At 66.5% G+C, this 901857-nt stretch carries 811 protein-coding genes, 5 tRNA genes, 2 pseudogenes and 3 riboswitches (2 of these 821 running past the window's edge); of the genes and pseudogenes, 415 read left to right on the top strand and 403 right to left on the bottom strand.

The window, feature by feature from the left end; translation table 11 throughout:
• The 5 genes in view from AAID08_RS28390 to AAID08_RS28370 are tightly spaced (at most 55 nt apart) and all read right to left on the bottom strand, a layout consistent with a single transcriptional unit that may run on beyond the window.
• Nucleotides 1-973: the 5' portion of a capsular biosynthesis protein gene (locus AAID08_RS28390; protein ID WP_144656178.1), read on the bottom strand. 44 nt of this gene lie to the left of the window's left edge; 973 of the gene's 1017 nt are visible here — the first part of the coding sequence; its start codon is at nucleotides 971-973; its stop codon lies off the left edge, out of view.
• A 26-nt stretch (nucleotides 974-999) separates the two neighbouring features.
• Nucleotides 1000-1932, bottom strand: coding sequence for an NAD-dependent epimerase/dehydratase family protein (locus AAID08_RS28385; protein WP_395757204.1), 933 nt, complete (start codon nucleotides 1930-1932; stop codon nucleotides 1000-1002).
• Entirely contained in the window at nucleotides 1929-3614 is a 1686-nt protein-coding gene (locus AAID08_RS28380; RefSeq protein ID WP_240317234.1) for an FAD-dependent oxidoreductase, read from the bottom strand. The genes AAID08_RS28385 and AAID08_RS28380 overlap by 4 nt, the downstream gene beginning before the upstream one ends.
• A 55-nt stretch (nucleotides 3615-3669) precedes the next feature.
• Nucleotides 3670-4431, bottom strand: a complete 762-nt coding sequence (locus AAID08_RS28375; RefSeq protein ID WP_395757203.1) for an SGNH/GDSL hydrolase family protein — start codon at nucleotides 4429-4431, stop codon at nucleotides 3670-3672.
• Complete coding sequence (locus AAID08_RS28370) at nucleotides 4431-5540, bottom strand: SLBB domain-containing protein (protein WP_395757202.1); 1110 nt, start codon at nucleotides 5538-5540, stop codon at nucleotides 4431-4433. The genes AAID08_RS28375 and AAID08_RS28370 overlap by 1 nt, the downstream gene beginning before the upstream one ends.
• Before the next feature lie 272 nt (nucleotides 5541-5812).
• Between AAID08_RS28370 and AAID08_RS28365 the strand changes: the two genes are divergently transcribed.
• Nucleotides 5813-6577 carry a WecB/TagA/CpsF family glycosyltransferase gene (locus AAID08_RS28365; RefSeq protein WP_054500222.1) on the top strand — a complete coding sequence of 255 codons (765 nt, stop codon included), beginning with the start codon at nucleotides 5813-5815 and terminating at the stop codon, nucleotides 6575-6577.
• Nucleotides 6574-7917: a hypothetical protein gene (locus AAID08_RS28360; RefSeq protein ID WP_144656166.1), complete on the top strand. Its 1344-nt coding sequence runs from the start codon at nucleotides 6574-6576 to the stop codon at nucleotides 7915-7917. Before AAID08_RS28365 ends, AAID08_RS28360 begins: the two co-directional genes overlap by 4 nt.
• A gap of 4 nt (nucleotides 7918-7921) precedes the next feature.
• Here AAID08_RS28360 and AAID08_RS28355 read toward each other — a convergent pair whose 3' ends face one another.
• A complete protein-coding gene (locus tag AAID08_RS28355; RefSeq protein WP_231132892.1) occupies nucleotides 7922-9376 on the bottom strand; it encodes an undecaprenyl-phosphate glucose phosphotransferase in 1455 nt (484 codons plus the stop codon).
• Nucleotides 9360-10778 carry a mannose-1-phosphate guanylyltransferase/mannose-6-phosphate isomerase gene (locus AAID08_RS28350; protein ID WP_054500224.1) on the bottom strand — a complete coding sequence of 473 codons (1419 nt, stop codon included), beginning with the start codon at nucleotides 10776-10778 and terminating at the stop codon, nucleotides 9360-9362. The genes AAID08_RS28355 and AAID08_RS28350 overlap by 17 nt, the downstream gene beginning before the upstream one ends.
• A gap of 672 nt (nucleotides 10779-11450) precedes the next feature.
• Between AAID08_RS28350 and bcsD the strand changes: the two genes are divergently transcribed.
• From bcsD to AAID08_RS28275, 15 genes are all read left to right on the top strand, one after another.
• Nucleotides 11451-11906 carry a cellulose biosynthesis protein BcsD gene (bcsD, locus tag AAID08_RS28345; protein WP_064523939.1) on the top strand — a complete coding sequence of 152 codons (456 nt, stop codon included), beginning with the start codon at nucleotides 11451-11453 and terminating at the stop codon, nucleotides 11904-11906.
• A 15-nt stretch (nucleotides 11907-11921) separates the two neighbouring features.
• Nucleotides 11922-12584: a cellulose biosynthesis protein BcsP gene (bcsP, locus tag AAID08_RS28340; protein WP_395757201.1), complete on the top strand. Its 663-nt coding sequence runs from the start codon at nucleotides 11922-11924 to the stop codon at nucleotides 12582-12584.
• On the top strand, nucleotides 12581-13360 hold the full coding sequence (gene bcsQ / locus AAID08_RS28335; RefSeq protein ID WP_064523943.1) for a cellulose biosynthesis protein BcsQ: 780 nt from the start codon (nucleotides 12581-12583) through the stop codon (nucleotides 13358-13360). Before bcsP ends, bcsQ begins: the two co-directional genes overlap by 4 nt.
• A complete protein-coding gene (gene bcsA / locus AAID08_RS28330) occupies nucleotides 13357-15555 on the top strand; it encodes a UDP-forming cellulose synthase catalytic subunit (RefSeq protein WP_175143576.1) in 2199 nt (732 codons plus the stop codon). The genes bcsQ and bcsA overlap by 4 nt, the downstream gene beginning before the upstream one ends.
• Nucleotides 15556-15674: 119 nt before the next feature.
• Complete coding sequence (bcsB, locus tag AAID08_RS28325; RefSeq protein ID WP_254607696.1) at nucleotides 15675-17885, top strand: cellulose biosynthesis cyclic di-GMP-binding regulatory protein BcsB; 2211 nt, start codon at nucleotides 15675-15677, stop codon at nucleotides 17883-17885.
• 2 nt (nucleotides 17886-17887) lie between these two features.
• Nucleotides 17888-20218, top strand: coding sequence for a cellulose biosynthesis cyclic di-GMP-binding regulatory protein BcsB (gene bcsB, locus AAID08_RS28320; RefSeq protein WP_395757200.1), 2331 nt, complete (start codon nucleotides 17888-17890; stop codon nucleotides 20216-20218).
• Nucleotides 20218-21441, top strand: coding sequence for a cellulose synthase complex periplasmic endoglucanase BcsZ (gene bcsZ / locus AAID08_RS28315; RefSeq protein WP_395757199.1), 1224 nt, complete (start codon nucleotides 20218-20220; stop codon nucleotides 21439-21441). The genes bcsB (AAID08_RS28320) and bcsZ overlap by 1 nt, the downstream gene beginning before the upstream one ends.
• Nucleotides 21432-25394, top strand: coding sequence for a cellulose synthase subunit BcsC-related outer membrane protein (locus AAID08_RS28310; protein WP_395757198.1), 3963 nt, complete (start codon nucleotides 21432-21434; stop codon nucleotides 25392-25394). Before bcsZ ends, AAID08_RS28310 begins: the two co-directional genes overlap by 10 nt.
• 25 nt (nucleotides 25395-25419) lie before the next feature.
• The gene (locus tag AAID08_RS28305; RefSeq protein WP_081273406.1) at nucleotides 25420-26082 is read left to right on the top strand and encodes an SGNH/GDSL hydrolase family protein; all 663 of its coding nucleotides are present in this window, start codon (nucleotides 25420-25422) and stop codon (nucleotides 26080-26082) included.
• Nucleotides 26083-26114: 32 nt separating this feature from the next.
• Nucleotides 26115-26789 carry a cell division protein FtsQ gene (locus AAID08_RS28300; protein ID WP_395757197.1) on the top strand — a complete coding sequence of 225 codons (675 nt, stop codon included), beginning with the start codon at nucleotides 26115-26117 and terminating at the stop codon, nucleotides 26787-26789.
• Nucleotides 26790-26854: 65 nt separating this feature from the next.
• Entirely contained in the window at nucleotides 26855-28264 is a 1410-nt protein-coding gene (locus AAID08_RS28295; RefSeq protein WP_116791308.1) for an MBOAT family protein, read from the top strand.
• 11 nt (nucleotides 28265-28275) lie between these two features.
• Nucleotides 28276-29418 (top strand): cell division protein FtsQ, encoded by a 1143-nt coding sequence (locus AAID08_RS28290; protein ID WP_054500234.1) that lies wholly within the window; start codon nucleotides 28276-28278, stop codon nucleotides 29416-29418.
• A 21-nt stretch (nucleotides 29419-29439) separates the two neighbouring features.
• Nucleotides 29440-29991 (top strand): hypothetical protein, encoded by a 552-nt coding sequence (locus AAID08_RS28285; protein WP_395757196.1) that lies wholly within the window; start codon nucleotides 29440-29442, stop codon nucleotides 29989-29991.
• A gap of 250 nt (nucleotides 29992-30241) precedes the next feature.
• Nucleotides 30242-30643: a hypothetical protein gene (locus AAID08_RS28280; protein WP_231132895.1), complete on the top strand. Its 402-nt coding sequence runs from the start codon at nucleotides 30242-30244 to the stop codon at nucleotides 30641-30643.
• A gap of 155 nt (nucleotides 30644-30798) precedes the next feature.
• Nucleotides 30799-31329, top strand: a complete 531-nt coding sequence (locus tag AAID08_RS28275; protein WP_395757195.1) for a hypothetical protein — start codon at nucleotides 30799-30801, stop codon at nucleotides 31327-31329.
• Nucleotides 31330-31380: 51 nt separating this feature from the next.
• Here AAID08_RS28275 and AAID08_RS28270 read toward each other — a convergent pair whose 3' ends face one another.
• From AAID08_RS28270 to AAID08_RS28245, 6 genes are read right to left on the bottom strand one after another with little or no spacing between them, the layout of a single operon-like run.
• Nucleotides 31381-32448: a branched-chain amino acid ABC transporter permease gene (locus AAID08_RS28270; RefSeq protein WP_054500237.1), complete on the bottom strand. Its 1068-nt coding sequence runs from the start codon at nucleotides 32446-32448 to the stop codon at nucleotides 31381-31383.
• Between the two features lie 11 nt (nucleotides 32449-32459).
• Nucleotides 32460-33470 (bottom strand): branched-chain amino acid ABC transporter permease, encoded by a 1011-nt coding sequence (locus AAID08_RS28265; RefSeq protein ID WP_144656146.1) that lies wholly within the window; start codon nucleotides 33468-33470, stop codon nucleotides 32460-32462.
• Nucleotides 33467-34219 (bottom strand): ABC transporter ATP-binding protein, encoded by a 753-nt coding sequence (locus AAID08_RS28260; RefSeq protein WP_175167908.1) that lies wholly within the window; start codon nucleotides 34217-34219, stop codon nucleotides 33467-33469. Before AAID08_RS28260 ends, AAID08_RS28265 begins: the two co-directional genes overlap by 4 nt.
• A complete protein-coding gene (locus AAID08_RS28255; protein WP_144656143.1) occupies nucleotides 34216-34986 on the bottom strand; it encodes an ABC transporter ATP-binding protein in 771 nt (256 codons plus the stop codon). Before AAID08_RS28255 ends, AAID08_RS28260 begins: the two co-directional genes overlap by 4 nt.
• A gap of 12 nt (nucleotides 34987-34998) precedes the next feature.
• On the bottom strand, nucleotides 34999-36171 hold the full coding sequence (locus AAID08_RS28250; protein WP_054500241.1) for a substrate-binding domain-containing protein: 1173 nt from the start codon (nucleotides 36169-36171) through the stop codon (nucleotides 34999-35001).
• A gap of 16 nt (nucleotides 36172-36187) precedes the next feature.
• Nucleotides 36188-37084, bottom strand: coding sequence for an alpha/beta fold hydrolase (locus AAID08_RS28245; protein WP_395757194.1), 897 nt, complete (start codon nucleotides 37082-37084; stop codon nucleotides 36188-36190).
• A gap of 164 nt (nucleotides 37085-37248) precedes the next feature.
• On the opposite strand from AAID08_RS28245, the gene AAID08_RS28240 reads away from it, so the two are divergent.
• Entirely contained in the window at nucleotides 37249-38211 is a 963-nt protein-coding gene (locus AAID08_RS28240) for a helix-turn-helix domain-containing protein (protein ID WP_054500243.1), read from the top strand.
• A 41-nt stretch (nucleotides 38212-38252) separates the two neighbouring features.
• Here the strand turns inward: AAID08_RS28240 and AAID08_RS28235 are convergent, their stop codons facing one another.
• Nucleotides 38253-39680: an NAD-dependent succinate-semialdehyde dehydrogenase gene (locus tag AAID08_RS28235; RefSeq protein ID WP_006389621.1), complete on the bottom strand. Its 1428-nt coding sequence runs from the start codon at nucleotides 39678-39680 to the stop codon at nucleotides 38253-38255.
• Between the two features lie 186 nt (nucleotides 39681-39866).
• Between AAID08_RS28235 and AAID08_RS28230 the strand changes: the two genes are divergently transcribed.
• The 19 genes from AAID08_RS28230 (at nucleotide 39867) to rplQ (ending at nucleotide 50026) form a co-directional block, all read left to right on the top strand.
• Nucleotides 39867-40631 carry an aspartyl/asparaginyl beta-hydroxylase domain-containing protein gene (locus AAID08_RS28230; RefSeq protein WP_395757193.1) on the top strand — a complete coding sequence of 255 codons (765 nt, stop codon included), beginning with the start codon at nucleotides 39867-39869 and terminating at the stop codon, nucleotides 40629-40631.
• Nucleotides 40632-40984: 353 nt separating this feature from the next.
• Nucleotides 40985-41353, top strand: a complete 369-nt coding sequence (gene rplN, locus AAID08_RS28225) for a 50S ribosomal protein L14 (protein ID WP_006216531.1) — start codon at nucleotides 40985-40987, stop codon at nucleotides 41351-41353.
• A gap of 11 nt (nucleotides 41354-41364) precedes the next feature.
• Nucleotides 41365-41685, top strand: coding sequence for a 50S ribosomal protein L24 (gene rplX, locus AAID08_RS28220; RefSeq protein ID WP_006389623.1), 321 nt, complete (start codon nucleotides 41365-41367; stop codon nucleotides 41683-41685).
• Nucleotides 41686-41697: 12 nt separating this feature from the next.
• Nucleotides 41698-42237: a 50S ribosomal protein L5 gene (rplE, locus tag AAID08_RS28215; RefSeq protein ID WP_006389624.1), complete on the top strand. Its 540-nt coding sequence runs from the start codon at nucleotides 41698-41700 to the stop codon at nucleotides 42235-42237.
• 12 nt (nucleotides 42238-42249) lie between these two features.
• A complete protein-coding gene (gene rpsN / locus AAID08_RS28210; protein ID WP_006227037.1) occupies nucleotides 42250-42555 on the top strand; it encodes a 30S ribosomal protein S14 in 306 nt (101 codons plus the stop codon).
• A 10-nt stretch (nucleotides 42556-42565) separates the two neighbouring features.
• Nucleotides 42566-42961, top strand: a complete 396-nt coding sequence (gene rpsH / locus AAID08_RS28205; protein ID WP_006216525.1) for a 30S ribosomal protein S8 — start codon at nucleotides 42566-42568, stop codon at nucleotides 42959-42961.
• Nucleotides 42962-42973: 12 nt separating this feature from the next.
• Nucleotides 42974-43507: a 50S ribosomal protein L6 gene (gene rplF, locus AAID08_RS28200; protein ID WP_049077235.1), complete on the top strand. Its 534-nt coding sequence runs from the start codon at nucleotides 42974-42976 to the stop codon at nucleotides 43505-43507.
• 21 nt (nucleotides 43508-43528) lie between these two features.
• A complete protein-coding gene (gene rplR, locus AAID08_RS28195) occupies nucleotides 43529-43894 on the top strand; it encodes a 50S ribosomal protein L18 (RefSeq protein ID WP_006389627.1) in 366 nt (121 codons plus the stop codon).
• 15 nt (nucleotides 43895-43909) lie between these two features.
• Nucleotides 43910-44431, top strand: a complete 522-nt coding sequence (gene rpsE / locus AAID08_RS28190) for a 30S ribosomal protein S5 (RefSeq protein WP_006389628.1) — start codon at nucleotides 43910-43912, stop codon at nucleotides 44429-44431.
• A 3-nt stretch (nucleotides 44432-44434) separates the two neighbouring features.
• On the top strand, nucleotides 44435-44620 hold the full coding sequence (gene rpmD / locus AAID08_RS28185) for a 50S ribosomal protein L30 (protein ID WP_006216520.1): 186 nt from the start codon (nucleotides 44435-44437) through the stop codon (nucleotides 44618-44620).
• A 9-nt stretch (nucleotides 44621-44629) separates the two neighbouring features.
• Nucleotides 44630-45070, top strand: coding sequence for a 50S ribosomal protein L15 (gene rplO / locus AAID08_RS28180; RefSeq protein WP_020925824.1), 441 nt, complete (start codon nucleotides 44630-44632; stop codon nucleotides 45068-45070).
• Between the two features lie 14 nt (nucleotides 45071-45084).
• Nucleotides 45085-46410, top strand: coding sequence for a preprotein translocase subunit SecY (gene secY / locus AAID08_RS28175; RefSeq protein WP_006389630.1), 1326 nt, complete (start codon nucleotides 45085-45087; stop codon nucleotides 46408-46410).
• Between the two features lie 7 nt (nucleotides 46411-46417).
• On the top strand, nucleotides 46418-46636 hold the full coding sequence (gene infA / locus AAID08_RS28170; protein ID WP_003806927.1) for a translation initiation factor IF-1: 219 nt from the start codon (nucleotides 46418-46420) through the stop codon (nucleotides 46634-46636).
• A 34-nt stretch (nucleotides 46637-46670) separates the two neighbouring features.
• On the top strand, nucleotides 46671-46784 hold the full coding sequence (gene rpmJ / locus AAID08_RS28165) for a 50S ribosomal protein L36 (RefSeq protein ID WP_003806928.1): 114 nt from the start codon (nucleotides 46671-46673) through the stop codon (nucleotides 46782-46784).
• Between the two features lie 43 nt (nucleotides 46785-46827).
• Nucleotides 46828-47193, top strand: coding sequence for a 30S ribosomal protein S13 (gene rpsM, locus AAID08_RS28160; RefSeq protein WP_006389632.1), 366 nt, complete (start codon nucleotides 46828-46830; stop codon nucleotides 47191-47193).
• Between the two features lie 15 nt (nucleotides 47194-47208).
• On the top strand, nucleotides 47209-47610 hold the full coding sequence (gene rpsK, locus AAID08_RS28155; protein WP_006216516.1) for a 30S ribosomal protein S11: 402 nt from the start codon (nucleotides 47209-47211) through the stop codon (nucleotides 47608-47610).
• An 11-nt stretch (nucleotides 47611-47621) separates the two neighbouring features.
• Nucleotides 47622-48245 (top strand): 30S ribosomal protein S4, encoded by a 624-nt coding sequence (gene rpsD / locus AAID08_RS28150; protein ID WP_006389633.1) that lies wholly within the window; start codon nucleotides 47622-47624, stop codon nucleotides 48243-48245.
• Nucleotides 48246-48458: 213 nt separating this feature from the next.
• Nucleotides 48459-49445, top strand: coding sequence for a DNA-directed RNA polymerase subunit alpha (locus AAID08_RS28145; RefSeq protein WP_006216514.1), 987 nt, complete (start codon nucleotides 48459-48461; stop codon nucleotides 49443-49445).
• A 188-nt stretch (nucleotides 49446-49633) separates the two neighbouring features.
• Nucleotides 49634-50026: a 50S ribosomal protein L17 gene (gene rplQ, locus AAID08_RS28140; protein ID WP_006389635.1), complete on the top strand. Its 393-nt coding sequence runs from the start codon at nucleotides 49634-49636 to the stop codon at nucleotides 50024-50026.
• A gap of 101 nt (nucleotides 50027-50127) precedes the next feature.
• Here rplQ and AAID08_RS28135 read toward each other — a convergent pair whose 3' ends face one another.
• Nucleotides 50128-50565: an HIT family protein gene (locus AAID08_RS28135; RefSeq protein ID WP_395757192.1), complete on the bottom strand. Its 438-nt coding sequence runs from the start codon at nucleotides 50563-50565 to the stop codon at nucleotides 50128-50130.
• A gap of 119 nt (nucleotides 50566-50684) precedes the next feature.
• Between AAID08_RS28135 and cutA the strand changes: the two genes are divergently transcribed.
• The 3 genes from cutA (at nucleotide 50685) to AAID08_RS28120 (ending at nucleotide 53901) form a co-directional block, all read left to right on the top strand.
• Complete coding sequence (cutA, locus tag AAID08_RS28130; RefSeq protein ID WP_054500245.1) at nucleotides 50685-51032, top strand: divalent-cation tolerance protein CutA; 348 nt, start codon at nucleotides 50685-50687, stop codon at nucleotides 51030-51032.
• Between the two features lie 32 nt (nucleotides 51033-51064).
• Nucleotides 51065-52906, top strand: a complete 1842-nt coding sequence (gene dsbD / locus AAID08_RS28125) for a protein-disulfide reductase DsbD (RefSeq protein ID WP_254607698.1) — start codon at nucleotides 51065-51067, stop codon at nucleotides 52904-52906.
• Between the two features lie 131 nt (nucleotides 52907-53037).
• The gene (locus tag AAID08_RS28120) at nucleotides 53038-53901 is read left to right on the top strand and encodes a DMT family transporter (protein WP_395757849.1); all 864 of its coding nucleotides are present in this window, start codon (nucleotides 53038-53040) and stop codon (nucleotides 53899-53901) included.
• A 126-nt stretch (nucleotides 53902-54027) separates the two neighbouring features.
• Here the strand turns inward: AAID08_RS28120 and hemB are convergent, their stop codons facing one another.
• Nucleotides 54028-55044 carry a porphobilinogen synthase gene (gene hemB, locus AAID08_RS28115; RefSeq protein WP_395757191.1) on the bottom strand — a complete coding sequence of 339 codons (1017 nt, stop codon included), beginning with the start codon at nucleotides 55042-55044 and terminating at the stop codon, nucleotides 54028-54030.
• Entirely contained in the window at nucleotides 55041-55664 is a 624-nt protein-coding gene (yihA, locus tag AAID08_RS28110; RefSeq protein ID WP_049077223.1) for a ribosome biogenesis GTP-binding protein YihA/YsxC, read from the bottom strand. Before yihA ends, hemB begins: the two co-directional genes overlap by 4 nt.
• A 255-nt stretch (nucleotides 55665-55919) precedes the next feature.
• On the opposite strand from yihA, the gene AAID08_RS28105 reads away from it, so the two are divergent.
• The 3 genes from AAID08_RS28105 (at nucleotide 55920) to ccsB (ending at nucleotide 60172) form a co-directional block, all read left to right on the top strand.
• On the top strand, nucleotides 55920-56621 hold the full coding sequence (locus tag AAID08_RS28105) for a cytochrome c (RefSeq protein ID WP_100503279.1): 702 nt from the start codon (nucleotides 55920-55922) through the stop codon (nucleotides 56619-56621).
• A gap of 117 nt (nucleotides 56622-56738) precedes the next feature.
• Nucleotides 56739-58817, top strand: a complete 2079-nt coding sequence (locus tag AAID08_RS28100; RefSeq protein ID WP_054500248.1) for a cytochrome c biogenesis protein ResB — start codon at nucleotides 56739-56741, stop codon at nucleotides 58815-58817.
• 8 nt (nucleotides 58818-58825) lie between these two features.
• Nucleotides 58826-60172, top strand: coding sequence for a c-type cytochrome biogenesis protein CcsB (ccsB, locus tag AAID08_RS28095; RefSeq protein ID WP_006392019.1), 1347 nt, complete (start codon nucleotides 58826-58828; stop codon nucleotides 60170-60172).
• Between the two features lie 63 nt (nucleotides 60173-60235).
• On the opposite strand, the gene lysA is transcribed toward ccsB, so the two are convergent.
• Together lysA and AAID08_RS28085 are read right to left on the bottom strand one after the other, a co-directional pair.
• Nucleotides 60236-61528, bottom strand: coding sequence for a diaminopimelate decarboxylase (gene lysA / locus AAID08_RS28090; protein ID WP_054500249.1), 1293 nt, complete (start codon nucleotides 61526-61528; stop codon nucleotides 60236-60238).
• Nucleotides 61525-61653: a lipoprotein gene (locus AAID08_RS28085; protein WP_240806493.1), complete on the bottom strand. Its 129-nt coding sequence runs from the start codon at nucleotides 61651-61653 to the stop codon at nucleotides 61525-61527. Before AAID08_RS28085 ends, lysA begins: the two co-directional genes overlap by 4 nt.
• Before the next feature lie 94 nt (nucleotides 61654-61747).
• On the opposite strand from AAID08_RS28085, the gene cyaY reads away from it, so the two are divergent.
• Nucleotides 61748-62077 carry an iron donor protein CyaY gene (gene cyaY, locus AAID08_RS28080; RefSeq protein WP_049077214.1) on the top strand — a complete coding sequence of 110 codons (330 nt, stop codon included), beginning with the start codon at nucleotides 61748-61750 and terminating at the stop codon, nucleotides 62075-62077.
• Between the two features lie 47 nt (nucleotides 62078-62124).
• On the opposite strand, the gene AAID08_RS28075 is transcribed toward cyaY, so the two are convergent.
• The gene (locus tag AAID08_RS28075) at nucleotides 62125-64572 is read right to left on the bottom strand and encodes a penicillin-binding protein 1A (protein WP_049077212.1); all 2448 of its coding nucleotides are present in this window, start codon (nucleotides 64570-64572) and stop codon (nucleotides 62125-62127) included.
• Between the two features lie 115 nt (nucleotides 64573-64687).
• On the opposite strand from AAID08_RS28075, the gene AAID08_RS28070 reads away from it, so the two are divergent.
• From AAID08_RS28070 to AAID08_RS28060, 3 genes are read left to right on the top strand one after another with little or no spacing between them, the layout of a single operon-like run.
• Complete coding sequence (locus tag AAID08_RS28070) at nucleotides 64688-65329, top strand: shikimate kinase (RefSeq protein WP_054500250.1); 642 nt, start codon at nucleotides 64688-64690, stop codon at nucleotides 65327-65329.
• Entirely contained in the window at nucleotides 65326-66402 is a 1077-nt protein-coding gene (gene aroB / locus AAID08_RS28065; protein WP_054500251.1) for a 3-dehydroquinate synthase, read from the top strand. The genes AAID08_RS28070 and aroB overlap by 4 nt, the downstream gene beginning before the upstream one ends.
• A 26-nt stretch (nucleotides 66403-66428) precedes the next feature.
• Entirely contained in the window at nucleotides 66429-67556 is a 1128-nt protein-coding gene (locus AAID08_RS28060) for a deoxyguanosinetriphosphate triphosphohydrolase (RefSeq protein ID WP_395757848.1), read from the top strand.
• An 85-nt stretch (nucleotides 67557-67641) separates the two neighbouring features.
• Here AAID08_RS28060 and AAID08_RS28055 read toward each other — a convergent pair whose 3' ends face one another.
• Nucleotides 67642-68304, bottom strand: a complete 663-nt coding sequence (locus AAID08_RS28055) for a glutathione S-transferase family protein (protein WP_049077207.1) — start codon at nucleotides 68302-68304, stop codon at nucleotides 67642-67644.
• Nucleotides 68305-68346: 42 nt separating this feature from the next.
• The gene (gene uvrA / locus AAID08_RS28050) at nucleotides 68347-71202 is read right to left on the bottom strand and encodes an excinuclease ABC subunit UvrA (protein ID WP_395757190.1); all 2856 of its coding nucleotides are present in this window, start codon (nucleotides 71200-71202) and stop codon (nucleotides 68347-68349) included.
• 134 nt (nucleotides 71203-71336) lie between these two features.
• Here uvrA and AAID08_RS28045 point away from each other — a divergent pair, with 134 nt between their 5' ends.
• The 5 genes from AAID08_RS28045 to AAID08_RS28025 all read left to right on the top strand — a co-directional run bounded on the left by AAID08_RS28045 (nucleotide 71337) and on the right by AAID08_RS28025 (nucleotide 75508).
• Nucleotides 71337-72521, top strand: a complete 1185-nt coding sequence (locus tag AAID08_RS28045) for an MFS transporter (RefSeq protein ID WP_054500255.1) — start codon at nucleotides 71337-71339, stop codon at nucleotides 72519-72521.
• A gap of 282 nt (nucleotides 72522-72803) precedes the next feature.
• Nucleotides 72804-73325, top strand: coding sequence for a single-stranded DNA-binding protein (ssb, locus tag AAID08_RS28040; RefSeq protein ID WP_026382027.1), 522 nt, complete (start codon nucleotides 72804-72806; stop codon nucleotides 73323-73325).
• Nucleotides 73326-74095: 770 nt separating this feature from the next.
• The gene (locus AAID08_RS28035; protein WP_395757189.1) at nucleotides 74096-74401 is read left to right on the top strand and encodes a DUF4148 domain-containing protein; all 306 of its coding nucleotides are present in this window, start codon (nucleotides 74096-74098) and stop codon (nucleotides 74399-74401) included.
• 80 nt (nucleotides 74402-74481) lie between these two features.
• A complete protein-coding gene (locus AAID08_RS28030) occupies nucleotides 74482-74787 on the top strand; it encodes a DUF4148 domain-containing protein (RefSeq protein WP_054500257.1) in 306 nt (101 codons plus the stop codon).
• 130 nt (nucleotides 74788-74917) lie between these two features.
• Nucleotides 74918-75508, top strand: coding sequence for a TetR/AcrR family transcriptional regulator (locus AAID08_RS28025; protein WP_064523974.1), 591 nt, complete (start codon nucleotides 74918-74920; stop codon nucleotides 75506-75508).
• Between the two features lie 89 nt (nucleotides 75509-75597).
• Here AAID08_RS28025 and AAID08_RS28020 read toward each other — a convergent pair whose 3' ends face one another.
• The 3 genes from AAID08_RS28020 to AAID08_RS28010 form a co-directional block, all read right to left on the bottom strand.
• A complete protein-coding gene (locus AAID08_RS28020) occupies nucleotides 75598-76452 on the bottom strand; it encodes an isochorismatase family protein (protein WP_054500259.1) in 855 nt (284 codons plus the stop codon).
• 311 nt (nucleotides 76453-76763) lie between these two features.
• On the bottom strand, nucleotides 76764-77381 hold the full coding sequence (locus AAID08_RS28015; protein ID WP_064523978.1) for a TetR/AcrR family transcriptional regulator: 618 nt from the start codon (nucleotides 77379-77381) through the stop codon (nucleotides 76764-76766).
• 126 nt (nucleotides 77382-77507) lie between these two features.
• On the bottom strand, nucleotides 77508-79682 hold the full coding sequence (locus tag AAID08_RS28010; protein ID WP_054500261.1) for a malate synthase G: 2175 nt from the start codon (nucleotides 79680-79682) through the stop codon (nucleotides 77508-77510).
• Nucleotides 79683-79919: 237 nt separating this feature from the next.
• Between AAID08_RS28010 and glcC the strand changes: the two genes are divergently transcribed.
• On the top strand, nucleotides 79920-80678 hold the full coding sequence (gene glcC / locus AAID08_RS28005) for a transcriptional regulator GlcC (protein ID WP_054430861.1): 759 nt from the start codon (nucleotides 79920-79922) through the stop codon (nucleotides 80676-80678).
• A gap of 81 nt (nucleotides 80679-80759) precedes the next feature.
• Here the strand turns inward: glcC and AAID08_RS28000 are convergent, their stop codons facing one another.
• The 5 genes from AAID08_RS28000 to AAID08_RS27980 all read right to left on the bottom strand — a co-directional run bounded on the left by AAID08_RS28000 (nucleotide 80760) and on the right by AAID08_RS27980 (nucleotide 85586).
• Nucleotides 80760-81878 (bottom strand): saccharopine dehydrogenase family protein, encoded by a 1119-nt coding sequence (locus tag AAID08_RS28000; RefSeq protein WP_054500262.1) that lies wholly within the window; start codon nucleotides 81876-81878, stop codon nucleotides 80760-80762.
• 206 nt (nucleotides 81879-82084) lie between these two features.
• On the bottom strand, nucleotides 82085-82480 hold the full coding sequence (locus AAID08_RS27995; protein ID WP_080977534.1) for a DUF4148 domain-containing protein: 396 nt from the start codon (nucleotides 82478-82480) through the stop codon (nucleotides 82085-82087).
• A gap of 394 nt (nucleotides 82481-82874) precedes the next feature.
• Nucleotides 82875-83285: a DUF1090 domain-containing protein gene (locus tag AAID08_RS27990; RefSeq protein WP_054500263.1), complete on the bottom strand. Its 411-nt coding sequence runs from the start codon at nucleotides 83283-83285 to the stop codon at nucleotides 82875-82877.
• Nucleotides 83286-83356: 71 nt separating this feature from the next.
• Nucleotides 83357-84283: a 4-hydroxybenzoate octaprenyltransferase gene (gene ubiA / locus AAID08_RS27985; RefSeq protein WP_054500264.1), complete on the bottom strand. Its 927-nt coding sequence runs from the start codon at nucleotides 84281-84283 to the stop codon at nucleotides 83357-83359.
• Nucleotides 84284-84383: 100 nt separating this feature from the next.
• Complete coding sequence (locus AAID08_RS27980; RefSeq protein ID WP_064523985.1) at nucleotides 84384-85586, bottom strand: PLP-dependent aminotransferase family protein; 1203 nt, start codon at nucleotides 85584-85586, stop codon at nucleotides 84384-84386.
• Between the two features lie 168 nt (nucleotides 85587-85754).
• Here AAID08_RS27980 and AAID08_RS27975 point away from each other — a divergent pair, with 168 nt between their 5' ends.
• From AAID08_RS27975 to AAID08_RS27905, 15 genes are all read left to right on the top strand, one after another.
• Complete coding sequence (locus tag AAID08_RS27975) at nucleotides 85755-86240, top strand: GAF domain-containing protein (RefSeq protein WP_049077169.1); 486 nt, start codon at nucleotides 85755-85757, stop codon at nucleotides 86238-86240.
• A 308-nt stretch (nucleotides 86241-86548) separates the two neighbouring features.
• Nucleotides 86549-87442, top strand: coding sequence for a 4-hydroxy-tetrahydrodipicolinate synthase (gene dapA / locus AAID08_RS27970; protein ID WP_100508936.1), 894 nt, complete (start codon nucleotides 86549-86551; stop codon nucleotides 87440-87442).
• 124 nt (nucleotides 87443-87566) lie between these two features.
• Complete coding sequence (locus AAID08_RS27965; RefSeq protein ID WP_054500268.1) at nucleotides 87567-88343, top strand: sterol desaturase family protein; 777 nt, start codon at nucleotides 87567-87569, stop codon at nucleotides 88341-88343.
• Nucleotides 88327-89235: a fatty acid desaturase gene (locus AAID08_RS27960; RefSeq protein WP_054419900.1), complete on the top strand. Its 909-nt coding sequence runs from the start codon at nucleotides 88327-88329 to the stop codon at nucleotides 89233-89235. The genes AAID08_RS27965 and AAID08_RS27960 overlap by 17 nt, the downstream gene beginning before the upstream one ends.
• Nucleotides 89236-89270: 35 nt before the next feature.
• Nucleotides 89271-91202: a StlD/DarB family beta-ketosynthase gene (locus tag AAID08_RS27955; RefSeq protein WP_054500269.1), complete on the top strand. Its 1932-nt coding sequence runs from the start codon at nucleotides 89271-89273 to the stop codon at nucleotides 91200-91202.
• Complete coding sequence (locus AAID08_RS27950) at nucleotides 91199-92095, top strand: DUF6999 family protein (protein ID WP_395757188.1); 897 nt, start codon at nucleotides 91199-91201, stop codon at nucleotides 92093-92095. Before AAID08_RS27955 ends, AAID08_RS27950 begins: the two co-directional genes overlap by 4 nt.
• Nucleotides 92096-92222: 127 nt before the next feature.
• Nucleotides 92223-93506 carry a putative Na+/H+ antiporter gene (locus AAID08_RS27945; protein ID WP_054500271.1) on the top strand — a complete coding sequence of 428 codons (1284 nt, stop codon included), beginning with the start codon at nucleotides 92223-92225 and terminating at the stop codon, nucleotides 93504-93506.
• 244 nt (nucleotides 93507-93750) lie between these two features.
• On the top strand, nucleotides 93751-94068 hold the full coding sequence (locus AAID08_RS27940; protein ID WP_054500272.1) for an FmdB family zinc ribbon protein: 318 nt from the start codon (nucleotides 93751-93753) through the stop codon (nucleotides 94066-94068).
• A gap of 17 nt (nucleotides 94069-94085) precedes the next feature.
• Nucleotides 94086-94748 carry a DUF502 domain-containing protein gene (locus AAID08_RS27935; RefSeq protein WP_054500273.1) on the top strand — a complete coding sequence of 221 codons (663 nt, stop codon included), beginning with the start codon at nucleotides 94086-94088 and terminating at the stop codon, nucleotides 94746-94748.
• Between the two features lie 40 nt (nucleotides 94749-94788).
• The gene (gene aspS, locus AAID08_RS27930; protein WP_049077151.1) at nucleotides 94789-96576 is read left to right on the top strand and encodes an aspartate--tRNA ligase; all 1788 of its coding nucleotides are present in this window, start codon (nucleotides 94789-94791) and stop codon (nucleotides 96574-96576) included.
• A gap of 358 nt (nucleotides 96577-96934) precedes the next feature.
• Nucleotides 96935-97801, top strand: a complete 867-nt coding sequence (locus tag AAID08_RS27925) for an endonuclease/exonuclease/phosphatase family protein (RefSeq protein WP_054500274.1) — start codon at nucleotides 96935-96937, stop codon at nucleotides 97799-97801.
• Nucleotides 97798-99009 (top strand): cardiolipin synthase ClsB, encoded by a 1212-nt coding sequence (gene clsB / locus AAID08_RS27920; protein WP_054500275.1) that lies wholly within the window; start codon nucleotides 97798-97800, stop codon nucleotides 99007-99009. Before AAID08_RS27925 ends, clsB begins: the two co-directional genes overlap by 4 nt.
• A 165-nt stretch (nucleotides 99010-99174) precedes the next feature.
• The gene (locus tag AAID08_RS27915) at nucleotides 99175-99825 is read left to right on the top strand and encodes a WbqC family protein (RefSeq protein ID WP_395757187.1); all 651 of its coding nucleotides are present in this window, start codon (nucleotides 99175-99177) and stop codon (nucleotides 99823-99825) included.
• 50 nt (nucleotides 99826-99875) lie between these two features.
• Nucleotides 99876-100496, top strand: coding sequence for a class I SAM-dependent methyltransferase (locus AAID08_RS27910; protein WP_395757186.1), 621 nt, complete (start codon nucleotides 99876-99878; stop codon nucleotides 100494-100496).
• A gap of 1 nt (nucleotide 100497) precedes the next feature.
• Entirely contained in the window at nucleotides 100498-101160 is a 663-nt protein-coding gene (locus tag AAID08_RS27905; RefSeq protein ID WP_395757185.1) for an acetyltransferase, read from the top strand.
• Nucleotides 101161-101169: 9 nt separating this feature from the next.
• On the opposite strand, the gene AAID08_RS27900 is transcribed toward AAID08_RS27905, so the two are convergent.
• From AAID08_RS27900 to rfbA, 8 genes are all read right to left on the bottom strand, one after another.
• Nucleotides 101170-101952, bottom strand: coding sequence for a class I SAM-dependent methyltransferase (locus AAID08_RS27900; protein ID WP_395757184.1), 783 nt, complete (start codon nucleotides 101950-101952; stop codon nucleotides 101170-101172).
• 136 nt (nucleotides 101953-102088) lie between these two features.
• Nucleotides 102089-103033 carry a hypothetical protein gene (locus AAID08_RS27895; RefSeq protein WP_395757183.1) on the bottom strand — a complete coding sequence of 315 codons (945 nt, stop codon included), beginning with the start codon at nucleotides 103031-103033 and terminating at the stop codon, nucleotides 102089-102091.
• Nucleotides 103034-103059: 26 nt separating this feature from the next.
• The gene (locus tag AAID08_RS27890) at nucleotides 103060-104043 is read right to left on the bottom strand and encodes a class I SAM-dependent methyltransferase (RefSeq protein ID WP_395757182.1); all 984 of its coding nucleotides are present in this window, start codon (nucleotides 104041-104043) and stop codon (nucleotides 103060-103062) included.
• Nucleotides 104040-104861, bottom strand: coding sequence for a phytanoyl-CoA dioxygenase family protein (locus tag AAID08_RS27885; RefSeq protein ID WP_395757181.1), 822 nt, complete (start codon nucleotides 104859-104861; stop codon nucleotides 104040-104042). Before AAID08_RS27885 ends, AAID08_RS27890 begins: the two co-directional genes overlap by 4 nt.
• A 37-nt stretch (nucleotides 104862-104898) precedes the next feature.
• Complete coding sequence (locus tag AAID08_RS27880) at nucleotides 104899-105885, bottom strand: glycosyltransferase family 2 protein (protein ID WP_395757180.1); 987 nt, start codon at nucleotides 105883-105885, stop codon at nucleotides 104899-104901.
• 74 nt (nucleotides 105886-105959) lie between these two features.
• On the bottom strand, nucleotides 105960-107090 hold the full coding sequence (rffA, locus tag AAID08_RS27875; RefSeq protein ID WP_395757179.1) for a dTDP-4-amino-4,6-dideoxygalactose transaminase: 1131 nt from the start codon (nucleotides 107088-107090) through the stop codon (nucleotides 105960-105962).
• A gap of 1 nt (nucleotide 107091) precedes the next feature.
• A complete protein-coding gene (locus tag AAID08_RS27870; RefSeq protein ID WP_395757178.1) occupies nucleotides 107092-107469 on the bottom strand; it encodes a hypothetical protein in 378 nt (125 codons plus the stop codon).
• Nucleotides 107466-108290 (bottom strand): glucose-1-phosphate thymidylyltransferase RfbA, encoded by an 825-nt coding sequence (gene rfbA, locus AAID08_RS27865; RefSeq protein ID WP_395757177.1) that lies wholly within the window; start codon nucleotides 108288-108290, stop codon nucleotides 107466-107468. The genes AAID08_RS27870 and rfbA overlap by 4 nt, the downstream gene beginning before the upstream one ends.
• 291 nt (nucleotides 108291-108581) lie before the next feature.
• On the opposite strand from rfbA, the gene rfbB reads away from it, so the two are divergent.
• From rfbB to AAID08_RS27850, 3 genes are all read left to right on the top strand, one after another.
• Complete coding sequence (gene rfbB / locus AAID08_RS27860; protein ID WP_395757176.1) at nucleotides 108582-109646, top strand: dTDP-glucose 4,6-dehydratase; 1065 nt, start codon at nucleotides 108582-108584, stop codon at nucleotides 109644-109646.
• A 48-nt stretch (nucleotides 109647-109694) separates the two neighbouring features.
• On the top strand, nucleotides 109695-110240 hold the full coding sequence (gene rfbC, locus AAID08_RS27855; protein ID WP_395757175.1) for a dTDP-4-dehydrorhamnose 3,5-epimerase: 546 nt from the start codon (nucleotides 109695-109697) through the stop codon (nucleotides 110238-110240).
• Nucleotides 110241-110366: 126 nt separating this feature from the next.
• A complete protein-coding gene (locus tag AAID08_RS27850) occupies nucleotides 110367-112085 on the top strand; it encodes a hypothetical protein (protein WP_395757174.1) in 1719 nt (572 codons plus the stop codon).
• On the opposite strand, the gene AAID08_RS27845 is transcribed toward AAID08_RS27850, so the two are convergent.
• The 3 genes from AAID08_RS27845 to AAID08_RS27835 all read right to left on the bottom strand — a co-directional run bounded on the left by AAID08_RS27845 (nucleotide 112068) and on the right by AAID08_RS27835 (nucleotide 115026).
• Nucleotides 112068-112988: a DMT family transporter gene (locus AAID08_RS27845; protein ID WP_395757173.1), complete on the bottom strand. Its 921-nt coding sequence runs from the start codon at nucleotides 112986-112988 to the stop codon at nucleotides 112068-112070. The genes AAID08_RS27850 and AAID08_RS27845 overlap by 18 nt on opposite strands.
• Nucleotides 112989-113001: 13 nt before the next feature.
• Nucleotides 113002-114360, bottom strand: coding sequence for an MFS transporter (locus AAID08_RS27840; RefSeq protein ID WP_054500280.1), 1359 nt, complete (start codon nucleotides 114358-114360; stop codon nucleotides 113002-113004).
• Nucleotides 114361-114456: 96 nt separating this feature from the next.
• Nucleotides 114457-115026: a carbon monoxide dehydrogenase subunit G gene (locus tag AAID08_RS27835; protein WP_054500281.1), complete on the bottom strand. Its 570-nt coding sequence runs from the start codon at nucleotides 115024-115026 to the stop codon at nucleotides 114457-114459.
• 772 nt (nucleotides 115027-115798) lie between these two features.
• On the opposite strand from AAID08_RS27835, the gene AAID08_RS27830 reads away from it, so the two are divergent.
• From AAID08_RS27830 to asnB (AAID08_RS27800), 7 genes are read left to right on the top strand one after another with little or no spacing between them, the layout of a single operon-like run.
• Nucleotides 115799-116449, top strand: coding sequence for an ABC transporter permease (locus AAID08_RS27830; RefSeq protein WP_254603901.1), 651 nt, complete (start codon nucleotides 115799-115801; stop codon nucleotides 116447-116449).
• A 1-nt stretch (nucleotide 116450) separates the two neighbouring features.
• Nucleotides 116451-117203, top strand: a complete 753-nt coding sequence (locus tag AAID08_RS27825) for an ABC transporter ATP-binding protein (RefSeq protein ID WP_175189324.1) — start codon at nucleotides 116451-116453, stop codon at nucleotides 117201-117203.
• 5 nt (nucleotides 117204-117208) lie between these two features.
• Entirely contained in the window at nucleotides 117209-118279 is a 1071-nt protein-coding gene (gene wecB, locus AAID08_RS27820; RefSeq protein ID WP_302477800.1) for a non-hydrolyzing UDP-N-acetylglucosamine 2-epimerase, read from the top strand.
• A 20-nt stretch (nucleotides 118280-118299) separates the two neighbouring features.
• Nucleotides 118300-119091: a hypothetical protein gene (locus AAID08_RS27815; RefSeq protein WP_175189322.1), complete on the top strand. Its 792-nt coding sequence runs from the start codon at nucleotides 118300-118302 to the stop codon at nucleotides 119089-119091.
• Nucleotides 119092-119100: 9 nt separating this feature from the next.
• The gene (locus AAID08_RS27810; RefSeq protein WP_175189321.1) at nucleotides 119101-120684 is read left to right on the top strand and encodes a glycosyltransferase family 4 protein; all 1584 of its coding nucleotides are present in this window, start codon (nucleotides 119101-119103) and stop codon (nucleotides 120682-120684) included.
• On the top strand, nucleotides 120684-121463 hold the full coding sequence (locus AAID08_RS27805) for a hypothetical protein (RefSeq protein ID WP_175189320.1): 780 nt from the start codon (nucleotides 120684-120686) through the stop codon (nucleotides 121461-121463). Before AAID08_RS27810 ends, AAID08_RS27805 begins: the two co-directional genes overlap by 1 nt.
• 1 nt (nucleotide 121464) lies before the next feature.
• Nucleotides 121465-123378 (top strand): asparagine synthase (glutamine-hydrolyzing), encoded by a 1914-nt coding sequence (gene asnB / locus AAID08_RS27800; protein ID WP_395757172.1) that lies wholly within the window; start codon nucleotides 121465-121467, stop codon nucleotides 123376-123378.
• A 97-nt stretch (nucleotides 123379-123475) separates the two neighbouring features.
• On the opposite strand, the gene AAID08_RS27795 is transcribed toward asnB (AAID08_RS27800), so the two are convergent.
• From AAID08_RS27795 to AAID08_RS27730, 14 genes are all read right to left on the bottom strand, one after another.
• On the bottom strand, nucleotides 123476-124621 hold the full coding sequence (locus tag AAID08_RS27795; RefSeq protein ID WP_395757171.1) for a glycosyltransferase family 4 protein: 1146 nt from the start codon (nucleotides 124619-124621) through the stop codon (nucleotides 123476-123478).
• Between the two features lie 12 nt (nucleotides 124622-124633).
• Entirely contained in the window at nucleotides 124634-126529 is a 1896-nt protein-coding gene (gene asnB / locus AAID08_RS27790) for an asparagine synthase (glutamine-hydrolyzing) (protein WP_395757170.1), read from the bottom strand.
• A 5-nt stretch (nucleotides 126530-126534) separates the two neighbouring features.
• The gene (gene wecB / locus AAID08_RS27785) at nucleotides 126535-127620 is read right to left on the bottom strand and encodes a non-hydrolyzing UDP-N-acetylglucosamine 2-epimerase (protein ID WP_395757169.1); all 1086 of its coding nucleotides are present in this window, start codon (nucleotides 127618-127620) and stop codon (nucleotides 126535-126537) included.
• 170 nt (nucleotides 127621-127790) lie between these two features.
• A complete protein-coding gene (locus tag AAID08_RS27780; protein WP_254603900.1) occupies nucleotides 127791-128918 on the bottom strand; it encodes a glycosyltransferase in 1128 nt (375 codons plus the stop codon).
• Nucleotides 128918-130822: a nucleoside-diphosphate sugar epimerase/dehydratase gene (locus tag AAID08_RS27775; RefSeq protein WP_175189315.1), complete on the bottom strand. Its 1905-nt coding sequence runs from the start codon at nucleotides 130820-130822 to the stop codon at nucleotides 128918-128920. The genes AAID08_RS27780 and AAID08_RS27775 overlap by 1 nt, the downstream gene beginning before the upstream one ends.
• A 92-nt stretch (nucleotides 130823-130914) precedes the next feature.
• The gene (locus AAID08_RS27770; protein ID WP_395757168.1) at nucleotides 130915-132330 is read right to left on the bottom strand and encodes a hypothetical protein; all 1416 of its coding nucleotides are present in this window, start codon (nucleotides 132328-132330) and stop codon (nucleotides 130915-130917) included.
• A complete protein-coding gene (locus tag AAID08_RS27765; RefSeq protein ID WP_175189313.1) occupies nucleotides 132317-133018 on the bottom strand; it encodes a lipid II flippase family protein in 702 nt (233 codons plus the stop codon). The genes AAID08_RS27770 and AAID08_RS27765 overlap by 14 nt, the downstream gene beginning before the upstream one ends.
• On the bottom strand, nucleotides 133015-134124 hold the full coding sequence (locus tag AAID08_RS27760; RefSeq protein ID WP_395757167.1) for a glycosyltransferase family 4 protein: 1110 nt from the start codon (nucleotides 134122-134124) through the stop codon (nucleotides 133015-133017). Before AAID08_RS27760 ends, AAID08_RS27765 begins: the two co-directional genes overlap by 4 nt.
• Nucleotides 134125-134337: 213 nt before the next feature.
• Nucleotides 134338-134931, bottom strand: coding sequence for a sugar transferase (locus AAID08_RS27755; protein WP_175189311.1), 594 nt, complete (start codon nucleotides 134929-134931; stop codon nucleotides 134338-134340).
• On the bottom strand, nucleotides 134928-136106 hold the full coding sequence (locus AAID08_RS27750; protein ID WP_395757166.1) for a DegT/DnrJ/EryC1/StrS family aminotransferase: 1179 nt from the start codon (nucleotides 136104-136106) through the stop codon (nucleotides 134928-134930). Before AAID08_RS27750 ends, AAID08_RS27755 begins: the two co-directional genes overlap by 4 nt.
• A 16-nt stretch (nucleotides 136107-136122) precedes the next feature.
• Nucleotides 136123-137382: a glycosyltransferase family 4 protein gene (locus AAID08_RS27745; protein ID WP_395757165.1), complete on the bottom strand. Its 1260-nt coding sequence runs from the start codon at nucleotides 137380-137382 to the stop codon at nucleotides 136123-136125.
• Between the two features lie 80 nt (nucleotides 137383-137462).
• Nucleotides 137463-138563, bottom strand: a complete 1101-nt coding sequence (locus AAID08_RS27740) for a DegT/DnrJ/EryC1/StrS family aminotransferase (RefSeq protein ID WP_336236133.1) — start codon at nucleotides 138561-138563, stop codon at nucleotides 137463-137465.
• 6 nt (nucleotides 138564-138569) lie between these two features.
• A complete protein-coding gene (locus AAID08_RS27735; protein WP_054500299.1) occupies nucleotides 138570-139139 on the bottom strand; it encodes an acyltransferase in 570 nt (189 codons plus the stop codon).
• A gap of 5 nt (nucleotides 139140-139144) precedes the next feature.
• On the bottom strand, nucleotides 139145-140197 hold the full coding sequence (locus AAID08_RS27730; RefSeq protein WP_175133694.1) for a Gfo/Idh/MocA family protein: 1053 nt from the start codon (nucleotides 140195-140197) through the stop codon (nucleotides 139145-139147).
• 123 nt (nucleotides 140198-140320) lie between these two features.
• Here AAID08_RS27730 and waaC point away from each other — a divergent pair, with 123 nt between their 5' ends.
• Both waaC and AAID08_RS27720 read left to right on the top strand, forming a co-directional pair.
• Nucleotides 140321-141370, top strand: coding sequence for a lipopolysaccharide heptosyltransferase I (gene waaC / locus AAID08_RS27725; protein WP_054500301.1), 1050 nt, complete (start codon nucleotides 140321-140323; stop codon nucleotides 141368-141370).
• The gene (locus AAID08_RS27720; RefSeq protein ID WP_054500302.1) at nucleotides 141370-142671 is read left to right on the top strand and encodes a 3-deoxy-D-manno-octulosonic acid transferase; all 1302 of its coding nucleotides are present in this window, start codon (nucleotides 141370-141372) and stop codon (nucleotides 142669-142671) included. The genes waaC and AAID08_RS27720 overlap by 1 nt, the downstream gene beginning before the upstream one ends.
• Nucleotides 142672-142692: 21 nt before the next feature.
• On the opposite strand, the gene AAID08_RS27715 is transcribed toward AAID08_RS27720, so the two are convergent.
• The 3 genes from AAID08_RS27715 to AAID08_RS27705 are packed head-to-tail and all read right to left on the bottom strand — an operon-like array spanning nucleotide 142693 to nucleotide 144527.
• The gene (locus tag AAID08_RS27715) at nucleotides 142693-142857 is read right to left on the bottom strand and encodes a hypothetical protein (RefSeq protein ID WP_175189307.1); all 165 of its coding nucleotides are present in this window, start codon (nucleotides 142855-142857) and stop codon (nucleotides 142693-142695) included.
• A 12-nt stretch (nucleotides 142858-142869) separates the two neighbouring features.
• A complete protein-coding gene (locus AAID08_RS27710; protein WP_054500303.1) occupies nucleotides 142870-143676 on the bottom strand; it encodes a type III pantothenate kinase in 807 nt (268 codons plus the stop codon).
• Nucleotides 143673-144527 (bottom strand): biotin--[acetyl-CoA-carboxylase] ligase, encoded by an 855-nt coding sequence (locus AAID08_RS27705; protein WP_054500304.1) that lies wholly within the window; start codon nucleotides 144525-144527, stop codon nucleotides 143673-143675. The genes AAID08_RS27710 and AAID08_RS27705 overlap by 4 nt, the downstream gene beginning before the upstream one ends.
• A 95-nt stretch (nucleotides 144528-144622) precedes the next feature.
• Between AAID08_RS27705 and AAID08_RS27700 the strand changes: the two genes are divergently transcribed.
• The 10 genes from AAID08_RS27700 to AAID08_RS27655 all read left to right on the top strand — a co-directional run bounded on the left by AAID08_RS27700 (nucleotide 144623) and on the right by AAID08_RS27655 (nucleotide 152955).
• Nucleotides 144623-145756: an ABC transporter permease gene (locus AAID08_RS27700; protein WP_054500305.1), complete on the top strand. Its 1134-nt coding sequence runs from the start codon at nucleotides 144623-144625 to the stop codon at nucleotides 145754-145756.
• Complete coding sequence (locus AAID08_RS27695; protein ID WP_175189305.1) at nucleotides 145756-146595, top strand: ABC transporter ATP-binding protein; 840 nt, start codon at nucleotides 145756-145758, stop codon at nucleotides 146593-146595. Before AAID08_RS27700 ends, AAID08_RS27695 begins: the two co-directional genes overlap by 1 nt.
• On the top strand, nucleotides 146582-147538 hold the full coding sequence (locus AAID08_RS27690; protein ID WP_064526750.1) for an MlaD family protein: 957 nt from the start codon (nucleotides 146582-146584) through the stop codon (nucleotides 147536-147538). Before AAID08_RS27695 ends, AAID08_RS27690 begins: the two co-directional genes overlap by 14 nt.
• Nucleotides 147535-148134: an ABC-type transport auxiliary lipoprotein family protein gene (locus AAID08_RS27685; RefSeq protein ID WP_116791342.1), complete on the top strand. Its 600-nt coding sequence runs from the start codon at nucleotides 147535-147537 to the stop codon at nucleotides 148132-148134. Before AAID08_RS27690 ends, AAID08_RS27685 begins: the two co-directional genes overlap by 4 nt.
• A 34-nt stretch (nucleotides 148135-148168) precedes the next feature.
• Complete coding sequence (locus AAID08_RS27680; RefSeq protein ID WP_054500309.1) at nucleotides 148169-148822, top strand: alpha/beta hydrolase; 654 nt, start codon at nucleotides 148169-148171, stop codon at nucleotides 148820-148822.
• Nucleotides 148823-148975: 153 nt separating this feature from the next.
• A complete protein-coding gene (locus AAID08_RS27675; protein WP_144656013.1) occupies nucleotides 148976-150238 on the top strand; it encodes a D-alanyl-D-alanine carboxypeptidase family protein in 1263 nt (420 codons plus the stop codon).
• A 97-nt stretch (nucleotides 150239-150335) separates the two neighbouring features.
• Nucleotides 150336-151202, top strand: a complete 867-nt coding sequence (locus AAID08_RS27670; RefSeq protein ID WP_064526746.1) for a D-amino acid aminotransferase — start codon at nucleotides 150336-150338, stop codon at nucleotides 151200-151202.
• A 105-nt stretch (nucleotides 151203-151307) separates the two neighbouring features.
• Nucleotides 151308-151580 (top strand): YbeD family protein, encoded by a 273-nt coding sequence (locus AAID08_RS27665; protein ID WP_047993153.1) that lies wholly within the window; start codon nucleotides 151308-151310, stop codon nucleotides 151578-151580.
• 11 nt (nucleotides 151581-151591) lie between these two features.
• Nucleotides 151592-152230 (top strand): lipoyl(octanoyl) transferase LipB, encoded by a 639-nt coding sequence (gene lipB / locus AAID08_RS27660; protein ID WP_054488218.1) that lies wholly within the window; start codon nucleotides 151592-151594, stop codon nucleotides 152228-152230.
• A complete protein-coding gene (locus AAID08_RS27655) occupies nucleotides 152227-152955 on the top strand; it encodes a tetratricopeptide repeat protein (protein ID WP_395757164.1) in 729 nt (242 codons plus the stop codon). Before lipB ends, AAID08_RS27655 begins: the two co-directional genes overlap by 4 nt.
• A 94-nt stretch (nucleotides 152956-153049) precedes the next feature.
• Here AAID08_RS27655 and AAID08_RS27650 read toward each other — a convergent pair whose 3' ends face one another.
• On the bottom strand, nucleotides 153050-153862 hold the full coding sequence (locus AAID08_RS27650; RefSeq protein WP_395757163.1) for a substrate-binding domain-containing protein: 813 nt from the start codon (nucleotides 153860-153862) through the stop codon (nucleotides 153050-153052).
• A gap of 150 nt (nucleotides 153863-154012) precedes the next feature.
• Between AAID08_RS27650 and lipA the strand changes: the two genes are divergently transcribed.
• Nucleotides 154013-155020: a lipoyl synthase gene (gene lipA, locus AAID08_RS27645; protein WP_054418514.1), complete on the top strand. Its 1008-nt coding sequence runs from the start codon at nucleotides 154013-154015 to the stop codon at nucleotides 155018-155020.
• Between the two features lie 134 nt (nucleotides 155021-155154).
• Here the strand turns inward: lipA and AAID08_RS27640 are convergent, their stop codons facing one another.
• Entirely contained in the window at nucleotides 155155-155718 is a 564-nt protein-coding gene (locus tag AAID08_RS27640) for a cob(I)yrinic acid a,c-diamide adenosyltransferase (protein WP_064522641.1), read from the bottom strand.
• Between the two features lie 143 nt (nucleotides 155719-155861).
• Here AAID08_RS27640 and AAID08_RS27635 point away from each other — a divergent pair, with 143 nt between their 5' ends.
• On the top strand, nucleotides 155862-156167 hold the full coding sequence (locus tag AAID08_RS27635; protein WP_054500316.1) for a copper-binding protein: 306 nt from the start codon (nucleotides 155862-155864) through the stop codon (nucleotides 156165-156167).
• A gap of 154 nt (nucleotides 156168-156321) precedes the next feature.
• Here the strand turns inward: AAID08_RS27635 and hslU are convergent, their stop codons facing one another.
• The 5 genes from hslU to AAID08_RS27610 all read right to left on the bottom strand — a co-directional run bounded on the left by hslU (nucleotide 156322) and on the right by AAID08_RS27610 (nucleotide 161061).
• Nucleotides 156322-157656 carry an ATP-dependent protease ATPase subunit HslU gene (gene hslU, locus AAID08_RS27630; RefSeq protein WP_395757162.1) on the bottom strand — a complete coding sequence of 445 codons (1335 nt, stop codon included), beginning with the start codon at nucleotides 157654-157656 and terminating at the stop codon, nucleotides 156322-156324.
• 72 nt (nucleotides 157657-157728) lie between these two features.
• Nucleotides 157729-158268, bottom strand: a complete 540-nt coding sequence (gene hslV / locus AAID08_RS27625) for an ATP-dependent protease subunit HslV (protein WP_006391917.1) — start codon at nucleotides 158266-158268, stop codon at nucleotides 157729-157731.
• Between the two features lie 208 nt (nucleotides 158269-158476).
• Nucleotides 158477-158941, bottom strand: a complete 465-nt coding sequence (dksA, locus tag AAID08_RS27620; protein WP_006389752.1) for an RNA polymerase-binding protein DksA — start codon at nucleotides 158939-158941, stop codon at nucleotides 158477-158479.
• 128 nt (nucleotides 158942-159069) lie between these two features.
• On the bottom strand, nucleotides 159070-160206 hold the full coding sequence (locus AAID08_RS27615) for a GTP-binding protein (RefSeq protein WP_353630866.1): 1137 nt from the start codon (nucleotides 160204-160206) through the stop codon (nucleotides 159070-159072).
• Nucleotides 160207-160557: 351 nt separating this feature from the next.
• Nucleotides 160558-161061, bottom strand: a complete 504-nt coding sequence (locus AAID08_RS27610) for a Fur family transcriptional regulator (protein ID WP_054501175.1) — start codon at nucleotides 161059-161061, stop codon at nucleotides 160558-160560.
• A gap of 148 nt (nucleotides 161062-161209) precedes the next feature.
• Between AAID08_RS27610 and AAID08_RS27605 the strand changes: the two genes are divergently transcribed.
• Genes AAID08_RS27605 through AAID08_RS27580 form a run of 6 tightly spaced genes read left to right on the top strand, consistent with a single transcriptional unit; the run spans nucleotide 161210 to nucleotide 165706 of the window.
• Nucleotides 161210-161380 (top strand): hypothetical protein, encoded by a 171-nt coding sequence (locus tag AAID08_RS27605; protein ID WP_167517671.1) that lies wholly within the window; start codon nucleotides 161210-161212, stop codon nucleotides 161378-161380.
• On the top strand, nucleotides 161377-162099 hold the full coding sequence (locus AAID08_RS27600) for a metal ABC transporter ATP-binding protein (protein ID WP_081273351.1): 723 nt from the start codon (nucleotides 161377-161379) through the stop codon (nucleotides 162097-162099). Before AAID08_RS27605 ends, AAID08_RS27600 begins: the two co-directional genes overlap by 4 nt.
• Complete coding sequence (locus AAID08_RS27595; RefSeq protein ID WP_175168259.1) at nucleotides 162096-162962, top strand: metal ABC transporter permease; 867 nt, start codon at nucleotides 162096-162098, stop codon at nucleotides 162960-162962. The genes AAID08_RS27600 and AAID08_RS27595 overlap by 4 nt, the downstream gene beginning before the upstream one ends.
• 58 nt (nucleotides 162963-163020) lie before the next feature.
• Nucleotides 163021-163968: a metal ABC transporter substrate-binding protein gene (locus AAID08_RS27590; RefSeq protein WP_175168279.1), complete on the top strand. Its 948-nt coding sequence runs from the start codon at nucleotides 163021-163023 to the stop codon at nucleotides 163966-163968.
• A gap of 50 nt (nucleotides 163969-164018) precedes the next feature.
• The gene (locus AAID08_RS27585) at nucleotides 164019-164612 is read left to right on the top strand and encodes a DUF1007 family protein (protein WP_395757847.1); all 594 of its coding nucleotides are present in this window, start codon (nucleotides 164019-164021) and stop codon (nucleotides 164610-164612) included.
• Complete coding sequence (locus AAID08_RS27580) at nucleotides 164603-165706, top strand: nickel/cobalt transporter (RefSeq protein ID WP_064522648.1); 1104 nt, start codon at nucleotides 164603-164605, stop codon at nucleotides 165704-165706. Before AAID08_RS27585 ends, AAID08_RS27580 begins: the two co-directional genes overlap by 10 nt.
• A gap of 13 nt (nucleotides 165707-165719) precedes the next feature.
• Here the strand turns inward: AAID08_RS27580 and xerC are convergent, their stop codons facing one another.
• The 5 genes from xerC to AAID08_RS27555 are packed head-to-tail and all read right to left on the bottom strand — an operon-like array spanning nucleotide 165720 to nucleotide 170183.
• Entirely contained in the window at nucleotides 165720-166694 is a 975-nt protein-coding gene (gene xerC, locus AAID08_RS27575) for a tyrosine recombinase XerC (protein WP_175168261.1), read from the bottom strand.
• Between the two features lie 34 nt (nucleotides 166695-166728).
• On the bottom strand, nucleotides 166729-167406 hold the full coding sequence (locus tag AAID08_RS27570) for a DUF484 family protein (RefSeq protein WP_116793399.1): 678 nt from the start codon (nucleotides 167404-167406) through the stop codon (nucleotides 166729-166731).
• Between the two features lie 4 nt (nucleotides 167407-167410).
• Complete coding sequence (gene dapF, locus AAID08_RS27565) at nucleotides 167411-168322, bottom strand: diaminopimelate epimerase (protein WP_116793400.1); 912 nt, start codon at nucleotides 168320-168322, stop codon at nucleotides 167411-167413.
• 54 nt (nucleotides 168323-168376) lie between these two features.
• On the bottom strand, nucleotides 168377-169267 hold the full coding sequence (locus AAID08_RS27560; protein ID WP_116793401.1) for a lysophospholipid acyltransferase family protein: 891 nt from the start codon (nucleotides 169265-169267) through the stop codon (nucleotides 168377-168379).
• Nucleotides 169268-169316: 49 nt separating this feature from the next.
• On the bottom strand, nucleotides 169317-170183 hold the full coding sequence (locus AAID08_RS27555; RefSeq protein ID WP_054500328.1) for a lysophospholipid acyltransferase family protein: 867 nt from the start codon (nucleotides 170181-170183) through the stop codon (nucleotides 169317-169319).
• 276 nt (nucleotides 170184-170459) lie between these two features.
• On the opposite strand from AAID08_RS27555, the gene metK reads away from it, so the two are divergent.
• Complete coding sequence (gene metK, locus AAID08_RS27550; RefSeq protein WP_049077057.1) at nucleotides 170460-171623, top strand: methionine adenosyltransferase; 1164 nt, start codon at nucleotides 170460-170462, stop codon at nucleotides 171621-171623.
• A 65-nt stretch (nucleotides 171624-171688) separates the two neighbouring features.
• Here the strand turns inward: metK and AAID08_RS27545 are convergent, their stop codons facing one another.
• Together AAID08_RS27545 and AAID08_RS27540 are read right to left on the bottom strand one after the other, a co-directional pair.
• The gene (locus AAID08_RS27545; RefSeq protein WP_054500329.1) at nucleotides 171689-173116 is read right to left on the bottom strand and encodes an amidase; all 1428 of its coding nucleotides are present in this window, start codon (nucleotides 173114-173116) and stop codon (nucleotides 171689-171691) included.
• 97 nt (nucleotides 173117-173213) lie between these two features.
• Nucleotides 173214-174518, bottom strand: a complete 1305-nt coding sequence (locus tag AAID08_RS27540) for an MFS transporter (protein WP_054501176.1) — start codon at nucleotides 174516-174518, stop codon at nucleotides 173214-173216.
• A gap of 111 nt (nucleotides 174519-174629) precedes the next feature.
• Here AAID08_RS27540 and AAID08_RS27535 point away from each other — a divergent pair, with 111 nt between their 5' ends.
• Nucleotides 174630-175604 carry an Lrp/AsnC family transcriptional regulator gene (locus AAID08_RS27535; protein WP_395757161.1) on the top strand — a complete coding sequence of 325 codons (975 nt, stop codon included), beginning with the start codon at nucleotides 174630-174632 and terminating at the stop codon, nucleotides 175602-175604.
• Between the two features lie 54 nt (nucleotides 175605-175658).
• On the opposite strand, the gene AAID08_RS27530 is transcribed toward AAID08_RS27535, so the two are convergent.
• Genes AAID08_RS27530 through AAID08_RS27520 form a run of 3 tightly spaced genes read right to left on the bottom strand, consistent with a single transcriptional unit; the run spans nucleotide 175659 to nucleotide 180235 of the window.
• Nucleotides 175659-178148, bottom strand: coding sequence for an ATP-binding cassette domain-containing protein (locus tag AAID08_RS27530; RefSeq protein WP_395757160.1), 2490 nt, complete (start codon nucleotides 178146-178148; stop codon nucleotides 175659-175661).
• Nucleotides 178148-179026, bottom strand: coding sequence for a branched-chain amino acid ABC transporter permease (locus tag AAID08_RS27525; RefSeq protein WP_054500332.1), 879 nt, complete (start codon nucleotides 179024-179026; stop codon nucleotides 178148-178150). Before AAID08_RS27525 ends, AAID08_RS27530 begins: the two co-directional genes overlap by 1 nt.
• An 18-nt stretch (nucleotides 179027-179044) precedes the next feature.
• On the bottom strand, nucleotides 179045-180235 hold the full coding sequence (locus AAID08_RS27520) for an ABC transporter substrate-binding protein (RefSeq protein WP_047993169.1): 1191 nt from the start codon (nucleotides 180233-180235) through the stop codon (nucleotides 179045-179047).
• A gap of 197 nt (nucleotides 180236-180432) precedes the next feature.
• Here AAID08_RS27520 and AAID08_RS27515 point away from each other — a divergent pair, with 197 nt between their 5' ends.
• From AAID08_RS27515 to AAID08_RS27505, 3 genes are read left to right on the top strand one after another with little or no spacing between them, the layout of a single operon-like run.
• Complete coding sequence (locus AAID08_RS27515; RefSeq protein ID WP_054500333.1) at nucleotides 180433-181392, top strand: polysaccharide deacetylase family protein; 960 nt, start codon at nucleotides 180433-180435, stop codon at nucleotides 181390-181392.
• A 34-nt stretch (nucleotides 181393-181426) separates the two neighbouring features.
• A complete protein-coding gene (locus AAID08_RS27510) occupies nucleotides 181427-182191 on the top strand; it encodes a GntR family transcriptional regulator (RefSeq protein WP_006389774.1) in 765 nt (254 codons plus the stop codon).
• Nucleotide 182192: 1 nt separating this feature from the next.
• Nucleotides 182193-182816: a flavin reductase family protein gene (locus tag AAID08_RS27505; protein WP_020925921.1), complete on the top strand. Its 624-nt coding sequence runs from the start codon at nucleotides 182193-182195 to the stop codon at nucleotides 182814-182816.
• A gap of 18 nt (nucleotides 182817-182834) precedes the next feature.
• Here the strand turns inward: AAID08_RS27505 and AAID08_RS27500 are convergent, their stop codons facing one another.
• Nucleotides 182835-183758, bottom strand: a complete 924-nt coding sequence (locus tag AAID08_RS27500) for a LysR family transcriptional regulator (RefSeq protein WP_020925922.1) — start codon at nucleotides 183756-183758, stop codon at nucleotides 182835-182837.
• Nucleotides 183759-183888: 130 nt separating this feature from the next.
• On the opposite strand from AAID08_RS27500, the gene AAID08_RS27495 reads away from it, so the two are divergent.
• The 9 genes from AAID08_RS27495 (at nucleotide 183889) to metF (ending at nucleotide 192541) form a co-directional block, all read left to right on the top strand.
• Complete coding sequence (locus tag AAID08_RS27495) at nucleotides 183889-184875, top strand: tripartite tricarboxylate transporter substrate binding protein (protein WP_175189298.1); 987 nt, start codon at nucleotides 183889-183891, stop codon at nucleotides 184873-184875.
• Nucleotides 184876-184938: 63 nt separating this feature from the next.
• Nucleotides 184939-186360 carry a 3-isopropylmalate dehydratase large subunit gene (leuC, locus tag AAID08_RS27490; RefSeq protein WP_395757159.1) on the top strand — a complete coding sequence of 474 codons (1422 nt, stop codon included), beginning with the start codon at nucleotides 184939-184941 and terminating at the stop codon, nucleotides 186358-186360.
• A complete protein-coding gene (gene leuD / locus AAID08_RS27485; RefSeq protein ID WP_395757158.1) occupies nucleotides 186357-186995 on the top strand; it encodes a 3-isopropylmalate dehydratase small subunit in 639 nt (212 codons plus the stop codon). Before leuC ends, leuD begins: the two co-directional genes overlap by 4 nt.
• Nucleotides 186996-187024: 29 nt before the next feature.
• Entirely contained in the window at nucleotides 187025-187918 is an 894-nt protein-coding gene (locus AAID08_RS27480) for an alpha/beta fold hydrolase (protein ID WP_395757157.1), read from the top strand.
• A 76-nt stretch (nucleotides 187919-187994) separates the two neighbouring features.
• A complete protein-coding gene (locus AAID08_RS27475; protein WP_054500339.1) occupies nucleotides 187995-188231 on the top strand; it encodes a DUF1289 domain-containing protein in 237 nt (78 codons plus the stop codon).
• An 80-nt stretch (nucleotides 188232-188311) separates the two neighbouring features.
• Nucleotides 188312-189352 (top strand): glycosyltransferase family 1 protein, encoded by a 1041-nt coding sequence (locus AAID08_RS27470; RefSeq protein WP_116792333.1) that lies wholly within the window; start codon nucleotides 188312-188314, stop codon nucleotides 189350-189352.
• Between the two features lie 85 nt (nucleotides 189353-189437).
• Nucleotides 189438-189585: riboswitch (S-adenosyl-L-homocysteine riboswitch) on the top strand.
• A gap of 101 nt (nucleotides 189586-189686) precedes the next feature.
• Nucleotides 189687-191105 carry an adenosylhomocysteinase gene (ahcY, locus tag AAID08_RS27465; protein WP_395757156.1) on the top strand — a complete coding sequence of 473 codons (1419 nt, stop codon included), beginning with the start codon at nucleotides 189687-189689 and terminating at the stop codon, nucleotides 191103-191105.
• Between the two features lie 120 nt (nucleotides 191106-191225).
• A complete protein-coding gene (locus tag AAID08_RS27460; protein WP_006389784.1) occupies nucleotides 191226-191561 on the top strand; it encodes a phage holin family protein in 336 nt (111 codons plus the stop codon).
• A gap of 137 nt (nucleotides 191562-191698) precedes the next feature.
• A complete protein-coding gene (metF, locus tag AAID08_RS27455; RefSeq protein ID WP_020925929.1) occupies nucleotides 191699-192541 on the top strand; it encodes a methylenetetrahydrofolate reductase [NAD(P)H] in 843 nt (280 codons plus the stop codon).
• Nucleotides 192542-192708: 167 nt separating this feature from the next.
• Here metF and AAID08_RS27450 read toward each other — a convergent pair whose 3' ends face one another.
• The 7 genes from AAID08_RS27450 to AAID08_RS27420 form a co-directional block, all read right to left on the bottom strand.
• Nucleotides 192709-193707 carry a tripartite tricarboxylate transporter substrate-binding protein gene (locus AAID08_RS27450; RefSeq protein ID WP_064528034.1) on the bottom strand — a complete coding sequence of 333 codons (999 nt, stop codon included), beginning with the start codon at nucleotides 193705-193707 and terminating at the stop codon, nucleotides 192709-192711.
• A gap of 148 nt (nucleotides 193708-193855) precedes the next feature.
• On the bottom strand, nucleotides 193856-194632 hold the full coding sequence (locus AAID08_RS27445; protein ID WP_082401787.1) for a DUF3800 domain-containing protein: 777 nt from the start codon (nucleotides 194630-194632) through the stop codon (nucleotides 193856-193858).
• 240 nt (nucleotides 194633-194872) lie between these two features.
• Entirely contained in the window at nucleotides 194873-195736 is an 864-nt protein-coding gene (locus AAID08_RS27440) for a proteasome-type protease (RefSeq protein WP_064528036.1), read from the bottom strand.
• Between the two features lie 55 nt (nucleotides 195737-195791).
• A complete protein-coding gene (locus tag AAID08_RS27435) occupies nucleotides 195792-196595 on the bottom strand; it encodes a transglutaminase family protein (RefSeq protein ID WP_144655974.1) in 804 nt (267 codons plus the stop codon).
• A 13-nt stretch (nucleotides 196596-196608) separates the two neighbouring features.
• On the bottom strand, nucleotides 196609-197595 hold the full coding sequence (locus AAID08_RS27430) for an alpha-E domain-containing protein (RefSeq protein ID WP_395757155.1): 987 nt from the start codon (nucleotides 197593-197595) through the stop codon (nucleotides 196609-196611).
• Nucleotides 197596-197597: 2 nt separating this feature from the next.
• Nucleotides 197598-199028: a circularly permuted type 2 ATP-grasp protein gene (locus AAID08_RS27425; RefSeq protein WP_054500344.1), complete on the bottom strand. Its 1431-nt coding sequence runs from the start codon at nucleotides 199026-199028 to the stop codon at nucleotides 197598-197600.
• Between the two features lie 427 nt (nucleotides 199029-199455).
• Entirely contained in the window at nucleotides 199456-200130 is a 675-nt protein-coding gene (locus AAID08_RS27420) for a 5-formyltetrahydrofolate cyclo-ligase (RefSeq protein WP_064528699.1), read from the bottom strand.
• A 26-nt stretch (nucleotides 200131-200156) separates the two neighbouring features.
• Between AAID08_RS27420 and AAID08_RS27415 the strand changes: the two genes are divergently transcribed.
• From AAID08_RS27415 to AAID08_RS27405, 3 genes are read left to right on the top strand one after another with little or no spacing between them, the layout of a single operon-like run.
• Nucleotides 200157-200318 carry a hypothetical protein gene (locus AAID08_RS27415; RefSeq protein WP_155755634.1) on the top strand — a complete coding sequence of 54 codons (162 nt, stop codon included), beginning with the start codon at nucleotides 200157-200159 and terminating at the stop codon, nucleotides 200316-200318.
• Nucleotides 200315-202462: a transglycosylase SLT domain-containing protein gene (locus AAID08_RS27410; protein ID WP_395757154.1), complete on the top strand. Its 2148-nt coding sequence runs from the start codon at nucleotides 200315-200317 to the stop codon at nucleotides 202460-202462. The genes AAID08_RS27415 and AAID08_RS27410 overlap by 4 nt, the downstream gene beginning before the upstream one ends.
• Entirely contained in the window at nucleotides 202459-203562 is a 1104-nt protein-coding gene (locus AAID08_RS27405; protein WP_064528697.1) for a tRNA CCA-pyrophosphorylase, read from the top strand. The genes AAID08_RS27410 and AAID08_RS27405 overlap by 4 nt, the downstream gene beginning before the upstream one ends.
• Before the next feature lie 9 nt (nucleotides 203563-203571).
• On the opposite strand, the gene AAID08_RS27400 is transcribed toward AAID08_RS27405, so the two are convergent.
• The 3 genes from AAID08_RS27400 to AAID08_RS27390 all read right to left on the bottom strand — a co-directional run bounded on the left by AAID08_RS27400 (nucleotide 203572) and on the right by AAID08_RS27390 (nucleotide 207663).
• Nucleotides 203572-204753 carry a class I SAM-dependent methyltransferase gene (locus AAID08_RS27400; protein ID WP_064528695.1) on the bottom strand — a complete coding sequence of 394 codons (1182 nt, stop codon included), beginning with the start codon at nucleotides 204751-204753 and terminating at the stop codon, nucleotides 203572-203574.
• 88 nt (nucleotides 204754-204841) lie between these two features.
• Nucleotides 204842-206623, bottom strand: a complete 1782-nt coding sequence (locus tag AAID08_RS27395) for a DEAD/DEAH box helicase (RefSeq protein ID WP_054500348.1) — start codon at nucleotides 206621-206623, stop codon at nucleotides 204842-204844.
• A 278-nt stretch (nucleotides 206624-206901) separates the two neighbouring features.
• On the bottom strand, nucleotides 206902-207663 hold the full coding sequence (locus AAID08_RS27390) for a uracil-DNA glycosylase (RefSeq protein ID WP_372415180.1): 762 nt from the start codon (nucleotides 207661-207663) through the stop codon (nucleotides 206902-206904).
• Nucleotides 207664-207937: 274 nt separating this feature from the next.
• On the opposite strand from AAID08_RS27390, the gene AAID08_RS27385 reads away from it, so the two are divergent.
• The 8 genes from AAID08_RS27385 (at nucleotide 207938) to AAID08_RS27350 (ending at nucleotide 222508) form a co-directional block, all read left to right on the top strand.
• Entirely contained in the window at nucleotides 207938-209686 is a 1749-nt protein-coding gene (locus tag AAID08_RS27385; RefSeq protein ID WP_269872896.1) for a ShlB/FhaC/HecB family hemolysin secretion/activation protein, read from the top strand.
• A gap of 71 nt (nucleotides 209687-209757) precedes the next feature.
• On the top strand, nucleotides 209758-217557 hold the full coding sequence (locus tag AAID08_RS27380; protein WP_395757153.1) for a hemagglutinin repeat-containing protein: 7800 nt from the start codon (nucleotides 209758-209760) through the stop codon (nucleotides 217555-217557).
• A gap of 21 nt (nucleotides 217558-217578) precedes the next feature.
• Nucleotides 217579-217959 carry a hypothetical protein gene (locus tag AAID08_RS27375; RefSeq protein WP_395757152.1) on the top strand — a complete coding sequence of 127 codons (381 nt, stop codon included), beginning with the start codon at nucleotides 217579-217581 and terminating at the stop codon, nucleotides 217957-217959.
• Nucleotides 217960-218530: 571 nt separating this feature from the next.
• Complete coding sequence (locus AAID08_RS27370; protein WP_395757151.1) at nucleotides 218531-219052, top strand: hypothetical protein; 522 nt, start codon at nucleotides 218531-218533, stop codon at nucleotides 219050-219052.
• Between the two features lie 510 nt (nucleotides 219053-219562).
• Nucleotides 219563-220222 carry a hypothetical protein gene (locus AAID08_RS27365; RefSeq protein ID WP_175144053.1) on the top strand — a complete coding sequence of 220 codons (660 nt, stop codon included), beginning with the start codon at nucleotides 219563-219565 and terminating at the stop codon, nucleotides 220220-220222.
• Complete coding sequence (locus AAID08_RS27360) at nucleotides 220219-220977, top strand: tetratricopeptide repeat protein (protein WP_395757150.1); 759 nt, start codon at nucleotides 220219-220221, stop codon at nucleotides 220975-220977. The genes AAID08_RS27365 and AAID08_RS27360 overlap by 4 nt, the downstream gene beginning before the upstream one ends.
• Nucleotides 220978-221188: 211 nt before the next feature.
• Nucleotides 221189-221869: a hypothetical protein gene (locus AAID08_RS27355; protein WP_144655963.1), complete on the top strand. Its 681-nt coding sequence runs from the start codon at nucleotides 221189-221191 to the stop codon at nucleotides 221867-221869.
• 48 nt (nucleotides 221870-221917) lie between these two features.
• Nucleotides 221918-222508 (top strand): hypothetical protein, encoded by a 591-nt coding sequence (locus AAID08_RS27350; protein ID WP_395757149.1) that lies wholly within the window; start codon nucleotides 221918-221920, stop codon nucleotides 222506-222508.
• 34 nt (nucleotides 222509-222542) lie between these two features.
• Here the strand turns inward: AAID08_RS27350 and tenA are convergent, their stop codons facing one another.
• Nucleotides 222543-223205, bottom strand: a complete 663-nt coding sequence (gene tenA, locus AAID08_RS27345; RefSeq protein WP_064527764.1) for a thiaminase II — start codon at nucleotides 223203-223205, stop codon at nucleotides 222543-222545.
• 77 nt (nucleotides 223206-223282) lie between these two features.
• Nucleotides 223283-224068, bottom strand: a complete 786-nt coding sequence (locus AAID08_RS27340; protein ID WP_049076994.1) for a 3-hydroxybutyrate dehydrogenase — start codon at nucleotides 224066-224068, stop codon at nucleotides 223283-223285.
• Nucleotides 224069-224436: 368 nt separating this feature from the next.
• Here AAID08_RS27340 and AAID08_RS27335 point away from each other — a divergent pair, with 368 nt between their 5' ends.
• The 3 genes from AAID08_RS27335 (at nucleotide 224437) to AAID08_RS27325 (ending at nucleotide 227379) form a co-directional block, all read left to right on the top strand.
• Complete coding sequence (locus tag AAID08_RS27335; protein WP_081273628.1) at nucleotides 224437-225147, top strand: N-acetylmuramoyl-L-alanine amidase; 711 nt, start codon at nucleotides 224437-224439, stop codon at nucleotides 225145-225147.
• A 159-nt stretch (nucleotides 225148-225306) separates the two neighbouring features.
• Nucleotides 225307-226500 carry a hypothetical protein gene (locus AAID08_RS27330; RefSeq protein WP_240317338.1) on the top strand — a complete coding sequence of 398 codons (1194 nt, stop codon included), beginning with the start codon at nucleotides 225307-225309 and terminating at the stop codon, nucleotides 226498-226500.
• A 30-nt stretch (nucleotides 226501-226530) separates the two neighbouring features.
• Nucleotides 226531-227379, top strand: coding sequence for a lysozyme inhibitor LprI family protein (locus AAID08_RS27325; RefSeq protein WP_054500357.1), 849 nt, complete (start codon nucleotides 226531-226533; stop codon nucleotides 227377-227379).
• Between the two features lie 70 nt (nucleotides 227380-227449).
• On the opposite strand, the gene nhaA is transcribed toward AAID08_RS27325, so the two are convergent.
• From nhaA to AAID08_RS27300, 5 genes are all read right to left on the bottom strand, one after another.
• Nucleotides 227450-228670 carry a Na+/H+ antiporter NhaA gene (gene nhaA / locus AAID08_RS27320; RefSeq protein ID WP_395757148.1) on the bottom strand — a complete coding sequence of 407 codons (1221 nt, stop codon included), beginning with the start codon at nucleotides 228668-228670 and terminating at the stop codon, nucleotides 227450-227452.
• 118 nt (nucleotides 228671-228788) lie between these two features.
• Nucleotides 228789-229253 (bottom strand): HIT family protein, encoded by a 465-nt coding sequence (locus AAID08_RS27315; RefSeq protein WP_395757147.1) that lies wholly within the window; start codon nucleotides 229251-229253, stop codon nucleotides 228789-228791.
• The gene (locus AAID08_RS27310) at nucleotides 229250-229699 is read right to left on the bottom strand and encodes a GNAT family N-acetyltransferase (RefSeq protein ID WP_054500360.1); all 450 of its coding nucleotides are present in this window, start codon (nucleotides 229697-229699) and stop codon (nucleotides 229250-229252) included. Before AAID08_RS27310 ends, AAID08_RS27315 begins: the two co-directional genes overlap by 4 nt.
• A gap of 19 nt (nucleotides 229700-229718) precedes the next feature.
• A complete protein-coding gene (gene pap, locus AAID08_RS27305) occupies nucleotides 229719-231185 on the bottom strand; it encodes a polyphosphate:AMP phosphotransferase (protein WP_054500361.1) in 1467 nt (488 codons plus the stop codon).
• A 98-nt stretch (nucleotides 231186-231283) separates the two neighbouring features.
• Nucleotides 231284-232147 carry an MBL fold metallo-hydrolase gene (locus tag AAID08_RS27300; RefSeq protein ID WP_064527758.1) on the bottom strand — a complete coding sequence of 288 codons (864 nt, stop codon included), beginning with the start codon at nucleotides 232145-232147 and terminating at the stop codon, nucleotides 231284-231286.
• A gap of 123 nt (nucleotides 232148-232270) precedes the next feature.
• On the opposite strand from AAID08_RS27300, the gene AAID08_RS27295 reads away from it, so the two are divergent.
• Genes AAID08_RS27295 through AAID08_RS27280 form a run of 4 tightly spaced genes read left to right on the top strand, consistent with a single transcriptional unit; the run spans nucleotide 232271 to nucleotide 234725 of the window.
• Nucleotides 232271-232609 carry a helix-turn-helix transcriptional regulator gene (locus tag AAID08_RS27295; RefSeq protein ID WP_006389825.1) on the top strand — a complete coding sequence of 113 codons (339 nt, stop codon included), beginning with the start codon at nucleotides 232271-232273 and terminating at the stop codon, nucleotides 232607-232609.
• Nucleotides 232606-233034 carry a YeeE/YedE family protein gene (locus AAID08_RS27290; protein WP_054500363.1) on the top strand — a complete coding sequence of 143 codons (429 nt, stop codon included), beginning with the start codon at nucleotides 232606-232608 and terminating at the stop codon, nucleotides 233032-233034. The genes AAID08_RS27295 and AAID08_RS27290 overlap by 4 nt, the downstream gene beginning before the upstream one ends.
• Before the next feature lies 1 nt (nucleotide 233035).
• On the top strand, nucleotides 233036-233473 hold the full coding sequence (locus AAID08_RS27285) for a YeeE/YedE family protein (protein WP_054500364.1): 438 nt from the start codon (nucleotides 233036-233038) through the stop codon (nucleotides 233471-233473).
• 13 nt (nucleotides 233474-233486) lie between these two features.
• Nucleotides 233487-234725, top strand: coding sequence for an FAD/NAD(P)-binding oxidoreductase (locus AAID08_RS27280; protein ID WP_395757146.1), 1239 nt, complete (start codon nucleotides 233487-233489; stop codon nucleotides 234723-234725).
• 72 nt (nucleotides 234726-234797) lie between these two features.
• Here the strand turns inward: AAID08_RS27280 and AAID08_RS27275 are convergent, their stop codons facing one another.
• From AAID08_RS27275 to AAID08_RS27245, 7 genes are all read right to left on the bottom strand, one after another.
• The gene (locus AAID08_RS27275) at nucleotides 234798-236066 is read right to left on the bottom strand and encodes a phenylacetate--CoA ligase family protein (RefSeq protein ID WP_049076969.1); all 1269 of its coding nucleotides are present in this window, start codon (nucleotides 236064-236066) and stop codon (nucleotides 234798-234800) included.
• An 82-nt stretch (nucleotides 236067-236148) separates the two neighbouring features.
• A complete protein-coding gene (locus AAID08_RS27270) occupies nucleotides 236149-236991 on the bottom strand; it encodes an ABC transporter ATP-binding protein (RefSeq protein WP_049076966.1) in 843 nt (280 codons plus the stop codon).
• Nucleotides 236992-237049: 58 nt separating this feature from the next.
• The gene (locus tag AAID08_RS27265; RefSeq protein ID WP_081089634.1) at nucleotides 237050-238390 is read right to left on the bottom strand and encodes an ABC transporter substrate-binding protein; all 1341 of its coding nucleotides are present in this window, start codon (nucleotides 238388-238390) and stop codon (nucleotides 237050-237052) included.
• A 227-nt stretch (nucleotides 238391-238617) separates the two neighbouring features.
• Nucleotides 238618-239682, bottom strand: a complete 1065-nt coding sequence (locus tag AAID08_RS27260) for a branched-chain amino acid ABC transporter permease (RefSeq protein ID WP_049076964.1) — start codon at nucleotides 239680-239682, stop codon at nucleotides 238618-238620.
• A 23-nt stretch (nucleotides 239683-239705) separates the two neighbouring features.
• On the bottom strand, nucleotides 239706-240635 hold the full coding sequence (locus tag AAID08_RS27255; RefSeq protein WP_049078187.1) for a branched-chain amino acid ABC transporter permease: 930 nt from the start codon (nucleotides 240633-240635) through the stop codon (nucleotides 239706-239708).
• Between the two features lie 10 nt (nucleotides 240636-240645).
• The gene (locus AAID08_RS27250; RefSeq protein WP_006389834.1) at nucleotides 240646-241542 is read right to left on the bottom strand and encodes an ABC transporter ATP-binding protein; all 897 of its coding nucleotides are present in this window, start codon (nucleotides 241540-241542) and stop codon (nucleotides 240646-240648) included.
• Nucleotides 241543-241547: 5 nt separating this feature from the next.
• Complete coding sequence (locus AAID08_RS27245; RefSeq protein ID WP_049076961.1) at nucleotides 241548-243524, bottom strand: long-chain fatty acid--CoA ligase; 1977 nt, start codon at nucleotides 243522-243524, stop codon at nucleotides 241548-241550.
• Nucleotides 243525-243693: 169 nt separating this feature from the next.
• On the opposite strand from AAID08_RS27245, the gene AAID08_RS27240 reads away from it, so the two are divergent.
• From AAID08_RS27240 to AAID08_RS27230, 3 genes are all read left to right on the top strand, one after another.
• Entirely contained in the window at nucleotides 243694-244401 is a 708-nt protein-coding gene (locus AAID08_RS27240) for a Crp/Fnr family transcriptional regulator (protein WP_054419840.1), read from the top strand.
• A 202-nt stretch (nucleotides 244402-244603) separates the two neighbouring features.
• Nucleotides 244604-245065, top strand: a complete 462-nt coding sequence (locus tag AAID08_RS27235) for a MarR family winged helix-turn-helix transcriptional regulator (RefSeq protein ID WP_020925958.1) — start codon at nucleotides 244604-244606, stop codon at nucleotides 245063-245065.
• Nucleotides 245066-245220: 155 nt separating this feature from the next.
• Nucleotides 245221-245649, top strand: coding sequence for an organic hydroperoxide resistance protein (locus AAID08_RS27230; RefSeq protein WP_024070675.1), 429 nt, complete (start codon nucleotides 245221-245223; stop codon nucleotides 245647-245649).
• A 486-nt stretch (nucleotides 245650-246135) separates the two neighbouring features.
• Here AAID08_RS27230 and AAID08_RS27225 read toward each other — a convergent pair whose 3' ends face one another.
• The 7 genes from AAID08_RS27225 to AAID08_RS27195 form a co-directional block, all read right to left on the bottom strand.
• A complete protein-coding gene (locus AAID08_RS27225; RefSeq protein WP_064528418.1) occupies nucleotides 246136-246858 on the bottom strand; it encodes an ABC transporter ATP-binding protein in 723 nt (240 codons plus the stop codon).
• A gap of 16 nt (nucleotides 246859-246874) precedes the next feature.
• On the bottom strand, nucleotides 246875-248800 hold the full coding sequence (locus tag AAID08_RS27220; RefSeq protein ID WP_064528420.1) for a branched-chain amino acid ABC transporter ATP-binding protein/permease: 1926 nt from the start codon (nucleotides 248798-248800) through the stop codon (nucleotides 246875-246877).
• A 3-nt stretch (nucleotides 248801-248803) separates the two neighbouring features.
• The gene (locus AAID08_RS27215) at nucleotides 248804-249676 is read right to left on the bottom strand and encodes a branched-chain amino acid ABC transporter permease (protein WP_049076953.1); all 873 of its coding nucleotides are present in this window, start codon (nucleotides 249674-249676) and stop codon (nucleotides 248804-248806) included.
• Nucleotides 249677-249818: 142 nt separating this feature from the next.
• Nucleotides 249819-250982 (bottom strand): ABC transporter substrate-binding protein, encoded by a 1164-nt coding sequence (locus AAID08_RS27210; RefSeq protein WP_049076952.1) that lies wholly within the window; start codon nucleotides 250980-250982, stop codon nucleotides 249819-249821.
• Nucleotides 250983-251315: 333 nt separating this feature from the next.
• Nucleotides 251316-252257, bottom strand: a complete 942-nt coding sequence (locus AAID08_RS27205; RefSeq protein ID WP_063569609.1) for a LysR substrate-binding domain-containing protein — start codon at nucleotides 252255-252257, stop codon at nucleotides 251316-251318.
• A 52-nt stretch (nucleotides 252258-252309) separates the two neighbouring features.
• Entirely contained in the window at nucleotides 252310-252675 is a 366-nt protein-coding gene (locus tag AAID08_RS27200) for an antibiotic biosynthesis monooxygenase family protein (protein WP_395757145.1), read from the bottom strand.
• Nucleotides 252676-252680: 5 nt separating this feature from the next.
• A complete protein-coding gene (locus tag AAID08_RS27195; protein WP_054500373.1) occupies nucleotides 252681-253313 on the bottom strand; it encodes a LysE/ArgO family amino acid transporter in 633 nt (210 codons plus the stop codon).
• A 149-nt stretch (nucleotides 253314-253462) separates the two neighbouring features.
• Here AAID08_RS27195 and AAID08_RS27190 point away from each other — a divergent pair, with 149 nt between their 5' ends.
• Both AAID08_RS27190 and AAID08_RS27185 read left to right on the top strand, forming a co-directional pair.
• Nucleotides 253463-254362 carry a LysR family transcriptional regulator ArgP gene (locus tag AAID08_RS27190; RefSeq protein ID WP_064528424.1) on the top strand — a complete coding sequence of 300 codons (900 nt, stop codon included), beginning with the start codon at nucleotides 253463-253465 and terminating at the stop codon, nucleotides 254360-254362.
• Nucleotides 254363-254381: 19 nt separating this feature from the next.
• Nucleotides 254382-254873, top strand: a complete 492-nt coding sequence (locus AAID08_RS27185; protein WP_054500374.1) for a copper chaperone PCu(A)C — start codon at nucleotides 254382-254384, stop codon at nucleotides 254871-254873.
• A gap of 98 nt (nucleotides 254874-254971) precedes the next feature.
• Here AAID08_RS27185 and gdhA read toward each other — a convergent pair whose 3' ends face one another.
• Entirely contained in the window at nucleotides 254972-256318 is a 1347-nt protein-coding gene (gdhA, locus tag AAID08_RS27180; protein ID WP_054500375.1) for an NADP-specific glutamate dehydrogenase, read from the bottom strand.
• A 451-nt stretch (nucleotides 256319-256769) separates the two neighbouring features.
• A complete protein-coding gene (locus AAID08_RS27175) occupies nucleotides 256770-257558 on the bottom strand; it encodes an exodeoxyribonuclease III (RefSeq protein ID WP_049076940.1) in 789 nt (262 codons plus the stop codon).
• A gap of 134 nt (nucleotides 257559-257692) precedes the next feature.
• Here AAID08_RS27175 and pyrE point away from each other — a divergent pair, with 134 nt between their 5' ends.
• Nucleotides 257693-258382 carry an orotate phosphoribosyltransferase gene (gene pyrE / locus AAID08_RS27170; RefSeq protein WP_064528428.1) on the top strand — a complete coding sequence of 230 codons (690 nt, stop codon included), beginning with the start codon at nucleotides 257693-257695 and terminating at the stop codon, nucleotides 258380-258382.
• On the opposite strand, the gene AAID08_RS27165 is transcribed toward pyrE, so the two are convergent.
• The 5 genes from AAID08_RS27165 to gatC all read right to left on the bottom strand — a co-directional run bounded on the left by AAID08_RS27165 (nucleotide 258297) and on the right by gatC (nucleotide 262556).
• Complete coding sequence (locus tag AAID08_RS27165; protein ID WP_081273661.1) at nucleotides 258297-258869, bottom strand: type II toxin-antitoxin system VapC family toxin; 573 nt, start codon at nucleotides 258867-258869, stop codon at nucleotides 258297-258299. The genes pyrE and AAID08_RS27165 overlap by 86 nt on opposite strands.
• A complete protein-coding gene (locus AAID08_RS27160; RefSeq protein ID WP_054500378.1) occupies nucleotides 258866-259117 on the bottom strand; it encodes a hypothetical protein in 252 nt (83 codons plus the stop codon). The genes AAID08_RS27165 and AAID08_RS27160 overlap by 4 nt, the downstream gene beginning before the upstream one ends.
• Before the next feature lie 127 nt (nucleotides 259118-259244).
• Complete coding sequence (gene gatB / locus AAID08_RS27155) at nucleotides 259245-260702, bottom strand: Asp-tRNA(Asn)/Glu-tRNA(Gln) amidotransferase subunit GatB (protein WP_144655739.1); 1458 nt, start codon at nucleotides 260700-260702, stop codon at nucleotides 259245-259247.
• A 3-nt stretch (nucleotides 260703-260705) separates the two neighbouring features.
• Nucleotides 260706-262244, bottom strand: coding sequence for an Asp-tRNA(Asn)/Glu-tRNA(Gln) amidotransferase subunit GatA (gene gatA / locus AAID08_RS27150; protein ID WP_395757144.1), 1539 nt, complete (start codon nucleotides 262242-262244; stop codon nucleotides 260706-260708).
• A gap of 3 nt (nucleotides 262245-262247) precedes the next feature.
• The gene (gatC, locus tag AAID08_RS27145; protein ID WP_054500381.1) at nucleotides 262248-262556 is read right to left on the bottom strand and encodes an Asp-tRNA(Asn)/Glu-tRNA(Gln) amidotransferase subunit GatC; all 309 of its coding nucleotides are present in this window, start codon (nucleotides 262554-262556) and stop codon (nucleotides 262248-262250) included.
• Nucleotides 262557-262782: 226 nt separating this feature from the next.
• Between gatC and AAID08_RS27140 the strand changes: the two genes are divergently transcribed.
• The 5 genes from AAID08_RS27140 (at nucleotide 262783) to rodA (ending at nucleotide 268430) form a co-directional block, all read left to right on the top strand.
• On the top strand, nucleotides 262783-263826 hold the full coding sequence (locus AAID08_RS27140; protein ID WP_006391829.1) for a rod shape-determining protein: 1044 nt from the start codon (nucleotides 262783-262785) through the stop codon (nucleotides 263824-263826).
• 84 nt (nucleotides 263827-263910) lie between these two features.
• Nucleotides 263911-264795 carry a rod shape-determining protein MreC gene (mreC, locus tag AAID08_RS27135; RefSeq protein ID WP_049076925.1) on the top strand — a complete coding sequence of 295 codons (885 nt, stop codon included), beginning with the start codon at nucleotides 263911-263913 and terminating at the stop codon, nucleotides 264793-264795.
• The gene (gene mreD / locus AAID08_RS27130; protein WP_054500382.1) at nucleotides 264782-265351 is read left to right on the top strand and encodes a rod shape-determining protein MreD; all 570 of its coding nucleotides are present in this window, start codon (nucleotides 264782-264784) and stop codon (nucleotides 265349-265351) included. The genes mreC and mreD overlap by 14 nt, the downstream gene beginning before the upstream one ends.
• Before the next feature lie 17 nt (nucleotides 265352-265368).
• The gene (gene mrdA, locus AAID08_RS27125; protein ID WP_054500383.1) at nucleotides 265369-267297 is read left to right on the top strand and encodes a penicillin-binding protein 2; all 1929 of its coding nucleotides are present in this window, start codon (nucleotides 265369-265371) and stop codon (nucleotides 267295-267297) included.
• Nucleotides 267294-268430: a rod shape-determining protein RodA gene (gene rodA / locus AAID08_RS27120; protein ID WP_049076918.1), complete on the top strand. Its 1137-nt coding sequence runs from the start codon at nucleotides 267294-267296 to the stop codon at nucleotides 268428-268430. The genes mrdA and rodA overlap by 4 nt, the downstream gene beginning before the upstream one ends.
• An 828-nt stretch (nucleotides 268431-269258) precedes the next feature.
• Here the strand turns inward: rodA and AAID08_RS27115 are convergent.
• The 5 genes from AAID08_RS27115 to argB form a co-directional block, all read right to left on the bottom strand.
• Nucleotides 269259-270308: an Ldh family oxidoreductase gene (locus tag AAID08_RS27115; RefSeq protein WP_395757143.1), complete on the bottom strand. Its 1050-nt coding sequence runs from the start codon at nucleotides 270306-270308 to the stop codon at nucleotides 269259-269261.
• A 12-nt stretch (nucleotides 270309-270320) separates the two neighbouring features.
• Entirely contained in the window at nucleotides 270321-271814 is a 1494-nt protein-coding gene (locus AAID08_RS27110; protein ID WP_395757142.1) for a DASS family sodium-coupled anion symporter, read from the bottom strand.
• 285 nt (nucleotides 271815-272099) lie between these two features.
• Nucleotides 272100-272675, bottom strand: coding sequence for a nucleoid occlusion factor SlmA (gene slmA / locus AAID08_RS27105; protein ID WP_054500386.1), 576 nt, complete (start codon nucleotides 272673-272675; stop codon nucleotides 272100-272102).
• A gap of 45 nt (nucleotides 272676-272720) precedes the next feature.
• Complete coding sequence (locus AAID08_RS27100; RefSeq protein WP_269872924.1) at nucleotides 272721-273467, bottom strand: pyrimidine 5'-nucleotidase; 747 nt, start codon at nucleotides 273465-273467, stop codon at nucleotides 272721-272723.
• Nucleotides 273467-274369, bottom strand: coding sequence for an acetylglutamate kinase (argB, locus tag AAID08_RS27095; RefSeq protein ID WP_026382124.1), 903 nt, complete (start codon nucleotides 274367-274369; stop codon nucleotides 273467-273469). Before argB ends, AAID08_RS27100 begins: the two co-directional genes overlap by 1 nt.
• Nucleotides 274370-274703: 334 nt before the next feature.
• Here argB and AAID08_RS27090 point away from each other — a divergent pair, with 334 nt between their 5' ends.
• Nucleotides 274704-275492: a MetQ/NlpA family ABC transporter substrate-binding protein gene (locus AAID08_RS27090; RefSeq protein ID WP_054500388.1), complete on the top strand. Its 789-nt coding sequence runs from the start codon at nucleotides 274704-274706 to the stop codon at nucleotides 275490-275492.
• Between the two features lie 133 nt (nucleotides 275493-275625).
• On the opposite strand, the gene AAID08_RS27085 is transcribed toward AAID08_RS27090, so the two are convergent.
• Genes AAID08_RS27085 through AAID08_RS27070 form a run of 4 tightly spaced genes read right to left on the bottom strand, consistent with a single transcriptional unit; the run spans nucleotide 275626 to nucleotide 277966 of the window.
• Nucleotides 275626-276120: a peroxiredoxin gene (locus AAID08_RS27085; RefSeq protein WP_054500389.1), complete on the bottom strand. Its 495-nt coding sequence runs from the start codon at nucleotides 276118-276120 to the stop codon at nucleotides 275626-275628.
• Nucleotides 276117-276860: a BON domain-containing protein gene (locus AAID08_RS27080; protein WP_064524009.1), complete on the bottom strand. Its 744-nt coding sequence runs from the start codon at nucleotides 276858-276860 to the stop codon at nucleotides 276117-276119. Before AAID08_RS27080 ends, AAID08_RS27085 begins: the two co-directional genes overlap by 4 nt.
• Nucleotides 276857-277450: a phosphoheptose isomerase gene (locus AAID08_RS27075; RefSeq protein ID WP_006389868.1), complete on the bottom strand. Its 594-nt coding sequence runs from the start codon at nucleotides 277448-277450 to the stop codon at nucleotides 276857-276859. The genes AAID08_RS27080 and AAID08_RS27075 overlap by 4 nt, the downstream gene beginning before the upstream one ends.
• Before the next feature lie 30 nt (nucleotides 277451-277480).
• A complete protein-coding gene (locus AAID08_RS27070; RefSeq protein WP_054500391.1) occupies nucleotides 277481-277966 on the bottom strand; it encodes a YraN family protein in 486 nt (161 codons plus the stop codon).
• A gap of 65 nt (nucleotides 277967-278031) precedes the next feature.
• Between AAID08_RS27070 and rsmI the strand changes: the two genes are divergently transcribed.
• Both rsmI and AAID08_RS27060 read left to right on the top strand, forming a co-directional pair.
• Nucleotides 278032-278961 carry a 16S rRNA (cytidine(1402)-2'-O)-methyltransferase gene (rsmI, locus tag AAID08_RS27065; protein ID WP_064524011.1) on the top strand — a complete coding sequence of 310 codons (930 nt, stop codon included), beginning with the start codon at nucleotides 278032-278034 and terminating at the stop codon, nucleotides 278959-278961.
• Between the two features lie 3 nt (nucleotides 278962-278964).
• On the top strand, nucleotides 278965-279582 hold the full coding sequence (locus AAID08_RS27060; protein ID WP_372414513.1) for a methylated-DNA--[protein]-cysteine S-methyltransferase: 618 nt from the start codon (nucleotides 278965-278967) through the stop codon (nucleotides 279580-279582).
• Nucleotides 279583-279595: 13 nt separating this feature from the next.
• On the opposite strand, the gene AAID08_RS27055 is transcribed toward AAID08_RS27060, so the two are convergent.
• Together AAID08_RS27055 and rapZ are read right to left on the bottom strand one after the other, a co-directional pair.
• Entirely contained in the window at nucleotides 279596-280555 is a 960-nt protein-coding gene (locus tag AAID08_RS27055; RefSeq protein ID WP_054429285.1) for a septal ring lytic transglycosylase RlpA family protein, read from the bottom strand.
• On the bottom strand, nucleotides 280552-281424 hold the full coding sequence (rapZ, locus tag AAID08_RS27050) for an RNase adapter RapZ (protein WP_054501178.1): 873 nt from the start codon (nucleotides 281422-281424) through the stop codon (nucleotides 280552-280554). Before rapZ ends, AAID08_RS27055 begins: the two co-directional genes overlap by 4 nt.
• A 199-nt stretch (nucleotides 281425-281623) precedes the next feature.
• Between rapZ and AAID08_RS27045 the strand changes: the two genes are divergently transcribed.
• Both AAID08_RS27045 and AAID08_RS27040 read left to right on the top strand, forming a co-directional pair.
• Nucleotides 281624-282379, top strand: a complete 756-nt coding sequence (locus AAID08_RS27045; protein WP_395757141.1) for a c-type cytochrome — start codon at nucleotides 281624-281626, stop codon at nucleotides 282377-282379.
• 11 nt (nucleotides 282380-282390) lie between these two features.
• Nucleotides 282391-283674 (top strand): c-type cytochrome, encoded by a 1284-nt coding sequence (locus AAID08_RS27040; RefSeq protein WP_395757140.1) that lies wholly within the window; start codon nucleotides 282391-282393, stop codon nucleotides 283672-283674.
• On the opposite strand, the gene AAID08_RS27035 is transcribed toward AAID08_RS27040, so the two are convergent.
• From AAID08_RS27035 to AAID08_RS26995, 9 genes are all read right to left on the bottom strand, one after another.
• On the bottom strand, nucleotides 283675-285108 hold the full coding sequence (locus tag AAID08_RS27035; RefSeq protein ID WP_054500396.1) for a PLP-dependent aminotransferase family protein: 1434 nt from the start codon (nucleotides 285106-285108) through the stop codon (nucleotides 283675-283677).
• 22 nt (nucleotides 285109-285130) lie between these two features.
• Nucleotides 285131-286057 carry an HPr(Ser) kinase/phosphatase gene (hprK, locus tag AAID08_RS27030; protein WP_006216298.1) on the bottom strand — a complete coding sequence of 309 codons (927 nt, stop codon included), beginning with the start codon at nucleotides 286055-286057 and terminating at the stop codon, nucleotides 285131-285133.
• 20 nt (nucleotides 286058-286077) lie between these two features.
• Nucleotides 286078-286533: a PTS sugar transporter subunit IIA gene (locus tag AAID08_RS27025; protein WP_006391807.1), complete on the bottom strand. Its 456-nt coding sequence runs from the start codon at nucleotides 286531-286533 to the stop codon at nucleotides 286078-286080.
• A gap of 378 nt (nucleotides 286534-286911) precedes the next feature.
• Nucleotides 286912-287247 carry a ribosome hibernation-promoting factor, HPF/YfiA family gene (gene hpf / locus AAID08_RS27020; protein WP_006391806.1) on the bottom strand — a complete coding sequence of 112 codons (336 nt, stop codon included), beginning with the start codon at nucleotides 287245-287247 and terminating at the stop codon, nucleotides 286912-286914.
• A 220-nt stretch (nucleotides 287248-287467) separates the two neighbouring features.
• A complete protein-coding gene (gene lptB, locus AAID08_RS27015; protein WP_049076872.1) occupies nucleotides 287468-288262 on the bottom strand; it encodes an LPS export ABC transporter ATP-binding protein in 795 nt (264 codons plus the stop codon).
• A 33-nt stretch (nucleotides 288263-288295) separates the two neighbouring features.
• A complete protein-coding gene (lptA, locus tag AAID08_RS27010) occupies nucleotides 288296-288940 on the bottom strand; it encodes a lipopolysaccharide transport periplasmic protein LptA (RefSeq protein WP_064524017.1) in 645 nt (214 codons plus the stop codon).
• A complete protein-coding gene (gene lptC / locus AAID08_RS27005) occupies nucleotides 288937-289569 on the bottom strand; it encodes an LPS export ABC transporter periplasmic protein LptC (protein WP_054500398.1) in 633 nt (210 codons plus the stop codon). The genes lptA and lptC overlap by 4 nt, the downstream gene beginning before the upstream one ends.
• A gap of 27 nt (nucleotides 289570-289596) precedes the next feature.
• Nucleotides 289597-290205 (bottom strand): HAD family hydrolase, encoded by a 609-nt coding sequence (locus tag AAID08_RS27000; RefSeq protein ID WP_081273411.1) that lies wholly within the window; start codon nucleotides 290203-290205, stop codon nucleotides 289597-289599.
• Nucleotides 290202-291191 (bottom strand): SIS domain-containing protein, encoded by a 990-nt coding sequence (locus tag AAID08_RS26995; protein WP_175166971.1) that lies wholly within the window; start codon nucleotides 291189-291191, stop codon nucleotides 290202-290204. The genes AAID08_RS27000 and AAID08_RS26995 overlap by 4 nt, the downstream gene beginning before the upstream one ends.
• A 104-nt stretch (nucleotides 291192-291295) precedes the next feature.
• Between AAID08_RS26995 and purT the strand changes: the two genes are divergently transcribed.
• The 8 genes from purT to AAID08_RS26955 all read left to right on the top strand — a co-directional run bounded on the left by purT (nucleotide 291296) and on the right by AAID08_RS26955 (nucleotide 300390).
• Nucleotides 291296-292513 carry a formate-dependent phosphoribosylglycinamide formyltransferase gene (purT, locus tag AAID08_RS26990; RefSeq protein ID WP_054500401.1) on the top strand — a complete coding sequence of 406 codons (1218 nt, stop codon included), beginning with the start codon at nucleotides 291296-291298 and terminating at the stop codon, nucleotides 292511-292513.
• Between the two features lie 279 nt (nucleotides 292514-292792).
• A complete protein-coding gene (locus AAID08_RS26985) occupies nucleotides 292793-293338 on the top strand; it encodes a GbsR/MarR family transcriptional regulator (protein WP_049076860.1) in 546 nt (181 codons plus the stop codon).
• A gap of 129 nt (nucleotides 293339-293467) precedes the next feature.
• Entirely contained in the window at nucleotides 293468-295042 is a 1575-nt protein-coding gene (locus AAID08_RS26980) for a cytochrome ubiquinol oxidase subunit I (protein ID WP_054500402.1), read from the top strand.
• A 13-nt stretch (nucleotides 295043-295055) separates the two neighbouring features.
• The gene (cydB, locus tag AAID08_RS26975; RefSeq protein WP_054500403.1) at nucleotides 295056-296207 is read left to right on the top strand and encodes a cytochrome d ubiquinol oxidase subunit II; all 1152 of its coding nucleotides are present in this window, start codon (nucleotides 295056-295058) and stop codon (nucleotides 296205-296207) included.
• 15 nt (nucleotides 296208-296222) lie between these two features.
• On the top strand, nucleotides 296223-296348 hold the full coding sequence (cydX, locus tag AAID08_RS26970) for a cytochrome bd-I oxidase subunit CydX (protein WP_054474887.1): 126 nt from the start codon (nucleotides 296223-296225) through the stop codon (nucleotides 296346-296348).
• The gene (gene cydD / locus AAID08_RS26965; protein ID WP_175143344.1) at nucleotides 296345-298090 is read left to right on the top strand and encodes a thiol reductant ABC exporter subunit CydD; all 1746 of its coding nucleotides are present in this window, start codon (nucleotides 296345-296347) and stop codon (nucleotides 298088-298090) included. The genes cydX and cydD overlap by 4 nt, the downstream gene beginning before the upstream one ends.
• Nucleotides 298087-299784, top strand: coding sequence for a thiol reductant ABC exporter subunit CydC (cydC, locus tag AAID08_RS26960; protein WP_395757139.1), 1698 nt, complete (start codon nucleotides 298087-298089; stop codon nucleotides 299782-299784). Before cydD ends, cydC begins: the two co-directional genes overlap by 4 nt.
• A 54-nt stretch (nucleotides 299785-299838) precedes the next feature.
• On the top strand, nucleotides 299839-300390 hold the full coding sequence (locus tag AAID08_RS26955) for an adenine phosphoribosyltransferase (protein WP_006391794.1): 552 nt from the start codon (nucleotides 299839-299841) through the stop codon (nucleotides 300388-300390).
• Nucleotides 300391-300444: 54 nt separating this feature from the next.
• Here AAID08_RS26955 and AAID08_RS26950 read toward each other — a convergent pair whose 3' ends face one another.
• Nucleotides 300445-301335, bottom strand: coding sequence for a LysR family transcriptional regulator (locus tag AAID08_RS26950; protein WP_054500406.1), 891 nt, complete (start codon nucleotides 301333-301335; stop codon nucleotides 300445-300447).
• A gap of 382 nt (nucleotides 301336-301717) precedes the next feature.
• Between AAID08_RS26950 and AAID08_RS26945 the strand changes: the two genes are divergently transcribed.
• Nucleotides 301718-302101, top strand: coding sequence for a DUF4148 domain-containing protein (locus AAID08_RS26945; protein ID WP_054500407.1), 384 nt, complete (start codon nucleotides 301718-301720; stop codon nucleotides 302099-302101).
• Between the two features lie 439 nt (nucleotides 302102-302540).
• Complete coding sequence (locus AAID08_RS26940; RefSeq protein WP_054500408.1) at nucleotides 302541-303665, top strand: porin; 1125 nt, start codon at nucleotides 302541-302543, stop codon at nucleotides 303663-303665.
• 154 nt (nucleotides 303666-303819) lie between these two features.
• On the opposite strand, the gene ilvA is transcribed toward AAID08_RS26940, so the two are convergent.
• Nucleotides 303820-305328, bottom strand: coding sequence for a threonine ammonia-lyase, biosynthetic (ilvA, locus tag AAID08_RS26935; protein ID WP_054500409.1), 1509 nt, complete (start codon nucleotides 305326-305328; stop codon nucleotides 303820-303822).
• 182 nt (nucleotides 305329-305510) lie between these two features.
• Here ilvA and AAID08_RS26930 point away from each other — a divergent pair, with 182 nt between their 5' ends.
• From AAID08_RS26930 to AAID08_RS26920, 3 genes are all read left to right on the top strand, one after another.
• The gene (locus AAID08_RS26930; RefSeq protein ID WP_054500410.1) at nucleotides 305511-306035 is read left to right on the top strand and encodes a YqaA family protein; all 525 of its coding nucleotides are present in this window, start codon (nucleotides 305511-305513) and stop codon (nucleotides 306033-306035) included.
• Between the two features lie 133 nt (nucleotides 306036-306168).
• Nucleotides 306169-310128 carry an FAD/FMN-binding oxidoreductase gene (locus AAID08_RS26925; RefSeq protein ID WP_064524025.1) on the top strand — a complete coding sequence of 1320 codons (3960 nt, stop codon included), beginning with the start codon at nucleotides 306169-306171 and terminating at the stop codon, nucleotides 310126-310128.
• Between the two features lie 174 nt (nucleotides 310129-310302).
• On the top strand, nucleotides 310303-312174 hold the full coding sequence (locus tag AAID08_RS26920) for a DUF3857 domain-containing protein (RefSeq protein ID WP_395757138.1): 1872 nt from the start codon (nucleotides 310303-310305) through the stop codon (nucleotides 312172-312174).
• A gap of 75 nt (nucleotides 312175-312249) precedes the next feature.
• Here the strand turns inward: AAID08_RS26920 and AAID08_RS26915 are convergent, their stop codons facing one another.
• Nucleotides 312250-313218, bottom strand: a complete 969-nt coding sequence (locus AAID08_RS26915; protein WP_395757137.1) for a Bug family tripartite tricarboxylate transporter substrate binding protein — start codon at nucleotides 313216-313218, stop codon at nucleotides 312250-312252.
• Nucleotides 313219-313303: 85 nt separating this feature from the next.
• Nucleotides 313304-314023, bottom strand: coding sequence for a YggS family pyridoxal phosphate-dependent enzyme (locus AAID08_RS26910; protein ID WP_054500414.1), 720 nt, complete (start codon nucleotides 314021-314023; stop codon nucleotides 313304-313306).
• Nucleotides 314024-314237: 214 nt separating this feature from the next.
• Between AAID08_RS26910 and AAID08_RS26905 the strand changes: the two genes are divergently transcribed.
• Entirely contained in the window at nucleotides 314238-315479 is a 1242-nt protein-coding gene (locus AAID08_RS26905) for a PLP-dependent aminotransferase family protein (protein WP_064524045.1), read from the top strand.
• 127 nt (nucleotides 315480-315606) lie between these two features.
• Nucleotides 315607-316623 carry an amino acid ABC transporter substrate-binding protein gene (locus AAID08_RS26900; RefSeq protein WP_064524026.1) on the top strand — a complete coding sequence of 339 codons (1017 nt, stop codon included), beginning with the start codon at nucleotides 315607-315609 and terminating at the stop codon, nucleotides 316621-316623.
• A 94-nt stretch (nucleotides 316624-316717) separates the two neighbouring features.
• Here the strand turns inward: AAID08_RS26900 and AAID08_RS26895 are convergent, their stop codons facing one another.
• The 3 genes from AAID08_RS26895 to dprA form a co-directional block, all read right to left on the bottom strand.
• Nucleotides 316718-317191, bottom strand: coding sequence for a hypothetical protein (locus AAID08_RS26895; protein WP_054500417.1), 474 nt, complete (start codon nucleotides 317189-317191; stop codon nucleotides 316718-316720).
• A 97-nt stretch (nucleotides 317192-317288) separates the two neighbouring features.
• A complete protein-coding gene (locus AAID08_RS26890; protein ID WP_054500418.1) occupies nucleotides 317289-318197 on the bottom strand; it encodes a hydroxymethylglutaryl-CoA lyase in 909 nt (302 codons plus the stop codon).
• A 138-nt stretch (nucleotides 318198-318335) separates the two neighbouring features.
• Nucleotides 318336-319445, bottom strand: coding sequence for a DNA-processing protein DprA (dprA, locus tag AAID08_RS26885; RefSeq protein ID WP_064524028.1), 1110 nt, complete (start codon nucleotides 319443-319445; stop codon nucleotides 318336-318338).
• A 252-nt stretch (nucleotides 319446-319697) separates the two neighbouring features.
• Here dprA and def point away from each other — a divergent pair, with 252 nt between their 5' ends.
• Together def and fmt are read left to right on the top strand one after the other, a co-directional pair.
• A complete protein-coding gene (gene def, locus AAID08_RS26880; RefSeq protein ID WP_006389914.1) occupies nucleotides 319698-320210 on the top strand; it encodes a peptide deformylase in 513 nt (170 codons plus the stop codon).
• A gap of 31 nt (nucleotides 320211-320241) precedes the next feature.
• Nucleotides 320242-321183 carry a methionyl-tRNA formyltransferase gene (gene fmt / locus AAID08_RS26875; RefSeq protein ID WP_054500420.1) on the top strand — a complete coding sequence of 314 codons (942 nt, stop codon included), beginning with the start codon at nucleotides 320242-320244 and terminating at the stop codon, nucleotides 321181-321183.
• A 50-nt stretch (nucleotides 321184-321233) separates the two neighbouring features.
• Here fmt and AAID08_RS26870 read toward each other — a convergent pair whose 3' ends face one another.
• From AAID08_RS26870 to AAID08_RS26855, 4 genes are read right to left on the bottom strand one after another with little or no spacing between them, the layout of a single operon-like run.
• Entirely contained in the window at nucleotides 321234-321749 is a 516-nt protein-coding gene (locus tag AAID08_RS26870) for a class IV adenylate cyclase (protein ID WP_054500421.1), read from the bottom strand.
• A 26-nt stretch (nucleotides 321750-321775) separates the two neighbouring features.
• The gene (locus AAID08_RS26865) at nucleotides 321776-322402 is read right to left on the bottom strand and encodes an HAD hydrolase-like protein (RefSeq protein ID WP_054500422.1); all 627 of its coding nucleotides are present in this window, start codon (nucleotides 322400-322402) and stop codon (nucleotides 321776-321778) included.
• 19 nt (nucleotides 322403-322421) lie between these two features.
• A complete protein-coding gene (locus tag AAID08_RS26860; RefSeq protein WP_064524030.1) occupies nucleotides 322422-322982 on the bottom strand; it encodes a hypothetical protein in 561 nt (186 codons plus the stop codon).
• Nucleotides 322983-323005: 23 nt separating this feature from the next.
• The gene (locus AAID08_RS26855; protein WP_054500424.1) at nucleotides 323006-323608 is read right to left on the bottom strand and encodes a TIGR00730 family Rossman fold protein; all 603 of its coding nucleotides are present in this window, start codon (nucleotides 323606-323608) and stop codon (nucleotides 323006-323008) included.
• 228 nt (nucleotides 323609-323836) lie between these two features.
• Between AAID08_RS26855 and AAID08_RS26850 the strand changes: the two genes are divergently transcribed.
• Nucleotides 323837-324397, top strand: coding sequence for a bacterioferritin (locus tag AAID08_RS26850; RefSeq protein WP_054500425.1), 561 nt, complete (start codon nucleotides 323837-323839; stop codon nucleotides 324395-324397).
• A 72-nt stretch (nucleotides 324398-324469) separates the two neighbouring features.
• Here the strand turns inward: AAID08_RS26850 and AAID08_RS26845 are convergent, their stop codons facing one another.
• On the bottom strand, nucleotides 324470-324856 hold the full coding sequence (locus AAID08_RS26845) for a helix-turn-helix domain-containing protein (RefSeq protein WP_116792219.1): 387 nt from the start codon (nucleotides 324854-324856) through the stop codon (nucleotides 324470-324472).
• 95 nt (nucleotides 324857-324951) lie between these two features.
• On the opposite strand from AAID08_RS26845, the gene AAID08_RS26840 reads away from it, so the two are divergent.
• Nucleotides 324952-325269, top strand: coding sequence for a multidrug efflux SMR transporter (locus tag AAID08_RS26840; protein ID WP_054500427.1), 318 nt, complete (start codon nucleotides 324952-324954; stop codon nucleotides 325267-325269).
• A 53-nt stretch (nucleotides 325270-325322) separates the two neighbouring features.
• On the opposite strand, the gene rimO is transcribed toward AAID08_RS26840, so the two are convergent.
• Together rimO and AAID08_RS26830 are read right to left on the bottom strand one after the other, a co-directional pair.
• Nucleotides 325323-326639 (bottom strand): 30S ribosomal protein S12 methylthiotransferase RimO, encoded by a 1317-nt coding sequence (gene rimO, locus AAID08_RS26835; protein WP_175188834.1) that lies wholly within the window; start codon nucleotides 326637-326639, stop codon nucleotides 325323-325325.
• 151 nt (nucleotides 326640-326790) lie between these two features.
• Complete coding sequence (locus AAID08_RS26830) at nucleotides 326791-327423, bottom strand: LysE family translocator (RefSeq protein ID WP_395757136.1); 633 nt, start codon at nucleotides 327421-327423, stop codon at nucleotides 326791-326793.
• 130 nt (nucleotides 327424-327553) lie between these two features.
• Between AAID08_RS26830 and rsmB the strand changes: the two genes are divergently transcribed.
• The 7 genes from rsmB (at nucleotide 327554) to AAID08_RS26795 (ending at nucleotide 337070) form a co-directional block, all read left to right on the top strand.
• The gene (rsmB, locus tag AAID08_RS26825) at nucleotides 327554-328891 is read left to right on the top strand and encodes a 16S rRNA (cytosine(967)-C(5))-methyltransferase RsmB (protein ID WP_054500430.1); all 1338 of its coding nucleotides are present in this window, start codon (nucleotides 327554-327556) and stop codon (nucleotides 328889-328891) included.
• 40 nt (nucleotides 328892-328931) lie between these two features.
• Complete coding sequence (locus AAID08_RS26820) at nucleotides 328932-329522, top strand: DUF4390 domain-containing protein (protein WP_116792223.1); 591 nt, start codon at nucleotides 328932-328934, stop codon at nucleotides 329520-329522.
• Nucleotides 329519-331840: an ATP-binding protein gene (locus tag AAID08_RS26815; protein ID WP_054500432.1), complete on the top strand. Its 2322-nt coding sequence runs from the start codon at nucleotides 329519-329521 to the stop codon at nucleotides 331838-331840. The genes AAID08_RS26820 and AAID08_RS26815 overlap by 4 nt, the downstream gene beginning before the upstream one ends.
• 11 nt (nucleotides 331841-331851) lie before the next feature.
• Nucleotides 331852-332541, top strand: a complete 690-nt coding sequence (locus tag AAID08_RS26810; RefSeq protein WP_144655685.1) for a response regulator — start codon at nucleotides 331852-331854, stop codon at nucleotides 332539-332541.
• The gene (gene trkA / locus AAID08_RS26805; protein WP_054500434.1) at nucleotides 332538-333917 is read left to right on the top strand and encodes a Trk system potassium transporter TrkA; all 1380 of its coding nucleotides are present in this window, start codon (nucleotides 332538-332540) and stop codon (nucleotides 333915-333917) included. The genes AAID08_RS26810 and trkA overlap by 4 nt, the downstream gene beginning before the upstream one ends.
• 52 nt (nucleotides 333918-333969) lie before the next feature.
• On the top strand, nucleotides 333970-335439 hold the full coding sequence (locus AAID08_RS26800; protein ID WP_054500435.1) for a TrkH family potassium uptake protein: 1470 nt from the start codon (nucleotides 333970-333972) through the stop codon (nucleotides 335437-335439).
• Between the two features lie 389 nt (nucleotides 335440-335828).
• Nucleotides 335829-337070, top strand: coding sequence for a YbdK family carboxylate-amine ligase (locus AAID08_RS26795; protein ID WP_054500436.1), 1242 nt, complete (start codon nucleotides 335829-335831; stop codon nucleotides 337068-337070).
• 20 nt (nucleotides 337071-337090) lie between these two features.
• On the opposite strand, the gene AAID08_RS26790 is transcribed toward AAID08_RS26795, so the two are convergent.
• Complete coding sequence (locus AAID08_RS26790; protein WP_175166980.1) at nucleotides 337091-338023, bottom strand: methyltransferase domain-containing protein; 933 nt, start codon at nucleotides 338021-338023, stop codon at nucleotides 337091-337093.
• 51 nt (nucleotides 338024-338074) lie between these two features.
• On the opposite strand from AAID08_RS26790, the gene AAID08_RS26785 reads away from it, so the two are divergent.
• Together AAID08_RS26785 and AAID08_RS26780 are read left to right on the top strand one after the other, a co-directional pair.
• Nucleotides 338075-338824 carry a ComF family protein gene (locus AAID08_RS26785; RefSeq protein ID WP_367648729.1) on the top strand — a complete coding sequence of 250 codons (750 nt, stop codon included), beginning with the start codon at nucleotides 338075-338077 and terminating at the stop codon, nucleotides 338822-338824.
• A gap of 139 nt (nucleotides 338825-338963) precedes the next feature.
• Nucleotides 338964-339434 (top strand): tRNA (cytidine(34)-2'-O)-methyltransferase, encoded by a 471-nt coding sequence (locus AAID08_RS26780; RefSeq protein WP_054500438.1) that lies wholly within the window; start codon nucleotides 338964-338966, stop codon nucleotides 339432-339434.
• Between the two features lie 75 nt (nucleotides 339435-339509).
• Here the strand turns inward: AAID08_RS26780 and AAID08_RS26775 are convergent, their stop codons facing one another.
• The 5 genes from AAID08_RS26775 to AAID08_RS26755 all read right to left on the bottom strand — a co-directional run bounded on the left by AAID08_RS26775 (nucleotide 339510) and on the right by AAID08_RS26755 (nucleotide 342943).
• The gene (locus AAID08_RS26775; protein WP_064524037.1) at nucleotides 339510-340505 is read right to left on the bottom strand and encodes a tripartite tricarboxylate transporter substrate binding protein; all 996 of its coding nucleotides are present in this window, start codon (nucleotides 340503-340505) and stop codon (nucleotides 339510-339512) included.
• 75 nt (nucleotides 340506-340580) lie between these two features.
• Nucleotides 340581-341630: an NAD(P)H-dependent glycerol-3-phosphate dehydrogenase gene (locus tag AAID08_RS26770; RefSeq protein ID WP_064524038.1), complete on the bottom strand. Its 1050-nt coding sequence runs from the start codon at nucleotides 341628-341630 to the stop codon at nucleotides 340581-340583.
• An 18-nt stretch (nucleotides 341631-341648) separates the two neighbouring features.
• Nucleotides 341649-342176 (bottom strand): protein-export chaperone SecB, encoded by a 528-nt coding sequence (gene secB / locus AAID08_RS26765; RefSeq protein WP_175143356.1) that lies wholly within the window; start codon nucleotides 342174-342176, stop codon nucleotides 341649-341651.
• 36 nt (nucleotides 342177-342212) lie between these two features.
• Nucleotides 342213-342470 (bottom strand): glutaredoxin 3, encoded by a 258-nt coding sequence (gene grxC, locus AAID08_RS26760; protein ID WP_006391755.1) that lies wholly within the window; start codon nucleotides 342468-342470, stop codon nucleotides 342213-342215.
• A gap of 50 nt (nucleotides 342471-342520) precedes the next feature.
• Nucleotides 342521-342943: a rhodanese-like domain-containing protein gene (locus AAID08_RS26755; protein ID WP_049076757.1), complete on the bottom strand. Its 423-nt coding sequence runs from the start codon at nucleotides 342941-342943 to the stop codon at nucleotides 342521-342523.
• Between the two features lie 161 nt (nucleotides 342944-343104).
• Between AAID08_RS26755 and gpmA the strand changes: the two genes are divergently transcribed.
• From gpmA to AAID08_RS26720, 7 genes are all read left to right on the top strand, one after another.
• Nucleotides 343105-343857, top strand: coding sequence for a 2,3-diphosphoglycerate-dependent phosphoglycerate mutase (gpmA, locus tag AAID08_RS26750; RefSeq protein ID WP_049076754.1), 753 nt, complete (start codon nucleotides 343105-343107; stop codon nucleotides 343855-343857).
• 3 nt (nucleotides 343858-343860) lie between these two features.
• Nucleotides 343861-345462 (top strand): murein hydrolase activator EnvC, encoded by a 1602-nt coding sequence (locus AAID08_RS26745; protein ID WP_175166981.1) that lies wholly within the window; start codon nucleotides 343861-343863, stop codon nucleotides 345460-345462.
• Nucleotides 345463-345503: 41 nt separating this feature from the next.
• Nucleotides 345504-346949 (top strand): S41 family peptidase, encoded by a 1446-nt coding sequence (locus AAID08_RS26740; RefSeq protein WP_054500441.1) that lies wholly within the window; start codon nucleotides 345504-345506, stop codon nucleotides 346947-346949.
• The gene (locus AAID08_RS26735; protein WP_054500442.1) at nucleotides 346946-347701 is read left to right on the top strand and encodes a molybdopterin-synthase adenylyltransferase MoeB; all 756 of its coding nucleotides are present in this window, start codon (nucleotides 346946-346948) and stop codon (nucleotides 347699-347701) included. Before AAID08_RS26740 ends, AAID08_RS26735 begins: the two co-directional genes overlap by 4 nt.
• Nucleotides 347702-347838: 137 nt before the next feature.
• The gene (locus AAID08_RS26730) at nucleotides 347839-349026 is read left to right on the top strand and encodes a GGDEF domain-containing protein (RefSeq protein WP_054501182.1); all 1188 of its coding nucleotides are present in this window, start codon (nucleotides 347839-347841) and stop codon (nucleotides 349024-349026) included.
• Nucleotides 349027-349131: 105 nt separating this feature from the next.
• Nucleotides 349132-349851: a FadR/GntR family transcriptional regulator gene (locus tag AAID08_RS26725; RefSeq protein WP_054500443.1), complete on the top strand. Its 720-nt coding sequence runs from the start codon at nucleotides 349132-349134 to the stop codon at nucleotides 349849-349851.
• The gene (locus tag AAID08_RS26720; protein ID WP_395757135.1) at nucleotides 349848-351260 is read left to right on the top strand and encodes an FAD-binding oxidoreductase; all 1413 of its coding nucleotides are present in this window, start codon (nucleotides 349848-349850) and stop codon (nucleotides 351258-351260) included. Before AAID08_RS26725 ends, AAID08_RS26720 begins: the two co-directional genes overlap by 4 nt.
• Before the next feature lie 323 nt (nucleotides 351261-351583).
• Here AAID08_RS26720 and thiC read toward each other — a convergent pair whose 3' ends face one another.
• Nucleotides 351584-353497, bottom strand: a complete 1914-nt coding sequence (gene thiC / locus AAID08_RS26715) for a phosphomethylpyrimidine synthase ThiC (protein WP_054500445.1) — start codon at nucleotides 353495-353497, stop codon at nucleotides 351584-351586.
• Nucleotides 353498-353868: 371 nt separating this feature from the next.
• On the opposite strand from thiC, the gene AAID08_RS26710 reads away from it, so the two are divergent.
• The gene (locus tag AAID08_RS26710) at nucleotides 353869-354426 is read left to right on the top strand and encodes a hypothetical protein (protein ID WP_054500446.1); all 558 of its coding nucleotides are present in this window, start codon (nucleotides 353869-353871) and stop codon (nucleotides 354424-354426) included.
• 63 nt (nucleotides 354427-354489) lie between these two features.
• On the opposite strand, the gene AAID08_RS26705 is transcribed toward AAID08_RS26710, so the two are convergent.
• Entirely contained in the window at nucleotides 354490-354939 is a 450-nt protein-coding gene (locus AAID08_RS26705) for a helix-turn-helix domain-containing protein (RefSeq protein WP_162876648.1), read from the bottom strand.
• A gap of 79 nt (nucleotides 354940-355018) precedes the next feature.
• Here AAID08_RS26705 and AAID08_RS26700 point away from each other — a divergent pair, with 79 nt between their 5' ends.
• Nucleotides 355019-355708: a winged helix-turn-helix domain-containing protein gene (locus AAID08_RS26700; RefSeq protein WP_240317331.1), complete on the top strand. Its 690-nt coding sequence runs from the start codon at nucleotides 355019-355021 to the stop codon at nucleotides 355706-355708.
• A 142-nt stretch (nucleotides 355709-355850) separates the two neighbouring features.
• Here AAID08_RS26700 and proB read toward each other — a convergent pair whose 3' ends face one another.
• From proB to rplU, 4 genes are all read right to left on the bottom strand, one after another.
• A complete protein-coding gene (proB, locus tag AAID08_RS26695; protein WP_064524041.1) occupies nucleotides 355851-356987 on the bottom strand; it encodes a glutamate 5-kinase in 1137 nt (378 codons plus the stop codon).
• A 58-nt stretch (nucleotides 356988-357045) separates the two neighbouring features.
• Nucleotides 357046-358182 carry a GTPase ObgE gene (obgE, locus tag AAID08_RS26690; protein ID WP_054500449.1) on the bottom strand — a complete coding sequence of 379 codons (1137 nt, stop codon included), beginning with the start codon at nucleotides 358180-358182 and terminating at the stop codon, nucleotides 357046-357048.
• A gap of 175 nt (nucleotides 358183-358357) precedes the next feature.
• Nucleotides 358358-358618 (bottom strand): 50S ribosomal protein L27, encoded by a 261-nt coding sequence (rpmA, locus tag AAID08_RS26685; RefSeq protein WP_006216229.1) that lies wholly within the window; start codon nucleotides 358616-358618, stop codon nucleotides 358358-358360.
• 35 nt (nucleotides 358619-358653) lie between these two features.
• Entirely contained in the window at nucleotides 358654-358965 is a 312-nt protein-coding gene (gene rplU, locus AAID08_RS26680) for a 50S ribosomal protein L21 (protein ID WP_006389960.1), read from the bottom strand.
• Between the two features lie 446 nt (nucleotides 358966-359411).
• On the opposite strand from rplU, the gene ispB reads away from it, so the two are divergent.
• From ispB to AAID08_RS26660, 4 genes are all read left to right on the top strand, one after another.
• Nucleotides 359412-360377, top strand: a complete 966-nt coding sequence (gene ispB / locus AAID08_RS26675; protein ID WP_395757134.1) for an octaprenyl diphosphate synthase — start codon at nucleotides 359412-359414, stop codon at nucleotides 360375-360377.
• Between the two features lie 161 nt (nucleotides 360378-360538).
• A tRNA-Pro gene (locus AAID08_RS26670) sits at nucleotides 360539-360615 on the top strand.
• 115 nt (nucleotides 360616-360730) lie between these two features.
• Nucleotides 360731-361861: a DUF3182 family protein gene (locus AAID08_RS26665; protein WP_395757133.1), complete on the top strand. Its 1131-nt coding sequence runs from the start codon at nucleotides 360731-360733 to the stop codon at nucleotides 361859-361861.
• Entirely contained in the window at nucleotides 361848-362606 is a 759-nt protein-coding gene (locus AAID08_RS26660) for an alpha/beta hydrolase family protein (RefSeq protein WP_395757132.1), read from the top strand. Before AAID08_RS26665 ends, AAID08_RS26660 begins: the two co-directional genes overlap by 14 nt.
• A gap of 73 nt (nucleotides 362607-362679) precedes the next feature.
• On the opposite strand, the gene AAID08_RS26655 is transcribed toward AAID08_RS26660, so the two are convergent.
• The 4 genes from AAID08_RS26655 to AAID08_RS26640 all read right to left on the bottom strand — a co-directional run bounded on the left by AAID08_RS26655 (nucleotide 362680) and on the right by AAID08_RS26640 (nucleotide 366658).
• Nucleotides 362680-363495: a carbon-nitrogen hydrolase family protein gene (locus AAID08_RS26655; protein ID WP_395757131.1), complete on the bottom strand. Its 816-nt coding sequence runs from the start codon at nucleotides 363493-363495 to the stop codon at nucleotides 362680-362682.
• 14 nt (nucleotides 363496-363509) lie between these two features.
• Complete coding sequence (locus AAID08_RS26650) at nucleotides 363510-364373, bottom strand: serine hydrolase (protein WP_395757130.1); 864 nt, start codon at nucleotides 364371-364373, stop codon at nucleotides 363510-363512.
• 11 nt (nucleotides 364374-364384) lie between these two features.
• Nucleotides 364385-365830, bottom strand: coding sequence for a gluconate:proton symporter (locus tag AAID08_RS26645; RefSeq protein ID WP_064526981.1), 1446 nt, complete (start codon nucleotides 365828-365830; stop codon nucleotides 364385-364387).
• 390 nt (nucleotides 365831-366220) lie between these two features.
• Nucleotides 366221-366658, bottom strand: a complete 438-nt coding sequence (locus tag AAID08_RS26640) for a hypothetical protein (protein WP_054500454.1) — start codon at nucleotides 366656-366658, stop codon at nucleotides 366221-366223.
• A 193-nt stretch (nucleotides 366659-366851) separates the two neighbouring features.
• Here AAID08_RS26640 and AAID08_RS26635 point away from each other — a divergent pair, with 193 nt between their 5' ends.
• The 6 genes from AAID08_RS26635 (at nucleotide 366852) to otnK (ending at nucleotide 372063) form a co-directional block, all read left to right on the top strand.
• Nucleotides 366852-367289, top strand: coding sequence for a hypothetical protein (locus AAID08_RS26635; RefSeq protein ID WP_054429354.1), 438 nt, complete (start codon nucleotides 366852-366854; stop codon nucleotides 367287-367289).
• Nucleotides 367290-367428: 139 nt separating this feature from the next.
• Nucleotides 367429-368067, top strand: coding sequence for an aldolase (locus AAID08_RS26630; RefSeq protein WP_116793419.1), 639 nt, complete (start codon nucleotides 367429-367431; stop codon nucleotides 368065-368067).
• A 66-nt stretch (nucleotides 368068-368133) separates the two neighbouring features.
• Entirely contained in the window at nucleotides 368134-368925 is a 792-nt protein-coding gene (gene otnI / locus AAID08_RS26625; RefSeq protein WP_054500456.1) for a 2-oxo-tetronate isomerase, read from the top strand.
• Nucleotides 368922-369899, top strand: coding sequence for a D-erythronate dehydrogenase (gene denD / locus AAID08_RS26620; RefSeq protein ID WP_054500457.1), 978 nt, complete (start codon nucleotides 368922-368924; stop codon nucleotides 369897-369899). The genes otnI (AAID08_RS26625) and denD overlap by 4 nt, the downstream gene beginning before the upstream one ends.
• Nucleotides 369896-370804: an L-threonate dehydrogenase gene (gene ltnD, locus AAID08_RS26615; protein ID WP_269874881.1), complete on the top strand. Its 909-nt coding sequence runs from the start codon at nucleotides 369896-369898 to the stop codon at nucleotides 370802-370804. Before denD ends, ltnD begins: the two co-directional genes overlap by 4 nt.
• Nucleotides 370801-372063, top strand: coding sequence for a 3-oxo-tetronate kinase (otnK, locus tag AAID08_RS26610; RefSeq protein ID WP_116793417.1), 1263 nt, complete (start codon nucleotides 370801-370803; stop codon nucleotides 372061-372063). Before ltnD ends, otnK begins: the two co-directional genes overlap by 4 nt.
• A 48-nt stretch (nucleotides 372064-372111) precedes the next feature.
• On the opposite strand, the gene AAID08_RS26605 is transcribed toward otnK, so the two are convergent.
• On the bottom strand, nucleotides 372112-372819 hold the full coding sequence (locus AAID08_RS26605) for a FadR/GntR family transcriptional regulator (protein WP_175188839.1): 708 nt from the start codon (nucleotides 372817-372819) through the stop codon (nucleotides 372112-372114).
• 67 nt (nucleotides 372820-372886) lie between these two features.
• Complete coding sequence (locus AAID08_RS26600; protein ID WP_054500461.1) at nucleotides 372887-373777, bottom strand: LysR substrate-binding domain-containing protein; 891 nt, start codon at nucleotides 373775-373777, stop codon at nucleotides 372887-372889.
• A 144-nt stretch (nucleotides 373778-373921) separates the two neighbouring features.
• Here AAID08_RS26600 and AAID08_RS26595 point away from each other — a divergent pair, with 144 nt between their 5' ends.
• The 5 genes from AAID08_RS26595 to AAID08_RS26575 all read left to right on the top strand — a co-directional run bounded on the left by AAID08_RS26595 (nucleotide 373922) and on the right by AAID08_RS26575 (nucleotide 380528).
• On the top strand, nucleotides 373922-375253 hold the full coding sequence (locus AAID08_RS26595; RefSeq protein ID WP_395757129.1) for an MFS transporter: 1332 nt from the start codon (nucleotides 373922-373924) through the stop codon (nucleotides 375251-375253).
• Nucleotides 375253-376350 (top strand): M14 family metallopeptidase, encoded by a 1098-nt coding sequence (locus AAID08_RS26590; protein ID WP_064527344.1) that lies wholly within the window; start codon nucleotides 375253-375255, stop codon nucleotides 376348-376350. The genes AAID08_RS26595 and AAID08_RS26590 overlap by 1 nt, the downstream gene beginning before the upstream one ends.
• 99 nt (nucleotides 376351-376449) lie before the next feature.
• Nucleotides 376450-378573: a TonB-dependent receptor domain-containing protein gene (locus AAID08_RS26585; RefSeq protein WP_156330687.1), complete on the top strand. Its 2124-nt coding sequence runs from the start codon at nucleotides 376450-376452 to the stop codon at nucleotides 378571-378573.
• Nucleotides 378574-378646: 73 nt separating this feature from the next.
• On the top strand, nucleotides 378647-379432 hold the full coding sequence (gene otnI / locus AAID08_RS26580) for a 2-oxo-tetronate isomerase (protein ID WP_054500464.1): 786 nt from the start codon (nucleotides 378647-378649) through the stop codon (nucleotides 379430-379432).
• A gap of 112 nt (nucleotides 379433-379544) precedes the next feature.
• On the top strand, nucleotides 379545-380528 hold the full coding sequence (locus tag AAID08_RS26575; RefSeq protein ID WP_064527340.1) for a tripartite tricarboxylate transporter substrate binding protein: 984 nt from the start codon (nucleotides 379545-379547) through the stop codon (nucleotides 380526-380528).
• A gap of 6 nt (nucleotides 380529-380534) precedes the next feature.
• Here AAID08_RS26575 and AAID08_RS26570 read toward each other — a convergent pair whose 3' ends face one another.
• Nucleotides 380535-381434, bottom strand: a complete 900-nt coding sequence (locus tag AAID08_RS26570) for an EamA family transporter (RefSeq protein ID WP_054500466.1) — start codon at nucleotides 381432-381434, stop codon at nucleotides 380535-380537.
• A gap of 22 nt (nucleotides 381435-381456) precedes the next feature.
• Nucleotides 381457-382101, bottom strand: coding sequence for a LysE family translocator (locus AAID08_RS26565; protein ID WP_395757128.1), 645 nt, complete (start codon nucleotides 382099-382101; stop codon nucleotides 381457-381459).
• 195 nt (nucleotides 382102-382296) lie between these two features.
• Here AAID08_RS26565 and AAID08_RS26560 point away from each other — a divergent pair, with 195 nt between their 5' ends.
• Together AAID08_RS26560 and AAID08_RS26555 are read left to right on the top strand one after the other, a co-directional pair.
• Nucleotides 382297-382773, top strand: a complete 477-nt coding sequence (locus AAID08_RS26560) for an Lrp/AsnC family transcriptional regulator (RefSeq protein ID WP_054500467.1) — start codon at nucleotides 382297-382299, stop codon at nucleotides 382771-382773.
• A 79-nt stretch (nucleotides 382774-382852) separates the two neighbouring features.
• Nucleotides 382853-383461 carry a LysE family translocator gene (locus tag AAID08_RS26555; RefSeq protein ID WP_395757127.1) on the top strand — a complete coding sequence of 203 codons (609 nt, stop codon included), beginning with the start codon at nucleotides 382853-382855 and terminating at the stop codon, nucleotides 383459-383461.
• A gap of 113 nt (nucleotides 383462-383574) precedes the next feature.
• On the opposite strand, the gene AAID08_RS26550 is transcribed toward AAID08_RS26555, so the two are convergent.
• Nucleotides 383575-383650: transfer RNA gene (locus tag AAID08_RS26550), tRNA-Phe, on the bottom strand.
• 327 nt (nucleotides 383651-383977) lie between these two features.
• Here AAID08_RS26550 and hemA point away from each other — a divergent pair.
• From hemA to AAID08_RS26525, 5 genes are all read left to right on the top strand, one after another.
• Nucleotides 383978-385252 carry a glutamyl-tRNA reductase gene (hemA, locus tag AAID08_RS26545; RefSeq protein WP_006391699.1) on the top strand — a complete coding sequence of 425 codons (1275 nt, stop codon included), beginning with the start codon at nucleotides 383978-383980 and terminating at the stop codon, nucleotides 385250-385252.
• 82 nt (nucleotides 385253-385334) lie between these two features.
• Nucleotides 385335-386417 carry a peptide chain release factor 1 gene (gene prfA, locus AAID08_RS26540; protein WP_063584757.1) on the top strand — a complete coding sequence of 361 codons (1083 nt, stop codon included), beginning with the start codon at nucleotides 385335-385337 and terminating at the stop codon, nucleotides 386415-386417.
• Nucleotides 386418-386454: 37 nt separating this feature from the next.
• The gene (prmC, locus tag AAID08_RS26535; RefSeq protein ID WP_395757126.1) at nucleotides 386455-387282 is read left to right on the top strand and encodes a peptide chain release factor N(5)-glutamine methyltransferase; all 828 of its coding nucleotides are present in this window, start codon (nucleotides 386455-386457) and stop codon (nucleotides 387280-387282) included.
• A gap of 139 nt (nucleotides 387283-387421) precedes the next feature.
• Complete coding sequence (gene grxD / locus AAID08_RS26530; RefSeq protein ID WP_020926055.1) at nucleotides 387422-387748, top strand: Grx4 family monothiol glutaredoxin; 327 nt, start codon at nucleotides 387422-387424, stop codon at nucleotides 387746-387748.
• A 4-nt stretch (nucleotides 387749-387752) separates the two neighbouring features.
• The gene (locus AAID08_RS26525; protein WP_020926056.1) at nucleotides 387753-388316 is read left to right on the top strand and encodes a UbiX family flavin prenyltransferase; all 564 of its coding nucleotides are present in this window, start codon (nucleotides 387753-387755) and stop codon (nucleotides 388314-388316) included.
• Nucleotides 388317-388427: 111 nt separating this feature from the next.
• On the opposite strand, the gene AAID08_RS26520 is transcribed toward AAID08_RS26525, so the two are convergent.
• Nucleotides 388428-389501, bottom strand: a complete 1074-nt coding sequence (locus AAID08_RS26520; RefSeq protein WP_395757125.1) for a DUF6817 domain-containing protein — start codon at nucleotides 389499-389501, stop codon at nucleotides 388428-388430.
• Nucleotides 389502-389682: 181 nt separating this feature from the next.
• Here AAID08_RS26520 and AAID08_RS26515 point away from each other — a divergent pair, with 181 nt between their 5' ends.
• The gene (locus AAID08_RS26515; protein WP_054471226.1) at nucleotides 389683-390480 is read left to right on the top strand and encodes a MetQ/NlpA family ABC transporter substrate-binding protein; all 798 of its coding nucleotides are present in this window, start codon (nucleotides 389683-389685) and stop codon (nucleotides 390478-390480) included.
• Nucleotides 390481-390483: 3 nt separating this feature from the next.
• Nucleotides 390484-391023: a 1,2-dihydroxy-3-keto-5-methylthiopentene dioxygenase gene (locus tag AAID08_RS26510; protein ID WP_395757124.1), complete on the top strand. Its 540-nt coding sequence runs from the start codon at nucleotides 390484-390486 to the stop codon at nucleotides 391021-391023.
• Between the two features lie 111 nt (nucleotides 391024-391134).
• Here the strand turns inward: AAID08_RS26510 and AAID08_RS26505 are convergent, their stop codons facing one another.
• Genes AAID08_RS26505 through AAID08_RS26490 form a run of 4 tightly spaced genes read right to left on the bottom strand, consistent with a single transcriptional unit; the run spans nucleotide 391135 to nucleotide 395238 of the window.
• Nucleotides 391135-391950, bottom strand: a complete 816-nt coding sequence (locus tag AAID08_RS26505; protein ID WP_064527334.1) for an SDR family NAD(P)-dependent oxidoreductase — start codon at nucleotides 391948-391950, stop codon at nucleotides 391135-391137.
• A complete protein-coding gene (locus AAID08_RS26500; RefSeq protein ID WP_063588746.1) occupies nucleotides 391947-392735 on the bottom strand; it encodes a citryl-CoA lyase in 789 nt (262 codons plus the stop codon). Before AAID08_RS26500 ends, AAID08_RS26505 begins: the two co-directional genes overlap by 4 nt.
• Nucleotides 392732-394237, bottom strand: a complete 1506-nt coding sequence (locus AAID08_RS26495) for a class I adenylate-forming enzyme family protein (RefSeq protein WP_395757123.1) — start codon at nucleotides 394235-394237, stop codon at nucleotides 392732-392734. The genes AAID08_RS26500 and AAID08_RS26495 overlap by 4 nt, the downstream gene beginning before the upstream one ends.
• Nucleotides 394238-394248: 11 nt before the next feature.
• Nucleotides 394249-395238 carry a Bug family tripartite tricarboxylate transporter substrate binding protein gene (locus AAID08_RS26490; RefSeq protein WP_395757122.1) on the bottom strand — a complete coding sequence of 330 codons (990 nt, stop codon included), beginning with the start codon at nucleotides 395236-395238 and terminating at the stop codon, nucleotides 394249-394251.
• 102 nt (nucleotides 395239-395340) lie between these two features.
• Here AAID08_RS26490 and AAID08_RS26485 point away from each other — a divergent pair, with 102 nt between their 5' ends.
• Nucleotides 395341-396144: an IclR family transcriptional regulator gene (locus AAID08_RS26485; RefSeq protein ID WP_054500475.1), complete on the top strand. Its 804-nt coding sequence runs from the start codon at nucleotides 395341-395343 to the stop codon at nucleotides 396142-396144.
• 50 nt (nucleotides 396145-396194) lie between these two features.
• Here the strand turns inward: AAID08_RS26485 and AAID08_RS26480 are convergent, their stop codons facing one another.
• From AAID08_RS26480 to AAID08_RS26470, 3 genes are all read right to left on the bottom strand, one after another.
• Complete coding sequence (locus tag AAID08_RS26480) at nucleotides 396195-396740, bottom strand: DUF934 domain-containing protein (protein ID WP_395757121.1); 546 nt, start codon at nucleotides 396738-396740, stop codon at nucleotides 396195-396197.
• The gene (locus tag AAID08_RS26475) at nucleotides 396733-398469 is read right to left on the bottom strand and encodes a nitrite/sulfite reductase (protein WP_054500477.1); all 1737 of its coding nucleotides are present in this window, start codon (nucleotides 398467-398469) and stop codon (nucleotides 396733-396735) included. The genes AAID08_RS26480 and AAID08_RS26475 overlap by 8 nt, the downstream gene beginning before the upstream one ends.
• 159 nt (nucleotides 398470-398628) lie before the next feature.
• On the bottom strand, nucleotides 398629-400158 hold the full coding sequence (locus AAID08_RS26470; protein ID WP_395757120.1) for an MFS transporter: 1530 nt from the start codon (nucleotides 400156-400158) through the stop codon (nucleotides 398629-398631).
• Between the two features lie 124 nt (nucleotides 400159-400282).
• Here AAID08_RS26470 and AAID08_RS26465 point away from each other — a divergent pair, with 124 nt between their 5' ends.
• Nucleotides 400283-401146, top strand: a complete 864-nt coding sequence (locus AAID08_RS26465) for a LysR substrate-binding domain-containing protein (RefSeq protein ID WP_116792963.1) — start codon at nucleotides 400283-400285, stop codon at nucleotides 401144-401146.
• Nucleotides 401147-401221: 75 nt separating this feature from the next.
• Here the strand turns inward: AAID08_RS26465 and AAID08_RS26460 are convergent, their stop codons facing one another.
• Both AAID08_RS26460 and AAID08_RS26455 read right to left on the bottom strand, forming a co-directional pair.
• Nucleotides 401222-401413, bottom strand: coding sequence for a DUF2970 domain-containing protein (locus tag AAID08_RS26460; RefSeq protein ID WP_006390012.1), 192 nt, complete (start codon nucleotides 401411-401413; stop codon nucleotides 401222-401224).
• 84 nt (nucleotides 401414-401497) lie between these two features.
• Complete coding sequence (locus tag AAID08_RS26455; protein ID WP_054500479.1) at nucleotides 401498-402418, bottom strand: LysR family transcriptional regulator; 921 nt, start codon at nucleotides 402416-402418, stop codon at nucleotides 401498-401500.
• Nucleotides 402419-402714: 296 nt separating this feature from the next.
• On the opposite strand from AAID08_RS26455, the gene AAID08_RS26450 reads away from it, so the two are divergent.
• Nucleotides 402715-404049, top strand: coding sequence for a DUF3100 domain-containing protein (locus tag AAID08_RS26450; RefSeq protein WP_054500480.1), 1335 nt, complete (start codon nucleotides 402715-402717; stop codon nucleotides 404047-404049).
• Between the two features lie 162 nt (nucleotides 404050-404211).
• On the opposite strand, the gene AAID08_RS26445 is transcribed toward AAID08_RS26450, so the two are convergent.
• From AAID08_RS26445 to AAID08_RS26395, 11 genes are all read right to left on the bottom strand, one after another.
• Complete coding sequence (locus AAID08_RS26445; protein WP_054500481.1) at nucleotides 404212-404793, bottom strand: hypothetical protein; 582 nt, start codon at nucleotides 404791-404793, stop codon at nucleotides 404212-404214.
• Between the two features lie 228 nt (nucleotides 404794-405021).
• Complete coding sequence (locus AAID08_RS26440; protein WP_395757119.1) at nucleotides 405022-405627, bottom strand: glutathione S-transferase; 606 nt, start codon at nucleotides 405625-405627, stop codon at nucleotides 405022-405024.
• A 25-nt stretch (nucleotides 405628-405652) separates the two neighbouring features.
• Nucleotides 405653-407359, bottom strand: a complete 1707-nt coding sequence (locus AAID08_RS26435) for an FAD-dependent oxidoreductase (RefSeq protein ID WP_395757118.1) — start codon at nucleotides 407357-407359, stop codon at nucleotides 405653-405655.
• Between the two features lie 5 nt (nucleotides 407360-407364).
• Nucleotides 407365-408105 (bottom strand): SDR family NAD(P)-dependent oxidoreductase, encoded by a 741-nt coding sequence (locus tag AAID08_RS26430; protein ID WP_100505097.1) that lies wholly within the window; start codon nucleotides 408103-408105, stop codon nucleotides 407365-407367.
• An 8-nt stretch (nucleotides 408106-408113) separates the two neighbouring features.
• Entirely contained in the window at nucleotides 408114-408869 is a 756-nt protein-coding gene (locus AAID08_RS26425) for an SDR family NAD(P)-dependent oxidoreductase (protein WP_175166991.1), read from the bottom strand.
• A gap of 13 nt (nucleotides 408870-408882) precedes the next feature.
• Complete coding sequence (locus tag AAID08_RS26420) at nucleotides 408883-409590, bottom strand: ABC transporter ATP-binding protein (protein WP_276323525.1); 708 nt, start codon at nucleotides 409588-409590, stop codon at nucleotides 408883-408885.
• 4 nt (nucleotides 409591-409594) lie between these two features.
• Nucleotides 409595-410359, bottom strand: coding sequence for an ABC transporter ATP-binding protein (locus AAID08_RS26415; RefSeq protein WP_047992028.1), 765 nt, complete (start codon nucleotides 410357-410359; stop codon nucleotides 409595-409597).
• Nucleotides 410356-411360: a branched-chain amino acid ABC transporter permease gene (locus AAID08_RS26410; protein ID WP_395757117.1), complete on the bottom strand. Its 1005-nt coding sequence runs from the start codon at nucleotides 411358-411360 to the stop codon at nucleotides 410356-410358. The genes AAID08_RS26415 and AAID08_RS26410 overlap by 4 nt, the downstream gene beginning before the upstream one ends.
• Nucleotides 411357-412259, bottom strand: a complete 903-nt coding sequence (locus tag AAID08_RS26405; protein ID WP_054417916.1) for a branched-chain amino acid ABC transporter permease — start codon at nucleotides 412257-412259, stop codon at nucleotides 411357-411359. The genes AAID08_RS26410 and AAID08_RS26405 overlap by 4 nt, the downstream gene beginning before the upstream one ends.
• A gap of 122 nt (nucleotides 412260-412381) precedes the next feature.
• Complete coding sequence (locus AAID08_RS26400; protein WP_064527310.1) at nucleotides 412382-413593, bottom strand: ABC transporter substrate-binding protein; 1212 nt, start codon at nucleotides 413591-413593, stop codon at nucleotides 412382-412384.
• Nucleotides 413594-413685: 92 nt separating this feature from the next.
• Entirely contained in the window at nucleotides 413686-414477 is a 792-nt protein-coding gene (locus AAID08_RS26395; RefSeq protein WP_395757116.1) for an SDR family NAD(P)-dependent oxidoreductase, read from the bottom strand.
• 226 nt (nucleotides 414478-414703) lie between these two features.
• Here AAID08_RS26395 and AAID08_RS26390 point away from each other — a divergent pair, with 226 nt between their 5' ends.
• The gene (locus tag AAID08_RS26390) at nucleotides 414704-415360 is read left to right on the top strand and encodes a GntR family transcriptional regulator (RefSeq protein ID WP_231133035.1); all 657 of its coding nucleotides are present in this window, start codon (nucleotides 414704-414706) and stop codon (nucleotides 415358-415360) included.
• A 511-nt stretch (nucleotides 415361-415871) separates the two neighbouring features.
• On the opposite strand, the gene AAID08_RS26385 is transcribed toward AAID08_RS26390, so the two are convergent.
• Nucleotides 415872-416522 carry a carbonic anhydrase gene (locus AAID08_RS26385; RefSeq protein ID WP_049076615.1) on the bottom strand — a complete coding sequence of 217 codons (651 nt, stop codon included), beginning with the start codon at nucleotides 416520-416522 and terminating at the stop codon, nucleotides 415872-415874.
• A 313-nt stretch (nucleotides 416523-416835) separates the two neighbouring features.
• Nucleotides 416836-417171, bottom strand: coding sequence for an FxLYD domain-containing protein (locus AAID08_RS26380; protein ID WP_068952235.1), 336 nt, complete (start codon nucleotides 417169-417171; stop codon nucleotides 416836-416838).
• 468 nt (nucleotides 417172-417639) lie between these two features.
• On the opposite strand from AAID08_RS26380, the gene AAID08_RS26375 reads away from it, so the two are divergent.
• Nucleotides 417640-418011, top strand: coding sequence for a PsiF family protein (locus tag AAID08_RS26375; protein ID WP_054500489.1), 372 nt, complete (start codon nucleotides 417640-417642; stop codon nucleotides 418009-418011).
• A 182-nt stretch (nucleotides 418012-418193) separates the two neighbouring features.
• Here AAID08_RS26375 and AAID08_RS26370 read toward each other — a convergent pair whose 3' ends face one another.
• Genes AAID08_RS26370 through AAID08_RS26345 form a run of 6 tightly spaced genes read right to left on the bottom strand, consistent with a single transcriptional unit; the run spans nucleotide 418194 to nucleotide 422042 of the window.
• The gene (locus AAID08_RS26370; RefSeq protein WP_064527348.1) at nucleotides 418194-419234 is read right to left on the bottom strand and encodes a cyclase family protein; all 1041 of its coding nucleotides are present in this window, start codon (nucleotides 419232-419234) and stop codon (nucleotides 418194-418196) included.
• A 3-nt stretch (nucleotides 419235-419237) separates the two neighbouring features.
• Nucleotides 419238-420017: a 3-oxoadipate enol-lactonase gene (gene pcaD / locus AAID08_RS26365; protein ID WP_049076601.1), complete on the bottom strand. Its 780-nt coding sequence runs from the start codon at nucleotides 420015-420017 to the stop codon at nucleotides 419238-419240.
• Between the two features lie 55 nt (nucleotides 420018-420072).
• On the bottom strand, nucleotides 420073-420369 hold the full coding sequence (locus AAID08_RS26360; protein WP_006390035.1) for a YciI family protein: 297 nt from the start codon (nucleotides 420367-420369) through the stop codon (nucleotides 420073-420075).
• Between the two features lie 12 nt (nucleotides 420370-420381).
• Complete coding sequence (gene catC, locus AAID08_RS26355) at nucleotides 420382-420657, bottom strand: muconolactone Delta-isomerase (RefSeq protein WP_020926098.1); 276 nt, start codon at nucleotides 420655-420657, stop codon at nucleotides 420382-420384.
• A 54-nt stretch (nucleotides 420658-420711) separates the two neighbouring features.
• Nucleotides 420712-421356, bottom strand: a complete 645-nt coding sequence (locus AAID08_RS26350) for a 3-oxoacid CoA-transferase subunit B (RefSeq protein WP_020926099.1) — start codon at nucleotides 421354-421356, stop codon at nucleotides 420712-420714.
• A complete protein-coding gene (locus AAID08_RS26345) occupies nucleotides 421353-422042 on the bottom strand; it encodes a 3-oxoacid CoA-transferase subunit A (protein WP_024070578.1) in 690 nt (229 codons plus the stop codon). The genes AAID08_RS26350 and AAID08_RS26345 overlap by 4 nt, the downstream gene beginning before the upstream one ends.
• A 169-nt stretch (nucleotides 422043-422211) precedes the next feature.
• Between AAID08_RS26345 and AAID08_RS26340 the strand changes: the two genes are divergently transcribed.
• Nucleotides 422212-422994, top strand: a complete 783-nt coding sequence (locus AAID08_RS26340) for an IclR family transcriptional regulator (protein WP_144655653.1) — start codon at nucleotides 422212-422214, stop codon at nucleotides 422992-422994.
• A 50-nt stretch (nucleotides 422995-423044) separates the two neighbouring features.
• On the opposite strand, the gene AAID08_RS26335 is transcribed toward AAID08_RS26340, so the two are convergent.
• From AAID08_RS26335 to ppc, 4 genes are all read right to left on the bottom strand, one after another.
• Nucleotides 423045-423773, bottom strand: coding sequence for an SDR family NAD(P)-dependent oxidoreductase (locus AAID08_RS26335; protein ID WP_024070575.1), 729 nt, complete (start codon nucleotides 423771-423773; stop codon nucleotides 423045-423047).
• A 217-nt stretch (nucleotides 423774-423990) separates the two neighbouring features.
• The gene (locus AAID08_RS26330; RefSeq protein WP_049076597.1) at nucleotides 423991-425331 is read right to left on the bottom strand and encodes a short-chain fatty acid transporter; all 1341 of its coding nucleotides are present in this window, start codon (nucleotides 425329-425331) and stop codon (nucleotides 423991-423993) included.
• A gap of 185 nt (nucleotides 425332-425516) precedes the next feature.
• Complete coding sequence (locus AAID08_RS26325) at nucleotides 425517-426452, bottom strand: 3-hydroxyacyl-CoA dehydrogenase family protein (RefSeq protein WP_049076596.1); 936 nt, start codon at nucleotides 426450-426452, stop codon at nucleotides 425517-425519.
• 348 nt (nucleotides 426453-426800) lie between these two features.
• Nucleotides 426801-429647, bottom strand: a complete 2847-nt coding sequence (gene ppc, locus AAID08_RS26320; RefSeq protein WP_395757115.1) for a phosphoenolpyruvate carboxylase — start codon at nucleotides 429645-429647, stop codon at nucleotides 426801-426803.
• A gap of 173 nt (nucleotides 429648-429820) precedes the next feature.
• On the opposite strand from ppc, the gene queC reads away from it, so the two are divergent.
• A complete protein-coding gene (gene queC, locus AAID08_RS26315) occupies nucleotides 429821-430534 on the top strand; it encodes a 7-cyano-7-deazaguanine synthase QueC (protein ID WP_054500494.1) in 714 nt (237 codons plus the stop codon).
• A 195-nt stretch (nucleotides 430535-430729) separates the two neighbouring features.
• On the top strand, nucleotides 430730-432493 hold the full coding sequence (locus AAID08_RS26310; protein WP_395757114.1) for an EAL domain-containing protein: 1764 nt from the start codon (nucleotides 430730-430732) through the stop codon (nucleotides 432491-432493).
• On the opposite strand, the gene AAID08_RS26305 is transcribed toward AAID08_RS26310, so the two are convergent.
• Nucleotides 432471-433652, bottom strand: coding sequence for an MFS transporter (locus AAID08_RS26305; protein WP_064527355.1), 1182 nt, complete (start codon nucleotides 433650-433652; stop codon nucleotides 432471-432473). The two genes, AAID08_RS26310 and AAID08_RS26305, sit on opposite strands and share 23 nt — an antisense overlap.
• Complete coding sequence (locus AAID08_RS26300) at nucleotides 433649-434197, bottom strand: GNAT family N-acetyltransferase (protein ID WP_054419410.1); 549 nt, start codon at nucleotides 434195-434197, stop codon at nucleotides 433649-433651. The genes AAID08_RS26305 and AAID08_RS26300 overlap by 4 nt, the downstream gene beginning before the upstream one ends.
• Nucleotides 434198-434332: 135 nt before the next feature.
• Between AAID08_RS26300 and AAID08_RS26295 the strand changes: the two genes are divergently transcribed.
• Nucleotides 434333-435223 (top strand): LysR family transcriptional regulator, encoded by an 891-nt coding sequence (locus AAID08_RS26295; RefSeq protein ID WP_054419409.1) that lies wholly within the window; start codon nucleotides 434333-434335, stop codon nucleotides 435221-435223.
• Here the strand turns inward: AAID08_RS26295 and AAID08_RS26290 are convergent.
• The gene (locus AAID08_RS26290) at nucleotides 435171-436208 is read right to left on the bottom strand and encodes a 2-isopropylmalate synthase (RefSeq protein WP_049076587.1); all 1038 of its coding nucleotides are present in this window, start codon (nucleotides 436206-436208) and stop codon (nucleotides 435171-435173) included. The two genes, AAID08_RS26295 and AAID08_RS26290, sit on opposite strands and share 53 nt — an antisense overlap.
• A 469-nt stretch (nucleotides 436209-436677) precedes the next feature.
• On the opposite strand from AAID08_RS26290, the gene AAID08_RS26285 reads away from it, so the two are divergent.
• The 3 genes from AAID08_RS26285 (at nucleotide 436678) to AAID08_RS26275 (ending at nucleotide 440600) form a co-directional block, all read left to right on the top strand.
• Nucleotides 436678-437517 (top strand): helix-turn-helix domain-containing protein, encoded by an 840-nt coding sequence (locus AAID08_RS26285; RefSeq protein ID WP_049076586.1) that lies wholly within the window; start codon nucleotides 436678-436680, stop codon nucleotides 437515-437517.
• A 101-nt stretch (nucleotides 437518-437618) separates the two neighbouring features.
• Entirely contained in the window at nucleotides 437619-439484 is a 1866-nt protein-coding gene (gene ilvD, locus AAID08_RS26280) for a dihydroxy-acid dehydratase (protein ID WP_049076584.1), read from the top strand.
• A 234-nt stretch (nucleotides 439485-439718) separates the two neighbouring features.
• A complete protein-coding gene (locus AAID08_RS26275) occupies nucleotides 439719-440600 on the top strand; it encodes a LysR family transcriptional regulator (RefSeq protein WP_054500498.1) in 882 nt (293 codons plus the stop codon).
• 63 nt (nucleotides 440601-440663) lie between these two features.
• Here AAID08_RS26275 and lpdA read toward each other — a convergent pair whose 3' ends face one another.
• The 11 genes from lpdA to AAID08_RS26220 form a co-directional block, all read right to left on the bottom strand.
• Complete coding sequence (gene lpdA, locus AAID08_RS26270; RefSeq protein ID WP_395757113.1) at nucleotides 440664-442061, bottom strand: dihydrolipoyl dehydrogenase; 1398 nt, start codon at nucleotides 442059-442061, stop codon at nucleotides 440664-440666.
• 8 nt (nucleotides 442062-442069) lie between these two features.
• The gene (locus AAID08_RS26265) at nucleotides 442070-443344 is read right to left on the bottom strand and encodes a pyruvate dehydrogenase complex dihydrolipoamide acetyltransferase (protein WP_175166999.1); all 1275 of its coding nucleotides are present in this window, start codon (nucleotides 443342-443344) and stop codon (nucleotides 442070-442072) included.
• A gap of 12 nt (nucleotides 443345-443356) precedes the next feature.
• On the bottom strand, nucleotides 443357-443848 hold the full coding sequence (locus tag AAID08_RS26260) for a VOC family protein (protein WP_343718907.1): 492 nt from the start codon (nucleotides 443846-443848) through the stop codon (nucleotides 443357-443359).
• Complete coding sequence (locus tag AAID08_RS26255) at nucleotides 443845-446028, bottom strand: thiamine pyrophosphate-dependent enzyme (protein ID WP_395757112.1); 2184 nt, start codon at nucleotides 446026-446028, stop codon at nucleotides 443845-443847. Before AAID08_RS26255 ends, AAID08_RS26260 begins: the two co-directional genes overlap by 4 nt.
• A 29-nt stretch (nucleotides 446029-446057) precedes the next feature.
• Complete coding sequence (locus tag AAID08_RS26250; protein WP_054500503.1) at nucleotides 446058-446846, bottom strand: SDR family NAD(P)-dependent oxidoreductase; 789 nt, start codon at nucleotides 446844-446846, stop codon at nucleotides 446058-446060.
• A 28-nt stretch (nucleotides 446847-446874) separates the two neighbouring features.
• Nucleotides 446875-447594 (bottom strand): ABC transporter ATP-binding protein, encoded by a 720-nt coding sequence (locus AAID08_RS26245; protein WP_006386225.1) that lies wholly within the window; start codon nucleotides 447592-447594, stop codon nucleotides 446875-446877.
• A complete protein-coding gene (locus AAID08_RS26240; RefSeq protein WP_054419393.1) occupies nucleotides 447591-448343 on the bottom strand; it encodes an ABC transporter ATP-binding protein in 753 nt (250 codons plus the stop codon). The genes AAID08_RS26245 and AAID08_RS26240 overlap by 4 nt, the downstream gene beginning before the upstream one ends.
• On the bottom strand, nucleotides 448340-449614 hold the full coding sequence (locus AAID08_RS26235; protein ID WP_054500505.1) for a branched-chain amino acid ABC transporter permease: 1275 nt from the start codon (nucleotides 449612-449614) through the stop codon (nucleotides 448340-448342). The genes AAID08_RS26240 and AAID08_RS26235 overlap by 4 nt, the downstream gene beginning before the upstream one ends.
• Nucleotides 449611-450552: a branched-chain amino acid ABC transporter permease gene (locus tag AAID08_RS26230; RefSeq protein WP_006386228.1), complete on the bottom strand. Its 942-nt coding sequence runs from the start codon at nucleotides 450550-450552 to the stop codon at nucleotides 449611-449613. Before AAID08_RS26230 ends, AAID08_RS26235 begins: the two co-directional genes overlap by 4 nt.
• A 136-nt stretch (nucleotides 450553-450688) precedes the next feature.
• Entirely contained in the window at nucleotides 450689-451924 is a 1236-nt protein-coding gene (locus AAID08_RS26225; protein WP_006386229.1) for a branched-chain amino acid ABC transporter substrate-binding protein, read from the bottom strand.
• 54 nt (nucleotides 451925-451978) lie between these two features.
• On the bottom strand, nucleotides 451979-452779 hold the full coding sequence (locus tag AAID08_RS26220; RefSeq protein ID WP_054500506.1) for a shikimate dehydrogenase: 801 nt from the start codon (nucleotides 452777-452779) through the stop codon (nucleotides 451979-451981).
• A gap of 238 nt (nucleotides 452780-453017) precedes the next feature.
• Here AAID08_RS26220 and AAID08_RS26215 point away from each other — a divergent pair, with 238 nt between their 5' ends.
• The gene (locus AAID08_RS26215) at nucleotides 453018-453755 is read left to right on the top strand and encodes an SDR family NAD(P)-dependent oxidoreductase (RefSeq protein ID WP_049076567.1); all 738 of its coding nucleotides are present in this window, start codon (nucleotides 453018-453020) and stop codon (nucleotides 453753-453755) included.
• Nucleotides 453756-453907: 152 nt separating this feature from the next.
• Nucleotides 453908-454660: a FadR/GntR family transcriptional regulator gene (locus tag AAID08_RS26210; protein WP_049076565.1), complete on the top strand. Its 753-nt coding sequence runs from the start codon at nucleotides 453908-453910 to the stop codon at nucleotides 454658-454660.
• Between the two features lie 69 nt (nucleotides 454661-454729).
• On the opposite strand, the gene AAID08_RS26205 is transcribed toward AAID08_RS26210, so the two are convergent.
• The 3 genes from AAID08_RS26205 to thpR form a co-directional block, all read right to left on the bottom strand.
• Complete coding sequence (locus tag AAID08_RS26205; protein WP_064527369.1) at nucleotides 454730-456067, bottom strand: NAD(P)H-dependent oxidoreductase; 1338 nt, start codon at nucleotides 456065-456067, stop codon at nucleotides 454730-454732.
• Between the two features lie 103 nt (nucleotides 456068-456170).
• A complete protein-coding gene (locus AAID08_RS26200; RefSeq protein ID WP_064527370.1) occupies nucleotides 456171-456731 on the bottom strand; it encodes a 5'-3'-deoxyribonucleotidase in 561 nt (186 codons plus the stop codon).
• A gap of 56 nt (nucleotides 456732-456787) precedes the next feature.
• On the bottom strand, nucleotides 456788-457318 hold the full coding sequence (thpR, locus tag AAID08_RS26195; protein ID WP_175143389.1) for an RNA 2',3'-cyclic phosphodiesterase: 531 nt from the start codon (nucleotides 457316-457318) through the stop codon (nucleotides 456788-456790).
• A gap of 374 nt (nucleotides 457319-457692) precedes the next feature.
• On the opposite strand from thpR, the gene AAID08_RS26190 reads away from it, so the two are divergent.
• Nucleotides 457693-458679, top strand: a complete 987-nt coding sequence (locus AAID08_RS26190; RefSeq protein WP_116793657.1) for an IS110 family transposase — start codon at nucleotides 457693-457695, stop codon at nucleotides 458677-458679.
• An 803-nt stretch (nucleotides 458680-459482) separates the two neighbouring features.
• Here AAID08_RS26190 and AAID08_RS26185 read toward each other — a convergent pair.
• The 3 genes from AAID08_RS26185 to AAID08_RS26175 form a co-directional block, all read right to left on the bottom strand.
• Nucleotides 459483-460970: an efflux transporter outer membrane subunit gene (locus AAID08_RS26185; protein ID WP_175167004.1), complete on the bottom strand. Its 1488-nt coding sequence runs from the start codon at nucleotides 460968-460970 to the stop codon at nucleotides 459483-459485.
• A gap of 67 nt (nucleotides 460971-461037) precedes the next feature.
• Nucleotides 461038-464253 carry an efflux RND transporter permease subunit gene (locus AAID08_RS26180; RefSeq protein ID WP_054500511.1) on the bottom strand — a complete coding sequence of 1072 codons (3216 nt, stop codon included), beginning with the start codon at nucleotides 464251-464253 and terminating at the stop codon, nucleotides 461038-461040.
• A 36-nt stretch (nucleotides 464254-464289) separates the two neighbouring features.
• Nucleotides 464290-465480, bottom strand: a complete 1191-nt coding sequence (locus AAID08_RS26175; protein WP_081273391.1) for an efflux RND transporter periplasmic adaptor subunit — start codon at nucleotides 465478-465480, stop codon at nucleotides 464290-464292.
• Nucleotides 465481-465874: 394 nt separating this feature from the next.
• On the opposite strand from AAID08_RS26175, the gene AAID08_RS26170 reads away from it, so the two are divergent.
• The 4 genes from AAID08_RS26170 to AAID08_RS26155 all read left to right on the top strand — a co-directional run bounded on the left by AAID08_RS26170 (nucleotide 465875) and on the right by AAID08_RS26155 (nucleotide 470148).
• The gene (locus tag AAID08_RS26170) at nucleotides 465875-466939 is read left to right on the top strand and encodes a LysR family transcriptional regulator (RefSeq protein WP_144655639.1); all 1065 of its coding nucleotides are present in this window, start codon (nucleotides 465875-465877) and stop codon (nucleotides 466937-466939) included.
• 182 nt (nucleotides 466940-467121) lie between these two features.
• The gene (locus AAID08_RS26165; RefSeq protein WP_054500512.1) at nucleotides 467122-468240 is read left to right on the top strand and encodes an AI-2E family transporter; all 1119 of its coding nucleotides are present in this window, start codon (nucleotides 467122-467124) and stop codon (nucleotides 468238-468240) included.
• A gap of 171 nt (nucleotides 468241-468411) precedes the next feature.
• Entirely contained in the window at nucleotides 468412-469191 is a 780-nt protein-coding gene (locus AAID08_RS26160; protein WP_116791666.1) for a phytanoyl-CoA dioxygenase family protein, read from the top strand.
• A gap of 129 nt (nucleotides 469192-469320) precedes the next feature.
• Nucleotides 469321-470148: an IclR family transcriptional regulator gene (locus tag AAID08_RS26155; RefSeq protein WP_054500514.1), complete on the top strand. Its 828-nt coding sequence runs from the start codon at nucleotides 469321-469323 to the stop codon at nucleotides 470146-470148.
• Between the two features lie 51 nt (nucleotides 470149-470199).
• On the opposite strand, the gene dapA (AAID08_RS26150) is transcribed toward AAID08_RS26155, so the two are convergent.
• From dapA (AAID08_RS26150) to AAID08_RS26130, 5 genes are read right to left on the bottom strand one after another with little or no spacing between them, the layout of a single operon-like run.
• Complete coding sequence (gene dapA, locus AAID08_RS26150) at nucleotides 470200-471102, bottom strand: 4-hydroxy-tetrahydrodipicolinate synthase (RefSeq protein WP_049076539.1); 903 nt, start codon at nucleotides 471100-471102, stop codon at nucleotides 470200-470202.
• 36 nt (nucleotides 471103-471138) lie between these two features.
• Complete coding sequence (locus AAID08_RS26145) at nucleotides 471139-472914, bottom strand: ABC transporter permease subunit (RefSeq protein ID WP_175167006.1); 1776 nt, start codon at nucleotides 472912-472914, stop codon at nucleotides 471139-471141.
• Nucleotides 472915-472918: 4 nt separating this feature from the next.
• Nucleotides 472919-474007, bottom strand: coding sequence for an ABC transporter ATP-binding protein (locus tag AAID08_RS26140; RefSeq protein ID WP_312477306.1), 1089 nt, complete (start codon nucleotides 474005-474007; stop codon nucleotides 472919-472921).
• Between the two features lie 22 nt (nucleotides 474008-474029).
• On the bottom strand, nucleotides 474030-475112 hold the full coding sequence (locus AAID08_RS26135; protein WP_054500516.1) for an ABC transporter substrate-binding protein: 1083 nt from the start codon (nucleotides 475110-475112) through the stop codon (nucleotides 474030-474032).
• A gap of 39 nt (nucleotides 475113-475151) precedes the next feature.
• A complete protein-coding gene (locus AAID08_RS26130; RefSeq protein WP_054500517.1) occupies nucleotides 475152-476579 on the bottom strand; it encodes an FAD-binding oxidoreductase in 1428 nt (475 codons plus the stop codon).
• 219 nt (nucleotides 476580-476798) lie between these two features.
• Here AAID08_RS26130 and AAID08_RS26125 point away from each other — a divergent pair, with 219 nt between their 5' ends.
• Both AAID08_RS26125 and proC read left to right on the top strand, forming a co-directional pair.
• Entirely contained in the window at nucleotides 476799-477947 is a 1149-nt protein-coding gene (locus AAID08_RS26125; RefSeq protein WP_064525070.1) for an alpha-hydroxy acid oxidase, read from the top strand.
• A 17-nt stretch (nucleotides 477948-477964) separates the two neighbouring features.
• Nucleotides 477965-478771, top strand: a complete 807-nt coding sequence (proC, locus tag AAID08_RS26120; protein ID WP_175189609.1) for a pyrroline-5-carboxylate reductase — start codon at nucleotides 477965-477967, stop codon at nucleotides 478769-478771.
• Between the two features lies 1 nt (nucleotide 478772).
• On the opposite strand, the gene AAID08_RS26115 is transcribed toward proC, so the two are convergent.
• Nucleotides 478773-480218 carry an MFS transporter gene (locus AAID08_RS26115; RefSeq protein WP_395757111.1) on the bottom strand — a complete coding sequence of 482 codons (1446 nt, stop codon included), beginning with the start codon at nucleotides 480216-480218 and terminating at the stop codon, nucleotides 478773-478775.
• A 95-nt stretch (nucleotides 480219-480313) separates the two neighbouring features.
• Here AAID08_RS26115 and AAID08_RS26110 point away from each other — a divergent pair, with 95 nt between their 5' ends.
• Both AAID08_RS26110 and AAID08_RS26105 read left to right on the top strand, forming a co-directional pair.
• Entirely contained in the window at nucleotides 480314-481240 is a 927-nt protein-coding gene (locus tag AAID08_RS26110; protein WP_244976852.1) for a helix-turn-helix transcriptional regulator, read from the top strand.
• A 73-nt stretch (nucleotides 481241-481313) separates the two neighbouring features.
• Nucleotides 481314-482210 (top strand): DMT family transporter, encoded by an 897-nt coding sequence (locus AAID08_RS26105; RefSeq protein ID WP_395757110.1) that lies wholly within the window; start codon nucleotides 481314-481316, stop codon nucleotides 482208-482210.
• Nucleotides 482211-482297: 87 nt separating this feature from the next.
• Here the strand turns inward: AAID08_RS26105 and AAID08_RS26100 are convergent, their stop codons facing one another.
• Nucleotides 482298-482519 (bottom strand): hypothetical protein, encoded by a 222-nt coding sequence (locus AAID08_RS26100; RefSeq protein ID WP_155755518.1) that lies wholly within the window; start codon nucleotides 482517-482519, stop codon nucleotides 482298-482300.
• On the opposite strand from AAID08_RS26100, the gene AAID08_RS26095 reads away from it, so the two are divergent.
• On the top strand, nucleotides 482514-483158 hold the full coding sequence (locus tag AAID08_RS26095) for a PadR family transcriptional regulator (protein WP_240317270.1): 645 nt from the start codon (nucleotides 482514-482516) through the stop codon (nucleotides 483156-483158). The two genes, AAID08_RS26100 and AAID08_RS26095, sit on opposite strands and share 6 nt — an antisense overlap.
• Nucleotides 483159-483183: 25 nt before the next feature.
• Nucleotides 483184-483999 carry a siderophore-interacting protein gene (locus AAID08_RS26090; protein ID WP_336235211.1) on the top strand — a complete coding sequence of 272 codons (816 nt, stop codon included), beginning with the start codon at nucleotides 483184-483186 and terminating at the stop codon, nucleotides 483997-483999.
• 14 nt (nucleotides 484000-484013) lie between these two features.
• Here AAID08_RS26090 and AAID08_RS26085 read toward each other — a convergent pair whose 3' ends face one another.
• Nucleotides 484014-484892 carry a LysR family transcriptional regulator gene (locus tag AAID08_RS26085; RefSeq protein ID WP_336235212.1) on the bottom strand — a complete coding sequence of 293 codons (879 nt, stop codon included), beginning with the start codon at nucleotides 484890-484892 and terminating at the stop codon, nucleotides 484014-484016.
• Nucleotides 484893-484999: 107 nt separating this feature from the next.
• Between AAID08_RS26085 and AAID08_RS26080 the strand changes: the two genes are divergently transcribed.
• The gene (locus AAID08_RS26080; protein ID WP_054500525.1) at nucleotides 485000-485860 is read left to right on the top strand and encodes an oxaloacetate decarboxylase; all 861 of its coding nucleotides are present in this window, start codon (nucleotides 485000-485002) and stop codon (nucleotides 485858-485860) included.
• Between the two features lie 36 nt (nucleotides 485861-485896).
• Here the strand turns inward: AAID08_RS26080 and AAID08_RS26075 are convergent, their stop codons facing one another.
• The 4 genes from AAID08_RS26075 to AAID08_RS26060 all read right to left on the bottom strand — a co-directional run bounded on the left by AAID08_RS26075 (nucleotide 485897) and on the right by AAID08_RS26060 (nucleotide 493547).
• Nucleotides 485897-488785, bottom strand: coding sequence for a WG repeat-containing protein (locus tag AAID08_RS26075; protein ID WP_395757109.1), 2889 nt, complete (start codon nucleotides 488783-488785; stop codon nucleotides 485897-485899).
• Nucleotides 488782-491886 carry a WG repeat-containing protein gene (locus tag AAID08_RS26070; protein ID WP_395757108.1) on the bottom strand — a complete coding sequence of 1035 codons (3105 nt, stop codon included), beginning with the start codon at nucleotides 491884-491886 and terminating at the stop codon, nucleotides 488782-488784. Before AAID08_RS26070 ends, AAID08_RS26075 begins: the two co-directional genes overlap by 4 nt.
• A 184-nt stretch (nucleotides 491887-492070) precedes the next feature.
• The gene (locus AAID08_RS26065) at nucleotides 492071-492634 is read right to left on the bottom strand and encodes an RNA polymerase sigma factor (RefSeq protein WP_054500527.1); all 564 of its coding nucleotides are present in this window, start codon (nucleotides 492632-492634) and stop codon (nucleotides 492071-492073) included.
• A 274-nt stretch (nucleotides 492635-492908) separates the two neighbouring features.
• A complete protein-coding gene (locus tag AAID08_RS26060; protein ID WP_054501193.1) occupies nucleotides 492909-493547 on the bottom strand; it encodes a response regulator transcription factor in 639 nt (212 codons plus the stop codon).
• Nucleotides 493548-493613: 66 nt separating this feature from the next.
• Here AAID08_RS26060 and AAID08_RS26055 point away from each other — a divergent pair, with 66 nt between their 5' ends.
• Entirely contained in the window at nucleotides 493614-495020 is a 1407-nt protein-coding gene (locus AAID08_RS26055; RefSeq protein WP_116791658.1) for a sensor histidine kinase KdpD, read from the top strand.
• Between the two features lie 154 nt (nucleotides 495021-495174).
• The gene (locus AAID08_RS26050) at nucleotides 495175-496365 is read left to right on the top strand and encodes an MFS transporter (protein WP_395757846.1); all 1191 of its coding nucleotides are present in this window, start codon (nucleotides 495175-495177) and stop codon (nucleotides 496363-496365) included.
• A gap of 46 nt (nucleotides 496366-496411) precedes the next feature.
• Here AAID08_RS26050 and AAID08_RS26045 read toward each other — a convergent pair whose 3' ends face one another.
• The gene (locus tag AAID08_RS26045; protein ID WP_116791656.1) at nucleotides 496412-496792 is read right to left on the bottom strand and encodes a cupin domain-containing protein; all 381 of its coding nucleotides are present in this window, start codon (nucleotides 496790-496792) and stop codon (nucleotides 496412-496414) included.
• Between the two features lie 303 nt (nucleotides 496793-497095).
• Here AAID08_RS26045 and AAID08_RS26040 point away from each other — a divergent pair, with 303 nt between their 5' ends.
• The 3 genes from AAID08_RS26040 (at nucleotide 497096) to AAID08_RS26030 (ending at nucleotide 499486) form a co-directional block, all read left to right on the top strand.
• Nucleotides 497096-497335, top strand: a complete 240-nt coding sequence (locus tag AAID08_RS26040) for an Arm DNA-binding domain-containing protein (RefSeq protein WP_064525030.1) — start codon at nucleotides 497096-497098, stop codon at nucleotides 497333-497335.
• Nucleotides 497332-497880, top strand: coding sequence for an ureidoglycolate lyase (locus AAID08_RS26035; protein ID WP_054500532.1), 549 nt, complete (start codon nucleotides 497332-497334; stop codon nucleotides 497878-497880). The genes AAID08_RS26040 and AAID08_RS26035 overlap by 4 nt, the downstream gene beginning before the upstream one ends.
• Before the next feature lie 241 nt (nucleotides 497881-498121).
• Nucleotides 498122-499486: a DUF1254 domain-containing protein gene (locus tag AAID08_RS26030; RefSeq protein WP_336235216.1), complete on the top strand. Its 1365-nt coding sequence runs from the start codon at nucleotides 498122-498124 to the stop codon at nucleotides 499484-499486.
• 84 nt (nucleotides 499487-499570) lie between these two features.
• Here AAID08_RS26030 and AAID08_RS26025 read toward each other — a convergent pair whose 3' ends face one another.
• Nucleotides 499571-500272 (bottom strand): S24 family peptidase, encoded by a 702-nt coding sequence (locus AAID08_RS26025; RefSeq protein WP_064525095.1) that lies wholly within the window; start codon nucleotides 500270-500272, stop codon nucleotides 499571-499573.
• A gap of 273 nt (nucleotides 500273-500545) precedes the next feature.
• On the opposite strand from AAID08_RS26025, the gene AAID08_RS26020 reads away from it, so the two are divergent.
• From AAID08_RS26020 to AAID08_RS25950, 15 genes are all read left to right on the top strand, one after another.
• Nucleotides 500546-501136 (top strand): hypothetical protein, encoded by a 591-nt coding sequence (locus AAID08_RS26020; RefSeq protein WP_231132937.1) that lies wholly within the window; start codon nucleotides 500546-500548, stop codon nucleotides 501134-501136.
• Between the two features lie 152 nt (nucleotides 501137-501288).
• On the top strand, nucleotides 501289-501756 hold the full coding sequence (locus tag AAID08_RS26015; protein ID WP_049076510.1) for a phage tail tube protein: 468 nt from the start codon (nucleotides 501289-501291) through the stop codon (nucleotides 501754-501756).
• 5 nt (nucleotides 501757-501761) lie between these two features.
• On the top strand, nucleotides 501762-502235 hold the full coding sequence (locus tag AAID08_RS26010) for a phage tail assembly chaperone (protein WP_054500535.1): 474 nt from the start codon (nucleotides 501762-501764) through the stop codon (nucleotides 502233-502235).
• Nucleotides 502235-502525 carry a DUF4035 domain-containing protein gene (locus AAID08_RS26005; protein ID WP_064525023.1) on the top strand — a complete coding sequence of 97 codons (291 nt, stop codon included), beginning with the start codon at nucleotides 502235-502237 and terminating at the stop codon, nucleotides 502523-502525. Before AAID08_RS26010 ends, AAID08_RS26005 begins: the two co-directional genes overlap by 1 nt.
• 57 nt (nucleotides 502526-502582) lie before the next feature.
• A complete protein-coding gene (locus AAID08_RS26000) occupies nucleotides 502583-503869 on the top strand; it encodes a phage tail tape measure protein (protein WP_064525019.1) in 1287 nt (428 codons plus the stop codon).
• A gap of 2 nt (nucleotides 503870-503871) precedes the next feature.
• Nucleotides 503872-504210, top strand: a complete 339-nt coding sequence (locus tag AAID08_RS25995; protein WP_064525089.1) for a phage tail protein — start codon at nucleotides 503872-503874, stop codon at nucleotides 504208-504210.
• 4 nt (nucleotides 504211-504214) lie between these two features.
• On the top strand, nucleotides 504215-506857 hold the full coding sequence (locus AAID08_RS25990) for a pyocin knob domain-containing S74 family peptidase (RefSeq protein ID WP_395757107.1): 2643 nt from the start codon (nucleotides 504215-504217) through the stop codon (nucleotides 506855-506857).
• Nucleotides 506858-506859: 2 nt separating this feature from the next.
• Nucleotides 506860-507588 carry a phage minor tail protein L gene (locus AAID08_RS25985; RefSeq protein WP_054500539.1) on the top strand — a complete coding sequence of 243 codons (729 nt, stop codon included), beginning with the start codon at nucleotides 506860-506862 and terminating at the stop codon, nucleotides 507586-507588.
• Nucleotides 507589-507590: 2 nt separating this feature from the next.
• Complete coding sequence (locus tag AAID08_RS25980) at nucleotides 507591-508370, top strand: C40 family peptidase (protein WP_054500540.1); 780 nt, start codon at nucleotides 507591-507593, stop codon at nucleotides 508368-508370.
• Nucleotides 508367-508972: a tail assembly protein gene (locus AAID08_RS25975; protein ID WP_395757106.1), complete on the top strand. Its 606-nt coding sequence runs from the start codon at nucleotides 508367-508369 to the stop codon at nucleotides 508970-508972. The genes AAID08_RS25980 and AAID08_RS25975 overlap by 4 nt, the downstream gene beginning before the upstream one ends.
• Nucleotides 508969-512580, top strand: coding sequence for a host specificity protein J (locus tag AAID08_RS25970; RefSeq protein WP_395757105.1), 3612 nt, complete (start codon nucleotides 508969-508971; stop codon nucleotides 512578-512580). The genes AAID08_RS25975 and AAID08_RS25970 overlap by 4 nt, the downstream gene beginning before the upstream one ends.
• On the top strand, nucleotides 512577-512948 hold the full coding sequence (locus tag AAID08_RS25965; RefSeq protein ID WP_395757104.1) for a hypothetical protein: 372 nt from the start codon (nucleotides 512577-512579) through the stop codon (nucleotides 512946-512948). The genes AAID08_RS25970 and AAID08_RS25965 overlap by 4 nt, the downstream gene beginning before the upstream one ends.
• The gene (locus tag AAID08_RS25960) at nucleotides 512929-513162 is read left to right on the top strand and encodes a hypothetical protein (protein WP_395757103.1); all 234 of its coding nucleotides are present in this window, start codon (nucleotides 512929-512931) and stop codon (nucleotides 513160-513162) included. Before AAID08_RS25965 ends, AAID08_RS25960 begins: the two co-directional genes overlap by 20 nt.
• Nucleotides 513159-513755, top strand: a complete 597-nt coding sequence (locus tag AAID08_RS25955; protein WP_054500543.1) for a tail assembly protein — start codon at nucleotides 513159-513161, stop codon at nucleotides 513753-513755. Before AAID08_RS25960 ends, AAID08_RS25955 begins: the two co-directional genes overlap by 4 nt.
• Before the next feature lie 123 nt (nucleotides 513756-513878).
• Nucleotides 513879-514808, top strand: a complete 930-nt coding sequence (locus AAID08_RS25950) for a LysR family transcriptional regulator (RefSeq protein WP_054500544.1) — start codon at nucleotides 513879-513881, stop codon at nucleotides 514806-514808.
• 55 nt (nucleotides 514809-514863) lie between these two features.
• On the opposite strand, the gene AAID08_RS25945 is transcribed toward AAID08_RS25950, so the two are convergent.
• From AAID08_RS25945 to AAID08_RS25930, 4 genes are all read right to left on the bottom strand, one after another.
• Entirely contained in the window at nucleotides 514864-515682 is an 819-nt protein-coding gene (locus tag AAID08_RS25945; protein ID WP_395757102.1) for an SDR family oxidoreductase, read from the bottom strand.
• A gap of 31 nt (nucleotides 515683-515713) precedes the next feature.
• Entirely contained in the window at nucleotides 515714-516913 is a 1200-nt protein-coding gene (locus AAID08_RS25940; protein ID WP_395757101.1) for an ABC transporter substrate-binding protein, read from the bottom strand.
• Nucleotides 516914-516969: 56 nt separating this feature from the next.
• Entirely contained in the window at nucleotides 516970-517905 is a 936-nt protein-coding gene (locus AAID08_RS25935) for a 3-keto-5-aminohexanoate cleavage protein (protein WP_395757100.1), read from the bottom strand.
• 98 nt (nucleotides 517906-518003) lie between these two features.
• On the bottom strand, nucleotides 518004-518174 hold the full coding sequence (locus tag AAID08_RS25930) for a hypothetical protein (protein WP_269873555.1): 171 nt from the start codon (nucleotides 518172-518174) through the stop codon (nucleotides 518004-518006).
• On the opposite strand from AAID08_RS25930, the gene AAID08_RS25925 reads away from it, so the two are divergent.
• From AAID08_RS25925 to AAID08_RS25900, 6 genes are all read left to right on the top strand, one after another.
• Nucleotides 518173-519744, top strand: a complete 1572-nt coding sequence (locus AAID08_RS25925) for an FGGY-family carbohydrate kinase (RefSeq protein ID WP_395757099.1) — start codon at nucleotides 518173-518175, stop codon at nucleotides 519742-519744. The genes AAID08_RS25930 and AAID08_RS25925 overlap by 2 nt on opposite strands.
• 147 nt (nucleotides 519745-519891) lie before the next feature.
• Nucleotides 519892-520836, top strand: coding sequence for an ABC transporter permease (locus tag AAID08_RS25920; RefSeq protein ID WP_175189613.1), 945 nt, complete (start codon nucleotides 519892-519894; stop codon nucleotides 520834-520836).
• A 14-nt stretch (nucleotides 520837-520850) separates the two neighbouring features.
• Nucleotides 520851-521810: a substrate-binding domain-containing protein gene (locus tag AAID08_RS25915; RefSeq protein ID WP_054414631.1), complete on the top strand. Its 960-nt coding sequence runs from the start codon at nucleotides 520851-520853 to the stop codon at nucleotides 521808-521810.
• 46 nt (nucleotides 521811-521856) lie between these two features.
• Nucleotides 521857-522627 carry an ATP-binding cassette domain-containing protein gene (locus tag AAID08_RS25910; RefSeq protein ID WP_049076483.1) on the top strand — a complete coding sequence of 257 codons (771 nt, stop codon included), beginning with the start codon at nucleotides 521857-521859 and terminating at the stop codon, nucleotides 522625-522627.
• Between the two features lie 167 nt (nucleotides 522628-522794).
• On the top strand, nucleotides 522795-523901 hold the full coding sequence (locus tag AAID08_RS25905; protein WP_395757098.1) for a hypothetical protein: 1107 nt from the start codon (nucleotides 522795-522797) through the stop codon (nucleotides 523899-523901).
• A gap of 237 nt (nucleotides 523902-524138) precedes the next feature.
• A complete protein-coding gene (locus AAID08_RS25900) occupies nucleotides 524139-524990 on the top strand; it encodes a hypothetical protein (protein ID WP_395757097.1) in 852 nt (283 codons plus the stop codon).
• A gap of 45 nt (nucleotides 524991-525035) precedes the next feature.
• Here the strand turns inward: AAID08_RS25900 and AAID08_RS25895 are convergent.
• The 4 genes and pseudogenes from AAID08_RS25895 to AAID08_RS25880 form a co-directional block, all read right to left on the bottom strand.
• A pseudogene (locus tag AAID08_RS25895) lies at nucleotides 525036-525260 on the bottom strand (Arm DNA-binding domain-containing protein); the annotation flags it as partial.
• A 294-nt stretch (nucleotides 525261-525554) separates the two neighbouring features.
• Nucleotides 525555-525836, bottom strand: coding sequence for a peptidylprolyl isomerase (locus AAID08_RS25890; protein ID WP_395757096.1), 282 nt, complete (start codon nucleotides 525834-525836; stop codon nucleotides 525555-525557).
• Between the two features lie 214 nt (nucleotides 525837-526050).
• Nucleotides 526051-526722: an HNH endonuclease gene (locus AAID08_RS25885; RefSeq protein WP_395757095.1), complete on the bottom strand. Its 672-nt coding sequence runs from the start codon at nucleotides 526720-526722 to the stop codon at nucleotides 526051-526053.
• 346 nt (nucleotides 526723-527068) lie between these two features.
• A complete protein-coding gene (locus tag AAID08_RS25880) occupies nucleotides 527069-528085 on the bottom strand; it encodes an amino acid ABC transporter substrate-binding protein (protein WP_063584512.1) in 1017 nt (338 codons plus the stop codon).
• A gap of 293 nt (nucleotides 528086-528378) precedes the next feature.
• On the opposite strand from AAID08_RS25880, the gene AAID08_RS25875 reads away from it, so the two are divergent.
• Nucleotides 528379-528702: a YXWGXW repeat-containing protein gene (locus AAID08_RS25875; protein WP_162876609.1), complete on the top strand. Its 324-nt coding sequence runs from the start codon at nucleotides 528379-528381 to the stop codon at nucleotides 528700-528702.
• 186 nt (nucleotides 528703-528888) lie between these two features.
• Here the strand turns inward: AAID08_RS25875 and AAID08_RS25870 are convergent, their stop codons facing one another.
• From AAID08_RS25870 to AAID08_RS25830, 9 genes are all read right to left on the bottom strand, one after another.
• Nucleotides 528889-529533, bottom strand: a complete 645-nt coding sequence (locus tag AAID08_RS25870) for a PDZ domain-containing protein (protein WP_263898831.1) — start codon at nucleotides 529531-529533, stop codon at nucleotides 528889-528891.
• A gap of 792 nt (nucleotides 529534-530325) precedes the next feature.
• A complete protein-coding gene (locus AAID08_RS25865; RefSeq protein ID WP_395757094.1) occupies nucleotides 530326-531648 on the bottom strand; it encodes a hypothetical protein in 1323 nt (440 codons plus the stop codon).
• Nucleotides 531649-532434: 786 nt separating this feature from the next.
• A complete protein-coding gene (locus AAID08_RS25860) occupies nucleotides 532435-533115 on the bottom strand; it encodes a hypothetical protein (protein ID WP_395757093.1) in 681 nt (226 codons plus the stop codon).
• Nucleotides 533112-534284 (bottom strand): hypothetical protein, encoded by a 1173-nt coding sequence (locus AAID08_RS25855; RefSeq protein WP_395757092.1) that lies wholly within the window; start codon nucleotides 534282-534284, stop codon nucleotides 533112-533114. The genes AAID08_RS25860 and AAID08_RS25855 overlap by 4 nt, the downstream gene beginning before the upstream one ends.
• Nucleotides 534235-535218: a hypothetical protein gene (locus AAID08_RS25850; RefSeq protein ID WP_395757091.1), complete on the bottom strand. Its 984-nt coding sequence runs from the start codon at nucleotides 535216-535218 to the stop codon at nucleotides 534235-534237. The genes AAID08_RS25855 and AAID08_RS25850 overlap by 50 nt, the downstream gene beginning before the upstream one ends.
• Nucleotides 535219-535372: 154 nt before the next feature.
• Entirely contained in the window at nucleotides 535373-535606 is a 234-nt protein-coding gene (locus AAID08_RS25845; protein WP_051644215.1) for an antitoxin VbhA family protein, read from the bottom strand.
• Between the two features lie 650 nt (nucleotides 535607-536256).
• On the bottom strand, nucleotides 536257-536667 hold the full coding sequence (locus tag AAID08_RS25840; protein ID WP_395757845.1) for a hypothetical protein: 411 nt from the start codon (nucleotides 536665-536667) through the stop codon (nucleotides 536257-536259).
• Nucleotides 536668-536910: 243 nt separating this feature from the next.
• Nucleotides 536911-536995 (bottom strand) — tRNA-Leu (locus tag AAID08_RS25835).
• A 118-nt stretch (nucleotides 536996-537113) separates the two neighbouring features.
• Nucleotides 537114-538505: a nucleobase:cation symporter-2 family protein gene (locus AAID08_RS25830; RefSeq protein WP_269873569.1), complete on the bottom strand. Its 1392-nt coding sequence runs from the start codon at nucleotides 538503-538505 to the stop codon at nucleotides 537114-537116.
• A gap of 174 nt (nucleotides 538506-538679) precedes the next feature.
• Here AAID08_RS25830 and AAID08_RS25825 point away from each other — a divergent pair, with 174 nt between their 5' ends.
• The 3 genes from AAID08_RS25825 to AAID08_RS25815 all read left to right on the top strand — a co-directional run bounded on the left by AAID08_RS25825 (nucleotide 538680) and on the right by AAID08_RS25815 (nucleotide 543886).
• Nucleotides 538680-540065 carry a DKNYY domain-containing protein gene (locus AAID08_RS25825; protein ID WP_395757090.1) on the top strand — a complete coding sequence of 462 codons (1386 nt, stop codon included), beginning with the start codon at nucleotides 538680-538682 and terminating at the stop codon, nucleotides 540063-540065.
• Nucleotides 540066-540360: 295 nt separating this feature from the next.
• Entirely contained in the window at nucleotides 540361-542250 is a 1890-nt protein-coding gene (htpG, locus tag AAID08_RS25820) for a molecular chaperone HtpG (protein ID WP_063587946.1), read from the top strand.
• Between the two features lie 436 nt (nucleotides 542251-542686).
• Entirely contained in the window at nucleotides 542687-543886 is a 1200-nt protein-coding gene (locus AAID08_RS25815; protein ID WP_054414716.1) for an MFS transporter, read from the top strand.
• A 33-nt stretch (nucleotides 543887-543919) separates the two neighbouring features.
• Here the strand turns inward: AAID08_RS25815 and AAID08_RS25810 are convergent, their stop codons facing one another.
• From AAID08_RS25810 to AAID08_RS25775, 8 genes are all read right to left on the bottom strand, one after another.
• Nucleotides 543920-546103 (bottom strand): TonB-dependent siderophore receptor, encoded by a 2184-nt coding sequence (locus tag AAID08_RS25810; protein ID WP_175189481.1) that lies wholly within the window; start codon nucleotides 546101-546103, stop codon nucleotides 543920-543922.
• A 41-nt stretch (nucleotides 546104-546144) separates the two neighbouring features.
• Nucleotides 546145-547605 carry an ABC transporter permease subunit gene (locus tag AAID08_RS25805; RefSeq protein ID WP_395757089.1) on the bottom strand — a complete coding sequence of 487 codons (1461 nt, stop codon included), beginning with the start codon at nucleotides 547603-547605 and terminating at the stop codon, nucleotides 546145-546147.
• Nucleotides 547606-547615: 10 nt separating this feature from the next.
• Nucleotides 547616-549004, bottom strand: coding sequence for an ABC transporter permease subunit (locus AAID08_RS25800; RefSeq protein ID WP_269873575.1), 1389 nt, complete (start codon nucleotides 549002-549004; stop codon nucleotides 547616-547618).
• On the bottom strand, nucleotides 549001-549711 hold the full coding sequence (locus AAID08_RS25795; RefSeq protein WP_054500557.1) for an ABC transporter ATP-binding protein: 711 nt from the start codon (nucleotides 549709-549711) through the stop codon (nucleotides 549001-549003). The genes AAID08_RS25800 and AAID08_RS25795 overlap by 4 nt, the downstream gene beginning before the upstream one ends.
• 235 nt (nucleotides 549712-549946) lie before the next feature.
• Nucleotides 549947-551257 (bottom strand): MFS transporter, encoded by a 1311-nt coding sequence (locus AAID08_RS25790; protein WP_395757088.1) that lies wholly within the window; start codon nucleotides 551255-551257, stop codon nucleotides 549947-549949.
• A gap of 32 nt (nucleotides 551258-551289) precedes the next feature.
• A complete protein-coding gene (gene dgoD / locus AAID08_RS25785; RefSeq protein WP_006391563.1) occupies nucleotides 551290-552438 on the bottom strand; it encodes a galactonate dehydratase in 1149 nt (382 codons plus the stop codon).
• The gene (locus tag AAID08_RS25780; RefSeq protein WP_336235233.1) at nucleotides 552435-553088 is read right to left on the bottom strand and encodes a 2-dehydro-3-deoxy-6-phosphogalactonate aldolase; all 654 of its coding nucleotides are present in this window, start codon (nucleotides 553086-553088) and stop codon (nucleotides 552435-552437) included. The genes dgoD and AAID08_RS25780 overlap by 4 nt, the downstream gene beginning before the upstream one ends.
• A complete protein-coding gene (locus AAID08_RS25775; protein WP_395757087.1) occupies nucleotides 553085-554101 on the bottom strand; it encodes a 2-dehydro-3-deoxygalactonokinase in 1017 nt (338 codons plus the stop codon). Before AAID08_RS25775 ends, AAID08_RS25780 begins: the two co-directional genes overlap by 4 nt.
• Before the next feature lie 249 nt (nucleotides 554102-554350).
• Here AAID08_RS25775 and AAID08_RS25770 point away from each other — a divergent pair, with 249 nt between their 5' ends.
• The 10 genes from AAID08_RS25770 (at nucleotide 554351) to AAID08_RS25725 (ending at nucleotide 567516) form a co-directional block, all read left to right on the top strand.
• Nucleotides 554351-555181 carry an IclR family transcriptional regulator gene (locus AAID08_RS25770; RefSeq protein WP_064527577.1) on the top strand — a complete coding sequence of 277 codons (831 nt, stop codon included), beginning with the start codon at nucleotides 554351-554353 and terminating at the stop codon, nucleotides 555179-555181.
• 190 nt (nucleotides 555182-555371) lie between these two features.
• Nucleotides 555372-555881 carry an RNA polymerase sigma factor gene (locus AAID08_RS25765; RefSeq protein WP_054500563.1) on the top strand — a complete coding sequence of 170 codons (510 nt, stop codon included), beginning with the start codon at nucleotides 555372-555374 and terminating at the stop codon, nucleotides 555879-555881.
• Between the two features lie 70 nt (nucleotides 555882-555951).
• Nucleotides 555952-556971 (top strand): FecR family protein, encoded by a 1020-nt coding sequence (locus AAID08_RS25760; protein WP_395757086.1) that lies wholly within the window; start codon nucleotides 555952-555954, stop codon nucleotides 556969-556971.
• 134 nt (nucleotides 556972-557105) lie between these two features.
• On the top strand, nucleotides 557106-557366 hold the full coding sequence (locus AAID08_RS25755) for a helix-turn-helix domain-containing protein (protein ID WP_049076396.1): 261 nt from the start codon (nucleotides 557106-557108) through the stop codon (nucleotides 557364-557366).
• 3 nt (nucleotides 557367-557369) lie between these two features.
• The gene (locus tag AAID08_RS25750; protein WP_395757085.1) at nucleotides 557370-558725 is read left to right on the top strand and encodes a type II toxin-antitoxin system HipA family toxin; all 1356 of its coding nucleotides are present in this window, start codon (nucleotides 557370-557372) and stop codon (nucleotides 558723-558725) included.
• 197 nt (nucleotides 558726-558922) lie between these two features.
• Nucleotides 558923-562012 carry a TonB-dependent hemoglobin/transferrin/lactoferrin family receptor gene (locus tag AAID08_RS25745; protein ID WP_395757084.1) on the top strand — a complete coding sequence of 1030 codons (3090 nt, stop codon included), beginning with the start codon at nucleotides 558923-558925 and terminating at the stop codon, nucleotides 562010-562012.
• A 140-nt stretch (nucleotides 562013-562152) separates the two neighbouring features.
• Complete coding sequence (locus AAID08_RS25740; protein WP_054500566.1) at nucleotides 562153-562758, top strand: heme acquisition protein HasA; 606 nt, start codon at nucleotides 562153-562155, stop codon at nucleotides 562756-562758.
• A gap of 131 nt (nucleotides 562759-562889) precedes the next feature.
• A complete protein-coding gene (locus tag AAID08_RS25735) occupies nucleotides 562890-564812 on the top strand; it encodes a type I secretion system permease/ATPase (RefSeq protein WP_395757083.1) in 1923 nt (640 codons plus the stop codon).
• On the top strand, nucleotides 564809-566161 hold the full coding sequence (locus AAID08_RS25730; RefSeq protein ID WP_054500568.1) for an HlyD family type I secretion periplasmic adaptor subunit: 1353 nt from the start codon (nucleotides 564809-564811) through the stop codon (nucleotides 566159-566161). The genes AAID08_RS25735 and AAID08_RS25730 overlap by 4 nt, the downstream gene beginning before the upstream one ends.
• Nucleotides 566158-567516 carry a TolC family outer membrane protein gene (locus AAID08_RS25725; RefSeq protein WP_395757082.1) on the top strand — a complete coding sequence of 453 codons (1359 nt, stop codon included), beginning with the start codon at nucleotides 566158-566160 and terminating at the stop codon, nucleotides 567514-567516. Before AAID08_RS25730 ends, AAID08_RS25725 begins: the two co-directional genes overlap by 4 nt.
• Nucleotides 567517-567670: 154 nt before the next feature.
• On the opposite strand, the gene AAID08_RS25720 is transcribed toward AAID08_RS25725, so the two are convergent.
• A complete protein-coding gene (locus AAID08_RS25720) occupies nucleotides 567671-568606 on the bottom strand; it encodes a LysR family transcriptional regulator (RefSeq protein ID WP_082401801.1) in 936 nt (311 codons plus the stop codon).
• A 97-nt stretch (nucleotides 568607-568703) separates the two neighbouring features.
• Here AAID08_RS25720 and AAID08_RS25715 point away from each other — a divergent pair, with 97 nt between their 5' ends.
• From AAID08_RS25715 to AAID08_RS25700, 4 genes are all read left to right on the top strand, one after another.
• Entirely contained in the window at nucleotides 568704-570179 is a 1476-nt protein-coding gene (locus AAID08_RS25715; RefSeq protein WP_395757081.1) for an aldehyde dehydrogenase, read from the top strand.
• A gap of 5 nt (nucleotides 570180-570184) precedes the next feature.
• Nucleotides 570185-571216: an NAD(P)-dependent oxidoreductase gene (locus tag AAID08_RS25710; RefSeq protein ID WP_144655600.1), complete on the top strand. Its 1032-nt coding sequence runs from the start codon at nucleotides 570185-570187 to the stop codon at nucleotides 571214-571216.
• Nucleotides 571217-571323: 107 nt separating this feature from the next.
• Nucleotides 571324-572283 (top strand): tripartite tricarboxylate transporter substrate binding protein, encoded by a 960-nt coding sequence (locus AAID08_RS25705; RefSeq protein ID WP_395757080.1) that lies wholly within the window; start codon nucleotides 571324-571326, stop codon nucleotides 572281-572283.
• Nucleotides 572284-572471: 188 nt separating this feature from the next.
• Nucleotides 572472-574496 (top strand): hypothetical protein, encoded by a 2025-nt coding sequence (locus AAID08_RS25700; protein ID WP_175189472.1) that lies wholly within the window; start codon nucleotides 572472-572474, stop codon nucleotides 574494-574496.
• A 69-nt stretch (nucleotides 574497-574565) separates the two neighbouring features.
• Here AAID08_RS25700 and AAID08_RS25695 read toward each other — a convergent pair whose 3' ends face one another.
• From AAID08_RS25695 to AAID08_RS25680, 4 genes are all read right to left on the bottom strand, one after another.
• Complete coding sequence (locus tag AAID08_RS25695; protein ID WP_395757079.1) at nucleotides 574566-575186, bottom strand: glutathione S-transferase family protein; 621 nt, start codon at nucleotides 575184-575186, stop codon at nucleotides 574566-574568.
• An 18-nt stretch (nucleotides 575187-575204) separates the two neighbouring features.
• Nucleotides 575205-575783 carry a 1,6-anhydro-N-acetylmuramyl-L-alanine amidase AmpD gene (ampD, locus tag AAID08_RS25690; protein WP_054500574.1) on the bottom strand — a complete coding sequence of 193 codons (579 nt, stop codon included), beginning with the start codon at nucleotides 575781-575783 and terminating at the stop codon, nucleotides 575205-575207.
• A gap of 224 nt (nucleotides 575784-576007) precedes the next feature.
• Nucleotides 576008-576274: a PP0621 family protein gene (locus tag AAID08_RS25685; protein ID WP_395757078.1), complete on the bottom strand. Its 267-nt coding sequence runs from the start codon at nucleotides 576272-576274 to the stop codon at nucleotides 576008-576010.
• A gap of 1 nt (nucleotide 576275) precedes the next feature.
• Nucleotides 576276-577118 carry an inner membrane protein YpjD gene (locus AAID08_RS25680; protein WP_049076371.1) on the bottom strand — a complete coding sequence of 281 codons (843 nt, stop codon included), beginning with the start codon at nucleotides 577116-577118 and terminating at the stop codon, nucleotides 576276-576278.
• Between the two features lie 106 nt (nucleotides 577119-577224).
• On the opposite strand from AAID08_RS25680, the gene ffh reads away from it, so the two are divergent.
• On the top strand, nucleotides 577225-578631 hold the full coding sequence (gene ffh, locus AAID08_RS25675) for a signal recognition particle protein (protein WP_049076369.1): 1407 nt from the start codon (nucleotides 577225-577227) through the stop codon (nucleotides 578629-578631).
• A gap of 178 nt (nucleotides 578632-578809) precedes the next feature.
• On the opposite strand, the gene lysM is transcribed toward ffh, so the two are convergent.
• From lysM to trmB, 4 genes are all read right to left on the bottom strand, one after another.
• Nucleotides 578810-579256: a peptidoglycan-binding protein LysM gene (gene lysM, locus AAID08_RS25670; protein WP_006385755.1), complete on the bottom strand. Its 447-nt coding sequence runs from the start codon at nucleotides 579254-579256 to the stop codon at nucleotides 578810-578812.
• 306 nt (nucleotides 579257-579562) lie between these two features.
• Nucleotides 579563-579763, bottom strand: coding sequence for a sulfur carrier protein ThiS (thiS, locus tag AAID08_RS25665; RefSeq protein ID WP_042795329.1), 201 nt, complete (start codon nucleotides 579761-579763; stop codon nucleotides 579563-579565).
• 12 nt (nucleotides 579764-579775) lie between these two features.
• Nucleotides 579776-580717: a prolyl aminopeptidase gene (gene pip / locus AAID08_RS25660; protein WP_049076367.1), complete on the bottom strand. Its 942-nt coding sequence runs from the start codon at nucleotides 580715-580717 to the stop codon at nucleotides 579776-579778.
• A complete protein-coding gene (trmB, locus tag AAID08_RS25655; RefSeq protein ID WP_244976858.1) occupies nucleotides 580717-581517 on the bottom strand; it encodes a tRNA (guanosine(46)-N7)-methyltransferase TrmB in 801 nt (266 codons plus the stop codon). The genes pip and trmB overlap by 1 nt, the downstream gene beginning before the upstream one ends.
• A 151-nt stretch (nucleotides 581518-581668) precedes the next feature.
• On the opposite strand from trmB, the gene AAID08_RS25650 reads away from it, so the two are divergent.
• From AAID08_RS25650 to AAID08_RS25630, 5 genes are all read left to right on the top strand, one after another.
• Nucleotides 581669-582580, top strand: a complete 912-nt coding sequence (locus AAID08_RS25650) for a LysR substrate-binding domain-containing protein (protein WP_054500578.1) — start codon at nucleotides 581669-581671, stop codon at nucleotides 582578-582580.
• 203 nt (nucleotides 582581-582783) lie between these two features.
• Nucleotides 582784-583977, top strand: coding sequence for a CaiB/BaiF CoA transferase family protein (locus AAID08_RS25645; protein WP_395757077.1), 1194 nt, complete (start codon nucleotides 582784-582786; stop codon nucleotides 583975-583977).
• 40 nt (nucleotides 583978-584017) lie between these two features.
• Nucleotides 584018-584980 (top strand): hydroxymethylglutaryl-CoA lyase, encoded by a 963-nt coding sequence (locus AAID08_RS25640; protein WP_175143427.1) that lies wholly within the window; start codon nucleotides 584018-584020, stop codon nucleotides 584978-584980.
• A 66-nt stretch (nucleotides 584981-585046) separates the two neighbouring features.
• The gene (locus AAID08_RS25635; protein ID WP_395757076.1) at nucleotides 585047-586033 is read left to right on the top strand and encodes a Bug family tripartite tricarboxylate transporter substrate binding protein; all 987 of its coding nucleotides are present in this window, start codon (nucleotides 585047-585049) and stop codon (nucleotides 586031-586033) included.
• Nucleotides 586034-586112: 79 nt separating this feature from the next.
• Nucleotides 586113-586186 (top strand) — tRNA-Gly (locus AAID08_RS25630).
• A gap of 103 nt (nucleotides 586187-586289) precedes the next feature.
• Here AAID08_RS25630 and AAID08_RS25625 read toward each other — a convergent pair.
• On the bottom strand, nucleotides 586290-587558 hold the full coding sequence (locus AAID08_RS25625; RefSeq protein ID WP_336235247.1) for a HipA domain-containing protein: 1269 nt from the start codon (nucleotides 587556-587558) through the stop codon (nucleotides 586290-586292).
• A complete protein-coding gene (locus AAID08_RS25620; protein ID WP_081273463.1) occupies nucleotides 587555-588094 on the bottom strand; it encodes a helix-turn-helix domain-containing protein in 540 nt (179 codons plus the stop codon). The genes AAID08_RS25625 and AAID08_RS25620 overlap by 4 nt, the downstream gene beginning before the upstream one ends.
• 217 nt (nucleotides 588095-588311) lie before the next feature.
• On the opposite strand from AAID08_RS25620, the gene AAID08_RS25615 reads away from it, so the two are divergent.
• A complete protein-coding gene (locus AAID08_RS25615) occupies nucleotides 588312-589367 on the top strand; it encodes a DUF72 domain-containing protein (RefSeq protein WP_395757075.1) in 1056 nt (351 codons plus the stop codon).
• A 78-nt stretch (nucleotides 589368-589445) separates the two neighbouring features.
• Nucleotides 589446-590501: an RNA methyltransferase gene (locus AAID08_RS25610; RefSeq protein ID WP_116791620.1), complete on the top strand. Its 1056-nt coding sequence runs from the start codon at nucleotides 589446-589448 to the stop codon at nucleotides 590499-590501.
• A 43-nt stretch (nucleotides 590502-590544) separates the two neighbouring features.
• Here the strand turns inward: AAID08_RS25610 and AAID08_RS25605 are convergent, their stop codons facing one another.
• Together AAID08_RS25605 and AAID08_RS25600 are read right to left on the bottom strand one after the other, a co-directional pair.
• On the bottom strand, nucleotides 590545-591138 hold the full coding sequence (locus AAID08_RS25605) for a GNAT family N-acetyltransferase (protein WP_372415999.1): 594 nt from the start codon (nucleotides 591136-591138) through the stop codon (nucleotides 590545-590547).
• Between the two features lie 75 nt (nucleotides 591139-591213).
• Entirely contained in the window at nucleotides 591214-591990 is a 777-nt protein-coding gene (locus tag AAID08_RS25600; protein WP_231891503.1) for a Crp/Fnr family transcriptional regulator, read from the bottom strand.
• Between the two features lie 138 nt (nucleotides 591991-592128).
• On the opposite strand from AAID08_RS25600, the gene AAID08_RS25595 reads away from it, so the two are divergent.
• The 5 genes from AAID08_RS25595 (at nucleotide 592129) to AAID08_RS25575 (ending at nucleotide 598370) form a co-directional block, all read left to right on the top strand.
• Nucleotides 592129-593352: an ABC transporter substrate-binding protein gene (locus AAID08_RS25595; protein ID WP_100507583.1), complete on the top strand. Its 1224-nt coding sequence runs from the start codon at nucleotides 592129-592131 to the stop codon at nucleotides 593350-593352.
• 10 nt (nucleotides 593353-593362) lie between these two features.
• Entirely contained in the window at nucleotides 593363-594277 is a 915-nt protein-coding gene (locus tag AAID08_RS25590) for a 3-keto-5-aminohexanoate cleavage protein (RefSeq protein WP_049076344.1), read from the top strand.
• Between the two features lie 34 nt (nucleotides 594278-594311).
• Nucleotides 594312-595088: an SDR family oxidoreductase gene (locus AAID08_RS25585; protein ID WP_395757074.1), complete on the top strand. Its 777-nt coding sequence runs from the start codon at nucleotides 594312-594314 to the stop codon at nucleotides 595086-595088.
• Between the two features lie 290 nt (nucleotides 595089-595378).
• On the top strand, nucleotides 595379-596683 hold the full coding sequence (locus AAID08_RS25580; RefSeq protein ID WP_395757073.1) for an ATP-binding protein: 1305 nt from the start codon (nucleotides 595379-595381) through the stop codon (nucleotides 596681-596683).
• 151 nt (nucleotides 596684-596834) lie between these two features.
• Nucleotides 596835-598370: an argininosuccinate lyase gene (locus tag AAID08_RS25575; protein ID WP_395757072.1), complete on the top strand. Its 1536-nt coding sequence runs from the start codon at nucleotides 596835-596837 to the stop codon at nucleotides 598368-598370.
• 211 nt (nucleotides 598371-598581) lie between these two features.
• On the opposite strand, the gene prpF is transcribed toward AAID08_RS25575, so the two are convergent.
• The 7 genes from prpF to AAID08_RS25540 all read right to left on the bottom strand — a co-directional run bounded on the left by prpF (nucleotide 598582) and on the right by AAID08_RS25540 (nucleotide 607515).
• On the bottom strand, nucleotides 598582-599766 hold the full coding sequence (gene prpF, locus AAID08_RS25570; protein ID WP_054500591.1) for a 2-methylaconitate cis-trans isomerase PrpF: 1185 nt from the start codon (nucleotides 599764-599766) through the stop codon (nucleotides 598582-598584).
• Nucleotides 599767-599830: 64 nt separating this feature from the next.
• Nucleotides 599831-602449 carry a Fe/S-dependent 2-methylisocitrate dehydratase AcnD gene (gene acnD / locus AAID08_RS25565; protein WP_395757071.1) on the bottom strand — a complete coding sequence of 873 codons (2619 nt, stop codon included), beginning with the start codon at nucleotides 602447-602449 and terminating at the stop codon, nucleotides 599831-599833.
• On the bottom strand, nucleotides 602446-603156 hold the full coding sequence (locus AAID08_RS25560; RefSeq protein ID WP_049076328.1) for a GntR family transcriptional regulator: 711 nt from the start codon (nucleotides 603154-603156) through the stop codon (nucleotides 602446-602448). The genes acnD and AAID08_RS25560 overlap by 4 nt, the downstream gene beginning before the upstream one ends.
• Before the next feature lie 234 nt (nucleotides 603157-603390).
• The gene (locus tag AAID08_RS25555; RefSeq protein WP_116791614.1) at nucleotides 603391-603558 is read right to left on the bottom strand and encodes a hypothetical protein; all 168 of its coding nucleotides are present in this window, start codon (nucleotides 603556-603558) and stop codon (nucleotides 603391-603393) included.
• A 96-nt stretch (nucleotides 603559-603654) separates the two neighbouring features.
• The gene (locus AAID08_RS25550; RefSeq protein WP_144655585.1) at nucleotides 603655-604707 is read right to left on the bottom strand and encodes an alginate lyase family protein; all 1053 of its coding nucleotides are present in this window, start codon (nucleotides 604705-604707) and stop codon (nucleotides 603655-603657) included.
• A 149-nt stretch (nucleotides 604708-604856) separates the two neighbouring features.
• The gene (locus AAID08_RS25545; protein ID WP_395757070.1) at nucleotides 604857-606668 is read right to left on the bottom strand and encodes a M48 family metalloprotease; all 1812 of its coding nucleotides are present in this window, start codon (nucleotides 606666-606668) and stop codon (nucleotides 604857-604859) included.
• A complete protein-coding gene (locus AAID08_RS25540; protein WP_395757069.1) occupies nucleotides 606658-607515 on the bottom strand; it encodes an alpha/beta hydrolase in 858 nt (285 codons plus the stop codon). The genes AAID08_RS25545 and AAID08_RS25540 overlap by 11 nt, the downstream gene beginning before the upstream one ends.
• A gap of 118 nt (nucleotides 607516-607633) precedes the next feature.
• Here AAID08_RS25540 and AAID08_RS25535 point away from each other — a divergent pair, with 118 nt between their 5' ends.
• Complete coding sequence (locus AAID08_RS25535) at nucleotides 607634-608074, top strand: hypothetical protein (RefSeq protein WP_054500595.1); 441 nt, start codon at nucleotides 607634-607636, stop codon at nucleotides 608072-608074.
• Here AAID08_RS25535 and AAID08_RS25530 read toward each other — a convergent pair.
• Together AAID08_RS25530 and AAID08_RS25525 are read right to left on the bottom strand one after the other, a co-directional pair.
• A complete protein-coding gene (locus tag AAID08_RS25530) occupies nucleotides 608071-609333 on the bottom strand; it encodes a Zn-dependent hydrolase (RefSeq protein ID WP_395757068.1) in 1263 nt (420 codons plus the stop codon). The two genes, AAID08_RS25535 and AAID08_RS25530, sit on opposite strands and share 4 nt — an antisense overlap.
• A 5-nt stretch (nucleotides 609334-609338) precedes the next feature.
• Nucleotides 609339-610694, bottom strand: coding sequence for a dihydroorotase family protein (locus AAID08_RS25525; protein ID WP_054500597.1), 1356 nt, complete (start codon nucleotides 610692-610694; stop codon nucleotides 609339-609341).
• Between the two features lie 101 nt (nucleotides 610695-610795).
• Here AAID08_RS25525 and AAID08_RS25520 point away from each other — a divergent pair, with 101 nt between their 5' ends.
• From AAID08_RS25520 to AAID08_RS25475, 10 genes are all read left to right on the top strand, one after another.
• On the top strand, nucleotides 610796-611692 hold the full coding sequence (locus tag AAID08_RS25520; RefSeq protein WP_049076313.1) for a LysR family transcriptional regulator: 897 nt from the start codon (nucleotides 610796-610798) through the stop codon (nucleotides 611690-611692).
• A gap of 215 nt (nucleotides 611693-611907) precedes the next feature.
• Complete coding sequence (locus AAID08_RS25515) at nucleotides 611908-613047, top strand: DUF917 domain-containing protein (RefSeq protein ID WP_395757067.1); 1140 nt, start codon at nucleotides 611908-611910, stop codon at nucleotides 613045-613047.
• A gap of 50 nt (nucleotides 613048-613097) precedes the next feature.
• Nucleotides 613098-614438: an MFS transporter gene (locus AAID08_RS25510; protein WP_081273461.1), complete on the top strand. Its 1341-nt coding sequence runs from the start codon at nucleotides 613098-613100 to the stop codon at nucleotides 614436-614438.
• A 275-nt stretch (nucleotides 614439-614713) separates the two neighbouring features.
• Nucleotides 614714-615412: a glutathione S-transferase N-terminal domain-containing protein gene (locus AAID08_RS25505; protein ID WP_169536007.1), complete on the top strand. Its 699-nt coding sequence runs from the start codon at nucleotides 614714-614716 to the stop codon at nucleotides 615410-615412.
• Nucleotides 615413-615667: 255 nt separating this feature from the next.
• Complete coding sequence (locus AAID08_RS25500) at nucleotides 615668-617020, top strand: c-type cytochrome (protein ID WP_395757066.1); 1353 nt, start codon at nucleotides 615668-615670, stop codon at nucleotides 617018-617020.
• On the top strand, nucleotides 617013-617912 hold the full coding sequence (locus AAID08_RS25495) for a c-type cytochrome (protein ID WP_395757065.1): 900 nt from the start codon (nucleotides 617013-617015) through the stop codon (nucleotides 617910-617912). Before AAID08_RS25500 ends, AAID08_RS25495 begins: the two co-directional genes overlap by 8 nt.
• Before the next feature lie 120 nt (nucleotides 617913-618032).
• Complete coding sequence (locus tag AAID08_RS25490) at nucleotides 618033-618959, top strand: LysR family transcriptional regulator (protein ID WP_049076303.1); 927 nt, start codon at nucleotides 618033-618035, stop codon at nucleotides 618957-618959.
• A 146-nt stretch (nucleotides 618960-619105) separates the two neighbouring features.
• Nucleotides 619106-620521, top strand: coding sequence for an FAD-dependent tricarballylate dehydrogenase TcuA (gene tcuA, locus AAID08_RS25485; RefSeq protein WP_336234768.1), 1416 nt, complete (start codon nucleotides 619106-619108; stop codon nucleotides 620519-620521).
• Nucleotides 620508-621710: a tricarballylate utilization 4Fe-4S protein TcuB gene (gene tcuB, locus AAID08_RS25480; protein ID WP_054501201.1), complete on the top strand. Its 1203-nt coding sequence runs from the start codon at nucleotides 620508-620510 to the stop codon at nucleotides 621708-621710. The genes tcuA and tcuB overlap by 14 nt, the downstream gene beginning before the upstream one ends.
• A gap of 86 nt (nucleotides 621711-621796) precedes the next feature.
• A complete protein-coding gene (locus tag AAID08_RS25475) occupies nucleotides 621797-622774 on the top strand; it encodes a tripartite tricarboxylate transporter substrate binding protein (protein WP_175189003.1) in 978 nt (325 codons plus the stop codon).
• A gap of 39 nt (nucleotides 622775-622813) precedes the next feature.
• Here AAID08_RS25475 and AAID08_RS25470 read toward each other — a convergent pair whose 3' ends face one another.
• The 4 genes from AAID08_RS25470 to AAID08_RS25455 all read right to left on the bottom strand — a co-directional run bounded on the left by AAID08_RS25470 (nucleotide 622814) and on the right by AAID08_RS25455 (nucleotide 628480).
• The gene (locus tag AAID08_RS25470) at nucleotides 622814-623290 is read right to left on the bottom strand and encodes a hypothetical protein (RefSeq protein ID WP_395757064.1); all 477 of its coding nucleotides are present in this window, start codon (nucleotides 623288-623290) and stop codon (nucleotides 622814-622816) included.
• A 53-nt stretch (nucleotides 623291-623343) separates the two neighbouring features.
• The gene (locus AAID08_RS25465) at nucleotides 623344-624063 is read right to left on the bottom strand and encodes a hypothetical protein (RefSeq protein ID WP_395757063.1); all 720 of its coding nucleotides are present in this window, start codon (nucleotides 624061-624063) and stop codon (nucleotides 623344-623346) included.
• A 147-nt stretch (nucleotides 624064-624210) separates the two neighbouring features.
• Nucleotides 624211-625104 carry a response regulator transcription factor gene (locus AAID08_RS25460; RefSeq protein ID WP_236749484.1) on the bottom strand — a complete coding sequence of 298 codons (894 nt, stop codon included), beginning with the start codon at nucleotides 625102-625104 and terminating at the stop codon, nucleotides 624211-624213.
• Nucleotides 625088-628480 carry an ATP-binding protein gene (locus AAID08_RS25455; RefSeq protein ID WP_395757062.1) on the bottom strand — a complete coding sequence of 1131 codons (3393 nt, stop codon included), beginning with the start codon at nucleotides 628478-628480 and terminating at the stop codon, nucleotides 625088-625090. Before AAID08_RS25455 ends, AAID08_RS25460 begins: the two co-directional genes overlap by 17 nt.
• A gap of 197 nt (nucleotides 628481-628677) precedes the next feature.
• Between AAID08_RS25455 and urtA the strand changes: the two genes are divergently transcribed.
• The 7 genes from urtA to AAID08_RS25420 are packed head-to-tail and all read left to right on the top strand — an operon-like array spanning nucleotide 628678 to nucleotide 635091.
• The gene (gene urtA, locus AAID08_RS25450; RefSeq protein WP_054500609.1) at nucleotides 628678-629940 is read left to right on the top strand and encodes an urea ABC transporter substrate-binding protein; all 1263 of its coding nucleotides are present in this window, start codon (nucleotides 628678-628680) and stop codon (nucleotides 629938-629940) included.
• Nucleotides 629941-629994: 54 nt separating this feature from the next.
• Nucleotides 629995-630912, top strand: coding sequence for an urea ABC transporter permease subunit UrtB (urtB, locus tag AAID08_RS25445; RefSeq protein ID WP_054500610.1), 918 nt, complete (start codon nucleotides 629995-629997; stop codon nucleotides 630910-630912).
• Between the two features lie 9 nt (nucleotides 630913-630921).
• Nucleotides 630922-632043, top strand: a complete 1122-nt coding sequence (urtC, locus tag AAID08_RS25440; RefSeq protein WP_054500611.1) for an urea ABC transporter permease subunit UrtC — start codon at nucleotides 630922-630924, stop codon at nucleotides 632041-632043.
• The gene (urtD, locus tag AAID08_RS25435) at nucleotides 632040-632783 is read left to right on the top strand and encodes an urea ABC transporter ATP-binding protein UrtD (RefSeq protein ID WP_064524741.1); all 744 of its coding nucleotides are present in this window, start codon (nucleotides 632040-632042) and stop codon (nucleotides 632781-632783) included. The genes urtC and urtD overlap by 4 nt, the downstream gene beginning before the upstream one ends.
• Before the next feature lie 14 nt (nucleotides 632784-632797).
• A complete protein-coding gene (urtE, locus tag AAID08_RS25430; protein WP_064524738.1) occupies nucleotides 632798-633490 on the top strand; it encodes an urea ABC transporter ATP-binding subunit UrtE in 693 nt (230 codons plus the stop codon).
• 29 nt (nucleotides 633491-633519) lie between these two features.
• Entirely contained in the window at nucleotides 633520-634749 is a 1230-nt protein-coding gene (gene fmdA, locus AAID08_RS25425; protein WP_064524736.1) for a formamidase, read from the top strand.
• 9 nt (nucleotides 634750-634758) lie between these two features.
• Nucleotides 634759-635091, top strand: a complete 333-nt coding sequence (locus tag AAID08_RS25420) for a zinc ribbon domain-containing protein (protein ID WP_395757061.1) — start codon at nucleotides 634759-634761, stop codon at nucleotides 635089-635091.
• 82 nt (nucleotides 635092-635173) lie between these two features.
• Here the strand turns inward: AAID08_RS25420 and AAID08_RS25415 are convergent, their stop codons facing one another.
• The 6 genes from AAID08_RS25415 to AAID08_RS25390 form a co-directional block, all read right to left on the bottom strand.
• Nucleotides 635174-636583 carry a PLP-dependent aminotransferase family protein gene (locus AAID08_RS25415; protein ID WP_064524733.1) on the bottom strand — a complete coding sequence of 470 codons (1410 nt, stop codon included), beginning with the start codon at nucleotides 636581-636583 and terminating at the stop codon, nucleotides 635174-635176.
• 25 nt (nucleotides 636584-636608) lie between these two features.
• Nucleotides 636609-636749 carry a DUF2474 family protein gene (locus AAID08_RS25410; protein WP_080977493.1) on the bottom strand — a complete coding sequence of 47 codons (141 nt, stop codon included), beginning with the start codon at nucleotides 636747-636749 and terminating at the stop codon, nucleotides 636609-636611.
• The gene (gene cydB, locus AAID08_RS25405) at nucleotides 636749-637756 is read right to left on the bottom strand and encodes a cytochrome d ubiquinol oxidase subunit II (RefSeq protein ID WP_064524731.1); all 1008 of its coding nucleotides are present in this window, start codon (nucleotides 637754-637756) and stop codon (nucleotides 636749-636751) included. The genes AAID08_RS25410 and cydB (AAID08_RS25405) overlap by 1 nt, the downstream gene beginning before the upstream one ends.
• 4 nt (nucleotides 637757-637760) lie before the next feature.
• Entirely contained in the window at nucleotides 637761-639197 is a 1437-nt protein-coding gene (locus AAID08_RS25400) for a cytochrome ubiquinol oxidase subunit I (RefSeq protein WP_054414937.1), read from the bottom strand.
• A 333-nt stretch (nucleotides 639198-639530) separates the two neighbouring features.
• On the bottom strand, nucleotides 639531-639749 hold the full coding sequence (locus tag AAID08_RS25395) for a 4-oxalocrotonate tautomerase family protein (protein ID WP_047991913.1): 219 nt from the start codon (nucleotides 639747-639749) through the stop codon (nucleotides 639531-639533).
• A 63-nt stretch (nucleotides 639750-639812) separates the two neighbouring features.
• Nucleotides 639813-640550, bottom strand: coding sequence for an SDR family NAD(P)-dependent oxidoreductase (locus AAID08_RS25390; protein ID WP_064524729.1), 738 nt, complete (start codon nucleotides 640548-640550; stop codon nucleotides 639813-639815).
• A gap of 137 nt (nucleotides 640551-640687) precedes the next feature.
• Between AAID08_RS25390 and AAID08_RS25385 the strand changes: the two genes are divergently transcribed.
• Nucleotides 640688-641599: a LysR family transcriptional regulator gene (locus AAID08_RS25385; RefSeq protein WP_054500619.1), complete on the top strand. Its 912-nt coding sequence runs from the start codon at nucleotides 640688-640690 to the stop codon at nucleotides 641597-641599.
• Nucleotides 641600-641715: 116 nt separating this feature from the next.
• Here the strand turns inward: AAID08_RS25385 and phbB are convergent, their stop codons facing one another.
• Genes phbB through AAID08_RS25350 form a run of 7 tightly spaced genes read right to left on the bottom strand, consistent with a single transcriptional unit; the run spans nucleotide 641716 to nucleotide 650934 of the window.
• Nucleotides 641716-642462: an acetoacetyl-CoA reductase gene (gene phbB / locus AAID08_RS25380; protein ID WP_395757060.1), complete on the bottom strand. Its 747-nt coding sequence runs from the start codon at nucleotides 642460-642462 to the stop codon at nucleotides 641716-641718.
• Complete coding sequence (locus AAID08_RS25375; RefSeq protein ID WP_054500621.1) at nucleotides 642452-642925, bottom strand: hypothetical protein; 474 nt, start codon at nucleotides 642923-642925, stop codon at nucleotides 642452-642454. The genes phbB and AAID08_RS25375 overlap by 11 nt, the downstream gene beginning before the upstream one ends.
• Before the next feature lie 44 nt (nucleotides 642926-642969).
• Nucleotides 642970-644097 carry an ABC transporter permease gene (locus AAID08_RS25370; RefSeq protein ID WP_054500622.1) on the bottom strand — a complete coding sequence of 376 codons (1128 nt, stop codon included), beginning with the start codon at nucleotides 644095-644097 and terminating at the stop codon, nucleotides 642970-642972.
• A 3-nt stretch (nucleotides 644098-644100) separates the two neighbouring features.
• Complete coding sequence (gene rbbA / locus AAID08_RS25365) at nucleotides 644101-646854, bottom strand: ribosome-associated ATPase/putative transporter RbbA (protein WP_175143457.1); 2754 nt, start codon at nucleotides 646852-646854, stop codon at nucleotides 644101-644103.
• On the bottom strand, nucleotides 646854-647921 hold the full coding sequence (locus AAID08_RS25360; protein WP_054414947.1) for an HlyD family secretion protein: 1068 nt from the start codon (nucleotides 647919-647921) through the stop codon (nucleotides 646854-646856). Before AAID08_RS25360 ends, rbbA begins: the two co-directional genes overlap by 1 nt.
• On the bottom strand, nucleotides 647918-649411 hold the full coding sequence (locus tag AAID08_RS25355; RefSeq protein ID WP_395757059.1) for an efflux transporter outer membrane subunit: 1494 nt from the start codon (nucleotides 649409-649411) through the stop codon (nucleotides 647918-647920). The genes AAID08_RS25360 and AAID08_RS25355 overlap by 4 nt, the downstream gene beginning before the upstream one ends.
• Nucleotides 649412-649413: 2 nt before the next feature.
• Entirely contained in the window at nucleotides 649414-650934 is a 1521-nt protein-coding gene (locus tag AAID08_RS25350; RefSeq protein ID WP_395757058.1) for a PHA/PHB synthase family protein, read from the bottom strand.
• A gap of 227 nt (nucleotides 650935-651161) precedes the next feature.
• Here AAID08_RS25350 and AAID08_RS25345 point away from each other — a divergent pair, with 227 nt between their 5' ends.
• Nucleotides 651162-651764: a TetR/AcrR family transcriptional regulator gene (locus AAID08_RS25345; protein WP_049076280.1), complete on the top strand. Its 603-nt coding sequence runs from the start codon at nucleotides 651162-651164 to the stop codon at nucleotides 651762-651764.
• 7 nt (nucleotides 651765-651771) lie between these two features.
• Here AAID08_RS25345 and AAID08_RS25340 read toward each other — a convergent pair whose 3' ends face one another.
• The 3 genes from AAID08_RS25340 to AAID08_RS25330 all read right to left on the bottom strand — a co-directional run bounded on the left by AAID08_RS25340 (nucleotide 651772) and on the right by AAID08_RS25330 (nucleotide 655721).
• Nucleotides 651772-654150 (bottom strand): TonB-dependent siderophore receptor, encoded by a 2379-nt coding sequence (locus AAID08_RS25340; protein WP_269872097.1) that lies wholly within the window; start codon nucleotides 654148-654150, stop codon nucleotides 651772-651774.
• Nucleotides 654151-654264: 114 nt separating this feature from the next.
• Complete coding sequence (locus AAID08_RS25335; RefSeq protein ID WP_372416675.1) at nucleotides 654265-655212, bottom strand: FecR domain-containing protein; 948 nt, start codon at nucleotides 655210-655212, stop codon at nucleotides 654265-654267.
• On the bottom strand, nucleotides 655209-655721 hold the full coding sequence (locus tag AAID08_RS25330; RefSeq protein ID WP_054500629.1) for a sigma-70 family RNA polymerase sigma factor: 513 nt from the start codon (nucleotides 655719-655721) through the stop codon (nucleotides 655209-655211). Before AAID08_RS25330 ends, AAID08_RS25335 begins: the two co-directional genes overlap by 4 nt.
• Before the next feature lie 140 nt (nucleotides 655722-655861).
• Between AAID08_RS25330 and AAID08_RS25325 the strand changes: the two genes are divergently transcribed.
• On the top strand, nucleotides 655862-657445 hold the full coding sequence (locus tag AAID08_RS25325) for an EAL domain-containing protein (RefSeq protein ID WP_336234780.1): 1584 nt from the start codon (nucleotides 655862-655864) through the stop codon (nucleotides 657443-657445).
• Nucleotides 657446-657508: 63 nt separating this feature from the next.
• On the opposite strand, the gene kch is transcribed toward AAID08_RS25325, so the two are convergent.
• Together kch and AAID08_RS25315 are read right to left on the bottom strand one after the other, a co-directional pair.
• Entirely contained in the window at nucleotides 657509-658708 is a 1200-nt protein-coding gene (gene kch, locus AAID08_RS25320) for a voltage-gated potassium channel protein (protein WP_395757844.1), read from the bottom strand.
• 441 nt (nucleotides 658709-659149) lie between these two features.
• Nucleotides 659150-659965 carry a response regulator transcription factor gene (locus tag AAID08_RS25315; RefSeq protein ID WP_064528617.1) on the bottom strand — a complete coding sequence of 272 codons (816 nt, stop codon included), beginning with the start codon at nucleotides 659963-659965 and terminating at the stop codon, nucleotides 659150-659152.
• A 732-nt stretch (nucleotides 659966-660697) separates the two neighbouring features.
• Here AAID08_RS25315 and AAID08_RS25310 point away from each other — a divergent pair.
• Nucleotides 660698-661039 (top strand): helix-turn-helix domain-containing protein, encoded by a 342-nt coding sequence (locus AAID08_RS25310; protein ID WP_054500632.1) that lies wholly within the window; start codon nucleotides 660698-660700, stop codon nucleotides 661037-661039.
• Here AAID08_RS25310 and AAID08_RS25305 read toward each other — a convergent pair.
• Nucleotides 661020-662183 (bottom strand): acyltransferase, encoded by a 1164-nt coding sequence (locus AAID08_RS25305; protein ID WP_332909708.1) that lies wholly within the window; start codon nucleotides 662181-662183, stop codon nucleotides 661020-661022. The two genes, AAID08_RS25310 and AAID08_RS25305, sit on opposite strands and share 20 nt — an antisense overlap.
• Before the next feature lie 253 nt (nucleotides 662184-662436).
• Between AAID08_RS25305 and AAID08_RS25300 the strand changes: the two genes are divergently transcribed.
• From AAID08_RS25300 to AAID08_RS25290, 3 genes are all read left to right on the top strand, one after another.
• Complete coding sequence (locus AAID08_RS25300; protein ID WP_054500634.1) at nucleotides 662437-662967, top strand: META domain-containing protein; 531 nt, start codon at nucleotides 662437-662439, stop codon at nucleotides 662965-662967.
• A 219-nt stretch (nucleotides 662968-663186) separates the two neighbouring features.
• The gene (locus AAID08_RS25295; protein ID WP_064528616.1) at nucleotides 663187-663981 is read left to right on the top strand and encodes an META and DUF4377 domain-containing protein; all 795 of its coding nucleotides are present in this window, start codon (nucleotides 663187-663189) and stop codon (nucleotides 663979-663981) included.
• Nucleotides 663982-664078: 97 nt separating this feature from the next.
• A complete protein-coding gene (locus AAID08_RS25290) occupies nucleotides 664079-664816 on the top strand; it encodes a sulfurtransferase (RefSeq protein ID WP_395757057.1) in 738 nt (245 codons plus the stop codon).
• An 87-nt stretch (nucleotides 664817-664903) separates the two neighbouring features.
• Here AAID08_RS25290 and metG read toward each other — a convergent pair whose 3' ends face one another.
• Together metG and AAID08_RS25280 are read right to left on the bottom strand one after the other, a co-directional pair.
• Nucleotides 664904-666970 (bottom strand): methionine--tRNA ligase, encoded by a 2067-nt coding sequence (metG, locus tag AAID08_RS25285; protein WP_395757056.1) that lies wholly within the window; start codon nucleotides 666968-666970, stop codon nucleotides 664904-664906.
• 221 nt (nucleotides 666971-667191) lie between these two features.
• Nucleotides 667192-667467: a hypothetical protein gene (locus tag AAID08_RS25280; protein ID WP_395757055.1), complete on the bottom strand. Its 276-nt coding sequence runs from the start codon at nucleotides 667465-667467 to the stop codon at nucleotides 667192-667194.
• Between the two features lie 101 nt (nucleotides 667468-667568).
• Between AAID08_RS25280 and apbC the strand changes: the two genes are divergently transcribed.
• From apbC to dcd, 4 genes are all read left to right on the top strand, one after another.
• Nucleotides 667569-668657 carry an iron-sulfur cluster carrier protein ApbC gene (gene apbC, locus AAID08_RS25275; protein WP_395757054.1) on the top strand — a complete coding sequence of 363 codons (1089 nt, stop codon included), beginning with the start codon at nucleotides 667569-667571 and terminating at the stop codon, nucleotides 668655-668657.
• A gap of 3 nt (nucleotides 668658-668660) precedes the next feature.
• Complete coding sequence (locus AAID08_RS25270) at nucleotides 668661-670553, top strand: autotransporter assembly complex family protein (RefSeq protein WP_144655559.1); 1893 nt, start codon at nucleotides 668661-668663, stop codon at nucleotides 670551-670553.
• 56 nt (nucleotides 670554-670609) lie between these two features.
• Nucleotides 670610-674389: a translocation/assembly module TamB domain-containing protein gene (locus tag AAID08_RS25265; RefSeq protein ID WP_395757843.1), complete on the top strand. Its 3780-nt coding sequence runs from the start codon at nucleotides 670610-670612 to the stop codon at nucleotides 674387-674389.
• A 92-nt stretch (nucleotides 674390-674481) separates the two neighbouring features.
• Complete coding sequence (dcd, locus tag AAID08_RS25260; RefSeq protein ID WP_006385856.1) at nucleotides 674482-675045, top strand: dCTP deaminase; 564 nt, start codon at nucleotides 674482-674484, stop codon at nucleotides 675043-675045.
• A 54-nt stretch (nucleotides 675046-675099) separates the two neighbouring features.
• Here dcd and AAID08_RS25255 read toward each other — a convergent pair whose 3' ends face one another.
• Nucleotides 675100-675948, bottom strand: coding sequence for a GNAT family N-acetyltransferase (locus AAID08_RS25255; RefSeq protein ID WP_395757053.1), 849 nt, complete (start codon nucleotides 675946-675948; stop codon nucleotides 675100-675102).
• 170 nt (nucleotides 675949-676118) lie between these two features.
• Between AAID08_RS25255 and AAID08_RS25250 the strand changes: the two genes are divergently transcribed.
• A complete protein-coding gene (locus tag AAID08_RS25250) occupies nucleotides 676119-677357 on the top strand; it encodes a diguanylate cyclase (RefSeq protein WP_064528605.1) in 1239 nt (412 codons plus the stop codon).
• On the opposite strand, the gene AAID08_RS25245 is transcribed toward AAID08_RS25250, so the two are convergent.
• Complete coding sequence (locus AAID08_RS25245; RefSeq protein ID WP_269201924.1) at nucleotides 677354-677881, bottom strand: GNAT family N-acetyltransferase; 528 nt, start codon at nucleotides 677879-677881, stop codon at nucleotides 677354-677356. The genes AAID08_RS25250 and AAID08_RS25245 overlap by 4 nt on opposite strands.
• Before the next feature lie 103 nt (nucleotides 677882-677984).
• On the opposite strand from AAID08_RS25245, the gene AAID08_RS25240 reads away from it, so the two are divergent.
• From AAID08_RS25240 to gcvP, 8 genes are all read left to right on the top strand, one after another.
• Entirely contained in the window at nucleotides 677985-678437 is a 453-nt protein-coding gene (locus AAID08_RS25240) for a hypothetical protein (protein ID WP_064528602.1), read from the top strand.
• 246 nt (nucleotides 678438-678683) lie between these two features.
• A complete protein-coding gene (locus AAID08_RS25235; protein WP_054500645.1) occupies nucleotides 678684-680945 on the top strand; it encodes an arginine/lysine/ornithine decarboxylase in 2262 nt (753 codons plus the stop codon).
• Nucleotides 680946-680962: 17 nt separating this feature from the next.
• Nucleotides 680963-682165 carry an NAD(P)/FAD-dependent oxidoreductase gene (locus AAID08_RS25230; RefSeq protein WP_395757052.1) on the top strand — a complete coding sequence of 401 codons (1203 nt, stop codon included), beginning with the start codon at nucleotides 680963-680965 and terminating at the stop codon, nucleotides 682163-682165.
• Between the two features lie 260 nt (nucleotides 682166-682425).
• Nucleotides 682426-683040 carry a superoxide dismutase gene (locus AAID08_RS25225; RefSeq protein WP_395757051.1) on the top strand — a complete coding sequence of 205 codons (615 nt, stop codon included), beginning with the start codon at nucleotides 682426-682428 and terminating at the stop codon, nucleotides 683038-683040.
• Nucleotides 683041-683067: 27 nt separating this feature from the next.
• The gene (locus tag AAID08_RS25220; protein ID WP_049076242.1) at nucleotides 683068-683961 is read left to right on the top strand and encodes a ZIP family metal transporter; all 894 of its coding nucleotides are present in this window, start codon (nucleotides 683068-683070) and stop codon (nucleotides 683959-683961) included.
• A 78-nt stretch (nucleotides 683962-684039) separates the two neighbouring features.
• Nucleotides 684040-684132: riboswitch (glycine riboswitch) on the top strand.
• Between the two features lie 33 nt (nucleotides 684133-684165).
• Nucleotides 684166-684288: riboswitch (glycine riboswitch) on the top strand.
• Nucleotides 684289-684371: 83 nt separating this feature from the next.
• Entirely contained in the window at nucleotides 684372-685472 is a 1101-nt protein-coding gene (gcvT, locus tag AAID08_RS25215) for a glycine cleavage system aminomethyltransferase GcvT (RefSeq protein ID WP_175189021.1), read from the top strand.
• 101 nt (nucleotides 685473-685573) lie between these two features.
• Nucleotides 685574-685951 (top strand): glycine cleavage system protein GcvH, encoded by a 378-nt coding sequence (gcvH, locus tag AAID08_RS25210; RefSeq protein ID WP_006385867.1) that lies wholly within the window; start codon nucleotides 685574-685576, stop codon nucleotides 685949-685951.
• A 91-nt stretch (nucleotides 685952-686042) separates the two neighbouring features.
• Complete coding sequence (gene gcvP / locus AAID08_RS25205; protein WP_175189022.1) at nucleotides 686043-688916, top strand: aminomethyl-transferring glycine dehydrogenase; 2874 nt, start codon at nucleotides 686043-686045, stop codon at nucleotides 688914-688916.
• Nucleotides 688917-689022: 106 nt separating this feature from the next.
• On the opposite strand, the gene AAID08_RS25200 is transcribed toward gcvP, so the two are convergent.
• The 10 genes from AAID08_RS25200 to AAID08_RS25155 all read right to left on the bottom strand — a co-directional run bounded on the left by AAID08_RS25200 (nucleotide 689023) and on the right by AAID08_RS25155 (nucleotide 703897).
• Nucleotides 689023-690993, bottom strand: coding sequence for a DUF945 family protein (locus AAID08_RS25200; protein ID WP_064528598.1), 1971 nt, complete (start codon nucleotides 690991-690993; stop codon nucleotides 689023-689025).
• A gap of 209 nt (nucleotides 690994-691202) precedes the next feature.
• Nucleotides 691203-692678 carry a M81 family metallopeptidase gene (locus AAID08_RS25195; protein WP_395757050.1) on the bottom strand — a complete coding sequence of 492 codons (1476 nt, stop codon included), beginning with the start codon at nucleotides 692676-692678 and terminating at the stop codon, nucleotides 691203-691205.
• Between the two features lie 45 nt (nucleotides 692679-692723).
• A complete protein-coding gene (locus AAID08_RS25190) occupies nucleotides 692724-694130 on the bottom strand; it encodes an amidase (RefSeq protein WP_049076232.1) in 1407 nt (468 codons plus the stop codon).
• 44 nt (nucleotides 694131-694174) lie between these two features.
• Complete coding sequence (locus tag AAID08_RS25185; protein ID WP_064528592.1) at nucleotides 694175-695860, bottom strand: ABC transporter ATP-binding protein; 1686 nt, start codon at nucleotides 695858-695860, stop codon at nucleotides 694175-694177.
• A gap of 5 nt (nucleotides 695861-695865) precedes the next feature.
• The gene (locus AAID08_RS25180; protein ID WP_049076228.1) at nucleotides 695866-696771 is read right to left on the bottom strand and encodes an ABC transporter permease; all 906 of its coding nucleotides are present in this window, start codon (nucleotides 696769-696771) and stop codon (nucleotides 695866-695868) included.
• A 9-nt stretch (nucleotides 696772-696780) separates the two neighbouring features.
• Nucleotides 696781-697722, bottom strand: a complete 942-nt coding sequence (locus AAID08_RS25175; RefSeq protein ID WP_054500655.1) for an ABC transporter permease — start codon at nucleotides 697720-697722, stop codon at nucleotides 696781-696783.
• Nucleotides 697723-697748: 26 nt separating this feature from the next.
• Entirely contained in the window at nucleotides 697749-699314 is a 1566-nt protein-coding gene (locus tag AAID08_RS25170) for an ABC transporter substrate-binding protein (protein ID WP_395757049.1), read from the bottom strand.
• Nucleotides 699315-699399: 85 nt separating this feature from the next.
• Complete coding sequence (locus AAID08_RS25165) at nucleotides 699400-700905, bottom strand: M81 family metallopeptidase (protein ID WP_064528589.1); 1506 nt, start codon at nucleotides 700903-700905, stop codon at nucleotides 699400-699402.
• A 72-nt stretch (nucleotides 700906-700977) separates the two neighbouring features.
• Nucleotides 700978-702474 (bottom strand): CoA-acylating methylmalonate-semialdehyde dehydrogenase, encoded by a 1497-nt coding sequence (locus AAID08_RS25160; protein ID WP_049076221.1) that lies wholly within the window; start codon nucleotides 702472-702474, stop codon nucleotides 700978-700980.
• Between the two features lie 97 nt (nucleotides 702475-702571).
• Nucleotides 702572-703897 (bottom strand): aspartate aminotransferase family protein, encoded by a 1326-nt coding sequence (locus AAID08_RS25155; RefSeq protein WP_049076219.1) that lies wholly within the window; start codon nucleotides 703895-703897, stop codon nucleotides 702572-702574.
• Between the two features lie 171 nt (nucleotides 703898-704068).
• Between AAID08_RS25155 and AAID08_RS25150 the strand changes: the two genes are divergently transcribed.
• A complete protein-coding gene (locus AAID08_RS25150) occupies nucleotides 704069-705487 on the top strand; it encodes a PLP-dependent aminotransferase family protein (RefSeq protein WP_049076217.1) in 1419 nt (472 codons plus the stop codon).
• Between the two features lie 73 nt (nucleotides 705488-705560).
• Here the strand turns inward: AAID08_RS25150 and AAID08_RS25145 are convergent, their stop codons facing one another.
• The 4 genes from AAID08_RS25145 to AAID08_RS25130 all read right to left on the bottom strand — a co-directional run bounded on the left by AAID08_RS25145 (nucleotide 705561) and on the right by AAID08_RS25130 (nucleotide 710097).
• A complete protein-coding gene (locus AAID08_RS25145; RefSeq protein ID WP_395757048.1) occupies nucleotides 705561-706046 on the bottom strand; it encodes a dihydrofolate reductase in 486 nt (161 codons plus the stop codon).
• A 126-nt stretch (nucleotides 706047-706172) separates the two neighbouring features.
• Nucleotides 706173-708236: a bifunctional diguanylate cyclase/phosphodiesterase gene (locus AAID08_RS25140; RefSeq protein WP_054500660.1), complete on the bottom strand. Its 2064-nt coding sequence runs from the start codon at nucleotides 708234-708236 to the stop codon at nucleotides 706173-706175.
• 398 nt (nucleotides 708237-708634) lie between these two features.
• A complete protein-coding gene (locus AAID08_RS25135) occupies nucleotides 708635-709606 on the bottom strand; it encodes a thymidylate synthase (RefSeq protein ID WP_395757047.1) in 972 nt (323 codons plus the stop codon).
• 47 nt (nucleotides 709607-709653) lie between these two features.
• Nucleotides 709654-710097 carry an OsmC family protein gene (locus AAID08_RS25130; protein WP_395757046.1) on the bottom strand — a complete coding sequence of 148 codons (444 nt, stop codon included), beginning with the start codon at nucleotides 710095-710097 and terminating at the stop codon, nucleotides 709654-709656.
• 114 nt (nucleotides 710098-710211) lie between these two features.
• Here AAID08_RS25130 and coq7 point away from each other — a divergent pair, with 114 nt between their 5' ends.
• From coq7 to AAID08_RS25080, 10 genes are all read left to right on the top strand, one after another.
• Nucleotides 710212-710889, top strand: coding sequence for a 2-polyprenyl-3-methyl-6-methoxy-1,4-benzoquinone monooxygenase (gene coq7 / locus AAID08_RS25125; RefSeq protein WP_395757045.1), 678 nt, complete (start codon nucleotides 710212-710214; stop codon nucleotides 710887-710889).
• Nucleotides 710890-711748: 859 nt separating this feature from the next.
• A complete protein-coding gene (locus tag AAID08_RS25120; RefSeq protein ID WP_054500664.1) occupies nucleotides 711749-712852 on the top strand; it encodes a glycosyltransferase in 1104 nt (367 codons plus the stop codon).
• Between the two features lie 99 nt (nucleotides 712853-712951).
• On the top strand, nucleotides 712952-714229 hold the full coding sequence (gene tviB / locus AAID08_RS25115; protein WP_116793789.1) for a Vi polysaccharide biosynthesis UDP-N-acetylglucosamine C-6 dehydrogenase TviB: 1278 nt from the start codon (nucleotides 712952-712954) through the stop codon (nucleotides 714227-714229).
• 12 nt (nucleotides 714230-714241) lie between these two features.
• Nucleotides 714242-715267 carry an SDR family oxidoreductase gene (locus AAID08_RS25110; protein WP_054500665.1) on the top strand — a complete coding sequence of 342 codons (1026 nt, stop codon included), beginning with the start codon at nucleotides 714242-714244 and terminating at the stop codon, nucleotides 715265-715267.
• Nucleotide 715268: 1 nt separating this feature from the next.
• A complete protein-coding gene (gene murJ / locus AAID08_RS25105; RefSeq protein ID WP_054500666.1) occupies nucleotides 715269-716618 on the top strand; it encodes a murein biosynthesis integral membrane protein MurJ in 1350 nt (449 codons plus the stop codon).
• Nucleotides 716619-717764, top strand: a complete 1146-nt coding sequence (locus AAID08_RS25100) for a glycosyltransferase family 4 protein (protein ID WP_054500667.1) — start codon at nucleotides 716619-716621, stop codon at nucleotides 717762-717764.
• Between the two features lie 46 nt (nucleotides 717765-717810).
• On the top strand, nucleotides 717811-719742 hold the full coding sequence (gene asnB / locus AAID08_RS25095; protein WP_116793785.1) for an asparagine synthase (glutamine-hydrolyzing): 1932 nt from the start codon (nucleotides 717811-717813) through the stop codon (nucleotides 719740-719742).
• Between the two features lie 3 nt (nucleotides 719743-719745).
• Nucleotides 719746-720861, top strand: coding sequence for a glycosyltransferase family 4 protein (locus AAID08_RS25090; RefSeq protein ID WP_054500669.1), 1116 nt, complete (start codon nucleotides 719746-719748; stop codon nucleotides 720859-720861).
• Nucleotides 720858-722015 (top strand): glycosyltransferase family 4 protein, encoded by a 1158-nt coding sequence (locus AAID08_RS25085; RefSeq protein WP_395757044.1) that lies wholly within the window; start codon nucleotides 720858-720860, stop codon nucleotides 722013-722015. The genes AAID08_RS25090 and AAID08_RS25085 overlap by 4 nt, the downstream gene beginning before the upstream one ends.
• Nucleotides 722012-723145 carry a glycosyltransferase family 4 protein gene (locus tag AAID08_RS25080; protein WP_144655549.1) on the top strand — a complete coding sequence of 378 codons (1134 nt, stop codon included), beginning with the start codon at nucleotides 722012-722014 and terminating at the stop codon, nucleotides 723143-723145. Before AAID08_RS25085 ends, AAID08_RS25080 begins: the two co-directional genes overlap by 4 nt.
• Before the next feature lie 7 nt (nucleotides 723146-723152).
• On the opposite strand, the gene AAID08_RS25075 is transcribed toward AAID08_RS25080, so the two are convergent.
• From AAID08_RS25075 to AAID08_RS25065, 3 genes are all read right to left on the bottom strand, one after another.
• Nucleotides 723153-724844, bottom strand: a complete 1692-nt coding sequence (locus AAID08_RS25075) for a gamma-glutamyltransferase family protein (protein WP_240806445.1) — start codon at nucleotides 724842-724844, stop codon at nucleotides 723153-723155.
• A gap of 118 nt (nucleotides 724845-724962) precedes the next feature.
• Complete coding sequence (pgi, locus tag AAID08_RS25070) at nucleotides 724963-726528, bottom strand: glucose-6-phosphate isomerase (RefSeq protein WP_054500672.1); 1566 nt, start codon at nucleotides 726526-726528, stop codon at nucleotides 724963-724965.
• A 5-nt stretch (nucleotides 726529-726533) separates the two neighbouring features.
• Nucleotides 726534-727925: a phosphomannomutase/phosphoglucomutase gene (locus AAID08_RS25065; RefSeq protein ID WP_054500673.1), complete on the bottom strand. Its 1392-nt coding sequence runs from the start codon at nucleotides 727923-727925 to the stop codon at nucleotides 726534-726536.
• Nucleotides 727926-728233: 308 nt separating this feature from the next.
• On the opposite strand from AAID08_RS25065, the gene AAID08_RS25060 reads away from it, so the two are divergent.
• The 5 genes from AAID08_RS25060 to AAID08_RS25040 all read left to right on the top strand — a co-directional run bounded on the left by AAID08_RS25060 (nucleotide 728234) and on the right by AAID08_RS25040 (nucleotide 733357).
• Nucleotides 728234-728863 (top strand): BPTD_3102 family carboxylase-like protein, encoded by a 630-nt coding sequence (locus AAID08_RS25060; protein WP_054500674.1) that lies wholly within the window; start codon nucleotides 728234-728236, stop codon nucleotides 728861-728863.
• Nucleotides 728864-728959: 96 nt separating this feature from the next.
• Nucleotides 728960-730375, top strand: coding sequence for an FAD-binding oxidoreductase (locus AAID08_RS25055; RefSeq protein WP_054500675.1), 1416 nt, complete (start codon nucleotides 728960-728962; stop codon nucleotides 730373-730375).
• A 39-nt stretch (nucleotides 730376-730414) separates the two neighbouring features.
• Complete coding sequence (locus tag AAID08_RS25050; protein WP_343719343.1) at nucleotides 730415-731128, top strand: response regulator transcription factor; 714 nt, start codon at nucleotides 730415-730417, stop codon at nucleotides 731126-731128.
• Nucleotides 731125-732453 carry an ATP-binding protein gene (locus AAID08_RS25045; RefSeq protein ID WP_395757043.1) on the top strand — a complete coding sequence of 443 codons (1329 nt, stop codon included), beginning with the start codon at nucleotides 731125-731127 and terminating at the stop codon, nucleotides 732451-732453. Before AAID08_RS25050 ends, AAID08_RS25045 begins: the two co-directional genes overlap by 4 nt.
• Before the next feature lie 112 nt (nucleotides 732454-732565).
• Nucleotides 732566-733357: a phosphatase PAP2 family protein gene (locus tag AAID08_RS25040; RefSeq protein ID WP_054500678.1), complete on the top strand. Its 792-nt coding sequence runs from the start codon at nucleotides 732566-732568 to the stop codon at nucleotides 733355-733357.
• Here the strand turns inward: AAID08_RS25040 and AAID08_RS25035 are convergent.
• The 5 genes from AAID08_RS25035 to AAID08_RS25015 form a co-directional block, all read right to left on the bottom strand.
• Nucleotides 733309-734592, bottom strand: a complete 1284-nt coding sequence (locus tag AAID08_RS25035) for a TRAP transporter large permease (protein WP_395757042.1) — start codon at nucleotides 734590-734592, stop codon at nucleotides 733309-733311. The two genes, AAID08_RS25040 and AAID08_RS25035, sit on opposite strands and share 49 nt — an antisense overlap.
• Nucleotides 734583-735146 carry a TRAP transporter small permease gene (locus AAID08_RS25030; RefSeq protein WP_116793781.1) on the bottom strand — a complete coding sequence of 188 codons (564 nt, stop codon included), beginning with the start codon at nucleotides 735144-735146 and terminating at the stop codon, nucleotides 734583-734585. Before AAID08_RS25030 ends, AAID08_RS25035 begins: the two co-directional genes overlap by 10 nt.
• 9 nt (nucleotides 735147-735155) lie before the next feature.
• A complete protein-coding gene (locus AAID08_RS25025) occupies nucleotides 735156-736133 on the bottom strand; it encodes a TRAP transporter substrate-binding protein (protein ID WP_343719586.1) in 978 nt (325 codons plus the stop codon).
• 120 nt (nucleotides 736134-736253) lie between these two features.
• Nucleotides 736254-737135, bottom strand: a complete 882-nt coding sequence (locus AAID08_RS25020; RefSeq protein ID WP_144655545.1) for an SMP-30/gluconolactonase/LRE family protein — start codon at nucleotides 737133-737135, stop codon at nucleotides 736254-736256.
• An 18-nt stretch (nucleotides 737136-737153) separates the two neighbouring features.
• Nucleotides 737154-737972: an NAD(P)-dependent oxidoreductase gene (locus AAID08_RS25015; RefSeq protein WP_064528566.1), complete on the bottom strand. Its 819-nt coding sequence runs from the start codon at nucleotides 737970-737972 to the stop codon at nucleotides 737154-737156.
• A gap of 138 nt (nucleotides 737973-738110) precedes the next feature.
• On the opposite strand from AAID08_RS25015, the gene AAID08_RS25010 reads away from it, so the two are divergent.
• The 3 genes from AAID08_RS25010 (at nucleotide 738111) to AAID08_RS25000 (ending at nucleotide 742109) form a co-directional block, all read left to right on the top strand.
• Nucleotides 738111-738839, top strand: a complete 729-nt coding sequence (locus AAID08_RS25010; protein WP_343719589.1) for a FadR/GntR family transcriptional regulator — start codon at nucleotides 738111-738113, stop codon at nucleotides 738837-738839.
• 280 nt (nucleotides 738840-739119) lie between these two features.
• Complete coding sequence (locus tag AAID08_RS25005) at nucleotides 739120-741015, top strand: LTA synthase family protein (protein ID WP_064528565.1); 1896 nt, start codon at nucleotides 739120-739122, stop codon at nucleotides 741013-741015.
• A 179-nt stretch (nucleotides 741016-741194) separates the two neighbouring features.
• Nucleotides 741195-742109 carry an acyltransferase gene (locus AAID08_RS25000; RefSeq protein ID WP_336234792.1) on the top strand — a complete coding sequence of 305 codons (915 nt, stop codon included), beginning with the start codon at nucleotides 741195-741197 and terminating at the stop codon, nucleotides 742107-742109.
• Between the two features lie 10 nt (nucleotides 742110-742119).
• Here the strand turns inward: AAID08_RS25000 and fahA are convergent, their stop codons facing one another.
• Entirely contained in the window at nucleotides 742120-743439 is a 1320-nt protein-coding gene (gene fahA, locus AAID08_RS24995) for a fumarylacetoacetase (RefSeq protein WP_175189029.1), read from the bottom strand.
• A gap of 118 nt (nucleotides 743440-743557) precedes the next feature.
• A complete protein-coding gene (gene hmgA / locus AAID08_RS24990) occupies nucleotides 743558-744856 on the bottom strand; it encodes a homogentisate 1,2-dioxygenase (protein ID WP_049076179.1) in 1299 nt (432 codons plus the stop codon).
• 165 nt (nucleotides 744857-745021) lie between these two features.
• Here hmgA and AAID08_RS24985 point away from each other — a divergent pair, with 165 nt between their 5' ends.
• Complete coding sequence (locus tag AAID08_RS24985) at nucleotides 745022-745939, top strand: LysR family transcriptional regulator (protein ID WP_175189030.1); 918 nt, start codon at nucleotides 745022-745024, stop codon at nucleotides 745937-745939.
• On the opposite strand, the gene AAID08_RS24980 is transcribed toward AAID08_RS24985, so the two are convergent.
• The 4 genes from AAID08_RS24980 to mutM all read right to left on the bottom strand — a co-directional run bounded on the left by AAID08_RS24980 (nucleotide 745905) and on the right by mutM (nucleotide 749956).
• Entirely contained in the window at nucleotides 745905-746123 is a 219-nt protein-coding gene (locus AAID08_RS24980; RefSeq protein WP_395757041.1) for a DUF2783 domain-containing protein, read from the bottom strand. The genes AAID08_RS24985 and AAID08_RS24980 overlap by 35 nt on opposite strands.
• 17 nt (nucleotides 746124-746140) lie before the next feature.
• Entirely contained in the window at nucleotides 746141-747820 is a 1680-nt protein-coding gene (locus AAID08_RS24975) for an FAD-dependent oxidoreductase (RefSeq protein ID WP_395757040.1), read from the bottom strand.
• A gap of 129 nt (nucleotides 747821-747949) precedes the next feature.
• A complete protein-coding gene (locus AAID08_RS24970) occupies nucleotides 747950-748903 on the bottom strand; it encodes an MBL fold metallo-hydrolase (RefSeq protein WP_049076171.1) in 954 nt (317 codons plus the stop codon).
• A 225-nt stretch (nucleotides 748904-749128) separates the two neighbouring features.
• Nucleotides 749129-749956 carry a bifunctional DNA-formamidopyrimidine glycosylase/DNA-(apurinic or apyrimidinic site) lyase gene (gene mutM / locus AAID08_RS24965; protein ID WP_175189032.1) on the bottom strand — a complete coding sequence of 276 codons (828 nt, stop codon included), beginning with the start codon at nucleotides 749954-749956 and terminating at the stop codon, nucleotides 749129-749131.
• On the opposite strand from mutM, the gene AAID08_RS24960 reads away from it, so the two are divergent.
• The 17 genes from AAID08_RS24960 (at nucleotide 749955) to AAID08_RS24880 (ending at nucleotide 777939) form a co-directional block, all read left to right on the top strand.
• Nucleotides 749955-751841 carry a tetratricopeptide repeat protein gene (locus AAID08_RS24960; protein ID WP_054500689.1) on the top strand — a complete coding sequence of 629 codons (1887 nt, stop codon included), beginning with the start codon at nucleotides 749955-749957 and terminating at the stop codon, nucleotides 751839-751841. The genes mutM and AAID08_RS24960 overlap by 2 nt on opposite strands.
• A 29-nt stretch (nucleotides 751842-751870) precedes the next feature.
• The gene (lolB, locus tag AAID08_RS24955; RefSeq protein ID WP_395757842.1) at nucleotides 751871-752431 is read left to right on the top strand and encodes a lipoprotein insertase outer membrane protein LolB; all 561 of its coding nucleotides are present in this window, start codon (nucleotides 751871-751873) and stop codon (nucleotides 752429-752431) included.
• 236 nt (nucleotides 752432-752667) lie between these two features.
• Nucleotides 752668-754266 (top strand): methyl-accepting chemotaxis protein, encoded by a 1599-nt coding sequence (locus AAID08_RS24950; RefSeq protein WP_395757039.1) that lies wholly within the window; start codon nucleotides 752668-752670, stop codon nucleotides 754264-754266.
• Between the two features lie 76 nt (nucleotides 754267-754342).
• Nucleotides 754343-755284: a 4-(cytidine 5'-diphospho)-2-C-methyl-D-erythritol kinase gene (ispE, locus tag AAID08_RS24945; protein WP_049076162.1), complete on the top strand. Its 942-nt coding sequence runs from the start codon at nucleotides 754343-754345 to the stop codon at nucleotides 755282-755284.
• 1 nt (nucleotide 755285) lies between these two features.
• Nucleotides 755286-755362: transfer RNA gene (locus AAID08_RS24940), tRNA-Gln, on the top strand.
• A 135-nt stretch (nucleotides 755363-755497) separates the two neighbouring features.
• Nucleotides 755498-756448: a ribose-phosphate pyrophosphokinase gene (locus tag AAID08_RS24935; protein ID WP_006227587.1), complete on the top strand. Its 951-nt coding sequence runs from the start codon at nucleotides 755498-755500 to the stop codon at nucleotides 756446-756448.
• A 128-nt stretch (nucleotides 756449-756576) separates the two neighbouring features.
• Entirely contained in the window at nucleotides 756577-757191 is a 615-nt protein-coding gene (locus AAID08_RS24930; protein WP_006385925.1) for a 50S ribosomal protein L25/general stress protein Ctc, read from the top strand.
• Between the two features lie 97 nt (nucleotides 757192-757288).
• On the top strand, nucleotides 757289-757885 hold the full coding sequence (pth, locus tag AAID08_RS24925; protein WP_026384832.1) for an aminoacyl-tRNA hydrolase: 597 nt from the start codon (nucleotides 757289-757291) through the stop codon (nucleotides 757883-757885).
• A complete protein-coding gene (locus AAID08_RS24920) occupies nucleotides 757885-758664 on the top strand; it encodes a type II CAAX prenyl endopeptidase Rce1 family protein (RefSeq protein ID WP_395757038.1) in 780 nt (259 codons plus the stop codon). The genes pth and AAID08_RS24920 overlap by 1 nt, the downstream gene beginning before the upstream one ends.
• 95 nt (nucleotides 758665-758759) lie before the next feature.
• Nucleotides 758760-759851 (top strand): redox-regulated ATPase YchF, encoded by a 1092-nt coding sequence (ychF, locus tag AAID08_RS24915; protein WP_395757037.1) that lies wholly within the window; start codon nucleotides 758760-758762, stop codon nucleotides 759849-759851.
• 194 nt (nucleotides 759852-760045) lie between these two features.
• Nucleotides 760046-761257 (top strand): tyrosine-type recombinase/integrase, encoded by a 1212-nt coding sequence (locus tag AAID08_RS24910; RefSeq protein ID WP_395757036.1) that lies wholly within the window; start codon nucleotides 760046-760048, stop codon nucleotides 761255-761257.
• A gap of 261 nt (nucleotides 761258-761518) precedes the next feature.
• Nucleotides 761519-762619, top strand: coding sequence for a Fic family protein (locus AAID08_RS24905; RefSeq protein ID WP_003161388.1), 1101 nt, complete (start codon nucleotides 761519-761521; stop codon nucleotides 762617-762619).
• A 9-nt stretch (nucleotides 762620-762628) separates the two neighbouring features.
• Nucleotides 762629-767902, top strand: a complete 5274-nt coding sequence (locus tag AAID08_RS24900; RefSeq protein ID WP_395757035.1) for a DEAD/DEAH box helicase — start codon at nucleotides 762629-762631, stop codon at nucleotides 767900-767902.
• 6 nt (nucleotides 767903-767908) lie between these two features.
• Complete coding sequence (locus tag AAID08_RS24895) at nucleotides 767909-770692, top strand: helicase-related protein (RefSeq protein ID WP_395757034.1); 2784 nt, start codon at nucleotides 767909-767911, stop codon at nucleotides 770690-770692.
• Nucleotides 770693-770716: 24 nt separating this feature from the next.
• Nucleotides 770717-775189: an Eco57I restriction-modification methylase domain-containing protein gene (locus AAID08_RS24890; RefSeq protein WP_395757033.1), complete on the top strand. Its 4473-nt coding sequence runs from the start codon at nucleotides 770717-770719 to the stop codon at nucleotides 775187-775189.
• Nucleotide 775190: 1 nt separating this feature from the next.
• Nucleotides 775191-777122 (top strand): hypothetical protein, encoded by a 1932-nt coding sequence (locus tag AAID08_RS24885; protein ID WP_003161384.1) that lies wholly within the window; start codon nucleotides 775191-775193, stop codon nucleotides 777120-777122.
• 49 nt (nucleotides 777123-777171) lie between these two features.
• Complete coding sequence (locus AAID08_RS24880; RefSeq protein WP_395757032.1) at nucleotides 777172-777939, top strand: HNH endonuclease; 768 nt, start codon at nucleotides 777172-777174, stop codon at nucleotides 777937-777939.
• Between the two features lie 167 nt (nucleotides 777940-778106).
• Here AAID08_RS24880 and AAID08_RS24875 read toward each other — a convergent pair whose 3' ends face one another.
• From AAID08_RS24875 to AAID08_RS24850, 6 genes are all read right to left on the bottom strand, one after another.
• Nucleotides 778107-778970, bottom strand: a complete 864-nt coding sequence (locus AAID08_RS24875; protein ID WP_395757031.1) for an integrase domain-containing protein — start codon at nucleotides 778968-778970, stop codon at nucleotides 778107-778109.
• A gap of 1281 nt (nucleotides 778971-780251) precedes the next feature.
• On the bottom strand, nucleotides 780252-782540 hold the full coding sequence (locus tag AAID08_RS24870; protein ID WP_395757030.1) for a TonB-dependent siderophore receptor: 2289 nt from the start codon (nucleotides 782538-782540) through the stop codon (nucleotides 780252-780254).
• A gap of 227 nt (nucleotides 782541-782767) precedes the next feature.
• Nucleotides 782768-784381 (bottom strand): ABC-F family ATP-binding cassette domain-containing protein, encoded by a 1614-nt coding sequence (locus AAID08_RS24865; RefSeq protein ID WP_395757029.1) that lies wholly within the window; start codon nucleotides 784379-784381, stop codon nucleotides 782768-782770.
• Nucleotides 784382-784628: 247 nt separating this feature from the next.
• Entirely contained in the window at nucleotides 784629-785126 is a 498-nt protein-coding gene (locus AAID08_RS24860) for a DUF2938 domain-containing protein (RefSeq protein ID WP_395757028.1), read from the bottom strand.
• A gap of 176 nt (nucleotides 785127-785302) precedes the next feature.
• Entirely contained in the window at nucleotides 785303-785749 is a 447-nt protein-coding gene (locus tag AAID08_RS24855) for a MarR family winged helix-turn-helix transcriptional regulator (protein ID WP_395757027.1), read from the bottom strand.
• A 3-nt stretch (nucleotides 785750-785752) separates the two neighbouring features.
• The gene (locus AAID08_RS24850) at nucleotides 785753-787351 is read right to left on the bottom strand and encodes an MDR family MFS transporter (RefSeq protein ID WP_054500706.1); all 1599 of its coding nucleotides are present in this window, start codon (nucleotides 787349-787351) and stop codon (nucleotides 785753-785755) included.
• A gap of 336 nt (nucleotides 787352-787687) precedes the next feature.
• Between AAID08_RS24850 and AAID08_RS24845 the strand changes: the two genes are divergently transcribed.
• Together AAID08_RS24845 and AAID08_RS24840 are read left to right on the top strand one after the other, a co-directional pair.
• On the top strand, nucleotides 787688-790186 hold the full coding sequence (locus AAID08_RS24845) for an AsmA family protein (protein ID WP_395757026.1): 2499 nt from the start codon (nucleotides 787688-787690) through the stop codon (nucleotides 790184-790186).
• Nucleotides 790183-790569 (top strand): MOSC N-terminal beta barrel domain-containing protein, encoded by a 387-nt coding sequence (locus AAID08_RS24840; RefSeq protein WP_054500708.1) that lies wholly within the window; start codon nucleotides 790183-790185, stop codon nucleotides 790567-790569. Before AAID08_RS24845 ends, AAID08_RS24840 begins: the two co-directional genes overlap by 4 nt.
• A 73-nt stretch (nucleotides 790570-790642) precedes the next feature.
• Here AAID08_RS24840 and AAID08_RS24835 read toward each other — a convergent pair whose 3' ends face one another.
• The 4 genes from AAID08_RS24835 to rsmD all read right to left on the bottom strand — a co-directional run bounded on the left by AAID08_RS24835 (nucleotide 790643) and on the right by rsmD (nucleotide 793416).
• Complete coding sequence (locus AAID08_RS24835; RefSeq protein ID WP_395757025.1) at nucleotides 790643-791863, bottom strand: benzoate/H(+) symporter BenE family transporter; 1221 nt, start codon at nucleotides 791861-791863, stop codon at nucleotides 790643-790645.
• Nucleotides 791860-792111, bottom strand: coding sequence for a YfhL family 4Fe-4S dicluster ferredoxin (locus tag AAID08_RS24830; protein WP_006391351.1), 252 nt, complete (start codon nucleotides 792109-792111; stop codon nucleotides 791860-791862). Before AAID08_RS24830 ends, AAID08_RS24835 begins: the two co-directional genes overlap by 4 nt.
• A 176-nt stretch (nucleotides 792112-792287) precedes the next feature.
• Nucleotides 792288-792791 carry a pantetheine-phosphate adenylyltransferase gene (gene coaD, locus AAID08_RS24825; RefSeq protein WP_006385942.1) on the bottom strand — a complete coding sequence of 168 codons (504 nt, stop codon included), beginning with the start codon at nucleotides 792789-792791 and terminating at the stop codon, nucleotides 792288-792290.
• Between the two features lie 58 nt (nucleotides 792792-792849).
• Nucleotides 792850-793416 carry a 16S rRNA (guanine(966)-N(2))-methyltransferase RsmD gene (gene rsmD / locus AAID08_RS24820; protein ID WP_395757024.1) on the bottom strand — a complete coding sequence of 189 codons (567 nt, stop codon included), beginning with the start codon at nucleotides 793414-793416 and terminating at the stop codon, nucleotides 792850-792852.
• A 358-nt stretch (nucleotides 793417-793774) separates the two neighbouring features.
• On the opposite strand from rsmD, the gene ftsY reads away from it, so the two are divergent.
• Nucleotides 793775-794848: a signal recognition particle-docking protein FtsY gene (gene ftsY / locus AAID08_RS24815; protein WP_144655718.1), complete on the top strand. Its 1074-nt coding sequence runs from the start codon at nucleotides 793775-793777 to the stop codon at nucleotides 794846-794848.
• A gap of 133 nt (nucleotides 794849-794981) precedes the next feature.
• Here the strand turns inward: ftsY and AAID08_RS24810 are convergent, their stop codons facing one another.
• The 7 genes from AAID08_RS24810 to AAID08_RS24780 all read right to left on the bottom strand — a co-directional run bounded on the left by AAID08_RS24810 (nucleotide 794982) and on the right by AAID08_RS24780 (nucleotide 802339).
• Nucleotides 794982-796640: a CHAD domain-containing protein gene (locus AAID08_RS24810; RefSeq protein WP_395757023.1), complete on the bottom strand. Its 1659-nt coding sequence runs from the start codon at nucleotides 796638-796640 to the stop codon at nucleotides 794982-794984.
• A gap of 349 nt (nucleotides 796641-796989) precedes the next feature.
• Nucleotides 796990-797814 carry a phosphonate ABC transporter, permease protein PhnE gene (gene phnE / locus AAID08_RS24805; RefSeq protein WP_054415075.1) on the bottom strand — a complete coding sequence of 275 codons (825 nt, stop codon included), beginning with the start codon at nucleotides 797812-797814 and terminating at the stop codon, nucleotides 796990-796992.
• On the bottom strand, nucleotides 797811-798710 hold the full coding sequence (gene phnE / locus AAID08_RS24800; protein ID WP_175146857.1) for a phosphonate ABC transporter, permease protein PhnE: 900 nt from the start codon (nucleotides 798708-798710) through the stop codon (nucleotides 797811-797813). Before phnE (AAID08_RS24800) ends, phnE (AAID08_RS24805) begins: the two co-directional genes overlap by 4 nt.
• On the bottom strand, nucleotides 798710-799480 hold the full coding sequence (gene phnC, locus AAID08_RS24795) for a phosphonate ABC transporter ATP-binding protein (RefSeq protein ID WP_049076126.1): 771 nt from the start codon (nucleotides 799478-799480) through the stop codon (nucleotides 798710-798712). The genes phnE (AAID08_RS24800) and phnC overlap by 1 nt, the downstream gene beginning before the upstream one ends.
• A 5-nt stretch (nucleotides 799481-799485) precedes the next feature.
• Nucleotides 799486-800493 carry a phosphate/phosphite/phosphonate ABC transporter substrate-binding protein gene (gene phnD, locus AAID08_RS24790; RefSeq protein ID WP_049076124.1) on the bottom strand — a complete coding sequence of 336 codons (1008 nt, stop codon included), beginning with the start codon at nucleotides 800491-800493 and terminating at the stop codon, nucleotides 799486-799488.
• Nucleotides 800494-800706: 213 nt separating this feature from the next.
• Nucleotides 800707-801522: an IclR family transcriptional regulator gene (locus tag AAID08_RS24785; RefSeq protein ID WP_049076122.1), complete on the bottom strand. Its 816-nt coding sequence runs from the start codon at nucleotides 801520-801522 to the stop codon at nucleotides 800707-800709.
• Between the two features lie 10 nt (nucleotides 801523-801532).
• Nucleotides 801533-802339, bottom strand: a complete 807-nt coding sequence (locus AAID08_RS24780; protein ID WP_395757022.1) for an HAD-IIB family hydrolase — start codon at nucleotides 802337-802339, stop codon at nucleotides 801533-801535.
• A 147-nt stretch (nucleotides 802340-802486) separates the two neighbouring features.
• Here AAID08_RS24780 and ribBA point away from each other — a divergent pair, with 147 nt between their 5' ends.
• The 6 genes from ribBA to AAID08_RS24750 all read left to right on the top strand — a co-directional run bounded on the left by ribBA (nucleotide 802487) and on the right by AAID08_RS24750 (nucleotide 807098).
• Nucleotides 802487-803662, top strand: coding sequence for a bifunctional 3,4-dihydroxy-2-butanone-4-phosphate synthase/GTP cyclohydrolase II (gene ribBA / locus AAID08_RS24775; RefSeq protein WP_049076118.1), 1176 nt, complete (start codon nucleotides 802487-802489; stop codon nucleotides 803660-803662).
• A gap of 10 nt (nucleotides 803663-803672) precedes the next feature.
• The gene (gene ribH / locus AAID08_RS24770) at nucleotides 803673-804203 is read left to right on the top strand and encodes a 6,7-dimethyl-8-ribityllumazine synthase (RefSeq protein ID WP_006391339.1); all 531 of its coding nucleotides are present in this window, start codon (nucleotides 803673-803675) and stop codon (nucleotides 804201-804203) included.
• On the top strand, nucleotides 804172-804663 hold the full coding sequence (nusB, locus tag AAID08_RS24765; RefSeq protein ID WP_049076116.1) for a transcription antitermination factor NusB: 492 nt from the start codon (nucleotides 804172-804174) through the stop codon (nucleotides 804661-804663). The genes ribH and nusB overlap by 32 nt, the downstream gene beginning before the upstream one ends.
• Nucleotides 804664-804917: 254 nt before the next feature.
• Nucleotides 804918-805883, top strand: coding sequence for a thiamine-phosphate kinase (gene thiL, locus AAID08_RS24760; RefSeq protein ID WP_395757021.1), 966 nt, complete (start codon nucleotides 804918-804920; stop codon nucleotides 805881-805883).
• A 145-nt stretch (nucleotides 805884-806028) separates the two neighbouring features.
• Nucleotides 806029-806535, top strand: a complete 507-nt coding sequence (locus AAID08_RS24755; protein WP_049076110.1) for a phosphatidylglycerophosphatase A — start codon at nucleotides 806029-806031, stop codon at nucleotides 806533-806535.
• On the top strand, nucleotides 806532-807098 hold the full coding sequence (locus AAID08_RS24750; protein ID WP_054415090.1) for a CinA family protein: 567 nt from the start codon (nucleotides 806532-806534) through the stop codon (nucleotides 807096-807098). The genes AAID08_RS24755 and AAID08_RS24750 overlap by 4 nt, the downstream gene beginning before the upstream one ends.
• Nucleotides 807099-807167: 69 nt before the next feature.
• Here the strand turns inward: AAID08_RS24750 and pyrF are convergent, their stop codons facing one another.
• Genes pyrF through AAID08_RS24735 form a run of 3 tightly spaced genes read right to left on the bottom strand, consistent with a single transcriptional unit; the run spans nucleotide 807168 to nucleotide 809766 of the window.
• A complete protein-coding gene (gene pyrF / locus AAID08_RS24745) occupies nucleotides 807168-807986 on the bottom strand; it encodes an orotidine-5'-phosphate decarboxylase (RefSeq protein ID WP_144655530.1) in 819 nt (272 codons plus the stop codon).
• An 8-nt stretch (nucleotides 807987-807994) separates the two neighbouring features.
• The gene (locus tag AAID08_RS24740; RefSeq protein WP_395757020.1) at nucleotides 807995-809314 is read right to left on the bottom strand and encodes an NAD(P)/FAD-dependent oxidoreductase; all 1320 of its coding nucleotides are present in this window, start codon (nucleotides 809312-809314) and stop codon (nucleotides 807995-807997) included.
• A 53-nt stretch (nucleotides 809315-809367) separates the two neighbouring features.
• The gene (locus AAID08_RS24735; RefSeq protein WP_054415096.1) at nucleotides 809368-809766 is read right to left on the bottom strand and encodes a diacylglycerol kinase; all 399 of its coding nucleotides are present in this window, start codon (nucleotides 809764-809766) and stop codon (nucleotides 809368-809370) included.
• 268 nt (nucleotides 809767-810034) lie between these two features.
• On the opposite strand from AAID08_RS24735, the gene AAID08_RS24730 reads away from it, so the two are divergent.
• Complete coding sequence (locus AAID08_RS24730) at nucleotides 810035-811663, top strand: mannitol dehydrogenase family protein (RefSeq protein ID WP_175189166.1); 1629 nt, start codon at nucleotides 810035-810037, stop codon at nucleotides 811661-811663.
• Between the two features lie 25 nt (nucleotides 811664-811688).
• On the opposite strand, the gene AAID08_RS24725 is transcribed toward AAID08_RS24730, so the two are convergent.
• The 10 genes from AAID08_RS24725 to AAID08_RS24680 all read right to left on the bottom strand — a co-directional run bounded on the left by AAID08_RS24725 (nucleotide 811689) and on the right by AAID08_RS24680 (nucleotide 821059).
• The gene (locus AAID08_RS24725; RefSeq protein WP_395757019.1) at nucleotides 811689-812399 is read right to left on the bottom strand and encodes an ABC transporter ATP-binding protein; all 711 of its coding nucleotides are present in this window, start codon (nucleotides 812397-812399) and stop codon (nucleotides 811689-811691) included.
• On the bottom strand, nucleotides 812396-813175 hold the full coding sequence (locus AAID08_RS24720) for an ABC transporter ATP-binding protein (RefSeq protein ID WP_395757018.1): 780 nt from the start codon (nucleotides 813173-813175) through the stop codon (nucleotides 812396-812398). Before AAID08_RS24720 ends, AAID08_RS24725 begins: the two co-directional genes overlap by 4 nt.
• Nucleotides 813172-814158, bottom strand: coding sequence for a branched-chain amino acid ABC transporter permease (locus AAID08_RS24715; RefSeq protein WP_395757017.1), 987 nt, complete (start codon nucleotides 814156-814158; stop codon nucleotides 813172-813174). Before AAID08_RS24715 ends, AAID08_RS24720 begins: the two co-directional genes overlap by 4 nt.
• A 19-nt stretch (nucleotides 814159-814177) precedes the next feature.
• The gene (locus AAID08_RS24710; RefSeq protein WP_049076096.1) at nucleotides 814178-815098 is read right to left on the bottom strand and encodes a branched-chain amino acid ABC transporter permease; all 921 of its coding nucleotides are present in this window, start codon (nucleotides 815096-815098) and stop codon (nucleotides 814178-814180) included.
• A 35-nt stretch (nucleotides 815099-815133) separates the two neighbouring features.
• Complete coding sequence (locus tag AAID08_RS24705) at nucleotides 815134-816309, bottom strand: ABC transporter substrate-binding protein (protein ID WP_395757016.1); 1176 nt, start codon at nucleotides 816307-816309, stop codon at nucleotides 815134-815136.
• Nucleotides 816310-816359: 50 nt separating this feature from the next.
• Nucleotides 816360-817361 carry an amidohydrolase family protein gene (locus AAID08_RS24700; RefSeq protein ID WP_395757015.1) on the bottom strand — a complete coding sequence of 334 codons (1002 nt, stop codon included), beginning with the start codon at nucleotides 817359-817361 and terminating at the stop codon, nucleotides 816360-816362.
• 28 nt (nucleotides 817362-817389) lie between these two features.
• On the bottom strand, nucleotides 817390-817941 hold the full coding sequence (locus AAID08_RS24695) for a 3-hydroxyanthranilate 3,4-dioxygenase (protein ID WP_049076093.1): 552 nt from the start codon (nucleotides 817939-817941) through the stop codon (nucleotides 817390-817392).
• A gap of 152 nt (nucleotides 817942-818093) precedes the next feature.
• Nucleotides 818094-819059, bottom strand: coding sequence for a LysR substrate-binding domain-containing protein (locus AAID08_RS24690; protein ID WP_063569904.1), 966 nt, complete (start codon nucleotides 819057-819059; stop codon nucleotides 818094-818096).
• Between the two features lie 84 nt (nucleotides 819060-819143).
• Nucleotides 819144-819575 carry a RidA family protein gene (locus AAID08_RS24685; protein ID WP_059273102.1) on the bottom strand — a complete coding sequence of 144 codons (432 nt, stop codon included), beginning with the start codon at nucleotides 819573-819575 and terminating at the stop codon, nucleotides 819144-819146.
• 26 nt (nucleotides 819576-819601) lie between these two features.
• On the bottom strand, nucleotides 819602-821059 hold the full coding sequence (locus tag AAID08_RS24680) for a 2-hydroxymuconic semialdehyde dehydrogenase (RefSeq protein WP_395757014.1): 1458 nt from the start codon (nucleotides 821057-821059) through the stop codon (nucleotides 819602-819604).
• Between the two features lie 232 nt (nucleotides 821060-821291).
• On the opposite strand from AAID08_RS24680, the gene AAID08_RS24675 reads away from it, so the two are divergent.
• Nucleotides 821292-821777, top strand: coding sequence for a MarR family winged helix-turn-helix transcriptional regulator (locus AAID08_RS24675; protein ID WP_254607736.1), 486 nt, complete (start codon nucleotides 821292-821294; stop codon nucleotides 821775-821777).
• Nucleotides 821778-821837: 60 nt separating this feature from the next.
• Here the strand turns inward: AAID08_RS24675 and AAID08_RS24670 are convergent, their stop codons facing one another.
• The 3 genes from AAID08_RS24670 to groES form a co-directional block, all read right to left on the bottom strand.
• Nucleotides 821838-822836 (bottom strand): YihY/virulence factor BrkB family protein, encoded by a 999-nt coding sequence (locus tag AAID08_RS24670; protein WP_395757013.1) that lies wholly within the window; start codon nucleotides 822834-822836, stop codon nucleotides 821838-821840.
• Nucleotides 822837-823094: 258 nt separating this feature from the next.
• Nucleotides 823095-824735 (bottom strand): chaperonin GroEL, encoded by a 1641-nt coding sequence (gene groL / locus AAID08_RS24665; RefSeq protein WP_006385976.1) that lies wholly within the window; start codon nucleotides 824733-824735, stop codon nucleotides 823095-823097.
• Nucleotides 824736-824773: 38 nt separating this feature from the next.
• A complete protein-coding gene (gene groES / locus AAID08_RS24660) occupies nucleotides 824774-825061 on the bottom strand; it encodes a co-chaperone GroES (protein ID WP_395757012.1) in 288 nt (95 codons plus the stop codon).
• 251 nt (nucleotides 825062-825312) lie between these two features.
• Between groES and AAID08_RS24655 the strand changes: the two genes are divergently transcribed.
• The 3 genes and pseudogenes from AAID08_RS24655 to AAID08_RS24645 all read left to right on the top strand — a co-directional run.
• Nucleotides 825313-825471: a hypothetical protein gene (locus tag AAID08_RS24655; RefSeq protein ID WP_372414154.1), complete on the top strand. Its 159-nt coding sequence runs from the start codon at nucleotides 825313-825315 to the stop codon at nucleotides 825469-825471.
• Nucleotides 825472-825617: 146 nt separating this feature from the next.
• The gene (locus AAID08_RS24650; RefSeq protein ID WP_240317449.1) at nucleotides 825618-826364 is read left to right on the top strand and encodes a lysozyme inhibitor LprI family protein; all 747 of its coding nucleotides are present in this window, start codon (nucleotides 825618-825620) and stop codon (nucleotides 826362-826364) included.
• Nucleotides 826365-826482: 118 nt separating this feature from the next.
• Nucleotides 826483-826719: pseudogene (locus AAID08_RS24645) on the top strand (DUF2000 family protein); the annotation flags it as partial.
• Here AAID08_RS24645 and AAID08_RS24640 read toward each other — a convergent pair.
• The 7 genes from AAID08_RS24640 to AAID08_RS24610 all read right to left on the bottom strand — a co-directional run bounded on the left by AAID08_RS24640 (nucleotide 826694) and on the right by AAID08_RS24610 (nucleotide 831888).
• Nucleotides 826694-827509, bottom strand: a complete 816-nt coding sequence (locus AAID08_RS24640) for a hypothetical protein (RefSeq protein WP_175144114.1) — start codon at nucleotides 827507-827509, stop codon at nucleotides 826694-826696. The pseudogene AAID08_RS24645 and the gene AAID08_RS24640 sit on opposite strands and share 26 nt — an antisense overlap.
• Nucleotides 827510-827747: 238 nt before the next feature.
• Nucleotides 827748-828215 (bottom strand): ATP-binding cassette domain-containing protein, encoded by a 468-nt coding sequence (locus AAID08_RS24635; protein ID WP_302477728.1) that lies wholly within the window; start codon nucleotides 828213-828215, stop codon nucleotides 827748-827750.
• The gene (locus tag AAID08_RS24630; protein ID WP_269872137.1) at nucleotides 828184-828330 is read right to left on the bottom strand and encodes a hypothetical protein; all 147 of its coding nucleotides are present in this window, start codon (nucleotides 828328-828330) and stop codon (nucleotides 828184-828186) included. The genes AAID08_RS24635 and AAID08_RS24630 overlap by 32 nt, the downstream gene beginning before the upstream one ends.
• A 447-nt stretch (nucleotides 828331-828777) precedes the next feature.
• Complete coding sequence (locus tag AAID08_RS24625; protein WP_175144113.1) at nucleotides 828778-829263, bottom strand: hypothetical protein; 486 nt, start codon at nucleotides 829261-829263, stop codon at nucleotides 828778-828780.
• Nucleotides 829260-829754, bottom strand: coding sequence for a hypothetical protein (locus AAID08_RS24620; RefSeq protein WP_175144112.1), 495 nt, complete (start codon nucleotides 829752-829754; stop codon nucleotides 829260-829262). The genes AAID08_RS24625 and AAID08_RS24620 overlap by 4 nt, the downstream gene beginning before the upstream one ends.
• Before the next feature lie 307 nt (nucleotides 829755-830061).
• Nucleotides 830062-830814, bottom strand: coding sequence for a YdcF family protein (locus AAID08_RS24615; RefSeq protein ID WP_144655523.1), 753 nt, complete (start codon nucleotides 830812-830814; stop codon nucleotides 830062-830064).
• Between the two features lie 300 nt (nucleotides 830815-831114).
• On the bottom strand, nucleotides 831115-831888 hold the full coding sequence (locus AAID08_RS24610) for an SDR family NAD(P)-dependent oxidoreductase (protein ID WP_144655522.1): 774 nt from the start codon (nucleotides 831886-831888) through the stop codon (nucleotides 831115-831117).
• 143 nt (nucleotides 831889-832031) lie between these two features.
• On the opposite strand from AAID08_RS24610, the gene gcvA reads away from it, so the two are divergent.
• Entirely contained in the window at nucleotides 832032-832943 is a 912-nt protein-coding gene (gene gcvA / locus AAID08_RS24605; RefSeq protein ID WP_144655521.1) for a transcriptional regulator GcvA, read from the top strand.
• A gap of 74 nt (nucleotides 832944-833017) precedes the next feature.
• Here gcvA and AAID08_RS24600 read toward each other — a convergent pair whose 3' ends face one another.
• Nucleotides 833018-833356, bottom strand: a complete 339-nt coding sequence (locus AAID08_RS24600) for a hypothetical protein (RefSeq protein WP_144655520.1) — start codon at nucleotides 833354-833356, stop codon at nucleotides 833018-833020.
• 530 nt (nucleotides 833357-833886) lie between these two features.
• On the opposite strand from AAID08_RS24600, the gene AAID08_RS24595 reads away from it, so the two are divergent.
• On the top strand, nucleotides 833887-834291 hold the full coding sequence (locus tag AAID08_RS24595; protein ID WP_144655519.1) for a hypothetical protein: 405 nt from the start codon (nucleotides 833887-833889) through the stop codon (nucleotides 834289-834291).
• Between the two features lie 132 nt (nucleotides 834292-834423).
• On the opposite strand, the gene AAID08_RS24590 is transcribed toward AAID08_RS24595, so the two are convergent.
• Complete coding sequence (locus AAID08_RS24590; RefSeq protein ID WP_395757011.1) at nucleotides 834424-834816, bottom strand: hypothetical protein; 393 nt, start codon at nucleotides 834814-834816, stop codon at nucleotides 834424-834426.
• Between the two features lie 1069 nt (nucleotides 834817-835885).
• On the opposite strand from AAID08_RS24590, the gene AAID08_RS24585 reads away from it, so the two are divergent.
• Entirely contained in the window at nucleotides 835886-836197 is a 312-nt protein-coding gene (locus AAID08_RS24585; RefSeq protein ID WP_395757010.1) for a hypothetical protein, read from the top strand.
• Between the two features lie 50 nt (nucleotides 836198-836247).
• Here the strand turns inward: AAID08_RS24585 and AAID08_RS24580 are convergent, their stop codons facing one another.
• Both AAID08_RS24580 and AAID08_RS24575 read right to left on the bottom strand, forming a co-directional pair.
• Nucleotides 836248-836685 carry a hypothetical protein gene (locus tag AAID08_RS24580; RefSeq protein ID WP_144655516.1) on the bottom strand — a complete coding sequence of 146 codons (438 nt, stop codon included), beginning with the start codon at nucleotides 836683-836685 and terminating at the stop codon, nucleotides 836248-836250.
• Between the two features lie 121 nt (nucleotides 836686-836806).
• The gene (locus AAID08_RS24575) at nucleotides 836807-840103 is read right to left on the bottom strand and encodes an ATP-binding protein (RefSeq protein WP_395757009.1); all 3297 of its coding nucleotides are present in this window, start codon (nucleotides 840101-840103) and stop codon (nucleotides 836807-836809) included.
• Between AAID08_RS24575 and AAID08_RS24570 the strand changes: the two genes are divergently transcribed.
• Nucleotides 840102-840737, top strand: a complete 636-nt coding sequence (locus AAID08_RS24570; RefSeq protein ID WP_144655514.1) for a response regulator transcription factor — start codon at nucleotides 840102-840104, stop codon at nucleotides 840735-840737. The genes AAID08_RS24575 and AAID08_RS24570 overlap by 2 nt on opposite strands.
• 570 nt (nucleotides 840738-841307) lie before the next feature.
• Nucleotides 841308-841766 (top strand): transposase, encoded by a 459-nt coding sequence (locus AAID08_RS24565; RefSeq protein WP_175189184.1) that lies wholly within the window; start codon nucleotides 841308-841310, stop codon nucleotides 841764-841766.
• Nucleotides 841767-841775: 9 nt separating this feature from the next.
• Here AAID08_RS24565 and AAID08_RS24560 read toward each other — a convergent pair whose 3' ends face one another.
• From AAID08_RS24560 to AAID08_RS24545, 4 genes are all read right to left on the bottom strand, one after another.
• On the bottom strand, nucleotides 841776-842747 hold the full coding sequence (locus AAID08_RS24560) for an AraC family transcriptional regulator (RefSeq protein ID WP_175189185.1): 972 nt from the start codon (nucleotides 842745-842747) through the stop codon (nucleotides 841776-841778).
• Complete coding sequence (locus AAID08_RS24555) at nucleotides 842714-843286, bottom strand: hypothetical protein (RefSeq protein WP_175189186.1); 573 nt, start codon at nucleotides 843284-843286, stop codon at nucleotides 842714-842716. The genes AAID08_RS24560 and AAID08_RS24555 overlap by 34 nt, the downstream gene beginning before the upstream one ends.
• Before the next feature lie 426 nt (nucleotides 843287-843712).
• Nucleotides 843713-845233, bottom strand: a complete 1521-nt coding sequence (locus tag AAID08_RS24550) for an alpha/beta fold hydrolase (protein ID WP_175189187.1) — start codon at nucleotides 845231-845233, stop codon at nucleotides 843713-843715.
• Entirely contained in the window at nucleotides 845223-846488 is a 1266-nt protein-coding gene (locus AAID08_RS24545) for an MASE1 domain-containing protein (protein WP_175189188.1), read from the bottom strand. Before AAID08_RS24545 ends, AAID08_RS24550 begins: the two co-directional genes overlap by 11 nt.
• Before the next feature lie 360 nt (nucleotides 846489-846848).
• Here AAID08_RS24545 and AAID08_RS24540 point away from each other — a divergent pair, with 360 nt between their 5' ends.
• Nucleotides 846849-847706 carry an EAL domain-containing protein gene (locus AAID08_RS24540; protein ID WP_395757008.1) on the top strand — a complete coding sequence of 286 codons (858 nt, stop codon included), beginning with the start codon at nucleotides 846849-846851 and terminating at the stop codon, nucleotides 847704-847706.
• A gap of 71 nt (nucleotides 847707-847777) precedes the next feature.
• The gene (locus tag AAID08_RS24535; RefSeq protein ID WP_175189190.1) at nucleotides 847778-848293 is read left to right on the top strand and encodes a hypothetical protein; all 516 of its coding nucleotides are present in this window, start codon (nucleotides 847778-847780) and stop codon (nucleotides 848291-848293) included.
• A 70-nt stretch (nucleotides 848294-848363) separates the two neighbouring features.
• Here the strand turns inward: AAID08_RS24535 and AAID08_RS24530 are convergent, their stop codons facing one another.
• The 4 genes from AAID08_RS24530 to AAID08_RS24515 form a co-directional block, all read right to left on the bottom strand.
• Nucleotides 848364-849008 carry a thiol:disulfide interchange protein DsbA/DsbL gene (locus tag AAID08_RS24530; RefSeq protein ID WP_175189191.1) on the bottom strand — a complete coding sequence of 215 codons (645 nt, stop codon included), beginning with the start codon at nucleotides 849006-849008 and terminating at the stop codon, nucleotides 848364-848366.
• 40 nt (nucleotides 849009-849048) lie between these two features.
• Nucleotides 849049-849285, bottom strand: coding sequence for a hypothetical protein (locus tag AAID08_RS24525; protein ID WP_144655505.1), 237 nt, complete (start codon nucleotides 849283-849285; stop codon nucleotides 849049-849051).
• 464 nt (nucleotides 849286-849749) lie between these two features.
• Complete coding sequence (locus AAID08_RS24520) at nucleotides 849750-850892, bottom strand: glycosyltransferase family 4 protein (RefSeq protein WP_395757007.1); 1143 nt, start codon at nucleotides 850890-850892, stop codon at nucleotides 849750-849752.
• Nucleotides 850893-851087: 195 nt separating this feature from the next.
• A complete protein-coding gene (locus AAID08_RS24515; protein WP_395757006.1) occupies nucleotides 851088-851939 on the bottom strand; it encodes a helix-turn-helix domain-containing protein in 852 nt (283 codons plus the stop codon).
• Between the two features lie 260 nt (nucleotides 851940-852199).
• Between AAID08_RS24515 and AAID08_RS24510 the strand changes: the two genes are divergently transcribed.
• The 3 genes from AAID08_RS24510 (at nucleotide 852200) to AAID08_RS24500 (ending at nucleotide 854618) form a co-directional block, all read left to right on the top strand.
• Complete coding sequence (locus AAID08_RS24510; protein WP_395757005.1) at nucleotides 852200-852718, top strand: helix-turn-helix domain-containing protein; 519 nt, start codon at nucleotides 852200-852202, stop codon at nucleotides 852716-852718.
• A 408-nt stretch (nucleotides 852719-853126) separates the two neighbouring features.
• On the top strand, nucleotides 853127-853537 hold the full coding sequence (locus tag AAID08_RS24505; RefSeq protein ID WP_254603882.1) for a hypothetical protein: 411 nt from the start codon (nucleotides 853127-853129) through the stop codon (nucleotides 853535-853537).
• Nucleotides 853538-854087: 550 nt separating this feature from the next.
• Nucleotides 854088-854618 (top strand): DUF2514 family protein, encoded by a 531-nt coding sequence (locus AAID08_RS24500; protein WP_395757004.1) that lies wholly within the window; start codon nucleotides 854088-854090, stop codon nucleotides 854616-854618.
• Nucleotides 854619-855036: 418 nt separating this feature from the next.
• Here the strand turns inward: AAID08_RS24500 and AAID08_RS24495 are convergent, their stop codons facing one another.
• A complete protein-coding gene (locus AAID08_RS24495) occupies nucleotides 855037-855381 on the bottom strand; it encodes a hypothetical protein (RefSeq protein ID WP_144655498.1) in 345 nt (114 codons plus the stop codon).
• 245 nt (nucleotides 855382-855626) lie between these two features.
• Here AAID08_RS24495 and AAID08_RS24490 point away from each other — a divergent pair, with 245 nt between their 5' ends.
• From AAID08_RS24490 to AAID08_RS24480, 3 genes are all read left to right on the top strand, one after another.
• The gene (locus tag AAID08_RS24490) at nucleotides 855627-855896 is read left to right on the top strand and encodes a hypothetical protein (protein WP_175189195.1); all 270 of its coding nucleotides are present in this window, start codon (nucleotides 855627-855629) and stop codon (nucleotides 855894-855896) included.
• Between the two features lie 206 nt (nucleotides 855897-856102).
• On the top strand, nucleotides 856103-856234 hold the full coding sequence (locus tag AAID08_RS24485) for a hypothetical protein (RefSeq protein WP_269872144.1): 132 nt from the start codon (nucleotides 856103-856105) through the stop codon (nucleotides 856232-856234).
• A 253-nt stretch (nucleotides 856235-856487) separates the two neighbouring features.
• The gene (locus AAID08_RS24480; protein WP_175189221.1) at nucleotides 856488-856604 is read left to right on the top strand and encodes a hypothetical protein; all 117 of its coding nucleotides are present in this window, start codon (nucleotides 856488-856490) and stop codon (nucleotides 856602-856604) included.
• A 107-nt stretch (nucleotides 856605-856711) separates the two neighbouring features.
• Here the strand turns inward: AAID08_RS24480 and AAID08_RS24475 are convergent, their stop codons facing one another.
• Nucleotides 856712-856867, bottom strand: a complete 156-nt coding sequence (locus tag AAID08_RS24475; protein ID WP_175189196.1) for a hypothetical protein — start codon at nucleotides 856865-856867, stop codon at nucleotides 856712-856714.
• A gap of 47 nt (nucleotides 856868-856914) precedes the next feature.
• Between AAID08_RS24475 and AAID08_RS24470 the strand changes: the two genes are divergently transcribed.
• Nucleotides 856915-860067, top strand: coding sequence for a hypothetical protein (locus AAID08_RS24470; protein ID WP_343718535.1), 3153 nt, complete (start codon nucleotides 856915-856917; stop codon nucleotides 860065-860067).
• A gap of 107 nt (nucleotides 860068-860174) precedes the next feature.
• On the top strand, nucleotides 860175-861281 hold the full coding sequence (locus AAID08_RS24465; RefSeq protein ID WP_395757003.1) for a hypothetical protein: 1107 nt from the start codon (nucleotides 860175-860177) through the stop codon (nucleotides 861279-861281).
• A gap of 690 nt (nucleotides 861282-861971) precedes the next feature.
• Here the strand turns inward: AAID08_RS24465 and AAID08_RS24460 are convergent.
• On the bottom strand, nucleotides 861972-865172 hold the full coding sequence (locus AAID08_RS24460; protein ID WP_395757002.1) for an Ig-like domain-containing protein: 3201 nt from the start codon (nucleotides 865170-865172) through the stop codon (nucleotides 861972-861974).
• Between the two features lie 697 nt (nucleotides 865173-865869).
• Here AAID08_RS24460 and AAID08_RS24455 point away from each other — a divergent pair.
• Nucleotides 865870-868461, top strand: a complete 2592-nt coding sequence (locus AAID08_RS24455; protein ID WP_395757001.1) for an autotransporter outer membrane beta-barrel domain-containing protein — start codon at nucleotides 865870-865872, stop codon at nucleotides 868459-868461.
• A gap of 78 nt (nucleotides 868462-868539) precedes the next feature.
• Here AAID08_RS24455 and AAID08_RS24450 read toward each other — a convergent pair whose 3' ends face one another.
• From AAID08_RS24450 to AAID08_RS24440, 3 genes are all read right to left on the bottom strand, one after another.
• Complete coding sequence (locus tag AAID08_RS24450; protein WP_175189201.1) at nucleotides 868540-870801, bottom strand: hypothetical protein; 2262 nt, start codon at nucleotides 870799-870801, stop codon at nucleotides 868540-868542.
• Between the two features lie 107 nt (nucleotides 870802-870908).
• Nucleotides 870909-871991 carry a hypothetical protein gene (locus tag AAID08_RS24445; RefSeq protein WP_175142678.1) on the bottom strand — a complete coding sequence of 361 codons (1083 nt, stop codon included), beginning with the start codon at nucleotides 871989-871991 and terminating at the stop codon, nucleotides 870909-870911.
• A gap of 458 nt (nucleotides 871992-872449) precedes the next feature.
• Nucleotides 872450-872647: a hypothetical protein gene (locus AAID08_RS24440; protein WP_254603883.1), complete on the bottom strand. Its 198-nt coding sequence runs from the start codon at nucleotides 872645-872647 to the stop codon at nucleotides 872450-872452.
• Nucleotides 872648-872680: 33 nt separating this feature from the next.
• On the opposite strand from AAID08_RS24440, the gene AAID08_RS24435 reads away from it, so the two are divergent.
• From AAID08_RS24435 to AAID08_RS24420, 4 genes are all read left to right on the top strand, one after another.
• The gene (locus AAID08_RS24435; protein ID WP_254603884.1) at nucleotides 872681-872977 is read left to right on the top strand and encodes a hypothetical protein; all 297 of its coding nucleotides are present in this window, start codon (nucleotides 872681-872683) and stop codon (nucleotides 872975-872977) included.
• 164 nt (nucleotides 872978-873141) lie between these two features.
• On the top strand, nucleotides 873142-873663 hold the full coding sequence (locus AAID08_RS24430; RefSeq protein WP_175142677.1) for a cytochrome C5: 522 nt from the start codon (nucleotides 873142-873144) through the stop codon (nucleotides 873661-873663).
• A 237-nt stretch (nucleotides 873664-873900) separates the two neighbouring features.
• Complete coding sequence (locus tag AAID08_RS24425; protein WP_175142676.1) at nucleotides 873901-874566, top strand: imm11 family protein; 666 nt, start codon at nucleotides 873901-873903, stop codon at nucleotides 874564-874566.
• 168 nt (nucleotides 874567-874734) lie between these two features.
• Nucleotides 874735-875316, top strand: a complete 582-nt coding sequence (locus AAID08_RS24420) for an SMI1/KNR4 family protein (protein ID WP_395757000.1) — start codon at nucleotides 874735-874737, stop codon at nucleotides 875314-875316.
• A 58-nt stretch (nucleotides 875317-875374) separates the two neighbouring features.
• On the opposite strand, the gene AAID08_RS24415 is transcribed toward AAID08_RS24420, so the two are convergent.
• On the bottom strand, nucleotides 875375-878647 hold the full coding sequence (locus AAID08_RS24415) for a hypothetical protein (RefSeq protein WP_156330691.1): 3273 nt from the start codon (nucleotides 878645-878647) through the stop codon (nucleotides 875375-875377).
• A 220-nt stretch (nucleotides 878648-878867) separates the two neighbouring features.
• Between AAID08_RS24415 and AAID08_RS24410 the strand changes: the two genes are divergently transcribed.
• Nucleotides 878868-879218 carry a hypothetical protein gene (locus AAID08_RS24410; RefSeq protein ID WP_269872159.1) on the top strand — a complete coding sequence of 117 codons (351 nt, stop codon included), beginning with the start codon at nucleotides 878868-878870 and terminating at the stop codon, nucleotides 879216-879218.
• Nucleotides 879219-879264: 46 nt separating this feature from the next.
• On the opposite strand, the gene AAID08_RS24405 is transcribed toward AAID08_RS24410, so the two are convergent.
• Nucleotides 879265-880014: an SDR family NAD(P)-dependent oxidoreductase gene (locus AAID08_RS24405; protein WP_054500731.1), complete on the bottom strand. Its 750-nt coding sequence runs from the start codon at nucleotides 880012-880014 to the stop codon at nucleotides 879265-879267.
• Between the two features lie 188 nt (nucleotides 880015-880202).
• Between AAID08_RS24405 and AAID08_RS24400 the strand changes: the two genes are divergently transcribed.
• From AAID08_RS24400 to AAID08_RS24370, 7 genes are all read left to right on the top strand, one after another.
• Complete coding sequence (locus AAID08_RS24400) at nucleotides 880203-881108, top strand: LysR family transcriptional regulator (RefSeq protein WP_372414170.1); 906 nt, start codon at nucleotides 880203-880205, stop codon at nucleotides 881106-881108.
• A gap of 165 nt (nucleotides 881109-881273) precedes the next feature.
• Entirely contained in the window at nucleotides 881274-882650 is a 1377-nt protein-coding gene (locus AAID08_RS24395) for an ATP-binding protein (RefSeq protein WP_231132961.1), read from the top strand.
• Nucleotides 882635-883972, top strand: coding sequence for a sigma-54 dependent transcriptional regulator (locus tag AAID08_RS24390; protein ID WP_054500733.1), 1338 nt, complete (start codon nucleotides 882635-882637; stop codon nucleotides 883970-883972). Before AAID08_RS24395 ends, AAID08_RS24390 begins: the two co-directional genes overlap by 16 nt.
• Nucleotides 883973-884121: 149 nt before the next feature.
• Nucleotides 884122-884826, top strand: a complete 705-nt coding sequence (locus tag AAID08_RS24385; protein ID WP_240806438.1) for a hypothetical protein — start codon at nucleotides 884122-884124, stop codon at nucleotides 884824-884826.
• Nucleotides 884827-884905: 79 nt separating this feature from the next.
• A complete protein-coding gene (locus AAID08_RS24380) occupies nucleotides 884906-885253 on the top strand; it encodes a DMT family protein (RefSeq protein ID WP_054500735.1) in 348 nt (115 codons plus the stop codon).
• Between the two features lie 9 nt (nucleotides 885254-885262).
• Entirely contained in the window at nucleotides 885263-886525 is a 1263-nt protein-coding gene (locus AAID08_RS24375; RefSeq protein ID WP_336234837.1) for an MFS transporter, read from the top strand.
• Nucleotides 886526-886557: 32 nt separating this feature from the next.
• Nucleotides 886558-887784, top strand: a complete 1227-nt coding sequence (locus AAID08_RS24370) for a diguanylate phosphodiesterase (protein WP_336234838.1) — start codon at nucleotides 886558-886560, stop codon at nucleotides 887782-887784.
• Nucleotides 887785-887812: 28 nt separating this feature from the next.
• Here the strand turns inward: AAID08_RS24370 and AAID08_RS24365 are convergent, their stop codons facing one another.
• Nucleotides 887813-888667: an oxidoreductase gene (locus AAID08_RS24365; RefSeq protein ID WP_395756999.1), complete on the bottom strand. Its 855-nt coding sequence runs from the start codon at nucleotides 888665-888667 to the stop codon at nucleotides 887813-887815.
• A gap of 134 nt (nucleotides 888668-888801) precedes the next feature.
• Between AAID08_RS24365 and AAID08_RS24360 the strand changes: the two genes are divergently transcribed.
• Nucleotides 888802-889728, top strand: coding sequence for a LysR family transcriptional regulator (locus AAID08_RS24360; RefSeq protein WP_054500738.1), 927 nt, complete (start codon nucleotides 888802-888804; stop codon nucleotides 889726-889728).
• Between the two features lie 16 nt (nucleotides 889729-889744).
• Here the strand turns inward: AAID08_RS24360 and AAID08_RS24355 are convergent, their stop codons facing one another.
• Entirely contained in the window at nucleotides 889745-890365 is a 621-nt protein-coding gene (locus AAID08_RS24355) for a TetR/AcrR family transcriptional regulator (RefSeq protein WP_175142670.1), read from the bottom strand.
• Between the two features lie 138 nt (nucleotides 890366-890503).
• On the opposite strand from AAID08_RS24355, the gene AAID08_RS24350 reads away from it, so the two are divergent.
• The 7 genes from AAID08_RS24350 (at nucleotide 890504) to AAID08_RS24320 (ending at nucleotide 900125) form a co-directional block, all read left to right on the top strand.
• Nucleotides 890504-892303: an ABC transporter ATP-binding protein gene (locus tag AAID08_RS24350; RefSeq protein WP_395756998.1), complete on the top strand. Its 1800-nt coding sequence runs from the start codon at nucleotides 890504-890506 to the stop codon at nucleotides 892301-892303.
• A complete protein-coding gene (locus AAID08_RS24345; protein ID WP_395756997.1) occupies nucleotides 892297-894066 on the top strand; it encodes an ABC transporter ATP-binding protein in 1770 nt (589 codons plus the stop codon). Before AAID08_RS24350 ends, AAID08_RS24345 begins: the two co-directional genes overlap by 7 nt.
• A complete protein-coding gene (locus AAID08_RS24340; RefSeq protein WP_395756996.1) occupies nucleotides 894066-895007 on the top strand; it encodes an ABC transporter permease in 942 nt (313 codons plus the stop codon). Before AAID08_RS24345 ends, AAID08_RS24340 begins: the two co-directional genes overlap by 1 nt.
• Nucleotides 895004-895954 (top strand): iron chelate uptake ABC transporter family permease subunit, encoded by a 951-nt coding sequence (locus AAID08_RS24335; RefSeq protein WP_395756995.1) that lies wholly within the window; start codon nucleotides 895004-895006, stop codon nucleotides 895952-895954. The genes AAID08_RS24340 and AAID08_RS24335 overlap by 4 nt, the downstream gene beginning before the upstream one ends.
• Entirely contained in the window at nucleotides 895951-896727 is a 777-nt protein-coding gene (locus AAID08_RS24330) for an ABC transporter ATP-binding protein (protein ID WP_395756994.1), read from the top strand. The genes AAID08_RS24335 and AAID08_RS24330 overlap by 4 nt, the downstream gene beginning before the upstream one ends.
• The gene (locus tag AAID08_RS24325; RefSeq protein ID WP_395756993.1) at nucleotides 896724-897725 is read left to right on the top strand and encodes a siderophore ABC transporter substrate-binding protein; all 1002 of its coding nucleotides are present in this window, start codon (nucleotides 896724-896726) and stop codon (nucleotides 897723-897725) included. The genes AAID08_RS24330 and AAID08_RS24325 overlap by 4 nt, the downstream gene beginning before the upstream one ends.
• 126 nt (nucleotides 897726-897851) lie before the next feature.
• Nucleotides 897852-900125 (top strand): TonB-dependent siderophore receptor, encoded by a 2274-nt coding sequence (locus AAID08_RS24320; RefSeq protein WP_144655479.1) that lies wholly within the window; start codon nucleotides 897852-897854, stop codon nucleotides 900123-900125.
• A gap of 46 nt (nucleotides 900126-900171) precedes the next feature.
• Here AAID08_RS24320 and AAID08_RS24315 read toward each other — a convergent pair whose 3' ends face one another.
• The 3 genes in view from AAID08_RS24315 to AAID08_RS24305 are tightly spaced (at most 11 nt apart) and all read right to left on the bottom strand, a layout consistent with a single transcriptional unit that may run on beyond the window.
• Nucleotides 900172-900687 (bottom strand): lipocalin family protein, encoded by a 516-nt coding sequence (locus AAID08_RS24315; RefSeq protein ID WP_054500747.1) that lies wholly within the window; start codon nucleotides 900685-900687, stop codon nucleotides 900172-900174.
• A gap of 10 nt (nucleotides 900688-900697) precedes the next feature.
• Nucleotides 900698-901780, bottom strand: a complete 1083-nt coding sequence (locus AAID08_RS24310) for an SAM-dependent methyltransferase (RefSeq protein ID WP_395756992.1) — start codon at nucleotides 901778-901780, stop codon at nucleotides 900698-900700.
• Nucleotides 901781-901791: 11 nt separating this feature from the next.
• Nucleotides 901792-901857, bottom strand: the 3' end of a protein-coding gene (locus AAID08_RS24305) for a DUF1295 domain-containing protein (protein WP_047991839.1). It continues 702 nt past the right edge of the window; only the last 66 of its 768 coding nucleotides appear in the window; the start codon falls outside the window, past its right edge — the gene reads right to left on this strand; its stop codon occupies nucleotides 901792-901794.

The following is a 901857-nucleotide window of genomic DNA, read 5'->3' as shown; positions in this document are numbered from 1 at the left end:
GCTTGTGGCGGCGCGCCGCGGCGCGCTGGGGCGTCCAGTCGATCATGCTGTCGTGAATGTCGTAATGACCGCGCTGGGCGTCCGGCACCTGGCCCGATTCGACCGCGGCGATCAGTTCCGGCAGCCTGCGGTAGAACTCCGCGCCGCGATAGGGCGGGTGCAGTGACCACAGCCCGGGCGCCGAACCCAGCAGATCGACGCGGTGCAGGCCGTTGGCGCGCAGCACCTCGCTCAGGATGACTTCGGCCTCGCGCACGTCCGGCGGGTTGCCCAGCAGATGCGATTTGGTCCGCTGTACGGCGCTTGGCCGCAGCAGCGGCAGGTGGCCGAGCGTGGCGCGCAGCCGTTCCATATCGAGCATGAAGATACGCGTGCTGGCGTTCTGGAAGCGATAGGCGGGGGCGCCGGCGATATCGACGCGTTCGGGTTCCGGCAGGCCGTGGCCATGGACCGCCGCGTCGGCGCGCGGCGGGCCGGGGAACGGGCCGGTCAGCAACACGGTGGGATCCTGCTCGGTGTAGGCGATGGCCTCTTCTACCCAGGTGCGGCTGCCGCCGCCGAACAGCATGTCGCCATCGAAGTGCACGATGTGGCGCGCCTGGCTGTGGTGCATGCCGTAGAAGTAGGCGTAGAACGGGCCGCCGTCCCATGCCTTGACCGGGATGTCGTCGACGCCGAAGAACGATTGCGCCACCTCGCGCCGGGCAGCCGGGGCGTAATCGACCTCGATGACGTCGAGCTGGGGCGTGTCGCGGCGCAGGTCTTGCGCCAGGGCCAGCAGCTTGGCGCGGTATTCGTCGAAGTGCGTGCCGCGATAGCGGCCCGATCGGCTGCGGTGCGTGTCGATGGTGACGAGGATGCGGTCGACCATGGGCGCCCAGACACGGATCTGGTGCGGCAGCAGCAGCGCCGCATGGGGATAGTCCATGGGGTACATGCTGATCTGGGCGGCGACGCGATAGGGGTAGGCCACGGCCGGTTCTCCTGGTTCTGGCGGCATCATGTCCGGGCGGCGGCGACGGTCGCCGCCAGACCCTGCTGCAGGGAGGTCCAGCGCAGACCGAGCTGCTGCTCGGCGCGCGTCGAGACCAGCCGGATGGGCTGGCGCCAGAGGCGCGCCAGCGACGGTGGAATCGGCGGCGGCAGGCGCAGGCCCACGCGTCGCAGGCCGATCTCGGCGATCTTCAGCACCGGCGCCAGCAGATGCGTTTCGATCTTCAGGCGGCGCGGGCCGATGCGCTTGACCGGCACGGCGTCGAGCGCGCGCGCATAGGCCAGGAAGTAGCCGTTCCAGTCGGGCGCTTCGGCCATGGCGAGGTTGTAGGCCGCAGCCGCGGTCGGCGTGCGCAGGCCGGCCAGCACTGCCGCTACGACGTCGTCGATGTAGACGAGGTTGCTGCAGCCGTCGCCGGCCGCGCCCAGGTCGCCGATGCGGTGCGCGCGCAGCAGGTCGGCGATGCGCAGGCTCCATTGTGGACTGTCGGGTCCGTAGATGCAGCCCGGCCGCAAGGTGACGACGGTCTCGCGCGCGGCCAGCAGCCGTTCGGCTTCGACCTTGGCGCCGGCATAGCCTTGCAGGTTCGCGGCCATGGGGTGGTCTTCGCCAATGTCGCCGCGCGCCGCGCCATAGACCGCCATGGAACTGAAATGCACCAGGCGCGCTTCGCGCGCGTCGAGCGCGGTCGCCAGGGCGCGGGCGCCGGCCGTCATGGCGTCGGGAGAGCCGGCCACGCAATTGACCACGGCGTCGACTTCGCCCAGGGCGCGCGTGACCGCGGCGGGGGCGGTGGCGTCGAGAACGATCTCGCGGCCTTGCTGCCGGGCGCGGCGCACGCCCGCCACCGGGTCGGCCCAGTCGCTGGCGGCCAGCGCCGACACCACGCGCCGGCCGACATAGCCATTGGCGCCCAGGACCAGAATGCGTTGTTTCATGTGCGGGTCTCCGTGGCTGCGCCGCTGGACGCGTGAACGCGGCGCAGGTGATCGGCCAGGCGCAGGGCCAGCGCGACGATGGTCAGGGTCGGGTTGGCCTGGCCGGAGGTCGGGAAGACCGCCGAGCCGGCGACGTACAGGTTGGGGGTTTCGTGCACGCGGCAGTCAGCGTTGACGACGCTGTCGCGCGGATCGTTCCCCATGCGCGCCGTGCCGATATGGTGGCCGCCGTAGGCGCCATAGCGCGTCATCTCGGCCTCGACCTGTCCAGGGTCGTAGTCGAAGCGGCCCACGCCGCTGGCGGCCAGGGCCTCGGCCAGCGCCGCCAGCGCGGTCTGCACGGTGGCAACATCGCGGGGCGTGTAGCGCCAGTCGATGTGCAGGCGGCGCATTCCGAGCGCGTCGACGTCATTGCCCAGCGTGACGCGGCTGTCGGGGTTGGGCTCTTGTTCGGCGTGGAAATCGAGGCTGTAGCGGCGGTTGCGCGGGTGGACGATGATGGACGGAAACTTGCGCGCGGCCAGCTTGCGTTCAGTCAGCATGTGCCACATGAAGCGCGCGGTGGCCGGGGCGCCCAGCAACACGTTGCGCAGGTGGCTGAGCCACAGGCCGAGCGAACCTGGCGTGTCGCCATACAGGCGCTTGGCGTATTCGTAGGGAACGACGGGCCGGGCCAGGTACAGCGCCGACAGGACGCCGCTGCCGTGTCCGGGGTCCGGAATGCGCGGATGGTGCAGGCGCGCGATGAAGTTGCCCGCGTGCAGGCGGCGCTGCGCCTCGGGTTGCAGCGCCAGGCGCCGGCGGCAATAGATGCCTTCGTCGGAAACCTCGTAGCCGTGCCAGACGGAACGGGCGCCGGCCAGGTCGACGTTGCCGATGGTGCCGGCGATGTGGCACATGTAGTAGCGGCCCACCACGTCGTGCGCGTTGCCCAGTCCGCGGCCGCTGGCGCCGGGGTTGGCGAGCAGCAGCCGCGCGGTTTCCAGTCCGCCGGTGGCGAGCACGTAGGCGCGCGCCTGGACCGTGAAGACATTGTTGCCGGCCAGCGTGCGGACGCGGGCCGGGCCAACGGGCGCGCCGGCCGCGCCGTTGTCGAGCTTGCACAGGTTGGCATGCTGCAGCACGCGCACCGGTCCCTGGCGCAGCCGCTCGGCATAGCGCCAGCCGAAATCGGTGGGCACGCTGAAGCGTTCCAGGGTATCGGTGGAGAACTCGGGGCTGTCGAAGCCTTCGATCATCGGCCGCACGGGCCGATGGAAGGCGGTCTCGACGGTGTAGGCGAAATCGCCGGCTTCGCACAGTTGGTTGGCGCGCGGGTAGTAGGGCCGCAGGTCGTCCAGGCCGATGGGCCAGCCGCTGTGCGCGATGTAGTCGCGCGGCTCGAAGTCGATGGGATCGAACGGCATGCAGCGGCCACCCCAGATGGTGGTGGAGCCGCCCATGCGGCGCTGGCGGTAGCGCTCGGGCTCGGGGTGCATGCGGGCGTCGGCGACACTGCCCGCGTAGAGCGCCTGGGTGGTCTTGTCCTCGGCCGGGCCGCCGCTTTCGAGCAGCACCACGTCCAGGCCGCTGTCCAGCAGGGCCAGGGCCAGCGTGATGCCGGCGGCGCCACCGCCGACGATGCACAGGTCGGCGGTGAGGGTCGAGCCGTTCGGAATGGTGTTGGCGTCCAGGATCATCATGTCGCTCCGGGCAGGCGCCGCAAGCCTGGTGCCGCGCGTGCGCGGACCAAGGGCATCAGTATCGCACGGCGGCGCCCGCCGGCAGCTTCAGCGTTTCGTGGATGTAGCCGGCGAAGGCGGTATAGCCGGCGATGTTCGGATGCACGCCGTCGGCGAACATGCCCGGCGCCAGCTTGAGGAAATCGTTGGTGCCGCCGCTGGACCAGTACAGGTAGTCCACGACCCGCACATGCGGGTACTGGCGCGGCAGGTCTTGTAGCAGCCAGTCGTTGAAGGCGCGGGTCAGCTCGATCATGGGCGGCGTCATGCCGAGGTAGGCGCCGACGTTGTCCACGACCAGCGGGATGCCCAGTTTCGCCGTGGTCCGCGCGAAGTAGGTGAAGTTGTCCTGCAGGGTCTGCAGCGGCACCATGCCGACGGCGACATCGTTGATGCCGACATGCAGATACGCCAGGCTCGGTCGCGAGCCGGCGGGCAGGGTGCGCGCGCCGCGGCCATCGCCGGGATCGTATTCCTCGGCCAGCACGTCGCGGCGCCAGCGGGCGCGGACCTGCGCCGACATCTGGCCGCCGATGCCATGGTTGAAATGGAACACGCCGGAATAGCGCGCCAGGTCGTAGGAGAGCTGGCCCGGATTGGACGGATAGTCCGGCACGAACTGGCCCTGCACGTTCAGGCGGCCCTTGCGCTGGATCTCGCCTTCGGCGATGGAGTCGCCGACCACCACGGCGTAGATGCGCTGGTCGCGCGCCCATGCGGGCAGCGCGGCGCATCCCGGGGCCAGCAGCAGGGCCGAGAGCAGGCTGCGGCGGTTCATCAGAAGAAGCGCTCGTTGACGTGGATGACGTCGCCGGGCTGGACCGCGTCGGTCAGCTTGGCGCGCCGGTCGGTGATCTCGCCGGTCAGCGCGTCCGTGCGGTTGAGGTCGATGCGGCTGTCGGACGCGCGCGGCGTCAGGCCGCCGGCGACCGCCAGGGCGCGCATGACGTTCAGGCCCTGTTCCAACGGATAGGCGCCGGGCTTGCCGACTTCGCCGTAGACGTAGAAGCGCGGCGCTTCCGGCACGAACACCACGTCGCCCGGTTGCAGTTCGGTGTCCTGCAGGCTTTGCGAGGGCGATTGGCGATTGCCCACGTAGAGATTGATGCGGTCGTTGCCGCCGCCGGCGCGGCGCACCAGGGTGGCAACGTCGCCAGCGCCGCCCGTGGCGCCGCCGGCCATGGCCAATAGTTCCAGCACCGACAGCTTGCCTTCGATGGGGTAGCGGCCCGGCCTCGCGACCTGTCCCAGCACCGACACGATGCGGCTGCGCAGTGTGACGACCTCGACGGCGACCTGCGGATCGGTCATGTAGCCCTTGCTGCGCAGGTCCTGTTCGATGCGTTTGCCGATGGCCGCGGGCGTCAGGCCCGAGGCGCGGACGTTGCCCAGCATCGGCACCACGATCTGGCCGTCGGCATCGACCGTGGCGCGGGCCTGGGTGCCGCCGGTGCCAAGGATGTTGATGTTGAGCGTGTCGCCCGGCCCGACCGCGCCGATGGCGCTGCCGATGGCCTGCTCCAGGGCCGGGTCGGCCGGCGCCGCGGCGGCCTGGCGCGGGGTGGGCACGACGCCGTTTTCCGGCAACCGGTTGCCGGCCATGTGGCGGTCGGTGCCGCGATCACCGCTGCCGCTCTTGACCGCGGGCGGCACGGCCGGCGGCGTGTAGGCGGCGGGCGGAGCGGCGACCGGCGTGGTCGGCTGCGGGCGCACGGGTGCGCCAATGGGGGCGGGCGGGGTGTAGGCGGGGGACTCGTAGGGCGCGTTGTAGCGCTTGAAGTCGTTGTCGGGCGAGGGCGCCGCCGGACGGGACGGGGACACGGGGTCGGGGATCGGCAGGTCCTGCGCGCCCGCCGCATGCGCACAGGCCAGCAGCGCCGCCAACATCGCTTTCCGCCATATCGTCGTCAGACACGCCACGTTATTCTCCGATCCTTTGGTTAAAGGTTGCGCGCGTCCAATAGTAGCCGAAGCAAAACGCCACACTATGGGTATTTTAAATACAATACGCGCGTGCCGGCTCGATGGATGTGGTTTTCTCAAACGCAAACGTGAGACCATTGTTCCCGAGCTTACCGCCCTTCGTAGCGAGATCCTCCTTGCACAGTTCAGAGCACGTATCCGACCCCCGCGGAACTGCGAACGACGATATCCCCGTCATGCCCGTCGTGCGGCTGTTCGACCTCGATATCGCGGCAGTTTCCTTCGATGAGGCCGTCGAGGGCCTGGCGCAGGCGGCCGTGCGCCGCGACGGTCGCGCCCGCATCGTGGTCACGCCCAATGTCGATCATGTGGTGCGCCTGGATGCCTCGCCGGAATTCCGCGAGCGCTACGCCAAGGCCGATTTCATCTTCGCCGACGGCATGCCCGTGGTGTGGGCCAGCCGTTTCCTGGGCCAGCCGCTGCCCGAGCGCATCACCGGTTCCGACCTGTTCGTCGCGCTGTGCCAGCGCGCCCAGCGCGAGGGCTGGCAAGTGATGCTGCTGGGCGGCATGCCTGGCTCCGAGCCCGACCTGCTCGCGCGTTTCGCGCAGTATTACCCGGGTTTGAACATCGATATCGTCAGCCCCTCGATGCGCTTCGATCCGCTCGGACCCGAGGGGCAGGCCTATGCCGACCGTGTGCGCGAACGCCGGCCCGACGTGGTCTTCCTGTGCGTGGGCATGCCCAAGCAGGAACACTGGGTGCTGCATCACGCCGGCGAGTTGCCCGGGGGGATCCTGCTTTGCGTGGGCGCGGCCATGGAATTCGCCATCGGCCTGCAACGCCGTGCGCCCATGTGGATGCAGCGCATCGGCCTGGAATGGCTGTGGCGCCTGGCCAGCAACCCGCGCCGCCTGTGGCGCCGTTATCTGGTCGACGATCCACGCTTCCTGGGACTTTGCTGGCGGCAATGGCGCAAGCGGCGCGGCTCGGCGCCGTGATCTTGCGCCCCGGCGCCAGCCTTGCCTTGGATGGCGGGGCCAAGCGAGGCACGGTCACGATCGGACGCAAGCTGGCCGCGGCCAGCCTGATGATGTGCGGCGTCCAGGCCATGGGCGCGCCGGGGCCGGCCGACTACGCCGTGCAACTGGGCAGTTCCTACCAATACCAGAGCAATCCCGCGCGCCTGCCGCAGTCGTCTTCCGACATCCGGGGCGCGGGCGTCTGGGTCAATTCGGTCGGGCTGGGGCTGCGCATGCCGCTGCTGTCCGACGACACCCGGCTGGACGTGGGCGGCACGCTGGCCGATGCCCGCTACAGCAATAACCGGCAGCTCGACCACCAGCCCGGCAACATGCTGTCGACGCTGCATTGGCGCGCCGGCCGGCTGTTCGCCGGGCGCTTCGATTACGGCTACCAGAGCCAGCTCAATCCCAACATGGCGCGCACCTGGCCCGACCGCGACCTGCAGACGCGCGACAACAAGTCGGCCGAGCTGGGCCTGCGCATCTCGGAGCGGCTGACGCTGCCGGTGTTCGGCGTCTTCACCAACGGCACGCGCTACGACCAGGACATCAACCGCACCCTGTATGACCGCAAGGACCAGGGCTGGCAACTGTCGGCGCGCTATGCCGGGTTCGGCCGCTCCTTCGCGCAGACGGGCCTGCGCCATACCCAGGTCGATTACTACGGCCGCACGCCGGACCTGGTCGCGACCATCGACGACCGCTACACGGACAACGAGGCTTTCGTCGCGGCGCGCTGGGACTACAGCCCCAAGACGCTGCTGCAGGCGCGCGTCGGCCTTCTCAAGCGCAGCTACGTGCACCTGGGCGATCGCGACACCAATCTGTTCACCTTCGCCGGTCGCGCGACCTGGGACTATTCGCCCAAGACGCGCCTGGACCTGCAGCTTTGGCGCCGTCCCTACGCCTATGACGATGACCCCACGGTGCTGTATTCGATCCAGACCGGCGGCCTGGCTTCGGTGACGTGGCGACCCACGGTCAAGACCGCGTTCCAGTTGGGCGCCGAGCTGACCCGCCAGCGCAACACCGCCTTCACCGGCGGCAACGACCAGACCCTGCAGATCCGCCGCTTCGGCGCGCGCGTGCAATGGCAGCAGGAAGACAACCTGCGCTGGATCGTGGACGTGTACCGCGACCGGCAGATGGGCGAATCCGCCGGCGACAGCTACAACCAGAATTTCGTGCGCGTCGGGCTGGAATACACCTTCGGCAGCCGCGGCAAGGAGAACCTGCGGCTGATGATGCAGCCGACCGACTGTCAATGGCGTCGGCCGGAGCTGGCGATGTGCGATCCGATGGGCGAGGAGCCCTGAGCGCTCAGTAGGCGTTGCGGTCCCAGAAGATCACGAGTACGGTCCGGAACAGGATCTTCAGATCCAGCATCAGCGACCAGTTGGCGATGTAGTAGCGGTCGTAGCGCACGCGCTGCAGCATCTTGTCGGTGGTGTCGGTCTCGCCGCGCAGGCCGTGGATCTGGGCCCATCCGGTGATGCCGGGCTTGACGCTGTGTCGCAGCATGTAGCCCTGGATCATGCGACGGTAGATCTCGTTGTGCTCGGCCGCGTGCGGGCGCGGGCCGACCAGGCTCATGGTGCCGGCCATCACGTTGAACAACTGCGGCAGCTCATCCAGCGAACTCTTGCGCAGGAAGCGGCCGATGCGTGTCACGCGCGAATCGCCCTGCTGCGCCTGGCGCAGGCTGCCGTCGGCTTCCGTGCCGGCGTTGGCGCGCATGGAACGGAACTTGAACACCGTGATCGGCATGCCGCGTTCGCCATAGCGCATCTGGCGGAAGATGACGGGCCCCGGCGAGTCGAGCTTGATGGCCAGCGCGATCACCAGCATGGCCGGCGAAGCCAGCAGCAGCATCAGCCCGCCCAGCGCCAAATCCATGGCGCGCTTGAGGCTGCGCGACAGGCCCTGCATGTGCGTTTCGTGCAACGCCAGCAACGGCACGCCCGCGATTTCGGCGCTGCTGGCCGTCAGTTCGCCCAGGAACGGCGACTCTGGCATCAGATAGATGGCGGCCGTCGAGTCATACAGCCGGTTCATGAGGTTGAGCACGACCGGGTTGTCCTTCGTGTCGTCCAGCGTGACGAAGGCCATGCCGTACTCGCCCGCCTCGATGCGGCTGAGGGCGTCCGGGTAGCGGCCGAGGTAGGGCGGCGGCGTCGGTTCGCCCTTGCGCGTGCGCACCTGTTCCTCGGCGTAGTAGCCGGCGGTGTGGATGCCCAGGATGGGCGAGCGCTGCAGGCGCATGGCGAGCTTGCGCGCTTCGGGGCCCATGCCGAAGAACACCGCCGAACGGCGGCTGGCGGACGCATTGTTCAGGCGATAGGCGGTGCGGCGCAGGCCGTACAGGGCGAGAACCTGCAGCGGCAGGGCGATAGCCGTCCATTGCAGCAGCAGCACGCGCAGCGATTCGGTGTCGGTGGCGCTGCCGGGCAGGAAGAACAGCGTGACCAGCGCCAGGAACAGCACGCTGAACCAGCGCATCACGCCGCGGCTCAGCATCCACCAGACGCTGCGGGCGCTGATCAGCAGCGTGAAGCGGGCGAAGGCGACAAAGGCGCCCGTGGCGAGAATGACCGGAATCCAGCCGCGGAAGATGGGCGACGCCATCTCCTCGGCCAGTGTCAGGCCAAGAAAGGTGCCGGCGTTGATCAGCGCGCAGATCAGGCCCGTTAGGGCCATGAAGGAGCGCTGAGGGTGGCTGGGCGTCGCGTAGGTGAGCATGGAAAAGGTGGTGGGGGGATCAGCGACCGTAGACATCATCAAACCGCACAATATCGTCCTCGCCCAGATACGGGCCGGACTGCACTTCTATCAGCTCCAGGTCAATGGAACCCGGATTCTCCAGGCGGTGTTTTACACCCAGAGGAATGTAAGTGGACTGGTTTTCCGTCAGCAGGAATACCTCGTCGCCGCGCGTGACGCGCGCCGTGCCGGTGACGACGATCCAGTGTTCGGCCCGGTGGTGGTGCATCTGCAGCGAGAGCCGACCGCCGGGCGCCACGCGGATGCGCTTGACCTGGAACCGGTCGCCGTTGTCGATGGCGTCGTAGCTGCCCCACGGCCGATAGGTCAGGCGATGGGCCGTGGCCTGCGGACGGTTGGCCTGGTTCAGGCGGGCGACGATGCGGCGCACGTCCTGCACCTTGTCGCGCGCGGCGACCAGGACGGCGTCGGCGGTCTCGACCACCACGGTGTCCTCCAGCCCCAGCAGCGTCACGAGGCGGTGGCTGGAATAGGCGTAGACGCCATGGCAGTCCTCGGCCACCACGTCGCCGCGCAGGGCGTTGCCATCGGCGTCCTGCGGCGCCAGTTGCCACAGCGAGGCGAACGAGCCGATATCGCTCCAGCCGGCGTCCAGCGGCACCATGGCCACGTCCGGATCGCGCTCCATGACGGCGTAGTCGATCGAGTCGGACGGGCAGGCGGCGAAGGCGGCCTCGTCGATCCGCAGGAAATCGCCATCCTGGCGCGGCGCGGCCATGGCCTGGCGGCAGGCCGCCAGGATGTCGGGACGATGCGCCTGCAGGGCCTGCAGGTAGCGTGAGGCGCGGAACAGGAACATGCCGCTGTTCCAGAAATACTGTCCGCTGGCCAGATATTGCGCTGCCGTGGCCGCGTCGGGTTTCTCGACAAAAGCCTCGACGTCGGCTGCGCCGTCGCGGGCAGCGCCGGCGCGAATGTAGCCGTAGCCGGTCTCGGCGTAGGTGGGCTTGATGCCGAAGGTGACCAGGCGGCCGGCGTGGGCGGCCGGCAGCGCCTGGCGCACGGCGTCGTGGAAACGCTCGACGTCAGGCACCGCGTGGTCGGAAGGCAGCACCAGCAGCACGGGGTCGGCGCCGTCGGCCTGCGCCAGCAGGGCGGCCAGGGCGATGGCCGGCGCTGTGTTGCGGCCGACGGGTTCGAGCAGGACGGTGGGTTGTTGCTGGCCGATCTGGCGCAGTTGTTCGGCGACGATGAAGCGGTGTTCCTCGTTGGCCACGAAGATCGGCGCCTGGCTGCCAAGGCCGGCCACGCGCTCACAGGTGGCTTGCAGCGGGGAAAGGTCGCCGAGCAGGGGGAGGAACTGTTTGGGGTAGCTGCCGCGGGACAGCGGCCACAGGCGGCTGCCGGTGCCGCCTACCAGCAGAACGGAACGCAGTTGCGGCGTGGTACTCGACATCGGAAGTCCCTTGCATTCTGTCGCTGACGGCGCATGGCGCCGCGGGGGCGGGGGTACTTATCGGGCGCGGCACACGGTCTACGTCCTGCCAACGGCCTCAACTATAAAGGTTGCGCAATCGGCTGTGGCAAAGTGTTTGCAAATCTTTAAGATCTTTAAGATGTGTATGTCTTTAATTTGATTGTTGTCTTCACTATACTAAAAGACTGTGCCGCAGCGCAGGTTGGATGCATATATATCGATGCATTTTGCTATTATCGGCAATATAAGTCAGCACGCGTTAATACTGCCCGAAACAAAACGTTTACGAGCATTCGTGAAAAGACTTCAAACCGATGACACCGCGCGCTGCCGTCTAAGACGCAAGGTCATGCTCCAAGAATGCGGCCTAAAGTACCGCAGCTCCGCCTTGCCAACTCGCGGATGCAGGCTATGCAAAGCCTGAAAACCAGGATGTTCCTCGTGTCGTCCTCGCGTCGAATGTCGCGCGGGTTTCCGCGCGCGACCTCGTTTTTCGTCGGCGCCTGTACGAAACAACCCGGCATGGCGGCCTCTGCCTGGCTCGTCGCTTGCCCGCCGGCCTTGCCTTTCAACACTTGTCCTGGTCCCGTGGCGCGTCGCGCTGACGCTTGCGGGCCAAGTCCTGTCGCCTGTCCATGACGAAGGAACGACGTGCAAAGCGCCATCCTCTCCCACCTCGATGATCGACTCTGTGCCAGCCAGTGGCGCGATGTGCTGGCGGCCTTCGCCCAGGAGTTGTCGCAGGATCTGACGGTGCAGCGCTTGCGCGCGCTGATGCGGCGCGCCGGCGAGACATTCGCCGACAGGCATGCGCTGTCGGGCGCCGTGTCGATCGCCGAGATGCAGTCCGCCATCAATCAGGTCTGGCGTCCGCTGGACTGGGGCTGGGTGGAGATCGAAGAGGCCGAGGATCACCTGGCCCTGGCGCACTACTGCGCGCCGCTGCGCGCGGCGTTCGGCGCCGCGCACCTGGACTGGAGCGCGGGGTTCCTGGAAGGCGCCTACGAATCGTGGATGCGCCTGCTGGGCGCCGATGCGCAGTTGAAGGTCTCGCAGCAGCGCGCGTCCGATGAATCCGGTGTCATTCTCTACCGGTTCGGCCGCTAGGATGCGGGACCACGGATGAGAGACGACAACGACATCACCAGCCTGTATCGCGAGTTCGGGGGCGATCCCCGCAACTATCGCGAGATCGGCCGCGAGGACCGGGCCCGCGCCGCGCGCGGCCGCTGGCCGCTGCTGAACCGCATCCGGCCGGGGCAGTCGGGCGTGCCGCCCGCCGCCGGCGATTCGCCCGCCGACCGCCCCGCGCGGGCCGCGGCCTGGCCGCTGGCGCCGGGCGCGGCCGTGGCGGCGCTGCCGTTGTCCCGATTCTCGCCCGTGCGTCGTGGCGCAGCGGTGGATGCGGCCAAGGTGGCCGCGTTGATCCATGGCGCGCGCGTGCAGCGTCCGCCGCTGGATGCGCTGGAGATTCCGCGGCAGTCCTTGCGGGAAGCCCCGCCGGCGCCTGCGGCCGCGCCGGTTGTCGCCGCGCCCGTCGCCGTCGAGCCTGCTGCCGTCGAGCCGCCCGCCACGGAGCCGCTCGCCGCCGAGCCGCCCGCGCGTCCCGCGCCGAAAGTCCTCATCGAACCCACCCTCGCGCCCGAGCGGCCGGCGGCGACGGCCCCCGAGTCCGAGCCGGCCAGCGCCGCGACGCCGTTGCAAGGCGTCTTCGCGCGCCTGGCGCGGACGCCGCGTGTGGACGCGGCCCAGGATCCGCCATCTTCGAAAGCGGCGAAAAAATGAAAACCATCGCGATTGTTTCCGCCAAGGGCGGGGTAGGAAAGACCACGATAGCCGCCACGCTGGGCTTGGCCCTGAGCCGGGCGGGCCATCCCGCCCTGCTGGTTGACCTGGATCCGCAGAACGCGTTGCGCTTTCACCTGGGCGCCGAATCGCAGGCCGCCGAGGCCGGACTGGCGCGCGCCAGCCTGGCCAGCATTCCCTGGCGTGAAACGGTGGTGCGGGGCGACGCCGGCCCCTACCTGTTGCCATTCGGCCAGATCAACGAGGCGGACCGCATGGCGCTGGAACAGCAGATGCGGCAGGACGACGCCTGGCTGGCGAACCACCTGCGGGCGCTCGATCTCGAGCCCGATACCGTGGTGCTGGTGGACACGCCGCCGGGACCGTCGATCTATCTCAGCCAGGCGCTGCGCTGCGCCGACCTGGTGCTGGTCGTGACGCTGCCGGACGCCGCCTCGTACGCGACGCTGCCGCAGGTTGAAAACCTGATCGCGCAGTACTGCGAAGGACGCCCGGAATTCATGGGCCATGCCTTCGTGGTCAACCAGGCGGACAGCGCCTCCCCGCTGGCCAAGGACACGCTGCAGGTGATGCGCGGCATCCTGGCCGACCGCCTGGCCGGCGTGATCCACCGCGACGCCACCGTCAGCGAGGCGCTGGCCTTCGGCACCACCGTGATCGACCACGCCCCGCACAGCCAGGCCAGCAATGACATCGGCATCAGCGCGCAATGGCTGCTGCGGCAATTGCGCGAGCCCCGGGAGGACCAGCCATGAAGTCGGTGACCAACGAGACCGCGGCGCAGAATCCGCGTCTCTCGCGCATGGGCAACAGTCTGTTGTCCTGGCGCATCTGGAAGATGGGCTGGGTTCGGGCGCTGTCGTTGATGTTGGCCGGCGTGCTGTCGGTGCTGGCGGTGGCCGTCGAGATGGGCCTGCCGCAACAGATGATGTTCGCGGCGTTCTGTGTGATCGTGGCGCTGTTGCTGCACCGCGTGGGCGGACGGCTGGCGACGCTGACGCTGGTGATGCTGTCGGTCATCACGTCGTTGCGCTACATGTATTGGCGCATCACCGACACCATCGGCTTTCACAATGTCTTGGACGCGTTCTTCGGCTACGGGCTGCTGCTGGCCGAGATCTACGCCCTGACGGTCATGCTGCTGAGCTACTTCCAGACGGCTTGGCCGCTGCGGCGCAAGCCCACGCCGTTGCCGGTTGACCGATCCCTCTGGCCGACCGTGGATGTCTACATTCCCACCTACAACGAACCGCTGGACGTGGTGCGCCAGTCGGTGCTGGCTGCGCAGTCGCTGGACTGGCCGGCGGAAAAGCTGCGTGTCTACGTGCTCGATGACGGCCGTCGGCAGGAGTTCCGCGAGTTCAGCGAGCTGGCTGGCGTGGGTTACCTGACGCGCCCGGACAACAAGCACGCCAAGGCAGGCAACATCAACGCTGCGCTGACCAAGACCGACGGCGAATTCATCGCGGTGTTCGATTGCGACCACGTCACGGTGCGCTCGTTCCTGCAGATCTGCATGGGCTGGTTCCTGAAGGACAAACGGCTGGCGCTGCTGCAGACGCCGCACGTCTTCTTCTCGCCCGACCCCTTCGAGCGCAACCTGGGCACCTTTCGCAACGTGCCCAACGAGGGCGAACTGTTCTACGGCGTGATCCAGGACGGCAACGACCTGTGGAACGCCACGTTCTTCTGCGGCTCGTGCGCGGTGATGCGCCGCTCGGCGCTGGACGCGGTCGGCGGCGTGGCGGTCGAGAGCGTGACCGAGGACGCGCTGACCGCCCTGAAGATGAACCGCCTGGGCTTCAATACCGCCTACTTGGCGGTGCCGCAGGCCGCGGGGCTGGCCACCGAGAACCTGTCGCGCCACATCGGCCAGCGCACGCGCTGGGCGCGCGGCATGGCGCAGATCATCCGCACCAATAATCCGCTGCTGGGCAAGGGCCTGAAGATCGGGCAGCGGCTTTGCTACCTGAGCGCGATGCTGCACTTCTTCTTCGGCCTGCCGCGGGTGGTGTTCCTGACGGCGCCGCTGGCCTATCTGTTCTTCCATGCCAACGTGTTCCAGGCGTCGGCCATCATGGTGGCGGCCTACGCCTTGCCGCACATCGTTCTGTCCAACCTGACCGGGTCACGCATCCAGGGGCGCTTTCGCCATTCGTTCTGGAACGAGGTCTACGAGTCGGTGCTGGCCTGGTACATCATGCGCCCGGCGCTGGTGACGCTGATCAGCCCGAAGACGGCGCTGTTCAACGTGACGGCCAAGGGCGGCATCATCCGGGAATCGTATTTCGACTGGACGCTGGCGCGGCCCTACGTGGTGCTGCTGGGGCTGAACCTGGCCGGCTTCATCGTTGGCGTGGTCAGCCTGGTCACCGGGTACGGGGGCGTGGACGCACGCCTGACCATCGTGCTGAACCTGATCTGGACCGTCTACAACATCGTGATGACCAGCGCCAGCGTGGCCGTGGCCGGCGAAGTGCGGCAACTGCGCAACACGCCGCGGGTGGCCATCTCGCTGGCCGCCATGCTGCTGCTGCCGGACGGGCGCACGGTCGCCTGCCGCACCAGCGACTACTCGCAGGGCGGCCTCGGCCTGGTGCTGCCGCCCGGGGTGCTGGTGCCCAACGGCATGCCGCTGAGCGTGTCGCTGTTCCGCAATGACGAGGAAGCCATGTTCCCGGCGCTGGTCACGTTCAGCCGCGGCGACCGCCTGGGGATCAGCTTCCAGTCCCTGACGCTGGAGCAGGAACGCGAGCTGGCGCAGATGACCTTCGGCCGCGCCGACACCTGGGCCAGCACCTGGGGCAATAACGCGCCCGATTCGCCGTGGGCCGCATTGCGACAGATCTCGAGCATCGGCGTACGCGGTTTTTCGTTGCTGCTGCGCCAGTTGCGCGATCGCAGCCTTGCGGCCGTGCGCCGTCCCACGTCCGTGTCCACCAAAAACTAGAGGACGACAGAGCGATGATTCCCAGGCTTGATGCTTGGCCGCCCCGGCCTTGCCTGTCCCCCGCGCAGTCGGTCCCGCGTCGGGCGCTGCTATCGGCGTTGTTGGCCCTCGGGGCGGTCATGCCGGCCCTGGCCGAGCCCGTCGCTGCCGATCCGGTCGCCGCGACCGCGTCCGCGGCGACCCTGCCGCCGGGCGCGCGTATCTACTCGGTACCCCTGTCGCGCCTGAGCGGCCAGAGCGCGCTGCCGTTGCGCGGCGTGGACGGCATCAACGGACTGGGCTTCAGCGCGCGCCGCGACCAGCAGGTCATCGGGGCGCGCGTGAATCTGGATTACAGTTATTCGCCCGCGCTGCTGCCCGACCTGTCGCACCTGAAGGTGCTGCTCAACGGCGAAGTGGCGGGCAGCGTGGCGCTGCCGAAGGAAGCCGCGGCCACGCCGACCCGCCAGACGGTCGAGCTGCCGGTGCCGGCGCTGGCCGACTACAACCGGCTCGACGTGCAACTGATCGGCCATTACACGCTGGGTTGCGAAGACCCGGTGCATTCCAGCCTGTGGGCCGACGTCGCTGGCCGCAGCACGCTGGAACTGACCGTGATGCCGGTCGACCTGCCCAATGACCTGGCGCTGCTGCCTGTGCCGTTCTTCGACAGTCGAGACATTCGCCAACTGGCGCTGCCGATCGTGCTGGGAGCTAGTCCGGATGCGGCGCGGCTGGAGAGCGCCGGCATCCTGACCTCGTGGTTCGGCGCCCTGGCGGGATATCGCGGCGCCAGGTTCGACGCCCATTTGCAGGACCTGCCGGCGACCGGCAACGCAGTCGTGCTGCTGCTGCCGGGCGACACGGTCGCCGGATTGCAGACGCCCGCGATCGATGGCCCGTCGGTGGCAATGCAGACCAACCCGCGCGATCCGCATGGCAAGTTGCTGCTGGTGATGGGGCGCGACGCCAAGGAGCTGAGGCAGGCCGCCGCCGCGCTGGCGCTCGGCAGCGAAGCGCTGTCCGGCCCGCAGGCGCGCATCACGCGCCTGGAGACGCCGCGGCCGCGCAAGCCGTTCGACGCGCCCAACTGGCTGCGCAGCGACCGGCCGGTGGCGTTTGGCGAGCTGGTGCCGACCCGCGACCTGAACGTCTCGGGCCATCGACCGCCGCCCGTGCAGGTCAACCTGCGCGTGCCGCCGGGCCTGTTCGGCTGGCATAGCGATGGCGTGCCGGTGAACCTGATCTACCGCTATTCGCCGCGTCCCGGCGCCAGGCAGTCGGTGATGGAGATGATGGCCGGCAACCAGTTGGTCCGCAGTTTCGCGCTGCACGAAGGACCGGGCGTCTACAACCGCCTGACCGGCATGCCGGCCTCGGAAGGCAAGGCGCGGGTGATGGTGCCGACCTATCTGCTGCCGCCGCAGACGGCGCTGCAGTTCAATTACGTCTACGAGTACGCCAAGCTGGGCGAGTGCCAGAACAGCATCCTGGACAACGTGCGCAGCGCGATCGATCCGGGTTCCACCATCGATATTTCCGGCCTGCCCAAGTATGCCGCCATGCCGGACCTGTCGCTGTTTGCCGACGCCGGCTTCCCGTTCACACGCATGGCCGACCTGTCGGAAACCGCGGTGGTCATGCCCGAGGGCGCCGGCGTGTCGGACTTCTCGGCCTATCTGACCTTGATGGGCGTGATGGGGCAGGCGACGGGCTATCCCGCCACTGGCGTCACCGTCACCCAGGGCGCGCAGGTCGCGGCGCAACGCGACAAGGACCTGCTGGTGCTGGCTTCCGGCGACAACCAGTCGCTGCTGGCGCAATGGGGCGACGCGCTGCCGAGCGGCTTCAATGGCAAGGAGCGCCGCTTCAGCCTGTCGAGCTGGGTCGATGGCGTCGCGTCCTGGTTTGGCAACGATCCGCGCGACCGCAAGCGCCAGGCCGACATCCAACTGGCCTTCTCCAGCGGCGGCGTCACGGCCACGCTGGCTGGCCTGCAATCGCCGCTGCAGTCAGGCCGCAGCGCCGTGGTGGTGTCGGGCACCAGCGCCGATGGCCTGGCCAGCGCCGTTCAGGCGCTGCTGGCCAGCCGCGACGCCGAGAGCAAGGCCGACAATCCTCAGGACCGGATCGGCGGAAGCCTGTCGGTGATCAGCGGCGGGCAGGCTTATACCCTGCAGGATGAGCAGAGCTATTACGTGGGTTCATTGCCGACCTGGCTGGGCCTGCAGTGGTTCTTCGCACGCCATCCGCTCACGCTCGTGGGGGCGTTGCTCCTGAGCGCGCTAGTCATTGCCGTGTTGCTCTACCTGTCGCTGCGCGCCCGCGCTCAGCGCCGCCTGGGATCGTGATCATGCATAAGAAAATCCGTTCGACCCAACCGCCGATCGCGCAAGCGGCGCCGTTCCGTTCGCCGCGCCGCCCCGGGCATGCGCTGGGCCGCCTTTCGCTGGCGTTGCTGGCCGGCTGCTCGTTGCTGGCCAGCGCGGCCGAGGCGCCGGGCACCGTGCCTGCCGCCACGCCGGCCCCGGCGCCGTTCGTGGCCGACCAGACCTACACCTTCAAGCAGCTCGGCGCGCAGTATCCCCTCAACCTGCGCGGCGTGGACGGCAGCAACACGCTGAACTTCAGCGTGCGCAACGATCGCGTGGTGACCGGCGCGCGGGTCGACCTGCGCTATGCCTATTCGCCCGCGCTGCTGCCCGACCTGTCGCACATCAACGTGCTGGTCAACGACGAGGTGGCCGCCACCATTGCCGTGCCGCGCGAGACGGCCGGCAGCAATCTGCGGCAGACCATCGAGATCCCGCCCTACCTGATCACGCCCTACAACGATCTGCGCCTGCAACTGATCGGCCACTACACGCTGAATTGCGAGGATCCGCTGCATTCCAGCCTGTGGGCCAACATCAGCAACCTGAGCACGCTGGACCTGGCCACCGCCGCGTTGCCGTTGCCCAACGAGCTGGCCAACCTGCCGCTGCCGTTCTTCGACCGCCGCGACATGCGCAAGCTGGTGCTGCCGTTCGTGTTCCAGGCCGAGCCGGACAACGCCACGCTGGAAGCCGCGGGGGCGCTGTCTTCATGGTTTGGCGGGCTGGCGGGTTATCGCGGCTCGGATTTCCCGGCCTCGGTGGCGCAGTTGCCCAACCGCGGCAATGCGGTGGTGTTCGCGATGGGCGCGGCCAGCGCCGGGCTGACCCAGGCCACCGTGAACGGTCCGACGCTGGCCATCGTCGCCAACCCCAACGATCCCGAAGGCAAGCTGCTGCTGGTGCTGGGCCGCGACGGCAAGGACCTCAAGCAGGCAGCCGCCGCGCTGGCGCTGGGCAGCCAGACGCTGGCCGGCCAATCGGCCGCCATCACCCGCCTGGCCGACGTCAAGCCGCGCCAGCCCTACGACGCGCCGCGCTGGCTGCGAACGGACCGTCCGGTGCGTTTCGGCGACCTGATCGACCCCAAGCGCCTGAACGTGTCGGGCTTCAGCCCGGATACCATCCGCATCGACGTGCGCGTGCCGCCCGACCTGTTCGGCTGGCAGGAAAAGAAGGTGCCGATCGACCTGCGCTATCGCTATACGCCGCAGCCGACGTCGCTCAATTCCTCGCTGCTGTTCGGCGTCAACGGCGAGTTCGTCAAGTCGATGCCGCTGTTCGCGCTGGAGCGCATCGAGGGCGGCGACAAGCTGCGCGCCGAGGTGCTGCCCGACGAGAGCCTGCCGATGCGCGCCCAGTTGGACGTGCCGCTGGACCTGTTGAAGTCGGACGGCCAGTTGCAGTTCCGCTATATGTACGACTACGTCAAGCAGGGCGAGTGCCGCGACATCATCATCGACAACGTGCGCGGCATGATCGAACCCGAGTCGACCATCGACCTGTCGGGCTATCCGCATTTCATCGAAATGCCGGACCTGCGCGCATTCGCGCAGGCGGGCTTCCCCTTCACGCGCCTGGCCGACCTGTCGGAAACTGCCGTGGTGCTGGATGACCGCGCCAGCGCGGCGGCCTATTCGGCCTACCTGAACGTGCTGGGCCGCCTGGGAGACGCCACGGGCTATCCGGCCATCGGCGTGACCGTGACGCGGGCGCAGCAGGCCGGCGCGCAGGCCGGCAAGGACCTGCTGGTGATCGCGGGCGACACCGCCAATCCGCTGCTCAAGACCTGGGCCCCCCACATCCCGGGCAGCTACGAGTCGGGCGCGCACTTCGGCCTGTCGGACCTGATCTACCGTGTGACCGACTGGTTCCATACCGATCCGCGTCTCGATCGCCGCGAGCCGCGCGTGGCCATGAGCTACACCAGCGAAGGCGTCAGCGCGATCGTGGCCGGCTTCGAGTCGCCGCTGGCCGCCAAGCGCAGTGTGGTGCTGCTGGCCAGCAGCAAGCCCGACGGGCTGGACGCGGCCGTGGCCGCGCTGCGCGGCGGCGAAGGCTTCGACAAGAGCGTACAGGGCAGCCTGGCAGTGATCCGCGGCAAGCAGATCGACGCGCTGGTCGGCGACCAGACCTATACGCTGGGCCAGTTGCCCTTGCTCAAGCGCATCGACTGGTGGGTGTCGTCACAGTTGCCGGGCTACACCCTGCTGCGCCTGGTGGTGATGGGGCTGCTCTGGCTGGTCGGCATCGCCGTGGCGCTGGCTGTGCTGCGCTCGCTGTTACGCCGCCTGCGCAAGAAGGACGCCTGATGCATCCGGCCCGACCTGCTCGCCGCCGATCCGCCTGGCGCCAGCGTGCCCGGCGGGCGCTGCTTGCGCTCGGCCTGGCCCTGGCGGCATCGGGCGTGGCGCGGGCCGCGCCGGTATGCACGGCGGTGGCCTGGCCGGAGTGGTCGGCCTTCGTCAAACATTTCGTGCAGCCCGACGGGCGTGTCGTGGATGCAAGCACGCCGCGCAAGATGAGCACCTCTGAAGGACAGTCGTACGCCATGTTCTTCGCCCTGGTCGCCAATGACCGCGAGACCTTCGAGCGGTTGTGGCGCTGGAGCGTGGCCAACCTGGCCGGCGGCGACACCGCGCAGCGTCTGCCGGCCTGGTCCTGGGGCCGGCGCGACGACGGCGCCTGGGGCGTGCTCGACAGCAACGCGGCATCGGACGCCGACCTGTGGTTCGCTTATGCTTTGCTCGAGGCCGGCAGGCTCTGGCGCCAGCCGGCCTACACCCGTGACGCGCAGGCGTTGCTGGCCTTGATCGAGGGGCGCGAAGTGGCGCAATTACCGGGCCTGGGCAGCATGCTGTTGCCGGCGCCCGAGGGCTTTTCGCAGCCCGGCCTATGGCGCCTGAATCCGAGCTACCTGCCGGTTCCCGTGCTGCGGCGGCTGGCGCAGGCCTCGGCGAAGGGGCCGTGGACCCAGGTGGCCAACAATACGGTGCGGGTGATCCAGGCGACCACGCCCAAGGGCTACGCGGCCGACTGGGTGGCCTACCGCGATGTGTCTCGCGAGGGGGGGGCGCTGGGACGTTACGAAAATGATCCGGCGCATGGCGCCAAGGGCAGCTACGATGCGATCCGCACGTATCTGTGGGCTGGCATGACGCCGGCCGAAGATCCCGCCGCCCGGCCGCTACTGGCTGCGCTGTCAGGCATGGCCACCGCCGTCGGCGCCACGGGCGTGCCGCCCGAGTCAGTGGACGTGGACAGCGGCCAAGTCCAGGGCCAGGGGCCGTTCGGTTTCTCGGCCGCCCTGTTGCCGTATTTCCAGGCGCGCGGGCAGAATGACCTGCTGCAGGGACAGTTGCGGCGCGTGCGCGAGGCCTGGGCTGCCAGCCAGGCCCCTGCGCGGCTGGCGGTTCAGCAGCCGCCTTATTACGATTACGTACTCAGCCTGTTCGGGATGGGCTGGTTCGAGCAGCGGTACCGGTTCGGTGCCACCGGCCGTGTGTCATTGGAGTGGGAGAAGAAATGTCCTTGAACCGCCACAAGCTGGCCATCGGCGTTCTGGCCGCCCTGATGCACCAGAGTGGCTGGGCCCAACCGGCCGCCACCGCTTCGCTGCTGGAGCAGGGACGCTACTGGCAGAACCAGGGCGACTCCAAGCGCGCCGCGCAGGCCTGGGAAAAGCTGCTCCTGTCCGATCCCTCGCAGCAGGAGGCGATGTACGGCCTTGGGCTGGCGGCGGTGCGCGAAAAGCGCCTGGACGATGCCCAGGGCTACCTGACCCGGCTCAAGCAGCTCAACGCCAACGGCACCTTCACCAAGCGCCTGCAGCAGGATATTGGCCTGGCCGGCGGCGCCGCCGCGGCCGACCTCGACCGCGCGCGCATGCTGGCGGCCTCGGGCGAGATCGACAAGGCGATGCAGGCCTACGACCAGGCCCTGCAGGGCCGCGAGCCGCAGGGCGAGATCGCGCTCGAGTACTACAGTTTCCTCGGCTATTCGGACAAGGGCCTGTCGCGCGCCATCACCGGCCTGCAGCGGCTCTCGCGCGAGACGCCCGGCAATCCGAACGTCCAGTTGGCCCTGGCCAAGCACCTGATCCGCGACGAAGACCGGCGCGCCGACGGCGTGCGCATGCTGGCGCAGTTGGCGCAACGCAAGGACGTCGGCGCCGACGCCACCGAAAGCTGGCGCGCCGGCCTGATCTGGCTGGGCGCGCCGAACGCCAGCGAGAAGCCGCTGTTCGAGGCCTATCTGGCGGCGCATCCGGACGACAAGGAAGTGCGCGCGGTGCTCGACAATCCGTCGGCCAAACGCGGCGCGCCGGCGCCGGTCTGGCGCCAGGATGCGCGCCTGGCGCGCGGCTTCGCGGCGTTGAAGAACGGCGACCTGGCCGCGGCCGAAGCCGCGTTCCAGGAAAAGCTGCGCGCCACCCCCAATGATCCGGACGCACTGGGCGGCCTGGGGCTGGTGCGCATGCAGCAGGACCGCAACGCCGAGGCCCAGGAACTGCTGTCGCGCGCGGCGGCCCGTCCCGGTGCCGGGCGCAACTGGACCCGCGCCCTCGCGGGGGTGCGCTACTGGAACCTGCTGGACCAGGCCGAGGCGGCACGCCAGCGGGGCGACGGCGACGGCGCGCGCAAGCTGCTGGAACAGGCCATCCGGCTGGACGGCAATGCCACCGGCGCCTACAACGCCATCGGCCGGGCCTATGCCAGCGCCGGCGACATGGCCAACGCCGAGAAGACCTATCGCTACGTGCTTGCCCGGCACAAGAATGATCCCGAGGCGGTGCGCGGCCTGGCCGACGTGCTGGCCCAGACCGGCCGCGCCGAAGAAGCCCTGCGGCTGGTCGATGCGCTGCCGGCGGGCCAGGCGGGCGACGTCAGTCGCCTGCGCGCGGCCGTCATGGCGGGCCAGGCGCGCGAGGCGGAAAAGCGCGGCGACACGGCCGGCGCGCGTCGCATGCTGGAAGACGCGCGCAGGACGGACCCGCGCAATCCCTGGACCACCTACGAGTTGGCGCGGCTGCTGTTGCGCAGCGGTGAATCGGTCCGCGCGCAACAGATCATGGACGAGACGTTGCGCGTGCAACCGGACTCGGCCGACGCGCTGCACGCCAACGCGCTGTTCGCGTCCGAGCGCGGTGAATGGGGCCATGCCTACGACATCCTGGCGCGCATCCCGGAGAACCGCCGCACCCCGGAAATCACGCGCTTTCAGCGCAACGTGTGGGTGCACGAGCAGGCGGCCCAGGCCTCCCGCCTGGCGCTGTCGGGCGACGCGGCGCAGGCGCGCCAGCGCCTGGCCGGCTTGCAGGCCGCGGCGGGCAACGATCCCGAGTTGCTTGGCGCCATCGCCCAGGCCTATATCGACGCGGGCGACACGCCGCAGGCGCTCGCCGTGATGCGGCCGCTGGTGGATGGAAGCCGGCCGGCCGGCCCGGATGTGTTGATCCCGTACGCCAGCGTGCTGCTCAAGAGCGGCGATGACGCCGGCACCGCGGCCGTGCTGCGCCAGGTGCAGAAGCTGCCGATGGACGCCGACCAGCATCGCAGTTTCCAGGACCTGGTCAGCCTGTATACCGTGCGCCAGGCCGAGGCGATGCGCCAGCGCGGCGACCTGGTGGCTGCCTACGACATCCTGCAGCCGGTGCTCAAGCGCCGGCCTGACGATCCCCTGGCCCAGGGCGCGCTGGCGCGCATGTATGTCGCCGCCGGCGACCGCGACAAGGCCCTGGCCATCTATCGTGGCCTGCAGGCGCGCGATCCCGACAACGCGCAGTTGCAGATCGCCGTCGCCGGCATCGCCGCCGAGGCCGATGACTGGCGCTCGGCCGAAGCCTCGATGGACAAGGCGCTGGCGCTGGCGCCGAACGATCCCGACGTGCTGGCCGGCGCGGCGCGCATCTACCGTTCGCGCGGCAAGACCGGGCGCGCCGCCGAGCTCTACCAGCAGGCCATCGCCGCCCAGCAGGCGCGCGGCGGCGGCACCATGGTGGCCAGCGGCGCGGCGCCCGCCAACTATGCCGACGGCAACCCCTTCGTCGGCCTGCCGGGGCAGCGTTCGCGGTCCACCCGCGTGACGCAGGTCATGGGAGAGGCCCTCAACGACCCGCAGGTCCCCAACTATGGCGCCGGCTACGGCACGGGCTATGCCGCAGGGTACGGCGCCAGCTATGACGGCGCGTCCATGGTGTCGCGCCAGGAGCCCTATGTCATTGCCGGCGCGCAGGATTCGCGCGCGGCCGCCAACCCGCCCGCGGCCTATGGCGGCGGCGCGGCGTCGCCCACCCTGCAACGGGAACTCGACGAGGTCATGCAGGAGCGCAGCGCCGAGGTCCGCGTGGGCGGCTTCGTCCGGTCAAACAACGGTGAAGCCGGCATGAGCAAGATGACCGAGATCGACGCGCCCATCGAGGCCCTGATCCCGGCGGGCGATGGCAAGATCTCGCTGCGCGCGACGCCAGTGACCCTGGACGCTGGCCGCCTTGGCGACGAATATTCCAGCAACAGCCGCTTTGGCGGCGGCCCGGTGGCGGCCACGGCGCAGCAGGCGGGATTGGTGGGCGGAGCCGGCAAGCAGCGCGACTCGGGCGTGGGCCTGTCGGTCGGCTACACCATGCAGGGCCTGAGCGCCGACATCGGCACCACGCCGCTGGGCTTCGAGTATTCGAACGTGGTCGGTGGCGTGCGCCTGAACGGCCCCATCGACCGCGGCGCGGGCACCTGGTACAGCGTGGACCTGTCGCGCCGCGCGGTGACCGACAGCCTGGTGTCCTTCGCCGGCGCGCGCGACGACCGCACCGGCCAGCGCTGGGGCGCGGTCACGGCCACCGGCGTGGGCGGCCAGATCGGCATGGACAACAAGGACTACGGCGTCTACGCCTACGGTTCGTGGCGCAGCCTGGATGGCCACAATGTCGAGTCCAACAGCCGCACCGAGGTCGGCACCGGCATCTATTGGAACCTGACGCGCGAAACCAACCGCATGCTGACGGCCGGCCTGAACCTGGGCGCCATCTTCTACGACAACAACCAGCGCTTCTTCACCTACGGCCACGGCGGCTATTTCAGCCCGCAGCAGTTCTACGCGCTGAGCGTCCCCGTGACCTGGGCGCAGCGCGATGGCCGCTTCACCTACAAGCTGCAAGGTTCGGTCGGCCTGCGCCATTTCAAGGAAGACGGCGCCGACTATTTCCCGACCAGCGGCGGCATGCAGGCGGCGGCCAACGCGGCGAACCGCGCCGTCTATGGCGCCCCCGCGACCTACGAAGGGCAGTCGCGCACCGGCGTGGGCTACAACCTGGCGGCGGCGGGCGAGTACCAGTTGTCGCCCAATCTGTTCCTGGGCGGCACCATGGCCATGGACAACGCCACCGATTACCGCCAATACGTGGGCGGGCTCTATCTGCGCTACGCGTTCTATCCGCAGACGCGTCCGCTGGACCTGCCGGTCAATCCCTATCAGTCGCCGTACGCCCGCTAGGGACGTCTCATCAAGGAGTATTGCCATGCTGACCTCTCTTTTTGCCGGAATGAGCATCCTGTTGATCGGCGACAGCCATCTGGCCGCGCCCGGTTACCTGATCACGACCCTGCAGGACGACCTGGTCAAGCAGGGCGCGGTGGTGCAGACCATCGGCGTGTGCGGCAGCAATGCCGGTGACTGGCTCAAGACCACGCCCAGCACCTGCGGCGGCGCCGAGCGCCTCAACGACGGCCAGATCGTGCTCAAGGGCAAGGATGCCCGCACCACCCCGGTCACCGACCTGATCGCGGCCAAAAAGCCCAACCTGGTGGTGATCGTGCTCGGCGACACCATGGCCGGCTACACCAATCCATCCTTTCCCAAGACCTGGGCCTGGCAGCAGACGACCGCACTGACCAAGGCCATCTCGGGCACCGGCACGGCCTGCGTCTGGATCGGTCCCAGCTGGGGCACCGAGGGCGGCAAATACAACAAGAATTTCGCGCGGGTCAAGCAGGTGTCGGCCTTCCTGGGCAGCAACGTGGCGCCCTGCGCGTACATCGATTCGACCCAGTTCTCGACGCCCGGCCAGTGGCCCACCACCGACGGCCAGCACTACACCAACACCGGCTACAAGGCCTGGGGCGACGCCATTGCCAAGCAATTGGGCGAGCTGCCGCAGGTCAAGGCGCTGCAGAAGAAATGACGCGCGCGATCCCCGCTTCCAAAGGACAACGGATGAGCATCCTCCTGTCGCGCGGCCTGGCCGCCCTGTCGTTCGCCCTGGCCGCCGGCGTTGCCGGCGCGGCGCAGATCCAGCTCTATGACACCGGCCCGGCCGAGGACGCGTCGTTCGTGCGCTTCGTCAACGGCGGCGCCGAGCCGATGGCGGTGAGCGCCAAGGGATCGCAGGCGCGCATCCAGCTCGACGCCGCCCATCCCGCGTCGGATTTCATGCCGGTCAAGGCGGGCGCGAAGATGCAGGGCCTGCTCGAAAGCGGCGGCCGCAAGCAGGAGGTGGCCATCTCGGTGCAGCCCGGCGAATTCGCCTCGGTGGTCGGCCTGCCCGGCAAGGACGGCCTGCAGGCGCGCATCGTGCGCGAGCAGCCCGAGGACTTCAACGCGCTCAAGGTCTCGGTGGGGTTCTACAACCTCGATCCGTCATGCGCCGACGCCGGCCTGCTGGCCGTGCCGCGCAACCTGGCGATGTTCGAGCACGTGGCCGATGGCGGCGCCGCGCGGAGACTGGTCAATCCCGTGTCCCTGAAGGTGCGAGCCAGTTGCGGGGGCCAGCCCGCGGGGCAGGAGCTGGATCTGGGCGCGCTGCAGGCCGGCGAACGCCACACCGTGTTCCTGCTGCCGTCGGCGCAGGGTCCCCGCCTGTTGCACGCGCCGGACCAGACGGCCCGCTGATCCGGCCCCTAACGGCGGGGGCGCGGCCCCCGCTTCGATAACAATATCTCCGGCCACCCTCCGCCATGGTCTTCGCGTCCCTCGAATTCCTGACGCTGTTCCTGCCGCTGTTCCTCGTCGTCTACGCGCTGACGCCGCAGCCCGCGCGCAATTTCGTGCTGCTGGTCGGTAGCTGGATTTTCTATAGCTGGCTCAAGCCAATCTACCTGTTGCTGCTGGTCGCGGTCACCGTCGTGGCATGGGCCGGCGGCCTGATGCTGGAGCAGTTGCGCGCCGGCCATCGCCGCAAGGTGCTCCTGACCCTGCTGTTGACGGCCAATGTGGCGGCGCTGTGCTGGTACAAGTACGCCAACATCCTGGTGTCGACGTTCAACGACGTTGCAGCCATGGCGGGCGCCGTGCCGCTGGCCTGGGAGCGGGTGGCGCTGCCGGCGGGCCTGTCCTTCTTCGTGCTGCAGGCCATCTCCTACCTGGTGGACGTCTATCGCCAGGACGTGCGCGCCGAACGCAACTTCATCGACTTCGCCGCCTACAAGGCCATGTTCGGCCAGTTGATCGCCGGCCCCATCATCCGCTGGGCCTGGGTCGAGAAGGAGATCGCCCATCGGACCATGGATTGGCGCAATTTCTGCCTGGGGGCGCGCCGCTTCATGATCGGCATGAGCATGAAGGTGCTGGTGGCCGATACGCTGGCGCCCGTGGTCGATGCCGCCTTCGCCCTGCGTACGCCCTCGTTGGCCGACGCCTGGATCGGCTGCGGCGCCTACACCCTGCAACTGTTCTTCGACTTCGCCGGCTATAGCGCGATGGCCATCGGCCTGGGCCTGATGATGGGCTTTCACCTGCCGGAGAACTTCAACAACCCCTACCTGGCGCGCAGCATCCAGGACTTCTGGCGGCGCTGGCACCTGTCGCTGTCGAGCTGGATCCGCGACTACCTGTACATTCCCATGGGCGGCAATCGCCTGGGCGTGTGGAAGACCTATCGCAACCTGCTGCTGACCATGGGCATCGCCGGTCTCTGGCATGGCGGCGAGAGCTGGAACTTCCTGCTGTGGGGCCTGGCGCATGGCGCCGCGCTGGCCGTGGCGCGCGCCTGGAGCGGCAATAGCCTGCCGGCGCTGCCGGGCTGGCTGTCGCGCGTCGCCACGCTGTTGTTCGTGATGCTGGCCTGGACCATCTTCCGCGCGGTCGACTTTCATGCCGCGCTGGCCATGTATCGGGGCCAGTTCGGCCTGAATGGCATCGGCCTGGGCGATTCGATGTTGTATGTGCTGCGGCCGACCCACTGGCTGGCCGCCGCGCTGGGCATCATGTGCGTCATCCTGCCCGCCTGGCAGCCGTGGTGGTCGGCGCGGCCGGCCGGCATGTTGCGCACGGCCTGGAGCGCGGTGTGGCCGGTGGCCGGCTTCCTGCTGGCCTACGCGCTGATCGCGGCGCGCGGCGCCGTGCCTTTCCTCTACTTCCAATTCTGAGGCCGGAGACGATGAGCGCCCATCACGATACCCCGGCCCCGCCGCCCATAGCCCATGCCTCCGTGGCCAACCGCCGCGCCAGCCAGCTCGCCGGCGTGGCGCTGGTGCTCTTCATGGCCGGCGCCATGCTCAGCAACATCTGGTGGAGCCTGGACCACGACGTGCTGCCGGACGACACCTCGCTGCCGCGCGTGCTGGATGGCGGCGTCACGCACGACCTGTCGTTGCGCCTGGCCGACATGACATTCAGCAGCGAGGCCGCGCGCCTGCAACGTGGCCTGGGCTGGCTGACGCTGGGCGACCTGGGCCCGCGCGTGCGGCGGGGCTGTGACGGTTGGCTGTTCCTGGGCGATGAACTGCAGCCCCATCCCGCCGCGCGCGAGAACCAGGCCGAGCGGGCCCGCATCGTCGTGTCGCTGCGCGACGCGCTGGCTGCCCGCGGCATCCGGCTGCTGGTGGCCGTGGTGCCGGACAAGAGCCGCATCGAGTCCGCGCGCCTGTGCGGCCTGCACCGTTCGGCGGGCTTCGAGGACCGGCTGTCGAGCTGGGTCGGCGTGCTGCGCGCGCAGGGCGTGGCGACGGTCGATCTGAGCGCCGCGCTGCGCGGCGTGCCGCAGGACGCCTATTACCGCAACGACTCGCACTGGACCGAGGCCGGCGCCGGCGCCGCCGCGCGCGCCGTCGCCGAGCAGGTGCGCGCCAGCGGCGTCGCGCTGCAGGCGCCGCAGCGCTGGCGCGTCACTGCCCAGCCTCCCGCGCCACGGCCTGGCGACCTGGTGCGGCTGGCCGGGGTCGATTGGCTGCCGCTGGCCTGGCAGCCGCGCGCCGAAGTGGTCGCGCTGCATACCTACACGCCGGAGGCCGCCGCGTCGGCCGGCGATGCCGACGACCTGTTCGGCGACAGCGCCTTGCCGTCGCTGGCGCTGGTCGGCACCTCGTTCTCGCGCACCTCGGAGTTCCTGCCGCAATTGTCACGGGACCTCGGCGTGGCGGTCGGCAACTTCGCCCGCGACGGCGGCAAGTTCGGCGGCGCGGCGCAGGCGTACTTCAAGAGTCCCGCCTGGAAGCAGAGTCCGCCGCGTCTCCTGATCTGGGAGATGGACGAACGCGACTTGGGCGCGCCCCTGGCCGCCGAGGACCGCGTGGGGTTCTGAATGTCGCCGCGGCCAGTGCCAATGAAACCGGTTGCAGCAAATATCGCCGTGCGGGAAATGGACTGTATCCGGATGCTTGATATACCTGTGCCTGTCTACACGCAGCGTCGAGGCGGCCATGGCGATAGAGAGCGTCCAACAGCATGCGTATGCGCGAGGCTGGCTGCGGCCCGTGGCGCTGGGGATCTCGGTATCGGCGCACGCAGCCGCGGTATTCTGGCTGTTTCAGCCGCCGGCCGCGACGGCACGGATGCATTGCGGAACTGGTGCACCACCCCGGCGACGACTCCCGTGGGGTCGACGGCGCAGCCCGCTCCCGCGAAGCCGCCGCGCGATCCGGATGCCGACATCGTCGTGGTCGATTGCGAATGCCTGATCGCGATGGTGCGCCCATACCAACTGACCGGCGAACAGATGGCCATGTACCTCGCCTGCGTCGACCCGCGGAGCACCACGGAGCGGTTCCTGGGCCTGGCCGCCACCTACCGCGCCAAGCATGGCTTGGCGAAGACCAGACGGTTGATGGACACGTTCGACGAAATGGCCAACAAGCTCGATACATGCGCCGCCTGAGGCCGCGCGTGGTCCGCGGCCGGCCGGAAAGTTAAACTACCCGCGGCACGGATGAACGGGCGGGCGCTGAACGCCGCGCCGCGTGCCCTCGGGGAACGAAGACATCATGCGAGGTTTCAGGAAGGGGCTTGCGCTCGGGTGGCTGGCTGTGAGCGGCCTGGCCGCCGCATCCGCGCTGGCGCAAGGCCAACCGCCGGCCGGCGCCATGGACGCTGGGGGCGTCGCGCCGGCAGGGCCGGCCGGCGTTGTGATGCCCACGTCTGACCCCGCCGCGCTCGGCCGCAGCCTCCTGAACGCCGGCCCCGACCCGCGCGTGCGCCTGGATGGCCTGTCGCTCGATCACGCCGCCATTTTCGGCACTGACGATGAAGGCGAGCAGGCCGTGCTGGATAACGAACGCGCGTTGCAGGCGCAGCGCGACCAACTGCAGGTGCTGGAGCGCCTCTTGACGCAGAAGCCGGCCACGGTCGACCCCTATCCGCCGGCGATGATCCCCCTGAACAACGGCGCGCCGATGAACATGGCGCCGCTCGCGCCGACGCCGTCGGGCTCGCAACTGGGCGGCGCCGCGCAGCGCAGCGTTGACACGATGCAGCGTCGGGTCAATGATCTGCGGCGCGATGCCGACACGATGCGGCAGGGCGGGCGCTAGGCGTTCTGTCCGCCTGGCGCCGCGCGGCGCCGTCCTTTGAAACCCGCCGAAGCAACTGTCGAATGCGCGCCGCGATCGGACCGCGATCGGCCTGATATAACTGGGCACCTGGCGCGAACCGCGCCTGGACAGCGTCCCCATCAGGAGTCAGGCATATGCGTGTCACGGTCTCGAAAGTCGCGTTGTTGCGGTTGGCGCTACTGGTCGCCACAGGCTCGGCAGCCTTTGCCGCCTCGGCCCAGGCGGTGTTGAAGGACCAGGTCATTTCCCGTCCCTGGGACGACAGCCTGGTGGTCGTCGGCAACGACAGCCGGGTGCGCGCCGGCATGACCGTGCGCGATCTGGAGAATCTGGTGCAGCGTGTCGCCGATCAGGGCAAGGCGTTGGAGCAGTTGCGCGCCAGCAATGATGCGCTCAATCGCAAGATCGAGGAGCAGGCGCAGAAGATCGCCAACCTGGAACGCCGACAGGGCGACGGCGGCCGCAGCAGCGACAGCCAGAAGGGCGAACTGGACAAGCTGTCACGGCAGGTGGACAGCCAGAAAAACGAGTTGGACAAGCTGTCGCGCAGCGTGTCGCAACTGGGCAGCGCCAACGATTCCGGCGGCCGCAAGGTCGATGACCTGCAACGCCGCATCGACGAGGTCAAGCGCAGCGTGGATGACCTGCGCAGCCGCGTGAAGTGACGCGCGCGGGATGCGGTGTGCCTGGCGGCACACCGCATCCCTGTCCGGCAGTCAGCGCCGCCGCGCCAGCTCACGCAAGCGCCCGGCTATCCCGGTCGGGAAGTAGTACACCGACAGCACGAACAGGATGCCCAGCCACAGCAGCCAGCGGTCCGGCTCGAACAGCAGCGCCAGCGGCGCCACGCCGGCGACGGCGTCATGGATCACGTGCAGTCCGTCCTGCAGATAGCTCTGCGCGAACACGAACAGGCTGGCGCCGATTACCGCGCCGTACATCGTGCCCATGCCGCCGATCACCACCATCAGCAGGATGTTGAGCATGATCTCGAACGACAGCGAGGTGTCTGGGCCGTTGTAGCGCAGCCATAGCGCATATAGCGCGCCGGCCAGCGTGGCGAAGGCCGCCGCCAGCAGGTTCGACAGGCTGCGGTACAGCACCGTGCGGTAGCCGATGGCCTCGGCGCGGAACGGATTCTCGCGGATCGCCTGCAGCACCCGGCCGAACGGCGAATTGACGATGCGCAGCAGCATCAGGAACAGCGCCACGCAGACGGCGGCGATCAGGTAGTAGGTGATGATGCGGCCGTCGATGGTCACGCCGAACAGCGGCTCGGCGAATGGCCGGTAGGCCGGGCGCAGCATCTGCGGCACCTTGAAGTTCAGGCCGTCCTCGCCGCCGGTCAGGTCGGATAGCTGTGACACCAGCGTCTGGAACGCCGCCGCGACCGCCAGCGTGATCATGGCGTAGAAGATGGCGCGCACGCGCAGGCTGGCCAGCCCGATCACCAGCGCGAACACCAGCGACACGGCCAGTCCCGCGGCCGTCCCCGCCAGCACCGACAGCCAGTTGGCGTCCAGGCGCAGGCTGGCGATCGCCACGCCATAGGCGCCGATGCCGAAGAACATGGTGTGGGCGAAGCTGACGATGCCGGTGTAGCCCAGCAGCAGGTCATAGCTGGCCACCAGGATCACGAACACCAGGATCTTGGCCGCCACGGCCAGCGACTTGGGGCCGGGAAACAGAAACGGCGCGGCGGCCAGCGCGATGACGATGGCGACCAGCATGACCGCCAGCAGCGCGCTGCGCGGCGGATCGCCGGAAAGCAGGCGGAAGGACATGAGTGCGATTCCTAGCGATTCGTGACCGGGTACACGCCCTGCGGTCGCCACAGGAGGATGGCGACCATCAGCGCGATGTTCGAGAACAGCGCGGCCTTGGGTATCAGGAAGCCCGTGTAATTGGCCATCAGCCCCACCAGCAGCGCGCCGATCAGGCAGCCCACCGTCGACCCCAGGCCGCCAATCATGATGACGATGAAGATCAGCACGTTCACCTGCGCGCCCAGTTGCGGCACGATGGACTGCTGGTACAGCCCCCACAGCACGCCGCCCAGGCCGGCCAGCATCGAGCCGGCCACGAACACGCCGACGAACAGATGGCGGATGCGGTAGCCCAGGCTTTCGACCATCTCGCGGTCTTCGACGCCGGCGCGGATCAGCAGGCCGAGCTTGGTGCGATTCAGCAGCCACAGCATGCCGCCCAGCACCGCCAGGCCCACCACCAGCGCGACGATGCGGAATTTCTCGATGGCCGCATCGCCGACCAGCAGCGCGCCGCGCAACGCCTCGGGCAGAGGCAGCGACAGCGTCTGCGGGCCCCACAGCATCTTGATGATCTCTTCGCCGATGATCATGCCGCCCATGGTGATGAGGATCTGCTTGAGGTGCTGGCCATAGACCGGCCGCACGATCACGCGCTCGAATGCCACGCCCACCGCGCCGGCCACCAGCATGCCGACGATCAGGGCGGGCAGCACCGCGGCCAGGTTCAGCCACAGGCTGCCGGACTGGGTCCAGTCGGACATCGCGCCGAGGACCGTGGCAGCCATGTAGGCGCCGATGGCGATGAACAGGCCGTGGCCGAAGTTCAGCACGTCCATCAGGCCGAACACCAATGTCATGCCCGAGGCGACGATGAAGATGATCATGCCCATCGCCAGCCCGGCGAAGGTCAGCGTCACCCAGGTCGAGAATGAACCCACCAGCGGCAGCGCGATGGCGGCCAGCGCCAGCACCAGCAGCACCGGGCGCAGGTCGGCGCGGGTCTGCGGCAGGGGTGTATCGATATCGGCGGCGCTCACTGATGCGCTCCCAGCGACAGGCCCAGTAGCCGGGTCTGCAACGCGTCGTCCTGCGCCAGTTCGGCCATGCCGCCGGCGTGCACCACCCGGCCGTTGTCCATGACCGCGACGTGGTCGCCCACCTGGCGCGCGAAGTTGAAGTTCTGCTCCACCAGCAGGATGGTGGTGGAGGCCTGCTTGAGTTCCATGAAGGCGTCGATCATGTTCTGGATGATGGCGGGCGCCAGGCCCTTGCTGGGCTCGTCGACCAGCAGCAGGCGGCGCGGTTCGATGATGGCGCGCGCCACGGCCAGCATCTGCTTCTGGCCGCCCGACAGCTTGCCGGCGGGGTACAGCCAGAATTTCCTGAGCGCGGGAAAGAAGCCGAAGATCCATTCCAGCCGCGCGGTGTCCAACTGCGCGGCGCTGCGCGCCTGGCGCGCGGCCAGCAGGATGTTCTCTTTGACCGATAGGTCGGCGAAGATGCCCATGTTCTCCGGCACGTAGGCGATGCCCTGGCGCGCCATGTCGGGCGGCGAGGTGCGCACGCCCGGGCCGCCGACCGCGGCGCCATCAAAGCCGATGTGGCCCTGCGTCGCCTTCCACAGGCCCATGACGGTGCGCAGCGTGGTGGTCTTGCCGGCGCCGTTGCGGCCCAGCAGCATGGTGACGCCGGCGGCCGGCACCGACAGATCCACGCCGTGCAGGATGTGATACGCGCCGATGTGCGTGTGCACGTCCTTCAGTTCCAGCAAGGTGGCGCCGCTCATGTCGTCTTCTCCGGCAGGGCGGCGCCCAGGTAGGCCTGCTGCACGATCGGCGAGGCGATCACCTCGGCGGGCTCGCCGTCGGCCATCAATTCGCCGTTGTGCAGCACCACGATGCGGTCCGCCAGTTCGCGCACCACGTCCATCTTGTGTTCCACCAGCAGGATCGTCTTGGAGGCGTCGGCCTTGATCTCGCGAATCAGGTCCAGCACCACGGGCACATCGTCCACGCTCATGCCGGCGGTGGGCTCGTCGAACATGAACACCTGCGGCTCCAGCGCGATCAGCATGGCGATCTCGAGTTTGCGCTGGTCGCCGTGCGGCAGGTCGGCCGCGGCCTGGTCGCGGCGGGCCGTCAGGCGGGTGCGTTCGAGCAGCGCGTCGGCGCGCGTCAGCAGTGTCCGATCATCGTCCCACGTGCGCCAGAAGCGGATCTGCCGCCAGCCCAGGCCCTGCTGGCGCGACTGCAACGCCAGCCGCACGTTCTCGCGCACCGACAGGCGCGGGAAAAGCTGTGTCAACTGGAAGGCGCGCCCCAGGCCGGCATGCATGCGCGCCGGCGCCGACAGCCCGGTCAGGTCGCGGCCATTCAGGCGCACCGAGCCGGCGCTGGCGCGTAGTTGTCCCGAGATCAGGTTGAAATAGGTGGTCTTGCCCGCGCCGTTGGGCCCGACGATGGCCGTCAGGCTGCCCGGCGCGAAGCGGCAGCTCACCGCGTTGACGGCCACATGGCCGCCGAAGCGGATCGTGAGCGATTGGGTTTCCAGCATGAAGGGCAGGGCTCAGCGTTTGTTCTGGATCGGCACCGCCATCTGGTCGGGCGTGATTTCCTTGACCAGATCCTGCACCGCCCACGGCACCGAGGCATCGTTCTTGATGCGGAAGTGGTACATCGACTGCATGGCCTGGTGGTCTTCCGGGCGGAAGGTCATCTTGCCCTTGGGCGTGTCGAAGCTCATGCCTTCCATCGTCTTGATGAGCGTGTCGGTGTCGCTCTTGCCGGCGCTCTTGTTCAGCGCCGTCACGATGGCGATGGCGGCCGACATGCCCCCGGCGGTGAAGAAGTCCGGCGGCTGGCCGTAGCGCTTCTGGTGCTCGGCCACCAGCCAGTCGTTGATCGGGTTCCTGGGGATGCCGTAGTAGTAATAGGTTGCGCCTTCCATGCCGGCCAGCGACTTGAGCGGCGTCATCGCGGCCAGCGTGTTGCCGCCGGTGGCGATCTCGATGCCGAAGCGCTTGGGGTCGAGATCGGCGATCTTGAACGGATTGCCGGCGCCGGCCCACAGGATGAAGATGATCTTGCGGCCCGGCTTGTCCTTGAGCGCATCGAACAGGCGTTGCGCGCCCGCCGTGAAGTCGGTGGCGTTGGCCGGCAGGTATTCCTCATGCACGATCCTGGCCTGCTTGAGCGCGCCCTTGAAGGCCTTGACGCCGTCGCGGCCGAACGCGTAGTCCTGTGCCAGCATGGCAATGGACGTGTCCGGCTGGTCGAAGGCGACGGCGTTGGCGATGGCGTCCTGCGATGAATTGCGGCCGGTGCGGAAGATGTACTTGTTCCACTTGTCGCCGGTGATCGAATCGGCCACCGCCGGTTCCACCAGCAGGATCTTCTCGTACTCCTCGGCGATCGGCAGCATAGCCAGCGCCACGCCCGACGAGGTCGGGCCCACCGCGATGTCGGCATTGTCGTCAGCGTAGGCCGAGGCGAGCTGGGCGCGGGCGACGTCGGGCTTGCCCTGGTTGTCCTTCTCGATCACGCGGATCTTGCGCCCGGCCACCGTCATGGTGCCTTGCGTGGCGTATTCCAGGCCCAGCATCAGGCCGTTGTGGGTCTGCTTGGCGTAGGCCTCCAGCGGCCCGGTCTTGTCGTAGACGTGCGCCACGACGAAGTCCTTTGCCATGGCGGCCGAACTCAGGCACAGGCCGGCCAGCGCGGCGAGCAGGATGCGTTTCATGGGAGTCTCCTTGGTCCTAGTGGGCGCCGGCGGTTGCGTCGGCGGCCGGCGTGGCGAGAAATTGGCGGACGGCCTCGATCTGCGGCGCGACGTTCAGCGCTGGCGCGTGGCCGCAATCCGGAAAATCGATGCGCCGCGCGCGCGGGCCGCGGCGGGTCATGGCCTCGGCCACCTCGGGCAGCAGCAGGTCGGAATCGGCGCCGCGCAGCAGCAGCAGCGGCATGCGCAGCGTGTCGTATTCGGTCCAGCGCTCGTAGTCCGCCGGATGATGCTGGAACTGCCCGACGATGGCCGGATCGTAGTGCGCCGTGACGCGGCCGTCGGGCAGGCGGCGCACCGAGGTCTCGGCCATGCGGCGCCATTGCTCGTCGCTCTGCCAGCCATACGGCTTGTAGGCGGCGCGCAGCCAGGATTCCAGTTCGGTGACGGTGTCGAAGGCCGGCGGGCTGCCGGCATAGGCCATGATGCGGTCGATGGCCGGCTGCGGCAGCGACGGCCCGATGTCGTTGACCACCAGGTGTGTGATGCGGTCCTTGAGCGTGGTGGCGGCGGCGTACATGCCGGTGGCGCCGCCCATCGAGGTGCCGACCCAGCGCACCCGGCCCAGCCCCAGGCCGTCGAGCAGGGCGCGCGCCAGCCGGGCGTAGAAATCCAGCCGGTACTCGGCCACCGGATCGGGGCTCCATTGCGACAGCCCACGGCCGATCGTGTCAGGGCAGAGGATGCGGTAGTCGCCGGCCAGCGCCTGCGCCAGTTCGTCGAAGTCGCGGCCGGTCCGGGCCAGGCCGTGCCACATGATGAGCGCGGGGGCGTCCGGACGGCCCCATTCGGTGTAATGCAGCTCGCGGCCTTCGCAGCGCAGATAGCGCGAAGCCGGCGTGTGGCGAGCGGCCTGTGCGGGCGCGTTGGCCATGCGTCTCCTCCCGGGTTGTCCAGGTTGTATGCTTGTGGCGCTGACTATAGACTTGCGCCAGGCGCGGCCACAATGCGCCGGACCGCCCGCGGCAGGGTGAGTCAAGAATATGTAGACGCAGGGTCACGAGCCCCCGGCGACCCCGCGAACCAGGAGACCGCGCCATGCCCGACACGGAATTCGCCACTTCGGCCGTTGCTGGCGCCGAGCGGTACGAGCAATGGCGCGCGGCCCTGTCGGATGCCTTCGGGCCGTTCGAGGTGCACCATGGCCAGGCCGGCCAATTCGCCGGCCACGTGCGCTATGTGCGGCGCGCCAGCCTGCAGTTCAACGACCTGCACTATCAGGGACAGAGGATCGAGCGCACGCCCGGCAATGCCTCGCGGCTGGACCAGGAGTTCTACACCTTCGGTCTGCCTCTGGCCGGGCCGCTGGCCGTGGTGCAGCAGGGCCGCGAATTCCAGGTCGAGCCCGGCTGCGTCTACCTGATGAACCAGAGCCTGCCGTACCAGGCCACCGCGCTTGGCGCCGACGGCTACCGCAGCCTGAGCGTGTCGTTCCCGCGCAGCGCGCTGTCTCAGCGCGATTCGCGCATCGGTCCCTTCTACAAGCTGCGCGTCGACGACGGGTCGCCACGCGGCGCGATGCTGGCCAGCTACATGGACCACCTTTTCAAGGGGCTGGACGGTTGGTCGCCGGCGGAAGCGGCCGAACTGGGCGAACGGCTGATCGACCTGATCGTGCTGTTCCTGGTGCAGCCGGGGCAGGGGCATGCGTCGCAAGCCGACAGCAGCGTGACCATGGCGCATCGCCAGCGCGCCATGGCCTACATTCGCCAGCACCTGGCCGACCCGGCGCTGTCGCCGCAGCGGGTGGCGCAGGGCTGCGGCCTGTCGGTGGCCTACCTGCACCGCATCTTCCAGGCGGGCGACCTCTCGGTGGAAAGTTTCGTCTTCGATCAGCGCCTGGAGCGCTGCCGCGAACTGCTGCTGAACCCGGCCCAGCGTCACCGCGGCATCGCCGAACTGGCGTACCAGGCCGGCTTTGCCCACCCCTCGCATTTCAGCCGCCTGTTCAGGCGCCGCTTCGGCGTGTCGCCGCGCGAGTGGCGTGCGGCGCAGCAATGAAAAAGGCCCGCTTGCGCGGGCCTTGTCGCGAACAATAGCGATCAGATGTGCGTGATGAACTTGGTGACCAGGTAGCCGTCGAACGTTTCCAGTCCGCCTTCGCTGCCGATGCCGCTGTCCTTGATGCCGCCGAACGGCGTCTCGGCCAGCGCGCTGCCGAAATGGTTGATGTTGACCATGCCGGCTTCCAGGCCGTTGGAGACCTTGGTGGCGGTCTGCAGCGAATTGGTGAAGACGTAGGAAGACAGGCCGAACGGCAGGCTGTTGGCGCGCGCCAGCACTTCATCGGTGTCGGTGAAGCGGACCACCGGCGCCACCGGGCCGAAGGGTTCCTCGGTCATCAGCATGGAGTTGTCGGGCAGGTCGGTCACCACGGTGGGGGCGAAGAAGAAGCCCTTGCGGTCCAGCGGGCCGCCGCCGACGACCACCTTGCCGCCATGCTTCTTGGCGTCGTCGATGAAGGCGCTCATGGCGGGCACGCGGCGCTCGTGCGCCAGCGGGCCCATGTCGGTCCCGGCTTCCAGGCCGTCGCCGACCTTGATGTTCTTGAGCACGTCGGAGAAACGCGCCAGGAATTGCTCGTAGGCGCCGTTCTGGACGTAGAAACGGGTCGGCGAGACGCACACCTGGCCGGCGTTGCGCACCTTGAACTTGGCCAGCATGGTGGCGGCGCGGTCGATGTCGGCGTCGTCGAACACCAGCACCGGCGAGTGGCCGCCCAGTTCCATGGTGACGCGCTTCATGTGCGCGCCGGCCAGCGCCGCCAACTGCTTGCCCACCGGCACGGAACCGGTGAACGACACCTTGCGCACGATCGGCGAACGAATCAGGTAGTCGGAAATCTTGGCCGGTTCGCCCCAGACGATGTTCAGGCAGCCCTTGGGCAGGCCGGCGTCGTGGAACATGCGGGCGATCGCCATGACGGCGCTGGGCGAGTCTTCCGGACCCTTCAGCACCACCGTGCAGCCGGCGCCGAGAGCGGCGGCGATCTTGCGGATGGCCTGGTTGTAGGGGAAGTTCCAGGGCGTGAAGGCGGCGCAGACGCCGATCGGCTCGCGCACCACGATCTGGCGCACGTCCGGGTTGCGCGGCGGGATCACGCGGCCGTAGATGCGGCGGCATTCCTCGGCGTGCCAGTCGGCGTGTTCGGCGCAGGAGGTGACTTCGCCGATGGCCTCGGCCAGCGGCTTGCCCTGGTCCAGCGTCATGTTGCGGCCGATTTCCTTGGCGCGCTCGCGCGACAGGGTGGCGACCTTGCGCAGGATGGCCGAACGATCCATGGGAGAAGACTTCTTCCAGGATTCGAACGCGCGCTGGGCGGCGGCTAGCGCACGGTCCAGATCCGCTTCGGTGGCGTGAGGCAGCTGGCCGAGCACTTCCAGCGTGGCCGGGTTGATGACGTCCTGGGTGCGCCTGCCCTCGCCGGCGACGAATTCGCCGTCGATATACAGCGCCAACTGTTCATACATGCCTGTCTTTCCTTGCGAAATAGGAGTGGGTAGCGATCGCAATCGCCCATGCCAGTCTAAACCAGCTTGTCCGCCGCGGGGAGGGCCAATCTCCGTCGCCGGCTAGGAGCCAATGGCCGGCACTTGCGCCCCAGGTGCGCCATGGACAAAATGATGCATCTTTGGAAGTCTATATAGATACCTATTGTGCAACCTGCCGATACGCGTCCGCCCAGCCAGCCCAGTGTCTATTCCCGCGCCTTCTTCCGTTTCATCGACTGGTTGCGCCACCGCATCGCGCGAGCCTCCCTGGTGGGGGACCACCCGATCTTCCAGAACCGCCAGTTCCCCTGGATCGCCCGCCTCGAGGCGCAGGCGCCCGCGATCCGCGCCGAGCTGATGGCCCTGCTGGCCGAGCGCGAGCAGTTGCCGTCCTTCCATGAACTGTCCCCGGATGTCGGCATGATTACCTCCGACGACCAGTGGAAGACCTTCGTCTTCATGGGCTACGGCCTGCGCTCGGACCGCAACCTGGCGCGCTGTCCGGCCACCGCCCAGGCGCTGCGCGAGATTCCCGGCCTGCGCACCGCGTTCTATTCCATCCTCGAGCCGGGCAAGCGCATTCCGCTGCACACCGGCCCCTACAACGGCGTCCTGCGCCTGCACCTGGGGCTGCTGGTGCCGCAGCCGGCCGAACGCTGTTGGATCGAGGTGGGCGGCGAGCGCTACCACTGGAAGGAAGGCGAGGCCGTGGTGTTCGACGACCTCTATCCGCACCAGGTGCACAATGACACGGACGGCACCCGCGCGGTGTTGTTCGTCGACTTCGAACGTCCCTGCCGGGCGCCGATCCGCTGGCTGAACCGGCTGGTGTTGATGGCGGCGCCGTTCACCGACGAGATCCGGCGCGGCAAGGCGAACCACGACGCCTGGGAACGCAATTACTACCGGGATAAAACGGGGGCGGATTAATTCGGCCCCTGACCGGGGGGAAACGCGACGGTTGTCCACAGGCGCTGTCGCGTATTTGCTCACTATCTCAACAAAGGCCTTGCGCTCAAAATCTAACCAGGCTAGAATGGTCAGCTTTCCCAGATTGTCGATTGGCCTGGAACTAGCCGGGCCAACGTGTTGGGGGAATACCCGCAGGATTTCAACCCAGGGTCGTTGCGTTGCCACCAGCTGATGGTTTCAGGGCGAAAGCTCAAGACCAGCCAGCAACAAAGCAGGGCGGCTGACCTGACGGGACCAAAACTGGCAGGAATTGCAGTGTTCCCTTTTTTGGGGAAAACCGTATTTCCAGTTAAGTTGGAACAGGAAAAATCATGATCCAAATGCAGACCACGCTGGACGTGGCCGATAACACTGGTGCGCGTCATGTCATGTGCATTAAGGTGCTCGGTGGCTCCAAGCGCCGTTATGCCGGTATCGGCGACATCATCAAGGTGAGCGTCAAAGATGCGGCTCCGCGCGGACGCGTCAAGAAAGGCGAAATTTACAATGCCGTGGTGGTTCGTACCGCCAAGGGCGTGCGCCGTAAGGACGGTTCGCTGATTCGTTTCGGTGGCAATGCCGCCGTGTTGCTCAATGCCAAGCTGGAGCCCATCGGCACCCGCATCTTCGGACCCGTTACGCGTGAACTGCGTACCGAGAAGTTCATGAAGATCGTGTCGCTGGCCCCGGAAGTGCTGTAAGGAGCCCTACGATGAACAACATTCGTAAAGGCGACGAAGTCATCGTCCTGACCGGCCGCGACAAGAAGCGTCGCGGTACCGTGCTGGCGCGCGTCGATGCCGACCACGTCCTGGTCGAAGGCGTCAACGTCGTCAAGAAGCACGTGAAAGCCAACCCGATGGCCAACAACCCGGGTGGCATCGTCGAAAAGACCATGCCGATCCACATCTCGAATGTGGCGCTCTTCAACCCCGCCACCGGTCGTGGCGACCGCGTCGGCGTGCAAGAAGTCGAAGGCCGCAAGGTTCGCGTGTTCCGTTCCAATGGTGCCGTTGTCGGCGCCAAGGCGTAAGGGGCGATAGACATGTCTCGTTTGCAAGATTTCTACAAGAGCAAGGTCGCTGGCGACCTGCAGGCCAAGTTCGGCTACAAGAGCGCCATGGAAGTGCCGCGCATCACCAAGATCACCCTGAACATGGGTGTCTCGGAAGCCGTCGCCGACAAGAAGGTCATCGAGCACGCTGTCTCGGACCTGACCAAGATCGCTGGCCAAAAGCCTGTCGTGACCAAGACCAAGAAGGCTATCGCCGGTTTCAAGATCCGCGAAAACTACCCGATCGGTTGCATGGTCACGCTGCGTGGTCAACGCATGTACGAATTCCTGGATCGCCTGGTGGCGGTTGCGCTGCCTCGCGTGCGCGACTTCCGCGGCATCTCGGGTCGTGCTTTCGACGGCCGTGGCAACTACAACATCGGGGTGAAAGAGCAGATCATTTTCCCCGAAATCGAGTACGACAAGATCGACGCGCTGCGTGGGCTGAACATCAGCATCACCACCACCGCGAAGACCGACGAAGAAGCCAAGGCGCTGTTGACGGCCTTCAGCTTCCCGTTCCGTAACTAAGGGGCTGATGACGTGGCTAAACTTTCCCTCATCAATCGCGACATCAAGCGCGCCAAGCTGGCTGACAAGTTCGCCGCCAAGCGCGCTGAGTTGAAGTCGATCATCGACGACCAGTCGAAGACCGACGAAGAACGTTACCAAGCTCGGCTCAAGCTGCAACAGCTGCCGCGCAATGCCAACCCGACGCGTCAACGTAACCGTTGCGTGGTCACCGGTCGTCCGCGCGGTGTGTTCCGCAAGTTCGGCCTGACGCGCCACAAACTGCGTGAAATGGCGATGAAGGGTGAAATCCCCGGCATCACCAAGGCCAGCTGGTAGGAGAAAGAATATGAGCATGAGCGATCCCATCGCCGATATGCTGACCCGCATTCGCAATGCGCAGCAAGTGGACAAAGTTACGGTGAGCATGCCCTCCTCGAAGCTGAAGGCGGCCATTGCCGCCGTGCTGAAGGACGAAGGCTACATCGACAGCTTTGAAATCAAGGGCACCCAGGCCAAGCCTGAGCTCGAGATCACCCTGAAGTACTACGCTGGCCGTCCGGTCATCGAGCGCATCGAACGCGTTTCGCGCCCCGGTCTGCGTATCTACAAGGGCCGTACCAGCATTCCTCAGGTCATGAACGGCCTGGGCGTGGCTATCGTGTCGACCTCGCGCGGCGTCATGACCGACCGTAAGGCTCGCGCCAACGGCGTCGGCGGCGAAGTGCTGTGCTACGTGGCCTAAGGAGAAATTCGAATGTCACGTATCGCTAAGTATCCGGTCGACCTGCCCAAGGGTGTCGAAGCCGACATCAAGCAGGATCAGATCACCGTCAAGGGCCCGCTGGGTTCCCTGACCCAAGCCCTGACTGGCGACGTTACGGTTCAGTTGGACAACGGCAAGCTGACGTTTGTCGCCGCCAACGAAACCCGTCACGCCAACGCCATGTCGGGTACCGTGCGCGCGCTGGTGGCCAACATGGTCAACGGCGTGAGCAAGGGATTCGAGCGCAAGCTGAATCTGGTTGGCGTGGGTTACCGCGCCTCGATTCAAGGCGACGCCGTTAAGCTGCAGCTCGGTTTCTCGCACGACGTTTTGCACAAGTTGCCGGCCGGTATCAAGGCCGAATGCCCCACCCAGACGGAAATCGTCATCAAGGGCTCCAACAAGCAAGTCGTCGGTCAGGTGGCCGCTGAAATCCGCGCGTACCGCGAACCCGAACCCTACAAGGGCAAGGGCGTGCGTTACTCGGACGAACGCGTCGTCATCAAAGAAACCAAGAAGAAATAACGGCGCACGCAAGGACGAATCATGGACAAAAAAGTTTCCCGTTTGCGTCGTGCGGTTCCGACCCGCCGGAAGATCAACGAGCTGCGCGTTCATCGCCTCTCGGTTTTCCGCTCGAACCAGCACATCTACGCCAATATCATTTCGCCGGAAGGCGATCGCGTTCTGGTCAGCGCCTCGACGGTGGAAGCCGAAGTGCGCGCCCAGTTGGCTGGCCAGACCGGCCAAGGTGGCAACAAGGCCGCCGCTTCGCTGGTTGGCAAGCGCGTGGCTGAAAAGGCCAAGGCTGCCGGTATCGAACTGGTCGCTTTCGATCGCTCGGGCTTTCGTTACCATGGCCGCGTGAAAGCGCTGGCCGATGCCGCGCGTGAAGCCGGCCTGAAGTTCTAAGCGAGGATCTGTCAAATGGCTAAAGTACAAGGCAAGAACGCCGCGGAAAAAGAGAACGATGACGGCCTCCGCGAAAAGATGATCGCGGTCAACCGCGTGAGCAAAGTGGTCAAGGGTGGTCGCACCATGAGCTTTGCCGCGCTGACCGTGGTTGGCGATGGCGATGGCCGCGTCGGCATGGGCAAGGGCAAGGCGCGTGAAGTGCCGGTGTCGGTTCAGAAGGCTATGGAACAGGCCCGTCGCGGCATGTTCAAGGTGGCCCTGAAGAACGGCACGCTGCACCACACCGTGGTCGGCAAGCATGGCGCCGCCACCGTGCTGATTTCGCCCGCTGCTGAAGGTACCGGCGTCATCGCCGGCGGCCCGATGCGCGCTATTTTCGAAGTGATGGGTGTGCGTAACGTGGTTGCCAAGAGCCTGGGCTCGAGCAACCCCTACAACATGGTTCGCGCCACGTTGAATGGCCTGCGCGCCTCCCTGACCCCGGCGGATGTTGCTGCCAAGCGCGGCAAGACCGTCGAAGAGATCCTGGGGTAAATCATGGCTCAGAAGCAGATCAAAGTGACCCTCGTGCGCTCCGTGATCGGTACCAAGCAATCGCACCGTGACACGGTTCGCGGTCTGGGCTTGGGCCGTATCAACAGCAGCCGCGTGCTGGTCGATACGCCCGAGGTGCGTGGGATGATCCGTAAGGTGGATTATCTCGTTTCCGTCTCGGAAGCCTAAGGAATCACCATGTCGGATATGCAACTTAATACGCTGAAGCCCGCCGAGGGCAGCAAGCACGCCAAGCGCCGCGTCGGCCGTGGCATCGGTTCGGGTCTGGGTAAGACCGCCGGCCGTGGTCACAAGGGTCAGAAGTCGCGCTCGGGCGGTTTCCATAAGGTTGGCTTCGAAGGCGGTCAAATGCCGCTGCAGCGTCGCCTGCCCAAGCGTGGTTTCACCCCGCTCGGTCAGCACCTGTACGCCGAAGTCCGTCTGTCGGACCTGCAAGCCGTGCCCGTCGACGAAATCGACGTGCAAGTGCTGAAGGCGGCTGGCGTGATTGGCCAGGCGGTTCGTTACGCCAAGGTCATCAAGTCGGGTGAACTCTCGCGCAAGGTCGTGCTCAAGGGCATTACCGCGACGGCTGGCGCTCGCGCCGCCATCGAAGCCGCGGGCGGCTCGCTTGCTTGATCACGAGGTGACGAGTGGCTAACGCGCAGGCATTGGGTAAAACCGGAACGCGGTACGGCGACCTCAAGCGCCGCCTCGTGTTCCTGGTGCTCGCCCTGGTGGTTTACCGTTTGGGTACACACATCCCCGTTCCGGGTATCAACCCGGACGCGCTGGCGGACTTGTTCCGCCAGAACCAGGGCGGGATCCTGGGCCTGTTCAACATGTTCTCGGGCGGGGCGCTCTCGCGCTTCTCGATTTTTGCCCTGGGGATCATGCCGTACATTTCGGCATCCATCATCATGCAGTTGATGTCGGTGGTGGTGCCGTCGCTGGAAGCGCTCAAGAAAGAGGGCGAGGCCGGCCGTCGGAAGATTACCCAATACACCCGCTACGGCACGGTCGTGCTGGCGCTGGTGCAGGCAGTGGGCATTTCGGTTGCGCTTGAGTCCCAGCAGGGACTTGTGATCGATCCGGGCATGCTGTTTCGCTTCACGACCGTCGTGACCCTGGTCACCGGCACCATGTTCGTCATGTGGCTGGGTGAGCAGATCACGGAGCGCGGTCTCGGCAACGGGATTTCCATCCTGATCTTCGCAGGTATCGTTGCGGGCCTGCCCGCGGCGCTGGCTGCACTGTTGGACCTGGTCCGCACCAACGCGATGTCCGTGCTGTCGGCACTGTTCATCGTGGCCCTGGTGGTGCTGGTTACCGCTTTTGTGGTGTTCGTGGAACGCGGACAGCGCAAGATCACGGTGAACTACGCCAAGCGTCAGGTCGGCAACAAGGTCTACGGTGGTCAAAGCTCGCACCTGCCGCTGAAGCTGAACATGGCCGGGGTGATTCCGCCGATCTTCGCGTCGTCGATCATCCTGTTCCCGGCCACGATCACGAGCTGGTTCTCCAGCAGTGAGAACATGCGCTGGCTTAGCGACCTGGCTGCGGCCCTGTCGCCTCGTCAACCGCTCTACATCACGCTGTATTCGGTCGCGATTATTTTCTTCTGCTTTTTCTACACGGCTCTGGTGTTCAACAGCCGCGAAACGGCGGACAACCTGAAGAAGAGTGGTGCGTTTGTTCCGGGCATCCGTCCGGGCGAACAGACGGCCCGCTACATCGACAAGATCCTGATGCGTCTGACGCTCGCAGGTGCCATCTACATCACGTTGGTGTGCCTGTTGCCGGAATTCCTGGTGATGCGGTGGAACGTCCCCTTCTACTTCGGTGGTACGTCTCTGTTGATTATTGTGGTGGTGACGATGGATTTCATGGCGCAGGTCCAGGCCTACATGATGTCTCACCAGTACGACTCGTTGCTCAAGAAGGCTAACTTCAAGGGCGCGGGTTTGCCGATGCGGTAAGCAAAAGATGTCCAAGGACGACGTCATTCAGATGCAAGGCGAGGTTCTTGAGAACCTCCCGAACGCGACATTTCGCGTCAAGCTCGAAAACGGCCACGTGGTGTTGGGCCATATTTCCGGCAAGATGCGTATGCATTACATCCGGATCCTGCCGGGTGACAAGGTCACAGTGGAGCTCACGCCCTATGACCTGACGCGAGCCAGGATTGTTTTCCGCTCCAAGTGAGCGAAACCGGATTACGGAAAATTAGGAGTCAACCATGAAAGTAATGGCATCGGTTAAGCGGATCTGCCGCAACTGCAAAGTTATCAAACGTCACGGCGTGGTGCGCGTTATCTGCACCGACCCGCGTCACAAGCAGCGTCAAGGCTAACTCGGGTTAGCGACTACGCAACGGATTTATTCAAGGAACAGTCATGGCCCGTATTGCTGGCATTAACATTCCGCCGCATCAGCACGCCGAGATCGGCCTGACCGCCATTTTTGGCATCGGTCGTACGCGCGCTCGCAAGATCTGCGAAGCGGCTAACGTCCCGTTTGACAAAAAGGTCAAGGATCTGAGCGACGCTGAACTGGAACGCGTCCGCGAACACGTTGGTGTGTTCACGGTCGAAGGTGACCTGCGTCGTGAAGTGCAGCTCTCGATCAAGCGTTTGATCGACCTGGGAACCTACCGCGGCATGCGCCACAAGCGCGGCCTGCCCGTGCGCGGCCAGCGCACTCGCACCAACGCCCGCACCCGCAAGGGCCCGCGTCGTGCTGCTGCGTCCCTGAAGAAATAATCGAGGAACTGGATTATGGCGAAAGCTTCCACCAGCGGCGCTTCGCGCGTGCGCAAAAAGGTCAAGAAGAACGTCTCGGACGGCATCGCGCACGTTCACGCTTCGTTCAACAACACCATCATCACCATCACCGACCGTCAGGGCAACGCTTTGTCGTGGGCCACGTCGGGCGGTGCTGGCTTCAAGGGTTCGCGTAAGTCGACCCCGTTCGCCGCGCAGGTCGCCGCTGAAACGGCCGGCCGTGTCGCGCTGGAATACGGCATCAAGACGCTGGAAGTGCGTATCAAGGGCCCCGGCCCCGGCCGTGAATCGTCGGTCCGCGCCCTGAACGCGCTGGGCATCAAGATCTCGTCCATCGCCGACATCACGCCCGTTCCGCACAACGGCTGCCGTCCGCCGAAGCGTCGTCGTATCTAAAGGGAATCCACATGGCACGTTATATTGGACCCAAATGCAAGCTCTCGCGCCGCGAGGGTACTGACCTGTTCCTGAAGAGCGCCCGCCGCTCGCTGGATTCCAAGTGCAAGCTGGATTCCAAGCCTGGCCAACACGGCCGCACTTCGGGTGCCCGCACTTCCGACTACGGCCTGCAGCTGCGCGAAAAGCAAAAGCTCAAGCGCATGTACGGCGTGCTGGAAAAGCAATTCCGCAAGTACTTCGCTGAAGCCGAGCGTCGCCGTGGCAACACCGGCGAAACGCTGATCCAGCTGCTGGAATCGCGCCTGGACAACGTCGTCTACCGCATGGGCTTCGGCTCGACCCGCGCCGAAGCTCGCCAGCTGGTGAGCCACCGCGCCATCGAACTGAACGGCCACACCGCCGACATCGCTTCGATGCTGGTCAAGGCTGGCGACGTCATCTCGATCCGCGAAAAGGCCAAGAAGCAAGGCCGTATCAAGGAATCGCTCGACCTGGCCACCAGCATCGGCATCCCCCAGTGGGTGGAAGTCGACACGACCAAGCTGACCGGCACGTTCAAGTCGGCTCCCGATCGCGCTGACGTCGCTCGCGACATCAACGAATCGATGGTCGTCGAACTGTACTCGCGTTAATCCCGCCTGCCGGCGCCTCCTTCGCAAGGTGCTGGCACGCTGGTTTCGCGACCGGTTTGCAAGTCTCGCAGCAGCCCGCTTTCCGCCTTTTGGCGGGGCGGGCTTTGCGGTAAGTATCGGGCGGCTTTTTGCGCTGCCCGCGTTTCACGTTTCAACCTGTCCATCAGCCTTATCGGTGTAACGAGCCGAGGGTATTGAAAAGGAACACAGTACATGTCCACTCAAGGTTTCCTGAAGCCGCGCTCCATTGAAGTCGAACCGGTCGGCACCCACCATGCCAAGATCGTGATGGAGCCGTTCGAGCGCGGCTACGGCCATACGCTGGGCAACGCCCTGCGCCGCATCCTGCTGTCTTCGATGACCGGCTACGCGCCGACCGAAGTCCAGATGACGGGCGTGGTGCACGAATACTCGACCATCCCGGGCGTTCGCGAAGATGTCGTCGACATCCTGCTGAACCTGAAGGGCGTGGTCTTCAAGCTGCACAACCGTGACGAAGTCACCCTGGTCCTGCGCAAGACCGGCGCCGGCACCGTGCTGGCCAGCGACATCGAGCTGCCGCACGACGTCGAGATCATCAACCCCGGCCACGCCATCTGCAACCTGACGGACGCGGGCAAGCTGGAAATGCAGATCAAGGTCGAGAAGGGCCGCGGCTACGTGCCGGGCAACGTGCGCGCGCTGTCGGAAGACCGCACCCACACCATCGGCCGCATCGTCCTGGACGCCTCGTTCAGCCCGGTCCGCCGCGTCAGCTACGCGGTTGAAAGCGCCCGCGTGGAACAGCGCACCGACCTGGACAAGCTGGTCCTGGACATCGAAACCAACGGCGTCATCTCGCCCGAGGAAGCGGTGCGCCAGTCGGCTCGCATCCTGATGGACCAGATCTCGGTCTTCGCCGCCCTGGAAGGCGCCGGCGATTCGTACGAAGCCCCGGTCCGCGGCACGCCGCAGATCGACCCGGTGCTGCTGCGTCCGGTCGACGACCTGGAACTGACCGTGCGTTCGGCCAACTGCCTGAAGGCCGAAAACATCTACTACATCGGCGACCTGATCCAGCGCACCGAGAACGAACTGCTCAAGACCCCGAACCTGGGTCGCAAGTCGCTCAACGAGATCAAGGAAGTCCTGGCCGCACGCGGCCTGACGCTGGGCATGAAGCTCGAAAACTGGCCCCCGCTGGGCCTGGAGCGTCCGTAAGTCTTGCAAGGGTGGCGCCCCTCTCGCAGGGGCGTTTCCCGCGGCGCCCGGCTTCACTGCCGGGCGGTTTGCGAAACCGTCGTAAAATGCACCGTTTTCCACCGGACCGCGGCCTGGTTGCAGGTCGATAGAAGAGCCGGATAACCCGATGGCGGAAACGCCTTCATTAGATTCAAAGGATACTTATCATGCGTCACGGTAATGGCTTGCGTAAGCTCAACCGCACCAGCAGTCACCGTCTTGCCATGTTCCGCAACATGGCCGTTTCGTTGATCACCCACGAAGCCATCAAGACCACGCTGCCCAAGGCGAAAGAACTGCGCCGCGTCATCGAACCCCTGATCACGCTGGGTAAAGAACCCACCCTCGCGAACAAGCGTCTGGCTTTTGCCCGTCTGCGCGATCGCGATGCCGTGGTGAAGCTGTTCGCCGAAATCGGCCCGCGCTACGCGGCCCGCAACGGCGGCTACACCCGCGTGCTGAAGATGGGTTTCCGTCAAGGCGACAACGCGCCCATGGCTTTCATGGAGCTGGTCGACCGTCCGGAAGTCGATGAGGCCGCTGAGGACAGCGCCGAATAAGTTTCGGTGTCTAGATAAGCGACAAGGGCGGGTCTTCGGACCCGCCCTTGTTTTTTGCGCGGCGCTTGCGGGCCGTCCAGGCAGCGCAGGCGCGCCGATCGTTATGAGGCGTACAGCTCCCCCCGCAATTGCGCGGCGGTGGCCGCCAGGGCCTCCTGGGGCGCCTGCGGCGGCATGCGGAACGTCAGGTCCTGCTGCTCGATGTACTGGGTCGAGGTGATGTCCTGTGGATGATGCATCGGGATCACGTGCGCATGGGTATGCGCGACGTGGATGCCGGTGAAGGCGAAGCCGACGCGGTCCACCCCGTATAGCCGCTTCATGTGGCGGCCGAGCTTCTGCCCCAGGTTGACGATGTGGCCGGCCAGGTCGGCGGGCATGTCCTCGTAGTAGGGATAGTGCTGCTTGGGAATGAGGAGCGTGTGGCCGGGGCGCACCGGCTGGATGTCCAGGAACGCCATCAGGCGGTCGTCTTCGTGGATGATGTGGGCCGGGATCTCGTGGCGGGCGATGCGGCAGAACAGGCAGTTATCGGACATGCTTGCCTCGGAGGGGATGGGTGCGCGATGGCCGCGGGTCTGATTGTCGGCGGACGCGGGCGGCGATACCGATAAAATACCCCGAGTTACATCCCACACGGGTATTCCCAGGAGGCTCCATGTTGCGCGATGACGACGTCGTGCTGGTCATCAGCAATGCGCCGGACCTGTTGCTGGCCAAGCGCATCGCTCACGTGCTGGTCGAGGATGGCCTGGCCGCCTGCGTGAACCTTGGGGCGCCGGGCCTGTCCATCTACCAGTGGCAAGGCGAGGTGGAGGGGGCCGAGGAAATCCCCATCCACATCAAGACCACCTACGCGCGCCACAAGGCCGTGGTCCAGGCCCTGGCGCAGATGCATCCCTACGACGTGCCCGAAATCATCGTGCTGCCGGTCATCGGCGGCGCCGCGCCCTATCTCGACTGGGTGCGCCAGCAGACGGCCATCGTGCAGAACAAGAGAGACTGATGTTGCAACCCGCGGTCCGAACCGGCGCACCGATGCGTGCCTTTTTCCCCAAGTTGCTGGCGCTGCTGGCCATGGCCATGCTGTGGCTGGCCTGGAACGCGCCGGCGCGCGCCGAGGCCGAATTCCTCGAACCCGAAAAGGCCTTCGTCTTCAGCGCGGCGATGGCCACGCCGGATACCGTCGAGCTGCGTTTCCGCGTGGCGCCAGGCTACTACATGTACCGCGAGCGCTTCGGCATCAGCATCAGTCCGCTGGGCGCGGCCACGCTGGGCGAGCCGGTCTACCCCAAGGGCGACGTCAAATACGACCCGACCTTCGAGAAGGACATGGAGGTCTATCACCAGGACGTGCTGATCCGCGTGCCGGTGACGCCCGGCGGCCAACCGTTCACGCTGACGCTGACCGGCCAGGGCTGCGCCGATGCCGGCCTGTGCTATCCGCCAATGGACAGCAGTGTGAAGCTGACGCCGGTGGCGGGCGGCTACGCGCTGGCGGGCGGCGGGGGCGCCTCGGCCGCGCCGGCCGCTGCGGGCGGCGGCCTGAGCGCGCTGGTGAACGCGGGCGATACCGGCCTGGCCGATGCGCTGGGCGGATTGGGCTGGATCAAGACGGCCGGCGTGTTCCTGGTGCTGGGCCTGCTGCTGGCGTTCACGCCCTGCGTGCTGCCGATGATTCCCATCCTGTCGTCGATCGTGCTGGGCGGCGCCAGTCAGGAACGCCCGACGCGCGGCCGCGGCCTGGCGCTGGCGGCAACCTACGTGCTGGGCATGTCGGTGGTCTACACCGCGCTGGGCGTGGCCGCCGGCCTGAGCGGCGCGGGCCTGGCCGCGTGGCTGCAGACGCCGTGGATCCTGACCCTGTTCGCGATCCTGCTGGCGGTGCTGGCGCTGGCGATGTTCGATGCCTTCACCTTCCAGATGCCGTCCGGCATCCAGGCGCGGCTGGCCGAGCGCTCGTCGCGCATTCCAGGCGGCCGTTACACCGGCGCGTTGCTGATGGGCGCATTGTCGGCGCTGATCGTCGGGCCGTGCGTGGCCGCGCCGTTGGCCGGCGCGTTGCTGTACATCTCGCAGACCGGCGACGTGGTGCTGGGCGGCGCGGCCCTGTTCGCGATGGCGTGGGGCATGGGCGTGCCGCTGCTGATTGTCGGCGCCTCGTCGGGCGCGCTGCTGCCCAAGGCCGGGCCGTGGATGGATGGCGTCAAGCGGCTGTTCGGCATGCTGCTGCTGGCGACGGCTTGGTGGATGCTGATTCCGGTGGTGCCGACCTGGGTGCAGATGACGGGCTGGGCCTTCCTGGCGATCGTCGGCGCGGTGATGCTGCGCGCGTTCGACGCGTTGCCGGCGGGCGCCGGCTCGGCGCGCATGTTCGGCAAGGGCATCGGCCTGCTGCTGGCCCTGGCCGCCGCCGCGTGGCTGATTGGCGCGGCCAGCGGCGGCCGCGACGTGCTGCAGCCGCTGTCGCATTTTGCCTCCGGCGGCCCGGCGGCCTCGGGCGCCGCCGCGCATGCTGGCGAGGTGCAGTTCAAGCGCGTGCGCAATAACGCCGAGCTGGACGCGCTGCTGGCCGCGAGCACGCAGCCGGTGATGCTGGACTTCTACGCCGACTGGTGCGTATCGTGCCGCGAGATGGAGCGCTTCACCTTCACCGATCCGGGCGTGGCGCAACGCATGGCCGGCATGCTGCTGGTGCAGGCCGACGTGACCGCCAACAATGCCGACGATCGGGCGTTGCTCAAGCGTTTCCGCCTGTTCGGCCCGCCGGGCATCATGTTCTTCGAACCCGGCGGCAAGGAATTGCCGGACGCGCGCGTGGTGGGCTTCCAGGACGCCAAGCGCTTCACCGAGTCACTGGACCGCGTGCTATTGCGTTGAGCGGTGGCCGGCCGCTACCATGAGGGTTCGCGCCGCGTGGGCGGCGCCTCCAACCCCTCAGGCCGGCGCCCGTGACGTCTCCGACAGTCGATGCAAGCCAGGACCGCACCGGTCTGATCTATCTGCAATTGATGTTCGTGATGGCCACCTGGGGCCTGAACATCGTCTCCATCAAGTATCTGACGCAGCACATGGATATCCGCGCCCTGGCGGCCTTGCGGATCGCCGTGGCGTTCGTCGCCGTCACCCTCATCGTCAAGGCGCGGCGCGGCCGCATTCCGAAGCTGGGACGCGTGGAACTGGCCTGGGTGGCGCTGGCGGGCTTCCTGGTGGTGTATGCGCACCAGAGCGCGCTGGTGTACGGGCTGCAGTTCTCGTCGGCCGCCAATGGCACGCTGCTGATGGCCACCAGCCCCTTGCTGTCGGCGTTGCTGGCGGCCCTGTTCTATCGCGAGCGGCTGACGTGGCTGCGGATCGCCGGCGCCTTGCTGGGCCTGGCCGGCGTGGCGATGGTGGTGGTGGGCAGCGGCGCGCAGTTGGGGCTGACCGGCTGGGGCGACGCCATCGTGTTCCTGGCGGTGGCGGTGTTCGTGTTCGGCGGGCTGGTGATCCAGCGCATCTCGCGCACGCTCGATCCGCTGGCGATGCTCTGGTACATGTACCTGGCCGGCGGCCTGATGCTGATGGCGCATGCGGCCATGACGCCCTCGTCGTATGACGCGGACAACTGGAGCATGACGTGGTGGCCGTGGCTGGTGCTGCTGTTCTCGGCGGTGATCGCCTCGGGCGTCAGCAACATCCTGTGGAACGCGGGCATTGCCAGGCTGGGGATCAGCCGCGCGGCGCTGTTCGTGAACTGGCTGCCGATCTTCGGCCTGCTGTTCGCCGCGCTGTTCCTGGACGAGCACGTCACGCTGGTGCACGTGGCGGGGCTGGCCTGCATTCTCAGTGGCACCTGGCTGGGCCTGCGCCGCGGCGCGCCGGCGTCGCGTTGAAACCGCGGCGGGCCGCAAGGGCCCGCCGGTAGTTGGCGTTGCATGGGCGCGTTTCGTGTGCGCGCTTCATGCCGAGGCTCGCGGATGACGAGCGGGGCAGGGCCGAGCAGGCCCCGCCAGCCGGGATCAGCGCTGCTGCTTGAGCAGCCGCGCCGCTTCGATCGCGAAGTACGTCAGGATGCCGTCGGCGCCAGCGCGCTTGAACGCCAGCAGCGCTTCCATCATGACCTTGTCGTGGTCCAGCCAGCCGTTGGCCGAGGCCGCCTTGATCATCGCGTATTCACCGCTCACCTGGTAGGCGAAGGTCGGCACGCGGAAGGTGTCCTTGACGCGGCGCAGCACGTCGAGGTACGGCATGCCGGGCTTGACCATGACCATGTCGGCGCCTTCCTGCAGGTCGGCCGCGACTTCGCGCAGTGCTTCGTCCAGGTTGCCCGGGTCCATCTGGTAGGCCATCTTGTTGGACTTGCCCAGGTTGGTGGCCGAGCCCACGGCGTCGCGGAACGGGCCGTAGAAGGCGCTGGCGTACTTGGCCGAGTAGGCCATGATCTGGGTGTGGATGTAGCCGTTGGCCTCCAGCGCGCGGCGCACGGCGCCGATGCGGCCGTCCATCATGTCGCTGGGGGCGACCATGTCGACGCCGGCCGCGGCCTGCGTCAGGGCCTGCTTGACGAGGATCTCGACGGTGGGCTCGTTCACGACGTAGCCGTTTTCATCGATGACGCCGTCCTGGCCGTGGCTGGTGTACGGGTCCAGCGCCACGTCGCACAGCACGCCCAGGTCGGGGAATTGTTTTTTCAGTTCGCGCACCACGCGCGGGATCAGGCCGTCGGGGTTGGTGGCTTCGATGCCGTCGGGCGTCTTGAGCGCCGGGTCGATGGCGGGAAACAGCGATAGCACCGGGATGCCCAGCGCCACGCATTCCTCGGCCACCGGCAGCAACGTATCCAGCGAATAGCGCACCACGCCCGGCAGCGACGGCACGGCCTGTTTCAGCCCTCTGCCCTCGGCCACGAAGACCGGATAGATCAGGTCGTTGACGGTGAGGGCGTTCTCGCGCACCAGGCGGCGGGTGTAGTCGTCGCGGCGCAGGCGGCGGGGGCGGGAAACCGGGAAGTCGGGGGTGATGATCTGCGGGTTCATGGTACGACCTTGGGAGAAATCCAGTTTTCTATGTGCGCGCCAGCTTCTTCCAGGCCGATGCGCTCCGGCGCCGAGAAGGGGATGGTGTGCAGGGCGCCGATGTCCGCCAGGTCTTTGCGCACCGAGAACACGGTGCGCACGCGCTGGCCGTAGGGCAGCTTGTCGGCTTTGGTGAGCAGCGCCAGCACCGGGCGTCCGGTGGGGGCGATGAAATTGGCCAGGCGGCGGTCCAGTTCGGTGACGCCGCGGCGGATGTCGATGAGCAGCACGATGCCGGCCAGCGATTCGCGGTCGCGCAGGTAGCCGCCCAGGATGTCGGCCCATTTTTCCTTTTCGTCGCGGGCCACGGAGGCATAGCCGTAGCCGGGCAGGTCGACGAGGTAGCCGATGTGGCCTTCGGGGTTCAACGGGTCGGGCAGGCCGAACATGTTGATCAGGCGCGTGCGGCCCGGCGTCTTGCTGGAGAAGGCAAGGCGGCGCTGGTTGCACAGCACGTTGATGGCCGTGGACTTGCCGGCGTTGGAGCGGCCGACGAAGCAAACCTCGGGCGCGTCAGGAGGCGGCAACTGGTCGAGGCGAGCGGCCGACGTAAGGAAAGAGGCGCGATGTAGGAGGGACACGGATGGCTTTGGCTACAGTTGGTTTCGAGCCCTATTGTATAATCCGGCGTTTGCAACAGTGGTCCCCGTGCGCGGAGCCGTCTCTTTTGCTTACCGTTGAGGGCATTTCGTACCCGCCGGTCATCCGGCTTCGAAGGTACTGCCGCCTTTGACGCGCAGGCAAACGGGCAAATCAGGTTCGATACGGTTTTCCAGATGTGCGGGCAGGCGTGGGCGCCTTTTTGCGCCTTGATCGATGTGATCGTCGAGGTCTTCATGAAGCGTGTGCTGTCCCGGATGTTGGTTGCGAGCGGGCTGTTGCTCGGCGCCTCCGCCTTTTCTACTACGAGCTTCGCCGCTGACGGCGCCGCGGGCCCGGCCAAGCCGGATGCCGCCAAGGGCGGGCAGTTGTTTGACCAGGGCGATGCCTCGCGCGGCATCATCGCCTGTGCGTCCTGTCATGGCGCGGCGGGTAACAGCACCATCCCGGTGAATCCCAACCTGGCCGCGCAACCCCACGAATACCTGGTCAAGCAGTTGACCGACTTCCAGGTCAAGCAGGGCGCCAAGCTGCCGGTGCGCAATGGCCCCGGCGGCAATCCGACCCCCATGACCGCCATGGCGCAGAACCTGACGCCGGCAGACATGCAGAACATTGCGCTGTACCTGGCGCAGCAGCCGCTGAAAGAACCCGCCACGGCCGGCCAGGAGAAGTTGGTTGACCTGGGTCAAAAGATCTGGCGCGGCGGTTTGCCCGAGCGCAATGTTCCGGCTTGTGCCGCATGCCATTCTGCCAATGGCGCGGGCATTCCGGGCCAGTACCCCCGCCTGTCGGGCCAGTTCCCCTTGTACATCGAAGAGCAGCTCAAGCTGTTCCGCAGCGGCGATCGCGCCAACGACGTGATGCACGCCGTGGCCGACCGGATGTCGGATGCCGACATCAAGGCCGTGGCGGACTACGCGGCTGGCCTGCGGTAGCCGTACGCCGGCACGCGCGCGGCTGGTCCGCGTTCACGCAACCTGGCATGGCGGAACCTGATTCCGTCATGCGCTGTCTACGAGGGGGGTAGCCGATCGCGCGGCCCCCCTTTTTTCATGAATTCGACTCAGACACACTCCCGTCCCTCCCTGCGCAGCCTGCCCCGCGATCTGTTTGAATTGCTGGGCTCGATGCGTTTCGCCGTCAGCCTGCTGATGTTCATCTGCGTGGCGAGCCTGGTGGGGACGGTCCTGCAGCAAAACCGCTCGTCCAACAACTACATCGACCAGTTCGGGCCGTTCTGGTTCGAGGTGTTCGACAAGTTCTCGATCTGGCACGTCTACAACAGCTGGTGGTTCCTGCTGATCATGGCGTTCCTGGTCATTTCGACGTCCGTCTGCCTGATCCGCAACGCGCCCAAGATGCTGCGCGACGCGCGTTCGTTCCGCGAGCACGTGCGCGGCGGCAGCCTGCGGGCCTTTCCGCACCGGGTCGAGACCGAGGCGCCCACCGACGTGCCGCGGACCGCGGCCGGCCTGACGGCGCTGCTCAAGCGCATGGGCTATGCGGTGCGCGAGCGCCAGGACAGCACGGGCGTGCTGCTGGCGGCCAAGAAGGGCAGCGCCAACCGGCTGGGTTACGTGTTCGCCCACGCCGCCATGGTCATCATCTGTATCGGCGGCCTGCTCGACAGCGAGCTGCCGGTGCGCCTGCAGGTCATGTTTGGCGGCAAGAAACCCATTGTCGAGAACATGCTGATTTCCGAGGTGCCGGAGAGCGGCCGCCTGTCGGTCAACAACCCCAGTTTCCGCGCCAGCGTGCTGGTGCCGGAGAACGGCCAGGCCAGCACCGCGGTCGTGATGGTGGGCGACGGCGCGCTGGTGCAGCCGATGCCGTTCACGCTGAAGCTCAAGAAATTCATCGTCGATTACTACTCGACCGGCATGCCCAGCCGCTTCGCCAGCGAAGTCGAAGTGACCGATCCGGATACCGGCAAGCGTTTCGATTCGACCATCGAGGTGAACGAGCCGCTGCGCTTCAAGGGCATGACGGTGTACCAGTCCAGCTTCGATGATGGCGGCAGCACGGTGGTGCTCAAAGGCTACCCGCTGGTGGGCGCCGACAGCGCCACGTTCAATGTTGACGGCACCGTGGGCAAGACTTCCGAAGTAAGCGCTAACACTGCGCGTGGCCCGCGCAGCATGGGCGTGGAAATCACGGCCCTGCGTCCGATCAACGTCGAGGACCTGACCCGCGGCGATCCCAAGGGCGGCAACCAGAGCTTCGCCGAGCATGTGGCCTCCGTGTCCGGCAGCGCCGCCGGCAAGAAGAACGAAAACCTGCGCAACGTGGGTCCCAGCGTCGAATACAAGCTGATCGACGACGCGGGCCAGGCCCACGAGTTCCAGAACTACATGCTGCCGGTGCAACTGGATGGCGCCAGCGTGTTCCTGGCCGGCGTGCGCAACAATGCCTCCGAACCGTTCCGCTATCTGCGCATCCCGGCCGATGACGACAGTTCCGTGGCCGAGTTCATGCGGCTGCGCGCGACGCTGGCCGATCCCGCCGCGCGACAGGAGGCGGCCCGTCGCTTCGCCGAGCGCAACAGCCCCAGCGGCGCCGACCGCCAGCCGCTGCAGACGGCCGCCGAGCGCGCCCTGGAAACCTATGCCTCCGGCGGCCTGCAGGCCGTGGCCGCGTTCCTGCAGGCCAACACGCCGGCCGCCGACCTGGAGCGCGCCGCGGACGTGGTGATCCGCCTGATCGGCGCCAGCATGAACGAACTGCGGGCGGTCGAGCGCGAACGCGCCGGCTTGCCGCCCGTGCCCACAGAAGGCCCCGAGGCCGAGCGTGCCGCGCTCTGGTCGCGCCTGGCGGTGGCGGCCCTGTCCGACCTGACGGTTTATCCGGCGCCGGTCTTCTTCTCCCTGGCCGATTTCAACCACGTGCAGGCCAGCGTGTTCCAGGTCAGCCGCACGCCGGGCAAGAATACGGTCTACCTGGGCAGCCTGTTGCTGGTCCTGGGGGTGTTTTCGATGTTCTATATTCGGGATCGTCGCGTCTGGATCTGGATCAAGCCGCAGGAAGGCGGCAGCGGCATCCTGGCGGCGATGACGTCGCAGAAGCGTACACTCGACTTCAACCAGGAGTTCGATCGCTTCAAGCAGGCGCTGCTGCGCCAGAAAGGGTCTTAAGGTTTCCTATGTCCACGACGACCACCACGCATTCCCCCACGCCCGACAACCTATGGCAGGACAGCCTGTCCGAGACCGGTGACAGCCGCGCGCAGCGCGGCCGGCCGGACTGGACGGACATCGTGTTCTTCCTGCTGCTGGCGGCGGGCGCCGGTTTCGCGCTGACGCGTTTCAGCGGCGCCATGGACTACTACGAGAAGATCATCCTGTGCGGCACCGTGCCGGTGCTGGCCTGGATGGGCTGGCTGTGGCGGCCCCTGCGCCGCCTGATGGTGGCCTGTGCGATCGCGGCCGGCCTGGCGCTGATGCTCTACGGCAACGATCTGGCGCGGGCCGAACAGGTGTTCTTCCTGAAATACCTGTTCTCGTCGCAGTCGGCCATCCTGTGGATGAGCGCGTTGTTCGCGCTGGCCATGGTCTGCTACTGGATCGGTTTCTTCAGCCCTACCGCGGCCTGGCTGGGCACGGCCCTGACCTGGGGCGCGGTGTTCGCGGGCGTCACCGGCCTGCTGGTGCGCTGGCGCGAGGGCCACCTGATGGGCCCGGATCTGGGCCACATCCCGGTCAGCAACCTGTACGAAGTGTTCGTGCTGTTCGCGCTGATCACGGCGTTGTTCTATCTGTACTACGAACGCAAGTACGCCACGCGCGCGCTGGGCGGCTTCGTGCTGCTGGTGGTGACCTCGGCGGTGGTGTTCCTGCTGTGGTATTCGTTCACGCGCGATGCCGGGCAGATCCAGCCGCTGGTGCCGGCGCTCAAGAGCTGGTGGATGAAGCTGCACGTGCCGGCCAACTTCATCGGCTACGGCACCTTCTCGCTGGCGGCGATGGTCGGCTTCGCCTACCTGGTCAAGCAGCACGGCCAGACCTCGTCGTGGCTCAAGCTGGCGCCGCTGTTCGTGCTGGGCGTGCTGCTGTGCGCCGAGCCGATGGTGTTCCGCACCGACGGCCTGTCGGCCACCTGGATGCTGTATTTCGGCATCGGCGCCGTGATCGTCGGCGCCATCCTGCTGGGCCGGCGCCGCATCGCCGCCGCGCTGCCGCCGCTGGAGGTGCTGGACGACATCATGTACCGCGCCATCGCCATCGGCTTCGCCTTCTTCACCGTGGCGACCATCCTGGGCGCGCTGTGGGCCGCGGACGCCTGGGGCGCCTACTGGCAGTGGGACCCCAAGGAAACCTGGGCGCTGATCGTCTGGCTGAACTACGCGGCCTGGCTGCACATGCGGTTGATCAAGGGCCTGCGCGGCACGATGGCGGCCTATTGGGCGCTGACGGGCCTGCTGATCACCGGCTTCGCCTTCCTGGGCGTGAACATGTTCCTGTCGGGCCTGCATTCCTACGGCCAGCTCTGATCTGGCGCACGGCAAAAGGCCCCGCTTCGACGGGGCCTTTTTCATTGGAAAGCCAGGGCGCGTTCAGGGCAGCGTCGACTCGCCGCGCAGCAGGTCGTCCAGCGTTTCGCGCTGGCGCACCACGTGATAGCGGTCGCCGTCGACCATGACCTCGGCCGCGCGTGGGCGGGTGTTGTAGTTGCCGGCCATGGTCATGCCGTAGGCGCCCGCCGATTCCAGCGCCAGCACGTCGCCTTGTTCCAGCGCCAGCGCGCGCTGCCGGGCCAGCCAGTCGGCGCTTTCGCAGACCGGGCCGACGATGTCGTATTCGAGCGTGTCGCCCGCGCGTGGTCGCAGCGGCCGCAGGCCGTGCCAGGCGTCGTACAGCGCCGGACGCATCAGGTCGTTCATGGCGGCGTCGACGATGGCGAAGTTGCGCGCCTCGCCGTGCTTCAGATACTGGACGGCGGTCAGCAGCACGCCGGCGTTGCCGACCAGCGACCGGCCGGGTTCGAGCACCAGCCGCAAATGGCCGTGGCCACGCGCCTGCAGGCGCTGAAACACATGATCCAGCAGGGCCTTGGGCGAGGGCGGCACTTCGTCGCGGTAGCGGATGCCCAGGCCGCCGCCCAGGTCCAGGTGTGACAGGCGGATGCCGATGCCGTCCAGGTCGGCGACCAGGTCGAGCAGCTTTTCCAGCGCGTCGAAGTAGGGACTGATGTCGGTCAGTTGCGAGCCGATGTGGCAGTCCAGGCCGGTGATCTCGAGACCAGGCAGCAGGCGGGCGCTGCGGTAGGCGTCCAGCGCCGCCCCGATGGGGATGCCGAACTTGTTTTCCTTGAGGCCGGTGGAAATATAGGGATGGGTCTGCGCGTCGACATCCGGGTTGACGCGCAGCGCCACCCGAGCGCGTTGCCCGGTTTCCTGGGCAACGTCGGACAGCCGCTGCAATTCGGCTTCGGATTCGACGTTGAAGCACATGACGCCGGCGGCCAGCGCCGCGCGCATTTCCCAGGCCTGCTTGCCAACGCCGGAAAAGACGATGCGGGCGGGATCGGCGCCCACGGCCAGGGCCCGTTTCAATTCACCGCCGGAGACGATGTCGAAGCCCGCGCCGAGACGGGCGAATTCCTTGAGGACGGCCAGGTTGGAATTGGCCTTCATGCCGTAGCAGACCTGCACGGGGCGCTGCCCAACGGCGCTGCGGTAGGTTTCCCAGGCGGCCTTGAGCGCCGCGCGGGAGTAGACATAGAGCGGCGTTCCCAGTCTTTCGGCCAGATGGTCCAGCGGCACGTCTTCGGCGTACAGCACGTTATTGCGGTACTGGAAGTACGGATGCCCGGCCAGTTCGGGCGGAACCGGGAACGCGGCGGTCATGGCAGGGAGGGCGCGGATGGTATCTGCGGCACCTGGGGCGTGGTTTGTCGCTGTCCGGGGGGCGGCGGCTTGCCGTCAGGCGTGGGCATGTACAACGGACCCTTGTAGCCACAGGCCGCAACCATGCCGGTCGCCAACAGCGTGGCTACAATGCGAAGAGACATGCGGCTGAATGCCAATTGGAACACTGGGAACTCCGTAATTCTTGCAGGCTCGATTATGACCGAATCCGAATTTCTTGCGTTGATCGACCAGGTGCTGAACAGCATCGAAAGCCAGGCCGATGACTGGGCGGCTTCGCTCGACGTCGACGTCGAAACCAGCCGCAGCGGCAATGTGCTGACGATGGTGTTCGAAGACAATACCCACGTGGTGGTGAACAGCCAGGCCGCCATGCAGGAACTGTGGGTGGCCGCACGCAGCGGCGGCTTCCACTACCGCTACGACGGCCAGCACTGGAACGATACCCGAGGCGGCCCGAATCTGCCCGACGCGCTATCGCAGATCTGTTCCGCCGCGGCGGGCGTGCCCGTCACGATCCGCCTGTAGCGTCCCGCAAAAAAAGGCCGGCGATTCGCCGGCCTTTTTCATTCCATTCAGAACGGGATCTTCTGCGACCACGGCTGGGCGCTTTGCGTGCCCACGCCAGGCGCCACCTTGATGCGGTTGTCCTCGCCGCTGTCGCTGTTCAGGCCGTTCAGGAACTCGCCCAGCGTATCGGCCTGCGGCAGGCCCAGGCGGGCCACCGCCTGTCCGGGCGGGAATTCCGAGAAGTAGTACTCGCCGTTCTCGACGATGATGCCGTCGGGACGGGGGCGCGGCTTTTCTTCCGGCACGCCCTTGAGCACGTCCTGCATGTAGTCGACCCAGATCGGCATGGCCACGCCGCCGCCGGTTTCGCGCGAACCCAGCGACTTGGGCTGGTCGAAGCCGAGCCAGGCGGTGGCCACCAGCGACGGCGTGTAGCCCGAGAACCAGGCGTCCACGGATTCGTTGGTGGTGCCGGTCTTGCCAGCGATGTCGTTGCGCTTGAGCAGCACGCGGGCGCGGGCAGCGGTGCCGTAGGTGGCCACGCCGCGCAGCACGTCGTCCATGATCCAGGCGGTGCGCGGGTCGATGGCGCGGGCCGCGGCGTCGCCGGCCACGGTGGGCTTGGCCTGCATCACGATCTTGCCGCTGCTGTCGGTGACGCGGTCGATCAGGTAGGGCGTGACGCGATAGCCGCCGTTGGCGAACACCGAGAACGCGCCGGCCAGTTGCAGCGGGGTCACCGAACCGGCGCCCAGCGCCAGCGGCAGCACCGCGGGCTGGCGCGCCTTGTCGAAACCGAAGCGGGTCAGGTAGTCCTGCGCGTACTGCGGACCGATGGCCTGCAGGATGCGGATCGAGACCATGTTCTTGGACTTGTACAGGCCCTGGCGCAGCGTCAGCATGGGCTCGTACTGGTTGCCGTAGTTCTTCGGGTTCCAGGCCTTGGAGCCGGTCTGCGCCGCGGTCAGCTCGAACGGCTGGTCGGAGATCTGCGTGGCCGGCGTCAGGCCGCGCTCGAGCGAGGCGGCGTAGATGAACGGCTTGATGTTCGAGCCGGGCTGGCGCCAGGCCTGCGTCACGCGGTTGAAGTTGCCGCGGTAGAAGTCGAAGCCGCCGACCATGGCGCGGATCGCGCCGTCCTGCGGCGACAGCGCCACGAACGCCGCCTGCACCGACGGCAGGTTGATGATTTCCCAGTTGTCGCCCAGCTTGCGGATGTAGACCACCGAGCCGCGCTTGATGCGCTGCTCGGGCTTGGCCTTGTCGTTGAGCGCGCGCGCCACCACGCCCAGCACCTTCTTGTCGGTGACGGTGATGATCTCGCGCGAGCTGCGCGCCAGCTTCACTTCGGTGGGGCTGGCCGACAGCACCAGCGCGGTCAGCAGGTCGCCGCTGTCGCTGAACTTGTCGAACACGCCGTCCAGGAATTCGTCCAGGGCCTGCGGGTTGTTTTCGGTGCCCGGGGGCAGGTCGAGCTGTTCCTCGGGGCCGGGGTAGGGCGCGCGGCGGGTGTATTCCAGCACGCCTTCGCGCACGGCGCGGTAGGCCGCTTCCTGGTCCTTGGACTGGACCGTGGTGTAGATGTTGATGCCGCGCGAATAGACGTTGTCCTGGTACACGTTGAACAGCAGTTGGCGCGCCAGTTCGGCCACGTATTCGCCATGGATGCTGTAGCCGCCGGCCGGCGTGCCTTCGGCCGACTTCATGACGATCTGCTGCGCCATCGCCGTCTTGTATTCAGGCTCGGTCAGGTAGCCGAGCGACAGCATGCGGCCCAGCACGTAGCGCTGGCGCAGCTCGGCGCGGGGGCGGTTGGAGATCGGGTTGAAGCGCGACGGGGCCTTGGGGATGCCCGCCAGCATGGCGGCTTCGGCCGGGGTCACTTCCGACAGCGGCTTGCCGAAGTAGGTGCGCGAGGCGGCCGCAAAGCCGTAGGCGCGGTGACCCAGGTAGATCTGGTTCATGTAGAGCTCGAGGATCTGGTCCTTGGTGAGCTCCGATTCGATCTTGAACGTCAGCAGCAGTTCGTAGAACTTGCGCGAGTACGTCTTTTCCGACGACAGGTAGAAGTTGCGCGCCACCTGCATGGTGATGGTGCTGGCCCCCTGCGTCTTGGACATGTTGATCAGGTTGGTCAGGCCGGCGCGCACCACGCCGGTCCAGTCGATCCCGCCGTGCTGGTAGAAGCGGTCGTCTTCGGCCGCCAGCACCGCGGACTTCATCACGTCCGGGATTTCATTGAAGCGCAGCACGTTGCGGCGTTCTTCGCCGAATTCGCCGATGAGCACCTTGTCCGCCGTGTAGACGCGCAGCGGCACCCGCGGGCGGTAGTCCGTCATGGCGTTCAGGTCCGGCAGGTTGGGCCAGGCCAGCGCCAGCGCCATGCCCGCCAGCAGCACGCCGCACAGGAACAGGCCGGCAAAGAAAATGCCGGTCTTGACGAAAAAACGCAATATCGGGGAACCGTTATTGGCGGGCTTGTCTTTTTTGGAGGAATTCTGCGGCTTGCTCATCGCGGCGATTTTACGGGTATCTCCGGTCCCGCCTCAGTGTGGCGGATCGGTTTCTGTAACAAGATAGTTCAGTGTGGCGCGCGGGCAACTTGGCGGCAGATGTGATAATGCCGTCATGAACTTTTCCGCTCACTCATGTCCGGAGGCTGCCCCGGACCTGGCGCCCTCCGGCGAGGCGCCCGAAAACCAGCCCTGCGCCTCGGAGTGCCTGGGCAAGGCCGTGTCGTTGCCGCACGACCTGCCCATCTTCCTGGTGGGGATGATGGGAGCGGGCAAGACGACCATCGGCCGTGGCCTGGCGCGTGCCCTGGGGCGCGATTTTATCGATCTGGACCATGAGCTCGAGGCGCGTTGCGGCGTACGGGTGCCGGTAATCTTCGAAATCGAGGGTGAGGCCGGTTTCCGTCGCCGGGAATCCGCCGCCCTGGAAGAGTGTACCCAACGGCGCAACATAATTCTCGCCACCGGTGGCGGCGCCATCCTGGCCGCCGAAAACCGGGCGCGCCTGCGCGAGCGGGGTATCGTGGTCTATTTGAGGGCCAGTGTGGACGAATTGTTCCGCCGCACCTGCCGCGATCGCAACCGGCCGCTGCTGGCCACCGCCGATCCGCGCGGCACGCTGCGCGACCTGATGACCCTGCGCGAGCCCCTCTACAAGGAAGTCGCCGACCTGGTGGTGGAAACCGGCTCCATGCCCATCCACACCCTGGTCAAGGCGCTCCTGCCGCAATTACAAGCCTTCGAGAAGCAGATATGAACGTTGTTGAGGTCGACACCCCGGGCGGACAGTACCCCATCCGCATCGCGCCGGGGCGCCTGGATGCCCTGGACGAAAGCATCCCCGCCGACGCCACCGCCATCGCGGTGGTGACCAACCCGACCGTGGCGGCGCTGTATGGCGAACGCGCCGAAGCCGCCCTGGCGCGCACCGGCAAGCGGGTGCTGCGCATCGAGCTGCCCGACGGCGAGTCGTACAAGGACTGGCAGTCCCTGAACCTGATCTTCGACGCGCTGCTGGGCAATCGCCTGGACCGCCGCTGCGTGCTGGTGGCGCTGGGCGGCGGCGTGATCGGCGACATGACCGGCTTCGCCGCCGCGGTGTACATGCGCGGTGTGCGTTTCGTGCAGGTGCCCACGACCCTGCTGGCCCAGGTCGATTCGTCGGTCGGCGGCAAGACGGCCGTGAACCATCCGCTCGGCAAGAACATGATCGGCGCGTTCTACCAGCCGCTGGCGGTCGAGATCGACACCGCCGTGCTGGCCACGCTGCCGGCGCGCGAAGTGTCGGCCGGCCTGGCCGAAGTCATCAAGTACGGCCTGATCCTGGATCCGGAATTCTGGACCTGGTGCGAACAGAATGCGCAGAAATTGCGCAGCCTGGACCCGCAGGCCATCGCCTACGCCATCCGCCGCTCGTGCGAACTGAAGGCGCAGGTGGTGGGCAAGGACGAACGCGAATCCGGCCTGCGCGCCATCCTGAACCTGGGCCACACCTTCGGCCACGCCATCGAGGCGGGCCTGGGCTATGGCGCCTGGTTGCACGGCGAGGCGGTCGGCTGCGGCATGGTGCAGGCGGCGGAACTGTCCGCGGACGTGGCAGGCTTTCCCCGCGCCGACGTGGCCCGCGTGCGCGCCTTGGTCGAGGCCATCGGCTGTCCCGCGGTTGCGCCCGACCTGGGAGCCGATCGCTGGCTCGACCTGATGCAGGTCGACAAGAAGACCGAGGGCGGCGAGATCCGCTACGTGCTCATGACCCGCATCGGCGAAGCGATGATGCGGGCGGCGCCGGCCGATGCCGTGCGCGCCGTACTGGCCCGAACCACTCAATAAAGAATGCTGGAGAGACGGTGTCGCAGATGAAAGAACTGGCTTCCTATGCATCCGACCCGTCCCGATCGCGCGGCCGGGCCTATGCCGAACCCGCACCGGAAAACCGTACGGAATTCCAGCGCGATCGCGACCGCATCATCCATTCCGGCGCGTTCCGGCGGCTGGAGTACAAGACCCAGGTCTTCGTGAACCACGAAGGCGATCTGTTCCGCACGCGCCTGACGCACAGCCTGGAAGTGGCGCAGATCGCGCGAACCCTGGCGCGCAGCCTCGGGCTGTCGGAAGACCTGACCGAAGCCATTTCGCTCGCGCACGATCTGGGCCACACGCCGTTCGGTCATGCCGGCCAGGACGAACTCAACGCCTGCATGCGCGAGCTGGCGCCCGAGGCCGGCGGCTTCGAGCACAACCTGCAGAGCCTGCGGGTGGTCGACGAGCTCGAAGAGCGCTATGCCGATTTCAACGGCCTGAACCTGTGCTTCGAGACCCGCGAGGGCATCCTCAAGCATTGCTCGGCGGCCCATGCGCGGCAACTGGGCGCCGTGGGCGAACGTTTCCTGGCGCGCACCCAGCCGTCGCTGGAGGCGCAGATCGCCAACCTGGCCGACGAAGTGGCCTACAACAACCACGACATCGACGACGGCCTGCGCTCGGGACTGGTAACACTGGAGCAATTGCAGGGCGTGTCCATCTTCCAGCGTCATCATGCCGAGGTGCTGGCGCGTTATCCCGAACTGGCGTCGCGCCGCGCGGTGGCCGAGACCATCCGCCGCATGATAAATACGCTGATCGGCGACCTGACGCGCACGTCGCTGGCGCGCATCCGCGAGGTGGCGCCAGCCTGCGCCGACGACGTGCGCCGCGCGCCGCCGCTGGCTGGATTTTCGGACGACATTCGGCGCGAAGCCGACGAACTCAAGAAGTTCCTGTTCGACAATCTGTACCGACACTACCGCGTGTTGCGCATGACCACGAAGGCGCGGCGCATCGTGCGCGAACTGTTCGCGGCGTTCCTGGACGATCCGCGCCTGTTGCCGCCGGACTATCGGCGCGCCGCCTTCAACGACCAGGCCCGCGCCATCGCCGACTACATCGCCGGCATGACCGACCGCTACGCCATCCGCGAGCACCGGCGCCTGTTCGACATGAGCTAGGCGCCGACGCCAGGCGGCGTTCAGGCTGATGTGTCCTGGGCGGTACCCGCGCCGGGTTCAGGTGGCGAGACGCGGCCCAGCGGCGTCAACGATGCTTGCGGTAGGGCTCGTCGGCCTCGACGAAGGTGGCTTCGGCGCGCGCGTCGCGCATCCATTCCTGCATCGCCGGCAGCGCCAGCACCGCGTCCATGTAGTCGCGCACCGGGCCGGCCGCGGCGATGCCGTAGGTGACGAAGCGCGACACCACGGGGGCAAAGAACGCATCGGCGATCGAGAAGGCGCCGAACAGGAACGGGCCGCCCTGGCCGAATTCCGCGCGCGTGTCCTGCCAGATGGCGTGCATGCGCGAAATCTCCTGGCGCGCGGCCTCGGGGATGTCGATGCCAGGCAGGTGCGCCTCGATGTTCATCGGCAGCGCCTGGCGCAGCGCGCCGAAGCCGCTGTGCATCTGCGCCGCCAGCGAACGGGCGCGGGCCCGGGCGCGGGCGTCCTGCGGCCACAGGCGGGCCTCGGGATGCTGTTCAGCCACGTATTCGCAGATCGCCAGCGAGTCCCAGACCGCCAGGTCGCCATCCAGCAGCACCGGCACCAGTCCGGCGGGCGTGAGCGTTTCCAGGTGGCGGGCGAACGCCTCGGTGAACAGGCCAAGCTTCTGTTCGGTGAAAGCGACGCCGGTGGCGCGCAGCGCGAGCCATGGCCGCAGCGACCACGACGAGTAGTTCTTGTTGCCGATGATCAAGGTGTACATGCCGATTCCCCTTAGTGACAGGCCCTGATTGTGCCGCGCCGTTCAGCCGCCGGGCGTGCGGCGCAGCAGTTTGCCGAGATAGTGTCCGGTGTGGCTTTCCGGCGCCGCCGCCACGTCTTCCGGCGTGCCTTGCGCCACGACCCGGCCGCCGCCGTCGCCGCCTTCGGGGCCCATGTCGACGAGCCAGTCCGCGGTCTTGATGACGTCCAGGTTGTGCTCGATGATGAGCACGGTGTTGCCGCTGTCCACCAACTGGTTGAGCACCTGCAGCAGCAGTTCGATGTCGCGGAAATGCAGGCCGGTGGTGGGCTCGTCCAGAATGTACAGCGTGCGGCCGGTGCTGCGGCGCGACAGTTCCTGCGACAGCTTCACGCGCTGCGCTTCGCCGCCCGACAGCGTGGTGGCGCTCTGGCCCAGCCGGATGTACGACAGGCCGACGTCGATCAGCGTGTGCAGCTTGCGTGCGATCGCCGGCACCGATTCGAAATACTCCAGCGCCTGCTCGACGGTCAGGTCCAGCACTTCGCTGATGTTGCGGCCGCGGTAGCGGATCTCGAGCGTTTCGCGGTTGTAGCGCTTGCCGTGGCAGACGTCGCAGGGCACGTACATGTCGGGCAGGAAGTGCATCTCGACCTTGACCACGCCGTCGCCCTGGCAGGCCTCGCAGCGCCCGCCCTTGACGTTGAAGCTGAAGCGGCCGGGATCGTAGCCGCGGGTGCGGGCCTCGGGCACGCCCGCGAACAGTTCGCGGATCGGGGTGAACAGGCCGGTGTAGGTGGCCGGGTTGCTGCGCGGCGTACGGCCGATCGGGCTCTGGTCGACGCTGATGATCTTGTCGAAGTTCTCCAGGCCCTGCATTGCGACGTAGGGGGCCGGCTCGCTCTGCGCATGATGCAGTTGGCGCGACACCGCCACCGCCAGCGTGTCGTTGACCAGGGTCGATTTGCCCGAGCCGGATACGCCCGTGACGCAGATCAGCCGGCCGGCAGGCAGGCGCAGGTCGACGTTCTTGAGGTTGTTGCCGGTGGCGCCGGTGAGGGTCAGCCAGGGCAGATCGTCCGTGACGGGGCGGCGCTGCGGGATGGCGATGGCGCGTTGGCCGCTCAGGTACTGGCCGGTGAGCGAATTCGGGTCGCGCTGCACGGTCTCGGGATCGCCCTGCGCCACCACTTCGCCGCCGTGCTCGCCCGCGCCCGGGCCCATGTCCACGACCCAGTCGGCCATGCGGATCATGTCCTCGTCGTGCTCGACCACGATGACGCTGTTGCCCAGGTCGCGCAGGTGCTGCAGCGTGCCGATGAGGCGATCGTTGTCGCGCTGGTGCAGGCCGATGGAGGGCTCGTCCAGCACGTACATCACGCCGGTCAGGCCCGAGCCGATCTGGCTGGCCAGGCGGATGCGCTGGGCCTCGCCGCCGGAGATGGTGTCGGCGCTGCGGTCCAGCGACAGGTAGTTCAGGCCGACGTTGTTCAGGAAGCTCAGGCGCGCCTCGATCTCGCGCACGATGCGCTGCGCGATCTCCTGCTTGGATCCGGTCAGGGTGAGGTCGCGGAACCACGCCAGGCAGGTCGAAAGCGGCATCGCTTCGACTTCATAGATGGCCTGGCCGTGGCGCTCGCCGCCGCGCGGATCCTGGCCGATCAGCACATTGCGCGCTTCCGGCCGCAGGCGCGATCCGCAGCAGTCGGGGCAGGTCTTGATGTTGCGGTACTTGCCCAATTCCTCGCGCACGGTGGCCGAATCGGTCTCGCGCCAGCGGCGTTCCAGGTTCGGAATCACGCCTTCGAAGGTGTGGCGCTTGACGGTGCTGCGGCCTTTTTCATTCAGGTACAGGAACGAGATTTCCTCGTCGCCCGAGCCGTAAAGCACTTTGTCGCGCAGCGCCTCGGGCAGGTCCTCGAAGGGCGCCTCGATGTCGAATTCGTAGTGCGCCGCCAGGCTGGTCAGCAGCGAATGGGTGAAGGCGTTGCGGCGGTCCCAGCCGCGGATGGCGCCGGCCGCCAGGCTCAGCTCGGGGAAGGCGACCACGCGCTTGGGATCGAAAAACCCCACCTGGCCGATGCCATCGCAACTGGGGCAGGCGCCCATCGGGTTGTTGAAGCTGAACAGGCGCGGTTCCAGTTCCGGCAGGCTGTGGCTGCACACCGGGCAGGCGTAGCGGCTGGAGAAGACCTGTTCACGGGCGCCGTCCATGTCCAGCGCCAGCGCGCGGCCGTCGGCCAGTTGCAGCGCGGTCTCGAAGCTCTCGGCCAGGCGCTGCTTGCTTTCGGGCTTGATGCGCAGGCGGTCGATGACCACGTCGATGTCGTGCTTCTCGGTTTTCTTCAGCGGCGCCATGCCGTCGATTTCGACCATCTGGCCGTCCACGCGCAGGCGCACGTAGCCCTGTGCCTGCAGGCTTGCGCATTCGTCCTCGAAGCTGCCTTTCTTGCCGCGCGCGATGGGGGCCAGCACCGCCAGCCGGGTGTCGGCCGGCCAGGACAGCACCGCGTCCACCATCTGGCTGACGCTCTGCGCCTGCAGCGGCAGGCCGTGGTCCGGGCAATAGGGCGTGCCGACCCGCGCGTACAAGAGGCGCAGGTAGTCGTGGATCTCGGTGATGGTGCCGACCGTGGAGCGGGGGTTGTGGCCCGCCGCCTTCTGCTCGATCGAGATGGCCGGCGACAGGCCCTCGATCAGGTCGACGTCGGGCTTGTCCATCAACTGCAGGAACTGGCGCGCGTAGGCGGACAGGCTTTCGACGTAGCGCCGCTGCCCCTCCGCGTAGAGCGTATCGAATGCCAGCGAGGACTTGCCCGAGCCGGACAGGCCGGTAACCACCACCAGTTTGTGGCGCGGCAGATCCAGCGAGACGTTCTTGAGATTGTGGGTGCGGGCACCCCGAATGCGTATGGTCACGTCTATCGGGCTCTTTTAAGCGGTTGCAAAGGCCAACTTGGTACTATAGCGCGCCGAGTCCCCAGGCCATAGATCAGACCGCCAGCGCATGACATTCACGCGCGAACGGCCCTCGTCATCGTTGAAAATTCCGCATGCCGGCAGACACGAAACTGAAATTGACCCCTTCCGAGCGCCGTGCCAGCGTGGCGCTGGCCGGTTTGTTCGCCGCGCGGATGCTGGGGTTGTTCCTGTTGCTGCCGGTGTTCGCCGTGGCCGCCCGCGGCCTGCCCGGGGGGGATGACCCCGCCCGCGTCGGCCTGGCGCTGGGTATGTACGGCCTGACCCAGGCGTTCATGCAAATTCCCTTCGGGCTGGCGTCGGACCGCTGGGGCCGCCGGCCGGTGGTGCTGTTCGGCCTGCTGCTGTTCGTGGCGGGCAGCGTGGTCTGCGCGCAGGCCGACGACGTGTTCTGGATCACCATCGGTCGCGCCATCCAGGGGGCCGGGGCCATTTCGGCCGCCGTGACCGCCTGGCTGGCCGACGCCACCCGTGACGAGGTGCGCACCCGCGCAATGGCCATGGTGGGCGGCTCGATCGGCCTGTCGTTTGCCGCGTCGCTGGTGCTGTCGCCGCTGCTGGTGGGCTGGTGGGGGTTGTCGGGCCTGTTCTGGACCATCGCCTGTCTGGGCGTGGTGTGCCTGGCGGTGGCGCGCTGGGTGGTGCCGGTGGTGCCGCGCACGCAGGCCCGCAGCATGCAGGCCGCCAGTCCGCGCCAGGTGCTGACCCATGCCGACCTGCTGCGGCTGAATTTCGGCGTGTTCGTGCTGCACCTGATCCAGGTGTCGCTGTTCGTCGTGGTGCCGGCGTTGCTGGCCAAAGTTGGCGGCCTGGATGCGCGTGAGCTCTGGAAGGTGTATCTGCCTGTGATCCTGGTGTCGTTCGTGCTGATGGTGCCGGTGGTGTTCGTGGCGGAAAAGCGCCGCGCCCACCGGGGCGCCTTGCGCGCCGCCGTGGCCGGCCTGGTGCTGGTGTGCGCGCTGCTGCCGGCGGCCAGCCACGGCTTTTACACCCTGGCGGCGGCGCTGACCGGCTTCTTCGTGGCCTTCAACGTACTGGAGGCGCTGCAGCCTTCGCTGGTGTCTCGGGTGGCGCCGCAGGCCTACAAGGGCCTGGCGCTGGGCTTCTACAACACTGCCCAGGCCGCAGGCCTGTTCACCGGCGGCGCATTGGGCGGCTGGATCGCCTCGCATTCCGGCCCCGGTGCGGTGTTCGTCGGCGCCGCGGTGCTGGCCGCCGTCTGGCTGGCCGTGACGTGGGCGCTCAAGCCGCTGGCCTAGAAGACCGCGGTTGGCGAAAGTCGCGGATCGCGCCGCCAACGGTGTCCAACAGCGGTGAAATCGTTTCCCTGGACGGATGGCTTTGTCACCAATCGGGTTTGGCGCGCCAGACGCTTTTCGTCGATAATAGAAGGCAAATTAGGGCTTCACCGGCGTCGCCGGTCATCGCTGCGATGACCGGCGAGTTTCATGAAGCCGGTCTTCAACATCGCTATTTATGTTGTTGCCGGCGCGCTCGCGGCAACGCGTGGCACAGGCTGTCAACAACAGAGGGACAACGGCATGGCATCGGTTAACAAAGTCATTCTCGTGGGCAACCTGGGTCGCGACCCGGAAGTCCGCTACAGCCCCGACGGGGCCGCAATCTGCAACATGTCCATCGCCACCACCTCCACCTGGAAGGACAAGGCATCGGGCGAGCGCCGCGAAGAAACCGAATGGCACCGCGTGGTCATGTACAACCGCCTGGCCGAAATCGCCGGCGAATACCTGAAGAAGGGCCGCTCGGTCTACATCGAGGGCCGCCTGAAGACTCGCAAGTGGCAGGACAAGGACACTGGCGCTGACCGCTACAGCACCGAAATCGTGGCCGACCAGATGCAGATGCTGGGCGGCCGCGAAGACGGCGGCGGCGGTGGCGGCAGCTACGGCGGTGGCGGCGGCTACGACGACGCGCCCGCGCGCCAGCCGCAGCAGCGCGCCCCGGCACAGCGCCCGGCGCCGCAGCAGCGTCCCGCGCCCCAGGCAGCGCCCGCCGGCGGCGGCGCCAACCTGGCCGACATGGACGACGATATTCCGTTCTGATCGCGTCTTCCGCGACGGTTCACGAACAAAGCCCGGCAAGCCTTGCGCTTGCCGGGCTTTGTGCCGTTTGGGCGCCGCCACGGCCGCGCTGCTGCGGGAGCCGCTGTCTTTCCAGGGAAATCTCGCTATCTATCCACAGGCTGTGCACAGCATTTCAACAGCTTGCCCACTGGTTTTCGGGCCTTGTCCACCGTTTGTTCACAGGGTCTGCCAGACAGGTCCCTTGCCTGCCCGGGCCGGCGTGACGGCAGATCAACCCGCAGGATTTCGGATCCGGACTTCGCCACCGGCACGCAAGCCGCGCGTAGACTCGATCTGCAGGCAACAGAGGGGGCTTGCCGGCTCCAGGCTGCACACAGCATATACACAGCTTGTGCACCGTGATTCGGGGCTTTTCCACAGCTTTTCAACAAGGGGGCGAAAGGGCGCATTCCGACCTCGCTGCAGCGGCTTGATGTTCCCCATCTGGGGCTGGGGCACCCGCGAGGCATGCCACGGTGACGGAGCGGCCGAAGGGGAAGAGAGGGCCTAGGAGGGCATGAGGAGGAAAAGCGCAGCTAGGCAGAATGAAATATTTAGTTTCATAAAAGCCTCTTGCGCTATCTATCTAGTAGTAGGTAAGATTCATCCATCGACGCAGCACCCAGCAACACCGCCGCGCCGCCCCAAACCAGAAATACAGTAGCACCCCTTTTTTATTTGCCGTGTTGTCTACCTATAAGTAGATAGTTTAAACGAAACATCCTCATCATCGTTATCTGGAGATCATCATGAAGACCCTCGTATCCGCCCTGATCCTGTCCGCTTCCTTCATCGGCGCCGCCCAAGCCGGCGAACTGGACTACCCGCCCGCCCTGAACACCCAAAGCACGGTGACCCGCGCCCAGGTGCAGCAAGAACTGGCTGCCGCCCGCGCCAACGGTGAACTGGCGACGACCGAAGAAGGCTATGCCGCGACTACGTTCGCCAGCGCCGGTGACAAGAGCCGTGCCCAGGTGAAGCAGGAACTGGCCGCCGCCCGTGCTCAAGGCCTGACCGACAGCGGCGAACTGAATTACCCGCCCGTTCAAGGCTGATCTTTTTCGACCACATGCCTATCTATACATAGATAGCTTTTCCGAACTGTAGTACCCAATCCTTTTTCCGGAGATCCACCATGAAGACCCTCGTATCCGCCCTGATTCTCACCGCCTCGTTCCTGGGCGCCGCCCACGCCGGTGAGCTGGACTATCCGCCCGCCGCGGACACCCAAAGCACGGTGACCCGAGTCCAGGTGCAGCAAGAACTGGCCGCCGCCCGTGCCAACGGCGAACTGGCCAGCGGTGAAGAAGGCTACGCCGCCACCGCCTTCGCCAGCGCGGGCGACAAGAGCCGCGCCCAGGTGAAGCAGGAGCTGGCCGCCGCCCGCGCCCAAGGCCTGACCGAAAGCGGCGAGCTGGACTACCCGCCCGTGCAAGGCTGAGTTCGATGACGGCCACTGCGAACCTCGGGGGGCGGGATCATTCCCGGCCGGGGTTCGCACGGTTGCATCGGATCTGCGCCTAGGGATACCGCCGATGACGAACCGACCTATTAGTAGGTAATATTCAGCCATGGACACTCCGACCCCCAACACCACCCGCGACCAGCTCCTGGCCCACGCCGAGAAGCTGATCCGTACCCGCGGTTGCAACGGCTTCAGTTATCGCGATCTGGCCGAGCATGTGGGCGTGAAGACGTCCAGCATCCACTACTACTTTCCTGGCAAGGACGACCTGCTCTACGAGGCCGTTGAAGCCTACAGCGCCCGCGCCCTGGCGTCGGTGCGCAGCATCGACACCGCGCAGCCGGCCCACGCCCAACTCGACGCCTATCTGTCGATGATGGAGTCGAAGGCCTGCGGCCACGGCGAACTGTGCCTGGGCGGCATGCTGGCCGCCGAAATGATGAGCCTGCCCGACCGCGTACGCGGCGCGCTGCAGGGATTCTTCCGTGCGCACGAAGCCTGGTTGACCCGGGTATTGGCGCAAGGCGCCCAAGAAGGCACCCTGAAATTCTCGGGCACCGCTGAAGCGGCCGGCCGGGCGGTCTTCGCCACGGTGCAGGGCTGCATGCTGGTTGCACGCCTGTTCCAGGCGCCGCCGGCCCTGTGCGAGGCGATCAGCGCCCTGTACGTCGAGTGCCAGGACAAGCCCGCCGCCTGATTCACCGGCTTTGCCATCGCCACACGGCCGCAACGCGCACGCGTGCGGCCGTTGTCATTTGATCGCCGCGGATTGCGGCGTCGCCGGCCTCAAGCCAGAGCGCGCGCCATGTCCACGCTGCTGCGCGCCTGCATGCCGAGGTCGCGCATGCGCTGCAGGAACCCGGATTGCGCATCCGCGAAGCCCGTGACCGGGCTGATGCAGTCGGTCAGCAGCACCACGCGCGACAGGTTGCCGCCGGGCAGGTGCTCGGCGATGTGTTCGACCGTGGCCTTGACGCAATGGCTGCCGGCCACGCCCGCGACGATGATGAGGTCGGAACGGTCCAGCGAATCGAGCAGCTTGCGGTTGAGCTGGCTGCGCGGGTCGTCGGCATCCGGCACCTCGGCCATCAGTGCGCTGTAGTGCTCGGTCCACGGATTGGCGCCCTTGGGAACCTTGCGCACGATGTATTGGCGTTCGTCCTCCCAGCGGCCATAGGCGGCGCGCACGTCCGGATGGACGTTGTGGCCCCACGTGCCGATCTCGCAGTGCACCGGCCAGACCATCAGCGTGTAGCGGCCGCGCGCCTCCAGTTCATCCAGATACGACAGTGTCCGCGGCAGGTCGTCGACGTGGCGGGGCTCGAAGGCGCCCGAGCGCACCTGGCCGGCGGTGATGGGGGTGAAGGGCGCCACCGGCCGGCCATCGCCGCTACGCCAGAAGGTCGGATGGGCGATGTCGAGCCGATGGTGCGAATCCAGCGTGACGGTGATGGCCGACAGCGCGGGCGCGGTGGCATCGATGAAGCGCGCCAGCCGTTGCATGTCGGCATGTGCGCCTGGCACAGGCAGGGCGGGCGCGACTGCCTGGCTCGTCAGCGGATCGACGGGCAGGTATTGCGCGGGGAGGTCGCAGAAATCGTTCTGCGGATCGATGATCAGTAGGTGAACGGAGCGCGACATGGGGCAGTGACGGGGAGTGAAGGTGAAATATAGACCGGGATGCGCGCCGCGGGCGAGCGCCACGCGCCGGTCCGCCCCGCAAGCCGGCCAGCCCGCCGATGGGCGCGCCTAGAACAGCACCAGATGCTGCGGCTGGTCCGGTAACTGGCGCAGGAGGGCGCGCCACATCAGCCAGAGACGCGCCAGCGCCGCAATGAAGACGGCCCCACCGATGTATAAGACCATGACTTCGTTCCCTTTTTCAAAAATCGCACGATCGTGCGAAATTAGCCGAAAAAAATACCGACCCATGCCGGCGTCCGTTGCAACGGCTACGCGATGTACTTGAAGCTGCGATATGTGGAAATCAGCCGCTCATAGGCGTCCCGCACCCGTTCACGGGCGCGTGGATCGCGCAGGAAACGGGCGTCATGCATCAGCCCGATCATCAGGCTGTATACCTCGAACACCAGTTGTTCCGGATCGGTGTCCGGCCGCAAGTGGCCTTCTTCCAACGCCTGGCCGACCGTGCGCACCATGGTGGCGCGCCAGCGCTTGAGGCGCTCTTCCAGCACCGCCCGCAAGGGCGACTCGACGTCGTCGAACTCGAAAGCGCCCGCCACGTAGATGCAGCCGGTCAGCAACTCGACATTGCAGGCGCGATCGATCCATAGCGTGACGAGCGCGTTCAGCCGCGGCAGGCCGCGGGGTTGGGCCATGGCGGGCGTGAAGACGGCCGCCACGAAACGGCGGTCGTATTCCTCGAGCACGGCCTGCTGCAGGGCCTCGCGCGATCCCACCCGCGAGAAAACGCCGCTCTTGCTGATGCCCAGGCGCTTGGCCAACTGACCGAGCGACAGGCTCTCCAGCCCCTGGGCGGCGGCCATGTCGAGGGCCGCGTCCACGATGGCCGCGAAGGTCAGCTCGCTTTTTTCGGTCTTGGCAGTCATGGCGCGAATTTAGCACGACCGTGCGAAAAATGCGCGTTTATCGCGCCGGGTCGGGGCGGCGCCAAAAAAAAGCGGGCAGCCTGGGCTGCCCGCCGTTCGGGTGTTGCGCCCGGTGGGGCGCTCGACTCAGGCCTGCGCGGCCTTGAATTCCAGGCGGAACTTGTGCAGCAACGGCTCGGTGTAGCCGTTGGGCTGGGTCAGGCCTTCGAAGACCAGCGCGCACGCCGCCTTGAACGCCAGCGAGCCATCGAAATTGCCGGCCATCGGCAGGTAATGGGGATCGCCGGCGTTCTGGCCGTCCACCACCTTGGCCATGCGCTGGAAAGTCTCCATGACCTGCTCCCGGTTGGTCACCCCGTGGCGCAGCCAGTTGGCGATGTGCTGGCTCGAAATACGCAGCGTGGCGCGGTCTTCCATCAGGCCGACGTTGTGGATGTCTGGCACCTTGGAGCAGCCCACGCCCTGGTCGATCCAGCGGACCACGTAGCCCAGGATGCCCTGCACGTTGTTGTCCAGTTCCTGCTGGATGTCGGCAGCGGACCATTTGGCGCGGTCGCCCACCGGCACCGTCAGCAGGCCGGCCAGCAGTTCGTCGCGCACGCTGTCGAGCCTGGTTCGTTCCAGTTCCTGCTGGACCGCCTGCACGTCCACCTGGTGGTAGTGCAGCGCGTGCAGCGTGGCGGCCGTGGGCGACGGCACCCAGGCGGTATTGGCGCCGGCCTTGGGATGGGCGATCTTCTGTTCGAGCATGGCGGCCATCAGGTCGGGCATGGCCCACATGCCCTTGCCGATCTGCGCGCGGCCGCGCAGGCCGGCGTCCAGGCCGACCAGCACGTTGTTGCGCTCGTAGGCGGTGATCCAGGCGGTGGACTTCATGTCGCCCTTGCGCAGCATGGGGCCGGCTTCCATGCTGGAATGCATCTCGTCGCCGGTGCGGTCGAGGAAGCCGGTGTTGATGAACGCCACGCGCGACGCCGCAGCCTGGATGCAGGCCTTCAGATTGATGCTGGTGCGGCGCTCTTCATCCATGATGCCCATTTTCAGGGTGTTGCGCGGCAGGCCCAGCAGGTCCTCGACGCGATCGAACAGCTCGCTGGCGAACGCAGCCTCGACCGGGCCGTGCATCTTGGGCTTGACGATGTAGACGGAGCCGGTGCGCGAGTTGAGCTTGCGCTCGCGATCCTGCAGCGCCGCCAGGCTGGTGACCACGGCGTCGAGGATGCCCTCGGGGATCTCCTGGCCGTCGCGGTCCAGCACCGCTGGGTTGGTCATGAGGTGGCCGACGTTGCGCACGAACATCAGCGAGCGGCCATGCAGCGTCAGCGCCGAGCCGTCCGGACGCGTGTATTGGCGATCGGCGTTGAGCTTGCGGGTGAAGGTCTTGCCGCCTTTGGTGACCTCCTCGGTCAGGTCGCCCTTCATCAGGCCCAGCCAGTTGCGATAGATGTGGACCTTGTCTTCGGCGTCGACCGCGGCGACCGAGTCCTCGCAGTCCATGATGGTGGTCAGCGCGGCCTCAACCAACACATCCTTGACGCCGGCGGCGTCGGTGGCGCCGATGCTGTGGGCACGATCGATCTGGATTTCGAAATGCAGGCCGTGGTTCTTGAGCAGGATGGCCGTGGGCGCGCCGGCGTCGCCCTGGTAGCCCGTGAACTGGCTCGGCGTCTTGAGCGTGGTGGCGCCGTTCGACAGCGCAATCTTCAACTGGCCGTTCTCGACCGAGTAGCCGCGGGCCTCCGCGTGCGAGCCTTGTGCCAATGGCGCGGCGGTGTCGAGGAACTGGCGAGCGCGGGCGATGACCGCGCGGCCGCGCTCGGGGTTGTAGCCGGCGCCGTTGTCGCCCGGCGTGGCGGGAATCGCGTCGGTGCCGTAGAGCGCGTCGTACAGGCTGCCCCAGCGCGCGTTGGCCGCGTTCAGCGCGTAGCGCGAATTGGACATCGGCACGACCAATTGCGGGCCGGCCTGCTGCGAGATTTCGGTATCGACATTGTCGGTGGTGGCGCGCACGGAAGCCGGCTGCGGCAGCAGGTAGCCGATGCCTTCCAGGAACTGGCGGTAGGCGGCCGGATCGACGATCGGGCCAGGATGGGCGCGATGCCAGGCGTCGAGTTCGGCCTGCAGACGGTCGCGTTCGGCCAGCAGGGCGCGGTTCTTGGGCGCCAGGTCATGCACCAGGGCCGAGAATCCCTTCCAGAACGCGTCGACGTCCAGCCCGGAGCCGGGCAACGCTTCCTTTTCGATGAACTGGCTGAGATTGGCCGCCACTTGCAGGCCGTGGTGCTGGGTGCGTTGAGTCATGCGGATCTCTGACGGTAGTAGGTCTGGGCGGCGCGGGCGCCGGGCGAATCGGTCCTGACATCATCGTTCGCACCTGACCCAAAGTCCATATCAAAAACCGCTGGTCATACCAGTTTATTTGGCGGCGGTTCGGCAAACATCGTTTTTTTATGGTTCTATATCAGTAACTTACAAAAGCCGGGAGCGATGGATCAATGATGGCTGTGGCATGGTCATACCACTGGTCCGGAAAACGCAATGCATGCGGAAACTGAAGCGAAACCCCGCCAGGTGGCGGACGAGGTGGCCGAGCGCATCGAGCGCCTGATCCTGGACGGCGTCCTGAAAGCGGGCCAGGCCTTGCCATCGGAACGGCGCCTGACGGAAAAACTGGGCGTGTCTCGCACCGCGCTGCGCGAAGGGCTCAAGCTGCTGCGCGCGCGCGAGATCATCCATACCTCGCAGGGCAAAGGCTCGTTCGTGGCCCGCATTTCCAAGGTGGACGCGGGGCCGCTGATGCATCTGTTCAATTCGCAGCCGCGCACCCTGTATGACCTGCTGGAAGTGCGCTCGCTGCTGGAGGCGGATTCGGCGCGGCTGGCGGCGTTGCGCGGCACCGAGGCCGACTTCATCATGATCCGCCGTCGCTACGACGACATGGTCAACACGCAGGCCGCGGATACCGCCACGCACGCGCACCTGGACCACGCCTTTCACCTGGCGATCTGCGAGGCCTCGCACAACCCGGTACTGGTGCACACGCTGCAGTCGCTCAACGACCTGATGCTCGGTTCGGTGTTCGCCTGTGTGAACAACCTTTACCACCGCGAGCCCGAAAAGCGCCAGATCGACAAGCAGCACGCGCGGCTCTTCAACGCCGTGATCGGCCGCCAGCCGGAGCAGGCGCGCCGCGCCGCGGCCGATCACGTCGACAGCGTGCGGCAGAACCTGGCCGAGATCGAACAGGAAGAGCAACGCCTGGTGCGGGCGACGCTGCGCCTGGAAGGGTGGACCTGAACGCCGCGGCGCGGACCCGCGCGGGCCTATGACCGGCCCGCTGCGCGATGAAGCCGCGCGCGCCGCGGCGTGCCGCCAGGCTCAGCGGTCTTCGGTCACGGCGCCGGCCAGGGCCAGCGGCTTGCCGGCATAAACGCGGCCAAAGCGGTTGGCCAGCAGAGCCTCGAGCGAGATCTGTTCCTGGCCCACGAAGCCGCGCTGCGGCAGCACCCCCTGGGCGACGAGATCCAGCGCCGCGCAGATGCCTGCCGCCGTCGATAACTGGATGGCGCTGAGCCGGTGGCCGTCGACGTCGGCGCCGAACACGCGTATGGGGTAGGACTCTTCTTCCAGCCGGCCGTGGCGGTGACCCGAGGCCTGCGCCTGGATGACGATGACGTCCTGTTCGGTGGTGGGAATCGCGGTCTCGAAGATATCCTTGAGCAGGTCGCGGCGATCGCGCAGGCGCAGATCGTTCAGCAGCAGCTTCATCAGGTTGCAGTGCCCGGGGTAGCGCACCGACTTGTAGTCCACGTTGCGGGCGCGTCCCAGCAGGGTCGCGGGCAACGTGCCCAGGCCGCCCGAAGTGTTGAAGGCCTCGTACTCGACCCCGTCGAGCGCGAAGGTCTCGTAGCCTTCAAGCGCAGGCACGCTGGTGAGTTGGCCGTCGACGATGGCCTCGCACGGATTGCAGTATTCATTGATCAACCCTTCCGTGCTCCAGGTCAGGTTGTAGCGCAGACTGTTGGACGGGTAGCGCGGCAACGCGCCCACGCGCATGCGCAGGTCCAGCAAGGTGTCGAAGCGCCGCGCCAGCGCATGGCCGACGATGCCGATGAAGCCCGGCGCCAGGCCGCATTGCGGCATCAGCACCGCGCGGGCGTCGCCGGCCAGCGCCTGGATGGCATGGGTGCTGGCGACATCTTCGGTCAGGTCGAAATAGTGCACGCCGGCCTGACTGCACAGTTGCGCGACCGCGATGGCGCGATGGAACGGCAGGGCGTTGACCACCGCATAGCGGCCCTCGATGCAGCGGGCCAGCGAGGCGTCGTCGCTGATCTGGCGCGTCTCGCAACCCAATTCCGCGACAGCGCGCAGCCGCGCCGGATCCTGGTCGGCCACCAGGACCGAATAGTCGCCGCTGCGCTCGAGCATCAGGGCGATGGCGAAACCGATTTTGCCGGCGCCCAGGAGGAGGATGGGCTTGGGGGAGGGGGACATGGTGCGGCTCCTGCATAGAGGGGGATGGGTTGGCCTCATCCTATGCGAGGGTGCTGTCGATTTGTAGATGCCAAAGCGTCGAAACGGCTATCAGTAACGTCGTTATGACTTAATAGCCGATCGAAACGTCAAAAGAAAAGCCCCCCGGGTGAGGCCGGAGGGCTTTTGGGGGGCGATTGCCAGGGCCTGGAAGCCAGGCCGTGCAATCAGCTGCCCATGGGGGGGTAGTCCATGTTGCCGAAGGTGACCAGGCCTTCCGCCTTGGCTTGGGCCAGTTCGGTCTGGACCTGGCTGCGGCTCAGCGACGTGGTGCTGGCGGCGTGGGCGACGGGCGGGTAGTCCATGTTGCCGAAGGTGACTTCACCAGCGTTCTTGGCCTGGGCCAGTTGCTCCTGCACTTGCTGCGAGGTCAGGCTGGACTTCTGGGCGATGGCGGCGGGGTAGCCTTCTTCGCCGAAGGTGTACTGGCCGGAAACCTTGGCTTGTTGCAGTTCGGCCTGGACCTGGGCACGCGTCGGGCCTTGGTCGGCTTCAGCGGCTTGGGCGCCAGCGGCGGCCAGAACGGACATGGACAGCATCAAAGCGGTAGCAAGGGTTTTCATAGCAGACCTCCATATGTCTTGAGCTTGGGATCCGATCCTCTGGCCTGATTGCCGGGGGTCGCTTGCTGTGTCCCGATGAGATGCATTCTCGGCTCAAATTACCTTGGGATAAACCCTTATTACCTGAAAACATCTTTCCAAAATGAATACTAATCAGGCTGGAACTTACCAAATGGCACCATAGGTGGCGATATTTCCATTTGATGACGCAATAGGTAGTGGTCGACGGGGGAGATCGGCGTGGAGCCGCGCGCCTGGACCGCCCAATGGGGCGTTCGCGGGCGCGTCAGGCGTGCCTGGAACAGGCAATAACGAGAGCCCCCGCGTGGCGCAAGCCGGGGGAAAGAGGGCGCGCCCCCGGGACTAGGCCCAGGGGGGCCAGAGGGGCGAGGGATCAGCGGTTCAAATCGGCCAGCGCGGCGTCGTATTCGGCGCGCGCCTCATCCAGCTTGCGCTGGGCCTTGAGGATCTTTTCCTCCTTGCCCTTGGCGCGTGCGGCCTTCAGCTCGTCCTCACGCTCGGCCACCTTGGCCTGCTTGTCGCGTACGTCGGCCTCGCGCTCGGCCTCCAGGCGACTGTCGGTGCAATGCGCTTTGGTTTCTGCCAGCGCTCTCTGCAGGCCCGCGACGCGATGCGAGTTGTTGTGAGCGCGTGCGTAGCTGAGCTCGCGTTCGAGGTGGCAGATCTTGGCGGCGCAGCCGCGTTGCGCCGAGCATTCGGCGTGGTCGTAGGCGTATGCCGGCAGCAGGCCGGACAACGCGCTGGCCGCGGTGGCGGCCAGCAAGGTTTTGGTCAAAGCGGACATGCGGGTCTCCGTAAAACACGTCTCGGAGCGGGCATCATCCCTTAAGCGTGGGGCATCCGCAATGCGCCGGATCAGCCGATCAGGGTGCCCGCGAGCGCCGCCGCGACCAGCATCGCGCCCAGCCAGAGGTTGGCGCGGAACAGCATGAAATTGCGGTCGGGGCGCTGGATGTCGAACACTTTCAACTGCCACGCCAGGTGCACGGCGATCGCCGCCATGCCGACGTAATAGGCCCACGACATGCCGATGGCATAGCCGCCCCAGGCCCACAAAATCACGGTGCCAAGATAGAAGCCGCCGATCCATAACTTGCCCTGGTCGCCGAAGCGCATGGCCGTGGAATGCAGGCCCAGGCTGCGGTCATCGCGCACATCGACGTAGGCATAGATGCTGTCGTAACCCACCTGCCACAGCACCGCGCCGAACCACATCGCGATGGCCGCCAGGGGCACATGGTTCTGCGTATCCGACCACGCCATCAGCATGCCCCAGTTGAAGCAGATGCCCAGCACTACCTGCGGCCAGTAGGTCACGCGCTTGCACAGGGGATAGATGAAAACGAACGGCAGGACGGCCACGGCGAGCCAGCGGCTCATGCCATTCAGGAAGAACAAAAGCGATCCGCAGACCACCAATTGGCCCAATAAAAACCAGACTGCATTACGCATGCTGAGCTGCCCGCTGGTCAGCGGACGGAAGCGGGTGCGTTCGACGTGCTTGTCGAAGTTGCGATCGCACATGTCATTGACGGTGCAGCCGATGCCGCGCATCAGCAGCGCGCCCAGCGAGAACACCACCAGGCGTTGCAGGTCGGGCAGGCCGCCAGCGGCCTGGACCAGCGCGGCGATACAGGGCAGCAGTGTCAGCCAGGTGCCGATGGGGCGATCGAGCCGGCACAGCCGGGCGTAGGGCCGCCACGATTTGGGCAGCCAACGTTCGACCCAGTCGGTGAAAACGATGTCGCTGAGGTCGACGGGAGAGGATTGCGGAGCGCTCACTGTCACGGCGAAAGAAAAGGGAGGAAAGCCGACAGCATAAAACAACGGCCGGGCATCGCGCCCGGCCGTGGGACCGTCAAGCGTGGTCAGGACCCGGTTTTCAGGCCGTGTATTCCTTGAGCAGCTTGCCCAGGATGGCGATGCCGGTGCGGATCTTGTCTTCCGGCACCGTGGCGAAGCTCAGGCGCAGCGTGTTGGCGCGGCCGGCGCCGCTGTAGAACGGCGCGCCCGGCACGAACGCGACGTTCTGGGCGATCGCCTTTTCCAGCAGCTTGGTGCTGTCGATGTGCTCGGGCAGCGTCACCCAGATGAACATGCCGCCTTCGGGCTTGGTCCAACTGACGGTGGCGGGGAATTCGCGGGCGATGGCGTCCAGCATGCAACTGCCCTGGGCGCGGTAGATCTCGCGCACGTTGGGCAGGTGCTCTTCGAGGAAGCCGTCCTTGACGATCTCGTACACGGCCATCTGGGTCAGCGTGGGCGTGTGCAGGTCGGTGGCCTGCTTGGCCTGCACCAGCTTGTGGATCAGCGGACGGGCGGCGGCGATGTAGCCCAGGCGCAGGCCGGGAGCCAGCACCTTGGAGAACGTGCCCAGGCGCACGACGTTGGCGCCGTACTCGGCGGCCAGCGCGATCAGGCCCGGTTGGGGTTCGCCGGCGTAGCGCAGTTCACCGTAGGGATCGTCCTCGATGATGGTCAAGCCGAGCTCGGCGGCGCGCTTGACCAGCGCGATGCGGCGTTCCAGGCTGAGGGTGCGGCCGGTGGGGTTCTGGAAGTTGGGCAGCGCGTACAGGAAGCGGGCGCCGGCGGCCAGCTCGGGGGTGATGGCCTCGGGAATCAGGCCGCCGTCATCGGTGGGCACCGGCACGTACTTGGGCTGGTACAGGCTGAACGATTGCAGGGCGCCCAGGTAGCTGGGGTCTTCGACCAGCACCTTGCTGTCCTTGTCGACCAGCACCTTGCCCAGCAGGTCGAGCGCCTGCTGCGAGCCCGAGACGATCAGGACCTGGTCGGCGGCGACGTTGGCGCCGGCGCGGTTCAGGTCGTCGGCGACCCATTGGCGCAGCGGCGCGTAGCCTTCGGTGGGGCCGTATTGCAAGGCCGCGCGGCCGTTGGTGGACAGTACCTTGTCGAATGCCGCACGCACCACTTCTACCGGGAAGCCGCCGGGCGCCGGCAGGCCGCCTGCGAACGAAATGACTTCGGGCCGCTCGGTGACCTTGAGGATCTCGCGGATGGCGGAGCTGGTGAGTTGCTGGGCGCGTTCGGAAAAGGCGAACGTCGGTTCGAGAGGCTTGTCCATGGTTTGCTTCTTAATCAAGAAGGGGAGTGACGGGGTGATGACAACGGGGCGGTAAAGACGTTACTGCGTAAACTATTGTCCCACAGCGTGGCAAGGCGGCCCCTTTATCGTGGGCAGCCCCTAAAATCACTTGCATCGATAATCGCCTGTACAGTTACATTTAGATATATGTTTGAAGCCGCCCCGATCACCGCCGACTCCAAGGCCGCGCTGTACGCCGAACTGGCCAAGCAGGCCCGCGCCCTGCTTGACGGCGAGCACGACCGCATCGCCAATGCCGCCAACCTGAGCGCGCTGGCCTACCAGGCGCTGCCCGACCTGAACTGGGTCGGGTTCTATCTGTTCGACGGCACCGAGCTGGTGCTGGGCCCGTTCCAGGGCAAGCCGGCCTGCGTGCGCATTCCGCTCAATCGCGGCGTGTGCGGCGCGGCCGCCAGCCAGCGCCAGACGCAGTTGGTGCCCGATGTGCACGCGTTCCCCGGCCACATCGCCTGCGACGCGGCCTCGCGTTCCGAGATCGTGGTGCCGCTGGTGCACCAAGGCGAGTTGATCGGCGTGTGGGACGTGGACAGCCCGGTGCCGGACCGTTTCGACGAAGACGATCGCCAGGGCATGGAAGCGCTGTGCGCGATCTTCCTGGCCAGCCTGCGTTGACAGGGGGGCGGCGGCCCGGTAGATTTGCGCATCGGTCGTTCGCGGCCGGTTTCAACCCTTTATTCCATTCATGATTCCTCAGGCCATCCTGTCCGCTTTCCTGTTCCGCGCCCTCGGCGTGGATACGGTTTGCGCCGGCCTGAAATCCAAAAAACAGCCGCTCATCTGACCGGAGCATGCTGTTCCGTCAGATGGGCGACGGAACAGCGGCCTCACGGCGGCGCCACGGCGCCTTCGCGCGCACCCCCTGGTATCCCGAGCACTTCTGTACGGTCCAACCACGGTCCGCTTACACCGAAGGAGTGTTCATGCAAACTCATCAATCCCCGTTCCAAGGCGTCTGGATCCCCCTGGTGACGCCGTTTTCCGGCGGCGCCGTCGATGGCGGGGCCTTGCGCCGCCTGGTGCGCCATTTCAAGGCCGCGGGCGTCGACGGCCTGGTCGTCTGCGGCAGCACGGGCGAAGCCGCGGCGCTCGACGACGCCGAGCAACTGGCGGTGCTGGACGCCGTGCTGAACGAGGCCGGCGCCATGCCGGTGGTGATGGGCCTGGCGGGCAATCACCAGGGGCACGTGCTGCAGCGCCTGGCCGCGTTCGGCACCCGGCCGCTGGCCGGCATCCTGGCGCCGGCGCCCTACTACGTGCGCCCGGGGCAGGACGGCGCGGCCGCCTACTTCCGCAACCTGGCCGATGCCTCGCGCTTTCCCCTGGTGCTGTACGACATTCCCTATCGCACAGGCACAACGCTGGAGACCGCGACATTGCTGTCGCTGGCCGCGCATCCGAACATCGCCGCGATCAAGGATTGCGGCGGTTCGCTCGACAAGACCCTGGCCCTGATCGCCGACGGCAACATGAACGTGCTGGCGGGCGAGGACCTGCAATCGCTGTCGCTGCTGTGCCTGGGCGGCAGCGGCCTGATCGCGGCGGCGGCGCACATCCGGCCCGATCTGTTCGTGGCCATGTACCAGGCGGTGCGGGCGCAGCAACTGGATCTGGCCCGCAAGCTGTTCCAGGCGCTGGCGCCGGTGATCCAACTGGCGTTCGCCGAACCCAATCCGGGGCCGGTCAAGGCGCAACTGGGGCGCCAGGGGCTGTTGAGCGCGGAGCTGCGCGAGCCGATGCCGGCCGCGAGCGCGGCACTGGCACGGCGCATGGACGCGGCGGTAGCGGGCTTGAACCGGCAGTTTCCCTGCCAATAGGCGCAACTTCGGCCCGGGAGCGGCAGCTTTGTGGCGTCCAGATTCATTTGGTAATAAATGTCTCACCGCGCCGCTGACGGATTGCTTATGATGCGGCCATTCTCCGGGGTGAAACAAAACGTTCATGGCCCAAGCTTTTGTCGCGTTGTCCGCCTGGCAGGTCATGCTGGCGGGCCTGCTGTTCTTCGGCGGCATCTACCTGCTGTTCGGCGCGGCCACCTGGCTGCTGACCCAGCACATCCTGCCGGCGCTGGGCATCGGCCGGCCGCTCGATCCGCGGCCGCTGGCGCCGGGCCAGTTGCGCCGTGAATTCACGCAGTCGGGCGTGTCGATCCTGCTGTTCGGCACCGGCATGATCTTCCCGTGGGGCCTGCTGCAATTGGGTTGGGCGCACCTGGACCCCGACGCCAGTTGGCAGAAGATCACGCTGGAGATCCTGGCGCTGGTGGCCTGGAACGATGTGCATTTCTGGATCAACCACCGGCTGCTGCACACCAAGCTGCTGCGCCGTTTCCACCTGCCGCACCACCGCTCGGTGGTGACCACCCCGTTCTCGACCTACAGCTTCCATCCGATCGAAGCGCTGATGCTGGGCAACGTCATCATGCTGCCGATGGTGCTGCATGATTTCAGCTTCTGGTCGCTGGCGTCGGTGCCGCTGTTCAGCCTGTTCTTCAACTGCATCGGCCACGCCAACTACGACTTCTTTCCCAACGTGTCGTATGCGCACTGGTTTGCGGCGAGCCGCCGGCATCACCTGCACCACGCCTGCTACAACGGCAATTTTGGTTTCCAGTTCACGTTCATGGACCGCCTGTTCCGCACCCGGCTGAAGGCCGAGGCGGCCGCGCCCCAGCTGGAAGCTTTCCGGCAGCGAGAATCGCTTGGCGGACGGGCTTAGCAAGACGCGCCGGCTGCCCGCGCTGCGCAACAGGCGCGATTGGCAGAGCCTGGCCTACCTGGCCGCGCTGCCCGCCCTGGCGGCGTGGCAGTGGCTGCATGGCTTCTGGTGGCCGCTGTACGCGCTGATGCTGTTCCTGACGCTGGGCATCGGCGTGATCCACCACAACCACACGCACATCCGCATGTGGCATGGCCGCTGGGCCAACCGCGCCACCGATTTCTGGATCACGCTGCTGCAGGGGCATCCCACCTTCGTGTTCTACCCGGCGCACGTGGCCAACCATCACCGCTACAAGCATGGCGCGCGCGACGTGGCGCGCACCTATCGCTTTGGCGGCGATACGAATCACCTGTGGGGCTATCTGATCCATCCGGTGCAGGCGGTGTGGGTGCTGTATCCGCTGTTCTTCGCCTGGCTGGGACGGCTGCGCCGGCACTGGCCGGGCGCGTGGCGCTACTGCATGTGCCAGTACGGCGCCTGGCTGGGGCTGTGGGGCGGCCTGCTGGCGATCAATCCGGTCAAGGCGCTGGTGTTCGTCATCATCCCGCAACTGCACGGCCTGCACTGGCTGCTGGCCACCAACTACCTGCAACACGCGCACGCCGATGGCGGACCGCGCGCGGTGGCAGGGTTGAACTACGCCCGCAACTTCGAAGGGCTGGTCAATCCGCTGCTGTTCAACATCGGCCTGCACACCGCGCACCACGAGAATCCGCGCGCGCACTGGGCCGAGCTGACCCGCTTGCATCGCGACCATTACCGGGCCCGCGTGACGCCCGCGTTGAACGAGGGCGGCCTGACGCCGTACATGTTCCGCGTGTTCGTGCTGGGCACCTTCCTGCCGCGCTTTCGCAGCCGCTCGTGCATGGCGCCCGAGCACGTGCGCTAGCGCCGCCACTCCATACCTGCCAAAAGAGACCCGCCATGCCTATCGCGTTCAATCGTGTCTACCTGGAAAGCGCCGGCTATTTCATGCCGGGCGAACCCGTGTCCAACGAGGCCATGGACAGCTACATCGCGCCGCTGAACCGCATGTCCAGCCGCATCAAGAGCCGCATCCTGGCCGAGAACGGCATCAAGCAGCGCTACTACGCGATCGATGCCGAGGGCGCCACCGTCTTCACCAATGCGCAACTGGCCGCCAACGCCATCCGCGATTGCCTGCGGCGCAATGACGGCGACCTGGCGGACGTGTCGCTGCTGACCAGCGGCTCGTCCGGGGGCGACGCGCTGATGCCGGGCTTTGCCAACATGATCCAGGGCGAGCTGGCCGCGCATCCGATGGAGACGCTGTCGGTGCACGGCATCTGCGCCGCGGGCGTGTCGGCGATCCAGGTGGCGGCGCAGGGCGTCGAGATGGGCGGCCATGCCAGCGCGCTGGCGGTCGCGGCCGAGTTGCCGTCGCGCCTGTTCAAGCGCTCGCGCTTTGCCGCGCGTGGTTATGACGCCGACTTCGACGCGCATTTCCTGCGCTGGATGCTGTCCGATGGCGCCGGCGCCTTGCTGCTGGGACGCGGCGGCCGGCCGTTGCCGGGCGCGTCCAAGGGCGTGCGGCTGCGCCTGAAGTGGGTGCACCAGCGCTCGTTCTCGGGCGACTATCCGGTGTGCATGCAACTGGGCCTGTCGGCCGACCGGCAGAAGGGCCACCTGGACTATCCGTCGTGGAACGAGGCCGAGGCCGATGGCGCGCTGTCGCTGCGCCAGGACATCCGCCTGCTGCCGCACCTGTTCGATATCGGCATCCACGAGTACGCCAAGCTGGTGCGCGACGGCTGGCTGGATCCCGACCAGGTCGACCACTTCCTGTGCCATTACTCGTCCGAGAAATTCATTCCGGTGGTCGAGGACCTGATGGAGAAGGCCGGCCTGGTGATCCCGCGCGAGCGCTGGTTCAGCAACCTGGCCTGGCGCGGCAACACCGGCGCGGCGTCGATCCTGATCATGCTGGCCGAGTTCCTGGAAACGCGCGAGATCAAGCCGGGCGAGCAGATCTTCTGCTACATCCCCGAGTCGGGCCGGTTCATGGCGGCCTACATGCTGCTGGAGGCCGAGGCCGCGCATGACGCCGCGCCGTCGGTGGCCGTGGGCGCCACGCCGGCCGCGGCCGGGCGCGAGGACGCCCACAGCGCCGATGCCGACGCCATCGCGCCGCCGCACGATCCGGACATGGCGCCGCAGGGCCTGGGCCAGTTGCTGACCGAACTGGCGGCGATCTGGCACGACTACCGCTCGCGCGTCTGGCGCACGCCGGTGGTGCGGCGCCTGCGCAACCGCCGCTTCGAGACCGCCGACTACCTGAACTGGATGGAGAACTGGATCCCGCAGGTGCGCGAGGGCAGCAAGTGGATGCGCGAAGGCGCGGCCTCGCTGACCGAGCAGTACCAGCCGCTGGCCGCGCTGATCGACATGCACGCCGGCGAGGAGCAGAACGACTTCCAGATCCTGTTCCAGGACTACCGCACGGCCGGCGGCAGCATCGACAACATCGATGCGCTGCGCCGCAACCCCGGCGGCGAGGCGCTCAACGCCTATCTGCACAGCCTGGCCGCCACGCGCGACCCGATCGGCCTCCTGGGCGCCATCTACATCATCGAGGGCACCGGCCAGCGCATCGTGCCGGCCCTGCTGCCGCTGCTCAAGGCCAGCCTGAAGCTGCCGCCGGACGCCTTCCGCTTCCTGGAATACCATGGCCACAACGACGAGAACCACCTGGCGCGCTGGCTGTCGGCCGTGGAGCTGGCGCTGGACTGCGACGAGGACGGCCGCGCCGAGCAGCGTATCGTCGACACCGCGCGACGCACCGCCGCGCTGTACCTGATGCAGTTTCATCACGTGATGGAGGATGACGCCGCATGAACAAGGAACCGGAATTCCTGGCCAAGGGCCACGATCCCGCCGATCCGAGTCCTTGGCTGGCCCTGTACCTGGACCGCAGCACGCCGCTGCCGGACAAGGTCAAGAAGGCCTGGCTGACCGATTCGAGCTGCGGCTCGCGCCAGTACCTGCTGCCGTTCCTGCGGCCGCTGGCGCGCGCCTGCATCATCCTGATCCAGATCATCAAGACCTTCCTGCCGCGCCGCTGGTCGCATTCGCGGCTGCTGCATCGCATCCTGGCGTGGGGCCTGAAGCGCTTCGTCTCGCCCGAGGCCAACTGGCTGATCCTGCGGCACTTCCACCTGGGCGCGCAGATCCTGTCGTTCATCGCGGCCAACTCACCGGTGCGCATCACCACCACGCCGCTCGAACCGATGGAGATCGACGATCTCAAGGACGAACTGTTCGTCAAGCACGACCTGAACCTGTTCAACTTCGTGATCCGGCTGAACCAGGCGTTGCGCGACGCGGGCGTGGAAATGCATGCGCCCGAGCGCGTCGACTTTTCGATGATCCGCGATCCTGATCTGAAGCTTGAGGACATGCCGCAGGGCAAACTGAATTTCCTAGACCTGCAAAGCGCCATCGAGCTGTTCACGCCGCTGTATCAACTGATGCTGACCGACAACGACTTCTGGCGCGCGGCCAATTCGCTGCAACTGGACGAGACCATCGGCATCTACGCGGCCAAATTGCTGGGCGCGCCGCAGCACCTGATCCTGGTCAACAACAGCCATCCGCTGGTGCCCATGTCGACGCTGCGCGCCGGCTACCGGCTGGTGCTGCATGGTCTGTCGACCGAAATGCTGCACAGCCTGCTGATGGAGATGCGCGACGCGCAGCCGGGCGGCGAACCGCCCGCGCCGATCGCCTGAAAAGTAGGCAAATCCTAGCGTTGTCCCTGTAGGGCGGGCCGCCTCCGCTACGCTATAGTGCGACCCTTGTCCGCCGATTCGGGGTCGCGTGCGCGCGGCCCGGGTCTTCATTCCGGAAGCGCTTTCGATGCCCCAGTCCATAGAAATCATCGCCACCGCCCTGTTCGTCGTGGCGGTGCTGCACACGTTTTCCGTTCCCATGTTTGCGCGCCTGGCCCATCGCGGCGGGCCGCATGCCGGTTTCTGGCACCTGCTGGCGGAAGTCGAGGCGGTGTTCGGCGTGTGGGCGTTCGCCCTGATCGTGGCGATGGCGGCGCTGTCGGGGCCGTCCGCGGCCATCGGCTACATGGACACCCGCAACTTCACCGAGCCGCTGTTCGTCTTCACCATCATGGTGGTGGCGGCCAGCCGGCCGATTCTGGAACTGGTGGGTCTGCTGGTGCGCGCCACGGCGCGCGTGCTGCCGCTGCAGCGCGAGCTGGCGACGTTCTTCGTGGTGATGTCGCTGGTGCCGCTGGGCGGCTCGTTCATCACCGAGCCGGCGGCCATGACGCTGGCGGCGATCCTGCTGCGCGATGCCTATTTCCGCACCAGCGGCCGCGCCGGCTTCAAGTACCTGACGCTGGGCGTGCTGTTCGTCAACGTGTCGATCGGCGGCGTGTTGACCTCCTACGCGGCGCCGCCGGTGCTGATGGTGGCCTCCACCTTCGGTTGGGATTCGACTTTCATGGCGCAGCATTTCGGCTGGCGCGCGGCGGTGGCGGTGTGCCTGAACGCGGGCCTCTTGACCTTCATCTGCCGCAAGGCGTTGCGGGAGCGTTCGGTGGGCACGGGCGGCGGGGTCGACGCCCCGGAGGGCAAGGACAACCGTCCGCCGGTGCCGGCGCTGGTGATGCTGATCCACCTGGTGTTCCTGGTGGCGGTGGTGCTGAGCGCGCACCACCCGGCAATCTTCCTCGGCTTGCTGATGATGTTCATCGGCTTTGCCGAGGCCTACAAGCGCCACCAGAACCGTCTGCTGATCAAGGAAGGGTTGATGGTGGGCTTTTTCCTGGCCGGCCTGGTGGTGCTGGGCGGCCTGCAGAAATGGTGGTTGCAGGACCTGTTGGGCGGGCTGGAGCCGTTCGTGCTGTTCTGGGGCGCGACCGCGCTGACGGCCATTACCGACAACGCCGCGCTGACCTACCTGGGGTCGCTGGTGGAAGGCACCAGCGAGGCCTGGCGCTATATGCTGGTGGCGGGCGCGGTGACGGGGGGCGGCCTGACGGTGATCGCCAATGCCCCGAATCCGGCCGGTTTCGCCATCCTGAAGAATCATTTCCCGGATGGCAGCATCTCGTCCGGACGGCTGTTTTTGTCGGCGCTGGGGCCGACGGGGGTGGCCGCCCTGATGTTCCTGTTGCCTGTCTGAGGGAGTGAGGCGAGCCCCACGGCGGCGCCCCCGGGCGCCCCGCCGTGGGGGCGCCGCCGGCCTTTCACGAAAAACCGCTAAAATTCAAGACTTTCCCGTATTTTTCCGGCCGTGCCCGGCCGTTGTCCGGTCCAAGCCAGTTCCGGCCCCGGGGCCTTCCGTTGGAAGACCCCTCGCGCCCCTGGTTTTGCACAGGTCCGGTCGACGATCATAGATATACCGGACCCGCGCCTGGGAGCCCTCGATGCCCATCTACGCCTACAAGTGCAGCGCCTGCGGCCATGCCAAAGACGTCCTGCAGAAGATTTCCGACGCGCCGCTTTCGGTTTGCCCCGAATGTGGCCAGAGCACGTTTTCCAAGCAAGTGACCGCGGCTGGCTTCCAGCTCAAGGGCTCGGGCTGGTACGTCACCGATTTCCGCGGCAACGGCAGCGGCGGCCAGCAGGCCACCGGCGCCAGCGCCCCGTCGGCGCCCGCTGAAAGCGCCGCGCCGGCCGCCAGCGCACCGGCGGCGCCGGCCGCTGCCCCCGCGCCCGCCGCGGGGCCGTCCACCGCCTCCTGAGTAACCGCGCGATGCGTATGCGCGTCATCAAAAAGTACTTCATCACCGGCCTGCTGATCTGGGTTCCCCTGGTCATCACGGTGTGGGTGCTGGGTCTGCTGGTCGCCACCCTCGAAGGGTTCGTGCCTGGCTTTCTGTCGTCCGAATCGCTGTTCGGCGTCGACATTCCCGGCTTCCGCTTCGTCCTGGTCATCGTGGTGGTGCTGCTGACGGGCATTTTCGCGGCCAACCTGATCGGCCGCACCATGGTGGACCAGTGGGAAAGCCTGCTGGGCCGCATCCCCCTGGTGCGCTCGATCTACAACTCGGTCAAGCAGGTCAGCGACACCGTGCTCGCCCCGAACGGCCAGGCGTTTCGCCGTGCGGTGCTGGTGCAGTATCCGCGCGCCGGTAGCTGGACCATCGCATTCGTCACCGGCACGCCCAGCGGCGAAGTGGCCGAGCGCCTGCCCGGCGACCACATCAGCGTGTACGTGCCGACCACGCCGAATCCCACGTCCGGCTTCTTCCTGATGGTGCCCCGTGCCGACACGGTGGACCTGCAGATGAGCGTGGACGCGGCCTTGAAGTACATCGTTTCCATGGGCGTCGTCGCCCCGGGTCCGGCCGTGCCGGGCGCCCGGCCGGCGCCGCTCTCTCCGACGCCGGACGCGCAGCGCGCGCCGGGCGTCGACCTGTAACCCTTTACGCTACTACCAAGCACACAACGGAGTTATCCCGATGCGTACCTGCTACACCGGCCAGGTTTGCCGCGACCATCTCGGCCAGACCGTCACCCTGTATGGCTGGGTGAACCGCCGCCGCGACCACGGCGGGGTCATCTTCATCGACTTGCGCGACCGCGCGGGCCTGGCGCAGATCGTGTTCGATCCGGATAACGCCGCCTTCGCCACCGCCGAGCGCCTGCGCAACGAGTTCTGCATCCGCGTCACCGGCCTGGTGCGCGAGCGTCCGGCGGGCACCGCCAACGCCGAGCTGGCCTCGGGCGAAATCGAAGTGCTGTGCAAGGAAGTCGAGATCCTGAACGCGTCGGTCACGCCGCCGTTCCAGTTGGACGACGACAACCTGTCGGAAACCACCCGACTGACGCACCGCGTGCTGGACCTGCGCCGCCCGCAGATGCAGCGCAACCTGATGCTGCGCTATCGCGTCTCGATCGAAACCCGCAAGTTCCTGGACCAGTTGGGCTTCATCGACATCGAAACCCCGATGCTGGCCAAGAGCACGCCCGAAGGCGCGCGCGACTACCTGGTGCCCTCGCGCGTCAACGCCGGCCACTTCTTCGCGCTGCCGCAGTCGCCGCAGTTGTTCAAGCAGATGCTGATGGTGTCGGGCTTTGACCGCTACTACCAGATCACCAAGTGCTTCCGCGACGAAGACCTGCGCGCCGACCGCCAGCCTGAATTCACCCAGATCGACTGCGAAACCTCGTTCCTGAACGAGCTCGAGATCCGCGAGATCTTCGAGAACATGATCCGCCACGTGTTCAAGGTGGTGCAGGGCGTCGACCTGGCCAACCCGTTCCCCATCATGACCTGGACCGAAGCGATGCGTCGCTACGGTTCGGACAAGCCCGACCTGCGCGTGCAGCTCGAATTCACCGACATGACCGACGTCATGCGCGACGTGGACTTCAAGGTGTTCGCCGCCGCCGCCACGGCGCCCGGCAGCCGTGTGGTCGCCTTGCGCGTGCCCGGCGGCGCCGAGATGTCGCGCAGCGAGATCGACGCCTACACCCAGTTCGTCGGCATCTACGGCGCCAAGGGCCTGGCCTACATCAAGGTCAACGAAGTGGCCAAGGGCCGCGACGGCCTGCAATCGCCCATCGTCAAGAACCTGCATGACGCTGCCCTGGCCGAACTGGTCAAGCGCACCGGCGCGCAGGACGGCGACATCATTTTCTTCGGCGCCGACCGCGAGAAGGTCGTCAACGACGCCATCGGCGCGCTGCGCGTGAAGATCGGCCACAGCGAATTCGGCAAGAAGACCGGCCTGTTCACCGCGGGCTGGATGCCGCTGTGGGTGGTCGACTTCCCGATGTTCGAATACGACGAGGAAGACGGCCGCTACACCGCCGCGCATCACCCCTTCACCAGCCCCAAGGACGGCCACGAGGACTTCCTCGAGACCGATCCCAGCAAGGCGTTCGCCAAGGCCTACGACATGGTCCTGAACGGCTGGGAAATCGGCGGCGGCTCGGTCCGTATCCACCGCGAGGAAGTGCAGAGCAAGGTGTTCCGCGCGCTCAAGATCGGCGCCGAGGAAGCCCGCGAGAAGTTCGGCTACCTGCTGGACGCGCTGCAGTACGGCGCGCCTCCGCACGGCGGCATCGCCTTCGGCCTGGACCGCATCGTCACGATGATGACCGGCGCCGAATCGATCCGCGACGTGATCGCTTTCCCGAAGACCCAGCGCGCCCAGGATCTGCTGACCCAGGCGCCGTCGGAAGTCGACGAGAAGCAACTGCGCGAGCTGCATATCCGCCTGCGCAACGCAGAGCCGAAGTAGGCCCACCCCCGAGCGCCTGCGGCGCTCCCTCTCAAGGGGGGCGCCGCGCGGGACCGGCGGAGCCGGATCCCGGCGGCCTGGCTAGGGATGGTGTCTCGGGTTTGTGGCGTTTTTCTGCTTGCCTTGTGTGTGCCCGGCTTGGGGGCGTCCCGGGTGCGGGGCTTCGCCTGAGCGGATGCGCCTCTGAGCCGCGCCGGGCCCGTTCGCTGCGTTTCAGGGTGTCTCCGAGGTGGGAAGGGTTCATGGAATTGGAGTAATCTGGCAAACGCCGCCTGGGTTGGCGGGTGCTTGCCGGGACTCTTTTTTTTGTGGGCCTCGGTTGGCGGTTTCACTGTCTTGAGAAGGCGCCATCTCCTCCATGTCGCTCATTCGTGTCGTCAGCTACAACATCCATAAAGGTCGCTCGGCGCTGGGTCGTCGCGACTCGTTGAACGAACTGCGCCTGGGCCTTTACGGCCTGCGCCCCGACCTGGTCTTCCTGCAGGAAGTGCAGGGCCGCAACGAGCAGAAATCGCTGCTCGACGCCCAGCACGAGTCGCTGGCCGCCGCGCTCAAGCTGGACGTGGCCTATGGCCGCAACGCGATCCGCAGCGCCACCGACCACGGCAACGCCCTGTTGTCGCGCTTTCCCATCCTCGATCACGAAAACCAGGACATCTCGGATCATCGCCTGGAACAACGCGGACTACTGCACGCGACCATCGAACTCGACGGCCGGGCGGTGCATTGCTTCGTGGTGCACCTGGGCCTGTTCGCCGGCAGCCGCAGCCGCCAGATCCTGGCGCTGACCGAGCGCATCCGACGAATGGTGCCCGATGGCGAGCCGATCCTGATCGCGGGCGATTTCAACGACTGGGGCGACCGGCTGGCGCCTCTGTTCGTGCAGCAGTTGGGCCTGTACGAGGTGTTTTCGCACGCCCCGCGCAGCCATGGCGGCGAATTGCCGCGCCTGCGCGATTCGGTCAGGCGCCTGGGCAATGCCCTGCGCGGCCTGCCCAACAGCGGCGTGTCCGTGCTGGAACGCACCAACCAACTGGGCATGGACGGCAGTTCCCCCCTGTTGCTGCCGCCGCCGCGCACCTTTCCCGCCGTGTTTCCCTGGTTCCGCCTGGACCGCATCTACCAGCGCGGCTTCGCCGTGCGCAGCGCGCGCGTGCTGCGTGGCCGCGAATGGGCGCGGCTGTCCGATCATTCCCCCTTGCTGGCCGAGCTGGAACTCCCGTGAAGGCCCAGGGGGTCAGGCTGGAGTGGACCGACGGCAACGACATCCGGCTGCTGCAGAACGGCGCCGACTTTTTCCCGGCGCTGTGCCAGGCTATCGACGCGGCGCAATCCAGCGTGCATCTGGAAACCTACATCTTCATGCTGGATCGCACCGGCCTGAAGGTGCTGGACTGTCTGATGGCGGCGGCCGCGCGCGGCGTCAAGGTGCGCGTGGTGCTCGACGGCTTCGGCGCGGCCGAGACCGCGGATACCCTGCGTGAGCGCTTGACCGGCGCGGGGGCGCAATGCCGCATCTTTCGTCCCGAGCCGCGCTGGTTCGCGAAGTTCATTCCCTCGCGCAGTCGCCTGCGGCGCCTGCACCGCAAGGTCACCATCGTCGATGGCAGCATTGCCTTCATCGGCGGCATCAACATCATCGACGACTACGACGATCTCGATCCCACCGATGGCATCTCGGCGCCGCGCTTCGATTTCGCGGTCCAGGTGCGCGGCCCGCTGGTAACCGAGGCGGCCTACGCGCAGGACCTGCTGTGGGTGCGCCTGAACTGGGCCCGCTTGCGGCGCCATCCGCGCGACTGGAGCCGCATGCGGCTGACCAAGCCCAGCCACGCGCCGGTGGCGCCCTGTGGCACCCTGCGCGCCGCGCTGGTGCTGCGGGACAACCTGCGCTTTCGCCAGACCTTCGAACGCGCCTATCTCTACGGCATTACCCAGGCGCGGCGCGACATCCTCATCGCCAACGCCTATTTCTTTCCCGGCCGCCAGTTCCGCCGCGCCCTGGCCAAGGCCGCCGCGCGCGGCGTGCGCGTGCGGCTGCTGCTGCAGGGCAAGGTCGAATACCGCATGCAGTACCACGCCACGCGCTCGCTGTATGACCAGTTGCTGCGCGATGGCATCGAGATCTATGAGTACATGCCGAGCTATCTGCATGCCAAGGTGGCGGTGATCGACAACGTCGCCACGGTCGGCTCGTCCAACCTGGATCCGTTCAGCCTGCTACTGGCGCGCGAGGCGAATGTGGTGGTCGATGACCAGCCGTTTGCCTGGGACCTGCAGGAGCGGCTGGAAGCGGCGATCCAGGAAGGCGGGCGCTTCATCCGTCCGCTGGAGTATCAACGGCGGGGATGGGTGCGGCGGTGGGTGGATGCGGCGTCTTATACGTTGCTGCGGATCGGGGTGGCGTTGACGGGGACGTCGGATAAGTATTGAGCCGGGTGGGACGTGGCAGCTTCAAACGCGGTGGTACAGTCTTGCCTCCATGCAATCGCGCGGTAAGCTGCGTTCATTCTGACGGTAGGTTTTTCCATGGCAAAAAGAGGAAAGAGAGTCGCCATAGTGCAGTCGAGCTATATTCCTTGGAAAGGATATTTCGAGATGATGCATTCTGTGGATGCATTCGTTTTCCTCGACGATGTGCAGTCCACACGCCGTGATTGGCGCACCCGCAATCGCATCAAGACCGCCAATGGCGATGCGTGGCTGACAATACCGGTGCATCACAGCCGCGATTTACGCATATGTGAAGTGGATGTCGCCGAGCAGGACTGGGCCGATAAGCATTGGAAGACACTACAGCTTGCCTACGCGCGGGCGCCATTCATGGGCGAGTTGAAGTCCTGGCTGGCGTGTCTATATAAGCGGGCCGGCCAGGAAACCAAATTATCTGCAATAAACCGGATATTCATTGAGGGAGTCAATGAGTACCTCGGTATCAACACTCCACTGCAGGCTTCCTATGATTTGTTGTCTTTCGAGCAATTGGATGCTTTAAGCCCCACGGACCGGTTGCTCGAACTGTGTTCCCGGCTGGAGGCGGACATTTATCTCTCCGGTCCAGCTGCCAAGTCTTATCTGGACACTACCTTGTTTAATAATAGGGGAATTGACGTCGAGTGGATGACGTATTTGAATTATCCTGAGTATCCGCAATTGCATGGTAATTTCAGGCATGATGTCACAATATTGGATCTTTTGCTGATGAAAGGGCCTGAGGCACGTGATTATTTCATGCAATGCATGCCTTAAAGAAATTGAATGCGACACGGTAGTTGGCGGACTAGGCAAGGAGAGGATTTATGAATGAAAATAATGAAATCCTGTTGAATGAGGTCGCTGATTACTACGCGACAAAATTGAAAGAGCATGGCGCAACTCCGCGTGGAGTAGATTGGAATGGGGAAGAGGGGCAGACTCTCAGGTTTGCTCAATTGGCGAGGCTTCTGCCTCGAGATTCGTTTTCTATTGCGGATATCGGTTGCGGATATGGCGCGTTGCTGCATTATCTGCGTAAGAGTTTTGAGAATTTTAAATATTTGGGTTGCGATATAAGCGCTGAAATGATAGCAGCAGCTAACGCGGAGGCACCCGCCAATGCTCGATTCACACTAGGAGCGCAACCGGATCAGATTTCAGATTATTGCGTTGCAAGCGGAATATTTAATGTAAAGCTCAATCGCTCCGATGCTGATTGGCGGGAGTACGTAGAGTCATGCGTCGACAGTCTGGCTGCGTCAAGTCGGCGAGGCTTCGCATTCAACTGTCTTACGTCATATGCAGACGAAGATAAGAAGCGCGGAAACTTATACTATGCGGACCCTTGCTATTGGTTCGATCGATGCAAGCGACTTTATTCGAAGGATGTCGCGTTATTGCACGATTATGGTCTGTACGAATTCACCATCATCGTGAGGAAATGACATGAAGCCAATCGTGATTTTCGGCACTGGAGATATCGCCGAGTTGGCTCATTTCTATTTTTCGGAAGATGCCCAGAGACAGGTCGTCGCGTTCACCGTGGATCGCGAGTACCTCGGAGATGGAAGGTTCTGTGGCCGGCCTGTCATCGCATTCGATGAGATCACGCGAGCCTACCCGCCTGATTCGTACGAGATGTTCATTGCTTTGAGCTATTCTGGTCTCAATCAACTGCGCAAGGCCAAGTTCCTGGCCGCACAAGGCCTTGGCTACACTCTGGCGAGCTACGTGAGCTCCCGTTGCACGTATCTTTCAAAGCAGCCACCCGGGCAGAACTGCTTCATCCTGGAGGACAATACGATCCAGCCGTTTGTAGTCATCGGCGACAACGTTACGCTATGGAGCGGCAACCACATTGGTCACCACTCCTCAGTTGGTTCGCATTGTTTTCTTGCGTCGCACGTGGTGGTCTCGGGAGGGGTCAATATCGGTGAACGCTGTTTCATTGGTGTGAATGCAACGCTACGCGATCACATTACCATTGGGGAAAACTGCGTGATCGGGGCCGCAGTGACATTGTTGGCCGACGCTGCTCCCGAAGGTGTTTATGCAGCCGCTACCGTTGAGCGGTCACGTGTGCCAAGTTCGCGCTTGAAGCGCATCTGACGTCGAGCCCTAATGACTTGTTTTTCGCGCGACCAGCAACCGTGAGCCACCCACGGGCAGCGAAAGTTTCGCCCTGACCAACGCAAGCTCTACCCGCAGCGTAGTTTCAAAAACCTTGTCTAACCACTTGGGCAGCCGTAGTTCCTTCTGGGGATCGAATTCGGCGGGGCTGCGTGCCTTGCGCCGCGCCGCCAGCATGGCAGGCAGCAGGAGCGAGACGAATGAGGTGCTACGGACAATCTCGAAGCCCGCCTGGGTGACTTTCTTGTGAAGCTCGTCGGCGGTGTAGCGCCGAACGTGGCATGCATACGCATCCGCCTCACTCCATAGCCAAGGGTGCTGCGGTACCGTGAGTATCAGCCCACCGCCGGGTACGAGTGCCCGGCGCATTTCAGTAAGTACTTGCTCGTCTTCGGGGATGTGCTCGAGGACGTCGTATGCGCCGATGACGTCAAATTCATCGGTGAACGGCATGTTGCGGGCGTCCATCTGCATGAAACGAGCGCCAGGTACGCGACGCTGAGCGAATTCAAGGCCAGCACAGAATATCTCGCTGCCGCAAAGTCTTGCCGCGGGAAATGCTTGGGCGACACCCGATAAGACGAAACCGGTGCCGCACCCAATTTCCATGTAACGAGTCATGTTCGGAAAATATGCGTTCAATGCATGCACGATGAACGCATTGCGGCCTCGGAACCAAAAATTATTCGCTTCGAGCTGAGCCAGTGTTTCGAAATATTCGGCCTTGAATCCACTGCCTTCATTCATGAAGTCAGGAGACCAGGCATCCATGCCGGACACCTGCAAGGGTGCGAAGCCACAATTAGGGCACGTTCGTAGCTCTGAATCGTATGGCTGTTTACAGCTTCGGCAGTCGATCATCGGGTTTCCATCAAATTCAGCTTATTGGACACGCATGGCGTTGGTGTCACGAATCATCGCGAATTGCGAGACCGAAACCAGATTTTCCATAGCCATTGCCACAGTAGAGCATGTAGGTCTGGCCTTTGTGCTGGAACACATAAGGATATTCAATCATTTCGTGATCCCAGCCGGTTGGAGACACTGTGATGCCAGCCGCATCCAGAGCCAGTTGCCACTTTTCTCCAGACTGGCTGGTGGCATAGCCGATGCGGTACTTCATGCCGATATCGTCCCGATAGGAGAACCACATCTCGTATCCATCACGGCGGTTGCCCAACACCGTCGGACGCGAGAATGCCTGTGCAACGCCGATTTCATAGGGCACGGAGACTCCGTTGCGAGTCCAGTGGCTACCATCATGCGAAGTGGCATAGTTCAACGTATGCAGCATGCCGCCAGTAGGAGTTTGCCAGGTCAGCGTAGAGCCATACCACATGTGGTACAGCCCGGATTCCCGCTGTACCCAGGGATAGGACAAGCTGATGGAGTCTTGCGAATCAAGCGGCATGAGCGGCGTTGCGCGATCCAGCTCCAGCGAATAGTCGGGGGCTACGCGCAAACGGCCGATTTCACCATACCAATGGCCTTCGGCAGGCATCCGCCAACCCATAAATAGCATGTACCGTTGACCGGCTACCTCATAACAGTTGCCGATGCTGACGCCGTGAGAATAGAAACTCCCATCCGGGCCGTGTGTGAATACGGGCTCATCTGAGGTTTGCAGTACCGACTGCTTGCAAATGTCGATATCGACGAAACCGACCGATGAACGATTTTCCGTATCGCGTCCGCTGAAATAAATCCGGAAGACGTCGTCTTCGAGGTGAACGGGGAGGGGGTTGGCGGCGTGGCTGACCAGTTTGGGATGCAAGGCTGGCGCGTCATAGATGCGGCCGAGCTTCTTCCATGGCATAGGGGCCCTGGCGGATGAGTCGTTGGTGTTGGGCATTTCTGATTGCACGATCCTGACCATTACTACCGAGTCGGAACTTCGGCGAGCTTGCGCTCCAGCCACTCATGTACGCTGATGCCTTCCCGGGCCGCGGCGTCAACTACCTTGCTACGTGTTGCCGGAGAAACCCCCTCCAACTGCCCGTAATAACGTGTGCGCGCGGTGCCGCCTCGACGTCCCTTGTGCGGTACGTCGATATTCATGGTGGGGCCTTGAGCCGAGACGGCGAAATCAATCATGTAAAAGCAATTGCCCAGTACCCAAGAGCAGTGCACATCCTGAATGTGGTGCGGGAGATGCTCCAACGGTAGCGGGCTGGCCCACAAGGGTATGTTGTTGATCGCAACCTTGGCGTACTCGGAGTTACGCAACCAAGGAGCGACGCCTTCATCGCCGAACGCGACCCTGCCTCCCACCCGAGTGACGCGTGCCATCTCCGCAATAGCCCCTGCCATGTCGCCAAATAGGTTGATGCCGCCGAAATGGAAAACTGCGTCAAATGTATCGGCGGAAAATGGCAGGGACAATGCATCGCCCACGGAGAATTCCGGGATCAGGATGTCGCACTGTTTCGCGAAATTTGCACTGGCGTGCAACACCATGGTCTTGGACAAGTCCTGCGCGTACAGACGGCCGGATGGACCAATGGCCCGGGCGATTGGAAGCAGGTCTTCACCTAGTCCACAGCCGGTAACCAGTACGGTGTCGCCGCGTTTGAGTTGCAGGCGGGAGATCAGTTGTTTGCGGAATTCTTCTTCATCCTGTTCGAAACTCGCAAACAGCCAGTCCAGGAAATTGCGATAGATTTCCCCCGCATGGGCAGAGTGGTACATCGCATGCACGCTTTCATTGACGGTGGCCTGGGGAGCTCCGGCTATGAAGTCGACTATGCTGCCCTCGATCAGGGGGTACGTGGCGCCTGACGCAGTGCGTAGGCCTTCGGGACTCTTGATGAGCGGTTCATGCGTGATGGGGCAGACATAGGTCATAGCAATATTCGCGATCAATAGGTTTCCTTGCTGCGGGTATCAAGGTACGCAGCCACGGTCTTTGGTGTTATGTATTGCATTCCAAGAAAGTCCCGGTCTTCAGGTGCAAGGGGAGCATCGCGTAGAGCCTCGACAGGATCGATTTGCTGACGGATCAAAGGAATGGTGTACAGGTGATTCACCGCTCGCCGCTTATCCATGCTCTGGTTGAATCCTCCGCGATGGAAGCACATGCAATCAAGCACGATGAATGAGCCTGCAGGCGCCTGCACCTGAACCGCGTTGCTATTCACGAAAGCTTCTGACGGGAACGCCTCGCGCTTGTGACTGGCCGGCAAGACATGCGTGGCACCGTTTTCCAGAGTGAAATCATCCACGCAGTAGAGGGCGTTAATGGCAATAGGGCGAGAGGATACGAAATGCTGATATGGCAGGTCGCGATGCCATGCCGCCTGATTGTATTGTTCCCCTGACGGATTGATGATGCCGTTCTGCTGGTTCAAGATGAATTTTCCCCGAATTAATCGGTGAACCGCATCCAGGATGATGGGGGTCTGAGCTAGCTTCAGGAACTCCGCTTCAATAGCCAGGGGCAGTCGAATGCCGTGGAATTCATCCAGCTGACGCAAGCGACCTTCACCGTGAATCGCTACATACCGGCTGTGAGTGGCGTCAAAGACACCACGGAACTTATCGATCTGCTCTTTGGAAAAACCAGGATTCAGCACGGCATAGCCAAGATGATCAATCTGCTCGACCGCAGACTGCACGGCATCAGCCGAAATGGCGCGCTCCAGAATGCCGTAGGACGGGGAGGGGTCTTGGGATGTATGCATAGCCGTCGGAAATGTGAGATCGACTGGAAGTGTGGCCTCAAGACGCGTGGTCCGGGACTCTGCGTTGGCTATCTTGAAGGATCGTTTCGTGCGCCGGGACATCACCAGCTCGATAGACCTGTCGTACGATTGTATAGGGCCTGCGCTTGGTCTCGGAGTAGATCTTCGCCAGGTAGATTCCGATGACACCGATGAACGAGATGATCAGACCACCCAATAGCCAAATGGAGGCCATGATTGACGTATATCCGCTAACGGGCTTGGACAGCAGCCAATAGTTCAGAACGAGGTATGCGGTATACGCACTTGCGGCGGTGGAAATGGATGCACCGATGTAGAAAATCCACACCAGCGGCGCATTGCTGAAAGATGTGATTGCGTTGACGAAGTGCGAAATCTTACGCCGCAGCGTATATGTTGTCTGGCTGGTTGAGTGCTTCGTGATAGGGTGTGCGCATTGCTTGAATCCGGTGATATGCCACAGGCCTCCTATGTTCACCTCTCGCTCGCGATGTCGAAGTAGCGCTCGTGTGTACCTTTTGGTCATCAGCCGTGCCGTCACGATGTTGTCTGGCTGACGAACGCCAGTCAGCACGCGGAACAGATGATAGAAAACCAGGCCGCTGTATTTTTCTACCCAGCCCCCGCGTCTGCGTTGTTGAACACCGAATACGACATCGGCATTTTCCGCGTGCATTTGCGCCGCGAACTCAAGCAAGCATTCAGGTTCCTCTTCAAGATCGCTGTCGATCAGGAATATGCGCTCACCGCGGGCATGGGCAAGGCCAGTCATCATTGCCTTGTGGTGGCCAAAATTCCTCGATAGGTCAACCACCGTCGTATGGGAGTCATCTTGAGTCAACGCAATCGCCAACTCCAGACTATGGTCAGGAGACCCGTCGTTGACAAGAATGATTTCGTAGTCATCGCCGACCAGCGATCGTGCTGCGGCTGAGGCACGACGATGGAACTCTTGAAGGTGCGGCGCAGATCGATAAAGAGTGGCGACAATGGATAATTTCATGACGGTGCCTGGCACGGGCCGAAAGCGATTCAAATCAGGCTGACACTATGCAGCCAGACGATGGTTGCGCGGTTCTAGCAGCTATCTGCAATACCCTTGATCACTCGTTCCTGCTGCGCCCAGGTCAGGTCTGCGTACATTGGCAGGCGCAGGAGGGTTTTGACGGTCTGGCTGGTGACAGCCATGTCACCAGCCACGCGCCCATGGCGCTTGCCGGCGGGTGATTCGTGCAGCGAGACATAGTGGCTGCTCGATTGAATGCCGTGGTCGGCCAAGGCTTGATGGACACGTTGCCTGGCTGCTTCGTCGGGCAACAGCACATAGTAGATGTGCCCATTGTGGACAGCATGCTCAGGCACGATAGGCCGACGAAGGCGACCGGCGGATTCGAGCGATTGCAGGCCCTCGTGATACCGGGTCCAGGCGGCGACGCGTCGTTCAGTGATCTTGCGGGAGTCTTCCAGTTGGGCGTATAGGAACGCGGCGATCAGTTCGCTGGGGAGATAAGACGACCCAAGTTCCTGCCACGTGTATTTGTCGACCTCGCCTCGGATGAATCTCGACCGATCGGTACCCTTTTCACGAATGATCTCGGCGCGTTCGCCGCGTTCAGGCTCCCGTACGAGCAAGGCTCCACCTTCACCTGAAACGATGTTCTTGGTGCCGTGGAAGCTCAGTGCGCCATAGTCGCCCAGTGTGCCCAGCGCTTTGCCGCGCCATGTGGAGCCCAATCCTTGCGCGGCATCTTCCACTATTTTCAAGTTATGGCGTCGGGCGATCGCGCCGATCGCATCCATGTCGCAGGAGATGCCCGCGTAATGAACCGGAACGATCGCTTTTGTCCGGTTTGTCAGTGCAGGCTCGATGAGCGATGCATCCAGATTCTGCGTGTCGGGATCGATATCGACAAAGACTGCCGTGGCACCGCGCAAGGCAAATGCATTGGCCGTGCTCACGAAGGTAAACGAGGGCATGATCACTTCATCGCCGGGTTCGATCTCGCAAAGCAGGGCTGCCATTTCCAGCGACGCCGTGCAGGAATGGGTCAGGAGGGCCTTTGGCGACTGCAGATTAGATTCAAGCCACGCATGACAGCGTTTGGTAAATGTGCCGTCACCGGTGAGATGGCGGCTTTCGATGACGTGTTTGAGATATTCGATTTCAACGCCGGTAATGGGCGAACGATTGAACGGTATTGGATTCATGTCAGGCTCCCAAATTGCTCACTGCGAGGCCGATCATGATTATCAGGGTTCCTGCTATGCGGTAGGGGCCTAGCGGTTCACCGAATAGGAAATGGGAGCCGATCAGCACCAGAGGATATATCAAGCTGGTCAAGGGGTAGGCTACCGAAAGAGGCAGTTTGGTGCTGGCCAATGTCCAGAAGACGAAGGCAACGCCAAAACTCGTCATCGCGGCAATCGCCAATGGTGTCAGTAGCGCCTGTACGACGAAAAGCAACTTGCCGATCAATTCGGCTGGGGGGGACCCCATTCGAGTGATCTGCAGCCTGAAGACCAAGACAGACAGGGCCGACAACACAATCATGCCCGCCAGCATGGCGTAGGCGGAGAATTTGGTCATTTCACTTCCTGAGAAAGGCGGTGCAGATACTCGGCATAGCTATTTTTTCCATAGCGATCAGCCAGATTCAGGAGGTCAGCCGTACTAATCCACCGCTGCCGCCAAGCGACTTCCTCCAGGCAGGCGATTTTCATGCCTTGACGCCGCTCGACAGTGGCGACCAAGTTGGCGGCGTCCAGTAAGCCGTCGGCTGTACCGGTATCGAGCCAAGCGAAGCCGCGCCCCAGGCGTTCAACGTGAAGTTGTTGTTGCTGCAGGTACACACGGTTCAGATCGGTGACCTCGATTTCTCCGCGTGCCGAGGGCTTAAGCTTGCGTGCATATTCGACGACGCTGTTGTCGTAAAAGTACAGGCCGGTCACTGCATGGTTGGAGCGTGGGGTCTGGGGTTTTTCCTCGATGTTGATTGCCTTGCCGTTCTGATCGAATTCAACAACACCAAAGGCGCGTGGATCCAGAACTTCGTAGCTGAAAATGGTGGCGCCCTGTTCGCGCTTGGTGGCACGTTCCAGCGAGGTGGATAGGCCCACGCCATAAAAAATATTGTCGCCGAGTATGAGTGAGACTGGATCGTCGTCGATGAACTTTTCGCCTATCAGGAACGCATCAGCCAAGCCTCGCGGTTGATCCTGTTCCGCATAAGACAGCCGGATTCCCAGTGGCGAGCCATCGCCCAGCAAGTCTTGGAAACGGGAGAGGTCTTCGGGTGTAGAGATGATCAGGATGTCCCGAATACCCGCCAGCATGAGGACCGAGAGGGGATAGTAGATCATCGGCTTGTCGAAGACAGGCAGCAGCTGTTTGCTGATGCTGCGAGTCATCGGATACAGTCGCGTGCCTCTGCCACCCGCGAGAATGATGCCTTTCCACACAACAAATGCTCCTAAACGGGAAACGTGTACCCGGCGGAGAACGATTGAGCGCCGGAAAAACTGCGGACTAGGCCGCTGCGCGATTCTACCTTTTTGACTTGCTCCCTAACAGTTGTTTCGACGTCACCTTGAGCCCCGCGTGACTCGCCCGATGCTGGCTAAGCGGTTCTTCATAGAGGGGGTAAAATCAATGGCTACCTTGCCGCTCTCCCCGGGTGGCGTTCAATAGGCAAATTTGGCATGACCATTCTCGTAACTGGAGGGGCGGGGTTCATTGGGTCGAACTTCGTTCTGGATTGGCTTGAGCATCATGACGAGGCGGTCGTGACGCTGGATAAGCTCACCTATGCTGGCAATCCGCGCAATCTGGCCAAGCTTGAAAACGATGACCGCCATGAATTGATAGTGGGTGACATCGGCGACAGCAATCTGGCTGCGGACTTACTGGCTCGCTTCAACCCACGCGCGGTGCTTCATTTGGCAGCGGAGTCTCACGTGGATCGTTCAATTCACGGCCCGGGCGAGTTCATCCAGACGAATATCGTAGGCACGTTCCATCTCTTGCAGGCTGTCCTTAGCTACTGGAACAGCCTCACCGGCACGTCCCGTGAGGAGTTCCGGTTCCTGCATGTGTCGACGGATGAAGTGTATGGCTCGCTGGATGCTGGCGATGCGGCTTTCTCCGAGCTTAACCAGTACCAGCCGAACAGTCCTTATGCGGCAAGCAAAGCAGCCAGCGATCATCTGGTTCGGGCCTATCATCACACTTACGGGCTGCCGGTATTGACTACCAATTGCTCAAATAACTATGGCCCTTTCCAATTTCCCGAGAAGCTCATTCCGTTGATCATTCACAACGCGTTGGCTGGGCGTCCGTTACCTCTGTATGGCGACGGGCAACAGATCCGTGATTGGCTTTACGTGGGAGATCACTGCAGCGGGCTGCGTCAGGTCTTGGAGCACGGGAGGGTCGGCGAAACGTACAACATCGGTGGTTGCAACGAACAGACCAACATTGATGTCGTACGTCAGACCTGCATCCTTCTGGATGAGTTGTGCCCAAAGAAAAATGGCGCGTCCTACCAGGCTCAAATGACGTTTGTTCCGGACCGCCCGGGGCATGACCGTCGCTATGCGATCGACGCAGGCAAGCTTGCTCGTGAATTAGGCTGGCGCCCTGTAGAGACCTTTGAAACAGGGCTGCGCAAGACTGTGAATTGGTATATCGCCAACTCGGCATGGGTGTCGGAGATTGTTGACGGGTCCTATCACAAGTCTTGGATGAAAAAGCAGTACGGGCGTTAGCCTGCTCGTTGCCCCACCTGATGATGTATTGCGATTGAGTCCACAGCCATGAAGATTACGCCGCTGTCCATTCCCGATGTACTGCTGATCGAGCCGGATGTGTTCGTCGATGCCAGGGGCGAGTTCATGGAAAGCTATCAGCAACAGCGGTACGAGGACGCCATTGGTCGGCCGCTTCGATTTGTGCAGGACAACGTGTCAAGATCTCGGTGTAATGTGCTCAGAGGTCTTCACTATCAACTGTTGAAACCCCAGGGCAAGCTGGTCAGTGTTATCGACGGCGTGGTGTTCGATGTGGCAGTGGATCTGAGGCGCAGCTCATCCACGTTTGGCAAATGGGTCGGCGCGACTCTCTCTGCGGATAATCATCGGCAATTATGGGTGCCTGAAGGTTTTGCGCACGGGTTTCTGGTGCTCTCGGAATCCGCGTGCTCGCTGTACAAATCCACGGAGTACTATGCGCCTTCGTGCGAGCGTTGCATGCGTTGGGACGACTCCACGCTGAACATAGCTTGGCCGCTGGACTCCGTGCCCATCCTGTCGGATAAAGATCGCGCGGGTTTGTCGATGGATCAGGCGGAAACCTTCGCGTAGGCCCCCTCTTGCTGGCTCGTGCCCAATTCGGACCAAATGCCTCTTATCTCGCGAATTTCCATTGGCGCCGGTGTATGCGGCTCGCTAATTCTGTTGGCCTTTGCCGTCTGCTATGCAGGTTTCGGCTTGGATATCACCGACGAGAGCTTTTATCTAATATGGACCGGCGCCCCTTATGAGTACGTTGCGTCTGTGTCGCAATTCGGATTTGCCTATCATCCGCTGGATGTGTTGCTTGGTGGGGACATTGCCGAGTTGCGTATTGCGAACATTGTCCTGACTTTCGGTTTGGCGTGGGTGGCTGGCAGCATCTATCTGCGGGAGGCGTATGAGGAACCCCCGACGCTTGGGCAAGCATGGGCGCTGGGCGGTGTATTCGCCAGTAGTAGCCTAGCTATATTTCAGGTATGGCTGCCCACGCCCAACTACAACACGCTCGCCTTTCAGTCGTGTCTGCTTGCCGTCATCGGGCTGTGCCTGATACCGCGAAAACCCGCATCGGGCGTGGTGGGTTGGTTGATCCTTGCGTTTGGTGGTTGGCTGGCATTCCTGGCGAAGCCAACCACTGCGTTTGCGTTGGGGGTCCTCTCGGTGCCATACCTCCTGCTTGCTGGAAAGTTGCGTATGCGCGGTATTCTGGTGGGTCTCGCTTTTCTTGTCGGAGTCGCGCTCGCTACTGCGTTCAGCATCGATGGATCGGTGTTGGGGTTCTTGCAACGCATCCGGCTTGGCCTGGATGCAACTGCCCTCATGGGTGCCGGGCACGGTTTGGCGCAGATGTTCCGGTTGGACCCGTGGGCACCCTCGCCGTTGCTCGAAAATGCCTTTGCTGTCCTGGCTCTCTTGATCGCATTCACGGCCGCACTACTGGCCGGCGGAAGCTTCGTTGTGCGCGCGGCTGGGGCTCTGCTGATTGTTGTCAGTACGGTCGTGGTCGTGCTGATCGCCTTGCGCATCGTGGAAGTGCCGTCATTTGGTGACTTGGGAGGCATGTTGTTGTTGGCCACCGTGCCAGGCACTATCTCGGCATGCCTTTGGATGAGGGCGCGCTTGGCATCGGAGCGGGTTCCTGCGCGCAGCGGTGTAGTTGTCAATGTGCTGCTCTGCCTGCTTGTGCCGGTAGCCTATGTATTTGGCACCAATAACAATTATTGGAGCACCATGCCGGGCGCGGCTTATTTTTGGGTGCTCGCGGCAGCAGGTTTGGGGATGTGGTCCAGGACCTGCCGGCCAACCTGGATATACGTGATGCCTGCGGGCGTCGCGGCTCAAATAGTGACCGCGATGTTGCTTCACAACGCTATGGCCACTCCTTACCGTCAGTCGCCACCCCTGTGGTCCTACTCGCACAGCATTACTGTCGGTGCCGCAGGATCGCGCTTGCTGATGTCGGAACAGGCCGCGACCTACATCAAGGAGCTGCAGGGTGCCGCGAGGCTTGCGGGATTTACCTCGGGGCAGCCGATGATTGACCTGTCCGGACGTTCGCCAGGTTCGCTGTATATCCTGGGCGCCAATGCGGTTGGACTTCCCTGGTTGATTGGGGGGTATCCTGGCAGCAACGCATTTGTTCAACGAGCGTTGAATGCCGTATCTTGCGATGTACTGGCGCGAGCCTGGTTATTGATCGAGCCTGGCACTCCTTATTCGATGCCAGAATCAATGGTGGGACATTTCGGCGCTGTCCAGACATCGGATTATGCTGCTACGAGCGAGATCACTGTGCCGGCGGGTTTCGGTGCGCGCGGCAGCGCAAGCCGCCAGTGGCTGCTTAAGCCTTTGAGAGCGCCAGCGAACGCCGCTGCCGCTTGCCAGGCGCAGCGGCAGCTACGGCTGGCGGATTGACCGCGGACGATTTGGTCTGTCAGCCGGCCGTGCGCGGCGCTTGCCGCCAACCAGGCCCAGCGCCAGCGCCGTCCCCACCAGGATGATGCCGGCGCCAATCAGGATGGACGCGGTGATCGCCTCGTCCAGAAACCAGGCGCCCCAGACCACGCCGAAGACCGGCACCAGGAAGGTGACGCTGACCGCGCCGGTCGGCCCCACATTGGCGATCAGCCGGAAGAAGATGATGTATGCCGCGCCGGTGCAGACAACGGCCAGCAGGATGGTGGCGCCCCACGCCCCGGCTGAAACCGGCGCCTGCGGCCAGGTGGCCAATGCCAGCGGCAGCAGCACCAGGCTGGCGGCGAGCATGCTGCCGGTGGCGTTGGACAGCGCGTCCACCCCGGTCAGGAAACGCTTGGTCCAGTTGGCCGCGATGCCGTAGAAGATCGGCGCCGATACCGCCGCCACCACGGCGGGGCCGGTGCCGCCGGCTTGGAAGTCGAGCTTGTCCCACACCAGCACCACGATGCCAAGCAGACCGATCGCCAGGCCCAGCGAGCGCGACCATGGCAGTCGATCCTTCAGCCACAGCCAGCCGACCACCGCGCCCCATACCGGGGTGACCGCATTGGCCACGGACAGGAACCCCGCGCCGAGCGATTGGGCGGCATAGGCGTAGAGCAGGAACGGCAGCGCGGCATTGAAGATGCCCACCACCAGAATGGCTTTCCAGTGCCTGGCGATGATCGGCAGCTTGCCGCGCCACAGCGCGGCCGGCAGCAGGAACAGGGCCGCCAGGCCGACGCGCAATTCGATCAGCGCGACCGGTCCGAATTCGCCCACGGCCAGGCGCATGAACAGAAAGGAGCCGCCCCAGACGGCAGCGAGGAGCAGAAGGTCCAGCAGGTCGCGACGACGCATGATCGGCAGTGAATCAGGATTGAGCCCGGGTGGTGACCAGGTTTTTCATCTTGACCCGATGCGCGAGCACCGCACAGGTCAGGCACAGGACGATACACAGCGCCAGCCCCGTGCGCACTCCGTTTAGTATCGTGCCGTGCGAAATCAGGATGCCCACCACCGCGGTGCCCAGCGCGCTGCCGATGGCGCGGGTGGTCTGCACCAGGGCGGAGGCCACGCCCACGTCGCGGCGTTCGCTCAGCATCTGCATGAACAGCGTGAGGTTGGGCAGCAGGAAGCCCAGCGCGCAGCCGTTGACGAAGAACGCGGCCAGGATCCACCAGGCCGACGTCCCCGGCGAAATCAGCAGCACCATCAGCGTGCCCACCGCCAGCAGGCCGGCGCCGAACACCATCAGGCGCTGCGGTTCCGTCTGCCGGGGAAACAGGCGGCCATTGATGATGCTGCCCACCGAGATCGCGGCCACCAGCGGGGTCAGCAGCAGGCCAGCCTCGCTCGGGGTATAGCCCAGCACCTGCTGCAACAGCAGGGGGCTGTAGAAGATCAGCACGAACATCACGGCGCCGACGGTCATGGCGGCCAGGTTCAGCAGCTGCGGTTCGCGACCGGCCAGCACGCGCAGGGGAAAAATCGGCGAGGCGACGCGTCGCTCGATCGGGATCAGCAGGGCGATGGCGCCGACGCCGATTACTGCCAGCGCCAAGCCCATGATCGGATGCGCATGCTCGCCCCGGGCGAAGCCCAGCTCCAGCGCCGCGAGCGGCGCGCCCACAGCCAGCACCAACAGGATGGCACCAATCCAGTCGATGCGCCGTTCCCCCGTGTGCACCGGCTTAATGCGCGGGAAATACTTGGCCAGCAGGAACAGGGCTACCGCGGCCGCGATGGGCGAAATGAAAAATGCGGCGCGCCAGCCAAGCGCCTGGGTAGCGGCGCCGCCGAGCACCGGGCCGATGCCGCTCGCCATGGCAAAAGCGGCCGAGACCAGCGCCATCCACTTCACCCGTTGTTTGGCATCCGGGAACAGGTCGGCCGGGGCCGCGAAGGCAGTGGCGATCATCATGCCGCCGCCGATGCCTTGTAATGTACGAAAGAGGATCAGTTGCCCCATGGTCTGGGACAAGCCGCAGGCGATCGAACCCAGCGCGATGATCAGCACGGAAACCAGCATCAGCGGCTTGCGGCCGAACATGTCGCCCAGGCGGCCGAAGATCATGATGGATGCGGCGGTGGCAAGCAGGTAGCCCGTGCCGACCCAGGCATACAGGGCCATGCCGTTCAGGGCCTCGGCCACGCGTGGCAGGGTGGTGCTGATGATGGTTGAGTCGAAGGCCGCCAGCACGACGGTGGCGGCCACCCCGGCCATGCCCATCAGCAGGTCGCGGCGGGAGTGGGCGGGCTCCGAAGCGGGCGTTGGGGGGAGCGGGGCGGTCATGCCGCCTAGGATATCACCGGCGCCCCGGGGTCTTTACTTATAAAACGCGTGGTAGCTCCAGAACACGGCGATCACCAGCACGACCAGCGCCCAGGACCAGCGTGAGTTGGACAGGCCGCGCGGTTCGGGCTCGGGCGGCGGCGGGGGCGGCGCCAGCCGCGGCTGGGCTGCCATGTGATCAATGAAGGCGGTAAAGAACTTCTCGATGATTTTTTCGCCAGCCTTCAGCACCAGCCCTTCGCCGCATTCGGCGAGCTTGCCGCCAGTCATCCCGGCCACCGTGTACGCGATCCGAGTGCCCTGGTCCTTGGTCGACAGATTGACCTGGGCGGTGCCGATAGCGAGGCAGGCGGCGCGGCCCTTGCCTTCGAACACCAGGGTGCAACTGTTGGGGGGATCGACGTCCGAAAGCAGGATCTCGCCCTCGTAGTCAGTGTCCAGCCCGGCGATCTTGGCTCGCAGCGTGACGGCGTACTCGGTGGGGCTACGCTGCGTGACGTTGACGCAACCGGGGATGCAACGTTGCAGCACCGCCGGATCGGTCAATGCATCCCAAGTCTGGTGCTGGGTTGAAGGAATCCACTGGGCATCGGCTATGCGCATGGTTGTCTCCTTGTCAGGCGTCGTTATGGATTCATTGTGGACTCAAATCAAGTAAACGCCAAGGTGTCAACGCAGGCAGCGCTGCCTCCATCGTAAGGTTGGTGATTTTTCCCTGGATTTCTTCCGTTCGTGAAAAACAGCTTAATCTAATAACCCCCGCGACCTTTTCAAGAAAAAAGCGTCAAAAATGGCAATGCCGGCTAAGGGGAAATATTTGGAGATAATGGAAATGATTATTTTCGTGCCCCCGATTTTTGTAGTCCACATTTTCTCATGCCTAAGTACCGTGCATGAGAAAGCGTCGCATTTGCGTGGTTGTGCTGTGTTCGCGTCTGTCTGCCGGGAAAGGGGCAACGCGGCGGATGGCAGGCTGGACTTGGACGCCGTAGGGGGGCAATCACAGCCGGATATCGCCGCAATTCCTTGATGTTGCCTGTAGATGTTGATGTGCTAGCGGGGTACACTATGCCCCGCTCGCCGACCGCCGCATTTCCATTCGCAGGCAAGGCCATTAGCAGGTAAGGGCAAGTGGCGTTAATTATAGGCGCTGCTTGCTCCAATCCGAAGAACGCCGAATGGAAGCACACGTGGGGCTCTCTATCGGGTCGTCACGCCTCTTTATTAGTAATCAGGGCACAGATTAATGAATGGTTTGTATAATGATATAGCGAGTAGTTTATCGAGAACCGAGGTGTGGATACGCCTTGGATTTTCGGATACTGCCTCCAAGTACCGTCGAAGTATCCTTGGTCCGCTTTGGATAACGCTCGGAATGGCTATAACCATTACCGGCCTCGGTGTGTTTTGGTCGTTGATTTGGAAAGTAGATCTTTCGGTATTCTTTCCTTATCTGACTGCCGGTATCTTGATATGGAACTTCCTCGTTTCGACTATGGTTGAGGGGGCGGTCTGTTTTGTGCAACAGGCGCCGGTTATCCGCGCAGCTCCGTTGCCTATGTTTATTCACCCATTGCGCTTGGCGGTGAAGCTGGTTATTACGCTAGCTCATAATAGTTTGGTGTATGTCGGTGTTGCGCTTATATTCAAGACGCCGGTGGATCTTGCTACGTTTCTAGTGTTGCCCGGGCTCGCGCTGCTGTTTCTGTTTGCAGTTGCTACTGCTCTACTCCTGGGGATTATCGGGGCACGCTTCCGGGATTTCACCCCGATTGTTGAGGCAGTCATGCCTTTGATCTTTTTCCTGACGCCGGTGCTATGGTTCCAATCGACCCTCGGGCCTCGTGCGTTCATTGCCGAGCTAAACCCGTTTACACACTTTATCGCCGTGGTGCGCGAGCCTTTGCTTGGGCACATGCCGACCGTCGTGAATTATTCGGTCGTTATCGGGTTGACCTCGCTTGTATGGGTGGTGGCATTGGTTATCTTTTCCCGCTGCCGTAAGAAAATATCTCTGTGGATATGAAATGGCGTCTATTTCTCTTCAGAACGTATCGTTGGAGTTTCCTATATTCTCAGCCCGAGCCACGTCACTGAGGCATCAAATTTTGCGGCTGGGAACCGGCGGTTTGATTGGTGCGAATACCAGTGGTCATCGAGTTGTTTCTGCGCTGACGGACATTAGCCTTTCGATTACCGATGGGGCAAGAATAGGCCTTATTGGGCACAATGGGTCAGGTAAAAGCACTCTTATGCGCCTTATTTCGGGGATTTATCATCCGACGCGAGGAACATCGAGTATCGAGGGCCGAGTGTCCACCATCTTTGAGCTTGGCGTGGGTGCTGACCCCGATCTGTCCGGAATGGAAAATATCTACCGGATCGGCGCGATGATGGGAATGTCGCAGGAACATATTCGCGACTTGGTGCCTCAGGTAACCGAATTTACGGAATTGGGCGATTTTATCGATTTGCCGGTAAGAACTTATTCTGCTGGTATGTCCATGCGTTTGTACTTCGCAATGGCTTTGTTTTCTGATCCTGAAGTTCTACTGATCGATGAGGTATTTGGCGCGGGGGATGCCGCTTTTCAATCTCGGGCAGAAGCGAGGCTAGAAAAGCAGATATTCGATTCGCATATTTTCATGTTTGCATCCCATTCCCCGGATTTGGTTAAGCGGTTTTGTGATAAATGTATTCTGATGTCACACGGGAAAATGGTTTTCTTTGGCGATACGGCAGATGCTTTGATTGAATATCAACGTCTTCAGGTGGCGTAAGAATTATGAAAATACTTAGAGTCGTTGGTGCCCGGCCTCAGTTCATGCAGGTTCCCGTTTTGAGGCAGGCGTTGCTTACCCGTGGTCATCAGCATGTACTCTTACATACCGGCCAACATTACGATGAAGGTATGAGTACGGTATTTTTCCGTGAATTAGGTATTCCCGAGCCCGACATAAATCTGGCAGTAGCTGGTCTATCGCATGCAGCGATGACTGGCCGCATGATGGAAGGCATCGAGCGTGCGATATTGACGGAACGACCAGACGTTGTGCTAGTGGATGGCGATACCAACTCCACGATGGCTGCCGCTTTAGCCGCGTCGAAGGTACACGTGCCCGTGGTACACGTTGAGGCAGGCTTGCGGGATTTTGATCGTCGACGCCCGGAAGAGATCAATCGCATAGTGACCGACCATATTGCGGCACTGAATTGCGCCCCTATTCCCCGAGCTCTGGAGAATCTGGAGCGCGAGGGTCTGGGGGGGCGGTCGCGGTTGGTAGGCGATGTCCTGCTTGATTGTTACGTCCGCAATTGGCCTCAGCGTAGCAAGCGGATCCGGGATAAGCTGGGTCTGCGACCTGGGCAGTACCATGTGTCGACTCTTCATCGTCCAGAGAACACCGATCCGGAGAACGCCGACCGTTTTGCCGACATCATCTCTTGCATGGCCGCGCTGGACAAACCCGTGGTTCTCCCTGTCCATCCGCGTACGCGAGCCGTTTTGCGCGCCTATCAGGACGGCGGCGGCACGCTGGGTAACATACAGTGCATCGACCCGATCACTTATTTCGAGATGCTGGGATTGCTCGAGCAGGCGGATATGGTTATTACCGACTCGGGTGGTTTGCCACGTGAAGCTGTATGGAGCGGATGTCGCTGCGTGATGCTCTTCCGGCAAGATACTTGGCATGATTTGCTGGAACGCGAATGGGCCACCATCGGTAAAACCGATAAAGCTTCGATAGAAGCGGCTTTTCACAACGCGACGCGACCGCCGGTCGACGCTGTAAGAGAGTTCTTTGGAGGTGGTATGGCGGCAGTGCGAATCGTAGAGGCCATTGATAAACTTTAAGATAAAGGACCGCTATTGTGATGATTTCCGAGAAGGCGAAAATTGGCAAAAATGTCGCGTTTGGCGCAAATGTCCGTGTTTACGATAATGTTGTGATCGGTGATAACGCGGTAATTGGTGATTTTTGCATTTTGGGGCACCCGGCCGGAGGAGATTACAAAGGTAAAGCACTGACCCTCGGCGAAGGGGCGATTATTCGTTCCCATTCGATTCTGTACGAAGGTAGTGAGTTCGGACCCGATTTACGGGTGGGGCACTCCACCTTGATCCGCGAAGGCCTAGTGGCTGGTTGCAATCTGCAGGTCGGCAGCTTTAATGACTTAGAGGGTGAAGCAAAAATCGGTGATTGGGTTCGATTCCACAGTAACGTACATATTGGTCGCGGCGCGGACATCGGCGATTTGGTCTGGATTTTTCCATATGTCGTGTTGACAAACGATCCGATCCCTCCCTCGGGCCTCAAGGAAGGCGTCACGCTTGGTGCTGGGTCGGTGGTATGTACCAGCGCAGTGGTCTTGCCAGGGGCGAACGTGGGGGCAGGCGCGTTTGTCGCCGCAATGGCAAGAGCTCGTGGCGCCATACCGGCAGGAGCGCTCGTCGTTGGTGGAGAAGGGAAGGTAATCGGCAGCATTAAGAAGCTAAAACACCGTCCCTCCGGCAAACAGCATCCTTGGATGAATCACTTCGCTGCGGCTTATCCGGAAGAGGCGCAGGCGCGCATCAAAGCGCTGCATCAGGAGGTAGAGGCAGCAATTTTGGTGCTGGAAGATAGCTTGGCCCAAGCCGAGTCGACTAAACTTCGGCCCGCATGAGTATGTGAGATGAATTCCAAAGAAAAGAAAATCATGATGATCGACCGAAATTTTATGGTCGATCGACGTATTGTGCTCGAAGCCAAGCTTTTGCGTAAGACGGGACAGAAAGTTGCTTTATTGGCGACATATAATACGCACGGCTCCAACGAACGAAATATTGATGGCTTGCCCATACTGCGGTTTCCCGAACTAGACGTAGATCTGACCGCGGGGATCCCCGATGTCCGTGTCTTCGACGATATTGAGACATGGAAGCCACCGTTGCCTCAAGGGGTGACGGAAACAGAAGCTACGACTCGTGATCGCCTTGCCCGCGAAAAAGCTGCATCCAGCGAGGCGAGATTCAGAAGGGTATTTCCCGTTCTACGCCGATATTTTGGTCGAGCTGTCGGTGGGGGGTTGGCAGCGCTATCGGCACCGAATTTCTCCATGGGCGTTGTAGCGCGCTCCAAGTTGCCAGCGCTGGTCAGACGCCCCGCAGTTGCCCTGCTCGCATTATTAGCGGGGAAACTCTCGACTGCCTCACAGGTAGTGGCTCCTGTCCGAGAACTTCCTGATCAGACAGCTCTCATTACCCCACTGAATTCGACATTGAAGGAGTACTTTTCCGCTGAGCCATTGGATATGTGGGAGCACTTCGTCATTCAATTTGCGTTAGCGATTGATGTTATCGACGTGGTTCATGTGCATGATCTGCCAGCACTCAGAGTGGGAGTGGTTGTGGCGCAGACCAGGAAGATACCTCTTATATATGATGCTCACGAGCTCTACAGTTATCAACCTGGGGTTGAAGGCGAAAGAAAAGACCGACTGTTTAATACAGAGCACCGCCTGATAGGGTATTGCGATGAGGTGGTGGTCATCAATTCGGACCAGGCAGCAGTCATGGCGAAGGATCATGACTACCACCGTTTCACTCCGCTAACCAATGCGACCGAACAGCCGGAAGGATTTGATATCACTCGGCGGTATTCTAAGGTACGAGATAAAATAGCATTGCCGGATGATGCCAAGGTCATGCTGTTTATGGGCGGTATAAACCGAGGGCGAAAAATTCACTTTTTGCTCGAGGGCATTGCCAAAGCAAAGAACCCGGTGCATATCGTTTTTCTCACGTGGGGTATGGAAATTCCCGAGTTTGAGGAAATGGCAAAAGAACTGGGGATAGGCGATCGAGTCCATTTTCTCCCTCCGATTCCTTGGAATGAAATCGTCTATTGGGCAGCATCGGTCGATATCGGTGTGATGCCCTACCAAGCGGAAGATCTCAATACGACAATTTCGTCGCCCAATAAAATGTACGAATTCATTGCCGCCGGTACTGCAATGATTGGTTCGAGCGAATTGACAAACGTGGAGCGAGTGGTGGGCAAAGAGGGGTTCGGGGTGTTAGTGCCGTTCCATGTTGCAGAGGATTATGCGCGTGCGATCGATATTGCACTTGACCCCCAGCTTGGGGGAGTAGAACGATTCCGCCCCGCATTGATAAAAAACGCCCACAAATACCTGTGGGATGCAGAGGCTCAGGCTTTCTCGGCCATGTATAACCGTGTGCTCAATGAGCGACGGGATATTGCCACGGTGAAATAATGGAAAATTTGAACGAATATTTTAAAAATGATCCCTTTTCGCCGTACTACAATCTGAATGGACTGGAGACGGTAATTCTAACCACGGACATTGATTGGGCTCCAGATTATGCAACTGCGGCGGTGCTTGAGTTGGTCGCAGAGGCGGGCTTCAACATCACGGCGTTTGCCACGCACGACAGTCCGCTTCTTAAGGCATCGAGCGAGTTTGTCGAAATCGGTCTGCATCCGGATAATACCCGTCCTCATCCAGAATTCCGTTTCTCTCGAAAAATACTTGAGCTGAAAGAAATTTTTCCTGATTCGGTCGGTTTGCGCTGCCACCGGAATTTTTTTGGGCAAAATATAAGTGACCTTGCGAAAACGGCCGGTCTTTCTTACGATATCAGTACATTTCTTTGGGGGCAGCCATTTGCGCAATGCTATTACGACTACAATGGCCTGGTTCGTATGGCATACGTCTGGGAGGATGGTATCCACGTTGACCTAAACAAACCGCTGGAGCTCGAGCATGTCAAGTTGGATCAGCCAGGTTTAAAAATCCTGAATGTCCATCCCATGCTCATATATTTGAATGCGCCCAATGATAAATTGCGTCGCGATTTGACTCGCGGCGTCACGGACCTCACTTCTGTACCTGCAAGTCACTTCTCCCAGGCAATTTACAGCGGTTACGGCCTCAAGAGCTTTTATCGGGATCTTCTGGTCGAGTTGAAACGTCGAGGCGTGCGAACCTTAATGGCGAAGGATGTCGCGGCCTTGAAGAAAACGGGGGCATGATATGTGCGGAGTATTCGGATTCATTTCGCACGCGCCGGTAGGCGATGCCGAGAGCATACTGAATCGTGGAATCGCGATGCAGCGGCATCGTGGCCCTGACGGTGAGGGCGCCTGGATCTCTCGGGATCGGCGAGTTGGGCTGGCGCATGTCCGGTTGTCCATTATCGATCTGTCTACTGAGGCGGCGCAGCCGATGACAGACCCCGATTCCGGTATGGTAATCACCTACAACGGTGAAATATATAACTACATCGAACTCAGGAAAGAGTTGGGCGGAGACTTCCGCACGACTTCGGATACTGAAGTGGTGTTGCGTGCTTATTTGCGCTGGGGGGCGGACTGCGTTAAGAAATTGCGTGGCATGTTTGCTTTCGTGATATGGGATCCGAAATGCAACGCGGCTTTTTTTGCGCGAGATCGTTTCGGTATAAAGCCGCTGTATTGGACGAAGCAAGGTGAGCGAGTGTATTTTGCTTCGGAAATGAAAGCCCTCGCACCGTTTATGGCTACTCGAACAGTATGTGCGTCGGCGCTGTCAGAATATTTCTCATTTCAATTTACCCTAAGTGGCGCGACGCTGCTTGAAGGCGTGCATGAGGTCCCTGCTGCTCATTGTGGTTGGATGCCGCAAGACGGTAGCCTGCAGATTGAACGCTATTGGGAGGTGCATTACGAGCTTGATGCCTATCACACTGAAGCATATTTTGTTGAGCGGCTGAGAGAATTGATGGCAGAATCTATCGATTTACATATGCGCGCCGACGTGGAAGTCGGGGCTTATGTGAGCGGTGGAATTGATTCTAGCCTGTTAGCGATCCTCGGACGCGAGGCGCGCCCTACAGGGCCATTCAAAATATTCAACGGACGCTTCTCCGAAAATCAGGCCTTTGACGAGTCTAGGTATGCACAGATTGTGGCTGATGAAAATAGCATGAACTGCTATTTTCAAGATATGACGCAAGATGATTTTGTGGATAATATCCAGGATGTTATTTATCACCTGGATGGACCTGTCGCCGGACCAGGGTCTTTTCCACAATACATGGTATCGCGTTTGGCTGCATCTAAGGTAAAGGTGGTTTTGGGGGGACAGGGTGGGGATGAGATTTTTGGGGGCTATGCACGCTACCTGGTAGCGTACTTTGAACAGTGTATCAAAGGGGCGATTGACGGGACACTTAATAACGGAAAGTATGTGGTTACTTATGAGTCTATCATTCCTAATTTGGTTACACTTAAAGAGTACAAGCCAATGCTTCAGGAATTTTGGTCCGGCGGTCTATTCAGCCCTCGTGATGAGCGCTATTTCAGATTAATCAATCGCGCGAACACATTGAATGGAGTGGTGGCCCCTGAAGCAATTGCAGCGGAACCGGTAATGCGCGCCTTCAAAGAAATTTTTTGGGGCGACAATGTCGGTGCGGAAGCTTATTTCGACCGTATGACTCACTTCGATTTCAAAACGTTATTGCCGGCCCTGCTCAGAGTCGAAGATCGAATGAGTATGGCGCATGGAGTGGAGTCGCGGGTTCCTTTCCTGGATCATCCGCTAGTGGAATTCGCTGCAACGATCCCGGCAAATATCAAGTTTGCAAGTGGCGAGCTTAAGCGCTTATTGCGCGTGGCCTTTTCACAGCGCCTTCCCAGTGCTGTGAGGGAACGTAAGGATAAGATGGGCTTTCCAGTGCCGTTGAATCACTGGATGAAGGCGGGTGGACGCACTACTGAATTCGTGTGCGATATGCTCGGATCTGCCAAAGCGCGTAGCCGAGACTACCTTGCTCCGGGAGTGAACCTGATAGATCAAACTTCCAAGCAAGGCGCCTATAACCGAAATATGTGGGCGTTCCTATCTTTAGAGTTGTGGCACCAGCAATTTATTGACGCGTCCCCAACTGATAGATTGGCCGCTTAATAAGCGCCGCTCGCATATTCGCGGAGATGCGGGCGGTGTTGGCAAATTTTCGTACAGTTATTGCAACGCGTGGTAGGAGCTCAACGGACTAGAGAGTTCAGAATAATTTGGCATTTAATTTTTCATATACTTGCAATAGTTTTTTTTCTTGCGCGCCCCAGTGATATTGTTCGCGGCAACGGCGCATCGCTTGTTCGCAGGACGCTAGAGCCTGCCGATCAATATGCTGGATCGCATTGGTGATGGCGGTTTCTTGGCCGTCGGGGACTATCCAGCCTATGGCATGATCGGTGACCATTCGTCGCAGTTCAGGTAGATCGGAAACTACTACAGGCAGACTGGCCATTATGTATTCGAACAGCTTATTGGGCAGGCAATAGAAGTACGAGAGGCACAGATTTTCGATCAGGCACAGTCCGACATCTGCCGAGGCGGTATAGGAGGGCAGGTCATCCGGCGATACCGCAGGGTGATAATAAATGTTTGCGGACGCCGCCGCAGCCTGGGCGATAGAGCCCGCCAGGGGGCCGTAACCCATGAATACCACGACTCGCTTGTCGTCAGGCATCCTCTTGAATGCGTCGATGATAGGTTCGATACCGCGTCCTGGAGCCAGTCCCCCCTGATAGAGGAAAATAATGGCATCTTTGGCAATGCCTAGGGTCGAACGGAAAATATCTGCTTTGGGCGGGGGCGCGAGGGGCGGACAGTTCAGTACCAGCGCGGGTTTTGCAATCCCGTACATGCGAACGTATTCTTCGGCAATGGATTCGCTGACCGTCATGGTGGCGTCGGCATGCCGGATCCAGAAGCGCTCCATCATGCTCTTGACGCGTATCTTCCAGCGCGGTTCATTGGCGACGTCATTGATCTCGAATTCGTGCGCATCGTAAACGACACGTGTGCGCTTGCGGCCGAGCATGCGAGCGACGGCGCCGGCTGGCAACGTGGGTAGGTCATTGCAGTGGACGATGGCCGCCTTGCGGGCCAGCAGAAAGGCCCGCCACAGCCATTCGACATACTTGAAGAGCTGCACCGGCAGCACTTTAGGCCAGCCGCGGCTCAACAGGCGCACGCGTCGGACGTCGATGCCATGCACGGTTTCACGCTCCGGCAGACCGGATTCATGCAGGGCAACCACAAATGGCTCGTAGCCGGCACGCTTGAGCGATTGTGCTTCCTTGAGCACGCGGCTATCGTTGGTGAAGGGGTTGAGCACCAACAGGGCGACGGTCTTGTTCATCAAATACGGCGCTCACGCCCGAACATTCATGACGTGCATCCAGCGCTGGAAGTTGATCCAGCGCCACGTCTGCCAGCCGAAGGGTTTGCGGCCGGCAATGACCGCATCGAATTCAGCGACCAACTGTGTCCTGTCCAGAAAGGTCGCGCCTGTATTCTCGGAGAGCCAGCCGCGGATCTGGGGAGCGAGCGCCCGCAGCCATTCGAGCTCGGGGGTCTCGAAGCCGATCTTGTCCTTGCGATCCAGAATGGCGTCCGGGACAATACCCCGCATGGCCGCGCGGAAAATGTGCTTGGTCTCTCCACCGGAGGAAATAAGATGATTTTCTGGCAGTCCCAGCAGAAAATCCGCCATGTCGGTGGTCAGGAAAGGCACTCGGCTTTCGATCGAAAACCGCATCGAGTTCCGATCGCCGTGGCGTAGCAGCCAGCCTAGTCCGCGCCGCGTCAGGGACTGTGCCAGTTCACCCATGAGGCGGCGTCCGCGCGCTGGTGACGGCCAACCGTCACGGGGAAACTGGGTGACGACACCGGCTTCGATGCACTGATCGACGTCCAGCCAGGCAGGGGCCGATTTGCGGCCGCTGGCATTGCGCGCGCGATGATAGAGCGCATCGGGCAGCATGAGCGCGACGGTTTCCTGCAGGATGGCCCGGCTGGACGGCCGGCCGGGCCATTGCCGCTGACGGCCAAGGAATGCCCAGGCTTCGGTCAGCCGGCCCTCCTGCAACAGGCTCACGATACGGTGTGCGGGATAACCGTGGTAGCCTGCCAGGAGTTCATCCGCACCCTGGCCCTCCAGCGCCACGGTGATGCCGTTTTCCTTGGCGAGTTTGAAGACGCGGTATTGTGCGTAGATGCTGGTGCTGCCGAAGGGCTCGCCCTGGGCGCGGATCATATCGTCCAGATCCGCCGCCAGTTCGTTCGGTTCGACTACGACCTTGTGGCCGTGGGCGCCCACCTGGGCGTTGACCAGATCTACCCATTTCTCTTCAGATTTCTGCGATCCCCTGGCAATGAAACTGAAGGTGTGGATGGGCAGGTCCGGCTCGATGTGCCGCATGGCGCAGACGATGGCGGAGGAATCCACACCGCCCGACAGCGCCGCTCCCAATGGAACATCGCTGCGCAGGTGCAGCCGTACGTTCTGCAGGAAGCGTTCGCGTAGATGGACGGCGGCGTCGGCTACGCTGATCTTCTCGCGGGTGTGGATGGACGGGATCCACCAGACGGCGGGTGCCGACAGCGCCCCAGTCTGGGGAGACAAGGTCAGGATGCTGCCGGCCGGAACATGCCTGATGCCGTCGACGAAGGTGCGCGCGCCATGGTCGTAGCGGCCGTGCACGAGATAGTCATAGGCGGACTGCCAATCAAGCCGCGGTTCCTCGGGCGTCAACGCCAGAATGGCGGGAAGCTCCGATCCGAAGACCAGTTGGCCATTCGTATAGCGATAGAAAAGCGGCTTGATGCCAAATGCATCACGGACGAGGCTGAGCGACCCATCCTTCGTGTCCACGATCGCGAATGCGAACATGCCTTTGAAGCGGGTCAGGCAGGACGGGCCCCAGTGTATCCAGGAGGTCAGCAGGACTTCGGTATCGCTGTCCGATTGGAAGTGATGGCCCGCCTGGCGCAACTCCTGGCGCAGTTCCTTGTAGTTGTAGATCTCGCCGTTGTAGACCAATATATAGCGGCCATCGGACGAGCGCATGGGCTGATGTCCGCCCGCGCTGAGGTCGATGATGGAAAGCCGCGTCTGGCCCAATGCGGTTTCCCCCCAAGGCGCATGCGCGGATTCCACGCCATGGTCATTCGGCCCACGGTGCTTGAGAGCAAGGATGCCCCGCTCGATCCGCGAAGGCAGATCGGGCAATGGCGTTCGCCACCAGCCGCCGAGAATGCCGCACATGGTGCCTAGCCCGCGAGATGGGTGGCAATAATGCTGGCGGCGTCACCGGCGCCGTAGGGTTGAATCTCGGCGGGCCGAATGGTCAGCGCGTGCTGGCAGGCCGCAGCGATGGCGTCGGCGGATTGAGGCGGCGTCAGCAGATTCCAGCCGGCGTCCACGAGCTCGACCCATTCGGTCTCGTCGCGCAGAGTGACGCAAGGTACGCGGTGGAAGAAGGCTTCTTTTTGTACACCGCCGGAATCCGTGGCGATCAGCGCAGCGTATTTCTCCAGTTGCACCATGTCCAGGTAGCCCACGGGATCCGTGATGACGAAACGGTTGCGCAGGTTTTCCAGTAAGTCCAGGCGAGCCAACGTGGCGCGTGTGCGGGGATGGATTGGCCAGACGACGGTTTTCGTCGCCGCGACTTGTTCCAGGCCCTGCATGATGGCGCGAAGGCGTTGGGGGTCGTCCGTATTTTCTGCACGATGCACAGTGATTAGGACATATTCGTGCGGCGTCAGGCCGAGGCGTTCGAGGGCGCCGCCTTGCTCGGTGACGCGGGCGCCATGCCGTAGGGCCACGTCGAACATCACGTCGCCAACCTGCGTGATCGCCCCCTCGGCTACGCCTTCTTTGATGAGGTTGTCGCTTGCGCTGCGCGTGGGCGTGAACAACCAGCGGGATACGCGATCGGTCAGGACGCGGTTGATTTCCTCGGGCATGCGCATGTTGAACGAGCGCAAGCCCGCTTCGATGTGTGCGACCGGAATATGCAGCTTGGCCGCCGCCAGGGCGCCCGCCAGCGTGGAATTGGTGTCGCCATAGACCATGACGATGTCGGGACGCTCGGCCAGTAGTACCTGTTCGACCGCTCCGAGCATACGCCCTGTCATCTCGCCGTGGCCGCCACCGTGGATGTCCAACTGATGCTTCGGCTTGTCCATGCCAAGCTCGTCGAAGAATACATCCGACATATTGCTGTCGAAATGTTGGCCCGTATGAACCACGATTTCCTGCAGACGCGCATCCGCGGCGATTGCGGCGGATACGACGCTGGCCTTGATGAACTGCGGTCGAGCGCCGAGGACGGTGAGAATTTTGGTGGTCATATTGGACAATCAGTCTGGCTGGCGCCGTACGCGGTGCGGCGGTGATTTGTCTGATGGATCGCGGGGCGCCTTTGCCGCGCGCGCCTAGCATGTGGCAACCCCGATTTAGGCAGAGCGTAATGATACTTGAATCCCCTGCGGGCGCTCTTGGGATTCGGGTTGCGGAAGAGCTACTGTTGGGCGATTGCCGCGTACGCGGCGACTAATTTGGCCTCTTCGTTTTTCCAGTTGTAAGTGTCCCGAATGGCGGCGCGGCTTGCGCGACGCATCAGCCGCTTTTGGTCGTCCGGCAGATTCAGCATCATCTCGATGGCCTGCGCGACACTGTCCGTGTCGAGGGGATCGACACAGATGCCCGCTCCGGAGGAATCGAGTATGCCTCGCCATAGCGGGAAGTCCGAGGCCAATACGGGCAAGCCCGCAGCCATATATTCGAACATCTTGACCGGTAAGGCGTCGAGATAATTGGGGATGGGATGCAGCAGGACAAGGCCCAACTGCGATTCGTGGAGCACGTCGCGGACGGCGCTCCGGTCCAGGACCCCGCGATAGTCCACGTTTTTCCACGCCGGCATGGTAGCCAGCTCGGCATGCAGCGCCTCGCTTTCCATTGGCCCGGCCAGAATCATCCGCGCATCGGTTTTTTCTAGCGCTTTAAGCATCTCAACTGCGCCGCGCATACGCGTGATACCACCTATGTAGCAAACGTTGCGAGTAGCGTCAGGAGAAGATACGGCGAGATCGGATTTTTCCGACGTTTCGCCGAGTTCTCCCGGAATAGGATAATTGTTAACGGCGATACTATGTATGCCTTGGGATGTGTAGCGTTTGGCAATATACGGCGTGGCGCCAACCACGACCGCACAGCGCCGGGCAATGAAATTCTCCAGGCGCTCGAATGGCCACGCGATGGCGTACCGAACCAACGGATTGATCCAAGGTTTGCTCAGGAGTTGGCGAGGTACATCTTCATGGGCGTCGTAAATGACCTTGCGGCCCATGTAACGGAATGCGAGCGCAATGGGGAGCAGTTCGGGGTCATGGATGTGGATGATGCTCGCATCCGTCTTGCGCACGGCGTTCCAGACGATCCAGGTTTTGCCCAGCATGCGATGGATGCGTCCGTTCGGACGGCCAACATCAATGATGGATACGCCTTTGCACTGCGCATTGCCCTGTCCGTCAGCGACATATAAATCAACTTGGTAGCCCGCGTCTACGAGGCTGCAGCATTCCTTGTGGAAAATTCTGACGTCGAAGCGCGGATGCGCCGTGGTGAGATGCGCTACCCGAACCATTATTGCGAGGCGTTTGCAATACAGCGGGACGCCACGTCTTCCGCTTGTGGGCTGAATTCGGCGACCAATGTCTTCAGGGTTGCCACGATTTCGTCACGATTCCAGGAGGCCAGCGATTGCTCCATGTGATCCAGTCCGGCTTTCAATTGTTCATAGGGCAGATCGTTCTCTCGCGCCTGCATGATGCGAGGATGCAGAGTGGGTTTGACGTCGCCGCCGATAAGGAGTTCTTCATAGAGTTTTTCACCCGGACGCAGGCCCACCACACGCAGTTCAATATCGCCGTCCGGGTCCGACGCGTCACGTACGGTTAAGCCGCAAAGTCTTACCATGCGTTCCGCCAGATCGCGGATGCGGACCGGTTCGCCCATGTCCAGCACAAAGACCGACCCCGATTCTCCCATGGCTCCGGCCTGGAGCACGAGCTGTGCGGCTTCAGGAATAGTCATGAAATACCGGGTAATGTCAGCGTGTGTCAGTGTGACCGGCCCACCAGCCAGGATCTGCCGATGGAATAGCGGCACGACGCTACCGGAACTGCCGAGAACATTACCGAATCGCACCATGGAAAACCGGGTTACGTTCTGGCGTTGGGACAGCGACTGCAGGATCAGCTCGGCCAACCGTTTGGATGCGCCCATGACATTGGTGGGCCGGACGGCCTTGTCCGTCGAAATTAGCACGAAATCGCTGACATTCGCGGTGATTGCCGCCTTGGCCAGCGATAGCGTTCCCAGCGCATTGGTGGCGACGCCCTCCGAGACATTTTGCTCGACCATCGGCACGTGCTTGTATGCGGCGGCATGGTAGATCGTCTGGATTTGATATTGTCTAATGCGATGCAGGCTGTGATCGTAATCGCGAACCGAACCGAGCACGGCCACCAGTTCGATAGGGCGGTGTCCTATCAGTTGCACCAGTTCCTGCTCGATCGCATAAAGTGCGGGTTCCGACATTTCGTACAGGACGAGCCGTGTCGGATTCAGTGCGACGATCTGGCGGCAAAGTTCCGATCCGATGGAGCCTCCCGCGCCGGTCACCATGACACTGCGACCAGTGACGCAGCGACCTAGCAGATCCGGTATGGGAGCCACGGGATCGCGGCCAAGCAGGTCTTCGACCTGAACATCACGCAAACGCAAGCCGTTGGAATCCACAAGCTCGCGCAGGCTGGGAACCAGCCGGATGCGCAAACGGTACTGCTCAGCGGAATCAACGATTTCGCGCAGGCGAGCGCGGCCAGCGGTCGGCATCGCGATCAGGAGTTGCCGCACCCCATGCCGCTCCACCAGGGAGGGCAGATGCTCGGGGGGGTGTATCCGAAGTCCCGCGACCATCAGACCGTGCTTGCGACGGTCATCATCCAGCATGGCGACAGGGTGATAGTGAGGGCCGGCTCGCAGGGCCGTGGCGAGTTGGGAGCCGGCACCGCCTGCGCCGTAAATGACGACGGGAATACGAAGATCGCCGACATCCTTGGTATCTGTGAACAGCGCGCGGCGGGCGACCCAGCGCGTGGCGACCAGGCCCGCGATGGCGAGTGAGCCATAGATAACAAGAACGGCCCGCGACAAACCCACCAGATGCAGAAAGGTATTGGCGGCTGTGACGACCATGACCGAGACGGCGATTCCCCCGGTAATGCCCAGAATCACCCGCTCATTCATGTAGCGCAGGATGTAGTTGTAGACCCCGAATCCAGCCATTGCGAGCACGCCGCCGGCACAGGCAAGCAAGGAAAGGGCGAAATAAGAATTGTTCAGGAAAAATAACTCGAAACGCAGCCACAGCGCCAGATAGAACGAAATCAGCAGGATGATCGCGTCGAGCAGAACCGCAAGGGCCTGCTTGGCTGGCCGGGGTAAATCCACAAAAAGACGCCGGATGGCTAGAGGAAGAATCATGGGGGCGTCAATACCGTATGTGCCTTGTTATCTGTGCGCGAAATTTTACAGTTGTTCGCGCTGACCGCAGATCATTCTGCTAAATCTCACAGTCAGGACTGAAGTTGGGGCGATCGATTACGCGCAGAGTCTCCGCGCGGAATGGTTCCAGCCAGTACACCGAGGAATATCCAGAAGGGCTGGAAATAGACCATGGAACTGGGGGCGAGACCGGCAATGCCGGCGACCAGCAGGCTGATCCGGCCTCGCCAGTCCAGCCGCCACATCAGCCAGCCCAGCAGCAGGAACCAGCCCAGCCCGACATGAAAGAACATTTCGAGCCAGAAGAAATGGGGCGACGCCCATGGGGCCTTGTTGCCAGGCCAGGTCAGGTTCAATTGTCCCGCGCCCAGCCCTGTGAACCATTGCCACCACGGCATTGCCCGCCATTCCGCCAGCATATCCATGGTGAGCCTGGCGCGGAAGGCGGAAGATTCATCTCCATCCTGTGCTTTGATGCGTACGTTTGCGGTCGGCGCCGGCGGCGGCTCGGGCGGCGGCATCGGCACGGTATTGGCGCGGGTGTCAAGCGGGGCGGCTAGTGCGGGGCCTGCGCCCATGCCCAGGCCATTGCCGGGACCAGACGCCGGCGGCGTTCCGGGCACGTCGCGTTGCGCGGCCAGGGGCGCGGGAACCCCTAGGGTTGGCGGGAGACCGACGGGGGGCGAGACGACAGGGGGCGAGGCGACAGGGGGCGCAGTGGCTTGGATGGTTGGCAGGGAGACCAGATGCAGGGGTTCGCTCTGCAAGGGGACTGCGAGCAGTGTCGCCAGCGCGCAGGTAGCCAGGAATTTCAGGCGCTCCCGCATCCGGTTGCCGTCTACGAGCCACACAAGGTGCGTGATGCCCAGTACCAGGCAGGCAGCCATGTCCGCCCTTCGATTGAGCAATAGTGCGTAGAACCAGCACGCGCCGAACAACGGTAGCGAAAGGCGCCGGCGGCAAAGCAACCAGATGAGGTTGGCTAACACCAGCGTAGTGGCCATGTCGTTGATGTTGTTCCACACCCCGCCGGTCAGCAGATAGCGGGGCCGGAACCGCTGTGCTTCGGTCCAGGCGTCGAATGCAGGAAAGTAGGCGGTGATGAACCAGTAGGCCACTAGGCCGGGGAACAGGAACAGGAAGGGCTTATGGCGGCGTGCGATCGTGTCACCCAGTATGGCGGAGGCGGCGCCAATCAGGAGGTAGACTGTATATCGCGTGTAGCGATCGCTCGCTATGATCCAAAGAGGTTGAAGCGCGAGCAGAACAACAAGGATGAGCAACGGTACCTTCAGGCGGGTATTCCACGCCGCACTGCGCCAGGCTGGATCAACGGCCAGCGCTACGAAGAAGAATGCCAATCCCCAATGGAACGGTCGCAGGGGATACGGCACATAGATAGATGACCCGGCCAGGCACAGCGCAAACGCGGCGAGCGCCAGCCCATCGGCCAGCCGCGAGGCTCTAGGGCGGTCAACCAAGCGCATTGCCCAAGCTCCAGAACAGCGTTGGCGCCAGGATGCCGACTGCCAACAGGCGGCCCGTCAGCATGGCCTGCACCGCATGGTAGACGTCGTGGGTGGGATGGTCGTCCACGATCGTGGCGATGCGCGGCTCGAGCACGAACGTGAGCAGCACGGTGGCGAATCCGTTCACGATGCCGGAGAGTTGCGAAATGGTGCTGCGGTAGTCGTGGAACACCAGCGCAAAGTAATACGACACGAGCACGCCAACCGCATAACAGAGGAATACTGCCGCCGCCAGTACGATGATGCGCTTGCGAGGGAACCTGGAGGGTGTTTCCAGTTGCTTGCGTACGTCTATGCTGCGCAGCTTAGGTTTTCGGCTGCGCCGCTGGATGAAGTTCGCCAGCAAGGTGATCCAGTGGAAACGGATGAAGAATGCGAGCAGCGAGAGTGCCGTGGCGCCGGCCAGCGCGCCCAGTCCCATCATCTGGTAGGTGACAACCGGGATCTGCTTGTCTATCAGGAATCCCAGCAGGGGCATCAGCGCCAGATAGAAGAATCGCGTGATCGTGGTCGTGGCGTTCTGAACGGCGTACCCCGTGACCGGCTTGCCCGCAAGCCGGCCGGCGATGCGGGCGTAATAGCTGAGGTACTCGAGCAGGTGGATGGTCGAGAAGCTCAGGATGACGAGGACGATGAGCAGCGTCATGACGCGCCGTGCGCCGTGGAGCCGTGATGGATGCGCAAGGTTTCCCGGTAGGCCTGCTGCATCAGGTCGAGGCTATGATCCCAACTGTAGCGGCCGCGCACGCGCTCGCGGCCGGCCGCCCCCATCCGTGCCCGCAATGGCGCATCCAGTACGAGGGTTTCGAGTTTGTAGGCGGCGGCTTCGGCATCTTCGATCGGCACGACGAAACCCGTCACGCCATCGAGCACGACCTCGGCGGGGCCATCCGCGTCGGACACGACGACAGGCAGTCCGCTCGAGCAGGCTTCCAGAATTGCTACCCCGAAACTATCGCGGCGGCTCAACGCGACATAAATGTCCAGTTGGTCCAGCGCGGACGGTACGTCGGCATGCGGAATCTGCCCCTTGAGTTCGACGCAGTCCGTGAGCCCGAGGCTTTCAGCCATCTTTGCAAGCATGTGGAACTGGCTACCACCGCCATAGATCCTCAGCATCAGCCGATCAGCCAGATCGGGGTGCGCCATGGCAAGCCTGCCCTTGAGCTTTGCGAACGCCTGGATCAAGGTGTCGATCCCATAAATCGCCTCCAGTGTCTTCACCGTGCCGATGACAATATGGTCTGACGGATTTCTTACAAGCTTGGGTGTGAATTGGTGCTCGTCGATGCCGAAGGGCGTGACAAAAATGGGGGTGCTGGACAGCTCACGCATTTTAATCGCCATGGCGTGGCTGGTCGCACCGAGCGCCGTTGCGCGGTCCAGGGTCTTGCCCAGTACGGCATGGTGCCAGCGGCTCTTGTTCGGGAAGTCGTAGATATCGCTGCCCCAGGCCGACAGCAGGTTAGGCAGGAAGCCCGACAGTCGAGCCAGCAGGCCGTAGCCGGTCGCATAGTGGGTGTTGAGCAGGTCGGGCTTGATCCGGCAGAGCAGTTGTCGCAGCTTGAAAACAGCCAGGAAGTATCCCCAGGGGGCACCGCAGGGTAATTTGTGCTGATGGACTGCCGGCGCGATGTCCGAGGAAGGGGCGTCAAGCGACAGCAGGTGCACCTCGTGGCCGCGTGCGCTCAGGCCATTGGCCCATCGTACGGTATGTATGCTTCGCGTCGCACCCAAAAGCGCGACTCTCATAGGTGAAGCGATGCCGGTCTGGACTGCAGTAGTTACCGCGGACGGGGGTTCGGAATGGATAGTCAATCTGATGCCGGTTTTTATATATATTGAGTCAGACGGCAGTCTAGCAACAGCCTAACACAGCCATTATTTCGACCGCGTTTCTCGGACTGAATCAATGTGTATCAATGCGTCCGATTTCGTGATGGGCACACGTGTTCGGACACATATTCACCGCCTGAGAATGGCGGCGAAAGTCGCGACCAGGATTTTCATGTCGCCGATGAAGGAGCGCGTGCGCACATATTCGCTCTGGAGCCGCAGCTTTTCGGGCAGGATCTGTTCGCGGTAAGCCTGTTCCGGATCGCTGGCTTGCGCCAGCAGCTCGTTCTCATGCCGGAACTGGATGGATGCCAAGTCGGTAATGCCTGGTTTCACTGACAGCACGATGCGCCGTTGCTCCTCGGGATAGAGCTCGACATACCGGGGCACTTCAGGACGTGGGCCCACCACGCTCATGCTGCCGGCCAGTACGTCGATGAGCTGGGGCAGTTCATCCAGCTTCCAGTGGCGGATCCAGGCTCCCGTGCGCGTGATGCGCGCGTCACCGCCAACGGTGATCTCTTTCGAATTGCCGGCGGTGTTGACCGCCATGCTGCGAAACTTGTGTATCCGGAAGGTCCGGCCGTCCTTGCCCACACGCACCTGGCGGAAAAACACCGGGCCGGGCGAGTCGCGCTTGATGGCCGCCGCGATGATCAGGAACAGGGGCGACAGGACGATCAGGCCCAGCAGTGAAACGACGAAGTCGAACAACCGTTTCATCGGCGGCGAAGCAGCGTCTCGACGGCACTGACGACACGCTCGACTTCATCATCGGTCATGCGTGAATAGATCGGCAGGCTCACCATGCATTCGTAGGCCTGTTGCGAATGCGGAAACATGCCGGGCTGAAGGCCGTAGCGGTCACGCCAATAGGGCTGCAGATGCAACGGTACGTAGTGCACGCTGCAACCGACGCCGGCTTCCGTCATGCGCACGATGAAATCATCCCGGCCGATCGGCGCGTCCGCGGACAGGCGCAATACATACAGGTGCCATGCGTGTGTGTCGTTGACGTCGTAGCCGCGGGCGGCCAGCCGTTCGGGACTTGGCGGCAAGGTGAGCGGCAGATCGGCGAATGCGTTGTCGTATCGTGCAGCGATGTCGGCGCGGCGGTCGCGCATTTCTCGCACCCGCGCCAGCTGCACGCGGCCCATCGCGGCGGCGGTGTCCGGCAGGTTGTACTTGAACCCAGGAGCCACGATCTCGTAGTACCACGCCGGCTTCTTCGAAGTGAAGCGGTCGAAGGCATCGCGGTCGATGCCATGCAGCCGCATGACACGGCAGCGCTTGGCCAGCGCGGGATCGCGCGTGACCACCATGCCGCCCTCGCCGGTGGCGAGGGTCTTGGTGGCGTAGAAACTGTAGACAGTGATGTCGCTGGCCAGGCTACCGATCAGTTCGCCTTTCCACGTGCAGGGCAGGGCGTGTGCCGCGTCTTCGATGACGCGCAGTCCGTGCCGGCGGGCGATGTCGAGGATGGCGGTCATGTCACAGGACAGGCCGCCGTAGTGCACCGGGATGATCGCCTTGGTGCGCGGCGTGATGGCACGCTCCACGGCCTCGGGGCTGACACAAAAGGTATCAGGATCGATGTCCACCAGCACGGGTTCAGCCCCAAGGTAGCGGGCAACTTCGGCGCTGGCGGTGAAGGTGTGAGTGGTGGTGATGACTTCGTCGCCCTCGCCCACGCCGATGGCTTCCAGGGCCAGGTGCAGGCCGGCGGTTGCCGAGTTCACCGCCACGGCTTCCACGCCACTGCCGATGAAGGCCGCGAATTCCTGCTCGAACGCTCGGGCGTTGGGCCCCGTAGTGAGCCACCCCGACTTCATGGCTTCAGTGACGGCCGTGATTTCGGCGTCGCCAATGTCAGGTAGTGCGAAGGGAATGAAAGACATGTTCGTGGCCTGGCGGCTAAGGACGTTGCGAAACCGGGATTGTAGTGGAGCCATGCACGGCATCGCCAAGCGACTCGAGGAATTGGCGGGCCAGGAAGGGGTAGCTGTGGCGTTGCTGCACAAAGGCCTTTCCACGTGCCCCCAATGCTTGACGTTCAGTTTTTGGTAAGTTGGCCAGGTCGCTGATTGCGCCGGCGATGGCCGGCACGTCATCCGCGGGGACGCTGATACCGCAATCCGCGTCGCTCACCAGGTCGTAAGGGGAACTCGTGGCGTGCACGACGGGCAGTCCTGCCAGCATGTAGTCAAACAATTTGTTGGGGCTGGTCCCGAACTGGTATAGCGGGCTGTCGTGCCAACCGATGTAGGCAATGTCCGCGAGGGACAGCAGGGTCGGGATCGTCGGTTTTTCCACGGGATCCAGGAACAGGATGTTCTTCAGGCCCAATGATTGAGCCCGCTGCATCAAGCGTGCCTTTTCGACGCCTTTGCCGACCAGCAGGTATCCCACGTCCGTGGATTCCGGTCTTGCCGCGGCCTCGATCATCGGACCCAGCGCATTCGATACCGCGTGGCCGCCGGCATAGACGCAGGTGGCCTTGAACTGGCGCGTGAATTCGGTGATGCGCGCTTCTACGGGGGGAGGCAGCGCACGGGCGGTTTCAGCGGGGTCGAAACCGTTGGGGATGTAGCAGAACTTGTCCGGGGCCATGCCGCGACCTTGCAGGTGCGGCGCGGTGCCAGGCAACAGGGAGATGACCTTGTCGGCATGCCGGCAGGCGTAGTCCTCCGCCAACTGCATGGAGAAGATCATGGGATGCCGCTCGGAAAAACCGCCCAGCAGCCGGGGCGTCAGTGGCCACAGATCATGCACTTCGTAGACAAGTTTGGCCCTGGCGATACGGGCGATTTTCGCGGCGGGCCAGATGTCGTAGGGATAGGTCGACGAGGCGATGACGACATCGGGACGGTCGGCAGCCAGTTCGCGCGCCATGCCGCGGACCTTTGCGGTGAACTGCAGCATATTGAGCAGGCGCTTGGCGCCATTGCCGGCGTATGGGCGGGTGCGCAGCCAGAGATAATCGACGCCGTCGATTTGTTCACGAGCGATGGCGGATGAAACGGCGGGATTCTGCTGGCGCAGGTGCGAGACGCTGCTGGCGACGATGGTGACGCGATGGCCTTGTCGCACCCATTCGCGCGCCAGGTAGTACGGCCGGAATTCCATTCCGTGCCGAGGCGAACCGGCGTAATGGTTGATGAGCAGGATATTCATGCCGACATCGTAGCGCGTCGCCGCGAGGGATGTGGCGGTAAGCCGGCACGGCGCCATGGGGGCGCCATGCCGGCAGGAAATCAGCTCAGTGCTGCGCGCAGCGCGGCCACGATCTGGTCCTGGGTCGCCTCATCCAGGTCGGGGTGCATCGGCAGGCTCATGACGGTGGCGGCCAGCGTGTCGGACACTGGCGTGGCGCCTTCGGCCGCAGCGAATGCGGCATAGGCCGGTTGAGCGTGGATGGGCCGCGGATAGTGGATTGCCGTCGGGATGCCGGCTTCCTTCAGGTGCGCGATCACGGCTTCACGATTGGGCACCATGACCGTGAACTGCGCCCAGACACTGTCGCGATCCGGACGCACCGTCACCGTGCGGGCACCACCCGGCAGGTCGGCCAGCAACTGCTGGTAGCGCGCGCCGATCTTGATGCGCTGTTCCACTTCCCATTCGAAGCGCTCCAGCTTGCCCAGCACCACGGCACATTGCAGCGTGTCCATGCGGCCACCCACCCCGATGCGGGTGTGGTAATAGCGGGCCGACTGGCCATGCACGCGGATTTCGCGCATGGCCTGGGCCAGCGCGTCGTCGTTGGTGAACAGCGCACCCCCGTCGCCGTAGCAGCCCAGGGGCTTGCTCGGGAAGAAACTGGTGCAGCCGATCTTGGACAAATTACAGCTTTTCTTGCCTTTGTAGGTGGCGCCGAAGCTTTGCGCGGCGTCTTCGATGACGGTGATGCCGTGCTTGTCGGCGATGGCATTGACCTCGTCCATGTCGCCGCACTGGCCGTACAGCGATACCGGGATGATGGCCTTGGTGCGGGGTGTGATCTTGGCCTCGATTTCCGAAACCTTGATGTTGCACGTGTCGGGTTCGACGTCCACGAACACCGGCACGGCGCCCAGCAGCACAATGACTTCCGCCGTCGCCACGAACGTGAACGAGGTGGTGATGACTTCGTCGCCGGCCTTCACGCCCAGGGCCATCAGCGCGATCAGCAGCGCTTCGGTGCCGGAGGCGACCGTGATGCAATGCTTGGCGCCCGTATAGGCGCACAGCGCGGTTTCCAGCTCCTTGACCTCGGGACCCATGATGTACTGGCCATGATCCAGCACGGCCTGGATACGTGCATTGATCGGGTCGCGCAGGACTTGGTATTGCTTCTTCAGGTCAATGAATTGCATGTTGTCTCACACCAGTTGGCAGACGCCGTCTTTGAGTACGTATTGGTCGCCGGTCGCCGGGCAGGTGGTCTGCCCGTCGCCTGTCAGCGGCAAGTCCAGTTGTTCGCCGTGGCGGCTCATCCAGCCGATCTGGCGGGCGGGCACGCCCACGACCAGGGCAAAGTCGGGTACGTCGCGGTTGACCACGGCGCCGGCGCCGACGAAGGCGTAGCGACCGACTGTCGAGCCGCACACGATGGTGCAGTTTGCGCCCAGCGTGGCGCCTTGGCGCACGACCGTATCGCGGTATTCGTTCTTGCGTTCGATGGCTGCGCGCGGGTTGTACACGTTCGTGAACACCATGCTGGGGCCGCAGAACACGTCATCTTCGAGCGTCACGTTGTCGTAGACCGAGACGTTGTTCTGGATCTTGACGCGGTTGCCGATCTTGACGCGGTTGCCGACGTAGACGTTCTGGCCCAGCGAACAGGCGTCGCCGATGACGGCGCCGCCCGATACGTGGACCCAGTGCCAGACGCGGGTGCCGGCGCCGATCTGTGCGCCGTCGTCAACGATGGCGGTGGAATGGATGCTCATGATGCTCAATCCAGCGGTAGCGGCACGCGCAGGCCATCGCGCGCGGAACGGTAGATGGCGGTCAGCAGCGCGAGCGATTGCAGGCCTTCGCGTCCGTCGGTTTCGGGTTCGCATTCACCGCGCAGCACGCGGATGACGTTATCGTAGTACAGCGGGTGACCAAAACCGTAGACCGAGGTGGTCTCGTAATTGGCTTCGCGGATCTTGGCGTCGTCGGGATGCTCGTCGGCGAACTTCCACTCGTCGATGCGGTTGACGGCCACGCCGCCGACCCGCACGGTGCCCTTTTCGCCCAGGATCGTGATAGAGCCTTCCAGGTTCTGCGGGTAGGTCAGCATGGTGACGTTGATCGAGCCCATGGCGCCATGGCGCCAGCGGATCGCGGCCACGCCGGTGTCTTCGGCTTCGATGCGGCGAGCCAGCGTGGCGGTGTAGGCGTACACGCTTTCAACGGGACCCACCAGCCAATCGAGCAGGTCGACGTAATGGCTTGCCTGGTTCATGAAGGCGCCGCCATCCCACTCCCACTTGCCGCGCCAGCGGGCGGCATCGTAATAGTCTTGGGGGCGGGTCCAGAAAACGTTGACCGTCACCATATAGATACGGCCGAAGCGGCCATTCTCGATGGCCTTCTTGAGCAGTTGCAGCGTGGCATTGCGGCGGTTCTGCTTGACGACAAAGAGGCGCACGCCAGCTTCATCGCATGCCTTGACCATGCGCTTGCCATCTTCCCAGCGGGTTGCCATGGGTTTTTCACTGACGACGTGACGGCCGGACTGCGCCACTTCGATCGCCTGCCACGGGTGCAGGCCTGACGGGGTGGCCAGGATGACCGCATCGGCGGTGGTATGCGCCAGCATTTCTGTCAAGGACGAAAATGGACGGGCGCCGGTAGCTTCCGCGGCGGCTTTGAGGGCCGCGGGATTGGTGTCACAGACATCCACGAGCTCGGCGCGGTCGCTGTGCTGCGCAATCGCACCGATATGGTTCTTGGAAATGCGCCCACACCCTACCAGGGCGAAACGGACCTTGCGGTCGGTAACTGGATTAGCGGTCATCGGGAGAAGAGGTTGTTTTGTTGTAAATTGCCGGGATAATTCGACAGCCCCTCCCGGAATAGAGCGTAATAATACTTGAAGACCGGACGGGGGCACGAGCGCATAATCCGCCATTTCCAATCGATGCCAACTCGCATTCTCATTGTCCGTACGTCCTCATTAGGCGATCTGGTGCACATGCTGCCCGCCATTTCCGACATCGCCCGCCACGTGCCGGACGCCGAGATCGACTGGATCGCCGAAGAAGCTTTCGCCGAAATCCCCGCCTGGCATCCCGCGGTCAAGGAGGTCATCAAGGTGGCCCACCGGCGCTGGCGCAAGGCCTGGTGGTCGGGCCAGGTGCGCGCCGAGCGCAAGGCGCTGCGGGAGCGGTTGCGGTCCAAGCAATACGACATCGTGCTGGACATGCAGGCGCTGCTGAAGTCCGCGTGGCTGGTGCGCCAGGCGCGGGGGGTGCGGCATGGGCTGGATTGGCGATCGGCCCGCGAGCCCCTGGCATCGCTGTTCTATAACGTGCGCCACCGCGTCGAATTCTGGCAGCCGGCGGTGATTCGCCAGCGCAAACTGGCGTCATTGACATTTGGTTACCAGTACGGCGGCCAGCCGGATTTCGGCCTGCAGGCGTTTTCGCGGCAGGCGGCCCAGGGCCGCGACGGCGCCGCCGATTCAGTGCACGAGGTGTCCGCCGGCGGGTTGGATGCCACCGAATTGCCTCGCCTGCATCACCTGGACAACGACCGCGGCTACGCCGTGATCATGCCGTCGGCCAGCCGTGACGACAAGCTCTGGCCCGAGGACGATTGGCGCGCCGTGTTCCGGCGCCTGCGCGACGCCGGCTGTGCGCTCAAGCTGCTGGCGGGCAACGACCAGGAAGCCGAGCGTGCCCGGCTACTGGTCGCGGGCATGGAAGACGTCGAAGTCATGCCGCGCATGGACCTGACGTCGGTGGCGCGGCTGCTGGCAGGCGCGCGCCTGATGGTCGGGCTGGACAGCGGCCTGACCCATCTGTCGGCGGCGCTCGGCCGTCCCACCATCGGCATCTATCGCGCGTCCACCCCCGTGCGCACGCCCCTGGTCGGCTCGAATTACACGGCCAGTCTCGGCGATCGCGGCGCCTCGCCCTCGCGCGAGGCGGTCATGGCGTCGGTGGAGCAGGCGCTGGCCGCGCGCTGATGAACCGCACCGTCTACACGCTGGGGCTGCGGGCGCTGGCCCCCCTGGTCTGGCTATGGATGGCCCGCCGCGCCAAGCGCGCCGGCGGTGAATGGCAGATCTTCTCGCCGGAGCGGTTTGGTCGGGCCGCGTCGGGCCGGGCCGAGGCTGGTGGCGCGACCGCGGCCGCCGGAACGACGCAAGCGCCGGTCTGGGTCCACGCCGTCAGCCTGGGAGAGACGCGCGCCGCGCAGCCGCTGTTGCAGGCCCTGCTGGATCGCGGCCTGCCTGTGCTGCTGACCCATATCACCGCCACGGGTCGGGCCGAGGGCGCGCGCCTGTTCGCGGACGCCATCGCCCGCGGGCAATTGCGCCAGGCCTGGCTGCCCTACGATTTTCCGGGCGCCACGCGGCGTTTCCTGGCCGCCGCCGCGCCCCGCTGCGGCATTTTGATCGAGCGCGAGATCTGGCCCAACCTGCTGGCCGCGGCGCGGCGCGCGGAGCTGCCGATGGCGCTGGTGAGCGCGCGATTCTCGGAATCGTCGCTGCGGCAGGCAGGCCGCCTGGGCGGGGTCATGCGCGAGGCGCTGGCGGGGCTGGATCGGGTGCTGGCGCAGACGGCGCCGGATGCCCGGCGGCTGGCCGAGGCCGGCGCGCCGCACCCTACCGTGACCGGCAATCTGAAGTTCGATCTGTCCTTGCCTGCGGCGCAGGTCGAGGCGGGACAGGCCTGGCGCGCCCGTTTGGGCCGGCCGGTGATCGCCCTGGCGAGCACACGCGAAGGTGAGGATGCGCCGTTCATCGAGGCGGTCAAGCGCCATGCCGCCATGCCCGGCGGGCCGCTGTTCCTGTTGATTCCGCGCCATCCGCAGCGTTTCGACGAGGCCGCCGCGCTGCTGGCGCAGGCCGGCCTAGCCCACGTGCGGCGGTCGTCGGGGCAGGCGCCCGGTCCGGAGACGGCGGTGCTGTTGGGCGACACGCTGGGGGAAATGGCTTTCTACTACGCCGCCGCGGACGTGGCGGTGGTGGCGGGCAGCTTTGCCCCGCTGGGCGGCCAGAACCTGATCGAGGCCTGCGCCGCGGGCGTGCCGGTGATCGTCGGGCCGCACACATTCAATTTCCAGCAGGCGGCCAGCGATGCCATCGAGGCCGGCGCCGCGCAGCGCCAGCCGGACCCGGAGCAGGCCGTGCGGGCCGCGCTGGCGCTGGTGGCCGACCCTGCGGCCAGGCGGGCGGCCGGGGACGCGGCGCGCGCCTGGTTCGCCAGCCACGCCGGCGCCACGGCGCGGACGATGGACGCGCTGGCGCCCTGGTTGCGCTGAGCGGGACGGTCTTTCAGGCCGTCAGGCGGGCTTGCGCGGCTCCAGCGTGACCGCGCCCGGATTCAGTTCCTGGCTGAAGCGGCGCGGATCGCGCCCCTCGTCTTCCGGGCGTACGCCCAGCCAGCCCTGGCCGAGCGCGTAGACGCCCAGGTTGGCCAACAGGATCAGGATGAAGAGCACTCGCATGCCGCGGCCTCGTCAGGCGTTCGCTGCCGGATTGGCGCGCGCGATGGCGGCCAGTCCGTCCAGAACGGGGTGGTTCAGGTAGATCGGCACCGGCGCGGCGCCGAACGCGCCGCCGGCATCGGCCAGCAGGCGTTCGATTTCCGAGTGCACCTCGGGCCAGCCGCCGCCGGCGGCGAAGATCTGCGGTGTCTGCCCGTAGCGCTGGCGGCCGGCGAGCCACTGGCGCACCACCGCGCCGGCCTGCGCCGCGGCGATGCCGGAGGCGATGGCTTCATGCGTGTCGGTGGGGTAGGGCACTACCTGGCCTTCCGCGATCGGCAGGTTGGCGGTGCCGTGCGCCAGCGCGTTGCGCATCATGGCCGGGCCGGGCAGGATCAGGCCGCCAGCGAAGACGTTGTCCGGCCCCACGGTATCGATGGTGGTGGCGGTGCCGAAGCTGGCCAGCAGGAAGGGCGGATGGGCGCCGGGCAGGCGCGACAGCACGCCCAGCAGCGAGGCCCAGCGGTCCGCGCCCAGTTGCGAGGGCGTCTTGTAGCGGTTGACCAGCCCCAGGGTGGTGGCCTGCGAGGAGGCCCAGGTCACCGCGCAGCCATGGCGCTGCAGGATGGCCGCGATGGCGGCGCCGCGCTCGGCGCCGGCCACGTTCACGCCCAGCGCACGCGACGGCCGTTGCGGCAGGGCGGCGAGCCAGCGGTCCAGGGCGTCCAGGTCCAGGCCATCGAAGGCGACGGCGGCCGGCTCGCGCGGCATGTCCGGGCTGCTGGGGTCCAGCCAGCCGACTTTGAGACGGCTGTTGCCGGAGTCGATGAGGATGATCATGCTTGGCGTCGAATCGAGATTTCACCGACCGAGATCGGCATGGCGCCCTGGGGCGTTTGCACCAGCAGGCGGCCCTGGCCGTCGACGCCGCAAGCGGTGCCGCTGAGGACCACCTCGCCCTTGTCCAGCACGTTGACCGGACGGCCGCCCAGCGCGTCGACCTGGTCGAAGCGCTGGGAAAAGGCGGCGAAACCTTCGCGTTCCAGCGTCCGCACGGCCTCGTGCCAGGCGGCCGCCGCCGCACAGACCAGGTCCGCGGCGGTGGCGGCATGGCCTGGCGTGTGCTCGGTGACACAGGTCCAGTCGGCGACCTGCCGGCCCAGCGCCTGCGACAGCGCGCCGGCGTCGACCAGGTTGACACCCATGCCGATGACGACGGTGTAGCCGGTCTCGCGTCCGCCCGGATTGCGGGTGGTCTCGACCAGCACCCCGGCCAGTTTGGCGTCGTGCCATTGCACGTCGTTGGGCCATTTCATGCAGAGGCCCTCGGCGGCAGGGCCTGCCACGGCGCGCAGCGCCTCGCACGCGGCCAGGCCGGCCAGTGGCGATAGCGCCGGCAATTGCGCGGCCGGCAGGTGCACGTCGAAGGCGCACGAGAACATCAGCGCCGCGCCCACGCGGTTCTGCCAGGGGCGGCCGGCGCGGCCGCGGCCTGTTTCCTGCAGATGGGTGCCCAGCAGCCAGGGCTTGCCAGCGCCACTGCCGGTGCGGGCGCGCGCCAGCAGGTCGGCGTTGGTGGAGCCGGTGCTGGCGGTCCAGGCGACATCTTGGAAAGCGGGCAGGCGTGAACCCAGCAGCCGGGCCAGATCGTCGGGCGCGGGCAGGTCGGTGGGGCGGACTTGAGCGGACATGGCGCCGATTGTAGGGCACGCGCGGGCCCGGTTCGCGCCCTGCCGTCCGCAGCGTATATGATGAGCGATACATTTTGCATTGCGATCCAGCGTTCATGCCGCATTCCGCCCCGTCCGCGTCCGCCGCCGCCGCGCCCTTCCGCCAGGAAGCGGGTGTGTGCCACGTCGGCGGCGACTGGAGCGTGCTGGCGCTGGCCGAGCCTGGCGAGGTTGAACGCCGCCGCGCCGCCATGGCCAAGGCAGCCGACGCGGGTGCGCGCTGGGACCTGCATGGCATCAGCCGGCTCGACACCATTGGCGCGCTGCTGATCTGGCAGGCCTGGGGCGAAAAGCTGCCCGAGCGGGTGCGCTGGTCGGCTGGCCAGCAGGATGTGTTCACCGCCCTGGCGACGAACAAGGGCGGCAAGCAGGCGCCGCCGCGTCCGGAGCCCTCGTGGGGCTGGCTGCGCGCCGTGGGCGATGCCGTGCTGCAGGCGGCCGAGAACGGCCGCGCGCTGCTGATCATGCTGGGGCAGCTCATCCTGGACCTGTTCGGCATGCTGCGGCGCCCGTCGCGCGGCCCATGGCGCGAGATCTCGGCCCAGGTCTACCGCACGGGGGCGCAGGCGCTGGGGATCACCGCGCTGGTGGGCTTTCTGATCGGCGTGGTGCTGTCATACCTGTCGGCCCAGCAATTGCAGATGATCGGCGCCGACCGCTTCATCGTGCGGCTGCTGGGCGTGTCGATCGTGCGCGAGCTGGGGCCGGTGCTGGCGGCCATCCTGGTGGCGGGCCGTTCCGGTTCGGCCATCACCGCGCAGATCGGGGTCATGCGGGTCACGCAGGAGCTGGACGCGATGCTGGTGATGGGCATTTCGCACGGCCAGCGGCTGATCCTGCCGCGGGTGGTGGCGCTGGCCATCACCATGCCGCTGCTGGTGCTGTGGACCGACGCCATGGCGATCCTGGGCGGGATGCTGGCGGCGCAGGTGCAGTTGGGGGTCTCGGCGCAATGGTTCCTGCAGTCGCTGCCCGATGCCATTTCCCTGACCAATTACTGGATCGGCATCCTGAAGGGCGTGACCTTCGGCATCCTGATCGCGCTGATCGCCTGCCATTTCGGCCTGCGCATTCAGCCCAATACGGAAAGCCTGGGGCGCGGCACCACCACCTCGGTGGTCACCTCGATCACCGGGGTGATCCTGCTGGATGCGCTGTACGCGGTCATTTTCAGTTCGGTGGGCATCTGATGGCCGGCGCCGAGCAACAACGCCTGTTCACCGAAGAGCACGTCACGGTCGCCCCGGTCATTACCGTGCGCGGGTTGCGCACCGCTTTCGGCGACCATGTGGTGCACGACAATCTGGACCTCACCGTCTTCCCCGGCGAGATCCTGGTGCTGGTGGGCGGGTCGGGAACGGGAAAGACCGTGCTGCTGCGGCAGATCATCGGGCTTGACCGGCCGGCGGCCGGCACCATCCAGGTGCTGGGCAATACCCTGTCGGAGCTGACGCCGAGCGAGCGCCGGCGCCTGTCGTACCGGTGGGGCATGCTGTTCCAGGCAGGCGCGCTGTTCTCGGCGCTGTCGGTGTTCGACAATGTCGCGCTGCCGCTGCGCGAGCTGCGCACGGTGCCGGAGGACCTGGTGCACGATGTGGTGATGTGCCGCCTGGCGATGGTCGGCCTGTCGGCGCAGGATGCCGGCAAGCGGCCGTCCGACCTGTCCGGAGGCATGGTCAAGCGCGTGGCCCTGGCGCGCGCGCTGTCGCTGGACCCGGAACTGGTGTTCCTGGACGAACCCACGGCGGGCCTGGATCCGCTGCGTTCGGACGAATTCGTGGACCTGGTGCGCAGCCTGCACCGGCAGTTGGGCTTTACCGTCGTCATGGTGACGCACGACCTGGACACGCTGCTCGCGCTGGCCACCCGTGTCGCCGTGCTGGCGGACAAGCGGGTGATCGTATGCGACACGGTGCCGGAAGTGCTGAAGGTCGACCACCCGTTCATACACACATTCTTCCTGGGCGAGCGTGGCTTGCGCGCGCTCGGGGACATGGCGCCGAAGGGAACGCATCATGGAAAACCGTAGTCACGCGCTCATGGCCGGCATCTTCACGCTGGTCCTGCTGGCCGCCGCTGCGCTGGTGGCCGTCTGGATCGGCCGCGACCGGACCAAACTGCAAACCTATGAAATCATCTCTGCCACGGCCGTCAGCGGGCTCAATCCGCAGTCGACCGTGCGCTATCAAGGGGTGCCGGTGGGCAAGGTGCAGTCGCTCGCGCTCAACCCCGACAAGCCCGGCCAGGTGCGCATCCGCATCGGCGTGGCGCCGAACACGCCGATCACCGAATCGACCTGGGCCGAACTGGGCGTGCAGGGCGTGACCGGCATGGCCAACGTCGAGCTGCGCGACGACGGCAGCTCGTTCAAGCGCCTGGCGTCGACCGAAGCCAACCCGGCGGCGATTCCACTGCGCCCGGGCTTCCTGGATCGCATCGAGCAGCGCGGCGGACGGCTCATTTCCAATGTCGAAGACGCCACCGAACAACTGCGCCGCCTGTTGAGCGAACAGAATGTGCAGGCGCTGACGGCCAGTCTGCAGAACGCCACCGACATCACCCAGTCGCTGAAAGAGGCCAGCCGCGACCTCGCGCCGGCCCTGGCCAAGCTGGGCCCGCTGGTCGATTCGCTGGGCAGCACCTCGCGCCAGGCCGACCGCGCCGCGCGCGAAGTGGCGGACCTGGCGCAACAGGCGCGGCAGTCGCTGGCGCGCCTGAACGCGCCCGACGGCGCGCTGGCCATGGCGACGCGCAGTCTCAGCGACATCGCTTATGCCGCCTCGCGCCTGGACAACGAGACGCTGCCGGCCATCACCGGCATGGCGGCCAGTGTCACCGAGGCCGCGCGCGGCGCCACCTTCACCTTGCGCCGCGTGGACAACACGCCGCAATCGTTATTGTTCGGACCGGCGCCGGCGGCGCCCGGGCCGGGCGAGGCCGGCTTCGCCGGTTTTGGGAGACAGCCGAAATGAAGATGCGTAGCGCGATTCTGATCCTGACCCTGGCGCTGGCCGGTTGCGGCGTGGGCCGCGTCGGCGCGCCGCCAGCCCTATTCGATCTGGGCCTGGACGCCCGCCCGGCGCCCCAACTGCCGGCGCGCGATCCCATCGCGTTGGTGTTCTCGGCCGTGCCGGCGCTGTCCAGCACCGGCGTGATCTGGCGAGTCGGCGACAGCGCCGCGCCGCAGGCCTACGCCACCTATCGCTGGGCGTCGTCGCCGTCGGACCTGGTGCGCCAGCGCCTGATCGAGCGCCTGTCGCGCCAGGGACCGGTGCTGGCCGAGCGCGCCAACGGCCAGACGCCGCAGGTACAGGTCTATCTGTCGCAGTTCGAACAGGTCTTCACGCCCGATGGATCGGCCAGCGAGGGCCGTGTGCTGCTGCAGGCGGTGCTGTTGAACGGCCGCGCCGTGGTCGGCCAGTTGCGTATCGCGACGCAGGCGCCCGCGCCCACGCAGGATGCCGCGGGCGGCGTGGCCGCCTTGCGCCAGGCCACCGACGACGCCGCCGATCAACTGGCGCAATGGCTGGCCGCGCAACCGAAGGCCGCAGCCCGACCCGCCGGTTAACATCCTTCTTTTCCACGCAGCACGAGTTTCTCCTATGCCCGCAAGCACTCAAACCCACGCCTTCGCCGGCGCCGCCGGCCGCATCGACTGCGCGGTGGACTGGCCCGACGGCCCGCCGCGGGGCTGGGCCCTGGTGCTGCATCCGCATCCGCTGCAGGGCGGGGCGCGCGAGAACAAGGTGGTGACCACGCTGTCGCGCGCCTGCGTCCAGCACGGCCTGGTGGCGGTGCGCCCCAATTTCCGCGGCGTCGGCCTGTCGGAAGGCGCGTTCGACAAGTCCGTCGGCGAAACGCAGGACATGCTGGCCGTCGTGGCGCAGATGCGCGAGCTGCACCCGGAGCTGGCGCAGGCGCCCTGGGTGCTGGCCGGCTTTTCGTTCGGCACGGCCGTGGCCGCGCAGACCTACGCCGCGCTGGTCGAGCAGGGCGATGCCGTGCTGCCGAGCGCGCTGATGCTGATGGGCCCCGCCGTCAACCGCTTCCAGTCGCACGAGGTCCAGGTGCCTGGCGACACGCTGATGGTGCATGGCGAAGAGGACGAGGTCGTGCCCCTGTCGGAAGCCATGGACTGGGCCCGCCCGCGTTCGATCCCCGTGGTGGTGATTCCTGGCGCCTCGCACTTTTTCCACGGCAAGCTGCTCGTGTTGCGCCAACTCGTGCAGGCCCACTTGAAGGTCAAACTCGATTGAACGGCGCGCCGCGCAAGGCGGCGCGTTGCATCAAGTTGCATGTTTTAAATGGCTAAGGAACCCATCCCGGGCCGGACGGGTCTCATCGACTGCCTATAATTGTCAGCCACTTGCCCCGCGCCGGCGGGCGTCTTTCCTGGACCCACGTTGCCGATGAAGAATTTGTCTCACTCCACCCCTTCCCCCGTTGTCTTTGCGCGTCGTGCCCTGGCCGGCGCGGTGTTGTCGGCGATGCTCGCGACGTCGCTGCCGGCGTGGGCCCAGCAGGCGCCCGCCGCGACGCCGGCGGCCGCGGGCGCCACGGCCCCCGCGCCGACGGCGACGGGCGTGGTGCCGGTGGGCGACGTGTCGGCGGTGCCCGCGCCCACCATCGCGGCCAAGGCCTGGATCGTGATCGACGTGAACAGCGGCCAGACCCTGGCGGCGTCGAACCCCGACATGAAGGTCGAGCCGGCCTCGCTCACCAAGATCATGACGGCCTACGTCGTGTTCAACGCGCTCGAGGAAAAGCGCCTGACGCTGGAGCAGACCGTGCCCGTGTCCGAGCACGCCTGGCGCACCGGCGGTTCGCGCATGTTCATCGAGCCGCGCAAGCCGGTCACTGTCGATGAGCTGAACCAGGGCATGATCGTGCAGTCCGGCAACGACGCCTCGGTGGCGCTGGCCGAAGCGGTCGGCGGCAGCGAGGCCGCGTTCGCCACGCTCATGAACCAGGAGGCCGAGCGCCTGGGCATGCGCAACACCCACTTCATGAATGCCACCGGGCTGCCCGATCCGCAGCACATGACGTCCACGCGCGACCTGGCCACGCTGTCGGCGCACCTGATCACCGATCACCCGCAGTTCTTCCACTACTACAAGCAGAAGAGCTTCACCTACAACAAGATCACCCAGCCCAACCGCAACCGCCTGCTGTGGGCCGACCCGTCGGTCGACGGCATGAAGACCGGCCACACCGATTCGGCCGGCTACTGCCTGGTGTCGACCGCGGTGCGCGGCGACCGCCGCATCCTGGTGGTGGTGGTGGGCACCGACAGCGAAGCCACGCGCGCCGAGGAAAGCCTGAAGCTGCTGAACTGGAGCTTCCAGAACTTCGACACGGTCAAGCTGTTCGACAAGAGCCAGCCCGGCATTGACGCCCGCGTCTGGGAAGGCACGGCCGAGAACGTCAAGCTCGGCCCGCCCAACCCGGTCTCGATCGCGGTCCCGCGCGGCAAGGCCGGCGACCTCAAGCCCGTGGCGCAGCGTACCGATCCCCTGATCGCGCCGCTGACCAAGGGCCAGCAGGTCGGCACGCTGCAGTTCACGCTGGACGGCAAGGTGCTGCGCACCGAGCCGCTGGTGGTGCAGGACGCCGTCGAACGCGCAGGCTTCTTCGGTCGCATGGTCGACACCGTCAAGCGCTGGTTCCAGTAAGCGGACGCGCCGCGGGCGCGGTCGCGGGTGTAAGCTTTACCTAGAAGGGGCGGGCCGGGTGGCCCGTCCCTATCCATTTGATTCTCAGGAGCGGCTCATGATTCCGGGCGTGCCGGGCGAAAGCCAGGTGTTTCTCAATGGCGAGTTTGTGCGTATCGACGAGGCCAAGGTCTCCGTGCTCGATCGCGGCTTCATTTTCGGCGACGGCATCTACGAAGTGGTGCCCGTCTACCGCGGCAATGCCTTCCGCATGGCCGAGCACCTGGACCGCCTGGACCGCAGCCTGGCGGCCCTGCGCATCGCCCAGCCGTTCGACCGCGCGGGCTGGATCGACCTGATCGAGCAGTTGCTGGCGCGCTCGAACCTGGAGACCTGCATCGTCTACCTGCAGGTCACGCGCGGCGTGGCCAAGCGCGACCACCAGTTCCCGGCCGAGCCGGTCAAGCCGACGGTGTTCGGCATGGTCTCGGCCTGGGCGCCGCCGTCGGCCGCGGCCCGCGCTCAGGGGCTGTCCGCCATCACCATCCCCGACGAGCGCTGGCTGCACTGCGAGATCAAGTCGGTGTCGCTGCTGGGCAACGTGCTGGCCAAGCAGCAGGCGGTCGATGCCCACGTCGACGAGGTGCTGCAGTTCCGCGACGGTTTCCTCACGGAGGGTTCGTCCACCAACATCTGGGTGGTCTCCGGCGGCAAGCTGTTGGCCCCGCCCAAGAACAACCTGATCCTGGAAGGCATCCGCTACGGCCTGATGGGCGAGCTGGCCGCCGAAGCCGGTATCCCGTTCGAGGCGCGCCGCATTACCCAGGACGAGGTCGCCCAGGCCGATGAACTGATGCTGTCTTCGGCCACCAAGGAAGTGCTGGCTATCGTGTCGCTGGACGGCCGGCCGGTGGGTTCGGGCAAGCCTGGCCCCGTTTTTGCGCAATTGCGCGCGGGTTATGATGCCCGCATCGCCGCGCTCTAGAACGGCCACGCGGGGCGGCCCCGGCGGCCCCCCGCGCCGGCGGCGGGCCTTGCCTGCACGATGCCTGCCCCCATATAGACAGATTGACGCCCCAGGCCATCCATCATGCATATTCCGCCCGAAGAATCCCTCATCGAGTACCCCAGTGACTTTCCCATCAAGGTCATGGGCAAGCACCATCCCGACTTCGCGCAGACGCTGACCGAGGTCGTGCTGCGCTTCGACCCGGGCTTCGATGCCGCCACGGTCGAGATGCGGCCCAGCAAGGGCGGCAACTACATGGGCCTGACCTTCACGGTGCGCGCCACCTCGCGCGAGCAACTCGACAGCCTGTACCAGGCCTTGCACGGCCACCCGATGGTGTCGATCGTCCTGTAAGGCCGGCGGTTGTGATCAAGTGGCTCGCGCGGCCCGCGGACTATCTGTCCGTGTGGCGGGACATGCAGGCGTACACCGACCAGCGGTCGGCCGAAACGCCCGATGAGATCTGGCTGTGCGAGCACGCCCCGGTCTACACGCTGGGCCAGGCGGGCCTGCCCGAGCACGTGCTCAACCCCGGCGCCATCCCCATCGTCCATTGCGACCGCGGCGGCCAGGTCACGTACCATGGCCCCGGCCAGGTGATGGCCTACGCCTTGTTCGACCTGCGCCGCGTCGACATGTACGTGAAGGAGTACGTGGCGCTGCTGGAATCGGCGGTGATCGACACCCTCGATGAAATGGGCCTGCCCGGCGCGTGCCGCAAGCCCGGCGCGCCGGGCGTGTACGTGGCGCATCCCGAGGGCGGCGATCTGGCCAAGATCGCCGCGCTGGGCATCAAGATCCGCAACGGCCGCGCCTATCACGGCGTGTCGCTGAACGTGGCGATGGACCTGGCGCCGTTCCTGGGCATCAACCCTTGCGGTTACGCCGGCCTGCGCACGGTCGACATGGCCTCCTGTAGCGTGCGGCGCGAGCCCACGGAAGTGGGCGACGCGCTGGCGCGCAATCTGGCCCGCTTGTGGCGCCAGGCAAGGACGCCCGCATGAAGACTAGCTTTACCCCTGCCGAGGTGGCCGCGACCACCCCTGAAGCGCTTGCCGGCCTGCGCGCCGGGCCGGCGCCGCAGTACGCCGCCTGGATCCGCGCGGCGGCCGAAATGGGCCTGGTCGAGGCCCAGACCATTTTCGGCCAGATGCTGCTCGATGGCGTGGGGGTGCCCCAGGACCAGGCCGAAGGATTGGCCTGGTTCAAGCGCGCCGCCAACGCCGATCACGTGATGGCCATCAACATGATCGGCCGCTGCTACGAAAACGGCTGGGGCGTGGCGCCGGACGATACCGTGGCGGCGTACTGGTTCCGGCTGGCCGCGGATCGCGGACTGGACTGGGGCATGTACAACTACGCCCACATGCTCAAGAGCGGCCGCGGGGGCGTGGCGCGGAACCGCGCCGCGGCGCTGGCGCTGTACCAGCAGGCCGCGCAGGCCGGACACGTCAAATCCATCGGCGTGGTGGGCCGCTTCTACGAAGCGGGCGACGTGGTCGAGCAGGACCTGGAACGCGCGTTCGACTGCTACCAGCGCTGCGCCGAGGGCGGCGACTTCCGCGGCATGTTCCACCTGGGCCGCATGCTGCTGTTGCGCGGCCGCAAGGAAGAGGCGGTGCAGTGGCTGGCGCGCGTGCCCGAGACCTCCACGCCGGCCTTCCTGCGTGAAGCCGACGCGATGTTGCGCGACTGCGGCTTTCCCGCACTGTACGAAACCGGCGCCTGAAAGGCGGGCGATGCCCCGCCCTCGGCGCCAGGGCCTGCGCGAGGCGCTCCCGCTGGCGTCAGCGCGTCTTCGCCCGTCACCCGGTCTGCTCGCGCTATGTGCTCAGGCGCGCATCGAAAACGATGTCCAGCGTCAGGCGCGTGCCGGCCGGCTGTTCGCCATCGAGCCGGTCCAGCAGCAACTGGCCCGCGCGGCGGCCCAGCTCGGCCGCGTCCAGTCCCAGCGTCGTCAGGCCCTGTACCCATTGCGGCGCGCTGCCGTCCTCGGTGAATCCCAGCACCGCCAGGTCCTGTGGCACCTGCAAGTCGCGGTTGTGGGCCTCCGACACCGTGGCGGCGGCCAGCACGTCCGACGTGCAGAACACCGCATCGAAGATCGTATTGGTGGCCAGCAGGCGCAGAAACGCCATGCGGCCATCGTTCAGTTGCTGCGCCTCGGGTTGCACGATGTCGGCGACCAGATCCAGCCCGAGCGCGGCCGCGCTGCCGATGAAGCCTTCGCGGCGGGCGCGCTCCCACGGGGTGTCGGCGCTGACGCAGGCGATGCGCGCGTGGCCCTTTTCGGCGAAATGGCGGGCCGCCTGCCGGCCGGCTTCGGCATTGTCGACCGTGATCAGGCTGTCCAGCGGGGCGGCCGGCGGACTCCAGGTTTCCACCACCGGGATTTCCAGCGCCGCGACGGCGGCGCGTAGCAGCGGATCGTCCAGCGGGCCTATCACCAGCGCGGCGTCCGGCGCCAACGGGGTCAGCAGCGGTAGCAGGGCCGCGTCACGCCACGGAGCGGCGGCCAGGTAGTAGCCGGCAGGCGCCAGCCGTTCGGCGCAGGCTTGCACGGCGCGGGCGGCCGGCCCGGCGTCCAGCCGGGGGGCGATCAGGGCGATGGGGCGGGGGAGCGGCTGGGTCGACATGGGGGGCAGGCGGCACGGATTCATCAGGCGTGACGATAACCCGGCGCGGCCCGGCGCCGGGCCATTCGGGGCGGATTTGGGCGCAGGGGGTAAAATGCCCTCTTTTGTCTCAGACCGCAACGCCGCGCGCGCCGGTCGTGAAGGTGTTCCATGTCCACGCTTGCCGAGTCGTCTGTGCCCTCGAACGAAGCCGCCGCCGCGCCCGCGGAAACGGCGTACGATCCGACGCAGAAACAGAAATCCCAGGCCAAGACGGCGCGCATCCCGATCAAGATCATCCCGGCCGAACGCCTGAAGAAGCCGGAATGGATCCGCGTCAAGGCGGCCCAGCCGGGTTCGCGCTTCTACGACATCAAGCGCATCCTGCGCGAGCACAACCTGCACACGGTGTGCGAGGAAGCGTCCTGCCCGAACATCGGCGAGTGCTTCGGCAAGGGCACGGCCACGTTCATGATCATGGGCGACAAGTGCACCCGCCGCTGCCCGTTCTGTGATGTGGGCCATGGCCGCCCCGACCCCCTCGACACCAAGGAACCGGAAAACCTCGCGCGCACCATCGCCGCGATGAAGCTGTCGTATGTGGTGATCACTTCGGTCGACCGCGACGACCTGCGCGACGGCGGCGCCGGCCACTTCGTCGACTGCATCACCCACATCCGCGAACTGTCGCCCACCACCCGCATCGAGGTGCTGGTGCCGGACTTCCGCGGCCGCCTGGACCGCGCCCTGACCATCCTGAACGCCGGTCCCCCGGACGTCATGAACCACAACCTGGAAACCGTGCCGCGCCTGTACAAGCAGGCCCGCCCGGGTTCGGACTACATGCACTCGCTCAAGCTGCTGGCCGAGTTCAAGAAGCTGCATCCGAACGTGCCGACCAAGTCGGGCCTGATGCTCGGCCTGGGCGAGACCGACGAGGAAATCCTGCAGGTGATGCGCGACATGCGCGAGCACAACGTCGACATGCTCACCATCGGCCAGTACCTGCAGCCGTCGGAACACCACCTGCCGGTGCTGCGCTACGTGCATCCCGACACCTTCGCGATGTTCGAGCGCGAAGCCTATGCGATGGGCTTCTCGCATGCCGCGGTCGGCGCGATGGTGCGTTCGTCGTACCACGCCGATGAGCAGGCGCATGCGGCGGGCGTGCCCAACTAAGGCTCCTGCCGTCTCAACGCCAACAAGGAAAATGCCCCGCGAAGGGGCATTTTTCATTTCAGCGCCGAGGCATCCTCAAGATGAAAGCGTCCCCTTGGAGGCAGCAAGCCGCAGGCGCGGCTGGGGGGCATCTCTCATTCCGTGGCCTGTCGCGACACGCGGCTGGTCCAGAACACGTCGGGCCGGCCCGCTTCGCGGTTCAGGTAGCGCGCCAGCACGAACATCAGGTCCGACAGCCGGTTCAGGTATTGCCGCACCGGCGCATTCACCGCCTCCTCGCGCGCCAGCGCCACCACCGCGCGTTCGGCGCGGCGACACGCGGTGCGCGCCAGATGGGCCTGCGCGGCCGCGCGCGAGCCGCCCGGGAGGATGAACTCGCGCAAGGGCGGCAGGGTCGCGTTGTAATGCGCCAGCCGCGCGTCCAGGTGCGCCACCTGGGCATCTTCCAACGCGACATGGCCGGGAATGCACAATTCGGCGCCCATATCGAACAAATCGTGTTGGATCGTCAGCAGATCGGCGGCCACGTCGGCCGGCAGGGGCTCGGTCAGCAGCAGGCCGATGACGCTGTTCAATTCGTCCACATCGCCCAGCGCGGCGATGCGGGCCGCGTCCTTGGGCACGCGCGACCCGTCCCCCAGTCCGGTGCTGCCGTCGTCGCCGGTGCGGGTAGCGATGACTGAAAGGCGGTTGGCCATGAGATGTCCTTTGCAAACAACCGTCAGGATTGTTGCGTTATTACGGGGAAACTATTGCACAAGGGCGGTATCCTAGCATTGTGGAAAGCGGGCGCGCGCGGCAAGACCGGCGCGGCGCTTTCATGGCAATCGGAGGATAGAGCATGGCTTTCAACCGCAAATACACCACGCCCCTGGCCGTCGCCACCGCGATGGCCGTCGTGTCGCTGGCCACGCCACTGGCGTTCGCGCAGCAGGCCGACGCCAGCGGCGAAGTGCGGCGCGTGGACCCGGGCGCGGGCAAGGTCACCATCAAGCACGACGCCATCAAGGCGCTTGACCTGCCGGCCATGACGCTGGTGTACGACGCCGATCCGGCGCTGCTGGCCAAGATCAAGGCCGGCGACAAGGTGCGTTTCACCGCCGAGCGCAAGGATGGCAAGTATGTGGTGACCGCGATCACCAACTGAACGCGCGCCGCGGGCGTCGATACGGCGCCCGCATGGCGACCGGCACCGGCGCGGCAGGTCCGGCGCGGACGCCGCCGTCCCGGAAAAAGGCCCGCCGCGATCGCTCGCGGCGGGCCTTCGTGTTCATGCCGCCGGCAGGAGCCGGGGCACGGCCTTACAGCACGTAGCGGGCCAGGTCCTGGCTGCTGGCGGCTTCGGCCAACTGCGCGTTGACGTAGGCGGCGTCGATCTTCACCGTCTTGTTGCTGGAGGCGGTGGCGTCGAACGACAGTTCGTCCAGCAGCTTTTCCATCACGGTATAGAGGCGGCGGGCGCCGATGTTCTCGGTGGTCTCGTTGACCTCGTAGGCCAGCTCGGCCAGGCGGCGCACGCCTTCGTTGGTGAATTCCAGTTGCACGTCCTCGGTGGCCAGCAGCGCCGTGTATTGCTTGGTCAGCGAGGCGTCGGTGTCACCCAGGATGCGCACGAAGTCCTCGGCCGTCAGCGATTCCAGTTCGACGCGGATCGGGAAGCGGCCCTGCAGCTCGGGGATCAGGTCGGACGGGCGCGCCAGGTGGAAGGCGCCCGAGGCGATGAACAGGATGTGGTCGGTGCGGACCATGCCGTAGCGCGTGTTGACGGTGGTGCCCTCGACCAGCGGCAGCAGGTCGCGCTGCACGCCCTGGCGCGAGACGTCGGCGCCGCCGCTTTCCTGGCGCGCCGCGATCTTGTCGATCTCGTCCAGGAACACGATGCCGTTCTGCTCGACGTTGTTGATGGCGACGGTGCGCAGGTCTTCCTCGTTGATGCGCTTGGCGGCTTCCTCGTCGACGATCAGCTTGAAGGCTTCGCGCACCTTCATCTTCTTGGACTTCTTCTTGTCGCGCGCCAGGCCGGCGAACATGCCGCGCAGTTGCTCGGCCATTTCCTCCATGCCGGGAGGCGTCATGACGTCCATCTGCGGCGCGGCCTGGGCCACTTCGATTTCGATCTCCAGATCGTCGATCTTGCCTTCGCGCAGGCGCTTGCGGAAGGTCTGGCGGGCGCTGTTGTCCTCGCCGCGCTCGGGCTCGCCCGAGGCGCCGCGGGGCGGCGGCACCAGGGCGTCGAGGATGCGGTCCTCGGCGGCGTCCTCGGCCTGGGTGCGCACGCGGCGCATCTCCAGCTCGCGGGTCTGCTTGATGGAGTATTCGGTCAGGTCGCGGATGATGGTGTCGACGTCGCGGCCGACGTAGCCCACCTCCGTGAACTTGGTGGCCTCGATCTTGATGAACGGCGCGTTGGCCAGCTTGGCCAGGCGGCGCGCGATCTCGGTCTTGCCCACGCCGGTGGGGCCGATCATCAGGATGTTCTTGGGGTGGATCTCGTGGCGCAGCGGCTCGGCCACCTGCTGGCGGCGCCAGCGGTTGCGCAGGGCCACCGCCACCGCGCGCTTGGCGCGGTTCTGGCCGACGATGTACTTGTCGAGTTCGGAGACGATCTCTCCGGGCGTCATGTTGGAGGCGGACATGAGGGCGGATCCTTGAAGCGGGGCGATGCTGGGGGACGGGCCGCGGCGCCGGACTGGCGCCGCGAGGGCGCGTCAGTCGCCCAGCGTCTCGATGACGTGGTTCTGGTTGGTGTAGATGCAGAGGTCGCCGGCGATCTCGAGCGATTGCTTGACGATGGTCTCGGGCGCCAGGTCGGTGTTGCGCAGCAGCGCCAGGGCGGCGGACTGGGCATAGGCCCCGCCCGAGCCGATGGCGGCCAGGCCGTGCTCGGGCTCGAGCACGTCGCCGTTGCCGGTCAGCACCAGCGTGTGCTCGGCGTCAGCCACGATCAGCATGGCCTCGAGCCGGCGCAGGACGCGGTCGGTGCGCCAGTCGCGGGTCAGTTCGACCGCCGCGCGCATCAGGTTGCCCTGGTGCTTTTCGAGCTTGGCTTCGAAACGCTCCTGCAGCGTGAACGCGTCGGCGGTGGCGCCGGCGAAGCCGGCCAGGATCTTGTCGTGGTACAGGCGGCGGATCTTGCGCGCCGTGCCCTTGATGACGATGTTGCCCAGGGTGACCTGGCCATCGCCGCCCAGTGCGACGCGGTTGCCGCGGCGCACGCACACGATGGTGGTGGCGTGAAATTGTTCCATGCGTTCCTTCCTTTGAAAGGACTAGCTGGGGGCGATGCGGACGAAATCAAGGCTTGCCGGCCAACGAAGAAACCGCGGCCTCCCCCCGGCATCTTCGGCCATCAGCCTCCTCGGAGGCGTCGTCAGGTTGGGACGGCCCGGCAATGAAAAAAGGCCATGCCGGAAACCAGCATAGCCTTTCGATGTGGCGTTTGAATAACGGGACGGATCAGTCGCCGTACAGCTTCTGCCGCATTTCGCGCCGTTCCTGCGCTTCCAGCGACAGGGTGGCGGTGGGGCGGGCCAGCAGGCGCGGGATGCCGATGGGTTCGCCGGTTTCCTCGCACCAGCCGTACTCGCCGCTGTCGATGCGGGCGATGGACTGTTGCACCTTCTTGAGCAGCTTGCGTTCGCGATCGCGGGTGCGCAGCTCGAGAGCGTGTTCTTCCTCGATGGTGGCGCGGTCGGCGGGGTCGGGCACGAACTGCGTTTCACGCAGGTGCTCGGTGGTCTCGCCGGCGTTGGCCAGGATGTCCTGTTCGAGTTGTTTGAGCCGTTCCTTGAAGAACGCCAGTTGGCGTTCGTTCATGTAGTCGGACTCGGGCATGGCCAGCAATTCCTTCTCGCTGGGCAGATCAATCGCCGTATCGCTCGTCGACTTGCTTGATTTTTTGGTTGCTGCCTTGGTAGCCATGAAAACACTCCACTATGAATCGATCCTGGCGCGGGCTTGTCTTCCCGGTCCGTGTGCTTGCTGCCTACGCTATTCGTACCTCACAGTACTGCCTTCGTCGCACCGCGTCACGTATCCAAAAAAGGGGATCACCCCGCCAGGCACTGCTCCAAGCCCCGGGTGAAAATCTCCTGGGGCAGCTTGCGGCCGATGAAGACCATCTTGGTGGACGGCTTTTCGGCCGCGGTCCACGGTTTGCCGGGTTCGGCGCCCATCATCATGTGCACACCCTGGAACAACATGCGGCGATTGATGCCCTTCATGTACAGGATGCCCTTGTAGCGCAGCAGATCGGGACCATAGACCTGCACCACGCCCCCCAGGAATTCCTCCAGCCGGGCGGGATCGAACGGCTTGTTCGAGCGGAACACGAAGGCGCCGATCTCGTCGTCGTGCTTGGGGTGGTGATGATGCGCGTGATTGCAGTGCGCCCCGCATTCGCCGTCGTGGTCATGGTCGTGGTCGTGGTCGTGACCGTGATGGTCATGGCCGTGGTCATGATCGTGGCCGTGCCCGTGGGCATGGCTGTGGGCGGCGTCGGGATGCTCATCGGCCAGGAAGTCCGGGTCGATGTCCAGGATGGAATTCAGGTTGAAGCCGCTGATGTCGATGATCGACTTCAGGTCGGCGTCGCCGAAGTTGACCGGCGTGATGGGCGCGCGCGGATTCATCCGCAGCAGGCGGTTGCGCAGCGCTTCGTAGTCGACGTCGTTGACCAGGTCCTTCTTGGAGATCAGGATGCGGTCCGCGAAGCCGACCTGCTTCTGGGCTTCGGGTTGTTCGTCCAGCGTCGCCATGCCGTGCTTGGCGTCGACCACCGTGACCACCGCGTCCAGGCGGTAGTACTCGGCGATGTCGTCGTCCATGAAGAACGTCTGGCACACCGGGCCGGGGTTGGCCATGCCGGTGGTTTCCAGGATGACGCGTTCGAAATTCAAGGTGCCGGCCTCGCGCTTGGCGCGCAGGTCGGACAGCGTGCGCATCAGGTCGCCACGCACCGTGCAGCAGACGCAACCGTTGGACAGCTCGATGATTTCCTCGTCGCTGTCCTGCACCAGCAGGTCGTTGTCGATGCTTTCGGGTCCGAATTCGTTTTCGATCACGGCGACGCGGCGGCCGTGGAATTCGGTCAGGATGCGTTTGAGCAGGGTGGTCTTGCCCGCACCGAGAAAGCCGGTGAGGATGGTGACGGGAACCATTTTGTCCAAACTGCGCGGGGTGTTCATGGCGAAGCTGCTTGCGTGAAGTAAAGGCGGTTAGACACGGCGGTCAAGCGCGGGATGCTGGCGGACGGCAGCGGGTGCCGATTGCCTGCCTGACATCGCTCGACCGATGTTACTGCCACAGGCTGCGAGGGCCGCCGATTGCGGCCGGACGCAGGATTACAGCACAGTCGGGGGCAGGGGGCAAACCCCGGGCCAACCCGGGGGCCGTAGCCGCCCAGATCGCGGCTGTACGCCGTCAAGTATCGGGCGATATCGCTATTTTGGGGCGATTTTCCGGATTTCAAGGGTCCGGATGAGGGCGGGTGGAGGGCGGCCGGGCAGGGCCCGATCCGACGGGCCGAGCCGCGCGTCTCAATGATGATGGTGGTGATGCCCGGCGTCGGCCGGTTGCTGCTTCTGGCACTGCGGGCAGAGGGCCCGGATCTCGGTCTCGTGGGTGGCCAGCACGTAGCCCGTCTGGGCGACGCGCTCGGCCAGTTGGCGGCTCATGGCGGGGTCGGACACTTCGGCCACCGCGCCGCAGCCAGTACAGACCACCAGCAGGTCATGGGGCGCGCCGCCGACGTCGTGGCAGGCGCTCCAGGCGTTGACCGCGTCCAGGCGGTGGATCAGGCCTTCGTCCATCAGGAAGTCCAGCGCACGGTACACCGTGGGAGGCGCGGCGCCCGGATGCACTTCGCGCATCGCCTCGAGCAGCTCGTAGGCCTTGAGGCTGCGGCCATGGCGCAGCAGCAGTTCCAGCACCTTGCGGCGGATGGGGGTCAGGCGGCTGCCGCGTTGTTCGCACAGCGCCTCGGCGACGCTGAGTTGGGCGCCTACGGTGTCACTGCGGGGGGAACGGGGCGGAGCGGGCATGGCGGGCTTCATCTGAATAGGGAACGCGCGCGACGCGCGCGAGATGCCTGGAAGGTAGCAGAAAACATCCAGGTGCGGGCAAAAGCCGTCGATTCAAGCCGATTTAGATATGATATAACATAATGATGTTTTACCGTTTGCCGCCGTCATGTCCCATTTTTCGCTCCTGCCTCCGCGGCCCGGCGCCGCGCCGCGGCTCCGCGCGTCGTTCCGTTCCGCCTTCCTCGTATCCGCCTGGCGCCGGATGGCCTTCGCCCTGGTGGCGGTCGCCGCGCTGTGGGCGCTGACCGGCTGGGCGCTGGACTGGTGGCCGCGGTGAGCGCCGCCCCGGTCGCCATCGAGCTGCACAACGCCTCCTTCGGGTGGCACGGGCACGCGGCGCTGCGCGGCGTCTCGGGCCGCTTCGAGCCGGGCGCCATGACCGCCGTGATCGGACCCAATGGCGCGGGCAAATCGACCCTGGTCAAGGGCATCATGGGCGTACTGCGGCCGATGTCGGGCCGCGTCAGCATCGGCGGCGCCGGCCGCGCCGAGCTGGCCTGGCTGCCGCAGGCCGCCGAACTGGACCGCGCCTTTCCCGTGACGGTGCTCGACCTGGTGGCCCTGGGCGCCTGGCGCCGGGTTGGCGGGTGGCGGCGCTACGGTGGTGACGAACTCGACCGTTGCATGCAGGCGCTGGAAACCGTGGGCCTGGCGGACATGGCCGGCCGCGGCGTGGATACGCTGTCGGGCGGCCAGATGCAGCGTACCCTGTTCGCCCGCATGCTGGTGCAGGACGCGCCGGTGCTGCTGCTGGACGAACCGTTCACCGCCGTCGACAGCCATACCGCGGACGACCTGATGGCGTTGCTGTGCGGCCTGCACGGCCAGGGCCGCTCGGTGATCGCGGTGCTGCACGACATGGACATGGTGCGCGAGCACTTCCCGCAGTGCCTGCTGCTGTCGGGATCCGTGGTGGCCTGGGGCGACACGCAGTCGGTCCTGACCGACGCCCACCTGAAGACGGCGCGTCAATGGCACGCGAGGGCCTACGCATGAGCGCGTCGCAGTGGGTCGTGTCGCCCTTCATCGATTACGGCTTCATGCGGCGCGCGCTGGCCGGCGCGTGCTCGCTGTCGCTCGGCGCGGCGCCGCTGGGCGTGTTCCTGGTGCTGCGGCGTATGAGCCTGATGGGCGATGCCATGTCGCACGCCATCCTGCCGGGCGTGGCGGCCGGCTTTCTGCTGTCGGGCCTGTCGCTGTGGGCCATGATGCTGGGCGGCATCGCCACCGGCCTGGTGGTGGCCCTGCTGGCCGGACTGGTGGCGCGCCTGACGCCGCTGCGCGAGGACGCCAGCTTCGCCGCCTTCTACCTGATCTCGCTGGGGCTGGGGGTGTTGCTGGTATCGCTGCGCGGCTCGAACATGGACCTGCTGCACGTGCTGTTCGGCACGGTGCTCGGGCTGGACGACGCGTCGTTGCTGCTGGTCTCCATCACGGCCAGCGTTTCGCTGCTGGCACTGGCCGCGCTCTACCGCCTGCTGGTGGCGGAGTGCCTGGATCCGGCTTTCCTGCGCGCCAGCGGCGGCCGCGGCGGCTGGGTCCACATGATCTTCCTGGTGCTGGTGGTGGTGAACCTGGTGGCCGGCTTCCAGGTGCTGGGCACCTTGATGGTGGTCGGCATCATGATGCTGCCGGCCGCCGCGGCCCGCTTCTGGTTGCGGTCCGCCGCCGGCCAATTGCCGCTGGCCGCCGGCATCGGCGTGGCCGCCTCGGTCGCCGGCCTGCTGGTGTCCTACCACTTCAATGTGCCGGCCTCGCCCGCCATCATCCTGGTCGCCGGCGTCTGTTACCTGTTTTCCATCGTCTGCGGTCCGCATGGCGGGCTGCTGCGGGCGCCGCGCGTTTCGCGCCGGGCCTGAACCCTCAAGGAGATTCACCATGCCTTCCCTCTTCCCGGCGCTGGCGCGCCGCCGTGTCATGCTGGCCGCGGCCGGCCTGTGGCTGTCCGCCGCTTTCGGCTCGGCGCAGGCGGCCGAGCCGTTGCCGGTCGTGGCCAGCTTTTCGATCCTGGGCGACATCGTGCAGGAAGTCGGCGGCGCCGACGTTCAGGTGAGCACGCTGGTGGGCCCGGACGGCGATGCCCACGAATACGAACCCACGCCCGCCGACGCCAAGAAGCTGGCGGCCGCCAAGGTGCTGTTCGTCAACGGCCTGGACTTCGAGGCCTGGCTGCCGCGCCTGGTCAAGGCCTCCGGCTTCGCCGGGCCGACCGTGGTCGCGTCCAAGGGCGTGACGCCGCGCAAGTTCGCCGGCCATGGCGACGGGCACGGTGACCAGCATGGCGACAAGGACCACGATCATGGCCATGCCCACGACGGGGGCGGCCATCACCACCACGACGCCGATCCGCATGCCTGGCAGAACCTGGCCAACGGCGTCATCTACGCGCGCAACGTGGCCGACGGCCTGGCGGCCGCCGACCCGGCCCGTGCCGACGCCTATCGCAAGCGCGCCGACGCCTATATCGCCCGAGTGAAGGCGGCGGACGCGGCCGTGCGCAAGACCTTCGCGGCGATTCCGCAGGAGCGCCGCAAGGTGGTCACTTCGCATGACGCCTTCGGTTATTTCGGCGATGCCTATGGCGTGAGCTTCATCGCGGCGATGGGCGTCTCGACCGAAGCCGAGCCCTCCGCGGGCGACGTGGCCCGCATCATCGAGCAGGTCAAGCGCGAGAAGGTCCCGGCGGTGTTCATCGAGAACATCACCAGCCCGCGCCTGGTGCAGCAGATCGCGCGCGAAACGGGCGCGAAGGTGGGTGGTACGCTGTACTCCGACGCCCTGTCCAAGCCCGGGCAGCCCGGCGCCACCTACCTGGAAATGTTTGAATGGAACGTTCGTCAACTCGCCGCGGCCCTGCAGCCCTGATCGCAGTGGCGGGAGCGCTGGCGGCCAACGCCGCCGCCGCGCACCCGCATATGTGGATCGACGCCCGCGCCGTCATCGACCTGGACGAGCAGCATCGCGTGACGGCGGTGCGGCAGGTCTGGCTGTTCGACGAGATGTTTGGCGCCTATGCCACGCAAGGTCTCAAGAAGGGCAAGGGCGGGGCCTTGCCCGAGGACACCCTGAAAGGCATGGCGCAGGATTGGATGAAGGCGCTGGGCGAACCGGTGTCGCATTACTTCACGCGGGTCACCGTGGCGGGCAAGAGCGCGGTGTTCGCCGCGCCGCGCGACGCGCGCGTGACCTGGAACGCCAAGACCGGCCGGCTGTCACTGGCGTTTACGCTGCCGCTGGCCGAGCCCGCCGCGCTGGACGCCGCGGGCGCGCAGGTGGACATCTACGACCCGACCTACTTCGTGGCCTACGCCTTCGACGACAAGGGGGCGGTCGCACTGGACGGACCCGGCGCGGCGGCGTGCAAGCAGGCTTACCGCAAGCCCAAGGAACTGGATTGGAACACCATGCAGCAACTGGCCGCGATCCCGGCCGATCCGGACGCGCTGCCGGAAGAGCTTTTCGCCATCACCAAGGGCCTGACGCATCGCATCGAGGTGCAATGCTCGTAGGGCGGCGTCCCGCGGCCGCGCTGGCGTGGCTGGTGGCGCTGGCCGCGATGGCATGGGCCGGCCTGGCCGACGCGCAGGGCGCGCATCCTTTCGGCGTGCCGGAGAGCGGCGCCGGCCTCGCCGGTCCGGGCTGGCTGGCGGGTTTCTTCGGCCAGGTCTCGGTGTGGCAGACCCATTTCTACCGGCAGTTGACGGCGGCCGTGCGCGCCTGGCAGGCCGATGGCGGCGGGTGGCTGCTGATCGGGCTGTCGTTCGCCTACGGCGTGTTCCATGCGCTCGGCCCGGGCCATGGCAAGGCGGTGATTTCCTCCTATGTGCTGGCCAACCGCCAGACCGCGCGCAACGGCGCGCTGCTGGCGTTGGTGTCGTCGCTGGTGCAGGCGCTGGTGGCGATCGCCATGGTGGCGGTGCTGGCGCTGGCGTTCAACGCCACGGCCGCGGCGATGAACCAGGCAACGCGCTGGCTGGAGCTGGCCTCGTATGGGCTGGTGACCCTGCTGGGCGCGTGGCTGGTCTGGGTCAAGGCGATCCGGCCGTTGTTGCGGCGGTGTCCGGCCCGCGTGGCCGCGGTGGCCGCGTCGCCCGCCGCGGCGGCGCCGGCCCTGAAGGGGGCCGCGGCCTTGCGCGCCATTGCGATCCAGGCGCCGGCGCCGATTTCTCAGGGCGGGGTCCATGGCCACGCGCACGTTCATCCGCATGACCATCACGACGATTGCGGCTGCGGCCATGCCCATGTGCCGCCGCCTGAGCAGGTGACGGGACCGTTGAACTGGCGCCGCGCCTGGTCGGCGATCTTCGCGGTGGGCCTGCGGCCCTGCAGCGGCGCGCTGATCGTGCTGGTGTTCGCGCTGTCTCAGGGATTCTTTCTCGCCGGGGTGGCCTCGGCCCTGGCGATGGGCCTGGGCACGGGCCTGACGGTGGCGGCGCTGGCCTGCCTGGCGGTCGCGGCCGGCGGCGCGGCCAATGCGCTGGGCGCGCGCCTGTCGGGCGTCGCGGCGGCGCGCTTGCGTTACGGGGTGGAAGCCTTGGCGGCGCTGGCGGTGCTGGCGCTGGGCGTGCTGCTGTTGGGCGGCATGCTGGCCGGCGGCGGCTGAAGCGCCGCCGCGTTCAGGATTTGCGGCCCGCGCGCGGATGGGCCTGGTCGTAGGCTCGCGCCAGGTGTTGGAAGTCCAGCCGGGTATAGATCTGGGTGGTCGAGATGTTGGCGTGGCCCAGCATTTCCTGCACGGCGCGCAGGTCCTGCGCCGATTGCAGCACGTGGCTGGCGAAGCTGTGGCGCAGCACGTGCGGGTGCACGTGGGTCGGCAGACCGGCGGCCTGCGCGATCCGGGCAAGTTGCAGTTGCACCACGCGCGGCGAAATACGCCGGCCACGGGCGCCAAGGAACAGCGCGGCGGCATCGTCGGCGGATGCGGCCGGCGGCGCCAACTGCCCGCGTACGTCGATCCAGCGCCGCAGCGCCGCCAGGGCGGCCTGGCCCACCGGCACCGAGCGGCGCTTGCCGCCCTTGCCCAGCACGATCACCTCGGCCTCTTCCAGGCTGAGCCAGCCGCGCGATTCATGGTCGGCCGAGCGCGTGTAGCGCAGGTCCAGTCCGACCAGCTCCGACAGGCGCAGGCCGCTGGAATACAGCAGCTCGAACATGGCCTGGTCGCGCAGGTCGGCCGGCTCGGTGGCCACCTTGGCCGGAGCGCGGTCGAGCAAGGCCTGGGTCTGTTCCACCGACAGGGCCTTGGGCAGGCCGCGCGGCGCCTTGGGCGCGCGCACGCCAGCCACCGGGTTGCCGGCCAGGCCGATCGCTGGGGCCCACCATTGATAGAAGCCGCGCCAGGCCGCCAGCGTGCGCGCCAGGCTGCGCGGGCCGCGGCCCTGCGCATGCAGCCGGGCAACGAACTGGCGGATATGGCCATTGCCGAGCTTGTCGAGCGGCAGCTTGGCGCGTTCGGCCAGTTCGATCAGGAAACGCAGCTCGCGCCGGTAGCCGTCCAGCGTGTGGGGCGAATAGCGGCGATTGCTTTCCAGATGGCGCAGCCAGGCGGCCATCGGATCGGGCAGGGGGGCGTCCGGCGCTTGCGTTGGCATGGCGAGTTCCGGGGCCCCTGCCGTCATGGTCGGCTCAGGCCTTGGGCGCGGCCGGGTTCAACCGGTGCAGCGCGGCCGAGGCCAACTGGCCGATGGATTCGAGGAACGCGGTGCCCATCTCGGGAGTGAAGCGTTCGGGGTCGTCGGAACCCAGCACCAGCAGGCCGACGCTGGCGCCGTCGGCTTCCAGGCGTAGCGGCACCAGCGCCAGCGACTTGGGCTTGGCGTCCAGCCAGGCGACCGCCTCGAAGGCCGTGTCGGTGCCGCAATAAGGCGTCTTCAGACTGTCGGTGAAGGTGCGCACGTCCTGGCTGACGGGTTCGCCGTAGCCGGTGTCGGGCAGTTCCGGCAGGTTCCACAGGCGCAACGCCACGTGGTTCAGGTCGAATTGTTCGGCCAGGCCGAGGGCGATCTCGCCAGGCACCAATTGCGGATCCGGTTCGGACAGCAGGCGGCAGCACCACTTGGAGATGTGGCCGCCGATGGTTTCGTTGGCGGTGGCGTTGCGCACCAGCTCGTTCAGGCGCCATTCGAGTTCGCGATTGCGTTCGCGCAGCGTGAGGATCTGGCGCTCGCCCAGCGAGATGGCGCGCGAGCCGTGCGGATGCGGCACCTGCAGCGTGGCGAAGACGTCGGCGTGCTGGTCGAAGAAGCCGGGGTGTTCCTGCAGGAAGGCAGCGATGTCCTGGGCGGTGAAAGCGGTATCGGTCATGGGGTTATCGGTTCAGCGCCATGGAGAAGACGAGCTTGTCGATATCGACCTGGCCCGTGAAGACGGATTCGGCCGGGCCGGTCATGCGCAACTGATCGCCATTCCAGGCGATGGTCAGCACGCCGCCGCGCGTCTGCACGCGCACCGGGGAATCGAGCAGGCCGCGGCGGATGCCGGCCGCCACGGCGGCGCAGGCGCCGGTGCCGCAGGCCAGCGTCTCGCCGGCGCCGCGTTCGTGCACGCGCAGGCGAATGTTGTGGCGATCGACGATCTGCATGAAGCCGGCGTTGACGCGGCGGGCGAAGCGCGGGTGGTTTTCGATCAGCGGACCGACGAGGGCGACGGGCGCGGTGTCGACGTCGTCCACCACCTGCACGGCGTGCGGGTTGGAGATGGCCACGGCCGACAGGGCCACGCTGCGCGGCAGGCCGGCGGGCACGTCGAGTTCCAGCTCCCACAGGGTATCCTGGCCTTCGGTGCGGGAGGCGAGCCCGGAGGTGTCGAACGGCAAGGCGGCCGGGTCGAAGCGGGTGCTGCCCATGTCGACCGTGACCTGCTCGTCGTCGCCCTCGTCCAGCACCAGGATGCCGGTGGCGATCTCTGCGCGCAGCGGGTTGCGGTCGGACAGGCCCTGTTCGTGCACGAAGCGCACGAAGCAGCGGGCGCCGTTGCCGCAGTGTTCGACTTCGCTGCCGTCGGAGTTGAAGATGCGGTAGCGGAAGTCGGCGTCGGGCCGGGTGGCGCGTTCGACCAGCAGGATCTGGTCGGCGCCGATGCCGAAGTGGCGATCGCCCAGCGCGCGGGCGCGCTCGGGCGTCATCTCGATGGCCTGGCGGACCCCGTCCAGGACGACGAAATCGTTGCCCGCGCCATGCATTTTGGTGAAGTTCCAGTTCATGGGGGGATTATCGCCCATTCTGGCCGGGGAAACCGCCTTGGCGCGGCCCCGGGGGGAGATCCTGGATGCGCGTCAGTAGATCTTGGGTTCGCCCGGCGGCCGGGTCTTGAAGCGGCGGTGCACCCAGTAGTATTGGCTGGGGCAGCGGCGCACCCAGGCTTCCAGTTCGCGGTTCAGGCGCGCGGTGGCCTCTTCCAGCGAGTCGTCGCCGGGGAAATTCTCCAGCGGCGGCAGGACTTCCGCGTGATAGCGCCCGTTTTCCGGGTTCCAGAAGTCCAGGATCGGCAATACCGCCGCGTCCCATTTCTTGGCCAGTTGCGCGGTGGCCAGCAGCGTCGCCGCCTGCACGCCGAAAAACGGCGCGAACACCGCGCCCTGGCGGCCGAAGTCCATGTCGGGCAGGTAGTACACCGGCCGCGGCGCGCGCAGGTGGCGGATCAGTTCACGCACGCCATCCTTGCGGCTGACCAGGAACACCTCGTTGAAGCGGGCGCGGCCGGCGGCCACCACCGCGTCGATGTGCGGGTCGCTCTGCGGCGTGTACATGGTGGCCGCGCTCGGCACTTCCATGGTGAGGCGGGTGGCGGCCGCGTCCAGGCCGATGAAGTGCGGCGCCAGCAGGATCACCGCTCGGCCCTGCGCGGTCAGTTCATTGATGCGCTCGGCGCCGCTCTGCGTGACCATGTCCTTGATGGCTTCGGGCGTGCCGTACCACAGCACGCCCCGGTCGACGATGGATTGCGCCAGCGCCCGGAAGTGTTCGCGCACCCAGCGCTCGCGCACTTGCTCGGGTTGCTCGGGAAAGCACAGTTCGAGATTGCGGCGCACGATGCGGGTGCGCGATTTGGCCAGGCGCATGGCCAGCCAGCCGAGCGCGGCGCCGATGCGTAGCCGCGTGGATGGCCGCATGCGGCCGAACCATTTCAGCAGATTGACCAGCGTGCGCGTTTTGGATTCTTTCATGGACAGGTAGGAGCTTTGGACCAGGGCGGCGCAGGGGCGGGCGTCGGCTTCATTGGGGCGCGGGGGCCGCGTCGTCAACGGGGGCGGGCGGGGCGCCGCGCGGGGTCTTGTAGCGGTTGTAGCTCCAGAGATACTGCTGCGGGCAGCGGCGGATCAGGGTTTCCATGGCGGCGTTGAGCAGCGCGGCCTGGGCCTGGGGGTCGGTCGGCAGCGGCTCGGGCACCCGCACATAATGGATGCGCCAGCCGCGGCCGCCCGGCAGTCGTTCGCCGGCGGTGAGGATGATGGGGACGCCGGTCTGGGTGGCCAGCTTGCCGGGCAGGGTCATGGTGTAGGCCATGCGTCCGAAAAATGGCGCCCACACGCCATCGCCGACGCCCGGGGCCTGGTCGGGGAGCATGCCGACCGACTCGCCGCGCCGCAGGGCCCGCACGAATTCCCGCACGCCCTGCATGGTGGCCGGCACGGCGTTGACCGCGGACCCGTTGCGCGCGGTTTCCAGCAGCGGCGCCAGGATGTCCTTGCGCGGCGGACGGAACATCACCGTCATGGGCATCAGGCGCGCCAGGTAGCGGGCGGTGATCTCGAAACAGCCCAGGTGGGGGGTCAGGAACAGGATGCCGCGGTTTTCGGCGCGGGCCGCGTCCACCACGGCGTTGTCGTCGGACACGACCTTGGCCAGGCTTTGTTCATTGCGGAACCAGACCCGCGGCATTTCCAGGATCATGGCGCCGGCCTCGCCGGCCGCGCGCCGGGCGAAGGCCGCGTCGGGGTAGCCGGCCTGCGTCGCGTTGGCCCGCAGGCGGCGCCGGTACTTGCCGGGAAACGCATACGCGATGCGCCCGAGCAGGCGCCCCAGCGCGTGCGCGGCGGGCAAGGGCAGGGAAGCGAACAGGCGAAACAGGACGAGCAGCATGCGGCAAATGAGTGATTACGGGCATGGTGGTGCCGGTACTCGGGTGAAAGACCCCACCCGCGGCACAAGCATAAGAACCGCATTTTCGCTTAAAATCGGTCAGTCGCCGAGTTAACCGACAACTTGCGGGGCGACGGCAGGATCCCGGCGCGTCATGCGTCGCTTGCCAAATCCGCTAAAGCGTCGCGCCCAGATCAGCGTATTCCATGCAGTCCGGGGTGCAACGCGCCTCGTGAACCTATGCTCCGGCTGTACCGGACATCAAAGGACGCATCTGTGGCCAACAACGACTTTCTCTTCACCTCCGAATCCGTTTCCGAAGGCCATCCCGACAAGGTAGCCGACCAGGTTTCCGACGCGATTCTGGACGCCATCTTCACCCAGGACCCCAACGCCCGCGTGGCGGCGGAAACCCTGTGCAACACCGGCCTGGTCGTGCTGGCAGGTGAAATCACCACCACCGCCAACGTCGATTACATCCAGGTCGCGCGCGACACGATCCGCCGCATCGGCTACGACAACACCGAGTACGGCATCGACTACAAGGGTTGCGCGGTGCTGGTCGCCTACGACAAGCAGTCGCCCGACATCGCCCAGGGCGTGGACCGCAGCTCGGAAGACTATCTGAACCAGGGCGCGGGCGACCAGGGCCTGATGTTCGGCTATGCCTGCGACGAAACGCCCGATCTGATGCCGGCCCCGATCTGGTACGCGCACCGCCTGGTGCAGCGCCAGAGCGAACTGCGCAAGGACGGCCGCCTGCCATGGCTGCGCCCCGACGCCAAGTCGCAAGTCACCTTCCGCTATATCGACGGCCGCCCGGCGGAAGTCGACACGGTGGTGCTGTCGACCCAGCACGCGCCGGACGTCACGCAAGAGACGATCCGCGAAGCGGTCATCGAAGACATCATCAAGCCCAGCTTCCCCGAAGGCCTGATCACGCCCAAGACCAAGTTCCTGGTCAACCCGACCGGCCGCTTCGTCATCGGCGGTCCGCAAGGTGACTGCGGCCTGACCGGCCGCAAGATCATCGTCGACACCTACGGCGGCGCTTGCCCGCACGGTGGCGGCGCGTTCTCGGGCAAGGATCCGTCCAAGGTCGACCGTTCGGCCGCCTACGCTGCCCGCTACGTGGCCAAGAACATCGTGGCCGCCGGCCTGGCGCGCCAGTGCCAGGTGCAGGTCAGCTACGCCATCGGTGTGGCCGAGCCCATCAACATCACCGTCTACACCGAAGGCACCGGCGTCATTCCCGACGACCAGATCGCCAAGCTGGTGCGCGAGCACTTCGACCTGCGTCCGAAGGGCATCGTCAACATGCTGGACCTGCTGCGCCCGATCTACACCAAGACCGCCGCGTATGGCCACTTCGGCCGTTCCGAGCCGGAGTTCTCGTGGGAGGCCACGGACAAGGTCCAGGCCCTGAAGAAGTCGGCCTGATCCTCCCCGCCTGGCAAGACGCCCCTGCATGCAGAGGCGTTTTCTTTTGGACGGCGCTGGCCGGGTCAGAGGTCCCAGGCCGAGAGGTCGGGGGTGCGCATGACTGGCGCCAGGATGCGTTCCAGCGCCGCGGCGCAGTCCAATAGCGCGGCATCGGCGCCGGCGGGCGCCAGCAATTGCACCGCCATCGGCATGCCGTCGGCGTCGAACCCGGCCGGCAGCGCGATGGCCGCCGCGCCCAGGAAGTTGGCGGGACGCAACAGTCTGCCCAGGCCTGCGTGGCGCACGTCGGCAGCGTCCAAGGCCTGTGCGGCCTGGTCGCAGGCCGGCATCAGCAAGGCGTCGATCCCCTGCATGGCGGCGGCGAACGTGGCCATGTCGGCCTGCCGCCGTTGCAGCGCGGCAGCGTAGTCGGCCGGCGCGATGCGGCCGCCGGCGGCGATGCGCGCGCGCACGACTTCCCAGAGCGGCTGCGCCGGGTCCTCGGCCAGGTGGCCGAAATGGCGGTAGGCCTCGTAGGCCAGCACCAGCGAGTTGTCGTCCGCCATGCGCGCGAACGACAGCGACGCCGGCGGATGCCAGGTCGAGGGCGTGACGCCGGCCTGGTCCAGCCGTTCCTGCGCCTCGTGCCAGATCCGCAGGCCCTCGTCGGCCAATGCCGCGGGCCAGGCCTGAGGCGCCAGCACCGCGATGGCGCCGCCGCGGCGCGGAGCCGGGCGTCGCAGCGCGGCGATGCTCGCGGCGGAGACGTCCAGCGTGGCGACATCGTCGATATCCGGACCGGCCAGCACCTGCGTCAACAGGCGTGCATCGGCCACGCTGCGGGCGATGGGGCCCAGCACATCCAGAGTCTCGGACAGCGGCAGGCAGCCGGCGCGGCTGATGAGGCCCGAGGACGGCTTGTAGCCAACCACCCCGTTGAGCGCCGCGGGGGCGCGCACCGAGCCGCCCGTGTCGCCGCCCAGCGCCAGCGGGGCCAGGCCGGCCGCCACCGCGACGCCGGCGCCGCTGGACGAGCCGCCCGGCGCGCGCGGAGTGGCCGCGTCCCAGGGATTGCGGGCGGTGCCCTGGGTCGGGTTCTGGCCCGACAGGCCGAACGCGAATTCAGTCATGCGGGTCTTGCCCAGGACCACCATGCCGTGCGCCGCCAGGCCGCGCACGGCGGTGGCGGTTTCATCGCTGACCACGCCGCGGCGGGTCTGCGAGCCGCCGCTGGCGGTGGTGCCGGCCCATTGCACGCTGTCCTTCACCGCCACCGGCACGCCGTGCAGCGGGCCCATCGAAATGCCGGCCGCCAGCAGGCGATCGGCGGCGTCGGCCTGGGCCAATGCGCGTTCAGCCGTCACCTCGCTGTACGCGGCCAAGTCGGCCGCGCGGGCAATGCGATCCAGGAAATGGGTGGTGACCTGGCGCGAACTCAGTTCTCCCGCGCGGATGGCGCGGGCGAGTTCGCGGGCTTCTCGGAAATGCAGGGCGGTGTCTTGGGTTGGCATGGCTCTCACGAAAAAGGAAAAGCTTTCCGGTCCTGGCGGAGCCGGAAAGCGTTGAGATCGGGCGTCAGCGCCTGGGACGGTCTTATTTCAGCCGGTCTTACTTGAGCGATTGGCCCCGGGTCTCGGGCATGCGGATGAAGGTGATCAGCGTGATGACGGCGCCGGCCAGCACGTAATAGAAGAACCAGCGCTCCATGCCCTTGCTTTGCAGCCAGGTCAGCAGGTAGGGCGTGGTGCCGCCCAGCAGCGCCACGACCAGGTTGTACGGCGTGCCGATACCGACGGCGCGCACGCTGGTGGGAAACTGCTCGGACATGATGGCCGGCGCGATCGACGTGTACATGGCATACAGCACCAGGCCGAACAGCTCCACGGCAAGAATCGAGCCGAATGACGGACCCAGCGTGGTCATGAGCGGGTAGAAGAACACCAGGTAGCCGGCGGCGAAGAAGATCAGCTGCGGCTTGCGGCCGATGCGGTCCGAGAGCATGCCGAACACGGGCTGCACCAGCATGAAGACGATCAGCGCGACGGTGTTGGCGGCGAACGCCACCTGCGGATCGGCCTTGACCTGGCGGATGGCGTAGGTCGGCACATACGCCACGAAGATATAGAAGGCAAACGTCGTCAGGATCGAGAAGCCGACGATGCGCAGCACCTCACGCGGGTGCTCGCGCAGCAGGGTGCGCAGCGGCTGTTTTTCGACGCCGGCTTTCTTGGCGTGCGAGAACGCCTCGGTTTCGGGGACCGCGCGGCGGATCCACATGCCGGCCAGGCCGCCCAGCGCGCCCAGGAAGAACGGAATGCGCCAGCCCCAGTCGGCCATCTCGGCCTTGGTCAGGGTCGAAGTCAGCAGCCAGCCCACCGCCGACGCGGCCAGGATGCCCACGGCTGCGCTGAAGAACACGAAGCTGGAGTAAAAGCCGCGCTTGTTGGGCGGCGCCATTTCCGCCAGGAAGGTCGTGGCCGAGGCATACTCTCCGCCCAGCGACAGGCCTTGCAGCAGGCGCGCGGCGGTCAGCAGCAGCGGGGCGGCCAGGCCGATGGTGGCATAGGTCGGGGTGATGGCGATGATCAGCGAACCGCCGGCCATCATCAGGATGGTCAGGCCCAGGGCGGCCTTGCGGCCGTAGCGGTCGGAGAAGATGCCAAGCACCCAGCCGCCGACCGGGCGCATGAAGAAGCCGACGGCGAAAATGCCGAAGGTCGCCAGCAGCGCGGCGGTCTCGTTGCCCTCGGGGAAGAACTGCTTGGAGAAGAAGATGGCGAATGACGCATAGATGGTCCAGTCGAACCATTCCACCGCATTGCCTACACTACCGGCCAGAATCGTGCGGGCGCGCGACACGGGCGCGGCGTTTGCCCCCTGCGAGGCGCGCAGGGTGGCGGAAGGGGTGCTCATAACGTCCTCGATTTTATTTTTGGTCAAATAGACCGTTTAATTTTGTGTTTTTATCAATGCGCGAACGTTAGATTAATGAATATAGTCACGTCAAGTAAGGGTAAGCCCCTAATGCCGGCGCTCGATGACACCGATCTGGCCTGCCTGATCGCCCTGCAGGCCGATCCGCGCGCCTCCTGGCGCGAGCTGGGCGCGGCCACCGGCATCGCCGAGCGCACGGTGGCGCGTCGCATCAAACGGCTGATGGATGCCGACGCCCTGCGCGTCATTGCGGAGGCCGACCCGCTGGCCACGGGCCGCGGCGTGGTGTTGCACGCCTGGGTGCGCTGCCGTTCTGGGCGCGTGGCCGAAGCGGCCGAGGCCCTGGCGAGTCTCGGCATTACCCAGTTGGTCGTGACGCTGGCCGGCACGGCCGACCTGATGGCGGAACTGACGCTGCCGGACGCGGCCGACATGCCCGACGTGGTGACGCGCGTGCTGCCGTCCATCGACGGGGTCAAGCACGTGGAGGCACGGTTGGTGCTGCGGCCATTTCGCCGCGCCGGCCAGTGGCGCATCCGGGCTGGCGATGCCGCCGCCGAGGGGCCGGAGTCCGCGATGGCGCAGCCGCCGGCGGCGTTGACCGAATCTGAACAGCGCATCGTCGCCCACCTGATGCGCGACGGCCGCGCCAGCCTGGCTGAGTTGTCGGCCCATGCCGACGTCAGCGAGCCCACCGCCCAGCGCCTGTTGCAGCACTTGGTCGAGCGGCGTGCGCTGAGCTTCCGCGTGGAGGTCGAACCGGCCCTGGTGGGCTTTCCGGTGGAGGCGGTGATCTCCGTGCAGGTGCGGCCGCAGGCGGTCGATGCCCTGGCCGCGCACCTGGCGTTGGACCCGAACACGCGCTGCCTGTTCGGCACCAGCGGCGCTTCGCAACTGTTCTGGCATGTGCTGTGCCGCGACAGCCTGAACTTGTGGGACGTGGTCACGCGCAGGCTTGGCGAACTCGATGGCGTGCTGGCCAGCGAAGTGGGCGTGGTGATGCGCGCCTACAAGCGCTGCGGCATCGTGCGCGAGGGCGCGCGGCTGGGCGGCGAGTCCGCCTGAGCGTTCTGGCGCGGAGCCTGGCGCGCCCGCGCCGCGCCAGGCTCCGGTCGATTCTCACGCGCCGAGGTAGGCGCGCGCCAGCGCTCCATCGGCGGCGATTTCCCGCGCCGTGCCGTGCGCCGCCACGCGGCCGGACTCCAGCACGTAGGCGCGGTCGGCCAGCGACAGCGCCAGCGCGGCCATCTGGTCCACCAGCAGGATCGTCATCGATTCCGCCCGCAGCCTGTCCAGCGCCTCGAACAATTCGTCGATGATCTTCGGCGCCAGGCCCAGGGACGGCTCGTCCAGCAACAGGATCACCGGCTTGGACATCAGCCCGCGCGCGATCGCCAGCATCTGCTGTTCGCCGCCGGATAGCAGGCCGGCCCGCTGGTGCAGCCGCTCGCGCAGGCGTGGAAAGCGCGTCAGCATCTCTTCTACGCGCGCTTCGCGATCGGCTGGATGCAGGAAGGCGCCCAGCCGGATGTTGTCGAGCACGCTCAGGTCCGGGAACACCTGCCGCCCCTCGGGCACCAGGACCAGACCTCGCGCCACGATGCGGTCCGCGCTCAGCCCCTGCAATTCCTGCCCTTGCAGGTGCATGCCGCCCTGGACGGGCCGGTGCAGCCCGGCCAGCGTGCGCATCAGCGTCGACTTGCCGGCGCCGTTGGCGCCCAGCAGCGCGACCATTTCGCCCTCGCGGACCTGCAGGTCGATGCCATGCAGCACCGGGTTGGCGCCGTAGCCGGTGGTCAGGCTGCCTACGCCCAGCACTTCCGGCGCGACGCCGCCAGTCGCCGGACGCGCACGCGCCGTGGGCGCCTGGCGCGCCGCATCGTCGCCCAGGTAGGCTTGCCGCACGGCTTCGGACTGCTGGATCTCGCCGGTGGATCCCTGCGCCAACTCGCGCCCCGCGTCGATGGCGACAACGTGATCCGAGACGCCCATCACCAATGCCATGTCGTGCTCGACCAGCAGTACGCCGGCGCCGGCCTCGGCAATGCGCCGCAGCAGGGCGGCCAGTCGTGTCTTGTCCTCGCGGGACAGGCCCGCCGCGGGCTCGTCCATCAACAGGACGTCGGCGTCGGTGGCCAGCGCGCGGGCAATCTCCACCAGCCTGCGATCCACGTGCGCAAGATCGGCGGCCGGCGTGTCCAGGTCGCCTTCATATCCGCAAAAGGCCAGGAGGGCGCGGGCCCGCTCGCGCGCATCGGACGACAGATAACGGCGTGCGGCCAGCAGGCCGCCCAGCCGGCCGCGCAACAAGCCCAGTGCGACGTTGTCCTCGACACTCAAAGTGTCGAACAACTGCGAGGTCTGATAGGTGCGCGCGATGCCCTCGCGCGCCACGCGGTGGGCCGGCAGGCCGGCCAGTGGCGCGGTGCCCAGCGCGACGTTGCCGCTGGTGGGCTGGTAATAGCCGCTGAGCATGTTGATGACGGTGGACTTGCCCGCGCCGTTGGGGCCGATCAACGCAGTGATGGCGGCGGGCGCGACGTGAAACGATACGCCCTGCACCGCGCGCACCCCGCCGAACGTCATGGTCAGCGTGTCGGCGCGCAGGGCGCGGCGGGCCCGGCCATTGGCGGCCAGGCCGCCCTGGCGTGGGGCCAGACGCGGTGTCAGGCCGCGTCGCCGCCAGCGGGCCAGCAGTCCCGCCGCGCCTTCGGGCGCCGCCCACAGCACCACGAGCAGGAAGGCGCCGAAGAACAACAGGCGATATTCCTCCAGGCTCGACAGCAGTTCGGGCAGCAGTCCGACCACCACCGCGCCCAGCAGGGGCCCCGCCAGCGAACCGGCGCCGCCGATGGTGACGGCCAGCACGAACAGGATCGACTGCATGAAGTTGAAGTTGTGCGGCGTGATCATGCCGGCCTGCGGCGCATACAGGCCTCCCGCCAGGCCGACCACGGCCGCCGACACCATGAAGGCCACGGCCTTCACCACCAGCGGGTTGATGCCGATGGATTCACTGGCCGTTTCACTGTCCTTGACCGCGCGCATGGCCGCGCCCCAACTGCCGCGCGCCAGCAGCGCATAACCGGCCAGCGCGGCGAACACCGTCACGATCGCGAGCATTGCCACCCCGCGGTCTCCGCCCAGCGCGCCGAGCGCGGGCTGGGCAATGCCCATCAACCCGTTCTGGCCGCCGGTGAGATCGCCGCCCTCCACCAGGGTGTGTTCCACGATGAAGCCGAAGGCGATCGTGATCATCGCCAGGTAGGGCCCTTGGACTCGCAGCGCCGGGAGCGCCAGCAGCAGCCCGAACACCCCCGCCACCGCCGCGGCAACGGGCCATGCCAGCCAGAAATTCCAGCCCGCCTGGCTGGTGAGGATTGCCACCGTGTACGCCCCGATGGCGTAGAACGCGGCATGGCCGAACGACATCTGGCCGGTCAGGCCCAGCAGCACGTTCAGGCCGATGCCGGCAAGCGCCAGCAAGGCCACGTTGCCGATCACGAAAACGTAATAGCCGTTGACGCTGGCCGCCAGGGCCAGGCTGACGACCGCCAGCAGGGCGTAGGCGGCCAGCGCCGGCCAAGAGAATGCAGATTGCCGGGCCATCAGACTTTCCTCACGGCCGCGCGGCCGAACAATCCGTTGGGCCGCATGGCCAGGATGGCGATGACCAGCGCAAAGCTGATGATCTGGGTATAGCCGGAACCCAGGGCGACGGTGATCAACCCTTCGGCCACGCCGAACAGCAGGCCGGCGAGCATGACGCCCCAGGCGCTGGTGATGCCGCCCAGGATGGCGACCACGAAGGCCTTCAGTCCGAACAGGGTGCCCATGTCGGCCTGCACGTTGAACAGCGGCGCGACCAGCGCGCCGGCCACGCCCGCGAACAGCGTCGAGACGGCAAAGGCGGCCATGATGGCGCGCCGCACCGGGATGCCCATCAGCCGCGCGGCGTTGGGATTCTGTACCACGGCCAACAGTGCCACGCCCCAGCGCGTGCGTCGCGACAAGGCGTGCAGGGCGGCGGCCAATGCCAGTCCGACCAGCGGGATCAGCAGTTGCAGCGGATACACGCCCAACCCCAGGCCGCCGATTTCCAGCGGCGCTTGCGCCAGCGGAGACGGCAGGCTGCGCGGCTCCTTGCCGAAGGTGAACATCACCAGGTTGTCCAGCACGATGCCCAAGGCCACCGTCGACATGAGCCAGGCGTTCGAGCCGCGGCTGGCAAACGGTCGGACCGCCAGCCGCTCGACCACCAGGCCATACAACGCACACAAGGCCAGCGCCAGCGGCAAGGCGGCAAGCAGCGGCCAGCCCAGCGTCTGCGCAAAGGTAAAGGTCAGCACCGCGCCCAGCATCATGGAGCTGCCCTGGGCGAAGTTGACCGTGCCGGATACGGCGTAGGTCAGGTAGAAGCCCAGGGCCATCAGCCCATACATGCTACCCAGGCCCAGGCCGCTGACGATGGCGGACATCCACAGCATGCGTCTCTCCCCTCGCGCTTACTGCGCGCCCTTGACGGGCAGGATGCGGTTGTCGACGAAGTGCGTCCACACGTAGTCGTCTTCGCGCAGGGCGTCGTGCGAGGCCGGCGTGAAGGGCTGCTCGTAGGTCTTGATCAGGCCTTCATACTTGCCGATCTTGTAGAAGCCCTGGCGCACCGCATCGCCGTCGGTGGAACCGGCCTGCGCGATCGCCAGCGCCGCCAGTTGCATGCCGTCGTAGGCATTGGCCACGCCCACGGCCGGGGTGATGTCCTGCGGGCCCTTGATGTCGGAATACTTGGCCTTGAGCGCCTGCATCACTTTCTCGCCCACCGGGCCCTGTTTGCCGAAGAAGCTGTAGGTCTGCACGAAGTGCACGTTCTTGGCGTTGGGGCCGGCCAATTCGGTGAAGCGGCCGCCGGCCGGGCCCCAGTGCGACACCACCGGCACCTTCCAGCCCATGCGGTCCAGCGACTTCACCACCTGCGCCGAGGGCCCGACGTTGCCCACCAGGAACAGCGTGTCGGCGCCGGCCGCCTTCAGGCGGCTCAGTTGCGGCGTGACGTCGAGGTCGGCGGGCTGGAATTTCTCGACGCCGGCCGGCGTGATCTTGGCGGCGGCGAGCGCGGCGTCCAGCCCCTTTTCATTCGATTCGCCCCAGGGGTTGTTCACCAGGATCATGCCCGGCTTGGCGCTCTGGAACGTCTTGCGGGCGTACTGCACCATGGCGCTGTCGACGATCTCGTCCATTGCCGAGACGCGGAACACGAAGTTGGGGTTGCCCTTGTTGTGCGTGATCGCGGTGCCGGCGGCCCAAGGGCCCATGAATGGCACCTTCTCCTGGTTGACGATGGGCACGATCGCCATCGACACCGGGGTATCCAGGCCGCCGAACAGCACGGCAACCTTTTCCTTGTAGATCAGCTCGCGCGCGGCGGCCATGCCCTTGGCGGGGTTGCCTTCGTCGTCGCGCCGCACCAGCACCACCTGGCGCCCGCCCAGCAGGCCGCCCTTGGCGTTGATCTCGTCGATGGCGATGGTCATGCCGCGCGTCAAGGCTTCGCCGGCACGCGCCGATTCACCCGACAGGGCGGTGATTAGGCCGATCTTGATGGGGTCGGCGGCCAGCGCGGGTTGCGCGGCCAGGCCGGCCGCGAACAGGGCGGCGGCAGTGGCGCGGAGCATGAAGGAACGGCGGGTCGGGCGCATCGGGGCACTCCTGGAAAAGTGGAATGGATCTTGCATGGGAGAGGTGCTGCTGCCGTTCCCGATGCAAGATCCATGCCACCCGCGCTTCGGTGGCGTGCCCCAGGGGGAAAACGGTGGTTTGTCGACGTTGGATCCTGTTTTTGTTTTCAAAAGAACAGGGTTTTTGTTCACAATCATGCATCAGGATTTGCACCAAAATGAATCCATCCCTGCTTCAAGGCACTAATACGGGGCCTGCCGCGCCCTGGTCCCCCGCGCCGCTGGCCGGCCACGACCGTTTCGCCTACCAGCCCATCACCGGCCGCGCGGACTACGCCTGGCCCAACGGCGCGCGGCTGGCCGTTTACCTGGGGTTCAACATCGAGCATTTCGCCTTCGGCGAGGGGCTGGGCGCCGAGCTGGGGCCGGCCTCGCCGCATCCGGATGTGCTCAATTACGCCTGGCGCGAGTACGGCAACCGGGTGGGCGCCTGGCGCTGCCTGGAACTGTTCGACGCGTTGGGACTGCCAGCAGGGGCGCTGATCAACACCGCGCTGTATGACCATTGTCCTGAGCTGGTGGATGCCTGCCTGGCGCGCGGCGACGAGCTGATCGGCCACGGCTACAGCAACGCGCATCGCCAGGGGGGGCTGGGCGAAACCGAGGAACGGGCGTTGCTGGAACACTGCCGCGATCGCATCGGCCGCCACGCCGGCAGCGCCCCGGCCGGCTGGCTGTCGCCGTGGATTTCGGAAAGCCGCGCCACCCCGGACCTGCTGGCCGAGACCGGCTACCGCTACACCTTGAACTGGTGCCACGACGACCAGCCCACGCGCATGCGCACGCGCGCCGGCGATCTGTGGGCGATTCCCTACCCGCAGGAGCTGAACGACATCCCCATGATCATGGGCCGCAAGATGGACGCGCGCGATTTTGCCGATATGATTCTCGACCAGTTCGAGGAAATGCGGCTCCAGGCGCAGCGCCAGCCCCTGGTGATGGGCATCGCGCTGCATCCGTATATCGTGGGGCAGCCCTACCGCCTGCGGCACCTGCGCCGGGCGCTGGCCCCGCTGGCGGCCGCGCGCGACCGGGGCGAGATCTGGTTCGCCACGCCGGGCCAGATCTGCGCGCACGTCGATGGGCTGCCACCGGCGCCCGGACTATCTTCCCGTTGATCGACCCTTTGCCTTCGTTGCCACCGAGTCCGCCATGCCTACCCGCGATCCCGCCAAATCCCGTCCCAGGGCGACGCCTTCTCGTCGGGCCGCCGCCGCCGTGTCCGAACACCTGGAGGACACGGCCCCCGATGCCGACATGGAGCGCCGCATCTGCGAGGCGGTCTATGAAAGTGTCATGAGCCAGCGGCTGACGCCCGGCACCAAGCTGCCCGAGGCGGCGCTGTGCGACATCTTCGGCGTTTCGCGCTCGGTCGCGCGCAAGGCGCTGCAACGCCTGGCCCACGAGCATGTGGTCGACCTGCACCACAATCGCGGCGCGGTGGTGGCCGAGCCCACCCCCGAGGACACGCGCCAGATCTTCGAGGCGCGGCGCGCGCTGGAAGCGGCCCTGTTGCCGCTGGCGGCCGCGCGCGCGACCAAGGCCGATTACGCCTCGCTGCGCAAGCAGTTGCGCGACGAGCATGCCTTGCTGCACCGCGCCGGCCAGCCAGCCTGGGCGCGCCAGGCCAGCGCCTTCCATGTGCGCCTGGGCGAGCTGTCGGGCAACGCCATCCTGCACGGCTACCTGGCCGAACTGGTGTCGCGCTGCTCGCTGATCGTGGCGCTGTATGAACCGCCCGGCAACGCCGCCTGCGAGCATGGCGAACACGTGCAGATCGTCGACCTGATGGAGCAGGGGCAGGTGGCCGAGGCGGTCAAGATCAACGACAACCATCTCGCGGACCTGGAGCGGCGCATCAGCCTGGAGCGCCCGCAGCCCGCACAAACCCTGGCCCAGATGCTGGGAATGGCCTGACATGGACATCGACTTCGATTCAATCACCGAATACCAGCGCTACAAGCTGATGGCCAGCCTGATCGTGCCAAGGCCGATCGCGCTGATCACCACCCTGTCCGAAACCGGCGTGGTCAATGCCGCGCCCTTCAGCATGTTCAACATGCTGGGCGAGGATCCGCCCATCGTCATGGTCAGCATCAACCGGCTCGAGGACGGCAACCTGAAGGACACCGCGCGCAACATCGCGCGCGATCGCGAATTCGTGGTGCACCTGACCGACGAGGCCATGGCCGAGAAAATGCACCGCTGCGGCGACCGCCTGCCGGCCGACGTCAGCGAGCTGGCGCACGCTGGCCTGGACGCCGCGCCGAGCCAGCGGGTGGCGCCGCCGCGCATCGTGCAGGCGCCGGTGGCGTTCGAATGCACCCTGTTCGAGACCCTGGAAACCGCCAGCCGCCAGATCTTCATCGGCCAGGTGCGCTGGCTGCATGCGCGCGATGGGCTGATCGACACGGACACCTGGCGCGTGCGGCTGCAGGATTATTTTCCGGTGGGCCGCTTTGGCGCCAGCTTCTACGTCACCACGCGCGACCGCTATGCCATCGGCGACATGCCGGCCAGCACCGCCATCGACGAGATCTGACAGCGCGCGGGACGTTCGTCACCAAACGGCGGCCTGCGAACCCGGCGCGCGCAGATGGCGGGCGAAGCGCTGCGCCAGGAAATCGACGAACGCCAGGGTCTTGGCGGGTAGGTTCAGGCGCTCCGGATACAGCACGTGGATGTCGGCCGGCGGCGTCGACCATTCCGGCAGGATCTGCCGCAAGCGGCCGGCCCGCAGGTGCTCGGCGGTCTCCCATTCCGATCTCATCACGATGCCGTGGCCGTCCAGGGCCCATTCCAGCGCGCTCTGGCCGTCGTTGGAGCTGACCGGGCCGCGCACCTTCACGGTCTCGGCGCGCTGGCCGGATTCGAGCCGCCAGGTGCCGTAGGCCACGTCATTCTCGCGCACCACGATGCAGCGGTGGCGCTGCAGCTCGCCCGGCGCGCGCGGCTCGCCGAAGGTCTCCAGGTAGCGCGGCGAGGCGCACAGCAGGCGCCGGTTGGAGGCGATCTTGCGGGCCGTCAGGCGCGCGTCGGGCAGGTCGCCGAAACGCACCGCCACGTCGAAGCCTTCCTCGATCAGGTTCAAGGGCCGGTCGGTCAGGCGCAACTGCACCTCCACTTCCGGATACTGACGGGCGAAATCCGACACGGCCGGCGCCACGTAGGCGCGGCCGAAGCCGAAGGTGGCGTTCAGGCGCAGCAGCCCCTGGGGCTGCGCCCGGCTGCTGGAGACCGAGCGCTCCAGCGCCTGCAGGTCGGCCAGGATGCGGCTGCCTTCCGCCAGATACAGCTCGCCCTCTTGCGTGACGCTGACGCGGCGGGTGCTGCGATTGAGCAGGCGCACGCCCAGGCGCTGTTCCAGCTTGGCCAGCCGCGTGCTGACCGCTGGCGGCGTCAGCCCCAGCTCGCGCGCGGCCGCGGACAGGTTGCCGTGCTTGACCAGCAGCGAGAAGAAGGCCAGGTCGGAGAGCGCATCCATGGGCAGAGTTATAAATTGGATTTAATAAAGATTTAGGTATTTAACTAATTATAAGAATGGAGTGGGCTTATACACTGGGTTGACCGATACAGAGCCGCCTCAGGCGGCCGACCAAGAGGAGACCCGACCCATGAAGACCCTTCATCATCTATTGCGCAGCCTGCTCGCGCTTGCCGCCGCCGCTTCCTGTTGGATGGCGCCGGCCCTCGCGGCCGACGCCTTTCCCCAGCGGCCCGTCACCCTGATGGTGCCGTTCGCGCCCGGCGGCAGCGTGGACATCGCCGCCCGCCTGATCTCCGAGGCCTGGGGCAAGACCCTGGGCCAGAGCGTGATCGTCGAGAACCGCGCCGGCGCATCCGGCAATATCGGCATGGCCGCGGTGGCCCGCGCCGAGCCGAACGGCTACACGCTGGCCATCAACACCATGTCGCTGGCGATCAACCCGGCGTTGTTCCGTTCCATGCCGTTCGACACCGCGCGCGACCTGCGCTCGGTCGGCACGGTGGGCACCTCGCAGCACGTGCTGACGGTATCGCCGTCGCTGCCGGTGAACAATGTCAAGGAACTGCTCGACTACATCCGCGCGCGTCCCGCCAATGAGCTGAGCTTCGGCTCGGCCGGCACCGGCAGCACCTTCCACATGGCTGCCGAGCTGTTCAAGTCGGTGTCGGGCACGCAGATGCTGCACGTGCCCTATAAGGGCGGCGGTCCGGCCATGGTGGACACCATCAGCGGCCAGGTGCAGATGAGCTTCCCCGTGCTGTCCGCGGCCAAGCCGCAGGTCGACGGCAAGAAGCTCAAGGCGCTGGGCGTCACCGGCACCACGCGTTCGCCGCTGCTGCCGGACGTGCCCACCATCGCCGAGTCCGGCCTGCCCGGCTACGCCTTCACCACCTGGTTCGTGATCAGCGCGCCCGCCGGCACGCCGCAGGCGGTGGTGGACACACTCAACGCCAGGCTGGCGCAGGCGCTGCAATCGCCCGAGCTGTCCGAACGCATGCGCCGCGAGGGCTTCGATCCGCTGGTCTCCACGCCCGCCGAGACCGATGCCATGGTCAAGGGCGAGATCACGCGCTGGGCCGGCATCGTCAAGGACGCCGGCATCGAGGCCAACTGAGCGGCTGCACCGGTTTCATCGCGCCCCGCGCGGGCGCGTCTCTTTTTGCAAGGAAGCACCGACATGCCCGGCATGACGCTATACGACAAACTGGTGGCCAGCCATGAGGTGGCCCGCATCGACGACGAGCACATCCTGCTGTACGTCGATCTGCACATCATGAACGAGTACACCAGTCCGCAGGCCTTCAGCGGCCTGGCCGCTCGTGGCCGCCGCGTCCTGCGGCCCGCGCAGCAGATGGCGGTGGTGGACCACATCATTCCCACCCATCCGGTGCCGGCCGCGCTGCGCGTGATTGCGGACGACGCTTCATCGCGCCAGGCCCGCAATCTCAAGCGCAATTGCGACGAGCAGGACATCGCGCTGTTCGACACCACCGATCCGCTGCAGGGCATCGAACACGTGATCGCGCCCGAGCACGGCATGATCCTGCCGGGCATGGTGGTGCTGTGCGGCGACAGCCACACCACCACCTACGGCGCGCTGGGGGCGCTGGGTTTCGGCATCGGCACCTCGGAAGTCGAGCACATCCTGGCGACGCAGACGCTGGTCTACCGGGTCGCGCGCAACATGCGCATCCGCATCGACGGCCGCCTGCCCGCTGGCGTGTCGGCCAAGGACCTGGTGATCTACGTGGTGCACCGCATCGGCGCGCAGGGCGCGCGCGGCCATGCCGTGGAATTCTGCGGCAGCGCCATCGAAGGCCTGTCGGCCGAAGCCCGCATGACCCTGTGCAACATGACGGTGGAAGCCGGCGCCCGCGCCGCGCTGATCGCGCCGGACGCCACGACCGACGCCTATGTCGCTGCCCGCGCGCGACACCTGGACGCCAGCGAACTGGCGCAGGCGCGCGCCTATTGGGCTACCCTGCGCACGGATGCTGACGCGGCGTTCGACGCCGAGCATGTCTTCGACGCGGCGCGGATCGCGCCGTTCGTGACCTGGGGCACCAGTCCCGACCAGGCCATGCCGATCACCGGCACGGTCCCCGATCCCCAGGCCGAGCCGGATGCGCTGGCGCGCCTGGCGCTGGAAAAGGCCGTGGAATACATCGGCCTGCAACCCGGTGCGCCGATCGCCGGGGTGCCGATCGAGCGGGTCTTCATCGGTTCGTGCACCAATGGGCGCATCGAGGACCTGCGCGTGGTCGCCGACGTCGTGCGCGGCCGCAGGGTGGCCGATGGGGTCCGCGCCATGGTGGTGCCGGGCTCGGGCGCGGTGCGCGCCCAGGCCGAGGCCGAAGGCATCGCGGCCACGCTGGTCGATGCCGGCTTCGAATGGCGCCAGCCGGGCTGTTCCATGTGCCTGGCCATGAACGACGACGTGCTGCGGCCGGGCGAGCGCTGCGCATCCACCACCAACCGCAACTTCGAAGGCCGCCAGGGGCGAGCCGGCCGTACCCACTTGATGAGTCCCGCCATGGCCGCCGCAGCGGCGCTGGCCGGCCGCATCGTCGACGTGCGCGACCTGGAGAACCTGTCATGAACCAGATCATCAGCGGCGTCGCCGCGCCCCTGCCGTACTCCAATCTGGACACCGACCAGGTCATGCCCAAGCAGTTTCTGCGCATCATCGACAAGGCCGGGCTGGACCGCGGCCTGCTCTATGACCTGCGCTTTGACGCCAACGGCGCGCCACGTCCGGACTGCGTGCTGAACCAGCCCGCCTACGCCGGCGCCTCGGTGCTGGTGGCCGGGCCCAATTTCGGCTGTGGCTCCAGCCGCGAACATGCCGTCTGGGGACTGATGCAGTACGGTATCCGCGCGGTCGTGGCCGCCAGCTTCGGCGAGATCTTCTACTTCAACGCGCTCAATAATGGCCTGCTGCTGGTGAGCCTGCCGCCGGCCGATGTCGACGCGCTCTTGGCGCGGGTGTCCGATCCCGGCGCCAACCGCGTCGAGATCGACGCGCTGGCGGGCACGGTGCGGGCCGCGGACGGCTGGACCGGGCATTTCGAATTGCCGGCGCGGCACCGCCGCATGTTCTCGCAGGGGCAGGACATGGTGGGCGCCTCGTTACAGCAGTTGGCGGATGTGGAACACTTCGAGGCCGGCCACTGGGCGCGGCATCCCTGGATGAAAGACGTGGCGCGCCGCGTGCGCGACCGGCTCGGCCAATGAACGCCACAGACTGAGAGGCACCGACCGCAATGACCGCTTTCTTCGATCTTCCCGTGCGCCGTCACGAGGTCAACGGTATTCACATCGCCGCCCGCATCGACGGCCAGGGGCCGCCACTGCTGTTGCTGCACGGCCATCCGCAGACCCACGCCATCTGGCACCGGGTGTGGCCCGAGCTGACGCGCCGCCACACGTGCGTGGCGGCCGACCTGCGCGGCTACGGCGACAGCGACAAGCCGGCCGCCACGCCGGACCATGCCGCGCATTCCAAGCGCACCATGGCCGCTGACATGGTGGCGCTGATGCGCGCCCTGGGCCATCAACGTTTCGATGTGCTGGCCCACGACCGCGGCGCCCGTGTTGCGCACCGCCTGGCCCTGGACCATGCCGACGCCGTCGGACGCATGATGCTGCTGGACATCGCGCCGACGCTGGACATGTACGAGAACACCACCCGCGCCTTCGCCCAGGCCTACTACCACTGGTTCTGGCTGATCCAGCCGGCGCCGATGCCCGAAACCATGATCGAACGTGATCCGGTGTTCTACCTGCGGTCGGTCATGGGCGGGCGCCCCGGCGGCCTGGCGCATTTTTCCGAGGAAGCGATGGCCGAGTACGACCGCACCGCGCGCCTGCCCGGCTGGGCCACCGGCATCTGCGAGGACTACCGCGCCTCCGCCACGCTGGACCTGGAGCATGACCGCCAGGGCCGCGCGGCCGGCGAGCGCCTGCGCATGCCGCTGCGCGTGCTGTGGGGCGAGCGCGGCGCGGTCGGGCGCAATTTCGACGTGCTGGGGTTGTGGCGGGCGGTGGCGGACGACGTCTCCGGCGGATCGCTGCCCGGCGCCCACTACCTGGCCGAGGAGACGCCAGACGCGTTGTTGCGCGAGGTGTCCGATTTTTTTGGCTGGGACGCGCGCTAGCCAGGCTGTCAATCAAGCCACGGCGGGGGGTAGGGAAATCCAAAAGGGGACGCAACCCTGGTGGTACTCTTCGGCCATGAATGCTTCCTTTGCCGATCTGACCGAATTGCCTGAACCGGAGGACGCCCAGCGCGCCTTCCGGGCCTCGGATTCCCCCTGCGTTGCCGTTTGTTCCACGCTGTTCGACGATATCTGCCGGGGCTGCGGCCGCACGGCCATGGAAGTGGCCAACTGGGTCTTCATGACGGAAGAGGAAAAGCGCGAAGTCTGGATCCGCATCAAGGCGCAGGGGTATCCCCGCCGCAACAACTAGGCCGGTCGCGCCGGAGGGCGGTCTTGAGGGTGTCACATGGCGCGGGCTAAATCGCGCTGTCGCCCACTTCCGGCCTCATCATGCGCATCGTCCTGGTTACGGATGCCTGGCATCCGCAAGTCAATGGCGTCGTCCGCACCTGGACGACCATGCAGCAGATCCTCACCGAATGGGGCCACGAACTGATCGTGGTGAATCCCCAGGGCAGCCGCACCGTGCCGGCCCCCTCCGAGCCTGATTTGCGGCTCTGCCTGCAGCCCGGGCGGCAACTGCGCCGCATCCTGGGCGATACCGTGCCCGACGCGCTCCATATCGCCACCGAAGGCCCGCTGGGCCTGGCGGCGCGGCGCATGGCGCTGTCGCGTGGCTGGCGCTTCACCACCTCGTTTCACACCATGTTCCCCGACTACCTGCAGGCGCGCATGGGCATTCCGGCCGCGTTGCCGTGGCGCTTCCTGCGCTGGTTCCACCGGCCGTCGCAATGCGTGCTGGTGCCCACGCCGACGGTGCGCGACATCCTGGCGCGGCGCGAATTCGCCAACCTGCGCGTGTGGTCGCGCGGCGTCGATCCGCGCAAGTTCCAGCCTGTCCCCGAGAGGGCGTTCCAGGACCTGCCACGGCCCGTCTTCCTGTCGGTTGGCCGCGTGGCGCGCGAGAAGAACCTGGACGCCTTCCTGTCGCTGGACCTGCCCGGCACCAAGGTGGTGGTCGGCGCAGGCCCCGACGAGGCGCGGCTGAAAAAGCGCTTTCCCGAAGCCCTGTTCCTCGGCATGCAGAGCGATGGCGCGCTACCGGCCTTTTATAGCGGCGCCGACGTGTTCGTCTTTCCCAGCCGGACGGATACCTTTGGTCTGGTAATGCTGGAGGCGATGGCCTGCGGCACGCCGGTGGCCGCGTTCCGCAGCGAGGCGCCGCTCGCGGTGGTGGCGCAGGGTGTCACCGGCATCCTCGACGAGGACCTGGCGCACGCCTGCCGCAGCGCGGCGACGCTGGACCGGCACGCGGTGCGCGAGCACGCCCTGACGCGCAGTTGGGACGCGGTGGCCTCGGACCTGCTGGCCTCGCTGGTGCCGCTGACGCCCGGCGCGGAACTGGCCAAAGCGCTGATCCAGACTGGCTGAGGCGTGTCCAGGGACGGCGCGGCCCGCCGCCGCTCCCGCCCGCCGGGCATTTCCCCTGGCAGGCCAAACCGGTACAATGCTGGGCAATCCTGAGGAGCGTTGCGACGACCCTGCTGTTCCCGTCACGGACCATGCCCTGGCCCATGACCCGCGGAACCCGGTTCGCCAGGCTCAGGAATCCTTGTTCAAACGTCGCGTCATGCGTGGCGTTACAGCAACGGCGCTCACCTTTGTCGCGTATGGCGGAAAAGGCGAGCACTCGATTGTCGTGGTGGTTTCGCGTTGTCCGGCCGTATCGTGCGCCGTTCGTTTTTCACGTGGAGCCTACAACACCATGAACGCTGTAACCGATAAATCCTTCTCCGACTACATCGTCGCCGACCTGTCGCTGGCAGGCTGGGGCCGCCGCGAGCTGGCCATCGCCGAAACCGAAATGCCCGGCCTGATGGCCATCCGCGAAGAGTTCGCCGCCAAGCAGCCGCTCAAGGGCGCCCGCATCGCCGGCAGCCTGCACATGACCATCCAGACCGGCGTGCTGATCGAGACGCTGGTGGCCCTGGGCGCCGAAGTGCGCTGGGCCTCGTGCAACATCTTCTCCACGCAGGACCACGCCGCCGCCGCCATCGCCGCGTCGGGCACGCCGGTCTTCGCCGTCAAGGGCGAAACGCTGGAAGAATACTGGCAGTACACCCACAAGATCTTCGAATGGCCCAATGGCCAGAACGCCAACATGATCCTCGACGATGGCGGCGACGCCACGTTGATGCTGCACCTGGGCACCAAGGCCGAGAAGGACATCTCGGTGCTGGCCAACCCCGGCAGCGAGGAAGAGCGCGTGCTGTACGCCGCCATCAAGAAAACGCTCGAGCGTGATCCGAAGTGGTACTCGACGCGCCTTGCCCTGATCAAGGGCGTGACCGAGGAAACCACCACCGGCGTGCACCGCCTGTACCAGATGTCGCAGAAGGGCGAGCTGGCCTTCGCCGCCATCAACGTCAACGACTCGGTCACCAAGTCCAAGTTCGACAACCTGTACGGCTGCCGCGAATCGCTCGTCGACGGCATCAAGCGCGCCACCGACGTGATGGTCGCCGGCAAGATCGCCGTTGTCGCTGGCTATGGCGACGTGGGCAAGGGCTGCGCCCAGGCGCTGGTCGCCCTGCGCGCCCAGGTGTGGGTCACCGAAATCGACCCGATCTGCGCCCTGCAGGCCGCCATGGAAGGCTTCAAGGTCGTGACCATGGAAGAAGCCGCCGCCCACGGCGACATCTTCGTCACCGCCACCGGCAACTTCCACGTCATCACGCGTGAGCACATGAACGCCATGAAGGACCAGGCGATCGTCTGCAACATCGGCCACTTCGACAACGAAATCGACGTCGCCAGCCTGGCCGACTGCAAGTGGGAAGAGATCAAGCCGCAAGTCGACCACGTCATCTTCCCGGACGGCAAGCGCATCATCCTGCTGGCCCAGGGCCGCCTGGTGAACCTGGGTTGCGCCACCGGCCACCCCTCGTTCGTGATGTCGTCGTCGTTCGCCAACCAGACCATCGCCCAGATCGAACTGTTCACGCGCAACGAAGCCTACGAGTCGGGCGAAGTCTACGTGCTGCCCAAGCACCTGGACGAGAAGGTCGCGCGCCTGCACCTGAAGAAGCTGGGCGTGAACCTGACCACGCTGCGCAAGGACCAGGCCGACTACATCAGCGTTCCGGTCGAAGGTCCTTACAAGCCGAATCACTACCGCTACTGATGCTTGTAGCAAAATAGGAAAGTGCCGCGCCATGTCGGCGCGGGCTTTCCGGTCCGCGGGGCTTGCCCGTCTCGCCTGGCGATGGCGGGACCGCGGAGCGTCAATACAGGAGGTCGAACAATGGCATTGATACTCGTCTGGATCCTGAACGCGGTGGCCCTGTTGGCCGTTGCCTACTTGCTGCCCGGCATCACCGTGGCCAGCTTCGGTTCGGCGCTCATCGCCGCGCTGGTGCTGGGCCTGGTCAACATGCTGGTCAAGCCGGTGCTGGTGCTGCTGACACTGCCCATCACGATCGTCACGCTCGGTCTCTTCCTCATCGTCATCAACGCCTTGTTGTTCTGGTTCGTCGGCTCCGTGCTGAAGGGCTTCCAGGTCAACGGGTTCTGGTGGGCCGTGGGCGGTGCGATCCTGTACAGCATCATCTCGGGCCTGCTTACCAAACTGATCCCCTGAATTCCCACCCCCGAGCGCTACGCGCTCCCCCTCAAGGGGGCGTGCCAGCGGACCGGCCAAGCCGGCTCCGCGGCACCCCGAGGGGGGCGGCACCTGTTTCATGCAATGCGCATGGCGCTATGGATAACTGATCCGATATGTCCGACTCGACTTCTCCGGCGTTCAGCCTGGAATTCTTTCCGCCTCGCGACCTGGCTGGCCAGGAGCGGCTGGTCCGCGCGGCCAAGCAGATGCTGGCGATCCAGCCCAAGTACGTCAGCGTGACGTTCGGCGCCGGCGGCTCCACCCGCGCCGGCACCGCCGACGCGGTGCGCACGCTGCGTAACCTGGGCTGCGACGCGGCGCCGCACCTGTCGTGCGTCGGCGCCTCGCGCCAGGACCTGCGGGACATCCTGCAGGCCTACAAGAACGAAGGCGTGCGGCGCGTGGTGGCCTTGCGCGGCGACCTGCCCTCGGGCATGGGCGGCGACGCCGGCGAACTGCGCTATGCCAACGAGCTGGTGTCGTTCATCCGCGAGGAAACGGGCGACTGGTTCCACATCGAAGTGGCGGCCTATCCCGAAATGCACCCGCAGGCCGCCAATCCGTCGGCGGACCTGGATCACTTCGTGGCCAAGGTCAAGGCGGGCGCCAATGCCGCCATCACCCAGTACTTCTTCAACGCCGACGCCTACTTCGACTTTGTCGACCGCGCCCAGGCCAAGGGTGTGCGGGTGCCGATCGTGCCGGGCATCATGCCCATCACCAACCACACCCAACTGCTGCGCTTTTCGGAAATGTGCGGCGCCGAAGTGCCGCGCTGGATCCGCCTGCGCCTGGCCGAACTCGGCGACGACAAGGCCTCGATCCGCGCCTTTGGCGTGGATGTGGTCACAGAGCTGTGCCAGAACCTGCTGGACAATGGCGCGCCGGGCCTGCACTTCTACACCCTCAACCACGCCGAAGCGCCGTTGGCGGTGTGGAAGGAATTGAGCGTGTGATCCCCGCGGCGCGCAGCGCGCAGTAACGCAAAGGCCGGCAGCTATTGCCGGCCTTTTTCTCGGGCGCGTCAGGGTCTCATCGCGCCTGACCGGCACGCGCGCCTCGTTGCAGCGACGGGCCGGCTTGGGGGCGACGGCAAGCACGCCTCAACGGCCCGCATGACGCTTCAGTCCGCGTACACACCCGCCTTGCGGATGATCGGCCCCCACTTGTCCACTTCCGACTGCAGCCAGCTTTGCAGGCCGGCCGGCGTCTGCTTGGCCTCGGGCACGATTTCCGCGCCCAGCTCGGCCATCTTCTGCGTGAAGGCGGGGTCCTTGAGCGCCGCGCGCAGGGATGCATTGAACTTCGCCACCACTTCCGGCGGGGTGCCCTTGGGCGCGTACACGCCGTGCCAGACCTTGACCTCGAAGCCCTTCAGCCCGCTTTCCTGCAGCGTCGAAGCATCGGGCAGCGTCTTGATGCGATCCAGCGTGGTCACGCCGTATAGCTTGACCCGCTGCGCCTTGATGTGCGGAATGGTCTGCGTGGTCTGGTCGCACAGCACATCCACCTGGCCGCCCAGCAGCGCCGTCAGCGCGGGGGCGGTGCCGGCATACGGGATGGTGGTGAACTGCGTGCCCAGCGCTTCCTGCAACAGCATGCCGCATAGCTGCGACACCGCGCCCAGGCCGGCGTTGGCCAGGTTGATCTTGTTGCCGTTGGCGCGCGCGTACTTGATGAATTCCACCATGTCGGCGGGCGGCAGATCCTTGCGGCCCAGCAGCGTCATGGGCACGTCGGCCACCTGGCCGACATAGGCGAAGTCGGTCAGCGGATTGAATGGCAGCTTGCGGTACAGTGCCGGGGCAGTCGCCATGCCGTTGTGGTGGATCAGGAAGGTGTAGCCGTCGGGCGCGGCGCGCGCCACATGCGTGGCCGCCAGCGTGCCGCCCGCCCCGGGCCGGTTCTCGACGATGATGCTCTGGCCGAGAGTCTTGGACATGGCGGCCCCCAGGCTGCGGGCCACGACATCGGTGGGGCCGCCCGCCGCGAACGGCACGACCAGCGAAATGGCGTGGTTGGGATAGTTGTCCTGGGCCGTGGCCGGGCCGCCTGCCAGGCAGCCCAGCGCCAGCAGTGGCGCGGCCAGGCGCCGCAGGGCGCGCGGGAAATTCGGGGTCATGTCTCGTCCTTATGGTGTTATGGCAACCCGCAAGACGAAGCATGGCGGGCTGGCGCCAGTGTGGCGCGCCAGCCGCGAGATGAGAATTTGTGGTTTTACAAGCCGGGTTTAGGGAAGCGGAAAGCCGGGTTTGTACGGTAAGCCGGTGTCAGTCGCGCCCTGTCGCAGCGCCAGGGTAGCTGAGGCCGCAGGCGGGAAACGTGGAATTGCGTATCCGGCCGTCAAAATATCGGTGAAAAATCGCCCAGTCTTCGTATTGATCCGGGGTGGTCTGGTAGGCGCACAATCGGCCGATCAAGCCGCAGATCCAGTCCGCGCATTGCAGAGTCTGGAACAAATAGCTCTCACCTTGAATGGGGGGCTCGATCAACGCTCTGCATTTCTCGTACGGGTCCTCGAACATTGCCTGGGTGCACGCTTCCATGTTGCGCTCACGCCAGTCATTGCCGGCTTGTTGTTCGTCTAGCATCACCAGGAAGGTGGCGTTTCGAGCACTGCAGAATTGGTCTGCGATTCGGATCAAGCGCAGCAGTTGGCGCTTGAAAAGATCCGCGGCCCGATCCGCGTGCGCATCGGCCGATTTACATTCCCCTGCATAAATGACGTAGCCTCCCACCTTGCGAATCTGGTTCAGTAATCGCCCCGTCGATACCCGCAGCGCCTTGTATGTGAGCACGTTCTTGACGGTGTAGAGCTGTGCGCCCTTTTTTTCCCAGCGATGGGCGGGTTGATCCTGCCGATCCAGTTCAAATCTCAGCAGATGGCATTTGAGTCTGTAGAAGTAGATGGCGAATTCGCGCACGGCATCGACCGGTAACAGAAAGCCGCCGAACCCGAAAACCGGGCTTGTCTTGTAGTGCGCGTGGTCGCGGGCAAGGAAAGGGCCAACATGGCCGAATTCATCGAGATAGACAACGTAATGCACGTTCCGAGCCCTCGGGGGATGGTGTCCAAGACCCTCGTCCGCAGAAACACGAAAGCCCGCAGCAATGGTTTGCGTGCGGGCCTCGGAAGGTGGGCATATGAGAATTCACATGCGTTGGAATCAGTGTAAGTCGGCTCGAGAGCGCCCGCAAGCATCATGGCGGAAAACTGCGATTGCAGGCGTGGCTCCTCGAAAAAGCAGGACTCATCCTCCAGGGTCTGATAAAGCGTTGTCAGGCGCCTAGTTCGGTTGGTCCTTCCCCGGATCCTCCGCCAGCACCTGCGGCGCCGGATAGGCCGGCGGTGTCACGTCCACCGGTTCGGCACGCAACGGCTGGTGCTCCCGGCTGGCGGGCACCAGCGAACCCGGGTCTTCCGGACGGGTCCAGAGCGGATCCGGGATCTCGGCGAACACCTGGCGCAAGCGTTCGCCCCAGGTGCCGCGGATCATGCGGAAATATTCGTTGTGCTCGTCGATGCTGGCGAAGTGCGTGACGCGCAGCGCGTCGGCGTCATAGACCAGCAGGTCCAGCGGCAGGCCGACCGAGATGTTCGAGCGCAGCGTCGAATCCATGGAGATCAGCGCGCACTTGGCGGCTTCGTCCAGCGAGGTATCAGGGCGCAGCACGCGGTCCAGGATGGGCTTGCCGTACTTGGCTTCACCGATCTGGAAGTACGGGCATTCGGAGCCGGCCTCGATGAAGTTGCCAGCCGAATACACCTGGAACAGCCGGCAGCGCTCGGCGCCGATCTGGCCGCCGAAGATGAGGCTGACATTGAAGTCCACGCCCTGTTCATGCAGGGCCGCCGCTTCACGGTGGTAGACCGCGCGCACCGCCGCGCCGACGCGGCGGGTGGCCTCGAACATGTCGGGCGCGTTCCAGACGGTTTCGCCGCCCTCGTCCTGCTGGCGCGCCAGCGCGTTCAGCACGGCCTGGCTGACGGCCAGATTGCCCGAGGTCATCAGCACCATCATGCGCTCGCCGGGACGTTCGAAGACGGTCATCTTGCGGAAGACGCTGATCTGATCGACCCCGGCATTGGTGCGGGAGTCGGACAGGAAAACCAGGCCGGCGTCGAGGCGGGCGGCTACGCAGTAGGTCATGATCTAAAAAAGGAAAAAACCACACCGCATTGTATTGCGGCGTGGCCGGGCGGGGCTATTGCTGCAATGCCGTCTGCACCTGCACCGAGACCTCCATGGATTCCTCGCCGCCGCCGGTGCGCACGCCGCGCACGGGCGAGGCGGAATCATAATCGCGCCCCACCGCCAGGCGGCAGTGGCAATCGGACGCGAATTGGCGGTTGGTGACGTCCACGCTGGTCCAGCCGGTGCCCGCCAGCCAGACATCGGCCCAGGCGTGGCTGGCCGCGTGTTCGTTGGTGGTGTACAGATAGCCGCTGACGTAGCGGGCCGGCACGCCCAGGCCGCGCACGCAGGCCAGGAACAGGTGGGCATGGTCCTGGCAAACGCCATGGCCCAGCGCCAGCACCTGGCCGGCGGCGGTGGTGACGTCGGTGGTGCCGGGCTCGTAGGCGACCCGGTCGTGGATCGCGGTGGCCAGTGTCAGCACGTCGGCGGGCGTGTTCAGGCCGTCAGGCAGCACGGCGTGGGCGAAGGCGAGGATGGTGTCGTCAGCCTGCGTCAGCGGCGTCTGCACGCAATAGGCGTGCACCGGCAGGCGGCTGTCCTCACCGCCCAGCGCGCCTTGCGCCAACGGGTCGACCAGCACCTGCCCGACCACGCGCAGTTCGATTTCCGTGTGCGGCCGGTTCAGCGTCAGCGTGTGGGTGATGTTGCCGTAGGCGTCCACCTGCTGTTCGAGCGCGCCGGGCGCCTCGATGTGCCAGCGCAGCACGCGCTGGTGTTCGTCGTCGCGCGGCGTCAGCCGCAGCGTCTGGATGCTGTAGGTGACGGGCGCGGTATAGCGGTAGTGCGTGACGTGCGTGATGATCTGTTTCATGCCTGTCTCCTTGTCATGCCGACAACGGCACCAGGAAGTCCTGGCTGATCCGGTTGCCCAGGTCGTTGATGCGGTCCAGGAAGTGCTCCAGGTACTGGTGCAGGCCGCTGCGCAGGATGTCCTCGACGCGGCCGAATTGCAGTTCGGCGCACAGCATGCCGGCGCGTCGCTGGGTTTCGGTCGAGCGCTGGTTGGACACACGGGCCAGATCCTCGGATACCGCCCGCATGGCCGCCAGCAGCGAGCGCGGCATGTCGGGATGCAGGATCAGCAGCTCGGCCACGCGGTCCGGCGTGATGACGTCGCGGTACACCTTGCGATAGATCTCCAGCCCGGACACCGAGCTGAGCAGCGCAGACCAGCGGTAGAACTCGCTTTGCAGCGCGCCCGAAGGGCCGCCTTCGCTGCGGCCTTCCTGTTGCTGTTGCTGCGCGCCGTCGCCGTCGCGCTCGTGGAACTTCACATCCAGCATCCGCGCGGTGTTGTCCGCCCGCTCCAGGTGCATGCCGATGCGCAGGAAGTACAGCGCCTCGTCCTCCAGCATGGTGCCGATGGTGACGCCGCGCGCCAGGTGCGAGCGGAACTTGACCCACTCGAAGAACTCGCCCGGGTTGCGTTCCAGCAGGCCGGTGTGCAGGTGCTTGAGCAGTTCCAGCCAGGTGGTGTTGTAGGTCTCCCAGACTTCGGTGGTGAGGCTGCCGCGCACCGCGCGGGCGTTCTCGCGCGCGGCGCGCATGCAACTGTAGATGGACGAGGGGTTCTCGGCATCGCGCACCATGTACTGCAGTACGTCCTGCGGTGATATCGCGGCGTGCTTGGCGTGATAGAGGCGGTGCAATTCGGAGATGCGCAGCACGGCATTCCACGAGCCTTCGCGGGTCTGCGCGTCCTGCGGCAGCAGCGACATCTGCAGGTTCACGTCCAGCATGCGGGCGGTGTTCTCGGCGCGCTCGGTGTAGCGGCACATCCAGAACAGGTTGTCGGCGGTTCGGCTCAGCATCGTTATTCCTCCAGAACCCAGGTGTCCTTGGTGCCGCCGCCCTGGCTGCTGTTGACCACCAGCGAGCCTTCGGTCAGCGCCACGCGGCACAGCCCGCCGGGCACGGTACGGATGTCCTTGCCGCACAGCACGTAGGGGCGCAGGTCGACGTGGCGCGGCGCGACGCCGGATTCAACGTAGGTCGGCACCGTGGACAGGGCCAGCGTGGGCTGCGCGATGTAGTTGGCGGGATTGGCGCGCACCCGATCCTTGAACGACTCGACCTCGGCGTGGGTCGCGGATGGTCCCACCAGCATGCCGTAGCCGCCGGCGCCATGCACCTCCTTGACCACCAGCTCGTGCATGTTGGCCAGCACGTGCGACAGCTCGTCGGGACGGCCGCAGCGCCAGGTCGGCACGTTCGACAGGATCGGCTCCTCGCTCAGATAAAAGCGGATCATGTCGGGCACGTAGAGGTAGGTGGACTTGTCGTCGGCGATGCCGGTGCCGATGGCATTGGCCAGCGTCACGCGGCCGGCGCGATACACCGACAACAGGCCGGGCACGCCGAGCGCCGAGTCTGCGCGGAACGACAGCGGGTCGAGGAAGTCGTCGTCCAGCCGGCGGTAGATCACGTCCACCTTGCGCGGCCCCTGCGTGGTGCGCATGTAGACCGTGTTCTGCTCGACAAAAAGATCCTGGCCCTCCACCAGCTCCACGCCCATCTGCTGCGCCAGGAAGGCGTGCTCGAAATAGGCCGAGTTGTACATGCCGGGCGTCAGCACCACCACCGTGGGATCATCGCCGCCGTGCGGCGCCACTTCGCGCAGGTTGTCCAGCAGCAGGTCGGGGTAGTGCGCCACCGGTTCGACCTTGATGCGGCTGAACGCGTCGGGCATCAGCCGCATCGACATCTTGCGGTTCTCCAGCATGTAGGACACGCCGGACGGCACCCGCAGGTTGTCCTCCAGCACGTAGAACTCGCCGGCGCCGGCGCGCACAATGTCGACCCCGGCGATGTGGCAGTAGATGTCCTCGGCCACGTCCACGTCCTGCATCTCGGGGCGGTACTGGGCGTTCAGGAACACCTGCTCGGCCGGCACCACGCCGGCGCGCACGATGTCATGGCCATGGTAGATGTCGTGGATGAACATGTTCAGCGCCCGCACGCGCTGCTTCAGGCCGGCCTCCAGGCGGCGCCATTCGTCGGCGGGGATGACGCGCGGAATCATGTCGAACGGGATCAGGCGTTCGGTGCCGGCCGCGTCGCCGGCCACTGAAAAAGTGATGCCGACCCGCCGGAAACTCAGGTCGGCCTCCAGGCGGCGCGCCGCCATGGCTTCCGCCGATTGCTCCTGGTGCCAGCGCTCGAAGGCCTGGTAGTGGGAGCGTATGCCGCCGGCGCTGTCGCGCATTTCGTCGTAGGCGGCGGGACGGGATGATCTGTCCTTCATGGCTCCTCCGTTGCAGATGCTGACGGCCCGCTAGCGCGCGGCCGTTGGCCGGCCCTTGCGCGGCCGGTCTGAATGAATAAGCAACCCGTGTGCCAGCTTGCGCTGGCGCTGTCGGGATACCGCCTGGAGGTAAATATCCTCTCGTCGGCGGCGGATGGCTACCCTCCGAATGAGCGGCGGGCTCGAGGGCGCAAGCGGGACGGCAAGCCCCGCTTGGACGGGAATGGCGGTAACGCGGGGTGAAACGGGTCGGAATGCAGGCGTTGCGGGCCGACGATGACAAGGTGGACGGGCCGCGTCGGGGGGGCAGGCGATGAAGGGGGGGCCGCCTGCCGGGGGCGCCGCGCACGGCGGCAATCGACGATATCAGGGGCAGATCATAGGGCTTGCACTATTTTGGTGCAAGCCCTTGGGCGAGACTGGTGCGTCAGCGCAGGGTGTAGTGGTGCAGCGTGGTGCCGCCCGGGCCCGGTTGCTCATTGGGCACATGTGGCACCCAGCCATCCGGCGTAATGACGGCGTCCAGGCGGAAGTCATGCGCGGCCGGCGCGTAGTCGGCGTCCAGCTCGCCACAGCTCCAGGCGACGCCGATGGCCGTGAAGGCATGGCCGCGGTCGCGCAGCGCCGCCAGGGTGCGGTCGTAGTAGCCGCCACCGTACCCCAGGCGGTCGGCGGATTCGGTGTAACCCAGGGTGGGCACCAGCAGCACGTCGGGCAGCACCTCGGCGCCGTGCACCGGTTCCTGGATGCCGTAGGGGCCGGCGCGCAGTTCCGCGTCCGGCGTCCAGGGCAGGAAGGCCAGGGGCGCGTTGCGTTCACGCACCACCGGCAGCGCCACCGTGACGCCGTTTTCGGTCCATTGCTCCAGCAGCGGACGCAGATCGGGCTCGTCTTCCATGGGCCAGAAGGCGGCCACGGTGCGCGGCGCGGCGCGGCCGGCGCGGACGGCTTCGTCGCGGGCCACGTTGAGCCAGGTGAACAGGCGCGCGCGCATCAGCAGGCCGCCGCGGCTGCGCTGGTCTTCGGGCAGTTCGGCACGCAGTTTCCGCAATCGCGTGCGTAGCTGGCTTGCGGTATCCTCTGGAGTATTTTGCGTAGTCATGCGGTAGCTGTAACAGGGGTGAAAAAATGAAGGCGACAATGCGGGTCAGCGATAACACGTATAACGGCGCGAACCTGCGCGCGGGCAACCGCGTCGGCGGCCTCGCCGACAACCGCGCGTATTGCCACGCCTGTCGTTGCGCCTATCACTGCGCCGATCCGCAAGCCGTCGCCAAGGTCCGCGCATGAAGGCCGCGCGCAATCCCATGACGGCGGTCCGGGCCCCGCAATCTGGACGGTATCAGAAAACCGGTGGGAAATCCCTGCGCGCGGTCGACACCCGTGCAGGCTTGCGCCGCTGGCTGCCGTTGCTGGCGCTGTTCACGGCCGCCTGCGCGCCTGTCGACGCCCAGCAACGCACCGCGTCCGTCAGTCCCCAGCCGCAACCCGCCGCGCAGGCGCCGCAGCCGGCCATCGCCGTGCCGCCGGCCGCGCTGGCCGGCCTGCCGCCCACCGCCGATACGCCGGCGCTCGCCGCCGTGGTGGCCGCGCGCGAAGCCATGAACCGCAAGCAGTGGTCGGTGCTGGGAGCCCTGGTGCCGCAGGCCAAGTCCGATCCGCTCGGCATGTACCCGGAATACTGGCTGTTGCGCTACCAATTGTGGAGCCCGCCCGCGGGCGGGCGTCCCAACACCGATCTGCAGAAATTCATCAACGGCAACGGCGACGCCTACCTGGCCGACCGCTTGCGCGCTGACTGGCTGCTGGCTGCCGCGCGCAGCGGCGATTTCGACCTGGTGCGCAAGCTCGCGCCGGTCAAGAACAGCAACGCCCAGATCGAATGCGCCATCCTCAACGCCAAGCACATGACCGGCCAGCGCGCCACGGCCGGGCAGGCCGTGGCGGTGTTCGCGCCAGGCGGCGCCTGCTGGTCGCTGTACGACCAGTTGGTCGCGGACAACGTCCTGGGCTGGGATCAGCTCGAACCGCAGTTGCGCGACGCCATCGAGGCCAACAAGACCGCCGACGCGCGCAAGTTCGTGCAGTACATGTTCGAGCCGCGCGACCAGAAGACCTACGACGTCCTCATCAAGGACCCGATGCGCTGGCTGACGCGGCAGGACCGCCTGCCGGTGGGCCGCAACGAAAAAGAACTGGTCACCATCGCCCTGGCGCGCCTGGCCCGTTCCGACATCAACGTGGCGGATTCCTACCTGCGGCGCGAGTGGGCCAAGTCCATGGCCAAGTCGAACCTGGCCTGGATCCGCGGCCAGTACGCGCTGGTGGCCGCGCTCAACCTGGACAGCCGCGCCGACGACTGGTACCACGAGGCCGGCCATATCCGCATGACGGAATACAACGCCGGTTGGAAGGTGCGGGCGGCGCTGCGTCAACCCAAGATCGATTGGAAATGGGTCATCGAGTCCATCGACCAGATGCCTGCCGCGCAACAGCAGGATCCATCCTGGATCTACTGGAAGGCGCGCGGCATGGCCGCCACCGGACGCCGCGACCAGGCCAATGCGGCCTACGCCTCCATCGCCGATCGCTTCGACTTCTACGGCCAGTTGGCCGCCGAGGAACTGGGCCGCCGCATCACCGTGCCGCCGCGTCCGGCCCCCATCACGGACAGCGAGATCGCCGAGGCCCGTGCCAACCCGGGCCTGCGCCGCGCGGTACAGTTGTTCCGCCTGGGCTGGCGCCAGGAGGCCGTGCCCGAATGGAACTTCGCGTTGCGCGGCATGACCGACCGCCAACTGCTCGCCGCCGCCGAACTGGCGCGCGCCGAGAACATCTACGATCGCGTGGTCAACACATCCGACCGCACCGAGAAGGAATTCGACTTCAGCCAGCGCTTCATCGCGCCGTTCGAAGGCCGCGTCACGGCCAAGGCCAACGCCATCGCGCTCGACCCCGCCTGGGTCTACGGCCTGATCCGCCAGGAGTCGCGCTTCATCATGGACGCGCGCTCGCACGTCGGCGCCTCCGGCCTGATGCAGTTGATGCCGGCCACCGCCAAGTGGGTGGCGGGCAAGATCGGCATGAGCAACTTCACGCCCGACAGCGTCAACGACTTCGACACCAACACCGAGCTGGGCACCAACTACCTGAACATGGTGCTGCGCGACCTGAACGGCTCGCAGATGCTGGCCAGCGCCGGCTACAACGCCGGACCGCGCCGTCCGCACAACTGGCGCTCCACCTTCAGCCATCCCGTCGAAGGCGCGATCTTCGCCGAGACCATTCCGTTCAACGAGACGCGCACCTACGTCAAGAACGTGATGTCCAACTCGGTCTACTACGCCGCCATGTTCAGCGGCCAGCCGCAGTCGCTGAAAGAGCGGCTGGGCAACGTCGTGCCGCTGGGCGCGGAAAGCACCACCCTGCCATGACGGGGGATGTGGCGACGCAGGGCCTGCAGGTCTACATCGTGGGCGGGGCGGTGCGCGACGCCCTGCTCGGCCTGACGCCCGGCGATCACGACTGGGTGGTGGTCGGCGCCACGCCCGAGGACATGGCGCGGCGCGGCTTCATTCCGGTGGGTGGCGATTTCCCGGTGTTCCTGCACCCGGTCACCAAAGAGGAATACGCGCTGGCGCGCACCGAGCGCAAGTCGGGCCGCGGCTACAAGGGCTTCACCTTCTACACCGGCGCCGACGTCACGCTCGAAGAGGACCTGCGCCGCCGCGATCTGACCGTCAACGCCATCGCGCAGAAGCAGGATGGCGAGCTGGTTGACCCGCTCGGCGGCGCGGCCGACGTGCGCGCGCGCGTGTTCCGCCACGTGGGCGAGGCCTTCGAGGAAGATCCGGTGCGCATCCTGCGCTTGGCGCGCTTCGCCGCGCGCTTTGCCGACTTCAGCGTCGCGCCCGAAACCCTGGCGCTGTGCCGCCGCATGGTCGAGGCCGGCGAAGCCGACGCCCTGGTGGCCGAGCGCGTCTGGAAAGAGGTGTCGCGTGGCCTGATGGCCGCCGCGCCGTCGCGCATGTTCGACGTGCTGCGGCAGTCCGGCGCGCTGGAACGCGTCATGCCCGAGTTGCAGGGCTCCGAGGAGACCGGCGATGACGTCGATCGCGCGGCCGCGCGCAACCTGTCGCTGCCGGGCCGCTATGCCTTGCTGTGCCGCCTGTCGCCCGAGCGGGAAGCGCTGGGCCGGCGGCTGCGCGTGCCCACCGAATGCAACGACTACGCGCGTCTCCTGCCCGAGATGTTGACGGGGTTGGACGCTACGCAGGCGCCCGGCGGCGACGAAGCCGACGCGCAGCTCGCGCTGATGGAGCGCGTCGACGCGCTGCGTAAACCCGAGCGCTTTTTCGATCTGTTGGAAACAGTGGCGGTGCTGCGCCCGGTGGCTATCGACGCCTGGCGCGAACGCGCCGAAGCGGTGCGGGGCGTGGATGCCGGCGCCATCGCCCGCGCCTGCGCCGGCGATCCGGCGCGCATCAAGCAGAGCGTGCGCGAGGCGCGCCTGCAGCGGCTGCGCGCCGCCTGATGCCGAGACCTACAGTTTGCCGAGCCGGTCGCCGCGCGCAAAGCCGATCAGCGGCTGCGTGATGCCGCGGCCCACCGCCAGCACCTTGAAGAGTTCGCCCATCTCGGCTTCCGACAGCAGCTTCTGCACCGGCGCCACCGCCTGCGCGTAAGCGCGCGCATCGCTCGGGTCCAGTTGCGCCAGCAGTTCCATCAAGCCAGCGTTCATCAGGAAGCGCGCCTGCGACGTATAGCCCAGCACCTGCAGGCCGGCCGCCTGCGCCGCATCCGCCATGGCGGTGAAGTCGACGTGCGCCGTGATGTCCTGCAGCCCCGGCGCGGTAAACGGGTCGCCATGCGCGTGGTGGCGCAGATGGCACATCAGCGTGCCGCCGGCGCGCTGCGGGTGGTAGTACTCGCCCTGCGGAAAGCCGTAGTCGATCAGCAGCGCCGCGCCCTGTTCCAGCCAGCGGCCCATGGCGTCGATCCACGCTTCGGCCTGCGGGTTGATCTCGGACACATAGCCGGCCAGCGCCGGCATGCGCGCCGTGACCGCCTCGGCCAGGCGCGGCGGGGCTGGCCTGTCTTCCCAGACGAAACCCTGCGTGGCGTCCCACGCCACGCCGCGTTCCAGCACCGTGCCGTCGTCGCTCCAGCGGAACAGCGACACCGGCATGGCGTCCAGCACCTCGTTGGCGAGCACGCAGCCGCGGAAACGGTCGGGCAGGGCATCCAGCCAGCGCACCCGCTCGCCGAACGGCGCCAGCCGCTCGGCCTGGCGCGCGCGCAGGTCGGCCGACACTTCGAGAATCAGGTACTGCGTATCCTGCAGCCCCAGCGCGTCCAGTTCGCGCAGCACGCCTTCGGCCAGCGCGCCGGTGCCGGCGCCGAACTCCAGCACCGCCTGGGTATCGGTCTGCCGCAGCACCTGGGCTGCCTGGCGTGCCAGGGTGCGGGCGAACAGCGGAGTCAGTTGCGGCGCGGTGACGAAGTCGCCGGCAGGCGCCTGGGCATCGGGATCGGCCAGCTTGACGTTGCCCGCTGCGTAATAACCCAGCCCCGGCGCATACAGCGCCTCGGCCATCCAGTGATCGAACGGCAGCCAGCCCGAAGCGGCGGCGATGGCGGCGCGCAGGTGCGCGGTGGCGGCTTCGCTATGGGCCTGGGCGGCGGGAGACAGCGGGGGCAGGTTGGCGGGAGCGGGGCGTTGCATGGCGGAAGGAAAGGCGTCTTGAATAGGGCATTTTCCCAAAAAACAAACCCCGCGACAGGCGCGGGGTTTGTTGGGTGCCGATCAGGGCTTAGCCGCGGCGGGCGCCGGCCGGCTTGTTGAAGCGCTTGGCGGGGCCGCCGGGGCGCTTGTCGAAGCTGGGACGGTCACGGAAACCGCCTTCCGAGCGGTCGCCGCCGCGGAAGCCGCCTTCGCGCTGCGGACGGTCGCCGAAGCTGGGGCGATCGCTGAAGCTCGGGCGCGAGTCGCGGTCGCCGCCACGGAAGCCGCCTTCACGCGGGCCGCGCTCGTTGAACGGACGCGGATCGCGCTGCGGGCGATCGCCGAAGCTGGGGCGGTCGCTGAAGCTCGGGCGAGAATCACGGTCGCCGCCACGGAAACCGCCTTCACGCGGGGGGCGGTCGCCGAAGGGACGATTGCCCTGGTAGCCGCCTTCGCGCTGGGGACGATCACCGAAGCTGGGACGATCACCGAACGAACGGGCCGGGCGGTCGCCGAACGGGCGGTTGCCTTGATAACCACCGGCGCCGCCTTCACGGGCGCCCTGGTAACCGCCTTCGCGCGGCTTGAATTCACCACGCGGGCCGCCGAACGAACGGCCTTCACGCGAACCGCCGTCACGATGACCCTGGTAGCCGCCGCCGAAGCCGCCCGGACGCTTGCCGAAAGGCTTGCCGCCGCGCGGCGCGCCGCCGGTCGAGGGACGCGGGGTGCGCTTGGGTTCCAGGCCGGCGATCACTTCGGGCGTGATGGACTGGCCGATGTAGTGCTCGATGCGTCGCACCTTGTGGCGCTCGGAATGCGTGGCCAGCGTGAACGCCAGGCCGTTGCGGCCGGCGCGGCCGGTGCGGCCGATACGGTGCACGTAGTCCTCGGCCTGCATCGGCAGGTCGAAGTTGACGGCGTGGCTGATGCCTTGGACGTCGATGCCGCGGGCGGCCACGTCGGTGGCGACCAGGATGCGCAGTTGGCCGCGTTGCAGTTGCGACAGCGTGCGGGTGCGTTGGCGCTGGTTCATGTCGCCGTGCAGGGCGGCGGCGGCAAAGCCCTGGTCGGCCAGGTGGTCGGCCAGATCGTCGGCGCCGCGCTTGGTCGACGTGAAGACGATGGCCTGGTCCAGCGAAGCGTCGCGCAGGACGTGGTCCAGCAACTGCATCTTGTGGCTGGCGTCGTCCGCATACAGCAGGCTCTGCGTGATGTTGGTGTGCTTTTCCTTGGCGCCGGCGACTTCGATACGCTGCGGGTCGCGCATCATGCGCGCGGCCAGCTTGGCAACGGTGCCGTCCAGCGTGGCCGAGAACAGCAGCGTCTGGCGGTCGGCGGGCAGGCGGCCAACGATGGTTTCGATGTCCTCGATGAAGCCCATGTCCAGCATGCGATCGGCTTCGTCCAGCACCAGGGTGTGCACGGTGTTCAGTTTGACGCGACCCGAATTCAGGTGGTCGATCAGGCGGCCGGGGGTGGCCACCAGCACATCGACGCGGCGCGACAGCGCCTTCAGTTGGGCGCCATAGGGCATGCCGCCGACGACGGTGGCAGTGCGCAGATCGGCCAGCTTGCGGCCATAGGTGGCGGTGGCCTCGGTGACCTGCAGGGCCAGTTCGCGCGTCGGGGCCAGCACCAGCACCTGCACGCCGACGCCCTTGTTGGCGGGCGTCTGGGCGATGCGGTGCAGCGCCGGCAGCATGAACGCGGCGGTCTTGCCGCTACCGGTCTGCGACGAGACCATCAGGTCGTGGCCGGCCAGCGCCTGCGGAATGGCCGAGGCTTGGACGGTGGTGGGGGTGGTGAAGCCAGCGTCTTGCAGGGCCGACAACAGGGCGGGCGCCAGGCCCAGGGTTTCGAAAGACATTACTTTCCCTTGCCGCGATCAAATGCGGCGCAGTGCTTGGTCGGGCCAGGGGATTAGGCGGCCGGATCCAGGCGACGGTTGATGGAGCATCGTGCCGACCGAATCAACCGTGCGCGTGGCGCGTTCCCGTAATGCTGCTTGGAACGCAGGGCGAAAGGAAAGGAGGTCAGGAATCGATGATGTTCGGCATGGGGCTGGGCTTGGTTGCCCGGCAGACTGCTGAAATTTCCGCTAAATCAAGGCGGTAAATGCCGAACTCGTTTGGTGCAGTGCGGCGATCATAACCCGAATTCGCCTTGTGCGGGAATTATTTTTTTGTCCAGTCTCCAATCAATAGGGTTTTTCCCTTGGTCGGCCAGCCAGCGGTTGGTCGCCAGGAAGTGGCCGCAGCCCAGGAATGGCACGGGCGGACGCCGGGCCGACAGCGGAGAGGGGTGATTGGACATCAGGACCAGGTGACCGCTGTTGTCCGGTAGCAACGCCTGCTTGGCCTGCGCATGCGCGCCCCACAGCATGAAAACCTTGGGCGAGGGGTCCTGCGCGACCCGCGCGATCAGGGCGTCCGTCACCGTCTCCCAGCCCCGTTTGGCATGCGACGCCGGTTGGCCGTCTTCCACCGTCAGCGCGGTGTTCAGCAGCAGTACGCCCTGGTCGGCCCACGGGCTGAGATCGTTGCCCGCCGGCAGCGGCGTGCCTGGATATTCCAGGGCGATCTCATTGAAGATGTTGCGCAGGCTGGGTGGACGCTTGCAGTCGTCCGGCACGGAAAACGCCAGGCCCTGCGCCTGGCCGGGGCCGTGATAGGGATCCTGTCCCAGGATCACCACCCGCACATCCGACGGCGCCAGCCCGTGCAGCGCACGAAACGGCTCGGCCGGATACACCACCGCGCCTTCGGCCAGGCGCTTTTCCACATGGTCGGTCACGGCCTGCAGTGCGGCGGCGACGCGCGGGGCCTGCAAGGCGGCCTGCCAGGCGGCGGGCAATTGCGCCGTCTGGGCGGCGAGGGCGGAGGGAGTCAGGCGGTTATCGATCGGCATGGGCGCGATTTTGGCACAGCGGGGGCAGCATCAGCCCGGCCGGCAAGGCATGGCTTCCGTGCGATTTCAGACCGTTCCCATCGCCAGTGGCGGCAGGACCCGCTAAGTTGTGAGCGTAATGGCATGTAACCGTCTGGCCGCCATTTCCGCTGGTGCATATTTTCGATTGTCGCCAGAAAATCCGTGAAAAAGCTGGCATAAATTGAAATGTGCGCTTAATTAATTCGATTTCCCTCCGTTATGGAAGGAAACCGGCAATTTCAATAAGAAACAAGTGCATACCATCGTATCGCGAAGCCGCCTCCGGCAGAGGCTGCTTCCCTGCCTGGCGCTGTGCGTTTCATCCATCGCCTCCCTGACCTTCCTGCCTCGCCTGGCGGCCCAGTCCTTGCCCGCGGAGGCGGCGTCTCGCGCCAACGACATCCAACGCCGCCAGGAGCAGGAGCTGGATGCCCAGCGGGCCCGCGCCGCCGAACGGCCGGACGTGCTGTCGGCGCCGCCCGCCGTCCCCGGCGAGGGGCCGCTCGTCTTCCCCGAGGAATCACCCTGCTTCACGATCGCCCAGGTGGTCTGGGATGGCGCCGGTCCGCCGACCGCTTTGCGCCGCGCCGCCGACACCACGCTTGGGCAATGCATCGGCGGGCAGGGCCTGCGCGTCCTCCAGGAACACCTGATGGCGCGCCTGATCGACCGCGGCCTGATCACCGCCCGCGTGCTGGTGCCGGAGCAATCGCTGGCCAGCGGCACCCTGACCCTGCGCTACGTGCCCGGCCGCATCTCCGGGGTCAAGAGCGAGGGCGCGCCCGGCTGGTGGCGCACCGCGCTGCCCACCTGGCCGGGCGGCGAGGTCAACCAGCGCGACCTCGACCAGGCGCTGGAAAACATCCGCCGGCTGGCCGGCCAGGCCGACGCTTCCATCGACGTCGCGCCCGGCCCTGAACTGGGCGACTCCGACATCATCATCAAGCCCGGCACGGGCAAGCGCTGGCACGCCTATGTGGGCGGGGACAACGCCGGCATGGAGTCCACCGGCAAGAACCAGGTCAACGCCGGTCTCACGCTGGATTCGCCGCTGTTCCTGTATGACCAGTTGTCGGTCTCCTGGAACAGCAACGCCGACCTGCGCAACAGCGACGCCGGCTCGCGCGCCGCGTCCATCAACTACAGCATCCCGTTCGGCTACTGGACTTTATTCGCCGGCGCCAGCAAGTCGCGCTACCGCCAGACCGTGGCCGGCTTCGATGAGCCCATCGTCTACGGCGGCACCAGCAAGCAGGTGGAAGCGGGCGTGTCGGTGGTGCCCTACCGCGGCGCCAGCTACAAGGGCACCGCCATGCTGAAGTTCCTGCGCAAGCGTGCCAACAGCACCCTCAACGACATCGACATCGAGGTGCAGCGGCGCGACGTGGTCGGCTACGAGTTCAGCTACGGCCACCGCCAATACATCGACCAGATGGTGCTGGACCTCGGCGGGGGCGTGCGCGGCACGCTGCCGCAGTTCTCCGACCAGCCCGGCTACGTCTACGGCGATCCCGACTGGAACGGCCGCAGCACCATCCTGACGGCCAACGCCGGCCTCTACCTGCCCTTCAAGGTGGCCGGCCAGCAACTGGCCTACCAGGCCAATTGGCAGATCCAGCACGCCAAGACGCCCATCGTGCCCGCGGATTACTTCACCATCGGCAACCGCTATGCGGTGCGCGGCTTCGATGGCCAGATGACGCTCGCCGCGGAAGACGGCTGGACGCTGCGCAATGACCTGTCGCTGAACCTGGGCAACCTGGGCCAGCAACTTTACGCGGGCCTGGATGCCGGCCGCGTTGGCGGCCCGGCGGCGCAGTACCTGACCAGCCGCACCCTCGTCGGCGCGGTCGCGGGCCTGCGCGGCCGCATCGCCGTGCCCGGGGTCGCCAATGCGGTCAACGCCAGCTACGACCTGTCGGCCGGCTGGCCGCTGAAAAAGCCCGACAACCTGAAGACCCAAAGCACGGTCTTCGCCGCCACGCTGATGTTCGAGTTCTAGACCGGGCGGGGCCCGTGCGCCCCGGCCGCCGTCCGACAAGTTGCTTCACGCTTACCGAGAGTTGCCTCGCCATGTCCAAGCTTCGCTCCGCAGTTGTCTGGTTGGTCCTGTACACGCAGATCTGGACGCCTGTCCTGGCGCAGACCCTGCCCATCTCCGTCGACAAGAGCGTGCCGGGCCAGAAGCCCGTCGTGGGCGTGGCCAACGGCGTACCGGTGGTCAATATCGCGCCGCCGTCGGCCGGCGGCGTCTCGAACAACCGCTTCACCCAGTTCAACGTCGGCCCCTCGGGGGTGGTGCTGAACAACAGCGGCGCGGCCAGCCAGACGCAACTGGCCGGGCAGGTCGCGGGCAACCCGATGCTGGGCAACCAGCGCGCCGCCACCATCCTGAACCAGGTGACGGCGCCCAATCCGTCGCAACTGATGGGCATGCTGGAAGTCGCGGGCAACCGCGCCAACGTGATCGTCGCCAACCCCGCCGGCATCACCTGCAACGGCTGCGGCTTCCTGAACGCCAACCGCGCCACGCTGACCACCGGCAAGCCGGTCATCGGTCCGGATGGCGCACTGGGCTTCGACATCACGGGCGGCCGCCTGGGCATCGAAGGCGCGGGCCTGTACGGCGCCAACCTCAGCCAGCTCGACCTGATGGCGCGCACGCTGGAACTGAATGCCCAAGTCTGGGCCAACAATCTGAACGTGGTCGCGGGCGCGGCGCGCGTCGGCTATGACGGCATCGACGTGTCGGCCCTCACCGGCGCCGGCGCGGGCACCGGCGTGGCGCTGGACGTCGCGGCGCTGGGCGGCATGTATGCCAACAGCATTCGCCTGATCGGCACGGAAGCCGGGGTCGGCGTGAACATCGGCGGCAACCTGGCGGCGCTGACGGGCACACTGACGGTCAGCGCCAACGGCGACGTCCGGATCCAGCCCTCGGGCCGACTGCAGGCCGCCACGAACCTCGCGGTGCAAAGCGCCGGCGACATCGTCAACGACGGCACGGTCGCCGCGGGCGGCGCGCTGGGCTTGAACGCCGCCAAGGTCATCAACAACCAGGCAATGTCCTCGGCTGGCAACGCCAGCATCGTGGCGCGCCGGCTGGAGAACCGCGGCGCGCTCACGGCGGGCTTGCAGGCGGACGGCTCCATCAGTCCGCTCGGCGCCTTGAGCGCGCAGGTGGACCAACTGCTCAACCCCGGCACCCTGGTGGCCGGTGGGGACGCCACCATCACCGCGAACGCGCTGGGGCTGTCGGGCGGCAAGTTCGTCGCCGGGGGCGCATTGCGCGTGGACGCCACGGGCGCGGTCACCAATCGCGGCGGCTCGGTCTATGGCGGCTCCGTGGCCTTGCGCGCGGCCGGCCTGGACAACACGGGCGGCAAACTCACCAGCGGCGCCGCGCTCGACGGCCAGGTGACGGGCGCCATCGACAACACCGGCGGCACGCTGGCCGGCGCCGGCGCGGTGGACCTGCGCGGCAAGTCCGTGGTCAACGCGGCCGGTGGCGTGATCTCGGGCCAGAGCGTGGCGCTGCGCGGCGCCGACGGCATCGACAACCAGGGGGGATCGGTGCAGGCCAACGACGCTTTGCGCGTCGAGACGGCCGGCGCGCTCGACAACCGTGGCGGCAAACTGCTCGGCGGCGCCACCGACATCCAGGCGGCCAGCCTCGACAATCGCAATGGCATCGCCCAGGCCGACGCCAAGCTCGCGGTCAGCAGCGGCGGCGCGATTCAGAACCAGTCAGGCGGCCTGTATGGCGGCACGGTCGGCATCGACGCGGCAAGTCTCGCCAACAGCGGCGGCAAGGTCGCCAGCGGTGGCGAATTGGACCTGAAGACCGTCGGCGCGATCGACAATGCCGGCGGCACCATCGCCGCGCAAGGGCAGGCCGCGCTGAGCGCACAAAGCCTGTCCAACACTCGCGGCATCGTCGCGGCCAGCGGCCTCACGCTCAAGACGCAAGGCACGCTGGACAACAGCGCCGGCCTGATCCAGGCCGACAACGCGCTGGCGCTGACCGCCGGCAGCTTGAAGAACCGCGACACCCTCGCCAACGGCATCGCCGGCGCCGGCAGCACGGCCGCGGGCGCCCTGGGCCTGATGGGCAAGCAGGTCATGCTGGACACCGGATCCATCGACAACCAGTCCGGCCGCATCGGCGCTGGCCAGGACCTGGCCCTGTCCACCGGCGCGCTCGACAATGCGCGCGGCAACGTCTCGTCCGACGCCAATGCGAAGCTCGCCTTCAGCAGCATCACCAACACCGGCGGCGCCCTGACCGCCGGCACCTCGCTGGAGCTGGTCACCGGCAACCTCGACAACGACGGCAAGATCCACTCTGGCCAGGACCTGAAGATCACCGCCAATACGCTGACCAACCGCGCCGGCGGCGAATTGATCGCGGTGCGCAACAACGAACTGATCATCGGCGGCCTGCTGAGCAACGCCGGCCTGATCGACGGCGGCTACACACTCATCAACGCCGGCAATCTTCTCAACACCGGCCGCATCTACGGCGATCGCATCGGCATCAAGACGCCGTTGCTGCAGAACGAACCCAATGCCGTCATCGCCTCGCGCGGCGACATGGACCTGGGCTTGGGCACGCTGACCAATCGCGAGCACGCGTTGATCTACGCCGCGGGCGACCTGCGGCTGGGCGGCACGCTGGACGCCACCGGCAAGGCCGCCGGCCAGGCTGCGCTGTTGTCCAACGAGTCCGCCACCATCGAAGTCGAGCGCAACGCCGACATCGCCGCGGCCAGCATCCAGAACCGCAACCTGCACTTCGCCAGCGAAACCGTCGAGGTCAGCCGCGAAGCCAAGTGGTTCTATCGCCTGGACGGCACCACCGACATCGTCGACGGCGAAGGCATGTGGTTCTGCAACACCGTCAAGTCCATCTGCGGCCGAGACCCGAGCTGGATGGGACAGTATGACGAACGGCGCCTGCTGATGCCGTCGGCACGCTATCCCGAGAGCCAGTATGGGCCGCCGTTCGACTACAGCAACATCCAGGAGGACCAGCAGGGACGAGCGGGTGTCAGCGCGCCGATCGGCCCGGCATACTTTCCCGAGAGCTATGACTGCGGCGGCGGTGACGCTGGCAATTGCTATACCACCCCCGCTCAGTTCCTCTACAAGCCGGACGCCAAGATCTGGTCCGTATTCGAAGTGGAACGCCCCAGCGGCATCCGGCGGCCGCCGTCGCCCGACAGTTGCGGTTGGCGCTGCCCCGACGACCTGGCCCAGCAACAGGCCCAGTACGATCACGACCTGGAGCTGTACGACACGCTGAACGAGAAGATCAAGGCCTTCAACGCCGACTTCCGCGGCAGCCGCATGATCAAGGACTTCACCTTCTATCAGGTGACCCAGATCACGCGCGAGACCCGCATCACCGAGAGCGATCCAGGCAAGATCATCGTAGGCGGCAATGCCCGCCTGTCTGGCAACATCGTCAACGACAAGAGCCGAATCCTCGCTGGCGGCACCCTGAAAACCGAGGGCGGCACGCTGAGCAACGTCGGCGCCGAGGGGCTGCGCACGGTCGACCGTGTCGGCACCATGGCCTACACCTACGAGAAGAACGACTCCCGCAAGTACAACCGTTCCGATTACAACGCCACCGTCCTGGCCGAACGCATCGAGACCGGCCTGGGCGATGCCCAAGGCGGCGTCGCGGTCACGCCGTCCGTCCCGGCGCCTGGGGCCAGCACCGTGGTCCAGGCGCTGCCGCCGGCGACGCTGACGCGCATCACGCTGCCCGGCAACCAGACCATTGCCGTCGTGGTGCTGCCGCCGACCATCCCGACCAGCAAGCTGTACCAGGTCATCACGGCGCCCAACGCGCCTTATCTGATCGCCACCGACAGCCAGTTCATCGGTTCGCGCGCCGTGGTGTCCAGCGACTTCCTGCTGGAGAAACTGAACCAGGACCCGGGCCACATCCTCAAGCGCCTGGGCGACGGCTTCTACGAGCAGAAGCTGGTGGCCGAGCAGGTGATGCTGGCCACCGGCCAGCGCTTTGTCGGCGACTACACCGACAACGAAACCCAGTACAAGGCGCTGCTGTCGGCAGGCGCCGACTTCGCCAACAAGTTCGGCCTGGCCGTGGGCACCGCGCTCACTGAAGAGCAGATGCGCCACCTGACCAGCGACATCGTCTGGATGGTGGAGCAGACCGTGACGCTGCCCGACGGCACGCAGCAGAAGGTGCTGGCGCCGCAGGTCTACCTGGCTGTCAAGCCGGGCGACCTGCGCGGTGATGGCACGCTGATCGCCGGCCGCGATACGCAGATCAGCGCGACGGGCGACGTAACCAACAGCGGCACCCTCGGCGCGCGCAACGCGTTGGTGGTGGATGCGCAGAACGTGCGCAACACCGTGGGCACGATCCAGGGCAAGACCGTCAACCTGAATGCGCGCAACGACATCGATAACCTGGCCGGACTGCTCAAGGGTGATGCGGTCGCGCTGACGGCGGGTCGCGACGTCAACCTGACTTCCAGCACGCAATCGAATGTTCGCGGGGGCATCAGCAACACCATCATTGATGGGGTGGCGCGCGTGGATGCCGGCACGTTGAACGTGCAGGCGGGCCGCGACGTCAACGCGCAGGCCGCGGCCATCGCCGCCACCGGCGACGCCAGCATCCGCGCCGGCAACGATATCAACCTGACCGCCGCGGGAACGAGCTATGGCGAGTCGTTCAACTTCGGCAAGAAGAACCGGTCGGAGATGCGTACGACGGAAGACGTGGGAACCCGCATTGCCGCTGCCGGGAACCTGACGTTGATGGCTGCACAGGATATCAATGCCATTGCAGCCCAAGTGTCGTCCGACAAGCAGTTGGCGGTGGGCGCGGGGCGCGATATCAACGTGCTGGCGGGGGATTCCAGCGGGTATACGTATAACGAGATCTATTACAAGACGAAGGGGTTCCTCTCCAGCAAGACGACGCACCGTATCAAGGAAGCGTCTTGGACCCAGGCGGTGTCTTCCACCTTCACCGGCGATAGCGCCGTGCTGATGGCGGGGCGGGATTTGAACGTGGTCGGTTCCAACGTGGCCGCACAGAGGGACTTGGTCATGTCCGCGGACCGCAACGTCAACATCGTTGCGGAACAGAATACGGCCAACGAGTACCAATACGAAAAAATCAAGAAATCCGGTTTTGGCGCATTGGGCGGTATCAGTTATGGATCGCGCCAGACGACGGACTGGGTGGATACCAAGCGAGGGCTCAATACCGGCAGCACGATCGGCAGCGTAACTGGGGATGTGCTGATCAATGCCGGAGGCTCGCTGAATGTCGTGGGCAGCGATGTGCTGGCGCGTCAAGGTGACATCACCATGATCGGCCGAGACGTCAACATCGTGGGTGGCTTCGACACCATGCGCCAGCGTGAAGTGCACGAGGTCAAGCAGTCGGGATTCACCATTACCGCAAGTACGCCGGTTGTCAGCGCCATGCAGACCGGCGCACGCATGGCCGAGGCGGCGGGCAAGTCAGGCAATGCCGTTATGGCTGGTCTGGCCGGCGCGACCACGGCGCTTGCGGCCAGCAATGCCTACGATGCGGTGAAGGCGGCCGGCGCTATTGAAAACGCCACCGCTATCGACAAGGCGGGCGGCGGCAGTATCAAAATCAGTTTTGGCAGCAGCAAGAGCAGCAGCACTACTGATCGAAGTTCCTCCACATCTGTCGGTTCCAACGTCGCCGCGGGCAATGATCTGACGATTGTTGCCAAGGGCGCCGGAAGCGCGTCGGACATCACGGTTTCCGGTTCCAACCTGTCCGCAGGCAACAACGCTGTGCTGAAGGCCGAGGGCGATATCCTGCTGCAGGCAGCCAAGAACGTCTTCGAGCAGAAGACGGACAGCAAGAGCAGCGGGTTCAGTATCGGTATCGGATACAGCACCGGTACCTCCAATGGGTTGACGTTGGAGTTGGGCGCATCCGTCTCTCGCGGCAACGAGAATGGTCGGGACCAGAGCTGGGCCAACAGCTTCGTCACCGCGGGCAACGTGCTTGCCCTGCAATCAGGTGGCGATACAACCCTCAGAGGGGCGTCGGGCAAGGCCGAGCAGATTTTGGCTTCGGTTGGCGGCAACTTGTTGCTGGAGAGCTTGCAGGACACCAGCACCTATACCTCCAAACAAACCAGCGGCGGGGTGAACCTCACGGTATGCGTTCCGCCCTACTGCTACGGCCAGAGTTCGGTATCCGGCAATTTCGGTACCGGCAAGATGAACAGCAACTACAAGTCCGTCACTGAACAGACGGGCTTGTGGGCGGGCGATGGCGGGTTCCTGATCGACGTCAAGAACAACACGACCTTGATCGGCAGCGTCATCGCCAGCAGTGACAAGGCTGTAGCGGAGGGCCTGAACAAGCTCAGCACGGGCACCCTGGTCACGCAGGACATCAAGAACTCCGCCAGCTACAGCGCCAATCAGATTGCGGTAGGCGGAGGCTTCGGATTTGGCGGCGGGGCCTCGAAAGAAGGTTCGGCGGGTCTGGGCACCACCAAGGGCAACCAGGTGGCCGGCGGTGCGACCAAGGACGCAGGTACTTCCTTGGCGTCGAGTGGGGGCTTTTCCGCCAATCTACCGACGGTGGTTGCGGCCAGCGGCAATAGCAGTTCCACGACCCAAAGCGCCATCAGTGGCGGCACCATCATCATCCGGGATGAGGAAGGACAACGGGCGCTGACAGGCAAGACTGCGGCGGAGACGATTGCGGCGCTGAATCGGGATACGTCGGATACGTTGAACGCGCTGAAGCCGATCTTTGACAAGGAGAAGATCGAGGCGGGGTTCGAGATTGCGTCGGAGGCCAGCCGGCAGTTGGGGCAGTTCCTGACGAATCGAGCCCAGGAAGCGAAAGCCATGAGGGATGCGCTAGATACCGCTCCTGAAGGACCAGGCAAGGACCAATTGCGAGCTCAGTACGAGCAGGTCAAGAAGTGGGCGCCTGGCGGCGTGTATCGTGAAGCGCTGACGGCAGTGACGTTGGCTGTAAGTGGAAACGTGATGGGCAGCGCGGGTGAACTAGTGCAAGCCGCGGCCGTGAACTACTTGCAAAGCTTGGGGGCCGCCAAGATCAAGGAAATTGCACCGCTACTCGGTGGGGAGGGTTCCCCCGGGCAGGTGGCGCTCCATGCGCTGTTGGCATGTGCGGGCGCTGCGGCGAGGAATACCAGTTGCGGCGCTGGCGCTGCAGGTGCGTCGACTGGCATCGTTGTCAGCCAGCTCATGGATCAGGCTTTTGGTAAACCTGCGGGCAAGCTCGATCCGGTGGAACGCGAAGCGCGTATTAATCTCGTGACCAGCCTACTGGCAGGAATGACCACGGTATTGGATTCCAACGCCGTGGCAGCCGTGAACAATGCTGCACGGGTGGAGTTGGAGAACAATCAATTTGCGCTGCCGTTGCCAGGAATGGCTGGACTCGGAGGTGGTGGTCTGACGGCTCCTATCGGGTCTTCAGGGGCCAGCTTTGGTAACTCGGTGGATCGCTTGTTGGGACGCCAACCATCGCCCAGAGACATAAACGATGATATAGCTCGTGGACTGCAAGAACAATGGAATAGACTGTTTGGTCCGGCTTTGAGCGAAAGCAATTCAGGGCAACGTGATTCAAAAACACCCAATACAGGAACACCCGGTAGTTGGGTCACCAACCCGGGGAGTGGTCAAGAGCGTCAATATGGCGCCGACGGCAAGCCCAGTGTTGATATCGATTCAGACCATGATCACGGGCAGGGGAATCCGCATGCTCACAATTGGGATCGAGGTCCAAATGGGGAATTGATTCGTGGTGAAGGGAATCCTGTCTCCAAATGGCCAGGAAGCCGATAGATCCATTTTTGAGGGTGTGCTATGAGTAAAATAATATTTCACGATTCTGTTCTTGTTGGAATTGAACATATACGTTCAGATAAAAAATTAATTCTCACATTTGAATTTAATGGTGAAAAAAAACAGCGGCTGATTTTAAGCTCGGTTCAGTCGTTTCGCGTGGCTGACTTTATCGGGCAAAATGTTGTTTCCCGAGTGTTGGATTCGAAAGCTGACAAAATATCCGAAAGTACTATTATTGATAGATTGAATTGGTTATATATGCTGTCAGATGGAAGCGTTCGAGTCGATGATATGGTAATAAAAAAGTCCAGAGAGGGCGTGATCGCGGGATCGTTGCGCCTGTTTTGCATCGAGCCTTCTTGGGGGGCTGAGTTAGTTTGCCTGTCCGATGAGGATTGAGATGGCTCTGAACAAATCGCTTTGAACTGAGAGAGTATGGCCTCGGGCTAGGCTTGAAGGAAGACGCAGCTGCGATCGGTGTGCTGTACATGATTGCATCGGACGATGCTTAATAGCTTCCGTAGGTCACCAGCAGTACGGGCCACACGATATAGGCATTGAATCTTTCATTTGAGTCTGAATGCGATTCAATGGTGGTTTTTCGTGTTCAGACGATGGTACACCTCGTCGACGTCGATCTCGCTGTCATCAATGTGCTATTGATTTTAGTGCGTTATAAAAAACATCAGAAACGGGATGGCTGCGGCAGGCAATTAACATGCTCGATAAGCACACATATATAGAACAAGGCAGCTTCAAGCGCTGGGTGCGCTTCCTCCTTTCATCGGTGGGTATCGTGCTGCTTTACTCGGGACTCAGATACGACTCAAGCGGTGAAAGGCTTCTATGGAAAGGTTAATGGAGTGGATGTAATTATCTTTGTCGCAAAAGAGGGCGTCGGAAAGGTTGGGGTTGGAGATATTGTGACAGCGATAAAACCGTCCGTGCAACAAATGAGGAACTTTGGGCTATGAGAACTAGTGAGAGTCTTGGAATTTATTGGGCCTTTGTAGATGACGATAGTGGTGAGTTGTATCAAGACGAAGTGGCCGGATTGATTTTATTCGGATTCTGGAAGGCGGCGTATTCGCCTAGCATTATGGAGAAGGATTCGTTCCTAAATGATATATGGAAAGAGTTTGCCGATATAAAGCTCAGGGAGTGGGAGGGGGGCGCTTTGAGTAATTTATCTGTCGAGATAAAAATAAATTCTTGGCCAACTGAAAAGTTGTGGAAAAAAAATATCGAGGCTTCGTTGCGTTGGTTTGTGGACAATGGGGCACTCATATCGTGGTGCGGTGGTGAATTATCCAGCCCTTCACTAAGCGTATTTCATCCGGAGAGTGGTGCGGGATCAGTATATGCGGCCTATTGTGAAAGCATCGGCTTTGCTTGCGGCTCTGAACTGAATTCTGAGTATTGCGATCTTGATGCGGTTGATCTCGAAAAATTTGCAGGCGTGGTGAAGGCTTCCGGGGATGTGAATTTTTAGAAGAATGCGAGAGTTTTGTGGTTAAAAAAGGGAAATGGGTGTTTCAGGAAAATAGGATGTCAGACTACGTTTTCGTCCTAAGTCTTTGCATTGTGCATGGCAACCTATGCTCCCGGATAGCATCAGCGACTAATCATGTTTAGCCAAGATGTTCGTTTTAGGACGATTTGGGACGTACGCCGTATTGGTCAATTAGATTGGTTCAGTAAAAATAATAAATATCGGATTTGTCTGATTGGAAAATTCATCCCAACGGCGTAAATTCCCCTCGAGAGTTTCGTAATTCTCATGTTGGAGGATTTAATATCCAGCGCCCTTCGCTGTTGGTGCATGGACTCCTGTTCTTATCCAGTGAATCGGCCATGCTGAAAAAAAGAAACATCAGACGACGTTTTCGATCGCTGTTCGATAGCGAAGGTTGGTTTATCAGCCACTCGAAGCAATACGACCGTCGAGTGCCGCAACACATCAGGCATGTTCCATTCATTCAACGCCCTAACGGAAGATTCAATGTCCAGATTTGCCCCTACGCTGCTTGCCTCGCTTTTCTTGCTTGCAGCATCCTCGGCGTCGGCGACGGGCAGTTCGCCCGCGTCGGCAAGCGAGGCGCTCCGCCTGTTCGCGAGATGCGATGCATCGCTGTTCAATGCGCTCAAGGAAAATCCGAATCTGCTTGGAACAGCGGTAGAGGTAAAAAAACGAGGCAAAGCGGCGGCTATCGTGGTTGAAAACCAGCTTGCCGAGAAGGGGCAGGATCAGGTTTTTGCGAGGCCGCTGGATGTTGACGGGGTGCGCCTGCTCGCTTGGCATGATGAAGTTTCCTACGATGTCGAATTTGGCGCCTTCCTATATTGGGGGTTCAAGGCGGAGGGCAGCATCAACGCTGTGGCCCAGAAGATCAATGCTCTCCTGCCCACCTCGCGAAAACTTGTCGACGAGGGCAATGCCTGGGCTCGTAGCGAGATTCGCAAAGTCGGCGATCCAGTGGACTCCTGGCAACCGAGCGGCACCGGCGCGCTGACTCCGAAGGGAAGCGTGGAGCGCGCACTCATGCTCGAAGTTGACGCGGCCGGCCAGATCTACATCTATTGCACGCTCCAGGGATCAATAACACCGCCGCTGCTGCAAATCCTACGTCCCGATCTGACCAACGACGAGTATCCACAATGAAGTCATTTATCTCAGCAACGCTCGTTGCCCCCTTGATCCTGCTCTCAGGTTGTGCTGTCACGCCGAGGGCGGGTTTTGCTGATCGTGCGACGACGAGTCACGCCAGCCCGTGTGAGCAGGTCAGCAGCATAAAGTCCACTGTGAATGGCAGAGCGCAAGATCCGGACCAGGCCATTCAGCTGCTGTCTGCTTGCCTTTCAAGCCCGCTCGGCGCGCAGACGGAGGTGCAGGTGCTCACGCTACGAATGCGTGCTCTTATCTATGCGCAAAAGGGGGATTATGCGCATGCAATCGCCGATCGCGAGGAATCGCTTCGCTTGAAGCCTGCCCGCACAGGCTGGGACATCATCAATCTTGCGGGTAACTATCGAGATAACGGGCAGCCGGAACGGGCGGCTGAACTTCTCCGAAAGATGTTTCAAGACAACATGGGGCTTAGGGGCAAGGGCACCGGCCATGGCATGCCGAGTTACTACCATCTCGGCCGGGCACTGATCGATGTACAGCAGTGGTCTAGTGCCGCAGAAGCCTTTTCCGAAGGTATGGTGTACCAACCGGATTATGTCTGGGCATACGCCTATCGCGGTCTGGCCTACGACCGGATGGAGCAGCCGGAGCTGGCGCAGGCCGACATCGACAAGGTGCGTTCCTTAGTCAGCAACTCCAAACCGGATGTCCGCGAGGAACACCGCCGGACTCTCCAGGAACCGCCATTCGTAGAGTTATTGAAGAAATATCCTGAGCAAGGAAACTAGGTGATAGGGCGTAGTGTTGCGCCGCCAAAGCCTGGCTCGGCTTCAAGCGGGCAAGCAGGTCGAGGTTTTCTATCACGCGGCTGAGTTCGCGGTGGTGGATCTGGGTGGCTCCACGGTCTACACCGAGATCTTCCAATTCGCTGAGCCGGCTACGGCCGAGTAGACGGCTACCGCCCGTCCGCAGTTTGCTTCATTGAATACCACGAATATCATGCGTTCACTTAAATTGGCAGCTACTGCCGCTGTGTTGCTGCTCACGTCGGGCTGCGCCTTCATCATGGGTTCCCCGGCCAAGCCCTTGGCGACGAACCCCGAGCCGGATGAAGTGATCAGTCCGGTCCTGGTCTATACGTCCGACTGCAATTACCAGAAGAAAATCGACGACACGGGCTGGATCGGCGCACGTACTGCGCTGCCAGCGCTGTATGCAGCCGAGACGGTCTGCAAGGCCCTGAACAACGAACTGCCCGGCGCGATGGATGCGGCAGGCATCAAGGCGACATTCAAGCTGCGCAAGGTGAATCCGGATTCCGCGCGGCCGTTGACCTTGAAGGAAGACGCAGCGGCCATCGGGGCAAAGTATGTGGTGGCATTGGGCGAACCCAATGGCTTTGGCGGCTATCAGCAATACGGCCCATCGGTAAGCATCAAGGTGCGCCTGTATGACGCCGTATCGGGTGAATACCGCGGCTACGCCGAAGACACCTATCCGATTTCCTTACGCGACTACTCCAATCGGGGGCCGGCCGCAGACGGCCTGCGGATCGCGGCGGATATGGCGCAAATGCTGGCGCGCACGATGCGCAAGCGCTGCACCGAGGCCTATCCTTATCAATGCGGCAAGACGGGCTTGTTCCGCTTGGCTGAGCCTCGCGATGCCTATGGCAAGTGAGTACCGCGTTTGCCCTGGCTAATTTCTTTTCTTTTGAGTGAGTGGTAGATGATTGCTGTATTGCGTTGCGTGGCGTCCGCTTTGTTGCTGGGCGGTGCCTTGGCGGGTTGCTCCGCCACCAATCCCAATATCCTCAGCCATTACGACGCTGGCAGCAGTGCGCGGGTTCGCGTGTATGTCTATACGGCGGATCGCATCCGCCTGGATTTTGACAGGACGTGCTTCCTGCCCGCATCGGGCCTGTTCGGCCATGGCGACGGCCTGGAAACGATCCAGCGTTCGCACATGCGCGGTAGCGGCAGCGTTGGAATGCCGCCTTCGCCGAACATTTCGGGCCTGGTGTTCGACGAATTCATCATCAAGGCGGGTATTCCGGTAACCATTTACGGTCAGGTCGGCGGGACCTACAGAAACGCCGGGCCTTATGGGTCCGTGATCACCACGAGCGGGCCCGAGACGAAGAATGCCGGGTATTTCACGCCAGCCGCTGGCAAGGACTACGAGGTCTATGTGGAGCGGCGCGCGGTAGTGGTGCAGGACATCACGGTGCCCGGCGTCAGCGCAGCGGAACGGCAGGTGCCGTTGATGCCGGCTTCGCCCTGCCCGGAACCCCCTGCGACCGTGATGCCGAAGGTCTGACTGCGGTCGTAGAGCCTATCTGGTACGCGTCGTCTCAAACCGGCCATTCCCCCAACCGATACGCCGAATCCCAGAACATCCATTCCAACTGCGCCGCATGCGTATAAGCCCGGTGCATGTCCTCGCGCGTCTGTGCCGACGCCTTGTCCGCCGCCTGGTCCACGGAGGCGATCACTTCGCGCACCAGGGTGTGGAATTCTTCCCCGGCGTAGGTATCGATCCACGCGCTATAGGGGTTGGGACGCGTCGCGCGGGCGTGGATGTCGCGGCCGATTTCCGCGTAGATCCAGAAGCACGGCAGCAACGCCGCCAGCGCCACCGGATACGGCGCGCTCCACGCCGTGGCGATGAGGAAGCTGGTGTAGTGATGGCTGGCGGGCGACAGCGGCGTGCCGGCGAACGTCTCGGCGTCGATGCCGAACTGCTTCATGAACCCCTCATGCAGACTACGCTCGACCACCACGGCGTTCTTGGCCGCATCGGCGAACTGCACCACGCCGTCGGCATGATCGGCCTTGGCGGCGGCGACCGCCAGGGCGCGGCCGAATGCCAGCAGGTAGTGCGCATCCTGGATCATGTAGTGGCGGAACGCCTGTTCGCTGAGCTGGCCGCTGGCCAGCTCCTGGTTGAACGGCATGGTGCGCGTTTTTTCGTACAGCGCGGCGTTGCGCGCCCAGGCGTCGGTGCTGAAAGACATGGCAATCCTCGAGTCGAAATCGGACGGCGCCTAAAGGAAGCAAGCGCGCCGTGACCGCGACCCAAGGATATCAAGACTTACTGCATGTACCACCCATGGCTGACGACGAACGACTGCCCCGTGAACGCCGCGCTGGGGAAGGTCGACAGGAACAGCGCCGTCTGCGCCACGTCCTCGACGGTGGTGAAGATGCCGTCGACGGTATCGCCCAGCATCACCTTCTTGACCACGTCTTCTTCGCTGATGCCCAGTTCCTTGGCCTGCTCGGGAATCTGCTTCTCGACCAGGGGCGTGCGCACGAAGCCGGGGCAGATGACGTGCGAACGCACGTTGTGCTTGGCGCCTTCCTTGGCCAGCACGCGCGCCAGGCCCAGCAGCGCGTGCTTGGCGGCGACGTAGGCGGACTTGAGCGGCGAGGCTTCGTGCGAGTGCACCGAGCCCATGTAGATCACGACGCCGCCGCGATCGTCCTTGTACATGTGCTTGAGCGCGGCCTTGGTGGTGAGGAAGGCGCCATCGACGTGGATGGCCTGCATCTTCTTCCAGTCGGCGAAGGCGAAGTTCTCGATGGGGTTGACGATCTGGATGCCGGCGTTCGAGATCAGGATGTCGATGCTGCCGTAGGCGGCGGCGACGCGGTCGATGCCCTGGTTGACGGCGTCTTCGTTGGTGACGTCCATGGCCACGCCCATGGCCTTGCCGCCGGCCTGCTCGATTTCGCGGGCGACGGCGTCGGCGCCGGCCTGGTTCAGGTCGGCGATGGCGACCGCGGCGCCCGCGCGCGACAGGGTCAGCGCGATTTCCTTGCCGATGCCGCTGGCCGCGCCGGTGACGACGGCCACTTTTCCGTTCAGATTGCTCATGCTGGGAACCTCCGGGTAAGAATGCCGCGGGCCGGGGTGCGCCCGCGGATGCGAGGGGCATGGGTTGATGGTAGCGCTCCAGGATGAGCGCAGCCTGAACGCGACAACGCGGGTAACTTTCTATGTCATTTGCTTCCGCCGCGTGTCCGCCCGGCGCGGGCGCGCTGTCGCGGTGAGGGCGCAAGGTGCATGTCTTCGGCGCCATGCCGACGGCCATGCCAGGCGGAGTTTGTTACCAACGCGCGCCACGCGGCGCATTCCGCCATTGCCGGTGGCGCCGGGCTGCGCGAGAATCCGCCGCATTCGGTCCTGTCTCGGTGGGTGGGGGCCTGGTTTCTTACAAAGCGAATTCAAGCGTGGCAACAGTCATGAACGGTCGAGCGGGCAAGCAAGGGGCGGCAGGATGGGCGCGCGGCGTCGCGGCGGCCTTGCTGGGGTTGGCGGCGCTGTCGGCGCAGGCGGCCTACGTGGTGGTGGACACCGGCCACACGCCCAAGCAGCCGGGCGCCACGGGCGCCAGCGGCCGGGTGGAGTACCAGTACAACCTGGACCTGAGCGGCGCGGTGGCCACGGATCTGCTGGCGCTGGGCGACCGCGTGACGCGCGTGTCGGCCGATGGCGCCGAGATTGCGCTGGGCCGGCGCGCGTTGACCGCGCCGGACGCGGACTTCTTCATCTCTATCCACCACGATTCGATGCAGCAGAAGTACATCGATGCCGGCCGTCAGCGGGAATTCGCGGGCTTCGCCATCTTTGTCTCGCAGCTCAATCCCCGCTACGAGGACAGCCTGCGATGCGCCAAGGCCATCGGCGAGGCGCTGGTGGCAGCGGGCGAAAAGCCGTCGCTGTACCACGCCGAGCCCATCGCGGGCGAGAACCGGCCTTTGCTCGATCGTCGCCTGGGCGTGCATCGCTACGATGGGCTGGCGGTGCTCAAGACGGCGGCGATGCCAGCGGTGCTGGTGGAGGCTGGCGTGATCGTGAATCCCGACGAAGAGGCGCGCCTGGCGCGGCCCGAGACAATCCAGCGCCTGGCGCGAGCGATCGCGGACGGCACGCACGCCTGCCAGCGGCGTTAGCGCGGCGCGGGGCGGCTGGCGGACGAATGCGGGATGAAATGGCTGGGGATGGATAAAATCCGGCATTCGACCGGCGGGCCGCCGCGCCCGGGGCGACGCGGTTGCGCAGGGCGGGGTCGATGCCGTCCATGGCATGCGTTCCGAGAACAAGGACTGATGATGCTGAAAAGAAAACTGACGATGTTGGCCGCGGGCCTGGCGCTGTCCATGGCCGGAGTGTCCGCCGCGGTGGCGCAGACGCAGGCGCCGGCGGCGCAGCAGGAGGAACCCGAGCGCTACGGCCCGTTCTTCTTCCTGCCCAGCCAGCCCAATCTGCTGGTCTACGTGGGCGCGGTGGGCGCCAACGACATGCTCAATCTGAAGAAAGCGCTGCGCGAGCATCCGACCATCTCCACCCTGATCCTGCAGAACAATGGCGGCGGCCTGGTGCATATCGGCTTGGTGGTGGCCGAAGAGGTTTACGAGCGCGGGCTGAACACCTATATCCCGAAGGACAGCTATTGCGCGTCGGCGTGTTCGTTTGTGTTCTTCGCCGGCCGCCAGCGCCTGGCCGAAGGCCGCCTGGGCGTGCACCAGATTTCCGCGCCCGAGATGACGGGCGAACAGGCGCAGTTCGGCGTGTCGGACATCGTCGCGACCCTGCCGAAGTACGGCGTGTCGGCCGACGTGCTGGGGATCATGTTCAGCACGCCGTCCAAGGAGATGTATTTCTTCTCGCCGCAGGAGATCATCAAGTACGGCATCAACCGCACCGGCAACGTCAGGACGGCCAGCAATGATGTGCAGCCGGGCACGGGCCAGCGCGCGGCCCCGGCGACTGCGCCTGCCGCGGCGCCCGCGCCGCAGGCGCAGTCGCCCGGGGATGCCAAGTTGCCGCCGCGCAAGCCGGCTTCGCCGGATGCCGCGCCGGCGCCGGCCGGCCCCGTGGCCAATCCGTACATGCCCAAGGAAACCGCGCCGGCCGCGATCACGGATGAGCAGAAGGCGATCAACGCCGCGGCCCTGATGATCCAGGCGGGCAGCGGCACCAACGAGGAAGCGCTGAAGTTCACGCGCGAGTTCTACGCCGATTCGGTCGACTACTTCAAGAAGCAGCGGCCGAAATCCGAGATTCTGGCGGACAAGGAGGCGTACTTCGCGCGCTGGCCGGTGCGGCGTTTCGTGGTCGACCAGAGTTCGCTGCGGGCCAAGTGCCAGGACCAGATGTGCATGGTCAAGGGCCTCTACGATTACAAGGTATCGAGCCCGGAGCGCGGCAAGACCGCGACCGGCACGTCGAATTTCACTTACGTCCTTGACCTGCGCAACCGTTACCGCATCGTCATGGAAGACAGCGAGGTCATCAGCCGCTGACGCAGCGGCCCGATGCCAGGGAGAACTGCAATGAGTTTCAGGAATCGCGCGGCGCAGTTGCTGTGCCTGGCGGGATTGGGCGTGGTGGCGGCGCCGGCCCTGGCGATCAACTGCCAGAAGGCCAGCACTTCCTCCGAGAAGCTGATCTGTTCGGATCGCAAGGCGGTGGCTGCCGATGGCGAGCTGAACCGCGCCTATGCGGCGGTGCTGAAGCAGGCGCCGGACGAGGAGATCCGCAAGATGCTGGTGGATAGCCAGCGGCGCTGGATCGAGGCCCGCGACCAGGCGCTGAACGGGCTGACCGATGATTCCGATGCGCTGCAGGACGACCAGACGCCGGGCGGCCTCGCGGCCGACATGATCCTCAACCGCGTCGCCGCGCTCAAGGAGATCAGGAAGGGCGACAAGCTGCCCGCCATGATCGCCGCGGCGCTGCGCCAGCGGGAGTTCAACAAGCAGTTCACGGGCGGCCCCTACGCCGGTTTCGACGTGTCCTGCGACATCCTGCCGCCGGACTACAAGTACTACGCCTGTTTCGCGACCCGCCATTACCAGAACAACGACCGCATCTGCAGCGTGGAGGAATACTGGGCCACGGGCTCGGTCTACGTGCAACGCTATGTGGCCAAGGTGGTCGACAACAAACCGGTGCCGGTGGCGTCCTGCTCGTTCAATGGCAACGACGCCAACTGCCCGGGCAGCATTGCCGATGACGCGCACTGGAACACCGGCCCCGAGGTGCACAAGGTGGACTACTCCTCCAAGCCGCTGCCCAAGGTGGACGGCGAAGTGCACGACGACGATGAGTATGGCTGGCTCAAGTCCTGCCTGAGCGACGCGTCGTTCCCGCTGTCCAATCCGAAGGACGCCGGCCGCTAGCCGGGCCGGGCCGCGTCAGGCAGCGTCGTCGGCGGCGGCCCGGGCCAGGCGCTTGCGGTGGTGCCTGGCGTCAGGCCTTGGCGGCGGCTGGCACCGACGAGCCGCTAGTGCGCAAGAGCAGGAAGCCCGCCACCGCCGAGGCCAGCGAGCCGGTCAGGACGCCGATCTTGGTGGCATCGACCGCCGCTGGATCGCTGAAGGCCAGCGCGCCGATGAACAGGCTCATGGTGAAGCCGATGCCGCACAGCAGGGCCACGCCGTACAGTTGCGTGAAGCTGGCGTGGCGCGGCAGGCTGGCCAAGCCGGTGCGGATGGCGAGCCACGCAAAGCCGAACACGCCCAGTTGCTTGCCCAGGAACAGGCCCAGCGCCACGCCCAGCGGCACGGGCTGCGCCAGGCTCGACAGCCCCATGCCGGCGAACGACACGCCGGCGTTGGCGAAGCCGAACAGGGGAACGATCAGCAAGGCCACGGGTTTGTGCAGCGCGTGTTCCAGCGAATGCAGCGGCGAATGCTCGCCCGCGCGGCCCTGGTTCCGCGGACGCAGCGGAATGGTCAGCGCCAGCGCCACGCCCGCGAGCGTGGCATGGACGCCGGACTTCAGCACGAAGTACCAGAGCACCGCGCCGATCAGCAGATAGGGCGCCAGGCGCAGCACGCCGGCCCGGTTCAGGCAGAACAGGCACGCCAGCAGGGCCCCTGCCATGCCCAGCGCGAACAGGTTCAGCTCGGAGGTATAGAACAGCGCGATGATGACGATGGCGCCCAGGTCGTCCAGGATCGCCAGCGCCGTCAGGAAGACCTTCAGCGAGGTCGGCACGCGGCTGCCCAGCAGGGCCAGGATGCCCAGTGCGAAAGCGATGTCGGTGGCGGCGGGGATGGCCCAGCCGCGCAGAGTGTCGGGGCTGCCCAGGTTCAGCAGCACGTAGATCAGCGCCGGCATGGCCATGCCCCCCAGGGCGGCGATGCCAGGCAGCACGATGCGAGCCGCGCCGCGCAACTGGCCGTCCAGCACCTCGCGCTTGATCTCCAGGCCGACCAGCAGGAAGAACACCGCCATCAGGCCATCGTTGATCCAGTGCAGCACCGATTCTTTGAGTAGCACGGGGCCGGCCTGGAAGCCGAGCTTGGCGCCGAGGATCTCGAAGTAGCCGGGCGCCAGGGGGCTGTTGGCGACGATCAGGGCGACCACCGCCGCCAGCATCAGCACGTAGCCGCCGAGGGCTTCGGAACGCAGGAACGCCTGCAGGAAAGAGACGGGCCGGGACGAGGGCGAGGCCTGCAGGGTCACTATTCACTCCTTGCGTGCTGCGATACAGCGTAAAACCTGAATTTTACCTGAATTGAATGCGTCGCGAGGAGCGGAAGGTCTTGATTTCTATAGGATTTGGCGTGATCGTCTCGACAATTCAATGCCACAGCAACGCGTTCATGGCCTCGACCAGCCGGTTGCGATAGCGCGGCAGCAGCGCCCGCACGCGCGCCTGGCGTTCGGACCATTCGGCCGGCTCGGCGCCGGCGACGATGCGCGGCGACGCCCAGATCGGGTCGGGGAAATGGCGGTCGCCGCGCCAGCGCGGAATCACGTGCCAGTGCAGGTGCGGCACCATGTTGCCGAGCGAGGCCAGGTTGATCTTGTCGGGCGCCAGGATCGATTGCTGCGCTTCCTCGACCACGTACACCGCGCGCATCAGCAGGTCGCGGCCGTGGGTCGACAGGCTGGTCATCTCGGCCAGGTGGGCGTTCCAGATGACGCGGGTGAAGCCGGGGTAGTCGGGGTCGTCCACCTCGATCAGGCGCAGGTGCGGGCCGCGCCACAGCAAGGTGCCGCCGTCGGTCTGGCACAGCGGACAGTCGGGGTCGCGCGCGCTCAAGGCAGCACCTTGCGGTATTGGATGAAGCCGGAACGGTCGGCGATGCGGTCGTATAGCTGCATCGCGGTGGCGTTGGTCTCGTGGGTCAGCCAGTAGACACGGGCGCAGTTGGCGGCGGCCGCTTGCGCATAGACGTGTTCGATCAGCTTGCGGCCGGCGCCGGTGCCGCGGGTTTCCGGATCGACGTAAAGGTCCTGCAGATAGCAGTAGTCGCCCGCCGTCCAGGTCGAGCGGTGGAAGATCCAATGGACCATTCCGACCGCGCGGCCGCCGTCGTAGGCCAGCGCGGCATTCACCGGCTCGGCCGGATCAAGGAAACGGGCCCAGGTGTTGCGCGTGACGGCGTCGGCGATGTCGACGCGGTAGAAGTCCTGATACCCCTTCCAGAGGGGCAGCCAGACATCAAAATCGGCGGCGACGACGGGACGGATTTCAGCCGAGCTCATGGGCAAGGTCTCCTGCGGGTCAGAGTTGGTTTTCCAGGGCTTCGACGATATGTCGCAGCACTTGAAGGCGAGCGTAGCGCTTGTCATTGGCCGACACCAGGTGCCACGGCGCATGCTTGACATCGGTGCGCGCCAGCATTTCGTTGGTGGCCGCCGCGTATTCCTTCCATTTGTCGCGGTTGCGCCAGTCGTCGGGCGTGATCTTGAAGTTCTTGAAGGGCGATTTCTCGCGGTCCTTGAAGCGTTCGAGCTGGACGTCGGCGGTGATCGCCAGCCAGAATTTCAGCACCAGCGCGCCGCTGCCGGCCAGTTGCGCCTCGAAGTCGTTGATCTCGGCGTAGGCGCGGCGCCAGTGGGCGGGCGGGGTGATTTTCTCGACTCGCTCGACCAGCACCCGGCCGTACCAGGAGCGGTCGAAGATGGCGATGCGCCCCTGGCGCGGCACGTGGCGCCAGAAGCGCCACAGGTAAGGGCGGGACAACTCGTAGCTGTTGGGCGCGGCCACCGGGGTGATGTCGAACTGGCGCGCATCGAGCGCGTGGGTGATGCGGCGGATGGCGCCGCCCTTGCCGGCGGCGTCCTGGCCTTCAAACACCAACACCAGCGAACGTTCCTGGAATTTCCTGGAGCGGGCCGCGCGCGCCAGCCGGCCCTGCAGCAGTCCCAGTTCGGACTCGTAGTCGTCACGGTCGAGCTTGGCGTCGTAGTCCAGTTGGCCGAGCCGGTCGAGGATGCGGGCCGGACCGGTGTGGGCCACGAACGACGCCGGGATGCGCGGCACGCGGTTCTGGCGCATGGCGGCCAGCACGGCCTCGGCGGTGCGCGCGGCGCGCATGTTCTCGTCGGCGCTGGGGATCACCACCCACGGCGCATGGCCGCTGTCGGTGTGGTTGATGACGACCTGGCCGCTGTTGCGGATGCGGTCATATTTCTTGTGCACCTTGAGGTCGATCGGGCTGACCTGCCAGGAGGTCTCGGGGCTGGCCAGCAGACGCTTGGCCCGCGCCTGCTGGGCCTCCGATGACAGGTGGAACCAGAGCTTGAGGATCTGCACCCCCTCGGCGGCCAGCATTGCCTCGAAGCGGCGGATGGCGACCGACTGCGCCTCGATGCTGTCCTGATTGGGGTGTTTGCGCGCGGCTTCGCGGATCAGCGGCGTGTACCAGGAGCCAAAGACGATGCCCGTGCTGCCCTTGGGTGGCAGATCTTTCCAGTAGCGCCACATGGGCGGACGCTCGAGCTCGTCGCCTTCCGGAGGACCATAGGCCAGCGTCCTGATGTGGCGCGGGTCCATCCATTCGTTGAGGAGGTTGATCGTGGCGCCCTTGCCGGCGCCGTCGATGCCGGCCACCACCACCAGCAGGGATTTCTCGGCCTTCTGCAGGCGCTGGTACTGCGCGTTCAGCAGCGCGACGCGCAGCCGGGCTTCCAGCGGCTTGAAGGCTTCCTTGGACAGAACGGGGTCGGCTTCGGCTTCGGCGAACATGGGGGTTCCGTGGGATCGGCGATCTTGTGACCGGCCGATCTTGCGGGATATCCCGGCGGTGCGCAAGTGCGCCGCCGCGAGAACCTTGCGGGCGCTGGCTAGAGGGCGTCGACGGGGATCTTCAGGTAGCGCACGCCGTTGTCTTCCGGCGGCGGGAAATGGCCGGCGCGGATATTGACCTGGATGGCCGGCAGGATCAGCGTGGGCATCGACAGGGTGGCGTCGCGCCGCGTGCGCATGGCGACGAATTCGTCTTCGGTGACGCCGTCGCGCACATGGATGTTGGCGCGGCGCTGTTCGGCCACGGTGGTCTGCCACGCGGCCTCGCGGCCGGCGGGCGGATAGTCGTGGCACATGTAGAGGCGGGTGTCGTCCGGCAGGCTCAGCAGGTGCCGGATGGAGCGGTACAACTGGCGGGCGTCGCCGCCGGGAAAGTCGCAGCGCGCGGTGCCGACGTCCGGCATGAACAGGGTGTCGCCGACGAAGACGGCGTCGCCGATGCGGTAGGCCATGTCGGCCGGCGTATGGCCGGGTACGTGCATGGCGCTCGCCGTGAGGGCGCCGATCTGGAAGGTTTCGCCATCGGCGAACAGGCGGCCGAACTGCGAGCCGTCGAGCTGAAACTGCGGCTCGAGGTTGAAGATCTTCTTGAACACGCCCTGCACGGTGCGGATGCTCTGGCCGATGGCGATGACGCCGCCCAACTGGCGCTGCAGGTAGGGCGCGGCCGACAGGTGATCGGCGTGCGCGTGGGTCTCGAGCAGCCAGTCGGTGCGCAGGCCGTGTTCGCGGACGTAGGCGGCTACCCGGTCGGCGCTGACGGTGCTGGTGCGGCCGGACTTGGGGTCGTAATCGAGCACCGAATCGATGATGGCACAGGCGCCGCCGGACGCGGGCTCGTGCACCACATAGGTAACGGTGGCGGTGGCCGGGTCGAAGAAGGCCTGGATATGCGGGTTCATGGGGAGGCGCCTGGAGCAGAGGAGGATGTGCGCAGAACAATATATATTTTTCAATAATATTGTTGGATAGTTTATCGGTCAATATAATGATCAAACTCTTTTACGCCGATTGACCCCCATCAAATGTTGACTGCCCTGAACGATTGCGAGGTCGCCGCGCTGCGCGAATCCGCCTCCCAGGCCTGCGCGCTGCTCAAGGCGCTGGCCAACGAAGACCGGCTGCTGCTGCTGTGCCAACTGGTGCAGGGCGAGCGCAACGTCGGCGAACTGGAATCCCTGACCGGCATCCGCCAGCCGACGCTGTCGCAGCAACTGGGCGTGCTGCGCGATGAGGGCCTGGTGAGCACCCGGCGCCAGGGCAAGTACGTGTACTACCAACTGGCCAGTTTCGAGGTCAACCAGGTCATGAAGACGCTGTCCAGCCTGTATTGCGGCCGTGCCATGGCGGCGCTCGCGTCATGATCGACCTGTCCGCCTTCACGCCCGCAAGCGCGCTCGGCGGCGGCGCGGTCATTGGCGTGGCCGCCGTCCTCATGATGCTGGGCGCGGGCCGCATCGCCGGCATCAGCGGCATCCTCGGCGGGCTGTTGCCGCCTGATCGAAATGCCGGCTGGCGCCTGGCGTTCCTACTGGGGTTGTGCCTGTCTCCCTGGTTGTATCGGTTGGGCAGCGCGCTGCCGCCGATCGTGGTGGAAGCGGGCAATGCAAGGCTGATCGCGGCCGGCCTGCTGGTCGGCATCGGCACGCGTTTCGCGTCGGGGTGCACCAGCGGCCACGGCGTCTGCGGGCTGGCGCGCGGCTCGCGCCGTTCCCTGGCGGCGACGGCGCTCTTCATGGCGGCGGGGTTTGCCACCGTGTATGTCGCGCGGCACCTGATCGGAGGCTGACATGGTGGCCTTGTTCGCGTTTCTCTCGGGATTGGTGTTCGGGCTGGGACTGCTCGTTTCCGGCATGGCCAACCCCGCCAAGGTGTTGGGCTTCCTGGACCTGGCGGGAAGCTGGGATCCTTCGCTGGCGTTGGTGATGGGCGGTGCGCTGGCCGTGACGGCAGCGGGCTTTGCCTGGTTGCGCCGTCGCCGTGCCAGCCTGTCCGGCGAGCCGCTGCATTGGCCCACGGCCACGCGTATCGATCCGCGGCTGGCGTTGGGCAGCCTGGCGTTCGGCGCGGGCTGGGGGCTGGCGGGTTTCTGCCCCGGCCCGGCGCTGGTGGCGGCGGCGGCCGGCGTGCGGGAGGCACTGATCTTCGTGGCGGCCATGGTGGCCGGCATGGCGCTGTACTCGGCAATTCAATATATGACGAACCGGCCGTCCCGGACCGGTCGATAGCAGGGAGACGAGCATGCAGACGGCAGCACAGGCGCGGCGCGATTTCGACGTGGTGGTGGTCGGAGGCGGTTCGGCGGGCATCGGCGTGACCGCCAGCCTGCTGCGCCGCCGTCCGGACCTGCGCATCGCGGTCATCGAACCCAGCGACAAGCACTACTACCAGCCGGCCTGGACGCTGGTCGGCGGTGGCGCGTTCGATGTGGCCAAGACCGTGCGGCCGACAAGGGCGGTGATGCCGGGCCGCGCCACCTGGCTGCAGGCCGCGGCGGCCGGTTTCGAACCCGAGGCCAACCAGGTCCGGCTGGCCGATGGCAGCGCGGTCAGCTACCAGCAATTGATCGTGTGCCCCGGCCTGCGCCTGGCCTGGGACAAGGTCGAGGGCCTGTCGGAAACGCTGGGCCGCAATGGCGTCAGTTCCAACTACCGCTTCGACCTGGCGCCCTACACCTGGGAGCTGGTGCGCGGCCTGAAGGGCGGCAAGGCGCTGTTCACGCAGCCGGCCATGCCGATCAAGTGCGCCGGCGCGCCGCAGAAGGCCATGTACCTGGCGTGCGACCACTGGCGCCGCAGCGGCGTGCTGGATCGCATCGATGTCGAATTCGACCTGGCCGGCGCGGTGCTGTTCGGCGTGCCGACCTTCGTGCCGCCGCTGATGCGCTATGTGGAAAGCTACGGCATTTCGCTGGCGTTCAATTCGGCGCTGGTGGCGGTGGACGGCCCGGCGCGCAAGGCGTGGTTCGACGTCAAGGACGCCGAGGGGGCGGTGACCCGTGTCGAGAAGTCATTCGACATGCTGCACGCGGTGCCGCCGCAGGTGCCGCACGAATTTCTGCGCCAGAGCGCGCTGGCCGATGCGGCCGGCTGGTGCGAGGTCGATCCGGCCACGCTGCGCCATGTGCGCTACGACAACATCTTCGGGCTGGGCGATGGCATCAGCACCACCAACGCCAAGACCGCGGCGGCGGCGCGCAAGCAGATCGTCACGGTGGCCGAGAACCTGCTGGCGGTGCGCGAAGGGCATGCGCTGCCGGTCACGTACGATGGCTATGGCTCGTGCCCGCTGACGGTCGAGCGCGGCCGCATCGTGCTGGCCGAGTTCGGCTATGGCGGCAAGCTGCTGCCCACCTTCCCGCTGGACCCGACCGTGCCGCGCAAGAGCGCCTGGTTCCTGAAGGCGACGATGCTGCCGTGGATCTACTGGAACGGCATGCTCAAGGGCCGCGAATGGCTGGCCCGTCCGTTGGGCAATTGAGCCTGCCGTTGCCGGCGGCGATGCCGCGCCCGGGCTTTGCCGGTCCCGGGCGCGCCTTTCTTCTTATCCTTGTTATTCGTAGGTGCGGATGTCGTCGATGACCTTGCCGTCGTTCGGCAGGGAGCCGGCCTCGGCCCATTCGACGTCGCTGCGCAGCTTGGTCACGTCGCGCACCGATTCGGCGATGCGGGCGCCGAGGTCTTCGCCGCGCACGCGTGATTCCACCCGCAGCACCATTTTGTCCGAACCGGTGGTGCCGCTGATCACCAGGCGTGCCCGCAGGATTTCCGGATGGCGGCGCACCACGTCGGCCACCTGCGAGGGATGCACGAACATGCCGCGCACCTTGGTGGTCTGGTCGGCGCGGCCCATCCAGCCCTTGATGCGGGTGTTGGTGCGACCGCAGGGCGAGATGCCGGGCATCACCGCCGACAGGTCGCCGGTGCCGAAGCGCACCAGGGGGTAGTCGGGGTTCAGCGTGGTGACCACGACTTCGCCCACTTCGCCATCGGGCACCGGTTCGCCGGTGCCGGGGCGCACGATTTCGACGATGATGTCCTCGCCCAGCACCAGGCCCTGGCGCGCCGGCGTCTCGAATGCGATCATGCCGAGGTCGGCGCTGCCGTAGGCCTGGTAGCCCTCGATGCCGCGCGCGGCCAGCCAGTCGCGCAGCGACGGCGGGAAGGCCTCGCCGGACACTAGGGCGCGGCGCAGCGAATCCAGCTTCACGCCGAGCTCGTCGGCCTTTTCCAGGATGATCTTCAGGAAGCTGGGCGTGCCGGTGTAGCCGCTGGGCGCCAGGTCCTGGATGGCGCGCACCTGCTGTTCGGTCTGGCCGGTGCCGCCGGGGAACACGGTGCAGCCGACGGCGTGCGCGGCGGTCTCCATCATCGAGCCGGCTGGCGTGAAGTGATAGGAGAAGCAGTTGTAGGCCAGCTCGCCGGCGCGAAAGCCCGCGGCGTACAGCGCGCGGGCAAAGCGCCAGTAGTCGGCGCGCGCGCTTTCGGGTTCGTAGATCGGGCCGGGCGAGGCGAACACGCGCATGGCTTCGCCCCAGCCGATGGCCGAGAAGCCGCCGAAGGCCTTTTGCGGTCCGGCCGGTTGCGCCGCCTGTTCGCGGCTGTGCTGCTGGCGTTCCAGCAGCTCGTGCTTGCGCAGCACCGGCAGGCGCGCCAGCGCGGCGCGCGAGGTGACCGTGGCGGGGTCGATGCCGCGCAACTGCTCGGCAATGGCCGGCGCGCGGGCGATGGCGCGGGCGATGGCGTCGGGCAGGGCCGCCATCAGGTCGCGCTCGCGTTGCTCGGGCGCTCGGGTTTCCAGGACATCGAAAAACTCGGACATGGGATCGCACCCTCTCGTGTGCCGTACTGCGGTGTCGTTGCCGGCGGCAAGCCGGACCGCGCCGGCGTCGCCGCTCCAGGGATCAGGCCAGCCAGCGTTTGCGGCGGCGGTAGAACTTGTTGTCGCGGAAACTCTTGCGCTCGCCGCTGGAAATGCCCAGGTAGAACTCTTTCACGTCCTCGTTCTGGGCCAGGTCCTGCGCGGCGCCGTCCATCATCACGCGGCCGTTCTCCAGGATGTAGCCGTAGTCGGCATAGCGCAGCGCGATGTTGGTGTTCTGCTCGGCCAGCAGGAAGCTGACGCGCTCGCGCTGGTTCAGGTCGCGCACGATCTCGAAGATCTCCTCGACGATCTGCGGCGCCAGTCCCATGGACGGCTCGTCCAGCAGGATCATGTTGGGGTTGGCCATCAGCGCGCGGCCGATGGCGGTCATCTGTTGTTCGCCGCCCGAGGTGTAGCCGGCCTGGCTGGCGCGGCGCTGCTTCAGGCGCGGAAAATACTGATAGACACGCTCCAGCGCCGCGCTGGTGTCGCCGCGGCTGAGGTCGCGCGTGTAGGCGCCCGTCAGCAGGTTCTCTTCGATGGTGAGGTGGGCGAAGCAATGGCGGCCCTCCATCACCTGCACCACGCCGCGCTTGACCAGTTCGGCCGGCGACAGCTTTTCGATGCGCTGGTCGCGGTATTGGATGTGGCCCTTGGTGACGTCGCCGCGCTCGCCCTTGAGCAGGTTCGAGATGGCGCGCAACGTGGTGGTCTTGCCGGCGCCGTTGGCGCCCAGCAGGGCCACGATCCGGCCTTCCGGCACCTGCAGGGACACGCCCTTGAGCACCAGGATGACGTGGTTGTAGATCACCTCGATGCCGTTCACATCGAGCAGCACCTTGGGGGTGTCGGCGGTAGTAGCGGTAGTCGTTGCTGCGGTCATGGCGGTTCCTGCGGCTTGGTGGCGGCCGACGCCGTGGGGCGCCGGCCGCCGGTTCACATCAGTTCTCGCAAGTGCGGGGCGTGATGTTCTTTTCCTTGGCGTACTTCGCCGCGGCTTCCTTCACCATCGGGTCCAGCAGGGTCTTGTCGGCCTGGTACCAATCCGAGACGACCTTGAACTTGGCGCCGTCCCACTGCACGATACGGGCCCAGTCGTCGCCCTTGTGGTTGCTGCACGAGGTCTTGACCGGGCGCATGATCTGGCCGAAGCCGAGCTGGTTCAGGCGTTCCTGCGTCAGGTTCAGGTTCTCGAAGCCCCAGCGCACCTGGTCGGGCGTGAGCGCCTTGCCCTTGCCGAACTTTTCCTGCGCGGTGCGGATCGCCTCGACCTGCAGCATCGAGATCATCATGCCGCGGGTGTGGGCGATGGTGCCGAGCGTGGTCTTGCCCGTCTTGTCCGAACCCTGGCCCTTGTCGTAGACGTACTTCTTCAGATCGTCATAGACCTTGTCGTGGTCGGCGCCGCTGTTGTGGATGGTGATGGCGTTGTAGCCCTTCGCGACATCGCCCAGATCCTTGACGTCGCCTTCGGAGCCGGCCCACCAGATCGCGTACATCTTGTCGCGCGGGTAGCCGCTGGCCTGCGCTTCGCGGATGGCGGTGGGCGTCATGATGCCCGCGCTCCACAGCAGCACATAGGCCGGGCGCGCCTGGCGGATCTGCAGCCAGGTGGACTTCTGTTCCACGCCGGGGGCGGTCACTGGATACAGCAGCAGCTCGAAGCCTTCCTTGGCGGCGCGCTTCTGCAGCAGCGGGATCGGTTCCTTGCCGTAGGGCGAGTCGTGGTAGACCAGGGCGATCTTCTTGCCCTTGAGCTTGTCCATGCCGCCTTCTTTCTTGGCGATGTCCTGGATCATCACGTCGGCGGCGGTCCAGTAGGTGCCCAGCAGCGGGAAGTTCCACTCGAACACGCTGCCGTCGACCGATTGCGACAGGCCGTAGCCCATCGTCTCGACCGGCACCTTGTCCACCATGGCCTTGTCGCTGACCGCGAAGGTGATGCCGGTCGATTGCGTGTCGAAGCCCGAGGCGCCGGTGCCCTTGCCCTTCAGGCGTTCGTAGCACTCGACGCCGCGGTCGGTGGCGTAGGCGGTTTCGCATTCCTCGTAGGTGATCTTGACGCCGTTGACGCCGCCGTCGCGTTCGTTGACCAGCTTCAGGTAATCCAGCTTGCCATCGGCCCAGGGAATGCCCAGCGGCGCGAACGACCCGGTCCGGTACACCAGCAACGGAACGAACTGCTCTTCCGCCGCCATTGCCGGCGTGGCCACGGCGCCGATGGCGCCGGCTGCGGCCACCAAGGCTGCCGCCAACTTCAGGTTAAGACGCTTCATCTCCATTTACCTCCTGCGTGGTGTTTGGGTCATAAACCCTCGGGCACCGGGGTTGGCCCGGTCTTGAGCCGGGTATTCAGGATGTCGGTCGTGGCGCGGATACCGCTACTACCGACGATGATCACAACGGGAGCCGCACCATCCGGGCCGCGGCGGATCCGGCTTTGCCGGTCCCCAGCGGCGCCCCCTTGAGGGGGGAAGCGCCGCAGGCGCTTTCGGGGGTGGGCCCATCATTAGTGGGGGAAGGGCCAGATGCGGAGCTTTTCCTTGCCGATGCTCCACAACCGCGCCAGCCCGTGCGGCTCGGCGATCAGGAAGAACACGATCAGCGCGCCGAACACCATGTGCTCGACGTGCGCGGCGGTGTCCACCGACAGCGACAGGCCCAGCATGTGCGGCACGTTGGTCAGCGCCACCGGCACCAGCACGATGAAGGCCGCGCCAAAGAAGCTGCCGATGATGGAGCCCAGGCCGCCAATGATGACCATGAACAGCAACTGGAACGAACGCGTCAGGTCGAAGGCCAGCGGCTCCCACGAGCCCAGGTGGATGTAGCCCCACAGCGCGCCGGCCACGCCGACGATGAACGAGCTGACCGCGAACGCGGTGAGCTTGGCGTACATCGGGCGGATGCCGATGACCGAGGCGGCCACGTCCATGTCGCGGATCGCCATCCACTGGCGGCCGATGGCGCCGCGCACCAGGTTCTTGGCCAGCAGGCTGAAGATCACCACCAGGATCAGCACGAACAGGTACTTTTCCAGCGCGCTCTGCACCGGCAGGCCGAAGGCGGTCAGCGGCGGCACCGAGACGTTGCCCGACGACGAGTAGTTGGTGAAGAACGGGATGCGCAGGAACGCCCAGTCGACGAAGAACTGCGCGGCCAGCGTGGCCACGGCCAGGTACAGGCCGCGGATGCGCAGGCTGGGAATGCCGAAGATCACGCCGACGATGGTGGCGAAGCACCCGCCCAGCAGGATCTGGACGATCAGCGGCATGCCGGGAAAGCGCACGCCGAAGTTCCAGGCGGCATACGCGCCCACCGCCATGAAGGCGCCCGTGCCCAGCGAGATCTGGCCGCAATAGCCCACCAGGATGTTCAGGCCGACGGCGGCCAGCGACAGGATCAGGAACGGGATCAGGATGGCGCGCAGCAGATAGTCGCTGGACAGCGCCGGGATGGCGATGAACGCCACCGCCAGCAACAGCCAGATGAAGACGCGGTCCTGGCGGATCGGGAAGATCTGCTGGTCGGCGCGATAGCTGGTCTTGAATTGGCCGTTTTCGCGATAGAACATGTTTTTATCCTAGAAGGCCGTGGTCAGACGCGGTCGATGATCTTCTCGCCGAACAGCCCTTGCGGACGGAACAGCAGGAACACCAGCGCCAGCACATAGGCGAACCAGATTTCGATGCCGCCGCCCACCAGCGACCCCAGGTAGACTTCGGACAGCTTTTCGCCCACGCCGATGATCAGGCCGCCGAGAATGGCGCCCGGCACCGAGGTCAGGCCGCCCAGGATCACCACCGGCAGCGCCCGCAGCGCCGCGGTCGAGAGCGTGAACTGCACGCCGAACTTGGAACCCCAGATGATGCCGGCCACCAGCGCCACCAGGCCGGCCACGCTCCAGACGATGACCCAGATGCGGTTCAGCGGAATGCCGATGGACTGCGCCGCCTGGTGGTCGTCCGCCACGGCGCGCAGCGCACGGCCGGTGGAGGTGAACTGGAAGAACAGCGCCAGCGCCGCCACCAGCAATGCGGCGATGACCGCGGCGGTCAGGTCTTCGAGGTTGATGAGCAGGCCGCCTTCGAACACCGAGTCCAGGATCATCAACGGATCCTTCGGCATGCCGACGTTGATGGAATAGACCGAGCTGCCGAACGAGATCTGGCCCAGGCCGTCGAGGAAATAGCTGATGCCCAGGGTGGCCATGAGCAGGGTGGTGGCCTCCTGGTTGACCAGGTGGCGCAGCACGAAGCGCTCGATCGCCACGGCCAGCAGGAACATGAGGATGGCGCTGACGATGAACGCCAGCACGTTGGCCAGGATCATGTTTTCGAAGCCGAACCAGCGCGGTATCCACTCCGAGAAGCGCGCCATCGACAGCGCCGCCACCAGCACCATGGCGCCCTGGGCGAAGTTGAACACGCCCGACGCCTTGAAGATCAGCACGAAGCCCAGGCCGATCAGGGCGTACAGCATGCCGCTCATCAGGCCGCCGAACAAGGTTTCCAGAAAAAATCCCATCATTCGCCCCTTAAGTCCGTGCAGCCAGTGAGTTTTCTCCCTCCCCCTCGGGGGGAGGGTTAGGGGCGGGGGCTGTTGCCTGCGCTTCGGCGTCCTGGGTGACGGCGGCTTCGCCGCCGACGCCAAGGTACGCTCGGATGACGTCTTCGTTGGCGCGCACCTCATCGGGCTTGCCGTCGCCGATCTTCTTGCCGTAGTCCAGCACCACCACGCGGTCGGAGATGTCCATGACCACGCCCATGTCGTGCTCGATCAGCACGATGGTGGTGCCGAATTCGTCGTTCACGTCGAGGATGAAGCGGCTCATGTCCTGCTTCTCCTCGATGTTCATGCCGGCCATCGGCTCGTCCAGCAGCAGCAGGCGTGGTTCCATGGCGAGCGCGCGGCCCAGGTCGACGCGCTTTTGCAGGCCGTAGGGCAGGCGCCCCACCGGCGTCTTGCGATACGCCTGGATCTCGAGGAAGTCGATGATGTTCTCGACGAACTGGCGGTGCTCGATCTCTTCGCGTTCGGCGGCGCCCAGGCGGAAGGCCTGCGCCAGCAGCCCGCACTTCATGCGCAGATTGCGTCCGGTCATGATGTTGTCCAGCACGCTCATGCCCTTGAACAGGGCCAGGTTCTGGAAGGTGCGCGCGATACCCATTTCGGCGGCGCGGCGCGGATTCATGCGCGAAAAGCGCTCGCCGCGGAAGGCGATGCCGCCCTGCTGCGGCGTGTAGACGCCGTTGATGACGTTCAGCATCGAGCTCTTGCCCGCGCCGTTGGGGCCGATGATGGCGCGGATCTCGTGCTCGCGCACATTGAAGGAAATGTCCGTCAGCGCCTTGACGCCGCCGAAGGACAGCGAGATGTTCTGCATGTCCAGCATCACGTCGCCGATGCGCTGGTCGCGGTCGTTGTTGCTCATGGTCTCTACGCGGCTCGGGCGGTGATGGCGGGGAACGTCTTGACCGGGCGGATCTTCAGGTCGGCGGCGATCTTGCCGGTGCGGCCGTCCTCGAACTTCACTTCGGTTTCGATGTACTGGGACGGCTTGCCTTCGAACAGGGCGTCGATCAGCACGCCGTACTTCTGCGCGATGAAGGCGCGCCGCACCTTGCGGGTGCGCGTCAGTTCGTCGTCATCCGGATCCAGTTCCTTGTGCAGGATCAGGAAGCGGCCGATCTGCGAGGCCGACAGCTTGGGATCGGTGGCCAGGTCGGCATTGACCTGCTCGACGCAATCGGCGATGAGCTGGTAGACCTCGTCCTTGCCCGCCAGGTCGGTGTAGCCGGCGTAGGGCAGGCCGCGGCGCTCGGCCCAGTTGCCCACGGCTTCCAGGTCGATGTTGATGAAGGCGCACACGTCCTGGCGGCCGGCGCCGAACGCCACCGCTTCCTTGATGTGCGGGAAGAACTTGAGCTTGTTCTCGAGATACTTGGGCGCGAACAGGCTGCCGTCGGCCAGCTTGCCGACGTCCTTGGCGCGGTCGATGATCTTGAGCTGGCCGTCGGTGTCCAGGTAACCCGCGTCGCCCGTGTGGAACCAGCCGTCGGCGCTGCGCGCTTCCTGCGTGGCGCCCGGGTTGCGGTAGTACTCCTTGAACAGGCCAGGGCTCTTGACCAGGATTTCGCCGTTGTCGGCCACGCGGATCTCCACGCCGGCCACGGGCGGGCCGACGGTGTCGTCGCGCACCTGGCCGTCCGGCTGCACGCAGACGAACACCGAGGTTTCGGTGGAGCCGTAGAGCTGCTTGAGGTTGATGCCGATGGAGCGATAGAACACGAAAAGGTCGGGGCCAATCGCCTCGCCGGCGGTGTAGGCCACTCGCACGCGGCTCATGCCCAGCGCATTGCGCAGCGGACCGTAGATCAGCACATTGCCCAGCGCGTAGCGCAGGCGGTCCCAGGCGTTGACCGGTTCGCCGTCCAGGATGCGGGTGCCGACGCGGCGCGCCAGCTTCATGCAGGCATGGAACAGCTTGCGCTTGAGGTAGCCGGCGTCCTCCATGCGGATCATCACATGGGTCAGCAGGCCTTCCAGCACGCGCGGCGGCGCGAAGTAGTAGGTGGGGCCGATGTCGCGCATGTCGATCGAGACCGTGTCGGGCGACTCCGGATGATTCACCGTGAAGCCCGTGACCAGCAATTGCGTGTACGAGAACATGTTCTGCCCGATCCAGGCCGGCGGCAGGTAGGCCAGCACGTCCTCGCGGTCGGTCAGGTTCTCCATCTCGGACACGGCCCGGGCGCGGTCGATCAGCGCATGGTGCGTCAGCACCACCCCCTTGGGCTTGCCGGTGGTGCCGGAGGTATAGAACATCGCGGCCGCGTCGTGCGGCTGCACCGCGGCCACGGCGCGGGCGAAGAAGTCGGGATGCTGCGCGGCGTACTCGCGGCCAATCTCCTCGAGCCGGTCGTACGACAGCAGCATCGCATCGGTGTAGTGGCGCAGGCCGCGCGGATCGTCATAGACCACGTGCTTGAGCGCGGGGCATTGCTCGCGCACTTCCAGCATCTTGTCGACCTGCTCCTGGTCCTCGACCACCGCGACGCTGATCTCGGCGTCCTGCAGGACGTAGACCATTTCCTGGGCCACGGCGTCCTGGTAGAGCGGCACGGGGATGGCGCCGAGCGATTGCGTGGCCATCATGGCCATGTACAGGCGCGGCCGGTTCTCGCCGATCACGGCCACGTGCATGCCGGGCTGGATGCCCAGCGATGCGAGCCCGTGGGCGACCTGGCGCACGTGCTCCGCCACTTGCGACCAGGTAAGGGTTTGCCAGATACCCAGGTCTTTCTCACGTATCGCGGGCCGCGACCCGCGTACGTCGGCATGCGCGAACAGCAGCGCCGGAAAAGTATCCAGCGCCGCCGGCATCGTTGCGGATGCGGGCGATGAATGTGCCACGTTGTCTCCTCCGGTTTGGGCACATCGCGCCCGTTGCCGCGAGACGCGGCGCGCGAGCGGTTGCGCTTGACCAGTTGGTTTTAGATTTACGGCAGGAGTTAAGGTATAAGGTTGGGTTGCTACCAACTGTCACCATCGCGACATTCAAGGAACTTTTAGGGTATTCCCGATGCAGCTATCCGACTCCCTGCAACTGGCCGCGGCCTGGTTTCGCGTACTCGACGCCGAGCAGCAAGCGCGCGTCGAGCGAGACCTGTCCGTGCAGCAGGTTGCCGCCGGGTCGATCATAGAGCGCAAAGGCGAACTCGCCCAGGCTTGGATCGGCGTGCTGGCCGGCCTGGTGAAGGTGTCGGTGGGAAATGCCGAAGGCAAGGTCGCATCGCTGACCGGCGTGCCCGCCGGCGGCTGGATCGGCGAGGGCTCGCTGCTCAAGCGCGAAGTCCGCAAGTACGACATCGTGGCGCTGCGCGATTCCGTCGTCGCGCGCCTGCCGGCAGCCACTTTCGATTGGCTGCTGGACACCAGCATTCCCTTCAACCGCTACCTGCTGCACCAGTTGAACGAACGCGTCGCCCAGTTCATCGGCAAGGCCGAATACGACCGCCTGCTCGATCCGGATGCGCGCGTGGCGCGCTGCCTGGCCGAGCTGTTCAACCCGCTGCTGTACCCCGGCATGGGCATGCGCCTGACGATCACGCAGGAAGAGGTCGGTTACCTGGCGCGGGTCTCGCGCCAGCGCGCCAACCAGGCGCTGCGCAAGCTGGAAGAGGCCGGCCTGCTGAATGTCGAGTACGGCGCCGTGCGGGTGCTGGACCTGGACGGCTTGAAGCGCTACGGTTCCGACCGCGGGGCGCTGGAAGGCGAGCACGCCGCCTGAACGGGGCCGAGACGCCAGCCTTGGTCGACACGGCGCGGGGCTCAGGCCCTTGGGGGTTTCGCCTGATACCCCCCTGCTCACCATCTTCGACGGGGCCTTCCTGCCGCAGCGCAGCACGCGAGGGGACGCCAATCGCCATGGCGGATACAAAAGCCCGGAAAAAGTGCTTGACGATAAATAGCGCGCTATTTAATATTGCACAATGAAATCCAGATCCCAGCCCAAAAGCGCGTTCAACCCGCTGCTGCTAGACAGCCAGCTGTGTTTCGCCCTGTACTCGACCTCCCTGGCGATGAACAAGGTGTACCGCAAGCTGCTGCGCGGCCTGGATCTGACGTATCCACAGTACCTGGTCATGCTGGTGCTGTGGGAACGCGACGAAATCACGGTCACCGACATCGGCGAACGCCTGTTCCTGGACTCGGCCACCCTGACGCCCCTGCTCAAGCGGCTGGAGGCGGCGGGCCTGGTTACCCGGACCCGCGCGCAGGATGACGAACGCCAGGTCATCGTCACCCTGACCCGGCAGGGCCGCGACCTGCGCAACCAGGCCGAAGCCGTGCCCCACGCCATCGCCGCAGCGGCCCAGTGTTCGCTGGAAGAGGCGCAGGGCACCATGAAGTCGTTGCACGAATTGCGGGAAAAGTTGGTCAGCAGTCTTTGATTCGCAGTCTTTGCGGAGGATGATGGCAATCGCTGTCATTCCCGGTTATAAATAGTGCGCGATGTAATCGTGCGCTATCAATTCAGTAAGGGTCGAAGCGGGAACGGTCCCGCCAGCCCGGCAGTCCCCCCACCTTCATCCAAAAGGAAAGCACCATGTCCATCGAAAAAGTCCTCTACCGCGCCCACGCCCACGTCACCGGCGGCCGTGAAGGCACTGGCGTCTCCAGCGACGGCAACCTGAACGTCAAGCTGACCACCCCGAAGGAACTGGGCGGCGCCGGCGCGGCCGGCACCAACCCCGAGCAACTGTTCGCCGTCGGCTACTCCGCCTGCTTCATGGGCGCCATGAAGTTCGTCGCCGGCCGCGACAAGATCGCCATGCCCGCCAACGCCACCATCGACGGCTCGGTCGGCATCGGCCCCATCCCCACCGGTTTCGGCATCGAAGCCGAACTGAAGATCTCGCTGCCCGGCATGGACCGCGCCGAAGCCGAAAAACTGGTCGCCGCCGCCCACATCGTCTGCCCCTACTCGAACGCCACCCGCGGCAACATCGACGTCACCCTGACCATCACCGTCTAAGCAAAGCGCGCGTCCCGCGCGCCAAAAGCAAAGGCAGGATTGCGCCAAGCGCAATCCTGCCTTTTTTCATCCGCTCCACTCCCAAGAACAGGCGGCCCACCAAGCCGTCCGTCACCCGCGCGCAGCGTCATCCGCCAACGCAAAACCAGCGCGTAAGCCCAAAAAGGCCGCCCGCGCGGCCGCCTTTGGGCGGGCCCTGCAAGATCTTCAGCGAGAGCACCCACGGCAAAAGAACGCCAAGCACACGGCTAACCCCAGCAGCGCAGGAACCAAAGCAATCGCGAGCACGGCGGGGCGGCGGGCGGTGGCGGGCGGGGCGTGTAGATGCGCCCGAGGGAATCTGAAGGAGCAGCCGAAGGCTGTGACGAAGATGACAACGGGGAAGTCCGGAGCGAACGCTCCGGACCGCAATCGTAGCCCCGCCCGCCACCGCCCGCCGCCCCGCCGTGCGTCTCAAGAACTCAATCCCACGCAACAACAAAAAAACTAATGCCCCCCCCCAAGATAAGCCGCCACCACAGCCGGATCATGCTTCAACTTCTCCGCACTCCCATGCACAGAAATCCGCCCATTCTCCAACACATACCCATAATCCGCGACATTCAACGCCGCCGCCGCAAACTGCTCGACCAGCAACATCGTCACCCCTTCATCCTTGAGCCGCGCGATGATCCGGAAAACCTCCTCCACCAGGATCGGCGCCAACCCCATCGACGGCTCATCCAGCAACACCAGCTCCGGATTCAGCATCACCGCCCGCGCCATCGCCAGCATCTGCTGCTCGCCGCCAGACAGCGTTCCCGCCAACTGATCGCGCCGTTCCTTCAGCCGAGGAAACAGATCCATCGCCCGCCCCAGGTCCGCCTGCACGTCGCCCTTGGGCCGGCTCCCCGTCAACCGGGGAAATGCGCCCAGCAGCAGATTGTCGGTGACGGAAAGCGTGGGAAACACCCGCCGCCCTTCCGGCGAATGCGCCAACCCCAGCCGCGCGATCCGATGCGACTCCAGCCCGTCGATGCGCTTGCCGCCCAGCGTCACTTCGCCCGCGGTCGGCCGGATCATCCCCGACAGCGCCCGCATCGTCGTCGTCTTGCCGGCCCCGTTCGAGCCGATCAGCGTCACCACCTTGGCCTTCGGGACCTCCATGCTGATGCCGTGCAGCACCTTCACCTTCCCGTAGCCCGCTTCCAGATTCTTGATCGATAGCATGTTGTCGTCCTTGGCGTCAGGCGGGCGCGCCGCCCAGATACGCCTCGATAACCTTGGCGTTGCTCTGCACTTCGTTGGGCAGCCCCTCGGCGATCTTCTGGCCGAAGTCCAGCACCGACACGGTGTCGCATACTCCCATCACGACGTCCATGTGGTGCTCGATCAGGATCAGCGTGATGCCGTGGTCGCGCACCTTGCGGATGATGGCCAGCAGCTCGACGATGTCGGGCGCCGTCAGGCCGGCCGCCGGCTCATCCAGCAGCAGCAATTGCGGATCCAGCGCCAGCGCGCGGGCGATCTCCAGCAACCGCTGCTTGCCGTAGGGCAGGTTGCGCGCCTCCTCGTTGGCCATGCTGTCCAGCCCGACGAACTCCAGCAGCGCCAGCGCGCGGGCGCGGGCGCCTTGCTCCTCGCCCTTCCACTTGGACGTGCGCAGCGCGATGCCCGCCAGCCCGGTGGTGAACGTATGGTGCAGGCCCACCAGCACGTTCTCCAGCGCCGTCATTTCGCCGAACAGTTGCACGTTCTGGAACGTGCGGGCGATGCCCGATGCGGCGATGTCGGCCGGCGCCAGCCCCACCAGCGACTTGCCCGAGAACTCCACCGAGCCGGCCGTCGGCACGTAGATGCCGGTCAGCACGTTCATCATGGTGCTCTTGCCCGAGCCGTTCGGGCCGATCAGCCCGTGGATGGTGCCGCGCTTGATGGTCAGGTCGACCTGGTTGAGCGCCTTCAGGCCGCCGAACTGCATCAGCACCTGCTTGGCCGCCAACAGGGTCTCGCCCTGGCCGCGCGCGCTTTCGGGCGCGACCGCCTCCTGCTCCTTGACCAGGTCCTTCTTGACCGACAGCGCCGCGCGGCGGGTCGAGAAGAACAGGTTGCGCACGAAGCCGACGATGCCGTCGGGCAGGTAGTACACGACGAACAGGATCATGGCGCCGAAGATCGTCAGGCGCCAGTCGGTCACCGCGTCCAGCCAGTAGGAGAACACCGCCAGCAGGATGGTGCCGACCACCGGCACCGCCACGCGGCGGGCCTCGGTGCGGCCCTTGGAGATGGCGATGGCGCTGCCCACCGTCACCAGGATCGCCACGCCCAGCGCGATCAGGCGGAAGGTGCCGATGTCGTCCAGCATCTTGGGCAGCAGCACGATGATCGACGCGCCCAGCAGCGCGCCGGTGCGGCTCTTGCGTCCGCCCATGATGATGGCCAGCAGGAACAGGATGGTCAGCTCGAAGTTGTAGGTGTTGGGCGAGATGTACTGCTCGGAATACGAGTACAACGCGCCCGCCAGGCCGGCGAAGCCGGCGCTGATGACGAAGGCGAACACCTTGTGCCGGTAGACCGACACGCCCATGCAGTCCGATGCGATCGGGCTGTCGCGCAGGGCCTCGAACGAGCGGCCCAGGTGCGACTTGAGGATGCGGTGCACCACGATCAGCGACAGCACCAGCAACGCCGCCACCAGCCAGAAGTACTCGCTCTTGGTCAGGATGTGCCCGCCGATCGACGGCTTGGGGATCTTGATGCCGAGGGGGCCTTCGGTCATGAAGGTCATCTCGTTGATCAGGATCTGGATGATGGTGCCGAACGCCAGCGTCACCATCGCCAGATACGGGCCGGTGACCCGCAGCGCCGGCAGCGCCAGCACCGCGCCGAACGCCGCCGCGATCAGGATGGCCGCCGGCAGCGTCACCCAGATCGGCATCTGCAGGTGGAAGAACAGCACGCCGGCCACATACGAGCCGATGCCGAACAGGCCGGCGTGGCCCAGCGACACCTGGCCGGTATAGCCCACCACGATATCGAGCCCGAACAGCAGGATCGAATAGATCATGATGGTTTCGATAAGGTGCAGGTAGTACGTGTTGGTCACGCCCAGCGGCACGGCGGCCAGGCAGGCCACGGCCACGATGGATAGCACAAGGTGCAGGGGTTTCATCGATTACACCTTCTTGATCGCGGTCTTGCCGAACAGGCCGGCGGGCTTGAAGGTCAGTACGAGCAGCAGCAGGACCAGTCCCGGCACGTCTTTGTACCCCGTCGAAAGATAGAAACCGGTGGTGGTTTCGGCGATCCCCAGGATCAGGCCGCCCACCACCACGCCCATGCCGCTGGACAGGCCGCCGATGATGGCGACCGCGAAGGCCTTCAGGCCCAGCACCGCGCCCATGGTGGCGCCGGTCAGCGTCAGCGGCGCCACCAGCACGCCCGCGAAGGCGGCGGTCAGCGACGACAGGGCATACGAAAACGTGATCACCATGCCGGTGTTGATGCCCATCAGGCCGGCGGCGTCGCGGTCATTGGAGGTGGCGACGAAGGCCTTGCCATAGATGGATTTGCGGTTGAACACTTCCACCAGCAGCATCATCGCCAGCGCGCCGAACACCACCAGCAGTTCCATCGGCAGCACGTTGGCGCCCAGCACCTGGATCGGCGCCTCGGGCAGCGGCGAGGGAAAGCGCAGGTCGTCGCGGCCCCAGACATTCTCGGCCACGTTCTTGAAGATGATGCCCAGTGCGATGGTGGCCATGATCCAGCCGAACTCCGAACGCGTCTTGATGGCGGGCCGCACGCCGACGCGTTCAACCAGCACGCCTTGCGCGAAGCCGAAGATGCAGACGATGGGGATCATGACCCAGTAGTTCACGCCCAGTCCGACCAGCGTGAGCCCGACCAGCGCGCCCAGCATCAGGGCTTCGCCCTGGCCGAAGTTCAGGGTGCCGGATGTGGCGAAGGTGAGCTGGTATCCGAACGCGATGACGGCATAGATCATGCCTAGCGCGATACCGCTATAGATAAGCTGTAGAAGAATCATGGTATGTGTCGTGAGGCGCTGTGTTCCGTCCCAACCCCCTTGGGCAGAACGCTGTTGTCAGGCGACTGCATGCCGGCGCCCCGCGCACGGGGACGCCGGCGGCGGCGGCCGGGCAGCCGCCGCCGCATTGCTGCGGACGAACTTAGTTGGCCTTGACCACGCGGCCGCCCTTGACCTCGCCGATGACCACTTCCTTGGCGGTAATCGCGTCGTGGTTGTCGTGGGTGAAGGGCTTGTTGTAGGTCATCACCACGCCTTCGACGGGCGTCTGCAGGTTCTCGAGCGCCTCGCGGATCTTCGGGCCATCCGTGGAGTTGGCCTGCTTGATGGCCGCGGCCAGCAGGAAGATCGAGTCATAGCCCTGGGCTGCCGACACCGGCGAGTCGATGCGGTTGTTCTTGGGCTTGAACTTGGCCAGGTAGGCGTCGATGAACGCCTTGCGCTTGGGCGTGTCCGGGTCCTGGATGAAGGTCTGCGGCATGCGCGCGCCTTCGCCATTGGCGCCGGAGTTGTCGATGTAGTTGGCCATCGACAGCGTCCAGCTACCGATGATCGGCACCTTCCAGCCCAGCTTGGCCATGCCGTTGGCGATCTGCGCCAGCTCGGGGCCGATGCCGTAGGTCAGCACGGCTTCTGCGCCCGCGGCCTTGGCCTTGAGCAACTGGGCCGTCATGTCGACGTCCTTGATGTTGAACTTCTCGACGGCCACCGGCTTGATGCCCTTGGCGTCCAGGGCCTTTTCCAGGTCCTCGCGGCCGAGCTGGCCGTAGTTGGTGGAGTCGGCCAGGATCGCGACCTTCTTGAAGCCGCGGCGCGTGATGGCTTCTTCGACAATCATCGGCGCCTGGATGCTGTCGTGCGCCGCGTTGCGGAACACGTAGTTGTCCGGGTATTCCGGCGCCTTGAACTGGTGCGTGATGACGCTGCCGGTGGCGACGTTGTTGAACACCGGAATCTTGGCGTCCTGATAGAAGCGCTGCGAGGCCAGCGCCACGCCGGTATTGATGTAGCCGACCGTGGCCGTGACCTGTTCCTTGTTGATCAGCTCCTGGGCGATCTGCACGCCGCGTTCGTTCTTGGCTTCGTCGTCGCGCTCCACCGCGACCAGTTGCCGGCCGAGCACGCCGCCGCTCTTGTTGATTTCCTCGATGGCCAGGCGCACGCCGTCGCGCATGCTGACGCCCATGGAGGACGAGCCTCCAGTGTAGGGACCGGCCACGCCGATCTTGATGGGGTCGGCGGCGTAGCCCGCGGCCGATACGGCAAAAGCAAGGGTTCCTGCAAGCAGCTTCAAACGAAAATCCATGGATGTCTCCGTTGTAATTAGTAGAACTGCGTGGAAAACCGTGTGCCGGCGCCAGGCGGCGAGGAAAGAGGTTGGTGGCGCGCTCCTGTGTTGCGTGTTGTGACTGTCTGCTTAATCGCTTACGCGAATCTGACCGCGCGGGGTTTTTCCGCGTAAATACCTAGTACGGGCGCACGGGCGCCGGATTCGGGCGCTGCGATGCAGCATGCGATGGAAAAAGATCCGACAACGCCGAGACGCGACGCCTGCCTGTCGCGCGCGGTCATGTTCGGCGCATCCTAGCCAGCGATGCGCCAGGGTGCGCGGAATTTCCTTCCGCCCTGGGCTGGAAATTTATTCCGGCTTGGCCGGCAGGCCGCGCGGCCATTGGGATGCGCGTTCGCAGACCTCGGCCAGCCATAGGGAAAACGCTTGGGCCGCGCCGCCGGGCGGGCGCGAGATTTCGGTGCACAGGTGGTACTGGGATTCACCCGGTGTTTCGATGTCGAGCACGCGCAGCAACTTGCCTTCATCGAGCCATTCGGCGGCGAGGGTGCGGCGGGTCAAGGCGATGCCCTGGCCGGCGCGGGCCGCCGCCAGCATCATGCCCAGGTCGACGAGCCAGACGCCGCGGGCGGGCTCGGGCCAGTCCAATCCCGCCGCGGCCAGCCATGGACGCCAGGGTTCCATCGGGCAGCGCAGCAGCGCGGCGCGCGCCAGGTCCTGGGGACGGTCGAACGGGCCGTGGGCGTCGCGATAGGCCGGCGAGCACACGGCGAACACCGGGTCGGTGGTCAGCGGCCGGGCATGCAGGCCGGGGTATTTGCCGCTGCCGAAGCGGATCCAGACATCGGCGTTTGGCGGCGTGATGTCCAGGTAGGGAATGGACAGCATGATCTCCAGCTCGACGTCCGGATGGGCGGCGGTGAAACCGGGCAGCGCGGGGATCAGCACCTGGCGGGCGAAGGTGGGCGTGGAAACGACCCGCAGGGGCTCGAGCTTGGGTTCGCCGCGCTTGTGCAGCGAGGCGTCCGACAGCAGGTCGAGCGCGGTGCGCACCTGCTCCAGGTATTCGCGCCCGGCGGCGCTCAGGGTGGCGCCTCGGCTGCTGCGGATGAACAGGGTGACGTCGAGCTGCGCTTCCAGCGCGGCGATGCGCTTGCCGATGGCGCTGGCGGTGACGAAGAGTTCTTCGCTGGCGCGCTCGAACGAACCGAGCCGGGCGGCCGCCTCGAAGGCCTGGATGGCGGCCAGCGGCGGCAGGCGCACGTCTTTGGAAGGGGAGGGTCCGCGCATGATCGTCTGGCGGGCCGGCCATGCGCCCGACGAAAGAGTGGCAACCCGGCGATTATAAAAGTGCTGGACCGGGCAGTCCGTCCCCGTATTCCCTAAGCACCTGGGCGATGATCACCCGGTAGCCGTCCAGCCAGCGCGACTGCGCGGCCTTGGCCTGCTGGTGGGCGGGGTGGCGGATCAGGGCTTCCAGGGCTTCAAGCGATTCCCAGTAGTAGACATTGGCGTACAGGCCGCGCGCGGGATCTTCCCAGGCTTCCTCGCCCAGGTAGCCCGGAGTGGTCCGCGCCGCCGTGGCGATGGCCTGGTCGAGCCGGTGGAAGTCGTCGTCGAACTGCTTCTTGGCGAAGATGAAGGTGGCGGTGTAGCGCGCTGGCCTCGGGTGGGCGGGGCCAGCAGGACAGGCGGCGGTATCGGGCATGGCCGTCAGACGCCCTTGACCGCCAGGCTGATCGCCAGGCCGGCCATGACCACGGCGATGACGCCGTCCAGCACGCGCCAGGCCGAGGCGCTGGCGAAAAAGCGCGCGAACAGGCGCGAGCCGATGCCCAGCACGGCCAGCCACAGCAGGCTGGCGGTGAAGGCGCCGGCGGCGAACGCCATGCGGGCGTCCTCGAAGCCGTGGGCCAGCGAGCCCACCACCACCATGTCGAGCCAGAAATGCGGGTTCAGCAGCGAAAAGCCCAGCGCGCCCAGCATCGCGGCGCGGCGCGAGGGCACCACGTCGCGCGCGGCGGCCAGGCCGCCGGTGGCGGTCCAGGCGCGGCGCGCCGATTGCAACGCGTACCAGGACAGGAACGCCACGCCGAACCACAGCACCGCGGTGGTCAGCCACGGGAACCAGGCGGTCAGGGCCTGCAGGCCCGAGACGCTGGCGAAGATGAAGATGGCGTCGATCAGGGCGCAGATGGCGACCACCGACAGCAGGTGCGCGCGCATCAATCCCTGGCGCAGGATGAATGCGCTCTGCGCGCCGACGACGGCGAACAGGCCCAGCCCGGTGGCCGTGCCGCTGGCCCAGGCGGTGAGGAAGAGGGGGGAGGACAACGTGGCGAACATGACTGCGAACCTTTTGACTGCAACGCCTTGTGGCGGCGCTTGAATACCGGGCCGGCAGCGTCGCGCATGCCGGCAATGCAACATTTTCGCTTGCCGCCAATATGAAATACAGCTAATTTTCCTTCACTATATTAAGCAAAACTAATCCAATGAAAATCGATCATGGCAACCTGCGCGCCCTGGCCGCGGTGGTGCGCGAAGGCAGTTTCGAACGGGCCGCGCTGGCGTTGAGCGTGACGCCGTCGGCGGTGTCGCAGCGGATCAAGGCGCTCGAAGACCGCATGGGCCGGCTGCTGGTCCAGCGCACCGTGCCGGCCGCCGCCACCGCCGACGGTCAGGTACTGGTGCAATTGGCCGAGCAGACCGCGCTGCTGGAGCACGACGCGCTGAACCGGCTGGGCGTGGCGGACGACGATGTGCCGCACGCCAGCATCCCCATCGCCGTCAACCACGACAGCCTGGAGACCTGGTTCGTCGACGCGGCGCTGCAGTTTTCCAACCGCACCCGCGCCACGCTCGACATGCAGTCCGAAGACCAGGACCACACCGCCGCGCTGCTGCGCAACGGCTCGGTGCTGGGCGCGGTGACGACGCTGGCCGATCCGGTGCAGGGCTGCCGCATCCATGCGCTGGGCAGCATGCGCTACGTAGCGACGTGCACGCCGGCTTTCCACAAACGCTACTTCGCGCAAGGCGTGAACGCGCAGACGCTGGCGCAGGCGCCAGTGCTGGTGTTCAACCGCAAGGACGCCTTGCAGGCCCGCTTCGCCCACAAGATCTCCGACCCGGCGCCGTGGCAGCCGCCGGTCTGGTGGGTGCCGTCCACGCGCGCCTTCGTGCAGGCTACGCTGGGCGGGCTGGGCTGGACGATGAATCCGCTGCCGCTGGTGCAGGAACATCTTGACGCAGGTCATCTGGTGCTGCTGCGGGGCCGCGCCTGGGAGGATGTGCCCCTGTATTGGCAGCATTGGCGGGTAAACTCCGAGGCCATGGAAGCTTTGACCGACTCGGTTCTGTCAGCCGCCCGCAGCCTGGTCCGGCGGCGTTAACCCTTTAGGAGAACACCTCATGAACATCCGCAAGTTCGCCGCTGTCGCCATCCTGGGCCTGTGCGCGGCCGGGTCCGCCTGGGCCAAGGACTACAAGGTTGGCGAGGTCGAGGTCGATGATCTCTGGGTGCGCGCGTCCGCGCCGGGCCAGTCCAACGGCGCCGGCTACATGGATATCGACAACGATGCCAAGACGCCCGACCGCCTGCTATCGATCTCTTCCGACGCCGCCGAGCGCGTCGAGCTGCATACGGTCGAAACCGCCAACGGCGTGGCCAAGATGCGCCAGGTCGAGGGCGGCATTCCGCTGCCGGCCAATGGCGAGGTCAAACTTTCGCCGGGCGGCTATCACGTCATGTTCATCAAGCTGAAGGCGCCGTTCGCCGAGGGCGCCACCGTGCCGGCCACGCTCAAGTTTGAAAAGGCGGGCGAGGTGGCGGTGCAGTTCAAGGTCAAGCCGGCTTCGCACAATCCCGGCATGAGCCATGACCACGGGGCGATGAAGCACTGATCCCGCCAGGCGGTCCGGAATAAAGAAAGGCGGCAGGCTGATCGAGCCTGCCGCCTTTCTTTTGCCGCCAGCCGGCGCACGGGGTGCCGGCATGTCGATCAATACAGCCCTTGCTGGCGCATCGCGTCCGCGACCTTGACGAAGCCGGCGATGTTGGCGCCGTCCAGGTAGTTCACGTATTCGCGCTCGCTGTGGCCGTGGCGCACGCAATTCTCGTGGATGTCGCGCATGATGGCGTGCAGGCGCGTGTCCACTTCTTCGCGGGTCCACGCCAGGCGGGCCGAGTTCTGGGCCATCTCCAGGCCCGACACGGCCACGCCGCCAGCGTTGCTGGCCTTGCCCGGGGCGTACAGCACGCGGGCAGCGATGAAGGCCTTGGCGGCGTCCAGGGTGGCGGGCATGTTGGCGCCTTCGGCCACGCATTGCACGCCGTTCTTGATCAGCGTTTCGGCGTCGGCCAGCTCCAGCTCATTCTGGGTGGCGCAGGGGAGGGCCACGTCCACGGGCACGTGCCACGGGCGCTTGCCGGGTTCGTAGACCAGGCCGAATTGGCGTGCGTAGGCGTCCAGGCGGCCGCGCAGGTCATTCTTGACGTGCATCAGCGCCACCAGCTTCTCGTGGTTGAAGCCGGCTTCGTCGACCACCGTGCCGTTCGAGTCGGACACCGTCACGACCTTGGCGCCCAGCGCCATGGCCTTCTCGATGGCGTACTGGGCCACGTTGCCCGAGCCCGAGACCGACACGCGCAGGCCGTCGAACGACTTGCCGACGCGCTTGAGCATTTCCTCGGCGAAGTAGACGGTGCCGTAGCCGGTGGCTTCGGGGCGGATCAGGCTGCCGCCGAAGGTCAGGCCCTTGCCGGTGAAGACGCTGGCGGTGGAGTTCGACAGCTTCTTCATCATGCCGGCCATGAAGCCGACTTCACGCGCGCCCACGCCGATGTCGCCGGCCGGCACGTCGGTGTCCGGGCCCAGGTGGCGGTACAGCTCGATCATCAGGGCCTGGCAGAAGCGCATGACTTCGGCGTCGGACTTGCCCTTGGGGTCGAAGTCGGAGCCGCCCTTGCCGCCGCCCATGGGCAGCGTGGTCAGCGAGTTCTTCAGGGTCTGCTCGAACGCCAGGAACTTCAGGATCGACAGGTTCACCGAGGGGTGGAAACGCATGCCGCCCTTGAACGGGCCGATGGCCGAGCTGTGCTGGATGCGGAAAGCGCGGTTGACCTGCGCCTGGCCCTTGTCGTCGGTCCAGCACACGCGGAACTGGATCACGCGTTCCGGTTCCACCAGGCGCTCGAGCAGGGCGTGCTCGGCGTAGTGGGGGTGCTTTTCGATGAAAGGCCACAGACTCAGCATCACCTCCTGGACGGCTTGCATGAATTCCGGTTGCTGCGGATCGCGCACGGCGACGCTACGCAGGAAGTCGTCCAGACGCTGCACTTTCAACATGATCTCCTTGGGGGCGCTTCGAATGAGTGCGGAGATGCGCTTTTTTGGGGCGTCGAATCTCCGGATTGGTGCAATACGCACCGGCTTGGTGCGAGATTGTAGGGCTAATTTGTTGCCCTGCGCAAAGCCGGGAGGCGCGCCATCATCTTGATATCAAAGCACTTTTTTCTTATTTTATTGGGGTCGCATTAGACTTTGGCGAGTGGGCGGAGAACCCGAGATTTCATAGGTGAAGCCATGGGGCATTGAATTCACAGGGAAAATTTATATGTCCCCAATATAATTGAGATCTCGGGCGCGGTGTGGGATCGCCGCCTCATAGGGGAATCCGGCCTTTTGGCGGGATATGGTCCTCATCTTGCGAGGTCAGTTCTGCTTTATATGTCCCTAATTTTATTTTGAACAGAATCATGCTCGGGCGGCGGACTTCGGCTCCCCGCCGCCCGCGTCTTCAGAGCGTGGCGTCGTAGTCGATGGTCAGCGGCGCGTGGTCGGAAAAGCGTTCGTCCTTGTAGATGGCGACGCTGCGCGCGCGGGCGGCGATGCCCGGCGTGGCGATCTGGTAGTCGATGCGCCACCCGACGTTCTTGGCCCAGGCCTGGCCTCGGTTGCTCCACCAGGTGTATTGGTCGGGGCGGTCGTCGATGGTGCGGAACACGTCCACAAAGCCGCGCTTGTCGAAGACGTCGGTCAGCCAGGCGCGTTCCTCGGGCAGGAAGCCGGAGTTCTTCAGGTTGCCCTTCCAGTTCTTGAGATCGATTTCCTTGTGGGCGATGTTCCAATCGCCACAGATGATGAATTCGCGGCCGGTCTTCTTGTGTTCGTGCATCAACTCGTCGATCCATGGGCCGAAGCGGTCCAGGAAGCGGTACTTGGCCTGCTGGCGTTCGTCGCCGCTGGAGCCGGAGGGCAGGTAGGCGCTGATCACGGACAGGTTTTTCCAGTCGGCGCGGATGACGCGGCCTTCCGGGTCGAACTCCTCGCAGCCCAGGCCGATGTTGACGCGCTCGGCCGCGTCGCGCAGGTAGATGCCGACGCCGCTGTAGCCTTTCTTGACGGCATGGTGGAAGTGGCCGGTGTAGCCCGGCGGGTGGCGCAGGTCATCGGTCAGATCCTCGTCGGACACCTTGATTTCCTGCAGGCACAGCACGTCGGCGGCGTGCTTTTCCATCCAGGGTTGCAGGCCCTTGCGGAAGGCGGACCGGATGCCATTGAGGTTGATCGACGTGATGCGCAGCAAAGCGGGACTCCTGTAGAGCGGCCGGAAACGGCCGGAACAATGCCAGGAATTTAACCGACTGGGCGACGTTGTCCGGGAAAGGCCCCGACAGCGGATAAAATGCCGGGGTTTGCCACCTCCCGGATCCTCCTCGCATGTCTGCCGCCCACACCGCCTCCGCCACCTCGCTCGACTTTGTCCGCTTCGCCCTGAACGAAGGCGTGCTGCGCTTTGGCAGCTTCAAGGTGAAGTCCGGTCGTATCAGTCCCTATTTCTTTAATGCGGGCCTGTTCAACAGCGGCGCATCGGTCGGCAAGCTGGCGGGTTTCTACGCCCAGGCGCTCCTGGATTCGGGCGTGGCCTTCGACATGCTGTTCGGCCCGGCCTACAAGGGCATCCCGCTGGCCACGGCAACCGCTGTCGCGCTGGCCAGCCATCCCGAGATGCAGGGCCGCAGCGACGTGCCGTTTGCCTACAACCGCAAGGAAGCCAAGGACCACGGCGAAGGCGGCACCCTGGTGGGCGCGCCGCTCAAGGGCAAGGTCGTCATCATCGACGATGTGATCACCGCGGGCACCTCGGTGCGCGAGTCGGTGGAGATCATCCGCAGCGCCGGCGCCGAGCCGGCCGCGGTGCTGATCGCCATGGACCGCATGGAACGCGCGGGCGCCGACGACGCGCTGTCGGCGCACTCGGCGGTGCAGGACGTGGCCAAGACCTATGGCATTCCGGTGGTGGCGATTGCATCGCTGGCGGACATCATGGCGTTGCTGCAGGACGACGCCGCGTTCGCCGAGCACCGCGAGGCGGTGCAGGCGTACCGGACGAAGTACGGGGTGAAGTAAGCGCGAGTCGGCCAAGGCATTGCCGGCCACCGTATCGCGCGACAGGCTCGTCAAGCCTGTGGGTCGGCTCATGCCCAACGACCAACACGCCGCTCGCATGTGCCGCTTGCGCCAGACGTTTGTCGAACGTGGCTAGCGCCGCACCGCGCCATAACGCGAGTTCCAGGTACGATGCGTCGTAAACGGTAAGCCCGTGTTCGCGGGCGAGCCGCTCGCATTGAGGCAACCAGGCGGTAGAGGGGCGCGATTCGTTGACGACGGGTACGCTGTTCAGCACGGCAGAGAATTTGGCCAATATGGCTGCCGTGGCCTGTTGCTGCCGCTCGACGCGCAAGGTGCCTTGAGCCACTTCCATTGGCCAGATCTGCGGGACAAGGATGGCTTCGCCGTTCAGGTCGTCCAGGATGGCAAACGCCTGTTCGCTGCAGGTTTGACTGGGCAATCGCAGCCAGCTCAACGCAACCGAGGCATCGAGCACGAGCTTCATTCGCGGACCCCTTTGACGGCGTACCACCAGGTGGCTTCGTCGGTGTACGGGATGGCCGGGAACCGTTTCAGTTCTTCTATCGCATTGTGACCCGCTTCGGTCATCAGGGGATTGACCCGCCTGAGCTGCGCTTGCGCCAGACCGTCATGGGTGATGACAACGAACACACCATCGTTTGCGGCTTGGATCATTTCGTCGAGTCGATCCGCAACTTGTTCGCGTGGGATGGATAGGTAGGGGGCGTTCATGGCCGAAATCTCCAGTCGGAATTGACCGGATCATTCTTGGCCAAGCAAAAGGCCGCGACAAGATGCCGCGGCCATAGGAGTGGTCTGATCTTGCGCGCCGCCTCGAGGTCGGGGTGGCGCAGAGGGATCAGCTATCCAGCTTCTGCTTGAGCAGGTCGTTGACCTGCTGCGGGTTGGCCTTGCCGCGCGCGGCCTTCATGATCTGGCCGACCAGCGAGTTGAACGCCTTCTGCTTGCCGGCGCGGTACTCCTCGACGATGGCCGGATTGGCCGCCAGCACCTCGTCGATCATGGCGCCGATGGCGCCGGTGTCGCTGATCTGCTTCAGGCCGCGGGCCTCGATGATGGCGTCGGCCTGACCGCCGTTTTCGCCTGCCCACATGGCGCCGAACACTTCGCGCGCGATCTTGTTGGAGATCGTGCCGTCGATGATGCGGTTGATCAGCGCGGCCAGGGCCGGCGCCTGCACCGGCGCCTCGGCGATGGCCTTTTCTTCCTTGTTCAGGGTGGCGGCCACTTCGCCCATGATCCAGTTGGCGGCCAGCTTGGCCTGGCCGGCCGGCAGCGCGTGCGCCACGGCCTCGAAATAGGCGGCCAGATCGCGGCTGACGGTCAGTTGGGCGGCGTCGTAGGCCGGCAGGCCATACTCGGACTCGAAGCGGGCGCGCTGGGCGGCCGGCAGTTCGGGCATGGCGGCGCGGACCTGGTCGACCCATTCGCGCGAGATCACGAGCGTGGGCAGGTCGGGATCGGGGAAGTAACGGTAGTCGTGCGCGTCTTCCTTGCTGCGCATGCTGCGGGTTTCGTCGCGGTCGGCGTCGTACAGGCGGGTTTCCTGGACCACGGTGCCGCCGTCCTCGATCAGCTCGATCTGGCGCCGCGCTTCATACGTGATGGCGCGTTCCAGGAAGCGGAACGAGTTGACGTTCTTGATCTCGGTGCGGGTGCCGAATTCCTTTTGGCCGACCGGACGCACGGAGACGTTGGCGTCGCAGCGGAACGAGCCTTCCTGCATGTTGCCGTCGCAGATGCCGAGCCACACCACCAGGCTGTGCAGGGCGCGGGCGTAGGCCACGGCCTCGGCGGCCGAGCGCATTTCCGGTTCGGTGACGATTTCCAGCAGCGGCGTGCCGGCGCGGTTCAGGTCGATGCCGCTGGCCGGCGAGCCGTTGGCCAGGGTGAAATTGTCGTGCGAGGACTTGCCCGCGTCTTCTTCCAGGTGCGCGCGCGTCAGGTTGACGGTCTTTTCTTCCTCGCCGACGAAGAACGACAGCGAACCGCCCACCACCACCGGCAGTTCGTACTGGCTGATCTGGTAGCCCTTGGGCAGGTCGGGGTAGAAGTAGTTCTTGCGGGCGAACACCGAACGCGGCGCGATCTCGGCGCCGACCGCCAGGCCGAAGCGGATGGCGCGTTCGGCGGCGCCGCGGTTCATGACCGGCAGGCTGCCGGGCAGGGCCAGGTCGACTTCGTTGGCGTGGGTGTTGGGCGCGGCGCCGAACTCGGTGCTGCTGCCCGAAAAGATCTTGGAGTCGGTGGAAAGCTGCGTATGCGTTTCCAGGCCGATGACGATTTCCCAGTTCATTGTTTAGGCGTCCTGCTGGGCCGGCGAGGCTTTGTGCCAGTCGGTGACTTGTTGGTAGCGGTCGGCGATGGCCAGAAGGCGGCCTTCGTCGAAGTAATTGCCGATGATCTGCAGGCCGACGGGGCGGCGATTCTCGCTTCCTCCGAAACCGCACGGAACCGACATGGCCGGCAGGCCCGCCAGGCTGACGCCCAGCGTGTAGACGTCGGCCAGCCAGTCGGCGGTGGGGTCGTCGCGGTTGTCGCCGATGTTCTTGGCCACCGTCGGGGTCACCGGGCCCATGATGACGTCGCACTGGCCGGCGAAGGCGCGCTGGAAGTCCTGGGCGATCATGCGGCGCACGCGCTGGGCCTGCAGGTAATAGGCGTCGTAATAGCCGTGCGACAGCACGTAGGTGCCGATCAGGATGCGGCGCTTGACCTCGTCGCCGAAACCTTCGGCGCGCGAGCGGCTGATCATCTCGTTCAGGTCGCCGTACTGCTTGGCGCGGTGGCCGTAGCGCACGCCGTCGTAGCGCGCCAGGTTGCTCGACGCTTCGGCGGGGGCGATGACGTAGTAGGCGGGGATGGCCAGCTCGGTGCGCGGCAGCGACACCGGCACGCGCACCGCGCCCAGGGCTTCGAACTGGGCCAGAGCGGCCTGCACCGCGGCGGCCACGTCCGGGGCCAGGCCGGCGCCGAAGTATTCCTCGGGCACGCCGATGCGCAGGCCCTTCAGGGGCTGGCTGCCGGCGGCGTCGAACCTGCCTTGCGCGGCGTCGAAATCGCGCCGCACGCGGCCCGGTTCGTTGATGGCGGCGTCGCATTTCTCGAGGCTGGTGGCGTCGCGCGGGTCGAAGCCGCTGATGACGTCCAGCAGTTCGAGCAGATCGCGGCTGCTGGGGGCCAGCGGGCCGGCCTGGTCCAGGCTCGAGCCGAAGGCGACCATGCCGTAGCGCGACACGGTGCCATAGGTCGGCTTGATGCCGCTGACGCCGCACAGCGCGGCGGGCTGGCGGACCGAGCCACCGGTGTCGGTGCCCGTGGTGGCGGCCACCAGGCGGGCGGCGACGGCCGCGGCCGAACCGCCCGACGAGCCGCCGGGCACGGCGGCCGGATCCCAGGGGTTGCGGACCGCGCCGTAGGCCGAGTTTTCGTTGCCCGAGCCCATGGCGAACTCGTCGCAGTTGAGCTTGCCCAGCGACACGGCGCCGGCGGCCTGCAGGCGCTCGACCACGGTGGCGTCGAACGGGCTGACGTAGCCGTCCAGCATCTTGCTGCCGGCGGTGGTGCGCCAGCCGCGGGTGACGAAGGCGTCCTTGTGGGCGATGGGCACGCCGGCCAGCGGGCCGGCATTGCCGGCGGCCAGCGCGGCGTCGGCGGCGCGGGCCTGGGCCAGCGTCAATTCGGCGTCAATATGTAAGAAGGCGTTCAGGCCGCTGGCCGCTTCGGCGGCCGCGAGCGAGCTTTGCGCCAGCTCGACGGCGCTGACCTGGCGTTGGTCGAGGGCCGCGCGCAGGGCGGCGATCCCCTCGAATTGGGTGTGCAGGGCGGGTTGGGTCATGGCTTAATCGAGAACCTTGGGGACCAGGAAAAGACCGTCCTGGGCATCGGGGGCGTTGGCCAGCAGTTCGGCGCGGCGGGCCTCCGAGGCGGATTCGGTCACGGCGTCCTGGCGCAGGCGCAGCACGATGTCCTCGTGGGCCGACAGCGGGTGGGCGAGGGGTTCGACGCCCTGGGTGTCGACGGCCTGCAGCCGTTCGATCAGGTGGAGGATGCCATTGAGCTCGGCCTGCGCGTGGCCGCGCTGGTCCGGGGTCAGTTCGATTCTGGCCAGCCTGGCAATGCGGGCCACATCTGTGTCATTGAGCGCCATGGGGATTGCAAATATAGAGAAGCGGAGGCCGAGGGGGGACTGGGCAGTATGCACATGCCAAACCCGTTACAAAGCTTGAATAGCCTGCATTTATGCGCTATTTCCGGGGAAATTATAAGTTATGATTCACGGTTTAATCGCCGTGATGACAGGCGCACCCAGGCTTTCCTGGGCCGTACGCCCCGCGGCATGACCCCAATTCCCCCCAGAATTTAGCTGAGCTCCCATGTTCGGATTCCTGCGCAGTTATTTTTCCAGCGATATGGCGATCGACCTCGGTACCGCCAATACGCTGATCTACGTCCGCGGCAAGGGCATCGTGCTCGATGAGCCCTCCGTGGTCGCTATCCGTCATGAAGGCGGGCCGCACGGCAAGAAAATCATCCAGGCCGTCGGCCAGGAGGCCAAGCAGATGCTGGGTCGCGTGCCCGGCAACATCGAGGCCATCCGGCCCATGAAGGACGGCGTCATCGCCGACTTCACGGTCACCGAGCAGATGCTCAAGCAGTTCATCCGCATGGTGCACCCGCGCAACATGCTGGCGCCCAGCCCGCGCATCATCGTCTGCGTGCCCTGCGGTTCCACCCAGGTTGAACGCCGCGCCATCCGCGAATCGGCCCTCGGCGCCGGCGCCTCGCACGTGTTCCTGATCGAAGAACCCATGGCCGCGGCCATCGGCGCCGGCCTGGCCGTCTCCGACGCCAGCGGCTCCATGGTCGTGGACATCGGCGGGGGCACCACCGAAGTGGCGGTCATCTCGCTGGGCGGCATGGTCTACAAGGGTTCGGTGCGCGTCGGCGGCGACAAGTTCGACGAGGCCATCGTCAACTACATCCGCCGCAACTACGGCATGCTGATCGGCGAACCCACCGCCGAACTCATCAAGAAGGAAATCGGCTCGGCCTTCCCGGGTTCCGAGGTCCGCGAAATCGAAGTCAAGGGCCGCAACCTGGCCGAAGGCGTGCCGCGCAGTTTCACGGTGTCGTCCAACGAAATCCTGGAATCGCTGACCGACCCGCTCAACCAGATCGTCTCGGCCGTCAAGATCGCCCTGGAGCAGACCCCGCCCGAACTCGGCGCCGACATCACCGACAAGGGCATTGCCCTGACCGGCGGTGGCGCGCTGCTGCGCGACCTCGACCGCCTGCTGCAGGAAGAGACCGGCCTGCCGGTGGTGGTCGCCGATGATCCCCTGACCTGCGTCGTGCGCGGCTGCGGCGAGGCGCTGGAACATCTTGAGAAACTGGGCGCGATCTTCATCAACGACTAATTCCGCCCGCCAGCCCGGAGCCCCGCTTTTTCCAGGCTCCGGCCGCTGCGGGGGCTGCGGGCGCGGGCGCCCGGGCTGAGATTCATGCAACGACAAGGGACTCCCCCCCTATTCAGGCGCGGCCCTCCCGCGGAGGTGCGGCTGGTCATCCTGGTCGTCCTGGCACTGGCTCTGATCATCATGGATTCGCAGTGGCGCATGCTGGAACCGGCGCGCCGCGCGATGTCCGTGGCGCTGTATCCCTTCCAGCGCGCCGTCATGGCGCCGCGCGACCTGGTCCAACAGGTCAACGAGTGGGTCAATGCCGCCAACCTCATCCGCACTGAAAACGAAGCCCTGCAGCGCCAGCGCATCGAGTTGGCCCAGGTTGCCACGCACGCGGCCCAGTTGGCCGCCGAAAACGCGCAATTGCGCCGCCTGCTTGGCGTGACCGATACCGTGGCGCAGTCGGCCGTGGTGGTGGAAGTGCTGTACGAGCCTACCAACGCCTTCAACCAGCGGCTGGTGTTCAACAAGGGCAGCAAGGCCGGCCTGGCGCCGGGCATGCCCGTGATCGATGAAGGCGGCGTGGTCGGCCAGATCGTGCGCGTGACCCCCATGACGGCCGAAGCCGCCCTGGTCACCGACGAGCAGGTGTCCATTCCGGTGCAACTGCTGCGCAATGGCCTGCGGCTGATCGCCTTTGGCGGGAACTCTCCCGGCAAGATGGAGGTCCGTTACCTCGCGGCCAATGCCGACATCAAGGAAGGCGATACGATCGTCACCAGCGGTGTCGGCGGGCTGTTTCCCGCCGGCCTGCCGGTGGCCAAAGTAACCTCGGTCGAGCGCGATACCGCTTCCGGCTTCGCGCGCGCCGTCTGCGAACCGCTGGCCCACCCTGAACGCTATCGCCACTTCCTGGTCCTGCAGGTGGACGTGGAACGTGCCGAGTCCAACCGTCAGGAGGTCGATTCCGGTGGATCGGACTAACCAACAATCATCCGGGCAACCGCGGCGCCGGCTGGGCACGCCCAGCAACGTCCACCCGGAACGCCTGTCGGGCCCCGCGCACGGGGTGTTCGTCTGGGGCACCATCCTGCTGGTCTGGCTGGTGTCGCTGCTGCCCTGGCGCCTGTGGCAGGGCGCGCCGGACGTCCTGATCCTGATCATCGCCTTCTGGTGCGTGCACGAGCCGCGCCGTGTCGGCCTGTTCACCGCCTTCTTTTTCGGCCTGCTGATGGACGTGCATGACGCCGGCCTGCTCGGCGAGCACGCGCTGTCCTACACCTTGGTCGCCTACGGCGCCGTGGTGCTGCACCGCCGCCTGCAACGGTTCGACCTCTGGAGCCAGGCCATGCACATGCTGCCTGTGTTCCTGATCGCCCGTTTCCTCACCCAGATCATCCACGCCTGGCTGGCCGGCAAGTGGCCGGGTTGGGATTGGGGCGTCAGCGTGGCCATCACGGCCGCCCTGTGGCCGCTGGCGGGCTGGGTGCTGCACTTGCCGCAGCGCGGCGCCGACGACGCCGAATCTTCCTCCGCCTGACGGCGGCGCCGCGTCTCATGTTCGAATTCAAGAAAACCGGCCAGCAGCAGAAGCAGCGCTTTCGCCTGCGCGCCTGGGTGGGCGGCGTGTTCGCGCTGGCCTGCTTCGGCGTGCTGGTGGGCCGGTTCTGGTACCTGCAGGTCGACCGCTACGAAGGCCTGTCCGAGCGCGCCGACCGCAACCGCATCGCGGTGGTGCCGATCCCGCCGCGCCGCGGCGAGATCCTCGACCGCAACGGCGAGGTGCTGGCGCGCAACTACCGCACCTACACGCTTGAAGTGGTGCCGGCGCAGGCCGGCAACATGAATGCGCTGTTCGAGCGGTTGACGCAGGTGGTCTACATCAGCCCGGCCGACCAACGCCGCTTCAAGCGCCGCGCGGCCGAGTCCAGCCGTTACGCCAGCCTGCAACTGCGCAACAACCTCAATGAAACCGAGGCCGCCTGGTTCGCCGCCCACGCCTTCCAGTTTCCGGGTGTCGAGCTGCGCGCGCGCTGGGTGCGCGAGTATCCGCAAGGCCAGTCCGCCGCCCACGTGGTCGGCTACATCGGCCGCATTGCCGAGGGCGACATCGAGGAACTCGAGCGCGCCGGCCAATTGGGCAATTACCGGGGCACTGACGTCATCGGCAAGAAGGGCATCGAGAAAACCTGGGAAGAAGCCCTGCACGGCCGCACCGGCCTCGAAGAAGTGGAAGTGACCGCGGGCGGACGCCCCATGCGCACGCTGCGCAGGATCGATCCCGTGCCTGGTTCGGACATCATGCTGTCGATCGACCTGGGCCTGCAGAAGGTGGCCGAGGAAGCCTTCGTCGGCCAGCGTGGCGCGCTGGTGGCGATCGATCCCGACACCGGCGAGGTGCTGGCCTTCGTATCGCAGCCTTCGTTCGACCCCAACCTGTTCGTCGATGGCATCGACGTGGACAACTGGCGCATGCTGAACGAATCGCCGGACCACCCGCTGATCAATCGGCCTCTGTACGGCACCTATCCGATCGGCTCGACCTACAAGCCCTTCGTTGGCCTGGCGGCGCTGGAGCTGGGCAAGCGCCGCGCCACCGACCGCATCTCCGATCCCGGCTACTTCGAGTTCGGCGGCCAGAAATTCCGCAACGCCGGCGGCGCCGCCTATGGCATGACCGACATGCACAAGGCCATCGTGGTGTCGTCGGATACGTATTTCTATTCGCTGGGCCCCGAGATCGGCGTGAACGCGCTGCACGATTTCACCAAGCAATTCGGCTTCGGCCAGATCACCGGCATCGACCTAGAAGGCGAAAAGCGCGGCGTGCTGCCGTCCACCGACTGGAAGCGTTCGGCCTACAAGGACAAGGAACGCCAGCGCTGGTACGCCGGCGAGACCATCTCCGTCGCCGTGGGCCAGGGCTACAACGCCTTCACATTGCTGCAGTTGGCGCAGGGCACCTCAACGCTGGCCAACGACGGGTTGTACCGCCGTCCGCACCTGGTGCACGCGGTGCGGGATCCGCGCTCGGGCGTGGCCAAGCCCACCGAGTCCGCGCCCGACTACCGCATCCCGCTCAAGCAGGCCAACGTCGACGTCATCAAGAACGCCATGGCCGACGTGGTCCGCGCCGGCACGGCGCGCCGCGCGTTTGCCAATGCACCCTACCAGGCCGCCGGCAAGACCGGCACGGCCCAGGTTTTCAGCCTGCGTGGCGGCCACTACCGCGCCAGCGCCATCGACGAACGCCTGCGCGACCACGCGCTGTTCATGGGTTTCGCGCCGCTGGAACACCCGCGCATCGCGGTCGCCCTGATCGTCGAGAACGCCGGCTGGGGCGCCAGCGTGGCCGCGCCGGTGGCGCGCAAGGTATTCGACTACTGGTTGTCCAAGGACCGCCAGGACAAGATCCAGCGCCCCGAGCGCAACGCGTCGACGGCCTCGGTCGAAACCATCACCTCCGACCTGGTGCGCCAACAATGAAGCGTCTCGGCCTGATCCTGCTGCGCGTCTTCACTGCCTTCGACTGGCCGCTGCTGGCGATCCTGATGATGTTCGCCGCGCTCGGCCTGACCGTCATGCATTCGGCGGTGGGCGGCACCGACTGGCGCTTCGCCGAGCAGTCGCGCAACTTCATCATCGCCTTCTTCGCCATGTGGACCATGGCGCTGATCCCGCCCAAGTGGCTGATGAAGCTGGCCTTGCCGTTCTACGTGGTCGGCGTGGTGCTGCTGCTGGGCGTGGAATTCTTCGGCGAGACCAGCAAGGGCGCGACGCGCTGGCTCAACCTGGGCGTGACCCGCATCCAGCCGTCCGAGATGATGAAGATCGCCGTGCCCATGATGCTGGCCTGGTACTTCCAGCGCCACGAGGGCGCGGTCCGCATCCGCGACTTCCTGGCCGCCGCCGCGATGCTGGCGGCCCCTTTCGGCCTGATCGTGTTGCAACCCGACCTGGGCACCGCGCTGCTGGTGTTCGGCGCCGGTTTCTTCGTCATCTACTTTGCCGGCCTCTCATTCAAGCTGCTGGTCCCGGTCATGCTGGCCGGCATCATCGGCATCGGCACGCTGGTGTACTACGAAGACCAGTTATGCGAACCGGACGTCAACTGGGTGGTGCTGCACGACTACCAGAAGCACCGCGTCTGCACGCTGCTCAACCCCAGTTCCGACCCGCTCGGCAAGGGCTTCCACACGATCCAGTCGATGATCGCGGTGGGCTCGGGCGGCGTCTACGGCAAGGGTTACATGAAGGGCACGCAGACCCATCTGGACTTCATTCCCGAACGCACCACCGACTTCATCTTCGCCGTCTACGCCGAGGAATTCGGCCTGTACGGCGGCATCGCCATCCTGGTGCTGTACGGCCTGATGATGGCCCGCGGCCTGACCATCGCTTCGCGCGCGTCATCGCAGTTCGGGCGGTTGCTGTCCGGGGCGTTGACGATGATGCTGTTCATCTATGTATTTGTGAACGTGGGCATGGTGACGGGGATTCTGCCTGTGGTCGGGGTGCCATTGCCGTTCATGAGCTATGGGGGGACGGCCCTGTTCACCATGGGGATCGCGTTTGGGATCATGATGAGCATTAGTCGGCATCGGTCGGTCAAGAGCTGATTTTTTCTTCGTAGGCCGCCCGGGGCGGTGGGCGCACGGGTGGGCGCGCCTACGATTGCGGTCCGGAGCGTTCGCTCCGGACTTCCCCGTCCTCAACCTCGTCCGCCTTCGGCTCCCTACGGTTTCCGTCGGGCGCATCTGAACGGCGCGCCCACCCGTGCGCCCACCGCCCCGGGCTACCGGTGTCGAGGAATGTGACGCTGCTGCAGCGTGGGGTAAGGAGAGAGTCTTGCGTCGCCCGCCGATGATGGCCGCGCGGGCGGCCATCAACGGCATACATGGTGTCTGGCGTCGGGGCGGGGTTCGCTGCGCGTGGGTGACGAGTGGGGTTCTGATAACTCCGCATGGTCAGGGGAGGGGCGGTGGTGGTCGGCGCGGCGTAGAACGTAGTGCGCGTGACGGGCCTGTCGCGCCGACCACGCCGATGAACATCACACGTCCCTCACCAGCGGCTACGCCGCCACCCCCTCGACGTTTCCACATCGCGTAAGCCCAAAAAGGCCGCCCGCGCGGCCGGCTTTGGGCGGGCCCCGCAAGATCCTCCCCTCCATTCCAGTCGTTGGCAAAAACGCCAAGCACACTGCTCGTCCCTGCAATGGCGAAACCAAGACGACGTGAGCCCGTTGCGTTGGCGGGCGGGGGAGGCGGGGCGTGTAGATGCGCCCGAGGGAAACCGTAGGGAGCCGAAGGCGTACGAGGTTGACAACGGGGCAGTCCGGAGCGAACGCTCCGGACCGCAATCGTAGCCCCGCCGCCCCCGCCCGCCAACGCAACGGGCGGCTCAAGAACCCCTGAGCCGCCCGCAAAAACAACCGTAAACACAAACCCTCAAGGCAACGCTTCAGGCACCCCTAAGTCCGCGGCCAGCTTCTTCAATCCATCCCAGATTGGGGGCGCGAATTCCAGCGACTCCGCGTTCAGCTCGCGGTTGCGGGCTTCGTACTCGCCCGGATACTGGACGCCGTCCACGCCCGGTTGCGGCGGGCAGGCATGCAGGTAGTCGATGAACGCGCCCACTTCCATCGAGCGCCAGTCGGTATTGAAGTCCACCTGCGGATCCAGCAGCAGCGCGAACATGTTGTTCGTCGCCACCCCGTTGCGCGGATGCTCCGGCTGGATCGTGCCGCCGCCGGACAGCACGCCCGCCAGCAGCTCGGCCACCAGGCCCATCGCGTAACCCTTGTGGCCGCCGAACGGCAGCAGGGCGCCCGGCGGATCGGTGAACAGCGCGCCCGGATCCGTGGTCGGATTGCCCTGCGCATCGATCAGCGACCCCGGAGGCGCCTGCTCGCCCTTGGCCGCCAGCACGCGCGCCTTGTTCACCGCGATCGAGCTGGTCGCCATGTCGACGATGAACGGCGGGCGGCCGCCCGGCAACGGGCCGGCAAAGCACAGCGGATTGGTCGTCAGGCAGGCGCGCGCGCCGCCGAAAGGCGCCACCGTGGGGGCACGGTTGATCACGTTGGTGAAGGCCAGCAGGATCAGGCCCTTGGCCGCCACCATCTCGCCGTAGTGGCCCATGCGGCCCAGGTGATGGCTGCGGCGCAGCGTCAGGATGCACTGGCCGTGCGCCTGCGTGCGCTCGATGGCCTGCTCGATCACGACCTTGCCCACGTACTGGCCCAGGCCGTTGTGGCCGTCGTAGGCCAGCATGGCGCCACGGTCGTTGAGCAGTTCGGGGCGGCCGTCGGCCTGCGCCAGGCCTTCGGCCAGCACACGCCGATAGTTGGTCAGGATGGACAGGCCGTGGCTGGTGTAGCCCACGCGGTCGGACTCCACCAGGTGCTCGGCCACGTCGCGCGCGATATCTTCCGGCACGCCTTGCGCCATCAGCACGCGACGGCCGTATTCATTGGCTTGGGCAATGGAGATCTTCATGATGCGGTCTCCTTACAGCCAGCCCAGCCAGCGCCAGTAGGTCATGCCCATCAGCATCATCAGCGCGTAGCCGATGATGGTGACCAGGATGCCGACCTTGGCGAACTGCTTGGCGTTGAAGGTTTCCGTGCCCAGGCACACCATGTTCTGCGGCGCGTTGATCGGCAGGATGAAGCCATAGCTCACCACGAAGCCCAGCAGCATGGTCATGCCCAGGCGGCTGAAGTCGCCCGGCAGCGTGGCCAGCACCGAGATCAGGATCGGCAGCATCGCCGAGGTCAGCGCGGTGGCGCTGGCGAACCCCAGGTGGATGATGATCAGGAAGGCCGACAGGATCGCGAAGATGGCCAGCGGGCCGAGATGGTCCAGGCCGGTGTGCGCCACCACCTGGTTGCCCAGCCATTGGCCGGCCTGCGTGGTCAGCAGCGCGGTGCCCAGGCTGATGCCGACGCCGAAGACGATCACGGTGCCCCATGGAATGCGCGATTGCACGTCTTTCCACGTCATCACGCCAAAGCGCGGCAACAGCAGCAGCACCAGGCCGAAGTAGGTGGTGGAGGTGGTGTCGAACTTGTGCAGCTTGCCTTCGGTCGACCAGAACAGCAGCAGCATGACCGACACGGCCATCAGGCGCTTTTGCGCGCCCGTCATCGGGCCAAGCTCGAGCAGCGATTTCTCGACGGCTTCCTTGCCCCCCGCGATGCTGTCGCTCTCCGGCGGCAGCAGCTTGAGCACGATGATGATCAGCACGGCCGACATGATCAGCGACCACGGTGCGCCCGCGATCAGCCAGTCCGACCAGGCCACGCGCTGGCCCAGCATCTTTTCCATGAAGCCGACGGTCAGCAGGTTCTGCGCGGCGGCGGTTTGGATGCCGACGTTCCAGATGCTGGTGGCCTGCGCCACGATGATCATGATGCCGGCGGCGATGTTCGAGCGCTTGTCCACGCCGAAGGCCGCGATCACGCCCATCATGATGGGCACCACGGCGGCGCTGCGGGCGGTCGCGCTGGGCACCACCAGGCTCAGCACGATGGTCACCGCGATACATCCGATCAGGATGCGGCGCGTGCTGGTGCCGACCTTGGACAGCGTCACCAGCGCGATGCGCCTGTCCAGCCCGGTGAAGGTCATGGCCGCGGCGATGAACAGGGCGCCGGTGACCAGCGCGAGCGCCGAGTTGGCAAAGCCGGTCAAGGCCATGCTGATGGCAGCCGAGGTGCCGTACAGCACCTGGGGATCCTTGATTGTGGGCGCGGTGCCCAGCAGGAAGGCCATCAGCGTCGTGATCATGATCGCGCTGGCTTCGTAGGACACGGCTTCCGTGATCCACACCACCACCGCGAAGGCCAGGATGGCCAGCATGCGATGCCCTGCGACCGGCAGGTCGGCGGGCAGCGGCAGCATCAGCACGCCGATCATGACGATGAAGCCGGCGACCAGGCCGATCGGGATTTTTGTTTTCTTGGGGGCTTGCGAGGCAGGGACAGCGGTTTCCGCAGTCATATCCATCTCCGGTTGAGGTCAAACTGACGGCGCCTCGTTGCCAAGCCTTGGCTGGTGCAGAACGAAGTGCCGACGCTACAGAATGATCGTGACGGCATTAAGGAAAACCCGTATTGATAGATGTCAATTTGGGGGACAATCGTGCTTGTCGGAAAACCGATCCGGAGATTATGCTCGTCGGCTGCCGAAAATCGCAACCCTGCGAATGTTGCATAAAAACAAACAAATGCAGGGATCGCAGTCGCACAAGACCGCTAATTCGTTCGTGTTATGACGCGAATAAGGTCAACCCAGCGCCAGGCGCAACTGTTCGTCCAGGTGCTGTGTGGGTAACACGCGCCAGCCGCTCTGGGCGTAGCGCAGCCATCGGCCCAGCACCAGGTGCGTCAGCAGGCTTGCGTGCGCGGCCACGTTGGCCTCGGGCGGCAGGCCGCCATCGCTGACGGCGATGCGCAGCGATTGCTTCAACGACGCCTCGATGCGGTCGTTGATGTGGTTGATCCGTTCCTGCAGGCGATTGTCCTCGGTGACCAGGGCGTCCCCGGTCAGCACCCGCGTCATGCCCTTGTTGCGTTCCGAGAACGTCAGCAGCATCGATACCGTCTGGTGGGCCTGCGACAGGCCGTAGGGCTCGGCGGTCGCGATCTGGTTCACCAGCGTGAAGATGCTGGTCTCGATGAACTCGATCAATCCCTCGAACATCTGCGCCTTGCTGGCGAAGTGCCGGTACAACGCGGCTTCCGAGACCGCCAGGCGCGCGGCCAGCGCCGCCGTGGTGATGCGCGAAGCGTGCGGCTGCTCCAGCATTTCGGCCAGGGTCTGCAGAATCTGGGTCTTGCGCTCGCCGGGTTTGCTCGCCATGGACGGGTCTGGTGTTACGCAGGCAGGGGGTGGGAGAGGAGGGCGCTAGCCCCGCAAGGGACGCCGGCGCAGCAGCAGATCACTGACGCAGTTTACCCGCAAGTCGACGTACGACGGTCGCTGCGCGCGGCCCCGTCCGAACGGCGTGCCGGGATGGAATACGTGCACCGTGCGCAGTCCGGCGCGACGGGCGCCGCGCAGGTTTGCAAGCGTGTCTTCGACCAGCACCGCCTGGCGTGCCGGCACGCCTTCGCGCGCCAGCACGTGGCGCAGCAGGGCGGGTGAAGGCTTGGGACGGAATTCGCCGTGCAGCCGCATGTGCTCGATGGCCCACAGGCTGTCGAACTGTCGCAGGATGCCCAGCCGCCGCAGCACGGCGCGCGCGTAATGCAGCGGCGCGTTGGTCAGCAGCACCTTGCGGCCCGGCAACTGCCGCAGCTTGTAGGCCAGCGCCTTCTCGGCGCGCACCAGCGGGTTGACATCGAAGTCGTGGCTGCGGTGCAGGAAGGCGTGCGGATCGATGCCATGGTTGCGCACCATGCCGATCATCGTCGCGCCGTAGCGCTGCCAGTATTGCTTGCGCACGGCGTTGGCGGTATCGACGTCCACGTCCAGCGCCTCGGCCACGGCCATGGTCATGCCGTGATCGATCCGCGGAAAGATGGCGTGCGAGGTGTCGTGGAGCGTGTTGTCCAGGTCAAACAACCACAGGCGCCCGGGGGCGCCTGTGGCGGTGCGGCGCGAGCGGCGCTGGCGCACCGCCGGCCGCAGCAGGGTGCGCAGCGCTCGCATCAGTGCGAGCTGATCATCGTGCCAACGCCCTGGTCGGTCAGGATTTCCAGCAGCAGGCAGTGCGGCACGCGGCCGTCGACGATGTGCACCGAGTTGACGCCGTTCTTGGCGGCATCCAGCGCCGACGAGATCTTGGGCAGCATGCCGCCCGAGATGGTGCCGTCGGCGAACAGCTCGTCGATGGTCTGGGCCGACAGGCTGCGCAGCAGCTTGCCGCCCTTGTCCAGCACGCCCGGGGTGTTGGTCAGCATCAGCAGCTTTTCGGCGCCCAGGACTTCGGCCATCTTGCCGGCGACGACGTCGGCGTTGATGTTGTAGGCAGTGCCGTCTTCACCGTAGCCGATGGGCGAGATGACCGGAATGAACTGGTCGTCCTGCAAGGCCTTGACCACCGCCGGTTCGACCAGGGTGATGTCGCCCACGAAGCCGATGTCGATCGGTTCGGCGGGGTTCTCCTTGTTGGCCATCAGCTTTTTCTGGGCCTGGATCAGTCCGCCGTCCTTGCCGGTCAGGCCCACGGCCTTGCCGCCGACCTCGTTGATCATCATGACGATGTCCTGCTGGACCTGGCCGCCCAGCACCCATTCGACCACTTCCATGGTCTCGGCGTCGGTCACGCGCATGCCCTGGATGAAGGTGCCTTGCTTGCCGATGCGGCGCAACGCGTCGTCGATCTGCGGACCGCCGCCGTGCACCACCACCGGATTCAGACCCACCAGCTTGAGCAACACCACGTCATGCGCGAAGCTGCGTTGCAATCGCTCTTCCGTCATGGCGTTGCCGCCGTACTTGACCACGATGGTTTTGCCGTGGAATCGTCGGATATAGGGCAGCGCTTCGGAGAGCACCGCGGCTTTGACAGCGGGAGACGAGACGGCAGCAGGGTCGGGGGTGTCGGTCATGGCGGCTAAGTCGGCAATAAGTAGGGTATGAAAGTTAGAGGTTGAAAGCCTGCGCCGCTGATGGCGTGAAGGCATTGCCCCCCGTGGGGGCGTGGGGTCCGGCAGTAAAAAATGCCTGCACAGGAACGCGTTGGCAACGCGGTAGCGCAAGCATACGACGGATTGTAGTCCCCCCAGGTTTCTTATGCTTTAAACCCATGTTGATATGCCCGACAAATAACCGGCATTGGGGTAAATTGGGGGCGTTTTCGCAACGGAGCGCCCCTCACAAGGGGGAATCTCCACACCGGCCGGGCATATGCCCCCAAATTTCTACCTATAAAAGAGGCAACTCATGCGTTTGAATTTCGTCCGTTCCGCCCTGGTGGCGTCGGCCCTGCTGGTGGCGGCCACCGCCGCCCACGCCGAAAAGATCGTCGTCGGCGCCACCCAGGTGCCGCACGCCGAGATCCTGGAAGTGGTCAAGCCGCAACTGGCCAAGGAAGGCGTGGAACTCGACATCAAGGTCTTCAACGACTACGTCCAGCCCAACCTGCAACTGGCCGACAAGCAGCTCGACGCCAACTTCTTCCAGCACAAGCCGTACCTGGACACCTTCAACAAGGACCGCAAGGCCACGCTGGTGCCGGTCGCCCTGGTGCACGTCGAACCCTTCGGCGGCTACTCCAAGAAGATCAAGACCCTGGCCGAACTGAAGGACGGCGCCACCGTCGCCATCCCGAACGACCCCTCCAACGGCGGCCGCGCGCTGGTGCTGCTGCAGAAGCAGGGCGTCATCAAGCTGAAGGATCCGTCCAACATCCTGGCGACCGCCGCCGATGTGGTCGAGAACCCCAAGAAGCTGAAGTTCCGCGAACTCGAGGCCGCGATGCTGCCGCGCTCGCTGGACGACGTCGACCTGGCCCTGATCAACACCAACTACGCGCTCGAAGCCGGCCTGGTGCCGACCAAGGACGCGCTGTTCATCGAAGGCGCCGATTCGCCCTACGCCAACATCCTGGTGACCCGCGCCGACAACAAGGACGCGCCGGGCATCAAGAAGCTGGTCAACGCGCTGCACTCGCCCGAGGTGAAGAAGTTCATCCTCGACAAGTACAAAGGCGCCGTGGTCCCGGCGTTCTGATCGCGACGCGGGCCTGATTCCCCGCCAAGGCCGCCCGCTCATGCGGGCGGTTTCTTTTTGCAGGCCAGGCCGCGGCCAAATGAAAACCGCCCGACAGGCGGGCGGTTCATGGTGGCGGCAAAGGGGACCGGGATCAGCCCGCGGCCAGCGCCTTCTCGACGGTGGCGTGGAATTCAGCCACGTCGTATTCACCCAGGTAACGCTTGATAATGCGTCCCTGCTTGTCGATCAGGAACGCGGTGGGCGTCAGGCGGATGTCGCCGAAGGCGCGGGCGATCTCGCCCTTGGTGTCCAGGGCCACCGGGAACGGCAGCTTGCGGCTTTCCTTGAAGTTGAGCACGAAGTTGGGCGGATCGTAGTCCATGGCGACAGCGATGGCCTCGTAGCCCTTGCCCGCGTATTCGTTGTAGGCGGAGATCGTCTCGGGCATCTGCTTGACGCAGGTCACGCAACTGGTGGCCCAGAACTTGACCAGCACCACCTTGCCGCGCAGGTCCTGCATGGAGAAAGTCTTGCCTTCCAGCGTGGTGAAGGTGACATCCGGCGCGGCTTGCGTGGGGCGCAGGGTGAACCAGGCGCCGATACCGACCGCCACCAGGACGGCCAGGGCTACGATGGCTTTTTTCATTTGATGGGCATGGCCTCTACGGCACTGCCACCGCTGGGCGCGCTGCTGCCGCCGCCGGCAGCACTCGTGTCGCTCTCGATGGGGGCCTTGGTTTCGGTGGTGGTCGATTTGCCGCCGCTGTTCGACAGGCGAATCGCTTCCTCGCGGCTGATGGTCTCGAACAGTTTAACCACCTTTGCGACGCCGCTGAGATCCGCGACGGCGTTGGCGGCGTAGTCGCCCTCGGCCTGCGTCACCTTGCCCATCAGGTAGACCACGCTGTGGTCGGTGGTGACGGCGATGGTGCCGGAGGGCACGTACTTGGTGTTGAGCAGGGCGGTCTTGGCTTTGGAGGTGAGCCAGGTGTCGTTCGAACGCACGCCGAAGGACGCGATCGGGCCCACGGTGAGCTGGTTTATCACCTGCTTGACGTTCTCGACGCTCTGGGCGATGGCGGTGGCCTGCGACTTGGCTTCCTCGGTGGGCACGTCTCCGGTCAGCAGCAGGTGCCCGCCATAGGCCATGGCGTTGACGCGCGCGGTTTCACCCAGCTTTTGGGAGATCTGGCTCTGGGCCTTGAAGGCCATGTTCTGGTCTTCGAGCTGGATACCCGAGGTGCGCCGGTCGGTCACGACCACGGCCGTGGTGGCGGCCGCGCCACCCACGATCAGGGGCGCGCATGCGGACAGCGACAGGGCCGCGCCGGACAGGGCCGCGGCGAGCAGCAGGGGGCGGGCGGCGGTTCTGACGTCTGAAATCATTCGGTGTCTCCAAGCAGAAGAGCGTCAATGCCGTCGCAAAGCGCATGCAACAGCAGTATATGGACTTCCTGGATCCGCATGGTGCGATCGCTGGGAACACATAGATGGACGTCCATCGGCGTAATGAGTTCCCCCATGACGCCGCCGCCCTTGCCCGTCAAGGCCAGGACGTGCATTTCGCGGCTGGCGGCGGCTTCCATGGCGCGCACCACATTGGGCGAGTTGCCGCTGGTGGAGATGGCCACCAGCACGTCGCCAGCCTGGCCGAAGGCGTTGACCTGGCGTTCGAAGACTTCGTCGAAGCCGTAGTCGTTGCCAACCGCGGTGAGGATCGAGGTGTCGGTGTTCAGGGCGATGCCGGCCAGGGGCAGGCGTTCGCGTTCGAAGCGGCCCACCAGCTCGGCGATGAAATGTTGCGCGTCGGCGGCCGAGCCACCGTTGCCGCAAGCCAGAATCTTGCCGTTGTTGGCCAGGGCGCCAAACAGCACGTCCACCGCGATCGCCAGCGGCTCGGCCAGCACGTTCATGCTTTGTTCGTACGTGGCCATGGCGTCGCGAAAGTGCGACGTCATTCGAGAGGTCATATCCATGGCCGCGATTATCTCACGGGCGGACCCGAATCAAGCCAGCTCGAACGCCGCGCGCAGCCACCGGACCTGGTCGCCGTCGAACAGCACGGCGTCGAAGCGGGCCGGCGGCACGGCGCCCTGCCAATGGCGCTGGGCCAGGGTGGGCAGCCAGTGCGCCGCGGCGCGCGCCAGGCGCGCCTGCTTGTCGCGGCCGATGCTGGCCGCCGCGCCGCCGTAGGCGTCGCTCTGGCGTGAGCGCACCTCGACGAACACCAGCACATCGCCGTCGCGCATGACCAGGTCGATCTCCCCGGCGCGGCAGCCCAGGTTGCGGGCCAGCAGCACCAGGCCGGCGGCCCGCAACAGGCGCAGGGCGGCGTCTTCGTGGCCGTCGCCGATACGCTGGCGCGGCGAGCGCCGGGGCGCCGGGCGGTGGTGGTGGTCGGCCGTGGCGCGCGTTCCAGCGCGCCGGCGCCGCTTTTGCGCGCGGCGGCGCGCCGCCAGGGCCAGCTCGAAAGCGAATGTGTCATCCGGCATGCCGGTTCCGAAATGGGGGGCGATGGCGGCTACACTGACATGGTTTTCCGCGTGAGTAGGCAGCAATGAATCAAAATGTCTCATCCCCGGTGGCCGGCGACGCCTGGGCCCGCGTCGCTGAACGCGTGGCCGGACAGCATTGGCCCGCCTCGACGCTGTATGTGGTGGCCACACCGATCGGCAATCTGGGCGACCTGGGGCTGCGCGCCTGGCATGCGTTGCAACGCGCCGACGTGATCGCGGCCGAAGACACCCGCGCCAGCCGCACGCTGCTGGACGCCTGGGGCGTCAGCACGCCGCTGATGGCGGCCCACCGGCACAACGAGGCCGCGGCGGCGCAGGCCATCTGTGAACGCCTGGCCCAGGGTCAGCGCGTGGCGCTGGTGTCGGATGCCGGCGCGCCGGCGGTCAGCGATCCCGGCGCGCGCGTGGTGCGCGCCGTGCGCGAGGCCGGTTTCGCGGTGGTGCCGGTGCCCGGCCCCAGCGCCGTGATCGCCGCGCTGATGGGCAGCGGCGTCACCACCGACGAGAATCCCGCCTACGCCTTCGCCGGCTTTCCGCCGTCCAAGGCCACCGCGCGCCAGCGCTGGCTGCGAACCTGGTGCGCGCTGCCGGCGCCGGTGGTGATGTTCGAATCGCCGCATCGGCTGGCCGCGACGCTGGCCGACCTGCTGGAGGTCTGCGGTCCCGCCCGCCTGCTGACCGTGGCGCGCGAACTGACCAAGCGCTTCGAGGAGATCGCCACGTTTCCGCTGGGCGAGGCCGCCGCCTGGCTGGCGGCCGATGCGCACCGCGAGCAGGGCGAGTTCGTGCTGATCGCGCATGCCCAGGCCGGCCAGCAGGCCGATGAAGACGCCGACCCGCGCGCCGATGCCTTGCTGGATGCGCTGCTCGAAACCCTGTCGGTGCGCGACGCCTCGAAAATCGCCGCGAAGGTCACCGGCCTGTCGCGCGACGTCCTGTACAACCGGGCCCTGGCCCGCAAGAATCCGTAAGCCATGATCTACACCGCAGAGACCCGCAAGCGTCCCGGCGAAGCGGCGGAGCCGATCGTCTACCGTGACATCCCCACGCCGCTGGGCGAAATGCGACTGGTCGCCAGCGCCAAGGGGCTGCGGGGCGCCTGGTTCACTGACCAGACCCTGCTGCCGTCCGCCGAAGGCTGGACCCGCGACGAAGCCGATCCCATTCTGGAACAGGCGCGGTGCGAGCTGGACGAATGGTTCGCCGGCCGGCGCCGCGAGTTCGAGGTGGCGCTGGATCCGGTCGGCACGCCGTTCCAGCATGAAGTCTGGCGCGCCTTGTGCAAACTGGATTTTGGCCAGCTCGCCAGCTACGGCGAACTGGCGCGCATCGTCGGCCGGCCCAAGGGCGCCCAGGCCATCGGCGGGGCGGTGGGCCGCAATCCCGTCATCATCATCATTCCGTGTCATCGCATCATCGGCGCGGATACCTCGCTGACCGGTTTCGGCGGCGGCCTGCCACGCAAGCAGGCGCTGCTCAAGCACGAAGGCAGCGAGTACCTGAGCCGCAATGCGCGCGCGCGACGGGTCTGTGACGGTCAGGCGCAACTGCCGTTCGAGCAGCCCTCGTTCGACTGGCCGCCGGGGCCGTAGGCGACGGGCCGCGTTATTGCGCGGCGATGCTGGGCGTGATGCCGATGCGGTCCGACACCAGTTGCACCGCGTTCAGGGCGCTCTGGCGATCCGGATAGGGGCCGATCTTGACCCGGTACAGGTTGTTCGATTGCTCCACGGCCGCCGGCGGCGCGCCTGCCGCGCCCAGTTGGGTGTTGATGCGGCTGACCAGCGACTGCGCGTTGGCCGGCTGGCTGAACGCGCCCACCTGCAGATAGACATTGCCGATGCCGCCAGCCGCCGGTTGCCGCACCGGCGCGCTGCCTGGCGCGGGCGCCGGTTGCTGCGCCAGCGGTTGCGGCTCGAGCGCCACGGGGGCGGCCGCCACGGGCGTGGCCACCGGCGTCGAGCCGGTCGCCGAGGCGGGCTCGGGGGCGGGCCCTTGCGAGGCCCAGCGGCGGATCTCGTCCTGCTGGATGCTTTCCACCACCACCTGGCCGCTGCCCGGCCCGATGATGCCCAGCTTGTAGGCCGCCACGTACGACAGGTCCATGATGCGGTCGCTGTGGAACGGCCCGCGGTCGTTGACCCGCACGATGATGGTCTTGCCGTTGACCAGGCTGGTGACCCGCGCGTAGCTGGGAATCGGCAGCGTGGTGTGGGCCGCGGTCATGGCGTACATGTCATAGGGCTCGCCGATCGAGGTCGAGTTGCCGTGGAATTTCTTGCCGTACCACGAGGCGATGCCCTGGCGCTTGTAGGGCTGGCCGGTGGTATCCGGCACATAGCGCTGGCCGAACACCACGTACGGACGATTGGCGCCGCTGGCGTAAGGCTCGATGCGCGGCACCGCGTCCGGGACCTGGTCCAGGTTGGACGGCGGATTGGCGTCCGGGCCGTCGTCCTTGTAGTACCCGCCGCCCTTTTTACGTCCCCCGGTGGAAGAGCAGCCGGCCACGGCAATGGCCAGCAACAGCATCATCAGGATATGGAGCGGTCGGGACAGGATCATGCGGATTCGTCGGGCAGTTGGGTGCGATGGCGCACCAGCAGCGGGTCGTGGTCGGCAAAGCGCTTGGCCAGTTGTTCGACCACGTAGACCGAACGGTGCTGGCCACCGGTGCAGCCGATGGCGACGGTGAGGTAATTGCGGGTGTCTTGCGTGTACTGGGGCAGCCAGCGGTTCAGGAAGCCGGCGATGTCGTCGATCATCAGCCCCACTTGTTCATAACCTGCCAACCAGGCGGCGACGGGTTCGTCGCGGCCGGTCAGCGGACGCAGGTTACGGTCGTAATAGGGGTTGGGCAGGCAGCGCACGTCGAACACCAGGTCGGCGTCGCGCGGCACGCCGCGCTTGTACGCGAACGATTCGAAGGTCAGCACCAGCGGCGCGCGGTCGGCCTGGATCAGGTCGCGGATCCAGGCGCGCAGTTGGCCCGGCGTGAGCTCCGAGGTGTCGATGACATGTTCCTGCTCGCGCAGCGGCGCCAGCAGTTCGCGCTCGAGCGCGATGCAGTCGGTCAGCGACGGCGCGGTGCCGCCGCGTTGCAGGCGGTCGGTCAGCGGATGGCGGCGGCGGGATTCGGAATAGCGCTGCACCAGGGTGTCAGTGCTGGCGTCCAGGAACACCACGCGCAGGCTGGTGCCCATGGCGCGCAGCGCGGTGACCACGTCGGGCAGTTCGGCCAGCTCGCCGGGCGAGCGCACGTCGATGGCGACCGCGACGCGCTCCAGGCCATCGTCGCGGGCATTGGCCACGAACTCGGTCAGGAACCGCACGGGCAGGTTGTCGACGCAGGTGTAGCTGGCGTCCTCGAGCATGCGCAGGGCAACGGACTTGCCTGAGCCTGAGATGCCGGTAACGAGGACGACTTTCAACATGGACATGATTGTGGCACGCTTTTCCAGGAGGATGCCGGCGGGTTGGCATCTGATATGGCCGTAAACTGCGAATCTGCGCCTGTACTGCCGCGCGGGCCCTGGCGTAAGCTTGGGCACCCGCACACGACCGATTCATCTACGCGCCCCGCCGCCATGCGCCTTCGGGGTTGGAATTCGACTTAGTGTTAACTGGCCCTAGATGTTAGCCCTCATTTCCTTTCGTAGTGTTTCACTGCCGCGGTTTTGGGCAAAATCCCGCCTTCTGGTCGCCGTCGTTGTTGCCTTTTCGGCAGCGCCCGCGCTGGCCCAGGACACCCCCCAGGTGCTGCAGCCGGGCACCATGGCGGCGCGGGTGGCGGCCTGTACGGCCTGTCATGGCGAACAGGGCCGCGCCGGCGCCGACGGTTACTACCCGCGCCTGGCCGGCAAGCCGCAGGAATACCTCTACCACCAGTTGCTGAACTTCCGCGACGACCGGCGCCAGTACCGCCCCATGGCGCACCTGCTGGCGGGCCTGCCCGACGCCTACCTGCACGAAATGGCCGCCTATTTCTCGGCACAGCATGTGCCGTATCCGCCGCCGGTGCGCGCGGAAGTGTCGGCCGCCACGCTCGAGGCCGGCCGCAAGCTGGCGCTGTCGGGCGACGCCGCCCGCGGCCTGCCGGCCTGTGCCGCCTGTCATGGCGCCTCACTGGGCGGGGCGCTGCCGGCCATCCCCGGCCTGCTGGGCCTGCCGCGCGATTACGTCGGCTCGCAGATCGGCAGTTGGAAGAACGGCCTGCGCCGCGCCGACGCGCCGGACTGCATGGCGGATATCGCCGGCAAGCTCACGCCTGAAGACATCGGCGCGCTGGCGGCATGGCTGTCGTCGCAGCCGGTGGCCGACACCTATGCGCCCGAGCCCGCCGGGGCTCTGCGGTTGCCTGCCGAGTGTGGCAGCCAGGCGCAACGTTGAAGGATTGCCGGATGAAACTGATGAAGCGAATCCTTGGCACCCTGCTGGCGCTGGCCGTGATCGCGGTGGGCGCCCTCTACTGGCTCGGCACGCGCGACGACGCCAGCACCGGCGCTGCCGCGGCGCCCGCCGATCCGCAGCAGCGCCTCGAACGCGGACGTTATCTGGCGCTGGCCGGCAATTGCATGGCCTGCCACACCGCGCGTGGCGGCCAGGCCTATGCGGGCGGCACGCCCATTCCGACCCCGTTCGGCACGATCTACGGTCCCAACATCACGCCGGACGAGAAGACCGGCATCGGCGCCTGGAGCGCGGACGATTTCTGGCAGGCGCTGCATAACGGCAAGTCGCGAGACGGCACGCTGCTGTATCCAGCCTTTCCGTACACCGAGTACACCCGCGTGACGCGGGCCGACGCCGATGCGCTGTTCGCCTATCTGCGCACGATCACGCCGGTGAGCCAACCCAGCCGCGCGCCGGATCTCGATTTCCCGTATGACCAACGCCTGCTGCTGGCCGCCTGGCGCGCCCTGTATTTCCGGCCGGGCGTGCAGGAAGCCGATCCGGGCCAGTCGACGCAGTGGAACCGCGGCCGCTACCTGGTCGAAGGCCTGGGCCATTGCGCCGCTTGCCACGCGCCGCGCAACAGCCTGGGCGCGACGCGCGCGGCCGACGGCCTGGCCGGCGGCCTTATCCCGATGCTGGACTGGTACGCGCCGCCGCTGACCAATGATCCGCAGGTGGGCCTGGGGCGCTGGTCGGCCGAAGACATCGCGGCGTTGCTGCGCACCGGCATGGCGGCGCACTCCAGCGCCAGCGGTCCGATGGCCGAGGTGGTGCTGGGCAGCACCCAGCACCTGACCGAGGAAGATGCGCTCGCAATGGGCGTGTATCTCAAGTCGTTGCCGGCCACGCCCGTGGCGTCATCGCGGCCCGCCGTGCCGGTTTCCCCGGCGGCCATGGAACTGGGCGGCAAGATCTACCGCCAGCAATGCGCGCAATGCCACCAGCCGCAAGGCGAAGGCAGCGCGGGCGCCTGGCCCGCGCTGGCCGGCAATCCGACGGTGACCGCGCCGTCGCCCGTCAATGCGATCCGCATCGTGCTGGACGGCGGCTTCGCGCCCGCCACCGCGGCCAATCCGCGGCCGCATGGCATGCCGCCCTTCGGCCAACTGCTCAACGACAACGACGTCGCGATGCTGGTGTCCTACATCCGCAATAGCTGGGGCAACGAGGCCGGCGGCGTGACGCCCCTCGAGGTCAAGCGCGCCCGCGCCGCCTCGACCCGCAACTGATCAGGACGGCCGCGCGGCCAGTTGGCAGGCCGCGCGCGCCATCTCTCCCAGGGCGCGGATGGCATCGGCCTTGGCGTCGTCCCACGGGTGGCCGTAGTTCAGCCGCAGCGCATTGCCGAACTGGCCGCTCGCCGAGAAGATCGGGCCGGGTGCCACGCTGATGCCGCGCGCCAACGCCTGCCGGTGCAGCGCCAGCGCATCGACCGCCGCCGGCATTTCCAGCCAAAGGAAAAAGCCGCCTTGCGGCCGGGTCACGCGAGTGCCCGCGGGAAACTCGCGCGCGATCGCATTGGCCATCAGGTCCTGCTGCGCCTGCAGCGTTTCGCGCAGGCGGCGCAGGTGGCGGTCGTAGCCGCCTTGTTCCAGGTATTCGGCGATGGCGCCCTGCGCCGGACTCGACGCCGACAGCGTGGACGACAGCTTCAGGCGCTGCACGCGTTGCGCGTAGCGTCCAGCGCTGGCCCAGCCGATGCGGTAGCCCGGCGCCAGGCATTTTGAGAACGACGAGCAGTGCAGCACCAGCCCCTGCTTGTCGAAGGCCTTGGCGGGCACCGGCCGCGTCGCGCCGAAATACAGCTCGCCGTAGACGTCGTCCTCGATCAGCGGGATCTGGTGGCGCGCAAGCAGTTCCACCAGTTGCCGTTTCTTTTCTTCGGGCATCAGGCTGCCCAGCGGATTCTGGAACTGCGTCATCAGCCAGCAGGCCGTGGGCGCGTGGCGCTGGATCGCGGTTTCAATCGCGCCCAGATCGACGCCGGTGCGCGGATGCGTGGGCACTTCCAGCGCCTTCAGGCCGTGGCGTTCCAGCGCCTGCAGCGCCCCGTAGAAGGTGGGGGCCTCGACAATGACCGTGTCGCCCGGCCGCGTCACCGCCTGCAGGCAAAGGTTGAGCGCTTCCAGCGCGCCGTTGGTGACGACGATATCGCTGGCCGGCACGTTGATGCCGGCGATCAGGTAACGCAGCGCGATCTGTCGGCGCAGGCCGGGATTGCCGGGCGACAGGTCTTCCATCGTGTCCAGCGGGTCCTGGCGCTTGAGATGTGCCGACATGGCCTGGGCCAGCCGCGGCAGCGGGAACAGCAGAGGGGAAGGGAAGGCCGAACCCAGCGGGGTGACATCGCGGTTGCGCACCGAGTCCAGGATGTCGAAGATGCGCTCGCTGATCGCGAGTTCGGTCGATTCGCCGTCGGGACAGGAAGTGTCGGGTTCTGGGGGCAGGCTGTCGCCGCGCGCGTTGACGTAGTAGCCGGAACGGGGACGGGCGCGGATCAGACCGCGCGCTTCCAGCAGGTAGTAGGCCTGGAATACCGTCGACGGACTGACGCCGCGGCTGGCGCAGGCCTCGCGCACCGACGGCAGTTTGTCGCCCACGCGCAGCACGCCGTCGCGGATCGACCTGGCGATCTCGTTGGCGAGTTTCTCGTACAGGCTCACGGTTCCGCGCGGTAACGCGCGTTTACTTGCTGCTTTGCAGGATCGCCATGGCCTGGCGTTCCATGAATTCGCCCAGGGTGTCGATGCCGCGAAGCTTGAGGATGGTGTTGCGCACCGCGGCTTCGACCAGCACCGCCAGGTTGCGGCCGGCGGCCACCTGCAGCATGACCTTGCGCACCGGCAGGCCCAGCATGTCCTGGGTGATGTCCTGCAGCGGCAGGCGTTCGAACTTGTCCTGCGCGGTTGCGCGCACCAGGTGCACGATCAGCTTCAGGCGCATCTTGCGACGCACCGAGGTCTCGCCGAAGATGGTGCGGATGTCGAGCAGGCCCAGGCCGCGCACTTCCAGCAGGTTCTGCAGCAGTTGCGGGCAGTGGCCTTCGATCATGTTGGGCGCGGTGCGCGAGAATTCGACCGCGTCGTCGGCCACCAGCCCGTGGCCGCGCGAGATCAGTTCCAGCGCCAGTTCGCTCTTGCCCAGGCCGGATTCGCCGGTGATCAGCACGCCCAGGCCCAGCACGTCCAGGAACACGCCGTGCACGGTGGTGGTGGGCGCGAGTTTCTTGCCCAGGTAGATGCGCAGCAGGTCGATCAACTGCGCGGCCGCCACCGGAGTGGACAGCAAAGGCACCTGGTGCTGGTCGCACTGGTCCACCAGGTCCTGCGGCGGCGTCAGGCCGTCAGCCAGCAGGATGGCGGGCACGCCGCCGATCAGCAGCTCGTCCATGTGATGCATGCGGCGGCGCAGGTCGAAGCGGGTGTAGTACGCCAGCTCTTCCTGGCCGAACACCTGGATGCGCGACGGGTGGATCAGGTTCAGGTGGCCCACCAGGTCGGCGGCCGCCATGCCGTCATCGGGAATCGCGCGGTCCGCGGCCCCTTGGCCGGAAATCCAGTTGAAGGGGATTTTGTCGGCGTTGTCGTCGACGAGTTCCTGCACCGTGAGCATGGCAGCGTTTCCGCGAGGGGTCAGAGTTGGCCGGTGGTGAGCATCTTGTGGACGACGGCCGGATCGGTCTCGGTGGCCAGCGCTTCGCGCAGCGCCTTGTTGGACATGAGCTGCGCCAGTTCCGCCAGGATATCCAGGTGCTGCTGCGTGGCGGTTTCGGGCACCAGCAGACAGAGCAGCATCGATACGGGCTGTCCGTCGGGGGCGTCGAACGTGATGGGCTGCGCCAGGCGGATGAAGGCGGCAAGCGCCTGCTCCAGTCCCTTCACGCGGCCGTGCGGCACGGCGACGCCCTGGCCGAGCGCGGTCGAGCCCAGACGCTCCCGCGCAAACAGGCTGTCGAACACGAGCGCGCGTGCCAAGCCGTGGTTGTTTTCAAAGAGAAGGCCAGCCTGTTCGAACGCGCGCTTCTTGCTCGTGGCGAGCATATCGAGGACGACGTTGCCGGCGGGAAGGATGCGCGACAAATGATTCATCAGGTCATTATAGGGTTATATGACGCACTGCAAAAAACTCCGGTGGGAGGCGCTCGCGCCGCGGTCCGCACCCTCCTGGATCAGGCCGCCGGTCTCGGCACGAGAGCGACAGCATAGACCGATAGCGCCGGGTTGTGGGCATTCTTCGTGCGCAGGTGGGTATACCAGCACGGTATGGCGTGGATGCCTTGATCGGGTTTTCCTGGGAGGGAATGACGTTCGCCGGCCTGTGCCGGAGAATGGGGGACAAAGAAGGCGGGGGGAGTTTGCCGATGCCCCGGCTGGACGGGACGTCTAGCGGGACACCGGGACTTAGGCAGGATTCAGGAATCGCTGTTTAGCTTGGCTCGCACGGCGAGCGAATCATGAAGCGCGGTATTACTGGGTTGGCGAAAGGTTCGCCGCTTGCCGCTTCACGGACTCTGCCGTGTGACTTCGCACCTTGTCCTTGTGCTTGATGACCTGACGGTCGACTTTGTCAGCAAGAAGGTCGATCGCGGCGTAGAGGTTTTCATCGGTTGCTTCACAATGAATGTCCTTGCCACTAAGACGCATGGTGATTTCGGCTCTGTGCCGCAGGGGCTCTACTGAGAGCATGACCTGGGTATCGATGACGTGATCGAAATGCCGCAGCACTCGCGCCAGTTTGTTCATGACATATTCCCGGATGGCCGGGGTGACGTCGAGGTGACGACCGCAGATGCTCAGGTTCATAGTGTGCTCTCCTTCTAAAAGAGGAAAAAATGGTGCGCGGAAGGCGCGGTGGGGTCGTTAGGCGTTCTCCTTGTTTGAGGGGTTCGTTTGATACTAGTGTATAGACTCGGGCCGATAAAACAAGCTGACCTAACGCAAGTCCATGGCATTTTCATTGCGCCCGCCCAGGGGCGTGCCCCAGGGGCCGTCACGGACCCTGGGATTTTCCCCAATGGAGGTGTTACATGCGGAAGTGTTCGCCCAGGTAGACGCGGCGAACGGCCGGATCGCCGACGATTTCGTCGGGGTGACCGTCGGTCAGCACCTTGCCTTCGCTGATGATGTAGGCGCGGTCGCAGATGCCCAGCGTTTCGCGCACGTTGTGGTCGGTGATCAGCACGCCGATGCCGCGACCCTTCAGGAAGCGCACGATGCGCTGGATCTCGATCACGGCGATCGGGTCCACGCCCGCGAACGGCTCGTCCAGCAGGATGAAGCGCGGACTGGTGGCCAGCGCGCGCGCGATTTCGACGCGGCGGCGCTCGCCGCCCGACAGCGAAATGGCGGCGTTGCTGCGGATGTGGCCGATCTGCAGCTCTTCGAGCAGCAGCTCCATCTGTTCATTGATCTTGGGCGTGGACAGCGTGCGGCCGTCCGGCCCGATCTGCAGTTCGAGCACCGCGCGGATGTTCTGCTCGACCGTCAGGCGGCGGAACACCGAGGCGTCCTGGGGCAGGTACGACAGTCCCATGCGCGCGCGCTTGTGGATCGGCATCGCGGTGATGACCGAGCCGTCGATCTCGATACGGCCGGCGTCGGCCGGCACCAGGCCCACGATCATGTAGAAGCTGGTGGTCTTGCCGGCGCCGTTGGGGCCAAGCAGGCCCACCACTTCGCCGCTGGAGACGGACAGGGACACGTCCTGCACCACGGTGCGGCCGTTGTAGGTCTTGCGCAAGCCGGTTGCGCGCAGGCTGCCCTGCTTGACGCCCGAAGGGGCGGAGGTCACGGGAGTCTGCACTGAAGGTTGGTTCATCGTGGCTGCGTATGGGTGACATGGGAGGCGCTGTCAGCGCCCCTTCTTCGATTCCTGCTGCTTGCGGCACTCGGCCACCGCGGCGTCCGACTTGGCGCGCGGCTCGGCCACGGAACGGACCCGGCCGCCAGCCGCCGAGGAGTTCGGGCCGCCCTGGGCTTCGTAGGTGCCGCTTTTCTCGTTGTAGCGCACCCGGTCGCCGCGAATCGTGTCAAACGGTTTGCCGCAGACATAGCGCACCACCACCGCCTGGCCGATCAGGTCGAAGGTGCTCTTGGTGCCGTCGTATTCGGCGCGCAGGCCCTTGCCCTCGATCAGTTCGAAGGTCTCGGGACGTTCCTGGCGGATGGTGACGACCTTGCCCTTGTTCGCGGTGGCGGTGCCGTACTGGTTGCCAGCGGCGTCCTCGCGCATTTCCAGGTTGTCGGAGGTGAGCGTCATCAGGCCACGCGTCATGTTGACGTTGCCGGTGAACACGCTTTGTTTCTTCACGTCGTCGTAGTGCAGCGTGTCCGACAGGATCGTGGTGGTGGGTTCCTCGGCGGGCGCGGTCTTGCTCGCGCCGGCGGCGGCCGGCTTGGGGTCGGCCGCGAGCGCCGGCGCTACCGCCGATGCCATCAGCAGCATCGCGCCCAGCAGGCGCGTGGTGGGGGCAATGCGAATCCGGAAGTCGGTCATGGTTTCTTCGGGTCAGTGGTGTTGGCAGGCGTCTCGGCCGGGCGGCGCGATTTGTTTTCCGTGCCGGCGATTTCCACGTCGGTGGACGCCGATACCTGCAATTGGCGTGTCTTGTTGTTGTAGTGCATGCCCTTGCCGTTCATGCGCGAGCGGCCCTTGATGACTTCCGCGGGCAGGTCGGTGTAGACCACGTCGTCGTCCGGCAGCAGGATCAGTTGCTGGCTGCGCACGTCCAGGACGTCGTTGTTGGCGTCCGGCTGGCGGTGCACGTGCGCGTCGCCGTTCATGACGATGCGCTTGCCGCCCTGTTCCATGACGGCCGTTTTGGAAACGCCCACGGTGATCGGGCTGGCTTCGCGCTGGCCGATGGCGCGCGGCTGGGTGATGTGATACGAATCGTCGTCCGGGAAATGTTCGGCGTAATCGCCCTCGAGCCGATTGATGGGACGCCCGGTGGGGTCGGTGCGCAGCATCACGAAATTACGCGACCAGGCGTCCATTTCGTGCGTGACGCGGCGCGGCGGGTCCGTCTGGATGGCCCGCTGCGCGTAGTCGGCGGCCCAGTACGTGCTGGCGACGAGCACCAGCAGCAGGAACAGCGCGATCAGGGAAGGGAAACGATCTTTCATCAGGTCTGCGGGGCGTGATAGGGGCGCTTACTGGATGGCGCCAGGACCGAGCAGTCCCGGCGCCGCCAGGAATCCGCCCAGCCGGCCCTGGGAGGCCAGCAGCAGGTCGCAACATTCGCGCACCGCGCCGTTGCCGCCCGCTTGCGTTGCGATCCAGTGGGCCGCCTGGCTGACGTAGCCCGGCGCATTCGGCACGCTGGCGGCGAAGCCGGCGCGTTGCATGGCCGGCAGGTCGATGATGTCATCGCCCATGTAGCCGGTCTGGTTCAGTTGGACCGCGCTGCGCTGCGCAAGTTCGGCCAGCGCGGCGCCTTTGTCGCGCACGCCCTGCATGATCTCGGAAATTCCCAGCTCGGCGGCGCGGCGCGCCACGATCGGGCCGGAGCGGCCAGTCATCAGCGCCACCTTCAGGCCGCCTTCCATCAGCAGGCGCAGGCCATGGCCATCCAGGGCGTTGAAGCGCTTCTGGACTTCGCCGGTCTCGCCGTAATACAGGCCGCCGTCGGTCAGCACGCCGTCCACGTCGAAGACCATCAGGCGCACGGCGGCGGCGCGTTCGCGCACCGCTGGCGCGATACGGGCCAGGACCAGGGCTTCGGCGGGGTGGGTGATCGAAGGGGGGAGAGTCATAGTCATACCACTTTGGCGGCCATCAGGTCGTGCATGTGCAAGGCGCCGAGCAGGGCGCCATCGGCGTCCAGCACCAGCATGTGATTGAGCCGCAGTTCGTCCATCTGGCGCGCGGCCTCGACGGCCAGCGCGTCCGGGTTGATGCTGCGCGGCGAGCGCGTCATGCCGGCTTCGACGTTCAGGCTGCGGATGTCGCCGTAGCGTGCGATCAGGCGGCGCAGGTCGCCGTCGGTGAAGATGCCGACCGGGCGGTGCTGCGCATCGCTCACCACGGTCATGCCCATGCCCTTGGCCGACATGACTTCGAGCGCCTGCGAGACCGGCGTGCCCTGCGCCACGACGGGCAGGGCGTCGCCCTGGCGCATGACGTTGCGCACGTGGGTCAGCAGGCGCCGGCCGAGCGCGCCGCCCGGATGCGAGCGGGCGAAATCCCGGGGCCCGAACCCGCGCGCCTCCAGACAGGCCACGGCCAGCGCATCGCCCAGGGCCAGGGCCGTGGTGGTGCTGGCGGTCGGCGCCAGGTTCAGCGGGCAGGCTTCCTGGGACACGCTGGCGTCCAGGTGGACGTCGGCGAGCCGCGCCAGCTCGGACTGCGGATTGCCGGTAATGGCCACCAGGCTGGCGCCCATGCGGCGCACCACCGGCAGGATGGTGAGCAGCTCCTGGCCCGACCCGGAATACGAAATGGCGATCAGGACGTCGTCGCGGGTGATCATGCCCAGGTCGCCGTGCACCGCTTCGGCGGCGTGCACGAAGAAGGCGGGCGTGCCGGTGGAGGCGAAGGTGGCGGCGATCTTGCGGGCGATGTGGCCGGTCTTGCCGATGCCGCTGACGACCACGCGCCCACGGCAGGCCAGCAGCATGGCGACGACCCGCGCGAAGCTGTCGTCCAGCCGCGCGGACAGGTCCAGGATGCCCTGGCTTTCGATTTGCAGCGTCCTGCGCGCAGATGCCAGCGCGGTCTCGGACGTTGTGGTGGGATGATCGGTCATCAGGGGATTTTAATATCAGGTTGCGGGTTTGCCCCTGGGAGGGGGGTATGGCATCCTGGCGACTCTTTTATCCGGCTATCAATCTTTCCTTTCCAGGCCCGCTCATGTCCAGCATTCCCAGCCCCGTCCTTGGCACGCCCCTGTCCCCCCTGGCCACCCGAGTCATGCTGCTCGGCTCGGGCGAGTTGGGCAAAGAGGTCATCATCGCTCTGCAGCGGCTGGGCGTGGAAGTCATCGCGGTGGACCGGTATGCCGACGCGCCGGGCCACCAGGTGGCGCATCGCGCCCATGTGGTGTCGATGACGGACCCCGAAGCCCTGGAAAAAATCATCCGGCAAGAGCAACCGCACGTTATTGTCCCCGAAATCGAGGCCATTGCCACCAATTTGCTGGTGGATCTGGAAGCGGCCGGCGTGGCGCGGGTCACCCCGACCGCCCGGGCGGCGCAACTGACCATGAACCGCGAGGGCATCCGCCGCCTGGCGGCCGAGACCCTGGGCCTGCCCACCTCGCCCTACGCCTTCGTCGATACGGAAGACGAATTGCGCCGGGCCATCGACGGTGGCATCGGCTATCCCTGCGTCATCAAGCCGGTCATGTCCTCGTCGGGCAAGGGCCAGTCCGTGATCAAGGGCGCCGAGGACCTGGGCGCCGCCTGGCGCTACGCCCAGGAGGGCGGCCGGGTGGGCGGCGGCCGCGCCATCGTCGAGGGCTTCATCCGCTTCGATTACGAAATCACGCTGCTGACCGTGCGCGCCCGGGGCGCCGACGGCCAGGTCGAGACCCGCTACTGCGAGCCGATCGGCCACAAGCAGGTCGACGGCGACTACGTCGAGAGCTGGCAACCCCATCCCATGTCGCCCGCGGCGCTGGAGCGTGCCCGCGAGATCGCCCTTGCCGTGACGGCCGAGCTGGGCGGCCTTGGAATTTTCGGCGTCGAACTGTTCGTGGCCGGCGACCAGGTGTGGTTCTCGGAAGTGAGCCCGCGCCCGCATGACACCGGCATGGTCACCATGATTACCCAGGCGCAGAACGAATTCGAACTGCACGCCCGCGCCCTGCTCGGCCTGCCGGTGGACACCTCGCTGCGCCAGCCTGGCGCGAGCAGCGTCATCTATGGCGGCGTCGAGGCCAAGGCCGTGTCGTTCCACAACGTGGCGCAGGCGCTGGCAGAGCCGGGCACCGACATCCGCCTGTTTGGCAAGCCCGAGTCCTTCGTCAAGCGCCGCATGGGCGTGGGCCTGGCGATCGCCGAGGATGTGGCCGCCGCGCGCGCCAAGGCCAAGCGCGTGTCGGCCGCCGTCACCGTCAAGGTCGGCTGACCCGCCCATCCGCCCCGCGCGCCGGGGGCGGCGCCCTGGATTTCCCCTTGATTCGCAGCCACCCGCCAACCGGCGGGTGGCTTTTTTTCGTGGCGCGTCCACCACAGATTGCGACTGATTTCGGGGGCGGAACGACAGAATTGTCATCCCTTGCGGCTATACCCCTGTCATCGGTGTGGTTTGTGTTTTCGCACAGTTTGTTCGATAATTTCAGGAATTTCTGAAAACGGCGTAACTATTTATGTATGCCGTCATCGCATTTGCTGGCCTGGATGGATCATGGTGCTCACCCCTCAAAACGAACGTTTCGTCCTGCACTTCGGCGAAATGGGCAGCCGTTGGGGCGTGAACCGCACCGTCGGCCAGATCTACGCCCTGCTGTTCCTGGCGCCCCAGCCCCTGCATGCCGACGACATCGCCGAAACGCTGGGCTTTTCCCGTTCGAACGTCAGCCTGGGCCTGAAGGAGCTGCAGTCCTGGCGCCTGGTGAAGCTGGTGCACCAGGTCGGCGACCGCCGCGACTACTTCGAGACGCCCAAGGATGTCTGGGAGATCTTCCGCATCCTGATGGAAGAGAAGCGCAAGCGCGAAATCGATCCCACCCTCACCCTGCTGCGAGACACCCTGCTGGAGCCCCCCACGGGACCGGACGGTGCCTACGCGCAGCAACGCATGACCGAAATGCTGGAGCTCATCGAACTGTCCACCGGGTGGTTCGATGAGGTTCAACGTCTGCCGCCGGAGACTCTGCAGAACCTGATGAAGCTGGGTTCGAAAGTGCAGAAAGTGCTGGGCTTCGCCGGCAAGTTGCGGGGCAAAGGCTGATCGCTGATCCGCCCCGATTTTTTCAGGAAACCTCTATGAAGCTGTATACAACGCCCTTATCATGGCGCCAGAGACGGCCTGGGAACCATGCCGGTTGCTGTGGCTACTCACCTGCATGGGAGCGCCCCAATGATTGATCTCGACGTCGTCAACCTGTCGCGATTCCAGTTTGCCGCGACCGCGCTGTACCACTTCCTCTTCGTCCCCCTCACGCTCGGCCTGTCGTTCATCCTGGCCATCATGGAAAGCGTGTACGTCATGACTGGCCGCCCCATCTGGAAGCGGATGACCATGTTCTGGGGCACCCTGTTCGGCATCAACTTCGCGCTGGGCGTGGCCACGGGCGTGGTCATGGAGTTCCAGTTCGGCATGAACTGGTCGTACTACAGCCATTACGTGGGCGACATCTTCGGCGCGCCGCTGGCGCTCGAAGGGCTGATGGCCTTCTTCCTGGAAGCCACCTTCGTCGGCCTGTTCTTCTTCGGCTGGAACCGCATGTCCAAGGTCAGCCACCTGGTGGTGACCTGGCTGGTGGCATTCGGCACCAACTTCTCGGCGCTCTGGATCCTGATCGCCAACGGCTGGATGCAGAACCCGGTGGGCGCGGTGTTCAACCCCGACACCATGCGCATGGAAATGACCGACTTCGCCGCGGTGATCTTCAACCCGGTGGCCCAGGCCAAGTTCGTGCACACGGTCAGCGCGGGCTACGTGGCGGGCGCCATGTTCGTCATGTCGATCAGCGCCTGGTACCTGCTTAAGGGCCGCCACACCGACCTGGCCAAGCGCTCGATGGCGGTCGCCGCCAGCTTCGGCCTGGCCTCGGCGCTGTCGGTCGTCGTGCTGGGTGACGAGAGCGGTTATCTCACCACCGAACACCAGAAGATGAAGATCGCGGCCATGGAATCCATGTGGCACACCGAGCCGGCGCCCGCGTCCTTCAACCTGATCGCGCTGCCCAACCAGGCCGAACGCAAGAACGACTTCGCCATCGAGATTCCCTACGTCATGGGCCTCATCGGCACGCGCTCGCTGACGACCCCGCTGCTCGGCATCAACGACCTGATCCTGCGCGCCGAGAATCGCATCCGCGACGGCATGGTGGCGTACGACGCCCTGCAGAAGATCCGCGCCAATCCCAAGGACGTCGACGCCCGCATGGTGTTCGACCGCACCTGGCCCGATCTCGGCTACGCGTTGCTGGTCAAACGCTACCAGACCGACATGAGCAAGGTCACCGAAGAGGACATCAAGAAGGCCGCGGTGGATACCGTGCCGAACGTGGCGCCGCTGTTCTGGGCGTTCCGCATCATGGTGGCCGTGGGCATGTACCTGATCCTGTTCTTCGGCGTGGCATTCTGGCTGGCCTCGCGCGGTCGCCTGGACAGCCGCCGCGGCCTGCTGAAGGTGGCGCTGTGGAGCCTGCCCATGCCCTGGATCGCCATCGAGAGCGGCTGGTTCGTGGCCGAGTACGGCCGCCAGCCATGGGTGATCGAAGGCGTGCTGCCCACGTATTACGCGGCGTCCGGCCTCACGATCGCCGACCTGGCCATCAGCCTGACGATCTTCCTGGTGCTGTACACCGTGCTGCTGATCATCGGCGTGAAGGTCATGCTGCACGCCGTGCGCAAGGGCCCGAAATCCGACGCGCCGGTCCCGGCCAGCGCCGCCGCCGATCCCGTCCACGCCGCCGTGCGCGCCTAAGGGGAGAGAAACAATGGATACCCTTATTCCTTTCGACTACGCCACCTTGCGGGTGGTCTGGTGGGTGCTGCTGGGCGCGCTGCTGATCGGCTTCGCCGTGATGGACGGCTTCGACCTGGGCGTGGCGGCGCTGCTGCCGGTGGTCGCCAAGACCGATGCCGAACGCCGCGTGGTGATCAACGTGGTCGGCCCCGTGTGGGAAGGCAACCAGGTGTGGCTGATCACCGCGGGCGGCGCGATCTTTGCCGCCTGGCCGCTGTTGTACGCAGCCTCGTTCTCGGGCTTCTACCTGGCGATGATGCTGGCGCTGATCGCGCTGATCCTGCGTCCCGTCGGCTTCAAGTACCGCAGCAAGATGGAAGGCACCCGCTGGCGCAATAGCTGGGACGGCGTGCTGTGCTTCTCGGGCGTGGTGGCCTCGCTGGTGTTCGGCGTGGCCGTGGGCAACATCATCCTCGGCGTGCCGTTCACCTTCGACGAAAACGCGCTGCGCATGGTGTACCAGGGTCACTTCTACCAACTGTTCACGCCGTTCGCGCTGCTGTGCGGCGTGCTGAGCGTGGTGATGCTGGCGATGCACGGCGCGGTGCTGCTGGCCTGGCGCACCGAGGACCCCGTGTCGTCGCGAGCCCGCAACTGGGGCCGCCTGTGCGCGTTGCTGACGCTGGTGTTGTTCGTCGCCGGGGGCTTCTGGGTGAAGTCGCTCAGCGGCCATGCCATCACCAGCGCGGTGGACATGCAAGGTCCTTCGGATCCGATGCTCAAGACGGTCACGGTGCAGGCCGGCGCCTGGATGGCCAACTACGCCAAGTGGCCGCTGATGTGGATCGCGCCCGCGCTGGGCGTGGCGGGCGCCGTGCTGGTGCTGCTGTTGCTGACGTTGCGCGCCAACGTGTTGTCGTTCCTGGCCTCGGCCGTTTCGATCAGCGGCGTCATCCTGACGGTCGGCTTCTCGCTGTTCCCGTTCCTGATGCCGTCGTCGACCAACCCGAAAGCCGGCCTGACGGTCTGGGACGCCTCGTCCAGCCACATGACGCTGTGGATCATGGTGATCGCGGTGGTGGTGTTCCTTCCGATCGTGACGCTCTACACCGCCTGGGTGTATCGCGTCATGCGCGGCAAGGTGACGCATGCATCCGTGGGCGACACGCCCAATTCGTACTGACAAGGAGCCTTCACCATGTGGTATTTCTCATGGGTACTCGGCCTGGGATTGGCGTGTGCGTTCGCCATCCTCAACGCAATGTGGTTCGAGCTGCGCGAAGGTCACTCGCATGACCCGCGCGCCAGCCGTAACGACGAGTGAGCGGCCGCGCCAGCAGCCTCGAGCATGACCCCTCGGCCACCCTGCGCAAGCCGCCGCGCGAGCAATCGCGCTGGCTGATGGCGCTGGCCGGGGCGGCCCGGCTGCCGCTCATCCTGGCGGGCGCGGCGCCGCTGGCGTCCGGCGCGTTGCTGGTGGTTCAGGCCTGGCTGCTGGCCAGCGTGCTGGATGCCGCCATCGTGCGGCAGGCGCCGCGCCTGGAACTGCTCGGCCAGATCCTGGCCATCGCCGCGCTGATGCTGGCGCGCGCCTGCATCACCTGGGCGGGCGAGCGCGCCGGGGCCGATGCCGCCGAGCGCATCAAGCGTCACGTGCGCCAGGCGCTGTTCGCGCGTTTGCTGCGCAAAGGACCTGACTGGAGCCGCCGGCAGGCCTCGGGCGAGATTGCCAGCGCGCTGGTGGATCAGGTCGAGGCGCTCGACGGCTTCTTTTCCAAGTATCTGCCGGCCATGGCCGCGGCGGCGCTGCTGCCGGTGGCGTTTGCCGTGCTGCTGCTGCCGGTGGACGTGATCGCGGGGCTGGTGCTGTTGATCACCGCGCCGCTGATTCCGCTGTTCATGGCGCTGGTCGGCTGGGGCGCGCAAGGCGCCAGCCGGCGTCATCTGCGGGCTTTCGCGCGGCTGTCGGGATTCTTCGCCGACCGCCTGCGCGGCCTGTCCACCCTGAAGCTGTATGGCCGCGCCGAAGCCGAGGCGGCTTCCGTCGCCGCCGCCAGCGATGCGCTGCGCCAGCGCACCATGTCCGTGCTGCGGATCGCCTTCCTGTCGTCGGCGGTGCTGGAATTCTTCGCCGCGCTGGGCGTGGCGGGCGTGGCCGTCTACATCGGCCTGAGCTACCTGGGGTTCCTCGACCTGCGCTGGTCGCCGTTCACGCTGCAGGCCGGCCTGTTCTGTCTGCTGATGGCGCCCGAGGTCTACGCGCCCTTGCGCCAGTTCGCCGCGCACTACCACGACCGCGCCACGGCGCTGGCTGCGGTGTCGCAGATTGCCACGCTGTTCGATGGGCTGCCGCAGGGGGAAGCCGTCGAATCGCGCCAGGATGGGCCGATGGCGCCGGTGTCGGGCGCCGCCGGCCTGACGGTGGCGGGGCTGACCATGACGGCGCCCGGGCGGCCCTTGCCGGTGCTGTCCGCGGCGGCGTTGGCGCTGACCCCGGGCGAGCACGCGGCCTTGATGGGGCCGAGCGGTATCGGCAAGTCCACGCTGATCGAGGCCATCGCGCGCCTGCGCCGGGGCGACGGCGACATTCGCCTCGATGGCGTGCCGCTGGACCAGTGGAGCGAGGCCGATCTGCGCGCGCGCGTGGCGCTGATCGGGCAGAGGCCGCAACTGCTGGCGGGGTCGATCGCGGACAACATCCGGTTGGGACGCCCCGATGCCACCGACGCGATGGTGCATGATGCGGCTCGCCGCGCCTGTGTGCTCGAATTCGCCGCCGGGCTGCCGCAAGGGCTGGATACGCCGCTGGGCAGCCGCGGTCATGGCCTGTCGGGCGGTCAGGCGCAGCGCGTTGCGCTGGCGCGCCTGTTCCTGCGCGATCCCGGGTTGATCCTGCTGGACGAGCCCACGGCACACCTGGACGAGGCCACGCAGGCGCGAGTGCTGGACGAGATCCTGGCATTCGCCGCTGGCCGCACGCTGCTGCTCGCCACCCATTCGCCCGCGGTCGCGGCGCGTTTCGCGCGGGTGCTGCGCCTCGCCGATGCAAAAGTGAAAGACGTATGAAGAACCTGTTGTTGCTCCTGCCGCTATATGCGCGCCGCAAGGCGGGTTTGTTGCTCGCGCTGTTCTGCGCGCTGGCGACGGTGGCCGCGGGCGTCGGCCTGCTGGGCGTGTCCGGCTGGTTCCTGACCGGCGCCGCGCTGGCCGGCGCGGGCGGCGCCTTCAATCTGTTCGCGCCGTCCGCGCTGGTGCGCGGCCTGTCGTTCCTGCGCATCGTGTCGCGTTATGCCGACCGGGTGGTCGGGCATGCCGCCACGCTGCGCCTGCTGGCCGACCTGCGCGCGGCAGTCTTCACGGCGCTGATCCGCCTGACGCCGCGCCAGTTGGCGCGTTACCGCAGTGGCGACCTGGTGGCGCGCATGACAGGCGACGTCGATGCGCTCGACACCGTGTTCCTGTTCGTGTTGGCGCCGCTGGCGACGGCCATCCTGGCCGGCGCGGCGTTGACCGCCGTGCTGGGTTATTGGGTGCCGGCGGCGGCCCTGGTGTTCGCTCTGGCGCTGCTGGCGGTCTGTGTCCTGGTGCCGCTGTGGCTGCTGCGCGCCGCGCGCAAGCCTGGCGTAGCCGCGCAGGAGAGCGCGGCCGGACTGCGTGCTGCCGTGCTCGACGCGGTCGATGGTCACGCCGACATGGTCGCGCTGCATGCGCAGTCGCAGACCCAGGCGCATTTCGACCAATTGTGCGAGGCCAGCGCGCGTGCCCGCGGCAGCCAGGCCCGGGTCGCGGCGCGGGGGCAATGGTTCCTGCAGGCGGCGGCCGGGCTATCGGTGCTGGCGCTGCTGTGGTTCGCCCTGGCGCGTTACGAAGCCGGCGTATTGCACGGGCCGTTGCTGGTGGGACTGCTGCTGGCCGTAATCGGTATCTTCGAAGTGGCCGGCCCGATCATGCGCGGCGCCTCGCGCATGGGGTCGGCGCTGTCGGCCGCCGCGCGCATCCGCGACGTGGCGCAGCGCGAGCCGGACATGTGCGATCCCGCCGTGCCCAGCCCGCTGCCGAGGCGCGGCGCGCTGGAACTGGTTGATGTGTCCTTCGCCTATCCGGCGCGGGCCGGCGAGACGCCCCTGCCTGTGCTGCATCACCTGCAACTGCGGGTCGAGCCGGGAGAACGGGTCGCCATCCTGGGCGAGAGCGGCGCGGGCAAGTCCACGCTGCTGCATCTGCTGCTGCGGCTGGAGGATCCGCTGGACGGCCAGGTGCGCTACGCGGGCATCGATGCCCGCGCCTGTGCGCAGGCGGACTGGCATCGGCGCATCGCGTTGCTGTCGCAGGACGCCCCGGTATTCCTGGGCACCTTGCGCACCAATCTGCTGATCGGCAACCCGCAGGCCGGCGACGCCGAGTTGTGGTGCGCGCTGGACGCCGCCCGCCTCGGGGAATTCGTGCGCGGGTTGCCTGATGGGCTGGATACCTGGGCCGGCGAAACCGGTTCCCTGCTGTCCGCCGGGCAGGCGCGGCGCCTGTGCCTGGCGCGGGCGTTGTTGTCGCCGGCCGATGTCATCGTGCTGGATGAACCGACCGCGGGTCTGGATGCGGCCGCCGAGGCGGCGTTCTTCGCCGACCTGGAACACGCGGTGGGGGGACGCACCGTCATCCTGGCCACGCATGCCGTGCTGCCGCCCGGCGCCGTCGACCGCTGTTGCACTTTGCGCGGCGGACAGTTGCATGAGGTGTCATCAGCCGTGGCGGTCCTGGCTTAAGCGCGGTTGCGCGGTTATAGTTCGCCTTGCTTCAATTCTCCAGGGCCAGCTTCCATGCAGACCGACAACGCCGAGTACATCCGGCGCACCATCCGCAGCGTGCCTGACTGGCCCCAACCTGGTGTCATTTTTCGAGACATCACGCCGGTGTTGCAGGACCCGCGTGCGTTCCGGGTGCTGATCGACCTTTTCGTCTACCGCTACATGCGCCAGCGCCTGGATCTGGTGGCCGGCGTGGACGCGCGCGGCTTCATCATTGGCAGCGTGCTGGCCTATGAGCTCAACCTGGGTTTCGTGCCGGTGCGCAAGAAGGGCAAGCTGCCGTACCGCACCGTCGCCGAGGAATACTCGCTCGAATACGGCAACGCGGCCGTCGAGATGCACACCGATTCCGTGCGTACCGGACAGCGCGTTCTGCTGGTGGATGACCTGATCGCCACGGGCGGCACGATGCTGGCGGCGATCAAGCTGCTGCAGCGCCTGGGCGCGAACGTGGTCGAGGCGGCAGCCATCATCGACCTGCCCGAACTCGGCGGCTCCGCCAAGATCGCGGCCACCGGCACGCCGCTCTACACGGTCTGTCAATACGATAGCGCGTCGGTCTGAGGCCGGCGCGGGCGGACGATTCAGGCGTCCATTCGCCTCAGGCGTCCATTCGCCTTAGGCGTCCGAGAGCCGTGGCTGGATGAAGTCCAGGAAGGCCTTGGTCTTGGCCGGCAGCATGCGCGATGGCAGCAGGGCGAACAGGGGCAGGGGCGTCAGGCTCCAGTCGGGCAGCACGCGCACCAGACCGGTCTGCTTGATGGCTCGCTCCATCGCATCGAACACCAGCAGCGGCGTGATGCCCAGGCCCTGTCCGGCCAGGCGTCCCAGCATGCCGACATTGTTGGCCGACAGCCGGCCCGACACCTGCACGCGCTCCACCTTGTCACCCGAATGCAGCATCCAGAAGGATGACTCGTCGCGCATGGTGGGGCGCAGGCATTCGTGGTGGCTCAGGTCGGCCGGCACCCGCGGCTCGCCATGGCGCGCCAGGTAGTCGGGCGAGGCATACAACTGGTGCGCCATCAGCACGATCTTGCGCGAAATGAGGCTGGAATCGGGCTGCTGCCCGAAACGCAGAATCAGGTCGAAGGGATTGCTGATCGGGTCGATCGGCCGCATGCTCAGATCGAAATCACATTCGATGTCGGGGTGCTGTTCGCGGAACTCGCGGATCACGGCGGGCAGGAACAGTTGCGCCAGGCTGGTGGGCAGCGAGATGCGCAGGCGGCCCTTGGGTTGCACCGCCATGTCGAGCAACTGGTCGTGGGCGATGCGGGCTTCTTCCACTATGTGCCGGCAACGCTCGAAATAGATGGCGCCCGCCTCGGTCAGGTCGATTTTGCGGGTGCTGCGATTCAGCAGGCGCATGCCGACGCTGCGCTCCAGCTCACTGACGCGCCGCGAGAGCGTGGACGTTGGAATATTCAAGGCTTCGGCGGCGTGGCTGAAGTTCTTGCGCTTGGCGACCTCGACGAAGAGCGCGATGTCGTTAAGCTGGATATCCATGGTGCCCTCAAACTCAAAATTCCATTTCTGGCAGGTTCATATGATAAGTGGAAATATTGTCCCGCCAGTGGAAATGTCTATTTAGCCACTATGAGCGACTATTCCGCCGGACGGGACGCACACATTCCGTTACCGGGCTGGCGCGCCGCTGAATGTCTGGCTGGCCCTGCGGCAGAGGGCGCGAGCGGTTGTTGCACGGTGCCCGAGTCGTGCGGACGGGATACGCTTTGCAATTGTCCCGTCCATGCAAATATGTTCACCAAAATAAGGGTTTTTACTAGGGTCTGATCGCCAGATACTGCATCCCAGCAATCGAATTGTCACATTGCCGCCGCCGCCCTGGCGGCGGACGGTGTGCCAGGTTTAGGATGGAGTCATCACAATGAAAGCCCTAGCTACCGCACTCATGGTTACCGCAACGCTGGTGGGTATGTCCGCCGCCCACGCCGATGGCAAGACGCGTGAACAGGTTCAACAGGAACTGCAGGCCGCCAAGGCCGCCGGGCAGGTCACGTTCGGCGAATTGGACTATCCGCCCGCCATCGCCCAACAGACGGGCATGACGCGTGAGCAGGTCCAACAGGAACTGCAAAGCGCCAAGGCCGCCGGCCAGGTCACCAGCGGCGAATTGGATTACCCGCCGCGCGCGGCGGCCACCCAGACGGCCGGCAAGACCCGCGAGCAGGTTCGCGAGGAACTGGCGCAGGCCAAGGCCCGCGGCGAATACACCTTCGGTGAACTGGACTACCCGCCCAAGGGCCGTTGACCCGCGGCCTTCACCGTTCGGCGCGAAACCAAAGCCCCTTGCACGCCAAGGGGTTTTTTATCTCTCCGTCCGGAGTCCGTCCTCGTCTCGTTGTCGTGTTTATGCCGCATGGACTGTGCCGCCCACACAACATGTGATGTCAATCCCGCTTGAGTGCGACGACCGGCGACCGCGCGGCGAAACCGAATTATGAGCAAGAATTCGCATTTGATATCAAGGCCTTAATACGCAGCTTCCAAGCCCGAGGCGGGTTGGGCGGCGGGCATTATCCCGCCCATGGAAAGTTGTTCTTCGAAATCCGCGTTACTTCAAATTGTTCCAAGGCAGACACTAGATTCAGTGCAGACGCCGCTCGCTTTGTCGTCGCGGCACGCAGGCAGCGGCGATGCCGCCGCGTGGTTGCGGGATGCCTTTATCTTTCGCCATTTTGGGGACTTTTATGAAGAAGACGCTATTGGCTGTCGCGTTGCTGACCGGTTTTGCCGGCGCCGCGCATGCCGCTGATTCCGTGACGCTGTACGGGTTGATCGACGCCGGTATCGGCTACGAGCAAGTGAAGTTCAAGGGCCAGTCGCAGAGCCGCATCGCCGGCGTGCAGGGCGTGAGCAGCGGCTCGCGCTTCGGGCTGCGCGGCACGGAAGACCTGGGTGACGGCCTGCGCGCCGTGTTCAACCTGGAAGGCGGTTTCGGCCCGATGAACGGCCAATCACTGCAGAATGGCCGCCTGTGGGGCCGCCAGGCCACCGTGGGCCTGGACAGTGATTCGTGGGGACGCCTGGAATTCGGTCGCCAGACCAACCTGGCCTCGAAGTACTTCGGCTCGATCGACCCGTTCTCCATCAGCTACAACACCGCCAACCTGGGCACCACGTTCAGCAGCGCCAACACGATGCGCCTGGACAACATGGTCCTGTACCAGACCCCCAGCATGGGCGGTTTCAAGGTGGGCGTGGGCTACTCGTTCAGCGCCGATGACACCGTCGAGGACGGCGTCAAGGAAAAGCACCAGACCGGCTTCGCCACGGGCAACAACAACCGCGTCCTGACCGTGGGCGCGCAATACCTGAACGGTCCGCTGAATCTGGCCGCGGCCTACGACCGCTTCAATCCGTCCAATGACAACATCGGCGGCAAGTCCAGTTCGCGCATCCAGGAATACATCGTTGGCGGCACCTACGATTTCGAGGTCGTGAAGCTGGCGGCGGCGTTCAGCCAGACCCGCGACGGCTGGTTCATCGGCCAGAACATGGGCACCACGCCGGACGGCATGCAGAAGCTGGGCACGTTCAAGCTGGCCGACGGCTTCCGCGCCAATTCCTACATGATCGGCGCCACCGTGCCGCTGGGCCGCCATGCCATCTTCGGCTCCTGGCAGCGCGCCACGCCGAACAACGCCAAGCTGACCGGCGACGACGCGACGTTCAACGTCTACAGCCTGGGTTACACGTACGACTTCACCAAGCGCACCAATCTGTACGCGTATGCCTCCTACGGCGACAACTACGCGTTCCAGCACGATGCGCGCGACACCGCGTTCGCGGTGGGTCTGCGTCACCGTTTCTAAGCGAGGGCATCGGTCCGGTCGCACCTTGCTGAATGCGCGGCACATCTCCGTGAGCCGCCGAGTGACAGCGAACCCCCCCTTCAGGTTGCGGTCGGGCGAGTCCTGAGCAGAGAAGGGAAGGGCCTCCATGCGGAGGCCCTCTCGGTTTTTTGGCCTACAGAAACAGCTTGTAGGCTGGATTGTCGGTCTCGTTCCAGTGGGGATAGCCCAGCTCGGCGACGAAGCCGCGGAATTGCTTCTTGTCCGCCGCCGGCACCTGGATGCCGATCAGGATGCGGCCATAGTCGGCGCCCTGGTTGCGGTAATGGAACAGGCTGATGTTCCAGTCCGGGTTCATGGCGTTCAGGAAACGCATCAGCGCGCCCGGGCGTTCCGGGAACTCGAAGCGATAGAGCAGTTCGTCGCGCGCCTGCGCCGACCGGCCACCGACCATGTGGCGCAAGTGGGTCTTGGCCATTTCGTCGTGCGTCAAATCGAGCGTGTCGAAGCCATGGCGGCGGAAGTGGCTGGCGATCTTGTCGGGTTCGGCCGGCGACGATACCTGCAGGCCGACGAACACGTGGGCGCGGTCCGAATCGGAAATGCGGTAGTTGAACTCGGTCACACTGCGTTCTCCGACCAGTTCGCAGAAGCGGCGGAAGCTGCCGCGCTGCTCCGGCATGGTGACGGCGAAGACCGCCTCGCGCATTTCGCCGACCTCGGCGCGCTCGGCCACGAAGCGCAGGCGGTCGAAGTTCATGTTCGCGCCGCAGGCGATGGCGACCAGCGTCTTGTCCTTGAGCTTGTGTTCGGCGGCGTATTGCTTGGCGCCGGCCACGGCCATGGCGCCGGCTGGTTCCAGCACGCTGCGGGTGTCCTGGAACACGTCTTTGATGGCGGCGCAGATCGAGTCTGTGTCGACCACCACGAAATCATCGACGTACTTGCGGGTGAGCTTGAAGGTCTCGGCGCCGACCAGCTTGACCGCGGTGCCATCGGAGAACAGCCCCACGTCGTTCAACTGCACGCGCCGGCCGGCGCGCACGCTGCGCAGCATGGCGTCGGAGTCCTCGGTCTGCACGCCGATGATCTTGATCTCGGGGCGCAACTGCTTGATGTAGGCGGCCACGCCGGCGATCAGGCCGCCGCCGCCGATGGCCACGAAGATGGCGTCGATCGGGCCAGGGTGCTGGCGCAGGATCTCCATGCCCACCGTGCCCTGGCCGGCGATCACGTCGGGATCGTCGAAAGGGTGCACGAAGGTCAGTTTTTCCTTTTTCTCCAGCGTCTGCGCGTGGGCATAGGCGTCGGAGAAGCTTTCGCCGGCCAGCACCACTTCGCCGCCCAGACGGCGCACCGCGTCGATCTTGACCTGCGGGCTGGTGGTGGGCATGACGATGACCGCGCGGCAGCCGAGCCGGGAGGCGGCCAGCGCCACGCCCTGGGCGTGGTTGCCTGCCGAGGCCGCGATCACGCCGCGGTTGCGCGCCGCCGGCGTCAGGTTGGCCATCTTGTTGTACGCCCCGCGCAGCTTGAAGCTGAATACGGCCTGCGTGTCCTCGCGCTTGAGCAGGATCGTGTTCGCCATGCGCTGCGACAACAGCGGCGCGGATTCGAGCGGCGATTCGACCGCGACGTCGTAGACCTTGGAGGTCAGGATGCGTTTCAGATAATCGGTGGACATGGACTGCGCTTGGGGTAGGGGCGGAAAATTGGGCGGCGCAAAGAGTGGACCCATGCGCGCCATGGCGTGAGCGCGATTATTGCAGGGAAAGCCTCGGTCCCAGGCGGTTTTCGCGGGCTTTCGCCACGGACCGGACGGCGGCGGCCGGGTGCGGGAGGCGCGCGGCTACACTCGACGGCATCATGGAAGAAAGCCTCCTCTCCGCCATCCACTGGCTGCTCGGCCTGCTGGCCCTGCCCTCGGTGGGCCTGTCCGCCATCTTCGCCGTCTCGCTGATCTCGGCCACGTTGCTGCCGCTTGGCTCGGAGCCGGCGGTGTTCGGCTATATCAAGCTGTCGCCCGACATGTTCTGGCCCGCCATCCTGGTGGCGACCGCCGGCAACACCATCGGCGGCGCCATCAGCTACGCCATGGGCCTGGGCGCGGAAAAGGCCGTCGAGCGCTGGAAGGAGCGTCACCCCCACGCGCCGGCCCAATCCCGCATGCGCGGGCGCTGGCACGAGCGTGCCCATGACTGGATACACCGCATGGGGCCGCCGGCGCTGCTGCTGTCCTGGCTGCCGGCCGTGGGCGATCCGCTGTGCGCCGTGGCCGGCTGGCTGCGGCTGCCGTTCTGGCCGTGCGTGGCCTATATGGCCATCGGCAAGTTCCTGCGCTATCTGGCCATGACGGCGAGCCTGCTGTGGCTGTTTCCAGGGCAGGTCTAGGTGCTGACGCCTCACTTAATTGGGGACATATAATCATGCCATTGTCCCGTCGCTGGACGCTTCCCAGGGGGTATTCGGGGGCGGTTCCGGCCAATGGCATAAAATAATTTTTTAAGGGCCCCCTCTTGCCGCCATGAACGCCCCACTCGCCAGCCACATCTTGAACGGGGCGACGCCGCCCACAGCACCCGCGCGACTGCGCGAAATTCCCTACAACTACACGTCGTTCTCCGATCGCGAGATCGTCGGCCGGCTGCTGGGCGATGACGCCTGGAGCCTGTTGACCGACCTGCGCGGCGAACGCCGCACCGGGCGCTCCGCCCGCATGCTGTACGAGGTGCTGGGCGACATCTGGGTAGTGCGCCGCAATCCGTACCTGCAGGACGACCTGCTGGACAATCCCAAGCGCCGCAAGCAACTGATCGACGCACTGCACCATCGGCTCGGCGAGATCGACCGCCGCCGCGAACCCGGCGCGCCGGCCGAGGCCGGCCACGATCCGCACCGCGACGAAAAGGTGCTGGGCCTGCTGGGCCGGGCGCGTTCGGCGATCGCCGCCTTCGAGGGCGAGTTCGACCAGACCGCCATGCTGCGCAAGCAGGCGCAGAAGGTGCTGGGCCGCATCACCGCGCGCGACAACATCAAGTTCGACGGCCTGTCGCGCGTATCGCACGTGACCGACGCCACCGACTGGCGCGTGGAGTACCCGTTCGTGGTGCTGACGCCGGACTCGGAAGACGAGATCGCCGCGCTGGTCACCGCCTGTATCGAGCTGGGCCTGACCATCGTGCCGCGCGGCGGCGGCACCGGCTACACCGGCGGCGCGATTCCGCTGACCTGGAAGTCGGCCGTCATCAACACCGAGAAATTCGACAAGCTGGGCAAGGTCGAGTCCTGTATCCTGCCCGGGCTCACCGAGCCCGTGGCCGTCATCCATGCCGGCGCCGGCGTGGTGACCAAGCGGGTGTCGGAGGCGGCCGAGGCGGCCGGTTTCGTGTTCGCCGTGGATCCGACCTCGGCCGAGGCCTCGTGCGTAGGCGGCAACATCGCCATGAACGCCGGCGGCAAGAAGGCCGTATTGTGGGGCACCGCGCTCGACAATCTGGCCTGGTGGCGCATGGTCGATCCGGACGGCAACTGGCTCGAAGTGACGCGCCTGGACCACAACATGGGCAAGATCCATGACGTGGAGGTGGCCCGCTTCGAACTCAAGTGGTTCGACGGCCGTGGCAAGCCGGGCGAACGCCTGCTCAAGACCGAGACCCTGGAAATCGCCGGCCGCGTGTTCCGCAAGGAAGGCCTGGGCAAGGACGTCACGGACAAATTCCTGGCCGGCCTGCCCGGCATCCAGAAGGAAGGCTGCGACGGCCTGATCACGTCGGCGCGCTGGGTGCTGCACCGCATGCCCAAGCACACCCGCACGGTCTGCATGGAATTCTTCGGCCAGGCGCGCGACGCGATCCCGTCGATCGTCGAGGTCAAGGGCTACCTGGACGGCGAAGGCCGCGCCCGCGGCGCCATCCTGGCCGGCCTGGAGCACCTGGACGAGCGCTACCTGCGCGCGGTCGGCTACGCCACCAAGAGCAAGCGCGGCTCGCTGCCCAAGATGGTGCTGATCGGCGATATCGTCGGCGACGACGAGGACGCCGTGGCCGCGGCCGCCAGCGAAGTGGTGCGCCTGGCCAACACCCGCCATGGCGAAGGCTTCGTGGCGGTGAGCGCCGAGGCCCGCAAGAAGTTCTGGCTCGACCGTTCGCGCACCGCCGCGATCGCGCGCCACACCAACGCCTTCAAGATCAACGAAGACGTGGTGATCCCGCTGCCGCGCATGGGCGAGTACACCGACCATATCGAGCGCATCAACATCGAGCTGTCGACCCGCAATAAGCTGCGCCTGCTGGACGCGCTGGACGACTATCTCTGTACGCCGCTGCCGGTCGGCAAGGCCGAAGACGCCGCCGACGACGAGACCCGCGCCGAGGTGCTGGCCGAGCGCACGCGCCAGGCCATCGAGCTGCTGGCCGCCGCGCGCCAGCGTTGGCAGTGGCTGCTGGACAACCTGGACCTGCCGCTGGCCGACGCCATGCCGCAACTGGAAACGCTGGGCATGGGCCACCTGCGTGGGGCGCTGGCCGAGCGTCTGGCGGCGCAGCCGCAGGCGCGCGTGTTCGATGTGGTGCAGGATCGCACCATCCGCGTGTCGTGGAAGACCGAGGTGCTGGCCGGCCTGCAGGCGGCGTTCTCAGGCGCGGCGCGCAAGCCGATCCTGGACGAGCTGGTGGCGATCCACGGCCGCGTGCTCAAGAGCCGCGTGTTCGTGGCGCTGCACATGCACGCTGGCGACGGCAACGTCCACACCAACATCCCGGTCAACTCGGACGACTACGGCATGCTGCAGGAGGCCCACCAGGCCGTCGAGCGCATCATGCAGATCGCGCGCGACCTGGACGGCGTGATCTCGGGCGAGCACGGCATCGGCCTGACCAAGTACGAGTTCCTGACGGAGGCCGAACTGGCGCCGTTCCAGGACTACAAGCGCCGCGTCGATCCCAATGGCCACTTCAACGCCGGCAAGCTGATGCCCGGCGCCGACCTGCGCCACGCCTGGACGCCCAGCTTCAACCTGATGGGCCACGAGTCGCTCATCATGCAGCAGAGCGACATCGGCGCCATCTCGGATTCGATCAAGGACTGCCTGCGCTGCGGCAAGTGCAAGCCGGTGTGCGCCACCCATGTGCCGCGCGCCAACCTGCTGTATTCGCCGCGCAACAAGATCCTGGCGACCTCGCTGCTGGTCGAGGCCTTCCTGTACGAAGAGCAGACCCGCCGTGGCGTCAGCCTGAAGCACTGGGAAGAATTCGAGGACGTGGCCGACCACTGCACCGTCTGCCACAAGTGCTACAACCCCTGTCCGGTCGACATCGACTTCGGCGACGTTTCGATGAACATGCGCGCCGTGCTGCGGCGCATGGGCCGCAAGTCGTTCAATCCGGGCACGGCCAGCGCCATGTTCTTCCTGAACGCCAAGGATCCGGCCACCATCAATGCCACCCGCAAGGCGATGGTGGGCGTGGGCTACAAGGTGCAGCGCGCCGCGCACGATCTGCTGTCGGGCCTGGTGAAGAAGCAGACCTCGGCGCCGCCGGCGACCGTGGGCAAGCCGCCGCTGCGCGAGCAGGTGGTGCACTTCGTCAACAAGAAGATGCCGGGCGGGCTGCCCAAGCAGGCCGCGCGCAAGCTGCTCGATATCGAGGACGCGAACTACGTGCCGATCATCCGCGATCCCAAGGCCACCACGGCCGACACGGAAGCGGTGTTCTACTTCCCGGGCTGCGGGTCGGAGCGCCTGTTCTCGCAGGTCGGCCTGGCCACGCAGGCGATGCTGTGGCATGCCGGCGTGCAGACCGTGCTGCCGCCGGGCTACCTGTGCTGCGGTTATCCGCAGCGCGGCAACGGCATGACCGACAAGGCCGAGCAGATCATCACCGACAACCGGGTACTGTTCCATCGCGTCGCCAACACGCTCAACTACCTGGACATCAAGACCGTGGTGGTCAGCTGCGGCACCTGCTACGACCAGTTGGCCGGCTACGAGTTCGAGAAGATCTTCCCGGGCTGCCGCCTGATCGACATCCACGAATACCTGCTGGAAAAGGGCATCAAGCTGGAAGGCGCCAAGGGCGTGCGCTACATGTATCACGATCCTTGCCACACGCCGATGAAGCTGCAGGACCCGATGAAGACCGTGCGTTCTCTGGTGGGCGACGGCGCGGTCAAGAGCGACCGCTGCTGCGGCGAGTCGGGCACGCTGGCGGTCAGCCGGCCGGACATCTCGACCCAGGTGCGCTTTCGCAAGCAGGAAGAGCTGCTCAAGGGCGATGCCGCGCTGCGCGGCGATGGCTTCACGGGTGACGTCAAGGTGCTGACCTCGTGCCCGTCGTGCCTGCAGGGCCTGTCGCGCTACCAGGGCGACACCGGCATGGACGCCGACTACATCGTGGTCGAGATGGCGCGCCACATCCTCGGCGAAGGCTGGATGGAAGACTACGTGCGCCGCGCCAACGCGGGCGGCATCGAACGCGTGCTGGTGTAGCGCGTCGCCGGCCGATGGCCGGATGGCCGCGTCTCGCAACGCCCGGCGGATTCGCCGGGCGTTTTGTTTGCTCGCGTGGCGGCACAGGCGCGTCGTAGCCGCGCCGACTTGTGCGGCTACTTCATTGCAAATAATATTGCGTCTCAATTGTAATGTGAGGTGTCAGCAGTTTCCATGCCCGTTTCCCCCCGCACCCCAATCCTGGCCGCCGTCCTGGCGGCCACGGCCAGCCTGCCCGTCCAGGGCGCCATGCAACCCGCCGCCGAAGCGCCGCTGTCCGGCGACACTGAATTCCACTGCCGCTTCGGCCAGGACAACAGCACCGAGTGCGTGAGCACATACCGCTATACCATCCTGACGCTGGCCGGGCGCGAGCTGGTCTCGCGCATTGACCGTACTTATGCCGAGAACGACAGCGTCGAGGTCGAGCGCGCCGAGCTGATCCAGCCAGGCGAAAAGCCGGTGCCGCTGAGCGCGGACCAGATCGACACCCGCATGGCGCCAAATCCGGACCAGGGTTTTCTGCGTCACAAGCAGACCTCGCTGGCCTTTCCCAACCTGCGGGTGGGCAGCACCATCGTCTACACGCTGCGCGAGCGTTACGCCGGCATTCCGTCGGCGACGCAATTCCACTACGTGCTCGGCTTGCAGCCGCGGGCAGTGCGCCAGGAGCGCTTCCACGCCGAGTTCAGCGCCGAGCGCCCGATGGTCTGGCGCACCGAGGCGATGGATGCCTATCGCGTCCAGGCCTCGCCCGATGCGCGCCGCATCACGGTGGAACTGAAAGCCACGCCGTACTACTACGCCTATGTCAACGAGGCGGACCAGGGCTATCTGCGCCAGTCGCCGCGCCTGGAGATCGGTAGTTCGGCCGCGTTGCAGGACCACTTCGGGCCGTTCGCGGCGCGCTACAACGCCATCCTGGCGGCGGCCTTGCCGCAGGCCGCGGCCGCGGCCGTCTCGGCCCAGCGGGGCAAGGCACCGGCGCAGACCGTGGCCGCGCTGATGCGCCACATCCATGAACGCTATCGCTACCTGGGCGATTGGCGCAGCAGCGAGCGGGGCCAGGTTCCCTTCGCGCTCGACGAGATCGAGCGGCGCGGCTACGGCGACTGCAAGGACCTGGCGGTGCTGCTGACGGCCATGCTGCGCGCGGCCGGGGTCGCCGCCGAACCCGCCCTGGTGACGCGCGGCACCGTGGCGCCAGCGGTGCTGTTGCCGGGTCTGTCGGCGCCCAACCACGCCATCGTGCGCGCCCAGGTGCAGGGCGAGACCTGGTGGCTGGATCCCACCAATCCAGTGTTCGTGCCGGGCTTCACCATGCCGGACATCCAGCAACGCTGGGCCTTCGTCATGGATGACCGGGGCAATGTGCGGCGCGAGGACATTCCGCTGGAACGCCCCGCGCCCAGCATCCTGGTGACGCGCCATGAACAGTTCGACAAGGATGGGCAGGCCAAGGTGCGCGCTTCGGTCGAGGTAAGCCGCATGGTGGCCGCGGAAATCAGCGCGGGCGACCAGCAGAACGGCGCGACGGCGATGGACCAGGCGTTGTGCCGCAGCTTCGCCGCCGAGAACCGCGACTGCCAGTTGCGCCGTGCCGCCAGCGATTTCGTGGTGCCGCAGGCCTACCGCATCGATGCCACGCTGGTGGACCTGCGCGCGCTGGAACGGGTCGGCCGCCAGCATGTGTACACCCACACCGAACTGAACGATGACTGGGAGCTCTTCGCGCGCTATCGCCAGGCGGGCCAGTTGGCCGACATCTACCTCGGCACGCCGGAAACCGCGTCTTATGACGTGACGCTGGCCGGTGGCAAGGTCCAGGCGCCGCCGCTGCATTGCCAGGTCCGTTCGCCGTGGATCGACGTGGACCTGGACGGCAAGCCGGCCAAGTCGGGCTACCAGTACCGCTACCGCAGCGCCAGGAAGGTTAGCTGGTTCAGCCATGACGAGATCGGCTCTGACGCGTTCGGGCGGGCGATCGAGCAGGGCCGGCAATGCGTCGAGGCGTTGCGCATGGTCGTGACGCTGCCGCGCAAGTGAACGCCGGGCCCGGCGTCGCCGCCATGAAAAACGCGGCCGGATGGCCGCGTTTTTTTCATGCAAGGCCAGGCGCGCTCACTCGAGCTTGATGTTGGCCTTCCTGATTACCTCGGCCCAGGCGGCGCGTTCCTTGTCGGCATAGGCCTTGAAGTCCTGCGCCGACATCGGCATCGGGATGACGCCCATGTCCAGCATCTTCTGCGACACGGCCGGCGACTTCAGCGCGGCGTCCAGTTCGGCGGACAGCTTCTTGACCACCGGCTCCGGCAGGCCGCCGGGGGCGACCAGGCCTTGCCAGGCGTAGGCGGTGAAGTCGGGCACGCCCTGTTCAGCCATGGTGGGCGCGTCCGGCAGCACGGCAACGCGCTCGGGCGTGGCCGCGGCCAGCACGCGCAGCTTGCCGGCCTTGACGTTGGGCAGGCCGGCGGCCAGGTCGATGAACATCAGGTCCACCTGTCCGCCCAGCAGGTCCTGGATGGCGGGCGCCGCGCCCTTGTAGGGCACGTGCAGCAGGTTGGCGCCGGTGCGCTGCTTGAACAATTCCAGCGCCAGGTGATGCGGAGAACCGGCGCCAGCGGAGGCGGCGGTCAGCTTGCCCGGCTCCTTCCTGGCGGCCTGGATCACGTCGTTGACCGTCTTGTAGGGCGAATTGACGTTCACCGCCAGCAGCAGCGGGAACTTGGCGATGCCGCCGACGTAGGTGAACTTGGACGGATCGTAGGCCAGCTTGGCGTACAGCGTGGGGTTGTAAGCCAGGGTGCCGGAATCGGCCGTGCCGATGACGTAGCCGGAGGGGTCGGCCTGCGAGATCGCGGTGGCGCCGATGATGGTGGCGGCGCCGGGGCGGTTCTCGACCACGATGGTCTGGCCCAGCGGCTTTTCGATGCCGCTGGCGACGGTGCGCGCGACCACGTCGGCGCCGCCGCCGGCCGGGTAGGGCACGATCCAGCGAATGGGTTGGGTGGGCCAGGATTGGGCCGAGGCCGCGGTGGCGGCCAGCGACAGTGCGGCAAGCGCCAACAGGCGCCGGGCGTGCTTGTGCATGGGGAGTCTCCTCGTTTTTTTGCGAGGGTATTATGCCCCGGCCGTCCGGCAATATGCGCTCGTTTGCGGCCCCGGAATCAGCGGCTTATTGCGGATCGGGGTAGCTGCGGGCGCCGAAGATGGCGGTGCCGATGCGTACTTCGGTCGAGCCTTCCTCGATCGCCAGCTCGAAATCGCCGCTCATGCCCATGGACAGGCGTTCCAGCGACACGCCGGCGATGCCTTCCTGGCGCAATTGGTCGCGCAGCTCGCGCAGGGCGCGGAAGCAGGCGCGCACTTCCAGCGGGTCGGGGGAGTTGGCCGCCATCGTCATCAGGCCCTGTACCCGCAGGGTGGGGAAATCCGCCACGATGCGGCGCAGGAACGCCGCCACCTCGGCGGGGGGCATGCCGTACTTGCTGGGTTCGCTGGAGGTCTTGACCTGGACTAGTACGTCCAGGGTCCGGCCCTCATTGACCAGGCGGCGATGCAGGGCTTCGGCCAGGTCGACCCGGTCGAGTGATTGCAATTCGGTGGCGTCGCGCGCCGCGTCCTTGGCCTTGTTGGTCTGCAAATGGCCGATCAGGACCCATTGCAGGCCCTGGCCGGCCAGCGCGGCCGCCTTCTGGCGCAGCTCCTGGGTCTTGTTCTCGCCAAAACGGGTCAGGCCCAGCGCCATGGCTTCGCGGATGGCGTCGACCTCGAAGGTCTTGCTGACGGGCAGCAGCGTCACGCTGTCCGGCGCGCGGCCTGCGCGCTCGCAGGCCTGCGCAATGCGTTGTCGGATCCCGGCCAGGCGGGTGGCCATGGTGTCTACATCGGTCATGCGGTTCTCTTGGGAACGGAATGTCCCATAGTGTAGGACGCGCGCGCACCGTTTCGCCACACCGGGCCGCGCGCCACGCTATCTTCGTTGACCCTGTCCGAATCGCAGGCTTAGAATTTCAGGATATTTGTTTAGATTTCAATGTTCTAAACCCGCCGGCGCGGTCCTCGTGGATCGCGCGGTTCCCTCCTCCTTCTCGCCGTTTCCCTCCGCCATGTCCAGCGCCGCGCCCGAGTACGCATTTGCCACGCCCTTCCTGAATCCCCCCGCTTCGCCGATCCGATCACTCATGCCCTACGCGCTGCGTCCCGGCACGATCTCGCTGGCGGGCGGCTACCCCGCGCAGGAACTGTTCGACGTGGACGGCCTGTCGATCGCCTCGACGCAGGTGCTGGCGCGCCTGGGCGCCTGCCTGCAGTACTCGAACATCGATGGCCAGGCCAGCCTGCGCCATGAGCTGGCGCGGCTTTCGGCGGCGCGCGGGCTGCAATGCAACGCGGATACGGAACTGGCCGTCACGGGCGGCTCGCAACAGGCGCTGGCGCTGTTGAGCCGGGTGATGTTGCAACCGGGCGACCACGCCATCATCGAATCGCCCGCCTTCCCCAATTCCGTGCAGGCGCTGCGCTACACCGGCGCCACCGTGCACACCGTGCCGTCGGGCCCGGATGGCGTCGACATCGACGCGCTCGACGAACTGGCCGCGCGCATCAAGCCCAAGGTCGTGTGCGTGGTGGCGTCGTTCTCCAATCCCTGTGGCGCCACCATCTCTCGCCAGCGCCGCCTGCGGCTGCTGGATCTGGCGGTCAAGCACCGCTTCCTGATCGTCGAAGACGATCCCTATAGCGAACTGCGCTTTGCCGGCGAAGCGGTGCCGCCCATCATGGCGCTGGCCGAGGGCGAAGCCCGCAACTGGGCTGTGTACCTGGCCAGCATGTCCAAGACCATGGCGCCCGCGCTGCGCATCGGCTGGCTGGTGGCCCCGCCCGAAATCCGCCGCCGCTGCGTCGGCGCCAAGGCCGCCGACGACATGGCCTCGTCCGCGTGGATCCAGGAAGTGGTGGCGCAGTACCTGGCCAATGGTCGCTACGAGGAACACGTGCCGCGCATCCGCGCCGCCTACGGCCTGCGTTGCGACGCCATGGCCGCCAGCCTGGAGCGCGAACTGGCCGGCCGCATTACCTTCAGCAAGCCCGAAGGCGGCATGTTCTTCTGGGCGCGCCTGACCGGCGAGGTCGACGCCACCCGCCTGCTGCCCTACGCCATCGAGCACGAAGTGGTCTACGTGCCGGGCAAGGCGTTCTACGCCGACGCGGCCCAGGCCGACATGCACGCCATGCGCATGTCGTTCGCCACCATGAACGAAAGCCAGATCGCGCAGGGCATGCAGCGCCTGAGCCGCGCGCTGGAGGCCTGCGAGGCCAACCAGCCGGTGTCTATTTCGCTGGCGGCGTGATATACCCAAATAAGCGCTTGTTATTTGGCGCGGGCGCTTCATGCCGATAAGCTTCTCGCCTCGGCGCGCTTGCGCGCCCCGCTACAACAGGACGCTTGCGCGTTCCGGTACAACAGGAAAACGAGTCATGAACATTGCAAAAGGGTTGGCGGGCGCGGCGTTGTTGTTCGCCGCGGCACAAGGGGCACAAGCGGCGACGCTGGACATCGTGCGCCAGCGCGGGGCGGTCACCTGCGGCACCACCACGGGCTTTGCGGGGTTTTCCGCGCCCGACGCGCAGGGCAAGTGGCAGGGGCTGGACGTGGACCTGTGCCGTGCCATCGCCGCGGCCGTGTTCGGTGACGCCGACAAGATCAAGGTGGTGCCGCTGAATTCGCAGCAGCGCTTTACCGCGCTGCAGTCGGGCGAAGTCGATGTGCTGACCCGCAACACCACGGTGACGCAGCAGCGCGACACCGCGCTGGGCATCATCCACGCCGGCATCAACTTCTACGACGGCCAGGGTTTCCTGGTGCCCAAGTCGCTGGGCGTCAAGAGCGCCAAGGAAATCAACGGCGCGACCATCTGCCTGCAGACCGGCACCTCCAACGAGAACACGCTGGCCGACTGGGCGCGTGCCAACAAGGTTACCTACAAGCCGGTGGTGATCGAGACCTTCAATGAAGTGGTCAACGCCTTCGCCGCGGGCCGTTGCGACGTGTTCTCGACCGACGCCTCGGGCCTGGCCTCGATCCGCATCTCCAAGCTGCAGAAGCCCGACGACTACGTGGTGCTGCCCGAGATCATTTCGAAGGAGCCGCTGGGGCCGTTCGTGCGCCAGGGCGACGACGCCTGGCTGAACATCGTGCGCTGGTCGCTGTCGGCCATGATCGAGGCCGAAGAGTACGGGGTGACCTCCAAGAACGTCGACGAGCAGGTCAAGAGCGACAACCCCAACATCAAGCGCATCCTGGGCGTGACGCCCGGCGGCGGCGCGAACCTGGGGCTGGACGAGAAGTGGGCCTACAACATCGTCAAGCAGGTCGGCAACTACGGCGAGAGCTTCGAGCGCAACGTCGGACAGGGTAGCCCGCTGAAGATCAAGCGCGGCTTGAACGCGCAATGGACGCAAGGCGGCCTGATGTACGCGCTGCCGATCCGCTGACGAGGCGTACCGTCCGGCGCACTGGCCGGATCCCCAATGAAAAACCGATGCCGCGGCATCGGTTTTTTATTGGGCGCGCGTTGCGACAGGACCGTCAGCGGCGCCGGTACACCTGTGCGATCTGGGTGAAGGCGGCGCGCAGTTCGCGCGTACCGCCCTGGAAGATCACCGGCCGGCCGCGGTGTGTGAACACCACCAGGCGCTTGGAAAATATCATCGGCACGAACCGCGCTTCGCGTACGTCTTCCCAGGCGACCTCGCGGCGCGAGAACCAGGTCTGGCGCAAGCCGCGCTCATCGATGGTGGTGATGGAGGTCTGCATGTGCCAGGACACGAACAGCAGGCCGATGAAGCACAGCCCCACCACCAGTGCCATCGAGCTTTCGAGCGGCTGGCCCGGCGCGCGAATGGCGGTCGTGACCACCTGCACGCCCAGCACCGCCAGGATCACCCAGGTCAGGATGCGCACCCAGTCGGGCCACGCCTGCCCTGACAGGGGCAGCGGGCCGAGGGCGCGGAGCAGGGCGGCGTGTTCCTCGGGCGAGGGGGACGGTACGAGGGGCGTCATGCGGCTGCGGAGTTCCGGTAGCGTTGCGGAAAGACTTGCGCCGGTTGACCCGGACGCTCACGCGAAACGCGCGCAGCCATTCTACGGCGTTTCGCGGTCAGGCTGCCCGCTTGGCGGCAATGGCGTTGCCAGCCCGGCTGGAGCCCTTGCGGTTGAGGTTGGCCGACATCCATTGGCCGATGTCCACCACCGCATCGAAGTCGACGCCAGTGTCGATGTCCAGCCCGCGCAGCATGTACAGCACGTCTTCGGTCGCGACATTGCCCGTCGCGCCCTTGGCGTAGGGGCAGCCACCCAGGCCGGCCACCGAGGCATGGAATATCGAGATGCCGGTCTCCAGTGAGGCCAGGATGTTGGCCAGCGCCTGGCCGTAGGTGTCGTGGAAGTGGCCCGAGACGCGCGCCGGGTCCACCACGCGGGTGACCGCGGCCATGACGTCGCGCACGCGTTGCGGCGTGCCCACGCCGATGGTGTCGGCCACGTCGATCTCGTCGACCTGCATGGCCAGGTAGCGCTGGGCCACATCGACCACGGACTCGATCGGCACTTCGCCCTGGTAGGGACAGCCCAGCGCGCAGCTGATGCTGCCGCGCACGCGGATGCCGGCCTCGCGGGCGGCATGCACCACCGGTTCGAAGCGCGCGATGGATTCGGCGATCGAGCAATTGATGTTCTTTTGCGAGAAGGCCTCGCTGGCCGCCCCGAAGATGACGATTTCGTCCGCGCCGGCGGCCAGCGCGCCCTCGAAGCCCTTCATGTTGGGCGTGAGCACCGAATAGATGGTGCCCGGGCGGCGCTGGATCCGCGCCATGACGTCGGCGCCGTCGGCCATCTGCGGCACCCACTTGGGCGACACGAACGAGGCCGCCTCGACATTGGGAAAGCCGGCGGCCGCGAGGCGGTCGATCAGTTCCACCTTGATGTCGGTGGGCACGAATTCCTTTTCATTCTGCAGGCCGTCGCGGGGCGAAACCTCGACGATCTTGACGCGTGTGGGCAATGCCATGTCTCTTCCTGTATCGGTATCGGGGGCGGCCGCGGCGGCGGCTCGGCGCCAACGCCAATATTAGCGCCATCGCATCCGGCCCCGCTCGCGCTCGGGCCGAGGGCGGTCCAGGCGCCGGCCGGCCCCTGGCGCGATCCCTTATTTCAGGCGCTGGAAGCGGCCGTCGTCCAGGCGCGCCACGCGCAGGGCCAGTTCCAGTTCCAGCAATTGCGCCTGCAGGTCGGCGGTATCCAGGCCACAGCGGGCCTGGATCGCATCCAGGTGCAACGGGTCGAAGCCCAGGGCGTCGAGAACCGGATGGGGGGCGGCTGCCTCAACCGCCGCGGCCGGGCGGGCGCCGGGTTGTGGGCCGCCGCCCAGTTCGTCGGTGATGTCGGCCGCGGTCTCCACCAGCTTGGCGCCCTGGCGGATCAGCGCATGGCACCCGCGCGACAGCGGCGAGTGGATCGAGCCGGGAATGGCGAACACCTCGCGCCCGCTTTCGCCCGCCAGCCGCGCGGTGATGAGAGAGCCGCTCTGTTTTGCGGCCTCGACCACCAGCACGCCGCGCGCCAGTCCGGCCACGATGCGGTTGCGCTTGGGAAAGTGCTGGGGCAGGGCGCCCGTCCCCATCGGCAATTCGGAGACCAGCGCGCCGTGCGCGGCGATGCGATGCGCCAGGTCGCGGTGCCGCGCGGGGTAGATGCGGTCGATGCCGGTGCCCATCACCGCGACCGTGCCGGCGCCTGCGGGGCCGGCGTCCAGGGCGCCTTCATGGGCCGCCGCGTCGATGCCCAGCGCCAGCCCGCTGACCACGCGCCAGCCGTTGCCGGCCAGGTGGCGGGCGAAGGCGCGGGCGTTTTCCTGGCCGCCGGGGGTTGCATTGCGGGCGCCCACGACGGCCAGCGATGGTCCCTGCAGATAGGCCGGGTCCCCATTCACGTAGAGCAGGATGGGCGGGTCGGCGATGGTGAGCAGGCTTTGCGGATAGGTGGGATCGGCCAGCGTCAGGATGTGGTGACCTTGCCCCTCGACCCACTGCAGCGCGTTGTCGACCTGTGCGGCCATGTCGACCGGCATGGGCGCGGCCAACTGGCGGGCCAGCGCGTCCGGCAGTTGGCGCGCCAGGGCCGAGGCGCGCTGTGCGTAGATCTGTTCCGGCAGGCCCAGCGCGCCAAGCAGCGTGCAGGCGGTGGCCGGGCCGATGCCGGGCTCCAGGGACAGGCGCAACCAGGCGGACAATTCAGCGGCGGTATGGGTGAGCGGCATGGCAAGGGCGCCGGCGGACGGGCGCGAAGGAAACGGGGGGGGGGCCGGCGCCCGGGCGCCGATCGTTCGAGAGTGTCGCATGGCGGCCACGGCAGCCCCGGCAGGCGGGACCGAATGATCCCGGCCGGACGGGGCTGTAAATCGGGGCCAGGCCGGTCCGGATAATCCTCGTGTTAGCCGAAAACTATTAGAAATCAAGAATCTAATGAATTAAACTGTTGGTCAGGCACTCTTACCGACGATTCCTTTTCAATGGCATTACTTCCTATTCTTCGCTACCCGGATCCGCGCTTGCACAAGAAGGCCAAGCCGGTCGCCGAGGTCGATGACCGCATCCGCCAACTGGTGCGCGACATGGCCGAAACCATGTACGACGCGCCGGGCGTCGGCCTGGCCGCGACGCAGGTCGACGTGCACGAACGCGTGGTCGTCATCGACGTCTCCGAAGAAAGCAACCAACTGCTGGTGCTGATCAATCCCGAGATCACCTGGCGCAGCGACGATTACAAAATCTACGAGGAAGGCTGCCTGTCGGTCCCTGGCATCTACGACGAAGTCGAGCGCGCTTCGCGCATCCGCTGCAAGGCGCTGGACATCGACGGCAAGCCGTTCGAGTTCGATGCCGACGGCCTGCTGGCCGTGTGCGTGCAGCACGAGCTCGACCACCTGGAGGGCAAGGTGTTCGTCGAATACCTGTCCAACCTGAAGCAGAACCGCATCAAGACCAAGTTGAAAAAGGCCGAGCGCGAAGCGCTGCGCGCCTGACGCCCGTTTCCTTCCTCCCGGTCCGCTCCCCATGCGCCTAGTTTTCGCCGGCACGCCGGAATTCGCCCGTATCGCCTTCGACGCCCTGCGGGCCGCCGGCCACGACATTCCGCTGGTCATGACCCAGCCCGACCGCCCGGCCGGGCGCGGGCTCAAATTGACACCGAGTCCCGTAAAGCAGGCCGCGCTCGACGCCGGAATCGAGGTCGCCCAGCCGCGCAGCCTGCGGCTCGATGGCCGCTATCCCGAGGAGGCTGCCGAGGCCCGCGCCCTGCTCGAGCGCATCGCGCCCGACGTGATGGTGGTCGCGGCCTATGGCCTGATCCTGCCGCAGTGGGTGCTGGACCTGCCGCGCCTGGGCTGCCTGAACATCCACGCCAGCCTGCTGCCGCGCTGGCGCGGCGCGGCGCCGATCCAGCGCGCCATCGAGGCGGGCGACGCCCGCACCGGCGTGACCATCATGCAGATGGACGCGGGCCTGGACACCGGCGACATGCTGCTGGAGCGGGTCGTGCCGATCGGGGCCGAGACCAATGCCGCGCAATTGCACGACGCGTTGGCGCTGGCCGGCGGCGAGGCGATCGTGGCGGCCTTGGCCGCGCTGTCCCAGGGCGGTTTGACGCCGACCCCGCAACCCGAGGACGGCGTGACCTACGCCGCCAAGTTGGACAAGGCCGAGGCCGCGCTCGATTGCAGCCAGCCCGCGGAACTGCTGGCGCGTCGCGTGCGCGCCTTCAACCCGGTGCCCGGCGCCAGCATCCGCCTGCCCGGCCTGGCCGATCCCGTGAAGGTGTGGCGCGCGCAGGCCCTGCCACAGTCCGCGGCGGCCGCGCCCGGCAGCGTGCTGCGCGCGCAGGCTGATGGCATCGACATTGCGACCGGCGAGGGCGTGTTGCGCCTGCTTGAGTTGCAGAAGGCCGGCGGCAAGCGCCAGCCGGTGGACGTGTTCGTGCGGGGCTGGCAGCCGGCCTGAGGCCGTTCGCCGTTGCCAGGGGCTGGCCGCCGTGGCGCAGGCGGCCTTTCTCAGGCGCGCTCGGCCAGCAGGTCGAGGTAGGCGCCCGACAACAACTGGTCCGGCGCGATCTGCAGGCTGGCGAGCAGCTCATGGGCCTCGGCCATGCCTGCCTCGACGCTTTCGCCGTCGCGCAGCACGACTTCCAGTTCCAGGAATTCCCCCAGTCCCTCGACCCGATCCAGGTGGATGCGGGTGCGGCCGGCCATGAATAGCAGGCGCTGCTTGCGCACGCGGCCGATCACGCCATAAGCCAGCCCCAGCGCGTCGCGCAGGGTATCGGGCGAGGCGGTCGGTGAAATGACGTAGAAGCTTTCCTTGGGGCCGGCCTCGTCGGCGCGGCGGTAGAAGATCAGTTCGCCCTTGCCATCGGCGAACACGCGCAGCTTGAGCCGGCCGTCAGGGCAGGCGAAGAAGGTGTCGTCCTGCGCGATGGCGACCGGAGCCTTGCCCGACAGCGCGGCGGCCAGCGATTCGAGGGCCGCCAGGCTGGCGACCCTTGCCTTGATTTCGACGTTGCGGGCCATGGGGGTGTCCTTGTCGGGACGCAGTGTCAGGCCAGCGCGGCGGGCAGTTCGGCGACCTGCATGAACAGCTCGTCGGGGCCGCGGTCGCGCAGCGCGTCAACGTGGTTGTAGCCCCAGGCCACCGATCCCACGCGCACGCCGGCCTTGCGGGCCGCGTCGATGTCGCGCATCTCGTCGCCCACCAGCAAGAAGCGTTCCGGCGGGGTGTCGTGGCGCTGCAGCAGGCGCTCGATCTTGGCGGCCTTGCCGAACAGGTCGGTGCCGCATTCGTAGTCGTCGAACAGCGCCGCGGTCTCCGGCCCGAGCACGCGCTGCACGTTTTCCAGCGAGTTCGAGCTGACCACCGCCAGCCGCAGCCCGCCCGCCTTCAGTCGGGCCAGCGCGTCCGGAACGCCATCGAACAGGCGCACGCTGGGATCGATCTCCTGCATCAGCGTGCGCACGTGCGCCATGATGGCGGGCAGTTTCCACAGCGGGATGCCCAGAAACTTCAGGATCTCGCCGGCGTCGCGGTGCCGCAACTGGTCGCGCTCGGCGGCGTCGATCTTGCGAAAGCCGTACTTGTCGGCCACCGTGTTGAGGATGGAATTGAACCAGGGCATGGTGTCTGCCAGGGTTCCGTCGAAATCAAAAGCTGCGATGTCGTATTTCAAGAAAAAATCCGATGCCGATCTACATGGGGTGAAGCAGATACTGCACCACCGGCGCCAGGTCTTCAAGCGGCGGGGCGCCAGCGACGACGCGCTGGGCGTTGGTCCAGGGATAGTCCAGCGCGAGCAGCCAGCCGAACACCGCGTCGGTGGCGGCCGGGGGCAGCGTCACCATGGTCTCGATGGTAATGGTCAGGTGAGTCGCGCGGTATGGCTCCGGCTGGAAGGTCCAGGCGTAGCGGCCACAGCCCACGCGCACGTTGCCGGTGGCCTTCTCTGTCATGCCGACGATCCAGTCACAGGAATAGTCGGACAGGCGCGCATCGGCCTCGGGCCGCGCCAGGTAGAAGGTGTAGACGTTGTCGTAGGTCTGGCCGAACTTGCGCACCAAGGTGTCGGTGATCGCGGCCAGGCCGTGGGATTCGGGCGGAAACGCGATGGCCTGCGTGCGCAGCGCCATCTTCAGCACCGCCTGCGGCGCGAAGGCGCGCGCCATGTAGTGTGGGCGGTTTTCGTCCTTGGCGTGGAAGTAATCGCGCAATACGGACTCGGTGCTGGCGGGGAACGACGAACCGTTGGACATTGCGGGGCTTTCCTTGGAGCGGGTTAGGGGGCGCGATGCTCGGGCTTGACGGGCTCGAACCACTTGGAGACGTTGGGCGGCTCGTAAATGGCGTAGCGGTCCAGCAGCGTCGCCGGATCGCTTTCCACCACCAGCATGTCGCGGTGCTGCGGGCGCATGAAGGCTTCGTCGACGGCATGGTCGACGAACTGCATCAGCGCGTCGTAATAGCCGGCGATATTGAGCAGGCCGCAGGGCTTGCTGTGCATGCTGAGCTGGGCCCAGGTCCAGACCTCGAAGAACTCTTCCAGCGTGCCGGCGCCGCCGGGCAGCGCGATGAAGCCGTCGGCCTTCTCCATCATCATGGCCTTGCGCTCGTGCATGCTCTGCACCAGGTGCAGCTCGGTCAGGCCGCGATGGGCCTGTTCCTTTTTCTGCAGCAGTTCCGGGATCACGCCGATCACGCGGCCGCCGCCGGCCAGCACCTCGTTGGCGATGACGCCCATGATGCCGACGACCGAGCCGCCGTAGACCAGGCCGAGGTCGCGCTTGACCAGTTCACGGGCCAGCACGCGGGCCTGCTCCAGGTATTCGGGGCGCGCGCCGGGATTGGAGCCGCAATACACGCAGATGTTCTTCAGGGTCATATGAAGCTACTTGTTGTCGGGCCCGTTACAGATTGCGTCACGGGCCGTCCGGGAAGCCGATAGTTTACGAGAAGCGCCGGGCGGGTTTTTAGCCGGCGCACGAAAGCCGGATCCGGCGCCATGGGCAATGTTTGGACACAGCATCTTTTCGTACGCCCGGTAGACTGGGTTGTTCGGAACGACTGGAAGTCCAGCGTCGTATTGCCAACCCCACAAGGAGCTAACGATATGGAAAACACGACCCGTAACCAAGACAAGGCGAGCCGCCCCTTCGACATGGATGTGAAGGCGATCCGCGCCAAGGCGCGCCAGGATATCGAGTCCGGCGCCGTCACCGACACTTACCGTGCCGACCGCCAGACCGTGCTCAAGCTGCTGAACGAGGCGCTGGCCACCGAGATCGTCTGTGTGCTGCGCTACAAGCGCCACTTCTTCATGGCCCGCGGCCTGAACGCCGAGCCGGTGGCCGCGGAATTCGCGGAGCACGCCGCTCAGGAACAGGATCACGCCGACAAACTGGCCGAGCGTATCGTGCAACTGGGCGGCGAGCCCAATCTGTCGCCCAAGGGCCTGCTCGAGCGTAGCCATTCCGAGTACGTCGAGGGCTCCTCGCTCGAGGAGATGATCAAGGAAAACCTGATCGCCGAGCGTATTGCTATCGACAGCTACCGGCAGATGATCGAGTACATCGGCGAGCAGGATTCGACCACCCGTCGCCTGCTGGAGGAAATCCTGGCGGTCGAGGAAGAGCACGCCGACGATCTGTCTGATTTCCTGGCCAAGCATTAAGGCCCGTCAGCGGTCGATGGCGCACCGTGGGCCGGCGGTGCGCCATGGGGCTGCGCGTCCCGCCCGGGTTGTTCAACCCTGGCGCGCGGCAGCCGCGTCGTGGCGGCGCGCCGCCTCATCCAATTGGGCATGGTGGCTTTCGGCCCATCGATCCAGCGCCACCAGCGCCACATTCAGCGACTTCCCCAGTTCGGTCAGGTGATAGCGCACATGCGGCGGCACCGTGCGCATGTCCTCGCGCAGGACCAGTCCGTGGCGTTCCAGTTCGCGCAGTGTCTGCGTCATCATCTTCTGCGAGATTCCGTCGAGCTTGCGCAGCAGCTCATTGTTGCGCAGCGGGCCATGCGCGAGCGCGGGCAGCACCAGCGGTACCCATTTGCCGGAGATCAGTTCGAGCGCGCGGCGCGATGGACAGGCGGCGTCGAAGACGTCGCCCGCGGAAGCGGGAGAGACTGCCATGGGGTGCCCTTCATGGTTACCAATAGGTGCGTACTTGTGCCTGGGTAACTATAGGCCCTAAGCTGGCCGCATTCCAATAACGAAGGGAGGCCGGGATGGCCTGGTGGATCCTGTTGGCCGCGAGCGCGGTGGAAATCGTGATGGCGCTGGCGTTGAAGTACGCGGACGGCTGGACGCGGTTCTGGCCCAGCGCCATCGGCATCGCCGCGGCGCTGGGCAGTATCTTCCTGCTGACGCTGGCGATGCGGCACCTGCCCGCGGGCACCGCTTACGCCGTGTGGACCGGCATCGGGTCCGTGGGCATCACGCTGCTGGGGATCCTGCTGTTCGGCGATTCGCCGTCCGTCGCGCGCCTGGCGTGCATTGCGTTGATCGTGGGCGGCGTGGCGGGCCTGAAACTGCTGGAGGCCTGAACCGGGCCGCGGGCCTTTCGCGCCGGCGGCCGATGCCGCCGGCCTCATGACGCTCAGACCGTGTCGGCCCAGAGGTCGTACTCGTCGGAGTCGGTGACGCGGGCGCGCACCAGGTCGCCGGCCTTGAGCTTGCGGTCCGAGCTGACGTAGACGCAACCGTCGATTTCCGGCGCGTCGCCAGCGCTACGGCCCACGGCGCCGTCTTCGTCCACTTCGTCGATCAGTACGTCGATCTCGCGGCCGACCTTGCGCGCCAGGCGCGCGGTGGAAATCGATTGCTGCAGTTCCATGAAGCGTTCCCAGCGTTCCTGCTTGACCTCGTCCGGCACCGGATTGTCGAGCAGGTTGGCGGGCGCGCCTTCCACCGGCGAATACTGGAAACAGCCGACGCGGTCGAGCTGGGCTTCCTGCATCCAGTCCAGAAGGTACTGGAAGTCTTCCTCGGTCTCGCCGGGGAAGCCGACGATGAAGGTCGAGCGGATGGTCAGGTCGGGGCAGATCTCGCGCCACTGCTTGATGCGCGCCAGCGTCTTGTCCTCGAACGCCGGACGCTTCATGGCCTTGAGGATGCGCGGGCTGGCATGCTGGAACGGAATGTCCAGGTAGGGCAGGATCTTGCCCTCGGCCATCAGCGGAATCACCTCGTCGACGTGCGGATACGGATACACGTAATGCAGGCGCGTCCAGACGCCCATCTCGGACAAGGCCGTACAGAGCTCGGTCATGCGGGTGCGCACGGGCCGGCCGTTCCAGAAGCCGCTGCGGTACTTGACGTCGACGCCGTAGGCGCTGGTGTCCTGCGAAATCACCAGCAGCTCCTTGACGCCGGCCTTGACTAGGCGCTCGGCCTCGCTGAGCACGTCTCCCACCGGACGGCTGACCAGGTCGCCGCGCATCGACGGGATGATGCAGAAGCTGCAGCGGTGATTGCAGCCTTCCGAGATCTTCAGGTAGGCGTAGTGGCGCGGGGTCAGCTTGACGCCCTGCGGCGGCACCAGGTCGAGGTAGGGATTGTGGTCCTTCTTGGGCGGCGCGGCGTCATGCACGGCGCGCACCACTTCCTCGTATTGCTGCGGGCCGGTCACGGCCAGCACGCTGGGGTGCACGTTTCGGATCACCGATTCCTCGACGCCCATGCAGCCGGTGACGATGACCTTGCCGTTCTCGGCGAGCGCTTCGCCGATGGCTTCCAGCGACTCCGCCTTGGCGCTGTCGATGAAGCCACAGGTGTTGACCACCACGACGTCGGCGTCGTTGTACTCGGGCGTGACTTGGTACCCTTCGGTGCGCAGTTGGGTCAGGATGCGTTCGGAGTCGACCAGGGCTTTGGGACAGCCCAGGCTGACGAAGCCGACTTTGGGGGAAGACATGGAATACCTCGGTGGGCGCGAGCCGGCGCCAGTGATCAAATACTGCGCAATTTTAGCGCGGCAGGGCGGGGGGCCGTTATTTTAGCGGGTTGCCGGGGGCGATTCCCGGCTGGTGTGCGTCCCTAATATCCGGGCAGGGCGACGTCGGGCGTCAGGCGCCGCTGCGGCGGTACAGCGCCAGGGTGCCGGCCAGCGCGATCATGAGCCAGCCACAGACCCGGTTCAGCCAGCGCAGGCCCGAGCCGCGAAAGGCCCGCACCAGTTGCGCGCCCAGGGTGGCGTAGGCCAGCATGGTCAGGATGTTCATCAGCGCCAGCACCGCAGCCACGGTGGCGTATTGCGGCAGCAGGGGCGCCTGGGTATTGATGAACTGCGGCAGGAAGGCGGACATGAACAGCAATGCCTTCGGGTTGGTCAGCGCCACCACGAAGCTGCGCAGGCCCAGCTTGAGGCCCACCGGCCGGGCGGCGCCGGGTTCGGCGGCCGGCAGCACCAGCGCGGCGTCCGAGCGCAGCATCTTCCAGCCGAGATAGGCCAGGTAGGCGGCGCCCGCCCACTTGATGACATGGAAGGCGACCTCGGAAGCGGCCAGCACCACGCCCAGGCCGGAAGCCACCGCGCCCACCAGGATGAAATCCGCCATTACCGCGCCGCCCATGCCCCAGCAGGCGGTGCGCACGCCGTGGCGCGAGCCGTTGCTCATGGCGAGCAGGACGGTCGGGCCGGGCGTCACGATGGCGACGGCCGAGGCCAGGATGAACAGCAGCAGCGTGGCGGTGGACATGGCGGGCTCCGAGGCAGGCGGCCAGTGTGACGCGCCCGGCGCGGTTCGTCCAGCGCTCCCCGCGAGGCCGTCGACGGGGCGGCAGCCCGCGCCGGGCTACCATAGCGGTCTTGTCCTTTGATTTGCTGCCATGTCCACGCGTTCCGATACCCCCCATCTGGCTCCCCCGCTTTCCGCCGTTTTGCTTGCCAGCGCGCGCGTGGTGGAGGACGTCCTGGAAGGCCGCTCGATGACCGATGCCCTGGCCGACGTCGATGGCGCCCTGCGCCCCGCGGCGCAGGCGGTGTCGTTCCACGCGATGCGCTACCTGGGCTGGGCCGATGCGGTCGGCCGCGAACTGGTGCAGCGCTATCCCAATGTGCTGTTCGAATCGCTGCTGCTGGTCTCGCTGACGCTGCTCAAGGCCGAGGGCGAGGCCGCTGCCGGCCTGCCGGGCATGCCGGTCTACGCGCCCCACACCGTGGTGGACCAGGCCGTCACGGCCGCGTCCTCGACCCGTTCCCTCGGGGCGTTCAAGGGCCTGCTCAATGCCTGCCTGCGCCGTTTCCTGCGTGAGCGGGCGGCGCTGGAGGCCGCCGTGGCCGACAGCCCCGAGGCCGAATGGAACCATCCGGGCTGGTGGGTCAAGCAATTGCGCGTGGCCTATCCGCAGCAGTGGCAGGAGATCCTGCGGGCGGCCAACGTGCCGGCGCCGCTGACCCTGCGCGTCAATCGCCGCCGCGCCAGCCGCGAGCAGGTCCTGGCCGCGTTCCAGGACGCGGGCCTGGCCGCCGACACGGTGGGCCAGGCCGGCCTGGTGCTGGCCACGCCGCGGCCGGTGGCTCAACTGCCCGGTTTCGCCGAAGGGTGGTGGTCGGTGCAGGACGCCGGCGCCCAGTTGGCCGCCGAGCTGCTGGCGCCGCAGGACGGCATGCGGGTGCTGGATGCCTGCGCCGCGCCGGGCGGCAAGACCGCCCACCTGCTGGAGCTGGCCGACATCGACCTGCTGGCCCTGGACGCCGACGCCGACCGCCTGACGCGGGTCGGCCAGAACCTGGACCGCCTCGGCCTGGCGGGCGAGCATGTGCGGCTGCAGGCCGCCGACGCTGCCGACCTGGACGCCTGGTGGGATGGCAAGCCCTTCGACGCGGTGCTGGCGGACGTGCCGTGCACCGCCTCGGGCATCGTGCGGCGTCATCCCGACATCCGCTGGCTGCGCCGCGAGAACGATGTGCGCCGCACCGCCACGCTGCAGGCGCGCATCCTGGACGCGCTCTGGCGCACGGTCGCGCCCGGCGGCCGCCTGCTGTACGTGACCTGCTCGATCTTCCCGATCGAGGGCACGCGCCAGGCGCTCGAGTTCCTGCAGCGCCACCCCGAGGCCCGGCGCCTGGACGCGCCCGGCCAATTGCTGCCAGTTGCGGTCGATGCAACACCCGCGGCGCAACGCGATGGATTTTTCTACGCCTTGTTTGCCAAGCAGTCCTGAATCGCCAAGAATAGGGGGCATGACGGGGTTTCGGTGTCGTATGTCCATCATTTCACGGTTATTTCTGGGGTTATTGTTCGCAACTGCCGCGCTGTCGTTGGCGCCGGCCGGTCAGGCACACGGGTCCGAACCGAAGGTGGTGCGCGTCGAACCGGTCGTGCGTGGCGACAAGCTTGAAATCGACGCCGACATCGAGTTCGAACTGAACCAGCAACTGCGTGACGCCGCCCAGCGTGGCGTACCCCTGTACTTCACTGCCGACCTGACCATCACGCGCGAGCGTTGGTGGTGGTTCAACAAGTCCCTGGTCGACACCTCCCGCACCTGGCGCGTGATCTACAACGCGCTGACGCGCCAGTGGCGTGCCGGGGTCGGCGAGCTGTCCTTCCCGGTGGCGTCGCTGGACGACGCAATGAGCGTCATCCGCCATGTGCGCAACTGGCAGGTGGCCGATGCCGACGATTTCGACGAGGGCGTGGTCTATGGCGGCCAGTTGCGGCTGCGGCTGGACACGTCGCTGCTGCCCCGGCCGTTCCAGGTCAATGCCCTGAACAGCAGCTCCTGGGTCCAGGGCACGCCGTGGACCGATTTCTCGTTCTCGCTGGGTGACAAGGAGAAAGACCCCTCATGAGGCTGTTGCTTCGGCTGGCCCTGATGGTCGGCGCGGTGAGCGGCCTGGCGTTGCTGGGCCTGCTGGCATGGTCCACGGGCAATGCCTCGCGTTTTGCCCGCTATTACGACACGCTGCTGGTTCTCAACGGCATCTTCGCGCTGGCGCTGTTCGTCTGGGTGGTGGCCCTGACGGTGCGGCTGGCGCGGCAGATCCGGCGCCGGCAGTTCGGCGCCAGGCTGACCGCCCGCTTCTCTTTGGCCTTCGCCCTGATCGGCGTGGTCCCCGGCGCCCTGATCTACACAGTCTCGGTGCAGTTCATGTCGCGCTCGATCGAGTCCTGGTTCAACGTACGGGTCGACACCGCGCTGGAGGCCGGCCTGAACCTGGGCCGCGCCGCGCTCGACTCGCTGCTGGCCGACCTGGACGCGCGGGCCCGCTCGATGGCGGCCGAGCTGAACCGCAATTCCGATACCGGCGTGACGCTGGCCCTGACCCGGCTGCGCGAAGCCAACGGCGTGCAGGAAGCCATGGTCTTCACCGGCAGCGGCCGCATGGTGGCGTTCTCCACCAGCCAGTACGGCCAGTTGCTGCCGGCCATGCCGCCGTCGACGGTCATGAACCAACTTCGGCTGTCGCGCGGCTATTCGGCCGCCGAGGCCGATGACCCGGTCAAGCCCGGCACCGACGGCGGGCTGCACCTGCGCGTGGTGATCCCGCTGACCGGGCCCGACCGCTACGACAACCTGCTGGGCGCCGCCTCCGAGCCGCGCTGGCTGCAACTGCTGCAGCCGGTGCCCGAGCAGATCGCGCACAACGCCAACCTGGTGCAGCAGGGTTTTCGCGACTACCAGGAACTCGCCCTGTCGCGGCTCGGCCTGCGCAAACTGTATGGCATCACGCTGACCCTGGCGCTGCTGCTGGCCGCGTTCGGCGCCATCGCCGTGGCGTTGTCGCTGTCCAAGCGGCTGGTGCGGCCATTGCTCAGCCTGGCGGGCGGCACCCAGGCGGTGGGCGTGGGCGACTACCGGCCGCTGCCCGAGCCGCCCGAGCGCGACGAGGTCGGCCAGTTGACCCGCTCGTTCAATGCCATGACGCGCCAGCTCGACGAGGCCCGCCGCATGGTCGAGAGCAACCGCCAGCAGCTCGAGCGGTCCAACGTCTATCTGGAAAGCGTGCTGTCGAACCTGTCCTCGGGCGTGCTGGTGTTCGACGAGTCCTTCCGCGTCACCACCGTCAACCAGGGCGCCCAGACCATCCTGCAGGCCGACCTGCGCTCGGTGATCGGGCGGCCGCTGGAAACCGTCGATGGCATGCTCGAATTCGCGAACGTCGTGCGGCAGGCTTTTTCCACCCACGCCGCCGTGGGCTCCGAACGGCAGCACTGGCAGCAGCAGTTCGAAATCGCGCCCAAGCAGGGCGACACGCCCAACGGGCCCCAGGCCCTGACGCTGCTGGCGCGCGGCACCCACCTGCGGGTGGACGGCCGCGGCAACGGCTACCTGGTCGTGTTCGACGATATTACCGAGGTGATATCGGCCAACCGCACCGTCGCCTGGGGCGAAGTGGCGCGCCGCCTGGCCCACGAGATCAAGAACCCTCTGACGCCGATCCAACTCTCCGCCGAGCGCCTGGCGATGAAGCTGGAAGGCAAGCTGCCGCCGGCCGAGGCCCAGATCGTCGAGCGCTCCACCAACACCATCGTCAACCAGGTGGCCTCGCTCAAGCAGATGGTGGATGATTTCCGCGAATACGCCCGCACGCCGCCGGCGGTGATGCAGCGTATCGACTTCAACGCGCTGGTGGCGGATGTGCTGTCCCTGTATGGCTGGGAGCCGGACGGCGCCGCTTCGGTGCGTTCGGCCTCCGGCAAGGCGCTGAACCTGGACGTCAGCCTGGGCGCGGACCTGCCCGCCATCGAGGGCGATCCGACCCAGTTGCGCCAGGTGATCCATAACCTGCTGTCCAATGCCCGCGACGCCATCGCCGAGAAGGGAGGGGAAGGCCGGGTCAGCGTCACGACCCAACTGATGCGCAGCGAGCAGCCCGACCGCGCCGACCAGCAGGCCCTGCGTTTCACGGTCGCCGACACCGGCCCGGGTTTCCCGCCGCAGGTCATGCAGCGCGCTTTCGAGCCCTACGTAACCACCAAGTCCCACGGGACTGGGTTAGGATTGGCAATCGTACGCAAGATCGTGGAAGAGCATGGCGGGCGGATCGACCTTGCGAATCGCAAGGAAGGAGGCGCGCGGATTTCCATCTTGTTGACCCGGCTCGCTCCCGGGGCCGATACTATGGACGCGACCGCGCAAGAAAAGGATAATGCGGCTACGCAATAGGTGGATGCTTTATGGCCAGAATTCTGGTGGTTGACGACGAAGTCGGTATTCGCGAGCTTTTGTCGGAAATCCTTTACGACGAAGGGCACACGGTCGAGTTGGCCGAAAACGCGGCGCAAGCGCGCGCCGCGCGCCTTCGCACGCGTCCCGATCTGGTGCTGCTGGACATCTGGATGCCGGACACCGATGGCGTCAGCCTGCTCAAGGAATGGGGCTCGCAGGGCCTGCTGGACATGCCGGTCATCATGATGAGTGGTCACGCCACCATCGACACGGCGGTCGAGGCCACCCGCATCGGCGCCATGGATTTCCTCGAAAAGCCGATTACGCTGCAACGCCTGCTCAAGACCGTGGCCGCCGGCCTGGCCCGCGGTCGCGTGCCGCATCCGGCGCCCGTGACGGCGCCTACGACCGCCAGCGCCGCCGTGGCGCTCGAGGACGAACTCGATCCGCCGACGCTGTCGTTGGCCCCCGCGAACGAAGTTCCGGTCACCGCCAACGGCCAGTTGGGCAGCATCTCGCTGGACCAGCCGCTGCGCGAGGCGCGCGACGAGTTCGAGCGCATCTATTTTGAATACCATCTGGTCCGCGAAAGCCACAGCATGACCCGCGTGTCCGAACGCACCGGCCTCGAGCGCACCCACCTCTACCGCAAGCTCAAGCAGTTGGGCATCGAGTCGGCGCGCAAACGGGGCGCATGAAGATCCTGATCATCGGCGCTGGTCGCGTAGGCACCAGCGTGGCGGAAAACCTGGTGTCCGAGCAGAACGACATCACGGTGATCGATTCGGACTCTTCCCAGTTGCAATACCTGCAGGAACACTTCGACCTGCGCGTCGTCCATGGCGACGGCTCGCAGGTGTCGGTGCTGGAAGGCGCCGGCGCCGCGGACACCGACCTGCTGATCGCCTGCGCCGCGTCCGACGCGGCCAACATGGTGGCCTGCAAGATCGCCCGTCAGCTTTTCAACATCCCTCGCCGCATCGCCCGTATCCGTTCTGGCGAATTTTCCGAACATCCCGAACTGATGAGCGAAGACGGCTTCTGCATCGACGCCATCATCAGTCCCGAGCGCAGCGTCACCACCTACCTGCACAGCCTGATCGAGTTCCCCGAGGCGCTGCAGGTAGTGGAATTCGCCGAAGGGCGGGTCAGCGTCGTGACGGTCCGCGTCGGTCACGGCAGCCCCATGGCGCACCATCCCGTCGACAAGCTGCGCGAGGTCTGGCCCGACGTCACGGCGCGGGTGATCGACGTGCTGCGCGGCGGCCGCCCGTTGCGGGCGGGGTCGGGCACCGTGATCGCCCCGGGCGACGAAGTGGTGCTGGTGGTGGACACGCGCCACGCCCGCCGCGCCGTGCGGCAACTGCGCGAAGCCGAAAAGGCCGTGCGCCGCGTGATGATCGCCGGCGGCGGCAACATCGGCCTGCGGCTGGCGCGCGCGCTGGCCGAGGAAAACTACAGCGTGCGCATCATCGAGCGCGACCTCAAGCGCTGCGAATACCTGGCCACGCAGTTGCCCGACAGCGTGCTGGTGCTGCACGGCAGCGGCACCGACGAGGCCCTGCTGGAACGCGAGAACATCGAGGACATGGACACCTGGCTGGCGCTGACCAGCGACGACGAGGACAACATCATGTCGTCGCTGCTGGCCAAGCGGCTGGGCGCGCGCAAGGTGATCGCGCTGATCAACCGCCAGGCCTATGGCGAACTGATGCAGGGCAGCCATATCGACATCGCGGTGTCGCCGTCGCAGGCCACCATGAGCGAGCTGCTGCGCCATGTGCGGCGCGGCGACGTGGCGGCGGTGCACCGGTTGCGCCAGGGCGTGGCCGAGGCGCTGGAGGCCATCGCCCACGGCGACCGCTCCAATTCCAAGGTGGTGGGCCGCAAGGTGGGCGAGATCAGCCTGCCCAAGGGCGCCAGCATCGGCGCGCTGGTGCGCGAGGACGAGATCATCCTGCCTGACGCGGATACCGTGATCGAGACCGACGATCACGTCATCGTCTTCGTGCCCTCGCGCAAGCAGATGCCACGCGTGGAAAAACTGTTCCAAGTCTCGGCGTCGTTCTTCTGATGAGCCTGCGCGTCCCGCTTTCCGACGGACCGGCGACGGCCGGGGAGGCCGCATGAAGCGGGTCCTGGCGACGCTGCACATCCTGGGCCTGACGATGGTGATGTTCGCCCTCACCATGCTGATCCCGCTGGGAGTGGCCTACATCGGCGGCGACGCCGCGCGCGATGCCTTCCTGCACGGTTTCCTGATTTCGGTCGGTATCGGCGTGGCGCTGGCGGCGCTGACGCGGCGGGCCCGCAGCGAGCTGCGCGCCCGTGACGGCTTTGTGCTGGTGTCGGCGGTATGGGCCGGCCTGCCGCTGCTGGCGGCGATCCCGCTGTTGATCTACTTCCACCGTGCCGGCCTGCCGCTATCGTTCACCGGGGCTTATTTCGAGGCCATGTCCGGGCTGACGACCACCGGCGCCACCGTGCTGACCAATCTGGACGCGCTGCCCGCCTCGATCAACCTGTGGCGCGCCACCCTTATCTGGATCGGCGGCATGGGAATCCTGGTTCTGGCAGTGGCGATCCTGCCGCTGCTGGGCGTCGGCGGCCACCAGGTGGTGCGGGCCGAGACCCCGGGGCCGATGAAGGACGAGCGCCTGACCCCCCGCATCGCCAGCACCGCCAAGGCGCTGTACGCGGTGTATTTCGCGTTCTCGATCCTGTGCTTCCTGGCTTACCGCGCGGTCGGCCTGTCGTGGTTCGAGGCCTGGTGCCACATGGCCACCACCATGGGCCTGGGCGGCTTTTCCACCTGGGACGACGGCTTTGCCCATTTCGATTCGGTAGCGGTGGAAATGGTGGCCATGGTGTTCATGTTGATCGCCGGCATCAACTTCGCCACCCATTTCAACGCTTTCCGCCAGCGGAGTCCGCGCGCTTATCTGCGTTGTCCGGAAGCCATTCCGTACCTGGTGGTGGTGCTGGGGGTGGGCCTGGTGATCTCGGTGTTCCTGTACGTCAAGGGCGTCTACCAGGAGCCGCTGCAGGCTCTGCGCTACGGGATGTTCAACACGATCTCGATGGCCACCACCACGGGCTACGCCAATACCGATTTCGCCCAGTGGCCGCTGTTCGCGCCCTTGACCATGCTGCTGCTGTCGGGCTTCGCCACCTCGGCTGGTTCGACGGGGGGCGGGATCAAGATGATCCGGGCCATCCTGCTGATCAAGCAGGCGCGCAATGAACTTGTCACAATGTTGCATCCGCATGCGGTCAGCCCGGTACGGATCAACGGCCGCGCCGTCGAGGCCCGCACCATGTCGTCGGTGCTGGCGTTCATGCTTTTCTACGGTCTGTCCATCGCTGTCTTCACCAGCCTGCTGCTGCTGTCGGGGCTGGACCCGATCACGGCGTTCTCGGCCGTCTTCGCCAGCGTCAACAACACCGGCCCCGGCCTGGGACCGGTCGGACCCATGGGAAATTTCGCGGTGCTGTCGGATTTCCAGATCTGGGTCTGCACCTTCGCCATGCTGATCGGCCGCCTGGAGCTGCTGACCGTGCTGGTGCTGTTCACGCCGATTTTCTGGCGCAAGTAGGCGGCCTCGCCCGTGCGCGGCACAGCCCGAATTTCCGGCCTCCCGTCGCCGCGGCGCGTCCCCGTCGGGATAGGTCTGTTTTTATAAGGGATAACCCTTTATGGGGTTATCCCATCCCCTCTGGGAACCCGCACCCAGCCTGCGCTTGCAGGCTTCCCGGGCCGGCGAGCCGCGCCACCATTACGTTGTGAGCGCTCGCTCACTTTGTTCTAGAGAGCAAAACCGAATGCATCGTGATGTTGCACACAAATGTCACGATTTTCAATCGTTTTGCCACAAACATGCGGCTATTATGCGTTCACAAGCCGCCGTCTAGCGCCCCCCGGGAAGTTGCCGGGCTTCAAGGTCGAACGGCGCATCCCCTCATCAAACATCCGAAGGAGTCCGAGATGGAACAGATCCCGTTCATTTCGTCGGCCCCCAACACCCTGGGCATCGAACTCGAGCTGCAACTGATCGACCCCCGCAGTTTTGACCTGACCGCAGCCTCCGACGAACTGCTGGCCCAAATGGCCAACCATCCCATTGCCGATCGCGTGAAACCCGAAATCACGCGGTCCATGATCGAACTGAATTCCTCGGTGCACGAGCACCCCATGGGCCTGCTGGCGGAAATGCGCGAAATGCGCGATGCCCTGGTCGAAGCGGCTGACGCCGTGGGCGTCTCGGTAGCCGGTGGCGGCGCCCACCCGTTCATGCGCTGGCAGGAACGCTCCATCTCGGATACGCCCCGCTTCCAGTACCTGGCGGAAATGTATGGTTACCTGGCGCGTCAGTTTACGGTGTTTGGCCAGCACATCCACCTGGGCGTGAAAAACGGCGACGAAGCCATCAAGCTGCTGCGTCGCCTGTCGCCCTATGTCCCGCACTTTATCGCGCTGTCGGCCTCCTCGCCGTATTGCGAGGGCGTCGATACACTGTTTTCGTGCTCGCGCCTGAACGCGGTCAACAGCTTCCCGCTGGCCGGTCACATGCCGGCCGAGGTCAAGGACTGGTACCAGTTCGAGGCCCATCTGGCGCAACTTCGCGCCTATGGCCTGGCCGAGAGCATCAAGGACCTGTACTGGGACATCCGTCCCAAGCCCGAATTCGGCACGGTCGAAATCCGCGTCTGCGATACGCCGTTGACCGTGGAGCGCGCCTGCCAGATAGCGGCCTTCGCCCAGGCGCTGTCGGTGCTGTTGATGCGCGAAGAAGATCCCAGCGACAAGGCCTGGCTGTCCTACCGCAGCAACCACTTCCAGGCCTGCCGTTTCGGCCTGCAGGGCAGCTATGTGACGCCGGATGGCGAGCGCCTGCGCTTGATGGACCACCTGCGGGCGCTGTTCCAGCGGCTGATGCCGGTGGCCGAAGAACTGGGGACCGGCGACATGATCGCATCGCTGCGCGACGAAGCCATGCGCAGCGGCAACGATTCGCGCTGGCTGCGCAGCCAGTTCCATCGTTTGCGCGATCTGCCGCTGGTGGTGGAATCGATGTCGCAAGCCTGGCGCGGTGAGGTCGCCCAGGCGGCGCCGGCCGAGCCGACCGCGGTGTTGCGGCGGCGAATCCGCGCCACGTCCGAGCCGATGCAGCCCCTCTCGACGGCGGAGCCGGGAGTGACCGCGCCACTGCCCGAACGCCTGCACTAGGCCTGTCCGGGCGTCTTGTTTCAGGGCGTGCCGCGCTGGCGGCCGCCGATGGCGCTGACCGAAAGCCGGGTCTCGCCTGCAGTGCCGCGGTGGGCGGCGGCGCGCCAGGCGTGGCCGTAGGCGACTTCGATGCTCAGCGCGATGACGCCGTCCGGGCGGCGCTGGGCTTCCAACGCATCGCACAGGCGCGCCCGCCAGTCTCGCCCGACCAGGCCGCCGCGCCGACCGGCGGCGGGGTTGCCGCCCAGGGCGCGCACGTCCTGCAGCAGCTTTTCCGGCGTGCGGTACGTCAACGTCAGGATTTCCTGGTCCATGACCGGATCGGCGAAGCCGTTTTCCACCAGCAGATCGCCAAAATCATGCATGTCGACGAAGGCCGGGGTGGCGGTGCGCAGTCCGGCGTCGTCCAGCGCCTGGCGCAATTCGCGCAGCGTCGCCGGCCCCAGACAGGAGAACATCGCCAGCCCGCCGACCTTGAGAATGCGGCGCCACTCGGCCAGCACGGCATGCGGCTCGCGGTGCCAGTGCAGGGCCAGGTTGGACCACACCAGTTCCTGCGATTCAGGCGCCAGACCGGTGGCGGCCAGATCGGCATTGATGAAGGCATTGGTCGGCCCGCGTCGCGCCAGTTTGCCTATCCAGGCCGACAGGCCGGCCGGGGCGTGGCGCTTGCGGGCGATCTCCAGCAGCGGGTCGCAGTTATCCAGGCCGGTGTAGGCGGCTTCGGCATAGCGTTCGCGCAGCAGCGCCAGGTTGTCGCCGGCGCCGCAGCCGGCGTCGAGCATGGCCTGCGGCTGCACGCGGATGTACTGCAGCCGGCCCAGCATGCGGCGGGCGACTTCGCCGTACAGGAACTGGGCGTCCGAAAGATCGCCGCGGCGGGCGAATTGGCGCGGCACGTCGGCGGCGACGAGCGGGAGCGAGGGCGGGGTGGCAGGTGCGGGCAGGGACATTTCGGTCGCGCCCGGGCGCGGCGCCGCGGGCGGATCATGATTTCATGGGGGATGGCTCACATTATTGCCCATCCCGGCCGCGGCGGCCGATTGTCCCTACAGGCCATGGGGCGGGGGTTGCTGGCCCGGGTGCCCTGCGACTGTCCGCTGTGCGGGGGGCGGGTCGGCGGCGCCCGCCTGTGTGAGGGCTGCGAAACCGATCTGGCCGAAGCGTCGTTGGCGCCGCGCTGCCCGCGTTGCGCCCAGAGGCTGGCGGCGGATGCGCTGCATTGCGCCGACTGCCTGGCGCGGCCGCCAGCCTTCATCGGCACGGTCGCCGCCTTCGACTACGAGCCGCCCGCCGAGGTGCTGATCCGGCAGCTCAAGACCCAACTGCGGCTCAGCGCGGCGCCGGTCCTGGCGCGGCTGCTGGCGCATGCGGTGTGGTCCGAACCCCCGCCGCGGGCCTTGCTGCTGGTGCCGGTGCCGTCCAGTCGCGCATCGCTGCGCCGGCGCGGCATGAATCCGGCGGCCGAGATCGCCCGCAGCCTGGCGGCGCAACTGGGCTGGCCGCTGCTGCGCGGGGCGTTGCGGCGGCGGCGCGAAACGCCCAGGCAGACGGCCCTGGGGCGCCAGGCCAGGCTGAGCGGCGCCCGGGGCGTGTTCGATTGCGCGCGCGATCTGGCCGGCCGCCATGTCGGCTTGGTGGATGACGTCATGACCACGGGCAGCACCGCCGATGCGGCCGCGCGCGCCTTGCTGGCCGCGGGCGCGGCCAGCGTGACGGTGCTGGTGGTGGCGCGCACGCCGCGCCGGCCCTGATGTCCGGGCGGGGAGGGGGCGGCGGGGGCGGCCCCTCATGCGGCCTCGCGCGCCGGGGCGGCCGTCCAAATCGGCGACAATCGCTCCTGCGCGGCCCTGGCCGGCCGCCCGTCATTCAACGTCTTTCCGTCCGTTCATCATGTTCCACGTCATCCTCGTATGCCCCGAGATTCCGCCCAACACCGGCAATGCCATCCGTCTGTGCGCCAATACAGGCGCGCAATTGCACCTGGTGCGTCCGCTCGGTTTCGAGCTGGACGATGCCCGCATGCGGCGGGCGGGGCTGGACTATCACGAGTGGCAGCCGGTGCGCGTGCATGACACGCTGCAGGAGGCGCTGGCGGATACAGGGGCGACGGCTTCCCACCTCTATGCATTGACCACGCATGCCCAGCGCAGCGTGGGGGATGTGCGATTCGAGGCGGGGGACGTGTTCGTATTCGGACGGGAGAGCGCCGGTTTGTCGGAGGAGCATCACGCGATGTTCGCGCCGCAGCAGCGGTTGCGGCTGCCGATGCGGGCGGGGCAGCGGAGTTTGAATTTGTCCAACGCGGTGGCGGTGACGGTTTTCGAGGCTTGGCGGCAGTTGGGATATGAAGGGGGCGTCTGATCGCCCCTGGCGGATGCCTGCGCGCGGGGCGCCAAAGGCCGCCCGCGCGGCCGCCTTCGGCGCTGGGGGGCGGCGTCAGTCGAGCGACAGGTTCAGCTTCTGGATGACCTGATCCCAACGAGCCTTTTCGTTCTGGATGCGGACGGTCAGGGCCTCGGGGGTGGAGGCGGCGGGGGTGAAGTATTGCAGGGCCATCTGCTTGCGGACCGTGTCGCTGTTGATGATGCGGTTAAGTTCGCTGTTCAGGCGCTCGATGACGGGCGTCGGCGTTTCCGCGGGGGCCAGGATGGCGTTCCACGAGATGGCTTCGAAGTCGGGGTAGCCCTGCGAGGCCATGGTGGGCACGCCGGGCAGGGTATCGCTGGGCTGCAGGCTGGTGACGGCGAGGATCTTGACCTTGCCGTCGCGGGTCTGCGGCACCGCGATGGCGGGGACCATGAAGCCGGCCTGGATGTCGCCGCCGATGATGGCGCTGATGACCTGCGGGAAGCCGGCGTACGGGATATGCGCCATGTCGATGCCGGCGCGTTCCTTGAACATTTCCATGGCCAGGTGGGCCGAGCTGCCGGGGCCGACGGAGCCATAGTTCAGCGAGCTGCCGTGCTCCTTCACCATGCGCACGAAGTCCTGCACGGAATTGACGTTCTTCAGGTTGCCAGGCACGGTCAGCACATTGGGGCTGGTGCCCACCAGCGTCACGGGCGCCAGATCTTGCAGCGGGTCGTAGCCCAGCGTCTTCTTGTAGAGCGTGGGGGCGGTGACCAGCGGGCCGTTGATCGTGTAGAGCAGGGTGTAGCCGTCGGGTTTGGCCTGCGCGACGATGCGGGTGCCGATGTTGCCGCCGGCGCCGGTCTTGTTGTCGATGACGATGGGCTGTCCCAGCGCTTGTCCCAGCGGCTCGGCGATGGTCCGCGCCAGGATGTCAGGCGACGAGCCGGGCGGGAACGGCACCACCATGTGGATGGGGCGGTCCGGCCAGTCGGCGTGGGCGGCGGCGGGCAGGATGGCCGCCAGGCTCAGGCAGAGGCCGCGCAGCAGGGGGCCGACCCGGAACTTGCGGGTTTGCGTCATGAAGGATGTCTCCTGGGAGTCGTGCGTCGTGTTGTTATGAGGACGAGGGGGTGGGGGCCGGCTGCATCGGCGATGTCAGCCCGCGTTGCCGTGTTCGTCGCGGGCGTCGCGCGCCAGCAGGGTGGACACGGCCGTCATGGGCGAGACGCCGTCGAACAGTACGGCGCACACGGCTTCGGTGATGGGCAGTTCGACGCCGACGGCGCGGGCGCGTTCCAGCGCGGCGCGCGCGCAGCGCACGCCTTCGGCGGTGATGCCGCTGGCCAGGACGTCGGCCAGCTTGCGGCCCGCGCCGATTTCCAGGCCGACGCGGCGGTTGCGCGACAGTTCGCCGGTGGCGGTCAGGACCAGGTCGCCCAGGCCGGTCAGGCCGGCGAAGGTCTCGGCTTGCGCGCCCAGCGCGACGCCGAAGCGCGTCATCTCGGCCAGGCCGCGGGTAATCAGCGCGGCGCGGGCATTGGTGCCCAGCGCCAGGCCGTCGCCGATGCCGCAGGCCACGGCGATGACGTTCTTGAGGGCGCCGCCCACTTCCACCCCGACCAGGTCGCCGCTGGCGTAGACGCGCAGCGCGGCGCCGTGCAGGGCCCGGGTGGTGGCGGCGCGCAGGGAGGCGTTGTCGCTGGCGACGGTCAGCGCCACGGGCAGGCCCTGGGCGACTTCGCGGGCGAAGGACGGGCCCGACAGGACGCCGCCGACGGCTCCGGGCAGGGCCTGGCGCACGATTTCGTGGGGCAGTCTGGCCGTGTCGGCTTCAAAGCCTTTGCAGGTCCAGACGATGGGGGTGTCTTGCAGGCCCAGGGCGGGCAGGCGACGCGAGAGTTCGGCGCAGGTGGCGGCGAGGCCGGCCACGGGAACGCCTAGAATGATCAGCCCCGTCGCGCCGTCCTGTTGCAGGCTGCGCAGCGTGGCGTCGAGATCGGAGGTAATCGTCAGCGCCTGGGGCAGGGCGATGCCAGGCAGGTAGCGCGCATTTTCGTGGCGGGCGGCCATGTCGGCGGCCTGCGCCGGATCGCGCGCCCAGAGTACGGTGGGGTGGCGGCGGCTCGCGGCCGCCGCCAGCGCGGTGCCCCAACTGCCCGCGCCCAGGACGGCGACGCGCAGGCTGGGCGGAGTGGGCTGGTTCATGGGGCGCCGCGGTCTGCCTTATTGGCGGGTGGCGCTGGCGGGCAGGATGATGCCCGAGTCGCTGCCGTTGGCGTTGCTTTGCTGCTGTTGCAGTTCGGCCAGGCGTTGTTCGTACAGGGCCTGGAAGTTGACTTCGGTCAGGTGCAGCGGCGGCATCGAGGTGCGGGTGATCGCGTCGGCGATGTTGGCGCGCAGGTACGGGTACAACATCGTCGGGCAGACGATGCCCAGCAGCGGGTCGAGTTGCTCTTCGGGGATGTTGGCGGCTTCGAAGATGCCGGCCTGGGTGCCTTCGACCAGGTACACGACCTTGTCATTGACACGGGTGGTGACGGTGACCGTGACCGTGGTTTCGAACACGGTTTCGGCCAGGCGCTGGCCGCCCACGGTGATGCTCACTTCGACCTGGGGGGCTTCTTGCTCCAGGAAGACGTGGGGCGCGTTCGGCATTTCCAGCGAAAGGTCTTTCAGGTAGACGCGCTGCAGATTGAACGAGGGCGCGTCGTTGCCGCCTTCTTGCTGGGTGTTTTGGTCTTGATCAGCCATGAGTGTTTCCGTTGGTGGGAGGGGCAAAAAGGGGCGTCAGCCGTTGAGCAATGGGGTCAGGCCGCCCGAGCGGTCCAGCGCCATCAGGTCGTCGCAACCGCCGACATGGGTATCGCCGATGAAGATCTGCGGTACCGTGCGCCGGCCGGTGCGTTCGATCATGCGATCGCGTTGGCCGGGTTCGCGGTCGATCTGGATGATTTCCAGGTCGGTCACGCCGCGCTGCTCCAGCAGCGCCTTGGCGCGGGCGCAATAAGGACAATAGTCCTTGCTGTACATGACAACTTTATTCATAGGCGCTCCAGGCGGATTCTGTCGATAAGATGGGGGCGCGTCGCCCGGGTTCAACCCTTCTGGGTGACCGGCAGGCTGGCGGCCAGCCAGGCGCGCATGCCGCCTTCGAGCGGCACGACGTCGGCGAAACCCTGCGCGCGCAGCTTGGCGGCGGCGCGGGCGGAATCACGGCCATTGTCGCAAACCACGACCAGCGGCTTGTTCTTGGGCAGCGAGGCGGCCTTTTGTTCCAGGTCGGCGGCCGGCACGCTGCGTGCCTGGGCGATGTGGCCGGCCTGGAACTGTTCGGCGGGGCGCACGTCGACCCACACGGCCTGGCGCTGGTTGACCATCTGGATGGCTTCCGTGGTGCTCACGGCCGAGCCGGTGCGGCCCTTGCGCAGGGCGGGAATGGCCAGCATGACGCCGGAAACGAGGGTTACGGCGACAATGAAGATGTTGTTTTTATCGAGCAAGAATTGCAGAAGGTCCACGGGGCATCCTGAAGTGCGGCGTCTAGCCTGGTAAGGGCGAACCCTGACGCGCCGCGCGGCGAAATTGACGGGTGCGCCGGGGCAAAATCAAGGGCAAAATCGCTCAATTATAAAATGAGCGCATTCCGCAACTTTAACCCGCGTTACACGCCTGCCAAACCATGCACAAACTCGTTCTGATGCGCCACGGCGAAAGCCAGTGGAATCTGGAAAACCGCTTCACCGGCTGGACCGACGTCGACCTGACCGAAACCGGCCGTGAGCAGGCCCGCAAGGCGGGCGAACTGCTCAAGAAGGAAGGCTACACCTTCGACCTGGCCTACTCGTCGGTGCTCAAGCGCGCCATCCGCACCCTGTGGATCGCCCTGGACGCCATGGACGCCATGTATACCCCGGTGGGCGTGAACTGGCGCCTGAACGAGCGCCACTACGGCGCCCTGCAGGGGCTGAACAAGGCGGAAACCGCCGCCAAGTACGGCGACGAGCAGGTGCTGATCTGGCGCCGCGCCTACGCCATCGCGCCGGAACCCCTGTCGCTGGACGACGAGCGCCACCCGCGCTTTGACAGCCGCTACGCGAAGATCCCGGCCGACCAGTTGCCGGCCACCGAGTGCCTGAAGGACACCGTGGCGCGCGTGCTGCCGTTCTGGAACGAATCCATCGCCCCGGCCATCCGCGCCGGCCGCAAGGTGCTCATCGCGGCCCACGGCAACAGCCTGCGCGCGCTCATCAAGCACCTGGACAACGTGTCCGACGACGACATCGTCAACCTGAACATCCCCACCGGCCAGCCGCTGGTGTACGAATTGGATGATGACCTGCGCCCCATCCGCCACTATTATCTCGGCGATGCCGCCGAGATCGAGGCGGCCATGGCCGCCGTCGCGGCCCAGGGCAAGGCGAAGAAGGACTGATACATGGTGCGCAAGGCGGGGTGGTTGTTGGCGGTCATGCTGGCCGGCGGAGCGCTGCCGGCGGGCGCCGCGCCCAACGATCTCGCCGGCCGCCAGTCCGAAGCCGAAAGGCAGCAGGCGCAACTGCGCGATCGCATCGAGAACCTGCAAAAGGATATCGATGCGCGCGAAGCGGCCCGCAAGGAAGCCGCCGATGCCCTGAAGCAGTCGGAATCGGCGATTTCCAGGATCAACCTGCGGCTGAAGGAACTGGCCGAGTCCAGCCGCCAGGCGACCACCGACCTGTCCGGCCTGGAAAAGCAGATCACCGCCCAGCAGGCCGTGCTGGCCAAGCGCCGGGTCGAATTGGCCGACCAGTTGCGCACGCAATACACCAGCGGCCTGTCGCCCTGGACCGCGCTGCTGTCCGGCGACGATCCCCAGGTGCTGGGCCGCAACCTGGGCTACCTCGATTATGTCTCCCAGGCCCGCGCCCGCGCCGTCGAGGCGCTGCGCGCTGACATCGACCGGCTGGCCGCCCTGCAGGGCCGCGCCGACGCCCGGCGCGCCGAGATCGAAAAGCTGGTGGCCGAAACCTCCGAACAGAAGAGCGCCCTGGTCGCCCAGCAGAAAGAGCGCGGCACCCTGCTGGCGCAACTGGAAGGCCAGATCGCCGCCCAGCGCGCCGAAGCCAACAAATTGGGTCGTGACGACCAGCGACTCTCGCGCCTGATCACCGACCTGGACGCGGCCATCGTCAAGCAGGCCGAAGAGGCGCGCAAGGCCGAAGAGGCGCGCCGCCGCGCAGAGGAAGCCCGCAAGGCCGAGGAGGCCCGCCGCGCCGAAGAAGCCCGCAAGAAGGCCGAAGCCGAGCGCCGCGCCGAGGAGGCCCGCAGGAAGGCCGAGGCCGACCGCAAGGCGGCCGCCGACAAGGCCGCGGCCGACAATGCCCGTCGCGACCGTAACGCGCGCGAGGCCCGCGAGGCCGCCGAAGCGCGCGAACAGGTCGAGGCCGCGTCGCGCCAGGCGCGGGGGCCCGTGGCCGTGGCCGATCCCGACGCCGCTGGCCTGCGCCCCGCCGATTCGCGCCATACCCGCCTGACCGGGCAGGCCGAGGCGCCGCCCCCGGTAAAACCCGCAGATCCTCCCAAAAAGGCGGAACCCGCGGAGGCGGAATCCACTCCAACCCGAACTGCATCGGTCCAGCAGACCCCGCGTGCCGCGCCGGTAGGCGGCGGCAACGGGCTGCGCCACGGGTTGGCGGCGCCGGTGCGTGGCCAGGTGCAGGGCCGTTTCGGGGTCGATCGCCCGGACGGCGGCGTCTGGCGCGGCATCGTGCTGCGCGCGCCCGAGGGAACCCCCGTGAAGGTGGTGGCCCCCGGCACGGTGGTCTATGCCGATTGGCTGAGGGGCTTCGGCAACCTCATCATTGTGGATCATGGCCAGCAATATCTGACCGTCTATGCTTACAACCAAAGTCTGCTCAAACGGGTGGGCGATTCCGTCGCGGCGGGGGATACTATTGCTTCGGTAGGCGCAACCGGCGGCCAAGTGGAATCCGGCCTATACTTTGAAATTCGCCATCGCGGCGCTCCTGTGGATCCAGCCCAGTGGCTGGCCCAGTAAGCCAAAAACCCTCAAGGGCGAAAACCATTCGGGAAGTGTGCATGAGCACTCGCAAGTTTCGCGGTTTCGGTCTGATTGCCATCGGTGCGGTGGCTGGTGTCCTGCTCAGCGTGGGCGTCACCGCTGTCGCCCAGCGCGGCAGTCCCTTGCCGCTGGATGAACTCAGGCAACTGAGCAACGTCTTCGCCGCCATCAAGAACAACTACGTCGAGTCGGTGGACGACAAGACGCTGATCGACAATGCCATTTCCGGCATGGTGTCGAACCTGGACCCGCATTCCGCTTACCTGGATGCCGACGCCTTCCGCGAAATGCAGACGGCCACGCAGGGTGAGTTCGGCGGCCTGGGCATCGAGGTCGGCGCCGAAGACGGCTTCGTCAAGGTCATCTCGCCCATCGAGGACACCCCCGCCGCGCGCGCGGGCGTCATGGCCGGCGACCTCATCATCAAGATCGACGACACGCCCACCAAGGGCATGTCGCTGAACGACGCCGTCAAGCTCATGCGCGGCGCGCCCAAGTCGCCCATCACGCTGACCATCATGCGCGCCGACCGGCCGCAGCCGATCGTGCTCAAGATCGTGCGCGACATCATCAAGGTGCGCAGCGTGCGCAGCAAGATGCTGGACAACGGCGTGGCCTACGTGCGCATCGCCCAGTTCCAGGAAAAGACCGGCGTCGACCTGGCCAAGCAGCTCAAGGACCTCGGCGCCAAGGAAGCGCCCAAGGGCCTGGTGCTCGACCTGCGCAATGACCCGGGCGGCCTGCTGACCAGCGCCATCGGCGTGTCCGGCGCGTTCCTGCCGGCCGACGCCCTGGTGGTATCGACCGACGGCCGCACCCCCGACGCCCGCCACAAGTACCTGGCGACCCCGTCGGAATATGCCCGCGGCGAAAGCAACTACCTGTCGGGCCTGCCGGCCTGGACCAAGACCGTGCCGATGGTGGTGCTGGTCAACGTCGGTTCGGCCTCGGCTTCCGAGATCGTGGCCGGCGCGCTGCAGGACCACAAGCGCGCCAAGGTGCTGGGCAACCGCACCTTCGGCAAGGGCTCGGTGCAGGTGATCCTGCCGCTGTCGGAAACCACCGCGGTCAAGCTCACCACGTCGCGCTACTTCACGCCCAGCGGCCGTTCGATCCAGGCCACCGGCATCGAGCCCGACTACGTCGTGGCCGACACCGCCGACGGCGACCTGTTCCGCCTGCCGCGCGAAGCCGACCTGCAACGCCACCTGTCGAACCCGGGCACGGCCAACGAAGTGAAGTCCAACTCGGACCAGGACAACGTCGACGTGCCGACCAAGGTGTTCGAATTCGGCGGCAAGGACGACTTCCAGTTGCAGCAGGCGATCAACCTGCTGGCCGGCAAGCCGGTGCAGAAGGGGTCGGCCCGCGCCCAGGCCAAGGCCGACGCCAAGCCCGGGACCGGCACCGCCCAGCGCATGAAGATCACGCCGACCGGAGTCGAGCCCAGCAAGGACAAATGAACGACGAGCAACTGCTGCGCTACGCCCGCCATATCCTGCTCGACGAGCTGGGTATCGAAGGGCAGGAAAGACTGCTGGCGGCGCGAGTGCTTATCGTAGGGGCGGGTGGACTGGGTTCGCCCGCCGCGCTCTACCTGGCCACCGCCGGCGTCGGTGACATCACGCTGGCCGATGACGACGTCGTCGAACTCAGCAACCTGCAGCGCCAGATCCTGCACACCACCGCGAGCGTCGGCCGGCCCAAGGCCGAGTCCGGGCGCGACATGCTGGCGGCTTTCAATCCGCAGACCCGCGTGCATGCCCGCGTCGAGCGGCTACAGGGCCAGGCCCTGTCCGACGCGGTGGCGCAGGCCGACCTGGTGCTGGATTGCACCGACAACTTCACCACCCGCCACGCCATCAACCGCGCCTGCGTGCAGCATCGCAAGCCGCTGGTGTCGGGCGCCGCCATCCGCTTCGACGGCCAGGTCAGTGTCTACGACCTGCGAGACCCGGACGCGCCGTGCTACCACTGCCTGTTTCCCGAGGCGGACGACGTCGAGGAGGCCAACTGCGCCACTATGGGCGTGTTCGCGCCGGTGGTCGGCATCATCGGCAGCATGCAGGCGGCCGAGGCCCTCAAGCTGTTGTCCGGGGTGGGTGAGAGCCTGTCTGGGCGGCTGCTGTGGCTGGACGTGCGCACCATGCAATGGCGCAGCGTCAACGTCCAGCGGGATCCGGAATGCGCTGTCTGTGGCGCGCACGCGCACTGATGCGCCGGACAGGCGATTATTCCGTCCCCGTAAAATCTGCCTGTCATTCTCCGCGTAAATAATATTAAAGGTTTGAAATACCTGCTATAACGCCAGCCAGCCTTCCTTTCATGGCAGGCAGCATTGGACGTATCGGAGTGGACACAGGATTGAGCTTCAGCCTGCCGAAATGGCGGCTGACCCGATGGTTGACGGATTCCGGGCAGGACACGCCTGCGGACATCCGCGCCGCGCTGATTGCCAGCCTGTTCGGCACCCTGCCCATCTTCGCGGGCGGTGTCATCAACACCTTGATGATCTCGGGCGTGGTCGCGTGGCGCCGTCCCGAGCCGCTCTATATCTCGTGGCTGGTCCTGGAGATCGTGCTGGCCGTGGTGCGGGTCACCATCCTGCGCTCGGCCTTGCGCAACGCCGCCCGGGGCGGCAACACCCATACCGACATCTACATCGTGCTGGCGTTGCTATGGGCGTTCAGCGTCGGCTACGGCGTTTTCGTCACCTTCCTCAACCATGACTGGCTGGCCGCCACGCTTGCCGGCGTGTCCTGCGGCGCCATGGCCGGCGGCATCTGCTTTCGCAACTACGGCGCGCCGCGGCTGGTGGCCGCGATGATCTTCCTGAGCCTGGGGCCGATGTGCCTGGGCGCGCTGTTCGCCGGCGAATACGTCACCGTCATCGTCTTCATCCAGATCCCGTTCTATCTGGTCAGCATGAGCATCGCCTCGCAGCGGCTGCGCCGCATCCTGGTGTCCACCATGCTGGCCGAGCGCGAGAACGAACGCCGCGCCAGCCAGGACGCGCTGACCGGCCTGGCCAACCGCGCCGGGCTGGAAGCGGCGCTCGAGCGCATCTGCGCCAGCGCGCGCGGGCAGGACAGCGCCGCCGCGCTGTTCTACATGGACATGGATGACTTCAAGATCATCAACGACACCCATGGCCACGCCGCCGGCGATCATGTGCTCAAGACCATCGCCCAGCGCATGCGCGCCATGCTGCGGGTGGACGATGTCGCGGCCCGCATCGGCGGCGACGAATTCATCGTGCTGGTCACCGGCATCGACGCCACCGCCGCGCTGCGCCTGGGCAACCACCTGCTGCGCGACGCCATCCAGCCGATCACGCTGGCCGACGGCACGCGGGTCAGCGTGGGGTTGTCGATCGGCATCTCGATCATTTCCGGCGTCGACCGCAAGGCCCAGGCGGTGCTGGATTCGGCCGACGCGGCGCTGTACCGCGCCAAGGCGCAGGGTGGCCGCCGCTGCGCGGTCGCTGGCGCGCCGGACCTGCAGGAAGCCCGGGAAACCGGCGACGCCGCGACGGCCTGAGGCCACACGCTTCAAGCCTACGTCGAGGGTACGACACGACAAATTCCCTCAGATTCACCCAAAGTTATCAGATAACCTGAAAAGTCTGCGCTATACTCGGCCGCTATGCTGACCAAGAGCCTCACCTTGACCGAACAGGTCGCCCGCCAGATCGCGGGCGACATCGCCCATGGCGTCTATCCCGTGGGCGCCAAGCTGCCTTCCGGCCGCGTGTTGGCCGAGCAGTACGGCGTCAGCGCCGCGGTCATCCGCGAAGTCACCGAGCGCCTGCGCGCGCAGGGCCTGGTGCAGAGCCGCCAGGGATCGGGCAGCGTGGTGCTGGCACGCACCGGCGCGCAGGGCTTCCAGGTGCCCGCCGATATCGCCGTCAGTCGCGAGCAACTGGCCAGCGTCTACGAGCTGCGCATGGAACTGGAAGGCGGCGCCGCCGCGCTGGCGGCCGAGCGCCGCAACGCCGCCGACCTGGAGGCCATGGCCCGCGCCCTGGCCGACCTGGAACATCACCAGCACCATCCCGAACACGGGGTCGAGCACGACATTGCCTTCCATCTGGCGATCGCGGCCGCGACCCACAATCCGTTCTACCAGGACCTCCTGCAATACCTGAACCTGCAATTGCGCCTGGCTGTCAGCACCGCGCGCGCCAATAGCCGCCAGTTGGCCGGCATGACGGACGCCGTGCACCACGAACACGTCGCCGTGTTCGAGGCCATCCGCGACCACGATGCGCCGCGCGCGCGGCGCATGGCCGAACGCCACTTGCGGCAGGCGGCCAGCCGCCTGCGCCTCGATTCCCTCTTTCCCGCCTCCAGGCAGACATCATGAGCACAACCGACATCGCCCAGCGCCTGGTCCAGGCCCTCGGTCCCGACACCGTCTTCACCGCCAGCGAGGACATCGCGCCCTGGCTGTCCGACTGGCGCGGTCTGTACAACGGCCACGCCCAGGCGGTGGTCCGTCCGCGCACCACCGCCGAGGTCGCGACCTGCCTGGCGCTCTGCAACGAGGCCGGCGTGCCGGTGGTGCCGCGCGGCGGCAATACCGGCCTGTGCGGCGGCGCCACGCCCGACCCCGCGCCCATCAACGTCGTGCTGAGCCTGGACCGCATGAACGCGGTGCGCGCCATCGACACCATTGCAAACACCATGGTCGCCGAGGCCGGCTGCATCCTGGGCAACCTGCGCCGCGCAGCGCAGGACGCCGGCCGGCTGCTGCCCCTGAGCCTGGCCGCCGAGGACTCCAGCCAGATCGGCGGCAACGTCGCCACCAATGCCGGCGGCGTCAACGTGGTGCGCTATGGCATGGCGCGCGAACTGGTGCTGGGCCTGGAGGCGGTGCTGCCCAACGGCGAAATCTTCAACGGTCTGCGCACCCTGCGCAAGGACAACACCGGCTACGACCTCAAGCAACTGCTGATCGGCTCCGAAGGCACGCTCGGCGTCATCACGGCAGTGGCGCTGCGCCTGTATCCGCGCACCGACGTGCGCTCGGTGGTGCTGGCCGCGGTCGAATCGCCCGCCCAGGCGCTGCAACTGTTCGAGATCCTGTTCGAGCAATGCGGCGCGCGCTTGCAGGCCTTCGAGTATTTCTCCGGCGACTGCCTCGACCTGGTCCTGACCCACGCCGCGGGCGTGCAGGAGCCGTTCGACCAACGCTACCCGGCCTATGTGCTGGTTGAACTGGCCGACACCGCCGACGAAGCGGCGCTGACCGCGCTGCTGGAAAACGTGATCGGCACGGCGCTCGAGCGCGGCCTGTGCCTGGACGCCGCCGTTTCCGCCTCGCTGGCTCAGTTGCAGGCGCTATGGAAGCTGCGAGAGGAAATCTCCGAAGCCCAGCGCGCCGACGGCCCGCACTTGAAGCACGACGTGTCGCTGCCGATCGAGAGCATTCCGGATTTCATGGCGTCCGCCGAAGCGCGCGTGCGCGCGCTGTATCCGGATATCCGCCCCTTCATCTTCGGCCATTTCGGCGACGGCAACCTGCACTACAACCTGTCGCGTCCCGCCGGCGCGGACCGCGGCTGGGTCGCCGAACACGGCGCCGCGATCACCGACGCCGTCCTGGACGAGGTCAACCGGTACGGGGGCAGCATCAGCGCGGAGCATGGGATCGGGCAGCTCAAGCGGGAGCATTTCCTGCATAGCAAGGATGCGGTTGAGTTGCGGTTGATGCGGGAGATCAAGCGGGTTTTGGATCCTAAGGGGATTATGAATCCTGGGAAGCTGCTTTAAGAAGGGCTTGTTGGCGGGGGAAGGCGCTTCGTAGGTCGCCCCTCGGTCGGGCGGACCCGATGGCGGGCGCCCACGATTGCGGTCCGGAGCGAAGGCTCCGGACCGCAATCGTAGCCCCGCCTCCCCCCGAGGGCTGCCGCGCCGGGCGCCTTAAGAACTCAACCCCACCTTCGCAACCCAAGATCAGACCAACTCCGCAAAAAAAACACCACGGATAACAAAAAGGCCTGGAGCAACGCATCCAGGCCTTTCATATCGCCTCAAGTCCACCAAGCCACCGCCATCAGCGCCCAGCCCGGCAAAAGCGAAATCCGCTCAAAAGATCACTGCCGGTGATAAACCTCGGCTCCCTTCTTCACGAACTCGATCGACTTCTCCTGCATGCCTTTCTGCAGCGCTTCCTTCTCGGTCACGCCCTGCGACGCCGCATAATCGCGCACATCCTGCGTGATCTTCATGCTGCAGAAATGCGGCCCGCACATCGAGCAGAAGTGCGCCACCTTCATCGAATCCTTCGGCAGCGTCTCGTCGTGGAACTCCTTGGCCGTATCCGGATCCAGGCCCAGGTTGAACTGGTCGTCCCACCGGAACTCGAAGCGCGCCTTTGACAGGGCGTTGTCGCGGATCGCCGCGCCCGGATGGCCCTTGGCCAGGTCCGCCGCATGCGCCGCGATCTTGTACGTGATGATGCCGTCCTTCACGTCCTTCTTGTTCGGCAGCCCCAGGTGCTCCTTGGGCGTCACGTAACAGAGCATCGCCGTGCCGTACCAGCCGATCAGCGCCGCGCCGATGCCCGAGGTGATGTGGTCGTAGCCCGGCGCGATGTCGGTCGTCAGGGGGCCCAGCGTGTAGAACGGCGCCTCGTGGCAGTGTTCCAACTGCAGCTCCATGTTTTCCTTGATCATCTGCATCGGCACGTGGCCCGGGCCTTCGATCATCACCTGCACATCGTGCTTCCAGGCCACCTGCGTCAGCTCGCCCAGCGTCTTCAGTTCCGCGAACTGGGCTTCGTCATTGGCGTCATAGCCCGAGCCCGGGCGCAGGCCGTCGCCCAGCGAGAAGCTGACGTCGTAGGCCTTCATGATTTCGCAGATTTCCTCGAAGCGCTCGTACAGGAAGCTCTCCTTGTGGTGCGCCAGACACCACTTGGCCATGATCGAGCCGCCGCGCGAGACGATGCCCGTCATGCGGTCCGCCGTCATCGGAATGAACGGCAGGCGCACGCCGGCGTGGATCGTGAAGTAGTCCACGCCCTGTTCGGCCTGCTCGATCAGCGTGTCGCGGAAGATCTCCCAGGTCAGTTCCTCGGCCTTGCCGTCGACCTTCTCCAGCGCCTGGTAGATAGGCACCGTGCCGATCGGCACCGGCGAATTGCGGATGATCCATTCACGCGTTTCGTGGATGTGCTTGCCCGTCGACAGATCCATGACCGTGTCGCCGCCCCAGCGGATCGCCCAGGTCATCTTCTCGACTTCCTCGCCGATGCCCGAACTGACGGCCGAGTTGCCGATGTTGGCGTTGATCTTGACCAGGAAATTGCGGCCGATCGCCATCGGCTCGACTTCCGGGTGGTTGATGTTGGCGGGGATGATGGCGCGGCCGCGCGCGATCTCGTCGCGCACGAATTCCGGCGTGATGGCGGCCGGGATGGCGGCGCCGAACGATTGGCCCGGGTGCTGGCGCAGCAGGCGCTTGACCATCTTCTCGCCATCCGGACCGCTGTCGCGCAGCGTCTGCAGGTAGTGCTCGCGGCGCAGGCTTTCGCGGATCGCCACGTATTCCATTTCGGGCGTGATGATGCCGCGGCGCGCATAGTGCATCTGCGAGACGTTGGCGCCGGCCACGGCGCGGCGCGGCGGGCGCTGCAGGTCAAAGCGCATGGCCGTCAGCTTGGGATCGGTCAGGCGCTGCTTGCCGTACTCGCTGGTCGGGCCGGACAGCACTTCGGTGTCGCCGCGCTCGTCGATCCAGGCGCGGCGCACTTCCGGCAGGCCGCGGCGGATGTCGATCTTGACGTCGGGGTCGGTGTAGGGGCCGCTGCAATCGTAGACGGTCAGCGGCGGGTTCTTTTCGCCACCGAACATGGTGGGCGTGTCGTCCTGCTCGATCTCGCGAAACGGGACGCGGATGTCGGGACGGGAACCGACCTCGTAGACCCGGCGGGATTTGGGCAACGGGGCGACCGCGGCCGCGTCGACTTCGGCGGTGGCGGCCAGGAATTTGGGATTGGCGTTCATGGAAAGCTCCAAGCGAATGGTTTGGAGCCGATCGGGAATGGACTCCCGCCATGCGGGCATGGCGGAAATACGGCTCCCAGCATCGGCATTATCCGTACTGGTACGAAGGGACTCTCTCAACACGTCGTGCCGTTCTGGCGCGACGAGTACCCCTGCGCGAAAGCGAAGTATAGAGCCTGCATGGCCGCCGCGCGAACGGCGGCCGATGCTGCGTTGCGGCAGCCATGGTCCGTCGTGCCCGCCCATGGTGGTAGTACCGCTTTACATTTGGAATCAGTCTGCGGAGACAGTGCCATACAGGTTCTGTACACTTTTTTGGTCAGTCGGCGGTCAGCCTGCCGGCTTCAGTCCACTCCAAGAAGGAAACGAGCATGCAACTTACCCTACGCAAACTGGCGCCCGCCCTGGTGGTCATGACCCTTGCGCTTGCGGGTTGCAAGACCGCCCCGACCAAATCCGGCGCCGCCGCCACGCCCGATGCGGCCGGCCAGCAGCAATCCTCCGGGCAGCAGCAGCCCGCCACCGCCTCGGTGGTCGAGTTCTACGTGGCCCAGACCCAATCCGCGCCTGGGCTGGTCGAAGTCAGCCTGCCCGACGGCAAGCTGTACATGCAGCAGCAGCCCGTGCTGACGCGCGCCGACCTGACCGAAGCCGCCGCCCTCGTGGATCGCCAGGGCGCCAATTTTGTCGGTCTGCGTTTCTCGGAAGCCGGCACGCGCAAACTGACCGACATCAGCACCAAGAACGTCGGCAATATGCTGGCGCTGGTGATCGATCGTGAACTGATCGCCGCGCCCCGCATCGGCGAACCGCTGAACCGCGGCGTGCTGGCCTTCGGCGTGCCGTCGGCGCAAGCCGCTTCCGACATCGCCGCCAAGATCCGTGGCGAAAGCGCGCCCGCGCCGGCCCCGGCGCCCGCCAAGCCCTGAGCTGTCCTGGCACAAAAAAACCCGGCCATGCCGGGTTTTTTTTGTCCTGCTTCAGCCGTTTCCTCAGTTCTTGCGGCCGCGCGGCTTGACGCCGCGACGCGCCGTCATGGCTTCAATGAAGGCCAGCGTCACCGCCTCCAGGGCCACCCGATCCTCGGCCGTGAGCGTGTCGAGCATCGCGGGCGAGATCGTCGCGTAGGGCCAGGGCGCCAACGGCCGCCCGCGCCGCGCGATGGCACGGGGCAGCGGTTCCGAGACGCCGGTGGGGGGCAGTGTGTCGCTCAGGTCGTAGCTCTCCATGGGCAGTTCCATGGGACCCTTGCCGGTCTCCAGCCACTCGAGTTCCACCTTCAATACCTGCGCCAGTTTGCGCAGGGAACGGCTCGAATGCCGCAGCCCGCTCTCGTAGCTGCCGATCGCGCTTTGCGACAGGCGGGTCAGGCGCGCCAAGGTTTTCTGCGTGTGGCCACGCAAAAGACGGGCGTGCTTCAGTCGGTCTGAAAAAGTCTTCACGCGTCGATTGAAGCTTGCGCCGTAGGCACTTTGGTGGATATAAATATTACTTAAGTGATAAGTTCGAAGAGGCGCTCACATGCAGGAAAGAGGTTACGTCCTCGTCGTGCAACTTGGTGGAATGGCATGCAACAAGTTCGTGCATACCTTACGTCAATTTCAGTGGGAGGTCGGCCTGTGCCGATCCCCCGAGGGGCTGCTGGCGCGCCTGCGCAATGAACCCGCCGATGTCGTCGTGTTGCGGGGCACCGCTGACGACCTGCCGCAGTTGATTGCCGCGCTGCGTCGCGCCGCGCCGAGTTGCGCCGTGGTCTGGCAGTCGCCGGAAGATTCCGCGCCGGCCCGCATCGCCGCGCTCGATGCGGGCGCCCATGTGTGCGTGCCGCCACAGGCGAACATTCCCGAATGGGACGCCGTCCTGCGCAACCTGATTCGTTGCCAGCATCCCGCGGCCGACAGCATGCCGCGGTGGCGCGTCGATGGCCGTAGCCGCATGCTGGCAGGGCCCGCCGGTGAACGACTGCCCCTGACCAACACCGAGCGCGCCTTTTTCGTCAGCCTGTTGAACGCGCCGCACCAGTGCCTGCCGCGTGAAGGCTTCTTTCCCGATGCCACGCGTGATCCCATGGATGGCGCGCGGCGCGTCGACGTGCTGGTGTCGCGTCTGCGCTCCAAGGCGCGCCGTCTCAATATCGACCTGCCCGTCCTGGCGGTGCGAGGGTGGGGCTACATGCTGCTGCCACAAGGCGTGCCGGCCGAACATCAATAGTCCGGTCCATCCGGGGATTGTGGGCGATGACCATGCACGGCCGTTGCCGCCGCGCGGGCTTCGCGACAAAAACGGCCATGCAGCCGTATTGAAAAAGGCGCCCATGTGGGCGCCTTGCTTCATGGCCAAGCGGCGGTATCCGTCAGAGCACGACCAAGTTGTCGCGATGCATCAGTTCGGGATCGGTCATGCTGCCAAGGATGCGGGCGATCTGCGATGACGGCTGGCGCAGGATGCGGCGGGTATCGGCCGACGAATAATTGATCAGGCCACGGGCGCATTCGCGGCCCTGGCCATCGACGCAGGCCACCACGTCGCCGCGGCCGAATTCGCCTTCCACATCGACCACGCCGATCGGCAGCAGGCTCTTGCCTTCGCGCAGCAATGCCTGCACGGCGCCGTCGTCCAGCACCACACGGCCGCGCAGGCGCAGATGGTCGGCCAGCCATTGCTTGCGCGCCGACCAGACCGGCAACACGGCGCGCAATTCGCTGCCGATGCATTCGCCCTGCGCCAGGCGCGTCAGCACGTTGCGTTCGCGACCCGAGGCGATCACGGTGTGCGCGCCGCTGTGCGCCGCGCGCTTGGCCGCCAGTACCTTGGTCAGCATGCCGCCGGTGCCGATGCCGCTGCCGGCGCCGCCGGCCATCGCTTCCAGCGCCGGGTCGCCTGCCTGGGCGTGCGCCATGAACTTGGCGTCCGGATTCTTGCGCGGGTCGGAATCGTACAGGCCGCGCTGGTCGGTCAGGATGATCAGCGTGTCGGCTTCGATCAGGTTGGTGACCAGCGCGCCGAGCGTGTCGTTGTCGCCGAGCCGGATTTCGTCCGTGACCACCGTGTCGTTTTCGTTGACGATCGGCACCACGCCCAGGCGCAGCAGCGCGAACAGCGTGCTGCGCGCGTTCAGGTAGCGGTGGCGGTCGGCCAGGTCTTCGTGGGTCAGCAGGATCTGCGCGGTGCGCAGGCCGTATTCGGCGAACGCCGCTTCGTAGGCCTGGCACAAGCCCATCTGGCCCACGGCGGCCGCGGCCTGCAGTTCGTGCATCACCGACGGCCGCTTGCGCCAGCCCAGGCGGGCCATGCCTTCGGCAATGGCGCCGCTGGAGACCAGCACGACCTGTTTGCCCTGCTTGTGCAGCGCGGCGATCTGGGCTGCCCAGTGCGCCACGGCGGCGCGATCCAGGCCTCGGCCTTCATTGGTGACCAGCGATGAGCCGACCTTGGCGACGAGGCGCTGGGCGTGGGTGACGACGGAAACGGCGGGTGATTCGGCAGACATGATGGCGGCGGGCTGCGGCGCGAGAAAAGGCGTAATCGAACGAGATTGCGATTATGGCTTATTCGTCGCCGCGCGGCGCGGCCGGTCTCTTGTCGGCGTCGGTGCGGGTGTCGTCGAAGCGCGGATCTTCGGCGACGTAGGTGCCGTCGGCCTGATCCTGCGCCAACTGTTCCTTTTCGCGCTCGGCGTCCAGGTAGTCCTGCAGCGCGTAGATCAGGTCCTGGGTGCCGTCGCCGGACAGGCCGGAGATGCCGAACACCGGGCCTTTCCAGTCGTACAGCTCGATGAAGCGGCGCTTGGTGTCCTCGGGATCGGCCACCATGTCCAGCTTGTTCAGCACCAGCCAGCGCGGCTTGGCGGCCAGCTCGGGATCGTAGCGGCGCAGTTCCTCGACGATGGCGCGGGCATCGACCACGGCCTGCTCCACCGGATCGGCGTCGGGATCGGGCGTGGATACGTCCACCAGGTGCAGCAGCACGCGGGTGCGCGCCAGGTGGCGCAGGAACAGGTGGCCCAGGCCGGCGCCTTCGGAGGCGCCTTCGATCAGGCCGGGGATGTCGGCCACGACGAAGCTGCGCGACGGCGAGGTGCGCACCACGCCCAGGTTCGGGTGCAGCGTCGTGAACGGGTAGTCGGCGATCTTCGGCTTGGCGTTCGAGATGCGGGTGATCAGCGTGGACTTGCCGGCGTTGGGCAGGCCCAGCAGGCCGACGTCGGCCAGCACCTTCAGTTCCATGCGCAGGTAGCGGTGTTCGCCTTCCTTGCCGGGGGTCCATTGGCGCGGGGCGCGGTTGACGCTGGACTTGAAGTGCATGTTGCCCATGCCGCCCTGGCCGCCGGCCGCCAGCACGACCTTCTGGTCGTGGCGGTTCAGGTCGAACAGGACTTCGCCGGTCTCGGCGTCATGGATGATGGTGCCGACGGGCACGCGCAGCGTGATGTCGGGAGCGGCGGCGCCGTACTGGTCCGAGCCGCGGCCGTTTTCGCCGTTCTTGGCGCGGTGCAGGCGCGCGTAACGGAAGTCGATCAGCGTGTTGATGTTGCGATCGGCCACGGCAAAGATGCTGCCGCCGCGTCCGCCGTCGCCGCCGTCAGGGCCGCCCTTGGGAATGAATTTTTCGCGGCGAAAGCTCGCCACGCCATTGCCGCCTTTGCCGGCGACGACCTCGATGGTGGCTTCGTCTACGAATTTCATGATGTCTGCGCGTGTATGAGATAGGGAGTCGCCGCAACGCGGCGAGGGCCGCCACGCATTTGCGGTGGCCCGAAGGAAAAAAAGCCCTGCCGCGTGCGACAGGGCTTTGCCGTTCTGGCTGGCGGCGGGTCGCTGAGGCAACCGCGCCGCTGGCCGGACCGTGCTGCGTCGAGGATTACTCGGCGGCGACGATCGAAACGGTTTGCTTGTTCAACGCGCCCTTGAAGCCGAATTGAACCTTGCCGTCGATCAGCGCGAACAGGGTGTGGTCCTTGCCCATGCCGACGTTCACGCCAGCGTGGAAACGGGTACCGCGCTGACGCACGATGATCGAACCAGCGGGAATCAGTTCACCGCCGAAAGCCTTGACGCCCAGACGCTTCGATTCTGAGTCGCGTCCGTTTCGCGTAGAGCCGCCGCCCTTTTTCTGTGCCATGTTTAGCTCCTGCTAATGTGGTGCCGAGTCGCGTCTTAGGCCGTGATGGCTTCGATGCGGATTTCGGTGTAGTTCTGACGGTGGCCCTGACGCTTCTGATAGTGCTTGCGACGGCGCATCTTGAAGATCTTGACCTTGTCGTGGCGGCCTTGCGCAAGAACCGTTGCCTTGATCACGGCGCCGGCGACGAGGGGCGTACCAACTTTCAGTTGGTCGCCTTCGCCCACGGACAGCACTTGATCCAGGGTGATTTCTTGCCCAATGTCAGCCGGTATCTGTTCTACCTTGAGTTTTTCGCCAATGGCAACACGGTACTGCTTGCCACCGGTTTTTACGACCGCGTACATGGGGTATTCCTTAAATAGGTAAATGGGCTCATTCGCTTGCCGGCCCTGCTGGGCCGGCAGTGCTTGCCTGGGGTTGCCAAGATTGGGGTTGCCAAGATGGGGTTGCCAAGATCAAGCGCGCGTAATTCACCGACGTAATTCGGGCATCTCTGACCGAATCCGGGATATTAGCCCGCGGCTGGGGAAAAGTCAAAAAGCGCTTGCAGGCTAAGGGCTTAGGTGTGGCCGGGGCGCCGCGTCGGGGTGGCGCGCAGCCGAAAAAACGGGGGCGGGGCGGTTCGGAGTGGGGTGGCGCAGGGGGAGTCCGCGCCCCGGGCAGGGGCGTCGCTACGTCCGGCTCCTGTTCCTGGCAGCCCGTATAATCGCTGGTCGAATCCCCCCCGCCATCCCGGCGGCCCAGCGGTAAGAGCTGTTACATATGGCTCGTTTCACTCTCCGGATACGTCTTGAATCTCCCCGCGCTCATTGCTCCCATAGTTGACGATATGAAAGCCGTCGATGCGGTTATCCGCGAGCGGCTGAATTCCGATGTGGTGCTGATCCGTACGATCGGCGACTACATCATCGGGGCCGGCGGCAAGCGCATGCGTCCGGCGATGGTGCTGATGGTGGCGCGCGCGCTGGGCTACGAAGGGACGCATCATCAGTTGCTGGCCGCCGTCGTGGAATTCATTCACACGGCGACGCTGTTGCATGACGACGTGGTCGACGAGTCCGACCTGCGTCGTGGCCGCGAGACCGCCAACGCGGTGTTCGGCAACGCCGCCAGCGTGCTGGTGGGCGACTATCTCTATTCGCGCTCGTTCGAGATGATGGTCGAGGCCGACTCGATGCGCATCATGAGCATCCTGTCGGAGGCCACCACGGTGATCGCCGAGGGCGAGGTGCTGCAGTTGCTGAACGTGCATGATCCGGATGTCTCGCAGGAGCGCTACCTGCAGGTCGTGCGCTACAAGACCGCCAAGCTGTTCGAGGCCGCCGCCCAGGTGGGGGCGGTGCTGGCCGGCGCCACGCCGGAGCAGGAAGCCGCCGCGGCCGCCTATGGCCGCCATGTGGGCACCGCCTTCCAGTTGGTCGACGACGTGCTCGACTACAACGGCGATGCCGCCGCGCTGGGCAAGAACGTGGGCGACGATCTGCGCGAGGGCAAGCCCACGCTGCCGCTGATCCGCGTGATGGAAGTGGGCACGCCGGCGCAGCAGCAGTTGATCCGCGACGCCATCAAGACGGGCGACGCCGACTTCGCCGCCGTGGCGGCCGCCATCCAGGCGACGGACGCGCTGGAGCATGCCCGCCAGGCCGCCGTGGCCGAGGCGAATCGGGCTCGCGAAGCACTTTCTTCGTATCCCGTTTCCCCTTTTCTAAATTCTCTGTTAGAATTCTGCGCTTTCGCGGTGAATCGAGATCGCTAGCTGAAAACGGCACTGCAAGCGCTGCTTTGAGCAAGGTTGGAATTCACGAGGCGGGAAGGGCAAAACCTTCAAGCCGAAGCGGGAAGTTGATTTGGTTGCACTGAGCGCAACGAAGTCAGTAGCTGTAGGGTGTGGGAAATGTATAAGCCCATGCCCAGACTCGGGGCGTAGCTCAGCCTGGTAGAGTACTGCGTTCGGGACGCAGGAGTCGGAGGTTCGAATCCTCTCGCCCCGACCACTTATCTGTGGTCGAATTCTTGAAGGTGTTTTCCGACACCTTTGGCTGAAAGCCGGTACCGCGCAAGCGTTGCCGGCTTTTTTGCGTGGGCACGCCGTTTGCTGGCGTGGGGCCCATGAACTCGTTTTCTCTCGCAGACGGCCCGCTCGTGGTCGCTTATCCTCGCCGTGCCCGGGCGTCCGAGCACGAAGTGGCGTCGCATGACGCCCTGGCGGCGCGCCTGGCCGCGCTCTTGGGCGGGCGCCATGTTCCCGATTACCGGCCCAGTCGCCATCGCGGCGGCCCGGTTCCGTATTACGTGCCTGACCGCAGTATCGCCGGGGCGGCGCGCGCAACCATCCTGGGTATCTCCGGCATCGCCGACCTCTATGGGGGCGTCGTGCCGCATGCCTTCGTCGCCACCAAATCCATCAGCCATGGCCTGGCGCGGCCGGATGCGCCGGCGCCAGCGGGTTGGGTTGCCTCGCTGGCGGATGCTTTGGGTGACGCGGTGCTTGCCGGCTACACGGCGTTCCGCCCGGAAGACGCGCTGGCTGGTGGCCTGCGGCTGCTGCAACGCGGGTCGGTGCGGTTGAAACCTGCCGATGCGACCGCCGGGCGCGGGCAGGAGGTCGCATCGGATGCGGATGCGCTGCGGCAGGCCCTGGAGCGCCAATGCGCGCGGACGATGGGACGGCTCGGCCTGGTGATCGAGGAGGACCTGAACGAAGTCGAAACCTGCAGCGTGGGCTGGTCCAAGGTGGGAGAAATGGAGATCGCCTACGTCGGCACGCAATCGCTGACGCCCGACAATGCGGGCTGCCTCGTGTACGGCGGCTCGGAACTGCGCGTGGCGCGGGGCGGCCTCGATGCCTTGCGCCGGCTGGATCTCGCCGACCGTGAACGCCGGGCGATCGACCTGGCGTGCCAGTATGACGCGGCGGTATCGGCCGCCTATCCCGCGCTGATTGCTTCGCGGCGCAATTACGATGTGGCGTTTGGTCTCAGCGCCGATGGCCGGCCGCGCGCGGGCGTGCTGGAGCAATCGTGGCGCGCGGGCGGCGCCAGCATCGCGGAACTGGCCGCCATGCAGGCCTTTGCGCTCTCGCCCGTGCTGCGCGAAGTGCGCGCCGCAACCCGCGAGCGCTATGGCGCCGACGAACTGCCGCCAATCGCGCAACGCCTGGTGTTCCACGGCCACGACGCGGCGGTCGGACCCATCAGCAAGTCGGGCGGCATCCTGGAGGCGGCCGATGGCGGCGCATAGCAGTCCGCTCGCGCTCGACGTGGACGGCGTGTTGCTGGACGCCACGTTCCTCACCCCGGAAGACAAGGTGCCGGGGGTGCTGTTCATCCACGGCTGGGGCGGCAGCCAGCAGTTCGACCTGTCGCGCGCCAAGGGCATTGCCGCGCTGGGTTGCGTCTGCCTGACCTTCGATCTGCGCGGACACGCCGCCACGCAGGCGCGGCAACGCGAGGTGACGCGCGAGGACAATCTGCGCGACGTGGTGGCGGCCTATGACCGGCTGGCGCAGCATCCGTCGCTGGACTCCGGTTCGATCGCCGTGGTGGGCAGCAGCTACGGCGGTTACCTGGCGGCCCTGTTGAGTACGCTGCGTCCGGTGCGCTGGCTGGCGCTGCATGTGCCTGCCCTGTATCGTGACGACGAATGGCTGGTGCCCAAGAACCAGCTCGATCGCGAGACCCTGCGCGCCTATCGCAGCGTCTACGTCCCGCCGGAAGAGAACCGCGCGTTGAAGGCGTGCACGGCGTTCGCCGGCGACGTGCTGCTGGTGGAAGCGGAACACGACAGCTATATCCCGCATTCGACCATCATGAGCTATCGCTCCGCGTTTCGCCGATCGCACTCGTTGACGCACCGGATCATCGACGGCGCCGACCACGCGCTGACGGAAAAACCGGCGCAACGCGCCTATACCTCGATACTGGTGAACTGGGTGACCGAAATGGTCATGGGCGCCCGCATGGGCGAGGGGCGGGCGCGCTATTGAGCGGCGGCGTCAGGGTGGGTGCGCAGCAGGGAAGGCCGGCAACGACGCCGGCCGTTTTCTCTCGCGGCGCGGGTCAACCCGGGTAGAGATCGGTGCGGCGATGGTCCCAGGCCGGCAGGCCGGCGCGCAGCGTGGCGACGCGCTCCGGGTCGAGGTCGGCCATGACGTAGCCGGTGCGGTCTGGCATGCAGGCCAGTACCGTGCCCCAGGGATCGACGATCATGCTGCGGCCCAGGCAGGGCAGGCCCGGCCCGTCGCCGCCGATCTGGGCGGCGGCGATCACGTAGCACTGGTTCTCGATGGCGCGGGCGCGCAGCAGGATTTCCCAGTGATCGCGGCCGGTGTGCAGGTTGAAGGCCGCGGGCGCCACCAGCGCGTTGGCGCCGCGTGCGCGCAGCGCGCGATACAGCTCGGCAAAGCGCAGGTCGTAGCAGATGCTCAGGCCCAGCGTCAGGCCCGCCGCTTCGACCGTGCGCAGGCGCGTGCCCGGGGCGAAGTCGGCGGATTCGCGGTAGGGGGTGCCGTCGACCACCGCGTCATACAGGTGGACCTTGCGGTAGGAGGCGGCGATGCTGCCGTCCGGGGCGAAGGTGACGCCGGTGTTGCCGAGCCGGTCCTGGTCCGCCAGGCGTTCATGCATCGAGCCCAGGTGGATCCAGCAAGCGTGGCGCTGCGCCAGCGCGGCGATGCGCGCCGTGACCGCGCCGGGGATCGGACTGGCGGCGGCGCGCAGCGTTGGTGTGTCGCCGCGCACATCGCTGTATTCGGGCGTGACGATCAGTTGCGCGCCGTCGTTGGCCGCGGCCGTTATCCAATGTTCGAGCGCGGCCAGGTTGGCGTCGCGGTCACGGCGGCTGTCGAGCTGTATGGCTGCCACTCTGATGGACATGCGGGTCCCCCTTGTCAGTGTGCTTGCGCCTGGGACTTCAGGCCCAGCGCCACCTCGCGCGCGATCTGCCCCAGCAGCGCGGCGCCCTCGCCGCCCTGCAGGGTCTGCGCGGTCTGCCAGTCGGTAAAGCCGTCGGCCAGCACCGCCAGCACCACGCTGCGGTCGGCCACGGTGAGAATGCCGGCGTCATGGCGCAGGCCCGGCAACTGTCCGGCCTTGCTGGCCAGATGGGCGGGGGCGGGCAGCGCGGCGCCGAAGTGGGCGCGTTCGCGCTGGTCGGCCAGCAGGTCGAGCGCGAATGTCCGCAAGGCCGCGGGCAGCGCGCCGTCGCGCAGCATCCAGCACAGCGAGGCGGTGGCGTCTTCGGCGCTGGTGAAGTTGTCACGCCCGGCCTCGCGCGCCGCGGCGTCCATCATGCGCCGTTGCAGCCGGCTCGCCGGCAGGCCGGCGCGTTGGTTCCATTGATTGATCTCGTCGAATCCGAGCAGCTCGATCAGTGCGTTGGTGGCGACGTTGTCGCTGAGCACGATCATCAGCCGCGCCAGTTCGGCGAGCGACAGGGTGGTGACACTGGGCAACTGGGCGAGGATGCCGGTGCCGCCGGCGCGCTCGGCGCTTGCGGGCATGGCCAGCGGCTGTTCGAGCGCGTAGCGGCCCTTGGCCACCGCTTCGAGCAGCGCCAGCAGGATGGGCACCTTGATGATGCTGGCCGATGGCTGCACGCGGTCGGCGTGGTGCGCCAGCACGATGCCGCCGTCCAGGTCGCGCAGGCTCAGCGAGACCCGCGCGGGCGTGGCCGCCAGCAAGGGCGCCAGCGCCGCGTCGACGTGCTGGCGCAAGGCGTTGCGGTCCAGCGGTTGCGATCCCAAGGGGAACATGGTCGATCTCCTCAGACCAGGAAGAAGAACAGGGACGAGAACAGGCAGAGGTTCACCAGGATCACCGCCCAGCCGTTGTAGAGCATGTATTTGAGCTCGCCCGAGCGCGCCAGGCCCATCTGGCCGAACATGTCCGAGGTGGGGAAGGGGCCGAACCAGTCGATCTGCGAACTGCCCAGGATAACCGCCGTGGTGGCCGCGGGGCCGACGCCGGCGGCCGCCAGCAGCGGGCCGAAGATCTTGGCGGTGAAGGTCATCTGCGCGACCGCCGCGCCCGGGATGTGGCCGATGACGTTGAACCACAGCACGATGACGCACAGCATGGCGCCGCTGATGCCGGCCAGGTGCGGCTTGGCCAGCTCCAGCACGGCGTGGTAGGCGTTGAGCTGGTCCACCAGCACCAGCACCGGATTGAACAGCCAGAACAGGAAGAAGATCCAGATCAGCTTGCCGGCGCCCGCGTACATCGCCTGCAGGATTGCGCGCGGACCCATGCCGCCGGCCAGTCCGGTGGTGGTGGCCAGCGCCACCATGACGATGATGGCGAAGGCATAACCCGCCTTGGCGAGCACGCCGACGATCGCCAGGAGAACGATGGTCAGGCAGAACGCCCACGCCGCCCGCATGGCGCTGCGCGCGGGCGCGGCATCGAGGTCGAAGGCGGCCGTGCCGGCTCCGGCTTCCTCGTATTGGTGGCCAGCCTCGGTCATTTTCTGGATGCGCCCCGACATGAACCAGCCGGCCAGCAGCGTCGCCACGGCCATCGGGATGCCCGCCACCAGCAGGTATTGCGGATAGCTCAGCCCGGTCAGGCCGGTCACCGTGACCACGTTGGGCGTGAAGGGGCCCAGCACCAGTCCGGCGGAGCCGGCGGTCTGAAACAGCGCGGCCACCGTGGGCGGTGACAGGCGCACGGCGGCGGCGATCGGGATGACCACCGCGGCAATGATGGCGTTGCCGCCGGCCAGGGTGCCCAGCGCGCCGCAGATCAGGGTCGAGGCCACCATGATGCCCAGGCGCACGCGCACCTGGTTCGACAGGCCGATGCGGCGCACGATGGCGCGTACCATCTGTTCCGCGGCGCCGGTGCGCGAGGCGACCTCGCCCACGCCGGCGCCCAGTACGATGATCAGGCCGACCACCGCGATGAACGAGCCGAGCGAGTCGGCCAGCAGCTTGCCCATGGCGATGGGCGTGGTGCCGGTCATGATGGCGCCCAGCACGATGGCGGCAATGGTGGACAGCACGATGTCCACGCCCAGCAGCGCGATGATGGCGAACACCAGCACGGGCGTCAGGCCCCACAGGCTGGTCTGGCCGGGCAGCGTGAAATGGGTGTACAGCGCGATGGCCAGGCCCACCAGGAATACCGCGATGGCGGCATTGCGCCGGCGAGGATGCAACGAGCCGCCGGCGGGCGGGCGTGGCGCCGCCGCCGTCTGTGTCAATGTGGTCATGTCTTCTCCGTCCCTATCGATCTGTGGCCGGGCCGTGACGCGCTGCGCATCCGGCGGTGTTGGCCTATTGTTGTGATCCCGTCCTGCCGTGCGGCAGGCGTGGATGCCCAGCGGTCCCATGTCCAGGGCGCCTGGCCGCATCGGGCAGCCTGGCGCTGGACGGTGAGAGTGTGGGCGCGACGGGCGACAGGTTCAAATGAGTGGTGCGGGTGCGACCATAACCAAAGGTTATGCGTGCGGCCCGCCGACCAGTGGCGTTTTATCGCGAATGACGAAAGCGGCAATACGCTGCCGCAGCAGGCCTGGTTGCACCCGATCCGCCGGCACCAACGGGCGCTGAGGCCTGCCGCGCGTGGATGCGATCGGCGGCCTGCGGCGAGGCCGGGGGGGTCAGAGGCCGGCGCCCGAGGCGGGCGCGCGCCGGGTGGGGCGGGTGCCGGCATCGTTTGGCGCGCCGCCTTCGTCGTCCACGGTGAGGCCCCCGCCGGACATGATGCCCTTGGCGATGTCGTCGGCGGACTTGCCGCCAAAACCGTGCTCGCCGGCGACGATGCGGAAGCTGTCGCCCTCGAGCGGGCTTTGCAGCGTGGCCGAGGACAGCAGCACGCCGTTCGAACGCAGTTGTACGCGTTTGCCGACGCGGTTGCGGGTGAAGTCGGCCAGGACCTGGCGGCTCTCGGGTTGCAGCACCACGTCGACGAAGCGCATTTTGGTCTGCGGTTCGATGCCGGGTGTGGCGCTCTGCGCGCGCAGGGCCACGGTCTCGGCGTGGGAGGCGGTGGCCGCCAGCAGCAGGGCGGCGCAGGCGAGGGATCGGAAGGCGCTCATGGGGGCTCCGGGAAACGGACGGATCGATGCCGGCATCCTAGCCCGTTCGGCGGCGCCGCATATTACGACTTGTATGCGAACGCTGGCATTGCCTGCCGCCGGCCTTTGAGCGCGGATTGTTGGCCGCTAATATGTCGGCTCGAAGATCGTCCAAGGCCGCGGATCCGCCGGCCGCTCCGAGGAAGCCCGTCCCATGAAGCTGCATGCCCCCTGGTTCCTGTCCTGTCTGCTGCTGGCGGGCGTTGCCCACGCGGGCTCGGCGCCCGCCGAATTGTCGTGTGTGTCGGAGAGTGGCAAGGTCGCGCTGCGCGGCGTCATCCCGTCGCCGTCTTCGGAAGAGCTCAAGCTGACGCTGACGTATGTCGGCGCCACATTGGGATTCGACGCGGACCGGGATCCCGCCTATGTCGTGTCGGATTTTCCGTTGGGCGTCTTCACCCTGGTGGCGCCGGACGAGGTCTGGCCGCTGACGCTGTATGCGCTGCCGGCCAGCGTGGCGGTCAAGAAAGATGGCACCGGCGCCGTGGTGGGCACCTTCCAGGCCAAGCTCACCGGGCCGCGTCCGGGCGGACCGGGCGCGAATCAGCCGCTCAAGGCCACGGTCAACTGCAACTACCACTACTCGGTCTGAATCCGACGGGGCATTCCGGGTAATCCCGCTACCGGGATTTTCTGCAAAATTTGTATGATGACCATATGAATATGTACAGGGAGTGCCCCATGCCGTACCCGCTTTCCGCCGCCCGCGGCCGCCTCGTGGCGGGCGCGTGATGACCCCGGAAACCCGCATCCGCGAGGAAATCTGCACGGTCGGCGCCAGCCTCTACCAGCGCGGCTACACCGTCGGCGCGGCCGGCAACATCAGCGCCCGGCTGGACGACGGCTGGCTGATCACGCCCACCGATGTCTGCCTGGGCCGCCTGGACCCGGCCGAGCTGGCCAAGGTCGACCTGGCCGGCAACTGGGTCTCGGGCGCCAAGCCCTCCAAGACCCTGGCGCTGCACCAGGGCATCTACCAGGCCGACCCCGCCGCGCGCGGCGTCGTGCACACTCATTCGACCCATCTGGTCGCGCTGACGCTGGCGGGTGTGTGGCGCGAGGACGAGGTGTTGCCGCCGATCACGCCGTACCAGGTGATGAAGGTCGGGCGCATTCCGCTGATTCCCTATCGCCGCCCCGGCGATCCGGTGGCGGCGGCGCAGGTGGCCGCGCTGGCCGCTCAGGTGCGCGGGGCGCTGTTCGAGCGTCTCGGGCCGGTGGTGTGGGAACGCTCGGTGTCGCATGCGTCCTATGCGCTCGAGGAACTGGAAGAGACCGCGCGGCTGTGGCTGATGGCCGATCCGCGCCCCGCGCCGCTGTCCGAGGCCGCCATCGAGGAACTGCGCGCCACCTTCGGCGCGCGCTACTGACACGGGGGCGCCGTGCGCGCCGGCGGGCTGCGGCGATGCAGCCCGCTCACACAAGGAGACAACGAGATGCCGCGCCTGGCCGCGAACCTGAGCATGATGTATGCGGAGCACGCTTTCCTGGACCGGTTCGGCGCCGCGGCGCGCGATGGTTTCCAGGGGGTGGAGTTCCTGTTCCCCTACGATTTTCCAGCCGCCGAGATCCGCGCGCGGCTGCAGGATCACGGCCTGTCGCAGGCCCTGTTCAACGCGCCGCCCGGCGACTGGGCGGCGGGCGAGCGCGGCATCGCCGCGTTGCCCGGGCGTGAGGACGAGTTCCGCCGCGGGTTGGATCTGGCGCTGGAATATGCGGCGGCACTGGGCAACCGCAGGCTGCACGTGATGGCGGGCCTGGTGGCGCCGGGAAGCGACCGCGCCGTCCACCGCGAGGCGTATCTGCGCAATCTGGAGAGCGCGGCGCACGCCGCGGCCTCGGCTGGCGTGACCATTGTGATCGAACCGATCAACCCGCGCGACATGCCCGGCTTCTTCCTGACCCGCCAGGATGAAGCGCAGGCCATCCGCGCCGAGGTCGGCGCCGACAACCTGCTCGTGCAATTCGATTGCTACCACTGCCAGATCGTCGAGGGCGACCTGGCGGTGAAACTGCGCCGCGACATGGCGGGCATCGGCCACATCCAGATCGCGGGGGTGCCGGACCGGCACGAACCGGACCTGGGCGAACTGAATTACCCCTACCTGCTGGCGCTGATCGACACGCTGGGCTACACGGGCTGGGTCGGCTGCGAATACCGGCCCAAGGGCGCGACGTCGGCGGGCCTGGCGTGGGCCCGACCCCATCTCGCGGGAGGCGAGCGATGAAGATATTGATCACCGGCGGCGCGGGCTTTCTCGGCCAGCGCCTGGCGCGCGGACTGTTGGAGCACGGGCGGCTGGCGCTGGGCGGCGCGCCCGAGCCCATCACGCAGATCGACCTGCTCGACGTCACCCGCAGCGACGCCATCAACGACACCCGCGTGCGCTCGGTCCAGGGAGATATCGCGGACCCGGCGGTGCTGGACGCGTCGATCGACGCCGATACGGCGGCGGTCTTCCACCTGGCCGCGATCGTCAGCGGCCAGGCCGAGGCCGATTTCGACCTTGGCATGCGGATCAACCTGGATGCGTCGCGGGCGTTGCTGGAAGCCTGCCGCCAGCGCGGCCACCGGCCGCGCGTGGTGTTCACCAGTTCGGTGGCAGTCTACGGCGGCGCCTTGCCCGAAACCGTGCGCGACGACACCGCGCTCAATCCGCAGTCTTCCTACGGCACGCAGAAAGCGATCGCCGAACTGCTGCTGGCCGACTACACGCGGCGCGGCTTCGTCGACGGCCGCGCGCTGCGGCTGCCGACCATCAGCGTGCGCCCGGGCCGGCCCAACGCGGCAGCCTCGTCGTTCGCCAGCGGCATCATCCGCGAGCCGCTCAATGGCGAGCCGGCAGCCTGCCCGGTGGCGCCGGATACGCGCCTGTGGCTGTTGTCGCCACGGCGCGCGGTGCAGGCGCTGATCGCGGGCTGCGAACTGGATGCGGCGGCGTTGGCGGATCGCCGGCCGATCAATCTGCCGGGCGTTTCGGTGACGGCGGCCGAGATGGCGCGGGCGTTGCGCGAGATCGCGGGCGATGCGGTCGCCGACCGCATCAACTGGCAGGTCGACCCGCGGGTGCAAGCCATCGTCGGCAGTTGGCCGGGGCGCTGGGACACGGGGCGGGCCGCGCGACTGGGCCTGGAAGGCGACAGCGATTTCGCCGAGATCATTCGCGCCTACATCGGCGACGACTTGCGGGGAACGGTATGAACCATCATGAGAATGCCGCGCGCGACGTCGGCGTGATTGGCCTGGGCGCCATGGGGGCTGGCATCGCGCAAAGCCTGCGGCGTGCCGGCCATCGGGTGCATGCCTACGATATCCGGCCAGGCGTGGCGGCGGCGTTCGCCGAACAGGGCGGCGTGGCCTGCGATACGTTGGCGGCGGTGGGCGCGGCCTGCGATGTGGTGGTGAGCGTGGTGGTGAACGCGCAGCAGACCGAGAACGTGCTGTTCGGCGACGGCGACCTGGCGGCGGCGCTGCGGCTAGGCAGCGTGTTCGTGATGTGTTCGACCGTGGATCCATCCTGGTCGAGCGCACTGGAAGCGCGCCTGGCTGCCCTGGGCGTGCTGTACCTGGATGCGCCGATCTCGGGCGGTGCGGCCAAGGCCGCGGCGGGCGAGATGACCATGATGACCGCCGGCTCGCCGGCCGCCTACGCGGCATGCGGTCCGGTGCTGGAGGCGATGGCGGGCAAGGTCTATCGCCTGGGCGACCGCGCGGGCGCGGGCAGCAAGGTCAAGATCATCAACCAGTTGCTGGCCGGCGTGCACATCGCCGCCGCCGCCGAAGCCATGGCGCTGGGGCTGCGCGAAGGGGTCGATGCCGACGCGCTATACGAGGTCATCACCCACAGCGCGGGCAACAGTTGGATGTTCGAGAACCGCATGGCGCATGTGCTGGCGGGCGACTACACGCCGTTGTCGGCGGTGGACATCTTCGTCAAGGATCTGGGGCTGGTGCTGGACACCGCGCGCCACAGCAAGTTTCCGCTGCCGCTGGCTTCCACCGCGCACCAGATGTTCATGCAGGCGTCGGCCGCGGGGCACGGGCGCGAGGACGACAGCGCGGTCATCAAGATCTTTCCAGGAATCACTCTGCCGGAGTCCGCATGACGATCAAGCTGGGCTGCATCGCCGACGACTTTACGGGCGCCACCGATCTGGCCAACAACCTGGTGCGCGCCGGCATGCGCGCGGTGCAGACCATCGGCGTGCCGGTCGGCGCGCTCGAGACGCCCGCCGACGCGGTCGTGGTGGCGCTCAAGACCCGCACCTTGCCGGCCGCCGAAGCCGTGGCGCAGTCGCTGGCCGCGCTCGATTGGCTGCGGGCGCAGGGCGCCGAGCAGATCTATTTCAAATATTGCTCTACCTTCGACAGCACGCCCGAGGGCAATATCGGCCCGGTCGCCGACGCCCTGCTGACGGCGCTGGGCAGCGATTTCACCATCGCCACGCCGGCGTTTCCCGACAACCGGCGCACGGTGTTCAAGGGTTACCTGTTTGCCGGCGACGTGCTGCTGAACGAATCGGGAATGCAGCATCATCCGTTGACGCCGATGAGCGATGCCAACCTGGTGCGCGTGCTGTCGGCGCAGACCCGGCGCAAAGTCGGGCTGATCGACTACGCCGTGGTGGCGCGCGGCAGCGACGCGATTCGGACCCGCATCGAGGCGCTGCGGCGAGAGGGCGTGGAGATCGCCATCGTCGATGCCATCTCCAACGACGACCTGTTGGCGCTGGGGCCGGCGCTCAAGGGCATGCCGCTGGTGACGGCGGGCTCGGGCGTGGCAATCGGCCTGCCGGTCAACTGGGGCCTGGCGCCGGGCGCGGCGATCGGTTTGCCGCGCGAGTCGGGGGCGCAGGCGGTGGTGGCGGGTAGTTGCTCGATCGCGACCCAGGGCCAGGTCGCCGCGTTCATCGCGGCGGGCGGACCGGCACTGGCGCTCGACCCGCTGCGCATCGCCGCGGGTGACGACGTGGTGGCGGATGCGCTGGCCTGGGCCGCGCCGCGCCTGCGCGACGGCCCCGTACTGATCTATTCGACGGCGCGGCCCGACGCCGTGCAGGCGGCGCAGGCCAGCCTGGGCGCGGCGCGCGTCGGCGCGCTGGTCGAGGACGCGATCGCGCGGATCGCGGCGGGATTGGCGCGGCTCGGCGTGCGGCAGCTTATCGTGGCCGGCGGCGAGACCTCGGGCGCGGTGGTGCAGGCGCTGGGCCTGACGCAGCTCGCCATCGGCGAGCAGATCGATCCCGGCGTGCCGTGGTGCGCCGGCCAGGCGTCGGCGGTAGGGGCGCGCCTGAGCATCGCCTTGAAGTCGGGCAATTTCGGCGGCGTGGATTTCTTCACGCGGGCCTTCGGCCAGGATGCATGACGGAGCGCATTGCCGCCGCGGTCCAACCCGGCGGACGGAAGAGCCGCCTCAGCGATGCGCCTGGCGCAGGCGTGCGGCGGCGTTGACCATGTGGATGCGGGCAGCTTCGCGCGCCGCTTCCACGTCCTGGCGGCGGATGGCGTCGGCGATGGCGCCGTGTTCCTGCAACACCGCGCGCATCAGGTCGGCATGGCGCGCTTCGTTGCCTCGCGTGACGCGGGTGGCGGCTTCCAGGTATTGGCTGACGAATGCCAGGGTGGCGAGAAAGTAGGGGTTGCCGGTGGCCTGGGCGATGCAGCGGTGAAACGCCACGTCTTCCTTGACGCCGTCGCCGCCGCGTTCCACCGAGGTGGCAATGGCCGCCAGCGCGTTGTCGATGGCCGCCATGTCGCGCTTGCTGCGCCGGGCCGCGGCCTGCGCCGCGATTTCGGTTTCCAGCGCGCGTCGCAGGTCGACGATGTGCAGCACCGCGTCCAGCGACGATAGTTCGGCCGCGTCGATGCGCAGCGCGCGCTGGCCGCCATGGGCGGTGACGAACACGCCGCTGCCCTGGCGCGCCTCGACGATGCCGTCCTGACGCAGCCGCGACACCGCTTCGCGAATGACGGTGCGGCTGACGCCGAACTGTTCGGCCAGGCGGGTTTCGGGGGGCAGTTTTTCGCCGGGCGGCACGCGTCCCGCGTCGATCTCAGCGAGCAACTGCTTGGCCACCGTATCGGTCAGCGTGGGGGGCGAGTGGACTCTGGGAAAAACCATGGCATGGGACCGCGCAAGGGGGGGCGGGGCGCGGCTCGGGGACGGGGCCCCATGATAACCCGCCCGCTCACGCCGTCGCACGGGCGCGATTCAGGCAGTCGATGAAAAATTGCGCAGCCGGCGTTGGCGGCGAATCGGCCCGCGTCAGGATCGACACGCGCGCCGCGGGTAGCGGGTGCGCCAGCGGCAGCATGCACAGGGACGACGGCGCCAGCATGCGGTGAAATCCGTTGCGCACGAAGAACCCGACCGCGTCGCTCTCGGCCAGGATTGCCAGGGCGATGGCGATGGATTGGCACGGAATCACGTCGACGGGGGGTGGCAGGCCGCGTTCGGTATAGGCCAGGCGCAGCAGGTTGGTTGGCGTCTGCGTGTTGCCTGGCATCAGCCACAGCAGGTCGCGCAGCTCGGCCAGGTCGGTGGCGTGGCGCAAAGGATGATCGGCGCGCGCGCCGACCGCCAGCGGCAGGGTGAACAGCGTGGTGCGCGCGAAGCCGTCGTAGATGTCGCCGTCGTATTCGGTCTGCACCACCAGGTCGTAGCGGCCGGTCTCGAGCTGTTCGAGGCTGTAGGGCGGCGCGACTTCATGGAAGGCCACCGCCACGCGCGGCATGCGGGCGCGGAAGGCCGCCAGCGCGGCCGGCAGCACCGGCAGCGCCGACGAGCTGATGGCCAGGTTGAGCGTGCCGCCTTCGCCATCGCGCATCTGGTCGATGTCTTCCTGCGCCCGCCGCGCTTCCTGCAGGATCAGCACGGCGCGCTTGTGCAGCGCCTGGCCGTAGGGGGTCAGTTCGACGCCCTTGGCGCTGCGCCGCACCAACTCCGCGCCCAGGCTCTGTTCCAGTTCGCGCAGGCTGCGCGTGGCCGCCGGCTGGGTCACGCACAGGGCGCGGGCGGCCGCGCGGATGCTGCCGTGTTCGGCGATCAACACGAAGGCGCGCAGTTGGCGCAGGTTCATCGGAGCGGGCACGGCTGGCTATAAGAAAAAGTCATCACTGCGCCAAAAATACTGTCTTTTGCGTTTCGGCGGCCATCCGTATATTCACTAGCCACGGCTTCCGGAAACAGGGCCGGCACAGAGATCGGACATCAAGGGGAAAACATGTCTATCGCCATCGCGGCCGGCGCCGGCGCGCGCAGCCTGCATACACCTTCCATGCGCCGGCGGGTCATCGCCGGCACCACCATCGGCAACGCGCTCGAATTCTTCGACTTCACCGTATTCACCTTCCTGATGCTGGTCATCGGGCCGCTGTTCTTTCCGGCGGCCTCCAGCTACGGGCAACTGCTGCTGACCACGGCCACCTTCGGCGTGGGCTTCCTCATGCGGCCTGTGGGTGGGATGCTGATCGGCTCCTACGCCGACCGCCACGGCCGCCGCGCAGCCATGACGCTGACACTGTGGCTGATGGGCCTGGGCTGTGCGCTGATCGCCGCCGCGCCCACCCATGCGCAGATGGGGCTGTTGGGGCCGGTGATGATGGTGCTGGCCCGGCTGATCCAAGGCTTTGCCGCCGGCGGCGAAGTGGGCGCGTCGACCACGCTGCTGGTCGAGCACGCGCCTGCGTCGCGACGCGGCTTCTATTCCAGTTGGCAATTCGGCAGCCAGTCGCTCGGGGTGGCGCTGGGCGCCGTGGTGGTGGGCACGCTGACCGCCGCGCTCAGCGTCGAGCAGATGCAGGCCTGGGGCTGGCGCGTGCCGTTCGTGATCGGCATCCTGACGGTGCCGGTGGGCGCCTACATCCGCCGCAATCTCGAAGAGACGCTGCATGTCGACGAGCCCGCCGGCGGGCGGCCGCGCGTGGCCGGCCACCAACCGCTGCGCCGCGTGTTCGCCGAACACAAGAGCGAGGTCGCCAAGGGCATCCTGCTGATGATCGGCGGCATGGTCTGCGCGCAGATCATCGGCTTCTACATGCCGTCGTATGCGCATCGCGAACTCGGCCTGCCGGCGACCTCGACGCTGTCGGCCAGCGTGGTGGTGGGCGCGGTCGGCTTCCTGTTCGCACCGCTGGTCGGCATGCTGGCCGACCGGGCGGGACGCAAGCGCGTTATCTTCTGGTCGCGGGTGACGACGGTGGCGGTGCTGTTGCCGTGCTTTCAGTGGCTGGTGGCCGCGCCGAGCAGCATGCGGCTGATGCTGGTGGTGGGGCTGCTGTCGATACTGCTGGCGCTGCAATCGGCGCCCGGCATCACCATGCTGCCCGAACTGTTTCCGAAAGCCGTGCGCACCACCGGGATGTCGGTGGTTTACGGCCTGGGGATCTCGGTCTTCGGCGGCTTCGCCCAGTTCTTCGTGACCTGGCTGCTGCACGTGACCGGCAATCCCATGGCGCCCGCCTGGTACCTGATGGCGGCGGTGACGCTTTCCACGGTGGTGCTGTTCTGGATACGCGACCGCACCGGCGACGATATCGACAACCAGGAGGCCTGATGCAATCCGCTAGCCCTTACTTTTCCCGCAGCTATGCCCTGGCGCGCGAGCGCTTCACCGCCGCCGCCCGGCCGCTGGCGACGCGTTTCGCCTCCTATGCCATCGAGCCCAAGGGGCGCGAGGGCGAGGACCTGGCCACCGATGTCGCCCTGATCGGCGATGCCGGCGCCACGCGGCTGCTGATCATGACGTCCGCGACCCACGGCGTGGAGGGTTTCTGTGGCTCGGGCTGCCAACTGGCGTTGCTTGACGATGCCGAGATGCTGGAGCGCGCGCGCCAGGCCGGCGTGGCGCTGCTGCTGGTGCACGCGGTGAACCCGCATGGCTTTTCATGGATCGCCCGCACCGACGAGGGCAACGTCGACCTGAACCGCAACGCGCAGCCATTCGATGGGCAGCCTCTGCCGGCCAACCCCGGCTACGGGCAGATCCATGAATTGCTGCTGCCGGCGCAATGGCCGCCGTCGGACGCCAACCGCCAGCAGATTGCCGCCTATATCGGCGAGCACGGCCTGGCGGCCTTCAAGCAGGCCGTGACCCGCGGGCAGTACACGCACCCGGACGGCCTGTTCTATGGCGGCGACCGCCCGGCCGCGTCCCTGCTCAACCTGCGCCGCATTCTCGAAGATCATGCCGCCGGCTATGCGCGGATCGGCTGGATCGACGTGCATACCGGGCTGGGGCCGCGCGGGCACGGCGAGAAGATCTATGCCGGTCGCCGCGACGAGGCTGAAGTGGCGCGCGCGCGCCGCTGGTGGGGCACCGATGTCGCCGTGCCCTACCAGGGCACGTCGGCCTCGGTGGACATCACCGGCCATCTGGCCGGGCTGGCCTATCAGGCCTGCCCGGACTCGCAGCCGACGCTGATGGCGCTGGAATACGGCACGCAGCCGTCGGAACAGGTGGTGGACGCGCTGCGCGCGCGCAACTGGCTGCGCGCGCATCCCGATGCGCCGGCGGCCGTGCGCGACCAGATCCTGCAGGCGACGCTGGACGCGTTCTATTGCGACCAGCCGGACTGGCACGGCGCGGTGCTGGGGCAAAGTCGGGTGGCCGTATTGCAGGCCTTGCTGGGGCTGCAGGCCGCAGCGGACTGAGGGAATCAGGGCCGATCCAGGGAATCGGCTTGCTTTGTTATCGAAATGTTATATCATCCTTCAGCTATTTGTAATGATATAACATCCATGAGGGCAAAGATGACAGGCAAGACGCAGGGATCGCACGGAACCCGAGGCAAGCGCGGCGGCGCGGTGGCGGCGCGGCGCAGGAACGGCGCACGGGCGCTCAAGCCGCTGGTCTGCTCGCTGATGCTGGCTGCGCCGCTGGCGCAGGCCGAGACCGAGGCCGACAGGTCGCGGCCGCGCGCCTTGGCGCCGATCACCGTGTCCGCCAATCCGCTGGGCCTGGACCTGAACAGCACCATGCTGCCCGCCTCCGTGCTTGAAGGCGATGAACTGGTCGAGCGCCGCGCCGGCACGCTGGGCGAGACCCTGAAGAGCCTGCCTGGCGTGAACAGCGATACCTTTGGCGGCGGCGCCAGCCGGCCGGTGATCCGTGGCCAGACCGCGCCCCGCGTCAAGGTGCTGTCCGACGGCTCCGAGGTGATGGACGCCTCCGGCATTTCGCCGGACCACGCGGTGACGGTCGAGCCCCTGCTGGCCGAACGCATTGAAGTGCTGCGCGGCCCTGCCGCCCTGCTGTATGGCGGCGGCGCGATCGGTGGCGTGGTGAACGTGGTGGACAAGAAGATTCCCACCGCGGTGCCCGGGCAAGGCGTGGAGCTGGAAGCCGAACTGCGCGGGGCCACCGGCACCAAGGAACGCGCCGGCGCGATCGGCATCACCGCCGGTGAAGGCCAGTTCGCGGTACGGGTCGAGGGCATGAAGCGGCGTACCAGCGACTACGACGTGCCGGACTGGCCCGGCGGCAAGCTGGCAGGCTCCTACAGCGAATCGACGCAGGGCTCGGTCGGCCTGTCGTGGATCACCCCGCGTGGTTACGTGGGCCTGGCATTCACGCACCTGGAAAGCAAGTACGGCCTGCCCGGCCACAATCACGAATACGAGGGTTGCCATCCGCATGGCACCCATCTGCATTGCGGCGGCCACGACCACGATCATGACGAGGAGGGACACGATCACGACCATGACCACGAGCATGGCGGCGTGCCCTACGTGAAACTGCGCAGCGATCGCCTGGACCTGCGAGCCGAGTACCAGGATCCGTTCGCCGGTTTCGAGAAGATTCGCGTGCGCGGCGGCCTGACCGACTATCAGCACGAGGAGATCGAGGGTGGCGAGGTCGGCACCCGCTTCAAGAACAAGGGCTACGACCTGCGCGTCGAGCTGCAGCACAAGCCGCTGGCTGGCTGGCGCGGCGTGATCGGCCTGCAGAATGCCTACAGCGACTTCCGCGCCGACGGCGAGGAAGCGTTCCTGCCGCGCAGCCGCACCCGTTCCAACGGCCTGTTCGTGCTGGAGGAATACCAGTTGAACGACTGGCGTTTCGAGCTGGGCGCGCGCCAGGATTGGCAGCGCATCGCGCCCGCCGGCGGCGCGCCGCGCAGCAGCCTGTCGGGCACCTCGCTGTCGGCCGCGGCCATCTGGGACTTCGCGCCACAGTATTCGGTGGCCCTGTCGCTGTCGCGCTCGCAACGGCTGCCGACCGCGCAGGAGCTGTACGCCGACGGCGTGCACCTGGCCACCAACACCTATGAACTGGGCAATACCGGCCTGGGCCGCGAGACCTCGCGCAACATCGACCTGACGCTGCGCAAGCATGCGGGCGACACGACGTTCTCGGCCAGCGTGTTCCACAACAAGGTCAAGAACTACATCTACGCCGACACGCTCGACCGCTACGAGGATTTCCGCCTGATCGAGTACACCCAGCGCGACGCCGAATTCACCGGCGTGGAAGGCGAGCTGCGGCACCAGTTCACGCCGGTGTTCTCGGCGGCGGTGTTCGGCGATTACGTGCGCGGCAAGCTGACCGGCGGCGACGGCAACCTGCCGCGCATCCCGGCGGCGCGCGCGGGCCTGCGCGGCAACGTGAAATGGCAGCAATGGTCGGGCGGCGTCGAGTACGCGCGCGTGTTTTCGCAGAAGGACATCGCCGCGTATGAGAACAGCACGCCGGGCTACAACCTGGTCAACGCCGTGGTGGCGTATCGCGGCCGGTACGGCGCGACGGGCTACGAGGTCTTCCTGCGCGGCACCAACCTGCTGAACAAGCTGGCCTACAACCATGCCTCGTTCATTTCGTCGGTGGCGCCGCTGCCGGGCCGCAGCGTGATGCTTGGAGTGCGCATGACGTATTGAGGGATCGCGGCGCGGCGGGCGTGACGGGTGGATATGCTAATTTCCAGGCATGCCGCCCGCCCCGGAGTCCGCCATGCTGAAATTCGCCGCCAATCTTTCGATGATGTACCCGGAACATGCGTTCCTGGACCGCTACGCGGCCGCCGCGGCCGACGGCTTCGCGGGCGTGGAATGCATGTTTCCCTACGAAGCGCCGGCCGCGTTCGTGCGTGAGCGCATGGATGCCGCCGGCGTGTCGCAAGTCCTGTTCAACGCGCCGCCGGGCGTGGCCTCGCGCGGCGAGCGCGGGCTGGCCGCGCTGCCGGGGCGCCAGGACGAATTCCGCGCCGGCATCGAGCAGGCGCTGGGCTACGCCACGGTGCTGGCCTGCGCCCAGGTCCATGTGATGGCGGGGCTGATGCCCGAAGGCGTCACGCGCGCTGAAATGCTGGACTGCTATCGCGAGAACCTCGACTGGGCCGCGCGCCAGGCGCGCTCGGCCGGCGTGACGCTGCTGATCGAGCCCATCAACACGCGCGACATTCCCGGTTATTTCCTCAATCGGCAGGACGAGGCCCACCAGGTGGTGCAGGCTGTCAACGCGCCCAACCTGAAGGTGCAGATGGACCTGTACCACTGCCAGATCGTCGAAGGCGACGTCAGCGCCAAGCTGCGCCAGTACCTGCCCACCGGACGCGTCGGGCACCTGCAGATCGCCGGCGTGCCGTTGCGCCAGGAACCCGACCGGGGCGAGCTGGATTACGGCTGGGTCTTCTCGGTGCTGCGAGAGCTGGACTACAGCGGCTGGATCGGCTGCGAGTACCGTCCGGCCGCCGGCACCTCGGCCGGCCTGCGCTGGCTGGCCGCGGCCCGCGCTTGATGCGGCGCCGCGCCGATGCCGCGTCCATGATCGTCCTACGCAGTGCTGCTCGCCGGGCGCCGGGAATATAGTTAATATGTTAATTAAATTAAAAATACCAGGAGACAACCCCATGTCCAGAAGAGGCTTCATCCGCCGCGCGCTGGCAACCGTGGCCGTGGCGGCGTTCGCCGCGCAAGCCGCGCCCGCGCTGGCCGGGGAATTCCCCGAGCATCCCATCCGCTGGCTGGTGCCGTTCAGCGCCGGTGGCGGCAGCGACCTGGCCACCCGCATCGTGGCCAGGCACGTGAGCCAGACGCTGGGCCAGCCGGTGGTGGTGGAGAACCGCCCGGGCGCCGCCACCATCGTCGCCGCCCAGGAAACCGCGCGCGCCGCGCCAGATGGCTACACGCTGATGACCGCCGGCATGAGCACGCTGGCGCTCAATCCGTGGCTCTACAAGCAATTGCCGTACGACCCGTGGAAGGACCTGAAACCGGTCTCGACGCTGGTGGCGCTGCCGATCGTGCTGGTGGCCTCGCCGGCCTCCGATCTGAAGAACATGCCCGAAGTGATGGCGTACCTGGCCGACGACAAGAAGGCCAGCTATGCGTCGCTGGGCGTGGGCAGCCCGCACCATCTGGCGATGGAGTTGTTCCTGTCGATGTTCGGCGCCAAGGCCACGGCGATTCCCTACAAGGGCACGCCGCCGGCCTTGCAGGACGTGGCGGCGGGCGTGGTGCCGCTGATGATGGCCGACATGGCGGCCGCGCGGCCGTTGATCCAGGCGGGCAAGCTGCGCGCCATCGCGGTGCCGGCCAACGAGCGCTCGGAACAACTGCCCGACGTGCCCACCTTCGGCGAGGCCGGCGGCCCGCCGCTGGAAGCGACCGCCTGGCAGGGCGTGGTGGCGCCGGCGCGCACGCCCAAGGCGGTGGTCGACAAGCTCAGCGGCGCGATCCAGGCGGCGTTGAAGTCGCCCGAGGTGATCAAGCAGCTCAAGCTGCAGGGCATGGAGCCGATGGGCAGCTCGTCGAACGATTTCTTCGACTACGCGCATCGTGAATACGAGAACTGGGGCGCGGTGATCCGCCAGAAGAATATCTCGGTGGATTGACGGGTCTTAGCCCTCGGCCGCCGCGCGTTTTTGCCGCCGCGCGGTGGCGGCGCAGCCGGCCGAGGCGATGATGATGCCGCAGATCGCCAGCCACTGCGTGCCGGACAGGTGTTCGTTCAGCACGATGACGCCGGCCAGCGCGCCCATGGCGGGCTCCATGCTCAGCAGCACGCCGAAGGTCTTTTGCGGCAGGCGCCGCAACGCCACCATCTCCAGCGAATAGGGCAGGGCGCTCGACAGGATGCCGACCGCCACGCCGGCAAGGATCAGCTTGGGATCCAGCAGCGCCATGCCGGCGTGGGCCGCGCCCACCGGCAGCGCCACCATGGTGGCCGCCAGCAGGCCCAGCGACGTGGCCTGTCCGCCGTGCACGTTGCCGGCCATCTTGCCGAAGATGATGTACAGCGCCCAGCACACCGCCGCGCCCAGCGCATAAGCGATCCCGACGGGATCGAGGTCGTGCATCGACTGGCCGGTCGGGATCAGCAGCACCAGCCCGGCCAGCGCGCAGGCGATCCAGACGAAGTCGATGGCGCGCCGCGACAGCACCACCGCCAGGGTCAGCGGCCCGGTGAACTCGATGGCGATCGCCACGCCCAGCGGCAGGGTGCGCAGCGCCATGTAGAACAGCAGGTTCATGCAGGCCAGCGTCACGCCGTACAGCGCGATCTTGGCGGCGTTGCGCGCGGTCAGCGGAAAGCGCCATGGGCGCCAGAACGCGATGAGGATGATGGCGCCGATGACGATGCGATAGGCCGTCGTGCCTTGCGCGCCCACCTCGGGAAACAGCGACTTGGCGAACGACGTGCCGATGCACAGCGAGGCCATGGCGCCGATCAGCGACAGGGTCGGCATCAGGGTGGAGGCGGAGGCATCGCGTCCGGAGGGAAGGGTGGCGGCGGTCATGGTGCTGCGTCTGCGGAAAGAATCAGGGGTTCAAGGTCAGGGCGGTGGAGTAGAGCACGTACAGGGCCAGTGCCAGCATGATCGCGCCCAGCAGTCCTTGCTGCATGCGCAGGAACCGCGGGTTGCGGCCGACCCAGCCGCGGATGCGCGACGCGCCGTAGGCAAAGCAACTGCCATAGGGCAGGCTCAACGCCTTCATGGTCACGCCCAGCACCAGCATCTGGATCCAGACCGGGCCGTTGTCCGGCGTGGTGAACTGCGGCAGGAAGGCGATCATGAACAGCAGCACCTTCGGGTTCAGCAGATTGGTCATGAAGCCCTGCCAGAACGCGTCGCGCGCGTCGCCGGGCCGCGCGGCCAGGGAAACGTCGGCGTCACGGGCGCAGCGCAGCATGGCCTTGATGCCCAGATAACCCAGGTACAGGCCGCCCGCCGCCTTGATCGCCAGGAACAGCGTCGGAAACGCCTGCAGCACCGAGGCCAGTCCCAGCACCACGGCCGGCACCTGGATGAAACCCGCCGCCACATTGCCCAGCACGCTATGGAACGCCGGCCGGAATCCCTGCGTCATGCCTCGCGACAGCGTCAGCGCCATGTCCGGGCCGGGAGTGAGTTTCAACGCCGCATCGGCGGCCAGGAAGAGCAGGAAAAGCTGGAGTGACGGCATGGGAATCGGGCTGCGCCTGGTCGCGAGGGCGGCCAGAGGGTTCCCAGTGTAAGCAAGGCGGGTGATTAATTCCTGCAGCGGGCGGTGCGCAAATGAAGTTTCCCGTCGAATTTGGGGGCGGGTCGCGCGGCGCGCCCGTTTAGAATCAGGCTACAGGCCCGCGCGGCCTGGACCGCCGGCGGCGCCGAGACCCCCATGGAACTAGACGATTTCGACCTTCAGATCCTGCAAAGCCTGCAGGAAGACAACCAGCGCACCAGCCAGGAGGTGGCCGAGCGCGTGAACCTGTCGCCGGTCTCGTGCCTGCGGCGCATGAAGCGGCTGCGCGAGTCCGGGGCGGTGCTGGGCGATGTGTCGGTGGTGGACCCGGCGGCGGTGGGGCGCGACATCATGATGGTGGTGCTGGTGTCGCTGGAGAGCGAGCGCGCCGACAAGCTGGACACCTTCAAGCGCGCGATGCGCAACGCGCCGGAGATCATGCAGTGCCTGGCGGTCACGGGCGAAGTGGATTTCGTCGTCACCATGACCGTGCGCGACATGGCGGAGTACGACGCCTTCGCGCAGCGCCACTTCTGGGGCGACCCCAATGTGAAGCGCTTTTCGACGCTGGTGGTGATGAACCGCGCCAAGTACGGACTGGCGGTGCCAACCACGCATCCGGGCCAGGCATAGCGGACTCGCCGGCAATTGCGCGGCCCGCGCCGGCGGCGCTAGACTGGCCACCGCCCCCATTTTCCCGTGTCTCATTGCCATGGCATTGCATAGCTGGCTCATCTACCTGGTTGCCGTGACCGGCCTGTCGATCACCCCCGGCCCCAACACCTTGCTGGCGCTGACCCACGGTGCGCTGCACGGGCATCGCAAGGCGCTGTGCACCATCGCTGGCGGCGCGGTCGGCTTCATTGCGCTGATCGCCTTGTCGATGCTGGGCATCAGCGCATTGCTCAAGGCCTGGGGGCCGGCGCTGACGGTGCTGAAGTGGGCCGGCGGCGCCTATCTGGTCTGGCTCGGCATCCAGCTATGGCGTTCGCCCGGCGTGCAACTGCGCCCGGCGCCCGACATGTCGCGGCTGCGCGGCACGCGCATGTTCAGCCAGGGTTTCTTGTCGGCGATCGCCAATCCCAAGGCGCTGCTGTTCTACGGCGCGTTCCTGCCGCAATTCATCGATCCGGCGCGCAGCCTGTTGACGCAATTCGTGATCATGGCCGCGACCTTTGTGGCCATCGAGTTCGTGGTGGAGTACGTGTTGGCGCGTCTGGCGCACCGCGTGCGGCCGTGGCTGGAGCGCGCGGGGCGGCGCTTCAACAAGGTGTGCGGGGGATTGTTCGCGGCGATGGGGGCGGCGTTGCCGGGGTCTTGATCATCGTGGGTCTTGATCATCGAGTATTGCCGATGCGTTGGCCGCCGGCCGGCGCTGCGTTGGCCGCCCCGCAATGCAAAAGCCCGACTCCAAGGAGCCGGGCTTTTTAATTCTGGTGGCCTGGGGCGGAATCGAACCACCGACACGCGGATTTTCAATCCGCTGCTCTACCAACTGAGCTACCAGGCCAACGAAGTCCGCAACTATACACAATTTTTTGGACTTGTGCCAGTCGCCTCGAAAAAAGTTTGAAGAATTTCCGCGGCGCCTTCCAACGTGGAAAGGGGCAAGGGGCGCATACTACCGCAAACGGCCATTGCATGGGAGCGATGCAAGGTCACGTGGCGGGGCGACACGGGTCGCGAGGGGTGCGACGCAGGGTCGCGGTCGGGACGCCAAATGGCGTGGGGATAACCCGCGGGAGTATAATCATGGCCGGTCCGCTGTTACATGCACGCTGCACCGCATGGGCTTTGCGGGGACCACAGCTCTAATACTCACGGCCTTGTCCTTTACATGTCGGTAGCTGTCCTAGCCTTCGGTCTGAATCACACGTCCGCGCCGGTTTCGGTTCGCGAACGCGTGTCCATGCCCGTCGATCTGGTCAAGCCGGCGCTGGAAGGCCTGCGTTCCGCGTTCGGCGGGTCGGTGCGCGAAGCCGCCATCCTGTCGACCTGCAACCGCACCGAAATCTATTGCGCTGCCGATGGCCACGTGGCCGACCAGTTGCCCGCGTGGCTTGCCGAGCACAACCGCCTCGATGCCGGCACGCTGCGCCCGCATCTGTACCGTCACCAGCAGGACGACGCCGTGCGCCACGCCTTCCGCGTGGCCAGCGGGCTCGATTCCATGGTGCTGGGCGAAACCCAGATCGTCGGCCAGATGAAGGACGCGGTGCGCGCCGCCGGCGAGGCCGGTTCGCTCGGCACCTTGCTGCACCAGATGTTCCAGCGCACCTTCTCGGTGGCCAAGGAAGTCCGCTCGCAGACCGCCATCGGCGCGCAGTCGGTGTCCATGGCCGCCGCCGCGGTGCGCCTGGCCGAACGCGTGTTCGGCAACCTCGATCAGGCCCGCACGCTGTTCATCGGCGCGGGCGAAATGATCGAACTGTGCGCCACCCACTTCGCCGCGCAGCGTCCGCGCAGCATGGTGGTGGCCAACCGCACGGCCGAACGCGCCGAGCTGCTGGCCAACCGGTTCTCGGCCAGCACCATGAAGCTGTCGGACCTGACCGACCGCCTGTCCGAATTCGACGTGGTGGTCTCCTGTACGGCCAGCTCCCTGCCCATCCTCGGTTTGGGGATGGTGGAACGGGCCACGCGCCTGCGCCGCCACCGCCCCATGGTGATGATCGACCTGGCCGTGCCGCGCGACATCGAACCCGAGGTCGGCCGCCTGGACGACGTCTACCTGTATTCCGTCGATGACCTGGGCCGCCTGGTCCAGACCGGCACCGACGCGCGCCGCGCCGCGGTGGTGCAGGCCGAGGCCATCATCGAAACCCGCGTCCAGGGCTTCATGCACTGGATGCAATCGCGCGAAGTGGTGCCCGTCATCCGCGACCTGCACCAGGCCGCCGAAGATGTCAGCGCCGCCGAACTCGAACGCGCCCGCCGCCTGCTGGCGCGCGGCGAATCGCCGGAGGCCGTGCTCGAGCAACTGGCCCACGGCCTGACCCAGAAATACCTGCATGGCCCGCTGGCGGCGTTGAACCGCAGCGAAGGCGAGGACCGCAAGCAATTGCTTGCCTGGATGCCGCGCCTGTTCCCCGGCCGCGACTCGCGCCGTTAGCGGCGCTGCCTCCGCCCCGCCTTGCGGCGGGCGCTCGTCACGGGCGCCCGCCATTTCCGTTTTCCCTTGCTGAATTCCCATCATGAAATCTTCCATGCGCAGCCGGCTGGAGCATCTGTGTCACCGCCTGATCGAGGTGGACGCGTTGCTGGCCGAACCGGAAACCGCGGCCGACATGGACCGCTTCCGCAAGCTGTCGCGCGAGCGCGCCGAGCTGGAGCCGGTGGTCGAGGCGTTCACCGCCTTCGTGCGCGGCGAGGAAGACCTGGCGGCCGCGCAGGAGATGTTGTCCGATCCCGAGCTGAAGGCGATGGCCGAGGACGAGATCAAGAGCGGCCGCGTCAAGCTCGAATCGCTGGAGGCGGCGCTGCAGTTGCTGCTGCTGCCGCGCGACCCCAATGACGGCCGCAGCGTGTTCCTGGAAATCCGCGCCGGCACCGGCGGCGACGAAAGCGCGCTGTTCTCGGGCGACCTGCTGCGCATGTACACGCGCTACGCCGAACAGCGCGGCTGGCGCGTCGAGCTGATGTCGGAAAGCCCGTCGGAGCTGGGCGGCTACAAGGAAGTGATCGCGCGCATCGAGGGCGACGGCGCCTACGGCCGCCTGAAATTCGAGTCCGGCGCGCACCGCGTGCAGCGCGTGCCCGCCACCGAGGCGCAGGGCCGCATCCACACCTCGGCCTGCACGGTGGCCATCATGGCCGAAGCCGACGAGATGTCGGAGATCGTCATCAACCCGAGCGACCTGCGCATCGACACCTTCCGCGCCAGCGGCGCCGGCGGCCAGCACATCAACAAGACCGATTCGGCCGTGCGCATCACGCACTTGCCGACCGGGCTGGTGGTGGAATGCCAGGACGACCGCTCGCAGCACCGCAACAAGGACAAGGCCATGCAGGTGCTGGCCGCGCGCCTGAAGGACAAGGAAACGCGCGAGCGCCAGAGCAAGGAAGCGGCCGAGCGCAAGAGCCTGATCGGTTCCGGCGACCGTTCCGAGCGTATCCGCACCTACAACTTCCCGCAGGGCCGCGTCACCGACCACCGCATCAACCTGACGCTGTACAAGCTGCAGCAGATCATGGAAGGCGATCTGGAGGAGCTGACCGGCGCCCTGATCGCCGAGCACCAGGCCGAGCAGTTGGCGGCGCTGGGCGACGATATCTGAGCGGCTGGGCGGCCCCTTCGGCGAGAACGTTTCGACCATGACGACCCAGATCAAGAGCCTGTTGCTGGACACGCGCCTGCCCCGGCTCGAGGTGCGCATGCTGCTCGAGCACGTGCTGGCCAAGCCGCGCGCCTGGCTGCTGGCGCACGACACCGATCCGCTGGCGCCCGAAGCGGCTGCGGCCTACGAGGCGCTGGCGCAGCGCCGCCTGGCCGGCGAGCCGATGGCCTATCTGCTGGGCCAGCGCGAGTTCATGGGGCACATGTTCCGCGTCACGCCGGACGTGCTGATCCCGCGCCCGGACACCGAGGTGCTGGTGGAAACCGCGCTGGAATGCGTGGCCGGACAGTCCGCGCCCGCCGTGCTGGACCTGGGCACGGGCAGCGGCGCCATCGCCATCTCGATCGCCCTGGCGCGCCGTGATGCCCGCGTGATGGCCAGCGACGTCAGCGCCGCCGCGCTGGCCGTGGCCGCGGGCAATGCCTGGGAGCTGACGGCCTCGGTGCGCTTCGTCGAGGGCAATTGGTACGACGCGGTGCCGGCAGGCGAGGGCTTCGATCTGATCGTGTCCAACCCGCCCTATGTCGCCAGCGACGATCCGCACCTGGGGCAGGGCGACGTGCGCTTCGAGCCGCGTGGCGCGTTGACCGACGGCGCCGATGGCCTGGAAGACCTGCGCCGCATCGTGGCGGGCGCCCATCGCCACCTGAAGGCGGGAGGCGCGCTGTGGATGGAGCACGGTTGGGATCAGGCCGAGGCCGTGCGCGGCCTGCTCGCTGCCGCGGGCTTCACGGACGTCCACAGCCGGCGCGACCTGGCCGGCATCGAGCGCATTTCCGGCGGGCGCTGGCCGGGGCGCGGCTGACGCCGGGCCGGCGATTTGTAACCGGCAGCCGCGCGGCGACCGGCCGATTCCCCGGGGCGGTTCCGGGGTATCCGGGACGAAATCCCGCCTGTACCTATAATTGGCGTATTCCGTTATGCCTCCTGTCCAAGAGACCACCATGAGCGACGTTCAAGAATTCATCCGCGAAACCGTGACCCAGCACCCCGTCGTGCTGTTCATGAAGGGCACCGCCCAATTCCCGCAATGCGGCTTTTCCGGCAAGGCCATCCAGATCCTCAAGAGCTGTGGCGTCAAGAAGCTGGTCACCGTGAATGTGCTGGAGGACGACGAAGTCCGCCAGGGCATCAAGGAATTCTCGAATTGGCCCACCATTCCGCAGTTGTACGTGGCCGGCGAATTCATCGGCGGTTCGGACATCATGAATGAGATGAACGAGTCGGGCGAGCTCAAGACCCTGCTGGAGCAATCCGGCGCCACGGCCTGATTCCATGCGGCGACTGGTCGTCGGCATCACGGGGGCCACCGGCTCCCTGTACGCGGTGCGCATGCTGCAGGCGCTGCGCGGCGTGGACGACGTCGAGACGCACCTGGTGGTGTCGGCCTCGGGCGTGCTGAACATCAAGCACGAACTCGATGTCAGCCGCCATGATGTCTACGCGCTGGCCGACCACGTGCACAGCGTGCGCGATGTGGGCGCCACGCTGGCCAGCGGCGCGTTCCAGACGGCCGGCATGGTCATCGTGCCGTGCTCGATGCGCACGCTGGCGGCCGTGGCCCATGGCCTTTCCGACAACCTCATCACGCGCGCGGCCGACGTTACGCTCAAGGAGCGCCGCCGCCTGGTGATGATGGTGCGCGAGACGCCCTTCAACCTGGCGCACCTGCGCAACATGACCGCCGTCACCGAGATGGGCGGCATCGTGTTCCCGCCGCTGCCGGCGTTCTATCACCGGCCGGCCAGCATCGAAGAGATGGTGGACCACACCGTGGCCCGGGTGCTGGAGCTGTTCGACATCCATGTGCCCGGTCCGCACTGGGAAGGCATGAAATAAGCGCCGTCGCGGCCTATGGGCCGTGAAGGTCAAACGCCCCGGGGATCTACCGATTCCTGGGGCGTGTTCGTTTTGTCTTGCGTGTGGTTGCCGTGGTTCAGCGCGCCGCGATCACTCCACCAGCCCCAGGCCGTTCAGGGCCGCCAGGTTCTCCGGCCAGCGGCGCGCGCGGGCGTTCTGCAGTTCGATGCGGGCCCAGGCCATCCAGCCGGCCCACTCGATGCGCTTGTCCCAGGCGGTGCCCCAGGCCTGCAAGGCAGCCAGGCCGGCGGCGGCGTGGCCTTCGGCGGCCTCGAAGTCGCCGGCGGTCAGCGCCAGTTGCGCCAGCAGCAGGCGCGGCTCGGCGACCCACGGGTTGTGCGCCACCGCGGCTTCCAGCATGTGGCGCGCGGTGTCCATTTCGGTCTGCGGATGCATGCGCGTGACGACCTGCCAGTACAGCGCGCTGGCGGCGGCCTCGTCGCGCAGGCTGAGCGTGGCGCGGCAATGGTCGAACGCGGGTGGCACGGGGATGCCGGTATCGGCCGGCAGCGCCGACAGCGGCGCCAGCAGGTGCGACAGCATCGACAGGATGTTCGACGGCGGCTTCAGCGGGCCGGGCCACAGCGAGGCGGCCCAGTGTGATTTGAGGTCGCGGCGCTGCTGCTGCGGATAGCCGGCGAAGATCTCGTCCTGCCAGCTATGCCACTGTTCGCCGATGTCGGCGGCCGACACCACGATGAAGGCGGCGACCTGGCGCGGCGTGAAGGTGAAGACCTGGCCGTCGGCCCCTTCCAGCGTCAGGCCCTCGGACCCCTGGCCCTGGCCTTGCAGGATGGCCTGCACGAAGCGGGTGCGCGGCATGGCGCAGAACAGGCTGACCCATTCCTCGGCTTCGGCGCCCAGCACTTCGCGCAGCGTGCTGCGTTCGCGCTCGCGGTCGAACAGGGTGAGATCGACGTACTCGTTGCCATATACGCTGTGGAACAGGCCCAGCAGCCGCACTTCGCGCGGCTGGTTCCACAGCGCCAGGGTGCGGTAGACGCCCAGCAGGTGGTGCTTGAAGGTGCCGGCCTTGTGCCAGTCTTCGCCGGCGCTGCGGGCAAACAGCAGGTCGAGCAGGACGGGCAGGTCGGCATCGACGGCGGCATAGTGGTCGGCCAGCAGGGCGCGCGCGTGCGGATGCAGTTCGTTGGGGGTGGGCATGGCAATGACGGCAAGGGGTTGGGAATCCAGCCGCTATTGTGTCGTGCGCAAGCGTGCTTGTCATGGCGCGGCGCTTATATGGAAATACGCATATCAATATGAAAATTCATCGCTTCCGGTTTTGAAGGGCGCTCACTAGAATCCGGGGCTTCCCTTCCCTTGTTCGATTGCCGAGATTCCCATGCGTCTACGCCACACCCTGGCCGCCCTTGCCACCCTGATCGGATTCGCCGCCGCCGCGCCGGCCATGGCGCAGGACGCCGAACTGAAAGTCGGCGTGACCGTCGGCCCGCACGCCCAGATCGGCGAAGTGGTGCAGCAGGTCGCGGCCAGGCAGGGCCTGAAGGTCAAGCTGGTCGAGTTCAGCGATTTCATCCAGCCCAACGCCGCGCTCGATGCCAAGGAATTGGACCTGAACATCTACCAGCACAAGCCCTTCCTGGAATCGCAGAACAAGGCGCGCGGCTACAAGCTGGTGCCGGTGGCCACGGCCGTGGTGCAGCAGATGGGCATCTATTCCAAGCGCGTGAAGTCGCTGGACGACCTGCAGCCGGGCGCCAAGGTGGCGATCCCCAACGACCCGACCAACGGCGCCCGCGCGCTGCTGGTGCTGCAGGCGGCCAAGCTCATCAAGCTCAAGGACGGCGTGACCGTGACGGCCTCGCTGTTCGACGTGGTCGACAACCCCAAGAAGCTCAAGTTCGTCGAGATCGAGGCCGCGCAACTGCCCCACTCGCTGGCCGACGTGGACGCCGCCGCGGTGAATTCGGCCTACGCTATCCCGGCCGGCCTGTCGCCCGCCAAGGATGCGCTGGTGCTGGAAAGCAAGGATGCGCCGTTCGCCGCCGTGGTCATCGCCGCGCGCGAGGACAACAAGAACGATCCGCGCATCGCGCGCTTCATCAAGGCCTACCAGTCCGACGAGGTGAAGGCCTTCGTGGCGCAGAAGTTCCCTGGCGCGTATTCCACCTCCTGGTAAGCGATGTCGACGCTGACGATCTATCCGCAGGACGATCCCGCTGCCGGCCGGCGCATCGATGAGGTCGGCGAGATCCGGCGCGAACTGGCCGCCATCGGGGTGACCTTCGAGCGCTGGCAGGCACAGGCGCCGCTGACGCCCGGCGCGCCGCAGGCCGAAGTGCTGGCGGCGTATCGGCCCGAGATCGAACGGCTGGTGGCCGAGCGCGGCTATCGCAGCGTCGACGTGGTCAGCCTGGACCCGGCGCATCCCGAGCGCGAGACCTTGCGCCGCAAGTTCCTGGCCGAGCACACGCACGCCGATGACGAGGTGCGCTTCTTCGTTGCCGGCAGCGGCCTGTTCACGTTGCATGCCGCCGGCCGCGTCTACGCGGTACTGTGCGAGCAGGACGACCTGATCTCGGTGCCGGCCGGCCTTCCGCACTGGTTCGACATGGGCTCGGCGCCCGCGTTCACCTGTATCCGGCTGTTCAATGATCCGGCGGGCTGGGTCGCGCGGTTCACGGGCGACGAGATCGCCGCGCGTTTTCCGGTGCTGCCCTGACGGCGCGAGGGCGCGGCGTGCAGTGACGACACGGCCTGATCGTGTCCTCCGCCTCAAGCGGTCCGGATACGCGCCCGGGCCGCGCCGCCGCGTTCTTCCTTGCGGTTCGCTCTAAGCGTATTTGCCCGTCAGGCCCCCATCCACCAGCAGTTCCGTGCCGGTGATGTACGACGCTTCATCCGACGCCAGGAACGCCACCGCGTTCGCCACTTCCCACGGCGTGCCCATGCGGCCCATCGGCACCTGCCGGTCGCGCGCCTTGCGCGCCGCCTCCAGGTCGTCCTTGGCGAACATGCCGGCCACGTTCTTGGCGACGCGCGGCGTATCGATCAGGCCCGGGATCACCGTGTTCACGCGAATGCCGTCGGCCGCATACTGCTGCGCCGCCATGCGGGCGAAGTGGATCACCGCGGCCTTGCTGACGCTGTAGGCCAGGTGGGGGTAACCGGTGTAGCGGATGCCGGCGATCGACGACACGGTGACGATGGCGCCGCCGCCCTGCGCGCGCATCACGGGCGCCAGCAGGCGCGTGGCGATCAGCAGGCTGGTGACGTTGACGCGCTGGATGCGATCCCAATCCGCCAGGTCGATGTCTTCCGGGCCGCCGACCTTGCCGATGCCGGCGTTGGCCTGCAGCACGTCGATGCGGCCGTAGTGGGCCAGCGCCGCGTCCACCGCGGCCCGCATGGCGTCGGCGTCGGCCACGTCGGCCTGCACCGGCAGGGCCTGGCCGCCAGCGCGCTCGACTTCATGGGCCGCGTCCTCGGCCGCCGCCAGGTCGGCGTCCAGCGCGATGATGGCCGCGCCCTGGCGCGCCAGCGTCACGCAACTGGCCTTGCCGATGCTCCAGCCGGCGGCCGAGGAACCGGCGCCGGCCACCAGCGCGATCTTGCCCGCCAGCCGTGCGCCGGGCGCGGGCGGGATCACGACGGTTCTCCGTCGCGCTGGTGCGACTTGCCCTTGCCGACGTAGGGAATGGCGTGGTCGATGGTTTCCCAGATAAATCGGCCGCTCGGGCTCTGCTGCTCCTCGGCCACGTGCGACACCAGGCCGGCGGCGCGCGAGATGACCGCAAAGCCGCGCATCAGCGCGGTGGGCACGCCGATCTCGCTGAGTAGCGCGGCGACCGCGCCGGTGGCGTTGATGGTGATGTGCTTGCCGTAGGTCTCGTCGATCGCCGCCGCCAGCAGCCGCAGCGCCTTGAGCGAATCGCCGGGCAGGTCCGGCTCGGCCTCGGCCAGCGCCAGCAGCTTGATCGAACGCGGGTCGTCGGGCTTGTGCAGGTGGTGGCCGAAGCCCGGCAGCGCCTGGCGGCTGGCGCGGAATTCCTGCGCGATCGCCAGCGCCTCGGCGCGGCCGTCGGCGGCCTGGCGGATGCGGTCCAGCAGGCGCGAGCAGTTCTCCATGGTGCCGACGAACTGGCTGCCGACCGCCATCAGGCCGGACGCCACCGCGCCCTGCAGGTTTTCGGGCGCGCTCATGTAGATCAGGCGGGTGGCGATGGCGCTGGGCGTGAGGCCATGCTCCATCAGGGTCACCAGCACCGCGTCGACGATGCGCATGTCCACCGGCCGCGCCTCGCGGCCCAGGATCTGCATGATCATGACTTCGGTGAAGGTCTTCTTGCCGATCAGGTCTTCCACCAGGTCGACGTCGCGGTACGACATGCCGGTGAGGTGATGGGCGCAGAGGCGGGTTTCGGGCGTGGTCATGGGGATTCCTTGAGGGCCGCGTCGCGCACGGCGTTCTTGAGCACCTTGCCGACGGGCGAGCGCGGCAGGCTGGCGTGGAGGTGGATCTGCTTGGGCGTGGCGACCGGGCCGAGCAGGGCGCGCACGTGGGCCTTGAGCGCATCGGCGTCGGCCGCGACACCGGGATGCAGTTGCACCGCGGCGTGCACGGCCTCGCCCCATTTGTCGTCGGGCAGGCCGAACACCGAGCATTCGTAGACGGCCGGATGCGACGACAGCGCGTTCTCGACATCCACGGGATACACATTGAAGCCGCCGGTGATGATGACGTCGCGCAGGCGGTCCTTCAGGAACAGGTAGCCGCGTTCATCGATCAGGCCGGTGTCGCCCGTGTGCAGCCAGCCGTCGACGATGGTCTCGGCGGTCTTCTCGGGCAGGCGCCAGTAGCCCGACATCACCAGGTCGCCGCGCACCACCACTTCGCCGATGGCGCCGCGCGGCAGCAGCGCGCCGGCCGGGTCCATGATGGCGACGTCCGACAGCCAGGTGACGCGGCCGACCGAGGCGCGGTTGTCGGGCGATTCCAGGTCGGCGGGACGCAGCACCGTGACGATCTGCGGCGCCTCGGTCTGGCCGTAGGTGGTGCCCAGCACCGGGCCGAAGAAGGCGCGGGCGCGTTCGATTTTTTCGGGCGGCATGGGCGCGCCGCCATAGATCAGGTTGCGCAGTTTGGGGAAATCGGCGCGCGACACGCCCGGCTGCGCCATGATCATGTAGATCAGCGTCGGCGGCATGAAGCTGAGCGTGCCGCCGCGTTCGCGGAAGGCGGCAGTGATCGAGGCCGGCGTGGCGCTGTCCAGCAGCACGTGCGCGCCGCCGCGCGCCAGCACGGGCAGCAGGTAGGTGCCCGTGCCGTGGGTCACCGGCGCGGCGACCACGTAGCGGTCCTCGTGCGTCAGGCCCCAACTGTGGATCTGGTTGATGATGGCGGCGTTCCAGGCGTGATAGGGCTGCATCACGCCCTTGGGCAGGCCGGTGGTGCCGCCGGTGAACTTGATTGCCTGGGTGGCCTCGCGCGGCAGCGCGTGGCGCAGCGGCTCGCGACCGGCGCCGCGTTGCAGCAGGGCCTCGAAGGCAACGCCCGCGGCGTCCGCCGACAGGCTGACGCGGTGCGGCGCGCCCGCCGCCACCAGCGCGTCGCCGGCACCGTCGACCATGACGATGGACGGCTCGGTGGCATCCAGGATGCGCCCGATCTCGCGCGCGGTGCTGCGGATGTTCAGCGGCACCCAGATCTTGCCGCTGGCCAGCACCGCCAGCAGCGCCAGGATATGACGGCTGGTGTTGCCCGCGCACAGGGCGACGCGGGTCTGTGGCGCCGGGTCCAGGTCCTGCAGCGCGGCGGCCAGCGCGCGCACGTCCGTGGCCAGCCGCGCATACGTCACCTGGCCCTCGGGCGCGTCCAGCGCCACGCGCTCCGGATACTGCTCGGCGGCGCGGAAAAAGAAATCTATCGGGTACACCCTGGTGCTCCTCAGTTGGCTTTGATGTCGGCGCGCTTGACCACTTCGCCCCATTTGTCGATTTCGCTGGCGATCTTCTTGCCGAAGGTCTGCGGCGTGTTGGGTTGCTGCGGCGCGTAGAAGCCCGATTGTTTGTAGGACGCCACCAGCGCGGGATCGGCCAGCGCCTTGTTCAAGGCCTGGTTCAGGCGCTCGATGACGGGTTGCGGCGTGCCGGCCGGCGCCATCAGGCCGAACCAGGATTCGACGTCGAAGCCGGGCAGGCCGGACTCGGCCAGCGTCGGCACCTCGGGCACGGCCGGAAGCCGCTGCGGCGAGGTGACGCCGATGGCGCGCAGCTTGCCAGCCTGCACATGGGGCAATGACGAGGGCAGGTTGTCGAACATGGAATCGACCTGGCCGCCCAGCAGGTCGGCCACCGCCGGACCACTGCCGCGATAGGGCACGTGCAGGATGTCGGTGCCGGTCTGCATCTTGAACAGTTCGCAGGACAGGTGGATGGACGAGCCGCTGCCCGACGAGGCGCAGGTCAGCTTGCCGGGGTGGGCCTTGGCGTAGGCCAGGTATTCCGGCACTGTCTTGACCGGCAGCTTGGGGTTGACCACCAGGATGTTGGGGATGGTCGCCAGCAGGCCGATCGGCTCGAAGTCCTTGACGAAGTCGTAGTTGAGCTTGCTGTACAGCGTGCGGTTGATGGTGTTGGCGATCGACCCTACGTAGAGCGTATAGCCGTCGGGCGCGGCGCGCGCGACGATTTCGGCGCCGATGTTGCTGTTGGCGCCGGTCTTGTTCTCCACCACGATGGTCTGGCCGAGTTCCTCGTTCAGGGCCTTGGCGACCAGGCGCGCCACGATGTCGGTGGCGCCGCCCGCGGCGTAACCGACCACCAGGGTCACCGGGCGTTCGGGATAGGGTTTGGCAGCCTGGCTTGGCGCGCTGAATGCAATGGCGCCCGCCAGGGCCGCGACGCTGGCGGCCAGCCGCCTGCTGAATGTCTGCATGGTTGTCTCCGTCCTGTTTGTCTAATATCTGGACAGATCTTTGCCTGCCCGACTTCATATTGGGCTTTGATAGGCGCCTCATCAACGCAAGGTGTCCAGAAAATGAACAAACCGGAAAGCGACGACGGCGGCCCTCGGGTGTTGCGGCGGGGGCTGCGGGTGTTGGGCGTGCTGCGCCAGGCGGGCGCGGCCGGCATGCACGTGACCGACATCGCGCGCGCCGCCGGCATGCAACGCTCGACCGTCTACCGGTACCTGGATGTGCTGGCGCAGGAGGGCTACGCGCTGCGCGAGCCGGACGCGCCGCACTGGCGCATGGCGGAGCTGGGCGTGATGATGGCCGGCGATCCGCACGCCGAAGCGGTGCGCGGCCTGCGGCCGGTGCTGCGGCAGATCAGCGACGTCAGCGGCGATTCGGCATTCCTGATCTGCCGCGCCGGCGGCGATTCGCTATGCCTGCATCGCGAGGTCGGCAACTACCCGGTGCAGGTGCTGGCGGTGACCATCGGCCATCGCCAGCCGCTGGGGGTGGGCGCGGCCGGCCTGGCGCTGCTGGGCGCTTTGCCGCCGGCCGAGGCCGACGAGGTGATCGCACAGAACGAGCAGGCCTTGCGCGCCTATGGCGGCATGACGGTGGCGCAGATGCGGCGGCTGGCCGAGAACACACGCGACCGGGGCTGGGCGGTGGTGGGCAATGCGGCGGTGCCGGGCGTGCTGGGCGTCGGGGTGGCGTTGTGCGACGCGGGCGGCTATCCGCGGCTGGCGGTCAGCGTCTCGAGCTTGATCGACCGCATGCAGGCGCCGCGCCAGCGCGCCATTGCCGAGTTGATCCGCACGCAGTTGGGGCAGGACGAGGTCAGGCGCCAGCGCTGGAGCTTGCCCGGCTTGGTCGACGAGGCGGATTGAACGATAAGGGTTCGGTCCGGCCTCGATGGCATCGAGGCCGGCTGCGCGCGTCAGGCCTGCGCCGGCGCGGGCGCGCGGTAGGTCTTCTGGTAGTGCACCGTGAAGGTCTTGAACGATTCCAGCGCCTTGTGCGGGTCGTGGCCCGGCTTGACCAGGAAGCTGTCGAAGCCGACGCGCGCCTGGTAGTGGATGGTGTCGATCATCACGTCGCCGACCGCGCGCAGCTCGCCCGTCCAGTGATAGCGGGTGCGCAGCAGTTGCGCCAGCGAATAGCCGCGGCCATCGGTGTAGACGGGGAAGTCCACCGCGATGAAGGCAATGCCGGCCGGATCGAGCGTGCCATCGGCTTCCAGCAGGTCGCGCAGGTCGGCGTCCGGTTCCAGCAGGACCGCGACCGGATGGCGATGGCGCCGCAGCGTGGCGTGCGAGGCCTTCCAGGTGGCCAGCGGCACGATCCAGCCGGGTTCGTCGGTCGGCACCTGGCCGTCGGCCGCCACTTCGGGGTCGGGCACGAAGGGACGGGCGCTGTCGGCTTCCAGCCGGCCGTTGCGGATCAGGTGCGGGCCGGGCGCGTCGTGGGCGTAGGGCTCAGACATGGGCGGCCTCCTGGGCGGGCTTGGCAAAGGCGGGGTCGGAATACACGTCCTGCTTGAAGGGATCGATGCCGACGCGGTCCACCACGTCGATGAAGCGTTCTTCCTCGCTGTCGCGCAGGCCCAGGTAGGTGCGGATCAGGCGGTCGACCACGCCCGGCACCTGGTCGCGGGCGAACGAGGGGCCGATGATGCGGCCGATGGCGGCGCCGCCGCCCTTTGTGGATTCGATGTCGGGCAGGGGCTTGGCGGCGCCGTTCTGGCGGCCGCCGATGGTGACCTGGTACCACTCCTCGCCGGCCTTATCGACCCCCAGGATGCCGATGTGGCCGACGTGGTGGTGGCCGCAGGAGTTGATGCAGCCGGAGATGTTCAGGTCCAGCTCGCCGATCTCGAACAGGTAGTCGAGGTTGTCGAACTGGCGCTGGATGGCCTCGGCCACGGGGATCGACACGGCATTGGCGAGCGCGCAGAAATCCCCGCCCGGACAGGCGATGATGTTGGTCAGCAGGCCGACGTTGGGCGTGGCCAGGTTCAGCGCTTCGAGCTTGCCCCACAGCTCGTGCAGGCGGGCGCGGCGCACGTCGGCCAGGATCAGGTTCTGCTCGTGCGACACGCGCAGTTCGCCGAAGCCGTATTCATCGGCCAGCGCGGCCACCGCGTCCATCTGGTCGGCGGTGATGTCGCCCGGCGGCACGCCGGTGGCCTTGAGCGAGACGGTGACGGCGGCGTAGCCCGGCGTCTTGTGCGCATGCACGTTGGTGCGGAGCCAGCGGGCGAAGCGCTTGTCGGCGGCGGCCAGCGCCTCCGTGTTGTCGGTGTCGTTGGCCGCGGCCGGATCGTATTGCGGCCAGATGAAGCGCGCGGCGATGGTGTCGACGAATTCCTGCGTGATGGTGTCGGGGCCGCCCTTGATAAGCTGCCACTGTTCGTCCACCTGCTGCGCGTAGACTTCCGGCGTCAGGTCCTTCACCAGGATCTTGATGCGCGCCTTGTACTTGTTGTCGCGGCGGCCATGCAGGTTGTAGACCCGCAGCGCGGCCTGCAGGTAGGTCAGCAGGTCCTGCCATTCGACGAACGGGTTGATCAGCTTGCCGACGATGGGCGTGCGGCCCATGCCGCCGCCGACCCAGACGCGGAAACCGAGCTTGCCGTCGCGCTCGACCGCCTGCAGGCCGATGTCGTGCACGCCGACCGCCGCGCGGTCCTGCACCGCGCCGCTGACCGCGATCTTGAACTTGCGCGGCAGGAATGCGAATTCGGGGTGCAGCGTGGACCACTGGCGGATGATCTCGCACCACACCAGCGGGTCGATCAGCTCGTCCGGCGCGACGCCGGCGAAGTGGTCGGTGGTGGTGTTGCGGATACAGTTGCCGCTGGTCTGGATGGCGTGCATCTGCACCGTGGCCAGTTCGGCCAGGATGTCCGGCACGTCTTCCAGCTTGGGCCAGTTGAACTGGATGTTCTGGCGCGTGCTGAAGTGGCCGTAGCCGCGGTCCCATTTGCGCGCGATGTGCGCCAGGGTGCGCAGCTGGCGCGAGGCCAGGATGCCATAGGGGATGGCCACCCGCAGCATCGGCGCGTGGCGCTGGATATACAGGCCGTTCTGCAGGCGCAGGACGCGGAATTCATCTTCGGTGAGCTGGCCATCGAGGAAGCGTCGCGTCTGGTCGGCGAACTGCGCCACGCGCTGCTCGACGAGCTGCTGGTCGACGGGGTCATACACGTACATGTCTACTGCCCTTGAGGTCTTCTCGGTCTGGTCCCCGCAAGCGTGGCCCGCCGTAGGCGGGGACTGGGGGATTCATAACCGTAACAGGCAGCCGCTTCGACCGTCTAAGTCATTCTGGTAATAAGCGTATGCCTGCGGCAGACACCCGCGTGGCGGCGTTCAGCCGCCGGACCCGGCGACGGCCCGGTGACGCGGCCGGGCGCCCCGGAAGGCCGCCAGGCTGGCCAGCGCCAGCAGGCCGACGGCCGCCGCGCCGTACAGCATGACATCGCCAAACCCGTGCGTCAGCGCGATCCGGGCCACGTCCGCGGGGATGGCCGGCGCGGCGCCATCGCCCAGGTTGCCCGCCGACAGGGCCTCGGCCATGGCGCGCAGCGTGGCATCGGCGGGCGCCTGGGGCCAATGGCGGCGCACCGACGCCAGGACGCTTTCGACCAGCAGCAATCCCATCAGCGCGATATTGATGGACAGGCTGATCATGCGCACGCTGATGTCGATGCCCGAGGCCATGCCGGCGCGGTCGCCGGGCACCGCGCCCGTGGTGGTGTTGGTGACGGGGGTGTTGATCAGGCCCAGGCCGGTGCCGGCCAGCAGGCAGCCGGGCAGCATCGTCAGCCAACTGGCCTGCGCGACGCCGCTGCCCCATTTCATCAGCGCGAAGCCCAGGCAGATGGCGAACAGGCCGGCGGGGATCACCGTGTCGGGGCGGTAGCGCAGCGCCAGCTTCTCGCCCAGCGGCGGCGCCACCAGGGTCGGCAGGGTGTAGGCCAGCAGCGACAGGCCGGTGCCCAGGCCGCCGTAGCCCAGGCCGTTCTGGAAATACAGCGGCAGGTAGATCATGAAGGGCCAGAAGCTGAAGTTCATGGCGGCCGACGCCAGCAGCGCGCCCGAGAAGCGGCGGATGCGGAACACCGCGAAGTCGAACATCGGGTCGGCGCAGCGGCGTTCGGCGATCACGAAGACGATCAGCGCCACGATGGCCGCGCCCAGGCTGGCGAGGGTCGCCAAGCTGGCGAAGCCCGCCGATGGCCCCTGGGTGATGAACCAGGCCAGCCCGAACACCGCCACTGACAGCGAGACGATGCCGGCCACGTCCAGCTTGCGCTGGCGCGGATCGCGCGATTCGTCCACGCCCTTCCACGCCAGGCCCAGGGCGATCAACGCCAGCGGGCCGTGCGCCAGGAACACCCATTGCCAGCTCGCTATCGCCACGATGGCCGAGCCGATGACGGGGCCGAATCCCAGGCCGACGCCGAAGGCGATGCCCCAGGCGCCAAAGGCCCGGCCGCGCGCGGCGCCGTCCTGGAAGCGGTGCGACAGCACCGCCACCTGGCAGATCAGCATGGCGCCGCCGGACAGGCCCTGCAACGCGCGGCCGGCGATCAGCACGCCGGTGTCCTGCGCCCAGCCGCAGACCAGGGAGGTCAGGCCGAACACCGCCAGGCTGGCCAGCAGCAGGCGCTTGCGGCCGTAGCGGTCGGCCAGCGTGCCCGCAGCCATCAACACCGTGGTGCAGGCGATGGTGTAGGCGTTCATGATCCATTGCAGTTCCTGGAAGCCGCTGTGCAGGGCCTGTTCCAGCGTGGGCAGGATCACCGGCACGCTGGAGATCTCCAGGCCGAACATCAGGGCGGCCAGGCAGACGGCGGCCAGCGTAAAGCTATTTTTCTGCGCTATCGAAAGCGGCATCGGGGTTCTCACGAGAGGTCGGCGGCGGGAATCCGCCGCGGGACCTCATTCTGGGAGCCTGTTAAAAATGATGGAAATGATTTAATTTCGTCGAATTAATTAATTTTCATCATGAGTTGACGCCATGGACTTCGATACCGCGTTGCTGCGCACCTACGTCGCGGTCAAGGAGGCGGGCGGATTCACCCGCGCCGCCGAACGGCTGCACCTGAGCCAGTCGGCCGTCAGCCACCAGATCCGGCGCCTGGAGGAGCAGGCCGGCACCGCGCTGCTGGTCCGCACCACCCGCAGCCTGGCGCTGACCGAGGACGGCGAGGACTTCCTGCGCTACGCCGAACAGGTGCTGCGCGCCCAGGACGCGCTGGCGCGGCGCTTCCAGCGGTCATCGGTGGCGGGGGCGGTGCGCCTGGGCGTGCCCGAAAACTTCATGGGCGAACGCCTGCCGTTGCTGCTGGCGCGGTTCGCGCGCGCCTTTCCGGCGGTGCGCCTGGACGTGGTGGTCGGCAGCTACCTGGATCTGCGCACCCAGGTCGAGGCGGATGCGCTGGACCTGGCCGTGGTGATGGCGTTGCCCAGCGAACCCGAGCGCGGCGCGATGCTGCGGCGCACGCGCTTCGTGTGGGCCGCCGCGCACGCATTTGATTTTCCCGTTGACGAGCCGATCCCGCTGGCCTTCGCGCCATCCCCCTGTGTGCACCGGCTGGTGGGCGTGGACGCGCTACAGGCGGCCGGCCTGGAATGGCGGGTGGCATTCACCTCGCCCAGCCAGGAGGGCCTGCGCGCGGCGGTGCTGGCGGGTCTGGCGGTGACGGCGCTGCCGCAGGAGGACGTGCGGCCAGGCATGGACGTGATCGACGGCCGCTACGGCCTGCCGCCGTTGACGCATGCGGACTTCAGGTTGATTTCCCGCCAGACGGAACAGCAGGCGCCGGCGGTGCGGGCGTTCGGGCAGTTGCTGACGGAAATGTCGGCGCTGGCGCTGCCCTAGCGTGCTGTCTCGCGGCTACGCGGGCACGCTGTCCGCCCATTGACGCCATGGCGTCATTGCAGATCGCGTGGCGATCTACAGCGCGGCGTTGACCGCCCAGCGTGCCACCAGCACCAGGATCACGACCAGGCAGGCGGCCATCAGCAGGCCGGTGAGAATCAGCGGCGCGGGTTTGTTGTGGGCGATGTCGGCGTCGTAACCGCGGCCGCGGCGTACGCCGAAAAAGCCCCACAGGACGGATTTGACCGTGCGCAGGAAGCTGAGCATGGCGGGTCTCCAGACAGGGGATGGACCCACTGTAGCCGCCCCGGCGCGGGCGCGGCAGGTGCAGATTGGCCCCTGGCGACCATATCAGATGGCGTCGGCGGGCGTGCCGATGCCGCGCACGATGTGATCCAGCAGTTCGCGCGCCGCCGGCGAGATGTGGCGGCCGGCGCGGCTGAGCACGTGCAGGCTGCCCTGGTTGAGGATGGGGTTGGCCAGCGGCAGGCTGGCCAGGCGCATCGCGGCCATGTCGGCGGTGACGGCGATCGGCGGCGTCAGGGCATAACCGATGCCGGTGGCGGCGAACTGCCACAGCGCCTTGAACGACGAGGTGGTCAGCACGTTGCGCAGCCGCACCTGTTCGCTGATCTCGGCGGCCTGGATGTGCTGGCGCACGCCGAAGCCTTCCTGCATCGCGGCGCCAGGGTAGTCGACCAGGTCGGTCAGCAGCAGCGGACGCTGCAGGCGCGTCAGCGGATGCTCCTGGCGCACGATGGCGCGGATCGGCTCGGGGCGCGAATAGTGCGTGCGCAGCCGCGCATCGTTGGGCGGCTGGAACACCAGGCCGATGTAGGCCTGGTCGTCGACGATGCGCTGCACGATTTCCGAGGTGCGGGCCACGTCGATGTCCAGCGTGACTTCCGGGTGACTGCGCCAGTAGCCCGGCAGGACGCGGTCGAACATCAGCTCGACGAAGCCTTCGCCCAGCACCAGGTCGATGTGGCCGCGCTCCGCCTTGCGCAGGCTGTCGATTTCCGAGAAGAAGCTCTCCTGGATGTTCTGCTGGCGCTTCACGTAGCGCGCCAGGATGTGGCCGGCGTCGGTCGGCACCACGCCGCGGCCGCGCCGTTCGAACAGCGCCATGCCGCAGTCGCGCTCCAGCGCGGCGATGGCGCGGCTGACGGCGGATGGGTCCATGTTCAGGACTTCGGCGGCGCCGCGCACCGAGCCGCGGCTCATGACCTGCATGAAGTAATGGGTGCGGCGGGCGTCGAGTTTTTCGTCCATGGGGAAGCTCCGTGGCGCAAAGGCATCGGTTCGGTCCGCAACATATTGAGGGTTTTCCCTTATATATTGCTGGTTCTTGCAAAAAATTCCCTGTCCAGGGGCGTCCGTTGCATTTTACGCAACACATTAGCCCTGGCGCTGTCATGGTTGGCGCGCCGGCCCCCGGGCGAAAATCTCGGCTGCCGCCTGCTCGCGCCGCGAGCCATCCCCCGTACCGGTCGCCGCGCCCGGGGAGTGCGCCACGCACGCGCCGATCAGGACGCTCCAATACCTACTCACGTACTCAGGGGAATCCGATGTCTCATGCCAGCGCCAGCCTGGCCATGCCCGCCATGTCGCTTTCGAGCCGCATCCGCATGCTTGTCGCCATCTTGCTGGTGGTGCTCGTGTCCGAAGCGATCGGCAGCGTCACCTTCGCGGTGGGCCCGGGCAAGATCGTTCTGCAGCCCATGCTCTGGGCCATCTTCATCGGCGCGGTCGTGGCCGCCTTCGGCCAGCGCCTGCCGGCCAACGCGGGTATCGACACCGCCATGCAGACCCGCATCAGCGGCTACCTGCAATACGCGCTGCTGCCGTTCCTGGCCAAGCTGGGCCTGATGGTGGGCGGCTCGCTGCCGCAGGTGCGCGAAGCCGGCTGGGCCCTGGTGTTCCAGGAGTTCGGCCATTTCTTCGGCACCATGGCCATCGGCCTGCCGCTGGCGCTGCTGCTGGGCATCAAGCGCGAAGCGATCGGCGCGACGTTCTCGGTGGGCCGCGAGCCCAGCCTGGCGATCATCGGCGAGCGCTATGGCATGAATTCGCCCGAAGGCCGCGGCGTGATGGCCGAGTACATCACCGGCACCGTGATCGGCGCGCTGTTCGTGGCGTTGATGGCCGGCTTCATCACCAGCCTGAACATCTTCGATCCGCGTTCGCTCGCCATGGGCGCCGGCGTGGGCTCGGGCAGCATGATGGCCGCGGGCGTGGGCGCCATCGCTTCGCAGCAGACGCCGGAAGTGGCGCACCAGGTTGCCGCGCTGGCCGCCGCCGCCAACCTGCTGACCACGGTGGTGGGCGTGTACTTCACGCTGTTCATCTCGCTGCCGACGACCGTATTCCTGTACGGCAAGCTGGAGCCGGTGCTGGGCCGTTTCTCGCGCGGCAAGGCCGACACGGCCGCCGATGCCGCGGCCGCCACCGAGGCGCCGTCGCACGCCGTGAAGATGGGCTTCGGCGACCGCCTGACGGCCTACGCCGTGTGCGGCCTGTTCGCCCTGGTCGGCAATCAGTTCGGCTACAAGGTGCCGATCCTGGACGCGCTGCCCGGCATGCTGATCATCATCCTGCTGGTCGTGATCGCCGACCTGCTGCTGCGCGTGGTGCCCAAGCTGCCCGCCGTGGCGGTGCTGTCGCTGATCGCCATGACCGTGGGTTGCCCCGGCGCGGTGCCGTACTCGGACCAGATCATCGCCGCGGTCAACAAGGTCAACTTCCTGCCGTTCACCACGGTGATCCTGGCGATGGCCGGCCTGTCGATCCTGAAGGACCTGCCGGCCTTCCGCAAGCTGGGCTGGAAGATCGTGGTGGTGTCGCTGGCGGCCAACGCCGGCACCTTCCTGGGCGCGACGATGATCGCCGAGTTCTTCCACTGATCGGACGTCGCCGTCCGGCAAGCGACAAGCCGCCCGTGTGGGCGGCTTTTTTCTTGCCTGGATCGGCGCAGCGGCGCACGTGAGCGTTATCCGAGGCGTTTCTACCCGAGCCTTCGTGTCGCGTGCGGGGGGCCAGGCGCGGATTGCGCCTGCGCGGTTCAATCAAGTGCGCGCGTTGGGCCGGTAGCGGGCTTGGTCGGTCACGTTCTCGGTGGGGCCGATGTTCTCGACCTTGGGGATGCCCAGGCCCGCGGCCTTCAGGGCCACGGCGGTCTGCAGTTCCTGCACCTGCGGATTGCCCATGGCCACGCGGTAGGGTTGCAGCGGCGTCAGGCCCTCGATGGTGCCGAGGTCGTTGGCGCTGTCGGCGCGCAGCGCCACCGGATCGGGGCGCGCCGAGAATTCGTCGATGGCGCGGCGCAGGCGGGCGTCCGCGTACAGGTCGCGCAACTGGTCGACGTTGATGGCGGCAGGCGCGGCGGCCGCGAGGGCGACCGCTTTGGACGGGGCGTTGGCGACGACGCGGCTGGTATCGGCGTCGTCGGCCTGCGGCGGGGCAGCGCGGGCGATGCGCTGGGCCTGCCAGGCGGCCTGCGCCTGCGCGCTGCGTTGCGCCTGGCGCGTGGCGGCGTTGCGGGCGGCCCATTCGGCTTCCCAGACGGGGCGTGTATCGTCCAGCAACGGGATGCGCGCGGCATACGGCGGGGCGACGCGGGCGATGGGGGAGACGGCGGTCACGTTCATGCGTGGGCTCCCTGGTCTGTGGGTTCTACCCGTTGGTCCGGCGGGGACCTCGGAAGTTCAATATAGACGGCCGTCGGCGCAGCGGTATGTCGATCTGTAAGAAAAAAAAGCCCCTGGCAAGCGCCAGGGGCGAGCGGCGGGCCCAAGGGGGCGCGCCGTACCGGGCGGCCGTTGCGCCTGGAGCCCGGCGGGTTCTCCAGGCCTGGCGGCCGTCCAAACCGGAGCGGATCAGGCGTGTGGCAGCGTGGCCTGCATCGAGGGGCGCTGGTTGAACGCCTTGAACCAGGCGGCGACGGCGGGATGAGCGGCGCGCCAGTCGAAATCGGGATAGCGGAAGTCCAGATAGCCCAGGGCGCAGCCGACGGTGATGGTGCCGATGTCCAGGCGGCCTTCCAGGCGGGCGGCGGTCTTCTCGAGCAGCGCCAGGCCATCGCGCACCTTGCCCATCTGGCCTTCGTACCAGCCGTCCCAGCGCAGCGGCTCGGGACGCAGCACGGTTTCGTAGCGCGCCAGCAGCGCGGCGCCCAGCATGCCGTCGCCCAGCGATTGCTCGGCCAGCGCGGCCCAGCGGGCGGCGCCGGTGGGGAACAGCGCGCCCTTGCCCAGGTCGTTCAGGTATTCGCAGATGACGCGGCTGTCGAACAGGCGCTGGCCGTCGTCGGTGATCAGCGTCGGTACCTGGCCCAGCGGATTGTCCGGGATGATGTTCTGGTCGCGGGCCACGGGGCCGGCGGCGCTGGGCAGTTTCTCGATGCGGTCGGCCAGGCCCAGTTCGTGGGCGATGACCATGCATTTGCGCACGAAGGGCGAGGCGGGCGAGAAGTAGATCTTCATGAGGGTCCTTGTCAGGGGTGGTGCGTCAGTGTTGGGCACGGGCCAGGTGTTGTCCAGCGACCCAGCCGAAAGTCAGGGCGGGTCCGAGCGTGATGCCGGGGGCGGGGTAGGCGCCGCCCATGACGGAATGCATGTCGTTGCCGGCCAAGTAAAGGCCGGGAATCGGCTGGCCGGCGGCGTCCAGCGCCTGCGCGTTGCCATTGGCGGCGATGCCGCAGGCGGTGCCGATGTCGCCGGCATAGACCTTGACCGCGTAGTACGGGCCGGCGCCGAGCGGGGCCAGGCAGGGGTTGGGCTGGTGCTCGGGATCGCCCAGGTAGCGGTTGTAGGCGGTGCTCCCCTTGCCGAAGTCGGGGTCCAGGCCTTGCGCCGCGTATTCGTTGTAGCGCGCGACAGTCGCGTGCAGCGCATCGGGCGGCACGCCCAGTTTCTGCGCCAGCGCCTCCAGCGTTGCGCCTTGCAGCAGGTAGCCGGCATCGATGAGATGCTGGCGCGGCCGTCCGCCGGGCAGCGCCAGGCCCAATCCCCAGGTATCGATGAAGCGCTGGTCGCACAGCAGGAAGGCCGGCATGGTCGGCACCTGCTCGTGGCTGCGGTACATGGCCTGCACGAAGGCGTGGTACGAAGTCGATTCGTTGACGAAGCGGCGGCCGGCGCCGTTGACGGCGATCAGCCCCGGCTTGGCGCGGTCCCACACCAGGTGCGGATAGTGCAGCCGCTTGCCGCCGGGTTGTTCCAGGATCGACACCGGCGCCCAGAAGGCGGGGCTGGAATGCCCCTGGCCCAGCGCCGCGCCGGCCTCCTCGGCCAGGCGGATGCCGTCGCCGGTATTGTCGCGCGGCGACATCGACCAGTCGTCGGTGGGGTGGGGATAGGTCTGGCGGCGGCGCGTCGAATCCCACGGAAAACCGCCCGTGGCCATGACCACGCCACGGCGGGCGCGGATGTTGATGCGCCGGCCTTGATGCTCCACGGTGGCGCCCAGTACCGCGCCATCGGCATCGCGCAGCAGCGCCAGCGCCGGCGTGTTCAGCCAGTACGGCACCTTGCGCGCCAGCATGGCGTGGAACAGTTGCGCGGCCAGCGCGTTGCCCAGCAGCAGGCGGGTGCCGCGATGGTAGCCGCGCAGGCGGTCCGCGCCATAGCGCAGCACCAGCTTCATGGCGTGGCGCCATGACGCGAAGGCGCGGGTGGCGCGCAGCAGGTGGCGCACGTCGGTGATGTTGACCATCATGCCGCCCAGCACCGTGAATTCCTTGAGCGGATCGCGCAGCGTCTTGAAATGGCGGCCCAGCTTGCGGCCGTCGAACTCCACCGGATCGAGCGAGCGGCCGCCCATGGCGGCGCCGGGCAGATCGGGGTAGTAGTCGGGCGAGGCGGTGCGCGCGGCCACTTGCAGGAAGCCGCGCGCGACCAGGTCATCCATCATGCGCGGGCCGGCGTCCAGATAGGCGCGCTTCATCTCGTCGGAGGCCGCGGCGCCGACGGTTTCCTGCAGATAGGTCCAGACCTTGTCGAAGCTGTCCGGATGGCCGGCGGCCTCGGTCTGCGCGTTCAGCGGTATCCACAGCGCGCCGCCGGAAATGGCGGTCGAGCCGCCGATGCGGTCGGTCTTCTCGATGAGCAATACCTCCAGGCCCGCGACGCTGGCGGTCAGCGCGGCGCTCATGCCGCCCGCGCCCGAGCCGACCACGAGCGCGTCGACTTCCTTGTCCCACTTGATGCTGTCCATGCTGCCTATGCTCCCGACCCGCCCAGCGACTTGCCGCCGTCCACGAAAATCACCTGGCCGGTGATGAAGTCCATTTGCGGCGAGGCCAGGAACGACACCGCGTTGGCCACGTCTCGCGGCTGGCCGGCGCGGCCCGTGGGCTGTAGCGCCAACTGGGCCGCCAGGCGCTCGGCGCTCAGGTTGCGCAAGAGCGGCGTGTCGATCAGCCCGGGGGCGATGGCGTTGACCAGGATGCCGCGTGCCGCCAGCTCCATGGCCGAGGCGCGGGTGTAGCCGACCAGCGCGGCCTTCGAGGCCACGTAGTGCGGATGGTTGCGTGCGCCCAGGTAGGCGCGCGAGGCGATGTTGACGATCTTGCCGCCGGCGGCCATGTCGCGCGCGGCTTCCTGCGTCAGCGTGGCCACCGCCAGCAGGTTGACGTCGAACATGCGGCGGTAGTCGTCGCTGGAGACGTCGAAGAACTTGCGTTCGTCGAACAGGCCGGCGTTGTTGACCAGCGCCGCCAGCGGCGCCAGTTCGCGCACCAGGGCGCGGGTGGCGTGTTCGTCGGCCAGGTCGACCACGCGGTAGTCCACGTCCAGGCCCTGCGCGCGCAGCGCCTGGGTTTCCTGGTCGGCCAGGGCCGCGTTGCGGTCGGCCATGACGACCCGAAAGCCGTCGCGCGCCAGCCGCTCGACGATCGCCAGGCCCATGCCGCTGGCGCCGCCGGTGACCAGCGCGGTGCCGAGGGAGTTGAGGGGTTCCATATCGATTCCTATACGGCCAGGTAGCCGCCGTCCACCGGCAGCACCACGCCATTGACGTAGCTGGCCATGGCCGAGGCCAGGAACAGCACGGGGCCGACGATCTCGTCGGCGCGTCCGGCCCGCGCCATCGGCGCGCGCCGCATGTACCAGTCGGTGCCATGGGCCTGGGCGCGCTGGCCGGCGGTCATCTCGGTTTCCATCAGGCCGGGGGCCACGGCGTTGACTCGCACGCCGTGCGGCGCCAGGTCGCGCGCCAGCACTTCGGTGAAGGAGCGCACGCCGCCCTTGGAGACCACGTAGCCGGCGGTCGAGATGCCGCAGCCGTAGGCCACGATTGAGCACAGGTTGACGATGGCGCCGCGGCGGGCCTTGAGCTGTTCGACGAAGGCATGGGTGACGTTGAAGGTGCCCTGCAGGTTCACGTTCATCACGCGTTCCCAGATCTGCGGCGTCTGCGGATCGTCGAACGGCGCCCGCGCCGAGATGCCGGCGTTGTTGACGAGCACGTCGATGGGGCCGTGGCGCGCTTCGCATTCGGCGGCGAAGGCACGCACCGCGGCGGCGTCGGTCACGTCCAGCGCGGCGTCGATGGCGCGGCCGCCCGCGGCCGCGAGGGCCTGGGCGCTGGCGCGCGCCAGGGCGGGGTCGAGGTCGGCCACGATCACGCTGGCGCCTTCGCGGGCGAAGCCCTGCGCGATGGTGGCGCCCAGGCCGCGCCCGGCGCCGGTGACCAGGACTCGCTTGTCTTGCATCATCAGGGTCATGGTGTGTTGGCTCCTAGCCGCCCAGGTAGGCGCGCTGCACGCCTTCGTCGCTGGCCAGCGCGGCCGATGCGCCTTCCAGCGCGATCTCGCCGTTTTCCAGGATGTAGGCGTAGCTGGACACCGACAGCGCCAGCTTCACGTTCTGTTCCACCAGCAGGATGGTGATGCCCTGCTCGCGGTTCAGGCGCAGCACGATGTCGAAGATCTGTTCCACCACCAGCGGCGACAGGCCCATGGAGGGTTCGTCCAGCAGGATCATGCGCGGTCGCGCCATCATGGCGCGACCGGTGGCCAGCATCTGCTGTTCGCCGCCCGACAGCGTGGCGGCCTTCTGCTCGAAGCGCTCGCGCAGCCGCGGGAAGGTGTCGCAGACCATGTCCAGGTCGGCCTTGACCGCCTGGCGGTCCTGGCGCAGGTAGGCGCCCATCTCCAGGTTCTCACGCACGCTCATCTCGCGGAAGATCTCGCGGCCTTCCGGCACCTGCACGATGCCGCGGCCGACGATGGCGTCAGCCGGCTGGCGGTGTATCGCTTCGCCGGCAAAGCGCACGCTGCCCGCGGTGGGCGTCACCAGCCGCGAGATCACGTTGAGCGTGGTGGACTTGCCGGCGCCGTTGGCGCCCAGCAGCGCGACGATGGCGCCTTGCGGCACCTTCAGCGACACATCCTGCAGGGCGCGGATATTGCCGTAGGCGGCGCTGACCGATTCGACTTCAAGCAGGTTCTCAGCCACCGGCGGCTCCCTTGCCCAGATAGGCTTCGATGACGCGGGGGTTGCTGCGCACCTCCGCGGGCGTGCCTTCGGCGATCTTCTCGCCGAATGACATGACGGTGATGCGATCCGAGATCGACATCACCAGTTGCATCACGTGCTCGACCAGCAGCACCGTGATGCCGTCGCGTTCGCACAGCTCGGTGAGGATGCGGTCGAGCGTCTCGATCTCGCGGTTGCGCAGGCCGGCGGCGGGTTCGTCCAGCAACAGCAGCTTGGGCGAGATGGCCAGCGCGCGCGCCAGTTCCAGCATCTTCTGGCGGCCGAAGTCCAGGCTGCACGCGGGCGTGTCGAGGAAGTCGGCCAGGCCGACGCGTTCGAGCAGGTGCTCGACGCGTTCGCGCGCCTCGGCATTGGCCGGGCGCAGCAGGCGCGCGGCCGTGCTGGCGCCGTGCGCATAGGTGCCCAGCAGCGCGTTCTCGCGCACCGTCAGCGCGCTGAACAGTTCCAGGTTCTGGAAGGTGCGGGCCACGCCCAGCGCGGCCATTTCGTGCGGCTTCTTCTTCGTGATGTCGACGCCGTCGAACACAATGCGGCCCTGCGTCGGCCGGTAGTAGCGCGAGACGCAGTTGAAGGTGGTGGACTTGCCGGCGCCGTTGGGGCCGATCAGCGCGTGGATGCGGCCGCGCTCGACCTGCATCGACAGGCCGTTGATGGCGGTCAGACCGCCGAACTTCACCGTCAGGCCCTGGACGTCGAGGTAGGGGTGGGCGCTCATGCCGCGCTCCTTTGCGTGGGTTTGGCGGTGGCGCCCTGGGCGCCCCGGCGCGCGGGCAACGGGGCGGCCGGCGGCGGCGCGCGGCGGCGCGCCTCGCGGCTGGCGAACAGACCCTTGGGCGCGAACATCATGAAGCCCATCAGGATCACGCCGTAGATGATTTCCTGGAACGACAGCGCCTGGCGCAGCAGTTCCGAGATCAGGCCGAAGCCGATCGCGCCGGCGATGGCGCCGCGCACCGAGCCGATGCCGCCCACCACCACCATGGTCAGGATCAGGATGGTGGTCTGGAAGCCCAGGCTTTCCGGGTGGATGAACGAGGCGAAGGTGGTGTACATGCCGCCGGCGATGCCGGCGTAGGCGGCCGACAGCGTGAAGGCGGTGCGCTTGATGGCGTTGACGTTCACCCCCATGGCCTGCGCCGCCACGTCGCTCTCGCGCACGGCGCGAAAAGCCGAGCCTAGCTGCGAGCGCGACAGCGCCACGGTGATCCACAGCAGCAGCGCGGCGATCGCGACCACGAACGGATAGGCCTTGATGTCGGTCACCAGTTCATAGCCGAACAGCGTGGCCGGCGAAATGCGGAAGCCGTTCGAGCCATTGGTCACCGACTGCCAGTTCAGGAACACCCACTGCATCGCTTCGCCGAAGGCGAAGGTCGACAGCGCCAGGTAGATGTCGCGCATGCGCAGCGCCAGGGCGCCGATGACGTAGCCCAGCAGCGCGGCCAGCAGCCCGCCGGCCACGATCGACACGAAGAAGGGCGGATGCCAGAGATTGTTGATCAGTCCCGCCGTATAGATGCCGACGCCATAGAACGCGGCATGCGACAGGGCGAACTGTCCGGTCTCGCCGATGACGATGTGCAGGCCCAGGGCCAGCACCACGAACACCATCAGCAGGTTGACGACGTAGATCACATAGCCGCTGGCCATGAACGGCAGGGCCGCCAGCGCCACGGCCATCAGCGCCAGCAGGGCGCGGTCGGTATTGGATTTCATACTTTCTTCACCTGCAGTTTGCCGCCCAGCAGGCCTTGCGGACGCAGCAGCAGCACCACCATGATGGCGACGAAGGGCGCCACCACGATGGCGTTGGTCGAAATGAACAGGCCCACCAGGTTCTCGGCCACGCCGATCACGAAGCCGCCGACCACCGCGCCGGGCAGGCTGGTGATGCCGCCGACGATGGCGGCCGCGTAGGCCAGGATGGCGATGTGGCCGATGTCCGGCGTGATCAGGATCTTGGGCGTGATGAGCAGCGCGGCCACGGCCGAGATCAACCCGGACAGCGCCCACACCATCATGCGGATGCGCGTCAGGTTCACGCCCACCAGGCGCGCGGCCTTGGGATTCATGCCGACGGCGCGCATGGCCTTGCCGACACGCGTATAGGTGAACATCCCGTACAGCAGCAGCATCACGCCCACGGCCACGGCGAAGATCACCAGGTCCAGTTGCGTCAGCACGGCGTCGCCGATGAGGATGGCGTCGGTCGGAGCCAGCGGCGGCAGCGAGCGCGGCGTGTCGCCCAGCCCGCTCTGGCGCACCAGCCCTTTAAGGGCGTAGGCCAGGCCCAGCGTGGCGATCACCATCTGCACGCCAACGCCCCTGGAGGCGATGACGCGCTCCATGACGACGCGCTGGAACAGGCCGGAGACCACGGCCACCACGGCCAGCGTCACCGGAATGACCGCCAGGTAGGGCCAGCCCATCACCAGGGTCAGGAACAGGGCGATGTAGCCCCCGACCATGAAGATCTCGCCCTGGGCGAAGTTGGGCACGTCGGTGGTCTTGAAGATAATGACGACGGCGACCGCCAGCAGCGCGTACACGCTGCCCGTCACCAGTCCCGACAGCACCCCCTGCTGCAGGAACAACCAGATATCGGCAAAGCTCATGATGGTCTCCAGCGGTCCGCGCGGCGCTGCGCCGCGGCGCGGACTGGGTGCGCTGTCCCGCAGATGCGCCCGCACGTCGTGCGCACGTATCTACGGGACAGCACACCGGCCTGTGGCGGCGGTTACGGTTGGTACTGCCAGACGCTCTTGAAGGCGCCCGGCACGAGCGACATGTTGGTGCCGTCGAACTTGATGTAGATGGCCGCTTCCTGCGCGGCGCGGTCGTTCGGGCCGAACTCGATCGGGCCGGCCATGACGCCGGAATCGAACTTCATGGTCTCCAGCGCGGCCAGCACCTTCTCGCGGGTGGGCTGCGGGCCGGCGGCCTTGAGCGCATTGACCACCGCCATCGCCGGCGGCAGGCCGTAGGGCATGTAGGTCTGCGGGTGGCCGGGCTTGGCGGCCAGGTCCGGATAGGCCTGCTTGTACATGTCGTAGACCCAGGTCAGCTTGGGACCGCCGGGCATGTCGCTCAGCACTTCCTGGATGTAGACATTCTTGAAGGCGTCCTTGTTGCCGACGTTCTCCACCAGTTGCTTCAGGTCGGCGGTGCCGTTGACGGCCAGCACGATGGGCTTGTTCCAGCCCAGTTCCTGCGCCTTCTTGATGATCAGCGCGGCGGGGCGGGCATAGGTCGTCAGCAGCAGCACGTCCGGGTTGGCGGCGCGGATCTTGAGCATCGGCGCGGTGACGTCGGTGATGTTGGGATTGACCGATTGCACCTGCAGGTTCACGTTGCCCAACTGCTTGGCCTGGGCCTGCGCGGCTTCCAGGTTCCAGCCGCCGTAGGCGTCGTCATGGTTGATGTAGCCGATCTTGGCGGCCTTCAGGTGCTCATTGGCGAACTGCACCATCGAGCCGCCCACGGCGTGCTGCGAGATCGAGAACGCGCCGTAGATGTATTTGGACGGCGGATACAGCGCGCCGTCGCCCGAGGCGTTGAGCATGACCAGCGGCACCTTCTCGCGCTCGACGTATTCGCGCGCGGCCACCACGGCGGCCGAGCATGAGCCGCCGTTCAGCAGGAACACCTTGTCCTGCTCGGTCAGCTTCTTGACCGCAGCCACCAGGTCGTTGGCGTTGCAGCGGTCGTCCTCGATCACCAGTTCGATCTGGCGGCCGTGGACGCCGCCTTCCTTGTTGACCTTGGCGTACCACATCTTGGCGGCGTTCAGCACGTCAAAGCCATAGGCCATGCCGCTGCCCGAGAGGGGCGCGAACAGGCCGATGCGGATGGTCTTGTCGGTGATGCCGGGTTCCTGCTGGGCCTGGGCGGAGGCGCCCAGGGCAAGGGCGCATAGCGCGGCGGCCGCGTGGCGGCGAAGAGGCTTCATGGTTTGTCTCCCGTTTTTTGAGTGCGCGCCTTTATCCATGGCGCGTTGCTGCGTGGCGGCTAGGCCGCCGGATTGGGTTCACTGCACAGTGTTCATTGCATGCGGTAGCCGCCGTTCACGTCGATGACGCTGCCGGTGATGTAGCCCGCTTCTTCCGAGGCCAGGAAACGCACGGCGGCGGCGACGTCGTCCACCGTGCCGATGCGGCCCAGCGGAATCGCCTGCGCCGCGGCGGCCAGCGCACCGCTGCTGGTGACGGTGCTGCGCAGCATGTCGGTGTCGATCAGCCCCGGCGCGATGCCGTTGACGGTGATGCCCAGGTGCGCGGACTCGCGCGCCATGGCCTTGGTCAGGCCCAGCACGGCGGATTTGGCGGCGATGTACGAGGCGCTGGAGCGATAGCCGCCCAACTGCGCGGCGACCGAGGTGAAGGTGACGATGCGGCCATGCTGGAGCGGCGCGGCTTCGCGCCGGCGCAGGTAGGCGCGGCCGCACAGGAACACGCCGCGCGCGTTGACGGCGAAGCTGCGTTCCCAGATGTCGAGCGTGGTGTCCTTGATCAGCGGGCGTTCGCCGTTGGCCTGGAACAGCAGCAGGCCGGCGGCGCTGACCAGCACGGCGATGGGGCCGTGAGCCTGCTCGATCTGGTCGAACGCCGTTTCGACGGCGCTTTCGTCGCTGACGTCGAAGGCATGGGCGCTGTGCGGCGCGCCGAGTTCGTCGGCCACGCGACGGGCGCGCTGGGCGTCCACGTCCGACGCCACCACGCGGTAGCCGGCGCGGGCCAGCTCCTGGCAGATGGTGGCGCCGATGCCGCCGCCGCCGCCGGTGACGAGCGCGAGCCGCGGGGCCGGGCCCGCGGCCGGCGTGGATACATTGGACATGCTGTCTCCTGTGAGGCGGATTCGCCTGCCTTGGGAGGGGCGCCCGCTGATCTGAATTTTTGGCGATTATGTATACATGATGGGATGGCAGGTATAGGGGGTTTCCCGCATCTACCGATGGGATTTGATTGTTCTCATTGGGGAAAGCCCTAGCGCGGTGGTAAGGGGCGGTGTCGCATGTATTCTTCATGTATACAATGCAGGCATGGATACGCTATCTCAACACGTGACCGATACGCTGCGGGACTGGGTGCTGCATGGCAAGTTCAGCCCCGGGGCCCGCCTGGAGGAAATCCCGCTGGCCGAGAAACTGGGGGTGTCGCGCACGCCGGTGCGGGCGGCCCTGGCGACGCTGGGCAACGAGGGGCTGCTGGAGCATCTGCCCAAGCGCGGCTACACCGTGCGGGCCTATGACCTGGCCGAGATCGTGGCGGCCTATGAGGTGCGCGCGGCGCTCGAGGGCCTGGCCTGTCGGCAGGCGGCGCTGCGCGGTTTATCGAATGACGCCGTGGCGGTGCTGAAGAACTGCCTGGACGAAGGCGATCGCATTCTCGGCAAGGGCGTGCTGCTGGCGGAGGATCATCTGCCGTACCAGCAGGTCAACATCACGTTGCACAACGGGATCCTGGAGGCGGCGGGCAATCCGTGGGTGAAGCGGTTCGCGACGCAGGCGCAGGCGATTCCGTATGCGTCGGATCGGATCATCCTGTGGGAGGACCATGGGATCATTCTGCGGTCGCATGATGATCATCATCGGATCGTCAATGCCATTATTGCGCGGGATGGGGCGCGGGCTGAGGATCTGATGCGGGAGCATGTCTACTATGCGGGGATCATTCTCAAGAGTAATTATGAGAGGTTGGCGCAGGCCTATCGGGTTTGAGGGGATTGCTGGCGTTGTTGTTGGGTTCTTTAGGCGCGGGTGCCGGGGCAGGCGGGGGATGGCGGGGCTACGATTGCGGTCCGGAGCGTTCGCTCCGGACTACCCCTTCCTCATCTTCGTCCAGGCCTTCGGCCTTCCCTTCAGATTCCGTCGGGCGCATCTACACGCCCCGCCATCCCCCGCCTGCCCCGTCACCCGCTCGCGATGAGACTTAACGGCGGCCGTGGGGGCTAGTTGTTTGCTTGGCGTTTTTGCCAGCGATCGGGGGTAGGGGAAGGTCTTGCGGGGTCGCCAAAGGCGGCCGCGCGGGCGGCCTTCTTTGGCGTTTGGGTGTCTGGCGTCGGGGGGATGACGCTGCGCGCTGGTGATGGCGCTGCGCTGGCCGGGTGATGTTGCGGCTGCGTAGTGACGGTTTGGCGTGCTAGCCGCGTTTGCTTGGCGCGAATGCGCCTGCGCTATTTGCCTGTGGCGGTATGCACGCGGCGGCCGAGCCGCCGCGTTCGCGGAGCGATCAGCCGGGCAGGCCGGTTTCCAGGCAGGGACTGAATTCGCCGGTGGCGGGGTCGCGCAGGAACAGGACGCCGGTGGCGACGCCGAAGTAGGTGCCGTGCAGCTCCAGGTCGCCGCTTTCGACGCGGCGGCGGATGGAGGGGAAGGTCATCAGGTTGTTCAGGCTGTGGCCGATGACGGCGAGTTCGAGGCGCTTGAGGTTGGCGGCGCGGTCGTCGCCGCCGGGGCCGAGTTCTTCGGCGACGGGCGCGATCTGGGACATCCACTTGCCGATGAAGTCGCCCTTGGTGAGCGGCTTGGCGTCGTCGAAGAAGGCGCGGATGCCGCCGCAGGAGGCGTGGCCGAGGACGACGATGTGTTTGACGTTCAGGCCGTTGACGGCGAACTCGATCGCGGCGCTGGTGCCGTGGTACGAGGATTCGGAATCGGGATCACAGGGCGGAACCAGGTTGGCGACGTTGCGCACGACGAACATTTCGCCGGGGCCGGCGTCGAAGATCGCTTCGGGCGAGACGCGCGAGTCGCAACAGCCGATGATCAGGATTTCCGGGCTTTGCCCAGTTTCGGCCAGCTTTTCGTAGCGGCTGCGTTCGGAATGGAAACGGCCGGCGAGAAAGGACTGATAGCCTTCGGTGAGTCTTTTGGGAAACATGATCTTTTCACTTCCTTGGTAACGAGGCCGGGCATGCCGGCGTGCCGGCAGACGCAACAAGGGGCTTCGTGTGGAAGCCCCTTTTGTCGAGTCGGCTGCGGAATTTTCCCACAATTGGCCTGACGCCGGCTTGACTAAACCCTATCCAGATAAGGGTTTTTTTGCCGGAGCAATCCGTTGGGCAAGTAAGCGCAGCGTGGAAAGCGCACGTCCGTCGCGCAAGAAAAGCCGTCCGGCCGCCCGGCCGCCCGAAGGCCGGACAGCCCCCTCGGGGGGCAGCAAGCGCGCAGCGCGCAGCGTGGGGGCCAACCATTCATCGGGCGCGGATGTCCAGGGCGGTGACCTTGGCGAATCGGAGCGGCGTGATGGCGCGGATGGTCTTGATCTGGCCCGGCGCCAGGGGGCCGATGTCGTCATCGCGCACCCGGCCGATCTCGCGGCCCTGGTCGTCGTAGAGGACGAAAGTCAGCATCACGTAGTTGACGGCGCGGCTGGACTGGTTGGCGAGCAAACCGGTGATGGTGGACTGGTTTTCGTTGGTGTCGCGGACGGCCTGGATATTGCCGAGCGTGACGCCGTACAGGCTTTGCGCGTGGGCGGCGCCGGTCAGGCCGGCCAGCAATGCGAGGATGGCGAGGGCGGATTTCATGGCGGTCTCCTGTTGCCCGGCTGCCGGGGCGTCCCGGTCGCGGTCTTTGGCGTCGCGTGTCGGGGCATGCGTCTATCTCACACCTTTCCCGACCCGGGCACAACGGCCCAAAGGGATGAATGGGTAACAGGTTGCTGGGGATAGCCGCAGATTCCGCCCTGGATGCCACAAGTGCATCGGAATGTCTCCAACTTGCGGGCGTTTCAGGCGATTTGGGTGGAATCTCGGCGCGGTGGCGTGGGTGGGCGGTGCACGGTTTTCGGAGGAAAAATGGCCGTCGCCGGAACGGTCTGGCACCACCTTTCCGCAAGCTGAATGATCGCGGCGGCGTTAGCATTTGTTGTCCTTTCGGCGCTTGCGGAGCATGCGGCTTTGTCCGATGATGACCACGCCGGCAACTTGGCCGGCGGATCTTGCGGCCCGGGCGCGCGCCAGGATGGCGCCGGCGGGCGATCAAGGGAGGAACTCATGCTTTCTCGTACTAGCCAATTGGCTTCGGCCATCGTGTTGTCCGCCTGCTTCCTGGGCGCCGTCCACGCCCAGACGCCGGCCGCCACGCCCGCGCCCGCCAAGACCCCCGCGCCCGCCGCCACGCCGGCAGCCAAGACGCCGACCCCGCAGCAGCAGCGCATGGCCGATTGCAACAAGTCGGCCGAAGGCAAGAAGGGCGACGAGCGCAAGACGTACATGAGCGCCTGCCTGAAGGGCGAGGCGCCGCCGCCCGCCAAGCAGTTGACGCCGCAGCAGCAGAAGATGAAGGACTGCAACGCCAAGGCCGGCGAACAGAAGCTGACCGGCGACAAGCGCAAGACCTTCATGAGCACCTGCCTGAAGGGCTGAACGCGGCGTTGATTCCGCGCAGGTGAAAAGCGCCGGCCGTTGAACGGACCGGCGCTTTTTTCTGCGCGTCGCAAGCAGGACGTGATCGGTTGCCGTGGGCCAGGATCGCGGCACGGTCGTGGACGGCCCTGCCTGCCAGGCGGGCCTCCCGGCCGCGCCCGGCGCGACCCGAGGCGCGTCGCCTACACCGTCGCGATCGGCGTGACCGGCGAGCCGATCGCGTGCGGCAGGCGCAGCGGCGGGGCGGTCAGCATGAAGCGGTGGCGGCCGTTGGCATGCAGCCAGTCGGCCAGATCCTTCAGGTACCACAGCTCGGCCAGCGGCAGGCCCAGCTTGAACAGGCAGTGATGGTGCAGCGGCAGCATGGCGCGCGGGCCGGTTTTCTCGCGCGCGGGATAGGCTTCCACGGCGTAGTTGTCGGCGCAGATGGCGGCGATGCCGCTGTCGGTGATCCACTGCAGCAGCGCGGCGTCGGTGCCGTCGAGCGCGGCGCCGTAGGTGTGCAGCACTTCGGCGTCGGGCTTGCCGGCCATGGCGACCACGGCTTCGGCGTAGCCGGTGCGCAGCACCAGCATGTCGCCGGGCTCGATCTCGATGCCGTCCGTCTTCAGCACGTGCTGGATCTCGGCGTGGCCGACCAGGGTGCGGCCGGGGCCGTAGTGGCGCGCCAGGTCCAGCAGCACGCCGCGGCCCTGCATGCCTTTCTGCGCCAGGTTTTCGACGCCCAGCTTCAGCGCGGCCGAGGGGCCGCCGCTGTTGCAGCCGCAGCCGGTGTGGTCGCCGTCGGCCGGGCCGACGACGTCGACGCCGGCCTGGTAGCCGTTGTAGTAGCGCAGCTCGGGCTGGCCGTCGCCGTCGGCGTCGAACAGCGCGCCGACGTGCGCCAGCGCGTCCCATTGCGTCGAGTACTGCATCGACAGCAGCACCTGGTCGTCGCTCAGCACGTCGACCGCGTCCGGGTTGACGTTGCGCAGCGGGAAGTTCAGGTAGGGCGTGTCGGCCAGCCGGGTCGGGCTCAACTGCGGCGGATGGCGCCGCGGGTTGAGCACGTTGCCGCCGGGCAGGTCCAGCGGCAGCGACAGGCAGAAGGTCTTGCCGGCGCGGATTTCACGCGCGCCTTTCAGGACCTGTTCTTCGGTGATGAGATTGAGGCGGCCGAGTTGGTCGTCGGGTCCGAAGTCGCCCCAGTTGGAGCCTTCGGGCCGATGGGTCCAGCGCTGCATGGCTTACTCCGCGAGGAAGTCGACCACCGCGCGGGTGAAGGCTTCCGGTTGTTCCCAGTTGGAGATGTGGGAGGTGTTCAGTTCGAGGTAGCGCGCGCCGCTGATGGCGGCGGCCAGTTCCTGGCCCTGCGCGGGCGTGGCGGCCAGGTCGTGGGTGCTGCTGATGACCAGCGTCGGCGCCTTGATGGCCGACACCTGTTCGCGGAAGTCGGCGTCGCGCAGCGCGGCGCAGTTGCCCGAGTAGCCGGCGTCGGGGGTGCGGCGCAGCATATCGACCAGCACTTGCGACAGGCCCGGCTCGGCGGCGCGGTAGCCGTCGGTGAGCCAGCGCTCGACCAGGGTCGGGGCCATCTTTTCCAGCGTCTGTTCGGCCACGGCGGCGATGCGGGCGCTCCAGCCTTCGGCCGAGCCGATGCGCGCGGCGGTGTTGCACAGGATCAGCTTGCCGATCAGCTCGGGCCGGTTCAGCGCCAGCCACAGGCCGGTGGGGCCGCCCATCGACAGGCCGCAGAAGTGGGCGCGTTCGATGTTCAGGTGCGCCAGCAGTTCGGCGACGTCGTTGCCCAGTTGCGCGAACGTGTATTCGCCGTCGGGGACCGAGGACTTGCCGTGGCCGCGGGTGTCGTAGCGCAGCACGCGAAAGTGCTTGCTCAGCGCGGGAACCTGGCGCGCCCACATGTCGGCGTTGGTGCCCAGCGAATTGGAGAGCACCAGCACCGGCGCGTCGGCGGGGCCATCGATGACGTAGAACAGCCGTGCCTGGCTGAGATCGGCGTAAGACATGCGGAAAATCCTCGGGGAATGAAAGCGCGGCCCCCCGGAGGCGGCCGCGTGGCGATTACAGATAGCAGGTGCCGTCGACGTAGGCCTTGCGCCAGCGCGTGATGGTCACGCGCTGGAACAGCTGCGCCTGGGCGAAGGGATCGGCGTCGATGAACTGCTGCGCGGCCTCGCGCGTGTCCAAGTCGACGATGTACAGGCCGCCGCCCAGGTCCTTGCCGTCATCCTGCAGCTTGGCGCCGCAGGCCAGCAGCAGATGCTTGTTGGCGTCCAGGTATTCCAGGTGCGCGGCGCGATGCTGCTGGCGCACGGCCTGGTGGTCGGGCTTGTCGAAGGTTTCGATGATGTAGGGCATGGGCGGCTCCGTTCAGATGGCCGAGGGATGGCGCGCCAGCGCCGTCACCTGGATGTCCATGTAGGGGAACAGCGGCAGCGACGACAGCAGCGCGTGCAGCTCGTCGTTGTCCTGCACGTCGAAGATGCTGACGTTGGCGTAGCGGCCGACGACGCGCCACAGGCTCTTCCACTTGCCGTCGCGTTGCAGCTGCTGCGCCAGGGCCTTTTCGTCGGCCTTGAGCTTGTCGGCTTGGGCCGCCGGCATGTCGACGGGCAGATTGACCTGCATTTGAACCATGAACAACATGATGGGTGTCTCCAGGAAATCGGCCCCGGCGTTGCCGGGGCGCGGGGGGAATGATCAGTTGGAAAACTTCAGCGGCAGGCCGGTCAGGCGCAGCAGTTCGTCGGCGGTGGTTTCGCCGAACATGTCGATCACCGTGACGCCGTCGGCGCGGATGTCGAACACGGCCACGTCGGTGTACACGCGCGACACGCAGCGCACGCCGGTCAGCGGATAGGTGCAGGCGTCGACCAGTTTGCTCTGGCCTTCGCGGGTCTGCAGTTCCATCATGACGAAGACGTCCTTGGCGCCGATGGCCAGGTCCATCGCGCCGCCCACGGCGGGGATGGCGTCGGGCGCGCCGGTGTGCCAGTTGGCCAGGTCGCCGTGCTGCGACACCTGGAAGGCGCCCAGCACGCAGATGTCCAGGTGGCCGCCGCGCATCATCGCGAACGAGTCGGCGTGATGGAAGAACGAGCAGCCGGGCAGTTCGGTGACGGGCTGCTTGCCGGCGTTGATGAGGTCGTAGTCTTCCTCGCCCTTGGCCGGCGCGGGACCCATGCCCAGCATGCCGTTCTCGGTGTGCAGGATGACTTCGCGGTCGGCCGGCAGGTGGTTGGCCACCAGCGTCGGCAGGCCGATGCCGAGGTTGACGTAGGCGCCTTCAGGGATGTCCTGGGCGACGCGGGCGGCGATCTGGTCGCGGGTCAGTTTGGTGCTCATTGCTGCTCCTTGGCGGCCTGGGCGGCGTCGATCTGCACGACGCGCTGCACGAAGATGCCGGGGGTGACGACGGTTTCCGGATCGAGGGCGCCCAGTTCGACGACTTCGCGCACCTGCGCCACGGCCACGCGCGCGGCGCTGGCCATGATGGGGCCGAAGTTGCGCGCGGTCTTGCGGTACACCAGGTTGCCCCAGCGGTCGCCGCGCTCGGCCTTGATGAGCGCGTAGTCGGCGTGCAGCGGATATTCCAGCACGTACTGGCGGCCGTTGATCTCGCGGGTTTCCTTGCCGTCGGCCAGCGGGGTGCCGTAGCCGGTGGGCGAGAAGAACGCGCCGATGCCGGCGCCGGCGGCGCGGATGCGCTCGGCCAGGTTGCCCTGGGGCACCAGTTCGAGCTCGATCTTGCCGCTGCGGTACAGGCCGTCGAAGATCTGCGAGTCCACCTGGCGCGGGAACGAGCAGATGATCTTGCGCACGCGGTTGGCGCCCAGCAGGGCGGCCAGGCCGGTGGTGCCGTTGCCGGCGTTGTTGTTGATGATGACCAGATCCTTGGCGCCTTGCTCGAGCAGGGCGTCGATCAGTTCCATGGGCTGGCCGGCGGTGCCGAAGCCGCCGATCATGACGGTGGCGCCGTCGGGGACGTCGGCGAGGGCGGCCGCCGCGCTTGCAACAAGCTTAGAAATCATGGTGTTCGCTCATAGGTGGCGTGTCATAATTTGTTCTTAATTAGAACTTTCGTTCTTCTGAAGAACATCGTTTCATGGGGATGGTCGACCGTCAAGGCAAGCCGGCGCGGCCCGATCCTCCCCGTCCAGGGTTGCCGGCAGCGGCAACGTTTTTTCTCGCGGTAGACGGATGGCCGAGCAAGCAACCCAGCAACCCAGCGACAGCTACGTTCAATCTTTTGCGCGCGGCCTGTCCGTGATCCGGGCGTTCGGCCCGGATCGTTCCCAGATGACGCTGTCCGAGGTCGCGGCCGTGACCGGCCTGACCCGCGCCGGCGCGCGTCGCATCCTGCTGACGCTGGAGCACCTGGGCTACGTCACGGTCGAGGACCGCAAGTTCGCGCTGACCCCGCGCATCCTCGAACTGGGCTACGCCTACCTGTCGGGCACGCCGCTGTGGAACTTGGCGCTGCCCTACATGGAAGAAGTGGCCGAGCTGACGCGCGAGTCGTGCTCGGTGTCGGTGCTGGAGGGCGCCGACATCGTCTACATCCTGCGTCTGTCGACGCACAAGGTCATGACCATCAACCTGGCCGTGGGCAGCCGCCTGCCGGCCTGGGTGACGTCGATGGGCCGCGTGCTGCTGGCGGGCCTGCCCGCGGCCGAACTGGACCGGGTGCTGGCCATGAGCCAGATCCAGGCCTACACCAAGGACACCGTGACCGACATCGGCGCGCTCAAGGCCATCCTGGCCGGTGTGCGCGCCGACGGCTACGCCTGCGTGGCGCAGGAACTGGAACCGGGCCTGCAATCCGTGGCGGTGCCGATCGTCGACCGCAGCGGCCGCGTGATCGCCGCGATGAACGTCAGCGGCCATGCCAACCGCTTCTCGCGCGAGGAAATGCTGGCGACCTTCCTGCCGCCGCTGCGCCACGCCGCCGACCAGATCAACCACGCGCTGCTGCGCCGCTAGGCGGCGCGGGCGGGCGGAGTCGGGCAGGCTGGCGGACATGGCGGCCGGTCTCAGATCGGGGCGACGCCCAGCGTCGTGCCGCCGCACACATACAGCATCTGGCCGGTGACGAAGCCGTTGTCGGGCGACAGGAAGAACATGGCGGCGCGCGCCACGTCCTCGGGCGTGCCCAGGCGCTTGACCACGATGCTGTTGATGATGCGTTCGGTCTGCGGCGCGCCGGCCGGATTGCTCTTGGTGAACAGGTCGGTGGCGATGGGGCCGGGGCCGATGGCGTTGACGGTGATGCCGTCGCCGCCCAGTTCCATCGCAAGCGTGCGCGTCAGGCCGACCAGGCCGGCCTTGGTGGCCGAATAGACCACGCGGTCCGGCTTGCCCAGCGCGGCGCGCGACGACATGTTGACGATGCGGCCGAAGCCGGCCGCGCGCATCGCCGGCAGCGCGGCCTGCACCAGGATCAGCGCGGTGCGCAGATGCAGGTTGACCACGTAGTCCAGGTCGGCCAGGGTGGCCGTGTCGGCGGTGCCCGGGCGCGTGGCGCCGGCGTTGTTGACCAGGCCGACGATGTCGTAGGCCGCGGTCACTTCGGCGGCCACTTCCTTGGTGCGCGCCTCGTCGGTCAGGTCGGCCTGGTACGACACCAGCCCGGCCGGCGGATGCTCGGGCAGGCGGTAGTCGATGTTGACCACCTTGTGCCCGGCATCCAGCAGCATGCGGACGATGGCGGCGCCGATCCCGGCGCTGCCGCCGGTCACCAGATACGCGGTAGGTTTGCTCATCTCAGCTCCCAATTCAGTTCTCAATCGCGGCGTTCCCAGGAACTCCGCCCCTCAACGTTCCGTCTCCCCCAGCGAGGACACCGCCAGATCCGGCTCTGCCGGTCTGCAGGTGTCGCCCCCTTGAGGGGGCGCGCGCGAGCGCGTACGGGGTGGATCTCGTTCTCCGGTCTGCAGGTGTCGCCCCCTGGGGGGCGCGCGCAAGCGCGTACGGGGGGGCTTAATGCGTCAGATAGCCCCATGCCAGGACGGCGGTGATGTGGATCACGCCGACCCACAGCATCATGATGACCGTATAGCCCATCACGTCGCGCAGCTTGAGCTTGGACAGCGCCAGCGCCGGCAGGATCCAGAAGGGCTGCACCAGGTCGTTCCAGGCATTGCCCAGCATCACGGCCATGGTGGTCTGGTTGAGCGCGCTGCCGATCTCGCGGGCGGCGTCGATCATGAACGGGCCCTGGATGACCCAGTGGCCGCCGGCCGAGGGCGCGAAGAAGTTGATGACGAACGAGCTGATCAGGCCCCAGAACGGCAGCGAGGCCGGCGTGGCGACGTCCACGAACACCTTGGAGATGGTGGTCACCAGGCCCGAGGCGGCCATGATGGCCATGATGCCGGCGTAGAACGGGTATTGCAGGATGATGCCCGAGATCGTCTTGATGCCTTCGGTCAGCTTGGCCACGTAGGCGGCCGGCGTGCCCAGCAGGATGATGCCCAGGAACAGGATGATGAAGTTGATCAGGTTCAGGTCGAGCGAGCCGCCGTCGATGAAGTGGAAGGCGACGTAGGCCACGCCGAGCGCGCCGATCAGCAGGCTGAGGATGCGGCTGTTGTTCAGCTTGGAGGCGAGGGTGCCTTTCTCCAGCATGTCTTCGGCCGCATTGGACGCGTTGGCGTCGCGGTCGATGGCCGGATCCACTTCGACGATCTTCTCGCCTTTCTTCGGGTGCAGCCAGGCGTTCAGCAGCGGCAGCGTCACGATGATCACCAGGCTGGTGATCAGCATCGGCACCGAGAAGATGGTTTCCGTCAGCGGGATGATGCCCATCTGCTTGGCGGTCGGGTGGCCGGGGGTGGCCACCAGCACGGGGATGCTGGCCGACAGGCCCAGGCCGTACATGGTGAAACCGCTGTAGGCCGCGGCGATGATCAGCGGGTAGTGCACGCCCTTGACCTTCAGCGCCAGCTTCTTGGCGACGATGCCGCCGATGACCAGGCCGAAGCCCCAGTTCAGGTAGCTGCCGATGCCGCCCACCAGCGTGGCGACGATGATGGCGGTGTGCGGCTTGTGCACGTGGCTGACGATGCGGTTGAGCAGGCGGTCGGTCAGCGGCGCGGTGGCCAGCACGTAGCCCATGGCCAGGATCACGGCCATCTGGGTGGTGAACGCCAGCAGGCTCCAGAAGCCCTTGCCCCAGGCGCGGGTCACGTCGCCGATGCCCTGGCCTTCGATGCCCATGGCCAGCAGCACGGTGAGCAGGGTCAGCGCGATCGCGAAGACAAAGGGATCGGGCAGATACTTGCGCATCAGCTCAGTGAAAAAAGATGCCAATTTATTCATGGTGCCTCCTACGAACTCCGGTAAGGCGTATTGCTCTTGTGTCTTGCGCCGCCGTGCGCCGGATGTTGGCGCTTGGCGGATGGGACGGTCGGTTTCTTTGTGTGGTTGGGCTCGTGGCCCGCTGGCGCGTCGGAGGGATCGCCGCGCGCCTTATGGTGTAGGTATTCGGTCTTGCGCTTGCCGCGTCAGGAATCGCCGGCCTTGGCGTTGAGCCACGCGGCCAGCTCGCCCAGCGCCGCGCTTTTCTCGCGCAGCACCCGTTCGCGGCGCTCGGGGCTCCAGGCGTAGAAACCCTGGCCGCTCTTGGCGCCGAGCTGGCCGTTTTCCACCTTGCTCTTGAGCAGGTCGGACGGCTCGGTGCGGTTTTCCAGGTCTTTGTAGAGATAGCTGGCAATGGCGTAGTGGACGTCGATGCCGTTCATGTCGCGCTGTTCCAGCGGACCGGACAGCGCCAGGCGGATGCCCAGGCTCCACTTGACCACTTCGTCGATGTCCTCGGCGCTGGCCACGCCCTTTTCCAGCAGCGAGATGGCCTCGCGCGCCAGGGCGTGCTGGATGCGGTTGGCGATGAAGCCGGGAATGTCCTGGCGCACCAGCACCGGGCGCTTGCCGCCCAGGCGCAGCGTCGCCATGACGCGCGCCACGGTGTCTTCCGAGGTGGCGTCGTTGCGCACCACTTCGACCAGCGGGATGACGTCGGCGGGGGTGAAGAAGTGCGTGCCGACGAAGCGGTCGCGGCGCGTGACAGCACTGGCGATGGCATTGATCGACAGGCCCGAGGTGTTGGTGGCGAAGATCGCTTCGGGCTTGCACAGCGTGTCGAGCTGGGCGAACAGGCCGCGCTTGAGTTCCAGGTTCTCGGGCACCGCCTCGATGACGAGGTCACAGGCGGCGGCCGCGTCCAGGCCGGGCGCCATGCGGATGCGTTGCATCACGGCGGCGACCTGGCCGGGGGCGTAGACGTTCAACTGGCGTTCGATGACGGCGCGGGCGCGATCCAGGGCGCCTTCCATCGGATCGACCAGGACCACGTCCAATCCCTTCGAGGCGAAGAGCGCGGCGATGCCGCTGCCCATGGCGCCGGCGCCGATGACGGCCAGGTTCTGCAGGGGAGTATCCATGAGGGTTCGCTTGCCTTACGGGGCGCGCGCGGCGGGCGGCACAGGCGGAACCAGGGAACTGCGATCTGTCTCTTCCGTCGGTGTCTTCCTGTGCGCGGGCCAGAAAAATCGTTGTGTTCTATATGCGAACATTTGTGCGTATATAGAATTTCTGACGAAGATAGTACTAAAAGTTGCCGGGGGTGGACAAATGGCCGTTTTGGGGCGTTCGTCAGATGGACAGTGAGGAGCGTGCGCGAGGCCGCCTGCGAAGGCCGCGTCGCGTGCTGCATGGAAGGTCGAATCGATGGAATGGGGGCAAAGCGCGCGCCGGAGCGCGAGGCCCCGGCGCGGCTTTGCCCTCTTGTCTCACCCCGAGTTGCGCAACCCGGCGGCGATGCCGTTGATGGTCAGGTGGATCGCGCGTTGCACGCGTTCGTCGGCCTCGGCGGCGGGCGCCTTCTGCGCGGCGCGGTGGCGGCGGATCAGGTCGACCTGCAGGTAGTTGAGCGGGTCGATGTAGGCGAAGCGCTCGCGCAGCGAGGCCTGCAGCGCGGGGTTGTCGGCCAGCAGCTCGCGCCGGGTCAGCAGCTTGAGCATGGCCAGGGTGCGGGCGTGTTCGGCGCTGATCATGCCGAAGATCTTCTCGCGCAGCGCGCGCTGCGGCACCAACTGCGCATAGCGCGCGGCGATGGCCAGATCGGACTTGGCCAGCACCATCTCCATGTTGGACAGCAGGGTGCGGAAGGCCGGCCAGTCCCGCGCCATCTCGCGCAACTGGGCCAGGCGGCCGCGCTGCGAGCGCGGCGCCCCCGGCGCGCCGGTCTCCAGGTAGGCCTCGATGGCCGAGCCCATGCCGTACCAGCCGGTCAGCATCAGGCGGCATTGGGCCCAGGAAAAGCCCCAGGGAATGGCGCGCAGGTCTTCGATGCGCTGGCCCTTCTTGCGCGAGGCGGGGCGCGAGCCGATGTTCAGGCCGGCGATCTCGGCGATGGGGGTGGCGGCGAAGAAGTATTCGGCAAAGCGCGGCGTGTCATACACCAGGCCGCGGTAGCTGCGCTGCGCGGTCTCGGACATGAACGACATGGCCGGGCCGTGCTGCGCCATGTGCGCGTCTTCCGCGCTGGTGGCCTCGGCGCGCGGCGCCAGGCTGGATTCGAGCGTGGCGGCGACCAGCAGCTCCAGGTGCCAGCGGCCGACCTCGGCGTCCTTGTACTTGCTCTGGATGACTTCGCCCTGTTCGGTCAGGCGGATCTGGCCGGCCACCGTGCCCGGCGGCTGCGCCAGGATGGCGTCGAAGCTGGAGCCGCCGCCCCGGCCCACCGAGCCGCCGCGTCCATGGAACAGGCGCAGGCGCACGTGGCGGCTGGAGAAGACGTCCACCAGCGCGCGCTCGGCCTGGTACAGCGACCAGTTGGAGGTGAGAAAGCCGCCGTCCTTGTTGCTGTCCGAGTAGCCCAGCATGACTTCCTGGGCGCCGTTCTGGGCGCGCTTCACGCGCTCGCGGATCTCGGGCAGGTCGAGCCAGGCGGCCATGATGTCGGCGCCGCGCTGCAGGTCGGGGATGGTCTCGAACAGCGGCACCACCATCAGACCGTCTTCTGCCGGGATGTCCTGGCCGGCGGGCGCGATCAGGCCCGCTTCCTTTTGCAGCACCATCACTTCCAGCAGGTCGCTGAGCGTTTCGGTGTGCGAGACGATGGTCTGGCGCACGGCCTGCTTGCCATAGCGCTGGCGGCCGGCGGCGGCCGCGCGCAACACCGCCAGTTCGCGCGTGGTGTCTTCGCTGTAGGCGATCCAGGGCGAGGCCAGCGGCCGCGCCTGCGCCAGTTCGGCGCGCAGCAGGGCCACGCGCGCGTCTTCGTCCAGCGCCAGGTAGTCCAGCGGCTGGCCGTCACGGGTGGCGCCGGCGCGGCTGAACAGCTCGGCCAGTGCGCGCTCGTGCACGTCGGAGCTCTGGCGCAGGTCGACCGTGGCGAGATGGAAGCCGAACACCTCGACCGCTTGCTGCAGCCCTCCCAGGCGCAGTTTGCCGATGGGCGCGCCATGATGCGCGGACAGCGAGGCCGCGATGACGGCCAGGTCGGCGGAAAGCTCCTGCGGCGTGTCGTAGGGTTGCGCCGCGACCGTGCTGCGGCGCGCCAGGTTCTGGCCGGTCAGGCGCAGCGCGGTGGCGGCCAGGCGCGCGTAGACGCCGACCAGCGCGCGCCGGTAGGGCTCGTCGCTGCGATGCGGCGAGTCGTCGCCGCTGTGCTCGGCCAGTGCCAGCAGCGCCGGGTCGACCGCGATCAGCAGCGTGGTGATGGACAGCTCGGCGCCCAGCGCATGCACTTCCTGCAGGTAGTGCTCGAACAGTACGGTGGCCTGGCGCAGCAGCGCGCGTTCCAGCGTGCCGGCATCGACGTTCGGGTTGCCGTCGCGGTCGCCGCCGATCCAACTGCCCATGCGCAGGAAGGGTTCCAGCGGTGGCGGCGGCGCGCCGAACGGCTTGGCATCGCGGTTGAGCAGCTTGGACAGGTCGCCGTAGACGCGCGGGATGACCTGCAGGAAGGTGCTGCGGTAGTACGACAGCGCGTTCTCGATCTCGTCGGCCACCGTCAGGCGCGTGTAGCGCAGCATGCGGGTCTGCCACAGCGTGGCCACGCGGCCGAGCAGCGCGGCGTCGAGTTCGGCCAGTTCTTCCGGCGTCAGCGGGTTGTCGCGCTGGGACAGCGCGGCGGCGATCTCGCGATGCACGTCGAGCGTGCTCTTGCGCTGCACTTCGGTGGGGTGGGCGGTCAGCACCGGCATGACGCAGGCGTCGGCCAGCAGGCGGCGGATGCGCGCGGGCGTCACGCCGTGGCGGCCCAGGGTCTGCACCGCGTCGCGCAGGCTGCCGCGCGCGGGCGCGTCGCCGGCCAGGGCGCGGGCCCGCTGGCTGCGGTTCTGGTCGCGGTCCTCGGCGATGTTGGACAGGTGCAGGAAATAGCTGAAGGCGCGCGCCACCGAGTTGGGATCGCTGCCTTGCAACTGTTTGACGCGCTGCTCCAGCAGCTTGCCGTCGGCGGCATTGCCTTCGCGGCGGAACTTGACGGCGGTGCGGCGCAGGGTCTCGATGGTGTCGAAGACGCGTTTGCCTTCACATTCGGCGATGACCTCGCCAAGCAATCGGCCTAACAGCCGGATATCGTGACGCAAGGGTTCTGCGGGGTCGGACTGCGGGCGGGCGGCGTTCATCGGGCGGGAGATCCGTCGGGCTGCTGGAGAAAGGGAGGGGTCAGGTGATGCGCACTGCGGGGGAAGCCATGAATGAGAACGGCACCGATTTTACGCAGGCTTCCTTACGGGGAAGACGGCCGGCTGCGGTAAAGTCTGGCTCTATCCCTTAGTCTTTGCAGAAACCCCCTTTTATGCTGAACCACCAACGTCGCGCGCTCGTGCTGTTTTCGGGCGGACAGGATTCCACCACCTGCCTGGCCTGGGCGCTGGACCGCTATGCCCATGTGGAAACCGTGGCGTTCGACTATGGCCAGCGCCACCGCATCGAGCTGGATGCGCGCCTGAACGTGCTGCGCGAGATCCGCGCGCGCTTTCCGCAATGGGCGCCGCGCCTGGGCGAAGACCATCTGCTGGACCTGAAGGTGCTGGGCCAGGTGGGCGACACCGCCATGACCAGCGACCGCGCCATCGAGATGCAGGAAAATGGCTTGCCCAACACCTTCGTGCCGGGACGCAACCTGCTGTTCCTGACGCTGGCGGCGGCGCTGGGCTACCGGCGCCAACTGGACGTGCTGGTGGGCGGCATGTGCGAAACCGATTTTTCGGGCTATCCCGATTGCCGCGACGACACCATCAAGGCGCAGCAGGTGGCGCTGGGGTTGGGGTTGGGAAGCCGCGTCACCATCGAGACGCCGCTGATGTGGATCGACAAGTCGGAAACCTGGGCGCTGGCAAAGCAGTTGGGCGGCGACGCCTTGGTCGAGACCATCGTCGAGGAAAGCCACACCTGTTACCTGGGCGAGCGCGGCGCGCGCCATGCCTGGGGCTATGGCTGCGGCGAATGCCCGGCCTGCAAGCTGCGCCGCGCCGGCTGGGACAAATGGCAGGCTCAGGGCGCTGTTTGAGCCGTCCGCCCGCAACACCCCTTCATCAACGATCCCGCGCTTCTGACAGCGCCCGGCGGCCCGCCGCGGCGCGTTGCCGGCTCGCGCCGCAATGGCGTCGGATTGCGCCGGCACAGTAGCCGCGCGCATGTCGCTACGTTTCACTCATCGGTGAGTTTTATTTCGATATATTGAATTCCATTCATTTTTAGATGAATGGAATTCAATGATTTTCGACTTTACGCGGCAACAGGAAGGATTGAGCGCCCTTTTTTTGCGACCCTGTTCCAGGTATGGAGATGCAAAAAAACATTTCAATACCGTTCGATGGAAAGCGTTTTTATCCAGGGCTCAATCATCATGAATCGGTCGCGCATTATCCTTATTTTCGATAACGAATTCGCCAAGCAAGGCATCACCGATTCGCTCCAGCAGATCGGTTTCGTCCTGAACCCCGTATCGCTCCAGGAACCGGCGCCGGCGCGCCATGCCGGGGAAATCCAGGTGCATCTGTGCCTGCCGCGGGACCTGGACATCACGATCGGCCAACTGCGCGCGCGCTTCGCCCACTCGACCATCATCGCCATCCGCCACATCGAAAGCCCCGCGGTGCGGATCAACGCGCTGCTGGCCGGCGCGGATAGCTGCTATGGCGCGAACATCAGCTACAGCGAGGTGGCGGCGGCGATCCAGTCGGCGCAGCGCAAGCTGACCTTATGCCAGCCGCCCGCGGCCTCCGCGCCGCGCCGGCCGGACGTGGCGGCCGAGCCCCCCGCGGCGGAACAAAGCTGGCGCCTGTGCGACAACGAATGGACGCTTGTCTCGCCCGGCGGGGCGGCCGTCAATCTCACGCCCATGGAACGCGCGGTGCTCAAGGGCATGCACGGCCATCCCGAGCGCGTCATCCGCCGCGCGGGCTTCGCCGCCGCCAGCCTCGACATTGCCGGCAATGGCCGCGCGTTGGACCTGGTCATCAGCCGCCTCAAGCGTAAGGGCGCCGCCGCCGGCATGGCCATTCCGATCCGCAGCCTGCGCGGCAAGGGCTATGCATTCTCGGCCGCGCTGGTCCAGGATGGCGGCGGCGCGAGCCACGAACCCATGGTGATCCGCAAGGAAGGCGCCGTGTCGCCGCTGCTGGCAGCGATCCAGGGCGACCGCCTGCAGTTGCATTACCGGCCCATCGTCACCGCCGCGGATCTGGAAATCGTCGGCGCCGAAGCCCTGTTGCGATGGCGCGCGACGGGCGGCGAGACCATGGGCATCGATGGTCTGTTGCGCGAAGCTGGCGCCCCCGAGGCGGCGCAGGCCCTGATCAACTGGAGCCTTCAAGCCATCGCCCATGACCAGGCGCGCTGGCGGCAGGCGGCGCAAGGGCCGGCGCTGGCGGTGAACCTCAATATCTCGCCGCAGTGCTTTGCCCGCTGCGATGTCGTCGGCACAGTCCTGCGCGGTATCGCCGCGTGCGGCCTGGCGCCGGACGACATCCGCATCGAGCTCACTGAGGAAGCGGCGCTGCATGCGGGATCCGCCGATATCCGCTCCATGCTGGAGGCCTTCACCAGCCGCGGCATCCAGGTCTGGCTCGATGATTTTGGCAAGGGCTACAACAACCTCGAATGGCTGTCGACGCTGCCCCTGACCGGCTTGAAGCTGGACAAGTCCATCGTCTGGAATGCCGCGCGCCAGGCGGAGGCGCAGAAGGTGCTGGCCTCGATCTGTCAGCTTGCGCGGGACCTGGACATCGTCACCGTGGCCCAGGGCATCGAGACCGAGGCGCATTGCCGCGCCGCGCGCGAAGCCGGTTGCGACCTGCTGCAGGGTTTTCTGTTTTTCCGGCCCGGCACGGGCGATGAACTGGCCGCCGCGCTCGCCGAGCAGCGCTGGCGCCGCGCCGACATGGCGCGGGGCCGCGAGCGCGTGGCGCCGGCCGTGGCATTGCGAGATGGCGGCGCGCCGCTCAGCTCCGCGTCCGGGCAATGAAGCGCCATCGCAACGCCAGCGCCGCGGCCAGGATGGCCGTGGCCAAGCCCGCCGATATGCCCATCGCGGCGTGCGCGCCGTGCCGCTCGATCACGTAGGCATAGGCCACCGGCGCGGCGGCGGTCAGCAGGAAGCTGGGGATCAGCAGGGCGCCGACCAGCGCGCCGTAGCTGCGGAAGTCGAACAGCGCCAGCGGCAGCGTGCCGCGCGCGATGGTCAGCAGGCCGTTGCAGGCGCCGTAGAGCAAGGCATAGGCGGCCAAGGTGACAAGTTGGCCACCCGACAGCAGCGCCAGCACGAATCCCAGCGGCATCAGGGCGGCCACCGCCAGGGTCAGGGTCAAGGGGTGCAGGCGCGATCCCAGCGCGACGTCGGCCAGCCGCGAGGCGAATTGGCCCACGCCCCACAACGCGGCGACATTGACCGCCAGCGCCTTGGCCAGCCCCAGGCCCGACAGCAGCGGGATCAGGTGGGCGGCATTGCCGGCCGCCAGGAAGTTGGTGAGCATGGCGATCGCCGCGTACAGCAGGCCGGCCAGGCGCCGCTCCGACGCGTTGCGCGTCAGGCCCGCGCCACCCTGGCCGGCGGCTTGCACCGGCGCGGCGTAGCGTGCGCGCGGCAGCGCCAGGTAGAGGGGCACGGTCGCCAACGCCAGCGCCCCGTAGGCCAGCACGGCGCCGCGCCAGCCCAGCCAGCCCGACAGCGCATGGCCCACCGGCCACATGACGGTCGATGCGAGCCCGCCGAACAGCGTGATCTGCGACATCGGCCGCCGCGCCGTGGGGCCGGCGGCGCGCGCCAGCGAGGCGAATGCGGCGTCGTACAGACACAGCCGCATGCCCACGCCCAGCAGCGTCCAGGCGGCGAAATAGGCGGGCAGGCCGTGCGCGGCGGCCAGCGCGGCGCAGCCCGCCGCCGCCAGCGTGGCGCCGGCGGGCATGACCCGATGTCCGCCCCATTGGTCGATCGCGCGGCCGGCCAGCGGCGACACCAACGCCATGACCACGATGGCGCAGGAGAAGCCGCCGTAGAGGGTGGCCGGGTCCCACCCCAGGTCGGCGGCCATGTCCGGCCCCAGCGCGCCGATCAGGTAGAAGGTCACGCCCCAGCCGACCAGTTGCGTCAGCCCCAGGCAGACCACCGCGCGCGGCGGGATCATGGGCGTTGCGGCGGCGTGCTGTCGCCCTCGCCCAAGGCGCGCTGCATCAGCACGGTGTCACGCCATTCGCCATGCTTGTGGCCCACCGAGCGCAGCGTGCCCACCGGGTGAAAGCCCTGGCGCGCATGCACCGCCAGCGAGGCGGCATTGCGGCTGTCGCCCACCACCGCCAGCATCTGGCGCCAGCCGGCCGCGGTGCAGCGCTCGACCAGCCTGGCCAGCAGCCTGCCGCCGATGCCCAGGCCGGCGCGGCCGGCCTTGACGTAGACCGAATCCTCGACCGTGTGGCGGTAGGCCGGGCGCGGGCGGTAGGGGGTGACGTAGGCGTAGCCCACCACTTCGCCGTTGATCTCGGCCACCAGGTAGGGCATGTCTTTCTCCAGCACCCCGGCGCGTCGCTGGCGCATTTCCTGGATCGATGGCGGTTCCAGTTCGAATGACGCGGTGCCGTGCTCCACATGGTGCGCGTAGATGGCCTTGATGGCGGGCAGATCGGCATCCACGCTGTCGCGGATCAGGATGGTGGGGGCGGCGGGTTGCGGCATGGCGGGTTCGCGGTGGGAAGGAACGGACGGGTGAAAAACCAGTCGCCAGTGTGGCGCAAGCCCATGCATAAATAAAGCTTTGGTCTATTATGCTTTTTATAAGTAAAACTTTTGATTAGGCGGGGACGGAATGCCATGCGCGGACTCAATCTGGATGCCCTGCGCACCTTTGCGCAGGTGATCGAACTGGGCAGTTTCTCGGCCGCCGCCGAACGCGGCGGCATCACCCAGCCCGCCGTCAGCCTGCAGGTGCGCCAGCTCGAGCGCCGCTTCGGCCTGAAGCTGGTCGAGCGGGTCGGCCGCCGCGCCGGGCCCACCGCCGCCGGGCTGGAACTGCTGACCCACATCCGCGCCATCGACACCGCGCTGGCGCGGGCCGAGCAGGCCATGACGGCGCATGCTTCGCAAGTGACCGGGCGGGTGCGCCTGGGCACCGGCGCCACCGCCTGCACCTATCTGCTGCCGCCGCTGCTGGCCGGCCTGCGGCGGCGCTTTCCGGCGCTGGACGTGGTGGCCAGCACCGGCAATACCGCCGACATGCTGCGCGGCCTGGAGAACAACACGCTCGACATCGGCCTGGTGACGCTGCCCGCGCCCGGCCGCATGATCGAGGCCACGCCCGTGCTGGAAGACGAGTTCGTGGCGATCTTCCCGGCGCGCGGCCCGCTGGGAATGCCGGACGCCGTGACGCCGCAGGCGCTGGCGGCGCTGCCGCTGGTGCTGTTCGAGCCGGGCGCGCGCACCCGTGGCCTGGTGGATGACTGGTTCGACGCGGCAGGGGTGGCGGCCAAGCCGGTGATGGAGCTGGGCAGCACCGAGGCCATGAAGGAAATCGTGGCTGCCGGTCTGGCGTGCGCGGTGCTGCCGCGGCTGGCGGTCAGCGGCGCGGGCCAGCGCGCCAGCCTGGCGGTGCGTTCCCTGACGCCGCGCCTGGCGCGCACGCTGGCCGTGGTGGTGCGGCGCGACAAGCCGCTCAGCCGGGGGCTGCGGCACCTGCAGGAAGCGCTGCTGGCGTTGCGGACGTGAACGCGTAGGGGTGGAACACGTCCACCGGCAATTGGTTGCAGGCCTGGACGCAGTCGCGCACGGCCGCCATGTCGGTGAAATCCAGGCCGCTGGCGATGCCCTGCCGGTCCAGGTTCAGCGCCAGCGTCACCAGGTCGACGTTGCCGGTGCGCTCGCCGTTGCCGAACAGGCAGCCTTCGACGCGGTCGGCGCCGGCCAGCACCGCCAGTTCCGCCGAGGCCACCGCGGTGCCGCGGTCGTTGTGCGGATGCACGCTCAGCACGATGCTGTCGCGCCGCGCCAGGCGGCGGTGCATCCATTCGATCTGGTCGGCATAGACGTTGGCGGTGGTGCATTCCACCGTCGACGGCAGGTTGATGATCATCCTGTTTGCCGGCGTCGGGCGCCAGATCGCGCTGACGGCATCGCAGACCTCCAGCGCGAAGTCCAGCTCGGCCAGGCTGAAGGTCTCGGGGGAGTACTCGTAGATCCACTCCGTTTCCGGATGCGCGTCGGCCAGGGCGCGGATCTGGCGCGTGCCGGCCAGCGCGATCTCCTTGATCTCGGCGCGGCTCATGCCGAACACGATGCGGCGCCATTGCGGGGCGATCGGGTTGTACAGGTGCACGATGGCGCGGCGCGCGCCGCGCAGTGATTCGAACGTGCGTTCGATCAGGTCGGGCCGCGACTGGGTCAGGACCTCGATGGTGACGTCGTCGGGAATGCGGTTTTCCTCGATCAGTTTGCGCACGAAGTTGAAGTCGGTGTCGGAGGCCGATGGGAACGCGACTTCGATCTCTTTCAGGCCCACGGCCACCAATTGCTCGAAAAAGCGCAGCTTGCGCGCCGCGTCCATGGGCTCGATCAGCGCCTGGTTGCCGTCGCGCATGTCGGTGCTCATCCAGATCGGCGGCGCGCTCGGGCGGCGCGCGGGCCATTGGCGTTCGGCGTAGTCGCGGGAAAAGGGCTGGACGGGGCGGTACTTGTGTTGGGGATGGTCGAGCATGAAAACCTCCGGCCGCGCGGCGCGCGGCGTCTGGGGCCGCCGGTCTGCGGCGGCGGTCGGGCAAGGGAGGTGGCGGACGGGCCCGTCAGAGGGCCCGGGGCTGCCGGGCGGCCACGGGGCGCAAGGCCCGGCAACCGCGCGCTAGTCGTAGCGTCGGCAGGACGGCGGCCGCGGCGTGGGCGCGAAGGGCGCGGCAGCTCGGGACGAGGCGGGTATGGGCGTAAAGGCGCGGGCGCGGCGCGGCGGGGCGCGCGTTGGTGCAAAGGCGCCGGGTGTCCGGGACCGCGCGCGCGGCTGTGAGGGCGTCCGATTTCCCGGCCATGCGCGCGCGCCGGCCGCGCAAGGCGGCGCAGCGGGCGGCGGGGCAATGGCAGGCAAGAGGCATGATCGGAACGCGGACGACAGGGAAATCGACGGGATGGCGGGCAGGATAGGTACACTGGAAAAGACCGTCTACCGCCGGTTGGACATGAATCATCGAGAAATGGACAAGCCGAAATCGCCCGCCGCCTCCCGATCGCGCAAGCCCGCCGATCTGGACCTGTTTCCGTACGAGTCCTCGCTGCGCCCGGTGGCGGCCCTGGCGGTGGACTACGAGGACGGACATCGCGTGCGTCGCCACCGCCATCGCCGCTCGCAACTGGTGTACGCCATCTCGGGCGTGATGGTGGTGGATACCGACGCCGGTATCTGGGTGGTGCCGCCAACGCGCGGCGTTTGGGTGCCGGCCTGGGTCTCGCACGCCATCCGCATGAGCGGCGAACCGCGCATGCGCACGGTGTTCGTCGAGCCGGGCGCGGCCGCGCACCTGCCCACCGAATGCTGCGTGCTGTCGATCTCGCCGCTGTTGCGCGAGCTGATGGTGGCGGCCGCCGAGGTGCCGCTGGACTGGCAGCCCGGCACCCGCGACGGCCGCCTGATGATGCTGCTGCTGGACGAGCTGAAACAGGAGCCGGTGCTGCCGCTGCACCTGCCGCAGCCGTCCGAGCCGCGCCTGGCGCGCATCTGCCGCGCCATCGTGCGCCACCCCGAGCGCCAGGCGGGCGCGGCCGACTGGGCGCGGGAATTGGGGGTGGATCCCAAGACGGTGCACCGCCTGTTTCTGCGCCACACCGGCATGACCTTCGGCCGCTGGCGCCAGCAGGCGCGGCTGCTGGCGGCGATGGAGCGGCTGGCGCGCGGCGAGCGGGTGCTGGATGTGGCCCTGGATCTGGGCTACGACAGTCCCAGCGCGTTCGCGGCCATGTTCCGCAAGGCCTTGGGCGAGCCGCCCAGCGCCTTCGCCGCGCGCGGCACGGCGTCCGCCTGATGGCCGCGGCGCGGCCTCTGGGCGGCCTGCGGCCGCTGGCGGCCGGAACCAGCGTATTATTTACCGTTTTGCCGCCCACGCTAATCGCCTGAGACAAGATCATGCCGCACTACCGTTCCCGCACCTCGACCCACGGCCGCAACATGGCCGGCGCCCGCGCCCTGTGGCGCGCCACCGGCATGAAGGACGGAGACTTCGGCAAGCCGATCATCGCGGTGGTCAACTCGTTCACGCAGTTCGTGCCGGGCCACGTGCACCTGCGCGACCTGGGCGCGCTGGTCGCCAAGGAAATCGAGGCCGCCGGCGGCGTCGCCAAGGAATTCAACACCATCGCGGTCGATGACGGCATCGCGATGGGCCACGGCGGCATGCTGTACTCGCTGCCGTCGCGCGAACTGATCGCCGACTCGGTCGAATACATGGTCAACGCGCACTGCGCCGACGCCATGGTCTGCATCTCGAACTGCGACAAGATCACCCCGGGGATGCTGATGGCCGCGATGCGCCTGAACATTCCGGTGGTGTTCGTGTCCGGCGGTCCGATGGAAGCCGGCAAGGTCAAGTCGCCGACCGACGGCAAGGTGATCGCCAAGATCGACCTGATCGACGCCATGATCAAGGCCGCCGATCCCAACGTGTCTGATGCCGACGTGGCCGAAGTCGAGCGCAGCGCGTGTCCGACCTGCGGCTCCTGTTCCGGCATGTTCACCGCCAACTCGATGAACTGCCTGACCGAGGCCATCGGCCTGGCGCTGCCGGGCAACGGCACCATCGTCGCCACGCACGCCTGGCGCAAGGGCCTGTTCGAGCAGGCCGGCCGCCTGGTGGTGGACCTGTGCCGCCGCTACTACGTCGAGGAAGACGAATCGGTCCTGCCGCGCAACATCGCCACCAAGAGCGCGTTCCAGAACGCCATGGCGCTGGACGTGGCCATGGGCGGTTCCACCAACACCGTGCTGCACCTGCTGGCCGCCGCGCAGGAAGCCGGCGTCGACTTCACCATGGCCGACATCGACCGCATCTCGCGCAAGGTGCCGTGCCTGTGCAAGGCCGCGCCGGCCACCGATAAGTACCACATCGAAGACGTGCACCGCGCCGGCGGCATCCTCGGCATCCTGGGCGAACTGGCGCGCGCCGACCTGCTCGACCTGTCCTGCGGCAACGTGCACAGCGGCACGCTGGGCAACGCCATCGCACAATGGGACGTGGCCGGCGGCGCCGGCGAAGCGGCGCAGAAGTTCTATCGCGCCGCGCCCGGCGGCATCCCCACCACCGTGGCCTTCAGCCAGGACGCGACCTTCCTGACGCTGGACACCGATCGCAAGACCGGCTGCATCCGCAGCAAGGAAAATGCCTACTCCAAGGACGGCGGCCTGGCCGTGCTGTACGGCAACCTGGCCGAGAAGGGCTGCATCGTCAAGACTGCCGGCGTGGATGAATCGCAGTGGGTCTTCACCGGCCGCGCGCGCGTGTTCGAAAGCCAGGACGACGCTGTCGAAGGCATCCTGGGCGACAAGGTCGTGCCGGGCGACGTGGTGGTGATCCGCTACGAAGGCCCCAAGGGCGGCCCCGGCATGCAGGAAATGCTGTACCCCACGTCCTACCTGAAGTCCAAGGGCCTGGGCAAGACCTGCGCGCTGTTCACCGATGGCCGCTTCTCGGGCGGCTCGTCGGGCCTGGTGATCGGCCACGCCTCGCCCGAAGCGGCCGAGGGCGGCACCATCGGCCTGGTCGAAGACGGCGACACCATCGAGATCGACATCCCCAACCGCAAGATGCACCTGGCCGTGTCCGACGAGGAGCTGGCCCGCCGCCGCGCCGCGATGAACGCGCGCGCCGATGGCGGCTGGCTGCCGGTGGACCGCGAGCGCGTGGTGTCGCAGGCCTTGCAGGCCTACGCGGCGCTGGCCACCTCGGCCGACCGCGGCGCGGTGCGCGATCTGTCGCAGCTCAAGCAGAAGCGTTGATCGGCCGGCGGTCGATGCAGTGAAAAAGCGGCGCCGCGTGCGCCGCTTTTTTTTGGCGTGCGCTGCGCTGGCGGCAGCGCGCAGCAACATCCCGCCACTGCCGCTTTCGCCACCTCCCGCCTGACCGGGATCGCTGCCCGCGGTGGCCAGATAACCCTGTCATCGGCCGGGCCACCGCGACATTGCGTCAGCGGCGCGCTATAAAATTCCGCTACTTGTGATCCGGAGTCAAAAATGGCGCTCAATTCCGAAGCCCTGCGGTTGTTCCTGGGCGTGGTCGACGCCGGTTCGATGAGCGCCGCCGCCGAGATGCTGGGCCAGACCGCCTCCGGCGTCAGCCGAGGCCTGTCGCGCCTGGAGGAAGACCTGGGCGTGACGCTGCTGAACCGCACCACGCGGCGCATGGAGCTGACCGCCGAAGGCGCGCATTTCCTGCACAAGGCGCGCCAGATCGTGCAGTCGCTGGAAGAAGCCGAGGAATGCATGCGCATCGTCAACCAGCAGCCGGCCGGCCGCCTGCGCGTCGACGCCTCGGTGCCGGTGATGCTGCATTGCGTGGTGCCGCATGTGGCCGACTTTCGCCGCGAGTATCCGGCGATCTCGCTGGAGCTGACCAGCAACGACCGCATCGTCGACCTGATCGAGCACCGCACCGACGTGGCTCTGCGCATGGGGCCGTTGAACGATTCCACGCTGCATGCGCGGCCAATGCGACCGCGTCCGCGCTGGCTGATGGCCAGCCCCGAATACCTGGCGCGGCGCGGCGTGCCGCGCACCGTCGAGGATCTTGCCGGGCACGAACTGCTGGGCTTCACCCAGCCGGAAAGCCTGAACGTCTGGCCGCTGCGCCACGCGGGCGGCTCGACCTACCTGGCCACGCCCACGCTGGCCACGTCCAGCGGCGAAACCCAGCGCCACCTGGCGCTGCGCGGCGTGGGCATCGCCTGCCTGTCGGACTTCGTGTCGCGCGACGATCTGATCGAAGGGCGGCTGGTGCGCATCATGGAAGACCTGCACACCGACTACCTGCAGCCGATGCACGCGGTGTACTACCGCAATACGCAGCTATCGCGGCGCATCGCCTGCTTCCTGGATTTCTTCGCCAGTCGGTTGTGAAGCGGGGCGCCCCGCGCGGCCGAGGACGGTCCGCGCGAGACGCCTGGCGCGTTGCCACGGGCTTTAGCCGTGCAGCGCCCGGCCGAAGGCCGCCAGCACCGATTCGTGCAGCGTCTCCGACAGCGTCGGATGCGCGAACACGCTGTGCATCAGGTCTTCCTCGGTGGCCTCCAGCGCCGCCGCCACGCCGTAGCCGGCGATCAGCTCTGACGCCTCCGGGTGGATGATGTGCGCGCCCAGCAGCTCGCCGGTCTTGGCGTCGAACACGGTCTTCACCAGCCCCTGGTCCTCGCCCATCGCGATGGCCTTGCCGTTGCCGACGAAGGTGAACCTGCCGACGCGGATCTCGCCGCCCGTCGCCTTGGCGTGCTCGCGGGCGCGGGCCTCGGTCATGCCGATGCTGGCGACCTGCGGATGCGAATAGGTGCACGCCGGAATGCGCAGCGGGTCGAGCGCGTGCGCTGGCAGGCCGGCAATGGCCTCCACGCACAGCACCGCCTCGTGGCTGGCCTTGTGCGCCAGCCACGGCGCGCCGGCCACGTCGCCAATGGCGTAGACGCCCGGTTCCGCCGTGCGGCTCAGGCCATCCGTGACGATGTGGGTCTTCTCCACCTTCACGCGGGTCTGCTCCAGGCCCAGGTTCTCGACGTTGCCGACGATGCCGGCCGCGACGATGACGCGCTCGACCTCCAGCTCGATCTGCTTGCCCTGTTGCTCCAGCACGGCCTTGACGCCGGTGGCCGTCAGGCTGGACGACTTGACCGCGCACTGGGTCAGCACGCGGATGCCTTGCTTTTCGAACGCCTTGCGCGCCAGCGCGGAGATCTCGGCGTCTTCCTGCGGCAGGATCTCGGCGGTCATGTCGATCAGCGTCACCTGCGCGCCGACCGCGCGGTAGAAGCTGGCGAACTCGGCGCCGATCGCGCCCGCGCCCACCACCAGCAGCGACTTGGGCAGCGCCGGCGGCGTCAGCGCCTGGCGATAGGTCCAGACGCGTTCGCCCACCGGCAGCGCCGGCAGCTCGCGCGCCCGCGCGCCGGTGGCCAGGATGATGTGGCGCGCCGACAGCGTGGCGCCGTTGTCGAGCGCGACGCGGCCGCCGCCGGCCAGCCGGGCGCTGGCGGCGAACACCGTCACGCCGTTTTTCTTCATCAGGTGCGTGACGCCCTGGCCCAGGCGGCCGGCGACCTTGCGCGAGCGCGCCACCATCGCGGCCAGGTCGGGCTGGGCCGCGCCGGCGCCGGTCACGCCGTACTGCTCGGCCTCGCGGCAGGCGCGCAGCACGGTGGCGCTGTGCAGCAGCGCCTTGGTCGGGATGCAGCCCCAGTTCAGGCAGATGCCGCCGAGTTCGGCGCGTTCCACCAGCGCGGTCGACAGGCCCAGTTGCGCCGCGCGGATGGCGGCCACGTAGCCGCCGGGGCCGCCGCCCACCACCACCAGGTCAAACGAAGTCTTGGTCATGGCGGGGCTCACAGCAGGATGCGCACGGGGGCTTCGATCAGCGCGCGGAAGGCGGCCAGCCAGCGCGCGCCGACGGCGCCGTCCACCACGCGGTGGTCGGCCGACAGCGTCACGGTCATGACGGTGGCTGCCTTCAGGTCGCCATTGTCGTCCACCACCGGGCGGCGTTCGGCCGCGCCCACCGCCAGGATCGCGGCCTGCGGCGGGTTGATGATGGCGGCGAACTGCTTGATGCCGTACATGCCCAGGTTGCTCACCGTCAGCGAGCCGCCGGTGAATTCCTCGGGCTTCAGGCGATTGACCTTGGCGCGGCCGGCCAGCTCGACGATCTCGGCGGCGATGGCGGACAGCGGCTTGACGTCGGCGTCGCGCACGATGGGCGTGACCAGGCCGCCGTCGGTGGCCACGGCCACGCTGATGTCGGCGCCGGCATGGAATTCGATGGCGTCCTCGTGCCAGCTGGCGTTGACCTCGGGCACCTCGCGCAGCGCCAGCGCGGCGGCGCGCACGATGAAGTCATTGACCGACAGCTTGACCGCGCCGCCCTGGTTGGCCTGGGCGCGCAGGGCCAGCAGCGCGTCCATGCGGCAGTCCACCGTCAGGTAGAAGTGCGGCACCTGCTGCTTGCTTTCGGTCAGGCGGCGGGCGATGGCGCGGCGCATGCCGGAATGCGGCACGCGGCGGCCGGCGGCGCGGCTGGCCTGCGGCGCGGCGGCAACGGGGGCGCGGTCGCGCGCGGCCTCGACGTCGCGGCGCACGATGCGGCCGCGCGGGCCGGTGCCCTGCACGTCGAGCAGGTTGACGTGCCATTGCGCGGCCAGGCGGCGCGCCAGCGGGCTGGCGAAGCGGCGCGTGCCGGGCGTGGGGGCGTCGGCAGTGGCGTCGCGCGCGGCGGGCGCGGCCGTCGAAGACGCGGTCGTCGGCGTAGCCGCGGCATATGTCGCCGCGGCCGGCGCTGCGGCAGGCTGTGCCACGGCCGGCTGGGCCGCTGCCTGCGCGCCGTGTTCCGCCAGCGCCTTGTCGATCGCGCTGGCGTCCTCGCCCGGCGCCAGCAGCACGCCGATCACGGTGTTGATCGGCACCGACGCCGGACCGGCCTGCACCACGATGCGGCCCAAGACGCCCGCCTGTTCGGCGTTGATCTCGACGATTGCCTTCTCGGTTTCGATTTCCGCCAGCGCCTCGCCCACGGCGACCGTGTCGCCTTCCTGCTTGAGCCATTGGTGCAGCGTGCCGGCGTCGGCATCGGCCGCGACGGAGGGGAGCTTGATAAGGTGTGCCACGTGTAGTTCGTCCTATTCTGTGCGCACGGCCAGGTCGGGCCGGTAGGCCGCCGGGTCGTCGTATTCGACCAGTTCCAGCACATTGCCTTCGGGGTCGCGGAAGAAGGCCAGCCAGGTGCCGGGCCGCACTTCCATCGGCGCCGGATCGCTGTCGAAGACCACGCCGCGCGCCCGCAGGCGCTCGACGGTGCCGGCCAGGTCATGCACGATGAAGGTCAGGTAGGCGCTGCCCTGGCGGTCCAGGATGGCGGCGCCTCGCACCGCCGGCTCCGGCGCCCTGGCCGGCTGCAGCAGCTTGATGCGCTCGCCATACGAGGTCTGCAGGCGCGCCACGTCGTAGCCATGCGGTGTCAGGCCGGTGGCGCTGGCCTTGTCGGCCGGCACGCTGACCCGGTTCACCAGCGTCAGGCCGACCACCTCGGTGTAGAACGCCAGCAGCGCGTCCAGGTCGGCGCAGCAGATGCCGACCTCCATTGGGACGCTCATGCGCAGGGCGGCGCTCATGCGCGTTCTCCCAGGTCGGCCAGCACGTCGTTCAGGCCGGCGATGACTTCCTCGGTGTCGGCGAAGGCCGCGCGTTCCAGCACCTTGGAGATGCTGGGCGAGGCTTCGCCGCCGGTGACGCGCTTGACTGGCTGGTCGAGCCAGTCGAAGTAGCGGCGCTGGATCTCGTCGGCCAGCATGGCGCCGTACGAGGTGCCGCGCGCGCCCTGTTCGACGATCAGCACGTTGTTGGTCTTCTGGATGCTGGCGCCGATGGTGTCCCAGTCGAGGTTGGCGCGGTCCAGCGTGCGCAGGTCGATCACCTCCGCATCCACGCCGGTTGCTTCCGCCGCCTTGAGCGCGCGGCTGACCATCGACAGGTAGGTCAGCACCGTGACCTTGGAGCCGGCGCGGCGCACGCGCGCCTTGCCGAACGGAATGGCGTAGTCCAGGTCGCCGTCGGGAACCTCGCCCGACGAGGCGTAGAGATCGACGTGCTCGATCACCAGCACCGGGTCCTTGGAGGCCAGGGCGGTGTTCATCAGGCCGATGTACTCATACGGCGTGGACGGCGCGACGATACGCCAGCCCGGCGCGGTGGCGAACACGCCGGCCGGGTCCATCGAGTGCTGCGAGCCGTAGCCCGTGCCCATCGCGACCTTGGTGCGCAGCACGAACGGCACGTCGATGTCGCCGCCGAACATGTGGCGGGCCTTGCCGATCTGGTTGAAGATCTGGTCGGCCGCGACCCACATGAAGTCGGGGTACATGAATTCCACCACCGGCTTGTAGCGGCCGTCCATGGCCAGGCCGCCGCCCAGGCCGGCGAAGGCGTTCTCGGAGATCGGCGTGCCCAGCACGCGATCGGGGTACTTGTCCTTCAGGCCGCGCGTGGCGCCGTTGGTGCCGCCCTTCAGGCGGTGCACGTCCTCGCCCAGCACCACCACGCCGGGGTCGGTCTCCATGCGGCGGTCGAGCACGTCGGCCACCGCGTCCACGAACTTGCGCTCGGCGCGGGCGCCGGCGTAGTCGGCGGCGTCCTGGTAGCGCAGGCCGGCCAGTTCCGAGCCGTCGCTGCGCAGGCCCACGTCGCGGAAGTCGGGGCGCGGCCACAGGTCGGCGCGCACGCGGCGCTTGCCGCCGTCGGCGGCCTCGGTCAGCCGGCCCGACACGTCCTTCATCACGTCCTTGCAGCGCTGGCGCAGGGCGTCGACCTCGGCCTGGGTGATCAACTGGCGGCCGATCATCTCGGCGGCGATCTTGTCGAGCGGGTCGCGGCGGCGCCATTGCGCTTCCTCTTCCTTGCTGCGGTAGCCGAAGGCGCTGCCGGGGAAGGGGCCGTTCTGGTGGAAGAAGCGGTAGACGTCCACCTCGATGATGGTGGGGCCGTTGCCGGCGCGCATGTGCGCCACGGCTTCCGACATGGCCAGGTGCACGGCCAGCGGATCCATGCCATCGACCTGCCAGGCCGGGATGTTGAAGGCCTGGCCACGGGCCGACAGGCGCGGCTCGGCGGTCGATTCCTCCACCGTAGTGGACACGGCGTAGCGGTTGTTTTCGATGAAGAAGCACAGCGGCGTCTTCCACGCGGCGGTCAGGTTCATCGTCTCGAGCACCGAGCCGATGTTGACGGCGCCGTCGCCGAAGTACGTCACGGCCACGCGGTCGGTGCCGGCGTGCCGGTGGGCCCAGGCCGCGCCGGCCGCCAGCGGCACGCCGCCGCCGACGATGGCGTTGGTGCCGAGCGCGCCGGCTTCCAGCCAGCGCAGGTGCATGCTGCCGCCACGGCCGCGGCAGTAGCCTTGCGCCAGGCCCATGATCTCGGCCAGCGTCTTGTGCAGCACTTCGTCGATGGCAGGCGTCAGCGGGTTGCGCGGATCCAGGCCCAGCGGCGCGACGTGTTGTAGCGCTTTGGCCAGGAACTGGTGATGGCCGCGGTGCGAGCCGTTGATCTGGTCGCCGGCGCCGAGCGCCAGCACCGAGCCGACGGCGCCGCCTTCCTGGCCCACCGACGAGTGGGCGGGGCCGTGCACCAGGCCTTCGGCGGCCAGGTCCAGCACCGCTTCCTCGAAGGCGCGGATCCAGTGCAGTTGCGTCAGCATGGTGGCCAGCAGCGCCGGGTCGGCCTGTTGCCAGTCCGAGGCCTCGACCGTCAGTTGCCGCCAGGGCGCCTGGGAACCAAGCGGTTGGTAGGTGGCCATGAGTGAATCTCCAGAATGTAGGTAAGCGGTCAGAGGTAGCTGTAGCGGCTCCAGCCGCCATCGGCCACCAGGGTGTGTCCGGTGATGTAGGCGGCCTGGCTGGACGCCAGGAACACCGCCAGGTCGGCCATTTCGGCCGGTTGCGCCAGGCGCCGCAGCGGCGTGCGCTGCTTGAGGCGTTCGGGGTCGAGGCGGCCGCGCGCGGCCAGGTCGCGCACCAGGTCGGTCTCGACGTAGCCGGGCGCCAGCGCGTTCACGCGCACGCCCGCCGGGCCCCATTCCACCGCCAGGGTCTCGGTCAGCAGCACCACCGCGCCCTTGGTGGCGCAATAGGCGGCGCGGTCGGGCGCGGCCACCACGCCGTACATCGAGGCCAGGTTGATGATGCAGCCGTCGCCCTTGGGCACCATGCGGCGGCCGGCGGCCTGGGCGCACAGGAAAACGCCGGTCAGGTTGATGTCGACGGCGCGGCGCCATTCCTCGGGGGTGACTTCCAGCGACGGCTTGTTGGCCGAGATGCCGGCGTTGTTGACCAGCACGTCGATGCCGCCCCAGGCCTGCTCGACCTGGGCGAAGGCGCGTTCGACCGCCTCGGCGTCGGTGACCGAGGCCTGCGCGGCCAGCGCTTGGCCGCCGGCCGCGCGCAGCCCGGCCACGGCCGCGTCCAGCGCTACCGGGTCCATGTCCAGCAGCGCCACCCGCGCGCCCTGGCGCACGAACGCCTCGGCCGTGGCGTAGCCGATGCCTTTGGCGCCGCCGGTGATCACCACGTTCTTGCCGCGCAGATCGGCGTGGCGTACTTCAGGGGTATTGTCCAAGTGCTTGCCTCTACAGATAGGGCCGCGGTCAGACCGCCAGCCATTCCTGGACCACGTCCTGGCGCTCATGCAACTGCGCGGGCGGTCCTTCGAAAACGATGCGGCCATGGCCCATCACGCTCACCCGCGTGGAGACCTTCAGCGCGATGGTCAGCTTCTGCTCGACCAGCACCACCGACACGCCGCGCTGGTGGATGTCGCGGATCACGTCGGCGATCACTTCCACGATCTTGGGCGCCAGGCCCTCGGTGGGTTCGTCGATCAGCATGACCTTGGGGTTGCCCAGGAGCGAACGGCACATGGTCAGCATCTGCTGTTCGCCGCCGGACAGGTTGCCGGCGCGGGTATTGCGGCGTTCCTTCAGGCGCGGGAAATAGCCGAACATCTGCTCGATGGTCCAGGCCGGCGCGTCGGGCCGGACGGGCTGTTCGCCCATGCGCAGGTTCTCGTCCACCGTCAGGTTGGCGAACACCTCGCGCTCCTCCGGCACGAAACCCAGTCCGGCGCGGGCGATCTCGAAAGGCCGCTTGTTGGTGATGTCGCGGCCTTCGATGGCGATGCGGCCGCCCGTCACGTCCACCAGCCCCATGATGCTTTTCATGGTGGTGGAGCGGCCGGCGCCGTTGCGGCCCAGCAGGCTGACCACTTCGCCGCGGCCCACCGTCAGGTCGATGCCGTGCAGGATGTGGCTCTTGCCGTAGTGCGCGTGCACGCCTTGCAGGGCCAGCAGGGGGGATTGCATGCTCATACCGTTTCCTCTCCCAGGTAGGCTTCGCGCACGCGGGCGTCGCCGCGGATCTCGGCGGGCGTGCCGGTGGCCAGGATCTCGCCGTACACCAGCACACTGATGCGGTCGGCCAGCGAGAACACCACCTGCATGTCGTGCTCCACGATCAGCAGGGTGCAGTCGCGCGTCACGTCCTTGATGAGTTCGACGGTGTAGTCGACCTCGTGCTGCGACATGCCGGCCATCGGCTCGTCCAGCAGGATCACCTTGGGCCGCGAGGCCAGCGTCATGCCGATTTCCAGCGAGCGCTGCTCGGAGTAGTTCAGGTCGCCCGCGGCGGTGTGCTGCTTGGGCGCCAGACGCACTTTTTCCAGCAACTGGTCGACGTTCTCGTTGACGGCGCGGTGGCGCGCGATGGGGCGCCAGAAGTTGTAGACCAGGCCGTGCATGCGCAGCACCGCCAGCCGCAGGTTCTCGCGCACCGACAGGCGCGGGAACACGTTGGTGATCTGGAACGAACGCGCCAGGCCGAGACGGTTGATGCGTTCGGGCGGCAGGCCGCCGATCGGGCGCGCGCGCAGGCTGATGTCGCCCGAGGTCGGCGCGAACGAGCCGGACATCAGGTGGAACAGCGTGGACTTGCCGGCGCCGTTGGGGCCGATGACGGCGTGGCGTTCGCCGGCCTCGACCTTCAGGTTGACGCCGCGGATGATCTGCGCGTCGCCGAAGGACTTGCGCACGTCGGTCAGGGTCAGGATCTCGTGGCTCATTTCGCGGTCTCCAGCACGGGCGCGGCCTCAGCCTCGCCGCGCCACAGGGCCAGCGCCCAGCGGCAGGCCAGGAGGCCCGCCGCGAACAGCGCCAGCGGCAGCAGCCAGGTCGACAGCGCCAGCGGCGCCCAGTCGTGGCCGAACAGGGAAATGGCGGGCCAGCCGGCATCGGGGTTCATCGCCAGCAGCGAGCGGTAGTCGCGCGCGAACATGCGTTGCAGCAGTTCCACCGAGAACACCGTGGCGCCGGTCAGCAGCAGGCCGCCGGCGACGGACACCGCGGCGCGCGGCAGCCAGTCGGCCAGCCCGCGCTGGCGCAGCGACCTGGCGGCGCGCTGCACCAGCCCGACCAGGCCGTCCGGCACGAACAGCATCACCAGCACGAACAGGATGCCCTGGTACAGCAGCCACGAACGGGTGATGTCGGCCAGCGTCTGCGACAGGAAGGTCAGGATCGAGGCGCCCAGCACCGGGCCGAGGAAGGCGTTGACGCCGCCGATGTAGGCGAACAGCACCGCGTCGGTCGACAGCTTGACCTCGAACAGCACGTAGTTGCCGGCCTCGATGTTCAATGCCTGCAGGCCGCCTGCGATGCCGGCGAACATGGCCGACAGCGCGAACACCATGGTCTTGAGCGTGTGCGGCCGGTAGCCCAGGTAGCGCAGGCGGTTGGCGTTTTCGCGCAGGCCCAGCGTCAGCCGGCCCAGCGGCGTGCGGGTCAGGCCATACAGCGCGGCCAGCGACACCAGCACCCAGGCCAGCACCAGGAAGTACACCTCGACGTCCGAGCCGAAGGTGAAGCCCCATGCTGGCATGCGCATGGCCGACAGGCCGGCCTCGCCGCCGAACACGCCCTTCAGGTGCGGCGCCAGCGCGTGCAGCAGCTCGGCCAGCGCCAGCGTGATCATCGAGAAGTAAACGCCGGCGCGCATGGTGGCGAACCAGCCCGCGACCAGGCCGAACAGCAGGCCGGCCACGCCGCCGGCCAGCGGCATCAGCGGCGTCGGCAACAGGCCCGCGCCGCCCAGCGCATTCATGGCGTGGATGGTGGCGAAGGTGCCGACGCCGAAGTAGGCCGCGTGGCCGAAGGACAGCATGCCGCCCTGGCCGGCCAGCAGGTTGAAGGCGCAGGCGAACAGCGCCGCGATCAGCATCTGCACCGCCGCGACCAGTTGGCCGGCGGGCAGCAGCCACGGCAGCGCGCACAACGCGGCCACGCAGGCGAGCAACAGCAGGCCGGCGGTGGCGCGGCGCGAGGAATTCTGGCTCATGCCTGTTCTCCCTTCAGGCCCGAGGGCTTGACCAGCAGCACCACCAGCATCAGCAGGAAGGGCAGGGTCGCCGCCAGGCTGGAGATCTTCACCGTCATCAGGCCGCCCACGCTCTCGGCCCACTCGCCGGCGCCGAACAGGCCGAACAGGGTCGCCAGGCTGGCGTCGATGCCGACCGAGAACGAGCTGATCAGGCCGATCAGCAGCGAGGCGATCATGGCGCCTTCAAGCGAGCCCAGGCCGCCCACGACCACCACCACGAACACCAGCACGCCCAGTTCCAGCGCCATGTTCGGATTGGTGGTGTAGAAGGCGCCCGCGACCGCGCCCGCCAGGCCGGCCATCGCCGCGCCCACGCCGAACACGCTCATGAACACCAGCGGCACGTTGTGGCCCAGCGCCTCGGCCATGCGCGGCCGATAGATGGCCGAGCGCACCACGATGCCGACGCGGGTGCGCGACAGCAGCAGGTAGATCACCGCGAACATCGCCAGCGACACGCCGCCCATCAGCAGGCGGTAGAACGGGTAGTCGGCGTCGAACACGCGGAAGGCCGCGAAGTTCAGGAACTGCGGCACGCGGTAGTCGACCGGGAAATCCCCGTAGAACAGCTTGATGAGTTCGGCGACGATGAACGCCAGGCCGAAGGTCACCAGCAGTTCCTGCGCGTGGCCGAACTTGTGCACGCGGCGCAGGAAGAAGCGCTCCACGCCCATGCCGAGCACGCCGGCGATGACGGTGGCCAGCACCAGCGCGGTCCAGAACCCGGTGACGGGCGTCAGGGTATAGGCGGCGTACGCGCCTATCATGTAGAACGAGGCGTGCGCGAAGTTGAGCACGCCCATCATTCCGAAGATCAGTGTCAGGCCCGCCGACACCATGAATAGCAGCAGGCCGTAAATCACGCCGTTCAACAGCGAGACGGTAAAGTATTCCATGTCCGCTCCAAAATCCTTGCGCGCAGGCGCCGGGCGCCTGGCGATCGATCACGCCCTGTTTTTTCCGGCCCCGCGCCGGTGAGCGTTTTATTGGCGAGTGGCCGCGGACGGCATGCCGTCCGCGGCCGTCGCGTCATCAGTCCGGGCGAACCATCTTGCAGGTGGCCTGCACCGGCGCGGACACGTCCGCGGCGGACAGCACCTTGACCGGCTCGAAGCCCATGTCGGTGCCGTCGGCCTTGTACTTGGCGTTCTTGCCGACCTTGGACACCACCATTGGCAGTTGCACCTGGTGGTCTTCGGCGCGCATGGTGTAGGTGCCCAGCGGCGAGGTGTAGGTGACCTTCTCCAGCGCGCGCGCCAGGTCCGGCACCGACAGCTTGCCGTCCTTGGGCTTGACCTGCTTGAGCGCTTCGCCCAGGAAGGTGATGCCGATCACGGTCTGCGGCTCGGTGTAGCTGGGGTAGTGGCCGGTCTTGGCCTTGTAGTCCTCGGCGAACTTGGCGCCTTCCTCGCCCGCGGCCTCGATGTTGTAGGGGTGGGCGATGTAGTGGCCCAGCGCGACCTCGCCGGCGTTGGCGAGGTTGCCGACCTGGTCCAGGAACACGGTGGCGAAACGCACCTTCAGGCCGGCCGATTGCGTGGCCTTCATCAGCAACAGCAGGTCGTTGGACCAGTTGCCAGTGATGACGGTGTCGGGATTGGCCGAGCGGATGCGGGCCACGTAGGGCGCGAAGTCCTGGATCTTGTTGACTTCGTGCAGCGTCTTGCCGACCACTTCATAGCCGTACTGCTTGGCGAAGCGCTCGGTGGCGCCTTCCATGTCCTGGCCCCAGGAGTAGTTCTGGTTGATGGCGTAGACGCGCTTGCCCAGCGTGCCGTCGGCCGACATGACCGACGCCAGCGCCTTGACGCGCAGGTCGGCGTTGGTGGTGAAGCGGAAGTGGTAGAAGTGGCACTTCTGGCCGGTCAGTTCCAGGGCCTCGCCGCCCACGTTCAGGAACACCACTTCCTTGCCGGGATTGCGCAGGTTGTGCTTGCGCACGTCCTCGGTGAGCTGGCCGGAGATGGCCGACGACGAGCCCTGTACCAGGATCTGCACGCCTTCGGCGGCCGCGGCGCGGAAGCGGTCGGAGGCGCCCACCGGGCCGCCCTGGTTGTCGAACTCGACCAGTTCGAGCGGCTGGCCGTTCCAGCCGCCGGCGGCGTTGATGCGGTCCAACTGGTACTTGACCGCGGCGCGGAACATCAGGCCGGTCGAGGCCTGCGGGCCGGACAGCGTCTCGATCAGGCCGATCTTGACGGGCGCGGCCTGGGCCGATGCGGCAATGCCGGCCAGGCACAACAGGCCGGTGGTGAAAGCCAATTTCATGCGTGTCTCCTCCGTGGAACGGGAGTGGTAGGTCCGTGAATCAAGCAAGCGCGCTTAGGAATGCGGCTCTTCTATGCCCAGGAAGCGGGCAATTTCGGTGAGTTGTCCTTCCAGCATGTAGAGGCCGGGATGGGTGCGGCAGCCGCGTGCGGCCGCGGCGCGCAGCAGCGGCGTGTCGACGCGGCTCATGACGGCGTCGGCCACCACGGCGCCGGGCGCCAGGGCATCCAGCGGGAAGGGCAGGGGATCGTTGTCGTCCAGGCCCAGGGTGGTCGCGTTGATGGCGATGTCACAGGGCTCGGGACGCGGGCCGGCCACACTGATGGCCAGGCCGGGATAGTGGCGCGCCAGGCGCTCGGCAAACGCCTCGGCCTTGCCGCGCGAACGGTTGTACAGGCGCAGGCTGGCCGGGCCGGCCTCGGCGATGGCGCAGGCGATGGCCTTGCCGGCGCCGCCCAGGCCCGCCAGGTAGACGTGGCGGCCGGCGGGCTCATGGCCCTGGCCGCGCAGGCCGGCGACGAAGCCCAGGCCGTCGAAGTTGCCGCCGGTCAGGCAGCCGTCGCGCAGCCGCACGGCGTTGACGGCGCCGATCAGTTCGGCGGCGGGGGTGAGGGCGTCGCACAGCGCGGCGGCGCTTTCCTTGTGGGGCACGGTGACCACCAGTCCGCCCAGGTTGGCCAGGCCGCGCAGGCCCGCGAACAGGCCGGGCAGGCCGGCGGCGGCCACGTGGAACGGCACCATGACGGCGTCGATGCCGCGCTCGCGCAGCAGGGCGTTGAGCCGCTGGGGCGTCTTGACGTGCGCGATCGGGTCGGCCGCGATCGCGAATACGGTTGTGCTGCCGGTGATTTCCACCTGGTTGTCCCCTGCCTGTCATGCGGCCGTTGGCCGTGTTTTTCCGACCCGCTTGCCTGAAATCGCCAGTTGCTTTACGCTTTCAACACAAGTTGTCAGGCAACTTTATTAAATTGTCCGATAAATCATAGGGCAAGCGTTTTTCCCGTGTCAAGCGATGCATTTGGCGGTTCAATCGAACCGTCGGCGGCGCCCCGGGAGCGGGCGCGTGCCCCCGAAAAAGCGCTTTGGAGACAGCATGATTTCGTTCGAAGGACAGGTAGTGGCCATCACCGGCGCCGGCAATGGCATCGGTCTGGCGACCGCGCGGCTGATGGCCGCCCATGGCGCCCGGCTGGTGCTCACCGACATCGACAAGGCGCGCCTGGACGAGGTGGCCGCCGAGCTGGACGCCAGCGGCCAGCGGGTGTTCGTGCACGCGCTGGACGTGGCCGCCTCGCATGATTGCGACAGGGTGCTGGAACGCGCCGCGCAGCATTTCGGCGGCATCGACCACCTGGTGCATTGCGCCGGCATCTACCCCGAGCAACTGGTCAAGGACACCAGCGACGAGGCCTGGAAGAAGCTCATGGGCGTCAACCTGGACGGCACCTTCTACGTGTGCCGCGCCGCCCAGCGCCACCTGCGCCAGAACGGCTCGATCGTGCTGTTGACGTCACTGGCGGCGCAGCGCGGCAGCTACGCGCACGCGGCCTATTCGGCCTCCAAGGGCGCGGTGCAGAGCTTCACCCGCAGCCTGGCGCTGGAGCTGGCGCCGCAGATCCGCGTGAACGCGGTGGCGCCCGGGATCATCGCCACCTCCATGACGCACGACCTGATCGGCCAGAAGGGCGCGCAGTTGCTGGAGAGCACGCCGTTGCGGCGCTTCGGCACGGCCGAGGAAATCGCCGGCGCGATCGCCTTCCTGTGCTCGCCGCTGGCCGGTTTCGTGACGGGCGAGGTGATGCAGGTGAACGGCGGCATCTATATCGCGTAAAGTCTGAAACGGCCGTGCCCTTGATTCCGGCAAAATCCTATAATTTTCAAGGGCGCCGCCGCAGTGAAACGTCGAGAATTCCTATAACCACGGGCCGGCGCGTCCCAGGGGCTTCCCCGCCGCGAGCCGCCTTCACGTTTTAACGATTCCCCATGCAGCCCACTCAAGCACAGGACTCCGACCCGCAGCGCGCCGCGCCCAGGCATTCGCTTTCGGCGGGCGTGGCCGACGCGCTGGCCGAGCAGATCCGCCAGGGCACGCTGGCGCCCGGCGACCGCCTGCCCACCGAAAAGCAGTTGACCGAGATCTATTCGGTCAGCCGCGCCGTGGTGCGCGAGGCGCTGGCGCGCCTGAAATCCGAAGGCCTGATCACCTCGCAGCAAGGCAGCGGCGTGTTCGTCGACCCGAACTTCCAGCGCAACGCCTTCCGCATCGCCGCGCCCACGCCGGGCGACAACCAGGACCTGGAGCACATCCTGGAGCTGATGCTGTCGATCGAAGTCACCGCCGCGCGCTACGCGGCGCAGCGCCGCACCGAACCCGACCTGAAGAAGATGCGCCAGGCGCTGGTGGGCATGGAGTACGCGCTCATCAACGACAAGCTGGGCGACGAAGAGGACTACCAGTTTCACCAGGCCATCGTGCAGGCCACGCACAACCCGCACCTGGTGGCCCTGAACGACTACCTGGAAGCGAATGTGCGGCGCGTCATCCGCAGCGCGCGCAACAACACGGCGCGCATGTATGCCGAGCGCATGGCGGCCGTGCAGAGCGAACACCAGGCGATCTTCGCCGCCATCGAGGGCGGGGATCCCGATGCCGCCGGCAAGGCCGCCGAGCAGCACCTGCGCAACGCCGCCGACCGCCTGCGGTTGTTCCAGGCGGAACGTTCGCCGCCGGTCTGACGCGGCCATCGGGCGCCTCGGCGCCCCGGCCACGCCGCCGGCGTCCGGGCCCGCCGGCGTCCGCCGCGTTCAGGCGAAGGTCTGTTCCATCTCGCGACGGAACTGCACCGCGGCCGAACGATCGTCGTATTCCACGTCGCTCCAGCGGATCGCCTGCGACTGCCGCACCGCGTGCTTGAGCTTGACCTGGTGCGACAGGCCCAGCGGCAGGTAGCCTTCGTCGACCGAGTCGCGCGCCGGCATCAGCCGGCCGTACACGGTGTAGCCGCCTTCGCCGTCCAGCAACTGCCCGGCCTGCAGATCGCGCTTGGCCGTGGCCACCACGTCGCCATGCCAGCCGGCCGGCGCCCCCGTGGGCTCGCGCCGCAGGCCGACGCTGGCCACGCTGATGCCCAGTTCCAGGCCGATCAGGTGATACGGTTTGTACATGGCGGTGTAATTGCCGCTGGGATCGGTGACCAGGCCATATTCCTTGAAGCAGCGCCGCACGTAGTCGCTGTCGGCCGCCAGCGTCACGTACACGCCCCAGCGCAGGTCGCGGAACACGGGCCGGCCGTCGCGTTCGAGCGAGGAAATCACTTCCACCTGGCCGCGGTGGTGCAGGATGCCGCCATCCTCGCGCGGCCGCAGCACGCGGGCCAGGTCGTCCACGCCGCAGGGCGGGAAATGCAGGCCGGACGGCGAGGGCAGCAGGCCCGTGGCGTTGGACACCGCCGCCATCTCGATGGCGCTCTTGGTGCCGTCCAGGAAACTGTTGAACATCTGCGCGTTGAAGTCGCCGGCCGCCACCATCTCGGCGGTGAAGCCGTAGTACGGCCAGACGGTGTCGGGCGTGGAAGTGTGGAACTCGGGCAGGTACTTGGTGCCCTTGCCGGCCGCCATCACCTCGAAGCCTGCCGCGCGCGCCCAGTCCACCATCTCGCAGATCAGCGCCGGCTGGTCGCCGTAGGCCAGCGAATAGACGATGCCGGCTTCGCGCGCGCGTCGCGCCAGCAAGGGGCCCGCCAGCGCGTCGGCCTCGACGTTGACCATGATGATGTGCTTGCCGTGCTCGCAGCAGGCCAGCACGTGGCCGATGCCGGCGGCCGCCTGGCCGGTGGCGTCGATGACGATGTCGACCTCGGGGCTGGCGATCACGGCGAGCGGATCGTCAGTGAAGTAGACCTTGCCGTTCTTGAGCGCGTCTCCCGGGCTGGCGGCATTGAGCGCCGTCGCCGGCCAGCCGACGCGGGTGAGCGCGGCGCGGGCGCGGTCGGGCGTCAGGTCGGCCACCGCCACCAGCCGCATGCCGGGCGTGCGGGGGGCCTGGCTCATGAACATCGCGCCGAACTTTCCGGCGCCCAGCAGCGCTACGCGCAAGGGCTTGTGGTCGGCTTCTCGCTGCTTGAGCAGTCGGTGCAGATTCATGGTGCAGGCTCCTCCAGAGGTGGGGATACAGCACCACAGGATAGTCCCAACCCCGGCCGCTGAACAGGGCCGGCCACCCCGCCGTCAGGATGTCATCCGGCCGTCATTCGTCGGCCGTATACAGCTCGCCCGCCAGCACGTTGCGCCAGTTGCCCCAGGTGATGCGCGGACGGTCGGTGACCTGGCGGTTGTAGGGCGCGTCGAACAGGATGTGCTTCCAGCGCGGCTTGACGGCGCCTTGTATCAACGGCTTGTCGTCGATCAGCAGATTGCCGTGCACCAGGGTCTTGTCCTTGGTCAGGATCAGCCGGCTGGTGGCCTCCCGTCCCAGGTGCTTCTCGACCCACAGGTATTTCTCGGCGACGCAGTTCTCGAACTGCGACAGCGGCGAGGTGCAGATGCGCACGTCCAAGCCCAGCGCCAGCAGTTCCTTCACGGCTTCCAGCGCCCCCGGCACCGGCGGCAGGTTGCGGATGAAGCCGGGCGCGGTGTAGATGGCCTCGGCCATGCCGCGCAGCTCGGGCGCGTAGTCCTCGCGGATGTAGAAGGACTTGCGGTCCTCGAACGCCACCGGCGCGATGCCGGGGTGGCGCGCGCGCCAGGCGTCGATGAAGGCATGTTCGAAGTCGGCCAGCACGCCGTCTTGGTCGAGCAGGATGATCATGGAGATCCTAAGTCGTTGCGACGCGCTCGATTGTGCCAGAGCACCGGGTCGTGGCCTCAGTCCGGCTGCGGTTTCGAACGGGCGACGACGCGGTAGCGGCTGCCGCCCTCGGTGGATTCGGACGCCACCAGCACCATGCGGTCATAGCGCCAGGTCACGGGCGGCGGGGCGTCGGCCGGCGGGTCGTTGCGCTCGATGTTGCGCAGCAGCGTGACGTGGGGGCGGAAGGGCTGCGTCGGCGGCGCGAAGCCGAACGCCGACAGCCAGAGCCACAGGCCGTCGTGGCTGGCCTGCAGCGAATCCGGAGTCTGCGCGGGCCCGGCCCAGAGAATGCGGGGGCGGGCGAAGACGCCGTAACGGTCCAGGATGACGGTGCCGGGCTGCAGGCGATGGTAGGGGGTGGCGTCGATGAGTTCGTCGGCGATCTCCTTTTCCACGGAGCCCAGGAAGGCCAGCGTCATGTGCAGGGTTTCCGTGCGCATGGCGCGGCCATGGCTGTGCGGCTGGGCCTGGGCGGCCCAGGTGGATAGCGTGTCAGCCAGGTCAGGCTCGGGCCAGAGGGCGTAGAAGAGGCGGAGGGTCGACATGGCGGAGATTGTAGGGTGTTGTTGGTTGTCGCGAATGGAGTAGGTTCTTGAGGCGCGCGTGTCGGGGTCGGTGGGGGATGGCGGGGCTACGATTGCGGTCCGGAGCGTTCGCTCCGGACTGCCCCTTCGTCATCCTCGTCCGCCTTCGGCTCCCTTGTATCTTGATCCCTGGGATGGTTAGCTACCATTCCATGAGAGGCAGGTGAGTTTCTTTGGCTCCCGAGGGACTTAACCCTGTTCCGTAGACCAAACCCCTGTCTCTCACCTCTGACGCCATCGCGGACACTGGACGGTAGCCTAGGGCTGATTGACCCTGCATGCACAAGGTAAGTGGGCGCAGTTGGCATACTTTCTTGTATGAGGGGGTATGAACGATGATCTATCTGGGTATTGATGTCTCCAAGCTGAAGCTGGACTGCACGTTGTTGCTGGATCCAGAGAACGACAAGCGCAAGAGCAAGGTTGTGCCTAATAGTCGGGACGGAGTGCACGAACTGGTTCGATGGTGCGCCAAGCACGGGGTGGGAGCCGACCAGGCCCATGCCGTGCTGGAAGCCACGGGCCCGTATCACGAGCAGGCCGCCACGACGCTGCATGACGGCGGCATCGCGGTGTCGATCGCCAACCCGGCCAGCGTGCACGACTTCAGTCGGGCAATGGCGATGCGCTCCAAGACAGATGCACTCGATAGCCTGGTGTTGGCTCGTTATGGCGTGGCGATGAGGCCTGGTGCTTGGCAGCCCCCGCCGGCACATGTGCGCGAGCTACGCGCCTTGATTACCCAGCTGGACGCGCTGTCCAAGGATCGGCTGCGCACGATGAACCGCCAAGAGAAGATCGAGGCCAGTTCGGCCTCGGAGCTGGTGGAGCGTTCGATCAGTGACACCCTGAGCTTCTATGACAAGGAGATCGCTCGCCTGGAGAAGGCCATCGATGACCACATCGACCGGCACCCTGACCTGAAGGACGACACCAAGCTGTTGTCCTCCATCCCCGGGGTCGGCCCGAAGGTGGCCAGAACCATGCTGCGAGTGATGCGCATGCACCAGTTCAAGTGCGCCGAGGATCTGGCGGCATATCTAGGCCTGGTGCCGGTGCGGAGACAGTCGGGCACGTCGCTACGCGGGCGCAGCCGCATGTCCAAGGCAGGTCCCGCTGATGTACGGGCCAAGGTGTATATGGCCGGCGTTGTTGCTTCCAAACACAACCCCCATGTGCGGGCGTTATATCAACGGCTGCTGGCGGCGGGCAAGACCAAGATGTCGGCGCTGGGTGCTTGCATGCGCAAGGTGGTACATCTGTGCTTCGGTGTGCTCAAGACGCGGCAGCCTTACAGACCTGACTACGCTTTTTCTACTTGACGGCCAAGACGGTATCTACGGTTTCCGCCGGGCGCATCTACACGCCCCGCCATCCCCACCGACCCCGCCACGCGCTCGCGATGAGACGTAATGACGGTCTCTGGGGCGAGCTGTGTGCTTGGCGTTTTGGCGCACATCGGAGCTGGAGGGAGGGTCTTGCGGGGCCCGCCGCAAGCCGGCCGCGCGGGCGGCCTTTTGCGGCTTACGTGGTGTCTTGCGTCGGGATGATGACGCTCTCGCGTGTGGAAAGGCCCCCCATCCGATGCTATTGCACGGCTATCGGCACCACGAAAAGGGCGCTATCCGGTGCGATTGCGCGGCTGCCAGCACCACGACTGTTGTCGGCGGCGCACGCGCTCGTCACGCGCAAGCCAGCCCTCAACGCGCCGCCATTACCGCCTCCCCCTTCGGAGCGGAACCACCAGAAAACCGCTCGCCACCCGCGCGCAGCGCACCCGCTTCACTTTCAGATGCACAGACGCCTATCGTGGCCGCCCGCGCGGCCGCGATGGGCAGCCCCGCAAATTCCCTTCCCCGCACCCGGCTCTAGCAGCGCGACAAGCCCAGACGCTCGTAGCCCCTCGGGCGGACGGCCCCGATGGCGGGCAACCTCGATGCGCCCGACGGAATCCGAAGGAGTCGCCGAAGGCGAGGACGAGGATGAGGCAGGGGAAGTCCGGAGCGAACGCTCCGGACCGCAATCGTGGGCGCCCGCCATCGGGTCCGCCCGCCCGAGGGGCGACCTACGAAGACCGACTCATCATCGCTAACAGCACCTAACGCAATGCTCGAGCAATGAACAACTAACGATTGGCCGCCACAGCCTCCGCCCCAGGCACCGGATTCCCCCACCCGCCCCCGATCGCCCGAATCAGATCCACCGCCGACCGCGCCTGCTCGCCGCTCAACTGCACCGCCACCCGCTGCTGCAGCAGCACGCTGCGGTCCGCCTCGATCACGTCGAGATAGCTGATCGAGCCTTCGCGGTATTGCGTGTGCGAGAGCTTGGCGGCGCGGGCCGAGGCCTCCACCGCGGCGTCCTGCGCGCGGGTCTGGTCGGCCAGGATGCGCAGGTTGGACAGGTTGTCCTCGACTTCGCGGAAGGCGTTCAGGACCGTCTGGCGGTACACCGCCACGTCTTCCTCGTACACCGCGCGGGCGCGGTCCAGGCCGGCCTGGCGGCGGCCGCCGTCGAAGATCGGCATCGACAGCGCGGCGCCGACCAGCGGGCCCAGCAGGAACGTGCGGCTCGACCATTGGAACAGGTTGCCCAGCTCCGACGACTCGTAGCCGAACGCGCCCGTGATGTCCAGGCGCGGGAAGAACGCCGACTTGGCCGCGCCCACACGGGCATTGGCGGCAGCCATGGCGCGCTCGGCCGCGGCGATGTCGGGGCGGCGTTCCAGCAGCGTCGACGGCAGGCCGGCCGGGATCGACAGCGCCACCTTCTCGATCGGCTTGGGCGGCATCGCGAACTCCGACGGCGCGCGGCCCAGCAACACGGCCAGCGCGTGTTCGCCGGCGGCGCGGCGGCGGTCGATCCCCAGCGCTTCCGATTGGGCCGAGGCCAGCTCGGCCTTGGCGCGCGCCAGGTCCAGCTCGCTGATGTCGCCCGCGTCATAGCGGCGCTGGATCAGTTGCAGCGTCTCGGTGCGCAGTTGCACCGTCTGGCGGTACAGCGCGGCTTCGGCGTCCTGCTCGCGCACCAGGAAATAGGTGGTGGCGACATCGGCCTGCAGCGCCAGCAGCACCGAGCGGTACAGCGCCTCGCTCTGCTGCGCATCGGCGGTGGCGGCGTCGGCGGTGGAGGCGACGCGGCCGAACAGGTCGGCCTCGTACGACACCGTGCCTTGCGCGCGCCAGGTGGTCACCGGCCGCGTCGGCGTGCCGTCAGGCAGGCCTTGCGACACCGCCGAGGGGCGCTGGCGGTTCGGGCCGAAGCCCGCGTCCAGGCTGGGGAAGAAGCCGGCGCGGGCCTCGCGTTGCAGCGCGCGGGCCTGCGTCAGGCGGGCGGCGGCGGCCTGCAGGTTCTGGTTGGCCTTCAGGGCCTCCTCCTGCAACTGGTTCAGGCCTTCGTCGCCGAACACCTTCCACCATTCGCCGCGCAACTGCTCTTCCGAGGGTTGGGCGGTCTTCCAGGTGCCCGCTTCCGAGGCGGGCAGGGCGGCTTCCTTGTAGGCCGCCGGCGTGGCGGCCGCGGGCCGTTCGTAGGTCGGACCCACCGCGCAGCCGGCCAGCACGAGCAGGACGGCAAGCAGGGCGGAACCGCGGATCAGTCTTTTGGTCTTCATGACGATTCTCTTGGGCGCGCGCCCCGCCGTTCGGGACGGGACGCGCTGGCTATTTTTGCGGGCCGGATCAGGCGTTGTGCTGCGGCGCGGGCGGCGCGTGCGGGTCGATGTGCGGCACGCACACGGGCGCTTCGTGCGGCGCGGCCGAGTGCAATTTCTTGCCGCCCATCGAACGCAGCAGCACGTAGAACACCGGCGTCAGGAACAGGCCGAACAGCGTCACGCCGAGCATGCCGAAGAACACCGCGACCCCCATGGCGTGGCGCATTTCCGAACCGGCGCCGGACGACAGCACCAGCGGCACCACCCCCATGATGAAGGCGATCGACGTCATCAGGATCGGACGCAGGCGCAGGCGGCTGGCCTCGATTGCGGCTTCCAGCGGCGAGCGGCCGTTCATTTCCAGCTCGCGGGCGAATTCCACGATCAGGATCGCGTTCTTCGCCGACAGCCCCACCAGCACCATCAAGCCGATCTGGGTGAAGATGTTGTTGTCGTTGCCCGTCAGGTAGACGCCCGTCAGTGCCGCCAGAATGCTCATCGGCACGATCAGGATCACGGCCAGCGGCAGGGTCAGGCTTTCATACAGCGCGGCCAGCACCAGGAACACCAGCAGCACGCTGATCGGGAACACCCACAGGCCGGCGTTGCCCGCCAGGATCTGCTGGTACGTCAGGTCGGTCCACTCGAACTTCACGCCGCGCGGCAGGGTTTCCGCCGCCACGCGCTCGGCCGCGGCCTGCGCCTGGTTGGTCGAGTAGCCCGGGGCCGGACCGCCGTTGATGTCGGCGGCGGTGTAGCCGTTGTAGCGCACCACCATTTCCGGACCGAAGGTCTGCTTGACCGTCACCAGCGACGACAGCGGCACCATGTCACCCGCCGCATTGCGGGTCTTGAGCTGCAGGATGTCGTCGGCGTGGGCGCGGAACGGCGCATCCGCCTGGGCCCGCACCTGGAACACGCGACCGAACCGGTTGAAGTCGTTGACGTACATCGAACCGAGGTAGATCTGCATGGTGTCGAACACTTCCGTCACCGGCACGCCCAACTGCTTGGCCTTGACCCGGTCCAGGTCGACGTCCAACTGCGGCACGTTGATCTCGTAGCTCGAGAACGCCGGGCCCAGTTCGGGCGTCTGGCGCGCCTTGGCCAGGAACGCCTGCTTGGCCTTGTCCAGCTCGGCATAGCCCAGCGCCGAGCGGTCTTCCAGTTGCAGCTTGAAGCCGCCCAGCGTACCCAGGCCGAGCACCGGCGGGGGCGGGAACACGGCGATGAACGCCTGCTGGATGGCGCCGAACTTCTGGTTCAGCGACGCGGCGATGGCGTTGCCCGACAGCGCCGCGCCCTTGCGCTCTTCGAACGGCTTGAGCGTCACGAACACGATGCCGGCGCTCGAGCTGTTGGTGAAGCCGTTGATCGACAGGCCCGGGAAGGCGATGGCGCTCTGCACGCCAGGCTCCTTCAGGGCGATGTCGCTCATCTGGCGGATCACCTCTTCGGTGCGGTCCAGCGAGGCGCCGTTGGGCAACTGCGTGAAGCCGATCAGGTACTGCTTGTCCTGCGCCGGCACGAAGCCGCCGGGAACCAGGTACGACACGCCGATGGTGGCGGCCACCAGCACCGCATAGACGCCCATGGCGCCGGCCTTGCGGCGGATCACGCCGGACACGCCCACGCCGTAGTTCTCCGAGGCGCGGCCGAACATGTTGTTGAACCAGTTGAAGAAGCGGCCGAACACGCGGTTCATGCCCCGCGTCAGCCAGTCCGGCTTGTCGTGGTGGCTCTTGAGTAGCAGGGCCGACAGGGCCGGCGACAGCGTCAGCGAGTTGAAGGCCGAGATCACCGTCGAGATGGCGATGGTCATGGCGAACTGCTTGTAGAACTGGCCGGTCAGGCCCGTCATGAACGCCAGCGGCACGAACACCGCGCACAGCGTCAGCGCGATGGCGATGATGGGGCCGCTCACCTCGCGCATGGCGCGATAGGTTGCATCCCGCGGGCTCAGGCCCGCCGCGATGTTGCGCTCGACGTTTTCCACCACCACGATCGCGTCGTCGACCACGATCCCGATGGCCAGCACCATCCCGAACAACGACAGGGCGTTGATGGAATAGCCGAACATCAACAGCAGGCCGAACGTACCCACGATCGACACCGGCACCGCCAGCAGCGGGATGATGGACGCGCGCCAGGTCTGCAGGAACAGGATAACTACCAGCACCACCAGGGCGATGGCTTCCAGCAGCGTGTGCACCACGGCCTCGATACTGGAACGCACGAACTGGGTCGGGTCGTATTCGATGCGGTATTCCACGCCCGGCGGGAAGTCCTGGGCCAGCTCGACCATGGCGGCGCGCACTTGCGACGACACGTCCAGCGCGTTGGCGCCCGGCGATTGCATGATGCCCATGCCCACCGCCTGCTTGTTGTCCAGCAGCGAACGCAGGCCGTATTCCTGGGCATCCAGTTCCACGCGGGCCACGTCGGACAGGTGCGTCACGGCGCCGTCGGGCGAGGTCTTGAGGATGATGTCGCGGAATTCCTCTTCGGTCTGCAGGCGGCCGCGCGCATTCACGTTCAGTTGCAGCGGCACGTCGCCCTGGGTGGGGGAAGCGCCGATCACGCCGGCGGCGACCTGCACGTTCTGCTCGCGGATGGCCGCGACCACTTCGGCGGCGGTCATGCCGCGCTGCGCGACCTTCTGCGGGTCGAGCCACACGCGCATCGAGTAGTTGCCCGCGCCCCACACCGTCACTTCACCCACGCCGGTAATGCGCGCCAGGCGGTCCTTGATGTTCAGGATCGCGTAGTTGCGCAGGTAGGTGATGTCGTAGCGGTCGTTGGGCGAGATCAGGTGCACCACCAGCGTCAGGGTGGGCGAGCTCTTGGTGGTCGTGACGCCCAGCCGCTGCACGTCCGGCGGCAGGCGCGGCAGCGCCTGCGACACGCGGTTCTGCACCAGTTGCTGCGCCTTGTCCGGATCCACGCCCAGCTTGAAGTTGACGGTCAGCGTCAGGTTGCCGTCGCTGTTGGCCTGCGACTGCATGTACAGCATGTTTTCCACGCCGTTGATGGATTCCTCCAGCGGCGAGGCGACGGTTTCGGCGATGACCTTGGGGTTGGCGCCCGGATACTGCGCGCGCACCACCACCGAGGGCGGAACCACTTCCGGGTATTCCGAGATCGGCAACTGGAACATGGCCAGCAGGCCGCCCAGCAACACCAGCACGGACAACACCCCGGCGAAGATCGGCCGGTCGATGAAGAATTTCGAGATATTCATGAACGTTCTCGTTCTGCTTTGCGGTTCACCGGCGGCTTAGTTGGCGGCCGCCGTCTTGACCGGGTTGCGTTGCGCCGCGACCATCGGCACCACGGTCGGGCTCACGGCGTCGCCGGGGCGCACGCGCTGCAAGCCATTGACCACGATGCGTTCGCCTGGGGCCAGGCCGGAGTCCACGACCCGCAGGCCTTCCTGGTTGGCGCCCAGCTTGACCTGGCGGTAGTTGGCGTGGTTCTTGTCGTCCAGCACCAGCACGTAGCGTTTGTCCTGGTCGGTGCCGATGGCCTTCTCGTCGATCAGCACGGCGCTGCGCGGCTCGCTGCCGCCCAGGCGGATGCGGGCGTACAGGCCGGGCAGCAGGGTGCCGTCGGCGTTGTCGAACTCGGCGCGCACGCGGATGGTGCCGGACGTGGCGTCCAGGCGGTTGTCCACCGATTGCACGAAGCCGGTGCGCGAATAGCCTTCCTCGTTGGCCAGGCCCAGCTCGACCGGCACCGAGCCGGCCTTGCCGTTGCGGGCCGGGTTCACGTACTTCAGGAAGGTCTGTTCGTCGACGTCGAACGAGGCGTACATCTTCGAGACCGACACCAGTGTGGTCAGCGGCACCGAGGTGGCGCCGGCGGCGACCACGTTGCCCACGGTGACTTCCGCGCGCGACACGCGGCCGGCGACCGGCGCCTCGATGCGGGTGTAGCCCAGGTTGAGCTTGGCGTAGTCGAGCGCGGCCTGCGCGCCCTGCAGGTTGGCCGCGGCTTCACGCGCGGCGTTCTGCTTTTCCTCAAAGTCGCGGCGGGCGATGGCGTTGTCGGCCAAGAGGCGCTGGCCGCGCGCCAGTTCGGTGGCCGTATACGAGGCGCGGGCCTTGGCGGCGGTCAGGGCGGCGGCGGCGCGGTCCACTTCGGCCGCGTAGGGGCGCGGATCGATGGTGAACAGCACGTCGCCCTTCTTGACGATGCTGCCGTCCTGGAAGTGCACGGCGGTCAGGGTGCCGGAGACCAGCGGACGGATGTCCACGCGGTCGATGGCTTCCAGGCGGCCGGAATAGCGCTGCCAGTCGACGATGGTCTTGTTGACCACTTCCGCCACTTCGACAGGGGGCGCGGCGGGCGCGCCCTGCGCCTGGGCCGCATTGGCGCCCGCCGGGGCGCGAAACAGGGCGTAGCCACCGCCGGCCGCGATGACGGCCGCGAAAACGACGAGCATAGCAATACGATTACGCGAAACCATGATGTTCCTTGTGGGTGATGTCGGGGTGAAGCGCGCTTGCCGGGGACCGCGGGGGGGCGGGGAGGCGGCGGGGGCGGGCATCGCGGCGGGTCTGGCAGTCCTGAAACACCGATGTCATATTGCAGTGCAACATGCAACGCGGTTACGCTTCCCTGGTGAAATCCGTCTATTTGGGGACGGGTTTTACCGGGATCGGAATCTGAGGATTGACAGGCCCTGGGATGGCGCCGGGCGGCACGGGCACTTCAAGATGGTTTGCATTCTGAGTGTTTTACGGGCGCGGATAAACACTGCTATCTCGGCAACACTGTTCGGTGGATTTGTCTAATCCCGGGCGGTTTCGGGTTATGCTCCGTACACCCCGACCAAATTGCCCTTAAAGGACACCGTCGCCATGGACCGTTTTCAGGCTATGCAGGTGTTTGTGCGCGTCGTGGACGCCAATAGCTTCACCCGGGCGGCCGACAGCCTCTCGCTTCCGCGCACCACCGTCACCACCATCATCCAGAACCTCGAACGCCTGCTGGGCGTGCGCCTGCTCAACCGCACCACCCGCCGCATCGGCCTTACGCCTGATGGCGCCGGCTATTACCAGCACTGCGTGCGCATCCTGGCCGACGTCGAGGAAACCGAGGCCTGCTTCCAGGAAGCGGCGCTGCGCCTGAAGGGGCGGCTGCGCATCGACGTACCGACCTGTATCGGCCGGCTGATCCTGATTCCCTCATTGTGTGATTTCCACGACAAGTACCCCGACGTCGAGCTGGTGCTCGGCCTGGGCGACCGGCCGGTGGACATGGTGCAGGAGGCCGTCGACTGCGTCATCCGCGCCGGCGACCTGGAGGATTCCAGCCTGGTGGCGCGCCGCATCGGCACGCTGCAGACCGTGACCTGCGCCTCGCCGACCTACGTCGCCCGCCACGGCATGCCGCAGACCATCGAGGAACTGCGCAACCACCACGCGGTGCATTATTTCTCCAGCCGCACCGGCCGCAACTGCGCCTGGGACTTCAAGATCGACGGCAAGCACCAGGAAGTGGACATGCGTGGCACCGTGGCGGTGAACGAAGCTGGCGCGTACCTGGACTGCGGCCTGAAGGGCTTCGGCCTGATCCAGACGCCGCGCTACATGGCGCTGCCGTACCTGCAGTCGGGCGAGCTGATCGAGGTGCTGCCGCAATGGAAGCCCAGCGCCACCGCGATCTCGGTGCTGTATCCGCAAAGCCGCCAGCTTTCGCCCAAGGTGCGCGCGTTCGCCGACTGGGCGGCCGAACTGTTCGCCAGTTGCCCGCTGCTCAGCGGCCGCGACGAGACCGATCCGGCCGCCGCCAGTTGCGGCGTGTTCCAGCAGCGCCAGATCAGCCCCGCCAGGCAGATGGCCGTGGCCGGCGTGGCCGCCGCCAACGAGCCCATGCCGCGCCGCCGCTCCGCGCGCGAAGAGGCCGCCGAATACGCCCTGTAGACGGGGCTCGGCGGTCCGCGTGGCGGGCGCTAAAGCGTCCGCCACGCTGGCAAGTCGCCGGCAAAATCCAGCAACACCGGGAAACCCCGTAGTAAATACGGGGCTTGTGTCCCTCGTATTTCGCGAAACGTCTGTATAGTCCGACAGTCAAAGCCTCAACGCATTCACTGTCGATCCGCTCTATGCAGCCTGTACTCCCCGCCTACCTGATCGCCCGTTGGCTTTTGCTGCTCGTCCTGTTGGCGGGGGTATATTTCCTCAGCGGCTTCCTGGTCCCCGCGCTGGCCGCGCTGATCATCGGCCTGGCCAGTTGGCCGCTTTACCAGCGCCTGGTCGAGCGCTGCGGCGGCCGCACCGCGCTGGCCGCGTCGCTGGCGCTGCTGGTGGTGATCGTGGTGCTGATCGTGCCGCTGTCGCTGGCGCTGTCGTACGCCATTAAGGAAGCCAGCACCTTCTTCGCCTGGGCCATCGCCGCCAACCGGCATGGGGTCGACGTTCCCAATTGGATCACCTCGATGCCGGTGGTCGGCGACCGCCTCGGCGAATACTGGCAGGCCTACATCGGCCAGCCGCATGCGCTGGGCGCGCTGGTCGAGGCCGTCAGCGGCGAACACCTGGGCAACATCTACCGCATGGTGCTGGCCGCCACCGGCAACGTGTTCCAACTGCTGCTCACCGTGCTGTTCATGCTGATCACGCTGTTCTTCGTCTACAAGGACGGCGTGCGCATGGTGGCCCAATTGGATGTGCTGGGCGAACGCATCCTGCCGGCGCGCTGGCAGCGCTTTTCGCGCGTGGTCCCGGCCACCATCAACTCCACCGTCACCGGCATGGGCCTGATCGCGCTGGGCGAGGGCGTGGTGCTGGGCATCGCCTACTGGGTCGCGGGCGTGCCGTCGCCGGTGCTGCTGGGCGTGGTCACCGGCTTCATGGCGCTGATCCCCGGCGGCGCGCCGCTGTCGTTCACGCTGGTGTCGCTGTATCTGGTCGGTTCCGGCCACATGGTGGCGGGCATCGCGCTGATGGTGTGGGGCAGCGTCGAATTGTTCATCGTCGACAAGACGCTGCGCCCGCGCCTGGTGGGCGGCCCGGTCAAGCTGCCGTTCCTGCCGACCTTCTTCGGCCTGGTGGGCGGCGTGAAGACCATGGGCATCGTCGGGCTGTTCGTCGGCCCGGTGCTGATGGCGCTGTTGGTGGCCGTGTGGCGCGAGTGGGTGCACCACGAGGAAGTCGAACGCGATACCGCACGGATCCAGGCGGGCGCGCTGCCCGACAAGACACCGACAGGCGGGCAGGCCTGAAGGGCCAGGGGCCCGGCCGCCGGTTCTGTTGCGAATACGCCCGAGCAGCCGCGCGTTTGGGTGTAATCTAGCTCTCCCGCGATCGCCGGCGCCTCGTCCGGCACGCGCCTGCCCTGTGCGCAGACGCTTTGCAGCTTACGCCGCGGGGTCTGAGGGGTTGGCAGGTTCATCATGTCCGGGTCGTTGCAAGAAGATGAGTTAGCGGTCCTGCGCGAGCAGGGTTTCGTGGTCGCGCGGCAGTTCGCCGACCCCGCCGAGGTGGCGGCGCTACGCGCGCTGGCCGAGCGGCATCTGCGCGAGCACATCGCGCCCATCGAATACGAGGCGGACCTGCGCTATCCCGGCGCGCCCGAGTCGCGCAATGCCGAAGGCGGCCTCACCGTGCGGCGCCTGCTCAGCGCCTACGGGCGCGATCCGTTGTTCGCGCACTGGGCCACCCATGCGCGCATCGGGCAATCGCTGGCCCGTTATTTCGGCGAGACGCCGGTGCTGTCCACCGTGCACCACAACTGTGTGATGACCAAGCATCCGGCCTATGGCAGCCTGACCGGCTGGCACCAGGACATCCGCTACTGGTCGTTCTCCGACACCGACCTGGTGTCCTGTTGGCTGGCGCTGGGCGACGAGACCTGGGACAACGGCGGCCTGTCGTTCATTCCCGGTTCGCACGCGGCCGCATTCCAGCCGGCGCAGTTCGACGAGAAGAAATTCTTCCGCGACGATGCGCCCGAAAACGCCGAATGGATCGCGCGCGCCGTCTGCCCCGAGCTGCGCGCTGGCGACCTGGTGTTCTTCCATTGCCGCACTTTGCATGCGGCCCAGGGCAACCGCAGCGATCGCGTCAAGCTGTCGCTGGTGCACACCTATCATCCGCAGTCCTGCCATCCGCTGGCGGGCACCCGCTCGGCAAGCCAGCCGGGCGTGCCGCTGGCCGCGGCAGGTTGCGTTTGATAATCGGGATTAGCTATTAATAATTGAACTACAATTAATTGGTGTGCGATACGCGCGATTGCCGCCGGCAAGCCGGCAACCGCGCGCTCCAACCTGCGCGCACGTTACTTCCTCAATAGGCTGTTTCCCGTGCCCAAAAGCAAGCCCGACAATACGGACAAGACGCAGGCGGCGACCGAGACCCGGTCTTCGCTGTTTGTAGGCTCGACCGAAAAAGCCTTCCAGGTGCTGCATGCTTTCGACGGCCCCAAGCGCCACATGACGCTGGCCGACATCGCGCGCGCGTCGGGCCTGGACCGCAGCGCGACGCAACGCCTGGTCTACACGCTGGAAATGCTGGGCTATCTGCGCCGCATTCCGGACACGCGCAATTACGGACTGACGCCGAAGGTGCTGCAGTTCTCGTACAACTACGTGCGCGCCAATGAGTTGATCGACAAGGCGTCGCCCTATCTGCTGGACATCAGCCGCACCCTGGGCGAAACCACCAACCTGCAAGAGCTGGACGGGCACGAGATCGTGTTCGTGGCCCGCTTTCCCGGCCATCACCTGGTCAACGTGGACATCGCCGTAGGCAGCCGCCTGCCGGCCTTTTTCACCGCGTCGGGCACGGCGATCCTGTCACGCCTGTCGGATGAGCAGCGCCGCGAAATCCTGGCGCAGACCCGCCTGGAGCCGATCACGCCCTACACGGAAGTCAATCCCGACAAGCTGCTCGAACGCGCGCAGCGCGTGGCCGAGAAGGGCTACGCGATCATCGTGAACGAAACTGTGCTGGGAGATATTTCGGTGGCGGCGCCGGTGATCGATCATCGCGGATTGGCGGTGGCGGCGATCAACATTTCCGTGCCGACGACGCGATGGACCGTTGCCAGGGTCGAGGCGGAGTTGGCGCAGCACGTGCAGGTGGCGGCCACGTCCATCTCCAAGTCCAAGTTCTCGGCGTATTCGAGGTAAGGACCGGGCGCCGTCGATCGATCGCGCCCAGTCCTTCCCGAATCGCCTGGCTCAAACGCCTTCGAACTCCGCCAGCAACGGCTTGACCACCGCCCGCAAGGACGCCTGCAGGTCGGCCCCGGGTTGCACCAGGGGATCCAGGACTTCCGGCGCATCGACGCCGATCAGGTCCATCACGGACTTCATCGGTCCGGGATTGGTCTCGGCGAACGCGAGGTTCATCAGCGGGATCAGGCGGCGGTGCAGCAGCATGGCGTCGCGCGTGCGGCCCGCGGCGGCCAGGTCATAGACCTTGCGCCAGGCCTTGGGCAGCAGGCTCGCCGTCACCACGATGCCGCCTTGGGCGCCGGCGGCCAGGTGAACCGGCAGCAGCGTGTCCTCGCCGCTGAACACGGCGAACGATTCGTCCACGCCGGCCACCGTGCGCAGGAAGTGGTACATGTCCGTGTTGCAGGCCTTCATGCCGATGATGTTCGGGTGGCGCGACAGTTCGTGCAGCACTTCCGGCGCGATCGCGATGCGCGTGCGATACGGGATCTCGTAGATCATCACCGGCAGCGGCGATGCGTCGGCGTAGCGCAGGAAATAGTCGCGGATGCCGGCCTGGGTGGGGGTCGTGTAGTAGGGCGTCAGCACCATCAGCGCGTCGGCGCCCGCGTCGGCGAACTCGCGGCCGGCCTGCAGGGCGTCGTGAAAGCCCGGGTCCAGCACGCCGGGGATCACCGGCACGCGCTTGGCCACGGCATCCACCGTCAACTGGCACATGCGGATGCGTTCGGCCCGCGCCAAAGCACCGTATTCACCCGTGCCGCCCAGCGGCACGATGCCGTCGATGCCCTGCTTGAGCAGGTAGGCGATCAGCGCCTGGGCCGCCGGGGCGTTGATGGTGTCGTCGGCGTTGACCGGGGTGGGAATCGCGGGAAACACGCCGCGCAGGTGGCTTGCATTCAACATGGAAAAATCCTGATGGAAGGGAAACGGCGCCGCGCCTCAGCCCGCCAGGCTGCGGCGGCGCAGCCGGTCGGCGAGCCAGATCAGCGCGGCGATGAAGATAAAGAGGCAGGTGGACACGGCGGCGATCACCGGGGAGATCTGCAGCGTCACCTCATCCCAGAACTGCTTGGGCAGGGTGGCGTTCAGGCCGCCCGAGGCGAACAGCGCGATCGTCAGCTCGTCGAACGAGGTCGCGAAAGCGAACAGGAACGATGACATCAGCCCCGCGCCGAGGATCGGGAAGGTCACGAAGCGCAGCGTCGACCAGGGCCCCGCGCCCAGGCTCTGCGCCGCCAGGTCCAGGCGCGTGTCGTAGTTGCGCAGCACCGCCATCATGGTGATCACCACGTACGGCACCGCCACCACCGTGTGCGCCAGGATCAGGCCGACGGTCGAACCGACCAGGCCGACGCGGGCGAAGAAATAGAACATGCCCACCGCGATGATCATGCGCGGCACCACGATGGGCGACAGCACGAAGGCCAGCATGGCGGACTTGCCGCGCATGTCGGCGCGCACCAGCAGGAAGGCGGCCGGCGTGCCGATCAGCATGGCCAGCAGGCCGGTGCCCACGCCCACGACCAGCGAGCGCGTGATGGCCTGCATCCATACCGGCGACGTGAACATCTGCTCGTACCACTGCAGCGAAAAGCCCTTGGGCGGCCAGGTCAGGCCGGAACCGGAATCGAACGACAGCGGGATCATCAGGAAGGCGGGCGCGGACAGGAAGGCCAGCACCGCCAGCACGATCCACCACAGGGTGCGCGATTGGCCGGTGCCCGACACCGAACGGCGCAGGCGCGTGGGCAGCAGCGAGAACAGGCGGTCGGACAGCGCGGCCAGCAGGTCCAGCAGGGCCTCGCCCGCGCGGCGCGCCAGGCCGGGCTTGGCCGAGGCGCGGGGGCGCGACGCGCCGGCGCCGGTCATGGTCGACAGGCCCAATATGCGGTCGTACAGCGCGAACACGGCCAGCACCACCACCAGCAGCAGCACCGACACCGCGCCGGCGAATTCCCAGTTCATGGTCTGCTGCACCTGGTCGATGATGATCTGGGTGATCATCGTCTCCTTGCGGCCGCCCAGCAGCGCCGGGGTGATGAAAAAGCCGATGGCGGTGACGAACACCATGATGGCCGCGGCGGCCACGCCGGGCATGGACAGCGGGAAGTAGATCTTCCAGAACGCGGTGCCCGGGCGCGCGCCCAGGGTGGACGCGGCGCGCGGCAGGTTGCGGTCGATGTTCTCCATGACCGACAGCATCGTCAGCACCGCCAGCGGCATCAGCGCATGCACCATGCCGACCAGCACGCTGCCGAAGTTGTAGAGCAGGTTGGCCGGCGCATCCAGAATGCCCAGCGCCTGCAGCATCTGGTTGACCACGCCGTTGCGGCCCAGCAGCACGACCCACGCGAAGGTGCGCACCAGGAAGCTGGTCCAGAACGACAGCAACACCCAGAACAGCAGCGACGTCTTGCGCCGGGCCGACAGGCTCGAGATCAGGTAGGCGACCGGATAGCCGGCCACCACGGCAAAGAAAGTCGTCCAGAGCGAGATCTTCAGCGTGATGAGCAGCACGTTGACGTACACCGACGACTCGAACAGCCGGTGGTATTGCGCCAGCGAGAAGCCCTGGTCGCCGTAGAAGCTCAGCAGCAGCAACTGGCCCACCGGATAGATCAGCAGCACCAGCAACAGGATCGCCAGCGGCGCGGCCATGAGGAAATGGCGGCGGCCCTGGCTCATGCGCTTGCGGGGAGGGGCGAGGGGGCTCATGCGGTCACTCCGCGATGGCGACCGCGTCGGCGGCCTGCCAGGTCACCGACAGCGGCTGGCCGATGGCGTACTGCTCGGCCTGGCGGCGCGTCGGGTAGGCGACCACGAGCGGGGCGCTGTCGGGCGCGCCCGAATCCAGATAGAGCTTGGTCAGGCTGCCGGTCACCATCACGTCGAGCAGCCTGCCGGTCAGGGCCTGGCCGTGCTCCCGGGCGGGGCCGGCCTGCAGGTTCTGTGGCCGCACCATCAACGTGACCTTCTGGCCGACCTTGATCGCGGCGCCGTTGGACAGGGCCTGTCCGGTGACGCCCTGCTGCGCCAATTTGACCGTCAAGGTGGGGCCGTCGATGGCCGTGACCTCGCCCCGCAGCAGGTTGGATTCGCCCAGGAAGTCCGCCACGAACAGGGTGCGCGGGCGGAAGTACAGGTCGGCTGGCGTGCCCAGTTGCTCGATCGCGCCGCCATTCATCAGGCAGATGCGGTCGGACATGGTCATGGCTTCTTCCTGGTCATGCGTCACGTAGACGATGGTGGTGCCCAGTTCGCGGTGGATGCGCTTGATCTCCAGTTGCATCTGGTCGCGCAGCTTCTTGTCCAGCGCGCCCAGCGGTTCGTCCATCAGGATGATCGCGGGGCGGTAGACCATGCAGCGCGCCAGCGCGATGCGCTGCTGCTGGCCGCCCGACAGTTCGCGCGGCAGGCGCGCGCCGACCTGCGGCAGCCGCACCATGTCCAGCGCTTCCTGCGCGCGCCGCTTCGCCTCGGCCGCCGGCACCTTGCGCATCTTCAGCGGAAAGGCGATGTTCTCCAGGATGGTCATGTGCGGGAACAGCGCATAGTTCTGGAACACCATGCCGATGTCCCGCTCGTACGGCGCGCCGTGGGTGACGTCGTTGCCGTCGATCAGCACGCGGCCTTCGTCGGGCCTGGCCAGGCCCGCGATCAGGCTCAGCAGCGTGGTCTTGCCGGACCCGGACGGGCCCAGCAGGGTCAGGAATTCGCCGCGGGCGACATCCAGGTGCGTGGGCGCCAGGGCGACGAAATCGCCGTAGCGCTTGCCCAGGCCCGAGATCTGCAGATTGGAAGAAGACATGGTGTTCGGCGTATGCAAGGTGTTACTTCAAGACCCAACCGTTGAAGCGCTCGAGCACGTCGCGCTGCTTGTCCAGCCAGTAGGCGGCGTTGATGTGCAGGCCGGTCTTGATGTTGTCGGGGTGGGTGGGGCAATTGCGCGCCACGTCGGGCTTGATGTGGTCGAACGCGGCGGGTTGGGTCACGCCGGCGGCGAAGAACTCGACCAGCGCGGCCTGGCGCTTGGGGTCCGAGGCGAACTTGATGAATTCGCGGCAGGCGTCGGCGTTGGGCGTGCCCTTCAGGATCGACCAGTTGTCGCAGCCCCAGATGTTCTGGTCCCACACGATCTGCACGGGCGCGCCGTTGGCGATGGCCGATTGGGCGCGCGAGACCCAGGTGGCGATCATGTCGACTTCGCCGGAGCCCAGCATCTGCTCGACCTGCGCGCCGGTGTTCCACCACACATCGACCGACGGCTTGATCTTGTCCAGGCTGGCCAGGGCGCGGTCGATGTCGCAGGGGTAGACCTTGTCGGTCGGCACGCCGTCGGCCATCAACGCTTCCTCGATGGTGTCGAACGGATGCTTGCGCAGGCCGCGCCGGCCGGGGATGTTCTTGACGTCCCAGAAGTCCGCCCACGACGCCGGGGCGCGGCGGCCCTTGAAGGCGTCGGTGCGATAGGCCAGCACCGTGGTGTAGACGTTGTTGCCCACGCCATAGGGAGACATGTATTGCTTGGGGATGGTGGCCACGACCGGGTCGGATTCCAGGCCATGTTTTTCCAGGTAGACCTTGCCGCCTTCGGTGAGCATCAGGATGGCGGGCTGGCTGATCTTGGCCATGTCCCAGGTGTAGTTGCCGGTGTCCACCATGCTGCGGATCTGCGCGGTGGGCTCGGCGTTGGCCTGCACGCCCACCACCTGGATGCCGGTGGCGTCCGTGAACGGCTTGTAGAACACCGCGCCATAGGCCTTGCTGTAGATGCCGCCGTCATCGCGCACGACGATGCGCTTGGAGGCCGCGCGCGACGGCGTCCAGATCATGGGCATGGCCAGGGTGGCGACGCCGGCGGCGGCGGTCTTGAGCGCGCGGCGGCGCGAGGCGTTGTAGGAGGTGGATTTCATGGAAGGGCTCCAGCGGGACGGCGGACGGAAAGGGCGGCTTCAGGGCAGCAAGCGACCGGGATTGAAGAGGGCGGCGGGATCGAAGCTGGCTTTCAGCGTGCGCATCATGGCCAGTTCGACCGGGGACTTGTAGTGCGCCATTTCGGCCAGCGACGTGCGGCCCACGCCATGCTCGGCGCTGAAGGTGCCGCCCAGCGCATCGGCCACGTCGTTGACGGCGCGGCGGATGGCGGCCGCCATGGCGTCGCGCTCGGGCAGCGCGTTCCACGCGTCGAACGTGAAAAACGGAATGAAGTGGACGTTGCCGTCGCCCAGGTGGGCGACGATCAGGATGGGCAGGTCGGGCACCAGGCGGCGCACGGCGTCGGTGGCGGCGGCGATGAATCGCGGCACGCTCGAGACGGGCACCGCGCTGTCGGTGGTCAGGCCCACGCCCGCTTTCTTGTTGCCTTCCGAGACGCTGTGGCGGACTTCCCAGAGCGCGGCGCGCTGGCTGTCGTTGCTGGCCACCACGGCATCGTGCAGCAGGCCCTGTTCGGACGCCTGCTCCAGGATCTGCTGCAGCACGTCCTGCAGTTCCGTCCCGCCGCCGGTGTCCGACAGCTCCACCAGCACATGCCACGGATGCGCGCCACTGAGCGGATTCTTGCGGCCGGGCACGTGCGCCATGACGATGTCCAACTGATTGCTGTCGATCATCTCGAAGGCGGACAGGCGCGAGCCGCACTGCTGCTGGAACAGGCCCAGGATATCGAGCGCGGCCTGCGGATCGGTGGGCGCCAGCCAGGCGATGGCGTGGCGGGTGGGCAGCGGGTGCAGCTTCAGCACGGCCGCGGTCACGATGCCCAAGGTGCCTTCGGCGCCGATGAACAGGTGCTTCAGGTCGAAACCCGTATTGTTCTTGCGCAGGGCGGTCAGGCCGTTCCAGATGGAGCCGTCGGGCAGCACGACCTCCAGGCCCAGGATGTTGTCGCGCGTATTGCCGTAGCGCAGCACGCCGGTGCCGCCGGCGTTGGTGGCGATGGTGCCGCCGATCTGGCATGAACCTTCCGCGCCCAGGCTGATGGGATACAGGCGGCCTTGTTCCGCGGCGGCCTGCTGCACGGCGGCCAGCACGCAGCCGGCTTCGACTTCCATCGAGTTGTTGGCCGGGTCCACGCGGCGGATCTGGCGCAGGCGGGAGAGATTGACGATGACGGGGGGCGGGCCCGCTTCGTCCGGCACCGCGCCGCCGCACAGGCTGGTGTTGCCGCCTTGCGGCAGCACGGGGGTGGCGTGGGCGTTGCACAGGCGCACGATGTCGGCGACCTGCTGCGTGGAATTCGGCAGGGCCACGCAGAGCGCCGCGCCCTTGTAGCGGCCGCGCCAGTCTTCGGTGTAGCCGGCCATGTCGGTGTCGGTGCGCAGGATCGCGCTGTCGCCCAAGGCCTGGATGAGCGCATCGAGCAGGGAGGTGCCTGTGGTCATGTCTGTCGTCCCATGGAGATCGGGGGTAGAAAAGCCGATCACGTTGAGACACAGCATACGATTACTTAAATCGCTTTTCGATTTAAGTAATCGTATAACGATTGAATTGAGGGTATGTCCTAGGGCGGAACATCCGGGCAATCGTCTAAAAAACAATCGAAATACAATCGATACGTTCGATATGTAATTTAATCGGATTCCCGGCAACAAGGAAGAGAAATGCTGCCCAGCGTGATGGATTACCGGGCGCAGGCGCGCAAGCGACTGCCGCGGCTGGCCTTCGATTATCTGGACGGGGGCGCGGAGGACGGCGCCTCGTTGCGGCGCAACGTGGCCGCCTTCGGCGCGCTGGAATTCGTGCCCGAGGTGCTGGCGGACGTCACCGACTGCCATCTGCAAACCACCGTCCTGGGCGCGGCCGCGGCCATGCCCGCGATCGTCGGGCCGACGGGCCTGAACGGGCTGTTCTGGCCCGACGCGGACGTGCACCTGGCGCGCGCCGCGCATCGAGCGGGGCTGCCGTTCGTGCTGTCCACCGCATCGACCTCGCTGCTGGAAGAAGTGCGCGCGGCGGGCGCGGGCGAGCTGTGGTTGCAGTTGTACGTGCAGCGCGACCGCCGCATCGCCGAACACCTGATGGACCGGGCCTGGGGCAGCGGCTACACGGCGCTGTTCCTGACGGTCGACGTGCCGGTGCATGGCAATCGCGACCATGACAAGCGCAACGGCTTCCAACTGCCGCTGCGTCCTTCCGGCCGCTTGCTGCTGGACCTGGCGGCGCATCCGGGCTGGTGCTGGCGCATGCTGCGCGGTGGCGGGCCGCAACTGAAGAACCTGGCCGTCAGTTCCAACGCGCGGGAGAACATCTCCGAACAGGCGTCCGCCCTGAGCCGGCAGATGGACCTGGCCTTGACCTGGGATGACATCGACTGGCTGCGCCGGCGGTGGCGCGGCCGCATCGTCATCAAGGGCATCCAGACGCTGGCCGATGCGCGCCGGGCCAAGGCGCGCGGCGTGGACGGCATCGTGCTGTCCAACCATGGCGGCAGGCAGTTGGAATGCGCTCCCTGCCCGCTCGAAGTCCTGCCGGAGGTCGCGGCCGAACTGGGGCAGTCGCTCGAAGTGCTGGTGGATGGCGGGGTGCGGCGCGGCAGCGATATCGCCAAGGCGGCGGCGCTGGGCGCGCGCGCGGTGCTGCTGGGCCGCGCGCCGCTGTATGGGCTGGCGGGCCGCGGGCCGCGCGGCGCGGGCGAGGTGCTGGCGATCCTGCGCGCCGAGCTGGAAAACACATTGCGGTTGCTGGGACGCACGCGCATTGGCGCGCTGGACGCCACGGCGGTGCGCAGGCGCCGGGCCATTTTCGATTGAGGAAAGGAAGCAGGATCATGCAAGAAAAAATCGTCTTCATCGGCGGCGGCAACATGGCCAGCGCCATCATCGAAGGATTGCTCGAACAGGGCCGCCAGTTGGCGGATTTCCTGGTGATCGAACCCTTCGAGCCCACCCGCGCCGGCCTGCTCGCGCGCGGCGTGAACTGCCGCGAGAGCGTCGGCGCCGAGATCGCCGACGCGGCGCTGTGCGTGCTGGCGACCAAGCCGCAGGTGTTGCGCGAGGCGTGCGGGCAAGTCCAGGCGCATCTACGCGCGCAGACGACGGTGGTCAGCATCGCGGCGGGGGTCAATCTCAGCGCGCTGTCGCAATGGCTGGACGGCCATGCCCGTATCGTGCGCGCCATGCCCAACACGCCGGCCAAGGTCGGGCTGGGCATGACGGGCCTGTACGCCAGCCAGGCCTGCGGCGCGGCGCAGCGCGAGCAGGTGGACGCGTTGTTCGCCGCCGTGGGCGAGCGCATCTGGGTCGATCGCGAAACCCTGATCGACGCGGTCACCGCCGTGACCGGCAGCGGTCCGGGCTATGTGTTCCATTTCATGGCGGCGCTGGAAAAGGCGGCGCTGGCGCTGGGCTTTGGCGCGGTCGATGCGCGTCGCCTGTCGGTGGCGGCGTTTCGCGGCGCGGCCGAGCTGGCCGCGCGCGACGAAGCGCCCCTGGTCGAACTGCAGGAACGCGTGACCTCAAAGGGCGGCACCACCTACGCCGCGCTGGCGCATCTGCGCGAGGCGGGCGTGGCGCCCGCCATTACCGAGGCGGCGCTCAAGGCCGAGCAACGCGCGCGCGAATTGTCGGCGGGCTAGGTCAGCGCCGCCGTCCCAGCCACCACAGCAGCAATACCGACGCGGCGATCGCCGCCACGTTGAACTGCATGGCGCTGGCGAACGCGCGCGCATAGCGATCGCCGAGCGCCGCGTCGGCGTGCGCGTCCAGCGCGCCGCTGAACAGCATGCCGGCGGCGGACACGCCCAGCGCCGCGCCGACCTGTTGCAGCGTCGAGACCACGCCGGCGGCCATGCCCGCGTGATGGTCCTGCACCAACCCCAGCGCGAGGTTGACCAGCGGTGTATTGACCGCACCCTGCGCGGCGCCCAGCCAGATCAGCGCCGGCACCAGCGACCAGGGCGCGAGCAGGGCGCCGGCCGCGTCCACCTGCCACATCAACGCGGCCGTGGCGCCGCCGTACAGCATCGCGGCCACCATGATGGCGCGCGTGCCGAAGCGCGCCACGAGTCGCGGCGCGGCCATCGAGCCCGCCACGAAGCCGACGCTGGCGGGCGCGAACACCGCGCCCGCCGTCAGCGCGTCCACGCCCAGCCCGGTCTGCAACAGCAGGGCGTAGCACAGGAACATCGCGCTGGCGGTGGAGAACACCAGCGTCACCAGCAGGCAGCCTGCCGCGAATCGGGGCTGCGCCAGCAGCGCCATATCGACCAGCGGCACGCGCCCGGCGGCGCCGGCGCGGCGCTGCGTCCACACGAACAGCGCCAGCAACGCGACCGCCGCCGCGCCGCAGGCCAGCGTCCACACGGGCCAATGGCGCGCCGGGCCTTCGACCAGCGCCAGCAGCAACAGGCCCAGTCCCGCGCCGACCAGCGCCGAGCCGCCCCAGTCCATCGGCGCGCCGGCGGCGTCGCGCGATTCGGGGATGTGGCGCGCCAGCCGCCAGGCCAGCACGCCAAGCGGCACGTTCACCAGGAAGATCGTGCGCCACGCCAGGCCGAACAGGTCGGCGTGCACGATCCAGCCGCCCAGCACCTGGCCGGCGATGGCCGCCAGCCCCAGCGTCATGCCGAGCAGGCCGAAGGCGCGGCGGCGCGCGTGGCCGTCGTAGCTGACGCGGATCAGCGCGTAGACCTGCGGGAACAGCATGGCCGCCGCCACGCCCTGCAGCACGCGCGCGCCGATCAGCGTGCTGGCATCGGGCGCCAGCCCGCACAGCGCCGAGGCCAGCGCGAAGCCGGCCATGCCCAGCATGAACAGGCGCCGGCGGCCATGGCGGTCGCCGAGCCGGCTGCCGGCGATCAGCAGCACGCCATAGGCCAGCTCGTAGGCGACGATGATGAAATTGATCTGTGCGAAGCTGGCCGACAGCGTGTGCTGCATGCTGGGGATGGCGACGTTGACCACGAACAGGTCGAAGATCGTGATGAAGCCGCCGGACAGCAGCACGGCCAGGCCGAGCGGGCCCGGCGTGGCGGGGCGGGCGGAGGTGTCGGGGCAGGGCGAGGGCAGGGTGGCGCAGGGCATGGACAGGCCGCGGGAGTGGGGATTGGCGCTATTCTGTGGGCTGTTCCAGACTTATACAATTTAGCTGTTTATGCTATTACTGAAGGCAATAGCCTATGCCCCGTTCCCCTTCGCATGACGCCGCGCCCGCGCCGCGCACCGGCGCGCTCGGCACGGGCGCGCAGCGGCTGGACCGTACGCGCGGCGACCTCGCCGAATTCCTGCGGCTGCGCCGCGAGCGCCTGAGTCCGGCCGCGCTGGGCCTGCCCGCCGGCGGCCGCCGGCGCACCCCTGGCCTGCGGCGCGAGGAAGTGGCGGCGCTGGCCGGCGTCGGCCTGGCCTGGTACACCTGGTTCGAGCAGGGCCGCAACATCAGCGTGTCGGCCACCTTCCTGGAAAACCTGGCGCGCGTGCTGCGGCTGGACGCGGCGGAACGGCGCCACCTGTACCTGCTGGCGCACCAGCGTCCGCCGGCGGAACCGGGGCGCACCTGGTGCACCGTGCCGCCGCAGGTGCGGCGCCTGATGGACGACCTGCCCGCGCGTCCCGCCTATATCCTCAACCTGCGCTGGGACGTGGTGGTGTGGAATGCCGCCGCCGAACGCGTGTTCGGTTTCGGCGCGCAGCCGACGGGGCGGCGCAACCTGCTGTGGATGCTGTTCGTGGATCCGGCGATGCGCGAACTGTTCGTCGATTGGCCGGCTCAGGCGCCGGCCATGCTGTCCACCTTCCGGCGGGATTTCGCCTCGGCCTCGGGCGCGCCGGACATCACCGAACTGGTCGACGAACTGGAGCGCGTCGCGCCCGAGTTCAAGGCCTGGTGGCGCGAGCACGACGTGCACGGCGCCTGCATGGGCGTGCGCAGCCTGCGCCTGCCGACGCTGGGAGAGGTGGCGTTCGAGCATTCCACCCTGTCGGTCGATGAAAGCCGCCACCTGCGCCTGGTGGTGTACGCGCCCGCGCCGGACGAGCCGCAGGCCATGGCCTTCGCGCGCTGGCTGGCGCGCAAGCCGCGCGCGGCCGTGCGTGGCTCCAGAGATTAGGCGCCGCGTGGTTCTACGGCGGGGGCGCGGCGCGCTTCTATAGTCGGGGCGATCCGCCACTTCCGCCCACGCCATGTCCACTGAAATCCTGCCGCGCCGCCAGGCCTTGTCGCTGCTCATCGTGGTGGTGCTGGCCTGGGGGCTCACCTGGGTCGTCAGCAAACTGCTGCTGCAATACATGACCCCGATCTGGGCGGTGGCCGCGCGCAGCGTCGTCGGCACCGCCGCGTTGCTGGCGCTGGGCCTGGCGCTGCGGCGCGTGGCGTGGCCGGTCAAGGCCGACATTCCGGTGATCCTGAGCGTGGGCCTGCTGCACATGGGCGCGTTCGCCGCGCTCGTCAGCCTCGGACTGCAATACGTGCCGGCCGGCCGCTCGGTGGTGCTGGCCTACACCACGCCGCTGTGGGTCATTCCCGCCGCCCGCGTGTTGCTGGGCGAGCCGATCGGACGCGGACGGCAACTGGGGCTGGCGCTGGGCGTGCTCGGGCTGGCCGTCATTTTCAATCCGTTGGCGTTCGACTGGGGCAATCACGAGGCGGTGTTTGGCAACGGCCTGGTGCTGCTCGCGGCGCTGTGCTGGGCCGCCAATATCGTCTACGTGCGCGCGCATCGCTGGGTCACGCCGCCGTTCGAGTTGGCGTTCTGGCAGGCGCTGCTGGCCTCCGGCGTGCTGGCCGCGGTGGCCTGGGCGGCGGAGGGCGCGCCGCGCGTGCTGTGGCATGCGGACCTGGCCTGGCTGCTGGGCTACGGCGGGGTGTTTGGCATCGCCGTGGCCTATTGGGCGGCGGTGAACGTGAACCGGTCCCTGCCCGCGGGCGTCACCGCGATCGGCCTGCTGGGCGTGCCGGTGGTGGGCCTGCTGTGCTCGGCGGCGCTGCTGCATGAGCCGCTGAGTGCGCCGCTGTTGCTGGGCATGGCGCTGATCGTGGCCGGCATCGCCGCCGGCGTGCTGGACAACGAGCGCCGATAGCGGCGGGAATCAAGAAGGCGCTTGACGGCCGGAATCGTGTCTGTGTATCGTAAGACCTATATCTTAAGATACATCGTAAGTAATACGTCAGACACCAGCGAGGCCCCCATGCGCCACTTTCATTTCCTGACCGCTTTCGCCCGTGGCTCGCGCCATGCGTTGCACGAGCGCCGCCATGGCCACCATGGCCATCACGAATCCCACGATCACCACGGCCATCATGGCCGCCACGAGTTCCACGATCATCACGATCACCACGGCCGTCACGAACGCCATGGCCACGCCGGCCATGACGCGGACGGCTTGCACGGCGGCCGCGGCCGCCATGGCCGCCACGCCGGCGGCGGTCGCGGCTGGTTCGGCGGTCCCTGGGGCGGCAATGGCCGCGGCGGCGATGCCGACGACAGCTTCGGCGGCGATGGCCGTCACTGGGCGCGCGGCCGCAAGGTCACCGCCGACGACCTGCAACTGATGTTGCTCGGCCTGCTGGAACAGAACCCCAGCCACGGCTACGAGCTGATCAAGGCGCTGGGCGCGATGTCCAACGGCTTCTACACGCCCAGCCCGGGCATGGTGTATCCGGCGCTGACCTATCTCGAAGAACTGGGCTACGCCACCGTCGAGCAGGAGGGCAGCAAGAAGCGCTACCACCTGGCGGACCCGGGCCGCGAACACCTGGAAGCCAACCGCGAGCGCCTGTCGGTGATGTTCAACAAGCTCAAGCACGTGGCCCGCAAGATGGACTGGATGCGCCAGGCCTGGAGCGGCGAGCCGCGCGCTGCCGCCGAGGAAGACGCCAGCGGCTGGATCGACGAGTTCGTGCACGCCCGCCAGGAGATCCGCCACGCGCTGCTGCAACGCACCGAGGCCTCGCCCGCCGAGCAACGTCGCATCGCCGCCATCCTGCGTCGCGCGACCGCGGAAATCACCGGCAAGAGCTGTGACTGATTCCGCCTATCCCATTGGAGACCCCATGACCCGTAGCGACCTGACTGTCGAACGCGTGCGCCATCCCCTGAAGATGCGCATCCTGACCGTGGCGCGCGTCGAGCGCATCGCCGGCCTGCTGGCCCGCGTCACCTTCACCGGCGAAGACCTGCGCGACTTCGTGTCCGCGTCCTTCGACGACCACGTGAAGCTGTTTTTTCCCGCCGATCCGTCGCAACCGCTGCTGTTGCCCGAGGTCGGTCCCGACGGCATCAAATTCCCCGACGGCGCGCCGCGCCCGGCCGCGCGCGACTACACGCCGCGCCGCTACGATGCCGCGCGCGAGGAGCTGGATATCGACTTCGTGCTGCATGGCGACGGCCCGGCCTCGACCTGGGCCGAGCAGGCCGAGGCTGGCCAGCGCCTGGGCATCGGCGGACCGCGCGGTTCGTTCGTGGTGCCCAAGGGCTTCGATTGGCACGTGTTGATCGGCGACGAGACCGCGCTGCCCGCCATCGCCCGCCGCCTGGAGGAACTGCCCGCGACCGCGCAGGCCCTGGTGCTGGTCGAAGTGCCGGCCGCCGCCAACGAGATCCCGCTGCCGACCCAAGCGCAGGCCACCGTGCGCTGGCTGCACCGCGACGGCACCGCGGCCGGCTACAGCACGCTGCTGCTGGAAGCCGCGCGTGAGCTGGCGCTGCCGCCCGGCGAGGGCTACACCTGGATCGCGGCCGAGTCGGCCGTGGCCAAGGCGGTGCGTGAAATCATGGTCGCGCAGCACGGCGTCGACAAGCGCCGCATCCGCGCCGCCAGCTACTGGAAGCGCGGCGCCATCGCCGTGCACGAATCGCACGACGATTGACGTCGCGCGCGCGACTACCCCTGCGCCAGCGCCAGCAGGTTGGCCACCCGTCCGCCGGGCGCGTCGTCGCGCACCGCCAGCCCCAGCACCGCGCGCGGCCAGTCCAGCGCGAAGGGACGGTAGACCACGCCGTCCGGACGCAGGTGGCGCAGCGACGCCGGCACGATCGCCACGCCCATGCCCGCCGCCACCAGGTTCACCGCCGATGACAACTGCGGCGCGCGCTGGCCCGGCAGCGGGTTCAGCCCATGCTGGCGGCACGCCGCCATGATGTCCGCGCTCAGGCCGTATCCCGACTTGCGTGAATACTGAATGAAGCGCTCCTGCGCCAGGTCGGCCGGCGCCAACCGCTTGCGCCGCGCCAGCGCGTGGCCCAGCGGCAGCGCCACCACCAGCGGCTCTTCCGTCAACTGCATGAAGCGCAGGCCGCCCTTCATCGCGAACGGCGGCCGCACGAAGGCGGCGTCGATCAGCCCGTCGCGCAGCCGCGCCACCAGCGTTTCGCTGTCATCCTGCGACAGCGTCATTTCCACATCGGGGTATTGCTGCCGGTAGAGCCGGATCAATTCGGTCACCACCGGATGGAACGACGCCGATTCGGTGAAGCCCAACGACAGTTCACCGACCTCGCCGCGCGCCGCGCGTTGCGCCGTCCGCGCCGCGTCCTGCGCGCGCTGCAGGATGTCCTGTGCGCAGGCAAGGAAGGCGCGGCCGGCATCGTTCAGGCTGACGCCGCGGCCGCGCCGCTCGAACAGCGGCGTGCCGATCTCCGCTTCCAGTTGTCGGATCTGCTGCGACAGCGGCGGCTGCGCCATGCCCAACTGCTCGGCCGCGCGGGTGAAGTGCTGGGCCTCGGCGGTGGCCACGAAATAGCGCAGGTGGCGCAGTTCCATATTGGTATCCAAAAAGTACCAGTTATCAATTTTCCATATATTGGACATTCTAGTGTGGCGCCACGATGATGCGGATATCCCCCTCTTCGTCTTCCAAAGGAATGCGCATGGCTTCGACTCCCACTCCCGGCGCGCTGCTGCGCCGCCATCTGGCCCAGGACATCGTGGTGGCGCCCGGCGCCTACGATGGCATGTCGGCCCGCCTGGTGGCGGCGGCCGGCTTCAATGCCGTCTACGCCAGCGGCGGCGCCATCGCGCGCGCCGCGGGTTACCCCGACATCGGCCTGTTGAGCTTCACCGAGGTCATGGACCGGGTCGAGAAGATCGTCGACGCCAGCGGCCTGCCGGTGGTGGCCGACGCCGACACCGGCTTCGGCGGCTCGGCCAACGTCGAGCGCACCGTGCGCATCATGGAACGGGCCGGGGTCGCGGCCTTCCACATCGAGGACCAGTCGTTTCCCAAGCGCTGCGGCCACCTGGACGACAAGAGCCTGGTGGACGCGGAGGAAATGTGCCGCAAGGTCCACATCGCCCGCCAGACGCTTGCCGACGCCGACACGATGGTGATCGCGCGCACCGACGCCATCGCGGTGGAAGGCTTCGATGCGGCCATCGCGCGCGCCGAGCGCTATGTGAAGGCCGGCGCCGACATGGTGTTCGTCGAGGCCCCGGAAACGCTGGAGCAGATCCGCGCCATTGCCGACCGGCTGCCGGGCCTGAAGCTGATCAACATGTTCTATGGCGGCAAGACCCCGCTGGTGCCGCTGCCCGACCTGGCCGCGATGGGCTATCGCCTGGCGATCATTCCATCGGACCTGCAGCGCGCCGCCATCCACGCGATGCAGGCCACGCTGGCGGCGATCCGCGAGACTGGCGACAGCAGCGCGCTGGCCGAGCGCCTGACCAGTTTCAAGGAACGCGAGGAGATCGTGCAGACCCGTCGTTACCTGGCGCTGGACGCGCAGTAGCGGGGCGCGGATGCGGCGCGCCGGCGCGAGCTGGCCTCACTGGCGGCAGCGCTGCGGCATCGACAGCGGCCACAGCCGCTGGTTGTAGCTGCCGCGGAGCGTGCGGATGCCGCATTCCATGGTGACGCGCGCCACCATCGTGCCGCGCTCGTCCACGATCATCGAGATGTCCCGCGTCGACACCACGGCGCGCTGGTTGGCAAACGCCGAGGCCCACAGATACACCGGGGTGATCGCCAGCCGGCCCTGGCCGTCGGCGTAGCCGTAGCGGTCGCCAACCAGGACCGGCGCCAGGCCATCGCGGCGCGGGCCGATGTGGTCGAACGTCGGTCCGGTCGCCACGCCCTTGTCGTTGACCGCGCGCATGTTGCCGTTGGGCAGCACCATGGCTGCCTGGCCTTCGGAGAACGAGGTCGCGGTGCCCGGCAGGGTCATGCGGGTCTTGCCCGTGGTGTCGGTGTAAACGGTGACCGGGTTGCCCTCGGCGTCGGTGTCCGAACGCAGCAACCAGGCCGAGCCTGCCGGCCAGTACCAGTCGCCGGCAGGCAGGCTGGCCACGGTCTTGCCGTGTTCGTCGATCAGGCGGGCGCCGTCTTCGCCGCTGACCAGCGCGCGCGGCGGCGTGCCCTGGAATGGCGTGCCGGCCACCGCGCCCGGCGCGATCTGCCAGCGGCCCTGGCCATCCACGTAGCCGTGGCGGTCGGCGCGGCGGATGGCGAGCCAGGTGCCCATGGGTGTGTAGTTCGCGTCCTGCAGGTCGAGCGCGTCGGAGGCGTCGGGTGCGATGATCCAGCGGTTCTTCTGGCTGTAGGCCAGATAGGCGCCGCTGCCGTCGCGCGACACTTCCAGCGCCGGCTGAAAGCGGGTCAGGGCGCGTCCCTCGCGATTGAACAGCGCGGCCGGGCGGCGGTAGTCCTCTTCCTTCGAGCCCGCCTGGTACATCAGCCACAGCTTGTCGTTGACGCGGCGGGCGTCGTTGTGGCGCGGCGGCACGACCCACTTGCCCTGCGGATCGATCACGCCCACCTTGTCCTTGCCGAGCGCGGCGATGGCGCGGCCGTCGTGGAACGCGCCGATGTACTGGAAGGCCGGGGCCGACACTTCCTTGCCGGCGATGAAGTCGTACAGGCCCCACGGATCGCCTTCGGCCGCGGTCTTCAGGTAGCGTACCAGCCCCGGCGCGACCACTTCGGCCTCGAAGTAGTCGGGCAGGTCGTAGGTCTTGCCGGCGCGGTCGACCAGGCGCGTCTCGCCCTTGGCGTAGATCAGCGCGTAACCATGGCGGAAGGCGCCGATGTGCTGTTGCAGCGGCAGGTCCATCGGCTTGCCGCGGCCGTCGAGCAGTTGCATGCCCGCGTCGCTCTGCGCGGCGAAGCGCAACTGGTCGGCGGTCAGCGGTTCGGCCTCGGCGTCGTCCTGCGCCGTGTCGTCGTCGCGCGGGCCGTCCAGCGGCACGATCTCGCTCCAGTCCTTGTGGGTGGCGACGCTGCCGTCGGCCAACAGCAGCCCGGCGCCGCCTTCCGTGCAGTGGCAATAGCCCTGTCCCAGCACGCCGAGCGGGCCATCCGGCACGTCCAGCGGCAAGTCGCGCAGTTGCGAGCCTTGCGCCGCTTCGACCGCCTCGGGCTGCAGCACCGCGCGGCCATCGGCGTCGATCGCGTTGAGCAACTGGCCGTCCTGGCTGGAGACCCACAGCTTGCCCTGGCGCACCGCCAGCCGGCCGGCCTGCGCCAGCCAGGGCGGCGCGCTCTCGCCCTGCAGCCAGACGCCTTTGGGCGTCAGCAGGCCGGCCACGTTGCCGGCCTTGTCGCGCAACAGCAGATAGCCGCCTTCGTTCTCCTCGGGCTTGAGGTCGGGGCTGCCCAGCGTCAGGGCCTCGGGGCGTCCGGGCACGTAGGCCTTGAGCCTGTCGCCCGAGACGTAGACCAGCGTGTTGTCGTAGATGTTCGAGGCGTTCGCTTCCTCGTTGGTAAGCGTGGCAATGGAGTGGCCGCGCGCGTCCAGCAGCGCGTAGCCCTTGGTGGGCAGTTGCGCGCTCCAGAAGGCCTTGCCGACGCGGCCCAGGCGCTGGTAGCGCTTGCCTTCGCCAATCAGTGCGCCCTGCTCGTCGATCAGCACCACCTCTTCGTCGCCGATGCCGAGCGCCAGCGGAGCGTCCTTCTGCCGCGTGATGTCGCTGAACTTCGGTTCCACGCGCCAGTTCCAGTCGGCGTCGAGCAGGCCGTACATGCCATGGTTGTCGATGCCGATGAACAGGTCCTTGCCGAAGCTCGACACCACCCGCAGGCCATCCTTGGCGTAGCGGCGTTCGCCGTCGGGGGAGCGGTATTCCTCGCGATAGGTGACGGACAGTTGCGCGGGCCGGCCCTCGCCCAGGATCACGTTTTCGACGCTGGCATCGAGCGCATCGCCCACGGCCTTGCCGCTGCGGTCGATCAACTGGCGCTGGCCGTCCAGCGTCACTACCGCCAGCCCGGCCTCGACGAAGTCGCCGACGCTGTCATAGCGCGGCGGCACCGCCATCCTGCCCCTAGCGTCGATATAGCCCCACTTGCCCTTCCAGCGCACCGCGGCCAGGCCATGGTGGAAGCTGCCGACGCGCTCGAACTGCGGCGGGACCACCAGCTTGCCGTTGCCATCGATGAAGCCCCAGGCATGCCGGCGCAGCGACTGGTCGGTCGGCACGCGGTCGATTTCCTCGAGCGAGGACGGCAGCAGCACGGCGGCGCGGTTGTCCGACAGCGGCCCGATGCAGCCAGTGGGGCCCTGGTAGGCCTGGATGTCACGGCTGGTCGCGGCCGGATCCATCAGGCCGTCGACGCAGGGGATGCCGTTCTGGCGGTACTGGGCGTGGGCGGACAGCGACAGGCCTAGCGCGGCGACGGCGCAGGCGATACGGGTAGCGTGAAACGCGCGCGTGGTCATGATTGTTCTGCTTTGGTGGATTCGGGGACGGGCACGCCTTCGGTCCCGACGGCGTCGGGGCAGGTCAGCTCCTCGCGCGGCCAGGTCACGCGTTCCTGCCCGTCCATCACGATGATCTGGCCGCACAGCAGGCCGAAGATGGCGGTGGTCTTGCCGCGGGTGTCGATGAATTCCAGCAGGCGATCGCGGCGCACCAGTGCGCGCCCCTCCTTGAAGTCGCCGGCCCAGCCGAACTCGGGCGGGATCACGTAGCGCCCGCTCAGGTCGATGTAGCCGAGCAGCTTGCCGCTGCGTTGGTCGCGCCGCGCCAGCGCCAGCCCGTCGCGCAGCGGGCCGAGCTTGTTGAAGTAGGGGCCGACGATGCGCTTGCCGGATGCATTGACGAAACCGTAGCGGTCGCCGTGGCCGCGATAGGCCACCACGCCCTCGCTGGCGGTGTCCTCTTCAACCGCGAACTCGCCCTTGAATCGCGTGATTTCGCGACCCTGGAGATCGGTCATGACGCTTTCCGCCGTGTCGCGGTCGCGGAAGATCACCCGCTGCATGGAGGCCAGCGGCGTGCCGTCGCCGAGTTTTTCGAGCAGGGCCTTGCCGTTTTCGTCCATCAGGCGGTAGCGCTGGCCGTCGTAGACGCGCGCCAGGCCCTCGGGCTGGACGAAGAAGGGGTTGAACTCGCCGTTGCTGGCGGAGACCTTGAGGTTGCCGCGCGCGTCGATCGCGCCGTTGCGCGAACGGTATTGCACGTAGATCCAGTCGCCGAACTGATCCTGGCGCTCGGGCACGCCGTCGAACAGGCGGGTCATGCCGCCGCCTGCGTCGAACAGCAGCGTGCCGCCGTCCTTGCCCTGTCCCAGGTAGCGGCCGTGTTTCAGGTCCTGCGGTTTCTCGTGCAGCACCGCGCTGCGCTTGCCGCTGGGCAAGTGGATCAGGCGGTAGTCGTCGCGGTAGTCCGAGTCATTCTTGCCTTTGGGCTCGCGCACCAGCAGGTAGCCGTTGCCGAGGTAGTCCAGGTCGTAGCTGCCGGTGTAGGTGGCAGGCACGACCCACTTGCCATGGCGGTCGATGATGCCCCAGCGGTCGCGGTCCTGCGCCTTGGCCCAGTTGTCCTGGAAATCCTCGATCCGGCCCAGCGTCGGCGCCACGGCGACGCTGGCGCTGCGGATGTTCCACAGTCCCCAGCGGCGGTTGCGGCGCTCGTCCTGCTTGTAGAAGTAGAGCAGGTCGCCGTCGATCTTCTCGCCGTTGACTTCTACGTAGGCCGGCAGCTTCTGCGCGTTGCCCCGTGTGTCGATCAGCACGGCCTCGTCGCGGCTCATGCCCGGCGTGCGCGCCCAACTGTAGGCGCCCTTGAAGCCGCCGATGCCGGCGTAGGTGGGCGGCAGGATCCAGTTGCCCTCGGCGTCGATCGCGCCGACGGTGCGCTTGCGCGTCTTCACCAGCAACGGCGCGGCGGCGTCGTAGGTGCTCATGTCGTCCCAGTCGGGATTGGTGACGATCTTGCCCGAGCGCGTCAGGATGCCGGTGGGCTGCTGGTAGTCGTTCGGCCGCAGCAGGGCCAGCGGCAATTGGTCGGCGTCGGGCCCGGCCTCGCGCGATCTGTCGTTGGCGCGCCGGGGGGAGAAGGGCAGCACGCGATATTGGCCCAGGCGTTCGGCGGTATCGCTGTCGAGCAGCGCCGTGCCGTCGGCGCGGTAGATCTGGCGCAGCGTGGCTTCGCTGTCGGTGCCGGCCACCGCGACGCTGGTGGCGGCATCGGCCGCGGCTTCGACGGCGGCGGGGACCGCGTTGTCGACCGCGGCATCGACCGTCGGGCCCGCGATGTCGACTGCCGCGGCATCGGTCGCCGGACCGCTGGCGTCGGCAGTCGTTGGCGTCGGCGCGGATTCGATGATGGCCGGCGCCGCCGGTGGCGGGGGATCGGCGGGGCCGGCGCCCGCTTCGGCCGGCGCCGCGGCGGCGTCGGCGTGGTCCGTCTCCGAGACAGGCTTGGCCGCGTCGCTCGCGAACGCGTCGCCGGGGCCCTGGGCGTACAACCAGGCCAGGCCATCGTCGCTGACCGTGACACGGCCGAAGGCGGCCGGCGTCACCACGATATTGCCGCCCGGGGCGATCATCACGACCGCGTCGACGTCGGTCAGCACCTTCCAGCCGCCGCTTTCCTCCACGCCCACATAGGGGTTCGTGAAGGTGCGCATCGGCCGCAGGTTGGCATCCAGCAGCACGTACTGCGCCGTGTCGCGGGGTTTGACCAGCCACAGGCCCGCGCCGGGCCGGACTACGCTTTCATAGCGGCCCGCCGTCAGCGGCGAGCCGTCGGGCCGCACGAATGCCCAGGCCTCGTCGCGGTGCACGGCGAGCGTGTCGCCGTCGCGCAGCGGCGGCTGATCCGAGCCCAGCACCTCGGGCGCGATGGCCCATTTGCCGTCGGCATCCAGCAGGCCCCACAGGCCGCCGTAGCGGGTGCTGCGGCGCTGCGCCGGCAGCGTGTCGGCGACCGGCCGCTCCAGCCGCATCACGTCGGCCGGCAGCGTCAGGGCGCGGCCGGTCGCGGTGTTGAACAGGCGCGGCGCCTGCGGCACTTCCATCGCCGCCAGTTTCTGGCCCGGCTCGAACCCCCAGGATCGCGTGCCCAGTTCGAAGGTCTTGACGACCTGGCCCTGGCGATTGATGAGCACGTCGCGCTCATTGTCCTCGACCAGCGCGGTGCCCGCGGCGTTGAAGCCCGAGGCGCGCGCGAAGCGCGGCTTGATCACCCAGGCGCCGCGCGTATCGATGTAGCCCCACAGGCCATCCTGCCGCACCGCGGCCAGCCCGTTCTGGAACGACTCGGCGTCCTGGTAGGCCGGCGTGATGACCATCCGGCCCTGCTTGTCGATATAGCCCCAGGTGCCGGCCGCATCGCTCGCCTTGCCCGTCAACACCGCCGCCAGGCCTTCGGCATAGTCGCGGTTGCAGGAGACGTCCGGGGTGATGGCATAGGTGCGGCCGACGCAATCGTATTGCCAGTCGGCGAACGCCTCTTCCGCCCGGCCGCTGCCGGCATGCAGGCCGGCCAGCGCCGCGGCCAGGGCCAGCGGCCGCCACATGACGGCGCGCCTCATGACGCGGTCCGCGCGGCGGCGCACGGGAGGGCTGTGAGGGGAATCAAGCGAAGCCGGACGTGCCGCATGGTGGTGATGCCTGCCAAAGAGGAACGAAGGCAGCACTGTAACCAGCAGTAGCAGGTAAAGAAGCGGCAAATGTAACTATAGAAAACGAACCGTTAACAACGCGTCCGCAAACGCTTCAGTTGTCGAGCCAGGCGCCTTGCTGGCGCATGCGCGAGCGCAGCAGCGACCGCGCGCGCGACAGGCGGCTGCGCACCGTACCGATCGGCAGATCCAGTTGCGTCGCCGCTTCCTCGTACGACATGCCGTCGGCGCAGATCAGCATCACCACGTCGCCCAGGTCGGGCGGCAGGGCGGCCAAGGACCGGTCCATGATGCGCAGCGTCTGCAGCAGTTCGGTGCGGGCGGCGGGGTCCGAGCGGCGATCGTGTTCCTCGGCCAGGGCGTCCTCGCTCACGAACGCATAGCGCCGTTCGGGGGCGCGCGACAGGTGGTTGCGGATGAGGTTGCGAGCAATGCCGAACAGCCAGGTCGACGGCTTGCTCTCGCCTCGGAAGCGGTCGTAGCACGATGTCATTTCGACGAAGGCCTGCTGCGTGATTTCCTCCGCGTCGGAACTGTTGCCCACCTGGCGCAGCACGAAGCGGCGCAGGCGTTCGGACTCGTCCCGCACCAACTGGCTGACCGGATCGGCGTGCGGCGAGGACGGGATGACGGCGGACGGACAGGAAGCAGGGGGCATGGTGGCGGCGCAGCGGGTCGTGGACGGGAGCGCCCGCAGCGCCGCGGCGGGCGCCTGGCGCGGGCGCGCACCTGTCCTGCGCGGCCCGGGCGGGTCCGCGCGGAAAGTGGCGTGGAGGAGTGCGGTGCAGCCCCGCGATCTCCCATGGCCCTGTCGGAAAGAGAAAGCGGATGCTGCGAAACCAGTCTACGTTTGGAAGATTCGGTAGCAAATACGGCGCGTGCCGTATTTTGGCGAGCGCGGCGAGGCCGCGCTCAGGCAGGCGTCGCGCGGATCAGGCGCAGGGCAGGCCCAGGCGCACCGCGTAGGCGACCAGCTCGGCAGTGCTGTGCAGCGCGAGCTTGCGCATCAGGTTCTCGCGATGCTTGCGCGCGGTCAGCGGGCTGATGTGCAGGGCCTCGCCGATCTGCGCGGCGGTGGCGCCCTGCGCAGCCAGCGCCAGCACCTGCTGCTCGCGCCGCGTCAGGGTTTCGGCCGGCGCCGGCGCGTGCGTGGACCGCGGCTGGGCCGGGCGTCCGGCCCGGCCGTCATGCAGGCGCTGGATCGCCGCCATCAGTTCGCGCGAGTTGCCGGTCTTGGCCAGGTATTCGTCGGCGCCGGCCTCCAGGATCGCCTGGCGGCTGCGGGCGTCGGTATTGGCGGTCAGCACCATGATGTGCAGGGCGGGATGGCGCACGCGCAGCGCGCGCACCCAGCCCGACCCAGCCACACCGGGCATGCCCAGGTCCAGCACCAGCACGTCGGCGCCGTGCGCGGCCAGCAGCGCCAGCACCTGCTCGCCGGTGGCCGCTTCGTCGATCGAACCGATCATCGCGCCCGCCTGGCTCAGCACCATTTTCAGGCCCTCGCGCACGATGCCATGGTCATCGGCCAGCAGGACGCGCAGCAGGGGAGGCGGGGAGGTCGGAGTCATGAAGGCGGTGAGGGGGCCGCGGCTTGTGTCAGAATGATGCACCATTATAGGGACCGATCCAGGCGCATGACCGCCCCTGCCGCGCTATCCCCGCCCCAACCGCCGGACGCCTCCGCGACGCACGCGGCCCCCGTCGCCGACGCCGTCGCGACCGAGTTGGCCACGCTGCTCTACAAGCAATCCTATGGCGTCCTGTTCGCCAATTTCGCCGTCGCGCTGCCGGTGCTGTACGTCATGCGCGACGCCGCGCCCGCCGGGGTGCTGGCGGCTTGGCTCGGCGCCGTGTATCTGCTGACGCTGGCGCGCGTGGTCGTCTGCCGCCGGTTCGTGCGGCGCGCGGCCGGGCCCGTGCGGCCCTGGGTGCGCGGCTTCTGCCTGCTGTCGTGGACCTCGGGCCTGCTGTGGGGACTGGCGGGGCTGCTGGCGGTGATGTCGGGACAGGACCTGCTGCTGGCCTTCGGCTGCGTGATGCTGGCCGGCATGTGCAGTGGCGCGGTGCCGTCGCTGTCGGCCTGTCCGCCCGCCTATGTTGGGTCGGCGCTGGGCATGGTGGCGCCGTTCATCGCCGCCTGCCTGGTCTCGGCTGACGGGCTGCACCTGGTGTACGCGGCCTTCGGCGTCTGCCTGCTGGCGGTGAACCTGTATTTCAGCGCGGTCACTTATCGCAGCCTCAGGACCACCGTGGCGCTGCGCTTCGAGAACAGCGCCTTGATCCGCAGCCTGGAACACGAACGCGACCGCGTGGCCGCGGCCGACCGCGCCAAGACGCGCTTCCTGGCCGCCGCCGGGCACGACCTGCGCCAGCCGGTGCACGCGCTCGGCATGTTCACCGACATCCTGGCCAGCCGTGCGGAGCAGGGTAGCGTCACGCCGCAGGATGCGTTGCATGTGGCGCGGCGCCAGCAGGGCGTGCTGGACGGGCTGAACCGCCTGCTGGACGGCCTGCTGGATGTGTCGCGCCTGGATGCGCACCTGGTTCGCACCGAGCGCCGCGTCGTCGCGCTCGACGCCCTGTTCGACGACGTCCGGCTGGACTATGAGCCGCAGGCGCGGGCCCGGGGCCTGCGCCTGGTGGTGGCGCCGACCTCGCTGACGCTGGAGACCGATCCGGCATTGCTGCGCCGCATCCTCGACAATCTGCTGGGCAACGCCTTGTCGTACACGCCTGCGGGCTGGGTGCTGTTGTCGGCGCGCAGGCGGCGGGGCGGGGTGTTGCTCCAGGTCTGGGATACCGGCATGGGCATCGCGCCTGAACTGCGGGAAGCCGTTTTCACTGAGTTCACGCGCGGCGCCGGCGCGCCGGCGGCGTCTCGGGGGGACGAGGGGCTGGGCCTGGGGCTGGCCATTGTGCGCCGCTTGGCGGACCTGCTGCATGGCGACATCTCGCTGCGCTCGGTGACCGGCAAGGGGTCGGTGTTTTCGCTGTGGCTGCCGCTTGGCATTCCCGGCGCGCATGCAGCCGGCGAAAAATAATCAGTTGAAGCGCGGCCCCGGCGCCCCTGTAATAGCGTCATCCATCCATCCGCACGGGATCGACGTCCCACGCCCGAGGTTCGCCATGTCCGTCGCCGCATCGTCCGTCGCCTCCCCGCCTGCTCGCGCCGCCGCGCCCCGCAACCTCTGGCTCATGGTGCTGGCGGGCGGCATCATCATGGGCCTGGCGCTGGGCGTGCGCCACGTGCAGGGCCTGTTCCTGCTGCCGGTCACCATGGACAGGGGCTGGTCACGCGAAACCTTCGCCATGGCGCTGGCGGTGCAGAACCTGACCTGGGGCGTGGTGCAGCCGTTCACCGGCATGATCGCCGACCGTTTCGGTTCGGCCAAGGTGATCCTGGGTGGACTCGTGTTCTACGCGGTGGGGCTGGCCGGCATGGCGCACGCCGCTACGCCCGCCGCCTTCATGTGGACCGCCGGCATCTGCATCGGCGTCGCGCTTTCCGGCACGGCGTTCGCCGTCATCTATGGCGCGCTCAGCCGCCTGGTGCCGCCCGAGCGGCGCGGCTGGGCCCTGGGCGTGGCCGGCGCGGTCGGCGGGCTGGGGCAGTTCACCATGGTGCCGGCGGCGCAGTGGCTGATCGGCGGCACGGGCTGGGTCGGCGCGCTGATGATCTTCGCGGCGGTGCTGGCGGTGGTGATGCCGCTGGCCTGGCCATTGAAAGAGACGTCGCGGCGGGTTGCTGGCGCCGCGGCGGCGCCGGAGCAGCCATTGGGCGCGGCGATCCGCGAGGCCTTCACGCAGCCCGGCTTCTGGCTGCTGAACCTGGGCTTCCTGGCCTGCGGCTTCCAGCTCGCCTTCATCGGCACGCACCTGCCGGCCTACCTGATGGACAAGGGCCTGCGGGCGGCGGACGCGGTCGCGGCGCTGGCCATCATCGCACTCGCCAATGTCGCCGGCACCTATGTCTGCGGCATCCTGGGCGCGCACCATCGCCGCAAGTATCTGCTGGCCGGCATCTACCTGTTGCGCACCGCCGCGATGGCGCTGTTCTTCCTTCTGCCGCTGTCGCCCGCGTCGGTGTACGTGTTCGCCGCGGTCATGGGCTTCGTCTGGCTGGGCACGGTGCCGCTGACCAACGGCCTGATCTCGCAGGTGTTCGGCGTGCGCTACATCACCACGCTGTTCGGCTTCGTCTTCTTCGGCCACCAGGTGGGTTCGTTCCTCGGCGTCTGGCTGGGCGGGGTGGTGTACGAGGCGACGCATTCGTACGACCTGATCTGGATCGGCGCAATGGCGCTGGGCGTGCTGTCGGCGGTGCTGCACTGGCCGATCGACGACCGCGAGCTACCGCGCATCCGCGCCGCCGTTGCGGCGGGCTGATCCGCGCCGGGACGCCGCCCGGGGGCGCTACGCGGCCGCGCGGGCTTCAGACCGGCCGGTGCTGCGTGCCCGCGCCCATGGTGATGTGCAGGATGCGACAGGACTCCACCACCTTGAGCGTATGCCAGGCGCCGCGCGGCACCACATAGGCATCGCCTGCCCGCAGCCGGACGACCTGCGCGCCGGCGGGGCCCTCCAGGTGCAGATCGGCCGCGCCGGCCATCAGGCGCACGATCTCGTCGGCTTGCGGATGCATCTCCCATTGCGGCCAGTCGCGGGCGCAGGCGTATTCGGACACCAGCCAGCCGCGGCCGTAGCGCGCCAGGTCCTCCTTCGGTTGCGACCAGAAGGCGTCGCCGCCCGCCAGCGCGGTGGCATGGCCGGCGGCGTCCAGGAAGACGTACTGCGACGACAGGTCGGTGGGCATGGCGGTCTCCAGAGTGAGGGCAATAGGCGTTATAACAGCGCCGAAGGTCGCCTCCACGGAAGGCGCGGCGGATGTGGCCCATATGCGCCAGCCCACCACCGATCGCGGCACTATCGACCCGCGCATCCTGATCCGGCAGCCCGACGAGCGCCCGCGCTACCCGATGCCGCGCAGCGCGGTCTGGTGCGCCGACCGGCCAGGCCATGCACGACAAGGGCGGCGACGCGGCTGGAATACTCGAAAAACTGCGATAATCCGGGTCTTTCCAGGGGGCGCCGGCTCGCATCCGGCGTAGGTGTCGGCATGAGCAAGGGATTCGACGGCGTCCGGCCGGCATCCGAATCGTCCATCGAGATCGGTTTCTTCTACCAGGGCCGCCATTGCGTGGAGCGCATCCGCGTCAAGCCGACCGCTGCCAACCTCAAGCGCGCCGCCGAACGGCGCACCGCCATCCTGGCGGCGATCGCGCGCGGCGATTTCGACTACGCCGCCGAATTTCCCAAGCGCACCACCACTGCCCCTTCCGCCAAGGACGAGCCATGACCCGCGTTGCCGCATTGCCCATATACGATCTGACCGCCGAAGCCTTCGCATCCTATGGCTGGATGCTTGGCAAGCCGATCCCGCAGGGCAATGGCGTGCCGCTGTTCAGCAACGACGCCACCGACTTCTGGCAGGAGCACGTCTTCAATACCGGGGCCGGTGGCGACGCGGAGGTGCTGTGGGTGAACTACCGCAGCGCTTCGCCCGATGTCGCCAGCCTGGAAAAGCACCTGCTGACGCAGCAGGCGATCGTGCCGTTGACCGGCGCCATCGTCCAGGTGGTGGCCCGCAGCGCGGCCGACGGCAGCCCCGACCTGGACACGCTGGCGGCATTCCGCGTCGATCCCGGGCAGGGCGTCTGCATGCGTCCCGGCTGTTGGCACGCCACGCGCGTGGCCGACGCGGAAGTCACCTGCCTGATGCTGACCCGCCGCTCGACCACGCTCGACCTGATCCAGCACCTGACCACCGACGCCTCCGCCACCGAAAGCGCGATCACGCCGATTCCGCCGCGGCAGTTGGAAGCCCTGCGTTTGCCGGACTGATTCACCGAATTCGCGTTGCGCGCCAAGCAACCTGCGCCTGCGCGGGGTGCGCAAAGTCGTGCCGTCATCGGCGCGCGCTATCCCGAGCGTGGCGAAATGTGCCAGAATTTGCGCGACTGTTTTTTCGGTCGCGACGCTGCCGCCATCCGGGCGTTGCCAACCACTTCCCGTGTTGGAGCATGGAATGCGCATACGCCCCGCAGGCGTTGGATCGAGCCGCTCTGTTCGCGGCCTGTTTGTCATGATGTTGTGCACCGCCGCGGCCGGCTGCAGTTTCACCTCGCCCGACGCGGCGACGGGGGCGCAGTACGTTGGCATCGACGGGGTGTCGGCGCCCGAGGCGCGCCGCATCGCCAAGGAAGCCTATGTCTACGGCTATCCCATGGTGGCCAGCTATCAGGCCATGCATGCCGCCAGCATCGATCGGGGCAATCCCCACTACCGGGGGCCGTTCAACACACTTGTGCGCGCCGAGCCGTCGCCGGATGACACGCCGCAGTTTTCGGCCGTGCTGGATCTGCGCGCCGAGCCCGTCGTCATCAGCGTGCCGCCGATGGAAGCCAGGCGCTACCACGCGTTGCGGTTGACCGACCTGTATGGCTTCAACTTCGCCTACATCGGCAGCCGCGCGACGGGCAATGGCGGCGGCAGGTATCTGGTGGCGGGGCCACGCTGGAGCGGCGCCGCGCCCAAGGGGATGGCCGCGGTGCTCCGCGCCGAGACCGAGCTGGTGAGCCTTTCGGGGCGCATCCAGCGTTTTTCGTCCGCGGACCAGGCCAGCGTCAGGCGCATCGAGGCCGGCTACCGCATCCAGCCGCTCTCGGCCTATCTGAAGAAGGCGCCGCCCACGGCGGCCGCGGTCGACTGGCTGGCGCCTGAAGCGCCAGCGCAGATGCGTACCTCGCTCGAGTTCTACAACGAGCTGGGATTCCTGCTGCAGTTCGCGCCGGTGGCGCACAGCGAGAAGTCGCTGCGCAAGCGGCTCGACAGCATGCGCATCCGGCCGGGCGCGCCGGCGGTCACGGACGGCAGCAATCCGCGCCTGCGCCAGGTCATGCAGGAAGGCATGCACGATGGCCAGAACGAGATCGACAAGCGCCGCCTGGCGCTGGACGGCAAGGCTGATACGCTGTTCGGCGACCGCCGCACGCTGGGCAACGACTATCTGGCGCGCGCCACCGGCGCGCAGGTCGGCCTGGGCACGGACAGCCGCGAAGAATCGATCACGGCGGTGCTGGCCACCGACGCCACGGGCCAGCCGCTGGATGGCGCCCAGCCGTATGTGCTGCGGTTCGCGCCGCGCGCCTTGCCGCCGGTCAACGCGTTCTGGTCGGTGACGCTGCAGCGCACGGCCGGGGCCGCGCAGGCGCCTCACACCGCCCGGCGCACGCGGGTCGATTCGGCGATGCTGCCCGCGCTCAAGCGCGATCGCGACGGCGGGCTGACGCTGCACATCCAGCCTCAGTCGCCCGGCAAGGGCAGCGAGGCCAACTGGCTGTCTGCGCCGGCGGGGCCTTTCACGATCACGCTGCGTTACTACTGGCCCAAACCGGCCTTGCTGGACGGAAGCTGGCAATCGCCGCAACCGCGGCGCGCCGGACTGTAGCGCACACGCCCGGGCGGTGGCGTGCGAGGCCGCTTCCATCTTGCCGCCGCGCGCCGCCCGCCCGCTTGACGCCGCCGGGCGGCGTCAGAGATCCTCGCTGCGCCACACCTTCAACACGCGTCCGAAAATCTGCAGGTCCATGTCTTCGGTGATGTCCCAGGCGTCGTACTTGGTGTTCTCGGACTTGGCGCGGATCAGCAGGCCGTTGGCGCTGGGAATGCGCTGCAGGCGCTTGATGAAGCCCTCGTTGCCGACGCGAAAGAAGAACACGCCGTCGACGTCCGCCTTGACCACGCCCAGGTCCACCAGCAGCGGATCGCCCGGGTTGTACATGGGCCGCATGCTGTCGCCGAAACCCGTCACCACGCACAGGTTGGCGGCCGCGGTGTAGTGGCGCAGGTTCTTGTGCAGCCATTCCTGGCTGACGCGCAGGCTCTGGATCACGCCGGGCTGGTCGCGCAGCTCCACGCCCGCGCCCATGGCGCCGCCGGTATCGAAGCGCGGGATGCGCAGATCGTCGCCCGCGCCGACATCCACGGGCGGCGCATCGCCGCCGCCGGCATCGGCCAGCACGATGTCTGGCGGATACTGCGCCGACTCGTCCAGCAGTTGCTCGAGTGACAGCCCCAAGCCCGCCGCCAGGCGGGCCGCGTACTTCGAGCGTTCGCTGTCGCGCCCCTCGAGCGCGGCGATGGTGCCCACGCCCACGCCGGTGCGCGCTTCCAGTTGTTCCAGGGTGAGACCGAGAGCGGCGCGATAGCGCCTGATTTGTTTTCCGAGAGCCATGGTGTCGACGCTAAACAGTTGTGGAAAATTGTGCAACAACAAGTGTTGAAATCGAGATTATACACTTGTAGAATTCCAGTCATGGATCACCCAAAATGTGTGCTGTTATCAGACGGAAGCGTGGGTAGCGTATCGCTACCGAAGGGCTTCTCTTCCTCATCCATACGGACCCCCGCAGCGGCGGTCCGCAACCCCGGCGCCCGGGTGGCGCCAACCCGGCAGGGTCCGCCAGCGACGGACGCCGGCATCGAACTCAACGGCAAGGAGCGGCGAATGAATCAGGCAGGAAACATGGCATTGCAGGCCCCGCAGGGCTGGGTCGCGGCGGCATCGCAGGCGGGCGCCGCCATCGCGCGCTCCTTTGCGCCGCGGCCGGCGGAGCGGGCCGGCCGGTCGCAAGCGGCGCAGGGCCAGAATCTGAAGGGGCAGAACATGACGCGGGAAGAATCGGATCAGGTCGAAGCGCTGATCATGGAGTGGTACCAATGGAGCCGCGGCTACCGGCCCAAGCTGGGCGTGGGCCGGGTATCGGCATTCGCGCGCGGCATGACGGCCGACGAGGCCTATGACGACGAGGACGTCGACGCCCGCCTGGCCGCCGCGCGCGGCGAGCAGACGGAGTTGTGTATCGACGAGCTGCCGTGGCAGCAGCGCTCGGCCATCGGCGTACACGCCGGCAACCGCGCGGCCGGCGCCCGCGTCTTCAGCAATCCGCGCCTGACGCCCGAGCAGCAGCACGCCGCCTATCAGGAAGCCAAGGTCGCGCTGCTGCCGGCGTTGCGCCGGCGCGGGCTAGTGACGGCGCCGCAGGTGCGACACGCCGATCGCGCAAAGGCTTGCGGTGCGCGGACCACGTCCGCATAATTGAGTCGTCGGGCCAAGTTGCGCCCGAAGAAAATCTGAACGTATCGACCAAGCCCCTCGGCAATCGCCGCGGGGCTTTTTCATGGCCGCTCCGGATTCCCGGAAACGCCACTATTGCCCGCCTCTGGCGGGCTTTTTTTTTGGAGTCTGCAATGGCAGGTACTACCGTTTCGCAATTCGTTCAAACGCAGGGCACCCAACTGGAAGTGTCGACCACGGCCACCGAAGACCTGGGCGCCGCCGGCCTGACCTACGCCGATCTGGCCATCACCATCAAGGACCCGAACTTCCAGGGCGGCCAGACCACCGAGATCGACGTCACTGTGCTCAAGTCCACCGCCAAGGAGTACGCCCTGGGCCTGGACGACAGCGGCACCTTCAGCATGGCCGGCAACTGGAAGGCCGGCGACCCCGCCCAGAAGGCGCTGGTGGCCGCGCGCAGCGACAAGAAGACCCGCGCCTTCCGCGTGACCTTCGCCGACGGCGCCAAGTTCGAGTTCCTCGGCCTGGTGACGCAATACCAGTGGCAAGGCCAGTTGGACAACGTCGTGTCCGCCACGTTCAACGTGCGTGTCACCGGCGCCGTCAAGCTGACCGACGCGCCCGCCAACGGGGGCTGAACGCCATGACGGACACGTCGATCAAATCCTCCGCGCGCGCGGCTGGCCTGCGCGGCCTGGCGGTCGATCCGCTGGCCGGCTTCGCCCACGAAACCCTGACCGTGCCGCAATGGCAGGACGCCCGCGTCATCGTGCGCGCGCCCAGCGCCGGCGATCACCTGTTCCATATCCGCGCGATCTGGGCGGCCGCGGGCGTGGTGCCGGGCGAGGACAACGAGGTGGTGCGCGCCAAGCTGGACGCGCCGGGCGTGGACTACACCCGCGCCTCGGCCAGCCTGCTGGTGCGCACGCTGTTCGAGCAGACCGAGCAGGGGCCGCGCCGCGTCTTCGACGACGAAGACGTTGACGTCGTGGCCGCGGCCTACGGGCTGGCGCACGCCACGCTGGTGGCCAAGGCGATCGAGCTGGGCAACCTCGGGGAGGGGGCGCAGGAGCGCGCAAAAAAGCCCTCCAGGAAACGCCAGACCTCCGTTTCCTGATGGTCCTGGCGCTTCGACTGGGACGCACGCTGGGCGAGTTGATGGACACCATCGACACCCATGAAGTGTCGCTGTGGCGCGAGTGGGACCGCACGTCTCCGTTGGGCGACGACCGGGCCGACGTGCTCACGGCCAGCCTGGCCGCCACGGTGGCGCGCGCGGCGGGGGGCAAGGTGCGCGCCGCCGACATGCTGGTGCGCTGGGGCGCGCAAGACGAGGAACCTCCCGCCGAAGCGGGGGCGGACGCGTTGAAGGCGTTCCTGATGTCGAAGGTCAAGAAGGGGTCTTGACGACGTGTCCGGCCCGCGCGAGCGGGCCGGAGGCGGATCTATGTGAGGTATAGGACCATGGCAAACAACAATAACGCCGCGAATATCGAGGCGGAAAACAGGGCGCTCAGACAGAACACCCTCGAGCTCAATCGCAATGCGGCGGCCCGGCGGGCATGGGAGAGCGCCGTTGCGCGGGCCGCGACCGTGTGCCAGAAAAGCAACGACACCACCGACAAGGGCACCGACGGCAAGAAAAAGTCGACGGACGCGCTGAACAAGCATGCCCAGGCGATCCGGTCCGAGGCGGTCGAGCAGGCGCTGGCGGAAATGAAGAAGGCCGGCGCGATGCTGGGCCGTTCATCCGAAACCGCGAAGATGGAGTACGAAACCGAGGCCGGCCGATTCGCGGGTGAGAGTCCCAGCGACAAGTACAGCCTGACGACCGCCGCGTGGGATCTCGACAGGCTGCGCGACCAGACGAAGATGCGCGCCTATATCGAGAATCTCGCGGATCCCGATGCGGAATCCAGACGCGAGAGGACTCAGAAGCAATGGGCGCTCGACGACGCGCTGCGAGATGGCACGCTCAGCCAGGACAAGTACGACAAGGAACGGCGCAATCTCGGGCTCGTCGAGAAAGACGGCGACTTCATGGCGAAGGTGAACGACAAGCTGCTCGAATCGGCGCGCAACGGTGCGGGCAAGATCCAGGACATCCTGGGCACCAAGATGTACGACTTCGTCTCCGAGAAATTCGACAAGATGGGGCTGTCGTTCCTGGACAACGTGGCGAAGATGGTGACATCGGCCGCCTCCGCCCAGCTCATGGAGACGTTGCTGGGCAAGGAATTCATGTCGGGTTCGGGCGGCCTGGGGGGCTGGATTGGCCAGGCGGGCGGCTTCATTGCCGGGTTGTTCGGTTCGGGTGGCGCAAGTAGCGCCAGCGCCATCGTGCCATCGGTGGCCCAGGCGTTTCCCGTTTCCCTGAACGCCAAGGGCAACGCCTTCACAAACGGGATGGTCTCCAGCCCCGTCGCCTTCCCCATGGGCGTCATGGGCGAAGCCGGCCCCGAGGCCATCATGCCGCTGCATCGCGGCGCCGACGGCTCGCTCGGCATCCGCGCCGCCTTCCCGAATGTGGGCGGTGACACGGGCCAGACCGCCGGCGGGGTATCCGTCAATGTCTACGTGCAGGACGGCAACGTCAGTTCCTCGAGCGAATCGGGCGAGGGCGGGTGGCAGCAGTTCGGCCAGCAGATCGGCGAATACGTCACCCAGCTTGTGGACCGCCGCATGACGCAATCGTATCGCCAGGGCGGCCTGGCCTGGCAAGCCAACAACAACCGTTTAGCGGGGGCATGATCATGGCAATCGAAACCTTCACCTGGTCGCCGCGCGTCAATCCGCAAGGGCGGACCAAGTTTCGCGTGCTGAGCGCGCAGTTCGGCGATGGCTACCGCCAGACCGCGGCCGACGGCATCAACAACAAAGTGGCCTCGTGGCCGCTGCAGTTCTCCGGCTCGGGAGCGCAGGTCGGGCCGATCGTGGCATTCCTGGACCGGCACCAGGGGTATCGGGCCTTCCAGTGGCAACCGCCGCTGGGCGAGCCGGGCTACTACGCCGCGACGGATTACGACCTGACCGCGATGGGCGGCGAGATGTACTCGCTGGCCGTGACCTTCCAACAAGTCTTCAGGCCCTGACACCATGGCAACCCTACAAGCGATCAATGTCGGCAAGACCGACAACGACCAGGCGGGCGATCCGCTGCGCGTGGCCATGCAGAAGGTGAACGCGAACTTCGCCGACGTGCAGTCCGGACTGGCTGGCCTGTGGAATGCGTCGACGCTTGGCGCGACAGTGGACCTGAACACGCTGACCAACCCCGGACGCTATCATCAGGGTGCCAACGCCAACGCGTTGACGGGCAGCAACTATCCGATCGCGAACGCCGGCCTGCTGGAAGTGGCGGCTTCCGCGGACGGCCTGTTCGTATACCAGGAATACACCCAGTACCGGTCGGGCGCCTATTCGCGTCGTTTCTGGCGTTCGTTCTATGGTGGCATCTGGGCCGCCTGGCAGGAGTTGCCGGCGCTGTCGCAGAAAGGGGCCGCCAATGGTCTGGCCACGCTGGATGCGAATGGCAAGGTGCCCGTGGCGCAGATCCCGAGCGCGTTTGCGGCCGTCCTGCCGACGACCGCGCACGATCTGAATGACTACGCCACGCCGGGTTCGTTCTATCAGTCCGCCATCGCCGGGGCCACGGCGGGCGCCAATTATCCGGTGGCCAACGTCGGCTTTCTTGAAGTCACGGCCACCGGCACGCCGGTGGCGCAGGTCTACACCACTCGCACCAATGTTGCGGCCGCCATGCAGCGCTTCTGGCGCGTGCGGGTGTCGGCGACCGCCTGGTCCGCCTGGAAGGAACTGACCGACGTCTCGACCGTGGTGTCCTATGCCGGATCGATGGCGGCCGCGCAGGATCTGAACAGCTATACGCAACGGGGCCTGTGGGCCGTCGCCTCGTCGGCGATCGCGGCCGGGGGCAGCAATTTTCCGGTCGGACAGTCGGGCTACCTGCTGGTCATGTCTGCCTCGCCCCAGGGCGGCGCCAGCGTTACCTCCGGGGTGTGCCAGGTGTATTACGCCGGCAATGGCAACAAGGTATATAACCGTTCGCTGATCACCGGAACCTGGTCGCCCTGGGTGGCCAGCGTCGATTCAGGGCAACTGGCAGCGCCGGGCGGCATTGCCACACTGGACGCTGCCGGCAAGGTGCCGCAGGCGCAGATCCCGGGCGTCAACGCGCGGCCGTTGGGCGCTGCGGATGACTTGGATACCTATGCTACGCCGGGCGACTACAGCCAGAACACCAATGCGGCCGCGGCGGCCGGGGCGAACTATCCCGCGCCGCTGGCCGGCCTGCTGTCGGTGAAATTCGGTACCGGCAGCAACAACGCGGTGTACCAGGAGTACACCACCTATACGCTGGCCAATCCGCGCAAGTTCATCCGCAACCGTTTCCAGAGCGCGGGCGTCGCCACCTGGGGGCCGTGGTTCGAACAGGCCCGCGCCGATCAGGCGATGACGCATGTCTACCTGACCGCCGCGACGGACGCCAACACGCTGGTCTCGGACAACACGTTCTACACCTGGGGAGCGGCGACGCCCATGTCGGCCGGATCGAACTGGCCGCCCAGCGCCGCCGTCAATGCCGGCTACATGAATGTCTATTGGTTGTCGGCGGGGATCGTTTGCCAGGAAGTGTCGGTGCTCTTCACCGGCCAGAAGCCGCGCCGCTATGTGCGCCACGGCAACACCACCAACGGCGGCTGGCAACCGTGGCGCGCCGTGGGTAGCTGGAGCAATGCGCTGCAGATGCCGACCGCGGATTGTGGCGACATCTACGTCGACGGCGCGGGCTGGCACCGCTGGAATGGAACGGCCTACGCGAAATACGATCCGAGCGTGGCGCAGGACCTGGTGTTTGATTCCGCCGCCTGGAAAGTCCGCGGCGCGATGGGCTTTGGTCCCAATGCGGGCGGGGTTTTCCAGAGCCTGTCGGGCACGGGCAACCTGAATGTCGCACCCGGCACCGCCGCCGCGGGCAGCCGCGTGAACGTGTGGCAGGACAGCGGCGCCAACGCCAGCGTGCTGTCCTTGCAATGCTTTCCGTCGGGCTCGTACATCACCAGCGGCAGAACCGGGACGGGCGCCTACCAGCCGCTGATATTCGAAGTCATCGGCTATGACTGCGGACGCATCAACACCGCCGCCACCTGGGTCCTGGGCGCGGAATACAGCCGCAATTACCTGGTGCGGCAGGCCATCAACTTCGAAGGCGGCGGCAGCCGCTTCGGCACGCTGTATAGCCCGCAGGCGGACAACACGTCGCCCATCGTGTTCACCAACGCCGCAGGCGGGCTGGTGGGCACCATCCAGACCTCGCCGTCGGCAACCTCGTACAACACCACGTCGGACTACCGCGTGAAGTACGACATCGAGGATATGGACGGCGCATGGGCCTTGCGGTCCGTGCTGCGCATGCGGCCACGCACGTTCCGGATGGTGATGGACGACAGCGCGCAGGATGGCTTCATCGCGCATGAACTGCAGGAAGTGGCGCCGCTGGCCGTGTCGGGCGAAAAGGACGCGGTCATGACCGATGTCCACGGCGCCGCGCCACGCATGAAGCTGCAAGGCGTCGACAGCTCCAAGCTGGTCGCGCGCATGGTCTGCGCCATGCAGGAAATGCACCGGCGTATCGAGGAACTGACCAGGCAGGTCGAGCGCCTGCGTGGCGGGGACGGCGAGTCCGGACAACCGCCACGGCAGGCTGAAGAGGAATAGCAATGGGTATTTATTCAGACGTTCAAAAGCTGGAAGTCGGCGCATTGGTCGAGCTGTTCGAGCTGGATGCGACGGCCATCGGCGGCCAGGTCCTGCGTTTCCATGGCTACACGCAAGTGGGACCCATCTGGTGGCAGGGGCAGCAGTACGATCCGTGGGCCATCCGCGCCGAAGGGTTCGAACTGGTGGGAGAGGGCCAGCAGCCCTCGCCGACGCTGTCCGTGGGCAACATTGGGCAGGACGACAAGGGTAAGCCGGTGGTGGGCGTGATCTCGGCGCTTTGCGTCCACCTGGACGACCTGGTGGGCGCGCGCGTGGTGGTGCGTCGCACGCTCGGGAAGTACCTGGATGCGGTCAATTTCCCGCAGGGCAATCCCACCGCCGACCCGCAGGAAGAGTTGCCGCAGGAAGTCTGGCTGGTGCAGCAAAAGACCGCCGAAACCGCCGAGGTGGTCGAATTCTCGCTGTCCAGCGCGCTGGATTTCAACGGCCAGAAGCTTCCCGACCGGCCGATCATCGCCGGCGTGTGCTCGTGGCTGCGCAAGGGCGGTTATCGCGGTCCCTACTGTGGTTACACCGGCAGCCGCATGTTCGACCTGGATGGCAAGCCGGTCAGCGATCCGACGCTGGACCGCTGTTCGGGCCTGATGTCCGACTGCAAGAAGCGCTTCGGCGAATACGAAGTCATTAACTTCGGCGGCTTTCCGTCCGCCGACCTGGTCAGGGGATAGCCATGCTCAAACGCACGATGCAGGCCATCCGCGACCATGGCGTGGCGACGTATCCGCAGGAATGCTGCGGGCTGGTGGTCAAGGCGGGCCGACGCGAATGGTATGTGCCGTGCCGCAATACCGCCGCCAGCGAAGAGCACTTCGTCATGTCGGCGCAGGACTACGCGGCGGCCGAGGAAAGCGGCCGGATCACGGCCGTGGTGCACTCGCACCCGGATGCGGCGGCGCTGCCCAGCGAAGCCGACCGGGTGGCCTGCGAGGCCTCCGGCCTGCCCTGGTACATCGTTGCCGTGGCCAAGGATCTGGACGGCAAGGTCAAGGCCGGCGAGATCCGCGGCTTCACGCCGGAGGGCTTCCAGGCGCCGCTGCTGGGGCGCCAGTTCGCCCACGGCGTGCTCGATTGCTATTCGCTGGTGCGCGACTGGTATGCGCGCGAACGCGGCATCACCCTGCCGGACTTCCCGCGCGAGGATGGCTGGTGGGAACCTGGCCGCGCCGGCGATCTGTACATGGATCACTACGCCGAGGCGGGCTTTCGCCCGCTGCAGCCGCATGAAGCGCTGGCGCCGGGCGACGTGGTGGTGATGCAGGTGCGTTCGGACCGCGCCAACCATGCCGGCGTCTTCCTCGGCGCGCAGCCGTTGAGCGAAGCGCCGGACCTGTTTCCGCTGCCCGACGCGATGCTGCATCACCTGTATGGGCGCGACTCCGAGCGAGTCGTGTACGGTGGATTCTGGCGTGAAGCCACCCGGGTGGTGCTGCGCCATGGAGAAAAGACATGAACGACAGGGCACGAGTGGTGCGACTCTACGGCTGGCTGGGCGCGCGCTTCGGCCGCGAGCACCGTCTGGCCGTGGCCAGTCCGGCCGAGGCGGTGCGGGCGCTGTGCGCGCTGTTGCCGGGCTTCGAACGTGCGCTCGCGAACAGCGAGCAACGGGGCGTGCGCTTCGCCTGCTTTGCCGGCCGCCGCAATCTGTCGGAAGACGAATTGGGGCATCCAGTGGGCGCGGATGCCATCCGCATCGCGCCGGTGCTGGCGGGCGCCAAGAACGGCGGCCTGTTCCAGACGGTGCTGGGGGCGGCGTTGATCGCCGCGGCGGCGTTCTACAGCGGCGGCCTGACGGCGGCGTTCACGGCGGGGGGCATGATTCAGGCCACGGCCACGCTGGGCCTGTCGATGATGCTGGGCGGCGTCGCGCAACTGCTGTCGCCGCAGCAGAGGCTGCTCAGCGCCAGGGATCGGCCGGAGAACGGCGCCTCCTACAACTTCAACGGGCCCGTCAACACGACGGCACAGGGCAATCCCGTGCCGCTGTTGTACGGGGAAATGTTCGTCGGCAGCGCCACGATCTCCGCAGGCATCTATTCGGAAGACCAGGTATGAAACAACGACATCGCATCAGGAACAGGGCGCCCGCGGGCGCCTTTTCTTTTGGCGGCAAGCCGCTGGCCGAGGGCCGGGGCCTTGTCGGCCACAAGGGCAAGGGCGGCGGCGGCGGCCGCACGCCGGTGGAATCGCCCGACAGCCTGCACAGCACCGCCTACGCGCGCGTCATCGACCTGCTGGGCGAAGGCGAGATCTACGGCCCCGTGCATGGCATGGACAACGCGCTGCGCGATGTCTACCTGAACGGCACGCCCGTGGCCAACGAGGACGGCTCGCTGAACTTCACCGGCGCGTCGATCGACTTTCGCACCGGCACGCAGTTGCAGGAGCCGCTGCCCGGCTTTCCCGCGTCGGAAAACACCATCGGCATCAACGCCGAGCTCAAGTCGAGCCAGCCGTGGACGCGTCTGTTCACCAACCTGCAGGCCTCGGCCGTGCGCGTCACGCTGGCGGTCGAAGGCCTGAGCCGCGCGGATACCAAGAACGGCGACATCAACGGCTACCGCGTCGAATACGTGATCGAGCTGAACACCGACGGCGCCGGCTACCAGACGGTGCTGTCGACCGCGTTCGACGGCAAGACCACCCAGCGCTATACGCGCTCGCACCGCATCGAGCTGCCGCGCGCGCGCCAGGGCTGGACCGTGCGCGTGCGCCGCGTGACGCCCAACGCCAACAGCAACACCATCTCGGACCGCACCGTGGTGGACACGGTCACCGAGATCGTCGACGCCAAGCTGCGCTATCCGATGTCGGCGCTGGTGGGCATCAAGATCGACGCGTCGCAGTTCCAGAGCATTCCCACCCGCGCGTATCACGTGCGCGGCCGCATCATCCGGGTGCCGTCCAACTATCACCCGGACCTGCGCCGCTATGACGGCGTGTGGGACGGCACCTTCAAGCTGGCCTGGACCAACAACCCGGCGTGGGTGTTCTACGACCTCATCAGCAACGACCGCTACGGCCTGGGCACGCGCGTGCCGGCGGGCTGGCTCGACAAGTGGGGCCTGTACCAGATAGGCCGCTACTGCGACGAGATGGTCGATGACGGCTTCGGCGGCAAGGAGCCGCGCTTTACCTGCAACGTCTACCTGCAACAAGCGGCCGATGCCTACCGGGTAGTGCAGGACTTCGCCTCGATCTTTCGCGGCATGGCCTATTGGGCCAACGCCGCCGTGTTCGCCTCGGCCGACATGCCGGGCGATCCGGTCTACACCTTCTCGTCGGCCAACGTGGTCGATGGGCGCTTCAACTACGTCGGCTCGGCGCTGACCACGCGCTATACGGTGGCGCTGGTGTCTTGGAACGACATGTCCGAGATGGGCCGCCAGAAGGTCGAGTATGTCGAGAACCGCGAGGGCATAGCGCGTTACGGCATTCAGCAGGTGGAAGTGACCGGGTTCGGCTGCACCTCGCGCGGCCAGGCGCACCGGATCGGCAAGTGGATGCTGCTGACCTCCAACCTGGAGACGCGCTCGGTCACGTTCTCGGTGGGCCTGGACGCCTGCCGTGTGCGGCCGGGCAGCGTCATTCGCGTGGCCGACCAGCATCTGGCGGGCCGCCGCATCGGCGGCCGCATCCGCGAAGGCTCGGCGACGCAGGTCACGGTTGACGCCGAACTCGGCGTGCGGCCGGGCGACCGCCTGACCGTCAACCTGCCCAACGGCCTGTCGGAGACCCGCGTGGTGGCGACCGCGGTGGGCACCGGCCTGACCGTGGACAACACCGTCTTCACGGTGGACTCGACCGAGCTGACCGCCGACCTGGTCGGCCTGCCCGGCACGGTGCTGCACATCACGGTCACCACGCCGTTCTCGCAGGCGCCGCAGGCCGAGTGCGTGTGGACGCTGGAGTCCGAGGCCCTGTCGGCGCAGACGTTCCGCGTGTTGAGCGTCAAGCGCAAGGAAGGCCTGGTGGCTGAGATCGCCGCCGTGCAGCACGAACCTGGCAAGTTCGACAACGTCGATTTCGGCACGCGACTCGATCCCAAGCCGATCACCGTCGTGCCGCCGTCGGTGCAACCGGCCCCTGTGAACATCCGCCTGGCCTCGCGCTCGGTGATCGACCAGGGCCTGGCGCGGCACGTCGGCGTCATTAGCTGGGACGCGGCGCCGTCGGCCGTGGCGTACCAGGTGCAGTGGCGGCGCGACAATTCCGACTGGGTCGAAGCGGGCCGCACCGGCGCGCTGACGCTGGAATTGCCGGATATCCGCGCCGGCGCCTACGTGGCGCGGGTGCGGGCGATCAACGTGTCGGACATCTCGTCGGTGTGGGTCAACTCCACCGAGACAATGCTGGAAGGCGACATCGCGCCGCCGCCGGCGTTGGCGCTGCTGGCCGCCAAACCGCTGGTGTTCGGCATCGACCTGCGCTGGGCCTTTCCGGAAGGGCGTTTCACCGCCCAGCGCACCGAGATCTGGTACAGCGCGTCCGACGACCGCGCCAGCGCCGTCAAGCTGGGCGACTTCGCCTTCCCGCAAAGCGCGCATACCCTGATGGGGCTGGCGGCCGGCAAGCGCTTCTACTTCTGGGGCCGAATCGTTGCCCTGAACGGCGAGATCGGCGCCTGGTATCCGGGCGGCCAGGGCGTGATGGGCGAGTCCAGTTGGGAAGCCAGCGAGATCCTGGAATACCTGAACGGCAAGATCAGCCGCGACGAACTGGCCCAGGAGCTGACCGGCACCATCGATGGCCTGACCACCGGCCTGGACGAGACCCGCGCAGCGATCACGGCGGAGGAGACCAAGCGGGCCGATGCCGATGGGGCGCTGTCCGCGCGCGTCGACACGGTGATGGCGACCGCCAACGGCGCGGCCGCCGGCGTGCAGGAAACGCGCAATGCGCTGGTGGACGTCGACGGCCAGCTCAAGGCCACCTGGAGCATCAAGGCCCAGGTCACGAAGGACAACAAGATCTACGCAGCGGGCATGTCGCTGGGCGCCTACTCCCAGCCGGATGGCCAGATGCAGACCTCGGTGTACTTCCAGGCCGACCGGCTGGCGCTGCTGAACGTGGCCAACGGCGCGACGACCACGCCGTTCGTGATCGAGAACGGGCAGACGTTCATCAACGACGCCTTGATCGGTTCGGCGAAGATCACGAATGCGATGATCCGGAGCCTGGACGCGGGGAAGATCAATACTGGCTCCATCAATGCCGACCGCCTGGATGCCGATGTCCTGGCAGCCAAGCTGGCAACCTTCGGATCGGCATACATCAAGACCGCGCATATCGGCGTGGCGCAGGTGGATACGTTGCGGATCGCCAGCGGCGCAGTGGTGGTCAATAACTCGACCACATACAGCCTGCAGTGGGGACGATATTCGGGTTCGACGACGGCAAGCTTGTCCATCTATTTGAACGTGCCTGCTCGGTTGATGATGATGCAGAACTATGAGTTCGGCATTGGCGACGGAAACTGGCTGGGAGATCCGGACCCGAGGCCGACAATGACCTCCAACTTTGGCTTCAGTGGCAACAGCCAATCCTGGCTGAGCGGTCTCCTGGATCCGGGGACTTATACGCTGACGATTACCTTTCCACGACCGATCAACGGTAGCGCTCATGCGAACGGGAACATGGCTCTGATGGGACTCTTGCGATGAATATCTACTCTTTGTACGACGCCGATGGCCGGGTCTTGTACGTGCTGTCCTTGCAGCAAGCCGATCAACTGGAAGCGATAGTTTCCTTGAATGGCGCCGCCGGATATGTCAACGGACCGGTCGATGGGGAGACCCAGTACGTCGAGGCAGGAAAAATCAAGCCCCGGCCGGCATGCTCCGCGGTACTGACGGGAAACGTGTTGTCCGGCTTGCTGATTCCCAGTCTGATCGGCATCAATCGAGAGGAATACCTTTGCACTGAAGAAAGCGTGCATCTGGAATTCAACCAGCCTGGCAGGTACCGCGTCACCGTCCGAGCCTGGCCACAAATGGACAAGGAGTTTGAAATTGAAAATCCGCCACTATGAACCCTACGCGCCGCTGCGCGCCCGTGCCTATCCCGCCATCGGCGACCAGCTCGACGCGATCATGAAGTTCGCCGCGCACCTGCAGGCGTCGGGCCAGGCGCTGCCCGACGAGGTGACGAGCTGGGTGGCGCAATGTCATAACGTCAAGCAGCGCTACCCGAAGCCGGCCGACGCCGCGGCCGCGCCGCAAGGACTGCCGGAGAGCCAGGCATGACCCAACCCCTCACAACCGTCCGCCTCTACGGCCGGCTGGGCGCGGAGTTCGGCCGGCTGCACCGGCTGGCCGTCTCCAGCACCGCCGAAGCGGTACGCGCACTGTGCGTATTGCTGCCCGGCTTCGAGGCCCGCCTGCTCGACAGCGAATCCCGGGGCGTGCGCTACGCCTGCTTCCTCGGCCGCCGCAACCTGGAGGAAAGCGAACTGGCGCGGCCTGCGGGCCGTGAAGACATCCGCATCGCGCCCATGCCCACCGGCGCCAAGCGTGGCGGCCTGATGCAGGTGGTGGTGGGCGTGGCGATGATCGTCGCGTCCTTCATCCCCGGTATCAACGTCGCGTTGTGGGCGGGCGCCAGCACTTCGCTGATGACCATGGGCCTGGCCATGACGCTGGGCGGCGTGGTGCAGTTGCTCACGCCGCAGCAGCGCGCCCTGAGCGTCAAGGACGGGCCCAATAACGGCGCGTCGTACAACTTCAACGGCCCGGTCAACACCACGGCGCAGGGCAATCCCGTGCCGGTGCTGTATGGCGAGATGTTCGTGGGCAGCGCCACCATCTCGGCGGGCATCTACTCCGAAGACCAGGTGTGACGGCGATTCGCGGATACCGGACGGTTGCCCGTCCGGCCCGCCAGCCCTTGGCGGTCTTCTCGACCTAGAATCAGGCATCGGGCGGAGCGAGCCTCCGCGCCAACAGTGGAGCCGCGACGCCGCATGAAACGCAATTTCAACATCCACGACCTGCGCATCTTCTACACCGTGGTCATGACCGGATCCACCCGGCAGGCCGCGCAGGCCATGCACCTCACGCAGCCGGCGGTCAGCCACGCCATCTCGCGGCTCGAACAGTCGACCGGCGTGCAGTTGTTCGACCGCTCCCACAAGACGCTGCGGCCCACCGAGGCCGGCCAGTACCTGTACGGCGAGGCCAAGTTCGTGCTGGATGAATTGGTGCGCATCGACGAGGCGCTGCACAGCATCGAGCAGTTCGGCGGCCGCGGGCTGCGCATTGCCTGTTCGCCCGCGCTGGCGCTTTCCTACGCGCCCGACGCGGTGCGCCGCTACCTTAAAGCCAATGGCACGAGGCCGTTCTCGCTCGATCTGGAGTCATCGGTGCAGGCGATCAGCGCCGTCGACACCATGCGCGCCGATTTCGGGCTGGGGGCGGTGTCGCAGCAGAGCGCGCGGCTGGCGTTCCGGCCCTTCCTGCGCACCGAGGTCATGGCCATCGTGCATCGCGAGCATTGCCTTGCGCGTGGCGATGTCGTGAGGGTCGGCGACATCCGCCCCGATAGCTACGTGCAGCCCTTGTGGTCCGACTACGTCATGCCCCAGGGCGACATCGCCGAGTCGATGCAGTTGCGCTCCGGCATGCGGGCCCATATGTCGCTGCTGGCCGGCACCGTATGCGCGGTGCGCGGTGTCAGCATGGTCAACGCGCTGTCGGCGGCAGACATCGCGACAGCCTATCCGGAACTGGTGGCGCTGCCGTTGGCTTCGCGCCAGTGGTTCGATTTCGTGTTGATCGCGCGCAACGAGGCGGCCAGCCAGGAGCCGAGCGAGCGCCTGGTCGAGGCGCTGCACGCGGCCGCCCGCGAACGGCAACGGGGGGTGTACGAGCAAACGATCCAGTTGCTCGCTTAGGCGCCGGGCGCCGAGCGCCGGTGGCCGCGCGCCCCGGTGCGGCAGGGGAAGATCCTCAGTCCGCGGGCGGTTGCCACGGCAGCGATTGCAGGTCGCCGTCGATGCTGATGGCCTGTCCGCTGACCATCGCGCCGAAGGGACTCGCCAGGAACAGCGCCATGTTGGCGATGTCCGCCGCGCGCACGAACTGCCCCAGGCTGACACCGGCCAGTTCGAGCCGTGTTTCCTCGGCCACCGTCACGCCCATGTTGCGGGCGCGGGCCTCGATCACGCGGTCGATGCGCGGCCCCGCCACCAGGCCCGGCAGCAGCGCGTTGACGCGGATGCCGTAGCCGCCCAGCTCCACCGCCAGCGAGCGGGTCAGGCCGACCACGCCCCACTTGCTGGCGGCGTAGGGCGTGCGCATCGGCACGCCCATGCGGCCGGCGACCGAGCTGATATTGATGATGCTGCCGCCGCCCGCCTCGCGCAGCGCCGGCAGCGCGTGCCGCACGGTATGGAACTGCGCCGCCAGGTTGATGTCCAGCGTCGCGTCCAGGTCCCGCGGGGCGATGTCGCCGATGCCGGCGGTCGGCCCGGCGATGCCGGCGTTGTTCACCAGCACGTCGAGTCCGCCCAGGTGCGACAGCGCCTCGCCCATGTAGCGCTCGATTTCATCGCGCCGGCTCACGTCGGCGCGCGAATGGGGATGCGGGCAGGCCGCGAGCGCCTGTTCGTCCACATCGCACACATGCACCCGCGCGCCGCGCGCCGCGAATGCGCTGGCGATGGCCGCGCCGATGCCGGCCGCGCCCGCCGTGACGATGACGCGTTTTCCCGACAGGTCCACGGGCAGGGCGCCGATGTCCGCCGGGACGGGGTTCTTCACAGTCATGCTCGTTCCTCCAGGGATGACCCGCGCGGGATCAGGGTTTCATCAGGCGGCAGGTCGATTCGGCCGGCGAGGTATAGATCTGGTCGCCCGGCGCGCGCGCCACCAGCTTGTAGTAGTCCCAAGGCCCCTTCGATTCTGTTGGCGTCTTCACCTGCATCAGGAACATGTCGTGCACCATCAGGCCGTCGGCGCGGATCCTGCCGTCTTTCACGAAGAAGTCGTTCACCGGATTGGCCTTCAGCCACTTCATGACCGTGTCGCCATCGGTGCTGCCGGTGGCGGCCACGGCCTTCAGGTAGGTGGTGGTGGCCGAGTAGTCGCCGGCCTGCAGCATCGACGGCTTCTTCTTCATCTTCTCCTCGAAGCGCGCCGCCCACTGGCGCGACGCGTCGTCCTGGTCCCAATACCACGCCGTGGTCAGGTACATGCCCTGCGCCGCCGGCAGGCCGAGCGCGTGGATGTCGGTGATCAGCACCAGCAGGCCGGCGATCTTCATCTTCGGCGTCAACCCGAATTCGGCCGCCGCCTTGACCGCGTTGCTGGTGTCGCTGGCGGAGTTGGCCAGCCCCAGCACCGAGGCGCCCGACGCCTGCGCCTGCAGGATGAAGGACGAGAAGTCCGCCGTGCTCAGCGGATGGCGCACGCGCCCCTTGACTGTTCCGCCCTCGGCCTGCACCACGGTCGAGGCATCGCGTTCGAGCGCCTGGCCGAAAGCGTGGTCCACCGTCAGGAAGAACCAGTCCTTGTTGCCTTCCTTGAGCATCGCCCGCGCCGTGCCGCGCGCCAGCGACACGGTGTCGTAGACGTAATGGACGGTGTAGGGCGTGCATTGCGAATTGGTCAGTTCCGAGGCGCCCGCGCTCACCACGAAGAACGGCGTCTTCTTCTCTTCGGCCACCTTGGCCATGGCCAGCGCGGCCGCCGAGTTGGCGCCGGCGATCAGCATGTTCACGCCTTTCTGGTCGAGCCATTCGCGGGCCCGCGACGAGGCGATGTCGGCGCGGTTCTGGTGGTCGGCCACCAGCACCTCGACCTTCTTGCCCGCCACCACGCCGCCCAGGTCGGCCACCGCCATCTTGATGGCCTCGGCGCCGCCGGGACCATCGGCGTCCGCCGACAGGCCCGACATGTCGGTGATGAAGCCGATGCGGATCACGCCCTCATCGGCCCGGGCCGCGCCCGTCCATCCCAGCACGGCGGCCAGCGCGGCCGCGCACAGTGTCTTTTTCATGTGTGTCTCCTCGATCCCGCGGATCTCGTTGTGGTGGATGGCCTCGCCGCCTTGGTTCAGAAGGCAACGTCCTGGCCACCTTTCAGTTGCAGGGTCGCGCGCGCTTCGTCGGGCGTGGCGATCTGCAGCGACAGGTCTTCCAGGATGCGGCGGATGCGCCGCACCTGGTCGGCGTTGGACCGCGCCAGTTCTCCCGGCCCGTCCCACAGCGAATCTTCCAGTCCCACGCGCACGTTGCCGCCCATCGTCGCGGCCATGGTGGCCAGCGGTGTCTGCTTGCGTCCGGCCGCCAGCACCGACCAGGTGTAGTCGGCGCCAAACAGGCGGTCGGCGGTGCGCTTCATCATCATCACGTCCTCGGGGTGCGTGCCGATGCCGCCCCGGATGCCGAACACGGACTGGATCAGGAAAGGCGGCTTGAGCAGCTTGCGGTCGACGAAATGGGCCGCGGTGTACAGGTGGCCGATGTCGTAGCACTCGATCTCGAAGCGCGTGCCGTTGTCGCCGCAGGATGTCAGGATGTGCTCGATGTCCTTGAAGGTGTTCTTGAAGATCAGGTCGTTGCTGCCTTCCAGGTAGGGGCGTTCCCAGGTGTGCGAGAACGTCTTGAAGCGCTCCAGCAGTTCGTACATGCCGAAGTTCATGGAGCCCATGTTCAGTGACGCGACTTCGGGCTTGAAGCGCAGCGCCGGCGCCATGCGGTCGGCCAGCGGCAGCACCGGCGAACCGCCCGTGGTGATGTTGATCACCACATCGGACGCGGCTTTGATGCGCGGCAGGAGCTGCGCATACAGCGCCGGGTCCTGCGTCGGCTGGCCCGTGTCCGGCCGGCGCGCGTGCAAGTGCACGATGGCCGCGCCCGCCTCGGCCGCCTCGATGGCGGAGCGGGCGATCTCGTCGGGCGTCACGGGCAGGTGCGGCGACATCGACGGCGTGTGGACCGAGCCGGTGATGGCGCAGGTGATGATGACCTTGTTCCTGGATGGCTTCATGGGCCTGGACCTCTTGGATGTGAAGGCCCGGCTGTCTCCCGCCAGGCGCAGGCCATTCTGTCGCACGCCGCCGGCCGCTGTCACCTGAACAGAAATTATCAATTGATAGGGAATCCGGTGCTGCGGCGCAGCGTAGGGAGGGCCTTCGACGGGGAGGCGCGGGATTCGGGGGGCCGTGCCATCGCTTCCATTGATGCGCCGGAAGGGGCGTTTTCGTAATATGCCGGTTCCGGCGCGCCCGTCCCCTTGCCCTTTTCGATCGATGTCATGAATGCTCCTGTGAACTACGTCCTCGCGGTGGACCTGGGCGGCACGCGCTTTCGCGCGGCGCTGGTCGACGGGGAGGGCGGCATCGCCCATTCCTGCTTCATCGACAGCCCGGCGGGAGTCGCGCTTCAGCCCGGTTGCGACGAGATCGACGCCGACGCCTGGTGGCGCGGCCTGCAGGCGCTGGCGGACACCCTGGCGGCGCAGGCCGGCGCGGCGGCTTTCGATGCGGTCCGGGCCATTGCCATCTGCGGCGTCACGCGCACGCAGGTGTTCGTGGACGCGCACGGCGTGGCCATCCGGCCCGCCATCACCTGGCGCGATACGCGGGCGGCGGCGGACCTGCCCGAATGGTTGTCGTCGCTGCCGGCCGGCCATCCGGAAATCGGACAGATCAACGCCTTTCATCCCTGGGCGCGCATCGCCTGGTTGCTGCGCAGGGAACCGGCGCACGCGGCCCGCGTGCGGGCGGTGCTGGATCCCAAGGATTACCTCAATCTGCGCCTGACCGGCCGGGTGGCCAGCGACACGGTTTCGCTGGCTCGCCTGGCGGCTGCGGCGTCCCCTGTTCCGATATACGCCGGGCCGGCGTCCCCGGCTGTTGCGGAGGTGCCGGCTTCGGCGGCGCCCGCCAGCGACCTGCTCACCGCCATCGGCGCCGACCCCGCGTGGGTGCCCGACCTGCTCGATCCCCTGGACACCGTCGGCCCGGTGCGGTCCGGGCTGCCGGGCGCGCTGGCCCGCCTGGCCGGCCGTCCCGTGATTGCCTGCGCCAACGACACCTGGGCCGCCGTCGCCGGCCTGGGCGCGTTGCGCCCGGGGTATGCCTACAACATCTCGGGCACCACCGAAGTGTTCGGCGCGGTGGGCGCCGAGCCGGTGCATGCCGAAGGCCTGATGACCGTGGATTGGGGCGGCGGCCATCACCAGGTCGGCGGGCCGGGCCAGAATGGCGCCGACACCATTGCCTGGCTGTTGCCTTTGCTGGGCCGCCTGGGCGCTGAAGGCATGGCCGGCGTCGGCCCGGCGATGGATGCCCTGCTGGGCGCGCCGCGCGATCCGCAGCCGGCGCTGTTCCTGCCGTACCTGCAGGGCGAGCGCGTGCCGTACTGGGATCCGCACCTGCGCGGCGCCTTTGTCGGCCTGAACCGGCGCCATGGCCCGGGCGACCTGGCCTGGGCCGTGCTGGAAGGCGTGGCGTTCCTGAACCGCATCGTGCTGGAGCGCGCCGAGGCGGCGCTGGGTCAGCCCGTGGCCGAAATCCGTTTCGGCGGCGGCGCCGCGTCCAATCCGCAGTGGTGCCAGGCCAAGGCCGACATCTGCGAGCGTCCCGTCATCGTCGGCCAGGCCGACCAGCCCGGCATTCTTGGCGCGGCGGCCACGGCCTGGACCGCGGTGGGGCGTTACGCCAGCTTCGCGGCGGCGCAGGATGCGCTGGCGCGCGTCGCCCGGCGCTACGCGCCTCGTGCCGACCGGCTCGCCGATTATCGGGCCCTGTATGCCCAGTTCCGCGCCGCCGAAGCCGCGCTGGCGCCCGTGTCGCATGCATTGACGGCGCTGCGGCTGGGGTAAAACCCTAGGCGCGATCCGGCGCGCCGCGCTGCCGGCGCGCGTGTGCCGGGTATACACTACGACGCCACAGGTCCGGACCACGATCCGGCCGGCGGGCGCGGCATGGTGGACGCCCCGCCATCAATCACATGCAGCAAGGGCGAGTCGATGCGCGGCATCCTGGAAAAGTACGGTACGGCAATCGCGGGATTGGTCCTGGTGGGCTTTTTCGCGATAGCCGCCCCGAATTTCGCCGCGCCCGGCAACCTGCTGAACATCGCCAAGGAAACCAGCTTCCTGGCCATCATCGCCATCGGCTTCACGCTGGCGCTGGTGACCGCGGAACTGGACCTGTCCGTGGCCGACGTGGCCAGCCTGGCCGCCGTGGTCACCGGCGCCCTGGTGCATACCGGCCAACCCGTGCTGCTGGCGATTGCCGCCGGCCTGGGCGTCGGCCTCTTCTGCGGCCTCTTCAATGGCTTTGCCGTCACCCGGCTGCGGGTGCCCTCCCTGATCGCCACGCTCGGCATGGCCGCCATGGCGCGCGGCTTCGCCTTCATGCTGACGGACGGCGTCTCGTACGTGGGCCGCTGGCCCGCCGCCTTCACCGACCTGGCACGCGGCAAGCCTTTCGGCATTCCCGCGCTGGTGCTGTGGATGGCGGGCGCGGTGCTGCTCGCCTTCTTCCTGGTCAAGTGGACCCGCACCGGCGCCCGCATGACCGCCACCGGCGAGGCCGGCGAGTCCGCCCGCCTGGCGGGCATCAACATCCGCGCCATGAAAAGCATCGGCCTGGCGCTGTCGGGCCTGTGCGCCGGCCTGGCCGCCGTGCTGCTGACCTCCAGCCTGTCGTCCGCCGCGCCCAACATGGCCGGCGACTATTTCCTGTACGCCATCGCCGCCGTGCTGCTGGGCATGACCATGTTCAATCCCGGCCATGCCAACATTCCCGGCACGCTGGTCGCCGCGCTGATCCTCAAGGTCCTGGGCAACGGCCTGGTGCTGATGGGCGCAGCCTATTACGTGCAGGACATCGTCCTGGGCTTCATCATCGTCGCGTCCGTCGCGGTGTCATCGGCCGTGCTCAAGAAAGCGGCCTTCAAATTCGGATAGGAAGGGGAAACAGCATGAACCGATTCATCAAGCGCACGTTGCTGCTGGGCGCGTTTGCCGCGCAGGCGCTGGCGGCCAGCGCCGCGCACGCCTTCGACGTCGGCGTGGTGGCCTTCCAGATGTCCTCGGAGACCCATGCGCGCGCCGCCAACGCCGCCGCCGAGGCCGCCCGCGCCAAGGGCTGGACCGTGACGCAGTTGAACGCCGAAGGCTCGCTGCCCAAGCTGGCCGAGCAGCTCGACACGCTGGTCAACAAGAAGGTCGACGCCATCGTCATCGCCATGGGCAAGCCGGTCGAGACCGACGCCCAGTTGCAGGCCGCCAAGGAAAAAGGCATCGCCGTCGTCGGCGTCATGTCCGGCGCCAGCCCGCACATGCTGTTCGACGTCGAGGTCAATGAATACGCCACCGGCGCGCAATCGGTGCTGTACCTGTTGGGCAAGATGGGCTACCAGGGCAACATCCTGTCGGCCCGCTTCGACGGCAATTCCGGCACCCGCATCCGCGGCAAGATGCTCGACGCGGTGCTGTCGGAAAACACCGCCGTCAAGGACCTGGCCAAGTTCAGCATGGCGCGCACGCAAAGCTGGCGCGACGACGTGCGCAACGGCATGCAGGCGCTGTTCCTGCGCAACCAGGGGCAGTTCAAGGGCGTCTGGGCCTCGTTCGACGGCCAGGCCTACGTGATTGACGACCTGCTGCAGGCGCAAGGCATGAAGAAGGGCGACATCACGCTGGTGTCGGTCGACGGCGGCCCGGAGACCTATCGCCGCATCGCCGATCCCAACAGCCTCATCACCGCCACCATGATGATTCCGTTCGAGCAGTTGGGCGTCACCGCCGTCGACGCGATTGACCGCATCGTCGTCAAGAAGGAACCCAAGGACAAGATCGCGTCCGGCCCCTACCTGTTCATGGACTCGGTGCTGGTCGATGCCAGCAACGTGCAGAAATTCCTGACTCCCGCCAAATAGGCCCCACGGCGGGCGGCGTGCCGCGCCGCCCGCCGCCGCATCATTCATGTCCGCTTCCGCCACCATGACCGCCGCTCCGCCCGCCGCGCTATCGCTCCGCCAAGTCCGCAAGTCCTACGGCGCCGTCGAGGCCCTGAAGGGCGTCGACCTGGAGGTGCCGGCGGGCCGCGTCATGGCCATCTGCGGCGACAACGGCGCCGGCAAGTCGACGCTGATCCGCATCATCTCGGGCGCCCAGGCGCCCACGGGCGGCGAGTTGAGCCTGGATGGCAAGCCGGTGGTGTTCGGCTCGCCGCATGACGCGCTGGCGCAGGGCATCGCCACCATCTACCAGGACCTGGCGCTGGCGCCGCGCCTCTCCATCTGGGAAAACGTCTTCATGGGCGCCGAACTGGTGCGCCGCATCGGCCCGCTGCGCGTGCTCGACAAGCGCCGCATGGCGCAGGAGGCGCGCGGCTACCTGCAACGCCTGTCGGTGCCGATCGACGACATGGACCGCCCCGTCGAACGCATGTCGGGCGGCCAGCGTCAGGCCGTGGCCATCGCGCGGGCGCTGCGCTGGGATGCGCGCGTCGTCATCATGGACGAGCCCACCGCCGCGCTCGGCGTCAAGGAAACCGCGCTGGTCCTGAACCTGGTGCGCAAGCTGCGCGAGGAAGGGCGCACCGTCATCCTGATCAGCCACAACATGGCGGACGTGGTCGCGCTGGCCGACCGCGTCGCGATTCTCAAGAGCGGCGTCAAGGTCGTGGAGCGCGACGTGGCAGGCCTGGACGCCGACGCGCTGGCGCACATGGTGATGACGGGCAAGGCCTGACCGTCCGGGCGCGGACAAAGTCAGGTGCAAACTTCACAGACCTTCACACGGATCCTGCGTAGCATTGGCGTATCTCGTTCCCGAATGCCGCATCAATGACTCCCTACGCCGTCTTTCGTGTCGGCCGTCCGCCTCGACGCCCGCTGCGCTCACGTGCCGCGGGCGTCTTGCTGCTGACCTGCGCCCTGGCGCTGCCGGGCGCCGCCGCCGCGATGACGGCGGGCACCCCTGACGTCACCGTCACCGCTGTTTCGCCGGCCCGTTGCATGCGTATCCTGCTGCAACAGCAGGACGACCGCCTGACGCTGCAATCGGACTATGACGCGACCACGCAGACCGTCATCCCCGAGCGGTCGGCCGGGATCCTGTCCAAGGAATTCCGCCGCATTTACGACATGCTGGAAGAGAACCGGCGGCTCGACGGCCGCTTCGATGCCCGCATGGCGGTCCTGTCGCACGAACTGCTGGGACCGCTGCTGCCGTCGCTGCGCAAGGCGCCGTGCGTCATCTTCGAGATCCAGCCGACCTCCATGCACTTCGCGCTCGATCTGCTGCCGGTCGACGGCACGCCGTTGTTCGTGCAGAAGCCGGTCGCATTTCGCTTCGCGGCGGCGGTCGGGACGCCCGAGGGCAATGCCGCGCCCGAATCCCGCCTGTCACCCGCCGCACCCGCGGCGGCTGCGGCTGCCGGCGCACGTCCCCGCGCCGCCGTCTTCGGCCCCGAAGCCCGCGGCCTGATCCTGCGGGATCCCGAGACCGATCCCGACGACGGCACCGGCGACGTGCGCCGCCTCTACCCCGGCTCGACCTTCCAGCTCACCACCACCGCCACGCCCGACATGCTCGCGCGCAGCCGCTACGATTTCGTGCTGATCAGCGGCGAGGGCGTCGTCAGCCCCACCTGGGGGCGGCCGGAAAAAGACGAGAACGACGCCATCGGCCTGGGCGAGGACGACATGTACCCCAAGGACCTGCAGGGCGCCGCCTTCGACCTGGTCTATTTCGACGCCAGCCAGCTCGGCATGAGCAAGGCCTTCGTCGACGCCGCGCGCCGTTGCGGCGCCCATCACTACCTGGCCCCCATTATCAGCAACGAGGCCGGCCATTCCTCGACCCTGATGCTGCGCTACTTCTTCGGCGGCGCGCGCCAGGGCGAGGCGCCCATGGAAGCGCTGTATCGCGCCCGCAAGCGGATCTACCGGGAGTTCGAGGGCAAGGTGAATCGCACCGAGCAGATCTACTACGCGTATCCGTTCCGGTTGTATCTGCTGTAAGAGGGAGGGGGCGGGTTCCCGCCTGCGCCGCCGGCCGTCTGGCGGCTTTCAAAAAATGCCGGTGTCAAGTTTTTCGCGCGGATCAAGAAGGACTTGAAACCGTATATGGGGCATGCCATGTTTCTTGGCTGGGGACGCCCAGTGGTGTTGGCAGTGAAGGGCCTGTCAGGTCACATGCCGGCGAGCATAGACCTTATAAACTGTTAGGCATTGAAATAGACGCTCCAAGGAGACCGCATGAGCATGTTTATTCATCACACATTGATGATGCTGGAAGACGCCGGCATGTCCATCAAATACCCACAAATCTGCCACATCACGCTGGACGAAGATGGCAGGGGCAGGATGCACGCGTACCACTCTCTCATTCAAGGTAGGCGGGTGAGTGTGGAACAGAATCAGCAGATGAAATTCCTTATGCTGTTCACGCTGCTGGACTTTCATGTGGATGCCTCTTATCCCAAACTGGAAGGTAAAGGCTATCGCGAGAAGTACGAGAGTCTGCCAGCTCAAGGCGACTACAACCTGATCCTGCGTCAGTTGTTCAGGGTGGCGAAGGTTATCAGGAATGCCCTCGTCCACAACCAGTCGTCATTCGACATTTCCGAAGGCAAGTTCAGCGTGGACTACCGTCGCGGCAAGCACCACTTCTGCCTGAGTATGTCGTGGGAGGAGTTTCAAGATTTTCAAACTGCGATCATCATGTACGTCAAGGGCGACATGGGCAAAGGAAGCTATTTCATGGGCATCATGCGGTCAATGTACGCGAGCATCCTAGCGGGCATTACACAATTCAACGACGAGTTTGGTAGCGCATTCGAACAGCCTACGACTGGCATCAAGATGAAGCGACACGTGCGACAAATTGTCATGCATCCGCCTTATGAGACCCGCGATGACAGGCTTCACTTTCCGAGCGCGGCGCGCGAGACTCCTGAGTGGGAAGGCTTGGATTTATACATCGTCCGCAACGACAAGGAATTTCTGGTGCCACGTGAAGCGCTGGACGAAGATCTGTCGCTCACGGAGCATGACCTGATCGCAGACTGGAAGCGCGAAGGTCACTATCCGCAGGTCATGGCGCCGTAGGCACATCGCGCGGAATTTCCAAACGCCTGAAAGTTCTGATGCCTAGCGGGTGGCGTTCTTGGCCGCGCTCGGGGCGCCGCCCTTGCGCACCTCGGCCAGCCACTCCTACACCATCGTGCGTGCCTGATCGACCGTCAGTTCCCCGTACTGGCCCAGGGCGGGCTTCCGGCGCTCGCCGGCGTTCGTGCGGTACTGGAGCATGAACACCTTGCAGCCCGCTGGGGTAATTTTGCACAGGAAGCCGGGCACCACGGTATCCCGCAGTTCGATGGCCTTGTCTTGAGGTTGTGCCGCATCGACTTAGGACTTGGTGCGCTTGATCTTCGCCATGTGACTTCTTGGAAAGCCCGGTTCCCAAGAGCCGCATAGGAGCCACGCGAGGGGGCGCCGGGTCAAGTTTCGGAAAGCGCAGGCATATGTTGAACTCGCCTGGGTGATTGATAAACGTGTTGTATCGAGCCTTGGCGTAGTCCAGCGAATTGCGGTACTGGAGTCATCGTGAAACAAAAAAAACACCGCCGGCATTGCGCCGGCGGCGGTCTCTGGACCTGCTGGGGCGAGGACTCAGTTCTTGCGGCTGGTCACTTCGACAAGGTGATAACCGAACTGGGTCTTCACCGGGCCCTGGACTTCACCGACCGGGGCGCTGAACACCACGGTGTCGAATTCCTTGACCATCTGGCCCGGGCCGAACGTACCCAGGTTGCCGCCGTCGCGGCTCGACGGGCAGCTCGAGTTTTCCTTGGCCAGTTGGGCGAAGTCGGCGCCGTTTTCGATGGCGGTCTTCAGTTCGTTGGCCTTGGCTTCGGTCGAAACCAGGATGTGGCGGGCGGAGGCTTGTGCCATGTTGGGCTCCTTGCGGGGGAATGATTGGGGTGGGGAGAGTAACGCATTTGGGCGGACTCGCTACGACGCCATCATAAACGGGCGGGGGCATGCGGTGCCTAAAGGCGCTTTGTTTAGCCCACTTCCTTTACGTCAAACGGTAACTGCCGTGTTGTTGAAGTTGACGGGCGGAACTTATGACGTTGCGAGAAGCGCGGGCTTCTTGTCTGTGTCTTCAGGGTGAGGGATTTGACCGTAATAGCGCTCGAACCTCCGGTACGCTGAGCCATTGGCGGGTTGCGTGAACGATCCTATGACAATTTGCACAAAGAAGAGCCAGGTCGGAGACACTAGTCTTGTGATCCTCAGCCACCGTATGCAGCGGCTTTGTATGGTGTACCTCGATAAAGCCTTCGCCTCGAACGCCATAGGTTTCCTTGAAGTCGAAACCACAAGCTTCACAGGCAAGGCGTCCGTGCTTCTTTTGTGCAGCTTGTTTCGCTTTTTTTACCAATTCGCTATCGCGCTCGCGATAGCGGTGCATGCGAGTCAATATGCGCCCCTCAGGAGCTTCGTAAGTCTCGTCGTCTTCTAGCCGCGCCAAGTCTTTATAGCTGCTGGCTTTTCGTATCGCGTTACTGACCAAGGCCAACTGACTCGTATTAGACGAAAAGATATCCCAGACAACCTGTTCGTCTTTATTCCCTCGGGCTAGCCCTTTCTTTCCGCTCTCCAGATATAACGGGTCGAGACGACGAAAGTTCATCAGTTTCATGTAGACGCCGTTGGTGTTGCGGTATGTGGTGGCCGCTGGCTTTCCCAGAGATTCTGCCATCTTGTTCAGCAGCGTCGAGAGGTCGGAGACTTCAACGCTGCCATGACTTGGAAGATTGGATCGGCGCTTCATGTACAAATCCAACGCGAGGATCAGTTCGTCGCGCGTCCAGGGGGGATTACGCATTTTTTTGAAACGTCAGGGAAAGTGGCGGTCTTTTTCGAATTGGCCTCGAGTAAAGATCAGGCGCAATAGCTGTATTCGGAAAGCCTAGATTTCGATGGGCACTACCAATTGCAGATTTCCTGCAGTCCGATGTTGTGCTGTTGGGTGCATGTTACTCGGTCCTAGTTAGAAATCTGTCATGAATAGGTGTAGTGGCGATTCCGCTTCGGTTGGGCCTTTTTAGGCATGAAATGTGAATCCCCATGTAAAACGGGCGCCTCCTGCGCCCGTCGTTCCATTCAGCTATGCCGCGTCACCGCACCGGCCACCCATACATCAACCCGCCATTCCGATACGACGCGTTCAACCCCCGCGACAGCTTCAGCGGGCTGCTGGCGCCCAGATTCTTCTCGAAGCTCTCGCCGTAATTGCCGATCTGCTTGATGACGTTGTAGGCCCACTTGTCATCAACGCCCAGGTTCTTGCCCATCCCCGGCGTCACGCCCAGCAGACGCTGAACGTTGGGGTTGGTGCTCTTGAGCATCTCGTCCACGTTCTTCGAGGTGACGCCGTACTCCTCGGCCTCCAGCATCGCGAACAGGGTCCAGCGGACCACGTTGAACCATTGCTCGTCGCCCTGGCGCACCATGGGGCCCAGCGGTTCCTTGGAGAAGTTCTCCGGCAGGATGTCGTATTTCTCGGGGTTTTCGAGATTGGTGCGGGCCGCGGCCAGTTGCGACTTGTCGCCGGTGAAGGCGTCGCAGCGGCCCACCGCGAAGGCGCGGACGATTTCATCCATGCGCTCGACCACCACCGGCTTGAAGGCGATGTTCTGCGAGCGGAACCAGTCGGACAGATTCAGCTCGGTGGTGGTGCCAGGCTGCACGCAGACGGTGGCGCCGTCCAGCTCCTTGGCGCTCTTCACGTTCAGCGACTTGTTCACCATGATGCCCTGGCTGTCGTAGTAGTTCACGCCCACGCCGATCAGGCCCAACGTAGTGTCGCGCGTCATGACCAGGGTGGTGTTGCGCGGCAGGACGTCGACTTCGCCGGACTGCAGCGCGGTGAAGCGCTGCACCGCGCTGACGGCCATGATCTTCGACTTGGAGGCATCGCCGAACATGGTCACGGCCAGCGCGCGGCACAGGTCCACGTCCAGGCCCGTCCAGCCGCCCTTGCTGTCGTTGACCGAGAAGCCGGCCACGCCGGTGGATACGCCGCACTGCACGAAGCCTTTGTTCTTGACGTTCTCGAACGTCGCGCCCGCGCTGGCGCCCCACGACGAGAGAAGGAGCGCGGCGCCTGCCGCGACGGTAGTCAGTGCTTTCATGGTGTCTCCGCGCGGGCGCGCAACTTATGGGTCTATGTCCGCCGACAGGCGGAAATGCGGCGAATGGTATCGGCCGGGCCTGGGGCGGAGAATCAGGGAATTCCCGTTAAATCCACTGGGCGGAATTTACGGGGCCGGATGGCGCCAGCGAGGACCGCTGGCATGAGGAGCGCCACTGCGGAAATCCACTGAAACCGCCTGCCCCCGGTGCGTAACCATTTCGATAATTCCTTCCGCGCACACTGCCCTCACCGCGTCCGCATCGGCTGACGCGATTGCGAGGGAGATGCATCATGAAGAGTCTAGTCAAAGCCGCCATGACCGCGGGTGCCGCGGCGGTCCTGTCCCTGGGGGCGCTCGCCGTGCCCGGCGTCGCGCAGGCCGGCGTGGCCATCAGCATCGACGTGGCGCCGCCGCCGCCCCGCGTGGAAGTGGTGCCGCCGCCGCGCGTGGGCTATGTGTGGGCGCCGGGCCATTGGGAATGGGTCGGCGGCCGCCATGCCTGGATCGAGGGTGCCTGGCTGCCAGCGCGGCCGGGCTATGTGTATCACGGGCCTGAGTGGCGCCAGCGGCATGGGCATTGGGTGTATTACGAGGGGCGCTGGGGGCGGTATTGAGGTCGCGCCTGGCGTGAAGTGGGAATCTCGCTGCCTCTGAACCTCACCCGGAACTGACCCTGCACTTGGCAGTGGTGTTGCCCGTTGAGGGGGCGCCGGCATGTCTTTATCCGCGCACGCAGCTTGGGAGCTACCCAAGCTGGTTCTAGGCACGTCAAGTCATAAGCCGTACTCGATGTGGCAGCATTACCGGTGAGTCAATGTAAAGGTCTTTGCCACTTTCACGCCGGCTTTATCCAATACTTCCACCTTCACTACGTCTCCTGGCTTCTTGGTGCCAACTTCGGTTTCAAAGACGAAGGGATTCGAGGAAAATGAAACCCCATTTATTGCCAATAGCGTATCGCCTTCCACGATGCCGGCCTTGGCTGCAGGTGAATCGGCGGTAACGTATTGGATGACGCCCGTCTTGCTGTTTGCCTGCAAACCCAATCCTACCTGAGCATACTTGCACGCAACTCCATAAAGATGCGGCCGCTGGATTTGGTTGCTAGTAAAAACGCCGCCACCATAGCTCCCAATGGTCTCGTCTTTGCTGATCTCTCCCCCAACGATAATCAGGCAGTCGGCGCCTAAGCTTAATGCCTCTTGCTCCATCTTGCCTCGCAGTGTTTTGTTGTCTGCATAGGCATTCCCGTGAGCTCCAATCGAAGCAATGCGTACGATGGGGCGTTGGGGAATCATGCCATTGCTGAATACGTCAATTTTCCCGGTGGTGTTGACTTGACCTCGCATGGAGGCGGCCGGGGGTAGGTCTTCGTGTACCGCTTGAGCGGCGGCGCAGCCTCCCAAAATGGTTACCAGCGATACTGCAATCAGCGTTTTTTTCATGCTGCTCTCAGAGGTTGGCACGCGACGGGCGCCGGGATGGTCTATGTTTCTTGCCTAAAGCCATATTGTGACTTCGCCGTCGCTCCGGTGGCAACTGTATCTTCCGGTGAGAACTGTCGAAATTGCTGTGGACTAGGACTTCATTTTTTGTAATAACCAGGCTTCGCCGAGAAGGCCTATCCACTTTCAGCACACCTAGCTCTGTGTGCGATGCCTTTTCAGCACATTATCGTTTTTGAGTGCGCAGCCTAGTTGGGATGATCGATGATCCGGCGCCATCTGCGATAAAAACTGAGCTGTTTTGCGAAGATGAGTGTGTTCTTGCCGGCTTGACTCAAACATTGACGCTTCGCGCGCGAACACGATAGAGCGTAGTCGCCGGTGGCATTACGCCGGATATTCTTGAGTGCGGGATATCTTCCGTGAGCTTGGCGCTGTAGAAGAAAGAGATGGTGCCCGGGGCCGGAATCGAACCGGCACGCCTTGCGGCGGGGGATTTTGAGTTGGTGATTTACAGTGTTTCTACAGGGAAATGGGGCGAATTCTAGCGTAGGTTGAAATAGGTAAAACCAATTTAAAATCAGTAAGTTAGCGTATTTTACCTGAATTGGTGAAAACTGGTCACTGTACCTGTATTGTACCTAGATTTCGGTACAGTTTTGATGAGTGAGTACAGCGCAACCACATATGACCCTGTGCAGGCTTTCGCTAACGCCTACATCTATGGCTGACTTGTATGCCGACGCAAGTCAAGTCCGGCAACATGCGCTAGTTAAATTTTATTTAACATAACTAGAAGAATTTGACTTCGTCCTGATCCAGCCTGTCGTCTAGCTCTACATTCTTTGCCTTTGGGTGAGTTTGAAGATTCTTTCTAATGCTACCTATAGACAAATAGCAGTTTTCCATGATTTCTTTTTGACGATCAACAAGGGAAGGATCGTAGCTGTTATCAATAACTTTGTGTGCTGGATTTTGCCTCTCTTTCCTCACCATTTTTAGAGGCTTCATTATTTCCTGCGGGATTGATTCGTCTGCGTAACTAAAGACCTTGCTAATCCACTCCTCCAGCAACCTCAAAGTACCCTTATTAATACGCTCAAAAGTATTCTCATCTATTTGTTTTTTTTCCGCTAAATCAAGCTTTCCTTCAAAGAAGGATTTATTGATATTTTCAGACAGGTACTTATCGAGTAGGTTAATAAAATCGAAGTAGTTTTTGGTTGTTGGAGAGAAGAAGAAAGTGAAATTCTTTGGCCTGTTCTCCCCATCAAATTCTCTACGAAACAGTGGAACGCCAAAAATTGATGAGGTCAACTTGTGAATGGCATTTATTTCGTCGATTAAAGCACGAAACACCGATTTCACAGTTATCCAGTTGCCGAGAATGACGTTGTCATAATAGTCATCTAATACCTTGCAATCTGCAGCCACAAGCTCTTTGGTACTCCAGTAGACCTGATGTTCGGGAGATAACCTCCCTAAGTCACGGAGCAAGACCGCTATAACCCTGTTGGAACTTGAATCAAAACCCAGCCCAAAAGACTTCAAAAATATTTGATCTTCTTCCCTGAGGATAGAGTTGCCAGACTCGTCATATTTGCAAGAAATGCTGCCGCTAAAATCATGAAACTCGAATTCAAATCTGGGATCACTAGAGTAACGTTCCAAAACGTCAGTTTCAAAAAATCTGAAGCTCAATTGGGGTTCAGCTAATGCTAACGCAGCCTTGTACTTTGCATAGCCAAATTCGCTGAGATCGCGATTTTTTTTTAAATATTCCCTGGTGGGGTATACGCATATCGGGTACTCAGTATTTTCTGAAATAAACTCAATACACCCAATGATGTTTTGGGTAACCTCGATTCCTTTGGCGTGCTCGAGAATCTTCAACTGAGGTTCTATAGCATAATGAGTGAAGCCTATAATATGTGGATTGGTGCTGGATTGAATGTCAACAACTCCAGCCTTTACAAGCTCCTTAACCTTATTAATGGAGTCTTCGTAATCTAGCCCAAGCTTTTGCGAGATGCTACGCAGCCCAATTCCATTGAAGTCAGAAGACTCGCAGAAAAAAGAGAAAACTAATTCTTCGATCTTTTTGACTTCGTTCAAATCTGGCTCCATGGATTAACCTTGAGTCGGTGATTTACAGTGTTTCCACAGGGAAATGGGGTGAATTCTAGCGTAGGTTGAAATGTAAAAAAAATTTAAATCAGTGGCTTAGCGTGTTTTAGCTGAATGGCTGAAAACTGGTAAGTATACCTGTACTGTATCGAAATTTCGGTACAGTAGTTGGAGCGTGACGCGAGAGAACACACACAAAAAGTGCGCCTTATTGCCTTCAAAGCTACGCGGCCGCGAGGCAGGACTCTTCTAAAACTGGTACTAGCAACCGTAAAATAATTAGGCTCTCGGCAACAAGAATTCTGTCTCGTTCAACCTGAGGATCTTTGGAGCCGTGTATTAGGTTACATCGAATTTGATAGAGAACTGCGGCCACTGCGGCCAATCTGCTAACGGGCGTCTCGTTTTTGTTTTGATACATCGCGGCATATCTTTGCGATGCTGTACGAAAGGCTGGGTTCCACGCCTCGATCATCATGTTTCCCGGCGGAACACTTAGCAGTCGATCAACAGACTTTGGGATGCTGCGCAGAACTTTGAGTGCTTGACTGTTATTTAAATTTCTCCGAATAGAAGCGATAACGCGCGCTCGCTCTTTCCTGTCAGGCTCTCCTCCATATATCGCATTGAATGCCATCCAGAGATTGGAGAACTCCTGCCACTCTGGCGGAGAAATAGTGCGTATACGGCGAGCCAACTCTGCTCTTAGAAAATTTGACTCTGCGTTCATTTATTACACTCCGCTTTGGATATATGAGGATGTAAACTACTCGTCTATTGCAATGCCAATTTCAACGCTTCTCTTAGCGCTGGCCTTAGAGTGCTAGCGTGTTCATTACCAAACTTGGCCGAACCTTTACTGGACAGTTGTATGGTTGTCGGTCGGGAGTCAATTGATATCTTTGCTTGAATTCTGTCCAACGAGTATCTTTTTTTCTGAGTTAGGTGGTCCAGTGCTACCCGCACGTCCTTAGTTCCTCTTAATAGGGCCTTCGCCGTGACTCCAGGCATTACGTCCAAATCAGAAATCTGTAACGATTCAATTATGGCCGGTTCGTCAAGAGAAAAGTTCAAGCATTCAATCCACTTTATTGGATTAATGTCAGGGACAACTAAGCTGAGTTTAAAATTGCAAATTTCCAGAAGCTTGTTAATCAAATCTCTATTGCTTCTATCTACTGATTTGATCTCAAGATTTGGGAAATCGGAGTAAAGAGAAAAAGGGCTTCGTTTGTAGCTGATCCGCTCGATTAGCTCTTCCCCTCCAAATGGGTCCGTAACTAAGTCTTGAGTCGTGATTTTCTCGATATACGTAGCATCGAGAAAATCGTCGCGCACGCGATCGACTGAAAATCCGTCAAGTGATGCGGTGGTGAAAGGTAGACTCTTGAGGCGTGCACCTAGAGTACGTATAGAAACTGGCAATTCAGCAGCGGCCCACCGTGCTCCATTCATTTTGACCCTCCTTCCGTCTCCTCTGAGTCTTCGGTCAAACCAGCCCTAATTGATTCGACTGTGTCACGGGCTGTCTTTTCGAGGATGGCGATATATTTTTCCTTGTCCTCTGCCGGTAAAGGCCGAAGGGTCTTTGTGTACTCTCCGCCTGTAATATTTAGCGCACCACGAACATGATATTTGAAGCCCTTTCCAAGCTCCGGGTCTTCAAATGCTGCCTCGAACTCTATTATTGGCGCAGCGTCATTGAGAAGCAAGGATCGCCATATTATTGAGGTAATAAAGAATCCTTTCTTGAGGAGGCTTTGGTACTCCTCCGATGCTAAAAGTGTTTCGCCCTTGAGTGCAACATTCCGTACTAAGGCCAGAGCCTGCTCTTTTGCTTCTTCTTTGCTCTGATCATCCTCAAGATCAAGATCATCTTCTGAGGCAAGGTTGCTAATTGGTTCCACTTTAACGCTTGTCACGTTATCAAGTCGGAATCCCTCAAGATTGGTGATGAGCCTAGTGAAAAACTCTGTTCTTGCTTCTGATGAATTGAAGTCACTGATTTCGATGCGCTCGAGGGGAATTTCAGCTTTGCGCTTGTGCTCTAGCTTTTCTCGAAGTTTGCTTAGGACTTCTTTGGCTTTAGCATTAGCGGGCATTCTGACGACAGTTTTGCCCGCTTCAACATGAAATTCGATTCCTGCTTCTTTAGGCGTGCGCTGTACGAGCCTCGTCTTTCCATAGTCAACGTCAGAATATCTGACGTTAACGAATACTTTGTCCCCACCTTTGGTGAATGTCGTTACTTTCTCGTCCTCAGGAGAGTCTTTTACATACTCTTTTGCGATCTCCTTCAGCTCATCTACAGTTAAGTCAGCATTCAAGGTGACAGAGGTGATTTTCTCAGCTCTCCCGGCGTGCTCTCTCTGCTCTAAAATTACATTCAGCTCGTGGTAACCGTGCGGAAGTAGAGATAGGTGGTGGATCAGGTCTTCGCGGCTATCCGATGGAGAATAAAAAATTTTTCGATCTTTCGCTAGTTCTAAGACAACGCCAGAATTTATTCGCTGTTTCGCAGACATAAGAACATCATAAATTTCTTTGTCAGTTGCGCAGTAGAGTAAGTTATTTTTAGCCATTGTCACGAGAAAGCTCCAGCTCAGAGAATTTTGTTCGGACATTGTTTATTTGTCCGAACTCAATGGAATCCAAAATCTCCTTGATTTCCTGCCCGCCATGGTATTCCTCGGCGTACTGTTGTTTGGCTTTGTCAAAGAAAGCTGATGCACTAGGGTGTGAGTCGAGAGTTTTGATATGTACAGTATTTGTTCCGTTAAGTACCTGATAGTGCATTAGGTAGTCGATCAGGTATAGAAACTCGTCAACGGACTCGCCTCGCTTGCGGTAAAAAATAACAAAACCTTGCTCGGAATTCTTTTTTGGGTGTGTGTATTTGAGTATGATCCACGGCGCCGTCAGCATCTCTAACGTTGCCGCTTTAGCATTCTCCGGCTGGATGTTTTTCCGACGCACTAAATTGGGATAGAAATATTTGCAATTCTCCCGCGCAGGGATTGTCCCCGAACTGCCTCGCATGTAGGCAATTTCGTGGTGAACATTGTTTAACCAAAAAATGTCGGAGGGGCCTAAAACTACAATTTTTGAATTAGGAGGTATTTCTAAATCTTCGTTCTTTATCTGATCAATGAGAGTGTCAAAATCTTTGTCGTACTCTCCGTCATGGTTATAAACGAACAATAGACCACAAATTTCGGGAGATACGTGGTCGTGAATAAACTTTTCTCTGAAATCGTCACTTACCTCGGCGCATGAAAGAGCTCTGGCAAGGCTTTCTATCGCAGTGCGTATAGAGGTGGAGGTAATGGATCCTCTTGCATAGCTCTTCAGATCGCAGTTTATGTAGGTTCGCGCTTGGGTGTACGGCTCATCGTAGTAGAAGACTACGTCAGACGGGTGCGTTTTACCATTGTGCTTGTCTTGCTTTTCACATGGCCAATTAATATTTGTATGCTCCATCCGCTGCCAGAGAAATTCACCGAACATTTCTCTGGACAATTTCTCGGCCATTTTTGAAATATTTATAGTCTCAGCCATGCTTCTCCTCTACAGATGTAGATACTGTGTGAACGATAGGGGTGCTATTGCACTAAGCGAACTTCACTGCAGTAAAACGCGTTTTTGATTTGCTGTAATGCAAATACCGGCGAGAGCCTATCCTGCACTAGTCCCCAAATCCTAAATTTCTTCGTCATGACGAAGACTTTGGGAGTGCTAATGCGTCAGCGCGCGGCTGCACAAACTCTTGCAGGCTTATCTGACCATCGACGAAACGCTGAGCGTGGGCCTCATCTGCTTCACTGAGCGAGAAACCTTCTAGACCGACGGAGGCCCGCGCATAGTTAACTGCCGATTGCCGGCGGCTGCGTTCGGTATCCGATATGGTTTTGTGGGGCTGTTGCCTGCATTTACCCGTGCCTGCCATGGTGCCTCCTTGCCGTAGGTAACTCGATCTTACAAGAAGTATGGGTAATTTGGTTTAGGTACACGTAGCCACAGAGGTGGCGCGCTGAGTGTCTTGTTTTACCTGCTATGGACCCCAATATCGGCTGCGTACTAGCCGTAGTTTCCAAAGAGGCTTTGCCTCTCTGGACTCTCCACCCTCGCCGGCGGGAGCCTCGGGAGCAGGGGTTGCGGGCCTTTGGCCCGGAACTCCTGCTCCCGGGCATAGCGTGGGGCGCTCCTGCCGCGTCAAGGGGCCGTGTCCTCGCCCTGTGGGCTGCGGGCCGCACCAACCCCTTGACCCGTCATCCGCTTGATAGCACCGCTACTAACGCCGTTTGGCCGGAAGAGGCGTCAAGGGCGGGACCAGAAGCCGCAGCCCGAAGCGCAGCGCAGGGAACGGGTGAGGATCCCGGGCGAAGCCTTTACCCTTGATGCCTCTTGAAGCTATGCAGCCTGTCGGCCGGGGGGAGGAACAAGGCGAAGCCGCTGGGCCTGCCCCCGCGGCCAGTCCGGCAAGAACGGACGCGGGATGCAACCGAAGGGGTTGCCCAAGCGTAGCGCGGAGATATGTGCGGTCATAAATGAAAAGGCCTCGCTGATGGCGAGGCCGATGCGGACGCAACATGCGCATCACTTACCGTTGATGGAGCCGCCCGTTGCCGGCCCCCTCTTGCCCATGTTCTGCAAGACGTGTTGCCGATAGGCTGGGTTCCACATGGTGTTGCCTGCAATCATGTGGTTGGTTCGGCCAGCAGTAACCATCATGCCCGACTGCATATCGCGGCGAGTCGTCTTAGGATTCACCACGTTGCCAATGCCCTGCGCCATGCTCCTGAATGTCACAACGTCAAAGGCGATGCCGCCAGCCAGTCTCGCCCCTAAGCCACTCGTTTTTTTCTGCGCGAAGAAGATGATCAAGGCAAGAACGATGATCTGCACAAACGAGCTGATGGGATTGTCGGTGGTCGTACTTATTACCCTGTCGAACAGCGCCTTGAATAGCGCCACACCGACAGACACGACAACCATTGTGATGGCAATTTCAAGGATGTAGGCCAGCGCCTGCTCAAACCATTTGTCGAACCAATTTGCAGTGACCGGAGCCGCATGGATTGTTGTACGCGTATCCGCCGAGGTGCGCGTATAGAAGAGCGAGGCTGATCTGGAGATACAGATGTAGACGGGCTTGGTGTGTAAGGGGATGCCGTTGCACTGCTATTGCAGAACCATGCACTGAACCAAAACAAAAAGCCGCTCTGCGTTGCAGGAGCGGCTTTTTCAATCTGGTGCCCGGGGCCGGAATCGAACCGGCACGCCTTGCGGCGGGGGATTTTGAGTCCCCTGCGTCTACCAATTTCACCACCCGGGCAGGCTGGTCGCGGAGCCGTCCAGGCGACGGTCGCGGGTAAAGCGAAGACCGCGATTATATGCGGTCTGGGAAAAATTGTCAGGCCAGCGGCCAGCGCGGGGCGCGCCGGCCCGCTTGCTTACTTCTTTTCCGGCAGGAACCAGTTCATGACCAGCGCGCAGATGCCGCCGGTGGCAACACCCGATTCCAGCACGTTTTTCACGGCGTGCGGCAGGTGTGACAGGATCTCGGGCACCTGCGACACGCCCAGGCCCAGGGCCAGCGACACGGCGATGATCAGCAGGGCGCGGCGGTCCAGGTGGATGCCGGCCAGGATGTTGATGCCCGAGGCGGCCACGGCGCCAAACATGACCATGGCGGCGCCGCCCAGCACGGGTTCGGGCACGGCCTGCAGCACGCCGGCGACGGCGGGGAACAGGCCCAGCAGGATCAGCATGCCGGCGATCCACACGCCGACGTGGCGGCTGGCGATGCCGGTCAGTTGGATGACGCCGTTGTTCTGGGCGAAGACCGAACTGGGGAAGGTGTTGAAAATGCCCGCCAGCAGCGAGTTGGCGCCGTTGACCAGCACGCCGCCCTTGATGCGCTGCATCCACAGCGGGCCTTCGACCGGCTGCTTGGAGACCTTGCTGGTGGCGGTGACGTCGCCGATGGCTTCGAGCGAGGTGACCAGGTAGATGATCAGCATCGGCACGAACAGCGCCCACGAGAAGCCGAGGCCGAAGTGCAGCGGCATCGGCACCTGGAACAGTGCGGCTTCGCGCGCGCCGGTGAAGTCCAGGCGGCCCATGTAGGCGGCGGCGATGTAGCCCACCGCCAGCGCCAGCACCAGCGCGGTGCTGCGGATCCACACCACCGGCACGCGGTTCAGCAGGATGATGGTGCCCAGCACCAGGCCCGACAGCGTCAGGTTCTCGGCGCTGGCGAAAGTGCCGTTGGCCATGGCGCCGTAGCCGCCGCCCATGCTGATGAGGCCGACCTTGATCAGCGTCAGGCCGATCAGCAGCACGACGATGCCGGTGACCAGCGGGGTGATGAGGCGCTTGACGAAGGGCAGGATGCGGCTGATGCCCATTTCGACGAAGGAGCCGGCGATGACGACGCCGAAGATCGCGGCCATGACGGCCTCGACCGGCGTGCCCTGCTTGACCATGACCGAGCCGCCGGCGATCAGCGGGCCGACGAAGTTGAAGCTGGTGCCTTGCACGATCAAGAGGCCCGCGCCCAGCGGACCGAAGCGCTTGCACTGCACGTAGGTGGCGATGCCGGAGATGACCAGCGACATGGACACGATCAGGGTGGTGTCGCGGCTGCTCACGCCCAGGGCCTGGCAGATCAGCAGGCCGGGGGTGACGATGGGGACCAGGATGGCCAGCAGGTGCTGCAGGGCGGCGACGAAGGCGACGGGGGCGGCGGGACGGTCGTCGGGGCCGTAGACCAGGTCGTGGCGGGGTTCGGCGTCGTTGGACGCGCCGTGGGAGGCAGGTTGGGTCAGGGAGGCGGGTTGCATGGCAGGGAGCCGGCCGGGGAGGGGGTAGGGGAGGAAAGTGCGGCATTTTAGCGGGGAAGGCCCTCGGGCGCAGCGCGTCTGCCTGGGGTGGCGGCAGGGGGCTTGATAGAATTCTGATCCGCCAACCAGGGGCCGCCGGCCCGGGAATCGATGCACAAGCGCACCCGAGGGATCGTGATCGTCCTGGTCTTGTTGACGGCCATCCTGCCGATGATGCTGCTGGTCTGGCTGATCGATGACAGTGGCGACGATTTCGCCGCGATCGACCATGGCGAGGCCTACGGCAGCAGCATCTACAAGCGCTACCAGGGCGAGGTCTACGCGGCCGTGCCCAGCAACGGCTATTACCGGATGCGCGAGGCGGATCCGGCGGGTTTCGAGACCTTCGACACGGGCCGCTACGACGGCCGTCAGGCGGCGCGTGACGGCCGCCACGTGTATTGCGGCAACCTGGTGCTGCCGGGCATGCGGCCCGCATCGACGCGCTACCTGGGCAACAGCTATTTCAGCGACGGCTCGGCCACCTACTTTTGCGACTTCGCCTCCGAGCGCAATCACGAACTGGGCCGGCTGGACGAACTCTGGCAGACGCTCCTGTACCGCGCCGGCAAGGGCGACAAGCCGCAGACCTACCTGTATCCGTTCCTGGCCCTGCCGGCCAGCGCGCAAGCCTACCGGCCGCTGCTCGATCGCCAGTTGGCCACCGACGGCGCCCGCGTGTTTTACGAAGGCCGCGCAATGCCGCAGGCGGATCCGGCGCGGTTGCGTCGCATCGCCGCGATCCAGCGCGGCGAGACGCGGCCAGGCAATGACTTCTTTGCCGATGGCCGCCGGGTCTATTACCGCGAGACGCTGCTGCCGCTGTCGGACGATCCGGCGCTCTACACCTTCATGGTCGGCAATCTCCACAACCAGCCCTATCTGTTCGATCGGCGCGACGGCATGGTGTACCTGGGCGCGCGGGCCTTCGACCCGGCGCATGCGCCATACCGGTTGCTGGACGAGGCCGGCGGCCATGTGCTCCATGCGCTGTTCGCCAGCAAGGACGGCGTCTATTTCTACAACAGCGAAAAGCGCGCGGTGGAGCGGGCCGGCGACGATCCGTTCGCGGCGGGCGGCTTCACGGCGCTGTCGCCCTACGTGTTCCGGGACGGCCGCCAGGTGCTGTTCTTCCAGAGCAAGGAAGTCTGGAACCGCTCGCGCGGCGGCGGCGGCCTGCTGTCCAGGTCCACCCTGATCCTGCGGCTCAAGGATGCGCCCACGGGGCCATGGGCCAAGCTGGGCGACGTCTATCACGGCTACGGTTCGGTCTGGCGCAATGGTGACGCGCTCTATTACCTGGACGAACTGGGGGCGACCCAACTGATCCACAGCCCGATCTATCGCATCCTGGATCCGGCCGCGGCGGATTTCCTGCTGCGCTCCCAGGAGACCCGGCAGATCAAGGCGGATGACATCCGCAAGCTGGTGCGCAGCGGCAAGCTGGCGGCGCCCGAATCCGACGCGGTGCTGGAGGCCAAAACGCGATATCGCAGCGGCATCTGGTCCCTTTTTGATTGAGGCCGGGGCGGCGGTCTGGGCTTGTTTGCGCGCGCGCGGTGGGTCGGGAGCCGTTGCTTTGTTGCCGGGCTGAGCGCGCTTTGGCCGCTTTCGCCCGTTTTCCCGCCGGGCGACTCCGCGCCGGTCGGCCGTCACCGCGCGCCGGGCAGGCGCCGGGATGGCCGCCGTATCCCTCCGGGCCTTGAAATATTTCAGATGGCCCCCATCACAACAGGGTTTCCCGGAAAACGCCTGGGCCATGTGCCCCGCGATCCGGCTTCCTTTTGTCCCTAATTTTCCGACTTTTCATACAACGATGAGCCAGAACGCCACGTCCGAAACCCTGGGATTCCAGGCCGAGGTGAAGCAACTGCTGCACCTGATGATCCATTCGCTGTACAGCAACAAGGAAATCTTCCTACGCGAGCTGGTGTCGAACGCATCCGACGCCTGCGACAAGCTGCGCTTCGAGGCCATCGACAACCCGGCGCTGCTGGAAGGCGATGGCGAGTTGGCCATCACCGTCAGCTATGACAAGGATGCGCGCACGATCACCATCTCCGACAACGGCATCGGCCTGTCGCGCGAAGAGGCCGTGGCCAACCTGGGCACCATCGCCCGTTCCGGCACGCGCGAGTTCTTCTCGCAGCTGACCGGCGACAAGCAGAAGGATGCGCAACTGATCGGCCAGTTCGGCGTGGGCTTCTATTCCTCGTTCATCGTGGCCGACAAGGTCACGGTGGTCAGCCGCCGCGCCGGCGCCACCGACGCCATCCGCTGGGAATCCGACGGCCAGGGCGAATTCACCATCGCCGCCGCCGACAAGGCCACGCGCGGCACCGACGTCACGCTGCACCTGCGCGCCGACGAAGACGAGTTGCTCAACGGCTGGAAGCTGCGCGAGATCCTGCGCCGCTACTCCGACCACATCTCGCTGCCGATCCGCATGGCCAAGGAAGAGTGGGATTCGGAAAAGGGCGAGCAGGTCAAGAAAGACGAACTCGAAACGGTCAACCAGGCCAACGCGCTGTGGGCCCGCAACAAGGCGGATGTGACCGAGGAACAGTACCGCGAGTTCTACAAGACGGTGTCGCACGACTACGACGATCCGCTCGCCTGGACCCACAACCGCGTCGAAGGCCGCAGCGAATACACCCAGCTGCTGTATGTGCCCAAGCACGCGCCGATGGACCTGTGGGACCGCGACGGCCGCCGCGGCGTCAAGCTGTACGTCAAGCGTGTCTTCATCATGGACGACGCCGACCAGCTGCTGCCGTCGTACCTGCGCTTCGTGCGCGGCGTGATCGACTCGGCCGACCTGCCGCTGAACGTGTCGCGCGAGATCCTGCAGGAAAGCCGCGACGTGCGCGCCATCCGCGAAGGTTCGGCCAAGCGCATCCTGTCGCTGCTGGAAGACCTGGCCGAGAACAAGCCGGAAGACTACGCCACGTTCTGGTCGGAATTCGGCCAGGTGCTCAAGGAAGGCGCGGGCGAAGACCACGCCAACCTGGAGCGCATCGCCAAGCTGATGCGTTTCGCCTCGACGCACACCGGCGACCAGGCCCAGACCGTGTCGTTCGCCGACTACGTGGGCCGCATGAAGGAAGGCCAGGACAAGATCTACTACGTCACGGCCGACACCTTCGCCGCCGCCAGCAACAGCCCGCACCTGGAGATCTTCCGCAAGAAGGGCATCGAGGTGCTGCTGCTGTCCGACCGCGTCGACGAATGGATGCTGTCGTACCTGCGTGAGTTCGACGGCAAGTCGCTGGTCTCGGTGGCCAAGGGCGGCCTCGATCTGGCCGAGCTGGCCGACGAGGAAGAAAAGAAGCACCAGGCCGAAGTGGCCGAGGACTTCAAGCCGCTGGTCGAGCGCCTGCAGAAGACCCTGGAAGACCAGGTCAAGGAAGTGCGCGTCACGCTGCGCCTGGTGGATTCGCCGGCGTGCGTGGTGGTGGGCCAGAACGAACTCAGCCCGCACCTCCTGCGCATGCTGAAGGCCGCCGGCCAGGAAGCGCCCAACGTCAAGCCGGTGCTGGAGATCAACCCGGAACACCCGCTGCTGGCCCGCATCCGCGCCGCCGACGACGGCGAGTTCGACCAGTGGGCCCGCCTGCTGCTCGATCAGGCCCTGCTGGCCGAAGGCGCGCAGATCGCCGATCCGGCGGCGTTTGTGAAGCGGCTGAATGCGTTGCTGCTGAAGTAAGCGGCGGTACGAAGGCAGGAAAAGGGCGCCCGCGAGGGCGCCCTTTTTCATTGGCGAGCGGCGGTTGGGGCCGGACGACCTCGTTGGGGATGGAATCGTGCAACCGGTCCCTGTTGTCCTCGACGCATATTCCCGCTCGGTAATTTCTTGATGAACAACGCGATTTCCGTGGAAAAAATTACCGAGCAGGAATTTTTCTTGTGCAATCCGCGCGCGTAAAACGCTTGGCGTTGACGGGCCGAGGGCGTTCCTCTCTCGAACCCCCCACGTCATTCATGACTCCAAGTCAAAAGTCTTTCCCCGTTTAGTCGCTTTTTCCGTAAGGGTATACCCGTCATACTGGCCGCCTGTCTTCCGATCAGACCCGCCCCATGCGCCGGCCGTTGCCGCGACGCCGCTGGATTCCCTGGTCGGCGCATCCAACCAAGGAACCCGTATGTCCACCCATGAAACCCCGCCGGTGAAAGCCGGCCTGCCCTTGCTGGCATTGGCCGTCGGCGCCTTCGGCATCGGCGTCACTGAATTCTCGCCCATGGGCCTGCTGCCCGTGATCGCCGACGGCGTGGGGGTATCCATCCCCAGCGCCGGCATGCTGATCAGCGCGTATGCGATCGGCGTGATGGTCGGCGCGCCGCTGATGACGCTGGCGCTGTCGCGCTGGTCGCGCCGCAAGGCGTTGATCGTGCTGATGGCGATCTTCACGCTCGGCAACCTGCTGTCGGCGCTGTCGCCCAACTACACCACGCTGCTGCTGGCGCGCCTGGTGACCAGCTTGAACCATGGCGCCTTCTTCGGCCTGGGCTCGCTGGTGGCCGCCAGCGTGGTGCCGCGCCACAAGCAGGCCAGCGCGGTGGCAACGATGTTCCTGGGGCTGACCATCGCCAACGTCGGCGGCGTGCCGGCGGCGACCTGGCTGGGCCAGGTGATCGGCTGGCGCATGTCGTTCGCCGCGACCTCGGTGCTCGGCCTGGTGGCGATGCTGTCACTGTGGTTCGCGCTGCCGGCGGGCGAAGCCGGGCGGCGCCCGGACATCCGTCACGAACTGGCGGTGCTCAAGACTCCGGTGGTGCTGGTGGCGCTGTTGACCACGGTGCTGGGCGCGGGCGCGATGTTCACGCTGTACACCTATGTGGCGCCGACGCTGGCCGAACTGACCGGCGCGTCGCCCCACTTCGTGACCGCGATGCTGGTCCTGATCGGCATCGGCTTCACCGTCGGCAACACCGCCGGCGGCCGCTTCGCTGACCGCTCGCTGGATGGCAGCCTGATCGCCTTCCTGGTGCTGGTGATCGCCGATCTGCTGGCGTTCCCGTGGCTGGCGCAGACCCCGGTGGGCGCCGCGATCGGCCTGCTGATCTTCGGCTTCGGCACCTTTGCCGTGGTGCCGCCCCTGCAGATGCGGGTGATGCGCGCCGCCACCGACGCGCCCGGCCTGGCTTCGTCGGTGAACGTGGGTGCGTTCAACCTGGGCAATGCGGTGGGCGCCGCGGCCGGCGGCGGCGTGATCTCGGCCGGGATGGGGTATGCCGCGGTGCCGATTGCCGGCGCAATCATCGCGGCGGCGGGCCTTGTGCTGGTGCTGTGGCAGCGCGCCGCCAACCAGCGCCAGCGCAAGCTGGCGGTGCAGGGCTGCTGAGCGTGAAGCGGGGCGACATCGCGATTCGTCCCGTCAGAACTCGAACGTCGCGCCCAGCTCGTACGTGCGGCCTGGCGCCAGCAACACCTGGCTGGTGGCCCGGCCGCCGTAGTAGGCGTACAGCTTGTCGGTCAGGTTGCGCACGCGGAAGGTGATCAGCGCCGGCCGCAGGCGGTAGCTGACCGCCGCATCCACGGTGGTGTGGCCGTTGATGCGGATCTGGTTGGCGTTGTCGGTGTAGATCTTGCCGGTGTGGTTCAGGCCGACGAAGAAGTTCATCGGCAGTTCCTTGAGCCGGTAGTTGGCGTACAGGTTGGCGACGCGCTCGGGCACATTGGGCGGGGTATTGCCCACGCGCGAGGTGCCGTCGGCCTCGGTCAGCGAATCGAAGCGCGCGTTCAGCGCCGCGATGTTGCCGGAGAGGGTCAGTTGCGGCGTGACGCGCCAGTCCGCCGACAGCTCCACGCCGCGCGACGATTGGCGGCCGTTGTTGACCGTCACGCGCGGGTCGTTGGCGTCGCGCGTCAACACGTTCTCCAGCTTGATGTGATAGACCGCCGCGGTCCATTCCACGTCGCCCAGGCTTTGCTTGAAACCGGCCTCCCATTGCTCGCCCTTGGCCAGCGGGAACGAAGCATTGGACTGCGACAGCAGGAACAGGGAGCCGACCGGGATGGTGGCATTGGTGTACTGCGCGTAGACCGAGGACGATGGCGTTACGTCGTATACCGTGCCCAGGCGCATGGAGTTGGCGCTGTAGCGGGTGCCGAAGGCGGTGTGCGTGCCGGCGTTCAGGTCGGTGATGCTGCGCTCGACGCGGATGCGGTCGTAGCGGTAGCCGCCGACCACGGTCCAGCGGTCGGTCAGCTTGAGGGAGTCCTCCAGGAACAGCGCGGCGCCACGCACGTCGGTGGTGAAATCGGTGCGGTTGCCTGGGCCGCTCATCAGCGCGGGGTCGTCGTTGAAATAGCCCACGTCCGGATTCCACAGCGAGACGCGCAAGGCATCGCCGGTGCTGGCAGATCGGTTCGAGAAGCGCCGTTCGCTGTCCAGGCTGGTCTTGCTGAGTTCCCCACCGATCACGAATTTGTTCGACAGGCCGCCGAGGGTGCCGTTGTGGGTCGCGTCGAAGCGGTCGATCAGGTAGCGCTGGTGGTGCGTGATGATGGTCTGGTCGCGGTCGATCGAGCCAGGGGCGCTGAAGGTGGCCGATTCCGAGTTCTTCCACAGGCGGTCGACCTTGTTCATCGCCAGCTCATTGCGCAGCGTCCACGACGGCGTCAGTTGGTGCGTGACCCGCGCCCGCACCCAGTAGGCCTCGGCCTCGTTGCGATCGTCGAGCACGTTGTAGTTCTTGCCAGCCAGCGCGCGGTCCAGGACGCGGCCGTCGGGCGTGCTGACCACGCCGGTGGGGTCCTTGGCCAGGCTGCGCGGGATCAGCGGCGTGCCCCAATAGGCGTGGCCGGTGTCGCGCGAGTAGTCGAATGACAGGTCCAGGCGGGTGGCGGGCGCGACGTCAAAGGCCACGCCGGTGGTCAGGTGGTCCAGCTTGTTGCTGTTGCGCGCGATGGTGCCAACGCGGCTGTCGTTGTGGCTGTAGTCGATGCGATAGGCGCCGGTCTCGCCGAAATTGTCGCCCAGGCCGATGCCGGTGCGCGTGCTGCCATAGCTGCCGTACGAGAACATCGCTTCGCGCGAGGGGTTGTCGCGGTCCGGTCGCTTGGTCTGGAAATTGACGATGCCGCCAATGGCGCTGTCGCCTTGCAGCACCGAGGCCGGGCCCTTCAGGACCTCGATGCGCTCGTAGTTCCAGGTGTCCTCGACCCGGTTGGTCGAACCGGCGCCCGACATGCGCAGGCCGTCGTACAGATACAGGATGTCGGTGAAACCGCGCGAGGACAGCGTGGTGGGCGAGGACGGCGGGCCGCCGCCGGCCAGGCCGGTGGCGCCGCGCAGGGCTTCGCTGAGGGTGGCGGCGCCGCGTTCGCGCATGGCTTGCTGCGACACGATCTCGACCGATGCCGGCGTTTCGCGCACGGTCAGGCCCAGCCGCGAGGCGCTGCTGCTGCGGCTGTCCAGGTGCAGGCTGTCCGCGTCGCTGGCGGCCTCGACGCGGATGCTGGGCAGTTCGGCCTCGCGCGCCTGGGCCTCCTGGGCCTGGACGTTGGGCACGGCGGTGCAAGCCGCGAGCGCGGCGGTGGATACGACTCTTCTCATGACGCTTTCCCGAAACTCGATGGGGGTGAAAAACCTGTCTGTCAGACCACGCGATAGCGGCGCAGGCGCCAGCCAGCCAGCGCCAGCAGCAGCGCGGCGGGCGCCAGCAGTTGCAGCAGCGCGCGCAGGGCACGGCCGCGGACGGCGGCGGGGTCCTCTTCCTGCCACTGGAAGACCGGCATGCCGGGGAAGTCCTCGGGCGTGATGGCGCGGCTGGCCTCGATGCGGGGCAGGAAGAAATCCTTCCAGGCCCGGTGATAGGCATCGATCTGGCGCATGAAGTGCGCGTGGCGGCGCTGCCCGGTGCCGGCCAGCGCAGTGATGCCTTCATAGGCCACCGCCGCTGGCGACAGCACGCTGTACCGGGCGACCAGCGCCTGCTGGCGCGCCATCTGCGCGTCGAAGCGATCCAGCTCGGGCTGCATCGCCGCGTCCACCTGGCGTTCGACCCGCGCATGGCCCAGCGGGCGGCCAGTGATTTCCAGGTGGCCGTCGCGCGGGATCAGGGCGTCGGGTCTGTCCATGTGCCCATAGTCGGTCGACAGCAGGGCGGCGTTGTCGCGCATGGCCAGCGCCGTCGCCACGCGGGTGCGCGTGGCCAGCTCGGCGCGCGACGGCGCCGGACTGGCATAGGCCGCCACCAGGTTCAGGATCACCGGCACCACCAGCACCAGCAGGACCCAGCCGACCATCAGGATCATGGCGTTGGCGGCCGAGGACTTGCCGAAGGCATTGACCGCCACCACGGCCGCGAACCAGAACAGCGCGTAGGCGCCCACCAGCAGCGCCCACCACAGCGTGGCGCTGGCGGCCTGCAAGGCCTGCGGGCGGGCGATCAGCAGCGCCACCACCGGCAGCAGGACGGCCGCGCCCAGCAGTACCGCCGCGCGCAGGACAATCTTGCCGCTGACCAGCGTCAGCAGCGACAGCGGCTGCGACAGCAGCAGGCGCAGCGTGCCGTCCTCTTTCTCGCCGGACAGCAGGTTGTGGCCGAGCGCGAAGATCAGCAGCGGCAGCAGGTAGACCACCACGAACGCCAGGTCGAAGTGCCCGCTGAGCAGGTGCCAGGGGTTCTCGATGTCGTTGTTGTGGATGAAGTTGACCTTGCTGTCGTAGGTCACCTTGAACTGCGAAGGGAACAGGTCGGTCTGGCCCAGCGCCACGGGCGCGAGCGGCACGCTGGGCATGATGGCGTAGTGCGAGCCCAGGCCCCCGCCCATGTTGGCGGGACTGGCCGGGTTGCCGAACGGCGTGGGGGTTTCGCTGCCGTCCATGATGCGCTGTAGCTGCGCAAGCTGGCCGGCGCGGTTCTGCGCATCGGCGCGCGCCAGCGCGGCCTGGGCCTCGTCGCGCAGCGAGGTCTGCAGCAGGCCGTTGAAGACGGCATAGCCCACCAGCAGCAGGAACAGCAGGCCGCACAGCCACAACGCGCGCTCGCGCGTCAGCAGGCGGAGTTCGTGCCGCAGGACCATCCCGAAGCGGCGAAATTGCGTATCGTGCACCAGGGGTCTCCTACAGGGCGGTCTGGCGGGCCACGGCGCGCCAGGCAAAAAGCAGGCTCAGCAGCAGCGCGGCGCCCAGCATCAGCAGGCTCAGGCGCGCGTGGTGCAACGCCCAGCCGGCGGCGGGCGGCTGGTACTTGAAGGGCGGCACCCGCGCCCACAGCGAGGGGCTGGCCTGATACGAGAAATGCAGGTGTTCCTGCGTGTCGGCGTGCGCCACCAGATCGGCGCTGACAATGTCCTGGATCACGCGGCGCTGCCGTTCGGCGGCGGTGGTGAAATCGCGATGGTGGGCGAAGTCGGTGCCGGCCATGGCGGCCGACAGCGCGCGCACGGCCAGCAGCGGCATCAGCCAGCCGGCCGATTCCTGCACGGTCTGCTGCCGTTCCCAGGTGTCCCACAGGCGGCCGAAGTGGCGGTCGTAGACGGCGTAGCTGGACTGGTCGTCGAGCTTGAGCGCCAGGCCCCACTTGTTCAGCGGCACGTCGCGGCTCCAGCGCTCGGTGGTGCCGAAGGCCTGCATCCAGACGCGGTCCGAGGTGGCCTTGAGGTCGTCCTGCAAGGCCTGGTTGAATTCGAGACGGGTCGGGCTGGGATAGAGGCCGCGCGACAGTTCGGCCATGACGCGCGGCGCGATCACCGTATTGGCGATCCAAAGCGCCAGCAGCACCGTGATCGCCACGCGTGACGAGCGCGCCGCCGCCGACACGCCCAGCGTGACAAAGATGAAGATGGCCAGGTACACCGTGTAGCCGCCCGCCAGCACGGCGAAGCGCCACAGCGCGTCGGCGCGCCCGCCGGCCAGCCACACCGCCACGACGGCCGCCAGCGCGGCCGGCACCAGCAGCAGGCCGAGGCTCATGGCCAGGGCGGTGGCCTTGCCCCACAGCAGGCGCCACGGGGCGATGCCCAGGCTCAGCGTCTGGCGCAGGATGCCTTGCTCGCGCTCGCCGGAAAACGCGTTGAAGCCCAGCACGATCACCAGCAGCGGTCCCAGCGCCTGCAGGATCCAGGCGGCCGACAGGTCGCCAAACCGCTGCAGCCCGGTGGCGTCCTGCGCCGGGCGGAACTTGACCTCGCTCTGGCGGTGCGCCTGCAGCCACACGGTGCTGCCGATGTACGGATTGATGCCGGGATCCAGCAGCGCCAGCGTGGTGTCGGGCTTGAAGACGTGCATGCCCTGGTGGGCGGCATCGTGCGGATGGCGCGCGCCCTGGCGCAGCCAATCGCCGTAGTCGGTGTTCTGGGCCGCGGCCTGCTCGGCGCGCGCTTCCTGCTGGTGCAGGTAGCCCACCGACAGCGCGGTCAGCAGCAGCACCGCGACGATGCCGCCAGCCCAGTACAGGCGCCCGTCGCGCAGGCGTTCGCGCAGGTCCTTGAGGGCAATCAGCAGAATCATGCGCCGGTCCTCATGTGCGCCAGGTACAGCGCCTGCAGGTCGGTGTCGTCGATCTGCCGGCTGTCCAGGCTTTCGACCAGCCGGCCGCGCTTCATGATGCCGACGCGGGTGGCGGTCTGGCGGGCGTGGAACAGGTCGTGGGTGGTGGCGAGGATCGCCACGCCACGTTCGCTCGCGCGTTGCAGCAGGCGGGTGAATTCCGCGGCGGCGGACGGGTCCAGGCCGGAGGTGGGCTCGTCCAGCAGCAGCGCGCGCGCGTCCTTGGCCAGCGCCACGGCGATCCAGACCTTCTGACGCATGCCCTTGGAATAGGCGGCGACGCGCTTGTCGGCCGCGGCCGGGTCGAGGCCGACCTCGGCCAGCAGTTCCAGCAGGCGCGTGCGCGGCGGCGCCTCGCCCAGCGCCAGCGCGGCGAAGTAGCGCAGGTTCTCCAGCCCGCTGAGCGTGCCGTACAGGTTCACCTGCTCGGGGATGTAGGCCACGTGGCGCTTGCTGGCCAGCGGTTCGCGCGCCACGTCCAGGCCGTGGATCAGGGCCTGGCCGCCGTCGGGCGCGATGAAGTTCAGGAACAGGTTGATGGTGGTGGTCTTGCCGGCGCCGTTGGCGCCCAGCAGGCAATAGATTTCGCCCGGCTCGATGCGCAGATCCAGCGGGTGGAGCGCGATCTGGTCGCCGTAGCGTTTGGTCAGGCCGATGGCTTCGAGCACTGCGAGTCCTTCTTCGTCGGAAGATGCGGGGGGAACAAGGGGAGGGGTGGGGCGGACCGGTCGGGTGACTTGGCGGTCGAGTTGGGAACGGCTATCAATAGATATGATATAACATAACGTGATTATACTGCCATACCTCGCGCGGAACTTCGCTCGAATCGACGACACAAAGCAGAAGGGCGCCCACGTGGGCGCCCTTCGTTGCGGTTGCGGTGCGGCGGCGACGCCGCGCGGATCAGGCCTCGATCCGCTCCACCTTGCCCACCAGCAGGATGTACGACAGCGCGCCCAGCAGCGCCAGCGACGACACATACGCGATGGCCGGCGCGAAGCTGTCCTTCGACACCAGAAAGCCAATCACGATCGGCGTGCAGATCGACGACAGGTTGCCCACGAAGTTGAACACCCCGCCGGTCAGCCCCAGCAGCCGCACCGGCGCCAGCGCCGACACCAGCGACCACGTGATCGACGCCAGGCCGTTGCCGAAGAATGCCAGCGCCAGGAAGAAGATCACCCATGGCGTCGAGTCGGTGAAGTTGGCGCCGATCATCGACGTCGAGATCAGCAGCCCCAGGATGATCGGCAGCTTGCGCGCCAGGCCCACGGTGGCGCCGCGGCGGATCAGGAAGTCCGACAGCACCCCCGAGCACAGCACGCCGATGAACGCCGCCAGGAACGGCACCGACGCCAGGAAGCCCGACTTGATGAAGTCCATGCCGCGGTACTTCACCAGATAGGTGGGGAACCACGTCAGGAAGAACCACAGCGTCGAGGTCAGGCAGAACTGGCCCAGGTACACGCCCCACAGCTTGCGCTGGCTCATCACCAGGCCCAGGTCGTTCCAGTTGAACGGCGCCTTCTTCTCGGTCACACGCTTGTCCAGATCCACGACGCCGCCGCCTTTCTGGATCAGCTCGATTTCGGCCGCGTTGGCGCCCTTGAACTGACGCGGTTCACGGTAGATCAGGTACCACAGCACGCCCCAGACGATGCCCAGCAGGCCGGTGCTGACGAACACCATGTGCCAGCCGTAGTGGTGCTGCAGCCAGGCCAGCACCGGCGTCAGGAACGCCAGGCCGACGAACTGGCCCGAGGTGTAGAAGCCGATGGCGGTGGCGCGTTCCTTTTCCGGGAACCAGGTCGTGACGACGCGGTTGTTGATCGGATAGGCCGGGGCCTCCAGCGCGCCCACGGCCAGGCGCAGCACGAACAGGATCACGAAACTGCCGGCAAAGCCCATGAAGAACGTCGCCGCCGACCACAGGATCAGCGCGGCCGCGTACAGCACGCGCGGCGACACGCGGTCCACCAGCCAGCCGCCGGGGATCTGCATGGCGGCGTAGGTCCAGCCGAAGGCCGACAGGATCAGGCCTTCGTGCACCGTGTCCAGGCCGAACTCGTCCTTGAGCGCGGGCGCGGCGATGGACAGGTTGCTGCGGTCCAGGTAGTTGATGACGACGGTGATGAACAGCATCACCATGATGAGATAGCGGCTGCGCGTCGGCCGCTGGGCACTTTGCAGGCCCGGGTGGGTGGCGGTGGTCAAGGGGGTCTCCTCTTTCGCTTTTTTCTACCGGCTTACCACTCGGCGAAGCTGCCGTCGGCGTGGCGCCAGATCGGGTTGCGCCAGCGATGGCCTACCGCCGCGCGTTCTTTCACGTATTCCTCGTTGACCTCGATGCCCAGGCCGGGGCCCTGCGGAATCGCGACCATGCCGTTCTCGTAGGCGAACACCTCGCGGTTGCTGACGTAGTCCAGCAGATCGTTGGCGGCGTTGTAGTGGATGCCCAGGCTCTGTTCCTGGATGAAGGCGTTGTAGCAACCGGCGTCGATCTGCAGGCAGGTGGCCAGCGCGATCGGGCCCAGCGGGCAGTGCAGCGCCAGCGCCACGTCGTAGGCCTCGGCCATGGCGGCGATCTTGCGCGTTTCGGTGATGCCGCCGGCATGCGACGGGTCCGGCTGGATAATGTCGACGTAGCCGTCGGCCAGCACGCGCTTGAAGTCCCAGCGCGAGAACAGGCGCTCGCCCAGCGCGATCGGCGTGGACGTCAGCGGCGCCAGTTCCTTCAGCGCCTCGTAGTGTTCGCTCAGCACCGGCTCTTCGATGAACATCAGCTTGAACGGGTCCAGTTCCTTCATCAGCACCTTGGCCATCGGCTTGTGCACGCGGCCGTGGAAGTCGACGCCGATGCCGACGTTGGGGCCGACCGCATCGCGCACGGCGGCCACGTTCTCCAGGCACTTCTCGACCTTGTCGAACGAATCGATGTACTGCAGTTCCTCGGTGCCGTTCATCTTGACGGCCGTGAAGCCACGCTCGACCGCGCCCTTGGCGGCCGCGGCGGTGTCGGCGGGTCGGTCGCCGCCGATCCACGAATACACGCGGATGCGGTCGCGCACGTTGCCGCCCAGCAGTTGCGACACGGGCACGCCCAAGTCCTTGCCCTTGATGTCCCACAGCGCCTGGTCGATGCCGGCCAGCGCGCTCATGTGGATGGCGCCGCCGCGGTAGAAGCCGCCGCGGTACAGCACGGTCCAGTGGTCCTCGATGTTGCGCGGGTCCTTGCCGATCAGGTAGTCCGACAGTTCCTCGACGGCGGCGGCCACCGAGTGGGCGCGGCCTTCCACCACGGGTTCACCCCAGCCGACGATGCCGGCGTCGGTCTCGATCTTCAGGAAGCACCACCGCGGCGGCACGATGTAGGTAGTGAGCTTGGTGATCTTCATGCTTGGGTCTCCTGGGCGGGATAGGCGCGTTGCCAGGCGGCGATGAAAGCGCGCGCGTTCTGGCCGACTTCGGTGGCCGACAGGCCGGGTTTGTACAAGGCGGAGCCCAGGCCGAAGCCGCTGGCGCCCGCCTGGGCGTAAGTGGAAAGGTTGTCGGGGGTGATGCCGCCCACCGGCACCAGCGCGATCGGCGGGCGCATCACCGCGCGCCAGGCCTTGAGCACGGCCGGGCCGAGCTGTTCGGCGGGGAACATCTTGAGCACGTCGGCGCCGACGGCCAGCGCGGCGAAGGCTTCGGTCGGCGTGGCCACGCCGGGGCACGAGGCCAGGCCGGCGGCCTTGGCCGCGCGCACCACGGCCAGGTCGCTGTGCGGCATGACGATCAGTTCGCCGCCTGCGTCCTTGATGCGCGCCACGTCATCGGGGTTCAGCACCGTGCCGGCGCCCACCAGGCAGTCGGCCGGCAGCGCGTCGCGCATGGCGCGGATGCTGGCCAGCGGTTCCGGCGAATTCAGCGGCACCTCGATCAGGCGAAAGCCCGCCTCGTACAGCGCTTGGGCGACGGGCACGGCCTCGGCGGGCGTGATGCCGCGCAGGATGGCGATCAGGCCGCAATGGGCCATGGCGGTTTGCAGTCCGGTATGGGTCATGATGTGGTCTCGGAAGAAGAGGGGGCGGGCACCAGCCCGGCGGAAACCGCCAGGTGCCACAGGCCGCGTTCGGTGGCGTGTTGCGCCAGTCGCGGCGTGCCCAGGCCGTAGTGCCGCAACGCCAGGATGTAGCGCTGGCACAGCGCGTCGTCGCCGCACAGCACGATGCGCGGCAGCTCGCCCTGCAACCGCAGCATGTCGGCCAGCGCGGAAATCTCATGGCCGATCAGCAGGCCCGACAGGTAATCGGCCTGCGCCACGCCGGCCAGTTCGCCGGTCAGCCCCAGCGCGCGGGTGCTGAAGATCGTCGACAGCACGCCGGCGCGGCCGGCCGGCACGCCAGCCACCTTCAGGCCGCGCTCGAAGGCCGCCATGTCGGAGGTCGGCGCCTCGACCATGGTGCGGCCCAGGATGGTGTGGCCGCGCAGCGCGGCGTAAACCTCGCCGGTCATGAAGGTGTCGAAATGCGTGACCTGGCCGCGACGCGCGTTGACCCATTTCGAATGGGTGCCGGGCAAGCCGATCAGCACGCTGTCGGCGGGGTCGTCGGCCTGGTCGAACAGCACGCCGAAGACCTGCGTTTCTTCGCCGCGCATCACATTGGGCAGGCCATGCCGCTGGATCAGGCCCGGCACGATGTGCACGGGCGTGGCGCCATTGCGCTCGACGCGGGTCAGCAGGGTGCCGATGCGTTCCAGGGCTACCGGCACGTCCAGGTAGGCGGCTTCCCGCCAGCCTTGCGCGCTGCCGACCATGCCGCAAGCGATCACGGGAAGATGGGGCTCTGCCCGCAGCCAGTCGCCGCAGGCCTGCTCGAACGCCAGTTCGAAGCCCGATTGGCCGCTGGGCGTGGCGGCGCCGTCCTGCAAGGGTTGCGGCAGGCGCATGATGCCCCACGGCAGATGGCGGGTATCCAGCGTGCGGCCGGCGCCATCGAGGCGGTAGGCGCGCAACGAAGAGGTGCCCCAGTCCAGCGCTATGAGAGCCGCGCGGGCAGGCGATCCGGTTGTCATCAGAATCTGTCTCGTCTCGGGCCGGCGGCGCGCTGCGGACGCGGGCGCGCGCATTCGCGGCGTACGCGGCAGGCAGGGGCTGGCCAGCCTTGTTGTCGTCAGGCCCGCGACGGCGCCGGGGCGGCGGCGGACGGGCTGGGAAAAATTCTAGATCAGCGCTTGAAAAATCTCAAAATATAGAATTAAATCCCATATATAGGGAACTAATTTCCCGTTCGCCAATCCCGATTTCCAGCCCCTGTTCCCTCCATGTCCGATTCTTCCCCCGCCTACGATCCCGACGCCGCGGCCCCCGCCGGCACGCAGACCCTGATGCGCGGATTGGGCGTGATCCAGGCCGTGGCCGCGGGCGCGCGCGACCTCAAGGACATCTGCGCCCACATCGGCGTGGCGCGCAGCACCACGCACCGGCTCGCCAGTTGCCTGGTGCAGGAGCGTTACCTGCGCTCGCTGCCTGGCGTCGGCTACGTGCTGGGCCCCAAGCTGATTGAACTCGGCTTCCAGGCGCGCGAAGCCTTTCCCATGGCGACGCTGGCGCGTCCGTACCTGGACGGCCTGGCCGCCGAGACCGGCGACACCATCCATCTGGCGGTGCGCGACAACGACGAAGTGCTGTACCTGGAAAAGATCCCCGGCAAAAAGGGCCTGGAGATGCGCTCGCGGGTCGGCCACCGCATGCCGCTGGCCGCCACCGGCGTCGGCAAGGCGCTTCTGCTGGATGCCGACGAACCGCAATGGAAGGCGTTGCATCGCGTCGGCGCGCCGGTGTCCTCGCGCGCGCCGGGCGGCCGCCAGACCTGGGAAGCCTTCCGCGACCGCATGCGCGACTACGCCGCCAACGGCTACGCCTTCGACCTGGAAGACAACGAACCTTCGATCCGCTGCGTGGCGGCGCCGGTGCGAGATGCCTCCAGCGGCATCGTCGCCGCCATCAGCGTGTCCAGCACGGTGCCGTACATGTCGTTGGAACGCATGAACGAGATGGTCGACGTGGTCAAGGACGCGGCGGCGCGCATCTCCGCCGAGCTGGGCTGGAAGGTGCAGGGCGGACCCACCAAGACGCGCGACGCCGGCACATAACGCGTCGCGCTGGCAAAAAAAAGCGACCTCGGCGCATGGCGCGGGCCATCCGCCGGCGCCGCCGGTGTCGGTCAAATCTCCGACCAATCCATATGCCGCCGCGACCGGCGGGACGCCCTATCGGTGCTAGTCTCTTGCTCAATCATCAATGACGCTCATCACGATTGAGTAGATTCCCGGCGACGAGCAAGTGGCGCCCCAACCTGATGTCGAGCGCCTGTATGCCGCCCATGCCGAGCGGCTGCGCCGTTACCTGTTCCTGAAAACCGGCGAAGCCGAACTCAGCGCCGATCTGGTGCAGGACTGCTTCGCGCGGCTCCTGGCCCACCACGAAGACCTCCCGCCGGACGACAGCGCGCTGGCCTACCTCTACGCCATCGTCAATCGCCTGCTCATCGACCATCGCCGCAATCACCATCAATCCCGCACCGACATGGCGGCGGATGACCTGCTTGAGGACGTGCGCGATCCGCGCACCGCGCCCGACGTGCATGCGCACGTGCGCCGGCAACTGGCGCGTCTGGCCGCGACGCTGGCCGAGCTGCCGCCGCGCACGCGGCAGATTTTCAGACTCTGCCGCGTCGAGGGCCTGAGCCATGCGGAGGCCGCGCGCTATCTGGATATCTCGCCCAGTTCGGTGCAGAAGCACCTGGCCATGGCCCTTGAACTGATGCGTGAACGCCTGGGGCGGGATCCGTGAGCCTGCGCAATGAACGCGCGCTCTGGCCACTTTTTTTACTGTCTTTCGCGCCTGGCCCGTTATCCCTTTCATGAAGATCCCATCATGTATCCATCGCGAACGACGCCTGCGTCGCCAGGCCAGCCTGTGGGCCGTGCGCCTGGAGGCCGGCGCGCTCACCCGAGCTGAACGACGCCGCCTCGATCATTGGCTGGCGCGCGACGCGCGCCACGGCCCGGCCCTGGCCGATGCCGAAATGACCTGGGCCCTGGCCGGCGCCTGCCGCGATGCGCCCTCGCTCGCGCAGCCGGCGCCGACGGCGCGGCGCTTCTCCTGGCGTGCCTGTGCCGAGGCATGGTGCCGAGCGCATCTCATGGCGCCCCGACGGCGCGCGTTTGCGCTGGCATGCGCGGCTTTGGTCGTCGCCGGCACGATCAATGGGCCGGACCTCATCGAACCCTGGTTGGTCGACTATCGCACCGACGTCGGCGAAATCCGTTCCGTGGCGTTGCCCGATGGCAGCCGCGTATTGCTGGGCAGCAACAGCGCGCTCGATGTGGCATACGACGCTTCGATCCGTCGGGTGCGCCTGCTGCGCGGCGAAGCGGTGTTCTCGCCGGCGCCTACGGGGGCGGCCGAGCCGCGCAGGTTCGTGGTGGAGAGCGCAGGCGCCAGCATGACCGCGCTGGGCACGCGCTACGCCGTGCGGCGCCAGGATGCCGGTCACGGCTGGATGGGCGTGTTGCAGCATCGTGTCGCGCTCCTGATGGATCGCCCGCCCACCGCGGGCGTTGCCCACGCGGCGCTGACAGCCGGCGACAGCGCCACTTTCAGCCACGCCGCCGGCATCGCGCGCAGCCCCGTCGCACCCGCGCGCGGGGCCGCCTGGGCCGACGGCTATCTCATTTTCGACGGCGAACCCCTGGAGCAGGTCCTGCAACGCATCGGCGATTTCCGGCGGGGCCAGTTGATCCTGGCGAACCGCGCCGCGGCGCGCAGGCCGGTCAATGCGCTGTTCCACCTGGATAACCTTGAGGGCGCGCTGGCCACGCTCTGTAGCGAGCTGCGGCTTGCGCGGTTGCGGCTGCCGGGGGTGACACTGCTGTACTGAATTCTCGAATACAAATCATGTGCTGTAAATTCAAAAAACAAATCATGATTTGTATGTGTGAAATACAGCCTATATTGCGTATACGCCATTTACAGCCTATGCTTTGTAAACCTGAAAAACAGCGTGAGACGTGTATGGCCGACTACACCGTACGCACCGCGGAGCAATTGCCGGCATTGCTTCAGGCATTCCGAAAAAAGGCCGGGCTGACCCAGGCCGCCGCTGCTTTGCGGCTGGGTATCACGCAACAGACGCTTTCCGCCTTGGAGCGCAATGCGGAAAAGGTCGGTGCGGATCGGCTCCTGCAATTGCTGAGCATCCTGGGCGTGGAACTGGTGTTGCGCGAACCCGATGAACCGCCGGCAAGCCGGCAGGTGTCCGATCAGGACTGGTGAGCCATGGGACGTCGCTCGCACACACAGTCCCTGCACCTCTGGATGAATGGCGCCATGGTCGGCACCTGGAGCGTGCAGCCCCGCGCCGGCGACATCCTGCAATACGCCGACGCCTGGGTCAGCGCCGATCAAGGCAGGCCGCTCTCGCTGTCGCTTCCCTTCACGCCCGGCAACCCGCCGCATCGCGGGGAAGCGGTTCGCACCTACTTTGAGAACCTGCTGCCCGACAGCCGGCAAATCCGCGAGCGTGTCGCGCGGCGATTCCATGCGACCGCAACCGATGCGTTCACGCTGCTTGCCGAAGTGGGCCGTGATTGCGCGGGCGCATTGCAGGTGCTGCCTGATGCCACGCCGCCCCAGGACGCGCGCGTGCTTAACGCGACGCCGCTGAGCGAGGCCGAAGTGGCGCAGGTACTGCGCAACACCCTTGCGCCGACGCCCTTCGGCGGCGCCGGCGCCACCGATACCGACGACTTCCGCATTTCCATCGCGGGCGCCCAGGAGAAGACGGCTTTGCTGTGGTTCGATGGTCGATGGTATCTGCCACATGGCGCGACCCCGACCTCGCACATCCTCAAAATGCCCTTGGGTCGGGTCGGCAATCTTCAGTACGACATGAGCGACTCGGTCGAGAACGAATGGTTATGCTCGGAGATCCTGCGCGCCTACGGCCTGCCGGTGGCGCGCACGCAACCGCTGTTGTTCGAGGACATGAAAGTGCTGGCCGTCGAGCGCTTCGACCGGCGCTGGGCCCGTCGGTCGACGGGGCAACCTTGGCTGCTGCGGCTGCCGCAGGAAGACATGTGCCAGGCGACGGGCACACCGCCGCATCTTAAATACGAGGCGGATGGCGGGCCGGGCATGGGGCCCATCATGAGGCTGCTGTCCACGTCCCTGGACCCTGACCGTGATCGGCGGATCTTCTTTCAGGCACAGGTTATCTTCTGGATGCTGCGCGCCACGGATGGGCACGCCAAGAATTTCAGCATCTTCCTGCGCCCGGGCGGCGCTTACGAGCTTGCGCCGCTCTACGATGTGCTGTCCGCCTACCCCGTCATGGGAGCGCGCGCGAATCAGCTGTCGCCGTTCAAGGCAAGAATGGCCATGGCCGTGCGCACCAGGAATCCGCACTGGAAGATGCAGGACATTCAACGCAGGCACTGGCTGGCGCTGGGCGCCGAGCATGGCGTCGTCACGCCGGACGGGCGCGACGCGCGTTTCGTGATCGACGACCTGGTCGCCCGGACCGGGCAGGTGATACGCACCGTCAGCGAACTGATTCCAACCGGATTTCCCGAAGCGCTCGCGGACAGCATTCTCGGCGGGCTGCAAGCCGCGGCGGAAAAACTGGCTGGGTAATCACCGGCCGCCGCGAGATACGCTTGGCCCGGATGCACGGCCCTGAGTAAGACGAAGTCAGGACGCCTTCGCACCGCTCTCCCTCTGGGAACTGCCTTTTTCGAACTTTTTTTACTGAACTTCGATTCTCAAACGTTAATGGTAATGATGCGCGTTTGCATCGACTGAAGCCAGAGACGAAAGTGAAGAGAAGATTGATGAAGGCGAGGTTGGCCCGGCGAATGATGTGCGCGGGGATGCTCGCGATGCCATGCGCTGCCTCGGTGTGGGCTCAACCGCAACCGGTGGCATCGGGACAGCCCGACCGTCAGCAGGAAGCCATCCGCCAGACGCGCGCCTTCGACATCTCGGCCCAGCCAATGATGCAAGCGGTGCTGGCGTTCGCCCGGCAAGCCGGCGTCGATCTCTACGTGGGCGATGTCGATCTTTCCTCGTACACCAGCGTCGCCACCCAGGGTACCTACAGCCTCATCGCCGGGCTCAAGCATCTCCTCGGCAACAGCCCCATCGGCTATCGGATTTCAGAAGGCAACGGACGCCTGAGCTTTCAATTGGTCGATACCGGCCCGGGCGGTCGTTCCCAGGTGTACTCGCTCAAACCAGTCGTGGTTCAAGGCAACACCGTCAACGAGCGCGTCTATCAAGCCCCCCGCGCCGTCAGCATCGTCACGCGTGAAGAAATGGACCGCGTGCCGGTGCGCCACGCCGCCGAACTCATCCAGGACACCCCCGGCGTTGCCAGCGCCGTCAACCGCCAGAACCCCGGTCTGTCGATCAACATCCGCGGCATGCAGGACTTCGGCCGCGTCAACATGATGATCGACGGCATGCGCCAGGATTTCGTGCAGAACGGGCACATGCAACGCAATGGAGAAATGTATGTCGATTCGGAACTCCTGTCCGAGGCCGTGGTAGAGCGAGGCGTGGTGCGTGGGGTGCATGCCACCGGCGCGATGGCGGGAAGCGTGGATTTCCGCACGCTGGATTTTGGGGATGTGCTGCGCGAAGGCAGGGATATCGGGCTGAAGCTGCGCGGCACGTCCGGGATGGGATACCAGGGGAACGGGGTCAATTTCATCGGCAGCGCGGCGGGCGCGGCGCGCGCGGGTGAGAACCTGGAAGTGATGGCGGCGGTGTCGCGGCGGTCGATCGGGGATTATCGGATTGGCGCGCGCGGAGGTATCGAGGGCCAGAATTCAGTGTGGTTCAACGGCGGAAAGATCGAATTCAACGATGTGAAGTTCGCCGCTCAAGAACAGGACTCCGGTCTGTTCAAGGCACGCTGGAAACTGAGTGATGATCAGTCGCTGTTGTTCAGCTACGTCGGCACGCGAGTCGGATACTCCTACACCACTGATGCCGACACGTCAGCACAGGAGAGCGGCACTCCTTGGCGCAAGATGGGAACTTCGAAGGCCCAGTCAAACAGCTTCGCCCTCGATTACAAAATCAAGCCGGCCGACAACCCTCTACTTGATCTGAAAGTGAAGGCATATGGCGTCGAAACAAATGTTGAGAATTACACGACGCCAACCTATCCCTTCTCCAGGTTTGATGGCGAGTTCACAGACGCAGCAAAGATCCGAGAGAATATTGACAATGAGTATTGGGATAGCGGCGCTTGCGAGAAGCCCGATAAAACTCCCTACGCGCTTGACGTTTGCAGACAGTACGGTGTGGGCCGAAATAATCGACTGTCTACCAAGACCCAAGGATTTCAGCTCGACAACACATCGCGTTTCGTGTTCGGGGCGACAACGCTCAGTGCCAACTACGGCGTAGAGTATTTCACTGACCATACAACTTCGAACCAGCGCTGGAATCACGACGGTCGCGAGGTGCGCCCCATTGGCACTACGGGCAAGGATGCCCTCAATCCCCAAGGCCGTCGCAGCATGGGCAGCATCTTCACAGAGCTGAAGCTGGAGGACGATTTCTTCACCATATCCGCCAGCCTTCGTTACGAGCGCTACCGCCTCAAGGGTAAGACGCAAGTTCCCGGAAAGCAGACCGTCCACCTTTCCAGGCTCGACAAATTTGCAAAAGAAATGTGCGCTTATGGCGCCTTTCCAGGCCTGGCACCCAACGAAAACCCGCGCAGCCAAGTTCAATCTGTTTACGGGCCAGGCTGCCGTTTGGCGTTGGCTGGCGACGAATCGGCCATCGCTGCTTGGTGGGCCGATGTGCCGACGTACGTCGACCAACGTGGAAGAACGAAGAACTTCTACATACCTGGCGGGCGTAGATCCTCTGACTACGAAAAGGAGTTTCAGCCTGAAGACCTCGACGACCAGAACGCCTTGTATGACTACGACGTGAGTCGCAGTGCCGGGATGCTGTTGCCCGCGTTGTCCGGAGCGATTCGGCCAACCAATTGGCTGGAAGTGTACGGTAGCTGGGGCAAGTCCTGGAGGCCTCCCGCCATCAACGAAATGCTGATGGTGGGCAATCATCCTAGAGATGGATTTGCCTCCATCTACCCCAATCCGAATGCAGAGCCGGAAACCTCCCGGACCTGGGAGGTAGGCGCCAACACCATATTCCAGGACGTCGCGTTGGATGGCGACAGTCTATCGCTAAAGGCGGGCTACTTCGACACGAGGGCGGATAACTACCTTTTTTCGTCCATGGACGTCATTTTGCCCGGCTCCAACCTGGAAAGATTGCCATTGCCCGGCACAACGGCCTTCGTCAACAACCGCAACCGCACAAAGTTCCGCGGATTGGAATTTGAAGGGCGTTATGAGGCTGGCTGGATCTATGGGGGGGCGAGCTATACCCATTATCTAGGCGGCCCCAACAAGTTCTGCGAAGACCTTTACTTCCTGGGGGCTGGCGAAAACAAATTCGACCGCCCGAATGCAGATGGAAGCTATCCGGTCGAGCATCAGAAAGCCCTCGCGCGCGGGTATGAATCGTGGCGAGCTTGGGCTGATGATCAGGTCGTTTGCGACAACTTCGTCTTCAACAGCGCGATCGCCAAGCCGGTGGATAAAGGCACGCTGCTGGTCGGCGTGCGCTTGCTGGAGCGCAAGCTGGATACCGGCGTGAGATTCAACTACAGCGGTGAAGGTTGGTACAACCGCGATTCTGGTGGCTCCCAGGTTTGGTTCAAGTACACGACTTGGGACTGGTATGCCAGTTATCAAGCCAATGACAACGTCAAGCTTATGGCGTCAGTCGAGAACATCACCAATCGAATGTATGTCGACGGATATTCCGATGCGATGGCACGCACATTCGCGCCGGGGCGCTCCGTTGCGTTGGGCATGGAGGTTCGCTTTTAGGCAAGTAATCGCTCGGGTGGGCGAATGCCTTTCCCGAGAAAGGGACATGCGGATTTTTCGCATGTGCGACGTACACACAGTGCGGCGCTTTTTTGGGTCGGGGATTCACCCCGGCAATTGGTAATAAACGGAGCATGACAATGTCTGCACAAGTAAGCTTTATCGATATCAGCCACCTTCCCACGGGTATCACAACGGAGAGTTCGTTGGAGCTCATGCTGGACGCGTTCCAGAATGGAGGGGTTGCCGGTGAGCACACCAGCGTCCCCAATAAGGGCGGATTCTTCGGTGGCAACGCCTTCAACGGCACCGACTATGGCTATGTCAGCAAAACGGTCGCCAACTACGCCTTCGTGGCTTCGGGTGATCTGCACTACTTCTTCCCTCCTTACAGCGGCCACGCAGGTGACGGCCCGACCGCGCACACAGTGTGGGGTTCATTGGATTCCATCACCCTGGGCGGTGGCCTGGACGGAGCCGGACATGTGGTCGATCCGCTCATTACGTTTACTTTCGATCAGCCTATCGAGGGCGACGTTGCCGATGGACGAGGCAACGAAGTGCATGACATCGTTTGGGGCCTGATGAACGGTTCGGTTGTTGGCACACCAGACAAGATCAGCCACATCACGAACGGAGGTTTGGTCGACGCCTTGGAACAGAACGGGATGGATATGCACACCTCCATCGCCGACCTGGTCGCCCACAACTTCGCCACCGAAACCGACCTCGCCCTGGCGGCGTAACCCACCCGTGAGTTTCCCCGCGCTTTCTCGGGCGCGTGGGTCACGGTCGCGGCGGGCCTATCCCCCGTCGCGACCGTCTTTTTGTTTCTTCATTCTGCGTGTCCCGGCAGTCATCCGGGCAAGGAAATTCAATGCAGCAAACCCAGACGCGCGCGGGCGCGGCACAGGGCGCGGACGTCCTGGATATCAAGGCGCTCCTGACGCGCTTTCGCACGGGCTGGTACAGCGTGGCCGCATTCAGTGTCGCCGCCAACCTGCTGATGCTGGCGCCGTCGCTCTACATGCTGCAGGTCTATGACCGCGTGCTGGCGTCCGGCAACGTCTTCACGCTGGTGATGCTGAGCCTGATGATCGTCGGTTTGCTCGCGCTGATGGGCGCGCTGGATTACGCGCGCAGCGCCGTTATCGTTCAGATCGGCGCGCGCTTTGACGCGGCGCTGGCCGGGCGCGTGCACGAAGCGGCGTTCCAGCGCGGCCTGGCGGGCGTGCCCGCCAATGCGGGGCAGGCGGTCAATGACCTGAACACCGTGCGCCAGTTCCTGACCGGCAGCGCGGTGTTCGCGTTTTTCGATGCGCCGTGGTTTCCGCTGTTTCTGCTGGTGATGTTCCTGTTCCATCCCTGGATGGGCACGCTGGCGTTGGCGGGAACCATCATCCTGGTGGCGCTGGCGTGGCTCAACGAGCAGGTGTCGCGCAAGCTGTTGGCCGAGGCGGGCGGGCTGTCGGTGCGGGCCGGGGTGGAGGCCGAAGGGCAACTGCGCAATGCCGAAGCCATTCAGGCCATGGGCATGCTGGACCGGTTGCGCGCGCGCTGGCAGCGGCTGCATGTCGGCTATGTGCGGCGCCAGGGCGTGGCAAGCCAGCGCTCGGCGATGATCGCGAGCCTGTCGAAGACGGTGCGGATGGCGCTGCAATCGCTGGTGCTGGGGCTGGGCGCGTGGCTGGTGCTGCAAAGCCATGTCAGCGCCGGCATGATGATTGCGGGCTCGATCCTGATGGGGCGCGTGCTCAGCCCGATCGATCAGGTGATCGGCGCCTGGCGGCAATGGGCGGGCACGCGGCTGGCGTGGCGGCGCCTGCAGGAGCTGCTGACGACGTATCCGAAGCCGTCGACGGGCCTGACGCTGCCCGACCCGAAGGGCGCATTGCGCTTGGAGGGCGTGACCGTGACGCCGCCGGGCGCGGCGCAGCCGACGCTGGTGAACGTGTCGTTCGCGCTGGAGCCGGGGCAGGTGCTGGGCGTGGTCGGCCCGTCGGGCGCGGGCAAGTCGACTCTGGCCCGATTGGTGGCGGGTGTGTGGCCGGCCCGCCTGGGCACGGCGCGGCTGGATGGGGCCGACCTGAAGCAATGGGAACGCGCGCGGCTGGGGGAGTGGCTGGGCTATGTGCCGCAGGACGTGGAGTTGTTCTCCGGGACCGTGGCCGAGAACATCGCGCGCTTTCCTGGGCCGGACAGCGATGGCGAGGGGTTGGCCCGGCGGGTGATCGACGCGGCGCGGCTGGCCGGCGCGCACGACATGATCCTGGCCCTGCCGCGCGGCTATGACACGCCGCTGGGCGCCGGAGGCCAGGGATTGTCGGGCGGGCAGCGCCAGCGTATCGCGCTGGCGCGGGCGCTGTACGGCACGCCGCGCCTGGTGGTGCTGGATGAACCCAACGCCAGCCTGGACGACGCGGGCGAGCAGGCCTTGCTCGATGCGCTGGGCCGGCTGCGCGAGATCGGCGCGACGGTGGTGCTGGTGACGCACCGGCCCAAGGTGCTGGCGGCGACGACGCACCTGCTGTTGCTGCGCGATGGCCGCGCGCAGCGCTTCGGCGCCACCCACGACGTGTTGCGGCCGGGGCCCGAGGGGGCGCCCGGGGCGACGCCGTCACCGCCTACGGCATCCGCCGAGCCGGGCGGCCGTGCGGCGACGATGGCCGGCGCGACGGGGGCGGCGGCGTCCGGCGTGGCCGGCTCGCCGGCACAGACGCGCCCGGGCGGATCGGCGGCGCAGGTCTATCCGTTGGCCGGTGGCGCGTTTGCGGGGCGAATCCTCGGAGGCAAGGCATGACGGGGCGCGCCGCGGGCAATCGGGTGGTGGTGTTGCGGCCCGAGCTGAACAAGGGCGATATCGGCGCCGTCGAGGGCGATGAGAACGGCGGCTGGTCGGCCCGCTTCGGCTGGTGGGTGCTGGCGCTGGGCTTTGGCGGCTTCCTGGCATGGGCGGCATGGGCGCCGCTGGACAACGGCGTGGCGATGCCCGGCATCGTCGTCGTGACCGGCGAGCGGCAGGCGGTGGACAGCATCGAGGGCGGCGTGGTGAGCGCCTTGCTGGTGGCCGAAGGCGACCAGGTCCGGGCCGGCCAGGCGCTGGTGCGGCTGGACGACACCCGGGTGCGTGGCGAGGCGCAAAGCCTGCGCGCCCAGCAGGCGGCGGTCATGGCCCGCGAAGCGCGCCTGCTGGCCGAGCGCGATGGCCGCGATGATCTTGCGCCGCCCGATGCCCAAGCGAATGCCGAAGCAGCGGCCGCCTACGCGATGGAGCGCCAACTGTTTGCCAGCCGGCGGGCGGCGCTGGCGGGCGAGCTGGCTGGCATCGACGCGACGCTGGCCGGCAGCCGCGCCCTGGCCGCCGGCCTGGAATCGACGCTGGCGCACAAGCGCACGCAACGCAGCCTGTTGCGGGAACAGGTGGGCAACCTGCGCGATCTGGCGCGCGAAGGCTACGTGCCGCGCAACCGCGTGCTGGATCTGGAGCGCAGCCTGGCGCAACTGGACGGTGACATGGCCTCGGACCGGGGCGCGCTGGGCCAGACCCGCCAGCAGATCGCGGAACTGGCGCTGCGCGGGCAGCAACGCCGCGACGCATTCCAGCGCGAGGTGCGCACCGATCTGGCGGAGACCCGCGTGCAGCGCGAACAGTTGACACAGAAACTGGCGGCGGCGGAATTCGATCTGGCGCACAGCGAGATCCGCGCGCCGGTCAGCGGCACCGTGGTGGCGCTGGCCGCGCACACCGTCGGTGGCGTGGTGCAGCCGGGTTCGCGCCTGATGGAGATCGTGCCCGAGGACGTGCCGCTGGTGGTCGAGGGGCGCTTGCCGGTGGAGTCCATCGACAAGGTGCGCACGGGCCTGCCGGTCGAGCTGATGTTCACCGCCTTTGATGCCAGCCGCACGCCACGGCTGGAAGGCACTGTGACGCTGGTGTCGGCGGACCGGTTCGATGATGACCGCAACGGTCGTCCCTACTATCGCCTGCGCGCCGATGTGGCGCCGGGTCAGTTGCGCCGCATTGGCGATGCGCCGCTGCGCGCCGGCATGCCGGTGGAGGTGTTCGTGCGCACGGGCGAGCGCTCGCTGCTGAACTATCTGTTCAAGCCCTTGCTCGACCGCGCGCGGCTGGCGTGGGGGGACGCATGAATCGCTGGCGGGACGCGCGCGCGGCGGCGTGGATGTTGATGGGGGCGCTGTTGCTGCCCGCGATGGGGGCGGCGCAGGCGCTGGATTTTCAGCAGGCGTACACGATGGCGTTGGCGTCCGATCCCACCTGGCAGGCCGCGCGAGCCCGCGAGCGGGCCGATGCGCAGGAAGAGGCGCTGGGGCGCGGCGGCTTGCTGCCGAACCTGAGCTACCACTACAGCGGCGCCCGCAACGTTACGTCGTCGCGCCAGCAGACCCGGTTTGGAACATTGGAGCAACGGTCGCGCTACGCCAGCTCCGCCTCGGGCTTCACGTTGAGCCAGCCGTTGTTCGACGCGGCGGCCTTTGCGCAGTACCGGGCCGGGCGCGAGCGCGCCGAGGCGGCGGGATTGACGTTGCAGCGCGCCCGCCAGGCGCTGGCGGTGCGCGTGCTGCAGGCGTATACCGCCGTGCTTTACGCGCAGCAAGCCTTGGCATTGACGCAGTCCCAGGGCCGTTCGTTGCAGGAGGACGCGCGCCGCAGCGAACGCTTCGTGGCGGCGGGCCAGGGCACGCGCACGGATCAGTTGGAGATCGAGGCGCGCGCCCGCGTGGTGCAGGCGCAGGAGATCGAGGCGCGGGACAAGTTGCGCGATGCGCGCAATGCGCTGGGCGCGATCGTCGGCCCGGCGCTGGCCGAGCAACCGCTGGCGCCCTTGCGGGCGGCCGCGCTGGCCGGGCTGGCCGTGGAGGGGCGTGACCTGCCGGCGTGGCGCGAGCTGGCGCTGGCAAGCAACCCCGAATTGCTGGCGCAGCGGCACTTGCTGGAAGCCAGCCGCCAGCGCTACGAGGCCGCCCGCGCGGGACATCTGCCGACGGCGAGGCTGGTGGCCCGCAAGCAGTTGACGCATTCCAATGGCGAGAACCAGATCGGGCAGCGCTATGACACCGGTTCGGTGGGCATCGAGGTCAGCATTCCGCTGTATTCCGGGGGGCGCACGTCCGCGGCCAGCGGTCAGGCGCTGGCCGAGCAGGAAGAAGCGCAGCACAAGCTCGATGCCGCCACGTGGGCGTTGCTGGATGACCTGGCGCGGCAGTTCCATACCTTTGCCAGCAGCCGGGAACGCATCGCGGCCTACCGGCAGGCCGCCGAGGCCGCCGCATTGCGCGTGCAGGCCACGCGGCGCAGCGTGCTGGGCGGCGAGCGCACCAACCTGGACGTGCTGGACGCGGAGCGTCAGCGCTTCGAGGCGCTGCGCGAACTGGACCGCGCGCGTTACGACAACCTGTTGGCGTGGCTGACGCTGCGCTGGCAGGCGGGGGTGCTGGACGATGAAGACGTGGCGCGCATCGGCGCGCTGTTCGCGGCGGGCTGAATCCGCGTTTGAACGGAAGCCGCGGCCGAGAAGGCCCCCGCGACCGCGCAACGCGCGCGTGGCAGGCCGCGGCGGCTTGGCGTGGCGCGGTTCGTCATTTGCCGTGCCCGCCTTCCTGGCCGCTTGCGCTGGCTGACAGGCGCGAGCGGCCGGCTCACTTCAAGGGCGGCAACGGCAACAGCCGCCTCGCGATCTGGTCCATGGCCGTTTCCAACTGCGCCGCCAGCGCCTGCGCGGCCGGCGACAGCGAGCGATCGCGCCGGTGCAGCAGGCCGATGGCGCGGCGCGCCGAGGCATCGCACAGCGCCGCCGCGCGCAGTCCCGACAGGTTCAATTCCGGCAGCGCCAGGCGCGGCAGCACGCTCACGCCCAGGCCCTGGCGCACCATGCCGGCGGCGGTGCCCATGTTGGTCACGTCATAGCGCAGCGCGGTGGCGGGCGCGCCGGTTTCCTCGCGCACCGCGCGGTCGAACTGCTGGCGCGCGTTCGAGCCTTGCGACAGCAGGATCAGGTCATAGCGCAGCACGTCGCGCCAGTGCAGCGGGCCGCGCTTTTTCTCCAGGGCATGGCCGGCCGGGTAGATGGCGCAGAAGCAATCCTCGGCCAGCGGCGCGAACGACAGGTCCGGCGCCGGCTCGGCCAGCGCGCCGACGGCGAACTCGATCTGGTTGGTGCGCAGCATGGCCACCAGTTCGTCGTTGTGCGCCTCGACCACGCGCACCTTCAACGCCGGATGCAGTTGGCGCAACGCGCCGACCGCCACGGGCAGCAGCGCCAGCGCGGTCGAGGGCAGGGCGCCCAGGGTGACGTTGCCGCGCCGCACCGCCGCCAGGTCGGCCAGGCTGCGATAGGCTTCCTCCAGGTCGGCAATGGGCCGCTGCGCGCGGGCGTGGAAGTCCTGCCCCGCCGAGGTCAGGCTGATGCTGCGGGTGGTGCGTTCGAACAGGCGCAGGCCCAGCACGTCCTCCAGGTCCTGGATCAGCGCGGTGAACGAGGGCTGCGTCACGCCCAGTTGGTTGGCGGCGTGGGTGAACGAGCCGGTGTCGACCGCCAGCAGGAAGGCCTTGAGCGATCGGTACTTGATATTCATAGCCATAGGCTAAGAATATAAGAAAAATATCGAATTGTGCCTAATAGTCGGCCGGCCGATGATGCGTCTACCGAGACCTCTGGATTGCCCCGACCTTATGCAAGCATCGAGCCCAAAGCCCTTCCGGTTGGGCGCCGAATGGCGCCACGGCCAGGACGGCGACGCCGTCATCACCTCCATCAATCCCGCCGACGGCAGCGTTGCCGGCATTGTCACGCGCGCCTTGCCGCGCGACGTGGATGCCGCCGTCGCCATCGCCAGGGACGCGTTCCAGCGCCAGCCGTGGCGCAAACTGCGCCCCGACCAGCGCGCCGCCACGCTGTACGAGATCGGCCGGCGCCTGGCCGCCGAACGCGAGCCGCTGGCGCGGCTGCAGATGATCGACAGCGGCAAGCCGTGGAAGGAATGCCTGAACATGGTCGACAGCGCGGCCGGGCATTTCCGCTATTACGCCGCGGTGTGCGAAACCTGGCAGAACGAGATGACCTCGCCGCGCGGCGAGTATTTTTCGATGGCGCTGGCCGAGCCGTTCGGCGTGATCGCGGCCATCACGCCGTGGAACTCGCCCATCATGAACGAGGCGCAGAAGGCCGCGCCAGCGCTGGCGGCCGGCAACGCGGTGCTGCTCAAGCCGTCCGAGGAGACGCCGCAACTGGCGCTGGAACTGGCGCGCATCTGTGCCGAGGCCGGCCTGCCGGAAGGGCTGCTGACGGTGCTGCCGGGCCACGGCGAGGACGTCGGCGCCGCGCTGGTCAAGCATCCCGGCGTGCGCATGGTGTCGTTCACCGGCGGCACCGAAACGGGCCGCGCCATCGGCGGCATTGCCGGCCAGCGCCTGATTCCCGTGGGCCTGGAGCTGGGCGGCAAGTCGCCGCACATCGTGTTCGACGACGCCGACCTGGACCGCGCCGTGGCCGGCGTGGTGTCGGGCATCTTCGGTTCGGCCGGGCAAAGCTGCGTGGCCGGTTCGCGCCTGTTCGTGCAGAAGTCCATCTATGGCCGCTTCATGGAAGCGCTGGTGCAACGCACGCGTCAGGTGCGCGTGGGTCTGCCTGATGATCCCGCCACGCAGATGGGGCCGCTGGTGTCGCGCGCGCATCGCGACAAGGTGGCCGGCTATGTCGACATCGGCCGCGCCGAAGGCGGCCGCGTGCTGGTCGGCGGCGCCGCGCCGGATCGCGCCGAGCTGGCCAACGGCTGGTTCTACCTGCCCACGGTGATCGACGGCTTGGGCAATGGCGCGCGCGTCTGCCAGGAAGAGATCTTCGGGCCGGTGCTGGTGGCGTTGCCGTTCGACGACGAGGACGATGTGATCCGGCAGGCCAACGACACGCCCTTCGGCCTGGCCGCCGGCATGTGGACCGGCGACTATGCCCGTGCCTGGCGCGTGGCGCGCGAGATCGAGGCGGGCTCGGTCTGGATCAACACCTATAAGCAATCGCATATCGCCACGCCGTTCGGCGGCTTCAAGGACAGCGGCATCGGCCGCGAGAAGGGCCTGCATGGCCTGCGCCTCTACAGTCAGGTCAAGAGCCTGTACTGGGGCATGCACAATCAACCGATGGGACTGTGAATCACATGACGACCGACAAGAAAAGCGCGGCGCTGCCGCTGGCCGATGCCCGCATCCTGATCGCCGGCGCCGCCAGCCTGGTGGGCTCGCACACCGCCGACGCGCTGCTGGCCGCCGGCGTGCGCGAAGTGATCCTGCTGGACAACTTCGCCTTTGGCACGCCCGAGGCCATCGCCCACCTGCAAGACAATCCGCGCGTGAAAGTGGTGCGCGGCGACCTGATGCGCCTGCCCGACCTGCTGGCCGCGACCGAGGGCGTGGATGGCGTGCTGCACCTGGCTGCCTACATGACGCTGGGTTTCGCGCAGACGCCGTGGCAGGCGGTGGACGTGAACATCCGCGGGGCGCAGAACATGCTTGAAGCGTGCCGCGCCAACAAGGTGAAGAAGTTCGTGTTCGCCTCGTCCAACGCGGTCTATGGCTACGGCAGCGGCATCGCGGGCGCGCTGGTCGAGAACGGCCCGTTCCATTCCGTCGGCGCGCCGCCGGCGGCGATCCTGTACGGCGCCTCCAAGATCATGGGCGAACAGCTTTGCCGCCAGTACTTCCAGAAGTGCGGGCTGGACTATGTGGTGTTGCGCTATTCCACCGTGTATGGCGAGCGCCAGCACTACCGCGCCGCGAATTCGCTGTACATCATGGAGACCTATGACCGCGTGCGCCAGGGCGAGCGTCCCCTGCTGCCTGGCGACGGCAGCGACACCAAGCACTTCGTGCACGTCTCGGACGTGGCGCGCGCCAACGTCGCCGCGTTCCAGAGCGACGCGACCGATGTCGCGGTGAACGTGTCCGGCCCGGCGCCCATCACCACCGGCGAGCTGGTGCGGCTGGTGCTCGACTACTGCAAGAGCGACCTGGAACCGGAGATCCGGCCGGACCCTCCGGGCACAGTGCGCCTGACCTCGGGCGGCGCCTTCCATATCCCGCACGACCTGGCGGGACAACAGATCGGCTGGCAGCCGCAAGTGGGCATGGCCGAAGGCGTGAGGCGCCTGCTGGCGTGGCGCGAGGCGCAGGAAAGGGGCAAGGTCGGTTAGGGAACAGTTTGACCCGGGGCGGCCGTCGCAGCCGTCCCGCGTGACTGGCCGGCCTGTCCGGCTCATCACAACGCATAACAACAGCAGTACCCACACAGGAGACAACCATGTTCTTTACACGCAAGGCGGCCGCTCGCGCCGCGCTGTCCGTGGCCGCGCTGTGCGCCGCGTGGCCGGCCTGGGCCTGGCCCGACCATCCCATCGAACTGGTGGTGGGCTTCGCGCCCGGCGGCGGCACCGACCTGACGGCGCGTTCGCTGGCGGCGTTCCTGGAAAAGGAGCTGGGCACCACCATCGTGGTGCAGAACAAGCCGGGCGCGTCCAGCGCCATCGCGCTGTCGTACGTGGCGCGCGCCAAGCCCGATGGCTACACGCTGGCCATGACCAACATGCCCGGGCTGGTGTCGCTGCCGATCGAACGCAAGGCCGGCTTCACCACCGCCGACTTCACCTACCTGGCCAACCTGGTGCGCGACCCAAGCGCCTTCAGCGTCGCCGCCGACAGTCCGTACCAGACGCTGGATGCCTTGATCAAGGCGGCGCGCGAGAAGCCGGGTTCGATCAGTTATGGCTCGACCGGCGTGGGCACCGATGATCACCTGGCGCTGGTGCTGTTCCAGAACCTGACCGGCACCAAGCTCAACCACGTACCGTACAACGGCGCGGGGCCGTTGCGCAGCTCGGTGCTGGGTGGGCATACCGTGATCGGCGGCCTGAACCTTGGCGAAGTCATGCCCTATCACGGCAAGAACATGCGCGTGCTGGCGCAGGCCAGCGCGACGCGTTCGCCGCTGGGGCCGGACGTGCCGACCTTCAAGGAGCTGGGCGTGAACCTGGTGTTCGCCTCCGAGCGCGGCATTGTCGCGCCCAAGGGCTTGCCGGCGGATGTCGCCGAGAAGCTGCGCCAGGCCTTGGGCAAGGTCGCCGCCAATCCGGAATTCCAGGCGCAGATGAAGCAGCAGTTCACCGAGATGGATTACCTGGATGGGCCGCAGTGGCAGGAACGCTTGAAGCAGGATGATGGGCGGCTGCGGCAGATCTGGGCGAATACGCCTTGGGTGGAGTAGGGCGCTGGACGCCGTTCCCGCGAGGGCGTCGGCATGCTCCGAATCGCGGGACGTGGGCCGGTACCGGAGAACTGGTCTGAATTGCGGCTTTTTTTTACTGTAAATCGCGGCTCAACCGTTTATGTCTATAGACGGTCGCCTGCGTGCCTGCGGGCGGCTATTGATGATCCGCGATCAGGAGCCGCATCATGCCCACGCCTACGCTTGCCCCCGTCACCGTTTATGGCACTTGGCCGCCGGAGCCGCCGAGTTGGGGCGGTGGGATAGGGTCTGGGCTGTGGGACGGCATCGGCTGGTCTTACTTCTCGACACCACGGATCGTTCCCGCGTGGTACATCGCGCAGATTCTCAACCAAAAGGAAGCGTATTACTTTTCGCACTACAGCGAGGAATCTAGGTACTACCACGATCCGAAGACGACGCGTGGGATGGTGGAGCCGTTGGTCAACAAGCTCATTCCGGAAACAGGAAAATTCCTGGGATATGTTCGCGACTTGTTGGAGACCCGCCTGGACAAGCAAGCCTTCAAGTATTTGAACGTGATGGCGCAAACGCATGAGAAATTCATGCAAGGAATTTTCAGTTGGAGCGTGATCCAGAAGGATATTGCTTCGGGTACGCCTCCCAAGGTTGCGATCGGCTCCGAGGTGGCGTCTGTGTGGGGCGGCGCTGTAATAGCGGGTGCGATAGCGGGAATGGGGACTTTGCTCATGGTTGGCGGAGGCATACCAGCGGTTGTAGCCGGCATGGCTATCGTCGCTATCGCTTCATCCCTGCCTGACCTCATCGACCTCAAGGGGGAGGCAGCGAAATTTATCCAAGACGTACTCGTCACTGAAGGAACGCATATCCCAGCCCATACGGGAAGCATGCCGACGGCGCTATTGCCTGACCGGCTCGACCCCCACGCTACGCATTCGAACGTTGAGAGTGGCCCGACTGCTGCGGATGCCACCGCCGCTAGTGACGGTGCTAGATTCTCCGGTTACCAGATTTACCTCGCGATGCGGGAAATTGCGACACATCCCGCGGACTATCCGGAAGCGGCCGCCATCCTTCCCCAAATCTTGGCAGAAATCGGTAGGGATCGGCCGGTTGGCGGCCCTGCGAATACCGAGCCACAGGCCGATGGCCCGAGCATGCGACCGCCGCCTGAAGTCGTTCTTTATGCTGACCTAGCGCCGGATGGCGGCGTGAAGTCATTCATCGCCAAGGACGGAAAATCCTATGTGTTCGTCGGTGACGACACGCCGAGTGAAATGGTCGGCGGCAATGCAATCAACTGGTTCATGCCGGGAAGTGACTATGACTGGTCCAACAAGGTTGTGGGCAATCCGGATGGATACAACGTCCTGGACTTTTCCTTGAACGAGTGGGGCGTCGACATCGTTGTGAGTGGCAACGATCGCATGGACAAGTGGATTGCGGATCGGGCCAGCGCCTTTGGGCTCAAGGACTATGACGTCAATAGTCATTTCCTCACCCATGAAAGCGCCCTGGGTAAACTTCGAGGGTACGGGTACGCATTTGTGGAGTTGAAATCCGGTTCGTGCGGCGAGTGGTGCCAGGGAGAATATCGCAATATCGACTATGTCATTGGCAGCGATTACGACGATATCCTGGTCGGCGACGTGCTTGGGGGAATGACGTTCACCGGCCGTGGTGGCAACGATACCTTCGTCGTGCATGGCGGCGGCAATCGCATCGTGTTCAACGATGGTGATTTCGCCGATCCGGACTCCGGGGAAATCACGACGAAGTTCATCCATGGGTTGACCACGGCTCGCGAAGCGCGCGATTTCAACCTCAAGCACTACCAACCGGCCTATCTTGGGGGATATGGGGGGCTGCGGATCGAGCCGGACGTGCTCGATTTTTCAAACCTGGATGGCGACCTGAATACCGAGGGACATCAGGCCATGCGGTTTATCGGCACAGGAAAGTTCACCGGGCATGCCGGAGAACTCCGGTATGTGACCGAGGACCATCACGGACTGGATTGGCCCGTCACTCATGATGACGAAAGCGGTTGGTGGCGGGCGTCCACCGTAAGCCTGGAGGGAGACAGAACCGGCGATGGGATCGCGGACTTCTTCATCGAATATACGAACTACGCCGATCCTTCCACGCCGAACGGATACGGATACATGATGGCCGACGTGATCGGCAGTAATTATCCCTATCTCGACAGCGATAATTTCTTCTTCGGCTAAATCAAAATGCGCCCCGAATGCCCGGGGGGCTGAAGGCGTGCAGTTGCATGCCTTCGCCTGCCGGGGCTGCTATTCCAACGGCAACGTCAACACCCCCTGCGGCGCCGGTCGCATCATCACGCGCCGGTACCACGCCGACAGCGCCGGGGTGTCCGGCCGCTCGATCGGCAGCGCCAGCCAGCGGTGCGCCGAGCACACCAGGGCGATGTCGCCCATGGTGAGGTGGCGGCCGGCGATGAACTCGCGGCCTTGCAGCGCCTGGTCCAGAATCTGGGCGCGGGCATTGCTGCGCTTGACCGACAGGTCGATGGCGGCGTGGTCGCGCTTTTCTTCCGGCGTGCGGATCAGCCCCAGGAAGGCCGGGCCCATGGCGCCCTGCCATTCGGTGGTCTGCCAGTCCATCCAGCGGTCGGCGTCGGCGCGCAGACAGACGTCGTCGGGCCAGAGGGTGCCAGCGCCGTAGCGGGCGGCCAGGTAGCGCACGATGGCGTTCGATTCCCACAGCACGAAACCGCCGTCGTCGATGGCGGGCACGGTGCGGTTGGGGTTGATTTTGGCGTACTCGGGCGTGTCGACCACGCCGAACGGGCCGCCGGCCTCGATGAAGGTGTGCGGCAGCGCCAGTTCGCGCACGGCCAGCATCACTTTCTGCACATTGACGGACGTCAGCCGTCCCCAGATCTTCAACATAACCGGTCCTTGTAAGGGTCAGACGGGCGGCAACTGCCGCCGCGCAAAGCCGCTGTCGCGCCCGAAGCGCGTCCAGTTGAAAGCGGGCCCCGGGTCGGTCTTGCGGCCCGGCGCGATGTGTTCGTGGCCCCAGGCGGCCGCCAGGGGGTAGCGTGCGCGCAGCACCGGCGTCAGCCGGCGCAGGGCCAGGTACTGTTCGTCAGTGTAGGGCAGCGTGTCGGTGCCTTCCAGCTCGATGCCAATGGAGAAATCGTTGCAGCGCTCGCGGCCGGCGAAGCGCGAGACGCCGGCATGCCAGGCGCGCGCATCGGTGGAGACGAACTGCACGATGCGGCCGTCGCGGCGGATGAAGAAATGCGCCGATACCCGCAGGCCGCGCAGGCGTTCCAGCCAGGGGTGCGAGCCGTAGTCCAGCGTGTTCAGGAACAGGCCGGCGACCTCGGGGCCGCCGAATTGGCCGGGCGGCAGGCTGATGTTGTGCAGCACCAGCAGCGACACCTGGGCGTCCTGGGGACGCGCGTCGCAGTTGGGGGAGGGCAGCCGGGAAACGCCCGGGGCCGGCGCCAGCCAGCCATGTCGATCCAGAAGCAGGGGCATGGGAGGAAAGCAGGTTGGTATCCAACGTGCATTATGCCGTGCGTGTGAAAAGGGGGCGAATGAGGGCCGGGCCCACCCGGGGGCGGTGCTGTCGTTGCGTCCTGTGATGGGCGAGCCTCTCCGGGCTGGCTGGCGGAATGGCGGGATGGCGGGATGGCGGGATGGCGGGATGGCGGGATGGCGGGCCCGCGGATCCGGGCCGGCCAGTCGCTCAGACCCGCCTTTTATTTCGCCGCCGGTCCCAGCCGGGCGTGTTCCTGGCTGCACCAGGTCTGGCTGCCCTGCAGCAGGGCCTCGGAACGCGGCAGGTGGATGCCGCAGTGGGCGCAACGGACCATGGCCTCCGGCGCGCCGGTGGCGGGCGGGTTGGGCGTGGCGCGCGGCTTGGCGCTGGCGGCGGAATCCTGGCGGGCGGCGGCCATGCGGCCGGCGATGCGCGCCACAAAGAGCACGCCGATGATGATGACGATCCAGAACAGCAGTTTGCCCACGTCAGCCTCGATGCAGAATGACTTCCAGCACGAACCGGCTGCCGGTGTAGGCCAGGATCAGGAAACCGAACCCCGTCAGGGTCCAGCGCAGGGCGACGCGGCCGCGCCAGCCCCAGATGTGGCGTCCGGCCAGCAGCACGCCGAAGGTGAACCAGGACAGCAGGGTGAAGACGGTCTTGTGGTCGAACGGCAGGATCTGGCCGGTGAGCTTCATGGAGGCGATGGAGCCCGAGCCGACGGCCAGGGTCAGCACCACGAAGCCGATCCAGATGATGCGGAACAGCAGTTGTTCCTGCACCAGCAGCGGCGGCTGCGAGTCCAGCACGCGGCCGATGATGCTGCGTTCGGCGGGGGCGTCCAGGGGGCGGTGCAGGTGGCGGTCGAGCAGCGCCATCAGCATCGCGTGCAGGGCGGCGATGGTGATCAGCCCGTAGGCGCCCAGCGCGATCAGCAAATGCACGCGCAGCCAGGCGTTGTCGGCGTGAGGCACGAATTGTCCCTGGGGGAACAGGGCGGCCAGGCCGCTGGCCAGGGTGGCGGCCGGCAGCAGCAGCAATTGCAGGCCGTCGATGCGCACCAGCAGGCTTTCGAGCCAGAAGACGACCATGCCCAGCCAGATGGCGGCAGACAGGGCCAGCGCCCACCCGATGAACAGGTGCGGGGCCCCCAGCATGGACTGTTGCAGCCCGATTCCATGGAGAACCAGGGCTCCCAGCAGGCACAGACGAGCGACTTTGCCCGTTTGCTCGACTTCCCCGGCGCCCGCCAGGCGGATCCAGAGGGACCCTCCCAGCACGGCGTACGCCAAGGCGGCCGCTGTGTGAAATACAATGCCTAGTGACATAGAAACCGTTGTCTGGATGGGGCCTGGGGGCGCATGCCGCCCGACAGCGCAGAATCCGCGCCTGCGGCCACCGTTCAATCAACTAGTTTAAGCGGAAACGCCTCTCATGCTCGATAACCTAACTCAACGCCTGTCGCGCGTCGTCAAGACACTGCGCGGCGAAGCCCGCCTGACCGAGGCCAACACCCAGGAAATGCTGCGCGAAGTGCGCATGGCCCTGCTGGAAGCCGACGTGGCGCTGCCCGTGGTGCGCGATTTCGTCGCCCGGGTCAAGGAAAAGGCGCTGGGCGAAGAAGTCGCCAGCAGCCTCAGCCCCGGCCAGGCCCTGGTGGGCGTGGTCCACAAGGAACTGACCGCCCTCATGGGCGGCGACCTGGGCGCCGATTCCGGCGAACTGTCGCTGGCCGTGCAGCCGCCCGCCGTCATCCTGATGGCCGGCCTGCAGGGCGCGGGCAAGACCACCACCACCGGCAAGCTGGCCCGCTGGCTGAGCGAAGGCCAGCACACCCAGCACGGCCGCAAGACCGGCAAGAAGAAGGTGCTGGTGGTGTCCGCCGACGTTTACCGCCCGGCCGCCATCGACCAGTTGAAGAGCGTGGCGGCGCAGGTCGGCGTCGATTTCCTGCCAAGCGACCCCAGCCAGAAGCCCGAGGACATCGCCCGCAACGCGGTCGACCATGCCCGCCGTCACCACTACGACGTGCTGATCCTGGACACGGCCGGCCGCCTGGGCATCGACGAGGCCATGATGCGCGAGATCCGCGCGCTGCATGACCTGGTCAAGCCGGTCGAAACGCTGTTCGTGGTCGACGCCATGCAGGGCCAGGACGCGGTCAACACCGCCCGCGCCTTCGCCGAGGCGCTGCCGCTGACCGGCGTGGTGCTGACCAAGCTGGACGGCGACGCCCGCGGCGGCGCGGCGCTGTCGGTGCGTCACGTCACCGGCAAGCCGCTCAAGTTCGTCGGCGTCTCGGAAAAGCTGGACGGCCTGGAGCCGTTCTACCCCGAGCGCATGGCGCAGCGCGTGCTGGGCATGGGCGACATCGTCTCGCTGGTCGAGCAGGCCCAGAAGAACATCGACATCGCCGAGGCCCAGAAGCTGGCGGCCAAGATCAAGTCGGGCAACAAGTTCGACCTGAACGACTTCCGCGACCAGCTCGGCCAGGTCAAGAAGCTGGGCGACATGGGCTCGCTGCTGGAAAAGCTGCCGGCCCAGTTCCAGCAGGCCGCCGGCCAGTTGCAGGGCGGCCAGGCGGAAAAGCAGTTGCGCCGCACCGAGGGCATCCTCAATTCCATGACGGCTGCCGAGCGTGCCAAGCCTGAACTCATCAAGGCCTCGCGCAAGCGCCGCATCGCGGCGGGGTCGGGCGTGCCGGTGCAGGAAGTCAACCGCCTGCTGGCCCAGTTCGAGCAGATGCAGGGCATGATGAAGCAGATGAAGAAGGGTGGCATGGCCAAGATGATGCGCGCCATGGGCGGCATGAAGGGCATGGGCCGCTTCATGAAGGGCTGACCGGCGCGCCGGCGCCCGGCGGCGGGGGGCCCTCGGGGCTGCCGCTGACCGCGGGCGCTTGCCCCCGGGGATTTCCGCCAAAAAAATGGCCAGGCATTGCGCCTGGCCAAATCATCGCGGCAGGCAGGGGGTTCTGCGCCGCGATACGGGCCCGCGAGGGCCCATTCTGTTTCGTGGCTTACGACAGGGGCGGGATGCGCAGCACCTGGCCCGGATAGATCTTGTCGGGGCTGGTCAGCATCGGCTTGTTGGCCTCGAAGATCAGGGTGTTCTTGGCGCCCTGGCCCTTGCCGTATTGCGCCTCGGCGATCTTCCACAGGTTGTCGCCCTTCTGCACCGTGTACATCTTGGCCTCGGGCGCGGCCTGCTTGACCTTCAACTGGTTGTCCACCGCGGCCACGCCGACGGTGTTGCCCAGCGCCAGCGCGATCTTCTCGGCGGCTTCGGTGTTGGCGGCCTCGCCCGTGACGGTGACCTTGTCGCCATCGACCGAGATCTGCAGGCCATCGGCATTCAGGCCGTGCTTGTCGAGTTCCTTCTTCAGCTCATCCGGCGTGGCCGCCTTGGCTTCGCTGGCACCGAAGAGTTTTTCTCCAACGTCCTTGATGAAATTGAGCAGACCCATCGTGTTTCCTTTGTCTATGTTGCGGTGAGAGAAAGAGCGATGCGTGTCAGGGCGCGCGGTCCCTGGACTTCTGCGCACGATGCCGGCGTTGCCGTGGTCCCGCGGGCGGGGCGGCGGCGTTCAAGCCTGTTTGCCGGGCCGGGCCCGGACGCGCCAGCATCAACGATTATGACTCGCCACGTCGTCGCCTGAGTGGGGTAATCGTGTAACAGGTTGCTAGCCATCCGTCAGGATGATGAAAAAAAGGGCTGCATTGCTGCAGCCCTTTTGCAGGGGGCGATCGCCGCTTGCCGGCCGCGCCGCGGGTCAGCCGCCGCCCACCGCCACGACGATCTCGATCTGGTCGCCGTCGGTCAGCGCGGTCTGCGCGTGCTGGCTCTTGGGCACGATCTCGCCGTTGCGTTCCACCGCCACGCGCTTGCCGGCATAGCCCAGCGTTTCGAGCAGTTCGTTCACCGTGGTGTCGAGCGGAAATTCACGGGCGTCGCCGTTCAGGGTGATGTGCATGGGTCGGTCTCCTCAGCGTTTGGCGTAGGCGTCGGTGGCGGCGATCAGGCGCGCCAGCGTGCCGGGTTCGTCGAAGGCGTGGCCCGCGTCGGGCACGATATGGAACTCGGCCTCGGGCCAGGCGCGGTGCAGGTCCCAGGCGGTGCGCGCGGGGGTGCAGGCGTCGTAGCGGCCCTGCACGATGGTGCCGGGGATGCCGCGCAGCTTGTGGGCGTCGCGGATCAACTGGCCTTCTTCCATGAAGCCGGCGTTGACGAAGTAGTGGTTCTCGATGCGCGCGAAAGCCAGCGCCGCGCGGTCGGCGGCGTGGCTCTGCTGGTGGCGCGGGCTGGGCAGCAGCGTGATGGTGCTGTCTTCCCATTTGCTCCAGGCCTTGGCGGCGCGCAGTTGCTCGGCCGGGTCATTGCCCGTCAGGCGCTTGTGGTACGCCGCCACCAGGTCGCCGCGCTCGGCTTCGGGGATGGGGGCCAGGTACTCTTCCCAGCGATCGGGGAACAGCCACGACGCGCCTTCCTGGTAGAACCATTGCACTTCGGCGCGGCGCAGCGTGAAGATGCCGCGCACCACCAGTTCGCTGACGTGCCGCGGATGCGTTTCGGCGTAGGCCAGCGCCAGCGTCGAGCCCCACGAGCCGCCGAACACCAGCCATTGGTCGGCGCCCATGATTTCGGTGCGCAGGCGCTCGATGTCGGCCACCAGGTGCCAGGTGGTGTTGTTGTCCAGGCCGGCGTGCGGCGTCGAGCGGCCGCAGCCGCGCTGGTCGAACAGCAGCACGTTGTAGCGCTTGGGATCGAAGAGTTGCCGATGCACCGGCGAGCAGCCGCTGCCGGGGCCGCCGTGCAGGAACACGGCGGGCTTGCCCTGCGGGTTGCCGCAGAGTTCCCAGTAGACCTGGTGGCCGTCGCCGGTATCCAGGATGCCGTGGCGGTAGGGTTCGATCGCGGGGTAGAGCATCAGGCGACTCGCTTGAAGATCAGGTCCCAGACGCCATGGCCCAATCGCAGGCCGCGCGTCTCGAATTTGGTCAGGGGGCGGTAATCAGGGCGCGGCGCGTAGCCGTCCGTGGTGTTCTTCAGTTGCGGCTCGTTGCCCAGCACGTCGAGCATCTGCACCGCGTAGTCTTCCCAGTCGGTGGCGCAATGGATATAGCCGCCCGGCGCGATGCGGCTGGCCAGCAGCGCGATGAACGGCGGCTGGATCAGGCGGCGCTTGTGGTGGCGCTTCTTGGGCCACGGGTCGGGGAAGTAGATGTGCACGCCGGCCAGCGAGTCCGGCGCGATCATGTCGCGCACCACCTCGACCGCGTCGTGCTGGATGATGCGCAGGTTGGTGATGCTGGAATCCTCGATGCGGCGCAGCAGCGAGCCGACGCCGGCGTTGAACACTTCCACGCCCAGGAAGTTGTCGCCGGGACGGGCCAGCGCGATCTTCTCGGTGGTCTCGCCCATGCCGAAGCCGATTTCCAGCACCGTCGGCGCCTCGCGGCCGAAGGCGGCGGCGGGGTCCAGGCGCCTGGCGGCGTAGGGAATCGACCATTTGCCCAGCAGTTGCTCAAGCGCGGCCAGCTGGCCCTGGGTGATGTGGCCGCGGCGGTGCACGAAGCTGCGGATGTGGGTGGCGCCCGGGCTGTTGGGGGCGTGCGCGGCGCTGGCCAGCGCGGCTTCGGTCTGGGGGGAAACCGGCGCGGGCGCGTCGGGGTTGCCGGGTGTTGCGGGGGTGTTCACGGGCGGATTCGCAGGGCTGTTCGTTGTCATAGGCGGGATTGTAGTGGCAGCCCCGCCGGGCTGCAGTCCGCGTTTCGGTTTAAATGGGGACTTATCGCTGGCGATCGAATGGGGCGGGTCCCCCCCGGGGTCCGCGCGCTATAGTGCAGCCGCGGCGTCCGCCTGGCGCCGCGCGTCCATCATGAATATCGCCCGCATCGACCTCGTCACGCTCTCGCTTTTCGTCTCGGTGGCCCGCCAGGGCAGCATCTCGGCCGGCGCGCGCGCGTCGCACCTGGCGGTGGGGGCGGCCAGCAAGCGGATCTCGGACCTGGAGGCCGCGCTGGACACCCAACTGCTGTACCGCAACGCGGCCGGCGTCGAGCTGACCGAGGCGGGCCAGGCCTGCCTGGTCCATGCCCTGCGGGTGTTGCAGGAAGTCGAGCAGATGGCGGGCACCTTGTCCGACTATGCCCGGGGGGTGCGCGGGCAGGTGCGCATCGCCGCCAATACCTCGTCGCTGACCCAGTTCCTGCCGGAAGATCTGGCGTCCTTCATGGAAGCGCACCCGGCCGTGCGCATCGACCTGGAAGAGCAGAACAGCAGCGACATCGTCACTGCCGTGCTGGAGAACCGCGCCGACATCGGCGTGTTCGCCGACCGCACCCCGGCGGCGGGCCTGGCCACCGTGCCGTACCGGCTCGACGAGCTGGTGCTGATCGTGCCGCAGCGTCATCCGCTGGCGCGCCATGTCAGCGTGGCGTTCGCCGATACCCTGGCCTACGACTACGTCGGCCTGCCGCCCGCGACCTCGCTGGCCACCCGCCTGGCCGACGAGAGCGGCCGGCTGGGCCGCGACATGCGGCTGCGCATCCAGGTGCGCAGCTTCGACGCCATCTGCCGCATGGTGGCGGCCACGCGCGGGGTCGGCATTCTGCCGCGGCTGGCGGCCGAGCCGCATGCGCGCTCCATGCCGATCCGCCTGATTGCCCTGTCCGACGACTGGGCGCGCCGCTGGCTGCTGTTGGGCGTGCGCGATGCCGACGCGCTGCCGGTGGCGGCGCGGCTGTTGCTGGCGCATCTGCGCGGCGCGCAGGACCCCGGCACGGCCTAGAGGCCTGCTCGCACGCAAAAAAGCGCTTCGTGGCGGCCGGCAATCGGTTGGCCTGTCCGGGTTGGCCTGTCCGGCCGGGGCGCGGCCGCCGCGCCGGGCTTTCTCGATCCGGGAATGCCCCCTTCCCGAATCGTCCATTCCGCCGCCCCGGGCGATGACGCACACTGCGGGCCATCATCGGTTGGATGCGCCCGGGAGGCGACATGGCAGGGCAGATACTCGCCGGCATACGCGTGCTGGAACTCGGACAACTCATCGCGGGGCCGTTCGCCGCCAAGACGCTGGCGGACTTTGGCGCGCAGGTCGTCAAGATCGAACCGCCGGGGCAGGGCGACCCGCTGCGCAAATGGCGGCTGCTGCACGAGGGCACCTCGGTGTGGTGGGAGGCGCAGTCGCGCAATAAGCAGTCCGTGTGCGTGGACCTGCGCCAGCCTGAAGGCCAGGACATCGTGCGCCAGTTGGCGGCCGAGGCCGACGTGCTGATCGAGAATTTCCGTCCCGGCACGCTGGAGAAGTGGGGCCTGTCGTGGGAGACGCTGCACGCGCTGAACCCGCGCCTGATCATGCTGCGCATTTCCGGCTACGGCCAGACCGGGCCGAAGGCGCGCGAGCCGGGCTTTGCCGCGATTGGCGAAGCCATGGCCGGCCTGCGCTACCTGAATGGCGAGCCCGGCCGCGCGCCGGTGCGCGCCGGCCTGTCGCTGGGCGACACCATCGCCGGCCTGCATGGCGCGCTGGGCGTGCTGCTGGCGCTGTACCAGCGCGATGCCCGTGGCGGCCAGGGGCAGGTCATCGACGCGGCGCTGTACGAGAGCCTGTTCAATCTCAGCGAGAGCCTGCTGCCGGAGTATTCGGTGTTCGGTGCGGTGCGCGAACCGGCCGGCGCATCGTTGCCCGGCATCGCGCCGTCCAACGCTTATCCGTGCCGCGACGGCTATGTGCTGATCGCGGGCAATGGCGACGCCATCTACACCCGGCTGATGGCGCGCATCGGCCGCGACGACCTGGGCCGCGATCCCGAGCTGGCGCACAACGACGGCCGCGCCCGCCGCGTGGCCGAGATCGACCAGGCCATCGGCGCCTGGACCGCTGAACGCAGCATCGACGAGGTGTTGCAGGCCATGCGCGAGGCTGACGTGCCGTCGGGCCGCATCTATTCGGTGGCCGACATCGCCCACGATCCGCATTACCAGGCGCGCGGCGCCATCACCCGCCTGGAGGCCGCCAGCGGCATCGCCGTGGACATGCCGGCGGTGTTTCCGTGCCTGTCGGACAACCCGGGCGCGGTGCGCGAGCGTGCGCCGACGCTGGGCGAGCACACCGACGCGGTGCTGGCGGCAGCGGGCCTGAGCCCGGAACAGCGCGAGGCGCTGCGGGCGCGCGGCGTGATCGCATGAACCGCGTCATTTCCCTTAATCCGGCAGCGAGGATGCGCTCATGAACACCGGTTCCCCCGTCCTGGAAATCAACGAGGTCGGCCCGCGCGACGGCTTGCAGATCGAGGCGCGCATGGTGCCCACCGAAGACAAGATCGCCTTCGTCGATGCATTGTCCGATTGCGGCTTTGCCCGCATCGAGGTCACCAGCTTCACCTCGCCCAAGGCCATTCCGGCCCTGGCCGATGCGGGCGCCGTGATGCAGGGTATCCGCCGCCGGCCCGGCGTGATCTATACGGCGCTGGTGCCGAACATCCGCGGCCTGGAGCGGGCGCTGGAAGCCGGCGTCGACGAGATGAACCTGGTCATGTCTTGCAGCGAGACGCATAACCGCGCCAACCTGCGCATGACCCGCCAGCAATCGTTCGACGAACTCAGCCAGGTGCTGGCCGCCGCCGCGCGCGCCGGCGCGCCCTGCAATGTGTCGCTGTCGACCGCCTTCGGCTGTCCCTTCGACGGCGACGTGCAGGCGGAACAGGTCTTGGACCTGGCCGCTCGCCTGGTCGATGCCGGCGCCAGTGGCATCACGCTGTGCGACACCACTGGCATGGCCTATCCCAATCAGGTGGGCGAACTGTGCGCCGACGCCGCGCGGCGCCTGCCGGGCGTGGCGCTTACCGTCCACCTGCACAATACGCGCGGCATGGCGCTGGCCAATGCCGTCACCGCCTGGCAGGCCGGCATCACCCGTTTCGACGCCGCCGCCGGCGGCCTGGGCGGCTGCCCGTACGCGCCCGGCGCCAGCGGCAACGTCAACACCGAAGAACTGGTCCACATGTTCGAGTGCATGGGCTTGCGCACGGGCGTGTCGCTCGAATCGCTGCTTGCCATCCTGCGCGGACTGCCGGGGCTGGTCGGCCGCGAGCTGCCCATGGCGTTGTTGCGCGCCGGACCGCGCCTGGCCGCGCATCCGCCGCCCGCGTGGCTGGCGGAGCGGTTCGGGCCGGCCGGCGACGCCGCCTAGGTTTTGCTTCACACCACGCGCCCGGCCATCGGGCGCTTCATACAAAAACAGCAAGGAGACAACCGCATGACCGCATTCCGTTTCGTTCCCGTTCTACGCGCCTGCGCCATCGCGCTGGGCGTGGCCGCCGCTGGCGCCGCCCACGCCCAGGCGGATTTTCCCAATCGTCCCGTCACGCTGATCGTGTCGGCCGCGCCCGGCGGCACCACCGACATCGCCGCCCGGCTCATCGCCCAGCCCCTGGGCGCCGCCCTCGGCCAGAGTGTGGTTGTCGAGAACAAGCCCGGCGCCTCCGGCGGCATCGCCGCGCAGGCCGTGGCCCGCGCCAAGCCCGACGGCTACACGCTGTTGCTGCAGTATTCGGGCTTCCAGGTCATCACCCCGCACGTCACGCCGACCTCCGGCTGGGATCCGATCAAGGATTTCGCGCCGGTGGCCAATGTGCTGTCCGCGCCCCAGGTCGTGGTGGTGCGGCCGGACCTGCCGATCAAGTCGCTGAAAGACCTGGTCGCGTACGCCAAGGCGAATCCGGGCAAGCTCAATTACGCCTCGTCCGGCAATGGTTCATTGCAGCAGGTCGCCACCGAACTGCTCAACCAGATGGCGGGCACGCAGATCACGCATATCCCGTACAAGGGCACCGGCCCGGCGCTGAACGACCTGCTGGGCGGCGCCGTCGACATGACCATCACCACGCCGCCGCCGCTGCTCGGCCAGATCGCCGCCGGCAAGCTGCGCGCGCTGGCCGTCACCGGCAATACGCGCCTGGCGTCGCTGCCGGACGTGCCCACCGCCGACGAGGCCGGCTATCCCGACCTGATCGTCTCGTCCTGGTTCGCCATGTACGCGCCCAAGGACACGCCCGCGCCGGTGGTGGACAAGATCGCCGGTGAAATCCAGAAGATCATGCAGACCGACGCTTTCCGCCAGAAGGCGGCCGAGCAGGGCGCCGAGGCCGAATTCATGGGGCCGAAGGCGCTGGGCGACTACACCCAGGCCGAGCTGGACCGCTGGGGCAAGGTGGTGAAGGCGGCGGGGATCACGGCGAACTGATGGCGCTGGCCTGGGGCGGAAAAACCCAGGCTATAATTCCTGCCTCTGCTCCGGTCTTGCGCCGGGGCACGACACCCGAGCGGGTGTAGTTCAATGGTAGAACGGCAGCTTCCCAAGCTTCATACGAGGGTTCGATTCCCTTCACCCGCTCCAATTCGCCAGTTCCCTGTCTGACTCGCAACGGGCCGTGTGCCATGCTCGCATTGGCCGCCGCGCCAGCGGGTGTGCGCAGCGTGACATCCGCGTCAATCGCGCATCATGCGGCAAGGCGGAAGGCCTCTGCCATTCGGTCCTGTTCCCATGCGGATAGGCCCAGTCTTTGGGCCAGGGTTCGCCATTGGCCGACAATGTCCCGGAAATCGTTGATGATTTCGTCTGCTTCATGAAGGGTCAGGCGGAAGTAGCTGGCAATCTGTCGAGTCAATTCCAGGTCCAGGGCATTATCCGCATCGGTAATGTTCAGCTTGAGACCGTCGGCGTAAGGGACGGGGTTCATGTCGTACGCCGGGGAGAGTTTCCAGCCGAGGCCCGGCACCAGGATGAAGCCATGGTTGCGAAGGTGATCGTCGGCGTTGGATACGAGGATGTTGAAGACGATTCGCGACCATAGTTCTCGCAGATCTTCATTGGGTTGCGCGCCCTGGTTCATGAGTGCCTCCGCCAGTTCCAGGTAACTGGCCCCCGTCGAGGCGTCGTCGCCATCGCTGTGGCCAGTCAGGGTCGTCGCAGAGGCGAAATGCAGGCGATGGCTCGCATCGGTGCGATCGAAGCGGCGCACAATGAAGCAGTGATGATCGCTGGCAAACTTCCGGGCTTGAGCCGCCGCGACATTGAGGCCGCAACCGCTGGCCAAGGCGTTGACCACCATTTCCCATCCGCCGACGTCATGGGTATCTCGTGTGCTCGGAAATTTGGCAATGTAAAGACGACTGGCGTCGTCCACGACGCTCGCCTTGGGCCTGGCGCCGCCGAGTGAGCCGCCTGGCGCGATGAGCATGCGCAGCCAGTCCTGTCCCCGGACCGCGACGTTGTCGGGGTCTCGCTCAAGCGCACGGCTGGCCTGCTCCAGCGCGCGGATTTCTGTAAACGGCGGGGCCGCAAGGTTGATGCGATTGTCGAGGAAATCTCCAGTGTCCTCGAGTCGGTACCGCAGCGCTCCCACGCGGTACACATCATGCACGCCAAGCAGGTAATCCGACTCGTATAGACGGGCCCCCGCCGGCACCAGACCTTGGCGTTTGTCACGCTCGAATCTTCGATCCATCAAAAGGCGGCCCCAACGGTCGGGGCTGGAATCTTTGAAGACCCCGAATTGGTCTCTTGGTGCGACGGGGTACTGTGGTCCGCCGAAGGCTTGAATGCCCGGGTCCAATTGCAGCCCGTGGAAAAGCGGGGATGTGAGCGCGGCTTCGTCATATTCGAATTCGAATCGCTCAGTCGCCCGGGTCTTGTGGCTGTGCAAGAAGCCGAGTCGTTGGGGGCCGGGCAGTCCATCCCAATCCGCATATACGGCGATCATGCTCATGACGGCGCGTTCCCTTTACGTTTCGGTTTCCGAAGCAAAGAGGCCAGGCTGTCCGTACTCGCGATGTCGACGCTTTTCCCTGGTTTGCCTTCCACCGGCTTCCCCGCGCTTGCAGCCGCCGGCTTGCGGACCTTCGTCTTCGCGCTATTGGTCTGGGTTGAGGAGGCGTTGTCCCGCGCTCGGGCGTTCGGTGACGGGTGGCCGACCGTCTCCGGGGCGGTCCTGTGTTGGCGACGCACAGAAGCATTCCTGATCAAGCGAGCGTCCTGAAGTTGTCGGCCGAGTTCGTCGGCGCCCGCAAGCTTGGCGAGATCGTCGGCCAGCCCCAGGACTTGCATGACGGACAGGTAAGCCCCGATCGTGACTCCCGACCCGCCGGCCTCCAGGGAACGCAGGGTCATGGGAGACATGCCCGCTCGCTCGGCGACTTGTTTGGCGGACAACTTGCGGCGCAGGCGCGCAAGCTTGAGCCGCTCACCGAATTCGACGAGGAGCTTGCTGGTTCCTGGCAGGAGAGGGGCGGTCTTTTTTGCCATGGCTAATATTTTAGCTATTTGAGATATTAGATGCCAAAATATTAGCATTTATGAGGTGTTTTCTGGGGGTCAGGGAGGTGCTTACGTCTTTTCCAGCAATATGGGAATGAAAATATTTCATTCTTTTTGGATAAGAATGGCCAAAATAATTACATCCAAAGTGCCAGGCGTGATTCAAGTACCCTATAGCCCATCACCCGCGCCAGAATGACAAGTAATGCAAGAAGATCTTTTCGGCGACGCGCTGCCCGTCCCTCCGGCCGAGGCCCCGCGGCAGGCAACGCCTCCTGACATCCCCGAGCTTTCCGCCCTCCGGGGCATGGCCAAAGTGCTTCCCGCGCCCGCGGGGCAGGAATGGCGCGCGCTCGCCCAGCAGTTGCCCGCCCAATTGCGCTTTGGCGTCTCCACCTGGTCGTATCCCGGCTGGGAAGGGCTGGTCTGGGACGGCGAATACGATTCGAGCACACTGTCCAGGCACGGCCTGGGCGCCTACCACCAGCATCCGCTTTTGCGCACGGTCTGCGTGGACCGCACGTTCTGGCAGCCGTTGACGGCGAGCCAGTACGCCGCTTATGCGGGGCAGGTCGATGAGGATTTCCGTTTCGTCGTCAAATGCCCTGCCAGCGTTACCGACGCCCAGGTGCGTGGCGAAGCAGGCAGGACGCGGCAGGCCAACCCGCTTTTCCTCGACCCGTCGGTGGCTGTCCAGGAATTCGTGCGCCCGGCGCTCGAAGGCCTGGGGGCCAAGCTCGGTGTGCTGGTGTTCCAACTGAGTCCGTTGCCTCTGGGCATGTTGAGCCGCTCGGTATCGCTGTTCGAGAAACTGGGGCGCATGCTGGCCGCCGTGCGGGAGGCATTGTCCGCGCATGATGCCGTGATCGTCGCCGTGGAAGTGCGCGACCCGGAACTGCTGGGTCAGGCGCTGGTCGACACGCTCAAGGCGCATGGGGCCACGTTCTGCCTGGGGCTGCATGGCAAGATGCCGCCGATCGACGCGCAACTGCCGATGCTGCGCGCGCTCTGGCCGGGGCCGCTGGTCTGCCGCTGGAACCTGAACCGCGTGTTCGGCGCATACGGTTATGCGGACGCGCAGAAGAAGCATGATCCGTTCAATGCCCTGCTCAGCGAGGATCTTCCCACGCGCGCGGCGCTGGCGCGCACGATCCGCGGCATTACGGGCGCGGGCCAGCCGGCCTACGTCACGGTCAGCAATGACGCCGAGGGCTGCGCGCCGCTGTCCATCCAGAAACTGGCCCAGGCCATCGCCGGGTAGATCGGGCCTGTCCGGCTCGCCCTGCCCGGCATCGAGTTTGCCGGGCGCCCCCGCCGGGCGCGCTAAAATCCGCTCCCCATGCGCTACGCCGATTTCCACCAACGTCTCGCCGCCCTAGGCGCCCAGCCCGCCCATCGCGGGCGGGTCCTGCGCGCCTGGTTGACCGGTCAGGCGTTCGACAGCGACATATGGCGGCGGCGCTTCGACAACTATCTGCCGCTGGCGCTGCGCGAGGCGCTGCCCGCCCTGGCGGCGGAGCTGGACGGCCTGGCCCGTGTCCGTTCCGAGCATGCCGGCCACGATGGCTCGCGGCTGCTGGTCGACCTGGCCGACGGCCAGATGGTGGAAAGCGTGCTGCTGCCGCGAGACGGGCTGTGCGTGTCCACCCAGGTCGGCTGTGCGGTCGGCTGCCGGTTCTGCATGACCGGCAAGAGCGGCCTGATCCGCCAGGTGGCCAGCATGGAGATCCTGGCGCAGGTGGTGCTGGCGCGGCGGCTGCGCGCGGTGAAGAAAGTGGTCTTCATGGGCATGGGCGAACCGGCGCACAACCTGGACAACGTGCTGGAAGCCATCAACCTGCTGGGCACCGAAGGCAATATCGGCCACAAGAACCTGGTGTTCTCCACCGTGGGCGATCCGCGCGTGTTCGACGCGCTGCCGCGACAGGCCGTCAAGCCGGCCCTGGCGCTGTCGCTGCATACGACCCGCGCCGAGCTGCGCGAGCACCTGCTGCCGCGCGCGCCGAAGATCGCGCCGCGGGACCTGGTGGAAATGGGTGAGCGCTACGCCCGTGATACCGGCTACCCGATCCAGTATCAGTGGACGCTGCTCAAGGGGGTCAATGACGGCGACGACGAACTCGACGCCATCCCGCGCCTGCTCAAGGGCAAGTTCGGCGTGCTCAACGTGATCCCGTTCAACAGCATGGAAGGCGACGACTACCAGCGGCCCGAGGCCGAACGCATTCGCGAGATCGTGCGCACGCTGCATCGCCGCGGCGTGCTGACCAAGATCAGGAACAGCGCCGGGCAGGATGTGGACGGCGGCTGCGGCCAGTTGCGTGCCCGCGCGGCGGGGGCGGAGCAGGTGGTGGAACTGCGCCGCAACCGCGCCACCACGCGGCAAGCCGCGTAGACGCGGCCTTGCCCGGGGCGCGGCGGCGCGTTGTCGTCGCCGGTCAGGCGTCGGCGGGATTGATCAGCGACGTCAGCACGTGGTCCGCCCAGCTTCCGTCGATTTTCAGATAGGCCCGGGCCGTGCCTTCGCGCTCGAACCCCAGGCTGCTCAGCAGGCGCGCGCTGCGCGTGTTCTCGGGGCGATGGTTCGCCATGATGCGGTGCAGCCCGTGCTCGGCAAACATGAAATGGGTCGCCGCGAGGAGGCATTCCCGCATCAGGCCCTGGCCTTCGCGGTCTTGCGCGACAGAGAAGCCCAGATGGCAGGCCTGGAAGGCCCCCCGCACGATATTGGTGAAGTTGCAGGTGCCGACCAGGCTGTCGTCGGTCCTGTCGAACAGCAGCAGGTGCACCGCCTGCCCGGCGGCGGCACTCGTTTCCATCGCGGCCAGCCGTTCTTCGGTCGACGCGGCGGTGTAGAACGCGTCGGACCGGGCGGGCTCCCAGGGCCGCAGGTGGGCCCGGTTGGCAAGGTGGTACGCCAGCAGGGCCGGGGCATGTTGGCGAGTCGCTTGCCGCAGCGACAGGCGGGGCGTGAGCAGGGGACCGGCCGGGGCCGTCGGGGAGGGGATCATGGGGCGCAGGATGGGCAGCAATGGAAGGCGAGAAGATACCGCGGACAGGTGAACGGTGGAAACGCGTGGCGTTGACCGCCCGGGTCGACTGGCGGGCTATGCGGGCATGTCGGCCGGGTGATCAGCAGGCTCGCGGTTGAGCTTCGCGTGCCGGTACAGGCCCTCCCGATCCAGGATCGTCATGCCGCCATAATGCGTGCGCAGCACCCCCGCCCGCGCCAGCTTCGTCAGCGCGGCGTTGCAGCGCTGGCGCGACACGCCGCACAGGCCGGCGATCTCTTCCTGTGAGATCTTGAGGCGGCCGTTGGTGCCGGAATGCTGCTCGGCGTTCAACTGCGCGGCGACGGCGCGGGCCACCGTGGTGTCCACGTCCAGCAGCACGTTGCCGGTATAGCAGGCCATCAGCCAATTGACGCGCTGCGCCAGGTGGGTCATCAGCGCCTTGGTGAACGCGATATTGTTGTTCCACAGGCGCTCGCAGGTGTCGCGCGGCAGGATCACGACCTGGCTCGGGCGCAGCGCCACCACTTCGTATTCGAACGGCTCGCGGCGGATCATGGTGGCCTCGCCGAACCAACTGCCGGTGCTGAAGCCGGCCAGCGACAGCGACCGACCGTCCGAGCCGCGCGACGACCATTTCACCAGGCCGTCCACCACGCCATACCAGCCCAGCGATTTCGAACCCTCGCGGAACAGGCGTTCGCCCGCCTGCAATGACACCACCCGCAGCTCGGCCCGGACCACGTCGCGTTCCAGGCGCGGCAGGCCGTTGTACCAGGGCACGACGGCCAGCATCCGGTCCACCGGGTCTTGCTTGGCTCGCCGCTTCGGGCTGGCAGGTTCATGGCCGGTTCCGGCTGCCGGTGCGCGCATGGTTGTCCCCGTTCCGCCGTGGTGAGGGCGCCCAGGTAAACCCTAGGGCGCTTTGTCAACATGATGACTGTTCGCTGGCGGGGCCAGTCCGAGAATATTCGGGGCCCCAGAGCCAAAAAACCATAAGAGGAGACAGGTATGTTGTCAATGCCACGCAGGTTTTCGCGCGCTGTCCTGGCCGGCGCCATCGCCGGCGCGCTGCTGCACGCGGGCGCGGCCCGGGCGCAGATTTCCGACGACGTGATCCGGATCGGCTTCATCACCGACATGTCGGGCGTCTATTCGGGGCCGGACGGCCCGGGCGGGGCCGAAGCCATCAAGATGGCCATCGAGGAGATGGGCGGCGAGATCAATGGCAAGAAGATCGAGCTGCTGACGGCGGACCACCAGAACAAGGCGGACATTGCCTCGGCCAAGGCGCGCGAATGGTTCGACCAGCGCGGCCTGGACATGCTGATCGGCGGCACCAATTCGAGCACGGCGCTGGCCATGTCGAAGGTGGCCGCCGACAAGAAGAAGCCGATCATCGTGGTGGGCGCGGGCGCGCCGGCCCTGACCAACGAGCAGTGCACCCCATACACGCTGAACTATGCCTACGACACCGTGGCGCAGGCGCGCGGCACGGGCGCGGCGGTGGTGAAGGCGGGCGGCAAGAGCTGGTACATCCTGACGGCGGACTACGCCTTTGGCCATGCGTTGCAGGCCGATACCACCAAGGTGGTCGAGGCCGGCGGCGGCAAGGTGGTCGGGTCGGTCAAGCATCCGCTGTCGACCAGCGATTTCTCGTCGTTCCTGTTGCAGGCGCAGGCCAGCAAGGCCGAGATCCTGGCGCTGGCCAATGCCGGCGCGGACGCCACCAATGCGATCAAGGCGGCCAACGAATTCGGCCTGACCAAGACGATGCGGCTGGCCGGCATGATCATGTTCATCAACGACATCCACGCCATGGGCCTGGAGACGGCCAAGGGCATGTACCTGACCGACAGTTGGTACTGGAACGCGTCGGACGAGACGCGGGCCTGGGCGCGGAAGTTCTACGAGCGCCGCAACGCCATGCCGTCGTCGCTGCAGGCGGCCGACTATTCGGCCGCCATCCAGTACCTGCGCGCGGTCAAGGCCACCGGCACGGACGACGCCGACAAGGTGCTGGCGTATCTGCGCGAGAACAAGCTCGACGACGTGTACATCAAGAACGGCGTGGTGCGTCCGGATGGCCGCGTGGTGCACGACATGTATCTGCTGCAGGTCAAGACGCCCGAGGAATCGAAGGCGCCCTGGGACTACTTCAAGGTGGTCCAGACCATCGATGGCAACGAGGCCTTCACCACCAAGGCCGAGACCCGCTGCGCCCTTTGGAAATAAGAGAATCGCCATGGCAAAACGCAAAGTGATCGTGACCATTGCTCCCACCGGGGGCATGGCGTTCAAGAGCCAGAACCCGCATCTGCCGACCCAGCCGGCCGAGATCGCCGAGGACGTCTACCGCTGCTACAACGCCGGGGCCAGCGTGGTCGCGCTGCACGCGCGCCGCCCCGACGACCAGGCCACCTGCGACGCGGCCATCTACCGCGACATGAACCAGCGCATCCGCGAGCGCTGCGACATCGTGCTGAACAATTCCACGGGCGGCGGCGTGCACGGCGACATGGTCAGGGAAACCACGCCGGGCACCTGGGAGATCCTGTGGGAAGAGCGGCTCAAGGGCATGGACGCCGGCGCCGAGATGTGCACGCTGGACGCCACCACGCTGAACCTGGCCTTCGGCGACCGCGAATACCTGATGAATACGCCCTTGTCCCGCGCCCGCGAACTGGCGGCCGGCATGAAGGCGCGCGGCATCAAGCCGGAGTGGGAGGTGTTCAGCCCGACCCATATCCTGCAGGACGCGACCACGTTGATCAACGAAGGGCTGGATGAGGAGCCGCATTTCATCAACCTGGTGATGAATGTGCACCGCAACTTCCAGAACGCGATGCCGTTCTCGCCGCGCCATTTGCAGATGATGGTGGACCTGCTGCCCAGGAACAGCATCTTCTGCGTCAGCGGCATCGGGCCGTCGCAGCTGGAAGCCAACATCAGCGCGCTGCTGCTGGGCGGGCATGCGCGGGTGGGGCTGGAGGACAACCTGTATTACCGCCATGGCGAGCTGGCGACCAACGTGCAACTGACCGAGCGCATCGTGCGCATCATCCGCGAACTGGACATGGAGCCCGCGACGCCCGCCGAGGCGCGCGAGATCATGGGCCTGCCGCTGCGGGGCGGCGTGCGGCCGGCATTCGCGTTGTGAGACCCATGCGGCATTTTTCAAAGGACGAAGCCTGATGATCGAATCGTTGCAAGGCAAGCGGGTCCTGGTCACCGCGGGCGCGGGGGGAATCGGGCTGGCGATCGCGCGCAAGTTCCTGGCGTCGGGGGCGCAGGTGCATATCTGTGATGTGGCGGCAGAGGCGGTGCAGGCCGCCGTGCAGGCGCATCCGGGCCTGAGCGGCAGCGTCACGGATGTATCCGACGAGGCCCAGGTCCTGGCCATGTTCACGGACCTGGCCGCGCGCTGGGGCCGGCTCGATGCGCTGGTGAACAACGCTGGCGTGTCGGGCCCGACCAGCCGGCTGGAGGAGACGGACCTGGCGGCGTGGCGCGCCACGCTCGACGTCAACCTGACCGGCACGTTCCTGTGCGCGCGCAGCGCGGTGCCGCTGCTGCGCGAGGCGGGCGGCGGGGCGATCATCAATATCTCGTCGGTCGCGGGGAGGCTGGGTTTTTCGCTGCGCAGTCCCTACAGCGCCAGCAAGTTCGGATTGGCGGGGCTGACGCAGACCTGGGCGATGGAGCTGGGACCGTCCGGCATCCGCGTCAATTCGGTGCTGCCCGGCGTGGTGGCGGGCGAGCGGGTCGAGCGCATCATCGCCGCGCGCGCGGCGGCCGGCGGCGTCAGCAACGATGTCATGCGCGCGCAACTGGTGGAGAAGGTGTCGCTGCGCAGGATGACGCAGCCCGAGGATATCGCCAATCAGGTCGCGTTCCTGTGCTCGGACGAGGGCGCGATGATCAGCGGCCAGAGCATTTCGGTGTGCGGCAACGTCGAATACCTGGGGTGACGGGGCATGGCGGGCGCGGCGCCCGACAGGGCCGCCTGATCCGCGGCATGGCCGCGCGGGTCGATCGCCGCGACGGCTAGCGGCACCGCGGCCCGCCGGCGTTTCACTTTTTTTCACAAATCCCACACAAAAGGCGGCGGAACGGCCGCCGGCTTGTTTTCTATCATCCCGGGGCGCGCATCCGCCGCGGCCCGCGCGATCCGCCATTGCGGCCGTCCGCGCGTTTCCATCATCCCTCTCCGCCCGCCCTCGCTGCGCGGACGCGCCCGCCGCCGGCCCGAAGGCTACTGATGCTCAGATTTCTCATTCGTGTCGTTGTCGTGGTGCTGATCAGCCTGGGGCTGGCCTATCTGTTCGTGGACAAGGGGCTGGGGGCGCTGCTCAAGCCGATGGTCGAAGAGGTTGCCTTCCAATCGCTGCGGGGCCAGTTCTACGAGTTGCATGAGCGGTTGGACGCGGTGCCGCCGGCGCGGCGCGAAGACGTGCTGCGCGACCAGGTGCAGCCACATTACGGCATCGCGATGCGCTTGCTGCAAGCGCATCAGGTCCACCTGACCGAGGATGAGCGCGAGCAATGGCAGAGCATGGGCGTCGTGATGCGCGACGATTTCGACACCCACCTGCTGCCGTTGCCGGGCGAGCCCGCGCAGTGGCTGGAGTTGCGCCTGCCCAACGTGTTCGACACCGTGGTCGCCCTGTCCGTCTGGCTGTGCCTGGGGATCGTGGTGGCGATCGGCCTGCTGGCGCTGTGGGCGTTGCCGATGTGGCGCGACATGGACGCGCTGCGCAATGCCGCGCTGCGCATGGGGCACGGGGAACTGAGCATGCGCGTGCGCCTGTCGCGCATCGCGGGGATCCGTCACGTCGGCGAGAGTTTCAATCACATGGCCGAGCGCATTGCCGCGTTGATCGAGAATCAGCGCAGCCTGACCAACGCCGTTTCGCATGAGCTGCGCACGCCGCTGGCGCGGCTGTCGTTCGAGGTGGACCAACTGGGGCGCGGCGGCCTGCCGCCAGCGCATCAGCCGGTCTTGCGCGACATGCGCGCGGATATTTCGGAGCTGGAGAGCATGGTGGCGGAGCTGTTGGTGTACGCGCGGCTGGAACGGCCCACCGAAGAGGCCGTGCGGTTGGAAACCGTGGACACGCGCGACTGGCTGGGCGAGGCCCTGGCCCAGGTGGCGCACCAGGCCGAGGCGCGCAATGTGCGCTGCGTCGTGGCGGACGGCCATCCCCCGCACGTGTGCCTGCATCCGCGCTATATGAGCCGGGCCCTGCTGAACCTGGTGCAGAACGCGGTGCGCTATGCGCGGGGCCGCGTCGAAGTCGCGCTGACGCACACGTCGGCGGGGCATTTCGAGCTGATCGTGGACGACGACGGACCGGGCATTCCGGTGGCCGATCGCGAACGGATTTTCGAACCCTTCATCCGGCTGGATGAAAGCCGCGATCGCGGCACCGGCGGCGCCGGGCTGGGGCTGGCGATCGCGCAGCGCGTCGCGGTCGGGCACCGTGGCGCCATCAGTGTCACGGACAGCCCGATGGGCGGGGCGCGCTTCGTGTTGCGCTGGGCGGTGCCAGCGTCGGCGGCATAGCATTCGACTGGCCGCCAGGCATAGGGGTCAACCCGCAGGCGTGGGCGGTCGCGCCCGGCCCGTTGCATGGCGGATTGCATTTTGTGGCACGCGGGGCGCAAAAATGGTGTTTGATACAGGGGTTTGATTTCCCCCTCATAACGAGAACACCATGAGACATTTCCTGCCCGCCCTGGGCGCAGCCCTCGTTTTGTCCCTCGGCGCCCACGCCGCCTCCGCCCAGCAGGCACCCGCTGCCAAGCCGCCGCACGATCCCTTCTTCTGGCTGGGCGAGATCAACAAGGCCACGGCCGTGATCAACACCGACCAGGGGCTGCTCGACAAGGCCATGGCGCCGCGCCTGGCGGCGGGCGTGGCCAAGGTGGTCAATGACGGCAACCAGCCCGGCGCCAAGCGGCCGGCCAGCGTCATCACCTTCGAGCCGCTGCTGATCAAGGCCGCGGGCGAGGACGTGACGCTGCTGCATGCCGGCCGTTCCAGCCAGGACATGCACGCCACCTACCGCAGCGCCATCCTGCGCGACAAGCTGCTGGAACTGGCGGACCAGCTCAATGCCACGTCGACCACGCTGGTGGAGCTGGCCGCCAAGCACAGCGCCACCATTGTGCCCAACTACACCAACGGCGTGGCGGCCCAGCCGAACAGCTATGGCCACTACCTGCTGGGACAGGCCGCCGGCCTGGCGCGCGACGCCCAACGCATCCGCGAAGCCTACGCGCGCATCGACCGCTCGCCCATGGGCACCACCGTGCTAAACGGCACCAGTTGGCCGCTGGATCGCAAGCGCATGGCGCAGTACCTGGGCTTCACCGCGCTGGTGGACAACGCCTATGACGCCTCGCAGATCTCGTCGATGGACCAGCCGGTGGAAGTGGCGTCTATCGTCACCAGCATCGCGCTGCGCACCGGCAACTTCGTCGAGGACGTGATGACGCAGTATGCCCAGTCGCGGCCCTGGATCCTGCTGGAAGAGGGCGGCGGCAACACCTACGTGTCCAGCGCCATGCCGCAAAAGCGCAATCCGGGCCTGCTCAACGACACCCGCAGCGACGCGTCGACGGCGGTGACGCTGGCCATGGGGCCGGTGATCCAGACGCACAACATCACGCCAGGCATGAGCGACCCCAAGGACGTCAAGCAGAACTCGGCCATGGTCGATGCCGGCATCTCCGCGCTCAAGCGCTGGGATCGCGTGCTCAAGGCCATGGTGATCAGCCCGGACCGCGCGTTGGAGGAACTGAACAGCGACTGGACCGCTTCGCAGGAACTGGCCGACGTGCTGATGCGCAAGTACAAGCTGCCGTTCCGCGACGGCCATCACTTCGCGTCGGAAGTGGTGAGCTACGCCAAGACCAACAACATCAAGCCGCTGGACTTCCCGTATGACCAGGCGCGCCGCATCTACGCCGAGGCGATGAAGGGTTCCAAGTACCCGAACGAACTGCCGATGAGCGAGGCCGAGTTCCGTTCGACGCTGGACCCGGTCGCCATCGTCAAGAACCGCGCCACCAGTGGCGGCCCTCAGCCGGCGGAAATGGAGCGCATGATCAAGGAGGCGCGCGAGCAACTGGCCTCGCAGGACAAGTGGATCAAGGAACGCCGCGCCCACATCGCCGATTCGCTGGCCGCGCTGGACAAGGATTTTGACGCGCTGGTGGCCAGCGCGCCGAAGGACAAGGCCCAGTAAGCGGCCGCCCGGCCGCGCGATGCCGGGCGGCGCGCCGCGCCGGCCGGGGTCAGCGGCACGCCATCGAGTAGTCGCAGCGGATCTGGTCGGGCAGGTCGCGGCCATCGAAGCCGCCCAGGTCCTTGCCGGCAAGGCCTTGCTCGATGTCGGCCTTGACCTGCGCATAGGGTTGGGGAATCAGGTAGTAGCGGCCCGGTCGGCGTCGGTCGCCTCAGAACCCGGTGGGCGGCACGTGCACCCGGCCTTCCATCAGCACGCGCGCGCTGCGGCTCATGATGGCCTTGGTGACGGTCCATTCGCCGTCGATCAGTTGGGCCTGGGCGCCGACGCGCAGCGTGCCCGAGGGGTGGCCGAAGTTGACCTGGTCGCGCTGGCCGCCGCCGGCCGCCAGGTTGACCAGCGTGCCCGGCACGGCCGCGGCGGTGGCGATGGCGACCGAGGCGGTGCCCATCATGGCGTGGTGCAGCTTGCCCATGGACAGGGCGCGCACCAGCACGTCGATGTCGCCGGCGCCGATCTGCTTGCCGCTGGAGGATGTGTAGGCCCTGGGGCGGGCCACGAAGGCCACCTTGGGCGTGTGCTGGCGCGCGGCGGCTTCTTCCAGTTTCTGGATCAGGCCCATGCGCAGCGCGCCGTGGGCGCGGATGGTCTCGAAGCGCGCCAGCGCGGCGGCGTCGCCGTTGATGTCGTCCTGCAGCTCGGTGCCGGTGTAGCCCAGCGCCTCGGCGTCCAGGAAGATGGTGGGGATGCCGGAGTTGATCATGGTGGCCTTGAAGGTGCCGATGCCGGGCACTTCCAGGTCGTCCACCAGGTTGCCGGTGGGGAACATCGAGCCGCCGTCGCCTTCCTCTGCCGGGTTCATGAATTCCAGTTGCAGCTCGGCGGCCGGGAAGGTCACGCCGTCCAGTTCGAAGTCGCCGGTTTCCTGCACCGCGCCGTCGGTGATCGGCACGTGGGCGATGATGGTCTTCTGGATGTTGGCCTGCCAGATGCGCACCACGGCGATGCCGTTGCGCGGCACGCGGGCCGGGTCCACCAGGCCGTTGCTGATGGCGAAGGGGCCGACGGCGGCCGACAGGTTGCCGCAGTTGCCGCTCCAGTCGACGAAGGCCTGGTCGATCGAGACCTGGCCGAACAGGTAGTCGACGTCATGTTCGGGGCGGCTGCTCTTGCCGATGATGACGGTCTTGCTGGTGCTGGAAGTGGCCGCGCCCATGCCGTCGATCTGCTTGCCGTAGGGGTCGGGGCTGCCGATCACGCGCATCAGCAGCGCGTCGCGGGCCGGGCCCGGCACGCGGGCGGATTCGGGCAGGTCGTCGAGCTTGAAGAACACGCCTTTGCTGGTGCCGCCGCGCATGTAGGTGGCGGGAATCTTGATCTGGGGGGCATGGGCCATGGGGCAGTCCTGATGTCTTGGGTGGGGAAGGCGGGCGCCGCGGCGCCCGCCATGCTGTGGGGGGTCAGCCGGCCTTCTTGGCCGAACCGGCGGCCGATTCCGCTTCCAGGAAGTCCTGCGCGAAGCGTTGCAGCACGCCGCCGGCTTCGTAGATGGACACTTCCTCGGCGGTGTCGAGGCGACAGGTCATCGGCACTTCCAGGGTCTCGCCGTCGCGGCGGTGGATCACCAGCGTCAGGTCGGCGCGCGGCTTGCGCTCGCCCACCACGTCGTAGGTCTCGGTGCCGTCCAGGCCCAGCGTCTTGCGGTTCACGCCCGGCTTGAATTCCAGCGGCAGCACGCCCATGCCGATGAGGTTGGTGCGGTGGATGCGCTCGAAGCCTTCGGCGGCGATGGCTTCGACGCCGGCCAGGCGCACACCCTTGGCGGCCCAGTCGCGCGACGAGCCCTGGCCGTAGTCGGCGCCGGCCACGATGATCAGCGGCTGCTTGCGGTACATGTAGGTCTCGATGGCTTCCCACATGCGCATCTCCTTGCCTTCCGGTTCCACGCGGGCCAGCGAGCCCTGCTTCACGTTGCCGTCGGCGTCCTTCACCATCTCGTTGAACAGCTTGGGATTGGCGAAGGTGGCACGCTGCGCGGTCAGGTGGTCGCCGCGGTGGGTGGCGTAGGAGTTGAAATCCTCTTCCGGCAGGCCCATCTTGTGCAGGTATTCGCCGGCGGCGCTGTCCATCAGGATGGCGTTGGACGGCGACAGGTGGTCGGTGGTGATGTTGTCGCCGAGCACGGCCAGGGGACGCATGCCGCGCAGCGTGCGCTCGCCGGCCAGCGCGCCTTCCCAGTACGGCGGACGGCGGATATAGGTGCTCTGCGGGCGCCACGCGTACAGCGGCTCGACCGCGGCGTCGCGTTCGTTGCGCAGGCCGAACATGGGCGCGTAGACCTTGCGGAACTGTTCCGGCTTGACGGCGGCCTTGACCATGGCGTCGATCTCTTCGTCGCTGGGCCAGATGTCCTTCAGGCGGATCTCGCGGCCGCTGGCGTCGGTGCCCAGCACGTCGCGCTCGATGTCGAAGCGGATGGTGCCGGCGATGGCGTAGGCCACCACCAGCGGCGGCGAGGCCAGGAAGGCCTGCTTGGCGTAGGGGTGGATGCGGCCGTCGAAATTGCGGTTGCCGGACAGCACGGCGGTGGCGTAGAGGTCGCGGTCGATGATCTCCTGCTGGATCACGGGGTCGAGCGCGCCCGACATGCCGTTGCAGGTGGTACAGGCAAACGCCACGACGCCGAAGCCGAGTTTCTCCAGGTCTTCGGTCAGGCCGGCTTCGTCCAGGTACAGGGCCACGGCCTTGGAGCCGGGCGCCAGCGAGCTCTTGACCCACGGCTTGCGCGTCAGGCCGGCGCGGTTGGCGTTGCGCGCCAGCAGGCCGGCGGCGATGACGTTGCGCGGATTGCTGGTGTTGGTGCAGCTGGTGATGGCGGCGATGATGACGGCGCCGTCGGGCATCAGGCCCGGCTGGTTCTCGACCGTGCCGGCGATGCCGCGTTCGGCCAGGTCGGAAACCGGCAGGCGGCGGTGCGGGTTGGACGGGCCTGCCAGGGTGCGCACCACGGTCGACAGGTCAAAGCGCAGCACGCGCTCGTACTCGGCCGTCTTGAGGCTGTCGGCCCACAGGCCGGCGGTCTTGGCGTAGGTTTCCACCAGCGCGATCTGCTCGTCCTCGCGGCCGGTCAGGCGCAGGTAGTCGATGGTCTGCTGATCGATGGCGAACATCGCGGCGGTGGCGCCGTATTCGGGCGCCATGTTGGAGATGGTGGCGCGGTCGCCCAGCGTCAGGCTGGCGGCGCCTTCGCCGTGGAACTCCAGGTAGGCGCCCACGACTTTTTCCTTGCGCAGGAATTCGGTCAGCGTCAGCACCACGTCGGTGGCGGTGATGCCGGGGCCGGCGCGGCCGGTCAGTTCGACGCCGATGATGTCGGGCAGGCGCATCCACGAGGCGCGGCCCAGCATCACGTTCTCGGCTTCCAGGCCGCCCACGCCGATGGCGATGACGCCCAGCGCGTCCACGTGCGGGGTGTGGCTGTCGGTGCCGACCAGCGTGTCGGGGAAGGCCACGCCATCCTGCGTGTAGATCACCGGCGACATCCGCTCCAGGTTGATCTGGTGCATGATGCCGTTGCCCGGGGGCACCACTTCTATGTTGCGGAAGGCCTGCTTGGTCCAGTCGATGAAGTGGAAGCGGTCTTCGTTGCGGCGGTCTTCCACCGCGCGGTTCTTGGCGAAGGCGTCGGGATCGTTGCCGCCGTATTCCACCGCCAGCGAGTGGTCGACGATCAGTTGCACCGGCACCACCGGGTTGACCTTGGCGGGGTCGCCGCCCTTGTCGGCGATGGCGTCGCGCAGGCCGGCCAGGTCGACCAGCGCGGTCTGGCCGAGGATGTCATGACAGACCACGCGCGCCGGATACCACGGGAAGTCCAGGTCGCGGCGGCGTTCGATCAACTGCTTGAGCGCGTCGGTCAGCAGCGCCGGATCGCAGCGGCGCACCAGGTTCTCGGCGTGCACGCGCGAGGTGTAGGGCAGGCGGTCGTAGGCGCCGGGGGCGATGGCGTCCACGGCGGCGCGCGCGTCGAAATAGTCCAGGCGGGTGCCTTGCAGGGGCTTGCGATAGGATTTGTTCATGCCTCGGTGCGCTTCAGGTTGCCCTGAGCGATCTGTTTTTCAATGTTGAGACGGGATGCGCGGATGTGGCGGCGCATCAGGAGTTCAGCCAGCTCGCCATCGCGGTCGGCGATGGCGTCGAGAATGCGGTGATGCTCGGCATACGACTGCCGCGGGCGGTTGGGAGTGGTCGAGTACTGGATACGGTACATCCGCGCCAGTTGGTAGAGCTCGTCGCACAGCATGCGGAACAGCATCTGGTTGCCGCTGCCCTTGACGATGCGGTAGTGGAAATCGTAGTCGCCCTCCTGCTGGTAATAGCCGGTGCCGGCCTGGAAGGCCTCGTCCTTTTCGTGGGCGTGCAGCACCTGGCGCACCTGCTCGACTTCGGCCGGCGCCATACGCTCGGCCGCCAGGCGGCAGGCCATGCCTTCGAGCGATTCGCGGATTTCGTAGAGTTCGGCCAGTTCCTGCGGGCTGAGCGACACCACGCGGGCGCCGGCGTGCGGCACGCGCACCAGCAGCCGTTGGCCTTCGAGCCGGTGCAGGGCCTCGCGCAGCGGGCCGCGGCTGACGCCGTGGATGCGCGCCAGTTCCGGTTCGGAAATCTTGCTGCCGGGGGCGATCTCGCCCTTGACGATGGCGGACTGGATCTTGCGGAAGATGTGTTCCGCCAGGGTCTCGCTATCGCCGGAGGCGGCGCCGGGCAGCGTCAGCACTTTGCTCATTGTGTCAACAATCTGATGATTTTTCCAGTGAAAAACCGGTTAAGGCCCGTTCTAGGCGATTGATTGTCAACAATTTACCTTCCGTCCGATCTTGGCGCAAGCGCCCTGGGGCGCATTGGCGTCTGCGGCGAACCGGCGCTTCAAGGCGCGCCGGGGCGGCGCCAGATACGTGTCGTGGCGCATCGCGCTGGCGAAAGTGCGGGAAGTGGCCGCGGTGGACGCCGGCCAGGGCGCTCAGGGGCCGGTGTCCGGGTAGTTCGGGCCGGCGTCGTGGAAACCGCCGCTGCTGTAGGGATTGACCGCGCCCGGATGCGGCGGGCCGCCGGGACCCAGCGAGGAACAGCCGCCCAGTATCAGCAGGGCGGCCAGCAGGGCGAGTGTGCGAGTGGCGGTGGTTTGCATGGCGATCTCCGGCGGCTGCCCCTCGGCGGCCGCATACAGCTTGTCGTCACGGTTCAGTTTACGCCTGGCGCGGCCCGTCCGGGCGGTGCGCCGGCGTCACGAGCGGGGCAGGATGCCGTGGGTCGCCATCAGCGTCAGGTCGCCGCCCAGGCGGGGCTCGTCGTACGGCCCGGCGGCGTGCAGGGCGTCGAAGACGTGCGCTTGCGGCGCATGGCGGCGGTAGAACTCGACCCAGCCCGTGAATCCATGCGGCTGCCGGTCCTGCTGCGCCACCCCGGCCTGACGCGCGAACCAGGCGCTGTCGCGGTAGCCCTCGGCCACGCGCCGCGCCAGCCGGCCAAGCGCGCCGTCGCGGTAGCCATACCAGTCCTGGCCGTCTTCAAAGGCCAGCTCGGCCATTGTCACCAAGGGCGCGGCGGCATAGTCGTGATAGTGCAGCGCGCGGCCGCCGCGCGCCATTTCCATGGGCAGGCTGCCGTCGGCCTGGATGTCGTCGATGCCCTTGCGGTAGATCGCCTGCGCGCTGCGCAGCAGGCCGGCATCGCGGGTGGCGAGGGCGGTCGCCATGACGCCGACGCCGGTCCAGTAATAGTGGTTGTTGCGCTTGTGCCGGGGATCGTCCCAGTAGGCGAGGTTGGCGCGCGATAGCTGTTCGAGCCAGGAGGCGATGAGGCCGCGCTGCGCCGGCGTGGCCAGCGGCAGGGTCTTGAGATAGGCCATGGCCGCCGCGCCGTGGGTCCATTCGCGCAGGTAGTCGGCCTGGTCGTTGTTGCCGTGGATCATGCGGCCGAGCATGGCGTCGTCCTTGGCCCAGGCTGCAAGCCACGCCAGCGCGCATTGGCCGGCGGCGGCGTCGCCATGGGCCAGGTAGGCGTCGGACAGGTCGGCAATGCGGCGGGCGTAATCGTTCAGCGGCTTGGTCTGGGCCTGGTTGCGGGCCTGCAGCGCCGGGTCGATCTTCGAGTGGGCGGCGTCGGTGTAGTAGCCGGTGCCTTCGAGGTCGCGCGGGCCGGGCGGCGCCGGTTCGCACTGGCGCGGCGCGGCCAGCGACTGGGCGCCCAGCAGGATCAGCGGCAGGCAGGCGAGGTAGCGCCAGCGCGCGACGGCGGGCAGGGCGCCGCCACGGAAGGAGAAAGAAAGAGAACGCATTGCGGGTGCCTTTGCCCGGTCGGGCGGGTTGCCATTCACCCGCCTGCCCGGGGGCGGTGGTGGCCGCCGGCCTGCCGGAGGGCGTGGTGTGGTGGATCGACCGCGCGCCGGGCGGAAAGTTGCACGGCGCGCGGCGTGTCAGGCGACCGTCAGGCAGGGCGGCGCACGCGCGCCTGCTCGACGCACCAGGCGAGCCGGGGATCGCCGGCGGCCATGATGTCGGCCTCCACGTCCAGGCGCAGGCGCGGCAGCAGCCGGCCCAGCAGTTGTTCGCAATCGCGCCGCAGGTAACTGGGTTCGCCGGTGAGGCGGCCGATGAGGCGCAGCAGGGCGGCGTCGCGCGCCAGCACCAGCAACTGATAGCGGCCGCCGCCCGCGGGACGCAGCAACCAGGCGCCGGTGGCGATGCGCAGCAAGGGGTCGAGCGTGTCGGCCAGCTTGCCGAGCTCGGCGGGCGACAGGTCGTGCGGATCGTAACCGTCCGTCGCGTCGGCGCGCGAGAGGGATTGCTGCAGGGCGTCGGCCTGGCGGCGGTAGTCCTCGGCCAGTGCGTGGTCGCCCGCGCGCAGGGCCGCCAGGCTGAGGTGGCGCAGGCTGGGCAGTTGTTCCGGGCCGGCGTGGTCCGCGACGCGAAGCCAGAGGTCCGCGGCTTCCCGTGGATGCCCCTCGCGCTGGCGGCAGCGCGCCAATTGGGCCAGCAGGGCGGGATGGCCGGGCGCCAGCCGCAGGCCGTCTTCGGCCAGCAGGGCGGCGCCCGTGACGTCGTCGTCCAGGGTGCCCCGCAACCAGGCGCAGCGCGCGGTCTCGTCGGCCGACAAGGCGCGGATGCGGCGTTTGCGCAGCAGGTCGTGGTACTGGGCGGTGAGCGCTTCCCGCTCCTGGCGGACCTGCGCGGCCTCGTCAGCCGATTGCGCCGCGCAGCACGCGTCGAGCCGAGCCGCCAGGGACGCGCGCTGGCCGGACAACCAGGCCTGCGCGGCGGTGGGGGCGGCGCGGCGCCACGGCAACGGCCGGGCCGGATCGGCTGCCAGCGCGGCCAGGCGATCCGCCAGTGACGGGTGTGTATCGCCGTCGGCGGTCGTGGCGCAGAGGGCGGCGTGCAGCCAGACGCGGGCTTCGGCTTCGTCGGCAGGCGCGGCCAGCGCATCCCGCGCCGCCAACGCCGCGTAGGGCCGCGGCGGATCGCTGGCGGCGAGCAGCGCCGGCCAGGCGTCGCGCAACGCCCGCCATTGCAGCGCCATGGCCGACAGCGCCTCGGCCATGGCGGGCTGGCAGCAGACGCGCGCGGCTTCGGCATCGGCCTGGACTTCGCACTGCCGGGCGAAGTCCAGGCTGACCGCCAGGAAGCGCGGCACGTACCAGGCCACGAACAGCCGCAGCGGCGCGCTGGACAGGCGCCGGCGCCGGTCCAGCCGGCGGGCGACTTCCTGCCATTGCAGACGCGCGAAATACACGCGGCTGGCGTAGCGGCCATGACGTTGCGCGATGTGGGCGTATTCATGCGCCAGGATGGCGCGGCAGGCCGATGGCGACAGCATGTCGAGCAGCGGCAGCCCCAGCCACAGGACGTTGCGGGTCTTGCCGCCCAGCCTGCGGTGTTGGCGGATGGCGGCGTTGAATTCGCCGTCGAGATAGATCGCATCCAGCGGCGGCGCGGCCATCGCGTCGCGGATGCCGTCGAGCGCTTCGAACAGGCCGGGCGCGTCGTCAAGCCGCAGCGGCAGGCCTTCCTCGCTAGTGTCGGGGGCGGCGCTGAACGGCGTCCTGAGCATGATGACGCCGGACACTAGCGCGGGCAGCGTGAGCGCCACGCCCGCCAGGGCGGCCGCGCCCGGCAGCAGCGCCCAGGCCAGCAGCGGCAGCGCGCACAGCGCCGCGCCGCCGGCCAGCAGCACGCCGTCGCCCAAGGCCAGCCAGGCGCCGATGCGCCAGCGTTGCGGGTTTGCCCGTCTATTGTCCATGGGTGTCCGCGCGGGCGGGCTGGCGCCGCAATTGCGCATCGATGAATGCGATGATCGCCCGGGTCTGTTCGTTGTCGCCGCCGACATCGGTATTGATTTGCCCGTGATTGCGCGCCACCGGCAGCACCTGCGCCTGGCCGCCGTGCTCGCTCAACCGTTGCGCGTAGTCGCGCGAACGCTGGCATGAGTGCGGCCGCAACGACGAGCAGACCAGCAGCGTCGGCGGGTTGGGGCCGCTCAGTTGCGCGGCGGGCGAGGCGGCGCGCCAATAGGCCGGATCGTTGCCGAATGCCTTGTCATAGAACGGCGCGTGCTCGGCGGCCATGATGCCCGGCAGATCGAAGGGCGTGCCGTCCAGGATGATGTTGGCCAACCAGGGCCGGGCGCCGGTGCGCTCGCGCAGCGGGGCGTCGGCCGCCAGCAGGGCCTGCAGATGGCCGCCCGAGGAGTGGCCCATGATCAGGATGCGCGCCGGATCGGCCCGCCAGCCGGCGGCCTGGCGCTGGGCCCAGGCCACGGCCAGCCCCAGGTCCTCGGCCTGTTCCCGCGGCCCCGCGTCGGGCAGCAGGCGGGTATTGACGGAGACGACCACGAAGCCCAGCGGCAGCCAGCGCGCCAGCTTGCCCTGGATGAAATCGGGTTCGGCCTTGTCGCCGTGCAACCAGGAGCCGCCATGCACCAGCACCAGGATCGGGGCAAGCGGCGCGCCGGGCGTGGCAGGCAAGTAGACGTCGGCAAGTTGCGCGGCGTCCGGACCATAACGCTGGTCCGTGAGCGTGACGGCCGACGCCAAACCGGGCGGCAGGCAGAGCAGCGCAAGCAGGCAGAACAGGCGGAGGGCGGACATGGCGGTGGCGCGGGTGGTCGGGATGCCGGGTAATGTAGCCCGGCCGGCGCATGCGTGGGCGACGCGGAGCGGCTCTGTGGCATGCTGTGGGCTGCCCGCCGTCTCCCGACTATCACGCATGTCCAGATTCCTGTCGCGCCTGTGCGATTTCCTGTTGTTCTTCGCTACCGCGTCTTTGTTCGGCGCCTGCCTGACCGCCAAATTGCGCACGGGCAGCTATGGGTTGGAAATTCCCGAGGCGCCCTATATGTACGAGCGCGTCGATTTCTTCCTGCACGCGGCATTCGCTGGGCTGGCCGCGACGGCGGCCCTGGCGCTGGCGGAGCGATCGGCGCGCAGCCGTCTCCCGGCGCTTGGGCGCGCCGGGCTAGTCGCGGTGGCCGCATTGCTCGCCATCTACCTCGGGCCGCCGGACCCACAGGTATTCGGCGCCACCTGGGCGCGCTGGGAGGCGACCTTCGAGTTGTTCCTGGCGCAGTGGGATATCGCGCTGCCGCTGGCGCTGGCCGCCGCGGCCGTGCGCGGCGTCCTGCCCGGCGCGGCTGGATCGCCGCGCTAGCCGCGCAACCTGCGATCCAGTTCCAGCACGGTCTGGTACAGCACGCGGGTGCCGTCCAGCAACTGCGCCGGCTCGATCCACTCCTCGGGGCAGTGGCTGCGTCCGTTCAGGCAGGGGATGAAGATCATGCCGATGGGGCCGGTGGGCGCCATGTAGACGGCGTCGTGGCCGGCGCCGCTGGGCAGGCGCATGCTGGCGTAGCCGAGCTGGTCGGCGGCGGCCTGCACCGCGTCCATCACCAGCGGCGTGCAGTCGGTGGGTTGGGCCCGGCTCAACTGCGCGAAGCCGGCGGTCAGGCGCAGGGCCTTCAGGTCGGCGGCCACGCCGGCCATCAGGGTTTCGGGGAAGGCGTCCAGCACCGCGTTGCTGTCGCTGCGCATTTCCAGCGTCAGCTCGACGCGGCCGGGCACGGCGTTGGCGGCGTTGGGCGTCATGGCGAGCTTGCCGACGGTGGCGACCACGTAGTGCGGATGGCCGCTGGCGGCGCTGGCCTGGCGGCTGGCGGCGTCGATGATGCGGGCCGCGCCGACCAGCGCGTCGCGGCGGATGTCCATGGGCGTGGTGCCGGCGTGGTCGGGCTGGCCTTCGACCGTGATCAGCACGCGGCGGATGCCGACGATGTTGGTGACCACGCCGATGGGCAACTGGCGGCTTTCCAGCACGGGACCTTGTTCGATGTGCAGTTCGACGAAGGCGGCGGTGCCGTCCGGGCCGCGCAGGGGCCGGGCCAGCGCGCTGGGATCGCCGCCGATGCGGGCGATGCCCTGCGCCAGCGTCTCGCCGTCGGCGTTGCGGGCAGCCAGCATGTCGGCGCTGAGCTGACCGCTCAGGGCGCGGCTGCCGACGCAGGAGATGCCGTAGTCGCTGGGTTCTTCCGACAGGAAGTCGATGACCTCGAACGGGTGTTCCAGTTCGATGCCGTGTTCCCGCATGGTGTGGGCGACCTCGATGCCGGCCAGCACGCCGATGATGCCGTCGAAGCGGCCGCCGCTCATCACGGTGTCGCAGTGCGAGCCGGTGGCGATGGCCTTGCGGTGCGCGTTGCGGCCGGCGCGCGTGCCGATGAGGTTGCCGCCGGCGTCCAGGCGGGAGGCCAGGCCGGCGGCCTCGAACTCGCCGCGCAGCCACTCGCGCGCTTGCAGGAACAGCGGCGAAAAGGCGCGCCGGGTCCAGGGTTGGTCGGGCAGGGTGTAGCGCGACAGGGTCTCGACGCGGGCCCAGAGGCGTTCGGCGTTCAACGGCGGAAAGGACATGGCCATGCCGTTCATGCCTTGCGCGGGCGCAGGAAGCGGCCGTCGCCCGGGTTGTTGACGATGCGGCGGCCGTCATAGACCTGCTGGCCGCGGCACCACGTGCCCGCCACGCGCACGGTGAACTCGCGGCCTTCGAACGAACTCCATTGCACCGCCGACAGGCTGGTGGACGGATCGTAGGCATGGCGTTCCGGCGTCAGGATGACGATGTCGGCGTCCTTGCCGACCTCCAGCGTGCCCTTGCGGTCGTCCAGCAGGAAGTGGCGCGCGGGGTTGTCGCACAACTGGCGCACCACCATCGACGGCGAGATGCCGTGTTCCTCGCAACCGGTCCAGAAGGCCGGCAGCAGCGTTTCCAGGCCCGGGCCGCCGGACGAGTTCTTGAAGACGTTGGGGTTCTGCTTGCGCTCCAGGCCCCAACTGACGTGATCCGACGACACGAAGGTGCATTCGTCGTTGGCGATGTGGGTCCACAGCAGGTCGACCTCGGCCTTGGGGCGGATCGGCGGGTAATGCTTGGTCTTGGCGCCGAAGCGGCGCGTGTGTTCCTCGTGGTTCAGCATCAGGTACTGCACGCAGGTCTCGATGCTGGCGCGGTGGCCGTTGCGGCGGTACATGTTGCAGATCTCGAAACCGCGCGAGGTCGAGACGTGCACCGCGTGGGCGCGGGCGCCGGTCTCGGCGCCGATCTCGTAGATCAGCGCGGTGGCCAGGTTCTCGATCAGCGGCGTATGGGCGCGCATGAAGGCATCCCAGCCGGTGTCGTCGGCCTCGATCAGGCGGGCGATGTTCTTGCGCGTCATCTCCTGCATCTGGTTGTGCACGCCGCACACCAGGCCGGACGGCGCGATCAGGCGGAAGGCCTCGTAGAGGTCGTCTTCCTCGATGCGCGGGAAGCGGCCCGGGGTGGCTTCGAAGGTGGAGAACTTGAAGGCACAGACGCCGCCTTCGATCAGGCCGGCGGCGGCCGCCAGGCCGTGTTCCTTGTTCAGGGTGCCGAACAGCCCCACGTCCACGTGGCAGTCGCGCTCGACCTCGGCGATCTTGGCGTCCAGGTGCGGGCGCGAGGCGACCGGCTCGGGATCGTCGTAGGGCATGTCGACCATGACCGTGACGCCGCCGGCGGCGGCCGCGCGCGAGGCCCAGCCCAGGCCTTCCTGGTTGGCCTGGCTGCCGGAGTGCACCTGGCCGTCGACCACGCCGGGAATGATCCACTGCCCGCTGGCGTCGACGCTGTCGCGCGCCGCGGGGGGCGCGCCGATGCCGCGCGCGGCGATCCTGCCGTCCCGCACGGCCAGCCAGCCGTTTTCCACGATACCGTGCGGATCGACGATATTGCCGCGCACCACCCAATCGAAATCGCTCATGACCCCTTCCATCCAATGAAGAACTGTAGGGCAGTGTAGTAAGCGCGATTCAAAACGTCTTATGCTTATATGTGCATGGGAATTAACATCAGGTTAAGCATATGAAATTGAATCTGCGCCAGATCGAGGTCTTCCGCGCCATCATGTTGAGCGGCTCGATCAGCGGCGCTTCCAAGCTGCTGTTCGTGTCCCAGCCGGCCGTCAGCCGGCTGATCGCCTACACCGAGCAGCGCCTGGGCCTGATGCTGTTCGAGCGCATCAAGGGGCGGCTCTACCCCACGCCGGAGGCGCGTCGGCTGTTCGTCGAAGTGACCGCGCTTTACCAGAACGTGCAGCGCGTCAACGAGGTGGCCGACAACCTGGCCGAGAACCGCGAGGGCCAATTGCGCCTGGCCTGTAGCCCGAGCCTGGGCCAGTCGCTGCTGCCGCGCGCCATCGCCCGTTTTCGCCAACTGCATCCGGAAATCCGCATCGTGCTGCAGACGCAGATTCCGGCGGCGATGGAACAGTCGCTGCTGACCCAGCAGGTCGAGCTGGGCGTGGCCTACATGCCCGTGAACCATCCCAGCCTGGCGACCCGGCCGCTGTACGAGAACCGCATCGTTGCGGTGCTGCCCGCCGGCCATCCGCTGGCCGGACGCCGCCAGGTCACCGCCGCCGAACTGGCGCGCGAGCCGCTGATCGGCTACAGCGCCGACATTCCCTTCGGTATGCTGGTGCACAAGCTGTTTGGCGCCGAGGACGCGCAGCCCGAGCCGCGCATCGAGGTGCAGCAGGCGCACGTGGCCTGTGCCCTGGTGCAGGCCGGCGCCGGCGTGGCGCTGGCGGACGAGATCACCGTGGCCGGGCCGATCTGGTCGGATGTGGTGACGGTGCCGATCGCCGACACGGTCAACGCGCCGGTCAACGTGTTCCACCTGCAATTGCAGCCGCTGTCGCGGCTGGCGCAGGCCTTCATCGACGTGCTGGTGACGCTGGATCTGCCTGCCGGCGCCTGATCTTCCCCCCCCGCCGCCGCCTGGGGATATCCCTAGGTCCGTTCCGTCCCGCGATTGCCCCTTGCCCGGGGCGCGCCCCACCATTAACCCAATGTTATGAACAAGGCATAAAAGGTAATACGACATTAAAGGGATTGGTTCCTATGATGCGCTCGTCTGTCCAGCGCGCACGCCGCTGGCGCTGCTAACGCAATCGGGAAAGGAAGGGTGCAGCAATGGGAAGAATCTTGACGATGCGGGACGTCGAGGCCGCGGTCAGGGGCGGCTCGGTATTCGCCTGTGGCGGGGGCGGCTGGGCCGAGCATGGCCGCGAACTGGGATCGCTGGCCGTGACCATCGGCCGGCCCGAGCTGGTGTCGATGGACGAAGTGCCCGATGACGCCTGGATCGCCACCGCCGCCGCCATTGGCGCGCCGGGCGGCCTGACCGACTGGCAGATGCTGGGCATCGACTACGTCAAGGCGGCCGAGCGCCTGCAGGATGCGCTGGGCGAGCGCCTGTATGGCCTCATCATCGGCCAGAACGGCATGTCCAGCACGCTCAACGGCTGGCTGCCGTCGGCGGTGCTGGGCACCAAGGTGGTGGACGCGGTGGGCGATATCCGCGCCCATCCCACCGGCGACATGGGCTCGCTGGGCCTGGCCGGCAGCCCCGAGCCGATGATCCAGTGCGCCGTGGGCGGCAACCGCGCCAACAATGCCTATATGGAGCTGACCGTGCACGGCGCCACCGGCAAGGTCTCGCCGGTGCTGCGCCGCGCCGCCGACATGGCCGGCGGCTTCATCGCCAGTTGCCGCAATCCGATCCGCGCGTCCTACGTGCGGCGCCACGCCGCGCTGGGCGGCATCAGCCGCGCGCTGGCGCTGGGCGAGGCGATCCTGGCGGCGCAGCCCAAGGGCGGCAGCGCCGTGATCGATGCCATCTGCAAGGCCACGCAGGGCGAGATCATCGGCTCCGGCAAGGTGGCGCGCAACACGCTCAAGTACACCGAGGAAGCCTTCGACATCGGCACCGTCGAGATTGGCGAAGGCGCGGGCAAGCGCGTCATCCACGTCATGAACGAGCACATGGCCGTGACGGACGCGCAGGGCGAGCGCATCGCCTGCTATCCGGACGTGATCACCACGCTGGACGCCGACGGCAATCCGGTCAGCGCCGGCAAGCTGCGCGAGGGCCTGCAGGTGTCCATCCTGCACGTGTCCAAGCAGCACATCCCGCTGTCATCGAGTGTCACCGACGCGTCGGTCTACCCCATCGTCGAGAAGGCACTGGGCATGGACTTCACCGGCTACGCGCTGGGCGGAGTCGGCAAGAAGGACATCGACCGCATCGACACGATGGCGACGCGGGTTTGAAAGGCAACACATAACAGCCCCGGACACGGGGCGAATCAACGGGAACGTCAATGAAAAACATCGCAATCAACCCGGGCGCGGGGATGGCGGGGGGCAATGCCGCCCACGCGGGCGCCGACGAGCACAAGGGCGCCAAGAAGGCGGTCATCGCCGCCTCCATCGGCAACGCGCTGGAGTGGTACGACTTTTCGGTCTACGCGCTATTCGCGGTGTATATCGGGCAGAACTTCTTCCACAATGCCGATCCGACGGTGCAACTGATGGCCTCGTTCCTGGCCTTCGGGCTGGGCTTCGTGGTGCGGCCGCTGGGCGCGCTGGTGCTGGGGGCCTATGGCGACCGCGCCGGCCGCAAGGCGGCGCTGACCATGACCATCATGCTGATGGCGCTGGGCACGCTGCTGATCGCCATCGCGCCGCCGTACGCCGCCATCGGCGTGGGCGCGCCGTTGCTGATCGTCTGCGGCCGCATGCTGCAGGGGTTCTCGGCCGGCGGCGAAGTGGGCGGCGCCACCGCCTTCCTGGTCGAGCACGCGCCTGCCGGCAAGCGTGGCCAGTATGCCTCGTGGCTGCAGGCCAGCATGGGCATCTCCAACCTGCTGGGCGCGCTGGTCGCCACGCTGGTCACGACGCTGCTGACGGAAGACCAGGTGGGCGAATGGGGCTGGCGCATTCCGTTCATCGTCGGCCTGTCGATCGCGCCGGTGGGCCTGTGGATGCGCCGCACGCTGGACGAGACGCCGCATTTCCGCGAGGAACAGCAGCGCCAGGCCGCCAGCGGCAAGCCCGTCAAGGCGCCGCTGTTGAGCGTGCTGCGCGATTATCCGCGCGAGCTGTTCACCGGCCTGTGCATGTCGGTGCTGTGGGCCATCGGTCCCTACGCGCTGATCATCTTCATGCCGATCTACGTGCAAAAGAGCATGGGTTTCACCAGCTCTCAGGCCTTCCTGGGCGCGCTGATCGGCAACCTTTTCCTGATCGGCGGCTGCTTCTTCTCGGGCACGCTGTCCGACCGCTACGGCCGCCGCGCCGTGCTGCGCGCCTCGGCGCTGTTGCTGCTGATCGCGGTGTATCCGCTGATGATGTGGCTGCAGGCCAACCATACGCAGCTCGCGCTGATCGTGGTGCAGTCGTCGTTCTGCCTGCTGGTGGCGCTGTACGTCGGCACCGCGCCGTCGGCGCTGTCGGAGGTGTTCCCGACGGCGGTGCGCTCGTCCGGCATGTCCCTGGCCTACAACACCGCGGTGACGGTGCTGGGCGGCTTCGCGCCGGCCATCCTGACCTGGATCACCTACACCACCGGCGTGGCCTTCGCGCCGGCGCTGTATGTGATGGGCGCCTGCGTGGTGGCGCTGGTGGCCTTGACCGTGCTGCCGCAGAAGAACCACGCCTGAGGCCGACGCGCCGGGCGCGGCCGTGGATGCCGTGGCCGCGCGCTGCCCGGGGCGTGGGGGAGCAGGCTGCCGCCTTCGCCGCGTGGGCCGCGGACAGTGCGCTTTCCGCTGGAACACTGTGTTGCGCCGTGGGGTGCCCGCGACGCGGCCGGCGGGCGTTTGCTTGCGGGCGATTTGCGCTACATTTGCCCGACGCGCGCGGGGCGCCAGCCAGGCGTCCCGCCTGTCACGATCGTCATCCCTTACCGCCACCGGATCTCCAGGAGCTCCCCCGCATGTCCTCCCTCGACGCGTTCGCCATCACCCGGAAATGGCCCGCCCAGCATCCCGACCGCATCCAGTTGTATTCGCTGCCCACGCCCAACGGCGTCAAGGTGTCGATCCTGCTGGAAGAGCTGGGCCTGCCCTATGAGCCGCATCGGGTCAGTTTCGACTCGCAGGACCAGTTCTCGCCGGAATTCCTGTCGCTCAGCCCGAACAACAAGATCCCGGCCATCCTCGACCCCAACGGCCCGGACGGCAAGCCGCTGGCGCTGTTCGAGTCCGGCGCCATCCTGGTGTACCTGGCCAGCAAGACCGGCCAGTTCATCCCGGCCGACACCGCCGGCCGCTACGAGACCCTGCAATGGGTGATGTTCCAGATGGGTGGCATCGGTCCGATGTTCGGCCAGTTGGGCTTCTTCCACAAGTTCGCCGGCAAGGACTACGAGGACAAGCGTCCGCGCGACCGCTACGTGGCCGAATCCAAGCGCCTGCTGGGCGTGCTGGACAAGCGCCTGGAAGGGCGCGACTGGGTCATGGGCGAGCAATACACCATTGCCGATATCGCCATCCTGCCGTGGGTGCGCAACCTGGTCGGTTTCTATGGCGCCGGCGATCTGGTCGAGTTCTCGCAGTTCAAGAACGTCGCCCGCGTGCTGGAGGCCTTCGTGGCGCGTCCGGCGGTGGTCAAGGGTCTGACGATCCCGGGCTGAGGGTGGTCATTGGCGCGGGTCGGCGCGGCCGCCAGGGTCCGCCGCTCCCGCCCCAAATCTGACCGCTTCCCGATTCTTGCCCTGTTAATGAGTCGGAGGACGCGCCGTGGTTTGCGCCCCGTCAAACAACCCCGATCCTTTCATGCTTTTCGGTAATATGGTTATTACTGAAAGGCGTAAGCTGCCTCCATAAGCTGGACGACGCAGTACGAACCCCCGACGTGCGCGCTGCCCGGCACGCAACGGAGGGTCAGAATGAAGCATTTCGGGATCAAGGCGGTGGCGCTGGTAGCGCTGCTGGGAATAGGCGGCGGCATCGGCGGCGCCCACCTGTTGACCGCCATCCGCAAGACGGACGCCACCGCCGCCGTCGATCCGCAGGATCGCCGGCTGGCCGAAGCCGGCGCCTACCTCGCGCGCACCGCCGACTGTGTCGCCTGTCACAGCGTGCCGGGCGACAAGCCCTTCGCGGGCGGCCTGGCGATGCAGACGCCGGTCGGCACTATCTACTCTTCCAATATCACGCCCGACAAGGCCAGCGGCATCGGCGCCTACAGCTACGCCGATTTCAAGAACGCGGTGCAGTACGGCATCCGCAAGGACGGCGCGGCGCTCTATCCGGCCATGCCGTATCCGTCGTACGCCATCATGCCCGACCGCGACATCCAGTCGCTCTATGCCTACTTCATGTCGCAGGTCGAACCCGTGGAGAAACCCAGCGCCGACTCCACCATCCCGTGGCCCCTGAACATGCGCTGGCCCATGGCCTGGTGGCAACTGCTGTTCGCCGGCAAGCGCGACTTCGCCGCGCCAGCGGGGGCCGACGAGCAGATCAGGCGCGGCGCCTACCTGGTGGAAGGCCCGGGCCACTGCGGCGCCTGCCACACGCCGCGCGGCCTGGCCTACCAGGAAAAGGCGCTGTCCATGGCCGACGGCGACGCCTTCCTGTCGGGCGCCGTGATCGACGGCTGGCGCGCCAAGAGCCTGCGCGGCGAGGCCCGCGGCCTGGCCTCCTGGAGCGCGGCCGACATCGCCCTGTTCCTGAAGACCGGCCGCACCGACCGGGTGGCGGTGTTCGGCGCCATGGCCGACGTGGTCGAGCACAGCACGCGCTATTTCACCGACGACGACCTGGCCAGCATCGCCGCTTACCTGAAGCAGTTGCCGCCGGTGCCCGGCAAGGCGCCGGTGTTCCCGGCCAAGGCGGACGACACCACGGCGTCGCTGCTGGCCGGCCGCTACGACTCGCGCGGCGCGGTGATCTACATGGAGCATTGCGTCATCTGCCACCGCGCCGATGGCCAGGGCATGCCGCGCATCTTCCCGGCCCTGGCGGGCAACTCGGCCATCTTCGCGCAGAACCCCCAGTCCATCATCCAGATCACGCTGGAAGGCGGCAGGATGCCCGCCAATGGCCATGACGCCATGGCCTTTGCGATGCCGCGCTTCAACCACCTGAGCGACCAGGACATCACCGACGTCATCAACTTCATCCGCACGGCCTGGACCAACCAGGCGCCGCCGATCGCCAGCGACGAGGTCGCGCACATCCGTGGTTTCCTGGCCAGCAAGAAGCCGAACATCGTGTCGGGAGGCAAGCATGAGTAAGCTCTACAAGATCGCCGCCGCGGTGGCGCTGGTGGCCGGGGGCGGCCTGGCGGCGCTGGCGGCGCCGCCGGCGCCGCCCGGCGAAACCAGGACTTTCGCCGTGCTCGACAAGGACGGCAAGCGGCTGCCCGACTACACCATTCCGTCCGACACCCTGATCGACAAGGCGCCCAACGCCGAGCAGATCCGCTACGGCCAGCGCCTGCTCAACGAGACCCGCCGGCTGCTGCCGGACAATACCGGCGCCAGCCTCAATTGCAGTAGCTGCCATGTACAGCAGGGCAAGAAGCCGCTGGGCGCGCCCTACATCAATTCGGTCAATGCGTTCCCGCAGTTCAATCCGCGCGCGGGCCGCGAAGTGACGCTGGCGGACCGCATCAACGGCTGTTTCCAACGCTCGATGAACGGCAAGCCGCTGGACAAGGAGTCGCCGGAAATGCTGGCGATGCTGGCCTACATGAAGTGGCTGGCGCAGGACGTGCCGCACGGCGCCCAGGTGCAGATCAAGAATGCCTGGCCCATCGACACCAAGCTGGTGCCCGATGCGGCGCGCGGCAAGACCCTGTACGCGGCGCAATGCGCCGCCTGCCACGGCGCCAATGGCGAAGGCAAGCGCGACGGCGCCGGCAACATCGTGTTCCCGCCGTTGTGGGGCGAGGAATCGTTCAACATCGGCGCCGGACTGGCCCGCACCTACAAGGCGGCGGCCTTCATCCGCAACAGCATGCCGATGGGCGTGAATACCCATGGCAACTGGGGCGAGGGCAAGGTGCTGTCCGACCAGGACGCGGTCGACGTGGCCGAGTACTTCACCCACATGCCGCGGCCGGACTTTCCGCCCAAGGACAAGGACTGGCCGGACGGCAAGAAGCCCAAGGACGCGCGCTATTGAGCAACCGAGCCGGACGCGCGGGCCTGTCCCGTCCGGGGCGGCCCGGATCCGGGCAGGGGGATGGCGCGCTCCACGCCCTACAATCGGCGAGTCTTCCCTCGTGATCGTCCCGGGCCCGCCATGGAACTGCGCCAGCTTCGTTATTTCGTTCGCGTCGTCGAAGCCGGCAGCATCGGCCGCGCGGCCATGTCGCTGGGCATGGTGACGTCGGCGCTCAGCCAGCAGATCAGCCGGCTCGAAGGCGAGCTGGCCACCCGGCTGCTGCAACGCAGCGCCAGCGGCGTGGTGCCCACCGATGCCGGGCTGGCGTTTTTCCGCCAGGCACAGCTCGCGCTGCGCCATGCCGACGACGCCGTCCATGCCGCGCAGCAGGCGCGCCTGGCCGGCCACGTCAGCGTCGGCCTGTCGTCCACGACCGCCTCCATCCTGGGGGCGCCGTTCGTGCAGGCCATGAACGCGCGCTATCCGGACATCCGCCTGCACCTGGTCGAGGCGTTGTCGGGCCACTTGGCCGACATGCTCAACGGCCGCCAGCTCGACCTGGCCATCGTGTTCCATGCCGAAGCGGCGCGCCGCTGGAGCGTGACGCCGCTGCTGGACGAGCCCCTGTACCTGTGCGCCGGGCGCGGCATGACGGGCCTGCCCGCCGGCCCCGCCACCCGCCTGGAGGAGATCGCGGGCCTGCCGCTGGTGCTGCCCAGCGGCCGCCACGGGCTGCGCGCCCTGGTCAGCCGGGGATTCCAGCAGCGCGGGTTGACGCCCCGCGTGGTGGCCGAAGTCGATGGCCTGGCCTTGTTGATGGAGGTGGTGCAACTGGGCTACGCCGCCACCATCCAGCCCAGTTCCGCCACCGCCCGCATCGCGCCGGGGCAGTTGGCCATGGCGCGGATCGACGACGCCGACCTGTTCCGGCCCAACCTGCTGGCCAGCCTGTCGGACGACGAATTGTCGCCGGCGGCGCTGGCCGCGCGGCTGGTGCTGGCCGACGTCTCGCGCACCCTGGCGCGCGACGGAAAATGGGCGGTGACCGCGCTGCATGCGTCTTGAGCGGGCGGCGCGTGCTGCCCATGAGCGGTACTCACACAGTGGCGGAATACCGCCCTTCACGAATCATGAAGACCCGTTGACGGCGCGCTGATATCGCGGCGCGCGGCGCCGGCCTACAGTCCGTTCCTTGATCCGGGAACGATGACATGGTCGATGTATTGGTGATAGGCGGAGGCAACGCGGCGCTGTGCGCGGCCCTGATGGCGCGCGAGGCGGGCGCCAGCGTGTTGCTGCTGGAGGCCGCGCCGCGCGAATGGCGCGGCGGCAATTCGCAGCACACGCGCAACCTGCGCTGCATGCACGACGCGCCGCAGGACGTGCTGGTGGACGCCTATCCGGAAGAGGAATACTGGCAGGACCTGCTAAAGGTCACCGGCGGCCAGACCGACGAGAAACTGGCGCGGCTGGTGATCCGCGAATCCGCCACCTGTCGCGACTGGATGCGGCGCCATGGCGTCAATTTCCAGCCGCCGCTGTCGGGCGCGCTGCACGTGGCCCGCACCAACGCCTTCTTCATGGGCGGCGGCAAGGCGCTGGTCAATGCCTATTACCGCAGCGCCGAGGCCCTGGGCGTGCGCATCCGCTACGACGCGCCGGTGGACGCGCTGGAACTGCAGGACGGCCGCTTCAAGGCCGCCCGCATCGGCGCCGAGCGCATCGAGGCGCGCGCCTGCGTGCTGGCGGCGGGCGGCTTCGAGTCCAACCGTGACTGGCTGCGCGAGGCCTGGGGCCGCAACGAGCGCGGCGAATGGCCGGCCGACAATTTCCTCATCCGCGGCACCCGCTACAACCAGGGCGTGCTGCTCAAGTTCATGCTGGACGCCGGCGCCGACCGCATCGGCGATCCGTCGCAGTCGCATTGCGTGGCCATCGACGCGCGCGCGCCGCTGTACGACGGCGGCATCTGCACCCGCATCGACTGCGTCTCGCTGGGCGTGGTGGTCAACCGCGACGCGCAACGCTTCTACGACGAGGGCGAGGATTTCTGGCCCAAGCGCTACGCCATCTGGGGCCGCCTGACGGCCATGCAGCCGGGGCAGATCGCCTACTCCATCATCGACGCCAAGGCCGTGGGCCGTTTCATGCCGCCGGTGTTTCCCGGCGTCACCGCCGATTCCGTGGCGGAACTGGGGCGGCGACTGGGACTGGACCCGGTGGCGTTCGAGCACACCATCCGCGCATACAACCAGGCCTGTAGGACCGGCACCTTCGACCATACGACACTGGACGACTGCCGCACCGAGGGCCTGGCGCCCGCCAAGACCCACTGGGCCCGGCCCATCGACACCGCGCCGTTCTACGGCTACGCGCTGCGGCCCGGCATCACCTTCACCTATCTGGGCCTGAAGGTGGACGAGACCGCCGCGGTCCGCTTCAACGGCGTTCCCAGCGACAACCTGTTCGTGGCCGGCGAGATGATGGCGGGCAACGTGCTGGGCAAGGGCTACACGGCGGGCGTCGGCATGTCCATCGGCACCGCGTTCGGCCGGATTGCCGGCACGCGCGCCGCGGCCGCCGCGCGCCAATCGCATCACGCAGGAGCACAGCATGCGGCAGCTTGAAACCCTGGCCCGCGAGGCCCAATCGTTCCCGCAGGCCGCGCCGGCGATGGTCGAACAGCCGGTGCGCTGGCATGGCCGTGGCGCCGCGCTCAGCACCGACGAAGCCGAAGTGGCGCGCGTCATGCAGATCTGCAATGCCTGCCGCTATTGCGAAGGCTTTTGCGCCGTCTTCCCGGCCATGACCCGGCGCCTGGAATTCGGCAAGGCCGATCTGAACTACCTGGCCAACCTGTGTCACAACTGCGGCGCCTGTCTGCACGCCTGTCAGTACGCGCCGCCGCACGAGTTCGCGGTGAACGTGCCGCAGGCCATGGCCAAGGTGCGGCTGCAGACCTACACCGAGTACGCGTTTCCGGCCGTGCTGGGCAAACTGTACCGGCGCAACGGGCTGGCGCTGTCGCTGGCCACGGCGGCGGGACTGGCATTGTTTCTGGCATTGACGGTGATGCTGACGGGCGGGCTGTTCCACGCGCCCATGGCGGGCAATTTCTATGCGGTGTTCCCGCACAACACGTTGGCGCTGATGTTCGGCGCGGTGTTCGGCTTCGCCATGCTGGCGTTGGGCATCGGCGCGGCGCGCTTCTGGCGCGACGTCAGCCCAGGCGCGGCCAGCGGCGCGGCGGTGGCCGAGGCCGCGCATGATGCGCTGCGCCTGCGCTACCTGGACGGCGGCCATGGCAAGGGCTGCAACAACGCCGATGATGCGTTCACCCTGTGGCGCCGGCGCTTCCACCATTTCACGTTCTACGGCTTCATGCTGTGCTTTGCCGCGACCTGCGTGGCCACGCTGTATCACTACCTGCTGGGGCAGCAGGCGCCGTATCCGTTCTGGAGCGCGCCGGTGCTGCTGGGCACGGCGGGCGGCATCGGCCTGTTGATCGGGCCGGCGGGCCTGCTGTGGCTGAACCTGAAGCGCCATCCGCTGCAGGGCGACGCGGCGCAGAAGCCGATGGACCGGGGTTTCATCGCCTTGCTGCTGCTGACCAGCGCCACCGGCCTGGCGCTGCTGGCCGGCCGCGATACCGGCGCCATGGCCCTGCTGCTGGCAGTGCACCTGGGCGTGGTGATGGCGCTGTTCCTGACCTTGCCCTACGGCAAATTCGCCCATGGCATCTATCGCTCGGCCGCGCTGTTGAAGTGGTCGATCGAGAAGCGGCAGCCCGACAAGTTGCAGTTGGGCGCCGATTGAGCCGCGGAGCGGCCGCCCGCCGGCCGCTCCGCGCATGACGGCGTCCTCGAAGACGCCGCGATCCCAATATTCCCCAGGAGACTTGCATGATCCCTCATCGCCTTGCCCGCGCGGCATTCGCCGCCGCCTGTCTGCTGCCGGCGCTGCCGGCCGCGCACGCGCAGACCTTTCCCGCCAAGCCCATCACGCTGGTCGTGCCGCATTCGGCCGGCGGCACCTCCGACATCCTGGCGCGCACGGTGGCGGCCGAGGCGGCGAAGACGCTGGGGCAGACCATCGTGATCGACAACAAGGGCGGCGCCAACGGCACCATCGCCGCCAAGCAGGTGGCATCGGCCGCGCCCGACGGCTATACGCTGCTGCTGGCGACCGCCAGCACGCACGGCATCAACCCGTCGCTGTATTCGCGCATCTCGTATGACGCGGTCAAGGACTTCGCGCCGATCACGCTGCTGGCCACCGTGCCCAACGTGCTGGTGGTCGGTCCCAACGTGAAGGCCGCGACCGTGTCCGACCTGATCGCCTACGTCAAGGCGCAGGGCGATCGCAGCAACATGGGTTCTGCCGGGGCGGGGACGCCGGGCCACCTGGCCGGCGAGATGTTCAAACGGGCCGCCGGCCTGCAGTTCACGCATGTGCCGTACAAGGGCGGCAGTCCGGCCATCACCGACCTGATCGGCGGTCAGATCGACTTCATGTTCACCACCATTCCGGGCGTGCTGCCGCACGTCAAGGCGGGCACGCTGCGCGCGCTGGCGGTGACCTCGCCGCAGCGCTCGCCGGCATTGCCCGAGATTCCGACCATGGCGGAGTCGGGCCTGGCGGGGTTCCAGGCGCTGTCGTGGCACGGCGTGGTGGCGCCGGCGGGCACGCCGGACGCGGTCGTGGCGCGCTTGAACGAAGCCTTGGGCGGGGCCTTGGCCGCGCCGACGGTCCGGCAGCGCCTGATGGAAGAGGGGGCGCAGGCATCGACCCTGCATACGGCCGCATTCGGCGCGTTCATCGACCGGGAGATCGCGGCCTGGGCGCAGGCCGTGAAGGATTCCGGCGCCACCGCGAACTGAGCGCGTTGCGCGGCGGCGCCCCGCCTCAGCGGTGAGGCTTCAACCCGCCTGGTAGGCGTCGCACAGGGCCAGGTATTCGTCGCCGCTGATCGCCAGCGCCATGGCCGGGATCAGCACGCGCTTGCGATCCGGCAGCGAGGTCTTAAGCTGGATCTGGCGGCCGATCGGAATGCCGACGTAGGTCTGGTTGACGTAGGTGTTCTCGTTGATGGCGCGCCACGGGATGAGCGTGCCGTCCGTCACGCGCAGGCCTTCGCGGGTGAAGGTGATGACGGGCTTGGGGGCGCCGAACGCGCGCATCAGGCAGCGGATCACCAGCCACACGCCGATGGCCGCGATGGCGGCGAAGAACGCCATGCCGCCCAGATTGCCGCGGGCGCGCGCGGCCAGCGCGCCGAATGCCACCGCGGCCACTGTCCAGATGACGGCGCCAGCGATGAGGCGGTTGCGCGAGTGGTACACCGGGCGATCGGCCAGGGTCTGGGCTTGGTGCGAGGTGGAGCTGTAGATTTCCATGTCTGGGTTGAAGGGCTAAGGGTGAATGGCCGCCAGGTGGGCGGGCGTTGGAATCAGGCGGGCAGGTAATGCCGCAGGCAGGCCAGCAGCACCGGCTCGTTGTCGATGCCGGAGCGGTCGACCTTGTGGGTCTTGCCGCGCGCGACGATGATCAGCGTCTCGTCGGTCTCCATGCCTTCGCTGTCGGATTGCGTGCGGATGGTGTCGATGCTGGCCCACGGGATCGGCCGGCCCTTGTGGACCAGGCCGGCCGCGTTCATGCCCAGCGAGCCGAAGGAGACGGTGGCGCCGGCATCGATGCGGCGCCGGACGTCGGCTTCGAGATGGCCGCCCACGCGCGCGTCCAGCAGGTCGAGCAATGCGTCGGCATGGTCCCAGATCGCCAGCCGCAGCCGCACGCGCCGGCCATTGCCGAGCGTCAGCAGCAGGTGATCGCGGTTGTGCCGATGGCGCATCGAAGCGACGTCGCCGTAGGGCACCGTGAGCGCGCCCAGATGCAGCGCCCGCTCATCCAGCGTCAGCGTGGCGGGCGCGCGCCACCAGGCGACCAGGTCCGAGCCGCGCCACAACAGGTAGCCCACGGTCGGCAGGGTCAGGAAGAAGATCAGCCACATGGCGCGATAACGCAGCATCTCGACCAGCAGCCGGCGCGGCAGCAGCCAGATGTCGACGGTGGCCAGCAGTTGCGCGGCGAACAGGTAGAGCAGCGCAGCCGCGCCGAGGTAGCAGCCAAGCGCGTAGCGCGGCAGGATGCGAGGAAAGGAAGCCGTCATGCGAGCAGCGGGCCGCGACGCGGCACCGTCCTGAACTTTGAAGGCTTGGCACTCTAAGGCGATGTCCGGCGGGCCGGGGTTTCCATCTGTATCAATATCGCGTATTTCATGTCGCCACCGGCTTGCCCGGCCCAGGCGCGGAGCGGTTCAAAAGAACTCGCCCCGCCGCACCGCCAGCGCCGCCGCCGCCGCGCGCGTTTCCACGCCAAGCTTGACGTAGAGGTGTTCCAGGTGTTTGTTCACCGTCCGTGGCGCCATGCCCAGGATCTCGGCGATATCCCGATTGGTCTTGCCCTTGGCCAACCAGCGCAGCACATCGGCCTCGCGCGGCGTCAGGCCGTAGGCCGCGGCCAACGGCGCCGTCTCCTGCAATAGCAGCAAGGTCTCGCCGCTACGGCGCGATGCCGACAGACTCAGGGTCAGGCGTCCCCCCGCGCGGGTGATCACCAGGGGTTCAGCCGCCGGCCCGGCCGCCAGATTGCCCGCCACCCAATCCGCCAAGGGCGCCGGCAGCTCCGTCGCATCCTCGGCGCAACCGAAATACGCCGCCAGCCAGAGCCGCGCCTTGCCGGTCTTCCAGATCGGCAGCCCGCGAGCGTCCAGCGCCACCACCGCTCGCGCCGCCGCATCGATCGCGTCAAAGGCCGCCGACAGGCTGCGCGCATTGCGCAAATGCGTCTGCAGCCTGGCCACCACCACATCCGGATCCAGCGGCTTGGTCACGTAATCCACGCCGCCCACCCGAAACCCCTTCAACACGTGCTCGGGCTCGGTCAGGCCCGTCATGAACACCACCGGCACTTCTCCGGCCGCCGGATGCGCTTTCAGGCGCGCGCAGGTCTCGAACCCGTCCATTCCCGGCATCACCGCGTCGAGCAGCACGATGTCCGGCACCACGAAATCCACCCGTTCTATGGCCGACTGGCCGTCGGTTGCCACCAGCACCTGATACCCCGCTTCATCCAATGCGGTGGAGAGCATTTTCAGATTGTCCGGGGCGTCATCGACCAGCATGACGAGGTTCTTATCGGGCGTGGGCATGGTGACGCTGTACATGGTGTTTAAGCACTTGATTGAATTCGCTCAGTTGAAATTCGCCGGCCAGCATCCGCAGATGCGCCGTCAAATCCCGCGCTTCGGTCCGGCGGCCCTGTATTTCTTCCAGCTTCGCCTGTATGCCCTTGATGTAGCCCATGGCCCCCAGCTCCAGCAGCGCTTCGGCATCCTCGCGCTCCAGCGCCACCCGGTGCAGATCCCCTGCCGGCAGGGCCGCTTCCACCTGCGCCACCTGCCAGTCCAGCCTGAGCAGACGGCCCAACTGGCTCAGCAGGTCCTCGTATATCACGGGCTTGGCAATGAACGCGTCATGCCCGCTCTGCGTCGGATCTTTCGGATCCAGCCCCAGGATATTGGCCGACAGCATCACAATCGGCACGGCCACGCCTTCATCCCGCAAGCGCCGCAGCGCCTCCCATCCGGTCATCTCCGGCATCGAGACGTCCATCAATATCAGGGCCGGCCGCAGCGTATGCACGCAGGCCAGGCAGGCCGCGCCATGCGGCGCTTCGTGCACCTCGAAGCCCAGGGGCTCGAGCAGGTCGCGGACCAGCCGCCGCTGTGACGGCTGGTCGTCCACCGTCAGGATCCGCAGCCGCTCGCCGCGATAACCCACCACCAGTCCCGACGGCCGGGCGTCGCTGCGGGGCGAGCGCACTTCCGGCAGAAACAGCTTGAGCGTGAACACACTGCCGCGGCCGACGGCGCTGCGCACCGTCAGCTCGCCGCCCATGATGCCGGTCAGCATGCGGCAGATGGTCAGGCCCAGGCCCGTGCCGGATTCCGCCTCTTCCGCCGCCGCCCAACTGCGCTCGAAGGGCAGAAAGATGCGTTCCAGATCCTCGGCCGGTATGCCTCGTCCACTGTCCTGCACTTCGAACAGCACCATGTCCGCGGCAGACTTCACGCGCATCGACACCTGCCCGGCCGAGGTGAATTTCAGCGCGTTGCTCAGCAGGTTGATCAGGATCTGCCGCAGCCGCTTCTCGTCGATATGCACGATGGAAGGCAGTTCCGTCGCCTCATAGCGGAAGGCCAGCCCTTTGAGGGCGCTTTGCGGCCGGAACATCTGCACGATCTGCTCCAGAAACTCCGGCAGGCGCAGTTCGCTGTTCTCCAGCCGCAGCCTGCCCGCCTCGATGCGCGCGATGTCCAGCAGGCCATCGATCAGGCCGATCAAATGCTTGCCGCTGCGATGAATCACGTCGATGGCCTCGCGCCGCGCGGGCGGCAAGCCCGGGTCGCGCTGCAGAATCTGCGCATAGCCCATCATGCTGTTCAGCGGCGCGCGCAATTCATGGCTCAGGCCGCCCATGAAGCGGCTCTTGGCCAGATTGGCGCTTTCAGCCGCTTCCTTGGCCTGCTGCAACTGCGCGTCGGTCTGTTTGTGCGCCTCGATCTCGCGCAGCAGCAAATGCGTCTGGCGATCCGATTCCTCTTGCGCCACGCGCCGGCTTTCATGGGCCAGCACCAGCCACCAGGCCAACACGCCGCCGATCAGCAACAACGCGGCGTAGAGTTTTAAGAAGGTGGGCCGCAAGCCCGAGGGGTCCAGGCCGGCCCGCATGTGGCTGGCGTACTCCTGGTAGTAGATCAGGCCCAGGATGCCCGCCAGCAGCGTCCCCATCCCCGCCACGATCAAGAGGTAGTGGCCCAGGCGGCTATGCAGCAGCGGCGTGACCCGCGCCGGCAACAGTCGGCCCAGGACCGCCTGCACCTGGTCCTTCAGCCGTCCCTGCTGCTTGCAGCGATCCTGGCAGCGGGCATCCAGCGTGCAGCACAAGGAACAGATGGGCCCGTTGTAGGCCGGGCAGTGCGCCATGTCGGGCTGTTCAAAACGGTTGGCGCAGATCACGCAGACATGATCCGAACCCGCCACGTCGACCGGCTTGCGCGCCAGGTTGTAGCGTCCCCGCGTGCGCCAGGCGATGACAGGCGCGCAGACGAACGCCGCCAGCAACGCCACAAAAGGCGACAATGCCTGCGCCAGCGCGCCCGCCGTGCCGGGGAACACGCCGGCGAAAGCCAGCAGGCCCAGCGTCATGGCGATCAGCATGCTGCCCACGCCGACCGGATTGATGTCGTACAAATAGGCGCGGCGGAACTCGATCCGCTTTGGCGACAGTCCCAGGGGCTTGTTGATCACCAGGTCGGCCACCAGCGCGCCGATCCAGGCCAGCGCAACGTGCGAGAACACCGCCAGCACATGCTCCAGCGCGCCAAACACGCCCATCTCCATCAGGACCACGGCGATCAGCACGTTGAACACCAGCCACACCACCCGGCCCGGATGGCTGTGCGTGATGCGGGCAAAGAAGTTGGACCAGGCCAGCGAGCCGGCATAGGCATTGGTCACATTGATCTTGACCTGCGAGACCACCACAAAAGCGGTGACCAGCGCCAGCGCCAGGCCGGGATCGCTGACGACATAGGTGTAGGCCGCCAGATACATGTGGGTCGGGTCGCCGGCCTTGTCGGCTGGCGCGCCCCGGGACAGCGCCAGCCAGGCCAGGAAGGCGCCGCCCAGAATCTTGGCCGCGCCCGGCAGGATCCAGCCCGGGCCCGCGCAGACCAGGGCGAGCCACCAGCGCCGGCGATTGGCCGCCGTGCGTTCGGGCAGAAAGCGCAGGAAGTCGACCTGTTCGCCGATCTGCGTCACCAGCGAAGCGGCCACCGCCACCGCCGAGCCGAACATCAGCAGATTGAAACCGCCGCCCCGGCCGTCATGGCCCGGGAACCGCAGGAACTCCTGCAACGTGCCCGGGTCGCGGAAGGCGACGAAGGCATAGGGCAGGAGCAGCAGCACCAGCCATATCGGCTGAGTCCATGACTGCAGCCGGCTGATGAAGGTGATGCCATAGGCCACCATGGGCAGGATGACCACGGCGCACAGGAGGTAGCCGATGGACAGCGGCAGGCCGGTGGCCAGCTCGATGGCCAGCGCCATGATGGCCGCCTCCAGCGCAAAGAAGATGAAGGTGAATGAGGCGTAGATCAGCGAGGTGATGGTCGAGCCGATATAGCCGAAGCCGGCCCCCCGCGTCAGCAGGTCCATGTCCAGGCCATGGCGCGCCGCGTAATAGGCGATCGGCAGGCCGGTCAGAAAGGTGACCAGGGCCACGGCGATGATGGCCCAGAAGGCATTGATGAACCCATAGTTCAGCGCCAGCGCGCCGCCGATGGCTTCCAGCGCCAGGAAGGACACCGCGCCCAGGGCGGTATTGGCGACGCGGAATTCCGACCATTTGCGAAACGACACCGGCGTGAAACGCAGGGCATAGTCTTCCAGCGTCTCATTGGCGACCCAGGTGTTGTAGTCACGGCGGATCTTGACGATGCGTTGGGGCGCGCTGGCGGACAAGTCGGGCTCCGGGGGGGGGTAGGGGATACGTCATTGAACGTAGTTGCCGTTGTAACGCCCGGGGGCGGGCCTGCCTGTACGTCAATCAACGTATGTTGCGCTGCGTCATGGGCTCCTAGTATGCCTTCACCCGCCGGGCCGCGGCATGCGCCGCGCATGCTCGGTTTCCCTGGTCGTGATCCATTGAGGAGTCATCGATGTCTGGCAAACCCCCTTTTGACACCGCGCCGGAACTGCCCTCGCGCCGGCGCCTGGCCCTGGCTTTTGCCTCCCTGCCGTTGTTGGGCATACCGGCCCTGTCGCGCGCGGCCGCCCCGGCCACCTCGGCCATCAACAGCACTGGCCTGGCCATTACCGACACCGAAGTCACGGTGGGCCAGTTGCACTCGGCGACCGGCACCATGGCCATCAGCGAAACGGGGTCGATTCAATCCGAGCGCCTGGCCATCGAGCAGATCAATGCCATGGGCGGCATTCTGGGCCGCAAGATCAAGATCATCCAGGAAGACGGCGCCTCCGATTGGCCGACCTTTGCCGAGAAGGCGCGAAAACTGCTGGTCAGCGACAAGGTCGCCACCGTGTTCGGCTGCTGGACCTCGGCCTCGCGCAAGGCGGTGCTGCCGGTGTTCGAGAAGGAAAACGGCCTGCTCTACTATCCGACCTTCTATGAAGGCCTGGAGCAGTCCAAGAACGTCTTCTACACCGGCCAGGAGGCCACGCAGCAGATCCTGTCCAGCCTGGACTGGCTGGCGCGCGAGAAGAAGGCGCGCTCCTTCTACCTGATCGGCTCCGACTACATCTGGCCGCGCACCTCCAACAAGATCGCCCGCAAGCATATCGAGAACGTGCTCAAGGGCGAAGTGGTGGGCGAGGAATACTACCCGCTGGGCCACACGCAGTTCGGTTCGCTGATCAACAAGATCAAACTGAAAAAGCCCGACGTCGTCTTCGCCGTGGTGGTGGGCGGCAGCAATGTGTCGTTCTACAAGCAGCTCAAGGCGGCCGGCGTCACCAGCGGCAAGCAAAAACTCCTGACCATCTCGGTGACCGAAGATGAACTGCTGGGCATCGGCGGGGAAAACGCCGAGGGCTTCTGGTCCTGCATGAAGTATTTCCAGAGCCTGGACAACGCCAACAACAAGAAATTCGTCGAGGCGTTCAAGGCCAGGTACGGCGCCAATGCCGTGATCGGCGACGTGACCCAGGCGGCCTACCTGGGCCCCTGGCTGTGGAAGATGGCGGTGGAGAAGGCCGGCAGCTTCGATGTCGACAAGGTGGTCGCCGCCTCGGCCGGGCTGGAGTTCAAGGAAGCGCCCGAAGGCTACGTCAAGATCGATCCCAATCATCACCTGTGGAGCAAGACCCGCATCGGCCAGATCCGCAAGGACGGCCAGTTCGACGTGATCTTCGAAACCCCGGAACTGATCAAGCCCGATCCCTTCCCCAAGGGTTATCAGTAATCCCCTCGATCCGGGCGCCGCGCGCGGCGCCCTTGCCACTGCCGGGAGCCATCCATGGAATCCTTCTCCGATCTCGGGGCCATCCTGCTGATGCAGGGCTTCAACGGTCTATCGGTCTTCAGCGTGTTGCTGCTGATGGCCTTGGGCCTGGCGATCATCTTCGGCCAGATGGGCGTCATCAACATGGCCCATGGCGAGTTCCTGGCGGTGGGCGCCTATTGCACTTACCTCTGTTCCGAGCTGGTGCAGCAATACGCGCCCGGCCTGATGCCGGCCTATTTCTTCATCGCCATCCTGCTGGCCTTTGCCGTGACCTTCGGCCTGGGCTGGCTGGTCGAGTGGTTGATGATCCGCCATCTCTACCGCCGGCCGCTGGACACGCTGCTGGCGACCTGGGGCTTGTCCCTGGTGCTGCAGCAGACGCTGCGCTCGCTGTTCGGTCCGCGAGAAGTCAGCCCCACGCTGCCCGACTGGCTGATGGGCTCCTGGCAACCGCTGGACGGCGTGGATATCCCCATCAACGGCCTGTTCGTCATGTCCATCAGCATCCTGCTGACCGGCGCGCTGCTGCTGGCGCTGTTCCGCTCGACCTGGGGCCTGCACGTGCGCGCCACGGTGCAGAACCGGGCCATGAGCGGCGCGGTCGGCATCGACACCAAGCGCGTGGACCGTGTGACGTTCTCGCTGGGCTGCGGTATCGCCGGCATTGCCGGCGCGGCCTTCACCACCATCGGCTCCACCGGGCCCACCAGCGGCTCGCTCTACATCGTCGACACCTTCCTGACCGTGGTGTTCGGCGGCGCGGCCAGCCTTTTCGGCACCATCGCATCGGCCTTCGTCATCGCGCAGACGCAATCGATCTCGGAGTTCTTCATGACCGGCTCGATGGCGAAAGTGCTGACCCTGTCGGCCATCGTGATCATTCTGATGCTGCGCCCGCAAGGCCTGTTCAGCATCAAGGTACGCAAGTAGGGGCGCATCATGCAGAAATTCTTCCGCAATGTCGTGGGCGGGCGCGAAGGGCTGGCCGGACTGGCGATCCTGGCGCTGCTGCTTTTCGTGGTGTTTCCGCTGGCCCTGGACGTCTTCCGGCTCAATCTCATCGGCAAATACCTGTCCTATGCCTTTGTCGCGCTGGGGCTGGTGCTGTGCTGGGGCTATGGCGGCATCCTGAGCCTGGGCCAGGGCGTGTTCTTCGGCCTGGGCGGCTATTGCATGGCCATGTTCCTGAAGCTGGAAGCTTCCACGCCGGACGCCACCAAAATCCAGTCCACGCCCGGCATCCCGGACTTCATGGACTGGAACCAGCTAACCTCGCTTCCCTGGTTCTGGGTGCCCTTCAAGAGCTTCTGGTTCACCTTGTTGGCGGTGCCGGTGTTGCCCTGCCTGCTGGCGTTGATCCTGGGCGCGGCGATGTTCAAGCGCCGCGTGGGCGACACCTACTTCGCCATCGTGACGCAGGCCGTGGCCCTGATTCTCTCGGTGCTCATCATCGGCCAGCAAGGGTGGACCGGCGGCGTCAACGGCATCACCGACCTGAAGACGCTGCTGGGCTGGGACATCCGCACGGACAGCGCCCGGCTGGCGTTGTACTTCATCAACGGCGCGCTGCTGTTTGCCTGCATCCTGTTCGGCCGCTACCTGCTCTCCTCCAAGCTGGGCAAGCTCCTGATGGCGATGCGCGACAAGGAAGAGCGCGTGCGCTTCTCGGGCTATGACGTCGCCAGCTTCAAGGTGTTTGTGTTCTGCGTGGCCGCCGTCTTCTCGGCCATCGGCGGAGCCATGTTCACCTTGCAGGTAGGCTTCATGTCGCCGTCGTTCGTGGGCATCGTGCCTTCCATTGAAATGGTCATCTTCGCCGCGGTCGGCGGCCGCCTGTCCCTGCTGGGCGCGGTCTACGGCACGCTGCTGGTCAACTTCGGCAAAAGCTATTTCTCCGAGAGTTTTCCGCAGCTCTGGCTGTTCCTGATGGGCGGGCTGTTCATTGCCGTCGTGATGGCGTTCCCCAACGGGCTGGCCGGCCTGTACAACCAATACATCCAGAAACGCCTGGCGCGCAGGACCTCACGGCGCGAGGCGGATGGCGCCACGGAGGCAGCATGAACCCCTCAGCGTTCGCCCTGTACATCGAAGGCCTGACCGTCTCGTTCAATGGCTTTGTCGCCGTCAATGACCTCAACCTGTATGTCGACCAGGGAGAGCTGCGCGTGGTCATCGGCCCCAATGGCGCCGGCAAGACCACGCTGCTGGATTTGATCTGCGGCCGCACCAAGGCCACCAGCGGCTCGATCCGCTTCAAGGACACGGAGCTGACCGGCCTGGCCGAGTACGAAATCGTGCGCGCCGGCGTGGGCCGCAAGTTCCAGACCCCCTCCATCTACGAAACCCTGTCCGTGCGCGAAAACCTGGAAGTGTCGTACCCGGCCGGGCGCAGCGTGCTGGGCGCGTTGACCTTCAGGCGCAGTCCGGCGGTGCTTGAACGGGTCGAGCAGGTGGCCGAAGAGATCTTCCTGGCGGACCAGCTCGACCGCTCGGCGGAGTTGCTCTCGCACGGCCAGAAGCAATGGCTGGAGATCGGCATGCTGTTGATGCAGGAGCCCGAGCTGATGATGCTGGACGAACCGGTGGCCGGCATGAGCGTGTCCGAACGCGAGCGCACCGCCGAACTGCTCAATCGGATCAGCCGCAACCGATCGCTCATCGTGATCGAGCATGACATGGAATTCGTCAAGAACATCGCGCACAAGGTCACGGTGCTGCATCAGGGCCGTGTGCTGGCCGAGGGCAGCATGGACAAGGTGCAGTCCGATCCGCGCGTGGTTGAAGTCTATCTGGGTCATTGAAGCCGGGAGGCAACATGTTCAATATCGCTGGCCTGGTGTCAGGCTATGGCCAAAGCAAAGTCATCCATGGCGTCGACCTTGCGGTGGCGGCCGGTGAAATCGTCGCCGTCATGGGCCGCAACGGCATGGGCAAGACCACGCTATTCAAGACCATGATGGGCCTGCTGCCCGCCATGCAGGGCTCGATCTCGCTGGAGGGCAAGGCGCTCGAGCGCCTGGAGAGCCATCAGCGCGTGCGCAGCGGGGTGGCCTACGTGCCGCAGGGCCGCATGATCTTCCCGACGCTGACCGTGGAAGAGAACATCCGCACCGGCATGCGCGGGCGGGCGCTGCGCGACACCATCCCGGAAGACATCTACGCCCTGTTTCCGGTGCTGCACGAAATGCGCGGCCGGCGCGGCGGCGATCTGTCGGGCGGCCAGCAACAGCAGCTTGCCATCGCCCGCGCCCTGGTCACCAACCCGCGCGTGCTGCTGCTGGACGAGCCCACCGAGGGCATACAGCCGTCCATCATCAAGGACATCGCCCGCAGCCTGCTGGAGATCCGCAAGCTGCGCAACCTGGCCATCGTGGTGTCCGAGCAGGTCTTGAGTTTCACCATGCAGATCGCCGACCGCCTCATCGTGATCGACAAGGGCCGCTTCGTGCACGAAGACCCGCGCGAGCGCGTTGATGAGCAGACGATCAGCAAATACCTGTCTGTCTGAATTCATTGTCCATCTCAAAGGAGCATGACATGCCTGAAACCCTGATCAAGGTCGACCTGGCCCAATCCCCCTACGAAAACGAAGGCGTGCACAATCGCTGGCATCCCGACATCCCCATGGCGACGTGGGTCAGGCCGGGCGATGACTTCGTGCTCGAAACCTACGACTGGACCGGCGGCGCGATCAAGAACGATGACGATGCCTCCGATGTGCGCGATGTGGACCTGTCCACGGTGCACTTCCTGTCCGGCCCGGTCGGCGTCGAAGGCGCCGAACCCGGCGACCTGCTGGTGGTGGACTTGCTCGATATCGGCGCCAAGCCGGAGAGCCTGTGGGGCTTCAATGGCTTTTTCAGCAAGAACAACGGCGGCGGCTTTCTGACCGAGCACTTCCCGTCCGCGCAAAAGTCGATCTGGGATTTCGAAGGCATGTTCACCACCTCGCGCCATATCCCGGGCGTGCGCTTCGCCGGCCTGATCCATCCGGGCCTGATCGGCTGCCTGCCCGACCAGGCGCTGCTGGACAAGTGGAATGCGCGCGAGCAGAAGCTGATCGACAGCGACCCCGAGCGCGTTCCGCCCCTGGCCAATCCGCCGGCGCCCAAGACGGCGCACATGGGCAAGCTCAAGGGAGCCGAGCGCGATCGCGCGGCCGCCACCGGCGCGCGCACCGTGCCGCCGCGCGAGCATGGCGGCAATTGCGACATCAAGGACCTGTCGCGCGGGTCCCGGGTGTTCTTTCCGGTCTACGTCAAGGGCGGCGGCCTGTCGGTCGGCGACCTGCACTTTTCGCAGGGCGATGGCGAGATCACCTTCTGCGGCGCCATCGAAATGGCCGGCTGGGTGCATATGCGGGTGTCGCTCATCAAGGGCGGCATGGCCAAGTACGGCATCCGCAATCCCATCTTCAAGCCCAGCCCCGTCACGCCCAACTACAAGGACTACCTGATCTTCGAGGGCATTTCGGTCGATGAAGGCGGCAAGCAGCACTATCTGGACGTGCACATCGCCTATCGCCAGGCCTGCCTGAACGCCATCGAATACCTGAAGAAGTTCGGTTACTCGGGGGCGCAGGCGTATTCGATCCTGGGCACGGCGCCGGTGCAGGGGCACATCAGCGGCGTGGTGGACATTCCCAACGCCTGCGCCACGCTGTGGCTGCCCACCGAAATCTTCGACATCGACATCCAGCCCAACGCGCTGGGCGACGTGCCGCAGATAACGCGCGGCATGGACATGCCCATCGCCAAAGACCTGTGAGGAGCCGCCATGCCGCTCTATGACTACCGCTGCCAGGATTGCGGCGAGTTCTCCGTGCTGAGACCTTTGTCGCAATGGCGCGACCCCACTCCTTGCCCCGAATGCGGCGGCGCCTGCGAGCGCTTCGTCAGCGGCGCGCCGGCGGTCTCGGCGCTGTCCTCGGCCATGAACCGCGCCCGCGCCGCCAACGAACGCGCCGCCCACGAGCCGCGCAGCACCCGTGGCGGTCACGGCATGGGTTGCGGTTGCTGCGCCGGCGCCAAGGCCGCCGGCCGGACCCGCCAGACGGCCGACGGCGGCAAGACCTTCGCCGGCGCGCGGCCGTGGATGATCAGTCACTGAAAGCGGGCGGCGGGCGTCGCGGGTTCCGAATGGGACCGGCGGGCCATCGGCATGGCCCCGCAACGCCGGCCGCGCGCGCCCGTCATGTCGCCATCAGCTTGCCCAGCGTCGCCATGCCTTGCTCCATCGCCTCGTTCCAGGGATGGCCGCAGTTCAGCCGCAGGAAGTTGCCGAACGCGCCTGAGCTGGAGAACAACGGCCCCGGCGCGATGCTGATGCCATGGTCGAGCGCGGCGCGGTGCAGGCACAGGGTGTCGATGCGCGCCGGAAGCTCGACCCAGGTGAAGTAGCCGCCCAGCGGCCGCGTGGCGCGCGTGCCCTTGGGGAAGTAGCGCGCCACCGCCTGCAGCATCTCGCCCTGCTGCAAGGCCAGCGTCTGGCGGAACTGGCGCAGGTGGCGGTCGTAGCCGCCCTGCGCCAGATAGGCGGCAATCGCCGCCTGCGTCGGCGCGGCGGTGGCCAGGCTGGTGGTGAGCTTGTTGCGCATGATGGCGCGGGTGTAGCGCCCGGCCGCGACCCACCCGACGCGATAGCCCGGCGCCAGCGTCTTGGAGAACGACGAGCAGTGCATCACCATGCCCTCGGTGTCGAAGGCCTTGGCGGGACGCGGCCGCGTGGCGCCGAAGTACAGTTCGCCGTAGACGTCGTCCTCGATCAGCGCCACGCCGTGGCGCGCCAGCAGCCGGACCAGCGCTTCCTTCTTGGCCTCGGGCATCAGGCTGCCCAGCGGATTCTGGAAGGTTGTCATCAGCCAGCAGGCGCGCGGCTGGTGCTGCACGATGGCCCGCTCCAGCGCCTGCAGGTCGATGCCTTCGCGAGGATGCGTGGCCACCTCGATGGCGTGCAACTGGTTGCGTTCGAGCGACTGCAGGGCGGCGTAGAACGTCGGCGATTCGACGATCACCGCGTCACCCGGCCGCGTGACCGCGCTCAGGCACAGGTTGAGCGCGTCGAGCGCGCCGTTGGTGATGATGATGTCGTCCACCGGCACCGTCACTCCGTCGGCCAGGTAACGCAGCGCGATGGCGCGGCGCAGCGCGGGGTCGCCGGGGCTGAGATCGTCGATCGACCCCCACGGGTCCAGTTGCTGCACCGTGGTCGCCATGTAGCGCGCCAGCCGGCCGTAGGGCAGCAGCGACGGGCTGGGAAAGGCCGAGCCGAACGGCAGCATGTCGCGCCGCAGGGTGGCGTTGAGCACTTGCAGCACGTTGTCGCTGACATCGACCGGATGGCGGCCGGCGGCGGCGCTGGACAGGCCGTCGGGCTCGGGCAGCGCGGCCTGCGAGGCGCGCAGCACATAGTAGCCGGAGCGGTCGCGCGCGCGGATCAGGCCGCGCGCTTCCAGCAGGTAATAGGCCTTGAACACCGTCGACGGGCTGACGCCGCGGCTGGCGCTGGTCTGGCGCACCGAGGGCAGCCGGTCGCCCGCCTGCAGCAGGCCCGACAGGATCGAGGCGGTGATTTCTTCGGTCAGCCGTTCATAGCGCTTCATGGGGGGATCCGTGGAAGACGTCGGTTCAGGTCGACATGCCGATGGCGCGCATCACCAGCCGCAGCGCGCCGGCGGCCAGGCCCAGCGACGCCACGCCGCCGGCCCAGATCAACAGCAGCCACAGCAGCCGGCTGCGCCAGGAGGGCAGGGAGGTCGGCGCGGCCATCAGTGAAACGCCTCGCCGGTGCGCACCTTGCCGCGGAACACGTAATAGGACCAGGCGGTGTACATCAGGATAATCGGAATGATGGCGAGCGCGCCGACCAGGGCGAAGCCCAGGCTCTGCGGCGGCGCGGCCGCGGTCCAGATCGACACGTCCGGCGGGATCACGGCGGGCCAGATGCTGATGCCCAGGCCGCTGTAGCCCAGGAACACCAGGCACAGCGCCAGCACGAACGGTCCCGCGGCGGGCGCGCCGCACACGCGGCGCATCAGGTCGATGCCGGCGGCCGCCACCAGCAGCGGCACCGGCAGGAACCAGAACATGTTGGGCAGGCTGAACCAGCGCTGGGCGATATGCGGCTGCGCCAGCGGCGTCCACACGCTGAGCGCGGCGATCACCGCCAGCAGCGCCAGCGTCAGCGGCCGCGCCAGCGCGCACATGTGGCGATGCAGGCGGCCCTCGGTCTTCATGATGAGCCAGGTGCAGCCCAGCAGCGCATACGCCACCACCAGGCCGACGCCGGTGAACAGCGAGAACGGGCTGATCCAGTCCCACGGCCCGCCCTGGTAGGCGCGCTCGACCACCGGGATGCCCTCGATGTAGGCGCCCAGCGTCACGCCCTGGAAGAAGGTGGCGCAGAGCGAGCCCAGCACGAAGGCGCGGTCCCACAGCGCGCGGTGGCGCGGGTCGGCCTTGAAGCGGAACTCGAAGGCCACGCCGCGGAAGATCAGCCCCAGCAGCATGAACACCAGCGGCAGGTGCAGCGCGCTCAGGATCACCGAGTACGCCAGCGGAAACGCGGCCAGCAGCCCCGCGCCGCCCAGCACCAGCCAGGTTTCGTTGCCGTCCCACACGGGGGCGACGGTGTTGACCATGGCGTCGCGCTCCTCGGCGTCGCCGATCAGCGGAAAGAGGATGCCGATGCCCAGGTCGAAACCGTCCATCACCACGTACATCATCACGCCGAACAGGATGATGACGGCCCATATCAATGCAAGGTCGATGCCCATGGCCTCAGGCTCCTTTGAATCCAGGTTGCGCGGACGGGGCGTCCGCCGAGGTGGAGGCGGCCGACAGCGGCCGCGACGGCTGGCGCGGTTCGCCCGGGCCGCCGGACAGCGGCGCGTGGCCGGGCGCCGGGGTCGGGCCCATGCGGATCAGGCGCAGCATGTACGACACGCCGGCGCCGAACACGAACAGGTACACCGCCACGAACAGCGCCAGCGTCAGCGTCAATTCGCCCAGGCCGTGGCGGGTGGCGGCGTCGGCGGTGCGCATCACGCCATAGACGACCCATGGCTGGCGGCCGATCTCGGTCACGTACCAGCCGGCCAGGATCGCCACCAGCCCCGACGGCCCCATCCACAGCGCGAAACGCTGCAGCGCGCGCGACTGGTAAAGCCGTCCGCGCCAGCGCGCCCACAGCGCCCAGCCGGCCAGCAGGATCATCAGCATGCCCAGCCCCGCCATCACGCGGAACGACCAGAACACCACGGTGGCGTTGGGGCGGTCTTCGGGCGGATACGACTTCAGGCCGGGGAACTGACCATCCCAGCTATGCGTGAGGATCAGGCTGCCCAGGCGCGGCACGTTGAGCGCGTAGCGGGTCTCTTCGCGCTCCATGTCGGGAATGCCGAACAGCGTCAGCGGCACGCCCGCGCCCGGCTCGTTTTCCCAATGGCCTTCGATCGCGGCGATCTTGGCGGGCTGGTGCTTGAGCGTGTTCAGGCCATGGAAGTCGCCCACCACCGCCTGCAGCGGCGCCGAGATTGCCAGCATGGCCATCGCCATCGCGAACATCTTTTTCACCGCCGGGCTGCGGTCGCCGCGCAGCAGGTGCCAGGCGCCGGACGCGCCGACCATCAGCGCGGTGGCCAGGAACGCCGCGATGCCCATGTGCGCCAGCCGGTAGGGGAACGAGGGATTGAAGATCACCGCCAGCCAGTCGGTCGGCACCACGCGGCCGTCCAGGATCTCGTAGCCCGCGGGGGTCTGCATCCAACTGTTGGACGCCAGGATCCAGGTGGCCGACACCAGCGTGCCCAGCGCCACCATGATGGTCGAGAAGAAGTGCAGCCCCGGGCCCACGCGCGACCAGCCGAACAGCATCACGCCGAGAAAGCCGGCTTCCAGGAAGAAGGCCGTCAGCACCTCGTAGGCCAGCAGGGGCCCGGTGACGCTGCCGGCAAAATCGGAAAAGAAGCTCCAGTTGGTGCCGAACTGGTACGCCATCACCAGTCCGGACACCACGCCCATGCCGAAATTGACGGCGAAGATCTTGGTCCAGAAGTGGTAGAGATCGCGGTAGACGGTGTTGCGGGTGCGCAGCCAGCAGCCTTCGAGCACGGCCAGGTAGCTGGCCAGGCCGATGGTGATGGCTGGAAAGATGATGTGGAAGGAAATGGTGAATCCGAACTGTATTCGGGCAAGCAGTAGCGCGTCGCTATCCATGGCGGGTGATTCCTGACTTCAAGGCCCGCGCGTTCCTGCCGCCACCGGGCGGCGCGCGCGGACAGGCTGGTGCCTGTAGCGTCAAGATAGGCCGGCCCTGCTGAGCAGTACAGATTCAGAAGGCGGTGAAAAAAGCGGATCAGTTTGGCGGGCGTCGACGTGGAAATGGCGCGCCGCCATAGGGAAGACCGGCCGTTTTCATGAAAAGGGCCAGATCCGGCCGTTACAAAAAAAACAGCACAGCGGGACCGCTGTGCTGCCTGATCCTGCCGCCGGGGCAGGGCAAAGGGCATTCGTGTTCAGCCGCTCGCCGCTTTGCGGCGCGGGAGACGTCTATGTCGAACGCGTGGCGCGCTGGCGCTGGCGCAAGACGGTGACGGTTTCGCCGGCCACGCCCCAATTGTCGGTATCGACTTCCTCGATGACGACAAACGTGGCTTGCGGGTCCTTGCCGAGCACTCGCACCACCAGGTCGGTGGCGCCGCGGATCAGTTCGGCTTTCTGCTCGCGCGTGGCGCCTTCGCGGGTGATCTGGATGTTGATGTAAGGCATGTCTGTTCCTTGGCGGTTGGCAGCCGGCGCGCGCGCGCCGGCCAAAAGGCGTTGCCTTGCGGATTACCACCGGCCGGCAGTGGCTCCGCCATCGACGGGGATCACGGCCCCCGAGGTGAATGACGAGTCGGTCAGGTACAGCACCGCATCGACCACGTCCCCGGTGTCGCCGCGCCGCCCGGAGGGCGAAAGCCGGTTCAGGAAATCCGCGTCGCCGTTTTCATGCATCGGCGTTTGGATGATACCCGGGGCCACCGCGTTGACCCGGACGCGGTGCGGCGCCAATTCCAGGGCCAGTGCCTTGGTGGCCTGGTTCAGGCCGCCCTTGACCAGGACGGGAAGCAGCGCGGGCACTTGTTGCAGCGGTTGCATGGCGATGCTGGCGGTGATGTTGACGATGTGCCCGCCGCCATGGGCGGCCATATGCGCCGCTGCGAGTTGCGACGGATAGAAGAAGCCCTTGAGGTTGGTACTGAACAATTGGTCGACGTCGTCGGCGGTGTAGTCGCCCACCGGCTTGGCGATGAAGATGCCGGCGTTGTTGACCAGCACGTCGACCTTGCCGAAGGCCTGCGTAGCGCGTTCGAACAGGGCGCGCGCGGTGTCGGGATCGCCGATGTCGCCGGGCACGCCGATGAAGCGAGGCGGATTGCCCAGTTGGCGCGCTGCCTGGGCCAGGCGCTCGGCGCCGCGGGCATTGCCGACGACATTGTCGCCGCGCTCCAGGTAGGCGCGGGCAATGGCCAGGCCGATGCCGCTGGAGGCGCCGGTCACGATGATGGTTTTGGCGGGATGGGTCATGTCTGGACTCCGGATAAGAAGGGGTAGCGCCACTCTACTTATGACCCGAAACGTGATAAACACCTCAAAGATCAAATCTATGCATACATCATGTAATGAGTCTGGCGGGCTCCGCCAGGCCAGCCAGGACGACATTCATGCAACGTCGCTTCGAAGACCTGATGCTCGGCAGCGTGGAGCTGTTCTGCCTGGCAGCCGAACTGCAGAGCTTTACCGCCGCCGCCAATGCGGCCGGCGTGACGCCGGCCGCCGTCAGCCGCTCGGTGTCGCGGCTGGAAGAGCGCCTCGGCGTCCGCCTGTTCGTGCGCACCACACGCCAGATCCGCCTGACCGCGGCGGGCCTGCGCTACATGGAGCAGTGCCGTTCTGCCCTGGCGTTGCTGACCGAGGCCGAACGCGAGGTCACCGGGCAGCAGGCCGAGCCCGCGGGCAAGCTGCGCATCAGCATGCCCACGCCGTATGCCCATCACCGCGTGCTGCCATTGCTGGGCGAGTTCCGCCAGCGGTACCCGCAGGTGCAGGTCGATGTGCACATCAGCAACCGCAATGTCGACTTCGCCGAAGAAGGCTACGACCTTGCCATTCGCGGCCGGCTGCCGCCGGACTCGAATCTGGTGGCGCGCAAGCTGGAAGACGCGGAACTGGTGCTGGTGGCGGCCCCGGGCTATCTGCGGCGCGCGGGCACGCCGCGCACCCTGGAGGATCTCGACGGGCACGACTGCATCCAGTTCGAGTTGCCCAGCACCGGTCGCAACATCCCATGGATATTCATGCGTGACGGCCGGCAGATCGACGTGCCGACCCATGGCGGCACCAGTTGCTCGGGCGATGTGCTGGGCGGCGTCAGTTTGGCGCGCCATGGCGCGGGGTTGTTCCAGGCGTACCGCTTCACCGTGCAGGAGGATCTGCGGCGCGGCGATCTGGTGGAGGTGTTGCCGCGCTTTGGCGGCGCCACGCGGCCATTCACTTTGCTCTACCCGCACGTGCGCCATGTGTCGTTGCGGGTGAGGACATTTGCCGACTTCCTGCTGGAGCGCCTGCGACGCTAGCCGCCGCGCCGCGGATCAGGCGCCCATGTCCCCGAGCCTGGCGCTGGACCGGCATCTGGCGGATGGCCGCATCGACCTCGTCCAGGGGGGCGATGCGGCCATCCGTGGCGGAGGCGTCAGTACATGTGCTGCCCGCCGTTCATGGCGACATTGCTGCCGGTCATGAACGCCGCCGCATCGCTGCAGATGAACGCCACCAGCGCGGCGATTTCGTCGGGCTGGCCCAGCCGGCCCAGCGGAATCTGCGGCAGGATCTTCTCCTTGAGCACGTCTTCCGGCACGGCCTCGACCATGCGCGTGGCCAGGTAGCCCGGCGACACCGTGTTGACCGTGACGCCTTTCCTGGCCAGCTCCAGCGCCAACGACTTGGTGAAGCCGTGGATGCCGGCCTTCGAGGCGGCGTAGTTGGTCTGCCCGAAGGCGCCCTTGGATCCGTTCACCGACGAGATGTTGACGATGCGTCCCCAGCCACGGTCGGCCATCGGCCCGCACAGCGGTTGCGTCATGTTGAACATCGAATCGAGATTGCTGCGCAGCACGTCGTTCCAGTCCGCGTAGCTCATCTTGCGCAGGCTGGCGTCGCGGGTGATGCCGGCGTTGTTGACCAGGATGTCGATCTGGCGGCCCTCGTCCGCCAGGCGCCGGGCCAACGCCTGGCACGAGTCGTAGTCGGCCACGTCGACCTTGGCCATGTCGTAGCGGCGGCCGGCGGCCGCCTCCTCGTCGAGCCATTCGCGCGTGGCCGCTTCGCTGGAGTGGCATGTGACGATGACGTCGTGGCCGGCATCGAGCAGGGCCCGGGCGATGGCGCGGCCCAGGCACCCGGCGCCGCCGGTGATGAGCGCGGTGCGTTTAGTCGCCATGGCGCGCTCCAAACTGGCTGGCCTCGCGCATGGCCGAGCAGGCCGAGGTCATCTGGTCGCAATACGACGACCACATGCGCGTCAACGGCGAATCGGCCAGGCCGCCGCTGGCCGCGGCCGAGGCGTTGCGCAGCCAGCCGCTCACGGCTTCGCTGACGCCGGCGGCCATCGCCGCCTGGTCTTCCAGCGCGGCGTGGGTGATGGCCTGGCTGGCTTCGAGTTGGCACTGCCATTGCTTGCGCGTGACCTCGCCCAGCGCCGGGGCGATGTTCTGCCAGTTGCCGTCGAGCTTGAGCGGCGCCAGCGTCGACAGGTACTGGCCGGTGCCGTCACTGGCCAGGCGCTGGCCCAGTTGCAGCCAGCGCTGCTGGCTTTCGCGCGCCAGTTCGCCCAGTCGTTGGCAATAGGCGGCGTAGGCGCCAGCGAGGTCCGGGGGCGTGGGGGCGTTTGTCTTCTTCATCATGCGTCCTTTTAAGAGAGTGGTAAGGGGCAACGAATGCACATGCCTCACGCCATCTGGCTGAGGGTCTTGCGGAAACGGGTCAACGAGAAGGCGAACAGGACGCTGCCGATCAGCGCCAGCGCCAGGAACGGTTGCCATACGACGCCAAGGCCGGCGCCACGAAAGAGAATTGCCTGGCCGAGTTCCACGAAATGGGTGGTGGGCGCGGCCAGCATGATGTTCTGCACGAAGTCCGGCATGCTCTCGCGCGGCGTGGTGCCGCCGGACAGCATCTGCAGCGGCAGCAGCACCAGCACCAGCAGCATGCCGAATTGCGGCATGCTGCGCGCGAGGGTGGCCATGAAGATGCCCATGGAGGTGGTCGCGAACAGGTGCAGCGCCACCCCGGCCAGGAACAGCGCCACCGATCCCTCGACCGGCACCTGCAGCAGGCCACGCACGACGAATGTCAACGATAGCGCAGCCGACACCAGGACGACCAGCCCCATGGACCAGACTTTCGCCAGCATGATCTCGGTCGGCGTAACCGGCATGACCAGCAGGTGCTCGATGGTGCCATGCTCGCGCTCGCGGATTAGCGCCGCGCCGGTCAGGATGATGGACAGCATCGTGACGTTGTTGATGATCTCCATCAGGCTGCCGAACCAGGCCTGCGTCAGGTTGGGGTTGAAGCGCATGCGCACCGCCAGGTCCACCGGCAGCTCGGTCGGCTTGCGGTAGCGCTTGACGAATTCGTTGATCTCGTCGGTGATGATCTGCTGGATGTAACTGCTGCCGGTGAACGCCTGGCTCATGCGGGTGGCGTCCACGTTCAACTGGATCTCGGCCGGCCTGCCGGCCAGCACGTCGCGCTGGAAGTTCGGCGGCACGTTGACCACGAAGGTGTAGCGCCCGGCGTCCATGCCGGCGTCGGCCTCGGCCGAGGTGACCATCGCCGGTCGCGTGAAGTGCGGCGGGTAGAACGCCGAGGTGATGCGCGCGGACAGCGGCGAGACGTCCTCGTCCACGACCGCGATGGCCGCGTTGTGCAGCGACTCGGGCACGGCGGTGGCGGCGGTGTAGATCATCAGCGTGAACGACACGAAGATCAGGACCAGCATCATCGGATCGCGCGCCAGGCTCCACAGCTCCTTGACGCCCAGGCGGAAAATATTGGCGGCATGTCGCGGCATGGTTCAGGTCTCCTGCTTTCTCAGAAGCAGCACCGACGCGCCCAGGATCACGGGGATCGCGACGATCAGGGGCCAGAACGACCCCTGCAGGTTGGAGAAATCCAGCGCCTTGCTGAACACGCCGCGGCTGATGGTGAGCATGTGGGTGGCGGGGTAGACCTGCCCGATCAGCTTGCCGCCGCCTTCCAGCGACGACACCGGGTTGAGCAGGCCGGCGAACTGCACCGCCGGCACCAGCGTGCCGATCATGGTGAAGAACAGCGCCGCGATCTGGCTGCGGGTGAAGGTCGAGGCCAGCAGGCCGATGGCGGTGGCCACCACGTTGTAGATCAGCGCGGCCGCCAGCAACGTGAGGAAGCTGCCGGTGATCGGCACGCCGAACAGCGTCACCGCCAGCAGCGTCATCAGCAGGAAGTTCAGCATCGCCAGCGCCACGTAGGGCGCCTGCTTGCCCAGCAGGAATTCCAGCCGCGTCACCGGCGTGACGTACAGGTTGATGATCGAACCCAGCTCCTTTTCGCGCACCACCGCCAGCGCGGTCAGCATGGCCGGCATCATCAGCAACAGCAGCGGGATCACGGCCGGCACCATGGCCGGCAGGCTGCGCACGTCGGGGTTGTAGCGAAAGCGCGTCTCGATGCCGACCTGCTGCGTGGCGCCGGCGCCCAGCCGTTCGCGCGCCTGCTGTTGCAGCCAGCCCTGGTGCATGCCCAGCACGTAGCCGCGGATGGTCTCGGCGCGCTGCGGCATGGCGCCGTCGATCCAGACGCCGATCTGGGCATCGCGGCCGCGCGCGGCGTCGCGCGCGAAACCCTGCGGAATCTCGATCGCCAGCGACAGTTCGCCGCTGCGCATGCGCGCATCCATGTCCTGGTAGCTGGTGATCGGCGGCTGCTCGATGAAGTAGCGCGAGCCGGCCAGGTTCAGGCTGTAGTTCTGGCTCAGCGCGGTCTGGTCGCGGTCCATCACCGCGTAGCGCAGGTCTTCCACGTCCAGGCTGATGCCAAAGCCGATCACGAACATCAGCAGTAGCGAGCCGGCCAGCGCCAGCGTGGCGCGCACCGGATCGCGGCGCAGTTCCAGCGCCTCGCGCCACATGTAGCTGAACATGCGCTGCAGGCTGAAGCCGCGCGGCGCGTGCACCGGTTCCGGCGCTGGCGCGACGGGCGCCGGTTCGATTGCCGGCGACGCGTCGGGCGCGGTGCCCGCGCCCGCGTCGATCAGGTAGGCGATGAAGGCTTCCTCCAGCGTCTTCGCGCCGCGCATCCGGGTGATTTCGTCGGGGGCGGCGCTCACCAGCACCTTGCCGGCGTGCATCAGCGACATGCGGTCGCAGCGCTGCGCCTCGTTCATGAAATGGGTCGAGATGAAGATGGTGACCTGGTCCTGCCGCGCCAGCGCGATCAGCAGGCGCCAGAAGTTGTCGCGCGCCACCGGGTCCACGCCCGAGGTCGGCTCGTCCAGGATCAGCAGCTCGGGCTTGTGCACCATGGCTACCGCCAGCGACAGGCGCTGGCGCACGCCCATCGGCAGCTTCTCGGGCAGATCGTCCAGCGCTTCGCCCAGCTCGAAGCGCGTCACCATTTCGTCCACGCGGCCGGGGATGTCCGCTTCGGGCACGTGGAACAGGCGCGCGTGCAGCACCAGGTTCTGGCGCACGGTCAGCTCGCCGTACAGCGAAAACGCCTGCGACATGTAGCCGACCCGGCGGCGCGTGTCGAGGTTGCGCGGATCGACTTCGGCGCCGAACAGCCAGGCCTGGCCTTCGCTGGCCGGCAACAGGCCGGTCAGCATCTTCATGGTGGTGGACTTGCCGCAGCCGTTGGAGCCCAGAAAGCCGAAGATTTCGCCCTTGCGGATGCGGAAGTTGACATGGTCCACGGCGACGAAATCACCGAAGCGCATGGTCAGGTCGCGCGCCTCGATGGCGATGGGCGCGTCATCGCCCAGCGCCAGCGGCGTGATCTCGACGGGCTTGTGCCCGCGCCGCTTCTCTTCGGGCAGCAGCGCGATGAAGGCGGCCTCCAGCGAGTCGGCCCCGGTCCGCTGGCGCAATTCGTCGGGCGTGCCGGTGGCCAGCACCCGGCCGTCGTCCATGGCGATGAGCCAGTCGAAGCGTTGCGCCTCGTCCATGTAGGCGGTGGCGACAATCACGCTCATGCCCGGGCGTTCGCGCCGGATCTGATTGATCAGGTCCCAGAACTGGGCCCGCGCCAGCGGGTCGACGCCGGTGGTGGGTTCGTCCAGGATCAACAGGTCGGGGTCGTGGATCAGCGCGCAGCACAGGCCCAGCTTCTGCTTCATGCCGCCGGACAGCTTGCCCGCCGGGCGCGACAGGAACGCGGCCATGCCGGTGCTGCGCGTCAGGCTGTCGATGCGGCGGCGGCGCTCGGCCTCCCCATGGCCGAACAGGCGGCCGAAGAATTGCAGGTTCTCCTCCACCGACAGGGTGGGGTAGAGATTCTTGCCCAGGCCTTGCGGCATGTAGGCGATGCGCGGGCAGACGTCATCGCGGTGGCGCTTGTCGGCCATGTCGCCGCCCAGCACCTCGACGGCGCCTTCCTGCACCGCGCGCGATCCCGCGATCAGCGCCAGCAGGCTCGACTTGCCCACGCCGTCCGGGCCGATCAGGCCGACCATGCGGCCGGCGGGGATGTCCAGCGAAATGGCGTCCAGCGCCAGCGTCTTGCCGTAGCGCAGCGATACCCCCGACAGCTTGACCACCGGAGCGGGGGAGGCCGTCGTGGTCGCGGCCATCACGGCACCTTGACTTCAAGGTTGGCGGGCCACTGCGCGTCGGCATCCAGTTTCAGCCAGGCCACGCCGGGCAGGCCGGTCTTGACCTGTTGCAGGTGCTGGCGCAGCAGTTCGGGAGCGATCTGCGCCTTGACGCGGAACATCAGCTTCTGCCGCTCGGTGGCGGTCTCGACGGTCTTGGGGGTGAACTGCGCGGTGCTGGCCACGAACGACACCTTGGCGGGAATCACGTACTGCGGCGCCGCGTCCAGCACGATGCGCACGTCCTGGCCCAGCGCGACGCGGCCGGCCGCCTGTTCCGGCAGGAAGAAGGTCATGTAGACATCGGCCAGGTCGACCATGTTCAGCACCTTGCCGCCCGCGCCCAGCACTTCGCCGGCCTGCGCCACGCGGTACTGCACCCGGCCGTCGCGCGGGGCGCGCAGTTCGCTGTCGGCGATGTCGGCCTCGATGCGGGCGATGGTGGCCAGCGCCGCGTTGACCGCCGACTGGGCGCCCACCTGCGCCGCCTTGGCGGCGTCGATGGCCGCCTGCGCCGCCTTGACCTGGGCGCGCGCGGCGTTGACGGCGGCCTGCGCGCTGCGCATGCGGGCGCGGTCGTCATCCAGTTCCTGGATCGACGAGGCGCCCTCCCTGGACAGGGTCTCGGAGCGCGCCAGGCGCCGGCGCGCGGCGTCCAGCTCGCTTTCGCGCTGCGCCACCACGGCCTCGGCGGCCAGCTTGTCGCTCTCGCGCTGAGCGATCTGGGCGCTGGCGCTGGCGGCGTTGTTGATGGCCTGCTGGTGTTGGGCGCGCGCTTCCTCGCGCTGGGCCTGCAGCGTGTCGATCTGCATGCGGGCCAGCGGCTGGCCGGCGCTGACGAAATCGCCCTCGGCCACCAGCACGTCCTGGACCCGTCCGGCCAGCTTGGTGGCGACGTCGACCTCGGTGGCCTCGATGCGGCCATTGCCGCTGACGAAGCCCGCGCCGGGGCCGGTGTCGGACAGCAGGCGCCAGCCGTAGTAGCCGGCGGCAGCCACGGCTACGATCGCGAGCAGGGGAATCAGTTTTCGGGTGGGCAACTTCATGATGCGGATCCTGTGTTGAGCGGCAGGGGGCCAGGCGGGGTCGCGGGCTGGGCGGCGGCGCGCGCCTGCGTGCCGCCGCCCAGCGCGGCATACAGGCCGACGCGGGCAGACAGCAGCGCGCGGCGGGTCTGCACCAGCGTCTGCTGCGCGGCCAGCAGGTCGCGCTGCGCGTCCAGGACCTCAAGATAGGGCGAGGCGCCGTGGTCGTAGCGCAGCTTGGCCAGGCGCGCGCGTTCGGCCTGCGCTTCCACGGTGGCGCGCAATACCTGGACCTGTTCGGCCAGCCACCGGCGCGCCGATAAGGCGTCGGCAACGTCCTTGAAGGCGCCCTGGATGGCGCGCTCGTAGCTGGCCACGGCCTGATCGCGCCGGACTTCGGCCAGGTCGAGGTTGGCGCCGCGGCGTCCGGCGTCGAAGATCGGCAGGTCAATGCTGGGTGCGAAATTCCAGGCGCGGCTGCCGCTGCCGAACAGGCCATCCAGCTCGGCGCTGGCGGTGCCGAATGCGCCGGTCAGCGTGATGCGCGGAAAGAAGGCGGCGCGGGCCGCGCCGATGTTGGCGTTGGCCGCGCGCAGCTGGTGTTCGGCGGCGACGATGTCGGGCCGGTTGGTCAGCAGGTCCGACGGCAGCCCCGCCGGCAGGTCGCGCATGACGCTGTCGTCGTCCAGGCCGGCGCGCGGCAGCGGCAGCGTCAGGGGCTGGCCGGTCAGCAGCTCCAGCGCATGGGCCTGGGTGGCGCGGGCCTGTTCCAGATCGGCGCCCAGCGCCCGGGCCTGCTGCCACAGCGTCTCGACCTGCGTCAGGTCCAGTTTCGAGATCGAGCCGACTTCGTAGCGCCGGCGGAATATGCGCAGCGACTCCTCGCGCGACGCGATCGTCGCGCGCGTCAGCGCCAGTCGCTCATCCAGTTCGCGCAGCGACAGATAGCTGTCGGCAACCTGCGCGATCAGGGTCAGCGTGGCGGCTTCGGCGGCGGCGTCGGACGCCAGGTAGTTCTCCAGCGCGGCGTCCTTGAGGCTGCGCACGCGGCCCCAGAAGTCCAGCTCCCATGTCGCCATGCCGACGCCGGCCTGGTATTGGCTGGCCACTTGCGGCTGGCCGGTGACGTTCAGGTCGCCCGGGGTGCGGGCGCGGGTGCCGTCCGCGCGCAGGCCGATGGTGGGGAACTGGTCGGCGCGTTGAATGCCGTAGAGCGCTTGCGCTTCCTCGACGCGCAGCAGGGCCACGCGCAGGTCGCGGTTGTGCGCCAGGGCGTCGCCGATCAGCCCTTGCAGCACGGGATCGGTGAAGTAGCCGCGCCAGTCGATCCGGGCCGCGCTCAGCGCCGCGCCGCCGGGCGTGGCGGCCTGATCGGGGTAGGTGGCGGCCACCGGCGTTGCGGGCCGCACGTATTGCGGCGCCATCGACACGCAGCCCTGCGCCAGCAGCACGGCCAGGGCGGCCGGCGCCAGCCGGGCGGCACGCCATCGCGAAAGGGGGCGGCGGGTCATGCTCATTTCTCCATCACATAAGCGCCGGGCGCGTCGTCCAGCGCGGGATAGCCTTTGCGCGCGGCGCCCAGGGCGGGGGGGCGGACCGGCTGGCCGGACAGCGCGTCGAGCCAGCCGCGCCAGTGCGGCCACCACGAGCCTTCATGTGGCGTGGCCGCCGCCAGCCAGGCCTCCGGGGTCAGCGCCGGCTGTCCCGCCGCGCGCAGCAGGCTGCGAAAGCGCCGCCGCGGATGGCCCGGTTCGCTGACGATGCCGGCGTTGTGGCCGCCGCTGGTCAGCACGAACGTCAGCGCGGCCGGCGACAGGCCGTGCAGCTTGTAGACCGAACGCCACGGCGCCACATGGTCCGTCTCGGTGCCGACGCAGAAGATCGGCAGGCTCAGGTCCTCCAGTCGCACCGGTCGGCCATCCACGGCGAAGCGGCCGGCGGCCAGGTCGTTGTCCAGGTACAGGTGGCGCAGGTACTGGCCGTGCATGCGCGCGGGCATGCGGGTGGCGTCGGCGTTCCAGGCCTGCAGGTCGGTCATGGGGCGGCGCTGGCCCAGCAGGTATTCGCTGGTCATGCGCGACCACACCAACTGGCGTGCGCGCAACAGCTGGAACGCGCCGCTCATCTGGCGCGCCGGGAAATAGCCCAGCGCCGTCATTTCGGCCTCCATCAGCGCAACCTGGAAGGCATCGATGAACAGGCCCAGCTCGCCGGGTTCGCTGAAGTCGGTCTGCGCCGCCAGCAGGCTCAGGCTGGCCAGGCGGCGGTCGCCGTCGCGCGCCATGGCGCTGGCGGCCATGGCGAGCAGGGTGCCGCCCAGGCAGTAGCCCGTCGCATGTACCCTGGCGCCGGGCACGATGGCCTCGATCGCCGCCAGCGGCTCGCGCACGCCCAGGCGCAGGTAATCCTCCAGGCCCAGATCGCGATCGGCCGCCGTGGGGTTCTTCCATGACACGCAGAACACCGTGTAGCCCTGGCCGACCAGATAGCGGATCAGCGAGTTGTGGGGCGACAGATCGAGCACGTAGTACTTCATGATCCAGGCCGGCACGATGAGGATCGGCTCGGGCCGCACCCGGCCGGTCGCGGGCCGGTACTGGATCAGCTCGGCCAGGTGATTGCGCAGAATTACCTGGCCGGGGGTGGCGGCAACCTCGTGGCCAGGGCGGAAGTGTTCGGCGCCGGCGGGCGGCAGCCCGGCCCACTGGCGCAGGCCGTCCTCCCAGGCGTGGCAGGCGCCGCGCAGCAGGTTGGCGCCGCTTTCTTCCAGCGTCTGGCGCCACACCAGGGGATTGGTGTAGGGATTGTTGTCGGGCGCCAGCGGTTCCAGCCACTGGCGCGCGGCGAAGGCCGCCAGCGCGCGCTGGTGCGGGTCGGCCAGGGGCAGGGCGCGGGCAAACGTGTCCCAGCCCTGCTCGGCCTGCATGAACCCCTGGCACCACAGCGCAAAGGGCCACTGCCGCCAGGCGTCGTCATCGAACCGGCCTGCGTGCGCCGCATTCTGCTGGGGGGCTGGCGGGGGCGTGATCGGCATGAGGGCTCCGGGGCGCGCGGGGGCGGGATTGCCTCGCGTGGGGACGGATCGTCGCGCAACCGGGCTTGTGGCCTGGCGTCGGACAAATCCGACTTCGAAACCATTGTGCCGCCGCTGGCCTGATCAATCCTTGATCAGGATCAAGCTAACGACTGACCGGTCGGTTTTTAATGGAGCGGTTGGCCGGCGGTGCGTCCGCGCGCCAATTCGCACAGGGAGCAGTGGTGATGAGCACGCAACGTCTGCGTCTCCCTCCGACCGTGCGCGTCGGGCAGATCCTCGACGCCGCGCTGCAGGAGTTCTCGGCCGCCGGCTATGCCGGCGCCCGCATGGACGACATCGCCTTGCGCGCGGGGTTGTCCAAGGGAGGCCTGTACGCGCACTTCGCCAGCAAGGAAGAGGTCTTCGAGGCGCTGCTGGCGCGCTACCTCTGTCCGCCCCGTCTCGATGCCCGCGCCCTGGTCGAAGGCTCCTCCAGCCCCCGCCACCTGGCCGAGCGGCTCGTCAATCATCTCTATGCCAGCCTCGCCAACCCCGCCATGATCGCCGCCATGCGCCTGCTGCTGGCCGAAAGCCTGCGCGTGCCGCACCTGGCGCGCCGCTGGCGCGAACAGACCGCCGACGCCCACCAGGCCGACATCGCGCAATTGCTGGAACTGGCCCGCGCGCGCGGCCTGTGCGGCGACGGCGCCGCGTTGCGGCACCCGTGGCTGCTGTTGTCGCCGGTGGTCCACGCCATCTTCATGGCGATCCTGCTCGGACCGGATGAACGCCTCAACCTGCCGCAGCGGCGCGAGGCGCATGTGGCGCTGATCTGCGACCTGCTGTAGCCCGTCACTACCAACGGTAGCTGGCGGTGGCGATTACGGTGCGAGGATCGCCGTAATAGCAATTGCCGTAGCCGCAGTTGGCGAAATAGGTCTTGTTGGTCAGGTTGCGAGCGTTCAGCGCCAGGCTCCAGCGGTCGATGTCATAGCCGATCATTGCGTCGAACAGCACGAACGACGGCACCTGTTTGGGGGCCAGGCTGCCATCACCGTAGTTGGCGCCGGTGAAGCGCGCGCCCACACCTACCTTGATACGCGATTCGAAGCGGTAGTCGACCCACAGCGAGGCCCGGTTCCGCGGCACGGCGGTGGCCTGCCTGCCGATTTCATCGGGGTTGCTGCTGGCCGTGACCGCGGCTTTGGGTGTCCACGAATACGCGGCGATCACGTTCAGGCGCGGAATCGGCTGCACGGTGGCCTCGAATTCGACGCCACGCACCGTGACCTCGCCGGTTTGCCGGGGAATGGAGTCGGCGTCGTAGGTAATGTAGTTGCGGCGCCGCAGGTCGAACGCCGCCACGCTGTAGCTGTCCTTGGTGCCGGGAGGCTGGTAGCGCAGTCCGGCCTCGTACTGGCGGCTGGTCTCCGGCTTGAATGGCTTGCGCTGCGAGGAGTCGACGGTGGCGGTGGGAATGAAGGACTCGCCATAGCTGACGTACGGCGCCCAGCCGGTCGGATCCACGTAGACCAGGCCGGCGCGGCTGGTGAACTTGTGGCTGCTGATGCGGGTGGTGGTGCCGTCCTGGCGGTCCCGCAGCTTGTTGTCGGCGCTGTCATAGCGGCCGCCCAGGGTGGCGACCCAGCGCTCGTTCCATTTGATCTGATCCTGCAGGTACACCCCCGTCTGCGCCAGCGTCAGGTCCGCATCCATCCAGGGCTTGGCGCGCGTGATCGGCCCCTGGCGGTACTTCGGGTCGTTGATGTCCAGCGGTGGCGCCTTGCCACCGCTGAAGCTGACCTGGTCGATGCGGTTGCGCTGGTAGTCCACGCCCACCAGGATGCGGTGGTGCCAATTGCCCAGACTCAGGTCGGTCTGGACCTGGTTGTCCACGTTGAAGCTGGCGATATGTTCGCGGCTGCCGAACGCCGAGCGCCGCAACACCTGGTAGTTGGCAGGATCCGTGACGTCGTCATTGACGCTGGCATAGCCGCTGGCTTGCACCGCCGAATAATCGAGGTCCAGGTGGCCGTAGCGCAGGTTCTGGCGCAGCGTCAGCGCATCGCTGACGCGGTGTTCCAATTCGTAGCCGGCCATCCACTGGGTCTGGTTGAAGTAGTCATAGCCGGGTTCGCCGACGAACAGCGATGCAGGGATGTGCGTGCCGGCCGGCGTCGGCACCAGCGAGCCTACGGCCGGGCGGGCCCGCGTGTAGGTGCCGCCGCGCTTGGTCGCGTACTGCGTCAGCAACGTCAGGGTGGTGTCCGTCGACGGCCGCCAGGTCAGCGATGGGGCCAGGTACAGCCTGTCGTTGTCGATGCCATGGGCAGGCAGTTCGGAGTCCAGGCCCATGCCGACGAAACGGTACAGCCACTTGCCGTCTTCATCCATCGGGCCGGTGAAGTCGGCGGCGAGGCGGCGGCGCTGATGGTCGCCCACCTGCGCCTGCAACTCGCGCAGCGGCTCCTCCTGCGGGCGCTTGCTCACCACGTTGATCAGGCCGCCGGGGCCCGTCTGCCCGAACAGCACCGATGCCGGTCCTCGCAGCAGTTCGATGCGCTCCGCGCCGTAGTTTTCGGTCTGCCAGATGCCCCAGTTGCCGTTGTTGCGCAAGGGCAGCCCGTCCAGGTAGAAGCCGGGCGTATAGGCGTCGAAGCCGCGCAGCGACACCCAGTCGTAGCGCGAGTCCGAGCCATAGGTCGTGGTGGAGACGCCGGGCGTGTAGGCCAGGGCGTCCTTGATGTTGGTGGCGCCCAGCGTGTTGTAGCGGTCCGCGGTGATGACCGAGATCGACTGCGGTGTCTCGATGATAGGCGTGTCGGTCTTGGTCGCGGTGGCGCTGCGACGCGCCACGTAGCCCTGCACCGGGCCCCAGGCGTTCTCGGCGGCGCCGGTGACGCTGATCGGCGTGAGTATCGGCACCGCCTGTGCATTGCGCTTGAATGTGAGCGCCCCGCCGGGCAGTGCCACGGGCTCCAGTCCCGAACCGGCGGTCACGTGGCGCAGCGCCTCGTCCAGCGTATAGCTGCCATGCAGCGCGGGCGCGTCCAGGCCCCGCATCAACGCCGGGTCCACTGACAGCACGCGGTCATTCTGTACCGCGATGCGGTTGAGCGTGGTGGCTAACGGCGCGGCAGGCAGGTCGTAGACCAGTCGCGCCGGTTGCGCGAAGGCGGCGGGGGCGGTCAACGCGGCCGTCAAGAGCAGACTGGCGCGGGAGAGGCGGGGCATGTCGGGGGATCTCCGGGAGAGCACAAGTGGGTGGATTTACCCGGAGGTGTATCGGCGGCGAAAAACCGGACACGCAATTTGTAATTAGTTGTTTTCAACGCGGCGGGGACCGCGTCATGCCTGATCGACCCACGTCAGCCAGCCGCCATAGCGGGTGATCTTGAGTCGCAGCGTCGCGGCCAGCGCCGCCCAGGCCTGTTCCGGACGATCGAGCGAAAAAACGCCTTGCACCCGCAGGACGGCGGCGCGTTCGGAAAGGTGCAGCGCGCCGGGCATGTAGGGCCGCAGTGCATCGGCTACCGCGGCCAGCGGCGCGTCCAGGACCTCGATCCGTCCCTCACGCCATGCCGCCAGGGAGGCAGCGCGTTCCGCCGCCAGCGGGCGGATGCCGCTGGCGTCATAGCGGGCCACCTGGCCTTGGGCCAGGTCGAGTTGGTGGCCGGCGCGGGTGGTGATGCGGATCTCGTGCGCCAGCACTGCCGCGACACTGTGGTCGGCTTCCTTGCGTACCATGTACTCGGTTCCGCGGGCCCAGGCGTTGCCATCGTCGGTGGTGACGCAGAACGGACGGTGGGCATCAGGGGCGATGGCAGCGACCACCGCGCCCCGCAGCAAGCGCACACGCCGTACCTGGGGGCTGAATTCGAGCCGGATCTTGCTGCGGGCATCGAGCTCCAGCCGGCTGCCGTCGTCCAGCGAGATCGACAGACGCTGTGCAGTGTCGGTGTGCCAGTCGCCGCGATCCAGCCAGAGGCGGGCACCGAGCCACGCGCCACCGACGCCCACCCCGGCTAGCGCCAGTGTCTTGCCCAGAAACTGGCGGCGGGACGGGCCGCGCGCCAGCAAGTCGCGCACGGCCGAGCCCGGCGTGGCCAACAGGCCGGCCGCGCGTAGCGCCTGCAGCGGCTGGCCGACGCCGGCCTGCAGCGCCTGCCATGCGTCCGCATGCGCGGGCGCCGCCTCACGCCACTGCCGAAAGCGGCTGTGGTCGGCGGCGCTGGCGGTGCCGGAACTGAGCAGCACCATCCATTGCACTGCCTGGCGATCGGCTTCGCGGGTCATGCGCGTTCCTCGCGTTGCACCCGCAGGCAGCGTTCCAGCGCCTGCGCGAAGTGGCGCTGCACTGTGCGTACCGACAGGCCCATGCGCAGGCCGATCTCGGCGTAGGTCAAGCCGTCCAACTGGCTGTACAGAAACACCGCGCGCACGGCGGGCGGCAGGCCGGCCAGCATGGTGTCGACGCGCAGCAGCGTTTCCACCGCCAGGGCCTGGGACTCGGGCGAGGGGGCGCTGTCGGCTGCGTGCAGCGTCAGCCATTGCAGATAGGCTTGCTCCAGTTCGCGGCGCCGCCAGAAGTGGAACAGGAGACGTCGCGCGATGGTGGACAGGTAGGCCTTGGGCTCGGCGATCGGAACCGGTTCTCGGACCGAGGCGACCTGCAGGAAGGTTTCCGAGGCGAGGTCTTCGGCGTCGGCATGATTGCGCAGGCGAAAGCGCAGCCGATCCACCAGCCACGGGCGATAGTCCACATACAGGGAAGCGAGGGCGGAGAAGGCGGACGGCTTTCCCATGGGACATACCAAATGATAATAATAAGTATCATTCAGTATATGGGAAAAACATCCATTCGAGCTATTGCGGCGCACTCGCGCGCCGGGCCGCGCCTGCCTGTATCCTTGCGTCTCCCCATGACTGACGTTGCGAGGACGATGTGCCCACTTCAGGAATGACGGTCCGCGTGCCGTCCTGGCGCTATTTCCCGGTGGCGCTGGCCCTGGTGCTGCCCGTGCTCGGCTGCATCGGCTGGACCTGGCTGCACGCGTTGAGCACCGAACGCGCCGAAGCCGCCACGGCGGGGCGGATCGTGCGCGTGCAGACCGAGCAGATCCTGGCCCGCGCCCTCGATATCCTGCCGCGCGTCACGGCCCTGTCGGCGCAGCCCTGCCAGACCGCGCGCGCCGACCTGTACCGCTGGGGCACGCTCAATCCGTATTTCCGCTCGCTGTTGCTGGTCAAGCAAGAACACATCTATTGCTCGTCGGCCCTGGGCGAGGTGGACTACGAGACCGGCGCGTTCCACCGCTGGCCTGTTGGCACGCCGCCGACGCAATGGTTCGTCAGCGTGGCCGGCACACCGCTGGCGCCCGACCGTTCGGCCCTGCTGCTGGGCATGGCCGGCGAGGACGGCCGGGGCGGCGTGGTGGTGGTTGACGGGCGCTACGTGCAAGACCTGCTCAACGCGGTGTCGTCGCTGGGGGCTTACCAGATGGAGGTCACGTTGGGCGGCGGCGCGCCCATCCGCAACGACGCATGGGGCGGGGCCGCCGTCGAGCGCTTGTTCGAGTCGGCCGCGCCGGTCGCCGGTCGCGGCGACCTGGTCGTCAGGGTGATGGCGCCGGCCGAAACCGTGGTGGAGGCCTGGCAGCAGTTGCTGGTGGGTTATCTGCCGGTGGCCCTGCTGTGCGGCGCGTTGCTGGCGTTCGGCGCCTATCGCCTGCAGGTGAGCCGGCAATCATTCAAGGAGCAACTGCGCCGCGCGATGGCGGCCGACGAATTCCATGTCGAATACCAGCCGGTGTACGGTAACCGCAGCGGCCGTTGCGAGGGCGTCGAGGCGTTGATGCGCTGGACCCGCCCGGGCGTCGGTCCGGTGCGGCCCGACATCTTCATCGCGGCGGCCGAGGCCGACGACATGATCGTGCCGCTGACGCAGCATCTGCTCAGGCTGATCCAGCGCGACATGCAGGGCTGGACCACGCCGCCGGATTTTCACGTCGCCGTGAACGTGGCGCCGGAGCATCTCTCCAGCCCGTCGCTGGTGGCGGATGTGCAGGCTTTCCGCGGCGCCATCCGGCCTTCGCTGATCGTGCTGGAGATCACCGAACGCAGCCTGATCTCGGACGGCGGGCAGGCCCGAAGGAATATCGACACGTTGCGCGAGCGGGGCGTTTTCGTGGCCATCGACGATTTCGGCACGGGGCATTGTTCACTGTCGTACCTGCAGAAGTTCCCGGTCGATTACCTCAAGATCGACAAAGGATTCGTGCACGCGATTGAACCCGGCGGCGAGGAAACGCCCGTGCTCGACGTGATCATCACGCTGTCGCACCGGCTGGGCCTGGCGGTGGTGGCCGAAGGCGTCGAGATGCCGGAGCAGTTCACCTACCTGACGGCGCGCGGTGTGGCATACATCCAGGGCTACCTGTTTGCGCGGCCGATGCGCTCGGCCGACTTCGTCCGTTGGTATGCCGAGAACGCGGCGCGGCCGCCCGTCACGTTATCGGGCAACGTCTAACGTTGCGGCTAGCGCGCAAGGGGCGGCGGGCCTGTAGCCGCGCCCTCGCCGCAAGGGGAGGCCTCAGCCGGCCTTGGCCTGCGGCGCGGCTTTGGCGAAGAACAGTTCGGTGATCGACTGGCTGTCCAGCGGCTCGCCATTGATGGCGCGAGTGAGCAGCTCGGCGCCGAGCAATTGCACCGAGAACACCAGGTCCGGCTGCACCCGGCGGATTTTCTCCAGGTGTTTGCTGGTGTTGACCAGGGCAACGGTCTTGGCGCCCTGGTCACCGGTGGCTTCCTTGGCGGCCAGCACGATGAAGGCATTCTCGGCGTCGTCCTCGCGCAACGCCAGCACGTAGCGCGCGCGGGCCACGCCCGCGCTGCGCAGCACCTCGACGCTGGACGGGTCGCCTTCGATCAGGTCGGTGGCGGGCGGGTATTCCTGCGGCGTACCGGATGGAACGATGACCGTGACCTCATCGCCTCGGCGGCGCAGGCCGTCGTAGACGCTCATGGCCAGGGGAGTGGCGCCGGCGATGATGATGTGGTTTTTTCTCATGGCGTTGGAAAACCGGCCCTTGACCAGCCGTTTCAGGTTGCCGCCGATCACCGGGCCGGCGATCGCGCTGATGGAGGTGGCGAAGACGGTGATGCCAAGGATGATAATCGACGCGGTGAACAGCCGCGCCGCGTTGCTGTGCGGCGTGATGTCGCCATAGCCCACCGTCGACATCGAGACGATCGAGAAGTACAGGGCGGTGGCCGCGTCCCTGATCGGCGGATTGAATTCCTCGCCCATGTAGAGCGTGCCGAAGACCGCGTAGATCAGCAGCGACACCATGCTGACCAGCGCGAACAGCGAGCCCGCGGTGACGCTGGCGCGGTCGAAGCGGCGCCAGTACGCGATCAGCGCGACCACCAGCACCAGCGTATAGATGCCCAGCCCGGCTCGGCCGTCGTGGCCCAGGATGGCGAAGGTGCCGATGCCGATCAGCAGCACCAGCGAGAACGCCCAGGCGATGCGCGCCTTCAGGATCAGTCCGAGCGCGATGATCTGCAGGCCCACGCCCAGCACCAGCCGGGGGATCTCCAGCAGGCCGACTACCCGCATGACGTCATGCCAGTTGTCGAGCGCGAGCCAGAAGGAATACTCGCGGGCGCGCACTTCGCGCAGCACCGGATGCATGAAGGCATATCCATCCAGCGCCACCAGGATGGCGAGGCACCAGTTGGGCGGAACGAGGGCGATGGTGCGGCGCAATCTGCGCGCGGCGCGGGTCAGCAGAGGGGGCATGGCGGGGGCGTCCTTTGACGGCATTCTATCGGCCTGGGCGCGAGGCTCGCTATATCCAATATGTATAGAAGGCTATCAACAAAGAATTACTTGAATTGCGGCCGACGTCCTAAACTTCGTTCATCACGCGGCTATCCGAAAGGAACGCCGCTGATACGGGCGACTAGCCCGCCAGCTGCTAGGGCGGACGAAATCCCCGGGCGTTAATCACGCTGCAGCTTGGGCGGGGACTAGAGACCCCAACCGGGCTCACGGCTAGCCCGTGCGTGAGTTGTACGAGGCACGAATGTTGGAATCGCGTGATCTAGGTAGAAGGCATCAGTGCCGGCTGATGACTCCAGGCTCACGTGTTGTTTTAGCGCGGCGTCTTACCTTCGGGGCAGCGCCGCGTTTTTTTCGCCTGGCGCCAGCCGCCTGGCCCGTAGCGTATCAGTAAGAGGGCGCGTTCGCATCCAGCGTGTAGCGGCGCCAGTCTCCCTGTCCTTCCGGACGACCTTCCTCTCCCCCCTCCCGCGGTTCCAGTTCCAGCGTGATGTCCGCCGCGAACATATAGCCCCAGCCATGCACGGCGCGGATCGGCAGCGTCATGTGATTGGCGGCCGCCTTGCGCCGCAGCCGGCTGATCATGACGTCGACGAAGCGGCGCCGCGTGATGGCGCCGTCGGCGTCCTCGGCGCCGTCCGGATAGAACGCATCGCGGCTGACCTTGCGGTCTGGCGCATTCACCAGTCGGGTCAGAAAATCGCGTTCTCCCGTGGTCAGCCCGAGGCTGTAGCCCCTCGGGCTGATCAGCGTCCAGCCCTTGTTGACCAGCCGCCAGGCTTCCTGCTGCGGCTCGTCGGCGGCGCTGTCGGCCATATGGTCGGACATGTCCAGGCCCACCGCGCGCCGCACCAGCGCCTGCAGCACGGCCGCCAGTTCCAGGCCGGTGACATCGGGCGGCAGGCAGGCATCGGCGCCACAGAGCAGGGTGCGGATGCGGCTTTCTTCGCTGCCGAAGGGCGCAATCGCAACGATCCCCAGGCCGCGGTCGATGGCGCGCAACCGCACGGCGGCATTGTGGATGTCGGGCAGCGGCGCTTCCAGGATGATCAGCGGGCTCGGGCGCCGGGAATAGCGGTCGTAGACGTCGGCCAGGTCATGGCAGCGGCGCACGCTGAATCCAAGGTGCGACAGGGCTTCGACCAGCCGGGCATGCCTGGCGTCTTCCAGGCCGAGAAAGATGACGTCCAGCGTATTGTTCATGGATGCCCGCCTGCGCCTGCGTTGCGTGTCATGCCCCTCTCCCTCTGCTGCGCCATGATGTGGCGGCATCTGGCGATGTTGTCTGATGGCGGGCGAAGGTCTGAACTGTTGATCCGTGCCGGGGCCACGGCCCGCTGAGGCTACGGTCGGGGTCTGAGACGGCGCCTGGCTTGAGCGCGCTGCGCGCAGGCCGCCGATGATCCGATTCCGCATGGAAGTCACGCCCGTGTTTCATTTAAACACGGGCGTGTTTTTTTGTGAAGATACGTTTCTGTAGTTTCTGCTGGTAACAGTGGTCTCGCCGCATAACCCCGCGAAGCCCTTGAAACACTGTTTTTTTATGCAGTTGCGACAATAAAATATTAAGTATTACCGATACATTATTTTCTATTTTTAATCGGTGAATACCCATAAACTCGGGCCGGCTTTTAATCCCCGGCCTGGCGGTTGCGGACCTTGGAGGAGGCGGGCGGGAGCGGGGGCGACGCCAGCGCGCAAACCGATGATAGCAAGGGGTTTTTTTGATCCGCCGCAGGTCCTGGCGCTGGCCGCGGGTGGCGCGCCGCAACGGGCGGCGGAGCGCGCAGCGATTTACGGATTAGCCCCGGAATTGGGGTGTAATCCCTTTCTTTGGCGGCAGTATTGAGATGTTTTAATCAAATAAATAAATTCATATTAATGTCTCAGGTTGATCGATTGGACACGTTTAGCCATCGTCTGCGCACTGCAAGAATGCTTCAGGGATGGACACAGAAAGACTTGGCGGTCGCGAGCAACCTGTCGCAAAGCGCTATCGGCAACTATGAGAGCGGCCAACGCCAGCAGCCCTCCAGCGACGCGCTCATCAAGCTGACGCGAGCGCTGCGGGTCAATCCCATGTGGCTCAGCACCGGCGAAGGGCCGATGCTCAACCCCGGTTATGCCGAGCCCGCCATGAATGCGAGCAATCATCCCGAGCAGCCGCCCTGGCCGTTCGAGACGGTGTCGTACGCGACCTATGCGCGCCTGAGCCAACAGGAAAAGCGCCAGATCGAACAGGTGCTGGCGGCCTACATCAAGGCGCGCGGCGAATAGTCCCCACGGCGGTGGCGGCGGCGCGCCGTCGCGGCGTTTTCCTGCGCGCCGCTTCGGGCGCGTTGCCCGCGTCCGTCGCCGCTGGCGGCTGCGTCGTGCGCAGGCGCCGGCGCAGGCGTTCCACCGGATCGGCGATCAGGCTGTTGAGCAACGCGGCAAAGCCGATACAGCCGGTCACCACCAGGGCCGTGAACATGGCGGGCTGGCGCAGTTGCGCGCCGTCGAGCAGCCAGCCGAAAAAAAGAATGACCAGCGCGTGGCCAATGTAGATCGGGTAGCTGAGTTCGCCGATGGCCTTGTCCAGCCGATGGCGCGCCTGGAACAGGAAGGCCAGCGGCAGCAGCGCCGCGAACAGCAGCACCGCGAGGCCGTCGCGCAGCGTATGCGGCATGCCGATCGAAAAATGCACCAGCACGTACAGCGTCAGCAGGCCGGTGCCCAGCTCGGGCAGCCAGGCGACGCGGCGGCTCCAGGCCTGCCAGCGCGGCAGCAGCATCTGGTGCGACAGCGATCCCGCCAGGAACAGCGCCAGTTCCGTGGGGAAAAAGCGGTAGGTCCACGGGTCGCTCAGGCCGATGCCGCTGGCGATCAGCGCCACGCGCAGCGCCAGGGACGCCGCCAGCAGGACCAGCAGGCGCCGGGGCGAATGCAGCACGAAGGGGGCGATCAGGTAGAAGCTCATCTCGACGCCCAGCGTCCAGGCCTGCGGCACCAGCAGGCCCTGGTACAGCGGCACGTCGCTGCGGGCGAAGCTGCCGGTGAAGGCCAGCGCGCCGTGGTCGATACCGAAGAACATCAGCCAGTCCTGGCCCAGGATCAACAGATTCGACAGCGCCAGGAACAGCGTGGCGGCCAGCGGCAGGCCGTCGTAAACGCGCCAGAACCCCTCGCCGCCGACGGCATAGGCCAGCAGCGTCAATACGGCCACGGCCAGGTAGATCGGGTACAGGCGCAGCGCGCGGTTGGCGTAGAACCGGCCGGGCGCGTCGCGGTAGTGGTCAGTGGCGGTCAGCACATAGGAGATCAGAAAGCCCGATATCACGTAGAAAAGCTGCACCGCGAGGCGCCCGCCCACCAGCCAGTCGGTCGCGCCGCCGCCCAGGTGATCCAGGACGACGGACAGCGCCAGCAAAGTTCTCAGCATGCCCATCGCCGTGTCTCCGGAAATTGTCTTGGTCGTCAGCCGGGCCGTTGCCGGCCGGGCGCGAGGCGTCAGCCGATTCTGCGCGCCACGGCGGCCCGCCGCCATGCGGCATACGATGCACCCCTTCCAGCGCGCGGCGTAGCGCGCCTCGCCCCGCGTGCAGCTTTGGGATTCGGCTGTCGGGAGGAGGGCACGGGACGTGCTGAGCCCATGCGGTTACAGTCGAGGCTGTGTCTTTTCAGGAGTGCTGTCCATGTTTACCTTCCTGTCTACGCCTTGCCGCCTGGTCGGCGCCGGAATGCTGGCCATGGCGCTGGCCGGCTGCGCCGGATCGACCGGAGGCGCGCGCGCCGAGGGCGCCGCCGCCGCCAACGCGGCCAGCAGCGCGGATTCACTGGCCCAGACCAGTTGGGAGCTGGTGCGCTGGACGCAGTCCGGCGGCGCCCTGCGCGAGATTCCGCATGGCGACAACGGCGAGCCGATCCGCCTGACCTTCCTGGCGCAGGGCAAGCAATACCGGGTCGAAGGCTTTTCGGGCTGCAATCGCTACATGGGCAGCTACAAGCTGCAAAGCGGCAAGCTGGCGATCGACGCGCCCGCCGCCACGCGCATGGCGTGCGTGCCGGCGGCCCGCGCCGCGCTCGAAAGCGACTACCTGCGCGGGCTGGGCGCGATCGACACGTTCACGCTGGACAGCGGCGGCGCGCCGCGCCACCTGACCTTCAACCTGCGTGGTGGCGACGTGCTGGAATTCGAGCGGCGCCAGGACCCGCCGACGCCCTGACGCCGGATCCCGTGCGTGGCGCCCGTCCAGGACGTGGATGGCGCCCCGGAGCGGACCGAGGCAACCGCGCCCTTCCCGTGACCTCCAGGGAATGTGCAGGTGTTTCAGTATGTTTTCCGGCGCCGGGCGGGCGGCCGTGCCGCGCCTACAATTGGCGCTGCCGGCCGTCCGGCGGGCGCGCCGCGGCGCGCATCCTGGTTTCTTGCGGGAGAGATTTGCATGTCCTTGTCCACTTCCTGGCGCTGGATCGCGCCTTGCGCGCTCGGCCTGACGCTGGCGGCCTGCGCGGCGCCGCCACGCACCGCCGACGGACGCGACCCGCGCTTCCAGCCGGCCGCCGCCTCCGACGTGCTGGCGCAGACCAACTGGGACCTGGCGCGCTGGACCCGCCCCGGCGGCGCGCTGCGCGAGATCCCGCATCCGTCCTCCAATTCGGTGCCGCTGACCATCGGCTTCATCCATGACCAGGGCGCCACGCGGGCCACCGGTTTCGCCGGCTGCAATACCTACAGCGCGCCCTACACCGTCGCCAACGGCCAGTTGATCATCCCGTCCAACCCCGTGGCGACGATGAAGGCCTGCGCGCCGGTCAACATGAAGCTCGAACAGGAATTCCTGGCCAGCCTGACGCGCATCACCGCCACCTCGTTCGACAACACCAGCAATCCGCAGCGCATGACCTGGGCCTTGAGCAACGGCGACACGCTGGATTTTGGCCGCCGTCTCGATCCGGTCGCCGGCGGCCAGGTGGGCGCGACCAAGCTGGTCTACGTCAACGCCGAACGCGTGCCGTGCAACGCCGGCGCCGGCCGCGCCATGTGCTACCAGGTGCGCGACACGCCGACGCAGCCGTGGCAGCTCTGGTACGGCGACATCACCGGCTTCAATTTCCAGCCCGGCATCCGCTATCGCCTGCGCGTGGTCGAGGTCAGGGACCCGAATCCGCCGGCCGACGCCTCGGGCCTGCGCTGGGTGCTGGATACGGTGGTGGAACAGGAAATCGTGCGGCGCTGAGCCGGGAGGGCGGGGCCCGCGCTTGACCCGCGACAAGCGGGCCGCGCGGGGCAGCGATTACTATTACGGCCTTCGCCGTTTTTCGCCCCGCTTTGCCATGTCTTCCGTCGTCAATATCGCCGCCTACAAATTCGTCTCGCTGGACGCGCTGCCCGAGCTGCGCGCGCGGCTATTGGCCGAGGCCGGGGCGGCGGGCCTGAAGGGCACCATCCTGCTGGCGGAGGAAGGCATCAACCTGTTCCTGGCGGGCGCGGCCGATGGCATCGACACTTTCCTGCGCGGCTTGCGCGGCGACGCCCGCTTCGCCGACCTGGAAGTGAAGTTCAGCCACAGTGAGCAAGTGCCGTTCCGCAAGCTGCTGGTGAAGATCAAGCGCGAAATCATCCGCATGAACCACCCGGCGATCCGGCCCGAGGCCGGCCGCGCGCCGGGTGTGGATGCGAAGACGCTGGCGCGCTGGCTGGAGCAGGGGACCGACGACAGCGGCCGTCCGGTGGTCATGCTGGATACGCGCAATGCCTTTGAAGTCGACGAGGGCACCTTTCGCGACGCCATCGACTGGCGCATCGACCGCTTCACGCAGTTCCCGGCGGCGGTGCAGGCGCATCGCGCCGAGCTGGAAGGCAAGACCGTGGTCAGCTTCTGCACAGGCGGCATCCGCTGCGAGAAGGCCGCCATCTACATGAACGAAGCCGGCATCGACAACGTCTACCAGCTCGACGGCGGCATCCTCAAGTACTTCGAGGAAACCGGCGGCCCGGGGTTCGACGGCAAGTGCTTCGTGTTCGACGAGCGCATCTCGCTCGACCCGGCGCTGGCGCCGAGCAAGAATTGATTCCGTCCCGCGAGGACCGGCGCGCCGCCGCCGCATGAAAAAAAGCCCGCAGATTGCGGGCTTTTTCGCATGGCTCGGGTGTGCGGATCAGCGCACGCGCATGCCGGGCTTGGCGCCGGGGAACGGCTCCAGCACGTAGATGCCGGCGTCCACCGCCTCGTCGGCATGGCTGGCGGCCAGCACCATGCCTTCCGAGACGCCGAACTTCATCTTGCGCGGCGCCAGGTTGGCGACCATGACGGTCAGCTTGCCGATCAGGTCTTCGGGCTGGTAGGCCGACTTGATGCCGGAGAAGACGTTGCGGTGGCGGCCTTCGCCCACGTCCAGCGTCAGGCGCAGCAGCTTGGTCGAGCCTTCGACGTGCTCGCAGTTGACGATCTGCGCGATGCGCAGGTCGACGCGGGCGAAGTCGTCGATCGAGATGGTCTCGGCCAGCGGCTCGCCGCCGGGGACCACGGCGGGGGCGGCGGGCGGCTCGAACAGGTCTTCCAGCATCTGCGGCTCGACGCGCTGCATCAGGTGCTTGAACGGCGCCACGCGCTGCGGCAGCACGGCGGCGTCGGCCCAGGTGAAGTCGGCCTCGGCGGCGAACAGTTCGCGCGCGACGCGCTCGGCCAGGGCCGGCAGCACCGGCGCCAGCATCACCGACAGGGCCTTGAAGCCGGCCAGCGAACGCGAGCAGATGTCCTGCAGCGCGGCCTTCTGCGCCTCGTCGGCGGTGGCGATGCCCTTGGCCAACACCCACGGCTGTGCCGTGTCGAACGCCTGGTTGATGCGGTCGGCGTAGGCCATGATCTCGCGGATGGCGCGGTTGTACTCGCGCGCCTCGAAGGCGGCGCGGATCGACTCGGCCTGCGCGGCGTATTCGGCCGACAGCGCGGCGGTGTCGCCCGCATAGGCCAGCTTGCCGTCGAAGTGCTTGGTGATGAAGCTGGCGGCGCGGCTGGCGATGTTGACGTACTTGCCGACCAGGTCGCTGTTGACGCGGGCGATGAAGTCCTCAGGGTTGAAGTCCATGTCCTCGACCCGGGCGTTCAGCTTGGCGGCGATGTAATAGCGCATCCACTCGGCGTTCATGCCGAGTTCCAGGTAGCGCAGCGGCGAGATGCCGGTGCCGCGGCTCTTGGACATCTTTTCGCCGCTGACGGTGATGAAGCCGTGCACATTGACCGCGTCCGGCGTCTTGCGGCCGGCGAACTTCAGCATCGCGGGCCAGAACAGCGCGTGGAAATAGACGATGTCCTTGCCGATGAAGTGGACCTGCTCGGTGCTGCCGGCCGGGTCGAGCAGGGCGTCGAAGTCCAGCCCTTTGACCGCGCAGTACGACTTCAGCGAGGCCAGGTAGCCCACCGGCGCGTCCAGCCAGACGTAGAAGTACTTGCCCGGCGCGTCCGGGATCTCGATGCCGAAATAGGGCGCGTCGCGCGAGATGTCCCAGTCGCCCAGCTTGGCCTCGCCGTCCTCGGCGCCCAGCCATTCGCGGGTCTTGGCCAGCATTTCGGGCTGCAGGTGCTTGCCGCCGTGGGCGTTGCTGCCGGTGGTCCATTGCTGCAGGAATTCGACGCAGCGCGGATCCGACAGCTTGAAGAAGAAGTGATCCGACGACTTCAGCACCGGCGTGGCGCCGGTCAGGGCCGAGTACGGATTGATCAGGTCGGTGGGCGCGTAGACGGCGCCGCAGACCTCGCACGAATCGCCGTACTGGTCCTTGGCGTGGCACTTGGGGCATTCGCCCTTGATGTAGCGGTCGGCCAGGAACATGCCCTTGACCGGGTCGTAGAACTGCTCGATGGAGCGGGTCTCGATCAGGTCTTGCGCCTTGAGCGCGCGGTAGATGTCCTGCGACAGCGCGACGTTCTCGGGCGAATCGGTGGTGTGCCAGTGGTCGAAGCGGATGTGGAAGCCGTTCAGGTACTGCGGGCGCTCGGCGGCGTAGCGCGCCACCAGGGCCTGCGGCGTGATGCCTTCTTTCTCGGCCTTCAGCATGATCGGCGCGCCGTGCGCGTCGTCGGCGCCCACGAAGTGCACCGTGTGGCCCGCCATTCGCATCGAACGAACCCAGATGTCGGCCTGGATGTACTCCATGATGTGGCCGATGTGGAAGGATCCGTTGGCGTAGGGCAGCGCAGTGGTGACAAAGAGGGTGCGAGACATGGTTGTCGGTCGAGGTTGAGGGGAAAAATGGGTTGGCCGGCCATTTTAGGGCAATGGCGGCGATGCGCCCGCAGGGCGGGGGACGGGCCCCTTGAAACGACACAACCCGCCGGTCGCGCACGCGGGCGCCAGGCGGGTTGGGGAACAGCGAGCCGGTCGTTCGGCCACGAGCGCGCGGCGCGGGCCGCCGCGGGAGGCGGCGGGCGCCGGCGATGCCGCGCTCAGCGGATCTCGCGGGCCTCGACGTCGATCACGTCGCCGCGCGGCTGCGTGGCGAACGGGGCGGTGGCGGACTGGAACGGGCCCGGACGGTCACCCTGCCGCTGGCTCCAGTAGGCGCGCACGCCGAAAGGCTTGCCGCGCACCTTGGCGACCACGTACAGGATCGCCACGGCGATCGCCGTGGACAGCATGAAGACCAGCGCCATTGCCATGCCGATCAGGGCCAGGGCGGCGAATAAGACGGCTCGGAAGAAGCGGATAAGAGTATTGGTCATGTAGGTCGGATGCAAAACGCAGCGAAAGGTTCCCGTGTATCCGCTATCCTTTAGGGGATGGCGGCCCGCAGACGCCGCGCTGCCTACGGAACCATAGTGACATGAGTATAACGATAGAACACCTGCGCGCCGCCCTGCGCGCCGCGCACGACCCCAATACCGGCCTGGACCTGGGTGTATCTGTAAGAGATCGTGACATCCAGATCGATGGCGGCCGCGTCGCCGTGGCGCTGGAACTGGGCTATCCGGCCGACGCCGTCCGCGACCAGGTGCGCGAGATCGCCGTGGCGGCGCTGGCCGCCGCCGGCGCGCCCGGCGCCCAGGTGAGCGTGTCCTGGAAGGTGGCCGCGCATGCCGTGCAGAAGGGGCTCAAGCCGCTGCCCAATGTGCGCAACATTATTGCGGTCGCCTCCGGCAAGGGCGGCGTGGGCAAGAGCACCACGGCCGTGAACCTCGCGCTGGCCCTGGCCGCCGAGGGCGCCAAGGTCGGCCTGCTGGACGCCGACATCTACGGCCCCAGCGTGCCGACCATGCTGGGCGTCTCGGGCCGTCCCGAGAGCCTGGACAACAAAAGCATGGAGCCCCTGACCGGCCATGGCCTGCAGGCCAACTCCATCGGTTTCCTGATCGATGCCGACTCGCCCGCCATCTGGCGCGGCCCGATGGTGACCCAGGCGCTCGAACAATTGCTGCGCCAGACCAACTGGCGCGACCTGGACTACCTGATCGTCGACATGCCGCCGGGCACCGGCGACGTGGCGCTGACGCTGGCGCAGAAGGTGCCGGTGGTGGGCGCGGTCATCGTCACCACGCCGCAGGATGTCGCGCTGCTGGACGCGCGCAAGGGCCTGCGCATGTTCCAGAAGGTCGAGGTGCCGATCCTGGGCGTGGTCGAGAACATGGCCATTCACATCTGCTCGCAATGCGGCCATGCCGAGCACATCTTCGGCGAAGGCGGCGGCCAGCGCATGGCCGAGCAGTACGGCACGCCCTGGCTGGGCAGCCTGCCGTTGACGCTGGCGATCCGCGAGCTGACCGACGCCGGCACCCCCACCGTGGTGGCCGATCCTGGCAGCGAAGCGGCGGGCCTGTACCGCGCCATCGCCCGTAAACTCGCGGCCGGCGTTGCGGCGCTGCCCCGTGACATGGCCGGGAAATTCCCGTCCATCGTCGTGCAGCAGCCGTCGTAACGCATGCGGTGGGCGGCCCGGGCCTTCTTGGCTGGACTTTGCGTAGTGGCGGGCGAGGCGGTGGCCAAGCGCCCGGAAATCATCGTGGACCCCGGCGGCGTGCCGCCGGCGGCGCTGCAGGCGATCACCGAGGCGGTGGGCGCCATCGCGCGCCTGGCTGAAGACCAGGACGGCGGCGAAATCAACCGCCTGCGGCGCCGCGCCCGCGACGCCACGCTGGCCGCGCTGGCCACCCAGGGCTACTTCTCGCCCACCGTCACGCTCGAGGCAGGGACCGACATCGGCGGCGAAACCTGGGACATCGGCATCGTGCCGGGCAAGCGCACCACGGTGTCGTCGGTCGACCTGACCTTCACCGGCCGCATCACGCGGCCGGAATACGCGCAGCGCGTGCAGAAGCTGCGCGACGACTGGCTGCTCAAACCGGGCCAGCCGTTCATCAACGCCGACTGGAACAAGGCCAAGTCCACCCTGCTGGACGAGACCTCGGTGCGCGACTTCATGCTGGCCCGCATGACGGCCTCCGAGGCCGACGTGCAGGCCGACACGGCCTCGGCCGCCCTGCGCGTCACCATCGACAGCGGGCCGCAGGTGCGCATGGGCGAACTGAGCACCGAGGGCCTGGAGCGGGTGCCGCCCAAGCTCATCACCCGCTACGTGCGCTATTCGCCGGGTTCGCCCTATGACCAGAACCGCCTGGACGAATGGCAGCAGGACCTGCAGTCCACGGCCTTTTTTCGCGGCGCCTTCGTGGCGTTGCGGCAGCCGGGCAGCGACGCGCAGACGACGGAGCCGTTGTCCGACCGGGCCCGCGCGCCGGGCGCGGCCAACGCCGCCGAGGCCGCGCCTGCGGGCGATCCGGTGGTGTCCGGCGCCATGCCGCCGGCGCCGCCCGCCTACGATTCCGACGGCGAGGTGACGCTGCCGGTGCAGGTGCGCGTGGTCGAGGCGCCGCCCAAGCGTTTCTCGGCCTCGATCGGCGTCGACGACGAAGCCGGCGTGCGGCTGGAATCGCTCTACCGCCAGAACGTGGTGTTCGGCCAGCCTGTGACAATGGAGTCGGGGTTCAGCGTGGACCGGCTGCAGCAGCGCGTCTACACCGACATCCTGCTGCCCCCGACCGAGCGCGGCTACAAGGATTCCGTCGGGGTGCTGGCGCAGCATTCCGACATCCAGGGCCTGGCGGTGACCCGCTATGCCCTGGGCGCCACCCGCAGCCAGGAGCGCCAGGGCGCCGGCGACAGCCGGGTCACCTACGAAACCCGCTGGGGCCTGCTGCTGGCGCACGATGACGTCAAGATCGACGGCGGCGACGAATATTCGCTGCCCACGCTGACCGCCACCGGCGAGTGGCTGCGGCGCGACGTGGACAACAAGTACGATCCGCGCGAGGGCAACCTGATCGCGCTGGGCGGCGGCGTGGGCGTGACGCTGGATACCGGCGAGCCTTACACCCGAGCGCGTTTCCGTGCCCAGAAGTGGTGGCCGATCGGCAAGCTGGACGTGCTGACCGTGCGCGGCGAGGTCGGCCGCGTCTGGGCCAACGGCAATGTCCAGGTGCCGGACGACTTCGGCTTCCGCACCGGCGGCGCGCGTTCGATACGCGGCTACAAGTACCAGAGCATCGGCCTCAAGCGCGACAAGGCCATCGTTGGGGCGCCCACGCTGGTGGTCGGCAGCATCGAGTACGACCATTACTTCAACGAACGCTGGGGCATGGGCGTGTTCGTCGATGCGGGCGACGCGGCGCAGTCGTTCGGCGACATGTCGCTGGCGGTCGGCTACGGCGTGGGCGCGCGGGTGCGCACGCCGGCCGGCCCGCTGTTCCTGGACGTGGCCTACGGCCAGCGCGAGCGCGACCTGCGCCTGCACTTCTCGCTGGGGATCGCGTTTTGACGGGGCTGCGCCGGTTCCTGCGCCATGTGCTGGTCTGGTGGTTGCCCGGGCTGGCGATGCTGGCCGTGCTGGCCTGCAGCTTCGTGTTCTGGCTGCTGGCCTCGCAGACCGGATCGCGCCTGCTGCTGACCACCGCCGCCCAGCAACTGGACGGCCAGGCGCTGGACGTGCGCGGCTCGGTCCTGCGCGGGCTGGACGTCGGGCGGCTCGACTTGAACATCAGCGGCACGCGTATCGACATCAGCGACCTGCGCCTGAGCGTGCATTGGCGCGCGCTGGGCAACCGGCTGCTGCATGTGCGCGAACTCTCGGCCACGAATGTCGAGATCGGCCTGACCGCCAGCGAGGACGCGCCGGCCGATGACAAGCCCGAAGAACCCTTCAGCCTGCCGGCGCTGCCGGTGGACATTGCGGTGGACCGGTTGGCGCTGGGTGAATTCCATCTGCTGCAGGACGGCCAACCGCTGCCGGTCGAACTGGGCGACCTGAGCGCCACGTTCGCGGCCGGCAAACAGGGCGCGCAGCTACGCATCGCCAATCTGCGCGTGGGCCATGAGATCGGCCAGGCGCAGTTGAGCGGGCAAGCCGAACTGCAGGGCCTGGCCGACCCCTGGCCGTTCGCCGCGCGGCTGGACGTGATGGCGCGCGGATCGGGGCCGGCGTCGCCGCTGTGCCAGGCCGACCAGTTGAGCGGCAAGTTCGCGCCACCCGCGAAACCGCAAGAGGAGCGGCCCAAGGCGTCCGAGGCGGCCAAGCCCCGGGCCGGCAAGGCCAAGGGGGAAACCGCCAAGGCCGCCGCCGCAGGCGCCAAGCCGTCCTCCGCCACGCCGCCTGAGGGCGCCCCGGCCAAGACCACGGATGCGTTCATCGGCCCGCCGGCGCCGGCCTGCCAGGTGATGTTGCAGGCCGATGCGGCGGGCTCGCTGGACGGCATCCAGGCCAAGCTGGATGGCACCGGCGCCGGCCTGGCGTTGGAGGTGATGGCCGATCTGGCGCCACGCACGCCGCTGGTGCTGCGCAGCGCGCGGGCCGAGGCGCGGCTGCCGGACCAGTCGACGCTGTCGGCGCGCCTGGACCTGCGGGCGGTGGACGGCCAGCCGGGCCGCGACCGCATCGTCGGCACCGTTGGGGCGCGGCGCCTGGACCTGTCGCCCTGGCTGGGTGACGCGATTCCGCCGGCGATCGTCAGCGCCAGCGCGCAGTTGAGCGCCGAGTTCGAGAACCTCAGCCAGTTGCGCCAGGCCGCGATCGACCTGCGCTTCGAAGACGGCGCGCGCTGGAACAAGCAGGCGCTGGCGGGCGCGGTCAAGGCCCAGGTGGATATCGCCGCGCCCGCCGCCGGCCCGCAGGCCAGCGCCAGCGCCGTGGCGTCGGGCCCAGATGCCGCGCCGGGAGCCCCCGATGCCGCGGTCAGGCCCGCCGCCGATGCGCCCGATGCGCCCGATGCCGCCGTCAAGCCCGACGCCGCTACACCCGCCGCGGATCTGCTGGCCGGACTGCGCATCCACGGCCTGGACGTCGATCTCAAGCTCGGCGCCAACCGGATCCGGGCGCAGGGCGAGATCGGCGGGGCCGACGGCGCGCTGACGCTGGACGCGCAGGCGCCGCAACTGGATGCATTCTGGCCCGGCATTCCGGGCGGCGCCGACCTCAAGGGCAAGCTCGGCGGCACCATCGCCGCCCATAAGGCCGAGATCACCGCCGGCTACAACCCGCCCAAGCCGCGCCCCGGCGTGTTGGGCGAGTCGCGGGCCCAGGCCACGCTCGCCTTCGCTGGCGGCTGGGGCAAAGGCGCGCCGGGGGCGGCCGACGCCGCCCTGACCGGTTGGCGCGGCACGGTTTCGCGCCTGACGGCCGACAGCGCCGGCTTCACCGTTTCGGTCGACCGGCCCGTGACGCTGTCTTACCTGCCGGCGGCGGTGGCGCCGCAATGGCAGTGGCAGGTGGGGCAGAGCGTGCTGGGGGTGGCCCTGCCGGGCAAGGAAAAACTGGCGATCGCGCACAAGGGCTCGCGCGGCGACGCCAAGCGCTGGGAAACCGCCGGCCAGGCCGACAACCTGGTCATCACCGCCGCGATGGCGCGGCAGGTGATCGCCGCCGTCGACCCGGAGGCCGCGGCCAAGATGAACAAAGGACCGAAGCGCGTCAATGCTACGGTGGCGGAAAGCCAGCGCCGCATCGCGCTGGACGCGTCCTGGGACCTGAAATTCGACGGCCGCCTGGCCGGCCGCGCCCGCATCGCGCGGCGCGACGGCGATCTGCTGATCCCGGGCGACCCGCCGGTGCCGCTGGGGGTGAAGGCGCTGGTGCTGGACCTGACCGCCACGCCGACCTCGGCCAACGCCAGCCGGCTGGACGCCAAGCTGGACCTGGCGACCGACAAGATGGGCAAGATCGCCGGCAATGGCACGGCGGTGCTGGCGGTGGACGCCAAGGGCGGCATGGCGCTCGATCCGCGCCAGCCGATCCGCGCCAGGCTGGATGCGGATATCACCGATCTGGCCTGGGTCGGCCTGTTCGTCGGCGACTCCATGGAGGTCGGCGGCCAGGTCAAGGCCAACCTGGAAGCCCAGGGCACGCTCAATGGCAAGTGGAGCGCCAGCGGCGCGATCCGCGGCGACAAGCTGCGCGTGGTGCGCATCGACGACGGCGTGCGCCTGATCGACGGCACGCTGGCGGCGCGGCTGGACGGCGACAAGCTGGTGCTCGACAGCCTGCGTTTCCCGGCCTCGCTGCGCGTGATGCCGGCCGAATGGCGCACCAAGGAATGGATCACCACCAACCCCGAGGCCAAGGGCGGCTATGCCGAGGCCAAGGGGCAATGGAACCTGATCGACGGCGGCGGCAACGTGCGCCTGACGCTGTACCGCTTTCCGGCGCTGCAGCGCTCGGACCGCTATGCCATGGTGTCCGGCACCGTCGACCTGAACGCCGCGATGCCGCGCATCGACATCGTCGGCGACCTGAAGGCGGACGCCGGCTGGTTCAGCCTGGAGATCCTGCAGGGCGTGCCGTCGCTGGACGACGACGTCAAGGTGCGCCGCGCGGGCGACGATCCCGGCGCCGTGTCGACCCCGCTGCAGACCAGCATGAACCTGAAGTTCGACATGGGGCCGCGCTTCTACATCACCGGCATGGGGCTGGACGCCGGCCTGCTGGGGTCGATCCAGATCCTGCTGAACGACGGCCGCCTGACCGGCGTGGGCGCGCTGCGCACCCGAGGCGGCGGCATCGAGGCCTATGGCCAGAAGCTGCGGCTGCGGCGCGGCACGCTGACCTTCCAGGGCCGCCTGGACAACCCGTTGCTGGATATCGAGGCGCTGCGCACCGGCGAGCAGGTCGAGGCGGGCGTAAAAGTGGTGGGCACTGCCCAGCGTCCGCGTATCGACCTGGTGTCGTACCCTGACGTCAGCGACGTCGAGAAGCTGTCGTGGCTGTTGCTGGGCCGGGGCCCGGACGAAAGCGGCAGCGACGCCGCGCTGTTGCTGTCGGTGGGCACGGCGCTGCTGGGCGGCGGCCAGCCCTTCTACAAGCAGTTCGGGCTGGACGACGTCAGCGTGCGCACCGGCAACCTGGGCAGCTCGGGCAGCATCCTGCCCGACCGCACCGTGGCCGGCGACGTCAACCGCGACAGCGACAGCCAGTTGGCGACGCAATTCCTGGTGGCCAGCAAGTCGTTCGCCAACGGCATCACGCTGAGCGTCGAGCAGGCGCTGGCGGGCAGTGACACGGTCGGCCGCGCCAGCTACCGGCTGGCGCGCGGCCTGTCGCTGGACCTGAAGGGCGGCTCGGTCAACGGCATCGCGCTCGTGTACCGCACCTTCTTCGGCGATTGACGCCCGTGGCCGTTCCGTTCCCGTTCGGGGACGGGGCGGCGCGCTCGGGATAAAATGACGCCCATTCCATTTCCCCAAGCACTCTCGCCACCATGAGCATCAAAAGCGACCGCTGGATCCGCCGCCAGGCCGAAGCCGGCATGATCGAACCCTTCGAAGCGGGTCAGGTCCGCACGGCCAATGGCGGGCGCATCGTCAGCTACGGCACCAGCAGCTACGGCTACGACGTGCGTTGCGCCGACGAATTCAAGATCTTCACGAACATCAATTCCACCATCGTCGATCCCAAGAACTTCGACGAAGGCTCGTTCGTGGACTTCAAGGGCGACGTCTGCATCATCCCGCCCAACTCGTTCGCGCTGGCCCGCACGGTCGAATACTTCCGCATCCCGCGCAGCGTGCTGACGATCTGCCTGGGCAAGAGCACCTATGCCCGCTGCGGCATCATCGTCAACGTGACGCCGCTGGAACCCGAATGGGAGGGCCACGTCACGCTGGAATTCTCGAACACCACGCCGCTGCCCGCCAAGATCTACGCCGGCGAAGGCTGCGCGCAGATGCTGTTCCTGGAAAGCGACGAGATCTGCGAGACCTCGTACGCCGACCGTGGCGGCAAGTACCAGGGCCAGCGCGGCGTGACGTTGCCGCGCACCTGATCGTCAGCCGCGGGGGGGCGCCGCCCGGCGCGCCCCGCCATGCCTGAACGCCCGTCAGGAGCGCCCTGGCGCCGGGCGCAGGTATTCGATGTCCCATTCGCTTTCCGACACCTGCGCGAAGCCGTGGCGGCGATAGAAGCGGTTCGAGTCGCTGCCGCGCAGCGCGCCCACGCTGACCGGCAGGCCACGCCGGTCGGCATCCTGCAGCAAGCGGCCCAGCACCTGGCCGCCCACCCCCAGCCCCTGCGCCGCGGGCACCACATACAGATGATCCAGCCGCAGGCCGTCGCCGTCCGGACGCAGCGCATAGAAGCCGACACGCGCGCCGTCGCGCTCGATGATCCAGGTGTGATCCGGCCGGAAGGTATCGCGCAGGCGCGCGCGGGCCCGCTCGGGGTCGAACCGGCCCAGGCGTTCCAGGCTCTCGCGCATGGCCTCGATGCGGATGGCCAGCAGGGCTTCGAAATCCGCGGGAGTGACCGGCACGTCGCGTAGCGCGCCCGCCGCCAGCGCGTCGTAGCCCTGGCCCAGGAACCGCAGCAGGCAGATGCCATGACCGAACGGATCGCTCAGGTGGGCGATGCGTCCCCAGTCGTGCGATACCGGGGCATCCTCCAGCGTGGCGCCCGCCGCCACTGCCCGTTCGACAGCGCTGTCGACGTCGTCGACCACCACATCCAGATGCACCGGCGTCCAGTGGCGGGCGTAGTCGCGCGCTTGCCGCGCGGCGCTCGCGGCGGGCGTGCCGGCGGCCTTTTCCAGCAGGTAGATCGGCGCCGACGCGCCCAGCATTTCGGCGGCCGCGGGACCGAGGCGGCGATGCAGCGCCAGGCCGAAGGCGCGGCGGTAGAAGTCGATGGCCGCCTCGAGATCGGGCACGTCGATGTTGACCAGGATGCGCATGAGGTTTTCCGCAAGAAGGGATCGCAAAACATAGCATGGCGCGCACGCCGCGTTGCAATCGCGCCGGCGGCCTGCGCGGCGCTAAAGAACCCGGGGGGGCGACCGTAAAATGACATATGTGTTTGCCGATTTGGCGACGTCATTTCAGCAAGCGTGAGCAAGGCCTATCCGTGCGTTACCCCCATATCCCCTGGCTGCCCCTGTTGTTCTATCCTGCGCTGCCGGTGATTGCGGCGGTGGGGCTGTTGTTGTGGCGCCAGTGGCCGCCGGCGCTGACGCTGATCGTGCCGTTCGTGCCGTGGGTCATGGCGCTGGTCGGCGCGGCGATCTGCCTGATGTACCAGCGTTCGCAGACGCTCGCGCTGATGCTCGGCGTGCTGATGGCCGTGGCCATCTGGCCGACGCTGGCCAGCGAGGCGCCGTGGGCGCTGGGGCCCGCGCTGGTGTGGTGGTCGCTGGCCTACACCATCAACGCGCTCTGGCCGGAACGCGCCGGCATGTTGTGGGACCTGGCCGCGCGCATCGCTCTGATGGCGGTGGGCGCCGCGGCCATCGCGCTGGCCGGCAAGGACGGCGCCGGGCAGTGGTTCGGCACGCTCGCCGTGCAGGGCATGCTGGCGCGGCTCGGCATCCCGGCCGAAGCGCTGGCGGCGCTGCTGGTCACCGGCCTGACCTTGACCTTGCTGCTGTTGCGCTATGGCCGTCCGCAGCAGGCTGGCCAATGGCTGGGTTTCGTCTGCATGGCCTGGGCGCTGCCGCGCGGCGGCGCCCATCCCATCGAGCTGGCCGTGATGGCTTCCGCCGCGCTGACATCGCTGTCTATTTCGCTGGCGCACGAGGGTTATCACATGGCCTTCCGCGACGAACTGACCGGGCTGCCGGGCCGCCGCGCGCTCAATGAGCGCCTGCAACGCATGGGCCGCGTCTATACGTTGGCGATGGCCGACGTCGATCACTTCAAGGCGTTCAACGACACCCACGGCCACGACGTCGGCGACCAGGTGCTGCGCATGGTGGCGGCGCAACTGCGCCGGGTGCCGGGCGGCGGCTATGCCTACCGCTACGGCGGCGAGGAATTCACGCTGGTGTTTCCGGGCAAGACCGCCGTCGAGGCCATGCCACACCTGGAAACGGTGCGGCGCGCGATCGAGGCCTACCAGATGCGCCTGCGCGACAAGCCGGCGCGGCCCAAGGCGGACCAGGTCGGCCTGCGCCGGCGCGGCGGCCGCGGACGCAATGTGCGGCCGTTGCGGGTCACGGTCAGCATCGGGGTGGCCGAGCGCGGCGAGACGTTGCGCGCGCCGGACGCCGTCATCAAGGCGGCCGACCAGGCGCTTTACAAGGCCAAGGACGGCGGCCGCAACCAGGTCTGGGCCTACGGTTCCCGACGCCGCGCCGGCGCCGCCTAGCGGCCGGACAGGGCCAGCGCCATCAGTACCTCGTCGTAGAGCTTGCCATTGACGCACAGCGCCTCGCGCTCGAGGCCGTACTCCTCGAAGCCGAGGCTGGCGTACAGCCGGCGCGCCGCCGCGTTGTTGGCGGTGACGCTCAACTGCACCGTGCGCACGCCGCGCATGGCGCCGGCGTGATCGATGGCGGCGCGCATGAGCAGGCGCGCCAGGCCCCGGCCGCGCCACTCGGGCGCTACGTAGACGCTCCAGATATGTGCCTTGTGGCGCATCTTCAGCTTGCGCTGGCGGGTGACGCCGGCGATGCCGGCCAGCGCCGTTTCCGAGAACACACCGAACATCGCGCTGTCGTCCGCCGGCGCGATCCAGCCGCGGATGTCTTCCAGTGTCAGCGTATGTTCCTCTTCGTAACTCGATCCGAACGCTTCCGGAGTCTCGCGCAGGGCGTCCAGGCGCAATTGGCGCAGCGCCTGGGCATCCAGGGGGATCAGACGTCTGACGAGGAGGCCGGATGCGGAGGTCACGGGACGCGGATTGTTGGGAATAAGGTACGGTTGGGGCAGTATAGGCGCCCCGGCTGCCTATAATGGGGCAACGCCGCTTGCGGTTTTCACAAAGGAGCCAACGATGTTCGGTTTCCTCAAGATAAACCATGAGGCCGAGCGCGACGAGGTCCAGGAAGAGTTCGTGGCCCGCGTGGCCCACGCCGCCGAAGATTTCGTCCAGGCCGCCGGTTCCGCCGGAGCCGGGCTCGACTACACACCGTCGAGCGTCCATGCGCTAGACGATGCGCTCGAAGCCGCGCATGTGGGCACATTGCCACTGACTCCCATGCAGACTGTCGGCGCCGCCGCCTACCTCTACGAGGTGGCCCGGCGCGCCCATGGCGGCCTGTACGAGGTCTGCGACGACGAGGACCCGGTGGTGCTGGTCTGCGGCGAGCCCGAGGCCGAGGTCTGCTTCGGCGCCATCGCCAAGGTCGAGCGGCGCATCCGCTACGGCGCCGCCGAGGCCATCCCGCCGTACTTCGACCGCTTCATCGCGGCCCTGGAGGCGGGCGAGGCCCGCACCCTGCGGTAGGGCCGCGCGAGCTTCTCGCGGGAGCCTGGCCGGCGCTCTCCCGGCCGCCCCGCGGCGGCCGCTCGCGGACGCGTTGCAACGGTCTTCGGGAAAACCATAGGGCCTGGAGAAAAACGGCCCTACAATTCGGCCATTCCCGCCGCCGGCGGGAACCTCGCGCCCGCCTGTCATCAGACGGTTTTTCACTAGAAGTACACTCGCGTCCGCCAACCCGGTCCGATTCGCCTTGCCCCCAGGAGCGCCTGCATGAAATTCCGCTTCCCCATCTTCATCATCGACGAGGACTACCGTTCCGAGAACGCGTCCGGTCTGGGTATCCGCGCCCTGTCCGCGGCGATCGAGGCCGAGGGCGTCGAGGTGATCGGGGTGACCAGTTACGGCGACCTGAGTTCGTTCGCCCAGCAGCAGAGCCGTGCCAGCGCCTTCATCCTGTCGATCGACGACGAAGAGTTCGACGTGGATTCGCCCGAGGACGTGGCCAGCGCGATCAAGAACCTGCGCACCTTCATCGGCGAACTGCGCTTCCGCAACGCCGACATCCCCATCTACCTGTACGGCGAGACGCGCACCTCGGAACACATTCCGAACGACATCCTGCGCGAGCTGCACGGCTTCATCCACATGTTCGAGGACACCCCCGAATTCGTGGCGCGCCACATCATCCGCGAAGCGCGCAGCTATGTGGACAGCCTGCCGCCGCCGTTCTTCCGCGAGCTGGTCAAGTATGCGCAGGATGGCTCCTATTCCTGGCACTGCCCCGGCCACTCCGGCGGCGTGGCGTTCCTGAAGAGCCCGGTGGGCCAGATGTTCCACCAGTTCTTCGGCGAGAACATGCTGCGCGCCGACGTCTGCAACGCCGTCGACGAACTGGGCCAGTTGCTGGACCACACCGGCCCGGTGGCCGAGTCCGAACTGAACGCGGCGCGCATCTTCCACGCCGACCACTGCTACTTCGTGACCAACGGCACCTCGACCTCGAACAAGGTGGTGTGGCACGCCAACGTCGCCGCCGGCGACGTGGTGGTGGTGGACCGCAACTGCCACAAGTCGATCCTGCACGCCATCACGATGACGGGCGCGATCCCGGTGTTCCTGCGCCCGACGCGCAACCACCTGGGCATCATCGGCCCGATCCCGCTGGAAGAGTTCCATCCGGACAGCATCCGCAAGAAGATCGAGGCCAACCCGTTCGCGCGCGAAGCCGTGAACAAGAACCCGCGCATCCTGACGCTGACGCAGAGCACCTACGACGGCGTGATCTACAACGTCGAGATGATCAAGGAACACCTGGGCAGCTACGTCGACACGCTGCACTTCGACGAAGCCTGGCTGCCGCACGCCTCGTTCCACGAGTTCTACCAGGACATGCACGCGATCGGCCAGGACCGTCCGCGCAGCAAGGACGCGATGGTGTTCGCGACCCACTCCACGCACAAGCTGCTGGCCGGCATCTCGCAGGCCTCGCAGATCATCGTGCAGGAATCCGAGACCCGCAAGCTGGACCGCAACGTCTTCAACGAAGCCTACCTGATGCACACGTCGACCTCGCCGCAGTACGCGATCATCGCGTCGTGCGACGTGGCCGCGGCCATGATGGAGCCGCCGGGCGGCACCGCGCTGGTCGAGGAAAGCATCCGCGAAGCCATGGACTTCCGCCGCGCCATGCGCAAGGTGGAATCGGAGTTCGGCAAGAACGACTGGTGGTTCAAGGTCTGGGGCCCGAACCGCCTGGTGTCCGAAGGCATCGGCAACCGCGATGAGTGGATCCTGGAGTCGAACGACCACTGGCACGGCTTCGGCGACCTGGCCGAAGGCTTCAACATGCTGGACCCGATCAAGGCCACGGTCATCACGCCGGGGCTGGACATGTCGGGCAGCTTCGGCGAAACCGGGATCCCGGCCGCGCTGGTCTCCAAGTACCTGACCGAGCACGGCGTGGTGGTCGAGAAGACCGGCCTGTATTCGTTCTTCATCCTGTTCACCATCGGCATCACCAAGGGCCGCTGGAACACGCTGCTGACCGCGTTGCAGCAGTTCAAGGACGACTACGACCGCAACCAGCCGCTGTGGCGCATCCTGCCGGACTTCTGCCGCGGCCATCGCCGCTACGAGCGCATGGGCCTGCGCGACCTGTGCCAGCAGATCCACGAGGCCTACCGCGAACGCGACGTGGCCCGCCTGACCACCGAGATGTACCTGAGCGACATGGTGCCGGCGCTCAAGCCGTCCGACGCCTTCGCCCGCATGGCGCACCGCGAGGTCGAGCGCGTGGATATCGACAAGCTGGAAGGCCGCGTCACCGGCGTGCTGCTGACGCCGTATCCTCCGGGCATTCCGCTGCTGATCCCGGGCGAGCGCTTCAACCGCACCATCGTCCAGTACCTGCAGTTCGCGCGCGAGTTCAACGAGCGCTTCCCGGGCTTCGAGACCTACATCCACGGCCTGGCCGACGAAGTGGGTCCGGACGGCGAGAAGCGCTATTACGTTGATTGCCTGATCGAAGACTGATCGGGTCCGGAGTCCTGATGTTCGATGTCGCCGTTCTCGGCGCCGGCGCCGCTGGCATGATGTGTGCCGCGGTCGCCGGTCAGCGCGGCCTGCGCGTGGTGCTGGTGGATCACGCCGAACGGCTGGCCGAGAAGATCCGTATCTCGGGCGGCGGCCGCTGCAACTTCACCAACATCGGCGCGGGGCCCGCCAATTTCCTCTCCGACAACCCGCATTTCTGCCGGTCGGCGTTGGCGGGCTACACGCCGCAGGACTTCCTGGCGCTGCTCAGGCGCCACCGCATCGCCTGGCACGAGAAGCACCGCGGCCAACTGTTCTGCGACGATTCCAGCGAATCCATCATCGAGATGCTGCGCGCCGAATGCGATGCCGGCGGCGTGCAGTGGCGCATGGCTTGCCAGGTGGCCGAGGTTGCCCATGGCGAGGCCGGCTTCGAACTGCGCACCAGCCAGGGCGTGATCCGCGCGGCCAAGCTGGTGGTGGCCACCGGCGGCATGGCGATCCCGCAGTTGGGCGCCACCGATTTTGGCTTGAAGCTGGCGCGCCAGTTCGGCCTGAAGGTGGTCGAGCCGCGGCCGGCGCTGGTGCCGCTGACCTTCGACGCCGCCCACTGGCAGCCGCTGGCCGAGCTGTCCGGCGTGGCGCTGGAGGTCAACCTGGCGACGGGGCAGGGCAAGGCGCGCGGCGAGTTTCTCGAAGACCTGCTGTTCACCCATCGGGGCCTGTCGGGCCCGGCGATCCTGCAGATCTCCAGCTACTGGAAGCCGGGCGAGCCCATCGTCATCGACCTGGCGCCGGGGCGCGACCTGGCGGCCGAACTGCTGGCGGCCAAGTCCGGCAACCGGCAGCAGTTGCACACGGTGCTGGCCGGCCTGTGGCCCAAGCGCCTGGCCGACCGCTGGCTGCAGCTGGCCGAGCAGGGCGGCAAGCCGGGCCTGGCGGCGCTGCGCCTGGCCGATGCGCCCGACAAGACCCTGCGCGCGCTGGCGCAGGACATCCACCAATGGACCCTGGTACCCAGCGGCACCGCCGGCTACAAGAAGGCCGAGGTCATGCGCGGCGGGGTCGATACGCGCGGGCTGGACCAGAAATCGATGCAGGCCCGCGCCACGCCCGGCCTGTACTTCATCGGCGAAACCGTGGACGTCACCGGCTGGCTGGGCGGCTACAACTTCCAGTGGGCCTGGGCCTCCGGCGTGGCCTGCGGCAAGGCGCTCTAGCGGTTCCGGGCGCTGCCCGCGTTCCCCGTGCTCCGGCCACATTCCTTCCCGGGCGCGACGCCCGCTTTGTCCAACGCTTTTCGCGCCGCCGGCGCGGGCACGCTTCGTGCTGCTCGCCAAGGGCTGTCCGGCCCATAGCCTGCCTGCATGACAGGCATTGCAACGTTATCGTTGTCGTATCAAATAAAAATACCTATCATTTGTATTTTCAAAAATAAGACGCTCGCCCTCGTCGGCGGCGTTGCCCGACGGAGATCGCCTTGGCCTACACCCTGCCGCCCCTGCCTTACGCCTACGACGCGCTTGAACCGCACATCGATGCGCTGACGATGGAGATCCACCACGGCAAGCATCACCAGACCTACGTCAACAACCTGAACGCCGCGCTGGAAGGCGCCGGCATCGCCACCGACGAGCCGGTCGACGCCCTGGTGGCGCGCATCGACCAGTTGCCCGAGGCGATCCGCGGCGCGGTGCGCAACAACGGCGGCGGGCATGCCAATCACAGCCTGTTCTGGGCGGTCATGTCGCCGCGCGGCGGCGGCGAGCCCGACGGCGCGCTGGCCCGCGCCATCGATGCCGAGCTGGGCGGCCAGGCAGCCTTCCGCGATACCTTCACCAAGGCCGCGCTGACGCGCTTCGGCAGCGGCTGGGCCTGGCTCAGCGTGACGCCGGACGGCAAGCTGGCAGTGGAAAGCAGCGCCAACCAGGATAGCCCGCTGATGCAGGGCAACACGCCGATCCTGGGGCTGGACGTGTGGGAGCACGCCTACTACCTCAAGTACCAGAACCGCCGTCCGGAATACATCGGCGCCTTCTACAATGTGATCGATTGGTCCGAGGTGGCGCGCCGCTACGCCGTCGCCGTGGGCTGAGCCGGCATCGCGCGAGGGCAGTGGACCATGAACACCTTCAGCCGTCATCGCATCCGGCCCGCGGCCACCAGCGTCAGCGTCTGGACGCTGGCGGTGCTGGTCGCCTGCCTGGGCCTGCACCAGGCGTGGGTCTATTTCGATGCCAATGCGCCGCACGTGGCCGACGCGCTGCTGGGCGGCATGGTCGCCGCCGGCGCCACCGCGGCGGGCACGCTGCCGATCCTGTTCGCGCGCACCATCCCCCAGAAGATGCAGGACAGCATGTTCGGCTTCGGCGCCGGCGTGATGCTGGCGGCCAGCGCGTTCTCGCTGGTGGCGCCTGGCATCGCGGCGGCCGAGTCGCAGGGCGCCGGCCCCTGGGGCGCGGGCCTGACGGTGGGCGCCGCCATCCTGCTGGGCGCGGCGGCGCTGCTGCTGATGGATCGGCTGTTGCCGCACGAGCATTTCATCAAGGGCCGCGAGGGCATCGAGGCGCACCGCCTGCGCCGCGCCTGGCTGTTCGTCTTCGCCATTACGCTGCACAACCTGCCCGAAGGCCTGGCCATCGGCGTCGGCTACGCCGGCAACGATCCGCTGCGGGGCACCGCGCTGGCCACCGGTATCGCCATCCAGGACATCCCCGAAGGATTGGTGGTGGCGGTGGCGCTGATCGCCGCCGGCTACAAGCGCGCGTTCGCGGTGGCGCTGGGCATGCTGTCGGGCCTGGTCGAGCCGGTCGGCGCGGTGCTGGGCGCGGTGGTGGTGGGCTGGTCGGCGGCATTGCTGCCGTGGGGGCTGGGCTTTGCCGCCGGCGCCATGCTGTTCGTGATCAGCCACGAGATCATCCCCGAGTCGCACCGCAAGGGGCACGAGGTCTACGCCACCTGCGGCCTGATGCTGGGCTTCGTGCTGATGATGCTGCTGGACACCGCGCTGGGCTGACACGGGCGCGGCGGCGACCGGCCAGCGTTCACGGATCAACAACGCAATCGCGTTTCGCGGTATGCTTTCGGCGCTGTCACGCATGTTGCGGGAGAGAGCGGCCGTTCGCGGCTGCCGCCGAAGGCGCAATTCGCCCGGAATCGCTCAGGTATCCCATACCGCGCATGCTTGCCCTGTCCCGGTTTTCACCGCGCGGACGCGGCAAAGCAGCACTCTGGAGAGACCTGGCGCCGCTGCCCAATCAGGGACATAGCGAGCAGCCCAGGCGCCGAAGGTGCAAACCCGCCACGCGGGGCAACTCTCAGGCAAAAGGACAGAGGGGCGGAAGATTCAGCCGTTGCGTGGGCGCATCCCGTCCGCCGGCGGCATTCCGTAACCCTGGCAACGCTGCCGCTCCGGAGTACCCGCGCATGTCCGCACCCCTCAAACGCACCCCGCTGGCCGACGAACATATCGCCTCTGGCGCCCGCATGGTCGACTTCGGCGGCTGGGACATGCCCCTGGCCTACGGCTCGCAACTGGAGGAGCACCACGCGGTGCGCCAGGACGCCGGCATGTTCGACGTCTCGCACATGCTCAACGCCGACATCACCGGCCCCGACGCCTACGCCTTCCTGCAGCGCCTGGTGGCCAACGACGTCGCCAAGCTGACCGTGCCCGGCAAGGCGCTCTACACCTGCATGCTGAACCCGCAGGGCGGCGTCATCGACGACCTGATCGTGTATTTCTTCGCCGCCGATGAATGGCGCGTGGTGGTCAACGCCGGCACCGCCGACAAGGACATGGCCTGGATGCAGCGCGTCAGGCAGGCCGGCAAGTTCGACGTCACCATCACGCCGCGCCGCGACCTGGCCATGATCGCCGTGCAGGGCCCCAACGCCCGCGCCAAGGTCTGGGCCGCGCGCCCCGCCTGGCAGGCCGCCAGCGAGCCGCTGACCCCGTTCGTGGCCGCCCGCGTCGGCGACGACACGCTGGTCGCGCGCACCGGCTACACCGGCGAAGACGGCTTCGAAATCGTGCTGCCCGCCGCCGAGGCGGTGCAACTGTGGCGCGACCTGGCGGCCCAGGGTGTGCGCCCGGCCGGCCTGGGCGCGCGCGACACGCTGCGCCTGGAAGCCGGCATGAACCTCTACGGCCAGGACATGGACGAACTGACCCAGCCCGGCGAAGCCGCGCTGACCTGGACGGTTTCCCTGAAGAACCCCGAGCGCCGCTTCATCGGCCGCGACGCGCTGGAGCAGTTCGCCACGCCCGCCGCCTTCGTCGGCCTGAAGCTGCAGGAACGTGGCGTGATGCGTGCCCACATGGCGGTGCGCGCCAAGAACGGCACGGGCGAACTCACCAGCGGCACCATGTCGCCGACGCTGGGCGTGTCGATCGGCTTTGCCCGCCTGCCGCAAGGCGTGGTCGCGGGCGACACGGTCGAGGTCGACATCCGCGGCAAGTGGGTGCCCGCCCTGGTCTGCAAGCTGCCGTTTGTCCGTAACGGCAAAGCCGTCGAACACTCGTAAACTCGAAGCTTCGCGCCGCAGGCCCGCCCCTTTTGGGGCGCAGGCCGCCGGCGCGAGGCGCGCAACACCATTTCCTTATCCGAATCCCCCCAGGAGTTCCCATGAGTCTGCCCACCGATCGCAAGTACACCGAGTCCCATGAATGGGTCAAAGCCGAAGGCGACGTGTTCGTCGTCGGCATCACCGATACCGCCCAGGACCAACTGGGTGACCTGGTCTTCGTCGGCGACGTCAAGGTCGGCGCCAAGCTGAACGCGGGCGAGACCGCCGGCGTGGTCGAGTCGGTCAAGGCCGCCTCCGACATCTACGCGCCCGTGGCCGGCGAAATCGTCGCGTTCAACGACGAGCTGGAAAGCAACCCCAACCTGATCAACGAATCGGCCTTCACCGCCTGGATCTTCAAGATCAAGCCGGTCAACGCCGCCGATGCCGACAAGCTGCTGGACGCCGCCGGCTACGAAGCCGTCGCCAACGGCTAAGCCGGCCGGGGCGGGCGCGGCGCTGGCGCCGCCGCCCGTCCATGCATCACCGTCCGTCCCCCCCGACGACACCGCCATCCCGAGATCCCCCATGTCGCGCGCCCTAGACACCCACACCGACTTCATCCCCCGCCACATCGGCCCCTCCGACGCCGATCAGGCCGCCATGCTTGCCGCCATCGGCAGCCCCAGCCTGGACGCCCTGATCGAAGAAGTCGTGCCGCCCAAGATCCGCAGCCAGGCGCCGCTGGCGCTGCCGCCGTCGCGCAGCGAAGCCGACGTGCTGGCCGAACTGAAGCAGATCGCCGGCCGCAACAAGGTCTACCGCAACTACATCGGCCAGGGGTACTACGGCACGCAGACGCCCAACGTGGTGTTGCGCAACATTCTCGAGAATCCCGCCTGGTACACGGCCTACACGCCGTACCAGCCCGAGATCTCGCAGGGTCGCCTGGAGGCCCTGCTGAACTACCAGACCATGGTCGCCGACCTGACCGGGCTGGACATCTCCAACGCCTCGCTGCTCGATGAAAGCACCGCCGCCGCCGAAGCCATGACGCTGGCGCGCCGCAGCGCCAAGTCGCAAAGCCCGGTGTTCTTCATCTCGCGCCACGTGCATCCGCAGACCATCGAGGTCGTGCGCACGCGCGCCGAGGGCCTGGACATCGAGATCGCCGTCGGCGACGAGGCCGATGGCCTGCCGGAGTGCTTCGGCGTGCTGCTGCAGTACCCGCACAGCACCGGCTCGGTGGCCGACTACCGCAAGCTGGCCGAGACCGCCCACGCGCAGGGCGCGGTGGTGGCCGTGGCCACCGACCTGCTGGCGCTGGCGCTGCTGGCCGCGCCCGGCGAATGGGGCGCGGACATCGCCATCGGTTCGGCCCAGCGCTTCGGCGTGCCGTTCGGCTTCGGCGGCCCGCACGCCGGCTTCATGGCCTGCAAGGACGCCTTCAAGCGCAACATGGCCGGCCGTCTGGTCGGCGTGTCCAAGGACGCCCAGGGCAACCCGGCGATGCGCCTGGCGCTGCAGACGCGCGAACAGCACATCCGCCGCGAGAAGGCCACCTCGAACATCTGCACCGCGCAGGTGCTGCTGGCCGTGATGGCCGGCATGTACGCCGTCTGGCACGGCCCGGCCGGCATCCGCCGCATCGCCGAGCGCGTGCAGCGCTACACCGCCATCCTGCGCGCCGAACTCGGCAAGCTGGGCATCAAGGTCGCCAACGACACCTTCTTCGACACGCTGCTGCTGGAAACCGGCCCGGCCACGCCCGCCATCATCACGGCCGCCGAGTGCGAGCACATCAACCTGCGCCGTGTCGACGGCGCGCGCCTGGCCGTGTCGCTGGACGAGACCGTCACCGCCGCCGACCTGCAGGCGCTGGTGAACGTGTTCGCCGCCGGCCTGGAACGCGACGACGTCGAACTGGACATCGACGCGCTGGACGCCAAGGCGGCCGGCGGCATCCCCGCCGCGGTGGCGCGTGAAAGCGCCATCCTCAAGCATCCGGTGTTCTCCAGCGTGCAGTCGGAAACCGACATGCTGCGCTACCTGCGCAAGCTCGCCGACAAGGACTTGGCGCTGGACCGCACCATGATCCCGCTGGGCTCCTGCACCATGAAGCTGAACGCCACGGCCGAGATGATCCCCATCACCTGGCCCGAGTTCGCGCTGGTGCATCCGTTCGCGCCCGCCTCGCAGAGCAAGGGCTATGACGAGCTGATCACGCGCCTGTCGGCCGCGCTGTGCGAGATCACCGGCTACGACAACATCAGCCTGCAGCCCAACTCGGGCGCGCAGGGCGAATACGCCGGCCTGCTGGCGATCCGCGGCTACCACCAGGCCAACGGCCAGCACCAGCGCAACGTCTGCCTGATTCCGTCGTCGGCCCACGGCACCAACCCCGCGTCGGCGCAACTGGCCGGCATGGACGTGGTGGTGGTGGCCTCCGACGCCAACGGCAACGTCGACCTGGGCGACCTGCGCGCCAAGATCGAACAGGTCGGCGACAAGCTGGCCGCGCTGATGATCACCTACCCGTCCACGCACGGCGTGTTCGAGGAAGCCGTGACCGAGATCTGCGACCTGGTGCACCAGGCCGGCGGCCAGGTGTACCTGGACGGCGCCAACATGAACGCCATGGTCGGCGTGGCCAAGCCGGGCAAGTTCGGCTCGGACGTGTCGCACCTGAACCTGCACAAGACCTTCTGCATCCCGCACGGCGGCGGCGGCCCGGGCGTCGGTCCGGTGGCGGTGCGCGCGCACCTCGCGCCGTACCTGCCCGGCGTGGTGAACGAGCAGGGCAAGCTGCCCGGCGAAGCCAAGGTCGGCCCGGTCTCGGCCGCGCCGTTCGGTTCGGCCGGCATCCTGCCGATCCCGTTCGTGTACATCGCGCTGATGGGCGCCGACGGCCTGCGCCGCGCCACCGAAGTCGCGATCCTGAACGCCAACTACATCGCCACCCGCCTGCGCGGCCACTACCCGGTGCTGTACGCGGGCCGCAACGGCCGCGTGGCGCACGAGTGCATCCTGGACGTGCGTCCGCTCAAGGAAACCAGCGGCATCAGCGCCGAGGACATCGCCAAGCGCCTGATGGACTACGGCTTCCATGCCCCCACCATGAGCTTCCCGGTGGCCGGCACGCTGATGGTCGAGCCGACCGAATCCGAAGGCGTGGCCGAGCTGGACCGCTTCATCGAGGCGATGATCTCGATCCGCGAGGAAATCGCCCAGGTCGAGCGCGGCGAACGCGATCGCGAGGACAACGTCCTGAAGAACGCGCCGCACACCGCGCAGATGCTGCTGGCCGAGGAATGGCTGCACGACTACCCGCGCCAGCAGGCCGCCTACCCGGTGGCTTCGCTGCGCGAGGCCAAGTACTGGCCGCCGGTGGCGCGCGTGGACAACGCCTATGGCGACCGCAACCTGGTTTGCGCCTGCCTGCCGGTCGAAGCCTACGCCTGATGCCGCGTGACGGCCCGCCCCTTGGGGCGGGTCATCGAGGCTTGCCTGGCGACAGGCAAAAAAAACCCCCATCGCACGATGGGGGTTTTGCTTTTTCGCGGCCGTCTTACTTCCTGGCCGGCGCCGCCGTGATGGCGGTGGCGAATTCCTCGGTGATGCTGAAGTAGGTGTTCAGCAGGATCTGCAGGTTTTTCTTGCCGATGCCGCCTTCGGCGTTCATGTCCATCTGCAGCACGGCCTGGTTCTTGTCGTCCAGGTAAGCGCGGGTCCAGCGGTACTCCTGGTTCCAGGCGTTGATGGCCTTGAGCGTGGCCGGCTTCTTGCTGGCGTAGGTGGCGGTGGCGACCAGGTCGTAGCACTTCTCGGAGAAGTCATTGCACAGGAATTCCAGGCGCAGGTCGGTGGCGCCGGAATTGCTGGCGTCCAGGATCAGCACCGGACCTTCATCGCCGTCGGTCTTGCGGGTGGTGTAGCCCATGTCTTCCAGCATATGGACGACCATGTCGACGTCGAACTCATTGACCACGTCGGCGTTGCTGGTCGCGGCCATTTCGTCGTCCATGGCGGTGGCGCCGGCGGCCGGTTCGGCTTCTTCCTCGTCATCGTCCATCGCGCTGTTCATGCCGGTCGCGCCCAGCAGGCCCGAGAACAGTTCGTCGGCGGGAATCTTCTTGCCGTTCAGGTCGCCCATGCCGTCGGCGAAGTGGAACTTGCCGACGATGTTGTCGCCGTCGTTCTTGCCGACGTTGAACATCTCGGCCATACCGGACATGCTGCGGATGTTGTCGGCGGCCTCGGCTTCGGCCTTGTCGGCGGGCATGCCGTCCTTCTTGATGGCGTACTGCACCATCAGGTCCTGCACCATCGGCTTGGAGATCACCAGCGTGGCGTCGATCTGCTTGATGGCCTTGACCACGATTTCCTGCGGCGTCAGGTCCTTGACGTTGGGAGGATTGGCCAGGTCCAGCGTGACGTTCAGCTTGCTTTCGCCCTTGGCGGTCTTCCAGCTGATCGGGTCGATGCTGAACGACGGATTGCCGGCCAGCAGCTTGCCGGCGTTATCCAGCAGCACCTGGAACTGTTCGTCGTTCAGGCCCTCGTCGTGGGCATCGGCCATGTATTGACGCATCAGCTGGTTGTAGGTATCGGACAGCTGCTTGACCGCGGCGCCGTCCAGCCGGGCCAGCTTGATGACGGCCTGGCCGTTGCCCAGCGGCACGTCGTTGACGTTGATGTCGCCGGTCTGGTAGGCGGCCTGGATGTTGATGTTCTTGTCGTCCTCGGCCAGCTTGACGGTGTAGCTGAAGTTGTCGAGGATCACCTTGGCGTCGGCGTCCGGCTTGATGACTTCGATGCGCTTGATCTTGATGCCCGAGTCGCCGACCGACAGGCCGAACTTGCCCATGCGGCTGTCGACGTCCATGGTCAGGCCGGACATCGCCATCTTGATCGGATCGCTGCCCTTGGTGCCGTCCACCGCCAGCGTGTCGGTCTTGGCATTGGCGGTGATGGCGGCCAGTCCGCGGTCGAACGTGCCGGTGATTTCCATGCCGCTGAAATCGACCGAATTGCCCTCATGCGTCACCTTCACCGGCGCGATGCGGGCGGTCGATGCCGTGCTGCCGCCAAAGCTGACCATGGCATCGGTGACCAGGGGCGAGACGTCCTTGGTCAGCTCGAACACCGGCTTGACGTTGTCCGTCTTGGCCATTTCGGCGTGGACGAAAGCCAGCTTGGGCGCGATGGCGCCGCGCGCCAGCGCGCTCTTGGGGAACGGGCCGTGCTCGATTTGGGCATCGAATTCCAGCATGCCGTCCGGCATGTCGCTCAGGCTCTTGTCGCTCTTGACGAACGACACGCCGTAGCGCGCCTGCGTCGAGAACAGGCCGCGCTCGTATTTGATCTGGTCGATGCGCAGGCCGAACAAAGGCGTGATCTTGGCCAGCTTCTCGTTGGCCTCGGCCAGGCGGCGCTGCGCGCCTTCTTCGATGCGCTTGCCCGTGTACCAGGTAGCACCCACCCAGCTTCCCGCTCCCACTATGACCACGGCTAAGGTGATCGCTACGCTCTTTTTCATGTTTTGCTTTGTCGTTGATTGTCGAGTCTTGTCCATGCGGCGCGGCGCCGTCGAGCGGCGCGGGCAATGGGACATATTCATCGGCCTGTCAGGACCCGCGGCGAGTATACCGAGGCGGGGTAGCCAGTTGCAGTGCGTGCCGTTACCGAAGATTTCAAAATGAAAGCCGGCGCCCTCGGGCGCCGGCCATATTGTCGACAACGCGTGTTTTACAGGGGATCGAGCGGGTAGATCGGCCGGCGCACGTGCTTGAAGTCGAGCTGGCCGTAGTCGGAGGTGGTGACGCCCACGCCGGTGCACTCGATGATCTCGGTGGCCATTTCGGAGAAGCCGGCGCGCCAGTGGACCCGGCTCTTGAGCACCACATAGCGCTTTTGCAGCGGATCAATGCCGGCCGACAGCAGGCAATTGATGTCGAAGGGTTCCTGGTGCCGCGATACCACCACGATCTCGACCCGTCCGGTATCGATCACCACCGTCAGGCCGGTGTCGTTGCGCACGCCACGGTACATGGGGCCGCGGTTCAGGTAGACGCCGTCGAACACCAGCTTGACGCGGCCCGTCACGGTCAGCGGTTCGCCGCGGCGATTGATGGCGGGCATGTCGACCTTGCCCCCCAGCGGCAGCGTGACGGTGCTGCCCACCCCCGCCGTGGCCGCCTCGCGCGCCGCCTGGGGATCACAGATGGCGTAGAACACCACGTTGTCCAGTTCCTGGCGCAGCACCTCGGCCAGCACCGCGGTGGTGTCCATGGTGCCCCCGGAGCCGGTGTTGTCGTAGTGGTCCAGCAGCACCACCGGTCCCTGCTCGATGGCCTTGGCCCGGGCAATGGTGGGCGCCAGCGGCTCGGAATGGAACACCCATTTCGCGCGGTCGTTCCAGGCGCGGTCCAGCAGCTCGTCGCGGTATTGCTCCGCCTGGGCCAGGTTGGCGTCCGTACAGACCACGGCGCTCAGGCCGGCCTCGCGGATGTCGGCGTGGGGGAAACCCACGAACACCGAGGCCGCCAGCACGCCGTCGGCCTCCAGCTGGCGGCAGCGTTCCTGCAGCGACTTGTTGGGATCGGCGTGGGTGCCCTGGCACATGACGTGCGGCAGCATGGGCTTGCCGCCCCAGGTCATCACGGGTTTGATCTCGCCCTTGAGCGTGCGCACGATGACGTTGGCCGCGCGCATGCCGGCCTCGCGGATGTCGACGTGCGGATAGGTATGAAAGCCGCTGATGACGGTGGCGTTGTCGACGATGTCGGCGTAGATGTTGGCGTGCATGTCCAGCGTCACCGCCACCGGCGTCTTGGGATCGATCTCGCGCAGGCGGCGCAGCAGGTCGCCCTCGGCGTCTTCCACGCCTTCGGCGACCATGGCGCCGTGCAGGTCCAGCAGGATGGCGTCGTAGCCGCCCTTGCGGACCTCGTCCAGCACCCGCTTGCACAGCAGCTCGTGGGTCTCGGCGCTGGCCGGGCCGCTGGGCCAGGACTCGGCGGCCACGGGCACCACGATCTCGGCGCCGACGCGGCGCGCCACCTCGATGTAGCCGCCCAGGCCGCTGTCGGTGTTCTCGTAGGCGCGGATGGCGCGGTCGCCGGCCAGGATTTCAGGATTGCCGCGGAAAAAGCGCGCGAGCGGGGTCGGCACGGGCGAGAAGGTGTTCGTCTCGTGCTTGATCATTGCCAGAAGCCAACGCATGGAAATTCCTGTGGGTTGCCAAAGGGGAAGGGGAGCGGGACGGCGTCAGGCCCGGGGCGGCTGCGGCCAGGGCTGCTGGGCCGGGCGCATGCGTTCCCAGGCGCGGGCCACGCGCAGCACGCCCAGATCGTCGAAGCGCGCGCCGGCGATCTGCAGGCCGATCGGCAGGCCCGACTTGGTATAGCCGCAATTGACCGAGGCGGCCGGCTGCTCGCTCATGTTGTAGGGCAGGGTGTAGCCGATGTGGTGCATGGTCGTGGCGACTTCGTTGGTGGGCGCGGCCCACTCGGCGTTGTAGGCCACCACCGGCGCCACCGGCGACAGCACGTAGTCGTAGGGGGCGGTGGCGGCGACGGTCCTGGCGCGCACGTTCAGGGTTTCGTAGTAGCTGCGGAATACGGCCTCGCCGGATTGGCCGCCGCCGCTTTCGGCCCAGGCGCGGATGAACGGCAGGATCTTGTCGCGGCGCGCTTGCGGCAGGGCCCCCAGGTCAATGGCCGAGCGGGTGCGCCAGAAACGGTCGACGCCGTCCAGCATCTCCGGCGTCATCCACGGCTTGAGCGGCGTGACGATGGCGCCGGCCGACTCGAACAGTCGGGCCGCGGCTTCGACGGCGGCACGGATCTCCGGGTCCAGCGGCAGGCCGCAGCCGGCTTCCAGTTGCAGGCCGATGCGCAGGCCGCGCACGTCGGCATCCAGGTTGAGCCAGTCGAAGTCCTGGAACGGCAGGCTCATGTGGTCGCGCGCGTCGGGTTGCGACAGCACGCCCATCATCAGCGCGGCGTCAGCGATGTCGCGCGTCATGGGGCCGGCGCAGCGGCCCATGAAGGGCGGGTCGATGGGAATGCGGCCCAGGCTGGGCTTGAGCGTGGCGATGCCGCACCAGGCCGCCGGCAGGCGCACCGAGCCGCCGATGTCGGTGCCGATGTGCAGCGGGCCGTAGCCCGCCGCCGCCGCCGCCCCGGCGCCGGCGCTGGAGCCGCCCGGGTTTTTGCTCAGGTCCCAGGGGTTGCGCGTCAGCGCATGGAAACTCGACAGTCCCGAGGAGAGCATGCCGTAGTCGGGCATGGTCGTCTTGCCCAGCACCACGGCGCCGGCCTCGCGCATGCGCGCCGCCGGCGGGGCGTCGGCCGCGGCCGGCGTCAGGTCGGTGGCGGCGGTGCCCAGCGGCACCGGCACGCCGCGGGTGGCGATGTTTTCCTTGATGGTGGCGGGCACGCCGTCCAGCGAGTAGCCGCCGCAAGCCTGCGGCTCGCCCTTCATCCAGCGCGCCTCGGAAGCGCGCGCCTGCGCCAGCGCCTGGTCGGGATCGAGCGCATAGGTGGCGTGGATGTGCGGTTCCCAGCGCGCGATGTGGTCGAGCACCGAGCGGGTCGCCTCGACCGGCGACAGGGTCTTGTTGCGATAGGCGGCCAGCAGTTCCTGGGCCGAGAGTTCATGCGGTTGCGACATGGCGGGTTCCGATTGCGTGGGATGCCTGGGTTGATTGGGACGCCTCAGGCGGCGGGGGCCGCCAGCCCGGCCGCCACGGGCCGGAAATTGCGGAAGTCCCAGTCGCGCCCGGGCGCCGCGTCGATCAGGGCGCGGGTGTACTCGTGGCGGGGATCGGTCAGCACGGCCTGGGCGGCGCCGGTCTCGACGACCTTGCCGCGCTGCATGACCATGATGGTGTCGCAGATCTGCGCGGCCACGCGCAGGTCATGCGTGATGAACAGCACGCCCACGCCGGTGCGCTCGCGCACCTGCTCGAGCAGTTCCAGGACCTGCGCCTGCACCGACACGTCCAGCGCCGACACGGCTTCGTCGGCCACCAGGATCTCGGGGTCCATCACCAGCGCGCGGGCGATGCAGATGCGCTGGCGCTGGCCGCCGGAGAATTGGTGCGGATAGCGCCGCATGGCGTCGGGGCTGAGCCCGACCACCGACAGCGTTTCGCCGGCGCGTTGCTCGGCCTTGTCGCGGGGCACGCCGAAATTGAGCAGGCCTTCGATGATGGATTCGCCCACGGTGCGGCGCGGGTTGAGCGAACGGTACGGGTCCTGGAACACGATCTGGATGCGGCGGCGCACCGGGCGCAGCGCCGCGCCGGACAGGGTGCTGAGGTCTTCGCCGCCCATCATCATGTGGCCGGCGGTGGGCTCGATCAGGCGCACGATGCAGCGCGCCACCGTCGATTTGCCCGAACCGGATTCGCCCACGATGCCCAGGATCTCGCCCTTGCGCAACGTCAGGTTGACGTCGGCCGCGGCGATCACGTTCTGCGGCGCGCGGCGCGAAAACAGCGCGCGCTTGCCGCCGTAGGTGCGCCCCAGGCCCTTGACGTGCAGCACCGGCTGGCCGGCGGGCGCTTCGCGGTGCGAGGGCACCAGGCTGGGCACCGACGACACCAGGCGGCGCGTGTACGACTGCTTGGGTTCTGCCAGGATTTCGTGGCGCGTGCCGCTTTCGATCAGGTCGCCGCGGTTCATCACCACGATGCGGTCGGCGATCTCGGCCACCACGCCAAAGTCGTGCGTGATGAACAGCACGGCGGTGCGGTGCTTGACCTGCAGTTCCTTGATCAGCAGCAGGATCTGCTTCTGCGTGGTGACGTCCAGCGCCGTGGTCGGCTCGTCGGCGATCAGCAGCTTGGGCTCCAGGATCAGCGCCATGGCGATCACGATGCGCTGGCGCTGGCCGCCCGAGAGCTGGTGCGGATAGGCATCGTAGATGCGCTCGACGTCGGGCAGGTGCACCGAGCGGAACATGTCCAGCACCTTGGCGCGGCGTTCGGCGGCCGACATGCGGCGATGCAGCCGCAGCACTTCATCGACCTGCTTGCCGACGGTGTGCACGGGGTTCAGTGCCGTCATGGGTTCCTGGAACACCATGGCCATGCGGGTGGCACGCAGCTCGCGCAGGCGCCGCGGCGTGGCGGTGGCCACGTCCTCGCCTTCGACGCGGATCGAACCCGCGCTGATGCGCAGCACGCCAGGCGGCAGCAGGCCCATGACGGCCAGCGAGGTGACCGACTTGCCCGAGCCGGATTCGCCGACCACGCACACGGTTTCGCCGGCGTGCACGTCCAGGCTCAGGTTGCGCACCACGCGGTTGCCGGCGCCGCCGACCTCCACCGACAGGTTGCGGATCGCCAGCACGGCGGACGAGGTATCGCCCGCGGGGGGAGTGGGAGAGTAGGTCATCGGCATCAGATCCTGCGCACCATTTTCGGATCGAGGGCGTCGCGCAGCGCGTCGCCCAGGATGTTCACGCTGAGCACGGTCAGCGACAGGAACAGCCCCGGGAACAGGATCAGGCCGGGCAGCATGCGGAAGTACATGCGGCCCTCGGACATGATGTTGCCCCAGGAGGCGATCTCGGGCGGGATGCCCGCGCCCAGGAAGCTGAGGATGGCCTCGGTCAGCATGGCCGAAGCGAACACATACGTGCCCTGCACGGTCAGCGGCGCGATGGTGCTGGGCACCATGTGGCGCCACAGCAGCAGCGGCAGCGGCGTGCCCAGCGCCAGCGCGGCCTCGACGTAGGGCTCGCCGCGCACGGTCAGGATCTGGCCGCGCACCAGCCGCACCACCCGCGGGATCTCGGGAATGGTGATGGCCACCAGCACCGTCGTCAGGCTGGCGCCGGTGACCGACACCAGCGCGATCGCCAGCAGGATGCCGGGGATCGCCATGATGGCGTCCATGGTGCGCATGATGATGCCGTCGAGCGAGCGGAACCAGCCGGCGATGACGCCGACCACGAGCCCGATGGCGACGCTGACGACCGCGGCGCCCAGGCCCGCGATCAGCGAGACGCGCGCGCCGTAGGCCACGCGCGACCAGACGTCACGGCCGAAGGCGTCGGTGCCGAACAGGTAGTCGGTGAACGGCTGCTTCAGGCGCGCGCCGGGATTGATGAAAGTCGGGTCGACCGTGCCCAGCAGCGGGGCGAACAGGGCGATGGCGACAATGATGAGCAGCACCACCAGGGCCAGCATCACCGGCCAGCTTTTGAGGCCCTGGCGGATCTGGCGCCAGGCGGTGACGTGGGGCGTGCCGCCGCCGGGAAGATCGGCGGCCGCTTGCGCGGCGGCGTCGGTTGGCGTTTGCATGGCGTGGCCTCAGTATCGGATACGGGGGTCGAACACCGTGTAGGCGCAATCGACAACCAGATTGATGAACACGTAGACGAAGGCGAAGAACAGCGTCAGGCCCTGGATCACGGGGTAATCGCGCGCCAGCACGGCTTCGACCACCAGCCGGCCCAGGCCCGGGATGTTGAACACCGATTCGGTCACCACCACGCCGCTGATCAGCAGCGCGATGCCCAGGCCCACCACCGTGGCGATGGGCACCGCGGCATTGCGCAGCGCGTGGCCCAGCAGCACGCCGGTCTCGGTCAGCCCCTTGGAGCGCGCGGTGCGGATGAAGTCCTCGCCCATCACCTCGATGACGCTGGTGCGCGTGATGCGCGCGATCAGGGCGATGTACACCGTGGACAGCGCCAGCGACGGCAGGATCAGCCGGTGCAGGAACAGCCAGAAGCCATTGGCCAGCGGCGTGTAGCCCTGCACGTTGAACCAGCCCAGCTTGATGGCGAAGGCCCAGATCAGCAGGTAGCCGGTGACGAACACCGGCACCGAAAAGCCCAGCACCGAAAAGCCCATGACGGCGCGATCCAGCAGCCGGCCCTGGCGCCAGGCCGCCAGCACGCCCAGCGGAATCGCCACGACCAGCGTGAATACCAGCGTCAGCAACGCCAGGCTCAACGACGGTTCGAGCCGCTGGCCGATGAGCTGGGTGACCGGCACGCCGGACATCAGCGAGGTGCCGAGGTCTCCCTGCAGCAACTTGCCGCCCCAGATGAAGAACTGTTTGGCGACCGGCTTGTCCAGGCCCATCGTCTGGCGGATCTGCTCGATCCGCTCGGGCGTGGCGCCGTCGCCCGCCATGATGATGGCCGGATCACCCGGGCTCAGACGCAATATCGCAAAGACCACCACCGCGACCATCACCAGAACGGGGATGGTCGCGAGGAGCCGGCGTGAGACGAATGCCAGCATGTATTTCCCCCTGAACTACTTGCCCGTCAAGGGGCTTTTTTCACATTCCAGAACGCGAACACCGGCGCATGCACCAGGCCCGAGAGCTTGGTGGTGTACACGGTGGGCACGGACATCTGGCCCAGCGGCACGTACAGGCCTTCGTCGATGCCGATGCGCTGCAATTCATCGGCGATCTTCTTCTGCTCGGCCGGATCGGAGGTCAGCGTGAACTTGGTGCGCAGTTCCTCGACCTGGGGGAAGTCGGGCCAGCCGAACCAGGCGTTGTCGCCGTTGGCCGCGGCCGGGGCCGAGCGCACCGGGTCCATCACGTCGGTGGCGTACCAGTTGGTGTTGTGGATGTTCCAGCCGCCTTCGGCCGGCGCCGCCTTCGAGGCGCGGCGGGTCGCCACGCTCTGCCAGTCCATCGCCGCCAGGTTGACGTTGAAGCCGGCCTTGCGCAGCGCCTGTGCCATCACCACCGGCTGCGCCGACAGCGTGCCGACGTCGGTGGCGTGCATCACCAGGATCGGGGTGTTGTCATAGCCGGCTTCCTTCAGCAGGGCCTTGGCCTTCTCGATGTTCGAGGGCACCACCACGTCCTTGCCGATGTCCGATTCCAGCGGCGTGCCGCAGCCCCACAGCGAGGCGCAGGTTCGCCAGTACTTGGGATTGCCCACCAGCGCCTTCATCACGTCTTCCTGGCCGATGGCGTACATCGCGGCCTGGCGGATCTTCTTGTTGTTGAAGGGCGGGTACTTGAAGTTGAAACGGTACATCGTGAAGTAGCCGACCGGGCTGAGCGACTCTTCCTTCAGGTCCTTGTTGCCCTCGACCATCGGCAGCAGGTCGTACGGGAACTGCTCGACGAAGTCGATCTCGCCGCCCAGCAGCGCGTTGGCGGTGGTCAGGGCGTCGGGCATCACGTCCCACTCGACCTTGTCCACGTTCACCACCTTGCCGCCGGCCAGGCCGCTGGCGGGCTCCTTGCGCGGCACGTAGTCGGCATTCTTGGCGTAGACGGTCTTCACGCCCGGCTTGAACTCGATGACCTTGAACGGACCCGAGCCGGTCATGTCGGTGATCGGCTGGCCGATCGGCAGATCGGCGATGCGTTTGGGCATCATGAACGGCGCGGTGCCGGTCGGCTTGGACAGGGCGCGCAGCGCCAGGTCCGTGGGTTCCTTCATGACGATGCGGAAGCTGTTGTCGTCGATGACTTCGATCTTGTCGGTGAATTTCAGCAGCGTGCGGCCCATGCCGTCGCCCGCGGCCCAGCGCTTGATCGACGCGACGCAGTCCTCGGCCGTGACGGGCTTGCCGTCATGCCATTTCTGGCCCGGGCGCAGCGTCATGGTGTAGGTCTTGCCGTCGGCCGAGACATCCCACTTTTCCAGCATCTGCGGCTGGATCTTGTTGTCGGCGTCGGTGGCCAGCAGGGTGTCGTAGATCATGTAGCCATGCCACGTCGTGATGTACGCGGTGGTGGCGTGCGGATCGGTCAGGCGCAGCGGCGAATGCATCACCGCCTTGATGACGGTGTCGGCGTAGGCGCCATGGGCCATCAGCAGGGTGGCGCCGGCGAACGCGGCCGCGCGGACGAACTTGAGCATGAAATTCCCCTTGTATGCGTAGTGAGCGGCGCGTTTCGCCGCTACGTCGTTAACGCGCCGCGCCCCGGGGCGCGGCGAGCGAGGGTCAGTCGGTCGCGGCGCCGGCAAACACGGGGCCGCAAGGCGCCATTCTGATGCCGGGACGCAACCGTGTCCATGGTTGTTTTGCCGCATCCATCAGCATGGAACCCGGCGCGGCGCAAACCAGGATCGTGTGGGCGATCGGGGTGAAGTCGGCGCGGAAATGCGCCGAGCTTTTCACCGCCAGGATGGCCGCGCGGCGCGGCTCGATGCCGGCGAAGCGGAACATTTCCTGGTCGGCCATCTGCACCTTGTTGGACGCCACCACGATGCGCACGCCGCCGATGCGCAGGCAGGCGCTGGGGCCCAGGTCCATGTGGAAGCCGCGATAGAACGCGCCATGCGTATCGAAGCGCCCATCCGAAGTTTTCTCCACGATGAACTCCGCGTCCAGCGGTTCGTCGTCGGGAATACCCGAGTGTCCACCCAATGCAATGCGGACCGATTTACCCACGCCAGCGCGGTGCGCGGCCAGCGCCGCTTCCGGATCGACGATCAGTCCGATGGCGGCATCGCGCGCCTGGTGGCGGATCAGCGCGCGCAGCAGGCCGGTGGTGTCGGAACTGCCGCCGGCGCCCGGATTGTCCTGCGCGTCGGCGATGACCACCGGCGCGTTGGCCTCGCGCGCCAGGCGCAGGGCGGTCGTGACCGCGTCATCGGGCGAATACAGGGTGCCGCCAAAATCCCGTTCGGCATCGAGCACCGCGCGCGCCAGCGTGTCGGCGGCCGCGTCGGCCTCGGCCTGGGTGGCGCCGTAGGCCCATACCGCCGGCAGGCAGTCGGGAAAGTCCGCGGCGGGAAAGCCGGTGGCCAGCGACGCGCTCTGGGCGCCGCGCGCCTCGATGTCGCCGACCATCTGGTACAGGCTGCGCGCCGGCTCGATGTCGGTCGATTGCCAGCACAGCGGAATCAGGTAGGGCAACTGCCGCAGCGCCACGCAGGAACGAGGCGCGCCGGCCAGGCGCCGCGCCAGCAGCGCGGCGGCGCGCTGGCCGGTCTCGGCCATGTCGATGTGCGGATAGGTGCGGTAGCAGACCAGCGCGTCGGCGTAACGCACCATTGCCGCTGTCATGTTGGCGTGCAGGTCGAGGCTGGCCACCACCGGCACGTCAGGGCCAACCAGCGCCCGCACGCGCTTGAGCAGTTCGCCCTCGCCGTCGTCCAGGTGCTCGGTGACCATAGCGCCGTGCAGGTCCAGGTACACGCCATCCAGCGGCATGGCCGCTTGCAGGCCCTGCAGGATCAGGGCGCTGATGCGTTCGAACGCGTCCTCGGTGACCGGGCCCGACGGGCTGGCCGCGGCCCACGTGGCCGGCAGCAGAGTGTGCTGTTGCATGGCCTCGATGAAGCCGGCCACGGGAATGTTGGCGCCGGCCACGGCCTGGAACATCGCCGGACCGCTGACCAGTTTCGGCCAGCCGCCGCCCTTGTCGGCAAAGTCCTCCCACGCCGCGCGCGAGGGCGCGAACGTATTGGTTTCATGCTGAAAGCCGCCTATCCCGATGCGCATCAGGATTCCCCTTGTTGTGTGTCTTTCGGCAAAACCCCGGCCTCTTGGCGGGCCGGGGCGGTGTGGGCAGGATTACTTGGCCACGGGCATGGTGAATTCCGCGCCCTTGGCGATGCTGTCCGGCCAGCGCTGCATCACGCTCTTGTAGCGCGAGTAGAAGCGGATGCCTTCCTCGCCGTAGGCGTGGTGGTCGCCGAACAGCGAGCGCTTCCAGCCGCCGAACGAGTGCCAGGCCATCGGCACCGGGATCGGCACGTTGATGCCGACCATGCCCACCTTGATCTGGCGGGCGAAGGCGCGCGCCACGCCGCCGTCGGACGTGAAGCAGGCCACGCCGTTGCCGAATTCATGGGCGTTGATCAGCTCGACCGCGGCGGCGAAGTCGGGCACGCGCACCACGCACAGCACCGGCCCGAAGATCTCTTCGCGGTAGATGTTCATCGCGGGCTTGACCTTGTCGAACAGCGTGCCGCCCAGGAAGAAGCCCTTTTCGGCGCCCGGCACCTTCAGGCCGCGGCCGTCGACCACCAGCTCGGCGCCGGCGGCGACGCCGTCCTCGATGTAGCCGATGACCTTGTTGCGGTGCTGCGCCGTGACCAGGGGGCCCATTTCGGCGTCGCCCTGCATGCCATCCTTGACCACCAGCGCCTTGACGCGCGGGATCAGGCGTTCGATGACTTTGTCGGCCACGTCGCCTACCGCCACGGCCACCGAGATCGCCATGCAGCGCTCGCCGGCCGAGCCGTAGGCCGCGCCCATCAGCGCATCGGTGACCTGGTCCAGATCGGCGTCCGGCATCACCACCAGGTGGTTCTTGGCGCCGCCCAGGGCCTGCACGCGCTTGCCGCGGCGCGTGCCTTCGGCGTAGATGTATTCGGCGATCGGGGTCGAGCCGACGAAGGACAGGGCCTCGACGTCGGGGTGCGCGATCAGCGCGTCCACGGCCTGCTTGTCGCCGTGCACCACGTTGAACACGCCCGGCGGCAGGCCGGCTTCGGTCAGCAGCTCGGCCAGGCGCAGCGAGGCCGAGGGATCGCGTTCGGACGGCTTGAGCACGAAGGTGTTGCCGCAGGCGATGGCCACCGGGAACATCCAGCAGGGCACCATCATCGGGAAGTTGAACGGCGTGATGCCGGCCACCACGCCCAGCGCCTGGCGCATGCTCCAGTTGTCGATGCCGCCGCCGATCTGGTCGGAATACTGGCCCTTGAACAGTTGCGGAATGCCGCAGGCGAATTCGACCACTTCGATGCCGCGCATCACTTCGCCCTTGGCGTCCGAGAACACCTTGCCGTGCTCGCGCGTGATCAGTTCGGCCAGTTCGTCCTGGTGCTTGTCCAGCAGCGCCTTGAAGTTGAACAGCACGCGGGCGCGCTTGAGCGCCGGGGTTTCGGACCAGGCCGGAAAGGCGGCCTTGGCGGCGGCCACGGCCAGCGCCACTTCGTCGGTGGAGGCCAGGGGCACGGACGTGATGATCTCGCCCGTGGCCGGATTGAAACCGTCGGCGTAGCGGTTGCTGCGGCCATCGTAGGGCTGGCCGTTGATGTAGTGGGAGAGGTTCTTCTTCATGGGAAAGCTCGGAGCGGGGTTCTTTGAAAACGCCGGAGGGCGGCCCGGGGCCGCCCGCCATTGTGTGCGAGGCGCGGCGCCTGCGCCGCGCCGGGGACTACGCGACTTCCTTGAGCACCTTGCCGATCTGCTCGAAGATCTGGCCGATCTGGGCCTCGTCGATGATCAGCGGGGGCGAGACGGCGATGATGTCGCCGGTGTAACGCACCATCAGTCCGCTGTCGAAGCACTTCTGGAACACCTCGGCGGCGCGCGCGCCCGGCGCGCCGGCGCGCGGCGCCAGCTCGACGCCGGCCACCAGGCCCAGGTTGCGCACGTCGATGACGTGCGGCGCGCCCTTCAGGCTGTGGGCCGCCTGCTCGAAGGCGCCGGACAGCTTGCGGGCGCGGGCGAACAGGTCCTCGCGGCGGTAGATGTCCAGCGTCGCCAGGATGGCGGCGGCCGCCAGCGGGTGGGCCGAATAGGTGTAGCCGTGGAAGAACTCGATGCCGCCGGCCGGGCCGTTGACGATGGCGTCATGCACCTCGCGGCGCACCGCGACCGCGCCTGCCGGCACGGCGGCGTTGCTGACGCCCTTGGCCATCGCGATCAGGTCCGGCGTCACGCCGAAGAATTCCGAGGCGGTGGCCGCGCCGAGGCGGCCGTAGGCGGTGATGACTTCGTCGAAGATCAGCAGGATGCCGTGCTTGGACGTGATCTCGCGCAGCTTTTCCAGGTAGCCCTTGGGCGGGATCAGCACGCCGGTGGAGCCGGCCATGGGTTCGACGATGACCGCGGCAATGGTCGAGGCGTCGTGCAGCGCGATGATGCGCTCCAGGTCCTCGGCCAGGTGCGCGCCCCAGGCCGGCTGGCCCTTGGAATAGGCGTTCTGCTCCAGGTTGTGGGTGTGGGGCAGGTGGTCCACGGCGGGCAGCAGCGCACCGGAGAAGGTCTTGCGGTTGGGCGAGATGCCGCCGACCGAAATGCCGCCGAAGCCCACGCCGTGGTAGCCGCGCTCGCGGCCGATCAGGCGGGTGCGCTGGCCTTCGCCGCGGGCGCGGTGGTAGGCCAGGGCGATCTTCAGGGCGGTGTCGACCGATTCGGAACCGGAGTTGGTGAAGAACACGCGGTCCAGGCCCTGCGGCATGAAGCTGGCGACGGCCGTGGCGGCCTCGAAGGCCAGCGGGTGGCCGAGCTGGAAGCCCGGGGCGTAGTCCATGATGCCGGCCTGGCGCGAGATCGCCTCGACGATCTCCTGGCGGCCGTGGCCGGCGTTCACGCACCACAGGCCGGCGGTGCCATCCAGCACCTGGCGGCCATCGGCCGAGGTGTAGTACATGCCCTTGGCCGCCGCCAGCATGCGCGGATGCGCCTTGAACTGCTTGTTGGCGGTGAAGGGCATCCACAGATGGGACAGGTCGGGCAACTCGGCGGGGGCGTTCATGGCGGCTCCAGGGGAAGGACAGGCGCCGGAGCCTGCGCGCGTGTCGGGCGGGCGGCCGGCGGGATGCGATTGATTCTGGTACGTCCGGCGAGGAATGAAAATATACAATCCGCGCAAACCGGGCTAACTGTATAGTTGCAAGCATGACAACTGTACAGATAGCGTAGCGCCGTGATCGACTTCCAGCCCGTGCGTGCCCGGGGGCAGGCGCCAACCCTGGTGGACCAGCTCGTGGCCGCCGTGCTGCGCGCCATCGAGGCGCAGGAGCTGCGTCCGGGTATGTCCCTACCCTCGGTGCGCGACTTCGCGCGCCAGTACCAGGTCAGCACCTTCACCGTGGCCAGCGCCTATAACCGCCTGGTATCACTGGGCTGGCTGGCGGCGCGCCCCGGCGCCGGCTATCGCGTGGCCTCGCCCGACGCGCCGCCGCGCCGGGGCGAGCCGCAGTCCTGGGAGCCGCCGCGGCTGAACGCGGCCTGGCTGCTGTCGGACATCTTCGCGGACCACTCCATTCCCATCAAGTCGGGCTGCGGCTGGCTGCCGGGCGAGTGGCTCAATGAAGAGGGGCTGCACATGGCGCTGCGCCACATGGGCCGGGTGCCGGCCATGCGCATCGCCAACTACGGCCATCCCTATGGCTACGCGCCGCTGCGCGAGACCATCGCCGCCACGCTCAGCGCGCAGGGCATGGAGGTGGAAGTGTCGCAGGTGCTGCTGACCCAGGGCGTGACGCACGGACTCGACATGGTGATCCGCACGCTGCTGCGGCCGGGTGACACCGTGCTGGTCGAGCAGCCGGCCTACGCCAACCTGTTGCAGATGCTGCGGTTGGCCGGGCTGCGGGTGGTGCCGGTGGCGCGCACGCTGGATGGCCTGGATTGCGAGGCGCTGGAGCAGGCCGCGTCGCAGCACCGGCCGCGCGCGCTGTTCGTCAACACCGCCCTGCAGAACCCGTCCGGCGCCAGCATCAGCATGGCCAACGCCTTCCGCATCCTGCAACTGGCCGAGCGCCACGGGCTGTGGGTGGTCGAGGACGACATTTCCCGCGAACTGGCGCCCGGCGTCACGCCCATGCTGGCGGCGCTCGATGGCGGCCGCCGGGTGGTCTACCTGGGCGGCTATTCCAAGGTCATCAGCCCGTCGGTGCGGGTCGGTTACGTGGTGGCGCACCGCGACCTGGCGCGCGATATCGCGCGCACCAAGATGGCGGTGGGGCTGACCTCGCCGGAGATCATGGAGCGCATCGTGCACCAGGTCATCCGCGAGGGCCGCTACCGGGCGCACATCGAGCGCACCCGCGAACGGCTGGCCCAGGCGCACGCGACGGTGGCCGGGTTGATGGCGCAGCATGGTTTCGAGATCTACGCGCGGCCCCAGGCGGGCCTGTTCCTGTGGGCCAAGGTGGCCGGGCAATGGCGCGAGCGCGGCGCCAACGGCCTGGCGGGGCTGGCGCTGAAGGACGGCATCTGGCTGGCGCCGGGGTCGTATTTCGAGGCCGACGAGGCCGATACGCCGTGGGTGCGCTTCAACGTGGCGTATTCGGAAGCGCCGGCGCTGTGGCGCTTCATGCGCAACGAGGGCGCGGCGTAGCCATTGCGGCCGGGCGTTGCGATGCCGCCGGGCGCGGCGGCGACCCCGGCCGCGGTCATCCCCAGGGCGGGGTTCAGGCGCGTTCGTACGTCACGAAATCGTAGCGGTAGCCGTTTTCCTCGGGCTGCGCCTGGCGCGCGGTTTCGCGCCACTGGAAGCCGGGCAGCAGCGGGAAAAAGGCGTCGCCCTCGACTTCGGCATGGACTTCGGTGGCCAGGATGCGGCTGGCCTGCGGCAGGGCCTGCGTGTAGATCTGCGCGCCGCCGATGACGAAAGCCTCTGCGCTGTCGCCGCAGGCGGCGACGGCGGCCTCCAGCGTCGACACCACGGTGGCGCCCGCGGCCTCGAAGACGGGGTTGCGGCTGATGACGATGTTGGCGCGGCCGGGCAGGGGGCGGCCCAGCGAGTCCCAGGTCTTGCGGCCCATGATGATGGGATGGCCCAGGGTGCTGCGCTTGAAGTGCGCCAGGTCGCCCGGCAGTTTCCAGGGCAGGGCATTGTCGCGGCCGATGGCGCGGTTGGTGGAATAGGCGACGATCAGGGTCAGGCGGGCGGACATGCGGGGGCGGGCGCTCGGAAGGGGAGCCGGCGTGGCCGGCGGGAAGACCCCAAGCGTAGCAAATCTGGCCGGCAGGGGCGGGCGGCGGGTAGATCCGCCGCGTCGCAGCGGGGCGTCCGCGTCGGCTCAGCTTGAGGCGTGTTCCAGGAATTCGTCGGCGGGCATCGGCTTGCCCAGCAGGAAGCCCTGCAGCGAATCGCAGCCCAGGCCCGTCAGGAATTTCTGCTGCGCGGTGGTTTCCACGCCTTCGGCCACGATGCGCAGGTTCAGTTGTTGCCCCAGCGCGACGATCGCCGAGATGATGGCGGCGTCCTCATTGTCGTTGTCCAACTGGTTGACGAAGCCGCGGTCGATCTTCAGTTCGGTGGCGGGCAGGCGCTTCAGGTACAGCAGGCTGGAGTAGCCGGTGCCGAAATCGTCGATCGAGATGGTCACGCCCAGGCCGGACAGGCGCTTGAGCACCGTCAGGCTGGCCTCGGCGTCGCGCATCGCGGTCGATTCGGTCACTTCCAGCGTCAGGCAGGAGGGCGGCACGTCGTGCCGCGCCAGCGCGGTGCGCACGGTCTCGACCAGGCCGGAATGGGCGAACTGCAGCGCCGAGATGTTGACGGCGATGGTCCAGTGGCCCTGGCCGGCATCGATCCACTGGCGCATCTGGCGGCAGGCTTCGTTGATGACCCATTCGCCGATCGACAGGATCAGCCCGGTTTTTTCCGCCGTCGGAATGAACTGGTCGGGACCCACCAGGCCGCGGGTCGGGTGGTTCCAGCGCAGCAGCGCCTCGGCGCCCATGATAGGCCCGGCGGGCGCCTCGTACTTGGGTTGGTAGTGCAGCACGAACTGGCCCCGTTCCTGCGCCAGGCGCAGGTCGTGCAGCAGTTCGATCTGCTCGTGCGCGTCGGCGTTCATCGACGGCTCGAAGAAGCTGTAGCCGGTGCCGCCCAGGCGCTTGGCGTGGTACATCGCCGCGTCGGCGTTGGTCAGCAGGGCATGGGTGTCCTCGCCGTCGTTGGGGTAGATGGCGATGCCGACGCTGGAGGTCACCAGCACTTCGTGGCCGTACACCATGACAGGGCGGGCGATCGCCTCGATCAGGCGGTCCGCGACGTTGGCGGCGTCGGTTGGTTCCACCACTTCGCTGAGCACGATGAATTCGTCGCCACCGAGCCGCGCCACGGTGTCGTGGGTGCGCAGCGTCTGGCGGATGCGCTGGGCCAGGTCGATCAGCAGGGCGTCGCCGGTGTGGTGGCCGTAGGCGTCATTGACCGCCTTGAAACCGTCCAGGTCGAAGAACAGCACCGCGAAGTAGCCCTTGCGGCGGCTGGCGCTCTCGATCGCTTGTTCCAGGCGGTCCTCCAGCAGGATGCGGTTGGGCAGCTTGGTCAGGGTATCGTGCAGCGCCAGTTGCACCAGTTCTTCGTTGGCCTCGGCCAGCGACGAGGCCAGCGCCGAGGTGCGGGCTTCCAGGCGGTTGTCCAGCACCGCCACCACCAGGGCGATGGCGAGCACGCTCAAGGTCACGGCGGTGACCGCGATGGCCAGCCAGCCGGCCGAGATGCCGGTGTTCGCCGCCATGCAGATGCTGTCGGCCGGAAAGCCGGCGGCCTTCATGCCCGTGTAGTGCATGCCGACGATCGCCAGCCCCATGACCACCGCCGCCAATGGCCGCGACAGCGCCACCCGCGGGCCGTCATGGCGCAGGCGGTAGGTGATCCAGAGGGCGGCGCCCGACGCGGCTACCGCGATGGCGATGGACAGCGCGAACCAGGCAGGGTCGTAGACGATGCCCGGCATCATGCGCATGGCGGCCATGCCGATATAGTGCATGGCGGCGATGCCGGCGCCCATCAGCAGGGCGCCCACGATCAGCCGGCGCCAGGGCAGGTCGTCCTTGCAGACGATCCATAGCGCGAAGGCGGAGCAGCCGATGGCGATCGCCAGCGACAGGAGCGTCAGCGGCAGGTCGTAGCCCATCGGGATCGGCAGGTTGAACGCCAACATGCCGACGAAGTGCATGGACCAGATGCCGATGCCCATGGCGAGCGCGCCGCCCGCCAGCCAGTAACGCGCCGCCGGCAGTCCGTTCGCGGCCCGGACGCGGTTGGCCATGCCCAGCGCCGTGTATGACGCCAGGATGGCGACCCCTAGGGATACGAGGACGAGCGAAGGGTTATATGTTCCAACGAGCATTTTTGGGGTCCTGTCCTAAGCGCATACAGCCGCCGCGCCGGCCTCAATTCAAATCAATTAGTAGTCAACAGTTGCAAACGAGCCGCAAGAGGATCCTGCTGTCGACGCTGGCGATTTACGTACTCACTAGTCTGGATGGGGGGTGCGGCGCTGCACTGCAGGCGGTCGGCGAGGCCGGGCGGCTTGCCCGGCTACGCGGCGAGTGGCAGGCACGGCGCGACATGGGCCGTTCAGAAACCAAGACGCGCAGGGCTTGCTTGCCGCGCGTCCGAGGCTAAGGGATGGGTTATACCGAAAACGCGCCTCCAGAAGCTCACCAATCTTCACCTGCGCGAGAGGGCGCGCCCGGCGCCTGCGCGCCCAGCCTTTGGTCGGTGTGCGAATGCCGTTCGCCGCTCTCAGACCGCCATGGGCGCCGTCAGTGGAGCGTGGTGGGTGTAGCCCTGCAGCGAAAAATCGCCCGGCTCGACCTTTTCGAGCCATTCCGGCTCGTAGCGGCCCGTCTGGGCGAAATCGGGGATGCGGTCGGACAGCACCAGCCGCGGCGCTTCGTGCGGCGTGCGGGTCAGTTGCTCGCGCAGCATCGGCAGATGGTTCTCGTAGATATGCGCGTCGCCGATGAAATAGGTGAACCAGCGGGGCGTGTAACCGGTGAGCCGGCCCACCAGGTGCAGCAGCGCCGCGCCCTCGGTCAGGTTGAACGGCGTGCCCAGCCCGACATCGTTGGAACGGATGTACAGGCACAGCGAGATTTCGCGGGTGGTCGCGTTAGGCAGGAACTGATAGAGCAGGTGGCAGGGCGGCAACGCCATTTCCTCGATCTGCGCCCAGTTCCAGCCGTGGAACAGGATGCGGCGGTCGCCCGGACGCTCGTGGATGGTATCCAGGCACTGGCGCAACTGGTCCACCGCTTTATAGAGCAGCACCCTGGATACGCCGCCGTCCTGCAGGTCGGCCACCTTGGTGTAGCCGCGCGCCAGGGCGTCATCGACCTGGCCGGCGCGGTCCGCGTCCAGCACCTTGTACGCCGGCCACTGGCGCCACTGCACGCCGTAGACCGGGCCCAGGTCGTCCGGGCCCTCGCGGTACGGATTGGCCAGCCATTGCGCGTTTTCGTTGGCGTTCTGGTCCCAGACCTTGCAACCCAGTTCGCGGAATTGCGCCGCGCTGCGCGCGCCCCGCAGGAAGCCGACCATCTCGCCGATGGCGGACTTGAAGGCCAGCTTCTTGGTGGTCACGGCCGGAAAGCCCTGCTGCAGGTCGAAGCGCAGCGAGGCGCCCGGCATGCTCAGCGTGCGTATGCCCGTCCGATTTTCCTGCCACGCGCCGGTGTCCAGGATGGCTTGAACGAGGTCCAGGTATTGTTTCATGGGTACAGAATCTGAAAAGGCTGAGGTGGCGTCGGCAACGGGCCGCGTCAGGCCGCCGCGGGGGCTTCCTGGATATCGACGATCTCCACCGAGAAGGTCAGTTCGGCGGTCTTTTCGAGCATGGCCGAGGCCGAGCAGTATTTCTCGTGCGACAACTGCACGGCGCGCTCGACCGCCGCGCGCGGCAGGTTGCGGCCAGTGACGGTGAAGGCGAAGTGGATGCGCGTGAACACCTTGGGGTCGACGTCGGCGCGGTCGGCCTGCAGCTTGACGCTACAGCCGGTTACGGCATGGCGGCCGCGCTTGAGGATCAGCACGACGTCATAGGCGGTGCAGCCGCCGGTGCCGGCCAGCAGCATTTCCATGGGGCGGGGCGCCAGGTTGTGGCCGCCGCCGTCCACCGCGCCGTCCATCACGGCCACGTGGCCGCTGCCGGTGCTGGCGGTGAAGAGCATGCCGTTGGGGCCGCCCCAGTCGATCGTGCATTCCATTTGTCAGGTCCTTGTGCTTGAGCGCAGTCAATGGCTGATGATACCCGTTGCGTACAATTCCGCATGAGAGCCCCGCCCCGCATCAGGGGTGTGCGGCAAATTCAGGAGCCGTCCATGTCCCCCACCTTGCCCCAATCCGGTCCCGCCGCCTTCCTGCGTCGTTCCAATCCGCTGGATGCGCTGTTGGCGGAAGCCGACCGGGCGCTGCGCGTGCTGTCCGGCAGCGCCAGCGCCGGCCGCGCCAATCCGGCCACGGCCGAGGAGGCGCCGGACACCCTGTCGGCGCAGGAAAAGCGCCACGCGGCCGGGCTGATGCGGGTCAACCACGTGGGCGAAGTCTGCGCCCAGGCGCTGTACCGCGGGCAGGCGGCGGTGTGCCGTGAACCCGGCCCGCGCGCCTTGCTGCTCGAAGCCGCCGGCGAGGAAGTCGATCATCTGGTCTGGTGCAACCAGCGCCTGATGGAGCTGGGCAGCCGTCCCAGCCTGCTCAATCCGGTCTGGTACGCAGGCTCGTTCGCGCTGGGGCTGCTGGCCGGCTATGCGGGCGCGCCGCGCAACCTGGGCTTCATGGCCGAAACCGAAAAGCAGGTCGAGGCGCATCTGGAAGGGCACCTGCGCACCCTGCCGGAGCAGGACGCCCGCTCGCGCCAGATCGTGCAGAAGATGAAGGATGACGAGGCCCAGCACCGCGCCAGTGCCGAGGCGGCGGGCGGCGTGCCGCTGCCCGGTCCGGTCAAGGCCGCGATGCGGGCAATGTCCAAGGTCATGACGACGACCGCCTATTGGGTCTGACCGCGATGCCCGGCATCCGGGGCGGACGCCGCCAGCGCCCGCATGCCTGCCCATGGGGCATGAAAATGTTGCGATGCGCAATAATTGCAGCATATTGGTGCCGTATGCACCTTTCCGGTGCAAGGCATAGGCCGGGAATACCCGGAATCAGCTAGGGTAAGTCCGTACGGGGTTTACCCCTTCGGCAATAACCCTCCGTTTTTGGAGGTCATTGCTGTATGCGGCTTTGCGGGCGACGGCCGAGGAGTTTGCGGCAAAAATGCAACGTGAAATGGTGCAGTGCGCAGAGCTCAAAAAAATTCTTGCATCGCACAAAAAAACCCGATACTATGCATCTCATCGGATGTTGAAACGCAGTCGGCGCGGTTCAAAAGCAAGACCCAAGCAAAATGAACCCCGACAGCGCAGCGAGTGAAAGCCGCTCCCAACATGCCACGGTTGTCTCCTCCACCCTCCTCCTTTGGTGGATTTAGCCCGAGATCTCACGATCTCGGGCTTTTTTTTAAGCCGAGTTAATGCGTCCCCATTTAAGCCCGCTGCCGACCATCCGCATCGGACGAGTCGAGGCGCAAGCGCCGCGATCATGCCTGGGCGCCCTCCGCGTTTTCCCTTGGATATTTCGCGTGTGCGGAGGCGGAAAGCTCTACAATTACTGCATGAAATCCGTATTTCCGCGCGCTGCCCGCCGCGTTGCCGCATCTCCCGCGAACCGGGGATGCCCGCACGTATCCGGGTCGGGGTTGCGGACGTTACGTTCTGTCCCGGTGATTTGCACTTCCTTATCCCTCCCATATATGGGCGTTACACCTGCCATTGATAATGGCCGGCCTGTCTCGATAGACCAACCAGAGGTGACCCTGTGACCTGGCTGTACATATGCGTGGTCGCGTTCATGGTGGGGGGACTCATCGTGGCGTCGGAGCGCTGGCATGGCGCCTTCACCGGCGACAGCGATCTCAACAAGCCGCAAGCGAATCATTCGCGCGCCACGCCCCGCGTCGGCGGCCTGGCCGTGCTGGCCGGCACGCTCCTGGGCCTGCTGGTGCTCGGGCCCGACAACATGACCCTGACCTGGTTGTGGCCGGCCCTGTTCGTGTCGGCGCTGCCCGTGTTCGTGGCGGGCCTGCTCGAAGACATCACCAAGGACATCGGCGCCAGCAAGCGTCTGCTCGCGGCTTTCCTGTCCGCTGCGATCGCGTGGTGGCTGCTGGGTGGCGTCAGCCGCGTCGGCATGGCCCCGGTGGATTATGTCCTCTCGTACTGGCCTGTTTCCCTGGTGTTCACCATGTTCGCGGTGGGCGGCTGTACCCACGCCCTGAACATCGTCGACGGCATGAACGGCCTGGCCGGCATGGTCGCGACGCTGATGGCGGTGTCCATCAGCCTGGTCGCGCTGCAGGTTGGCGATGTGCCGATCTTCCTGATTGCCGCGGCGCTGGCTTCGGCCACGCTGGGATTCCTGGTCTGGAACTTCCCGTTCGGCCGCGTCTTCCTGGGCGATGGCGGCGCGTACTTCCTGGGTTTCATGCTGGCCGAGCTGGCCGTGCTGCTGGTGGTGCGCAACCCTTCGGTGTCGCCGTTCTACGCGCTGGCGGTGTTGTTCTACCCCGTATTCGAAACCGGCTTTTCCATCTGGCGCCGCCGCTTCAAGCGCGGCGTGCCGGTGGACCAACCGGATGCCTTGCACCTGCATCAACTGGTGTTCCGCCGCCTGGTGCGCGTGACCTTCAGCCGCGGCCGCCGCCATGCGGTGCCGGCGCTGTGCAATGCGTTGGCCTCGCCCTACATGTGGGTGCTGGCCCTGATTGGCCTGGTGCCCGCCACCATCTGGTGGGACAACGCCTGGGCGCTCAGCGCCAGCCTGGTGGTGTTCGCCAGCGTCTATATCTGGCTGTATGCGCGACTGGTGTCGTGGCGCCGTCCGGGGTGGTTGCTGTTGCCCTCCGTCCTGCGAGCCGATTAAATATTGGGTGCCCCGGCGACCACCGTCGGGGACCCTGTCATTCGTCACCCGACCATATTATTTAGAATGCCGTAATCGTTTTACGGCGAAGGGAGAGTTATGTTGCGTATTCAGGATGTGAAGCTCGCGGTCGTCGGCCTCGGCTATGTCGGTCTGCCGCTGGCGGTGGAATTCGGCAAGAAGCGCTCTGTCATCGGTTTCGATATCAACACGCGCCGGATCGACGCCCTGAAGGCCGGGCATGACCACACGCTGGAAGTCAGCGACGCCGAACTGGCCGAAGCCAAGCAACTGACCTATACCGCCGACCGCGCCGAACTGGGGCAGGCCAATGTGTTCATCGTTACCGTGCCCACGCCGATCGACGAGTACAAGCAGCCCGACCTGACCCCGCTGGTCAAGGCCAGCGAAACCATCGGCGCGGTGCTCAAGCGCGGCGACATCGTCATCTACGAATCGACCGTCTACCCCGGCGCTACCGAGGAAGACTGCGTGCCCGTCCTCGAGCGTGTGTCGGGCCTGAAGTTCAACGTCGACTTCTATGCCGGCTACAGCCCCGAACGCATCAACCCGGGCGACAAGGCACACCGCGTCAGCACCATCAAAAAAGTCACGTCGGGATCGACGCCGGAAGTGGCAGAGCTGGTGGACCAGCTCTACAAGCAGATCATTACCGCTGGCACCCACAAGGCGTCCAGCATCCGTGTGGCCGAGGCTGCCAAGGTGATCGAGAACACCCAGCGCGACGTCAACATCGCGCTGATCAACGAGCTGGCGCTGATCTTCAACAAGATGGGCATCGACACCGAGGCCGTGCTGCAAGCGGCCGGTACGAAGTGGAACTTCCTGCCGTTCCGTCCGGGCCTGGTGGGCGGCCACTGCATCGGCGTGGATCCGTACTACCTGACGCACAAGGCGCAGTCGATCGGCTACCACCCCGAGATCATCCTGGCGGGTCGCCGCCTGAACGACTCGATGGGCAGCTACGTGGTGTCGCAACTGGTCAAGGCCATGACCAAGCGCCGCATCCACGTGCAGGGCGCGCGTGTGCTGGTGATGGGTCTGGCCTTCAAGGAAAACTGCCCGGACCTGCGCAACACCCGCATCGTCGATATCGTCAAGGAGTTGGGCGACTACAACGTGGAGGTGGACGTGTACGACCCGTGGGTCGACGCGGAAGAAGCCGTGCACGAATACGGCATCACGCCGGTCGCCAAACTCGAAGAAGGCAAGTACGACGCCGTGATCCTGGGTGTCGCACATCACCAATTTGCAGACTTGGGTGCCGCCGGCATCCGCAAGCTGGGCAAGCCGGAACACATTCTTTATGACCTGAAGTACGTGTTGTCGCCTGCCGAATCCGATTTGCGCCTGTAAGGAGGACGTTGCATGACCACACGCTTCGAGACCGTCACCCAGGAACTGGCCGCAGTGCCGCGCAAATGGCTGGTGACAGGCTGCGCTGGCTTCATTGGCTCCAACCTGCTGGAAGCCCTGCTGAAGCTGGACCAGACTGTCACCGGTCTGGACAACTTTGCCACCGGACACCAGCACAACCTGGATGAAGTGAAGGCCTCAGTCACGCCTGAACAATGGGCGCGCCTGACCTTCATCGAAGGCGACATCCGCGACCTGGATGCGTGCCGTCGCGCGGTGCAAGGCGTGGACTTCGTGCTGCATCAGGCGGCGCTGGGTTCGGTGCCGCGTTCACTCAAGGACCCGATTACCACCAACGACGTGAATATCGGTGGTTTCTTGAACATGCTGGTGGCGGCCCGTGATGCCGGCGTGAAATCGTTCGTGTATGCGGCCTCCAGCTCGACCTATGGCGACCATCCGGCCCTGCCAAAGGTCGAGGAGAATATCGGCAAACCGCTGTCTCCCTACGCCGTCACCAAGTTCGTCAATGAACTGTACGCCGATGTGTTCGCGCGTTCCTACGGCTTTGAGACCGTGGGCCTGCGCTACTTCAACGTGTTCGGAAAGCGCCAGGATCCCAACGGCGCGTATGCGGCGGTCATTCCCAAGTGGACGGCGGCGATGATCCAGGGCGAGGACGTCACCATCAACGGCGACGGTGAAACCAGCCGCGACTTCTGCTTCGTCGACAACGCGGTGCAGGCCAACATCCTCGCCGCAATGGCGCCGGCCGAGGGCCGTAATCAGGTCTATAACGTGGCCGTCAGCGGTCGCAGTACCCTGAACCAGTTGTTTGGATTCCTCGTGCAGGCGTTGGCCAACCAGGGCGTGACTTACGGTAAGCAGCCCGTCTACGCCGACTTCCGCGCGGGCGACGTGCGCCACTCGCAGGCCGACGTCAGCAAGGCCGGCCGCCTGCTCGGCTACCAGCCCACGCACACCGTGCTGCAGGGCCTGGAAGTGGCGATGCCCTGGTACACGCAATTCCTGCGTTGATTTGAAAGCACTCGTCCGCAAACTCGGCAGCATCCACCCGGACCACCAACGCATTTTCAAAGGTGCGTTCCGGGTGGCGGTGTTCCTGCTGCTGGGCAAGGCCGCCGGCGCCATCAAGGAGATGGCGGTGGCGTACCGCTACGGCGTCAGCGACGCCGTGGACGCCTATCAGTTCTCGATGACGATGGCCACCTGGCTGCCGGTCACGATCGTGGGCGTGCTGTCGGTGGTGCTGATTCCGGTGCTGGTGCGGCTGCGCCGCGCCGAGGACGCCGAACGCGAGCAATTCATCCGTGAGCTGCAGGGCTGGGTGGCGGCCGCGGGCATCGCGCTGGCCGCGCTGACCTGGTTCGCCTGGCCGCAAGTGGTGGGCGCGCTGGGCCAGGGGCTCTCGGCCCGGGTCCGCGACATGACGGGCGAACTGTTGCTGGCCTTCGCGCCCGTGGCGGCATTATTGCTGATCGCGGGTATCAGCGCGGCGCGCCTGCGCGCGCATGAGCGCCACGTCAACACGCTGCTGGACAGCGTGCCGGCGGTGGCGACCCTGGCGTGGGTGATGCTGGCGGCCAGCGCCGAAAGCGTGGGGCCGCTGCTATGGGGCACGCTGGTGGGCTATGCGATCCAGACCGCCTGGCTGGCCTGGCTGGCCGCGCGCGCCGACGGCGGCTTCTGGGGCGCGCCCAGGCTGACCCTGCGTTCGCCGCACTGGCCCGAACTGATGAGCGCGGCCGGTGTGATGCTGATCGGGCAGGTGGCCATGAGCTTCGTCGGTCCGCTGGATCAATATGCCGCGGCCAACCTGGGCGCCAATGCCAACGCCACGCTGGGCTACGCCAGCCGGTTGCTGTCGCTGCTGCTGGGGATCGGCGCGGTGTCGGTCGGACGCGCGGCGCTGCCGGTGCTGGCCGACGTGCAGGCGCGTGGCGACACGGCGCGCGCGCGCGGCATGGCGCTGAAATGGTCGGTGCTGATGGTGGCGGCCGGCGGCCTCGCCGTGGCGATCGGCTGGGTGCTCGCGCCCTGGGGCGTGTCGGTGCTGTTCCAGCGCGGCGCCTTCACCGCCGAGAATACCGCGGCCGTGGCGCATGTGCTGCGCTGGGGCCTGTTGCAGTTGCCGTTCTATTTCGGCGTGCTGATCCTGGTGCAGTTGCTGGCCAGCCAGAACCGCTATCGCATCATGGCCGCCATCGCGGTCGGCAATTTCGCGTTGAAAGCCGCGCTCAATACGGTGCTGGCGCCGAAGATGGGCGCCGCGGGCATCATGCTGGCCACCAGCCTGATGTACGTGCTGTCCTATGCCTGCTATCTGGTGGTGGCCCTGCGCCGCGCCGAACCCAAAGAGGCCGCCTGAATGTCCGCCGCTCCCGAGTCCGGCCGCCCGTTGCGCGTGCTGCTGTTCATCCATTCGTTGCATGGCGGGGGCGCCGAGCGGGTCGCCGCCGACCTGAGCGCGCATTGGGCCGGCATGGGCCGCGAGGTCATGGTGGTGACGCAGGCGAGCGCCGACGGCGACGTCTACACGCTGCATCCGAAGGTGCGGCGCGAGGTGCTGCACACAGCGGGCGAGGGCGGCGGCCTGCGCGGCATCTGGAGCAATGTGCAGCGCGTGCGCGCGCTGCGGCGCGTGATCAAGGCATTCCGGCCCGACATCGTGCTCGGCATGATGACCACGGCGTCGGTGCTGTCCGTGCTGGCGTGCGCCGGCCTGTCGTGCCGCGTCATCGCCACCGAACACACCCATCCGCCGTCGCAGACCCTGTCGGGCTTCTGGCAACGCCTGCGCCGCCTGACCTATCCGCGCGCCGCGCGCGTGGTGGCCCTGACGCGCGGCACCGCGCAATGGATCGAACAGCACGTGCCGGGCTCGCGGCTGGCGGTGATTCCGAATCCGGTGCATTGGCCATTGCCCAAGGGCGAACCGGCGCTGACGCCGCCTGCGGGCGACGGCCGCAAGCGCCTGCTGGCGGTGGGGCGGCTGCATGCCGACAAGGGCTTTGACCTGTTGCTGCGCGCCTATGCCCGGCTGGCCCCGTCGCATCCGGACTGGGATCTGGTTATCCTGGGCGAAGGCGACGAGCGCCGCGCCCTGGAAGCGCAGGTGCGCGAGGCCGGCTTGCAGGAGCGCGTCAGCCTGCCGGGACGCGCGGGCAACGTGGGCGATTGGTACCAGAGCGCCGACCTGTACGTGCTGACGTCGCGCTTCGAGGGGCTGTCCAATACCTTGCTGGAATCGATGGCGAGCGGCCTGGCCGCGGTGGCGTTCGATTGCGATACCGGACCACGCGAGATCGTGCGCGAAGGGGTCGACGGCGTGCTGGTGCGGCCCAATGGCGACGTCGACGCGCTGTGCCGCGAGCTGGATGCGGTGATGGGCGACGAGGCCTTGCGCCAGCGCATGGCCGAAGCGGCCACGGCGGTGCGCGAGCGTTTCTCCGCCGAGCGGGTGCTGGGCCAATGGAAAGAACTTTTTGACGGTGTGCGCGGATCGGCCCGCTAGGCCGCGCGCGACACCGTTGCTGCGGTGACCACGAGAACCTGAAATCATGTGTGGAATTGTCGGAATTTGGGGCCCCCTGGGTGACAAGGCGCAAGTGCTGGCGGAAAGCTGCCGCCGCATCCGCCACCGCGGGCCGGACAGCAACGGCTTCTGGGAAGACGCCGGCGCCGAGCTGGCGCTGGCGCACGTGCGCCTGGCGATCCAGGACCTGACCGAAGCCGGCCATCAGCCGATGGTGTCCGCCTGCGGCCGCTACGTGATGGTGTTCAACGGCGAGATCTACAACCACATGGACATGCGCCAGCAGCTCGAGGCCTCGGGCCTGGCGCCGTCCTGGCGCGGCCATTCCGACACCGAGACGCTGTTGGCCGGATTCACCGCGCTCGGTATCGAGGCCACGCTGCAGGCCTCGGTCGGCATGTTCGCCATCGCGCTCTGGGACCGCGCCTCGCGCAAGCTGGTGCTGGCGCGCGACCGCATGGGCGAAAAGCCGCTGTACTACGGCTATTCCGGCGCCGAGCTGGTGTTCGCGTCCGAACTCAAGGGCCTGATGCCGATCCCCGGTTTCGGCCGCAGCCTGAACCGCAATGCGTTGGCGTCGTTCATGCGGCACAACTACATTCCGGCGCCGCAGTCCATCTACGAAGGCATCGCCAAGCTGCCCCCGGGCACCTGGATCGAATTCACCGCCGACGATACCCGCAGCCGCCGCATGCCCGAGCCGCGCGTGTACTGGTCGGCGCGCGAGGCCGCCGACACCGCGGCGCAATCGCTGCTGTCGTTCGAGTCCGACGCGCAGGCCACCGACGCGCTCGAAGGCGTGCTGTCCAAGGCGGTGGGCGGCCAGATGCTGTCCGACGTCAGCCTGGGCGCGTTCCTGTCGGGCGGCATCGACTCGTCCACCATCGTCTCGCTGATGCAGGCGCAGAGTTCGCAGCCGGTGCGCACCTTCGCCATCGGCTTCCATGAGAAGGGCTACGACGAGGCGCAGCACGCCAAGGCGGTGGCCATGCACCTGGGCACCGACCACACCGAGCTGTACGTCACCGCCGACGACGCGCTGGCGGTGGTGCCGAACCTGGCCGACATGTACGACGAACCGTTCGCCGATTCGTCGCAGATTCCGACCTCGCTGGTGACGCGCATGGCGCGCCAGCACGTCACCGTGGCCCTGTCCGGCGACGGCGGCGACGAACTGTTCGGCGGTTACTCGCGCTATTTCCGCGTCAACAACTGGTGGCAGAAGTGCGAGCGCATTCCGTCGCTGCTGCGCACGCCGGCCGGCGCGCTGCTCAGCGCCTCGACCCACCTGCCCGGGCGCGGCGCCTGGCGCGGCAAGGTCGGCAAGCTGGGCGAACTGCTGCGCGCCGATTCGCGCGGCGATTTCTACCGCCTGTTCGTGTCGTACTGGTCGGACCCGGCGCGCGTGGTCAAGGGCGGCGTGGAGCCGGTGTCCGAATTCGCGCAGGCGATGCGCGGCTCGACCTTCGAATCCATGATGAAGCTCGATACCGTGACCTATCTGCCGGACGACATCCTGGTGAAGGTGGACCGCGCCGCCATGGCCGTGAGCCTGGAAACCCGCGTGCCGCTGATCGACCACCGCGTTTATGAATTTGCCTGGAGCCTGCCGCACCATTACAAGGTGCGCGGCGCCACCGGCAAGTGGCTGTTGCGCCAGGTTCTGTACCGCCACGTGCCGCAGGCGCTGGTGGATCGGCCCAAGCGCGGCTTTGCCGTGCCGCTGGCGGCCTGGCTGCGCGGCCCCTTGCGCGATTGGGCCGAGGCGCTGCTGGATCCGGCGCGCCTGCGCCAGGAAGGCTGGTTCGAGCCCGAGCCCATCCTGCGCAAGTGGCGCGAACACGTGTCCGGACATCGCAATTGGGATAGCCATCTGTGGGGCGTGCTGATGATGCAGGCCTGGCTGGACCGCTACCGCGCCGGTGGCGAACAGGGAGGATCGGTTGGGAGTCGCTGACGAATGAAGATACTGATGCTGGTCAGTTCCATGCATGCCGGGGGCGCCGAGCGCGTGGCCGCCACGCTGGTCAACGCGTGGGCCGAACGCGGCGACGACGTCACCCTGACGCCGACCTATTCGTCCAAGGGCACCTGCTTCTACCCGCTGTCGGACAAGGTCAAGCTGGACTGGCTGGCGGACCTGGCCGGCACGCGCGTATCGGGGCCGATGGCGGCGTTCAAGCGCCTGCTGACGCTGCGCCGGCATATCCGCGACACCGCGCCGGACGTGGTGGTGTCATTCCTGACCAACGTCAACGTGGCCGCCATCCTGGCCACCCGTGGCCTGCGCGTGCCGCTGATCGTCTGCGAGCGGACCAACCCGGTCGCCGAGACCACCACCGGCACGATCTGGCGTCGGTTGCGCCGCCTGCTGTACCCGCGCGCCGACATGGTGACGGTGCAGGCGGCCGACACGGCCGGTCCGTTCTCGCGCCAGGTGCCGGGCATCAAGCGCCTGGCCGTGATTCCCAACCCCTTGCCCGCGCCGCTGCTGGACGCGCCGCTGGTGCCGCAGCATGACGACGGCGCGCCGCGCACGCTGCTGGCGATGGGGCGGCTGGTGACCGACAAGCAATTCGACCTGCTGATCGATGTCTTCGCGCAACTGGCGCCGGACTTTCCCGACTGGAACCTGCGTATCTGGGGCGAAGGCCCCGAGCGCGGGGCGCTGGAGGAACAGGTCGCGCGCCTGGGGCTGCAGTCGCGGATCAGCCTGCCGGGCCGCACTGAAACGCCCTGGGATGAATTGGCCCAGGGCCAGGCGTTCGTGCTCAGTTCGCTGGTCGAGGGCTTTCCCAACGTGCTGCTGGAAGCGATGGCGCTGGGCCTGCCCTGCGCCGCGTTCGACTGCCCCAGCGGCCCGCGCGAAATGACGCGCGACGGCCAGGACGCGCTGCTGGTGCCCGCGGGGGACCGTGACGCGCTGCGCGAGTCGCTGCGCCGCCTGCTCGGCGACGTGACGTTGCGCCGGCAATTCGGCCAACGCGGCGCCGCCGCGGTGCGCCAGCGTTATGCGCTGGCCAGCGTGCTGATGGAATGGGACGAATTGTTCGAAGCGGTGAGGGAAGGCCGATGAGCGGAGCGACCTTGCGCGTGGTGCACGTGATTGCCGGCCTGGGGCAGGGCGGCGCCGAATCCGTGCTGTGGCGCCTGGCCACCTATCCGGGGCAGGCGGTCGAGCACATCGTCGTGTCGCTGACCGACGAAGGCGTCTACGGCGAGCGGCTGCGCGCCGCCGGCGTGACGGTGCAAACGCTGGACATGCCGCGCGGCCGCATCACGCTTGGAGGCTTCCTGGCCTTGCGCCGATTGATCGCCGCGGCCCGCCCCGACGCCGTGCAGACCTGGATGTACCACGCCGACCTGATCGGCGGCCTGGCGGCGCGCCTGGCCGGCGTGCGCGCCGTCGCCTGGGGCATCCGCAATTCCGGTGCGCATCTCGAGCGCAGCAGCCGGTCTGCCCGCATGGTGCTGCGCGCCTGCGCGCTGCTGTCGGGCGTGCTGCCCGGCGCCATCGTCTGCGCCGCGCAGGACGCGGCCGAACGGCATGCGGCCAAGGGCTATCGTCGCGATCGCATGGTGGTGATCGCCAACGGCTACGACCTGTCGCGCTATGCGCCCGACGCGGCAGCGCGGGAACGGGTGCGCGGCCAGTGGGGCCTGGCCGGCGATGTGCCAGTGATCGGCTGCGTGGCGCGCTGGGACCCGTTGAAGGACCATGCCAACCTGCTGCGCGCGGTGGCGGCGCTGGTGCGCGATGGCCGCGACGGCGGCCTGCGCTGTGTGCTGGTGGGACGCGGCATGACCGTGGACAACCCTGAATTGATGGCGCTGGTCGACAAGCTCGACCTGCGCGAACGGCTGGTGCTGGCCGGCCCGAGCGACGACGTGCCGGCCGTGATGAACGGGCTGGACCTGCACGTGCTCTCCAGTTGCGCCGAAGGCTTCCCCAACGTGGTGGCCGAGGCCATGGCCTGCGGGGCGTACTGCGTGGCGACGGACGTGGGCGACGCGGCCTACATCATCGGCGACACCGGCGTGGTGGTGCCGCCCGAGCAGCCCGAGGCGCTGGCGCGCGGCATCGAGACCGCGCTGCGCGAGGTGGCGGCGCGCGGCCGCGGCCGGGCCGGCGAGGCCGGACGGGCCCGGGTGCTGGAGAATTTCGACCTGGCGCGCATGGTGCAAGGCTACGCCGCGGTGTGGCGCCGTCTGTCCGGAGCATCGGCATGAGCGCCGCCCGTCGTCTGCTGTTCGTGGTCAACAACCCGGCATTCTTCATGTCGCACCGCCTACCGGTGGCGCAGGCCGCGCAGCGCGCCGGCTATGACGTGCACGTGGCCACGATGGACGGCCCGGCCGTCGCCGACATCGTCGCGCTGGGCATGACCCATCACGTCATTCCGATGACGCGCAGCGGCAAGCATCCGCTGCAGGAGCTGGGCACGCTGCTGGCGCTGCTGCGCCTGTTCCGGCGACTGCGGCCCCAGGTGGTGCACCTGGTGACCATCAAGCCTGTGCTGTATGGCGGCATCGCTGCGCGCCTGGCGCGCGTGCCCGGCATGGTGGCCGCGATTTCCGGCCTGGGCTTCGTGTTCCTGTCCAATTCCCTGAAGATGCGTCTGGTGCGCTCGGTGGTGGCGCGCCTGTATCGCCTGGCGCTGGGCCATCCCAACAGCCGGGTGATATTCCAGAACGCCAGCGACCGCGACATGCTCAAGTCGCTGGGCGCCGTGCGCGACGAGCAGGTGGTGCTGATCCGCGGCGCCGGCGTCGATCTGGATCTGTGCCAGGCGCTGCCGGAGCCGCCGGCGCCGCCCGTGGTGGCCACCATGGTGGCGCGGCTGCTGCGCGACAAGGGCGTGTGGGAATTCGTCGAGGCGGCGCGGTTGCTGCGCGCGCGCGGCGTGCCCGTGACCATGCGGCTGGTGGGCGGCGTGGACGCCGGCAACCCGACCTCGGCCACGCCGGCCGAGGTCGAGGCCTGGCAGCGCGAGGGTTGCGTCGAGGCGTTGGGCGAGCGCTCGGATGTGCCGCGGCTGTATGCGGCGTCGCACATCGCCGTGCTGCCGTCCTATCGTGAAGGCCTGCCCAAGTCGCTGATCGAGGCGGCCGCCTGCGGCCGCGCGGTGGTGACGACAGACGTGCCGGGCTGCCGTGACGCGATCGAGCCGGACGAGACCGGTCTGCTGGTGCCGGTGCGGGACCCGCGGGCCCTGGCCGACGCCATCGCGCGGCTCGCCGAGGACGCTGCCCTGCGCCAGTCGATGGGGGCGGCCGGCCGCGCCTTGGCCGAGCGCGAATTCAACATCGAGCGGGTGGCACGCATCCACGTCGAGTTGTACGACACCCTGAGCGCCTGAAGCGGCCTCAGTGGCCCAGCGCGGCGCCGTCGCGCCGGGGGTCGGCGGCGCCATCCAGCCCTTGCGGCGTCACGCGGATCGCGGCGGCGCCGCTTTTCATTTCCACCTGTTCGATCTTGTGGCCCTGCGCGGCCAGCCGCGCGGCGGTTTGCTCCGGGACGCGGCCTTTCTCGATCTGGCTGCGGCCGGTGTTGCCTGCCACGTGCGGCAATGCCAGCGCATCGGCCGGGCGCAGGCCCCAGGCCAGCGTGCCGACCACGGCCTGGGCGATGTAGTCGACGATGTAGCCGCCGCCCGCCGAGCCGGTGACCAGCGCCAGCTTGCCGTCGCGGTCGAACACCATGGTGGGCGCCATCGAGGTGACCGGCCGCTTGTTGGGCGCCATGGCATTGGGCGCACCCTTGCCATGCGCCGACGAGAAATTGGTCAGCGCGTTGTTCAGGAAGAAACCGTGCGGCATGAGCCACGAGCCGAAGTTCAGATTGATGGTGGTGGTCATCGACAGGGCGTTGCCCTGCGCGTCGACGATGGCGACCTGGCTGGTCTCGGTGGTGCCGGGCGCCTCGGCGCCTGCCGGCGCCGGCACGCCCGCGAACACGCCGGGACGCGGATGCGTCACGGCCCTGGCGGACAGCAGCGCGGCGCGTTCTCGCGTGTAGTCGGGCGCGATCAACTGGCGCACCGGCGCCTTGACCTGGTCCGGATCGCCGATATAGGCCAGCCGGTCGGCGCGGGCGATGCGGGCGCTGTCGATCAGCAGGTGGTCGGCCGCGGCCGAGCCGGGCGCGAGCGTGTCGATGCGGCGCGCCGCCAGCATGCCCAGTTGCTGCAGCACGGATACGCCGCCGAAGCTGGGCGGGGGGAAGGTGCAGACTTTCCATGACAGGAAGGGGCCGCAGATCGGCGTGCGTTCCGCCGGGCGATAGGCGGCCAGGTCCTGCGCCTGCATCAGGCTGGGATACTTGCCCGCGCCCACGGCGGCGAGGACGTCGGCGGTCAGCGCGCCGTGGTTGATGGCATCGGGATCGGCCGCGACCTTGCGCAGCGCGTCGGCCAGTAGCGGATTGCGGACCGTGGCGCCGACCGGCAGCACCTGGCCCTGCGCGTCGTAGAAGATTTTGCGGATCGCCGGATTCTCGGCCAACTGAGGCAGCCGCCGCAGGCTGTCGTGCAGATAAGGCGACATCGGGAAACCGTCTTCGGCGCTGCGGATGCCGGCCTGGAACAGGCTGGCCCAGGGCAGCTTGCCATAGCGCTGGTGCGCCAGCGCCATGACGCGCACGGTGCCGGGCACGCCGACCGGCCGGCCGTAGCGCGCCACGTCCTTGAGCGGCAGGGTGTCGCCGTTGACGTCGGTGCGCAGGCTGGCGGTGACGCGCGCCGGCGCCGCGGCCAGGCCGTCCAGCGCCGACAGCGTGGCGCTGCCCTGATCCCACACCAGCATCAACGAACCGCCGCCCAGGCCGGACGATTGCGGTTCCACCACGGTCAGCACCATCTGCACGGCGATGGCGGCGTCGACTACGCTGCCGCCGCGCTTGAGGGCGTCGAGTCCGGCGGCGGCGGCCAGCGGATTGGCGGCGGCAACCATTCCTGCCAGGGGCTGGGTCTGCGTGTTGGTCTGGGCCTGGGCGGAGGCGGCCGCGCACAAGGCGAGGGCGGCCAGGAAACGCGCGGGGCTGCGGGCTAGCGTAGGCATGGGGCGCTCCGGGAAGGACGACGGGCCATTATTCGCCCGTCATGGCGTCCTGTCCATAGCGGCCCCGGCGCGGCCAGGCGCGCCGCTGCAGCACCGGGCCAGCCGCCGTGGCGGGGGGCTACGCCGGAGCGCGTCGCGCGATGGCGTCGATCCAGAAGCGGGTGGAGGGGTCCTGCGGCGCGACCTGTTGCGACGGCGAGTCCAGCTCGCGGATGATGTTCTTGGCCAGGGCCTTGCCGAATTCCACGCCCCACTGGTCGAACGGATTGATGCCCCAGATAACGCCTTGCGCGAACACCTTGTGCTCGTACAGCGCCAGCAATGCGCCCAGCGTGTAGGCTTCCAGGTGCGGCAGCACGATCAGTGACGAGGGCCGGCCGCCAGGATGCACCTTGTGCTGCGCCAGCAGGCGCGCGCGCGCCGGATCGGCTTCGACCCGCGAGGTCTCCGCGAGCGCTTCCTCGAACGATTTGCCGCGCAGCAGCGCGGCGCGCTGGGCCAGGCAATTGGCGATCAGCAGTTCGTGGTGGCGGGCATAGGCGTGGTCGGGCTGCTCGCACAGGATGAAATCGACGGGCGCGCCCGCGGTGTCCTGGTGCAGCCATTGGAAGAAGGTGTGCTGGCAGTCCGTGCCCGGCATGCCCCAGACGGCCGGACCGGTCGGTACGCCAGTGGGGCTGCCGTCCGCCGTGGCCACCTTGCCGAGCGATTCCATCTCGAGCTGCTGGGCCCAGGGGACCACGTGGAAGAGGCGCGAATCGTACGGCGCGATGACCAGCGAGTCGAAGCCCAGCACGCTGCGGTTGACCACGCCGGCCAGGGCCAGTTGCAGCGGCGCGTTTTCGGCCAGCGGCGCATGGTGGAAATGCTCGTCCATGGCGGCGGCGCCCGCCAGCAACTGGTCGAAGGTGTCGTTGCCCAGCGCCAGCGCGACCGGCAGGCCGATGGCCGACCACAGCGAATAGCGCCCGCCGACCCAGTCCCAGATCTGGAAGATGTGGTCCGGCGAGATGCCCAGGTTGAGCGCGGCCTCGACGTTGGCGGTTACGGCGACCACTTGCTTGATCGGATCCGCCACGCCGGCGTCGCGCAGCCAGTTCATGGCGACTTCGGCATTGGCCAGCGGTTCGGTGGTGGTGAACGATTTGGACGCCACGATCACCAGCGTCTCGTGCGGGTCGAGGTGCACCATGGCGTCGGCTACCGAGTGCGAATCGACGTTCGAGGCAAAGTGGACTTCGCGATGGATGCCGCCGTAACGCAGCGCCCGGTTGACCAGGCGCGGCCCCCAGTCGCTGCCGCCGATGCCCAGGTGCAGCACGCAGCGGTAGCGCTTGTTGGCGTCGGCCTCGCGCACGAACTGGCGCACGCGTTCACGTTCGGCCAGCACGGCCGCGGCCACCATGGCAGGCGGCTGGGCCGCGCGCAGCGCGGTATGCCAGGCCGGGCGCTGCTCTGTCCAGTTGGCGTTGCCGCCGTCGAACAGCCGCGCGCGCGCCGCCTCGAAGCCTTGCTGCTCCAGCAGCGCGGCCGCGGCCTCCTGCAATGCCGGCGAATGCGCCTGGGCGGTCAAGTCCAGGCGCAGCCCGGGGGCGTTGATCAGTCGCAGTTGCTCGCCGCGCCGGTCGGCGTTGCGTGCCGCGGTGGCGAAGCGGGTCCAGGCGGGGCTGTTGAGCAGTGGCATGTTTTCTAAAAGGGCAGGGAGGCGTCGGGCGCCAGTTTAGCCAGTTCGCGCCGGAAGTCACCTTGGATACGGGCCAGCGCCTCGGCGGTTTGCGCCTCGAAGCGCAGCACCACGACCGGCGTGGTGTTGGACGGGCGGGCCAGGCCGAAGCCATCGGGATATTCGGCGCGCACGCCGTCGATGGTGACCACGCGCGTTGCGCCAGGGAACTGGCCCTGTTCCTGCAGCGCCTGCACCAGCGTGAAGGGCTGGCCTTCTTCCATTTCCAGCTTCAGTTCCGGGGTCGAGACATCCTGCGGCAGGGCCTCCAGCGGCGCGCCGGCGTCGGCATGGCGCGACACGATTTCCAGCAGGCGGGCGCCGGTGTAGAGCCCGTCGTCGAAACCATACCAGCGTTCCTTGAAGAAGATATGGCCGCTCATCTCTCCGGCCAGCGGCGCGCCGGTTTCGGCCAGCTTGGCCTTGACCAGCGAGTGGCCTGTCTTCCACATCAGCGGTTCGCCGCCCGCCGCCTGCACAGACAGCCCGACATGGCGGCTGCACTTGACGTCGTAGATGATGGTGGCGCCGGGATTGCGTTCCAGCACGTCGCGGGCGAACAGCACCAGTTGGCGGTCGGGCCAGATGATCTGGCCGGACTTGGTCACCACGCCGAGGCGATCGCCGTCGCCGTCGAAGGCCAGGCCGAGTTCGCAGTCGGTGGTGGCCAGGCAGTGGATCAGGTCCTGCAGATTCTTCGGTTCAGCGGGATCGGGGTGGTGGTTGGGGAAGGTGCCGTCCACTTCGCAGAACAGTTCGGTGACCTCGCAGCCCAGGGCGCGGAACAGCTTGGGGGCGATGGCGCCGGCGACGCCGTTGCCGCAGTCGATCGCGATCTTCATGGGGCGGGCGAGCTTCACGCCCGAGGCGACGCGCGCGATGTACGCGGCCACCAGGTCCAGTTCGCGGCGCACGCCAGTGCGGGCCGCGGGCGCGTCCGGGCCGCCGTTCATGCGGCGCGCCAGGGCTTGCACGTCCTCGCCGTACAGCGCGCGGCCGCCCATCATCATCTTGAAGCCGTTGTACTTGGGGGGGTTGTGGCTGCCGGTGATGGCCACGCCCGATCCGGTCTGCATGATGTGGGTGGCGAAATACACCAGCGGCGTGGGCACCTGTCCGATATCCAGGGTATCGACGCCGCCTTCCAGCATGCCTTCCTGCAGCGCCTGCGACAGCATCTCGCTGCTCAGGCGGCCGTCGCGGCCCACCACCAGCGTCTGCACCCCCTGGTCGCGCGCGACCGCGGCCAGCGCCGCGCCCAGCGAGCGGGCGAAGCGCGCGTCGATCAGATCCGGGACGGTGCCGCGGATGTCATACGCCTTGAAGACGGAGGAGGGGAATTGAACGTTGTCGGCCACGTTGGATCCTTATCGTTTGCCACGGCTTGCAGCGGCGGGACCGTCCAGGATGGTGACGGCCTGCTGGTAAACCCGGATGCCAGCGCATGCCGGCTCCAGGGGACGGACTTGAATTATCCTCCATTGGGCGTTCGCGTGCCGCCCTGATCTGGTGCGCGATCGACTCCCTTTTCGCCTTGTTCCGGTGCGCCGGAGCAACGGAACCGGACCTTTCCTGACCTGTCGGCCGGTGGCATGGAACTTGCTGTTCATCCGAAGGTGATACGCTTGTCATGCAAGCGGAGAGACCAGAAAGACCGGAGGGGCCCATGGGAGCCAAAGTATCCACAGTCACGTCATCGGGCGGCGCCCGGCGCAGGCGCGGGCCGCCCACGGACTTCGCCGGGCCGGCCGCCGGGCGGGAACGCCGGCTCGACATCCATGTATTCGTATCGCCCGAGGGCGAGCTGGCCACGGGCCGCGCCTGGGAGCGCTGTGTCTGGCGCGACGCCCGCGTGTTGATCGCCGAATGCCCGGCGCCGCATCTGCCGGCCTCGGTCGAAAGCGCCTTGCGCGGGGTCGCCGCCAGCGTGGCGCGGGACCGCGCCTGGCAGGGCATGGGCACGGTGGCCTTTTCGCTGGATGACCGCAGCGGCGTGTTCCGCGTGATCCGCGCCGAGGCGCAGCCGCGTTCGGGCGCCGCGGTGGCCGATTTCGAACCGGTCGCGGCGCATGCGCTGGAAGTGCGCATCGACGGTTGCGCCGACCGCCACATGCCGTGCACGCACCTGCTGGTGTGCGGCGCGACCCGCGGCGAAGCGCTGCGGCGCGCCTATCGTGCCCTGTCCGAAATGCCGGGCCCCGCGGGCGTGGACCGGGCGTTCCTGATGAACCGCATCGCCTCGCGCGCCTATTGCACGGGCCTGACGGGGACGCGCCTGGACCAGGCGGTCGGCTAGACCGGGCCCCTCGGCTCTGCCAGCCTCTACAATAGTCCGCACCAACCTTGAACAGCGCCCGGGCGCGGCCCGGCGCGATATTTCCGTGCGGCGCCTATGACCTTGTTGAGCGAATTGCAGTCCCTCCTGGGCGAGTCCCATGTGTTGACCGGCGCCGATGCCGAACCTTTCACGCTGGACTGGCGTCGTCGCTATCGCGGCCAGGCGCTGGCCGTGGTCCGGCCCGGCTCCACGCAGGAAGTGGCCGACGCCATCAAGCTGTGCGCGCGCCATGGCGTGCCGGTGGTGCCGCAGGGCGGCAATACCGGCCTGTGCGGCGGCGCCACGCCCGACGATTCCGGCAGCGCCGTGGTGTTGTCCACCGCGCGCCTGAACCGGGTGCGCGCGCTCGATACCGACAACGACACCATCACCGTGGAAGCCGGTTGCATCCTGCAGGCCGTGCAGCAGGCCGCCGCCGACGCCGGCCGCCTGTTCCCGTTGAGCCTGGCTGCCGAGGGCAGTTGCACCATCGGCGGCAACCTCGCCACCAACGCCGGCGGCACCCAGGTGCTGCGCTACGGCAATACGCGCGACCTGGCGCTGGGCCTGGAAGTGGTCACCGCCGAGGGCGAGATCTGGAACGGCCTGCGCGGCCTGCGCAAGGACAACACCGGCTACGACCTGCGCGATCTCTACATCGGCAGTGAAGGCACGCTGGGCATCATCACCGCCGCCACGCTCAAGCTGTTCCCGCGGCCGGTCGCGTCCTGCACCGCGCTGCTGACGCTGGACAGCATCGACAACGCGGTCGAGCTGCTGTCGCGGGCCCGCGCCGGCTTCGGCGCCGCGCTGACCGGCTTCGAGCTGATGGGCGGCGACTGCCTGCAGGCGGTGGTGCGCCTGTTTCCCCAGCAGCGCCTGCCGTTCGAGGGCGCGTCCGCCGCCTCGCCCTGGTTTGCGCTGCTGGAGCTGTCCGACAGCGAAAGCGAGGCGCATGCGCGCGAGCGCTTCGAGACGGTGCTGGGCGAGGCCATCGAGGCCGGCCTGGTGAACGACGCGGCCATCGCCGCCAATGTCGCGCAGAGCAAGGCGCTGTGGCACCTGCGCGAGAGCATTCCGCTGGCCGAGGCGGAACTGGGCAAGTCGGTCAAGCACGACGTATCGATCCCGATCTCGGCCATCGCCGGCTTCGTGCACCAGACCAATGGCCTGCTGCAGGCGCGCTTTCCGGGCGTGCGCCACGTGATCTTCGGCCACCTGGGAGATGGCAACCTGCATTACAACGTCGCCAGCGCGCCAGGCCAGACCGAAACCGAGTTGCTGGCGCTGCAGGGCGACATCTATGGCGTGGTGCATGACAGCGTGCATGCACACGCAGGTTCCATCAGCGCCGAACACGGCGTCGGCCAGCTCAAGCGCGACGAGCTGCCGCGCTACAAGAGTCCGGTCGAGCTGGCCCTGATGCGCCGTATCAAGCGCGCGCTGGACCCGCAAGGCCTGATGAATCCGGGCAAGGTGCTGCAAGCCTGAGCGGGGCGGCACAACCTTCTTTCCACGGGGAGCGAGAACATGGCGGCCAGTCCCGCAGCGGGTGCGAATCACCGGATCCTGATCGTCGAGGACGATCACATCATCGCCGGCAATCTCTACACCTTCCTGGAAGCGCGCGGTTTCCTGCCCGACGTGGCCTACAGCGGTCTGGCCGCGCTCCAGCGCCTGGAGGAGCAGCGGTTCGACGCCATGATCCTGGACATCGGCCTGCCTGGCATGGACGGCAACGCGGTCCTGCACACGGTGCGCGCGGACCGGCGCCTGCCGCTGCCGGTGCTGGTGCTGACGGCGCGCGACAGCCTTGACGACAAGCTGGCCGGTTTTTCCCATGGCGCCGACGACTACCTGACCAAGCCCTTCGCGCTGCTCGAGGTCGAGGCGCGCCTGCTGGCGCTGATCCAGCGCGCCAAGGGCTCGACCGTGGACACGGTGCGGGTGTTCGGAGAGCTGGCCTATGACACCCGCAGCCGCATGGTGTCGATCGGCGGCAAGCCGGTGCACCTGACGCGCAAGGCCATCATCATCCTGGAGGCGCTGCTGCGCGACCCGGGCCGGGTGGTGTCGCGCGAGGAGCTGGAATCGCAATTGTGGGGCAGCGAGCCGCCGTCTTCCGACGCCCTGCGCAGCCAGGTGCACCTGCTGCGCCGCGCCCTGGCCGACGCCGGCTTCGACGGCATCGAGACCCTGCACGGCACGGGCTGGCGCCTGGTGACGGGGGAGCGCAGCGCATGAGCCGGATCGCGGGCGGCGGGACCCTGACGCAACGGGTGGTGTGGGCGTTGACCGGCACCGTGGCGCTGTTCGTGACGGCGCTGGCCCTGCTTGCCTACCTGACGTTCGACCAGATGGAAGACGATCTGGTGAACGATATCCTCAACACCGAAATGGACCGTCTGGTGCAGCACGCCCGCACCAGCGACCAGTTCCTGCCGCGCCGCAGCGCCCGCGAGCTGGGCGGCTCGATGCGCGCCTGGCTCAGCATCGACGGCCAGGCGCCCGTCGGCATGCCGGAGGAGATCCGCGGGCTCGACAACGGCCTGCACCTGATCGAGCCCGGCGCCTACACCTGGCACGTCATGGTGGCCGACACCGGCAACGGCAAGGTCTACCTGCTGTATGACGCCACCGACAACGAAGAGCGGGTGCATGATTTCGGCCTGATCGTGCTGGGGGTCGGCGCGATCTGCGTGGTCGGGGCCTACGCCCTGTCGCGGCGGGTGGCGGCGGTGGCGGTTGGCCCCTTGCTGGAACTGACCGACCGCCTGTCGACGTGGGCGCCGGGCGCGCCCGACCTGGCCGTGACCCGCGACGACGAGGCGGGCCGGCTGATCGAGGCCTTCAACCGGGTGCAGAACCAGGTCGACCGCTCGATCGCGCGCGAACGCGAGTTCGCCGGCAACCTCAGCCACGAGGTGCGCACGCCGCTGGCCGCGATCCGCTCCGACAGCGAGCTGATGCTGCTGACCCAGGACCTGACGCCCGACCAGCGCCAACGGCTGACGCGGGTGATCGACAACGTCGACGACGTCATCGTCTGCCTGGAAAGCGCCCGCGCCATGGCCCGCGACCAGATGCGCCCGCCCGAGCCGGTCGACCTGTCCGAATGCATGCTGGACGCCTGGCGTGGCTACGAAACCCAGGCCGGCATGGCCGATCTGCGTTTCGACAACGCCATCCCGGCGGACCACATCCGCATCCTCGACCGCTACGCCTTGCTGACGGTCCTGCGCAACCTGGTGCGCAACGCGGTCGAGCACGCGGCGCCGGCGACGCTCACGGCCAGCCTGGGCGCCGATGGCGCGCTGCAACTGAGCGACGACGGCAAGGGCATCGCCGCGGACGACCTGCCATTCCTGTTCCGCCGTTACTACAGCGGCCGCCTGCGGGACTCGGGGACTGCCGGACGCGATGAAACCGCGCGTGGCCTGGGGTTGGCCATCGCCAAGCGGGTCTGCGACATGCAGGGCTGGACGCTGACGGTGGATTCGTCGCGCGAGGGGCCGCAGCGCGGCACCCGGTTCACCTTGCGCCTGGACGCGGCGGGGGGCGCGGCGTAGGGCGATTGACGGGGCGCCGGCCCCGTCCCGGCGAGGCCGAATTTGACGAATTTTCGACTATCGGCCGCCTAAGCTGCTTGCTTCGGCCGACCGCCATCGTCCCCCGCGCTACATGTCACCCCTATATCCGCCAGCGGCCGACCGGCCGACGCCCGCCTTCTACTTCTCCACGCATGTCCTCGGGGTGACGCTGATGCTGGCGTGCCTGGCATGGTGGGTCAACGCCTCGGGCCTGGACCTGGCTATCGCCCGCGCCCTGTTCAGCGCGCCGCTGGACGACTTCCCCCTGCACACCAACCGCTGGCTCGAACTCGTCGGCCATCGCATGGTGCTGGCCCTGCCCATCGGCATGGCGCTGGGGGCGATCGCCGTGGTCGCGGCCAGCTACCGCATTCCCGCGTGGCGCCACCTGCGCGGCGCGGCGCTGGCGGTGGCGGTGACCTGTATCGTGGGGCAGTTGGCCGTCACGCAGCTCAAGCACCACACCACGTTGCCGCGCCCCTATGACCTGGAGACGCTGGGCGGATACACCCCGTATCCGTTGTCATGGTGGACCTGGGATCGCGCCAAGTCGGGCGGGGCGCTGCCGAGCGGCCACGCCGGCGCCGGTTACTCCATGCTGACCCTGTATTTCGCCGGCTGGGCCGCGCAGCGGCCCGGATGGCGCTGGTGGGGGCTGGCCGTGGGCATCGCCGCGGGCGTCGGATTCTCGATCGTGCGCGTCCTGCAGGGCGCGCATTTCCTGAGCCAGACGCTGTGGTCGGCGGCCCTGATGTGGTTGCTGGCCGCGTTGTTCTTCTGGCCGGTGCTGCGGGGCCAGGCCGCGCCCGGAGGCCCGGCCCGCATGCCGGGCGTTCAGTTCAGCAGCACCCCCGGCAGCCACAGCGAGAACGCCGGCACGTAGGTGACCAGGGCCAGCGCGGCCAGCAATGCGCCATAGAACGGCCAGATGGTCCGCATCACCGTGCCGACCGAGACCCCGCCGATGGCGCAGCCCACGAACTGGGTGGTGCCCACCGGCGGCGTGTTCAGCCCCAGCGCGCAATTCAGCAGCATCACCATGCCGAACTGCACCGGCCCCATGCCGTACTGCATGCAGATCGGCAGGAAGATGGGCGTGCAGATCAGGATGGTCGCGGCCATGTCCAGGAACGTGCCCAGCACGAACAGGATGATGTTGACCATGAGGAAGATCGCCCACGGGCTGGTGGACACCGACGCCATCAGCTCGCCGGTCTTCTCCGCCACGCCATAGAAGCTGATCAGGTAGCCGAAGGTGGCCGAGATGCCGATCAGCAGCAGCACCACGCCCGTCGTCTTGACCGCCTTGCTGGCGGCGCGCACGAACTGGTCCCAGGTCAGCGAGCGATAGACGAAGATCGTCAGCGCCAGCGCGTACAGCACGGCCACCGCGGCCGATTCCGTGGCGGTGAAGACCCCGCTCAGGATGCCCACGATGATCAGCACCACCACGAACAGCCCCGGCGTCGCGGCCACCAGCGAGCGGGCCACGATGAGCCAGCCGGGGAAGGTGCCGGCGGGATAGCCGCGGCTGCGTGCCACGAAATACGCCGCGGCCAGGTTGCACAGCGTCAGGATCAGCGCCGGCACCACGCCTGCCGCGATCAGTGCCGCGATCGAGACCTTGCCGCCCGCCGCCAGCGTGTAGATGATGATGTTGTGGCTGGTCGGCATCAGCGCGCCCACCAGCGCCGCGTGGGTGGTGACGTTGACCGCGTAGTCGGCGTGATAGCCCTCGCGCTTCATCATCGGGATCATCACCGAGCCCATCGCCGACACGTCCGCCACCGGCGAACCCGACACGCCGCCGAACAGGGTGCAGGCCACCACGTTGGACATGCCCAGGCCGCCGCGCACGTGGCCCACCAGCGACTTGGCGAAGGCCACGATGCGGTCGGCGATGCCGCCGTACAGCATCAGCTCGCCGGTGAAGATGAAGAACGGGATGGCCAGGAACGAAAACGCATTCATGCCCGAGGTCATCTGCTGGAAGGCCACCGCCAGCGGCAGATCCTCGTACATGATCGCGGTGATCGAAGACAGCCCGATGGCGAACGCCACCGGCACGCCGATCACCAGGAAACCCATGAAGGTGAAGGAGAGTAGGGTCAGCGCCATGCCGGTACCACCTTTTGGTTGCGCAACAGGGCGATGACGTGCTCGATCGAGAACAGCGCGATCAGGACGCCGGACAGGGCCGCGGGCACGTACTTCCAGCCATTGGAAATGCCCAGGTTGGGAATCCTGTAGGCCCACACGGATTCGGCCAGCAGGGCGCAGTTCCACGCCATCAGCGCGCCGAACAGCAGCACCAGCAGGTGGATGAAGATCTTCAGGCGCCGCTGGCCCGCCGCCGGCAGCGCGTCGACCAGCGATTCGAAGCCGATGTGGCCGGCGTCGCGCACGCCGACGGCCGCGCCCAGCATGGTGACGTACAGCACCAGCAGCAGCGCCAGGCTCTCGGCCCAGGTGGGCGTGCTGTTCAGGACGTGGCGGCCGACGATCTGCAGGGTGACCGCGACGATCAGGCAGACCAGCCCGAACACGCTGGTCCACATGCATAGCCGCGCCAGCCGGGCGCAGCCGCGGGAATAGGCGTCCAGCGGGGCAGCCAGGGCATGCGCCCGGCCCCCCGCCGCGACATCCGGGTCATTGGTAGAGGTAGCCAACATGCGTATTCCTTATTGGACGGCCTGGATCTTGGCGACCAGGTCTTTCATGTCGGGCGTGGTGACGAAGCGGTCGTAGACCGGCTTCATCGCCGCCTGGAACGAGGCCTTGTCCACGTCGACGATCTGCGAACCGGCCTTCTCGACCACCGCGCGCGACTTCTGCTCGCGCTCGTCCCACAGCTTGCGCATGTAGGGCACCGACTCGCGCGCGGCTTCGCGCAGGATCTTCTGGTCGTCGGCCGACAGCTTGTCCCACTGGCGCTTGGAGAAGATCAGCATTTCCGGCGTCATGGTGTGCTCGGTCAGCGCGTAGTATTTGGCGACCTCGTAGTGATGCGCGCTTTCGTAGCTCGGGTAGTTGTTCTCGGCCGCGTCCACCAGCCCGGTCTTGAGCGAGGTGTAGACCTCGCCCATCGGCATCGGCGTGGCGTTGCCGCCCATGGCTTCCACCATCGCCACCGACAGGTCCGACTGCTGCACCCGGATTTTCAGGCCCTTGGCGTCGGCTAGCGTTTTGATCGGCTTGTTGCGCGTGTACATCGAGCGCGAGCCGCTGTCGTACCAGGCCAGGCCGACAAAGCCCGCCGCTTCGCACGACTTAAGGATCTGCTCGCCGATCTCGCTGTCGAGCACCTTGTGCAGATGCTCCTTGGAACGGAACAGGAACGGCAGCGACGGCACGCGGGTGGTCTGGCAGATGTTGTGCATGGCCGCGCTGGACACGCGCGCCATGGCCAGCGCGCCCATCTTCACCTGCTCGATCGAGTCGTCTTCATTGCCGAGCGCGCCGCCGGCGTACACCTTGACGGTGATGCGGCCGTTGGTGCGCTGCTTGACCAGTTCGCCGAACTGGCGCACGGCCTGCACGGTGGGGTAATCGTCGGGATGGATGTCCGCGGAGCGCAGCTCGGCGGCACGGGTGGCGGGAATCAGCGTTAGCAAAGCGGCCGCGGCCAGGATGGCGCGGGTCAGGGTCGGGCGCAACATGTCTACCTCCGGTCGGGAGTACGGCGTTTCGTTGAGGGCCATTGCGGCCCCGAAGCTCTTTGATGTGTACGGACCTGCTCACTACTTGTGCGTGGGCGCTTGGGGCGCCGCGGTCGGGTGCTAACCGGCGCTTGCGGTTTCCTCCAGGCCCCGCGCGCCGGGGCGCAGGATGAAGACGGCGCCGGCGATGGAATCGGGCGCGGCATCGGCGGGGCGGATCGACGTGACCAGCAACTGGTCCAGCCCGGGGCCGCCGAACGCGCACATGGCGACACGGGCGGCCGGCACCTCCAGGCTGCGGTCGAGGCGGCCGTCCGGGGTGTAGCGGTAGACGCGGCCGGCCTCGTTGCCGCAGATCCAGTAGCCGCCATCGGCATCGACCGCGGCGCCGTCGGGACGACCGGCCGGCAGTTTCGGGATGAAGACGCGGCGGTTGCGCGGCAGGCCGTCGGCGATGTCGTAGTCGAAGGCCCAGACCACCTGCCGCGACGGGTGCGAGTCGGACAGGTACATGGTCCTGCCGTCGGGGCTGAAGGCCAGGCCGTTGGGCACGATCAGGTCATCGACGATCGCTTCCAGCGGTTGGCCGGGGGCGTAGCGGTACAGTTTGCCGGCGTTGCGGGCCAGGCCCATGTCCATGACCATGGTGCCAGCCAGGAAGCGGCCCTGGCGGTCGCAGCGGCCGTCATTGAAGCGCATGCCGGGCACGCCGTGGCGCACCGGCGCCAGCGGCGCGGGCCGGCAGGGCTGGCCGGCTTGCAGCGGGCCGCAGGCGTACAGCCCGTCCTCCATCGCCAGCAGCCAGCCGTCGCCGCGCGGGGCGATGCAGCCGGCCATCTGCGGCAGCGCCCAATGATCCAGCCGGTCGCTGGCCGGCGTCCAGCGCCACAGCGCGCGGCCGGGAATGTCGGTCCAGTGGAACGACTGGTCGGCGCTGCGCCACACGGGGCTTTCGCCCACGCCGCAGAGCACGGTCCCGATGCGTTCGGCAGAGGTCGCCATGGTGGGAAGGGGCCGGTGTCAGCGCGGCGGAAAAGGGAACGGGCCGGCCTTGACGAAGGCGCCGCCCTGGTAGCGCGCGGCGGGATCGTCGGCCGGCAGCGGCGGCAGCGCCTCGACCTGCGCGCGGAATATCTCGGAAGAGTCCTTGGGCGCGAAGCCGAGCGCGGCGGCGCCATGGTTGTCCCACCAACTGTCGCGGTTGGCCGAGGCGCCGTAGGCGATCAGGTGGCCGACATTGGGCGTGAACAGCGAACGCACCACCAGGTCGGTCAGGTCGTCGTAGCTGAGCCAGGTCACCATCATGCGGCGGTCCTTCGGCTCGGGGAACGACGAACCGATGCGCAGGCAGACCGTCTCGATGCCGTAGCGGTCGTAGTAGAAGCGCGACAGGTTTTCGCCATAGGCCTTGCTCAGGCCGTAGTAACCGTCGGGCCGCAGCGGCACGTCGGCGTCCAGGCGCGCGCCCTGCTCGTAGAAGCCAATGACGTGGTTGGAGCTGGCGAATACCACCCGCCGCACGCCGTGGATGCGCGCGGCTTCATACACGTGGTAGACCCCCTGGATGTTGGCCGGCAGGATTTCCTCGAAGGAACGTTCCACGGAAACGCCGCCCAGGTGCACAATGGCGTCGACGCCGCGCACCAGTTCGGAGACGGCGGCGGGGTCGGCCAGGTTGCAGGGCACGACTTCCTCGCCGTCGGCGGCGGGCGCCATGGCCGCGACGTCCGACACCCGCAGGACGTCGGCAAAGGCTTTCAGGCGCGGCCGCAGTACCTGGCCCAGGTTGCCGGCGGCGCCGGTCAATAACAAACGATGGCAGCGGGGGGAGACAGGCATGCGGTCGACAGCTAGGCTCATGGCGCAACGCTCGGTGGGGTGGACTCGCCTGGTACGTTATCGTACAACTAGTCCAAAGTATAATAAGCACGAATTTTTGCAGTCAAGCGCCACGCAACCGCTTTGGGACAATCCCTGATGAACGCTCCTGTCGATACCCCCGTCCTGCCGCAGCGTCGTCCACGGAACCTGGCCCAGGGCCTGGTGGAGAACATCTCCGAACGCATCCGTAGCGGCGAGATCCGCCCCGGCGACAAGCTGCCCACCGAATCCGAGATCATGCGGCAGTTTGGCGTCAGCCGCACCGTGGTGCGCGAAGCGCTGTCGCGGCTGCAGGCCTCGGGCCTGGTCGAAACCCATCACGGCGTCGGCACCTACGCGCTCGAACCCAGCGGCGGCGGCGATTTCCGCGTCGACCCCGCCGACATCGCCACGGTGCGCGACGTGCTGGTGCTGCTGGAACTGCGCATCTGCCTGGAAAGCGAGGCCGCCGGCCTGGCCGCCGTGCGCCGCAGCGAGACGCAATTGGCCGAGATGCGCCGGGCGCTGGATGCCTTCAAGAGCGCGCTGGACAGCGGCGGCGACACCATCACGCCCGATTTCCAGTTTCACCTGCTGGTGTCGCAGTCCACCGACAACCGGTATTTCGCCGACCTGATGTCGCACCTGGGGTCGGCCATCATTCCCCGCACCCGCATCAATTCCGCCAAGTTCGCCCACGAAGACCGCGCCGCCTACCTGGCCCGCGTCAACCTGGAGCACGAGGACATCTACAGCGCGATCCTGCGCCAGGATGCCGAAGGCGCGCGCGCCGCGATGCGCACTCACCTGAGCAACAGCCGCGAACGCCTGCGCCGCGCGCAATGACGCCGATTCGCGAGCGCGCGCGGCGGTAGCCGGGCGCCTCGCGTTGCGCTTTGGCGTCGAAATCGGATGTCATACAACATGACAAGGTTGTCATCTGCCTGATAGGGGCCTCGCGCCGCGCCGCCGGCGGCGCGGCGGCGCGTCAATCCGCGTTAACCTTGGCCGTTTTCAATCACCGGACGGCAGGCATGGTTTGGCTGGGTAATCTCGGGCTGAGTAATCGCGGGCAGGGTAAGCGCGGCGCATCAACGGATTTCATTCGTCCGGGGAGGGCTGCCGCATGCGCCGCCTGACGCTCCGTTTCATCGTGTCCGTGCTGGTTCTGCTGACGCTGAGCCGGCTGGGCCTGTCGTTGTGGATGTGGGACCGGGTCGAGGCGGCCGGCGGCCTGTGGCCGGTGCTGTTCGGCGGCCTGCGCATCGACGTCTGTCTGCTGTCCATGGTGATCGCGCTGCCGGCGGTGTTCTCGCCCTGGCTGGGGCACCGTCCGTGGGCCGCGCGCGTCGCCGCCTGGTGGTTCCGCGTCTGGTGGATGCTGTACGTGCTGCTGGAAGTCTCCACGCCGCAGTTCATCGCCGAATACGACACGCGCCCGAACCGCCTGTATTTCATCTACCTGCTCAACCCGAAGGAAGTCGGCTCGATGCTGTGGCAGGGCTACAAGGGCGTGCTGCTGGCCGCCCTGGTGGTGCTGCTGGTGGCCGCGTGGCTGGCGGTCAAGTTGTTCCCGACGCGGGTGCGCGATCCGTTCCTGGCGTGGTGGAAGCGGCCGCTGGCATCGCTGGCGATTTTGGCGCTGGTGGTGCTGGGCGCGCGCGGCACGCTGGAGCATCGACCCATCAACCCGGCCAAGGTCGCGTTCAGCTCGGATGCCATGGTCAATTCGCTGGCGCTCAATTCGCTCTACAGTGTGTTCGATGCCGCCTACCGCATGCGCGACGAGCGCTCGTCCGCCGCGATGTATCCGAAGATGCCGGTGGACGAAATGAACGCCATCGTGCGCGACAAGGCTGGCCTGACGGGCGCGCCGCTGGATCCGCGCTATCCCAGCCTGCACGAGCAGAAGGCCACGGTGCGGCGCGACAAGCCGCTCAACCTGGTGATCATCCTGCAGGAAAGCCTGGGCGCGCAGTATGTCGGCAGCCTGGGCGGCAAGGACTTGACGCCCAACATCGACCGCCTCGGCAAGGAAGGCTGGATGTTCCATCGCGCCTACGCCACCGGCACGCGCTCGGTGCGCGGCATCGAGGCGGTCACCGCGGGCTTCCTGCCCAGCGTGGCCGATGCGGTGGTGAAGCTGCCGCGCTCGCAGACCGGCTTCTTCACGCTGGCGCAGGTGCTGGGCAAGCATGGCTACCATTCGCGCTTCGTCTATGGCGGCGAGTCGCACTTCGACAACATGCGCGCCTTCTTCCTGGGCAATGGCTTTGACGAGATCGTCGATCGCCCGAAGTTCGAGAACCCGGTGTTCGAAGGCTCGTGGGGTGCGTCCGACGAAGACATGTTCACCCAGGTCGACCGCCTGCTGCGCGCCGACGGCGACAAGCCGGTGTTCACGCTGGCGTTTTCGGTCAGCAATCATTCGCCGTGGGAGTATCCGGCGGGCCGCATCCAGCCGGTGGGCGATCCGGCCAGCGTCGACAACACCGTGCGCTACGCCGACTGGGCGCTGGGCCAGTTCTTCGACAAGGCGCGCAAGGCGCCGTACTGGGACAACACCGTGTTCCTGGTGATCGCCGATCATGATTCCCGCGTCTACGGTTCGATCCCGGTGCCGGTGCGGCACTTCCAGATCCCGGCCCTGATCCTGGGCGCGGGCATCGCGCCGCGCCAGGACGAGCGCATCGTCAGCCAGATCGACATGGCGCCCACGCTGCTGTCGCTGATCGGGCTGGATAACGTCAACCCGATGCTGGGCGCGGACCTGACGCAGCGCGATCCCAATCGCGCGCTGATGCAGTACGCCGACAACTTCGGCTACCTGCAGGGCGACAAGCTGCTGGTGCTGGAGCCGTCCAAGGCTCCGCGCGAATTCCGTTATCGCGCCGCGCCGGTCGGGCAGGACGAGACTTATGAGCCGGTCGAACCGGCGGACGAGGCCTTGAGCAAGGAAGCGCTGGCGCATGCCTTGTGGGCCAGTTGGGTCTACCGCGAAGAAAAATACCGCCTGCCTTGACTTCGCCCCGTCTGGCCCGGGGGCCGGTTTGATCCCGCTCAAACCGGCTCGCGGCCAGTCCTCGCACACTCGCGCTCATGACTTTTCCCGATCCGCTCGCCGGCCCGAGCCGGCCCCCTGTCGCTGACGCAAGCGACGCGCCCGCGTCCGCTCCGGCCGCGCGTTGGCGCGGTTGGCCCGTGCCACGCGGCCGTCTGGCCTGGCTGACTGGCGTCTTCAGCGTGATGATGATCGGCGTCAGCACGCTGTTCTGGTGCCTGCTGCTGTTCCCCCTGGCGCTGCTGAAACTGGCGCTGCCGTTTGCCGCGGCGCGGCGCCGCATCGATCCCGTCCTCAATGGCATCGCCACGGCCTGGATCAGCGTCAACACCGCCTGGTTCTCGCGCATCCAGCGCGCGCCCTGGGACGTGCGCGGCCATGCCGGCCTGCGCTACGCCGATTGGTACCTGGTCAACTGCAATCACCAGTCCTGGGTCGATATCTTCGTGCTGCAAGGCGCGCTGAACCGCCGCATTCCGTTGCTGAAGTTCTTCCTCAAGCAGCAGCTCATCTACGTGCCGGTGATCGGGCTGGCCTGGTGGGCGCTGGACTTTCCGTTCATGAAGCGCCACGGCAAGGCCGACCTGCGCCGCAATCCGGCCCTGGGGCGCCAGGACCAGGAAACCGCGCGCCGCGCCTGCCAGAAGTTCTCGCTGGTGCCGACCAGCGTGATGGTGTTCGCCGAGGGCACGCGCTTCACCCCGGCCAAGCGCGATGCTCAGGGCTCGCCGTACCGCCACTTGCTCAAGCCCAAGGCGGGCGGGCTGGCGGTGTCGTTGAACGCGATGGGCACGCGCTTTCGCTCGATGATCGATGTCACCATCGCCTATCCGGCGGCCGTGCCCAGCTTCTGGGACATGGCCTGCGGCCGCATGGGCACGGTGCGGGTGCGCATGCACCAGGTGCCGGTGCCGCCGGCCTTCTGCGACGGCGACTACAGCCGCGACAAGGCCTTCCGCACCGAATTCCACCACTGGCTGGGCCGGCAGTGGCAGGCCAAGGACGACGAGATCGAGGCGTTGATGGCCGATGCGGCCGCCACGCCCCGATCCTGACGGACTGCCCTTACACCCGCGCCGGCAGCACGGTGCCCGAGCATTCGCCGAAGCCGATGCGCGGATAGCCGGCCTTGACGCACTCGGCGCGCATGATGACCTGGTCGCCATCCTGCAGGAAGGTGCGCTTCTCGCCCCAGGGCAGCTCGATCGGCTGCTTGCCGCCGTGGTTCAGTTCCAGCATCGAACCGGCTTCCGAGGGCTGCGGGCCGGACAGCGTGCCGGTGCCGAGCATGTCGCCCGGCTGCAGGTTGCAGCCGTTCACCGTGTGGTGCGTGATCAACTGCGCCACATTCCAGTACGCATCGCGGAAGTTGCTGCGCGACAGCCGCGCCGGCGCCTGCTTGCCGGCGCGCGACTGTTCGGTCGTGAGCAGCACTTCCATCTGCACGTCGTAGGCGCCCTTGGCGCGGTTGGCGTCGGAGGCCAGGTAGGGCAGCGGCTGCGGCTCGGACGGGCCGCGGTTCCATTGCGTGCGGAACGGTTCCAGCGCTTCCATGGTGACAATCCACGGCGAGATGGTCGAGGCGAAGTTCTTCGACAGGAACGGGCCCAGCGGCTGGTATTCCCAGCCCTGGATGTCGCGCGCCGACCAGTCGTTCAGGATGCACAGGCCGAAGACGTGCGCATCGGCGTCCGCCAGCTTGATGCGGTCGCCCTGGGCGTTGCCGGTGCCGACGAAGATGCCCAGTTCCAGTTCGTAGTCCAGCCGCGCGCACGGGCCGAATTGCGGCGCCTCGCCTTCGTTGGCGGGGCGGGTCTGGCCGACCGGGCGGGGGAACTTCTGGTCCACGCCGATGCTGGAGGCGCGGCCGTGGTAGCCGATCGGCACCCACTTGTAGTTCGGCAGCAGGGGATTGTCGGGCCGGAACTGCTTGCCGATGGCGGTGGCGTGGTGCACCGAGATGTAGAAGTCGGTGTAGTCGCCGATGCGGGCGGGCGTGGTGTATTCGGCGTCGGCCTGGGCCACCAGCAGCGGGTCGACCGTGGCGCGCAGCGCGGCGCCTTCGCGCAGCGCGCGCGACAGCGCCAGGCGCAGCGCGCTCCAGTGGGCCTGGCCCAGGGCCATCAGCGCGTTCAGGCTGTCGCCCTGGCAGGCGGCCAGCGCCTCGGCGGCGGCGCCCTCGAACGGCTTGGCGGCGGCCAGCGCCGCCAGGTCGACGATCTGGTCGCCGATGGCCACGCCGGGGCGGAACGACTCCTGCGAGCCCTTGCGGCGGAACGCGGCGTAGGGCAGGTTCTGCACCGGGAAGTCCGACGCGCCGGTGTTGGCGCTGGCGACCCAGCTCTTGAGCGACGGGTCGTGGGTTTCGTTGATGGCGGTGGTCATGAGGAATGTCTCGTTCAATGTGTTTATAAGGGCGCGGCGGGCGCCGGAAAAATCCAAAGCCAAACGGCGATGCGCTTGCGCGCATCGCCGTGGGCGGGCGTGACGGGAGAGAAAACGGTCACGCCTTGGCGGGATCGAAATGCTTCTGCAGGCCCTGCCAGCACCGGTAATAGTCGCCCTGCAATTCTACCGAGGCCAAGGCCTGCGCCGTCGGGCGGATTACGCGCCGCGTCTCGAACATGAAAGCCATGGTGTCGCGGATGTAGTGCGCGGTGCTGGTGTCGGCGCGCGAGGCCTTCTCGAAGGTCTCGGCGTCGGGGCCGTGGCCGCTCATGCAGTTGTGCAGGCTCGCGCCGCCCGGGGCGAAGCCATCGGCCTTGGCGTCGTACACGCCCTGGATCAGGCCCATGAATTCGCTGGCGACGTTGCGGTGGAACCAGGGCGGACGGAAGGTGTTCTCCATCGCCAGGATGCGCGGCGGGAAGATGGCGAAGTCCATGTTGGCCGTGCCCGGGGTGTCGGACGGCGCGGTCAGCACCGTGAAGATCGACGGGTCCGGATGGTCGTAGCTGATCGAGCCGATGGTGTTGAAGTGGCGCAGGTCGTACTTGTACGGCGCGTGCGTGCCGTGCCAGGCCACCACGTCCAGCGGCGAATGGCCGATCGCGGCGCGCCAGAAGCCGCCGGTGAACTTGGCGATCAGTTCGAAGTCGCCTTCCAGGTCTTCGTACCAGGCCACCGGCGTCTTGAAGTCGCGGGCGTTGGCCAGGCAGTTCGAGCCGATCGGGCCCAGTTCCGGCAGGCGCAGCGCGGCGCCGAAGTTCTCCAGCATGTAGCCGCGCGCGCTGTCGTCCAGCAGTTGCACGCTGAAGCGCACGCCGCGCGGGATCACGGCGATCTCCAGCGGCTCCAGGTCGATCAGGCCCAGTTCGGTGGCCAGGCGCAGGCGGCCCTGCTGCGGCACCAGCAGCAGCTCGCCGTCGGCGTTATAGAAATAGCGGCCCTGCATCGAGCGGTTGGCGGCATACAAGTGGATGCCGACGCCGCTTTGCTCATCGGGGCCGCCGTTGCCGCCCCAGGTCTTCACGCCTTCGATGAAATCGGTGGGCGCGGTGGGAATGGGCAAGGGGCTCCAGCGCAGTTGGTTGGGCGTGACCGGGCCGTGACCGAAGGCGCTTTCCCAGCCCTTGACGCCGCCAAACGGCTCGAACGGCTTGTGCTGCGCGCCCGGGCGGATGCGGTAGAGCCAGGAGCGGCGGTTCTCGCTGCGCGGCGCGGTGAAGGCGGTGCCGGACAACTGCTCGGCGTACAGGCCATAGGGACATTGCTGGGGCGAATTGCGGCCCAGCGGCAGCGCGCCGGGCAGGGCTTCGGTGGCACAGTCGTTGCCGAAACCGGTCTGGTAGTGCAGTTCCATGGAATCCTCCTGGGTGGCGCGCGATGCGTGGCCGCGCGGTCTTGGTCGTGGCGCGCCGGATGAAATGCTCCGACGTCGATACGCCATTGTCGGAAAATTCCCCCACTATGGCTACGGGAATGCAAAAATAGCAACTATAAATTTTGTGAATAGTAGGGGTACCTGATGGCGGACTTGCGCGACGTCGACCTGAACCTGTTGATCCTGTTCCAGCACTTGCTGGAGGACCGCAACCTGTCCGCCGTGGCGCGGCGGCTGGACCTGTCGCAGCCGGCGGTCAGCAACGCCCTGCGCCGGCTGCGGCTGGCGTTCGGCGACGAGCTGTTCGTGCGCACCGCCCAGGGCATGCTGCCGACGCCGCGCGCGCAGCGGCTGGCCGGCCCGGTCAGCGAGGCGTTGGCCCTGCTGTCGCAGGCCTTGCAGGACCAGGAGGCGTTCGATGCCGCCACCAGCACGCGGCGTTTCCGCGTGGCCATGACCGATGTCGGCGAGATCCATTTCATGCCGCGCCTGATGGAAGTCTGCGTACAGGTCGCGCCGCAGGTGCGCATCGATTCGGTGCGGGTGCAGGGGCCGGACCTGCCGCGCGAGATGGAGGCTGGCCGGGTCGACCTGGCCATCGGCGCCTTCGACGAGATGGGGGCGGGCACCTTGCAGCGCATGTTGTTCCGGCAGGGGTACGCCACGCTCTTTCGCCAGGCGCATCCCACGGCCCACCCCGGCATGGGGTTGAAGGCGTTTCGCGCCGAGCGTCATCTCATCGTGTCGCGGGCCGCGCCCTATGGGCAGGTCAACCAGTCGATGGAGCGGGCCGGCGTCGCGCTGGCCGAGCACTTCAGCGTGCCGCATTTCTCGGCCGTGCCGTACATCGTCAGCGCCACCGACCTGCTGGCGACCGTGCCCGAAAAACTGGCGGCCAGCGCCGCGCAGCCATTCGGCCTGCGCTACATGACGCCGCCGGTGAGGGTGCCGGCGCTGCAGACCAATATGTACTGGCAGCGCCGCTACGATCGCGATGGCGGCAACCAGTGGTTGCGCGCCCTGATCGTCAATGCGTTTGCGGTGGGTTCGCCGCCGGCGTGACCGACGCGCGGGCCTGCGCCAGCGCCTCGCGCAGCACCGCCATGTCGCCCAGGTGGTTGGCCAGCAGCAGGATCAGCGCCGCGTTCATTTCGTGGCTCTGCTCGTTGCTCAGGTCGCGATGGGCGTCGATCAGCGCTTCGTAGAAGTCGTCCGGCGCGGCCAGGTTGGTTTCGGTAATCAGCATGGAAAGGGCCTCCGTATTCAGGCGCGGCCGATGGCGCGGTTGACGGCCGACGCCACCGCGTCGGGCTGGAAGGCGCGCCAGCGCGCGGCGATGTGCTGGTCGGGGCGGATCAGGTAGGCGGTGCCCGACAGTGCGTCATAGCGCTGGGCCAGCAGCCCTTCGACATCGATGACCCGCGCCAGGTCATCCGGCCAGCCGGCGGCCTCGCAACCCGGGCTGGCCACCAGCACGGGTGAGACCGGCACGGCCGCCAGGCGCAGCGCGCGCAGGGCCTGCAGCGTCTGCGCCTCGGGCGGAGCGTCGCCGCAGAACAGCGCCAGCGTGAAGCCCGCGCCCAGTTGCGACAGCCACCAGGGCGAGTCGCCGGACCCGCGCACCGGCGCGTCCAGCGCCACCGCGCCGGGCCGCATGCGGCCGGCGAAGGTGTCGCTGTCGGGGCTGTTCAGCGGCGAATCGACGTAGGTGGCGGGCAGCGACAGCCGGCCGCTGTTGACCAGCGAGCGCGCGAACGCATGGGTGCGGGCCAGGTTCAGCACCGCGTTGCGGAAGCTGCGGCTGATGTCGCTCTTGGGCGTGATGAAATCGGTGGCGCGCGACGAATTCAGGATGTTCTCGTCGGCGGCATGCTCGCGCTCGGCGGCGTAGCTGTCGATCAGCGATTCGGGCGCGTGGCCGGCCAGCACCAGGCGCAGTTTCCAGGCCAGGTTCTCGGCGTCCTGCACGCCGCTGTTGGCGCCGCGCGCGCCGAACGGCGAGACGCGGTGCGCCGAGTCGCCGGCGAACACCACGCGGCCGTGGCGGAACTTGTCCATGCGCTCGCAGGCGAAGGTGTAGACGCTGACCCATTCCAGGTCGAACTGCGCGTCCGGACCGAGCAGGGCGCGGATGCGCGGCAGCACGTTCTCGGGCTTGACGGCCTCGACCGGGTCGGCGTTCCAGCCCAGTTGGAAGTCGATGCGCCAGACGTTGTCGGGCTGCATGTGCAGCAGCACCGATTGGTTCGGGTGGAAGGGCGGGTCGAACCAGAACCAGCGCTCGGCCGGGAAGTCGGCCTTCATCTTGACGTCGGCGATGAGGAAACGGTCGCGGAAGATGCGGCCATGGCTTTCCTGGCCGATCAGCTTGCGCACCGGCGAACGGGCGCCGTCACAGGCCACCAGCCAGTCGGCGCGCAGCGCGTAGCCGCCTTCGGGCGTGTCGATCGACAGCACCACGCCGTCGCCGGCCTGTTCCAGGCCCACCACCTTGTTCTTCCAGCGCAGGTCGATGTTCGGTTCCTGGCGCGCCTGCTCGTACAGATAGCCCTCGGCGTAGTACTGCTGCAGGTTGATGAACGCGGGGCGGCGGTGGCCGGGCTCGGGCAGCAGGTCGAAGCGCCATACTTCCTGGTCGCGGAAGAACACCTTGCCCACGTTCCACGACACGCCCTTGTCGACCATGCGCTGGCCGACGCCGAGGCGGTCCCAGATCTCCAGGGTGCGCTTGGAAAAGCAGATGGCGCGCGAGCCGGTGGACAGGCGGTAGTCGTCATCCAGCACCACCACCCGCACGCCCTGGCGCGCCAGGTCCAGCGCCGTGGTCAGGCCGACCGGGCCGGCGCCCACCACCACCACCGGATGGCGCGCCTGCGTCGCGGCGGCCTGGTCGGCGTGTTTTTCGTAGGCGAACTCCATCGCCTGAAAGTCGATGTCTCCCACGGTTGTCTCCTGTGTGGGTCATTTTGTTTTTATGCGCGGCGCCGCGCGCTGCCCGCGGCCGCTGGCCGGCGGGCCGTGCGGCGCCGTTTCAATCGGTGGAACGGCGGCCGGCGAGCCGGCCGCGCGGGATCAGCCCTCCAGCTGGGCCCACATTTCCAGGTCGCGCTTGTCGGTCCAGATGCGCGGATGGACGTGGCCGGTGGCCTCGTCGTAGGCGCGCGATACGTCGAACGGCATGCAGTGGTCGAAGATGACCCAGTCGCTGTAGCGCGGCTTCATGAAGTCGTAGACCTCGCGGTAGATCGTCTTCAGGTCCTTGCCCTCGGCCACGCCGCGGTTGACCGCGCCGTACAGGTCGGTCAGGAAGGCGCGCGTGCCGGCCAGGCCCTGGCGCACTTCGGTGGCGTTCTTCAGCGCGGGGCCGCGGCCAGGCACCATCTTTTCGGCCTCGAAGCCCGACAGCGCATCCAGCGTGCTGGGCCAGTCGCGGAAGTAGGCGTCGCCGCAGTAGGGGGTGGACTGGTATTCGACCAGGTCGCCGGCGAACAGGATCTTCTGCTCGGGCAGCCAGGCGATGGTGTCGCCCTTGGTGTGGCCGCGGCCGACCTGCAGCAGCTTGACTTCCAGGTTGCCCAGATTGACGGTCATCTCGCCCTTGAAGGTCATGGTGGGCCAGACCAGGCCGGGGGGAATCGATTCGGCGTTGCGGAACAGGCGCGGGAAGCGGCCGATCTCGCTGGCTTTGTCCTGCTCGCCGCGCTCGGCGATCAGGTCGTAGGTGTCGCGGCTGGCCAGGATCTCCTGGGCGTTGTAGGCCGAGGCGCCGAATACGCGCACCGCGTGGTAGTGCGACAGCAGGATGTACTTGATCGGCTTGTCGGTGACTTCGCGGATGCGGCGGATGACGTCCTGCGCCATCACCGGCGTGGCCTGGGTGTCGACCACCATGACGGCCTCGTCGCCGATGATCACGCCGGTGTTGGGATCGCCCTCGGCGGTGTAGGCATAGGCGTTGTCGGACAGCTTTTCGAACGACACGACCTTGTCGGCCAGGTCGGCGTGCGAAGCGAATTGCTTGCTCATGGAGGCTCCTTCCACTTTTATAGGAATAGGGTGTGTGGAGGGACTATAGCGTGGCGTTAGTGGTTGTGCAATACGTTTGCTATAAACGAATAGACCCTTTTTGGCAGGGATTTCCCTTGGGTTTCCGGGGGTGTCCAAATGCCGCCGGGCCGCGCTGGGCGGCCCGGAGGGGAACCTTTCAGGCCGCGGGCGGCCCCAGGGAATTGGATGTGCTGGCGTGCGCGCTCAGGTCTTCTGGCACTTCGGGCAGTAGTACGTGGCCCGCTGACCCTGGACGATGCGCTTGATCGGCGTGCCGCACACCCGGCAGGGCTGGCCGGCGCGCTCGTAGACCGCCGCGTGGATCTCGAAATACGCGCCCGGCTCGCCGGTGGCGCCGACATAGTCGCGCAGGGTGCTGCCGCCGGAGGTCAGGGCGTCGGCCAGGGTGGCGCGCACCATGTCCGCCAGGCGGTCGCAGCGGGCGCGCGACAGTTTGTTGGCCGGGGTCTTGGGATTGATGCGGGCGCGGAACAGGCTTTCGGAGGCGTAGATATTGCCCACGCCGACCACCGCCATGCCGGCCAGCAGCACCTGCTTGATCGCGGCGCCGTGGTTCTTGAAGTGGTGGTGCAGCCAGGCGCCGTCGAAGCGCGGGTCGAACGGCTCGATGCCGAGCTTGGCCAGCAGGGGGTGGTTTTCGACCGGTCCGTCCGCTTCGGGATGCCACAGCACGGCGCCGAAGCGGCGCGGGTCGTGCAGGCGCAGCACCGCCTGGTCGAAGATCCATTCGACGTGGTCGTGCTTGCGCAGGAATTCGCCCGGGGCCACGCTGCGCAGCGACCCGGACATGCCCAGGTGCACGATCTGGGTGCCGTGGTCAAAGCGCAGCAGCAGGTATTTGCCGCGCCGGCCGCATTCCTGCACGGTGCGCCCACCCACCAGGGCGGGCAGGTCGGCCGGGATGGGCCAGCGCATCCGGGACTCGTGGACGATCAGCCGCGTGAGGGGGCGGCCGGTGATGACAGCGTCGATTCCGCGACGCGTGGTTTCAACTTCAGGCAGTTCCGGCATGAGCCAGTGTAAGATCATCAATTGCGTGTACGAAGATTGTGCCACCAACCGGACGGGCCGCGTGAAGTCGTCTTTCAAACAAATGAATATCGGGATTGCCGCGCTGGCGCTTGCGTTGGCCTCCGCCCTGGCCCCTCAGGCCCAGGCCGCCGACAGCCGGACGCGGGATGCGACCGGCCCCCGCATGGCGCCCCAGAACCGCCAGCCAGAAACCGAGGTGATCCGCCTGCGTCCGGGCCAACTGCCCTACGTCTCGCTGACCGCCGACATCTTCTACCGCGTCCTGGCGTCGGAAATCGCCGCCCAGCGCGGCATGTACGGCACCGCCGCCAACACCATGGTCGGCCTGGCCCGCGACACCGGCGATCCCCGCCTGGCGCGCCGCGGCCTGGAATTCCAACTTGCCGGCGGCAATCTGCCGGGCGCCCTGGACGCCGCCCGGGTCTGGGCCCGCCTGTCTCCCAACGATCTGGAAGCCAGCTCAACCGAACTGGCGCTGGCCGCCGCCAATGGCCAGACGAAGGGCCTGTCGCAGGCCCTGCGCAACCGCATCGAAGCCTCGCGCGACAAGCCCGCCGCCATCGGCCAGGCCCTGGCCGTGCTGAGCCGCCTGAACGATCGCCGCCTGGCGCTGCGCATCCTTGACGAAGCCCTCAGCGACAGCGTGCGCAAGCTGCCGGCCGCCCATCTGGCGCTGGCCGACGTGGCCTCCGCCGCCGGCGACTACCCGCGCGCCTCCCAGGAGGCACGCGCTGCCCTGGCCGCCGATCCCAAGTCCGAACCGGCCGCCCAGCGCGTCTTGGAGTACGGCGCCAAGGTCGACCCGCAGCGCGCGCAGGCCGATGCCCGCGCCTATATCAACCGCAATCCCAACGCCCGCAAGGTGCGCCTGATGCTGGCCGGCCAGATGGCCGACGCCGGCGACTACAGCGGCGCGCTGGCCGAGCTGCAGGCCATGTCGCGGCGCTCGCCGGAAGACTTCGACCTGCTCTTCATGCAGGCCCAACTGGCCTACAAGGCCGGCCAACTGCCGCAGGCCAAGACGTTGCTGCAGCAGTACCTGGACGTGCAGAACCAGCGTCAGCGCGCCATCGTGCCGGGCGCCACCGACGCCGGCGCCGCCGCGGCCGACGCCCACGTGCTGCTGTCGCGCATCGCCGAAGACCAGGGCCAGTACGACGAAGCCATCGCCGAACTCGGCCGCATCGACGATCCGTCGCTGCGTTTCTCGGCGCGCATGCGCCAGGCCGCCCTGCGCGCCAAGTCCGGCCGCATCGACGACGCCATCAAGATGGTCGACGCCGCCGCGCCCCAGGACGAGGAAGAACGCACCCTGGGCGTGCTGACCAAGGCGCAGATCCTGCGCGACGCCGACCGCGTCGGCCAGGCCGTGTCGGTGCTGGAAGCGGCCGACCAGGCGCTCCCCGACACCGTCGAAATCAAGTACGAGTTGGCCATGCTGTACGAGCGCCAGGACCGCCTGGCCGACCTCGAACGCATGTTGCGCCAGGTCATCGCGCTGGATCCCGAGCACGCCCACGCCTACAACGCGCTGGGCTACACGCTGGCCGACCACAACCAGCGCCTGCCCGAGGCGCTGGATCTCATCACCCAGGCGCTGGAACTGTCGCCCAACGACCCGTTCATCCTGGACAGCATGGGCTGGGTCAAATTCCGCATGGGCGACCAGGTCGCCGCGGTCGATTACCTGCGCCGCGCCTATGGCGTGCGGCCCGAGGCCGACATCGCCGCCCACCTCGCCGAGGTGCTCTGGACCCAGGGCAAACGCGATCAGGCGGTCGAGCTGCTGCGCGCCGCGGTGCAGAAGGATCCCAAGAACAAGACAGTGCTCGACGTCATCAAGCGCCTGGGGGTCAGCCTGTGACGGCAGCGTTGCGCGGCAGTCTGGGCTGGATGCGCTGGGCGCTGCTGGCCATGCTGGCGTTCGTGCTGGCGGCCTGCACCACCACGCCCAAGCCCATTGAAGGCACGTCGCCGGATGCGTTTTCGCGCATCGGCCGTTTCGCCATCACGGTCAACGAGGAAAGCGGCAGGCAGAATGCCGTGCAGGGTGGTTTTTCCTGGTCTGACGACGGCCGTCGCTACGTGCTCGACCTGACCAACCCGCTTGGATCGACCGAGGCGCGCGTCGAGGGCCAACCCGGCGCGGCCAGCCTGACCAAGGCCGACGGCACCCGCCTGGTGGCCGATAACCCCGACGCCCTGGCCGAAGACGCCTTGGGCAGCAGCATGCCGGTGTCCGGCCTGCGCGATTGGCTGCGCGGCAGGCTGCCGGGCCAGCCCGAGGCCAGCGATGTCTCCAACGACGAGCTAGGCCGCCCCGTGGCGTTCGAACAGGGGGGCTGGCGCGCGCGGTTGTCGCGCTACGACACGCTCGGCCCCCAGATGCTGGTGCTCGAGCGCCAGGAGCCTGGCCGCCGCATCATGGTGCGGCTGGTCGTCGACAAGCCCTGATTCCCGCCGCTTCATGACCCGCGCGACGGCCCTTCGGGGCCGTTGTCTCGTCCGTCGGTAGCACGTCCCTCCGGCTTCAATTTGGCAAATAAGCGTTGCAAAACCGACTCTGTTACTGATTGATAGATTCTGTTTAGCCTGAATAATCCTCCGATCCCCGCGCGCACGACCCCTGCGCGCGGCATGCAAGGCCGGCGGTCGCGGATCGCGCCGCCGCTTTTTTACGGAGAATGCCAATGTTCAGGAATACGCGAATCGCGACGATGCTCTTGGGGATCATCGCGCTGTTTTTCACTTTCCAGTTGCTGGTGGGCGGCATGGGTTTCGTCGCCCTGCGGCAGACCAACCAGGACGTCGGCCAGCTCTATCGCCTTTCCTCGCAACAGGTCAATGCCGTCAACACGGCGGCGTTGTCGCTGGTCGCGGCGCGCACCGACCTGAGCCGCTACGCCACCCGGGTGGCGCAGGGCAATGCCAGCGACACCACCGCGCTGCGCCTGGCGCGCCAGCGCATCGCCGCGGGCGACCGCGCCTTCCAGGGCTTCGCCGGCGGCCTGTCGGCCGACGAGAAGGTCGTGTCCAAGGACCTGATCGAGGCCTACACCAACCTCAGCAACAACCTGCAGAACGTCGGCAAGGTGCTGGAGGCTGGTGACATGGACGCCTACTTCAAGCAGGGCACGCAGCAGGTGCAGGAACTGCTGGTGTCCGAGCGTGACGCCTTCATGAAGCGCGCCGAGGCCACCGGCCAGGAGGTGATGGACGAGATTTCGCTGTTCCACATGATCTTCTCGTACCTGCTGGCCGGCATCCTGGTGCTGGGCCTGTTGATGGCGGTGGGCGCGCATGTGCTAATCCGCCGCATGATCGTGCGGCCGCTGCTGGAAGCCGGCGACATCTTCCGCCGCATCGCCGAGGGCGACCTGACGCGCCGCGTGGCCGATCGCGGCCGCAACGAGATCGGCGCGTTGCTCAACGCCCTGCGCGCGATGCAGGACAGCCTGGTGCGCACGGTGTCCACGGTGCGCCGCGGCGTCGATGAGATCAACGTCGGCGCGCGCGAAATCTCGTCCGGCAATGCCGATCTGTCCAGCCGCACCGAAGAGCAGGCCGCCTCGCTGGAGGAAACCGCCGCCAGCATGGAAGAGCTGGCCACCACCGTGAAGCAGAACGCCGACACCGCGCGCGAAGCCAACGGCATGGTCGCCGCCTCGGCCGCCGTGGCGCAGCGCGGCGGCGAGGCCGTCTCCAGCGTGGTCGAGACCATGCGCGCCATCTCGGGCAGCTCGTCGCGCATTTCCGACATCGTCGGCGTGATCGACGGCATCGCTTTCCAGACCAACATCCTGGCGCTCAATGCCGCGGTGGAAGCCGCGCGCGCCGGCGAGCAGGGCAAGGGCTTTGCCGTGGTCGCCAGCGAGGTGCGCACGCTGGCCCAGCGCAGCGCCGCCGCCGCCAAGGAAATCAAGCAGCTCATCGAGGACTCGGCGCAGAAGGTCGGCGTCGGTTCCGAGCAGGTCGAAACCGCCGGCGCCACCATGCGCGAGATCGTCGATTCGGTGCAGCGCGTGACCAGCCTGATGGGCGAAATTTCCGCCGCGTCGGAAGAGCAGGCCACCGGCATCGACCAGGTCAACCGCGCCGTGACGCAAATGGACGGCGTGACCCAGCAGAACGCCGCGCTGGTGGAGCAGGCCGCGGCCGCGGCCGGCGCGCTCGAAGAGCAGGCGCGCCAGCTGGCGGGCGCGGTGGCAGTGTTCAAGCTGCCGGAAGGGCAGGTGATCGAGGCCCCGGCCGAACGCCTGGCCGGCCGCGTCGCGCCGCAGATCGCCTGATCCGTGGCCGAGGGGGGGGCGTCGGGGGCCGGGTGATCGCTAAAATCGACCCGTCTGTCTTTTTTTCCGATCCGCCGTGACCCTCTACGACGTACCCGCACCCGCCAAGGTCAACCTGTTCCTGCACGTGGTGGGCCGCCGTGCCGACGGCTACCACCTGCTGCAGACCGCCTTCCGCTTCATCGATCTGTGCGACACGCTGCATTTCGAGGCGCGCGCCGATGGCGTCATCAGCCGCGCCGCGGAATTGCCCGGCGTGTCCGAAGCGGACGATCTCACCCTGCGCGCCGCCCGCGCGCTGCAACAGGCCACCGGCACGCGCCAGGGCGCGCAGATCGCGCTGGAAAAGCGCATTCCGCAGGGCGGAGGCCTGGGGGGCGGTTCGAGCGACGCGGCCACCGTGCTGATCGCCTTGAACCGCCTGTGGGGCACCGGGCTGTCGCGGCGCGAGCTGATGGAACTGGCGTTGCCGCTGGGTGCGGATGTGCCGGTGTTCGTGTTCGGCCAGTCCGCCTTTGCCGAGGGCGTGGGCGAAAAACTGACGGCGCTGGACCTGCCGGCGCGCGCCTATCTGGTGGCGCAACCGGACGCGAGCGTGCCGACCGTTGGAATTTTTTCCGCACCCGATTTGACAAGAGATTCTTCTTACATCACAATAGCGGACTTTCTTGCTTCGCCTACATTTTCCTTCGGGAAAAATGATTTGGAGCCGGTGGTCTACCGACTTTATCCTGAGGTTCTCAGGGCATCGCGGTGGCTTGCAGAGCAGGGTGTGTTGAAAAACACGGGAACCCAAGTTCGCATGTCGGGATCTGGCGCGTGTTTGTACGCCGAGTTTTCCGAGCTGTCGGAGGCCGTTTTGGCGAAAACGGAAATTACCGCTACAATGCGCGGCGCTGTTGAAGCAAACTGCAAAAACGCAGATGACACAGACAGCACAACGCATCCACGGTTCCGGTTAGTGCAGGCGTGTCCTGGGTTGACTGAACATCCGTTGCGGAATTGGATTGCAAGATAGTTGGGGAGTCGCCAAGCTGGTTAAGGCACCGGATTTTGATTCCGGCATGCGAAGGTTCGAATCCTTCCTCCCCAGCCAACCGAATACATAACAAAGCTGTTGAACACGCCTGTAAGACACTGGCCCGGGTTCAGCAGCTTTTTTATTTTCCGGTTCCAGCAGGTTCTCGCATCACCTCGTTAGTGTCTCGAAACGACCATCGCATCATCCATCATGGCAAACGATAGCTTCATGATCTTCACGGGCACGGCCAACACTCGGCTGGCCGTGGACGTAGTCAACCACCTCGATATGTCCCTGGGCAAGATGACCGTCGGTCGCTTCTCGGACGGCGAGGTGATGGTCGAGATCAACGAGAACGTGCGCGGCAAGGACGTCTTCGTCCTGCAGCCCACCTGTGCGCCTACCAATGACAACCTGATGGAAATCATGGTGATGGTCGATGCCCTGCGCCGCGCCTCGGCCGGCCGCATCACCGCCGCCATTCCGTATTTCGGCTACGCCCGCCAGGACCGCCGCCCGCGCTCGGCGCGCGTCGCGATCTCGGCCAAGGTCGTGGCCAACATGCTGCAAGTGGCTGGGGTTGACCGCGTCCTGACGATGGACCTGCACGCCGACCAGATCCAGGGCTTCTTCGACATTCCCGTGGACAACATCTACGCCGGTCCGATTTTGCTGGGCGACATCTGGCGCCGCAATTTCTCGAACCTGGTCGTCGTGTCCCCGGACATCGGCGGCGTGGTGCGCGCCCGCGCGCTGGCCAAGCAGCTCGAAGCCGACCTGGCCATCATCGACAAGCGTCGTCCGCGCGCCAACGTGTCGGAAGTGATGAACATCATCGGTGAAGTCGACGGCCGCACCTGCATCATCATGGACGACATGGTCGACACCGCCGGCACGCTGTGCAAGGCGGCCCAGGCCCTGAAGGACCGCGGCGCCGGCGCCGTCTACGCCTATTGCACGCACCCCGTGCTGTCGGGCGGCGCCATCGACCGCATCGAGGCGTCGGAACTGGACGAACTGGTCGTCACCGACACCATTCCGCTCTCCGAGCAAGGCCAGGCCAGCGGCAAGATCCGTCAGTTGTCGTGCGCCGCGCTGCTGGGCGAGACCATCCTGCGTATCTCGAACGCGGAATCGGTCAGCTCGCTGTTCGTCGACTGACGTCAGCCCCCACCGTTTTTTGTGTCCTGCTGGTCGCGGCAGGACACAAGCAACACGGCGCACCTGTTGTGCGCCGTGTCTTTAACCGGTGAAGTCCGCTTCGCCATTTTTTGTTTTTGGAGTTTTCCATGAAATTCACTGCCACTGCGCGTAGCGTCCAGGGTTCGAGTGCGAGCCGCCGCCTGCGCCGCGCGGGCCGCGTTCCCGCCATCGTCTATGGTGGTTCGGCTGCCCCGCTGAACATCGAACTCGACCACAACGAGATCTACCACGCCCTGCGCAAGGAAGAGTTCCACGCTTCGATCCTGCAAATGCAGCTCGAAGGCGCCAAGGACGAACAGGTCCTGCTGCGTTCGGTTCAATGGCACGCTTACAAGCCGCAAGTCCTGCACGTGGACTTCCAGCGCGTCGACGCCAACCAGGCGCTGCGCACCAAGGTGCCGCTGCACTTCGTGAACGCTGAAGTCTCGCCGGCCGTCAAGCTGAGCGGCGCGATCATCAGCCACGTCGCCACCGAACTGGAAATCACGTGCCTGCCGTCGGCGCTGCCCCAGTTCATCGAAGTCAACCTGGCCGACATCCTGGCCGGCGCTTCGATCCACCTGGCCGACATCAAGCTGCCGATGGGCGTGACCTACGTCCCGCACGGTGGTGAAGAGAACCCGCTGCTGGCCGCCGCTGTCGTCAAGGGTGGCGCTGCCGCCGACGACGCCGACGCCGCTCCGGCCGCTCCCGCCGCCTAAGTCCTGTCGGAAAGCCTCGGCTTTCCGGCGGCTTGCGCCCGAAACCCTGCGTGTGCATTTGCATGCGCAGGGTTTTTTGGTTTAAACACCCCCCATCATGTCTATTCCCATACGCCTCATCGTGGGATTGGGTAACCCCGGTCCCGACTACGAAACCACCCGCCACAACGCGGGCTTCTGGCTGGCCGACCACCTGGCGGACGACCTGCGCGCCTCGTTCGCGCTGGAGAAGTCGTTCTTCGGCATGGTGGCCAAATCCCGCCTGGGGGCCGACAACGTGCTGCTGCTCAAGCCCAACACCTACATGAACCGTTCCGGCCAGGCGGTCGGGGCGCTGGCGCGCTTCTACAAGCTGACGCCGGAGCAGGTGCTGGTGCTGCACGACGAACTCGACCTGATGCCGGGCCAGGTGAAACTCAAGCAGGGCGGCGGCCACGCCGGCCACAATGGCCTGAAGGACATCCAGGCCGCGCTCGGCAGCCCGAACTTCTGGCGCCTGCGCATCGGCATCGGCCATCCGCGCACGCTCGGCCTGGCGCAGCAGGTGGCGGACTTCGTGCTGCACCCGCCGCGCCGCGAGGAGCAGAAGGAGATCGAGGCGGTCATCGACCGCTGCCGCGCCGTGGTGCCCGCCATGCTGGCCGGCGACTTCGCGCTGGCCACCCGCCAGCTGCACAGCGGCAACGACGCCTGATGGACGGCGCTCCGGCTTCCGCCGAATCGCGCAAGCTGCGCTTCCGCAGTGAGCTGGCGGATTTCTGGCGCTTCGTGCGCCGGCCGCGTCCGCTGCGGCGTCTGTCCGGCCGCACGCCGGCGATCGGCTGGGTGTCGGACTGGTGGCCGGGCGTCGGCCCCGGACGCCTGCTGGCGTGGGCCGCGGTGCTGTGGCTGATCAACCTGTTCGCCCTGGGGCCGGTGGCGGTCGCCGCGGCCGGCGTCGGCGGCGTCACGCATCGGCTGGACCCGGCCAACATCCCCTGGCTGACGGCGGTGATCTGGGCCCCGCTGGTCGAGGAAATGCTGTTCCGCTACGGCCCGCGGCGACCCAAGCAGGCGCTGTGGCTGTGCCCGGCGCTGCTGCCGGTGGTGCTGTACGGGCCGCGCATCTGGACCGGCCTGCTGCTGGCCGCCTTCGTGCTGCTGGCCTGCTGGTCGCTGCGCCCGCGCCCCGAGCCGCTCAAGGGCTGGAACACCGCCTGGCGGCGCCATTACCTGAAGCACTTCGGCTGGGTCTTCCACCTGGTGGCGCTGACCTTCGCCGCCGTGCACCTGACCAACTTCGTCTTCAACCACACGCCGTACTGGCTGCTGCCGCTACTGGTGCTGCCGCAATGGGTCACCGGCCTGGTGCTGGGCTGGATCCGCATCCGCCGGGGCATCGGCGCGGCGATCGCGCTGCACGCCATGTTCAACGCCGGCCCCATTTTGCTGATCTGGGTCGTGATGCGCTGGGCCCCCACGGCGGCCGGTTGAGCCGTCCGTCCCCCCGGGCGCGGTCATCATGGCGCGCCGCCCGGCGGGGTAAACTAGAACGTTAACGATCAATACCGTACTTACACAGGATTCCCATGGCTCTGCAATGCGGCATCGTCGGCCTGCCCAACGTTGGCAAATCGACACTCTTCAACGCTCTGACCCGCGCCGGCATCGCCGCCGAGAACTATCCGTTCTGCACCATCGAGCCGAACGTCGGCGTGGTCGAGGTGCCGGATCCGCGTCTGCAGAAGCTGGCCGAGATCGTCAAGCCCGAGCGCATCCTGTCGGCCACGGTCGAATTCGTCGACATCGCCGGCCTGGTGGCGGGCGCCAGCAAGGGCGAAGGCCTGGGCAACCAGTTCCTCTCGCACATCCGCGAAACCGACGCCATCGTCAACGTGGTGCGCTGCTTCGAGGATCCCAACGTGATCCACGTGGCCGGCAAGGTCGACCCGATCGCCGACATCGAAGTCATCGAAACCGAACTGGCGCTGGCCGACCTGCAGACCGCCGAAAAGGCCCTGCAACGCCACCAGAAGACCGCCCGTTCCGGCGACAAGGAATCGCAACGCATCGTCGCCGTGCTGGAAAAGTGCGTGGCGCAACTGAACGAAGCCAAGCCGATCCGCGCGCTCGACCTGTCCGCCGAGGAAAAGGCCGACATCGCCCAGCTCTGCTTCATCACCGCCAAGCGCGCGATGTACGTGGGCAACGTGGCCGACGACGGCTTCACCAACAACCCGCTGCTGGACCGCCTGACCGAATTCGCCGCCGCCCGCAACGCGCCGGTGGTCGCCATCTGCGCCGCCATCGAATCGGAAATCGTCGACCTGGACGACGCCGACCGCCAGGCCTTCCTGTCGGACATGGGCATGGAAGAACCGGGCCTGAACCGCCTGATCCGCGCCGCCTTCAAGCTGTTGGGCCTGCAGACCTACTTCACCGCCGGCGTCAAGGAAGTGCGCGCCTGGACCGTGCCGATCGGCGCCACCGCGCCCCAGGCCGCGGGCGTCATCCACACCGACTTCGAACGCGGCTTCATCCGCGCGCAGACCATCGCGTATGAAGACTACATCGCCTACAAGGGCGAGCAGGGCGCCAAGGAAGCGGGCAAAATGCGGGCGGAAGGCAAGGAATACATCGTGCAGGATGGCGATGTGATGAATTTCCTGTTCAACGTCTGACGGTTTTTTCTGATCTCGGGAGCGTTCAGTAGCGCTCGGTGGACTGAGCAGGCCTTTTGAAATCAATGGCTTGCCAAACAATACGGTCTGCTGAGCGTTCCTATTGCTCGTCGAGGTCTGAAAAATCCGGGGGTAGCGTTGGGGGTACTCGTGTTCAACCGTGGGGGTACTTCTCCCCGCAGTGGAGTCCAACGATGCCCGAGAATCTACTCACTGACGCCAAGGTCAAGTCGGTCAAGCCTGCTGATCGAGACTGGAAACTTTCAGACGGCGGGGGCTTATTCCTGCTGGTCAAGCCCACCGGCGGCAAGCTCTGGCGGTGGAAGTACCGCCTGCAAGGCAAGGAAAACCTTTTTGCCATCGGCAGCTTTCCCCAAGTAAGCCTCGCAGAAGCGCGTGCAACCAGAGAGAAAGCACGCGCTCTGGTCAAGCAAGGCATCCACCCCGCCCATGAGCGGCAGCAGGTCAAGCAACGCAACCTGGAGGCGCTGGAGGAACGCAAGCGCGCCCGGGAAAGCTCGTTCGCCAAGGTGGCGCAGGCGTACCTGGCCGAAATCAAGCCTGCCTTCGCGTTCAGCTCTTACCGCACGAAAGAATCCCGCATCAGGAAGTACCTGTCGCCCAAGTTCGACGGGATGCCGATGAGCGACATTGGCGTCAAGCAGATCCGCCCACTGCTGGAAGAGTGCAAGGCCCATGGCGCGTGGGCAGCGATCCATGTCAAAGGCGATCTTTCGGCCATCTTCGAGTTCGCGGTGGTGCGAGGCCTGGTTGAGGCCAACCCGATCCCGAGCCTGCGCGGGCTGCTTCGCGTGCCGGCCAGCGAAAGCAAGGCGGCGATGACGCGCGAGCAGATCCAGAAGTTTTATCAGGCATTGCGCGGCTACAGGGGCTATCCGGAAACTGCGCTGTGCCTGCGGTTGATTGCGCTGACCGCTTGCCGTCCCGGGGAAGCTGCCGATGCCGAATGGGAAGAGTTCGATTTTGAGGATGCCGTGTGGCGTCGGCCTGCAGCCAAGATGAAGGCGCGGCGAGAGCATGTCAGCCCACTGTCTGCGCAGGCCATTGCAGTACTGAAGGACTTGCAGCGCATCACGGGTGGCGGACGCTACTTGTTCCCGCACCGGAGCGGCAAAGGCTTCACCACGCCCAACCGGCTTACCTACGCCATGCGCGATATGAACCTGGGCCGGGGAACGACGCCCCATTGCTGGCGCACCACCTTTTCGACCTGGGCCAACGAAAACGGGTTCCGACCCGACGCCATCGAGCGGCAGCTTGCTCATGTGGAAAGCAACAAGGTTCGGGCGACCTACAACAAGGCGCTGCTGCTGGATCAGAGAAGGTCGATGCTACAGGCTTGGGCGGGCTACCTGAGTGCGACAGAGCACAGCGGCACCGAATAATGCTGTTCGCCTTTGCAGAGGAGTGGAGCCTATAAACGGGGCAACCCAATGATTAAAAAGGGTAATTTATGCCGCTAATACCCCTTTTATAGACCGTGATTCACGTGGTCGCACCCTGCCAGACAGGGCGACCTCCCTCTCCGCAAGGCCCATGGCAGTGAAAACAGGGTAACCAAACGACTTTAATGAGGCATTACAAAAGACAATACCCCATTTAACGACTATGATTGCCCCATTTAGACAGCCTGAGCTTACATTTCCATGCACTCGCTTACCCCCGAGTACCTCACCGCGCTTCGCTTCGATGGTACCCAGGCCGCCACACTGCGCGCATTGGGCGAGTATCAAGGCAAGCAACAGCTCTACGCAGCCCAGTCTCCGGAAGCCCTCAAGGGCCTGCGCCAGATCGCGGTGGTCGAATCCACCGAATCATCCAACCGATTGGAAGGTGTTGTCGTCGCACCCTCACGACTGAAGTCTCTGGTCATCCGCAATGCAGCACCGAAGAGTCGCTCCGAACAGGAGATCGCCGGCTACCGCGATGCCCTGGCGTTGATCCACGAATCGGCCGCGCACATGACCTTCAACGAAGGCGTGGTGCTGCAATTGCACACCATGCTGTATCGCTACATGCCGCAGGCCGGCGGACGCTGGAAAGCCACCAACAACGACATCATCGAACGCCATCCGGACGGCACGTCACGGCTGCGCTTCCAACCGGTCGCTGCGCATCTGACGCCGATGGCCATGGCCGATATGACCCGGCACTACGCCACCGCACTGGACCAACATCTGGCCGATCCGCTGGTGCTGGCACCCCTGGCGATGCTCGACTTCCTATGCATCCACCCCTTCCCCGACGGCAACGGTCGCATGTCGCGTTTGCTAACCCTGTTGCTGCTCTACCACTTCGACTATGCCGTAGGCCGCTACATCAGCCTGGAGCGCATCTTCGAGGAAACCAAGGAAGGCTATTACGAGACGCTGGAAGCCAGTTCGCAGGGCTGGCATCAAGGGCAGCACGACGTCAAACCCTGGCTTGACTACTTCTGGGGGGCCTTGCTGCGGGCCTACCGCGAGTTCGAGGAGCGTGTCGGCACCATCGAGCGTGGCCGAGGCAGCAAAGGCGACCGGGTGCGCTCGGAAGTCCTGGCGCGCGCCCTGCCGTTTTCCATCTCCGAGATTGAAGAAGCTTGCCCGGGCGTGAGTCGGGACATGGTGCGACTGGTACTGCGGGCGATGAAATCAGAGGGTTTGATCGAATCGACCGGCAAAGGGCGTGGGGCGAAATGGAAGCGCATCACGGCAGGCACCTCCGGTAGTACGGCGGTTCTGGCGACTAGCCGCAAGATGGATCAGTGAGGAGTCTTTATGGATAACGTTTTCCAATTCCGCGACCAGCTCATCGAACGCTATGGTAGCTTTTCCCGCAGTTTCGTTCGTATCGCCGCACCCGATATCCAGGCCGAGGTAGAACATCAGTACGCGCAGGGCCGCTACTGGCCTGAGCCGCTGGTGCAGATCAACCCGAACTACCAACGTCAGGGGACCGTGCAGCAACTGGTGGAGCAGGGCATCTTGGATTCTGCCTGCGCAGACATTTTCCAGGTCGGGAAAACTGAAGGTTCGCCACAACCTCTGCATCTTTACAAACATCAGATGGAAGCCTTGGCCAAAGGCCAGGGACGTCAAAGCTATGTCGTCACGACCGGTACGGGGTCGGGGAAGTCCCTGTCCTTCTTCATCCCGATCATTGATCGCATTCTCAAGGCCAGGAAATCCGACGGCAAAGCACGCACCAGGGCCATCGTCATCTACCCGATGAACGCCCTGGCCAACAGCCAACTGGAAGAGCTCGACAAGTTTCTGCATGGCTATGCGCCAGAGCTTCGCCCCTTCACCGTGAAGCGCTACACCGGCCAGGAAAGCAAGGCGGAACGCGGTGCCATCGCGGATGACCCGCCCGATATCCTGCTGACCAACTTCATGATGCTGGAGTACATCCTCACGCGTTTCGACGAAGTGGATCGGCGTGTGGTGGAGCACTGCGAGGGGCTTGAGTTCCTGGTGCTGGACGAACTCCACACCTATCGTGGCCGTCAGGGTGCAGACGTTGCCTTGCTGGTGCGCCGCCTGCGCGAACGTCTGAAGGCCGGGCAACTGGTCTGCATCGGCACTTCGGCCACCATGTCCAGTTCAGGTAGTCAGGCCGACCGCAACCGCGTGGTAGCCGAAGTAGCCAGCAAGCTTTTTGGCACCCAGATCAGCGAGCAGGATGTCATCGGCGAGACCTTGGAGCGAGTCACCAACCCGCTCAAGGAGGTCAACGCCATCCGCGCTGAACTACCGGCGGCCATTACGCGCGAGCAGGATATCTGGGCCGACTTCGACGCCTTCCGCAACGACCCGCTATCCATCTGGGTGGAATTGAACCTGGGTATCGAACTGCCGGCCGACGAGCCTCCCCGCCGCGCACGGCCCATGATGCTGGAAGAAGCAAGCCGACATCTTGCCGAAGACGCGGGTTGCCAGCCTGAAGCTGCCCGAGCCGCGCTACAGCGTTTTCTCGTGGCTGCCCATGACGTGCGCACGTCTCAGGGCAGGCCACCGTTCGCGTTCAAGCTACACCAATTCATCAGCGGTCCCGGCAAGGTGCTCACCACCCTGGAAGCACGCGGCAAGCGTCATGTCACGCTCGATGCCCAGCGTTTCGCACCGGGGCGCCAGCAAGAAAATGTGCTGCTTTACCCCACGCACTTCTGCCGCGATTGCGGCCAGGAATACCTGCCTGTTTGGCACTCACAGCAACCTGTCAGCTTCAGCTCGCGTGAAATCGACGACATCGCAGCAGAGGACGACGCCAGCTATGGCTTTTTGTGCCCTCTGGTGCCCGGGCAGCAATATGGCGGCCTGCTCGAAGACTTGCCGGAAACCTGGATCGACCTCAGTCGCAGCGAACCCAAGGTCAAGCCCGCTTATAAAAATGCCGTTCCCTATATGGTCACTGTCGATGCCAAAGGGCAAACGGGCTCGGGGACGGAGTTCTGGTTCATCCCCGGCAAGTTCCGCTTCTGCCTGAACTGCGGCACGACACACGAAGCCCACGGTAAGGATGCCAACCGCCTCTCCAGCCTGTCCGGCGAAGGCCGCTCCTCGGCCACCACCATGATTGCCCTGGCGGCCTTGCAGCAATTGTTCACGCTTCCCGAACCGTCGCCAGGCCAGCCTGACCCGCGCAAGCTGCTCGGGTTCACCGACAACCGCCAGGATGCCGCTCTGCAGGCGGGACATTTCAACGACTTTATTTTCCTGCTGACGCTGCGCGCCGGCTTGGTCGGTGCCCTGCAGGGCAGCGGCGGTCAACTCGATGAAGAGCACCTAGCCGAAAGCGTATTCAAGGCCCTAGGTTTTCAAGGAGTCGATGAAGCGACCCTGGTGGAGTATCTGCGTACCCCCAAGCTCATGGGGCTTGCCCGGCAGGAAGCGCAACGCACCTTGCGCTTCATCATCGCCTACCGTCTATTGCGTGATTTGCGCCACGGCTGGCGTTTCAACAACCCGAATCTGGATCAGCTCGGCCTGTTGCAGATTCGCTATCGCGACCTGGATGCCTTCTGCGCGGACACCAGCATCTTTGCTGCCAACAGCATCCTGGCCGGATTGACGGCCGCGCAACGGACAGGTCTGTACGAGCGGCTGTTCGACACCCTGCGCCGCCACCTGTGCCTGGAAAGTCGTTACCTCGATCCGGTCGAGCAGGACAAGGCACGCACCAACGCCCACACCTACCTGAATGAACGCTGGGCCTTCGCCCCCGACGAAAAGCTCGATACCGGTCGCTACCTTATCCTCAGCAAGCGCCCGGAATACAAAAAGGGGGGTACTGAGCATCTGGTGACGGGCGGCCCGCGCTCCCGTCTGCTGCGGCAAATCAAGACCGCCGCCTTCTGGCGCGACAGCGCCTGCGCCAGCGAGGTCGCGCAGTGGAAGGATGCCGAATGGGCCGAGCTGATCGAAGCCATGCTGGAGTCCGCCAAGCACTACGGCTACGTGCAGCGCCACCCCATCGATGCCCAACTCGCCGGTTGGCGCTTGAACGCAGCAGCCCTGGACTGGTGCCTGATTGCCGATCAGCCGCAAACTGACAGCAGCCGCATCAATCAGTATTTCCGCGCCCTGTACCTCGGCATTGCCGACCTGCTGCAACAGCCCTCGCATCCGCTGTTCGACTTCGAGGCCCAGGAACACACGGCCCAGGTGGATGCGCCACGCCGGCAACTGCTGGAACAGCGCTTCCGCTATACCGAAAAGGATAGGCAGGACTGGGCGCAGAACCCGGCTCACGAAGCGCCTCTGGAGCGTCTGCCGGTGATGTTCTGTTCGCCCACCATGGAGCTGGGCGTGGACATCTCCGCGCTCAACACTGTGTACCTGCGCAACGTGCCGCCGACTCCCGCCAACTACGCCCAGCGTAGCGGCCGAGCCGGTCGCTCTGGCCAGCAAGCGCTGGTCATCACCTATTGCGCGGCGCTCAGTCCGCATGACCAGTGGTTCTTCCACAATGCCGAGCAGATGGTGCACGGCGTGGTGCGCGCGCCGACCCTCGACCTGACTAATCGCGATTTGATCGACAGCCATCTGCAAGCAGTCTGGCTGGCCAGTACCCAGGTGCCGCTGGATGACAGCATCGCGCCCATGCTGGATCTCGATCAGCCCGGCAAGCCACTGAAACAGCCCTTGCACGAAGCGCTGCGCTCACCTGCCGTCCAGCAGCGAGCGTTGGCCAGTGCGAGACGGGTCATCGACCAACTCGCGGGTGAGCTCGAAAGCACCTCCTGGTTCACCCAAGACTATGTGCGCCAGGTCATCGACAACGCCGCACAGGCATTCTCCGGGGCACTGGAGCGCTGGCGCGTGCTGTTCGATGCCACCCGCCAGCAGATGGACATGGCCGACCGTATCGTCAAGAGCCACACAGCCTCGCACACGGAGCGACAGAATGCCCAGCGCCGCTATGGCGATGCCGCGCGCCAGTACGCCGTGTTGCTCAAGTCCGGCAACGGTCAGAACAATGACTTCTACACCTATCGCTACCTGGCCAGCCAGGGCTTCCTGCCGGGCTACAACTTCCCGCGTCTGCCGCTAATGGCCTGGATTCCCGCCCGGGGCGGTCAGACTGCCAATGGCAAGGACGACGAAGGCAGCATGGTCAGTCGGCCGCGCTTTCTGGCCCTGTCCGAGTTTGGCCCACGCAGCCTCATCTACCACCAGGGCCGTATGTACCGCGTGGTGCGCGCCAAGCTCAACGTCGGCAATACCGACCACATTTCCGGCAACAGCCAGTTGGCCACTATCGCCTCGCTGGTATGCAGCCAGTGCGGCTACGGTCATCTCGGTGAACCTGGAGGAGAACAGCCACTGGTCAACCGTTGCGAAAACTGCGACGCCTTGCTGACCGAGCACGATTGGGTGCGCGAACTCTATCGCATCGAAACCGTGGAGACCGTAGCCACCGAGCGCATCTCCATTAACGACGAGGAACGCCAGCGTCAGGGCTTCGAGCTGCAAACCACCTACCGCTTCCTGCCCGGCCCCGATGGCCGGATTCAGCAGCAGAAAGCCGTTATCCGGCAGAGCGGCGAACTGCTGGGCGAACTCACCTATGCCCCCGCCGCACAAATCTGGCGTATCAACCGTGGCTGGCGCAGGCGCAAGGACAAGGAGCAACTGGGCTTCTACATCAACCCCATCACCGGTACCTGGAGCAAGCAGGATGCACCGGATGCGGAAGACGACAAGGGCAGCGACGATGCCTTGATGGAGAAAGTGCCCAATCAGCGCATTGTTCCCTTCGTCGAGGACCACCGTAATTTGTTGATCCTCGCGCCTCTGCAAGCGTTATCGCTGGAGGCCATGGCCACGCTGCAGGCAGCGCTCAAGCGCGGCATCGAAATGACCTTCCAGATCGAGGAATCCGAACTGGTTGCCGAACCTCTGCCGAAATCCGACGAGCGTCGCGCCCTGCTGTTCTATGAAGCCGCCGAAGGCGGTGCCGGCGTCCTCACCCGCCTGGCCAACAACCCCGCCGATCTGGCCCTTGTGGCAGACAAGGCCCTGCAACTGATCCACTATCGCGCCCCGCTTAACGGCGTCTGGGCTCTGGACGACCTGCCGTCACTGGAACGCAGCGATGAACTTGGCAATCATCAGTGCGAAGCCGGCTGCTACCAGTGCCTGCTGTCCTACTTCAACCAGCCCGACCACGAGCACATCAACCGCCGCAACCCCGATGTGCTCAAGTTGCTGGTGGCGCTGGCCAACGCCCAGGTGCAGCCCCCGATGGACAGCCCGACCGCTGCGGCCTCCGGTGCGTCAGGCGACGAGCCGCTCGATGCCTGGCTGACCGCGCTCCGGCAGGCAGGCGCAATACAACCTGATGTACTCAGCGTGCCCGTCAACAACGGCGCAGCCATCGCCGCCGCCCAATACAAGGCATCTCGTGCCCTGGTATTCCTGTCCACGGTGGATGAGGAGACCACCAGCGTATTGCGGGACAAAGGCTGGCAGGTGCTCGATTTTTCGGAGGCTTCACGCTGGTCACAACAATTCGCCGCGCACGCCGATGTGTTCGGTTCCAAGGAATAAAGGCGCATGGCAACCCTCGAACACGACTTCCTGCCCGGCAACCTGGTGCGCGCCCGTGGCCGCGAATGGGTGGTGCAAAGCGATTCTCGCCGCGACTGGCTGCGCCTGCGTCCATTGAGTGGCGCTGATGACGAAAGCATTGCCCTGGTTCCCGAGTTGGAACTGCACCCCGTCGAGCCCGCCACCTTTGCCTGGCCCGACCCCGTGCGTGCAGGCAACCACGCCGCCGCACTGTTGTTGCGCGACGCCCTGCGTCTGACCCTGCGCGCCGGAGCCGGCCCGTTCCGCTCCTTCGGCAATATTGCCGTGGAGCCGCGCGGCTACCAGCTCGTGCCGCTGCTGATGGCGCTGCGCCTGTCCACCGTGCGCTTGCTGATTGCCGACGACGTGGGTATCGGCAAGACCATCGAGGCCGGTCTGATCGTCCGCGAACTGATGGATCGCGGCGAAATCGCCCGCCTGGCCATCCTCTGCCCGCCGCACCTGGTCGAACAATGGCAAAGCGAGCTGGAAACCCGCTTCAACCTTCAGGCTGTGGCGTTGACCTCAGCTTCCGCCCCCCGCATCGAGCGCGAGCTGCCGCATGGTATGCGCCTGTTCGACTACCACCCCGTGGTCGTCGTCAGCCTGGATTACATCAAGAGCGAGAGCCACCGCGAACAATTCCTGGCTGCCGCTCCTGAGTGCATCATCGTCGACGAGGCCCACACCTGCACCAGTAGCGGTGCAGGCAAGCAACTGCGCTTCGAACTGCTGCAACGCTTGGCGAAAGATGAGCAACGCCACCTGATACTGCTCACCGCCACGCCGCACTCTGGCGACGAAGCCGCCTTCTACAACCTGCTGTCGCTGCTCGACCCGCGCTTTGCCGCCTTGCAAGGCCGCATGACCACAGCCGACCCGTTGCGCCAGGAACTGGCCCGCCACTTCGTCCAGCGCCGCCGCAAGGACATCGCCGAATGGCAGGCCGAAACCAACGACGGACGCGGTTTTCCCCGCCGCATGAAAACCGAGCTTACCTATCAGCTCAGCGGCGAATGGGGCGCGTTCTTCGACGCGGTGCAGGATTACTGCCGCGAACTGGCCGAAACCATCGAACAGCAGCAACAGCAGGGCGGCGCCCGCCTCATCTGGTACGCCACCCTCGCGTTGCTTCGCTGCGTGGCCTCGTCTCCCGCCGCCGCGGTCAAAGCCCTGACCACACGGCTGGAAGGCACGCAGCCCGACGACAACCTCCTTGGCGACGAACGCCTGCACGACGGCGAGGCTGACGACCTCTCCAGCAACGATTTGGAGCCGCCCGCCCAAGTGCAGGACGCCGCGCCGCGCCTGCAAACCCTGATCGCTGAAGCGCAACGTCTGTCCGGCAAGGCCGGCGATCCCAAGCTGGCCGCACTCATTCAGCATATCGGCCCGCTGGTAAAAGACGGTTACCACCCCGTGGTGTTCTGTCGCTACGTCGCCACCGCCCATTACGTAGCCGAGCATCTCAAGGCCGCCTTTCCCAAGGCCTCCATCGAGGCCGTGACCGGCGAGCTCACGCCCGAAGAACGCCGCGAGCGTGTGGATGATATGGAAGATGCCGAGCAGCGCATCCTGGTCGCCACCGACTGCCTCTCCGAAGGCATCAACCTGCAGCACCTGTTCACCGCCGTCGTCCACTACGACCTGGCCTGGAACCCTACCCGTCACGAGCAACGCGAAGGCCGTGTCGATCGTTTCGGCCAGCATGCCGAAGAGGTGCGCTGCACCATGCTCTACGGCCAGGACAACCCGGTGGATGGCTTCGTGCTCAACGTCATCCTCAAGAAGGGCGAAGCCATCCAGAAGGAGCTGGGCGTGCTGGTTCCGCTACCCGAAGACGAGGCCCGCATCAATCAGGCGCTAGTCAAGGCCGCCCTGATGGGCCGTGAGCGAATGGCAGCACCCTACACGCCTGATCTATTTGCCGAAGCCAACGTCGAACTACAGCCACTGCAAGCGCAATGGCAAGACGCCCTGGAAAAAGCCAAGGCCAACCGCACCGTGTTCGCTCAGCGCCGCATCAAACCCGACGAAGTGTTGCCCGAGTGGCACAAACAGCAACAAGCCCTGGGCACCCAGGCCGACGTGCAGCGCTTCCTGCAAAGTGCCTGCGTGCGTCTGGGCGCGCCGCTGGAAGCTGGCCGCAAGCAGACCGCACGCTTCCTGCCGCAGCACCTGCCCGAAGCCCTGCGCCAACGCCTGGCCGATGAAGGCATCACCGCCCCCCTGTCCATCGACTTCAGTGAACTGCACCGCAGTCACCCACTGGTGGGCCTGCTGGCCCAGCACCTGCTGGAAGGTGCGCTCGGGGGCGAAAATCCACTGGCTGCCCGCTGCGCCGCCACCCTGACTGAAGACGTCGAAGTCGTCACCACCCTCTATCTGCTGCGTCTGCGCCACCAGCTCAGCTACGTGCGCCGCCGCGAACCCTTCCAGATGATGGCCGAGGAAACCGTGGCCCTGGCCGTGCAGGGCCGCAACGCTCCGCAGTGGCTGGCCGATGACAGCGTGAGCCGCCTGCTCGAATGCACGCCCAGCGGCAACTTGCCTACGGAAGCCGTGCAACGCGAAGTACGCATCGCGCTCGACTTCCTCGCTGCGCACCCTCAGCAACTGCAAGCGCTGGCCCAGCAGCGGGCCGATGCCCTGCTGGCCGACCACCAACGTGTGCGCGAGGCCACCCGCGACGTAGGCCAATACAGCGTCAGCCCCTGCCTGCCCGTCGATGTGATGGGTGTGTACGTGCTGCTGCCTGACTCGCTATAAGCCTGGGCCTAGAGAAGAACAACCATGAAACGCACTCGCAAAATCCAGGCCACGCTGAACCTGCCTACCCTAAAACTCGAAGGTGGGCTGTTCCTGCCCGACCAACTGGAAAAGGCCGCCCATGGCCGCGCCAGCGCACAGCTTGAGGCCGATTACCTCATCCCCAAGGGCGTCAAGCTCAAGGACGAATACAGCCGCGCCTTCCAGATCGCCTGCGCCCAGTGGCAGCACTTCGCCGCGCAGATGGAACGCGCCGACCTCGATGCCACGCAGCTCACCACCGCTTTCATTGACGAACTGCTGCGTCACGCTTTCGGCTACACCGCCCTACATCCTGCGCAAGCGCAGCAGGTAGGCGAACTGCGCTACCCGGTCAGCCTTATGGCCGACCACTTCCCCGTGCTGGTCGCCCCGCACACCCTGAGGCTGGACGATGCCGACGCGCAGTTTGCCGTGCAGGGCAGCGGCAACCGCAAGAAAGCGCCGTTCCAGGCCATGCAGGAACTGCTCAACGCCAGCGAACCGTTGCAATGGGGCATCGTCAGCAACGGTAAACAACTGCGCCTGCTGCGCGACGCCGCCTCGCTCACCCGTCCCAGCTTTCTCGAAGTGGATCTGGCCGACCTGCTCGGCGGCCAGCGCTATGCCGAATTTGCCAACGTCTGGCGCCTGCTGCACGCCAGCCGCGCCCCACTACTCCCCTCTCCATCCGGGAGAGGGGCAGGGGGTGAGGGCACCTGCATCTGGGAACAATGGCGTAACGAAGGCCAGATCGAGGGCACCCGCGTGCGCGATGGCCTGCGCAACGGCGTCGAACAAGCCCTGCTGACCTTCGGCACGGGCTTCCTGCAACACCCCGCCAACCACACCCTGCGCACCGCCCTGGACAATGGCTCGCTCAGCAAGGACGCCTACTTCCAGCAACTGCTGCGCCTGATCTACCGGCTAATCTTCGTCTTTACCGTGGAGGAGCGCGGCGTGCTGCATCCGCAGGACGATAGTCCGGATGCCCTGGCCGCCCGCCGTGCCTATGCCGAAGGCTACGCCCTGGCCCGCCTGCGCGATTTCTGCCTCAAGCGCCGCGCCCGTACCCGGCACGACGATCAATGGCAGGCCATCCGCATCGTCTTTCGTGGCCTGGCCCAGGGCGAGTCACGCCTGGCACTGCCTGCATTGGGCGGCCTGTTCGCCCCCGAGCAATGCCCCCATCTGGATATCGCCAGCCTGGATAACGCTCACCTGCTCGCAGCCCTGCAACACCTACGCTGGGCCGTAGTCACACAGGGCAAAGGCAGCAGCCTGACCCCGGTGGATTACCGCAACATGGGGCCGGAGGAACTCGGCAGCGTCTATGAAAGCCTGCTGGAACTGGTGCCTAGCATCGACCTGCCAGCCCGCACGTTTGGCTTTGTCGGCCGCACCGAGGAGGGCAGCACCGCCGGCAACGCCCGCAAGCTCACCGGCAGCTACTACACCCCCGACAGCTTGGTGCAGGCGCTGATCAAGAGCGCGCTGGAACCGGTCATCGAACAGCGCCTGGCCGCCAACCCGGCCAACCCCACCGCGGCGCTGCTGGCCATCCGCGTCATCGACCCGGCCTGCGGCAGCGGCCACTTCCTGCTCGCCGCCGCCCGCCGTCTGGCGGAAAAACTGGCCCAGTTGCGCAGCCTCGAAGGCGGGCAGGAAGGCGCCATCCAGCCGCAGGACTACCGCCATGCCCTGCGCGAGGTCGTGACCCACTGCATCTACGGCGTGGACCGCAACCCCATGGCCATCGAACTGGCGCGCATGGCCCTGTGGCTGGAAGGTTTTGAAGAAGGCCGACCGCTGGGTTTTCTCGATCACCACCTGCAAGTCGGCGACGCCCTGCTCGGCCTGACCGACCTGCAAGTGTTGGAGCAAGGCATCGCCAAGGATGCCTTCAAGCCCCTCAGCGGCGACGACAAGGATGTGTGCAAGGCATTAGCCAAAACCAATGCCGCCGCGCTCAAAAACCTGGAGAAAAAGCGCACCGCGCACGCTTTTGGCCAGACCGAGCTGGTGCAGCGACACGACAACGGCCTCGCCGCGTTACGCGCGCTGGAGGCTCTGCCCGAAGACAACACCGAACAGATCGCCGCCAAGGCGCAAGCCTACGAGCACTACCTGCACAGCGCCCGCACCGGCAGGCTGGCCCAAGCCGCCGATCTGCTGCTGGGGGCCTACCTGCTGCCCAAAACCGAAGACAATGCCCTGGCCATCCCCACCACGGCCACGCTCTACCTGACCCTGCTGGGCAATGCCCTGCCTGCCGACCTGCAGCCCGCCCTGGCGGCCGCCCGACAGATCTGCGCAGAGGCCCGCGTGCTGCACTGGCCGCTGGCCTTTCCGCAGGTGTTTGCGCAGGGAGGATTCGACTGCGTGCTGGCCAACCCGCCGTGGGAAGTGTCACAAATGGGCGAGGAAGAATTCTTCGCTACCCGAGCACCTCACATCGCGGAATTAGCTGGCGATACGCGAAAGAAAGCCATTGCCGCGTTGCCTGAAACCGATCCACGTTTGTGGGATGAGTTTGTAAAAGAAAGCCAACGGATTGGCGCCACCAACAACTTTTACCGGGAATCGGGACGCTTTCCACTGACAGCTATCGGTAAGCTCAATACCTACCCCTTGTTTGCCGAAACCATTCTGCAGATCCAGGCCGAAAGTGGCCGCGCCGGCTTTATCGTGCCCACCGGTATCGCCACTGACGACAGCACCAAGGCCTATTTCGGCCACATCACCCAGAACCGACGGCTGGTCAGCCTCTACGACATCGAGAACCGCGACAAGCTGTTCCCGGCTGTGGATAGCCGTATGAAGTTCTGCCTGCTGACTCTGGGTGCGGCAGAACAAGCCGAGTTCGTCTGTTTTGCCACGCAAGTCAGCCAACTGGCCGACCCGCGTCGCCGTTTTACCTTGGCACCTGAAGATTTCAGTCTCATCAACCCCAATACGCTCACCTGTCCAGTGTTCCGCAGCGAGCGCGATGCAGAGCTGACAAAGAAGCTCTACCGTGCCGCCCCCATCTTGATCCGGGAAGCCATTACGGCAGGGAGTCGAATCATTCACCCCGAGGAGAACCCGTGGAACATTACGTTCTCGCAAGGGTTGTTCAACATGACCAGCGCGAGCCACTTGTTCAAAAACGAACCCGCCCCCGATCGCCTGCCGCTGTATGAAGCCAAACTCATCCATCAGTTCGATCACCGCTGGGCCACCTACACGGTGGATGGCAACAGCCGTGATGTCACTGCCACCGAAAAGGCTTCGCCTGACTTCACTGTCACCCCGCGCTACTGGGTCAATCGCAGCGAAGTGGAAGCACGGCTGAACGACAAAGATTGGCAACACATCTGGTTGATGGGCTGGCGGGATATTTGCCGGGCGACTGATGAGCGAACAGTAATTGCGTCGGTGGTGCCGTTGGTGGGGGCAGGGGATACGTTGCTCCTAATGTTTCCAGACACCAAGCATGGTGCTCGCAGGGCATGTCTACTGGCGGATCAATGCTCATTGGTACATGACTTTGTTGCCCGGCAAAAAATAGGCGGCACGCATCTGAAGTACCACGTCAAAAAACAGATCGTGAATCTTCCGCCAGATCGCTACACCGAAGCCGATCTCGCCTTCATCGTCCCGCGCGTGCTGGAACTGACCTACACCGCCCACGATCTAGCCGGTTGGGCGCAGGACTTGGGCTACGACGGCCCACCCTTCGCCTTCGACCTCGACCGTCGCGCCATTCTGCGCGCCGAACTCGACGCCTACTACGCCAAACTCTATGGCCTCACCGAGGAAGAACTGCGCTACATACTCGACCCCGCCGATGTGCTTGGCGAAGACTACCCCAGCGAAACCTTCCGCGTACTCAAGAACAAGGAGCTGCGGGAGTTCGGCGAGTACCGCACCCAGAAGCTGGTGCTCGAAGCCTTTAAGCGAGATCTCCAGGCAGGGCACGTATTGGTTCGTCGGACTGCGAATCGAGCGTCCTTGACTGATGGATTCTGGGCACGGCCGCAACAGGATGAAGCTGCGGAGACGGGGCTTGTCCTGGCCGCCTTACTGAAGGCGGTGGATGCCCCATGGCCGGTGCACCATGTACGTCTCGCCGCCGTCTTGGCGCTGGAGCCCAGGCTGATGACGCCTATGCTGGACGCGCAGGATGCACTGGATTGGCAACGCCTGATTGGCGAAGAAGCCACGCCGCTATCCGGGGCGGTGTTGAGCTTCATACCGCGTGCAAATCAGGCTTGGGGCAGAGCTGTGCGCTTCCTGCGAAGCAGTGGCTACCTGGTTGAAGATCTGGGGGCAGGAACTTGGGCAAAAGGTGCCGAACTGGATATGCCTGCTGCCGAATGGGCCGAAGGGCGCGCCCAGATGATTCTTGCTTTCCTGCATGCACGAGGGCAGAGCTTTGATCGTGTCATTCGCGAGTTGCCTGATGAGATAGGGGGATGGATTGAAACCGCAACCTGACATGTTTCAACAAAAGCTATGCCTCACTCCACCAGCACATATGCATGAGCCGCGTTTATGGGTGAAGCGGCTGGTGATATGGGAAAAGCCTGGAGAGCAGCCCTTGCGGGACGTCCCATTACGTCCAGGCCTGAATATCGTCTGGACGCCAGACGACAACGGTATCGGTCATGGCGGCGGCAAGACCTTGTTCTGCAGGCTACTGCGCTATTGCCTGGGCGAGGACAAGTTTGCTCCCGAAGATCAGCGGGACGGAATCGGTTCGGCGTTTCCCAACGGATGGGTTGGAATGGAGGTCGTGCTGGATGGCACCTGCTGGGCCGTTCTTCGACCATTGGGCATCCGGCGACGGCATTTCGCCGTACCGAATGGCAATCTTGATGAGCTTATTCTCAGCGAAATGCCGACCACGGGCCTGTCTCCGCTGCTGAACTCCATCGAAGATAATCTGCTGACGCCAGGCGTCAGGGACCTGATCGCTGGCAAGAAGCAAGGGCATCAGGCCTGGCAGATTGCCTTGGCGCTGTTGAGCAGGGATCAGGAATGCCGATTCGACCATGTTCTTGAATGGCGATCCTCGCTATCCGACTCGGAATCGCCGGCGCGAGGGCTGAACCGAACCGAGAGACTGGAGACACTGCGAGCCCTATTGAATGCCATCGACCCATCCGAGCAAACGCTCCGCATCGACATCGCGGCCATGAGCGAGTCGAGCCGTAGCCAAGAGCAGGAAATAGGCCATCGCGCCTGGGAAATTCGCAAGCTTAGAAAGCAGCTTCTGGAAGTGCTTGGCGTTACGGACGATGAGCTTTCGCAAGGCACTCTGGGTGTCGAAATCCTGCGTCGGGCGGCGCAGGAGCGCTTGGCAGCAGAAACCAAGTCCGACGGTGCGGGCGCAACCTCGGACCTTGATTCCGTTCGGCAGGCGCACGAAAGCGCCCAAGCGGAAGTGGCAAGAGTCCAGGCCGATATAGGAAGACAAGAGGCTGTGATACCAGCCATCGAGCGCGCGATATCTGCGATCAAGGGCGAATATCCGGCATTGGCCTACTCGCTCAAGGAGGCAGAGAATTATCCTTGTCCCATCTGCGAGGTGCCCATTGACCGCGTGCTGGCGAGCCAATGCGGGTTGTCACATAAGGTTCCAGATCTGGAGGCATGCAAGGCCAGGTTGGAGAACGGTAAAAAAGTGCTCAACGATGAACAGGATCGTCTCGAATCAGCCAACTCCCTACTGAAGCAATTGCGGCCGGAGCTGGCGCTGGCAAAACAGGATGCAACGCGTAAAGAGCAGCACTATCGGAACCTGCTGAAGCTTCGCGAGCAGCGCGATGGGGCGTGGTATGTCGCACGCAAAGCCGTGGACGATGTCGAGCGGCTGGCCTCGCTTCTCGAACAGCAGCAATCTGCTGAAGTCCGCCTCGACAGGCATCAAACCGACATTGAGCAAGCTCGGGAGAGAATCGGGGCGTTGCAAAGTCAGAATGCAACGGCTTTCTCGAAGCTTGCTCAGAAATTCGACCCGATCATCCGGCGCCTGGTCGGACCTGAAGCCAGTGGCGAAATCCGATTGACCGGAAACGGGCTGAGCCTGGTTGTACAAATGGGCGGGGATCGCTCGACATCGGCCATCGACTCGCTGAAAGTTGTGGCCTTCGATCTAGCGACCCTGTGCATGAGCATCGAAGGTGACACGAGGCTCCCGGCTTTCTTGCTTCATGACAGCCCACGTGAAGCCGATCTGGGGCTCGCCCTGTATCACAGCCTGTTTCATCTTGTGCATGAGCTGGAAGAGTTCGGGTCAGCCCCCCTGTTTCAGTACATCGTGACGACGACCACCCCGCCTCCGCAGGAATACGCACAGGCGCCCTGGATCGCTGTACAACTGCGCGGTTCCCCTGCCTCCGAACGTCTCTTGAAACGAGACTTATAAAGGGTGGGCCAAGCATGAACTTCCCCGGATTGCGCCAAGGGTTCAACACATGAATCCCCTACAGCGTGCGCTTATCGAGAAAACCGGCCATGACAACGGCTTCGAACATGTGCTGCCAGCGGTTGGCGATGCCGTGACGCTGGCCTCTGCGCGCCACCGGAGCTATGCGGTGGTGACGCCATTGGCCGGTGATTTCGAGGTGCGGCTCCGGCCCGCCTCGCCTGCGCTGGTGCCGGAGTTGTTGCGCAGCTTCAAGCTCTGGGCAGGAGCCGATGGTGTATTCCGCGTGCCCACCCTGGCTGATCTGGCGACATTGCTGCGCCGTGCGGCCAGCCTGTCGCAGGCGCTGCCAAATCAGGCTGTGCGGGATTACCACACAGCCGTCGCGCAGGTACTGGCGGACTTGCCTGCCGAAAACCGGGGCACAGAGGTCGAACGTCTGGTGCGCCAGCGCGTGGGGCAGGATCGTTATCGCGATGCCTTGCTGAACTACTGGGGCGGTGCCTGTGCGGTAACTGGTGTCACCGTGACCGAGGTGCTTCGCGCCAGTCATGCCAAGCCCTGGGCGGAATGCACAGACGATGCCGAACGGCTGGATGCCTTCAACGGCTTTCTGCTGGTGGCCAACCTCGATGCGCTGTTCGATCGTTTTCTAATCAGCTTTGACGATGCCGGGCATCTGCTGACCAGCGCCCGCCTATCCCCGGACGATCTGCACGGCCTTGGCATCCACCTAGGCATGACGCTGCGCTGGCTGGCCAGCGAACACCGGCATTATTTGCAGTGGCACCGCGAGCGCTTCCTGCTCGGTGCCTGATCGAGGGAGGAGACATGGCCAAGGCCGAAGCAAGCGTTGAGGAGCTGGTATCCATGATCGAGCGCGGCGAGCTGCGCTTGCCGGAACTAAATACGTTTGTTGGGTCAGCAGACTAAACCCGTGGGCTGGCTCCGGTTGTAGGCTAGGTACTCCCTGGACTACCTGCGCTAACTGCCGAGATAGATGGCGGTGATTTGAATCCGCTCGTGTCCCAATTCACGACTGATGGTCTGGCGAGCACGGCTGTCTTCTACGCGCTGCGCTGGACTCAGTCCCTTGACTGACGGTCCACCTGCCGCTGGCGCCGGCCACCCCGTCAGAGTCTCATAGCGGCTCTGGGCGTACTGATGACGTAGCCCGTGCATGTGGCTCAGCCCCGCCGTCTTGCATTGGCCATCGTAGACATGACGCTGCTGGATGTAGGTTTTGTGGGCGGGGATCAATGACCCGGCCCCCGCCAGATGGTGCGCCGCCTGCAGCACCTCGCGTTGTTCTGGCGTCGTGATCGGCACGGTTCGCTCTCGCCCTCCTTTCGTCCACGAGCCTTTCAGGGCGAGATGATCGCCACGGTCGGCATAACTGGGCTGGAACTTGATCGCCTCTTCCCGACGCAACCCGAAGACGGCCTGTAGCTTAAGGCTCATGCGCACGTGGGCATCGGTGACTAGGTCAAGCCCCGATCCCAGTTCCCGGGCCTTGCTGACGTTGGTCACATAGCGGCGCTCCGACACGCCAAGCTGCGTGTTGTCCGCCGGCAGGATGCCAGACTTGCCGATCTTCTCGGCCCACCAGCGCAGATGGGAAAGCCGGTTCTTGAGGGTGCCGGACGACAGGCCTTCGCCTTGCCAGCGATCCAGCAGCGCCTGGACGTGCTTGCCCTTGAGCGACGATGCCTTCATCTGCCGAAAACCGGCCTCGCGCAATTGCCGCGCAGCCAGGGCCAGCGAACGCATGCGGTCGGCCTGTGTGTTGTGGCTGCCGTCGCGGTTGCGCTGGCAAAGCTGCCGCAGGGTATAGGTCAAGTCATCCATCTCCCGATCCCCCAGAAAGCGCCGTCGGTGCTGCGTTGTCCTGAAACTCAATGGTTAGTGTTGGTGCCAGCTCGCTAGGCGAGATCCCGTGAGGGCAAGGGCATGGTGTTCAGGAAACACCAGAGCCTCGGATGAGGCGTCCGTCTTGCTTCCTGCTGGAAGGCCGGACGGAGGTCGTGCGGGATGAACAGGCTGTAAGCGTCGATGAGTCCTCCGGTGAAGTGAGTGGGGTAAGGAAAGCGGCGGCGATCTGTGCATTGCGCACAGGCCATGGCTGCTAGGGACAGTGCGCCGAGGGCGCGGGAAGGGATGAATGCGGGCCGATGAAGAAGGCTCCGCCCCATGGATAGGGGCCGGTATGCAGCAGGAGCCTGGGCATACCTGGGTGGGTTCCGCCCTGATGGGCCAGCACTTGCAGGAACCTGTGCTGTTGGGGTGCCGATGTACGAAGCCCATCGGTCTTGGCAACTGCCCGGTCAGTGTAGGGCGGGCATCATCATGTATGCCGCATGCAATAGGATCTGGCTTTCGCCCATATTGTTGGCGGTGTGGGCAGGGCCGTCACTGCGGCGTGCAGTGACGGCCCATCTCCTGGCATCCAAGCCGTGCAATGGGTAAGGGCGCTGCGGCAGATGCGTACATATCTCCTGCCTACGGCACTGACGCGGCCTTCGGCCTTGTCGGCTGCCTGTGCAGAGGCGGCATGGTAGCCATGCCACTCCTGCACAGGCAGCTTGCGTGCAAGGCTGATCTGGCGGCATCTGGAAAAGCGACTCGGCATTGGGGCCGTGTTCGCGCGTAGTGGGGGTCAATGGCGGGCGCGCAAGCCGCAGCGGAGCGCAGCCGCAGGCGAGCACCGAACGGGTGAGCACCCGGTGCAGCGCACCATTGACGCCCATGCAGCGCAGCAGCCTTTCGGCAGGGTGCAGGGATGCTCTATCCCCTGCACCCTTGCCCTTCGGCGAGAACGGAGTTCCAAGAGGCAGCGCCTCTTGGTCAAGGCCGCAGGCCGCGAAGCCAGAGCGCGCTATGCTGGCATCGTCATCCGGGCTGATCTATGATCCTGACACCCCCTTGGGGTACAACTGGGGGTACTTCCAGCGATTCCCGCGAGGGCCATGGCGCGCTTTCCCCGCGAAACTCAGTGCTCATGGACCTTTGCCGACCGATCAACGTTTAAACGTGTGATCAACGTCTGATCGTTGTTCCCAAGCGCGTTCGGTCGCGCTACATGAATGTGAATGGGGCAGGCCCTTGGCATCAAGGGCCTGCCCCTTCCATTTAGAACTTCGCCTGCAGGCTCAGCGTCACCCGGCGCGGCTCGCCATAAATCAGGCCGTTGTAGAACCCATACTGCCGATAGTAGGTCTTGTCGAACAGGTTGCTGACGTTGAGCATGGCCGACAGATGGCGGTTGATGTCGTAGCGCGCCATCGCGTTGAACAGCGCATAGCCCTTCAGCGGAATCGGCGAGCTGTCGAAGCCGCCGTGGCCATCCGGCTGGCCGGGGTAGGGTTCGGACACCGTCTTGCCTTGCCAGGTCAGGCCGCCGCCGATGGTCAGTCCCCGCAGCATTCCCTGCAGCCGGTAGGTGGTGTTCAGCCGCAGCAGATGGCGCGGGTCGGGACGGTCGGCGGTGTCGTTGTTGCCGACGTCCAGATAGGTGTAGCCCAGATAGACGTTCCAGGCGGCGGTCATGGCGCCGGCGATTTCGGCGTCGACGCCCTTGACGATGACGCCGGTGCCGGGCCGGTAGGCCTGGTCGCCATCGGGCGTCAGGCTGTCGCCGTCTTTCAGGGCGACGTTCTTCTGCAGGCTGCGGAATGCCGACACGGCGGCATTGAGCGCGCCATTGAACCATTCGCCCTTGATGCCGGCCTCGTAGCTGGCGCCCGTGATGGGCTTGAGGGTGTCGCCGCTTTCGTTCTTGCTGGTCTGCGGCGTGAAGACATCGGTGTAGCTGGCGTAGACCGAGTAGGTCGGCGTCAATCCATAGACCAGGCCGTAGTAGGGCGTCCAGGCGTGGGCGGCGTTTTCCCCGGTGCGCGCGCCGCGGACGCCCGCCGCGTTGTAGTTGTCGCTGTGGATCTGGTAGAGGCTGCGGCGCAGCCCGGTGATCAGGGTCAGGTCGTCGGCGAGCTCGAAGCGGCCCGCGACGTAGCCGCCATATAGCGTTGTCCGGGTGACGCGGCGGGCGTCGGTGCGGAACGCGCGGATGTTGCCGTATTCGTCGCCGCGCCAGGCGCGCCAATCGGCCACGGGCAATTCGGTGCGGTACTGGCAGCGTCCCTTGAAGCCGGCGATGCCATCGATGCTGCAGTTGCTGCTGTTGAAAGTCCAGGACGGTTCGTCCATGCGGGAGCCGTTCAGGCCGACGAGCAGTTCATGCCGGCGTCCGAGCAGTTCCAGCGGGCCCGACAGATCCAGCGACAAGGCGTCGGTTTCGCCTTCCGTTTCCGAGTGGATGGCATTGAGGTAGGCGCCGCTGCCGTCCTGCTTCCAATGGGGCCAGCGGACCTTGCCGTTGTTGACCTTGATGGCGCCCTTGTTGTTCAGGTCCGCGCGCGAGGTGTGGGCATAGTCGGCGCGCAGCTTCCAGTCGTTGTCGAAGCGATGGTCGAGCGAGGCGAACAGCGTCTTCGCTTCCATGTCGCTCTTGCTCCAGTCCGCCGCGAGGTTGAGGCTGCGGCGGAAATGGGTCGGCGAGCCGTCCGCGAACCAGGCGGGCACGTTGGCGCCCCAGGAGGCGCCGTGGAAGATGCTGTGTTCGTACTGGAAGCCCAGCCCCACCTGCGTGCGGGCGGTCAGATCCATGGCGACGCTGGCCAGGAACCCCTGCCGTTCGATGCCCGAGCGGTCGCGGAATCCGTCGGAGTCCTCGCCGCTGAACACCAGGCGCGAGCGGACGCGGCCGTCCGCCGCGAGCGGTATGTTGATGTCGCCGACGGCATTCTTCTTGTTCCAACTGCCGGTGCGCAGGATCAGGCTCGCGCCGAGCGTGCGGCCAGGGCGCTTGCGCACCAGGTCGACGGTGGCGGAAGGATCGCCGATGCCGCCCATCAAGCCGTTCGCGCCTCGCACGATGCTGACGCGGTCGTAGAGGTCCATGTTGATCGCGCCGCTGCCGCCGCCGTTGAACGAGGACCCGCCGATGATCGACAGGCCATCGACCTTGTAGTTGGTGATGTTGAATCCGCGGGACCGGTAGGTGGTGCGTCCGCCGTTGTCCAGTTCGATGAAGGTGATGCCGGTGGTGCTGCCCAGGACGTCGCCGATGGACTGCATGCCTTGGTCGTCCATCTGCTGGCGCGTGACCACCGACACGGACTGGGGGGTTTCCTTGGGGCTCAGGGTCAGGCCCGTCGAGGCGCGGGTGGCCGGAACGGTATAGGCGCGCGTCGTCTCGGTGGGTTCGTCGGTCTGCCCGGTCACTTCGATGGCGGGCAGCGTGGCCGGGGCGGGCGAGGCCGTGGCGCCGGCGTCCGGCTGCCGCGCTTGGGCGGGGGCCGATGCCAGGGCCAGGGCAATCAGGCCGAGCAGGACGGACGAGCCAGACGGATGTGGGTGCATGAAGGGATCCCTTGAAACTTGAAAAGCAATGCCATTGATTGGCATTTCCATTTCGTAAATGAGGCGCCAAGGGAATATGCCGGATCTCTGGCGAAATGGATCAAGCCGGGCCGCGTGGCCCGCAAAAGAAGACTTGTTCAAGGCAGGCGCGGCGCTAGCCCCGTTGCGCGCGCGGCGGGCAGGACGATGGCGATGCCCCGCCGGCCGTCAGGCGCCGTCGATTGCGTTCACCACGGTTCCAGGAGCCAGCCCTGTTGCGTGGCCTGCAGCCGATCCGTGAGCGCCAGGCTGTCCAGGAACGCGTCGTCGTGCGACACCACCGCCAGGGCGCCAGGGTAACCGCGCAGCATGCTTTCCAGCGCGAGTGTGGAGGGCAGGTCGAGGTGATTGCTCGGTTCGTCCAGCAGCAATAGCCGCGGCGGCGGATCGGCGTAGAGCACGCAGGCCAGCGCCGCCTTCAGGCGTTCGCCGCCGCTGAGCGCGCCGCTTGGCGCCGTGATCTTGCGCGCGTCCAGGCCGAGGTGCGCCAGTCGCGTGCGCAGTTCGCCTTCGTCGAGGGCGGCGTTGACCGCTTGCAGTTGTTCGAGCACGGGCCGATCCGAGGCCTGGTCGGCCAGGCGCTGGTCGAGATAGACGCATTCGGACGCGCCCTTGCGCTCGCCCGACAGGGGCGCGAGCAGGCCCGCCAGCACCTTGAGCAAGGTCGACTTGCCGCACCCATTCGGGCCGGTGACCGCGATGCGTTGCTGGCCGCCGAGCAGCAGGTCGACGTGGCGGGTGGGGCCCGCGATGAAGGGCAACGTGACGGCGTCCAGCTCCACCACGCGCCGTTGCGCCGCCTGCGCGACGGGCACGGCATGCAGCGAGATGTCGGCATCCTTTTCCACCTGCGCCGCGGCGTCGCGCACGGCCTGGGCGAGGCGTTCATGGGCTGCGGCATGTTGCTGCCGCAGCCTGCCGGCCGAGTCCTCGCTGCGGCCCTTTTGCCGGTCGAGCAGGATCTTGGCCTGATTGGCCTTCTTGCCATGCCGCTGGCCGCGCGCCTGGCGGCGTTCCTGCCGCTCGCGCTGCGCCTGCATGGCCTGCTCTTCGCGCCGGCGTTCGAGCTTGTGGTGTTCGAGCCGCTCCAGGGCATTCGATCGTTCAAGCGCCTTGCTCGCGGCATAGGCGCTGTAGTTGCCGCCGTAGCCGCGCAGGCCCAGCGATGAGAGCTCCACGATGCGCGTCAGGGTGTCGAGCAGTTGCCGGTCGTGGCTGACGACCAGCAGGCCGCGTGGCCAATGGCGCAGCTGTTCGATCAGCGCCTGCCGGTTGGGCCGGTCCAGGTGATTGCTGGGTTCGTCGAGGATGAGGAAGTCGGCCTCGGACAGCATGGCGCTGGCCAGCGCCACGCGCATGGCTTCGCCGCCGCTCAGGGCGCTGGCGGGCGTCGCGGCGTCGAGGTGGCCGAGGCCGTCGCGTTCCAGCACTTGCCGCAGGCGCTGGCGGATGTCCCAGCGGTCGCCGACCCGCTCGAAGTCTTCCGGCGCGCTGCTGCCGGCTTCGATGCGAGCCAGGGCGTCCAGCGTCGTTTGCACGCCGGCCAGGCTGGCGACCGTGGCGCCGGCGGGCGGGGAGACCTGCTGCGCCAGGTAGAAGACGCTGCCCGATCGCAGGCAACGCCCGCTCGACGGCGGCAACTGGCCGGCCAGGATCCGCGCGAGCACGGTCTTGCCGGCGCCATTGCGCCCGACCAGGCCGGTGGGGCGTTGGTCGAAGGTTTCGTCGAGTCCGGAAAAAAGCGGGCTGCCATCGGGCAGCAGGTACGACACGCTTTCGAGCGTGAGATAGGGAGCCGTCATGCGTGATGCTTCCAGGGATGCCAGGAACTCCCCCTGCGAACGGGGGCGGGTGGAGACTGGCCGTCATTGCGACGGCGGCATCAATGGCGCATGGGACGAATACCTCGATGGATGGGGGTCAGGCCGTTACTTTAAAAGCCCTCGGCGAAATTGGCAAAACGCGAGCGCGGCCAAGCCTTGCGCGGCGGCGGGAGGCTCGGGGCAAAGATGCCCGTGCACCTGAGCCCGCGCGCCGAGGCGCGGCGTCTCAGGCGTCCAGGCATGCCGCGACCAGCCATCCCGCCAGGTACAGCCCGACGCCGAACGACGCATGCGCCATCAGGCTGCGCAGCCGCGCCACGCCGGGTTTCGGCATCCGCGAGGCTGCGATGCCGGCGCCCATGCCGGGTTGCAGGATCAGGAACGGCGCCGCGACCGTGGCGATGCCGACGATCAGCGCCGGCGGCAGCGTCGGCCGCGCGGCCCAGGCCGGGCCCCAGAGCGCCAGCAGCAGCAGGGCGAACAGGACGCCGATGGCGTAGTGGGCGATCCAGCCGATGGCGCGTTCGCCCGCGATGGGCGCCGAGCGCGCGATGCCGGGATGGGTCAGGCGGCCGCGCGGCAGGTGGCCGATCCAGCGGCCGACCATGGCGTAGTCCAGCGACGGCGCGTTGAACAGGCGCTTGAGCAGCAGCGCCCACAGATCCATGACGAGGGTGGCGCCGACGCCGATCAGCACGGCGCGAAGCAGGAGGTCAGAAGGCATGCGGGGATTCCGGCAAGATGAAATAACAATCAATAGATTAATTGAATGTTATTCAATAACCTTTCCAGGTGTCAATGTCACGGACGAATGTCGGGGCTTTGCCCGCGCGTAGCGGCAGGGGGGAAGGGCTTTGGTCGCGACCGTCGGGGCGCTGTCCTGGGCGGCCCGGGGCGCGGTTACTCGCCCTTGTTGCCGCTGGCGGCGCGCAGGAAATTCTCTTCCAGCACGTTCAGCACGCGGTTCAGCGTGTCGATGTCGGTGGCCGACAGGCCCTTGAGCGATTCGTCGAAGAAGGCGGCCCGCTTGGGCAGGGCCTCGTCGACCACGGCCTGGCCGGCGGGCGTGAGGCGGGCGTTGGTCAGGCGATTGTCGTGCGCGTCGACCGCGCGCGCGATCCAGCCGAGCTTTTGCATCGCCTGCAACTGGCGGGTGAGCGAGGCGGGATCGAGGCGGCAGCGCTCGGCCAGGTGCTTCTGCGAGCACTGGCCGCATTCATGCAATGCCAGCAGGATGCGCCAGCGCGGCAGCGCGTGGCCGACCCGGCCGCTGAAGGCGCTCTGCATGACGCGGTAGGTCTGGCCCATGTGCTGTATGACCTGCAGGCCCTGTTGTTGTTTGGGCAAAAGCTACTCTCCGACGCTGGCGGGCTCCGGCTTGGAGACGCGCGCCAATTGCACCAGGGGGACGCGCCGCACGCACCACAGCGCCAGCACCGCGACCGCCAGGGCGATGAGTTGCCCCTCGTGGATGGCGCCGACCAGCGCCACCCGCGCGATCTCGATCAGCGACGTTCCATCCTGGCCTTGATGCGCCAATTGTGCCAGGAACTGCGTCTGGGCCTGGGGATTGACCAGCATCTGCGGGTCGTCCAGTTGCGGCAGCCAGCGCGCCGAGGCGCCGCGCAGCGTCGATTCAACGCCGCTGAAATAGCTGTGGTTGACCATGGTGCCGACCACGGCGGTGCCGAGCATGCCGCCGATCATGCGCAGCGATTGCAGCAGCGCGGTGGCGATGCCCAGGTGGCTGCGGCCGGCGGTCTGCTGCGCGAACACGGTCAGGTTGGGCATGATGAAGCCCATGCCGAGGCCGGCCATCAGCATGTAGGCGGCAATCAGGCCGTGCGGCGTGTAGTTGTGGGTGGTGACGATGCCCATACAGGATAGCGCCATCAGGATGAAGCCCGCGTACAGCATGCGGTTGGGGTTGCGGATGCGGGTGATGATGCGGCCGTTGATGATGCTGCCCACGGTGATGAAGACCACCATCGGCGTGATCAGCAGTCCGGCGTCCTGCGGCGACAGGCCGAAGCCGCCCTGCAACAGCAGCGGTGCGTAGAACAGCAGCGAATACATGGTCACGCCCACCAGCAGCGCCAGTATGAACAGCATCGCCAGGCCGCGGTTGCGGAACATGTCGAACGGCAGCAGCGGATGCGGGCAGCGCCGCTCCCACCAGTACAGCAGGCCGAAGGCGGCGGCGCTGCCGGCGCCCAGCAGCACGATGGTGGCGCTCAGGCCTTCCTTGGGCAGCAGTTCCACCAGCAGTTGCAGGCCGCCCAGCGCGGCGGCGATCAGCAGCGCGCCCTGCCAGTCCAGGCGCACCTTGCCGGTGGTGTGATTGCGCAGGTGCGGCAGGTAGCGCGCGACGAACCAGAGGCCGAGGATGCCGATGGGCAGGTTGACGTAGAACACCGAGCGCCAGCCATAGTGCTCGGTCAGCGCGCCGCCCAGCGTCGGCCCGACCGCGTTGGCGATGCCGAAGGCCGAACTGAGCATGACCTGCCAGCGCAGCCGCACGTGCGGGTCCGGGAACAGGTCGGGGATGGAGGCGAAGGCGGTGCCCACCAGCATGCCGCCGCCCACGCCCTGCAGGGCCCGCGCCAGCACCAGCGTGAACATGCTGTCGGCCGCGCCGCACAGCACCGAGGCCAGCGTGAACAGCACGATCGCCGCCACCACGAAGGGCTTGCGGCCATAGTAGTCGCCCAACCGGCCGAAGATCGGCACGGTGATGACCGAGGTCAGCAGGTAGGACGTCGCCACCCACGCGTACAGCTCGAAGCCCTTGAGCTCGGCCACGATGGTGGGCAGCGCGGTGCCCACCACGGTCTGGTCGATGGCCACCATCATCATGACGAAGCACATGCCCAGCATGGCGAGCAGGGTCTGCCGGAAGGGGAGCACCTGGCCGGGCGAATAAGGGGTGCTGGGGGCGGGGGCGGGCATTGTTGGATGGATCAATGATTGATGGGTCAATCATTCTAGCTCTACAATCCGCAAGACAGAAAACCGTCAGTTTTGCGCCCGGCGCGCAGGTGGGCCCGATTTGTTACGATAGCGGTATGTGCACGCTGGTCATGCTGGCGTCTTCAGCAGGTCTTTCCATGGCAGTTCCTCTCCGCTTGGCGTATCGGCCCGTGGCCTGACGCACGCGGCGGCACGCGATCGAAGACGGATAAATCAGGAAGCCTCGCGCCCGGCGCGACGGCATAGCGCCATTCCCGCGCCGGACGCGGCGGATGGCATTCAAGGATTACCAGTCGAGGTACCGACGGGGCGGCAATGAAAACGTGGTTCAAGCGCATTCTGATAGGCCTGGTGGTGTTGGTTGTCGTGGCCGTCGTTGGCCTGGCCATCTTTCTGCTGACGTTCGACCCCAACGCGTACAAGTACAAGCTCGAAGAGCTGGTCCAGGAACGCTATCACCGCACGCTCACGATCGACGGCGAGATCGAGCTGTCGCTGTTCCCGCGCATCGGCCTGTCGGTGCAGGGCGTGTCGCTGTCCGAGGTCAATAGCACCGAGACCTTCGCCTCCATCGAGAGCACCCGCCTGGCGGTGGCCGTGTGGCCGCTGCTGTCCAACAGTTTCGTGGTGGACCATGTCGCCATCAGCGGCTTCAAGGCGCGCCTGGTGCGGGGCAAGGACGGCCAGTTCAATTTCAGCAACCTGGTCGGCGGCACCGCGCCTGTGGTGGCCACGCCCGCCAATCCCGCCGAGGCCCTCGCGGGGGCGGCGCAGACCGCCGCGCAAGCGCTGACCAGCGGCGCGCTGCCGCCGTCGCGCAACAACATGCAGATCGACATCGCCGGCCTCGACCTGAAGGATGGCGAGGTGCTGCTGCAGGATGAGATGTCGGGCATGGCGGTGGCCGTGACCAAGATCAACGCCAATACCGGCCGCGTCACCTTCAACCAGCCGTTCGACGTGCGCCTGACGGCGCGCCTGGAAGGCGGCAACCCGCGCATCGACGCCAACCTGACCGGCCAGGCGTTGCTGACGCTGGACCCGTCCGCCAAGCGCTACGCGGCGCAGAAGCTCGATCTGCGCATGGACGGCAAGCTGCCGGGCGCCGAGGCCAAGAGCCTGGCGATGCGCGGCAACCTGGCGTTCAACGGCCAGAAGTCGGCGCTGGACGTGGCCGGGCTGGAAGTCGTGTTCCAGGGCGACGTCACCGATCCGGCCGCGCGCGCCACCAACGTGGACGCCAGCGTGGCCATGCCCAAGCTGTCGATCGACCCGCACAAGAGCCAGTTGCAGATCGAGAAGCTGGCGGTGCGCGCCAAGGGCGGCGTGGCCGACGGCCCGTTCGAATTCGCCGTGGACGCGCCGGCGCTGAACATTTCGCCGACGCAGGCCACGGGCGAGGCGCTGACCGGCCGCGTGCGCATCAGCGGGCTGGACGCCAGCTTTGGCCTGAACGGCATCAGCGGCAACGCCACCGAACTCGACATCAAGGAAGCCAAGCTCGACAGCACCTCCAAGAAGGGCGAGCGCGTGGTCAAGCTGACCTTCGCCTCGCCGCTGTCGCTGAACCTGCTGCAGCGCCAGGGCAGCCTGGCGGCGCTGCGCGGCGATGTCAACATCACCGACCCGGGCCTGCCCAAGGGCAGCCTGCAGATTCCCGTGATCGGCAGCCTCAATGTCGATCTGACCAAGGACAGGGCCAGCAGCAAGATCAACGCGGTGCTCGAAGGCGGCAAGTTCGACCTGACCGCCGACATCGCCAAGCTGAGCGATGCGCCGCAGGTGAATTTCGCGCTGGCCGTGGATACGCTGGACCTGGACAAGCTGGTGCCGCCGGCGGCCGCGGCCGCGCCGGCCAAGCCGCCCGCCGAGGGCAAGAAGGACGAGAACAAGCCGGTTGCGCCGGCGCCGGCCGCGCCCGCGGATGATTCGATCAACCTGTCGGCGCTGGTCGGCCCGAGCGTGAACGGCACGCTCAAGGTCGGCAAGCTGGTGGTGCGCGGCCTGAAGGCCGATGACGTCGCCGCCGCCGTCAAGCTGGACCGCGGCAAGCTCGATATCTCCAGCCTGACCGCCGGCCTGTACGGCGGCAAGCTGGCCGGCGCGCTGTCGTTGGACGCGGCGCAGGGCAACCAGTTGGCGACCAAGATGTCGCTGGCGGGCATTTCGATCGAACCGCTGCTGGTGGACCTGGCGCAGCGTAACGTGCTGAGCGGCACCGGCAGCCTGGCGCTGGATCTGAAGACCGCCGGGGCCAACGCCTACGCCATGAAGAGCGGCCTGGGCGGCACGCTGCAGGTGCGGCTGCGCGACGGCGCGGTCAAGGGCATCAACCTGACGCAGACGCTGCGCGAGCTGAAGGCCGCGCTCAAGCCCGAGTCGCAGGACGAAACGATGGCGGCCGACACCAGCAAGCAGACCGCGTTCTCGGAAATGGATGCGGACCTGGCCTTCACCAAGGGCGTGGCGAGCGTCAAGCGCCTGAACGTCGTGTCGCCGCTGTTGCGCGTGACGCAGGGCGAGCCGGCCACCATCGACTTCGTCAAGAGCGAGCTGGACCTGGTGGCGCGCGCGCGCGTCGTCAATCCGGCGGCCGACCCGGAAGGCAAGGAATTGATCGACCTGAAGGACGTGACGATTCCGGTGCACGTGCGTGGTCCGTTCGAGAAGCCCACCTACACGCTGCTGTGGAAGGACGCCGTCGCCGGCATCCTCAAGCGCAGCCTGGAAAACAAGCTGCGTGAAGCCGTGACCGGCAAGGGCAAGGGCGGCGCGGCGGTGGACAAGGCCCTGAAGGGCCTGCTGGGCAAATGAGCGCCGCCACCTTCCAGCCCATCGCCCAGTGCGGCGTGACGGCGCAGGCCGAGGCCGCGCCGTATCATCGCCAATGGCTGGTGGCCAACGATTCGGGCCAATGGCTCAACCGCGAGCTGTGCCCGCGGCTGGCCGATGTGGCGGTGGAACTGCGCCTGGGCTACCTGGTGCTGCGCGCGCCGGGCATGCTGCGCATGGATATTCCGCTGGACGTGATCGAGGACGACGACAGCGTGCGCTACAGCATGAAGGTCGGCGAGCAGGTCATCGACGTGGTCGACGAAGGCGAGCTGGCCGCCGCCTGGATCTCGAATTTCGTGCAGGTGCCGTGCCGCATCCTGAAGGTGCATCCGGACACGCCTGTGTCGGTCTGGCCGGACTGAGCCTGGCGCGGGAAATCCGAGGGCGCGCCGCTGCGCGACGCGCTTGTCATCGGCAACGCATGAAGCGGCTGCTTCAGGCCGCCGGCCTGCGTTTGTATTCGAACACGGTGTGGGCCAGCAGGCCCGCCACCAGGCCCCAGAAGGCCGAACCGATACCCCAGAAACTGAAGCCCGAGGCCGTCGCCAGCAGCGTGATGAGCGCGGCTTCGCGCCGTTGCGGGTTGGCCATGGCGGCGGCCATGCCGCCCATGATGGTGCCCAGCAGCGCGAGGCCGGCCAGCGCCGCCAGCAGCGCGGCCGGCAGCGCCTGGAAGAACACCGCCACCGCGCCGGCGACGATGCTCAGCGCGAAATAGCTGACGCCGTAGGTGGCCGCGGCGATGTAGCGCTTGGACGGTTCGGCGTGCGCTTCGGGGCCGGTGCAGATGGCCGCGCTGATCGCGCCCAGCGTGACGCTGTGGGCGCCGAAGGGCGCGGCCAGCAGGCCGAGCAAGCCGGTGGCGGCGACCAGCCGCGAGGCCGGCGGACGGTAGCCGGCGGCCTGCAGGATGGCCAGGCCGGGCAGGTTCTGCGAGGCCATCGCCACCACGAACAGCGGCACGCCCAGGCTGATCGCGGCCTGCATGCTGAAGACGGGCGTGGTCCAGACGAACTCGGTCAGGTGCCAGTCGAGCTGGTCGACCCGCATCAGGCCCAGGCCGGCCGCCATGGCGACCGCCACGGCCATCACCACCAGCACCGCGTAGCGCGGCGCCCAGCGCCGGCACACCAGGTAGGCGGCGCACATGGCCAGCACCAGCGCCGGCTGCTTGCCGACATTGGTGAAGATGCCCATGCCGAAGTTGAGCAGCACGCCGGCCAGCATGGCGGCGGCGACTTCGCCGGGAATGCGGCGCAGGATGGGATCGATCCAGCCGAACAGGCCGCAGGCCAGCGTCAGCGCGGCGGCCAGCACGAAGGCGCCGATGGCTTCGGGGAATGGCACGCCGGCCAGCGCGGTGACCAGCAGGGCCGCGCCGGGCGTGGACCAGGCCATGACGATGGGCAGGCCGGTGCGCAGGCTGTAGGCCGCGCCGCCCAGGCCCAGCACCAGGCTGAGCGAGCCGATCCAGGAGCCGATGCGGGCGGCGTCCAGGCCGGCGGTATGGCCGGCCTGCACCATCAGCACGGCGGTGCCGCCGAAGCTGACCAGCACGGCGACCAGACCGGCAGCGATCGCGGAGGCGGACAGGTCGCGGCGGGCGTTGGGGCGGGTGGCGGGGGGATCGAAGACGGGTTGCGCGGTGTCGCTCATGCGGCACCGGTCAGGCGGCGGTACTTGGCCATCAGTTGTTCCTGGCCTTCATTCCATTGCGGGTGCAGCTCGATGCATTCCACCGGACAGACCACCTTGCATTGCGGCTCGTCGTGATGGCCGACGCATTCCGTGCAGCGGTCAGGGTCGATGACGTAGTAATCCTCGCCCATGGAAATCGCGTCGTTCGGGCACTGGGGCTCGCAGACGTCGCAATTGATGCATTCTTCGGTGATGGTCAGGGCCATGATGAGGGGCTACGGAATCCGGCAGGGATACTGCAATTGTACTGCCGGGCCCGACGGGCGCCCGGCAAGCCCCTGGCGCCGACCTGCCCATCCCGGCGCTTGCCGTCCGCCAAAACGCAGGGAGGGCGCACAAGGCGCCCTCCGGGAGGGTTCGGTGAGGCGGGGAGCGGCAGCGCTCAGCCCGGCCAGGATTGCTCGCGGCGTTCCTTGGCCTTTTCCTGCAGCCAGCGCTCCACCGAGGGGAACACGAACTTGCTGACGTCGCCGCCCAACTGGGCGATTTCGCGCACGATGGTGCCGGAGATGAACTGGTATTGATCCGACGGCGTCATGAATAGCGTTTCGACGTCGGGCAGCAGATGGCGGTTCATGCCGGCCATCTGGAATTCGTATTCGAAGTCGGACACGGCGCGCAGGCCGCGCACGATCACGCGCCCGCCCTGGTCGCGCACGAAGTCCTTGAGCAGGCCGCCGAAGCTCTGCACTTCCACGTTGGGATAGTGCCCCAGCACTTCGCGCGCGATGTCCACGCGCTCGTCGATGCTGAAGAAGGGCTTCTTGTTGCGGCTGTGCGCGATGCCGACGACGACTTTGTCGAAAAGCGTGGCGGCGCGGCGGACCAGGTCTTCGTGGCCTCTGGTCAGCGGGTCGAAAGTGCCGGGGTAAACAGCGATGATCATGCGAGCTCCGTACCGTTATTAGTGGTGTACACCATCCTCCGAAGCTCGGATTATTGATCTATTTGCGCAATGCAGCAAATTCCAGCAGATGGTAGTGGACCGCGCCTGCCTTGTCCTGGCGCAGGATCTCGAAGCCGTCGGGCGCTTCGATGGGGCTTTCGGCCTCGACGTAGACCAATCCGCCCTCGGCCAGGATGCCGGGCAGGATGGGCCACAGGCGCGGCAGCCAGCCCTGTCCGAAGGGGGGATCCAACAGGATGAGGTCAAAGCGGGACGCATCCATTCTTTCGACGACCTGCATCGCATCGCCCACATGGATGCGTATCATGTCGGCTTTGAGCTTGTCGCGCAGTGTCCGCAGCGCGGACGCGGCAGTCTTGTCGCGTTCCACCATCTGCACGTTTGCCACGCCGCGCGAGGCCGCCTCGAAGCCCAGGGCGCCGCTGCCGGCGAACAGATCCAGCACCTGCTTGTCGGCGAATTCGCCGCCCCACAGGTGATTGAGCCAGTTGAACAGCGTTTCCCGCACCCGGTCGGGCGTCGGGCGGAGCGTCTCCACGTCGGGCACGACGATAGGGGTGCGCCGGTATTGGCCCCCGACGATACGAATATACTTGTTACCCATGTTTAGCCGCTTCTTCAAGAAAAAATCCCCTCCGCCCGCCGCGCCGGCCCAGCCCGCGCCGCCGCCGGAGCAGGTGGATGCCGGGATCGCGCCGCAAGCCGAGGCCGAGGTCCCCGCCCAGCCCGTCGAACCCGCCGTTCCGGCGCGCGAATTCGCGCCCGTCGCGACGCCCGAGGTAACCCTGCCGGTGCCGTCCGCCGAGGTGCCCGCGCCGGCGTCGGCCAGCGTGCCGCAACCGTCGCCGGCCGTGGTGCCGCAGCCGCAGGCCTCGGCGCCCGTGGTTGCGCCTGCTGCCACGCCCGCTTCCACACCTGCTTCCGCCGCACCCGCTTCCGTGCCCGTGGCTGCCGCGCCGGCCGTGACGCCCAACGCCGCCGCGCCGGCCGTTGCCCCGCCGCCGGTTGCACCCGCGCCGGTGGTGGCATCGCCGCCCGCCGTCACGCCTCCGGCCCCGGTCGCCGCTGCCCCCGCCGCCATCGCGCCGGCGCCCGCCGCGCCCGAACCGGAAGCCGCGCCCAAGAAGGCGTCCTGGCTGTCGCGGCTCAAGCAGGGCTTGTCGCGCACCGGCCAGAGCATTGGCGGCATCTTCGTCGGCGTCAAGGTCGACGAGAACCTGTTCGAGGAACTCGAATCGGCGCTCATTATGGCCGATGCCGGCCTGGAAGCCACCGAGAAGCTGCTGACCGCGCTGCGCGCGCGGGTCAAGAAAGAGCGCATCGAGGACCCCGCCAAGGTCAAGGCCGCGCTGCGCCAGTTGCTGGCCGATCACCTGCGTCCGCTGGAGCGCGCCTTTGACCTGAAGCGCGCGCAGCCGCTGGTGGTGATGATCGCGGGCGTCAACGGCGCCGGCAAGACCACGTCCATCGGCAAACTGGCGCACACCTTCCAGCGCCAGGGCGCCAGCGTGCTGCTGGCCGCGGGCGACACGTTCCGCGCCGCCGCGCGCGAGCAACTGATCGAATGGGGCAGCCGCAACAACGTCACCGTGATCTCGCAGGATGGCGGCGACCCGGCGGCGGTGGCGTTCGACTCGGTCAACGCCGGCCGCGCGCGCGGCATGGGCGTGGTGATGGTGGACACGGCCGGCCGCCTGCCGACCCAGCTGCACCTGATGGAAGAACTGAAGAAGATCCGCCGCGTCATCGCCAAGGCCGATCCGGCCGCGCCGCACGAGGTGCTGCTGGTGGTGGACGGCAATACCGGCCAGAACGCATTGGCGCAGATCCGCGCGTTCGATGCGGCCATCAACCTGACGGGCCTGGTCGTGACCAAGCTGGACGGCACCGCCAAGGGCGGCACGCTGGCGGCGGTGGCGGCGGGCAGCCAGGGCGTGCGGCCGATCCCGGTGTACTGGATCGGCGTGGGCGAAAGCCTGGAAGACCTGCAGCCGTTCGTGGCCGACGAATTCGCCGGCGCCTTGCTGGCCGACTGATCCGTCCCGCTGATACCGGCACGGGCCTCGCGCCCGGCGCTGAAAACGCCGCGCCCCACGTCTGCTGCATCGCAGGCGTGGGGCGCGGTGTTTGCGGCGGGCGGAAACGCAATCCGCGAAGGATCGCGCCGCCTTATTTCCAGAACGGCTTGCTGCCGGCCAGGTCGTCGAATGCCTGTTGGGCATCCACCGCCAGCTCTTCCAGGCGCGCGCTGATCCAGCCCAGCGCGAACCAGGCCTGCGGATGCGTGGCCGTACACGACTCGTAGTAGTCCTTGGCCACGGCCAGGTCGTTGATCTCGCCCAGGATGTCCTGCACCCGCGACAGCAGCTTGCGGTAGCCGCGCAGCTTGCTCGGGGGCAGCAGCGATTCGGCGAAGGCCAGGCTGTAGCGCAGGCGCTTGCCGCGCTTGCGCAGCTCGTGGCGCGTGGGGATGTCGAGCGTGGCGAACTGGGTGCCCTGGTCGGCCACCTTGCTGTGCCAGCGGTGCAGGCGCCGCGCCAACTGCTTGTGCAGTTGCTGCGGATCGGGCTCGGGCGCCAGCATGGGGATGATGGTGGGCTTGACGCTGGGACCGGCGATGCCGCCTTCCAGGCGGATGGCGGGTTCGGGCGCCGCGTCGCTGGGCATGCCGTTGGCGACGGGCAGGCCATCGCTGGTGGGCTGCGCGGGCGGCACGTCCAAGCTCCATTCCAGCAGTTCCAGCAGCCAGGCCTGGAAGGCCTTGCCGCCGGCGATGGCGCGGGCGTCCTGTTCGGGCGGCGCGGCCTCCATCGGGATGACCGGCATGCCGGCGCGCATCAGCGCGGGCGCCACGGTTTCGTTCAGCACGTCCTGGTCGCGGTTGGCGCCGAAGGCGGCGAAGTGGGCGCGCACGCCCTGCATGATGGCGTCGGGGATCGGCCCGATCCAGCCGTCGAACAGCTTCCAGGCCGAGCGCAGGCGGCGGATGCCGACACGCAACTGGTGCACGTGCTCGGAATTGCCGGCGCGGTACACGCCTTCGGTGTCCACTTCGGCCAGCACGGCCGCGTTGCGGGCAATCTGGTCGAGGCATTCGGCGGCGATGCGGCCCATGGCCTGCGCCGCCGTCATGTCCTCGCGCAGCTTGACGGACGCGGCGCCGCGCGGCGCCCAGAACAGGGCGATGGCCTGGGCGCGGCGGCTGTCGATGTCGTCGCCCGGCACGGCGTCGACATCGGCCAGGCGCTGCGCCAATTGCGCCAGCGCGTCGCCGCGCTCGGACTTGCTGCGCGGGTCCAGCACCAGGTTGTGGCGCTGCTGCCAGCCGCGCGCGACCGCGAAGATGGCGGCGGGGCGGCCCGAGACCAGTTCGAATTCCAGCTCGGAGATCGGCAGCTCCAGCGCGCCGGCGCGCAGGATGCCGGTGTCGTAGGCCAGTTCGACGGTGCCGTAGCGCGTGCGCACCTTGCGCAGCATGCGCTGCACGTCGGTTTCATAGCGCAGGCCGAGTTCGCCCTTGATGGCGGCCAGCGCGGCCTCGACCTCGGTGCCGGCGTAGACCGACAGGTCGAGCACGGGGCCCGGGCGCGGGTGGTTCAGTTCGATGCGGGTGATGGCGTTGATGCCGGGCATCTTCAGCGTCTGCACCCAGTCGCGGCCTTCCTGGCGCAGGCGGATGGCGATGCGCGCGCGGGCCAGTTCACGCTCGGGCGTGTCGAAATACATCGCATGCAGGCGGATGCGCGTCGCCTCGCGTTGCTTGATCTCTCGCAGCACGGCCTGGCGCGAAGCCGTGGGCACGTGCAGTTTCAGTTCCTGTTCCGACATGGCGGCGGGTGTCCAACGGCAAAAGCCGAGATCTTAATCAAACGGGATGGGCGGTTTGATGACCGGTCATATTTATTTCACAAACGCTCACACGGAGCATAGACGCGGTTGCGGTGCATCAACAATCATCCTCGCGGCAGGCGCCGCACATTTTCCGCTTTGATTGCGTCCGCTCAATGACCCGGGCAGGCAGAGACGCGACCGGGGTGGGCTTTCAAATTGTAAATTCCCGGGCGGGGCATGCCTCGGCGGGCCGGACGCGCGCGGGGCGGCAGGCTGCCCCGCGCGAGACGGCCAAAAAAAACCGCCCGTTGCCGGGCGGCGCAAAGGAACGTCGGTTGCGGACGCGTCAGAGGATGCGCTTGCGCGCCTGGGTGATGAGGATCTCGGCCAGCACCACCACCACGAAAATGGCGGCCAGCACCAGCGCGACGCGGTCCCACTGGAACAGGTTGAGGGCGGTGTCCAGCGCCATGCCGATGCCGCCGGCGCCCACCAGGCCGAGCACGGCCGATTCGCGCACGTTGATGTCCCAGCGCAGCAGCACGATGGACCAGAACGCCGGGCGGATCTGCGGCCAGTAGGCGTACCAGATCACCGAGGCTTTGCTGGCGCCGGTGGCGGTGACGGCCTCGATCGGGCCGCGCTGCGCTTCCTCGATCGCTTCGCCCACCAGCTTGCCGACGAAGCCGATGGAACGGAACGCGATGGCCAGCGTGCCGGCCAGCGCGCCGGGGCCGAAGATGGCGATGAACAGCAGCGCCCAGACCAGCGAGTTGACCGAGCGGCTCGACACCAGGACCAGGCGCGCGAGCATGTTGATGGTCTTGCTGGGCGTGAGGTTGTTGGCCGCCAAGAGGCCCACCGGCACCGCCATGATGACCGACAGGATGGTGCCGAGCGTGGCGATGTGCAGGGTCTCGATCAGCGCGTCGTGCACGCCGCCGCGATAGTGGGCCCAGTCCACCGGCCACATGCGCTGGAACAGGTCGGCCATCTGTTCCGGCGCGTCGTACAGGAACTCCGGAATGATCTCGACGCCGCGGATGGCCTGCACGATGGCAGCCACCAGCAGCAGGTAGAGGGCGAAGCGCAGCAGCCGCTGGCCCAGGCTGTAGCGGTGCCAGACGCGCGGCGCGTTGGCGGCGGGCAGGGTGGGGGCGTGCGTGTTCATTGATCCGCCTCCGCCTTGCGCGCGGCCTGGTAGGCTGCCTTCGAGGCGCTCGAACCGATGCCGCGCGCGCCGGCGAAGCGGCCCCGCAGGATACGGTCGAAGCCCAGGTTGTCCAGGAACACGGCGCGCACGAAGCCCGCCAGGATCTCGCCCAGCATGATGATGGCGATGAGCGTCAGCAGGATGGCGCTGACGAAGTCGTAGTCAAAGCGCTGGAAGGCCGAGAACAGCGTGCCGCCCACGCCGCCGGCGCCGACGATGCCGACCATGGTGGAGTTGCGCAGGTTCGAGTCGAACTGGTAGGTGGCAAAGCCGATGAAGCGCGCGAACACCTGTGGCAGCACGCCGAAGGCGAGCACGTTGGCGAACGAGGCGCCGGTGGCGCGCACCGCTTCGACCTGCTTGAGCGAGATTTCCTCGATGGCCTCGGTGAACAGCTTGCCGATGAAGCCGATCGAGGCCACCGTCAGCGCCAGGATGCCGGCCAGCGCGCCAAAGCCCACGGCCTTGACGAACAGGATGGCGACGATCACCGGGTGCAGCGCGCGGCACAGCGCCACGATCGAGCGCGCCGGCCACGAGACCCACGCCGGCATCAGGTTGCGCGCGCCCAGCAGGCCCACGGGCAGCGCGAACAGGATGCCCAGCACCGAGGCCAGCACGGCGATCTCCAGGCTTTCGGCGATGCCCTTCCACAGCGTGGCGGGCTTCTCGAAATTGGGCGGGAACATGCGCGCCAGGAAGGTCGAGGCGTGGCCCATGCCGCTTTCGAAGCGGGCCCAGCTGAAGTCCAGCTGCGCGGCCGCGTAGACCGTGTACAGCACCAGCAGCAGCACGCCGGCCTTGGCGCGGCCGGACAGCGCGAAGGGACGCGGGTGGGACGAACGCGGAGTCATTACGCCAGCCAAGACTCGCCTCCGTAGATGGTCTTGAGCATGGCGGCGTCCAGGCCTTGGCCATTGCCGTCATAGACCACGTGGCCGCCGGACATGCCGACGATGCGGCCGGCGTAGCGCCGCGCCAGTTCGACGTCATGGATGTTGACGATCACGGGGATGCCGCTGGCGTCGCCCTGCGCCGCCAGCAGCTCCATGATTTCGACCGAGGTCTTGGGGTCGAGCGACGAGGTCGGCTCATCGGCCAGCAGCAACTGCGGGCGCTGCATCAGGGCGCGGGCGATGCCCACGCGCTGGCGCTGGCCGCCCGACAGGGCGTCGGCGCGCTGGTCGGCAAAGCCCGCCAGGCCCACGGTATCGAGCAGTTGGTAGGCGTGCTCGATGTCCTCGGCCTCGAAGCGGCGGGTCCAGGCCTTGAAGGCGCCGGTGTAGCCCAGCCGTCCGGTCAGCAGGTTTTCCATCACGGTCAGGCGTTCGACCAGGTTGTATTCCTGGAACACCATGCCGATGCGCCGGCGCGCGCGCCGCAGCGACGCGCCACGCACCCGGGCCAGGTCGACCGCGCCATCGCCGGACTCCAGCACGATCTCGCCGCGGGTCGGCTCGATCAGCCGGTTGATGCAGCGCAGGAGCGTGCTCTTGCCCGTGCCGGAGGGGCCGATGATGGCGGTCAGGCCGCGTCCCGCGATCTGCAGGTCGATGCCGTTCAGTACCGGCCGGCCGGCCCGGTATTCCTTGACCAGGCCGGAAATGCGTAGCGACGTCGTCATGCTGATTACTTCTTGCTCTTGGCGGATTCGCGGTCGTAGGCGGCGCGGTTGAAGCTTTCGCCGCCGGATTCGGCGACCTGGCGCACGATGGCCCAGTCCTTCTGGTAGGTCACCGGGTAGAAGCGGTCGGCGCCGTCGAAGGCCTTGGACATCTCGGCCGGGAAGCGGTAGTCGTAGAAGCACTTGAGCATCTGGTCGCGGAACTTCGGCTCCAGGTCGTGCGCGTAGGCAAACGACGAGGTGGGGAATTTCTCGCTCTTGTAGATGACGCGGAAGTCGGCTTCCTTGACCTGGCCGCGCTCGATCATGCGCTTGAACACGTCCGAGGCCACGGCGGCGGCGTCGTAGTCGCCCGAGTTCACGCCCATGACGGACTGGTCGTGCTTGCCCGAGAACACCACCTTGTAGTCCTTGTCGGGCGTCAGGCCTTCCTTGGGGAACAGCGCCACGGGCGCCATGTGGCCGGAGTTCGACGACGGCGCGGTGTGCGCCAGCTTCTTGCCCTTGAGGTCGGTGAGCTTCTGGTACGGGCTGTCCTTCTTGACGATGACGATCAGGTTGTAGCCCTGGAAGCCATCGGCGTAGCCCTTGACGGCAAACGGCACCGCGCCGGCGATGTTCACGGCGAAGGCGGTGGGGCCGGTGGAGAAGCCGCCCACGTGCAGGCGGCCCGAGCGCATGGCCTCGATTTCGGCGGCGTTGCTCTGCACCTGGTAGAACACCACGCGCTTGCCGGTGCATTCGGACAGGTGCTTGGTGAACGGCTTGAAGATGTCTTCATACACCGCCGGGTCTTCCACCGGGGTGTAGGTGAACACCAGCGTCGACGGCGTCTTGAGCTTGGCCGGATCGGTGGGCGTGTCGGCCACCAGGTCCTTGTTGGCGTCGCAGTAGTTCTGGTCCAGGTCGCCCCGGTTCGGGCAGGTGTCTGCGGCGTGGGCGGTGGACGCCCCGAACGTTCCGAACACGAGCGCGGCCAGCGAGGCCGCTTGCAGGTGACGCAATGCGCGCATCGTATGTCTCCTCTTATAGGTCTGAATATGACTAGTAACTGAATTCAAACATACAAGCGCCAGGGGCACACTCGGGAAAGTCCCTGTGTTTCTTTTCGGGTTTTGTTCGTTTTGTTCGCTTTGAGTTCGCTTTTGCGCGAACGGCGCGGCGGCCACGCGAGCGGATCGGGGGATCCGTCGCGCGGCTTGCGGGTCAGGCGGGAGGAGGGAAGGTCAGGCGCGGTAGCCCAGCTTGCGCGAGATCTCGTGCGCGCAGGCCAGCAACGGACGGGCGATGGCGCCGTCCCAGGACACGTCGAACAGGCCGGTGGGGCCCAGGCTGGTCAGCGCCAGCACGATGTTGCCGGTGTTGTCGAACACCGGCACCGACAGGGCGTCGACGCCCGGCAGCGGGTTGCCCAGGGCGCGGGCCATGCCGTGCACACGGATGTCCGCCAGTTGCGCTTCGATGTTGGCGCGGCTGGCCTTGCGCGGCGGCGGCACGCTGGCGATGACGGCGGTGTCGCCTTCCTCGCGGGCGATGTAGTGCTCGCTGACCTTGGGCGGCAGCCAGGCCGCGAACACCAGGCCAGTGGCGGTGTGCAGCATCGACATCACGGTGCCCTTGCGCATGTTCACGTGCACCGGGTAGCTGGCCTCGGTCATGTGGATCATGGTGGGGCCGTGCGAGCCCAGCACCGCGATCCCCAGCGTGTGGCCGATCTCGGATTGCAGTTTGGCGATCTCGGGCATGGCGATGCGCACCGGATCCAGCCGCTGCAGGCTGACCAGGCCCATCTGCAGCGCGAACGGCCCCAGTTCGTACTGGCCGGTGATGCTGTCCTGCTGCACCAGGCCGACGCGGATGAAGCTCACCAGGTAGGGGTGGGCCTTGGCCGAGGTCATGCCGGCGCCGGCGGCCAGATCGCGCAGGGTCAGCGGCTTGGCGGCGTCGACCAGAGCGGCCAGCAGCGGCACGCCCACTTCGATGGACTGGATGCTGCGGCGGCCGTCATTGGCGGCGGGGGCGGCGGGTTTGGGGGTGGCCACGGTGGGTGCCTCAGGCGGTGACGGCGCGGGCGGCCAGCAGGCGGTCGGCCATCTCGGTGAAGCCGGCGCCGCCGTGGAACGCGGCCACGTAGGCGGGGCGGTGCGTCAGGCGGTGCAGTTGCGACTGGATGTTGGCCACGCCGACCGAGATGGGGAAGTAGGCGAACATCGGTTCGTCGTTGGGCGAGTCGCCGATGAACAGGGTGCTGTCGAGCGCGCTGGCCACGTCGATGCCGAATTCGCGCTGGAACAGGGTGCGCGTCATGGTCAGCTTGTCGTAGTCGCCGAACCAGCCGTTGACGTGGATCGAGCTGACCTTGGCCTGGGCGCCGGCGTCTTCGAAGATGCGCACGATGCGGCCGATGTCGGCCTCGGGCAGGGGCGGCACGTCCTCGCAGAAGTCGATGGCCAGGTCGGCCACGCGGTAGTCCTGGTCGCTGGCCACGGCGGCGCCGGGCACCTCGGCCAGCACCCGGTCGCGGATCGCGTCGAGCTTTTTGCGGCTGGCCTGGCGCGAGGCCGCGTCGGTCCAGTAGTGCGTGACCATGCGGCGCGCCTGGCGGTCGTAGGCGTAGTAGAACGCGCCGTTCTCGCCGACCACCGCGCGCACCGGCCACATGCGGGCGATGTGGTCGCACCAGCCGGCCGGGCGGCCGGTGATCGGCACCACCTGGATGCCGGCCTGTTCCAGGCGTTCCAGGGCGGCGTAGGCGTCGGCGGGCAGCCGGCCTTCGGTGGTCAGGGTGTCGTCGATGTCGGTGAGCACGACGCGGATCCCCGCCGCGACGGTCAAAGGCATGGCCGCAAGGGCTTGCATGGCGTTTTTCCTTGGTTTTATGGGGTGTTCTCCGGCCGAAAGTTTAACCGGATGGCCCTGTTTGGGCGGGGGCGGCGCGGGCCGGTAGGGGATATGGCGCCGGGGGCGGTAAAATCCGGGCTTTCCCGCCTGGTTTGCGTGCCCGCCATGTCCGTCCAGTTGTCCCCGTTGCCCGGCTCCGAGCCGGAATCCTTCGATATCGCCTCGGTCGCCGAGATCATCGCCGAGCTGCGCGCCGGCCGCATCGTCATCCTGGTTGACGAGGAAGACCGCGAAAATGAAGGCGACCTCGTCATGGCCGCCGAGTTCGTCACGCCGGAAGCCATCAATTTCATGGTGACCCACGGCCGCGGCCTGGTGTGCCTGACCCTGACCGAAGAACGCTGCCGCCAGCTCGACCTGCCGCTGATGGCGGCCCGCAATGGCACGCGATACGGCACCAATTTCACCCAGTCGATCGAGGCCGCCGAAGGCGTCGAGACCGGCATTTCGGCCGCCGACCGCGCCCGCACCATCCAGGTGGCGGTGGCGCGCGACGCCAAGCCGTCCGACCTGGTCCAGCCCGGCCACATCTTCCCGGTGCGCGCCGTGCCCGGCGGCGTGCTGGTGCGCGCCGGCCACACCGAGGCCGGCTGTGACCTGACCGCCATGGCCGGCCTGACCCCGGCCGCGGTGATCTGTGAAATCCTCAAGCCGGACGGCACCATGGCGCGCCTGCCCGACCTGGTGCAGTTCGCCCGCGAGCATGGCCTGAAGATCGGCACCATCGCCGACCTGATCCAATACCGCAGCGAGCACGAATCCATCGTCAAGCGCGTCGGCAAGCGCAGCATGCAGACCGCCTGGGGCACCTTCGAGGCCGTGGCCTATGAAGACGCCGCCACCGGCTCGGCCCACCTGGCGCTGGTGCATGGTACCGTGGCGCCAGACGTCGAGACCCTGGTGCGCGTGCACGAGCCGGCCTCGGTGCTGGACGTGCTGGATACCGGCGCCAGCCCGCACAGCTGGGGCGTGGCGCAGGCCCTGCAGGCCATTTCGCAGGCGCCGGCCGGCGTGCTGGTGCTGATGAACTGCCAGTCGTCCACCGAACACCTGTTCGCGCAGATCGCCGGCTGGAGCGACCCCAAGGCCAATGCCAACCCCGCCAACGCCGACCGTTTCGGCCTGCGCACCTATGGCATCGGCGCCCAGATCCTGCGCGACCTGAACGTGGGCCAGATGAAGCTGCTGGCCCGGCCGCGCAAGATGCCCAGCATGGCGGGCTTCTCGCTCACCATTACGGGTTACGATTGCGACCCTCCGAACACTCCCGCAACACACTGAAGGCCGACACATGAACCCTTACATCCTCACCCCCGACCTGAACGGCGAAGGGCTGCACATCGGCATCGTACGCGCCCGCTTCAACGAAGAGATCGGCCAGGCCGAACTCGAAGCGTGCCTGAAGGAACTGGCCGAACTCGGCGTGGACGAGCGCGACGTGATGGTCGCCACCGTGCCCGGCGCCCTGGAACTGGGCGTGGCCCTGTCGCACATGGCCGAGACGTTCGAGTTCGACGCCCTGATCGCGCTGGGCGCGGTCATCCGCGGCGAGACCTATCACTTTGAAGTGGTCAGCAATGAAATGGCCACTGCTATCACCCGCATCTCCCTCGAGACCGGCATCCCGGTCGCCAACGGCGTGCTGACCGTGGACACCGACGAGCAGGCGCAAGCCCGCGCCGCCGGCAAGGGCCGCGACTGCGCCCAGGTGGCCGTCGAAATGGCCAACCTGGTGGCGGCCCTGGAGCCCGAGGAAGAAGACGAAGACGACGAAGACGAGGACGAAGATTTTGACGACGAAGAAGACGACGACCAGCGCTGATAGCGCGGCGCAAGCCCGCGCCAACGCCCGCAGCGCGCGCCGCCGTGCGCGCGAATTCGCGCTGCAGGGCGTGTACGCGTGGCTGCTGCGCGGCGGCGAAGGCACGCAGGACGCCGGCGAGATCGACGCCCATCTGCGCGACACCGAGGACTTCTCCGAGGCTGACGCGCAGTGGTTCAAGACCTTGCTGCATGGCGTTCTGCGCGAAGCGCCCGCGCTGCGCGAGCGTTTCACGCCTTACGTCGACCGTCCGCTGGCCGAGCTGTCGCCGGTCGAGCATGGCATCCTGCTGATCGGCAGCTTCGAACTGATCCATCACGTCGAAGTGCCGTACAAGGTCGCCATCAACGAAGCCGTGGAACTGGCCAAGTCGTTCGGCGGCACCGACGGCTTCAAGTTCGTCAACGGCGTGCTCGACAAGCTGGCGGCGGACGTGCGCTCGCATGAAATGAAGAAGTAGACCCCCCCCGAAGCGCTGCGCGCTTCCCCCCCAGGGGGGCGCCGCTGCGGACCGGCGGAGCCGGATCCGCGCGGCCCGGGTCTGGGGAGGGCCGTTTTTTTGGGGCGGTCTCCCTTTTGGGGCGGGCTTCCTTCTTTTGGAGCGAGCTTTCCGCGCCTCTGGTGCGGACCTCTCTTTGGCGCGAATCTTCCCTTGGAGCGTGGCTCCGGTGTGGGAGTCAATACCGGCGCATTGCGCCGGACTGCGGAGTTGTCGTGGCGTCCGAATTCGATCTGATCGCGCGCTATTTCACGCGCGCCGCGCCGGCGGGGCTGTTGGGCGTGGGCGATGACTGCGCGTTGTTTCCGGTGCCGGCCGGCGAACAGGTGGCCACCAGCACGGATCTGCTGCTGGAAGGCCGGCATTTCTTTCCCGATGTCGATCCGAAGGCGCTGGGGCACAAGGCCCTGGCGGTGAACCTGTCGGACCTGGCGGCCATGGGCGCGCGGCCCATTGGTTGCGTGCTGGGGCTGGCGCTGCCGCGGCTGGACGAGGCGTGGCTGGCGGCGTTTGCCGAGGGGTTTCATGCGCTGGCGCAGGTCCATGGCTGCCCGTTGATCGGCGGCGACACCACCCGCAGCGTCCATGACCTGGCCATCAGCGTGACCGTGTTCGGCGCCGTGCCGGCGGGCGCCGCGCTGCGCCGCGACGGCGCCCGGGTGGATGACGATATCTGGGTGTCCGGCGAACTGGGCGCGGCCGACGTGGCCTATCGCCTGCTCGACGGGCAGTATCCGGCCGACGCGGCGCGGCTGGCCGCGACCCGCGGCGCGCTGGAGTGGCCCGAGCCGCAAGTGGCGCTGGGCCTGGCGTTGCGCGGCATCGCGCACGCCGCCATCGATATTTCCGACGGCTTGCTGCAGGACCTCGGCCACATCCTGGCGGCCAGCCGGGTGGGGGCGTTGCTGCATGAAGACCGCATGCCCGTGGCCGCCGCGCTGGCCGGCATGCCCGCTGACGTCGTGCGCCAAGCGGTGCTGGGCGGCGGCGACGTGTACCAACTCTGCTTCACCGCGCCCCCCGCCCGCCGCGACGCCGTGCAGGCGGCCGCGCAGGCGGCCGGCGTCCGCGTGACGCAAGTGGGCAATATCGTGGCCGAGCCGGGATTGGTGCTGCGGGACGCCGCCGGACAGCCGTTGACACGATTGCCCGCCGGCTTCGATCACTTTCCCTCGGTCTGAGAGCGCCGGCCTTGCGCCGGACGCAGGCAAACCCTGTCACAATCGCTGCCACGGTTGTTTCCTGAACGCCACCCTTTCCATCGGCCTCATCCCAGCCATTCCCGGGCCCTCATCCATGTCGTCCTCTTCTCCTCATTCCCCGTCGATGCGCGAACGCTCGCGCGCGGTCTATCCCGCGCTGTCCTGGGTGTGCCGCGATCCGGGCCGCCTGATCGCCTTCGGCTTCGGCAGCGGCCTGATCCGCCCCGCCTCCGGCACCTGGGGCACGCTGCTGGCCTGGCTCATCTGGGTCGCCGCCGCGCCGGCCGCGTCGGACCTGGCCATCGGCATCTTCCTGGCGCTGGCCTTCCTGTACGGCTGCTGGGCCTGCGACCGCGTCGGCCGCGAACTCCAGCAGCCCGATCATGTCGGAATGGTGTGGGACGAGATGGTGGCGTTCTGGCTGGTGCTGTGGCTGACGCCGGCCGGCTGGTTGTCGCAGGCGCTGGCGTTCGTGCTGTTCCGCACGTTCGACATCGTCAAGCCGCCGCCCATCAAGTTCTTCGATGCCCGCCTGAAGGGCGGTTTCGGGGTAATGTGGGACGATATCGTCGCGGCCGGATACGCCTTGCTGATCATGGCGCTGGCCGTGCGCACAGGAGTCTTGGGATGAACCAGCAACACGAAAACCCGCCGTCCAATCTGTCGGCTGAACAACTGGCGCAGGCCACCGTATACGGGCTGGCCGAGCGGCTGGGCGATACGTTGCGGCGCCTGGGATTGGTGCTGGGCACCGCCGAATCCTGCACCGGCGGGCTGCTGGCGGGCGCCGTGACGGCGGTGGCCGGGTCCAGCGAGTGGTTCGACCGCGGCTTCGTCACCTACAGCAACGATGCCAAGGTCAGCGAACTGGATGTGTCGCCGGACGCCTTGCATCACTTCGGCGCGGTCAGCGAGCCGGTGGCGCTGGAGATGGCCAACGGCGTGCTGCTGGCCTCGCCGGCGGCGCAGGTGGCGGTGTCCACCACCGGCATCGCCGGTCCGGGCGGCGCCACGCCGGGCAAGCCGGTGGGCATGGTGTGCTTCGGCTTCGCGCAGCGGGTCGGCGACGGCATCAGCAGCCGCGCCGTCACCCACGTGTTCAGCGGCGACCGCGCGCAGGTGCGCCAGCAGGCGGTCGAATTCGCGCTGCGCGGCGTGCTGGAACTGCTGGGGGCTCCGGTCAACCGGCGTTGAGGAAGACCGCCCGCGCAATGGCGCGGTCCAGGGATACCGCGGGAACCGCCTGGCCCCCGCGGGCGGCGCTCAGCGCACCGCGTTGATCGCGTCGCGCAGGCCGCGCGCGGCGTCGCCGGCGGCCTGGCGCCAGTCATCGCCGCCGCTGGCGTAGATGATGGCGCGCGACGAGTTGATCATCATGCCGCTGCGCGCGGCGTTGGCGCCGGCGTTGACGGTGGCGGTGATGTCGCCGCCCTGGGCGCCGATGCCCGGCACCAGCAGCGGCACCGCGTCGCCGATGCGCTGGCGCACCGCGGCCAGCTCGTTCGGGAAGGTCGCGCCCACCACCAGGCCGCACTGGCCGTTGGCATTCCATTTGTCGGCCACCAGCCCCGCCACGTGCAGGTACAGGGGCTCGCCGTTATCCATCTTGAGGAACTGCAGGTCCGACCCGCCGGGGTTGGATGTGCGGCACAGCACGATCACGCCGCGGTCGCGCCAGGCCAGGTAGGGCTCGACCGAGTCCAGGCCCATGTACGGGCTGACCGTCAGCGCGTGCGCCTGGTAGCGCTCGTAGGCTTCGCGGGCGTAGTTTTCGGCGGTGGAGCCGATGTCGCCGCGCTTGGCGTCCAGCACGATGGGCAGGTCGGGGTGCTTGTCGCGGATGTGCTGGCACAGCGCTTCGAGCTGGTCTTCGGCGCGGTGCGCGGCGAAGTAGGCGATCTGCGGCTTGAAGCTGCAGGCGTAGGGCGCGGTGGCGTCGACGATGTCGCGGCAGAAGTGGAAGATCGCGTCCGGCTTGCCCTGCAGTTCGCGCGGAAAGCGTTGCGGGTCGGGGTCGAGCCCGACTTGCAGGAGCGAGTTGCTGGTGGTCCAGGCGTGTTCGAGTCTTTGGAGGAAATTCATGGGGGAGTTCAGTGCAGTTTGACCCGGGGGCGCGTGCGCCGCATGAGCAGGCGGGCCAGGGCCAGGGAGGCGGTGCGTGAGATGCCCAGCACCGCTTTGTGGTGCATCAGGTGCAGGCTCATGTACATCAGGCGCGCCAGTGTACCGCTTACGAACAGTCCGCGTCCGGCCAGCTTGCCCATCAGGCTGCCCACGCCGGCGTCCTGGCCCAGCGAGACCAGCGAGCCGTGGTCTTCGTAGACATAGGGAGCGGTGGGCTCGGCCGCGCGGCGCAGGCGCGCGGTGAGCTTCTTGCACAGGTAATCGGCCTGCTGGTGCGCGGCCTGGGCGCGCGCCGGCACGGTGCGGCCATCGCGCCAGGGCGCGGCGCAGCAGTCGCCCAGCGCCAGGATGTGCGGGTCGGCGGTTTCGAGCCGTTCGTTGACCTCGAGCTGGCCCAGTCTGTTCAGCGGCAGGTCCAGCTCGGCCAGCAGGGCCGGGCCCTTGATGCCGGCCGCCCACATGCACAGGCGCGCGGGGAATTCGCGGCCGTCGGCGGTCTTGACCGAATCGGCGGCGACCTCCGAGACGCGGCAGTCGGTTTCGACGCGGATGCCGAGCTCGGTCAGGCGCGCGGTGGCGGCGACGGATATCTTTTCGGGGAGCGCGGACAGGATGCGCGGCGCGCCCTCGACCAGGGTGATCGCCAGATCGCGCTCGGCGCGGAAATTCGGCAGGCCGTAGGCGCTGACCACGTGGCTGGCCTCGACCAGTTCCACCGCCAGCTCGACGCCGGTGGCGCCGCCGCCGACGATCACCAGGTCCAGCCGAGCCGACGGATCGCGCACCTTGGCCTGGTCGACCAGCGCCATGGCCTTGAGCATGGTCAGGCGGAATTGCTCGGCGTTCTCGGTGGTGTCCAGCGTGACGGCGTGCTCGGCCGCTCCCGGGGTATTGAAGAAGTTGGAGGTGCTGCCCAGCGCCAGCACCAGCGTGTCGTAGGCCAGTTCGCGGCGCGGCAGCACTTCCTGGCCCTGGCTGTCGGCCACGGCATCGACCGTGACCAGGCGGCGCTCGCGGTCGACGCCGACCAACTGGCCCTGGGCGAAGGAAAACCCGTTCAGGTGCGCCAGCATCAGGTAGGACAGGCCTTCCTGGTGGATATCCAATGTGCCCGCCGCCGCTTCGTGCAGCGACGGCTTCCAGATGTGGAACGGCCGGCTGTCGACCAGGGTGATGTGCTGGCGGCCGTGGAGGCGGCCGAGCTTGGCGGCCAGTTCGAGGCCGCCGGCACCCCCGCCGACGATGACGATGCGTTCCGAAGGGGCTGGCGTCGAGTTGGGCATCATGGTTCCCAGTATAGAGGCCCGGACCCCTTGGCGGGCAAGCCCGGCGCCGTGAATCAGTGCATCACGAAGCGGCTGACTGCCACGCCCACCCAGACGGCGACGGTGAACAGCAGCAGCAGCATGACCGCGGCGCTGCCCAGGTCCTTGGCCCGGCCCAGCAGCGGATGGGTGTCGACCGACAGCGCGTCGGCCAGCGCCTCGATCGCCGAATTCAGCAGCTCCACCGCCAGCACCAGCACCACGGTGCCGATCAGGAAAAACACCTCGACCGTGGTGCGCCCCAGGAAGAACGCGGCCGGGATCAGCAGCACGGCCAGCGCCAGTTCCTGGCGGAAGGCGGCCTCGTACTTGATGGCGGCCTGCAGGCCCTGTAGCGAGTAGCGCAGCGCATTCAGGATGCGGCGCAGGCCGCCGGTGCTTTTGTAGGGCGAGTGGTGCGGGTTGGTCGACATGGGAAGCGTAATAAGGCCGGGTGTGGCGGCTTTTTAACAGATATGGATTGCCGGCGTGATGCGACATGAGGCGGGTCAAGCATGCGCCAGGTTTTGCTGGTAATACTACGTTACTTTTTGCCTTCGCCGCGGCCATGCGATACCCTGGCGGCGCGCGGCATCGCGGCGTTGGCTTCTGACCACGCCCGCCGTGTGCAATTCCCTACCAACGCGCCTCTGCGCCCGTCTTGGGGCGGATGCATCAAGGCGCCCTGAGACACAGCAATCCATGCTCGAACGCTTGAATACGGAGTCCTTGTCGCGCCTGCCCGCAGACGTGGAGAAACCCGCCTATGACCGCGGCCGATTGACGCCGGGTATTGTGCATCTGGGGCTGGGCGCCTTTCATCGCGCGCACCAGGCGTTGGCCACCGACCTGGCCATGGCCGCCAGCCAGGATCTGACCTGGGGCATCCTGGGGGTGTCGCTGCGCAGTCCGGCCGTGCGCGATGCGCTGACGCCCCAGGACGGCCTGTACACCCTGGCGCTGCGCGACGGCGATGAGGCAGGCGGCGCGCGGGAATCCCTGCGCGTGGTCGGGTCGGTGCTGCGCGTGATGGTGGCCCAGGAGGATCCGCAAGCGGTGCTCGAGCGCATCGCCTATCCGCAGACGCGCATCGTCAGCCTGACCATCACCGAGAAAGGCTACTGCCACGAACCGGCCACCGGCCACCTGCGCTGGGATGACCCGGACATCCTGCACGATCTGGAGAACCCGGTGCGCCCGCGCAGCGCCATCGGCATGCTGGTGCATGGCCTGGCACTGCGCCGCGAGCGCGGCCTGCCGCCCTTGACGCTGCTGTCCTGCGACAATCTGCAGGCCAATGGCGACACGCTGCGCAGTCTGGTGCTGGCCTTTGCGCTGCGGCTGGACGTGGCGCTGACCGGCTGGATCGACGCGCATTGCACCTTTCCCAATTCCATGGTCGACCGCACCGTGCCGGCCACCCGCGACGAAGACCGCGCGCGCATCACGCAGCGCCTGGGGGTGGAAGACGCCTGGCCGGTGGTGGCCGAGCCCTACCTGAACTGGGTGATCGAAGACAAGTTCGCGGCCGGCCGCCCCGACTGGGAAGCCGCGGGCGTGACCTTCGTGGCCAATGCCGCGCCCTATGAGCGGCTGAAGCTGCGCATGGTCAACGGCCCGCATTCGGCGCTGGCCTGCCTGGGGACGTTGCTGGGCGCCGCCACCATGCATGAGGCGGCGGCGGTGCCGGCGTTGCGCGGCTTCGTGGACGACCTGATGCGCCACGAGATCGCGCCCACGCTCAAGGGCATTCCGGATGCCGGCCTGGAAGGCTACCGCCAGCGCTTCCTGGCGCGCGTCGACAACGCGGCGCTGCCGCATCCGACGTGGCAGGTGGCGATGGACAGTTCGCACAAACTGCCGCCGCGCCTGCTGGCCGCCATCCGCGACCGCCTGCGTCGCGGCGACGATATTCGCCGCCTGGCGCTGGCGGTCGCGGCTTGGCTGCACTATCTGCGGGGCGAAGACGAAAGCGGCGCGCGCTATCCGATCGACGATCCGCTGGCCGCGCCCCTGGCCAGACTGTTGGCGCGTGCCGATGTGGCGGCGCGGGCGGCGGCGCCCAAGCAGGCGGCCTATCGCCGCGCCCTGGTGCTGGCCGGCTATCGACCGGTGTTCGGCGACCTGGGCGAGAAGCCGGTGTTCGTCGCGGCGCTGGCGGCGCAGTTGGAGGCCCTGCGCGAACATGGCGTCCTGCATGCGCTGCAAGCCGTGGCGCGCGAACCCGAGCCTATTGTTCCGGCCGACAGCGTGGGCGTGGCCGAGGCGGCTGAAGCGACGGCCGCCGCGGCCGCGCCGCCTTCACGGGAAGCGGCCGGCCTGGGTATGTGAGCCCGTGCCGGCCACGACGCAGCCCCTACACGCCCAGGTAGTGCAGCAGGCGCGCTTCGTCGTCGATGAAGGCGCGCGAGGTGCCGCTCCAGGCTACCCGGCCCTTTTCGATGATGGCGTGGCGGTCGGCGGTGGCCAGCAGCGGCTCCAGGTTCTTGTCGATGCACAGCACCGCCAGCCCGGTGCGCTTGAGGCTTTCCAGCGCCTGCCAGATTTCCTCACGCACCACCGGCGCCAGGCCTTCCGTGGCTTCGTCCAGGATCAGCAGGCGCGGGTTGGTCAGCAGCGCGCGGCCGATGGCCAGCATCTGCTGCTCGCCGCCCGACAGATGGCTGCCCAGGTGGCGCGCGCGTTCGGCCAGACGCGGGAACAGCGCGTAGACGCGTTCCAGGGTCCAGGGCTGCGCCAACCCCTGGCGGTTGTGCGCGGTGGCCACCAGGTTCTCGCGCACCGACAGGTTGGGGAACACGTGCCGGCCCTCGGGCACCAGGCCGATGCCGCACTGCGCCACCTTGTAGGCCGGCAGGGCGACGATGTCGCCGCCGTCGAACGTGATGGCGCCGCGGCTGGCGCGGTTCAGGCCCATGATGGCCTTGACCGTGGTCGACTTGCCCATGCCGTTGCGGCCCAGCAGCGTCACGAACTCGCCCGGGCCGATATCCAGGTCGATGCCGAAGAGCGCCTGACTGGCGCCGTAGTGCGCGGTCACGCCGCGCAGCGACAGCAGCGCGCTCATGCCGGCGCTCCCTGCGCGCGGCGGCCGGCGTGGCCGCGTTCGCTGCCCAGATAGCACTCGCGCACCTGCGGGTCGTTGCGGATCTGGTCGGCGTCGCCGCAGGCCAGGGCGCGGCCATACACCAGCACCGTGATGCGGTCGGACAGCGCGAACACCGCCTGCATGTCGTGCTCCACCAGCAGAATGGTGTATTGCCCGCGCAGGCGTTGCAGCAGCCGCGTCATGGCCTCGGATTCATGCTGGCTCATGCCGGCCATGGGTTCGTCCAGCAGCAGCAGGGTCGGCTGGCAGGCCAGCACCATGGCCAGCTCCAGTTGCCGCAGCTCGCCATGCGCCAGCGCGGCGGCGGGGGTGTCGGCGCGCGCGTCCAGGCCGGCCAGCGCCAGCGCCTCCCGCGCCGGCTCGCGCAGCGCCGGCGTGGCCAGCAGCGGCCGCCAGAAGCGGAAGCCGTGGCCGCGCCGCGCCTGCACCGCCATGGCCACGTTCTCCAGCGCGGTGAACGGCTTGAACACCGAGGTGACCTGGTACGAGCGCGCCAGCCCGCGGCGCACGCGCCGTTCGACCGGCAGGTGCGTCACGTCCTCGCCATCGAGCAGCACGCGGCCGCCGTCGGGCCGCAGCTCGCCGCTCAACTGGCCGATCAGCGTGGTCTTGCCGGCGCCGTTGGGGCCGATCACCGCATGCAGTTCGCCCGGCCGGATGTCCAGCGACAGGTCGTCGGTGACGGTCAGGCCGCCGTAGCGCTTGACCAGATGTTCGACGCGCAGCGCGCTCATCGCGGTTCTCCGGTGGGGTGGGGCAGGGCGCGCGCGGCGCGCAGGCGCAACGGCTTGTCCGACAGACCGCCATACAGGCCGCGGCGCGACACCAGCACCACGCCCACGATCAGCGGGCCCATCACCAGCATCCAATGGTCGGTCAGCAGCTTCAGTCCTTCCTCCAGCAACAGGAAGGCCAGCGCCCCGGCAACCGGGCCGACCACCGTGCCCAGCCCGCCCAGCGCCACCATCACGATCAGCTCGCCGGAGGTGGTCCAGGCGAGATACGAGGGCGACACATACAGCGTCAGGTTGGCCAGCAGCACGCCGGCCACGCCGCACACCATGGCCGACAGCACATAGGCCGCCAGGCGATAGCGCAGCGTCGCGAAGCCCAGCGCGCGCATGCGCCGCTCGTTGGCCTGGCAGCCGCGCAGCACCATGCCGAACGGCGCGCGCACCAGCCGGCGCAGCGCGGCCAGCGCCAGCAGCAGCACGCCGAACGCGGCGTAGTACAGCGCCAGCGGCGTATCGAGCCGGAACAGGCCGAAGTCGCTGCCGGCGAACAGCGACATGCCGTCGTCGCCGCCGAAGCCCTCCAGCCCCGTGGCCAGGAAATAGAACATCTGCGCGAACGCCAGCGTGATCATGATGAAGGCGATGCCGGACGTGCGCATCACCACGTAGCCGCTGACCAGGCCGACCACGGCGCAGGCGCCCAGCGCGGCCAGCAGGTGCAGCCAGCCGTTCTCGATGCCGTAGTGGTTCAGCACGCCGACCGCGTAGGCGCCCAGGCCCAGGTACAGCGCGTGGCCGAAGCTGACCATGCCTCCGTAGCCCAGCAGCAGGTTCAGCGCCAGCGCGGCGATGCCGTACACCAGCACGCGGCCGAACAGCGCCAGCAGGAACGGTTCGCCCTGCCATTGCGCGTACAGCGGCACCAGCGCCAGGAGCAGCAACAGCGCGCCGGCGGCGAGCGCGCGGGGAGAGAGTCGAAGCATGTCGGGGCCTCCTTGGGCGCTATCCATGCCGCACGGGAAACAGGCCCTGCGGCCGCAGCGCCAGCACCAGCGCCATGACGATGTAGATCAGCATCGAGGCGATCGCCGGGCCGGCCGCGTTGGCGGCGGCCGGCGGCAGCGCGGCGCGCAGCAAGGCGGGCAGCAGCGCCCGGCCGAGCGTGTCGACCAGTCCCACCATCAGCGCCGCCAGGAAGGCGCCGCGCACCGAGCCGATGCCGCCGATGACGATCACCACCAGCGTCAGGATCAGGATTGGTTCGCCCATGCCGGTCTGCGCCGACAGGATCGGCCCGGCCATCAAGCCGGCCACGCCGGCCAGCACGGCGCCCAGCACGAACAGCAGCGTGTTCAGGCGCGCGATGTTCACGCCCAGCGCGCCCACCATCATGCGATCGGTGGAGCCGGCGCGGATCAGCATGCCCAGCCGCGTGCGGTGGATCAGCGCGTAACAGCCCGCCGCCACCGCGAGCCCCGCCACGATGATGAGAAAGCGGTATAGCGGGTAGGTGACTCCCAGCAGGTCGATGGTGCCCGACAGCCACGATGGCAGGCCCATGCTGATGGGCGCCGGGCCCCAGATGATGCGGGTCAGCTCGTTGAAGAACAGGATGAAACCAAAGGTGGCGAGCACCTGGTCCAGGTGCTCGCGCGGATACAGCCGCGCCAGCGCGATGCGGTCCAGCAAGAGGCCCAGCAGCGCCATGCCCGCCACCACGGCGGCCGCGGCCAGCAGGAACGAGCCGCTGTGGCGGAACACGGTGGCCGCGATGAAGGCGCCCATCATGTACAGCGAGCCGTGCGCCAGGTTGATGAAGTTCATGATGCCGAACACCAGCGTCAGGCCGGCGGCCAGCAGGAAAAGCAGGATACCCAGTTGCAGGCCGTTCAGGGCCTGCACCAGCAGCAATGTCGCGGACATGGCGCCTTACCTCGTTATTGCCCGGCAGGCCGGCGTCATTTCATGGCGCACTGGGCGGCGTACTGGTCCGAGACCTTGGACAGGTCGGCGAAGATCGGGCCCTTGTTGACGAAGCCGACCTTGCCGTCCGCGCCCGCCGCCACGTCGGCGCGGAAGAAGCCGGCCGCCGGGAAGTGGTTCGGCTGGTAGCGGAATTCGCCGCGCACAGACTGGAAATCGGCCGCCTCCAATGCCTTGCGCAGGGCTTCCTTGTCGTCGGTCTTGCCGCCGGTGCGCTTGAGCGCCGAGCCGATGAGTTGCGCCGCGTCCCACGACTGGGCCGCGTAACTGGACGGCTCGCGGCCGTACTTCTGGCGGAAAGCGGCGGCGAAGGCCTTGTTGGCGGCGTTGTCCAGGTCGGGCGAGTACGGCACGTTGGTGACCGCGCCGAGCGCGTCCTTCTGCAGCGCGGGCAGGGTGGCGCCGTCGATGGTGTCGACCGACAGCAGGGGGATCTTGTCGAACAGGCCCGCCTGGCGGTACTGCTTGATGAAGTTCACGCCCATGCCGCCGGGAAAGAACACATAGGCGGCATCAGGCCTGGCGTCGGCCAGCGCGGCCAGCTCGACCGAGTAGTCGGGCTGGTTGACCTGGGTGAAGACCTCGTTGACCACCTCGCCCCTGAAGAAGCGCTTGAAGCCGGCCATGGCGTCCTTGCCGGCCTGGTAGTTGGGCGCCAGCAGGTAGACCTTCCTGAAGCCCATCTGGTTGGCCATCTCGCCGCTGCCTTCGTGGCGCTGGGTGTTGTTCCACGAGGTCGAGAAGAAGAACGGCGAACAGTCCTTGCCGGCCAGGTTGGTGGGGCCGGCGTTCGAGCCCACCAGGAACACGCCGGCGCCGGTGACCGGCCGCGCCACCGCCAGCATCACGTTGGAATACACCACGCCGGTGATGATCGGCACCTTGTCGCTCTGCACCAGCTTGCGCGCGGCCTGCACGCCGACCTCGGGCTTGAACTGGTCGTCTTCCTTGATGACCTGCACCGGCACGCCGCCGAGCTTGCCGCCGCCCTGTTCGACGGCCAGCATGAAGCCGTCGAGCTGGTCCTGTCCCAGCACCGAGCCGGGCCCGGTCAGGGTGGTCAACAGGCCGATCTTTACATCGGCCCAGGCGGCGGCGCCGGGCGCCAGGGCGACGGCCGCGGCGGCGGCCAGCAGATGGATGCGTTTCATGGTGAATCCCCTTGCGTTGCCGTGTCTCACGGTCATGGTTGGCGGGCGGCTCAGCGATCCAGCCCGAAGAACGTCTGCGTGTTGGCCGACAGGATCTTGTGCCGCACCGCGGGCAGCAGGTCGGAATTCGACACCAGCCGGCCGACCTCCTGCTCGCCCAGCGGATACGGATAGTCGGAACCGAGCAGCACGCGGTCCTCGCCCATCACGTCGATCAACAGCCGCAGCGAGCGCGGATCGAACACGGCGCTGTCGACGTAGAAGCGGTCGGTGTACGACGAGGGCGGCTGCGGACAGTCCTGGCGCACGATGTCGCGGTGGCGCCAGGCGTTGTCCACGCGTCCCAGCAGGAAGGCGAAGCTGCCGCCGCCGTGGGCGAAGCACAGCTTCAGGCTGCGCGGAATGCGCTCGAACGCGCCGGACAGGATCAGCGACAGGATGCCCAACTGGGTTTCGGCGGGCATGGCGACCAGCCACGGCAGCATCCAGCGCTTCATGCGGCCGTCGGTCATCATGTCCCAGGGGTGCACCAGCACTGGGATGCCTTCGTCGGCGCAATGCACCAGGAACCGCACCAGCGTGTCGTCGTCCAGGTCGCGCGGGCCGACGTGGTTGCCGATCTGCACGCCCAGGTGACCGGCGGCGCGGGCGCGCGAGGCCTCGCGGCAGGCCAGGTCCAGATCCTGCAGCGGCACCTGCGCCAGCGCCTTGAGGCGGCCGGGCGCGAAGGCGCAGTGCTCCAGCGCCAGGTCGTTCATGCGCGCGGCCCAGTCGGCCGCGGCCCGCGCGGGATAGGCGTAGCCGAACATCACCGGCGTGGCGCACAGGATCTGCAGGTCGACGCCGTGGCGGTCCATCTGTTCGATGCGAAGGGCCGGGTCCCACAACGTGGCGTCGACCGGGCGGAAGGGGCGGTCGCCGGCCATGATCTGGCCGGTCGAGCCATCGCCGTCGCGCCGCAGCCAGGGCGCGGCCACCGGATCCAGCGCCGCCGCTTCCTGCCGCGTGATGGGCGGGAAGAAGTGCGCGTGCATATCGATTTTCAGGGTCATAAAGAGGGCGGATGACAGGTTGGGGGCGTCAGGCGGGCGACGGCTGCGCGGCGGGGGCCTGCGCCTTGCCGGGGTGGAGCGCGCCGCAGCCGGGGCAAGTGCGCTTTTCCTCGCTGGAATAGAAGGCCTGGAACAGCGGCGGCAGGTCGGTCACGATGCTTTTGAGCTGCACCTCGACGCGGTGCACCAGGTGGCCGCAATGCGGGCAATACCATTCGAAGCCGTCCAGCAGCCCCTGTGGGCGCTGGCGCTCGATCACCAGACAGGCGCTGCCGGTCTCGGGGCGCTGCGGCGAATGGCGCACGTGCGGCGGCAACAGGAAGATGTCGCCTTCCTTCAGGTCGACCCGTTCGGGCTTGCCGTCGATCCACAGCGACAGCCAGGCGTTGCCGCGCACCTGGTAGAAGAACTCTTCCAGCGGATCGTCGTGGTAGTCGGTGCGCAGGTTGGGGCCGCCGACCACGGTGACGATGAAATCGGCGTCCTGCCAGATCTGCTGGTTGCCCACCGGCGGTTGCAGCAGGTGGGCATGGTCCTGGATCCAACGCTGAAAATTCAGGGGCGGGCCATAGGCGGGCATGACGGTCTCCGGGAGGCGCTTGCGGACTTCGCTGAAGGCAAGTCTAGGCGGGGGAAGGGGCCGCGGCACAATAGAAATTGCGCGGTTGGATATGCGGGGTATCTATCGCGGGGTTTCCCTGAACGGGATATCCCGGATGCGGTGGCCGGCGCTCAGGCGCCGGCGGGGCGCTGCGCCGCGATCTGCTTCAGGTACTCGACCAGCCGCAGGCAGGCCGGCGTCAACGGCCGGTCGGCGCGGATCGAATAGCCGACGTCGCCAAACGCGCCGAAGGCGTCGGTGGGCAGGCGCGTCAGCACGCCCATGGCCAGGAACTGGGCCGCGGCGTCGTAGGGCATCAGCGCCAGCGCGTCGCTGTGCATCAGGATGCCGATATTGGTCAGCAGCGACAGCGATTCGACGTGGCGCGTGGGCAGCCGCACGCCGGCATCGAAGAAGCTGCGCTCGATCGAGGCGCGCAGCGGCGAGGTGGGCGCGGGCAGGATCCAGATGTGGTCGGCCAGCTCGGCCAGCGTCACGCGCGCCGCGCCCGCCAGCGGATGGCGCGCGCCGGCCACCAGGCACAGGTCCTCGCGGTAGAGCTTGTGGTGGTCGACGGCGACGCCCGAGATCGACGCCATGTCGGCGCCCGGCAGGCGGCCTACCACGATGTCGACGTCGCCGGTGGCCAGCGCCGGCAGCAACTGCGCCGACGGCCCCTCGCGCACCGTGACCTGGATGCCGGGGTGCTCGGTCATCAGCCGCGCGATGGCCTCGGGCAGCAGCTTGGCCGAGGCCGCGATCAGCGTGCCCACCACCACGTGGCCGCTGGCGCCGCCCAGCACCGCGTCGATGTCGTCGGCCATGTAGCGGATCTCGGCCATCATGGCGTGCACGCGGCGCCCCAGCACCAGCGCCAGCTCGGTCGGCGTGACGCCGCGGTTGGAGCGCTCGAACAGCGTCGCGCCGAAGAATGCTTCCAGGTCGTGGATGGCCTTGGTGACGGTGGGCTGGGTCAGGTGCATGTCGCTGGCGGCGCGCGACAGCGAGCGGCGCGCCAGCACGCGCTCGAAGATCTGCAACTGGTGCAGCTTGAGTTTGTGGCTGAGCGCGTTGGGCGTGATGCGGAAGTTCGACATGCGCGCGGCCGTCCCGGCGGGGCGGCGATCCTGTTCCGAAGGCGAAGCCGCAAGGCGGTCAGGCGCCATGGCCGCGCGCGCCGCTCAGCGCGCCTGCGGCTTGTAGGCCACCGCCTTGATCTCAATCAGCAATTGCGGGTGCGGCAACTGATGCACCGCCACGGTGGTGCGTGCCGGCCCATCGGCGTCGAAGAACTCGCCGTAGACCTGATTGTAGCCACCGAAGTCGTTCATGTTGACCAGGAAAGTACTGATCTCGACCACGTCCGCCAGGCCCGCGCCGGCGCTGGCCAGGATGTCGCGGATGTTCTCGATCACCGCGCGCGTCTGCGCGCGGATGTCGAGCGTGGTGGTGCCCATGGCGTCGACCTCGGCGCCGGCGATGCGGTTGTCGGGCAGGCGCGAGCTGGTGCCGGAGACGAACAGGAAGTCGCCGGCGCGCTTGATGTGGGGATACTTGCCGCGCGGCGTGGCCTTGCCGGCGACGACGGTGGCGCGGGTGGAAGATGAGGTCATGGCGGTGTCCTTGGAGGCGCTGTGGCTCACAGCTTGATGCAGACGTTGGTGGGCTCGGTATAGAAATGCAGCGAATGGCGGCCGCCCTCGCGGCCGATGCCCGACAGGCCGCTGCCGCCGAACGGCGTGCGCAGGTCGCGCAGGAACCAGCAGTTGACCCAGGCCAGCCCCACCTTCATGGCCTGCGCGACGCGGTGGCCGCGGGTCAAATCCTGCGTCCAGACGGCGGCGGCCAGGCCGTAGCGGGTGTCGTTGGCCAGGCGGACGGCCTCTTCCTCGGTGTCGAACGGCGCCACGTGGCAGACCGGGCCGAACACTTCCTCTTTTATGCAGCGCGCGCTCTCGGGCAGGCCGGTCCAGACGGTCGGCTGCACGTAGGCGCCGGCGTCGCGCGCATCGCCGAACACCGGGATGCCGCCGCCGGTGACGACCGTCGCGCCTTCCTCGCGCGCCAGGGCGAAATACGACAGCACCTTTTCCCGGTGTTCGCGCGACACCAGCGGCCCCATGCCGGTGTCCGCGTCATTGGGCCAGCCGATGCGCAGCGCCCGCGCGCGCTCGGCCAGCGCGGCGACGAAGCGTTCGTAGATCGGGCGCTGCACGTACACGCGTTCGGTGCACAGGCAGACCTGGCCGCAGTTGGCGAACACCGAGCGCGCGGTGCCGTCGACCGCCGCCTCGAAGTCGGCGTCGGCGAACACCAGCGCCGCGTTCTTGCCACCCAGCTCGAACGACACCGGCTTCACGCCCGGCGCCACGGCGCGCATGATGGCCGCGCCGGTGGCCGATTCGCCGGTGAAGGTGATGCCGTCGATGTCCGGATGCGTGGTGATGAACTCGCCCGCCGAGCCCGGCCCGAAGCCATGCGTCAGGTTCAGCACGCCGGGCGGAAGCCCCGTATCGTGCGCGACCTCGGCCAGCAGCGTGGCGGTGGAGGGCGTGACCTCCGACGGCTTCATGATGACGGTGTTGCCGAACGCCAGCGCCGGCGCCACCTTCCAGGTCAGCAGCAGCAGCGGCAGGTTCCACGGCGAGATCACGCCGACCACGCCCAGCGGCTTGCGGTAGGCGTAGTTCAGCGCCTGGCGGCCGTCGGGCGTGTCGGTCATGTAGCTTTCCATGTCCAGCGTGCGCGCCAGTTCGGCGAAGGCGCGGAAGTTGGCGGCGCCGCGCGGAATGTCGATCTGACTGGCCCAGGAGACCGGCTTGCCGGTGTCGCCGATCTCGGCCTGCAGGAAATCGTCGAAGCGGCGGTTGATGCCGTCGGCCAGCGCCAGCAGGTAGTCGGTGCGCTGGCCCACCGGCAGCGCGGCCCAGGCGGGCAGGGCGCGGTGGGCGGCGGCGACGGCGCGGTCGACCTGCTCGCGGCTGGCTTCGTGCGCCTGGGCGATCAGCGCGCCATCCACCGGGCTGTGTTTGTCGGAGGTGGACGCGCCGTCTTCGAAGCGGCCATCGATGTAGTTGCGCAACTGGCGGATCGTCATGATCGGGATTCCGGGAAGGGCCGAGAGGGAGGCTGGCGATAATGTACGTATACGTACTATTATGAGGATATTAGGCAGCGCCCGGCGCGAAGTCAATGCAGGGTTTTGCCCCAGGAGGGCCGGCGTGGGTGGGCAGGCCGCCTGCCGCGGCGCGGGCTGGCCGCCACGCGGGACCCTCGGGGCAATGCCAGCCCCGGCCTACAATCGCCAGGCCCTCTCCATGGAACGCCCGATGACCGTTTCCCGTTCGACCTCACGTTCGGCCCCGCCCCGCGCCTTGCGCGAATTCGACCTGACCCATGTGGCCTCGCACCTGCTGCGCCGCGCCCATTTCCGGGCCGAGGCGCTGTTCGCCCAGGCGTTTCCCGACGAGGACCTGACGCCGCGCCAGAAGGCCCTGCTGATCACGGTCTACCAGAATCCGGGCGCGACCCAGAACCGGGTCGCCGAGCTGATCGCGCTGGACCGCAATTCCTTCGCCGAAATGATCGCCCGCATGAGCGCCAAGGGGTACGTGCGGCGCACGCGCTCTGCCGAGGACGGCCGCGCCTATGCGCTGGAGATCACGGACGAGGGCATGGCGCTGCTGGCGCGGGTGTTGCCGCGTGATGCGCAGGTGGAGGCGCAGGTGCTGGCGCCGATCCCTGAGGAACTGCGGCCCGTGTTCCTGCGCTGCCTGCGCCTGATGGCGGGGCTGGAATCGCCCGAGGCTCCATGAGGGAAAAGGAGCGGGAAAGGCTCGCGTCCAGCGCAGTGGGTGACGGACGCGGCGCCTGGTTCAGGGCGTGTCCGACGGCGGTGATGCCGGCGGCGCCGATGCCGGCACGGACGCCGACGATGTCGGCACGGCGGACGCTGGATCCGCATCCGAAGCCTTGGAGGCCGCGGGCGTCTTGGGCCGAGCCTCGCGCCCGAACCGCAGCGCGAACTGCCGTGTGAACACCGCGCCGAAGAAGAAGATCTGCGCCGAGTAATAGATCCACAGCAGCAGCGCGATCAACGAGCCGGCCGCGCCGTAGGCCGACACTGCCGCGCCCCGGCTCAGGTATACGCCGATCCCCCACTTGCCCACCAGGAACAGCGCCGCCGTGACGATGGCGCCGGGAATCACGTCGCGCCAGGAGAGCCGCGCGCTCGGCAGCAGCTTGAAGATCACCGCGAACAGCGCCACCACCACCGAGAACGAAAACAGGCTCGACGCCCAGTCGGCCGCCGTGGCGAAGGTCGAGGCGGTCCACAGGTCGCCGTAGTACTTGCGCGCGGCGCCCAGGGCCGCGTTCACGGTCAGCGAGACCAACAGGAACAGCGCCAGCACCAGCACCAGGCCGAACGACAGCATCCGGCTGCGCACCATGCCCTGGATGCCGCCCTTCTGGTTGCCGGACACTTCCCACAACTCGTCCAGGCTGGCCTTGAGCTCGGCGAAGGCCGTGGTGGCGCTGAAGATCAGCACGAAGATCGAAATCAGCGCCGCGATCCAGCCGCCGCCGGATTCATGGGCGCTGGCCAGCACCGTCTGGATCACTTCGGCGCCGCGCTCGCCGGTCAGGTCGCGCAGCGACGCGAACAGCTCGGACCGCACCGCGTCTTCGCCGAAGAAGGCGCCGGCCACCGCGATCACCAGGATCAGCATCGGCGCCAGCGAGAACACCATGTACAGCGCCAGCGCCGCGCCCTTGCTGGAGGCGCGGTGGGTGGACCATTGGTTGGCGGAATCCATCAACAGGCCGCCGATCTCGGACGGACGCAGGGCACGCAGGCTTTGGGGAAGGCGCATGGGTCTGGGCTCGGGCTGGGGAAACTTCATTGTAGGTACGCATGCGCGCGCGCGAAACCATGAACTTGTTGGCAAACGTTCCGGCGTCGCGGGGCGGTGGCCGCCTGCCGGGCGCGCGCGGGCAAGCCCGAGTGGAGGTCGGGGTTGAGCATGTCGCGCGCGGAAAAAAGAAAAACCCCCGGGGCGAAGGTCCGGGGGTCTTTCGGGGTACTGCATTCCCCGGCCGAAGCCGGGGAGGCCATGCAAGGGAAGCGGGACTTAGAAGTCCATGCCGCCCATGCCGCCCATGCCGCCGGGCATGGCCGGGGCAGCGGGCTTGTCTTCGGCCAGTTCCACAACGGCGGCTTCGGCGGTCAGCAGCAGGCTGGCGACGGAGGCGGCGTTCTGCAGGGCGGTGCGGGTCACCTTGGTGGGATCCAGCACGCCTTGCTCGACCAGGTCGGTGTACTCGCCGGTCGCGGCGTTGTAGCCGTAGTTGCCCTTGCCTTGCAGCACGGTGTTGACCACCACGCTGGCTTCTTCGCCGGCGTTGGTGACGATGGTGCGCAGGGGTTCTTCGACGGCACGCAGGATCAGCTTGATGCCGGCGTTCTGGTCAGGCGTGTCGCCCTTCAGGTCGGTGATGGCTTGCTTGGCGCGCAGCAGAGCCACGCCGCCGCCGGCCACAACGCCTTCTTCCACCGCAGCGCGCGTGGCGTGCAGGGCGTCTTCGACGCGAGCCTTCTTTTCCTTCATTTCGACTTCGGTGGCAGCGCCAACGCGAATCACGGCAACGCCGCCGGCCAGCTTGGCCACGCGTTCTTGCAGCTTTTCACGGTCGTAGTCGGACGTGGCTTCTTCGATCTGGATGCGGATCTGCTTGACGCGCGCCTCGATCGACTTGCTGTCGCCAGCGCCGTCGATGATCGTGGTGTTTTCCTTGCCCACTTCGATGCGCTTGGCTTGACCCAGCTCAGCCAGGGTGGCCTTTTCCAGCGACATGCCGGTTTCTTCGGAGATCACCGTGCCGCCCGTCAGGATGGCGATGTCTTCCAGCATGGCCTTGCGGCGGTCGCCGAAGCCAGGCGCCTTGACGGCGGTGGTCTTCAGGATGCCACGGATGTTGTTGACCACCAGGGTCGCCAGGGCTTCGCCCTCGACGTCTTCGGCGATGATCAGCAGCGGACGGCTCGACTTGGCGACTTGTTCCAGCACCGGCAGCAGGTCACGGATGTTGCTGATCTTCTTGTCGAAGATCAGGACGAACGGGTCTTCCAGCGCGGCGACTTGCTTTTCCGGGCTGTTGATGAAGTAGGGCGACAGGTAGCCGCGGTCGAATTGCATGCCTTCGACGACGTCCAGCTCGTTTTCCAGCGACTTGCCGTCTTCGACGGTGATGACGCCTTCCTTGCCGACCTTGTCCATCGCGTCAGCGATGATCTGGCCGATCGAGGAGTCGCTGTTGGCCGAGATCGAACCGACCTGGGCGATTTCCTTGCTGGTCGTGACCGGCTTGGATTGCTTCTTCAGTTCGGCGACGGCGGCGGCGACAGCCTTGTCGATGCCGCGCTTCAGGTCGATCGGGTTGAAACCGGCGGCAACGTACTTCAGGCCTTCCTGAACGATGGCCTGGGCCAGCACGGTGGCGGTGGTGGTGCCGTCACCGGCGTTGTCGGAGGTCTTGGAGGCGACGTCCTTGACCAACTGGGCGCCGATGTTCTCGAACTTGTCCTTCAGTTCGATTTCCTTGGCGACGGAGACGCCGTCCTTGGTCACGGTCGGGGCGCCGAACGAGCGCTCCAGCACGACGTTGCGACCCTTGGGGCCCAGGGTGGTCTTGACGGCGTTGGCGAGGACATTCACGCCACGGACGATGCGCACGCGGGCGTCGTCACCGAACAGTACTTGCTTGGCAGCCATTTGTTAGCTTCCTTCGAAAATTCGTTTTGAGGCAGGGTTTACTGGACCACGGCGAGGATTTCGTCCTCGCGGATGACGAGCAGCTCTTCGCCGCCAACCTTGACCGACTGGCCGGCGTACTTGCCGAACAGAACCTTGTCGCCAGCCTTCAGGTCGACCGGCAGGATCTTGCCGTCTTCGGTCTTCTTGCCGGGGCCGACGGCCACGACTTCACCCTGGTCGGGCTTTTCAGCGGCGCTGTCGGGGATGACGATGCCCGACGCAGTCTTGCGCTCGTTTTCGAGGCGTTTGACGATCACGCGATCGCCCAGGGGACGCAAGGCCATGAGGAACTCCTGTTACTAGAGAAGAAAGTGAATGATCGGTTGGGCCCGGGAGGATTGTTAGCACTCACCGGAGTCGAGTGCTAATTATAGGGATGATGTGGTGGGGTTCAAGGGGGAGAGCGGTGGCTGTTACATATGGGGCGGGCGGACAATGCGTCTTGTGGTGTGTCCCTTTTTTTGCGGATTGCGCTGAAGGGTCCGGGGGGCGAGAGTCTGCGCAAGAAGTTCTCTCACGCCCAAGGAGCCAATACATGCCCGCCAGCCTGCGCGCAATTCAATCGGATATCACGAAGCTTCGCGTGGACGCCATCGTCAACGCCGCGAATTCCTCATTGCTTTGGGGCGGCGAGTGTCGAATTTCGTTCGACTTGAGATTCGGTTCACTGAAGTTGGCACGTGGACGAGTGTAGATTGAGGCGGCGTGTGGATTGAAAGCCCGTTCATTGGCAGGCCGTGCCTTGCTCAATAGGTTATATATCCACTGAAGAGCGACTTGCTAGCATGTGTTGTGCTGTACGAAAGACATCATCGACATACAACTTGAGAAGATAGGATCATGACCCAGCCGCATTCAAGACGCCCACCCGCTGACGTACTGAAGACACGGTATACACCTGCGATGAAGCTTCTCTTTACGTTGGGCCTCGCAATGCTAGGGACCTACGCCCAAGCCGCCAGTTTTGATTGCAACAAGGCCGCGAGCACGACGGAAAAGTTGATCTGTAGCGATGCCGAGACCTCCGCGCTGGATGGCAAATTGCAGGGGGCCTATAAGGCAGCACTAGCCGCAACCGATGCCTATGGCAAGAAAGCGTTGGCTGAAGAACAGCGCAACTGGATTAAATACGCGCGTGGCATTTGTCAAGACAGCGCCTGCCTGCGGCAAGCATACACAAGCCGCATCGCCCTGCTGGCGCGTAATGAGAAACATATTGCCAATGGCAAGGTGTACTCGGACTGCAAGCTGCCGGGCAACCAAACCGCCAGTGGCGAATGCGTCAATGTTGTGCCGATTCGTGATCCCAACTCCCGTGTGGAATCGTTCAACCAATCGCTGGGGCAGCAGAAGCAAAACGGCCGAATCATCGGTTGTAGCCGGCTGATTGATCTGCCGGTTGGCGTCGCCGGAAGTAATCACAGTTTTGGCGGTTCCTGCGTATTGCAGGAAGGCACGCAGCGCAGGGACGTGAGGATCTGCAACGACGATATGTTCGGTCATTTCCAAGTAGAGCCGTCCACGCCGCAGGATGCCTCGGACAAGCGCCTGGTCGACTTTACTTACGCACAATGCTATGGCGGTTGATGGTAAACGTCCGGCTCTCACCGCGTAGAGGCCATCTTGGCGCTCAGGCAAGGGCTTTGCGCGGTGAGAGCCGGACGTTTACCTCACTCAGCCAGCCTCCCCATCACTTCTTCTTCTTATCCCGGTGTTCGAGGGGGACCGCGCCGGCCTGCAGGCGGCGTACCGGATCGCGCGCGACCGCGAGCTGACGCTGGCGCCGTTCGTCCATGCCATGTTCGCCACCGGCCGCTACGAGGCCAACCGCGCCGTGTTCCGCGCCCAGCCGGCCGACGACCTGGACCTGGTCGGCATCGCCCTGCACGGTCCGAAAAGGGCGGTGGACAAGGCGATCAAGGGGCGGTCGCTGCATCCTTGATGCTGTCGCTGTCGCTGTCGCTGTCGCTGTCGCTGTCGGACGCGGGACGCGCCGGCGCGCCGTCCCGGTAGGCCACCGAGACCATGGCGCCCACGACGAACGTCATCACGATGAAGAGCGTCAGATAGGCCACGATCCAATACGGCCCGCCGTCCAGGGCGTAGCCCAGGTACTCGTACAGCGCGCTGTGGGCCAGGCCGCCCGCGCTCACCAGGATGCCCAGGGCCAGCATCAGCGGCCAGCGCGGGTAGGGCATGGCGGCGCGCACGCCGCGCAAGCCGGTTGCGCCGGTCACGGCGGCGCGCGGCAGGGCGGGCGCCAGCAGCGCCAAGCCGTACAGGATCGGCAGCCAGAGCACCAGCACCACGGGCACCAGCGCCGCGAAGAACAGGCCCGAGTCCGGGCCGTTCATCAGCGCGAACAACACGTAGGGCAGGTCGCCGGTGGCGCGCGCCAGCGTCGCCACGACCACCGCCTGCAGGCCCAGCATCACCAGGTGCCAGGCTTGCGCCGTACTGCCGCCGGCATCGATCCGCGTATCGTCCGCGCGCGCGATGACCCGGTGCCAGGCGTACGTCATGCGCGAGAATGCAATCAGGTTGACCAGCGCGGACAGCAGGAACAGGCCGCCCTTAAGCCAGTACAGCGACGCGGCCAGAATGGCGAACGGCAGCGATAATAGGAACACCGCCAGCGACCACGGCGCGGCCGCCAGCATCGCGCGGCCATGGCGCCGGATGGCGCCAGCCGTTGCGTTGAAGAATGAAATCGCTCCGCGTGCGTTCGACAAGTCGTTCCTCCGTGTGCAATCGACAGGGCCTTGTTTATACCGCAGCCGGGCCCCCCGGACATCATCGTTTGCAGGCCTTTACCATAAGAGAGGAGACCCGATGGAAGTGACCTTGAGCGGCGGGATGGGGGGCGAGGTCGGCATCGCATGCCTGCCCGCCATCGTCGCGTGTCGCCCGCGGCTGAAGGCCGCTATTGTCCATAGTTCCCAAAAAGTTCAAGGCTTGGGTCAGCGCTCGCTAGGTTCGCGGATCGAGCGAGCTTGTGGCTTCATCGAGCGACAGCACTGGGGGATTACGCGGTATGGTGCGGGCCAACGTCAGGCGCTGCTTCTCGCCGCCAGAGAAGCGGTGTCCGCGTTCCCCCACCATGGTGTCATAGCCCTGGGGCAGCCTGCGTATTGCGGTATCGAGTTGCGCTACCTTGGCTGCGACCACCCGTTCCTCGTCGGTTGCCTCAGCCTCGGCGAAACGCAGGTTGTCGGCCACCGAGGCATTCAGGAGATACGGCTCCTGCGAGACCACGCCGAGCATTTCCGACAACGACTGGAAACTGAGATCACGGGCGTCGACCCCGTCATAGCGGATCGACCCGCCATCCACGTCGTACAGGCGAGCCAGTAAGTGGCCGAGAGTGCTTTTGCCTGATCCGGTCGCGCCGACGATGGCGACGTCGCTACCCGCGGGGATATCGAAACTGATATTCATGCTCCAGTTTTACTGCGGCGACCTTTTCCTTGATCTCGATCGGCGTGTCCGGATACTCGAAGATGCGGGCGAACAAGGCGCGGGTGGTGCGTACATCGCGTCCAAGCTGCAACATGGAAGACACCAACCTTCGTTCCCGAAGGCTGTGCGAACGACTCGGGATGCGCCAGGAAGGGGGCTTCCAGGAGTTCATATCTTTCAGAGGGAGCGCATGGTCGAGGAACCGATGCTTCAACGCGCCTACTACGTGCAGGGCAACCAGCCCGAGCAATGTGTAGGCCAGCGTCTTGTGCAACCATTGGAAGACGGTAAATCACTTGTCGTTCTTTGGCAGGAGCTCCGGCGGCTTCGCGCCAGCTTGAGATGCCCTCGCCGAGAAAGCTGATCAATCCGTACCAGGTATCACCTGTCGCGGGTAGACGAGGGAATCGGCCGGGACTGGTACTACGGGACGATCATTTTCCAGGTTGACCGAGCGGACGAGGCCACGCTGCAGGCGCTCAAGGCGGCGCTGCCCGGGAGATGATAGATGCCCCGTGCCCTTGATCGAACAAGGTCCAAGCTACTGCAAGCCATTCCAACGCGCGACGGCGGGCTCCGCCGCCGCCCACTTCCACAGGTCTCCCTGGCGGCAAATTGTCGCAAGATAAGGTCCCGTGTTTTTCTGGTCTTGAGTCACCGTGAAAAAGATCTCGCGGCAGGACGCGAGCGGCGTCGGCATTTCCCGGATGACGCCCATTTCGCCGCGTTCGTTGCCATAGGGAATCGTGTGACGGATTTCCCACTGTCGAATCTGGCCGACCTTCATTTCGCCGGCCTGCCTCGCCATGGTGTCTTGTTGATCGCTCTTCCATTCGCGCATCACATCCTTCACCGTCGCGTCAGTGACCGCCTGTATCGTCACCCCCACCGCGTAGCCCACGGCCGGATTGGCGGTCAATGCGCCGCTGCCGATTCCCGCCACGGCGCCAGCCGCGCCGCCGAGCGAGGCGCAGCCCGATACGAGCAGCAATAGCGAGAGGGGCCCGGCGACGCGGCAAAAGCTCATTGCAGCGCGCCCCAGCGAGGTGTAGCCGGCTCCGCGACCGCCCAGCGCCAAGCGCTTCCATCGTTGCAGATCATGCTGGTGTAGAACTGGCTTGGCGCGCTAGGCGCCGGCTGGCCATTGGCGCTATTGCTTGCCTCGGGGGCAGAGGAGGCGAGCGGAGGCGGAGCGATTGAGAACACAATCTCTTTGCAACTGAATCCATCCCCTCCGACGATTCGGCTGACGGCGACCTTTCCCTGCTCGTCGCCTTCAATGGGGAGCGTGTGCCGGACCCGCCAGTCGGCGACCTCGTCCACATGCAAGGGGCCCGCGACCTGGGCGATGGCGTTCTGTTCCTCTTCGTGGACGGCGCGTTCCAAGTATTGCAGCCCGGCCTGCGCGATGCTCTGCACGCCCAGGCCGATGCCCGTGGCGACCGACGCATTGCGCGTGACTTTGTTGGCCAGCGTGGTCCCGGCGATGCCCGCCGCAGCGCCCGTTCCCTGGCTCAAAAACGAAGTGCACCCTGACAAAAGAACACATAGAAAACAACTGTACGAAAGCGGGCGAAAAATCATGCTGAGGCGGTTGGATATTGAAAGTGGATGCGGTGCGGTCCACTAGACCATCCCATAGAGCCGTAGAATGCTGACCGCCACCACTGCGGCTACGGCGATGATCATGAGTTCGAAGATAACCTTCAAGAGCGACTCCGTTGCAGTTCTTCCCCGCTCATCAGGGCGAACAGAGGCTCGCGCTGAAGTGAGCGTTTTGGGGAGGGGGGCCTGGCTATGCCCGTGCCAGGCGATTCTCGTTCCATCAGCCGCCAGTGCGCGCAGGCGCGGGATTCTGTCCCAGCGCGTTGTAGGCGTGATATCTGGCGATGCCGGCGTATTCCTGCAAGGCGAAGTCAGCGACGGCAAAGTTGTACGAGAGCGGAAGCACAGACCAGCGCGCGTTCAGGTAGTCCGCGCGGACAGGCGTCGCGGGGACGCCAAAGTGAGCGAAGTACAGCATGCTGCGTTTGAGATGGATTCCCGACGAAACCAGCACCACGCGGTCGGCGCCGAAGCGCTGCAGGACTTCGCTGGTGAGTCGGGCGTTCTCCCACGTGTTCCTGCTTTCCGATTCGAGCACGATATCGGCTTCGGCAACACCAAGCTTCAGGAGAGCGTTCGAATAGACGGCAGCTTCCGGCGCGCCGGTGTGGGCCGCGTCGCCGCCGCTCACGATCACTTCGCACTTTTCACCGGTCTTCCTGCAATCGTCGTAGCGTTCCACCGCCGCGACGATCCGCGCGTATGAGAAGGCGCCTGGCTCGACCGTGTCCGTCAGCCTTTCCGTGCCTGCTCCCAGCAGGACGATTGCATTGTGTTTTCCCCACTCGATCGGCCGTGCGGTGGCGTAGGCGGACTGCAGGCTCCCCAAGAGCCATGCGGGAATGGGACCGCATCCCAGCATCAGAAACAGGGTGGCTACGACCACGTAAGCCAGTGCGCTCACACGGCGAAACTTGAGCGCGGAACAAAACATTCCCAGCAGCAAAATCGAGACAAGTACAGTGAGTGTCATTCAAGCAATCTCCAGCGAGTGCCCTTCGCTTTCGCGTCCGATGGCACACAGACGTGTTTTCGTGAAACCTGCTCGGGATGTTAGGCGGAGCGTAGGAGCGCGTCGTTCAGATTTATCTGAGCATGCGAGTCAGGCGGGGAGGGCGGTCTTCACGTGCCAGACCCCCAGGAGGAAGCGACGAGAACCTTATATCCGCGGCGCTCTTGAGGGTCTGAGAAATATCTGAGCGATCGCCCTCTTCATTGTCCCGTGGGGGAGGCGTGCGCTGGCGAGTCCGCTCCGCGCCATTTCCGCGTTGCGTCAGTTGCGTCCGGCCATCACGCCGCCATCCACGTCCCAGATGGCGCCGGTAACCCAGGCCGCCTGGTCCGACAGCAAGAAAGCAATCACCTCGGCAACATCTTCCGGCGTGCCGACGCGCCCGATAGGATGAAAGCTGTTGAAGCCTTGCAGGGCGTCGTGGACCTGCGCCTTCGGAATGAAGCCCTCATAGATCGGCGTTTGCACTACCGCGGGCGACACCGCATTGACGCGGATGTTCTTGGGCGCCAGCTCCATCGCCAGATGCTGCGTCAGCGAATGAAGGCCCGCCTTTGCCATTGAGTAAGCGGAAGATGGCGTGGCCGCAATCGCCTGCTTGGCCCACATCGAGCCGATATTGACGATGGCGCCGGGACGTCCCTCGGCGACGAGGTTTGCGGCCACCTTCTGCGTGATGAAGTAGAACGCTTTGTTCAACGCCATATATCGATCGTAGTCGGCGGACGTGTGTTCGAGGAACGGCTTCGGTGAGAACACCCCGGCGGCATTGACCAGCAGGTCGATGTCCGAGTGCTGCTCGTCGAGGAGGGCGAGCAGTCTGGTCAGGCCTTCGTGGGTGGACATATCGGCTGAAACGGCGGTGACCGGGCCAAGGGGCGCGAGCAGTCGACGGGCCTCTTCGGCCTTGCCCGGGCGCTGTCCGACGATTACGGCATTGCCACCGAGCGACATCACCTTCCGGGCAGCTTCCAGGCCGATGCCGCTGGTGCCGCCAACGACCAATAGTTTCTTTCCATTGAATTGCGTGTTCATGTGAGCTCTCTTTGATGGCCCAAAGCCGGGCCGGGTGAGGAAAATTCAAGCAAATTGCTTGATTCAGACCCAATTCTTCTCCTATCATCGCGCCGCGACAAATGAGATAAAGTGCTTGGACGACAAAGAAAAACTTTATCCAAATGAAGTCGCCAGTCCATCTAAATGCCCTCCGCGCGTTCGAGGCCAGTGCGCGTCACCAGAGTTTTTCCGCCGCGGCGGCCGAATTGAATGTGACGCCCGCGGCCGTTGGTCAACTGGTCCGAACGCTGGAAGCATGGCTGCGCATACCGTTGTTTCGGCGCAGGCCCAGCGGAGGCGCGAGGCTTGTTCTCACCGAGGCGGCGCAACGCGCATTGCCTGACATCCGGGCGGGTCTGGACCGGATGAGCATTGGGCTCGAAAAACTAAAGGAAGGATCCGCCAGCGGCGTGCTGACCGTCGCTGTGAGTCCCGCTTTCGCCGCCAAGTGGCTGCTGCCGAGAATTGACGGCTTTCAACGCGCCTGGCCCGATACCGATGTGCGACTCGACACCAATCTGAAACCGGTGGACTTCGTCGCGCAGGATATCGATATCGGGGTGCGTTACGGAACCGGGCAGTGGCCGCGTTTGTCGGCGCAGAAGCTGTTGGACGAGGAAATCTATCCCGTCTGTTCGCCCGGGCTGCTGCGCCAGCGAGGCGGATTTGAACGGCCTGCCGCGTTGTCCACAGAGACGCTGATCCACGATCTCTCGATGGATGGGCACGCAGAGTTTCCCACATGGAAAACCTGGTTGCGAAAGGCCGGTGTGTCCGGCGTCGGTGCCCTGCGGGGTATGAAAATCAACAACTCAGCAGCGGTATTGCAAGCTGCGGCGGAAGGCCATGGAATTGCACTGGCCCGCAGCGTGATGGCCAGGGACGATCTGGCCGCGGGCAGGCTGGTGCGGCTTTTTCCGGAGGTCACCTTGGCCTCACCGCTCGCGTACTACGTGGTCTATCGTCCGGAATATGCAAGCTTGCCAAAGTTGGTCGCGTTCCGGGATTGGTTGCTGAGCGAGGCCAACCTTTAGGTCGCCCTGGCAATGGGCCTGGCGTCATGACGAGGATCCGCCCGGACGCGCCGTTGCTTCAAGGACGTGGCCAGCTAGTGCGCGATCTGTCGAGTGGGCAGGTTCTCGCGAATCAGGGAGCAATGCACCGGGATGACGTGGCCAGTCAGTTCGCCTAGCAGGCCGTCCGCGAAATCGCAGGCCAGGAGGTTGTCAGGTCCGTGCCGACGTGTCGAGTAGACGTTCACGTTCGCATAGACCCCATTCTTCAGCATCTTCAACTTCCATGCTTTCCAGGGAGGAGGCGAGATCCGCGTTGTCGGATGTGACCGCGGCATTTCGATGACCGCCTGCCCCAGGTCTATTGCACCAATTTCGTTGGCGTATTCAGTGTCCTGCCGGGTAGGCCAACCGTACCAATCGGCGGAGACCATGACGTCCTCCCCTTGTTCGGCCAAGGCCCTTTGAGCTGCTGGGGACAGGGTCACTTGAAGATGTATGGGCATCTCGCCGGGCATCTTGGGTGACGCGAAAGAGCCATCGCTGCGGGTGAATGGAACGACGCCCAGGAAAAAGGCGAGGGCGACCAGCGCGCCGCTGATTAGCTTTCGAGAATTCCTGTGTGCGTTTGGCCCAGCAATATGCATATGTCAACAGTATGGGAACCGAGATACGGCGGATCGCCCGGTGTGACGAGGTTGCCGAGCCTTGTCAGGGGCAGTTCGCTAACCACCGTGATTGCCATGCTTCAAAATTAGCAAGCCGCCCGCAACGCATGCATCAGAAAAATCTGAGGCCGGTGGCTTGCTCGCTCATGATGAAAGTGCGCCGGAAAAGAAATTTGCAGATTTCACATGGCTAACAGGATGGCACCGACATTTCTCGGACCGCGTGGATCACCCCATGACTTCGTTCGCTTTTGCCATACGCTCATTGCTGAATCCTAAAAAAGGACATAGCGCAGATGAAGCAATGCATGTTGAGAATCAGCCTGGCAGCAGTTGTGACGCTGGGTGTGGGCGCTGCCCATGCGGGCGTATGCGACGGCTTGAGTGTGAAAGGAAAGCACGAGCGGGCGCGATATGCCCCTTTGGTGGCGACGGCCATCGGTGGTGGCGTGCAGGCCTCCAAGGTCGAAGTCCAGCGGCTGCTGCGCGAGCAGGAGTGGAGCGCGGCTTTTGTGCGCATGCCGGGTCACGAAGACGGCGTATTCTTTTTCCAGTCCGTGGGAGGGGCGCCTCGGTTCAGGCAAGTCTGGGGCGGGCGGCCGGAACCCTGGGAGAGCCCATTCGCAATGAAGTGGGCGGAGAACCTGGGAGTGCCCGCGGGATTGGCTCAGTGCTTCGCGACCATCGTGGCGGGGGGCTGACGATCGCCTTCGGGAGCGTGGTTGGCGAAGGAAGCCAAAAAAAAGAGCAGCACTGAAGGCTGCCCGGAAAACCTCATGTTGAGGGTGTAAGTCCAGCGGGGGTGGGGAGGGACCAGCAGCCCCACTGGGAGGTTACTGCTTCGTTGCTCCTGTCTTGGATGGCGGGATGCCGACAGAGGACGCGGGCGACGAAGGGACGGCCCGATCTGAAAAGTGCAGTTCGTATCGCTCACCGCGATCCGTGTACAGGAGCACGTTGAGCGGTGCCGCGTGTTCGCCCGTTCCCCGCAGGACGATGATGCGATCGCGCCATGCGCCCACGCCGACCTTCCATTCAGTGCTCGCGCCCGCTTCGACTTCCTGAACTCTCTCGTTGGGGGTGCTCAGGCAGAAGTCCCTGACTTGTCCTGCTTCGATCATCGCGCTCATGCCATCGGTGATCTTTTCGCAACCGGTCGCGCCCGCGGGGGCCGCCAGCATGCAGATGATGACGCTCGCTGTTGTCTTGATGAATTTGGCTTTCATGGAGGCTCCTGCCCTGGAATTGTCTAGGGCGGCAGGATAGCGGGAGGAATGCCCATGGTTCATGAGACTTTTCTTAGTGATCTCGCCTTCCGGGGACATGAGGCCCTTCATGCGAGATCATCGTTAAGGGCGCGAAAGCTGCCTGGCCGTGAGGTGAAGCGTTCCTCCAAAGAGATGGGTTCATACCCAGCGCACCGGCTGCAGATGATCTGATTTGCGTCGGGGCCTATCCTTACCTCGAAGTCATAAGCCAGCCAGGAGCATCGTGTACAGCGGAAGTAGAGCGTTCTGTCCCTGCTGGTCCGTGCCTCGCCACCTGCCCAAAAGAATTGCGGGTCTTCCTTCATGTTCCATTTCCTCTGTGACGTGATGTCGAAGACGTGGCGGAAGCGCCGCAGCGGCGAGCGCTTCCACAAGGGGGGCGAGCGGCCTTGAGCGGCGGTTCCAATACAACCGCGGGGGCGGCGTCGTCAACATAGTCGGCCTGACGGGGAGGGCGCTGGAACGCATGAAAATCATTGGGCCCACTGTGTTGATAAATTTCCTGCAGGCGGTGCTTGATGGCATCGTCCACCATGCGCTGATTGATATTCGCGGTGGCTAGCGCGGGGAATCCGCACGCAACGAGGAGTAGTCCCACAACCGCGGGACGCATGACTTTATCCGCCATTGGTGATCTCTTCAGAAGTACATCGAGTGGGTAGGAGCGTGCCCGACCGCTTGAGGCGAGGATGGCAGCGCGACGACGTTGACGGAATGCCGCTACGAAGAAATTTAGCAGCGGCTCCGCCGCCTGGGGTTGAGAAAAATCTGACCAGCCATGGGGATCAGTTGCCGGAAAATACCGCGTGCCGTAACAGACGTCTTCGTTTTTCCATTGATCATGTCTACCTCATCCCTTCCCCTTCGGCGTTCCACAGAAGAGTGCGCCGAGATCGTCCTTGACTTGCTCGCACGCAATCGGATGCTAAGTCGCAAGGAAATCCTGCAAATGGCGGATCTGACTTCCTCGGAAATTGATAGCGCGTTGAGTCGCCTTCGAAACGCCGGGGCGATCCGGCGTAGCGCCATGAGCAAGAACATCCGCTCCGGCGTGGTTTACGAGCGTACGGGGGTCGCGCTGAGTCGCAGGCGGTGTACGAGTAAGAATCAGGGCTCAACGTGCGTGCCGGAAGCGGCGCGCCCCGGCGGCTGTTTTTCAGGCTTGCTGGAGGCTTGGAATATTCGTGTCCCCAGCGCAAAATTTGGCGTGCTTTCCGTGATGCGTGATGGTTTCTCCCGGGAAGAACGTCAGGACCTCAGGAATATTGCCGAAAGAAAGGCGCGCAAGCGAGGAGCAGAAACGGGACCCATGGTCGTCGATCTTCAGTTTTCCCCGTAGACAGGCGGCTCGCTGAGCCGGCTTTCTGGGGGGGCTGTTGCCGGGATTGTCTACGGATTGATGTCGATCACCCGCGGCACGGAGAATCTGCAGCCATGCTCTTCGCAGACAGGGCCGATGCCGATTTCGTGATGATCGAAAAACACGCCTTGGTGACTCACCGCCAAGGCGCCGTAGCGCTGGGTCTTCACCGCTGCTACGATCTTCGGAGAGATGACTTTCTCATAGTGCGCCACGAAATCCCCACGATTTTTCAGTATCAGAATGTGGTCATCGACCGTGACGTTCAAGGGATACTGAACCAGGTTAGCCACCTCTTGCTCATCATGATTGACCACCGCAGCCTGCAGGCGCCTGAACAATATTTGGTACGCCTCATGACTTTTGGGACCTAGCCAGTTATCGATGGCTACGCTAGTGCTTTCCTTCGCGATGGCCGGCGCCGAAAGTATCGCGAGGCCGGCGAATGCGACTAGACCGCGCTTCATGAGAGACATTCCTGTGAGTTCCTATAAGGGTCGAGGCCGGGATTGGCCGCGCCAATGGGAAGATCAGGATAGAGACAACACTCGGGTTTTCGGCTCAGAGATATCTGAGTGAACGCTCTGGCTAGTGTTGCTTTGCGGCATGCGCGGCCTCGTCAATGGCGATTTCGACGTCGTTGAGAAGCTCGAAAATCGCCGGCGTCCATTCGTCGAGCTTCCCGTTGGCAATCGCCCGCTCAATGCGCTCGCCTTCACCCAGGCAATCCCAATCTCCCAGCGTGCTGAGAGCGCCCAATATGCGGTGAAGGCTGGGTGCCCAGTGGTGCGAAACGATGGTGGATAGTTCTTGTCGCAGCGTCTCGAGTTCGCTGCGTAGAAGCGCGGAGGAGTCAGCCAGCATCTGGCTGGCGGCCTGCAATGTGCCGAATGTCGTGCACAGGGACTGCATGTCGATGCCTCGATGCCGTTCGACTTCTGCCGTTCTCGAATTTGCACGCAGCGGGGGGGGGATCCATTGCGGAATGAAGCGGGCCAGTGTCTCGCGCAACACGTCGAGTCGCACGGGTTTGCGCAGGTAGGCGTTAATGCCCGCGCGACGCCATGCTTCCTGGTCGGGTTGGAGGGCCGCCGACAAGATAACGATAGGCAACCTTCTCGATGCGCCTAGAGCCCGCTCCCGTGCGCGCCACGTCTTTGCAAGTTCGCCTCCGTCCTGGACGGGCAGTTGCCAGTCGGTAAGGAGCAGATCGTAGCGTTCCTGCCCCAGGGCCTCCAGCGCCGCGGCGCCGTCAACCACCGCGACGCTCTGGCAGCCCAGGGCGTCCAATTGTCTGGCGAGCATTTGACGATTGATGTGGTGGTCTTCCGCGATGAGAATGCGCGGGCGCGAGATGGGTTCGTCGGGAGCTCTGTGTTCGCGTCGGCCCGTGAGCGCCTCTGGCTGAGGCGCCGCGAGTATTGGTCGTTCGATCGTGGCCTCCGGGCCTTGAGGGGAAGCGCTGCTGGCGCTGAAATCGCACTGGAAGCGCGCCTGCGTGCCTTTGCCCAGCTCACTTTTCAATGTGAGTGTGCCACCCATGAGTTTGACCAGTTTCTGCGACACCGCCAGACCCAGTCCCGTTCCTCCGTACTTTCTGGCGGTGGACCTGTCGGCCTGCTTGAATGGCTGAGTCAGATTCTTGAGCGCCTCGGGCGCCACTCCCGTGCCCGAATCACTGACAATGAACTCCAGTCGCTGCCTGCCTTTCGTGTCGGAAAGCAGATTCACCCTAACGCGGATCTCGCCCTTGTGGGTGAATTTCGCGGCATTACCGACGAGATTGACCAGGACCTGGCGAAGCCTCACGGGATCGCCCAGGACAGCCGGAGCGATACGTTCATCCACATGATGCGAAACCAGCACCCCTCGACGCCGGGCCGGCTCGCCCATCAATAGCATGACGTTCGCCACCAACGAGCGCAAGTTCACGGGTATCCGTTCCAGCTCCATCTGGTCGGCATCAACCTTTGTGTAGTCGAGTACCGTGTCCAGGATCTTGAGCAGGGAGTGGGCGGACTCGTCGATCACGGCGACCATTTCTCGCTGCTCCGAGCGCATTCCGGTACGGCCAAGCAGTTCCAGCATGCCAATGACCCCCGAGAGCGGGGTGCGGATCTCGTGGCTCATGACGGCTAGGAAGGTGGACCGCGCCTGTGCTTGGGACTGCGCCAGATCCCGCGCGGTCTCCAGCTGTGCTTCGACTTCGATCCGCCTGCGTATCTCTTTGCGCAGGCGCCAGTACCCCGCCGCGAAGCCGGAACCGATGGCAAGAATGATCGCCATCGCGGGGAGAATCTCGGTCCAAAAGACGGATTCGGGTATGCCGTAGGTATATTTTGGGGCGAGCCAGGTGCTGGCTACACGCTGTTCGCGACCAGAGGGGAGATTGGAGAGGATCCTGTTGACCAAGGGGACAAGAGGCTCAAGCCGCGTCGATATGCCGATGGAAATGCCTTTTCGAGCGCCGACCGGCGCGGCAATTCTCACTTCCCCGACATAATTGCTTTGAATCTGCGGGTCGAGCAGGAAAAGATCTCCGATATACGCGCGAGCCTCGCCATCGCGTACGTGTTCCAGTCCCTTTTCAATGCGGGTCTCGGATGTTGTGGAGACGCCGAAGTGCTGCAGCTTGGTCAGAAGTGCCGGTGGCGCCGAGGCGTCCAGGTATACCGCTGCGCCATGCAAGTCCCGTAGGTCGGAAACGCTGTCTGAGTAGCCTGTGACGATGACCAGCGGTGCTTCCGCATACGCCTGCGTGTTCAACGCAGGAAATTCCTGTGAATGGTCTTGCGAAACCGCTATGAGATCGATGGCGCCAGACCGGAGCAAGGCCTGCGCGCCTTCGTACGATTCCGTGGGGACAAAGTCGAAATGCAGCCCCAGGCCCTGCGCGACAATTTCGAGGAAGTCGGCAGCGATGCCGCTGGGTTGCCCGTAATGATTGAAAAATCCATATGGAAATTCACGCATAGGGAAACCAACCCGTAGCGTAGGCAACGTGGAAAGCCAGCGGGCTTCTTCGGGGGATAAAGCGACCTTTATCCTTGCTGTGGGCTCGATCGCGGTGCTCCAGGCGTGTGATACCGCTTCCTGTTGTTCGGGGGACAGCGAGCGCAGCGCAGCGTCGAGCGCGTCACGCAACGGTTCCCTCCCCGGTCCGAGCCCGAACGTCAGATTTCGCCCGGCGGTGTTGATGCTGCCAATGATGTGCAACTGCCGGAAAGCAGGATCCTCCATTAATGCTCGAACCGTTCTGGGCGATCCGACAAAGGCATCGGCCGTGCCGTCCCGGACTTGCTCCAACGCCGTGGCCACATTGTCGTAGGCCTTGATGGAAATGTTCTTGTAGCGCGCCGACAGAGCTTCCACCAACGGCGAGCGGTCTTCCACCGCCAAGTTCAATCCGTGTAAATCCGCGGTGTCCAATACTCCCGAACCGCGCCGCGATACGACGATCGGCATGGCCTTGAAGTAGGGGCGGGTGTATGACATGCAACTCTGTTGCGCCGTCGTTTCCGACATGGCTTGGGTCATTACCAGATCCACTTGACCCGTGCACACCGCCAGATAGAGATCATGCCAGGTCGGATACGGCTTGATCCGGTAGTTGACGCCAAGGATCTTGGTCAACATATCCAGATAGTCGACGCTCAAGCCATGGAGCTGGCCCTGGCGCCAGGTTTCATAGAAGTCTCTTCCTTGCGCAGTCGTTCCGACTACAATGTCGCCATGTGCGCGCAGCCACTCTTGCTGCGCGCTCGGGCCTATTTCAGCGTGAGTCTGGTTTGTGGCGCCGACCATCATCAGCAGTGCGATAACCAGCCCACGAGCATACTTGCTCACTGAGATGCGGCCAGTAATCTGAAGGGGGCAAAACATCATGATTCGTATCGTCCTGGCTGACGACCATCCGGTCGTTCTTCTTGGCATCAAAGCTGTTTTTGCTCAAACGCTGGGAATGGAACCCGTCGGCGAGGCGACATCCGTCGACGCCTTGTTTTCGTTGCTGGCCCGACAATCGTGCGATGTGCTCATCACCGATTACTCCATGCCAGGCGGCGCGCGACCCGACGGACTGAGCATGATCTCGGAACTGCATGAGCAGTATCCCGATATGAAAATTGTTGTTCTCACCCGGATCACAAGTCTGGCGATGATCGATCCCATTTTCAAGGCTGGCGCGTTGGCCGTGATCGAAAAAGGGGCTGCGATGAAAGAGGTTCTGGCTGCGGTGCATACGGTGGCGCTAGGCCGGCCCTACTTGTCGGAACGGTTGCGCAGCGGCTCGCGCCAGCCCACGAGTACCGCGGCGATTTCAGCCAATTCACGCCTGTCCCCAAAAGAAATCGAGGTAATTCGTCTCTTTGCCTCTGGTCATTCCAATAACGAGATCGCATTTCTGCTGCAGGTCAGCCCCAAGACCTCGAGCCGCCAGAAGCGGGACGCCATGAAAAAGCTGGCGGCGCGTACGGACGCCGAACTGATCTGGCACGCGAAGGAAATGGGGCTGGTCTAAAAGGATCTTCCCGGCCGGCGGCTCATGGAGCAAGCTCATGTCACGCCGTCTGGCCGTGACGATCATCATGATGTAAACCCGATGGCCTGCGTGGTCGGGCGCCAGTCTTGTCTCCCCGGGCGTCTCGCCATGATACGACCCAAATGCCTTCGAAATTTTGCCGAATTGGTGCATTGGTTGCCGGTGAGGAGGGCTTGGAATAATAGAAGCAGTTTCTCGATAACCAAGCAGGTTTTCAATAATCCTGCCCTCCATCTCACGCTATATTTTTAGCACCGGCAGAGATAGGCGTTCATCTAAAAAAGCACAGCTAAACGCCAGTATTTTCAGCGCACTTGGAACGAGTCGGCGGCGAAGCCGCGGCATTGTCGAAGTTGGATATGCCGTGAGATGCCTCGCACGCGGAACGCTGCGTTCCGACATTGAAAATTTTGGGGAAAGCCGGATGCATGGTCGTGATCTTCATTTCTCGCCCGAGTGGGCGCCTGCTGCAAGAGCTGTTCGCGACAGGCAAGCTCGCTGGCGGGACGACCGGCCGGCTTTTCGCGACCCTGCCGGCGGGATGTGCGCATGAGGCGTAGAAAACTCACCGCCGCACAGATCGCCGCCATGTTGCGTGATGTCGAACGCGGATGGTCCCCAATGGAAATCTGTGTGCAGTACGGCATAGGGATCAGCACGTTCTACGAGCTCAAGGGCTTGTATGCGAGCGCGCCGGTCGAATTGATTGCGCGCATGGAAAAGATGGCCCAGGAGAATACCCGCCTGTGCCGGCGTATCGTCCAGCTTGAAGAAGAGGTTGCGATGATGACGGCCGCCTTGAAGTCCTATGCCAAGACATCGGATCAACGCAGGGCCGCGGTCGCTTGGCTTGTCGATAACTACCGCATCGCACTCAGCCGGGCCTGCCGGCTGGTGGGCATTTCCCGCTCATTTTTCCTTTATCAGTCCAGCCGGAAGCTGCTCTACACGCAGCGCACGCCCGAGAAGAAGAGGGAGTTGGAACAGCAAGCGCACTCGGGCTGTTGAGCTGATGGCCTAGTTGCGCCGCATCCTTGTGGGCGTAAGTCCCCACGTCCGTCGAATCAGCGCGGTCATGTGGCTATTGTTGGAGAATCCAGCGCGACGGGAAACCTCGTGCAATGGAGTGTCGGTATCAAGAATCAGTTGCCGAGCCACATTGAGACGCATGTTCAGTATGTACTGGTGTGGGGCCTGGCCAACGGTCTCGCGGAACGCGCGTGCGAAGTGGCTGGGCGACAACTGTGCAACCTTCGCCAGGTTCTCCAGCGTTAGCTTGTCGGCGATATGTTCAACGATGTACTCGTTGACGCGCTTCCAGGCGCGTGGAGACAGCCCCCCTGCAGGCGGGCGCGCTTCCATACGGTTCAGCGACGAATGGGTGCGCAGGACGTGGACGCCGAGCAATGTGACCCAGGAGTCAATACTCTCGACGCTTGCGATTTCCCCGCTTTGCAGTTCGGCGCGGATCCGCTGGGCGATATGAAGCGCCCGGGGGTCTATCGTGCCCAGCGCGGGCGGGCGTAGTTCGAAATCCTCACGACCGTGCTCAATGCCGGCCAGGCGCCGCAGCCGGTCTTCGGTCAGCGCCGCGAGCAAGTTTTCCTTTGGCGCTGTCCAACGCGCCGAGACATCCGAATGGGCTGGCACGATCTCCAGGGAGCCGATCGGTGCCAATCCACAGATGCGTTGGTCGCTGTTCAGCGCCAATTCCCGATTGGGCTGGGCGGTGAACAACACGAGGATGCAGTGAGAATCGGCTTTGTATTGGATCTGGTTGGGGCCGGTGCATGTGACGCTGACCGCTTGATGGCCGAGTTCGAGCTTCTGGCCCCACGAAGAGGGAATGTTGTCGAGCAAGTTCTTTACGGGCTGCCGCGTCGCGATGGGAGCAGGTTCGCCGGTGCTTGGGTCGATTTCCTTCATATTCTTGAGTTCATAAATAATCTGCTTAGTCAGCGTCGCGGTCGCCGCGAGTAACGCCGGCATGCCACCCATCCGACAGTCAATAAGGCAAGAACAACGCCCCACTTCGTGAGTGGGCTGTCCCACCAAGGCATGTGGAACGCAGCGTTCAAGCGCGGGGTCTGCTGTGCTTCAAAATCCAGGATTGGCCAAGTCGCTATCCAGAGGCCGGAAGGGAGCGCCAGCCATAGCCAATGGCTGAAGCGTCTTTCACCTGTTTCGACGCCGATCTGCTGGCCAATCGCCAGCGCGGTCAGCAGAAAGCCCAAGCGGACGAGTGCGTGAATCGTGGCCACGTCGCTGACATGCATCAGGTCGCTCAGCAGCCATATTGGAAATGCCGCGCCAGCGAGTCCAAGCAGTACTTGAGGGGCCCAGTTGGACGTCTTTGTCCGCGACGGAAAATCGGCCGGATGCGGACGTTCGTGGTTGGAACGCATCGTGATATCTCCAATCACCAATCCTGCGCGACGGCCTGACTCGAAATACAGAAAACACTCGAGCGCGGCAATCGTTGGAAACTTTGAATAAATGAATTCGAAGTCAGCGATGATAGGTTTCACGCGGCGCATCGTGATTCAGATAAATCTGAGGAGCGGCCACCAAGCGTTACCAGCAAGTATCGTTCCGCCAATGTGCCGATCGCGGCTGGAGCCATGCGTCTTCAGCACATAGCAAATTCCAGCGGCTGCATCAGATTGATCTCAAACGTAGCCGACCTGCGATCCGATAAGCTGGTGTTGGCCGGAGTTGCCAATGTGACGTAGAAAATCCACGGAGAAAATCATGGGACAGTTTTCGCGGCTTATGGAAGTGGTCATGAGCAGACTTCCTGCAAACCTTGCGGGTTGCAAAAGGATTTTCATAAGTTGCGTCGTCGCCCTTTGGAGCGGGGGCATTCTTTTTTGAATGTTCGCCGCGGACGGGGCGGTGTGCGTGCGATTTGGCGCGCTCGATGCGCGCGCGGGACTCACTGAGCGAGAGCGACCTCATCCATAAGCGTTCAGCCTTCGAGTCAAAGCGATATAGCGGCGCCGCGCCAGACCCTTGCTGGTGCCTGCCAGTTGGCGCCACACAGCCTGTCGTATCTGCGTTCTGACCTCGGTGGCGTCCTCTTGGGCGGGTGGCGCATTGCCCAGGCGGGCCTGCTGTTCCAGCGCCCACAGGCGGGCGCCGACAACCAACGGTAGCGGGCCTGCGCCTAGGTTCTGGCCCGCCACGGCGTCCTCGAATAGCCGGTCGAGGTCATCGTCGGGGATGTTTCTTGAATCCTCGTCGAGATGTTCATCCGCATACGTCGCGCCATGGCTCGATGCGAGCCCAAGCCATATGGAATCCTGCTCGGCTGCGTCTTGCGCGGTCGATGTGACCCGCGCGATCCGCTTGTCGCGGAGCCGCAACGTATGAGTGCGCGTTCCCTCATAGGGGCCGCTGTCGAGGCGTATCTCGAACGTCAGCGGCATCGAGAAGGATCGGCTGGCGGTGGAGACGGCCCCCACCTCTCTGATCGAAAAGGTATTGCGCGAGAAGTCCATCACTCGGGAGAAGAACTCGATGAGCCCGCCTCGGCCCCTGTAGGTGCCGCTGATGGGATTGTTGCCTTCTTCCTGCCAGACGACTTCTTCGGAGAAGAGAGGGAAGAGGGCTTCAAATTCGTTCTGTGCCATCGAAGTGCGATAGGTATCCAACAAGGCCTGAACCTCGGCAGCGGTCATGGGGGCGGAGCGGCCTGGCCTGACAGCCGCCTCCGGGTTGCGGTCCATGAATTCCAGGACGCTTGCTGTTACGAGATCGCGGTCGTTGTCCACGCAAACCATGTGGTAGCTATTGTTCAGCAGCACCAGCTTGCTTTCGGCGATGGCGCCATGAAGGAAATGGGCGGAGCGCACAGACGTAAGCTCGTCTTCATGCGCGTGCACGATGAGTGTCTGGCAGGCCACCTGGCCCAGGTCCTTTTTCACCCACGCGCCGACCCGATCGACTTCGCGAATGCAGGAGAGCGGCACCCACGGGTAGTGGAAGCTCTCGCCGCGCTCGAATTTGGCTTTGACAATGGAACGCACCAGTTCATTCTTGATGCCGTACGGGTCTTCTTCCTCGACGCGCATGCGGGCGGCCACGCCAGGTATCCGGTACACAATTCTCCGAAGGTCGCGATACCAGGGCGTGCTCCAGCCGTCGATATAGACGGGGGCCGCCAGGCTCACCAACTTTCCCTTGCGGTGCCGGACTCGTTTGCATAGCTCTATGGCGAGCAACGCGCCCAGGCACATACCGACCACATGAAGCGTTTCGTAGCGGCTGGCGAGACGCGCGTATTCCTGTGTCACTGCGTCCATCCAATCTTCGGCCCGAACGGACACGAGGTCCTCCGGGTGCGTTCCATGGCCCGGAAGGGTCACGCTATGTGTCTCGATACCGGCGCGCTTGAGGGTTTTATGTAGCGAGCCCAGGTCAAATTCCGTTCCCCCCAGGCCGTGTATGAGCAGGGCGCCGGTGCTATGAGGCATCGGTGTGCTCGATATCGCCATAGCGCCAGGTTCCCGCAATGATCTCGACGCTGCCGTCGGCGTTGCTAAGCGGATTGCCGCGGTCATTGATAATGCGCCAGCCCCCCGTCTCGTGAGCCAGGCGGAATAACAAGGGTGTCTGGTCGAGGGCGCCCGCGCGCCTTCCCTCCCAATGCAGCTTGAGACGATTTCGATCTTCGGGATGCGTCAGCGCAAGCAGTTGATTCAAGGTTGAAATTGTCACGGCGGATGTACCCAATGCGCTTGTCACGTCACCAGAAACATCCAGTTCATCGCGCTCCGGACTGTAGCGATAAAGCAGTTGCCTGCTGCCTGCCAGGGCCAGCTCGACCTTTACGCGCCATTGCTCCGCGGTCTCGAGTTTCTGGGCTCGCTCACTGCGCAGGCTGTTCACCAGCAGGATAAGGAGCGCGGCAATGATCAGATAGACCTGCGTGGCGATCAGCGCGTGCCATTGGTCGTCGGGGTCGACAAATGGGCCTTCTCCCTGGGCGCTCTGCCAGAGCGTTATGAGAGTGAGCGTGGCGACGGCAAGGGTGCCGCCCGGAGGGCCCCAGATCAACGCCACCAGCACCGAGAACACGATCGGAAGGTAGGTAAGTTCGAACGAGACAACGTACGGGACGTTTTTCAGCATTTCCCCATTGAAGGTGACAAACGCAGATGCGGCCAGACCGAGATAGGCAGTCAGGCCCAGCGCCAGGTCGCGCCACCGTGGGCCGCCTGAACGACGCGCCCGGAAGTTCGCCCAGCCTTTCAGCGCGGGAGCCAGGATCAACACGCCCGCCAGATAGGCGGCCACCCAGTTTCGAAGCTGGGTCCAACTGTGAAGCCCGTGGCTCAACCAGAGCCATGTTCCGCTTATCGCGGCGCTACAGGCGGCCCCTATCACGGCGCCGAGGAACAGGGCTGCGACGAGGCCCGGGCCGCCATCTCTGGGTTTCAGGGTCTGAATGGACCATGCCGCCAGCAGGTTGGCAGCGCTGGCCGCGAAGGCGAACGCAAAGGACGTTGATAGGTCCGCCCGATGAATGCCGGTGATGACGACCTGCGCCGCAAAAAAACCGAGTAACAACAATGCCCAGTTATCCCGCCTGGTCAGCAGGTATGCGCCGACCGCGATCCCCGAGGGCAACCAGACGTAGACCGCATGGTTGAGCGGGTCGTCAAAGAGGTGCGAAAACGCGCCGCACACCAAATAGGGCACGATCCATATCAGGCTGGTCACGTTCATCTTGGCGATGGAGAGGTCTCGACGAAATGGGATAGGTTCAGTTCCCCTGTCCGGCCAGATCTCCTGCGAATGCGCATGGGGAGCGTGAGTGCCGGATCACTGATAACCAATCGCAACTATGCTACCCGGTGAGTACTCGGAGTAATAGATCACTAGATTTCCGGAATGTGCTGTAGCGCCATGCCGGAATTATCTATGGGCGCATTTCCGAATATTTTCTGTACTAGCGGCCGCGACTCCGATGTCTGGCGGCCTTCGCCGGGGTGAGGCCGCTCAGATTCTTCTCAGGCTGGCGGGCGCGAGGGATTGATAGAGTGCAGGCTTGCGAAATCGGCCATCCGGTTCAATAGGAGTCTGCCCATGCCGTTCCAATTCGACGGCCCCGTAGCCGAGGCCCATAGCGGCACACGGTCGCTTGGGAGCGGTGATCCCGCCTATTTCCGCCACTTCCTTCAAGCACAGCTTCGAGAGGGACGGATTCAGGCGTGGTTTCAGCCGAAGTGGAGGCTGAGGGATGGGGCCGTCATCGGCGCTGAGGCGCTGGCCCGATGGATCGGCCCTGAAGGCTGTGTCGTGGCGCCCAGCGACTTTCTTCGACATGTCCGTCATCACGGTCTGGAACGGGAGTTGCTCTTCCGGATGCTGGACGATGCGATTTCGGCCCACGTGAAATGGCGGGACCTCGGCAGTGTGGTGCCTGTTTCCGTCAACCTTCCTCCTCCTCTGTTGGACGACATCCGGCTTGCCGACGAGCTGCACCAGCGAGTGGTCGCCGGCGGGGTCGCGCCGGAGCAGATCTGTTTTGAGTTGCTGGAAGACGAGGCTGCATCCCTGACAAAAAACTACTGTGCCGGAGCGTCCCGCCTTCGCATGAGCGGATTCGGCCTGGCGCTGGACGATTTCGGCCGTGGTTACAGCTCTTTGTACAACCTCATATCGGCGCCTTTCACCGAGCTAAAAATCGACCGCGCCTTTGTCAGCGGGTCGGCGCAGGATTGCAAGCGTCTGGCCGCCCTGTTCTCATCGGTGCGGCTGGGAAAGCAGTTGGGATTGGTGGTGACGGCCGAAGGAATTGAAACGGTTGAAGAACTGAATGTGCTGCGCCGTGTGGATTGCGATTGCGGTCAGGGCTATCTGGTTGCGCCCGCGTTGCGCAGCGACGAATTCTGTGACTTTCTGGTCGGCGCGAAAGCGCAGGCTCCTCGATATTTTCAGTGACGGGCAGGCGCGAGGATCCCTTCCTGCCTGGCCCGCTCAAATCGTCAACCCCGTTTCATTTAGGAGAGAAAATGGGAATCCAACGCATCTCGAAGGCGTGCATGCTGCTTGCGGCCGCGCTTGTCTGCACGGCCTGTTCGCGAGCCCCGCAGTCGGCGACCGCGCCGACTGTCCATGAAGGCGCCGCTTCGTCATCAGGGACGGGCGGTTCATCTCACGCTCGGGCAGATGCTGGTGATCAAGCCAGCGCTACGAAATTCTATGTCGGCGTGTGGGAACCGATCAGCGGCAGCTACCAGGGTATGGGCAACCTGCGATTGACGAGCTCCAATGGAATTCACTGGCACAAATGCAAGACCGCTTTTGTCGAGCAGCCCGATCCGCCCAAGCCTGGCATGCTGCTCGTCTTGAGTCCGGACAGCACCTGTGTATTGGACGATGAACCCCATACCCGCGTGCTGTTCGTTCGCGTAGCGAAGCCGGAAGGCAAGTGTGATCTGAACGTGTCCGCCTATGCCAACGAGGACGACGTTCGAAATGATCGTCCCGCGGCCGAAGGTGTCTACACCCGTACTGCCTGTCATTGATCAGGCATTCGCAGGGCCGGCAGGGTGGTGGAGCGTGCTTCCCATCGGTGCCGGTACCTGCGTCGCGCTGTCAATTCTGCGTGTGGCCTTGAAGCATCGCGATCAGATGGTCGACTTGTTGGATTGCGCCAGCGTAGCTGTTGCCGGCCATCGCTGGCGAAGTCAGGTATTGACCGCCCACCGCGAAAGAAGGCGTGCCCTTGATATGGTAGCTCTCGGCCAATTGAGAGGCCCTGCGCATCTCGACCTGCACGCCGAATGAATCAAAGGCGGCGTCGAATTTGGCTTTCTCCAATCCCTGGGAAACAGCCCAGGCTTCGATCGCCGTCCTGTCGAACAGACGCTGGTGTTCGTTGTGGATCGCGTCGAAGAAGCGCGCATGCAGATCAGTCCGGTTGAGGGCGGCAAGGGCGTAGTAGAACTGTTGCATTGGGCGCATGTTGGCGTTGTAGGCGATCGGAACGCGCTTCAGGACTACGCCCGGCGGTATGTGTCGGGACCATTGTGCAATCAGCGGGTCGATCTTGGCGCAGTGCCCGCAGGTGTAGGCGAAGAATTCCAGTACCTCGATTTTTCCCGGCGTATCCGACGGAAGGGGCGGTGAAATCCGGGCATACGCAGGCGCGGGTTGCGCATGGCAAACCGAGGCGTTGGCAAGGAGGAGCGCCGATAGCGCCGAGGTCGCCAGGGGGCGAAGACAATGTCTGAAGAACATATTCGTGGATGATTTGGTGTGGTGCGGAGTGCGGGCAGCTTCAACGCCTATGGGTGTGCCGCAAGGCGCGATCAGTCAATGGCCTGGCTTCCTCTTGACGCCGGGCTCCCTGGTAGAAGGCCGTTCCAACAGCGATTAAAGAGAAGAGCTCGTCTTGAGTAAGCTTCGGCGCGAGCTGTTCCAGGATGTCGGCGTACATGGATACGAGATGGCTAGAATCGTCTTGCAAAGGCAAGGGCGTGGTGGTCATCAGATCCCGGATTTCTTCCATGTCCATTGGGGGCTCCGCGGAGAGGTTTTCGATACGCCCTGCAGCACGATTGCTCATCAATATCGCTCGGCGTCGACGTGAGTCCATCGACGATGAGAGATGGTGATCAATCGGGGTTGGGAGGCTGCTGCGCGTTGGGCTATTTCCCGCATGGCGGGCGAGAGGGTGAGGGGGCGACAGGGGGCGGTGCCTCGCAATTGAAGCGTTGGCACATGAGGTTGCTTGGTTTCTACGGCTTTCGATGACATTTCAGTTCCGCAACATTGCTGTGCTGGAATTTGGTGGTGCCGGTGTGCGGCCCATGGCGTGCCTGGGCCTGGTGCGGACCGGGATCAGCGGCTTGCCGCGGCCCCAGTCGACGTCCTTGGACGCGTTCCGGAATGAGGGTTTGGCGCTCAAGCATAGTGATGAAACTGTACTCATCGCTTAAGAATTATCTGATCAGGCATGTGCCTTCAGCCCTGGCTTGTTCAGTCTGCTAGCGCGATGGACCTGCCGGAACGAGATGCCGTCAGGGCGGTCTCGTAGGCCTCCAACGTCTGCGACATCTTCACGGAGATCGAAAAATGGCGTTCGGCGTACTTTCTTGCACGATCTGTGATTTGGTCCGCTATGTGCGGATTGGCCCAAATATCCGCAATACGGTCGGCGAAGCCAGCCGTATCACCGGCCCCGCATAGCCAGCCGGTCTCGCGGGGTTGAACGATTTCCGGTATGCCGCCCACGTCGCTCGCGACGACGGGGCAGCGCGAGGCAAACGCCTCCGGAATGATGCGCGACCACGCTTCGCAAGAGGACGGGACGAGAACGGCATCCACGGCTTGAAGCACATCCCCGATATCTTCGCGATGGCCGGTAAATATGACGCTTTTTTCGATTTCGAGCTGCACGGCAAGATCGCGTACGGCTTGTTCGTATGCCAGCGTGCGTTGGGTCGGCTTTCCGACCACCAGCGCCACGGCCGGAATACCGCGCTGAAGCAGCAGATGAACGACCCTTACGAGCTCCGCCTGCCCCTTTTCCGGCCTGAGCATCCCGACCGTCGCCACGACGAACGAGCGGGGGGCCAGCGCGAGCGTGCGTCTCATCGCGTGGCGCCGCGCTTCCCGTTGCTCACTTGCGAAGAATCCGGGGGCCGCCCATTCGCCTACGACACTGACACGGCGCCTGGGCGCAAACCCCGCTGCCACGATGTTGCCCGCGCCGCTTCGGCTGGTGGCGATGACACGATGGCATCCCAGCCGCCACTCCAATCGGCGGCGCCATGATGTGCTTGGCTTTCGCGCGAAGTGCCACGTTCTGACGAGCGTGCAGAGATCGCGGCATAGCGCGCTGGCCCGGCCGTCTTTCGCTCCGTGGGAATCAATGACGTGAATGCCCATTTGACGTACTGCCGTTCGCAGCCGGCGTATCGTTGAGACGGAGTAGGGCGAGTCAAAATCAATTTCCAACGTTGGTAGCCCGCGCTGACGAGCCAGCGCCAGGGTTTCGCTCCTGGATGGGCCCGCGAAGGCCGCGGTATGACCATGAGCCTGAAGCCAGGCCAATTGGTCGAGGATGCGAAACTCCAGGCCTCCGAGATTTAGCCCGGAAAAAGTATGCAGAACGCGCATGAACCTTCATCTGTGTCGAGCGAGTGACTGTCGCGCCGCGGCCAGACAGGACCGCAACATTGCCACTCCGGTTAGAGACGTTCTTCACAAGAGCTCGACATTGATATCACTGTTCAGATGAGACGAGGTTCGATTCCCGGAATGAATGCGGGGTTTGTGGCAGGAGGCACAGTTTTTTGCTAATTTTCCGTGCCTTCAGCTCTCTTTTCGACGGATTTCCGAGGGGGTGATGCCCCAGGCGCGCCGCATGGTCATGGTCATGTGGCTGTTGTTGGAAAAGCCCGTCAACCGCGCAATCTCCCCGAAGGGCAGTGCACTCCACAAGGACAGTTGGCGAGCGCGTTCCAGTCGAAGCTTGATGATGTATTGATGTGGCGGCAGCCCAAAAACCTGGCGGAACGCGCGCGAGAAATGGCTGGGCGACAGATTGGCGATCGTGGCCAGGCTTTCCAGGTTGATGTTCTGATCCAGATGGGCGCGAATGAATTCCTCGATGCGTTGATGCGCGCGGGGGCTGAGTTTCGCAGCGTGCGGATGAAGACTCCTTTGAGTCAGGTGTGAATAGGTTCTCAGCATGTGCGCGCCCAGCAGCGTGATCCAGGCGTTCAGGGATTCCGTCTTGCCGGGATCGTCGTTTTCTATCTCGTCGCGGATATGGCGGGCGATGCATAGCGCGCGTCGGTCCACGCTGCCGAGCTTCGGTGGCTGCCAACGGACCTGGTCGTCGCCAAGTTCCATGCCTGCAAGACGCCGCAGACGCTCGTCGCTCAAGCCCATCAGCAGGTTCTCTTTGGCAACCGCCCAGCGAGCAAGGAGTTCGTGCTGGCGCGGGATAACTTCGACGGAGCCGGTGGGCGCGAGGCCTAGCGTCGCGCGGTCGGAATTGAGGGCAATCTGTCGATGCGGTTGCGGCGTGAAGAGCACCAGGAAGTAATGCGCAGGAGCAGTAAAGCGGATGGTGTTGGGCCCTGTCTTTGTCGTGGCGATCGCGGCATCGCCCAACTCCAACTTGGGTCCCCATGCCTCGGGAATGCTCTCAAGAATCATGTCCTTCCCCATGTTGTTGCTATTGCTGGCTGACACGGCGGGCCAGGCGCGCAGCGGCCTTCGAGGGCGCGACAATGTGAAATCGATAAAACAATATATAGGCTGGGCAGCCATTGTGAAACCTGGCGGGCTTGGTACATTTTGTTGCTGGCGGAGTGCGGCTTAATATGGCCGAGCCCGGGATGGGCCGGAATTGTTCCCGTCGGTCAGTCTGATAGAAATGTAGCCATGGCTATATTTGCAGCGACTAGTGTGCGTCTATGAGCACTCTCTCTGAGCGGATCCGCGAGGCCATGGCCGCGGCAAAAAAAAATCAAGCAGATCTGGTCCGAGCCACGGGGGCCAAAAGTTCATCCGTGGCCAACTGGGTGGGCGGGCGCACCAAGAATCTCCGGGGCGAGAACCTGGTCATCGTGGCGCGCCTGCTGAATGTTTCCGAGGCCTGGCTCGGTGCGGGTGTGGGCAAGCGAGAGAGGGGCGGGCCGCTGGCCTGGCCCTTCAGGCAAGTGACTCTGGAGCAATTCGAACTCCTTTCGGCTGAGGCGCGCGCGCATCTCGAAAGCTATCTTGCGTTTCTGGTGCAACAGAGCGGGGCGCGTGCGTCCCGGTCTTCCGCCTCTACCGCAGGCAGTGTGCCGGCTGAGTCGATTCAACAACTCCGCCAGGGCTTGAAGCGAACGTCTGAAGCGTTGCGTCACCATTTTAGCAAGGAGATTGAACGTGACGACAAAGTTGACGCTGATCGCATCAGGAGGCGACGGGCTTCGGGGAAAAAGTGAGGGGGCGCCGCAGTGTCCCAAGTGTGCTTGCGGCCTTATTCACGCCGGCGAAGAGGTCAGGGCGCGCGCTTGCGTCGATATCCTGAGCGAGGGGCGGTTTCGCCATAGCCTGACCGCCGAGCCTTGTGACCTCATGCCGTTGTTGCTGGCATGCCATATCCTGACAGGCGAAATTCTTGAGAGGCTGAGCAGCCTGGCCTGAGTGGCAAGGGCTTGGTGCCGGCTCGCCGGCGCTGGAAAGTTGACGCAAAAACTAGCCATGGCTAGAATTTGCCGGCGCCAAGTCCCTCCCGTCCTAAGAGCAAACAAGCCGGTCGTTGCGGCCAGTCTGCCTCGCCGCAGTCTGGTTCGCGCCGGCAAACTCATAGGAATCTGACAATGCAACCCGTCATGACGGCGGCATCTTCAATGGCATTGAAGATCGTCACCACTTACGCAATATGTGCCGCGTTGGCCGCGCTTTTAGGCTTGGTAGTCCTGCCGCCCCGTAGTCGCGCCGAGTTGATGATGCGCACAGCATCCACGCTGGTGTGCTCGTTTGCCTTCGGCCCCGCCCTGGCCGCGGCCGCGCTGGCGTGGTTTCCCGCGTTGACCGACGCGTTGGTCTGGTTGGCGGACCACGGCAGTACGGAAGACGAATTCCTGGCAAAGCTCTATGTCATAGCCCCCTGCATGCTGCTGGCGGGGTTGCCAGCCTGGTGGATGCTGGGTGGGTACATGCGGTGGGTCGCTCGCATTCGGAAGATCGGCCTGCTTCCCTGGCTGGATGAACTCCGCGCGAGGCTGCCGCTCCTGGGCGGCGCCAAGGATAAGGAGTGAGTATGCCGCTTCAGTCAGTACTGCATACCGCAATCATGCCGGCGTTGCGACTGCTGCCCCCAGACATGGACACAGCGGGCGCTCGCGTCATGCTGCTCGCTATCGGCCTGCAGGAGAGCGGTTTGAGACATCGATTCCAACTCGTCTCGGGCAAGCCCGGCCTCAAGGGGCCGGCACGTGGCCTCTGGCAGTTCGAAAGAGGAACGAGCGCCAGCCTCGGAGGCGTATGGGGCGTGTGGATGCATCCAGCGAGCAGGCGATGGCTACGGCAACTGTGCCCTGAGCGGCGAGTGAAGATGGATCCTGGCGTAGTACACGAGACCTTGGAGCGTGACGATGTGCTCGCGGCCGGGGTGGCCCGGCTTTTGCTGTGGACCGACCCTCAGGCTTTGCCTTCGATCGATGACGAGCCGCAGGCCTGGGCCCTCTATTTGCGAACCTGGCGCCCTGGCGCCTACGCGCGCGGGAGCCAGGCTCAACGAGCCTCGCTGCGGCAAAAGTGGCGCGGGTATCACGCTCAGGCAGCCGCGCTCGTGGGCGAGGTGACCCCATGAGCGCGGTATCAGGATGGTTGAGTATGTTCAGCGGCAGGGGGATCCTGGTTCCGCTGCTGGTGGCGTCGCTGGCGGCAGGTGTTGCGTGGAATGTCCGCGGATGGCGCGCCGAGAGTCAAGTCGCACAACTCGAAAGACGATGGGCCGACGAGCGTGCGGTGGCGAGCCACGTGCTGGCCACTGCCCAAGACGAAGCCCGCATGCAAACGGAACGCCGATACGAGGTGGTGAATGAAATCAGGAATGAAGCGGATGAGAATCTTGCGCGCGTGTTGGCTGCTGAGCGCGCTGCTGCTGATGAGCGCCTGCGCCAGCAGGCCGTCCTCTTTGCCAGGCGCCAAGCCGCTCGCTGCGGCCATTCCCACTTTGCCGGCGTCGGCGCGTCAGCCGCCGACCCCATCGGCCTGTTCGCCGAGTTGTTTGGCGAACTTGATCGAATGGCGGAAGTCTACGCGAGCGAAGCTGACCGGCGTCGAGTCGCCGGGTTAGCGTGCGAGCGAACGTATAGCGAGATCAGGGGGAAGTAGCCGCCCAAACGCCGAGAGAAACGCCTCTGCCGTCGCGCGGGAGTCGCACGGGACAGGCAATTATCGAGGTAGGCATGGCGCCGAGGTTCTGGCGCCATGCCTTTCTTTATCGTCAGCGCGGAGGCTTGCTCGGTAGTGAAGGAAGGCGAGGGCTGGCCGTCCACATAAAGCAGTGTTTTTTGCTCCCTCGCACGCATCGCTCAGTGCCACGGCGCTAACCCGTAGCTCGGCCAAGCCCTCTAGTCGGGATACTCCCGCGCTCCCATGAAGCAGGGTAAATAACGCTCAAGTATCACGTCCAGACTCGTCGCCGCGCTAACCGGCGACCGCTGGAGTACCCCGACTGAAGGGCTCGTACGTGAGCATATTCTGGAAGGGGCGGAGTGCTCTTGAGAACATTCTGAGTGCCTGTGGGCGACTAGGGTAGCCGCGAAACGATGAATGAAGTTTCGTATTGGTGGCCAGGAAATTGGCTGTTGACGCGCTGGGAGAATTCCTCTTTCGAGACGCGATGGTGGTACGTGTCGTGTAGCAGGACCAGAAACGCCTCCCGGCTGTCCGTCGTATCGAGCGGCAGGCGCTGGTACCGCGGGTTGGCGTCAATCTGACTGACGAGCCCATTGAGCCAGGCCTGGAACGGCTGGTCGTCGACCGCCGCGTCAACCCGCGGGTTCTGCTCGGTTGCGCATCCCTGTACCACAGGCAACGCAAGGACCGCTGAAACCAGAAAGGCACGGCATATTTTTGCGTAGCGATGTTTCATGATCGTGTGCTCCCGGTATAGAGCCGCCGCAGTAAGGGTTCGCGGCCGGATTGATAACAGTTGGTCAGCTTAACCGCACGAGATTTCTGAGTGAATGATTAATCCATGGATTTGACAAAAAGGCACCGAAACTTCTCGCCGCGGCGTGTTTTGCCACCCATGCGAGGGGCGATCCTTCTACGATTGCTGCGCCACTTTTTCGAGTGGAAAACCGCAGAACGTCTGCATCTATTGAAGGAAATAACATGTTTCGAAAAATCATGACGGGCCTGGCATTTTCGGGGGCACTCGCCGCGAGCTGCGGCGCTTATGCCGCGGACGTTCATCCGGTAACGGGCGCGACGCCCGGAAGCCATCAATCCGCCAAGGCACCTGCCCACGCTGGCAAGCAGCCTCAACAAGCGGGAGCCCAGAGCACCAAGTCTGATCGTCAGCGCCAAGTGCAGCCGACGGAGCAGCATCAGCGTAAGCCTGCCACTGCCGCAGGCAAGCCGCACACCGACGCCAGGAAGTAAGCTCCGCGGGTTGGTAGGAGGCGCCATGGTTGAACGTTCGGCCATGCGGGCAAATAGGCAGGCTGCCGGCCATGGCTTGATGCCCTGCGTCCGGGGACGGCGTGCGTGCCCGTGCCGCCATGCGCCTTTCGCCTATTGCCATCACTGATTCTGGTCCCTCCGGCATGCTGCGAACGCGTTGGCGACTCTTGTCCCTGGCGCTCCTGTTGATGGTGCTGATCGGGTTCATTGTCGCGCTGGCCTGTATGGGTACGCCTCGGGCCATGCGCGCCGCAATGGCGTTGGGTGGGACCCTGGCCGGCATGCTGGCGCTTGCGGTGTTTGTCTGCCGCAGGTGAGGATTGTTATCCACACTGCTGAGTAACTTTACGGCGACCTCTTCGGTACGGCTGTGCAGTTAGCAACTGGGACGTAAGGGCCGCGCGCGTTGTGTGTGGTTCTGAAGGCCAGGCGTCTATTGCAATTGAACCCTGATGTATCACCGCTGCGGGCTTCGTCGCTGCCGTGGGGGGGGCGGCAGTTAATTCGGACGCGCTGCATCACTTGGTGTGATGCAGGGCTGTCGTCCACGAATTCGTCAAGAGCAACGACATCAGCATCAACGATCACTCGTTCAACGCGAATCTCTCCGGATCGCGCGTCGAGTTGGGCCTGGGTACCACCCTTCAGATCGGCAAGCACCTCAGTGCGCATCTGAACCGCAAATAGGGGAAAGCCCGGCACGCGAGCAGGTCCTTTCCATGCAGCCGATTTCCGGACCGCATTAATCGCATTTGCCGGCACCGCGCCACGTGGCACTCCGGAAATAACAAGAACTATTTAGGAGCTTTTTCTTCGGATAGGATTTCCCTGAAGCGTTTGACTCCCGCCTCGATGTTGCCGTAGCCCGCTGAGCGCGAGGCGAGGCGGCGAAGTGCGCAGACGTCGCCGCCTGCCGTGTGTCGTGCCATCGGTGTGTCGCGGTAGTCCATGCTAGCTCCTGTTCCCTGTTCCCTGTTCCCTCGTGGAGGTCCTGAACATGCCTGAAATGACTGCCGAGAATGGCGGCAATCCTCAACCCATTCTTGATCGCGCGAGAAATCTGGTTCCAGACCCGCAATTCGAAAAGGTGGTTTCGCTGCAGCGGAGCTATGCGGATGCTGATGACGTAGCGTACATCTACCGCACGACGCGCTGGTCGGATGACTGGGCGGTAACCGGTTCTTCCTCGAGCGTCATTGAATTGCTGGGCCAGCATTGGTTTGGCCCGGTCGACGATCATGGGGGCGTGTATTACCGCATTGGGTGGCCGCAAGATCCTCAGGGAAACAGAATCCACTATGCCATGATGATCACGACGCTCGGCGAGATGTCCCTGGCCAAGAAAGTGCATCTGCCCCAGGGGGCGGTAAACGTCAATTTTCTTGGCGTCCGGAATAACTGGCTCGGCTCATTGACCCATGAGGCCGAGCTGGAGGTGATCCTGGAACAGGACGGGGGGCGAGCCACCAGCCAAAAGCTCCAATTCCGGCGTCAGGACAAGAACAACCCGTCGTCCACGGACGGTCATTGGCAACGCTACAGCGTCGACTTTCAGGTTCCCCAGGCCGGAAATTATTGGCTGAGGTTCCGTGGCGTGCCGCAAGGGAACAATCCTCCGCAGTGCGCCCCTTTCATTACGGATATTTTTTTGTGTCCCAGGGCCAAACCCAAGCTCTTGAACGTAGAAGGCGCAGAGGGACCGGCGCCGCATTGGAAGGTGAAGGCGCGAGCGGACCAACACTTCCGTCCTCTCACATTTCTCTTTGCCGTTGGCTCTGGCTTTGGCGTGCTGCGGAACCATCTCGTCACAGTCGAGCTTCGCGATCCCGCCCAGAGCGGCTTGCATTTCGAAGGCGCCGATCAGACGAAATTCAGCGATCGCACGAACAGCGACGGTTTTTTCTTTCTGCCCGGGCATCAGTTGAAGGCTGGGCCGAAGGCGGACAAGACCGGCGAGCTTGTCGTTGTCATTGATGGGGAAGAAATCGGCAGGGTGAGTCTGGAAGTCTTGGAGAGGGCGCCAATATCCGGTGTGGCGGAATCCGTCGATATCTATGCATCCCCTTATCTAAGCGGGGACATGCAGACCGCGGCGAGCAGACGACGCTTCTCGCGCGCGCTTCGCGTTTCTGTATTCGATTCTGGCCATCAGCGGGCGACCAGTGGGCAGGTCACCTTCTCCGCCTCCAGCACGAATGGCCAGGTTCGGAGCTATGTTTCGGCAAGCGAGAACCTTGAGTGGAATTCCGCCTCGCAGACCGAGGTCGACGTGCCGGTAAGGGACGGCAACGCGCAGGCCTGGCTGATCGGCGAGTTTTCGGGGGCCGATTCCGCGGGGCCGATCGCTGTCGCTGCGAAGGTGAAGGGAAAGAGCAGTCGCAGCGTTATTTTCCACGAAAGCGTGTGGTCACAGAACGCAAGTTTCCTGATTCTCCGCGTGGGGGGAGATCGCCAGCATGTGACGCCCGGCGCTCCCGTTACTGGCCTGAGAGCCAAGCTCGTCATGGAGAGTACTTCACGAGGAATTTCCAATGAGTGGATCCGATGGGAGATCATGGATGCCACCGTACTGCGTTTCAAACCGTTGGAACCGGGCGCCATTTTCTACCAGGAAAGCGCACACACGATCTGGACCAGAACTGACCCCGACGGGATTGCGCGAGCGCCCGCGTTGGAACGCATCGGCAGCGACAAGGGCACCGGCCACGTCAGGGCGTCAACGCCCTTGGCGGCCGAGACCAGCTTTACCTTGTTCCTGGACCCGGCGATACAGTACACCATCGGGGTCGGGGAAAACGATGCGCTTCCGCTTCATACGGTGCAACATCGCACGATAACGGTCAGGGATTCGATCACAAATCAGCCTGTAAGCGGTGTGCGAGTGGACGCAGAAGTCCTGGGAGAAGACGGTAACCCGGCGCAAATCCATCCATTGCGGCAGCACCAAATCACCAATAGCGCAGGGCAAGTTTCGTTTGGGTTTACCGCTGGTCACTCCGGGGCGACGACGGTGCTGTTGTCCGCGGAAAAGGCACACGTTAGAAGGTTGCTGTTGACGGCGACGAGTCACGTAGTGCGAGAGACCTTGACCGTTCTCACACAGCAGCCATTGATGGTTTCACGTGACCACGAGACAAAGAGCGCAAATCTGATCACGGTCGTGCTGGATCCGGCGGATGATGATGTCGACAGCATTGCCTATGCGATCACGCCGGCAGACGATGATGGCCTGCTGCTCAAGGACGAGAGCGGGAACTGGAATTCCAACGGGAAGTTGCCGATGGTGGACGGAAGGACGACTATCACGGCGCTGCGGGTCGGCGTAAGCGAGACTTCACAGTACCAGATCCAGTTCTCGGTCCCCGGGCAGGAGCATGCTATCCATCCCGTGACATTCCAGGTCAGGGTGGGCGAGGGGGCTGCGGCCCTGGAGGTCTATCCGCAAGGGACGAGCAGCGACCATCCCTACGAGATCGATTCGGGGACCAGTATTGACAATGATCCGAACGTTCGGGTGATCGCCTACAGGGATACGAAGAAGACGATTCTGGCACCGAATGCCCGGCTGCATTTTTTCATTGTTGTCACAGAGCCATCAGGTGCCTCGCCCGACGCGGTGGCCTTCAAGGACGGGAGTCTGAGCGCCACGGGCATAACGGACCCGAACGGTCAGTGCTTTGTGCCTGCCTTCAAGGTCAAGAACGGGTTTGTGGGGGCCTTCAATATTGCTGTGTCGAATGAGGGGGCGGGCACAACGTTGGCCAATTTGTACTTTGGCGTGAAACAGGCTGCCGCGGCGACCTTGCTCGAGTTCGAGGACGCGCGCACAAAGCTGAAACCGTCGCACCCTTACGCGGTTGGGGTCATCGGCTCCGTAAAGGTCTATTCGGATGCCGGCAAGCAACATCCCGTGCGATCGGGACAGGTGGCATTCTCGCTGACAGGCGAGACAAAGGGCGCAACCTTTCAGGAGGAGGGCGGTCAGTTTCCGAGCGGTGGCAAGGCCATTGTTCGAAAGGTGGTTTCCCTGGATTCGTCTGGAGAGGCTCAAATCCCGGCGATCAGGACCGGGCATGCGGGGAGCCTGACGCTGAACGCGACCGTCGTGGGTACCAGCGTGGATCAGACCCTGGCTATCACCGTTGCTTGACGCAAGGCTGTGAGGGGGGCTCGAAAAACGAGAGCCCCCTTTGTTTGCGCGACACCGAATTTGAAAGAACCCTATGCATATCACCGACATTCTGGAAGCGACAAATCATGCCCGATCCCGATGATCTCGCCATTGCGGTCGTTCCGCGCGCGCTGGATACCATATCCGCGAAAGGCGATGACCGAATCGGATTCGCCGTTACCCGGTTAAACAATCCGGGCGGCCTTCTCGGCGTGCTCGTGTCCGCGGACATCGTGACGCCCGCGGGGGCTGGCTTCCCTGAAGATGCGTCGCCCCAACTGTCGGCCGACGGTCAACAGTGGAGCAGCGGCGCGGACAAGAGGACAGATGCGAGCGGCCTGGCCTGGTTTTACATACGCAGTCGCTCCAGCGCCGGGAAATTCCAGGTCAGTGGCGCTATCGGCGATGCAAAGGCGCCCTTCCACAAAGTCCACGCATCGCTTGTCGCGAAGGGATCCGTTGTCGAGGTTGAATTTGCACCGAAAACGTCATTGACCACCTGGCAGGGCGAAGCATTCACACACGCGGCCGCGATCCACGTCAAGACCGTCCCTGACTCCAAGCTTGGGGTCACTTTGCGGCTAGCCGGCCCCGACAAGGCGCAAGGCGCTTCGGAAAACAATGCCCACTTCCTTACCGGCCCACGCCAGGAAGCCACCGTGGTGTCGGGCAGGGAACTCCCTCCGATCCAGGCCGGCAAGCGTATCGGAGAGGTCACGATAACGCCCTCGGCGGGCGGGCACACCGGCAAGCCGTTGACGTGGCATGTGCTGCCCGTGCCGGACCGGTTGACAAATGACTGGGGCACAACGCCCCGACACATGTCCATGCGTGCCGCCGTGCGAGAAGGGGTGGTTCTTCCCTTTCGATTGTCCGGGCACAAGACGCTAGGCGATTCAACTGGCGAACCCGACTCCATCGTACCGGTCGGCCAATGGGCCATCCAGCTTAGCCTCGACGCCACGCCGCACGCAAAATTCAAGGACGGTTCGACGGGTGGAGGCAACAGCTTGATTCTACGCACGGACGCCAGCGGAATCGCGAGCATCCCTGCAGGGGCTCTGCAGATCCAGGCGAGCGCCCGCAATCAGACCATCACGATCCACGCGGCATGGAGCAAGAATCCCACGAATGCCGGCCCCTGGGCTCCTTCCCCGCAAGACGGCGCTATCTCGATCTACTTTGACCCTTGACTTCGGAGCGAAGAGCGTCAACATCAACCCCTCTGTCCGTAACATTAGCCAGCGAACTGCAAGACAAACAGTGCCCACTCCAGGCATACACCAGGAACATCCTGGTAACAACCGGAGGTACTGCTTAGGGGGTAGAAAGTGATATCGAGGCGAATCTCGAGCCAAGGTATATCGCTACGACGCCTCTGGGAAAACGGCGGCCGATGTAAACGCCGAGATGTATTACGAAGAGCTCCCGCTGCCACCGCCGCAACGGGTACGCGCGTGCAATTCGCGGCGATCGCCTAGCTGCCGCTCAATGGCAAAGCGTATCTGTGGGTTCCGGACACACAGGGCAATCTAGTCACCTTTGATACGTCCGGATGGTCAGCTCCTTGTTAGGCATCGATTTCTCGGCAAGGCTGGCGCCGCAGGATCGAGCGCGGGGCGCTGTGCCGGCTGGATGTGCAGCCGGCGGGCTGTATACCAAGGGCCGATAGGAATTGAAGGTAGACGTCCATACCGACTTCACGAAGGGTTGGACCGGATGGGTCAGCTTCCGGCAGTGGAGGCACGCAGGACATATCATCCGTATGTCGGGCGGATGGGCGTGAAGTACGCATGGTGATGCGTGAAGCAGGCGTTCAGGAAGGCGCTGAAACCCTCCACGGGCGCGGGGCGCCCGTGGAGGCTAGGCAGCGTCCGCGGGGATTAATCGTCCTTCACCGTGAACGTGTGACTCGTCGATAGGACGCCGATCGTGGCGTCTATGATCAAGGTGCCTTCCTGTTTCACTTTCAGGGGGGGTACCTTCGCCCAACCTTTAGCGTTAATCCGGGAGCTGGATTGTTGTTGATCGTAGGCCCCGTCCTTCCCGGCGAATCTGGCGGTGGCGGTGCTGCTGGCGTTTATTGCGAAGTTGACTGTCCCCGAGTGGGCGGGAACCGTCGATCGGGCATCCGTGTAGACCTGCACGCGGCCCGCCTCGCGATCCTCATCGTAGACTTTGGGATGTAGCGTCTTGAGCGTTTCGTCCGGGTCGAACTTGATGACCTGAGGCGGGGAAGCTGTAAGCGCCTGAAAATAGAACACGCCGTCGGCGGTCGACGAGGTGCCTGCGTACACCGACACGCGAAAGTCGCCTGTGAAATTGCGCGCTATCTTGATCGCTGGCAGCGGGCACTTTCCGTCCGCTCTTGAGGTGCCCACGTGCTCGGTTTTCGAGCCTTCGGTGAAGGCGACCTCGTCGGAGGTGTGATTGGGCGCCTCAATGTCGATCAGGAATTTTACTTGGGCGTTGGCAGCGGCGCTGTTGTGCCCGGAATCCGTATATACCTGAACATACATGGACGGATCGTTCCCGATTTCGGAATCGGAATCGACCTTCAGGCGATTTGTGTCGCTACTGGTGGCTGGGTGTAGCTGCACGTAGGCCAATCCACCCACCTTGATGGTCGCTTCATCATGCAGGGTGGATTCATGCCCGGGAATCGTAAAGCGGATCTTGAATTCGGCCGGGTTGGGGGGCGAGGCCGCTCCGATCCGAAGCTTGCCAAGATAGGCGACGCTGTCGTGAAAAGGCAAGTTCCCTTCGCGCACCCATGTTCCGTCCTGCCAGACGTAAAGTCCATCATTTCGCTGGGGCGAGACCTTGAAATTCACCAAAGGGATTCCGTCATCGGGAGGGCTCAGGTGAATGCTGACCGGATGATCCGCGGTCGGTTGCCCGGGAAGGAGCGTCAGCTGTCTTCCAAGGGTTACCGTCAGGGTGCTCGTGACCAAATGTCCCGTGGCGAACAGGTACAGCACTATAAACTGCGCTTTGTCGGTTTCGAATTTCAAGGCGAAAGTGCCGCTTTTGCGCGCGACAACTTTGAATGTCGCAACCCCCTCCTGGTTGGTTACCACCGACGCGGGCGCGGTGGGCGTAATCGTGGCATTCGCCAGATTGCTCCTGCTTTCCACGGCTGCCCGCACATGGACGTTCGGCACGCCCTTGCCTGCGTTGTCCATTACTTTCACGCTGACATCCGTTTCGGTATTGACGGCGATTTCTGATTCTTGGTCCACTCGGACCAGGTGGTACCTGACCCTTGGTTCGTTCAGCTTCAGGTTCAGGGTGAATACAGCGGTTTGCGCGACGGGCGACGCCACGCTAACTATGGCGGTGCCCACCGACCCGGCCGTCACGTGGATACGCGGGGCGGAAGCGTGTCCATCGGGATCCGTGCGCGTCCAGACGGACTCCCCGTTTTCCCACTCAATACTCGATCCTGACGGGACCGGCTCGAATTGCATCAGGCTTGGCGTATCGATCGTCCAATGCAGCCATTCGCCATCGGCGCCGACGGATGTATTGTCCGCGCGAACCGCGCGGATCCGCAGGGGGGCGGGCAGCTCGCCTTGGTACACGGTTTGGCCGTCGCCCTGTTCCTTGCTCAAGGTCAGCGCCGTCTGGGTGGGCCACACATTCTCATGAAAAGCGACCGTCGGCTCCAGTTTTCCTTGCACGTGGGCTTCGATCTTCAAATGTCCGGGATGCGCTGAGCTATTTTGTCCCCATAGCCAGACTTTGGCGCGTCCGTCGTTGACCGGGACGTCCAATTGCGTACGCTTTTCAAGGGAAATGGTGGTCCAGCTACCATCCTCCGATTCGGTGAGATAGCCCGCGGCCCCGTTGTCCGAATTGACCACCTTGAAGGTCACGTGTCCTTTGGTTGCCCTGCCGCCTTTGGCATCGCGAACGTCCACCGACAGAGCGTGACGAAAGCGCGTCTGGCTCGCCGCGCTCTGCGCGTCGCCGCTGAGGTAGGCGAAGCGGGCCTTGAGCACCGTTTCCGCCTCTCCCTGATGGTCGGGCAGCGAGGCTTGCTTCACAACCAGTTTGATGGTGGCAATGACTTGGCCGTCCGCCTTGACGAGAAGCTCGTCGGATGCGGCGCTCGCGGGGGGCGAGCCGGCGCGCAGGGTCGTTGCCGGCATGACGACATTTGCCTCTGTATCAGATTCCACTTGAAGCAAATGACTATCGCTTTGATGTTCAAAGTGGCTGCCCGAGGCCGCCGGCTGCTTGATCTCAAAGGTCACGGGAAAGTGGCGCAGCAGGGTGCCGGAGATAACATCAAAAAGGAAGAACTTGAACGAAGGGAAATACCCGTTGGCGTTTGCCTCCAGGGTAAGGTTGTCGCCGCTACCCTTTATCGGGGCTTGGATCCCAAGCGCCTTGAGCTTGTGTCGATACGCCAGCACGATGTCCGCAACGAACGAACCGCAGATCGGGCTGATAGGGTCATTGGGGACCCCTTTCATGATCAAGCGATATTTGCCCGGCTTCTCGATGTTGAAGTCGTGACTACGCCGCATCCAATCCCCGTGCGCGGTATCGAAGAACGTTGCAACCAGTGACTCGCCGCCGGTAACGCCCTGCGGGCGCAATTCGACGTCGAAAGAGGCACCGAGCGTTCCGCAATTATGGATGTTGTCCCTGACGCTCAGAAAGTTAAGATTGACCATTCCTGCAATGGGGAGGTCGACGTCCTGTCCTAGTTCCCCGTAGCCCCAGCCATTTGTATTGATGGCAAAGCCGCGGTCTCCAGACTCTACGGGAGGCCATCCAATGGGATATCCCGTCCACTCCCGATGTGCCGCGGCATACTCGAACCACCCTTTGCCGAGAAGCTCAATGTCGTGGACTGCCCGCGCCGTGGGTGTGTCGCCATCAACGTCCCAGATGTTGGACCAATGATGGCCAGGGTCAGGGTACGCTTTCTGCGAGAAGAGGCGGATAGCGGCGGCATTGCCTTCCGTCAGGTCCCGCCAATACTTTTCAACCTCCAAGAAGCGTCCGTCTCTTACAAGATTTTTTGACGTGGTGGCGCGGACGGGGGCGGGGCCTGAGATCTTAACGGGCATATGAGAATCTCCAGTGGGGAAAAGGGTTGGCTGTCAGAGGGGATAGCTTTATGGGCAGGGGGGCTAGCCGAGCCAGCACGGTGGGAACTTGGTCAAGTGTCAGTGCATGTGTGAAGACATGCGTCGTTGTTGATCCTTAGCTTCCACACCCGTCCGCATCCGCAACATGAGAAGCCATGGACATCCTAGCGCTACCCGCGAGGGGTCGGATAGGGCAGGCTATTTCCGGAAGGGCGCTGCCGCGGGCCTCAATCCTATTAGAGCAACGCCCCGCCGGAATTGGATTGTGCAGAGGCTGTTTTGGCAGTCGTACGGATGCGCTTGGGCGCACCCCCCAGTCGCTCTCGCGAACGACGATCGGAATTCGCGGAATCGCGCCTTAGTGTCAAAAATCGATTGTTGTTTTGCTCGTGGCGACACGTGGCTTAACAAGTTCTGAGTTTTTTCTGAGTGATTGGCAAGAGAATGGCGGGTACCTTCACCGCGATCCTCACATAAGGCTCCCGCGGTTATCCGAGATCGATGGCGTGGCGTCGCCCAGGTCGACGTTCAGTAGAAGCAGGGTTCCAATCACCATTCGATTGGCCCGTCACCGCCAAACATTCAGGAAAACCAGGGGGCCGCGTGTTTCATCGCGACGTCGCATTGCTGCGCCTGTCGCAAAAGCCAACCGCTGGCGATCTCTTGGGAATTCAGCATGTCAAAACGTGAACTCATCGGCTTTCGGCCATCCGTCGTAGCGACCGCCGTCGCTGCGGTATTCTGCACCGCTTCCGGGCCGGCACTTGCCGATCCCGTGGCTATCGCCAATGGCACTCACGACTTTTCCGGAGCGGGCCATGAAAACAACTGGATTGAACAAACGGGCGGCACCGTCAATTTGAGCAGCGGTGTGTTCGGCTCGGATGGAGCGGCGTCCGCGGTCGTAAGAGGCGGCCAGATCAACATCGGTTCGGGGGCAAACCTGAAAGGGATGGTCGCGCTGCATGGCGATGCCGACGCAAACATCGGCGTAAACGCGCGGGACCAGGTCACGATCCGGCTCGGCGTGCACACCAATGCGAACAACACGTTGGCCCTCGATAACGTGTTCTTGAATGAGGGCAGTTATGGGTCTGTGCTTTCGGTGCAAGGCACCTCGACCGCGACGACAACTGCCAGGACGCGGATCCACGGTAGCGGGGCTCAGGTCGGCGTCATTCTGACCGGCGCTTCCTCGTTGCTGATGAACGGTTCCACGATCGATGCGGAAGACAGTGCAATCAAGGTAAGAGGTGGGGGCGCGCAGGCATCATTCCTCACAATGAATGACGTGTCCTCGACGGGCGGAATAAGCGGCCTGTATGCGCAGACGAATTCGGTCGTGCAGGTCAATGGCGGGACCTTGAAGGCCAGTGGTGTCAAGGTGGATGACTTTGGCGGCGTGAACAATGCGGGTGTCTTTGCGCTTAACGATGGCGCGGCGGGCGATCCCCGCTTTAGAACTGTCGTATCGCTGTCAAACGTAGCCGTGATTGGCGAGGGCCCAAAGAGCGCTGGATTGCTCAGCCAGGCGGTGAATGGGAATGTTGAGGTCGGGGTGCTCGACTCTTCGATCAAGGGCGGAAAGTATGGGGTCGTTTTTAACGTGGACCCGTTCTATGCCAAAGACTTGATGCCCGCGACCTCCACTGTCGTACTGACGGATACCACGGTGACGGCGGGGGAGGGCCCCGCGGTGTGGGTGGTGGGCAAGGGCGCAATGGCCAACATGCTTGTCCAAGGACAGAAGTCGACACTAACCGGGGCGAACGGTGTCGCGTTGCAGACCGATGCGGGGGGGCAGATCGACCTCAGGGTCGCGGACGCGAACGTCCGAGGCGACGCCATCAACAACGGGGGTATCAGCCGAATCACGCTTGACCGGGGGGCCGTCTGGCAGGGGGCTACGCAGGGCGTGACCAGGATGGACGTGAGATCCGGCGGCGTCTTCGCGCTCGGTGGCAGTTCGACCGTGTCGACGTTGGCCATGAATGGCGGCACGGTTGACCTCGGTGGCGGCGCGGGCGGCGCGTTCCATACACTGACGGTGAACGACTTGAGTGGCGGAGGGATGTTTCGGTTCGGCACGGATCTGAGCCAGCCCGCCGCGCCGGTGGGCGACAAGCTGATCGTGAAGAACCAGGCGACCGGCAGTTACCAAGTGCGGGTCGCCGATTCGGGCCGCGAGCCGGGCGGCGGCGACGCCAAGCCGCTGACGCTGGTCGAAACCGGCGGAGGAGGAGCGAAGTTTTCGCTCGACAACCCGGACGGGGTGGTCAACCAGGGCGTGTACCAGTACAGGCTTGGGCAGAACCCGCAGAACGGGAATAATTGGGAGCTTCAGCCGACCGGTCAGACGACCCCTTATACCAACAGCGTCGTCAACATCATGGGTGTTGCGCCCACGATATGGTATGGGCAACTGATGACGGTGCGGGAACGCTTTGGCGAACTGGGGTTCGAGCAGGACAGGGGCGGCGTCTGGGTGCGTCCGTACGGTACCGAATACAAGATCAAGAGCGCCTCGGGGGCCCGCTTCCAGCAGAACCAGTCTGGCGTGGCGGTGGGCGCCGACAAGGCGGTCGACTTCCTGGGAGGCAAGACCTATTTCGGTGCCTTGTTCAATTACAGCGAATCGAAGCTTGACGACAAAGCGGGCGCCAAGGGCACGGTGGACGCGTACTCTATCGGCGCCTATGCCACGTGGATGGGCCGCAATGGATACTACCTGCATGGCTTGGTGAACGCGAATCGATATATCAGCAAGGCCCGCGCCAGCACGAGCAACGGTGGCAGCGCCGATGGCTCTTTCAATACGAACGGTGTGGGGGTTTCGCTCGAAGGCGGACGTCGGTTCGATTTCGACAATCGATGGTTTGTCCAGCCGTATGGGCAGTTGTCCGCCTTGCATATGCAGGGATCCCGGTTCAGCTTGAACAACGGCATGGATGCCAAGGGGGACAGCATGGACTCCGTCCAGGCGGCCATTGGGACGCAGGTCGGCAGGGCCTTCCGCAGCGCCAATGGTGACGTTGTCGAGCCTTACGTACGTGTCGCGGTGGTTCACGAGTTCGTCAAGAGTAACGATATATCGATCAACGATCACTCCTTCAACGCGGATTTGTCGGGGTCGCGGGTGGAGCTGGGGCTGGGCACTGCGCTGCAGATTGGCAAGCATCTCAGCGCGCATCTGGACTACGCCTATGCGAATGGCAGAAAGCTGTCGCAGCCTTTCCTTCTGAACGCAGGATTGCGCTATCAGTGGTAGCGCATTACCGCGGCGCCGGGGGGCGCCGCGTGTGAAATGCCCGGCGCGAGATACTTGCTTCGCGTCGGGCTGTTGGCGCTAGCTTTGAAGTTCGAATGTCGTGCTACTCGGTTGGCCCGCAGGGGGTTCTTGCCAATTGTCCGGGCCGGCGTAGGTGGTTTTCCAGCGCACGCTGATCTCCAATTGGTCCTTGCCAGGCGTTCTGCGCTCGAATACCAGGTCATCGCGCGTGAGCATCACGGATCCGTCTTCTCCGGTTTCGGAAATAAACGTCGCACCGTTATTCGACATTTTTGGGCCCTTGAATTTTGCGATCGACGTGTCAGTAATCGTCAATCTCAGTTTCCATTTGGGAACGGGCTTTTCGTCGCTGTTGAGATCTCCGTACCGTTCGCGTCCGAACAACTGGAATTTGGACGTTGCGAGCGTCACCTCGGGGTGACGTCTCGACAGATTGGTGCCGGTGGTCGGGAGCTTCATATGCGTGGGGACGGGAATGACTGTCCACGTCATGGGCGTGCCTTTGTGGCCCGGAACCGAAGGCGTAAGCGTCAGATCGCCGGCCAGCTTGCCGGCCTGGATGAGTCCCATTGACGTCGCGCCTGCTCCTACGACAACGTTGGTGGAATAGTGAGGCTCGAGATCAAAATGCGCACGGTCTCCCTGAACTTGTGGCGTCTTGTTCGGGCCGTCAAGGGTGACCGTGACGGTGACTTTTGCCGGCGCTTTGGTCTCCGGAGTGGTAACGACATTGACGGGCTCGCCCGAGAACACCTCCAACTGCGGCGTTATGCGCTTGCCGGTGGCAGAGAACGTAATGGCAGTGATCGCCGGCGCGACTTCGCCGTCATATACCGCGGTGGCAACCGGTCTGCCCCGGCCGATAGCCGTAAGTTTGGCGTGGCCAAGCGCCGACGTTGCGTCGGCCTTAAGATCTGTGATGGCGAGTGGCTTCGTGGCGTCGGCGGTTGTCAAGCGCTGCGCTTCACCGTCCAGAGCGACCAGGACGCCTGGGTCTCTCGACGTAACCTGCAGCGAAACGGTGGCCGCGATATCAGCGGCGGGAGCCTTGGTGGTTTTGGCGTGGAGCTTGATACCCGCCGTTGGCTTCTCTGTCGCGCCAAACGCGGCGCCCTTGTCGGCGGTTCCCTTGTCCGGGTCGAATTTGAGTGTATAGGCGGGCTTGCCGTCCTTATCGATTGGGGGAATTTGGGGCAAGGGGCTGATACGGATAACCCTGCCGTTGCCGGCCTGGTCGCTGACATAGAGCGACTCGACACTACTGGCGCTGTCAATGTGCCAGGCGACCACGGCGGGGGCAGCTTTTACGGTGCCTTGCTTCAATGCGTAATTTATCTGAACGTGGGCGGGTGGTGTCGTATCAGGGGTCGGCAATACCGCATAGATGTGTCCATCGTCCGGGTAACGGTCGTCGACGATCCAGAGGTATCCCGATTTATCGACCGCAATGCTCGATATGCTTACGGGGTCGCTCCCCGCCTTCAACGTCGCGATCAAGGCGGGTTGGGCGTTTTCGGTTGCAAGGTCCATTCGCCACAGTTCGCCATTTGTTCCGCCGATGTACAAGATGTTCCCATCGAGCGCAAGCGTTTGGCCCGCCAGATCGATCCTCCTCATATTCGCGGGCGCCGCTGCAGGTAGCGTCGCCGCCGGGATGCCGACGAGTTGCTGCTTTCCCGAGGCGCTATCCTGGGCCGTCATCCATAGGGTCTTCTTCTCCTCATGGAATACCAAGGATGACTGCAGGGCATCAGCCTTCTTGCCGATTTTTATTGTGAGGACCGGCGGGGTACCCTTGGGCTTTTCTGTATCAAAGGCGACCAGATTGCCCAGGGTATCCAGAACCCACAGATACGCTTTGGTGCTACCGAGCCCCTGATAGGCGATCGCCCCGAACTGCACGCGGGTACCCGTTGTGGCGGTGGAAACGGGAGTTTCGTAATAGATCTCGGCGTTTGCATCGGCCGCCGCTGCCACTTTGTACCGGTAGATAGTGCCGTACGTATAGTCCGAGATCCATAGCGTGTTCGCCGGGTCCAAATAGAGGCCCCGGACGATGGTGGAGGGCTTTGGCGCCGCGACCGTGGAAGGCTTGCCCAACGCGGGGCGAGGCAGCGTGAGGGTGGCCACGGTTTTCCCTGTGGCGTCCTGGCGGTACACCTTGGCCTCGAGATTCGCGTTGATATCACTGTCTGCCGCCCAAACCGTACCGTCTTGTGCCACGACAAGGTTTCTGATGTATGCCGTGGTAGCGGGCACCGCTTGGTCGTGCTGTTCGCCGGCCAATGTTACGGACAGAGGGGTTGATGTTGATGCCATTACAGGTCCTTTTTCAGAAGAAAAGACAAAGACAGCGGGAAGAAGACGTTTCGCCGCTCGAGGGGGATGCGCGTGCTGGGAAGGGGCGGTTGCTCTTCGCTCCGAAGTCAAGGGTCAAAGTAGATCGAGATAGCGCCGTCTTGCGGGGAAGGAGCCCAGGGGCCGGCATTCGTGGGATTCTTGCTCCATGCCGCGTGGATCGTGATGGTCTGATTGCGGGCGCTCGCCTGGATCTGCAGAGCCCCTGCAGGGATGCTCGCGATTCCGCTGGCGTCCGTGCGTAGAATCAAGCTGTTGCCTCCACCCGTCGAACCCTCTTTGAATCTTGCGTGCGGCGTGGCGTCGAGGCTAAGCTGGATGGCCCATTGGCCGACCGGCACGATGGAGTCGGGTTCGCCAGTTGAATCGCCTAGCGTCTTGTGCCCGGACAATCGAAAGGGAAGAACCACCCCGTCTCGCAGGGCGGCACGGATGGATATGTGTCGGGGCGTTGTGCCCCAGTCATTTGTCAACCGGTCCGGCACGGGCAGGACATGCCACGTCAACGGCTTGCCGGTGTGCCCGCCTGCCGAGGGCGTTATCGTCACTTCTCCGATACGCTTGCCGGCCTGGACCGGAGGGAGTTCCCCGCCCGACACCACGGTGGCCTCCTGCCTTGGGCCGGTTAGGAAGTGGGCATTGTTTTCCGAAGCGCTTTGCGCCTTGTCGGGGCCGGCTAGCCGCAAAGTGACCCCAAGCTTGGAGTCAGGGACGGTCTTGACGTGGATCGCGGGTGCAGGGGGAAACGGTTCGCCTTGCCACGTGGACAGAGACGGCTGAGGGTCGAACGTCACGTCAGTGATGGACGGCTGCGCCTTGAGCTCCACGAAGATGCGGTGATCCGGCGGCTCGTAGTCGTCGATTTCGGCTCTGAGTCGGAATTCCCCTGAACTGGCGCCGCTTCGGACCCATACCAGTACCTCGCCATTTGCTTGCGTTTTGGCGATGGCGCCGGACTCTTTCCATACTTTGCGGTCGGCCGAGATTTCCGGTCTGGGGGAAGGCCCGCCCATGACAAAGTTGACTTCAATATTGGCCAACGCCTCTTGTGCGGGGTTTACTACCTTGAATCCTATAGGGGTGCCTGCCGTACTGACATTGACGGGGCTTGGGGTGATGAGCGAAAGCTTCTGTGCAATCGAGGAGGGCATGAGTGAAGGCCAAGAAAAATTGTGCTGGCCGATGCGGCGCCCGGTGATGGCGGCTCGGCTTTCTCGTCAAATAGATGAGGATCCGTTGCCCGTCCCGAGCTCGCGGACCCCCGCCCGCGGCGGCTGAATACCGCTCGTCTTCAGTCGCTGAGAACATCCTAACGGCCCCCATTGAGCCGTGCTAGAGCATTGGATTTCCGGAATTCCCGGCGGGCATGGCCGATTGGATATTGGGCGTGAGGTCCGATAATGGGCTGATCTATTCCGCTGCGCGGGGGCGCGCACCCCAAGCAATGCTCCCCGGCTCCGGGCACACCCAGGACCCCTGCAACCGTTCCCGGATCTGTGCCAGGCTTTGCTCCACCAGCAAAACCCCATCCCGGAACACCGGCGCCAGCGCGCCGCCAGCCACCCGCTCCGGCGTCTGCTGGTCGAGCAACAAATACCCCGTCGCCGTCTCATCGACCCGCGGCAAGCCCTAGGCCGACAATCGGGCTGCCGGTCAGGCGGGCGAAGTAGGTCAAGCGCTTGCAGTATTCGAAGGCGATGGTGGCCACGGTGGACGGCTTCCACAATTCGCAACTGAACAGCGTTTCGATGTAGGTGACCAGCCAGGCGAATTCCGGCTTGGTGTTGATGAAGGTGAGGGGCGGCACGCGGATGTCGACGCGGGCGAATGCGTCAATGTCGTGCCGATTCGTGATCCCAACTCTCGCATTGAATCGTTCAACCAATCGTTGACGCACCAGAAGCAAAACGGCCGAATCATCGGTTGTAGCCGGCTGATTGATCTACCGGTTGGCGTCGCCGGAGGTAATCACAGTTTTGGCGGTTCCTGCATTTTGCAGGAAGGTACGCAGCGCAAGGACGTGAGGATCTGCAACGACGATATGTTCGGGCATTTCCAAGTCGAGCCGTCCACGCCACAGGATGCCTCAGACAAGCGCCTGGTCGACTTTACTTACGCGCAATGCTATGGCGGTTGATGGTTTGCGGATAGCTGGGTTTCAACTATCAATCGATGACTTCGGAATGGGCTTGGAACCAGGCTGGGCCCTCGGGGCTCGCCGGTATACATGCCGCGGACGCGGCGGCGGCCCGCAAGCAACCGCCTATTATCATTATCCTTTTCAATGCAACGGATGGTCCCATGGAACAGATTTCTCATCTGCGCGACGTCATTGCGGCGAGCCAACTTCTCCAAGACGTGCAGGCGCGCGACGACTTTGTGGTTGCCAGCGTGCGGTTTCAGGCGGCGGGCGTCGATATCCATGTGAATGTCGATCCGGAGCTGGCCGACAATCCAGAAATATGTGTCGACACCCTCATCGCCAATACCCGGCGCTTTCTGGAGATGTCGGCGGATCACTGGAAGGGGCTGATCAACGACATTGCGCTGGAGGTGGAAGAGGCCGTCGGGGACGCAGAGGTGGAAGAGCCCACGGATCTGCGCGATGACCTGCGCCTGCATTCCGCGGCCATTTTTGCCGATGCGGTGTTGCTGTCGTTTATGGCGCCGCGGCAGTTTCCCGATAGCTGGGTGCGTGCGCAGCTTTGCGTGGAGCTGACACTGGAAGACGTCTCCATTGACGAGAAGGATGACGTTGAGACTGTCGAATTCAATTCGCTGGATGAGCTGCTGGATAACCTGAGTTCGGACAAGGACGTGTAGTGAACGCCCGAGTTGCTTGCGGGCATAGGGTTCACTATGAACGGGAGCTTCGTGGCGGCGTCATGGCTCGGCCGGTGCGTCAACCGGACGGTTTTTTTCGGAGCATGCTCAGAGCGGCTTAGTAACTCGGTCACGGTGTGTGCGGCTCACCAGGCGCCATTTCGACAGATCTTTTGGCCGCGCTCAAATCCGGCTAGCATCGGCTGAACCGCTGTTCTATTCCGCCTCCCCGCATCCATGATGGAAGCCACCGTGACCGAACCGACCGCCACTGGACTTTCAGCCGAAGCGGCATCGCATAAGGGCAAGTTTTTCCTGATCGACGCCGGCTTACTGGGCGACGGCCGGGTTCCCGGCATGGAAATCGCCAACGAAGAGAGGCTGATCCATCCGGGGATGAATGTCATCTCGCGTCCTGACGGGATGCCAGATCAGTATCCGGCGCGTCCCCACCTGGTGCATGTGCCGCAGAAGGGCGCAATGCCCCGCGATCTGGAGGAGCTCGCCGGCATATGGATTGTGTCGGAGCCGTTGAAGCGGTTGTTTGAGCAGTTGGACGCCGAGGCGTTTGCGTTTGTGGCATGCGACTTCAGCCTTGCCGACGGCAGCCCCGGTCCCCGGTACTACCTGGGTAATGTGCTGCGCAGACTCGATGCCCTGGATGCAGCCTCTTCCCGCGTGAGAATCAAGCTCGACCACAATTATCAGACCGGCGAGGACGAGAAGCTTTATAGCCTCGTCGGCGGCGCCAGTTTGGTGTTCAAACCCGAGGTTGTGGGAGGCGCCCATATCTTCCGCCAGGACCGCATGGGAGCGCCTCCCATCTGTGACCGCGCGATGTTTGAGGCATTGCGCGCGGCCAGCTTTTCTGGCGTGCGGCTGCGCGATGTCGCCGATATCTGAGAATGTTCTGAACGACCCGGCGTGAACCGCTCCGCGCAGCCAACCGCCATCGATCGTCGAACCGGAGCCACGGACCATGCGGGCGCGCTCGCGGCTATAGTGTTGCGTCATTCCGGCCTCCCGCCCTGGCGGCGGGCCGGGACTTGTCTTTTGATTCAGGAAGCTTGCATGACCATGACCGCCGAACAGTTCCACAAACGCATCTGGGAGATCCTGGACACCGTGGACAGCGCGTATTTCGAGGTGGTGGCCGCGCCCGCGCCCGACGCGGCCGCGATCGCGAGCCTGGAGGCCGCTGTCGGGTTCCCGCTGCCGGCGGCGTTCACGGCCTTCTGCCAGCGCACCAATGGCCTGTGCGTGATGGCGCGCGAGGAAGTCTGGCCGCGCGCCAAGGAGTTCGACGTCGGCCCCGCCTGGACCTTCTGGCGCGGCGTGGTGCTGTTGGGCATCGATGCGCCGGAGTTGCCCGAATGGGCTAGCATTTCGGCGCAGCAGCGCCAGCTTGCCGAGGCCGGTCTGCCTGGCATCCTGCCGGTGCTGAAGATCGTGGGCGACGGCAGCCGGATCTGGGGTGTGGACCAGGCGGGGGCCGTCGTGGCGATCGACGACTGGGCCGATCCGGAGCCGGTGGGCGGCGACCTCATCGATCTTTATGCCGAGCAGATCGCCGACCTGATGCGGCGTCAGCAGGACATGGCACTGCGACTGGCCGAACGCGCCAAGGGAAAACTCGGCAAGCTGCCGGGATAGCGGGCAGCGGGGCGCGGGCCGATCCGGTTGCCGGCATGCCGCCCGCCCGGCATGCGCGTCATCCGCCGGCGCGCGGGGAAAGCGCATCCGGATACGTGACCAGGTCGGCGGCGTCGGAAACCCAGCCATCCTTGTCGTGCCGATACAAATCCAGCCGCTGGCGCATTTCTGGCGTCCATCCGGTCCGGGCCGACATTGCGCACAGCAGTCCCAGGCCGATGCGCCGCATGCCGGCATTGCCTTCGGCGCCCAACCACGCTTCGACCTGGGTAAGCTGATCCAGGCGCGCGCCAGCCACCGTATCCGCGAGCGCATCCAGGACGTCGCCAACGACGCCGGGATGCAGTAAATCCGAGGCCGCGGATTGCCGCGCGAGCGCCAGCGCGGCCTCTGGACGCAACACCGAGAACGCCAGTCGTAGCGCCAGTCCCGGATGCCAGCGCCTGGCCAGCAGGGCCGCGGCCAGCATGTCCGCCGACGCGGCCAGTTCCAACTGGCCACGCTGCCGTTGCTGCTGGTACGCGGCGACAACCGCGGCCAATGCATGCGCCCTCGTCAGGCCCGCGAAACTGTCCGCCAGTTCGCGCGGCAGGTTTCCCGCATAAATGCCCAGCAGCGCGCCTGCCGCGAGTTCGACCAGCGACACATCGACATCTCCGAGCCGCGCGGCCAGCGCCTGGTACAACGCGGGTGCGCCTTGCCCAGGAGGCATCGCGATCAGTCGCTCCAGCGTTTCCTTGCGGATCTGGGCATCGGAATGCCCGAGCAGCAAGGCGAGATGCTGGCTCAGGGCGCGCTGGCCATCCGGAGAAAGGCCCGTCGGCGGAATGCGGATGGTTGCGCGCGCCAGGGCCGGCGGCCCGCTGCGCGCGGCGGCGTGCAATCTGGGCCAGACCTCGGGACGGTCGAGGAAGTTCCAGTACGCTCGCGCCAAGGCGATCGCCACGTCCTGATGCAGCTTGGGCTCGGCTTCGATCCGGGCGAGAAATGCGAAGGCGCCATCCGTCCTCAGGTCGCCGGCAAGGCGGACGATCTCCTTGGCGACGGTGATCTTGCTTCGCGGCGCGCGGTCCAGCAGTTCCAGCACCTGCGCGGGGCGCAGGTTCATCAAGGATCGCCGCAAGGCATAGATGGCGACCCGGGCCCGGCCGTCATCCAGTGCCTGTATCAGCGCCGCCACCCCGCGTCCGGCATCGGCGCGTCCGAGCGCTTCCAGCGCCTTGTCACGCAGCGCCTGGTCGGGCGTGTCGAGGCGCGCCAGGTCGACCAGCGGCGCCAGGTCGATGGATGGCATGGCCGCATAGCGCTGGACGCAGCCGTAGAGTTCCCAGGCGTTGCGCTGCGTGCTGGTGAGGATATCGAGCAGTTCGGCGGCATAGCATTGCTGCTGGGCCGCCGTCCACCGGAAGAATCCGTCTTCGTAGGCGGGGAGAAATGCCGCCTTGCCGCTGGGAAACCGCCCCTTGTAGACGCGGGCGGTCAGAAACGGCGTCAGCAGGTCTTGCCTGCGACGATGCAGATGCGAGGAGACCGCGGACACCTGAATCCAGCTCGGATCGGCCCCCAGCAGTTGGGGAATCAATTCCGCCGCGCGCTTGCGCAGTCCGAGCCGCACCAGCGCGTCCAGCCCGGAACGCGCCACATTGCCGCGTTTGTCGCGGGCCAGGTCGGAGATCATGTCGACAAACAGGTCCACGGCCTTCGCCCGGCATCCGAAGCCAAAGACGAGTTGCAGCGCCACCTGGGCGCGATCGCGCCGGATCCAGGTCTCGAGCAGCCCCATCAGGTGCGGGGCGATCCGGCGCAGTTCGCCATCGCTCATGCGGGATTCCCAGTGCCCCTGGCGCAGGTTGCCCATGCCGCCCATGCGCTCGACAAGGCCGGGCAGCGCGGCCACGACAAATGCGGTGTGGGGGGTGATGATGGACATCAACCATTGCATGGCCGCCAGCATGGTCTGGTGCGAGCAGTCGCGGGCGCGCAATGCGGCATCGATGAGCGCGGTGAACCCGGGCAGGTGCCCGGCTTCCCAGCGCGAAGGCGGCAGTGCCGCCAGGGCCGTCAGCATGGCAAGTCGCACAGGGTCCTGCTCGTTCTCGCGGGCCCGGCAGAAATCCAGAATGGCGGCCAGGCTCGATGCCTCGTATCGTCCTGTCCCTGCCACCGCCGCCACGGCCTGCGCGCGCAGCTCGCCATCGGGCTGCGACAGGAACGGCTGGGCCAGGGCCAGCGCTTCCTGGAATGGCAGGCAGGACAGGTACGGCAGCCGGACCAGCGGCTCGGCGGCGAGGCGTGGCGACGAGAACGCGCGGCGCGCTTCGGCCTGCCGGGCAGCGCTGGATAGTTCCCGCACGAACTCGAACGGCAAGGCCCCGCTGTCCTCGCGCCAGGCTTCGCCGCCCTGGCGATAGAGGGCGTCCCGCTGGCTTGCATGCAGTTGCTGGAAGACCGCGTGCAGGTCGGGGAGCGCGTCAACCGACAACAGTTTGCAGAGCGCGGACGCCTCCAGGCGCCGCAGGGTCTGCAGGGTGAAGGGAATGCGCTGTCTGCCGCCCAGGTCCTCGACGATGGCGGCGATCTGCGCCGGGAAGAAAGAGGCATAGCGCGCCAGCGGCAAATCCTGGACGGGAATGCGGGCGACCGCCACGCGCAACAGGCTCAACCCGGCCGCCCGGTCGCTGCGCAGCATGCGATAGAGCGCCGCCCTGATGGCAACGCGCAATGCATAGGAGGGATTGCCGGACTGCTCCAGTTCGTGCGCCAGCCTGTCGCGCACGAGCCCCGGCAGGCGCTGCGCCAGCGCCGCCCACTGCGGCGCCTCCAGCAATGCAACCTGTTCGGCATCCAGGCTGGCGCCGATGAATGCATCCGTCGTCCAAGGCAGCAGATGGCGGCGCGCCGCGCCTTCGAGTGTCGGATAGACGGCATCGTTGACCTGCCCGCGTCCGGCTCGCCAGAGCTGGCGGGCGAGCTCCCGGCGGCACGGCTTTGTCATGTCGGGCATCAGGCGGACCAGGATCTCGTCTGGCACCACACGCGCCGCCAGTCGGGCGGCACGCAACACCAGCATGGGCGATGGGTCGGCGAGCAGCGTGACGATCAGATCCGTCGCGCGCGAGCCGCTGGCCGACATCAGCGCCAGCAGCCGCTCGTAGTGGATCTCCGATTGCGCCAGCGACTTCAGGTCTTCGGCAAGCCGCGCATCCGCGATGGACTCACGACCGAGCGCCACCATCCGCCCGTAACGTTGATCATGGCCGAGGAGGGCGACCTCCGCGAGGATGCGCCGCGTGGACGGGCGGTGTTCTTTCCGTGGGGGCGTCATGGTCATGGGCAGGCAGTCGTAGGGTGGGCAGGGCGCCATTCGCACGGCGCGGCGGGAATCCGCAACGGGGATAGTAAATCGATTCGGCCCGCTGGCTTTCCGATTGGACCCCGCGCCAGGCCCGCGCGCGCGGGCGAACGTCCTGGGCACCTTGGTGGCCGACGTACGGCAAGACCGGAACCGGCTCGCCCGGCAGCCACGGCGTCTACACGCTGGCCAACTGAACGTGCTGGTCATCCGCGAGGGATGGATCAACGATGCCCTGGGCGTGATGCGGTCCCTGTCGGTCGAGGTGGCCTTCTACCTGCTGTTTCCGCTGGCCGCGCTGCTGGCGCGGCGCCTGCTCGGACGCTGCGGCCGCGACTGCTACGAGATCTACCTGCCGCACCTGCTGGTGCCGGGCCTGTTGCGCACCTGGCTGCCGCCCACGCAATACGTGGGCGACGCCAGGCTCGGTTTGCTGCTGGCCAGTGTCGTTGGCGCGTGCCTGCTGGGCGCGCTGGTGTCGCGGGCGTGTTCCACGCCGTTGAACCTGCGCCTGCGGCGGCTGTGGCGGCTTGGCCGCGGACTGCGTTGACGGGCGCGTGGAGCAAGGGGGAGCGGGCAGGGAGGCCTGCGGCCACTTACACCTGGGCCATGCCGCCATCGACGAACAGTTCGATGCCGTTGACGAAGCTGGCCGCGTCGGAGGCGAGGAACGCCACGGCCTTGCCGATTTCCCGCGGTTCGCCCAGGCGTCCCAACGGCACCTGCGCGGCCAGGTGATCGAACAAGCCCTGGCGCGCCTCGTCGGGAACCAGTCCGCCCAGGCCTGGCGTGCGGATCGGCCCCGGGCTGACGACGTTGACGCGAATGCCCCGATCCTTGAGGTCCAGCGCCCAGGAGCGGGCGAAGTTGCGCACGGCGGCCTTGCTGGCGCTGTAAACGCTGAAGTTCGCGGTGCCCTGGATCGACACGGTCGAGGCCGTCAGGATCACCGAAGCGCCATCCACCAGCAGCGGCAACGCCTTTTGCACGGTGAACAGGGTGCCGCGCACGTTGGTGCCGAAAATGCGGTCGAAGTGCTCCTCGGTGATCGCGCCCAGCGGCAGCATGTCGCCACCGCCCGCGTTGGCCAACAGGATGTCCAGTTTGCCTGCGGTCCGGGCGATCTGCGCGTAGACATTGTCCAGGTCGCCCAGCACCGCGGCGTCGGCGCGGATGCCGGCGGCCGCGCCGCCCAGGGCAGCCACGGCGGCGTCCAGTTCCGCCTGGCGCCGGCCGGTGATGAATACGCGCGCGCCCTGCGCCGCCAATTCCTGCGCGGCGGCAAAGCCGATGCCGGTGGTGCCGCCGGTGACGAGTGCGATCTTGCCGTTCAGTTGCTGATTCATGGTGTTCTCCAGATCCTTTTTGCTCGGTTGCCCGTCAACGTCTCACGGCGCCGGATGCATTCCGAAGCGCTGGCGTTGCAGGGTATGGCGTCACTTTAAGGACCTCTGGATATTGAATAAATACTGTAAAATCGAAATGACTATCCATACATGTGGATAATTTGCTTTCTCCGGGAGAAGAAATCCGCATGGATCAGTTGACGGCCATACGCGCCTTTTCACGGGTGGTGGAGGCAGGCAGCTTCACTCGGGCGGCAGACTCGCTCGACATGCCCAATGCCACGCTCAGCAAGCTGGTTCAGGACCTGGAAACGCACCTGGGCGTGCGCCTGCTGCAGCGCACGACGCGCCGCGTCACCGTCACGCCCGAAGGTCGCGATTACTACGACAAGGCCTTGCGCATCGTGCGCGACCTGGAAGACATCGACAGCTCATTCAATGCGGGGCAGGGCAGGCCGAAAGGGCACCTGCGCATCGATGTCGGAGGCTCCACCGCGCGCGATGTGTTGATCCCTGCCATACCGGATTTTCTTGCGCGGTATCCCGACATACGGATCGACCTGGGCGTGTCGGATCGTACGGTCAATCTCATCAGTGATAACGTCGATTGCGTGATCCGCGGCGGCCCCCTTGACGATTCCTCGCTGGTGGCGCGGCATATCGGCACGGCCGATCTCATCACTTGCGCCGCGCCGGCATACCTCAAGCACTTCGGCACGCCGGCGTATCCGGAGGAGCTGAAGAACGGTCACAGGCTGGTGAGCTATCTTTCCCCTCAGAACGGACGCGCATTTCCGTTCCGCTTCGAGCGGGACGGAGACAAGCGGGAGATCAAGGCCGAGCACCGCGTGGGTGTCAACGAAAGCAATGCGCATCTGGCCGCGGCGCTGGCCGGCCTGGGTATCATCCAGACTTTCACCTATGCGGCCCGGGCCGCGCTGGACGGTGGCGCGCTCGTGGAGATCCTGAAACCCTGGCGGCCCCAACCCTATCCGTTCCATGTGGTCTATCCGCACAATCGCCACGTGACACAGCGCCTGCGTGTGTTCATCGATTGGCTCATGGAAAACCTGCCGCCTCGGCTCAGGCCCTGAGATCGCGGCTGCCGTGATCCGCCATGGCGGCGGTGTGGCCGGGCTCCTCACGAGAGGGACGCCCGGCGCCCGGGCGAGCGTCCCGCCTCATGCCTGCGGCCGATGGCACACCGCTTCCACGTTGTGGCCTATCGATCGCGCGGCGCGATCGGGTATTCTGCCGGCGTGTACCCGCGAAGGAGCGCGATCCTGTCACCGCAGAAATCGATTCGTCGAGACCTGGCGATCCTCTGGTTCTGGATCGCCATCGTCGCGCTGGTGCTGGCGGGCCTGCTGGTGACACTCAGCCGCCAGGGCGCCAGTTCCCAGGTCGCTCGTGCGCGCGACCTGGCGGCGGTCAGTTGCGAGGCCTTGCGCGCTGGCGCGGGGCGCCTGCAACAGTTCGGCGCGGCCAGCCCGCAAGCAGAGGCGTCCGGCCTGCCGGGCGCCCAGGCCATCCTCGATCTGGCCTTGCGGGACCGCCCCGGCATGGAAGGCGGCTTCTGGCGGCCGGGCGCCGGGGTGGTCGCCTATGCCTTTCCCACCTATGACGGCACCGGCATCAAGCGTGACCCGCCCAGCGCGGAGCTGGAGCGCATCGGCGCCACGGCGCAGCGCGCGCTGGATGCGGCCGTGCTGGTGACCGACATGCGTCCCGGCCTGCGTGAAGCCGTGGTCTTCGCCGCCTGTCCCGCCGACACGCCGAATGACCCGCTCGCCGCCTGGACCCTGACGCGCGTGCCGCTGATCGGCGGCGACGTGATCAATGCGCTGATCCTGGCGGTCAGCCTGTTGCTGGGCATGGTCGTGGTATCGGGCCTCTGGCTCGGCCGCACTTTCGTTCGCTGGCGCCGACAATCCGACGACATGCAGCGCCAACTGCAGCAGGCCGAACGGCTCGCCACATTGGGGCGCATGTCCGCGGGCCTGGCCCACGAGATCCGCAACCCCCTCGGCACCATGCGCATGAAAGTCGAGAACGCGCTGGCGGCGCCCGGGCCGGTCCGGGAGGCGCGCGTGGCTGGCGCCCTCGAGGCGGTGCTGGCACAGACCGAGCGCCTCGAATCGCTGGTGGCCAGCCTGCTGGCCCTGACTCAGCCGTTTCGCGTCGAGCGCCAGGTGCTTGATCTGACCGCCTTCCTGAAGGAGCGGGCGCAGACGCATGCGGCGATGGCGCAGAAATCCGGCATCCGGCTGACGACGGTGGCCCGTGACGTATCCGGCGCGCGCGCGTGGTTCGATCCGGCGCAGATGGCGCGGGCGTTCGACAACCTGCTGCTGAACGCGCTGGCGCACACGGGCGACGGGGGGAGCATCGAGCTTGGCGCCGGCCGCAGTCCGCGCGGCGCCTTGTTGTTGTGGGTCGCCGATGATGGCGCCGGCGTGCCGGAAGCATTGCGCGAAACCCTGTTCGAGCCGTTCGCCACGGCCCGCGCGGGCGGATCCGGCCTGGGGCTTGCCCTGGTGCGGGAAATCGTCCAGGCGCACGGCGGGCAGGTCCGGTTGGCGGGGACCGCGCGAGGCGCCCGCATTGAGATGGAGCTGCCATGGCCCGCATCCTGATCGTCGACGACGACGCGGCATTTCGCGACAGCCTGACCGAGACGCTGCAAGACCTGGGGCATACGGTGTTGCAGGCCTCGTCGACCCTCGCGGGCCTGAACCGCCTGCGCACCGAGGCCGTGGATCTGGCCATCGTCGATCTGCGCATGCCGGGCGATGACGGGTTGGCGTTCCTGCACAAGGCGTCCGAGCTGTCGCCGGTCCCCTGCATCATGCTGACCGCCTATGCGAGCGGCGCCAACACGATCGACGCCATGCGCCTGGGGGCATTCGACCACCTGACCAAGCCGGTGGCGCGGGCCGCCCTGGTGGAGACGCTGGATCGGGCGTTGAGCAGCGTGGCGGCGGCCGGGGATGACGCTGCCAGCGCCGACGCCGCGCCGGTCGACGACTTCGAGCTGGTCAGCGGCAGCGCCGCCATGCGCGAGGTCTTCAAGCGCATCGGCATGGCGGCGCGCGGCGATGCCACGGTGCTGATCCTGGGCGAAACGGGCACGGGCAAGGAGCTGGTGGCCCGCGCGCTGCATCGCAGCAGCGCGCGGGCGGCGCGGCCTTTCGTCGCCGTCAATTGCGCCGCCATTCCAGACGAACTCATGGAAAGCGAGCTGTTCGGCCACCTCAAAGGGGCGTTTACCGGCGCCATCAGCGATCGCGCTGGACGTTTTCGCGAGGCCGAGGGCGGCACGCTGTTTCTCGATGAGATCGGCGATATGCCGCTGGCGACGCAGGCCAAGATCCTGCGCGTGTTGCAGGAACGGGAAATCACCCCCATCGGGGGGGCGCGTGTCGTGCCCGTGAACGTGCGTATCGTCGCGGCGACCCACCGCGATCTGCCGGCGGCGGTCGCGGCGGGGCGGTTCCGCGAGGATCTCTGGTATCGGCTGCAGGTGGTGCCGATCGCGCTGCCGCCGCTGCGCGAGCGGTTGGGCGATGTGGTGCTGCTGGCCGAGCATTTCCTGAGGCGTATCGGCGCAGGCTCGCCCAAGCGCCTTTCCAGCGCGGCCGCGCAGCGGCTGCTGGCGCATGCCTGGCCCGGCAACGTGCGCGAACTGCGCAATGCCATGGAGCGCGCGGCGGTGCTTTGCCGCGGCACCACCATCGGCCCCGAGCATATCGGCCTGCCATCCTTGCACGCCACGCAGGAGGCCCAGGGCGGTATCGCCCTGGATGGCCCGCTGGCTGACGCGGTGGCGGCACTGGAGCGCGCCATGATCCGACGCGCCTTGGCGGCCACGGCCGGCAATCGCGCCGAGGCCGCGCGCCGGCTCGGCCTGTCGCGCCAGCAGCTCTACCGAAAGTTGGCCGAACACGGCCTGGAATGAGGTGTCCGGTCCTGTGACGCCGTGGTGTCACAGGATCGGACGCCGCGGGGCCGTCGGGCGGCGCAACTCATTGATTTGCAGGGAACTCCTTGTTGGCACACGGTTTGCATGGAAACCGGTGTGTTCACTGCCGGTGCAAGGAGTCCATCATGTCTCGATCCGCATTCGCCCTTTTCGCCCTCGCCGCGGCCGTTGTCGCGGGCATGGCCTGCGCCGCGCCGCCGCCTGCTGGCGCGACGCCAACGCCTGCTGGCGCGACGCCGCCGCCCCTTGGCGCGATGCCGCCGCCCGCGCCCGACGCCGCCGCGTCGACGGTGGCGCAGGGACAAGTCCAGCGCCTGCTGATGAACCCTTATGGCGAGGTCGACGGCCTGCGGCTGGTCGATGGCACCGTGGCGCGGTTCCCGCCGCATCTGTCCCAGGCGCTCAGCGCCGCCGTCAAACCAGGCGACGCCGTTCGCATCATCGGCCGCCCGCAATCGCGCGGCAACGTCAAGGCCGATGCCATCGTCAACACCACCAGCGGCCAGACGGTGTACGACCAGCCGCCGGCGCCGGATACGGGACGGCCGCTGCCGCCGCACCTGCGCGCGCAGGCGTTGCGGCCGCAGCGGGTAGAAGGCCAGGTCGATACCGTGCTGACCGGCCCGCGCGGTGAAGCCAACGGCGTCATCCTGACCGATGGCAGCATCGTCCGCTTCCCGCCGGAAAGCCTGCGTCTATCGGTGCTGCCCGGAGCCTCCTTCGCCGCCGATGGCCTGGGGACGCGCAACGCCCTGGGCACGTCGCTGGAGGCGATCCGCATGGGCACCAGCCTGTCGGCGCTGCAACCCCTGTACGACCGCGCTCCCTGACCGCCGTCGCGCCCGTTCGGACCGAGCCGCTGCGCCGATCGCCGGCGGCTTCTCCGTCATCCGCCCGAGAACCCTGAAGATGTCCCCCAAATTCTTGCCCGTCGCGCTGTTGCTGGTCTCTAACGTGTTCATGACGTTCGCCTGGTATGGGCACCTCAAGTTCGGCGAGCGTCCGCTGTATGTCGTCGTCCTGGCCAGTTGGCTGATCGCCTTCGCCGAATACTGCTTCGCGGTGCCGGCGAACCGCATCGGACACGCCGTCTACAGCGCCGCCGAACTCAAGACCATGCAGGAAGTCATCACGTTGACGGTGTTCGCCGTGTTCTCGGTGTTCTACCTTGGTGAACGGCTGACGCTCAATCACCTGGTCGGCTTCGGCTGCATCGGACTGGGCGCGTTCTTCGTTTTCAAGGGCCCGTTGCCTTAGGACGCGATCATGTCGATTCCGAAAGCGGATAACGACCCGCGGCGCTGGCTCGCCGGCGTCAATTTCTTCCTGGCTGATGTGCGTGACGGCCTGGGCCCGTTCCTGGGCGTTTTCCTGCTGGGCCATGGCTGGCAAGCCGATGCCATCGGTTACCTGATGACGGCGGCCGGTCTGGCGGGCATGCTGGCCACGACGCCGATGGGCGCGTGGGTGGACGCGTCCCGCCGCAAGCGCGGCTTGCTCGCCGGCGCCACCTTGGCGCTGATCGCCTGCAACGTGGCGTTGTGGGCGATGCCCGTCGCCAGTGTCGCGGCCGCGACGCAGGTCCTGGCCGCCATCATCGGCGCGCTGTTTGCGCCTGCCATCATGGGGCTCACGCTGGGTCTGGTCGGCCCGCGCGGCCTGCCGCGGCAGCTTGGCTTGAACGAGGCCTGGAATCATGCGGGAAACGTGGTGGCCGCGGCACTGGCCGGCCTGGCGGGCTACCGCTGGGGGCTGTCCGCCGTCTTCGTATTGATGATGATCGTGCCGTGTGGCGCGTTTCTCTGCCTGGCCCGCATCCGGCCGTCCGCGATCGATCATGAGGTCGCTCGCGGCGCGGCGCCGAGCGCGCGGCCCCAGGCATCCCAGGCACAAGTGCCGACGATCTGGCAGGTGCTGTCGCGCTCGAAGGCGCTGCGCCTGCTGGCGCTCGTCATGATGCTGTTCCATCTCGGCAACGCGGCCATGCTGCCCCTGCTGGGGCAGGCCGCCACCTCGCGTGGGGAGGCCGATCCCAGCGCCTACACGGCGTTGACCATCATCGTGGCGCAACTGGTGATGATCCCGGTAGCGTTGCTGGCGGGGCGCTACGCCCGTCGGTACGGCTATTGGCGGATTCTGACGCTGGCCTGCGCTGTCCTGCCCGTGCGGGGATTGCTGGCCGCCACGTTGCCGCCGACCTGTGCCCTGGTGCCGGTGCAGATGATGGATGGCGTCGCCGCGGGCCTGGTGGGCGTGGCGCTGCCCGGCCTGGTGGCATCGATCCTGCGCGGGAGCGGACATGTCAATGCCGGGTTGGGCGCCGTCATGGCCGTCCAGGGCGTCGGCGCGGCGCTCAGCCCGGCATTGGCCGGCTGGGTGGCGCAGCGCTTTGGCTATGGGCCGGCGTTCATTGCGCTGAGCGTGGCCGCGGCCGTATCGTTGGGACTGATCGCGACGCATCGGGCCGAATGCGGGGGCGCCCGATCCGCCAGGGCAGGACGAGTCCCCGACGTACACTCTTCATATTGAACATGCTGGTCCCTGGGGCGGGAGAGTACGCCATGCTATCGACATTGATCTACCGCAGCCGAGTCTGCGAACCCTTGGATGCCGATGCGCTCGGCGTTCTCGTCCGCAAAGCCCGAGCGCGCAATGCGTCGTTGAACGTCACGGGGATACTGCTTTTTGACGGGGTTCACTTTGTTCAGTTGCTGGAGGGGGGCGCACGGGAATTGGCGGTGCTGTTCGAGGCCATCCAGCGGGACGAGCGGCACGCGAACGTCGTGCATCTCCTGCGCGACCAGGGGCCATTTCGTCGCTTCGAGGGCGACCAGATGGCGATGGTCGACCTGCGTGAACTCGACTCGAAGCGGGTGGCAGCGCTGATTCTCGAGAAAATGAAGCGGAGAGCCAGGTTGGCGGCCAGCGACGACCGGGTCATCCAGATTCTCTCGTGGTATGCGCTTGCGCGCGGCACAAGCCATATCGTTGAAGGGGAAAGCGCGCGCAACTGGCGATTCGTGACGGAGGGCGAGGCAGCGCCCGGGCAGGGCTTGCTGGCGGAGCAGGCGTATCAGTTTGCCTTGCAGCCGATTGTCGAGCCCATGCGTCGAACGGTTACTTCCTTCGAGTTCCTGATCCGCAGCGGAACCGGCGGATCGCCCGAACAGTTGTTCTCCAGCGTTCCCCCCGTCCAGCGCTACCGGATGGACCTGGAGTCCAAAGCGTCCGCGTTCCGATTGGCGCGTCGCCTGCGCCTGGAAGACGTCAAGCTGTCGGTGAATCTGCTGCCCATGTCGTTGGTTGCGGATCCCGCGGCGGTGGACCATCTGCTTGACCAGATCGCCGCATGCGGCCTGTCGCCCCAACAGGTGATCGTCGAGGTTACCGAGCAGGAGGCCGTCGCCAACCAGGGGGATTTCGGCGCTGCCATCGAACGTTTGCGCAGAGCCGGGATCGGCGTGGCGATTGACGATTTTGGCGCGGGCTTTGCCGGCCTGTCCCTGCTGGCCGAATTCCAGCCCGACAAGCTCAAGATCGACCGCAAGCTCATCCAGAATATCCATTCGGACGGCCCTCGGCAGGCGATCGTGCGCGCGATTCTCGAGGCGTGCACGGCCATGGGCATCATGCCCGTGGCCGAGGGGGTGGAACGGATAGAGGAATGGTGCTGGCTCGAGGCGGCCGGCTTGAAGCGCTTCCAAGGCTACCTGTTCGCCAGGCCCGCGCTGAATTGTCAGCCCGAAATCAGGTGGCCTGAACGGGTTGCCCCGAGCCAGGTCGCCTGAGGGGAGTGGCGGCCTGCACGCCAATGCCTCACACCGCGGCGAAGTCCGTCGAGCGCGCCAGGGCCTGCCAGGTCTCGGTTTCGCGGGCAACGTAGGCCAGCTTCTCGGCGATGGCGGCCAGGGTGTCGCTGCCCAGCGGCAGGCGCAGCGGCGGTTCGGCGGCGTTGGCCAGTTCGACCATGGCCGCGGCGAGCCGGACGGGATCGCCAGGCTGCTGGTGGTTCAGATCGACGGCTCTCCTGCGCACCTGGCCTGACGTGGCCGCATAGTCGGCGATCTCGCCCGGGGCCACGACCAGCGATGTGGTGTCCAGGAAGTCGGTGCGGAAATAGCCGGGCTCGACCACGGTGGCGTGGATGCCCAGCGGCGCGAGCTCGTCATGCAAGGCCTCGGTCAGTCCCTCCACGGCGAATTTGGTCGAGCAGTAAGCGCCGAAGCCGGCCCCCGAGCGGAAGCCGCCGATGGACGAGATATTGATGACGTGGCCGGCGCGGCGCTCGCGCATGGCGGGCAGCGCCGCGCGGGTCACGTTGAGCAGGCCGAAGACGTTGGTGTCATACATGCGGCGCACGTCGGCGTCGCTCGATTCTTCCACCGCGCCCAACAGGCCGAAGCCGGCGTTGTTGACGAGCACGTCGATGCGGCCGAAGGCCTGCAGCGCGGCGGCGACCGCGGCCTGCGCCTGTTCGGGGCGGGTCACGTCCAGCGCGACCGCCCGCAGGCCGGGCGTCTGGCCCAGGCGTTCCGTGATGGCGGCGGGGTTGCGGCCGGCGGCGACCACGGCGTTGCCGTCGGCCAGGGCGGCTTCGGCGATCAGCGCGCCCAAGCCGCGCGAGGCGCCGGTGATGAACCAGACTTTCTTGAAATCCGTCGGGGTGTTCATGCGTTTCTCCAATCAGGGGGAAGGGGTGAACGCATGGTAGAGAGCGGTGGGTGTTCCGAATAGACGCTATTCAATAGAATGATAATCAACGTTTATTTGCTAATTGGCCGCTCCGACCGGCTGGGGGATCCGCCATGAACGAAGTCCGCGCCCTGACCATTTTCGTGCGCACCGCGATGCTCGGCAGCCTGCGCAAGGCCGCCGTGGACCAGGGCATTTCGCCACAGGCGGCGAGCCACGCGGTGATGCAACTGGAGAAATCGCTGGGCGTGCAACTGCTGCGTCGGACCACGCGCAAGCTGAGCCTGACCGAAGAGGGACGGCGGCTGCTCGACAACGCCAGCCCGGCCCTGGGCCTGCTGTCGGCGGCGCTGGCGGACGCGCGGCGCGCCAGCGACGAGATCAGCGGTCCGCTGCGCATCAGCGCGCCGCGGGCGTTGATCCACTGCATGCTGTGGCAGTACGTGCTGGCGTTCGCGCGGGAATATCCCGGCGTGCAGCTCGATGTGCATTTCGATGATCGCCTCACCGATCTGGTCGGCGACCGGGCCGACGTGGGCTTTCGCGGCGGCTCGCTGCCGGCGGCGGGCACGGTGGCGCGACGGCTGGTGCCGATCCAGTTGCTGGTCTGCGCAGCGCCCGACTACCTGGCGCGCCACGGCGCGCCGACGAATATCGATGACCTGGCGCGACATCGGTGCACGGGCTTTGTCCACGCCAACACGGGCAAGCTGGCGCCGTGGGCGTTCCAGGTCGATGGCGAGCAGGTCTACCGCGAGATCACGCCGGCGCTTTGCATGAACGACATCGACGCCGAGGCCCAGACCGTGCTGGCGGGCGAGGCCATCGGCCAGTTGGGCAGTTTCACGGCGGTGCCGCACATCCGCGCCGGCCGGCTGGTGCCGCTGTTGCTGCGGCACGCGGTGGATCTCGAGGGCATCTATCTGTACTACGGCCGCCGCACCGAACAGCCGCTGCGGGTGCGGACGTTCGTGGATTTCATGGTCAGGCGGCTGGAAGGGAACCGGCAGTTCTTCCTGGGGCCCGACGAGCTGCGATAGGGCGGGGCCGGCGGGCTCAAGTCCGCCGCGGGTCGTCTTCCAGCATCGCCAGCACACCGATGATCAGCGCCTGCATGCCCTGATCGAGTTCCGCTTCCATCTCGGCTTCCTCGGCCGCGCGCGCCGCGTCGACCACCGGTTCCAAGCCAGCCACCGAATACACCGTGTCGGCGACCGCCATGCAATGGAACGCCACGGTCGCCAGCAGCATGCGCGCCTGTTCCCGGGAAATGCCGTAGGCGTGGGCGATGTGGCGCTGGTGCCCCTCGATCTTGGCGATCATGGATGGCGTGGCTGCCAGCCGCCGGATCACATAAGGCGTCACGCCCGGATGCGCCTTGACGAACTCGCGCACCGACGCGGTGAACACCGTCAGGTATTCCTTCAGGCCGCCACGGTCGCTGCTGCTCGCTTGCGGGATCTGCCAGCGCTTGAAGATCTCCTCGGCGATCAGGCGTTTGAGCTCCTCAAGGCTCGGCACGTGCTTATAGAGCGCCATGTGGCTGACGCCCAGCGCCGCGGCGACGCCGACGAAGGTGAGGTTGGGCAAGCCCATCGCAATGCCGGCGTCGGCGATCCGCTCCAGGGTGATGGTGGGCGGGCGGCCCCGCGCCGGGCGGCGCTCTGACGGGTTCATGTCTGGTCCTCGATGGTGACGGCCTATCCGTCACTTTAACCTGCCCGCAATTATTTAGTTTATCGGTATGCAGCTAATTCAGGATTTAGTTTATAGTCATGCAAATAATTATCACCACCATCTGGGTAGTCCGATTTCATGAGCACGTCCGTAGTCGCCGCGGCCAGACCTGGCCCGCTCAGGCAAGTGTTGTCTCCGATACGCGGGCAACTGATCGCCGCGGCGGTACTGGCGTCGCTGGGCACCATGCTCACGTTGGTGCCGCTGGCGGGCGTGACGCACATCGCCCAACTGCTGCTGGCGGGCCTCGATGCGGTGGATGCCTCCCAGGCGTCGCGGCGGGCCGCACTCTGGTGGGTGGCGGGGGCCAGCGTGGCCAGCCTGTTCACCGGCATGGCGCTGGTGTCCGCCGGCGAGCTGACCGCGCATCTGGCCGATAACCGCATTACGCATCACCTGCGCCTGGCCGTGGCGCGGCGGCTGGCGCAGGCGCCGCTGGGCTGGTTCACCGGCCGGGCGTCGGGCGAGGTCAAGCAGGCGATGCAGGACGACATCGCCACGCTGCACAGCCTGACCGCGCATTTCTACACGGCATTGGGCCGCGCGGCGGGCGCCATCGGGCTGTCGGTCATCTACCTGTTCGCGCTGGACTGGCGCATGGCGCTGGCGGCGTTGCTGCCGTTTCCGGGGTTCTTCCTGTTCCTGCGCCGCGCCATGAAGGCCGGCGGCGCCGAGATGCAGACCTTCATCACCCGGCTCGAGCGACTGAACGGCGCGACCGTCGAGTTCGTCGGCGGGATGCCGGTGGTGAAGGCGTTCAGCGCCAGCGGCAAGGCGCATCGCGGCTACCACGAGGCCGTGGACGGACTCGCCGAGGCCTTCAGCCGTTTCACCCGACCGCTTGTGGCGGCGATGGCCCACGCGCACGCCATGATCGCCCCGGTCACGGTGCTGGGGGTGGCGCTGGCCAGCGGCGCCCTGTTTGTCGGCCTGGGCTGGATCGCGCCGGTGGAGGTGTTGCCGTTCGCGCTGGTGGCGCCGGGCATTTGCGCGCCGGTGTTGCTGCTGCATACGCTGCTGCACGACCTGGGCAGCGCCACGGCCGCCGCGCAGCGCGTGCTGGCATTGCTGGAGACGCCAGTGCTGGCGGCGTCGGCGCCCGGCCACGGCGCGACGCCGGCGGGCCACGAGGTGCGCTTCGAGAACGTGGCCTATGCCTATGACGGAAAGCGCCAGGCGTTGTCGGGCATCAGCTTCACGCTGGAGCCGGGCACCGTGACGGCCATCGTTGGCGCCTCGGGCGCGGGCAAGTCGACGCTGGCGCGGCTGCTGCTGCGCTTCTTCGACCCGACCGCGGGGCGCATCACACTGGGCGGAGTGGATCTGCGGCAGATCGAGACCGGGCAACTGTACCGGCGCGTCGGGTTCGTGCTGCAGGAAGTGCGGCTGATCCACGCCAGCGTGCATGACAACATCGCGCTGGGCCGGCCGGCGGCCAGCCGCCACGAGGTGGAGGCGGCTGCGCGCGCCGCCAACATCCATGAACGCATCCTGGCGCTGCCGCGCGGCTATGACTCGATGGTCGGCGAGGACGCCCAACTGTCGGGCGGGGAGCGCCAGCGCGTGAGCATCGCGCGCGCCGTGTTGCTCGACGCGCCGGTGCTGGTGTGCGACGAAGCCACGGCGGCGGCCGATGCCGGCAACGAGGTGGCGATCCAGGAGGCGCTGTCGCGTTTCGCGCAAGGGCGCACGCTGATGGTGATCGCCCATCGGCTGGATACGGTGATGCACGCCGACCGCATTCTGGTCCTGGAGGACGGGGCCATCGTCGAGCAGGGCCGGCACGACGCGCTGCTGGCGTTGGACGGCCGTTATGCCCGGCTGTGGTCGATGGGCGGCTATGACAAGGCGGCGGAACCGGCGGGGGCGTCATGCTGAAGACGTTCCTGTTGTTGCTGGGCAATGAGGCGTCCGTGCTGCGGCGCTATGCCGGGATGGCCGTCGCCTATGGCGTGCTGTGCGGGCTGGCCATCGCCTCGCTGTCCCCGGTGCTGATCCATCTGCTCGACGGCGACGTGCGGCGGGTGGCGCCTTGGCTGGCGCTGCTCGCGGGCGAGGTGGCGGTTTGCTGGCTGTTGCGGCGCCAGGTGGAGCGGGCGGGCGTGCGCGTGGGGGTGGCCATCCTGCAAAGCGGCCGCCACCGCCTGGGCGAGCACGTGGCGCGGCTGCCGGTGGGATGGTTCACGCCGGCGAACACGGCGCGTCTGGGGCATGTGGTCACGCAGGGCATGATGGCCGTGGCGCAGCTTCCCGCGCACGTATTCACGCCGGTGCTCACCGGAATCGTGACGCCGATGGTGCTGGTCGTGGCGCTGTTCGCGCAGCACTGGTTGCTGGGTGTGATCGCGCTGCTGGCGCTGCCGTTGCTGGCCGGCGTCCTGGCATTGACGGCCGCCATGTCGCGTCGGGCGGACGGCGCTTTCCATCGCAGTTTTGCCGAGGCCAGCCAGCGCGTGGTGGAGTTCGCCCAGGCGCAGTCCGTGCTGCGCGCGTTCAATGGCGACGGCGGCGGCTTGCGCTTGCTGGAGCAGGCGGTCGATCGCCAGCGCCAGGCCGGCGCGCGGTTGATCTGGTTATCGGCGGGGGCGGCCGTCCTGAATGCCTGGGCCGCGCAGGCGGCATTCGCCGCCATGCTGATGGCGGCGGTGTGGTGGGCCAACGATCTCGCCGGCGGCCCGTTGGCGCCTGGCGCGGTCGCGTCGGTCATTGTCTCGTTGGTGCTGGCGGCCCGCTACGTCGACGCGCTGCTGGAAGTGGCGGGGTATGGCGAAGTGCTGCGCGGCGCGCGCGGCCAGCTCGACGCCATCGCGGCGCTGTTCGCGGTGCGGCCGCTGCCGGAGCCCGAGACGCCGCGGGCGCCGCGCGATGGCGCGATTGAACTTCGCGAGGTGGACTTCCGCTATGCGCCGGAGGAACCGGACGTGCTGCGCGGGGTGACGCTGCGTATCGCGCCGGGCAGCATGGTCGCCCTGATCGGCGAGTCCGGTTCCGGCAAGACCACGCTGGCGCGGCTGATCGCCCGCTTCTTCGACGTGACCGCGGGCAGCGTCAGCGTGGGCGGCGTGGATGTGAGACAGATCGCCAGCGCGCGCCTGGCCGGCCATATCCGCCAGATCTTCCAGGAAAACTATCTGTTTTCGGGCAGCATCGCCGACAACATCCGCGTCGGCAAACCGGAAGCCAGCGACGCCGAGGTCATGGAGGCCGCGCGGCAGTCGGGGGTGGCCGGAATCGCCGAGCGCCTGCCGCAAGGCCTGGACACGATGGTGGGCGAGGGCGGCGCGCACCTGTCGGGGGGCGAGCGCCAGCGTGTCGCCATCGCCCGCGCACTGATCCGCCCAGCGCCGATCCTGCTGGTGGACGAGGCAACCGCGGCGCTGGATGCGCAGAATCAGAACGTCGTCACCGAGGCGCTGGCGCGGCTGCGCGGTCGTTGCACGCTGGTAGTGATTGCCCATCAATTGTCCACGGTGGCGATGGCCGACCAGATCGTGGTGCTGGAAGCGGGCCGCATCGTCGAGCAGGGAGCGCCCGCGTCGCTGCGCGCGAGCCAGGGGCGCTATGCGCGATTCCTGGCGCAGCGCCGGTCCGCCAAGGGCTGGCGCATCGCCGCCGCGGCGCTGGACGAGGTGGGCGACTGATGCGCGCGGGGCTGGTCGGCGTGTTCGTCGCGCTGTGCGGCGCGTCACTGCTGGTGGGCGCGAGGCAGATGGCGTGGTCGCAGGCGTTGTCGCTGTCGGGCGACGCCTGGCTGACGCTGACGGCGAGCCGGCTGCCGCGCCTGGCGGCGCTGGTGCTGACGGGCGTGGGGCTGTCGGTTTGCGGGGTGATCCTGCAACACGTGGTGCGCAACAAGTTCGTCGAGCCCGCCACCTCGGGCGGGCTGGATGCCGCCAAGTTCGGCATCCTGGTATCGCTGACGCTGGCGCCCGGCGCCGGCGCGACCGTGCGGATGCTCTTCGCGCTGACGTTCTGCCTGGCCGCCAGCCTGCTCTTCGTGGCGATCGTGCGCCGGGTGAAGTTCAAGAACACCGTGCTGGTGCCGGTGATCGGCCTGATGTACGGCGGCGTGCTGAGCGCGCTGGCCGAGTTCCATGCGTATCGTCACAACATCCTGCAGAGTATGCAAGGGTGGATGCTGGGCGATTTTTCCCGGATCGTGCAGGGGAACTACGAGATCATCTACCTGATCCTGCCGATCGTCGCGCTGACGTATCTGTATGCGCACCGTTTCACCGTGCTGGGCATGGGAGAGGGCATGGCGTCGAGCCTGGGGCTGAACTATGGCGCCACCGTGGCGCTGGGGCTGATGCTGGTGGCCGTGACGGTGTCCGCCACGGTCATCACGGTCGGCGCGATTCCCTTCGTCGGCCTGGTGGTGCCGAATCTGGTGGCGCTGCATTACGGCGATAGCCTGAGCCGCACCCTGCCGGTGGTGGCGCTGGGCGGCGCGTCGCTGCTGCTGGCATGCGACGTGCTCGGGCGCCTGCTGATCCACCCGTTCGAAGTGCCCATCGGCCTGACCGCGGGCGGGTTGGGCGGCCTGCTGTTCCTGGCGCTGATCTTCTGGAAACATCGATGACGCGCCTGGCTTCGCGGCACCTGGCCTGGATGCTTGTCATCGCCCTGGCGCTGGCGTTCCTGTTCCTGGGCGCCGACTTCGATTTCGACTACATCATCCCCAAGCGGCTGGCGCGGCTGGCGGCCATGCTGATCGGCGGCGTGGCCATCGCCTGGTCGTCGATCGTGTTCCAGACGCTGACGGGCAATCGCATCCTGACGCCGGCCGTCATGGGCTACGAGGCGGTCTACCTGTTGCTGCAATCGCTGCTGGTGCTGGGGCTGGGCGCGCAGAGCCTGGTGCTGTTGGGGGCGCACGGCAACTTCTTCCTGCCCGTGGCGGTGATGCTGGGCTATTCGTGGCTGATCCATCGCGGGCTGTTCAGCCAGCGGCGGCAGAACGTCCATTTCCTGTTGTTGGCGGGGCTGGTGCTGACGATGGTGATCGGCACCTTCACGCAGTTCGCGCAGCTCAAGACCAGCCCCGGCGAGTTCTCGATCCTGATGGGTTTTTCGCAGGCGTCGTTCAATAAGATCGAGCCGGCGCAGTTGCTGGTGTCAGGGCTGCTGGTGGCGGGCGTGTGCCTGGCGGGTCTGAAGAATCTCCCGACACTGGACGTGATGTCGCTGGGGCGGGATCAGGCGATGTCGCTGGGCGTGGATTATCCGCGCCAGGTGCGGAGGAATCTGGCGCTGATCGCCACGCTGGTCGCGGTGTCGACCAGCCTGCTGGGGCCCACGGCGTTCATGGGCATCTTCGTCGCCAACATGGCCTATGCCCTGGCGCGCACGCGCCGGCATCGGGTCACGCTGCCCACCGGCTGCGCCGTTGCGATCGGCCTGTTCCTGCTGGCCCAGTTGGCGGTGGAGCATCTCTTCAACTACCGGACCACCGTCGGCATCCTGGTCAACCTGGCGTGCGGCGCGTGGTTCCTCGCGCTGATGGCGCGGGCGCGGGGCACAGCATGATTACCGTCAAGCATCTTTCCAGGCACTATGGCGCGCGCGCCGTGTTGTCCGACGTCAGCGCGCAGTTTCCGGCGGGGCGGCTGACCTCGCTGATCGGCCCCAATGGCGCGGGCAAGACGACCTTGTTGATGATGATTGCGCGGCTGCTGGCGCCGACCCGGGGCGAGATACTGATTGAAGGCCGCGACGTGTCGGACATCCGCGTCGGCGACTACGCCCGGCGCGTGGCCACGCTGCGCCAGTCTCCCGATTTCAACCTGCGCCTGACGGTCGAGGAGCTGGTCGCGTTCGGCCGTTTCCCCTACAGCCGGGGGGCGCTGACGCCTGCGGACCGGCGCGTGATCGACGAGGCCATCGCGTTCCTGTCGCTGCAGCCGCTGCGCCAGGCCTATCTCGACGAACTGAGCGGCGGGCAGCGGCAGATGGCGTTCCTGGCCATGACCATCGCCCAGCAGACCGACTGCCTGCTGCTCGACGAGCCGCTGAACAACCTCGACATCAAGCACGCCGTGCAGATCATGCGGGCGCTGCGCCGCCTGTGCGACAGGCACGGCCGCACCGTCATCCTGGTGGTGCACGACATCAACTTCGCGGCCAGTTATTCCGACCACATCGTAGCCATGAAAGACGGCGTCGTGCAATGCGCCGGCACGGTGGCGCAGGTCGTGACCGAGGACCGCTTGCGGGAACTGTATGGGCTGGATTTCGAGATCACGCACGGCGCGCGCGGCCGCCTGTGCAACTACTTCAACCCATCGGGAGAATTGACATGAACGGCAAGCACAGGACCTGGGCGTTTGCCCTGCTGGTGGCCGCCGCGATCGCGGTGCAGGGCTGCGGCCAGGAAACGGCGCCAGCGCCCAATGGGGTGCAACCGTCGCCGTCGTCCGGCGCGGCGGCGCCGCCGGCCTATGCCGCCATCACGGTGCGGCACAAGCTCGGCGTCACCGTCATCGACAGGCAGCCCGAGCGCGTGGTGGCGCTGGATATGAACGAGGTCGACTTCCTGGACCTGCTGGGCGTGCCCGTGGCCGGCATGCCCAAGGACTTCGTGCCGCACTTCCTGGCCAGGTACCGGGACGCGCCGCACGTGCGGGACACGGGCGCGATCGTGCAACCCAACCTGGAGCGGGTGCACGCGGCCAGGCCCGACCTGATCCTGATCACGTCCCTGCAGGCCAGCCACTACAAGGAGCTGAGCCAGATCGCGCCGACGATCCATTTCGACGTGGATTACCGCGACAGCCAGGTCAATCACATCGAGGTCGTCAAGGACCACCTGCTGACGCTGGGACGGATCTTCGGCAAGGAAGACCTGGCGCGCCAGCAGGCGGCCGGGCTGGACGAGAAGGTCCAGCAGGCCCGGCGCCTGATCCAGGACCGCCCCGAGAAGGCGCTGATCGTGCTGCACAACAACGGCGCTTTCACGTCCTTCGGCCCGCAGTCGCGCTACGGATTCGTCTTCGACGCGCTAGGCGTGAAGCCGGCCGGCCCGATGGCGGAGGCCGGCCTGCATGGCCAGCCGATCTCCAGCGAATTCATCCAGCAGGCAAATCCCGACGTGATCTACGTGGTGGATCGCACCGCCGTGATGGAACGCCGGCCCGCGCTGACCGCCGGGACGCTGGGCAACCCGTTGCTGCGCGCGACGTCCGCCTGGAAGCACGGCCGCGTGGTCTTTGCCGACGCCGAGGCCTGGTATGTCACGGCCGCCAGCGTGAATTCGCTGCGGATCGTGATCGACGACGTGATGAAGGGTTACCGGGACTGACCCGGTCGACCGGCGCTTCGGCGCTAACGGTTTTATTGATTAACGATTCCCATTCTCTTCATTGTTTTCATTCTTGATTATGAAGCCGATGAAGGGCAAGCCACGCTCAACCGAACGGAGCATTCCATGAGCACACGTCGCCATCGCGGCCGCGCCGCGCGTCCCGCATCGCATGCCGCGCATGCCAGGACCGCCTTTTCCCTCAACGGCCTGACCGCGGCCCTGTTCGGCCTGACGGCCGGCGCCGCCCTGATCGCGGCCCCCTCCGCGCAGGCGCAGCAGGCCGCCGATAACCGAACCCGCGTCAGCGAGACGGCGTCGCAGGCGCAACCGGACCAGGCCGTCGCCGGGGTCAGGACGCTGCCGGCGGTACGGGTCACGGGGCAGTCCGAGGAGCCCGCCTCGCCCTATGCCGGCGGCCAGGTCACTTACGGCGGTCGTGCCGGCTTCCTGGGCGAGCGGGACTTCATGAGCACGCCGTTCTCGGTCATCAGCTATACCGACAAGTACATCCAGGACCTGCAGGCCCAGGACATCACCGACGTGATCGCCCGGACCGACCCGTCGGTGTTCAGCAACGGCGTCACCGGCGCCTGGAGCGAGAATTACTCGATCCGCGGTTTCAGCTCCAGCACCACCGATATCTCCTTCGGCGGGCTGTTCGGCATGGCGCCGTACTATCGCACCACGCCGGAAATGTTCGAGCGCATCGAGGTGCTGAAGGGGCCGTCGGCCCTGCTCAACGGCATGCCGCCGGGCGGCTCGGTGGGGGGCACGGTCAACCTGGTGCCCAAGCGCGCCGGCGATGAGCCATTGACGCGCCTGACCGCGACCTACATGTCGGACGCGCAGTTTGGCGGCCACCTGGACATGGGACGCCGTTTCGGCGAGGACAAGCAGTTCGGCATCCGCTTCAACGGCGTCTATCGCGACGGCGCCGGCGCGATCAAGGACCAGGACAAGAAGGCGCAACTTGCCGCCGTGGGGCTGGACTGGCGCAGCGAGCGCGTGCGCGTGTCGGCGGATCTGTACGACAGCGACGAGCGCGTGGACGGCGTGACCCGCGGCATCAACCTGGCGCCGGGCGTGGCCGTGCCCAAGCCGCCCAAGGCCGATACCTTGCTGAACCCCGACTGGGCGTATGTGCACAACCGCGATCGCGGCGCGATGGTGCGCGGCGAAGTCGACGTCAGCGACAACCTGATGGCATACGCCGCGATCGGCGCCAGCCGGTCCGAATACACCTATAACGGCGCCATCTCGGCCCAGGTGCTAAATGCTGCAGGCGATCTGCGCACCACCATCGGCCAATTGAACATGCGCATCAGGAAGACCACCGGGGAGGCCGGCGTCAAAGGCACGCTGCAGACGGGCGGCATCAAGCATCAGTGGGTGCTGAACGCCACCTACTACACCGATACCGAACGCGACTACGGCCGCCGCTCGGTGCCGGGCGCGGACTGGACCACCAATATCTACAAGCCGGTCTGGGGGCCGGAGGTCAGTGGCGTCTGGCCGGCGATCCTGCATACCGAAACGCGCCTGATCAGCTACGGCCTGGCGGACACGTTGTCGTTCGCCGAGGACCGGCTGCAGTTGACGCTGGGCGCGCGTCGCCAGGAAGTGCGTTCGGACACCTTCAATGTCGCCACGGGCGCGCGCACCAGCCGCTATGACGCCAGCGCGACCACGCCGGCGGCGGCGATTCTGTTCAAGGCCACCGACAATGTCTCGCTCTACGCCAACTACATCGAGGGGCTGAGCAAGGGCCAGACGGCGCCAGCCACCGCCGCCAACGCCGGCGAGCTGTTCGCGCCCTACAAGACCAAGCAGAAGGAGGCCGGCATCAAGGTCGATTTCGGTGACTTCACCCATACCCTCGGCGTGTTCGAGATCACGCGGCCGAGCAGCTACACCAATCCCGTCACCAATGTGTTTTCGTTCGGCGGCGAACAGCGCAACCGCGGCGTGGAGTGGGGCTTCTTCGGCGAACCGCTGCGCGGCGTGCGCCTGATGGGCGGCGTGGCGTACATCGATCCGAAGGTCACGAAGGCCGCGCTGGCCGTCAACGAGGGCAGGCAGGCGACCGGCGTGCCCAAGCTGCAAGGCAAGCTTGGCATCGAGTGGGATGTGCCGGCCGTGCAAGGGCTGACGCTGACCGCCAACGCGACCGCCGTGTCCAAGCAATACATCAGCGCGGACAATTCGCTGTCGGTGCCCGGCCGCGCCACCTATGACGTCGGCGCGCGTTACGCCACCAGGGTGGCCGACCGCCCGCTCACCCTGCGGGCCAGCGTCAACAACCTGACCAACAAGGCATATTGGGGCATGCCGCAGTTGTCGAGCCTGGCGCTGGGCGCGCCGCGCACCTTCATGCTGTCGGCATCGATGGACTTCTGACGATGGCGAGCCGCCGGCCCGCGGCGGCGTTGCGGGCCGGTATCGCCTATTGGCAACGCTGCGGCACTTTGCGCAGGGACTCCGTGTAGCCCAGCGCGGCGACGCGGTCGGCCAACTGCGCGTAGGCGTCATCGCTCAGGCATGGCGTGCGCGCCATGATCCACACGTAATCGCGCTTGGAGCGGCCGATGATGGTGGTCTGGTAGGCGTCGTCCAGGTAGGCGATGACGTATTCCGCCTGGATCGGCCAGATGAACTGCATGCCCCAGACCGCGTTGCCGGTGTCCGGCCGCACCGTGGCCACCGGGTGCATGGTGCTGACCTCGGCGTCGAAACTGCCCTTGCGGTAACGGAAATCGGTCTGGATCCGGCCGTCCGGCAGCGGCCGGTAGCTTTCGACGGCATCGTAGGCGTTGCGTTCGGGCCAACTGGGGATGTGCGCGATGACGTACCAGTCGCCCATGAAGCGCGGCAGATCGACATGGGCCACGGGCGGCATGGGCGCGGGCCCGGCGCAGCCCGCCAGCAGGCCCATCGCGGCAACACACAGGGCGCGCAACATGGCGGTCTCCTCAGGGACGGGTGAACCGGTAGTGGGCGACGCCCCATTGCTGGCCGTGGTCGTAGCCGAACAATTCGGCGCAGGCCATCCAGAACATGCGCCAGCGCTGATGCCACAGCGGCGCCAACTGCGGGCCGTAGGCCTGTTCCAGCACCGCCCGGGTCTGCGCGGCGCGGGCGTCCTGGTTGGCCAGCCAGTGGTTGGCCGTGCGCGCGTAGTGCGTGCCATCGAGAAACCACTTTTCCTGCAGTTGCAGGTCGCGCTGGAAATGCAGCAGCGTGTCGGCCGCCGGCATGATGCCGCCGGTGAAAAAGTGGCGTCCCATCCAGTTGCCGGCGCCTTCGGTCTCGAACGGATAGGCGCGCTCGCGGTGCGCGAAGATGTGCACGAACAGCTTGCCCCCGGGTCGCAGCCATTGGCCGATGCGCGCCAGCAGGTCCTGGTAGTTGCGCATGTGCTCGAACATTTCCACCGAGACGCAGCGGTCGTAGGCGGCGCCGGGCAACGACAGCGCGTTGACGTCGCAGGTGATGACCCGCACGTGCTCCCAGCCGCGTTCGCGGCAGCGCGCCTCGATATGCTGGCGCTGGGTGGCCGAGTTGGACACGGCGGTGATGCGGGCGTTGGGAAACTGTTCGGCCATCCACAGGGTCAGCGAACCCCAGCCGCACCCCAGCTCCAGGATGTCCTGGCCGTCGGCCAGCTCGGCGCGCTCGCCATACAGGCGCAGCATGGCGGCTTCGGCCTGGTCCAGCGTTTCGGCGCCGGTCGGGTACAGGCAGCCGGAATATTTCATGTGGGCGCCCAGGCAGAGCTGGAAGAACGCGGTGGGCAGCTCGTAGTGCTGCGCGTTGGCGGCGTCGGTGTGGATAGCCACCGGGCTGGTGCGCAGGCGCGCGATCAGGGCCTGGTCGCGGGCGGTCCAGGCCTCGATGCCGCCGGCGTACTCGGCCGTCAGGCGTTCGGCGCACAGGCGCCGGATGCCCAGGCGCAGCAGCGCGTCGGGCACCAGGCCGCGTTCGGCCAGGCCGAGCAGGCCGGGCGCGGGGCGGTCGGTGGCGAGCGGGAGGTCATTCAGGCTGGCGGTCGTCATGGCGTGCCTCGTCAGGATTTGGGGAACCACGGGAAGAAGGCCGAGGTGCGGCGCTGATACTCGCGGTAGTCGTCGCC

The sequence above is a fragment of the Achromobacter sp. EB05 genome, from assembly GCF_044232075.1.
Classification (GTDB): domain Bacteria; phylum Pseudomonadota; class Gammaproteobacteria; order Burkholderiales; family Burkholderiaceae_B; genus Achromobacter; species Achromobacter dolens.
This window is presented reverse-complemented; position numbering and strand designations above follow the sequence as displayed.

What these genes read in the sequence shown, in the direction of transcription:
- AAID08_RS26895 (WP_054500417.1), bottom strand. Translation starts at nt 317,191, where the DNA reads ATGACGCCCCTCGTACCGTCCCCCTCGCCCGAGGAACACGCCGCCCTG.
- rodA (WP_049076918.1), top strand. Translation starts at nt 267,294, where the DNA reads ATGAAGCGTCTCGGCCTGATCCTGCTGCGCGTCTTCACTGCCTTCGAC.
- cyaY (WP_049077214.1), top strand. Translation starts at nt 61,748, where the DNA reads ATGACCGAATCCGAATTTCTTGCGTTGATCGACCAGGTGCTGAACAGC.
- xerC (WP_175168261.1), bottom strand. Translation starts at nt 166,694, where the DNA reads ATGCCAACGCAAGCGCCGGACGCCCCCCTGCCCGATCCGATGGCCGCC.
- wecB (WP_302477800.1), top strand. Translation starts at nt 117,209, where the DNA reads ATGAAAATACTTAGAGTCGTTGGTGCCCGGCCTCAGTTCATGCAGGTT.
- rsmD (WP_395757024.1), bottom strand. Translation starts at nt 793,416, where the DNA reads ATGGGTAACAAGTATATTCGTATCGTCGGGGGCCAATACCGGCGCACC.
- glcC (WP_054430861.1), top strand. Translation starts at nt 79,920, where the DNA reads ATGCATGCGGAAACTGAAGCGAAACCCCGCCAGGTGGCGGACGAGGTG.
- aspS (WP_049077151.1), top strand. Translation starts at nt 94,789, where the DNA reads ATGCGTACCTGCTACACCGGCCAGGTTTGCCGCGACCATCTCGGCCAG.
- AAID08_RS26555 (WP_395757127.1), top strand. Translation starts at nt 382,853, where the DNA reads ATGGCATTGCATAGCTGGCTCATCTACCTGGTTGCCGTGACCGGCCTG.
- AAID08_RS24600 (WP_144655520.1), bottom strand. Translation starts at nt 833,356, where the DNA reads ATGGTCTCCGCCGATTGGTACGGTTGGCCTACCCGGCAGGACACTGAA.
- bcsB (WP_395757200.1), top strand. Translation starts at nt 17,888, where the DNA reads ATGCATAAGAAAATCCGTTCGACCCAACCGCCGATCGCGCAAGCGGCG.
- AAID08_RS27185 (WP_054500374.1), top strand. Translation starts at nt 254,382, where the DNA reads ATGAACATCCGCAAGTTCGCCGCTGTCGCCATCCTGGGCCTGTGCGCG.
- AAID08_RS27610 (WP_054501175.1), bottom strand. Translation starts at nt 161,061, where the DNA reads ATGCCCGCTCCGCCCCGTTCCCCCCGCAGTGACACCGTAGGCGCCCAA.
- mreC (WP_049076925.1), top strand. Translation starts at nt 263,911, where the DNA reads ATGCAACGACAAGGGACTCCCCCCCTATTCAGGCGCGGCCCTCCCGCG.
- AAID08_RS25040 (WP_054500678.1), top strand. Translation starts at nt 732,566, where the DNA reads ATGTCACCCCTATATCCGCCAGCGGCCGACCGGCCGACGCCCGCCTTC.
- AAID08_RS28355 (WP_231132892.1), bottom strand. Translation starts at nt 9,376, where the DNA reads ATGTCTACGGTCGCTGATCCCCCCACCACCTTTTCCATGCTCACCTAC.
- AAID08_RS28370 (WP_395757202.1), bottom strand. Translation starts at nt 5,540, where the DNA reads ATGTTGGCGGCGCTGCTGGCCTGTGCGCATGCGGCGGGCGCGCAGGAC.
- AAID08_RS27000 (WP_081273411.1), bottom strand. Translation starts at nt 290,205, where the DNA reads ATGACTATGACTCTCCCCCCTTCGATCACCCACCCCGCCGAAGCCCTG.
- AAID08_RS25370 (WP_054500622.1), bottom strand. Translation starts at nt 644,097, where the DNA reads ATGCCGCGACATGCCGCCAATATTTTCCGCCTGGGCGTCAAGGAGCTG.
- AAID08_RS26480 (WP_395757121.1), bottom strand. Translation starts at nt 396,740, where the DNA reads ATGTCTGAGCCCTACGCCCACGACGCGCCCGGCCCGCACCTGATCCGC.
- AAID08_RS24315 (WP_054500747.1), bottom strand. Translation starts at nt 900,687, where the DNA reads ATGTTGCGCGCCCTGTGTGTTGCCGCGATGGGCCTGCTGGCGGGCTGC.
- AAID08_RS26795 (WP_054500436.1), top strand. Translation starts at nt 335,829, where the DNA reads ATGGAACAGATCCCGTTCATTTCGTCGGCCCCCAACACCCTGGGCATC.
- AAID08_RS25255 (WP_395757053.1), bottom strand. Translation starts at nt 675,948, where the DNA reads ATGCGCATCCTGGTCAACATCGACGTGCCCGATCTCGAGGCGGCCATC.
- AAID08_RS26350 (WP_020926099.1), bottom strand. Translation starts at nt 421,356, where the DNA reads ATGAGCACCAAACTGACCCGCGACCAGATCGCCGCCCGCGTCGCCCAG.
- AAID08_RS26475 (WP_054500477.1), bottom strand. Translation starts at nt 398,469, where the DNA reads ATGTACGTGTATGACCCCGTCGACCAGCAGCTCGTCGAGCAGCGCGTG.
- AAID08_RS24475 (WP_175189196.1), bottom strand. Translation starts at nt 856,867, where the DNA reads ATGGACTACCGCGACACACCGATGGCACGACACACGGCAGGCGGCGAC.
- rffA (WP_395757179.1), bottom strand. Translation starts at nt 107,090, where the DNA reads ATGAATCCAATACCGTTCAATCGTTCGCCCATTACCGGCGTTGAAATC.
- AAID08_RS27535 (WP_395757161.1), top strand. Translation starts at nt 174,630, where the DNA reads ATGCCGGCGCTCGATGACACCGATCTGGCCTGCCTGATCGCCCTGCAG.
- AAID08_RS26785 (WP_367648729.1), top strand. Translation starts at nt 338,075, where the DNA reads ATGGCTCACATTATTGCCCATCCCGGCCGCGGCGGCCGATTGTCCCTA.
- AAID08_RS28030 (WP_054500257.1), top strand. Translation starts at nt 74,482, where the DNA reads ATGAAGACCCTCGTATCCGCCCTGATTCTCACCGCCTCGTTCCTGGGC.
- AAID08_RS27780 (WP_254603900.1), bottom strand. Translation starts at nt 128,918, where the DNA reads ATGGTTCGGGTAGCGCATCTCACCACGGCGCATCCGCGCTTCGACGTC.
- AAID08_RS28120 (WP_395757849.1), top strand. Translation starts at nt 53,038, where the DNA reads ATGTTCGTGATGGCCACCTGGGGCCTGAACATCGTCTCCATCAAGTAT.
- AAID08_RS24575 (WP_395757009.1), bottom strand. Translation starts at nt 840,103, where the DNA reads ATGATGTTTTGCCCCCTTCAGATTACTGGCCGCATCTCAGTGAGCAAG.
- AAID08_RS26780 (WP_054500438.1), top strand. Translation starts at nt 338,964, where the DNA reads ATGTTCCACGTCATCCTCGTATGCCCCGAGATTCCGCCCAACACCGGC.
- AAID08_RS24420 (WP_395757000.1), top strand. Translation starts at nt 874,735, where the DNA reads ATGACCATGACCGCCGAACAGTTCCACAAACGCATCTGGGAGATCCTG.
- AAID08_RS26050 (WP_395757846.1), top strand. Translation starts at nt 495,175, where the DNA reads ATGGTGCTGGCGGGCGGCATCATCATGGGCCTGGCGCTGGGCGTGCGC.
- AAID08_RS25315 (WP_064528617.1), bottom strand. Translation starts at nt 659,965, where the DNA reads ATGAACAATACGCTGGACGTCATCTTTCTCGGCCTGGAAGACGCCAGG.
- AAID08_RS25540 (WP_395757069.1), bottom strand. Translation starts at nt 607,515, where the DNA reads ATGTCCGCCCTCCGCCTGTTCTGCCTGCTTGCGCTGCTCTGCCTGCCG.
- AAID08_RS27545 (WP_054500329.1), bottom strand. Translation starts at nt 173,116, where the DNA reads ATGCCAACCCAAGACACCGCCCTGCATTTCCGAGAAGCCCGCGAACTC.
- leuD (WP_395757158.1), top strand. Translation starts at nt 186,357, where the DNA reads ATGAACCAGATCATCAGCGGCGTCGCCGCGCCCCTGCCGTACTCCAAT.
- acnD (WP_395757071.1), bottom strand. Translation starts at nt 602,449, where the DNA reads ATGAACAAATCCTATCGCAAGCCCCTGCAAGGCACCCGCCTGGACTAT.
- purT (WP_054500401.1), top strand. Translation starts at nt 291,296, where the DNA reads ATGTCCAGCATTCCCAGCCCCGTCCTTGGCACGCCCCTGTCCCCCCTG.
- AAID08_RS26605 (WP_175188839.1), bottom strand. Translation starts at nt 372,819, where the DNA reads ATGGTTTTTCCCAGAGTCCACTCGCCCCCCACGCTGACCGATACGGTG.
- AAID08_RS27205 (WP_063569609.1), bottom strand. Translation starts at nt 252,257, where the DNA reads ATGCGCGGACCCTCCCCTTCCAAAGACGTGCGCCTGCCGCCGCTGGCC.
- AAID08_RS24370 (WP_336234838.1), top strand. Translation starts at nt 886,558, where the DNA reads ATGCTATCGACATTGATCTACCGCAGCCGAGTCTGCGAACCCTTGGAT.
- AAID08_RS27675 (WP_144656013.1), top strand. Translation starts at nt 148,976, where the DNA reads ATGAAGAATTTGTCTCACTCCACCCCTTCCCCCGTTGTCTTTGCGCGT.
- AAID08_RS26395 (WP_395757116.1), bottom strand. Translation starts at nt 414,477, where the DNA reads ATGTCCAATGTATCCACGCCGGCCGCGGGCCCGGCCCCGCGGCTCGCG.
- AAID08_RS27835 (WP_054500281.1), bottom strand. Translation starts at nt 115,026, where the DNA reads ATGCGCATAGCCGATGCCCAGTGGATTCCTTCAACCCAGCACCAGACT.
- AAID08_RS25575 (WP_395757072.1), top strand. Translation starts at nt 596,835, where the DNA reads ATGAGACATTTCCTGCCCGCCCTGGGCGCAGCCCTCGTTTTGTCCCTC.
- proB (WP_064524041.1), bottom strand. Translation starts at nt 356,987, where the DNA reads ATGTCTGCCGAATCACCCGCCGTTTCCGTCGTCACCCACGCCCAGCGC.
- AAID08_RS27605 (WP_167517671.1), top strand. Translation starts at nt 161,210, where the DNA reads ATGTCCCATTTTTCGCTCCTGCCTCCGCGGCCCGGCGCCGCGCCGCGG.
- AAID08_RS25800 (WP_269873575.1), bottom strand. Translation starts at nt 549,004, where the DNA reads ATGATTCTGCTGATTGCCCTCAAGGACCTGCGCGAACGCCTGCGCGAC.
- prpF (WP_054500591.1), bottom strand. Translation starts at nt 599,766, where the DNA reads ATGGCCCATGCCCCCCAGATCAAGATTCCCGCCACCTACATGCGCGGC.
- AAID08_RS27825 (WP_175189324.1), top strand. Translation starts at nt 116,451, where the DNA reads ATGGCGTCTATTTCTCTTCAGAACGTATCGTTGGAGTTTCCTATATTC.
- AAID08_RS28015 (WP_064523978.1), bottom strand. Translation starts at nt 77,381, where the DNA reads ATGACTGCCAAGACCGAAAAAAGCGAGCTGACCTTCGCGGCCATCGTG.
- AAID08_RS27905 (WP_395757185.1), top strand. Translation starts at nt 100,498, where the DNA reads ATGAAGCCAATCGTGATTTTCGGCACTGGAGATATCGCCGAGTTGGCT.
- AAID08_RS26240 (WP_054419393.1), bottom strand. Translation starts at nt 448,343, where the DNA reads ATGAGCCACGAGATCCTGACCCTGACCGACGTGCGCAAGTCCTTCGGC.
- AAID08_RS25695 (WP_395757079.1), bottom strand. Translation starts at nt 575,186, where the DNA reads ATGTTGAAGATCTGGGGACGGCTGACGTCCGTCAATGTGCAGAAAGTG.
- AAID08_RS25920 (WP_175189613.1), top strand. Translation starts at nt 519,892, where the DNA reads ATGCGCGGCATCCTGGAAAAGTACGGTACGGCAATCGCGGGATTGGTC.
- AAID08_RS24650 (WP_240317449.1), top strand. Translation starts at nt 825,618, where the DNA reads ATGACCCAGCCGCATTCAAGACGCCCACCCGCTGACGTACTGAAGACA.
- AAID08_RS24830 (WP_006391351.1), bottom strand. Translation starts at nt 792,111, where the DNA reads ATGGCCCTGACCATCACCGAAGAATGCATCAATTGCGACGTCTGCGAG.
- AAID08_RS26660 (WP_395757132.1), top strand. Translation starts at nt 361,848, where the DNA reads ATGGCGGCGCATAGCAGTCCGCTCGCGCTCGACGTGGACGGCGTGTTG.
- AAID08_RS25200 (WP_064528598.1), bottom strand. Translation starts at nt 690,993, where the DNA reads ATGAAAAAGAGCGTAGCGATCACCTTAGCCGTGGTCATAGTGGGAGCG.
- AAID08_RS26275 (WP_054500498.1), top strand. Translation starts at nt 439,719, where the DNA reads ATGGCGCTCAATTCCGAAGCCCTGCGGTTGTTCCTGGGCGTGGTCGAC.
- AAID08_RS26745 (WP_175166981.1), top strand. Translation starts at nt 343,861, where the DNA reads ATGGTGCGCAAGGCGGGGTGGTTGTTGGCGGTCATGCTGGCCGGCGGA.
- AAID08_RS25680 (WP_049076371.1), bottom strand. Translation starts at nt 577,118, where the DNA reads ATGTCACTAGGCATTGTATTTCACACAGCGGCCGCCTTGGCGTACGCC.
- AAID08_RS25940 (WP_395757101.1), bottom strand. Translation starts at nt 516,913, where the DNA reads ATGAAAAAGACACTGTGCGCGGCCGCGCTGGCCGCCGTGCTGGGATGG.
- AAID08_RS26920 (WP_395757138.1), top strand. Translation starts at nt 310,303, where the DNA reads ATGCCCGTTTCCCCCCGCACCCCAATCCTGGCCGCCGTCCTGGCGGCC.
- AAID08_RS25755 (WP_049076396.1), top strand. Translation starts at nt 557,106, where the DNA reads ATGGCCGACTACACCGTACGCACCGCGGAGCAATTGCCGGCATTGCTT.
- AAID08_RS28295 (WP_116791308.1), top strand. Translation starts at nt 26,855, where the DNA reads ATGGTCTTCGCGTCCCTCGAATTCCTGACGCTGTTCCTGCCGCTGTTC.
- AAID08_RS24750 (WP_054415090.1), top strand. Translation starts at nt 806,532, where the DNA reads ATGAACCAGCAACACGAAAACCCGCCGTCCAATCTGTCGGCTGAACAA.
- urtB (WP_054500610.1), top strand. Translation starts at nt 629,995, where the DNA reads ATGGAATCCTTCTCCGATCTCGGGGCCATCCTGCTGATGCAGGGCTTC.
- AAID08_RS24700 (WP_395757015.1), bottom strand. Translation starts at nt 817,361, where the DNA reads ATGACCCTGAAAATCGATATGCACGCGCACTTCTTCCCGCCCATCACG.
- AAID08_RS24935 (WP_006227587.1), top strand. Translation starts at nt 755,498, where the DNA reads ATGGCAAACGATAGCTTCATGATCTTCACGGGCACGGCCAACACTCGG.
- AAID08_RS26860 (WP_064524030.1), bottom strand. Translation starts at nt 322,982, where the DNA reads ATGTCCAACGGTTCGTCGTTCCCCGCCAGCACCGAGTCCGTATTGCGC.
- AAID08_RS25375 (WP_054500621.1), bottom strand. Translation starts at nt 642,925, where the DNA reads ATGATGAAGAAGACAAACGCCCCCACGCCCCCGGACCTCGCTGGCGCC.
- AAID08_RS26070 (WP_395757108.1), bottom strand. Translation starts at nt 491,886, where the DNA reads ATGAGGCGCGCCGTCATGTGGCGGCCGCTGGCCCTGGCCGCGGCGCTG.
- otnK (WP_116793417.1), top strand. Translation starts at nt 370,801, where the DNA reads ATGACGATCAAGCTGGGCTGCATCGCCGACGACTTTACGGGCGCCACC.
- rbbA (WP_175143457.1), bottom strand. Translation starts at nt 646,854, where the DNA reads ATGGCCGCGACCACGACGGCCTCCCCCGCTCCGGTGGTCAAGCTGTCG.
- lptA (WP_064524017.1), bottom strand. Translation starts at nt 288,940, where the DNA reads ATGACCGACTTCCGGATTCGCATTGCCCCCACCACGCGCCTGCTGGGC.
- AAID08_RS27810 (WP_175189321.1), top strand. Translation starts at nt 119,101, where the DNA reads ATGAATTCCAAAGAAAAGAAAATCATGATGATCGACCGAAATTTTATG.
- AAID08_RS25510 (WP_081273461.1), top strand. Translation starts at nt 613,098, where the DNA reads ATGAAAAACATCGCAATCAACCCGGGCGCGGGGATGGCGGGGGGCAAT.
- AAID08_RS27560 (WP_116793401.1), bottom strand. Translation starts at nt 169,267, where the DNA reads ATGAAAGAATCCAAAACGCGCACGCTGGTCAATCTGCTGAAATGGTTC.
- AAID08_RS26700 (WP_240317331.1), top strand. Translation starts at nt 355,019, where the DNA reads ATGCAGGAAAGAGGTTACGTCCTCGTCGTGCAACTTGGTGGAATGGCA.
- AAID08_RS27655 (WP_395757164.1), top strand. Translation starts at nt 152,227, where the DNA reads ATGAAGACTAGCTTTACCCCTGCCGAGGTGGCCGCGACCACCCCTGAA.
- rimO (WP_175188834.1), bottom strand. Translation starts at nt 326,639, where the DNA reads ATGTCTTCCCCCAAAGTCGGCTTCGTCAGCCTGGGCTGTCCCAAAGCC.
- AAID08_RS27225 (WP_064528418.1), bottom strand. Translation starts at nt 246,858, where the DNA reads ATGCTATCGATCAAGAATCTGGAAGCGGGCTACGGGAAGGTGAAGGTG.
- AAID08_RS27935 (WP_054500273.1), top strand. Translation starts at nt 94,086, where the DNA reads ATGCGCGTCATCAAAAAGTACTTCATCACCGGCCTGCTGATCTGGGTT.
- AAID08_RS24350 (WP_395756998.1), top strand. Translation starts at nt 890,504, where the DNA reads ATGAGCACGTCCGTAGTCGCCGCGGCCAGACCTGGCCCGCTCAGGCAA.
- AAID08_RS26055 (WP_116791658.1), top strand. Translation starts at nt 493,614, where the DNA reads ATGACCGCCCCTGCCGCGCTATCCCCGCCCCAACCGCCGGACGCCTCC.
- AAID08_RS25860 (WP_395757093.1), bottom strand. Translation starts at nt 533,115, where the DNA reads ATGAATGGAGCACGGTGGGCCGCTGCTGAATTGCCAGTTTCTATACGT.
- AAID08_RS25155 (WP_049076219.1), bottom strand. Translation starts at nt 703,897, where the DNA reads ATGAACGCCCCCGCCGAGTTGCCCGACCTGTCCCATCTGTGGATGCCC.
- AAID08_RS24910 (WP_395757036.1), top strand. Translation starts at nt 760,046, where the DNA reads ATGCCCGAGAATCTACTCACTGACGCCAAGGTCAAGTCGGTCAAGCCT.
- AAID08_RS26720 (WP_395757135.1), top strand. Translation starts at nt 349,848, where the DNA reads ATGAGCACAACCGACATCGCCCAGCGCCTGGTCCAGGCCCTCGGTCCC.
- AAID08_RS25310 (WP_054500632.1), top strand. Translation starts at nt 660,698, where the DNA reads ATGCTTCAGGGATGGACACAGAAAGACTTGGCGGTCGCGAGCAACCTG.
- AAID08_RS25900 (WP_395757097.1), top strand. Translation starts at nt 524,139, where the DNA reads ATGAGCATGTTTATTCATCACACATTGATGATGCTGGAAGACGCCGGC.
- AAID08_RS27580 (WP_064522648.1), top strand. Translation starts at nt 164,603, where the DNA reads ATGCTCGTAGGGCGGCGTCCCGCGGCCGCGCTGGCGTGGCTGGTGGCG.
- gatA (WP_395757144.1), bottom strand. Translation starts at nt 262,244, where the DNA reads ATGACCCAACCCGCCCTGCACACCCAATTCGAGGGGATCGCCGCCCTG.
- AAID08_RS24460 (WP_395757002.1), bottom strand. Translation starts at nt 865,172, where the DNA reads ATGCCCGTTAAGATCTCAGGCCCCGCCCCCGTCCGCGCCACCACGTCA.
- pip (WP_049076367.1), bottom strand. Translation starts at nt 580,717, where the DNA reads ATGCTCTACCCCGCGATCGAACCCTACCGCCACGGCATCCTGGATACC.
- bcsQ (WP_064523943.1), top strand. Translation starts at nt 12,581, where the DNA reads ATGAAAACCATCGCGATTGTTTCCGCCAAGGGCGGGGTAGGAAAGACC.
- AAID08_RS25775 (WP_395757087.1), bottom strand. Translation starts at nt 554,101, where the DNA reads ATGACAACCGGATCGCCTGCCCGCGCGGCTCTCATAGCGCTGGACTGG.
- AAID08_RS28045 (WP_054500255.1), top strand. Translation starts at nt 71,337, where the DNA reads ATGCCGGCAGACACGAAACTGAAATTGACCCCTTCCGAGCGCCGTGCC.
- AAID08_RS25350 (WP_395757058.1), bottom strand. Translation starts at nt 650,934, where the DNA reads ATGCCGATCACGCCCCCGCCAGCCCCCCAGCAGAATGCGGCGCACGCA.
- AAID08_RS25530 (WP_395757068.1), bottom strand. Translation starts at nt 609,333, where the DNA reads ATGGCCATGTCCTTTCCGCCGTTGAACGCCGAACGCCTCTGGGCCCGC.
- tviB (WP_116793789.1), top strand. Translation starts at nt 712,952, where the DNA reads ATGTTGCGTATTCAGGATGTGAAGCTCGCGGTCGTCGGCCTCGGCTAT.
- AAID08_RS24610 (WP_144655522.1), bottom strand. Translation starts at nt 831,888, where the DNA reads ATGAACACGCAATTCAATGGAAAGAAACTATTGGTCGTTGGCGGCACC.
- AAID08_RS26450 (WP_054500480.1), top strand. Translation starts at nt 402,715, where the DNA reads ATGTCTCATGCCAGCGCCAGCCTGGCCATGCCCGCCATGTCGCTTTCG.
- AAID08_RS24985 (WP_175189030.1), top strand. Translation starts at nt 745,022, where the DNA reads ATGGCGGACTTGCGCGACGTCGACCTGAACCTGTTGATCCTGTTCCAG.
- AAID08_RS28000 (WP_054500262.1), bottom strand. Translation starts at nt 81,878, where the DNA reads ATGTCCCCCTCCCCCAAGCCCATCCTCCTCCTGGGCGCCGGCAAAATC.
- AAID08_RS27880 (WP_395757180.1), bottom strand. Translation starts at nt 105,885, where the DNA reads ATGAAATTATCCATTGTCGCCACTCTTTATCGATCTGCGCCGCACCTT.
- AAID08_RS28255 (WP_144656143.1), bottom strand. Translation starts at nt 34,986, where the DNA reads ATGCTGGAAACCCAATCGCTCACGATCCGCTTCGGCGGCCATGTGGCC.
- AAID08_RS24670 (WP_395757013.1), bottom strand. Translation starts at nt 822,836, where the DNA reads ATGCGCCTTCCCCAAAGCCTGCGTGCCCTGCGTCCGTCCGAGATCGGC.
- AAID08_RS25515 (WP_395757067.1), top strand. Translation starts at nt 611,908, where the DNA reads ATGGGAAGAATCTTGACGATGCGGGACGTCGAGGCCGCGGTCAGGGGC.
- AAID08_RS25780 (WP_336235233.1), bottom strand. Translation starts at nt 553,088, where the DNA reads ATGACCCATACCGGACTGCAAACCGCCATGGCCCATTGCGGCCTGATC.
- bcsB (WP_254607696.1), top strand. Translation starts at nt 15,675, where the DNA reads ATGCCGGCCCTGGCCGAGCCCGTCGCTGCCGATCCGGTCGCCGCGACC.
- AAID08_RS24895 (WP_395757034.1), top strand. Translation starts at nt 767,909, where the DNA reads ATGGCAACCCTCGAACACGACTTCCTGCCCGGCAACCTGGTGCGCGCC.
- AAID08_RS26065 (WP_054500527.1), bottom strand. Translation starts at nt 492,634, where the DNA reads ATGCCCCCTGCTTCCTGTCCGTCCGCCGTCATCCCGTCCTCGCCGCAC.
- AAID08_RS27265 (WP_081089634.1), bottom strand. Translation starts at nt 238,390, where the DNA reads ATGGAGATGAAGCGTCTTAACCTGAAGTTGGCGGCAGCCTTGGTGGCC.
- AAID08_RS26290 (WP_049076587.1), bottom strand. Translation starts at nt 436,208, where the DNA reads ATGCTCGACCATCCCCAACACAAGTACCGCCCCGTCCAGCCCTTTTCC.
- AAID08_RS26445 (WP_054500481.1), bottom strand. Translation starts at nt 404,793, where the DNA reads ATGAACGTGACCGCCGTCTCCCCCATCGCCCGCGTCGCCCCGCCGTAT.
- lysM (WP_006385755.1), bottom strand. Translation starts at nt 579,256, where the DNA reads ATGGGTCTGCTCAATTTCATCAAGGACGTTGGAGAAAAACTCTTCGGT.
- AAID08_RS26145 (WP_175167006.1), bottom strand. Translation starts at nt 472,914, where the DNA reads ATGAGCCCCCTCGCCCCTCCCCGCAAGCGCATGAGCCAGGGCCGCCGC.
- AAID08_RS25980 (WP_054500540.1), top strand. Translation starts at nt 507,591, where the DNA reads ATGCTCAAACGCACGATGCAGGCCATCCGCGACCATGGCGTGGCGACG.
- AAID08_RS24550 (WP_175189187.1), bottom strand. Translation starts at nt 845,233, where the DNA reads ATGCCTCATAGCACCGGCGCCCTGCTCATACACGGCCTGGGGGGAACG.
- trmB (WP_244976858.1), bottom strand. Translation starts at nt 581,517, where the DNA reads ATGACAACGAACAGCCCTGCGAATCCGCCCGTGAACACCCCCGCAACA.
- AAID08_RS25345 (WP_049076280.1), top strand. Translation starts at nt 651,162, where the DNA reads ATGAGCACGCAACGTCTGCGTCTCCCTCCGACCGTGCGCGTCGGGCAG.
- asnB (WP_395757170.1), bottom strand. Translation starts at nt 126,529, where the DNA reads ATGTGCGGCATTCTCGGCGGCTGGTGGCGAACGCCATTGCCCGATCTG.
- AAID08_RS25770 (WP_064527577.1), top strand. Translation starts at nt 554,351, where the DNA reads ATGTCCGATTCTTCCCCCGCCTACGATCCCGACGCCGCGGCCCCCGCC.
- AAID08_RS25545 (WP_395757070.1), bottom strand. Translation starts at nt 606,668, where the DNA reads ATGGACAATAGACGGGCAAACCCGCAACGCTGGCGCATCGGCGCCTGG.
- AAID08_RS25870 (WP_263898831.1), bottom strand. Translation starts at nt 529,533, where the DNA reads ATGAAAAAAACGCTGATTGCAGTATCGCTGGTAACCATTTTGGGAGGC.
- AAID08_RS25525 (WP_054500597.1), bottom strand. Translation starts at nt 610,694, where the DNA reads ATGAGCGATTTCGATTGGGTGGTGCGCGGCAATATCGTCGATCCGCAC.
- AAID08_RS26230 (WP_006386228.1), bottom strand. Translation starts at nt 450,552, where the DNA reads ATGGAATACTTTACCGTCTCGCTGTTGAACGGCGTGATTTACGGCCTG.
- rplE (WP_006389624.1), top strand. Translation starts at nt 41,698, where the DNA reads ATGTCTCGTTTGCAAGATTTCTACAAGAGCAAGGTCGCTGGCGACCTG.
- AAID08_RS28350 (WP_054500224.1), bottom strand. Translation starts at nt 10,778, where the DNA reads ATGTCGAGTACCACGCCGCAACTGCGTTCCGTTCTGCTGGTAGGCGGC.
- AAID08_RS28250 (WP_054500241.1), bottom strand. Translation starts at nt 36,171, where the DNA reads ATGAAACGCATCCTGCTCGCCGCGCTGGCCGGCCTGTGCCTGAGTTCG.
- AAID08_RS25520 (WP_049076313.1), top strand. Translation starts at nt 610,796, where the DNA reads ATGAAATTGAATCTGCGCCAGATCGAGGTCTTCCGCGCCATCATGTTG.
- urtA (WP_054500609.1), top strand. Translation starts at nt 628,678, where the DNA reads ATGTCTGGCAAACCCCCTTTTGACACCGCGCCGGAACTGCCCTCGCGC.
- AAID08_RS26030 (WP_336235216.1), top strand. Translation starts at nt 498,122, where the DNA reads ATGATGTTGTGCACCGCCGCGGCCGGCTGCAGTTTCACCTCGCCCGAC.
- AAID08_RS24615 (WP_144655523.1), bottom strand. Translation starts at nt 830,814, where the DNA reads ATGACACTCACTGTACTTGTCTCGATTTTGCTGCTGGGAATGTTTTGT.
- apbC (WP_395757054.1), top strand. Translation starts at nt 667,569, where the DNA reads ATGAGTATAACGATAGAACACCTGCGCGCCGCCCTGCGCGCCGCGCAC.
- AAID08_RS24345 (WP_395756997.1), top strand. Translation starts at nt 892,297, where the DNA reads ATGCTGAAGACGTTCCTGTTGTTGCTGGGCAATGAGGCGTCCGTGCTG.
- bcsA (WP_175143576.1), top strand. Translation starts at nt 13,357, where the DNA reads ATGAAGTCGGTGACCAACGAGACCGCGGCGCAGAATCCGCGTCTCTCG.
- AAID08_RS26640 (WP_054500454.1), bottom strand. Translation starts at nt 366,658, where the DNA reads ATGAGCGCCTTCCGATCCCTCGCCTGCGCCGCCCTGCTGCTGGCGGCC.
- AAID08_RS27085 (WP_054500389.1), bottom strand. Translation starts at nt 276,120, where the DNA reads ATGAAAAAAGCCATCGTAGCCCTGGCCGTCCTGGTGGCGGTCGGTATC.
- AAID08_RS28310 (WP_395757198.1), top strand. Translation starts at nt 21,432, where the DNA reads ATGTCCTTGAACCGCCACAAGCTGGCCATCGGCGTTCTGGCCGCCCTG.
- AAID08_RS27520 (WP_047993169.1), bottom strand. Translation starts at nt 180,235, where the DNA reads ATGCGCCCGACCCGCCGTTCCTTCATGCTCCGCGCCACTGCCGCCGCC.
- AAID08_RS24690 (WP_063569904.1), bottom strand. Translation starts at nt 819,059, where the DNA reads ATGTCGAACTTCCGCATCACGCCCAACGCGCTCAGCCACAAACTCAAG.
- AAID08_RS24885 (WP_003161384.1), top strand. Translation starts at nt 775,191, where the DNA reads ATGTTTCAACAAAAGCTATGCCTCACTCCACCAGCACATATGCATGAG.
- AAID08_RS25030 (WP_116793781.1), bottom strand. Translation starts at nt 735,146, where the DNA reads ATGTTGGCTACCTCTACCAATGACCCGGATGTCGCGGCGGGGGGCCGG.
- AAID08_RS24675 (WP_254607736.1), top strand. Translation starts at nt 821,292, where the DNA reads ATGACCGTTTCCCGTTCGACCTCACGTTCGGCCCCGCCCCGCGCCTTG.
- AAID08_RS27450 (WP_064528034.1), bottom strand. Translation starts at nt 193,707, where the DNA reads ATGACCCCGAATTTCCCGCGCGCCCTGCGGCGCCTGGCCGCGCCACTG.
- AAID08_RS27500 (WP_020925922.1), bottom strand. Translation starts at nt 183,758, where the DNA reads ATGGATGCGCTCTCCGACCTGGCCTTCTTCTCGCTGCTGGTCAAGCAC.
- AAID08_RS25715 (WP_395757081.1), top strand. Translation starts at nt 568,704, where the DNA reads ATGCAAGCATCGAGCCCAAAGCCCTTCCGGTTGGGCGCCGAATGGCGC.
- AAID08_RS24890 (WP_395757033.1), top strand. Translation starts at nt 770,717, where the DNA reads ATGAAACGCACTCGCAAAATCCAGGCCACGCTGAACCTGCCTACCCTA.
- AAID08_RS27690 (WP_064526750.1), top strand. Translation starts at nt 146,582, where the DNA reads ATGGAAAACCGTAGTCACGCGCTCATGGCCGGCATCTTCACGCTGGTC.
- AAID08_RS26245 (WP_006386225.1), bottom strand. Translation starts at nt 447,594, where the DNA reads ATGAGCATGCAATCCCCCCTGCTGGCCCTGCAAGGCGTGCACGCGCAC.
- hslV (WP_006391917.1), bottom strand. Translation starts at nt 158,268, where the DNA reads ATGGAACAATTTCACGCCACCACCATCGTGTGCGTGCGCCGCGGCAAC.
- AAID08_RS24380 (WP_054500735.1), top strand. Translation starts at nt 884,906, where the DNA reads ATGTCCCCCAAATTCTTGCCCGTCGCGCTGTTGCTGGTCTCTAACGTG.
- AAID08_RS25740 (WP_054500566.1), top strand. Translation starts at nt 562,153, where the DNA reads ATGTCTGCACAAGTAAGCTTTATCGATATCAGCCACCTTCCCACGGGT.
- gcvT (WP_175189021.1), top strand. Translation starts at nt 684,372, where the DNA reads ATGTCCGCACCCCTCAAACGCACCCCGCTGGCCGACGAACATATCGCC.
- AAID08_RS26370 (WP_064527348.1), bottom strand. Translation starts at nt 419,234, where the DNA reads ATGCAGCGCTGGACCCATCGGCCCGAAGGCTCCAACTGGGGCGACTTC.
- AAID08_RS26565 (WP_395757128.1), bottom strand. Translation starts at nt 382,101, where the DNA reads ATGCCGTCACTCCAGCTTTTCCTGCTCTTCCTGGCCGCCGATGCGGCG.
- AAID08_RS24430 (WP_175142677.1), top strand. Translation starts at nt 873,142, where the DNA reads ATGGAACAGATTTCTCATCTGCGCGACGTCATTGCGGCGAGCCAACTT.
- secB (WP_175143356.1), bottom strand. Translation starts at nt 342,176, where the DNA reads ATGGCTGATCAAGACCAAAACACCCAGCAAGAAGGCGGCAACGACGCG.
- bcsP (WP_395757201.1), top strand. Translation starts at nt 11,922, where the DNA reads ATGAGAGACGACAACGACATCACCAGCCTGTATCGCGAGTTCGGGGGC.
- AAID08_RS25340 (WP_269872097.1), bottom strand. Translation starts at nt 654,150, where the DNA reads ATGCCCCGCCTCTCCCGCGCCAGTCTGCTCTTGACGGCCGCGTTGACC.
- AAID08_RS26160 (WP_116791666.1), top strand. Translation starts at nt 468,412, where the DNA reads ATGTCCGGGTCGTTGCAAGAAGATGAGTTAGCGGTCCTGCGCGAGCAG.
- AAID08_RS27505 (WP_020925921.1), top strand. Translation starts at nt 182,193, where the DNA reads ATGGACATCGACTTCGATTCAATCACCGAATACCAGCGCTACAAGCTG.
- AAID08_RS27365 (WP_175144053.1), top strand. Translation starts at nt 219,563, where the DNA reads ATGTCCAGATTTGCCCCTACGCTGCTTGCCTCGCTTTTCTTGCTTGCA.
- AAID08_RS24415 (WP_156330691.1), bottom strand. Translation starts at nt 878,647, where the DNA reads ATGACCATGACGCCCCCACGGAAAGAACACCGCCCGTCCACGCGGCGC.
- AAID08_RS26285 (WP_049076586.1), top strand. Translation starts at nt 436,678, where the DNA reads ATGAATCATCGAGAAATGGACAAGCCGAAATCGCCCGCCGCCTCCCGA.
- AAID08_RS26015 (WP_049076510.1), top strand. Translation starts at nt 501,289, where the DNA reads ATGGCAGGTACTACCGTTTCGCAATTCGTTCAAACGCAGGGCACCCAA.
- AAID08_RS27410 (WP_395757154.1), top strand. Translation starts at nt 200,315, where the DNA reads ATGAAGGCCGCGCGCAATCCCATGACGGCGGTCCGGGCCCCGCAATCT.
- AAID08_RS26080 (WP_054500525.1), top strand. Translation starts at nt 485,000, where the DNA reads ATGGCTTCGACTCCCACTCCCGGCGCGCTGCTGCGCCGCCATCTGGCC.
- AAID08_RS27995 (WP_080977534.1), bottom strand. Translation starts at nt 82,480, where the DNA reads ATGAAAACCCTTGCTACCGCTTTGATGCTGTCCATGTCCGTTCTGGCC.
- AAID08_RS27870 (WP_395757178.1), bottom strand. Translation starts at nt 107,469, where the DNA reads ATGACCAAATTCTCCGCCTACGCCATGCTGGCGGGCATGATTGTGTTG.
- AAID08_RS24580 (WP_144655516.1), bottom strand. Translation starts at nt 836,685, where the DNA reads ATGAAGCGCGGTCTAGTCGCATTCGCCGGCCTCGCGATACTTTCGGCG.
- AAID08_RS26345 (WP_024070578.1), bottom strand. Translation starts at nt 422,042, where the DNA reads ATGATTTCTAAGCTTGTTGCAAGCGCGGCGGCCGCCCTCGCCGACGTC.
- AAID08_RS26205 (WP_064527369.1), bottom strand. Translation starts at nt 456,067, where the DNA reads ATGAATCTGCACCGACTGCTCAAGCAGCGAGAAGCCGACCACAAGCCC.
- AAID08_RS25995 (WP_064525089.1), top strand. Translation starts at nt 503,872, where the DNA reads ATGGCAATCGAAACCTTCACCTGGTCGCCGCGCGTCAATCCGCAAGGG.
- AAID08_RS24635 (WP_302477728.1), bottom strand. Translation starts at nt 828,215, where the DNA reads ATGAATATCAGTTTCGATATCCCCGCGGGTAGCGACGTCGCCATCGTC.
- AAID08_RS26900 (WP_064524026.1), top strand. Translation starts at nt 315,607, where the DNA reads ATGAACATTGCAAAAGGGTTGGCGGGCGCGGCGTTGTTGTTCGCCGCG.
- AAID08_RS27840 (WP_054500280.1), bottom strand. Translation starts at nt 114,360, where the DNA reads ATGGGCATGGCCGGGGTGGCCGCCACCGTCGTGCTGGCGGCCTTCGAC.
- AAID08_RS26335 (WP_024070575.1), bottom strand. Translation starts at nt 423,773, where the DNA reads ATGAGCAAACCTACCGCGTATCTGGTGACCGGCGGCAGCGCCGGGATC.
- AAID08_RS25745 (WP_395757084.1), top strand. Translation starts at nt 558,923, where the DNA reads ATGAAGGCGAGGTTGGCCCGGCGAATGATGTGCGCGGGGATGCTCGCG.
- AAID08_RS26945 (WP_054500407.1), top strand. Translation starts at nt 301,718, where the DNA reads ATGAAAGCCCTAGCTACCGCACTCATGGTTACCGCAACGCTGGTGGGT.
- hmgA (WP_049076179.1), bottom strand. Translation starts at nt 744,856, where the DNA reads ATGGAACTGCACTACCAGACCGGTTTCGGCAACGACTGTGCCACCGAA.
- AAID08_RS24585 (WP_395757010.1), top strand. Translation starts at nt 835,886, where the DNA reads ATGAGCAAGAACATCCGCTCCGGCGTGGTTTACGAGCGTACGGGGGTC.
- rfbB (WP_395757176.1), top strand. Translation starts at nt 108,582, where the DNA reads ATGACCATTCTCGTAACTGGAGGGGCGGGGTTCATTGGGTCGAACTTC.
- AAID08_RS28300 (WP_395757197.1), top strand. Translation starts at nt 26,115, where the DNA reads ATGAGCATCCTCCTGTCGCGCGGCCTGGCCGCCCTGTCGTTCGCCCTG.
- AAID08_RS25335 (WP_372416675.1), bottom strand. Translation starts at nt 655,212, where the DNA reads ATGACCCGCGAAGCCGATCGCCAGGCAGTGCAATGGATGGTGCTGCTC.
- gcvA (WP_144655521.1), top strand. Translation starts at nt 832,032, where the DNA reads ATGAAGTCGCCAGTCCATCTAAATGCCCTCCGCGCGTTCGAGGCCAGT.
- AAID08_RS26255 (WP_395757112.1), bottom strand. Translation starts at nt 446,028, where the DNA reads ATGGCCACCTACCAACCGCTTGGTTCCCAGGCGCCCTGGCGGCAACTG.
- thiS (WP_042795329.1), bottom strand. Translation starts at nt 579,763, where the DNA reads ATGCACATCACCCTGAACGGCGACGCCCGTGAATTTCCGCTCGACACC.
- AAID08_RS25580 (WP_395757073.1), top strand. Translation starts at nt 595,379, where the DNA reads ATGCTCAGATTTCTCATTCGTGTCGTTGTCGTGGTGCTGATCAGCCTG.
- AAID08_RS27635 (WP_054500316.1), top strand. Translation starts at nt 155,862, where the DNA reads ATGGCTTTCAACCGCAAATACACCACGCCCCTGGCCGTCGCCACCGCG.
- AAID08_RS26125 (WP_064525070.1), top strand. Translation starts at nt 476,799, where the DNA reads ATGCTGCCCAGCGTGATGGATTACCGGGCGCAGGCGCGCAAGCGACTG.
- AAID08_RS26650 (WP_395757130.1), bottom strand. Translation starts at nt 364,373, where the DNA reads ATGTTCCCCTTGGGATCGCAACCGCTGGACCGCAACGCCTTGCGCCAG.
- dprA (WP_064524028.1), bottom strand. Translation starts at nt 319,445, where the DNA reads ATGCCGCTCACCCATACCGCCGCTGAATTGTCCGCCTGGTTGCGCCTG.
- AAID08_RS24320 (WP_144655479.1), top strand. Translation starts at nt 897,852, where the DNA reads ATGAGCACACGTCGCCATCGCGGCCGCGCCGCGCGTCCCGCATCGCAT.
- AAID08_RS24470 (WP_343718535.1), top strand. Translation starts at nt 856,915, where the DNA reads ATGCCTGAAATGACTGCCGAGAATGGCGGCAATCCTCAACCCATTCTT.
- AAID08_RS26665 (WP_395757133.1), top strand. Translation starts at nt 360,731, where the DNA reads ATGAACTCGTTTTCTCTCGCAGACGGCCCGCTCGTGGTCGCTTATCCT.
- AAID08_RS24705 (WP_395757016.1), bottom strand. Translation starts at nt 816,309, where the DNA reads ATGAAACGCATCCATCTGCTGGCCGCCGCCGCGGCCGTCGCCCTGGCG.
- AAID08_RS27775 (WP_175189315.1), bottom strand. Translation starts at nt 130,822, where the DNA reads ATGATTCTTCCTCTAGCCATCCGGCGTCTTTTTGTGGATTTACCCCGG.
- AAID08_RS25595 (WP_100507583.1), top strand. Translation starts at nt 592,129, where the DNA reads ATGTTGTCAATGCCACGCAGGTTTTCGCGCGCTGTCCTGGCCGGCGCC.
- AAID08_RS25560 (WP_049076328.1), bottom strand. Translation starts at nt 603,156, where the DNA reads ATGAGCAAAGTGCTGACGCTGCCCGGCGCCGCCTCCGGCGATAGCGAG.
- AAID08_RS25650 (WP_054500578.1), top strand. Translation starts at nt 581,669, where the DNA reads ATGAATATCGCCCGCATCGACCTCGTCACGCTCTCGCTTTTCGTCTCG.
- ccsB (WP_006392019.1), top strand. Translation starts at nt 58,826, where the DNA reads ATGTCCACGACGACCACCACGCATTCCCCCACGCCCGACAACCTATGG.
- AAID08_RS25640 (WP_175143427.1), top strand. Translation starts at nt 584,018, where the DNA reads ATGAACACCGGTTCCCCCGTCCTGGAAATCAACGAGGTCGGCCCGCGC.
- AAID08_RS27055 (WP_054429285.1), bottom strand. Translation starts at nt 280,555, where the DNA reads ATGATCCTGTCCCGACCGCTCCATATCCTGATGATGCTGTTGCTGGCC.
- AAID08_RS27285 (WP_054500364.1), top strand. Translation starts at nt 233,036, where the DNA reads ATGGTGGCCTTGTTCGCGTTTCTCTCGGGATTGGTGTTCGGGCTGGGA.
- AAID08_RS27900 (WP_395757184.1), bottom strand. Translation starts at nt 101,952, where the DNA reads ATGGATGCCTGGTCTCCTGACTTCATGAATGAAGGCAGTGGATTCAAG.
- AAID08_RS25470 (WP_395757064.1), bottom strand. Translation starts at nt 623,290, where the DNA reads ATGGAAATCTACAGCTCCACCTCGCACCAAGCCCAGACCCTGGCCGAT.
- def (WP_006389914.1), top strand. Translation starts at nt 319,698, where the DNA reads ATGGCATTACTTCCTATTCTTCGCTACCCGGATCCGCGCTTGCACAAG.
- AAID08_RS27515 (WP_054500333.1), top strand. Translation starts at nt 180,433, where the DNA reads ATGAATCCATCCCTGCTTCAAGGCACTAATACGGGGCCTGCCGCGCCC.
- ppc (WP_395757115.1), bottom strand. Translation starts at nt 429,647, where the DNA reads ATGAACGCCGCCCGCCCGCAGTCCGACCCCGCAGAACCCTTGCGTCAC.
- AAID08_RS26400 (WP_064527310.1), bottom strand. Translation starts at nt 413,593, where the DNA reads ATGAAGCCTCTTCGCCGCCACGCGGCCGCCGCGCTATGCGCCCTTGCC.
- AAID08_RS27980 (WP_064523985.1), bottom strand. Translation starts at nt 85,586, where the DNA reads ATGGACAAGCCTCTCGAACCGACGTTCGCCTTTTCCGAACGCGCCCAG.
- rplF (WP_049077235.1), top strand. Translation starts at nt 42,974, where the DNA reads ATGTCACGTATCGCTAAGTATCCGGTCGACCTGCCCAAGGGTGTCGAA.
- hprK (WP_006216298.1), bottom strand. Translation starts at nt 286,057, where the DNA reads ATGCTCACGGTGCAGGAACTCGTCGACGACAACGCCGACAAAATCCCC.
- AAID08_RS26520 (WP_395757125.1), bottom strand. Translation starts at nt 389,501, where the DNA reads ATGCCCACCCCCAACGAACTGCATCCGCACGCGCGCGCCCTGCTGGCC.
- AAID08_RS24900 (WP_395757035.1), top strand. Translation starts at nt 762,629, where the DNA reads ATGGATAACGTTTTCCAATTCCGCGACCAGCTCATCGAACGCTATGGT.
- AAID08_RS25600 (WP_231891503.1), bottom strand. Translation starts at nt 591,990, where the DNA reads ATGCGCGCACCGGCAGCCGGAACCGGCCATGAACCTGCCAGCCCGAAG.
- rfbA (WP_395757177.1), bottom strand. Translation starts at nt 108,290, where the DNA reads ATGACTCGCAGCATCAGCAAACAGCTGCTGCCTGTCTTCGACAAGCCG.
- AAID08_RS26645 (WP_064526981.1), bottom strand. Translation starts at nt 365,830, where the DNA reads ATGACCACATTGACACAGACGGCGGCGGCGCCACGCCCGCCCGCCGGC.
- AAID08_RS24515 (WP_395757006.1), bottom strand. Translation starts at nt 851,939, where the DNA reads ATGATTCTTGAGAGCATTCCCGAGGCATGGGGACCCAAGTTGGAGTTG.
- AAID08_RS25535 (WP_054500595.1), top strand. Translation starts at nt 607,634, where the DNA reads ATGTCCAGATTCCTGTCGCGCCTGTGCGATTTCCTGTTGTTCTTCGCT.
- AAID08_RS27425 (WP_054500344.1), bottom strand. Translation starts at nt 199,028, where the DNA reads ATGAAGGACAGATCATCCCGTCCCGCCGCCTACGACGAAATGCGCGAC.
- AAID08_RS26110 (WP_244976852.1), top strand. Translation starts at nt 480,314, where the DNA reads ATGCCCCGTTCCCCTTCGCATGACGCCGCGCCCGCGCCGCGCACCGGC.
- AAID08_RS24400 (WP_372414170.1), top strand. Translation starts at nt 880,203, where the DNA reads ATGGATCAGTTGACGGCCATACGCGCCTTTTCACGGGTGGTGGAGGCA.
- AAID08_RS25700 (WP_175189472.1), top strand. Translation starts at nt 572,472, where the DNA reads ATGCCCACGCCTACGCTTGCCCCCGTCACCGTTTATGGCACTTGGCCG.
- AAID08_RS24520 (WP_395757007.1), bottom strand. Translation starts at nt 850,892, where the DNA reads ATGCGCGTTCTGCATACTTTTTCCGGGCTAAATCTCGGAGGCCTGGAG.
- AAID08_RS24980 (WP_395757041.1), bottom strand. Translation starts at nt 746,123, where the DNA reads ATGCTGATTACCGAAACCAACCTGGCCGCGCCGGACGACTTCTACGAA.
- AAID08_RS26010 (WP_054500535.1), top strand. Translation starts at nt 501,762, where the DNA reads ATGACGGACACGTCGATCAAATCCTCCGCGCGCGCGGCTGGCCTGCGC.
- AAID08_RS27945 (WP_054500271.1), top strand. Translation starts at nt 92,223, where the DNA reads ATGCCCCAGTCCATAGAAATCATCGCCACCGCCCTGTTCGTCGTGGCG.
- AAID08_RS24680 (WP_395757014.1), bottom strand. Translation starts at nt 821,059, where the DNA reads ATGACGATCCGCCAGTTGCGCAACTACATCGATGGCCGCTTCGAAGAC.
- AAID08_RS26915 (WP_395757137.1), bottom strand. Translation starts at nt 313,218, where the DNA reads ATGCACAAGCACGCCCGGCGCCTGTTGGCGCTTGCCGCACTGTCGCTG.
- AAID08_RS27215 (WP_049076953.1), bottom strand. Translation starts at nt 249,676, where the DNA reads ATGATTCTTCTACAGCTTATCTATAGCGGTATCGCGCTAGGCATGATC.
- AAID08_RS26305 (WP_064527355.1), bottom strand. Translation starts at nt 433,652, where the DNA reads ATGATCCCGCCGCGCGCGGTGGTCTGCCTGGGGCTGACGCAACTGGTC.
- AAID08_RS28260 (WP_175167908.1), bottom strand. Translation starts at nt 34,219, where the DNA reads ATGAGCGGCGCCACCTTGCTGGAACTGAAGGACGTGCACACGCACATC.
- AAID08_RS26470 (WP_395757120.1), bottom strand. Translation starts at nt 400,158, where the DNA reads ATGCCGCTTTCGATAGCGCAGAAAAATAGCTTTACGCTGGCCGCCGTC.
- gpmA (WP_049076754.1), top strand. Translation starts at nt 343,105, where the DNA reads ATGCACAAACTCGTTCTGATGCGCCACGGCGAAAGCCAGTGGAATCTG.
- AAID08_RS26380 (WP_068952235.1), bottom strand. Translation starts at nt 417,171, where the DNA reads ATGAAATCCGCCCTCGCCATCCTCGCATTGCTGGCCGGCCTGACCGGC.
- AAID08_RS24385 (WP_240806438.1), top strand. Translation starts at nt 884,122, where the DNA reads ATGTCTCGATCCGCATTCGCCCTTTTCGCCCTCGCCGCGGCCGTTGTC.
- AAID08_RS24340 (WP_395756996.1), top strand. Translation starts at nt 894,066, where the DNA reads ATGCGCGCGGGGCTGGTCGGCGTGTTCGTCGCGCTGTGCGGCGCGTCA.
- AAID08_RS26655 (WP_395757131.1), bottom strand. Translation starts at nt 363,495, where the DNA reads ATGTCCATCAGAGTGGCAGCCATACAGCTCGACAGCCGCCGTGACCGC.
- AAID08_RS26980 (WP_054500402.1), top strand. Translation starts at nt 293,468, where the DNA reads ATGATTGATCTCGACGTCGTCAACCTGTCGCGATTCCAGTTTGCCGCG.
- AAID08_RS27415 (WP_155755634.1), top strand. Translation starts at nt 200,157, where the DNA reads ATGAAGGCGACAATGCGGGTCAGCGATAACACGTATAACGGCGCGAAC.
- AAID08_RS26575 (WP_064527340.1), top strand. Translation starts at nt 379,545, where the DNA reads ATGTCCAGAAGAGGCTTCATCCGCCGCGCGCTGGCAACCGTGGCCGTG.
- AAID08_RS26360 (WP_006390035.1), bottom strand. Translation starts at nt 420,369, where the DNA reads ATGCCCTACATCATCGAAACCTTCGACAAGCCCGACCACCAGGCCGTG.
- phnE (WP_054415075.1), bottom strand. Translation starts at nt 797,814, where the DNA reads ATGAACACGCACGCCCCCACCCTGCCCGCCGCCAACGCGCCGCGCGTC.
- AAID08_RS26930 (WP_054500410.1), top strand. Translation starts at nt 305,511, where the DNA reads ATGGAAGAAAGCCTCCTCTCCGCCATCCACTGGCTGCTCGGCCTGCTG.
- otnI (WP_054500456.1), top strand. Translation starts at nt 368,134, where the DNA reads ATGCCGCGCCTGGCCGCGAACCTGAGCATGATGTATGCGGAGCACGCT.
- AAID08_RS26425 (WP_175166991.1), bottom strand. Translation starts at nt 408,869, where the DNA reads ATGACCCTGATGATGCAAGACAAGCGAGTCCTGGTCACCGGCGCCGGG.
- AAID08_RS25955 (WP_054500543.1), top strand. Translation starts at nt 513,159, where the DNA reads ATGACCCAACCCCTCACAACCGTCCGCCTCTACGGCCGGCTGGGCGCG.
- AAID08_RS27745 (WP_395757165.1), bottom strand. Translation starts at nt 137,382, where the DNA reads ATGAATATCCTGCTCATCAACCATTACGCCGGTTCGCCTCGGCACGGA.
- tcuB (WP_054501201.1), top strand. Translation starts at nt 620,508, where the DNA reads ATGCGGCAGCTTGAAACCCTGGCCCGCGAGGCCCAATCGTTCCCGCAG.
- AAID08_RS27395 (WP_054500348.1), bottom strand. Translation starts at nt 206,623, where the DNA reads ATGTCTTTCGAAACCCTGGGCCTGGCGCCCGCCCTGTTGTCGGCCCTG.
- thiC (WP_054500445.1), bottom strand. Translation starts at nt 353,497, where the DNA reads ATGAACGCCAATCCCAAATTCCTGGCCGCCACCGCCGAAGTCGACGCG.
- AAID08_RS27310 (WP_054500360.1), bottom strand. Translation starts at nt 229,699, where the DNA reads ATGAGCTCGGCTGAAATCCGTCCCGTCGTCGCCGCCGATTTTGATGTC.
- AAID08_RS26375 (WP_054500489.1), top strand. Translation starts at nt 417,640, where the DNA reads ATGCTTTCTCGTACTAGCCAATTGGCTTCGGCCATCGTGTTGTCCGCC.
- ilvD (WP_049076584.1), top strand. Translation starts at nt 437,619, where the DNA reads ATGCCGCACTACCGTTCCCGCACCTCGACCCACGGCCGCAACATGGCC.
- AAID08_RS24530 (WP_175189191.1), bottom strand. Translation starts at nt 849,008, where the DNA reads ATGTTCTTCAGACATTGTCTTCGCCCCCTGGCGACCTCGGCGCTATCG.
- AAID08_RS25145 (WP_395757048.1), bottom strand. Translation starts at nt 706,046, where the DNA reads ATGTCCGCCCGCCTGACCCTGATCGTCGCCTATTCCACCAACCGCGCC.
- AAID08_RS25045 (WP_395757043.1), top strand. Translation starts at nt 731,125, where the DNA reads ATGAGCCGGATCGCGGGCGGCGGGACCCTGACGCAACGGGTGGTGTGG.
- AAID08_RS25130 (WP_395757046.1), bottom strand. Translation starts at nt 710,097, where the DNA reads ATGGAATGCACGATCGACTGGGGCGGCCCCAACGGCATGCTCTTCACC.
- AAID08_RS25110 (WP_054500665.1), top strand. Translation starts at nt 714,242, where the DNA reads ATGACCACACGCTTCGAGACCGTCACCCAGGAACTGGCCGCAGTGCCG.
- AAID08_RS25410 (WP_080977493.1), bottom strand. Translation starts at nt 636,749, where the DNA reads ATGGCCGCGCCGACCTCCCTGCCCTCCTGGCGCAGCCGGCTGCTGTGG.
- AAID08_RS27295 (WP_006389825.1), top strand. Translation starts at nt 232,271, where the DNA reads ATGTTGACTGCCCTGAACGATTGCGAGGTCGCCGCGCTGCGCGAATCC.
- dksA (WP_006389752.1), bottom strand. Translation starts at nt 158,941, where the DNA reads ATGGCTACCAAGGCAGCAACCAAAAAATCAAGCAAGTCGACGAGCGAT.
- AAID08_RS28285 (WP_395757196.1), top strand. Translation starts at nt 29,440, where the DNA reads ATGAAACCGGTTGCAGCAAATATCGCCGTGCGGGAAATGGACTGTATC.
- AAID08_RS25645 (WP_395757077.1), top strand. Translation starts at nt 582,784, where the DNA reads ATGGCAGGGCAGATACTCGCCGGCATACGCGTGCTGGAACTCGGACAA.
- AAID08_RS27250 (WP_006389834.1), bottom strand. Translation starts at nt 241,542, where the DNA reads ATGAGCAACAACGACCGCGACCAGCGCATCGGCGACGTGATGCTGGAC.
- AAID08_RS26135 (WP_054500516.1), bottom strand. Translation starts at nt 475,112, where the DNA reads ATGAAATCCACCTCCTACAACGCCTCGCGCCGCCGCGCGCTCAAGACC.
- AAID08_RS26710 (WP_054500446.1), top strand. Translation starts at nt 353,869, where the DNA reads ATGCAACTTACCCTACGCAAACTGGCGCCCGCCCTGGTGGTCATGACC.
- htpG (WP_063587946.1), top strand. Translation starts at nt 540,361, where the DNA reads ATGAGCCAGAACGCCACGTCCGAAACCCTGGGATTCCAGGCCGAGGTG.
- AAID08_RS27750 (WP_395757166.1), bottom strand. Translation starts at nt 136,106, where the DNA reads ATGTCTTTCATTCCCTTCGCACTACCTGACATTGGCGACGCCGAAATC.
- AAID08_RS27735 (WP_054500299.1), bottom strand. Translation starts at nt 139,139, where the DNA reads ATGAGCATCCATTCCACCGCCATCGTTGACGACGGCGCACAGATCGGC.
- AAID08_RS27940 (WP_054500272.1), top strand. Translation starts at nt 93,751, where the DNA reads ATGCCCATCTACGCCTACAAGTGCAGCGCCTGCGGCCATGCCAAAGAC.
- AAID08_RS28235 (WP_006389621.1), bottom strand. Translation starts at nt 39,680, where the DNA reads ATGTATGAACAGTTGGCGCTGTATATCGACGGCGAATTCGTCGCCGGC.
- AAID08_RS27090 (WP_054500388.1), top strand. Translation starts at nt 274,704, where the DNA reads ATGCGTTTGAATTTCGTCCGTTCCGCCCTGGTGGCGTCGGCCCTGCTG.
- AAID08_RS27740 (WP_336236133.1), bottom strand. Translation starts at nt 138,563, where the DNA reads ATGCAATTCATTGACCTGAAGAAGCAATACCAAGTCCTGCGCGACCCG.
- coq7 (WP_395757045.1), top strand. Translation starts at nt 710,212, where the DNA reads ATGTCCCCCACCTTGCCCCAATCCGGTCCCGCCGCCTTCCTGCGTCGT.
- ribBA (WP_049076118.1), top strand. Translation starts at nt 802,487, where the DNA reads ATGTCCGTCCAGTTGTCCCCGTTGCCCGGCTCCGAGCCGGAATCCTTC.
- AAID08_RS26820 (WP_116792223.1), top strand. Translation starts at nt 328,932, where the DNA reads ATGTCCATCATTTCACGGTTATTTCTGGGGTTATTGTTCGCAACTGCC.
- phnE (WP_175146857.1), bottom strand. Translation starts at nt 798,710, where the DNA reads ATGACTCCGCGTTCGTCCCACCCGCGTCCCTTCGCGCTGTCCGGCCGC.
- AAID08_RS26775 (WP_064524037.1), bottom strand. Translation starts at nt 340,505, where the DNA reads ATGACGCAAACCCGCAAGTTCCGGGTCGGCCCCCTGCTGCGCGGCCTC.
- AAID08_RS28290 (WP_054500234.1), top strand. Translation starts at nt 28,276, where the DNA reads ATGAGCGCCCATCACGATACCCCGGCCCCGCCGCCCATAGCCCATGCC.
- AAID08_RS27330 (WP_240317338.1), top strand. Translation starts at nt 225,307, where the DNA reads ATGCTGAAAAGAAAACTGACGATGTTGGCCGCGGGCCTGGCGCTGTCC.
- leuC (WP_395757159.1), top strand. Translation starts at nt 184,939, where the DNA reads ATGCCCGGCATGACGCTATACGACAAACTGGTGGCCAGCCATGAGGTG.
- AAID08_RS27220 (WP_064528420.1), bottom strand. Translation starts at nt 248,800, where the DNA reads ATGAAACCCCTGCACCTTGTGCTATCCATCGTGGCCGTGGCCTGCCTG.
- AAID08_RS26415 (WP_047992028.1), bottom strand. Translation starts at nt 410,359, where the DNA reads ATGAGCGCCCACCCCTACCTCGACGTCCAGGGCCTGACGGTGAAGTTC.
- AAID08_RS28020 (WP_054500259.1), bottom strand. Translation starts at nt 76,452, where the DNA reads ATGTCGCGCTCCGTTCACCTACTGATCATCGATCCGCAGAACGATTTC.
- AAID08_RS28010 (WP_054500261.1), bottom strand. Translation starts at nt 79,682, where the DNA reads ATGACTCAACGCACCCAGCACCACGGCCTGCAAGTGGCGGCCAATCTC.
- AAID08_RS26600 (WP_054500461.1), bottom strand. Translation starts at nt 373,777, where the DNA reads ATGAACCTGCGCCAACTGCGCGCCTTCGTGTTGATCGCCGAACACGGC.
- denD (WP_054500457.1), top strand. Translation starts at nt 368,922, where the DNA reads ATGAAGATATTGATCACCGGCGGCGCGGGCTTTCTCGGCCAGCGCCTG.
- AAID08_RS27710 (WP_054500303.1), bottom strand. Translation starts at nt 143,676, where the DNA reads ATGATCATCCTCATCGACTCCGGCAACAGCCGTCTCAAAGTCGGCTGG.
- AAID08_RS25170 (WP_395757049.1), bottom strand. Translation starts at nt 699,314, where the DNA reads ATGCTCAAGTTCGTCCGCGCGGCCGCGTTCGCCGGCGCCACCCTGCTG.
- AAID08_RS27585 (WP_395757847.1), top strand. Translation starts at nt 164,019, where the DNA reads ATGTGGATCGACGCCCGCGCCGTCATCGACCTGGACGAGCAGCATCGC.
- AAID08_RS26340 (WP_144655653.1), top strand. Translation starts at nt 422,212, where the DNA reads ATGGCCGAGCAAGCAACCCAGCAACCCAGCGACAGCTACGTTCAATCT.
- AAID08_RS26215 (WP_049076567.1), top strand. Translation starts at nt 453,018, where the DNA reads ATGATTTCGTTCGAAGGACAGGTAGTGGCCATCACCGGCGCCGGCAAT.
- AAID08_RS27765 (WP_175189313.1), bottom strand. Translation starts at nt 133,018, where the DNA reads ATGACGCTGCTCATCGTCCTCGTCATCCTGAGCTTCTCGACCATCCAC.
- AAID08_RS27370 (WP_395757151.1), top strand. Translation starts at nt 218,531, where the DNA reads ATGAGAACTAGTGAGAGTCTTGGAATTTATTGGGCCTTTGTAGATGAC.
- AAID08_RS25050 (WP_343719343.1), top strand. Translation starts at nt 730,415, where the DNA reads ATGGCGGCCAGTCCCGCAGCGGGTGCGAATCACCGGATCCTGATCGTC.
- AAID08_RS27240 (WP_054419840.1), top strand. Translation starts at nt 243,694, where the DNA reads ATGCAGCTATCCGACTCCCTGCAACTGGCCGCGGCCTGGTTTCGCGTA.
- AAID08_RS24970 (WP_049076171.1), bottom strand. Translation starts at nt 748,903, where the DNA reads ATGAGCAAGCAATTCGCTTCGCACGCCGACCTGGCCGACAAGGTCGTG.
- AAID08_RS25475 (WP_175189003.1), top strand. Translation starts at nt 621,797, where the DNA reads ATGATCCCTCATCGCCTTGCCCGCGCGGCATTCGCCGCCGCCTGTCTG.
- AAID08_RS25925 (WP_395757099.1), top strand. Translation starts at nt 518,173, where the DNA reads ATGAATGCTCCTGTGAACTACGTCCTCGCGGTGGACCTGGGCGGCACG.
- AAID08_RS24920 (WP_395757038.1), top strand. Translation starts at nt 757,885, where the DNA reads ATGGACGGCGCTCCGGCTTCCGCCGAATCGCGCAAGCTGCGCTTCCGC.
- AAID08_RS28035 (WP_395757189.1), top strand. Translation starts at nt 74,096, where the DNA reads ATGAAGACCCTCGTATCCGCCCTGATCCTGTCCGCTTCCTTCATCGGC.
- AAID08_RS27990 (WP_054500263.1), bottom strand. Translation starts at nt 83,285, where the DNA reads ATGTCCGCTTTGACCAAAACCTTGCTGGCCGCCACCGCGGCCAGCGCG.
- AAID08_RS28275 (WP_395757195.1), top strand. Translation starts at nt 30,799, where the DNA reads ATGCGTGTCACGGTCTCGAAAGTCGCGTTGTTGCGGTTGGCGCTACTG.
- AAID08_RS25880 (WP_063584512.1), bottom strand. Translation starts at nt 528,085, where the DNA reads ATGAAAGCACTGACTACCGTCGCGGCAGGCGCCGCGCTCCTTCTCTCG.
- AAID08_RS24880 (WP_395757032.1), top strand. Translation starts at nt 777,172, where the DNA reads ATGAATCCCCTACAGCGTGCGCTTATCGAGAAAACCGGCCATGACAAC.
- AAID08_RS24950 (WP_395757039.1), top strand. Translation starts at nt 752,668, where the DNA reads ATGTTCAGGAATACGCGAATCGCGACGATGCTCTTGGGGATCATCGCG.
- AAID08_RS27885 (WP_395757181.1), bottom strand. Translation starts at nt 104,861, where the DNA reads ATGCATACATCCCAAGACCCCTCCCCGTCCTACGGCATTCTGGAGCGC.
- AAID08_RS24565 (WP_175189184.1), top strand. Translation starts at nt 841,308, where the DNA reads ATGAGGCGTAGAAAACTCACCGCCGCACAGATCGCCGCCATGTTGCGT.
- AAID08_RS26185 (WP_175167004.1), bottom strand. Translation starts at nt 460,970, where the DNA reads ATGAAGACCAAAAGACTGATCCGCGGTTCCGCCCTGCTTGCCGTCCTG.
- dcd (WP_006385856.1), top strand. Translation starts at nt 674,482, where the DNA reads ATGAGCATCAAAAGCGACCGCTGGATCCGCCGCCAGGCCGAAGCCGGC.
- AAID08_RS26005 (WP_064525023.1), top strand. Translation starts at nt 502,235, where the DNA reads ATGGTCCTGGCGCTTCGACTGGGACGCACGCTGGGCGAGTTGATGGAC.
- AAID08_RS26130 (WP_054500517.1), bottom strand. Translation starts at nt 476,579, where the DNA reads ATGACCACAGGCACCTCCCTGCTCGATGCGCTCATCCAGGCCTTGGGC.
- AAID08_RS26020 (WP_231132937.1), top strand. Translation starts at nt 500,546, where the DNA reads ATGAATCAGGCAGGAAACATGGCATTGCAGGCCCCGCAGGGCTGGGTC.
- AAID08_RS28380 (WP_240317234.1), bottom strand. Translation starts at nt 3,614, where the DNA reads ATGATGATCCTGGACGCCAACACCATTCCGAACGGCTCGACCCTCACC.
- AAID08_RS27975 (WP_049077169.1), top strand. Translation starts at nt 85,755, where the DNA reads ATGTTTGAAGCCGCCCCGATCACCGCCGACTCCAAGGCCGCGCTGTAC.
- AAID08_RS26385 (WP_049076615.1), bottom strand. Translation starts at nt 416,522, where the DNA reads ATGTTTCCCAAAAGACTCACCGAAGGCTATCAGTCCTTTCTCGCCGGC.
- pyrE (WP_064528428.1), top strand. Translation starts at nt 257,693, where the DNA reads ATGTCTGCCGCCCACACCGCCTCCGCCACCTCGCTCGACTTTGTCCGC.
- AAID08_RS26440 (WP_395757119.1), bottom strand. Translation starts at nt 405,627, where the DNA reads ATGAAGATCTACTTCTCGCCCGCCTCGCCCTTCGTGCGCAAATGCATG.
- AAID08_RS25085 (WP_395757044.1), top strand. Translation starts at nt 720,858, where the DNA reads ATGAGCGGAGCGACCTTGCGCGTGGTGCACGTGATTGCCGGCCTGGGG.
- AAID08_RS26800 (WP_054500435.1), top strand. Translation starts at nt 333,970, where the DNA reads ATGAAGCGGGTCCTGGCGACGCTGCACATCCTGGGCCTGACGATGGTG.
- AAID08_RS24725 (WP_395757019.1), bottom strand. Translation starts at nt 812,399, where the DNA reads ATGAGCGCGCTGCTGTCGCTGCGCGGCGTGACCGCGCACTACGGCGCC.
- AAID08_RS27670 (WP_064526746.1), top strand. Translation starts at nt 150,336, where the DNA reads ATGATTCCGGGCGTGCCGGGCGAAAGCCAGGTGTTTCTCAATGGCGAG.
- AAID08_RS25890 (WP_395757096.1), bottom strand. Translation starts at nt 525,836, where the DNA reads ATGGCACAAGCCTCCGCCCGCCACATCCTGGTTTCGACCGAAGCCAAG.
- coaD (WP_006385942.1), bottom strand. Translation starts at nt 792,791, where the DNA reads ATGATCATCGCTGTTTACCCCGGCACTTTCGACCCGCTGACCAGAGGC.
- AAID08_RS26725 (WP_054500443.1), top strand. Translation starts at nt 349,132, where the DNA reads ATGCTGACCAAGAGCCTCACCTTGACCGAACAGGTCGCCCGCCAGATC.
- argB (WP_026382124.1), bottom strand. Translation starts at nt 274,369, where the DNA reads ATGACCGACACCCCCGACCCTGCTGCCGTCTCGTCTCCCGCTGTCAAA.
- AAID08_RS25710 (WP_144655600.1), top strand. Translation starts at nt 570,185, where the DNA reads ATGACGACCGACAAGAAAAGCGCGGCGCTGCCGCTGGCCGATGCCCGC.
- AAID08_RS24685 (WP_059273102.1), bottom strand. Translation starts at nt 819,575, where the DNA reads ATGACCTCATCTTCCACCCGCGCCACCGTCGTCGCCGGCAAGGCCACG.
- lipA (WP_054418514.1), top strand. Translation starts at nt 154,013, where the DNA reads ATGTCCACGCTTGCCGAGTCGTCTGTGCCCTCGAACGAAGCCGCCGCC.
- AAID08_RS27355 (WP_144655963.1), top strand. Translation starts at nt 221,189, where the DNA reads ATGCGTTCACTTAAATTGGCAGCTACTGCCGCTGTGTTGCTGCTCACG.
- AAID08_RS27805 (WP_175189320.1), top strand. Translation starts at nt 120,684, where the DNA reads ATGGAAAATTTGAACGAATATTTTAAAAATGATCCCTTTTCGCCGTAC.
- thpR (WP_175143389.1), bottom strand. Translation starts at nt 457,318, where the DNA reads ATGTCGACCCTCCGCCTCTTCTACGCCCTCTGGCCCGAGCCTGACCTG.
- AAID08_RS27300 (WP_064527758.1), bottom strand. Translation starts at nt 232,147, where the DNA reads ATGAACCCGCATATCCAGGCCTTCTTCGACCCGGCCACCGCCACCGTT.
- pth (WP_026384832.1), top strand. Translation starts at nt 757,289, where the DNA reads ATGTCTATTCCCATACGCCTCATCGTGGGATTGGGTAACCCCGGTCCC.
- AAID08_RS24840 (WP_054500708.1), top strand. Translation starts at nt 790,183, where the DNA reads ATGAGCGCCGCCACCTTCCAGCCCATCGCCCAGTGCGGCGTGACGGCG.
- AAID08_RS26040 (WP_064525030.1), top strand. Translation starts at nt 497,096, where the DNA reads ATGAGCAAGGGATTCGACGGCGTCCGGCCGGCATCCGAATCGTCCATC.
- AAID08_RS27695 (WP_175189305.1), top strand. Translation starts at nt 145,756, where the DNA reads ATGGCCGGCGCCGAGCAACAACGCCTGTTCACCGAAGAGCACGTCACG.
- grxD (WP_020926055.1), top strand. Translation starts at nt 387,422, where the DNA reads ATGAGCGACGTTCAAGAATTCATCCGCGAAACCGTGACCCAGCACCCC.
- obgE (WP_054500449.1), bottom strand. Translation starts at nt 358,182, where the DNA reads ATGAAATTCGTAGACGAAGCCACCATCGAGGTCGTCGCCGGCAAAGGC.
- AAID08_RS27360 (WP_395757150.1), top strand. Translation starts at nt 220,219, where the DNA reads ATGAAGTCATTTATCTCAGCAACGCTCGTTGCCCCCTTGATCCTGCTC.
- ychF (WP_395757037.1), top strand. Translation starts at nt 758,760, where the DNA reads ATGGCTCTGCAATGCGGCATCGTCGGCCTGCCCAACGTTGGCAAATCG.
- AAID08_RS24335 (WP_395756995.1), top strand. Translation starts at nt 895,004, where the DNA reads ATGACGCGCCTGGCTTCGCGGCACCTGGCCTGGATGCTTGTCATCGCC.
- AAID08_RS24445 (WP_175142678.1), bottom strand. Translation starts at nt 871,991, where the DNA reads ATGCCCTCCTCGATTGCACAGAAGCTTTCGCTCATCACCCCAAGCCCC.
- gcvH (WP_006385867.1), top strand. Translation starts at nt 685,574, where the DNA reads ATGAGTCTGCCCACCGATCGCAAGTACACCGAGTCCCATGAATGGGTC.
- rpsE (WP_006389628.1), top strand. Translation starts at nt 43,910, where the DNA reads ATGGCTAAAGTACAAGGCAAGAACGCCGCGGAAAAAGAGAACGATGAC.
- AAID08_RS25810 (WP_175189481.1), bottom strand. Translation starts at nt 546,103, where the DNA reads ATGAGAAGAGTCGTATCCACCGCCGCGCTCGCGGCTTGCACCGCCGTG.
- AAID08_RS26165 (WP_054500512.1), top strand. Translation starts at nt 467,122, where the DNA reads ATGCAGCCTGTACTCCCCGCCTACCTGATCGCCCGTTGGCTTTTGCTG.
- AAID08_RS24755 (WP_049076110.1), top strand. Translation starts at nt 806,029, where the DNA reads ATGCGCGAACGCTCGCGCGCGGTCTATCCCGCGCTGTCCTGGGTGTGC.
- AAID08_RS27590 (WP_175168279.1), top strand. Translation starts at nt 163,021, where the DNA reads ATGCTGGCCGCGGCCGGCCTGTGGCTGTCCGCCGCTTTCGGCTCGGCG.
- AAID08_RS25015 (WP_064528566.1), bottom strand. Translation starts at nt 737,972, where the DNA reads ATGCCTGTCTCCCCCCGCTGCCATCGTTTGTTATTGACCGGCGCCGCC.
- AAID08_RS25190 (WP_049076232.1), bottom strand. Translation starts at nt 694,130, where the DNA reads ATGTCGCAACCGCATGAACTCTCGGCCCAGGAACTGCTGGCCGCCTAT.
- AAID08_RS25990 (WP_395757107.1), top strand. Translation starts at nt 504,215, where the DNA reads ATGGCAACCCTACAAGCGATCAATGTCGGCAAGACCGACAACGACCAG.
- AAID08_RS26810 (WP_144655685.1), top strand. Translation starts at nt 331,852, where the DNA reads ATGGCCAGAATTCTGGTGGTTGACGACGAAGTCGGTATTCGCGAGCTT.
- AAID08_RS28075 (WP_049077212.1), bottom strand. Translation starts at nt 64,572, where the DNA reads ATGAGCAAGCCGCAGAATTCCTCCAAAAAAGACAAGCCCGCCAATAAC.
- AAID08_RS24710 (WP_049076096.1), bottom strand. Translation starts at nt 815,098, where the DNA reads ATGTCCGCGACATTGCTGCTGGTGCAGGCCCTGAACGGCCTGCAACTG.
- AAID08_RS25005 (WP_064528565.1), top strand. Translation starts at nt 739,120, where the DNA reads ATGCGCCGCCTGACGCTCCGTTTCATCGTGTCCGTGCTGGTTCTGCTG.
- AAID08_RS28105 (WP_100503279.1), top strand. Translation starts at nt 55,920, where the DNA reads ATGAAGCGTGTGCTGTCCCGGATGTTGGTTGCGAGCGGGCTGTTGCTC.
- AAID08_RS26115 (WP_395757111.1), bottom strand. Translation starts at nt 480,218, where the DNA reads ATGCCCTGCGCCACCCTGCCCTCGCCCTGCCCCGACACCTCCGCCCGC.
- AAID08_RS28060 (WP_395757848.1), top strand. Translation starts at nt 66,429, where the DNA reads ATGAAAGAACTGGCTTCCTATGCATCCGACCCGTCCCGATCGCGCGGC.
- cydC (WP_395757139.1), top strand. Translation starts at nt 298,087, where the DNA reads ATGAAGAACCTGTTGTTGCTCCTGCCGCTATATGCGCGCCGCAAGGCG.
- mutM (WP_175189032.1), bottom strand. Translation starts at nt 749,956, where the DNA reads ATGCCGGAACTGCCTGAAGTTGAAACCACGCGTCGCGGAATCGACGCT.
- AAID08_RS26890 (WP_054500418.1), bottom strand. Translation starts at nt 318,197, where the DNA reads ATGGCATTGCCCACACGCGTCAAGATCGTCGAGGTTTCGCCCCGCGAC.
- AAID08_RS26435 (WP_395757118.1), bottom strand. Translation starts at nt 407,359, where the DNA reads ATGGACAGCATCAAGTGGGACAAGGAAGTCGACGCGCTCGTGGTCGGC.
- AAID08_RS24310 (WP_395756992.1), bottom strand. Translation starts at nt 901,780, where the DNA reads ATGACGACCGCCAGCCTGAATGACCTCCCGCTCGCCACCGACCGCCCC.
- AAID08_RS28070 (WP_054500250.1), top strand. Translation starts at nt 64,688, where the DNA reads ATGAACTTTTCCGCTCACTCATGTCCGGAGGCTGCCCCGGACCTGGCG.
- AAID08_RS26045 (WP_116791656.1), bottom strand. Translation starts at nt 496,792, where the DNA reads ATGCCCACCGACCTGTCGTCGCAGTACGTCTTCCTGGACGCCGCCGGC.
- AAID08_RS24870 (WP_395757030.1), bottom strand. Translation starts at nt 782,540, where the DNA reads ATGCACCCACATCCGTCTGGCTCGTCCGTCCTGCTCGGCCTGATTGCC.
- AAID08_RS25495 (WP_395757065.1), top strand. Translation starts at nt 617,013, where the DNA reads ATGAGTAAGCTCTACAAGATCGCCGCCGCGGTGGCGCTGGTGGCCGGG.
- AAID08_RS25055 (WP_054500675.1), top strand. Translation starts at nt 728,960, where the DNA reads ATGACCTTGTTGAGCGAATTGCAGTCCCTCCTGGGCGAGTCCCATGTG.
- AAID08_RS25720 (WP_082401801.1), bottom strand. Translation starts at nt 568,606, where the DNA reads ATGAATATCAAGTACCGATCGCTCAAGGCCTTCCTGCTGGCGGTCGAC.
- AAID08_RS25590 (WP_049076344.1), top strand. Translation starts at nt 593,363, where the DNA reads ATGGCAAAACGCAAAGTGATCGTGACCATTGCTCCCACCGGGGGCATG.
- AAID08_RS25395 (WP_047991913.1), bottom strand. Translation starts at nt 639,749, where the DNA reads ATGCCTTACATCAACATCCAGATCACCCGCGAAGGCGCCACGCGCGAG.
- cutA (WP_054500245.1), top strand. Translation starts at nt 50,685, where the DNA reads ATGTTGCGCGATGACGACGTCGTGCTGGTCATCAGCAATGCGCCGGAC.
- AAID08_RS26085 (WP_336235212.1), bottom strand. Translation starts at nt 484,892, where the DNA reads ATGGAACTGCGCCACCTGCGCTATTTCGTGGCCACCGCCGAGGCCCAG.
- AAID08_RS24375 (WP_336234837.1), top strand. Translation starts at nt 885,263, where the DNA reads ATGTCGATTCCGAAAGCGGATAACGACCCGCGGCGCTGGCTCGCCGGC.
- AAID08_RS25305 (WP_332909708.1), bottom strand. Translation starts at nt 662,183, where the DNA reads ATGCTGAGAACTTTGCTGGCGCTGTCCGTCGTCCTGGATCACCTGGGC.
- AAID08_RS28240 (WP_054500243.1), top strand. Translation starts at nt 37,249, where the DNA reads ATGCCCGACACGGAATTCGCCACTTCGGCCGTTGCTGGCGCCGAGCGG.
- AAID08_RS26925 (WP_064524025.1), top strand. Translation starts at nt 306,169, where the DNA reads ATGAACGCCCCACTCGCCAGCCACATCTTGAACGGGGCGACGCCGCCC.
- AAID08_RS24500 (WP_395757004.1), top strand. Translation starts at nt 854,088, where the DNA reads ATGAGCGCGGTATCAGGATGGTTGAGTATGTTCAGCGGCAGGGGGATC.
- AAID08_RS25020 (WP_144655545.1), bottom strand. Translation starts at nt 737,135, where the DNA reads ATGGCGACCTCTGCCGAACGCATCGGGACCGTGCTCTGCGGCGTGGGC.
- AAID08_RS25850 (WP_395757091.1), bottom strand. Translation starts at nt 535,218, where the DNA reads ATGGCTGAGACTATAAATATTTCAAAAATGGCCGAGAAATTGTCCAGA.
- catC (WP_020926098.1), bottom strand. Translation starts at nt 420,657, where the DNA reads ATGTTGTTCATGGTTCAAATGCAGGTCAATCTGCCCGTCGACATGCCG.
- AAID08_RS26490 (WP_395757122.1), bottom strand. Translation starts at nt 395,238, where the DNA reads ATGCAGACATTCAGCAGGCGGCTGGCCGCCAGCGTCGCGGCCCTGGCG.
- AAID08_RS27530 (WP_395757160.1), bottom strand. Translation starts at nt 178,148, where the DNA reads ATGGCCCGGCAATCTGCATTCTCTTGGCCGGCGCTGGCCGCCTACGCC.
- AAID08_RS25090 (WP_054500669.1), top strand. Translation starts at nt 719,746, where the DNA reads ATGAAGATACTGATGCTGGTCAGTTCCATGCATGCCGGGGGCGCCGAG.
- asnB (WP_395757172.1), top strand. Translation starts at nt 121,465, where the DNA reads ATGTGCGGAGTATTCGGATTCATTTCGCACGCGCCGGTAGGCGATGCC.
- gdhA (WP_054500375.1), bottom strand. Translation starts at nt 256,318, where the DNA reads ATGTTGAAAGTGCAGCGTCTGGACGACTTCCTGCGTAGCGTCGCCGTG.
- AAID08_RS26235 (WP_054500505.1), bottom strand. Translation starts at nt 449,614, where the DNA reads ATGAGCCAGAATTCCTCGCGCCGCGCCACCGCCGGCCTGCTGTTGCTC.
- AAID08_RS25420 (WP_395757061.1), top strand. Translation starts at nt 634,759, where the DNA reads ATGCCGCTCTATGACTACCGCTGCCAGGATTGCGGCGAGTTCTCCGTG.
- AAID08_RS25735 (WP_395757083.1), top strand. Translation starts at nt 562,890, where the DNA reads ATGCAGCAAACCCAGACGCGCGCGGGCGCGGCACAGGGCGCGGACGTC.
- AAID08_RS24535 (WP_175189190.1), top strand. Translation starts at nt 847,778, where the DNA reads ATGGGAATCCAACGCATCTCGAAGGCGTGCATGCTGCTTGCGGCCGCG.
- AAID08_RS25415 (WP_064524733.1), bottom strand. Translation starts at nt 636,583, where the DNA reads ATGAAGCGCTATGAACGGCTGACCGAAGAAATCACCGCCTCGATCCTG.
- AAID08_RS24810 (WP_395757023.1), bottom strand. Translation starts at nt 796,640, where the DNA reads ATGTCGGAACAGGAACTGAAACTGCACGTGCCCACGGCTTCGCGCCAG.
- AAID08_RS25075 (WP_240806445.1), bottom strand. Translation starts at nt 724,844, where the DNA reads ATGCCTACGCTAGCCCGCAGCCCCGCGCGTTTCCTGGCCGCCCTCGCC.
- AAID08_RS26560 (WP_054500467.1), top strand. Translation starts at nt 382,297, where the DNA reads ATGGAACTAGACGATTTCGACCTTCAGATCCTGCAAAGCCTGCAGGAA.
- AAID08_RS28305 (WP_081273406.1), top strand. Translation starts at nt 25,420, where the DNA reads ATGCTGACCTCTCTTTTTGCCGGAATGAGCATCCTGTTGATCGGCGAC.
- proC (WP_175189609.1), top strand. Translation starts at nt 477,965, where the DNA reads ATGCAAGAAAAAATCGTCTTCATCGGCGGCGGCAACATGGCCAGCGCC.
- lpdA (WP_395757113.1), bottom strand. Translation starts at nt 442,061, where the DNA reads ATGACCAAGACTTCGTTTGACCTGGTGGTGGTGGGCGGCGGCCCCGGC.
- AAID08_RS27460 (WP_006389784.1), top strand. Translation starts at nt 191,226, where the DNA reads ATGGCATTGATACTCGTCTGGATCCTGAACGCGGTGGCCCTGTTGGCC.
- AAID08_RS28145 (WP_006216514.1), top strand. Translation starts at nt 48,459, where the DNA reads ATGTCCACTCAAGGTTTCCTGAAGCCGCGCTCCATTGAAGTCGAACCG.
- AAID08_RS26170 (WP_144655639.1), top strand. Translation starts at nt 465,875, where the DNA reads ATGGACCGTTTTCAGGCTATGCAGGTGTTTGTGCGCGTCGTGGACGCC.
- AAID08_RS25970 (WP_395757105.1), top strand. Translation starts at nt 508,969, where the DNA reads ATGAAACAACGACATCGCATCAGGAACAGGGCGCCCGCGGGCGCCTTT.
- cydB (WP_064524731.1), bottom strand. Translation starts at nt 637,756, where the DNA reads ATGGGCATCGACCTTGCATTGATATGGGCCGTCATCATCCTGTTCGGC.
- AAID08_RS27110 (WP_395757142.1), bottom strand. Translation starts at nt 271,814, where the DNA reads ATGACTGCGGAAACCGCTGTCCCTGCCTCGCAAGCCCCCAAGAAAACA.
- AAID08_RS26635 (WP_054429354.1), top strand. Translation starts at nt 366,852, where the DNA reads ATGAAGCTGCATGCCCCCTGGTTCCTGTCCTGTCTGCTGCTGGCGGGC.
- gatB (WP_144655739.1), bottom strand. Translation starts at nt 260,702, where the DNA reads ATGAACTGGGAAATCGTCATCGGCCTGGAAACGCATACGCAGCTTTCC.
- AAID08_RS26585 (WP_156330687.1), top strand. Translation starts at nt 376,450, where the DNA reads ATGACAGGCAAGACGCAGGGATCGCACGGAACCCGAGGCAAGCGCGGC.
- AAID08_RS25060 (WP_054500674.1), top strand. Translation starts at nt 728,234, where the DNA reads ATGGGAGCCAAAGTATCCACAGTCACGTCATCGGGCGGCGCCCGGCGC.
- bcsZ (WP_395757199.1), top strand. Translation starts at nt 20,218, where the DNA reads ATGCATCCGGCCCGACCTGCTCGCCGCCGATCCGCCTGGCGCCAGCGT.
- AAID08_RS28375 (WP_395757203.1), bottom strand. Translation starts at nt 4,431, where the DNA reads ATGAACCGCCGCAGCCTGCTCTCGGCCCTGCTGCTGGCCCCGGGATGC.
- AAID08_RS26590 (WP_064527344.1), top strand. Translation starts at nt 375,253, where the DNA reads ATGCAATCCGCTAGCCCTTACTTTTCCCGCAGCTATGCCCTGGCGCGC.
- AAID08_RS26870 (WP_054500421.1), bottom strand. Translation starts at nt 321,749, where the DNA reads ATGGCCCGCAACGTCGAAATCAAGGCAAGGGTCGCCAGCCTGGCGGCC.
- ltnD (WP_269874881.1), top strand. Translation starts at nt 369,896, where the DNA reads ATGAACCATCATGAGAATGCCGCGCGCGACGTCGGCGTGATTGGCCTG.
- pgi (WP_054500672.1), bottom strand. Translation starts at nt 726,528, where the DNA reads ATGCCACTGCTCAACAGCCCCGCCTGGACCCGCTTCGCCACCGCGGCA.
- AAID08_RS26190 (WP_116793657.1), top strand. Translation starts at nt 457,693, where the DNA reads ATGATCTATCTGGGTATTGATGTCTCCAAGCTGAAGCTGGACTGCACG.
- AAID08_RS26295 (WP_054419409.1), top strand. Translation starts at nt 434,333, where the DNA reads ATGCGCGGACTCAATCTGGATGCCCTGCGCACCTTTGCGCAGGTGATC.
- urtC (WP_054500611.1), top strand. Translation starts at nt 630,922, where the DNA reads ATGCAGAAATTCTTCCGCAATGTCGTGGGCGGGCGCGAAGGGCTGGCC.
- AAID08_RS25885 (WP_395757095.1), bottom strand. Translation starts at nt 526,722, where the DNA reads ATGAAGCGCCGATCCAATCTTCCAAGTCATGGCAGCGTTGAAGTCTCC.
- AAID08_RS26035 (WP_054500532.1), top strand. Translation starts at nt 497,332, where the DNA reads ATGACCCGCGTTGCCGCATTGCCCATATACGATCTGACCGCCGAAGCC.
- AAID08_RS26430 (WP_100505097.1), bottom strand. Translation starts at nt 408,105, where the DNA reads ATGGAACCCCTCAACTCCCTCGGCACCGCGCTGGTCACCGGCGGCGCC.
- AAID08_RS26460 (WP_006390012.1), bottom strand. Translation starts at nt 401,413, where the DNA reads ATGCTCAGCTTCCTGCGCACGGTCAAATCCGTCCTGTGGGGCTTTTTC.
- AAID08_RS27470 (WP_116792333.1), top strand. Translation starts at nt 188,312, where the DNA reads ATGCGCATCGTCCTGGTTACGGATGCCTGGCATCCGCAAGTCAATGGC.
- AAID08_RS27070 (WP_054500391.1), bottom strand. Translation starts at nt 277,966, where the DNA reads ATGCCGGATGACACATTCGCTTTCGAGCTGGCCCTGGCGGCGCGCCGC.
- AAID08_RS27200 (WP_395757145.1), bottom strand. Translation starts at nt 252,675, where the DNA reads ATGCCCGATACCGCCGCCTGTCCTGCTGGCCCCGCCCACCCGAGGCCA.
- AAID08_RS26260 (WP_343718907.1), bottom strand. Translation starts at nt 443,848, where the DNA reads ATGAGCGCCGCCCTGCGCATGAGCGTCCCAATGGAGGTCGGCATCTGC.
- AAID08_RS28100 (WP_054500248.1), top strand. Translation starts at nt 56,739, where the DNA reads ATGAATTCGACTCAGACACACTCCCGTCCCTCCCTGCGCAGCCTGCCC.
- ffh (WP_049076369.1), top strand. Translation starts at nt 577,225, where the DNA reads ATGCTCGATAACCTAACTCAACGCCTGTCGCGCGTCGTCAAGACACTG.
- AAID08_RS24465 (WP_395757003.1), top strand. Translation starts at nt 860,175, where the DNA reads ATGCCCGATCCCGATGATCTCGCCATTGCGGTCGTTCCGCGCGCGCTG.
- AAID08_RS26000 (WP_064525019.1), top strand. Translation starts at nt 502,583, where the DNA reads ATGGCAAACAACAATAACGCCGCGAATATCGAGGCGGAAAACAGGGCG.
- AAID08_RS25175 (WP_054500655.1), bottom strand. Translation starts at nt 697,722, where the DNA reads ATGCTGGCATTCGTCTCACGCCGGCTCCTCGCGACCATCCCCGTTCTG.
- AAID08_RS24390 (WP_054500733.1), top strand. Translation starts at nt 882,635, where the DNA reads ATGGCCCGCATCCTGATCGTCGACGACGACGCGGCATTTCGCGACAGC.
- rpmA (WP_006216229.1), bottom strand. Translation starts at nt 358,618, where the DNA reads ATGGCACAGAAAAAGGGCGGCGGCTCTACGCGAAACGGACGCGACTCA.
- lptC (WP_054500398.1), bottom strand. Translation starts at nt 289,569, where the DNA reads ATGAAAGATCGTTTCCCTTCCCTGATCGCGCTGTTCCTGCTGCTGGTG.
- AAID08_RS27115 (WP_395757143.1), bottom strand. Translation starts at nt 270,308, where the DNA reads ATGAAGATCTCCATTGCCCAAGCCAATGAATACGGCCGTCGCGTGCTG.
- AAID08_RS25400 (WP_054414937.1), bottom strand. Translation starts at nt 639,197, where the DNA reads ATGGATAGCGACGCGCTACTGCTTGCCCGAATACAGTTCGGATTCACC.
- AAID08_RS27570 (WP_116793399.1), bottom strand. Translation starts at nt 167,406, where the DNA reads ATGACCGATACCGCTTTCACCGCCCAGGACATCGCTGCCTTCCTGCAG.
- AAID08_RS27405 (WP_064528697.1), top strand. Translation starts at nt 202,459, where the DNA reads ATGACGGGGGATGTGGCGACGCAGGGCCTGCAGGTCTACATCGTGGGC.
- AAID08_RS25390 (WP_064524729.1), bottom strand. Translation starts at nt 640,550, where the DNA reads ATGACCCATCCCGCCAAAACCATCATCGTGACCGGCGCCTCCAGCGGC.
- AAID08_RS25965 (WP_395757104.1), top strand. Translation starts at nt 512,577, where the DNA reads ATGAATATCTACTCTTTGTACGACGCCGATGGCCGGGTCTTGTACGTG.
- rplQ (WP_006389635.1), top strand. Translation starts at nt 49,634, where the DNA reads ATGCGTCACGGTAATGGCTTGCGTAAGCTCAACCGCACCAGCAGTCAC.
- AAID08_RS25290 (WP_395757057.1), top strand. Translation starts at nt 664,079, where the DNA reads ATGTCTTCCGTCGTCAATATCGCCGCCTACAAATTCGTCTCGCTGGAC.
- phnC (WP_049076126.1), bottom strand. Translation starts at nt 799,480, where the DNA reads ATGACGACGTCGCTACGCATTTCCGGCCTGGTCAAGGAATACCGGGCC.
- AAID08_RS27510 (WP_006389774.1), top strand. Translation starts at nt 181,427, where the DNA reads ATGCCTACCCGCGATCCCGCCAAATCCCGTCCCAGGGCGACGCCTTCT.
- AAID08_RS25985 (WP_054500539.1), top strand. Translation starts at nt 506,860, where the DNA reads ATGGGTATTTATTCAGACGTTCAAAAGCTGGAAGTCGGCGCATTGGTC.
- hemA (WP_006391699.1), top strand. Translation starts at nt 383,978, where the DNA reads ATGTCGGTAGCTGTCCTAGCCTTCGGTCTGAATCACACGTCCGCGCCG.
- AAID08_RS24525 (WP_144655505.1), bottom strand. Translation starts at nt 849,285, where the DNA reads ATGGACATGGAAGAAATCCGGGATCTGATGACCACCACGCCCTTGCCT.
- metG (WP_395757056.1), bottom strand. Translation starts at nt 666,970, where the DNA reads ATGTCTCGCACCCTCTTTGTCACCACTGCGCTGCCCTACGCCAACGGA.
- aroB (WP_054500251.1), top strand. Translation starts at nt 65,326, where the DNA reads ATGAACGTTGTTGAGGTCGACACCCCGGGCGGACAGTACCCCATCCGC.
- AAID08_RS27480 (WP_395757157.1), top strand. Translation starts at nt 187,025, where the DNA reads ATGACCGCTTTCTTCGATCTTCCCGTGCGCCGTCACGAGGTCAACGGT.
- AAID08_RS25295 (WP_064528616.1), top strand. Translation starts at nt 663,187, where the DNA reads ATGTCCTTGTCCACTTCCTGGCGCTGGATCGCGCCTTGCGCGCTCGGC.
- AAID08_RS24360 (WP_054500738.1), top strand. Translation starts at nt 888,802, where the DNA reads ATGAACGAAGTCCGCGCCCTGACCATTTTCGTGCGCACCGCGATGCTC.
- asnB (WP_116793785.1), top strand. Translation starts at nt 717,811, where the DNA reads ATGTGTGGAATTGTCGGAATTTGGGGCCCCCTGGGTGACAAGGCGCAA.
- AAID08_RS24905 (WP_003161388.1), top strand. Translation starts at nt 761,519, where the DNA reads ATGCACTCGCTTACCCCCGAGTACCTCACCGCGCTTCGCTTCGATGGT.
- AAID08_RS24780 (WP_395757022.1), bottom strand. Translation starts at nt 802,339, where the DNA reads ATGCAAGCCCTTGCGGCCATGCCTTTGACCGTCGCGGCGGGGATCCGC.
- phbB (WP_395757060.1), bottom strand. Translation starts at nt 642,462, where the DNA reads ATGGCGACTAAACGCACCGCGCTCATCACCGGCGGCGCCGGGTGCCTG.
- AAID08_RS26025 (WP_064525095.1), bottom strand. Translation starts at nt 500,272, where the DNA reads ATGGCTCTCGGAAAACAAATCAGGCGCTATCGCGCCGCTCTCGGTCTC.
- grxC (WP_006391755.1), bottom strand. Translation starts at nt 342,470, where the DNA reads ATGAATAAAGTTGTCATGTACAGCAAGGACTATTGTCCTTATTGCGCC.
- groL (WP_006385976.1), bottom strand. Translation starts at nt 824,735, where the DNA reads ATGGCTGCCAAGCAAGTACTGTTCGGTGACGACGCCCGCGTGCGCATC.
- urtE (WP_064524738.1), top strand. Translation starts at nt 632,798, where the DNA reads ATGTTCAATATCGCTGGCCTGGTGTCAGGCTATGGCCAAAGCAAAGTC.
- AAID08_RS28085 (WP_240806493.1), bottom strand. Translation starts at nt 61,653, where the DNA reads ATGGTTGCGGCCTGTGGCTACAAGGGTCCGTTGTACATGCCCACGCCT.
- fmdA (WP_064524736.1), top strand. Translation starts at nt 633,520, where the DNA reads ATGCCTGAAACCCTGATCAAGGTCGACCTGGCCCAATCCCCCTACGAA.
- AAID08_RS27025 (WP_006391807.1), bottom strand. Translation starts at nt 286,533, where the DNA reads ATGAATCATTTGTCGCGCATCCTTCCCGCCGGCAACGTCGTCCTCGAT.
- AAID08_RS24720 (WP_395757018.1), bottom strand. Translation starts at nt 813,175, where the DNA reads ATGAGCGCGCTGCGCGTCGAACATCTGGTCAAGCGCTACGGCGGCCTG.
- AAID08_RS26105 (WP_395757110.1), top strand. Translation starts at nt 481,314, where the DNA reads ATGTCCACTGAAATCCTGCCGCGCCGCCAGGCCTTGTCGCTGCTCATC.
- AAID08_RS25815 (WP_054414716.1), top strand. Translation starts at nt 542,687, where the DNA reads ATGTCCACCCATGAAACCCCGCCGGTGAAAGCCGGCCTGCCCTTGCTG.
- AAID08_RS26485 (WP_054500475.1), top strand. Translation starts at nt 395,341, where the DNA reads ATGAACAAACCGGAAAGCGACGACGGCGGCCCTCGGGTGTTGCGGCGG.
- otnI (WP_054500464.1), top strand. Translation starts at nt 378,647, where the DNA reads ATGCTGAAATTCGCCGCCAATCTTTCGATGATGTACCCGGAACATGCG.
- AAID08_RS26845 (WP_116792219.1), bottom strand. Translation starts at nt 324,856, where the DNA reads ATGGCAGTCTCTCCCGCTTCCGCGGGCGACGTCTTCGACGCCGCCTGT.
- hemB (WP_395757191.1), bottom strand. Translation starts at nt 55,044, where the DNA reads ATGAACCCGCAGATCATCACCCCCGACTTCCCGGTTTCCCGCCCCCGC.
- AAID08_RS24505 (WP_254603882.1), top strand. Translation starts at nt 853,127, where the DNA reads ATGGCATTGAAGATCGTCACCACTTACGCAATATGTGCCGCGTTGGCC.
- AAID08_RS26770 (WP_064524038.1), bottom strand. Translation starts at nt 341,630, where the DNA reads ATGAACCAGCCCACTCCGCCCAGCCTGCGCGTCGCCGTCCTGGGCGCG.
- dsbD (WP_254607698.1), top strand. Translation starts at nt 51,065, where the DNA reads ATGCGTGCCTTTTTCCCCAAGTTGCTGGCGCTGCTGGCCATGGCCATG.
- AAID08_RS25385 (WP_054500619.1), top strand. Translation starts at nt 640,688, where the DNA reads ATGCAACGTCGCTTCGAAGACCTGATGCTCGGCAGCGTGGAGCTGTTC.
- dgoD (WP_006391563.1), bottom strand. Translation starts at nt 552,438, where the DNA reads ATGAAGATCACCAAGCTCACTACCTACATCGTGCCGCCGCGGTGGTGC.
- AAID08_RS25300 (WP_054500634.1), top strand. Translation starts at nt 662,437, where the DNA reads ATGTTTACCTTCCTGTCTACGCCTTGCCGCCTGGTCGGCGCCGGAATG.
- AAID08_RS24835 (WP_395757025.1), bottom strand. Translation starts at nt 791,863, where the DNA reads ATGAGCGACACCGCGCAACCCGTCTTCGATCCCCCCGCCACCCGCCCC.
- AAID08_RS24930 (WP_006385925.1), top strand. Translation starts at nt 756,577, where the DNA reads ATGAAATTCACTGCCACTGCGCGTAGCGTCCAGGGTTCGAGTGCGAGC.
- AAID08_RS28385 (WP_395757204.1), bottom strand. Translation starts at nt 1,932, where the DNA reads ATGAAACAACGCATTCTGGTCCTGGGCGCCAATGGCTATGTCGGCCGG.
- AAID08_RS24510 (WP_395757005.1), top strand. Translation starts at nt 852,200, where the DNA reads ATGAGCACTCTCTCTGAGCGGATCCGCGAGGCCATGGCCGCGGCAAAA.
- AAID08_RS26525 (WP_020926056.1), top strand. Translation starts at nt 387,753, where the DNA reads ATGCGGCGACTGGTCGTCGGCATCACGGGGGCCACCGGCTCCCTGTAC.
- AAID08_RS26850 (WP_054500425.1), top strand. Translation starts at nt 323,837, where the DNA reads ATGGAAAACACGACCCGTAACCAAGACAAGGCGAGCCGCCCCTTCGAC.
- AAID08_RS28280 (WP_231132895.1), top strand. Translation starts at nt 30,242, where the DNA reads ATGCCCACGTCTGACCCCGCCGCGCTCGGCCGCAGCCTCCTGAACGCC.
- fmt (WP_054500420.1), top strand. Translation starts at nt 320,242, where the DNA reads ATGCGCCTAGTTTTCGCCGGCACGCCGGAATTCGCCCGTATCGCCTTC.
- AAID08_RS27435 (WP_144655974.1), bottom strand. Translation starts at nt 196,595, where the DNA reads ATGAAACAGATCATCACGCACGTCACGCACTACCGCTATACCGCGCCC.
- AAID08_RS25550 (WP_144655585.1), bottom strand. Translation starts at nt 604,707, where the DNA reads ATGCGTTCTCTTTCTTTCTCCTTCCGTGGCGGCGCCCTGCCCGCCGTC.
- AAID08_RS26940 (WP_054500408.1), top strand. Translation starts at nt 302,541, where the DNA reads ATGAAGAAGACGCTATTGGCTGTCGCGTTGCTGACCGGTTTTGCCGGC.
- AAID08_RS24325 (WP_395756993.1), top strand. Translation starts at nt 896,724, where the DNA reads ATGAACGGCAAGCACAGGACCTGGGCGTTTGCCCTGCTGGTGGCCGCC.
- AAID08_RS26500 (WP_063588746.1), bottom strand. Translation starts at nt 392,735, where the DNA reads ATGACCACGCCCGAAACCCGCCTCTGCGCCCATCACCTCACCGGCATG.
- AAID08_RS25180 (WP_049076228.1), bottom strand. Translation starts at nt 696,771, where the DNA reads ATGCAAACGCCAACCGACGCCGCCGCGCAAGCGGCCGCCGATCTTCCC.
- AAID08_RS25750 (WP_395757085.1), top strand. Translation starts at nt 557,370, where the DNA reads ATGGGACGTCGCTCGCACACACAGTCCCTGCACCTCTGGATGAATGGC.
- AAID08_RS26995 (WP_175166971.1), bottom strand. Translation starts at nt 291,191, where the DNA reads ATGACCGATCATCCCACCACAACGTCCGAGACCGCGCTGGCATCTGCG.
- AAID08_RS27335 (WP_081273628.1), top strand. Translation starts at nt 224,437, where the DNA reads ATGAACGGTCGAGCGGGCAAGCAAGGGGCGGCAGGATGGGCGCGCGGC.
- AAID08_RS24845 (WP_395757026.1), top strand. Translation starts at nt 787,688, where the DNA reads ATGAAAACGTGGTTCAAGCGCATTCTGATAGGCCTGGTGGTGTTGGTT.
- AAID08_RS26735 (WP_054500442.1), top strand. Translation starts at nt 346,946, where the DNA reads ATGAACGACGAGCAACTGCTGCGCTACGCCCGCCATATCCTGCTCGAC.
- AAID08_RS24570 (WP_144655514.1), top strand. Translation starts at nt 840,102, where the DNA reads ATGATTCGTATCGTCCTGGCTGACGACCATCCGGTCGTTCTTCTTGGC.
- AAID08_RS24655 (WP_372414154.1), top strand. Translation starts at nt 825,313, where the DNA reads ATGCCCGCCAGCCTGCGCGCAATTCAATCGGATATCACGAAGCTTCGC.
- AAID08_RS27495 (WP_175189298.1), top strand. Translation starts at nt 183,889, where the DNA reads ATGAAGACCCTTCATCATCTATTGCGCAGCCTGCTCGCGCTTGCCGCC.
- AAID08_RS27955 (WP_054500269.1), top strand. Translation starts at nt 89,271, where the DNA reads ATGCCTATCGCGTTCAATCGTGTCTACCTGGAAAGCGCCGGCTATTTC.
- AAID08_RS27400 (WP_064528695.1), bottom strand. Translation starts at nt 204,753, where the DNA reads ATGCAACGCCCCGCTCCCGCCAACCTGCCCCCGCTGTCTCCCGCCGCC.
- infA (WP_003806927.1), top strand. Translation starts at nt 46,418, where the DNA reads ATGTCCAAGGACGACGTCATTCAGATGCAAGGCGAGGTTCTTGAGAAC.
- AAID08_RS27795 (WP_395757171.1), bottom strand. Translation starts at nt 124,621, where the DNA reads ATGAACAAGACCGTCGCCCTGTTGGTGCTCAACCCCTTCACCAACGAT.
- AAID08_RS24405 (WP_054500731.1), bottom strand. Translation starts at nt 880,014, where the DNA reads ATGAATCAGCAACTGAACGGCAAGATCGCACTCGTCACCGGCGGCACC.
- AAID08_RS27080 (WP_064524009.1), bottom strand. Translation starts at nt 276,860, where the DNA reads ATGATTTCAGACGTCAGAACCGCCGCCCGCCCCCTGCTGCTCGCCGCG.
- AAID08_RS27525 (WP_054500332.1), bottom strand. Translation starts at nt 179,026, where the DNA reads ATGCTGTGGATGTCCGCCATCGTCAGCGGCCTGGGCCTGGGTAGCATG.
- AAID08_RS27910 (WP_395757186.1), top strand. Translation starts at nt 99,876, where the DNA reads ATGAATGAAAATAATGAAATCCTGTTGAATGAGGTCGCTGATTACTAC.
- AAID08_RS27665 (WP_047993153.1), top strand. Translation starts at nt 151,308, where the DNA reads ATGCATATTCCGCCCGAAGAATCCCTCATCGAGTACCCCAGTGACTTT.
- AAID08_RS27160 (WP_054500378.1), bottom strand. Translation starts at nt 259,117, where the DNA reads ATGAACGCCCCCTACCTATCCATCCCACGCGAACAAGTTGCGGATCGA.
- AAID08_RS27730 (WP_175133694.1), bottom strand. Translation starts at nt 140,197, where the DNA reads ATGACCGCTAATCCAGTTACCGACCGCAAGGTCCGTTTCGCCCTGGTA.
- AAID08_RS28025 (WP_064523974.1), top strand. Translation starts at nt 74,918, where the DNA reads ATGGACACTCCGACCCCCAACACCACCCGCGACCAGCTCCTGGCCCAC.
- AAID08_RS25025 (WP_343719586.1), bottom strand. Translation starts at nt 736,133, where the DNA reads ATGTTGCGCCCGACCCTGACCCGCGCCATCCTGGCCGCGGCCGCTTTG.
- rpsM (WP_006389632.1), top strand. Translation starts at nt 46,828, where the DNA reads ATGGCCCGTATTGCTGGCATTAACATTCCGCCGCATCAGCACGCCGAG.
- urtD (WP_064524741.1), top strand. Translation starts at nt 632,040, where the DNA reads ATGAACCCCTCAGCGTTCGCCCTGTACATCGAAGGCCTGACCGTCTCG.
- AAID08_RS24590 (WP_395757011.1), bottom strand. Translation starts at nt 834,816, where the DNA reads ATGAAAGCCAAATTCATCAAGACAACAGCGAGCGTCATCATCTGCATG.
- pyrF (WP_144655530.1), bottom strand. Translation starts at nt 807,986, where the DNA reads ATGAATTTCCTCCAAAGACTCGAACACGCCTGGACCACCAGCAACTCG.
- AAID08_RS25830 (WP_269873569.1), bottom strand. Translation starts at nt 538,505, where the DNA reads ATGCAACCCGCCTCCCTGACCCAACCTGCCTCCCACGGCGCGTCCAAC.
- AAID08_RS24850 (WP_054500706.1), bottom strand. Translation starts at nt 787,351, where the DNA reads ATGCCCGCCCCCGCCCCCAGCACCCCTTATTCGCCCGGCCAGGTGCTC.
- AAID08_RS27100 (WP_269872924.1), bottom strand. Translation starts at nt 273,467, where the DNA reads ATGCGAGCGCTGCGCACCCTGCTGCGGCCGGCGGTGCGCCAGCGCCGC.
- trkA (WP_054500434.1), top strand. Translation starts at nt 332,538, where the DNA reads ATGAAGATCCTGATCATCGGCGCTGGTCGCGTAGGCACCAGCGTGGCG.
- AAID08_RS27760 (WP_395757167.1), bottom strand. Translation starts at nt 134,124, where the DNA reads ATGAGAGTCGCGCTTTTGGGTGCGACGCGAAGCATACATACCGTACGA.
- metF (WP_020925929.1), top strand. Translation starts at nt 191,699, where the DNA reads ATGTCCGACTCGACTTCTCCGGCGTTCAGCCTGGAATTCTTTCCGCCT.
- AAID08_RS27715 (WP_175189307.1), bottom strand. Translation starts at nt 142,857, where the DNA reads ATGCGAGTGCTCTTCATCCTGATCCTGTTGGCCAACCTGGGCGTCTAC.
- AAID08_RS27430 (WP_395757155.1), bottom strand. Translation starts at nt 197,595, where the DNA reads ATGCTGAGCCGAACCGCCGACAACCTGTTCTGGATGTGCCGCTACACC.
- AAID08_RS24865 (WP_395757029.1), bottom strand. Translation starts at nt 784,381, where the DNA reads ATGACGGCTCCCTATCTCACGCTCGAAAGCGTGTCGTACCTGCTGCCC.
- AAID08_RS25135 (WP_395757047.1), bottom strand. Translation starts at nt 709,606, where the DNA reads ATGAAACAATACCTGGACCTCGTTCAAGCCATCCTGGACACCGGCGCG.
- rpmJ (WP_003806928.1), top strand. Translation starts at nt 46,671, where the DNA reads ATGAAAGTAATGGCATCGGTTAAGCGGATCTGCCGCAACTGCAAAGTT.
- rapZ (WP_054501178.1), bottom strand. Translation starts at nt 281,424, where the DNA reads ATGTTGAAAGTCGTCCTCGTTACCGGCATCTCAGGCTCAGGCAAGTCC.
- AAID08_RS26225 (WP_006386229.1), bottom strand. Translation starts at nt 451,924, where the DNA reads ATGAAATTGGCTTTCACCACCGGCCTGTTGTGCCTGGCCGGCATTGCC.
- tenA (WP_064527764.1), bottom strand. Translation starts at nt 223,205, where the DNA reads ATGTCTTTCAGCACCGACGCCTGGGCGCGCAACGCCGCGCTGTACGAA.
- AAID08_RS24560 (WP_175189185.1), bottom strand. Translation starts at nt 842,747, where the DNA reads ATGCCGGCGTTACTCGCGGCGACCGCGACGCTGACTAAGCAGATTATT.
- AAID08_RS27845 (WP_395757173.1), bottom strand. Translation starts at nt 112,988, where the DNA reads ATGCGTCGTCGCGACCTGCTGGACCTTCTGCTCCTCGCTGCCGTCTGG.
- rplN (WP_006216531.1), top strand. Translation starts at nt 40,985, where the DNA reads ATGATCCAAATGCAGACCACGCTGGACGTGGCCGATAACACTGGTGCG.
- AAID08_RS27270 (WP_049076966.1), bottom strand. Translation starts at nt 236,991, where the DNA reads ATGACCGCAGCAACGACTACCGCTACTACCGCCGACACCCCCAAGGTG.
- AAID08_RS27615 (WP_353630866.1), bottom strand. Translation starts at nt 160,206, where the DNA reads ATGAACACCCCGCGCAGTTTGGACAAAATGGTTCCCGTCACCATCCTC.
- lolB (WP_395757842.1), top strand. Translation starts at nt 751,871, where the DNA reads ATGCGCTGGGCGCTGCTGGCCATGCTGGCGTTCGTGCTGGCGGCCTGC.
- AAID08_RS24455 (WP_395757001.1), top strand. Translation starts at nt 865,870, where the DNA reads ATGTCAAAACGTGAACTCATCGGCTTTCGGCCATCCGTCGTAGCGACC.
- ahcY (WP_395757156.1), top strand. Translation starts at nt 189,687, where the DNA reads ATGAACGCTGTAACCGATAAATCCTTCTCCGACTACATCGTCGCCGAC.
- AAID08_RS25035 (WP_395757042.1), bottom strand. Translation starts at nt 734,592, where the DNA reads ATGGCGCTGACCCTACTCTCCTTCACCTTCATGGGTTTCCTGGTGATC.
- rpsK (WP_006216516.1), top strand. Translation starts at nt 47,209, where the DNA reads ATGGCGAAAGCTTCCACCAGCGGCGCTTCGCGCGTGCGCAAAAAGGTC.
- rplO (WP_020925824.1), top strand. Translation starts at nt 44,630, where the DNA reads ATGTCGGATATGCAACTTAATACGCTGAAGCCCGCCGAGGGCAGCAAG.
- AAID08_RS26090 (WP_336235211.1), top strand. Translation starts at nt 483,184, where the DNA reads ATGACCCGTAGCGACCTGACTGTCGAACGCGTGCGCCATCCCCTGAAG.
- AAID08_RS25165 (WP_064528589.1), bottom strand. Translation starts at nt 700,905, where the DNA reads ATGCGCATCGGGATAGGCGGCTTTCAGCATGAAACCAATACGTTCGCG.
- slmA (WP_054500386.1), bottom strand. Translation starts at nt 272,675, where the DNA reads ATGGCGAGCAAACCCGGCGAGCGCAAGACCCAGATTCTGCAGACCCTG.
- rfbC (WP_395757175.1), top strand. Translation starts at nt 109,695, where the DNA reads ATGAAGATTACGCCGCTGTCCATTCCCGATGTACTGCTGATCGAGCCG.
- AAID08_RS26790 (WP_175166980.1), bottom strand. Translation starts at nt 338,023, where the DNA reads ATGTCCCTGCCCGCACCTGCCACCCCGCCCTCGCTCCCGCTCGTCGCC.
- rplX (WP_006389623.1), top strand. Translation starts at nt 41,365, where the DNA reads ATGAACAACATTCGTAAAGGCGACGAAGTCATCGTCCTGACCGGCCGC.
- AAID08_RS25725 (WP_395757082.1), top strand. Translation starts at nt 566,158, where the DNA reads ATGAATCGCTGGCGGGACGCGCGCGCGGCGGCGTGGATGTTGATGGGG.
- AAID08_RS27275 (WP_049076969.1), bottom strand. Translation starts at nt 236,066, where the DNA reads ATGTCCGAGTTTTTCGATGTCCTGGAAACCCGAGCGCCCGAGCAACGC.
- AAID08_RS25910 (WP_049076483.1), top strand. Translation starts at nt 521,857, where the DNA reads ATGTCCGCTTCCGCCACCATGACCGCCGCTCCGCCCGCCGCGCTATCG.
- AAID08_RS27640 (WP_064522641.1), bottom strand. Translation starts at nt 155,718, where the DNA reads ATGGCCAACCGCCTTTCAGTCATCGCTACCCGCACCGGCGACGACGGC.
- AAID08_RS27770 (WP_395757168.1), bottom strand. Translation starts at nt 132,330, where the DNA reads ATGCGCTTGGTTGACCGCCCTAGAGCCTCGCGGCTGGCCGATGGGCTG.
- AAID08_RS27830 (WP_254603901.1), top strand. Translation starts at nt 115,799, where the DNA reads ATGGCTATAACCATTACCGGCCTCGGTGTGTTTTGGTCGTTGATTTGG.
- AAID08_RS26210 (WP_049076565.1), top strand. Translation starts at nt 453,908, where the DNA reads ATGCAGCCCACTCAAGCACAGGACTCCGACCCGCAGCGCGCCGCGCCC.
- rplU (WP_006389960.1), bottom strand. Translation starts at nt 358,965, where the DNA reads ATGTACGCGGTCGTAAAAACCGGTGGCAAGCAGTACCGTGTTGCCATT.
- AAID08_RS27650 (WP_395757163.1), bottom strand. Translation starts at nt 153,862, where the DNA reads ATGTCGACCCAGCCGCTCCCCCGCCCCATCGCCCTGATCGCCCCCCGG.
- AAID08_RS25220 (WP_049076242.1), top strand. Translation starts at nt 683,068, where the DNA reads ATGAACACCTTCAGCCGTCATCGCATCCGGCCCGCGGCCACCAGCGTC.
- AAID08_RS25610 (WP_116791620.1), top strand. Translation starts at nt 589,446, where the DNA reads ATGCGCTACGCCGATTTCCACCAACGTCTCGCCGCCCTAGGCGCCCAG.
- AAID08_RS27235 (WP_020925958.1), top strand. Translation starts at nt 244,604, where the DNA reads ATGAAATCCAGATCCCAGCCCAAAAGCGCGTTCAACCCGCTGCTGCTA.
- AAID08_RS27915 (WP_395757187.1), top strand. Translation starts at nt 99,175, where the DNA reads ATGATGCATTCTGTGGATGCATTCGTTTTCCTCGACGATGTGCAGTCC.
- AAID08_RS24960 (WP_054500689.1), top strand. Translation starts at nt 749,955, where the DNA reads ATGAGCCAGTGTAAGATCATCAATTGCGTGTACGAAGATTGTGCCACC.
- AAID08_RS25500 (WP_395757066.1), top strand. Translation starts at nt 615,668, where the DNA reads ATGAAGCATTTCGGGATCAAGGCGGTGGCGCTGGTAGCGCTGCTGGGA.
- AAID08_RS27965 (WP_054500268.1), top strand. Translation starts at nt 87,567, where the DNA reads ATGGCCCAAGCTTTTGTCGCGTTGTCCGCCTGGCAGGTCATGCTGGCG.
- AAID08_RS24450 (WP_175189201.1), bottom strand. Translation starts at nt 870,801, where the DNA reads ATGGCATCAACATCAACCCCTCTGTCCGTAACATTGGCCGGCGAACAG.
- AAID08_RS26630 (WP_116793419.1), top strand. Translation starts at nt 367,429, where the DNA reads ATGACCCCGGAAACCCGCATCCGCGAGGAAATCTGCACGGTCGGCGCC.
- AAID08_RS27040 (WP_395757140.1), top strand. Translation starts at nt 282,391, where the DNA reads ATGAAACTGATGAAGCGAATCCTTGGCACCCTGCTGGCGCTGGCCGTG.
- AAID08_RS25230 (WP_395757052.1), top strand. Translation starts at nt 680,963, where the DNA reads ATGTTCGATGTCGCCGTTCTCGGCGCCGGCGCCGCTGGCATGATGTGT.
- AAID08_RS25280 (WP_395757055.1), bottom strand. Translation starts at nt 667,467, where the DNA reads ATGACCAATACTCTTATCCGCTTCTTCCGAGCCGTCTTATTCGCCGCC.
- lptB (WP_049076872.1), bottom strand. Translation starts at nt 288,262, where the DNA reads ATGAACCAACCTTCAGTGCAGACTCCCGTGACCTCCGCCCCTTCGGGC.
- AAID08_RS26955 (WP_006391794.1), top strand. Translation starts at nt 299,839, where the DNA reads ATGCAGACCGACAACGCCGAGTACATCCGGCGCACCATCCGCAGCGTG.
- AAID08_RS27685 (WP_116791342.1), top strand. Translation starts at nt 147,535, where the DNA reads ATGAAGATGCGTAGCGCGATTCTGATCCTGACCCTGGCGCTGGCCGGT.
- ilvA (WP_054500409.1), bottom strand. Translation starts at nt 305,328, where the DNA reads ATGTCCACCGATTATCTGAAACGCATCCTGACCTCCAAGGTCTACGAC.
- AAID08_RS24735 (WP_054415096.1), bottom strand. Translation starts at nt 809,766, where the DNA reads ATGTCGACCAACCCGCACCACTCGCCCTACAAAAGCACCGGCGGCCTG.
- AAID08_RS25705 (WP_395757080.1), top strand. Translation starts at nt 571,324, where the DNA reads ATGTTCTTTACACGCAAGGCGGCCGCTCGCGCCGCGCTGTCCGTGGCC.
- AAID08_RS26815 (WP_054500432.1), top strand. Translation starts at nt 329,519, where the DNA reads ATGAGGCTGTTGCTTCGGCTGGCCCTGATGGTCGGCGCGGTGAGCGGC.
- AAID08_RS27950 (WP_395757188.1), top strand. Translation starts at nt 91,199, where the DNA reads ATGAACAAGGAACCGGAATTCCTGGCCAAGGGCCACGATCCCGCCGAT.
- AAID08_RS27230 (WP_024070675.1), top strand. Translation starts at nt 245,221, where the DNA reads ATGTCCATCGAAAAAGTCCTCTACCGCGCCCACGCCCACGTCACCGGC.
- AAID08_RS25265 (WP_395757843.1), top strand. Translation starts at nt 670,610, where the DNA reads ATGCTGGCCGTGCTGGCCTGCAGCTTCGTGTTCTGGCTGCTGGCCTCG.
- fahA (WP_175189029.1), bottom strand. Translation starts at nt 743,439, where the DNA reads ATGACCACCGCCATCAACGAAACCCACGACCCGTCGCTCAAGAGCTGG.
- AAID08_RS25935 (WP_395757100.1), bottom strand. Translation starts at nt 517,905, where the DNA reads ATGAAGCCATCCAGGAACAAGGTCATCATCACCTGCGCCATCACCGGC.
- cydX (WP_054474887.1), top strand. Translation starts at nt 296,223, where the DNA reads ATGTGGTATTTCTCATGGGTACTCGGCCTGGGATTGGCGTGTGCGTTC.
- AAID08_RS27420 (WP_064528699.1), bottom strand. Translation starts at nt 200,130, where the DNA reads ATGACTACGCAAAATACTCCAGAGGATACCGCAAGCCAGCTACGCACG.
- AAID08_RS26855 (WP_054500424.1), bottom strand. Translation starts at nt 323,608, where the DNA reads ATGACCCTGAAGAACATCTGCGTGTATTGCGGCTCCAATCCCGGCGCG.
- AAID08_RS27260 (WP_049076964.1), bottom strand. Translation starts at nt 239,682, where the DNA reads ATGTTCTATCGCGAAAACGGCCAATTCAAGACCAGCTATCGCGCCGAC.
- AAID08_RS25615 (WP_395757075.1), top strand. Translation starts at nt 588,312, where the DNA reads ATGCAAGAAGATCTTTTCGGCGACGCGCTGCCCGTCCCTCCGGCCGAG.
- AAID08_RS26405 (WP_054417916.1), bottom strand. Translation starts at nt 412,259, where the DNA reads ATGAGCTTTGCCGATATCTGGTTGTTCCTGCAGCAGGGGGTGCTGTCG.
- AAID08_RS24330 (WP_395756994.1), top strand. Translation starts at nt 895,951, where the DNA reads ATGATTACCGTCAAGCATCTTTCCAGGCACTATGGCGCGCGCGCCGTG.
- AAID08_RS27720 (WP_054500302.1), top strand. Translation starts at nt 141,370, where the DNA reads ATGAACCGCACCGTCTACACGCTGGGGCTGCGGGCGCTGGCCCCCCTG.
- rpsD (WP_006389633.1), top strand. Translation starts at nt 47,622, where the DNA reads ATGGCACGTTATATTGGACCCAAATGCAAGCTCTCGCGCCGCGAGGGT.
- AAID08_RS27280 (WP_395757146.1), top strand. Translation starts at nt 233,487, where the DNA reads ATGCAGACGGCAGCACAGGCGCGGCGCGATTTCGACGTGGTGGTGGTC.
- mrdA (WP_054500383.1), top strand. Translation starts at nt 265,369, where the DNA reads ATGTTCGAATTCAAGAAAACCGGCCAGCAGCAGAAGCAGCGCTTTCGC.
- AAID08_RS26140 (WP_312477306.1), bottom strand. Translation starts at nt 474,007, where the DNA reads ATGTCTTCTTCCAATCTGCAGATCTCGGGCCTGGGCAAGCGCTACGGC.
- AAID08_RS24540 (WP_395757008.1), top strand. Translation starts at nt 846,849, where the DNA reads ATGCCGTTCCAATTCGACGGCCCCGTAGCCGAGGCCCATAGCGGCACA.
- AAID08_RS24860 (WP_395757028.1), bottom strand. Translation starts at nt 785,126, where the DNA reads ATGCCTTCTGACCTCCTGCTTCGCGCCGTGCTGATCGGCGTCGGCGCC.
- AAID08_RS27925 (WP_054500274.1), top strand. Translation starts at nt 96,935, where the DNA reads ATGTCGCTCATTCGTGTCGTCAGCTACAACATCCATAAAGGTCGCTCG.
- AAID08_RS25080 (WP_144655549.1), top strand. Translation starts at nt 722,012, where the DNA reads ATGAGCGCCGCCCGTCGTCTGCTGTTCGTGGTCAACAACCCGGCATTC.
- AAID08_RS25845 (WP_051644215.1), bottom strand. Translation starts at nt 535,606, where the DNA reads ATGGCAGGCACGGGTAAATGCAGGCAACAGCCCCACAAAACCATATCG.
- AAID08_RS27595 (WP_175168259.1), top strand. Translation starts at nt 162,096, where the DNA reads ATGAGCGCGTCGCAGTGGGTCGTGTCGCCCTTCATCGATTACGGCTTC.
- AAID08_RS26570 (WP_054500466.1), bottom strand. Translation starts at nt 381,434, where the DNA reads ATGACCGCCGCCACCCTTCCCTCCGGACGCGATGCCTCCGCCTCCACC.
- AAID08_RS25185 (WP_064528592.1), bottom strand. Translation starts at nt 695,860, where the DNA reads ATGACCTACTCTCCCACTCCCCCCGCGGGCGATACCTCGTCCGCCGTG.
- AAID08_RS24730 (WP_175189166.1), top strand. Translation starts at nt 810,035, where the DNA reads ATGCTCGAACGCTTGAATACGGAGTCCTTGTCGCGCCTGCCCGCAGAC.
- AAID08_RS28135 (WP_395757192.1), bottom strand. Translation starts at nt 50,565, where the DNA reads ATGTCCGATAACTGCCTGTTCTGCCGCATCGCCCGCCACGAGATCCCG.
- AAID08_RS24875 (WP_395757031.1), bottom strand. Translation starts at nt 778,970, where the DNA reads ATGGATGACTTGACCTATACCCTGCGGCAGCTTTGCCAGCGCAACCGC.
- AAID08_RS27210 (WP_049076952.1), bottom strand. Translation starts at nt 250,982, where the DNA reads ATGGATTTTCGTTTGAAGCTGCTTGCAGGAACCCTTGCTTTTGCCGTA.
- dapF (WP_116793400.1), bottom strand. Translation starts at nt 168,322, where the DNA reads ATGGGCGATAATCCCCCCATGAACTGGAACTTCACCAAAATGCATGGC.
- AAID08_RS25585 (WP_395757074.1), top strand. Translation starts at nt 594,312, where the DNA reads ATGATCGAATCGTTGCAAGGCAAGCGGGTCCTGGTCACCGCGGGCGCG.
- AAID08_RS27340 (WP_049076994.1), bottom strand. Translation starts at nt 224,068, where the DNA reads ATGAGCAATCTGAACGGAAAAGTGGCCGTCGTCACCGGCGCGGCCAGC.
- AAID08_RS27190 (WP_064528424.1), top strand. Translation starts at nt 253,463, where the DNA reads ATGAAAATCGATCATGGCAACCTGCGCGCCCTGGCCGCGGTGGTGCGC.
- AAID08_RS26455 (WP_054500479.1), bottom strand. Translation starts at nt 402,418, where the DNA reads ATGGACGAAAAACTCGACGCCCGCCGCACCCATTACTTCATGCAGGTC.
- AAID08_RS25915 (WP_054414631.1), top strand. Translation starts at nt 520,851, where the DNA reads ATGAACCGATTCATCAAGCGCACGTTGCTGCTGGGCGCGTTTGCCGCG.
- AAID08_RS27540 (WP_054501176.1), bottom strand. Translation starts at nt 174,518, where the DNA reads ATGAGCACCCCTTCCGCCACCCTGCGCGCCTCGCAGGGGGCAAACGCC.
- AAID08_RS27375 (WP_395757152.1), top strand. Translation starts at nt 217,579, where the DNA reads ATGAGTAAAATAATATTTCACGATTCTGTTCTTGTTGGAATTGAACAT.
- AAID08_RS27290 (WP_054500363.1), top strand. Translation starts at nt 232,606, where the DNA reads ATGATCGACCTGTCCGCCTTCACGCCCGCAAGCGCGCTCGGCGGCGGC.
- AAID08_RS27440 (WP_064528036.1), bottom strand. Translation starts at nt 195,736, where the DNA reads ATGACCTACTGCGTAGCCGCCCGCCTCGACGCCGGCCTGGTTTTCCTG.
- prmC (WP_395757126.1), top strand. Translation starts at nt 386,455, where the DNA reads ATGACGACCCAGATCAAGAGCCTGTTGCTGGACACGCGCCTGCCCCGG.
- wecB (WP_395757169.1), bottom strand. Translation starts at nt 127,620, where the DNA reads ATGACCACCAAAATTCTCACCGTCCTCGGCGCTCGACCGCAGTTCATC.
- AAID08_RS25140 (WP_054500660.1), bottom strand. Translation starts at nt 708,236, where the DNA reads ATGCTCGTTGGAACATATAACCCTTCGCTCGTCCTCGTATCCCTAGGG.
- ssb (WP_026382027.1), top strand. Translation starts at nt 72,804, where the DNA reads ATGGCATCGGTTAACAAAGTCATTCTCGTGGGCAACCTGGGTCGCGAC.
- AAID08_RS27350 (WP_395757149.1), top strand. Translation starts at nt 221,918, where the DNA reads ATGATTGCTGTATTGCGTTGCGTGGCGTCCGCTTTGTTGCTGGGCGGT.
- AAID08_RS25625 (WP_336235247.1), bottom strand. Translation starts at nt 587,558, where the DNA reads ATGAGCATGATCGCCGTATATGCGGATTGGGATGGACTGCCCGGCCCC.
- AAID08_RS25195 (WP_395757050.1), bottom strand. Translation starts at nt 692,678, where the DNA reads ATGCGTTGGCTTCTGGCAATGATCAAGCACGAGACGAACACCTTCTCG.
- AAID08_RS25620 (WP_081273463.1), bottom strand. Translation starts at nt 588,094, where the DNA reads ATGGCAAAAAAGACCGCCCCTCTCCTGCCAGGAACCAGCAAGCTCCTC.
- AAID08_RS26060 (WP_054501193.1), bottom strand. Translation starts at nt 493,547, where the DNA reads ATGACTCCGACCTCCCCGCCTCCCCTGCTGCGCGTCCTGCTGGCCGAT.
- AAID08_RS25010 (WP_343719589.1), top strand. Translation starts at nt 738,111, where the DNA reads ATGAACGCTCCTGTCGATACCCCCGTCCTGCCGCAGCGTCGTCCACGG.
- AAID08_RS28270 (WP_054500237.1), bottom strand. Translation starts at nt 32,448, where the DNA reads ATGTCCTTCCGCCTGCTTTCCGGCGATCCGCCGCGCAGCGCGCTGCTG.
- prfA (WP_063584757.1), top strand. Translation starts at nt 385,335, where the DNA reads ATGAAATCTTCCATGCGCAGCCGGCTGGAGCATCTGTGTCACCGCCTG.
- AAID08_RS27390 (WP_372415180.1), bottom strand. Translation starts at nt 207,663, where the DNA reads ATGCCGATCGATAACCGCCTGACTCCCTCCGCCCTCGCCGCCCAGACG.
- AAID08_RS27700 (WP_054500305.1), top strand. Translation starts at nt 144,623, where the DNA reads ATGCCGCATTCCGCCCCGTCCGCGTCCGCCGCCGCCGCGCCCTTCCGC.
- AAID08_RS24595 (WP_144655519.1), top strand. Translation starts at nt 833,887, where the DNA reads ATGAAGCAATGCATGTTGAGAATCAGCCTGGCAGCAGTTGTGACGCTG.
- AAID08_RS28055 (WP_049077207.1), bottom strand. Translation starts at nt 68,304, where the DNA reads ATGTACACCTTGATCATCGGCAACAAGAACTACTCGTCGTGGTCGCTG.
- hslU (WP_395757162.1), bottom strand. Translation starts at nt 157,656, where the DNA reads ATGTCCGCCTCCAACATGACGCCCGGAGAGATCGTCTCCGAACTCGAC.
- AAID08_RS24715 (WP_395757017.1), bottom strand. Translation starts at nt 814,158, where the DNA reads ATGCTTCGACTCTCTCCCCGCGCGCTCGCCGCCGGCGCGCTGTTGCTG.
- AAID08_RS27815 (WP_175189322.1), top strand. Translation starts at nt 118,300, where the DNA reads ATGATTTCCGAGAAGGCGAAAATTGGCAAAAATGTCGCGTTTGGCGCA.
- AAID08_RS26910 (WP_054500414.1), bottom strand. Translation starts at nt 314,023, where the DNA reads ATGACCGATGTAGACACCATGGCCACCCGCCTGGCCGGGATCCGACAA.
- AAID08_RS27165 (WP_081273661.1), bottom strand. Translation starts at nt 258,869, where the DNA reads ATGAAGCTCGTGCTCGATGCCTCGGTTGCGTTGAGCTGGCTGCGATTG.
- AAID08_RS27075 (WP_006389868.1), bottom strand. Translation starts at nt 277,450, where the DNA reads ATGGATATGACCTCTCGAATGACGTCGCACTTTCGCGACGCCATGGCC.
- AAID08_RS26465 (WP_116792963.1), top strand. Translation starts at nt 400,283, where the DNA reads ATGGACTTCGATACCGCGTTGCTGCGCACCTACGTCGCGGTCAAGGAG.
- dapA (WP_049076539.1), bottom strand. Translation starts at nt 471,102, where the DNA reads ATGTTGAATGCAAGCCACCTGCGCGGCGTGTTTCCCGCGATTCCCACC.
- tcuA (WP_336234768.1), top strand. Translation starts at nt 619,106, where the DNA reads ATGGTCGATGTATTGGTGATAGGCGGAGGCAACGCGGCGCTGTGCGCG.
- AAID08_RS25930 (WP_269873555.1), bottom strand. Translation starts at nt 518,174, where the DNA reads ATGACATCGATCGAAAAGGGCAAGGGGACGGGCGCGCCGGAACCGGCA.
- AAID08_RS27475 (WP_054500339.1), top strand. Translation starts at nt 187,995, where the DNA reads ATGAATGCTTCCTTTGCCGATCTGACCGAATTGCCTGAACCGGAGGAC.
- AAID08_RS26300 (WP_054419410.1), bottom strand. Translation starts at nt 434,197, where the DNA reads ATGCCGCAACCCGCCGCCCCCACCATCCTGATCCGCGACAGCGTGGAT.
- AAID08_RS26595 (WP_395757129.1), top strand. Translation starts at nt 373,922, where the DNA reads ATGTCTATCGCCATCGCGGCCGGCGCCGGCGCGCGCAGCCTGCATACA.
- cydB (WP_054500403.1), top strand. Translation starts at nt 295,056, where the DNA reads ATGGATACCCTTATTCCTTTCGACTACGCCACCTTGCGGGTGGTCTGG.
- AAID08_RS25240 (WP_064528602.1), top strand. Translation starts at nt 677,985, where the DNA reads ATGTTCGGTTTCCTCAAGATAAACCATGAGGCCGAGCGCGACGAGGTC.
- AAID08_RS24695 (WP_049076093.1), bottom strand. Translation starts at nt 817,941, where the DNA reads ATGCCCGCCTATGGCCCGCCCCTGAATTTTCAGCGTTGGATCCAGGAC.
- ribH (WP_006391339.1), top strand. Translation starts at nt 803,673, where the DNA reads ATGAACCCTTACATCCTCACCCCCGACCTGAACGGCGAAGGGCTGCAC.
- rpmD (WP_006216520.1), top strand. Translation starts at nt 44,435, where the DNA reads ATGGCTCAGAAGCAGATCAAAGTGACCCTCGTGCGCTCCGTGATCGGT.
- AAID08_RS25330 (WP_054500629.1), bottom strand. Translation starts at nt 655,721, where the DNA reads ATGGGAAAGCCGTCCGCCTTCTCCGCCCTCGCTTCCCTGTATGTGGAC.
- ampD (WP_054500574.1), bottom strand. Translation starts at nt 575,783, where the DNA reads ATGCCCCTGCTTCTGGATCGACATGGCTGGCTGGCGCCGGCCCCGGGC.
- AAID08_RS24625 (WP_175144113.1), bottom strand. Translation starts at nt 829,263, where the DNA reads ATGAGCTTTTGCCGCGTCGCCGGGCCCCTCTCGCTATTGCTGCTCGTA.
- AAID08_RS25730 (WP_054500568.1), top strand. Translation starts at nt 564,809, where the DNA reads ATGACGGGGCGCGCCGCGGGCAATCGGGTGGTGGTGTTGCGGCCCGAG.
- gcvP (WP_175189022.1), top strand. Translation starts at nt 686,043, where the DNA reads ATGTCGCGCGCCCTAGACACCCACACCGACTTCATCCCCCGCCACATC.
- AAID08_RS26840 (WP_054500427.1), top strand. Translation starts at nt 324,952, where the DNA reads ATGGCCTGGTGGATCCTGTTGGCCGCGAGCGCGGTGGAAATCGTGATG.
- AAID08_RS26075 (WP_395757109.1), bottom strand. Translation starts at nt 488,785, where the DNA reads ATGACCACGCGCGCGTTTCACGCTACCCGTATCGCCTGCGCCGTCGCC.
- gatC (WP_054500381.1), bottom strand. Translation starts at nt 262,556, where the DNA reads ATGGCGCTCAATGACACAGATGTGGCCCGCATTGCCAGGCTGGCCAGA.
- AAID08_RS25270 (WP_144655559.1), top strand. Translation starts at nt 668,661, where the DNA reads ATGCGGTGGGCGGCCCGGGCCTTCTTGGCTGGACTTTGCGTAGTGGCG.
- AAID08_RS28245 (WP_395757194.1), bottom strand. Translation starts at nt 37,084, where the DNA reads ATGGCCAACGCGCCCGCACAGGCCGCTCGCCACACGCCGGCTTCGCGC.
- AAID08_RS27060 (WP_372414513.1), top strand. Translation starts at nt 278,965, where the DNA reads ATGATCTACACCGCAGAGACCCGCAAGCGTCCCGGCGAAGCGGCGGAG.
- waaC (WP_054500301.1), top strand. Translation starts at nt 140,321, where the DNA reads ATGCCAACTCGCATTCTCATTGTCCGTACGTCCTCATTAGGCGATCTG.
- AAID08_RS27680 (WP_054500309.1), top strand. Translation starts at nt 148,169, where the DNA reads ATGCCCGCAAGCACTCAAACCCACGCCTTCGCCGGCGCCGCCGGCCGC.
- AAID08_RS24365 (WP_395756999.1), bottom strand. Translation starts at nt 888,667, where the DNA reads ATGAACACCCCGACGGATTTCAAGAAAGTCTGGTTCATCACCGGCGCC.
- AAID08_RS26985 (WP_049076860.1), top strand. Translation starts at nt 292,793, where the DNA reads ATGGTGCTCACCCCTCAAAACGAACGTTTCGTCCTGCACTTCGGCGAA.
- hpf (WP_006391806.1), bottom strand. Translation starts at nt 287,247, where the DNA reads ATGAACCTGAGCATCTGCGGTCGTCACCTCGACGTCACCCCGGCCATC.
- AAID08_RS26325 (WP_049076596.1), bottom strand. Translation starts at nt 426,452, where the DNA reads ATGGATACTCCCCTGCAGAACCTGGCCGTCATCGGCGCCGGCGCCATG.
- AAID08_RS24425 (WP_175142676.1), top strand. Translation starts at nt 873,901, where the DNA reads ATGATGGAAGCCACCGTGACCGAACCGACCGCCACTGGACTTTCAGCC.
- AAID08_RS24740 (WP_395757020.1), bottom strand. Translation starts at nt 809,314, where the DNA reads ATGATGCCCAACTCGACGCCAGCCCCTTCGGAACGCATCGTCATCGTC.
- AAID08_RS27195 (WP_054500373.1), bottom strand. Translation starts at nt 253,313, where the DNA reads ATGTTCGCCACGTTGTCCTCCCCCCTCTTCCTCACCGCCTGGGCCAGC.
- AAID08_RS27555 (WP_054500328.1), bottom strand. Translation starts at nt 170,183, where the DNA reads ATGCTGCTCGTCCTGTTTCGCCTGTTCGCTTCCCTGCCCTTGCCCGCC.
- AAID08_RS27140 (WP_006391829.1), top strand. Translation starts at nt 262,783, where the DNA reads ATGTTCGGATTCCTGCGCAGTTATTTTTCCAGCGATATGGCGATCGAC.
- groES (WP_395757012.1), bottom strand. Translation starts at nt 825,061, where the DNA reads ATGGCCTTGCGTCCCCTGGGCGATCGCGTGATCGTCAAACGCCTCGAA.
- AAID08_RS26310 (WP_395757114.1), top strand. Translation starts at nt 430,730, where the DNA reads ATGGAATTCAATGATTTTCGACTTTACGCGGCAACAGGAAGGATTGAG.
- rsmB (WP_054500430.1), top strand. Translation starts at nt 327,554, where the DNA reads ATGTCCACGCGTTCCGATACCCCCCATCTGGCTCCCCCGCTTTCCGCC.
- AAID08_RS25460 (WP_236749484.1), bottom strand. Translation starts at nt 625,104, where the DNA reads ATGCCCACGCCCGATAAGAACCTCGTCATGCTGGTCGATGACGCCCCG.
- AAID08_RS25555 (WP_116791614.1), bottom strand. Translation starts at nt 603,558, where the DNA reads ATGCAAACCACCGCCACTCGCACACTCGCCCTGCTGGCCGCCCTGCTG.
- rplR (WP_006389627.1), top strand. Translation starts at nt 43,529, where the DNA reads ATGGACAAAAAAGTTTCCCGTTTGCGTCGTGCGGTTCCGACCCGCCGG.
- AAID08_RS26510 (WP_395757124.1), top strand. Translation starts at nt 390,484, where the DNA reads ATGTCGACGCTGACGATCTATCCGCAGGACGATCCCGCTGCCGGCCGG.
- AAID08_RS26330 (WP_049076597.1), bottom strand. Translation starts at nt 425,331, where the DNA reads ATGAATAAATTGGCATCTTTTTTCACTGAGCTGATGCGCAAGTATCTG.
- AAID08_RS25875 (WP_162876609.1), top strand. Translation starts at nt 528,379, where the DNA reads ATGAAGAGTCTAGTCAAAGCCGCCATGACCGCGGGTGCCGCGGCGGTC.
- phnD (WP_049076124.1), bottom strand. Translation starts at nt 800,493, where the DNA reads ATGCGCGCATTGCGTCACCTGCAAGCGGCCTCGCTGGCCGCGCTCGTG.
- AAID08_RS24355 (WP_175142670.1), bottom strand. Translation starts at nt 890,365, where the DNA reads ATGAACCCGTCAGAGCGCCGCCCGGCGCGGGGCCGCCCGCCCACCATC.
- AAID08_RS24495 (WP_144655498.1), bottom strand. Translation starts at nt 855,381, where the DNA reads ATGAAACATCGCTACGCAAAAATATGCCGTGCCTTTCTGGTTTCAGCG.
- AAID08_RS27380 (WP_395757153.1), top strand. Translation starts at nt 209,758, where the DNA reads ATGTCCAAGCTTCGCTCCGCAGTTGTCTGGTTGGTCCTGTACACGCAG.
- AAID08_RS25635 (WP_395757076.1), top strand. Translation starts at nt 585,047, where the DNA reads ATGACCGCATTCCGTTTCGTTCCCGTTCTACGCGCCTGCGCCATCGCG.
- AAID08_RS26515 (WP_054471226.1), top strand. Translation starts at nt 389,683, where the DNA reads ATGCGTCTACGCCACACCCTGGCCGCCCTTGCCACCCTGATCGGATTC.
- AAID08_RS26950 (WP_054500406.1), bottom strand. Translation starts at nt 301,335, where the DNA reads ATGGATATCCAGCTTAACGACATCGCGCTCTTCGTCGAGGTCGCCAAG.
- AAID08_RS24630 (WP_269872137.1), bottom strand. Translation starts at nt 828,330, where the DNA reads ATGTTGCAGCTTGGACGCGATGTACGCACCACCCGCGCCTTGTTCGCC.
- AAID08_RS25100 (WP_054500667.1), top strand. Translation starts at nt 716,619, where the DNA reads ATGTCCGCCGCTCCCGAGTCCGGCCGCCCGTTGCGCGTGCTGCTGTTC.
- lysA (WP_054500249.1), bottom strand. Translation starts at nt 61,528, where the DNA reads ATGACCGCCGCGTTCCCGGTTCCGCCCGAACTGGCCGGGCATCCGTAC.
- AAID08_RS25360 (WP_054414947.1), bottom strand. Translation starts at nt 647,921, where the DNA reads ATGAAGTTGCCCACCCGAAAACTGATTCCCCTGCTCGCGATCGTAGCC.
- queC (WP_054500494.1), top strand. Translation starts at nt 429,821, where the DNA reads ATGCTGAACCACCAACGTCGCGCGCTCGTGCTGTTTTCGGGCGGACAG.
- rpsH (WP_006216525.1), top strand. Translation starts at nt 42,566, where the DNA reads ATGAGCATGAGCGATCCCATCGCCGATATGCTGACCCGCATTCGCAAT.
- AAID08_RS24490 (WP_175189195.1), top strand. Translation starts at nt 855,627, where the DNA reads ATGTTTCGAAAAATCATGACGGGCCTGGCATTTTCGGGGGCACTCGCC.
- AAID08_RS25490 (WP_049076303.1), top strand. Translation starts at nt 618,033, where the DNA reads ATGGAACTGCGCCAGCTTCGTTATTTCGTTCGCGTCGTCGAAGCCGGC.
- AAID08_RS26905 (WP_064524045.1), top strand. Translation starts at nt 314,238, where the DNA reads ATGTCCAGCGCCGCGCCCGAGTACGCATTTGCCACGCCCTTCCTGAAT.
- AAID08_RS27255 (WP_049078187.1), bottom strand. Translation starts at nt 240,635, where the DNA reads ATGGGATTTTTTCTGGAAACCTTGTTCGGCGGCCTGATGAGCGGCATG.
- AAID08_RS25505 (WP_169536007.1), top strand. Translation starts at nt 614,714, where the DNA reads ATGTCCTCCCTCGACGCGTTCGCCATCACCCGGAAATGGCCCGCCCAG.
- AAID08_RS27895 (WP_395757183.1), bottom strand. Translation starts at nt 103,033, where the DNA reads ATGCCCAACACCAACGACTCATCCGCCAGGGCCCCTATGCCATGGAAG.
- AAID08_RS25975 (WP_395757106.1), top strand. Translation starts at nt 508,367, where the DNA reads ATGAACGACAGGGCACGAGTGGTGCGACTCTACGGCTGGCTGGGCGCG.
- AAID08_RS25355 (WP_395757059.1), bottom strand. Translation starts at nt 649,411, where the DNA reads ATGACCCGCCGCCCCCTTTCGCGATGGCGTGCCGCCCGGCTGGCGCCG.
- AAID08_RS26740 (WP_054500441.1), top strand. Translation starts at nt 345,504, where the DNA reads ATGAGCACTCGCAAGTTTCGCGGTTTCGGTCTGATTGCCATCGGTGCG.
- AAID08_RS27045 (WP_395757141.1), top strand. Translation starts at nt 281,624, where the DNA reads ATGTTAGCCCTCATTTCCTTTCGTAGTGTTTCACTGCCGCGGTTTTGG.
- AAID08_RS27705 (WP_054500304.1), bottom strand. Translation starts at nt 144,527, where the DNA reads ATGTCCGCTCAAGTCCGCCCCACCGACCTGCCCGCGCCCGACGATCTG.
- AAID08_RS26180 (WP_054500511.1), bottom strand. Translation starts at nt 464,253, where the DNA reads ATGAATATCTCGAAATTCTTCATCGACCGGCCGATCTTCGCCGGGGTG.
- AAID08_RS25945 (WP_395757102.1), bottom strand. Translation starts at nt 515,682, where the DNA reads ATGACTGTGAAGAACCCCGTCCCGGCGGACATCGGCGCCCTGCCCGTG.
- AAID08_RS26410 (WP_395757117.1), bottom strand. Translation starts at nt 411,360, where the DNA reads ATGAAATCCAATACCGACCGCGCCCTGCTGGCGCTGATGGCCGTGGCG.
- AAID08_RS25855 (WP_395757092.1), bottom strand. Translation starts at nt 534,284, where the DNA reads ATGTCCGAACAAAATTCTCTGAGCTGGAGCTTTCTCGTGACAATGGCT.
- AAID08_RS27325 (WP_054500357.1), top strand. Translation starts at nt 226,531, where the DNA reads ATGAGTTTCAGGAATCGCGCGGCGCAGTTGCTGTGCCTGGCGGGATTG.
- AAID08_RS25160 (WP_049076221.1), bottom strand. Translation starts at nt 702,474, where the DNA reads ATGAAGAAGAACCTCTCCCACTACATCAACGGCCAGCCCTACGATGGC.
- AAID08_RS24545 (WP_175189188.1), bottom strand. Translation starts at nt 846,488, where the DNA reads ATGAACGTGACCAGCCTGATATGGATCGTGCCCTATTTGGTGTGCGGC.
- AAID08_RS25465 (WP_395757063.1), bottom strand. Translation starts at nt 624,063, where the DNA reads ATGACGGCTTCCTTTCCTCGCATCCTGCCGCGCTACGCGCTTGGCTGC.
- AAID08_RS26830 (WP_395757136.1), bottom strand. Translation starts at nt 327,423, where the DNA reads ATGTCCACCGCCACGCTGCTGCTGTTCATCCTGGCCTCGGCCGTCGCC.
- rsmI (WP_064524011.1), top strand. Translation starts at nt 278,032, where the DNA reads ATGAATCAAAATGTCTCATCCCCGGTGGCCGGCGACGCCTGGGCCCGC.
- dapA (WP_100508936.1), top strand. Translation starts at nt 86,549, where the DNA reads ATGCAAACTCATCAATCCCCGTTCCAAGGCGTCTGGATCCCCCTGGTG.
- pcaD (WP_049076601.1), bottom strand. Translation starts at nt 420,017, where the DNA reads ATGTCTTACGCCGATCTCAGCCAGGCACGGCTGTTCTACGTCATCGAT.
- AAID08_RS26200 (WP_064527370.1), bottom strand. Translation starts at nt 456,731, where the DNA reads ATGATCATCCTGCTCGACCAAGACGGCGTGCTGGCCGACTTCGAACAT.
- AAID08_RS27755 (WP_175189311.1), bottom strand. Translation starts at nt 134,931, where the DNA reads ATGAAACGGTTGTTCGACTTCGTCGTTTCACTGCTGGGCCTGATCGTC.
- AAID08_RS26175 (WP_081273391.1), bottom strand. Translation starts at nt 465,480, where the DNA reads ATGGTTTCGCGTAATCGTATTGCTATGCTCGTCGTTTTCGCGGCCGTC.
- AAID08_RS25950 (WP_054500544.1), top strand. Translation starts at nt 513,879, where the DNA reads ATGAAACGCAATTTCAACATCCACGACCTGCGCATCTTCTACACCGTG.
- pap (WP_054500361.1), bottom strand. Translation starts at nt 231,185, where the DNA reads ATGTTCGCCGAAGCCGAAGCCGACCCCGTTCTGTCCAAGGAAGCCTTC.
- AAID08_RS28365 (WP_054500222.1), top strand. Translation starts at nt 5,813, where the DNA reads ATGCCCGTCGTGCGGCTGTTCGACCTCGATATCGCGGCAGTTTCCTTC.
- AAID08_RS25235 (WP_054500645.1), top strand. Translation starts at nt 678,684, where the DNA reads ATGAAATTCCGCTTCCCCATCTTCATCATCGACGAGGACTACCGTTCC.
- AAID08_RS25760 (WP_395757086.1), top strand. Translation starts at nt 555,952, where the DNA reads ATGAAGATCCCATCATGTATCCATCGCGAACGACGCCTGCGTCGCCAG.